The following is a 922,746-nucleotide window of genomic DNA, read 5'->3' on the forward strand; positions in this document are numbered from 1 at the left end:
AGGCCAAATAATGAGACCGCCAGTGCGAGTCTGGCGGTCCCGGTGTTTTATCGGCGGGTGGCGGCTTTTAACCCGCTGACGAATGTCTTCAGTTCAGCCAACATCTGCTCAGGTTGTCCGACGTTCTTTTCAATGATTTTAACGATCGCGGAACCGGAGATTGCGCCAGCGGCGCCTGCGTCAATGGCGGCGGAAACCTGATCCGGCGCCGAAATACCAAAGCCCTGCAAAGACGGCGCGGCGTTGTACTCTTTCAGTTTCTCTACCAGATGATGTAAAGGCAGCGCGGCGCGATTTTCTGCGCCCGTCACGCCCGCGCGCGACAGCAGATAGGTATAACCCCGGCCATAAGAGGCGATCTGGCGCAGCAGGTCATCATCGGCATTCGGCGGACAGATGAAGATCGGCGCAACGTTGTGGCGCAGCGCGGCCTGACGGAATGGCGCAGATTCTTCAATCGGTACGTCGGCAACCAGCACGGAGTCGACGCCGACTTTTTCACACTGCGCGTAAAACGCGTCAATGCCTTTGCTGAACACCAGGTTCGCGTACATCAGCAGGCCAATAGGAATGGTCGGGTGCTTTTCGCGGATGGCGGCCAGCATCTCAAAACAGCGGGTCGGCGTGACGCCAGCGGCAAATGCGCGCAGCGTGGCGCTCTGAATGGTTGGGCCATCAGCGAGCGGATCGGAGAAAGGGATCCCTAACTCCAGCGCATCCGCACCCGCCTCAATCAGAGCATCGATAATGTTCAGCGACTGCTCAACGCCTGGGTCGCCGAGGGTCACGAAGGGGACAAAGGCACCTTCCTTGCGATCGTTCAGTTGTGCAAACAAGCTTTCATAGCGTTCCATCAGATTTCCCCTCGCGCTTTCAGAATATCGTGTACCGTGAAAATGTCTTTGTCGCCACGACCGGAAAGGTTAACCACCAGCAGTTGCTCTTTTTCCGGGTTCTCGCGCATCATTTTCAGCGCGTGGGCCAGGGCGTGTGACGACTCGAGCGCCGGGATAATGCCCTCGTGCAAACAGAGCGTTTTAAAGGCGTCCAGCGCTTCGTCGTCGGTGATCGACACGTAGTCGGCGCGACCAATGCTGTTCAGGTACGCATGCTGTGGGCCGACGGACGGGAAATCCAGGCCCGCAGAGATGGAGTAGGACTCCTCGATCTGTCCCTCATCCGTCTGCATCATCGGCGCTTTCATACCGAAATAGATCCCGACGCGACCGTGCTTCAACGGCGCACCGTGCTCACCGGTTTCAATCCCGTGACCACCGGGTTCTACACCAATCAGCCCAACGTTTGGCTCATTAATAAAATCGGCAAACATCCCGATGGCGTTGGAACCGCCGCCCACGCAGGCGATCACCGCATCCGGCAGGCGACCCTCTTTTTCGAGGATCTGCGCTTTGGTTTCTTCGCCGATCATGCGCTGGAATTCACGCACGATGGTCGGGAACGGGTGCGGGCCAGCAGCGGTACCGAGCATGTAGTGCGCGGTTTCGTAGCTACCAGACCAGTCACGCAGCGCCTCGTTACAGGCGTCTTTCAGCGTGGCTGAACCACTGTGAACCGGGATGACTTCGGCACCCATCAGGCGCATACGGAAGACGTTCGGCGACTGGCGCTCAACGTCTTTCGCTCCCATGTAGATACGGCATTTCAGGCCGAGCAGGGCGCTGGCGAGCGCTGAAGCCACCCCGTGTTGGCCCGCGCCGGTTTCCGCAATAATCTCGGTTTTGCCCATGCGTTTTGCCAGCAATGCCTGACCTAACACCTGGTTGGTTTTATGCGCGCCGCCGTGCAGCAGATCTTCACGCTTCAGGTACAGCGTGGTATGGGTTCCGGCAGTGATGTTCTGACATTTGGTCAGCGCAGTGGGACGTCCCGCATAGTTCTTCAGCAGGTCGGCAAACTGGGCCTGAAACTCGGGATCTTTTTGCGCACTGACAAACGCGTCTTCCAGTTGACGCAGAGCCGGCATCAGGATCTGCGGCACATACATGCCACCGAATTCACCAAAATAGGGATTGAGTAATGTTGTCATGTCCTTTTCCTTAATATGCGCGCAGTGTCTGAAATACCGAGGCCAGAAGGCGTGCATCTTTGATGCCCGGCTGTGACTCTACACCAGAATTAAAATCGAGACCGGCACAGCCGGTTTTAGCCGCGTCAACGCAGTTGTCCGCGCCAAGACCGCCTGCCAGCAATACGTTATCCAGCGATTGTCCGTGCAGTAACGACCAGTCAAAACGCTGACCGCTGCCACCCTGGCCGTTATCCAGCACGTATTTGTCGACATGCTGATAATCGCGGGCCGGGAGGGCGTCACCGACGCTCAGCGCTTTCCAGATCTGTACGTTTTCAGGCAGCGCGGCGCGCAGCGTATCGACATACGCCTGGTCTTCGCGCCCATGCAGCTGTACGGCTTTCAGCGAAAGCTGCGTCGCTTTTTCACAGACCTCGGCGATGTCGTGATTACGGAATACACCAACATATAGTAGCGGGGCGGCGGACTGCACTTCGCGGGCCTGTTCAATGCTGACAAAACGGGGTGAAGAAGGGACAAAAATCAGTCCACCATAGATTGCGCCAGAATCGCAGGCGGCTTTGGCATCTTCCGGACGCGTCAGGCCACAGACCTTATTTTCGCCAAGCAGAACACGGCGTACGGCGGCGTTAAGATCGTCATGCGCCATGAGGGCGGAACCAATCAGGAAGCCATTGGCAAAATGGCTCAGCTCGCGAACCTGAGCGTAGGTGTTGATCCCTGATTCACTAATCACCGTCACGCCCTGACCCAGTTTCGGCGCCAGTTGACGTGTACGATTCAGGTCAATCGACAGGTCGCGCAGGTCACGGTTGTTAATCCCGACCACTTTCGCGCCGAGCGCAATGGCGCGTTCCAGTTCGTCTTCATTGCTGACTTCCGTCAGCACGCCCATCTTCAGACTGTGCGCTACGGCAGAAAGCTGGCGATACTGCTCGTCGTCGAGTACCGAAAGCATCAGCAGGCAGGCGTCGGCCTGATAGTGGCGCGCAAGGTAAATCTGGTAAGGGTCGATAATAAAGTCCTTACACAGAATCGGCTGCGGCGCGATGCTGCTCACGATCGGCAGGAAATCAAAACTGCCCTGGAAGTACTTCTCATCGGTCAGAACGGAAATGGCGGAGGCGTAATGTTTATACACCCCGGCAATCCGTGCCGGGTCGAAATCATCGCGGATCACGCCTTTAGACGGGGAGGCTTTCTTACACTCCAGAATAAAGGCCGTACGCGCACCCTGTAAGGCGTCATAAAAGTGACGCGAGCTGGGCTGGACAGCGTTCTGAAAACTGGCCAGCGGTTGTTGCTGTTTGCGGGCTTCTACCCAAATCGCCTTGTCTGCGACGATTTTCGCTAAAACGGTTTGCATCATTTACCCTCTTGCCGCCAGAGCGGTGACTCGGTCATAAGCGGAACCACTGTGCAAGACCTCGAGAACGGTTTGCGCATTAGCCTTGAGATCTTCTTCACCATGCAGTCGCATTAACATTGCGACGTTTGCGGCAACGGCAGCCTCATGGGCGGCGTCACCTTTACCTTGTAGTAAGCGTGTCAGAATGTCACGGTTTTCTTCCGGCGTACCGCCTGCCAGCTGTTCCTGGTGGTAAGGGGTCAGGCCAAAGTCGTCCGCCGTCAGCTGATAGCTTTTGATCTCGCCGTCATGCAGTTCCGCCACAATGGTCGGCGCATGCAGGGATACTTCATCCATTCCGCCGCTGTGTACGACCGCGGCACGCTGGTAACCCAGCACGCGCAGGGTCTCGGCAATCGGCAGAACCAGTTCTGGGCTGTAAACGCCAATCAGCGCCAGCGGCGGATGCGCCGGGTTAATCAACGGCCCCAGTACGTTGAACAGCGTACGGGTCTTCAACTGCTGGCGTACCGGCATCGCGTGACGGAAACCGGTGTGGTATTTCGGGGCAAACAGGAAGCAAACGCCCAGCTCGTCCAGCGCCTGACGCGATCGGTCGGCATTCATATCGAGATTGATACCGAAGGCGGCCAGCAGGTCTGACGATCCGGATTTACTGGAAACGCTGCGGTTGCCGTGTTTTGCCACCTTCAGGCCGCACGCTGCCGCGACAAATGCGCTGGCGGTAGAAATATTAATGCTGTTGCTGCCGTCGCCGCCGGTGCCGACGATATCGGCGAACAGATAGTCAGGGCGCGGGAACGGCGCGGCATTTTCCAGTAAGGCGGTTGCCGCACCGGCAATCTCATTCGGATGCTCGCCGCGAATCTTCATGCTGACCAGAGCGGCAGCCAGCTGTTCTGGTTTGAGTTCACCGCGTACCACGGCGGAGAACAGCTGGTGGCTTTCCTGCTGGCTCAGGGTCTGTGCCTGATACAGTTTTTCGAGGATCGGCTGCAAGGTATTGGTCGGCTCCAGCTTCTGCTGCGCCCAGGCCAGCGTCTGCTCAAGCAGACGCGCACCCTGGGTGGTCAGAATGGATTCCGGGTGGAACTGTAAACCGCACACGCGATCGGCGTCATGACGAACAGCCATCACCATGCCATTAAAATGGGCGTTGATGGTCAGGCCAGCGGGAATATTGCTACCAATCAGAGAGTGATAGCGGGCAACCGGCAGCGGATTCGTCAGGCCGGCAAACATGGCCTGTCCATCGTGCTCAATGCTGGACGCCTTGCCGTGCAGGATCTCGCCAGCCTGGCCGACGTAGCCGCCGTAGGCTTCGACAATCGCCTGATGGCCCAGACAGATGCCGATAATCGGCAGCTTGCCGCGCAGTCGGGTCAGCAGTTCCGGCATACAGCCTGCTTCACTGGGGACGCCAGGACCGGGAGACAGCACCAGAACCGGGTTCTTCATGGTGGCCAGACGCTCAATCAGGGTCTGAGCCGGAATATGGTTACGGTAAATCACCACGTTATGACCGTTGGTACGCAGCTGATCTGCCAGGTTATAGGTAAATGAGTCGATGTTGTCGAGCAGCAGAATGTCAGCCATCAGAAAGTCTCCTGTGCGTGGTGCGCGGTGGCAATGGCACGCAGGACCGCGCGCGCTTTATTACGGGTTTCGTCGGCTTCTGACTGGGGAACAGAATCGAGCACAATACCGGCGCCCGCCTGGACGGTGGCAATACCGTCTTCCACCAGCGCGGAGCGAATCACAATGCAGGTATCCAGATCGCCGTGTGCGGTGAAGTAACCGACCGCACCGCCGTAGCTGCCACGTCGGCGCCCTTCGGCGTCGGCAATCAACTGCATTGCCCGCACTTTCGGCGCGCCGCTCAGCGTGCCCATGTTCATGCAGGCGCGGTAGGCGTGCAGGACATCGAGATCGCGGCGCAGTTCGCCGACGACGCGAGAGACCAGGTGCATAACGTGAGAATAGCGGTCAACCTTGGTCAGGTCTGCCACGTAGCGACTGCCTGGCGTACAGATGCGGGCGAGATCGTTACGCGCCAGGTCAACCAGCATCAGGTGCTCGGAAAGCTCTTTATGATCGGTGCGCATTTCCAGTTCAATGCGGCTGTCGAGGTCGCGGTCCAACGTGCCGTCGGCGTGACGACCGCGAGGACGCGTACCGGCAATCGGGTAAATTTCAATCTGGCGGCTGGTGGCATCGTATTTCAGCGAACTTTCCGGCGACGCGCCAAACAGGGTGAAATCGTTGTCCTGCATAAAGAACATGTACGGGCTGGGGTTGCTTTTCTTCAGCACGTAATAGGCCGCCAGCGGTGACGGGCAGGGCAGTGAGAAGCGGCGGGACGGGACCACCTGGAAAATTTCCCCGGCGCGGATCGCTTTCTGCATTGAGCGAACTACCGCGCCAAATTCGTCATCGCTCTGATTACATTCGCAGCGCATGTGTGGCACGGAAACGACCGGCAGCGGCGGCGCTGGTTCCGTCAGCTGCTGGCTCAGACGCGCCAGACGAGCGGTGAGACGCTGTTTTTCCTCGTCATTATCGCTGAACAGGCTGGCCTGAATGCGGGAGCTTTGTTTCTGGTGGTCGATCACCACAAGCGTTTCCGCCAGATAGAAACAGTAATCCGGGCAGCGGTTGCCAGCCTCAAGCTGCGGCAAATCTTCAAAACCGGCAACCAGATCGTACGCAAACAGACCGCCAAAGAACATCGCTTCGCGCTCTTGCGCCGGGACGTTAACCAGTCCCTGCAGCAGGCGGAAGGCGTCAAAGACCGAGAGTGCGCACAGACGCGCATCTTCGTCTAATAATGGGCTGACCGGCGGGAAACGCAGCACGCGACCTGCATCCTGCTGTTCATTCTCAACGCCTGCGGGCAGTGCGGCATCGAGTAAAGTCAACAGCGCGGCGCCATTGTCGGTTAAGGCCTGAATGGTGACAGTGTCACCGACAGCGGTAATGCGCAGCGCGCTATCCACCAGCAACAGGCTTTTGAGGTCGTCTTTGCTGTCGATATCCGCAGATTCCAGCAGCAGCGTTGCCGGACGGTCGCCGCAAACCTGATGGAACAACTCCGTCGGGTTTTTGCGATAGGCGGCATCGCAGGTAATGAGTTCGAGTGTGGGTTTTGATGTCTGCATGGTTATTCTCATTAATTTTGTTCAAAAAAAAGCCCGCTCTGTTGGCGGGCCGGGTATCTGGTGGCGATCTACACGCGAAATACACTGCCCGAAATCAGGAAGTGCGCCACCCACCGTGCAGAACAAACGTTGCTTTCATTTCGATACCCTTTTGCTTGTGAACTTTCGTACTAGTTAACTAGTTCGATGGGTTATTGTCAACACCTGATTTCAGTAAATTTGCCGGAACCGTTATGATGCGCAGGAAAGACTATTTTTGAGAGACGGGAGTTCGCCTTGAGCGACACGAATTATGCAGTGATTTATGACCTGCACAGTCACACCACAGCATCCGATGGACGACTGACGCCAGAAGCGTTAGTCCACCGCGCCGTCGAGATGCGTGTAGGCACGCTGGCGATTACCGACCATGACACCACAGCCGCGATTCCCGCGGCAAGCGAAGAAATTTCACGTTCCGGCCTTGCGCTGAATCTGATCCCTGGCGTTGAGATCTCTACAGTCTGGGAGAATCACGAAATCCATATTGTGGGTCTGAACATTGATATTGAAAATCCGGCGATGCGTGCGTTTCTGGCGCAACAGACGGAACGCCGACAGCAGCGGGCGCGCCTCATCGCTGACCGCCTGGAAAAAGCGCACATCACTGGCGCATGGGAAGGGGCGTTGCGCCTGGCCGACGGCGGCGCGGTGACCCGCGGCCATTTTGCCCGCTATCTGGTGGAGTGTGGTAAAGCGACCACCATGGCGGATGTCTTTAAAAAGTATCTCGCGCGCGGGAAAACAGGATACGTTCCGCCACAGTGGTGTACAATAGAACAAGCTATTGATGTCATTCATCATTCTGGCGGTAAGGCGGTACTGGCCCATCCAGGGCGGTATGATCTTAGCGCTAAGTGGCTGAAAAGGCTGGTGGCGTATTTCGCGCAACATCGTGGTGATGCGATGGAAGTCGCGCAGTGCCAACAGTCCCCCAATGAGCGCACGCAACTGGCCACGCTCGCCCGCCAGCATCAGCTATGGGCATCGCAAGGTTCTGATTTTCATCAACCTTGTCCGTGGATCGAGTTGGGCCGCAAGCTCTGGCTGCCGGCAGGCGTTGAAGGCGTCTGGCAGACGTGGGAGCAGCCGCAGAACACCACAGTGAGGGAAGTATGAGCCAGTTTTTTTATATTCATCCTGATAACCCACAGCAGCGCCTGATCAACCAGGCGGTTGAGATTGTGCGTAAGGGCGGGGTGATTGTGTATCCAACCGACTCCGGCTACGCGCTCGGTTGTAAAATTGAAGACAAAGGCGCGATGGAACGGATTTGCCGTATTCGCCAGTTGCCGGATGGACATAACTTCACCCTGATGTGTCGCGATCTGTCCGAACTGTCGACCTATTCGTTTGTCGACAACGTGGCCTTTCGCCTGATCAAGAACAATACGCCGGGTAACTACACCTTCATCCTGAAAGGGACAAAAGAGGTGCCGCGTCGGTTGTTGCAGGAAAAACGTAAGACCATCGGTCTGCGCGTGCCGTCGAACCCGATCGCGCTCGAACTGTTGCAGGCGCTGGGCGAGCCGATGCTCTCCACCTCGCTGATGCTGCCAGGCAGTGAATTTACCGAGTCCGATCCGGAAGAAATTAAAGATCGCCTGGAAAAACAGGTGGACCTGATTATCCACGGCGGTTATCTGGGCCAGCAACCCACAACGGTGATTGATTTAACCGATGATTCCCCGGTCGTCTTGCGTGAAGGCGTCGGAGACGTTAAACCTTTCTTATAAGGGCGCAACTCTGTATACTACGCGGCCTTAAAATGGCGCTGAGAAGCGCCGTTGATTCTCCTGTTCGACGCCTGTGAAGGCGACAGCTAAAGGAAGCTCTATGAGCGAAAAGTTACAGAAAGTGCTGGCGCGCGCTGGCCACGGCTCTCGCCGTGAAATTGAATCCATCATTGCAGCAGGTCGCGTCAGCGTAGACGGCAAAATTGCCACGCTGGGCGATCGCGTTGAAGTGAATCCTGGCCTGAAAATTCGTATCGATGGTCACCTGATTTCGGTGAAAGAGTCGGCGGAACAAATTTGTCGCGTTCTGGCTTATTACAAGCCGGAAGGTGAACTGTGTACGCGTAACGACCCGGAAGGTCGTCCTACGGTCTTTGATCGCTTACCGAAACTGCGCGGCGCGCGCTGGATTGCGGTAGGGCGTCTGGACGTCAATACCTGCGGTCTGCTGCTGTTCACCACCGATGGTGAACTGGCGAACCGTCTGATGCATCCAAGCCGTGAAGTTGAACGTGAATACGCGGTGCGCGTCTTTGGCCAGGTTGACGATGCCAAACTGCGCGATCTGAGCCGTGGCGTGCAGCTGGAAGACGGTCCGGCGGCGTTCAAAACCATCAAGTTCAGCGGTGGTGAAGGGATCAACCAGTGGTACAACGTCACCCTGACCGAAGGGCGCAACCGTGAAGTGCGTCGCTTGTGGGAAGCCGTTGGCGTGCAGGTAAGCCGTCTGATTCGCGTCCGCTACGGTGATATTCCGCTGCCGAAAGGTCTGCCGCGCGGCGGCTGGACGGAACTGGATCTTGCCCAGACTAACTATCTGCGCGAACTAGTGGAACTGGAGCCGGAAACCACCTCGAAAGTGGCGGTGGAGAAAGATCGTCGCCGCATGAAGGCGAATCAGATTCGTCGTGCGGTGAAACGCCACAGCCAGGTGAGCGGCGGTCGCCGTACTGGCGGTCGTAACAACAACGGTTAATCCGCGATCCACTAATGCAAAAAAGGCCCCGAGGGGCCTTTTTTAATAGTCGATCCCCATCTGGGCTTTGACCCCTGCCTCAAAGGCATGTTTGACCGGACGCAGCTCACTGACGGTATCGGCCAGCTCGAGAATATCCCGATGGCAGCCGCGACCGGTGATGATCACCGTCTGGTGAGGCGGGCGCGCATTCAGCGCGTTAATCACCTCTTCAAGCGGCAGATAGTCGTATGCCACCATATAAGTCAGTTCGTCCAGCACCACCATGTCCAGTTGCGGATCGGCAAGCATGCGTTTGCCGTGCTCCCATACTGCCAGACAGGCTGCGGTGTCGGCTTCGCGGTTTTGCGTCTCCCAGGTAAACCCGGTCGCCATTACCTGAAATTCAACGCCGTGCGGCTCCAGCAGGTTACGCTCGCCGTTGGGCCAGGTCCCCTTGATGAATTGCACCACGCCGACCTTTTTACCGTGCCCCACTGCGCGAGTGGCGGTGCCGAAAGCGGCGGTGGTTTTTCCTTTCCCATTGCCGGTAAAGACAATCACGATACCCCGTTCGTCCTGGGCCTGGGCTACCCGGGCGTCAACCCGGTCCTTCACGCGCTGCTGGCGCTGTTGATAGCGTTCTTCACTCATTGGGCGATTCCTGGTTTGCGGCCCGGTTGGGCGTCGAAGGTCATGCCGGTTTTGCGACGGCTGTCATCGCCCATTAGCCACAGGTACAGCGGCATAATATCGGCGGGTGTTTTGAGCTTTTGCGGATCTTCAGTCGGAAAGGCGTTGGCGCGCATGCCAGTGCGGGTACCACCCGGATTGATGCAATTCACGCGCAGCGGACGGTTTTGGTACTCATCTGCCAGCACCTGCATCATGCCTTCGGTAGCAAATTTAGAGGCCGCGTAGGCGCCCCAGTTAGCACGACCCTGCTGGCCCACGCTGGAGGAGGTGAAGACTAACGATCCGGAATCTGACTTAAGTAATAAAGGAAGCAATGCCTGGGTCAGCATAAACGTCGCATTGACGTTGACCTGCATCACCTGTTGCCAGACCTGCGGGTCTTGCTCGATCATCGGACAGACGTCGCCCAGTAAACCGGCATTGTGTAAGACGCCGTCCAGCCGCGGATATTGTCCGCCGATGCGCTGCGCCAGTTGATGACAGTCATCAGCGGTGCAGGTTAACAGATCGAGTGTATACCACTGCGGCTGGCGGCCCGTTTGTTGGGCAATCCTGTCGGCGACGTGGTGCAATTTCTCATCATTACGGCCAAGCAAAATGACGCTGGCGCCGTAGCGGGCGTAGGTCATGGCCGCTTCACGGCCAATGCCGTCGCTGGCGCCGGTCACCAGAATAATGCGATCCTGCAGGAGGTCTTGTTTCGGTTGATAATGCATGGGGACTCCTCGGCGACATGCCTGGTCGCTCTGCTTCTCGTTGGTGTGTCGGGTTTATGCCTGAAACAGGACCCAATTTCAATCAGCCAACGGCGATAACGCCCTAAAATGAACACTTTGTCATACTTTTATCCATCCGCATATCCCGCGAGACGACGCATTACGCCTGATGTACACTGAGCCGACGCTAAGTTGTTTAACCAAGGTGGAACGTGTGGAATTGTTGTCTGAATATGGCTTGTTCTTAGCAAAAATCGTGACCGTTGTGCTGGCTATCGCGGCGATTGCCACCATTATCGTGAATGTTGCCCAACGTAAGCGCCAGCGTGGTGAACTGCGGGTTACCAACCTCAGCGAACAATATAAAGAGATGAAGGATGAACTGGCGATGGCGATGCTGGATAGCCATCAACAGAAACTCTGGCATAAAGCGCAAAAGAAAAAGCACAAGCTGGAAGCGAAAGCCGCCAAAGTGAAAGCCAAACAGGGCGACAGCGGCACGTCAAATAAGCCGCGCGTCTGGGTGCTGGATTTTAAAGGCAGTATGGATGCCCACGAGGTCAGTTCACTGCGTGAAGAGGTGACGGCGGTACTGGCGGTGGCGAAACCGCAGGACCAGGTGGTGGTGCGACTGGAAAGCCCGGGTGGCGTTGTCCACGGCTACGGTCTTGCCGCATCACAACTGCAACGCTTACGCGATAAGAAAATCCCGTTGACCGTGACGGTGGATAAAGTCGCGGCGAGTGGCGGCTACATGATGGCCTGCGTGGCGGACAAAATTGTCTCCGCCCCATTTGCGATTGTCGGTTCGATTGGCGTGGTCGCGCAGATCCCCAACTTCAACCGTTTCCTGAAAGGAAAGGATATTGATATCGAGTTGCATACCGCCGGACAGTACAAACGGACGCTGACGCTGCTGGGTGAGAATACCGAAGAAGGGCGGCAGAAGTTTCGCGAAGATTTGAACGAAACCCATCATTTGTTTAAAGATTTCGTGCATCGGATGCGTCCATCTCTGGACATTGATCAGGTTGCGACGGGTGAACACTGGTACGGGCAGCAGGCGCTGGAGAAAGGACTCATTGATGAGGTCAACACCAGCGACGAGGTGATTCTGGGGCTGATGGAAGGACATGAAGTGCTGAACGTTCGCTATCTGCAGCGTAAGAAGCTGGTGGATCGGGTGACGGGCAGTGCCGCGGAAAGTGCCGACCGTCTGCTGCTGCGCTGGTGGCAGCGCGGACAAAAACCGCTGATGTAAAAAAGCTGTATTAACGAAAAACGCGAGGCATTCAGGCCTCGCGTTTTTGCTTTAATCGATCAGGTGATACTTTTCAGAAAGTACATGCGCCAGATGTTTAAACATATTGAACACGGCTGTGCTCTTTGGCGTTGGTAGACCTTGCTCGTCTAAAAAGTAATCCCCACTGAAGACCAACACCCCATTTCGCTGGGTCACACCGGTGGCAACAATGCCAGCCAGCGTATCTTCATGCTCACGAATGATTTTGTTGGCTTCAATCAACAGCGTTTCGCGATCGATAGGTTGTGTCTCTTTGCGCATTTTTTACTCCTTAAACAAGGACATTAGTCTACGCCGACCGACTCTTTTGGGCAAATATTCCCTGAGTGTGTACAAGGGTTTGTCAACCTTTGCTGACTGGCAGGATTTGGTTTTGCATGCTAATAAAGTTGCGTAACGAATTTTATCAGGTACAGTGTGACGCTTTCGTCAACCAGGCAACAGATTTGCTTGACATTCGACCGAAATTCCGTCGTGCTATAGCGCCTCTGTGCGAAAAAACCTGTTAACTCAGTCACCTGGCTATTTAGTGTACAGAGTCAGTACAAGGGGTTGATATCCGCAGACGCTGGGACCATATCCATGGCTCGTCGCCAGTGGATGGTGTATCAACGTGCGACGCATTCCTGGAAGAATCAAATTAGGTAAAGGTGAATATGGGTAAAGCTCTTGTCATCGTTGAGTCCCCGGCAAAAGCCAAAACGATCAACAAGTATCTGGGTAATGACTACGTGGTTAAGTCCAGCGTCGGTCATATCCGTGATTTGCCGACCAGTGGCTCAGCAGCTAAAAAGAGCGCCGACTCTACCTCCACCAAAACGGCTAAAAAGCCCAAAAAGGATGAACGTGGCGCGCTCGTCAACCGTATGGGGGTTGACCCGTGGCACAACTGGGACGCGCATTATGAAGTGCTGCCCGGTAAAGAGAAGGTCGTCTCTGAACTGAAACAACTGGCTGAAAAAGCCGACCACATCTATCTCGCAACCGACCTTGACCGCGAAGGGGAAGCCATTGCATGGCACCTGCGGGAGGTGATCGGGGGTGATGACACGCGATACAGTCGCGTGGTGTTTAACGAAATTACCAAGAATGCGATTCGTCAGGCGTTTGAAAAGCCGGGCGAACTGAACATTGACCGGGTTAACGCTCAGCAGGCGCGTCGCTTTATGGATCGCGTGGTGGGCTATATGGTCTCGCCGCTGTTGTGGAAAAAGATTGCTCGCGGTCTGTCAGCCGGTCGCGTTCAGTCCGTGGCGGTGCGTCTGGTCGTTGAGCGTGAACGCGAAATTAAAGCGTTTGTACCGGAAGAGTTCTGGGAAATTGACGCCAATACCACCACGCCTTCCGGCGATGCGCTGCCCTTGCAGGTGACCCATCAGAACGACAAGCCGTTCCGTCCGGTGAACCGCGAGCAGACGCTTGCGGCGGTAAGCCTGCTGGAGAAAGCGCGCTACAGCGTTCTGGAACGTGAAGACAAGCCGACCAGCAGCAAGCCGGGCGCGCCGTTTATCACCTCCACCCTGCAACAGGCGGCCAGCACGCGTCTCGGTTTTGGCGTGAAAAAGACCATGATGATGGCGCAGCGGCTGTACGAAGCGGGTTACATCACCTATATGCGTACCGACTCGACCAACCTGAGTCAGGATGCCGTGAACATGGTGCGCGGTTACATCGGCGATAATTTCGGCAAGAAATATCTGCCGGAAAGTCCGAATCAGTACGCCAGTAAAGAAAACTCGCAGGAAGCGCACGAAGCGATTCGTCCTTCCGACGTCTCTGTGCTGGCGGAAACGCTGAAGGATATGGAAGCCGACGCGCAGAAACTGTATCAGCTGATCTGGCGTCAGTTTGTCGCCTGTCAGATGACCCCGGCGCAGTACGATTCCACCACGCTGACCGTTGGCGCGGGTGATTTCCGTCTGAAGGCGCGCGGTCGTATTCTGCGCTTCGACGGCTGGACGAAAGTGATGCCCGCGCTGCGTAAAGGCGACGAAGACCGGACGCTACCGGCGGTGAATAAAGGCGATGCGCTGTCTCTGGTTGAACTGACCCCGGCTCAGCACTTCACCAAACCCCCGGCGCGCTTCAGCGAAGCCTCACTGGTAAAAGAGCTGGAAAAACGCGGAATTGGCCGCCCGTCGACCTATGCGTCGATCATTTCGACCATTCAGGATCGTGGCTACGTGCGGGTGGAAAACCGTCGCTTCTATGCGGAAAAAATGGGTGAGATTGTCACCGACCGTCTGGAAGAGAATTTCCGCGAGCTGATGAACTACGATTTCACCGCGCAGATGGAAAACAGCCTCGACCAGGTCGCGAATCACGAAACCGAATGGAAAGGCGTGCTCGATAACTTCTTCAGTGATTTTACTCAGCAACTGGATAAAGCGGAGAAAGATCCGGAAGAGGGCGGGATGCGTCCGAACCAGATGGTATTGACCAGCATCGACTGCCCAACCTGCGGACGCAAAATGGGAATTCGCACCGCCAGTACCGGCGTGTTCCTTGGCTGCTCGGGTTATGCGTTGTCGCCGAAAGAGCGCTGCAAAACCACCATTAATCTGGTGCCGGAAAACGAAGTCCTGAACGTGCTGGAAGGTGATGACGCGGAAACTAACGCCCTGCGCGCCAAACGTCGTTGTCAGAAGTGCGGTACGGCGATGGACAGTTACCTGATCGATCCGAAGCGCAAGCTGCATGTTTGTGGTAATAACCCGACCTGCGACGGCTACGAGATCGAAGAAGGCGAATTCCGTATCAAAGGGTATGACGGTCCGATCGTCGAGTGCGAAAAATGTGGCTCTGAGATGCACCTGAAGATGGGGCGTTTCGGTAAGTACATGGCGTGCACCAACGACGAGTGTAAAAACACCCGTAAGATCCTGCGTAACGGTGAAGTTGCGCCGCCGAAAGAAGATCCGGTTCCACTGCCCGAGTTGCCGTGTGAAAAATCGGATGCGTATTTCGTGCTGCGTGATGGCGCTGCCGGGGTCTTCCTGGCCGCCAATACTTTCCCGAAATCCCGTGAGACGCGCGCGCCGCTGGTGGAAGAGCTGTTCCGCTTCCGTGACCGTCTGCCGGAAAAACTGCGTTATCTGGCCGATGCGCCGCAGCAGGATCCGGAAGGCAATAAAACGCTGGTGCGTTTTAGCCGTAAGACCAAGCAGCAGTATGTTGCCGCTGAAAAAGACGGGAAAGCGACCGGCTGGTCCGCCTTCTTTGTTGAGGGTAAATGGGTCGAAGGCAAGAAGTAACCGCCCACGGTGTTGTTGTTCTGAAGAGGGTCGCGTAAGCGGCCCTTTTTTTGTGTTTATAGCGGGCTTATTATTTTTTACTCACCGCTATACAGCCCGGTTATTAATGATATAGTGGTTATAGTTAACAGCTTTTTTATTATTAAATCGTATTAGCAGCGCATCACTGCCTGCTCTGAAACGATGACCTGATGGCGCTAATCTGGATGGTTTAACATGAAATTACAGCAGCTTCGCTACATTGTTGAGGTGGTGAATCACAACCTTAACGTCTCCTCCACCGCGGAAGGCCTTTACACCTCGCAACCGGGTATCAGTAAGCAGGTCCGCATGCTGGAAGATGAACTTGGCATCCAGATCTTTGCCCGCAGCGGTAAGCATCTGACTCAGGTGACGCCGGCAGGTCAGGAGATTATCCGCATTGCGCGCGAAGTGCTCTCCAAAGTGGATGCGATAAAGTCGGTTGCTGGTGAGCATACCTGGCCGGATAAAGGCTCTCTCTATATTGCGACGACGCATACCCAGGCACGTTATGCGCTACCGAATGTGATTAAAGGTTTTATTGAGCGCTATCCGCGCGTGTCGCTGCATATGCATCAGGGGTCGCCCACGCAGATTGCCGAGGCGGTTTCAAAAGGTAATGCCGATTTTGCCATCGCGACCGAGGCGCTGCATCTGTATGACGATCTGGTCATGTTGCCATGCTATCACTGGAATCGTTCGATTGTGGTGACGCCTGAGCATCCGCTGGCCAATAAAGGGTCGGTGACCATTGAAGAGCTGGCGCAGTATCCACTGGTGACGTACACCTTTGGTTTTACGGGGCGTTCTGAACTGGATACCGCTTTTAACCGCGCAGGTCTGACGCCACGTATCGTGTTTACGGCGACCGACGCGGATGTGATCAAAACTTACGTACGTTTAGGCTTAGGAGTAGGGGTGATTGCCAGCATGGCCGTCGATCCGCTGTCCGACCCGGATCTGGTTCGCGTGGACGCACATGATGTCTTCAGCCACAGCACGACGAAGATCGGTTTTCGTCGCAGCACGTTCCTGCGTAGTTACATGTATGATTTCATTCAACGTTTTGCGCCGCATTTGACGCGTGACGTGGTGGATACCGCCGTGGCGTTGCGCTCGAACGAAGAAATTGAAGAGATGTTCAAAGATATAAAATTACCTGAAAAGTAATCGTCACAGAAAATGGTCGGTATCTTTTGCTCGCAGGGGATACCGAAAATTTTAATTAAGTCGCCATTGGTTTTATTAAGGCTGGCGTAATAATAATTCCCACATAAGAATTATGGATAATCAGCCATAAAGTAGTGTCTTATTCCCCGCCTCGCAAATTTCCCATTCCAAATATTTATTTTCGATCAAAAGATTGATTTATTCACTGGAAACGATTCGTAAATTCACTGGATTTTTGACTAAAGTTTCATTAGGATTTGTCTCATCTGATGATTAATTGTACCGATTGTTGGTGCTTAAATGATAAGTGATGCCGATTGTATGAGGTTAGCAATGCCGTCTGAAAACCAGGAACCACGTCGGGACCCTGAGATGAAACGCAAAGCATGGCTTGCGGTTTTCCTGGGCTCAGCGCTGTTCTGGGTCGTGATCGCACTGTTGATCTGGAATGCCTGGGGGTAAAAATGGTGGTTCACGACCCACAACAGACGTCGTTACCCACATGTCACTCTGGTGACACTGTACGAGAAACGAAAAATGGCGCGTGCGTGAAAACTGTTCCCGAATCCTGGAAGCTGACTCAACAACAGCAAAAGTTTATTGAACTATTCGACGAAGACGATCAACAGAAACAATAATCGTCACCATTCTTATTACCGTTTCTTTTGTACCGATAAATTATCGCGGTACGCTTTTACCTATACACCGCAGCAATAAAGCGTTGAGAAAGTCTCAACACAATGTATTAAACAAAACGGGTATAGCCGATGATTACTGCAAATATGAAATACTGGTCCTGGATGGGCGCATTTTCCGTCTCGCTGCTCTTTTGGGCTGAACTGCTCTGGATCATGATGAATTAATCTGAAACCTCGCTGCGGCGAGGTTTCATTTTCTCCCCCTCATACACGCGTTCCTCCTCTCTTGTGTGCTCACCGTTCGGTTTTTCCTCTTTTATCAATTTGGGTTGTTATCAAAACGTTACAGTCTGTTTGTGTTATCTTTAATATTCACCCTGAGGAGAATCAGGGCATCGCAACCCTGTCATTAAGGAGGAGCTATGTCGTCAACCCTACGAGAAGCCAGTAAGGACACACTACAGGCCAAAGACAAAACCTACCACTATTACAGTCTGCCGCTGGCTGCGAAATCTCTGGGCGATATCACCCGTCTGCCCAAATCACTGAAAGTTTTACTGGAAAACCTGCTGCGCTGGCAGGACGGCGATTCCGTTACCCATGAGGATATCCAGGCGTTGGCAGGGTGGCTAAAAAACGCCCATGCCGATCGCGAAATTGCTTATCGCCCTGCACGCGTACTGATGCAGGACTTTACTGGCGTCCCCGCGGTGGTGGATCTCGCCGCAATGCGCGAAGCGGTAAAACGCCTGGGCGGGGATACGGCGAAAGTGAATCCTCTCTCGCCGGTGGATCTGGTGATCGACCACTCTGTCACCGTTGACCATTTTGGTGATGACGATGCGTTCGAAGAGAACGTACGCCTTGAAATGGAACGTAACCACGAGCGCTATGTATTTCTGAAATGGGGCCAGCAGGCCTTCAGTCGCTTCAGCGTCGTGCCGCCGGGAACCGGTATTTGCCACCAGGTTAACCTGGAATACCTCGGCAAAGCGGTGTGGAGCGAATTGCAGGACGGTGAATGGGTGGCTTATCCGGACACGCTGGTCGGCACGGATTCACACACCACCATGATTAACGGTCTGGGTGTTCTGGGCTGGGGCGTGGGCGGCATCGAGGCTGAAGCGGCAATGCTGGGGCAACCTGTTTCAATGCTGATCCCGGATGTGGTAGGTTTCAAACTGACCGGAAAACTGCGTGAGGGGATCACCGCAACGGACCTCGTGTTAACCGTCACCCAGATGCTGCGTAAGCACGGTGTGGTCGGCAAATTTGTCGAATTTTATGGTGACGGGCTGGATTCCTTGCCGCTGGCTGACCGGGCCACCATCGCCAATATGTCGCCGGAGTATGGCGCGACCTGTGGTTTTTTTCCGATCGACGGTGTGACGCTGGACTATATGCGGTTGAGCGGACGCAGTGAAGATCAAATCGAGCTGGTTGAAAAATACGCGAAAGTGCAGGGCATGTGGCGCAATACCGGCGATGAACCGGTCTTCACCAGCACCCTGGCGCTGGATATGAATGATGTCGAGGCGAGCCTCGCCGGGCCGAAACGTCCGCAGGATCGTGTCGCCCTGGGCGATGTGCCGAAAGCCTTTGCCGCCAGTAGTGAACTGGAACTGAACACTGCGCAGAAAGACCGCCAGCCGGTAGAATATGTGCTGAACGGGCAGTCATATCAGCTCCCTGACGGGGCGGTGGTGATCTCGGCCATCACCTCCTGTACCAACACCTCTAACCCCAGCGTGCTAATGGCGGCTGGCTTGCTGGCGAAAAAAGCCGTTACGCTGGGACTGAAACGTCAGCCATGGGTGAAAGCGTCGCTGGCGCCAGGGTCGAAAGTGGTATCGGATTATCTGGCAAAGGCGAAGCTGACGCCGTATCTCGATGAACTGGGTTTTAACCTGGTGGGATATGGTTGTACGACCTGTATTGGTAACTCTGGACCGCTACCGGAGCCTATCGAAACCGCGATTAAGAAGGGTGATCTGACCGTAGGCGCGGTGCTGTCGGGCAACCGTAACTTTGAAGGCCGAATTCACCCGCTGGTGAAAACCAACTGGCTGGCGTCACCGCCGTTGGTCGTTGCCTACGCGCTCGCGGGCAATATGAACATCAACCTTGAGAAAGATCCGCTCGGCCACGATCGCAAAGGCGATCCCGTCTATCTGAAGGATATCTGGCCGTCGGCGCAGGAAATTGCCTGCGCCGTCGATCTGGTCTCTTCAGAAATGTTCCACAAAGAATATGCGGAAGTGTTTGAAGGGACGCCGGAGTGGAAAGCGATCAATGTCGACCGCTCAGATACTTACGGCTGGCAAAACGACTCGACCTACATTCGCCTGTCGCCGTTCTTTGACGAGATGCAGGCTCAGCCAGCACCAGTGACCGATATTCACGGCGCGCGCATTCTGGCGATGCTGGGGGATTCGGTGACCACTGACCACATTTCTCCGGCCGGGAGTATTAAAGCTGACAGTCCCGCAGGGCGCTATCTGCAAAATCACGGCGTGGAGCGCAAGGACTTTAACTCTTATGGCTCACGACGTGGGAACCATGAGGTGATGATGCGCGGGACCTTCGCTAACATCCGTATCCGCAATGAAATGGTGCCGGGTGTGGAAGGCGGAATGACGCGACATCTGCCCGGCACTGAGGTGTTGTCTATCTATGATGCGGCTATGCAGTATCAGCAGGAGAACATCCCGCTGGCGGTGATTGCCGGTAAAGAGTACGGGTCGGGTTCCAGCCGTGACTGGGCGGCGAAAGGGCCGCGTCTGCTGGGGATTCGCGTCGTCATTGCGGAGTCGTTCGAACGTATCCACCGCTCCAACCTGATTGGGATGGGGATCCTGCCACTGGAGTTCCCACAGGGCGTAACGCGTAAAACGCTGGGGCTGACCGGGGAAGAGGCGATCGACATTGCTGACCTGCAGAAACTGAAACCGGGCGCAACGGTGCCGGTGACGTTAACCCGGGCAGACGGGAGTAAAGAGGTGGTGCAATGCCGCTGCCGCATCGATACCGCGACCGAGTTAACGTACTACCAGAACGACGGCATTTTGCATTACGTCATTCGTAACATGCTGAAGTAAGTTGAAAAAAAAGCCTGCATAACGCGATGCAGGCTTTTTTACCGCATGGCTTACTTACTCAACAAGTGACCCATCTTGGCCGCTTTGGTATCCAGATAATGTTCATTATTGGGATTACGGCCCACAATCAGCGGGACCCGCTCCACGATGTTGATCCCCGCTTCAGTGAGAATCTCAACTTTCTTCGGGTTATTGGTGAGCAGACGCACTGCGTCAACGCCCAGCAGCTTGAACATATCCGCGCAGAGGGTGAAATCGCGTTCATCCGCGGCAAACCCCAACTGGTGATTGGCCTCTACGGTGTCGTAGCCCTGGTCCTGCAACGCGTAGGCGCGAATCTTATTGAGCAGGCCGATGTTACGTCCTTCCTGACGATGATAAAGCAGAATACCGCGTCCTTCTTCCGCGATATGCGTCAGGGCGGCTTCCAGTTGAAAACCACAGTCGCAGCGCAGGCTGAACAAAGCATCGCCCGTCAGACATTCTGAATGGACACGGGCCAGAACCGGCGTCTGACCTGAAATATCACCATACACTAACGCGACGTGATCGTGCCCGGTTGCCAGTTCTTCAAATCCCACCATCAGGAAATCGCCCCATGGGGTTGGCAGTTTGGCTTCTGCCACTCGTTTAAGCTGCATGTATTTCTCCAGATATAGCCGGCACGCGATGTTGTGCCGTTGCCTGTTGGCTTATCGTCTTATTTTGCCATAAGGCGACGGACTTCACCTAATCGCTGCCGCGCAATCATCATGCGAATGGCACAAATCTGTCAATTTCCCCGGACAGGGGATTTTTCGGTTATGATTGTGGCACTTATCCGTCAAAGAGGTGTTCATGCTGTCGATTGCAAAGCGTACTGCGGCTGGCGCGGGATTGTTGTTGATTATGCCCGTTGCCGTGTGGGTGTCCGGCTGGCGCTGGCAACCGGGTCAGGATACCGGATGGCTGAAAGCGATGTACTGGGTAACCGAAACGGTCACTCAGCCGTGGGGTATCATCACACATGTTATTCTCTGTGGCTGGTTCTTCTGGTGTTTGCGCTTTCGTTTTAAAGCGGCGGTAATGCTTTTTACTATTCTGGCGAGCGCGATCCTGCTTGGTCAGGGCGTCAAGTCGTGGGTGAAAGAGCGCGTACAGGAACCGCGTCCTTTCGTGATATGGCTGGAAAAAACGCATCATATCCCGGTTGATGAGTTCTACACTTTAAAACGTAAGGATCGCAGCGACCTGGTGAAGGAGCAACTTGCCACCCAGCAGGCTATTCCACACTTCTTACGCCAGCACTGGCAAAAAGAGACCGGGTTTGCGTTTCCGTCTGGTCACTCGATGTTTGCGGCAAGCTGGGCGCTGCTCGCTGTCGGCTTATTGTGGCCGCGCCGCCGGACGGTGACGATTGCCATTTTACTGGTGTGGGCGACGGGCGTGATGGGCAGTCGTTTGCTGCTCGGTATGCACTGGCCGCGCGATCTGGTGGTCGCAACGCTGATTTCATGGGCGCTGGTAACGCTGGCAACCTGGCTTGCACAGCGGTTCTGCGGGCCACTCACGCCGCCGCCAGAAGAAAGGCAGGAGATTGCTGAACGAGAGCAAAACCGCTGAGCAGGGTTGATTTTGTCTGGTTTGCCCTTAAATCATCCAATAGCTGACTGCTTTCCCATTTCGCACACGCCGTGAAAATGGTAATTTAAAAGGCTAAATGCGGTAAGTTGAACACGATTTATTCGCTTAAACCACATAACGGGAAGTAATGTGAAATATTTACTCATTTTCTTACTGGTGTTGGCGATATTTGTTATCTCGGTAACATTGGGTGCGCAGAACGATCAACAGGTGACCTTTAATTACCTGTTGGCTCAGGGCGAGTATCGTATCTCAACCTTGCTGGCCGTTTTGTTCGCTGCGGGTTTCGCCATTGGTTGGTTGATCTGCGGTCTTTTCTGGCTGCGGGTTCGTGTTTCTCTGGTGCGTGCTGAACGTAAAATTAAACGACTGGAAAACCAGCTCTCGCCTGCGACAGACGTTGTGGTGACGTCTGGTACGTCGGTCGCGAAGGAATAATCGTTTATGCTGGAGTTGTTGTTTCTGCTTTTACCTGTTGCTGCCGCCTATGGCTGGTATATGGGTCGCAGAAGTGCGCAACAAACAAAACAGGATGAAGCTAACCGCCTGTCCCGCGATTACGTCGCGGGGGTTAACTTCCTCCTGAGCAACCAACAAGATAAAGCGGTGGATCTGTTCCTCGATATGTTGAAAGAGGATACCGGCACCGTTGAGGCTCATCTCACCCTCGGAAACCTGTTCCGCTCTCGCGGCGAAGTCGACCGTGCCATCCGTATTCACCAGACCCTTATGGAAAGCGCCTCGCTGACCTATGAGCAGCGGCTGCTGGCGGTTCAGCAGTTGGGCCGTGATTACATGGCCGCCGGATTGTATGACCGGGCGGAGGATATGTTTAATCAGCTTACCGATGAAACGGAATTTCGCGTAGGCGCGTTGCAGCAACTGTTGCAGATCTATCAGGCGACCAGCGACTGGCAGAAGGCCATTGAGGTTGCCGAACGACTGGTCAAACTGGGTAAAGATAAACAGCGTATCGAAATCGCCCATTTTTACTGCGAACTGGCGTTGCAACAAATGGGCAGCGACGACATGGATCGCGCCATGGCGCTGCTGAAAAAAGGGGCTGCGGCGGATAAAAATAGCGCCAGGGTCTCTATCATGATGGGCCGCGTCTGGATGGCGAAGGGCGATTACGCGAAGGCCGTTGAATGTCTCCAGCGGGTGATTTCCCAGGATAAAGAACTGGTCAGCGAAACGCTGGAAATGCTCCAGACCTGCTATCAACAGCTAGGCAAAAATGAGGAATGGGCGGAATTCCTGCGCCGTGCGGTAGAAGAGAATACCGGCGCGGCTGCAGAACTGATGCTGGCCGATATTCTCGAAGCGCGCGAAGGGACGGAGACTGCGCAGGTGTATATTACCCGTCAGCTCCAGCGTCATCCGACGATGCGCGTTTTCCATAAGCTGATGGATTATCACCTTAACGAAGCCGAAGAGGGCCGTGCGAAAGAGAGCCTGATGGTGCTGCGTGATATGGTGGGCGAGCAGGTGCGTAGCAAGCCGCGTTACCGCTGCTCTAAATGCGGTTTTACCGCGTATACCCTGTACTGGCACTGTCCTTCCTGCCGCGCCTGGTCAACGATTAAGCCAATTCGCGGACTTGATGGATTGTAATTTTTAAAAAAATCCCGCTTTAGTTACAACATACTACTGGATTTATTCACTTCCTCGTATTGGCATCGGTGCCACATCGCCTGGCAGAGGTGTAATCGCGTCTGTTAATTTTTGCGCCTGACAGGTAGAATGCACGCCGTTTACCCATTTGCCCCCTTAGCAAGAAGGCCTGGTTATGACGTTAACTGCTTCATCTTCTCCCCGCGCTGCTACCGATTCTCCCGTCGTCGTTGCTCTCGATTATAATAACCGTGATAGCGCCCTGGCGTTTGTCGACCGAATCGACCCGCGCGACTGCCGTCTGAAAGTTGGCAAAGAGATGTTCACGCTGTTCGGACCCCAACTGGTTCGCGATCTCCAGCAGCGTGGCTTTGATATCTTTCTGGATCTGAAATTCCATGATATCCCGAACACCGCGGCTCATGCGGTGGCTGCCGCGGCGGATCTTGGCGTCTGGATGGTCAACGTCCATGCGTCGGGTGGGGCGAGAATGATGACCGCCGCCCGTGAAGCGCTGGTGCCGTTTGGTAAAGATGCGCCGCTGTTAATCGCGGTCACGGTGTTAACCAGCATGGAAGCCAGCGATCTGGCGGATATCGGCGTGACACTGTCACCTGCCGGGCACGCCGAGCGCCTGGCGGCATTGACGCAAAAATGCGGTCTGGATGGCGTGGTCTGTTCAGCTCAGGAAGCAGTACGCTTCAAGCAGGCGTTTGGCCGTGATTTCAAACTGGTTACCCCTGGTATTCGACCGCAGGGTAGTGCCGCTGGCGATCAGCGGCGGATTATGACCCCTGAGCAGGCACTGGCGGCGGGTGTCGATTATATGGTCATTGGGCGTCCGGTGACGCAGTCTGACGATCCGGCACAGACACTGAAGGCCATCAACGCGTCACTGAAGCGGGAGGCGTAATGAGCGATTCCAACAGCCGTCTGGTTTATTCGACGGAGAGTGGACGGATTGATGAATCTAAAGCCGCGCCCGAGCGTCCGAAGGGCGACGGGATTGTCCGTATCCAGCGCCAGACCAGCGGGCGCAAGGGGAAAGGCGTGTGCCTGATTACCGGTATTGACCTCGATGACGGCGAACTCAGCAAACTGGCTGCGGAACTGAAGAAAAAATGTGGCTGCGGCGGGGCAGTCAAAGACGGCGTAATTGAAATTCAGGGCGATAAGCGTGATTTAATTAAGACGCTACTGGAAGCCCGGGGCCTGAAAGTGAAACTGGCAGGCGGTTAACGAAAAAGCCACGATATAAATATCGTGGCTTTCATTGTTACTGCTAAATAAACTGTGTAGTGCAGACCAGAAAAAAATAATCGTATTATTATATCGAGCCGGACAACCGTAGATTATTTACGATTATTTACCTACCTGGTGGCCGATAATACCACCGACAGCGGCACCACCCAGCGTACCCAGTGTGCTACCATCCGTTAAGACAGCACCACCTAATGCACCAGCACCCGCACCAATAGCGGTGTTACGGTCACGTTTAGACCAGTTAGAACAGGCGCTCAGAGACATTGCCAGGGCAATCGCCAGCACGGCGGCGGTCATTTTTTTGCTCGTTACAAACATAATACTTTCTCCTGAATTAACGATTCACGAAAGTAAGCTCTCTTTAACTATAGTTAAAATATCGGCCATTAAAGAGGGCATCCGTGAAACCTTAGTGCGCAGGGTAATATCACGCAGGTGATAGTCACTTCCTGTTATATCGCTAATATTAATTTTACGACTTTCGCCTGTGAACAACAGGTAAATAGTCTTAATTCAGAAGTCAGAATAGTCTCAGAGCGCAAATGATCTGCGATGAGCAAATCATTTGCGGATATTTTACTCAGCGTCGACGATATTAACGGTCAGCCCGCGCTGTTCCATCAGCGCGCGGTCGCTGGCGCTGATTCTGGCATCGGTGATCACACGACTGAACCGTTCGATAGGGCCAAGGGTGTAGGGGTGGACCGCGCCGAATTTAGAACTGTCAGTCAGGACAATGGCTTCCGATCCTTTCTCCAGCACGGCATTAACCACATCAGCCCGCATCATGTCGCGACCAGTGAAGCCGGTTTCGGTCTGCCAGCCATCAATGCCAATAAACGCCTTACTGAAATGGACCTGCTGGATAAACTGGCGGGTCAGCGGTCCCACCATGCTTTCGCTTTTTTTCTGATAAATACCGCCGAGCAGGATCACTTCGCAGGGCGTCTCTTTCAGCAGATGCGCAATGTAACTGCTGACCGTGATGATGGTGACGTCTTTTTGTTCCGCCAGCGTTCTTGCCAACAGGGCATTGCTACTGCCATTTTCAATGAACACCGACTCGCCAGGGCTGACCAGCGACGCCGCGAACTCAGCAAGCTGACGCTTCAGGGTGTAGTTGGTCATCATCCTGGTTTCCACATCTTCGCTATCCAGCGAAACGGCGAAACCGTGCGCGCGGCGCAGAAAGCTCTGCTTCTCGAGGGTATTCAGATCCTGTCGAATGGTGACTTCGGAAACGCCAGTGATTTTGGCCAGTTCAGAGACGCTCATCTGGCCTTTATCAATGACCATTTGCAAAATTTTTTGTTGTCGGGAGTTCATAGCGTTAGTTTTTATAGCGGTAATGATACCGCGAGATTAAACACATGCGGCGGTGGGGCATTCAGGTGACACAAACCGGCAAACCGCGCGCGAAAAATTTAGATCTCCCACGGCGCCCGGGGCTTGTTCGCCGATGATATGGCGTCATCCTGCACCTTACTCAACAATTCCGCTTTCAGAATTTCGAGATTATGGATGGCGGAGTGGACATCACCGGCCACCAGGATATCAAGCACGGTATCAATACGCTCGGCAACCCGTTTAGCATCGATATCAGACATGGGGGGATCCTTGGTCAAAGTATGAAAGAATTTAATGATGCAAAAATTGACGGCAAAAGAGAAGGGAAAAATCAGCCAGCTCTGTACCTTTGGGGAATATTATATATTCCGCGATTACATACAGATATGAATAGGGCGAAAAGCGAAACTTTCCGTTCCGCCCGGATGATCATGTTGCCGGCTTAGCGCTTTTTCTTGTTGAGATAACGTCGGTACCAGCGCTCAAACGCAGCGGCAGGCATCGGTTTGGCGAATAAAAATCCCTGTCGCTCATTAACACCATTTTTCGTCAGAAAAGCATCCTCTTTGCTGCTCTCCACGCCTTCGGCGATCACCTGCAGATTCAGCGCCTGCGCCACGGCGACGATTGCACGCACCATCGATTGCGACACCGATTTTTTGTGAATGTCGCGGACGAAAATCTGGTCCAGCTTGATGGCATCGATCGGGAAACGGGTCAGTTGCGAGAGCGAGGAATAACCGGTGCCAAAGTCATCCAGGTGAACCTGGGCGCCAAGCTGGCTAAACTGTTGAATGACGGACAGCGCGAGCGCTTCGTTCTCGATCAGGCAACTTTCCGTCAGTTCGACATCGATAGGGCAATATTCAAAATTGAGCTCGTGCAGGACGCGCTTCAGATCGGTGAAAATTGTCTGGTCGGCCAACTGCCGGGCAGAGATGTTAACCGCTACCCGCAGGTTGATGCCTTTATCACGCCATTTCGCGACCTGGCGCACCACGTCGAGGATCACCCAGCGCCCGAGCGGTACAATCAGCCCGGACTCCTCGGCGTATGAGATGAACTCCAGCGGAGGGATAAGCCCACGTTCAGGGGATTGCCAGCGCACCAGCGCCTCAAGGCTGCGGACTTCACCCCGCCAGGTGACTTTCGGCTGATAGTGAATCAGCAACTGATCGTTTTCCAGTGCTTTGCGCAGGTTGGTATCCAGCCACAGGTATTCGAATACCCGATCGTTCATCTCCGGCGAGAAGACGCAGAACTGCCCGCGTCCGCCTTCTTTGGCGGTATACATTGCGGTATCGGCATTGCGGATCAGGTTCCCGCTATCCTCACCGTGCTGAGGCGCCATTGCGATACCGACAGAACAGCCGGTATAAACTTCTATCAGGCCGATGCGGAAGGGCTGGCGTAGTCGGGTGAGGATCCGCGAGGCGACCGCCTCAAGCGAGCTCTGGGAGGTCTGACTGGCCAGCACAATAAACTCATCACCACCCAGTCGCGCCAGCAATTGATTCTCTTCCAGACAGCTCAGGAGCGCTAACGACACCGCCTGCAAAAGCTGATCGCCAAACATATGACCATAGGCATCGTTCACTTTTTTGAAGTTATCCAGGTCGAGATAAACAATGCCCACCTGACTGTCGCCAGCCTGTTCGATGGCCTCATTGATCAGTTCATGGATCGCGTTGCGGTTTGGCAACCCGGTAATGGTGTCGGTATTCGCCAGTACGCGCAACCGCTCTTGAGCACGTCGTTCTTCAGTAATGTCCGTACCGGAACAGATCAGGTAGATTTCGTTTTTACCGCTGCCGCTGTGGACAAACTTATTGCGGAACAGGAACAGACGCTGTCCCTTGCGGGTCTTTACCCAGCGTTCCACTTCATACGAATTGCCGTTGCGAAAGAAACCGCTGATGTTGCGACGCGAGGCGGCGGCTTCCCGGCGGCTCATGAAGAGTTTGAACACGCTCTGCCCAATCACTTCCTGCTCTTTCAACCCGGTGTACTCTTCACACAGGCGGTTGAAGCGTTGAATGTTGCCCCGACTGTCGAGGATCACAATCGCAGAGTTGGCTTCAGTCACCACCTGCTCAGCAAACGACAGCCCCTTGACCAGATCACGCGCCACGGAAGGGGTGTCGTGCCACGCCGAGGCGCTGCCAGCCCATTCATGTTTGTTAATTTTGCGGCCCACCAGATGCACCGGGACATCGTTGTCGTCAAAGGGGAGCGTCATCATCACACTGGAGGTGATGACGGTCATTTCGCGGATCCGTTCGGCTTGCTCGGGCGCAAGCTCAACGCGCTCCGCTCGGTCGGTCGCTTCGGTGACGGACAAATGCAGGGTGTTGGAATCTTCTGACAAACGCCAGTAAGGCGTGTGAGTACCCAAAAAGCTATACAACGTTGCGGACTCCAGAATGTCTTTCATAATGAACACCCTCCCGTTTAAAGCGCGAAAACCCTTAATGGAAGGGATTAGCCAGCGTTAATTAACAATTACGGTAGCTGAACATCTTGTTTTGTTTATGTATTTATTTGTAATTCAGATCCGGGAAAAAGCATAGGCGCTGTTGAAAATATATCCGGCTGACAGTCAGAGTGTAGTGAGAGAATGGCGATTTGGGGGAAAGAAAACGGCCTTTCCTTAAAAGAAAAGGCCGTTACAGGGCAGGTCGTCAGGCGGCAGGACGGGCGATGATGCTGCGGGTTTCCATCCGCACTTCGGCGATGGTGACATCAATCACATCCGTCACTTTATAGACGGTTTCACCTTTGATCTGGATGGTGCCGCTCTCCTGGCTACAAACCAGTTCATCGCGCACCGCATGCAGGAATGGCGCAGGGATAAAGGCAACCGCGCCGTTATCCACCAGACGTACACGCATCCCGCCACGGCTGACATCGATGATTTCCGCCGCGAAGCGGGTATCCGTGCCGGCTTTATCACTCAGGAAACGGGCATATAACCAGTCGCCAACATCGCGTTCCGCCATGCGGTTCAGGCGACGGCGCTCAGCCATCTGCACGGTGATCTCTTCCTGCGGACGGTCAATGCTTTCACCTTTGATGACCGCTTTCAGCAGGCGATGGTTGATCATATCGCCATACTTACGAATCGGTGAAGTCCAGGTGGCGTAAGCCTCGAGACCCAGCCCGAAGTGCGGACCCGGCTCAATGCTGATTTCCGCAAAGGACTGGAAGCGACGAATACGGCTGTCGAGGAAGCCCGACGGTTGCGCATCCAGTTCACGACGCAGCTTGCAGAAGCCTTCCAGAGTCAGTACCTCTTCGGCGTTCACATGCATTCCGTGGGATTGCAGCAGCGCGGCCAGCGCATCGGCATTGGCCGGGTCAAAGCCCAGATGAACGTTGTAAATGCCAAAGCCGAGTTTGTCGCGCAGCACGCGTGCGGCGCAGATGTTGGCCGCAATCATGCACTCTTCGACAATCCGGTTCGCGATGCGACGCGGTTCTGCGACGATATCGAGCACTTCGCCTTTTTCGCCGAGAATGAAGCGGTAGTCAGGGCGATCTTTAAACACCAGCGCATGCTGATGACGCCACTCGCCGCGGCTCAGGCAGATACGCTGCAGCAGACGAATCTGCCGGGCAATTTCTTCACTTTCAGGCTGCCAGCTACCGCTGTTTTCCAGCCAGTCAGAGACGTTGTCATAAGCCAGTTTTGCTTTTGACTCAATGGTGGCGGCGAAGAACGTGATGTCATCTTCAATGGTGCCATCAGCGGCAATGGTCATGCGACAGGCGAGCACCGGGCGCACTTCATTGGCACGCAGTGAGCAGAGGTCGTCAGACAGTTCGCGTGGCAACATGGGAATGTTGAAGCCCGGCAGATAGTTGGTGAACGCCCGGATTTTCGCGGCGTTATCCAGTTTGCTGCCTTCGGCGATCCAGGCGGTAGGATCGGCAATCGCCACAGTCAGTTGCAGTTTGCCGTCAGCCAGTTCTTCGGCATACAGCGCATCGTCCATATCTTCCGTGCTGGCGCTGTCGATAGTGACGAAATTCAGCGCCGTCAGATCCTGACGTTCCAGTCCTTCATCCAGCATTTCCGTCGCTACGCCGTCCGGCGCTTCTTTTTCAAGATTATGCCGCGCCAGGGTGACCCACCACGGTACGAAGTGGTCGTCAGCGAACGTGATGAACTGGGTTAATTCGGCGTAGAAGGTGCGATCGCCTTTAAGCGGATGACGGCGCATTTCAGCAACGGCCCAATCACCCTCTTTAAATTCATGCTCCACCCCGCGTGCGGCGCGGCAGGGAATGGCGTCTTTCAACAGCGGATGATCCGGCACGATGGACAGGCGATCGTTCTTACCCTGCACTTTACCGACAAAGCGGGTCAGGAACGGCTCAACCAGCTCTTCCGGCTCCGCAGATTCACGATCTTTTTCAGTGTGAATGACGGCGATGATACGGTCGCCATGCATCACTTTTTTCATCTGCGGTGGTGGAATGAAATAACTTTTTTGCGCATCGACTTCCAGGAAGCCAAAGCCTTTTTCCGTGGCTTTTACCACCCCTTCAGCACGTGGCGTCTGGGAATGCAGTTGCTGTTTAAGCTGCGCTAGCAGCGGGTTGTCCTGAAACATATTTGTCTATTTTCGTGGCCATAAGAGCGGCTGACAGTTTTACGCGAAAGTACCTGATGCGGCAAGCGCTCTTTATGACAATGAAAGGGTTAATGTGTCTCACCCAGCGCGATTTTCAGACGATTCAGCCATCCGCATAACCCCGACCAGACCAGCAGGTTGATTGCCTGTTCAACGGAGGCACAGGACTCGCTGAACGGATTGAACTGCGCGGCACTGAAACGGTCAGGTGCGCGCGTCAACAATTGTATCGCCTGGAACAGCGGACGCTCAACCGGCTGCTGTCGTTCCCGACGTTCTATTTCGTGTTCGCTCTGGCGCAGTAAGTCGGCGATTTCCGGTGACGTCACCTGTTGGTTAAAGCAGCTTGCACTGCCGTTAATTCGCGATGTCAGCAGCGTGGTGAAATCATGCGCGGGGGACTCAATGGTCAATGTGCTTTTCAGCAGGGTACCGAGCAGAGTAAGCAGCGTCGGTTGGTGAACCAGATTAGGGGCGATGGGCTGAAGGGCGGCGATCGGCTGATAACACGACAAACACTCTAACTGTTCTGCCGTTGCATAGCGCAGTTCGACCTGTTCGTGTGCTGAATGCCAGACGGCATCGGGTTGCTGGAACAGAGATACGTCGGCGAATGATTGCGTGTCCAGACCCGGCACCCAGCGTACCGGTTGCCCCAGCCATGCCTGAAACGTAGCGACGACACGCGCCTGAAAACCGATATAGCCAATGATTTGGTTCATCAATGCAATATCCCAGGCGGAGAGGCCAACGTCGCATAAATGCTGGCGCGCGCGGTTATCAATCACCGAGGGTGAACTGGCAAGCTGGCGCGCGTACTGAGTAATCTGCGCCAGCCGGTGATTACTCTCACGTGACGAATCCGGGCCGGGAAGCGGCGTCAAACGGGCGGCATAGTGGTTGCAAAGCCGCTGTACGCCATACACCTGGGCGACCGTTAACGCGGTACTCATGCGCTCGTAGGCGCTAAAGGTATGCAGGCGGTTCAATAAAACGGTGTCAGGGAACAGTTCGTGAGCAAGCTGGCGGGCCGGTTGCAGCCAGGACTGAAAGGGTAAAAGCGTGTCTTCAGGGATCACCAAATCCAACAGAAAGCGATCATCAACGTGTGCGGCTTCGGGCACCAGCGGCAACACGTCCTGCGGGCCGGTGCTGGACTGGGTTTCATGATACCAGTGGCTTTTGCCGTTGAGTCGGCGTTGTTCCATGGGCGTTCCTTGGTCTGTATGTGGCGACCCGGACACGTCGTCGTCGAATCACGCCGGATCGTTTTCGCTGCTTTATCCTGGCGTAAGCGGGGGAAGGGATGAAAGATTGTTGCGTGATAACAAAGATCAAAAAGCTATATTGCGGAGGAAGGCTTTAGAGCATGGGCGGCAGGGCGCCGCCCACGGGGGAAGTCGGAACGATTATTTCAGTTCCAGTTCGTTCATTGCAGCGATGCTGAAGCCGCCGTCAACGTGAACCACTTCACCAGAGATACCGCCGGACAGATCGGAGCACAGGAAGGCGGCTGAGTTGCCCACATCTTCGATAGTCACGGTACGACGAATCGGGGTCACCGCTTCGCAATGTGCCAGCATTTTACGGAAATCTTTGATACCGGACGCCGCCAGAGTACGGATCGGACCCGCAGAGATGGCGTTAACACGTACGCCTTCTGGACCCATCGCGTTCGCCATATAACGAACGTTCGCTTCCAGAGACGCTTTTGCCAGACCCATTACGTTGTAGTTCGGGATCGCGCGCTCAGCACCCAGGTAGGAGAGCGTCAGCAGGGCAGAACCCGGATTCAGCATAGAACGGCAGGCTTTCGCCATTGCCACAAAGCTGTAGGAGCTGATGTCGTGAGCGATTTTAAAGCCTTCGCGGGTGACCGCGTTCACGTAGTCGCCGTCCAGCTGATCGCCAGGGGCAAAACCGATCGAGTGAACGAAACCGTCAAATTTCGGCCAGGCTTTGGCCAGCTCTGCGAACATGGTGTCGATGCTTTCGTCTTCTGCGACATCGCATTGCAGAACGATGTTTGAACCCAGTTGAGCAGCAAATTCTTCCACGCGGCCTTTCAGTTTGTCGTTCTGGTAGGTGAATGCCAGTTCCGCGCCTTCGCGGTGCATCGCCTGAGCGATACCGTAGGCGATGGACAGTTTGCTGGCAAGACCGGTTACCAGAATACGCTTACCGGAAAGAAAACCCATAGCTTAAATCCTTATGTTATTGCTTGTTTTAGCTTTGTATTCATGCGATTACAGCCATGAAGCCAGAATCGAATAGAGAGCAAAACGAAATTATAGCCCACTCTGTGCGTGAATTGTCACGTTGTTTTTACAAAGCCCCGGGAATCACGACGCCCGGTACCAGAGAAGAAAGGCGGCATTATAACAGTGACTGTCCACCGAACTGATCCAACCTCATCACTCGTTACCCCGTATTTCTGCGGGAGACCACGCATTTCCTCATGATGTGGTGGGAGAAGGGCACTTATGCGAGGAGTCTAAAGGAGGTGAACAGTGTCATTCACATGTCTCGTCTATTTATAGTAATGAAATTGTTAATTGTATTAATTAAAATATAACAAAATTACTCTTGATGAATTCTTATTTTTCTGAAGTGGAAAGTGATTGCGAACTGAAAATACATGAACTTGTAATTGTTCTCTGAAAATCGAAAGTAGGTGAGTCCAAAGTTGGACAAGGTGAGCGTTGTTCTGATGCTACTTCAAAATATAATATTAGCAAGTGCGAAGACTACGTCAATGAGTATTGCCAGACGAACCGTTTATTTAGCGAGTTGCCTGTGTATATGGATGTATCTATCAGATAAATCCATTGTCTTTTGTCATAAATTTCAAAAAGAAGAATTCGATATAAATTACATGTAAACGATAGAAATGTTATTTTATATAAGGACTAATAAGATGAAAATTTCTAAGCTGTTCAGAATAGGGCTGATTGCCTCAGCATGTTTCGCGGCTGTCGGGGTTTCTAATGCAGCGTCGACGGGGACAATTGAGTTTAAAGGCTCTATTACTGCATCAACCTGCTCCGTCGCTATTGACGGCAAAGGCGCGGATGGTAATGGAATAGTAAACATGCCTGAATCGTCAGTGTCAGATTTTACAACGGCAACCACATCAGGTCGTACTGAATTTAATCTGGTATTGACGGGATGTACAATTACGGCGCCAGATACCCAGGTTGGTGCATTTTTTGAATCAGGCGCTAATGTAGACACCACTACCGGACGGCTAATTAATACAGGTACCGCCACTGGAGTGAGTCTACAATTATTGGATTCCAGTGCAAACGTTATTAACGTAGGTGACGCCGGTCAAAAAAATGACGGTCAATTCATTATACCGGACGCAGGTGGCGGAACTTTGCCGTATTCCGTTGAATATTACAAAGATGCAGATGGCACGCTCGCAGGTGGTACCGTTGAAGGAACGGTTGTCTATTCACTAATGTATAAATAAATTCAACCAGAGTGTTATAATAGAATGTTAGCTTCTATGATCCCGCCAAGATTTTCTCCGAGGCTCTTTATTATTACGTTTTCATGGATAATAACAGGGTGTTATAGCACTCTTTCTTGTGCCGGAATTGTTTTGAATGGTACTCGTGTTATCTATTCATCTGAGCAAAGAGAAGTGACCGTTAATATGAAAAATACAGGTGCAATGCCTGTGTTGGCACAAAGCTGGATTGATAAAGGCAATCCATCTGATACACCGGATAAAGTCATCTCCCCATTCATTTTGACGCCACCGATTACTCGCGTAGATGCCGGGAAAGGGCAGACATTGAGAATTAGTTTGGTTGACGGAAAAGCGATTCCCTCCAACAAAGAATCCATCTTCTATCTGAACGTACTGGAGATTCCGGCAAAGTCGAAAAATAAGGCAGACCCTAACCATCTCAGTATCGCTTTTCGGACTCGCGTTAAACTTTTTTATCGTCCGCAAAATTTACCTGGAAACGCTGATGACGCACCTGAAAAACTGGAGTGGAGAATCAACAATGGTGGCGTTACAGTCAAAAATACCTCTGCTTATTATATCACATTAGGTTCTGTCACCTATTCGGCAAACGGACAGAAGTATGTCGTCGATGGGGACATGATTGCGCCGGGTGATACAGATACTATCCATTTCAAAAATGTCAGTGTCGTCAATGATATTCATGCGATCAGCTATACGACGTTGAATGACTATGGTGCTGTCGTTAAGCATAAAAAGATTCAGTAGTCTTGTGCTCTGCCTCTGGTGGTAAATAGTATGACTCTATTTTTCTCTTTTTTGTTTTTTCTGACTTTCAATATCATTGTTGTGCAATACTCCGTGGCGGCAACAACTAATGATACATCGGTACCTTCTGAAGGCGAAGATATTGAATTCGAATCGACTTTTGTAAAACTACCTGCCGGACAGAAAGTCGACCTCAGTCGTTTTGCCTCCGGTACCAATGTTTTGCCAGGCATTTATAAAGTAGGGGTTACTCTTAATAAACACCTTCTGACTGTGGCTGAAATTGAGTTTAAAGCGACAGACAGTAAAAAAGTCACTCCCTGCATTCCCGTTACGGTTTTGAATCTGATCGATTTTAAAAAAGAGCAGATTAGTTTTAACCAGTGGGATACGTTAACGGCTGATGCGCAATGCATCGACATGAAAAAAATTGTCCCTGAAGCCACGCTGGAATTCGATAATCAGGCTCAGCAACTCAATATCTCTGTTCCGCAAATTATGATTAATAACCTGCCAAGAGGGTCTGTACCGTCTTCGATGTGGGACAGCGGCATTCCGGCGTTGATGCTGAGCTATAACATGAATGCCTACCAATCGCAAAGCAGTGGTTATGAATCAAAAACATACTACTCATCCATTAACAGCGGACTGAATATCGGCTCCTGGTATCTCCGGCACAATGGCTCTTATAACTGGGCGGAGGGAACCGGAGGACGGTATACCGTTCTCAACACCTTTCTCCAGCACGATTTGCCGCAGATATCAGGACGAATGTTGGCAGGGCAGTCTTATACCAGCGGGCAACTTTTCGATACGGTTCCGATCACAGGGCTTCAGGTGGCCAGTGATGAACGTATGCTGCCGCAATCACAGCGTGGTTATGCACCTGAAATTCGGGGGGTGGCGAAAACCAATGCCAAAGTGACGGTTAAGCAGGGGGGCGCGACCATTTATGAAACAACCGTTTCTCCTGGTGCGTTTGTTATTAACGATCTTTACCCTACGGGGTATGGCGGTAATCTCGATGTCACCATTGAGGAAGCCGATGGATCACAGCAAAATTTTTCCATGCCATACGCTGCGGTTTCACAACTGTTACGGCCTGGAAGCCAGCGTTACAGCATCAGTTTAGGTCAATTACGCAACGATAGCGTGTCTGATGATCCTTCACTTATTGAAGCAACTTATCAGCGCGGATTTACCAACATGATTACCGGATATGGTGGCGTACAGGCCAACCAGGATTATCAGGCGATAAAGCTGGGTATGGCGTTAGGCCTGCCGGTAGGTGCGCTGGCCTTTGACGTCACGCAATCTGAAGCCAGACTGCCATCACCCCAGCAGGAGAAACTGTCAGGGCAAAGCTACGAGTTGAGCTACAGCAAGCTGATCAATGAGACAAACAGCAATATCACGCTTGCAGCCTATCGCTTCTCGAGCAGCGGCTATATGGACTATATGACTGCGATGGAGAGTATTCAGGCGATTCATGATGGTGAGGACCGCAATACCATTCAGCGCCAAAAGAACCGCTTTACCGTCACCATCAGCCAGGGGTTGCCGGAAGAGTGGGGGCAAATCTATCTCAGTGGATCTCTCGAAGACTACTGGGATCAGGATAATTTGAATCGTCAATATCAGTTCGGCTATTCCAACCGCTATAAACAACTTAACTACAGCATTAATGTCAGCCGTAGCCAGGATGCATGGGGTGAAAGTCAGACCAGTTTCTATCTGAACCTGTCATTCCCGCTTTGGGAAAGTCACAGCAGTAATTATGTGCCACAGATGAGTCTTAGCTACAGCCAGGATACCCGCGGCGGTTCAAACGAACAGGCAATGATCTCAGGGAGTGCTGGCGCAACAAACCAGTACAGCTGGAACGTCAGTGGTTCACATGACAGCAATACCGCAAGCTCCGGCAGTGTGGGTGGTTCGTATCGTGGCGGTATTGCGCAACTCAGCGGTAGCTACAGCAAAGGCGCTGACTATCACAGTACATCGCTGGGGATGTCTGGTTCACTGGTAGCGCATTCTGGTGGGATCACCGCTTCACCTTATACCGGCGACACTTTTACGCTGGTAGAAGCCAAAGGCGCTGAAGGGGCCACGATACCGTCCTATCCTGGCATTTCTGTCGATCGCTTTGGTTATGCCTTACTACCCGCAACGAATCCTTACCAGATGAGTGATGTGATCATTGACCCGAAAGGCACCTCTCATAATGTTGAACTGGATAGCACTTCTCAAAAAATAGTGCCGCGTTACGGTGCGGTGGTGAAAGTGGGGTTCAATGCGGACAGAGGTACGCCGATATTGATTACCTCAACACTGAACGGACAACCGCTGCCGTTTGGTGCAGATGTGTTTGATGAACACGATCACAGCGTTGGTATTGTCGCTCAGGGCGGTGTGATTTATGCCCGTGTGGCCGACCAGAAAGGAACGTTGCGTGTGAAGTGGGGGGACGACATCAGTGCATCTTGCTCGGTGAGTTATATGCTGGCGTTGACGGAGAGTGAGGATCAACCATCTGAACATACCATCCAGCGTTTTAATAAAACATGTACGCAATTATAGAGAATAAATATTTTTGTTAAGGTATTACTCTCATAGGTTCATCATATGATAAGAAAACTAATTCAAATATCAACTGTTTTAATAGCGATTTCCGCAATTTTCTTTTGCAGTAAAACTATGGCTTTTAGTTGCACTTTTAATGGAGTCAATATATTTAATAAATCAGGTACGTTTACAGTCAGTGTTGATGCTCCGACATTAGATAAATCGGTAGTGGATACTATTATTACAGATATGAGCTCTTACGCAACATGTGGCGGTGGGCCAACCAATCAATATCAAGATGCGTTGCGTAGTACGGAGTTAACTATTTCACCAGTCTTATCTAACCTAGGTTATTCAGCATATATTACAATGTCGGGGAACAAATACAGGACTCAACCAGTTTGTTTATGGCCTGATAATGCATGCAGTGTATATATGCCTGATGGAAGTAATATAGAACTACCAATTAATGCTAAGCTTGGCGTTGAGCTAATTAATTCTGGGAAGTGGGAAAAATCAACAATACCAGCTGGGACAGAACTTATGCGAATGGTCACCCAAATGAGAACGTATGCCACGTGGGAACCCTGGTATATAACCTGGATTTTTAAGTTAAAAAATGACCTGGTAATCCCAAATTATACCTGCAGTCTGGACGAAGATTTTGTTAATCAGGTCATTTTACCCAGTGTAGATGCCTTTGCGTTAAAGAAAAATGGCCCTGGTCGGTTTAAAGACGTGGAAAAGACATTTTCCTTTAATTTTACCTGTGATCCACAAACCGCAGTTACCGTGAAATTTGATGGTGAGACCATCAATAATCTTGATGATGTTCTTAAAAATTCAGAGGAAGGGAATGACAATGTCGGGATACAGCTGCTTTATAATGACACACCATTAAAAATAGGCGATCCGCTGCAGGTTATTAGCAGCGCACAGTCGAGAGAGTCATTAAGCTTTCAGGCAGATTATTATTACAAAGGTGGGGATGTAAGCGCAGGTAAAGTGCATTCATCAGCCGTATTTACTTTTGATTATAAATAAGCTTTCATCAGTTAAAATAGGTAGAAGCCTATAATGATTATTAATAGGCGCTCATCGTGAATGAAGGGCGCTTGCGCTTTATCAACGACAGGAGTGACATTGCTGTCTTCAGCGACGCTGGCGCCCTCATTGATTTCCTCTTCGCGAATCCCAAAATCTGAATACTCCTGCATTTCTTTAGCCAGGAGCGAGGACGCGTTTCAGAAGTGTTCTTTGCTATCACTGTTGAAAGTCGTCTTTTTAGTAGTCTGTTGGTAACAATATTGTTGGTTTTATTAATTAAGATGTAACAATAATATAGGGATGAATTCTTATTTTTTTTGAAGTAGAGAATGGTTGCGAACAGAAGCCCCTGAAGTTGTGGTTATTTTTCGAAATTAAAAATATGTTTGTCCAAAGTTGGACAAGGTGGGCGTTGTTCTGACGCTCTCTCAAAATATAATATTTTTAGTCGCAGAGTGTGCTTATCGTTTTGTGCTTGTTTAAAACACCAAAATTAAAGCATTGCTGTGCATGGTCGTTAATAAAGACATGGTATAGATTCAGAATTGGATTCGCTTGTCTATATCGCGAAATGTATTAAAGGAATAACTTATGAAATATCTCTCATACTCGGTTTTGGCTTCCGCATTATTAATGAGCGGTGTCAGTCATGCTACGAATACCATTACTTTCACGGGTACAATTACAGATGCGACATGTGAAGTAGCACTTCAGGATGCCAAAGGGACACAGATATCCGCAACAGGTTCAGGCGATATTACGCTTAACGAAGTTTCAAAAGCAGATTTGTCTGCTGCTAATTCGGTAGCAGTACCTACTCGTTTCTCTATTGTTGCTAAAAATTGTGTTCTGGGTACATCAGGTAAATCAAAAATCTCTGCGAGTTTCATGAGTAATAATGCCGACAACCAGGGCTATCTTAACAACACAGCAGAAACTGGTGCCGCATCAGGTGTACAATTGAAATTACTTGATTCAGCTCAAAAATTTATTAAGGTGAACGACCCAGCCCAGGCTGATACAGCGACATGGATAGATATCGTTACTGAAGATCCTGCTACGACAGTCATGCCATTTTATGTTGAGTATTACTCAGCAGCTGGTAGTGCCACAGGTGGTACTATAACGAGTAAAGTCACTTATGAACTAATTTACGATTAATTTGTAATTAATGTTCTTATTTCCCTGATTGAAACTTAGGTACTTTAAATGCAGTTGTTAACGAAAAAAAACGTATGGGCATTATTCTTCTTGAGTGCTGGCATGATGATCAGTCAACCAGATTATGCCAGTATTGTAATGAATGGAACCAGAGTGATATATCAGGGAAATAAAAATGAAGTTACTATTAGTCTGACAAACAAAAATAAAAGGTCAGTGTTGATTCAAAGCTGGATTGATACGGGCAATGAAAATACCACGCCTGAAAAAATCTCGGTTCCTTTTGTGCTGTCACCGCCGGTCAATCGGGTTGATCCAGAGAAAGGACAGACCATTCGTATCAGCTACACCGGTGTGCCTGCGCTGCCGCAGGATAAAGAGTCAGTATACTGGCTAAATGTACTGGAAGTTCCGTCGAAAAATAAAGACAGTGAAGCCAGTAAACAAAAGCTGAATGTGGTCTTCCGTACCAGAATAAAACTGTTTTATCGCCCGGAAGGTTTAGAAGGTGACAGTAATAAAGCGCCGGATGACTTGCACTGGCGTTTGAATGGACAAAATGTCACGGCGCAAAACAATTCAAAGTATAACGTTACGATATTCACCCTTAACTATAAAGCAAGTGGTGTCACGTCAGAATCAAAAGGGGCGATGATTGGCCCTGGAGAGTCACATACGTTCTCTTTGAAAAACAGCGGTAATATTGATGGGCTTTCATTTGACACCATTAATGATTATGGGGCGCTCATTAATCATAAAGCGAAGAGCTAACTTCATTTCAGGGTGGCCGACGTGTCCACAAAAAAATATATTCTGACCAGCATTCATTTGTGCTGTTTTTCAACATTTGCATTGTTTGCCTCAACGATCACTTATGCGGATGACGTTACACCTGTCAGCGAAGAAGAAAAACTTGCCACGCCGGAATCGGAAAACGAAAGCAGCGTGGCAGAGTTTGATGCCAGTTTATTACGCCAGGAAGGGCAGAACCAGATTGATGTAAGTCGCTTTGTATATGGCTCAAACGTACTGCCAGGAAAATATCGCATTGATGTGCTTGTTAATCAGAATATGGTTAGCAATCAGGAAGTCGTATTTAAAGAAAATGAATAACTTAAAAATAAAACTGAACCCTGCCTGTCACCGAATATTATTAAGTTAGTTAACCTGAACGGTGAAAAACTGCCTTTTGCGGTGCGTAAGATTGTCACTGAACCTGCTGCATGCACCGATCTGGCGAAATTAATTCCAGGTGCCACCGTTAAGTTTGATGCTGACCGCCAACAACTGAATATTGACGTGCCGCAAGTCTATTTACAACATACGGCGCGCGGTAATATCGACCCATCACTCTGGGACAGCGGCGTCCCGGCATTGATGCTGGGTTACTACATGAATGGTTATGAATCACATTACAGCGGAATGGATACATCGCGTACATTCTATTCCTCTCTGAATGCCGGGCTGAATATCGGCAAATGGTACCTCCGACATAATGGTTCCTATAACTGGGATCAGGATATGGGGGGACATTACCAGAGCAACAATACCTATGTGCAGAGAGATATCGAAGCCGTCCGTGGTCATCTCTATCTCGGGCAGTATTACACCTCCGGGCAAATGTTTAACACGGTGTCCTATACCGGGGCGCAATTAGCGACTGACGATCGCATGTTACCGGCATCCCAACGTGGTTATGCTCCAGATATCAGAGGGGTGGCCAAAACCAATGCCAAGGTTACGGTGCGCCAGTCTGGCAATATTCTGTATCAGACTACCGTTCCGCCTGGTGCTTTCCTGATCGACGATCTGGGCCCAACGGGCTACGGCGGCGATCTGGATGTTACCGTTGAAGAAGCTGACGGTTCGTTGCAACAGTATTCCGTCCCGTACTCCTCACTGGCGCAATCCTTGCGTCCTGGCGCTCAGCAATTCAGCGCGACCGTGGGGAAAATGGATGACTACAGCACATCGGAAAAACCGCTGTTTTATGAAGTAACCTTTATGCGTGGTATCACTAATATCCTGACGGTTTATACCGGCGCACAATACAGCCAGAATTATCAGGCTGTGCTGGCGGGTGGTGCAGTGGGGACGGAAGCGGGGGCTGTCAGTGCAGATGTGACACAGGCCTGGAGCCACGTCGGAGGAGAAACAGGCGATCTGGTTGGGCAGAGCTATCGCGTCAGCTACAGCAAACTCATTGATGTCACCAACAGTAATATCACCATCGCGGCATATCGCTATTCCAGTTCCGGTTATATGGATCTGCAAACCGCCGTACAGACGCGCGATGCGGTAAATCATGATGACGATCCGAATTCAGTCTGGCGTTCTAAGAACCAGTTTTCAGTAAGCCTGAATCAGGGATTACCGGCGGGTCTTGGCAATATCTATGTCAGTTCCTCGATGCAGAACTACTGGAACAGCGGCAACGGCTACAACACGCAGTACCAGGTTGGCTATTCCAATAGCTATAAATGGTTGAACTACAGCATTAACGCCAGTCGCAACAAATCGGGAACCGGTCAGGATCAAACCAGCTGGTATCTCACGCTTTCTATGCCGTTGTGGCCAGGTCACAGCGGATCGGTGCCGTATATGAGCATGCGCTACAACGAAGACAGCGATGGTCAGCGCGGTGAACAGGTTAACCTTTCTGGTTCGTTTGGCGATACCAATCAGTATGGTTACAACGTCAGCGGTTCACACGATAACTATTCAGGAAGCTCTGGCAGCGTCAGCGGTTCCTGGGCGGGAAGCAAAGCCACACTTAACGGTAGTTACAGTACCGGCAGTGGTTACAGCAGCACTTCAGCCGGCATGTCAGGTGGGATTGTTGTGCACTCAGGGGGAATCACGTTCTCGCCATATAACAGCGACAGCTATGCGCTGATTGAAGCCAAAGGGGCTGAAGGCGCTGAAGTCGCTGGTTATGGCGGCGCAACGGTGGATTCTTCCGGCTACGCGCTGTCACCTTCACTGATCCCGTATCAGCAAAACCACGTGGCAATTAACCCGGAAGGGTCAGACCTCGGGGTTGAATTTGAAAACACGTCGCAGGATGTGGTGCCACGCGCGGGTTCTGTGGTGAAGGTGAAATTTAACACCCACACAGGGACGCCGTTGCTGATTGTCTCCACCTGGAAGGGCGAGCCTTTGCCGTTTGGTGCCGATATTATGGATGACGAAAACAACCCTGTTGGTGCGGTATCGCAAGGGGGCGTGATTTATGTGAAGGTCAGCAAACCAAAAGGGGTGCTCACCGTGAAATGGGGAGATGATGATCGCACCCAATGCCGGGTGCCCTATGCGCTGGACAACGCCGACCCGGATAACGACAGCAAAAACACCATTCAGCGATTTACCAGTGTCTGTCAGTAGGGGGAGCTTATGATTTTTTATAGATTAGCGATTTCTGTCTTATTGTTATTCACTTATACGGAATCTGAAGCCGCGATAAACTGCGAGCCGCTGACAACTACAACATATAATTACAACCAATGGGCCCAAATGCACAGTACCTTTGACATTGCGACAGCAGATGTTAATACAACCTTAGGTCAAAACATCTCCGACTGGGCAGTATTATACACCGCTTTCGATGTGGTCATAGGTAACGACTCCGGAACCTGTAACGCAAGTGGTATATTAGACTATCTGACGATGCTGACACAGTTACCTTCAATCGGCCATCAAGGATCTGATTATATCTATGCGACCGACGTACCGGGTATTGGTATTTCCGTCTCCGGGAATGGTGGTGGAGGCTCCGGTTCGGGGAATTATCCCTATACCTCAATGCAACCTTATCCATGGGCCTATATCCCGTGGGATCATCAGGCTAATGGCATTGGTTTTCATGCCATCGTTAAATACTGGAAAATACCCAATCAAAATATTCCTCTGGATGCGGGGGCCATCACTGTTACGGGGCCAGAGTATGCCGTGATATACAAAAAATCAGGGAATAGTTTTACAAGTTCTGACCACAGCCGTATTACCAGTGATGGCATGGCCTATATCAATGGCTCGAGGATTATTGTTGGGACGCTCATTTTTAAACCGGGCACTTGCAACATTGAAGGTGACAACATTAATGTCGAGATGGGTGACTATGACGGTGCAAATGGGGCGTCTGCCTGGAAAGATGCGAGCTTTAAATTAATTTGTCCAACGGCATACGGATATAACGGTGGGACCAAAGGCAGTTCTGGCTATAGTTACCCATTTTCTATTCATGATTACAGTATCACCAGCAATACTCAAAAAAATGGCAAGGTCGAAATTAGTATTGTTCCCTTAAATAACGGAGCGATTGATCCCAACAGAGGTATCATTGCGCTAGACGGCACTGGGGCTCAGGGCTATGGCATCCAGTTAGCCTGGGGCGATTACAGTACCCAAAACGCCACGGAACCTGTGCATCCTGTCATCTTGAACAGTTATGTCGATGCACACTCGTTAAACTCAGCATTCAGTGGTGATCTTACCCCCTTTGGTGGTAATGGCTTCACTGGTGGCGACAACACCATCAAAATGGCCGCCCGTTATATCCGAACGTCAGGGGATGCCGCGCCTGGTCCGGCAAATGCTGTGGTGCAGGTTATCGCCAGTTATCAGTAAATAAAAAGGCAGAGAGAACTCTGCCTTTTTGTCGTCATTGACGTCCTTTCTTATCAAACCGATCTCATTCATTAATCTCACTTAATGAACTGCTATGTAATAGCGCTTTCGTAAAATAACGTTAATTGAATAAAAATTATCATAATTGTCTGTTTTTGGACTGAAATATGATTGCGCGATATCTGCGCAATGGTATCTTGTTTGTGTTATTTAATATTAATCAGTAAAAGCTATGAAAAACTCAGAAAAATTTGAGGATGAAAATAGAAGAAATCAGAAGGCACATGCACTGGACTCATTCGAAAGTGGTGAAACAACCCAATGTGATTTGCGCTTCAACGACGTTTACGAGTAGGTGCAGCTATGTCCATCTATAAATTAGTCATTTTTTTTATCTGCTTTCATGCTTATTCAGTATTTGCATCGACATTGGATTGTGAGCCCTCAACATCTGGACCGCAGTCGGATTGGGTATCGATTCATACTAATATTGAGTTAAAGCCTGCGAATGTTCAAATTACAATTGGCTCAAATTTGTCTGACTGGCAATTGATTTATGAACTGGACAATATTGTCTTTGGTAGGGTTTACTCAACATGTAATGGCTGGGATGATAGTCAATACACCTTGCTTACATCCGAGACGCCAGTAAGGGTCTCCGGTAATGATATTATTTTTAAAACTAATGTTCCTGGAATCGGTATTTCAGTGTATGACGATAAAGGTCACGGTATTTCAGCTTTCCCTACTACGAATTATGGCTGGGATTCACCTGCTCAAGGGGCTTCTTATACCATGTCAGTTAAATACTGGAAAATACCTGGAGAGAATATCCCCATGGAAAGTGGTACGCTCTCAGTAACAGGTCCTGAGGTTGCAGGGCTGTTAGGGGGGGCTACTGGGTGGTCAATATCAAGTAACTACGCAGATAGAGTTTTGCATGGGAATTACGATTATTATCTTAATTCGTCAAGGATTTTGCAAGGCACACTCATATTTCAACCAGGAACCTGTGACGTTGCAGGTGACAACGTTAATGTTGATTTGGGTGATTATGATGGTTCAAACGGTCACTCTGAGTGGAAAGATGCAAGCTTTAAACTTATTTGTCCAGATGCCTGGGGATATGGTGGTTCAGCAAACGCCCAATCAAATGCCAATTATCCCTATCAACTTTCGCCTGACGCAAAAATTACGCCTAATAATGTCCTTAATGGTCAGGTCCAAATCAGCATCGTTCCCTATACCGAAACCATTGACGCGAACAAAGGTATTATAGCCCTCGATGGTACTGGCGCTCAGGGCTATGGCATCCAGCTAGCCTGGGGGGATTACAGTACGCAAAATGTCTCAGAACCTACTAACCCTGTCATTTTAAACAATTATATCGATGCGCATTCCCTGAACTCCGCATTCCTGGCTGGTGAGACAAAGATTGGTGAAAACGCATTCACTGGCGGCGATAACACCATCAAGATGGCCGCCCGTTATATCCGAACGTCAGGGGATGCCGCGCCTGGTCCGGCAAATGCCGTCGTGCAGGTTATCGCCACCTATCAGTAAACAAAAAGGCAGGGCTCTCTGCCTTTTTGTCCTCATTAACGTCATCTCTTATCAAACCGATCTCATTCATTAATCTCACTTAACGAACTGCTGTGTAATAGCGCTTTCGTAAAATAACGTTAATTGAATAAAAAATTATTATACTTGTCTATTTTTGGACTTAAATATGATGGTTCATTTGCAATATAGTGATATTTTATTTGTCATTAATTAATTTTAATAAGCAAAACCCTATGTGGTGGCTTAGAAATGAATCGGGTGAGCATTGTTGGTATCCAGTTGTATACGCAATGGATTCACCCAGCTCCGGTAAAAACAACAAAAACACCATTCAGCGATTTACCAGTGTCTGTCAGTTGGAGGGCTTTATGCATTTTTTTAAATTAATGATTATCTTTTGTTGTTTTCATGTTTTCTCTTTATTTGCTGCCACGGTTAGTTGTAGCCCTCAAACATCCACGACTAATAATTATAATAAATGGTCTGAAATTCATGTCCCTTATGAATTAAAGCCCTCAAAGCTAACAATGACTTTGGGGACTAATGTTACAGATTGGACTGTTATTTATACTGCTGCACATATAAACGTTGGAATGTCGGCGAGTAATTGCACGGCGTCTCTAAATATGTATTATACCATTCTAAATGATGCTACTCTTGTGGGTACAATAGGGGAGGATTATATCTATAGTACAAATATATCTGGCATCGGTATTTCAATCTCAGCTGATGTAAACAGTGCAAGTTTGCAAAATTACCCATCTTCTATATATTCCGGTGGAGCAGGCTTAGGAGTGGGTTTTTGGGCGACTATAAAATATTGGAAGATCCCAGGCATGCTACCAATGAGTAATGGTCCAATGACTTTTACCGGTACCGATGTTGCAGTGATTTATATGTATCCCGGGTATAAAATAAACAGTGGATATTCTGATAGAGTAATTGATAACGGTAATGCTTATATCAGCAGTTCAAGGATATTAACACTAACCATGTTGTTCTTGCCAGGAACCTGCAATATAGAAGGGGATAATGTAAATGTTAATATGGGGGATTATGACGGCGCAGGTGGGCATTCCGAATGGAGGGATGCCAGTTTTAAGCTTGTGTGCCCTAATGGGATGGGGTATAACGGCGCTTCTGACTCGGATAATAGTAGTAGTTATAACAATCCCTACAGTATTGCCTCAGATACTAAAATTTCGGCTAATGACAAAGCGAATGGCAAAGTCGAAATTAGTATCGTTCCCTTAAATAACGGAGCGATTGATCCCAACAGAGGTATCATTGCGCTAGACGGCACTGGGGCTCAGGGCTATGGCATCCAGTTAGCCTGGGGCGATTACAGTACGCAAAATGCCTCAGAACCTGTGAATCCTGTCATCTTGAACAGTTATGTCGATGCACACTCGTTAAACTCAGCATTCAGTGGTGATCTTACCCCCCTTGGTGGCAATGGCTTCACCGGCGGCGATAACACCATCAAGATGGCCGCCCGTTATATCCGCACATCAGGGGATGCCGCACCTGGCCCGGCAAATGCCGTGGTGCAGGTTATCGCCAACTATCAGTAAACCAAAAGGCAGAGAGAACTCTGCCTTTGTCGTCTTCCCGATAAATAAATTACCGATCCTTTCGCCACGCGTCTGCCGTCAGCGCTTCGCCAAAATGCCCGGCAATAAGACGCCTGGTGAGGTCATGCAGCGGAGAGGCCAGCACGTCGGCGGTGCTACCGCGTTCGACCACTTCACCCTGGTGCATCACCAGTACCTGGTCGCTGATGTGCTTCATCATGCCCAGATGCTGGGTGACGTAGATGTACGAAATTCCCTGCTTTTCCTGCAGTTCCAGCATCAGGTTGATTAACTGCGAGCGCATCGACATATCAAGCGACGCCAGCGCTTCATCGGCAATAATCACTTTCGGGCGCAGAATCATCGCGCGGGCGAGTCCCAGACGCTGTTTTTGTCCAGGCGCCAGCATATGCGGATAGTAGCTGACATGATCGGGCAGCAGTCCTACCATCCGCATGGTCTCAATAATCTGCTTGCGCCGTTGTTCCGGTTCGAGATCGGTATTCAGACGCAGTGGAAAATCAAGGATCTGCGAAATACGTTGACGCGGGTTCAACGAGGTCGACGGGTCCTGGAAAATCATGCGGATGCGCTGGCTACGAAACGAATAATCACCAAATTCAAGCGGATGATCGTCAATCAGTAACTCGCCGCTGGTTGGCTCAACCATTCCTGCCAGCATTTTGGCCAGCGTGGATTTGCCGGAACCGTTCTCGCCGATGATGGCCAGCGTCTGCCGTTCGCGCAGCGTAAAGCTCAACGGCTTCACGGCTTCTACGGTCTGACGGCGAAACCAGCCTGTCCGATAGCGGAAGGTTTTACTCAGATTACGCACTTCAAGTAAGGTCTCGACCATGTCACTCTCTCTCCATATTCAGCGGGAAATGACAGGCGTAGAGATGATTTTTCACCCCGGTCAGACGCGGCGTTTCAATACATTCGCGCTGTGCGTAGGGACAGCGTGGACCAAGACGGCAGCCGATGGGCAATTGTTCCAGCAAAGGGATGGCTCCGGGCATGGTGTTCAGACGACTTTTGTGCGGCATGGCGCTACCAAAGTCAGGAATGGCGCGGATCAGCGCCTGGGTGTACGGATGATGCGGTGTCGTCACCAGCTCTTTGCTCAGCGCGGTTTCCACTGTCTGACCACAGTACAGCACGTTAATTTTATCCGCCCACTGGCTGAGCATTTGCAGGTCATGACTGATCAGCAAAATGGTGGTATTGCTGTTCTGATTCAGCCGCGTCAGCAGGCGGAAGATCTGCGCCTGGGTGGTCGGTTCCATTGCGTTAGTTGGTTCGTCCGCAATCAGCAGTCGCGGTTGATTTGCCAGCGCAATGGCGATCATCACTTTCTGGCATTCACCGTCGGTCAGTTCATACGGGAAGCTGCGCATGGCGTCTTTATGATCTTTAATCCCCACGCGGTGCAGCAGTTCAATGGCGCGACGTTTCCGCCAGCCAATACGCTGCCACCAGCGGCCTTTGTAGGTCCACGCCGGAATGTTTTGCATCAACTGGCGACCGACGCGCTCGGACGGATCCAGACACGACTGCGGCTCCTGGAAGATCATCGAAACGTTATGTCCCACCAGTTTGCGTCGTTCACGTGGCGAAAGGCGTAGCAGGTCGATATCGTCAAAACGCATTCGGTCGGCGGTGACGCGCCAGTTGTCTTTGGCGACGCCGCAAATGGCTTTGGCGATCAGGCTCTTACCAGAACCGGATTCACCCACCAGCCCGCGAATTTCACCTTCGCTCAAGGTCATACTGACGCGGTCGACGGCTTTGACCCACTCTTCGCCGGCTTTAAATTCAATGGTCAGGTTGCGGATATCCAGTAATGGCATTATTCCACCCCCGCAATGATCGCGCGGCGAACGCCGTCACCCAGCAGGTTGACCAGCAGGACGCTGATCATGATGGCTGCACCGGGCAGCATCACCGTCCACGGCGCAACGTAAATCAGCTCCAGCGCATCGCCCAGCATCGCACCCCATTCGGGAGAGGGGAGTTGCGCGCCAAGATCGAGAAAACCGAGCGCGGCAATATCCAGTATCGCCATCGACAGCGCACGGGTGATTTCGGTGATCAAGCCCGCGGTAATGTTGGGCAGAATAGCGAACCAGAGGATATTCAGCGTCGAGGCACCATCAAGACGCGCTGCGATAACGTACTCTTTTTCCAGTTCGTCATGCACCATGCTGTAAACCGAGCGCACCATGCGCGGCAGCAGCGCCAGCCAGACGGCAAACATGGCATGGGTTAAATGCGGCCCGGCGAAGGCGACCACGATAATCGCCAGCAGCAGTGACGGAATCGACAGCAGGGTATCGAGAATATGGTTCAGCACGGCGGAACGCAGACCGTGCGTTGCTCCGGCGACCACGCCGAGAAACAGCCCGCACAGCGTGGCGGCGAGGGTAACGACAAACGCGCCGCCCACGGTGGGGGCCGCGCCGCTGAGCAGACGGCTCAGAACATCGCGTCCCAGATCGTCAGTACCGAGGAAGAAGGAGACTTCGCCATAGCGTGACCATGAGGGCGGCAGCAACTGATAACCGAGGAACTGCTGATCGATGCCATACGGCGCAAACCAGTTGCCGAACAGGCATAACACCACCAGTCCCGCGCAGCCGTACAGGCCGACCATTGCTGTCGTATCGCCATAAAATTTGCGCCATGCGGTGCGCAGCGTACCCGGCGGGCGCTTTTCGCTATAAACGCTATCGTAAGGCATACCATTCCTTATGTTTCAGAGGGTTAGCCATAGCACCCAAAATGTCGGAAATCACGTTGACGATGATGACCAGCGAACCGATCACCATCACGCCGGCGGAAATTGCCGCGTAGTCCTGCTGACGGATGGCGTTAATTAGCCAGCGACCGAGACCCGGCCAGCTAAAGACCATCTCGGTGATCATCGCCAGCGTCAGCATCGTTGAGAACTGCAGGCCGAGGCGGGGGATCACCGGCGGTAAGGCGTTATGCAGTACATGGCGGCGCAGGATCGTAAACCGTGACAAACCGCGTGTGGCCGCGGCCTTCACGTAGTTCTGATCAAACACTTCAATGGTACTGATACGCATCAGGCGAATCACTTCCGTGGTCGGCGCAACCGCCAGCGTCAGCACGGGCAAGACCATATGGCGCACGGCGCTCATTACCATCTCATCACGCCAGGGAGAGTCAGAGATCCAGGCGTCGACAATAGCCAGACCGGTGACCGGCTTCACTTCGTAGAGCAGATCGAATCGGCCCGACACCGGCAGCCAGCCGAGGGTCAGGGAAAAGAAAAGGGTCAGCAGGAGCGCCAGCCAGAACACGGGGATTGAAAAGCCGAGCAGGGCGAGGGCGCTGATCAAGCGATCCTGCCACTTGTTGCGGGTAATGCCCGCCAGCATACCCACCGGAATTCCCACCATTAGCGCAAAGCCGAACGCCAGCGTGCAGAGTTCCATCGTGGCCGGGAACACCTCTTTGAGCTGTTCAGAGATAAGCTGTCCGTTGATGCTGGAGACGCCAAAGTCCCAGTGGATGAGGCCCTTGAACCAGAACACCCACGCATTCCACAACGATGCGCCCTGTAGCGGCGCATGCGGCGTAAAATAGCTCAGACTGAAGCCAATAAAGGTCAGAAAAAACAGCGTGACCATCAGCAACAGTAAACGACGCAAGGTGAAGATAATCATGGTTTTTTCACCTCATCGTTTTTTTCGCGCGACACGCCGGCGAAAGAAGCATTACCAAACGGGCTTAACACCAGGCCTTTAATGTCATACCGATAGGCCTGCAGGCGCAGTGACGAGGCGAGCGGCAGGATTGGCAACTCTTTGGCGAGGATGTTCTGCGCTTCATCATACGCATCAATACGCGCAGAAAGCTGCTGAGAAGAGAGCGCTTTGCGCAGTACGTTGTCGAACTCCGGATTGCACCAGTGGGCGAAGTTAGTCTGTGAATTGATGGCCGCGCAGCTGAGTAACGGGCGGAAGAAACTGTCCGGATCGTTACTGTCAGTTGCCCAGCCGGACAACGTCAGATCATGGTTCATGTCCATCAACCGCGCCTCCTGGAAACGACCTTCAACCGGTACAATCACCACTTTCACCCCAACCTGCGCCATGTCCGCCTGGATAAGCTCAGCGGTTTTTAACGGACTGGGGTTCCACGCCTGCGAACTGGTTGGCACCCACAGTCGCAGCGTCAGATTCTCCAGTCCCAGCGCTTTGAGCTGCTCACGGGATTTGGCCGGATTGTATTCTGTTATTTTAGCCTCGTTGTCATACGCCCACGAGGCGCGAGGTAAAATAGAGGCTGCCGTTTCCGCCGTGCCGTAATAGATAGACTGCATCAGACGCTGGTTATTGATGGCCAGCGCCAGGGCGTGGCGAACCGCCGGATTATTCAACGGGGGTTTATCGGTGTTAAACGCCAGGTAGGCGATATTCATCCCCGGACGCAGCGTCAGACGCAGGCGCGGATCGTCACGCAGGATCGTCAACTGGCTGGCGGCAGGCCAGGCCAGTACATCACATTCACCGGTGAGCAGTTTCGACAAACGTCCGGTTCCGCCGGATCCCAGATCCACCACCACCTGCGGCATCAGCGGCTTACCCCGCCAGAATTTGTCATGACGTTGCAGGCGGATGTATTGCCCGGCACGATATTCGGAAAGCTGGAACGGACCGGTACCTACCGGCTGGCGGTCGAGTTGCTCCTGGCGATCCTGTTTTGTTAACTGCGCGGCATATTCGGCTGACATCACGGATGCGTAATGGGTCGCCAGATGCCATAAGAAAGAGGCGTCCGGTTGCGTCAGACGAAACTCCACGGTGTTGCTATCGAGCTTACGCACGCTCTGTACGTTATCGGCGAACTGCAGACTGTCGAAATAGGGGAAATTGCCGCCGTTGACGTTATGCCACGGATGGTTGCGATCAAAGATGCGCTGAAAGGTAAAAACCACGTCGTCGGCATTCAGTTTACGCGTAGGCGTAAACCAGGCCGTTTTTTGAAACGCCACATCGCGACGCAGGTGGAAGCGATAGGTTGCGCCGTTATCCAGCACCTCCCAGCTTTCCGCCAGTTCCGGGACCAGACGATAAGTATAGGGATCAACATCCAGCAGCCGGTCATAGAGCTGGGCGGCCAGGGTGTCGACGATCAGCCCACTGCTCACTTTTTGCGGATTAAAGGTGTTGACCTGCCCACTCACGCAATAGACAAAGCCACTGTCGCGAATATCTTCACGCGGGGCGGTTTCAGGCGCAGCAGTAGCCTGACCACTCAGAAGTCCAGCCATCACGATCAGAGACGATAAAACCAGGCGCATAATTTTTAAGGTTTTTAGGTACGATTTGCAAAGTGTATCGCACTATCGCCCGCCAGGTACAAATGTCTGCGGGCAACTGGCGTAAATATGCGCAATCAGGGGGCGGGAAGCGCTAAATCTGATGTTTTTTGAGCAATGCGCGCAACTGGTGATAGGTCAGCCCCAGCAATTCCGCTGCCCGTTTCTGGTTAAATTTTGCCTGTTGCAGACTCGTTTGCAGCAATGCTTTTTCCTGCTGTTGCTGAAATTCGCGTAAATCGAGGGGCAGCGAAGGACCCGTTGCTGCGGTGTCTGCGATGGGGGGCGTTGGCACGTGGCGTTTAAAGGGGTCGATCACAATCTCATCCAGCGGCGCCTCACTGGTGCCGTGCCGGTATACCGAACGCTCGACCACGTTTTTTAGTTCGCGGATATTCCCCGGCCAGCCGTAATTCAGCAACGTCTCCCTGGCATGCGATGTAAATCCGGGGAACAGCGGCAGACGAATTTCACGGCACATCTGGATGGCAAAGTGTTCCGCCATGAGCATGATATCCGCCTGACGCTCGCGCAGAGGCGGCAGTTGCACCACGTCGAACGCCAGTCGGTCCAGCAAATCGGCCCGAAAGGCCCCTTCGCTAACCATCGCCGGAAGATCCGCATTGGTCGCGCAAACCAGCCGCACGTTCACCTGTAATGGCTGGCTGCCGCCGACGCGCTCGAGCTCACCGTATTCAATCACTCTGAGCAGTTTTTCTTGCACCAGCATTGGGGCGGTGGCGAGTTCATCCAGAAACAGCGTGCCGCCGTCGGCCCGTTCAAAACGTCCGGGATGGCGCTTTTGCGCCCCGGTGAATGCCCCGGCTTCATGGCCGAACAGTTCGCTGTCGAGCAGGTTTTCATTCAGCGCCGCGCAGTTAAGCGAAATAAACGGCCCCTGCCAACGAGAGGAGAGATAATGCAGGCGGTTGGCAATCAGCTCCTTCCCGGTACCGCGTTCGCCGATAATCAGTACCGGCTTGTCCAGCGGTGCGAGGCGGGAAACCTGCTCCAGTACCTCCAGAAAGCTGTTGGCTTCCCCTAACAAATTATCTTTGTATTCTGCCATGATGAATTTCGCCACATGTTAGTGTATTTCACCACTTTACTCTGTTTTCTTGTCGAGGTAAAACGGTACATCCCTAGCTAAATCAATGGATTAAAAAGTTGGCACGCAGATTGTATTAGAGAATCAGCAGGGCATCGCCCGACATCAGAAAAATGTGAGGATAGAATTATGGGTATTTTTTCTCGTTTCGCCGACATCGTGAATGCCAACATCAACGCACTGCTCGAGAAAGCGGAAGATCCGCAGAAGCTGGTTCGTCTGATGATTCAGGAAATGGAAGATACGCTGGTTGAAGTACGTTCCAATTCGGCACGTGCGCTGGCGGAAAAGAAACAGTTATCACGCCGCATCGAACAGGCGACGGCTCAGCAGTCAGAGTGGCAGGAAAAAGCGGAGCTGGCGCTGCGTAAAGAGAAAGACGATCTGGCTCGCGCTGCGCTGATCGAAAAACAGAAGCTGACCGATCTGATTGGCAATCTGGAGCATGAAGTGACGCTGGTCGACGATACGCTGACGCGCATGAAGAAAGAGATTGGCGAGCTGGAGAACAAACTTAGCGAAACCCGTGCCCGTCAGCAGGCGCTGACGCTGCGTCATCAGGCCGCCAGCTCATCCCGTGACGTGCGTCGTCAACTGGACAGCGGTAAGCTGGATGAAGCGATGGCGCGTTTTGAATCTTTCGAGCGTCGCATCGACCACATGGAAGCGGAAGCCGAAAGCCACAACTTTGGCAAACAGAAAACGTTGGATCAGCAGTTTGCCGACCTGAAAGCGGATGATGAAATCAGCGAACAGCTGGCGCAACTGAAAGCTAAAATGCAGCAAGACAAGCAATAATAATACCTGGCGGCGCCCGAACGCGCCGCCGCTCATCACCTGTAAGGAGACCTCATGAGCGCGCTATTTCTGGCCATTCCGTTAACCATCTTCGTGCTGTTTGTGTTACCGATTTGGTTATGGCTGCATTACAGCAACCGTTCCAGTCGCGGGGAATTATCGCAAAGCGAACAGCAACGTTTAGTTCAGTTGACCGATGACGCGCAGCGCATGCGTGAACGTATCCAGGCGCTGGAAGATATTCTCGATGCGGAACATCCGAACTGGAGGGATCGCTAATGGGCGGTATTGATCTGAACAAAAAATTATGGCGCATTCCGCAGCAGGGCATGCTGCGGGGCGTGTGCGCGGGGATCGCGCAGTATCTGGATGTACCGGTAAAACTGGTGCGTATTTTAGTGGTGTTGTCGATCTTCTTCGGGCTGGCCTTTTTCACCCTGGTCGTCTACATCATTCTGGCGTTTGTGCTTGATCCGATGCCGGACAACCTTGCCGCAGGCGAGCAGCAACCGTCCAGCGGTGAGCTATTAGATATTGTCGATAAAGAGCTGGCGGCGGGGGAGAAACGCTTACGTGAAATGGAGCGTTACGTCACCTCGGACACGTTTACGTTGCGTAGCCGCTTCCGTCAGTTGTAAGTCATTAGAGGGCTGAGATGAATAATCGCTGGCAACGCGCCGGGCAAAGGGTAAAACCCGGTATGAAAATAGCAGGTAAGCTGGTGCTTCTGACTGCGCTACGCTACGGCCCCGCGGGTGTCGCAGGGTGGGCGGTGAAATCCGTCGCCCGCCGTCCGCTAAAAATGTTGCTGGCGCTGGCACTGGAACCGTTTTTAAGCCGTATGGCGGCGAAAATCTCAAAACGTTATTCTGGAAGCTAATGTAGAACCAGGCATTGCGTGAGGTTATCGGGTTTGATAAAACCGAAAACCTCATCCTTTAATAACGCGACACTCATGATGCAAAGCCACTCTTTCCAGGTCCCTTTTCAGGGCGAAACGCTTTACGCTGAAAGTACGTCTGGCCGCAATGGACATGTCCTGATGCTACACGGCGGTGGGAAAGACAGCACCATTTTCCACAAATATCGCGTTATGTTGGATGAGTCAGGTTTTGGAACGACGATATTCGATTTTTTAGGTCATGGAGCAACCGGGGGCGACATTCACGATTCCTCGCTGTTCAGCCGCACCCGGCAGGCACAGGCGGTGATGGATTTCCAGGGGCTGATTTTTACCGGCTGTGTGGGCGTCAGCATGGGGGCATACAATGCGCTTCAGCTCAGTAAGGTGGTTCCACTGCGCTCGCTGATTCTGATGGTGCCGGGTGTTTATGCAACGCCCGCATATCAGGTTAAATTCGGCCCCGATTTTTCGGCCATCATACGCGAGGATCGCAGTTGGGACGCGACGGATGCCTGGGCTATCGCCGCTCAATTTACCGGTGATTTGTTAGTTATCGCTGCCGAAAATGACACCATCATCCCCGCAGAGATACCGAATAAGCTGGTCACGTCGGCAACGCAGGCCTGTCAAAAGAAATTACTCACGATCGCTGGGGCGGATCATAACTCGATCTGGGAGCAACTGATGCGTTCAAGAGAGTGCTATGAAAGCGTACGCTCGGCTTTTGAACGCTGCTTATCTCATTAGCATAATTTAATTTCGACCTGTCCTGTTTTCTCTTACCGGGGTTAGTCGGGTGAACACCCCACCCAACACAACACGGTTGATAATCAACGACCTGACCCCATATTACAGGCTATGCGTTATACTTTTTTCTGGTCTTCGGGCATAACGGGATGGCGATGAAGAGACTCACCAATGAACTCAATGCGCTGGTTAATCGCGGTGTAGACCGGCATTTGCGCCTCGCGGTCACCGGGCTGAGCCGGAGCGGAAAAACCGCATTTATCACAGCGATGGTTAACCAGTTGCTGAATATTCATGCCGGGGCGCGACTGCCGCTACTCAGCGCAGTGCGTGAAGAGCGCCTGCTTGGGGTGAAACGCGTTCCGCAGCGCGATTTTGGTATTCCTCGCTTTACCTACGATGAAGGGCTGGCCCAGCTGTATGGCGATCCGCCGACGTGGCCGACACCCACCCGTGGCGTTAGCGAAATTCGCCTGGCGCTACGTTATAAATCCAATGACTCCCTGCTGCGCCACTTCAAAGAGACGTCGACGCTGTATCTGGAAATTGTTGATTATCCCGGCGAGTGGCTGCTCGACCTGCCGATGCTGGCGCAGGATTACCTGAGCTGGTCACGGCAGATGACCGGTCTGCTTACCGGGCAGCGGGCGGAATGGTCGGCGAAATGGCGACAGCTGACGCAAGGGCTGGATCCGCTGGCACCCGCCGATGAGAACCGCCTGGCCGACATTGCAGCGGCGTGGACGGACTATTTGCATCAGTGTAAACAGCAAGGACTGCATTTCATCCAGCCGGGACGGTTCGTTCTGCCTGGTGATATGGCCGGCGCGCCAGCGTTACAATTTTTCCCCTGGCCGGATGTGGACGCGTGGGGCGAATCAAAACTGGCTCAGGCAGACAAGCATACCAACGCCGGGATGCTGCGTGAGCGCTTTAACTATTACTGCGAAAAGGTGGTGAAGGGGTTCTATAAGAACCACTTTCTGCGTTTCGACCGCCAGATTGTGCTGGTGGATTGCCTGCAACCGCTCAACAGCGGGCCACAAGCGTTCAACGACATGCGTCTTGCGTTAACCCAACTGATGCAAAGTTTCCATTATGGTCAGCGTACGCTGTTCCGTCGGCTGTTCTCGCCGGTGATCGACAAACTGCTGTTTGCCGCCACCAAAGCGGATCATGTGACGATCGATCAGCACGCCAATATGGTGTCGCTGCTGCAACAGTTGATTCAGGATGCCTGGCAGAACGCTGCGTTTGAAGGGATCAGCATGGATTGTCTGGGGCTGGCTTCCGTCCAGGCAACCACCAGCGGGTTGATTGACGTTAACGGCGAAAAGATCCCGGCGCTGCGCGGTAATCGCTTAAGCGATGGCTCCCCGCTGACGGTCTACCCCGGTGAAGTGCCGGCGCGACTGCCGGGACAGGCGTTCTGGGACAGTCAGGGGTTTCAGTTTGAAGCGTTTCGACCGCAAAAAATGGACGTCGATAAGCCGCTGCCGCATATTCGTCTGGATGCCGCGCTGGAGTTTTTAATAGGAGATAAATTGCGATGAGCGAACCGATAAAACCGCGGATTGATTTCGCCGGTACGCTTGACGTCGAGCAGAACCCGGCCTTTAAAGCGCAACAAACGTTTAGCGAGACGCAGGCCCAGTCCTTTGCCCCGGCCACCGTTGATGAACCGCTGGAAGAAGAGGGGCAAGCCGAAGCGGTGATTGACGCAGCGCTACGCCCGAAGCGCAGCCTGTGGCGCAAGATGGTGATGGGTGGCCTGGCGCTGTTCGGCGTAAGCGTGGTTGGACAAGGTGTGCAGTGGACAATGAACGCCTGGCAAACCCAGGACTGGGTGGCGCTCGGGGGTTGCGCGGCCGGGGCGCTGATTATTGGGGCGGGTGTCGGATCGGTGGCAACCGAATGGCGACGTCTGTGGCGTTTGCGTCAGCGTGCTCACGAGCGCGATGAAGCGCGTGACCTGCTGCACAGTCACGGTGCCGGCAAAGGGCGTGCCTTCTGCGAGAAACTGGCGCAGCAGGCCGGAATCGACCAGTCGCATCCGGCGTTGCAGCGCTGGTATGCCTCGATTCACGAAACGCAAAATGACCGCGAAGTGGTCAGCCTGTACGCGCATCTGGTTCAACCGGTGCTGGATGCCCAAGCGCGGCGTGAAATCAGTCGTTCAGCGGCGGAGTCGACGCTGATGATCGCAGTCAGTCCGCTGGCGCTGGTGGATATGGCATTTATTGCCTGGCGTAATTTGCGACTGATTAACCGTATCGCTACGTTGTACGGGATTGAGCTGGGTTATTACAGCCGTCTGCGTCTGTTCCGCCTGGTGTTGCTCAACATCGCTTTCGCCGGAGCCAGCGAACTGGTGCGGGAAGTGGGGATGGACTGGATGTCGCAGGATCTCGCGGCGCGCTTGTCGACCCGTGCTGCGCAGGGGATTGGCGCGGGGTTGTTAACCGCACGACTGGGGATCAAAGCGATGGAGCTTTGCCGCCCGTTGCCGTGGATGGATGATGACAAACCCCGTCTGGGAGATTTCCGGCGTCAACTGATCGGGCAGCTCAAAGAGACGGTGCAGAAAAACGGCTCCCCGCGAGAAAAGTAATCTAATCGCAGGCGTTGACCGCGTAACTTTACGCCGAAACGCCTGTTTTTCCGTCATGCTGTCAATATTTGTTGACAGAATCCTTCCTGCTTCCCCATTCCTGGCTTATCATCTTATCTATAGCTCATTATTCAGGTGAAGGTCCCCCCATGCGTCTGGAAGTCTTTTGTGAAGACCGACTTGGTCTGACTCGCGAATTACTCGATTTACTGGTGCTACGCAGCATCGATTTGCGCGGTATCGAGATTGACCCCATCGGGCGAATCTACCTTAACTTTGCCGAACTGGAGTTCACTAACTTCAGCAGTTTGATGGCGGAAATTCGCCGCATTGCGGGCGTCACCGACGTACGCACCGTGCCGTGGATGCCGTCAGAGCGTGAGCATCTGGCGCTCAGCGCGCTGCTTGAGGCGTTGCCAGAACCGGTTCTGTCGCTGGATCTGAAAAGTAAAATTGAGATGGCGAACCCGGCAAGCTGCCAGCTGTTTGCGCTTAACCCGGAGCGGATGCGCAACCATACCGCGGCACAACTGATCAACGGTTTTAACTTCCAGCGCTGGCTGGAGGGCAATCCGCAGGCGTCCCATAACGAACATGTGGTGATCAACGGGCAGAATTTCCTGATGGAAATCACGCCGGTCTATCTGCAAGGGGAAACTGACGAAACTATGCTCACCGGTGCAGTGGTAATGCTGCGTTCAACTATCCGGATGGGGCGTCAGTTGCAGAATCTGGCGACCCAGGATGTCAGTGCTTTTAGCCAGATCATCGCCGTCAGCGGCAAAATGAAACATGTTGTCGAACAGGCACGCAAACTGGCGATGCTGAGTGCGCCCCTGTTGATTACCGGCGATACCGGCACCGGTAAAGATCTGTTTGCTCATGCCTGTCATCAGGCCAGCCCGCGCGCGGGCAAACCGTATCTGGCGCTCAACTGCGCGTCGATCCCTGAAGATGCGGTGGAAAGTGAACTGTTCGGTCATGCGCCAGAAGGTAAAAAAGGCTTCTTCGAGCAGGCGAACGGCGGTTCGGTGCTGCTTGATGAGATTGGTGAAATGTCGCCGCGCATGCAGACCAAGCTACTGCGGTTCCTCAATGACGGTACGTTCCGTCGGGTGGGGGAAGATCATGAGGTGCATGTCGATGTGCGCGTGATCTGCGCGACGCAAAAGAATCTCGTTGAACTGGTGCAGAAAGGGCTGTTTCGCGAAGATCTCTATTATCGCCTGAACGTGTTGACGCTGAATCTGCCGCCGCTGCGCGATTGTCCACAGGACATCATGCCGCTGACCGAACTGTTTGTGGCGCGTTTCGCCGATGAGCAAGGCGTGCCGCGTCCTAAACTGGCTGCCGATCTCAGTACGGTATTGACCCGCTACGGCTGGCCTGGCAACGTGCGTCAACTGAAAAACGCCATCTACCGGGCGCTGACGCAGCTTGAAGGTTACGAACTGCGACCACAGGATATTTTGCTGCCTGACTACGATGCGACGACGGTTGCGGTAGGTGAAGATGCGATGGAAGGTTCGCTGGATGATATCACCAGCCGTTTTGAGCGCTCGGTGTTAACCCAGCTTTACCGCAGTTATCCCAGTACCCGCAAACTGGCGAAACGCCTGGGGGTTTCCCATACCGCGATTGCGAATAAGCTGCGTGAATATGGCCTGAATCAGAAGAAGGGCGAAGAGTAAAAAAATGCCTCCGCAATGGAGGCATTTTTGTATGACGGCTGCCTTAGGCTTTCAGGACTTCCAGCGCAGCGGCATAGTCAGGTTCGTTAGTGATTTCATTCACCAGCTGGCTGAAGATGACATTGTCATTTTCATCCAGAACGACAACCGCACGAGCGGCCAGACCTTTCAGCGGACCTTCGGTGATTTCAACGCCGTAGTTTTTCAGGAATTCAGCGTTACGCAGCGTGGACAGCGTGATAACGTTGCTCAGACCTTCCGCGCCGCAGAAGCGGGACTGGGCAAACGGCAGATCGGCAGAAACACACAGCACCACGGTGTTGTCGATTTCGGTGGCCAGTTGGTTAAACTTACGTACCGATGCCGCGCAAACGCCGGTATCGATGCTCGGGAAAATGTTCAGCACTTTGCGTTTGCCAGCAAACTGGCTCAGTGCGACGTCAGACAGATCTTTTGCCACGAGGGTAAAAGGCTGCGCTTTGCTACCCGCTTGAGGAATGGAGTTGGCGACTGCAACCGGGTTGCCCTGGAAATGAACGGTTTGTGACATGGTTATCTTCCTGTTTACATATAGTTAACGTCATAGTTAGTTTATGCCAACAGCCGATAACACGGCAAACGCTATTTCGGTGAAGCGCACAAACCACCACGTCATTACTTAAGGAGAAAAAATGCGTTCTGTGAAGGTATACGAGGAAGCCTGGCCGTTACATACCCCTTTTGTGATTGCCCGTGGCAGCCGCAGTGAGGCGCGTGTCGTGGTGGTTGAACTGGAAGAAGAGGGCGTGAAAGGGATCGGTGAGTGCACGCCCTATCCGCGTTACGGGGAAAGCGATGCATCCGTGATGGCGCAGATCATGAGCATTGTCCCGCAACTGGAAAAGGGACTGACCCGGGAAGCATTGCAAAAACTGCTCCCGGCAGGCGCGGCGCGCAACGCGGTTGACTGTGCGCTGTGGGATCTGCAGGCCCGCCAGCAGCAACAAACGCTGACTGAAACCCTCAACGTGGCGCTGCCGACGACAATCGCCACCGCACAGACCGTAGTGATTGGTACCCCGGAACAAATGGCGGCCAGTGCAGCGGCGCTGTGGGAAGCCGGAGCCCGACTGCTGAAGGTGAAACTGGACGATCGGCTGATCAGCGAACGTATGGTGGCGATTCGGTCGGCGGTACCGGAAGCGACCTTAATTGTCGATGCCAATGAGTCATGGCGGGCGGAAGGGCTGGCGGCGCGCTGCCAGCTGTTGGCCGATCTGGGTGTCGCGATGCTGGAACAACCGCTTCCGGCGCAGGATGACGCCGCGCTGGAAAATTTTATCCATCCGCTGCCGGTCTGCGCCGATGAGAGCTGCCATACCCGCAGCAGCCTGAAAGCGCTGCATGGGCGGTATGAAATGGTCAATATCAAGCTGGACAAAACCGGCGGACTGACCGAGGCGCTGGCGCTGGCTACCGACGCCCGCGAACAAGGATTTGCCCTGATGCTGGGCTGCATGCTTTGCACGTCACGGGCCATTTCTGCCGCATTACCGCTGACGCCGCAGGTCAGCTTTGCCGATCTTGACGGTCCTACCTGGCTGGCGGTTGATGTGGAGCCCGCACTGCACTTTACGACCGGACAACTGCATCTTTAGGATGCCAGCGCAGAAGCGTGGACATCGCCTGGAGATATTTCTCGCTGGCCTCATCTGATGAGATCGGCGGGAATTCCGCAGTGATGCAGTGTAAATTCAGATCCGCACACCAACTGCCGAAAGAGCCGGGCGTTTCGTAACCTACGCTTGTCACCAGCGGTAGTTCAAACGCCTGCGCCAGCCATTCACCGAGCTCGCTGCTTTTGGAATCTTCAATACAGGCCAGTGGATCATGGAAAGAGACCACCCACGCGGGGTGAATGCGGTGAATGAGCTGACATAACGCCTGGGTTTCCGGTTCCGAACCCGGGTGATCTCCCGTCAATAACACCACGTCACGCGTGTCTGCGGCGCTGTTCCAGCGATAAACCGTCTCTCCGGCTTTCCAGTTAGCCGACGGGAAATTGCGATTAAGGTCGACGCCGTTAGCGTTCGCACGCAAACCGAGCTGACAGCCGTCCGGGTTCACTGCGAGGATCACATGGTGGCGGCGCAGTGAAGGCGTCAGCGTGCGCAGTGCGCAGGAGAGCGTGACCACTGATGCGTTTTCGTCGCCGTGCGTTCCCGCGATAATCAAGCCACTGTCACGACTGGCAACGGCTGCCGGAAACCAGATCAGCGGTGCACCCAACAGTGAACGTCCATAATGTTCGGTTCCTGGCGGAAAGGCGCCGCGTTCGGCGCGAGGGCGGGTAACGGTCATAAGCGTCTCTGAATTCAGGGATTATTACTCGCAGTGTTGTGCAAATTGGGTCGATAATCAAATCGTTTTCGCATGGACAGATTTTTAGTCGTAATATCAATTTTCTGCAGGAAGATGTTTGCATTTCCTTCAGGCGAAACAAATAATTACGCCATCGTGAATAAGCCGGATTGAGGGGACTCTATGAAGCACGCTGTTTCAGTAACCTGTTGTGCGCTGTTGGTTAGCAGCATTTCTCTGTCATATGCTGCGGATGTTCCCAGCGGAACGGTACTGGCAGAGAAGCAGGAGCTGGTTCGCCATATAAAAGATGAACCGGCGACGCTTGATCCGGCTAAAGCGGTTGGCCTGCCGGAAATTCAGGTTATTCGCGATCTGTTTGAAGGACTGGTGAACCAGAACGAGAAGGGCGAAATCGTGCCTGGCGTCGCCACACAATGGAAAAGCAACGACAATCGAATCTGGACGTTTACGCTGCGGGATAATGCACGCTGGTCAGATGGCACGCCGGTGACCGCCCAGGATTTTGTCTATAGCTGGCAGCGTCTGGTGGACCCGAAAACGCTGTCACCCTTTGCCTGGTTTGCCGCGCTGGCAGGAGTCAATAACGCTCAGTCGATCATTGATGGCAAAGCGACGCCCGATAAGCTTGGCGTGACCGCCATTGACGCTCGTACCCTGAGAGTGCAACTGGATAAGCCGCTGCCGTGGTTCGCCAATCTCACCGCCAGCTTTGCGTTCTATCCGGTGCAAAAAGCCAACGTGGCAAGCGGTAAAGACTGGACCAAACCGGGCAATCTGGTGGGTAACGGCGCCTACGTGTTGCAGGATCGCGTGGTGAATGAAAAGCTGGTGGTGGTGCCGAATACGCAGTACTGGGATAACGGTAAAACGGTGCTGCAAAAAGTGACTTTCCTGCCGATTAATCAGGAGTCCTCGGCCACCAAACGTTACCTGGCGGGGGATATTGATATCACCGAGTCCTTCCCGAAAAATATGTACCAGAAGCTGTTAAAGGACATTCCGGGGCAGGTCTATACGCCACCGCAGTTGGGGACCTATTACTACGCCTTTAACACGCAGAAAGGGCCAACGGCGGATTCCCGCGTGCGTCTGGCGCTGAGCATGACCATCGACCGTCGCATTATGGCGGAGAAAGTGTTGGGGACCGGGGAAAAACCGGCCTGGCATTTTACGCCGGACGTCACTGCCGGCTTTACGCCTGAACCGTCTCCGTTCGAGCAGATGAGTCAGGAAGAGCTGAATGCCCAGGCGAAAACGCTGTTGCGTGCGGCGGGATACGGTCCGCAGAAGCCGCTTAACCTGACGCTGTTGTACAACACCTCTGAGAACCACCAGAAAATCGCCATCGCGGTGGCTTCGATGTGGAAGAAAAACTTAGGTGTGGATGTAAAGCTGCAAAACCAGGAGTGGAAAACTTACATCGACAGCCGTAATACCGGAAACTTTGATGTGATTCGCGCTTCCTGGGTGGGGGATTACAACGAACCTTCCACTTTCCTGTCGCTGCTGACGTCGACGCACTCCGGCAATATTTCCCGTTTTAACGACCCGGCGTATGACAAAGTCATCACTCAGGCGACGATGGAAAACACTGATAAAGCGCGTAACGCGGACTACAATGCGGCGGAAAAAATCCTCATGGAGCAGGCGCCCATCGCGCCAATTTATCAGTACACCAACGGGCGCTTAATCAAGCCGTGGCTGAAAGGGTATCCGATCATGAACCCGGAAGATGTGGCCTATAGCCGGACCATGTACATCATCAGGCATTAACCATCCATCAGCGGGCGCGGAAACGCGCCTGCTGATCACACCGTATAAATGCGAATATCATGTTCGCGAAACGCCTCGCAGTACTCCTTGCTGATATTCGCTTCAACCACAATGACATCGATCTCACCACTTTGGGCGACAACATAGCGAGCCACGGCCGGGATCTTGTCTGCCGTCAGCGCGACAATGGTCTCATTGCACTGCCGGAGCACTGCGCGCTTAAATTCACAATCGGCGTAATCAAACCCGGTCAGACCGGATTCCGGCGCCATCGCACAGCCGCCGATAAACCCCTGGTCGAATAACATCCCCTGAACCTGCGCGATCGCCGATGCGCCGACGCAACCACCCGAAGAGCGCTGCAGCTGACCGCCGAGCATGATGACGTCATACAGAGGCTTTTTTAACAGTACGGCAGCGATTTCCGGCGAGTTGGTCACCACGGTCAAAGAGAGTTCTGCCGGAAGCGCCTCCGCCATCGCCAGGTTGGTCGTGCCGGTGTCGATAAAAATACAGCTACCGGATTTGACCAGTCGTGCACATTTTTGCGCGATACTGCTCTTTTGATCGGGCTTCTTCGTTTTGCGGATCGAATAGTCACCCGCTTCCGGCAGCATCATTACCGCGCCGCCATACACTTTCTTGCAGATGCCTTCCTTGCTGAGTTCATGGAGATCGCGGCGAATCGTGTGCTCCGACACGTTCAGCCGGGAGGCGAGGTCACTGCATACCACGCGCCCATTCTCCTGCAGGATCTGCTGAATCAGGGCTTGTCGTTGTTCCGGGAAAGCTGCATAATCGAGCATGATAAATCCTGAAAACCATAACATCGAGCAATATAGCGCATGATCGGGCAAAACGGTCGGTGCTGTCAACGTTCTGACGGGTTGAAACGAGGTGAAACATGAAAATCGCACATATGGCGCTATGGACCACGGAACTGGAGGCGCAGGCGCGCTTCTGGGCTGGTTTTTTTGGCGGAACGCTTAATGAGAAATACATCAGCAAGAACAATCCCGGATTCGAATCTTACTTTGTGCGCATCGGTGATGATATTGCGATTGAACTGATGACGAAACCCGCACTGCGAGCCCTGCGCCCGGATAACCAGACGACCGGGTGGGTACATCTGGCGATCGCGGTTGGCAGCGCTAAAAAAGTGGATGCGCTGGCAAAAAAAGCGCAGGCGCAGGGGATTCTGGTTTCACCACCGCGCACGACCGGGGACGGTTATTATGAAGCGGTCATCAAAGACCCGGACGGGAATTTTATCGAAATTGTTGAGTGAACGGATAATAACGCATTATCTGAGTAAGGTGCCTCAGGTCAATATGTCCTGAGGCTATCACATGTTGCGAATAGCGCTTTACTTTAACCCTGACTGCTATTATTGAGATAGAGTGTCTGGCTCGGGAAGGCGAAATCAGCACCATGGCTCTGTACGATATCAATAATATTAAGATAAACCTGTTGCTGAACCGCTAACCACTCTTCCCAGACCGTTGTCCGGGTAAAACAATACACCATAATATTTAATGAAGAGTCACCAAAGCCGTTAAAATAGACCAGCAGCGTTTGTTGCTGATCGATATCGGCATGGGTTTGTAGCATTTGCCGAATGGCATTGACGATCGTACCCACTTTACTGGCATCTTCGTAACGTAACCCGACAACCGTGTTGATTCGACGGTTGCTCATCCGGCCGGGATTCTCTACGCTAATCGAGGAAAAGACAGAGTTAGGAACATATAACGGACGATGATCAAAGGTGGTGATTTTGGTCATCCGCCAGCCAATTTCCGCCACGGTGCCTTCAATATTGCGATCCGGGGAACGCACCCAGTCGCCGATACTGAATGGGCGATCGAAATACAACATAATGCCGGAAAAGAAGTTACTCAGGATATCTTTCCCTGCCATGCCCACGGCGATGCCGCCGATGCCACCAAAGGTGAGTAATCCCGACAGGCTCATGCCGAAGTGTTCACCATAAAGCAAAATAATGACGACAATGAGGGTGATTTTGATAATCCGCGATAAGATTCGCGCGCTGGTGACGTCTCGCCCTTTTTTAATTTGCGATTTTTCAAACTGATTAATCACCAGAAACAGTTTTATCGTCAGAATCAGGGCAATCAACGACGTACAAACAAAGTCGATAATACTGGATGAAACCGCGCTGATGTTATAATGAGTAATAACGGTATTAGCGATGCGTCCTAATGTACCGATCATCAGCGCATAAATAAGAAACTGAGCCGTATGGAAGACAAACCCTTTCTTGCGTTTATGTGCATGACGAAAGAAAACATTCATCAGGATTAAGCTAAAGACGCTACTTAAAATAACCGTCAGATTGAAGATGTTTTTGACGAACAGCTCTGCAAACATATTTATCCCCGGCTTTCCGCTGCCTCTGAAATGACAAGAAATAACCTGTAACTTACTAATGGTACTCAGGATAAACATTCAAGTCATCAATAAATAGGGGTAATAAATAGCGCTTTCAGCGTTTTTACGCCAAGAAGCTTTCAATGTGACGGATTTGTCGGAGGAACTGATGCAGACTTTTTCATAATGTCATGGTATTGTTGCGCCAAGGTAACAAAAGTTTGGTAACAGAAGGACACTACGATGATAATGGAAAAGCTGAAGACGGCGAAGGGCAAAAAGTTTCTGCTCTGCCTGCTGGGTGTGTTTATTATTGCCGCATCGGTTGTCACGCGCGCCACGATCGGTGGGGTGATTGAACAGTACGATATTCCGCTTTCTGACTGGACGACGTCAATGTATGTCATTCAGTCATCAATGATTTTCGTCTATAGCCTGGTTTTCACCGTGCTGCTGGCCATCCCGTTGGGGATTTATTTCCTTGGCGGTGAGGACAAGCACTAAAAGAAAAGGCCCAAATAATTGGGCCTTTCGTTTATTCACAACGCGTTAGTCGTCTTCTTCGTCGTCGAGTTCGACGGGCGTCTGGTACTGGTCAGGTTTGATGACCAGCAGGTCACAACGCAGATGATCGATGACCTGTTCTGCCGTATTCCCCAGGAAGGCCGCGGAAATTCCCGTGCGGCCCACTGTACCCAGAACCACAATCCCCGCCTGCAGATGTTCCGCTAAATCGGGGATTACCTCTTCCGGTAACCCTTTCTCAACGTGTGTGACTTTCTCGTCGATACTGAATTTTTGCCGCAGCGCTTTCATTGCCAGCAGGTGCTGACCGCGAATCGCATCGTTGTAGACGCTGGGATCAAATTCCGGCAGTTCAATCGCGATATTGATCGGCGTGACAGGGTAGGCCCCGACCAGATGCACTTCAGTATGGTTAACCTGTTCGGCGAGTTGCAGCGTCTCTTTCACCAGCTTCTCATTCAGCGCATTATGGTAGGGCTCTTCACTGGCGAGGTTCACCGCCACCAGCGCTTTACCACCTTCCGGCCAGGGCTGATCTTTCACCATCCATACCGGACTTGGACATTTACGCAGCAGATGCCAGTCGGTAGGAGTGAAGATCACGGCTTCCAGTCGGTCATGCTGGTGCGCCATTTTCAGCACCAGATCGTGCCCGGCGCTGATCACTTCCTGAATAATGGCTTCAAAAGGACGGTTGTGCCAGACCACTTTAATGTCAACAGGAACGCCTGCTTCAATGTAGTATTTTGCTTGTTCGCGTATCCACGCCGTCCGCTGACTAATGACGCCCTGACGCATTGCCGTACGCTCATCCGGCGACAGCAAGGTGGTCATCTCGTAGGAAAAGTCATAGATCGGCAAAAAGGCTTTAATTTTGCCACCAATCCGTTGATGCAAATAAACCGCACGCCGTAACGCAGGTTGATCGTCCTGATTCGGATCGATAACCACCAGCATGTTTTGATACATAGCCATACAGGGTCTCCTTACAACTGTCATCGCAGTTTGTAACTAAAAGAGTAACCCAAGAATGTGAATTGAAACAGGGAAGAACCTTCTGTCAGATCAATAAATCAGGAAAATTTAACGATTCGACAGAAGGGTTTCTGAAGGGTTGCGGAAAGATTAAGCAACGTTGCGGGTGTGTCCGGCGAGAACCGCCAGCGCATCACTGTTTTCAATAGTGATGTATTTCCCTTTCACCGCCAACATCCCGCTTTTCTGGAAACGACCCAACAGACGGCTGATCGTTTCAACGGTCAGGCCCAGGTAGTTACCGATATCGCCACGGGTCATGGTCAGACGGAATTCACGTGGAGAGAAGCCACGCTGCGCAAAGCGACGGGACAGGTTATAGATAAATGCTGCCAGACGCTCTTCCGCGTTTTTCTTCGACAGCAGCAGGATCATATCCTGGTCACCTTTGATCTCACCACTCATCAGACGCATCATCTGCTGACGCAGATTCGGCATTTTGCCGGACAGATCATCAAGTGTCTCAAACGGGATTTCACAGACCATTGAGGTTTCCAGTGCCTGCGCAAAACTCGGATGATGACCGCTACCGATCGCGTCGAAACCGACCAGGTCGCCCGCGAGGTGGAAGCCGGTGATCTGCTCATCGCCTTGTTCAGTAATGGTATAGCTCTTGATCGTACCGGAACGAATGGCATAGAGCGATTTCAGCTCATCACCCGCTTTAAACAGCGTCTGGCCTTTCTGGATCGGCTTTTTACGCTCGATAATATTATCAAGCTGATCAAGCTCATGCTCGTTAAGTGTGAACGGGATGCAAAGCTGGCTGATACTGCAATCCTGGCAATGGATAGCACAACCGCCAGACTGAATGCGCCGTATAATTCGCTTTTCCGGGATCATAGGTCTGCTCAAGCCGTAATTGATATTTGTCAATTTTAACATCTTTTTGGTGAGCACGTAAGTCTGAGGTAACCCCAATAGCGGATAATTCCGGCATGTGTGAGCAAAATATTTCTATCCCTTTGAAAATCCTTATCTTCCGTGTGGCGTCTTTACGTAAAAGTGTGAGCAAGAAGGCACGAATTGCCTGGAGACTACAGCAACAGGTAACCTTCATGGCGCAACAACCACTCTTTCCGCTGCACGCCGCCGGCGTAACCGGTCATGGTGCCGTTTCGTCCGATGACGCGATGGCAGGGCACCACAATGCTGATCGGATTCGAGCCGTTCGCCGCGCCAACCGCCCGTGCCGCGCCTGGGCGTCCCAGTTGTTCAGCCAACTGACCGTAGTGCATCACCTGACCACAAGGAATGGTTCGCAATGTTTGCCAGACTTCCCGCTGAAAAGGGGTGCCACCGGTGGCGGTGGGCAGCGCATCGATCGCGCTGAGGTTACCGGCAAAATAGTCGGCAAGTTTGTCGCACAGACCGCCAGGATTGGTTGCACTGATGCGGGTATAACCTTCGACGCGGTAATGAATATCCAGCAGTTGCACCATGCGTTCGCTGTACTGTTCCCACTCGATAGCGCGAAGCCTGAACTGCTCGTCGCAAATTACCCAAAGTGGACCCAGCGGGGTCATCATTTTCTCTTCCAGTAGTGTCAGCATCGGTTGCCTCGTTGGCATGCAGTCGGTGGGGCGTCAACGTATCATGGTCACTGCCAGCAGTGCTATACCCCTGATTTGGGATAAAAAAATAGAGCCTGTCGACATCCGCCAGACTCTACAGTACACACAGCAGTTTATCCTTCATGTGTTCCCGTTATTATTCCGTGTGGCGGGTAATGTCTTATAGCAAGAACTGTTTACTGAAGCCAGCCATCATGGGTGATTGATTTCACGAAAATCTAAGTTAAATCAAACGGATTTAAGAATCACTCAATTTGAGTTAATCACGAATGAAATCGCCTGGGCTTAGTGCATCATGGCTTTATGACACCCTGATGTTTACTGGAAGCATCTGTAAACCGTTGTCGCCCTCCTGGGGGACGGCTATGATAGTGACTGTCTTTAAAAAGCGGGAGGACACAGCATGAACCTTGACGACAAATCGTTATTTCTTGACGCCATGGAGGATGTTCAGCCGCTGAAACGTTGCGCCGACGTACACTGGCAGCCCGTGCGCAATGCGCGGGCCCCGCAGCGTATTGATACACTCCAGCTTGATAATTTTCTCACCACCGGTTTTCTGGAGATCGTCCCGCTGACGCAACCGCTGGAGTATCGCCGGGAAGGGCTGCAGCAGGGCGTGCTCGATAAGCTGCGCACGGGGAAATACAGCCAGCAGGCGAGCCTCAATCTGTTGCGTCAGCCGGTGGAAGCCTGCCGTCAACAACTGTTCAGTTTTCTTCTCCAGTCGTTACAGGATGGACTGCGCAACGTGCTGATCATTCACGGTAAGGGGCGAGACGATAACTCACATGCCAACATCGTGCGCAGCTATCTGGCACGCTGGTTGACCGAATTCGACGACGTTCAGGCCTACTGCGTGGCGCTGCCGCATCATGGCGGCAGCGGGGCGTGCTATGTGGCGTTGCGCAAATCCGCGCAGGCGAAGCAGGAAAACTGGGAACGTCACGCCAAGCGCAGCCGTTAATGCAGTAAAAGCGACAATTCCTGCGCGGCTTTCTGCAGCTCGGGCAGTACGCGGCTGCGCAACTCGTCCGCCGTCACCTGTCCGGCATGTACGCCCACGTTAAGCGCCGCCAGCACCTGACCCTGGCTGTTCATCAGCGGCACGGCAATGGACCGCAATCCCATCTCCAGTTCCTGATCGTTTAGCGCATAACCCTGGTGCCGCACTTTCTTCAGTTCGGCGCGCAGGGCGGGGACGGAATCCACGGTCTGCGAGGTGTAACGGATCATGGTGATGCGCCCGAGCATATCGTTCAGTTTGTCCTCTGAAAGATGACTGAGCAAAACGCGTCCCATTGAGGTGGACCACGCGGGCAGCCGACTGCCGATGTCCAGATCGATGGTCATAATGCGTGAGCTGGAGGCGCGGGCGATATACAAAATATCGTCACCATCGAGAGTGGCGATGGAACAGGATTCATTGAGCATTTCGCTCAGATGTTTCAGAACCGGTTGAGTGGCGCGAGCCAGCGGAGTGGAGGCCAGATAGGCATGGCCCAGCGCCAGGATCCGCGGACGTAGTTCGAAATTTTTCCCATCTTCGGCATAGACGAACCCCAGTTTTCCCAGCGTATACAGACAGCGTCTGACCGCCGCGCGCGGGATCCCGGTTTTCTGGCTAATCTGCGATATCGACATCACCCGCCGCTGCGGCGTGAACGCCTGAATCACCTCCAGCCCGCGAGCCAGCGACGCCATATAGTTTGGATCGCCCTTGAACGGATCGGTCTCATTGTTCAGTCGGTCATCAGGATGTTTTTCCACTGTTTTCCTCTCGTTGTTCGCCACGGATCACATTCTTCGTACAAACATAAACGATGTTCGATTATCGCACCATATTTCGATTATCGCCCTTGCCTGACTTCGTTAAGTGGGTCACATTTTGTGCGAACAACGCAAAAATGTGCGAAATCCGCACCACAAGGAGCGAGCTGATGATTGATAAAAGTGTGCCTTCGCTGGAGGAGGCCATCGCCGGGATCCCGGACGGCGCCACCATCATGATTGGTGGTTTTGGTACTGCCGGACAACCCACCACATTGATCGATGCGCTCATCGCGCAGGGCGCTCGCGACCTTACCATCATCAATAACAATGCGGGCAACGGTGAAGTCGGTCTGGCCGCGCTGTTGAAGGCCAGACGCGTACGCAAAATGATCTGCTCTTTTCCGCGTCAGGTGGACTCACAGATTTTCGATGCCCTGTATCGCCGTGGCGAGGTTGAACTGGAGCTGGTACCCCAGGGGAATCTGGCGGCGCGCATTCAGGCTGCCGGGGCTGGCCTGGGGGCTATCTATACGCCAACAGGCTTCGGTACGCCGCTGGCTGAAGGCAAAGAAACTCGCCACATCGAGGGGAAAAACTATGTGCTCGAATACCCGATTAACGCCGATTTTGCCCTGATAAAGGCGCATCAGGCCGATCGTTGGGGGAATCTGGTGTACCGCAAAGCGGCGCGTAACTTTGGTCCGATCATGGCCACCGCCGCGCAAACCACGGTGGTGGAGGTGAATCAGATTGTCCCTCTCGGCGAACTTGATCCCGAGCACGTCATCACGCCGGGGATTTTTGTCCAGCGCGTGTTTTCGCTGGAAAACCTCACCCATGCAGCGCTGCGCGCCTAAGGAGCCAACGATGAAGACATTATCCCGTGACGACATGGCCAGACGCGTGGCGCAGGATATCCCGGAAGGGGCATACGTCAATCTGGGGATCGGCTTGCCAACCCGTATTGCGAACTACCTGCCAGCGGAAAAAGAGATTTTCCTGCACAGTGAAAATGGCCTGCTCGGGATGGGGCCAAAACCGGCGGAAGGGGAAGAAGATCCGGAGCTGATTAATGCCGGGAAAGAGTACGTCACGCTGTTGCAGGGCGGTTGCTATTTCCACCACGGCGACTCCTTCGCCATGATGCGCGGCGGGCATCTGGATATCTGCGTGTTGGGGGCGTATCAGGTCTCGGCCTCCGGGGATCTCGCCAACTGGAGCACCGGCGCGCCGGATGCCATTCCCGCCGTGGGCGGCGCGATGGATCTGGCGATCGGCGCGCGTCAGGTGTTTGTGATGATGGACCATCTGACCCGCGACGGCGAGTGCAAACTGGTTGAACACTGTACCTATCCCTTAACCGGCATGGGCTGCGTCAGCCGCATCTATACCGACCTGGCGGTGATTGATATTACCGATTCGGGCCCGGTTGTCCGGGAAATTTTCAACGGTCTGTCTTTTGAGGAGCTGCAACGTCTGACGCCGGTGACTCTGAGCTGTGAACCGCTGGCGCAAAGCGCATAAGGAACTATGATGAATCAGGCATTTATCTGTGATGCAGTGCGCACGCCGTTTGGTCGATTCGGCGGAACGTTGGCGAACGTCAGGGCTGACGATCTGGCCGCTATTCCACTGAAGGCGCTGCTTGAACGCAACCCTGGCCTCGATCCCGCGTTGATCGATGACGTGATTTACGGCTGTGCAAATCAGGCGGGAGAAGATAACCGCAACGTGGCGCGAATGGCGCTGCTGTTGGCCGGGTTGCCGGAAAGCGTTCCGGGCAGTACGGTAAACCGGCTGTGTGGTTCCAGCCTCGATGCCATTGGTATTGCCGCGAGAGCGATTAAAAGCGGCGAAACACAGCTGATGATCGCCGGTGGCGTGGAGAGCATGTCACGTGCGCCGTTTGTGATGGGCAAAGCGGAAAATGCCTTCAGCCGCAATATGAAAATCGAAGACACCACGATTGGCTGGCGCTTTATCAACGCGCAAATGAAAGCACGTTATGGCGTGGATTCCATGCCGGAAACGGCGGAAAACGTGGCGCAGGAGTTTGGCGTAACGCGCGCCGATCAGGATGCGTTTGCGCTGCGCAGCCAGTTGCGCACCGCTGCCGCTCAGGAACAGGGGTTGTTCGCGCAAGAGTTAATTTCAGTGACAGTGTCACAAAAAAGAGGCGAGCCGCTGATTTTTGGCGAAGATGAACATCCGCGTGCGACATCGCTGGAGGCGCTCGCCAGGCTGAAAGGTGTCGTCCGTCCTGACGGTACGGTGTCGGCGGGCAATGCGTCTGGCGTTAACGACGGTGCCTGTGCGCTGCTCATCGCCAGCGAGCAGGCGATGGCGCAGCAACGTCTACAACCGCTGGCGCGGATTGTCGGCGTGGCAACGGCTGGCGTCGCCCCGCGAATTATGGGGTTTGGCCCGGCGCCAGCGGTTCGCAAAGTACTGGCGCAGACGGGTTTAACGCTTGGTCAGATGGATGTTATCGAGCTTAACGAAGCGTTTGCCGCGCAGGCGCTGGCGGTGATGCGTGATTTGGGGTTACCCGATGATGCCGCGCAGGTGAATCCTAACGGCGGTGCGATCGCCCTCGGTCACCCGTTGGGGGCATCGGGCGGGCGTCTGGCGATGACCGCCGCTTACCAGTTACAGCGTACCGGCGGACGCTATGCGCTCTGTACCATGTGCATTGGCGTCGGTCAGGGGATCGCATTGATTATTGAACGCGTGTAAGGAGCAGGAATGACCTTGCTAACCCCGTTGATGCGCGGAACCGCGCTCACGGCAGAATTTTCAGACATATCGCTTCTTCAGGGGATGCTCGATTTTGAGGCCGCGCTTGCCCGCGCGCAGGCTGCCTGCGGCGTGATACCGGCAACGGCTGTCGGGCCTATCACCCTGGCCTGTCGCGCGCAGGAGTTTGATCGGCTGGCGCTGGCGGAATCGGCGCGGGCGGCGGGCAATCTGGCCATTCCGCTGGTGAAACACTTAACCGCGCGGGTGAAGAGCGAGGATCCTGACGCCGCACGTTACGTACACTGGGGGGCAACCAGCCAGGATGTGATCGATACCGGACTGGTCCTGCAACTGCGAGCGGCGCTCAATCACACGCAACGTGCGCTGGAGCAATTGACTGCGGCCTTTGCTCAGCAGGCGCATCGCTATCAGCATACCGTCATGCCGGGTCGCACCTGGATGCAGCAGGCGCTGCCGGTGACCTGGGGACTGAAACTGGCCGGTACGCTTGATGCGCTGCTGCGCTGGCAGGAACGCCTGCAACCTCTGCTGTCGCGTGTACTGGTGCTGCAGTTTGGCGGCGCGGCGGGAACGCTGGCGTCACTCGGGCTGAACGCTCTACCGGTGGCAGAGCGACTCGCGCAGGAACTGGCGCTGACGCTGCCGGATACGCCCTGGCATACCCAGCGCGATCGGCTACTGGAAGTGGGGGCATGGTACGCCGGTGTTGGCGGTACTCTCGGCAAGTTTGCTCAGGACTTCGCGCTGCTGATGCAGACCGAAGTGGCGGAAGTGAGCGAACCCGTCGTCGCGGGTCGGGGCGGATCGTCGGCGATGCCGCACAAGCGAAATCCGGTGAGCTGCGCGGCGATCCTCACTGCCATGCAGAAAACGCCAGGACTGATGGCCACACTCTACAGCAGTCAGTTACAGCAGCATGAACGCGCGCTCGGCGGCTGGCAGGCAGAATGGGAAGTCCTGCCGGAGATCGTCATGCTGGTCGGGCATGCCATCGAGGAAACCCAACAGCTCGTCCTGAATATGCAGGTCTTCCCGCAAAAGATGCGTGACAACCTGGATATCACTCACGGCCTGATGATGGCGGAATCGGTCACTCTGGCTTTGGCGGCGTTTATCGGCAAGCAGGATGCCCATCATCTGATTGAAGGGCTGTGCCATCGCGCGGTGGCAAGCGGTCATTCCCTGCATTCGGTACTCGTTAAGGAGCCGCAGGTGATGGCCCATCTTAATGAATCACAACTGGCGGCGTTACTGGACCCAGGCACGGCAACGGGCTGCGCGGCGCAATTTGTGCAACGCGTGCTTGCACGTTATGAGGAACAACAGCATGGAACTGAATTACCAGATTGATGGCCCGGACGACGCGCCGGTGGTGGTGCTATCCAATTCTCTGGGCACGACGCTGGCGATGTGGGCGCCACAGCTTGCGGCACTGAGCGCGCAATATCGGGTGCTGCGTTATGACACCCACGGGCATGGCGCGACAAACAATGCGGGGCCAACCGATCTCGCCCGGCTGGGGCTGGATGTGATTGCGTTGCTCGATCACCTGGATATCCCGGCAGCGCATTTTTGCGGGATCTCGATGGGGGGACTCACCGGACTGTGGCTGGCCTGCCATCAGCCGCAGCGACTGCTGAGCGTAACGGTGATAAACAGCGCCGCGCGTATAGGCGACGAGGCGGGCTGGCGCGCCCGCGCGCAAAGCGTTCGTCAGAATGGACTGCGCGATATTGCCGTCAGCGCTCCGGAACGCTGGTTCAGCCCTGCTTTTCGTCAGTCGGCACCGCAAACGGTCGCCGCATTGTGTGAGCCACTCGCTGCGTCGTCAGCCGAAGGGTACGCCGCCTGCTGTGAAGCGCTGGCAACGGCCGATTTGCGTGAGCAGATTACCGGGATTACACGACCGACGCTGTTGATTGCCGGTGAAAATGACCCCGTCACCACCGTGGCCGACGCTCAGTTTATGCACCAGCGTATTGCCGGTTCTGTACTGGCCGTGGTGAAGGCGTCCCATTTATCCACTATTGAAGCGCCGGGTGCGGTGAACGCGGCGTTGTTATCGTTTCTGGGAGGACAACATGCAGGATGAAGAACGCTATCAGCAGGGAATGGCCGTACGCAGGGCGGTTCTGGGCGATGCGCATGTTGACAGGACGGTGCAAAACCTGACGCTGCTGAATGAAGACTTTCAGCAGTTTATTACCCGTTATGCCTGGGGCGATATCTGGAGTCGCCCCGGACTGGATCGGCATACGCGCAGTATGATAACCATTGCGATGTTGATTGCGCTGAACCGCGAGGCGGAGCTAAAAATGCATCTCAATGCCGCGTTCAACAACGGCGTGACGCGTGAGGAGTTGAAAGAGCTGATCATGCATTCGGCACTTTATTGCGGTCTGCCCGCCGCCAATGCGACGTTGCATCTGGCGCAGCAAGTTTTCGACCAGCGCGACGCCGACGGGATGTAAATCAGGCACCCCTGACGACAGTGCGTGTCGTCGGGGGCATCGTTTATCAGGCGGCCAGTACCCGGTTTCTGCCATCGTTTTTGGCCCGGTAGAGCGCGGCATCCACCCGTTTAAACAGTTCATCGATACTTTCGTTCGGTTCGCGGTGGGCGACGCCAATACTCACGGTAAAGCGCGGCAGGCCGGGAAGGCCGATTTTCGCTACCGATGCGCGTATGGATTCGGCTAACTGCAACGCGGTCTCCAGCGGAGTGCGCGGTAACAACAGGACAAACTCCTCGCCGCCCCAGCGAAACACTAAATCCCCTTTGCGTGCGCAGGACTCCAGGTTTCGAGCCAGCTCGCAGAGAACTTCATCGCCTTTCAGATGACCATACAGGTCATTAATACTTTTAAACCGATCGGTATCAATGAGCAGCAGACTGTAATCCTGGGCCAGGGTGAGATGCTGCATCTGCCCCTGTTCGGTCAGTTGATAGAACTGGCGGCGATTGAGTAATCCGGTCAGAGCGTCATGCAGGGCGGCGCGCTCCAGTTCCTGTTCGAGACGTTTCTGTTCGGTAATATCGTGAATGATGCACAACATCAGTCTGTCGCCGTAGATTTCAATCGGCCCGGCATAGGTTTGCACATGACGGGTGGTGCCATCGGCAATTTTATGGACAAAATTTAACGGCTTATGCCCGCCCGGCAGTCGCGCGATCTCATGCATAACGGGCAGAACCTGGCGACCCAACATATTGATTTCCCAGGTGTGCTTTTGGCACATCGCTTCCAGGCTGTAGCCGTAGAAATTGAGTGCCGCCAGGTTGGCGTCGACAATCAGGCCATCTCTTGACGGATCGATCAGCAGCATAGGGGCGGAGTTAGTGAGAAAAAACCGGGCATAGAATCCCTGCTTTTTACGCTGATAAGTGGCGGAACGGCTGGCTTTCAACCCCTGTACCGCCGGGATATCAATGCCTTCAAACAGAATCACTTCACCGGTTCCTGGCAGATCGTTAATCGACAACCGACAGGTGAGTGCAGCCTGATGATTCTCACGAGGCACCGTCAGAATCTCGACAATATCCCGCTGGCGACGAAGATCGGTAATATAGTTCGGCAATGTATTCTGCGCATGGGTGGAATACACCCCTTTACGCAGTTGGCTGAAGGTGTACCCCTGCATCACTTCTCTGGCGATACGATTGGCAAAGACTAATTCTTCGGTACAAGGGGAGACGATCCAGACCGGCAGTGTTAATAAATCCAGTGCATTCAGGTTGTGTGCAATCATCAGTAATCCTGTTATTTTTATTAATTATTGTGCAACCATGCGAATATCGTTTTTTATAGTGTGATAGAACGTTGTTGCGGTAAACAGCAAACAACGTTCAGCTGTTTAATGAGGTTATCCCTTTGTAATAGTGTTGGTATTTGCTGCACAGGTATGGGTTGCGCATATAAAAAGCCTTGCAGTACGCCACAGCCCATCTGCGTCAGAAGTCGCTCTTGTTCTGGCGTTTCTATCCCTTCCGCGACGACGCGTAAATTCATAGAGTGGGCAATATCAATAATCGTCGAGACAATTTTGCTGCTCTTGTTGTTCTCATTGATATCTTTAATAAAGATACGATCGATCTTCAGTTCCCGGGCCGGGAGGGATTTCAACATTAGCATGTTTGAATATCCGGTTCCGAAATCATCAATAGAAACCGTGATCCCGGCAGTCGAGAAAGCATTAAGGATCTCGATGCTCCGCCCGAGATTTTTCAGCGCGGCACTTTCGGTTATTTCCAGCGTTAATCGTGACGGCGGGATCTGATAGCGGGCAAGCGCGCTACAGACGATATCAACAATATCATGCTGTTCAAACTGTGTGGGAGAGAGGTTAACCGCGAGCGACCAGTCGGTATGCCCCTGCTGGGTCCACTGACAGAGCTGTGAGCAAGCCTGCTGAATCACCCATTTCCCGACCGAAAGCATGAGGCCCGTATCTTCAAGCGTGGCAAGAAACGCGCCAGGCAGCAGTAACCCGTGTTCCGGATGCCGCCAGCGCAGTAGCGCCTCGAAGCCGGTCAGCGTGTGATCGCTGGCGGTGTATTTGGGCTGATACCACAACTCGAATTCATTACGCGCCAGCGCCTGGGACAGGCCCTGTAAGAAGGCTGGCGCAGTGGTCACAGTGGCTTCCATTTCCGGCTGGTAGATGGCCCAGCCATCCCGACCCTGTTGTTTCACATGATACATCGCGACATCCGCCTTCACGCGTAACTCATGGGTGGTGGTGCCATGTTCGGGATAGAAGCTGAGTCCGGCGCTGAGCGAAACACGAATAATATGACCTGAAAGGGAGAAAGGCATTCGCAGGGCGTTGACAATACGGTCCATTCGCGAGGAGATGGCTTCGGTATTGTTCTCTGGCATCAACAGAATAAATTCATCGCCGCCTAAGCGGGCTAGCGTCATGGTGTCATCAAGACAGGCGAGGATGCGTTGGCTACTGGCTATCAATAACTGGTCGCCTATATGGTGCCCCCAGGTATCATTGACGATTTTAAAGCGGTCAAGATCGATAAAGGCAACGGCAAATCGCCGCTGCTGGAGCGCCGAATCTTCCATACAGTTGAGTAAGCAGGTATCGATTTGCGCGCGGTTTGGCAGTCCCGTTAGCGCATCAAAATGACGTTGCTGCGTCAGTTGCTTGTTGAGATGATAGAGCGTTTCCGCCAACTGCGACGTCCGCATGTGCGAGTCCAGCATCGCGATGATCAGCATCATACCCAGCGTGACCAGCGTAATACCTGCGACGCAAACGGCGAGTTCGACTTGGCTTAAGCCCGTGTGGAGTTCGTGGTTGTGATGACTGAACGTGGCGGCGCTCATGCCGGTGTAATGCATGGCGGAGATCGCCAGGGCGACAATCAACGACGCGGCCAACCGGTTAAGCAAGGCCTGACGTGTAGTCTGGCGCGGCGTAAAAGCCAGCCGCAGGCCGAGACCGGAGGCCGCAACGGCAATAATAACGGACAGAGCAACCAGCCCCTGATTCCAGACGATGGCGCCATGCCCAGCGATCGCAGCCATCCCGACATAATGCATAGCCACCATTCCCATGCTCAGAACCGTGGTGGCGGCAAGTAGCCTGATTCGTGAAAGTGGAATACCGGAAATGGCAATGTGAATCGCCAGCGACGCCGCAATCAGGGCGATCGCAAAGGAGAGGGCGGTCAGCGGAAGATGATAGTTAAGGGGCATGCTCATTTTCATCGCCAACATTCCGATGAAGTGCATTGACCAGATCCCGATACCGAGCGTAATACCGCCCGATAAGCGCCAGAATGTCGATTCTCGCCGCACAGAAATAGCCACTTTACCCACGCTATCGAGGGAGACAAATGCAGCTATGAACGCAACAAGAAACGAGATGCCGATTAAAACCGGATCCCATGATACGTGCAACATCTGGCTTTCCATCGAATGTCTGTCGTGCAGTTAAATTTAGCAGGGATTCATCCATTCGCATGAGAAATGAAAGGACAAATACCGAAATTTTTGCCCACCTCATTAGCGTTCAGAGGCAAAAAGCGGCAAGAGCGCGACTGTGCGTACTCAAACGTTATGAAATCTAATCATTTAAGTCAGATTAAACGTTTATCAAAGAGAGTGTTGTATCGCTTAACTGTTAAGCAGTGGAATCGCTTGGGCGTGTAGGGGAAAGCGGTCTCACCTCATGATTAACGGTAAGCATAAGGCAAACTTAATTGGCATTATCCTTCTTTAAGGTAAATTTGATGGATCTCTGCGTGAAGTTCGAATAGCGAGCTGAACGCGAAGAATATATGCTTTTCTGATGCTATATAAATATGACCTGCCATATTAATCTCTAACAGGTTTAAAATGTTAAAACACATTAGCGTCAGAACATTTATTATCGTATTTCTGCTATTTACCTTTAGCCTGATTAACATTGTGCAAATAATGTACTCGGTCAGGCTGCAGGTTATTATTTCAATGAATGTACTTTTTTTGTTGGCGTTATTCGCATTATGGTGCTACATGACAATATATCTTGTCACGCCCATCAATACGGTAAAGAAAAGTATTGAACAGGTGACAGCGGGAAATCTCGCCGTTCATATTCCTGAATTTGGTAATAACTGTGCCGGGAGACTGATTCCGGGTATCAACAGTTTATCCGGCAGTATCGCGACGCTGGTGCGCGAGATCCGACTTTCCTCGAAAACGGCGCTGTCGTTGTCAGAGCAACTGGCCGCCCGTAGCGCTGAATTATCCGTAAAAACGGAACAACAGTCTGCCTCTTTAATCCAGACGGCTGCCAGCATGGAACAGATGGCGGCCAGCACGCGTAACAACGCTGACCACACGCGACTCGCTAATCAGCAGGCCAATAGCGCGATGCAATGCGCGTACAAAGGCAGCGAATTAATGGTTCAGGTTGCCAGCAACATGCATTCGATTACGACGTGTACACAGCAAATGACAGAAATAATTACCCTGATTGATGATATTGCGTTCCAGACCAATATTCTGGCCCTGAATGCTGCAGTCGAAGCGGCGCGCGCCGGTGAGCAAGGAAAAGGATTTTCCGTAGTGGCGACGGAGGTACGAAATCTGGCGCACAGAAGTGCCGAAGCCGCAAAAAATATTCGGGGACTTATCGACGTCACGCATCAAAATGTACAACAAGGCGCAACGGTCGTAGGGGAAACAGAAAAGAATATGCAGGAAATCGTTCAGGGCGCAGGGCAGTTAAGTCAGTTGATGCAGGAAATATCAACCACCACGGCTGAACAGGAAAAAGGAATAAATCAGATAACCCAGGCAATGAACGAACTGGAAAAAGTCACCCAAAGTAACGCGTTGATGGTGGATGAATTATCCGGATCGTCGGATGTGCTGAAATCGCAGGTTGTCGATCTCCAGTCGAAAACACATCAGTTCCGTTTAAGTGATTCGACAGAAGAGATTTCTACCTCAGCACACAAGCGCTACGCCCGTGGCTTTTCATGAGCCCTGGCAGCACATTGGGAGAATGAGTGGTTGCTTAACATACGTCGACGGCTAGACTAACCAGAAAAGCGCGAAGTATGGGAAGCAAAATGGAAGCCATTAAAGGGTCTCAAGTTAGTGTGCCGGATGCGGTGTTTGCCTGGTTGCTGGACGGCAAAGGCGGCGTGAAACCGCTGGAAGATGATGATGTGATCAGCCGTGAACATCCGTGCTGGCTGCATCTGAACTACACGCATCCGGACAGCGCGCAATGGCTGGCGACAACGCCGCTGCTGCCGAATAATGTCAGGGATGCGCTGGCGGGAGAAAGCCTTCGTCCACGCGTCAGCCGCCTGGGCGAAGGGACGCTTATTACGCTGCGCTGTATCAATGGCAGCACTGATGAGCGCCCGGACCAACTGGTGGCGATGCGTCTGTATATGGATGAACGGCTGATTGTCTCCACGCGTCAGCGGAAGGTGCTGGCGCTTGACGATGTCGTCAGCGATCTCCAGGAAGGCACCGGGCCTGCTGACTGCGGCGGCTGGCTGGTTGACGTATGCGATGCGCTGACCGATCACGCCAGCGAATTTATCGAACAGTTGCACGATAAAATCATCGACCTTGAAGACAATCTGCTCGATCAGCAAATCCCGCCGCGCGGCTTCCTCGCGCTATTGCGAAAACAACTGATTGTGATGCGCCGCTATATGGCGCCGCAGCGCGATGTCTATTCGCGACTGGCCAGCGAGCGTCTGGCGTGGATGACGGACGATCAGCGACGCCGGATGCAGGACATTGCCGACCGGCTGGGAAGAGGGCTGGATGAAATTGATGCCTGTATCGCCCGCACCGGCGTGATGGCGGATGAAATTGCCCAGGTCATGCAGGAGTCACTGGCAAGACGTACCTATACCATGTCATTGATGGCGATGGTTTTCCTCCCCAGCACGTTTCTGACCGGACTGTTCGGCGTCAATCTCGGCGGCATACCCGGAGGAGGATGGCAATTTGGCTTTTCACTCTTTTGTATTCTGTTAGTGGTTCTGATTGGTGGTGTTACTTTATGGTTGCATCGTAGTAAATGGTTGTAAAAACGGGTGTTTTAAGAGATTTCTCTGCCTAAAAACGGCGTTAAGATTGAGCGAAGTCAATAAATAGCACGCCTGTTCGGGGCAATATCACTCTTGCAGGTGAATGCAACGTCAAGCGATGGGCGTTGCGCTCCATATTGTCTTACTTCCTTTTTTGAATTACTGCATAGCACAATTGATTCGTACGACGCCGACTTAAATAAGTCGGCTTTTTTTTGTCTGCCTGTTTTCAGCGACTACCCTAAAAGGGAGTCCACGACAGACCGGAGGCAACTATGTGTCAATTGTTAACTCTGCACGATCGGACGATTCATTTCTCTGATTCTGTGCCAACTGAACCCATTCCCATCTGATCCTATTCCCCGTCCGCAGCCGATGCCGGATCCGCCGCCGGATGAAGAGCCGATTAAAATGTCGCATCGTACGCGCAGATCTGCGAGGATACGCGCCTGCCGACTGTGAGTCGTTTACCGTGAGATTAAATTGTGACTGCTTTTGCTACCCTGAATGTGTTACCCGCCGCCCAGCTCGAGAATCTGAACGAGTTGGGGTATCTGTCCATGACCCCCGTCCAGGCGGCGGCGCTGCCAGCGATCCTTGCCGGGCAGGATGTTCGGGTGCAGGCGAAAACCGGCAGCGGTAAGACGGCAGCATTTGGTCTCGGCTTGTTACAGCATATTGATGTCGCCCTGTTTCAGACGCAGTCGCTGGTTCTCTGCCCGACGCGAGAACTGGCAGATCAGGTGGCCGGTGAACTGCGTCGCCTGGCGCGTTTCTTACCGAATACCAAAATCCTGACGCTTTGCGGTGGCCAACCCTTCGGAGCACAGCGCGATTCTCTTCAGCATGCGCCGCATATTATCGTCGCCACGCCCGGTCGTTTGCTCGACCACCTGCAAAAGGGCACCGTTTCGCTGGACGCGCTAACCACTCTGGTGATGGACGAAGCTGACCGGATGCTGGATATGGGGTTCAGTGAGGCAATCGACGAGGTGATCCGTTTCGCGCCCGCGTCGCGTCAGACGCTGCTGTTTTCTGCCACCTGGCCGGAAGCGATTGCGGCAATTAGCGGTCGCGTGCAGCGTAATCCGCTCTCTATCGAAATTGATGCGGTGGATGCGCTCCCCGCCATTGAACAGCAATTCTTTGAAACCTCTGCGCACGGTAAGATTCCGCTGTTGCAAACGCTGCTCAGTCAGCATCAGCCGGCTTCCTGCGTGGTGTTCTGTAATACCAAAAAGGATTGTCAGGCGGTGTGCGATGCACTCAATGAGGCCGGGCAAAGCGCGCTGGCACTTCATGGCGATCTGGAACAGCGCGACCGCGATCAGACGCTGGTGCGTTTTGCCAATGGCAGCGCGCGGGTGCTGGTGGCGACTGACGTTGCGGCACGCGGGCTCGATATCAAATCGCTGGAGCTGGTGGTGAATTTCGAACTGGCGTGGGACCCGGAGGTTCACGTTCACCGGATTGGCCGTACCGCGCGTGCCGGGAACAGCGGTCTGGCTATCAGTTTTTGTGCTCCGGAAGAGGCGCAGCGGGCGAATATTCTCTCTGAAATGCTGCAGCTCACCCTTAATTGGGTCCCTGCGCCAACGCAACGCAGCGTAGCGCCGCTGGTCGCTGAAATGGCGACGTTGTGCATCGACGGCGGCAAGAAAGCCAAAATGCGTCCAGGCGATGTGCTGGGGGCGTTAACCGGAGATATTGGTCTGGATGGTGCGGACATTGGCAAAATTGCCGTGCATCCGGCACATGTCTATGTGGCGGTCCGTCAGTCGGTCGCGCATAAGGCGTGGAAACAACTGCAGAACGGGAAGATTAAAGGTAAAACCTGTCGGGTTCGTTTGCTGAAATAAACCCGTGTTGGGCCGGAGATGAAAACTATCCGGCCCATTGCTATTACTTCACTTCGACAACGTTCAGGCGAAGTTCATCAAGCTGATTGTCGTCTTCTTCCGGTTGCCAGCCTGCAGGCTGGAGCGGGATCTCTTCACGATCAAACGCCAGATCGCCGCCATCAACAACGTCAGAACCGTGCTTAATACCTTTGAAGTCGAACAGGTTAATGTCGCTCAGGTGTGAAGGCACCACGTTCTGCATGGCGCTGAACATCGTCTCGATACGGCCAGGATAACGCTTATCCCAGTCACGCAGCATATCGGCAATCACCTGACGTTGCAGGTTCGGTTGCGAACCGCACAGGTTGCAAGGGATGATCGGGAAACCTTTGGCTTCGGCAAAGCGTTCGATATCCTTCTCGCGGCAATAGGCCAGCGGGCGGATCACGATGTGTTTACCATCATCACTCATCAGCTTCGGCGGCATACCTTTCATCTTTCCGCCGTAGAACATATTCAGGAACAGGGTTTGCAGAATATCGTCGCGATGGTGACCCAGCGCAATTTTAGTGGCGCCCAGCTCCGTCGCCGTGCGATAGAGAATACCGCGACGCAGGCGTGAGCAGAGAGAGCAGGTGGTTTTGCCTTCCGGGATCTTATCTTTCACGATCCCATAGGTGTTCTCTTCGACAATTTTGTACTCAACGCCCAGTTGCTCAAGATACTCAGGCAGAATGTGCTCAGGGAACCCGGGCTGTTTCTGGTCCAGGTTAACGGCAACCAGCGAAAAGCTAATCGGGGCGCTTTGTTGCAGATTGCGCAAAATTTCCAGCATCGTGTAGCTGTCTTTGCCGCCGGACAGGCAGACCATGATGCGGTCGCCATCTTCAATCATATTAAAATCGGCAATCGCTTCGCCCACGTTACGACGTAGACGTTTTTGCAATTTGTTCAGGTTGTACTGCTCTTTCTTATTCATTTCTTGATTTTGCGACATGTAATCTTTACTCAACGCTCAAATGGGGCACCAGTGAGGCAAAGGCGTTTTAATTCGCCTGCATCGATTTCATACACTATCTGCGCATATTTGTGCCCCATCTGATTAGCAATATAAGACGGGTTTGCGCCTGCGGGCCAAAAACCGCATGCGAAAGTGTGCCGTGTATGGTACGGATTGCGGCGACGAATGCCAGCACGTTTTACCGCTGAGCGACAAATCGTAGGGATGCACACTGAGCATCAGGTAACGCATCCGGTCTGCATTACTCATCATTAAGGATGATGATCAGAAGCCTGCGCGTATTCCGGGTCATGGCATCGTAGGGTATATTGCGAGTCATGCCGGGCATAATGATTGGTTTTATCGTCAGTTATCCCGAATAAACTGGATACGCATTGTGCTTACCATGAATCGGGATGATTAATCAGATGGCTGCCGAACATACCCTGCCTGTCGCCGCACAAAATAATAATATTCTTCGCCTGTCTGCCGCGCAGGCGCTCGCTGGCGCTAACTCTGTGGTTTTCTACGCCACAGGGGCCATTGTCGGGGATGCTATCGCGCCCAGTAGCACGCTGGCCACGCTGCCCATCACCATGTTTGTACTGGGAATGGCGGCCTGTATCTTGCCGTTAGGCGCGCTGGCGCGAAAACGAGGTCGTAAAGCCGCATTTATGGTCGGCACGGGGGCGGGGGTTATTACCGGTCTGAGCGCTGCTCTGGCCGTGGTTATTGGTTCATTTTTGCTGTTTTGCGCGGCGGCATTCATGGGCGGCGCATACGCGGCGGTCGCGCTGAGTTTCCGCTTTGCGGCAACCGATGGCGTCACGGCCGAACGCCGGGCGCGGGCGTTGTCACTGGTGATGGGAGGCGGTGTCATTGCCGGAGTGATTGGTCCGACGTTGGTTTCCGGTACGATGAACCTCTGGCCGCCTCACACCTTCGCGGTGACGTTCCTTGCGCAGGCATTCGTCGCCGTGATATCTGCGCTGATACTCAGCGGTGTGACCCCAGCGGAATCGACTGTCGCGACAACATCAGGGGGGCGCTCTTTGCGCGAGATCGTGCGTCAGCCTGGGTTTATCCGAACGGTATTCAGCGGCGCGGTGACGTACATGATCATGAACTTTCTGATGACCGCAGCTCCACTATCCATGCACATGCACGGGATCTCACAGCAGGCGTCGAATCTCGGTGTCCAGTGGCACGTCATTGCAATGTATGGCCCCGGCTTTTTCACCGGCAGATTGATTCAGCGCTTTGGCGCCATGCGAATAGCATCGGTTGGATTATTGATCACCGCAGGCTCTGTGCTGGTCGGTCTTAGCGGAACCGACATCTTCCATTACTGGCTGTCGCTGATTTTGCTGGGGCTGGGCTGGAACTTTGGGTTTACTGGCGCATCGGCGAAAATCATTGACTATCACCGGCCCGAGGAAAAAACACAGGTACAGTCTCTGAACGATTTTGTCGTATTTGGGGTAATGATCGTAGGTTCATTCTCGTCGGGAGCATTACTGAATCACTACGGCTGGAATGCGGTGCTCTGGGGTTCACTGATACCGGTTGGCATTGCGCTGCTTTGCAACGTCAACGCGTGGAATGTGAAAAACACGCGTAAATAAGCCTCTGAAGGGTGATGCAAAAAGCCCGCAGCGATCTGCGGGCTGAAAATGTCAGCGTACGACCAGTACGGAACACTCGGCGTGGCGTACCACGGCTGCGGCGTTTGACCCCAGCAAATACGTGGTAATGTCCGGGCGGTGTGAAGCAATAATCACCATATCCACCGCTAATTTTTTCGCCATTTCCAGAATTTTGTCTTTTGGCGAGCCTTCAACGACATGGATCTGTACTCTGTCCGACGGGATAGTGAACTTCTTGATAATCTCTTCCAGTTGAGATTTCGCTTCGGCTTTCAGATCATCCATGGCAGGCAACTCCGCAGAGTAGGCCAGGCCCAGTGCAGAATAGTAAGGCAGAGACGGGATGACGGTCAGGAAATGAACCTGTGCATCGTCAATTTTCGCTTCGGCCTCGACATGATTAATCACACGTTGAGTTAATTCTGAGTCTGAAATATCGATGGGTACAAGAATTGTTCTGTTCATTAAACCTCCTGTTTGAGTATCCATATAAAGTGTAACGTCTTATCACCGATTCAGTACAATGACAAAGATCACAATTCAACATTATTTGCTTTTGATTTCCGGGTACTTTCCCTTAATTACCCCGTCATAAAATCGGCCTTTTGAGACCACGGAAAGAAAATTCCGGTATATATGCGCAGGAACGCCGCGATATTGCAGAACACCCGTCTGGTAGAAACGGATTTCCAGCGTAGAGGATTTCTCGTCATAGCCGACGGATGCAATTCGTGATGATTTTACAGGCTGATGGTTCATGGCGGCATCCTCAACGGCAGGTCATACCCTGAATATATCATTTAACCAACGGGGATTTTAGTCTTCGTGATATCGCATTTTGTTATAGGCAAAACGAATGGGTTATGACGGCGAGGAAAATGAAAAAGCCCGCCGTTGCCAGCGGGCAGAAGGGCTTAGAACTGATAGACCATACCGAGTGCGACGACATCATCGGTATTAATATTGTTACGAGAATAGAAGCTGTCGTCGTTGTCCAGCAGGTTGATTTTATAGTCAACGTAGGTGGACATGTTTTTGTTGAAGTAGTAAGTCGCGCCAATATCCGCGTATTTCACCAGATCTTTGCTGTCATCATTGCCCTGGCCGGTCAGATCTTTACCTTTTGACATCAGGAAGGACACCGCCGGACGCAGACCGAAGTCGAACTGGTATTGCGCCGTCACTTCAACGTTCTGGGTTTTGTTTGCTACGCCGTCATCACCGTACGGGGTCATGTTACGGGTTTCAGAGTACATGGCAGCCAGATAAATGCTGTTGGCGTCATATTTCAGGCCCGCCGTCCAGGCATCTGCCTTATCGCCACCCGCAACGCGGCCACCGGCATTGACTTGCTCGTTGGTACGATCGGAGGTGGTGTAGGCAGCGCCGAAACTCATTCCCATCCCGAAGTCATAGGTCGAAGAGAGACCAAAACCGTCGCCATTAGAGTTCTGGACAGTACGATCGCCGCCGTTGCCGGTACCTTCCTGTTCATTGGTGATTTGATCTTCGTTAGCCCCCTGATACTGAAGGGCGACGTTCAGGCCATTAACCAGACCGAATAAATCCGTATTACGATAAGTCGCGACACCGTTGGTACGGCCAGTCATAAAGTTGTCTGAGCGGGTATAGGAGTCACCACCGAATTCAGGCAGCATATCGGTCCAGCCTTCCACGTCATACATGACGCCGTAGTTACGACCATAGTCGAATGAACCGTATTCACCCCATTTCAGACCTGCAAAAGCAAGACGAGTGAAGCTGTTGCCATGATCGCTTTCGGTGGTGTTGGCGTTAACCTGATATTCCCACTGGCCGTAACCGGTCAGTTGGTCATTAATTTGTGTTTCACCTTTAAAACCCATACGGACATAAGTTTGATCGCCATCACTGTTAGCATCATCAGAGAAATAATGCAGACCATCAACTTTGCCATAGAGATCTAATTTGTTGCCGTCTTTATTATAAACTTCAGCGGCGTGTGCTGCGCCTGCCGCTAACAGGGCAGGGATAACAAGGGCCAGTACTTTTCTTTTCATCGAAATAATCCTTTAGTTTTTTATTTGCCTGTAACTCCCTCTCTTGGGGAGTAAAAACATGCTAAAGGAGAAGTTCCGTAAAGAGATAAGTATCAATTGTTACGTCTTAAGTAAAACCTTAATGAATTAATTCCATAGAAATGATAATAATTGGCATGAATATAATTCTATAAAACATACAAAATAAAAATTATACAAAATAAATCCAATGCGATATTCTTCGTTCGTTATATGCCTTTATTGTCACATACTGCTTTTTTGTTGGTCCAATGCGACGCGTACTGATTTACCGACAACGAATTTGACAAGCCCGAACAGCTGTTCGGGCTTTTTTTTTGAGTATCCAGATAACGACGTTAATCAACCGATCAGTCGGTACTGGTTTTCTCTGCTTTACCGGCGAGTTGCGCCAGGAAGTCATAGCGTTTTTGCAGATCGGCCGCGGCGTCCTTCCATAACTGCTCGGCCACTTCCGGTTGCTGTGCATTCAGGCGACGGAAACGTTGCTCGTTGAGCAATGTCTCTGCCAGCGCATCTGACGGCGGGCGAGAGTCCAGCGCCAGCGGCAGTTTGCCTTCATCCGCACGACGTGGGTCAAAACGGTAGAGTGGCCAGAAGCCGGTCGCCGTCAACTGACGCATCTGATCGTGACTCAGCGCGAGGTCATAGCCGTGTTCTTCACACGGGCTGTAGGCGATGATCAGCGACGGACCAGGGTACGCTTCCGCTTCCTGAATCGCCTTCACGGTCTGGTTGAGTTGCGCCCCGAGCGAAATCTGGGCGACATAGACATGACCGTACATCATCATGCTGACGCCCAGATCTTTACGCGCCTTCCGCTTGCCGTGCTCACCAAATTTCGTCACCGCGCCAAGCGGCGTGGCTTTTGAGGCCTGACCGCCGGTGTTGGAGTAGCACTGCGTATCCAGCACCAGAATATTGACGTTTTCAGTCAGGCTCATCACATGATCCAGCCCGCCGAAGCCAATATCGTAGGCCCAGCCATCGCCGCCAATCAGCCAGATGGATCTTTCAACCAGCGCGTCGGCGTCGGTGAGCAGTTCACGTGCGCCATCGACATCCTTCAGATGCTGACGCAGCGCGGCAACCTGCTCACGACGCACGTCAGGGGTCGCGTCTGTATGTAATGCCTCGTTCAGTTCAGCCGGGATCTGGTCGGCAAACTGTTCGAGCAGACGCAGCACGCGTACGCGATGCTGATCGACCGTCAGACGAAAGCCCAGACCGAACTCTGCGTTATCCTCAAACAGCGAGTTTGCCCATGCGGGGCCGCGCCCATTGGCATCGGTCGTGTACGGTGTGGAAGGCAGGTTACCACCGTAAATTGACGAACACCCCGTGGCGTTGGCAATCAGCATTCTGTCGCCATAGAGTTGGGTCAGTAACTTGATATACGGCGTTTCGCCACAGCCGGAACAGGCACCGGAATATTCAAACAGCGGCGTAATCAACTGAGAGGTACGAATATCGATGCGCTCGAGTTTACTGCGGTCAATTTCCGGCAGATCGAGGAAGAAGTCATAATTCACTTTCTCTTCTTCGACGTGTTCAAGGCGCGACATCATATTGATGGCCTTGATTTCCGGATTCTGACGGTCTTTCGCCGGGCATACTTCCACGCACAGATTACAGCCGGTGCAGTCTTCCGGCGCGACCTGCAGAACGTATTTCTGTCCGCGCATATCGCGTGATTTCACATCCAGCGAATGCAGGCTGGCGGGAGCGTTCTCCATTGCTTCAGGCGAAACCACTTTGGCACGAATAGCCGAGTGCGGGCAGGCCGCAACGCAGTGGTTACACTGGGTGCAAAGTTCCTCTTTCCAGATGGGGATCTCTTCGGCGATGTTGCGTTTTTCCCAGCGCGTGGTACCCATAGGCCAGGTGCCGTCGGGCGGCAGCGCAGAGACAGGAAGGGCATCGCCGAGCCCCGCGAGCATCGCCGCGGTCACGGTCTTCACAAAATCAGGCGCGGCGTCAGACACCACCGGAGGACGGTTGGCGCTGTGCGGATCAACCGCCTGCAGCGGCACTTCAGCAACAGATTCGCGCGCCAGCGCCAGTGCCTGCCAGTTGCGTTCCACCAGGTCCTGACCTTTGCTGCTGTAGCTTTTGGCGATTGCTCCCTGAAGTTCAGCCAGCGCGCTATCGCCCGGCAGAATTTGTGTCAGATGAAAAAAAGCCATCTGCATGACGGTGTTAATACGCGCCGCCAGTCCACATTCACGGGCGATTTTCGCCGCATTGATGACGTAAAAACGCGCTTTCTTCTGGTTCAGTACCGCCTGTACTTCCTGCGGCAAGCGCGACCAGACCTCATCCGCGGGATACGGCGTATTCAGCAGGAAAATACCGCCAGGCTTCAGTCGCTCAGCCATCTGGTACTTATCGATAAACTGCAACTGGTGACAGCCGACAAAATCGGCCTGTGAGATCAGGTAAGCAGAGCGGATCGGCTGTTCACTCACGCGCAGGTGAGACACCGTCAGACCGCCTGCCTTCTTGGAGTCATACACGAAGTAGCCCTGGGCATACCACGGCGTCGAATTACCAATGATCTTGATGTTGTTCTTGGTCGCCGAAACGCTACCGTCACTGCCGAGACCGTAAAACAGCGCCTCCAGCTTCGCCGTCGCTGGCAAAGTGTTATCAGGCAGCGGCAGCGACAGGTTGGTGACATCATCGTAGATGCCGACGGTGAAGCGCGGTTTCGGTTTCGCATGGCGGAGTTCATTAAAGACCGCGAGCACGCAGTCCGGGCCAAACTCTTTTGACGAGAGGCCATAGCGGCCGCCAATCACGCGCGGCAACGTTTCACGTTCACCGCTGTTGAAAGCTTCCGCCAGCGCGGTCATCACGTCGAGATAGAGCGGTTCGGCCTGAGCGCCCGGCTCTTTGGTGCGATCGAGCACGGCAACCGCACGGACGGAGTCAGGCAAGGCCCGCAGCAGATGTTTAGCCGAGAAGGGGCGGAACAGGCGCACTTTCAGCACACCGACTTTCTCGCCGCGCGTCAGCAGTTCGTCAACCACCTCTTCGCTGGTGCCGATAGCAGAGCCCATCAGAATGGTGACCCGTTCGGCCTGCGGATGGCCGTAATATTCGAACGGCTGATAGTGACGGCCGGTTGCGGCAGCGAAATCATTCATCGCCTGCTCGACATGATCGTATACCGCGTCATACCACGGGTTGGTCGCCTCGCGGGACTGGAAGTAAGTGTCCGGATTCGCAGAAGTGCCGCGGATCACCGGGTGCTCCGGATTGAGCGCCCGGGCGCGGTGCGCGTCAATTTCAGCCTGCGGCATCAGGCCGCGAATCGTGTCATCCGCCAACGGGATGATTTTGTTGATTTCATGCGAGGTACGGAAACCATCAAAGAAGTGAATAAAGGGAACCCGGCTTTTCAGGGTCGCGATTTGCGAGATCAGTGCGAAATCCTGCGCTTCCTGTACGCTCGCGGCGCACAGCATGGCGCAACCGGTCTGGCGGACCGCCATGACGTCAGAATGATCGCCAAAAATGGACAACGCGTGGGTTGCCACGGTACGGGCGGCGACATGCAGTACAAAGGGGGTTAATTGTCCCGCCAGTTTGTACAGCGTGGGGATCATCAGCAGTAACCCCTGTGAAGAGGTAAAGGAGGTGGCAAGCGCGCCGGTTTGCAGCGCACCGTGAACGGTCGCGATCGCACCGCCTTCCGACTGCATTTCGACGACGCGCGGCGTATCTCCCCAGATGTTTTTAAGCCCGTTGCCTGCCCAGGCGTCAGCCTGTTCAGCCATCGTTGAACTGGGCGTAATGGGGTAGATGGCGATAACTTCACTGGTACGAAACGCCACCGAAGCGACTGCACCATTACCGTCAATTGTTTGCATATGACACCCTTACATTGCGCAAAAAAAAAGGGACGCAGGAAACCACTTAGCGTCCTGATAGTTATTCCTTTAGTATAGGACTTTCCTGTATTCCCTAGAAGTTGTGCCGCTTTCGAGTGCACAAATTGACACAAGGCTCGCAAAAACAACGACAATTTCATTACCCGGCACGTAACACCGGGTTGTATATTTAATTGTGCTTTTTTGTTATGAGTTAGTTATTGCTTGCGCGAGAGTCGATATATAAAACGCATTGTCCAAAAATGGATTGAGATTTCCTTTGAGGATTTTCTTAATGAATTTATTATCCTGGCCATTATCTCATGATGTGAATTTCTTAATAAGACTTTTTAAGTTCGGTATCAGGCCGCCCGCGTCTATACTGAGCGCCGTTCAGGACGGGAAGGGGATGTAAACCTTTGCGTTATTGAATGCTAATAATCTTTTTTATCGCGAATACGCGTTATAACAAAAATGACTCTTTTATTTATCGTTATCGATAACTCTTCTTCGTGCGCCAAAAGTATGGATGTGTTCAGATATTTAATTGTTTTGATTAGGTTATGTTACGAATATTACTGCTTACTTTACTTATTTCCGTCTCATCGTCGTCATTTGCCTTCGTGAAAATCCAGGCCAAAGACTGGGGATTCAATACCTTTTCGCAACTCTCTTATTCTGAAGGGCACTTTTCACAAGCGCCTGTTCAGAATAAGAAAGCGCAACTTAAGCGTCGCATTATGAGTGAATTTGCGGTGTGGAGAGGAACCGATTACCGCTGGGGAGGTGACAGCCGCAATGGTATTGATTGTTCGGCGTTTACGCGCAGAATTATTGCCTCGGTTATCCATAGACGCTTGCCGCGTACCGCGCAGGAGCAAAGTCATATGGGGCAGAGAGTTAGTCAGCGTGAGCTGAAAGTCGGCGATCTGGTGTTCTTTAAGACAGAGCCGAACGTGCATCACGTTGGCGTCTATATCGGCAATGATACCTTTATTCATGCCTCCAGCTCGCAAGGCGTGACAATGTCATATTTATCGAATCAGTACTGGCAGGCGCACTATTTGACCGCTCGCCGGGTGAGCGCATAACGACAGAACAGGGCCATGGGATCCAAATCCGGGTGAAAAAGCGCAATAAAATGCGGCGGGGCCGCATAATTGCGCGTTTTGACTCTCGACGCGACGGATTCGGATGCCTATTATTAGTGCGGCTTGTTTACGCTTACAGAATATGAGGGGAGTCAAATGCGCGCAGCGTTTTGGGTAGGATGTGCCGCGTTATTATTGTCGGCTTGCAGCAGTGACAATGAACCTGTTCAGCAGGCGACAGCAGCGCATGTCGCACCGGGTTTAAAAGCATCGATGACCAGTTCCGGTGAGGCCAATTGCGCCATGATAGGCGGTTCACTTTCCGTTGCCCGTCAGTTAGACGGATCGGCAATCGGTATGTGCGCGCTTCCCAACGGCAAACGTTGCAGCGAACAATCCCTCGCCGCGGGAAGCTGTGGTAGCTATTAAGCGCCCATTACTGCATTAAATCGGCAAGTTTATAGCTTAACGTATGTTCCGCTGTGGCCAGAGTGAGCTGGTTGGCGGTCAGGTCTACTTGTGCGCCCTGTTTCAGCATGGTGCTGAGGGTATTATCCAGCTCGCTGAGCTGGGGATCGGCGCACATCATCCGGGTCATCGCCATCTCTTTTACCTTCAATGCGCCGTCAGAAAGTGATGCCTGACCGTTGAAGCGATTACACATATTGCCCGAAATCATCATCTTTTCGCCAAAACTCAGTTCAAGCGGATGACCCGTCGCATTGATCGGTTTACCGTCTACGCTCTCCAGCACAAAGCGGTGATGCTGTAATTGCTCACGGCTGACCGACACTTTTCCATTGCTTACACAACCTGCAACCAGCAGGCTCAGCGCAACCAGCGCTACGACCTTCTTCATGTTAACTCTCTGCATTAAAACGTAATCGCCACCGACAGCATACCGATCTTATCGCCAGTGGCTTTGGGGAAATTCTGAAATGCCCTCCTGCGAACAGGAGGGCGGCGGATCAGAACAGGGCGTTAGGGCAGGTTTCTCCGTTCGCTAACTGCTGTAAATTTTGCAGCGTGGTCTCAGAAATACTGGTCAACGCTTCAGCGGTCAGGAAGGCCTGATGCCCGGTGAACAGGACGTTATGACAGGCCGACAGGCGACGGAAAACATCATCCTGGATAACGTCGTTCGACTTATCTTCAAAGAACAGATCGCGTTCGTTTTCGTAAACGTCCATTCCCAGTGAACCAATTTTCTGATTTTTCAACGCTTCAATCGCTGCCTGTGAATCGATCAGGGCGCCGCGACTGGTGTTGATGACCATCACGCCATTTTTCATCTGATCAAACGCTGCATGGTTCAGCAGGTGATAGTTTTCCGGCGTTAACGGGCAGTGCAGCGAAATCACATCGGATTCGGCGAACAGCGTCGGCAGATCAACATATTCCACGCCGAGCTCGAGCGCAGCTGCGCTGGGGTACGGATCAAACGCCAGCAGACGCATTCCAAAGCCTTTCAGGATACGCAGGGCGGCGATGCCGATCTTCCCGGTACCAATCACACCCGCTGTTTTTCCGTGCATTGTGAAGCCGGTTAACCCTTCCAGTGAGAAGTTAGCATCGCGGGTACGCTGATAAGCGCGGTGAATACGGCGGTTAAGGGTCATCATCATGCCCACCGCATGTTCCGCGATGGCTTCCGGAGAGTAGGCCGGGACACGAACGACCTGCAGACCTAACTCTTTTGCCGCATCCAGATCGACGTTATTGAAACCCGCACAGCGCAACGCAATGTACTTAACACCATGATTTTTCAGTTCTTCGAGCACCGGACGACTGCCATCATCGTTCACGAAGAGACAAACCGCTTCGCAACCATGTGCGGTTTTAGCCGTTTTCTCCGTCAACAGAAAATCAAAGAATTCAAGATCAAAACCAAAGGCTTCGTTAACCTGCTGCAGGTACTTTTTGTCGTACTGTTTTGTACTGTAGACGGCGAGTTTCATAAGTCTTTCTCCAGTGATGTCGAATCACAATTATCGAATTCAAATTATTTTACAAAACATAAAATATTATTGAAAGTGATACCTCTAATGAATAATTTTAGAGCATCCATAGGCTGTTCGTTCAGTGTGTCAATTGCAGATTTTAGTAAGGTGGTCGCGCTGCTCCTCACATCTGTTTCGGTGACACAAACAACCCTTAGTACATCCGGTTACGACTGATATGGCGTCAACATCGATTAATATCAATATGTTCCTGTGTAACAGACTGCAATTCACCCTAATGCCTGCAGGTGAGAGACGTCAGTTTTCGCTCTCAGATTTAATTATCAGATGGTTCCCTGTGGGCAAAACATGTGGTTCAGAAATAGATAATGAGATCGACAGTGATATATTCAGAGCGATGAGCAGGTCTGCATTTCTGAGGGCACAGGAAATGAATAATCGTTAAAATCTGCTTCTGCTATGGAGGTTAATCATACAGACCTCACAGTGCCCGTATTCTTGTCATTTCCTCACTCCCTCCAGCCTCTGACTTTTCATATCAACCGGGACTGAAAGCCGAATTGTGGGCAATAGTTTTCCGGCTATTGCCCGCGGGTAGTCTTTAGATTTATCTGATAAGCCTCTGTAATTTATCTTACTTTCTGATTTTTACGATGGCGAAAAGTTTGTGTGTCATCCTGGAGCATCTATTCTTAATCTGGGCATGGTTAACTAAACATGACACAATAGCGGCCTAATTCGGCTTAATTTTTCGCTAAATCAGGATATTAACTGCCCATGAAGGGTAAATATAAAGCCGTTCTGGCGCTTCTGTTACTCGTGATCCTCGTGCCGCTGACTCTGGTGATGACGCTGGGGTTGTGGGTTCCCACGCTGGCGGGCATCTGGTTGCCGGTTGGAACGCGCATTGCGTTGGATGACAGTCCCCGATTCACGCGCCATGGTTTACATATTCCTGAACTTCGCTATCTGGTTGATGATTGCCAGTTGGCCCGGGTCAGTCAGGCCCAGTTGTCGCATCCCAGCCGTTGGCAACTGGATATTGGCACGCTGGAACTCGATTCTGCCTGTCTGGCAAAACTGCCGCAAACGGAACAATCTCCCGCCGCGCCGCGCACTCTCGCTGAATGGCAGTCCATGCTGCCCAATACCTGGATCACTATCGACAACGTTATTCTTTCACCCTGGCAGGTATGGCAGGGCAAACTGAACGTCTCGCTGACCGCTTCCCTCCAGCAACTGCGCTATCAGGGCGATAAGGTGAAATTTCAGGGGCAGTTGCGTGGTCAGACACTGACGGTGAGTGAGCTTGATGTCATGGCGTTTGAAGGCCAACCGCCGGTCAAACTGGTTGGTGAGTTCACGATGCCGCTGGTGCCGGATGGACTGCCGGTGAGCGGGCACACCGTCGCCACGCTCAGCCTGCCGCAGGAGCCATCGCTGGTCGATGCGGAACTGGAGTGGCGTGAGAATGCCGGGCAGTTAATCGTGGTGGCACGGGATAATGCCGATCCGCTGCTTGACCTGCCGTGGGAACTCACGCGCCAGCAGTTAACCATCAGCGACGGGCGCTGGTCATGGCCTTATCAGGGCTTTCCCCTCAGCGGGCGTCTGGGCGTGAAGGTGGACAACTGGCAGGAAGGCACCGAAAACGCGGTGATCAGCGGACGGCTTAATGTGCTGACCCAGGGGGTAGCGGGGAAAGGCAACGCGGTGCTTTCGTTTGGGCCGGGAAAACTGAGCATGGACAACAGCGCGATGCCGCTGCAACTGACCGGCGAAGCCAAGCAGGATGATCTGATTTTCTATGCCAGATTGCCTGCCCAGCTGACCGGCAGCCTGACCGATCCGGAACTGACGTTTGAACCTGGCGCGCTGCTGCGCTCGCGCGGACGGGTCATCGACTCGCTGGATATTGACGAAATTCGCTGGCCGCTGGCGGGCGTGAAGGTCACTCAGCGTGGCGTGGACGGACGATTGCAGGCAATTCTGCGCGCCCATGAGAATCAGATGGGGGATTTCGTTCTGCATCTGGACGGTCTGGCGAATGACTTTCTGCCCGATGCGGGGCGCTGGCAGTGGCGCTACTGGGGCGAGGGCAGTTTTACCCCGATGCACGCGAAATGGGATGTGGCAGGCAAAGGTGAGTGGCATGACAACACCATCACGCTGACCGATTTGTCCACGGGATTTGACCAGCTTCAGTACGGCACCATGAAGGTTGAAACCCCCCGTTTGATCATGGATAAACCGGTCGAATGGGTGCGTGATGCGGCACACCCCCGGTTCAGCGGAGCGCTCTCGTTCGATGCCGCAGAAACGCATTTCTCCGGCGGCAGCGTTTTGCCGCCCTCAACCCTCAAGTTCAGCGTGGAGGGGCGTGATCCAACCTTTTTCGTGTTCAAAGGCGATTTACATGCCGGGGCGATCGGCCCCGTGCGGTTAAACGGTCGTTGGGATGGCTTACGTTTACGCGGCCAGGCCTGGTGGCCAAAACAGTCGCTGGAGGTGTTCCAGCCGCTGGTGCCGCCAGAGTGGAAAATGAAATTACGGGAGGGCGAACTGTATGCCCAGGTGGCGTTTTCGGCAGCGGCAGAGCAGGGATTCGAGGCCGGTGGTCACGGCGTTTTAAAAGGCGGCAGCGCCTGGATGCCGGATAACCAGATCAACGGCGTCGATTTCGTATTACCGTTCCGCTTTAGTGCGGGCGCGTGGCAACTGGGGACGCGCGGACCGGTTTCGCTACGCATTGCCGAAGTCGTCAACCAGGTGACCGCTACCAATATCACCGCCGATCTGGAAGGCGCTTATCCGTGGAGTGAAGCCGATCCGCTGCTACTGACTGACGTGAATGTGGATGTATTGGGCGGTAAGGTTTCCATGCAACAGCTGCGCATGCCGCAGCACGACCCGGCGCTGGTGCGGGTGCAAAATATCTCCTCAAGCGAACTCATCAGCGCGGTAAATCCGAAACAGTTTGCCATGTCCGGGCCGGTGAGTGGTGCGCTCCCTTTGTGGCTGAATGATGAGAAATGGATTATCAAAGACGGCTGGTTAACCAATCCGGGTCCGATGACGCTGCGCATCGATAAAGACACCGCCGATGCGGTGGTAAAAGACAACATGGCTGCAGGGGCGGCCATCAACTGGTTGCGGTATATGGAGATTGCCCACTCGTGGACCAAAATCAATCTGGACAATCTGGGCGTATTGACGATGCAGGCGCAAATTCGTGGCAACAGCCATGTGGATGGCAAGGTCGGCACGGTGAATCTCAACTACACCCACGAAGAGAATGTCTTTACGCTGTGGCGCAGTCTGCGCTTTGGCGACAATCTCCAGGCATGGCTTGAACAAAACGCGGCGCTGCCGGAAAAAACCTGTCAACAAGGCAAGGAATGTGAGGAAACCCAATGAAAACAATGACGGCCATGCTGGCGCTTCTCCCGCTGTGGTTAGTAACGGGCTGTACGCCGCGCATTGAAGTCGCGGCGCCAAAAGAGCCCATCACCATCAATATGAACGTCAAAATTGAGCATGAGATCCATATCAAAGTGGATAAGGACGTTGAAAGCCTGCTCAAATCCCGCAGTGACTTGTTCTGAGGTGATAATGAAAAGAACCTTTATTCTGGCGACGCTCATTCTGAGTTTGCTGAGTGGCAGCGCCTTTGCACTGACGTTAAATGAGGCCAGAACCCAGGGCCGGGTCGGTGAAACGTTCAATGGTTATCTGGTGGCGCTGAAACAAGATGCACAAACGCAGGCGCTGGTCAGTGAAATCAACAAAGCACGCAGCGCCAGTTACCAACAGTTGGCCGAGAGTCACAACATCCCGGTCGATGAAGTGGCGAAAATGGCCGGACAGAAACTGGTCGAACGCGCGAAACCAGGAGAATATGTCCAGGGCATCAACGGGAAGTGGTTGCGGAAATAACGAACGTTAATCGCTGTCTGCGGTTTTTCCTTTTTGTTGGGTTGCACGTAATAATTTGCAGGGTAAGTTTCTATACTGTCTTTTCTTACGCGCTATTCAGCAGAAGGGGCAGTTATGGCAAGTCATAGTAAATCTGACACGTTTTCACTCGGTTCCCGGCAGGTCAAACGCATAGGATATGGGGCGATGCAACTGGCTGGGCCTGGGGTTTTTGGTCCACCGCGCGATCGTCATGTTGCATTGACGGTGCTGCGGGAAGCGATCGCGCTGGGCGTCAATCATATTGATACCAGCGATTTTTACGGTCCGCACGTCACCAATCAAATCATTCGCGAAGCGCTGCATCCTTATCCGGACGATCTGGTGATTGTCACTAAAATCGGCGCCCGCCGTGGAGACGATGCCGCCTGGCTACCGGCATTCTCGCCAGCGGAACTCAGGCAGGCGGTTCACGATAATCTGCGCAATCTTGGCCTGGATGTGCTGGATGTCGTTAATTTACGCATTATGCTGGGCGACGGTCACGGCCCTCATGAAGGATCCATTGAAGAGAGTTTTACCGTGCTGGCTGAGCTTCAGCAGCAGGGGCTGGTCAAACACATCGGCCTGAGTAATGTGACTGCCAGCCAGGTGGCGCAAGCGCGCCGTATCGCAGACGTGGTTTGTGTGCAGAATGAGTACAACATCGCCCATCGTCAGGATGATGCGCTGATCGACTCACTGGCGGAAGACGGCATTGCTTACGTCCCCTTTTTCCCGCTGGGCGGGTTTACTCCGCTCCAGTCTTCAACGCTCTCAGAGGTGGCCGCGAGCCTCAATGCAACGCCGATGCAGGTCGCTTTGGCCTGGTTGCTGCACCGTTCGCCGACTATTTTGCTAATACCGGGAACGTCGTCGGTGACGCATTTGCATGAAAATATGGCCGCAGGGGATCTGACTTTGTCAACTGACGTGCTGGCAACGCTGGATAGTATTGCGCAAAAGGTGTAAGGCGGAGGTTAAAAATGACTGAAAAACTGACTGCGCAGTGCCACTGTGGTGCCGTCAGGTTTACCGTTCAGCTCAGCGATGGATTCAATACCATCCGGCGTTGTAACTGTTCATTTTGTCGGATGCGCGGTGCGGTGGTTGTTTCTGCGCCGTTGATGGGGATAACGGTTCTCTCTGGGCAGGATAAACTGACGGAGTATCGTTTCAATACCGGCACAGCAAAGCATTTTTTTTGTTCAGTGTGTGGGATATACACTTTCCACCAGCGACGCTCCAGTCCGGATCAGTATGGCGTGAACGTGGCATGCATTGAGAATGTGTCGCCGTTCGATTTTGCCTGCGTGGAAGTTACTGACGGGGTGAATCATCCGAGTGACGGTGCGAGTAACGGAGTGGTGGGATATTTGCGTTATCAGGCAAGGTAATCAAAAACCTCCCGCCGGAGCGGGAGGGGAAGAACTTATGCTGCAACCACGCTATCAATGGCGGCTTTTGCGTCAGACTGCGCTTTAGACGCCACTTCCGGACCGTAGGCGATCCCTTCTGCGAACACGAAGTTCACGTCGGTGATGCCGATAAAGCCGAGGAAGACTTTCAGGTACGGCGCAATCAGGTCAGTTGGGGTGTCTTTGTGGATACCGCCACGGCTGGAGAGGATCACCGCACGTTTACCGGTCACCAGACCTTCCGGACCTTTCTCGGTGTAACGGAACGTCACGCCAGCACGAGCAATCAGGTCGAAGTAGTTTTTCAACTGCGTCGGGATGTTGAAGTTGTACATCGGCGCGGCAATAACAATCACGTCGTGCGCTTTCAGTTCAGCGATCAGTTCATCAGAGAGCGCCAGCGCGTCCTGTTGACGAGGCGTCAACGGCGCGTCGCTCGGGCGCAGGGCACCCACCAGTTCGCCATCCAGTACCGGGATCGGATTAGCAGCCAGGTCACGAACGGTGATTTCGTCAGCAGAGTGCTTTTCACGCCACTGTTCAACAAAATAATCAGACAACTGACCAGACTGAGAGTACCCTGCCAGAATACTGGATTTGAGAACTAATACCTTGCTCATGGGTGTTTCCTTAATAGGTGTTTGAATGGGCTGTGCCCCGTTGCTTGTTGACACTTTATTCACAATCCTGTCGCAGAGAAAGCGCAATATATCGAATCCTATGTTCGAATTTATTGAACAACACATAAAATGTGCTGATGTGGTACTCTATACCTATCATTTAGAAGAGATTTAATCAGGCAGTGCTCTGCCTTTTAACGCTATGACAGAACAACAAAAATTATCCTTTCATGCCTTACAGCAGCAGCTGGATTCACTGATGCTGCGCGATCGGCAGCGCTTTTCGCGCCGCCTGCACGGTGTGAAGAAGGTTAAAAATCCTGATGCACAACAGGCCATTTACCAGGAGATGGCGAAAGAGATTGAACAGGCGGCAGGTAAAGTTGTGCTACGTGAAGCGGCGCGACCTGAGATTACCTACCCGGAAAACCTGCCCGTCAGTCAGAAGAAACAGGCGATCCTCGACGCCGTTCGCGACCATCAGGTGGTGATCGTGGCCGGGGAAACCGGCTCAGGTAAAACCACTCAGCTCCCGAAAATCTGTATGGAACTGGGGCGTGGAGTGAAAGGGTTGATTGGCCACACCCAGCCGCGTCGTCTGGCGGCACGAACGGTGGCGAACCGTATCGCGGAAGAGCTGCAGACGGAGCCGGGCGGATGCATCGGTTATAAGGTGCGCTTTAGCGATCACGTCAGCGATAACACCATGGTGAAGCTGATGACCGACGGTATCCTGCTGGCGGAAATTCAGCAGGACCGTCTGCTGATGCAATATGACACCATCATTATTGATGAAGCGCACGAACGCAGTCTGAACATCGATTTTCTGCTCGGCTATCTGAAAGAACTGCTGCCGCGCCGTCCGGACCTGAAAATTATCATCACCTCCGCGACCATCGATCCGGAGCGTTTTTCGCGCCATTTCAATAATGCGCCGATCATTGAGGTCTCTGGGCGTACGTATCCGGTGGAAGTCCGCTATCGACCGATCGTCGAAGAGGCCGATGACACCGAACGCGACCAGTTGCAGGCCATTTTCGATGCGGTAGATGAACTGGGGCGTGAAAGCCCCGGCGACATTCTGATCTTCATGAGCGGTGAGCGTGAGATCCGCGATACCGCCGACGCGCTGAATAAACTCAACCTGCGCCATACGGAAGTGCTGCCGCTGTATGCGCGACTGTCGAATAGCGAACAGAACCGCGTCTTCCAGTCGCACAGCGGGCGGCGTATTGTGCTGGCGACCAACGTGGCGGAAACCTCGCTGACGGTGCCGGGGATCAAATATGTGATCGATCCTGGTACGGCGCGTATCAGCCGCTACAGCTATCGCACTAAAGTACAGCGTCTGCCGATTGAGCCCGTATCGCAGGCGTCCGCCAATCAGCGTAAAGGACGCTGCGGCCGCGTATCCGAAGGCATCTGTATTCGCCTTTATTCTGAAGATGATTTCCTGTCGCGTCCGGAGTTTACCGACCCGGAAATTCTGCGCACCAACCTGGCGTCGGTCATTTTGCAGATGACGGCGTTGGGGCTGGGCGATATCGCCGCGTTCCCGTTTGTCGAAGCGCCGGATAAGCGCAACATTCAGGACGGCGTGCGTCTGCTGGAAGAGTTGGGCGCGATAACCACCGATGAACAGGCGACGGCCTATAAACTGACGCCGTTGGGCCGCCAGTTGAGCCAGTTGCCGGTGGATCCGCGTCTGGCGCGAATGGTGCTGGAGGCGCAAAAACACGGCTGCGTGCGCGAGGCGATGATCATCACCTCGGCGCTGTCGATTCAGGATCCGCGCGAACGTCCGATGGACAAGCAGCAGGCGTCTGATGAGAAACACCGTCGCTTCCACGATAAAGAGTCCGATTTCCTCGCGTTTGTGAATCTGTGGAATTACCTCGGGGAACAGCAAAAAGCGCTGTCGTCAAATGCGTTTCGTCGCCTGTGCCGGACCGACTATCTGAACTATCTGCGCGTGCGTGAGTGGCAGGATATCTACACCCAACTGCGTCAGGTGGTAAAAGAGCTGGGTATTCCGGTGAACAGCGAACCGGCGGAATACCGCGAGATCCATATTGCGCTACTGACCGGGCTGTTGTCGCATATTGGCATGAAAGATGCCGATAAGCAGGAATATACCGGCGCGCGTAATGCCCGTTTTTCGATTTTCCCCGGTTCCGGCTTGTTCAAAAAGCCGCCGAAGTGGGCAATGGTGGCGGAACTGGTAGAAACCAGTCGTCTGTGGGGACGTATTGCCGCGCGGATCGATCCCGAGTGGGTGGAACCCGTCGCTCAGCATCTGATTAAACGTTCGTACAGTGAACCGCACTGGGAACGGGCGCAGGGCGCCGTGATGGCGACAGAAAAGGTGACCGTTTACGGTCTGCCGATCGTCGCGGCGCGTAAGGTGAACTACAGCCAGATTGATCCGGCGCTGTGCCGGGAACTGTTTATCCGCCATGCGCTGGTGGAGGGCGACTGGCAGACGCGTCATGCTTTCTTCCGCGAAAACCTCAAACTGCGTGCCGAAGTGGAAGAACTGGAACATAAATCGCGTCGCCGCGACATTCTGGTGGACGACGAGACGCTGTTTGAGTTCTACGACGAGCGCATCAGCCATGATGTTATTTCCGCCCGTCACTTTGATAACTGGTGGAAGAAAACCAGTCGCGAGACGCCGGACCTGCTCAATTTTGAAAAGAGCATGTTGATCAAAGAGGGCGCGGACACCATCAGCAAGCTGGACTACCCGAACTTCTGGCATCAGGGCTCGCTGAAACTGCGGTTGAGCTATCAGTTTGAACCGGGAGCGGATGCGGACGGGGTGACCGTACATATTCCACTGCCGCTGCTTAATCAGGTCGACGAGAGTGGTTTTGAATGGCAGATCCCGGGCTTGCGTCGCGAACTGGTGATTGCGCTGATTAAGTCGTTGCCGAAGCCGGTGCGGCGCAACTTTGTCCCGGCCCCGAACTATGCCGATGCGTTTCTGGGCCGCGTAACGCCGCTGGAACTGCCGCTGCTGGACGCGATGGAGCGTGAGCTGCGTCGGATGACAGGCGTGACGGTTGATCGCGAGGACTGGCACTGGGATCAGGTGCCCGATCATCTGAAGATCACCTTCCGGGTGGTAGATGATAAAAACAAGAAGCTGGAGGAAGGGCGCTCGTTGCCGGAACTGAAAGACCGGCTGAAAGGAAAAGTGCAGGAGACGCTCTCGGCGGTGGCCGATGACGGTATAGAACAGAGCGGGCTGCACATCTGGAGCTTTGGGCAACTGCCGGAAAGCTACGAGCAAAAACGGGGTAATTACAAAGTCAAAGCGTGGCCGGCGCTGGTGGATGAGCGCGACAGCGTGGCGATCAAACTGTTTGATAATCCGCTTGAACAACAGCAGGCGATGTGGTCAGGCTTACGCCGTCTGCTGTTGTTGAACATCCCGTCACCGATCAAATATCTGCACGAGAAGCTGCCGAATAAAGCCAAGCTGGGTCTGTACTTCAACCCGTACGGCAAAGTGCTGGAGCTGATTGACGACTGTATTTCCTGCGGCGTGGATAAGCTGATTGACGCCAACGGTGGCCCGGTCTGGACGGAAGAGGGCTTTGCCGCGCTGCATGAGAAGGTTCGCGCCGAGCTGAACGAGACGGTTGTGGAGATTGCGAAGCAGGTCGAGCAGATCCTGACTGCCGTCTTTAACATCAATAAGCGGCTGAAAGGGCGCGTGGATATGACGATGGCGTTGGGGTTGTCGGATATCAAAGCGCAAATGGGCGGGCTGGTGTATCGCGGATTTGTCACCGGCAACGGTTTCCGTCGTCTCGGCGATACGCTGCGTTATCTGCAGGCGATTGAAAAACGTCTTGAGAAGCTGGCGATCGACCCTCACCGCGATCGCGCGCAGATGCTGAAAGTCGAAAGCGTACAGCAGGCATGGCAGCAGTGGTTTAACAAACTGCCGCCGGCGCGGCGCGAAGACGAGGATGTGAAAGCGATTCGCTGGATGATTGAGGAACTGCGGGTTAGCTATTTTGCCCAACAGCTGGGGACGCCGTATCCGATTTCGGATAAACGTATCCTGCAGGCGATGGAGCAGATTAGCGGGTAATTCAGTGCCGGATGGCGGCTTCGCCTTATCCGGCCTACAAGTTCAATGGTATCGGCGTGGATAACGTGTTCCAGCAAGCGCCGGATGCCATTGCATTGTCCGTAGGCCCGATAAGTACAGCGGCATCGGGCATGGATTACGCGTTCCAGCCCCCACCCAGCGCTTTATACAAATCAATCTGCGCCAGTAGCAGGTTATTCTTCACCTGCACCACGCTGGTCTGCACCGAGAACAGTGTTCGCTGCGCGTCCAGTACGTCGAGATAGGAGGAATAGCCGTTGCGATAGCGGTTTTGCGCGATACGTAAGGTCTCCTGAGCGACCGCCTGCTGCGCCTGTAACTCCTGTAACTGTTCCTGATAACGGGCGATGGCATCCAGACTGTTGTTGACTTCCCTGAAGGCGTTGCGCACGGTTTTCTCATAGCCGTACAGCGCCTGATTCCGTTGCGATTGCGCAATATCCACCTGCGCGTTTAGCGCCTGACGGTTCAACAGCGGCGCAAGAATGCTGCCGCCAAGACTCCATAGCTGGAGGGGGTTATCGAGAAGACCGGGCAGGGTGCGATCCTGTATCGACCCGCCTGCGGTGAGGTTGATCGACGGCAGCAGGCTGGCGCGAGACGCCGCCAGCGAGGCATCGGCGGCAATCAACTGCCGCTCGGCCTGAACAATATCCGGACGGCGGTTAAGCAATGTTGACGGTAATTGTGCAGGAATTTTCAGCGGCGTCAGCGCCTCGAAATCCGCGCTGCGCTCGACGCGTTGCGGGTTCGCGCCGAGCAAAATACTTAGCGCGTTCTCCTGTTGGGCAATCTGATGCTGCAATAGCGGGATTTGCGCGCGCGTGGAGCGCAATTCAGAGTCGGACTGCATCAGCTCAAGCCGCGAACTGTAGCCTGTTTCATACTGCCGTTTCGCCAGATTCAGCGCGTCTTCACGGGATTTTACCGTCGCCTGGGTAACGTCCAGTTGTTCATCAAGCGCCAGCAGCGTGACATACCCGGAGGCCACCGATGACGCGACGGTCAAATCTGCCGCAGCAGCGGCGGCTTTTTGCGCCTCCAGCGAGGCCTGTGCCGCCTGTGCGGTGCTACGATTAACGCCCCAGATATCGACATCATAGCTGGCGGTCAGGCTGCCTTTATACAGCGTACTGTAGATGGGCAGGCCAGTGGCGGCGGACTGCGTGCGGGCACGAGTTCCACCGACGCTGGCATCCAGCGAGGGAAACAGGCTGCCCTCAGCGGCATAAACCTGCGCCTGATATTCATTGATGCGCTCGCGGGCAATCAGCACATCGCTGTTATTTTGCAGCGCCTGATCGACATACTGGTTCAGATAGCGGTCATGAAAATTCCGCCACCATACCTGCTCAGCGGGACTGGCGGGGCCGCCCACTGCTCGCCACGCGGCGGGGATCGCCAGCGACGGTTTCGCGGGCTGAACATCGACAGACTGACAGCCAGCCAGAAGCAGGGCTGCCGCCACGCCCGACAGGGAACGGAGGATCATGGTTTCACCTCCCGGGTATCAATGTGCACCTGCACCGACATACCAGGGCGCAGCAGCGCTACATCTTCAGGTTTGCCAAGCACCGCGACCCGTACCGGAATGCGCTGAGCAATCTTCACAAAGTTACCCGTCGCGTTATCTGGCGTGATGGCGCTAAATTCCCCCCCCGTCGCTGGCGAGATGCTCTCAACGCGGCCTTTATACTGTTTGTCGTTTAAGGCATCGACGCTGAAATTCACCGGCTGTCCGACACGAAGATCTGCCAGTTGCGTCTCTTTGATATTGGCAATCACCCAATGCTGAGGCGGAACCAGCGTGGTGAGATGCGTACCGGCAGTGACGTACGCGCCAAGCCGTACGGCGATTTGCCCAAGCTGACCGTCGCGTGGCGCGGTGATCCGCGTGTTTTGCAGATCAATTACCGCCAGTTCCAGCGTTGCTCTGGCGTTTTCCACATCCGCCTGCAGCGCGTCCCGGTTAACAATGACGGTCTGCAAATCCTGGCGCGACATATCCAGCGTTGCTTTAGCCTGGTCGATATCCGCGCTGCCCTGAGCGGCGCTGGCGAGGGCGGCATCACGTTCGCGTATCGACAGTGAACCATCGGCAGTCAGATCTTTTACCCGCTTCAGATCGGCCTGGGTTTTCAGGCTTTGCGCTTTAGCATTTTTCAGAATGGCTTCGTTGCGTACAATCACGGCTTCTGCGCTTTTACGCTGTTGCTGGTTATTGTTGAGTGCGGCCATTTTCATCGCCAGTTGCGCCTGAGCCTGATGCACCCGTTGACGATAGATACGGTCATCTATCTGCAATAACAGATCGCCTTTTTTAACCTGCACGAAATCCTGCACGTTCACCTGGGTAATATAGCCGTTCACCTGCGGGCTGATAAACGTCGTTTGCCCCCGGACATAGGCGTTATCGGTAAACTGCGTATGGCGGGTAAACGGCGGCAACTGCCACGCATACAGGATCACCAGTACGCCGACGAGGCCAATGGCGGCGGCGGCGAAAATAGAGACAATACGCAAATTATTGCGGGTGTGGGCCTGATCTTTAGCGGCATCCTGCTGACTCATAACTGCTCCTGAGAGAACTCTTTCAACATCATCATGTTCCGTTATTTAGTACCCATGGCTTTCTTCAGTGCCAGATGCGCCGTCACGCGCAGACGCAACAGACGCCAGAAAATCCACACCAGCGTGGCGGTGGCGATGCTGGCCGTCAGCAGGTAAGTATCGTTGTAAGCGAGAATGTTAGCCTCAAGAGCGCTAACGTTCTGGAGTTGCAGTACCGCCTGGGTATTCAACAGCGCGCTGTCGCCAATCAGACTTTTGTACATCTGCGTATAGAGCTGTAGCCGCTCATTCACCAGTGGATTAAGCGTGGTGAGCTGATCGGCCAGCAGACTGGAGTGGTATTTCTCTCGCCAGGTCTGAAAGGTGCCGAGGATTGCCGACCCTAACAGGCCGCCGATATTCTGGCTCATGCCGAACAGCACCGAAAAACTGACCAGATTTCGCGGATCGGCGACCACGCCGCCGATCCCGGCCAGCATCGCCGGGGCGAGAAAGAACGCGCTGCCGAAGCCAAGTAAAAACTGGCTAATCATCAGTTGATCCGGGCGCGTCAGGTTGTTCGACTGGCTGTCCAGCAGTGAGGCAACAATCATCAGCACCAGTGAAGTGACAATGGGCCAGGCAAGTCGCGTCGGTTTAATTGTCAGACAACTGGCGATAATGCCGCAGACAATCCCGGCAAAGATCGACCACGCGAGGTGAGTCATCTGCTCATTCTGTAGTCCGGCGTACTGTAGCCAGCCGATCACGCCGGTGTTTTGCTCCGCCAGTACAATACGGATCAGCAGCATAATCAGCCCGAGACGTAAGATACTGCCGCTCGACAGCCAGCGGGTGTTGAGCAGGGGATTACTGCGGTTATGTTCAAAGGTAATCGCAGCGATGATGAGTACCGTTGCCAGCGCCAGCGACCAGCCGATCCACGGCGCTTCAAACCACCAGTCCAGACGTCCCAGCGACAGCACCGCGCAAATTAACGCCATCCCCGGCGCCAGCAAAATAAACGTGATGAAGTCTTTCTTTTCAAACACCTTTTTACGATCGCCCGGCGGCAGTTTCAGGGCAATGACGCAGCCCAGTGAGATCAGCGCCAGACCCAGCTCAAAAAAGTACAGGCCGCGCCATTCATCAAGCTGTAGCAGTTCGGTCGAAAACAGACGGGCCATCGGGATCGCCAGCGACGAGCCGGTAATGCCGATTGTCAGCGCCTTGAGACGGTGTTTCGCGGGCCACGCCTGAATCTGGTAATAAATCCCCAGTGAACTGAGCGCGGCGGCGACCATGCCGTGCGCGGCGCGCACCATCAGCGCGGAACTCAGGTCGTTAACGAACAGGTGGAAGAAGGTGACCAGCACGTAGAGAACCAGAAACCCTTCGGTGAATGCCCGCAATCCGTATTGCTGGCGAAATTTCACCAGCAGCAGGTTAATTGAAACGTTGGTCATCACGTAGACCGCGGGTAGCCAGGCGATCTCCGTTGACCAGGCTGCAAAGGTTCCCTGCAAATTTTGCAGGTTGGCGGAGACCATCGCGTTGCCTAATGCCCCCGTCAGACACACCAGCAGGCCAACCACACCATAAGCGATACGCTTTGGCGTGCTGTGAACAGGCGTTGAGGGAGAGCCCAGCAGAGCCGGCTTTTCGTGAGGCTGCCAGTCGCGAGGCGCGTAGGGATCGCGTTGCGGCAGACGCATAAGGTTTTTTACCTTCATTGAATCTATTGGTTAGCAGGCTAATGGTAATGTATGTTACGTAAATAATAAGTCAAGTGAATAGGAAAACGCCTGGTAAATCAAATGTTCCGTGCAGGTATTACATCAAAGCGGCCAGAGGATCTGGCCGCAAAGGGATTACAACTCGTTAGGCTGGGCGTTGATCGCCGGGCTACGCTTCACCCGACTGGCAAAGAAAATGGCAACCAGTGATATCGCCACGGTGGTAAGCAGATACCACGCCACGGGCACCCAGTCGCCGTCATATTTCGCCAGCAACCCGGTAGCGATAAGGGGAGCGGTACCGCCCGCCAGCGCGGCGCCAATCTGGTAGCCGAGAGTGATGCCAGTGTAGCGAACGTTAGCGCTGAAAATTTCAGAACACAGCGTTCCCAGCACCGCGGTCACCGGTGCCCACAGCACGCCGAACATCACGATTGTCGCCAGCATAATGCCCCAGGTAGTACCGGTATTCAGCAACAGGAACCATGGCACAATAAACAGGCCGAGCAGGGCGACGCTGATGGCATACATCCGTTTGCGGCCAATTTTGTCCGACAGCAACCCCATCAGCGGGATCATTACCGTAGCAATCAGTGCGCCAACGGTGACGGCTTCCAGCACCTGGGACTTCTGATAACTCAGTGTGCTGGTGGCATAGCTGACCACAAAGGTCGAGAAAATATAGAACGGCGCGGTTTCTACCACCTTCAGACCCGCGGCAATCAGCACTTCACGCCAGTGATGAGTCAGCGTATCGCGCAGCGGCGCTTTGGCAACCTGACCCGATGCTTTGACTTTTTTGAAGTCTGGCGTTTCATCGATATCCCGACGGATCCACAGTCCTAACAGCACCAGCACAGAACTCAGCAGGAACGGAATACGCCAGCCCCAGGAGAGGAAATCTTCCTCGCTAAACAGAGTCATCAGCGAGACGATAAACGTCGCCATCAGCATGCCAATGGTCACGCCTGCCTGCGGAATACTGCCGAAGAAGCCTTTGCGTTTTTCCGGCGCGTACTCATAGGCCAGCAGCAGTGCGCCACCCCATTCGCCACCAATGCCCATCCCCTGAATGATGCGCATCAGGATAAGCAGAATGGGGGCCCAGATACCGATCATCTCATAGGTGGGCAACAGACCGATCATCACCGTCGCGCCGCCCATCAGGGAAAGCGTCAGTACCAGCGTTTTCTTACGCCCGATGCGATCGCCGATGTGGGCGAAAATTACCCCGCCAATCGGGCGAATAAAAAAGGTCAGCGAGAAGGAGAGGTACGAGAGGATCAAACCGATTACCGGGTCGACCATCGGGAAGAAAATCTTGTTAAACACCAGCGCTGCCGCGGTGCCATACAGAAAGTAGTCGAACCACTCAATCGCACTGCCGGTCAGACTGGCGACGAGTACCTTCTTATTTTTCTTCAGAATAACCGTACTGCTTTCATGGGTTGTCATTAACTTAAAACCTCCGCCAGAGAACAAAAAGGTGTCACCTGGCAGTGCGACAGGTGCAACCTGTTACGTTAAAAGGTTGTGAAATTGTTAATCAAACTAGGTGTGTTAGTAACATTTAACAAGAGGAGACACGCCGTAATGGGCTAAAAAGAGAGCATTTTGCCAGGATGATTTTCTACAATTGCAGAATAAATGACGTTAATCGTTCATTAGATGACAATTAAACAGGATAATATGCAGGTGCAACCGCCCGATTTTTAGATGTTTTGTGTTATTTCACTAAGATGACAAAAAAAGCGTCGAAATATCAATCATCAGCCTTTCAGAGAGATCTACTGTTTATTCAGCGTGGGTACGGTACTCTGCTGAAATATGAGGAGGAGCTTATGATGCAACCGTTCCCGAGACTTTCCGCCACCACCCTTGAGGCGATCAATACGGTGGGACAGTGGCTGGCGCAGGATGATTTCTGCGCAGGGCCCGCTTACCCGGCAGACTGCGTGGTACTGGCGGGCAATGCCGTCATCCCGACAATTGACGCAGCCTGCCAGATTGCCCAACAGCAAGACGTTCCGCTGCTCATCGCTGGTGGGATTGGTCACTCCACGACCTTCCTGTATGCCGCCGTTGCCCAACATCCACGCTACAACACGATCCAGACGACCGGACGCGCCGAAGCCGCCATCCTGGCGGATATTGCCCGGCAGTTCTGGCACATTCCCGCAGACAAAATCTGGCTGGAAGATCAATCAAGCAACTGCGGAGAGAACGCCCGTTTTAGTGCGCAGATCATCGCGCAGGCTGCAACGCCGATTAACACGGCCATTGTGGTACAGGATCCCACGATGCAGCGACGTACCGTGGCGACCTTTCGCCGGGTCACCCGTGACGACCCGGACGCGCCGCGCTGGCTGAGCCATCCCGGGGTTACGCCTGTATTGTGTCAGCAGGAGGACGATATCGTGTTCGCTAATGACCCTGGCGGTCTGTGGACCGTCGATCGCTATTTAGCGCTGGTGGTGGGTGAAATCCCGCGCTTGCGCAATGATGAAACCGGCTATGGTCCTCGGGGGAGCGACTTCATTGTGCATGTGGATTTTCCGCCGGAGGTCGAGGCCGCGTGGCAGATCCTGCAACAGGATACGGCGCTGAATGACACGATGAACCACCGTTCGTTACGCTAAACCCTGCCCGTTTGGGAGCGTTTTCTCTCAAACGGGCAAAACAAAAATGCCTGCGTTTTCGTTCTCCCCAGCCTGACCCCTCTCTTTTATGAAGCAGTTCACAGAATCACGACGCCAGCCGGGATCGCGGAGGCATGATTGATATTTATTAACAATAGTTTTACCTGTTAAAAACAATTCAATCACAGGAGTAGCGCATGTCAGTACCCGTACAACATCCTATGTATATCGATGGACAGTTTGTGACCTGGCACGAGGATGCCTGGATTGATGTCGTCAACCCGGCGACGGAAGAGGTGATTTCGCGTATTCCAGATGGTCGTGCAGAAGACGCGCGCAAAGCCATTGCAGCGGCAGACCGCGCTCAGGCTGAGTGGGAAGCGCTGCCGGCGATCGTTCGCGCCGGCTGGCTGCGCAAAATTGCCGCCGGGATCCGTGAACGTGCTGGCGAAATCAGCGCCTTAATTGTTGCGGAAGGAGGCAAAATTCAGCAACTGGCAGAGGTGGAAGTCTCTTTTACTGCCGACTATCTCGATTATATGGCGGAGTGGGCTCGTCGCTATGAAGGTGAAATACTGCAGAGCGACCGTCCCGGCGAGAATATTTTGCTGTTTAAGCGCGCGCTGGGGGTCACCACCGGGATCCTGCCGTGGAATTTCCCGTTCTTTCTGATTGCCCGTAAGCTGGCTCCGGCACTGCTGACCGGGAACACTATCGTGATTAAGCCCAGTGAATTCACGCCCAATAACGCGATTGCGTTTGCCAAAATCGTTGATGAGATTGGTCTGCCGCGCGGTGTGTTTAACCTGGTGCTGGGGCGTGGTGAAACCGTCGGCCAGGAGCTGGCGGGTAATCCGAAAGTGGCGATGGTCAGCATGACCGGTAGCGTGGCGGCGGGTGAAAAGATTATGGCGACGGCGGCGAAGAATATCACCAAAGTATGCCTGGAGCTGGGTGGCAAGGCGCCAGCCATTGTGATGGATGATGCCGATCTTGAACTGGCGGTCAAAGCGATTGTGGATTCCCGCGTCATCAATACCGGGCAGGTCTGTAACTGCGCTGAGCGCGTCTACGTACAAAAAGGGATTTATGACCAGTTTGTGAACCGCCTCGGCGAAGCCCTGAAAGCGGTACCGTTCGGCAACCCTGGCGAGCGTAACGACATCGCCATGGGCCCACTGATCAATGCCGCCGCTCTGCAACGTGTGGAGCAGAAAGTGGCGAGGGCGGTACAGGAAGGGGCGCGGGTGGCGCTTGGTGGCAAAGCCGTTGAGGGCAAAGGTTACTACTATCCGCCAACGCTGCTGTTGGATGTCCGCCAGGAGATGGCCATCATGCACGAAGAGACCTTTGGTCCGGTGCTGCCTGTGGTGGTCTTCAACACGCTGGAGGAGGCTATCGCGATGGCGAATGACAGTGATTACGGCCTGACGTCGTCTATTTATACGCAGAATCTCAACATCGCGATGAAAGCCATTAAAGGGCTGAAGTTTGGTGAAACCTATATTAATCGCGAGAACTTTGAAGCGATGCAGGGCTTCCATGCGGGCTGGCGTAAGTCGGGGATTGGCGGCGCAGACGGCAAGCACGGGCTGAACGAGTATCTGCAAACCCAGGTCGTCTATTTGCAGTCCTGATCGGCGGAGAAGGGCGGAGGTTTCCCTCCGCCTTCATGCCTACAGTTTGACGAACTTATCAAGGGTACGGATCAATTGCGTCACGAATCCGTATTCGTTGTCGTACCAGGCCACGGTTTTTACCAGTTGCAGATCGCCCACCTCGGTGATTTCGGTCTGGGTGGCATCAAATACGGAACCAAAGTGCGAACCGATAACGTCTGAGGAGACAATTTCTTCATTGGTATAGCCAAAAGAGTCATTGTTGTGCGTCGCTTTCTTCAACGCGTTGTTAACCTCTTCCGCCGTCACTTTCTTCGCCAGAATCGACACCAGTTCAGTGACAGAACCGGTTTTCACCGGCACGCGTTGAGCATGACCTTTCAGCTTGCCGCTGAGATCCGGGATAACGAGACCAATCGCTTTTGCCGCGCCCGTGGTATGCGGAATAATGTTTTCAGCGGCCGCACGCGATGCGCGCAGATCTTTGCCACGTGGACCGTCCACCAGCGACTGCGTGCCGGTGTAGGCGTGAATCGTGGTCATGGTGCCCACTTTAATACCAAAGTTGTCGTGCAGCGCTTTAGCCATCGGCGCCAGGCAGTTGGTGGTGCAGGAAGCCACCGAGACAATCACATCACTGGCATTCAGCGTGTCATCGTTAACGTTGTAGACAATGGTCTTCATATCGCCCGCAGGCGCGGAGATCAGCACTTTTTTCGCGCCAGCATCGATATGCGCCTGAGACTTTTCAGTTGAGGTATAAAAGCCGGTGCATTCAATAATGACGTCCGCCCCTTTCGCTTTCCACGGGATATTTTTGGCGTCTTTTTCTGCATAAACCGCGATCGTTTTGCCATCAACAATCAGCGCGTCTTCGGTAAAGTCAACGCTCCAGGGGAACGGACCGTAGTTAGAGTCATGCTTAAGCAGATAGGCAAGGATTTTAGGGGAGGTGAGGTCGTTGATCGCGACCACATCAACATCGCTTTTGACTTCCAGTAACCGACGCAACACCAGGCGACCAATACGACCAAAACCGTTAATGCCAATTTTACTCATGATTAACTCCTGTGAGGATGTAGCGGATACACTTTTTTCCCTTCCAGGCTTAGTTCAGTATGGCGGGGTGAGCAATCGCCGTTTTTGTCGTAAAGGCTAACTGACTGATAAGCGGTGAAGAAAAGTTAATGAATTTTTAACAAAAGCTCGCTATGTTGTCGCTTTATTGTTTTTACTCAGGAAGTGTTATGGGCAATAAGTACTCAAGCCTGCAGATTGGCATCCACTGGCTGGTCTTTTTACTGGTGATTGTCGCCTACTGCGCGATGGAGTTCCGGGGCTTTTTCCCACGAAGCGATCGTCCTCTCATTAATATGATTCATGTGTCCTGTGGGATCGCTATTCTGGTACTGATGGTGGCGCGTCTGCTGATCAGACTGAAATATCCGGCTCCTCCTATCGTGCCCAAACCGAAGCCGATGATGACCGGACTGGCGCATCTGGGGCATCTGGTGATTTATCTGTTATTCATTGTGCTGCCATTAATCGGCATCGTGATGATGTACAACCGTGGTAATCCGTGGATGGCCTTTGGTCTGGTGATGCCGCATGCGGCAGAAGGGAACTTTGATCTGGTGGATACGCTGAAATCCTGGCATATCACGCTGGCGAATCTCGGTTACTTTGTCATTGCGCTGCACGCCGCCGCCGCGTTGATGCACCATTATTTCTGGAAAGACAATACGTTGCTGCGCATGATGCCGCGTAAGCGATAGCGTGATTTTTGCCGGCGCGGGGAGGGGAATAGGTCCCCGCGCAGAACACTTACTGATAGTTAGAGATGACCTGTACGACCGCATTCGCCGGACCGGGTTGCGTATCGCCGGTGGTACGAATATAGCGAGCCGCCATTTTTATGGTGTTATCGGTACCGTTAAAACCGTTGCCGCCAATGTCTGTATCTCCCGCACCGAATCCTGCGTTAAGTTTATTGGCATCAATATAGCTGTTTAATATCACCGGATTCAGTGGTTCTTCAGAATTTTGCGTACTGTAATCACCCCAGGCCAGTTGAATCCCGTAGCCTTGCGCACCGGTTCCGTCGAGCGCAATAATGCCCCGGTTAGGGTCAATTGGTGTGATATAAGGGACGATGCTGATTTGGACCCGACCATTTTTTTTATTATTTTTGGTAATTGATGCTTTGGGGTCAAGATTATACGGATAACTATAACCATTTCCAGAGTTCGCGGCACCATTATATCCCATGCCATCGGGGCAAATTAATTTGAAACTGGCATCTTTCCAGTTTGAATGACTGCCAACACCGTCATACTCGCCCATATTGACGTTAACATTATCCCCTTCGATATTGCAGGTGCCGGGTTGAAACATCATAGTGACTGTTAATATTCTGGAGCTGCTTAAGTATGCTGCTTTGTCGCTAGCTATCCTGTCAGCATGTGAACTTGTGTACGTAGTACCTGAATACATGTATATGACTGCAGCCTCCAGTCCTGTTACGGTGATAGGCCCGGAATTCATGGGGATTTCCCCTGGGATTTTCCACAATTTTACGTCTGCCCAAAAGCCATAACCAAGAGTTGTTGGAGCGTAGTATACAGTGGAGGGATATGATTTTATGGCAGCGTTGTTAACCTGGCTGGCTGATATAGACATACCAATGCCGGAAACATTGGTGCTATAAATGGCAGAACCACTGATGGTACCTACGGGTTGTGCTTGAGTAAGTAAGGTGTAATACATATTATTGTGGCCGCTTGAACAAGTCGCTGTAGACATCCCAATATCTGCATGTACAGAATAAAGCACTTGCCAGTCTGGAATATTATTGCCCAGTGTTATTGTCAAATTGGATGATTGTAGTTCAAAAGGAATGTGGATTTCAGACCATTGGTCATAGTTGTTACCACCACTGGCAGTAGATGGTTCGCAATTAATCACCGTTGCAAAGACCGATGTTACATGCAAAAAGAAGAATAAAAGAACAAATCGTAAGCGATACATGGCAGTACCTTTTGATAAGTGAAAGTAAAACGCTGGATTTGACTCTCCATGTATTGACCGAAGCAGGTGGAATGTAGAACAACTCAGATGCGTAATCTTTTAAAAGATCATCTGATAAAAATAATTTCGTCGACTGCTAATGTTATTTTAGCGGTGTCACTATAGCTCTTATTGACTGTTCGTTTTATTTTATGTAGTCCAGATTTGGACTGAGATATAAGGGTAGTGGTAAGGAAATGTCTATCAATTCCTTCTATTGCATATGAGAAAATTACGCTAGCGAGCGAAAATATTGGGTGATTTTCATTGTGGCGTTTGATCCTTACCCGCATTCTCCTTTTCATTCTCATCATAATGCTGTTACTATACCCCCCTATAGTATCAAGGAGAGCATATGCCGCATTCACCCGCAGATAAAAAACGTATTCTGACTCGCGTCCGGCGCATTCGGGGGCAGGTGGATGCCCTGGAGCGTGCGCTGGAGTCCGGCGAACCTTGCCTGGCTATCCTGCAACAAATCGCCGCGGTCCGCGGTGCGTCCAACGGTTTAATGGGCGAAATGGTTGAGATCCACCTGAAAGATGAGCTGGTCAGCGGTGAAACCACCCCTGACCAGCGCGCGGTGCGTATGGCTGAAATCGGCCACCTTCTTCGCGCTTATCTAAAATAAACACATCACCTCGCAATAAAGGGAAGAGACAGATGAAATCACGTGCAGCAGTCGCGTTTGGCCCCGGTCAGCCGCTCAAAATTGTTGAGATTGACGTCGCACCGCCGAAAAAAGGCGAAGTTCTGGTTAAAATTACCCACACCGGCGTTTGCCACACTGACGCATTTACGCTGTCTGGCGACGATCCGGAAGGGGTTTTCCCGGCGGTACTGGGGCATGAAGGCGGCGGTGTGGTGGTTGAAGTCGGCGAAGGCGTGACCAGCCTGAAACCGGGCGACCATGTTATCCCGCTGTATACCGCCGAATGTGGCGAGTGCAAATTCTGTAAATCCGGGAAGACCAATCTCTGTCAGGCCGTGCGCGCCACTCAGGGAAAAGGCCTGATGCCGGATGGCACCACCCGTTTTTCTTACAACGGCGAACCTGTCTATCACTACATGGGCACCAGCACCTTCAGCGAATACACCGTATGTGCGGAAATCTCACTGGCGAAAGTCAACCCGCAAGCACCTCTGGATAAGGTTTGTCTGCTGGGTTGTGGCGTCACGACGGGCATCGGTGCCGTGCATAACACCGCGAAAGTCAAAGAGGGCGATACCGTTGCCGTGTTTGGCCTTGGCGGGATCGGTCTGGCGGTGATCCAGGGCGCTGTACAGGCGAAAGCGGGGCGTATTATTGCTGTCGATACCAACCCGGAAAAATTCACACTGGCGGGTGAAATGGGCGCAACTGACTTCATTAACCCGAAAGACTATGACAAACCGATCCAGGAAGTGATTGTTGAGCTCACCGACGGCGGCGTCGACTTTAGCTTCGAATGTATCGGTAATGTCAACGTGATGCGTGCGGCGCTGGAATGCTGCCATAAAGGATGGGGCGAGAGCATCATCATTGGCGTAGCCGGCGCGGGCCAGGAGATTAAAACTCGTCCGTTCCAGCTGGTGACAGGCCGCGTCTGGCGCGGTTCCGCGTTTGGCGGCGTCAAAGGGCGTACCCAGTTACCGGGCATGGTGGAAGAGGCAATGGCCGGGAAAATCCAGCTGGATCCGTTCATTACCCATCGTCTGCCGCTGGAGCAAATCAACGACGCGTTTGACCTGATGCACGAAGGTAAATCCATCCGTACCGTTATCCATTTCGGCGATAACTGATTCATCCGCCAGCGGAAATCACCGCTGGCGCTTTCCTTTTTTTAACATAAATGTTGTCAAACTGTGACGAAAACGGCGCTTTTCCCGGTAAGTAAAATTCGCGGAATGCCGATGACTATCTTACGGGCGCGTATTACGCATTAATCCTACAAGAGAGTCGACGGTCATGGACAACACATCATCGATGCAAGCACCACATAAGCTGGGCTTTTTGCATCACATCAGGCTGGTTCCGCTGTTTTCCTCCATTCTCGGTGGCATCCTTTTACTGTTCGCGCTGAGCTCAGGTCTGGCGGGCTACTTTCTCATGCAGGCTGACCGCGATCAGCGGGATGTGACGGATGAGATCCAGGTGCGCATGGGATTATCGAACAGTTCGAACCACCTGCGTACCGCGCGAATCAACATGATTCATGCCGGCGCGGCGAGCCGAATTGCTGAAATGGATGACATGAAAGCCAATATTGCGGCGGCGGAAAAGCGTATTAAGCAGTCTGAAGAAGGGTTTAACATTTACATGGCGCGCAAGGTGAAAACCCCTGCGGACGAAGCGCTGGATGGCGAACTGGAGAGCAGTTTCAAAGCCTATGTTGCAGGAATGCAACCGATGCTCAAGTACGCCAAAAACGGCATGTTTGAAGCGATTATCAACCACGAAAGCGAACACGCAAGACAACTGGATGACAGTTACAACAAGGTCCTGCTGAAGGCGATCGAACTGCGCATGGCGCGCGCTAACCAGTTAAGCGAGCAGGCGCATCAGCGCACGCAAATGGGCATGATATTCATGATTGGCGCTTTTGGTCTGGCGCTGGTGCTGACGTTGATGACGTTTATCGTTCTGCGTCGTACCGTCATTCAGCCGTTGCAGCATGCTGCGCAGCGTATTGAGCAAATTGCCGCCGGCGATCTCACCATGCAGGATGAACCTACCGGGCGTAGCGAGATTGGGCGTCTGAGTCGTCACCTGCAACAAATGCAGCGTTCGCTGGTGCAAACGGTCGGATCGGTACGTCAGGGGGCAGAAGAGATTTATCGCGGTACCAGCGAAATCTCGGCGGGCAATACCGACTTGTCTTCACGCACCGAAGAGCAGGCGGCGGCGATCGAGCAAACGGCGGCCAGCATGGAAGAGTTGACCGCGACGGTGAAACAAAACGCTGATAACGCGCACCATGCCAGCAAACTGGCGGAAGACGCGTCCGGCAAAGCCAGCCGTGGCGGGCAGATGGTCTCCGGCGTGGTCCAGACGATGGGCAATATTTCAACCAGTTCGAAGAAGATCTCTGAGATCACCGCGGTTATCAACAGCATCGCTTTCCAGACCAATATTCTGGCGCTCAACGCCGCAGTAGAAGCCGCGCGTGCCGGTGAGCAAGGGCGTGGATTCGCCGTGGTCGCCAGTGAGGTCCGCACGCTGGCCAGTCGCAGCGCCCAGGCGGCGAAAGAGATTGAAGGGCTGATCAGCGAATCCGTCCGTCTCATCGATCAAGGTTCTGGTGAAGTGGTCGCGGCGGGGAACACGATGACCGATATCGTGGAGGCGGTAAAACGCGTCACCGATATCATGCTGGAAATCGCAGCGGCGTCGGACGAGCAGAGCCGTGGGATCGTGCAGGTCAGCCAGGCCATCTCTGAGATGGACAAAGTGACTCAGCAGAACGCTTCGCTGGTGGAAGAAGCCTCTGCGGCGGCGGCATCGCTGGAAGAACAGGCGGCACGGCTGACGGAAGCAGTGGGGACGTTTCGCTTACAGGGCGGACGGACGAGCAAGCGCGTACTGACAACAAACACCCCCGTTCAGCCTCTGGCACAGCCGGTTACCGATCACGGGGATAACTGGGAAACCTTCTAAGCGCCATTGCCGGGTGAAGGCGCAAAGGCGCCTCATCCGGCCTGTTATAACGGCATCGATTTACGGATAGCGGCAATTAAGCGTTGCGCGCCAGAAGAGAGCGATGAATCCACGCGGGTGAGAATTCCGATCGGCTCGCCTGCGCCCTGCGTTGGTACAGGCAACGAAACCAGCGTCGCCTGGCGCAAATCCTCTTTCACCGCGCCTGACGGCACAAACCAGACGTAGTTATAATCAACCGTTAACTGACGCGACAGCGATGCGGAGAGCGTCTCAATGCAGCCAGTTGGCATCTTACAGCCCTGGCTTTGCAACAGCGTCTCGGCATTCTGCCGCGGTACAGTGCCTTTTGGCGAGACAACCACGGGCCACTCCATTACGCGACTCAGCGTCACGTTTTCCTGCAATAGCGGGTGATTAGGGCGCACGACCAGCTTTAATGACTCGAGAAAAAGCAGCTCATAATTGAGGCCGCTCATCAGTTCCGGATCGGACATCCGGCCAATGCCGATGTCGATCTCGCCGGATTTCAGGCCCGCCAGCAGCATGGTGTTGTTCATCGTCGCCACCTGCAGCGTGGTCTCTTTTTGCTGCTGATGAAACTGACCGATGACCGACGGAAGAATACCCAGCGCGGCGGTCGGTAGCGCGCCTATTCTTACCACATCATTGTTAAGACCTTCTTTACGATTCAGCGCCTGCCCGGCGGTGTTGAGCGCATCAAGCACTTTCACCGCGTGGGTTAAGAACTGCTCGCCAGGTAACGTCAGCTGCGCCCCGAGCCGTCCGCGTTCAAAGAGGCGGGTGCCGGTCAGTTGCTCCAGTTCGTTAAGCGTTTTGGAAAGCGCAGGCTGGCTGAGGTTAAGGGTTTCGGCTGCGCGCCCCAGGGTTCCTTGTTGAGCGACAGCGACAAATGTATGAAGATGGCGCAATCGGATGCGCTGACTGAACAGACTATTTTTTTCCATAAGCGATGTTAAGAACAGAGCGATGCCAGTGACAAGTAAAGTTGTTTGTTTTTGATAACTTGATTGCAAAATATTATTAACATTTAACTTATTTAAGTAACAGCACTTTCTCTTCGGAGGCGAAAATGATCCATGTCGTAGGCCACCTTAATCCGGACAGTGACGCCATTTGCACCGCTTTTATGGCTGCCCGCTGGTTGAACATGCGCGGACGTCAGGCCACGGCCTGGCGCCTGGGTGAGCCCAATCGTGAAACCCAATTTCTGTTCAAACGCGCGGGGCTGGACATGCCGCCGTTGCTGGCGATGCCGCTGACAGACCTCGACGTCTGGCTGGTGGATTTCACCGAGCCAACGCAGGGACCGGAAACCCTCCAGACGAGCAATATCGTGGGTATTATCGACCATCACCGTCTGGGTGGACTGGTGACCCGTTTGCCGCCAGAAGTCTGGGTAAAACCGGTGGGCAGCAGCGCCACGCTGCTATGGCAATTGATGAACCCGGAGGACAGGGCGCAGATAACGTCTGCGCAGGCGCTATTACTACTGGGCGCGATACTGAGTGACACCGTCACGTTGCGCTCGCCGACCACCACGGAGGATGACCGTCTGGCCGTTGAAGCACTGACGACGCTTGCCGGGGTTGAGCTGGCGGCGTTCAGCGCTGACCTGTTGAGTGCCAAAACCAGCGTCGAAGGATTAAGCGCCAGTGAACTGCTGCAAAAAGATATCAAGCGTTTCACCATCAAGGGTCAGCAGGTGAGCGTTGCGCAGATCGAACTGTATGCGTTGAGCCAGGTCGCCGACGTGATGGACGCCCTGCGTGAAGAGATGGCCGATTATGCGACCCGCAGCGGAGTGGATCTGGTGGTGCTGATGTTGACTGACATCAACGCTGGCAATTCGCAGCTCTGGTTTGCCGGTCCGCGGCAACTGGAAGTGGCGCAACCGGTGACAGTAGAAGGGATGTTGAGCCGCAAGAAACAGATGCTGCCGTGGCTGGAAAGCCATGTCGCGAAAACAGACCAGGCCTGACAAAACGGGCTGAGAGATTCAGCCCGTTCTCATTATCAGACGTCAAAAAAGACGGTTTCGTTTTCGCCCTGCAGGTGAATATCGAAGATATAGACGGTCTCACTACCACGCTGTTCGCGGCGGGCAATCAGGGTCTGACGGCGAACTTCCCATTCGATCAGATTGAGCACCGGATCGCGCTGATTGGCTTCTTGCTCATCCGCAAAATAGAGGCGGGTGTTCAGGCCAATGTTGATGCCGCGCGCGACGATCCACAGATTGACGTGTGGAGCCATCAGGCGGCCATCGCGTCCTGCTACGCAGCCCGGCTTAATGGTATCGAAACGCCACACGCCGCTGTCGAAGTCTGAACAGGTTCGTCCCCAGCCGCGAAAGTCCGCGTCGAGCGGCTTCTCTTCCTGACGGTCAGCCGGATGGTTGTAGCGTCCGTGGGCGTTGGCCTGCCAGATCTCCAGCAGAACATCGCGCACCGGCGTACCGGAACCATCAATCACTCGTCCTTCAATCACGATCCGCTCGCCTTCAGTATGGCTGTTGGTCAGCGTGGAGCTGAAATTTTTCTCAAAGATATGAAATCCAGCGGCATCAGGCGCAAGCCCAATGTGCACATACGGTCCTGCCGTTTGCGAAGCGGTTTCCTGCAAATACTCTTTCATCGTGCGCCTCCCTGAGTGCGGTTTTCAAACAAGGTGGCGCGCTGTCCGCGGAGCACAAGGTCAAAGCGCCAGGCCAGGCAGTCGAGCGGTACAGCGGCGTGGGTATCCAGTTCGGCAATCAGTGTGCGGATCGCGTCATCGTTATTAATGGTTTTCACAATCGGACACTGTTTGATCAGCGGATCGCCTTCAAAATACATTTGCGTAATTAAACGTTGGGCAAAGGCCTCGCCGGAGAGAGAAAAGTGAATGTGCGACGGACGCCAGTCGCTGACCTGATTGCGCCACGGGTAAGGGCCGGGTTTGATGGTACGGAAAAAGTAATAGCCGTTTTCATCGGTTAATACCCGTCCGCAGCCGCCAAAATTAGGATCGATCGGCGCGAGATACTGGTCTTTTTTATGACGATAGCGACCACCGGCATTGGCCTGCCAGACTTCGACCAGCGTATTTTTCAACGGGCGGCCAAAACCGTCGCGCACGTAGCCGTGGACGATAATCCGTTCGCCAATCGGCAGGCCGTCTTTGGCGTAATTCATAATCAGGTCATTATCCAGCGGACCAAGATCGTTGTCGCTGAATACCGGTCCGGTGATTTCAGACAATGAATTTTGCAACGAGATCAGCGCGTTGCGCGGCGAGCGCAGAACGCTGGTCTTATAGCCGGGGGCGAAGGCGGGCGGATGGTTGTTATAGTCGCGATGGATCACCTCGCGAGAGGACATTTTTTCACGCATAGCGGACTCCGGTACAGGGAAGAGATTTATTGTTTTATGATGACCTGATGCAGTGTGTGTAAATGCATTGTTAATTAAAAGTGAATTTATGTCGCTTGTTTCATAACCAGAGGCTATACAATGGCGCAGGGACTGATGCAGAGCGAATTCAGGTGAGATCACACTTTGTAAATTCTTCCCCCCAGAGTGAATGGTGTTTCCTACACTCCAGGTAACATTCACTGGAGGCATGACATTATGGCGAACACCATCACGGCAGATGAGATTCGGGAACATTTTTCGCAGGCAATGTCAGCAATGTACCAGCAGGAAGTTCCGCAATACGGCACGCTACTGGAACTTGTGGCTGACGTGAATCTGGCGGTTCTCGAAAATAACCCCACGCTGCATGAAAAACTGGCCAATGCGGATGAACTGGCGCGCCTCAACGTGGAGCGTCATGGCGCAATTCGTGTCGGAACGGCAGACGAACTGTCCACGCTGCGACGCATGTTTGCGATCATGGGGATGTTTCCGGTTAGCTATTACGATCTCTCTCAGGCCGGGGTGCCGGTACACTCAACGGCATTTCGTCCCATTGACGACGCCTCGCTGTCGCGAAATCCGTTTCGTGTCTTTACCTCCTTACTGCGTCTTGAACTGATCGAAAACGCGTCACTCCGTCAGCGTGCGGCGGAGATCCTCGCTCAGCGCGATATCTTTACGCCACGCTGTCGCGAACTGCTCGACATATGGGAGAGTCAGCAGGGGTTTAACGCGACGCAGGCTCGCGAGTTCGTGAAAGAAGCGCTGGAAACTTTCCGCTGGCATCGCCACGCCACCGTGGATCAACAAACCTATCATGCGCTGCATAACGAACATCGCCTGATCGCCGATGTGGTCTGTTTCCCGGGCTGTCACATTAATCATCTGACGCCCAGAACGCTGGATATCGACCGGGTGCAGTCGATGATGCCGGAATGCGGCATTGAACCGAAAGTCCTTATCGAAGGCCCGCCGCGCCGTGAGGTGCCGATTCTGCTGCGCCAGACCAGTTTCAAAGCGCTGGAAGAACCGGTGCTGTTTGCTGGCGAAATGCAGGGGACACACACGGCCCGCTTCGGCGAGATCGAACAACGCGGCGTGGCGCTAACGATAAAAGGGCGTCAACGGTACGATGAATTACTGCGCAACGCCGGTACCGGGAAAGACAACCTGACGCACCAACTGCATTTGCAGGAGGTGTTTAACGCGTTTCCGGACAGCGAATTTCTGCTGCGCCAGCAGGGGCTGGCCTGGTTCCGCTATCGTCTGACTCCATCAGGCGAAGCGCACCGCAAGGCGATTCATCCTGGTGACGATCCGCAACCGCACATTGAACGTGGCTGGGTGCAGGCGCAGCCCATCACCTATGAAGATTTCCTGCCGGTCAGCGCGGCGGGGATTTTCCAGTCGAATCTGGGTAACGAAACGCAGGCGCGCAGTCATGGCAATGCCAGTCGCGAGGCCTTTGAACAGGCGCTGGGGTGTCCGGTGTTTGACGAGTTTGTGCTGTATCAGGAAGCGGAAGAACGCAGCAAACGACGTTGCGGCCTGCTTTAATCCAGGTATCCTGTAGGGATCTGCGATTAACGGGTAAATATGGACATGGTCAATCCCAGTATTCCACTGATTGAAACGGTACAGGGCCAGTTGATGGGTGTCGTACAGGATGACATCCATCTCTGGCGCGGTATTCCTTACGCCGCGCCACCGACGGGGGAACGGCGCTGGCGAGCGCCGCAGCCGGTCATTCCCTGGTCCGGGATTCGTGACGCGAATACCTTCTCCAGCGCCAGCTGGCAGGATATTGAGTACTGCAAAGAGTTGGGCGGCGGCGATCCCGGCGCATTTTCTGAAGATTGTCTCTATCTCAACGTCTGGTCTCCGGCGGAGCGCCATCAGCCGCTTCCGGTGATGGTCTGGCTGCACGGTGGCGGCTACACCATTGGTGCCGGCAATCTGCCGCCTTACGACGGCGTTGCGCTGGCGAAGCGTAACGTGGTTGTCGTTACCGTCAACTATCGCCTCGGTCATCTTGGCTTTTTTGCCCATCCGGCGCTGGAAGGTGAAGAGGGTGAGGCTCTCAATAACTTTGCGCTCCTCGACCAGATTGCCGCGCTGCGCTGGGTACAGGAAAACATCGCCGCGTTCGGCGGCGATCCGCAGAACGTTACGCTGTTTGGTGAATCGGCCGGGGCGCGTAGCGTGCTCTCGCTGTTAGCTTCGCCGCGAGGAAAAGGGTTGTTTCATAAAGCGATTGTCCAGAGCGGCTACACGTTGCCGGACACGCCTCGTGAAATAGCGCTGGAAAACGGTGTTGCGCTGGCTGAACACTTCGGTTTGCAGAATGCGACGGCGGCGCAGCTACGCGCGATTCCGGCCGACGCTTTCTGGCCGTTGGGCGCACCGTACAAAATTGCGCCAACACCTATCTCCGGCGATGCGGTACTGCCGGAGCCGATGCTGGACGTCTTTTTCGCCGCCAGACAGCACCCGATGCCCGTCATGATTGGCTCTAACAGCGATGAAGCCAGCGTGATGGCCGTCTTCGGCGTCGATCTTGCCGGACAAATTCAGAAACTGCGTCGTGAACGCAGGCTGGGACTCGGCCTGATTAAGCTGCTGTATCCGGGCGTGAAGGGCGATGAAGAACTGGGGCGACAGGTGTGTCGGGATATGGCGTTTACGGCATTAGGCTATGTGGTGATGCAGGCGCAACAGCGGGTCGGCGAGCCGTGCTGGCGTTACTGGTTCGATTACGTTGCGGAATCGGAGCATCACACCTATGCCAACGGCGCCTGGCATGGCAACGAAGTGCCTTACGTGTTTAATACCTTAACGCTCGCTGAACCTTCGCGAAATTATGTGAACGAAAACGATCTCGCCTTCGCTGTCCACGTTGCGGATTACTGGGTCAATTTTGCCCGTCATGCCAGTCGGACCTGCGATGTTCTGCATGGCCCGGTCCGCTGGCCTGCCTGTATTCAGGGCCGCGATCGGGTGTTACGTATTGGGCTGAAAAAGTTTGCCGGTTTTAAGGTCGAGAACCGGTTTATGCGGGCGCGGCTTTCGCTCTTTAAACGGGTGATGACCCAGCACGTCAGTCTCGACTAGCTTTGCAAAAGCTGAAAGTTTGTGCGGGAAAATTTACGTGGGAATCAGTCTGTTCTCATCGACAGTAAATATTTTCCGTTTTGTGGCGATAATCAGCGGCCAACAATTGGATTCTTAATGAATTTTGTCTAGAGTGAGCGGTCAGAATTATGCATCTTCTTGCCGCTGTCGAGCGCCAGCGCGGGACCCTTCACATGACCAGAAGGATTTACTTTCAGGTATGAATCGCAGACGATTTATTAAAGGTTCAATGGCAATGGCCGCCGTGTGCGGTACCAGCGGTATTGCTTCACTTTTCACCCGTGCGGCTTATGCGGCGGAATCCGACATTGCGGATGGACAAACCGTCCGCTTTGATTTTTCCGTACTGCAATCGATGGCGCACGATCTCGCACAGAAACCGTGGGGCGGTGTGCCGCGTGCGTTGCCCAATACGCTGGCGAATCTGACGCCGCAGGCTTACAACAGCATTCAGTACGATGCCGCGCAATCGCTGTGGAACAACGTCGAAGACCGTCAGCTGGATGCGCAGTTCTTCCACGTCGGGATGGGCTTCCGTCGTCGCGTGCGCATGTTCTCCGTGGATTCCGGCACCCATCTGGCGCGTGAGATTCACTTCCGCCCGGAACTGTTTAAATACAATGATGCTGGCGTTGATACCAAACAACTGGAAGGGCAAACCGATCTCGGTTTTGCCGGTTTCCGTGTCTTTAAAGCGCCCGAACTGGCGCGTCGCGACGTGGTTTCCTTCCTCGGCGCGAGCTATTTCCGCGCGGTCGATGATACCTACCAGTACGGGCTTTCTGCGCGTGGCCTGGCGATTGACACTTACACTGACACCAAGGAAGAGTTTCCGGATTTCACCGCCTTCTGGTTCGATACGGTGAAACCTGGCGCCACCACCTTTACCGTGTACGCGCTGCTGGACAGTCCGAGCATCACCGGTGCCTATAAGTTCGTGATTCACTGCGAGAAGAGCCAGGTGATCATGGACGTTGAAAACCGTCTGTATGCTCGTAAAGACATCAAACAGCTGGGCATCGCGCCGATGACCAGTATGTTCAGTTGCGGCAATAATGAACGCCGCATGTGCGATACCATTCACCCGCAAATCCATGACTCCGATCGTCTGGCGATGTGGCGGGGCAACGGTGAGTGGATTTGCCGCCCGCTGAACAACCCGCAGAAGCTGCAATTTAACGCCTATACCGATAACAACCCGAAAGGGTTCGGTCTGCTGCAACTGGATCGCGATTTCACCCACTATCAGGACATCATGGGCTGGTACAACAAGCGCCCAAGCCTGTGGGTTGAACCACGTAATCAGTGGGGCAAAGGCACTATCGGGCTGATGGAGATCCCGACGACCGGTGAAACGCTGGATAACGTGGTCTGCTTCTGGCAGCCGGAAAAAGCCATCGAAGCGGGTGATGAGCTGGAATACAAATACCGTCTGTACTGGAGTGCACAGCCGCCGGTCCGTTCGCCACTGGCGCGCGTGATGGCCACCCGCACCGGTATGGGAGGATTCCCGGAAGGCTGGGCGCCGGGCGAGCACTATCCGGAGAAATGGGCGCGACGTTTTGCGGTCGATTTCGTCGGCGGCGATCTGAAAGCAGCCGCACCGAAAGGCATTGAGCCGGTGATTACGTTGTCCAGCGGTGAAGCGAAGCAGATCGAGATCCTCTACGTTGAGCCGTTTGACGGCTATCGCATCCAGTTTGACTGGTACCCCACGTCCGACTCGACCGAACCGGTGGATATGCGTATGTTCCTGCGCTGCCAGGGGGAAGCGATCAGTGAAACCTGGCTGTATCAGTATTTCCCGCCCGCACCGGATAAACGGACCTACGTCGACGATCGCGTGATGCGTTAATCTGCGCCAACGCCCTTCGTCATGCGAAGGGCGTCAACAGCCAGGCACGCGAAATATCTGCTCAGGAATTAAACACGATCTTGTTCGCATTTTTCCCTAAGTCAAATAGGTAAGCTGGAAGCGTGTATTTCTTATACACATGGTTTATCACTAACAGGGAGAGCGTATGTTTCCAGAATACAGAGATCTGATTTCCCGACTGAAATCCGAGAATCCTCGCTTTTTGTCGCTTTTCGAAAAGCACAACAACCTTGATCATGAAATTGCCAGGCTGGAAGGTTCCGATGGTCGGGGATACAATCTCGACGTCGTTCGGCTGAAAAAACAGAAACTTCAGTTGAAGGACGATATGCTCAAAATACTGCAGAAAGAAAGTGTTGACGCGGGATAATCCGCGTTTCTAAGCCGCCAGCCCAGGCGGCTTTTTTGTGCCTGTTATTCAACGATGTGGCAAAACCAGCTGGCATCCCGCGTGGGTGTATCGCTGCACAATGTCATCCGCTAACGCGCTGTCGCTGATAATCGTTTTAATACAAGAGAGCGTGGCGACGGCATGGGGTTCCACTGCATCAAACTTTGAGTGATCGGCCATCAGTATCACTTCTCGTGAACGCTGAATAATCCGCGTCTTCACGCCGACTTCAAACATGGTGGCGTTGGTGATCCCCGTTGCCAGCGACAGCGCATCGCAGGAGATAAAGGCCCGTTCCACCGAAAACGCATTGATCATCTCCAGCGCCAGGCTCTCACCCACTGAAAAGTAACCCGGACGAATAAGCCCGCCGATGATGTAGCTTTCGACGTGCGGAAAACAACCCAGTTCATTGGCGATTTTGATGTCGTTACAGATGACTTTCACCCGCGCATCGGCCAGACATTTCGCCAGCTCAAGGCAGGTGGAGCCGGAATCGAGAAAGAAACAGTCGCCGTCTTTGATCATGGTACGGGCAAGGGCGGCAATCTCTTTTTTCGCCTCCGCCTGCAGCGTCCGTTTGACGTCGAAAACATACTCTTTGTCATCCATGCTGTCGTCAAAATCCAGACTGCCGTGACCGCGAATCATGCCAGGATACTGGCTGGCGATATACTGGAAATCACGACGAACGGTGGCCTCCGCATAGCCAAACAGTTCCATGGCCTGTTGGGTGGAGAGATGACGATGTTGCCACAGATAGTGCAGCATCTGTTTGATACGGTCAGGGCGCTGTTGGCTCATCGAAGCAATCTCCTCTTACAGTCCTGCAAACCGGGATAACGTGGTGTGGTAATTCTCTGATGAGAACAGGGCGCGACCCACGACAAGATGTTGTGCGCCGGCCGTCGCCAGGTGTTGCGCCGCAGAAAGCGTAATGCCGCCGTCAGCCCAGCACGCGGCTTGCGGAAAATACTCGCGTACCTGACGGACTTTTGCGCACAGGGTGGGAATAAACTGTTGTCCGAATCCGTCAGGTTCGCTGGTCATCACCATCAGCGCATCCAGTTGCGGGGCCAGATAGCAATACCCGTCAATTGGCGTGGCCGGATTCACCGCCAGGCCGGCCTTTGCGCCGATTTTGCGAATGTCTGCCAGCGTCTCAGAAGGGTATGCCAGCGCTTCGGCATGAACAAAAACCCACGCTGGTTTGAGCTCCGCCAGGATGGGAAACCAACTCTGCGGACGGGCAATCATGAAATGAAACGAGAGGGGATGTGCCGTCTGTCGGGCGACAGCCTGCACGGTTTTGAGGCCAAAGGTGATGTTGTTGATAAAGCTACTGTCTTCGATATCCAGATGCAGTGAGCCGATATCGGCATCGGCCAGCGCGGTCAACGTCGCCCCATAGTGCAGCGGATCTGCCGACGCGAGAGAAGGGTGCAGAATCATCATCGCCTCCGTTAACCGGTAACCTGCGCGAACAGCGCGGCGTCGGTTTGCGCGTGTCGGACCGCCGCGAGTCGTTCAGGCGAATCGATAAACTGGCTGATGCGCTGGATGGTGAGGATATGCGCATTAGCATCCGTTGCGCTGATGCACAGCAGCAGCCAGACCGGGTCACACTCCTCATGGCCAAAAGCGACGGGTGTTTTTAACGTCGTGATGCTGACCTGATTGCGGTTAGCGCCCTGTTCGGGCCGTGCATGGGGCAAAGCGATGCCGGGGGCAATTAAATAGTACGGTCCCCAGCTCAGGGTGTTGTCGATAATACCGTCCACGTAGCCCGGTTGCGCAGCGCCAAAAGTAATCAGCGGGCGAGCAGCGATTTCGACGGCCTGACGCCAGTCCCTGGCGTCGCGCTGCGCCTGTACCCACTTAACATCGTTTATCATCAGTCGTTGACTCCTTGCCGGTTAGGGTTACTCTGATAGCGATCCCCGTCGAGACTTTTGACGAAGGCGGCAGGGATCGCTGTTCTACCGGGGGTAAGCGCTCTGCTTATCCCCTTTTTTATTGCCGTATGTGATGCACTTTTTCCATAAAGCGACTGACCCGCGCCTGATCGACAAAGTTGGCGAATACGCCGTCCTTTTTAAAGGTGGTGGCGGTTACGCAACCGTCGGCGATGCTAAGTTGCTCCTCGACGTTTTCCAGACACACGCCGGTATTCGCCAGCACCACGGTATCCGGCACCGTATCTTTGACCCGCTTCAACAAGGCGCTGTCGGTGCGTGCGCCCGCCGTCAGACCAGAGACGCAGAGGGCATCCGGATGGTTGTTAAAGACAGTGGATTTGGCAATGGAGCAAATATCGCGATTGCCCAGATACACCGCCGCTTCAGGCACGATGTTGAACAGGGTTTTGACCTCACCCGCGCCGATGCGGTGCTGATGACGAATGGTCTCGCCGACGTTGGTGTCCCAGACCCCGAAGTCGCTGGCGTAGGCGCCGGTAAAAATCTCGCGAATGAATTTAGCCCCCGTCGCCATAGCCAGATCGAACGACGCGACCGGATCCCACAACACATTAACGCCAAACGGGATGCGAATTTCGCTCATCAATTGCCCAATAACTCTCGCCATTGCCGCCGTGGTTTCCGGGCGAACCTTCGTGAGATAGGGAAGACTAAACTCGTTGGAAAACATCACGGCATCCACGCCGCCATTTTGTAACGCCAGCAGATCGTCCCGGGCGCGGTCGATAACCCAGTTCATCCCTTTCTGCACATCAAAGCTCGGGTCGCCGGGCAATGCGCGCAAATGACACATGGCAATGACGGCTTTTTCCGTTCCAATAACCTCTTTCAGCCAACTCATGAAGGTACTCCTTATTCCGATAGTTCACGTTTACGTAAGAACAGCACGACGCTGGCGACGATACCCACCGCCACGACGACGCCAATAATGCCAAGCGACATCAGCTCCGAGATTGACCAGCCAAACATGTTGCCCACGGACAGCGCAGAGATTTGCGCGTTTTCACCGGCAAAACTGAAGCCGCCCTTAAGCGCCATGTCGGTGAAATACGGAGCAAACTGCGTGGCAATCAACAGGACGGTGACCATGACAATCACGCCGCTGATCAGGGTACGAATCAGGTCGCCGCGATGGATCACCGTCGCCATACAGATAAAGAACGGCGCGACGGGCAGATCGGCAAGCGGCAGCACTTTGTTGCCGGGTAAGATGCTGGCCAGAATCAGCATGATGGGGATCAGCAGCAGGCCAACGGCAATAGTTGTGGGGTGGCCGAGCGTGACGGCGGTATCCAGGCCGATATACACTTCGCGCCCCTTGAAATGTTTCTGGAAAAATTTCCGTGCGCCGTCGGAGATGGGAAGCAACCCTTCAACAATCAGGCGGATCATGCGCGGGAACAGCACCATAATCGCCGCGACGGTAATCATCAGGCTGGCGCATCCCTTAAAACCTTCACCTGCGGCGAGGCCAAAGATCAGGCCGAGCACGACGCCGATAATGACCGGGTCGCCCACCATCCCGTAGCGTTTCTGGATCTCCTGGGCATCAATGTTGCGTCCCTTCATGAACGGAATTTTTTCGTAGATAGCATCCAGCAGAACGAATAGCGGTACGGAACTGGAACCATAACCTTGCGGTATCGAGATCCCCTCCAGACCGACAATGCTTTGCACGCGTTTTGCCGTCCAGTCGGCCATTTTTAACGACAGCGCCGCGTGGCAAATGGCCCCCAGCACGCCGTAAATCAGGCTGCCAGTCATTAACTGGACCACGGTGCCGGTAATGGCGTAGTGCCAGTAGTTATAGATATCGACGTTCATGGTTTTGGTCAGACGAGTGACCAGCATCGCGACGTTGAGCAGAAAAATGATCGGGATAATCATTGCGCCAATGGCGGTGGCATACCCGACGCCGGAGGCCGGCCCTGCACCGACGTCAAACACATGCAGGGTCAGGCCGAAGCGTTCAATCATCACTTTGATGGGCGGACTGAGGCTGTCGATCGCCATCACGATCACCAGCCCCATCCCGACAAAACCAATCCCTACCGTCACCCCGGCCTTGATTGCCTGCAGCCAGGGAATACGGAAGATCAACCCAATCACAATCATGATGATGGGGACAAAAACAGTACCGCCGAGAGACAGGATGTAGTCAAACATAGTGCCTCCTTGTTATTGCGTTAACAGTGCCTTGATTTCTTGTTTTAAGGCGTCGTCATTAATTCCCGTTAGCAGGGCTGCGCCGTTTAACGTGGGAATACCGTAATCGTTGTTGGTGCGCATGGAGGTCACAATCAGGTCCATGCCGTTACAATTCAGCGGGATCTCATTGAGACAGCACTGGGCGGTGCTGGCCGCAATGCCTTGCTCGGCAAGGAACTCCTGCAACTTGTGCGCAATCATGGTTGACGTCGACATGCCGGTACCGCATGCCACAAGGATCTTTTTCATAATGGATTTGCCTCTTGTGTAGTGCCTGAGTCAGGCTCAACGGGAAAGTGCTCGGCTGGCAGGCCAGCCAGGGCGGTCAATAAGCGGATGCAGTCAGTCAAATCACGCAGACTGGCGACTTCCGCCGGAGAATGGGTATAACGACAAGGGATGGAAAGGCTGGCGCAGGGAATGCCGTCCTGCTCAACCTGGATATAGCCGGTTTCGGTGATGACGCCAGGCGCCACTTCGCGCTGCACGGGAATATGGTGCGCAAGGGCCGTTTGCTCGAGCATCTGAATCAGCCGTGGCGGCGTAATTAATCCGGCCAGCGTGCCACGACCGTGGTAGTTCAGGCAGGTGATGCCAACACCCTGATTGATTCGGACATCTGAGTAGTCCTGTAGATCCGGCGTATCGCATGATGGCGTGATATCAATGCCGATGGCGAGATCCGGTTTAACGCGACGTAATACCGGGACAATGCCGCGGATGTTGAACTCTTCCTGCACGGAGGCCACCAGATACACCGCGATATCCAGCGGCGCCGCACCGATGGCATCCGCGACGCCCAGCAGCGCAGTACATCCCAGACGATCGTCCAGCGCTTTGCTACACACCAGGTCGTTCGCCAGCCGTTGCGGTGGGTTATACAGCGTCACCGGTGTGCCGACCTGGATGCCCATCCGCCGGGCGTCGGCTTTATCTTTCGCGCCAATATCAATCCACAGTTTGTCAACGGAAGGCGACTGCGTGCGCTCATCCCCCTTTGCGAAGTGGTATGCCTTAATACCGATGCATCCCATCACCGGGCCGTTATCCCCGGCGAGCGTGACGACCGAACCGGACATGGTGACCTGCGCCGGGCCGCCCACGCGTTCGAAGCGCAAAAAACCGGACGACTCAATTTTGCGCACCATGAAGCCGACTTCATCCATATGGGCAAACATCATCAGTCGCAAGGCGTTTGGGTTATCACTGCCGTAGCGGGCGACGACATTTCCTAGTCGATCGCGCCAGACCTCTTTTGCCTGACGCTTAAATTCGCGTAGCATGACCTCAGCGACGCTGTTTTCATGCCCGGAAACGGCATTGAGATGCAAAAGCGAGAACAGTGTTTCCTGCACAGAAAATGACATAAGGATCTCCGTAGACAATAAAACAATCACTCGTTGAGCGTTTTATAGGCGCTGGCTGGGCGAATAATTGTGAGCAGCTTCACGTGGAAACAGTGAAAGCTGAGGAAATAAAAAATAATGTGAGGTGAGTGGAATAAAAACGCTCAATGCTGATGAAAGTCTGAACGCGGGAGGAAGGAGAGGATGAGCGAAATTATTGAGATCAATGACACGCTGCAGCTACGGGCGGTAGAAGAGTGCCACGTTGCCGGGTTGCATCAACTGGTCCGTAAAAACAGCGCCTGGCTAATGCAGTTCTTTGACTGGCCGCAATACGTCAATACGGAAGAGGATACGCGCAAAACGGTGCAGGGCAATATGGTGCTGCATCAGCGGGGCTACGCCAAAATGTTCCTCATTTTTGACGGCGATCAGATGCTGGGCGTGCTGTCGTTTAATCAGATCGAGCCGATGAACAAAGCGGCCTATATTGGTTACTGGGTAGACGAAACGCAGCAGGGGAAAGGGATCCTGTCGCGCGCGTTGCAGGCACTTATTCACCACTATGCCGGGCGCGGCGAAATCCGTCGCTTTGTGATCAAATGCCGGGTAAAGAACCAGGCAAGCAATCAGGTTGCGCAGCGTAATGGCTTTGAACTGGAAGGCTGCCTGAAACAGGCGGAGTTTCTGAACGGTCACTATGACGATGTTAACCTGTATGCGCGCATCATTGATTCGACGCTACAGTGAGCCAATCAGCGGCGTGCGGGTGATATGCTGATCGCCATCGATGACTTTTGGCCCGCGCAGATGAATGGCGTCGTCTGCGGCGGCCTCCACGGTGGTATGTCCACGGAGGTCGACGTGATTTTCAATCAGCACCTCACCGAGAATGCGCGCATCGCCTTCAATCAAAATGTGATCGTCGAGTAAAATGGGACCACCGCGCAGTACGGCGTTCCCGCCCACCAGAACGTGGTGTTTAAGCACGCAGTTGCCTTCCACCCTGGCCTGCTCCGCCACCTGCGAACTGTAGCGCAGGGTGGGGATCGCATCGTCCCCTGTGCCGGCGATCACCTGCGCCCGACCGTACACTTTCGCGCAATCGCATATCCAGACGTTGTTTTCGTCATTACCTTCAATCAGCGCGTCATCGAAGACCTCCGCACGATGCTCAATAAAGGCGTAACTGACGATGGCATCGCCATAGATTTGTGCCTGATGGACAATGCGCGAATGGCTGACCGTGGCGCGGTCATAGATTTGCAGGATCTGATCGCGTTCGACGGTCAGCCCGCGTGCCGCGACGATTTCAGATTGCTGCAGAATTCGCGCGTCGCCAAAGAGGTGGCAATCGCCGCGAACCGTGGATGACTGAATCGTGACGTTGTCACTGATTCTGGCGCCGTGACTGAGTTCAGCGTGGTCAATCCAGACATTATCGCTAATGTGAACGTTGTCGCGCAGGAGGCAGGGTTGCGTGAGACGCGCATTCCCTGAAATCGTACAACCGCCGAAGGCTAACGCGTTTTCGTCGTAAATCCAGCAGTGTCCGGCGTGGTCCAGCACGCTTTCATCATCAATCCAGCCGCCAGCGTCACCGGCTTTCACATCATTAAAGTCAATGAGTGCGACAATCTGGCGTAGTAAAACGCTCATTTTATTGCCATTATCCTGGTAGCTGAACGCGCGCGGTTCGTCGCTGAGTCGGTATTTACGCATGAAGGCATTCCGTTTAGTGGCTTACTCTAACCGTAGCAAATTCTGCGGCACTGGCTAAAACGGATGAAATTCCATAAAATGCATTTCAAATATACTTTAAAAAATAAACAAAATGAGTAACAGCAAGCGTAGCGATCGTGTTCTGAACCTTCCTGCCGGCTACTTTGGCATGGTCCTGGGGACGATTGGAATGGGGTTTGCCTGGCGTTATGCCAGCCAAATCTGGCCTGTCAGCCACTGGTTTGGCGACGGCCTGGTGATTCTGGCGATGATGATATGGGGGCTGTTGACGCTGGCGTTTATTACGCGTCTGATTCGTTTCCCGCACAGTGTGATTGCTGAGATTCGCCATCCGGTGATGAGCAGTTTTGTCAGCCTGTTTCCGGCCACCACGATGCTGGTGGCGATTGGTTTTGTACCGTGGTGTCGTCCGCTGGCGATTGGTCTGTTCAGCGTCGGGGTGGTTATTCAGCTGGTTTACGCCGCGTGGCAGACCGCCGGGCTGTGGCGCGGTTCGCATCCGCAAGAGGCGACAACGCCCGGACTCTATTTACCGACGGTTGCCAACAACTTCATCAGCGCGATGGCCTGCGGCGCATTAGGTTATACCGATGCCGGACTGGTCTTTTTAGGGGCCGGCGTTTTTTCCTGGCTGAGCCTGGAACCGGTTATTCTGCAACGTCTGCGCAGTGCCGGGGAATTACCCACTGCCATGCGGACGTCGCTTGGGATCCAGCTTGCACCTGCGCTGGTGGCCTGTAGCGCCTGGCTAAGTGTCAACGGCGGTGAGGGCGACACGCTGGCGAAAATGCTGTTTGGCTACGGCCTGCTGCAACTGCTGTTTATGCTCCGCCTGATGCCCTGGTATCTGTCTCAGCCGTTTAACGCCTCATTCTGGAGTTTCTCGTTCGGCGTGTCAGCGCTGGCGACCACCGGATTGCATCTCGGCCACGCCAGCACGTCAGGCTTTTTTCACACACTGGCGGTGCCGCTGTTTATCTTTACCAATGTTATCATCGCATTATTGCTGGTACGTACGTTCGCACTGCTGATGCAGGGAAAACTGCTCATTCGCACAGAGCGTGCGGCATTACTGAAATCTGAGGATAAAAAATGACCCTTCGTGACGAAAATTACTTCACTGAAAAATACGATTTAACCCGCACTCATTCTGACGTTCTCGAGGCGGTGAAGGTCGTCAAACCGGGAAAAACGCTGGATTTAGGCTGTGGCAATGGGCGTAACAGCCTGTACCTGGCGGCGAAGGGGTATGACGTGACCGCGTGGGATAAAAACCCGATGAGCATCGCGAACGTCGAACGTATCAAAGCGGCTGAAGGGCTGGACAATCTCCAGGCGAAAGTGGTGGATCTCAACGCGCTGACGTTTGAGGGGGACTATGATTTTATTCTCTCCACCGTGGTAATGATGTTCCTTGAAGCCAAAACGATTCCGGGTTTAATCGACAATATGCAGCGTTGCACCAAACCCGGTGGATATAACCTGATTGTGGCTGCCATGGATACCGCTGATTTTCCGTGTACCGTCGGATTCCCGTTTGCGTTTAAAGAAGGGGAACTTCGTCGTTATTACGAAGGCTGGGAATTACTGAAATATAATGAAGACGTTGGTGAACTGCATCGTACGGATGCGAATGGCAACCGAATTAAACTGCGTTTCGCCACGCTGCTGGCGCGTAAAACCGCTTAATTAGCCGAACCGCTAACTCCCTCAGCGCCCGGCATTTTTTCGCCAAATGGGCGCTCTGAAAAAAATGTGGATGACATACCATTTTTTATCCAACGCAGGTGATTTCCCTTTGCTACGCTTTCACATGCATATCTGCATATTCTAAGGGATCGTTTCATGCGTACTCATACTTTATTTAAAGTTGCAGTGCTTACTGGTTTACTGGCCTTATCCGGCTGTGCGTCAAAAGTGACACAGCCAGATAAATATTCTGGGTTTTTAAAAGACTATTCCGGTCTTAAGGAAACAAAATCCGCTACCGGGCAGCCGGTACTACGTTGGGTCGATCCCAGCTACAGCGAAACCAAATATGACAACATTGTCTGGAATCCCATAACGTATTATCCGACACCGAAACCCACCACTCAGGTTGGTCAGAAAGTGCTCGATCAGCTGTTGACCTATACCAACACGAAATTGAAAACCGCCGTTGGTCAACGTAAGCCGCTGGTGACCACGCCAGGGCCGCGTAGCCTGATTTTCCGTGGGGCGATCACCGGGGTGGATACCAGTAAAGAAGGACTGCAGTTCTATGAAGTGGTGCCTGTGGCGCTGGTGGTTGCCGGTACGCAAATGGCAACCGGTCATCGTACCATGGACACCCATCTCTACTTTGAAGGCGAGTTAATCGACGCGGCAACCAATAAGCCGGTGATTAAAGTCGTTCGTCAGGGTGAAGGCAAAGACCTGAACAACCAGAGCACGCCGATGGCGTTTGAGACGTTGAAGAAAGTGGTTGATGACATGGCGACTGACGCCACCATGTTTGACATAAACCGGAAATAATTACGCCGCGCCATCGTTCTGATGGCGCGTTTTTTTATGCCATCTTGCGACGCAACAGTGCCGGTGGGCGGGCAAACATCACCAGGTTACCTGACAGAATCAAAAGCAGTCCAACTACTGCATTCATCTGCCAGATATAGCCTTCATAAACCGTGGAAAATGACAGCGCAACCAGCGGAAAGAGCAGCGTGCTGTACGCGGCATTGCTCGGGCCAATTCTCCCCACCAGCGTAAAGTACGCGCCAAAGGCGATGACCGATCCGAAAACGGCCAGATACAACAGGGCGCCGAGATAACTGAAGGTCCACTGCGGGGTGAAGTTATCCCCACGCAGAAGGGCAATCATTGCAATCAGCAGCGTGCCGTACAGCATGGCCCAACTGTTGGTGGTCATCACTTCCAGACCATTTTTCTGATGACGGAGGCTGATCATATTTCCCAGCGAGAAACCAAACGTCCCCAATGCGCTCAGAGCGATGCCCAGCAGCAGCGAGCCGCTAAAACCGCTGCTCATCAGATCCTGCCAGAAGAGGGTGACGATACCGGTCAGTCCCAGCGCGGCGGCGCAGTAAAACCGCAGCGGAGGTTTTTGCCCAAAGAAAAAGAAGCTGTTCACCGCGTTAAACAGCACCGCCATGGAAAAAATTACCGATTCCAGCCCGGTATTGATCCAGGCGGCCGCGGTGTAAAAACACCAGAAGTTAAAGCAAAAGACGCAACTGCCTTGCAGCAGACAAAACAGATGGTCACGTAACGACAGCGTTCGTAGCTTTCCACGAATCCACATCATCAACATCATCAACGCCGTCGCCACCGCAAAACGCCAGAAAATCGAGACGGGGGCTGCAACCGGGCCTTGCTGTAAATAAATGGCGATCCACGTGGTACCCCAGATCACCACGACCAGACAATATGATAGTGCGTTCATTATTTTCTCCCTTCATACCCAATAATTAACTGTCGCAGATTGCAGAGGCAACGCGCTTTCATCGGTTTGCGGGATACTTGCAAAATCTTGCGCTTTTTTCCGTCGGGCGGGTGGTAACCGCAATGACCTGCGATAGACTGAATGCCTGAATAACAGTGTTTATGTGGTGGTATGACCCGGTCTTACGATGCCTTTGAAAATTTGAGTCAGCACAATGCCGTGTTGCAGGAGTCGGTCGAGTTGCGCTCGGGCGTCCAGCTGGCGGCATGGTCGAATAAGCGCGATACCATCACGCAGTATTGCGATCACCACACGCTCAGTCTGTATGTGGCGGATGGCTACGAGAGCTATCAAAAAACGGCCTCAGGCTGGAAAAATGGGGGCGGGCCGGACCGGTTTTGCCTGTTGCCAAAAGAGAGTGAATCTACCTGGGATATCCGCGACGACCTCTCGTTCGTGCACCTTTACTGCACCGACGCGCATTTGCGTGAAGTCGGGGAAAAAGTCTGGGATAAAAGCCCCTACCGTTTTACGCTGGATGAACGGACGTTTGGCAACGACCCGGGGATTACGGCGGTCTACCGGCAGTTTTTACTGGGCAACGACTGGCATCAGCCCGCGAACCATCTGACGCTCAGCGCCGCGTCGTCACTTCTGATGACCCACATGATTCAGCACTACAGCAACGTGCAGTGGCGATTGCCGACGGTGACGGGGGGACTCGCGCCGGTGACACTGCGCAATGTGCTGGCGTATATCGACGCCCACCTGGCGGAACCGTTGACGCTTGCCGATCTGGCGTATGAAGCCGCGCTGAGCGAATTTCATTTCGCCAGAATGTTCCGTCAGTCGATGAAAATGGCGCCGCATCAGTACGTGATGCAGCGGCGGATGGCAGTGGCAAAGCAACTGGTTTGTCACTCACAGCGTCCGTTAACGGAGATTGCGCTGGCCTGCGGCTTCAGCTCTCCGAGCCATTTCAGTAATCGCTTCAAGCAGGTGACCGGGAAGACGCCGTCGCAGTTACGCGCGTCGCGCTAGCCTTAAGACGGTGTAACAGATCCCCCCTGCGATCAGCCCCCAGAATGCCGAACCCACTCCCCACAGCGTCAGCCCGCTGGCGGTGGCCAGAAACGTCACCACGGCGGCATCACGTTCGCTTTCATGGCTCAACGCCTGATACAGACTGCCCGAAATCGTGCCCAGCAGCGCCAGTCCCGCCAGCATCTGTATTCCGCTCGCTGGCAGCGCCGCCATCACTCCGGTAATCGAACTGCCGAAAATACCGGCCAACAGATAGAACACGCCGGCGGCAGCGGCGGCCAGCCAGCGTTTAGCCGCATCCGGATGGGCCTCCGGACTCTGGCAAATTGCTGCGGTGATAGCGGCAATACAGATGGAATAGACGCCGAAAGGGGAAAACAGTAGCGCCAGTACGCCAGTGACAATAATCAGGGGCGAGACGGGGACATCGTAGCCTGCGGCTTTCATGGTCGCTACACCGGGCGCATTCTGCGACGCCATCGTCACCAGAAAGAGCGGCACGGCAATCCCCAGACTGTGGGCCAGCGAAAACTGAGGGGCAATAAATGTAGGTAACACCGGGGCCATCGCTAACGAAGAGGTGACAATGTCACCTTCAAGTAACGCAATGACCGCACCAGCAACCAGCGCCGCGATCACCGCATAGCGCGGCGCAATCCTCTTCAGAATCAACCACGCCAGCAACATGCCGCCACAAAGCAGAAACGTGTCATTGAGACTAGCAAATGCCTGCAGGCCAAAGCGGAGCAAAATCCCGGCCAGCATGGCCGCCGCCAGCGAATGAGGGATGACCTGCATCAGGCGAGCGAATAATCCGGTCACGCCGCACAAGACGATCAGCGCGTTGGCGATGATGAACACGCCAATCGCCTCTGGCAGCGTCAGTCCCTGGAGTCCTGTCACCAACAGCGCCGCGCCGGGTGTTGACCATGCCGTCAGTACAGGCGCACGATACCAGAGCGTCAGGATGAGCGTACTGGCCCCCATCGCGAGGCCCAGGGCGCTCATCCAGCCGGCAATTTGCGCTGTACTGGCACCCGCCGCCACGGCGGCCTGCCAGATGATGGCCGCTGAACTGGCATAGCCGACCAGTACGGCGACAAAGCCAGAAAGCAGCGTGGGTAAGGGGATGGAAAACGAACGCATTAGCATTCCTTGTGCGTTATAACGGTCATTTAATTTAGCATCTGGGCGTTATAACGTACAAGTGGTAAGCTGGTATTTTGAGGGGATATCAATGGACAATCTGACACACTATCTTGCGAACACTTTAAAAACATTGCGCAAACAGCGTGAGTGGAGTTTATCGCGCCTGGCGGAGGCCACCGGTGTGTCAAAAGCGATGCTCGGGCAAATTGAGCGCAACGAGTCCAGTCCCACGGTGGCGACGTTATGGAAGATTGCTACCGGGCTGAACGTCCCGTTCTCTACCTTTATTTCGCCGCCGGAATCTGAGCCGCTGCCGACGTTTGATCCGCAAGAGCAGGCGATGGTCGTGACGCCGTTGTTCCCGTGGGATCCGGTGCTGTGCTTTGATCACTTTTCAATTTTGCTGGCACCCGGCGCGCTCAGCGAATCCACGCCGCACGAAGCGGGAGTGATTGAACATGTGGTTGTAATCGCAGGCGATCTGGAGATGTGCATTGACCAGCAATGGCGCGTCATCAGGGCTGGAGAAGGCATTCGTTTTGCCGGTGATAACGCCCATGCCTATCGCAACAGCAGCGAGCAGACCGTGCACTTTCATTCGCTCATCCATTACCCACGCAGTTAAGCGGGAAAACTATTTCGCAAAACGGCGCTTCTGACTACAATAGCCGCCATTTTGCTGCTACTGGATAAAAACAACGCTATGCGCCCGTCTCCACATCGCCTTGAATTGTTAAGCCCGGCACGTGATACCACCATCGCCCGCGAAGCCATTTTACATGGTGCGGACGCCGTCTATATCGGTGGTCCCGGCTTTGGGGCGCGTCATAATGCCAGCAATAGCCTGAAAGATATCGCCGAGCTGGTGCCGTTCGCCCATCGCTATGGCGCAAAAATCTTTGTCACGCTGAACACGATTCTTCACGACGATGAACTGGAACCCGCACAGCGACTGATTACCGATCTCTGGCAGAACGGCGTTGACGCGCTGATCGTCCAGGACATGGGCATTCTGGAGCTGGACATCCCGCCCATCGAACTGCATGCCAGCACCCAGTGCGATATCCGCAGCGTGGAGAAAGCCAAATTTCTCGCTGACGTGGGGTTCACGCAGATCGTGCTGGCGCGTGAGCTGAGTCTTGAGCAGATTCAGGCCATTCATCAGGCGACCGATGCCACTATCGAATTTTTTGTTCACGGGGCGCTGTGCGTGGCGTATTCCGGGCAATGCTATATCTCGCATGCGCAAACGGGGCGCAGCGCCAACCGTGGCGACTGCTCGCAGGCGTGCCGCTTACCGTACACCCTGAAAGACGATCAGGGACGGGTGGTATCGTATGAAAAACACCTACTGTCGATGAAAGATAACGATCAGACCGCCAACCTGGGCGCGCTGATCGACGCTGGTGTGCGTTCCTTCAAGATTGAAGGGCGTTACAAAGACATGAGCTACGTGAAGAACATTACCGCGCACTACCGGCAGATGCTGGATGCCATTATTGAGGAGCGCGATGATCTGGCGCGGGCTTCTGCCGGACGCACGGAACATTTCTTTACTCCATCAACGGATAAAACCTTTCATCGCGGCAGCACCGACTACTTTGTGAATGCGCGTAAAGGGGATATCGGCGCCTTTGATTCGCCAAAGTTTATCGGCCTGCCGGTCGGTGAAGTATTGAAAGTGGCGAAAGATCACCTCGACGTTGAGGTCAGCGAGCCGCTGGCGAACGGCGATGGTCTTAACGTCCTGATCAAACGTGAAGTTGTTGGCTTTCGCGCCAATACGGTCGAAAAAAACGGACAAAATCGCTATCGTGTCTGGCCGAATGAGATGCCTGCCGATCTGCATAAATTGCGTCCCCACCATCCGCTGAACCGCAATCTTGACCATAACTGGCAGCAGGCGTTAACCAAAACCTCGAGCGAGCGTCGGGTGGCGATGGATATTGAACTGGGCGGCTGGCAGGAACAACTGATCCTGACGCTGACCAGTGAAGAGGGCGTCAGCATCACCCATACGCTGGATGGACAGTTTGATGAGGCCAACAACGCTGAAAAAGCGCTGAACGGGTTGAAGGACGGGCTGGCAAAACTGGGACAGACAATCTATTACGCCCGCGATATCGCAGTGAATCTGCCAGGCGCGCTGTTTGTGCCGAACAGCCTGCTTAATGCGTTCCGTCGGGAAGCTGTGGAGATGCTGGATGCCGCGCGCCTTGCGAACTACCCGCGCGGCGTTCGCAAGCCGGTGTCTGAGCCTGCGCCGGTTTATCCACAATCGCACCTGAGTTTTCTGGCCAACGTTTACAACCATAAGGCGCGGGAGTTTTACCATCGCTATGGCGTGCAGTTGATTGATGCAGCGTATGAAGCGCATGAGGAAAAGGGCGAGGTGCCGGTGATGATCACCAAACACTGCCTGCGCTTTGCCTTTAATCTGTGTCCGAAGCAGGCGAAAGGCAATATCAAAAGCTGGAAGGCGACGCCGATGCAACTGGTGAACGGCGATGAGGTGCTAACGCTGAAATTTGACTGCCGTCCGTGCGAAATGCATGTGATCGGGAAAATCAAAAATCACATTCTGAAGATGCCGCTGCCAGGCAGCGTGGTGGCTTCCGTCAGCCCGGAAGAGCTAATGAAAACGCTGCCGAAGCGTAAAAACTAACCAGGTGCCGGAGGCGGCTATCACCTTATCCGGCACAAACTTAATGCGATTTAAACCCTGCCGCCGTCATGATCAGGCGAAAGAACATCCCCACGGCGGCCAGCGCCAGCACGCTGCCGCCCCACAAAATCACCAGCCACATCAGGCGTTTCCAGACGGATTGTTGCATCAGTGATACCCCTCGCCATGTTGAACTTTGCCGCGAAACACGTAGTAACTCCAGAAGGTGTAAACCAGAATAACAGGGATGATCAGTAACGCGCCGACCAGCATAAAGCCCTGGCTCTGCGCAGGCGCGGCCGCCTGCCAGAGCGTAATGGCTGGCGGAATGATATGCGGCCAGATGCTGATCCCCAGTCCACTGAAGCCGAGAAAAATCAGTCCGAGAGTTAACACAAAGGGCAGCGCGTGGCGGTTTCTCTGGCCAAGCGCTCGCCATAGCCAGACGCCAATCACCGCAACCAGTAGCGGAACCGGCAGCAGGAACCACAGATTCGGCAACGTAAACCAGCGTTCCGCTATCGCCGGGTGCGCCAGCGGCGTCCACAGGCTGATCATCGCAATTACCAGCAGCATCAACAGCAGTAACTGTTTCGCTGCGGTGCGCATTTTATCCTGCAATGGATTTTCACTTTTCATCACCAGCCAGGTGGCGCCCAACAGTGCGTAAGTGACCACCAGTCCTGCGCCGCAGAACAGAGTGAAAGGGGTGAGCCAGTCAAACGGTCCGCCGCTGAAACGACGACCAGTGACGGCAAAACCGTTAATCACTGCGCCTACCACCACGCCCTGAGTGAACGTCGCCAGGATCGAGCCACCGATAAACGCCTTATCCCAGAACGGACGATGCGCGGGCGTGGCTTTGAAGCGAAATTCAAAGGCGACGCCGCGAAAAATCAGCCCGATGAGCATCAGCGTCAGCGGGATCGTCAGGGCGTCAACGATCACTGCATAGGCCAGCGGAAACGCACCAAACAACCCGGCACCGCCGAGAACCAGCCAGGTTTCATTGCCGTCCCAGACCGGGGCGACGCTGTTAACCATCACGTCACGATCGTCAGCATCGCGGATGACGGGAAACAAAATGCCAATACCCAAATCGAATCCATCCATCACGATGTACATCAGTGTGGCGAAGACGATGATGACGAACCAGATTACCGATAAATCAATACCCATTAGCGGTGTGCCTCATGTTGAGAGTCGAGGACGGCAGCAGACAGTGGTCTGGCAGGCGTGCCGGTAGGCGGCGTCGGGGAAATCGTCTCCTGCGGCCCTTTGCGGATGAGGCGGATCATGTAGCTGTAACCCACGCCGAAGACGGCGCTATAGACGATAAAGAACGTCAGCAGAGAAAGACTCATGTGCAGGTCGCCGTGAGCAGAGACCGCATCCGCCGTGCGTTGCAACCCGTAGACAACCCACGGCTGGCGGCCCACTTCCGTCGTGACCCAGCCGGCCAGAATCGCGACCAATCCTGACGGTCCCATCCATAAGGCAAAGCGCAGAAACGGTCGCGAAGTATAGAGACGCTGCCGGTAGCGTAACCACAGCGCGCAAACACCTAGCAGGATCATTAACATACCCAGACCTGCCATGATGCGAAACGACCAGAAGACCATCGTGGAATTGGGGCGATCCTCTCTCGCGAACTCTTTAAGCGCCGGGACCTGCTTATCCAGGCTGTGAGTGAGGATCAGGCTACCCAGCGCCGGAATCGCCAGCCCATAGCGGGTGCGTTCCTGTTCCATATCCGGCCAGCCGAACAGTAGCAGTGGAGTCGGTTCGCCTGGTGGATTTTCCCAGTGACCTTCAATGGCGGCAATTTTGGCAGGCTGGTGTTTGAGGGTATTCAGGCCGTGCATATCGCCAATGAGCGCCTGTAGCGGTGCGACAATCAGCGTCATCCAAAGCGCCATCGAAAACATGGCGCGAATGGCCGGCGTCGCGTTTCCACGCAGTAAATGCCAGGCCGCAGAGGCCCCGATAAATAACGCGCTACTGAGAAACGCCGCCACCGACATATGCAGCAAACGGTAAGGGAACGACGGGTTGAAAATGACGGCGAACCAGTCCACCGGCACAACCTGACCGTTGACGATCTCATAGCCCTGCGGCGTCTGCATCCAGCTGTTGGAGGCGAGGATCCAGAAGGTGGAAATGATCGTGCCCAGCGCGACCATACAGGTGGAGAAAAAGTGTAAACCGGGGCCAACCTTGTTCCAGCCAAACAGCATCACACCGAGGAACCCGGCTTCGAGGAAAAATGCTGTGAGCACCTCATAGGTCAGCAATGGCCCGGTGATACTGCCAGCGAACTCGGAAAACCCGCTCCAGTTGGTGCCAAACTGGTAAGCCATCACCAGGCCAGACACCACGCCCATCCCAAAGTTAACGGCGAAAATTTTTGACCAGAACTGATATAGCGAGCGCCAGACCGGATTTTTGCTTTTCAGCCAAAGACCCTCCAGTACCGCAAGATAGCTGGCCAGGCCGATGGTGATTGCCGGAAAAATAATGTGGAAGGAAACCGTAAAGGCAAACTGGATCCTTGCCAGATGAAACGCATCAAGACCAGACATGCATAACTCCGCACTAAAAAATTGATTCAGCGCAATTCTAGGCCGGTGAGGGTTTCAGTGGCAGAAACAGAATGGCTCTATTTAACCATAACAGTTGCGTGAATGTTACAAATTACGTCTGTTGATATAAATTCTGGAAGCGGCCTTCCTGAATTGATACGAGCGGCTCTACACGACGGGCATTTTTCTGTATTTTCCTTTTGTCAGGCGAGAAAAGTAAGCATAAATGTTTACTTTGTGTGTAGAATAGGGAACAGGGAGGCGCAGTGAAGCAGAGCGAATTCAGACGCTGGCTGGAATCTCAGGGAGTCGGGGTAACGAATGGATCGCACCATTTGAAGCTCAGATATCGCGGAAAACGCAGCGTCATGCCCAGACATCCGGGTGATGAGATTAAAGAGGCCTTGCGTAAAGCCATTTTAAAGCAATTAGGCCTGTCGCCATCATCACTGATATGAGGTTGTTCAGATGAGAGAGTTTGAAATTATGCGCTACCCCGTTCGTCTCGTTTCTGCGCCAGAAGGTGGCTATGTGGTTTCGTTTCCGGATATTCCGGAAGCGCTCACCCAGGGGGAGACCCGCCAGCAATCCCTTGATACCGCACTGGAAGCGTTGGTCACCGCCTTTGAATTCTATTTCGAAGATAACCAGTCCGTCCCGTTACCTTCGCCGGTGAAAGAGGGCGATGACTTTGTTGAAGTACCGCTCAGCGTCGCGTCAAAAGTCCTTTTACTCAACGCTTTTCTGGCATCAAAAATCAGCCAGCAGGAGCTGGCGAAACGCATCGGCCGACCGAAACAGGAAATTACCCGTCTGTTCGACTTGCGGCATGCAACAAAAATTGATGCTGTGCAGACGGCGGCGCGTGCGCTCGGCAAAGAACTGTCACTTACGTTGTCGTAACCATAACAGTTCTTAGGATGTTGAGTATTTCATTCGCTGATATACACTGCGAGGATCACCTGCCACGGATCCACGAGTGAATAACAATGAAAAAATACCAGCGTCTGGCTGAACAACTCTGCGAGCAGATTGCCTCTGGCGTCTGGCAACCTGGCGATCGCCTGCCGTCGCTGCGTGAGCAGGTGGTCAGCAGTGGGATGAGCTTTATGACCGTCGGGCATGCTTATCAGTTGCTGGAAAGTCAGGGGCGGATCATTGCGCGTCCGCAGTCTGGCTATTATGTCGCGCCGCGCCCGGTTCATCAGCCAACGGTGCAACCGGTCCAGGTGATGCGCGACGAAGCGGTGGATATCAACACCACTATTTTTGAGATGCTACAGGCCAGCCGGGATGCGTCGGTGATGCCGTTTGCCTCAGCATTTCCCGATCCGCGTTTATTTCCCCTCCAGCAACTGAACCGTTCTCTGGCGCAGGTGAGCAGAACCGCAACCGCGATGAGCGTAATTGAGAATCTGCCGCCGGGTAACGCGGAACTACGCCACGCCATTGCCCGTCGCTACGCCTTACAGGGCATTACCGTCTCGCCGGATGAAATCGTCATCACCGCCGGGGCGCTGGAGGCGCTCAACCTCAGCCTGCAAGCGGTGACGGAACCGGGTGACTGGGTGATTGTCGAAAACCCTTGTTTCTATGGCGCGTTACAGGCGCTGGAACGACTGCGGCTTAAAGCGCTGTCGGTTGCCACTGACGTGAAGGAGGGGATCGATCTCGCGGCGCTGGAGCAGGCGTTGCAGGCGTATCCGGTTAAAGCATGCTGGCTGATGACCAACAGCCAGAACCCGCTCGGCTTTACCCTCAGTCCGGAGAAAAAGGCGCGTCTGGTTGAGATACTCGATCGCCATAATGTGATGTTGATTGAAGATGACGTTTACAGCGAACTCTATTTTGGCCGGGAGAAACCGCTGCCGGCCAAAGCGTGGGATCGGGCTGACAAGGTGCTGCACTGCTCGTCATTCTCCAAGTGTCTGGTACCGGGTTTTCGCATTGGTTGGGTCGCCGCAGGCAAACACGCCCGCCAAATCCAGCGTTTACAACTGATGAGCACACTCTCCACCAGTTCGCCGATGCAACTGGCGCTGGTCGATTATCTCTCGACGCGCCGTTATGACGCCCATCTGCGCCGCCTGCGTCGTCAACTGGCAGAACGTAAACAGCAGGCCTGGCAAACGCTGCTGCGCCATCTCCCTGCCGAAGTGAAAATACATCACAACAACAGCGGCTATTTTCTCTGGCTGGAACTGCCGGAATCACTGGATGCGGGCGAACTGACCGCGCAGGCGTTGGCTCACCACATCAGCATCGCGCCGGGGAAAATGTTCTCGACCTCAGACACCTGGAAACGCTTTTTCCGCTTCAATACCGCATGGGGTTGGGGAGAACGTGAAGAAGCCGCGGTAAAACAACTGGGGCAACTCATTCGCGCGCAGATGAAATAAAACGTGCGCGCGATTCAATATAAAAGAATAGCGCGTTCTTATTTAGAAAATATCAGCAAAAAATGTACGACTTTATTTCCCGCAGACCATCATAGGAAATATCAATAGCTTTTACTTTTCCTCCGCGTCAGCTAACCCCTTGTCTATACTCCAGAAGATAACCACATAACGCCGCAGTCCGGGGCGTAATGCGCGTCATGTCACAACCTGATTAAATTTCCTCGTGCCGGGAGGTGCGCTGACGGCGCGCCGACTATTTTTAGGAAAGGACATATATTTACGGCAAGGCTGCCGCTCAATATTTTGCGACAGGAGTAAGATCTTATGAGCAAGAAATTTGCCCGCAGCAGCCTGTGCGCGCTCAGTATGACGCTGATGACCGCGCACGCCGCCGAACCGCCCACCACTTTAGGCCAGGCCGAAGGTCGCCTGGATATTATCGCCTGGCCGGGTTACATCGAACGCGGTCAGACCGATAAACAGTACGACTGGGTAACACAATTCGAAAAAGAGACCGGCTGTGCGGTTAACGTCAAAACGGCGGCGACATCGGATGAGATGGTCAGCCTGATGGCGAAAGGGGGCTACGATCTGGTCACGGCCTCTGGTGATGCCTCGCTGCGTCTGATCATGGGTAAACGCGTGCAGCCGATCAATACGGCGCTCATCCCGAACTGGAAAAACGTCGATCCCCGCGTGGTCAAAGGCGACTGGTTCAACGTGGCGGGCAAAGTCTACGGCACGCCATATCAGTGGGGGCCGAACCTGCTGATGTACAACACACAAACCTTCCCGACGCCGCCAGATAGCTGGAACGTGGTGTTCGTTGAACAAAACCTACCGGACGGAAAAACCAACAAAGGCCGCGTTCAGGCCTATGACGGACCGATTTACATTGCCGATGCGGCGCTGTTCGTGAAGGCTACCCAGCCGCAACTGGGGATCTCGGACCCGTATCAACTCACCGAAGAACAGTACCAGGCGGTGCTGAAAGTGCTGCGCGCACAGCAACCGTTGATTCACCGTTATTGGCACGACACCACGGTGCAAATGAGCGATTTCAAAAATGAGGGCGTCGTGGCCTCGAGCGCCTGGCCATATCAGGCGAACGCACTGAAAGGCGAAGGACAACACATCGGCACAGTGTTCCCGAAAGAGGGTGTCACCGGCTGGGCTGATACCACCATGTTGCACAGCGAAGCCAAACACCCGGTTTGCGCCTACAAGTGGATGAACTGGTCGCTGACGCCAAAAGTTCAGGGGGATGTGGCCGCCTGGTTTGGATCGCTGCCCGTGGTTACCGAAGGCTGTAAAGCCAGTACGCTGCTGGGCGATAAAGGCTGCGAAACCAATGGTTACCGCTATTTTGACAAAATCGCCTTCTGGAAAACGCCTGTCGCTGAAGGCGGTAAATTCGTGCCGTACAGTCGCTGGACGCAGGATTACATCGCCATCATGGGCGGTCGTTAACGTCACTGGGGTGATTTATGACGTACGCAGTGGAGTTTGACAACGTCTCGCGCCTGTACGGTGACGTGCGGGCGGTCGATGGCGTCAGTATTGCGATTAAAGACGGGGAATTTTTCTCTATGCTGGGGCCATCCGGCTCCGGCAAAACCACCTGCCTGCGCCTGATTGCCGGATTCGAGCAGCTTTCGGGCGGCTCGATTGCCATCTTTGGCAAGCCAGCCAGCGATTTGCCGCCCTGGGAACGGGATGTGAACACCGTGTTCCAGGACTATGCGCTGTTTCCGCACATGTCGATTCTCGACAATGTCGCCTATGGTCTGATGGTCAAAGGCGTGGATAAAAAACAGCGTCATGCTCAGGCTCGCGAGGCGCTGGAGAAGGTGGCGCTGGGGTTTGTCTTTGAGCGCAAGCCGTCACAGCTTTCCGGCGGTCAGCGTCAACGGGTGGCGATCGCCCGGGCGCTGGTCAACGAGCCGCGCGTGCTGTTGCTGGATGAACCGCTCGGTGCGCTGGATCTGAAACTGCGCGAGCAGATGCAACTGGAGCTGAAAAAACTCCAGCAGTCGCTGGGGATCACGTTCATCTTCGTGACGCACGATCAGGGCGAAGCGCTGTCGATGTCCGATCGTGTGGCGGTCTTTAACAATGGACGCATTGAACAGGTGGATTCACCGCGTGAGTTATACATGCGACCGCGCACGCCGTTTGTTGCGGGTTTCGTCGGGACATCGAACGTCTTTGACCCGACGATGGCCTCAAATGTCTGCGGAATGACGGGCTGTTTCTCGCTGCGCCCGGAGCATATCCGGCTCAATGTCCCAGGCGAGATCCAGGCGCAGGGGGTGATTCAGGCGGTGCAGTATCAGGGGGCCGCCACTCGTCTTGAGCTAAAGCTTACCGGCGGTGAAAAGCTACTGGTCAGCCAGGCCAATCAGACGGGAGAACCCTTTGCGACCACACTTGCACCCGGTCAGCCGGTGATGGTGTCCTGGCCGCGCGAGGTCATGGTACCGCTGGTCGAGGAGAGGTGAATGGCAATGAACGTGCTCTTCACGCCTTCACGGCCCGGCGGTTTAAGTAAACTCACCGGTTTTTTCTGGCGTCATCCCGGGCTGGGACTGTTTTTGCTGCTGCTTGGCCCGCTGATGTGGTTTGGTATTGTCTATTTCGGTTCGCTACTGACGCTGCTGTGGCAGGGGTTTTACACCTTTGACGACTTCACGATGTCGGTGACGCCGGATCTGACGCTTGCCAATCTTCGTGCGCTGTTTAATCCCGCCAATTACGACATTATTTTACGCACGCTGACGATGGCGATCGCGGTGACGATAGCCAGTGCGATTCTGGCGTTTCCGATGGCGTGGTACATGGCGCGCTATACCCGCGGCAAGATGAAAGCGTTTTTTTATATTGCGGTCATGCTGCCGATGTGGGCGAGCTATATCGTTAAAGCCTATGCCTGGACGCTGCTGCTGGCAAAAGATGGTGTGGCGCAATGGTTTCTGAACCATCTTGGTTTAGAACCCTTACTGACCAGTCTGCTGACGCTGCCAGCCGTGGGAGGAAATACGCTCTCGACGTCGGGATTAGGGCGTTTTATGGTGTTCGTCTACATCTGGCTGCCGTTCATGATCCTGCCGGTTCAGGCCGCGCTGGAGCGGTTGCCGCCGTCTCTGTTACAGGCGTCCGCCGATCTGGGCGCTCATCCGCGCCAGACCTTCCGTTATGTGGTTCTGCCGCTGGCGATCCCCGGAATTGCCGCCGGTTCGATCTTCACCTTTTCCCTGACGCTGGGGGATTTCATCGTGCCGCAGTTGGTGGGCCCGCCGGGTTATTTCATCGGCAACATGGTCTATTCGCAGCAGGGGGCGATTGGCAACATGCCAATGGCGGCGGCGTTTACGCTGGTGCCGATCGTGCTAATAGCCCTTTATCTGGCGTTCGTGAAACGTCTGGGAGCGTTCGATGCACTCTGAGCGCGCACCGTTTTTCCTCAAACTGGCGGCCTGGGGCGGGGTTATTTTCCTGCACTTCCCGATTCTGATCATCGCGACCTATGCGTTTAACACTGAGGACGCGGCCTTTAGCTTTCCACCGCAGGGACTGACGCTGCGCTGGTTTAGCGTTGCTGCGCAGCGTAGCGATATTCTGGATGCCGTGACGTTGTCACTAAAAATTGCCGCGTTATCGACGGCGATTGCGTTGGTGCTGGGCACACTGGCTGCGGCGGCGCTCTGGCGGCGTGATTTTTTCGGCAAAAACGCCATCTCGCTGTTGCTGCTGTTACCGATCGCCTTACCGGGGATTGTCACCGGTCTGGCGCTACTGACCGCGTTTAAGACGGTCAATCTCGATCCGGGTTTTTTCACCATTGTGGTCGGTCACGCGACATTCTGCGTGGTGGTGGTGTTTAACAACGTGATAGCCCGCTTTCGCCGTACTTCATGGAGCCTGGTGGAGGCGTCTATGGATCTTGGCGCGAATGGCTGGCAAACCTTCCGTTTTGTCGTGCTGCCAAATCTGGGCTCGGCGCTGCTGGCCGGGGGAATGCTGGCGTTCGCGCTGTCATTCGATGAAATCATCGTCACGACCTTTACTGCCGGTCATGAACGGACGCTGCCGCTGTGGTTGCTCAATCAGTTAGGGCGACCACGCGACGTGCCGGTGACGAACGTCGTGGCACTGCTGGTTATGCTGGTCACAACCATTCCGATTCTGGGGGCGTGGTGGCTCACGCGTGAAGGCGACAGCGTCGCCGGAAACGGTAAATAAACAACGATATGGGAAAATGCTATGCAACATCAATTACTGATTAATGGCGAGCTGGTCAAGGGTGAAGGTGAAAAGCAGCCCGTCTATAACCCTGCCACCGGCGAGGTGCTGCTGGAAATTGCAGAAGCGTCTCCCGCTCAGGTGGATGCGGCCGTCCTTGCCGCCGATCGTGCGTTTAGCGAATGGGGGCAGACGACCCCAAAAGTGCGCAGCGAGCTGCTGCTGAAGCTGGCGGATGTCATTGAGCAGAATGCGCAAGAGTTTGCTGAACTGGAATCGCGCAACTGCGGTAAACCGCTGCACTGCGCGCTCAATGATGAGATCCCGGCGATTGTCGATGTGTTTCGCTTTTTCGCCGGTGCCGCCCGTTGTCTGAACGGTCTGGCGGCGGGGGAATATCTGGAGGGACATACCTCGATGATTCGCCGCGATCCGGTCGGCGTGGTGGCCTCCATTGCGCCGTGGAACTATCCGCTGATGATGGCGGCGTGGAAACTGGCCCCCGCGCTGGCTGCCGGCAATTGCGTGGTGATTAAACCTTCGGAAATCACGCCGCTGACCGCGCTGAAACTGGCGGAATATGCCAAAGATATCTTCCCGCCGGGTGTGCTCAATGTGCTGTTTGGCAGAGGCAAAACGGTTGGCGATCCGCTGACCGGACATAAGAAGGTGCGTATGGTCTCGTTAACCGGTTCCATCGCTACCGGTGAGCACATTATCAGCCACACTGCGCCGTCGATTAAGCGCACGCATATGGAACTGGGCGGTAAAGCGCCGGTGATTGTGTTTGACGATGCCGATGTGGATGCGGTGGTCGAAGGCGTGCGCACGTTCGGCTTCTACAATGCCGGTCAGGATTGTACCGCCGCCTGTCGCATTTACGCGCAAAAGGGCGTTTACGACGCGCTGGTTGAGAAACTGGGGGCTGCCGTAGCCAGCCTGAAAACCGGTGCACCGGAGGAAGAGTCGACCGAACTGGGGCCGCTGAGTTCACTGGCACATCTGGAGCGCGTCACCAAAGCCGTTGAGGATGCGAAAGCGCTGGGACATATCAAGGTGGTCACCGGGGGAAAAAAAGTGGACGGGCCGGGCTATTACTTTGCCCCGACGCTGCTGGCTGGCGCTAAACAGGAGGATGCGATTGTCCAGCGGGAAGTGTTTGGTCCGGTGGTCAGTGTGACCGTCTTCGAGGATGAAGAGCAGGTACTGGACTGGGCCAATGATTCGCAATATGGCCTCGCGTCGTCGGTCTGGACGCGTGACGTCGGACGCGCTCACCGGGTCAGCGCGCGTCTGCAGTACGGCTGTACGTGGGTTAACACCCATTTTATGCTGGTGAGCGAAATGCCGCACGGCGGACAGAAATTGTCCGGTTATGGCAAAGATATGTCACTTTATGGGCTGGAGGATTACACCGTGATCCGCCACGTAATGGTTAAACATTAAGGGTAATTTACGCCCGAAAAGTGGCGTGGGAAGATCGTCAGTCGAAGGCAGAGAGAAAACTTCTCTCTGCCTGTCTGCGCCGCAAGCACTCAAGAATTACATAAACCAGCCAAATCTCAATGAAATAAGAGCAAAAAGACCCACAGCAGCAAAGAGATTTATCAACACTACGGTTCTACTGGAAACATTCATATTTGCCACCTTGCGTTAGTGCCCCTTTGTGTATAGTCCGGCATCCTGTGATCCGCAATAGTACGAACCAGGGACTTAACGTAAGCGGCCATAAAAAATGGCAAATGGTTTGACCGAAAGGGATAAAACTTGATGCATGTCAAAAAATGGAGCATATTGCGCGCGATTTATTCCTCTGGCCGGATGCCCGTAAATGTCTTTGTACCAAAAAATGTTGATGTTCTATGCGGTGATGGCCGCGATTGCCTTTCTGATCACCTGGTTTCTCTCGCACGATAAAAAACGCATCCGCTTTCTGAGCGCCTTTCTGGTCGGGGCCACCTGGCCCATGAGTTTCCCGGTGGCACTGTTGTTTTCGCTGTTTTGAGCGGACGTCGCCGGAATCCTTCCCGGCGGATCTCTCAAACCGTTGCCAGCAGCGCGTTTAGCGCCTTTTGGTCGGCTTCAGTCACATCCTGCGGATGCTGATATCCCTTGTTTTCCGTTGCCCGCGTATACAGCGCAACCAGCCAGTCATAAACATAGCGACTGGCGGCGTGCACCGGCTGTTCTTCCAGATGCGTAAGACGCGTCATCGGCTGGCGTTTGACTGCGCTGAAAATCGCCGTTCCTTTCGCGATTCGACTGGCGGGTCGCTCCGTTTCTGCCACGTCGGCATAGCCGAGCCAGGCAATAAAGTTGGCGATGCAGGCGTGCAGCTGGGCGCCGCAAACCTCTTCACGCTGCAATATCTGTTGCAGTTGCTGCGGCAGTTGCAGGCGATAGCTGGCGATCGCCAGTATGTCGACGACCTGACGCAGCGCAGCGGGCGTCAACCCCAGACGCTGTGCCTGACTGTCATCGCGACTCCACTGGCGAATATGGTTGAGCCACAGGCGGTGCGCCTGATAGCCCGTCTCCTTGTTCTCTGACTGCTGCGGCGCGTCACGGACCTCGGCGAAAAGGTCAATGGCCTCATTGAATAAACCGCTGACCTGTTCTTCACGCGGTTGCTGGACGCGGAGCAGGGTTTCAAACTGTTGTACCGCCGGTAACAAACCGTCGAGCAGATCGCCGTGATGCGCCGCCTGCTGCTGTAGCTGTCGAACCACCGCTTCCGCGCTGAGCGCTTCGGCAGGTTGCGCGAGCATCAGTTCACGAACACGCTGTTGATGCTGTTCGCTCAGCGCCTGCAGGCGTGCCTGACGCTGCGGGGCTGAAGTGGCTTGCGACAGCCACTCGATCAGGCGCAGCAGACTGTGTTTGTCCAGCGCCTGCAGGGTGCCCCAGTGCTGGCCTGGTTTTCCCATCAGATGCTGGACCGCTTCGTCCAGATTCTGTTGCGTTGTAAAGCGCGCATCGTGCGGCGTAATGGCCCACACGACGCCGGGCAACGCCGTCTCGCGCATCGGCTGCGTATCGTGCACCCAGTTGAGCAACGTTCTGGCCGTAGACGGTGTTTGCGTGCGGGTGGCGGTGGCGTTGCAGACGACCAGCACGTCGGGCTGCAACTGCTGGCGGTAATGCTCCAGCAACCAGCCGAGTTTGGCCTGCCAGAGCGGCTGTGGGTGACAGAGCGGCGCAAGCGGAATATCCAGCAGATCGACGTTATCGAGTACACCATCTTCCACGCTCAGTACCAGCTCGCGGGTCAGCAGAGCCAGTGATTCCTGGGCCAGGCTGACAGCGTTAAGTAATTTCTCATTCACGATTGGATGGACAACCACATCGCTTTGCGCCTCTTGCGAGGCCAGAAATTCCTGGGTGATAAAACTCTCAGACGGTAAGCCAAACTGATCGACCAACAGGCTCAGCGGCGCGGCGACTTCGCCGGCATGGCCCGTCTGCTGGAGGACCTGCGCCAGTTTCAGCCACTGCTGCGTCAGTTCTGGCTGTTCACCCCACAGCAACGACCAGGCGCTGGCACGGGTTGAGAGGTCGACCGTCGGGAGCAGCAGGGCAAACTGGTGCCACAGCGCGTCATCAATCTGCTGTTGTGATGCGGGGATACCGCGCTGCCAGAAGCGGGCAATGGTCGCCACTTCCTGCGCCGTCACGCCCTGAACCGGGTGTAACTGACGCAGCGACTGCCACTTCTCAATACGCGATTCGATAATCGCTTTTTCCACCTGCCGGTACGCGGGCTGCGCACAGGCCTGGGCGATAAATATCTGCACCAGTTCCGCTTCCGTGACCAGCCGCAGGCGTAACGGCCACTCGTCATCCGGCAGGTTCTTTTGCCGTGTAAAGCGCAGCGCCATGTTGGTTGGCGCGTGTCCGGGGTTGAGATGACTGAAATAGTCAAAGCTGCGGTCCGGGGTAATGACATTGACCTTACCGTTGCCGCTGCTGCACAGCGCGGCAAGGAGGTGCGCTTTCGCCGCCTGCGAGTAGCCGTAAAGCCCAATGCTGGCGCGATCGTGTCGGGCGGCATTGAGGGCGGATTCGGTGGCGGCAGCGCGGTTGAGTTGCGCCAGCAGCGCATCCGCTTCGTCGTCCAGCGCCATAGCGTGCTGACGGGTGCGATTTACCCACGCGATCGCGGCCTGAGTGGTATTCAACATCTTGCTCATTTCAGGTACACGCTCCCGCTGTCAATCCAGTAATGGCTGCCGCTGTGTCGGCGGTCAGCCAGGGTATTCAGTTTTAAGGTCAGGGCATTTGCCGCCACCGGCGTGCCATCCTGTAGCCACGCATCGCTCAGCACAAACGACTCCGGGCCGGTCTCTTTGTTGCCGCCGCGCAATTGCAGACGCACGTTTAACACGCCGTCACCCGCGATATTCTTCGCCAGATCGGCGGAGTTAATGCTCAGCGTATACAGTGGCGTCGCGGGCCAACGACTGTTCGCCAGTTGGCGGAAACCGAGCGTGACGTTACCGCGTAGCGGGAAGTGCACGCGGGTGTCGAGCTTCGCACCGGGTTTATCAAGATCGATATCCTGATACCAGACGTTTTCCTCACGCAACGTATTCACCGTATTGTCGAGTACGCCGAGGTAACGCACGGTCGAGTAGGCGCCAATATCAGCGGCTTTAAAGTTAAAGCGCGGCAGGCGCAGATCCAGCGCCAGGCTGCACAGCATTGCGCCGACCGCGGCGGTGGATTTCGGATTGCCGATGCGCCCCTGTTGGCTGAACGGATACCATTCATGGACGCGGTAGTTGTCCATCCACACCATGCGGTTGACCGGAACCGGCTGCAGATGGCGGATCAGCGCCTGAACCGCCGGGATACAGGTCGGTCTGCCGGTGACCAGCAGGACATCGCAGCAATAATGTGAAATGGCTTCACAGACCGCATGCAGCGGGGAAGTCAGGGTAAACTGACCTGCCAGCATCGCGTCCTGTAACTGGCTGAACTGCACCTGTAACGGGACGCTAAAGAGATCAAACGTCGGCGAGCCCGACGGCAGGGCGTGATCAATCGCCTGCTGAATGTAATTGAGCACGTTGCGGGTCGGACGATGGTTCAGCAGATCGCCAAAGGTGGCGTGCAGTCCGGCCAGAGGATCGTTAATGTCGCTCTTTTCCCACGCGGAAAGGACCGCGTGGCCGAGCGGCATAAAGAGCTGAAGTGCCGTTTGTTGTCGCAAAACAGCCTGGGTATCGATACGCCCGGAATCGCCAAACAGCGTGGCGAGCAGGGCGGCGGCATCCGTCACTCCTGCCTGCTGCAGCCGGGTTTGCAGGGCCGGTAAAATGCATTTCTGGATCACATCCAGCAGCATGTCGTCGCCCGCGACCTTAAAACCTTCGCGGAACAGCAGATGCGGCGTGATTTTTACATTGGCGCCGACGCCGTCGTCCAGTTGATAGTGGACAATCGCCATATCGGTGGTGCCGCCGCCGATATCAATCGAGGCCACGCGTAGCGCCCGGCCTTTCGTTTCGCCAGGTTCCGGCAGACGATCCGGGCGGGCAAGGGTGTTGAAGAATGCTTCGCTGCGTCCGGCGTAATGGGAAATGGCTTCGTTATACAGCCAGACCAGTTGGCCACAGCTGGCCTCGTCCCACTCCATCTGAATTTCTGGTACCGGAACCACGCTTTTTTCCTGCTGCTTGCGGGTGCTGAAGTCTTCATCCTGCGGGTGCCAGCCCATCGCTTTCCAGACAAGGGCTATCGCTTCGAACATGCGCAGACGGAAGATTTCACGTTCCTGTTTCGGCATCGCCGAAGGGAGAGTCAGGATCAACGAACGCAACTGACGCGGAGAAGCAGGGAAACCCAGACGCAGTCGGGTCGCGACACTGTTAATTTGTCCCAGCGCCTGGGCGAGGATCTCGCACAGCATGTGGGTCATCAGCGTACTGCGGCTGTACTGAGGCGAAAACACCGGCAGACGATCATCCTGCGGCAGCGAGTAGAGCGGTTGTCCGTCATCGTTCATCAGGTTCATCAGCGGAAAGGCGGTGGCAAGCGGTTCGCGCTGGGTTTTGCTGTTCATCTGGCTGAAGCGCCAGTCATGCAGCACCGGCGTTTCATCCCACAGATAGCGGCGCGGACTGGAAATGCCGCTGTTACCGTCCGTTCCCGTACGCTGCATCGCCAGCTTGCGCGCTTCGTCACCGACCCGCACAATTGACGGCCAGATGAATGCATCTTCACGGCCGCTTTCGACCGAGAAATGCTGCTTACCAAAGCGGGCTTCTGAAAATTCAAGACGACTGGTGAACAGCGGATCGTTGAGATACTGCGGTTCGCTGAGCGAACGGACCTGCAGTTCCGCCGTCTGGCGCAGCCCGTCATTGGCGTCGCCGTGATCTTCAATCAAGACGCCGCAGGTATGGGTATTACCGACATCCAGAATCAAATCGACCGGGATCGCCGGGGTACTGAGGGTGTGGGTCACCAGTTTGACTTCCGGTACAGCGAGTTGTTCACCCAGCAGCGTCAGCAGGTTCAGCCAGTGCGCCTGATACTCAAAGTTACGCAGCGCCAGGCTGATGGTCTGCTCAGTCCGGTTTTCCTGCAGGCTGACGTGGTTGAGGAATGCCTCGCGTAGCCAGCCGTCAATCCAGGTCTGATCGAGAAAATCGGCGATCTCATCATCGCGCCAGGCGAGGGCAAAACGGGTGCCGTTCAGCAGATCGTTTTCGCCGGGCGCAAGCGAGGCGGGGGCATTCTCGCTCAACTGGCTATCGAGCGCGAGCGTCACGCGATGGGTGTTGCCCGCGCTGTCGGGTTCGGCAAGCTTACGCACCTGAACGCGCGCCCAGTTGTCTGGCCCTTCAACGAAGGTGCGCGGCGGATTAAAACGCAGGAACGGCAGCGGCAGCCAGATGCCGTCGAGAACCTCCAGAGAGTAATGCAGCGTTTGCGTACTTTCCGGTTTCACCACTTCCGGCTGCGAGCCCGGTCGTGCAGGCAGGGTATAGCGACCATTCGCCAGATCGTAATCCAGACGCAGCAGGGGGCCGTTGGCCGTTTTACGCACGAAGCGACCATGATGCGCGGATTCCTGCGGCGTCAGTCCGAAGTCGAGAAACTGTACGCCGCTGTTTGCGATGAGCGTAACGCTCTGTTTGTAATCACACAGATTCACCAGCATAAAATCAGGCCCCTGTCTTCTTGAACGTCAACGGGATCGCGGCTTTCGCATCAAAGCGGGCGGTACAAACGGCGACATCGTTGGTCCCGGCTTTACAGGTGATTTCCGGCATCGGATAACGTGAACCGTCGGTGCAGCGCGCATTGCCGCGACTCTTAATCATTAATTCCCCGCTCTGATGCAGCCCTGAGAAGAGATCCGCGCGGCAGACAATGTTATCGCCGTGAACCACGCGCGCCGTGCCTTTATTATTCAGGATCTGGTAGCGCAGAGATGGCGCTTTACCGGTGACGGGATCTTTCACGTCCACCATGACGCGCCAGTTCCCGTTGAGAAAGCGCGTGGTGCCAGCCTTCATCTGATTCGCATCCATTACCAGCGCGTCTTTCGGGATCGCGGCAATCACCACCGGCTCATCGGCCGGTTTATCTTTTTTCACTGGCGCAATGACCTCTGCCTGATGCAGCGGCAGCGCGACGATGAGCGTTGGCAAAGGCGCCATTTCCGGTTGAGGCGCATTGACCACTTCTGTGGCAATGGCGGGTGTCGGCGATTTCCACAGCAGCGGGGCGGCAATGGCGGCAACGATCACCGCGGCGACAGGCAGACTCCAGAGCGGCAGGCGACGTGACGGTTTGACCGGAACAGGCGTCACTTTTTCTTCTGTGATCACGGGAACCGGCTGCGGGGGAATCACCGATTCAGGCTCGCTGACTGGCACGATTGGCGTGGAGAGCAGCGGTTCATCCGCCTGGGCAAACGTCACTTCAGGAGCGGGCTCTTCGACAGGTTCTGGTTCAATATGAATTTCCGGTTCGGGTTCTTCCTGGATGCGCAGGCATTCCAGTACATCCTCACGGGTGTTCTCATTGAGATTGATAAATCCCCAAAAAGTGATGACCGGTTTGCCATCTACCAGAAAAACGTGATTCTCACCCGGAAACTGGACGGCCTTTTCCAGCAGCGAACCAAACAGCTGCAATGATGTTTTCCCGGACTGCAGGCTTTTGCGGCTCAGCGATGCGGCGCTTTCCAGCGTCGCGGAAAGGTAGCGCAGGGCGCGAAAGCGAGCCTCTTCATCGGCGGCTTTCCACGCGACGGATGCGCCTTCGAGGGGAGAGTACCAGTCAACCCGATCGCCGCTGTCATTGACCTGTGGAATGGCGAGACAATCTACCATCGCCTGCTGCTTACGCAGACGGAGCGTTTCACGAATTTGTAGTGCTGAATCAAAGACGGCCTGGCCGCCACCGCCGACGGCCTGATAATCATCCAGATTGCCGCTGCGCAAGAGTGTTTTTGCCACGATAAGGTCCCTAAGACTTTTTCACGCATCTACTTTACGGATTCGTGGCTCAGGCAAACGGTGGAAGAGAGGCAAAAAGGGGTGAATTTTCTGGGCATAGAGGCGTTGACGTTTTCGAAAAGCCTTAACGGAAATTCTGTGGCGAAAGATCCAACAAAAATGCGCGGATTCGCATAACCTGAGACGGATTTGTTATTTTTCAGTTTTCTTAATCTATGCTCCTATAACCCCCTCAATAATAACGATGAAGGTTCATATCATGTCCACAGGGAAAACGCTGCTCGCACTGGCGCTCAGTGCAGTGCTACCGACCGGAGCCGCGCTTGCGGCAAATAACGACACGATTGTTTACTGTTCAGAAGCTTCGCCTGAATCCTTTAATCCGCAAATTGCCAGCTCAGGACCGTCGTTTGTCGCCAGTTCACAGGTGCTCTACAACCGGCTGATCAATTTCGACCCGGTAAAAAACACGCCGGTACCGTCGCTGGCAACGGACTGGACCATTTCAGAGGATGGCAAAACGTATACCTTTACGCTGCGTCAGGGCGTGAAGTTCAACAGCAACAAGTTCTTCAAGCCGACCCGCGATTTCAACGCTGATGACGTTATTTTCTCGGTATTACGCCAGAAAGAGGCCACGCACCCGTACCACAATGTGTCGCAGGGAAGCTACGAGTATTTCAACGACGTCGGCTTCGATAAGCTGATTAAAGAGGTGAAAAAGGTCGACGACTACCACGTGCAGTTTGTGCTGAGTGAGCCAAACGCCGCGTTCCTTGCCGACTGGGGAATGGATTTTGCCTCGATTCTCTCGGCGGAATACGCCGACGCCATGCTGAAAAAAGGGACACCGGAAAACGTCGATAACTGGCCGATTGGTACCGGCCCGTACGTGCTGCAACAGTACAAGCAGGATTCGCAGATTCGCTATCTGGCGAACCCGAATTACTGGGACGGCGAGGTGCCGACAAAGCATCTGATCTTCTCCATCACGCCAAACGTTCAGACGCGGATGGCGAAACTGCAAACCAACGAATGTCAGATTATCCCGGCGCCATCACCGGTGCAGTTTGATGAAATCAAAAAGAACAACGATCTGACGCTGCATGCCGTTGAGGCGCTCAACGTCGGTTATCTGGCCTTTAATACCGAGAAAAAGCCGTTTGATAATGTGCTGGTGCGTCAGGCGCTGAACTACGCCACCGATAAACAGGCGATCGTGAAAGCCGTCTTCCTCGGTTCGGCGAAAGTGGCAAAATCACCGATCCCGCCGAACATGATGGGTTTTAACCCGGAGCTGAAGGATTACGCGTACGATCCTGAAAAAGCGAAAGAACTCCTGAAACAAGCCGGGCAGGATAAAGGGTTTGAGGTGACGCTCTGGTCAATGCCGGTGCAGCGACCGTATAACCCTAACTCGCGACGCATTGCCGAGATGATTCAAAGCGACTGGGCAAAAGTGGGGGTCAAGGCGAAGATTGTCTCTTACGAGTGGGGCGAATACCTTTCCGGCATGCGTAAAGGCGAGCATGACAGCGCACTGTTTGGCTGGATGTCGGATAACGGCGACCCGGACAACTTCGCTGATGTACTGCTGGGCTGCAACAGCATCAAAACCGGATCGAATGCCGCACGCTGGTGTGATAAGGAGTATGATTCACTGGTCCAGAAAGCGAAGCTGGTCAGCAAACCGGAAGAGCGTGTGAAACTCTACCAGCAGGCGCAAGAGATTTATTATCAGCAGGCGCCGTGGATTGCACTGGCAAACGGCAAAACGTTCTACGCCACGCGCAGTAACGTGACCGGTTACAGCGTCAGCCTGATGGGCAGTGATTTTTCAAAAGCAAAACTGAATTAAGGAGTTTTTATGTCGCACCTGGATGAGGTCAGCGCCCGTGTTGATGCCGCCATTGATGAGGGCGTCATTACCCATATGAACGAACTGTTGGTAGCCCTGAGCGATGACGCGCAGTTAAGCCGCGAAGACCGCTACACGCAGCAACAGCGGTTAAGAACCGCAATTGCGCACCACGGTCGTCAGCATAAGGAAGATATGGAAGCGCGTCGCGAACAACTCACGAAAGGCGGCACGATCCTTTGATTTTGGTGCAGTGTGCCGGATGACGCTGCGCTTATTTGGCATAGGATGTAGGCCTGATAAGCGTAACGTCATCAGGCGTTCAAAACTGGCGTCTGGCCACCAGCCAGGCGCCGACCACCAGCATTACGGCGCCGCAGACCGGGCCGATCAAGGCTCTGAGCGGAACACCGTGGCTGCGTAGAATATCCAGTACGAGACCGCCAATGAGCTGGCTGGCGACCAGTACCGCAATCGTGGTCGCAGCCCCCACATGCTGATAGCCGCTGATGCTGGCAAAGACGAAAAACGAGCCCAGCAGACCCGGAATCAGCGTCCACCAGCGCACGCTGGCGACCAGTTCACCAAATCCCGCCATTCCCTGTTTGAACCACAGAATGCTGACAAACAGCACAATTCCGACCAGCGAGTTTAACAACATGGCGATCAGGATAGTCGATGAGGTTTGCGTAATCCGCACCATCAGGGTGTTTTGCACCACCAGACCGATACCGGCGGCGATCAGGAAGGCGAGGGTGAGCGACTGGTTCATCCGTGCGCGTCCGGTTCGCGGCGATCGTCAAGCTGTAACTGCATGAAGGTCAGATCCAGCCAGCGGCCAAATTTGGTGCCTACCTGCGGCATCTGCGCTGTGGTGTTAAACCCGAGCGTTTCGTGCAGATGCAATGAGGCGTGGTTCTGTGACTCAATGCCGGCGACCATCACATGTTTACCACAGCGGCGGGCTTCCTCAATTAACCGGCTCAGTAACTGGCGTCCCAGTCCTTTTCCCTGATGTTCCGGATGGACATACACCGAGTGTTCGACGGTATGGCGAAAGCCATCAAAGTTGCGCCAGTCCCCAAATGAGGCGTAGCCTGTGACAACGTCACCTTCCACGCTCACCAGTACCGGATAACCCAGCGCCTGCCGCGCCTCATACCATGCGATGCGATTATCAGTATCGACCGTCTGGTCGTTCCAGATGGCCGCCGTATGCAGCACCGCATGGTTATAGATCTCTGCGATGGCGGCGCAGTCCTCTTTGCTGGCGAATCGAATAGACATGTTGAACCTCAGGGGTTGTTCACTATAGTATTACGATATGAATACTATTGAAGACAGCATAAATCAACGGATCAGTGCAAGAATTCGCATTGAACGAGAATCCCGCAGCTGGTCGCTTACCGATCTGGCTGAACGGGCAGGCGTGTCGCGCGCGATGATCCACAAAATTGAACGCGGTGAAAGCAGTCCAACGGCGACGCTGCTTGGCAGGCTCTCCGGGGCGTTTGGCATCAGTATGTCCACGCTGATTGCCCGTGCTGAAATGCAGGAGGGCAAACTGTCCCGTTTCGCCGATCAGCCCGTCTGGCATGACCCGCAGAGCCACTATCTGCGCCGCCATGTGTCGCCGCGCAGCGATTTACCGATCGATCTGGTGCAAATTGAATTGCCGGCGGGTAGCGATATCCCGATGCCTGCGTCATCGTATGTTCAGGCCCGGCAGCTGATCTGGCTGCAGCAGGGCGAACTGGTGTTTGTGGAAGGTGACACGCGCCACGAGATGAAGGCGGGAGACTGCCTGGAACTGGGGCCGCCGAATGACTGTCGTTTTATCAATGAGACGGCGCAACCCTGCGTTTACCTCGTTGTGCGCTTAAATCAGGCCGGGAGTTAATGACCGCCGCGGCCTGCTACTATTGATGGATTCATGCCAAAAGCAGAGGAGAACATCATGGCTCAACAAACACACCGTAACCGTCGCTGGGTGTTAGCATCCCGGCCCCATGGCGCACCGGTGGCAGAGAATTTTCGTCTGGAAGAGGACGATGTCGCCACCCCTGGCGAAGGCCAGGTTTTACTGCGTACGATTTTTCTCTCGCTCGATCCCTATATGCGCGGGCGTATGAGCGATGAACCGTCATACTCGCCGCCGGTTGAGGTAGGCGGTGTGATGGTGGGTGGCACCGTCAGTCGTGTTGTGACGTCAAACCATCCTGACTATAAACCGGGTGAATGGGTTTTGAGCTACAGCGGCTGGCAGGATTATGCAATCTCCGACGGCACGGAACTGGTGAAGCTTGGGGATCATCCTGAAAATCCGTCATGGGCGCTTGGCGTGCTGGGGATGCCCGGATTCACCGCCTATATGGGATTACTGGACATTGGCCAGCCAAAAGCGGGCGAGACGCTGGTCGCAGCGGCTGCCACCGGTCCTGTCGGCGCCACGGTTGGACAAATCGGTAAGCTGAAGGGCTGTCGCGTGGTGGGCGTGGCTGGCGGTGCGGAAAAATGCCGTCATGCTACCGAGGTGCTGGGCTTCGATCTCTGTCTGGATCACCATGCCAGCGATTTTGCTGAACAACTGGCGAAAGCCTGCCCGCAAGGTATTGATGTCTACTACGAAAACGTGGGCGGGAAAGTGTTTGATGCCGTTCTGCCGTTGCTGAATACCTCGGCGCGGATCCCTGTTTGTGGACTGGTCAGCGGTTATAACGCGACAAACTTACCGGCAGGGCCTGACAGACTGCCGCTGCTGATGGCGACGCTGCTGAAGAAACGGATCCTTATGCAGGGCTTTATCATCGGTCAGGATTACGGGCATCGCATTCACGAATTCCAGCAGGAGATGGGGCGCTGGGTGAAAGAGGGGAAAATCCACTACCGCGAGCAGGTTACCGACGGCCTGGAGAATGCACCGCAGGCTTTCATCGGCCTGCTGACCGGTAAAAACTTTGGCAAAGTGGTGATACGTCTGGCCGACGACGCGTAAACAATATCTGGCGGCGAGAGCCGCCATAAAAAAAATGGGCAAATTTTTAAATTCCAGCTTTAATTATACCCTAAATAATTCGAGTTGCAGGAAGGCGGCAAGGGAGTGAATCCCCAGGAGCTTACTCAAGTAAGTGACTGGGGGGAATGAGCGCAGCCAACGCATCTGCAACTTGAAGTATGACGGGTTTATAGCACCGCGTAACCGACGAATAATCTGTCGGGGCAGTTAAAATAACGTGGGTAAATTACTATTCTTTACGTTTTACATTTTTCATACCAGGCGATATTTATATCAATTAGGCGATTTAGCTTAATTGCGATTGGCTATGTTATGAGGTGAAGAAATAGAATGCCTGGTATGGAAAAAACGCAACATATAAGTCTGACCACGCAGGTTGAAAGAGGGCTAAAAGACAAACTAAGCATTGGCGCTTTACGCCCCGGGGCCAGGCTTATCACCAAAAATATCGCGCAGGAGATGGGGATCAGTATCACCCCGGTCCGGGAAGCGCTGCTACGACTGGTCTCCGCCAGCGCGTTGGCAATCGCGCCCGCACAGGCGTTTATGGTTCCGGATATCACGATGTCGCGGTTTAGCGAGATCATACACATCCGCTGCGAGCTTGAAGGCATGGCGGTAATGACGGCGACGGGCGAGGTGACGGCGGAGCGGATGGACATTCTGCATGCGCTTCTGGCGGACTATCAGCAGGCCCACGAGAGTGGTACGGTTGAGGATCGCCTGTTGGCGAACCGGGCGTTGCGCTTCAAAATCTATCAGTTTGCGAATATGCCCACCCTGGTTGAAATGATCGAGCAACTTTGGGTGCGCATGGGGCCGAGTCTGCATTTTCTCTATGACAGGGCAAAGCATGACGCGTATCAACACAACGTCGGGCATTATCAGGAATTGCTGAATGTGATGGCGACGGGAAATAAAGATGCCAGCCGTCATTGTTTAATTGATCTCATCAATAAAAATGTAGCGATAATTAAACAACAATACCATCATTAAGCCTGGCTTAAATATAGCGGGGAATATCCCCGCTAGTACGTCATGAATAATCGATTTTACTCAAAACGCCAGGCCAGATTGACACCAATGCCATAGTTTCGTCCTGGCGCCGGTTCGTAATAGCGGCCATTCGACTCATTCACAATGACCGAGCCAACATACTCTTTGTCGAAGAGGTTATCGACACGACTAAACACGTCCACCGTCAGACTGCTGAGGTTAAATTTATAGCCGGTATTCAGGCCGACCACGGTATAAGACGGCGCTTTGGCGGTGTTTTCATCGTCGGCCATGATATCGCCCATATAGCGCGCATCGGCACCCGCATACCAGCCCTCATCAGGCACGTAGCCCAGCGAGGCAAACCCCATGTTGCGTGCGATGCCGGGCATTCGGTTACTACTGCAGTTCTGGTCGTTACACACGTTACTGCGATAAGTGGCATCCAGCCAGGTCCATGAGGCGTTGAACCGCCAGTTTCCGGCAATGCGTTGATCCCAGGCGAGCTCCGCCCCCTGGCGACGCGTCTTACCGGCATTCTTATAGGTCGTGCGTCCGCCGCTGCTGGAATCTACCACCAGTTCATCGTCGGTATCCGTCTGGAAAAGCGCCGCCGTCAACAACCCGTCACCGATCCGGGTCTTACTGCCAATTTCCACCGTATCGTTGGTTGAGGGTTTGAGATCAAAATTCATCCCGCTTTGCCCGTCTGCGCGGTAAGAAAGCTCGTTGATGGTCGGCGTTTCGAAGCCCCGGCCTGCGGCGAGATAGAGGTTCCACGCGTCGGTTAAGGCGTATTTCAGCGAACCAGCAGGCAACCACTGATGGTAGCTGGCCTCACCGCTGTCATCGCCATTGCCTGGCGTGACATAATGATCGTTGGAATCGAACCACACCGAACTGTAGCGCACGCCCGCATCGAGCGAGAGTTTGTCAGTCAGTTGCCACTGGGTTTGCAGATAGGGATCCACGTTCCACATCAGGTTACGTTCATCGCGGCGCAGATCGCCTTTCTGACCGTACTCCGGCACGCCATTGTTCAGTCGATAGTTGTTATAGCCTTTACGGTTTTCACTCATGTTCTCGTAATTCAAACCGGTGGTGAAGGTCACGGGGACGCCCAGTTCCCCGCGATGCGTCCAGCGACTGTCGATACCCTGGTAATGGCGCTGCAAAGCGATCACGCCGCCCGCATGAGAGGGGCGAAGCTGTGGCGCCATAGGGATCGACTGATACTGCGTGGTTTCGCGTTCTCCTGCGTACATCATGACGCTCATGTCATCCTGCACGCTGAGCTGGCGCTCATAACGTAATCCGGCCTGGGTCTGTTTGATGGTTTTGCGCGTGTTGTATTGTTCAGCGCGGGGGGATTGTTGGGGATCCGCCCGCCATTCCGCTTCAGTCAGCCCCCCCGGATCGTCGGCTTTAATATCGACGCTATTAAAAATCAGACTCAGCTTGCTGGCGTCATCGATACGTACGCCCAGTTTTGCGTTGGCCAGATTTTTTTGCGCGCCGCTACGATCGCGAAAGCCGTGGGTGGTGAAACGGGTAGTGGAGACCGTGTAATCCACGTCGCCCGCCTGAGTGCCATCACCCATCGCGCCCGTGGCTTTCAGCCCATAACGCCAGCTCCCGAAACTGCCGTAATAGCTGCTCGCTTCTATCGTCGGCGGCTGCTGACCGGTTTGGGTAGTGACATTCATCACTCCGCCGGAAGCATTACCGTAGAGCGCAGAGAAGGGACCGCGCAGCACTTCAACGTTCTGCACGCTGCTGAGATCGATGTTCGATGTCTGCCCCTGACCGTCCGGCATCGTCGCCGGAATCCCGTCAACATACAGACGGATGCCGCGGATCCCATAGGTGGATCGGGAGCCGAATCCGCGCATCGAAATCTGCAGATCCTGCGCATAGTTTTGCCGGTTTTGTACCTGTAGTCCCGGCACGCGGGTCAGCGATTCCGACAGGTTGATGCGCGGCGCGGCCAGGCGCATCTCGTCGCCATCGACGACGCTGACGGCTGCGGGGGTATCCAGCTCTGATATTGCCTGGGGCGAAGCGCTGACGATCATGGTTTGGGCATCGCTAGCCTCATCTGCCAGAACCGGCGATGAAAAGACGAGCGGGAGAAAAAGTGCGGGAACTGCGGTATGTCGTGCGGAAATAATCTTCATGAAAAAGGCCAGTTAAATTGAACGTACCCAGAGGTATGTAAGTTCTATGTTAATGGATTTGTAAATGTTTGAAAATTTTAACGGCACGATGCGTTAATAATTAATGGAGAAATTAAGAAGATTGTAGCCAGAATGCGAATAAATGCTCCACATTCACATGAATAATGATTACCATTCCCATCTATAAAAAAGAGCAATGCCAGGATGTTGCTCGTTGAAGCGATGTGAAGCAGCAAAATAGCTATTTATCAAAGGGAGTCGTCATGCATTTTCGTCATCTGTTCTCGCCGCGCCTGCGGGGGTCATTGCTGTTAGGTTCACTGCTGGTTGCTTCTTCATTCAGCGCTCAGGCGGCTGAAGAAATGCTGCGTAAAGGCGTGGGCAAAGGCGCCTACGAAATGGCCTACAGCCAGCAGGAAAACGCGCTGTGGCTGGCTACCTCGCAGAGCCGCAAGCTGGACAAGGGCGGTATCGTTTATCGTCTTGATCCGGTGACGCTGGAAGTCACGCAGGCTATCCACAACGATCTCAAACCGTTTGGCGCCACCATCAACAATGCGACCCAGACGCTGTGGTTCGGCAACACGGTCAACAGTGCGGTGACGGCTATTGATGCGAAAACGAGTGAAGTGAAAGGGCGACTGGTCCTCGATGCCCGTAAGCGCTCAGAAGATGTGCGTCCGCTACAGCCACGTGAGCTGGTTGCCGATGAAGCGACCAATACGGTCTATATCAGCGGTCTCGGCAAAGAGAGCGTGATCTGGGTGGTGGATGGCGAAAAAATTACGCTAAAAGAGACGATCCAGAATACCGGTAAGATGAGCACGGGTCTGGCGATCGACAGCCAGGCAAAACGGCTGTACACCACCAATGCCGATGGTGAATTCATTACCATCGATACCGCCAGCAACAAAATCCTCAGTCGTAAAAAACTGCTGGATGATGGCAAAGAACACTTCTTCATCAACCTGAGCCTTGATACGGCAGGCCATCGTGCATTTGTAACCGACTCAAAAGCGGCTGAAGTGTTGGTCGTCGATACCCGTAACGGCAACGTGCTGGCGAAAGTCGCGGCGCCGGAGTCGCTGGCCGTTCTGTTCAACCCAACGCGTAACGAAGCCTACGTCACACATCGTCAGGCGGGTAAGGTGAGCGTGATTGACACGAAGAGCTACAAAGTGGTGAAAACGTTTGATACGCCGACCTTCCCGAACAGCCTGGCGCTGTCAGCCGATGGCAAAACGCTGTACGTAAGCGTGAAGCAAAAATCCACGCGTGAGAAAGAAGCGACTGAACCGGATGATGTGATTCGCATCGCCCTGTAAGACGCCCGAGGGCGGTTATGTTATGACTACCGCATGAGTGGTGTTGTAGGCCGGGTAAGGCGAAACCGTCACCCGGCAGATACGTGAAGGTGCAATCTGATAAGGCCTGCCCGAAAGTGCAGGCCTTATTATTTATGGCGCAGTCCGGTGTATTTCCGCCACGCGTTTACGCACGCCATACCAGCCGGCGACCAGCAGGATGGCAATCAGCGGCAGGGAAGCAATGGTCCAGGTCCCGTTCGGATAATCGAATGCCATCAGCACCAGTACGCTCACCAGGAACAACAGTGTTAACCACGAGGTAAACGGCGCGCTAGGCAGTTTGAAGCTGACATCGGCGGCTTTCCCTTCTTTGATCGCCTGACGCAGACGCAGCTGGCAGACCACGATAAAGCCCCATGAGGCGATGATCCCCAGTGACGCAAAGTTCAGCACGATTTCGAAGACCTGCGACGGCACCAGATAGTTGAGAAAAACCCCGACAATGTACACTGCCAGCGTCGCCAGAATTCCCGCGTAGGGCACATGCTGACGGCTCATTTTACTCATGAATGTTGGCGCAGAACCGCCCATTGCCATCGAACGCAAAATACGCCCGGTACAATAGAGGCCGGAGTTCAGGCTCGAGAGGGCGGCGGTTAACACAACGATGTTCATGATGCTGCCAATGTAAGGCACGCCAAGTTTTGAAAAGAAGGTGACAAATGGGCTTTGCCCCGCCTGATAGGCGTTCCATGGCAACAGCAGAACCAGCAGTACCACAGAACCGACGTAGAACAAGCCGATACGCCAGATCACGCTGTTGATGGCTTTCGGCACCATCGTCTGCGGATCTTTACACTCGCCAGCGGCGGTTCCCACCAGTTCGATAGACGCAAAAGCAAAGACCACCCCTTGCACCAACACCAGCGCTGGCAGCAGGCCGTGGGGGAAGAATCCGCCGTTATCCGTAATCAGATGAAAACCTGTGGCGTTACCGTCCAGCGGTTTACCCGAGCCGAGGAATATCGTGCCGACCACCAGAAAGAGAACAATGGCCAGCACTTTGACCAGTGCGAACCAGAATTCCATCTCCGCAAACCACTTCACGCCAATCATGTTCATGGTGCCGACAATCGCCAGCGCGCCGAGGGCAAAGACCCATTGCGGAACGTCGCCAAACGCGCCCCAGTAGTGCATATACAGCGCGACGGCAGTGATATCGACAATACCTGTCATTGCCCAGTTGATGAAGTACATCCATCCCGCGACGTAGGCGGCTTTCTCACCGAGAAATTCACGGGCGTACGACACGAAGCTGCCGCTGGAAGGGCGGTGTAAAACCAGTTCACCCAAGGCGCGCAAAATGAAGAACGAGAAGATCCCGCAGACCAGATAGACCAGCGCCAGCGCCGGACCCGCCATTTGCAGGCGGGCGCCGGCTCCCAAAAATAACCCGGTCCCAATGGCGCCGCCGATGGCGATCATCTGGACCTGACGGTTGCCCATGGCTTTGTGATATCCCTCTTCATGGGCATTCAACCAGCGTCGTTTCGCCGCGTGCTGCTCCGACACCGTTGTTTCTTGTGTATTCATTACGTTACCTGTTTACCTGTCTGATAAGTCGAACTTTTCGTCGCTACCACCCGGCGCGACGCGGGTGCTGCTTCCCGTCATTCTGGGTAGGGATAACACCACCGGCGGAGCATCCTACCTGCAAATAATAAACGGTGCAAAATAGTCCATTCACAATGGTCAGATTGCGTAATAATCAACCAAAACTGAAGTGAAAACCCGCTCTGAACAGGCAGAGCGGGTAGGGGAATCAGGCGGAGGTGCCGAAGACACGCACCGCCTGTTGCAGGCGTGAGGAGCGCCCGGAAAGATTGCCGGCGGCATCTCTGACGCTTTCCACCATCGTGGCGTTGTTATCGGTCATGGTGCCGATGCGGGAGATCGAATCGTTAATCAGTTCCAGCGCCTGCGTCTGTTCACGCGTCGCAAGGCCAATTTCTTTAATCATTGTCGACATCTGGAACACGTCGTCGATCATCCCGGTCAGATGGGTTTCCGTTTGCTCAACCATGCTCACCCCGGCATTGACGTTGGCGACGTTCTTCTCAATCAGCGAGGTAATCTCTTTGGCAGCCGACGCGGAGTGCTGTGCAAGATTTCGTACTTCGGCGGCAACGACCGCAAACCCGCGTCCGGACTCACCGGCGCGCGCGGCTTCGACCGCTGCGTTAAGCGCAAGGATATTGGTCTGGAAAGCAATACTGTCGATCACGCCGATGATGTCGACGATCTGCCCGTTGTCGCGGGAAATCGACTGCATCATGCCGATCGTCTGCTTCATAAAATCGCCCCCTTCGCTGGCGTTAGCGCTGGTTCTGTCGGCCATCGTCATGGTTTGAGCGGCGGTATCCGCCGTTTGCTGTACTGCGCTGCCAATCTCCTCAATAGCTGCCGCAGTTTGCTGCAGGTTGGCAGAGGTCTCTTCGGAACGCTTATGCAGCGCGGTGCCTTCCTGACTGACGCGCTTGCTGATTTCCTGAATCCCGGCAATTTGGGTACTCACATCATCCACCAGGGAATTCAGATTTAATCCGGCCTGATTAACCAGACGCATCATCATCCCCAGTTCATCGACACGATTTAAATGAATGCTGTCGGGTTTTCGTCCGGCAACCACTTTCTGCATCTGGGCCAGGATCTGTTTAACCGGATGACAAATTTGATACTTAAGGTAAATAGCCAGCAGCAAAAACAAGAGGGTAAATGCGCCTGCCTGAATAAGCGGATGAATGGCTAAGAAAATAATACCCAACGCGATAAGCAAACTGATACCGATAGCATAATTGACACGTTGACGGATGGATAACCATTTAAATGCTGACAAACAGGCCAGCACGCCACGACGGATAATGATTCCCTTAAATAAACGATGACCCTTGAAATTGTTATTATTTATCTTTTGATAAAGCTGCTCGCTTTGCTCAATTTCCTGACGCGCGGGAACGGTGCGTACCGAGATGTATCCGGTTAATTGTTCGTTATGCCAGACGGGGGTGACGTTGGCGCGAACCCAGTAATGATCGCCGTTGTGACGGCGGTTCTTGACCATACCGGTCCAACTGTCGCCTTGTTGCAGGGTAAACCACATATCGGCAAATGCGGCAGGCGGCATATCCGGGTGACGGATGATATTGTGCGGCTCGCCCATCAGTTGATTTTCGCCAAATCCGCTGGCGTCGATAAACGCGGAATTCGCATAGGTAATATGGCTTTGCGTATTCGTTGTCGATAACAGCGTCGTTTTCTCGTTAAGTAAATACTCTTTCTGTGTAACGGGAATGTTACTTCTCATGAAAGACTCCTGGTGATGCTGTGCGGAATAAACACAAAAGTCCGTCAGCCTGGGCTGACGGATAATAGAGATTGATGTATTTAGAATGCTGCATTCTCTACTAAACATAAGAATGACGAAAGTATTTAAAATGAAATTTACATGCTTTAATTAAACTGTAATGTCATTAAAATGAAAAATAAATACATCTGCGTAACCTGGAAAGTATAGGGTGCTCCCTTAAGTAAAACTTGACCGATAAAACGATGACAAAAAGAAAATAGGGCTGTGCTATTACGGTTCACATCATAAGTTTTATTGACCTATTAATTTTTGTAGGGATCGATCGCGAGGAACGGTCAGAAAGCCATGCCAGAAATGCAGGTTACTCTACACTTAGAGTTTTAACCTGCAGGAGGCAGTATGATTAAGGTTTATGGGGCACCAGGGTGGGGGTCAGCAATCAGCGAATTAATGCTTACGCTGGCGGATATTCCGTATCGTTTTGTTGATGTCAGCGGTTTTAACAGCGAAGGGCCGCAGCGCGACCTGCTGCAAAAAATCAATCCGCTGTGTCAGGTGCCGACGCTGACGCTTGAAAATGGCGAGGTGATGACCGAAACGGCGGCTATTGCGCTGATGATACTCGATCGTCGCCCCGATCTGGCGCCGCCCGTCGGACGTACTGAGCGTCAGCAGTTTCAGCGTCTGCTGATCTGGCTGGTGGCCAATATCTATCCGACATTTACCTATGCCGACTATCCGGAACGCTGGGTTCCTGATGCGCCCGCCCAGTTGAAAAAGAACGGTATTGAATACCGTAAATCACTCTATCTCTGGCTCAACGATCAACTCAGCGCGGAACCGTATGCCTTCGGCGAACAGTTGACGCTGCTCGACTGTTATCTGTGCGTAATGCGCACCTGGGGGCCGGGGCATGACTGGTTTCAGGATAATACGCCGAATATCAGCGCGATAGCGGATGCTGTGTGTCAGCGGGCAGAATTACGTCAGGTGCTGAAAAACAATGAGATCATCTGAAAAAAGCAACGGCGGTCGCGGGTAAACGCGGACTAAAAAAACGCTGTTCCGGGGAGTGCAGTCCCGAAACAGCGGGGCGAAAGCGTCGCCATACGGACGATCAGGCAGCAGACGGGGTTAGCGTAATGCGATCCAACGGTCCAACAATAAACAGGTAGGAAATAAGGCCAATAAGACCCATTGAGCCGACGTACAGAATGGCGAAGTCAAACGACTGGGTATTAGCCAGAATCACGCCGATCACCAGCGGGGTGATGATACTTGCCATGTTGCCACACATATTGAAGACGCCGCCCGCAATGCCCAGCACCTCTTTTGGCGACGTATCGCTGAGGACGCACCAACCAAGGTTGCCAAACCCTTTGGCGAAAAAGGCCAGGCTCATCGCGGCAATCACCACGAACTCCGAAGAGGTGTAGTTAGCAATAACGATCACGCAGGAGAGCAGCATGCCGCAAATTACCGGCAGTTTACGCGCGATGGTGAGGCTGTAGCCGCGCTTGAGCAACCAGTCGGAGAAGACGCCGCCGAGCAGGCCGCCAATAAATCCGGCAATCGCCGGGATACTGGCGACAAAGCCCACTTTCAGAATCGACATCCCTTTGGCCTGGTACAGGTAGGTTGGGAACCAGGTCAGGAAGAACCAGGTGATAGAGGTGACGCAGAACTGCCCGATGTAGACACCGATCATCATCCGGTTGACGCAGACGCTTTTGATCTGCGCGAACGAGACCTTTTGCGGCTCTTTTTTACTGCCCAGCGTCGGTTCACCGCCACCCTCGCGAATATAGTCAATTTCCTGTTGATTCACTTTGGGATGGTGCATCGGATCTTTGACTTTAATTAACCAGAAGACACCGAGAATAACGCCAATGGCACCGATGTAATAGAAGACAAAATGCCAGCTCAAGTTATGCAAAATAATGGTCATCAGTGGGGTAATAATTCCCAGCGAGATATATTGCGCCGCCTGATAAACCGAGGTGACAAAACCCCGTTCATTATTCGGAAACCATTGTACGCTTAAGCGACTGTTTGCCGGGAAGGCGGGAGCCTCGATTGCGCCCATCAATAAACGCAGAATAATCAGTACGATCAGCGGGCTGGCGTACAGATAGATGGTGCCCTGAAACATGGTCACCAACGACCAGCCGATCAGCGCGCAGCCGTAAACCAGGCGCGAACCGTAGCGATCTAATAACCAACCGCCGGGTAATTGCATGATCACATACGCAATACCAAAAGAAGAAAAAGCCAGCCCCATGGCTTCCGGGTCAAAGCCTAATTCTTTACTCATAATCGGCGCGACGACGGATAATGTTGCCCGGTCGGCATAATTAAATACAGTGGCAAGAAATAAAAATATAAGGATGCTGTAACGCACTTTAGTGCGTTTTATCATTGTGTTCATTCTCTACTCCTCGGTAAGGGCAGAAAGCGTTCTGTAAGGTCAGAGGGCGGGAACTATTCCCGCCAACGCGGATCAGGGGCGTTTGCCAAATTCGCAACTTAACTGCGTCCAGCGGCGCGCCTGTTCGCTCAGGGTGAAGCCCAGACCGTGACGATCGGAGACCCACATGCGTCCGTCGCGCAATTCAAGCTGTTCATTAAACAACGGGTTCAGCCATTCGAAATGCTCCAGCCACGGCTCCAGCGGATAGGCGGCGGACAGATGCAGGTGAACTTCCATGGCAAAATGCGGCGCCAGCTTACGTCCGTGTTTGGCGGCCAGATCCATAATTTTCAGGAACGGTGAGATACCGCCCACGCGCGGGGCGTCTGGCTGGACGAAGTCGCTGGCGTTCCCCAGAATCAACTGTTCGTGCTCGCGGAAGCTGGTCAACATTTCACCGGTGGCGATGGGGGTATCCAGCGCGGCGGCAAGCTGGGCGTGACCTTCAACATCATAGGCGTCAAGCGGCTCTTCAATCCAGATGAGGTTAAACTGCTCCATTTTGCGCCCCATGCGGATCGCCGTTTCGCGATCCCACTGCTGGTTGGCATCGACCATTAACGGGAAGTCATCACCCAACGCCTCGCGAACGGCGGTTAAACGGCGGATATCCTCGGCGCAGTTGGGCTGTCCGACTTTCAGTTTGATCCCGCCAATACCGTTTTCACGCGAAATCACCACATTCTTCAGCACCTGATCGAGCGGCGTATGCAGGAAGCCGCCGGAGGTGTTGTAGCACTGCACGGAATCCCGGTGCGCGCCCAGCAGTTTTGCCAATGGCAGGCCAGCGCGTTTGGCCTTCATGTCCCAGAGGGCGATGTCGATAGGGGAGATGGCCTGTACCGCCATTCCGCTGCGACCAACGGATGCGCCAGCCCACAGCAGCTTGGTGTAGATTTTGTCGATATCATTCGGGTCTTCCCCCAGCAGGTTGTCGGCGATCTCTTTGGCATGAGCGTAAATACCCTGACCACCGGCGCGTTTTGAATAGCTGAAACCGACGCCTTCAAATCCATCGCGGCTGCGGATCTCCGCAATGATAATCGCCACCTCGGTCAACGGTTTCTGGCGACCGGTCAACACTTTGGCGTCACTCACCGGGGTTGCCAGCGGCAGAAATGCCAGTGACAGCTTCACCCATTCGATACGATCGCCGGTTTCCGCTGCCGTTCTGGCATTGGCCGCTTTGGCATAGGTTACGGCGTCAGAATTCGCGCTTAAAGACATGTCATTCTCCTGATTGATGTAAAATGATTGCGCTAACATTTCTATTCTTATGGCAAAAATTAATCCAGAGAGTGGGTGTTGAATTGAACAATCGATCACATATGGCGAATAAAAAAGAGGAATTCCTGCAAAACAGGTCACGTTCCAAAACATTCTGGTAAAATGCACAACATTTAATGATGGCGCTAACATTTATGTATGTGTACGGAAAAGTAAGCTGCTGTATTTGCGGCGTTTCCTGGTCTGAAGCTGGCAATAGCCACACGCATGATGAATAATGCACAGATAAATCAGTGAATTTTGCAGGGACATCCACAGTGAAGAGCACTAAACCACCTCGCGCGCCGACGCTGGAAGATGTTGCCCGCAGTGCCGGACTGTCACCCATGACGGTGAGTCGGGCGCTGAATACGCCACAGCTAGTGCGCCCCAAAACGGTTGAGAAAGTGATGCAGGCGGTGCGGACGACCGGCTATATCCCCAACGCGCTGGCGGGGGGGCTGGCGTCACGGCGCAGTAAATTGATTGCTATTGTGGTGCCGCAGATCAACAACAACATGTTCGTCGATACGATCCAGTCGCTGAGCGATGAACTGGCAAGGCGCGGCTATCATATTCTCCTGTGCGTGGCGGGGTATACCGAACAGACGGAAGCGGAACTTGTCGCCACGCTGCTTTCCCGGCGTCCCGACGGCGTGGTGCTAACCGGCATTCACCACACCAGCGAACTGAAAAAAGTGATTCTGAATGCGGCCATTCCAGTCGTGGAAATCTGGGATCTCACCCCCACGCCGCTCGACATGCTGGTCGGTTTCTCCCATGAAAAAGTCGGGCAGGCCACCGGCGAATATCTGTTGCGTAAAGGGTATCGTCGACCCGGTTTGTTGTGGACGGCCGATCGCCGTGCCGGTCAGCGTAAGCAGGGGTTATGCAGCGTTCTGGCGCATCATGAAATTCATGATGTGCCGCAGGTGGATGTGCCGCTCCCGGCGTCGCTGTCGCTGGGACGCAGTGGGCTTTCGCAACTCTTCAGTGAAGGGGAATTCGACGTGATTGTCTGCAGTTCCGACACGCTGGCGCAAGGTGCAATGATGGAAGCGGAAAGCCGTGGATTACGTATTCCTCAGAATTTGGCCGTCATCGGTTTTGGCGACCTCGATTTTGCCGCCAGCAATCGCCCGTCGATCACCACCGTCAGCGTCGACCGCCGCGCCATTGGTCAGCGAGCCGCCACGCTGCTGGCGAATCGCATTGAACAGACGGCAGTGGAAGAGGCCATTATCGATATCGGGTTTCACCTGATTGAGCGGGAATCCGCATAAACCGACACACGCATGTTGTCGAGTGTGCTAGCGTTAACGTCACACTGACAATAAGGAACCTGCTATGCCACACGTTGATATTAAATGTTTTCCGCGCGACCTGAATGATGAACAAAAAGCGGCGCTGGCCGATGATATTACTGAGGTGATCATCCGTCATCTGAACAGTAAGGAACGCTCGGTGAGCGTGGCGCTGACTGAAGTTCCGGAGGATAAGTGGCAGGGCGTCTGGGATAGCGAGATTGAACCGCAGATGGACGTGCTGATTAAAAAGCCAGGCTACAGCATGTAAACAAAACGCCCGGTCACGAAAACTGACCGGGCAACGTCGGGTTACGGCGTGACGATATTGAACCAGAATTCAAATTTATCCATATAGCCAAGCAGTTCGTTCAGTTTTTCCGCATTGCCGGTGATTTTTACGTCGCCTTTATCTGTGGCTTCTTTCAGCGTTTCTTCTTTCAACACAATCCGGTTTAGCGCATCGCGCGACAGGCTGATGGTGGCATCAGCATTGGCGTCTTCTACGTTCGCGGTGTGGTTCAGTACGCCGTTTTCCAGCTCGATTTTGTACTTACCGCCGTCGTCACCGAAATCGAAGTTAAGGACCATTTTCGCATCTGCTGCTTTTTGGCCGTTAATATGGACGGCGAGGTAGTCAAAGAACATCTCAGGCGTCATCGCGCGTACGGTATCCGGGCTGGCGGTATTCGGCGTTGGCCCCTTCACGACGCCGTTACGCAGTTCCTGCGCGCCGGTCAGGTAGAAGTTACGCCACGGGCCGGATTCAGCCTGGTATCCCAGTTGTTCCAGTGCGTCCGCTTCCAGGTTTCTCGCTGCCTGATTATTCGGATCGGCGAACACAACCTTGCTGACCACTTGCGCAACCCAACGATAATTGCCCTGATCGTAGTCCTGCTTCGCTTTTTGCAGAATGGCATCGGCGCCGCCCATGTACTCCACAAATTTCTTCGCGCCTTCTTCCGGCGGCAGTTCGTCCAGCGTAGCCGGGTTGCCGTCAAACCAGCCGAGATACAGCACATAGGTTGCCTTCACATCATGGCTGACCGAACCATAGTAACCGCGGTTAGCCCAGGTATTGGCCAGCGAGGGCGGCAGGGTAAAGTTTGCGGCGATTTCATCACGGGTTAAGCCCTGGTTGGCCATTCGCAGCGTCTGGTCGTTGATATAGCGATACAAATCGCGCTGGCTTTTCAGCAATTTGACCACATTGTCATTGCCCCAGGTCGGCCAGTGGTGCTGTGCGAGGATAATTTCGGCCTTATCGCCCCACAGGTTAAGCGCTTCATTAATGTATTTGGACCATGGCAGCGGCTGGCGAATTTTAGCGCCGCGCAGCGAATAGGTGTTGTGCAGGGTGTGGGTGACATCTTCTGCGGTTTCGATAATTTTCTTCTCTTCGATATACCACAGCATTTCGGATGGGGCTTCAGAACCCGGCGCCATCAGGAAATCATAGGTCAGTCCGTCAATGACCTCTTTCTGCCCGGTTTTGGTAATATAATTGGTCGGCGCGATCAGCGTCACCGTACCGGCGGAGGTGGTGGTTCCCAGACCTGCGCCGACCTGGCCTTTAACATCCGGTTTCAGCAGGTTGCCGTACATATAGCTGGCACGGCGACTCATCACGTTCCCGGCCATGATATTTTCTGATACCGCTTCCTCCATGAATCCGGCAGGGGCGTAGATTTTCACTTTGCCCGCTTTCACATCGCCTTCATCGACCACGCCGCGAACGCCGCCGTAGTGATCCACATGGCTGTGGGTGTAAATCACCGCCACAACCGGTTTTTTACCCCGGTTCTTAAAGTACAAATCCATGCCCACTTTCGCCGTTTCTGCCGAAACCAGCGGATCGACAACGGTAATGCCTTCTTTACCTTCGATAATCGTCATATTCGACAGGTCAAGATTACGGATCTGATAAACCCCCTCCGTCACCTCAAACAGGCCGCTAATATTAATCAACTGCGCCTGACGCCAGAGGCTGGGGTTTACTGAGTCGGGAGATTTATCGCCTTCTTTAATGAATGCATATTGCTGAGGATTCCAGATAACATTGCCTTGCTCGCCCTTAATCACTTCCTGGGGAATGGGGGCAATAAAGCCTTTATGGGCATCGGTAAAATCGGTGTTATCGGAAAAGGGCAGCTGATTATAAAGCGCATTGTTCGCCTGTTGAGTGGCGGCAGTGGCATCTTTAGGCGCTTCAGCCGCAATAAGCGGAAGAGAAAAAGACGTTAACAGCCCGGCAAGGAGTAGACCCCTGGCGATGGTATTGAGTTGCATTGTAAAACCTCACTTATCGAAATGGAGGACATTTTGATGTGGAAATGCAGGTGTATATGCGTTTGACGTGAAAATTTGAGGTAATGCAACATTAACTATAGCCAGCTTCTGCCAGACGGCAATTAACGTGCAGATATTGCTAGTGTATTGATACCTGCACGATTTTTGATCAGTTCTGCGGGATGTCCTCGACAGAAGTATAGAGCGTCAGTCCATGTTGACGAGCGACCTCGATATCCATATCGGCACCCTTAGACGCTCCCGCAATTCGGTAAATCGCATCACAGCGAGCGATGAGTCGGTGGGCAACCGGGTAGAGCATGGCTTCGCTAATCTCATCATCTAACGACGTGGAACCTGCCGCCTTAGCCAGCGGCAACGCGAGCCATTCGCCAATCAGCGGAATATGCCCGCGCTGGTATACGGCCAGCGCTGCCGTTTCCAGACGCTGAAGGTTGGCGTCGATCAGAGCCTGTTTTCCATCTGTGCCGCTGCGATAAGGGCCGGCGATTAAAATGAGTTGTGCGGTCATGATATCCTCGTTGCTTGTTTGTCGTAGGCAGAAATGCACATTTCTGCACGTTTTTGTTGCCTGTCAGGCGTTGCGTTTGTAGAGTAAATATCATAAACAGCAAATTCGTGCATGATCAAGATAAATCGTGCACATTCAGGAATAACCCTATGCTTACCGATCAGCGTAAAAAAATGATCCTTGAACTCCTGGCCGCCGAAGGTCAGGTGTTGTCGAAAGCGCTCAGTAACCGGTTTGCGGTTTCAGAGGACACTATCCGCCGCGATTTGCGCGAGCTTGCCGCAGAAGGATTTCTGCAGCGCGTACACGGCGGGGCGCTGCCATCGTCTGGTGCGACAGCGCCGTTTCTTGAACGAAAATCATTGAAAACCGACGCCAAAAAGCGCGTGGCGCAAAAAGGGGCCACGTTGATTTCCCCCGGTCAGGTAGTGATCATTGACGGCGGCACGACGACGACTGAGCTGATTGCGTGTCTGCCGGATGATTTAAACATTACCGTCGTCACCCACAGTCCGGGCATCGCATTAGGGCTGGTCAATCATCCGCTTATCGAGATCATTCTTATTGGTGGGCGCGTGTATAAACACTCCATCGTCACGGTGGGTGCGGCGACGATTGAGGGAATGCGCAACATTCAGGCCGATCTCTTTTTCATGGGCGTGACGGGCATTCATCCGGAAGCGGGGTTAACCACGGGAGATTACGAAGAAGCGTGCATCAAACGTGCATTTTCCGGCAGAGCCGCGGAAACGATTGTCCTGGCCTCGCCGGAGAAGATCAGCGCCGCATCTCCCTTTGCCATTGGCGACGTGTCGCTGATTAATACGGTCGTCGTGGAAGAGAACACCGACGAGAGCTGGATCCGCGCCATGAACGCGAAGGGGATCACCGTGGTGACGGCGTAGTTAGCCCGCCGTCACGCGTTTGCCGCTGGTGACAAATGTACCGGCGCCAAGATGATGCAGGGTGTTGAGTTTGTCGTCATCGAACTGCCAACGGCCTTCGACAAACACCCGCTCATCGGCAGCGGCAGAAACCACTTCGCCGAATAAGGTGTCGTATTTTTCCTGCGCGGCGGTGGCGGGGAGGAGGCGACACTCCATCCAGGCCAGACATTTTTCCTCAACGACCGGCAACCCCAGCACCGGACCTTTCACCACCGGGATGCCGTAACAGTTGAATTTGTCTTCATCGCGCCCGGAAACGCTGCCAACGGCGTAAGTCCAGTTGGTAGCGGCGATGCCGGGAATGACAATACCGAACAGGCCGCTGCGCTCAATTAACTCGCGCGACCAGGCCGTTTTATCGACCACGATCGCCAGACGCGGCGGTTCAAACTCGACGGGCATAGACCACGCGGCGGCCATGATATTGCGTCGGTTGCTGATCTCATCGCGACTGGTGATCAGTACCGTGGGGCCATGATTGAGCAGACGGCTGGCGTGGCGTAATTCGACAGGACGGAATCGACTCATAGAATTGTCTCACAAAGGTTTTTTTTGAGTATTAATGAAAACTGACGTCGCGCCAAGCGTCTCATAACACCTGCCTCACTCTTTGGTACATCGTTTATACTCGGATAACGATTTAAGGCCCACGACAGGAAATCTGATGACGCCTATCCTGAATGCTTATTTTGCTCGACTGAACTGGTCAGGGCGTGCCGACGTCAATATTGAGACGCTTCGGGCGCTACATTTGCAGCATAACTGTACTATCCCGTTTGAGAATCTCGACGTGCTGTTACCGCGAGAAATGCACCTTGATGACAGGTCGCTGGAAGAGAAACTCATTACCGCACGTCGCGGCGGCTACTGTTTTGAGCAAAATGGCGTGTTTGAGCGCGTCCTGCGCGAACTGGGGTTTACCGTGCGCAGTCTGTTGGGACGCGTGGTGCTGGCCAACCCTCCGAACCTGCCACCGCGAACTCACCGTCTGCTGCTGGTCGAACTGGACGACGAATCGTGGATCGCCGATGTGGGATTTGGCGGTCAGACGCTGACTGCCCCCATTCGTCTGCAAGCGGACATTATCCAGAAGACGCCACACGCAGAATACCGTTTGCAGCAGGAGGGGGACGACTGGATCCTGCAGTTCTGTCATCACGATCGCTGGCAATCCATGTACCGTTTTGATCAGGTGGTGCAGCAGCAAAGTGACTATGTGATGGGCAACTTCTGGTCCGCGCACTGGCCGCAATCACATTTTCGTCATCATCTGCTGATGTGCCGTCATTTGCCGGACGGGGGGAAACTGACCCTCACCAACTTCCACTTCACGCATTACGAAGGTGACAGGGTGGTAGAACAGCGCAATTTACCGGATGTCGCCTCATTGTATGCGTTGCTACAGGAACGTTTTGGTCTGGGGGTGACAGACGCGAAGCATGGTTTTACGGAAACTGAACTGGCCAGGGTGATGGCGGCGTTTGATACGCATCCCGAAGCGGGAAAATAATCAAAACCCGGCAGGCGCAGGCGCTTGCCGGGCATAATATTAAAAATCTATCGCCCATTCGGCGTGAAACAAAATGACCGCGTTACCCGTGATGGTGACTTTTTCCGGCTGGTTATCCTGAATCTTCACCTCAATTTCAACGGTGCCATCGCGACCTAATGCCCGTCCCTGATGTCCTTTCACCTGCAGCAATTTCCCGTCGTGTTCCAGTAAACCGTGATGCACCAGCCAGGCACCCATCGGGCCGTTGGCATTGCCGGTCACCGGATCTTCCACAATACCAATTGCCGGTGAGAACATGCGCCCATCAGTTTCATTTTTGCCCGGACGGATCTGGAATGGGAAAAAGCCATTGCAGCCAATCTGTTTGCTGATGGTGCAAAGGGCATCAAGATCGGGAGAAAGGGCATCGATATCGACTTCAGGCTTAAGCGGAATCATCACTTTTGAATGCCCGGTTGACGCCACCTGAATCGGTAACTCCGGCAGCATATCGCCTTCGCTCAGGTGCAGCGCACGAAGAATCGCCGCGCGGACGTCGCCTTCGAGCGGCGCTTCAAAGCTGGGCGTACCTTGTTCCAGCGAGATACGATAATCGTCACCATCATGGTGGATCTCGACCCGGTGACGACCCGCCAGCGAGGTTTGCCAGACGGTGGTATTGCCCAGTCCCAGCACCGTGGCGCGAACATAATGCGCCGCAACGGTAGCGTGCCCGCAGATTGGCACTTCTACCGTCGGCGTAAAGTAGCGAATACGGACATCGCTGTCATCGCTTTGCAGCAGGAATGCGGTTTCGGAGTGACGTAATTCGCGGGCAATTAGCTGCATTTGTGTTTCGCTGAGGCCATCAGCATTCAGAACGACACCTGCAGAGTTGCCGCGAAAGGGGGTTCTGGTGAAGGCATCAACGTGGTAAACCTGTGGTTTCATTAGCGTTCTCCCTGAGTGAGAGAAGCATCATAACGTGGAAAAGGCCGAATAGCGATGCATCTGTCTGTACGGCGCGTGATAGGATAAAACCCGGCAGGCATCTACGCGAGCCGGGTGTTTTAGCATCAGAATGAGGCCTTAATACCTACCATCGCGGAGGTATCGCTGTAACCTTTATCACCGATCTGCTGACCGATGTTACCCCACAGGGCAACGTTCTTCGTCAACTGACCTTCAACACCGGCTTTCAGTTCGCCAATATTGCGGGTGCCCTTCAGATTCACGTTTTCACCGTTCATTGCGACGCCAAAGTCTTTGGTGTTGTGGATCCAGTTGGCTTCCACAAACGGCTGGAAGGTGCGGCCTTTGCCGTCATCCAGTTTGTTGTGGCCCTTGCCGAACAGACGCACACCAACACGGGTCTGGATGTTGCCGTCACCGTTGCCTTCCACGCGGGTACCGTTAACTTCTTTGTGCTCATCGGCCTTCACGCCCATCCAGGTGACCTGGGCTTTGGGCTGGATGTACAGCGCGTTGCGCTCACTGAGTTCGGCCAGTTTCCAGGTGTAGCCGGATTCAACAGATGCGGTGAAGCCTTTAGAATCATACTCTTCAGATTCGACGCCACGCCCGGACACCGTGTTATCAAACCAGCTGTACTGCGCCCAGGTATCGACATACGCGCCTTCGTGCGTCGCGTTGTCCTGCAGCCAGGTGCCGTACAGGCCGACACTGTAACCGCTGACGCGGCTGTCGGCACGGTTACCGTTACGCTGGTTTTCGGCGCGCGCTTTCTGGTTCGCATAACCGGCCATCAGACCCAGATGATAACGGTCGGCGCTGTCCGAAGACCACTGCGCGAGATCGCCACCGAGCTGCATGACATAACGGTTGGCCTGCATGTCCAGTTGACCGCTGCTGTCTTTCTGACGGGTATGACCGCCCACATTACGCAGCCACAGGCTGGTGACGGCGTCTTCGCCGGTCAGCGCGTCCACGTAATGCGTTTCACCGAGACGATCCTGCAAACGGGTATTGAACAGCGTGTTCGCCGCCTGCAGGTTCATGCCATACAGGCCTGCTTCCGGACGCACCGCGTGTTCACGCAGCGTCGGAGTTGGCGGCTGCGGATCGGTAGGATTCAGAGGATCCAGCGGAGTAACCGGAGACAGGGCGCTGCTCAGATACCAGTTTTTATTATTCTCGCCTTCACCGCGATGCAGGGTGTAGTCATACGCACCGGCCACGATACGGCCATTTTGTTTAAACACACCGTCAGAATTGCCGCCAACGCTAATCAGTTCGATGCCATCAGTCGTCAGACCGCCCGCGCCCCCGGCGTTCAGTACTTTAACGTTCGTGCTGCCGGAGGTGTTGCCCGCAACGATCATCCGGTCAGTCGGTGAGCTGTCATCGCCCAGTTGGGTGTTCATCACGAGATTACCGTTAGTGCCTGTGTAATCACCATCCACTGTCAGGGTTTTGAAGCTCGCGGTATCACGCGTCAGCATACGACGCTTTGCGGCGGTCGGCATAAAAGTCAGCGTGGAGTCATTCAGCGTCAGGTTGGTGAGCTGAGAACTTTTGGTCATGTTCCAGGCCGAGCCGTCGGCCAGCGACAAGTTATTCACCGCATTGCCGCTGGTGACCATCCCGCCGACGAAACGCGACTGGTTAATCGCATTCACATCAACCACGGCGGAATCCAGGGCTTCAATCGTCCCGACAACCTGGATTTTCTGCGGGTTAATCGTCACGCGGGAGTCGGCGTTTTCCGCCAGAATGGCGGTGGCATCCGGGTCGTTGTAGTTAACCCCCAGTTGCACTTCACCGTTTAGCGTGATCTCGCCGCCTTTGTTCGCCTGAACGTATTTCCAGCTCCCACTGCGGGTGGTATCGACAACATCAATGTTCAGACGACCATTAATGTCGATTTTACCCGCCGTGAGGGCATCTTCTTTACTGGCCATAATACCGGAACCGGTTGTCTGTTGATGCCCCTGAGTATCCAGGGTAATGGTCAGGTTATTACCGGTATATTGCGAGGAGCCCATTGAATCGACGCCTTCAAGAACCGTCTGATCCGCGCCTGATTTTAACAATACTGACGTCGTTCCATGAGTGGTGATGTACGAATCCAAATCGATGTCATCAATACCATCAGATAGCCAGATACCCGAAGCAACCGCCCCAACGCGATTGGCAGTGATATCGATCGCGGTATCACCAAAGGCTTCAATATAACCCGCGTTAGCATTAATGCCGTCTGCAAACTCATCAGCAACGGATCTCACGGTGGCATTCTGATAACGAATAAGCGAGCGGTGAGTGGAGTTTGTCGATTCTGAAACGATCCCCACGGAGTATTCCGTACTCTTGTTATTAACAATCAGGTTTTCAGCGTTGATGAGGGTTCCTTCTTTCGCATAAATGCCAAAAATGTGTCCCTTCGCTCCGGTGATGGTTGCATTCACCGTGGTGTCACCGGTCAGGGTAATCACGCCGTTATTCTTATCAGCGTAAATACCCATGATGTCCTTATTCTCACGTTTGTGGCTGATGTTTATGGTTAAATCATCAGCAATAATCGCGCCTTTTTTCGCAAGATAGGCATCGCTTGATCCGCCGACATTGAGAATGCCAACCGCGAACATCGTGTGATAATCATTGTCCAGCGCCAGGTCAGGGCGTCCTTCAACCGTACCCGGAATGTAATCCCCAACAAGCTGATTAATGGTAGAACCTGACCCCAAATTGATTGTGCCGCTATTGGCAACAAAGACAGCGCCAGAGGCAAGTGAAAAATCGCCATCTTCAAACTCGCCCATGCCGCTAACAATCGGCGTTCCAGCCGGAGCCGTCACCATAATCGCACCATTGTTTTCCACGAAGAGGGTGTTGTCTTCCCCTGCGACGCTGATAATTTTATAGCTGCCACCTGCAACCAGGGCACCACTGCCGGTGATAATGCCATCATCTTCATCATAAATTTTTGCATTTACGTTATTTGTCATTAACAGGCTGCCGATCAACAGCGCCATAGTGGTTAATTTAAATTCTTTCATATCCCTATTCGCTTTTTTTAATAGACAAATACAGCACGGAATAAATTATATTTCTCAACGCTGCGTTTTGGTTTCCAGGCAGAGCGAAAGCAATTTGAGTCAGACGATATCTGCCGAATTCCTTCCAGTAATTCATTCGTGCAAGAGTGATTTATTTTTCATGTTGCTGAATGGATCACAAATGAATTGATCTTACGTAACTAAAGAAATCAGTTAATTGTGAAGTGAAATAATGGATTACAGATGAAATGACGTTAATTTCGCAACAGTCATGGCATATAATAAAAGAGAGGGGTTGAGGTCATCTTTATGATTTTTAAGGAGATAACATATCTTAAATCCGATTTAAGATTTATTAAGGTGTTTCATGTCGTAATTTAAACTCATCAGTATCATAACGGACAAATAAACCGCACGGGTAGGAATATTTCCTGCCCGTGAATTTTTAAAAATCTATTACCCGCTGTGCGTGAAACAAGTTCGCCGCATTGACGGATATAGTCACTTTAAGCAGTTGGTTACCCTGAATGACTACTTCAATATCGACAATACCATCGCGGACTAATACTCGCTCCTGATGTCTTTTCACCAGCAGCATTCTCCCTGAGGTGGAGAAGCGTCATAACGTGCAGCGTGTCGGATGGCAGTACCATCCGACACCGAAATTCCTAGCGACGGGAACGAACGATCTGGTAGCGACGACTGAAGTACTCAAACGGCGCGCTCCAGACGTGAACCAGACGGGTGAACGGGAAGATCAGGAAGATGGTCATTCCCAGCACCAGATGCACGCGGAAGATAAACGCCACGCCGTCGAGGTGGGCTGAGGCGCCGCCACGGAAGGTGACAACCGACTGTGCCCATTCCACCAGTTTCAGCATTTCACTGCCGTCCGGGTGCTGTGCGGAGAACGGTATTGTGCTTAAGCCCAGAATGCACTGAATCAGCAGAATGCAGAGGATCAGGATATCTGCCGTGGATGAGGTGGCCCGGACGCGAGAGTTAGTCAGGCGACGCACCAGCAATCCCGCACCGCCGACCAGCGTCAGTACGCCACAGATCCCGCCGGCAATCATTGCCATCTGTTGTTTCACCGCAACCGGCAGGAACCAGGCGTACATCCAGTGGGGGGTTAACATCCCGAACAGGTGACCAAAGAAGATCCCCAGAATGCCGATGTGGAACAGATTCGACCACAGAACCATCCCGCGCTTGTCCAGCATCTGACTGGAGGACGCCCGCCAGGTGTACTGCCCGTAGTCATAGCGCAGCCAACTGCCGAGGATAAACACCGTCCCGCAGAGATAGGGGTAGATGTCGTAAAAAAAGACGTTCAGGAACTGTATCATTTCGGGCCTCCCGCGCTGACGTCGACGTACTGCGGCGCCACGTCCTGGCTAAAGCGTCGTTGATATTGCTGTAACGGCGAACTGTCACAGGCCGTGGCGTTATCTTCGATAAATTTCACCTGTTCCTCTTCCCAGACGGCATCCAGCGCCTGGCGGGTATCGTCACGGGCCTCGGTATCCACCTGCTTCGTGACACTGTCACTCGATAGCGGACTGCCCGCCAGGAAAAGCAGGGCATCGAACAGTTGATACCACGGCGTGTCGCGCTGCTTTAAGCGTCCGCCCAGCAGGGCCAGAATCGGCGCAACGTTCTGCAAACCTTCGCGCGCTTCCGCTTCCGGCAGTACGCTCAGGTATTCCAGATACAGCGGCAGATGGTCCGGCAGCTCGCGACAATCAAGCTGTAGCCCGACCTTCTCGTACTGCGCCAGCAAATCGACCATCGCCTGGCCGCGATCGCGTGATTCCGCATGCACGTGCTCGAACAGCAGCAGCGAGGTGGCGCGCCCACGGTCAAACACTTCGCACCATTCGGCCTGTTTATCGAGCAACGGCGCGCTGAGCAGGGCGTCGGTGAAGTCGTTGAGCATCGGTGCCTCGTGTCTCACCAGCGCCAGCGCGTCGTCTTTACACTCCCACAGCAGCTCATCCGGATACTCCATCAGCAGGCCAATCACCTTGAGGATTTGCATTATTCCCCCTCCGCCTTATCACGTACTTCGGTAATGTTGATAGCGTCAATGCGGCTACTGTTGAACAGGTTGAATTTAGTATCGGAACCGTGACAGCCGTCGCCGAAAGAGAAGCCGCAACCGTTGCGCTCAGGAAAGGCGTCACGCGCCATCTCGCGATGGCTGGTCGGGATGACAAAACGGTCTTCGTAGTTGGCAATGGCAAGATAGCGATACATCTCTTCAATCTGTTCCACGGTCAGCCCGACTTCGTCAATCGCGCGGGTATCGGTGACGCCTTCTACGGTCTGCGAGCGCATATAGTGACGCATCGCCATCATGCGCTTCAGCGCGCGCAGCACCGGGCCGGTGTCGCCAGCGCTCAACATATTGGCGAGGTACTGCACCGGAATACGCAGGCTTTCGATCGCCGGCAGCACGCCGTCGCTTTTCGGCAGTCCGCCCGCATCGGCGTAAGACTGAATCGGCGACAGCGGCGGCACATACCAGACCATTGGCAGGGTGCGGTATTCCGGATGCAGCGGCAGCGCCAGCTTCCAGTCCATCGCCATTTTGTAGACCGGCGAACGCTGCGCCGCGTCGATCACGTTCTGTGGAATGCCCTGTTTCAGCGCTTCTTCAATCACCGCCGGGTCATGCGGATTCAGAAACACGTCGCACTGACGCTCATACAGATCGGTTTCATGCTCGGTGCTGGCCGCTTCTTCAATACGGTCCGCATCGTAGAGCAGCACGCCGAGATAGCGGATGCGCCCGACGCAGGTTTCGGAACAGACGGTTGGTTGACCAGATTCAATACGCGGATAACAGAAAATGCATTTTTCGGATTTGCCGCTTTTCCAGTTGAAGTAGATTTTTTTGTACGGACAGCCGCTGATGCACAGACGCCAGCCGCGGCATTTATCCTGATCGATCAGCACAATGCCGTCTTCTTCACGCTTGTAGATGGCGCCGCTCGGGCAGGTGGCGACACAGCTTGGGTTCAGGCAGTGTTCGCACAGGCGCGGCAGATACATCATGAAGGTGTTTTCAAACTGGCCGTACATCTCCTTCTGGATCTTGTCGAAGTTACGGTCTCGCGCGCGCTTTTCGAATTCGCCGCCAAGCAGCTCTTCCCAGTTCGGCCCCCAGATGATTTTATCCATTCGCTTGCCGTCAATCAGCGAACGGGGACGGGCGGTAGGTTGATGTTTGCCTTCTGGCGCGCTGTGCAGATGCTGATAGTCGTAGGTGAACGGCTCGTAGTAATCATCGATTTGCGGAATGACCGGGTTAGCGAAGATTTTGGTGATAACGCCCATTTTGCCGCCCAGACGCGGCCTGATCTTGCCATTCACGTCGCGAACCCAGCCGCCTTGCCATTCTTCCTGGTCTTCCCAGTTTTTCGGATAACCGATGCCGGGTTTCGTCTCGACGTTGTTAAACCACGCGTACTCCATCCCTTCACGTCCGGTCCAGACGTTTTTACAGGTGACGGAGCAGGTGTGGCAGCCAATGCATTTATCGAGGTTCAGTACCATGCCAACCTGTGAGCGTATCTTCATTTTTTCGCCTCCTGTACCTGATCCCGACCTTCATCATCCAGCCAGTCAATGTTTTTCATTTTTCTAATCATGATGAACTCGTCGCGGTTGGAGCCGACGGTACCGTAATAGTTAAAGCCGTAAGCAAGCTGCGCATAGCCGCCAATCATGTGGGTCGGTTTCGGGCACACGCGGGTGACGGAGTTGTGGATCCCGCCGCGCATCCCGGTGACTTCCGAACCGGGGATATTCATGATGCGTTCCTGCGCGTGGTACATCATCGTCATGCCGGGCGGCACGCGCTGACTCACCACCGCACGGGCGGTGAGGGCGCCGTTGGCGTTGAAGGCTTCGATCCAGTCGTTATCCTCAATGCCCAGCTCTTTGGCATCCGTTTCACTGATCCAGACAATCGGCCCGCCGCGCGACAGCGTCAGCATCAGCAGGTTTTCGCTATAGGTGGAGTGAATGCCCCATTTCTGGTGCGGCGTCAGGAAGTTCAGTGCTTTTTCCGGGAAACCGTTCGGCGGAATTTCCCGCATTTCGCTGACGCTACGGGTATCAATCGGCGGACGATAAGCCACGAGGCTTTCGCCGAACGCCCGCATCCATTGATGGTCCTGATACAGCTGTTGACGACCAGAGAGCGTGCGCCACGGGATCAGCTCATGGACGTTGGTATAGCCCGCGTTATAGGAGACATGTTCACTTTCCAGACCGGACCAGGTCGGGCTGGAGATGATTTTGCGCGGCTGCGCCTGGATATCGCGGAAGCGAATCTTCTCGTCTTCTTTGTTGAGCGCCAGATGCGTATGTTCACGACCAGTCATCGCGCCGAGCGCTTCCCACGCTTTCACAGCGACCTGACCGTTGGTTTCCGGGGCGAGGGCGAGGATCACTTCCGATGCGTCCAGTGCAGTTTCAATCAGCGGACGGCCTTTCGCCGGGCCTTCGCGCTTGGTGTAGTTGAGCTTGCCGAGGAAATCGACCTCCGTCTGGGTGTTCCACGAGATCCCTTTACCGCCGTTACCCAACTTGTCCATCAACGGTCCGAGCGAGGTAAAACGCTCGTACGTCGCGGGGTAATCACGTTCTACCACGGCGATGTTTGGCGCGGTTTTACCGGGGATTAAATCGCATTCCCCTTTACGCCAGTCCTGAATGTCGAACGGCTGCGAAAGTTCTGCCGGTGAATCGTGCTGCAGCGGTTGCAGCACCACGTCGGTTTCTTGTCCCAGATGGCCGACACAGACCTCAGAGAACACCCTGGCAATGCCTTTGTAGATTTCCCAGTCGCTTTTTGATTCCCACGCCGGATCCACCGCCGCAGACAGCGGGTGAATAAACGGATGCATATCCGAAGTATTCATGTCGTCTTTTTCATACCAGGTGGCAGTGGGAAGAACAATATCGGAGAACAGACAGGTACTCGACATACGGAAGTCGAGCGTCACCAGCAGGTCGAGCTTGCCTTCGATTGCCGCTGACTGCCATTCCACCTCTTCCGGTTTAATGCCTTCACTGGAACCCAGCGCTTCCCCCTGAATGCCGCTCTCTGTTCCCAGTAAATATTTGAGCATGTACTCATGGCCTTTACCGGAAGAACCGAGGAGGTTAGAGCGCCAGACAAACAGATTGCGCGGATGGTTCTTACCGCTGTCGGGCTGTTCGCAGGCAAAACGAATATCACCGGATTTCAATGCCTGAATGGTGTACTCCGCAGGCGATAAGCCGGCCTTTTCGGCGCTGGCTTTCACCGTCAGCGGGTTGAGGTTGAGCTGCGGCGCAGAAGGCAGCCAGCCCATGCGCTCGGCACGCACGTTGAAATCGATCAGATGGCCGGTGAATTTCGAGGCATCCGCCAGCGGTGAGAGCAGTTCCTGGGCGGTCAGTTTTTCATAACGCCACTGGCTGGCGTGATTATAGAAAAACGAGGTGCTGTTCATCTGGCGCGGCGGACGGTTCCAGTCCAGCGCGAAAGCCAGCGGTAGCCAGCCGGTTTGCGGACGCAGTTTTTCCTGGCCGACATAGTGCGCCCAGCCGCCGCCGCTCTGTCCGACACAGCCGCAGAACACGAGGATGTTGATCATTCCCCGGTAGTTCATGTCCATGTGATACCAGTGGTTGACACCGGCACCAAGGATAATCATCGAACGTCCGTGAGTTTTATGCGCGGTATCGGCAAACTCACGGGCGATGGTTTCAATCTGGAAACGCGGCACGCCGGTGATCTGTTCCGCCCAAGCCGGGGTGTAGGCTTTGACCTCGGAATAGTCCTTCGCACCGTACGCGTCATCCAGACCGCGATCGAGGCCGTAGTTTGCCAGCACAAGATCGTAGACGCTGACCACCGGACAACGGCTGCCATCGGCAAGCGTCAGTTGCTTCACCGGCAGTTGGCGCACCAGCACCGGCTCCTGCTTCACGCTGCGAAAATGCGGGTTTTCGTTGCCGCCAAAATAGGGGAAGGCGACGCCCAGCACCTCATCGTGTTGACCGAGCAATGACAGCGTCAGCTCGGTTTCCGTTTCCGCCGCCAGCGACTCAAGGTTCCATTTGCCTTTTTCGCCCCAGCGGAAACCGATCGAGCCGTTAGGCACCACCAGTTCACCGGCGCTGTTGCAGGCGACGGTTTTCCACTCCGGATTGTTACTTTCACCCAGACCATCAACCAGATCCGAGGCACGCATCATTCGTCCTGGCACATAGCTGCCGTCCTCGCGGGCATCCAGCAATACCAGCATCGGCATATCGGTGTAGCGACGGCAATAGTTAAGGAAATAGTCGCTGGGATTGTCGAGGTGGAACTCTTTTAAGATCACATGGCCCATTGCCATCGCCAGCGCGCTGTCGGTGCCTTGTTTTGGCGCCAGCCACTGATCGCTTAGCTTGGCGACTTCAGAGAAGTCAGGGGTAATGGCGACCGTTTTGGTGCCTTTGTAACGTACCTCGGTAAAGAAGTGCGCATCCGGCGTCCGCGTTTGCGGCACGTTGGAGCCCCAGGCGATGATATAGCTGGAGTTGTACCAGTCGGCCGATTCCGGCACATCAGTCTGTTCGCCCCAGGTCATCGGTGACGCGGGCGGTAAGTCGCAGTACCAGTCGTAAAAACTCAGACAGGTACCGCCGAGCAGGGAAAGATAACGGGTACCTGCGGCATAGGAGACCATCGACATTGCCGGGATCGGCGAGAAGCCGGCAACGCGGTCCGGCCCATAGGTTTTCACTGTCCAGACGTTGGCGGCGGCGATTAACTGGTTAAGCTCTTTCCAGTTGGAGCGGATGAATCCACCGTGCCCACGTACCTGTTTGTAGCTCTGGCACTTTAGCGGGTCGTTCATGATCGACTCCCACGCCAGCACCGGATCGGCATGGATGGACAGCGCGTCGCGCCACAGTTCGATCAGACGCTTACGCACCAGCGGGTATTTCAGGCGGTTGGCGCTGTACAGATACCAGGAGTAGCTGGCGCCACGCGGGCAGCCGCGCGGTTCATGGTTAGGCAGATCCGGACGCGTCCGCGGATAGTCAGTCTGCTGGGTTTCCCAGGTCACCAGACCATTTTTGACGTAGATTTTCCAGCTACAGGAGCCGGTACAGTTCACCCCGTGGGTGGAACGGACAATCTTGTCAAACTGCCAGCGCTGACGGTAGCTGTCTTCCCAGTCCCGGTTGGTATGCATCACCTGGCCGTGACCGTCAGCAAAGGTGTCACCCTTTTGTTTAAAGTAACGGAAGCGATCCAACAGTTTACTCATGACATTTCTCCTGCTCCATAGGGTCTTGTAGGCCGGATAAGTCCTGTAGGTCTGATAAGACGCCTCGGCGTCGCCATCAGGCGTAAACTCTTGCCGGATAGAGGCGCAAGCGCCTTACCCGGCCTACAAAACATCGGTGAATATGTTGTTATTTTTGCTTCGGTTTACGGCGGCCATAGACCAGCCAGGTCACCAGCACGCAGACGATGTAAAACACCAGAAAGATTTTCATGGCGCCGACGGGAGAACCGGTCATCGCCAGCGAACTGCCGAAGGCTTTAGGAATGAAAAAACCGCCGACGGCGCCAATAGCGGAAATAAAGCCCAGCGCGGCGGCGGTGTCGGTCACCGCTTCACGCTGTGCCTGTTCGTCGCTTCCACCACGCAGTTTCACCTTGTACATGGTGAGCTGGCGGAAGATGACGGCGATCATCTGGAAGGTAGAGCCGCTGCCCAGACCGGCGGTCAGGAACAGTCCCATAAAGACCAGATAGAAGGCGATAAAGCTGCCGGAACCCGAGCCGGGCAGGGTCAGGAACAGCAGGGCCGAGAACAGAGCCATAAAAATGAAGTTAATCAGCGTCACCCGGACGCCGCCGAACTTATCGGAGATAACGCCGCCCGCAGAACGCGCCAGCGCACCGATAAACGGGCCAAAAAACGCCAGATTGAGGATATTCACGTCGGGGAACTGCGTCTTCGCCAGCATGGCAAAGCCCGCGGAAAAGCCAATGAACGATCCGAATGTGGCCAGATAGAGCAGGCTCAACAGCCAGAGGTGAAAGCGCTTGAGCACCGGTAACTGAGAAGCGATAGAGGCTTTAGAGCTGGCGATGTCATTAGTGCCCAGCCAGGCGGCAATCGTGGCAATCGCCAGCAGCGGCACCCAGATCCAGGCGGCGTTTGCCAGTGAGAGCAGTGACCCATCGGGTTGCGGTATGCCCTGAACGCCGAGGAAGGCGAAGATCGGCAGAAAGATCACCAGCGGCGCGACGAGTTGCATCACGCTGACGCCCAGATTACCCAGCCCTCCGTTCACCCCCAGCGCGCTGCCTTGATTCGCTTTTGGGAAAAAGAAGCTGATGTTACCCATGCTGGACGCAAAGTTTGCGCCAGCAAAACCGCACAGCAGCGCGATGATGATAAATACCTCGAAAGGAGTGGTGGTATTTTGCACCGCAAAGCCGAGCCAGACGCAAGGAATAATCAGGATAGCGGTACTAAAAACCGTCCAGCGACGCCCCCCAAATAGGGGTACCATAAAGGAGTAGGGGACGCGTAATATTGCACCAGAAAGTGAAGGTAATGCGGTTAATAAAAAGAGTTGGTCGGTGGTGAAATTAAAACCGATTTTATTGAGATTAACGGCGACGGCGCTGAACAACATCCAGACACAGAAGGCAAGCAACAGGCAAGCGACTGAGATACAAAGGTTTCTTCGTGCTATGTGTTTTCCTTTATTCTCCCAAAATGCGGGATTTTCCGGCTTCCAGTCACTCAAAAGATAACGATTATTTTTCTCATTTTGTCGTGCCATATTACCCCTCACATGCACATGTCGTTCATGAAAAATAAGAAATAGTCTGCACAAAGGGCGCTATAAGCCCTTTTTAGAATTTATTGATGCTTTTAGGAATATTGATGAAAGGATAGATAAGAATGCGCAACCACGCGGAGTGAAGGGGGAATAACAGGTTGCTTAAGTGTTACCAAATGTAAATAAAAAAGTGCAAACGCTTAACATTCATTCGTTCAGGAAAAAAGCTCCAGCGTAATCATATGATCCAGATGGCGATCAAACGCCGGATCGGCCATCTCCTGAATGCCGAGAACGTACATGCCATCAAGGCCGCACACCAGCGCGATCAGACGCCAGGCAATGTCTGCAGGTGCGGAGGCGGTAGTAAACTCACCGGCAGCAAGCCCGTTTTCGATAATGGCGACCGTCTCTTCATGCCACATGCGCATGGTGAGGAGATAAGCGCTTTTGATTTCCGGGTCTTTATCCGCAAGGATCTGCGCTTCGCGCCAGAGCTTGATATAGGGCTCGAATCCGCGGTCATCACTGCCCAGCGTGGCGTGCAGACGCGTGCGCCAGGTGGCATCTTCCGCGACAAGTTCTGCATCCAGCAGGGCGCGAATCAGACGAACAAAAGCCTGCGATTTCAGTTCTCCGGAAGAGGTGAAATGGTGGTGGACTTGTCCGGTTGCCACCTTTGCTTCTGTGGCAATCCGCCGGACGGTCATGGCCGAAAAGCCATCTTCAAGCGCCACGCGCATGGCTGCCTGCAAAATCACTTCGCGGCGTTCATCTTTATTCAGATAGCTCATACCACCTCCATTCATCCCGGAGAGGCAGTGTATCAATAAGCTGGACAGATGTTCAATTACGGGCGGAGCAGGCCTTCCCAAATTCAATCACGCTCATTGTTTGATAATCACGTAGCTGAACAAAAAGTTGGACATACGTTCAATTTTCCGTAGGATCGGCAAAGCTGGACATGTGTCCAGTTTGTTTTCGTAGGGAGTTTTATGTTTCGTCAGTGGTTAACGTTAGTGATTATTGTGCTGGTCTACATTCCTGTTGCGATTGATGCAACGGTGCTGCACGTTGCCGCACCCACGCTGAGTATGACGCTGGGTGCCAGTGGCAACGAACTGTTGTGGATCATTGATATTTACTCGCTGGTGATGGCAGGGATGGTACTGCCGATGGGGGCGCTCGGCGATCGCATCGGTTTTAAACGCCTGCTGATTCTCGGCGGGGCGCTGTTCGGTCTCGCCTCACTGGCTGCGGCCTTTGCCCACACCGCCAGTTGGCTTATCGCCACTCGGGCCATTCTGGCGATTGGCGCGGCAATGATCGTGCCGGCGACGCTGGCCGGGATCCGCGCCACCTTCTCGCAAGCACGCCACCGCAACATGGCGCTTGGCGTCTGGGCGGCGGTGGGTTCAGGTGGGGCGGCATTTGGGCCACTGGTGGGCGGCATGCTGCTTGAGCACTTCTACTGGGGCTCGGTGTTCTTAATTAATGTGCCGATTGTTCTTGTCGTGGTGGCGCTCACCGCGCGCTATGTTCCACGTCAGGCCGGACGTCGCGATCAGCCGCTCAATCTGGGACATGCCATTATGCTGATTGTCGCGATTCTGCTGCTGGTTTACAGCGCGAAAACGGCACTGAAAGGGCACATCGCTACCGGCGTTATCGCGCTGGCGCTGGTGAGCGGCGCACTGTTGTTGGCGCAGTTTGTCCGCATTCAACTGGCGGCGAGTCGTCCCATGATTGATATGCGCCTGTTCACCCATCGCATTATCTTAAGCGGCGTGGTGATGGCGATGACGGCGATGATTACGCTGGTCGGTTTTGAGTTGTTAATGGCGCAGGAGCTGCAGTTTGTTCATGGCTTAACGCCGTATCAGGCAGGATTGTTTATGCTGCCAGTGATGCTGGCCAGCGGATTTAGCGGTCCGATTGCCGGGATGCTGGTATCACGACTGGGGCTGCGGAAAGTGGCCACCGGCGGAATGGCGCTATGCGCGCTGAGTTTCTATGGTCTGGCGGCAACGGATTTCAGTACTCAGCAAATCCAGGCCTGGATATTAATGGCGCTACTGGGATTCAGTGCTTCCAGCGCACTGCTGGCCTCAACGGCGGCAATTATGGCGGCGGCACCCGCCGAGAAAGCGGCAGCGGCCGGGGCGATCGAAACGATGGCCTATGAGCTGGGGGCGGGACTGGGGATTGCTATCTTTGGTCTGTTGCTCAGCCGTAGCTTCTCTGCGTCGATTACGCTGCCTGACGGTCTGAACGCCGGGGAGATAGCGCGCGCGTCGTCCTCGATGGGGGAAGCGGTACAACTGGCGCAGACACTTCCTGCGACATTGGCGGATCCTGTCCTGTTGGCCGCGAAGCAGGCTTTTACCTGGTCGCATAGCGTGGCATTAAGCAGTGCCGGAAGCATGCTGATTCTGCTGGCAGTGGGCATGTGGTTTAGTCTGGCGAAGGCCACACGCGAATAATCAGTGGGTGAACTGGCAGCGGTTATCCAGTTCTTCAACTTCCTTGCCGCTCAGACGCGCGTACTGACCCGTGAGCCGCCAGAACGCGGGTTGCGTTTCGGTATAAATCTCAGCGGCGAGGATCAGACGACGGCGATCGACCTCGTTGAATTCGAGCAACGTCCAGGGAATGAAGTAGCGCTCAGTGTCGGTCAACTTGATCCACAGCGGACATCCACAGCCGGAGCAAAAATACCGTTCGCCGCGTGGTGACGACGCAAAATGTGCCGGGTCGGATGCTTCGGGATCTATCATCGGTTGCCCACAGGCTTCCAGATACATGGCGATACCACCGGACCATTTCTGGCATATCGTACAATGACAGGCATAGACGTCGAGGGATTCGACATCGACGGTAAAATGGCTCTGCCCGCAGAGGCAACGTCCTGTGTAGGTTTGCACGGCATTCTCCTTATGACCGGTTCAACGTCGGGGAAAAAAAACCAGCCCATCGTGGGCTGGCTTTTGTACAGCTCAATTCTAAACAATTAGAACTGATAGGTCAGGCCAACGGCAACGATGTCGTCAGTGCCTACACCAGCAGCACGAGTAAAGTTGCTTTCGTCGATCAGGTTGATTTTGTAATCAACATAGGTAGACATGTTTTTGTTGAAGTAGTAGGTTGCGCCAACATCAATGTACTCAACCACATCCTGATCGCCCCATGCACCCAGGTCTTTAGCTTTGGATTTCAGGTAAGCCAGGGACGGACGCAGACCGAAGTCGAACTGGTACTGAGCAACAACTTCAAAGTTCTGAGTTTTGTTCGCGATATGATCATCACCGAACGGAGTCATGTTGCGAGTTTCAGAGTAGGTAGTTGCCAGATAGATGTTGTTCGCATCATATTTCAGGCCAGCAGCCCACACTTCAGCGTTGTCGCCGGAAGCATTCAGACTGTTGTTACCGTAGGCAACCTGGTCGTCAGTACGGTCAGATTTCGCATAAGCGGCGCTTGCTGCAAAACCTTCGTACTCATAGCTGGTAGACAGACCGAAGCCATCACCGTTCGCTTTAACTTCGTCGCCGCGATCGTTTTTACCCTGATACTGCAGAGCAAAGTTCCAGCCTTCAACCAGACCGAAGAAGTCGGTGTTACGGTAGGTCGCAACGCCAGTTGTACGAGCAGTCATGAAGTTGTCAGTCTGGGTCCAGGTGTCACCACCGAACTCAGGCAGAACGTCGGTCCATGCGCCAACATCGTAAGCAACGCCGTAGTTACGGCCATAATCGAAAGAACCGAATTCAGCAAATTTCAGACCAGCAAATGCCAGACGAGTTTTGTTGCCTTTGGCGCCATCTGATTCAGCGTTGTTGCCTTTGAATTCATATTCCCACTGGCCGAAACCGGTCAGTTGGTCATTAATCTGCGTTTCGCCTTTGAAACCCAGACGTGCATAAGTTTTGTCGCCATCATCGCCGTCATTGTCGGAGAAGTAGTGCAGAGCGGTAACTTTACCGTACAGATCCAGTTTGTTGCCGTCTTTGTTATACACTTCTGCCGCATTCACGACGCCTGCTGCCAACAGGCTAGTCACTGCCACTGCAACTAATTTAAGTTTCATTGTTAACAATCCTTATAATTTTCTTGGTGTGATTCCTGAACCATTGTCGATCGAAGCTTTTCCTCAATGGCAAACTATTTTTAAATTACGCAGCAGTATCAATTCAATAATAAGTTTCATGTAATTGCAGATTATTTCTATTTGTGTGATCCAGATCGCCTTAAGGCAAATCCGAGGCGCGGAAATTCTTAGAAATAACCTTTTATGCAATATTTTCGCAGGGAATTATATACGGCTTATTGGTTATTATGCGAGTTAGTTATCAGTGTGTACTATATACAGGTTAATAATTGTTGAACAATGTAAACCTCTGATTTATTAGCGTCTTGTTATCATAAATTTAACATAAGTTTAAAGACTTAGCGCTCTTATTAGAGATGAAATAAATAAACCCGATTCTGAAGATTAATAAAGGTATGGTTGAGTGGTCAGAAAAAATCAAATAAGAATTTTCTAACAAAAGATGAATATCCTAAGAATGGGCTGGTGACGATTTGTCACGCGAAAGCAAAGTCCGGGCCAGAAAGCGTACCGACCCGGGAGAGCGTTACGCGCGGCGTGTGGCCCACCAGCACAGCAGAGAACCGATGCAAACCATAATGGCACCCTGCCAGAAAGAGAACGATAGCGGGGCGCTCAGCAGCACGGCTGCCAGCGCAGATGACAGCACCGGTGTGAAATACGAGCCTACCGCCATGATGGTGACGTTGCCGTGCAAAATTCCCACGTTCCAGGCCGCATAGGCAAAACCCAGCGTCAGGGCGGCAGAGACCAGTTTAATGATGACCGGCGTACTGAACACCATTTCAGGTTGTGGCGTCAAAAAATAGTGAACCCACAAACTGAGTGCGGTCAGTAAAACGAAAACCGTGATGCCATTAAATCCACGCGCGTATTTATTGGTTACGGTACAGTAGGTCGCCCAGATAAAAGCCCCGAGAAAGGCGAGAAAATAGCTCAATGGACTGCTGGTGATATTACTGATAATTTCCCCAGGATTCAGGCCGTTTTCGCCACCCAGCACCCAACAAATACCGGTTATCGCGAGCAGTAATCCAGGAACGATTATCCAGGTGGTTTTTTGACCATTAAACAGAATCGCGAATAAAATAGTCAGACTTGGCCATAAATAATTGACCATACCGACCTCAATCGCCTGATGACGTGTGGCGGCATAGCCCAACGATAACGCCAGACATATTTCATAACTGACAAACAGCACGCTACCGGCGATTAAATAACCAACAGGAAAACGGCGGATATTGGGAAAACCCACGGTAAATATCAGCAGCAGTCCACTTAATGAATAGATTGCCGCCGCACCGCCGACTGGCCCAAGTCCTTCACTGACGCCGCGAATCAGACCTACCATTGTGCTCCACAGCACAATCGCAATAAGTCCAATCAGCGTTGCTTTTTGTTTCGTCATTCTGTTTGCCGTTTCCCATGCCTTATCTAAAAAGAAGTTGAAATATATAGCACTTTTTTAGCGAAATTATCCAGGCGAATACTGAGAGGGGTTACCACCTTAGTGGTATATAAAACCGACAATTGGGACTATTTAGTAGCGGAACCGTTTCGTTATTGATTTGACTCAAAAAAAATATGGGTATTGCTGTTAGTTTCCACGGCGACATGACAACTCTGGAAAAAGAGGGAAAGCAATGAACGTCAGCCGCAGAAAGTTTTTTAAAATCTGCGCGGGCGGTATGGCTGGAACAACGGTTGCTGCGCTGGGATTTACCCCCAAAATGGCACTGGCTCAATCGCGAAATTATAAGCTGTTGCGCGCGAAAGAGATCCGAAACACCTGCACATACTGTTCCGTAGGTTGCGGGCTATTAATGTATAGCCTGGGAGATGGAGCAAAAAACGCCAAAGAAGCGCTTTATCATATCGAAGGGGATCCGGATCATCCGGTAAGCCGTGGCGCATTGTGTCCGAAGGGCGCCGGTCTGCTGGATTACATTCATAGCGAAAACCGTCTGCGCTACCCGGAATATCGCGCACCAGGCTCCGACAAATGGCAACGCATTAGCTGGGATGATGCACTGACCCGCATTGCAAAACTGATGAAAGCCGACCGCGACGCCAACTTTATCGAGAAAAACGAACAGGGCGTCACGGTAAACCGCTGGCTTTCCACGGGGATGCTCTGCGCCTCCGCGGCCAGTAATGAAACCGGCATGCTGACGCAAAAATTTGTGCGCTCACTCGGCATGCTGGCAGTAGACAACCAGGCGCGCGTCTGACACGGACCAACGGTAGCAAGTCTTGCTCCAACATTTGGTCGCGGTGCGATGACCAACCACTGGGTTGATATCAAAAACGCAAACGTCGTGATGGTGATGGGCGGTAACGCCGCTGAAGCCCATCCAGTGGGTTTCCGCTGGGCGATGGAAGCGAAGAACAACAATGACGCCACGCTGATTGTTGTCGATCCCCGTTTTACTCGTACCGCCTCGGTTGCTGATATTTATGCGCCGATTCGCTCCGGCACGGACATTACGTTCCTGTCCGGTGTGCTGCGGTATCTGATTGAAAATAACAAGATTAATGCCGAATACGTCAGACATTACACCAACGCCAGCCTGCTGGTGCGGGATGATTTTACCTTTGATGACGGTTTATTCAGCGGTTATGACGCGAAAAAACGGCAGTACGATAAGTCGTCCTGGAACTACCAGTTCGATGAAAACGGCTATGCCAAACGCGATGAAACTCTGACGCATCCTCGTTGCGTATGGAATCTGCTGAAACAGCACGTTTCCCGCTACACGCCGGACGTCGTCGAGAACATCTGCGGGACGCCGAAGGCTGACTTCCTGAAAGTATGTGACGTGCTGGCCTCCACCAGTGCGGCGGATCGTACCACCACGTTCCTGTATGCGCTGGGCTGGACCCAACATACGGTTGGGGCGCAGAACATCCGTACGATGGCGATGATCCAGTTGCTGCTCGGCAATATGGGAATGGCCGGCGGCGGCGTGAACGCCCTGCGTGGTCACTCCAATATTCAGGGACTGACCGACCTCGGACTGCTTTCAACCAGTCTGCCTGGTTATCTGACGCTGCCGTCGGAAAAGCAGAGCGACTGGCAGACCTGGCTGAACGCTAACACGCCAAAAGCCACGTTAGCAGACCAGGTGAACTACTGGAGCAACTATCCGAAGTTTGCCGTCAGCCTGATGAAAGCGTTCTACGGCGATGATGCGCAGAAAGAGAATGACTGGGGCTTTGACTGGTTGCCGAAATGGGATCAGGCGTACGACGTCATTAAATACTTCAACATGATGGATAGCGGGAAAGTCACCGGCTACATCTGTCAGGGCTTTAACCCGGTGGCGTCCTTCCCGGACAAAAACAAAGTGGTTCGCAGCCTGAGCAAGCTGAAGTATATGGTGGTGATCGATCCGCTGGTGACCGAAACCTCAACCTTCTGGCAGAACCACGGCGAGTCGAATGATGTCGATCCTGCGTCGATTCAGACGGAAGTGTTCCGCCTGCCGTCCACCTGTTTTGCCGAAGAAGATGGCTCCATTGCCAACTCCGGACGCTGGTTGCAGTGGCACTGGAAAGGGCAGGATGCGCCGGGTGAAGCGCGTAACGACGGCGAAATTCTGGCCGGGCTTTTCCATCGTCTGCGCGAGATGTATCGCACAGAGGGTGGGAAAGGCGTAGAACCGCTACTGAAAATGCGCTGGGACTACAAACAGCCGGATCACCCAGAGTCAGAAGAGGTCGCGAAAGAGAACAACGGTTATGCGCTGGCCGATCTCTATGACGCCAACGGTGTTCTGATTGCGAAGAAAGGGCAACTGCTCACCAGCTTCGCACAACTGCGTGACGACGGTACGACCTCGTCTTCCTGCTGGATCTACACCGGTAGCTGGACGGAGAAAGGCAACCAGATGGCCAACCGCGATAATGCCGACCCGTCAGGGTTGGGCAATACACTGGGTTGGGCATGGGCATGGCCGCTGAACCGTCGCGTGCTGTATAACCGCGCCTCCGCGGATATCAACGGTAAGCCGTGGGATGCGAAACGCATGCTGATCCAGTGGGACGGGGCGAAATGGACGGGTAACGATATCCCGGATTTCAACACCGCGCCTCCGGGCAGCGCCACCGGACCGTTTATCATGCAACCGGAAGGTCTCGGGCGTTTGTTTGCCCTTGATAAACTGGCGGAAGGTCCGTTCCCGGAACACTACGAACCGATGGAAACGCCGCTGGGTACTAACCCGCTGCATCCGAACGTGGTGTCCAGCCCGGTCGTGCGCATCTATGAAGACGACGTGCTGCGCTTAGGGAAGAAGGACGCGTTCCCGTATGTCGGAACGACCTATCGTCTGACCGAGCACTTCCACACCTGGACCAAGCACGCGCTGTTGAACGCCATCGCGCAGCCGGAACAGTTTGTGGAGATCAGCGAAACGCTGGCCGCCGCCAAAGGCATTGGTAACGGCGACTACGTGAAGGTAAGCAGCAAGCGCGGATTCATTCGTGCGGTTGCGGTGGTCACACGTCGTCTGCGTACGCTGCACGTCAACGGTCAGCAGGTTGAAACCGTCGGGATCCCGCTGCACTGGGGCTTTGAAGGGGTGGCGCGTAAAGGCTATATCGCCAACACCCTGACGCCAAACGTCGGTGACTCAAACTCGCAAACGCCGGAGTACAAAGCGTTTTTAGTCAACATCGAGAAGGCGTAAGGGGGCGAGCATATGTCTTTGGAAACGCAGGACATCATCAAAAAGTCCGCAACAAACGCAATCACGCCGCCGCCGCAGGCGCGAGATTACAAAGCCGAGGTCGCCAAGCTCATTGACGTCTCCTCCTGCGTGGGCTGCAAAGCCTGCCAGGTGGCTTGCTCTGAGTGGAACGACATCCGTGACGAGGTAGGGCATTGCGTCGGGGTGTACGACAACCCCGCCGATCTCAGCGCCAAGTCCTGGACGGTGATGCGTTTTAGCGAAACCGAGCAGAACGGCAAACTGGAATGGCTGATTCGTAAAGACGGCTGTATGCACTGTGAAGATCCGGGCTGCCTGAAGGCCTGCCCGTCTGCGGGTGCGATCATCCAGTATGCCAACGGGATTGTCGATTTTCAGTCCGAACACTGCATTGGCTGCGGCTACTGCATTGCCGGGTGTCCGTTTAATATTCCGCGCCTCAATAAAGAGGACAACCGCGTCTATAAATGTACACTCTGCGTCGATCGCGTCAGCGTGGGTCAGGAACCGGCCTGTGTCAAAACCTGTCCGACCGGGGCGATTCATTTCGGCACCAAACAAGAGATGCTGGAAATGGGCGAGCAGCGCGTCGCGAAGCTAAAAGCGCGCGGCTACGAACATGCTGGCGTTTATAACCCGCAGGGCGTTGGCGGTACGCATGTGATGTATGTCCTGCATCACGCGAATCAGCCAGAGCTCTACCACGGTTTACCGAACGAGCCGAAAGTCGACACCTCTATCAATCTGTGGAAAGGGGCGCTGAAGCCACTGGCGGCCGCAGGATTTATCGCCACCTTTGCCGGGCTGATCTATCACTACATTGGTATTGGCCCGAACAAAGAAGTGGACGATGACGAGGAGGACCATCATGAGTAAGTCGAAAATGATTGTGCGCACGAAGTTCATCGACCGCGCCTGTCACTGGACGGTGGTGATTTGCTTCTTCCTGGTCGCGCTGTCGGGGATTTCGTTTTTCTTCCCGACGCTGCAATGGCTGACGCAAACCTTCGGTACGCCGCAGATGGGGCGCATTCTGCACCCGTTCTTTGGCGTAGCGATTTTTGTCGCGCTGATGTTCATGTTTGTCCGCTTCGTCCACCACAACATCCCGGATAAGAAAGACCTTCCGTGGTTGAAAAACATTGTCGAAGTGCTGAAAGGCAACGAACACAAAGTGGCGGATGTCGGCAAATATAACGCCGGGCAGAAGATGATGTTCTGGTCGATCATGAGCATGATTTTTGTGCTGCTGGTGACCGGTGTGATTATCTGGCGTCCGTACTTCGCGCAGTACTTCCCGATGCAGGTGGTGCGTTACAGCCTGCTGATCCACGCGGCGGCAGGGATCATTCTGATCCACGCCATCCTCATCCATATGTATATGGCATTCTGGGTGAAAGGATCGATTAAAGGGATGGTTGAAGGGAAGGTGAGTCGCCGCTGGGCGAAAAAACACCACCCGCGCTGGTATCGTGACATCGAGAAAGCAGAAGCGAAAAAAGAGAGTGAGGAAGGGTTGAACTAATTCTCTTTTTCACCGCTAAAGGCGCTACACCGGTAGCGCCTTTTTTTTGCCATAAAAACGTCATGAGACTGTCATCGGCTAAACGTAACGTGTTGTCTTCACAAATAACCGAAGAGTTAACCGACAATGCATCTGGTCAAGAAATTGCTCGCTGTGAGCGTACTTCTTTCCGCGTCAGTTCAGGCGCAGAACGTCCTCGAGTTCCCACAGCCGGAGAACAATCCGGAAGAATTTTATGCCGTGACGGAAATCCCGGCTGGCGGGATCATTAAATATGAAACCGATGCTAAAACCGGGTTTATCATCGCGGACCGCTTTCAGTCGATGCCGGTGGCTTATCCGGCAAACTACGGCTCGCTGACCCAGTCGCTGGCAGGTGATGGCGATCCGCTGGATGTGATTTTTTACACCCGCGCCCCGATGGCTCCGGGAACGCTGATCAAGCTGCGTGCAATTGGCGTACTGAAGATGATTGATGGCGGCGACAAGGATGACAAAATTGTGGCGGTTCCTGCCAGCAAAATTGATCCTACGTATGACGACATCAAGGAACTGGCCGACCTACCGAAAATTGAGGTTCAGCGGCTGGAATCGTTCTTCCGCGTCTACAAAGAATTACCGGAAGGGCGCAAGAAAGTAGAGCTGAACGGCTTTAACGACGCGGCGACCGCGAAGCAGGAAATCAAACAGGCATGGGACGCCTGGAAAGCGAAAAACCCACAGCAATAAGCGATTTTGCCGGACGGCGTTTGCCAGTCCGGCTGTCAACGCGGCTACTGCACCGCCAGACGGCGCAGGCGGGAAATGTCTACGCTTTTTTGCGCTTGCGCCAGACTCCAGGTATTTTGCAGATTCAGCCACATTTCCGGGGAACTGCCGATCACCACCGAAAGTTTGATCGCCATTTCCGGGGTGAGTGCCGCTTTGCCCGTGAGTAACCGGCTGGCGGTTGAGGGCGCAATCTCCATTGCTCTGGCAAATTCACGCAAACTGACGTTCAGTTCGTCCAGCGCTTCCTGAATGATATCCCCGGGGCGGGGATGATTCGCCATTTTCATCAGTGATAATCCTCGTAATCCAGAATGTACGCATCGCCATTGACGAATTCGAACGTCATACGCCAGTTGCCTGAAACCGATATTGACCAGACGCCATCACGATCGCCGCTCAGGGGATGCAGTCGGTAACCGGGCATGTTGATATCGTTCACGCAGCCTGCGGCGTCAATCACGGCGAGGCGGTGTCGCAAACGTTTGACGTGCTTTGCCAGCACGCCTGACGTTTTACCGTGAAGAAACAGGTCGCGTAATCCCTTGTGCCTGAAATTCATGATCATCCATTTCACCTCGTTCCTTCATGAGGAACAGTAGCATTATGTTCCGTTAGGCGCAACAATTTTCGCCATCGCGTGTGCGATTGTGTGGTGAAATGAAAAAAGAGAAAAGGAGAGGGGATGAATACTGGAAAGCGCTACGCAAATTGCCCGGCAAACCTCGCGTTGCCGGGCATTGAGGGTTAAAGACGCGCGGTGATGTCGTCTATCTCTTTACGCCACTGAGCCTGCAACTGCGGCTTCTGGTGTCTGGGTTTACGGGCCAGATCCTCAGCCAGACGTTGCTCAAGCATCAGCAGTTTTTCCAGCAGACTGTCATCGTCACTGTGCTCCGCGACAAGTGGATCGTACTCTTTTACAACCGCCGGCGAGAGTTCCACCGCGGTTTGCCGGATACGGGCATAGACGGCGTCCAGATCGTGCCATTCGCTCAGCTCGCCGTCGTCAACAAACCAGAACCGATTACAGCTCTGGCTGATGAGTTGACGATCGTGACTGACCAACAGCACGCCGCCTTCAAAGGTTTGCAGGGTCTGTGCCAGCGCCTCTTTACCTTCCATATCCAGATGGTTGGTCGGTTCATCCAGCATCAGCAGGCTATAACGCGCCAGCGACAGGCCGACAAACAGCAGACGAGAACGCTCGCCGCCGCTTAACGTACTGACCAATTGCGCGTGGCGTATCCACGGAAATCCCGCGCTAATCAGCGCCATTTTGCGGATATCCGGCTGCGGGGCGAACGGTTCAAGGGCGTCAAACAACGACGCGTCATCCGGTAATTGATGCAGCGTCTGATCGTAGTAGCCCAGCGTTACGCGAGGGTGGAGGCGCAGCGAATCTGACGCCAGTTCCGTCTGATAATGCTGCCAGATCAGTTTTAACAGCGACGATTTACCGCAACCGTTGCGCCCGACGATCGCCACCCGGTCACCACTTTTCAGGCGGATGCCGGCAATGGTAAACAGCGTCGGCGCTTCTGGGGCAGGCGTGACCGACAACTGCGACAGTTCCAGCAGACGGTCTGCCCGTAGCGCGTCTCCGTGCAATGTTAGTGACCACTGACTTCCTGCCGTCAGATCCGTTTGCACCTCCTTGAGACGTAACACCTGTTTTTCCATTTGCTTCGCTTTGCGCGACAGATCTTCGTTGTCATACACCCGGCCCCAGGTTGCCAGCCGTTTAGCACTGGCGGTGACGCGATCGATCTCTTTTTGTTCCGCCTTATGACGCAACGCGTCGCTGGCATCGCGCTCAAGCAGTGCCTGGCGTGCCGCGCTGCAGGGCAATGCAAAGGCGTGCAGGGTACGATCGCGCAGGATCCACGTGCCGTTTGTGATCGCATCCAGCAGTTGCGGATCGTGGGACACCACCACAAAACTGCCGGACCAGTTCTGTAAAAACTGCTCCAGCCACAGTAACGTCGGCAAATCCAGGTGGTTTCCCGGTTCGTCAAGCAGCAGCAGATCAGGCTGGCGCATCAGCGCGCGGGCCAGCAACAAACGCGTATGCTGACCGCCACTCAGGGTTTGTGCTGTTAATTGCAGATCCTGGACACTGAAGCCCATTTGCGCGAGTAACGCCTCGACCTGCCAGAGCTGGCTGGCCCGTTCATGTTCAGGAAGTTGTGCCAGAACGGCTTCCTGTAACGTCAGCGGCAGGAGCTCGTCGGGCAGGTGCTGTTCGACACGCGCAAGATGGCAGTGGTTCGCCAGCGCCAGGGTGCCGCCAGTCGGGACAATCGAACCGTCGAGAACTTTCAGCAGCGTGCTTTTGCCGCAGCCGTTGTAGCCGATCAGCCCAATGCGATCGCCTTTTTTCAGGGTAAACGTCAGATCGTCGAAAAGCGTGCCGAACGCCGTATCAACGTGCAGGGATTGTGCGGTTAGTAATGTGCTCATTGTTGCTTACTCAAGAGTTACAGGCGTCAAAACGCCTCGTCAAACATCGCTGACGATAACCCGGTAAGCCCGAGAGAAGGGGAATTCAGAAGTTAGCTTCGCTCAAGCAGAAGTTATCGCAGCACGATACCGATAACGCTTGAGCACTGGCGATCGCCAAAAGCATGTGAAGCGATGAAGCGTTCACAGTACAGCATAAGTATCCTCCTTATATTTATCCGAATGTTAATCGATGGCGAAAGTGTAATCGCAAGTGATGAGACAGCGCAAGCCTGAAGGCCCGGCAGCAGGCGCCGCCGGGCAGTTCGTCAGATAGAAGTACGACGATAGTCGCGATATTCCGCCTGCCAGAAGTTCTCTTCGATAGCCTGCAACAGCGCTTCGGCGGAGGTTTTCACCGCCACGCCCTGTTGCTGCGCCATCTTCCCGACGGCAAACGCAATGGCGCGCGAGACGGTCTGAATGTCTTTCAGTTCAGGCAACACCAGACCTTCGCCGTTAAGCACCAGCGGCGAGTACTGGGCCAGCGTTTCACTGGCGGACATCAGCATCTCATCGGTAATGCGGGAGGCACCGGAGGCAATCACGCCCAGCCCAATCCCCGGGAAAATATAGGCATTGTTACACTGGGCGATGGGATAGACTTTGTCTTTCCAGACCACCGGCATAAATGGACTGCCGGTAGCGACCAGCGCGTTGCCTTCGGTCCAGGCGATGATGTCCTGCGGCGTCGCTTCCACACGCGAGGTGGGGTTAGACAGCGGCATCACGATCGGACGCGGGCAATGCTTGTGCATTTCGCGGATGATCTCTTCGGTGAACAGACCGGTTTGCCCGGAAACCCCAATCAGAATGTCAGGCTTAACGTTACGGACCACATCAAGCAGCGACAGCACCTCGTTGTCGGTATCCCACGCCTGCAGATTTTCACGTTTCTGCACCAGTTTGGTCTGGAAGGAGAGCAGATTCGGCATCTGGTCGGTCAGCAGGCCAAAGCGATCCACCATGAAGACTCTCTGGCGCGCGGCCTCTTCACTTAATCCTTCACGCTGGATCTGGGCAATGATCTGTTCGGCAATACCGCAACCGGCTGAACCCGCGCCGAGGAAGACAATTTTCTGTTCGCTAAGCTGGCTGCCTGCCGCCCGGCTGGCGGCGATCAGCGTGCCGACGGTCACCGCGGCGGTGCCCTGAATGTCATCGTTGAACGAGCAGATTTCGTCGCGATAGCGGTTAAGCAGCGGCATGGCGTTTTTCTGCGCGAAGTCTTCAAACTGCAGCAGAACGTCCGGCCAGCGGTGCTTAACGGCCTGAATGAATTCATCGACAAACGCATAGTATTCGTCGTCGGTGATGCGCGGATTGCGCCAGCCCATGTATAACGGATCGTTGAGCAGTTGCGGGTTGTTGGTTCCCACATCCAGCACGACCGGCAGGGTGTAGGCCGGGCTGATGCCGCCACAGGCGGTATACAGCGAAAGCTTACCGATGGGAATGCCCATCCCGCCGATCCCCTGGTCGCCCAGGCCAAGAATCCGCTCGCCGTCGGTGACCACAATCACTTTGATGTTGTGGTTGGGGACGTTTTGCAGGATGTCATCCATGTTGTGGCGGTTCTGGTAGGAGATGAACACGCCGCGCGCGCGACGATAAATCTCGGAGAAACGTTCACAGGCCGCACCGACCGTTGGGGTATAGATCACCGGCATCATCTCATCGAGATGGTTATGCACCAGTCGGTAGAACAGGGTTTCGTTGGTATCCTGAATATTGCGCAGGTAGATATGCTTGTCGATTTCCGTTTTGAATCCCTGATACTGGATCCAGGCACGTTCTGCCTGTTCTTCAATCGACTCGACCACTTCCGGCAGTAACCCCAGCAGGTTGAAGTTACGGCGCTCTTCCATACTGAAAGCACTGCCTTTATTCAGTAAGGGGAATTCCAGCAGTACAGGGCCAGCGTAAGGAATATAAAGGGAACGCAGTTTTTTGCTTTTGGTTTCCATGTCACTCACTCTTTTTTTGAATATCCGTCCCTGGCACTTTTTATAATATGTTGCCATTCCACCAGGGCATCGGGCACAGAGTATAAAGCATCGTGCATGGATTAAGGCTTTTGTAAGCAAAAACACCATCGCGTTTGCGATGGTGTTTATCGTCATATTCGGGCTGTGCGGTTACTTTTTGCTGTCTGCGTGGCGTTTTCTGCCGGTAGGGTTGTTCACCACGCTGGATTTTTCACCTTCAGTCACCACTTTGCGCTGATTGGAAATTTTATGGTCCAGTCCAAGAATATGACGGGCCTGACGGTTCGATTTCATTCTAACTCCTTTATCCTGTTACTGGTTTCAAGGATGAGTCCATGTGACTTCGGACGAAATATAACCCTTAAGGTCGACGGTACCGATGGATACCGACCTGATTGATAGTCGGACATTTAATCGGAAAGGTCAATGTGTAAGCAGGGAATTAAGAAGTCTCTGCTAACGGCCACGAAATCGGGTGAGCGTCCTATACTTGTTATCCCGACGACAATAAGGAGCGAACGATGACAATCCATAAGAAAGGTCAGGCACACTGGGAAGGCGATATCAAACGCGGAAAAGGCACCGTTTCGACGGAAAGCGGCGTGCTGAACCAGCAGCCTTATGGTTTCAATACCCGTTTTGAAGGGGCGAAAGGCACCAATCCGGAAGAGTTGATCGGCGCAGCGCATGCCGCCTGTTTCTCAATGGCGCTTTCATTGATGCTTGGCGAGGCGGGCTTTACGCCGGATGCCATCGACACCACGGCTGACGTGTCGCTGGATAAAGTTGATGCCGGTTTTGCGATTACCAAAATCGCGCTGCACAGCGAAGTGAACGTGCCGGGAATCGATGCCGCCACCTTCGACGGTATCATCCAGAAAGCGAAAGCCGGCTGCCCGGTGTCGCAGGTGCTGAAAGCGGAAATCACCCTCGATTATCAACTGAAGTCGTAACGGCAGTATTGCCCGGTCGCGTGATGCTGACCGGGCATAAACATGTTGAAGTCGACCTCCGGTATCCGTGCCTGTCATCAGGCACGCCAGCAACGTACGTCCGTTCCCACATCAAGCCTGCGTAGCGCCTGTCGTGTTTCGCAGCCGTGGGTCGCTAACGGGCACCGGTCACGAAAAAAACAGCCCGTCGGCAGCACCCGGTTGCCAGGTAATTCCGTTTTGCGTATCACCCGTTCTTCAGCCAGCGGCGCGCCGGTTTTTGGCACGGAATCCAGCAGCAGGCGGGTATAAGGATGTGCCGGGGTGGAGAGCACCTGCGCCGTCTCGCCGAGTTCGACGATTTGCCCGAGGTACATCACTGCCACCCGGTCGCTCATGTGGCGTACCACTGAGACGTTATGCGAGATCAGAATGTAGGTCAGATTGCGACTGGCCTGCAACGCGACCAGCAGGTTCAGGATCTGCGCCTGGACGGAAATATCCAGCGCTGACGTCGGCTCATCCAGCACGATCACATCCGGTTCTGACGACAGCGCCCGGGCAATCGCGATGCGCTGACGCTGTCCGCCGGAGAAAGCGTGCGGCAGGCGGTCGAGGTATTCCGGGCGGATCCCAACCTGACTGGCTAAGGTTGCCGCCAGCGCCCGTCGCTCCCGTTCGCTGCTGCGTTTCTGAATCCATACCGGCTCGGTGATAATCCGCCACACCGGCAGACGTGGATCCAGTGAGGAGAGTGGGTCCTGAAATACCATCTGCATTTCGGTCGATGATGAATCCTGTTGATACTGCCCCTGGCTGGGCTTCAGCATCCCCATGAGCAACTGCGCCAGCGTGCTTTTTCCACAGCCGGATTCACCGACAATCCCCAGCGTCTCGCCCCGGCGGATCTGTAAATCCATCCCGTTGAGCGCATGCACGCGTTCGGTGACCCGTCCCAGCCAGTTTTTCTTCGCCGGGAAATTGACATGCACATCCTGTAAAGCCAGTAACGTTTCAGACATGGGGATTCTCCAGAAGAGGATACCAGCAGGCTGAGCGCTGGTCGCCAGCGCCATGCAGGCTCATGGCGGGTATCGTTTCGCAAAGCGGACCTGCGGCAAAGCAGCGATCCCGAAACGCGCAGCCCCGCGGCAAGCGGGTAAGATCCGGTACGGTGCCAGGGATCGCCGGCAGCGGCTGGCGCGGTTCCCCTTGCTCCGGCGCGCATTTCAGCAGGCCAATCGAATAGGGATGGGTCGGATGGTGGATCACGGCATCGGTCTGGCCACTTTCAATTACGCTTCCGGCATACATCACGTACAGCCGGTCGCACAGTTGCGATACCACCGCCATGTCATGACTGATAAACAGCACGGCCGTGCCGCTGGCGCGGGCCTTGTGTTTCAGCAGACGCAGCACTTGCAACTGTACGGTGACGTCCAGCGCGGTGGTAGGTTCATCAGCGATGATCAGCTCCGGTTCGCAGGAGAAGGCAAGGGCGATCATCACCCGCTGACGCATGCCGCCTGAAAGCTCAAACGGGAAACGGGTCATCACCCCGGCGGCGTCGGGGATCTGCATCTCTTCCAGCAGAGTAATCGCCTTTTCCCGGGCCTGCGCGCGGCTTACCGTCTGATGATGACGAATCACTTCCACCATCTGCTGGCCGATACGTCGCGTTGGGTTGAGTGCTGTCATCGGCTCCTGGAAGATCATCGCCACGCGTGCGCCGCGCCATTGACGCATTTGCTTCTCGCTGGCGTTCAGCACATCTTCGCCCAGTAGCGAGACGCGCCCCTGATGAATGCGGTAGCTACCTTCCGGCAGCAGGCGCATGGTGAGCATCGCGGTGACTGACTTCCCGGAACCCGATTCGCCCACCACGCCGACAATTTCGCCGCGTTGAATGCGCAGCGACACATGGCTCAGGGCGTGAACGTCGGCTTTATATCCCGGAAAACTCAAGTGTAAATCGTCTATTTCCAGCACCGGTTGAGTCATTACTGTTTTCCTCCTGCTTTCGGATCCAGCAAATCGCGGATCCCGTCACCGAACAGGTTAAAACCGACGGCCGTGATCAGGATGGCGGCGCCAGGGAAAGCGCAATACCACCACTGATCGAGAACGTAATTACGGCCAATCGCGACCATCGCGCCCCATTCGGCGCTTGGTTGCTGAGCGCCAAGCCCGATAAAGCCCAGCGTGGCCGCCATCAGAATGGCGCTGCCAATATCCAGCGATGCCTGCACAATCAGCGGCGGTAACGAGTTACGCAGGATGTGCCAGCTAATCAAATGCCAGCGGGAAGCGCCGTACGTGCGGGCGGCCTGGACATAGGTAAACTGGCGCACGACCAGCGTTTGCCCACGCGCCAGACGTACGTAAAAGGGAATGCGCACAATAGCAATCGCCAGCATCGCGTTAAACAGGCTCGGCCCGAGCGCGGCAGCCAGCGCCATCGTCAGCACCAGCGAGGGGATCGACAGCATAATATCCATCATCCGCATGATGATGGCGTCAGCACGACCGCCCATCACTCCGGACAGACAGCCCAGCAGTGAGCCGACGCCACCAGCAATTCCGACCACCACCAGCCCGGCAACGATCGACTGCTGGCTGCCCACCAGCACCCGGCTGAACAGATCGCGTCCGACTTCATCAGTTCCAAACCAGTGCGTCGCCGTTGGCGGTAACAGCCGCGCACTTAAATCGATCGCGTTGGGATCGTAAGGCGCGATCCACGGCGACAGCACCATCAGCAACAACATCAGGACAATAATCACGCCGCCAATCATTGTCAGCGGACTGCTTTTCATCAGCCAGAACAATCTGGCCCAGTCAATGCGCCGACGCGTCACGCGTACCGGCGTCGGCGTCTCTTCGGTTAACATCATTCAGCACCTCCACGCCCAATGCGCGGGTCCACCCACAGATAGAGCAGATCCACCACCAGATTGACCAGCACATAAGCAAAAGAGACCACCACGGCGAAGCCCATCACCGCCGGGAAATCGAGCGCCTGAATAGAGGTCACCACCCAGGCGCCCATTCCGGGCCAGGCAAAGACGGTTTCGGTCAGCACTGCGCCATACAGCAAGTCACCCAGCGCCAGTCCAAGCACGGTAATCGACGGGATCAGCGCGTTGGGCAGGGCGTAACACAGCACGATGTACCAGCCGGGAAGGCCGCTGGCTTTCGCCGTGCGGATATAATCTTCACTGAGCTGTTCCAGCATCGCGGAACGGATCTGCCGCGCCACAATCCCCAGGTGAACAAACGCCAGCGTCAACGACGGTAAAATCAGATGCTGTAAGGCATTAAAAAAGACCTCGCCGTTGCCTTCCAGCAGGGCATCGATCAGATAAAACCCGGTTACATGCGTTGGCGGATCCAGCCAGTCATCCAGCCGTCCGCCACCCGGCAAAATTTGCAGATGGCCGTAAAACAGCACGATCACGCCTAGTCCCAGCCAGAAGGCCGGCGTCGAAATGCCGGTGATCGCCATCAGACGCACCAGGTGATCCAGCCAGCGGTTACGCCAGACGGCGGAAAGAATGCCCAGCGGAATACCAATGACCAGCGCCAGCAGCAGTGAACAAAAGGCCAGTTCCAGCGTTGCCGGGAAAAAGACGCGCAGTTCTTCCATCACCGGACGCCCGGTGCGAATTGAAATGCCTAAGTTCCCCTGGAAGACATCGCTTACATAGCGCGCAAACTGCACATACAGCGGTTGATTCAGCCCAAGCTGTTGGCGAATATTTTCGACAATCTCTTCGCTTGCCCGGTCGCCCGCCAGCAGGCGGGCCGGATCGCCGGGGATCAGGTGCGAAATAATAAAGGTGATGACGCAAACGCCGGCCACCACAAGAACAAGTCCCCAGCAGCGCTGGCGCAAAATGCTCCAGAAAGTCATTGGCTTCCCCTGGCGGAGCCAGTACGGCTCCGCATTAACGTGGCTTATTTGCTCATGGTGCCGATATTAAAGACCTGCTCGAGCATCGGGTTGAACACGAAGCCTTTGACCTCTTTGTTCATCGCTAACTGGTAGTTCTTCTGGAACAGATAGACGTAGGCCGCTTCATCAATGACGATTTTCTGCGCCTGCTGGTAGTCCTTAGTTCTGGCGGCCTGATCGGTGGTGCTCAGCGCGCTGCGCAACAGCTTGTCGACGTCGGCGTTTTCATAGAACGAGCGGTTACCGGGCAGTCCTTTTTTGTCAGACTCAAACCAGTAGTTCATGAACATATAGGGGTCGGCGAAGTCCGGGCTCCAGTTGCCGATGGCGATGTCGTAATCGCCTTTACCCACGCGATCACGCATGGTGGCGTTCGCCAGTTTCTCCAGCTTCACGGTAATCCCCAGTTTGCTGAGGCTGGCCTGAGTGGCAAGGGCGATCGGCTCCCAGTTGGGATCGTTGTCAGAGTAGAGGAAGCTCAGGCTGGTGGGTTTGCTGGCGACTTTGTCCCATTCCGCTTTCGCTTTGGCTTCATCAAAGTTGTATTGCAACGCAGAGGCATCGTAGCCCCACATGCCTTCCGGGATCGGCCCGCGCATCTGTTTGCCGTTGCCGCTGAGGATCCCTTTCACCATTCCCTGATAATCGGTGGACCAGGAAATCGCCCGACGCAGATCTGCCTGATTCAGCGGTGCTTTGCTGTTGTTCAGATAGAGATAGGTCACGCGAAGCGACGGATAGTCAGCCACGGCGACTTTGCCTTCCTGTTTTAACGCGCTGAGCTGATCCACCGGCAGGGCATCCGCGATGTCGATATCGCCGCGCGACAGTTGCAGACGGCGCGACGCGCTCTCACCGATAATTTTCACCGATACGCGTGTAAAGTTCGGTTTTGGACCGGCGTAATGTGGATTCGGGACCAGCACCAGCTGTTGGCCTTTCTGCCAGCTTTTCAGCATAAACGGCCCGGAACCTGCGGTGTTTTGCGCCAGAAAACCACGGGCGTCATCCGCGGCATGCGCTTTCAGCACCGCCGGGTTGATGATCGACGCGCCGTCATTGGCCAGCGTGTAAAGGAACGGAGCGAACGGTTGACTGAGGGTAAATTTCACCGTGTGCGCATCGACAGCGTCTACCTTGAGATCTTTAGGAAACGCTTCTGCCGGTCCCTGACCGATTTTCAGCAGACGTTCGAAGGACTGTTTCACCGCCTCAGCGGTGACAGGGGAACCATCGGCAAATTTGGCCTGATCGTTAAGCGTAAAGGTCCACTCTTTCTGGTCGTCAGAGGATTTCCAGCCGCTTGCCAGGTCACCTTCTACCTCGGTAGAGCCTTTATCGCCTTCGGTTTTGTACTTCACCAGACGCTGATAGGACGGGTAGGTCACCGTCCAGTCGTTATTATCGATAGTCACCGCCGGATCAAGGGTTTGCGGATCAGCGGCTTTACCGATCACCAGCATGTCTTTCGGGACGGCAGCCTGGACGGCAGGCAGGGCCATCGCCAGGGAAACGGCAATCAACGCGGGACGAAACAACGAAGTTAATTTCATGACGACGCTCCGGAATCAAAAAGAGGTGTGTGTTGTTGTGGTTGTAACGGGAAAGCAGGCAATACAGTCTTCCAGCAGCGGATAACGACTCGCGGCAGGTAACTCAAAATGCCACCACTCGCTGCTGATGCCGACAAAGCCACCGCCAAACATAATGGCGTTGAGTAACAGCCGGTTACGCTGCGCGGTGGCAGGAACAGAAGGGTGATACGCATGTGAACGGTCGTGCATTTCATCAAAACCCGCCCCCATATCGAGAATCTTGCCATTCGCGTCTTTCAACGTGACGTCGATGGCCGTTCCGCGACTGTGGTTCGAGCCGATGGCAACATCGACCACATATTGCGGATCGGGGCAGGCATCCCACAGGATGGACTGTGCCTGTTGCGGACGATAGGCGTCATAAACCACCAGAGAAAGGCCCGCCAGTTGCGCAATGCTGATGCTTTTCGCCAGCGCGGTGACCGCATCCTGGTGCAGCAGGCAGCGCGATTCGCGATAAATCGGCGCGCCGGTCAGGTTATCGGCGGTCGCATATTTGAGGTCGATATCCAGCGTCGGAAAAATCACCGACAGATCGACCAGTTGCGGAGTTTCAGACATAGCACGTTTCCTGTTTATTGTTCGAATTGACCAAATTCTTGTTGTAACTGGCGGTTGGTCTGTAGCCGCCCGGTAAGTGAATCGCCCAGCTGTTCCGCCACGCCGGAAAGCAGAAGATTAAACAGACAGCTCACCGGCGCCAGCGAATCCCAGAAGTGTCCGGTGTCCGTTTTCACCTGCAGTAAATCGATGGCGTAATCCCGTGCCCAGGGGCACCAGACATCGGTGATCAGCGCCAGCGGAATGTGCCGCTCGCTGGCGACGCGGCAGTACTGCCGGGCAATGGCGGAGTAAGCGCGGGTATCGGTGAGCACCACATACGGTTTCTCAAACCCGGAATTGAGGGATTCCACCCAACTGCCGGAAAGCCCTTCGGAGTAGTTCACCCGAGGACGCAGATATTCGAGATGACTGAAGAAGGCATTGGCGATCCCCCGCGTCGACTGGATCCCCAGCACATACACCGCTTCCGCCTGCGCCAGCTGCCGGGTAATACGCTGGAAAACGTCCCCTTGCGCCAGTTGATAAACATGGGCGATCGCGTCAATCTCCAGCGATAGCGACTGACGCGCGCGGTCCGGCAACTGTTGCTGTTGTTGCCAGGAGTCCAGACGCTCGTTCATGCCCCAGGGCTGATAGGGGACAGAAGGCAGTTCACGCAGGCTGGCTTTAGCATCTTCCAGATTGCGATAACCGATTTTGCGTAGATAGCGTCCAACGGTAATCCCACTGGTGCCCGTCGCTTTGCCAATACTGTCGGCGGTTTCAAACGGGATTTGCGCCACATGGGTCAACAGCCAGCTGGCAACACGCTTTTCACTCGGCGTATGCAGGCTGAAGGTCTGTTCAATTCGGGTCAGTAACTCAGGTTTTGCTGTCATCACCGTCTCGCTGTTACCAGGCTGTCAAAAGTCCGCTCACTGTTAGTTCATTAACAATGCAGGACGCGTGCCATGTTCAAAAACGCCGCCGCGACAGGCGTCAATTGTTAAATTGATGCCGCATTAATTAACTTATGATCAACATTTGTGCAGCGTAGTGCAGTTTTGGTGCAACGGTAAGGCTAAAGGGCGGTTATCTGCCGGATACGCAAGCGCGATCACACTCTCGCGGCGAAATAAACGGCAAACATCAGGATCGGTACCGGGAAATATCAATAACAGCCATAACAAGTATGGGTGTATTTATTTCTGAGAAGGGAGCGGTATTATTCTTTTCGTTCTACATTAACGGTTTAAAGCGCTCATGTAGAGGTTATTTATATCATTAACGGAGCCATCATAATGAACAAATTTTCCCTTTCTACAGCAGGTATTTTAGTGGCAGCGCTGTTGACCAGTGTCAGCGTCAATGCAGCAACGACTGACGCGAAAACCGACGTCACGCCTAAGAGCATGAGCTGCCAGGAGTTCATCGACCTGAACCCGCAGACGATGGCGCCGGTTGCCTTCTGGGTATTAAACGAAGATGAAGACTTTAAAGGCGGCGACTACGTCACTTTCGATGAAACAGTGACAACTGCGGTTCCTTTAACCGTTGAAATCTGTAAAAAACATCCGCAGAGCGAACTGACTAAAATTAAAGATGAAATCAAAAAAGAATTAAGCAAATAAGATTAAGCACTTATTTAAACCCAGCCAGAGTGCTGGGTTTTGCTATATGTGACAACGTCACATTATTAATTTAAGGCAATATGGAATTCTGTATAAAGCTCTAAAAACACGTGCCGATACTGAATATAAATTAGCCTGGAAATAAAAGGATGTTTATATGGTCTGGTATCCGTCACGTATTTCGACTCGTTTGACACTCGGGGGGATCGCGTTACTTGCCGTAACGACGTTAGTGATTGTTGTCATTATGCTTTGGCGCGGGCAACCCCGCGTCGTTGAAGTCAATACGGCGTTGATCGAGGAGACCGGGCATGGCCTGACGCGTCAACTCAGCAGCGTCCTGTCACGTATTGAGGGAGAAACCGTAAGTTTGTCGCGACTGGCCGAAGTCCTGCCAAATGATGAAGCGCTGTACCGCGCCGTCGTGCCGCATCTTCTCGGCGAACAAAATAATTCGATCATTACCGGGGGCGGGATCTGGCCTGAACCGGACGCGTTTACGCCTGGTGTTGCGCAGCGCAGCTTTTTCTGGGCGCGCGGTAGCGACGATAAGCTGGTGTATTCCGACGAATACAACGCAGCAGGTGGCAACGGCTACCATAACGAAAGCTGGTATCAGGGCGCGAAGGGCCATTCGCAGGAAAACTGTGTCTGGTCTGATGTTTATCAGGATGCCATTTCCGGGATCAACATGGTGACCTGCAGCATTCCGTATCAACTGGCGGGTAAATTCGCCGGTGTGGCAACCACCGATATTCGACTCGATAACGTTGCCAGCTTTATGCAGCAGCAGGGTGGACGCACCGGTGGATACGCCTTTGTCGTTGATAAACAGGGGCAAATTCTCTATTTCCCACAAAACGATCGGGATCACTCCAGGACCGTCGGCGATCTGGTGAAGGCATCAGGCTGGCTGAGTCCTGTCGCTCAACGTTTGCAGAAACTGCGCACCTCAACCACCGATGTCACCTCCGTGGCGCTGGAAAATGATGGCATTCTGAACGCACCGTCACGCGTAATGTTGTTCCCGATGGCCGATACCGGTTGGGTGGTGGGACTGGTTACACCACAAGAACGCATCGTCGGGCTGGCGAAAGTGATGATGCGCGATGTTCTTGAAGTGCTGATCCCGGTCATGACGCTGCTGCTGGTGGGCTCCTGGCTGGTTGTCCGCCGGCTGATTGCTCGTCTGGACGACACACGGCAGGCGCTGGACGATATCGCGCAGGGAGACGGCGATCTGACCCGGCGCTTAGACGTGAAGGGCAAGGACGAAATTTCAGCGATAGCGGAGGCGTTTAACCTCTTCGTGGACAAAATTGCCGCCATTATGCTTACGGTGCGCAGCAGCAGTGAAGTGGTGGCGAATAACGCCGTTAGCCTTGCCGACAGTAATACTGAGCTGTCTACACGGGTCACCCAGCAGGCGGCAGCGCTGGAAGAGAGTGCGGCCGCAATGGAACAGCTTAATGCGACCGTTCATCAGAATGCGGGTAATACTCAACTGGCGGATGAACTTTCAGAAAGCACGGCGCAAACGGCCAACCGCTGCGGCGATGTCATGCATGGGGTGATTTCAACCATGGATAACGTCAGCGCCTCATCGGGCCGAATGGTTGAGATAGTCTCAGTGATTGACAGCATTGCCTTCCAGACCAACATTCTGGCGCTCAATGCGGCCGTGGAAGCGGCTCGCGCCGGGGATGCCGGACGTGGATTTGCAGTGGTAGCGTCTGAGGTGAGAACGCTGGCGCAGCGCAGCGCGACCGCCGCCCAGGAAATCAAAGCGCTCATTGATGAGTCGGTGTCGCACGTCGATAACAGCAGCCAGCAAATTCATCATGCCGGCGATCGCTTACAGGAACTGGTGGGGCATGTTCGTCAGGTGCGTCAGTTAATGGGGGAAATTCGCGTCGCGGGGGAAGAGCAGCGTAAAGGCGTCGCCGAAGTGACACTTGCCGTCACGGAAATGGACAGCACGGTCCAGCAGAACGCCTCGTTGATTGACGATGCAGCGGCGCGGACGCAGATCTTAAAAGCGGAAGCCGAAGAGCTCGCCCTCCAGGTGTCGTCGTTTAAATTGCCGTAATGTTCTGGTGATGGAATGCCCGGTAAGCGATAGCGCCACCGGGCATGTTCTGCATATCAGATCGTCAACGGTAGCGCCGTCTTCATCCAGTCGGCGATTTCATCAGCCGGTATGGGACGGGAAAAAAAATATCCCTGAATCACCGGGCAATTCATCGAGCGCAATAACTCAAATTGTTCTTTCGTTTCAACCCCTTCGGCAATGACCATCAGGTTCAGACTTTGCCCAATGCTGATAATCGCTTCCAGTAAAGACTGAATGCGTTTCTCGGTCTGGCAGCGATCGACAAAGGTTTTATCGATTTTCAATTCCGTTACGGGCAGGCTGACCAGCCGTGAGAGGCCGGAAAAACCGGTGCCAAAGTCATCAATTGACAGTCCCACCCCCATGTTGCGTAAGATCTCAATGCGCCTGAGGATCTCTTCATCCTGCTCCATCATCATGCTTTCGGTGATTTCAACCGTCAGCTGATCGCCCGGAATGGCAAATTCCACCATCGCTTCCGACACCTGGTCCGGCAGTTGATTGCTGCGAAAGTGCAGGGCGGAGAGGTTCACCGACAGCGTCGGAATGGACAGCGACATCGTGCGCCATTCCGCCAACTGGCGACACGCTTCTCTGACCACCCAGCGACCTATGTTTTCAATTTCGCCGGTCTCTTCGGCGAGGGGAATAAAGCGGTTGGGCGGCACGTGACCGTGCACCGGGTCGCTCCAGCGCGCGAGCGCTTCAAAACCATACAGCTCGCCGGTCTGGGCAAAGATCTGCGGTTGATACACTAACCGCAACTGGTTATTGGCAATGGCGTTTTTCAGCGCGGCGCCGAGCTGCAAACGCTCTTTTACCGCGAGGTTCATTTCCGGGTTGAAGAACTGCCAGCCGTTGCCGCCCGCTTTACGAATAAAATCCATCGCGTTGTGGGCGGTGGAAAGCAGATAGTCACGATTTTTTCCCGCTTCATCGCTAATCCCGATGCTGAAGGTCAGCGGGAAGGGTTTATCGTCATAAAGCGTGGCTTCACTGCCGATATTGATCAGTTCATCCGCAAACTGGGTGATATTACTCATTTCGTTATCGTCACTGACCAGTACAAACTGCGTGCCTTCGATACGGCTCAAATATTGCTCGGGTTTGAGTCGCTCGCGGATTTTATTGATGACCTGTTGCAAGACCTGATCGGCCACGGCGTAGCCGAGACTGTCGATGACATCCTGGAAGTGATCGACGCTGATGAGAAACACCACCGGCGAAAACGCTTTCGCGCCGTTAATGAGATCATCGAGATAGGAGTGCAGATGATTGCGGTTGGGCAAACCGGTGAGCGGATCAAACTGCAGGAGATGCTCAATATGCTGACGGCTTTTCTCCTGTTCCAGCGCCAGGGCCGCCATATGCTGACTGATGTCCGCTACGCGTTCAATAAAGGCGCTGGTTTCTTTTCCTTTCGCCGTTTTAATTAACAGCGTCCCGGCTGGCTCACCATCCCGTTGCCGGATGGTGAGCGTCCAGACGTTCAATGCTTTTGCGTCAATCTCTTTCGATGACGCCGCCCAGAACTGGCGGACGTTGTCTTTCAACGCATACAGTGAAACATGTGTTTCCCGCAGCACCGCTTCAATATTGCGGCAAATAATGTCGCCCATTTCGTGAAACGGCGGGCTGCTGCACATCGCCGCCAGAATATTGCCTTCGAGTTGGCGAATCTGCCGTTCTTCGGTGATATCGGAAAAGGTCATGACCAGGTTTTGCAGTTCACTACGCGGGTCGTAAACCGGACTGACAGACACTTTAATCCAGATCTTTTCACCTGCACGGGTGATGACCAGAAACTCATCCTGATCGCGCGTCGTTTTCCCGAGTAACTGTTTGAGTCTCAGGCGATTATCCGACGGCTCTTCGGGAATATTGAGCAGATCATCCGGTTGTTGGCCTGCCGCTTCGGTGATTCCGTAGCCAAACATCTCGGTAAACGCACGGTTACACTGAACAATACGCCGCGCAGGGTCGAGCACAATCACCGGACGGTCGAGGTGATCGACCGCCAGCACCAGCAGACGTTTCTGTTCTTTCTGCTCCATTTCGACGCTGGCATCACGGACAAGCGCCAGATAGAAAATCTTGCCTGCCACGTTCACTTTTGACAGGGCAAAACGCGTCCAGACTTTGCTGCCGTCTTTGCGTTCCAGCAATAATTCCCGACTCATGCCCTCCACGCGGGGTTGACCGCCTTCACGGTTATGACGAATGTAATCCGGGTGTGCCGGGCGTAAATCATGGGGAATGAGCATCGAAATACCGTTACCGATCACCTCGTCCCGACGATATCCCCAGAGTTTTTCCGCTGCCGGATTAAAAAACAACACTTCGTCATTGTCATTAATTAATACTGCTCCCATCATATTCTGCTCAAGAGCAGGAAAGAAAATGCTGTCTCCGGAGCCTTCAACATCGGTTAGCTTCATTTTTTTACCCCTGCATCCGGATATTTATCAGGAGGCTGGTTTCCAGAGTTCAACACAATTCCTGCCCCGTCTTTTTGCCGTATACAACGCTTCATCAGCGATTTGTATTAAGCGCTCGTAATCCGGATGACCATTAAACATGGCGGCGCCAATTGACAGTGAAAGTGGGATGATTTCGCCATCCGGCGCTTTAATTTTGGTTTTTTCAACGCGACTACGAATACGCTCAGCGGTACGCAGCGTATCGGTCTGGTTCGCTTCGGTGAGCACGATAACAAATTCATCGCCACCGTAGCGGAAAACATAGTCACTGCTGCGTACGTTATCATAAAAAGCCTGAGAAACCCGACGCAGAATATCATCACCGGTATTGTGTCCCCAGGTATCATTGATCTCTTTAAACTTATCGACGTCGATAATCAACACCGAGAGCGAAGTATTGGCGCGATTAGCATGAGCAATTTCACGCTTAAAAATGGTCGGCAGGAAGCGGCGGTTGAGTAATTTAGTCAGCACATCCATCCCCACCTCATGGCGGGACACTTCCTCAAACAATTCACGCAGCAGGGTAATGATTTGCGAGACAGAATTGCGGATTTGCAGCAGGAACTTCACCCGTGATGCTTTATTGTTCAGCGCTTTGGCCGTGCTACTGGTGCTATAAAACACACCGTCAAAGTCCTGAATTAAACGCGAAATGTGACCGACTTCCGCAATACCGCTGAAATAATGGCGTCCTTTGTGATTAAACCACAGACCAAAATCCGCCTGACTTAAGGGCAGACTGCTGCCGAGGTCGGAATCCAGCAACACTTTATAGATAATGTCCATTTCCCATGAAAGCAGGGCGGCAATTTGCCGCTCTTTCTCTTCTTCCGCATTTTCCAGCAGGGTAAAAATACGATAGTTTTCATCTTCTTTGGCGGCAGTACTTTCACTGAAGGAGAAGGCCCGGGACATCACTTCCATTGCCAGATCGATGCTGTTTATCGAGTAATGATAAACCTGAAGTTTTTCAACTGAATCATACTGACCATCAATAATGATCGGATAGAGGATCTTTTTCAGAACCCGGAACCCCATTTCGACCAGTTCGACCGGAATACCAATACGCGCATGCACTTCAGCAACCGTGTGCTGCACTTTTATCAGTTCATCAATATTATCGGCTTCGCCGGATAGCACATCCACAATCCACTTTTCAAGTGCACTTTTGAGTTGGCGTTCAACCTGCTCATTACTCAAAAACTCCTCAGCATGCGGATCGGCGAGAACAATGCGATAAAACTCAATGCTCAATGCGTGGGCATGCGTAATCGCTATCTCAGAAGCAAGTTTCCGAATATGAGGGTCGGTTTGTTCAACCAGTGCGACCCATTCATCTTTCATTCTCTTAAGATACATCTCCATGATGTAGATCCTTACAGTGGTTAGCGAACAACATTGCGGCCAGGGTCATAAGCACAGTCTGGATAGTAAGACGAATCTAAATCACAAAACACCTGAAAGGGGACAGGATGACAGTAATGAGATAGTGTAATGCCTTAAGCCATATTTTCATGCGTTCAGGCGAAGTAAGCCTGAAACAATTATAGATATAGCCAAAAGTAGCAAGAAAAATCCTTTTTAAGCGACTTTTAAAACTAATCAACATCTAAAAAGTATAGTCCATCCGTTTGATCGTTGAGAGTAATGATGTAACCCACATAAGGTAGCTCACAGAATCTTTGAATGTCAGTCTGTTTTTCAAATCATAAAATAATATGAGCGATTTGTTGAGCAATAGCGTCATCATTATGTAATAAATCCTGTTTTTTACTCCGGGAAATAATTAGCGTGTATTTAACTATTCTTTATCGCGTCATTTATTGAACATTTACCGTAGCGTTGATCGCCAACAATTCTTCAGAACGTACATTGCGTTCTACTTTCTCTTCAGTCACAGCATATCCGCAGCGAAACAGTGGAGGTTACGATGGGACGTCAACTGGTTATTTTTCTCGATGGCACGGGCAATCGCTTCAGTCATAAACCGACGAATGTGATTCGGCTGTTGCGCTCACTGCCGAAAGGGAGCGCAGACGTGCTGACTTATTACGATCAGGGCGTCGGAACGTTCGGCGTCAAGGAGACGCTTTTTGAATGGCAAAAATTGCCGTCACGGATCTGCGGACTGGCGTTTGGCTGGGGGCTCAAACGTAATGTCGAAGGGGCGTATCATTTTCTGGCGGAGAATTACCGGGCGGGTGACGAAATCTATCTGTTCGGTTTTTCCCGCGGTGCCTATGCCGCCAGAGCGCTGGCGGCATTGATTCACACAGCGGGTATTGTCGACGGTCATCAGGCACATCTCTTTGACTATGCGTGGGCGATGCTGCTGGCCAGGAGCGGGGAGAATAATGCGCCGGACTTCAAACTGCAGGCGCGCTTCAAATCGACTTTTGGCCGGCGGGTGAATGTCCATTTTCTGGGCCTGTTTGATACGGTGAAGTCGGTGGGCTGGATTTATGATCCGGTGATCATTCCCTATACCGCGAAGAACCCCGCCGTCGACATCGTCCGTCATGCGGTGTCTATTGACGAGCGGCGCTGCTTCTTTCGCCAGCATCTCTGGCGCAGAAATAGCGATGTGAAAACGGATCTTAAAGAGGTGTGGTTTGCCGGGGTACATTCTGACGTTGGCGGGGGGTATCCGCCACCGCAGGCACAACTGGCGCTGACGGCTTTTCGCTGGATGCTGGGGGAGGCCTGGCGCGCAGGACTGCGCATCGATTTCTCCCGCGCCAGAAAAGAATTGTCGATTCGCTTCCCGGGATTTCCTGCTATTCACGACTCGATGCTGTTGGGCTGGAAACTTGCCGAATGGCTCCCACGCCTGGTCTGGACCGGAGAAGATCATCAGCGTGAGCTCAAAATTGGGGCGATGCCGCCGTTTGGTCAGCCGGTACCGCGGCCAATGACGGGCACCATCAGCGTGCATGCGTCGGTGGTCAATTTGATGAACACGAATCCGGATTATCGGCCGCCTAATCTTCCTCGCTATTATTCGGTCGAAGGGGATGATCCGGGTATCGCAAGCTTGCCCTGAAAATACACGTTTTGCCTGGTTATCTTTACCGTTAATAACCCTGTTCTGAATATTCGCGAACAGGGTTATTAAATTAATGCCTCAGTATGATTCCCATCGGTTGAATAATCTTTTTCTCTTAGAGTAACCCATTAAATCATTACACTATCCTGAAATGTATTACTGGCATAAATAATGCTATCCCGCCTGTTCAGGAGTTAAATGATGAGCACTCGTTATACCGTAGAAATTACCGCTTCCGACGGACATTCTGCCCGCTTAACAATCGACATCTCTTTTCTTCCCGGACAGTCAGAATGGATGTCAGAGCAACCTGATGTTTTTTCTATCGACAAGGGGCCGATGCTTAACGATTTTCAGTTAATGGGGCTTGGCGTCACGCCAGTGGCTTTTCTGACGGGTTTCCCCGACAAAAGCGACGGAGAGGGCGGGAAGAACGATCCGGGAGGAACATTTCCACAGGGTGAACTGAACTGGGAGATCGTGTCCCGGGAGTGATCGCTCGACGGATACCGCAGTGTCGTCTTCACTATTCCCTGGAGGTTGCAATGTCAGAACTCACCACCGCCTGGCAAGACTTGATGGAAAGCATCGAAGCGGGCTGGCGCCGCAGTCGACGTAGCGACCGGGTCAGTCTTTTACCGATGTTCACGAAGGATAACAACCTCCAGTTAAACTTTGATGTGGATAAGAACGACCCTGTGGCCGTCACGTTTGCTCTCAGTAAGAGTCCTGGTTTTCGCTGGTCCCCATCGAAAAAGTATCCTGAATTCTCTGAGCGCACCGCCGACAACGTAGCGCTTCACAGTCAATCGCGAAAAACGGTCTATTTTGATGGACTGGCTCTGAACCTGGCGACGTCAGGGCACGCAGTCAGCCTGTTCCTGACAGAAAACAGCTTTAATATGCGTTATGAACTGACGCTGCAACTGGACAGCGTCAGTTTGTCGCCGGTTCTGGCGGAATCAAATTTGCATCGTTCAGCCCTGCGTAACATGACAGCGGATGAAGCCGGGGATGAGCTGCATTATTTCAGCGCCAACTGCGGTGAAGCCATTGTTATCGCCGACCAGCAGGCCGGAGCCAGTCTGAAAATTGTGTGCGAAGGCGGACAGCCCGGACGAGATACCACGTGGACCCTGACGCTGGAACAGGCGGAGCGCATTCTTACGCTCCGGCAGACGACCACGATTCAGATTAACCACACCCCGTTTATTGTCTCGCAGCTACAACAACCGACGCTGACGGAAGAGGCCGGCAACATCATTGCGCAATGGAAGAGTGACGATCCTGACGGGGCACAGTGGCGGTTTGGTATCGAGAGCGTCTCCCTGAATTTTCCGCCGCAGGCAGTGGGCGAAGCGATGGTTCGCGGGGATCGTTTTCGTCCCGCCGGACAGGCCAGTCCCATTGTTCGAGGCCAACCGCTTCCGTTTCGCTTTTCTCGCCGTACTGAACTGACGGTGCGTCCTTCCCGCCTGGATCGACGCTATACCGTACATCCTGGCGATACGTTATCCATTCTACGGGAGGCTGAACTGACGCGGATGGTGAGCGAGATGGTCTATCCGCTGGAATTGACCTATCTGCGCACACCTGAATTACCGCGTACGGTGATTGTTTCCGAGATCGCCCGCGCACTGGGGCAACCAGCGATTGCCTTGCCGGTAAGCGAACAGGACTTTGCCATGAGTCCGCTGCTGGAAGCCTATTTTCGCCATAAACCGCAGAAAGATATTGATGAACTGAATGCACGCATCAACACGCTGAGAACGGACCATCTCGCTGCGCGACAAAATTTCATCAATCGCCTGGCCCGGTTCACACTGAAAGATGCGAACTACCCGCAGCGTAAGCTGGATCTGACAGAAGGTCTTAGCGCCCTGGTGCGCGGCAAAAGGCAGGGGGCCGTCGCCGTTTATCCGTTACCCGACTCGGTACCGCTGGATGAGTCCCGGCGCAAAGAACTGGATGATTATATCGGCGAACCCGCCACCGCGCGGACGCTGCCGATTGGACTGCTGTACTCCATCGAATTCGCCTCCGAACTGATGGCGGTGTTACGCACTCCTGCCACGAAATCCGTGCGTCTGCTGGAACTGACGCTCTCATCGCTTGGTGCAACCGGCGCGGTGCAGGCGACCTTTGATGAGGGACGCACGCAGTTCGATGCCAGCGTTGAAAACGGTCAGCTGTCACGGCTGGTGAAAACGCGTTATGGCCGCATAGCCACCGTCTGGAACAAAGCGCGTCATGTGGTGGTTTATTCTCGCAGCGCAGCGCCCGGCGCACAGTTTGCCGGGGAGCAGAAGGCGGAAGAATTTTTGGGGCGTCCGCTACTGCGCAAAATGGAGGAGTACATTGAGATCCTCGAACCGTATCGCCTTTTCGAGAGTGAAACGTCTGCGGAAACCAATAAACCGGGATGTCTGCACGCCTTTCATTTCGCCACGCAGCGCATTTACGTCAATGGCGCATGGGGACACGATGTTGAAGCGGGCTACGAAATCCCATTGTTTAACGAACTGGACAGCTCCGGTTTTTATGTTAAGCCGTGGGCAGGACCGGTTGCGCGGAGCGGAGGCGATGAGCTGACGCAGCACTGGCACGACCAACCGCAGCATCTCTATTTTTTTACTAACACCAAAGCGGGTGCCGGAGCGGATACGGACAAGTGGGAGGCGCAGTTAGCGATCGACTGTGACGAGCATTACTGCTTTGGTGGCATGACACGCCCCACGACAGACAAACTTCTGGGATATCATCAGGTTCCCAGCCTGACCCTACAGGCCCTGGCCAATCCCCGGTTTTCGATGCCATTACGTCCGGAAGGCGTCTCTAATATTGTGCATGGTCGCGGCACAGAAGAACTGGTCGCCAGTATTCGTACAATGCAGATTGAACGTACGCTTGCGATACGCAGGGTGGATCTGAGTAAGCAAACGGGGAATCTGAAAGATAAGATTGAGGCGCTAACCCAGCACGCGACATACAGCGCTGAGCTTAACAGTCTGGACGCGACCCTCCAGACGCTGTTACAGGATGCCAAAAAGCTATGGACGTTGTATGAGGAGAACAACGTTGAGAAGTTCAAAGTGCGCCTGCTCAAACAAGTCAATGACGTCTTTGCAGAATGTAGCAACCGGCTGAATATCGAGGTTGCAAAAATTGCGCATGGTGAGGGCGAAACCATTGATCACGTCAAAAAGAGCCTCGGTCTGGCGCGATCGCTGGCGGTCACGATGGTCGATGAACTCTGCGCTCAGGGGCATGCGGCGATCGATGATTTGCTGACAACGTTTTCGACAATCCGCGATCCGAATCATGAGGTGGAGAGCATAACGTCGTTGCTGGCGAATCGTTACCTCAATCTCCCCGTACAGACTTTTGTCAGACGCTCCGGCGAATCATTGAACGGCGTGAAAGCGGTCATTGAGAATTTGCACCGCTTTTGTGTAGAGGTTTCCGATCAGGTTGATGCTCTGCATCCGGTACTGAATGCCATTATTACGCGTGCGAATGAGGAGTATAAGGCGCTGCTGGCGATAAAGGATCGCGATGCGTTGCTCATGGCGGTCAACGCGTATTGCAGCAATATAGCGGCTGCTCTGAGTGATAACATGAAGCGTGTTGACGATATTTGCACCGCGATCAACGCGCTGACGTTTCCTTCGCAATGGCAGGGGCCTCAGCATCTGCGCGATCTGCTCATGTTGCCGCTGAACAATCTGAAACGAGCCGTTTCTGCATTTACCGCGACTCTTGACAAGGTGCCAGAACACATCAGGAACATCAGTGAACTGGATGCCCAGATTGCCGAACTGGAAAAGCGAATCCCACCTGTACTGACAACACTGGATGACACGCTGAGTCTGCTTGAGAAGAAAAACAGGCAGGTAATACGCGAAACTGCCATGAAGCTGGAGTCGGTACTCGCCGCCATCGACACCCTGCAGGGCAACCTCTTCGGTGCCGATCATCTAAAGCAAACCTTCTTCCAACAATGGCAACAGGCATGCGTTGCGTACCGGGCGCTGCTCAAGAACATTGAAGAGAAAAATTCGATTGATAAACAATTTTTTGACTTTGTCGCGGCGCTGGACGCGCTAAACCAGTCTCTGATCGTCCCCCCCTTCGTCAACAGCTCGCCGTTTTCAACCGCCTTTACTGACTACTGGAACCAGACGTTTATCAACGAGATGGATAAAGCCATTGGGGATCTCTCCACCGGGCTCGACGAGGTCAGTAAACAGGCCACCGTATTATTGAGTCACAATACCGAAGTCGTGCAGGCAGAACTGGCACGACGCAAAGAGGAAGTGATAACGCTGATTAATGGACTATCGGACGCCGGGAAATGGCTCTCTTTCGTCAACGATCTGCAAAAACAGGTAGTGGATACGATCCGGCAGGTCCGTGAGCAGTTTGTTGATCAGGCCACGCGACTGTTTGATCAAAAAAGCCGCGAGTATGCGAAAGTCATCGATACGGCGCTAAAGGAAGCAAATTCGGTCATCGCCGATGCGTTTCCCAAAGCCGGACAGGCCATCAAACTGATGAAGCTGCTTTCGGATCCGCCAGAGCTCCCACAACTGACCATTCGTACCGACAACATTGAATATATTTTCGATGATGTAAAAGACCAGATCGAAACGTCGCCGTTTGTGGCCCGACTTCGTGAAGTGGAGTCGGGGATTAAGGAACTGGGGCTGACCATTCCGTCCTGTGAACTAAACGGTAACATTGTGCCCGTCTCGCTTCAGGGCGTTAATTTCTCGCAGATCATTCGTAATACGGCGATTGATTTTGAGAACTTCTTTAAGAAATTCAAGTTACCGGACTTACCCGATGATGCCATTCGCATCAGCCATCACATCGATCCCAAAACGCGTAGCGCCAGTATCAAAGCGGTCATTGATCATCAGTTTACGAGCACAGAGTCACTGTTTGAGATCTCCGCGCTGAGTCTTGATGTCCGTAAACCGAAGCTGGTGGCCACCAGTGATGTCGATATCTCCGTCGGTGATGCGACTAAAACCCGCACCCAGGCGCTGTTCAGCGGCGACTGGATCCTTAACTTTTCAGGCCAGCCGTTGGTGACCTTTGCGGATGCCCGTATTCAGTACAGCGAGGCCACCGGTTTTACGTTTGATATCGATCCGAAGAATATTGAGCCACATTCCGCACTGAAATTCATCGGCGATGTGTTGCGTGGTGCGATGCCTGAGCTTCCTCCCAATGTGGAAATCGTTAAAAACAACGCCGGGATGCCAACGGGGGCGGCGGTGAGTCAGAAACAGGCATTTGGTCCGCTGGAGTATGGCGGCGTTTCGCTGGGCAAATCGGTACTGGCCTCCGGGTTTCGTCTGAACATGAACGACGGGCTGATGCAGATTGAAACCTACTTTGGCATTGGTGAAAAAGCCTCCCCGGTTTCCATGCAGATAGGCGTCTATGGCGGCGGTGGTTGGCTGACGACCCGGGCAGCGGCTGCGTACAAGAACGGCGAGCTGATCCCCGTGTATGAGGCATCGATTGGTGTGGCGCTGAGCTCGACGAAAACGTTCAACCTTGCCGGCGTCGCTGAGGGGAGTTATGCCATTCGCCTGTTTGTTGAAGCCGGTTTCTCTTCCACAGCATCACAGAACTTTTTTGCCGCCGGTGTGCAAATGACCGGTAGTGCGAAGGTACTGGGCTATCTGACTGCGTATCTGAATCTGCTGGTGCAGGTCGAACATAACAACGGGCGCATGAAAGGGCGTGGACATCTGGATATTTCCATTGAAGTTTGCTGGTGCTACACGGCACATATTTCCCGCACAGTTGAACAGGATTTGTGAGGTGTCTATGTCATTAACAACGTTTAGCTGGATGATGCATGGCAACGATGAAGGGCTGGTGGATGATAAGCGTCAAATCTCGGTTAACTGGGTGGTGCCAACGGGCGAAATAACCGCAGGTGATGCACCGCCAGACGGACAGACGGTGATTGACACCGTCGGTTCTCTGCTCTGGCCCTGGCAGATGCGCATTACCGGCTGGGCATTGATCTCCGAGGGAAAATTGACGCTCGTCACGCCAGTTCCACCCACTGTGTTAACCGATCCGCAGGGTGTACAGGAAAAGATGGCGGACGAAATCAGGCAAAAGTGCAGCCGTTGTCTGCAGCCGTTTTCCCCCGACATTGCGCTGGCACAGGCCAGTCCTGGTGAAATCAGTCTGCCGCACCTGTTTGCTCCCTTGACGTTGTTACCGGCCGGCGTGAGTCAGGATATGCTGAGGATGACCCGACGTTTTACCCTCAACGATTCAACACGACCTGATGCCTGTGCTCCGGAATTCATCATTACTCATCACGGCCAGGATATCGTTTTCAGTCCAGTGGGATCCATCACAACGGACGACATCGTGACGATTAGCTACGAGGCGAAGACGCAGAAAGAGGATGAACCTTACACAGGTTTGCCTGCGTTCACTGTCGTGATGCAACCGATCAAACCCGCCGTTGACGTGACGCTGACGCCGACACTGCAGAGTGCCGAGCGAACGGAAACGGGGATGCGTGCCTGGCTGGCCGATGCGGTTCTGGCACCGCTGCCGATGTTGGCTCAGGTACTTGCCACCAACACAAATGATGATGAATGGAAGATAGAAATTAAGAAACACCAACTGCTGAACCGTACACTCGGCCCCGGATATCTGCGTTCTGATACCCGTAATAATCCGATTCAGCATTTCTGGTTCTGGGATCGCCTTCAGGATAGCAATCCGGTGGTGATTCCCTTAGAGGAATGGGACGATAACGACAGGGTCTGGGGAACCCTCCGGGAGGCCATTAACCACGCCGGGGCAGACGAACACCGGCTATTGCAACCCATTGCCGACAGTAACACCCTTCGCGACTTTGCGCTAAACGTAGGGATGATGTTAAGTACCGCCGATGGCCGACGGATAATGATGACCTCATGGCTGGCTGCTGTGGCGGTGAATTATGCCAGTCATCCGGCAGGCACGTTTGGCGACTGGTATCCGTTGATATCGCTTCATTATGCAGACCACAGCATTGCGCAATTGCAGGCGAACTGGTGGTTTTACCATCTGTCTGAATCAGCGCCCGCAGCAACAGAAACCCTGCGCACCGGCATCGAATTCTGGATTGCGGGAGAGATGTCACCCGAGGTCGCCGTTCTCAGCGACCGCTATCAGGAGATGCTGGCTCTGCTGGTGGAATGCAAAAAACCTGACGCACAGAATGCCAGCATCAGTGCAGCCTTTGAGGTACTACAGCAGCATTTACTGTTGCCGGGTACGCAACAGGTCAACAGTCTCGGGGAGGAGCGCGATTTAGCGATTGAGGTTTGCTCGCCAGCCGGAGCCTATGACGATCGGGACATTCGCGGCTATGCCGTCGCCATGGCGATGGGGAAAGAACAGATCGTACACAAATTAGGCTGCGCATGGCTGACGGATACGGCGCTACAGGTGAAAGTTCACGGAAAATGGACGCCGCTCGAACAGCGCTTTAGCGACACCGTAGGGGCTACCGTACAAAACGGTCGCAAAATGGTGGCGTTTGCCTATTCTGGCGCACCGCTGAGTGGCGCAGTGAGCCTCAAAGACGGCGTCGACTGTCTCGATTTTGGCTGGCCTGAAGATCCGAAAGAAAACTCAGATACCTACACCTCCCCGTGGCGCCTCCCTCCGTTAGCCTATGGTTTTCGCTACTGGGTAACAGGAACGGCAATCGGCAATGGCGGACAGGTTTTGGGCAAGAACTTTCAAATCAGTGGCAACCCGTGTGAACTCAAAGAGGCCAGCAAACTGAATTTTTTACCCGGTGAGGATGAGAAGGCGAAACCGGTTGCGGGATATCTTTATCTGTGCCGGGTTGCGCCGGGTGCCGTGACGCTTCAGTCAGCAGAGAAGGCCGTTGATCCGTGGCTAATGGAAGGGGAATCCCGCGCCTGGAATCAGACAGATTTAGCGACAGGGAGCAAACGTCCTCGCGTTGCTGTTATTTGCAACGGTAAACCCGGCTGGAACGGCAGCGCGCTGAGGAGCGTCTCGCTGACGTTGACCCCTCCGGATGCCACAGAACAGGTTCTGACAAGGTGGATGGAGGCCGATATCAGTCAGGCATTGCTCATACCTGACCTCAAGGAGAGTCAGAAGCTCAAAGCCCTGCGCACCACGCTAACAGGTAAGCTTCGCAAAACGCCGAAAAATCGGCCTGAGGATCGTGTCGATCTCCCACGCCATCCTGCCGTTCGGGCCATCGGGCTGAGTGTGGAGTTTGATGACGGCACAAGCAAAGTGAATACCCTTGTTGAACCTGATTATATGGCAGTCAGAGGTTTTTTAACGCCAGCCACACTTCGTGTTGAGTCGGGAACGTCGTCAACCGTCATGGTCAACAAGGGCGAGATCGCACTCACACTGAAGCCCGGAACGATTGCCACGGTGACCATCTGGTCGCTGGTACCAGAGCGATACTTTACGTCTGAAAAAGATATCCGGATGGCAGACCTGGCCATCGACAAGACGCAACCACTGTGGAGCGGGGAGGCGTACCGTGGGTTCTCACCTGTGGTTCACCTGTTTGAATGTTTACCCGACGCAGGCACTCTGCTTAAGACCACGAATGAGGCGTTGGAAGCAATTCAGAAACAGCTCAGTTTCGCGACGCAAGAGTCTGATATCCTCGCACATCTGAAGGTGGAAGAGGGGTTCGATGCAAACTGGCTGAAGGGGTTTCTGGTGCAGCGACACGAATGGCACTGGACGGGCTATCCACTGGCGTTACCAAAACGACTGGATGACAACACCCAACTCGAGCAGTGGGCCGAAGCGTTCGCTGGTACCTCGTCATTACGTGAAACGCAAAGTCATATTCTGCAAACCAACCGCGCGGCACGACCGACGGACTGGCGTTTTGGTTCTCTTGCTGAGCCGGCGATACTGTGTCGCCTGCGATTGCCAGGTTATCACGGTGCGCGTTTTTTTGCCTGCATCTTGCGCCCGATCCTGCGTTATCGCAGCTGGCTGGATAGCAAGGTGGTCCGGGAACTTGAGAACACGATTGTGGCTAAAGGGACCGTTGTGCCAGCGCGGATCAACTGGAACGATCCGTCACTGCGACTCGGCCCGCCGATCATTCAGGACACCATTCCGCTGGTTCGCACGGTGATGGCCCGGAAGAAGGAAAATCTGGCGGAGATCCGTACCAGCGCAAATGGTGCGCTGGTATGCCTGAATGACGCGCTGTGTCGGACGGATTCGTTGACGCAGTACAGCGGCGTCGGTGAAACCTTCGACATTGATCTCGAAGCGACCCGTTATGCTTCCGTGAATGAAATTGGCCCCAATCCTGTCTTCCACGCAGGGCCGGAGCAGGGTGAGGATGAGGCGAAGAAACTGACGCTTTATCTGCCTGACAGTAGCTGGTTCACCCAACTGGGCGAGCCGGTCAAGCCTGCACCCGTGATGAACTGGGGAATTGAGGTCGGTCGTCCCTTTGGCCTGACCTTTGACACCGACAGTAATGCGAAAGTGGCGCAGACGGCCATTATTGTCCGTCCGACAGGCCATGACGTTTTTGCTTACTGGATAATGGCGAAGATTCGCATCCGTCGAATGCTCGACCCCCACGTAAAATGGACGCTCAGCGATGAATTCCCCCTCAGCGCGGATGGGCAGAGTTGGTTACTCGGACGCCGGGAAGAGGGTGACGATCGCGTTCCATTTGATTTCGTCGTCGAGGTTCCTCCTGGCACCGATTTTCTCCTCACAATGCATCTCCCCGGAGGAAAACGACTGGAAAAACAGGGCGATGTAAACGACTCACGCCGTCTGCTGTGCAGTTGGCACAAAGGTCAGTGGGGCAAAACGGCTGAAATGCTCTGGGGGTTGCAGGTGATCGATCAGGTCATGGCCTTTGGTAGTGAGCAATGGACCACCGCTAAGCGTTATTCGCCGTGGGAAACCACCGAGGCGACGACCGGGTTGCCGATAAAATCTGCGCTGCCCGTGGCGTTGAAAAACGCAGGGGATTGTCACGCCCGCCGCCTGTTGCTCAGCGACTACGGCGAGTCGCACTGGTTGACCTTTATTGGTATGCCGTACCGCCATCTGGCCATTTCCCGGCAGTCCTTCCGGATGGCGATTGAGGCCGAGTACGATCAATCGCTGCCAAATCATGAACATGCCATTACGCTAACCCGTAGCAGCGAGATACAAGCCAGTGAAAACATTTCCCGCGATTTGTTGATTGAACCCCTGGAACCGATTAAGAAAACCGGGACAGGGGAAGAGGAACAGCCTTGTATCAAACCGGGGGGAGGCACCTTTCACCTGTTACTGGTGTTTGAACCTGTTAATGACGTGGCGGCACCGATGCCCGGCCAGCAACTGGGGAGGCTGACCGGTGTTTATTATCCGCAGCGCGATCCCATAACGGATAAAACGCGTTATCCGCAACTGCGCTTCCATTCTTACATGGCCGATTCGCCGATAAAGGACAACTTGCCCGATGGCTCAATCGGTTACATCTATAAGTTTCAATATACCGACTGTTTGCCAACGGACTGGACGGCCCTGCAGGCGCAGCTGTTCCCTGAAAAGAATGCGGATGGCTCAGGTGAAGAGGCGAAGGTTCGCTGGTTGCCTGAAATTATTGGTCCCATCACCACAGCACCGCTGCCTGCACACGATGGTAACTGGCCGAAGCCCAATGTCGTGCTCAAGACAAAAGAGGGGAAAGAGAAGTCTTTTAACCTGAATGTTGATGAAGATCGGGGATGGCGCTGCCAAAAAACAAAAGAAACCGGGGGGTTTGATACGCTCAGTTGGGCTACAGACTTGCCTGGTGGGCTCTGTACAGTACTTGACGGCGATCAACTGGCGTTGGTGGGGGGGGGAGGACGACTCATCGCAACGTTCACAGACTGGTCGCAGAAAAAGGGTGATGTGCAGACCTATGATAACAACGGCCAACCCCGAAGTGAGCGCTGGAGCTGGAGACTAAATCCATAAATGGCAATGAAAAGAGAGCACGGTGGCTCTCTTTTCGTGACAGTGTCACTTAGACCAGCGATTTCTCAGGTAACTGACGGCCTGCCGGGCCTGCGGTTGGTTGAGATTGTTCTCTCTGAACAAAATCGTGCCGCTGATTTGCGGCATTGATTCATTTAAATCGAGCTGTTTCTTCAGTTCCGGAACGCCGCCGTTGACCGTCCAGTCCGGTTCATTGCGAGAGGGCTCACCGACCTTATACAACGCAACACCAATATAGAGCCGTGTTTTTGTCGGTTTCACGACGTCCGCCCACCATTTTGCCAACACATCATAACGTGCCGCATCGCGGGAGAAGGGCCAGTAAATTTGCGGGGCGATATAGTCCAGCAGGCCTTGTTGAACCCAAAGCCGCGTGTCAGCATACGATTCATCATAAGCCGCCGCGCCACGGGTATCCGATCCGGCAGGATCGTGCGAACGGTTACGCCAGACACCGGCCGGACTGACGCCAAACTCCACGTCCGGATTGATCTGTCTGATCGTCCGGGAAACCTGTTCAATGAGTTGTTGGGTGTTATGCCGACGCCAGTCTGCTTTTGAGCTAAATCCCTGGCCGTAGCGCCGGAAGGTCTGGTTGTCGTTCAGCGCAGAACCGGGGGATTCAGCATAGAAATAGTCGTCAAACTGGACGCCATCTACCGGATACCGTTTCACCACTTCAGCTACGATACTGGTTATCCAGTCACGGGCCTCCGGGATCCCTGGGTCGAGAACATAGCGGTCACCGGCGGTACGGATCCAGTCGCGATGGAGGACAAACACGCTGGCTGGCTGAAGCGACACGGTACGGTTCAGTTCGTTTACCGTCGACGGTTTCACATTGGTGGAGACGCGATAAGGGTTGAACCAGGCGTGAACGCGCATGCCACGTTTGTGGGCTTCATCGAGCATGAACTGGAGCGGATCGTAGCCCGGATTTTCACCAATCTTCCCGGTGAGCATATCTGACCACGGTAAGATGGTTGACGGCCAAAGGGCGGTGCCATCCGGTTTGACCTGGAAGAAGACGGTATTAATACCCAGTGACTGTAAATTATCGAGTTTGTCTGTTAAGGCCTTCTTTTGCATAGCGATCCGCGTGGTGGCGTGACTGACATTCACGGACGCTACTGGCGGCCAGTCAAGCCGGGAAACCGTCGCCAGCCACACGCCGCGAACAGGTTCGTTCAGTTTTTGCGTTTTATACGGCGATGCCGGCGTCGATTTTGGCGGCGTCACCAGCGAAACAGGCGGTTTTGATGAACAACTTGCCAGAAAGATTGTTGCGACAACCAGCGTACTGATTTTTTTAACGCGAGACAGAGAGAAAACGGCACGAGAACAGATATCCATATAGGCCAGTCATCCGGTTAACACAAAAGAGAAATTATTTTGTTCCTAATCGACGTTAAGTCAAGCCGGAGAAGGGGTGAGACGGACAATAAACAGGCTATCGGAGAGGAATGATTTGTTCAACTGCTAAAAATGTTTACGAATTACCAGAACGCATCTTACTGAGTATGAATGAAAACCAGAGCGGTCCTGAAGGCCAAAACAGCAGGGAATGGCTCAGGCATTGGTACAGTGCGGCTGGTGATATTGCATTTAACATAATATACATTATGCGAACCAATGATAAGGATGGCAGAATCTGGCGGGAATCGTTGACACTGGCCGTCAACTGGCTACTATCGACAGTGATTCAAAATCATCCGTTTCTCCAAACGAATCAGAATCAAATGTCTATTAGCAGTAAGTGAACAGCCTGACCTCACCAATCAGGCCTGTTCATCCTGTTGCAGTTGGTAAATCTGTACCTGATACACGAGAATCAAACACCACCTCTTCAGTGCCATCACCATGATGCCGGACAATCTGGTAAGCGGATTGCGGGTTCTGGCTCTCAGCTTCATAAGCAGCCCGGAATGCTGGATCTTTGAGAAGCATTACTTTCAGTTCCTGATGCGTCATAAATTTTTTCATGAATAACCCCTGATGAATGCTGCCGCGCCGAATCAGCCATAACGCTGAAAATGGAAACTGTACGGCTTGGCCAACCCCGGACAGCAACAAAACGAGTTTTGTCACTGACCGGCGTTATCTTTCAAAACAGACAGTTAACGATTTTTTGTCTGGTGTTTATGCGTGAAATTTCGTGCGTACGAAATTCACCACCAATAAACAAACGGACGATGACTGACCGGAAAAGCAATGCCGTCAGCATCATGACCACGCATTACCTGGTTGAGAAGCCTTCTGACTTCACGGCGCTCAGGCCTGGTCATCATCATATTGCGATACCAGGACGGCGATTTATCAAACCATCTGGCACAACTGGCAAAATGTGAACCCACACGACGATATGACTTAAGGCGGCCACCGGGAAGTCGGTCACGCACCTTATTTTTTACAGACATAATAAATCCTCTAAGTAACTGAATACCTAGAAGATGTCGTACTGTTCATACCCCATAAAAGTTAACGCCATAATAAAAATCCATACAATCAGTTCAGGTTGTCCCGGAACAGTTCACCGCTCCTCGCGGCGCTGCGGGGCGTCGCCCTGCTCCGGTCAATCTTTCTGACCTGAAGCATCACCATAATATCTGTCTTGTTGCTTTCACTGGTGCGGGAACCGAAGAAGCTCCAGCCGGAACTGGCCTTGCTGTCTTTCTGTTCAGCGAGACCACCAAGTAAAATAATATCACCATCTGCAAGGCTGACTTCGGTTGTAACATCACGCTTGATAAGGGTTGGCGAGTTATTGACGCCTGTTTCAGTGGTCACAAAGTTGGAAAGCTGCTGCTGAATCTTGAGATCTATTGTCCGACTTTTGATTGATGGCGTCACGTTAAACAAAACACCGCTGGAACGATATTCAACGGATTGCGTGGTCGTATTGTTATTCACCGTAACGCTGCCCAATACTGGCACATCCGAGCCGACTGAAAAAGACGCTGAGGCATTATTTTTTACCCGCAGTCGTGGCGCACTGACCACAGTAAAACGACTGTCGGTTTTGAGCAGATTGAAAATGGCATCAATGGAGCCGGTTCGAATATTGATAAAATTATCCAGTCCGGCAGCACCAACTGAAATATTGAATTTATCAGACAGGATTTTAGCCGCTAAAAGAATGCCGGAGCCGTCAGACTGCGAGGTCTGAACCTCAAAAACATAACCAGAAACAACCACTTCATCACTCATCGTATCCAGCGAAGTAACCAGTGTTTTCAGAATGGCGATGTCTTCTTTCGTACCATAATAAACCAGAATATCACCAGTTCGATTAATGTAGTTGCTTGCCCCTGATGAACCTTTTAGCGAATCGTCAGAAATCACGGCTCCACTGTTATTGAAGGAACCGGAAACGTAGCCGCCAAGAATATCAGATAGGTAGGCAACAGAACGGTACTGAGGCGTATAAGTCCACGTATAACGCGGCTTAACTGGCTCTTTCGGCGTATAGGGCGCGATAAAGTCAACACCCTTTTTCGTCCATATTCGAATGTTCATATTGCCAAGATAACGGGTTATAAATTCCCGTTCATCAATATCAGGCGTTAACCTGAACGTAATCATTCGTTCATCATTAACAAGCTGCGGATCTAGCATATACGGGACTTTAAGCACCTCACTGTAAATAAGAGAAATAGCTTCTGGTAGCTTGACTTTATTTAATTCAAGCTCTGACCCAGCGAAAGCACATGAAGAAATCAGTAGCATTAATGCGAGTAAAATCTGTTTCATTATTTCTTCCCCGTATAAAGAGTCACACGCTCACCATCAATAATTCCGCTCATCAACATCCCCTTGTAATTAAAACTGGATGCGGGAACGGCACGCAGAACACCGGCACCGTTAACAAGAATCACAAATGCCCTGCCTTCACTGGTCATTCTTCCTGATATACGCCATTCGGTTGAAAGTGGCGGTTCAGCCGGTTCTGAGGGAATATCTGGCGCTGGAACAGCAGCAGAAGAACGAAACATGGCCGCATCTCGTACATCTGCTGTAGGCAAATCTGGCGGGGTATCGCTTCGGCCAAACGTGCTGAAAAATGAGTAAATCAGCCAGCCTGACCCGATAAACATCAATGGAAAAAGCACAAGAAAGAACCTAACTTTGCCAGAATTCCAGATGCTCTGGCGTTTATCAGTCTGCTTTTCATTACCGTTAGTCCCTTCATAGCTTTTGTAAAGTTCAAAAATATCAGGGTTATATTTGTTGCGATAACTGGTAACGAGATTGCTTTTATAGATTTTATGGCCTGAATATACGTCAACACAGTAATGATTATTCAGGCCCAACGCTTTCAGCTTGCGCATCCGATAAGTTGTTTCTATTTTGTCTTTCAGGAAACGGGCAATATTAGAAAGTGACTGATTTACAATAACCAAATCACAGCTAATACCTGTTTCAGGGTGCGTAAAATGACGATGTTCAGCAATAAATGATTTCTTCTCAGACGTCATATCTTTATCGCTACCGAAGATTCTCCATGCTTCATCAATAACAATTAAATCCCCAAACTGACAAAAGCTCCCTTCCCCACCTTTAAAAGGAAAGAAGTCAGCTTTAAGCACATCGTCATTATCCACAACAATAATTTCTCCCGTTGCATCAGGATAACGTTCGGTGATTTTATCTTTCTGTAATCCATAAATGTTTGTCACAATTCTCCGGCCGCTGGTAAAGGCCGGAATAATGACGTTGCAAACGGCTTCATAGCTCTTTCCTGAGCCGGGTATGCCAATATATGCAGAAATAGCCATAAAACTCACCCTATAACCGGAATGCGTCGAATAATAAAGCGAGTAGCCATTGCGGAGATAATCATACTAATCCCCTGCGGTAATTTACTCAGGTTAATGAAGTACCAGAATCCATCTGATAAATTGGCAAACAGCGACGAGAGGTTGCTTGAATCTGGCAGTAACTCAATAAGGATTTCAACGAAGCCCTGAACAATAAAATACAACGCAAAGAATACGACGAACTTAATAATTAATGACCTGAATACAAAACCTAGCAGCGAATTTAACGCGCTAATCAGAATCCCAAACATAGTTGCACTCCTTTAGGCACTCAGAATAATACGGAGCGCAACAAATCCCCATATAATCAGAAATATGGTTTCAACGGCGCTTCTGTTCTGCTCAATTAACGGGCAATGGGAGTCAATTCTGTACTGATGGTTAAACACACTGAATTCAACAACCGGGCAGGATGCTGAACGAGAGCCGATGTTAAATTCTTTTGTAAAAGGCAACAGGTTGATGATTGGCGTTAAAATATCTCTTGCCGTTGGCGTTTCTTCAAGCTCAGGCTCTTTTACACCAGGATCTTCTCCCAAATCTATATTGCCATTATTTCCCGTGTCAGACCCTGAGTTATTATTGATGGTAATATCAATATTGACGTCAGCTCCGGCACTGTCAGATACAGGCGAAAGCATATCTAATAACGTAGGAGATAGCCTAAGTTCCGAAATTGCAGAAGTTACTTCAGCCGGTGAGACCTCTTTAAACGGTAAGCCGTTATAATCAGCATTCACGGCAGCTTCAGACCATAGCTCGTTAATCATGTCGGCAAGAAGCGCTGGCGATACACTGACACTATCAAGATACTCCAGATAATCAATCATGGACTCAATATTTCCGGCCTCCAGTACTTCCGTCATGGCTTTATATTTAGTATTAGTCCAGATAGTAAGCTCACTCTTTTCATTAATATCTTTTACGGTGTAATCCTCTTTTTCAGGAACGGCGCAAATTGTCGAATAACCACCATTTGACTGATTAGTCGTTTTACAAGGTGTGTTGTGATATTGATATTGCTTGCCTGCCGTTAAATAAGCAACGCTGTAATACATGGGAAGCCCTGCTACATTTTCATACATGGGAATACCCGCAGGAAATGAAGATGCAGCCGGGTTGCTGTACAGGTGTGTAATCTCAGGTATTTCATAAAATGAGGAAGGATAAGTAAACTTATAATCCTGTTCAGTAAAGGAAACATCCCCATTACTGTTTACTACTTTATTCGTTACAGTGCGTTCAAAATTCGTTAGTGTTTCGGTATAAGCCCGTGAGTTATAGTCATTAAGATAATTTCTGGCGATTTCGGTTGGATTATCACCATAGTAATAAATTAATTCTTTCGAATCCTGATAATAATAAAGCGCATTCTCTGGTGTGGAATATCCTGTTTCAACACCTACAACTGGAGAACCTGCATCCACATTATTGCGACTAACATGAACGATTACCGGGCTTAATTCCTGTGGTTCAAAATTAACGGTTATCGTCTTGGTTTCACCACTTTGACCACTGTACGTTACTTCATATAAATTATCAGAGATCTTTTTACCGTTAGTCATTACCATTACCGAGCCGTCAGATGAACTCAAAGAAGACGGAACAAAAGATGATACAGCAGCAGCAATACCCGCCCACGTCGCAACACCGCTCATTTTGTATGATGAGGCAGCAGGCAAGTATTCGGCAGCATTAGCCGCAGCGCGGCCAACAAAAACACGTGTTGCTGTAAGCTGTGATGCCGTATAAATCGCATCATTAGCAGCAAAGCGACGAACAAGCACCCGGCCAACGACTTTAGGAATAACAGCCCGCGCAGCCACTGCTGCAATTACTGGTACAAATGAATATGAATATCGGGGAAAGGAAACCCAGAGAAAGGAAAAAATAAAGGAATAAACCGTCAGCCTCTTAGCCCAAGAATAACGACATAAGCTGAGACGATCCCCCATAAAAGGGAACCCAATTTCCATAATTCAATCTCCATAATAACCTCAAGTAAAACGGGCGATATTGCATCGCCCATGAATAATGAATTTATGCGGATTTAACGGTACGCAATACCCAGCGAACGCCAGCGACACCGGCATAAAGTGTTACCAGTGAAGCAGCAACGGCCATAATCGCAACCAGAACTGTACTGAAATCAATGCTGTTCGTCAGCGGCGATAAATCAACACCACCTGATGCCGCTCCTTCTGCGGCGAAAGTCGCGCCAGAAACAGCCATTAATGCAGGTACAGCCAGAAAACTAACGATTTTTTTAAACATAACTCTATCTCCATTACATGTTAAAGGTTCGCATTCAAGCAGTACGAACCATCTTTATTACCTGTCCCACCCCTACAGAAAAAAGCCAGAGCAGCAGGACAGAGCTAAAACCTAATGTCCAGTAATTTCCCATTGCAGAATAATCAATTTGATGAAATGGTTCAGAACGTACCATTATTGCCTGACATTCTTTTGCATTGTTCGCATTACATAAATAACCTTCAATACGGTAACCATTTTCAGGAATATGATTATCAAACTGAATATCGAAACCTGATGTATCCATAATCAGCCTTTTATTTCAGTAATGCCGCCATCTGATGAAATGTTATAAGTTACTCCTTCCCTCCCCTCCATTGACCAGACGCGAACATATACAGGTATCTGGACTAACTTACCGATAAAATTATTTGCCTGATTCATTACACCGGCATTAACAAGAGCCTGAGATACACGAATAATAATCTGGTCTTGCTTAGTGCCGCCAAAACCATCAGGGATCTCTAAGCCAACACCAATTTCATTATAGTATCCCTGACCATTGACCTTATTACGCTGGCGAGCACCAAGCATTTTACCTTTTACAAAAAGACCATAATTAGACATATCACTCTCCTTTAATGCCAGTTACTGGCATGTGAAATACGGTTATAATCGAAAATTAAACCTTTCTCATAAACCCATGATGGAATTTTGGCTGGTTTGGCTTCAAGAGTACGAACCAACGGAACAACGTTATTAGAATCCGGTGACTCACAATAAAAGTTAATATCTATTCCGAAAGAAAGTAATTCTTTACGGTGTCGGTAGAATGTAGGTTTCGGTAACATCTCTTTCATGTTCGCGCCCTGCTTCCACAACAAATATGTAGACTGTATTTTTCTTGGGAGATTAATTATTTTTTCATCAGTTAATATAGTATTTTGATTCATTTCTATTCTCCCTACATAGTCAGAGAATAATTTATTGGGCGTCTCAATATTCCAGCTATTACCAAGCGTAAGATTCAAATCAATTAATTCAGTTGTTCTTAATGTTAATTCAATGCGTAATTTATCTTTTGACCAGTCCAGTAAACCAGCTTTAACGAATTCGTCTGCCATCTGGTGCCCTTTTTTACCAGATGTGTGTTCATCATATTTTGAATAAAATTTCAAACTCCAACGACGGGAGTTTTTCCCTAAGTAAACAGTACCACCTTTACCACAGGCGCGACCGTGGCGAGTTTTCGCTTTAAATTCTGCGGCATATAACCATGCGCGGACATTTTCTAATGTTGACAATGAATACATATAGTTGATATCGATGCGCGAGATCTTAAATTGTCCTGCCATTACCTGCCGATAGGATGGAAGATCGTGAGGAATATGTAGTAATGCCAATATTCTGGCGTAAGCTGTTAATACCAACCCTTGCAAATCGTCGGAACCGATAACAGAATGACCTTGCAAAAACTTTGATGGATTGCCGTCAATATAGAGATGTGTTGCCCGACCTTCGCCATCAGATCCAACAGACCTTACTTTCATTGTGGATTCATACGAACCGCGAACGGTCAACCGTTTTACTGTTTCCCACTCCACTGCACCGTCAGCATCGACGCTGACGACACTACCAGCCGGTAGCGGTCGGTGTGTGCAAGGCAGGATTCCGGTAAACCAGTCGATCATAAGTAGTCACACCCATCAAAATATGTGTCAATAGTCATTTGTGAGCAGATTGAATGGTCACAATGTAATATGCTCAGATCTGACAGTCAATACATTTGCAATGTTTAAATTGTCAGAAATGAGCATCAAATCTAACTATTGAAAAACCACTGTTAAGATGGAGCCAAGTAGATGGGCAACAATGAGCATGAAGTTATGGCGGACAAACTGAGAGCAGAACGTATCAAAAAGGTAATTCTGGAACACTCGACTTATGAAGAACTGGCCGAGAAGACTGGCATTAGCGTGAGTACGCTGGTCAGGATAGCGTCCGGCAAAACTGAACCTAAATTCAGTGACATAATTCAGATAGCTAAAATTACTGGTGCAGACTTAAACACCTTAGCTTATGGCTATGCTCTTGATGTTAAAGAAGAAGCTACCGAGCGGAAGCTAATTACTTCTGCGGATGGATGTACTGATGAAGAAACCACTAACGCACATAATTTCATCGTGTGGAACATCAGGACACTGGAAAAACAAGATATTCTGGCACTCGCAAGACAGGTTTCTGCCTTAAGTTCATATACTTATAGTACTAAAATGTTTATGAAAAAAGCGGTATCTGGCGAAGAGTAAAAGGATTAACAGTCTCAGGAATGAGACAAACGTGCAGTATTACCAACACTGCACGTTCTTTATTGTGCGAATTTTGAACAATGAAAAAGGATCAAAAGGATGAGTAGAAATAACGATACAAGCGGCGTTGAACTGGTTGTCGTGGGCGTATTTGCTTTCTGTCTGGCAGTTGTTGCCTGGCTAATGAAAACTTTCGATGTTGAATGGCAAACAGCACTGGAAACTGCGCCTGGCCTGATAGTGTGGCTGCTTGTTGTCGGAGCGGGGATCTTTTTCGGGATCAAAATGGAAACAGGCCTTGTTCGCTGGTGTGCTCCACTGGCGATCGCCCTTCTGATTCCGGTATTCAAACCAATTCTTAAGGAAGCTGCCGGAGTTCGTGAAACGGGTGGGCTGGTTTTCGATGATATGGTTTCATGGTACGGAACTGGCTGGGGAATGTCTCTGATGTTCTTCGGGATTCTTATCGTCGGATACGGTCTGCTTTATTGGTGGCACAGAAGGAATTCATATTACTGGTGAATATCAATTATTTGAATTTAAAGGTTTTTTTATAATTTAAGCCCACGCTATTTTGGGGTAAAAATATGTTTGATATTGTGAAAGGTGAAGATGAGTATGCAACCGAATGAAGAAATGGACCTCAGGAAATTTTACGCAGAGGGAACAGCTGACTACTTAAAAACTAAAATCAAAAAAAGTGAACGACTTTTAAAAATAAACCAATATCTATCATTTGCCCTCCCGGTTCTAGTTGGCGGATACGCATCGGTTGATCACAGCTCTAAATACTTTGATTTTTTAGTTTGGGGCACAGGGATATTATCAGTGATAGTCTTGCTTTCTAATTTATACACACTGGTCATGAAGACTGATGAAAATTTATCTCGTTATCTGGAATCATACTCTTTCAATAAACTCCTAACTGATTTGTATGGCGAACTGTCGAGCATGTTCAAATCAAAGGCAGGCAACCAACAACCCGCTAACCATCTGTTTTCAGTGATAAAATCAAAAGATGACTTCAATGCTAAGGAAGATGAAAAATATGTTAGCAATAATGATAAGAAACGGATTATGTTCGATATTCTGGTAAAGAAAAATAAAGAATGCGTACGTTGCAATAAAATACCGACTAAATTTAACAAGCGGAAAGGTTGCACAAATTGTGGCAATCTCGTGAAATAAAGGAGAAACAAATGAGTTATAAAGTAGATCAAGTCAAAGCTCTCTGGCTTCAATTGACTGATGCGGAGAAAAAAGAATTTACAACATATCTTTTTAATGGTGAAAAAAAATCCTTACGTGAAGGGTTCGAAAGTTTTAGTGTGAATAAAAGCACTACAATGCAATTTGGTGATGCAAACGTCTGCCCTGCTTGCGGAAAATAAAATCTAAAAGATTTTGGTTCGCACAATGACGTTATGCTAAAGAGGCCGCTGCGGGATTCGATTTTCGCAGCGGCCTTTTCAACATAACGAGTCGTACATTATGCGCACTTAAATAGAGTAAGGAAGAATCCGGCGTTCTTCGGCCGTCATTGTCTTGCTGATTGCAAGCGTTCGCCAGTCCCTCTGATGCCGACAAACCTTCTGTCGCATTAGGTTTTGCCATGATGAATTCTAACTCTGCAACCTGCATCGTCGATGATTCAGATCCATTTTGAATTCATACCGCCACTACATTTCGCATAAGCCTCACTGCTCCACATGATGAGATTTACATTCTGCGGACAGTGTCGGTAAAACGCGATGACCTCAGTGATATGATTACTCGGTTGTTAAACGGTAAGATGGATTGCATAAGGTTATAAATTTAAAATGGACTCAATTGTAAATATATTCAAAAAGTTTTTGGCATTATGGGGAGTCATTCTTTACATCGTATTCACCATCATTCCAGTTTTAATGGATTTACCTGATGTTGTACAAAAAATAACGATCCCCTTAGGGACAACCATTTTCATTGGCTTTACTATCACCTTTTATATCAACAAAGTCATCACCAGTAAAACCAACTATGAAATCAAAGAGTTAATTAATAACAAGTTCCCTAACCTGATATCGCTGGATAAGATAGGGATAAAAAAAATTGAGTACCGGAACGATCTGGATATCTTAGGAATTGATATATTGGGTGCCGAAGAGTTGCATATTGCTATGAATGACGGCAGGAATTTTCTATCTGTTAACGCTGGCGATTTTGCAAAAAGGCTAACAAAATCAAACAAAAAGACGATAATTTTCCTTATCGATCCTGAATCTGATGCTCAGTCATTTTTGTGCAAAAAAAATGGAAAAGCGCGGGATTACTATAAATCCAAAATCAATGAATCCATATCTGAAATCAGGTCATTTGCGGTAAAGCTGCCTGAAAGTAGCATGCTTGAAATTTATCTTATCCCGACGATTTTATCGCAGAATATCATTCTGACTGAAAATTGTGCTCTGGTGGGCATCTATAGAAATGCGCCAGGTAAATCTAACCACCCTCCCCAGTTTGTCTATGAAAAATCCGGTCTGGACAATGAGTATACCCGCGTACGTATAGACCTTTATTCTCTAACAGAGATGGAAAATACCCGAAAGGCCGAAATACAGCCTCCGTCGCAGCAGTGACGCTAAGCTGCGGCAGAAACGGAGTTCGCTGCAGCCTCTTCGATAAATTATATTCAACTCACCAGGCCTCCGGCTCTCTTAGCATATGAACAATGTTGCACGGATTCATGATCCAGCCGCCCTTGAAACCGTCGGGTAACAGTTCGACGGCATCACAACGGACTACGCCACATTGTTCGATATACTTTTCTGCATCACTAAAATTGGGCGTGAATAATTCCAGCCAGAGTTCTGCCTGACTAAGTCCCGGAGCTTCATCAATCCAGAGTTTGTTCGGCCCGAGTTCAAATCCCACTGCCGGCGGCTTATCGATAATTTCGGGTAACCGAATAATATTCCGATAAAAATCAATCGTCTGCTGATACTGATGTGATGGGACCTTCATCGCGATGTCGATACCACCTTTGATATCGGTTTTATTCATAAGGAATTTCCTTCCCGGGCGATGGCAATACTAAACTAGTATAGTTCATACCTTGTGCACACTTAGCTAAATCATTGACAGGAGAATTGATGATGTCCGACTGGAATCCGGCGCTGTATATGCAATATGGTGCAGAGCGTTCAAGACCCGCCGCAGAACTGCTGGCCAGAATTCAACTTGAGCCTGTCTCTTCTGTGGTTGATTTGGGATGTGGCCCCGGTAACAGTACCGCGTTACTGCAACAGCGCTGGCCTGGCGCGAGCATTACTGGCGTGGATACCTCCCCGGCAATGCTGGACGAGGCGCGAAAGGCTTTGCCAAATTGTCATTTTGTTGAAGCGGATATTCGCCAGTTTCAACCCGTCACACCGCCCGATGTCATTTACGCTAATGCCTCGCTGCAATGGATCCCCGATCACTATGATCTGTTTCCACACCTGGTCAACCTGCTGAATAACAACGGTATTCTGGCCGTACAAATGCCGGATAACTGGCTGGAGCCTTCGCATGTGCTGATGCGCGAGGTTGCTTACGAACAGGACTATCCGAATCGCGGTCGCGACGCCCTGCCCGGCGTTCACGCGTATTACGACATTCTGAGCGAAGCGGGATGCGAGGTAGATATCTGGCGCACAACCTATTATCACAGGATGCGTTCACATCAGGCGATTATTGACTGGGTCAGTGCGACAGGGTTACGCCCGTGGCTGCAGGATCTCAATGAACACGAGCAGCAACGGTTCCTGAAACGCTATCATCAGCTATTACAAGAGCAATACCCACTTCAGGAAGATGGTCAGATATTACTGGCATTTCCGCGCTTATTCCTGATTGCGCGTCGCCAGTCCTGATCTCACTCTCTCAGCGGACAGGCTGCTTTCCAGGCGGCCAGCTTCGCTTTATTATTCCCTGTCGGCCGTGATAATAGCCAGTGTGAAAGCTGACGATCGTCCGTTGCGGTACGCTTCTTTGCTTGACGAGTTGCAGGTGTCGCTTTGGCAGGCGGTGCCGTTAAGATTCCGGTCGTCGCCGGAGAGTGTATTTTGACTAATAGCTGACAATGTCCGCCTTGCACCGCCGTCTTGCGAACGCTGAATTCGATGTCGCGTTTGTCGTGGCGGTGACAGAGATAATGCAGAATCCCGCTGGCCCGGCGCAAGTCAATATGAAATGCCTGGCTTACGTCATGGCGCGAAAACTCTTTATTGCGCAGAAATCCCCACCAGGCAACGGCTCTGAACAGCGGCATTTCCCCTAAATGCTGGATTTCCTCGGGCATGTGAAAACGGTGCTCCACGCGTCTTTTCATGGTGGAGGACGATGGATTAATAAACATTGCGTTCCCTTGATACTGATTGGCCTGAATATCAGGTGGATTAAAAGTGTCCAATACATTTATCACGCAAATAGAGTGGATTTATTTGATCTCAATGAGCCTGCGATAAATCACTTTAATTACCTTGTAACGGAGGTTTCCTGCGTTATTCGTCAGGTAATAGAGTGATGCAGTCTATTAATTCACACTTTTCGTTAATAGATCAGGGAAGTGTTGATGATAGAGACATCCCCGCGCATCCTACAGAATGCGCGGGTTTAAGTTTTAAAAGCGCAGCTTCAAACCAAGCACTGCCTGGGTATCGCTAAATCCCTCACTGCCGATCTGCTGACCAATATTTCCCCACAGATGCAGGCGCGAATTTATTTTCGCCTCGACGCCCGTTCTGAGTTCTGCAATATTTTTCGCTCCATCGACCGAGCTGCTGATCTCATTCATTGAGACCGCATCATTACGCGTATTATGCAGCCAGTTCAACTCAACAAAGGGCTGAAAGAGTCGATCTTTACCTTCATCGCGAATAGAGTAGCCCTGCATAAAAGCTTTTACCCCAAGACGACTTTGTAGATTACCCTTCCCTTTATCCCGCACCCATGTGCCGTTATCTTCACGATGATCGTCGGCAGAGACGCCCATCCAGATTAGCTGTGCTTGCGGTTGCAACCAGTAACTCAGTCGCGGTTGTTCAGTCAGTTTAACGGTATGTCCCATCTCAAGAGACGCGGTCACTCCTTTCGAGCGATAGCGTTCTTCCGCCAGAGATTGTCCGCGCACCGTGTTATCAAACCAGTTGTAGAGCACCCATGCGTCTATCCAGGTCCCCTGCTTCGCGGCGTTATCGGCATACCAGGTCGCATACAAGCCTGCGCTGTAACCCGAAACCGTGCCGTCAGCACGATAATGGGATAATGATGACCGGGTATTGCTCTGACTGTTGGCATAACCCGTCATGACACCAAGATGCCAGCGATCCTCCTGACCGGAACTCCATTGAGCCAGATCGCCGCCAATCTGCACCACATAACGATTACTTTGACTGCTTAACTGCCCTGAACGGTCATGAAAACGAGTATGCCCACCGACATTACGTAGCCACAGACTGGTGACACGCGTTTCCCCGGAGATCGGATCGATATACTGCGTTTCACCTAACCTGTCGTGCAAACGGGTAGCAAACAGGGTGTTAGCCGCCCTGCGGTTAGCCAGGTACGCTCCCATTTCCGGGCGCATCACCACGGCGGATGCGCGCTCGATGCCTGGGGACGGCGTAGGCAAGGGCTTCTGATCACCCTCTTTCGGTTCGATAATCGGGTCAGGTTCATCTATGGGATCGGTATCGTCGACGGGCGCCCAGGTATTGACCAGATACCAGTGGTTGGAATCCATGATCCCGTCATCATTTTCACTTTCAACTCCGCGTAAAAGCGCGTAGTCATACGCCCCGGCAACCAGACGGTTTTGGGCAACAAATTCACCCGTAGAATCTCCAGCCACCTGGACAACTCGCGCACCGTTCAGATCACCAACGGCGACACTGCCTAATTCCTTCAACACGACCCGGGTTGTTCCTGTGGTGCTTCCTGAAACATTAAGCTGGTTAACCACCGGTTTTTGCTGCACTTGATCCTGCGTGGTGTTCAGGATAAGTAAGCCATTGTCACTGGCATAATCGCCCCTGACCGTCAGGACACTGCTGGACAGCGCCAGAGCATCGCGGTTGACCAGCGGATCGCCAAAGCTCAGCGTCCCACCAAGCTGAAGTGACTGAATGGTTTGACTGTAACCGTTAAGATCGAGCGTGGCACCGTCCCCGACTGTGAAATCAGAATTCGGGCTAAAACCTGTGACGCTTCCAGCGCTGAGCGTTCCGCGACTGATGTGAGTATTTCCGGTATAACGATTATCGCCGCTCAGTTGCGTCCGGCCGGGTCCGCTATGGTTGACATTACCGTAGCCTTCTATTGCTGCATTCAGAGAGTAATCATCGCTGGTGTGGTTGAAGTTCAGTGTTGCGGTACTGTTATTCTGATTTGTGTCGCTCAGTACAATGAGCGGCGTCTCGATAGATCCTGCTTCTTGTGCGGTTTCACCGGGTTTACCACCGATATTGATTGTAGCGATACTTCCTGTCCCAATACCGAGCCTGATTTTCTCTCCTGCCTTAACTTTGCCGCCATTACTGATATTGAGTTCGCCTTTGGCATCATTTGGCGTGGTTTTAAAGCCCCCCAAAATAAGCGATGTACCGACCTCTAAAAGTGAATTTTCACCCTCGACATTGACGACGCCGTTTCCTTTGCGATTCGTGGTGAGCGTTTTGCCGACATAGCCAATATTCATATGTTCACGAACAAAGAGTTGCCCACCATTCAAAATATCCAGTCGGCCTTCTGCCTGATCGCCCACAACAGTCCAGCCGGAACGGATCGAAGAATTCTCACCTTCTATGGTGGTAAGCCCCTTTGCATCAGCATAAAACTCGCCAATACGCAGTTCGTCGATATTAGTGATCTGACTTCCCTCATTAACCGTTAATGTTCCATCGCCGTTATTTTTGCCGACAAACAAATTCTCGCCACTGAGGTCCCATTGCGCACCTTCGGTTAGCGTCACAATACCGACAGCACCATCACCAATCGCGCTTTCAGATGATTTAATGGTGCGTCCTCTTATTGTGAGTTCACCTTTTGTGCCTTCACCGACAGTCAGGGAACCAAACTCACGCCAACCCAGTTCGTTATTCTCTTTAGCAGATAAAATCACATGGGCATTTTTATTGATAAGAACATCACTGTCCGGAGCCGTAGGCGTCCAGGTTGCCATGACGTTATTTGCTGCTTTAAGTTTTTTCTCAACACAGTATGTTGCCGATTCACTTTCGCAACGTACCTCTTCCGCCAGCAGTCCTGTCGGGGCAATAAGACCAGTGGTGGCAAGTAACAATCCTTGAATAGCCGGCAATGGTGACAGAGACTTTATTGATACGAGTGACGGCGTCGACTTCTTTATATCAACGTGTGGGGTCGTGTTCATTCCTGATTGAATAGCGTTCATAGATAATCCTCCTGATCATCGTTTAACATCCTGATATGCACTGATGGCATGCGGATGTTTTAAGAACGCCTTAAATCCCTTATCAAGAGTTATTTATGTTCGTACAGAAATTATGCGGTCATTATCTGAAATTCAATCATCGATAATAAGATAATCCTGAAAACCGGCATTAGCGCATTGACACGCACAGTCTGTCGTTCATTAACTGGAAGGTTCCCTTCTTTCATGTCAACTGGTAGTGCTTATCCGGCATCAGTTTAGCTGGAATGGCTGATTCATCATTCATCTCCAGCAGATCAATTTCGATGGCATTACAGATAGCATCAAGGGGCAAGTCGTTGTTCTCTGTCCCAAACGGATCTTCCAGTTCTTCCGCCAGTGCATCCAGAGAGATAAAGGTGTAGGAGATGAGGACCGAAATAAAAGGCGTCATGTAATGCAGATCCACCACCAGGGCGAAAGGCAGCATGATGCAAAACAGATAAACGGTGCGATGAAGGATTAGCGTGTAGGCAAACGGCACCGGCGTATTGGCGATTCTTTCGCAACCGGCAAGAACGGCGGACATGTCATTTAATCGATTGTTTAAACTATGAAACAGGATATCCGAAAGCTGTCCGTCGCGACGACGTATCGCCAGCCATTCCCCCATCATCAGTAAAATGCGGTTTGCCGGAGAGTGAGAGGCAAACACACGTTGCAGATCTTCCGTGCTAAGATACTTCGCCAGCGGCTCAGCCTGTGGTTTGTGCCGCAGCGTCATGCGCAGACAGTGAGCGAAGGCGATTTGCAGCCGGACAAACTGCCCTAACTCGCGGTCATCCGGTAATACCGTTTTGACTTCCCGCAGCAACGAGCGAGACGCGATCATCAGTTGTCCCCAGAGTTGACGCGCCTCGACATAACGGGAATAACAGGCGTTATTGCGAAAGCCCAAAAAGATAGCGATTGCCACACCGAGAATACTGAACGGTGCGAGGGTAAATTTGATACCCAGCATCGTATACCACGGCAGCAGGACGATCACGGCAATAGACAGCAGAAAATTGAGCAGCAAGCGGGAAGAGATTTTTGCCAGTACGGAGCCGTGCCAGACGAATATCAGGCGTAACCAGTGCTGTTGGGGACGAACGATCATGACGGTTTTCTGGAAAGAGACGAATCCCGCTATTAAACGTGATCTGGATCAAACATTCAAGCACGTTACACGTGACATTGTCACCTGTTTCTCGCTGAAAGACCCTTTCATGCACAGGACTTGCATTGGGGGAAATAGTATTAATCACATTGTATGTTGTAACTATAACGATCGTATAAGAAACCCGGCCTTAGCCGGGTCACTGTTTTAGCACAACGGTTTCACCGCTTCACGCATTCCTTTTGACAGAATCGCATCGAGATCGGCTGCCACCTGCTCAACCAGCCCTGCCACTTTCGTCAGGTCTTGTTCCCAGTGCTCTTCTACCGCCAGAACGTGACTCACCAATTGTTGAGTCGTCATCTGGCGATCGCCATGCTGGCTCCAGAGTTGCTGGAAACGGGTGATCCAGTGCGCATCGTCCTGAACCGGATACGTTTCCCCATTACGCTCACCGCGATAGAAAGCAATCAGGGCGGCTAATGCGAAGGTCAGACGAGCCGGGAGTTGGCCGTTCGCCTTCTGCCCTGCCAACAACTGCGGAAGAATGCGGGTGCGGAACTTGGTCATCCCGTTCAACGCAATCGACAGCAACTGGTGCTTAATGTAGGGGTTACGGAAACGTCCGGTTACCGCACTGGCAAAGGATTCCAGCTCATCACGCGGCAGATCGAGAACCGGGATGATCTCCTCATAAATCGCTTTTTCCACAAAGGCGCAGATTTCGGTGTCATTCATCGCCTCGCCGACCGTATCCAGTCCGGCCTGAAATGCCACCGGTACCAGCGCCGTGTGCGCACCGTTAAGGATAGCGACTTTGCGCTCTTTGTACGGCTTAATATCGTCAACAATCAGAACGTTAAGCGGATATTTATCGAGACGCAGTTCTGCTGCCAGTGATTTCGGTCCCTGGATCACAAACAGATAGAAGTGTTCGGCAGTATCAAGGAAACCATCGTGATAGCCCAGTTCGGTCTCCAGCTGCGCCGCTTCATCGCACGGATAGCCCGTAACGATACGGTCCACCAGCGTGGAACAGAAGACGTTTGCCTGATCCAGCCAGGTGATAAATGCCGCTGGCAGTGCCCACTCCTGCGCATAACGCAGCACCAGTTCACGCAGCGCATCACCATTATAATCAATCAGTTCGCAAGGGATGATGATCCAACCTTTATCCTGCGCGCCGTTGAAGTGGCTGTAGCGTTCAAACAGAAGACGCGTTAGCTTCGCCGGATAACTTACCGCTGGCGCATCATCAAATTTATCACCGGCGTGATAACTGATGCCCGCTTCCGTGGTGTTAGAGAACACAAAACGCATCTCAGGATTGTGCGCCAGTTTCAGGAACGCATCGTAATCACCGTAAACGCTAATTTCACGATTCACCGAACGAATCAGACGGGCATCGCTGACGGCTTCTCCCTGTTCATTCAGACCACGAATGATTGTCGTGTAAAGGCCATCCTGCGTACTGAGTGAAGGTGGGAATGTACTTTCAATAGGTCGAACAATGACCACACCCGAATTCAGATCGGTATGTTCATTCAGCAGATCAACCTGCCAGTCAACAAAGGCGCGAAGGAAGTTACCTTCACCAAACTGAATGATGCGTTCAGGATAGTGAGCACCGGGAAAATCGCGACGGTTAAGTGTTTTCACAATGGGTTCCCTTTCGATTAGTCATACAACCTGATTAAATTGGTAGAACAGGTTAGCAAAACTTTACGAGAGTAAAACCCTGTTTTGATCAATTCATGACAACTATTTATAGAGATTTATAGAAAAGCGTGGTGCCGGTCAGCTTTCCATCGGGCATCAACGCATAATCAGGGATCTCACCGGCTTTGAGCCAGCCACAAGAGTGGTAGAACAACTCAGCATCACTTCCCGTAGCGGTATCGAGTACCAGCTGCGTTTTTTGCTGCTGTATTGCACACGTTTCCAGCGCAGTCATCAGCTGACGGGCTAATCCCTGGCGACGCGCGCTGGAGTGAACAAGAAGTTTCGCCACGTCCGCGCGATGAGGTTGATTTTCCGGCTGCTGGAGGATGAGTTGCACCGTACCGACAATCACGCCTGAGGGGTTGTCGACCACAAGAACGACGCGCTCCCCTCTGCCCGCGCTTTGCGCGACGTCATGCCAGAATGCACGTGCTTTTGAGTGTGTAAACGGTAAAACAAAACTGACTGATGCGCCGCGCGTCACGCAGTCGGTCAGGACGTCACAGAGCTCATCAATTCTCGCCTCGATGGCTGCCGCATCCAGCACATAACAGGATTTTGCCAGGGTCATGTTGTCTCCTTTATTGAGACAACACCATGCACTTAACATTGTGATAACACAACGGGCAGTGACATAGGATATTGTTATGCCAGATCGCTTCCAGCGAAAACTGTCTTATCCGTCCGGCGGTCGCTGGTCCGATTACGACCTTCATTCTTCGAACGGTATAAACACTCGTCCGCTTCAACCATCAATTTGTTGAATACGTCCGTCAGCAAATGGGAACCCATACAGCCATTCCCAAGGCCAATGCTCACCGTCAGATAGATATTCTGCTGGTTCCAGGTAAAGGGATCACGAGCGACAGCGTTGCGAATATTTTCCGCCAGCAACATCCCTTCCTCCGGATGTATTGAGGGAACCACGACGGCAAACTCTTCCCCTCCCATACGCGCCACCAGTCCCCGGTCGCCGATAATTTGTTGAATACGCTGCGCAAACACGCTGAGTACCCGATCGCCACATTCATGACCGAAGTTGTCATTAATGCTCTTGAAGTAGTCGATGTCCAGCAGCATGACGGTAATATGCTGCGAGCGCGGATACTCCTGACGCTTCAGCGCTTCATAGAGTCCGGAACGAGAATAGACATGGGTAAGAAAATCGAAATCGGCGCGCAGGGAAACTTGCTTCATCAGGGAATTAATCGCCGCAACGCTGACCGAAACCATAATGGGGCAAATTGCCATTGTGGCAATGCCCAGTCGCGCAGAGAACATCTGCGGCGTAGACAGCGGTGACTCCACCGCGATATTGATAATCGAATTGGCCACCAGCACAATTTCAACAGCGCCGGTAATAAAGGTCAGCAGACAGGTGACCTGCGGGGTGTAGCGCACGGCGCACCAGATCAGTGCCGGCAACGGAAAGGCCAGGCTTCCGGCCCCCCCAATAATGACCGATGCCAGTACCGAAATCATTAACGCCACCACGGGCATTAGCTGTTCGGGTTTAAAACGTTTCACCGCTCCGGGAATACCCAACGTCAACATACAGGGCACAATCAGCACCCCGGTCGAGAATTGTTCGCTAAACCAGTCAGCCACCAGTGGCCAGAATGACAGTCGGTCGATACCCACAGACCCCATCGCGCCAATTATTGCGCAGAACAGTGCCGCAATCAGACAGTAATTAAATAAGCGTAACGCACTGATGGGCTCATATTTATTTTTCCCCAGTCGTTTATCGCGGATCACCAGTTGGGCGACAATCACGATAAACACCATGTTGGAAAAATTAATGACCAACGACGCCCATCCCCACTCGGTGGTGATCGCATCATAGCCCAGCATGGCAACATAGCTGACAGCGTAATAATGCAGTTTGTTAAGCCAGACGTAGCGTGCGAAAACCCCGGCTATCACGCCGTTGAGCGGCCAGAACAGCGAGAGCTCATGCACCAGACGCAGCTCGGCGCCAATAAAGTAGAACAGTGTGGTTAAGGCAAAAATAACGCTGGCGTTACGCAGTGGATGACCTTCCTGAAACAGCCGGAAAGGAGGAATGTGGAGTACGTGCATTAAATATCTATCCATATAATTGCCGTAGGCAATTATCTCTGCGTAATGGTTATAATATTTAAGAGAATAGCATGAATTATTCTCAAAGGTAGCCGTCCTCCTGCCGCGTTAACATTTTTATTTGTTAACTCCGCCAGCAATAAACCACGCTTATTTTATGGGATTAACGTAACCATTTAATTATTACGGTGTATTCATTTGAAGCACTAACCAGTGATGGATAACAGCGACCACATACTGCTGTTGCTCATCGCTCAACGGCTGTCCCTGGGCGATATTATGCCACTTGGCAAGACAGCCGCGACAGCAGGTCGCCGTGGCATGTTGGGCGATAAATACCGGATGACCGCGCATCGGCGTTTGTTTGCCATCATTGACCGGTGTGGCTGGCGCAAGTCGCTTCGCCACAAAATCCGCAGCATGCCGATCGATAACCTCTGCCCCTTTATCCCAGCAATACTGTCTCTCTTTCGTGCCCAGTCGAAAGCGGGAGCGAAACGGCGAGCGCGACAGACGGGCAAAAAGCGGATCAAACGTGTTCATCAGTAAACTGAGCGTCCTAAACGTTGTGTTAGCTGTTCAAGCACCGCGATACCCGCGAGTGAATTCCCGGTCGGATCCAGTTCAGGACTCCACACGGCGATCGCCATCTCATGCGGCACTATCGCCACAATCCCCCCACCAACGCCCGATTTCGCTGGCAAGCCAACGCGCCAGGCAAATTCCCCGGCATTCTGATACATTCCGCTGGTCGCCATCAGCGCATTTATCTGTCGCGCCTGCATCGGCGTCACCACGGGCTCATCAAGATGAAACGCTTTCCCCTGGTTCGCCAGAAAGACAAACGTCTTCGCCAGTTCCACACAGCTCATTTTCAGCGCACAGTAATGAAAATAGTTTTGCAGGACCGTCGTCACGTCATGATGAAAATTGCCGAAGGATTTCATCAGCCAGGCAATGGCGGCATTACGGGCGGAATGTTCGAACTCTGAACGGGCCACCACCGCATCATACGCGATATCAGGCACGCCGCTCAGCGCGCGAACCACTTCCAGCATACGCTGACGCGGTGCGCTGAGTCGCCCCTGTAACATATCGCAGACGACCAGCGCCCCGGCATTAATAAACGGATTACGCGGAATGCCGTACTCCATTTCTAACTGCACCAGCGAATTAAACGGTGAACCGGACGGATCTTTCCCCACCCGTTGCCAGATCTCATCCTCTGAATAGTGACGCATCGCCACCACCAGACTGAGCACCTTTGAAATCGACTGAATGGAAAAGCGTTCCGCCGCATCCCCGGCCTGCCAAAGCTGACCGTCCACGGTGCAAATCGCAATACCCAGTCGGGAACCCTCAACCGAGGCCAGCGCAGGAATATAGTCCGCCACTTTGCCCTGACCAATCAGCGGGCGAACCTCCGCCAGAATGGTCTCTAAAATTGAATTGTCCAGGGTGATTGCCACACCACGCTCCTTGCCTGCCGGTCTGAAAAGGGCTGCGAGTATAGCAGAGCGGAATACCCCACGTCAGGCTGGAAGTCGGAATCTCGCCACGGCGTGAATCAACTGGTGCGATTCATGATGCAACTGCTGCGAGGAGGCGGATGCCGTATCCACCAGTTCGCGGGTGTCACGAGCGACCAGGTTCAGCGCCTGTAGCTGACGCGTCATCTGATGGATCCGGGTTCCCTGATGCAGCGTCGCGGCGGAGATATCATTCAGCGAGGCACCCAGATTTTCCACCAGCGCGATCACCTGCTGTAAGTTCTCTTCCAGATGCGTCACCGCGCTCGATCCTTCTTCAATCCCCTGCAGAGAGTGATAGATCAGCGCCTGAATATCCTGCGTGGACTGACTGCTCTTACGCGCCAGCAGCCCCACTTCTCTTGCCACCACTGCAAAACCGCGTCCCTGCTCACCAGCATGGGCGGCTTCAATGGCCGCGTTCAGCGCCAGAATGTTAGTCTGGAAGGCGACGTTGTCAATCAGCGCAATAATTCCGCGCATCTCCGCCGAGCGCGTCACAATCGCCTGCATTGAACGATTCACGGTATCCATCATTCGGTCACCGCCAGCCGCAATGGCGCGTGCTTCCTCCGCACGCTGATTCGCCAGTTGGGCAAACCCACTGTTATCTTCAACGTGCGTTTCCAGTACAGAAATATGCGAGGTGACGTTATTCAGTTCTTCGTTCTGTTTCGCCGACTGCTGATACAAGCGGGTATTGTTCTGCGCCAGCCTTTCGATATTGTCAGCCATCGCCGTCGTTGCCTCACTGACCTGCTGGACCAGCTCACGTAGTCCCTGCTGCATCGCGCCAATACGCACGTGGAGCTGCGACACTTCCCGGTTAGACCCAGGTACGGCAGGAATCGGCTGTGAGAGATCGCCTGCCGCCAGAATATCGATATGTGCGATCAACCGGCGCAGCGGAGAAATCACCCAGCGCGACATTCCCCACCAGACCGCGATCGCAATGGCCAACAGCATTACCGGAAGTAATAAGAACAGATGCTGGAGATCGAGTAGACGATCCAGCAGTTGTTGTCGTCCGCTTTCCCGCGCCTGCGCAGTGACCTTTTGCACTCTGGCATAGTTATCGTTGAAGTCGGCCTGAAACGCCTGAATGGGTACTGCAAAGAACGCATCGATCGACTGCGTCTTACTTAACCCTGTCACCTGCTCCTGGATACCGCCGCTAAAGCGCTGATAACTCTCAACCAGCCCGTCGTCCGCCTGCGGGTTCATTTCGCGCCACGCCTGCCACGCGGTTGTTGACTGGGTTAACGCCTGCCGGGCTTCGTCGATCAACGGCTGCCAGCTACCTTCAGAACCCGTGGCGGCATCCTGCATAAAGTAGACCCCCGCCCGATTGAGCAGATCGCTGGCGGTCAGAAGCGCGATCCGCGCCTCTTCGACTTTTGTCTGCTGACGCAACGCCAGTTGGTTACGCTGCTCGTTTTCCCTGGCCTGACTGACAGAAAACGACAGCATCAGTGATGACGTCATTTGCAGCACGGAAAACAGCGCGATAATGCAAAAAATCCCGGTTAACAGGCCAAACTGCTGAGGCAGAAAACGGCGCATAACGCGACGAAAAGTTTGAGTTAAGTTCATAATATTCTTCAGTATCAACACGTTAAACGCGAGTCTACGAAGCGTAAATGACAAAACTATGGCAGAAATGTGACAAGGCGCCCCGCAGAGCGCCAGAAAGATTAGCGTCGGTTCTTCCAGACGGTCTGCACATTACAGAATTCATGCAGACCAAAGTGCGAGAGTTCACGACCAAAACCGCTCTTCTTAACCCCACCAAACGCCACCCGGGCATCGCTGGCGCTGAAGCCGTTGATGAAGACACCGCCGCATTCCAGACGTGCGGTCATCTCCAGTGCCCGGGCTTCATCGGCGGTAAAAAGGGTCGCCGACAGACCGAAGTCACTGTTGTTTGCAAGTTCCAGCGCATGTTCAGCACTCTTCGCCACGGCGATCGCCGCAACCGGTCCGAAAAGTTCTTCGCGAAACGCCGTCATCTCAGGGGTCACGTTGGTCAGCACAGTAGCCGGATAAAAGTTACCGGCTCCGGATAGCTTCTCGCCGCCAAGCCGTAGCTGAGCGCCTTCGGCAATCGTAGCCTGCACCTGCTGATGCAACTCGTCACGCAGATCGGCACGCGCCATCGGCCCAAGTTCGCTCTCTTCCGCCAGCGGATCGCCCTGCTTCAGTGCGGCGGCAGCAGCGACAAAGCGCTCGGTAAAACACTCTGCGATCCCCTCTTCGAGAATAAAGCGTTTTGCCGCCGCACAAACCTGCCCGCTATTCTGATAGCGTCCGGCCACCGCCGCCTGCACCGCCAGATCCAGATCGGCGTCGTTAAGCACGATAAACGGATCGGAACCGCCCAGCTCCAACACACATTTTTTCAATGCTGCACCGGCCTGAGCGCCAATGGCCGCCCCGGCACGTACGCTACCGGTCACCGTCACGGCCGCAATCCGCGCATCGTTAATCAATGTACTGACGCCCTGATTATCCGCATTCAGCCAGCCGTAAACGCCAGCGGGTATCGCCGCATCAGTAAAGACCTGGCTGATGATTTTTGCGCAGCCGGTAACATTTGGCGCAGGCTTAAGCAGATAGCCATTCCCGGCCAGTAAAATCGGAACCGCCCCGCGCAGCACCTGCCACAACGGAAAGTTCCACGGCATGACCGCCAGAATGGTACCTAACGGACGGTACTCAATCACCGCCTGTTGGTTTTCCACCTGTGTGGGTTCGGCGTCCAGCATCGCCGGGCCATGTTCTGCGTACCAGTCACACAACGCCGCTGATTTTGCCACTTCTGCACGCGCCTGTTTAATTGGTTTGCCCATCTCACGGGTAATGCACTGCGCCATCTCTTCGCCACGCACGCGTAATGCCTGGCCGATGTCGCGTAATTTCTGCGCCCGATACGCCACCGTGGTCTGTTTCCAGTCACGAAATCCTACAGCCGCAAGCTGTAGCGCCTGTTCAATGTCCTGGGCCGTAGACCACGGCAGCGCTGAAAGACGTTCGCCATTGTACGGGTTGATGGAAATGGCATGGGTTGCCGGTGAAATCGTCATACAGTCTCTCCGTCGTTCTTGATGTCATCATCATGGACACATTTACTCTTTCCGGAAAATGAATAATATTAACCAAACCATTCACGAAAAGAGAAAGCTATGGATCTGACCCAACTGGAGATGTTTAACGCGGTCGCCGAAACGGGCAGCATCACCCAGGCGGCGGTGAAGGTGCATCGTGTCCCCTCCAATCTCACCACCCGCATTCGCCAACTGGAGGCGGATCTCGGCGTCGATCTGTTTATTCGCGAGAATCAGCGCCTGCGCCTTTCCCCCGCCGGGCACAACTTTCTGCGCTACAGTCAGCAGATACTCGCGCTGGTTGACGAGGCGCGAATGGTCGTCGCCGGTGATGAACCCCAGGGGCTATTCTCGCTGGGCGCGCTGGAGAGCACGGCCGCCGTGCGCATACCGGCCACGCTTGCCCGTTACAATCAGCGCTACCCCAAAATCCAGTTCTCTCTGGCGACCGGCCCCTCTGGCAACATGCTGGACGGCGTGCTTGAAGGTCATCTCAATGCGGCCTTTGTGGACGGACCGATTACCCACCCCGGCCTTGAAGGGATGCCGGTATATCAGGAAGAGATGATGGTGGTCACGCCGCATGGTCACGCGCCGGTGACCCGCGCCAGCGAGGTCAACGGCAGTAACATTTACGCCTTTCGCGCGAACTGTTCCTATCGCCGCCATTTCGAAAACTGGTTTCATGCCGATCGGGCAATGCCGGGCACGATCCACGAAATGGAGTCCTATCATGGCATGCTGGCCTGCGTGATTGCCGGTGCGGGTATCGCGCTGATCCCCCGTTCGATGCTGGAAAGTATGCCCGGACATCAGCAGGTCGACGCCTGGCCGCTGTCCGGGAACTGGCGCTGGCTGACCACCTGGCTGGTCTGGCGGCGCGGGGCGAAAATGCGCCAACTGGAGGCGTTCATTGAGCTGTTAACGGAACAGAGCTAAAAACGGGATCTGAATCACAAAACGGTTGTCTTTTCATCAGCAAACGTTTTAAGATCGCATCCTCTCCTTTTCGCAACGAACCGATTCATTTTTATGACAACTCAAACGGTTTCCCGCAAAGTCGCGTGGTTACGGGTCGTTACGCTGGCTATTGCTGCGTTTATTTTCAATACCACCGAATTTGTCCCCGTGGGTCTGCTTTCCGACATCGCTCAGAGTTTTAATATGCAGACCGCACAGGTCGGGATCATGCTGACGATCTACGCCTGGGTTGTCGCGCTGTTGTCCCTGCCGTTCATGTTGCTGACCAGTCAGGTTGAGCGGCGTAAGCTGCTGATATGCTTGTTTGCGCTGTTTATTGCCAGTCATGTGCTCTCGTTCCTGGCGTGGAACTTCACCGTGCTGGTGATTAGCCGTATCGGGATTGCCTTTGCACACGCGATCTTCTGGTCGATTACCGCCTCACTCGCTATCCGCCTTGCCCCGGCGGGCAAACGCGCTCAGGCATTAAGTTTACTTGCCACCGGAACGGCGCTGGCGATGGTGCTGGGCTTACCGCTCGGTCGTATTGTTGGTCAGTATTTTGGCTGGCGAACCACCTTCTTTGCCATCGGGATGGGCGCGTTAATTACCCTGATTTGCCTGATCAAGCTGCTGCCGAAATTACCAAGTGAACATTCCGGCTCACTGAAAAGTCTGCCGCTGCTGTTCCGCCGTCCGGCGCTGATGTGCCTCTATCTGTTGACTGTGGTGGTAGTGACGGCGCACTACACGGCGTATAGCTATATCGAACCGTTTGTGCAAACCGTTGCCGGGCTGAGCGCGAATTTCGCCACCGTACTGTTACTGGTGCTGGGCGGTGCGGGCATTATCGGCAGCGTCATCTTTGGGAAGCTCGGCAATCGCCACGCCTCGGCGCTCATCAGTATCGCCATCGCGCTGCTGCTGGCCTGTCTGGTACTGCTGTTACCTGCTGCTGACAGTGAATCTCATCTGGCTGTCCTGAGCATTTTCTGGGGGATTGCTATCATGGTGATTGGCCTCGGGATGCAGGTGAAGGTGCTGGCGCTGGCCCCGGATGCCACGGATGTGGCGATGGCGCTGTTTTCCGGCATTTTCAATATTGGTATTGGCGCGGGCGCGCTGGTGGGAAATCAGGTGAGTCTGCACTGGTCAATGTCAACCATTGGCTATGTGGGTGCCGTTCCGGCGCTTGCCGCGCTGATCTGGTCGGTGATTATCTTCCGTAAATGGCCGGTCTCGTTAGAAGAACAGCCGCAGCATTCCTGACAGACAGCCCGGTCATCGCGACCGGGCTTTTTGATCAGTAGGTTTTAATAATTTCCAGCACGCCGTTAATAATAAACTGCACGCCCATACAAACCAGCAGAAAGCCCATCAAGCGGGAAATGGCTTCAATGCCGCCCTTGCCCACCAGACGCATAATCGCCCCGGAACTGCGTAAACATCCCCACAGGATCACTGCGACCAGCGCAAAGATGAGCGGCGGCGCGACGGTAATCACCCAGTCCGGAAAATCAGTGCCGTGGCGCACCGTTGAGGCGGAGCTGATAATCATCGCAATGGTTCCTGGCCCCGCCGTGCTTGGCATTGCCAGCGGCACAAAGGCGATATTGGCGGTCGGCTCGTCTTCCAGCTCTTCCGACTTACTCCGCGCCTCCGGCGATTCATGCGCTTTTTGCTGCGGAAACAGCATGCGGAAACCGATAAACGCCACAATTAAGCCCCCGGCGATACGCAGACCTGGAATGGAGATACCGAAAGTATTCATCACCAGTTGGCCTGCATAGTAGGCCACCATCATGATGGCAAACACGTAAACCGAAGCCATTAGCGACTGATGATTGCGTTCTGCGCTGTTCATATTCCCGGCAAGGCCGAGAAACAGCGCGACGGTCGTCAGCGGATTCGCCAGTGGCAGAATCACCACCAGCCCCAGCCCTATTGCTTTAAACAAATCCATCATATTGGCCGTCATTCCTGTTTCACTCATGTATTAGCGGCAAGTATAAGTGGAAAACCATGAAGTTAGCCATTCTGGCGCTGTAAGCATTCGTTATCGACCAGAGACATAACCAGTAATTATCATTAACAAAATGAAATGTGATGCAGAGCACGTCTTTTCGCTTTTAGCAAAACGTGTGATCGGTAAATCCATTCGTTTGACTTATAGTTGCCTGGGCAATATTATCTGCCGTAACTAACTACTTGCCAGGGCAACCATTGTGAAAAGCACCAGTGACTTATTCAATGAAATCATCCCACTGGGGCGCTTGATCTACATGGTCAATCAGAAGAAAGATCGTCTGTTGAACGACTATCTCTCACCGCTGGATATCACGGCAGCACAGTTTAAAGTGCTCTGCTCTATCCGTTGTGCGGGCTGCATTACCCCGGTTGAACTGAAAAAAGTGTTGTCTGTCGATCTCGGCGCCTTGACGCGTATGCTCGATCGTCTGGTCTGCAAAGGCTGGATTGACAGACTGCCTAACCCGAATGACAAACGCGGTGTGCTGGTGAAACTCACCGAACACGGCGCGGCAATTTGTGAGCAATGTCATCAATTAGTAGGACAAGACCTGCACCAGGAATTAACAAAAAACTTAACGGCGGACGAAGTGGCAACGCTTGAGCTTTTGCTTAAGAAAGTACTGCCGTAAAAACAAGAAGAGGTATGACGATGTCCAGACGCAATACTGACGCTATCACCATTCATAGCATTTTGGACTGGATCGAGGATAACCTGGAATCGCCGCTCTCACTGGAAAAAGTGTCTGAGCGTTCAGGTTACTCTAAATGGCACCTGCAACGGATGTTCAAAAAAGAGACCGGCCATTCATTAGGCCAGTACATCCGCAGCCGTAAAATGACCGAAATAGCGCAAAAATTAAAAGAGAGTAACGAGCCGATTTTATATCTGGCGGAACGTTACGGTTTCGAGTCGCAGCAGACGCTGACCCGGACATTCAAAAACTATTTCGACGTTCCGCCACACAAATACCGTATTACCAATATGCACGGTGAATCACGGTATTTGCTTCCGCTGAACCATTGTAACTAACCATCGCCTGTAAACGACGTAATCGAGGAAATCATGAAACTGTTGTCTTCTGCAATGCTGGCCCTGCTGCTTGTTGTTTCAGGTCAGAGCGTTGCGGAGCAATCCGCGCAGCCCACCACGACAAACAGTCGTGACACGATGATTGTCCCCACTTCTCAGGAACAATCACCGTTTGATTTTAACCACATGGGCGCGGGAAGCGATAAGTCCGACGAACTGGGCGTGCCCTATTACAACCGGCACAGCCTGTGATTCGTTTTGCCCTGCTGAAAAGCGGGGCTTTTTTTTGCCGATCGCGATAGCCTGACAAGCGCAATCACTGCACGAATTGCCAGGCTTTATCCGGCCTACGATCCCCTCACCTGCGCCGCTCTGCGTAAGCGAAAACCAAACACGTTGATGTACAGACCCGCCATAATCAGCACGGCGCCCAACAGCTGTAACGCGCTCAGCGTTTCGTCGAGCAGCAGCGCCGCGCTGGCCAGCCCCACCACCGGCACCAGCAGAGAGAGCGGCGCGACGCGCCAGGTTTCATAACGACCGAGCAGCGTACCCCAGATCCCGTAACCGACAATCGTGGCGACAAAGGCCAGATAGACCAGCGATAAGATCGTGGTCAGATCGATCGCAATCAGGCTTTGCACGATTTGCGTCGCCCCGTCGAGGAACAGCGACGCCGCAAAGAACGGCAGTATCGGGATCAGCGCGCTCCAGACTACCAGCGACATCACCGGCGGGCGCGAAGCATGCCCCATTATTTTTTTGTTGAAGATATTGCCGCACGCCCAGCTAAATGCCGCCGCCAGCGTCAGCATAAAGCCAAGCAACCCGACATGCTGTCCGTTGAGACTGCCTTCAATCAGCACCAGCACACCAAAGATGGCGAGCGCAATTCCGGCAATTTGTTTGCCCTGCAAACGTTCGCCAAAGGCAAATGCGCCCAGCACGATGGTGAAAAAGGCCTGAGCCTGCAATACCAGCGATGCCAGCCCTGCTGGCATGCCAAATTTGATCGCGCAAAACAGAAAGGCAAACTGACCGAAGCTGATCGTCAGACCGTAACCGAGCAGCAGCGACAGCGGAATACGCGGACGCGCAACAAAAAATATCGCCGGAAACGCCACCAGTAAAAAGCGTAACCCCGCCAGCATCAGCGGTGGCATTGCATGCAGCCCCACCTTAATGACGACAAAATTCAGCCCCCAAACCACCACCACCAGTAATGCCAACAGCCCGTCTTTGCGCGTCATACCACCGCTCCGCGAAGTTTAAATTTTTGTAAACAAGTTAAAGTAACGGAAATTATTAGCATGCAACAGATCATTAATTCTGGTAGGGATAGCAGTGCACAATAGAACCATTTATCCGCTATACATCACAATTTTACCGTGTTATTTCTTTACATATCTAAAACAAAAATGACGAATCGCACTGTCGGGCAGAGAAATGAACAAGACGCTGAGACGATCCACCCTCGCTTTACTCGCCTCCTCACTGTTACTGACGATCGGTCGTGGCGCAACGCTGCCCTTCATGACCATTTATCTGAGTCGCCAGTACGACCTGAGCGTGGATCTGATCGGCTATGCCATGACCATTGCGTTGACCATCGGCGTGGTCTTTAGCCTTGGCTTTGGCATTCTGGCGGACAAATTCGACAAGAAGCGCTACATGCTGCTGGCGATTTCCGCCTTTGCTTTTGGCTTTATCGCCATTCCGCTGGTTGATAGCGTGATGCTGGTGGTGCTGCTTTTTGCCCTGATCAACTGCGCTTATTCGGTGTTTGCTACCGTGCTGAAGGCCTGGTTTGCCGACCATCTCTCGCCCGGCGCGAAGGCAAAAATCTTCTCACTCAACTATACCGTTCTGAATATTGGCTGGACCGTTGGCCCGCCGCTCGGCACGCTGCTGGTGATGCAGAGCATCAACTTACCCTTCAGGCTCGCCGCCTTCTGCTCTGCCTTTCCGCTGGTGTTTATCCAGTTTATGGTCAAGCGTTCTGCCGCCGCCGTTAATAGCGAAAACAGCGTCGCGTGGTCGCCAGCGGTACTGCTGCACGATAAAGCGCTGTTCTGGTTTACGCTGTCGGCGTTTCTGGCCTCGTTTGTTTCCGGGGCGTTTGCGTCCTGCCTCTCTCAGTACGTTATGGTCGTCGCCGATGGCAATTTCGCCGAGAAAGTCGTGGCGGTGGTGTTGCCCGTCAACGCCGCGGTGGTCGTCAGCTTGCAGTATGCCGTGGGGCGCAGACTGACACCGGGAAACATTCGTCCGCTGATGGGTTTTGGCACCGTCTGTTTTGTCATTGGCCTCGGCGGGTTCATGATCTCCGGCAATAGCCTTTTGCTGTGGGGCGTATCCGCCGCGATCTTTACCCTTGGCGAAGTGATCTACGCGCCGGGCGAATACATGCTGATCGATAACATCGCTCCTGCGGGCATGAAGGCCAGCTATTTCTCGGCGCAGTCGCTGGGCTGGCTGGGGGCGGCGTTTAACCCACTGGCCAGCGGCGTCATTCTGACCTCTTTCCCCGCCTGGACGCTGTTTATCGTCCTGATGGTGGCGATTATTGCCGCATGGGCGCTGATGCTTAAAGGCATGCGCGTCCGCCCCTGGGGCCAGCCAGCGCTGTGCTGAACCGATGTCGTGCAGGCGCAGGCCTGCACGTCTGTCAGATAGCCACTAAACCGCGTACCCCTTCCGATTCCATATTTTCGCCGCGTCCGCGTTGAATAATGCTACCGCGCGACATCAGCAGATAGTTATCCGCCAGTTCCGCCGCGAAATCGTAGAACTGTTCAACCAACAGAATCGCCATATCGCCACGACGGGCGAGCTGAGCGATCACCTGACCTATCTCTTTGATAACCGACGGCTGAATCCCCTCCGTCGGTTCATCGAGGATCAATAACTGCGGACGACTCGCCAGCGCACGGCCAATCGCCAGTTGCTGCTGCTGACCACCGGAGAGATCGCCGCCGCGCCGCTGTTTCATCTCTTTCAGTACCGGAAACAGCGTGTAGATCTCTTCCGGAACCGCTTTCGCTTCGCGCGACGAAAAGCGTGACAACCCCAGCAGCAGGTTTTCTTCGACCGTCAGTCGCGGGAAAATTTCGCGGCCCTGCGGTACATACGCGATACCTGCCTGTACCCGCTGATGCGGCTTGCGATGCGTGATGTTCTTCTCCTGCCAGGTTACCGTTCCGCTACGCGCCGGTACCAGCCCCATCAGACACTTCAGCAAGGTGGTTTTACCGACGCCGTTGCGTCCCAGCAGGCAGGTCACTTCACCAGGGCTGGCGTCAAAGGTGACGCCGCGCAGAATATGGCTGCCACCGTAGTATTGATTCAGTTCATTTACCTGTAGCATTTGTACTCCTTAGCGCCCAAGATAGACGTCAATCACCTGCTCGTTGGCCTGTACCTCGCGCAAACTGCCTTCCGCCAGCACGCTTCCCTGATGGAGCACCGTGACGTGGTCGGCAATGGTTTCTACAAAGCCCATATCATGTTCCACCACCATCAGCGAATGCTTGCCCGCCAGCGTACGAAACAGTTCTGCCGTATATTCCGTCTCCGCATCGGTCATGCCGGCCGCGGGTTCATCCAGTAATAGCAGGTGCGGTTCCTGCACCAGCAGCATACCGATCTCGAGAAACTGCTTCTGACCGTGTGACAACATTCCGGCACGACGCCCTCTTTCTGTCCGCAGCCGCAGCAAGCCAAGCATCTCATCGATGCGGTCGCGCTGTTCGCTGTTTAACCGTGCGCGCAGTGACGCCCACACCGATTTATCGTTTTTCATCGCCAGCTCGAGGTTTTCTGCCACCGTCAGCGCTTCGAACACCGTCGGCTTTTGAAACTTGCGGCCAATACCCTGACGGGCAATGGCGATCGGATCCAGCGTGGTCAGATCGGTTGACTGGTCATACAGCGCCTTACCGCTTTGCGGACGCGTCTTCCCGGTAATCACATCCATCAACGTGGTTTTCCCCGCGCCGTTAGGGCCAATGACGCAACGCAGTTCACCAACGCCAATATTCAGCGTGAGATTGGTTAATGCCTTAAAACCGTCAAAGCTGACGTTGATGTTTTCCAGTTGCAGCACCGGGTCCGTCTGCTGGCGATATCGATCGCCGGGAACCTGGCGGGTAAAAAGGCCTTCGTCCGGCTGCATTATTTGTCTCCTTTGCGAAACAGGCCAATCACGCCACGGGGTAAAAACAGCGTGACGCCTATGAAGATCAGCCCCAGAAACAGCTGCCAGTATTCCGGCATGATGACGGTGAAGAGGCTTTTGGCACCGTTCACGACCACCGCGCCAATGACCGGGCCGATCAGCGAGCCACGCCCGCCAAACGCCACCCAGATGGCGGCTTCGATAGAGTTAGTGGGCGACATTTCGCTGGGGTTAATAATCCCGACCTGTGGCACATACAATGCCCCTGCCAGGCCGCACAACACGGCAGAAAGCGTCCAGACCAGCAGCTTGAAGCCTTTCGGGTCATAGCCGCAAAACATCAGCCGGTTTTCCGCGTCGCGCACGGCGGTGAGGATCCGGCCAAACTTACTGCGCGCCAGCGCAAACCCCAGCCACAATGCCAGCACCAGCAGCAATAGCGTCGCCAGAAACAGCCCGATACGCGTGGTGGTGGCAGTAACCGGCAGCCCCAGAAGCGTGGTAAAACCGGTAAACCCGTTGTTGCCGCCAAAACCGGTCTCATTGCGAAAGAACAGCAGCATACCGGCAAAGGTCAGCGCCTGAGTCATGATCGAAAAGTAGACGCCTTTAATCTTCGAGCGGAAAGCAAAATAGCCAAAGATCAGCGCCAGTCCGCCGGGCACCAGTACCACCAGCGCCATTGCCCACGCAAAATGCTGGGTTCCCCACCAGAACCACGGCAACTCGCTCCACGAGAGAAAGGACATAAACGCGGGCAGCCCTTCACCGGAGGCCTGACGCATCAGGTACATCCCCATCGCGTAGCCGCCAAGTGCAAAGAAAAGACCATGTCCCAGCGACAGCATCCCGGCATAACCCCAGACCAGATCCAGTGCGACCGCCACCACCGCGTAGCAGAGAATTTTCCCGGCCAGCGTCAACGTCCACACGGAAATCGCCAGCGGATGATCGGCGGGCAGCAAGGCAAGAAACGGCAGGATCATCAGCGCCAACAGGATAATCCCCGCCAGCGCCCGACTGATGCGCGGCGCTTTACGCGCCAGTGTTAAGGTCATTGGCATCGTCATTATTCGGTGACTCTCCCTTTCAGAGCAAACAATCCCTGGGGTCGCTTCTGGATAAACAGAATGATCAACACCAGAATGACAATCTTCCCGAGTACCGCTCCCATCTGCGGTTCGAGGATTTTGTTGAACACGCCGAGACCGAACGCCGCCGCCACGCTACCGGCAAGTTGACCGACGCCGCCCAGCACCACCACCAGGAAGGAGTCGATGATATAACCCTGGCCCAGTTCCGGACCGACGTTACCCAGTTGCGACAGGGCGACGCCGCCGAGTCCGGCAATACCTGAACCCAGTCCGAAGGCCAGCATATCCACACGCCCGGTCGGAACGCCGCAGCAAGCCGCCATACTGCGGTTCTGGGTCACGGCGCGTACCCGCATACCCAGTCGCGTTTTGTTCAGCAGCAGCCAGGTGAAGAACAGCACCAGCAGCGCGAACCCCAGCACCACAATGCGGTTCCACGGTAGCACCAGACTGGCGTAAACCTGTACGCCACCCGACAGCCACGCCGGATTTGCCACCTCCAGGTTTTGTGCCCCGAAAGTCATCCGCACGAGCTGGATAAGCATGAGGCTGATGCCCCACGTCGCCAGCAGCGTTTCCAGTGGACGTCCGTAAAGATGGCGGATCACCCCGCGTTCCAGAATCATTCCCGCGCCGGCGGTAAACATAAAGGCAACCGGCAAGGCGACCAGCGGATAAAAGGCCAGCCACTGCGGTACAAACTGCGCCATCGCCTGTTGCACCATCCACGTACAGTAGGCCCCAAGCATCAACATTTCGCCGTGCGCCATGTTGATCACCCCCAACAGGCCGTAGGTGATCGCCAGACCGAGCGCGGCCAGCAGCAGCACCGATCCGAGCGACAGTCCCATAAACGCCTGTCCGAGCAGATCGCCAATCGCCATCCGCTGTTGGATACGCGCCAGGCTGTCACTGGCCGCCGCGCGCACGCTGGCATCCGGTTCATGCGCCGTCTCGGTAAACGGTTGCAGGCGTGCCTGCATTTCCGGATCGCTGGAATCGCCCAGCAGCATGATCGCCTGACGGCGAACTTCTGCCGACGGACTGGTCAGTTGCAGGTTAGCCAGAACGCGGGTCAGGCGTGATTTCACTTCCGCATCGGTTTCCTGTGCCAGTCGCTGTTGGATAAAAGGCAGCATGGACGGCTGTGCGTCGCGCTGTAGCGTACGGGTCGCCGTCAGCCTTTGCGTGACACTGTCACTAACAAGTTGATGCGTCGCCAGTGCGCCGGCCACAAGAATGCGCAGTCGGTTGGTCAGGCGCAGTGGTTTTAACGTTCCCGTCGGGCTACTGGCCGTTCCCAGGGCCACAACCTGCGTCCCCTCACGGGTGAAAGCCTGTTTTGTGCTGTCGGTGAGCAGCGCCTCCCGGCTCAGCGCCGTCAGCAGCGGCAGACGCTGGGAGTCAGGGGTTGCCGCCCACTGTTCGAGCAGTTGCGCCTGGCCGGTACGGCTGGCGGCGACAAACGCATCGGCATCGCTGGCCTGAACGAACCATGGCAGAAGCCCGAACGCCAGCAACAAACCGCGAATAAAGCCCATGGCTTTCATGTCGTGATCTCCAGAAGTCACCCTCCGCGGGAGGGGTAAGAACGTTGACAAACCTTGCGACGCTTTCGTCGGGTGACGGCTTACGCCCTATCGGGCATTTCACCGTCTGCGCCCGCAGGAGGGCTTATCGTTAGTTGCTGGCTGTTTTCACCGGCTGTTCAGATTTCTTGTCATTACCGGCAATAAACGGGCTCCACGGCTGGGCGCGAACCGGTTCTTCGGTCTGCCAGACGACGTTGAACTGACCGTTGCCTTCAATCTCGCCAATCATCACCGGTTTGTGCAGATGGTGATTGGTGGCATCCATCGTCAGCGTAAAGCCCGACGGCGCCTTGAAGGACTGTCCGGCCATTGCAGCCCGGACTTTATCCACATCCGTCGTCCCGGCTTTTTCAACGGCCTGCGCCCACATATGCAGACCCACGTACGTCGCTTCCATCGGATCGTTTGTCACCACGGTATCGGCATTCGGCAGCTTATGGGCTTTGGCGTACGCTCGATAATCGGCAACGAATTTCTGGTTGGTGGCGTTATCGACCGATTCGAAGTAGTTCCAGGCGGCAAGGTTGCCAACCAGTGGTTTGGTATCAATCCCGCGCAGTTCTTCTTCACCAACCGAGAACGCGACCACTGGAACATCAGTGGCTTTCAGGCCCTGGTTTGCCAGCTCTTTGTAAAACGGGACGTTAGAATCGCCGTTAATGGTTGAAACAACAGCCGTTTTTCCACCTGCGGAGAATTTTTTGATATTGGCGACAATGGTCTGGTAATCACTGTACCCAAATGGGGTGTAGACCTCTTCGATGTCTTTATCGGCAATCCCTTTCGAATGCAGGAACGCACGCAGGATCTTGTTGGTGGTGCGCGGATAAACATAGTCGGTGCCCAGCAGGAAGAAGCGTTTAGCGCTTCCCCCATCCTCACTCAACAGATACTCCACCGCCGGGATCGCCTGCTGGTTAGGCGCCGCGCCGGTGTAGAAGACGTTCGGCGACATCTCTTCCCCTTCGTACTGGACGGGGTAGAACAGCAGGCCGTTCAGCTCTTCAAAAACCGGCAACACTGACTTACGCGACACAGAGGTCCAGCAGCCAAACACCACCGCCACTTTATCCTGACTCAACAGCTGTCGGGCTTTCTCGGCGAACAGCGGCCAGTTTGAGGCCGGATCAACCACCACCGGTTCCAGCTTTTTACCCAGAACGCCCCCTTTGGCGTTGATCTCATCAATCGTCATCAAGGCCACATCTTTTAGCGGCGTTTCGGAGATCGCCATCGTGCCGGACAGTGAATGCATAATGCCCACTTTGATGGTATCGGCGGCCTGAACGCTAAAACTGAGTCCCATCGCGACCACCGAGGCCGAAAGGGCAAACGCTTTGAGTAAGGTACGACGCTGCATAATTTCACTCCTGAAAATAAAAATGCTGTGAGTTCTGGTGCTACCGACAAACAACACGGCGCAAAAAAGAGTTCAGGAGGAATAAGGCAAAAAGGATGCCAGGACGAAGGCAAAGAGGAAAAAGGGTTGGCGTGCGCGGCCTGCAAGGCTTCGCGCGGGGGATGCTCCACAATGAATCCGCGTTGCATTATTTATGTGCAACGCGGTGTGCATTATTGAGGCAACTTACCAGACCTGTTGAGCTATTTCGGTGATAAGTTTGATTTTGTTCCACTGCTGGGCTTCCGTGAGCGTGTTCCCTTCTTCCGTTGAGGCAAAGCCGCACTGCGGGCTGAGACAAATTTGCGCTTTGTCGACATATTGCGCCGCTTCCTGCAGGCGTGCTTTTACGCCATCCGGGTTTTCCAGTTCGCCATTTTTAGTGGTCACCAGTCCGAGAACCACCTGCTGATGGCCAGGACGGATAAAACGCAGCGGCGCAAAATCGCCAGAGCGATCGTTGTCGTACTCCAGGAAGAAAGCATCGACATTGACGCTGCCGAACAGGATCTCCGCAACCGGTTCATAGCCGCCTTCAGAGATCCAGGTTGAACGGAAGTTGCCCCGGCATACGTGCAGTCCCACCGTCAGGTCGGCAGGCTTATCCGCCAGCGCCCGGTTGATCACATCGGCATAAATCCGCGCCAGCGCGTCAGGGTCGTCGCCACGTTCGCGAATTTGCTGGCGCTGAGCATCAGAACAGAGATAAGCCCACACCGTGTCATCCAGCTGCAGATAGCGACAGCCTGCGGCGTAGAAGGCGTGTATCGCATCGCGCCAGGTGGTCGCCAGATCGTCAAAATAGTCCTTCAGGTCCGGATAGACCGTCGCATCGATATCTTTACGTCCGCCGCGAAAGTGCAGCACGCTGGGGCTGGGAATCGTCATCTTCGGCTGGGCGTTACCGCAGATGCGTTTCAGATAGCGGAAATCTTCCAGCATCGGATGATCGCCGAACGCCAGTTTACCCGTGACCCGAACGCCATGCGCTTTGGTCTGTACGCCGTTAAACTGAATCCCCTGCTGCGAGTCATAACGCTCGACCCCTTGCAAACCATCGAAGAAATCAAAATGCCACCAGGCGCGGCGAAACTCGCCGTCCGTCACCACATGCAGACCGCAGGCGCACTGCTGTTCGACCACCCGACGAATGGCTTCGTCTTCAATGGCGCGCAGCTGCGGTGCGCTTAACTCGCCACGTGAAAACTGCTGACGAGCAACTTTGATGTCGTCGGGACGTAAAAAGCTGCCAACGACTTCTGCGCGAAATGGGGCCTGTTGTCTTTGCATGTGATCTCCTTCGTCGTCAGGCAAAGGTTGCCTGACGTGATAGTTTCTTATTTGAACATTTAGACTTCTAGATGTCTATGCATCCAAATTGACATACCCTTGTCGCTCAGGCAAACGAGATAAATTCATGGATGATGAAAAAAATTCATCTTCACTCCACAAGACAGGAAAACGCGAACCCTTCATCTTCCCATCCGGTGATGCCGCCAATCATTACCTTCACCGGTATGCCCAGTCTGGCGAGCTTTAATGCCGCGCGGTCGGCACCGTTACAGTGAGGCCCGGCGCAGTAAACCACGAACAGCGTATCCACAGGCCACTGCGCCATGCGTTCGGCGGTCATCATGGCGTGCGGCAGATGGATCGCCCCCGGAAGATGGCGACGTGCAAACATATCCGGTTTTCCCACCACGTGGAGTAAGACGAAATCCGGTTCCCCATTGCGGATGCTCTCATGGACATCGGCACAATCGGTTTCCAGACTCAGACGCGACAGGAAATGGTTGACCGCAACGGTGGATGCGGCGGCGGGAAACTCAGTGACATGACTCATTCTACTTTCTCCTCAGGGACGATTGTGTTTACAATAATTTAACCATCTCTGAGCTGACGTACCGCCTTCGACCATGCCAAAAAACACCAGGATTATGCCAAAATCGCCGCGCCCGCTTGTGGTTGTACTCGCCTATGACGGGCTGTGCACCTTCGAGTTTGGCGTAGCGGTCGAAATCTTTGGTCTGCCGCGCCCGGAACTGGGCGCAGACTGGTATCGTTTTGCCGTCGCGTCGGTCGATGCCGGTCCACTTCGCGCGACCGGCGGCGTGCGGTTAATGGTGGATGGAGGGCTGGAACTGTTGGCTGAGGCCGATATCGTTGTGGTTCCCGGCTGGCGAGGCAGCGACGCGCCGGTACCCGAAGCCTTGTGTGCCGCGCTACGTGCTGCATGGGCGCGAGGTTGCCGTCTGTTGTCGATCTGTTCTGGCGTGTTTGTGCTGGCAGCAACAGGGTTGCTGGACGGGCGCAAGGCCACCACTCACTGGCGCTATACGGACACGCTCCGGCAGCGTTTTCCGGCTATCGAGGTACTTGACGACGTTCTCTATTATGATGCCGGACTGTTGCTGACCTCGGCGGGCAGCGCTGCGGGGATCGATCTGTGTCTTTATCTGATTCGCGAGGACTACGGTCTTGAGGTTGCCAATAGCGTTGCCCGACGGCTGGTGGTGCAGCCCCATCGCGACGGCGCGCAACCACAGCAACTTCTGCGCCCCGTTGCCCGGCAGCGTGAAAGCCAGACGCTGGGCCAGCTGTTTGATTTTCTGCACCAGAATCTGACGATGACTCACGATACCGCCTCGCTGGCCAAACGCGCCGGGATGAGCCCACGAACGTTTTTGCGCCGGTTTACCGACTGTACCGGCACCACGCCTGCACGCTGGATCCTCAATGAGCGTTTATTACGGGCGTGCGATTATCTGGAAAATTCACCGCTCAGCGTGGAATTGATCGCGGAACAAACCGGTTTTGGCAGCGCAGCGTTATTTCGCCACCATTTTCGACACACGTATTGTCTGTCCCCTTCACAATATCGAAAGAAATTTACTTTTATCCCTAAATAATCACCTAATTCAGCTTTTGTTTAGGTTAAAGCTGCTATTATCTCTTTCACCAACCGAAATTAAGGTAAGCGAGGAAACACACTACCAATTAAATGGAGGCAACGATGCTGGGTAATATGAACGTTTTTATGGCCGTTCTGGGAATTATTTTATTTTCTGGATTTCTGGCCGCGTATTTCAGCCACAAATGGGATGACTAATGAACGGAGAAAGTCCTGAACCGATAAGGCCCCTTGTCGCATCACTGCACAAGGGGCCATTTTTTTGCGTCTGACGGGCAAAAAAAAACCGCCGGATAACCGACGGTGAATGCTTGCATGGATAGATTTGTATTTTACTTTTTCCACCGTCCCGCCAGTCCCTGCAGCGACAATGGATCACCTACACCCTACCACGCCGATTCTCAATGAACGTTAAACGGCAGGCGCTAAGATCCCGGCGTTTCTCGTTTCCACTCTTTTTTGCTCTGGCAACATGCAGTACGGGAAGACCACGGTTCAGCAGAACGTGTATTTTGTAAGTCCTGCGATTCGGGACGGGAATTCCAGCGTTTTCTCTGTAATTTCTTGCGCATGAACAGCTGCATATTACCTCCGGTTGTCACTGTTTTAGTCCATTAATCAACTTGTTGATGGGAATTTAGCATATCGAGTGCAGGTTAATGTCAATAAACCGTCTGTTTTGTAAAGACGGCACCCCACCACGCATTATTTACCGCGGAAACGTCAACAAGCGGTTTAATTTACCGCGGCGCTAACTGACTGAGAATGGTATGCCCCAGATAATTACTCCAGTTAAAACTATTTTGCAGAACCACCACCGCATTCTGGTTCTGTTTATCAAAGCCAATATAACTGGAATAACCGCCAATATATCCGACCTGATAAGTGACCTGACGATCGGCTAACGTATCGGTTACCCATGCAATATTCGCGGCTTCTTTCTGACGATAAAACTGGGTACGGGCGACGTCCGCAAATGCGCGGGCAAGCACAGCGTTGTCTTGCGACGCAAAATGCGCTCGCACATAGTCCGCCAGATCGCGTGCGCTGCTGTATAAACTAGCCGCCCCGACCATATTGTGGTTAAACGTCCAGTCTGGCGTCAGTTCACCGCGTCGAATGAGCTTGGGCTGATCTCCCGCATGGCCTAATGCACGATACGGATAGGCGTTGAGCGTCATAGGCTCAAAACTGCTGTTGTTCATCTGTAATGGCTGGAAGATCAGACGATTCGCCAGCGACGGGATCGACTCGCCGGTACGACGCTGCACAATGTAGCCCAGCAGCGCATAACCGATATTGGAATAGTGCGGCACACGTGCCTCTGGCGCGGTGAAGTCGGCAAGTGAAGTCAGCACCGTATCGTTATCCAGTTGGGTATAGAAATTTTCCCCCGTACTGAAATAACGCAGAAGATTTTCCAGAGTCAGCAGATCCATCGGCTGTCTGGGCAGACCGGAGGTATGCGTCGCCAGTTGCAGCAGAGTAATCTTTCTGGCGTCATCGCTCAGCGGCGTATTCGTCGGCAGAAGCTGCGCCAGCGTGTCGTTCCATTGCAGCACGCCCTGATTCACCAGCACAGTAGTGATTTCAGCAGTCACCCCTTTACTCAGCGACCCCAGCGCAAACAGCGTGTCCGGGGTGATCGGATAACGATGTCGGCTGTCGGTCACACCGTAACTGTGAAACTCAGCCGGTCCGTTATGTTGAATGACAGCAACCACCATTCCACTCACCTGCTTTTCCTGCATATACTGGCGGATCATCGGATCGATGCCGCGCGCATAGTACCCCACGACCGCCTGCGCACTCTGTTCGGCAGGCATATCCAACTGCGATAAGGTGCTGTTGCCACAACCGGTCAGCAGCAGAGCAGAAGAAAGAAGGAGTGGCGCGAACGCTTTCATGAACAGAAAGTCGCCTGAAGGATATCAGCGCAGAAAGGCAGGAAAACAGACATGTACAATGCGGACTCCGGAAAAAGGAGCCCGCATTGTACATCAAGTTGCTAATAATGAGGGGGCGATTGTGTTATCCCGCCAGGCCGCGATGTTTGAGCATGTGGCCGATCTGCGGCTCACTCCCCCGCCATGCCGGGTAAAGGCGTTCTAAATCTTCACTGTTGCCCCGTGACAAAATCGCGTCACGGAACCGCTGGCCGTTCTCACGCGTCAGTCCGCCCTGCTCCACAAACCACTGAAAGCCGTCATCTGCCAGCATCTGCGTCCAGAGATAGGCATAGTAGCCCGCCGCGTACCCGCCGCCGAAAATATGGGCAAAATAGCTGCTGCGATAGCGCGGCGGCACTGCCGGAAGATCGAGTTGCTCCGCCGCCAGCCGCTGTTTTTCAAACGTTTCAACGTCCTGAGGGGGCTCGTCAACAGACAGACTGTGCCAGCCCATATCCAGAAGCGCGGCGCTGAGCAGTTCGCTCATGTCATAGCCTTTATTGAACAGGCTTGCCTTACGCATTTTGTCCTGTAACGCCTCTGGCATTTTTTCACCGGTGACCGCGTGGCGGGCATAGCGCGCAAATACCACTGGATGGCTCGCCCAGTGTTCGTTGATTTGCGACGGAAACTCGACGAAATCACGCGGCGTATTGGTTCCCGACAGCGACGCATAGCGCTGTGACGCAAACAGTCCGTGCAGGGTATGGCCGAACTCATGGAACAACGTGATGACATCATCCCAGAGTAACAGCGCGGGCTGTCCTGAGGCGGGTTTCTGATAATTACAGACGTTGTAAATAACCGGTTGGGTTTCGTTGAGCGTCGACTGCTCGACGAAATTGCCCATCCAGGCGCCGCCGCTTTTCGAATCACGGGCAAAGAAATCACCGTAAAAAAGCGCCAGCCCGACGCCGTTATGATCGAAGATTTCCCAGACGCGGACATCCGGATGGTAGACCGGAATATCAAAGCGCTCGATGAATTTGATGCCGAACAGTTGGTTGGCGGTCCAGAATACCCCTTCGTGCAAAACGGTATTCAGTTCGAAATAGGGTTTGAGCTGCGATTCATCTAACGCATATTTCGCACGCCGCACCTGCCCGGCATAAAAAGACCAGTCCCAGGCCTGGGCGGTAAACCCGCCCTGTTCATCATCAATCACCTGTTGGATCTCGGCCAGTTCACTCAACGCCCGTTGGCGCGCTGCAGGGACGATCGCACGCATAAAGGCCAGCGCAGCCTCCGGCGTTTTTGCCATCTGATCGGCGATTTTCCACGATGCATAATCGGCAAACCCCAGCAGTTGCGCCTGGCGGGCGCGAAGGGCTACCAGCCGCTGAATCAGCGCTCGCGTGTCATTGTCATCGCCTTTTTCAGCACGACGCCACCCGGCGTTAAACAGATTCTCCCGGGTCTGGCGATCGCGCAGCGCGCTCAACGCCGGCTGTTGCGTGGTATTCAGCAGTGGTATCAACCATCCCTCGGCCAGCCCTTTTTCGCTCGCCGCCTGTCGCGCGCTGGCGATCTCTTCCGCGCTGAGTCCCTCCAGTTGATGGGCATAATCGACCACCAGTCCACCGGATTTATTCGCCGCCAGCAGGCGCTGGTTAAACTGGCTGGTGAGCGTCGCGGCTTCGGTATTGAGCGCACAGAGTTGCGCTTTATCGGCGTCGCTCAGTTGGGCGCCGGCGAGAACAAAGCGTTGGTGTGTCACCTCGATCAGACGCATGGATTCATCGTCGAGCCCCAGCGCATCACGCTGTTGCCAGACGCAATCAACGCGGGAAAACAACGTGCTGTTCAGCCAGATATCATTCGCCAGTTCCGCGAGCTCGGCAGAAAACGCCTCATCGAGACGCTGAAGTTCATCATGAGTATGTGCCGCAGTCATGGCGAAGAAGACGCTGCTGACGCGGGTTAACAACTCACCACTTTTCTCCAGTGCAAGAACCGTATTGGCAAAATCCGGGGCAGCGCTGTTGGCAATAATGGCGGCAATGTCCGCGCGCTTTTGCTTCATCCCTTCATCAAATGCGGGACGATAGTGTTCCGTCTTAATCAAATCAAAACGGGGAGCCTGGTACGGTAACAGGCTGTGACTAAAGAACGGATTCGTTAACGACATCTTTCACTCCTGAAAACGATTTGTTCAATAGAGTAGGCTTCAGGGTAAAAGACCGCAATCCTGTAAAACCAGGATTACCCGCGAGGGCGGATCGCGTGCTATGGTAGTTAAACGTAAAAAGCGTTGAGGAACAGTGAGATGATCGTTTTAGTAACCGGAGCAACAGCAGGTTTTGGTGAATGCATTACACGTCGTTTTGTTGAGAACGGGCATAAAGTCATTGCCACTGGCCGTCGCCAGGAACGCCTGCAAGAGTTGAAAGAGTCGCTGGGGGATAACGTGCTGACCGCGCAACTGGATGTGCGTAACCGCGCAGCCATTGAAGAAATGCTGGCATCCTTACCTGCCGAGTGGCGTGACATCGACCTGCTGGTCAACAACGCCGGACTGGCGCTGGGTCTGGAACCTGCGCATAAAGCCAGCGTGGAAGACTGGGAAACCATGATCGATACCAACAACAAAGGGCTGATTTACATGACCCGCGCCGTCCTGCCAGGCATGGTCGAGCGTAACCGCGGTCATATCATCAACATCGGCTCCACCGCAGGCAGTTGGCCTTATGCCGGCGGCAACGTGTATGGCGCGACCAAGGCGTTTGTACGTCAGTTCAGTCTGAACCTGCGCACCGACCTGCACGGCACAGCCGTTCGCGTCACGGATATCGAGCCGGGTCTGGTGGGCGGTACCGAGTTTTCCAACGTGCGCTTTAAAGGCGATGACAATAAAGCGGGCAAAACCTATGAGAACACCACGGCACTGACGCCGGAAGATGTGACCGAAGCGGTCTGGTGGGTCGCCACCCTGCCTGCCCATGTAAACATCAATACGGTAGAAATGATGCCAGTGACGCAGTCTTTTGCCGGACTGAGCGTTCATCGCGGTTAATTTTGCCTCCCGGCCCACGGGCCGGGTATAGCTCGCGACAAAAAAGTGGTAGAATTTGTGGGTTAACTTTCTAAAAAGTAAGAGCGAATGACCGTCGAAACGCAACTCAATCCTACACAGCCCGTAAATCAGCAGATTTATCGCATTCTTCGCCGTGACATCGTCCACTGCCTTATTGCGCCAGGCACGCCGCTGTCCGAAAAAGAGGTGTCTGTTCGCTTCGATGTGTCTCGCCAACCGGTGCGTGAAGCGTTTATTAAGCTCGCGGAAAACGGCTTGATTCAGATCCGTCCGCAGCGCGGCAGCTACGTCAACAAGATCTCCCTTTCGCAGGTGCGAAACGGCTGCTTTGTCCGTCAGGCTATCGAATGCGCGGTGGCGCGGCGGGCCGCAGCCCAAATCACCGACAGTCAGTGCTATCAGCTTGAGCAGAATCTCAATCAGCAGCGGATTGCGATTGAGCGCAAACAGCTGAATGATTTCTTCGAGCTGGATGACAATTTTCACCAGAAACTGGCAACCATTGCGGACTGTCAGCTGGCCTGGGACACCATCGAAAATATCAAAGCCACCATCGACCGTGTGCGTTATATGAGCCTCGATCACGTCTCTCCGCCGGAAATGTTGCTCCGCCAGCATCTCGATATTTTTGCTGCCCTGGAAAAACACGACGCCGATGCCGTCGAGAAAGCCATGACTCAGCATCTGCAAGAAATCGGCGAGTCGGTCCTGCTGATCCGCCAGGAAAACAGCGACTGGTTCAGCGAAGAGTAATTCCCCTGCCTCATCTCTTCTGAGATGAGGTCTCTCCGTTTTCTCCCCTGCATGTCCACATCAAAAAAGATGTGAGATTGATCAAAAACAAAAAAATTCCTGACTGATAAGCGTATTTATATAGCGCCCGTTACGTGGGACCTGAGCCCACGGGCTTTGACGGTAAGTTAGAAAGGAGAAAATACCATGATGACATACGATCGTAACCGTAACGCAATCACCACAGGCAGCCGCGTGATGATCAGTGGCACCGGCCATACCGGTCGCATCAAAGCGATTGAGACCGAAGGCCTGGATGCGGCGCAAATTCGTCGTGAAAAAACAGTCGAAGTGGAAGGCTGTGAAGGCAAATTTGCCCCGGTAGAATTGATTCGTCTCGGCATGAACTAATGGTGTGAGTGCCGGATAATGCCTTGATTATCCGGCAGTCCTGAGGCAGTTACTTCATTTTTGCCGCATATTTTGCCACGGTGGCTTTCGCCCCTTCCGCCAGCAACGTCTGATACGCTTCTTTCACGGCCTGCGTGAACAACGCGACCTGCGGCAGTTCGTTACCAAAAATCGCCTCGATTGCCAGCAGCGCCTCAACGCGGCTTTCACCTTCCGCACTGTTTTGTACCGCTTGTTGGATCACCGGCAGAAGCGGATCGTTGACTTCAATGGCATTTCCCTGTTCGTCCACGCCGCCGACGTAGCGCATCCAGCCCGCCACGCCCAGCGCCAGCAAATCAAAACGACTATTATGTGCCAGATGCCAGCGCACAGAATCGAGCATCCTCTGAGGTAATTTCTGGCTACCGTCCATCGCAATCTGCCAGGTACGGTGACGCAGCGCCGGGTTGCTGTAGCGTTCGATGAGCAGATCGGCATAACGAGTGAGATCCACCCCTTGCACTTTCAGCGTGGGCGCCTGCTCGTTGAGCATCAATGCACGGGCAGCCACACGATAACTTTCATCACCCATGCAGTCGTTGATATGCTGATACCCGGCGAGATAGCCCAGATACGCGAGGAATGAGTGGCTGCCGTTGAGCATCCGCAATTTCATCTCTTCAAACGGGATCACGTCAGAAACCAGTTCCGCCCCGGCTTTTTCCCACTGCGGACGACCGGCAACAAAGTTATCTTCAATCACCCACTGACGGAATGGCTCGCAGGCTACGCCTGCCGGATCGCGCACGCCAGTCAGGTTTTCAATTTTATCCAGCGTGTCAGCGGTGACAGCCGGAACAATACGGTCAACCATCGTCGACGGGAACGTGACGTGTTGTTCGATCCACGCGGCCAGTTCGGCGTCCACGGCACGCGCGTAGGCGGTGACCACGTTACGCATCACATGACCGTTTTCCGGCATGTTGTCACAGGACATCACGGTGAAGGCGGCTAAGCCCGCCGCTTTACGGCGCGCCAGCGCTTCAACCACCACACCCGGCGCAGATTTCGGTTGATGTGGGTTTTGCAGATCGGCGGCAATCATCGGGTGATCCAGCATCAGCTGTCCGGTCGCCGGGGAATGGCAATATCCTTTCTCAGTAATCGTCAGTGAAACAATCGCAACCTGTGGTTCACACATCGCCGCCAGCACGCTCTCCAGCCCGTCAACCTGAGCATGCAGCGCCTTTTTCACCACGCCCACGACTCTCGCGGTCCAGGCATCGGCAGACATTTCCGCCACGGTATAGAGATTATCCTGCTGTTTGAGATCGGCGATCTGCTGCTCGCCGCCGATCAGGTTCACTTCGCAGTATCCCCAGTCGCTGTTGTGCTCCGCCGCCAGGATATCGGTATAGACGCCCTGGTGCGCACGGTGGAAAGCACCAAAACCAAGATGAACAATACGCGGGATCAGTCGGTTGCGATCGTAGCCAGGCAGCGTCGCTTTTGCCGTTAAGAGCTTGTTTTGCATTGTATGACCTACTTTGAATGAAATCAGGACGGTCCCAGAGTAACGCCTGTATGGTTGTATGTTTTGATTTGAATTAATATTTTGCTAATTGGTATAACATCATTTTAAAGTTATGTGACAGGATGCAGTTCCTGATGCTGAGCCTGACGCCCAGGGCAGGTTCCCTGGGCTGAGAGCTGGCTGCATCCATGCAGCCATTAGGGGGTAATCCTCTTAATCGTGCTTATGCCACTCCTGGTATTCACGCTTGAGTCGCTGAGGTGCCGTTTCAGGCATCATGAGCAAGCCGATAACAGAAATGATACCGAGAACAATCACATAGCTTGCTAATCCGTAGTAATGCCCACCGGTCATCTGCAAAATCTTCACTGCCACCAGCCCCAGCACCCCGCTGCCAATCAGTGAACCCAATTGCCAGATTAACGCGATGCCGCTGCAACGAATGTGCGTCGGGAAGAGTTCCGGGAAGAACGATGCCTGTGGTGCGTAGCACATGCTATGCCCAAAACTAATGACGATAATCATCACCAGTTGCGTCAACCAGAAATTGTCCTGATTAATGGCCAGGAAGAACGGAATAATCATGATGACCTGAATCAGCGCCCCCATGATATACACCGGCTTACGACCAATTTTGTCGCAGAGCGCGCCCATCATGGGTATGGCAAGCACTTCGATCACCACCGCGATAATCATGGTTTCCATTAAGATATTGGCATCCAGATTATTGGCTTTGCCGTACGCCAGGACGATTACCGTGAACATGGCAAAAGTACAGGCTTCAATCAGTTTTGCGCAGACGCCTTTTACCACGATGCCAGGAAAATCGCGGATGACTTCAATCAGTGGACGAGACTCTTCCGCTTTCGTCTCACGAATCTGCGCAAAAACCGGTGATTCATCGATTCTCAGGCGAATAAACAGGCCAACAATTACCAGCAGCAGACTAAGCAGGAACGGAATACGCCAGCCATAATCCATCATTGCTTCAGGGGATAACGTGGCATTGAGTAGTGCAAACAGAGCCATCGGTAACAAAAAGCCGACCGGCGCACCGATTTGTACCCAACTGGCAAAGAATCCCCGCCGCTTAGGTTCGGCATATTCAGCCGTCATCAATACCGCCCCTGCCTGTTCGCCACCAACACCAAACCCCTGGAGTACACGAATGAAGATCAACAGAACGGGCGCCCAGACACCGATTTTTTCGTACGTTGGCAATAAGCCAATGCAGAATGTCCCAAGGCCGACAATCAGTATTGTAATTACCAGCGCTTTTTTACGCCCCACTTTATCGCCGATATGACCAAAGACAATTCCCCCCAAAGGCCTTGCCAGGAAGCCCACCGCATAGGTAGCAAATGCGGCCAGCGTACTGATTAACGGATCGTCACTGGGGAAGAACAAGTGGCCAAAGAACAGCACCGCCGCAGTGCCATAAGCAAAAAAGTCATAGTATTCAGCTGCAGTACCAATCGCTGAAGCAGAAGCGACGCGACGAACTACAGGTTTGCTATCAACATCATTTTTAATATCAACGGAACTAACCATAAATAATTACCTTCGTTGGTTCAGAGGTGAACAACATCCATGTCGTATAAATTTTAACTTACCAGTTCCACAAGGTGCCATCTTCAAGCCGGGCAACCGGCAGATAGGCGGGGTCATAGGGATATTTCGCCGCCAGTTTTTCATCGAACTCGATACCCAGTCCCGGCTTCTCGCCCGGATGCATATAGCCGTTGTCAAAGGTCCAGTTGTGCGGGAAGACTTCCAGCATCTGTTCGGAATAGCCCATGTATTCCTGAACGCCAAAGTTCGGTACCCACAGGTCAAAATGCAGTGCTGCCGCCATACAAACCGGAGAAAGATCGGACGGTCCGTGTGAACCTGTACGCACCTGGTAGAGCGAGGCGAAGTCGGCGATGCGACGCATGCCGGTGATCCCGCCCGCATGGGTGATCGTGGTGCGGATATAATCGATGAGCTGTTCTTCTATAAGCTGCTTGCAGTCCCAGATGCTGTTGAAGACCTCACCGACGGCAATCGGGGTTACCGTGTGCTGACGGATCAATCGGAAGCACTCCTGGTTCTCGGCAGGCGTCGGATCTTCCATCCAGAAAAGGCGATAATCCTCGATGCTTTTCCCAAAGCGCGCCGCTTCAATGGGCGTCAGACGGTGGTGCATGTCGTGCAGCAGATGCTCGTTGAAGCCGAACTTATTGCGCACCGCCTCGAACAGCTTCGGCGTGAAATCAAGATACTTTTCTGTCGACCACAGTTGCTCTTCTGGCCACTGTCCTTTGGTGGCGGGTTCATAGGCCTGCCCTTTTCCCTTCGCCATGCCGTAAGTGGTTTTCATACCCGGTACGCCGCACTGAACGCGGATGGCTTTGAAGCCCATCTCTTTATGGCGCGCATAGTCTTCCAGCACATCATCAACGGTGTGACCGGTGGTGTGGCAGTAAACCATCACCCCTTCGCGCGATGCGCCACCCAGCAGTTGATACAGCGGCATGTTGGCGGCTTTGGCTTTGATATCCCACAGCGCCATGTCGACGGCGGAGATAGCAGACATGGTCACCGGGCCACGACGCCAGTACGCGCCTTTATAAAAGAACTGCCAGATATCTTCGATGCGGTGCGCATCACGACCGATCAGCTGCGGGCAAAGATGATCTTTAAGGTAAGACGCGACGGATAACTCACGTCCATTCAGCGTGGCGTCTCCCAGACCGGTGATACCGTCCTCGGTCGTAATCTTCAGTGTGACAAAGTTACGTCCCGGACAGGTGACAAAAACCTCAGCCCCTACAATCTTCATTTTTTCTTCCTGGTTCTGTGTGGTGATGGTGAGAATCTACGCAATACACATACTACCATACAAGTATAAGAGACATGTTTTTCTATCTTGATCACAAAAAATTGCGGGCTATAAAAGAAGACTTTGCAGGGGATACGTCTGGTGGATGCCTGCGCAGAGACGCGCAGGACATCTTAATCAATTGAATTAAAAAAGAATAAAGAGGTAATCACGGGAAATGGCACATGTCATACGACTATAGCGTGACGCATTATGCGCAAGGGACGCTTAACCACGCCCCCATCCCGCCACAATGATCAGCATTCCGCAGAGCGCAATGAGCGCACCGCTCCAGTCATACAGGCTGAGTTTTACCCCATCCACGACGCGCAGCCAGATCAGTGCGGTACACACGTAAACCCCGCCATACGCGGCATACACCCGACCGCTGGCGGCCGGATGCAGCGTCAGCAGCCAGACGAACAGCGCCAGCGCAACGCCTGCGGGTAACAACAGCCAGACGGTGGCCCCCCGCTTCAGCCAGAGCCAGGGAAGAAAACAACCGATGATTTCGCAAAGCGCGGTAGCAAAAAATAGCAGCGTGGTTTTAAGCATCTGAATCGTTCATTGACCTGAGGTTCAGGCATGATACGCCATAATCACCCGATCTTATCCATAACCTTCCGCCGGGTATGCCGTGTGCGAGGAATGGTGTAGAATTTACCTGCTAATGATGCTTTTTGCGTCGCTCATAAAAGGAACTTGCCATGAACATTACGCTTCGCAAACGCCTGTGCCTGACGGCAATGTTGCTGCTGGGTGCTGTCGTCTACACCGCGACCGCGCAGGCTGAGACCAGCCGACTGGTGATTGAATCAGGCGATAGCGCCCTGAGTCGTCAACAGGCAGCCATGCAAAAAGAACAGTGGGATGACACGCGCAGTCTGCGTCAGAAAGTGAACAAACGCGCGGAAAAAGAGTGGGATAAAGCGGATGCCGCCTTTGATAACCGCGACAGCTGCGAACAGAGTGCTAACCTGAACGCGTACTGGGAACCGAACACCCTGCGCTGCCTGGATCGTCGCACCGGTCGCGTGGTCGCCCCCTGATACAACGTAGTAAATACAAAGCATTAAACGAGACGTTAAGGATTTGGTATGACAAGCGCCCTCAGTGTTAAGCTGCGCCCGCTGGAGCGTGAAGATTTACGTTTTGTCCATCAACTCGACAACAACGCCAGCGTGATGCGCTACTGGTTTGAAGAGCCTTACGAAGCGTTCGTCGAGTTGTCCGATCTCTACGATAAGCACATTCACGATCAAAGCGAACGTCGTTTCGTCGTGGAATGTGACGGTGAAAAAGCCGGGCTGGTCGAACTGGTTGAAATCAACCATGTTCACCGTCGGGCTGAATTTCAGATCATTATTTCCCCGGAATATCAGGGAAAGGGTCTGGCCTCACGAGCCGCTAAACTGGCGATGGACTACGGATTTACCGTACTTAACCTCTATAAGCTGTACCTCATCGTTGATAAAGAGAACGAAAAGGCGATCCACATCTACTGTAAGCTGGGCTTTATGGTCGAAGGCGAGCTGATTCATGAATTCTTTATTAACGGGGAATACCGCAACACGATCCGGATGTGTATCTTCCAGCATCAGTACCTGGCAGAGCATCGCTCGCCCGGTCCGACGATGTTAAAACCTACCGCGCAGTAATCGCTGCGCGGTCCTCTCAATAGTAATCGATGGTATTTTTGATCGTGTAATTGTGCTCGACCGCGGGTTTGACGCTTTCATCAACGATCACCAGCGTACAGTCCGTAGGATTGGCATGACGGTCATAGTCACAGGTCTGCTTAACGTTCCCCAATGGGTGATCGTTAAGCAGGCTTACCGCCGTGTAATCCAGCTTCTTACGCGGATCGGTCGACGGCTTTGCGCTGACGGATAACGTCTGGTCCTTGCTGACCGTGGTTTTGCCGAGTGGATACCCTTCTGCATCGTAGCGATACTGGACTTTCATCTCTTTTCCCGTCGCCGTAACCACAAAGCCGTTATCATCGGTATCCCAGACAACGCCTGCCGACGGCAGTTCTGCGAGCTGGCATTTCCCCTGCAAACGCACCTTTTTCTCCAGCGTTTCGGCATCGCGATAAAAGTTCGCGTCCAGCACCAGCGCCACGCCGGTATTGTTTTCGAGATCGTGCAACTCCAGCGAGTCAAAACAACCTTCTTCAGACAGCGTGCCGTTGACACGCTTCGTCACTTCACCCTTTTCATTAAGCAACGTCTGGCTGAAGTCTTTTACTGGCCCGCGTAAGGGGTCAAAATCAAATTCATTAGAAAAGCTGGCCATTTCCGGCGTAAAGGAGAGCGGCACCGCGCTGTTGTCGCATCCCACCAGCGCAACGCCAAGCGCAAAAAGAAATATCTGTTTTTTCACAGGTTCCCCAGGAGAAAAGGATGATCTTCAGTCATAGTAGCAAAGACTGTCGTTTACTGTATACCTGCGCGAAAGTGGCAAAAAATGGGTAAAACGTGACCAGGATTCACTTATCTCTATCGCGTAATCTGATCAAGATCAAACTAATGTATATAAGGTTTTTGCAGTATTCCTAAAATATTACCCTCGCCGCAGGTAAATAATGATTACCTGCCAAATAACTCGTTTATTAGTCATTCTCTTGACAATGAAAAACGCTCATCCTGAACCTGATTTATCTCATTGTATAAGCATAATTATTTGCACTATTCCTACTATTTTAAATAACCTTAATAAGACATTTTATTCGTCAAAAAACAGTTAAGATTTTATATAAGAAAATAAGCAATATATTAAATAGATAAAACCTATTAAACATTCCAATAATTAATCAATAAAACCATTTTTCTATTCTAGATCATGTAAATAAAATACGCCTTAGAAAAACATTATTTATTTTCACTCATTATATCGCGTTCAACACCATGCACTCGCGGGTTGTTTTTCAATACACGTCGTTAGTGCACACACCAGGTAATCTCTTATGGAAGAGACCATTATGAACATTAAAAACTTGTATCATTCAAAATCGTTGCTTGCCATTGCTATTGCATTAGCAGTACAAACAGCCGCCGCAGCGAATGCGGATAATATCAATCTGTTATCCGTTACGCCTCCGACCGGAGGCAACAGCATTGTGCTTGTTAATAATAATGACTCACTCACCCTTTCTGAAACAGAAAATACAGAGAGTTACTGGAATAACTTCAGAATATTACGCGTTGGTGACGCCAGCGCAGGATCAATGGTCATTGACGGGCGAGATATTTTGACATCAACAGGAGCGGAGATTGGCCGTGCGGGGACAGGTTCAGTGACATTAACCAATGGCGCAACCTGGGAATTGAATAATTCGTTCATTCAAGTTGGATTAGATAACGGCACTGGCATACTGAATGTGTATAACGGCAGCAAAATCACCGGCGTTGCTGAATTACGCGTCGGCGAATTTTACGCCAACGCCAGCGGCGTGGTTTCTATTGATGGCGCGAACTCAGAAGTTGCCACCGCTTTTACCCTCGTAGGCGATCAGGCAAACGGTATGCTGTTGATTACCAATGGCGGCAAACTGTCCGCATCACGACATATGAGTATTGGCTATACCGGCAATGGCTACGGTGAAACGCGGGTCGATGGCGCCAACTCACAGCTGGACGTAACCGAGGCAATCAATCTGGGCGGTGTCAGCTCAAGCTCGAATAATACGGCCGTCGCCATCCTCACCGTCAGCAACGGCGGAACGGCGAAGTCCGGCACCGTGATTCGGGTGGGCTATGGCAATGGCAGCACCAGTACGTTGAATATCGGCGGCGCGCAAGGGGAAGCTGAACAGGCGGCGGGTAAGATTGACGCACCGCGAATCTGGCTGGGTAATACCAACGGTCAGAAAACCGCGATTCTGAACTTTAACCACTTCAGCCCGGACTTCCTGCTGGCGTCTCAAATTTATGGCGCGGGTGAAGTTAATCATACCGGTTCCGGTATCACCACGCTGACCGGGGCCAATACTTACAGCGGCAATACCTTTGTTTCAAAGGGGACGCTTCGCGCAGGCGCGGAGAATACGTTTAGCGCCGCGTCAGATTACACCGTCAGTGAGGGGGCTCATCTGGATCTTGACGGTTATTCACAGACGCTGAATTCACTGGATCTGGCAGGCACGGCAACGCTCTCCTCCCCATCGCAATCCAGAGCGGCTTTTACGCCAACCACGTTAACCATCACGGGCAACTACGCGGGTAACAACGGTCTGCTGGCCTTGCGCACCGTACTGGGTGATGATCTTTCAGCAACCGATAAGCTGGTAGTTCGCGAAGATACCAGCGGCACCACGCGTGTCAGCGTCACTAACGCTGGTGGCGGCGGTTCACAGACGGTAGAAGGTATCCCCATTGTGGAAGTAGAAGGTGCTTCCAACGGTACCTTTATCAAAGAAGGTCGTATCGTCGCGGGCGCTTACGATTACAACATCATTAAAAAGAACAACCAGAACTGGCATCTGACCAGCGAGGCTATTGCGGAGCCGTTACCGCCGGATGAACCCGCGCCAGCCTCACCGGAAACGCCAGAACAACCCGTTCCCCAACCTGGTGAACATCAGTATCGCCCGGAAACCGGCAGCTATCTGGCAAACACCCTTGCCGCCAACACCCTGTTCGCCACCCGTCTGCACGATCGTCTGGGTGAAACCCAGTACACCGACGCGTTAACCGGCGAGCAGAAGGTCACCAGCCTGTGGATGCGCCACATCGGTGGACATAACCGCTTCAAGGACGGTTCCGGGCAGATCAGCACCCAGAGCAACCGTTATGTGATGCAACTGGGCGGTGATATCGCGCAATGGAGCACCGACGGTCTCGATCGCTGGCATCTGGGTCTGATGGCCGGTTACGCCAACAGCAAGAGCCGCAGCCACTCCAGCCTGACCGGCTACACCTCACGCGGGGAGATCAGCGGCTACAGCGCGGGTCTGTACGGCACCTGGTATGCCAACGACGCCGATAAAACCGGTGCGTATGTCGATGGCTGGATGCTCTACAACTGGTTTGACAACACCGTGTCCGGACAGGGCCTGGCGTCTGAAAAGTATGATTCGGACGGCATCACCGCCTCTGTCGAAACGGGCTACACCTGGAAACTGGCCGAATTCAGCGAGCGTAATGCGCTGTACATTCAGCCTAAAGCCCAGGTCACCTGGATGGACGTGCAGGCCGATACTCACGTTGAGAAAAACGGTACCCGGGTGGTGGATAAAACCGACGGCAATCTGCAAACGCGTCTTGGCGTCAAAGCCTACCTGCAGGGGCACAACGCCATGGATGACGGCAAAGACCGCACCTTCCAGCCGTTTGTTGAAGCCAACTGGATCCACAACACCAGCAGCTACAGCGTGAAGATGGATGACATCAACAACGACGTGAAAGGCAACCGCAATATTGGCGAACTGAAAGTGGGCGTTGAAGGCCAGCTTAGCCAGCGTCTGCAACTGTGGGGCAACGTCGCCCAGCAGATTGGCGATAATGGTTACAAAGATACGCAAGGTATGCTGGGAGTGAAATACAGCTTCTAATCCCTTCCCCCGTGGCGACACGGGATTTCTCACAAACCCCGACCTCGTCGGGGTTTGTGTTTTTGCGGAGTAAAGCGATCTTTCAGATTCATCAACAGGTTGCCGGCAATGACAATAGCTTACACTGGCAATGCTATGCTTATTTTGAGCATCTCAACAATGGAGCTGATGATGAAATTATCCCGAGGACTACTGACAGGCATTCTGCTGGCCGCCTCCCCGCTGGTTTTTGCCGCCCCTGACTCCTGCGAACGCGTTAAGAGTGATATTGAGCAGCGCATCATCAATAACGGAGTGCCGGAGGCCAACTTCACCCTGAGCATCGTGCCGAACGATCAGGCCGATCAGCCGGACTCACAGGTCGTCGGACATTGCGCCAACGACACACATAAAATTCTCTATACCCGAACCAGCAGTGGTAATGCCCCCGCCAGCACTACGCCTTCTCATGATGGCGCCAACGCCGAACCACAATAATTCCGCCTGTTTTTTTTACCCTCCGGCAACGGAGGGTTCCTCTCATTTTGATATGGATTAATACCCCCTACTCACTAAGGGGTAAAATCTTCTCTGTTAGCATGTCTTTGATATCGCTATAAAAAATATTATACAACGCTCTGTTTGACGGCGCGGTATCTGTACTACATCTTCCGCACCACGTTGATTAAAACAGAAAAAGTACGAATGGCTGTTCTCCGGACAAGGAAGCAACCAGGTCAGTTTTTTGACATTAGCAAAGTGAGCAACCATGAAAATCACCACGCCTGAGGCCCTCATGAAGGCCAATATCAGCCGCCGTAGTCTGGTGAAATCATCCGCCATTGGCAGCCTTGCGCTTGCCAGTAGCGCTTTCACCCTTCCTTTCACCCGTATCGCCCGCGCCGCAGACGGCATGACGCCTGCGCCGGTCAACGAAAAAGCCGTCTGGAGTTCCTGCACCGTGAACTGCGGAAGCCGCTGCCTGCTGCGTCTGCACGTTAAAGATGACACGGTTTACTGGGTGGAATCAGATACCACCGGCAACGATGAATACGGCAACCACCAGGTCCGCGCCTGCTTGCGCGGTCGCTCCATACGTCGACGCATGAATCATCCGGACAGACTGAAGTACCCGATGAAACGCGTCGGTAAACGTGGCGAAGGCAAGTTTGAACGCATTTCCTGGGATGAAGCGCTCGATACCATTGGCGACAATCTGAAGCGGATCCTGAAAGAGTATGGCAACGAGGCAGTCCATGTGCTTTACGGCACCGGCGTTGACGGCGGCAACATTACCAACTCCAACGTTCCCTACCGTCTGATGAACTCCTGCGGCGGCTACCTTAGCCGTTATGGCAGTTACAGTACCGCGCAAATCAGCGCCGCTATGAGCTACATGTTTGGCAGTAACGATGGCAACAGCCCGGATGACATTGCCAACACGAAACTGGTGGTGATGTTTGGCAACAACCCTGCGGAAACCCGTATGAGCGGCGGCGGCGTCACTTACTACGTTGAGCAGGCTCGCGAACGTTCAAATGCGCGAATGATTGTGATCGATCCGCGTTATAACGACACCGCTGCCGGACGCGAAGACGAATGGCTGCCCATCCGACCCGGTACGGATGGCGCACTGGCGGCTGCGATTGGCTGGGTGCTGATTACCGAAGATCTGGTCGACAAACCGTTCCTCGACAAATATTGCGTCGGCTACGATGAAACTACCCTGCCTGCCGACGCGCCGCGTAACGCGCACTACAAGGCCTATATTCTCGGTGAAGGCCCGGACGGCATCGCCAAAACACCGGAGTGGGCTTCTCATATCACCAGTATTCCGGCGGATAAAATCATTCAACTGGCGCGTGAAATTGGTTCGGCGAAACCGGCCTATATTTGCCAGGGCTGGGGACCTCAGCGTCACTCCAACGGTGAGCAAACCGCGCGGGCGATTGCCATGCTGTCGGTGCTCACCGGTAACGTCGGTATCAACGGCGGTAACTCAGGCGTGCGTGAAGGCACCTGGGATCTCGGTGTGGAATGGTTTTCAATGCTCGATAATCCGGTGAAAACGCAAATCTCCGTATTCACCTGGACCGACGCTATCGATCACGGCACCGAAATGACCGCCACACGCGATGGTGTGCGGGGTAAAGATAAGCTGGATGTTCCCATCAAGTTCATGTGGTGCTACGCCAGTAATACGTTGATTAACCAGCACGGCAATATCGCCCATACCCATGAGGTGCTTCAGGACGACAGCAAGTGTGAAATGATTGTCGGCATCGAACATTTCATGACGGCGTCGGCGAAGTACTGCGACATTCTGCTGCCGGATTTAATGCCGACCGAGCAGGAAGACCTGATTTCTCACGAATCCGCCGGCAACATGGGCTATGTGATCCTCGGTCAGCCCGCGACGTCAGCGAAGTTTGAAAGAAAACCGATCTACTGGATGCTCAGTGAAGTCGCCCGCCGGCTCGGCCCGGACGTCTACCAGACGTTCACCGAAGGCCGCTCGCAGCATGAATGGGTGAAATACCTGCATGCGAAGACCAAAGAGCGCAATCCGGAAATGCCGGATTACGAAGAGATGAAGCAAACCGGTATCTTCAAGAAAAAATGCCCGGAAGAGCATTACGTCGCCTTCCGCGCCTTCCGTGAAGATCCCCGCGCTAACCCGCTGAAAACGCCGTCAGGGAAAATTGAAATTTACTCTGCGCGGCTAGCCACGATCGCCGATACCTGGGAACTGAAGAAGGATGAGATTATCCATCCTCTGCCCGCCTATGCGCCCGGTTTTGACGGTTGGGACGATCCGATCCGCAAAACGTACCCGCTGCAGCTCACCGGATTCCACTACAAGGCGCGCACCCACTCCAGTTACGGCAACATTGATGTCCTGCAACAGGCCTGTCCCCAGGAGATCTGGATTAACCCGATTGATGCCAGCGCGCGCGGGATTCAACACGGCGACACCGTCCGGGTATTTAACAACAACGGACAGATGCTGATCCCTGCCAAAGTGACCCCACGCATTTTGCCCGGCGTCACGGCCATTGGTCAGGGGGCGTGGCTCAAAGCCGATATGTTTGGCGATCAGATTGACCACGGTGGCTCCATTAACATCCTGACGTCGCACCGCCCTTCGCCGCTGGCCAAAGGCAATCCTTCGCACAGTAATCTTGTTCAGGTTGAAAAGGTCTAAGGAGTAACCGATGACAACTCAGTATGGATTTTTTATTGATTCCAGCCGTTGCACCGGGTGCAAAACCTGCGAACTGGCCTGCAAGGACTACAAGGATTTAACCCCGGATGTCAGCTTCCGCCGCATTTATGAATACGCGGGCGGAGACTGGCAGGAAGACAACGGCGTCTGGCACCAGAACGTCTTTGCCTACTATCTCTCTATTGCCTGTAACCACTGTGAAGATCCGGCCTGTACCAAAGTCTGCCCGAGTGGCGCGATGCACAAGCGGGAAGACGGCTTTGTGGTGGTGGATGAAGATGTCTGCATCGGCTGTCGTTACTGCCATATGGCCTGTCCGTACGGCGCACCGCAGTACAACGCGGCCAAAGGTCATATGACGAAGTGCGACGGTTGCCATGACCGCGTGGCTGACGGCAAAAAACCGATCTGTGTCGAGTCTTGTCCGCTGCGCGCGCTGGATTTCGGACCTATCGATGAACTGCGTAAGAAATACGGTGAGCTGGCGGCGGTTGCTCCGCTGCCAGGGGCGCACTTCACGAAGCCGAGTATTGTGATCAAACCGAATGCCAACAGCCGTCCGACCGGGGATACCACCGGTTATCTGGCGAATCCGAAGGAGGTGTAAAATGGGAAATGGATGGCATGAATGGCCGCTGGTGCTGTTTACGGTACTCGGCCAGTGCGTCGTAGGCGCGCTGATTGTCAGTGGACTTGGCTGGTTTGCGATGAAAGACGATGCCGCCGCCCGGCAACGTCTGGTCCGCAGCATGTTTTTTCTCTGGCTGGTCATGGGGCTTGGATTCCTGGCGTCGATCATGCACCTGGGGTCGCCGATGCGGGCATTCAACTCGCTCAATCGCATTGGCGCATCCGGGTTGAGCAATGAAATCGCCGCAGGTTCAGTCTTTTTCGCCGTGGGGGGAATCTGGTGGCTGATCGCCGTTCTGGGTAAAATGCCGCTCGCGCTGGGGAAATTCTGGCTGTTGGTCAGCATGGTACTGGGGATCGTCTTCGTCTGGGCGATGACCCGCGTTTATCTGATCGATACCGTGCCGACCTGGTATACTGGCTATACGACACTGGCGTTCTTCTTGACGGTGTTGCTCAGCGGCCCGCTGTTCGCGGCATTGCTGCTGCGGGCGTCCCGCGTCACCTTTAATGGAGCCCTGTTTGCCAGTATCAGCGTGCTGGCGTTGCTGGCTAGCGTGGCGGTCATCGTTCTGCAAGGTATGTCGCTGGCGACGATTCACAGTTCGGTTCAGCAAGCTTCTGCGCTGGTGCCGGATTACGCCTCTCTGCAGGTATGGCGCGTAGTGCTGGTCGCTGCCGGACTGGGCTGCTGGATCTGTCCGCTGGTGCGTCGCAAAGCGCCGCACGTCGCCGGTTTGCTGGTGGGGCTACTCCTCGTGCTTGGCGGCGAAATCATTGGCCGCGGCCTGTTTTATGGCCTGCATATGACTGTCGGTATGGCGGTGGCAGGTTAACAAATCCGTGCGGGGAAACCCGCACTTTTCAGGATGTTTCAGATGACTGATTTTACTCAACGTGATGATTTTGCGATGACGGCACGCGTGCTGGGGGCTCTGTTTTACTACGCCCCCGACAGCGCCGAAGCCGCGCCGCTGGTGTCAGCATTAACCGCTGATGACTGGCAGACACAATGGCCGCTGGCAGCGGAAACACTGTCCTCGCTGGCAACGGACTTTAAACGCGTCAGCGATGAGTCACTTCCCGAGGCATTCCAGCGCCTGTTCGTGGGACCCTACGCGTTACCGTCGCCGCCCTGGGGATCGGTCTGGTTAGATCGTGAAAATGTCCTGTTTGGTGAATCGACACTGGCCCTGCGTCAATGGATGCGCGACAACGGCATTCACGTCGAGACAGAGCAAAACGAACCCGAAGATCATTTTGGCTCGTTGCTACTGATGGCGGCCTGGCTGGCCGAAAGCGGCCGACACAGTGAATGCGAACAGCTGCTGGCGTGGCATCTGTTCCCGTGGTCATCCCGCTTTCTCGACGTTTTCATTGACAATGCCGGGCATCCTTTTTATCAAGCGCTTGGTGAACTGGCCCGCTTTACCCTGGCGCAGTGGCAGTCTCAGTTGCTGACGCCCGTCGCGGAAAAACAGCTATTCCGCTAATCCTCTGAAGGCAGGTTTTTCCTGCCTTTTCTGATACCTGCATTATTCTATATTGTTACAGCGTCACTTTTTATCTGCTTTTTTAAGACAATTCTTTACATACCCTGCTTATCCTTTACGGCATAAGGCCAAATCGCATTTCGCGATTAATAGTCTGCGAATCTAATTTGTCTTTGCGCTGGAATCCTTCCCGCCCTGTTGCTATAGCTCAAAACACCCTGCCGAACCATGGCATAACAACATGCGACGATTTTTCGCCGCCATAACGCATGCAAACAGGGAGACACACTGCAATGCACACATCCACGTTAAAACGCGTGCTGGGCTTTAGTATCGCCATCATTCTGCTACTGGCGCTGCTGGTATGGGGAATTGGCATCGATACCCTCAAATCGCGTCAGGTTGATTTGCTTTATCTTGGTCAACAGCACTTGATTTTAGTCCTTACCTCAATGTTTTTTGCCCTGCTGGTCGGTATTCCAAGCGGTATTTTGCTCAGTCGCCCTGCCGCCCGCGGCATTGCCGAATATGTCATGCAGATTTTCAACATTGGCAACACGCTGCCCCCGCTGGCCGTTCTCGCGCTGGCGATGGTGATTATCGGCATTGGCGACATGCCCGCCATTGTTGCGCTGTTTCTGGCGTCGCTGCTGCCGATTGTGCGTAACACCTACGCAGGATTGAGTTCTGTGCCGTCATCGCTGATCGAAGCGGCAAACGGCATCGGTATGACGAAATGGCAGCGGTTGCGTCAGGTAGAAATTCCCAACGCCTGGCCGGTCATGCTTTCCGGGATCCGCATTGCCACCGCGATCAACGTAGGTACCGCGCCGCTGGCGTTCCTGATTGGCGCCAGTAGCTACGGCGAACTGATTTTCCCTGGCATCTATCTTAACGACTTCCCGACATTGATTCTGGGGGCGACCGCCACCGCGCTTTTCGCCCTGATCCTCGACAGTCTGCTCGCCTGGCTTGGGCGTGCCCTGAGCCCGCACACGGCCTGATGACAATGATAAGAACAAGGAGCGCTAAATGAATCTCAAGAAAAAATGGCTGGGATGGTTCGCCGCCGCGCTGTTCATCAGCGCACAGGCCCAGGCGGCCCCCATTATTCTCGCCACCAAGAGCTTTACCGAGCAGCACATTCTCTCGGCAATGACCGTTCAGTATCTGCAAAAAAAGGGATTTCAGGTTCAGCCGCAGATCAATATCGCCACGGTGATCTCGCGTAATGCAATGATCAATAAACAGATTGATATGACATGGGAATACACCGGCACCTCACTGATTATTTTCAACCACATCAATAAGCGCATGAGCCCGCAGGAGTCGTATGACACGGTAAAACGCCTTGATGCCAAACTGGGACTGGTATGGCTGAAACCGGCTGATATGAACAACACCTACGCCTTCGCCATGCAGCGCAAGCGTGCCGAAGCGGAAAACATCAACACCATGTCGGAGATGGTGGCGAAAATTGAACACATTCGCCAGACCGATCCGGACAACAACTGGCTGTTGGGTCTCGACCTGGAATTTGCCGGGCGTAGCGATGGAATGAAGCCGTTGCAGCAGGCTTATCAGATGGATCTCGACCGACCGCAAATCCGCCAGATGGACCCCGGACTGGTTTACAACGCCGTACGCGATGGCTTTGTTGACGCCGGTCTTATCTACACCACTGATGGCCGTGTGAAAGGTTTTGATCTCAAAGTGCTGGAAGATGATAAGGGCTTCTTCCCAAGTTACGCTGTCACGCCGGTGGTGCGTAAAGATACGCTGGAAGCCCATCCGGGACTTGCTGAGGCGCTCAATACCCTCTCGGCCCAGTTGAACAATGACGTGATCAGTTCGCTGAATGCGAAGGTCGATATCGATCACCAGTCACCTCAGCAGGTTGCTCGTGAATTCCTGCAACAAAAGAACCTGCTGTAAGGAGCGCATATGGATACGATTCACTACATGATGGATAACGCGGGTTATCTGGCGACTCTCACCTTTCAGCATCTGTGGCTGGTGGCGCTGGCGGTGGGGCTGGCGATTGTGATTGGCGTACCGCTGGGGATCCTGATTGTCCGCCACAAATGGCTGGCAACGCCGGTGTTAAGCGCCGCCACGCTGCTGCTGACGATTCCCTCCATCGCCCTGTTCGGGTTGATGATCCCCCTGTTTTCGCTGATCGGTCACGGAATTGGCGCACTGCCCGCCATTACCGCCGTGTTTCTTTACTCGCTGCTGCCTATTGTGCGTAACACCCATACCGCGCTGGACAGCATCCCGCCAGGCTTACGCGAAGCGGGTCGCGGGATTGGCATGACCTTCTGGCAGCGCCTGCGCTGGGTGGAGATCCCGATGGCATTACCGGTGATTTTCGGCGGTATCCGCACCGCCGTGGTCATGAATATCGGCGTCATGGCGATTGCCGCGGTGATTGGCGCAGGCGGCCTGGGATTACTGTTACTGAACGGCATCGGCGGCAGCGACATTCGCATGCTGATTGCCGGCGCATTGATGATTTGTCTTTTAGCGATTGTGCTCGACTGGCTGTTACACCGCCTGCAAGTCGTTCTGACACCTAAGGGGATACGATAATGATAAAACTGGAAAACCTCACTAAACAATTTTCACAGAAAAATGGTCAACCGCTGAAGGCCGTCGATAACGTTAATCTGAACGTGCCGGAGGGAGAAATGTGTGTACTGCTGGGGCCATCGGGCTGCGGTAAGACCACCACCCTGAAGATGATTAACCGCCTGATTACCCCGAGCAGTGGCAACATCTTGATAAACGGTGAAAATACCAATGAGATGGATACCGTGACCCTGCGCCGTAATATTGGCTATGTGATCCAGCAGATTGGTCTGTTTCCAAATATGACGATTGAAGAGAACATCACGGTCGTCCCCCGCATGCTGGGCTGGGACAAAGCCCGCTGTAAAAGCCGCGCCGAAGAATTGATGGAGATGGTGGCGATGGATGCCAAAAAGTTTCTGCATCGCTATCCAAAAGAGATGTCCGGCGGTCAGCAGCAGCGTATAGGCGTGATTCGCGCTCTGGCGGCGGATCCGCCGGTCCTGCTGATGGATGAACCGTTTGGTGCCGTCGATCCCATCAACCGCGAAGTGATTCAGAATCAGTTCCTTGAGATGCAACGTGCGCTGAAAAAAACCGTCATGCTGGTGAGCCATGATATCGATGAGGCGCTGAAGCTCGGCGATCGAATTGCCGTGTTCCGTCAGGGACGCATCGTCCAGTGCGCCAGCCCGGATGAACTGTTGGCCAAACCGGCCAACGAGTTTGTCGGGTCGTTCGTTGGTCAGGACCGCACGCTTAAGCGTCTGCTGCTGGTTTCGGCGGGCGACGTGACCGATCAACAGCCGACGCTGACTGCCCAGCCGTCCACGTCGCTGAATGAAGCCTTTGGCATTATGGATGACAACGATATTCGCGCCATTACGGTGGTGGATGGTGAAGGAAAACCGCTGGGCTTTGTGAAACGTCGCGAGGCGCGCCAGGCCACCGGCACCTGCGCAGATATCCTTCATCCCTTCCGCATTACCGGTAAAGCCGAAGATAACCTGCGCATTGTGCTCTCCAAACTGTATGAAAGTAATACCAGCTGGATGCCGATCGTTGACGAGGAAGGACGTTACAACGGTGAGATCTCACAGGATTATATCGCCGATTATCTCAGCTCCGGACGTACCCGCCGGGCGCTGAACATTCACGAAGGCAGTTAGCACGCACAGCTTTTGCGTCTCCGCAGCTTTCCCCGCAAAATAGGCGGTTTCTGACTCTCTATGTAACCGCCTATGCACCGTCTACATTCCTGGCCTGACTTACGCGCAATGTTCCGCCGTCTGCTGATCGCCGCACTGATTGGTGTGCTGGCCGCTCTGGCGGTGTCCGGCTTTCGTCACGCTATGCTGCTACTGGAATGGACCTTCCTGAGTAATAACTCCGGCAGTCTGGTCAACGCCGCGACAGGATTAGCCCCCTGGCGGCGTGTACTGACACCGGCACTGGGCGGACTGGCGGCAGGTTTGCTGCTCTGGGGCTGGCAAAAGTCTCACCAACAACACCCACACGCGCCCACCGACTATATGGAAGCCCTACAGACTGACGGTCAGTTTGATTACGGCGCCAGTCTTGTCAAATCCCTTGCCTCGCTGCTGGTGGTCGCCAGCGGCAGCGCCATTGGTCGCGAAGGGGCGATGATTTTACTCGCCGCGCTGGCGGCCTCCTGCTTTGCGCAAAAGTTTACCCCGCGCGAGGAGTGGAAGTTATGGATCGCCTGCGGCGCGGCAGCCGGAATGGCCGGAGCCTACCATGCCCCGCTGGCAGGCAGTCTGTTCATCGCTGAAGTGTTATTCGGTACGCTAATGCTAGCCTCGCTTGGCCCGGTGGTGATTTCCGCCGTCGTCGCTCTGCTCGCCACCCGTTTTTTAAGCGGCGGTAACGATCTCCTTTATACGGTGCATCTCAGCGCCCAACTGCACTATGCTCAGTACGGCCTGCTCCTCGGCACCGGACTGATTGCCGGGCTCTGCGGCCCACTACTGATGTGGTTAATGTCCACCAGCCACACCGGTTTTCTGCGGCTGAAATTAGCCCCGCCGTGGCAACTGGCGCTCGGTGGTCTGCTGGTCGGTCTGCTTTCCTTGCAAACGCCCACGGTGTGGGGAAATGGTTATAGCGTGGTGCAGTCTTTTCTGCTCACGCCCCCGCTGTTGTCGGTCATTGCCGGTATTTTTCTGTGCAAACTGTTAGCGGTACTGGCCAGCAGTGGTTCGGGCGCGCCTGGCGGTGTGTTTACCCCGACGCTGTTTATCGGGCTGGCAATGGGCATGATGCTCGGGCGACTCGGCGGCGTCTGGCTGCCAGGTGCGGATGAAATGACCTTGCTACTGGGTTTGACGGGAATGGCCACGCTGTTGGCGGCGACGACGCATGCGCCGGTCATGTCTGCATTGATGATTTGTGAAATGACCGGGGAGTATCGTCTGCTCCCCGGTTTATTGATGGCCTGCGTGCTTGCGTCTGTCCTGTCGAGGACGTTACGCCATGATTCTGTCTACCGACAGCACGCTACCCAGCATTGACAGGCGAATGTACTGTCCGAGTTCGCGCTGCTCGGCACGCGGCAAATACGGCAGTTCGCCAATCAGCGGTGCTGGCAGTTTTTTGCTCAGTACATCAATAATCTCTGCGTAATGTGCCAGACCCGGATTAATACGGTTAGCGACCCAACCGATCAGCGGTAAACCGTCGTTGGCGATCGCCTGTGCCGTCAGCAACGCATGGTTAATACAACCTTCCTGAATACCGACCACCATCAACACCGGTAACTGCTCCTGCACCACCCATTCGGACAGTGGACGCAGATCGTTCATCAGACTGCGCCAGCCGCCAGTGCCTTCAACCACGACGTGATCAACCTTTTCGCTCAGGCTAGCCAGCCCGTTAGAGAGCAAGGTGTAATTGATCGGGCCGCTGTGGGCTACGCTACTTTCATCTTCGCTCAGGGCGATGGGGTTAACCGCCTCATAGGGTAATTCCAGCGTCGACACGCTTTGCAGCACCAGCGCATCCCGGTTACGCAACCCTTCGGGCGTCTCTTTGCTGCCCTTCGCAACCGGTTTATATCCCGCAACGCTTTTACCCCCCGACGCTAACGCTTGTAGCAATGCGCGGGAAACAACCGTCTTCCCAACAGAAGTGTCTGTACCTGTAATAAAGAAACGCTTCAGCATCACCAACTCCACCGTTATGCTTCGAAAATATAAGCCAGGAAAATAATACAGTGGAGAAAGTCTAAGGTATGCCAGGTCGAATCAGCTTGAGTTAGCGCAATTTTTGGTAGAACAGTTAAAAAATGTTAACCCTGTAATAGACGAATCAACAAAGAACCATTATACATCGCGTCTTTTACCAGCGCCGCTCCCGCCATTGTCCCCTGATTAGAGAACTGTGTGCTCTCAACGACCATATTTTTGCTGTAGGCCGGTAGCGCCTGCTGGCGGATGCTGTCCGCAATCGCCGGAAACAGCACGTCTGCGGCTTTACTGAGCGGCGATCCAATCAGGATTTTTTGCGGATTGAACAGATTGACCATAATGGCGAGGATACGGCCAACGTGGGTCCCCACGCCGCTGATAATGTCTTTTGCCAGCAAATCCCCCTGTAGCGCCGCCTGACACAGCGAATCGACCGTCAACGGCTGACCGTGAAGCGAAGAGCTCATGGATTGCGCCAGTCGCAGTTGCGCCAGCTCCAGCACGCTTTCCACGCTGGCGATAGTTTCCAGACAACCGTGGTTGCCGCAGTAACAGCGTTTTCCGTAAGGATCGACCTGTGTGTGGCCAATCTCCACCAGGCTGCTGCTACCCGCATGCAGTAAATGACCGTCGGTAATCACCCCGGCGCCAACGTTATGATCGATGACCACCTGAATGACATCGCGCGCGCCGCGGGACGCGCCAAACAGCGCCTCCGCCATCGTCCAGGCGCTGATATCATGCTGAATGTAGACCGGCACGCCGGTGTGCTGCGCCAGCGTATCGCCGAGCGGCATCTCTTTCACATCGGCATAAAACGGCATGCGATGTACGATCCCGTTCTCGGTATCGATAATGCCGGGTAAGGTAATGGCGATGGAGGTCAGACGTTCGAGCTTCTGCTGATGACGAATAAAAAACTGATCGACCAGCGTGACAATACGCGTCAACAGCGGCGTTTCATCGTTAAGCGGCAGTTCAAGACAGTCTTCCACGACCAGTTTGCTGCTGAGATCGCGCAGGGCGAGAAAGATTTCTCCACGACTGATGCGAAGTGACAGATAGTGCCAGGCTTCGGTTTCCACCACCAGCCCCACCGCCGGGCGTCCGCGACTGCCGGCTTCTTTAATTTCCAGTTCCTGGACCAGATGCGCTTCAAGCATTTCACGCACTATCTTCGTGATACTGGCGGGTGCCAGTTGCGCAAGACGCGAAAGATCAATACGCGATACCGGTCCCAGCTGATCAATCAGGCGATAAACGGCGCCCGCATTGGTCTGCTTTATTTGATCGATGTGCCCAGGCTGACTATCAGCAACCACCTCTGACTCCCTTTATTTTCGCGCCCCGAAATAATCTGTGGGCTATGGTGAAGCACTTCAATACACAACGTCAACTTTTTACTTAGCCGTGTGATTAACTGCACATTTTCAGCCGTTATTAAATTAATTTAAGCGCCCCTGACGGCCTGAACTAACTGCTGACGAAAACGTAGCGCCGCCTGACTCGGCTCATGATGCGCCGACCAGACCAGCCACATTTCTGAAACGGCGTCCTCTTCTGCAATCGGTACCCAACACATCTCATTGAGCTGGACTTTTTTAAATGAGGCCGGAAGGATCGACACCCCTAAGCCGGCAGCGACCAGCCCAATGATCGTCATCGCCTCACCGACCTCCTGGGTAATCATCGGCGACAACTGGTAACGGCGCATCATGCCGAGGATATCGTCGTAGAGACCGGTTCCGACGTGCGGATCAAAGAAAACAAACGGCTCTTTCGCCAGTTCAGCCAGTGTCACCACCGGCTTTTGCGAGAGCGGAAAAACCCTGGGGATCATCGCCATCAACGGTTCATGCAAAATCACCTCATGATGCAAGCTCTCTGGCAAGGGGGTATTGCGCATCAGGCCCAGATCCAGCGCCCCTTCGCTCAGCGGCGCCAGCTGTTCGCGGGTATTCATCTCGCGGGTCTGCAAATGCATGTCCGGGTATGACTGGCGGAACAGCGACAGGGTATCCGACACCGCGCGGATAAACGGTGCCGACGAGGTAAAACCGATACGCAGTTCTCCAGCTTCCCCGTGATGCAGACGCTGCGCACGGGCGGCGGCATCGTTGACCAGCCCGAGGATCTGTCGACTGTCGGCGAGAAATTGCTTGCCGGCGGCAGTCAGGGCGACGCTGCGGTTTGTTCGCGCGAGCAGGCGCGCGCCGACCTGCTGCTCAAGCATCTGTATTTGCTGGCTCAGCGGCGGCTGCGAAATATTCAGACGAGCCGCAGCGCGTCCGAAATGCAGTTCTTCCGCCACGGCAACAAAGTAGCGAAGGTGACGCAGTTCAATATTCATATTTTAAAAGTATCATTTGAGACTATTAATATATTAGACAGAATAATGAGATTTTCCTACTCTAATCAACAAGGTTATGCCCGTCCCCTCAAAACACGGGTTTGTTGCGCAAGGATTTCCAGTGAGTCGTACTACTACAGTCAATGACGCGACGGCGAGCGATATTGACGACCAACGCATTTCTCAGCCGGTTCAGTTTATTCAACGCGGTACTTCTGCCTTTATGCGTGTCACGCTGGCGCTCTTTTCTGCCGGACTGGCGACTTTCGCCCTGCTGTACTGCGTCCAGCCCATTCTGCCGGTGTTGTCTCATGAGTTTGGCGTATCTCCCGCCAGCAGCAGTATTTCACTGTCGATCTCTACCGGAATGTTAGCCGTTGGCCTGCTGTTTACCGGTCCGCTGTCGGATGCTATCGGGCGCAAGCCGGTGATGGTGACCGCGTTGCTGCTCGCCTCCTGCTGTACGTTGCTCTCGACGATGATGACCAGCTGGCACGGCATTCTGATAATGCGCGCACTGATTGGCCTTTCACTCAGCGGCGTGGCGGCGGTCGGGATGACTTATCTGAGTGAGGAGATCCACCCCAGCTTTGTCGCTTTCTCAATGGGGTTGTACATCAGCGGCAACTCGATTGGCGGAATGAGTGGACGTCTGATTAGCGGCGTGTTTACCGATTTCTTTAGCTGGCGCATTGCGCTGGCTGCCATTGGCTGCTTCGCGCTGGCCTCGGCCCTGATGTTCTGGAAAATTCTGCCGGAATCACGCCATTTCCGTCCCACGTCGCTGCGCCCCAAAACGCTGTTCATCAACTTCCGACTCCACTGGCGTGACCAGGGACTGCCGCTGCTGTTTGCCGAAGGTTTTCTGCTGATGGGGTCATTTGTCACCCTGTTTAACTATATCGGCTATCGTCTGATGCTTTCGCCGTGGGAGCTCAGTCAGGCGGTGGTCGGCTTGCTTTCCGTCGCGTATCTGACCGGAACCTGGAGTTCGCCAAAGGCCGGTTCGATGACGGTACGTTACGGACGCGGTCCGGTGATGCTCTTTTCCACAGCCGTGATGCTGTTCGGTCTGTTAATGACGTTGTTCAGTTCGCTGTGGCTGATTTTCGCCGGGATGCTGCTCTTCTCTGCCGGATTCTTTGGCGCGCACTCGGTGGCCAGTAGCTGGATTGGGCCGCGCGCGCGTCGCGCCAAAGGCCAGGCCTCTTCGCTGTATCTGTTCAGCTACTATCTGGGATCCAGTATCGCCGGTACGCTGGGCGGTGTGTTCTGGCATAACTATGGCTGGAACGGCGTCGGGGGATTTATCGCGATTATGCTGGTACTGGCTATTCTGGTCGGCACACGACTGCATCACCGTCTTCACGTCTAATCTGAAAGAAAAGCCCGGGTTCACCGGGCTTCTCGCCTCTCGACCAACAGTGGTTACCAAATTCCTAAGATTGATGAAAACCCCATCAATTCTCTGACGGCATCCAGTGCCAGAAGAGCAAAGACAACCCAGTGGAGTGGATTCATTTTGCTGTGTGTGTTTATTGTTATTGGACGGGTACGATGTTCCCGTTGGCTACTATAAAAAAGGCTATCGATAAACATAACTACCCATTATGGTGGGGATACTCAACCCACCTGTAACGTCGAAGAGGTTACATGGACAACAAAAACTATCAACAACTTACCCGCACCTTCCTGCGACTCTCTCGCTTCTCTTACCTCTCCGCTATCGCCAGTTGGAATATGTACGCCGTTAGTCATTAATAAGTAAATTCATTAAGAGACCAAAAGAAACCGCTGTTTGCCGGGCTTTGGCTACTAAGCGATGTGAAGTAGATCAATTATTCAAGATGTTAACAATACGGTACTGATATATTTCGATTTTGGTTTTAAAATTTTGAAATTGATAAGTTTTTGATGGTATTCTATAGTAAGGGATCATTTACAAACTGGAGGTAAATTATATGACGCCAAAAGAAATACTTTGCCAATGGGTTGACGCATTTAATAATGCAGATATAGAAATTATTTCTGAATTATATGATGATAATGCAATAAACCATCAGGTTGCCAATGATCCTGTTATTGGGAAAGAGGCAATAAAGAAAATGTTTGAACAAGATTTTGCCATCCCAGAAATGGTTTGTATCGTTGAAAACATTTTCGAAGATGGACAATGGGCAATTTTAGAGTGGCGTGACCCATTAGGTTTGAGAGGTTGCGGTTTTTTTCAAATAGTAAACAATAAAATTGTATTTCAAAGAGGCTACTGGGATAAGCTATCTTTCTTAAAACAGCATAATTTGCCTATTGAATAGTTTACAAATTTCTCAAAATGTACATTAAGGGAAGTATAACAACTTCCCTTAAAAATTGTTATAATATAAACACTGTATTAAAACACAGCCTAATCAATTAAAAATCAATGAGTTAAATGAATTTTAAATATTGTGCTGAATGCTTTTTATATAAATCACGTACTGAATGAGTATTCGCCCCAGTTTTTATTAGTTCTGGTGTTAAGGCATTCAGTAATGGGTATCTTTAACGATGATATCATTTGAAATACTTCTCATGTCTTAACGATAAGCTACTTCTTTGGAGTAACCGCTCAAGTACTTATTAGATATTTTGTGTACCTAGCAAACTAACTGCTTTGTTTTTCCTTCTGCATAAATTTGATGTCTGCTGGTAAAGGTTGCTGGTGGCGTTCAGCCAGAAGTATTTATTAAACTGTTGATACACCTGGTTGTATTATGATGTAGTGACTTCAGTCTTACTGTTCACAGTGACTACTTCCACATAAGTTAAACTCCCTGAACGCCCCCACACGATAAGGTAGAACAAGAATGGAAAAATCATCAGCTTATCATGATGTTACACGCATCTTCCTGCGACTCTCTCGTTTTTCACACCTCTCCGCTATCGCCAGTTGGGATATGTTCGCCATGATGCCGCCCGGCGGCAGTGCGGCGCGTGGCGCAGCGCTGGCGGAGCTGAGCGTTCTGGAACATCAAATCCTGACCGAACCGAAAGTGGCGCAATGGCTTGCCGCTGCCGCCCAGGAGGATCTCAATGATGTGGAACAGGCCAATCTGCGGGAAATGACGCGACTGCATACCCAGGCCGCGTTGTTGCCGGAGTCGTTGGTAGAAGCCAAATCTCTCGCCGGAAGTCGCTGCGAGCACGCCTGGCGCAGCCAGCGTCCCGCCAACGACTGGCAGGGATTTTCAGCGAATCTGAAGGAAGTGGTAAAACTGAGCCGCGAAGAGGCCAGACTGCGTGCGCAAGTCAAAGGCGGCACGCCGTATGACGCGCTGCTGGACATTTATGAGCCGGAAATGACCAGCGCACAGTTGGATGGCCTGTTTGCCGATCTCAAATCGTGGCTGCCGGATCTGCTCAACCGCGTGGTTGCCCGCCAGTCGCAGCAGTCGCTGATTGCCCCCGTCGGCCCCTTCCCGACTGCCGTTCAGCGCGAACTGGGGCTGGAGACGATGTCAGTACTCGGTTTCGATTTTAACGCCGGTCGCCTCGACATCAGCGCGCATCCATTCTGCGGCGGCGTGCCGGAAGATGTGCGAATCACGACGCGCTATGACGAAAACGAATTACTCAGCGCCCTGTTTGGCGTGATCCACGAAACCGGCCATGCCCGCTACGAGCAAAACCTGCCGCGTAACGGGTTGGGTCAGCCCGTCGCCCTTGCCCGTTCCACCGCAATCCACGAATCCCAGAGCCTGTTTTTTGAAATGCAGGTAGGTCGCAGCAATGCATTTTTAAGGCAACTGTTACCTGCCGTGAAGCGTCATTTTGGCGATCAGGCCGCCTTTGAAGAGCAAAACTTCATCGCCTGGAATCAGCGGGTAAAACCTGGTTTTATCCGCGTGGATGCCGATGAAGTCAGCTATCCGGCGCACGTCATCCTGCGCTATGAAATTGAGCGAGCATTGATCAATGGCGATATCGAAGTGGACGACATTCCGGCGCTGTGGGACGAAAAAATGCAGGCCTGGCTGGGACTGTCGACAAAAGGGAACTATCGCGACGGCTGCATGCAGGATATTCACTGGACTGACGGCGGGTTTGGTTACTTCCCTTCTTATACGCTGGGCGCAATGTATGCCGCACAGTTGTTCAGCGCTGCAAATCGCGCATTGCCAGGTCTCAGTCAGCAGATTGCCGGCGGCGATTTCAGCGCCTTGTTTGACTGGCTGCGACAGAATATCTGGCAGCACGGCAGTCGCTTTACCACGGCGCAGTTGATTACTCAGGCCACCGGAGAAGCATTAAGCAGCCGTCATTTCCGCGCCCATCTTGAAGCTCGCTATCTGTAACCCCCCTCGCCGGGCCGCTGCGCCCGGCGTTGTACATATCGTTACACGCCGAAACCAATGACTCACGGAAGCGCGCATCACCCAGCGATATAGTTATTTCAACGGCCCCGCAGTGGGGTTGAATGAAAAACCAAATCGAGGGTATGAGAATGAAAAAAGTATTAGCTCTGGTTGTTGCCGCTGCTATGGGTCTGTCTTCTGCTGCGTTTGCGGCTGACACTACATCAACTGCACCGGCTGCGGCGCCTGTTGCGAAATCAGCTCCGGCAAAAACCATGCACCATAAAAAACATCACAAAGCGACTACCCAGAAAGCGCCAGAACAAAAAGCGCAGGCCGCTAAAAAACACCCGAAAAAAGCCAAAGCCACGACTGAGCAGAAAGCGCCTGAACAGAAAGCTCAAGCCGCTAAAAAGCACACCAAAAAACACAGTCAAAAACCAGCCGCTAAGCCTGCCACTCAACCGGCCGCTTAAGTCCTGAATCGGTAAACTGGCGCGCCCCCTCGCGCCATTCTTCAACGGCGCTGAACGCTTTCCCGGTTTAGCGCCGTCTTTTTCGGAGGGTAACATGGTGCGCCGTTATCGCTTTGAGTTCATCCTTATCTCGCTTATTTTATGTGCGCTCATTGCCGCCCGCTTTTATCTTTCCTGATTGTAGTACTCTGATTTTGCTCTCACTTTCCCACCGTTACGTCTATAGTAATTACTGAGGGTTCTCTTTTAATAATCATAATTACCCACACAGAGTGTGATATGCGTAAAACCGTTGCTGTATTACTGGGTTCGTTGTGCTTTTCATCGGGTATTGCGCATGCGGATAAGCCTGACGCGGATACCGGAACCAGTGAAGTCAAAACGTTATTTTTTGGTCAGGACGATCGCGCGCCGGTAAGCGATCCTACCCAATCGCCGTGGGATGCCATCGGACAACTGGAAACCGCCAGCGGTAACCTCTGCACCGCGACGCTAATCTCCCCGCATCTGGCGCTCACTGCCGGACATTGCTTATTAACGCCGCCAAAAGGGAAACCGGATAAAGCCGTCGTCCTGCGTTTTGTTTCGAAAAAAGGTCTCTGGCGTTATGAAATTCACGGTATTGAAGGACGGGTGGATTCTGGTCTTGGAAAACGTCTGAAGCCTGATGGCGACGGCTGGATTGTGCCGCCTGCAGCCGCGCCGTGGGACTTTGGCCTGATTGTTCTGCGCTATCCCCCTTCCGGCATCACGCCGTTACCGCTGTTTGAGGGTGATAAAGCGGCACTGACCGCCGCACTCAAAGAGGCCGGACGCAAGGTCACGCAGTCGGGGTATCCGGAAGATCATCTGGATACGCTCTATTCTCATCAGGATTGTATCGTCACCGGCTGGGCGCAGAATTCAGTGTTGTCACACCAGTGTGACACGCTGCCGGGCGACAGCGGTTCACCGCTGATGCTGAAAACCGAGGCGGGCTGGCAGTTAATCGGCGTTCAGAGTTCTGCCCCGGCGGCGAAAGATCGCTGGCGCGCAGATAACCGGGCGATCTCGGTGACGGGATTTCGGGAAAAACTGGATGCGCTGGCCGGGGAGCAATAAGGCGCATCGAGCTGCCCGCGAGCGCGGGCAGCGATACATCAGGCCAGTTTAATCATCACCATACCAGCCAGCAGTAGCACAACGCCGATCCAGCCTTTATGATTCAGACGTTGCCCGAACAGTATCCATCCGGCAGCCAGCGTCGCGGCGATACCAAATCCCCCCCACAGCGCGTAGGCAACGGACAGGTCAATGCCCTTTACCGCCTGTGAAAGCGCACTGAACGCGGCGAGTACCGCAACCAGCGAGAGAATGCCGTACAATTTACGACGAAAGCCGTCAGAGAATTTTAAAAAGACGTTGGCGATAATTTCCAGCACGATCGCCATCCCTAACCAGGCAGCGTGAACCCATTCAAACTGTTGCATGGGTCACCTCTTTCGCTGACTGACGCGACTTGCGGGTACCGGATTTGATCAACACGATGCCCACTACCAGCGTTGCCAGACCGGCAATTTTCATGGCCGACAGCGACTCATCAAATAACAGCACGCTAAACAGCGTAATAAATAAAATGCCGATCCCTTCCCACAATGCGTAGGCCACACCGAGGGCGATTTTTTTAACGGCAAAAGAGAGAAAAATATACGAGGCGGCGATCATCACCAGCATTAAAATAAACCCGCTGTTGCCATCGCTTACGCTTGCCCATTTCATCGACAATGTGCCGGTAATTTCAGCGGCAATCGCCAGACCTAATAAAATCCAGTAAAACATGGTGCTTCTCCTGCTTGAGAATATAATCCTTTGGGCTTGCCAGATGCAGCAAACCAGAAAATAAAATCAGTTAGCCAGACGCATGGCGTCAGCTCGAACAGAAGAAGGGACTAAAGCGCGTTGCGCCAGTGCTGCTCACCTGCAAGCAAGAAAGAGGAGGAAGTGCGAAGAAGAATTTGTGTAGAAAAAAACGTCCTGAACATATTGTCCATAATATTACAATTATCCGCAGTGTTGCTTCTCGTCATCGCGGATGATAATTGTCCTCGGTAGTTGAACACGCCTGATTTGTATCATAGGCCAGGAATTAACTCAAAACCTTTTCACTTCTTTACCCGAATCGTTTGATTTTTCTCAGGACGATTCGACCCGAATCACATTATTATACGCGGCAAGCAGAAAAATACAGGACGCTCCATGGCAAAACCAATCATCACGCTGAACGGTCTTAAGATCGTCATTATGCTGGGAATGCTGGTGATCATTCTTACCGGTATCCGCTTTGCGGCGGATATTATTGTGCCATTTATTCTGGCGTTATTTATTGCCGTCGTCCTTAGTCCGCTGGTACAGCGGATGGTGAAACTGCGCGTTCCGCGCGTACTGGCGATCTCCCTGCTGGTGATCATTATCGTGATGGCGATGGTGTTACTGCTGGCCTATCTGGGTACGTCCCTCAACGAACTGGCGCGCACCCTGCCCCAGTATCGTTCTTCACTGGTCATCCCGTTGAAAAATCTCGAGCCCTGGCTGGTCCGCTTAGGTATTGGCGTCTCGGTGGATGAGATGGTGAAGTACATCGATCCCAACGCGGCGATGACCCTGATCACCAATTTACTGGCGCAGTTAACCAATGCCATGTCATCGATCTTTTTACTGCTGCTGACGGTGGTCTTTATGCTGCTGGAAGTGCCGCAGCTCCCCACGAAATTCCAGCAGATCATGGTTCGTCCGGTCGAAGGGATGGCAGCCATTCAGCGCGCCATCGATAGCGTATCGCACTATCTGGTGCTGAAAACGGCAATCAGTCTGGTCACCGGGCTGGTGGTCTGGGGTATGCTGGCGGCGCTGGACGTTCGTTTCGCCTTTATCTGGGGGCTGTTGGCCTTTGCGCTCAACTACATTCCCAACATTGGTTCAGTGCTGGCGGCGATCCCGCCCATCATTCAGGTGTTGGCGTTTGGCGGCCTGTACGATGCGCTGGTGGTGCTGGCGGGTTATCTGATCATCAACCTGGTGTTCGGAAATATCCTTGAACCACGCATCATGGGACGCGGCCTGGGGCTTTCTACGCTGGTGGTGTTCCTGTCGTTGATCTTCTGGGGCTGGCTGCTGGGGCCGGTGGGGATGCTGCTTTCGGTACCGCTGACTATTATCGTCAAGATTGCGCTGGAACAATCCGTTGGTGGGCAAAGTATTGCCATTCTGTTAGGCGATGCAAACAAAAAGTGACCGACGTAAAAACGGCCTCCGCAGAGGCCGTTTCAACAGAACAACGGATTACAGCGCTTTCAGAATCGCATCCACGCTGGCTTTGGCATCGCCAAACAGCATATGAGTGTTCTCTTTGAAGAACAGCGGGTTCTGCACACCGGCGTAGCCGGTATTCATTGAACGTTTGAAGACAATCACGTTCTGCGCTTTCCACACTTCCAGCACCGGCATACCGGCGATAGGACTGTTTGGATCGTCCTGCGCCGCCGGGTTCACGGTGTCGTTCGCGCCAATAACCAGCACGGTGTCGGTATCAGCGAAATCATCGTTGATCTCGTCCATTTCCAGCACGATGTCGTAAGGCACTTTCGCTTCCGCCAACAGTACGTTCATGTGGCCAGGCAGACGTCCTGCCACCGGGTGGATACCGAAACGTACCTTGATACCGCGCGCGCGCAGCTTCTCGGTAATTTCCGCGACCGGATACTGTGCCTGCGCCACCGCCATGCCGTAGCCCGGGGTGATGATCACCGTATGCGAGTTTTTCAGCATATCCGCGGTCTCTTCCGCACTGATCTCACGGTGTTCGCCCACTTCTTCATCACCACTGGACGCCGTACCATCGGTACCGAAGCCCCCTGCAATGACGCTGATGAACGAGCGGTTCATCGCCTTACACATGATGTAAGACAGAATCGCACCGGACGAACCGACCAGCGCGCCGGTTACGATCAGCAGGTCGTTGCTCAGCATGAAGCCCGCCGCCGCTGCCGCCCAACCAGAGTAGGAGTTCAGCATGGAGACCACGACCGGCATATCCGCCCCGCCGATGGACGCCACCAGATGCCAGCCAAACGCCAGCGCGATGATGGTCATCACCAGCAGCGCCAGAACCTGCAGGCCAACGCTTTCGGTACGGACAAAAACCACCAGCAGCAGGAAAGAGACCACCAGCGCCGCGAGGTTCATTTTGTGACGGTTCGGCAGCATCAGCGGTTTAGAAGAGATCTTGCCGCGCAGCTTACCAAATGCCACCACCGAACCAGTGAAGGTTACCGCACCGATGAAGATGCCCAGGAACACTTCGGTCAGGTGAATATTGACCAGAATCGGCTCCAGGCCTGCTTCGTGATACAGATAGCTGTTGAAGCCGACCAGTACCGCAGCCAGACCGACGAAGCTGTGCAGAATCGCCACCAGTTCCGGCATTTCGGTCATTTCAACTTTCTTCGCCAGACGAATACCAATCGCGCCGCCGATGATCATTGCCACCAGGATCCAGGCAACGTTGCCAGTATCCGGGCCAAAAATCGTGGCAATCAGCGCAATCGCCATCCCGGCGATACCGAAGTTGTTACCCTGCTGAGACGTTTCATGTTTTGAAAGTCCCGCCAGACTGAAAATAAACAGGATCGCGGCAACAATGTATGCAGCTGTAACTAATCCTCCAGACATGTGTTACCCCTTAGTTTTTCCGGAACATTTTCAGCATGCGCTGAGTCACGGTGAAGCCACCGAAAATATTGATGCTGGCAATCAGGACCGCGATGAAGCTCAGGAAGCTAACCCAGCCGCCCTGGCCAATCTGCAATAACGCGCCAACCACGATGATCCCTGAAATGGCGTTGGTCACGGACATCAGCGGCGTATGCAGAGCATGAGAAACGTTCCAGACCACGTAGTAGCCCACCACGCAGGACAGTGCGAACACCGTAAAGTGACCGAGGAACTCTTTCGGCGCGACGTCTGCCAGCCAGCCGAACAGAATGATCACCAGCGCCATCACCGCGTATTTACGCCACGGCGATGCCGGTTTTTCCGGCTCTTTTGCAGCCGGCGCGGCTTTCGCGGCGGCCTGCGGCTGTGCAGATACCTGAATCGGCGGCGCCGGCCAGGTAATTTCGCCGTCACGCACTACCGTGACGCCGCGCACGACCACGTCGTCGAAATCAACGGTGATATTGCCGTCTTTCTCTTTGCACAGCAGTTTAAGCAGGTTAACAAGGTTGGTGCCGTACAGTTGTGAAGACTGTGTCGGCAGACGCCCTGGCAAGTCGGTATAACCGATCACCTTAACGCCGTTTGCCGTGGTCGTGACCTGATTGGCGACCGTATATTCACAGTTACCGCCGTTTTGCGCCGCCAGGTCGACAATCACGCTGCCCGCCTTCATGGAGTCAACCATCTCACGGGTGATCAGTTTCGGTGCCGGTTTACCCGGAATCAGCGCGGTGGTGACAATAATGTCGACCTCTTTTGCCTGCGCGGCAAACAGCGCCATTTCCGCTTTGATAAACGCTTCAGACATCACTTTGGCGTAACCGTCGCCGCTGCCTGCTTCCTCTTTGAAATCCAGTTCGAGGAATTCAGCGCCCATACTCTGGACCTGCTCTTTCACTTCCGGACGGGTGTCAAAGGCACGCACAATCGCGCCCAGGCTGTTCGCTGCGCCAATGGCGGCCAGACCAGCAACACCGGCCCCGATCACCATCACTTTGGCGGGAGGAACTTTACCCGCAGCGGTGATCTGCCCGGTAAAGAAGCGGCCAAACTCGTGCGCGGCTTCCACGATCGCCCGATAACCGGCGATGTTTGCCATCGAGCTCAATGCATCCAGCGACTGCGCACGTGAAATACGCGGTACAGAATCCATTGCCATCACCGTCACATTACGCTCGGCGAGCTTTTGCATTAACTCTGGATTCTGCGCAGGCCAGATAAAGCTGACCAGCGTGGTGCCCGGATTGAGTAACGGAATTTCCTCATCTTCCGGTGCGTTAACCTTCAGAATGATCTCTGATTGCCAGACAGCGCTGCTGTCGACAATTTCCGCGCCCGCTTCTACAAAAGCTTTATCGTCAAAACTCGCCAGTCCACCCGCGCCGCTCTCTACCGCGACGGTGAAACCCAACTTCAGCAGTTGCTCAACCGTTTTCGGCGTCGCGGCTACGCGGGTTTCATTGGTAAACCGTTCTTTTGGTATGCCAATTCGCATAATGTTCCCTTCCATCGGTATTTTTGATGATGGTTTGTCAGTTAACGTGGAATTGCGCAGGCAATTTCACGCAGGGGTATAGGTTACCCCGGAAAAATAAAACAGTAACAAACTCTCTATAACGTACTGAAAATAGCGCTTGTGATCTAGCGCCAAAAAACAGTATTTGTCGGGTTATCAGCAAAACAGGAACGATTCAGCCCTCTGACCGGGATAATGACCTTCAATTCCTCGTGAAAGGCCCATAATTCGCTCAGACGAAGCGGCAAAACATGATTAAGCGCCACGGAAGATCAACTAATTAACATTAAATTAACTTATAAAATTCAGTGCGTTCATCAGTTTTCACTGTGAAATGACCATTTTTTCGACATATCATAATTTGTTATCGACCTTGTGACCTCATCTGCTGTGTCGATTGAAAAATCACGCAGACAGTCACCGGGTTTAAATGCAATAATCAGCCACGTTTCTAGTCAATAACAATACCAGTACCTGGTTTGCGCAAGGCGAAGGATTATTTTTATGAAGCTTAAGAACACTCTCCTGGCGTCCGCACTTCTTTCTGCGACGGCTTTTTCCGTAAACGCAGCAACAGAATTGACGCCGGAGCAAGCGGCAGCACTGAAACCTTACGACCGTGTCACGGTCACAGGCCGTTTTAATGCGATTGGCGATGCGGTGAAGGCCGTTAACCGCCGCGCAGATAAAGAAGGCGCCGCCTCATTCTATGTTGTCGATACATCTGATTTTGGTAACAGCGGTAACTGGCGTGTTGTTGCAGACTTCTACAAAGCCGACGCCGAGAAAGCGGAAGCCAGCAAGAACCGCGTGATCAATGGCGTGGTTGAATTGCCAAAATCAGAAGCTGTAATGCTGGAACCGTTTGATACCGTTACGGTACAGGGTTTCTACCGCAGCCAGCCGGAAGTGAATGACGCCATCACCAAAGCGGCAAACGAAAAAGGCGCCTACGCTTTCTACATCGTGCGTCAGATCGATGCGAACCAGGGCGGCAACCAGCGTATTACCGCTTTTATCTATAAAAAAGATGCGAAGAAACGCGTGGTGCAGAGCCCTGATGCAATCCCGGCGGATTCCGATGCCGGTCGCGCAGCGCTGGCAGCCGGTGGCGAAGCGGCGAAAAACGTCGAAATCCCAGGTGTTGCCACCACCGCGTCGCCGAGTTCTGAAGTTGGTCGCTTCTTCGAAACGCAATCCACTAAAGGTGGACGTTACACTGTCACCCTTCCGGATGGCACCAAAGTTGAAGAGCTGAACAAAGCCACGGCGGCCATGATGGTACCGTTCGACAGCATCAAGTTCACCGGCAACTACAGCAGCATGACTGAAGTCTCTTACCAGGTTGCCAAGCGTGCAGCGAAGCAAGGGGCTAAGTATTACCACATTACCCGCCAGTGGCAGGAACGCGGTAACAACATGACCATCAGCGCCGATCTGTATAAGTAAGGCTCTCCGGTCATAAAATAAGGCGGCTTTATGCCGCCTTTCGCTTTATTAGTCACAAATTTTCCTCTGATCATTGCATGCAGTCTCTTCTCTCCGTAAAATCCCGCGCCTTAGTGGCTTTCACCATTTTTATGCGCTTTGCCACAATAATTATTCTCCATCGATCGTTTGTACCACGGGATAACCATGGAAAAGAAACTGGGACTGAGCGCTCTCACCGCGCTGGTTTTAAGCTCAATGCTTGGCGCTGGTGTTTTCAGTCTGCCGCAGAATATGGCCGCTGTCGCCAGCCCGTCGGCATTGCTTATCGGCTGGGCGATTACCGGGGTCGGGATATTGCTGCTGGCGTTTGCCATGTTAATCCTGACCCGTATCCGTCCCGAACTGGATGGCGGTATCTTCACCTATGCCCGCGAAGGTTTCGGTGAGCTGATCGGTTTCTGCTCGGCCTGGGGCTACTGGCTATGTGCGGTGATTGCCAACGTCTCCTATCTGGTCATTGTCTTCTCTGCTCTCAGTTTCTTTACCGATACGCCTGAACTACGTCTGTTTGGCGACGGCAATACCTGGCAGGCGATCGTGGGCGCGTCGGTGCTGCTGTGGGTGGTGCATTTTCTGGTGCTGCGCGGCGTACAAACGGCGGCCAGCATCAACCTGGTGGCGACGCTGGCGAAATTGCTGCCGCTCGGTCTGTTTATTGTGCTGGCCTTCATGGCATTTAAACTGGAGGTTTTTAGCCTCGACTTTACCGGTCTCGCGCTGGGAGTCCCGGTCTGGGAACAGGTTAAGAACACGATGCTTATCACACTGTGGGTATTCATCGGTGTGGAAGGCGCAGTCGTCGTCTCGGCGCGGGCACGTAACAAACACGATGTCGGTCGCGCTACGCTGTTAGCGGTGCTCTCCGCGCTTGCTGTTTATCTGCTGGTCACTCTGCTCTCGCTTGGTGTGGTGGCCCGCCCGGAACTGGCGGAGATCCGTAACCCGTCAATGGCGGGACTGATGGTTAAAATGATGGGGCCGTGGGGTGAGATTATCATTGCGGCGGGCCTGATTGTCTCCGTTTGCGGGGCCTATCTGAGCTGGACCATTATGGCGGCGGAGGTCCCGTTCCTTGCCTCAACGCATAAAGCCTTCCCGCGGATTTTCGCCCGTCAGAATGCGCAAGGCGCGCCATCGGCTTCGCTGTGGCTCACCAACCTCTGCGTTCAGGTCTGTCTGGTGCTGATCTGGCTAACCGGCTCGGATTACAACACGCTGCTGACTATCGCCTCAGAGATGATTCTGGTCCCCTATTTCCTCGTCGGCGCCTTCCTGCTGAAAATCGCTACCCGTCCGCTTCACCAGGCGGTAGGTGTCGGTGCGTGCATTTATGGCTTATGGTTATTGTATGCTTCCGGGCCGATGCACCTGCTGCTCTCCGTGGTGCTTTATGCGCCGGGTCTGCTGGTGTTCCTGTATGCTCGTAAGACGCATACGCATGATAACGTTTTGAACCGACAGGAAATGGTTCTGATTGGTCTGTTGCTGGTGGCCGCCGTACCGGCGACCTGGCTGCTGGTGGGGTAAACGCATCCCATCGTTTGACGCTAATAGCCTGATTCGCAGGCGCATAAGGAGTTTTTCGATGGGAACGCAACACCCTCTGCCCATTTTAGTGACCGGTGGTGGCCGCCGTATCGGCCTCGCCATTGCCTGGCACTTTATCAACCAGAAACAGCCGGTGATCGTCAGCTACCGCACGCATTATCCGGCCATTGACGGACTGACCAACGCGGGCGCCCTGTGTATTCAGGCTGATTTCTCCACCAATGAAGGCATTCTGGCCTTCGCCGATACGGTAAAAGAACGCGCTAGCGGTCTGCGCGCCATCGTCCACAATGCCAGCGCATGGATGGCAGAGAAGCCGGGAACGCCACTCTCTGACGTACTGGCCTGCATGATGCAAATCCACGTCAATGCCCCCTATCTGCTCAATCATGCGCTCGAAGGCATGCTACGCGGGCACGGTCACGCCGCCGCTGACATCATTCATTTCACCGACTACGTTGTGGAGAAAGGCAGTGATAAGCATATTGCTTATGCCGCCAGTAAAGCGGCGCTGGATAATATGACCCGTTCATTTGCCCGCAAGCTCGCGCCAGAGGTGAAGGTCAACGCCATTGCCCCTTCGCTGATCCTGTTTAACGAAGGCGATGACGCCGAGTACCGCCAGCAGGCGCTGAACAAATCGCTGATGAAAACGGCACCAGGTGAAAAGGAGGTGATCGATTTAATCGATTATCTGCTGACCAGTTGCTTTGTGACCGGCCGCAGCTTCGCCGTGGACGGCGGTCGGCATCTGCGTTAGTGCAGTTTGACCCAGCAAAAGATCAGCAGCCAGGCGCTCAGGCACCAGCAGATCACTGCCCCGCCCAGCGCCACCGGCAGCTTCAGAAAACCGGTGAAATACCACAGCGAAACGAGATAGACAAAATAGGGAATAATCGACCACATGCTGAATACGATGGTCGTTCTTAGCGCGTCAATTCCCCGCTCGCTGGCCACGATATAATGGGCAATCAGCGCGAATGTCGGGAACAGCGGGATTAGCCCTGCGATGTAGTAATTCTTCGTTTTTGCCAGCAACCCAATCAACACCACCACCAGCGCACCCAGCGCGGCTTTAATCACGAGTCCCATTACCTTGCCTTTACACATCAATAACATCGGCAACCAGCATAACGGAAGCGTCACCGTTTAGGAAAGATTAATGGAAGGCAACGCCCCGGCGGTGTATGTTGACGTTTTCTGATCGGCAATCAAGACGATGAACACGATTGTATTTGTTGAAGACGATCCTGAGGTCGGCGCGCTCATTGCGGCCTATCTGGCGAAACACGATTTCGACGTGATCGTCGAGCCACGTGGCGATCTGGCAGAAGCGCGGATCCTCCAGGTTCAGCCGGACCTGGTCTTGCTGGATATTATGCTCCCTGGTAAAGACGGCATGACCCTCTGTCGTGACCTGCAAGGGCAATGGCAGGGGCCGATCGTCCTCCTCACTTCGCTTGACAGCGACATGAACCACATCCTGGCGCTGGAAATGGGCGCCTGCGATTACATTCTGAAAACCACGCCGCCAGCGGTCCTGCTGGCCCGTCTGCGGCTGCATCTGCGGCAGAGCGATCAGTCTGGCCATAGCAAAGGGATTCAGCCTGCCGCCGTCACGCCGCATAAAACGCTGCGCTTTGGTTCCCTGACTATCGACCCCATCAACCGTGTCGTTTTGCTCAGTGGTGAACAGGTCATACTGTCCACCGCGGATTTCGAGCTGCTATGGGAACTCGCCACGCACGCCGGACAGATTATGGACCGCGATGCGCTACTGAAAAATCTGCGCGGCGTTAGCTACGACGGCATGGATCGCAGCGTCGATGTTGCCATCTCGCGTCTGCGTAAGAAGCTTCTCGATAATGCGGCTGAGCCTTATCGTATTAAAACGGTACGCAATAAAGGCTATCTGTTTGCCCCGCACGCCTGGGATGATGTGCCATCACTGCATTCGGGGATGTAAATGAAGAAACTGTTCGTGCAGTTTTATCTCCTGCTGTTTGTCTGCTTTCTGGTGATGACCCTGCTGGTCGGGCTGGTTTACAAATTCACCGCAGAGCGGGCTGGCAGGCAGTCGCTCGATGACCTGATGAAAAGCTCGCTGTATCTGATGCGCAGCGAGCTACGCGAGATCCCTCCGCGCGACTGGGGTAAAACGCTCAAAGAGATGGACCTCAATCTCTCTTTTGACCTGCGCGTTGAGCCACTGACAAAATTCTCGCTGGATGAACAGAGTATGCAGCGTCTGCGTGAAGGCGACATCATTGCACTCGACGATCAGTACACCTTTATTCAGCGCATTCCGCGCAGCCATTACGTGCTGGCCGTTGGCCCGGTTCCCTACCTCTATTTTCTCCATCAGATGCGCCTGCTGGATATCGCGCTGATGGCGTTTATCGCCATCTCACTGGCCTTTCCGGTGTTCATCTGGATGCGTCCTCACTGGCAGGAAATGCTGCGACTGGAGGCCGCCGCCCAGCGGTTCGGCAAAGGTCATCTCAGTGAACGGCTGCATTTTGACAGCGGCTCCAGTTTTGAACGGCTGGGCATTGCTTTTAATCAGATGGCGGACAACATTAATGCGTTGATTGCCAGTAAAAAACAGCTGATCGACGGGATTGCCCATGAACTGCGTACCCCGCTGGTTCGCCTGCGCTACCGACTGGAGATGAGTGAAAACCTCACGGAACAAGAATCTCTGGCGCTCAATCGCGATATCGGACAGCTCGAAGCCTTAATTGAGGAGCTGTTAACCTACGCCCGCCTCGACAGGCCGCAGAATGAACTGCATCTTAGCGAACCGGACCTCCCGGTCTGGCTCACGGCGCATATTGATGATGTGCAAAGCGTGAATCCTGAGCGAACGCTGCAGATTACGCGTCTCGTCCGCGGCGATTATGGCGCGCTGGATATGCGACTCATGGAACGGGTGTTGGATAATCTGCTGAACAACGCGCTACGCTACTGCCAGTCGACGGTGCAGATAAGCCTGCAACTCAGCGATCGTTTCGCCACGCTGACCGTCGAAGATGACGGGCCGGGCATTGCCCCGGAAGCGAGGGAGACTGTTTTTGAACCTTTCGTTCGTCTGGATCCGAGTCGGGATCGCGCCACCGGCGGGTGCGGTCTGGGTCTGGCGATTGTCTATTCCATCGCCCAGGCGATGGGGGGCACGGTCAGCTGCGGGGAAAGTGAACTGGGCGGCGCCCGCTTCAGCTTTTGTTGGCCGATCTGGCACACACTTCCTGAATTAACCGCTGGCTGACGCTATTCGCACGGTAGTCGCAGGCGATATAACGTGCTATACATTGAGCATGTTGTAACTAATGAGGTGCGCAATGGCCCGTTACGATCTCGTCGACAGACTGAATACCACGTTTCGCCAGATGGAGCAGGCGCTGGCTGAACTGACACAAGCGTTTGGAGAACATCATCTGATGATAGCCCGTGTCTTTTCGCTGCCGGAGGTGAGCAAAGAAGCCGAGCACGCCCCGCTGGATACCATTGCGGTGAAGCAGCATCTGGGTAAGGAGGCCGAAGCACTGGCGTTGGCGCACTATCGCCACCTGTTTATTCAGCAGCAGTCTGAAACGCGCAGCAGTAAAGCGGCGGTGCGTCTGCCTGGCGTGTTGTGCTATCAGGTGGGCAGTGCCAGCCAGGCGGCGCTGGAAAATCAGGTACAGCGCATCAATCAGTTGAAAACCACCTTTGAGCATATTGTCACCGTGGAGTCCGGGTTGCCGTCTGCTGCGCGCTTTGAATGGGTCCACCGCCATCTGCCGGGGCTGATTACGCTCAATGCATATCGGACGCTAACGGTGATAAACGATCCGGCGACGCTGCGCTTTGGCTGGGCGAACAAACATATCATCAAGAATCTGAAGCGCGATGAGGTGCTGGCGCAACTGGAAAAGAGTCTGAACACGCCGCGCAGCGTACATCCCTGGACTCGCGAGGAGTGGCAGGCAAAACTGGAGCGCGAATATCAGGACATCGCCGCCCTGCCGCAACAGGCAAAACTCAAAATCAAGCGTCCGGTCAAGGTCCAGCCCATCGCCCGGGTCTGGTACAAAGGCGAGCAAAAGCAGGTACAGCATGCCTGCCCGACGCCGCTTATCGCGTTGATCAATACGGAAAACGGCGCAGGCATGCCGGATATTGGCGAGCTACTGAACTACGATGCCGAAAACGTACAGCATCGATTTAAACCGCAGGCGCAGCCGCTGCGTCTGATGATCCCACGACTGCACCTGTATGTGGCGGATTAACGCCCCGGTTTCATACTGCCAACCATCTGCTCTGGCCGCACCCAGCTGTCGAACTCCGCTTCGGTGAGATAGCCCAGCGCCAGAGCCGAAGCTTTCAGCGTCAGCCCTTCTTTATGCGCTTTCTTGGCGATTTCCGCCGCTTTGTCGTAGCCGATATGGGTATTCAACGCGGTGACCAGCATCAGTGACTCATTGAGCAACTGATTAATTCGCTCACGATTGGGTTCGATACCGATCGCACAATGTTCGTTGAAACTCTCCATACCATCCGCCAGCAGACGCACCGATTGCAGGAAGTTGTGGATCACCATCGGACGGAAGACGTTCAGTTCGAAGTTGCCCGATGCGCCGCCGATGTTGATCGCCACATCGTTCCCCATCACCTGACAACACAGCATCGTCAGCGCCTCACACTGGGTCGGGTTAACTTTGCCCGGCATGATCGAGCTGCCCGGTTCATTTTCCGGGATAGCGATTTCGCCAATGCCGCACCGCGGCCCCGACGCCAGCCAACGTACATCATTGGCGATTTTCATTAGCGACGCCGCCAGCCCTTTCAGCGCGCCGTGGGCATGAACCAGCGCATCACAGGTCGCCAGCGCTTCGAACTTGTTCGGCGCGGTGACAAAGGGCGCCTGGGTGATGGCCGCCAGTTCGTCAGCGACGCGGCGGGCATATTCCGGATGCGTATTCAGCCCGGTGCCAACCGCTGTACCGCCCAACGCCAGTTCCGCCACGTGCGGCAAACTGTTTTCAATATGCCGCAGGTTGTGTTCTAACATCGCCACCCAGCCAGAAATCTCCTGCCCCAGCGTTAGCGGCGTGGCGTCCTGGAGATGAGTACGGCCAATTTTGACAATATCGGCGAAAGCGTGGGATTTCTCGTTCAGCGTCTTCGTCAACACCTGCAACTGCGGAATCAGATGACTGCGCAACGCCAGCAGCGCAGCCACATGCATCGCCGTCGGAAAGACGTCGTTCGAACTCTGGCTCTTGTTGACGTCATCATTAGGATGGACTTTGCGCTCCATACCGCGAACGCCACCCAACAGTTCACTGGCCCGGTTCGCCAGCACTTCGTTCATATTCATGTTGCTTTGCGTACCCGACCCGGTCTGCCAGATAGCCAGAGGGAATTCCTCCGCGTGTTTATCTGCCAGCACCTCATCCGCGGCCTGCATAATGGCGGCGGCTTTGTCGGCGGCCAGCAACCCTAAATCGTCGTTAACCTTTGCCGCTGCACGCTTGGTGAGCGCCAGCGCGTGGATCAGCGAGACGGGCATTTTCTCGGTGGAGATCCGAAAATGCTCAAGCGAACGCTGGGTTTGCGCTCCCCACAGTTTATCTGCCGGGACATCAATCGCGCCCATCGAATCTTTCTCGCTGCGTACCGTTACCATGACCTGCTCCTTAGATAATGAATTGATTAGGTTATGTTCGACATTGCCCACTTGCTTGCGGTCTTATGAGTATCAACGATGTCAGCACCACCGTTTGGTGGTTTGTGCGATAAAAAAAACCGCCCCGAAGGGCGGCTGACGTTACTTAACGCAGCGTGCGCACTGCGACGTCTGAATCTGCTGGAAGAAATCGTTGCCTTTATCATCAACGAGAATAAAGGCCGGGAAATCTTCAACTTCGATTTTCCAGATAGCTTCCATTCCGAGTTCCGGATATTCCACGCACTCCAGGCTCTTGATACTGCCCTGCGCCAGTACGGCTGCCGGGCCGCCAATGCTGCCGAGGTAGAATCCACCATGTTTTTGACAGGCGTCAGTCACCTGCTGGCTGCGGTTACCCTTGGCCAGCATGATCATACTCCCGCCCTGCGACTGAAGCTGATCAACATACGAATCCATACGCCCGGCGGTGGTCGGGCCGAGTGAACCGGAGGCATAGCCTTCCGGCGTCTTCGCCGGACCGGCGTAGTAAATCGGGTGATCTTTTACATACTGCGGCAGCCCTTCGCCATTATCCATCCGCTCTTTTAATTTAGCGTGCGCGATATCACGACCGACGATGATCGTGCCGTTCAGGGAAAGACGGGTCGACACCGGATATTGCGACAGCTGTTCGAGGATCGCTTTCATTGGACGATTCAGGTCAACGCGAACCGCTTCCCCTTCGCCCGCTTTACGCAGTTCTTCAGGAATATATTTGCCCGGATTGTGCTCCAGCTTCTCGATCCAGATGCCTTTACGGTTGATCTTCGCTTTGATGTTGCGATCCGCTGAGCAGGAGACGCCCATTCCGACCGGACAGGATGCGCCGTGGCGCGGCAGACGGATCACGCGAATATCGTGGGCAAAATATTTGCCGCCAAACTGCGCGCCTAAACCAAGATTTTGCGCTTCCGTCAGCAGCTCGTTTTCCAGCTCGACGTCACGGAACGCCTGACCATGTTCATTCCCCTCGGTCGGCAGTTCATCATAGTATTTCGCCGACGCCAGCTTCACGGTCTTCAGGTTTGCCTCTGCCGACGTCCCGCCGATCACAAAGGCAATGTGGTATGGCGGACACGCTGCGGTTCCCAGCGTCCGCATCTTCTCAACCAGGTAGTTTTTCAGCTTGCCCGGAGTGAGCAGCGCTTTGGTTTCCTGATAAAGATAGGTCTTGTTCGCGGAACCGCCGCCCTTCGCGATGCAAAGGAATTTGTACTCATCGCCATCGACGCTGTAGAGGTCAATCTGCGCAGGCAGGTTGGTGCCGGTGTTCACCTCTTTATACATATCCAGCGCGGCGTTTTGCGAATAGCGCAGGTTATCTTCGATGTAGGTGTTATACACCCCACGCGCCAGCGCCGCTTCATCACCACCGCCGGTCCAGACGCGCTGGCCCTTTTTGCCGACGATAATCGCCGTGCCGGTATCCTGACAGGTTGGTAAAATACCCTTCGCCGCAATGTCAGAGTTACGCAGGAACTGCAGCGCCACATATTTGTCGTTTTCACTGGCGTCCGGGTCGCGCAGAATATCGGCAACCTGTTGTTGGTGTGCGGGGCGCAGCATAAATGAGGCGTCATGGAAGGCCTGACGCGCGAGCAGCGTTAACGCTTCCGGGTCGACTTTGAGGATCTCTTGTCCTTCAAATTCGGCAACGGAGACGTATTCACTGGTCAGCAGGGTGTATTCGGTATCATCCTTTTTAAGGGGAAAAGGATCCTGATAATGAAAGGGTTTGTTTGACATTGTTCTCTCACTTACTGCTCGGTCTGATTTTCTTAGGCTTCAGGGCAGATGTTCCATTGCCCTCGTTAAAAGCGAGTTACACTATCCTACACAATTTTTTAACAAAAACTGAGACAAGTACGACTTTTTGCGCCCACAGGTTACTTCCCACAGGTTTCTTGCTTTAATAGTCGAATTAAGTTTCCACTGATTTCCAACTTGCAACAGGGCATTGAACATGCAAAAACTCATCAACTCCGTGCAGAACTACGCCTGGGGAAGTAAAACGGCGCTGACGGAACTCTATGGTCTGGCGAATCCGCAGCAGTTACCCATGGCGGAACTGTGGATGGGCGCGCACCCGAAAAGTAGCTCGAAGATTGAAGACGCCAGCGGGCAGATCGTCTCGCTGCGTGACGTGATTGACGAAAATCAATCCGCACTGCTGGGTGATGCCGTGGCGCAGCGCTTCGGCGAATTGCCGTTCCTGTTCAAAGTGCTGTGCGCCGCGCAACCCCTGTCCATCCAGGTACATCCGAATAAGCGTAATTCTGAAATCGGCTTTGCTAAAGAGAACGCCGCCGGTATCCCGATGGATGCCGCAGAGCGCAACTACAAAGATCCGAACCATAAGCCGGAGCTGGTTTTCGCGCTGACCCCGTTCCTTGCCATGAACGCATTCCGCGAGTTTTCTGAAATCGTTTCGCTGCTGCAACCGGTGGCTGGCGCACATACCGCCATCGCCCATTTTCTCGAACAGCCCAACGCGGGGCGGCTGAGCCAGTTGTTTGCCGGTCTGCTGAGTATGCAGGGTGAGGAGAAATCCCGTGCGCTGGCGATTCTGAAAGCGGCGCTGGAAACCCAGCAAGGCGAGCCGTGGCAGACTATCCGTCTTATCGCGGAGTTTTACCCGGACGACAGCGGCCTCTTCTCACCTCTACTGCTGAACGTGGTGAAACTGAATCCTGGCGACGCGATGTTCCTGTTCGCCGAAACGCCGCATGCCTATCTGCAAGGTGTCGCGCTGGAAGTCATGGCGAACTCCGATAACGTGCTGCGTGCGGGTCTGACGCCGAAATACATCGACATCCCGGAGCTGGTCGCCAATGTGAAGTTTGACGCGAAACCGGCTAACCAGTTGTTGACCACGCCGGTAAAACATGGCGCGGAGCTCGATTTCCCGATCCCGGTCGATGATTTCGCGTTCTCTCTGCATGATCTGTCCACCCAGGAGACAGCGATTGAGCAGCACAGTGCGGCTATCCTGTTCTGTGTTGAAGGCGAAGCGGTGTTAAGCAAAGGCGAACAGCGTCTGGTGCTGAAACCGGGTGAATCGGCGTTTATCAGCGCTGAAGAGTCACCGGTGAGCGTCAGCGGCGTGGGCCGTGTGGCGCGGGTTTACAACAAACTCTAGCAACTTACTGAATTTTGTAGTAACTCTTGCTAAGCTTGTAAATGGCTTATGACTTTGCCAGGCGGTCTCTACCGCCTGGTTTCATTTTATGGATAAACAATATGAAAAAATCGCTGGTAGCTGCAGGTGTGATCGTCGCACTCGGCGTCGTCTGGACGGGTGGTGCATGGTACACAGGTAAAAAGCTGGAAACCCATCTGGCTGAGATGGTCAGCCAGGCCAATGCGCAGATTAAACTCACCGCGCCGGAAGCAAACGTGGAACTCGCTTATCAGAGCTATCAGCGTGGCGTATTCAGCAGCCAGTTACAGTTGGTGCTTAAGCCAGTAGCCGGAAAAGAAAATCCATGGCTGAAAGCTGGCCAAAGCGTGGTGCTTGACGAATCCGTCGATCATGGTCCCTTCCCGTTCGCTCAACTGAAAACCTTTAATCTTCTGCCGTCGATGGCCTCAGTAAAGACGACCCTGGTCAATAACGACGTCAGCAAACCGCTCTTTGAGATGGCGAAAGGTGAAACGCCTTTTGAGATCAATTCACGGATTAGCTACAGCGGCGATACCCGTTCCGCAATGTCGCTGAAACCGCTGAACTACGAAAAAGGGGCGGAGAAAGTCGCATTCAGCGGCGGCGAATTTATTTTCAATGCCGATAAAGAAGGCAAAGTGGTTTCCCTTTCCGGTGAAGCGAAGAGTGGTCTGGTCGATGCGGTGAATGAGTACGATCAGAAGGTCCAGCTCTCCTTTAACGACCTGAAAACAGAAGGTTCCAGCACGCTTGCGAGCTTCGGTGAGCGCGTCGGCAATCAGAAAGTCACGATTGGGAAAATGTCCCTCGCCGTTGAAGGCAAAGAGATGGCGCTGCTGGAAGGCATGGAGATCAGCGGGAAGACCGATCTCGTGGATGACGGTAAAACCATCAACAGCCAACTGGATTACACCCTGAACAGTCTCAAGGTTCAGAATCAGGATCTGGGAAGCGGCAAGCTGACGCTGAAAGTCGGTCAGATTGACGGCGCGGCATGGCATCAGTTCAGCCAGCAGTATAATGCCCAGACCCAGGCGCTGTTATCGCAGCCGGAAGTGGCGAATAACCCGGAACTGTATCAACAGAGAGTGACCGAAGCTTTCTTTGGTGCCCTGCCGCTGTTAATGAAAGGCGAACCGGTCATTACCATTGCGCCGTTGAGCTGGAAAAATGCCAAAGGCGAAACGGCGCTGAATCTATCTCTGTTCCTGAAGGATCCGGCCGCCGCGCAGGGTGAACCGCAGACGCTGGCCGACGAAGTCGACCGTTCGGTGAAATCGCTCGACGGTAAGCTGTCGATTCCGGTGGATATGGCCGTTGAGTTTATGACTCAGGTCGCCCGTCTGGAAGGTTATCAGCAGGATGAAGCCGCTAAACTTGCCAACCAGCAGGTGAAGGGCCTCGCCGCGATGGGACAGATGTTCCGCATTACCACCCTTGAGGACAACACCATTGGCACCAGTCTGCAGTACGCTAATGGTCAGGTGACCTTAAACGGGAAGAAGATGCCGCTGGAAGAGTTTGTCGGAATGTTCGGCATGGTTCTGCCCCAGCAGTAATCGCCAGAACCCCTCTGCGGAGGGGTTTATTCTTGCACCACCAGTCGCGCAGACAACGTCTGACTGCGGGTGTGACTCTCCTCACGCGCAATGCGTTGCAGGATGCGTTCCGCCAGACTGTAGCCCATTTCCCGCGCCGGCATTGTCGCCCAGACAATCGGCAGATCGTCCAGCGCGTTTTCCGCCACATCGGCAAAGGCGCCTAATGAAACCTGCTGCTCAAAGTAGCGATCAACCCCCACTTCACCGCTCTGCCGTCCCGCCCGCATCAGGCCAAACCACGCGCCCATCGCAATCGTTTCGTTATAGCACACCACGGCGCTGATGGTCGGATTCCGTCGTAGTAACGCACCGATTGCCTCGGCGGCCTGCTTCTGGCTGGACGCGCATTCCATTACCCAGTCGCTATGAAACGGTAAACCGTATTTCAGCAGTGTCGCGCAGTAGCCGCCGACGCGTTCCGCACGCGTTAATGATGAACTCTGCCCCCCAGCCATGCGATGCGCTGATGGCCGTGACGAATCAGATGCTCCGTCAGTAATTGCGCGGCCTGCATGTTGTCCGGACGCACGGTATCCACGTCGTCCAGATAACTGGCTCGTGAGGCGAAAACCACCGGGATGCCCTTTTCTTCCGCCATCAGGCGCAGGTCGTCGCTACTGCCAGCCGCCCCGGCGATCACCACGCCGTCAACGCCCTGATTCAGTAGCATGGCAAAACGCTGCGCCAGTTGTTCACCATCCTGACCACCATGCAACAAAAACGCCATCCGGCCCTGTGCTTCCAGCGCTTCCGTTAACCCCGCCGTCAGTTCTGCATAAAACGGTGCCGTCAGATCGCGGACAATCAGTCCAATCACCCCGCTCTGGCCCCCCCGTAGCACTGAAGCCTGACGGTTACGCACAAAACCCAGTTGTTCTATCGCCGCATTTACTCGTTCGCCGGTGGCGGTTGAAATGCGGCCTTTGCCGCTGAGCACCAATGAAACCGTGCTGACGGAGACGCCCGCCGCCAGTGCGACATCGTGGATAGTGATTTTTTTGGCTATGGCCATAAAAACGCCAGACTCCCTGATAATGTGACAGATAAAACGTTTTATCTATTACATCTATTTATACGCGTTAATATCCTCTGATAATGTGATTTTCACCGCACTAAAAAGTGATAAAACGTTTTATCTTCTTGATCAAATTTTCTCATTACCCATGGATTTGCACAAGGAGTCGTTAGATGACGGCGAAGACAACACCAAAAATTACGCTGTGGGAATTTTTCCAGCAGTTAGGGAAAACGTTTATGCTGCCCGTGGCGCTGCTTTCGTTTTGCGGCATTATGCTCGGGATTGGCAGTTCGCTCAGCAGCCACGATGTGATCACCCTGCTTCCGGCACTGGGTAACCCGGTGCTTCAGGCTATCTTTACCTGGATGAGCAAAGTGGGCTCCTTCGCCTTCAGTTTTCTGCCGGTGATGTTCTGTATTGCGATTCCTCTCGGGCTGGCCCGCGAAAACAAAGGCGTTGCGGCATTTGCCGGTTTTGTCGGTTACGCGGTAATGAACCTCGCCGTCAACTTCTGGCTGACCGCAAAGGGTATTCTGCCGACCACCGATGCGGCGGTCCTGAAAGCCAACAACATCCAGAATATCCTCGGCATTCAGTCAATTGACACCGGGATCCTCGGCGCGGTGATCGCCGGTATTATCGTGTGGATGCTGCACGAGCGTTTCCATAACATCCGTTTGCCGGATGCACTGGCATTCTTCGGCGGTACCCGCTTTGTCCCCATCGTCTCGTCAGTGGTGATGGGGCTGGTGGGTCTGGTGATCCCGTTGGTGTGGCCGGTTTTCGCGATGGGGATCAGCGGTCTGGGTCATATGATTAACAGCGCGGGCGACTTTGGTCCGATGCTGTTTGGTACTGGCGAACGCCTGTTGTTGCCGTTTGGTCTGCATCACATTCTGGTGGCGTTAATTCGCTTTACCGACGCTGGCGGTACCCAGGAAGTGTGCGGTCATTCGGTGAGCGGCGCGCTGACCATTTTCCAGGCACAGCTGAGTTGCCCGACCACCCAGGGCTCCTCGGAAAGCGCCACCCGCTTCCTGTCACAGGGTAAAATGCCAGCGTTCCTTGGCGGCTTGCCAGGTGCGGCGTTAGCGATGTATCACTGCGCACGTCCGGAGAATCGTCACAAGATCAAAGGGCTGCTGATTTCGGGTCTGATTGCCTGTGTCGTTGGCGGCACGACGGAACCGCTGGAATTCCTGTTCCTGTTTGTTGCACCGGTGCTGTATGTTATTCACGCGTTGTTGACCGGTCTGGGCTTTACCATGATGTCAGTACTGGGTGTAACGATCGGTAACACTGACGGCAATATCATCGACTTTGTGGTGTTTGGGATCCTGCACGGACTGTCTACCAAGTGGTATCTGGTCCCGGTCGTCGCGGCAGTCTGGTTCGTGGTGTATTACGCCATCTTCCGCTTCGCTATTACTCGCTTTAACCTCAAAACACCGGGTCGCGACAGTGAAATCGCCAGCTCGATCGAAAAAGCCGTTGCCGGAACGCCGGGAAAATCGGGTTATAACGTGCCTGCTATTCTGGCCGCGCTGGGCGGTGCCGATAACATCGTCAGTCTGGATAACTGCATTACCCGTCTGCGTCTTTCTGTTAAGGATATGTCGCGGGTCGATGTGCAGGCGCTGAAGGACAATCGCGCCATCGGCGTCGTGCAGTTGAATCAACATAACCTGCAGGTGGTGATCGGCCCGCAGGTCCAGTCGGTTAAAGACGAAATGGCTGGCCTGATGAATACCGTTCAGGCATAAGGACACGCACATGTTTGATTTTTCACAGGTTGTTGACCGTCACGGTACGTGGTGCACGCAATGGGATTACGTGGCCGATCGCTTCGGCACTGCCGACCTGCTGCCGTTTACCATCTCCGATATGGATTTCGCGACGGCCCCCTGCATCCTGGAGGCGCTGAACCAGCGCCTCGCTCACGGCGTGCTGGGCTACAGTCGCTGGAAGAATGATGAGTTTCTCGGCGCGGTTGCCCACTGGTTTGCCCGGCGCCACAACACGCGCATCGATAGCGGATCGCTGGTGTATGGCCCTTCCGTAATCTATATGGTGTCACAACTCATCCGCCAGTGGTCTTCTGTCGGTGACGGCGTGGTGCTCCATACCCCGGCCTATGACGCGTTCTATAAAGCTATCGAAGGCAATCAGCGCCATGTTGTCCCGGTGGCGCTGGAACAGCGCAATGGCAACTGGCATTGCGATATGGAGAAACTGGATGCGGCGCTGGCGCGCCCGGAAAGTAAGATTCTGCTGCTGTGCAGTCCGCATAATCCGACCGGTAAAGTCTGGACGCGCGAGGAACTGGAAGCGATGGCGGAACGCTGCCAGCGTCACGGCGTGCGGGTAATATCTGATGAAATTCATATGGATATGGTCTGGGGCGAACAGCCGCACATCCCCTGGAGCCATGTGGCGCGTGACAGTTGGGCGTTGTTCACCTCTGGCTCCAAAAGCTTCAATATTCCGGCGCTGACCGGCGCTTACGGGATGATTGAAGACACTGACAGCCGTGATGCGTATCTCAACGCGTTAAAAGGTCGCGACGGTCTGTCCTCTCCCGCCGTGCTGGCGCTGACTGCTCATATCGCGGCCTATGAACAGGGCGAGGCGTGGCTGGACGCGCTGCGGGCGTATCTCCGGGATAATCTACGCTACATTGCGGATACCCTGAACGACGCTTTTCCTGAACTCAACTGGCCGGTGCCGCAGTCGACCTATCTCGCGTGGATCGACCTGCGGGCATTGAACATTGATGATAAGGCATTGCAGAATGCGTTGATTCAAAAGGAAAAAATCGCCATCATGCCCGGCTATACCTACGGTGATGAAGGACGCGGTTTTGTACGACTGAATGCCGGTTGCCCGCGTTCAAAACTCGAAAAAGGCGTGAACGGATTAATTAACGCGATCCGGTCGGTACGCTGACACCCCGTTGCGCAATGGAATTAATCATTGCGCAACATAGCTTTTCCCCTGCTTTTGTTTTTATAATAGCGCGCACTTTTATCTACGAATAATGAGTGCGACCATGATTGATACTTCCCTGCCGTTAACTGACATTCATCGCCACCTTGATGGTAACATCCGGGCACAAACCATTCTGGATCTTGGCCGCCAGTTCAATTTGCCCCTCCCTGCGCAAACCCTTGAAACGCTGATCCCTCATGTACAGGTCACGGCCACAGAACCGGATCTCGTGAGCTTTCTGTCGAAACTGGACTGGGGCGTAAAAGTCTTAGCTTCCCTCGACGCCTGTCGCCGCGTCGCGTTTGAAAATATCGAAGACGCCGCACGCAATGGCCTGCACTACGTAGAACTGCGTTTTTCTCCGGGTTACATGGCAATGACGCATCAACTGCCGGTTGCTGGCGTGGTGGAAGCGGTCATCGCCGGCGTACGGGAAGGCTGCAAAACTTTTGGCGTACAGGCGCAACTGATCGGCATCATGAGCCGGACCTTCGGCGAAGCCGCCTGCCTGCAGGAACTGGAAGCGCTGCTGGCGCACCGCGATCGGATCACCGCACTTGATCTTGCCGGTGATGAACTGGGCTTCCCGGGCAGTCTGTTCCTGTCCCATTTCAACCGCGCGCGTGACGCGGGCTGGCACATTACGGTGCACGCCGGTGAAGCCGCCGGTCCGGAAAGCATCTGGCAGGCTATTCGCGAACTGGGCGCGGAACGCATCGGTCACGGCGTGAAAGCGGTAGAGGATCCGGCGCTGATGGATTTCCTCGCGGAACAACGGATTGGCATCGAATCCTGTCTGACGTCGAATATTCAGACCAGCACCGTGGCATCATTGTCCGTACATCCGCTGAAAACGTTCCTTGAGCATGGCATCCTCGCCAGCCTGAATACGGACGATCCGGCGGTCCAGGGAGTGGATATCATTCACGAATATACCGTTGCGGCACCGGCAGCAGGACTGAGCCGTGAGCAGATTCGTCAGGCACAGATTAACGGACTGGAAATCGCCTTCCTGAGCGCGGCGGAAAAGCAGGCGCTGCGAGATAAAGTGACGGCGGCATAACGAAAAGAGGCCCGATGTGTTCATCGGGCCTTTCAGACATCAGGCAAGGCATAACGTCGAACGATGTTTCGCCGACTCAATTCCCAGCTCAATCAGTTCCATAATCTGGATAGCCTGGCTCGCCGGCACCGGATTCTCTCCGTGACCATTCAGCGCATCGCGGATCCCGGCATAGTACGCCGGATAATTCCCAGGCACGGTCAGCCAGGTCTCTTCCACTCGCGTTTCACCTTCAACGCGTGTGACGATGCCATCACGCATATCGTAGCCCCAGTCTTCCTGCGGCAGGCGTTCGCCACTTTTCAGACGCTCTTCCTGCGGATCCAGGCCGTACTTCACATAGCTGCCGCGCGAACCATGCACGATGTAACGCGCCGATTCCGCTGCCGCCAGCATCGTACCGTGTAAGATCACCCGACGCTGCGGGTAGGACAGCGTGGCATGGAAGTAGTCCGTTGACTGCGCCCCCGGACGTAACTGGGCCAAATCTACCGTCATGCTGACAGGCAGACCGAACAGATTGATCGCCTGGTCAAGAAGATGCGGTGCCAGATCGTACCAGATACCGCTTCCCGGTCCCCCTTGCTCACGCCAGCGATCCCGCACCTGCGGACGAAAGCGGTCGAAATGCGATTCAAAATAGGCGACTTCGCCCAGTACGCCTTCCGCCAGCATCGCTTTCAGGGTCAAAAAGTCACTGTCCCAACGACGGTTGTGGAAAACGGAGAGCACCCGCCCCAGGCTGCGCGCCAGCGCATCCAGTTCACGAGCTTGTGACAGTGTCACGGTAAAGGGTTTATCGACCACCACATGTTTACCCGCTTCCAGCGCGGCTTTGGCCAGCGGGAAGTGAGTATCGTTAGGCGTGGGAATGACGATTAGATCGATATTCGGGTCGTTAAACAGATGCTTCGGCTCAGAGACAACGGCCACGGAGGGCCAGTCCGCCTTCACTTTCGCTGCATCGCTACTGGAAACGACGGCCAGTTCCAGTCCCGGCGTGCCGTCAATCAGGGGGGCATGGAACGTTTTACTGGCGTATCCGTAGCCAATCAGTCCTACACGGATGTTGTCACTCATATATATGCCTCTCGTTTCAGTCTGCGACTATTTCACACTATCCATGAACCACTCACAATAGTTTACTAACCCTGACGCGATAAAGGTCGTTATTTAACTTAAGTCAAATAAATGTCACTTTCGCGCAGTTTGTCGGTATAAAGTCGCTGAAATCGTTCCCGAAACACTTGCCGGGATAATTATTGCTAAGTAACATCTGCTGCCTGTATTTAAGGATAAATCAAGCAAATGTCGTCAGTCATCGATCGTCTTATTGAATTAACAGGTTGGGTGGTTCTTGCGGTTTCCGTGGTCCTCCTTGGCGTCGCCAACCATATTGATAATTATCAGCCTCCCGAACCGACCGCCGCTGTTCAGCAGAAATAGCGCACCAGGCGGCGTATGTCGCCTGGAAGGTTGGTTTTCCCGTATTACTTGCAGAAAAAGCTGAAAAATTATCTGAAAAAGCGAATTGTGCAGCCTCCCGCGCCTGTGCTTATTGCCAGTCATGGCGAAGCGCGTTACCCTTCGCTCTGGTGTCGTCTGGCACTGCAAACACCACTTAAGAAAATACTTTTTTTCGGCCTTCGCCTGCCGGTTCCTTTCGCCGGGACAGGTTTATTTTACCTTCACCACTCGTGGCTTTATTTTTATAATAGGGATCCCTGTTTATGACTGTTCAGGATTATTTATTAAAATTTCGCAAAATTAGCTCTCTCGAAAGCCTGGAAAAACTGTTTGATCACCTGCACTACACCCTGACCGACGATCGCGACATTATCAATATGTATCGCGCGGCCGATCATCGCCGCGCAGAACTGGTCTCTGGCGGTCGCCTCTTTGATGTTGGACAGGTACCGAAATCCGTCTGGCACTACGTGCAATAAGAAAGTAGCGCTTGCCGGTAAAAGCTTTATAATAATTGCCCCAAAAAGAACGGTACGTCTGGCAATTCCGGAGATTTTATGACCACAACACCGGCACAGCGCATTGGCGGTTGGTTACTGGGCCCGCTGGCCTGGCTTTTAGTCGCCTTGCTGAGTGCGTCGCTGGCCCTGTTTCTGTATGCTACGGCGCTCGCCTCGCCCCAAACGCTGGCGACACTGGCGGAGCAAAGTACCGGCAACCTGCTGTTGTGGGGCGTCTCTTTTCTCACTGCCATCGCCATGTGGTATTACACCCTGTGGTTGACGATTGCGTTCTTTAAACGCAGACGCAGTGTGCCGAAGCACTATATTATCTGGCTGCTGGTCTCCGTCTTACTGGCGGTCAAGGCTTTTGCCTTTTCACCGGTGCCCGACGCATTAGCCGTGCGTCAGTTACTCTTTCCGCTGCTGGCGGCAGCACTGTTAGTGCCCTATTTCAAGCGCTCGTCGCGTGTGAAAACGACTTTTGTGAACCCGTAATAACCCTACAGTTAACCTGTTGTCGCCTGCTGTAGATTGTCAGATAATAGGCGGCTTTTTTATTTCAGGCCGAAAAATGACTGATTACCTGCTGCTGTTTGTCGGAACTGTACTGGTCAATAACTTTGTACTGGTTAAGTTTCTGGGCCTTTGTCCCTTTATGGGCGTTTCCAAAAAGCTGGAAACTGCGATGGGGATGGGGCTTGCGACCACTTTTGTGATGACGCTGGCCTCTATCTGCGCCTGGCTGATTGACACCTGGATCCTGATCCCGCTCGATCTCATTTACCTGCGCACGCTGGCCTTTATTCTGGTTATCGCGGTCGTGGTGCAATTTACCGAAATGGTGGTGCGCAAAACCAGCCCAGCGCTCTATCGTCTGCTGGGGATTTTCTTACCGCTGATCACCACCAACTGCGCGGTGCTCGGTGTCGCGCTGCTGAATATCAATCTCGGCCATAACTTTTTACAGTCGGCGCTGTACGGTTTTTCCGCCGCCGTCGGCTTCTCGCTGGTGATGGTGCTGTTTGCGGCGATTCGCGAGCGTCTCGCCGTTGCAGATGTCCCGGCACCGTTTCGCGGTAATGCCATTGCGCTGATTACCGCCGGATTAATGTCTCTGGCCTTTATGGGCTTTAGTGGTTTGGTGAAGTTGTAATGAATGCTATCTGGATTGCCGTTGCCGCCGTGAGCCTGCTGGGCCTGGTGTTCGGCGCTATCCTGGGTTACGCCTCCCGCCGTTACGCGGTGGAGGATGATCCTGTCGTTGAAAAAATCGATGAGATTCTGCCGCAGAGCCAGTGTGGGCAATGCGGCTATCCCGGCTGTCGCCCCTACGCGGAAGCCATTGGTAGCCAGGGAGAGAAAATTAACCGCTGTGCGCCCGGCGGCGAAGCGGTGATGTTAAAAATAGCTGAACTGCTGAACGTGGACCCTCAGCCGATTGATGGCGATGAACAGGATGTTGCGCCAGTCCGCATGCTGGCGGTGATTGATGAAGCCAACTGTATCGGCTGCACCAAGTGTATTCAGGCCTGTCCGGTGGACGCCATTATTGGCGCAACGCGCGCCATGCACACGGTGATGAGTGATTTGTGCACGGGCTGCAATCTGTGCGTGGACCCCTGCCCGACTCACTGCATTGAACTGCGTCCGGTCGCCGAAACGCCTGACAGCTGGAAGTGGGATTTGAACACGATCCCCGTGCGTAATATCCCCGTGGAACAACATGCTTAAGTTATTCTCTGCTTTCAGAAAAGATAAGATCTGGGATTTCAACGGCGGTATTCATCCGCCGGAAATGAAAACCCAGTCAAACGGCACGCCGCTGCGCCAGGTTCCCCTCGCGCAGCGCTTCGTTATGCCGCTCAAACAGCATATCGGCGCGCAGGGGGAACTGTGCGTCGCCGAAGGGCAACATGTATTGCGCGGACAAGCGCTGACCCGTGGATGGGGAAGAATGCTTCCGGTTCATGCGCCCACCTCCGGGACGGTGGTCGCCATTGCCCCCCATTCAACGGCGCATCCTTCGGCATTAGCTGAGCTGAGCGTGATCATCGATGCCGACGGCGAAGACCGCTGGATTGAACGCGAAGGCTGGCAGGATTACCGTTCGCAGAGCCGCGAAGCCCTCATCGAGCGCATTCACCAGTTCGGCGTCGCTGGACTGGGCGGCGCTGGCTTTCCAACCGGCAATAAATTGCAGGGCGGCGGCGACAAGATTGAAACGCTGATCATCAACGCGGCGGAATGTGAACCCTATATCACCGCCGACGACCGTCTGATGCAAGATTGTGCGGCGCAGGTTGTCGAGGGTATCCGCATCCTGGCGCATATTCTGCAACCGCGTGAAATCCTCATCGGTATCGAAGATAACAAACCGCAGGCCATCTCAATGCTGCGTGCGGTGCTGGCCGACGCGCGGGATATCTCACTGCGCGTCATCCCAACGAAATATCCGTCGGGCGGCGCAAAACAGCTGACCCAAATCCTGACCGGGAAGCAGGTTCCGCACGGCGGTCGTTCCTCCGACATTGGCGTGCTGATGCAAAACGTCGGTACGGCGTATGCGGTAAAACGCGCGATCGTCGACGGCGAACCGATTACCGAACGGGTTGTAACCCTCACCGGTGAAGCGGTCAGTCGTCCAGGCAACGTCTGGGCGAGGCTGGGGACACCGGTGCGCCATCTGTTAAATGATGCCGGTTTTTGCCCTTCTGCCGATCAGATGGTGATTATGGGCGGCCCGCTGATGGGCTTCACCCTGCCGTGGCTTGATGTGCCGGTAGTAAAGATCACCAACTGTTTGCTGGCACCGTCAGCGACAGAGATGGGTGAACCGCAGGAAGAGAAGGGCTGCATTCGCTGTAGCGCCTGCGCCGACGCCTGCCCGGCCGACCTTCTGCCCCAACAGCTTTATTGGTTCAGTAAAGGGCAACAGCATGACAAAGCCACGGCGCATAACATTGCCGATTGCATTGAATGCGGCGCCTGTGCCTGGGTTTGCCCGAGCAATATTCCGTTGGTGCAATATTTCCGTCAGGAAAAAGCCGAGCTTTATGCAATAAGCCAGGAAGAGAAACGCGCGGCAGAGGCTAAAGCGCGCTTTGAAGCGCGTCAGGCTCGCCTGGAGCGAGAAAAAGCGGCGCGTCTGGAACGTCATAAGAAAGCCGCCGTGCAGCCTGCGGCGAAAGATCAGGATGCCATTGCTGCCGCCCTGGCTCGCGTCAAAGAGAAACAGGCGCAAGCGACTCAACCGGTGACGATCAAAGCCGGTGAAAAACCGGACAATAGTGCGGTGATAGCCGCTCGCGAAGCGCGCAAAGCACTGGCACGAGCAAAACAGGCCGAGAACGTCACCGCAGTGGACGCCGATCCGCGCAAAGCCGCCGTCGAGGCCGCTATCGCCCGAGCGAAGGCGCGCAAGCAGGCGCAACAGGCCAGCGGCGAACCCGCCGCACCAGCTGAACCGGTGGATCCGCGCAAAGCCGCCGTCGAGGCCGCTATCGCCCGTGCAAAAGCGCGCAAGCAGGAACAACAGGCCAGTGGCGAACCGGCCGCGCCGGTTGAACCGGTGGATCCGCGTAAAGCCGCCGTCGAGGCCGCTATCGCCCGTGCAAAAGCGCGCAAACAGGAACAACAGGCCTGCGGCGAACCTGCCGCACCGGCTGAACCGGTGGATCCGCGTAAAGCCGCCGTCGAGGCCGCTATCGCCCGTGCGAAGGCGCGCAAGCAGCCGCAACAGGCCAGCAGCGAACCGGCAGAACCCTCCCCGGAACCGGTCGACCCACGCAAGGCGGCCATCGCCGCCGCGATAGCGCGCGCAAAAGCCAAAAAAGACGCTCAGCAGCAGGTTGTTAACGAGGAATAAATGGTATTCAGAATCGCAAGTTCTCCCTACACGCATAATCAGCGTCAAACCTCGCGCATTATGCTGCTGGTCTTACTGGCTGCGGTGCCGGGCATCGCCGTGCAATGGTGGTTTTTCGGCTGGGGAACGCTGTTCCAGATCGTACTCGCCTGCGCCAGTGCGTTGCTGGCGGAGGCCGCTGTACTCAGATTACGTAAACAGCCGGTAGTGGCGATTTTAAAAGACAACTCCGCACTGCTGACCGGTCTGCTGCTTGCCGTCAGTATTCCTCCCCTCGCCCCCTGGTGGATGGTGATCCTCGGTACGGTATTCGCGGTGATCATCGCTAAGCAACTGTATGGCGGTCTGGGACAAAACCCGTTCAACCCGGCGATGATTGGCTATGTGGTGCTGCTCATCTCCTTCCCGGTGCAGATGACCAGTTGGTTGCCACCGCAGGATATTGCCGCCACCGCGCCGGGACTGGTCGATGCGCTGCAGATCATCTTTACCGGACATACCGCCAGCGGCGGTGATATGAATACGTTGCGTATGGGGATTGACGGAATCAGCCAGGCCACGCCGCTGGATACGTTCAAAACCTCTCTGCATGCTGGCCATTCTGTTGAGCAGATCATGCAGTACCCCATTTACAACGGTATGTTTGCCGGTGCGGGCTGGCAGTGGGTCAACCTGGCCTGGCTGGCTGGCGGTGTTTTTCTTCTGCAGCAAAAAGCCATTCGCTGGCACATTCCGGTGAGCTTCCTGCTTTCACTGGGCGTCTGTGCGACGCTGGGCTGGCTGTTTGCCCCCGAGTCGCTGGCTTCCCCGCAAATTCATCTGCTCAGTGGGGCAACGATGCTTGGCGCGTTCTTCATTCTGACAGACCCGGTGACGGCCTCGACGACCAATCGCGGTCGTCTGGTATTTGGTGCGCTGGCGGGCCTGCTGGTGTGGTTAATCCGTAGCTTCGGCGGCTATCCGGATGGCGTGGCCTTTGCCGTACTGTTGGCCAATATTACGGTCCCGCTGATTGACTACTACACGCGCCCGCGCGTGTACGGACACCGCAAAGGATAATCCATGCTGAAAACGATTCGTAAACATGGCATCACTCTGGCGCTGTTTGCCGCGGGCTCGACCGGACTGACCGCCGCCATCAACCAGATGACCAAAACCACCATCGATGAACAGGCGACCATTCAGCAAAAGGCGCTGTTTGATCAGGTCCTGCCTGCCGATCGCTATAATAACCGTTTGCAGGATCGCTGCGTCGTGGTCAACGCCCCTGAGCTGGGCAAAGGCGAGCATCGCGTTTATATCGCTGAACAGGACGGCACCCCCGTGGCGGCGGTACTTGAGACGACGGCGCCGGATGGCTATTCTGGCGCCATCCAGTTGCTGGTCGGCGCCGATTTCAGCGGCAAGATTTTGGGCACTCGCGTGACGGAACATCATGAAACGCCGGGTCTGGGCGATAAAATAGAACTGCGCCTGTCTGACTGGATCACTGGTTTCAGCGGCAAAAAAATCCAGGGTGATAACGACAGCCACTGGGCCGTGAAAAAAGACGGCGGGGATTTTGACCAGTTTACCGGGGCGACGATTACGCCACGCGCGGTGGTCAATGCCGTCAAGCGTGCAGGGCTGTATGCCCGGACGCTGCCTGCACAACTTCCTCAACTTCCGGCTTGCGGAGAATAAATCATGAGCGAAATTAAAGACGTCATCGTTCAGGGATTGTGGAAAAACAACTCGGCGCTGGTTCAACTGCTGGGGATGTGTCCACTGCTGGCCGTTACGTCGACCGCCACTAACGCGCTCGGGCTGGGACTCGCCACCACGCTGGTGCTGACGCTGACCAACCTGACTATCTCCACGCTGCGGCGCTGGACGCCAGCGGAAATTCGCATTCCGATTTACGTGATGATCATCGCCTCGGTGGTCAGCGCGGTACAAATGCTGATCAACGCCTATGCCTTTGGCCTCTACCAGTCGCTGGGTATTTTTATCCCGCTGATCGTGACCAACTGCATTGTGGTGGGACGTGCTGAAGCCTTCGCCGCCAAAAAGGGTCCGGCGCTTTCTGCGCTCGACGGGTTTTCCATCGGGATGGGCGCGACCGGCGCTATGTTTGTGCTGGGCTCTCTGCGTGAGATTATCGGCAACGGAACATTATTTGACGGTGCCGACGGGCTGCTCGGTAGCTGGGCGAAAGTCCTGCGCGTGGAAATTTTCCACACCGACACCCCGTTCCTGCTGGCGATGTTACCGCCCGGCGCCTTTATTGGCCTGGGACTCATGCTGGCGGTGAAATATCTCATTGATGAGAAGATGAAAAAACGTCGCGCCAGTGCGTCAGTCGCAACGGAGTTGCCCTCCGGTGAACCAGGGAATGCCTCATGAATAAAGCAAAGCGGTTAGAAATTTTAACCCGTTTACGCGCGAACAATCCGCATCCGACCACCGAACTGAATTTCAGCTCGCCCTTTGAACTGTTGATCGCAGTGCTGTTATCAGCGCAGGCGACGGATGTGAGCGTGAACAAGGCCACGGCGAAACTCTACCCGGTTGCCAATACCCCCGCCGCCATGCTGGAACTCGGCGTTGAGGGCGTGAAATCCTATATCAAAACGATCGGCCTGTTTAACAGCAAAGCCGAAAACGTGATTAAGACCTGCCGCATTCTGCTTGAGCAACATCATGGCGAGGTGCCAGAGGATCGTGCGGCGCTTGAGGCCTTGCCGGGCGTGGGTCGCAAGACGGCAAACGTCGTGCTGAATACCGCCTTCGGCTGGCCCACTATCGCCGTCGACACACATATCTTTCGCGTCTGTAACCGTACCCACTTTGCGCCCGGCAAAAACGTTGAGCAGGTGGAAGAGAAACTGCTGAAAGTGGTACCTGCAGAGTTTAAGGTCGACTGCCACCACTGGCTGATCCTGCACGGTCGTTACACCTGTATTGCCCGAAAACCGCGCTGTGGCTCCTGTATCATCGAAGATCTTTGTGAATTCAAAGAGAAGGTGGATATCTGACCGATTGGGGCTGAGCAATCCGCCCCGCCATAACTTTTTGTTATCCTCTGTTTCTTCCTCTTCATTCCGTCAATGATTCCACTCCCTCAGGCTTAGACAAATGAATAATCCTGGTGATTAGCGCTTATTCAGGTTAATCCTTTTTTTAATAACGAAAATTTCTATCCAATTGTGATCCCGATCATAGTGATAACTCTATGTAAATTTTTTTGTTCAGTTTGGTTAATTCTACAATCAGATGACAATGAGTCAGTTTTTATACACAAAACATTACACTGGCTATTTTTTAGATGCTGGCCTTTATCACTACATTAAACGGCAGATAGCAGAACATATCGCCATACAGCGATTTTCAGGGCCAGTTGACAGCGTAAAAAACTGCCATTCTGCAATTAAAGAAATTTAACGCTAGATAACATTTATCAACCCCGATGAATCCACCAGATGAGATATATGTAACAGGTTATTACAAAAGACTTGTCTGAAAGTGCAAGATAGTGAACATTACTTGCCGTTTCCCCTCCCACTATAACAATTTCACGGCTACCCAGTGGTATCACGTGACAGAACACCCCCGTTAATATGGGATGTAAAAAAAGAGGCTAAAGTGTCTACTGCAAACAAGAAACCAACGGAAAGCGTCAGTCTTAACGCTTTCAAACAACCGAAGGCGTTCTATCTCATTTTCTCGATTGAGCTCTGGGAGCGTTTCGGTTATTACGGCTTACAAGGAATTATGGCCGTTTACCTGGTTAAACAACTGGGTATGTCTGAAGCGGATTCAATCACTCTTTTCTCGTCCTTTAGCGCCCTGGTATACGGTCTGGTCGCCATTGGCGGCTGGTTAGGCGATAAAGTTCTGGGTACCAAGCGCGTCATTATGCTCGGTGCGGTAGTACTGGCTATTGGGTATGCCCTGGTGGCATGGTCCGGACACGACGCCGGAGTCGTTTATATGGGGATGGCCGCCATTGCCGTGGGTAATGGTCTGTTTAAAGCTAACCCGTCCTCGCTGCTCTCGACCTGTTATGCAAAAGATGACCCGCGTCTTGATGGTGCATTTACGATGTACTACATGTCCGTCAATATCGGTTCATTCTTCTCTATGCTGGCAACGCCGTGGCTGGCCGCGCATTACGGCTGGAGCACCGCGTTCGCGTTGAGCGTTGTCGGTATGCTGATCACCGTAGTGAACTTCGCGTTCTGCCAGCGTTGGGTGAAAAACTACGGTTCTAAACCTGACTTCGAACCGATCAACTTCCGCAACCTGCTGCTGACCATCGTCGGCGTTATCGCGCTCGTCGCGATTGCAACCTGGCTGCTGCACAACCAGCAAATCGCCCGCATGGTTCTGGGTGTGATTGCGCTTGGTATCGTGATTATCTTCGGTAAAGAAGCCTTCTCTATGCAGGGTGCGGCCCGTCGTAAAATGATTGTGGCGTTCATTCTGATGCTGGAAGCGATCATCTTCTTCGTGCTGTACAGCCAGATGCCGACGTCGCTGAACTTCTTCGCTATCCGTAACGTTGAGCACTCCATTCTTGGCATCGCGTTCGAACCTGAACAGTATCAGGCGCTGAACCCGTTCTGGATCATCATTGGTAGCCCTATCCTCGCGGCTATCTATAACAAGATGGGCGACACCCTGCCGATGCCGACGAAGTTTGCCATTGGTATGGTGCTGTGTTCCGGCGCGTTCCTGATCCTGCCGCTGGGTGCCAAATTCGCCTCCGATGCGGGCATCGTTTCCGTTAACTGGCTGATCATCTGCTACGGCCTGCAAAGTATCGGTGAGCTGATGATTTCCGGTCTGGGCCTGGCCATGGTGGCACAACTGGTTCCACAGCGTCTGATGGGCTTCATCATGGGTAGCTGGTTCCTCACCACCGCCGGTGCCAACATCATTGGCGGTTATGTCGCCAGCATGATGGCGGTTCCGGAAAACGTCACTGACCCGCTGATGTCTCTGGAAGTGTATGGCCGCGTGTTCCTGCAGATTGGCGTGGCGACCGCAGTAATCGCCGTTCTGATGCTGCTGACGGCGCCGAAACTGAACCGCATGACTCAGGACGACGAACCTCGCGAGAAAGCGTCTAAAACCGCTGCCGCGTAAATTTCTGGGAAACGCATAATGAAGCTGCTAACTTTGCGTTAGCGGCTTTTTTTTTGCCTGAACCCGAACCAGGATACGTTAAACCTCAGTTGAAAGGAGTGATCGATGAAACTGTTCTACAAGCCAGGCGCCTGCTCTCTTGCTTCCCATATTACCCTTCGCGAGAGTGGGAAAGATTTCACGCTGGATGGCGTGGATTTGATGAAAAAGCGTCTGGAAAACGGCGATGATTTTTTCGCGGTCAACCCGAAAGGACAGGTTCCCGCCCTGCTGCTCGATGATGGTACGCTACTGACCGAAGGCGTGGCGATTATGCAATACCTCGCCGACAGCGTTCCTGATCGCCAACTGCTGGCTCCCGTGAGCAGCATTTCACGCTACAAAACGCTGGAGTGGCTTAACTACATTGCGACTGAGCTACATAAAGGCTTCACGCCGCTGTTTCGCCCTGATACTCCAGAAGAGTACAAACCGACCGTTCGTGCGCTTCTTGAGAAGAAAATGCAGTACGTTGATGCCGCGCTCAACGAGGGACAATGGATTTGTGGCTCGCGTTTCACTATCGCCGATGCCTACCTTTTCACCGTGCTGCGCTGGGCGTATGCGGTAAAACTCAATATGGACGGGTTAGACCATATTGCGGCGTATATGAAGCGAATGGCTGAGCGTCCGGGCGTTGCGGCAGCGCTGAAGGCGGAAGGAATACAGTAAGCGAATCAGACCGGATGGCGGCGGTCAACGCCGCCTCCGGCAGGCAAGTCAAAGCTGTGTGGCGCTAAAGTAATGGTCTGGTTGAGCGATACGATCCTGCGCCGCCACCACCTGCAGTTCATATTCCTGCATTGCTTTGGTGGCAATCATAATTTCATACACCGCCGCCGTCACATGTTCCAGCGCCTGCTGGATTGTCGCTCCCTGCAGCAACTTCACTAACAGCAAGCCACTGGTGACATCGCCCACGCCGACCGGCTGGCGGGCGCCGAAATCCACCAGCGGACGACTGATGTGCCAGGCGTCATTGGCAGTAACCAGCAGCATTTCAAAACGATCCTGGCTGTAACCCGCTCGCGCCAGGTGTTTGACCAGCACAATCTCCGGCCCCTGCGCAATGAGCTCGCGGGCGGCGGCAACCGCTTCGTCCACACTGCTCACCGCGTGTTCACAGAGAATTTCCAGCTCAATCAGATTTGGGGCGATGATGTCGCTGGCGGGTAACGCGTGGCGAACATGAAACTCGGCGACGCCAGGCGCGACAATGCACCCCTTTTCCGGATGTCCCATCACCGGGTCACAAAAATATTTCGCTGCCGGGTTGGCCGCTTTCACCTGACGCACGATCCCCAGAATATGCTCGCCCTGCTCGGCAGACCCCAGATAGCCGCTCAGCACCGCATCACAGCGCTTCAGCTGATCGATATCGGCAATGCCCTGCACAATCTCCGTCAGATGCGAGGGCGGCATGACGCAGCCCGTCCATTTGCCGTATTGCGTGTGATTAGAGAATTGAACCGTGTTGAGGGGCCAGACGTTGGCACCGAGGCGGCGCATCGGAAACTCCGCGGCGCTATTGCCAGCATGTCCAAAAACAACATGGGACTGAATGGCGAGGATATTCTTCATTTTTTGCTTACCACAACCCTGAAAAAATAAAGGGGCGTGGTTTCCCACGCCCCTGCTAACTTTCGATTACTTCCAGCACACCAGACAGTAATTCTTCTTACCGCGACGCAGCAGCGTGTAGCGGCCATACAGACGATCGCCTTCGACGAAGGTGTACTCCGGATCCGACTGCTTCTCGCCGTTAATAGTGATCGCGTTTGACGCAATGGTCTTACGCGCCTGACCACGAGACGGCTGCAGTTCGGAATCCACCAGCGCCTGCATCAGGTCAGCGCCTTTTTCCATCTCAACCATCGGCACACCGTCCTGCGCCAGTTGTTCGAAGTCCGCTTCGCTCAAATCGCTCAGCGTACCGTTGAACAGGCTCTCGGTGATGCGTTTTGCCGCGATAAGGCCCTCTTCGCCATGCACCAGACGCGTGACCTGCTCAGCCAGCACGTACTGCGCACGCGGCGCTTTACCGCTGTTCTTGTCTTCTTCTTCCAGCGCATTGATCTCTTCAATGTCCATGAAGGTGAAGAACTTCAGGAAGCGATACACGTCGGCGTCGGCCGTGTTGATCCAGAACTGATAGAATTTGTACGGACTGGTTTTCTTCGGATCCAGCCATACTGCGCCGCCTTCAGTTTTCCCGAACTTGGTGCCGTCCGCTTTGGTGATCAGCGGAACGGTTAGACCAAAGACCTGATTCTGATGCAGACGACGCGTCAGGTCGATCCCGGAGGTGATGTTACCCCACTGATCGGAACCGCCGATTTGCAGCGCCACGCCATGCAGTTTATTCAGGCAGGCAAAGTCATAACCCTGTAACAGGTTGTAGGAGAACTCGGTGAAGGAGATCCCTTGATCGTCACGGTTCAGACGCTGTTTCACCGCTTCTTTGTTGATCATCTGGTTTACAGAGAAATGCTTACCGATATCGCGCAGGAAGGTCAGCACGTTCATGTTGCCGAACCAGTCATAGTTATTCGCCGCGATAGCGGAGTTGTCACCGCAGTCGAAATCCAGGAACGGAGCAACCTGTTTACGGATTTTGTCTACCCACTCCTGAACGGTGTCTTCGGTGTTCAGTTTACGCTCGGCGGCTTTAAAGCTCGGGTCGCCAATCAGACCGGTCGCGCCACCGACCAGCGCCACAGGTTTGTGACCTGCCTGCTGGAAGCGTTTCAGGCATAACAAGGGAACCAGATGCCCCAAATGCAAGCTGTCAGCGGTAGGATCGAAGCCGCAATAGAGCGCGATCGGGCCTTGCGCCAGTCGCTCTGCTAACGCTTCCTCGTCCGTCACCTGGGCGACCAGCCCCCGCTCTTGCAATTGTTTAATCAAGTTACTGCTTGCCATCAAAATCTCCATGTATAAAACGACTGCACCTTTGCCGGTACACGACTTTTCGCCAGACGCGAAAGCTCTATAGAATAAAGCGCTGGCGCACACAGCGCTAGCGCTTAACACAACAATTTTCCGGGTTTATGGCGCGAGACGGTCAATTTTCCATGCGTTATTTTCACGCTGGTATAAAAAGCGGTCATGCAGTCGGTGTTCACCGCCCTGCCAGAACTCCATCTGTTCAATGCTGACGCGGAATCCGCCCCAGAAACTGGGCAGCGGCACTTCGCCTTGCTGGAATTTCTGTTTTAATTCGAGGAATTTACTTTCGAGGATCCCACGCGCGGAAATACGGCTGGACTGTTTCGAGACCCATGCGCCGATCTGGCTGTCACGCGGGCGGCTGTGGAAATACTTCACCACTTCCAGCGTTGATAAGCGTTCGGCTTTCCCCGTCACCATCACCTGACGTTCCAGCATATGCCAGGGAAACAGCAGGCTGATGCGAGGATTTTTTTCGATTTGATGCGCTTTACGGCTGCCGAGGTTGGTATAGAACACCAGCCCTTTTTCATCGTAGTGTTTCAGCAACACAATACGCTGATACGGTTGGCCATTTTCGTCAACGGTCGCCACAACCATGGCGGTGGGATCCGCCAGTCTGGCGTCACATGCCTGAGCCAGCCAGCGTTCGAAAAGCGTTAACGGCTCAGCGGGAAGATCGCGGCGGCGCAGACCGCCTTTGGTGTATTCACGGCGCAGATGCGCGATTTGCTGCAATTCGTCGTTATCAGACATGGGGTTCGCTACGGATTGTCAGTGGGTGGCGCTATTGTGCGCCGCCCTGCTGGAAATCTCAACGCTTCGGGTTTTGTAACTGGCAGTTATTCAGCACGATACGGTCACGTTTGTAGACGGTCGCTCCGTCGCCCTTCGACCAGAACACATAGATTCCGTCGGTATAGCGCGCGCCTGACGCCGAGATGCCCTGCTTCAGATTAAGCAGTTTATTGTCATAAACAAAATTCACCTCCTGACGGGTATTATTCAATTTTACCGTCAGCGGTTTTTCATCACACTGATATTCCAGCGTGTCCGTTTGCATACGTTCAACAAACTGGTTGTAGACGCTACAACCAGAGAGCATAAGCGGGAAACAGATGAGTAGCAGTTTTTTCATAGACGTATCCTGAAGACTTTCCTGGTCCGGGAGGGTGAATTCACCCTCCTTAATCTCCACAGTGTAACGGCAGAAGACGAAAGAAAAATTCAGTTAACTCTGAGTTCGTGGGTTGGCAGGAAACACCGCGCCCAGAATGCTTGCTTCACAGGCGCCGGTCACCGACGGTAAATTGCCCGGAAGACCGGCCAGTGTGCGCCATGCCAGCCAGGCAAATGCCAACGCTTCCATATCATCGCCGCTGATCCCGGCCTCATCGGTGGTCGTCACTTCCGTTCCCGGCAGCAGCCCCGCCAGTCGGGTCATTAACAAAGGGTTACGACTGCCGCCGCCGCAGACCATCAGACGTTCGCAGCCCCCGCTCAGCAGCACCTGTTCGGCGATGGTGACCGCCGTCAGCTCCGTCAGCGTCGCCTGAACATCGCGCGGCGCGATCCCCGGGAACGCCGCCAGTTGGCGTTCGATCCAGCCGTAGTTGAAGAATTCCCGCCCGGTACTTTTCGGCGCGGGTAGCGAGAACCAGGGGTCGCTGAGCATATTTTGCAGCAACGGAATAATCACCGTCCCACCGCAGGCCCATTGCGCATCTTTATCATAGGGTTTGCCGCACTGCCGCCAGATCCAGGCATCCATCAGCATATTGCCGGGCCCGGTGTCGTATCCACGCACGGGCTGCCCCGGAATCAACAGCGACAGATTGGCGATGCCGCCAATATTGAGCACCATTCTTCGCTCAGTCGGATGCGCGAGCAGCGCCTGATGAAATGCAGGTACCAGCGGCGCGCCCTGTCCGCCCAGCGCAATATCACGACGGCGGAAGTCGCCGACTACCGTGATACCGGTATGCGCCACAATCTGATTGTTATCGCCGATCTGTAGCGTATGCGGCGCCGCGCCGGTGGGTTCATGCCACACCGTTTGCCCGTGGCAACCAATAGCGATAATGTCTTGCGGACGCAATTTTTCCTGCGCCAGTAGCGCGTTGACCGCCTCGGCAAACAGCTTGCCCAACCGAACATCCAACTGACCCAACTGGGAAAGCGTCAGAGTTTGCCCCTGGCAAATATCGAGAATCGCCTGTTTAAGGGAAACCGGCATCGGCCAGCTGAGGCTCCCCTGTTGGGCCACCATCGTGTCATCTATCGTCGCCAGTACGACATCGACACCATCAAGGCTGGTGCCTGACATCACGCCAATATAACGGCCCGATTTCATACATGTTCCTTTTTAAGCATGACTTTGCGTCAACACTCCATCATAAACGCGCAGTCAATGCTACGCTTCATTCACGTTTTTCCCGAAAGCGCCCTCGCCGTGCTGATTTAATAAATTCACTGAATAGTTCGTTTAAAGTTGGTTAAGCTGGCTGTTATTATGATTTCTGTATCATTCAGACAGAACATGTGACCTTAAACGCGCAAATGCCATATAATTTGACCATGAGGGATGCTTGGGTAGCGTTTCATGGTGAACAGGAGATTTTTAAATGATTAAACGTGTACTGATCGTTTCACTGGCTGGCTTGTCTTTAGTGGGTTGTGCCAACACGGATAGCCTTTCAGGCGATGTCTATACCGCTTCTGAAGCGAAGCAGGTTCAGAACGTTACCTACGGGACGATTGTAAACGTGCGTCCGGTAAAAATTCAGGCCGGTGATAATGATAACGTGATCGGCGCCATTGGTGGCGCTGTGCTCGGTGGCTTCCTGGGTAACACTGTTGGTGGTGGTACCGGTCGTTCTCTGGCAACGGCGGCGGGTGCTGTCGCGGGTGGCGTTGCCGGACAAGGCGTACAGGGTGCGATGAACAAAACACAGGGCGTTGAGCTGGAAATCCGTAAGGATGATGGCAACACCATCATGGTTGTTCAGAAACAAGGGGATACGCGTTTCTCTGCGGGACAGCGTGTCGTACTGGCCAGCAACGGTCGTCAGGTTACCGTTTCTCCGCGCTAAGTGAATTAACGTGTGGTCAGGATCTGACCACACGTTTCATGACATTAATCGTGCGACTGTAGCTCAATGATATTGTGTTCAAGTCGGGTGATCAGTTTAATCAGCAGGTCAATTTCCTGCGCAGAAATCCCTTCCAGAATTTCACCACGCGTTTTGTTGATAACCGCTTCCATATCAGCAATCAGCGGCTCTGCCTTTTCCGTGAGTTTAATCCGCTTGGCCCGGCGATCGCTGACACAGGTCTGACGCGAAATAAGCCCTTTCTCTTCGAGCTGATCCAGCGTACGTACCAGTGACGGCTGTTCGATGCCAATCGCTTTTGCCAGTTGTATCTGTGATTGATCCGGTGGCAGTTGATGAATATTATGCAGCGTAACCCAGTGCGTCTGCGTCAATTCCAGAGGCTTAAGACGGTGGTCTATCAAAGCACGCCAAATGCGCACCAACCGTGCCAGATCAGAACCTAATGGCGATTCCAATTTCATCTCCTTATAATTAGCTTGCTAAGATATTATACTGATTTTAGAATAGTGTGCAGCAATTGTATTGCTAAAACAAATGTATTGCTGCATTTGGTTACCGCCAGACATATTTTTCAGACATTACGCGAAAAAAGCACGCTTCGTACCGGTTTTTGCTAAACCTGGATAAACGTAGCCTGACGCAAAGGACTATTGCTTGTGACCTCCGCACTCAATACAACAGGGATGCCCTTACAGGACTTAGTGATTGGCGCATCTGTTTACTTCCCGCCGCTGTTCAAGGCCTTTGCGCTGGGATTTCTCCTCTGGCTTTTCATCCATCGCCTGCTGCGCGAACGTATTTACTCCGGTGAAATCTGGCATCCTTTATTGATGGATCTGTCAATTTTTGCTCTCTGCGTCTGTTCGGGTCTTCTTTTATTGGTTGCGTGGTAATTATGACGCTGAAAACACTGAAATATTTCTCCACCATTGTGGTTGCTGCCCTTGCCGTCCTGGCGGGATGGTTTATGTGGAATTATTACATGCAATCCCCCTGGACACGTGACGGGAAAGTGCGCGCCGAACAGGTCAGCGTAACGCCGCAGGTGTCAGGCGCCATCATCGATCTCCTGATAAAAGATAACCAGTTCGTCAACGCCGGCGATCTGCTTTTTCGTATCGATAAGACCCCTTTTCATATCGCCGAACTCAATGCGCAGGCGCAACTGGCTAAAGCGCAATCGGAACTGGCGAAAGCCAACAACGAAGCCAACCGTCGTCGCCATTTGTCGCAGAACGTTATCTCCGCGGAAGAGTTAGATACCGCCAATCTGAATGTGAAAGCGATGCAGGCAAGCGTAGACGTCGCCCAGGCGACGCTCAGACAGGCGCAGTGGCAACTGGCGCAGACGGATGTCCGCGCCCCGGTCTCCGGTTGGATCACCAATCTGTCGACGCGTACTGGTGACTTCGCCACCACCGGTCAGCCGTTATTTGCCCTGGTGGATAGCCACTCCTTCTATGTGATGGGCTATTTTGAAGAAACCAAACTGCGTCATATCCGCGAAGGCGCGCATGCCCAGATTACGCTTTATAGTGGTAACATTAAGTTACAGGGTCACGTATCCAGCATTGGCCGTGCCATTTACGACCAAAGCGTGGAGAGCGATTCCGGACTGGTGCCGGATATCAAGCCCAACGTGCCCTGGGTCCGTCTGGCTCAGCGCGTTCCGGTACGTATCGAATTTGACCAGGTTCCACGTGACGTGACGCTGGTTTCCGGCACGACCTGTAGCGTGGCAATCGGTAAATAAATGAAGCGTCTGCACGTGTCTCTGGGCAATACGCCATGGCTGAAAGCGACTGCCGGGCAGTGGCGCTATGCCCTGCGTAATACCCTCGCGATGTGCCTGGCGCTGACGTTTGCCTACTATCTCAATCTGGATGAACCGTACTGGGCCATGACCTCTGCCGCCGTGGTCAGTTTTCCCACCGTCGGCGGTGTGATCAGTAAAAGTCTTGGACGCATTGCGGGAAGTCTGCTGGGGGCGACTGCAGCGTTAATTCTCGCCGGGCATACCCTCAACGAACCGTGGCTGTTTCTGTTGAGCATGTCCGCCTGGATTGGTTTTTGTACCTGGGCCTGCGCGCAGTTTACTAATAACGTGGCCTATGCCTTCCAGCTCGCAGGTTACACCGCTGCCATTATTGCCTTCCCGATGGTGAACATTGTCGACATCACTCAACTCTGGGATATCGCGCAGGCGCGCGTCTGTGAAGTGATTGTCGGGATCCTCTGCGGCGGCACGATGATGATGATTTTGCCCAGCACCTCCGATGGCACTGCGCTACTGACCGCGCTGAAGAACATGCATGCGCGCTTGCTGGAACACGCCAGCCTGCTGTGGCAACCCGAGACGACCGACGCCATTCGCTCTGCGCACGAAGGGGTGATCGGACAAATTTTGACGATGAATTTACTGCGTATTCAGGCATTCTGGAGTCATTACCGTTTCCGTCGACAGAATGCACTGCTGAACGCCCTTTTGCATAATCAACTGCGCCTCACCAGCGTCATCTCGAGTTTACGCAGAATGTTGCTGAACTGGCCCAATCCACCGGCCCCTGTGCGGGAGATCATTGACCAACTTCTGGCGGCGCTGGCCCGTTCACAGACCGACAGCTATGCCGTAGCGCGGATTATTGCGCCACTTGCCCCCACCGACGCGAGCGACTATCGTCACGTCGCCTTCTGGCAGCGGTTACGCTACTTCTGCCGCCTCTATCTGCGCACCAGTCACCAGTTACGCGTGATCGAAAATGGCGGGCCGCTAACCACAGTTAACATCCCGCGAACCCCTGCGCTGGCGCGGCACACCGATAATGCAGAAGCCCTCTGGAGCGGCCTGCGCACCTTCGTCACGCTGATGGTCATTGGCGCCTGGAGTATTACGTCACAATGGGAGTCGGGTTCGGGAGCGTTAACGCTGGCGGCCATCAGTTGTGTGCTCTACTCCGCCGTTGCCGCGCCGTTTAAATCATTGACCTTGTTGATGCGCACGCTGGTGTTGCTCTCGCTGTTCAGTTTTGTGGTCAAGTTCGGCCTGATGGTCCAGATTAGCGACCTCTGGGAGTTCTTGCTGTTTTTGTTCCCCTTGCTGACCACCATGCAATTATTGAAATTGCAGATGCCAAAACTGGCGGGGTTATGGGGACAACTGATTGTCTTTATGGGGTCGTTTATCGCCGTGACCAATCCGCCGGTCTATGACTTTGCCGATTTTCTGAATGACAATACGGCGAAAATTGTCGGCGTGGCGCTGTCATGGCTGGCCTTCGCAATATTGCGTCCCGGATCGGATGCACGCAAAAGCCGCCGTCATATTCGGGCGCTGCGCCGGAGCTTTGTCGATCAGTTGAGTCGTTATCCGACGTACAGTGAAAACGAGTACGAGTCGCTGACCTATCACCATATCAGTCAGTTAAGCAACAGTCAGGATGCGCTGGCACGGCGTTGGCTGCTGCGCTGGGGCGTGGTATTGCTCAACTGTTCGCACGTCGTCTGGCAGCTTCGCTGCTGGGAGTCGCGTTCTGACCCGCTGTCGCAGGTCAGGGACATCTGTATTGCCTTACTGCATGACGTGATGAGCGAACGCGGCGTCCAGCAACGACCGCTTGCCACGACGCTGGCTGAACTCCTGCGGATTTGTCAGACGCTGTCGCACCATCATCAACCCGCCGCGCAAGAGCTGGCGGCGATCGTCTGGCGACTGTATTGTTCGCTTTCTCAGCTGGAACAAGCGCCGCCAGAGGGGTCGTTGACATCGTGATTACTTGATCACGCCACAAGCGAAGCGTGCCCCACCGCCGCCCAGGGGTTTGGGCTGATCGGACATATTATCGCCACCGACGTGGATCATCAGCGCTTTGTCTTTGATGTCGTTAAGGGATTTCAGGCGCGTTGCTGTGACAGGAACAATGGCTTTACCTTCGTTATTCACCACCAGCACGGGCAGATCGCCAAGATGCCCTTCGCCATCCGGCCCGGCATGTTTACCGGTTTTGTGCGGGTCAAAATGTCCGCCCGCAGACTCAGCAGCAGACGCTTTACCGTCTTTAATGGCTGGCTGACAGCTGCCGTTGGCATGGATATGAAAACCATGCTCTCCCGGCGGCAGCGCTTTTAGATCCGGCGTAAACTCCAGCCCATTCCCGGTTTCCGCAATAGTCACCTCCCCGATGGACTGCCCGACACCTTGCGAGGTAACCAGATTCATCTCCACTGTCTCACTGGCGGCTTGCGCGCCCGCACAGGCTAACAGGGTTAACACAGCCAGACTCAATCGCTTCATAGGACCTCCGTTCGGTATGTATGTCGGTTAAGTGTAAACCAGTGACGCCATTTTGAACGGAGATCCGCGATTTTACGCTTACGGTACGTCGTAACCCAGCGCGGCTTTACGGATACGGAACCACTGCTGACGACTCATTTTCAGAGACTCGGCTTCCACCGCTGCGCGCACACGTTCGATTTTACCAGAGCCAATGATCGGCAGCGGCTGCGACGGCAGACGCAGGATCCAGGCGTAAACCACCTGCTCAATGGAAGAGGCGTTCAGTTCTTGTGCAATAACCGCCAGCTCATTACGCAGCGGCTGGAACGCATCGTCATTGAACAGGCGCCCGCCGCCGAGACAGGACCAGGCCATCGGGCGAATACGCAGTTGTTGAAGCTGATCGAGCGTGCCGTCTAACAGCAGCGGTTGGTGAACCGGAGAGATCTCCACCTGGTTGGTCGCCAGCGTGAACGGAAGGCGCGATTGCAGTAGCGTAAACTGCGCAGGCGTAAAGTTGGAAACGCCGAAGTGGCGTACTTTTCCGCTCTGATGCAGGTGTTTGAAGGCTTCGGCGACCTCATCAGCATCCATCAGCGGGTCCGGGCGGTGGATCAACAGCAGATCCAGATGGTCCGTCGCCAGATTGGTCAACGACTGTTCCGCGCTTTTCACAATATGATTGCGGTCGGTGATGTAGTGGCCCAGCGCGTTTTCTGCACGGGCGGTGGTGGCGATCCCGCATTTGGTGACGATCTGCATCCGCTCACGCAGATGAGGAGCCAGTTTCAGCGCTTCGCCAAAGGCGGCCTCGCACAGATAGCCACCGTAAATATCCGCATGGTCCACGGTCGTGACACCTAAATCCAGGTGCTCTTCAATAAAGTTCACCAGCTCCTGGGGGGACATATTCCAGTCCATCAGTCGCCAGTATCCCATGACAAAGCGGGAGAATTCCGGGCCTTGTGGCGCAAGAGTAATACGCTGAACCATAACTGCTTCCTCGTGAAGTAAATTACAGCGAGTATATACAATTAGTGGCTTAAAAGAGTGAAGGCTGTTGAGGTTCTTCTGGCGCGGCGGGTTTATTTGCGCGTAATTTACGCAGCAGACGCTGGCGGCATAACCGCAGCACATCTTGTTTTTGCGCGTCGCTCATATTTTGCCAGTTGAACCGCTCATCCCGGCTGCGCAGGCATCCCCGGCAAAAACCGCGCTCATCTGACTGGCAAATTCCCCGACACGGGCTCTGAACGGGAAAAAACTCTAACTGCTCTGCCACGCCCTTTCCTCTTCATTAGGTCTTCACTCTATTGAAGACGTAAACATGATTTCTGGCAACCTGACTTGCATTAGACCGACTGGTCTATTACACTCCCTGCCATGAACAAGCAAACTGAATACGATACCCGCGAACACTTACTGGCTACCGGTGAGCATCTTTGCATGCAGCGAGGCTTTACCGGTATGGGGCTGAGCGAGTTGCTCAAAACCGCCGGGGTGCCGAAAGGATCGTTTTATCACTACTTTCGCTCAAAAGAAGCCTTTGGCGTCGCCATGCTGGAACGGCATTTCGCCGGTTATCATCAGCGGCTGGCGGTGCATTTTGACACGGGTCCGGGCAATTATCGCGATCGCATTCTGGCTTATTATCAGGAAACCCTGAATCAGTTTTGCCAGCAAGGGATCATCAGCGGCTGCCTGACGGTTAAACTTTCCGCCGAAGTGTGCGACCTGTCGGAAGATATGCGCACCGCGATGGACCAGGGAGCCGGGAAGATTATGCTCATCCTGGCGCAAGCGCTGGAAAAAGGTCGTGACAGTCATTGTTTGATGTTTGCAGGAGAACCGCTGCAACAGGCGCAAATTCTTTATGCCCTGTGGCTGGGGGCGAACCTGCAGGCCAAAATTTCGCGTAGTGCCACCCCGCTGGAAAATGCGCTGGCGCACGTAAAAAATATCATTGCAACGCCTGATGTTTAACAGGCGTTTTATTTAATCTCTCACTAGACGACCGGTCTATTCATAACGGAAAACATTATGTCATCTGATAAACTGTTTACCCCACTGAAAGTGGGCGCGATCACCGCACCAAACCGTATTTTCATGGCCCCGCTGACGCGCCTGCGCAGCATTGAGCCTGGCGACATCCCGACTCCGTTAATGGCCGAATATTATCGCCAACGCGCCAGCGCGGGTCTGATCATCAGCGAAGCGACGCAAATTTCCGCACAGGCGAAGGGTTACGCTGGCGCGCCGGGTCTGCACAGTGATGAGCAGATCGCCGCGTGGAAGAAAATCACCGCTGGTGTTCATGCTGAAAACGGCCATATCGCCGTTCAGTTGTGGCACACAGGCCGTATTTCTCACTCCAGCCTGCAACCGGGCGGCCAGCAGCCGGTGTCCGCATCCGCTATCAGCGCCGGTACCCGTACTTCCCTGCGTGATGAAAATGGTCAGGCAATCCGTGTGGATACCTCAATGCCTCGCGCGCTGGAAACTGAAGAGATCCCGGGAATCGTCAATGATTTCCGTCAGGCGATCGCCAATGCGCGTGAAGCCGGTTTTGATCTGGTTGAATTGCACTCCGCCCACGGTTATCTGCTGCACCAGTTCCTTTCTCCTTCTTCTAACCATCGTACCGATCAGTACGGCGGTAGCGTGGAGAATCGCGCGCGCCTGGTGCTGGAAGTGGTCGATGCGGGAATTAAGGAATGGGGTGCGGACCGTATCGGGATTCGCGTTTCACCTGTTGGCACCTTCCAGAATGTCGACAATGGTCCGAACGAAGAAGCCGACGCGCTGTATCTGATTGAGGAACTGGGTAAACGCGGCATCGCCTATCTGCATATGTCTGAACCAGACTGGGCAGGCGGCAAGCCGTATACCGACGCGTTCCGTGAAAAAGTACGCGCCCGTTTCCATGGTCCGATTATCGGTGCCGGCGCCTATACGCCAGAAAAAGCAGAGAGCTTAATTGAGAAGGGTCTGATCGATGCCGTCGCGTTTGGTCGTGATTATATCGCTAACCCGGATCTGGTGGCGCGTCTGCAACGTAAAGCTGAACTCAATCCGCAACGCAGTGAAAGTTTCTACGGCGGCGGTGCAGAAGGCTATACCGATTACCCGACGCTCTGATCCCCTCCATCGGCATTCCTTCATTGATAGCGGCGTAAAAACGCCGCTATACTAAAACAACATTTTGAATGTATTGACCATTTTTTAAGGGGACAAAACATGCGTTTACTTCATACGATGCTGCGCGTTGGCGATCTGCAACGCTCCATTGATTTTTACACTAACGTTCTGGGCATGAAACTGCTGCGTACCAGCGAAAATACCGAATACAAATACTCTCTGGCGTTTGTCGGTTACGGTGAAGAAAGTGACGAAGCGGTGATTGAACTGACCTATAACTGGGGCGTCGACAAATACGAGCTGGGTACGGCGTATGGGCATATCGCCCTGAGCGTCGACAACGCGGCTGAAGCCTGTGAACGTATTCGTCAGAATGGCGGTAACGTCACTCGTGAAGCCGGTCCGGTTAAAGGCGGCACTACCGTGATCGCTTTTGTTGAAGATCCGGACGGTTACAAAATCGAGCTGATCGAAGAGAAGGACGCCGGGAAAGGTCTCGGAAACTGATTGTTCGCGGGCGCATGATGCGCCCGCTGCTTTTTACGTAGATGACCGTTATTGATAGGACAGTTCGTAAATCACCGAAGCCGAGATCTTCCCGCCCACAATCGCCTCATCCGACGTTCGATAATAGCGTGCAGCCATAGGAATGGTGTACTGCCCTTGTACTGCTTTACCCACTGAAAAAGATTTGTTCAGGTTAATAGTCTGTGGTGTTGCCCCTTCGTCTCTGGCCGCTAATAACTGCACACCGACGTTTTGCGCCATTCCGTCCCCAACATCATTAAGCACCACGCCTTTTTCCGGATCCCCACCATTAGGATCAGTCAGTGTCATACTAATAGTAGCCGACGCATTACATATAAGGCTGATGGTAAAATCCACATTATTACCGACATCCCCTTGATGAGGCAGTGCAGTGATATTGATGGCATGTAAATCCACGACGTCAGGCGTCAACGCCTCATCAACATCGCATGCTGGCACTTTAATGTGTGCACTGCCCGTTATAGACACCCGACTGTAAACCTTACCCCCAGATGATGGAGACGATGATATCAACGCATTAACAAAGGGGGCTGATAAAGTGACATCGCCGGGTTCAACGGGACCAACAACATAGAATTGCATTTTCAGATTAGAGATATTCCAGATACTTGACCACGCGTATATTGAATTGGGGCCAGCGAACCATGCAGATCCCGAATTCCCGACGATTGTCGGCGGATTATACCTATCATCCCAGACCTTTACACCGATACCTGGAACATTCGTTGCGTAGACATCTTTGGTGCTCGTCGTTTTTTGCGTAGTGGAAAATTGAAGATATGCATAGGAGGCACCAGGAGTATCACATCCTACGTTTACCGCCGGTCCGGGCGGGATATCAATCACATCGCCTATTGGCCCCAGACTGGCATCAGCAGGAACATCTATAGTTATGCCTAGATTGTAGGAATAGGTAATATAGCCATTCGGAGGGTAGCAACTGGCTCGTACCAGTCCGCTAAAAAAAAGCAGCATAACTGTCATATAGCAAGAAAATTTTGGCATGTTTATTTTCTCAACAAATAGAATGAGTAACATGAGGTACTTTAAATACTGAGCATACAGAATTCGACGAGTAATAATGTAGAAACATAATGACATTATAGTGAGCAAGAACGCGCCAACAACCCAGGACCAGTCCGATGTCGCACTACTTATTTAATTATTTTAGTCCACAACACAGCCAATACTTTGTATAATTAAAACACCGAATCAAAACGAAAATATAAAATAATACTCAGAAAGTATTGCATCATTTTTTAAAAATATATTTCGGACGATAAAACCGATAATAATAACGTTTCGAGTGTGGCAGGAAAGATAGCAGGAGAAGCTGAGATTGTACTGCTTGTAAGGATTGTTAAGCAGGCAGCGGGCGCATAATGCGCCTGCTGCCTGTCGGCATTTGGCCGTTATTGATAGGACAGTTCGTACACAACAGAGGCCGAAACCTTTCCGCCGACTATTGCCTCATCCGAGGTTCGATAATAGCGTGCGGCCATGGGGATAGTGTATTCTTCCATCTCATACCCCTTACCAATAGTAAAAGATTCATTCAAATGAAGGAGTTGCGGCGTTGTCCCACCGTCTCTTGCCGACAATAACTGCACGCCAACATTATGCGCCATTCCATCACCAGTATCATTATACAAAACGCCATTTTCCACATCGCCTCCATTGGGATCGGTCAGTGTCATATTGATGGTTTGATTCGAAGTACACATAAGATGGATATTGAAATCGACGTTACTACCGATATCCCCTTTATTTGGAAGTTGACTGGCATCAATACGATGTAAATCGATATTTTTGGGCGTGTCTTCCATAACATCGCATCCGCCTGCAGTTACATTAATAGCAAACGAAGATAATAATATATTCACACACAGATCTTTTGTATCGGTTGTCTGCGAAGATGACAGGCAAATTTGCCCCAAAGACTGCGCGGGAACAATACGCCTCCCTGGGGGTAATGTCTGGTTCGTCGTTGTAGTTACGTAAAATTTAAATCTCGCGCCTAATGCCCCTTGAGCGACTATCCCATTAATTGACCATATTGAGTCAGACGGATTTTTTTCAAATGGTATGAAAGGTTCATTCGGATCGGCAATCGCCATCGCATAGCCAAAACCTATAAATGGGCCTACACCATCGGATAGTTGATATATCGGTAAGCGCCCAACATCAGTAGGAAGTCTCCACCCCCAGTAACCGGAATTCTGATCTGCAAATGCCCATGTCGATGTTCCGCTTCCTGAACATTTCTCCCCAGTGAATGTAAATATGACATCGAAGACATCTTCAGCTTCACCAAACGTTACCCCTATATTGGGATTATCAGCACTATTTATATACATGGTTGCCGGTGTGATATGCAAATCCGCAGGCTTAACACATGAACTCGTATAGGTGGCATAGGCGTCTTTAGGTATCGCGCATGCGATCAATAAAATCGTTACCGCGACAATATATCGCGCAGGATACCTAAAAATAACATTTTCAACATAATTAACGGCGGTCATAAATACGCATCACTCATTGTATAGTTGTGCTCATCGGCAACTTTCCACATATTGCTTAAGCGCCGTTTTCTTCGTGTTTTCCGTTTCTGGCGCGAGGGTATAATTCACACTGCATTGTTCATCAGTTTCAGCGCCCCATTTAACATGCAGGGTGCCTTTATCCGTTGGCACGCGTGCATAGATCAGGCTGCCCTGTGAGACCACGCCGACACCGACGCCATTATCATCAAAAACGTCAGCGCCAAACGGCAGCGTTTTACCGGCATAGTCAGCCTGAATTAAAACGGGTCTTCCCTGGCGGGAATCAAATTTCGCCTTCACAATCGCGCCATAGCGCGGGACGATTTTTTGCGAGGTATTTTCCAGTTCCGCGTTTTCAGAAATCCCTTTGGGATCAATCACCACATCATTCAACTGATAGGGATTGCTTGCGGGAAATAATGCATAGCCAAAGCGATCAATCGCCACTCCGGGATAGGAGGGGATCGCCGCCCCCTCGGCCCCTTTCGCCTCCACCAGGGTAAACGTATCCCCCGTATAGGGCGAAAGCGTGATCCCGCCTGAGTGCGCGACTAGCGTACCGGTCATACCCAGCGATGCCCGATGATAGTCGCGTCCCTGACTCCAGGAGGCGGATAACGAGGCGAGGCTGCCTTTATAGCCTCCCCCCAGATCACTGCTGGTTCCGGCACTGGCGTCATGCGTGCCGCTTACTGTCCAGGAATACTGATTTTGTGCCCCAAGGGTACCCGAAATAAGAGCCTGTTCGGAGGACTGCCCTTCAGAATCCTGGTTATAGCTCATGCTCAGTTGCGGCGCGTAGGAGCCCATATCATGGCTTTCCCACAGCGGAATGGAGAAATTGAGGAAATAGCTGGTTTGCGATCCGCCCCATTCGTCCTGGCTACGACTGACGTTCAGACTGTAATTCACCCACTTGTAACTGTTAGAATAGCCGATCTGATATTGGCGCTCAGTTGACCCCTGGTTCCAGTAGTTTTCCAGGCTGGCGCTGACATATAACTGCCCCCATCCTTCCTGTAACCCCTGGCTGACATTCAGTGTGAAGCGACTTTTTTGCCGCTGAATCTGATAGCCGCTGTTGCCGTGCTGAAGGTCATCCAGCGTCTCCATCGCCGTTAAATAATCCATATAGCCGCTACTGGAAAATCGGTAGGCGGCCAGCGTAATGTTACTGTTTGTTTCATTGATCAGCTTGCTGTAGCTAATCTGGTAACTCTGCCCTGACATAGCATCCCGATCGGGAAGACGTGCTTTAGACTGGGTGATATCGAACGCCACGGCGCCAACAGGAAGACCTAACGCCGCCCCGATTTTGATCGCCTGATAATCCTGGTTGCCCTGGAGCCCAACGTAACCTGTCAACAGGTTTGTGAAGCCCTGCTGCCAGGTGACTTCGGTAAAGGTGGGATCGTTCGAGACGTTGTCGCTTCGCAGCTTGCCCGCACTGACACTGTAATGCACGCTACCTGGCCGCAGTAATTGCGACACGGAAGAATACGGCATGGAAAAATTCTGCTGCGAGCCATCCGCTTCTTCTATTGTCACATCCAGGTTGCCGCCGTAGCCGGTCGGATAGAGATCGCTTATCACAAAGGCCCCTGGTAAAACGGTCGTTTCATAAATGCGTTGACCGTTCTGCTTCACCGTCACCTTCGCGTTAGTTTTCGCCACCCCCCGAATTTCCGGCGCGTAGCCTCGCTGTGATTGTGGCAACATGCGCTCATCGCTGGCCACCTGCGCCCCGGTAATAGGCAAGGTGTCAAACAGTTGCCCACTGGTGTTGAGCTGCCCGGCTGTTAGTCTGCCCCAGATAACCGGAATGTCGCGTTGAACATAGGTATTCAGTACGCTGTATTTCCCGCCCTGTTCCTGCGACCAGTTCCACGAACCATTATGACGAAGATACCAGGCGCCGATATTCAGGCCGCTGTTAATTGAGGAATAAAAAGATTTCGATTCGTAATTGCTGTTTTTAGACTCGTAACCATTCATATTATATCCCAGCATCAGGGCTGGAATACCACTGTCCCACATGGATGGAGGCACTGAACCGCGAGGCTGTTTATTAATATAAACCTGAGGAATAGAAAGATTGAGTTGCTGACCTTCGCTGTCAAACTCCTGGGTCGCTTCCGGGATGATATCCTGGATGCGGGTACATTTTTTATTATCGACCAGCACATCCCATTGGGTGAATTTGATCTGCTCTTTTTTAAAACTGATCAGTTCAAACACCTTTTCCGGGATACAGGCGTCAACGACGTTGTTTTCTCCGTTTCGAAATTCGACCTCGGCGATAGTCAGTCGTTCGGTATTTAACATGACAATGATTTTATAGATACCAGGCAGCACGCTGGCACCTTTAGAAAAGCGCTGCAAATCAACCGTCTTTGCGCCTGAACGGTTGACAAAGGCATCGTTAAACTCGTAATTACCCGCCAGTTCGATTGAAGAGGATTCTGTCACTCCGGCGACAGCATATTGCAACGGAAGCACAATATTAACGCAACACAATACTTGAGACAGGCGCATAATAAGTTCACCGGAGTGAGGAGTTATTTCTTCACGGTATATTTGTTCAAGCCACCAAAATCATTCACTGCCGCATATTCGATGGAATCAACACTGCTAATCTGATTGAGTCCAGCAAAATGAAAATCGCCGGTTCCGCCAGGGGAAATCATCTGCGGCGGCGCCTCATATTTTTTCCCCCCTGCTGTATAACTCACTTTACTCAGCGAGATATTGTATGGGGTTGGGTTGGTCGCCGTCACGCCGTTACCGTTAATAGCCCAGCGCAATAAGCCCGGGGCGTCATTGGCGCTGCCTTTAAGTGAGGCCGGACGGTAGAAAAGTTTGATCCGCGTTTTGAACGCAATATTAATCTGACTGGCATTCAGCGAATCTTTAGGTTTCGCTGGAATCGCCAGAACATTCAGATAATAGACAGACTCTTTATCCTGCGGCAGGCTATTTTCTGCAATCAGACTGATTCTTAGCGTCTGCCCTTTCCCGGCATTGACCCGGTTAATTGGCGGCGTTAGCAGAAAGACCGAGGCGATTTTATCCGGGCTTACATTTTTGACGCCATTATCGATCCAGCTTTGCGCCAGCACCGGTTGGGTGCCGGTATTCTTCATCTGAACAGTCACCTCGCTCTCGCCAGCAGGATAAATAACGCGGGTTTCATCTAATACCAGGCCAGCAAATGAGAGAGTGCTGAAACAACACAGTGTCATCAGTAATGACAGCTGAGAACAACATTTAAAACATTTCATTCATTGAATCCAATAACCACTGTTCGTTAACAACACTCTGATAATCTAGTTAGTTGTAAGCCAGTTCATAGGTCGCATTCGCCGTGACTTTACCGACCGCTGGAGCCGCATCATTGCTGTAATACTGCACTTGATACGTCAGCGATCCTGCGCCACTTACGAGTGTAAATTTCGAACCCTTACTCTGATCACCATTTAAATTAATCGGTGTACCCGCATCGAGCAGTTGCAGACTTACTTTAGTCGGCGTTGTCGCTGTATCTTCATTCGCCAGGTTGCCGTTGCTATCCGGCGCACCACTGGCTGGAGCAAAAGAAACGCCGACATCAGTCGCATCACCAGAGCAACCGCTGACCGAAATAACAAATGCCGCAGGCAGTGCCGTTGTCCCTACACCAGCAATGGTTGTGGTTGATACCTTATCCAGCGTAACAGTCCCGTCGGCTGCACTTGCATCCAATGAAACTTCACAGGTGGATGCAATCACTTCTCCGCTAAATTGAATCTTGCCTTTATCCGTCCCTGTACCTGCCGCATTCGCCGCATTAATACCGGATAAGCTGACTAAGGCACAGGCAGACATCACCATATATAACTTACGCAATTTCATTTATATCTCCATATATATACAACATGCGGGTTTAACGAAAATGAATATTCCTAAAACCTAATGCGTACCCGACAGCGATTACGCAAAAAAAGTCTTTACTGTATTTATCACTCTCATGCCGGGTATGTTCAGCCAGACTTTATCCATGGCACATCAATTCAATTACGGAACAATGATAGACTCAGGTACCAGCACAATAGCCATAAATAGCAAAAACATTATATTCTTGTAAAACAGACGAGCGACCCGCAATCAGTCCAAATTTGTACAAGTTAACGATTGAGCATTTCCGGTAAAACAGCAGGTTATAGTTACGGCCGAATCATTTTTGTAAATAATAAAATACAGATTGAATAGAGTTAATATTTTATTACACTAAACAAATTGCAATAACGAAATAATATAAAAGCGCAAAATAATTCTCTTCCACCGCGGCAAGTATCCGCCAACAATGCCATTTTTGAAGAGAATTCGTCCTATAAGAATGACACATTCTGTGTGAATCCGGCTGTTTTTGCGCTTGTCGTATCGCTGCGCCACGCGGTGAAATCCAGGCGGATCCTCCATAGGTTTTTGACCACCGTTGTCCCGGCGCAAGAAGCTGTAAAACCGAGTCCCCCCTGCCATTCCCGAATGCAGCAAAATTTGGCATAATGCGCGCTGCAATTTTTCTGTATTAAGAGACCCAGATGTCCGATAACGCTCAACTTACCGGTCTGTGCGACCGTTTTCGTGGTTTTTATCCTGTCGTCATTGATGTCGAAACGGCTGGATTTAACGCCAAAACCGATGCGCTGCTTGAGATAGCCGCCATCACGCTGAAAATGGATGAACAAGGCTGGCTGATGCCGGACAGCACGCTGCAATTCCACGTCGAACCGTTTGAGGGCGCGAATTTGCAGCCTGAAGCACTGGCGTTTAACGGTATCGACCCTTCCAACCCGCTGCGTGGCGCGGTGAGTGAATATGACGCCCTGCATGCCATTTTCAAAATGGTTCGCAAAGGCATTAAAGATAGCGGCTGCAGTCGCGCCATCATGGTTGCCCATAATGCGACATTCGATCATAGCTTTATGATGGCCGCCGCTGAGCGGGCGTCGCTCAAGCGCAATCCGTTCCATCCGTTCGTGACGTTTGATACTGCCGCTCTGAGCGGACTGGCGCTGGGACAAACGGTGCTCTCCAAAGCGTGTCTGGCGGCAGGTATGGAGTTTGACGGTACCCAGGCGCACTCAGCGCTGTACGATACCGAGCGCACCGCCGTGCTGTTTTGTGAAATCGTCAACCGCTGGAAGCGCCTGGGCGGCTGGCCGTTACCTCTGCCAGAAGAAGCCTGACTGGATGACCTGATGACGTCGGTTATCAGGTCGCTCCCCCTTCATCTATACTGTATATTTGACCAGTATCAATACACCCTGCGCATTTCCCGCTATTCTGTAAAAAGGTCTTGATTCGCCAACACCGCAAAAGGGACAGGGAACATGTCAGCAAAAAATGCGCCGCCTCCGCTGCCGGATATTTTCTCACAGGCAACCCGCGACTGGTTTACGTCGGCATTTCAGCACCCCACGCCGGTGCAATCGCAAACGTGGGCCGTGACGGCAGCGAATCAGCACGCGCTGGTGATCGCCCCAACCGGTTCGGGGAAAACCCTTGCCGCCTTTCTCTATGCCCTGGATCGCCTGTTTCGTGAAGGCGAGGCTGCGCACGCCACGTCCCCCTCCGGCAAAGAAAAGAAAGTCACCCGAATCCTTTATATTTCCCCGATAAAAGCCCTGGGTACGGATGTCCAGCGCAACCTGCAAATTCCCCTGCAGGGGATTAGCGAAGAACGGAAGAAATCCGGCTCGCCAGAGGTGGCTATTCGGGTTGGGATCCGCACTGGCGATACGCCACCTCAGGAGCGCGCGAAGCTGAGTCGTCATCCACCCGATATTCTGATCACCACGCCGGAGTCGCTTTATCTGATGCTCACCTCCCGCGCCAGAGAGGCGCTGCGCGGCGTTGAAACGGTGATCGTCGATGAAGTGCACGCGGTAGCGGGCACAAAACGCGGCGCGCACCTCGCGCTGAGTCTTGAACGACTGGATACGCTTCTGGCAACGTCGGCGCAGCGCATTGGTCTGTCGGCGACCGTGCGTTCTGTTACAGCCGTTGCCGCTTTTCTGGGCGGCGATCGTCCGGTTACTGTTATCAATCCGCCCTCTACCCGTCACCCGGATATCCACATCGTCGCTCCTGCCGTCAATCTTGATGACGTCTTAGCGGACAATAACGACAGCGGCGAGGCCATTCACAAGGGCAGAGAAGGTTCCATCTGGCCGCGCATTGAATCCGGTATTCTCGATCAAATCCTTAGCCATCGTTCCACCATCGTTTTTACCAATTCGCGTGGGCTGGCGGAAAAACTGACGGCCCGCCTGAACGAACTGTATCTCTCACGACGACAACCGTTGCCGCAACCGCAGGCAGAGCCGGCACACTTCGGCTCGCTAACCGGGTCCACCAGTAACCGGGCGCAGGACGCCGCAGAATATATTGCCCGTTCGCATCATGGTTCGGTGTCCAAAGAGCAGCGTGCCGTCACCGAGCATGCGCTGAAATCCGGCGAACTTCGCTGCGTGGTGGCGACCTCCAGTCTGGAACTGGGGATCGACATGGGGGCGGTTGATCTGGTGATTCAGGTGGCGACGCCCCTTTCTGTCGCCAGCGGCCTGCAGCGCATCGGGCGCGCCAGTCACCAGGTCGGCGGGGTATCAAAGGGGCTGTTCTACCCAAGGACCCGTCGGGATCTGATTGACTCTGCCGTCATTGTCGAGTGTATGTACGCCGGACAACTGGAAACGCTGCCGCCGCCACGCAACCCGCTGGATATTCTGGCACAACAGACCGTTGCCGCCGTATCGATGGATCCGGTCAATGTAGATGACTGGTATACCCTCGTCCGCCGGGCTTCACCGTGGAAAGATTTGCCGAGAAGCGCATTTGACGCCACGCTGGATATGCTGGCAGGGCGCTATCCCTCTGGCGATTTTGCCGTCTTCCGACCGCGTATAATCTGGAACCGCGAAACCGGATTATTAACGGCCCGTCCAGGCGCACAGCTTCTGGCGGTAACCAGCGGCGGTACCATTCCGGACCGTGGCATGTTCAGCGTGCTGCTTCCCGAAGGAGATGAGCAAGCCGGATCGCGTCGCGTGGGCGAACTGGATGAAGAAATGGTGTACGAGTCACGCGTCAACGACATCATCACGCTTGGCGCCACCTCGTGGCGTATTCAACAGATCACCCGCGATCAGGTTATCGTTGTCCCCGCGCCCGGACGCTCGGCCAGACTCCCGTTCTGGCGCGGCGAAGGCGTCGGTCGCCCGGCGGAGCTGGGGGAACGCATTGGTGATTTTATCCATACTATGTCCGATGATAACGCAGAACTGCGGCTCTCCCCTCGACTGCGCGATGACAATGTTCTTTCGAATATCAAAGGGTTAATTGACGATCAAAAAAATGCCACGGGCGTGCTCCCCTGGAGTCGCCATCTGGTGCTTGAGCGCTGTCGCGATGAAATGGGTGACTGGCGGGTTATTCTGCATTCACCCTATGGTCGTCGGGTACACGCGCCCTGGGCACTGGCGATTGCCGGACGTCTCCATGCGCAGTGGGGAGCTGACGCGTCGATTGTCGCCAGTGATGACGGGATTGTCGCCCGTATACCGGACAGCGATGGGAAACTGCCCGATGCCGCTATTTTCCTGTTTGAGCCGGAAAAACTGCTGCGCATTGTCCAGGAAGCCGTCAGTAGCACGGCGCTGTTTGCCGCCCGCTTCAGAGAATGCGCCGCCCGCGCTCTGCTGATGCCGGGTCGTACGCCAGGGCGTCGTTCCCCGCTCTGGCAGCAGCGCCTGCGCGCAAGTCAGCTTCTGGAAATCGCGGCGGGCTATCCTGATTTTCCCATTATTCTGGAAACGGCGCGTGAGTGTCTCCAGGACGTTTACGATCTCGACGCGCTGGAGCAGGTCATACGTCGGTTGAACACCGGCGAGATCCAGATTTCTGAAGTGACCACACCCGCCCCCTCACCGTTCGCCACCGATCTGCTCTTCGGCTATGTCGCCGAATTTATGTACGCCACCGATGCGCCGCTGGCGGAGCGTCGGGCTTCTGTTCTGGCGCTGGACAGCGAACTGCTGGGCAACCTGTTAGGCCAGGGCGATCCGCTGGAATTGCTTGACCCGGAGATTATCCGCCAGGTTGAAGATGAACTTCAGCGATTCGCGGCGGGCAGAAAAGCCCAGGGGATGGAAGGCGTTTACGATTTACTGCGCGAACTGGGGCCAATGACCGTCGAGGATATTGCCGCCAGACATGAGGGAACGATCGCTGATATCAGGACATGGCTCGATGATCTGTCCGCTGAAAAACGTATTTTCCCGGTTGTTATCGCGGACACGCCGCAGATGGCCTGCATGGATGATGCGGCCAGACTTCGTGATGCGCTGGGCGTTCGCCTCCCTGCGACGATTTCACCGGCGTGGCTGCATCCGGTGAACACGCCGCTGCGCGATCTCTTCATGCGCTTTAGCCGTACCCACACGCTGTTTACTCGCACCCGGATTGCACAGGCGTTCGGGTTGGGGGTGGCCGTCGCCGACGATCAGCTGCGTCAGTTGCGCGATGAAGGTGTTCTCATTCAGTTGCGTGCCGGTACGTCATCCACGCCTGACGAAGCGTCGACGTGGGTGAATGAGGACGTTTTTCATCGTCTTCGCATCCGCTCGCTGCATGCGGCAAGAGAGGCAACCCGTCCGGTTCCGGCAACGAGCTACACCCGCCTGTTGCTGGAACGTCAGGGGCTGATTTCATCCGCCGACGGCAGCCCGGCGCGCCTTGCGGCCTCCTCCACGGGGACACTGGAAGGAAGTGACGGCGTCACGCGTGTGATTGAACAACTGGCCGGAGTTGGCCTGTCTGCTTCGTTGTGGGAAAGCCAGATTTTCCCTGCCCGAGTCCGCGATTATTCGCCGGATATGCTCGATGAGTTGCTGGCGACGGGTGAAGTCATCTGGTCAGGGCAAAAGAAACTGGGCGACGATGATGGACGGGTGGTACTGCATTTACGGGATTACCTGGCGGAGACGCTTTCCCCGCCATCCGGTGATAGCGAAGCGCTTTCAGACCTGCAGCGCGCCATTTTAGATGTTCTTTCTGGTGGTGGTGCATGGTTTGCGCAGCAACTTAGCGCGTTGATTCAGACGCGTACGGCAGACGCCGGCGGTGACGAGTGGATAACGCCAGCCACGCTGCATGAGGCGCTTTGGGGCCTGGTCTGGCAAGGGTATATCACGACCGATATCTGGGCTCCACTGCGTGGCCTGTCGCGCGCGGCCGCTGTATCGCGCCAGCCGTCACGACGCTCGCCGCGTATGCGTCGTGGACGCCCGGCCTATGCCGCGCCGCGCCCTGCGTCCGTCGCCATACCGGTTTCTTACACCACGCCTGCGCTGGCCGGTCGCTGGTCGCTGCTGCCGCGAGAGACGCTGAATGATACTGAACGGATGTTGGCCTGCGCCGAGAATATGCTCGATCGCTACGGCGTGATAGGTCGCCAGGCCGTGATTGCCGAGAATATCCCTGGCGGCTTTCCCGCCATGCAGACGCTGTGCCGAAGCATGGAAGATTCAGGGCGGATTCTACGCGGGCGGTTCGTGGAAGGAATGGGCGGCGCGCAGTTTGCCGAGCGGGACACTATCGATCGTCTGCGCGATCTGACGTCGTCGACATCTGAACCACAGGCGTTTACGGCGGTGGCACTATCTGCGAACGATCCCGCCAATCCCTGGGGAACGCTGCTGCCATGGCCGCCGCATCCGTCATCTCTGGTTCCTGGGCGGCGTAACGGCGCGTTTGTCGTGATTTCCGCCGGACAACTGCGGCTGTATCTTGCTCAGGGAGGAAAAAAGATGATGATCTGGACGGAAAATGAGGAGATGCCTTCGCCGGAGATTTTCAGGGCGCTGGCGAGCGCCTTACGCCGTGAACCGCGACTGCGTTTCACACTGTCGGAAGTCAACGATAAACCAGTACGGCAAACCCCTCTCTTTACCCTGCTGCGGGAAGTCGGTTTTTCCAGTTCGCCTCAGGGGCTGGACTGGGGATAGGCAGAGCAGAAATGAAAAGGAGCTTAACCTGAGTCAGGAAAAGCTCCCCTTTAACCGTCTACTGATTACTCAGCGTCTGATTCTTCAGATTTGTATTTTGCAGCGGTCTCTTTGATCAACTGCTGCAGTTCGCCGCGCTGGTACATTTCGATCAAAATGTCGCAGCCGCCAACCAGTTCACCGTCAACCCACAGCTGTGGGAAGGTCGGCCAGTTTGCGTATTTCGGCAGTTCTGCGCGAATATCCGGGTTTTGCAGAATATCCACATAGGCAAAACGCTCGCCACAGGCGGAAAGTGCCTGCACAGCCTGGGCGGAGAAGCCGCAGCTTGGCAGTTTTGGGGAACCTTTCATGTACAGGAGAATCGGGTTTTCAGCGATCTGGCGCTGGATTTTTTCGATAGTGGTGCTCATTGTCTTGCTTCCTTAACTTCTTTTACGGCAGTCGTCTGACATTGTAGCGGTTCAGAGCGACATCGGAAAATAACATTTTCATTACGCTTTACTATTTTATCGTCTGAACGCATAAGTTGCATTCCCAATAATGGTTTCCTCAGTGCCAGTGCCGAAAGTGTGCGCTAAATAAGCAGATTTAGCTTTGGCTGCTGTTTTTTTTTGCACTCAATAGCGAAACCGTATTTTTAACAATAAAAGCTATTAACTTTATCTGTTTCTATAGATTAGAATCATCAGGTTTTGTAAATCACACGCAGGTATGATTGCGACCTGCCTTAACAGAGGAATGCTCAGTGGCGCGGATAAACCGACTTTCCCTCACGCTCTGTGCTTTACTATTTACAACGATTCCCTTTATGCCAATGGCACATGCGTCCAAGCAAGCCAGGGATACGGCTGGTCTTACGGATAGTAAGAAAACCAGCAACAAAAAGAAAAGTACGGCAACAGCAAAAAAAACGAATAAAACCAGTCAAAAAACCGTTAAGAAAACGACCAGCAAAACCAGCACCAGAACCGCCTCTTCTTCTAAGAAAAAAATCACCGCCCCTGCCAAAACCAGCAAAACAGCCAGTCATAAAAGCAAAACCGTCACCGCGAAGAAAACGGCCGCTGTCAGCTGGAGCGAAAAGTGCACCCCGCGTAAAGGGCACAAGCCGACGTGTGTGAAAGTGAAGAACACGGCGTCAGGAAAGATTGCCGATGCGCATAAAGTGAAAGTGCAAAAAGCGACCAGTACGGCGATGAATAAACTAATGAGCCAGATTGGCAAGCCGTACCGCTGGGGAGGCACGTCGCCGCGCACCGGTTTCGATTGCAGCGGTCTGGTCTATTACGCTTATAAAGATCTGGTGAAATTCCGTATTCCGCGCACGGCAAATGAAATGTATCACCTGCGTGATGCCGCACCGATTGACCGTGAGGAATTAAAAAATGGCGATCTGGTGTTCTTCCGCACTCAGGGGCGCGGGACCGCCGATCACGTCGGCGTTTATGTCGGCAACGGCAAATTTATCCAGTCACCACGCAGCGGTCAGGAAATCCAGATCACGTCGCTCAGCGAAGATTACTGGCAACGCCACTACGTCGGCGCTCGCCGGGTCATGACGCCCAAAACCATTCGTTAAAACTTTACCCTGTTGTTAACGCAACAGGGTAAGTTCATCTTTTGTCTCACCTTTCAATTTGCTACCCTATCCTTACGCACAATAAGGTTATTGCGCGAAATACTATTAATAATAAGGAGAGAAGCAATGTCGTTCGAATTACCTGCACTACCGTATGCCAAAGATGCGCTTGCGCCGCACATTTCCGCCGAGACGCTGGAATATCACTATGGCAAACACCATCAGACCTATGTCACCAACCTGAACAACCTGATTAAAGGCACCGCCTTTGAAGGGAAATCGCTGGAAGAGATCGTACGCAGCTCGGAAGGCGGCGTGTTCAATAACGCTGCTCAGGTCTGGAACCACACGTTCTACTGGAACTGCCTGGCACCGAATGCAGGTGGCGAGCCAACCGGCAAACTGGCTGACGCGATTGCCGCCTCTTTCGGCAGCTTTGCTGAGTTCAAAGCGCAGTTTACCGACGCGGCGATCAAAAACTTCGGCTCTGGCTGGACCTGGCTGGTAAAAGGAAATGATGGCAAACTGGCTATCGTTTCAACCTCCAACGCCGGCACGCCGTTGACCACCGACGCCACGCCGCTGATGACCGTCGACGTATGGGAGCATGCGTACTACATTGACTATCGCAATGCGCGTCCTGGCTACCTGGAACACTTCTGGGCGCTGGTAAACTGGGAGTTTGTGGCGAAGAACTTCGCTGCGTAAATGTGATAACGCAGAAGGGACTCCCTTCTGCGTTTTTGTCCTGCCGTTAACTGGCGACACACACCTGTTCGGGTTGTTTTCTCGCCGAGACAAACACCAGCAGCAGCGCCATACCCGCCACGATCGCCCCCATCACCGGAACAAAACTGTAGCCCAACCCGCCTGAAATAACAGCTCCGCCCGCCGCAGCGCCCAGCGCATTTCCAAGGTTAAATGCACCAATGTTCACGGAAGATGAGAGACCTGGCGCTTCATGAGCCACACGCATGACACGCATTTGTAACGGAGGGACGACCGCAAAGGTCGCTGCACCCCAGACCACCATGCTGACCGCCGCGCCCAGTTCATTCTGAGCCAGGAATGGGATCGCCAGCATAATCACCATCAGCAACAGCAAAAATCCCTTCAGCGTGCCGTTAACCGAGCGATCGGCCAGTTTTCCGCCAAGGTAGTTGCCAATGGAGAAGCCCACACCGATCAGAACCAGCATCCCGGTCACAAAAGCCGGCGTCGCATGGGTGATGCTTTGCAGAACAGGTGAAATATAGGTATAGAGCGTGAACATGGCGCCCGCCCCCAGTACTGTAGTCAGCAGCGCCGAGAGCACCTGAGGACGCATCAGCACCGCCAGCTCTTTTTTCACTTCCGGACGCGCCCCGGCACCGCCTTTTGGCAATGAGAAGAAGAGACTCAGCATCGAGATAACGCCCAGCCCCGCCGTCGCCATGAACGACATCCGCCAGCCGATGGTTTCACCCAGCCAGGTTGCCGCCGGCACACCGCCGATATTGGCGATGGTCAGCCCCATAAACATGGTGGCAACGGCGCTCGCCTGTTTGTGCTTCGGCACCACGCTTGCCGCCACCACCGAACCCAGGCCAAAGAATGCGCCGTGGTTAAGGCTGGTTAAAATACGTGACAACATCAGCGTGGTGTAATCCGGTGAAATTGCCGAAAGCACGTTACCGAGCGTAAAAATAGCCATCAGAAAAATGAGCGCATTACGGCGTCCGCGATGTGACAGCAACAGCGTCATCAGCGGCGCGCCGACCATCACGCCTACCGCATAAGCGCTAATCAGCATACCTGCCGCAGGGATGGACACATCAACGCCACGCGCGATGACGGGCAGCAGACCCATTGGCGAGAATTCGGTGGTACCGATGCCGAACGCGCCGATGGCCAGCGCCAGTAACGGATAATTAATTTTCATGCAGTGATGACTCCGGCTCTTCGCGACAGGGCGCGATGCTTAACTAAGAGTCAAAAGCATGACATCAATCACAAAAAAAGAGAAGTTAACAAAAATACAAAAGACTTTTGCAGATTCAATAACAATATGGCGGGAGGTTCGAGGGAGCAGGAACTCCCCCGAGGGGGATCAGTGCAGTGCCGCCGTCAGGCCGCCCGCAACGATTAAAGCCAGAACAATAAACGTGGTCACTAATGAAAATTTCAGATCGGTGCTCATCAACTTTTCTCCTTTTTATTCCCACACAAAAAGTGATATAGCGCATTTTTACACACTTGAGTGTAAAAATCTCCCACGATTTAGAGTGATATGTGCTTTTAATACTTCCCCTTTTCGTAAAGATCAGACAAAATTCGACGCTTACTTGATTAGCGTACCGGCCATTGACCCCTTCCTGACGTTCCGTGTCGTTTCCCGGCGTGCCGCAGCCCTGATGTTGGGCACAGGATGAGTAAAGGCAAACGTTTACTTAGCGTAATTTAATGTTCAGGTTGGGTCTGGAGTGAGATTTAATGGCAACAATTAAAGATGTAGCGAAGCGCGCAAACGTTTCCACTACAACCGTGTCACACGTAATTAACAAAACGCGTTTCGTCGCTGAAGAAACACGCAATGCAGTGTGGGCGGCAATCAAAGAATTGCACTATTCCCCCAGCGCGGTTGCCCGCAGCCTGAAAGTCAACCATACCAAGTCTATCGGTTTGCTGGCGACGAGCAGCGAAGCCCCCTATTTTGCCGAAATTATTGAAGCGGTTGAGAAGAACTGCTTCCAGAAGGGCTATACCCTGATCCTCGGCAACGTCTGGAACAACCTGGAAAAGCAGCGTGCCTATCTGTCCATGATGGCGCAAAAACGCGTTGATGGCCTGCTGGTAATGTGTTCCGAATACCCCGATCCCCTGCTCTCAATGCTGGAAGAATATCGTCATATCCCGATGGTGGTGATGGACTGGGGCGAAGCCAAAGCCGACTTCACCGATACGGTGATTGATAACGCCTTTGAAGGCGGTTATATGGCAGGCCGTTACCTCGTTGAGCGCGGACATCGCGAAATTGGCGTGATCCCAGGATTGATGGAGCGTAACACTGGCGCAGGCCGTCTGGCCGGTTTTATGAAGGCGATGGATGAAGCGCTGATTAAAGTGCCTGAAAACTGGATTGTACAAGGCGACTTCGAGCCGGAATCCGGCTACCGCGCCATGCAGCAAATTCTGTCGCAGGCGCATCGCCCGACGGCGGTCTTCTGTGGCGGCGATATCATGGCGATGGGCGCCCTGTGCGCCGCCGATGAAATGGGTCTGCGCGTCCCGCAGGACGTGTCGCTGATAGGCTACGACAACGTGCGCAACGCCCGCTTCTTTACGCCGGCGTTGACCACTATCCACCAGCCAAAAGATTCGCTGGGTGAGACGGCCTTTAATATGTTACTGGACCGTATCGTCAATAAACGCGAAGAGTCGCAGTCTATTGAAGTCCACCCGCGCCTGGTGGAGCGCCGCTCCGTTGCGGATGGCCCGTTCCGCGACTACCGTCGTTAAGCCTCTTCTGCGGGAGTCTCATCTGGCTCCCGCAACCACTCTTTGTTCAGCGTTTCACTGTCTCCCAGATAATCCAGCAGCCAGATCAGCGCAGGTGACATATCATTCTGCTGCCAGGTCAGGCAACAGGCCGCATCCGGGAACGGATTCTCCAGATTTAACGCCACCCACTGCCCCTTGTTGAGATACGGCTTGGCGAAATGCGTCGGTACCATGCCGACACAGAGTCCGGCGCTAATACAGGTCGCGGAGGAATCCCAGTCCGGTACCACTACCCGCTTCTGGTTGTCCAGCAGCCAGGTCACGCGCTTCGGCAGAGTGCGGGACGTATCTTCCAGCACCAGCGACGGCCAGTTGCGCAATGTGTCATCGCTTAACGGCCCGCTCATGGCGGCCAGCGGATGCGTACTGGCAACGACGCAACACCAGCTCAGCTTACCCATATCGCGGAATGTGTATCGTCCTCCCACCGGGATCGCCTGGGTTGCCCCGATGGCGAGTTCGACCCGGCCATCTGACAGCGCGTCCCAGACGCCATTAAACACCTCCTGAAAGACCAGTAGCTCCACGTCATCAAAGTGGCGGTAGAAATCGACGATCAATTGCCGCGTGCGTTCCGGTCGCACGATATTGTCCACCGCGATGGGAAGTTGCCCACGCCAGCCGTTGGCGATCTGCTGACACTGCTGGCGCGTGATCTGCATTTTTTTGATGACAGAGCGGCCTTCTTTCAAAAACCAGGCGCCCGCCGGGGTTAACACTACATCACGATGGCGACGTTCAAAAAGCGGGACAGCCAGCCACTCTTCCAGTTGGCGAACCGTGTAGCTGACCGCCGAAGGCACCCGGTGCAACTCCTGGGCCGCAGAACTAAAACTCCCGTTGCGCGCCACGGCATCGACGACTTCCAGCGCATATTCTGACCACATAATCTGCCTACAAAATTTTTGAATGCAATAAACAAATATTACCGTTTCACAAGCCGAAATTCACTCCCTACACTCTGCGCCAGTGTGATTAATCAAAATTAGAGAACAACTATGCAACCAGGAAAAGGGTTTTTAGTCTGGCTGGCAGGGCTCAGCGTGTTGGGTTTTCTGGCAACCGACATGTATTTGCCCGCATTTGCCGCCATTCAATCTGACCTGCAAACACCGGCCTCTGCCGTCAGCGCCAGCCTGAGTCTGTTTTTAGCAGGCTTTGCCATCGCACAACTGCTGTGGGGACCGCTCTCGGACCGTTACGGTCGAAAACCGATCCTGCTGCTGGGCCTGTCTGTCTTCGCTCTTGGCAGCCTGGGTATGCTGTGGGTTGAGAGCGCAACGGGCCTGTTAGTCCTGCGTTTTATTCAGGCCGTGGGGGTCTGCGCAGCGACCGTCATCTGGCAGGCGCTGGTCACCGATTACTATCCTTCGCATAAAATTAACCGCATTTTCGCGACCATCATGCCGCTGGTTGGGCTGTCCCCTGCACTGGCGCCGTTATTAGGCAGTTGGATCCTGACCCATCTTTCCTGGCAGGCGATCTTTGCCACGCTGTTTTTCATCACGCTGTTGCTGATGCTGCCCGCGCTGTTTTTAAAGCCCACCACCCGAGCTCGCGATGACAGCAACGACAAACTGACGTTCACCACGCTGCTGCGCGCGAAAGCGTACCGCGGCAACGTCCTGATTTACGCCGCCTGTTCCGCCAGCTTCTTTGCGTGGCTGACCGGTTCTCCGTTTATTCTGAGTGAAATGGGCTACAGTCCGGCAGTAATTGGACTGAGCTACGTACCGCAAACCATCGCGTTTCTGATTGGCGGCTACGGCTGTCGCGCCGCGCTGCAAAAATGGCAGGGACAACAGCTCCTGCCCTGGCTGCTGGTTATCTATGCGCTGAGCGTGGTGGCAACCTGGGCGGCAAGTTTCATCCATCACATCACGCTTGCAGAGATCCTGATCCCCTTCTGTATAATGGCGATTGCCAACGGGGCGATCTACCCGATAGTGGTAGCCCAGGCGCTGCGTCCATTCCCGCAGGCGACGGGTCGTGCCGCGGCCCTGCAAAATACCCTGCAATTGGGTCTGTGTTTCCTGGCAAGCCTGGTGGTTTCCTGGCTTATCAGCACGCCGCTGTTGACCACGACCAGCGTGATGCTGTCTACGGTGGTACTGGCTGGACTGGGCTATAAGATGCAACTGCAGCCTTCGAGCGTCAGTGAGCAGCAGGATAATCGCGGGATTGCCCACAGCGAATCCCATTGATATCACTCATAATCACCGTTAATTAGTCGGCTAACAATTTTTGGTTGTATCATCGTTTTTTGAGGCCTATACTAAATTTCGGTTGTTAAAATTACGATAATTATTATGTGTTAACGGGAACCGGAGCGTTCCCGGTTCACCATGGATGGCCTTTTCGGCAAGGGGTCCTCCCTTCCTCTGTTCTACGTCGGATAATAGACTCGCGGAATGTTTCCGTGAGATTTCTCACAAAGCCCAAAAAGCGTCTACGCTGTTTTAAGGTTCTGATCACCGACCAGTGATGGAGAAACTATGAGTTCATCGTGTATAGAAGAAGTCAGCGTACCGGATGACGACTGGTACCGTATCACTAACGAATTATTAAGCCGCGCAGGCATCGCCATCAACGGCTCTTCACCCGCAGACATACGCGTCAAAAACCCCGATTTTTTCAAACGCGTGTTACAAGAGGGGTCGCTCGGTCTGGGTGAGAGTTATATGGATGGCTGGTGGGAGTGCGATCGGCTGGATCAGTTTTTTAGCAAAGTCCTGCGCGCAGGACTGGAAAACCAACTTCCGCACCATTTCAAAGATACCCTCCGCATCGCGGCCACTCGCCTGTTCAATCTGCAAAGTAAAAAGCGGGCGTGGATCGTCGGTAAAGAGCATTACGACCTCGGTAACGATCTGTTCAGCCGTATGCTCGACCCGTATATGCAATATTCCTGCGCGTACTGGAAAGACGCGGAGACTCTGGAGACGGCGCAGCAGGCCAAATTGCGGTTAATCTGCGAGAAATTGCAGCTGCAACCCGGTATGCGTGTGCTGGATATTGGCTGCGGCTGGGGTGGTTTATCACACTATATGGCGACGAATTACGGCGTCAGCGTGGTTGGCGTGACGATTTCCGCCGAGCAGCAAAAAATGGCGCAGGCCCGCTGTACCGGGCTGGATGTGTCGATTCTGTTGCAGGATTATCGTGATTTGCACGATCAGTTTGACCGCATTGTCTCAGTAGGCATGTTTGAGCACGTCGGTCCTAAAAATTACCTAACCTATTTCGAGGTGGTTGATCGCAATCTGAAACCCGAAGGGCTGTTCTTATTACATACCATCGGTTCGAAAAAAACCGACAATAATGTCGACCCCTGGATCAATAAATATATCTTCCCGAATGGTTGCCTCCCGTCAGTGCGTCAGATAGCCAACGCCAGCGAAGCGCACTTTGTGATGGAAGACTGGCATAACTTCGGCGCGGATTACGACAAGACGCTGATGGCATGGTACGAGCGTTTTCTCGCTGCCTGGCCTGAAATTGCCGATAACTATTCCGAACGTTTTAAACGGATGTTCAGCTACTACCTGAACGCCTGCGCCGGCGCGTTTCGCGCCCGCGATATTCAGCTCTGGCAGGTGGTATTCTCACGCGGCGTTGAAGACGGCCTGCGCGTAGCCCGCTAAACCTTCTCCAGCCCCCGCCGTCTCGTGGGGGCTGGAGGGTTTTACGCTTCGCTGGCGGTTTTCGCTATCGCCGCTTCACGCGCAGCCAGCACACGTTCTACCGTATCCACCACCGCCTGCGTTTGCGGATCGATTTCGATATTGACGCGCGCGCCCAGTTTTTTCTTACCCAGCGTTGTGCGTTCCAGTGTTTCCGGAATGAGATGCACGCAAAAACGCGTCGCGGTGACTTCACCAACGGTCAGGCTGATCCCATCAATCCCAATAAAACCTTTGTAGAGGATATATTTCATTAGCGTCGGATCCTGGACTTTAAACCAGATCTGACGGTTATTCTCGGAGGTTAAAATCTTTGACACTTCCGCGGTGGTCATGATGTGACCGGACATCAGATGTCCGCCAATCTCATCGCTGAATTTTGCCGCACGCTCGACGTTCAGCAGGTCACCCACTTTCAGATCGCCCAGATTGGTGATCCGCAGCGTTTCTTTCATCAGATCAAAGCTGATGCGATTGCCGTTAATTTCGGTGACGGTCAGGCAGCAGCCGTTATGCGCCACCGATGCGCCCGTTTCCAGCGCGTCCAGCATGTATTCAGGTAATTCCACGACATGGGTGCGAAAATTTGGTTTTTCATCGATCGACACCAGTTTTGCGGTGCCCTGCACAATACCTGTAAACATACCTGCAACTCCTGAATTCAGTTAAGCCATTTCTGCCTGCCACAATAGCAGTTGGAAAATCAGGTTGCCAGCGAAGTGCCCCTTGACCTGTTTTTTCACTGGTGAAATTAGCATTCATCGCTACAATAGACTGAAATTTCCCCTTACATCTTCTTCTTGCTGCCACCCGTGGCGGCTTTTTTAGTCTCTCAAATAAAAACAAAATGATAGGTGTACACGTGCAGAAGTATATCAGTGAAGCGCGTCAGTTATTGGCTCTGGCAATACCGGTGATTCTTGCGCAAATCGCCCAAACCGCAATGGGGTTCGTCGATACCGTGATGGCGGGGGGTTACAGCGCCACCGACATGGCGGCAGTCGCCATTGGGACCTCCATCTGGCTGCCCGCCATTCTGTTCGGCCACGGGTTGCTGCTGGCGCTGACCCCGGTGATTGCTCAGCTTAATGGTTCCGGACGCCGCGATCGCATTGCGCATCAGGTGCGCCAGGGCTTCTGGCTGGCAGGTTTCGTCTCAGTGCTGATTATGGTTGTGCTGTGGAACGCGGGCTATATCATCCACGCGATGCACAATATTGATCCGGCCCTGGCGGATAAGGCCGTCGGCTACCTGCGCGCATTATTATGGGGCGCGCCGGGTTATCTGTTCTTTCAGGTCGCGCGTAATCAGTGCGAGGGTCTGGCGAAAACTAAGCCTGGCATGGTGATGGGCTTTCTCGGCCTGCTGGTCAACATCCCGGTGAACTATATCTTTATTTACGGCCACTTCGGCATGCCTGAACTCGGCGGTGTCGGCTGCGGCGTGGCAACCGCAGCGGTCTACTGGGTGATGTTCTGCGCGATGCTCTGGTACGTGAAGCATGCACGTTCGATGCGCGATATCCGTAATCAACAGCGCTTCAGTAAACCTGATAACGTCGTGATGAAACGTCTGGTGCAGCTCGGCCTGCCGATTGCGCTGGCGCTGTTTTTTGAAGTCACGCTGTTCGCCGTCGTGGCGCTGTTGGTTTCGCCACTGGGCATTGTCGATGTCGCCGGTCACCAGATCGCCCTGAACTTCAGTTCGCTGATGTTTGTATTGCCGATGTCGCTGGCCGCGGCGGTCACCATTCGTGTAGGCTATCGTCTGGGACAAGGTTCAACGCTGGATGCGCAAACCGCTGCCCGTACCGGTTTAGGCGTTGGCGTCTGCATGGCGTGCCTCACCGCCATCTTTACCGTGTCGCTGCGTGAGCACATCGCCCTGCTCTATAACGACAATCCGGAAGTGGTGACCCTAGCGGCACAGCTGATGCTGCTGGCGGCGGTTTATCAGATTTCGGACTCCATCCAGGTGATCGGTAGCGGGATACTGCGTGGCTATAAAGATACGCGCTCGATTTTCTTTATCACCTTTACCGCATACTGGGTGCTGGGGTTGCCAAGTGGGTATATCCTTGCGCTGACCGACCTGGTGGTGGATCGGATGGGGCCAGCAGGATTCTGGATGGGCTTTATCATCGGTCTGACCTCGGCGGCAATTATGATGATGCTGCGGATGCGCTTCCTGCAACGTCAGCCGTCAACGGTGATTCTGCAACGCGCTGCGCGATAAAACGACAATAGCCGCCAGCCGGCGGCTATTCTCTCGACATTTTGCGCACTTCCTCCGCAATCGAGTGAAATCAGGAAGAAAATTACCATTTCCCTCTTGCCACCTCCCGGCTCTGCCGCTAATATTCGTCCCCGTTGTCACACACAACGTTGCGTTCATAGCTCAGTTGGTTAGAGCACCACCTTGACATGGTGGGGGTCGTTGGTTCGAGTCCAATTGAACGCACCATTTTGCGTCCGTAGCTCAGTTGGTTAGAGCACCACCTTGACATGGTGGGGGTCGGTGGTTCGAGTCCACTCGGACGCACCATTTCACTGCCTGGTGATAGTGGTGCCTGTTTCTCCTCTTGCTGTTCTCTTATTTTTCTCTGAAATTATTTCTCATTCATTCAATTTCGCGTAATGCCGACTGCGGAGAATCGCGTCGTTTTCAGCGCGATACATTCCCTCAAGACGTCTTTGTATGACCCCTGGGTTGTTAAAAAATCCGTCATCTTATTGAGATTACGGATTTCTTCATGATTTGGATATGTAGTGGGCAGAGGTTGTAAGTGTATTGCAGGATTTCATAGTATCCGAGTGTGAGTTTATCGATGCCTTCTATCCCTCTCTTTCAATGGCATTTCAGTAAATATGGTCAGTCTGGAGGAAATACCAGAAAAGAGAGTATAAAAACAGACCACCCTGGTTGAGGAGAGTGGTCTGAATATTAGTTTCTAACACAGCAAAATTTAAATACTAATTTAGAAACTGATAAAGCATGCAGTTCCAGTATTAGATAGGACACTATCATAGTATTCTCTATTACCACCGTCTATAGACCTTACTATTAGGTGGTAGCTCACCCCCATATCTGAAACCCTATACCACTTATCGGCAATATTGCCAAGCAAGCTTCCCCATTCCGCCCACAAACTCCCCATCCCGCGGATGTTGGTACCACTGGTCATTTGAGCTTTGTTAGGCATTGCCGCGTTTTGGCTGGAACAATAACTATTCGTATCATCCCAAGATAAATGATTATTCAGGTCCAATAGATACCAAGTTCCAATTGTAAATGTGAATGCCAGAGACTGCTCACCCGTTGAGTTTGATATTGCTGTAATCGTTACCTTTTTGGTACTACTGGTCGCATCACCAAAAGTGACTAATCCTGCACTAGTTACAGTCACCCAACTCTGGTTACTCGACCAGGTGTAATTTGATGCTGTTTTCCCAGAAGGCATATTCAGCGTAAATTTCGCACCGTTGAAACCCGTATCAGGGAAATTACTTCCGATCGCAAAGGTGTAACCATTCGAGTTGATATCCTTAAATAGTGCACCTTCCAGTGTCACTGTATCTTTTATATCACCCAAATTCGCACCACCAATTTGCGGTCTAACCGTCAGAGTATCCACCACTTTGCCTTTCAGGATCCGAGTATAGGTTCCTGGTGTAGTAGTACTTTCTTCCAGTGCTCCCCCCCAGGAAATGTTGGAAGTCACTTCATTATCGCGACTGTCTTCAACATAAATGCTCAATTTATCAAGGTTATCCGGTCCATAGCCAGAAACAGCATTACCATACGCATCCTTCAGTTCGATAGTGATAGTCGAACCCTCTGAGTTATCCGCCTTAATAGACTTAGGACTGGTGCTAATAGACGACTGCGCCGCATCTGGTGCCCCAGCGGTTAACGTCACTACCGTGCTCACAGTACCGAGCGGAGTACTGTTAATTAGCGGCGTTACCGTCCAGGCACCGACCAGCGTTCCTTTCAGCGTCGCTGTATAAGACCCCGGTGTGGTATCCGAAGCTTTCACATTCACCACCTCAACCTTCCCTTCCGGCACCGATGTGCCCGCGCCGTCGGTTACTGTAAAGCTCAGACTGTCGGTCAGCCCCGGAATCGCGTTGCCGTTGGCGTCAGTCACCACCAGGGTCAGGGCGCTAGGGGTATTATCCGCCATCACCGTTGATGGGTTGGCGCTCAACGTCCTGGCCATCGGCACACCCGCCGTCAGCGCCACCGTCGCGCTCAAGCCGTCAATTGCGCTGCTGTTAAACAACGGCTTCACCGTATAGTCCCCAACAAGCGTGCCCTTTATCGTCGCGATATAGGTTCCCGGCGTGCTGCTTTCCGTCACACCGCTCAGTACCACTTTGCTGCTGTCAGGTGCAAGACCCGCACTATCGGTGATTTCCAGCGACAGTGCAGATGTCTGGCCCTTCATGACATTCCCGAATTTGTCTTTCAATTCCAGCGACAGGGTACTGACGGATAAACCATCCGCCACGACCGAAGCCGGATCCGCGCTAAAGGCTGACTGTCCTCCATCCGGTATCGAGTCTGCCGTCAGAATGACATCAGCGCTCAGCGAACCAATCGCACTGCCGCCCAGCTTCGGCGTCAGCGTGTAGGTATCGACCGACGTTCCTTTCAGCGTGGCGGTATACGTACCCGGTTCGCTGCTGCTTTCCGACAGCGTCGTTAACGTGACTCTGTCCTCCGCTGGCACCTGGCCCAGACTGTCTTTGATTTCCAGCGTCAGGTCTTTAGCCCGGCCTGAGATAGCGTTGCCGTACACATCCTGCATTTTCAGTGTCAGGACACTTGGGGTCACATTGTCTGCCACAATGCGCTCCGGGGCGGCCGTAAAGGTGGAGACGGTATCATCCGGCGCACCGGCGGTCAGCGTGACGGTGGCAGTCAAATCCCCCATTACCGAACCGTTATATTGCGGCGTTACCGTATACACATCCGCCAGCGTTCCGGTCAGCGTCGCGGTATAAACCCCCGTGGTGCCTTCTTCGCTCACTTCACTCAGCGTCACGCCGCTGGCAGGGGTTGTCCCTTTGCTGTCCTTCAGAGCCAGCGTCAGTTTCGTTGCCAGTCCGCTTACGACGTTGCCGTATTTATCTTTCGCCGTCAGCGTCAGGGTACTGCGGGTCACATTATCCGCCGCTACCGTATCCGGGTTTGCTACAAAGGTCGTCTCCTTGCCAGTATCCGGCTCGCCCGCCTCCAGCGTCACCTTCTGACTTGCCAGTCCGGCAATCGCCGTACCGCTAAGATGTGCCGTCAGATACCACTCGCCAGCCTGCATCCCCCGAAGCGTCGAGGTGTACGTTCCTGGTTCGCTTGCCGATTCTGTCATGCTGTCGATAGTTATTTTACCGGGAGCTGGCGCAACGCCGCCGCTGGCCTGATCCGTCACTTCAACCGACAGCGCTGTCGCTTTGCCCGTCACCGCATTGCCGTTCGCATCCTTCAGTACCAGTGTCAGCGCGCTGGTCTCTGCGTTATCCGCCACAATGCTGTCCGGCGCGGCGCGGAAGTCAGACTGCCCGCCATCCGTCTCACCGGCCGTCAGCGTCACGGTGGCGCTCAGCCCATCAACTGCACTGCTGTTGTACAGCGGTTTCACCGTGTATACGCCGGTCAGTGTCCCTTTCAGCGTCGCGGTATACGTCCCTGATGTGGCACTTTCCGTCACGTTGCTCAGCACCACCTTGTTGCTGTCAGGCACCGTCCCGCTGCTGTCTTTGACCTCCAGCGACAGGCTGTTAGCAATCCCGGAAATGACGTTGCCATAGGCATCTTTCGTCGTCAGCGTCAGCGTGCTGGCATCCGTGTTGTTGGCGCTCACGGAAACCGGTGCCGCTGCGAAAGTGGACTGAAGTCCGTCTGGCTTCGCATCCGCCGTCAGTGTCACCGCCCCGCTCAGTCCCGCAATCACGGTACCGTCAAAAGTCGGTTCCACTGTGTAGACGCCCGCCAGCGTACCTTTCAGCATCGCCGTATAGACGCCCGGCGTCGACGTTTCACTCACACTCCCTACCATAACTTTATCGGTTGGCGGCACGGCATCCTGACTGTCCGTGATGCGCATCTTCAGACGTAATGCAATCCCGCTGATGCCATTACCGTTCGCATCTTTCGCGGTCAGGGTCAGGGTACTCGTGTCACGGTTGTTGGCGATAACCGGCGTGGTCACCGTAAAGGACGACTGGGTACCATCCGGCGTGGTGTCAGCATTCAGGGTAACGGTGGCGGTCAAATCCTCCATTGCGCTACCGCTGAATTCTGGTGTCACGTGCCACACGTCCGCCTTCTTGCCTTTCAGCGTCGCCGTATATGTCCCCGGCGTGGCAATTTCCGTCAACCCGGTTATGGTCACGTCACTCTCGGCAGGCGCATTCCCGGCACCGTTTTTGATCGCAAACGTCAGATTTCCCGTCTGGCCACTGAGCACATTACCGAATGAATCCTTCAGCGTCAGGATCAGGGTACTGCTGTCAGTATTGTCGGCAGCAATGCTGTCCGGTGTCGCCATAAAGGTTGACTGTCCGTCGTCCGGCGTGCTGCCGGCCGTCAGGGTTACCGTGGCATTCAGGCTGCCGATCGCGTCACTGTTGAGTTCAGGCGTCACGGTGTACGTATCGGCCAGCGTGCCTTTCAGCGTGGCGGTGTAGACCCCCGTCGTTCCGGTTTCCTGCAGCGCGGTTAAAGTCACTTTGTCCGAAGCCGGGCTCGTGCCCTGGCTGTTCTTCAGCGTCAGCGACAGGTCACCCGCTTCGCCGGTCATCGCGTTGCCGTTCACATCCTGCAACGTCAGCGTCAGGGTACTTACCGCGCTGTTGTCTGCCGCGATGCTGATCGGATCCGCCACGAAGGTGGATTTCGAGGTGTCCGGCGTGGTGCCGGCTTTCAGGGTCACGGTGTCGCGCAGGTCACCCAGCGCGCTGCCGTTATACAGCGGCTTCACGGTATATGTACCGGTCAGCGTCCCCTTCAGCGTCGCCGCATAGAGACCCGGCGAGCCGGTTTCACTGACGCCGCTGACAATCACTTTACTGCTGTCCGGCGTGGCGGACTGACTGGCCTGCACTTCAATACTCAGGCCGGAAGCCAGCCCGCGCACGTGGTTGCCAAAGTGGTCTTTCGCCGTGAACAGCAGCGTACTGGTGGCCACACCGTCGGCTGCCACCGTGTGCGGCTGCGCCGTAAACGCTGAGGTGGTCACATCCGGCGTGATGCCTGCCGTCAGGGTCACGGTATCACTCAGGTTACCGATCGCCCCGCCATTAAATTTCGGTGTCACGGTGTAGACATCGGCAAGCTGGCCTTTCAGGGTCGCGGTGTAGGTTCCCGGCGTACCTTCGGTCAGCGTGGTGACGGTCACGTTGCCGTCTGCCGGTGCCGCGTTCAGGCTGTTCATTATCTCCAGCGTCAGCGCGGAGGCAATTCCGGTCACCGCGTTACCGCTGGCATCTTTCGCCAGCAGCGTCAGGGTGCTGGTTGCCGAGTCATCCGCCGCGATGGATGTCGGGCTGGCGCTGAAGGTGGAGGCTGAACCGTCCGGCGTGCTGCCGGCCGTCAGGGTTACCGTGGCATTCAGGCTGCCGATCGCATCACCGTTGAGTTCTGGCGTCACGGTGTACGTATCGGCCAGTGAACCTTTCAGCGTGGCGGTGTAGACCCCCGTCGTTCCGGTTTCCTGCAGCGCGGTTAAGGTCACTTTGTCCGAGGCCGGGCTCGTGCCCTGGCTGTTCTTCAGCGTCAGCGACAGGTCACCCGCTTCACCTGTCATCGCGTTGCCGTTCACATCCTGCAACGTCAGCGTCAGGGTACTTACCGCGCTGTTGTCTGCTGCGATGCTGACCGGATCCGCCACGAAGGTGGATTTCGAGGTGTCCGGCGTGGTGCCAGCTTTCAGCGTGACAGTGTCACCCAGTTCGCCCATGACGGCACCGTTGAACTGCGGTTTGACCGTATAGGTATCAGCCAGTTGCCCTTTCAGGGTCGCCACGTAAGTGCCCGGCGTTGCCCCTTCGGTCACTGCGCTCAGCGTTATCACCCCTTCCGCTGGGGTTTCTCCTTTGCTGTCTTGTACATCGATCGCCAGACTGGCGGCGATTCCAGGAATGCCGTTGCCGTTTTTGTCTTTCACGTTCAGGCTCAACAGACTGACCGCCGTGTTATTCGCCGCTATCGATTTGGGTGTCGCGCTGAATGTAGAAAGTGAATTATCCGGTGTGGTACCCGCTGTCAGCGTTACGGTATCGCTCAGATCGCCAAGGGGACTACCATTAAACATGGGCGTCACGGTGTAGCTGTCCGCCAGTTCGCCTTTCAGCGTCGCGGTGTAGGTTCCCGCGGTACCTGTTTCTGTCAGGCGAGTTAACGTCAATTTGCTACTGTCTGGCGCAGTGCCCTGGCTGTTTTTCATCTCCAGCGTCAGGTTGGCGGCAATCCCCGAGACAGCATTGCCGGACACGTCTTTTGCCGTCAGCGTCAGCGTACTGGTTTCGGTGTTGTTCGCCGCAATGGAGGTCGGGTTGGCGCTAAAGGTTGATGCCGAACCATCTGGCACTGTGCTTCCTGTCAGGTGCACCGTCGCGCTCAGTCCATTAATCGCGCTGCCATTGAGCAATGGTTTAAGCGTATATGTTCCGGCAAGCGTGCCCTTGAGCGTCGCGATATAGGTACCGGCGGTCGCGGTTTCTGTCACGCTGCCCACGGTGACTTTATCCGACGTTGGCGTATTGCCGCTACCATCCTTGATTTCCAGCGTCAGTTCCGGCGCAAGGTTGGTGATGGCATTCCCCCAGCCATCTTTTGCCTGCAGGGTCAGCGTACTCATATCAAGATTATTCGCCGGGATGGAAACGGGATCAGCGTTAAAAGTCGACTGCACGCCATCCGGGGTTGTCCCCGCTTTCAGAACGACACCATCACTCAGCGGGTTAATTGCATTGCCGTCAAACAGAGGCGTTAACGTATAAGCCCCGGCACGCGTGCCTTTCAGCGTAGCCGTGTAGGTTCCAGGAGTCGCAGACTCTGCGATTGTGCCGATCACCACGTTATCCGCAGTCGGTACTGTACCGTCGCTGTCTTTCAGGGCAAATGACAGTTTTCCTGCTGAATCGGTGATGGCATTTCCTGCACTGTCTTTTATGACCAGCGTCAGCGTGCTGGACTCACTGTTATCGGCCGTAATGATTTTCGGACTGGAGTGGAATGTGGAACGTGTTCCGTCCGGCGTGGAGCCCCCGGTCAGGGTCACCGTAGCGTGGAGATCCCCCATCGCTGCCGCATTGAACTGAGGTATCACCGTGTACGTTCCGGCAAGAGTCCCTTTCAACGTGGTGGTATAAGTGCCTGCCGTCGACGTTTCGGCGAGTTTACCGAGCGTCACTTTATCGGCAGCAGGCGTGTTGCCGCCACTGTCTTTCATAATAAGCGACAGGCTGGAGGCGATCCCGGCAATGGCGTTGCCATTTTCGTCTTGTACGGTCAGCGTCAGGGTACTGGCGGCAATATTATCCGCCGCGACGGAAGTCGGACTGGCGCTGAAGGTCGATTTACCGACATCTGGAGTGCGTGACGCCGTCAGCGTGACCGTATCGCTGAGATTGCCAATGTCGCTACGGTTGAACTGTGGTTTGACTTTATAGCTGCCGGCAAGCGTCCCCGTCAGCGTGGCGGTATAGATCCCTGCCGTTGCGGTTTCCGTCAGACTGCTGATGCGAAGGCTGTCGTCTGCTGGCGAGTGTCCCTGACTGTCCGTAACTACCGCAGTCAGACTATCCGCTACGCCGGTGAGGACATTCCCGCCGCTGTCTTTTAAGGTCAGCGTCAGAGTGCTGCTGGCGATACCATCGGCTGGCAGCAGTTTTGGACTAAGACTAAAGGTGGACTGTTCTGCGTCCGGCGTGTTGCCAGCAGTCAGCGTCACGGTGTCTGCCAGCGTGCCGATGGGGTTGCTGTTGTACAGCGGCTTCAGTGTCCAGGTATCCGCTTTACTGCCTTTCAGTGTGGCCGTGTAGGTGCCTGCGGTTGCGGTTTCCGTCATGTTCGTGACGGTAATGGTGCCGGATACCGGGGAAACATTGTGACTGTCGGTAATCGCCACAGAAAATGCGCTTGCGACGCCCGACAGCGGGTTGCCGGATGCATCTTTCGCCACCAGCGTCAGTGTGGAAGTTGCCGTGTTATCTGCGGTCACCGTTTTCGGGTTAGCTGCAAATGTCGATGTATTGCCATCCGGAGCCGCTTTAATAATGATGAACCGAACGGAAGGCAACGGCGTTTTACTGACTGTTGGCGTCAGCGTCACCAGTTCTGGCTGAGTGCCTGCGGTGACCGTGACCTCATAGACACCGACCGATTTGCGGGTCAACGCTGAGATCGTCGCCTGCGATTCAGATGACGCCTTCAGCCCTTTCGAGCCGCCCTGCACACCGCTGGTCGACGCGGGTAAGTTACTGTGGGTAGTGGTCAGGGTGATATCAGTCAGCGGAACATCGACGGGTTGTTTCTGATCGTCCACCAGCGTTAGCGTCGCTACCCCATGGGTTTTCCCGTCGGCAGGTAAATAGCTGGTTGTGGGTGACGATTTCAGCGGTGAATCTGGCAGGAAAGTGGAATTTGCGACATTGACTGCCGCGGTATTTACCGTCACCTGCGTGTCGCTCGGGTCGGAATGGTTGTCGTTATTATCAACCGCGACACCGGTGATGGTGTAAGAATTGCTGGCCCCCTGCTCACTTTTCCAGGACGGCAGCAGCACGTCATAACTGGTTGTGGAATTAGCGATAATTTTCCCACCCGCCGCCAGTAGCGTAGCGGCAGACCAGTCGATCCGCTTGACGCCATGCTTACTGTTCACTGCCACGCCCAGCGATTTCCGTTCGCCGCCGTTACCAGTCACCAGCGCCGCGGTTTTCAGGCGAATCACATCCTGCTTGCGATATTCGAGCACAATGTTGCTATTACGATCGACCAGATCATAACGACTGCCCGCCAGCGTATGCATACCCGCCACGCCATCCGGATCGATCTGATGCAACCACGGAACGCCCAGTTGATAGTTCAACTCCAGCGCCAGGCGGGTTTCGTCATCGTCTGAAGTGCCCTGCTGCTGCTCAGCACGCAGAGTCATTAGCGGGATCGGCGTGTAGTTAATCCCGGCGGTGATGGCATGTGGGTTGTGCTGACGATTGTCTTTATCAGACAATGCCACTTCATCACCGTAATATTGTTCATAGATAATCCGACCGCCTAACTGCGGCAGCGCCGGTAACCAGCCTTCGGCGCGCAGATCCCAGCCGTTGGCTGGACGTTCTTCATAATCGTCAACATCCGGGGAGTCTTTCCAGTTACTCAACCGCTGGTAGCTGTTGGCGCTCAGTTTCAGGAAGTCGCGACCGTATTCCAGGCCAAGTCCGAGACGCGAATGATCGCGGGATAAATCGTAATCGAGGAAGGTATTCCCCCCCACCATCCAGCTATCAGTAAAATAGCGGACACCCAGTCCGAGGTTGGACTGGGTGCGATCGTCTGTACGATGAAGACTGCCCTGTGAGTAAAACAGCGTACTCTCCTGCTCCCATATGGGCAGCAGCAGATCAAATTCTGAATTTTTAAGCGATAAACCGTCGTCAACGCCCAGTTGCACGCGCGCGGTTCCGTAGCGACCGAGGATCTGCTGCAGATGGTTACTGGCTTCTCCAGCAACCATCCCGACAGCCATCGACTGCGCAGCCTGTCCGTCAGGACTGCTACTGAGGAAGGAGCCCGCTTGTGAGGCCAGTCCGGCGATTTTTTGTTCCTGTTCATCCGGAGCGTTGGCGGTATCCGGTTTGTTATCGGCATTTTTCACGTTTTGTGCCGCAGGAACATCCAGCTCATCACCGGGTTGTAAGCCAGTAAACCCGTGGGCAAAGGTCCTGAACTGATTGAGCTTACGCAGTTCTTCCACGCTCAGATGGTATTGACGGGCAACGCTCTGCACGGACTCGCCGCGAGACAAGGTGTAGACCCGTGTGGCGCGTTCAGCATCCTGGGCGCTTACGACTGTCGTTGCCTGTGCATGGACGATGGCAGGCGTAAAGGTACACGCTACAGGGAAGAGTAATTGCATCAGGATATTCAGCCAGACAAAAAATCGCGCTAATCCCGTGCATACCTTGCCATCCGTGAAAACAGGTTGGTGAGAATCCTTTCCATTCTTCATTTGTACTCGCCCCATACTCATCAGTTTGATTAATCAAATTGCCCCGCGATACCTCACAAACCGAAATACAAAGTTAATATCAATTTATTTACTCAATATGTATAAACGGCATGCAACGGATGCAAAAAAAAGTAACCCTCTGTTGTTAAGAGAGGTTTCTTTGCTTGCATTGCGGAATTCGATCCCAGACAGATAATTCAGAAATAAAATTTCATTAATGATAAAAATATCTTCTACGCAGATCTATCGTTTCACTTTGCTTAACAGTCCAAATTTGGACTATTTTCTGAATTATTGACCGGATAACATGGGAGGCATCATCATTGCGGGCTACGAGAACACGCACAGTGATTACAGCAGCGTCAGCTCAGGATGAAGAACGTGTTGGCTTTCACCTGTCAGCCATAAAACCCTGTGACTTGATGAACGTGTTTATAGTTCCATGCCGCTTTCAGGCTTTTCATTTTTACATGAACACGTCACGATAACGTGTAATTTAGGATTGAAATAATCTTATCAAAAGAAAAAAACAAACAATTCATTCGTGCGTTTATCAAAAGAACACGCGATAGAAATTGTCATTTATCGTCGGAACATCCATTCCTCCAGATAATAACAAAAACAGATTTAGCGTTTATTTGAATCATCCGACAGGCTGCGATTTACGTTATTTCAACGCAGTAAAACTCGTCAATGCGCCATGAAAACAAGCACCTACAGTCAATAAAAATGTCATCGACACTGTTCAACAGTCTGAAATGTTATATAATTGCTTACTCAGGAACCGCGTCCATGACGCAGTACCGAATGTTGATACACATAACCGTTAGCATGGAAGCGATTTATCTTTGGTAAGCTATCGTTAATCCATTGATTTTAATCAATAGTACTTATCTCTGAGGTTATAATGAGTAGTTTGCTCTCAGGCATACGCGAGACAAAGCCCACACAAGAAATCCTGGATATCTTCAATGCTTTGAAAGATAAAGTTAAATTCCGGACTGGCGAAAAAAATAAGCGCATTTTATTAACCGTTGACGGGAAACGGCAGGTTTTTCTTCTGGCGCATGGTTACTGTAATTTCGTTCGGCAGTGGGACCGACGGACTGTGATGACATTACATGCTCCACTTGTGGTGGGCTTTGGTATGCCGACTGACAAAGAGAGCCATTTACACGTTCAGGCCATTGATGTCATTGAGTATGCCTTGCTCCCTGCTGATCTTTTCGAACAGTACATTACTGAATTTAATCTCTGGAAACAGTTGGCCACGCTCGCGACGTGGGGGTTACAAGCCCATAATGTGTATAACAAAGCGCTGGCGATTAACGATAACTTCAAGATTGCATTACTGTTATTGAATGAACTTAATCATGAACCCGAATTTGTCCGTCATAACACAACGGCACTGGCCTATATTCAGGACAGAACGCTGCTGTCCCGCAGCTGGATCATGCACTTTCTTGCCGAGTTAAAAAATGCAGGGCACATTGAGCTTCAACGAGGCATTCTGACTAAAATCAATGAATTACCCATTCATTGATTCTATTCCTGTCTTACTGGCGTGGGGGGAAGTCTTCGCTTCCCTTTCCCATTGACCACTCTGCATTGATTCGGCGTCTTATCTGTTTTTACTCATAGCTTGCCATAACCTCGACAGCACCATGCACTGGCCCGGCAGAAAAATCCCCTGCGGTCCGAACAAATCGTGCCGCCATGTTAATCACATTATCCTGTGAAGAGGAGGCGTTGCTGCCATAGTTATAGGGTCCATTGCTGAAATTACTGTTCAGCGTTGAGATATTCGTCGCCTCACCTAATTTAACCGGATTTATCGGTGTGCTTTGTTGCTCTCCCGCCTTCCCCCATGCCAGTTGTATCCCGACCCCTTCGGCACCCCCACTGTCAACGGACATAACGCCATTCTCTTTATCCACTATCGGGGTGTACGGGAGGATCTCAATTTTGACAGTATTATTTTTTGTGTTGTTACCACTTTTACTGCCATTTTCGACATCGTAATTATCCGTTGCATTATGAACCGAGCCGCCATAACCATACGCGGTCGGACAATTGAGAGAAAAACTGGCGTCAACCCACGGCGCGTTATTCAGATCGGCAGTAGAAAGCGCTCCCATGTCGACAACTTGAGCTGGATTGGTGAGCTGACAGGTTCCGGAGATAAACTGGGCGCTGCCGATCAGTGTTCGCTGAAAATAAAGGCAGGTACGGTCATCAAGACGGTCTTCAGGACATGTCCCTATGGTATTCCCACCGTTTGCCTGTACAACCATATCGAAATCAGGGCCGGTAAAATTAATCGCATTAGTTTGATATGTAAACTCAGGGGTTTTCCAGACCCTTATTGTCACCCACATATCAACGTTATAGCCTGGCAATGAACTGTATAGCACATCGATTGTCGGCCAGGCTGGCATGGTTTTTTTATTGGCTGAGGTCGCACTGTTAAATGAGACGCCAATTCCCTTTACAGTCGTCGGATAAATAGTATAGCCGCTATAGGTATACACTTTACCTGCTGGGATATTATTAATAGTATAACCAATACTCGCCGCCCCACCGGAACAATTTGATCTTAAACGCCCACTCCCACCGGGAATACTGGTATCGACAGTATATAACAACGCAAATAGTCCGGAGTCACTGCCAGCATTACCGGTATTGGGCGCGGTAATATTTATCCCCGAATGTGGAATAGTATAATCCCCCCCACATCCGAAGTCCCGGAACAAGTCAATGCAGCCGCGTTGGCCTGCGAAGATAACGCTGCCATAAAAAGCAATATTGCGCAAAACAAACAAAATTGATTTTTCATTACAGCAAAAAAAAGAGAACCTGAATGACCAGAAGATGAGAAATAAAAACCACGATGACAACCGTTTCGTTGCCAGTTATTCTGCCACATTATTGACACACCCGAGACAACTGAAATATTATTTATTCTATCGTTGAAAAACCTCGTAGTTTCAGGAATATATTTTTTATTTCATCCATAATTGGACTACTTACTTGTTCAATGAACTGTAACACTAAAAAAACAATAAATATCAAGACATTAAATCTCTTTACATCTCCACACCTTCAGAATGCTCCCCGCCACACTCGCTGACAGTCTGGTACACACGTTGGCACAGCCCGATTCACTCATCGCTTGCCATCATCTCCACCGCAGCATGAATAGGGTCTGGGCCCCTGATTCTGGTACAATCCCATACATAGTGTCAGGGAGAAGCGTCCAGTTCATTGTCACTGTGAATTATCATTACGTCGTTGAATGGAGAATGGATATGCCGAAATTATTACAACTTCACTTCGCTTTTACTGGCCCATTTGGCGCAGAAATGGCAGAACAGTTGCGTGGTCTGGCGGAGTCGATTAACCAGGAGCCGGGATTTATCTGGAAGGTGTGGACGGAGAGTGAGCAAAACAAGGAAGCGGGAGGGATCTATCTTTTCGCAAACGAGGAGACCGCACTGGCTTATCTGGATAAACATACCGCGCGTTTAAAAAACCTTGGCGTTGACAACGTCATTGCGAAAGTGTTTGACGTGAATATTCCGTTGAGCGAAATCAACAACGCCAGAGTGGGTTAATGATGTCGCTGAGGGGGATTTTCCCCCTCAGCAGGTTCAACGAGACATCAGGCTGGAGAGATATTTTTCCCCCGAGCGTTGCACGATTTGACTGGCTCTGTGGGTAATATTCTGCCCTTCAAACGCCCCGTACAGACTGGAAAACGTCACCGTGTTTAGCCGCTGTATGATCCCACTGACGGTTTTCGATGACAGCGGCAACATGTTCGGATAGCTCCACATAAACGAAACCGCGTCAGCACCGGGAGTGACCTGTAAGATATCTCCGGCGAGGATCGTCCCTTCCCCCTCCTCCAGATACAGCACCGTTCCTCCCGCAAAATGGCCGCCCAGACGCAATAATGTGACGCCTGGAAGCACATTGTGTTCTTCCCCTTCCCATAGCCGAATCCAGGGGCTGTCACGCATGATCCAGGCCCTGTCAGCCGCATGCAGCCAGACGGGAGCATCAAACGCCTCCGCCCAGTCCTGCATTGTGGTGTAGTAATGAGGATGCGAAATCGCGATGGCGCTCAATCCCCCCATTGCACGGATGAGCGTTCGGGTTGCCTGATCCAGATTCGCAACGCAGTCCCAAAGAATATTTCCCACTGGCGTTCTGAGCAGAAACGCCCGCTGGTTTATAGCAAAGGAAGGAACGGTTTTCAGACTGAAAAGTTGCGGCGTATGCTGCTGCCACTTGTTGGTATGGCTGGCGATGAGCTCATCAAAGTCGATCCACGCCTGCCCGGAAACCGGGACATATTGCCGCTCATCGTCACAGATTTTACAACGTTCAACGTTGCCGCGGCGGTTATCGTACGAGGTGCCACAGGCTTTACACAGCGTTATCATCGTCACTCCTGTCCTCACAGTAAAACACCGTTAAGTATGGCAGAGGACACAGCGCTTCAGGCTCGTAACGCCGTTTCAGACCAAAACATCCGAACCTTTCTCATCTACACTGACATGATGTCACCGACGTATCGGCGGCAAAATAACAATAACAGGACGGACAGGGACATGAAAAAAATCGCGATTATCGGGGCTGGCCCGACAGGCGTTTATACCTTTTTCTCATTACTAAAAGAGGCGCAGCCACTGGAGATCGCCGTTTTTGAACGCGGAAACCGGGCCGGAATTGGTATGCCTTATACCCATTCTGAAAATAGTCCAATGATGTTGGCAAATATTGCCAGTATCGAGGTTCCACCTCTTTTTGACACCTGGCTTGAGTGGTTGCAGGCCCAGGAAGAGCAATACCTTACTCAGTATGGCGTTAAGAAGGAAACGCTGCACCAGCGTCAGTTTCTGCCACGCATTTTATTGGGCGACTATTTTCGCGCGCAGTTTTTGCAGGCCGTCCACCACGCAGAAAGTCGAGGATTTAAGGTGATATTGTACGAGTCCTGTGAAGTCACGGATGTCGCAGCGGCGCCCACTGGCGTACAACTCTGGACCGATCAACACACGGTGCCGCTGCATGTCGACCTGGCGGTGATCGCCACGGGACACGTCTGGCCGGACGATGACGAATCCACGCACGCATTTTATCCCAGCCCCTGGTCCGGCTTGATGGACGCTGACGTGCCAGCCGCCAGAGTCGGTATTCTTGGAACCTCACTGAGCGGTCTGGATGCCGCAATGGCGGTTGCAGTACAGCATGGAACGTTTCACGAAACGGAGGATCATCAGGTCAATTTCTCTCTGAATAAGAACAGTGAAGCGCTGGAAATTACGCTGATGTCCCGTTCCGGCATATTGCCGGAAGCCGACTTCTACTGCCCTATTCCCTATGAACCGCTGGAGTACGTTACCGGGGAGGTCATCCAGCGCGAAATCACTGCCGGTTCAACGGGGCTCCTCGATCGCGTTTTTAGCCTCATGCAACAAGAACTCGCGGTAGCTGACCCGAAATGGGCCGTGCAAATAACGCTCTCCTCACTGGATGCGGATAGCTTTCCCGTAGCGGTGTTTGCCGACAGAGCGCACAGCGATCCGTTCGAATGGGCTGCCGCAAATCTGCAAGAGGTCGACGAGAATAAGCGTAACAAACGCACCGTTGCCTGGCGCTATACCTTACTGCGTCTACATGAAGGCGTTCAGGATATCGTTGCCCATCTGGATGAAAAAGATAGTAAACGGTTCAGTTCGGGACTTGCCCGCGTGTTTATTGATAATTATGCGGCGATCCCGTCAGAGTCAGTTCGCCGAATGCTGGCGTTGCACGCAGCCGGTATTCTGCGCATTCTCACGCTGGGACAGGATTACGGGAAGGTGATTAAAGCGGATCGGACTGAGATTACGACACACAACGATCGCCTGTCATTTGACGTATTCATCGATGCGCGCGGCCAAAAACCTCTGAAGACAGCGGATTTGCCGTTCCCGCGATTACGCCAGCAATTACTGTCATGTGGAGATGCGATTCCGGATGTTGGCGATGACTATACGCTTCAGGCGCCAGAGAGTGTTCGCGGACGAATTGCCTTTGGCGCATTGCCCTTTTTAATGCATGATCGGCCCTTTATCCAGGGGCTCGTCGCCTGCCAGGAGATTGGCGACGCGATGGCCAGGGCTGTATCAAAACCGGCTTCCCGTCTGCGCAGACGTTTATCGCTTTACGATCGGTAACGCCGCACGCATTGTGGATGCATCCAGATCCCCATTTGTCCTATACTTGTCGGAAGTCAAAAACGAGCGAAGAAAGGTGCACGATGGAAATTGATCTCGATAATCTGGTCTTTAACGGACTGGAAGAAGCGCAGGAACGTAACGCAGAACGTCTGGACGATGCGGACAAAAAAGCGGAATCGGTGATTGCCGATGATGACTGCGGCGACGCCTGCAAAATCTGATTTGTTTCAACCCGCCGCGCAGAACCGCGCGGCGGGTCCATAAGCCTCTTTTTAGTTCCTCATGATTCCCGCGGTAATTGCAGATTTCATTCCAGTACACCTCGCGCATCCGACGGTGTTCAGCGTGTTGTTTGATCACGAAACCACTCCGGGTCAATGTTAGCAATGTCCACGCCGTACAGGCTGGCGACAGGAAGAATGGACTCCACAACGCGCTGCAGGTTGACCTCTGCACCGGGCTGTCGGGTCGGCTCTGGCGTGATGGCAACGCGCGCCCAAAGACGCGCCATCTGCATTTTTACCTTCTCCATCTCCGGCTCCTCTGTTTTGTCAGGTGCTTTTCATTGCAGCGTAAACGGCGCAAAAAATGAAATGCGAATTCTGCGCACCGTTATCTGTTTTTGTTCGTTAGTAACCCTTCGTTAACACACTGTTCACTAATAACTTTTTGCATATAAATAAGACTTTTTTCTTCTTTTGCAGCGGGTTCGGGTTGTGGGAGCGTAAAAGGACAAACCAATAATTCCAGGGATATCAAAGAAAATGATGGCAACGAAAATACAGAGCACAAAAGAAACGATTCTCGCCCTTGGCGTCATACTCGCCACGAGTTTCATTAGCATTCAGGCGCAGGCCGATCAACTTGCCGATATCAAGGCCGCAGGCGTGATCAAGGTTGCGACGTTTGACGCTAACCCGCCATTTGGCTCCGTCGACGCGAAAACCCATCAGATCGTCGGTTACGATGTTGATTTCGCCCAGGCGCTGGCGACGTCACTGGGTGTGAAACTGGAACTGGTCGCCACGAATCCCGCTAACCGTATTCCGCTGCTGCAATCGGGGAAAGCCGATCTGATCGTCGCTGATATTACGATCACCCCCGAGCGCGCTCAGGTTATCGACTTCTCCGTGCCCTACTTTGTCACCGGTCAGCAGTTCCTGGTGCCTGCCTCGTCACCCGATAAACTGGATGAATACAGCCGCGCGCGCATTGGCGCAGTGAAAGGCACCACCGGCGAGCAGGCGTTACATCAGCGGTTCCCGCAATCCCGCGTGCTGGCCTATGACGATATCCCGCTGGCGTTAACCGCCCTGCGCAACGGCAACGTGCAGGCGATCACTCAGGACTCCACTATCCTGGCGGGTTTGCTCAGTGGCGCACCGGACAAAGCGCAGTTCAAAATCCTGCCGGATTTACTCAGCAAAGAGGAGATTGGCGTGGGCGTGAAGAAAGGCGAGCCGGCGTTGTTGAAAGCGGTTAACGATGAATTACTGCGACTCGAATCCAGTGGGCAGGCAGGCAAAATTTATGATGTCTGGTTTGGCCCGGAAACGAAAAATCCGCAGCCGCGCGCCTTTAAAATTGAGGCCAGATAAGATGCTGGCTGGTTTATTCACCCCTTGTACAGCCGGATCTGCGGATTTCCACCCGTTACGCCAGGCGCGAGTCGAATTACGCGACGTGGTGAAAGCGTACGGCGATCACCTGGTACTCAACGGCGTCAGTCTCACCGTCGAACCCGGTGAAGTCGTGACAATTCTTGGTCCCTCGGGATCGGGGAAATCGACCCTGATTCGCCTGATAAACCAACTGGAATCATTGAGTGGCGGCGACATCTTTATTGATGACAAACCGGTCGGTCAACTTAAGGGGGCCGCGCTGCGACAACTGCGCAGCCGCATTGGTTTTGTATTCCAGCAGTTCAATTTATATGCCCATCTGACGGCGCAGCAAAATATCACCCTCGCGCTGGAGTACGTCCACGGCTGGAACAGAACCGACGCCACACAGCGCGCCTATGCTCTGCTGGAGAAGGTCGGGCTGGAAGAGAAAGCGGGAGCTTATCCGGCACAGCTTTCCGGCGGTCAACAGCAGCGGGTGGCGATTGCCCGCGCGCTGGCCTCTTCGCCGCAAATTATCCTGTTTGATGAGCCCACCTCTGCGCTCGATCCGGAAATGATCGGTGAGGTGTTACAGGTCATGAAACGTCTGGCGCACAGCGGTATTACGATGATTGTGGTCACCCACGAGATGCACTTTGCCCGTGAAATCGCCGACCGGGTGGTGTTTATCGACGGCGGCGATATTCTCGAAATCGCCTCCCCGGAGGCCTTTTTTACCCGGCCGCAGCACCCGCGAACCCAGCGTTTTCTGCAAAAGGTGCTGGATCCGCTGCATCAGGAGTTATCACGATAATGCCGTCAATGGACTGGCAGGGGGTGCTCACCGGCCTGCCCCTGCAATGGATCCTCTCCGGATTTCTCACCACGCTGTGGGTCAGCGCCGCAGGCATTTTCCTCGCCACACTGCTGGCCATTTTTCTGTTAGCCCTTCGTCTTTCCGGCCATTGCGCGGGCCGTCGCCTGGTGGCAGGCTGGGTATCGCTGTTTCGTAACACCCCGTTACTGGTCCAATTGCTGTTCTGGTATTTCGCTGGCTGGAACCTGCTGCCGCGCGGTTTCGTTGCTTTTGTCAACGCAGAGCATGGCTGGTCAATCCTGCCCGGTAATGTCTGGTGGCTGACACCCGAGTTTCTTTGCTCAGCGTGGGGACTCGGCGTGTTTACCTCGGCGTTCCTGGTCGAAGAAGTCGCCTCCGGGCTACAGGCGGTCTCCGCCGGACAACGCGAAGCCGCAATCTCGCAGGGATTTTCCTCATGGCAGACCTTCCGCCATATCCTGCTGCCGCAGGGACTAACCAATGCCTGGCAACCGGTGGTGGGGCAATATCTCAACCTGATGAAACTGTCGTCATTAGCCAGCGGTATTGGCTTTGCGGAACTGACCTATCAGGTACGCCAGATTGAAAGCTACAACGCCCATGCGCTGGAGGCTTTTGCCGTGGGCACCGCGCTTTATCTGTTCACCGGCGTGGCGCTCGGTCTGCTGCTGACCCATCTGGGGCCTGCTCCCCGACAGGAGAAAAAGCCGCAAACCCGCCGGTTTCGGTTCAGGAGTCCCCAGCATGATCGCTAATATTGCGGTGATAACCGACAATCTGGATTATCTCCTGTGGGGACGCATGGCCGACGGTCAACCCGGCGGCGTGCTGTTGACCCTGATGATGGTGCTGGGTGCGGCAGTGCTGGCCTTACCTGCCGGTATTGCCCTTGCCGCTCTCGCCTGGCGCTTTCCGGGCGTCATCCGTAAGGGATTGTTCATCTGGGCAGAGCTCATACGCGGGATACCGCTGATCTTCGTTATTTTCTGGATGTGGTATCTGCTACCCATGCTTACCGGCAGCGATCTCCCCGGAGCGTCAACCGTGACGCTGGCGCTGGCCTGGTTTACAGCCGCGTCGGTCATGCATTCAGTGTACGCGGGACTCAACGCGCTACCCGCCGGACAGTATGATGCGGCAATGGCACAGGGTTTCAGTCCTGTTCAGGCATTAAGAGGGGTTCTGCTACCGCAGGTGTTACGCCATATCTTGCCCTCCCTGACCGGGATATGCATTGGTCTGCTGAAGGACACCTCGCTGGCGTTTATCGTCAACGTGCCGGAACTGACGACGGTGGCGGGACAGGTTAACAGCCGGGAACAGATTTACCCGGCGGCTATCTTCATCTTTACGGGCCTGGTCTACTATCTGCTTTGCTACGGGCTGGAGAAAGCGACCCGGCGACGGTTTGCGCTTCGTTGAACGATCAGCACTCAACAAACTGGTGCGCGTCGTCGAGTCGGTATTTCACGCCGGCGCGGATCCCCGCTTCACCTTCAACCGCGACGGCGAAACGCATGCGTTCACCGTCGTGATACGCCAGCGCCGCGCAGCCGCCCGGCCCCAGTACGATGGAATCCACAACCCCGGTACTGGCAACGATCGCGTTGTCGCCGTTGCAGATGATATGCACATTATCACCGCTGTTGGCGATTTTCGCATTTGCGCCAAAGCTCACTATCTGGCTCAGGTCGCCGTTACTGGCGACATGGTTTCTTTCACCCAGCGAGCTCACCCGCACACGCATCCCACTGCTGGCGATCCGCGTTCCGTTACCGGCGCTGCTGATTCGCGTCGAGTTTCCTGCGGCAGCCAGCCGCGCGCGATCCCCGGAACTGCTGATATGGCTGTTATAGCCAACGCTGCCAATGTGCACGCAGTAGCCCGCACTGGCAATTTGTGACGCATAGCCTGCGCTGGCGATCTTCATGTTATCACCCGCACAACCCAGATTCGCGTTATCGCCCGCGTTCGCCACCTGCTGATCGCCCATTGAGGCATCCGGCTGCGCCAGTCGCGACATGGCGGAGATATCCTGACGGGCGAAATTTTCTTCATCCAGCCAGCGCGACCAGGCGTATTCCACCAGGCTGTTCGCCCAGTCAAGATAACCTTCGCGACTCAACGCCCGATGCACATCGGCGTAGTTGCCGCCCTCAGGGAAACGGCGCAGAAACCAGCGGTATATCAACGCACCAACCCGCCAGTTGCGTAAATCCTCTCGCGTGATCAGCATACGTTAATGCCGGTGATAACCGTCGACCATGCAGCGGAACGTCTCGCCAGGCGTGCGGCCCGTAGTGCACAGGTAGAGGTGACCAAAAATAAAGAACAGGCTGATGATTGCCAGCGCGAAATGCGCCTGCAGCAACCAGTAGCGCACGCCGGGGAATACGTCGCCCACGACCTGCGGATAGAGCGCCAACAATCCGCTCAGCAGCAGCAACGGCAACAATCCGTACATCACGCCGACATAGGCCGCCTGCTGTAACGGATTAAACTTCGAACGCGGCGTTGCCGGGAACGGATGCGCTTCCCCCTGCATAATGCCAAACAGATAGAAACGGGTCTGTTTCATCGCTCGCGCCACCCAGCCCTGGGGACGGATAATATAATGATGACCGTTCCCGCCCAACGCATTGATCAGCACGAAACCGACCCAGCACGCCAGCAGCAAAAATCCGCAGACTTCGTGCACCGTCAGCAGACTTTTGATCACCGCTGCGCTAACCAGCGAGAAATGGTTGATAAGCCCGCTGCCGAGCAGGAGCAGAAACAGCAAGGCATTCGACCAGTGCCACAGGCGTACCGCACGAGAATACAGGTAAACCTTCTCACCATGCCCGGCGGCGGCCTTGTTGGCCGCGCGAAAGCGAAGCCAGGCGTGTAACCCCAGCACCAGCCACATCGCCACCAGCAGAAGTCCGGCGATCACCAGCCAGACGGGCCAATACTCGGGGGAAAAGACCGGCACATAGTTTGCCAGTTGGGCCTGGAACTGTTCAGCAGTCTGCGACGCGTTCATACATTATCCTTTTTAATCAAATGTTGACCGAACCGACGATACAGATGGGGCTTGCCCGCGCCCGGAAGCTGGTACTGGTAATAGTTATTTTCCTGTAGCCAACGCTGGATGTCCGGGCTGTCCTCGCATCCAAACAGCAGCGCATGTTCCGGGCAGGAGGTCACGCAGATGGGCGGAAAGCCTTTTGCCAGCCGGGACTGGGCGCAAAAATCGCATTTGTCTGCTACTTTGGTTTGCGGATTCAGGTAGCGCACCTGATAGGGACACGCGCCGATACAGTAACTACAGCCGATGCAGCGCGAACTGTCGACGCGAACGATCCCGTTCTCATCGCGCCACGACGCACCGGTCGGGCAAACTTCAATGCAGGGCGCATCATCGCAGTGCTGACAGGACTGACGGAAGTAGTGATACAGCGTCTCGGTGTCATTATCTGAAACGGGAATATGCGCAATCGACAGGCGACTTCCCTGCGCGGGAACATGATTCGTTTTGCGACAGGCGCGGGTACAGAGGTTACAACCATTACATCGCGATTCATCATGGATCATGACGTAACGAACGGGGCCGCTGGCGGTTGTCTTCGCCAGCAGCGTCTGGCCGGGTCCGCTGAAGAAAATGACCGTACCCATGCCAAGCACAAATTTTCGTCGAGTGAAGGACATCTTGTTATCCTCTAATGCTGTGGTCGCGCTCGTCCACGCTTTCCATGAATTCAGGGATTCTGAAACTGCTCAACTTCCAGCCATTCGCACAAACCGTATGCTTTGCCGTAACTCATAAAACGTTCGCTGAATAAATACGGCACGTCGTTCGACGACGAGACCGGGCGAATATCGGCATAGTCGGGATGCGTTTCAATCGCGGCCAGCGCGGCATCTATCTGCTCAGGCGCGAAACCGTAAGGCGATTGTTCCAGCATGGCGACCTTGTACGGACGCGGATAGGTCTGACAGTCAAAGCGCACCGCCAGTGCGATTGCCCGACAGATATCCTTTTCCACCACCTGAACGCACATGTCGGCATAGTTGGCGGTCATGGTCTGGGTTGAGTAGTAATATTCATCCTGAGAGCCCTGCACCCGGGCGATATCCTCGCCGGCGAGCCCCTCTCTGAGCGTTTCCAGTAGCGGTGTGAGCGCCGCCTCTTCCACCGAGTACGGCGGCTGCAAGAACCGTTCTCGCGCGACAAGCTGGCCGCTCGCCGAATGCTGGCGGATGAAATCCGCCATAATCTCTGCGGGGCTTTCTGTCGCTGCCTGTTCATCCGCGCAGGCTACCGGTTCATGTCGCCCCTGTAACCACTGCCGCTTTTCGAGATCGACATCCGGCGCGGCAAGCTGACTCACATCCTCTGGTTGGCTCATGTTTTCTTCCTTACGCCGGCAACAGATTCTGCGCGGCCAGGTCATCGGCGACATCTTCCAGGCCGAGTCGATTCAACGTCTCACGCGTCGGGCAGCCCAATTCAGGGTGCCAGCCCATCTCTTTATAAAACAGCGTCAGGGATTCACGCATGTCGTCGCGATCCATCTTGTCGGTGCCTTCGCTAAAGACCGGAATCTTCGGATCCTTATCAAACACCCACGAGCAGATCAGATCGTGCGCATTGCGCATATCGTTGGTCCGCATCAGTTTCACCGTGTAGGCGCGATGTAGCGTGAAGATGCGTTCTGCGGCTAAATCGAGACTGGCCTGAGTGGTTTCATCACCGGTTACGGCCTGGAAGAATTTGGCTTCCAGATCGAGATCCCCGCGATAGTTGCGGCTTTTCAGCGGCGACACGGTCATCGGCCAGACCCAGTTACACAGCGTAACGGCGTTATGCAAGCACACTTTCAGCAGCGTCCATTTGGCATATTTAATTTTTGCCGCGTTGATGGGTGTGTAATTTTTGGTTTCATCGTAGGCGTCTGGTGAGCCAAACAGTTCCGCGGCCACTTCCCGCTGAAGTGTTAAGGGCAAACCCGAGCCGATGAAATTGATGTGGGTGTGGGTCATACAGTCGCGGTTGAACATGCAGTTGGTGATGGCCCCCACCTGCGCCGAGGCCTCGTTGGCGTGGTGAACCGGAAAACCAAACGGCGACCACAGTTTGTTTTTTTCGTACGCCCAGTATTCATCACCCAACTGCCATCGCTCGGCAATGGCATACGACCCATCCGCCAGATGGCTAAGTTCACCCACGCGATGCGCCAGACGATAATAGAAATCCTTGATGAAATTCGGATCGCCCGCTTCCAGTTGATCCCAGCGGATCTGGGCATACTCTTCCGCCGGCAGGACGCGTTTAAACACCCCTTTGCTGTAGCAATACGTAAAGTCGCGGTGCAACTGACCGTAGTTACACCAGATGCCGTAGTCGTCAAACAGATTCAGCCCCACCAGGTTGCCAATGACGCGGCCATCGTCTTTGTCTTCAAAGTCCTTCGGGCCGTTCGGGAAAATAGTGGTATGGACGAAGTTCGCCACGCAGGTATTCCCGCCGGTGCTCGGCACGCCAAAGTCCTTCACGCGAGGAATGTTCATCTGCGTCATGCAGCGAATCGGACAGGAATGGCAGCCGCTCATTTTCACCGTGTATTTTTCTGCTGCCGGGCCTAAATCGAAGACTGATTTGTAGGTCCTGAAACCGACGGTGTTCTGATTACCCGGCGGGATCTCGCCGGTCTCGATCGGCCCACCTTCCGCCGCGCCCCAGAACAACCCTTTGCGTGCGGTCCAGCGCGACGCGGGCGAGGAATATTCCGCCCATGCCTGCGGCGTGCTGGGCACAACATGGTTATTATTCGCGCCAATCAGTTCCGTCATCATGTAATCATTCAACCGCTTCATCTCTTTGCGATCGGCAATATTGACGCCTTTGGTCCCTTCCACGGCGATGGCTTTCAGATTTTTCGAGCCCATTACCGCGCCGGTCCCTGCGCCACCGCTGTGGTTGCGGCTGTTGAGCATGCAGGAGAGCGGCACGAGGTTTTCACCCGCCTGACCAATCGCCGCCACGCAGGTTTCTGGTGACGTCATTCGGCAAATTTCTTCCGTGGTAGCACGGGTGCCTTTCCCCCACAGGAAATCGGCTTTTTCGAGAGTGACCTTGTCGTCTTTAATATTGAGCCAGACCGGGGATGCCGCCTTGCCTTCAATGATGATGGCGTCATAGCCGGCAAATTTCATTTGCGCCGCAAAAAAACCGCCCATATGCGCATCGACAACCAGATTGCCTTTTGTGAATGTGGAGAGCGACGTGATATTAACGCGAGAACTGCACGGAGCGCCGGATCCGGTAAGCGGCCCCGTCGCAAAAACTAATTTATTGCCTTCATCAAAGGGTTTAGTGCCAGCGGGAACTTCGTCGTACATAATTTTGTAGCCGAACCCCATACCGCCGACAAATTTTTTAAATTTACTGGAATCTTCAAGGGTAATATCGCCTGTTGTAAGATTGACCCGTAAAATATTACCTGTCCAACCGTTAGCCATAATGTTTTCCTTTGCAAGACTCAAACAGTAATATCTTTCCACTCGATGATTTTTAATGCCCCGGTCGGGCAGGCACTGGCGCACTCACCGCATAAAACACATTTTGCCGATTTCTTCGTTTCAGTATTGACGGTGGCCATCATCCAGGGACATGCGGTGGTACAGGCGCTGCAACCGATACAGCGTCGGTGATCAACGGCAATGCAACCGTCTTCCCGGTTCCAGGTAATCGCCCCAATGGGACAGACCTTCATGCACTGCGGATCTTTGCACTGACGACAGGTGTCCGGGGTGTAGTTCAGATCGCCATACAGGCCGCCGCCAGACCCAATCCCCTTGTCGCCAAAGAAATAATGCCGGTGAATTTTAATGCGGGAAAAGAAGGTGCCGACTGCGCCATCATTGTAATTGGTACAGGAAATTTCACAGCGATGGCAACCGGTACAGCGGGCGCGTTGGGTCACCAGCACCCCTTTCGGCGTGGAGATCAACCCCACGGTGCCGCTATCGATATCTTCTTGCTTACAGCCAAAAAGCGACAGTAACGCGGGCGCAATGGTTAACCCTGCCAGGCCTTTTCCCGATATACGCAGGAATTCCAGCCGCGTTAAGCCAGTATCTAATAATGGACGATCAACCTGGTTCATTTATTTTGCATCCTCTTCGCAAACGCAGTGCCGACAACACGTCCCAGGCTGATGCTAATTATGCTGAAACAGAGCCTCTGATGTTGCCTCCCACAGCTGAAGTTCTGCCATAACCGGATTGCATAAATAACGCAATTTAACGCAAATAAACTAATCCTTTAGGGTTAGGCGAAATAAATAATGGGAGTTATTGATAGGTATAACTTTGATCGTCATCAATTAAAAACGGGAAGAGAAATATTAAATGCGTAGTGATATTTATTATCATAAAGACAGTGAAATGCTGTTCCGCCAGATTACAAATAAATGTGAAATTGTTCCCAACTATAAATTAAAAAGCGGTCGTAATATATTTAATAATATAGCGGGTTAGCCGATAGCGGTAATATTGTTCCCTGAATAATTCGAGTGGCAGGAAATAAGGGATGAGTCCATCCCTCGTTGCGGTTAGCCGGCCAGCGCTTTGATTACGGTTTCCATCGCCTGCTTTTCAAGGTCGCTACGCTGAATACGCTGGTTCGCCAGCGCGGTTCGTAGTACCCCGGCAATCACGATATGTTTGGGTTCCTGTCCCAGATCGCGCATTTCCAGCACCACTTTGCCAACCACTCTGCACATCTCACGGTACAGTTCATCGTCTTTTGTCAGGTTTCCCATTATTGTCTCTCATTGCAGGTCCAGTTAAACAGCATATATCAGACTGGAGGGGATGACAAAAAACAAAGAAAATCAAATAAATAAATCACGGTACTATTCAACGATACGCGTTTCTTTCAATTGTTGCCATTTGTTGACCAGCTCCGCCAGATTTGCCGCCTGCATTTTTTCCATCACCCTGGCGCGATGCACTTCTACCGTGCGTACCGCGATGTTCATCACCTGCGCGATCTCGCGGTTCATCAGTCCCTTAACGACGAAGCCAGCTAACTCACGTTCTTTTACCGTGAGTCCCCGGTAACAGGTGGCGATCTGTTGGCGGGCAACGGCCTGTTCCGAAACCACCAGCGCACGCTCCAGCGCTGTTTGCAACGGTCTGGCGCTGACCGGTTTTTGCAGGAAGTCTACCGCACCGAGTTTCATCTGCTCGACGGCCATCGGCACGTCGCCATGTCCGGTAAGAAACACCACCGCCAGCGTACTTTCGCGCTGGCGCAACACCTCATGGACATGCTTACCGTCCATGACCGGCATCCGCATATCCAGCAACAGTACGCCCGTCTGATACAACTCAGCCTGCTCAAGAAAAACAGCCCCTTCTTCCCAGCACGTAACCGGGTAGCCCAGACTCTCCAGCAGAAAAGCGCAGGCATCGGTGACCGCCACATCATCATCCAGTAAATGAATTATCGTCATTGCCGCTCCGCACCTCCTGTTGAGTAAAATCCAGTACAACCGCCACGCCAGGCTGCCCGTCGGGCGCGGTCTGATTTCGCAGGTTAATCTCCCCCTGACCGTAACGCACCAGCCGCTGACAAATCACCAGCCCCAGTCCCATCCCCTCTTTCCGACTGGTCTTGAAGGGCTGAAAAGCTTGATGCAGTAAAGCCTCGTCAATACCGCCGCCATTATCCTGCAACATCATGCGTACGCCCGGTGTCGACGCTGAGGCATCGATCCACAGCGTGGTAGCGCCCGCCTGCGCCGCGTTGAGGATCAGATTAGCCAGCACCTGCTCCAGCAAAACCGGCGGCAGCAAAATCGTCAACGCGCGATCGATATTGCTGTGTAACGTTAACGTCGGGAACTGCTGTGCCATGCGCAACAGTTGCCAGACATGTTGAACCGCCTCGTGAATGCTGATGTTCTCCCACTCTTCCGTGCGGATCGGACTTCCCTGTGCCTGACTCACCCAGCGCCGCAGATTTCGCAGCGTCTCGGCCCCACGCTGCGCCTGCCGATCAATATGCTCAAGCGCTGGCAGTAACGCGTGCGCCGGATCCTGCGACTGCAGGCGAATCAGACTACCCTGCGCGTAATGGCGAATTGCCGACAGCGGTTGGTTCAGTTCGTGCGCGAATCCGGAGGTCATTTCGCCGAGGACGCTCATCTGCCTGGCCGTTTCCAGCGCCTGCTCCTGCTGGCGCAACTGGACGCCGTTGCGTTCAAGTTGTTTACCACGACGCCGAACCAGTAGCATCACCCAGACGTAGTTCAGGGTTAGCAACAGCAGGATCAGTGCGGTCCCGACCATCAGCCACTGATGCTGTATCAGCCAGCTTTTCACATCCAGCCATAAGCGTCGCTGCTGTGGATGTTGCTGCACGTCGCGCAGTAGCGCCTCCACCTGGCTGGTCGACGCCGGTGCCCCCCAGTGGAACGCGGCGGTGTCAGGCGCAGCCAGCAGCGCGCGGGTGACGCGATCGGCCAACGCATCATTGACTACTGGCAACGCGGCGAACGACCAGTCAGGATAGAGTGGCGTACTGGCTAAACAGTCAATATTTCCGGGACGGTTGAGCACCGCGACAAAATCAGTTTTATCAACCAGTCCCTCTTCGTCCATTTTTTCCAGCAGGCAGACCGGAACAATCACCGCCTGCACTGCGTTTTCACGGAGTAAATAAAGAAGCGCATCGGCTGGAAAACCGCTAAAACGCAGATTGAGGTCGCGCTCCGGGCGCAGACCGGCGTCGCTCAACGCTTTATATCCCAGCAGGTAGCCGCCGAACGCCTGGGGATCGATAGCCCCCACCGTTTTACCGATCAGATCATGTGCGCCGGTGATACCGCTGTCGCGCCGGGTAAGGATCGCACTGCCGATGACGTTACCCGTGCCGCGCGCAGAACGCAGAGACGCCAGCCAGCGCAGCGGTGAATGGCTGTTCAGTTGCACAAACTGCGCCGGGTTGGTCACCACAAATTGCACGGTTCCGTTGTTCACCGCCGCCTGCATCTGGTGCAAATCCAGCGGCTGGATATGGAACTGTTCTCCGGGAATTTGCTGATTAAGCTGCGTTTCCAGCGCCTGCCAGTGGTTACGGGTGGAGACCTCGCCACGCATCGCCAGAATCCCGATATTCCATGAGCCCGCCAGCGCTGCGCCGCTGAACATTAAGGCCGACGCCAGCAGCATCAGGCCCTTCACCATTTTACCTCTCACACCCTTATCCCCGTTGATTATGTTGTTTTAGATCAACAACCCGCCGGGTATGTGGTTAACCACAATAGAGCTGCCCCCGCCACGATTTTTACACTGTAAATCATCGACATTCTTTATTCATCACACGCAACCCAACGGCGTGACAAATGTTTCGTTGTTGCCTTGAGACGGGAGAAAAAATGGACAGCAGTAAACGGCAGTTTCTCCAGCAACTGGGCGTCCTGACGGCAGGCGCGTCGCTGGTTCCACTGGCGCAGGCGAAATTTTCTTTTTCACCTGAACGCCACGGCGGTTCCACACAGCAGCGTTACGCGATGCTTGTCGATCTGCGCCGCTGCATCGGCTGTCAGGCCTGCACCGTCAGTTGTGCGATTGAAAACCAGACGCCGCAGGGCGAGTTCCGTACCCATGTGAATCAGTATCAGGTCCAGGTGGCGGATGAGGTGACCAATGTGCTGTTACCGCGTCTGTGCAACCACTGCGACAATCCGCCCTGCGTGCCGGTTTGTCCGGTGCAGGCCACGTTTCAACGCGAGGACGGCATCGTGGTGGTCGATAACACCCGCTGCGTCGGTTGCGCCTACTGCGTGCAGGCCTGCCCCTACGACGCGCGATTTATCAATCATGAGACACAGACCGCCGATAAATGCACGTTTTGCGTCCATCGACTGGAGGCCGGACTGCTCCCCGCCTGCGTGGAGTCCTGCGTGGGCGGCGCGCGCATCATCGGCGATATCCGCGATCCGCAGAGTCGAATTTCGCAATTAATCCACACCCATCACGACGCCATTAAGGTGTTGAAACCGGAAAACAACACCGCGCCCCATGTCTTCTATCTGGGACTGGACGAGGCATTTGTCACCCCGTTGATGGGTCGCGCACAACCCGCACTCTGGCAGGAGGTCTGATAATGCCACCCTTAATCATTGAAGAGGTGCTGACTCGTCCGCAGGCGGTGAGCTGGCTTCCCTGGGCAGTACAGTATTTCTTTTTCATCGGTATTGCCGCCTGTGGGGCGCTGTTTGGCGCCGTCCTGCACTGGCGGAAAAAGGATAATCCCACGCTGGAAAGCCTGACGCTGCTGATTGCTCTGACCTGCGCAATCACCGCGCCGCTGGCGCTGACCGCCGATCTCCACCAGACGGCCCGCGTCTGGCACTTTTATGCGTACCCCACGCCGTGGTCATGGATGCCGTGGGGCGCACTGTTTTTACCGCTGTTCACTGCGTTCCTCGGACTCTGGTTTCTGGCGCAGGTTTACAAGCAACTCACCGGAAAAAGTTACGCCGTCACAAAATGGTTCGCGTGTGCCAGCGCGCTGGCCGCGACAGGGTTGTTGCTCTATACCGGGCGGGAAGTGTCCGTCGTGCAGGCTCGCCCCGTCTGGTTCAGTTATGCCTTTGTGCTGGCGATGTTCCTGAGCGCGCTACAAACCTTTTTAGCGTTGTTAATCGTCGGGCTGCGCGATGATTTTCCGACGCAAAAGCGCCTCGCGCTCGGACAACTGCTGACACTGCTCGCCCTTGCCGTCGTCATCATTTTCTGGGTTAGCGGCAATACGCTTTTCGGTTCGGCAATCCGCCAGTGGCTGGCAATCTCTGCATCGGCGCGCCATTACGCCTCTGGCTGGCTGGTATTCTGGCTGATCGCATTACTGTTTGGCGTTATCGCCCTGCGCCGTCCGCTGCCATTGCCGCTGCGTAGCCTGCTGGCGCTGAGCGCGATGACGCTGTGCTGGCTCATGCGCTGGACGCTGCTGATTCAGGGGCAGACGCTGCCGAAATTCAACGCCCAGTTCAACCCGTACGCCCTGCCCGCCGGTACCGACGGTTGGCTTGCTATCCTCGGCACCTTCGGCTTGTGGATAGCGCTGCTCATTATTATTCGCGAAAGCGTGAACGGACTCGCAAGGAGACTGCAACATGGCTAATTTAACCCGTCGTCAGTGGCTCAAAGTCGGCCTGGCCGTCGGCGGTATGGCGACGTTCGCCCTCAGCTATCGTGACGTAGCGAAGCGCGCCATTGATGGCTTGATCAACGGCACCTCGGGTAAAATTACCCGCGACCACATCGTGGGTAACGCGCTGATCCCGGAAGCCAACGCTCACCCGCGCTGGCAGCAGAATGTGCAGCAAACCATCGCCATGACTCAGTGTTTCGGCTGCTGGACACAGTGCGGCGTCAGGGTTCGCGTTGATCAACAAACCAACCGGGTGCTACGTATTGCCGGCAACCCGTATCATCCGCTTTCTCATGAGCATCATATTGACGCGTCGGTGCCGTTCAGCACGGCGATGGCGCAACTGGCGGGCGAGAACGGTCTTGATGCTCGCTCGACGGCCTGTGCCAGGGGCGCGACGCAACTGGAAGGTCTGTACAGCCCGCTGCGTATTCTTGAGCCGATGAAACGCGTCGGTAAACGCGGCGAAGGCAAATGGCAGCGCATCAGCTTTGAGCAATTGATCAATGAAGTGGTGGAAGGCGGCGACCTGTTTGGCGAAGGTCACGTTGACGGCCTGCGCGCCATTCACGCCCCGTCGACCCCCATTGATCCGCAACATCCGGGTTTTGGTCCCAAATCCAATCAGCTTCTGGTCACCAACACCAGCGACGATGGGCGAGATACCTTTTTGCGTCGCTTTGCTCTGAACAGTTTCGGTAGCAAGAACTTTGGCGCGCATGGTTCCTATTGTGGACTGGCCTATCGCGCGGGTTCTGGCGCGCTGATGGGCGATCTCGATAAAAACACCCACGTAAAACCCGACTGGGATAACGTCGAGTTCGCGCTGTTTATGGGCACCTCGCCCGCACAGTCCGGCAACCCGTTTAAACGCCAGGCCAGACAGCTTTCCAGCGCACGCCTGCGCGATGATTTCAGCTATGTGGTTGTCGCCCCGGCGCTACCATTAACCACCGTGCTGGCTGACGATCACGGCCACTGGTTACCCGTGATCCCCGGCAGCGACTCTGCGCTGGCGATGGCAATGATCCGCTGGATTATCGAAAACCAACGCTACAACGCCGATTATCTGGCGCTGCCCGGCGCAAAGGCCATGCAACACGCTGAGGAGAAGAGCTGGACCAACGCCACGCATCTGGTGATCGCCGACGATCTTCCCGGACTGGCCGGACAGCACTTAACGCGTAGCCATCTGGATCCTTCCGCGACCAGTGACCCACTGGTCGTAAATGAGCACAACGAGCTGGTCCCCGCCAGTGATTGCCTGCGCGCCGCGCTGTTTGTCGCGCGCCAGGTGACGCTCGCCGATGGGCGTAGCGTGACAGTGAAAAGCAGCTTCCAGTGTCTGAAAGAATCGGCAGAGAAAATGACGCTCGCGCAGTACAGCGAGCAGTGTGGCGTGGCCGAGGACAAAATCATCGCGCTGGCGGATGCCTTTACCCGTCACGGACGTAAAGCGGCGGTCGTCACCCACGGCGGCATGATGGCAGGAAATGGTTTCTATAATGCGTGGGCGGTGATGATGCTCAACGCGCTGATCGGCAACCTCAGTCTGGAAGGCGGCGTCTTTGTCGGCAGCGGAAAATTCAACGGCGCAACTGACGGCCCACGCTACAACATGGCGAGTTTTCCGGGCAAGGTGAAGCCAAAAGGGCTGAGCATCGCGCGAAGCAAAACGGCGTATGAATCTTCCGAAGAGTACCGCGACAAGGTCGCCGCCGGGCGTTCCCCCTTCCCGGCCAACGCGCCGTGGTATCCGTTTGTCGCCGGTCAACTGACTGAGTTACTGAGTTCCGCGCTGGAGGGATATCCGTACCCGCTGAAGGCGTGGATCTCCAATATGACCAATCCCTTGTATGGTATACCCGGTCTGCGTGCGGTGGCCGAAGAAAAGCTGAAAGATCCGGCACGGTTGCCGCTGTTTATCGCCATCGACGCGTATATGAACGAGACCACCGCCCTTGCGGATTACATCGTGCCGGACACACATAACTTCGAAAGCTGGGGATTCAGCGCGCCGTGGGCAGGCGTCGCCAGTAAAGCCACCACCGCACGCTGGCCGATTGTTACCGCTGCCACCGCCACAACCGCCGACGGTCAGCCGGTTTCGATGGAGGCATTCTGCATCGCGGTGGCAAAGCAACTGAATCTGCCGGGATTTGGCGACAATGCGATTTCCGACAGCGCAGGGAACCATTACCCGCTCAACCGTGCAGAAGACTACTATCTGCGCGTCGCCGCCAATATCGCGTTTATGGGGAAAGCCCCGGTTGCCGAAGCGGTGACGGAAGACATTGAACTCACAGGCGTCCGCCGCATTATGCCTGTCATTCAGCAGACGCTGAAAGCGGAGGAAGTCCGTCGGGTAGCGTTTATCTATTCACGTGGCGGTCGGTTCGCGTCGGATAAGAGCGGTCGGGCCGAAAACCGGATCGGCAACGCGTGGGAAAAACCGCTGCAAATCTGGAATGCCGAGGTTGCCGCTCATCGTCATGCTATCACTGGCGAGCGCTACAGCGGCTGTCCGGCGTGGTATCCGGCGAGACTGTCTGACGGACGTTCGGTGGACGAACTGTTCCCGCTGGCACAGTGGCCGCTCAAGCTTATTTCGTTTAAGTCCAATACCATGGCCAGTGCGTCGGCGGTGATCCCCCGTTTGCACCACGTTAAGCCGGTCAATCTGGTAGCGCTGAATCCGCAGGATGGGCGGCGTTTCGGGCTGTCGCATGGCGACACGGTGCGGATCACCACGCCGGGGGGACAGGTTGAGGCGCAAATCAGTTTGCTGCACGGCGTAATGCCTGGGGTCATCGCGATCGAGCACGGCTATGGACACCGCGAGATGGGTGGCGCGCAGCACACGCTGGACGGTGAGCCGCTGCCGTTTGATGCGAAAGTGAAATCGGGGATTAACCTGAACGATCTGGGATTTGCCGATCCGACGAGAAAAGTGAGTAACACCTGGCTGGACTGGGTGTCCGGCGCCGCGGTCCGTCAGGGGCTGCCAGCGAGAATTGAGCGATTGCAACGCTAACGCGTTTTACCCGGCCTGCAGGACGTCACAGGCCGGGTAAGGCGGAGCCACCACCCGGCAAAAAGCGGATCAGTTATTCACCGGAATGACCGCGCCTTTGTATTTGGTACGGATCCAGTCCTGAATCTCTTTTGAATGCAGAACATCAACCAGCGCGACAATATCCTTTTTCTTCTCATCGCCGCGATGCACGGTAATGATGTTGGCATACGGGTTATTCTCACCACTTTCTACGGCGATCGGGTCGTGGACCGGATCCAGACCGGCGTCGATGGCGTAGTTGGCGTTAATCACCACCGCATCGCCTTCATCGTTGTTGTACATCTGCGGCAGCAGCGCGGCTTCCACGTTAGGCAGGAACTTCAGCTTCTTCGGGTTATCCACGATGTCGCTGATGCGTGCGGTCACTTTGTCCACGCCCGGCTTCAGTTTGATTACACCCTCTTTCTCGAAGATAGACAGAATACGCCCCTCTTCCGACACCGCATCACGCATGATAATTTTACCGCCTTCCGGCAGATCCTTCAGCGATTTAACCTTTTTCGAATAGATGCCGATAGGCTCAATGTGGATCGCACCCGCACTGACGAAATCGTAGGTTTTATCCCCGGCATGATCTTTCAGGACGCTGTTCAGATAGGGAATATGCTGGAAGTAGTTGGCGTCAATTTCGCGGCCCGCCAGCGCGGTGTTCGGCAGGATGTAGTCCTGGAACGGTTTAATCTCCAGATCGATCCCCTGTTTCGCCAGAATCGGTTTGGCCTGTTCGAGAATTTCAGCGTGCGGTACGTTGGACGCGCCCACGGTCAGCGTGTCAGCCCATGCGGCGAAGCTCAGGGCACTTAAGGTGGCTGCGGCGAGAAGTGTCAGTGATTTTTTCATGATAATGGTTTCCGTATTTTATTAGCGTTTATCTAACAGAGAAGTGATCACATCGCCGCAGAACTGGATAATGAAGACGATGACCAGAATCGTCACCGTCGCCACCAGCGTGACGTCGTTGTGGTTGCGCTGGAATCCTTCCAGATAAGCCAGATTCCCTAAACCACCTGCCCCGATCACCCCAGCCATCGCGCTGTAACTGACCAGCGCAATCAGCGTCACGGTGATACCGGACACCAGAGCGGGTGACGATTCAGGTAACAAAACCCGAAAAATTAAGGTACTCAGACGCGCGCCCATTGAACGAGTCGCTTCAATGACGCCCTTATCCACTTCACGCAGGGCGATCTCAACCAGACGTGCATAAAATGGCGCGGCGCCGACAATCAGCGCCGGTAATGCGGCATTGGCGCCAAGAATGGTGCCGACAATCGCTTTGGTAAACGGGATCAACAGGACGATCAAAATGATGAACGGGATCGAGCGGAAAATATTCACCACCAGCGAAATGCCGCTGTACAGCGCACGGTTCTGGAACAGCCCGCCGCGTGCGGTGAGGAACAGCGCCAGTCCGAGGACGATACCGAGAACAAAGGTCGCAATCCCGGAGAGCGCGGTCATGTATAGCGTCTCCTGGGTGGCAGCAAAAAGTTGATCCCATTTCAGATGGGGAAACAGATTCTCAGCCATGTTGAATCACCTCACCGTCAATGCCGCTTTTTTGCAGGTCATCCAGAATGTTGTTGAGTTGCTCTTCCGACGCCACCACGTGCAGCCACAGCTGGCCAAACACGCCGTGTGCCGTTTGGGTCATTTTGCCGTGCAGGATATTGAATGGCAGACCATAGCGCAGGGTCAGTTCACCGACGATCGGCTGATGCGTACTGTGCCCGGTAAAGGTTAACTTAATCACCGTACCGCCCAGTTCGCTCGCCAGTTGTGGGTTAAAAGCCTCTTCATCGGCATACTGCCCTACCTGGCGGACAAACTGACGGGTAATCGGCTGTTGCGGATGCGTGAAGACGCTCAGTACGTCGCCTTCTTCCACCACCTGACCGTTCTCCATCACCGCCACGCGATCGCAGATTTTGCGCACCACGTGCATTTCGTGGGTGATCAGCACAATCGTCAACCGGAAGCGGCGATTGATATCAAGCAGCAACTCAAGAATTTGATCGGTTGTCTGGGGATCCAGCGCCGACGTGGCTTCATCGCACAGCAACACATCCGGGCTGTTGGCCAGTGCACGCGCAATCCCCACGCGCTGTTTTTGCCCGCCGCTCAGCTGTGACGGATAGGCATTTTCGCGCCCCGTCAGCCCCACCAGCTCAATCAGTTCCGCCACGCGCGCCTGAATTTTTGCTTTTGGCGCGCCGGCGATTTGCATAGAAAAGGCGATGTTTTCACGTACCGTGCGCGACCACAGCAGATTAAAATGCTGGAAGACCATGCTGATTTTCAGGCGCGCCTGACGCAGCGATTCGCCGCGGGCGGCGGAAATCTCGTGACCGTTGATGGTGACACTGCCTGCGGTTGGTTTTTCCAGCCCGTTGAGCAGACGAATCAGGGTGCTTTTCCCGGCACCGCTGTAGCCAATAATTCCGTAAATCTGCCCCTGTTCCACGGTCAGATTGACATGATCAACCGCAGTAATGGATAGCCGGCCTGGCGTGAACACTTTCGAAATATTTTTCAGGACAATCATGTCGTTTGGGTATCCGCGGCTGCTTATTGTTATCCTGCCAGCGCTTTCGGCTATTTAGCAGTATGGATGTCCAAACGAGTGTAATCAGGGTAATGTAGATTTGAAATGATTTAAAAGTCATTTGTTATAACTCGAAGGAATAAGTCGGGTTGCGCAACACAGCCTGGTTTTTGCGTTTGCGCAATTGGCAGACACGACTTGTTTAATAACAATTTGTTGTGTAACTGCCTGGATGTATTCTGAAACACCGTTTCCATTTTCCTTTTGTGTCGATTTCAGCGTATAATGCGTGACAATTGTCACTTGAATGGTTTCAGCACATTGACCTGTCATACTCAGAGACTACAAAACGTCCCTTTTTGTCGGGCTGAACGACGAGCACACATTCCTCTGCACGCTCTATCGATGTCACCTATCCTTAGTGCGAGGCATCACAACTTTCGTAATACAGGTTTAGCTTCCAGGCAGTGCGTTCCGGAAGCCGGCTTTCCATATCCTTCTCAACTTAAAGACTAAGACTGTCATGAAAAAGACGAAAATTGTTTGCACCATCGGTCCGAAAACCGAATCTGAAGAGATGTTAACCAAAATGCTGGACGCGGGCATGAACGTCATGCGTCTGAACTTCTCTCACGGTGACTATGCAGAACACGGTCAGCGTATCCAGAACCTGCGCAACGTGATGAGCAAAACCGGCAAGAAAGCGGCAATCCTGCTCGACACGAAAGGTCCGGAAATCCGTACCATCAAGCTGGAAGGCGGTAATGACGTTTCCCTGAAAGCGGGTCAGACCTTTACGTTCACCACCGACAAATCCGTGGTCGGTAATAACGAAATCGTTGCTGTAACCTACGAAGGTTTCACCTCCGACCTGTCCGTCGGTAACACCGTACTGGTCGACGATGGTCTGATCGGTATGGAAGTCACCGCGATCGAAGGCAACAAAGTCATCTGTAAAGTGCTGAACAACGGCGACCTCGGCGAAAACAAAGGCGTTAACCTGCCAGGCGTTTCTATCGCCCTGCCGGCGCTGGCTGAAAAAGACAAACAGGACCTGATCTTTGGTTGCGAACAAGGCGTTGACTTTGTTGCGGCCTCTTTTATCCGTAAGCGTTCTGACGTGGTTGAAATCCGTGAGCACCTGAAAGCGCACGGCGGCGAGAAGATCCAGATCATCTCCAAAATTGAAAACCAGGAAGGCCTGAACAACTTCGACGAAATCCTCGATGCGTCTGACGGTATCATGGTTGCCCGTGGCGACCTGGGCGTTGAAATCCCGGTTGAAGAAGTGATCTTCGCGCAGAAGATGATGATCGAAAAATGTATCCGCGCGCGTAAAGTGGTTATCACTGCTACCCAGATGCTGGATTCCATGATCAAAAACCCGCGTCCGACTCGCGCTGAAGCGGGCGACGTGGCAAACGCCATCCTCGATGGCACCGATGCGGTGATGCTGTCTGGCGAATCCGCAAAAGGTAAATACCCGCTGGAAGCGGTCACGATCATGGCGACCATCTGCGAGCGTACCGACCGTGTGATGACCAGCCGTCTGGACTTCAACAATGACAGCCGCAAACTGCGCATCACTGAAGCCGTCTGTCGTGGCGCGGTGGAAACCGCTGAAAAACTGGAAGCACCGCTGATCGTGGTGGCCACTCAGGGCGGTAAATCAGCTCGCGCAGTGCGTAAATACTTCCCGGACGCCACTATTCTGGCGCTGACCACCAACGAAGTGACTGCCCGCCAGCTGGTGCTGAGCAAAGGCGTTGTGGCACATCTGGTAAAAGAAATCGCGTCTACTGATGATTTCTACCGTCTGGGTAAAGAGGTTGCTCAGCAGAGCGGTCTGGCTCAGAAAGGTGACGTTGTGGTGATGGTTTCTGGTGCTCTGGTACCGAGCGGCACGACTAACACGGCATCTGTTCACGTACTGTAATAATTCTCGTGTGAATTAATTCGATTAAAAAAGCGCCCTTACGGCGCTTTTTTTATTTTTCCAATAGCCACTATTAATAAAAAAGCAAATCGGATTGAGCTATCTAATTACAGATTATCTAAGACGAATCCGATGGAAGCAGCCTGTTTTCACACGGTTTTTTAGCCGTTTTTGCGCATTTCGATGCTTCTTTGAGCGAACGATCAAAAATAAGCGTCTTCTCATCAAAAAAATATTCTCAACATAAAAAAGTTTGTGTAATACTTGTAACGCTACATGGAGATTAACTCAATCTAGAGGGTATTAATAATGAATCGTACTAAACTGGTACTGGGCGCGGTAATCCTGGGTTCTACTCTGCTGGCTGGTTGCTCCAGCAACGCTAAAATCGATCAGCTGTCTTCTGACGTTCAGACTCTGAACGCTAAAGTTGACCAGCTGAGCAACGACGTGAACGCAATGCGTTCCGACGTTCAGGCTGCTAAAGACGACGCAGCTCGCGCTAACCAGCGTCTGGACAACCAGGCTACTAAATACCGTAAGTAATAGTACCTGTGTAATAGAAATGGCGCACATTGTGCGCCATTTTTTTTGCCTCGCGTTCTACCCTCCCGCTACTGCGTCTGCACCTCTTCCTGTACTGAGCCATTTTGCGCTGACTGAACGGCAGGTGTAGCCACGACAGTTGGCGTTTGCCCGGCAGAGACCGCCACCGGATAACCCGCCCGACGATACAACGCTTTATCCACCAGCCCGTCATCCACCTCGTTCGTCGCCTTAAACTGGCTGAACCCGGCAGGCAGCACATACGGCATCGTCTGCACGTTTTGTTCTTCTTCCGGCGACAACGGTCGATGGACCTCAACGTAGCGCAACCCGCTGGGCTCCACGGAATATTTCACCGGTTCATTAATCACTCTCACCGGCGTTCCTGTGCGAACCTGGGAAAACAGCGCTTTGATGTCCGGGGCGTTCATCCGGATACAGCCGGAACTGACGCGCAGACCCACGCTGTCTGGTTGACTGGTGCCATGAATGAGATACTCGCCATTACCGTGCGCCAGACGCAGTGCAAAGAGCCCCAGCGGGTTATTCGGCCCGGCGGGGACCACCGGCGGCAACGTAATGCCACGCTCCAGAGAGCGCTTACGAATGCCTGCTGTTGGCGTCCAGGTCGGATTCGGGATTTTCTGCCCAACGCGGGTTTCCATCACCGGCGTTTCCAGTCCCTGCAAACCAATACCGATCGGATAGACCTGAACGATATTTTCTCCCGGCGGATAGTAGTACAGCCGCAGTTCAGCCAGATTAACGATGATGCCTTCACGCGGCGCATCGGGCAGCAATAGCTGTGACGGGATCGTGACCAGAGTACCCGGCTTTGGCACAGGAGCAATGGTATTATTCGCCTCCAGAATGAGCATAGCGGCAGTATCAAAACGACGGGCAATGGCCTGAAGGTTCTTATCGCCTTCCTGCACCGTGTACAGTTGATTCTGTCCAACAAGACGACTGCCTGCTGGCGGTAAGGGATAATCCACCGCCCAGGCAGCCTGTATGACGCTGTAAGCGCCGATAAGCATTAGAGTAATAAGAGACGCGCGTTTCATACCCAACCTCCTGTATTCACTGGCATGGCCAGAATGCTGATGATCCTGTAAGACAGCCCGGCTGCCTTACCTGACAGGATGAAAGCTGTCTATTGAGTTTAGCTAAGCGTTGCGGCTTTGGTACGGATTGCGCGAATCATCGCTTCCAGCCCCTGCGAACGAGACGGCGTGAGATGCTGCGCGAGCGCCATGTGTTCAAACCACGGCCGCACATCAAAATTCACGATATCCTGAGCCGTCATCTGGTGATACAGAATGAAGACGACCGCAATCAGTCCTTTCACAATGGCAGCATCGCTGTCGCCCTGCAGCTCAATAACGCCTTGCGCATTCTGGCGCATCACTATCCAGACCTGACTCTGACATCCCTGAATCGTATTTTCAGGACAGCGGTCCGCTGCGGATATATCCGGCAGTCGCTGTCCCAGCTCAATGATGTACAGATACTTCTCTTCCCAATTAGCGCAACGCTGAAAATTACGCAACAATTTTTCTTTATCCGGCAGCGCAGCCATAGTGCCTCCCTGTTACCCCAGTAAGCGATGAATTCGTTGCAAGCCTGTCACCAGACGATCCACTTCTTCATGGGTGTTATACATTGCCAGCGACGCCCGGCACATCGCCGGTACCTGATAAAAAGCCATCAGCGGCATCGCGCAATGGTGTCCGGTCCGCACGGCAATCCCGTAATTGTCGAGAAAACTGCCGACGTCATAGGCGTGATGTTTCCCGAGATTAAAGGCAATCACGCCCAGACGGTCAGTGGGGCCATACAGTGTGAGATCCGGCACCGCCTTCAGTTGCTCCAGCGCGTAGTGCATCAGGTTCTGTTCGTATTCGCCAATCGCCTCCAGTCCCAGCGCTGAAACATATTCCAGCGCGGCGCCAAAGCCGATAATCCCGCCGGTATTCGGCGTTCCCGCTTCGAAGCGCCACGGCGCTTTCGTCCAGGTCGTACCCTCCGTCAGGCTGACGGTGGCGATCATCGACCCGCCCCCTTCCCACGGCGGCATCTGTTGCAACAGCGCCTCTTTGACATAGAGCACGCCAATGCCGGTCGGGCCATACAGCTTGTGGCCCGAGAAGACGTAAAAATCACAGTCCAGCGCCTGAACGTCTACCGGGTGGTGCATCACCGCCTGCGCTCCGTCCACCAGCACCTTCGCGCCATGCTGATGCGCCAGCGCGATCATTTCGGCGACAGGGTTTTCCGTACCCAGCACATTAGAGACGTGCGTTATCGCCAGCAGCCGGGTTTTCTCATCAAACAGGGTGGGCAGGATCTCGTGCTGCAATGTACCGTCGGCGTTCAGCGGGATCACCCGCAGCTCCGCTCCCACCCGCGCGCACAGCATCTGCCACGGCACAATGTTGGCATGATGCTCCATCTCACTGATGATGATGTTATCGCCCGCGTGGACGTTTTCTGGCCCCCAACTGTTGGCGACCAGGTTAATGCCTTCCGTCGTACCGCGCACAAACACCAGCTCTTCCGCAGAGCGTGCGTTGATAAACAGCGATGCCAGCTTGCGCACGTTCTCCATTTTTTCGGTAGCCTGAGCGCTGAGGGTGTGGATCCCCCGGTGCACCGCCGCATAGCCATGACGATAAAACTCGGCTTCCGCGTCAATCACCTGGGCCGGTTTTTGCGCGCTGGCAGCGCTGTCGAGATACGCCAGCGGCAGGCCATTCACTTCACGCGTGAGGACGGGAAAATCCGCACGTACGGTGTCGATAGGAAATGTCATGCTACACCTCCCGGCAGACGTTGGCCGATCCGCGCCAGCACCTGTTGTTTCAGCCCCTCGTCGCTCAACGCTTCCGTCAGTTCCGCGGCAAAGGCATAAAGGATCATCTGCTGCGCATCCCGCTGAGCAATCCCGCGCGAGCGCAGGTAGAACATCTGCTCATCGTCAATGCGCCCTACCGTCGCCCCGTGGCTGCACTTCACGTCATCGGCGTAAATTTCCAGCTGTGGCTTGGTATCGACTTCCGCGAGCTTCCCGAGTAGCAGATTGTTATTCGTCATCTGCCCGTCCGTTTTGATCGCATGTTGGGCAACGTTAATGAGCCCGTTAAATACCGCCCGCCCCTTATCGCTGACGATGGTTTTATGCAACTGTCGGCTGTTGCAATAGCCTTTGTTGTGCTCAAGCCAGGTGCGGGTATCGCAGACCTCATTTTTCACCGGCATCGCCAGACTGTTGATCCTGAGCGTTGTGTTCTCGCCGTTCAGTTGCGTGCTGGTGTTGTGACGCAACACCGCATCGCCGAGCAGAAAGCTGTGGCTGTGCGCCGACGCATCCGCCGCCAGCAAGATGTCGTTATGGGCGAAGTGATGGCTGAGCGGATTTTCAAATACCAGCTTGATGTGATGCAGGTGCGCGTTTGCCGCCACGTTCATGGTCAGGCGCGCGCCGGTGAAATGCCGGGCATCATTCAGACTGACGTAGTGCTCGATAACCGTCGCCTCTGCCCCTTCTTCCAGCTCAAGATGGTGGCGATAGTGCGCCGTGTTCACCTCTTCTGCGGATAAGCCCTGGGTGATGTGCATCAACAGCAGCGGTTTTGCCGGGCGATGGTTACGCTTAACGCGGATATGGGTCACGCTACGCGCCAGGCTTTCGGTGAGATGCAAAAACACTTCCGGTTGTACCGCGGCCGGCAGGGTCTGGCGCTCGTCGTTGATCGCCACCTCAAAGCCGCTGTTTTCCCAGCTGTCGCTGAGCGCCGGGTTGAACTGCCCGTCGACAAACACCAGCCGCAGTGCCTGCACGTTAAGCGCTAACGCATCGCGCTGCGCCGGGGTGACATCGGCATAACGACTGACGAACAGGCTGTTGCTGAGCCCTTCCAGCGGCGTGTATTTCCAGTTCTCATGTTTGCGCGTTGGCAGCCCCAGACGCAGAACCTGCTGGAGATGCTGTTGCGCCTGTTCAGACCGCGTCTCGCCCTGCGCTTCAAACAGGTGATGCCATTGTTGCAGCGCATTACTGCTGTTCGGTAAGCCAGCCATATCCCTGCTCCTCCAGTTGTTTGACCAGCGTGAAATCGCCAGACTTCACAATCCGTCCCTGATACAGGACGTGGACAAAATCCGGCTTGATATAGTCAAGGATGCGCTGATAGTGGGTGACAATAATGAACGAGCGCTTGCCGTCCCGCAGTGAGTTAACCCCATCGGCAACGACTTTGAGGGCATCGATATCCAGCCCGGAATCCGATTCATCGAGAATGCACAGTTCCGGCTCGAGCACCGCCATTTGCAGAATGTCATTACGTTTCTTCTCGCCGCCGGAAAAGCCGACGTTCACCGAGCGGGTTAACAGGTCTTCCGGCATCTTCAACAGAGCGATTTTCTCTTCCATCAGATCCTGAAAATCGAAGCGATCAAGCGATTCCTGGCCGCGATACGTGCGCACGGCATTAAGCGCCGTTTGCAGGAAAAACTGATTGCTGACGCCGGGGATTTCTACCGGATACTGGAAGGCCATAAAAATGCCTTCCCCTGCTCTCTCTTCCGGCGCCAGATCGAGCAGGTCTTTCCCTTTAAACATCACCGACCCGCCGGTGACCTCGTAATCTTCACGCCCTGCCAGCGTCGCAGAGAGCGTACTTTTCCCGGACCCGTTCGGCCCCATAATGGCATGCACTTCCCCCGGACGAACCTCAAGGTTCAACCCACGCAGGATGGCTTTCTCTTCCACACTGACCTGTAAATCTTTAATCGTTAACATGTTGCTTCCTTAACCGACGCTGTGTTCAAGGCTAATGGCTAATAATTTTTGTGCTTCGACGGCAAACTCCAGCGGCAACTCGGAGAACACGTCTTTACAGAACCCGTTGACGATCATCGAGATCGCATCTTCTTCGCTGATACCGCGCTGCAGACAATAGAACAGCTGATCTTCACCAATCCGTGAGGTGGTCGCTTCGTGCTCCAGCTGCGCGCTGTTGTTGCGGCATTCGACATACGGGAAGGTATGCGCTCCGCAGTCGGCGCCAATCAGCATCGAGTCGCACTGGGTAAAGTTACGGGCATTGGTGGCGGTCGGCATGATTTTGACCAGTCCACGGTAGCTGTTCTGACTGTGTCCGGCGGAAATCCCCTTCGAAATAATGGTCGAGCGGGTGTTCTTGCCGATGTGGATCATCTTGGTGCCGGTGTCCGCCTGCTGATGGCCGCTGGTTAACGCCACCGAATAAAATTCGCCGATGGAGTTGTCTCCGCGCAGAATACAACTGGGGTATTTCCAGGTAATGGCTGACCCCGTCTCCGACTGCGTCCACGACATTTTGCTGTTCTCACCCTCGCACAGCGCGCGTTTAGTCACGAAGTTCAGAATGCCGCCGGTATTGTTATCGCCAGGGAACCAGTTCTGGACGGTGGAGTATTTCACCTCGGCGTCTTTGTGGATGATGACCTCCACTACCGCCGCGTGCAGCTGATAGCTGTCGCGAACCGGCGCAGAGCAGCCTTCGATATAGCTCACGTAGCTGCCTTCATCCGCCACCAGGATCGTGCGTTCAAACTGCCCGGTCTTTTCGGCGTTAATGCGAAAATAGGTCGAAAGCTCCATAGGACAGCGCACGCCTTTCGGCACATAGATAAAGGTGCCATCAGAAGCGACCGCCGCATTCAGCGCGGCGAAGAAGTTATCGTTACCGGGTACGACAGTGCCGAGATACTGCTTAACCAGTTCAGGGTGATCGTGAATCGCCTCGCCGAAGGAGCAGAAAATGATCCCCTGTTCCGCCAGTTTTTCACGATAGGTGGTGGCGACCGAGACGGAGTCAAAAATGGCGTCAACAGCCACTTCACGACCTTCGCGTACCGGCACCCCAAGTTGTTCAAAGGCGGCTTCCACCTCTTTACTGAGAAACGCGTTCGCCCCGGTTTGCTGTACCGCCCCCGGTTCCGAGGTGCAGGTCTCATCACAATTCCCGCACGACGGCGCGGAATAGTAGCTGTAATCCTGATAATTCAGCTTCTCGTAGTGCGCCTTCAGCCAGTGCGGCTCCGGCATGTCGACCCAGGCTCGGTATGCATTGAGGCGAAACTCCAGCATCCACTCTGGTTCATTGCGTTTGGCCGAAATGGCGCGTACCACCTCTTCGTTGATCCCTTTCGCCAGCTCATCCGTTTGCAACTGGGTAAAGAAACCCTCTTTGTAATTCAGGGGGCCGCCGGTCCAGGTTTTGACATCGTCAGTTGCTTCAGTATTACGAGACATAGTACCGCCTATACCCCAAAGCTTTCGCCACAGCCGCATTCGTTCTGGGCTTTCGGGTTATGAAATTTGAATAACTGGTTTAATCCTTCGCGGACGTAATCCACTTCCGTACCGTCGATAAACGGCATCGCCTGAAGCGGGACATAGAGCTTCGCGCCCTCAACGTCGAACAGCAGATCGTCTTTTTCCGGCTCGCTGACGGTATCCAGCACATAGCCAAAACCTGCGCATCCCGTCTGCTTAACGCCCAGGCGCACGCCCAGCATGCCCGGCTGCTTTGCGACCAGTTCGCGAATATGCGCCGCTGCCGCAGGGGTTAGCGTCAATCCGCGCCAGGCAAAATCGTCCGGATTAAATGTTCCTGAATGCAATTCCATAAGGTTACCTCGCATAATGAGCCATCAGGCTATAACACCATGTTAGTGATAACGATTCTCACTTCAACCCCTCAACAGCAGGGGCATTACGGTGTTTCACCCGTTTTGACCACTTTTATTAAGCATAGACCCTGCCACGCGGGTTAAAAGGAATGGATGAATTTGTTCAATATATTGATTAATAATGACTTTAGCGTCTGTCATCGACCAGACTGGTCAAAACAGTAAAGATGTATAGAAAATGACTATTTCAGGGATAGGAATGACGTGAGAAGAGTGAAAGCACAGAAAAACAAAACCCTTAAGGTTGTCAGTAACAGCCTTAAGGGTTCCGGCCCCACCCGGCGCTTATCTCCGGCACTCACGATGGCTTAGCTCTTGAAGGGGCGATAAGAATAGTCTCATATTGCCGAAGGTCATTTTTAACACAAATTGCTATCCGCAATTTTATAAGCCAGATCAATTCATTGGCTTTACGGCATCGCGGTCTGGATCGCCTCCAGAAACAGCCGAAGCCCGGCGGGCTGATGTTCACGGGAAAGATACAGACCGTACACGGCAAGGCGTCGGGGTTGCAGTGTCGGCAGCAGGCGAACCAGTCGTCCCTGAGCCAGCCCTTCACGCGCTTCCTTTTCCGGCACCAGCGCGATCCCCATGCCTGCCAGCGCGGATTCACAAAGCAAAGACGAGATCCCGGCACTCAGATTCCCCTTGATCGCCACCGAGACCGCCTCGCCCTGCTCGTCGAGAAAATGCCACGACTTTCCTGCAAACCCACTGTAATACAGACAGTTATGCTGAGCGAGATCCTCCAGCGTCTGCGGGGTGCCGTGCTGACGCAGATACGCCTCTGACGCGCAGAGAACCGACTCGCAATCGCCAAGTCGGCGGGCAATCGCGCCAGGCTCTGGGTTATCGGTAATACGAATAGCGACATCAATACGTTCACCAACCAGACTGACCGGCTGATTGTTTATCTCAACCTCAATGCGCAGTTCAGGATAGCGCGCTAAAAATCCCGGCAGCACCGGGGCGAGAATATGCATTGCCGTAAAGTGCGCACAGGCGACGCGTAGCGTTCCGCCGGGAATGTCTGCCGCCGCCGACGCGCCAATCGCCTGCGAGAGCTGCGCCAGCGTTCGCGTCTTCACCAGCGCCTCTTCCCCGGCAGGGGTAATTGTCAGCCTGCGCGAGGTGCGATGAATCAGCCGCGCCCCGGCCCATTTCTCCATCTCATCGAGATAGCGGCTCACCATCGGTCGGGAGAGACCCAGCGCCCGCGCCGCCGCACTCAGGCTGCCTAAATCGCAGATATGATTGAATACCGTCGCCGCCATCACTCTGTCCATCGCCACCCCATCCGATCGTTTTATGAAACTCAGCATGTTCTGATACGGGAATTCTAACAGATCCCAATTTCCTTAAAATACAGGCCACACACAAGACCATTTCATCTGCATAAGGTTATCCCACATGAAAAGTAAACTGCTGGCCCTGTTGCTGCCTGCTGTCGCCTCACCGCTGTTTGCCGCGCCGCTGCAACTTGACGTCTATAACCCGCAGGAGAACGCCATTTTCCCTGTCTCCTCAACGTTGGTATCGGGTCCGACGGAAGCGATATTGTTTGATGCGCAGTTCAGCACGAAAGACGGTGAAAAGCTGGTGGAGATGATTAAATCCCGCGGCAAAACGCTGAAAACCATCATGATTACCTCCGGCGATCCGGATTTCTATTTCGGTCTGCAGCCGATTGTGAAAGCCTTTCCTGGCGCGAAGGTACTGGCCACGCCGCAGGTTGTTGAGCATATTCGCGCAACCAAAGAGGCTAAGTTGCAGTACTGGGGACCACAGATGAAAGAGGGGGCGCCAACGGCGCTGACCGTCCCGCAGGCAACCACAGAAACGCGTTTTCGCGTCGATGGCGAAACGCTGGAACTGCGTCATCCCAATGATTACGCGGCCTATGTTTGGGTACCAGCGAATCGGGCCATTCTCGGCGGCACGGGCGTGGCGTCAGGCATTCACGTCTGGACCGCTGACACCCAGACACCGGCGCAACGCGCATCATGGCGTCATGTCCTGACTGAAATGGACAGCCTGCAACCTGCACAGGTCATTCCGGGTCATTACCTTGGTGAGCGCCCTGAAGGCGATCGGGCCATCCGCTTTACGCAGGATTACCTGCAATCGTTCGAACAGGCGCTGACGGCAAAGAAAGGTTCAACCTGGGTCATTCACACGATGAAAACCGCATGGCCGGGGCTGGCAGAGGAAAGTTCGCTGGAATTGAGCGCGAAAGTGAATTCAGGCGAGATGGCGTGGTAATACCGCCAGTGAGAAACAAAAAAACCCGACACGAATGTCGGGTTCTCTTTACGTTAACGATCGCTGAATCAATGAACGCCAAGGCGCCAGGCAAAGTAGATCTCTTCTTTTAATTCGGTGGAAGAGAGCGTCAGTAAATCGGCAAATTCCAGCTCAAGCTGTTTCAGTCTTTTGAGATATTGGGCTGGAGAGAGCGCGGTTTTATCGCGACGTAAAAACTCAATTGCCAGTTGGGCCGGGTCTAGTTGGCTAGTCATATCATCCTCGCTTATGGTCAAAACCTGCACAGTATATCACCTTTTACTGCGCAGATTATGACCAAAAGCAATAGAGATCACATTTTATTGTGTGACAACGTCACACGACCGCCGTGGTCAGCCTCGAAGTACAGCACAGTCGCTGCTGCTCATCGTAGATGTCGATCTGCCAGACCTGATGCCGGGAGCCGGTATGAATCGCCTTACAGATCCCCTTCACGCGCCCTTCCCGCGCAGAGCGAACATGGTTAGCGTTAACTTCCAGCCCCACCACTTTCTGCTCGCCCTGGGTGCACAGATAACCGGCAACAGAGCCGATACTTTCTGCAAGCACGACGGAAGCGCCGCCGTGCAGCAAACCGAACGGCTGCTTCGTGCGTCCGTCGACGGGCATTGACGCTTCAAGCGTATCGTAGCCGATATGCTCAAAGCGAATATCCAGCAGGCCGACCATATTGCCTTCGCCCATCGCATTGAGGGCGTCGAGGGTCACTTCACGTTTCCAGATCATCCAATAATCTCCAGTAATGCCTGTACAGGATGACGCACGCCCGTGCCTTCAACCCGTTTCACCTGACTGCGACAGGAATATCCCGTTGCAAGGCACCGGCTACGCGGCAGCCGCTCCATCGCCTGATGCCACGACAGTTCATAAATGCCCAGCGAACTCGCATGGTTCTTTGCCTCATGACCGTAAGTACCGGCCATGCCGCAGCAGCCCACGCTCACGTTTTCCAGCTTCGCGCCAAAACGGGCAAAGATCGACGCCCATTGCGCGGGCGCACCGGGCAACGCGGTCACTTCGGTACAGTGACCAAAGAAATACCAGGATTCGCCGCTGACGTCACACGGTTCCTGCGAAGCCAGCGCGGTGGCCAGCCACTCGTTGGCGAGCTGCACGTGGAAATCGCCGCGCGCGTCGCCTAACGCCAGCTTGTACTCATCGCGATAACAGAGCACCAGCGCCGGATCGACGCCGACCATCGGCATGCTCAGTTTTGCCACACGGTTCAAAAACTCAGAGGTTTTTTTAGCGGTCTTCGCAAAGCGGGTCAGGAATCCTTTGATGTGCTGCGCTTTACCGTTTGGCGAGAACGGCAACAGAACCGGCTGCATCCCCAGTTTTTCAACCAGACGGACGAAATCGGCCACCACCTGCGCGTCGTAATAGCTGGTGAACGGATCCTGCACCACCAGCACCGTATTGGCTTTCTGCGCATCCGACAGCGCTTCAAGCTGTTCCAGCGTCATGTTCGCCGAGCGATGCCCGACCATCTGTTGTTGCAGCGACGGCGCCGACAGCAACGGCAGATCGACCATGCCGATATGTTTTGCCGACAGCCTGCGCACCAGCGGCTGGTTAATAAAGAAGTTAAAGGTTTTCGGCGCCCGGGCCATTAACGGCGCATAGGTTTCAACCGTCGCCACCAGATGGTCACGCAGCGGACGCAGGTAGCGGGTATGGTAAAGCTGCAGGAAACGCGAGCGGAATTCCGGAACATCGATTTTGATCGGACACTGCGTCGAGCACGCCTTGCAGGCCAGACAGCCGGACATCGCCTCTTTTACTTCATGCGAGAAATCATACTCGCCCTTGTTGGCATGCCAGGTATTGCGGGTGCGTGAAATCAGCGAGCGCAGGCTGGGGCGTTTGCTCGCCAGCGCATTTTCCAGTCGTACCGGATCGACGCCGCGATCCGCCAGCAAACGTAACCATTCGCGCACCAGCGTCGCGCGCCCTTTGGGTGAGTGGATACGATTGAGGCTGATTTTCATCGACGGACACATCGGGCTCTTCGCATCGAAATTAAAGCACAAACCGTTGCCGTTACATTCCAGCGCTCCGCGCCAGGTCTGGCGCACGGCCAGCGGAATTTGCCGGTCCCAGGTACCGCGTTTGACCGCATCGACTTTCATCATCGGCGCATCAACGCCTTCCGGCGGACATATTTTCCCCGGATTCAGGCGGTTTTGCGGATCGAACGCCGCTTTAACCTTCCGCAGTTCCGCGAAAAGTTCATCACCGAAGAACGCCGGGCTGTACTCAGCGCGGAAACCTTTGCCGTGTTCCCCCCACAACAAACCGCCATACTTTGCCGTCAGCGCCACCACGTCATCGGAGATTTGCTTCATCAGCACTTCCTGCTGCGGGTCGCACATATCCAGCGCAGGACGCACATGCAGTACCCCGGCGTCAACGTGACCGAACATGCCGTAGCTCAGACCGTGACCATCAAGCAGGGCACGGAACTCCGCGATGTAATCAGCAAGATGTTCCGGCGGCACGCAGGTATCCTCGGCAAAGGGAATCGGTTTTGCCGCCCCTTTCGCATTCCCCAGCAGGCCCACCGCTTTTTTGCGCATGGCATAGATACGCTCAACGCCCGCCAGTTCAGTGCACAGCTGCCAGCCAATCACGCCCGCCTCTTCACGGGCAATCAGTTCATCAAGCCGCTCGCACAGGGAAGCCACCTGTCCGTCGATAACCGTTTCATCATCCCCGGCGAATTCGACAATGTTCAGGCCGAGCATCTCTTTGTCCGGGACATCGGTAATCAGTTCGCTCACCGAATGCCAGACGATGTCTTCACGTGCCAGGTTCAGCACTTTTGAATCCACCGTCTCCACCGACAGCGCGCGCGCCTCCACCATAAACGGCGCATTGCGCAGCGCAGAGTCAAAAGAGTCGTATTTTACGTTCACCAGTCGGCGCGCTTTCGGCAGCGGCGTAATGTCCAGTCGCGCTTCCGTAATGAACGCCAGCGTCCCTTCCGAGCCGGTGAGAATACGGGTCAGATCGAATTCGCTCATGTCATCGTTAAACACATGACGCAAATCGTAGCCCGTCAGGAAACGGTTCAGTTTGGGGAATTTATCAATAATTAACTGACGGTTATCGCGGCAGCGCTCCAACACAGTGCGATAGATGCGGCCAATCGCGGTGTTGCTCTGACCGAGCGTTTCCGCCAGTTCGACCGGCAGCGGCTGCGTGTCGAGAATATCGCCGCCCAACAGCACGGCCCGCACCCCCAGCACGTGATCGGATGTCTTCCCGTAGACCAGCGAACCCTGCCCGGAGGCGTCGGTATTTATCATCCCGCCCAGCGTTGCCCGGTTACTGGTAGACAATTCCGGGGCAAAAAAATAGCCATACGGCTTCAGATACTGATTCAGTTGATCTTTGATCACCCCCGCTTCCACCCGCACCCAGCCCTCTTCCGGGTTGATTTCAATGATGCGGCTCATATAGCGGGACATATCGACAATGATGCCCTGGTTGAGCGCCTGTCCGTTAGTGCCGGTACCGCCGCCACGCGGGGTGAAGATCAGCGAGATATAACGCGGTTGCGCCGCCAGGCGGGCAATGAGCGCCACATCAGCCGTTGAACGGGGAAAAACCACGGCATCGGGGAGAAGTTGATAGATACTGTTATCTGTCGACATTGTCAGACGATCGGCATAACTGGTTGCCGTATCGCCGGTAAATCCTTGTTGCTCCAGCTCTTGCAAAAAATTGAGCACCAGCTGAACGACGCCGGGTGCCTGAGAAATTTGTGGAATCATTATCGTGACCCTTTCCTGCGGTCTGTGTGTTGTGGGTGTTAATCGTTTGCTTATTGTTGTATCACATTTTTTTCTAATACACCCAACAGAAATACTGGCAGAATCCGCCTGTCAAAAACCGCTGAAATTGCTCATCATTATGAGACGTGTTTCGAGCGGTCGCGTCGCGTCAACGATCTGACGCACTACATAGGTGAAAGAGTTTATGGTCAATATTCGTCAGCCCAGGGATATCGCACAAGTGCTACTGTCGGTGCTGTTTTTAGCCATCATGATTGTGGCGTGTTTCTGGATTGTTCAACCTTTTATTCTGGGCTTTGCCTGGGCCGGAACGATCGTCATTGCGACCTGGCCCGTTCTACTGCGCCTGCAAAAATTACTCTGGGGCCGTCGTTCGCTGGCGGTACTGGTGATGACGCTTTTATTAGTACTGCTGTTTGTGATCCCGATTGCACTGCTGGTCAACAGTATTGTTGACGGTAGCGGACCGCTGATTCATGCCGTCACGGGCGGGGACATGACGTTGCCGGATCTGGCCTGGCTGAACAGTATTCCGCTGGTTGGCGCGAAACTCTACGCTGGCTGGCATAACCTGCTGGATATGGGCGGTACGGCGATCATGGCGAAGGTCCGTCCGTACATCGGCACCACGACCACTTGGTTTGTCGGTCAGGCGGCGCACATCGGTCGTTTCATGATGCACTGCGGCCTGATGCTGTTATTCAGCGCCCTGCTGTACTGGCGCGGTGAGACGGTAGCGCTGGGGATTCGCCATTTTGCTTACCGTCTGGCGGCAAAACGCGGCGATGCGGCGATGCTGCTGGCCGCACAGGCGATCCGCGCGGTGGCGCTGGGTGTGGTGGTGACCGCGCTGGTACAGGCCGTGCTGGGCGGCATCGGACTGGCGGTTTCCGGCGTTCCTTATGCCACGTTGCTCACCGTCATAATGATCCTCTCCTGCCTGGTACAACTGGGACCGCTGCCGGTTTTGATTCCGGCCATCATTTGGCTTTACTGGACCGGCGATACAACCTGGGGCAGCGTGTTGCTGGCGTGGAGTTGCGTGGTAGGCACGCTGGATAACGTGATTCGCCCGATGCTGATCCGTATGGGCGCAGATTTACCGCTGCTCCTGATCCTCTCCGGCGTCATTGGCGGCCTGATAGCATTTGGCATGATTGGTCTGTTCATCGGCCCGGTACTGCTGGCCGTTTCCTGGCGACTGTTCTCAGCCTGGGTCAACGAAGCGCCAGTGCCCACCAGTGAACCTGAAGAACTCCTCGAAGAGCTGAGTGAAATCGAAGCCTCGAAAAAATAGCGCAATAGCAGGCGACTCCGGTCGCCTGATTGATTAGCAAGACTAAACAATGGCGTCCCGCAACTAATCTGTACTCCTTGTCCCCGCTTCGCCATCCCTGATTTACATCGCATATTCTTTACGGCTTTTAAACTATTGAGACGAATCTGATCGACGCTAAAACGCCCCATACCCTACTATTAGGTCACGGTTATAGATCAAGACATTGATTTATAAGTATGGAAATCCCCTGAGTGAAACAACGAATTGCTGTGTGTAGTCTTTGCCCATCTCCCACGATGGGCTTTTTTTTTACCTGATTGCGCGGTTTTTACGCACGCCAGATGACGTCTTGTAGGTTACTGCGTCAATGGCGTGACCGCTCCAGCCCGTCACATCATCACCCCAACGGAATGGGAATAATCTTATGTGAAATAATACCTTGCCATCCCCCTTCTTCTGCACCGTATACCGGGTATAACGCACATTTATTCCGCCTTCTGCGAGACAACATTCCTCATGCTTAATGCCGTCAGGACGTTCCAATAAAATTGCAGCGAGGGTCTGGTTTAATAAGCGCTATTTACACTTTTATGATTACGCATTGAAACATGTCGCGGCATGAACGCTAGCCGATTACCCTTTGATTCACCACGAGTAACGCCAGTCAGAGACTGATGTTTTTTTATTCTTCTGCCAGAGGCAATATTTTTTGTCGGTGCGATATTTTTCCGTTATTTCCTTCATTCACATATTCATAACAAAGAATATTGCACAAGATATTGTGACTCTCTTCATGCCGAAACCGGGTTAATAGTGTTATTTATGCCTTATCGTTTTTTAATATGAGGTCATTCAATGATGAACGCTTATGAACTACAGGCATTACGTCATATTTTTGCAATGACCATTGAAGAGTGCGTGTTATGGATTGCGCCAGATTATAATGTCACCGACTGGCAGCGTTGGGAAAATGGCGAGAGTGAGCTACCTCCGGCCATTGTTGAAACGCTTCTGGAAATGCGCAGAAAAAGAAAATTACGCATCAATGCCATTATTGAGAAGATAAACAACCGCATTGGCAATAACACCATGCGTTTCTTTTCTGATTTAGCCGACTTCCAGTCAGTTTATCGTGACGGCAGTTTTCTTGACTGGAAAATTTATCAATCCGTTGCTGCCGAACTCTATGCCCACGACCTGGAACGATTGTGTTAGACCACGTATTTCCTGCCATTGGCGATTCATACTAAGAAACTTCAAATATACAGACTGATTGTACTTTTAAGGCACGGGGATTTAACCCGTACCAGGGAAAATCATTAGCAATTTCGCTGAGCAGGCATCATGAAAAATCACTATTTCCCCACCGCGATGGGGCTGTATCTCAATTACCTGGTGCATGGCATGGGAGTCATCCTGATGAGTCTCAACATGGCATCGCTCGAACAACAATGGCAGACAAATGCCGCTGGGGTGTCTGTCGTGATCTCCTCATTAGGTATCGGGCGCTTAAGCGTTCTGTTTTGCGCCGGATTATTATCCGACCGGTTTGGCCGCCGCCCCTTCATCATTCTGGGGATGCTTTGTTATGTGACGTTCTTTTTCGGTATTTTGACGACCCACAACATCATCATCGCTTATGCGTTTGGCGTCCTCGCGGGCATGGCGAACAGTTTCCTGGATGCCGGTACCTATCCCAGCCTGATGGAGGCCTTTCCCTCTTCGCCGAGCACCGCCAACATCCTGATTAAGGCTTTTGTCTCCGGCGGACAGTTTTTACTGCCCATCATCATCAGTCTGCTCGTCTGGGCAGAACTGTGGTTTGGCTGGTCATTTATCGTTGCCGCCGCAATCATGCTGATTAACGGTCTGTTTTTACTGCGCTGCTCCTTTCCGCCGCATCCTGGACGTCGCGCCGCGCCGGTCACACCGACACACGAACCGCGTCACCGCCCGGCGGAAAAACATCGCTGCGCATTTATCGACCTGGCCAGCTATACGCTGTACGGCTACATCTCGATGGCCACGTTTTATCTCATCAGCCAGTGGCTGGCACAGTACGGTCAGTTTGTCGCCGGGATGTCATATACCCTGTCAATCAAACTGCTGAGTATCTACACCTGTGGTTCGTTGCTTTGCGTCTTGATTACCGCCCCGCTGGTGCGCAAAACGGTGCGTTCAACCACCTTGCTGATGCTGTACACCTTCGTTTCGTTTGTCGCGCTGTTGACGGTGTGCCTGCATCCGACGGTGTATGTCGTGATTGTCTTTGCCTTTGTGATCGGCTTTTCGTCTGCCGGAGGCGTGGTACAGATAGGTCTGACCCTGATGGCCGCCCGTTTTCCGCATGCCAAAGGAAAAGCCACCGGCATTTATTACAGTGCGGGCAGCATCGCTACCTTCACGATCCCCCTGGTCACGGCCCATCTCTCACAAAGGAGCATCGCCGATATTATGTGGTTCGACACCGGTATTGCCGCCGTGGGTTTCTTGTTGGCGCTGTTTATTGGCTATCGCAGCCGTCTCGAAACAAAACGCCAGTTGATGATATCACCCGTGGCGGAATAAGGCTGAATCCGCCGAATGCAATATTGTTATCGCTGACTGCAATATAGTTTGTATAACGCCAATAACAGCAACAAAACGTCACAGGAGTCGTGGGCTTTCACACTTTCGTCTGCAATATACCTGGTAACGAAAACGTCATGTTATGTAGTTCATGCCGTTTCACCTCCGTATATTAATAGAAAATCGCCGGATATAAAAACGCCGGCGACAGCAGAATTAAATTAACCGGCAAGGAGCTTTGAAAAAATGTCACAGAATAAGGCTTTCAGCGCGCCATTTTTCCTGGCGGTCATCTGTATTTATCTCAGCTATTTTCTCCACGGTATTAGCGTCATTACGCTGGCGCAAAATATGACTTCACTCGCCGCGAAGTTTGCTACCGAGAGCGCAGGGATCGCCTATTTAATTTCCGGTATCGGACTCGGTCGTCTGGTGAGTATTCTGTTTTTTGGCGTCCTGTCGGATAAATTCGGTCGTCGGGCGATCATTCTGTTGGGCGCCGCGTTATATATCCTCTTTTTCTTCGGCATCCCTGCCAGTCCCAACCTGATGGTGGCCTTTGTACTCGCCGTCTGCGTTGGCGTGGCGAACTCTGCGCTTGATACCGGAGGCTACCCGGCGCTGATGGAATGTTTCCCGAAAGCGTCAGGTTCTGCGGTGATCCTGGTTAAGGCAATGGTCTCCTTCGGACAGATGCTCTATCCGATGCTGGTCGGCTATATGCTGCTCAACAATATCTGGTACGGCTATGGCGTGATCATTCCTGGCATTTTATTTGTGCTGATCACCCTGATGCTGCTGCGCAGTAAATTCCCCGGTCAGTTGGTGGATGCCAGCGTCGCAAAAGAGTTGCCGCAGATGAACAGCAAACCGCTGGTCTGGCTGGAAGGCGTGGCTTCCGTCATGTTTGGCGTGGCGGCATTTTCCACCTTCTACGTTATCGTGGTCTGGATGCCGAAATACGCCATGGCCTTCGCCGGAATGGAAGAAGCGGATGCACTGAAAACCATCACGTATTACAGCCTGGGTTCGCTGGTCTGCGTCTTTATCTTTGCCGCACTGCTGAAAAAAATGGTTCGCCCTATCTGGGCTAACGTCTTTAATGCCGGACTGGCCACCGTTACCGCTGCCGTCATTTATCTCTGGCCGTCACCGCTGGTGTGTAACGCGGGCGCGTTTGTGATTGGCTTCTCCGCCGCGGGCGGGATTTTACAACTGGGCGTGTCGGTGATGTCGGAATTCTTTCCGAAGAGCAAAGCCAAAGTCACCAGCGTTTATATGATGATGGGCGGCCTCGCGAATTTTGTTATTCCGCTGATTACCGGCTACCTCTCCACCATCGGCCTGCAATACATCATTTTACTGGATTTCGCTTTTGCCCTGCTGGCCTTTATCACCGGCATTATCGTTTTTGTTCGCTATTACCGGGTCTTCAATATTCCACAAAACGATATCCGTCTGGGTGAACGTTATTTTTCAACAAAAAGTTAAGCGACAATTTAAGGAGTCATGTTATGGATGTAACCGCGAAATATGAACTGATCGGCTTAATGGCTTATCCCATCAGACACAGTTTGTCGCCTGAAATGCAAAATAAGGCGCTGGAGAAGGCCGGATTACCGTTTACCTATATGGCCTTTGAGGTCGACAACAGCACCTTCGCTGGTGCTATCGAGGGGCTGAAAGCGTTAAAAATGCGCGGGACTGGCGTATCGATGCCCAATAAACAACTGGCCTGTGAGTTTGTTGATGAACTGACCCCGGCGGCGAAACTGGTTGGTGCCATTAATACCATCGTCAATGATGACGGCTACCTGCGCGGTTACAATACCGACGGCACCGGTCACATTCGCGCAATTAAAGAGAGTGGTTTCGATATCAAGGGTAAAACCATGGTATTACTGGGTGCGGGTGGCGCCTCCACGGCCATCGGTGCGCAGGCAGCCATTGAGGGGATCAAAGCGATTAAACTCTTTAACCGCAATGATGAATTTTTCCAGAAAGCGCTGGACTTCGCTAAGCGGGTGAATGAAAACACCGACTGTGTGGTGACGGTGACTGACCTTGCTGACCAGCAGGCCTTCGCTGATGCGCTGGCGACGGCGGATATTCTGACCAACGGTACCAAAGTCGGTATGAAGCCGCTGGAAAATGAATCCATCGTCAGCGACGTGAGCCTGCTGCGTCCGGAACTGCTGGTCACCGAATGCGTCTACAACCCGCATATGACGAAGCTACTGCAGCAGGCGCAACAGGCCGGTTGCAAAACCATTGATGGTTACGGCATGTTGTTGTGGCAAGGCGCTGAACAGTTCAAACTGTGGACCGGCAAAGATTTCCCGCTGGAATATGTAAAACAGGTGATGGGGTTTGCGGCCTGACGGCCAGGAACTAAGACTGATAAAAGGTATTAAATGAAAACCGTAACCGTAAAAAACCTCGTGATTGGCGAAGGGGCTCCAAAAATAATCGTCTCGCTGATGGGCAAAGATATCACCAGCGTCCGCGCAGAAGCGCAGGCTTATCGCGACGCGGATTTCGACATTCTGGAATGGCGCGTTGACCATTTCGCCGATGTCGCCTCTGCCGATGCCGTACTGGAGGCTGTCCGCGCGATCCGCGCTGAAATGCCCCAGACTCCCCTGCTGTTTACGTTCCGCAGCGCGAATGAAGGGGGCGAACAGGCCATTTCAACCGACGCTTATCTCGCGCTGAATCGCGCTGCGATCGACAGCGGTCTGGTGGATATGATCGATCTCGAACTGTTTACCGGTGATGAGCAGGTCAAGGCGACGGTGGACTATGCGCACAGTAAAAACGTCAGCGTGATCATGTCCAACCATGATTTCCACAAGACGCCGGCAGAAGAAGAGATCGTTGCGCGGCTGCGCAAAATGCAAGAACTGGGTGCCGATATTCCGAAGATCGCCCTGATGCCGCAGAGCCGTACCGATGTTCTGACGCTGCTTTCCGCCACGCTGAAAATGCAGGAACAGTACGCTGACCGTCCGGTGATCACCATGTCGATGTCGAAAACCGGTGTGATTTCGCGCCTGGCGGGTGAAGTCTTCGGCTCTGCGGCGACGTTTGGCGCGGTTAAAAAGGCTTCGGCGCCCGGACAAATATCCGTGAGCGACCTGCGTACGGTATTAACGATATTACATCAGGCGTAATACGCGAAAATAAAGGCGGGAAGGATTCCCTCCCGCCAGTAAATATAAATTTTATTCCACAGTGAATATTCCACATGAATATTCAGCGGAGGCCTGCGCCTGAACACAGCGGCGTCGGGTTTCTGTCGGGTATCCAGGAGTTAATATGAAACCTGAAAGACCACCACGCGTTAATGGTCGCGTGCCTGTGCTCTCGGCCCAGGACGCGGTGAATTATATTAAAGATGAAGATGTACTGTGTATATTAGGCGCAGGTGGCGGCATTCTGGAAGCCACCACCTTAATTACCGCTTTAGCCGATAAATATAAACAAACGCAAACACCGCGGAATTTATCGATTATCAGTCCGACGGGGCTGGGCGATCGCGCCGATCGCGGAATCAGCCCGCTGGCCCAGGAAGGTCTGGTGAAATGGGCCCTGTGCGGACACTGGGGACAGTCGCCGCGTATTTCGGATTTAGCGGAACAGAATAAGATTGCCGCCTATAACTATCCGCAAGGGGTGCTGACCCAGGCTTTACGCGCGTCTGCCGCCCACCAGCCGGGGATCCTCAGCGATATCGGGATTGGCACCTTCGTCGACCCGCGTCAACAGGGTGGCAAGCTCAATGAGGTCACCAAAGAAGACCTCATCAAGCTGGTAGAGATTGATAACAAAGAATATCTCTACTACAAAGCGATTGCGCCTACCGTCGCGTTTATCCGCGCCACCACCTGCGACAGCGAAGGCTATGCCTCGTTTGAAGATGAGGTGATGTACCTCGACGCGCTGGTGCTGGCTCAGGCGGTGCACAACCACGGCGGCATCGTGATGATGCAGGTGCAGAAGATGGTCAAGAAAGCCACGCTGCATCCTAAATCCGTACGCATCCCCGGCTATCTGGTGGATATCGTGGTGGTCGACCCTGATCAGACGCAACTGTACGGTGGCGCGCCGGTGAACCGTTTTATCTCAGGCGATTTCACCCTCGACGACAGCACCCAGCTCTCCCTGCCCCTCAACCAACGTAAACTGGTCGCCCGCCGCGCCCTGTTTGAGATGCGTAAAGGCGCGGTCGGTAACGTCGGCGTCGGTATCGCGGATGGCATTGGTCTGGTGGCCCGTGAGGAAGGCTGTGCGGATGACTTTGTACTGACCGTTGAAACCGGCCCCGTTGGTGGGATCACCTCCCAGGGCGTCGCCTTCGGTGCGAACGTCAACACTCGCGCCATTCTTGACATGACCTCACAGTTTGACTTCTACCATGGCGGTGGACTGGACGTCTGCTATCTGAGCTTTGCGGAGGTTGACCGCCACGGCAACGTCGGGGTGCATAAATTCAACGGCAAAATCATGGGGACTGGTGGTTTTATCGATATTAGCGCCACCTCAAAGAAAATTGTTTTCTGCGGCACGCTAACCGCCGGCAGTCTGAAAACAGAAGTGGCCGACGGTAAATTAACCATCGTCCAGGAAGGCCGGGTGAATAAATTCATCAGCGAACTGCCGGAAATTACCTTCAGCGGAAAGATCGCCCTTGAGCGCGGCCTGGACGTGCGCTACATCACCGAGCGCGCGGTATTTACGCTAAAAGAGGACGGTCTGCATCTTATTGAGATTGCCCCTGGAGTGGATCTGGAACGCGATATTCTGGCCAAAATGGATTTCGCACCGGTTATTTCGCCAGACCTGAAGCTGATGGATGAAAGATTATTTATCGACGCCACCATGGGTTTTGAACTGCCGGAAGCGGCGAATTAAAAGGAGTACGATGATGGACTTTTCTTTAACCGAAGAGCAAGAGCTGCTGCTTGCCAGTATCCGGGAACTGATCACCAGCAATTTTCCGGAAGAGTATTTCCGTACCTGCGATCAGACGGCGACCTACCCCAGAGAGTTTATGCGCGCACTGGCGGACAACGGGATTTCCATGCTGGGCGTACCGGAAGAGTTCGGCGGTATTCCGGCAGACTATGTCACCCAAATGCTGGCCCTGATGGAAGTGTCAAAATGCGGCGCACCCGCCTTTCTGATCACCAACGGTCAGTGTATTCACAGCATGCGCCGTTTCGGCTCGCCAGAACAACTGCGGAAAACGGCAGAAAGCACGCTGGAGACCGGCGATCCGGCCTATGCCCTGGCGTTAACCGAGCCAGGTGCGGGTTCTGACAACAACAGCGCCACCACCAGCTACACGCGCAAAGACGGTAAGGTGTACCTGAACGGCCAGAAGACGTTTATTACCGGCGCCAAAGAGTATCCGTACATGCTGGTGCTGGCGCGCGATCCGGAACCGAAAGATCCGAAGAAAGCCTTTACCCTCTGGTGGGTGGAGTCCAACAAACCAGGCATCAAAATCAACCCGCTGCACAAAATCGGCTGGCATATGCTCAGCACCTGCGAAGTCTATCTCGATAACGTTGAGGTGGATGAAAGCGACATGGTGGGCGAAGAAGGCATGGGCTTTCTCAACGTGATGTACAACTTTGAGATGGAACGTCTGATCAACGCCGCGCGCAGTACTGGCTTCGCCGAATGCGCCTTTGAGGATGCCGCACGTTATGCCAACCAGCGCATTGCGTTTGGCAAGCCGATTGGACACAACCAGATGATCCAGGAAAAACTGGCGCTGATGGCAATCAAAGTCGACAACATGCGCAATATGGTGCTGAAGGTGGCGTGGCAGGCCGATCGGGAGCAGTCACTGCGTACCAGCGCCGCGCTGGCGAAACTGTACTGCGCCCGGACCGCGATGGAAGTGATTGACGATGCGATTCAGATTATGGGCGGGCTGGGTTATACCGACGAAGCGCGTGTCTCCCGATTCTGGCGCGATGTCCGTTGTGAACGGATTGGCGGCGGAACGGATGAGATCATGATTTATGTCGCAGGTCGGCAGATCCTGAAGGATTATCAGAACAAGTAAGCGACAGGCCGGATGCGGTGCTTGCACCGCTATCCGGCAATTCATGCGCTTACCGATGATGAAACATACACTCAGGCGTCGGACAACAGACAGGCCTGCTCTGCCAGGCTATTTTTAAACTGTTTACGATAATCACCTGGCGAACAGCCGACGTGGCGCAAAAACAGCTTCGCGAAGTGGTCGACGTTCTCGTACCCCACACGCCAGGAAATTTCAGCCTGTGAATAATCGGTATTGGTTAAGGCAAATTTTGCTTCGGTCATCCGCCGCTGAATCACATAATTGATCGGTGAAATATGGTACTCGCGGGTAAATTCGTGGCAAATATAGCTGACGCTGGCACGAAATTTTTTTGATAACTGCTCAAGCGTAATTTTCTCCCGATAATTATTATTGAGATAGACCAGAATATCTTTAATCAGAACATCTTTTTTAATATGCCCTTGTTCCGAACGATACGCATTTTTAAAGTTCTCAAAGAAGAGCACCGTCAACGCATAGGCAAACGCATCACAGACGGACGACGTCAGTCCATTTTTACTTTGTGGCAGCATCTCCCCGAGCTCATTAAAAATGCTTTTGATGACTTCTTTTCCCTGGCCGACGGCAACCACCGGACAGGAGTGCGATTGCAGCAGTTGGTTTTCCTCCCAGCCCTGAAAACGAAAGCCATACAGCGCGCAGGTGTAGGTGGTGGCCGGCGCGTTCACATCCGATGTCACGGCGTGTAACCGCCCCCGCTCCACCACGACAATATCATCTTCGTGAGCCACATAAAGGGAAGAGTCGATAGTTAATCTGACGATGCCTTTTTTGACATAAATCAGCTCGGTCTCATTGTCATGAACATGATGACCGGACTCCCAGCGGGGATCATCACTAATGACAAATCGGGAAAATCGCGGGGTCTTGCCCTGGTCAAAAAGGCTTTCCATGGCATTATCAAAGCAGCGTTGATACATGACAACCTCCACAAGCAGAAATTCATCCTGAACAATATAATGAGGATAAAATAAAGCGAGTACGGCGGTTATACAACTGTATTTAGTAAGGGCAAAACAAGATTATTTCCCTCACCTGCAAGATAGTACGTTTAATTTTCTCAAATGATTTTCTACTCATTTCTTTTGCACGAGCGATCCCACTTTTTTTGCAAGATACCTGGTAACGAAAACAGATTGCTCCGTCGATAAAAAGCCACCGTCTGTCGCACACTATTTCCAGTCAATTTTCACTTTCCGCCGGGGTGGCCTGATGGTCACTGTCGGTATGCGACTCACAGGAGATGCCATGAAAATAATAACCTGCTTTAAGCTGGTGCCTGAAGAACAGGACATTGTTGTTACGCCCGAACAAGCGCTTAGCTTTGACAATGCAGACGCCAAAATCAGCCAGTTCGATCTCAACGCCATTGAGGCCGCGACGCAGCTGGCCACCGAGGCAGAGGATGAGATCGCTGCGCTGACGGTGGGCGGCTTATTATTGCAGAACTCGAAAGTGCGTAAGGATGTGCTCTCCCGCGGGCCACACGCACTGTACCTGATGCAGGATGCGCAGCTGGAACACGCGCTGCCAAAAGACACCGCGCAGGCCATTGCCGCCACGGTGGAAAAAATCGGATTCGATCTGCTCCTGTTTGGCGAAGGGTCTGGCGACCTTTATGCGCAGCAGGTGGGTTTACTGGTCGGTGAGATCCTGCAACTGCCAACCCTTAACGCCGTCAGCAGCCTCCAGCGTCAGGGCGATAAGCTGCTTGTGGAGCGTACGCTGGAAGAGGACGTTGAGGTGATAGAGCTGTCACTTCCGGCCGTTATTTGTGTGACATCAGATATTAACGCGCCACGCATCCCTTCAATGAAAGCCATTCTTGGCGCCGGGAAAAAAACCGTTCACACATGGCAGGCAAGCGACATCGGCTGGCGCCAGGGCGAGCTGCGAGCAGAACTGGTTGCCATTACTGTGCCGCCGCAAACGGCGCGTAAGCACATCATTCTGGATAACGATTCGCCGGAAGCCATCGCCGAACTGGCTGAACACCTGAAAAAAGCCCTGAACTGAGCCCAACGGAGAACACAATCATGAGTCAATTAACCCACGTCTGGGTATTTAGCGATAACGTTGAACGCTACGCAGAGCTGATGGCTGGCGCACGTCAGTGGGGTCAGCAGGTCTATGCCATTGTTCAGGGTTCTGAGCAGGCGGCGCATGTTAAGCCGCTCGGCGCTGACGGCATCGTCGTACTGGATAAAACCTCCGACCTGCAGCGAATCGAAAATTACGCCGAAACGCTGGCCGCGCAGATCCGGGAAAAAGGCAACGGTCTGCTGCTGATGGCAGCAACCAAACGCTGCAAAGCGCTGGGCGCGCGTCTGAGTATTCAACTGGATGCGGCCATGGTTAACGATGCGACGGCGGTGAGTGTCGAAGAGAACGCACTGTTTGCCGAGCATCGTATGTACGGCGGCCTGGCGTTTGGCAAAGAAAAACTGAACAGCCCGCTGGCCATTATCACCCTCGCGCCTGGCGTACTGGAGCCGATCGCAGCGGATCCCGCGCATGACTGCCCGGTGGTTACCGCCGGGTGGGTGGCCCCGCGCCAGGAGATCCTGTGTCAGGAACGTCGCGCCAAATCGCTCAGCAGCGTTGATTTGAGCAAAGCAAAACGCGTGGTCGGCGTAGGGCGCGGCCTAGCGGCGCAGGACGACCTGAACATGGTGCGCGAACTGGCCGCCGTACTCGGCGCGGAAGTAGGCTGTTCACGCCCTATCGCCGAAGGGGAAAACTGGATGGAGCGCGAGCGCTATATCGGCGTTTCCGGCGTGCTGCTGAAATCCGAACTGTATCTGACGCTGGGTATTTCCGGGCAGATCCAGCATATGGTTGGCGGCAACGGCGCCAAAGTGATTGTCGCCGTGAACAAAGATAAAAACGCGCCAATCTTTAACTATGCCGATTACGGACTGGTGGGCGATATCTACAAAGTGGTCCCTGCCCTGATCGCGCAGTTGCGCTGACTCTCACCTTGACCCACATCTCCCGCTGTGCAAACGGCGGGAAGGGAGCTTTAAGCATGTCGGATGAAAAATTTGATGCCATCGTCGTCGGTGCTGGCGTAGCGGGAACGGTGGCGGCGTACATCATGGCAAAAGCCGGACTCGACGTTCTGGTCATCGAGCGCGGTAACAGCGCGGGCAGTAAAAATATGACCGGAGGTCGCCTCTACGCCCATGTGATTGAGCGCATTATGCCCGGATTTGGCGAGAAGGCGCCCATTGAACGCAAAGTCACCCGCGAGAAAATCTCGTTTATGACGGAAGAAAGCGCGATCACTCTGGATTACCATCGCGAACAGCCGGATGTCCCGGCTCAGGCATCGTACAGCGTGTTGCGCAACCGTCTCGATCCGTGGCTGATGGAGCAAGCCGAAGAGGCTGGCGCGCAGTTTATCCCCTGCGTGCGCGTGGACGCGCTGATTCGTGAAGGCAACCAGGTGACAGGCGTACAGGCTGGCGACGATATTCTCGAAGCCAACGTGGTGATCCTCGCTGATGGCGTCAATTCAATGTTGGGTCGTTCGCTGGGAATGGTCCCTGCTTCATCGGCGCACCATTACGCCGTCGGTGTGAAAGAGTTGATTGGCCTCTCCCCGGAGCAAATCAACGATCGCTTTAACTTGTCCGGTAATGAAGGCGCAGCCTGGCTGTTCGCCGGTTCGCCATCAAACGGCCTGATGGGCGGCGGGTTCCTCTATACCAATCGTGACTCCGTTTCCCTCGGTCTGGTATGCGGACTGGGCGACATGGCCCATGCGCAGAAAAGCGTACCGCAGATGCTGGAAGATTTTAAACAGCACCCTGCCGTTCGCCCGTTGATTCAGGGCGGCAAATTGCTGGAGTACTCGGCGCATATGGTGCCGGAAGGCGGACTGGCGATGGTGCCGGAGCTGGTGGGCGACGGTGTGATGATTGTCGGTGACGCGGCGGGCTTTTGTCTGAACCTCGGTTTTACAGTGCGCGGAATGGATTTAGCCATCGCCTCTGCCGAAGCGGCGGCACACGCTGCGATTGTGGCCAAAGAGCGCAAGGACTTCTCTGCCCGCACGCTGGCGGAATACAAACGCGAGCTGGAGAAAGGGTGCGTGATGCGAGATATGCAGCATTTCCGCAAGATCCCGGTGCTGATGGAGAATCCGCGCTTGTTCACCCAGTACCCGCGAATGGTGGCGGACATCATGAATGACATGTTCACCATTGATGGCAGCCCGAATCAGCCGATGCGCAAGATGATCCTGTCGCATGCAAAACAGGTCGGGCTGATGAATCTGCTGAAAGATGGCATTAAGGGAGTCACGGCACTATGAGCCAGGAAAATCGCGTTAACGTCGACGTCAAACTTGGCGTCAATAAATTCCATGTCGATGAAGGCCATCCGCACATCATTCTGGCGGCGAACCCGGACAGCAAAGAGTTTCAAAAATTGCTGAACGCCTGCCCCGCCGGACTCTATAAGCAGGATGAGGCCGGTACGATCCACTTTGATTCCGCGGGCTGTCTGGAGTGCGGAACCTGCCGGGTGCTGTGTGGTGAGACGATCCTCGAAAAATGGGAGTACCCCGCAGGCACGTTTGGCGTGGATTTCCGCTACGGCTGATACGACGGATGGACACAAATGCCGGAGAGTGACGCCTGGCGTCTTATCCGGTATGCAATCCCCTCACTACCCACTTGATTTACCGGGAACCTCCGATGAGTGTCACATTAACGTTTGACGCCGGGCGGCGGGACGCATACCGCAAGCTTGGCTTTTGGGGCGATGCCTCGCTGGGAGACTACTGGCAACATACCGCGCGCAGCGTTCCAGACAAAATCGCCGTCGTAGATAATCACGGTACCACATTCACCTACGCCGCCCTCGACCATGCGGCAAGCTGTCTGGCGAGCTGGATGTTGGCGAACGGCATTCAATCCGGAGACCGCGTCGCGTTTCAGCTTCCCGGCTGGTGCGAATTTACCGTTATCTATCTCGCCTGTCTGAAAACCGGCGCGGTATCCGTTCCCCTGCTGCCCGCCTGGCGCGAAGCCGAGCTGGTGTGGGTGCTAAACAAGTGTCAGGCAAAACTGTTTTTCGCCCCAACCGTGTTTAAACAGACGCGCCCGGTCGATTTGATCTTGCCCCTGCAAAACCAGTTGCCGCATCTGCAACACATTATCGGCGTCGATAAACTGGCTCCGGCGACGACCTCGCTCGCCCTTAGCCAGATCGTTGCGGACAGCGCGCCGCTTGTCCGTCACATTCAGGTTCACGGCGACGAACTGGCCGCTGTGCTGTTTACCTCCGGCACCGAGGGACTACCAAAAGGCGTCATGCTCAGCCACAACAATATTCTCGCCAGCGAGCGAGCCTACTGCGCGCGTCTGAATCTGACCTGGCTGGACGTCTTTTTGATGCCGGCGCCGCTGGGACACGCCACCGGCTTTTTACACGGCGTGACGGCACCGTTTCTGATCGGCGCACGCAGCGTGCTGCTGGATATTTTTACCCCAACGGCCTGCCTTGATCTGCTGGAACAACAGCGCTGTACCTGCGTATTAGGGGCGACGCCGTTTGTGTACGACCTGCTCTGTACCGTGGAAAAGCAGCCTGCCGATCTCTCTTCGCTGCGTTTCTTTTTGTGCGGCGGAACGACCATTCCGAAGCGCATTGCTCGCGACTGCCAGCAGCGCGGCATTAAACTGCTCAGTGTCTATGGTTCGACGGAAAGCTCGCCGCATGCGGTAGTGAATCTTGACGATCCACTCTCCCGCATGATGAATACCGATGGCTACGCGGCGGCGGGCGTGGAGATCAGGATTGTTGATGAAGCGCGTAATCCTGTGCCTCCGGGCGTTGAGGGGGAAGAGGCATCGCGCGGGCCGAACGTGTTTATGGGTTATCTTGATGAGCCTGAGTTAACCGCCCGGGCGCTGGATAGCGAGGGCTGGTACTACAGTGGCGATCTCTGTCGGATGGACGAGGCGGGCTACATTAAGGTAACCGGACGCAAGAAAGATATTATCGTTCGGGGCGGTGAAAACATCAGCAGTCGCGAAGTGGAAGATATTTTGTTGCAGCATCCCCGCATTCACGATGCCTGCGTGGTTGCCATGCCGGACGAACGTTTAGGCGAGCGTTCCTGCGCCTACATCGTGCTGAAGGCGCCGCATCATTCGCTGTCGCTGGAAGAAGTGGTTGCCTTCTTTAGCCGTAAACGGGTAGCGAAATATAAGTATCCGGAGCACATTGTGGTGGTTGAAAAGTTGCCCAGAACGGCATCCGGGAAGATCCAGAAGTTCCTGTTACGCCAGGATATCATTCAGCGGTTACATCAGGAGTGTGTTGAGGCATAACGCGCCGGATGGCGACATATCGCCATCCGGCATACAAGGGAATCGCGGTAGGCCTGATAAGCGTTGCGTCATCAGGCATTACCTTACTTCTTCAGTTCAGCCAGGCTCAGCCAGGTCTGGACAACGGTATCCGGGTTCAGCGACAGGCTGTCGATCCCCTCTTCCATCAGCCAGGCGGCAAAGTCTTCGTGGTCAGACGGACCCTGACCGCAAATCCCGACGTATTTACCCTGTTTCTTCGCGGCGCGAATCGCCATCGACAGCAGCGCTTTCACCGCGTCGTTACGCTCATCAAACAGCTCAGATACCACACCAGAGTCACGATCCAGACCCAGCGCCAGCTGTGTCATGTCGTTGGAACCGATTGAGAAACCGTCAAAGTATTGCAGGAACTGTTCAGCCAGCAGGGCGTTGGACGGGATCTCACACATCATGATGATCTTCAGGCCATTCTCGCCGCGTTTCAGCCCCTGACGCGCCAGCTCTTCCACGACCGCTTTTGCCTGCTCAACGGTACGGACGAACGGGATCATGATTTCGACGTTAGTCAGCCCCATCTCGTTACGCACGCGTTTCACCGCATCGCATTCCAGCGCAAAGCAATCACGGAAGCTGTCCGACACATAGCGACCCGCGCCACGGAAGCCCAGCATCGGGTTCTCTTCGTCTGGCTCGTAGCGCTCACCGCCCACCAGGTTTGCGTATTCGTTCGACTTAAAGTCGGACAAACGCACAATCACACGTTTCGGCCAGAACGCCGCACCGAGGGTGGCGATCCCTTCCGTCAGGCGACCCACGTAGAATTCACGCGGAGAATCAAAGCCTTTCATCATCTCGCGGATGTCGTTCTGCAGTTTGGCATCTTGATCGTCAAACTCCAGCAGCGCGCGCGGGTGGACGCCAATCATACGGTTGATGATAAATTCCAGACGCGCCAGGCCAACGCCTTCGTTTGGCAGACAGGCAAAGTCAAACGCCCGATCCGGGTTACCGACGTTCATCATCACCTTCAGCGGCAGATCCGGCATTGTATCGACGCTGGAGCTCTTAACGCTGAAGTCGAGCAGGTCGGCGTACACGTAGCCCGTATCGCCTTCTGCGCAGGAAACGGTGACCTTTTCGTCATCCTTCATGCGCTCAGTGGCATCGCCGCAGCCCACCACGGCCGGGATCCCCAGTTCACGCGCGATAATGGCCGCGTGACAGGTACGACCGCCACGGTTAGTGACAATCGCCGCCGCTTTTTTCATGATCGGTTCCCAGTCCGGGTCGGTCATGTCGGTGACCAGCACGTCGCCAGGCTCAATGCGGTTCATCTCGCTAATGTCCTGAATGACTTTTACCGGGCCCGCCCCGATGCGGTGACCGATAGCACGGCCTTCCGCAATGATTTTGCCCTGCGCGTGCAGCGTGTAACGTTCCATCACCTGGCCGCGGGAACGCACGGTTTCCGGACGTGCCTGGACGATAAACAGCTTGCCGGTATGACCATCTTTCGCCCACTCGATGTCCATCGGACGACCGTAGTGTTTTTCAATCTGTACCGCCTGCTTCGCCAGTTCCTGCACTTCGTCGTTGGTCAGGGAGAAAATGTCGCGGCTTTCCTGCGGCACATCTTCAATGGTGACCTGTTTGCCGTGCTCCTGGGTCGGTGCATAGACCATGCGGATTTTTTTCGAGCCCATCGTGCGGCGCACAATAGACGGACGATTTGCCGCCAGCGTCGGTTTGTGAACGTAGAACTCATCCGGGTTTACCGCGCCCTGCACCACCATCTCGCCCAGCCCCCACGCCGAGGTGATAAACACCACCTGGTCAAAGCCAGATTCGGTATCGATGGAGAACATCACGCCGGATGACGCCAGATCGGAACGCACCATCCGCTGAACACCCGCAGAGAGCGCCACGCCACGGTGGTCATAGCCCTGGTGAACACGATAGGAGATCGCGCGGTCGTTAAACAGCGATGCAAACACGTGCTTCACGGCGACCAGTACGGCGTCAAACCCCTGGACGTTGAGAAAGGTTTCCTGCTGACCGGCAAAAGAAGCATCCGGCATATCTTCCGCGGTGGCAGATGAACGCACGGCGAAAGAAGCATGTTGATCATCCGCAGAAAGTTGCGCGTAAGCATCACGGATGGCATTTTCCAGCTCAGACTGGAAAGGAGTGTCGATAATCCACTGGCGGATCTGCGCGCCGGCCTTCGCTAACGCGGTAACATCGTCAATATCCGTTTGATCCAGCAGTTCATAGATGCGCTGGTTTACACCGCTTTGGTCCAGAAACTGATTAAACGCATCAGCGGTTGTGGCAAAACCATTCGGTACCGAAACCCCCATACCGGAAAGGTTAGTAATCATTTCACCCAGGGAGGCATTTTTGCCCCCAACTCTGTCTACATCATTCATGCCGAGTTGGTTATACCAAAGCACCAGCGGTGACGAGCCATTGTTGGACATCGAACAATCCTTTTGTGATAAATGAACGAGTTTAGGAAACGCTTAATTACGTATTTATCTTTGCATATTTAACCCGCTTAAAAAAACGGTGAATCGTTCAAGCAAATATATTTTTTATTTTTTCGGACAGTTTACCCATTTGCGCAAACCCGCGAGTGGCGGGCGATCCCCACAAAATGTGTCGGTATAAACATCTGTTCCAGAAAATGAAATGTACTTTTCATAAAATATAAAAATACCATTTCACTTTCAAAATAAGCGTTATTTTCTACGCTTCAGAGTAATTTTAATTTATGCTTTCAGAGAATTATGACTGACTTTCAGGGTGTGAAAATGGATAATGCTGTAGATCGTCACGTGTTTTATATTTCCGATGGAACGGCAATTACTGCTGAAGTGTTGGGCCATGCGGTGATGTCACAGTTCCCCGTCACTATCAGCAGCATTACGCTGCCGTTTGTCGAAAATGAGAACCGCGCCCGTGCCGTTAAAGACCAGATCGACGCCATTTTTCAACAAACCGGCGTGCGTCCCCTGGTGTTCTATTCGATTGTGTTGCCAGAGATTCGCTCCATCATTCTGCAAAGCGAAGGCTTCTGTCAGGATATCGTGCAGGCGCTGATCACCCCGCTACAGCACGAGATGAAACTCTACCCCACGCCGATTGCCCACCGGACTCACGGGCTGAATCCGGGTAACCTGAACAAGTACGATGCGCGAATCGCCGCCATTGATTACACCCTTGCCCACGATGACGGCATTTCGTTGCGCAACCTCGACCAGGCGCAGGTGATTTTGTTGGGCGTCTCGCGCTGTGGCAAAACGCCCACCAGTCTCTACCTGGCGATGCAGTTTGGCATCCGCGCGGCGAATTATCCTTTTATTGCCGACGACATGGACAATCTGGTTCTGCCCGCATCGTTAAAACCTCTGCAACATAAGCTGTTTGGCCTGACGATTGACCCTGAACGTCTGGCCGCCATCCGTGAAGAACGCCGGGAAAACAGTCGCTATGCCTCCCTGCGTCAGTGCCGTATGGAAGTGGCCGAAGTCGAGGCGCTCTACCGTAAGAACCAGATCCCGTGGCTGAACAGTACCAACTATTCGGTTGAAGAGATTGCCACCAAAATCCTCGATATCATGGGACTGAGTCGACGCATGTACTAACAAACTAGTTCACGGGTTCTGTTTTTTTGTTATCATACTGTTCTACCGCGAGGTGTGACGCACCTCGCACTTGAAATCAGCAGGGATTGGTTTAAGGTTGTGCCCATCACTTCCCGGTACCTCTGCCGTAGAAGCCACAAATTTCTGAGAATTGTCATGAACAGAACCGATGAACTGCGTACCGCGCGTATAGACAGTCTGGTCACGCCCGCTGAACTTGCGCAACGGCACCCTGTGTCGCCCGCCGTCGCCAGCCACGTCACCGACTCCCGACGCCGGATAGAAAGAATATTGAACGGTGAAGACCGCCGCTTGCTGGTTATTGTGGGTCCGTGCTCCATTCACGATCTCGATGCCGCACTGGAGTACGCCACGCGTTTACAGGCGCTGCGAACGCAGCATCAGGCACGCCTGGAAATCGTCATGCGCACCTATTTTGAAAAACCACGTACCGTTGTCGGCTGGAAGGGACTCATTTCCGACCCGGATCTCAACGGCAGCTATCGCGTGAATCACGGCATTGAGCTGGCGCGTAAACTGCTGTTGCAGGTCAATGAGCTGGGTATCCCGACCGCCACGGAATTTCTCGATATGGTGACCGGTCAATTTATTGCCGACCTGATCAGTTGGGGCGCCATTGGCGCGCGAACCACCGAAAGCCAGATCCACCGCGAAATGGCCTCGGCGCTCTCCTGCCCGGTCGGCTTTAAAAACGGTACCGACGGGAATACCCGTATCGCTGTTGACGCGATCCGTGCGTCCCGCGCCAGCCATATGTTCCTCTCGCCCGATAAAACCGGTCAGATGACCATTTATCAGACCAGCGGCAACCCTTATGGCCATATCATTATGCGCGGTGGTAAGAAGCCGAACTACCATGCTGAAGATATTGCTGCAGCCTGCGATACGCTGCATGAATTTGATTTACCCGAACATCTGGTCGTCGATTTCAGCCACGGCAACTGCCAGAAGCAGCATCGCCGTCAACTGGATGTCTGTGATGATATTTGCCAGCAAATCCGTAACGGATCGACAGCCATCGCCGGCATTATGGCGGAGAGCTTCCTGCGTGAAGGTACGCAGAAAATTGTCAGCGGGCAGCCGCTGGTTTACGGTCAGTCGATCACCGATCCTTGCCTTAACTGGGAAGACACGGAACTGCTGCTGAGCAAACTGGCCTCGGCGGTGGACAGCCGCTTCTGATCGTTCGCCCATCCGTTCAGGGTGGGCATTTTCTCTCCCCTTTTCGCAAACTACCACATTTAATACTTGTTGTTATCGGGCACATTATTGATAATAAAAATCATTGTTACATTAATTATTATTAATAAATCGTGATACCCGTATGGATAACATTGAGTCCCCCCGCCTTAAGGAACGAGAAAACGCGGCTCCCCCGCCTGCGCCCATCCGCAAGATCAGCAGTCAGAAACTGTTAGGTGATGACGGTAAAGTGATTATCGATCACAACGGTCAGGAATACCTGCTGCGTCAAACGCAGGCAGGTAAACTCTTGCTGACCAAATAGCGCTTTAGCTTGAACAGCTGACTTCCAGACGCTTGCCCCAGTCCGGCGGACGCTGGCTATAATCATCATGGCGATCGCGGAAAGGTTCCCGCAGCACGACATGTAAGCGATGCAGTTCACTCATGTCACCTTTTTCCGCCGCCGCAATCGCCCGCTGCGCCAGCCAGTTGCGCAGCACCACCGAAGGATTAGCGCTCAGCATCAACGACTGACGCGCCGCGTCGTCGACACCATCGCGTTGCAAACGCGTTCTGTAACGTGAGAACCAGCCATCAAAGGCGGCACGATCGATAAATTCATCGCGCAGTGGAGAGGCGGCATTCTGCTGCTCTGTCAGACTTAACCTGCGGAAAGTACGGGTATAGTCGCTGTGCTCGCGGGCCATCAAACTGAACAATTCGTTCAACAGATCGTTGTCATCTTTTTGTTCGGTCATGAAGCCCAGTTTCTGCCGCATCCGCTGACCGTAGCGCGTCAGCAACGCCACCTGGTACCCGTCGAGGGCATCATTCAACGCCTCAACGGTGATGAAAGGCGACAGGCTTTGCGCGAGGCGCTGAAGATTCCACAAGCCTACCGCCGGCTGATTGTCAAAGCTGTAGCGCCCCTGGTGGTCAGAATGGTTGCAAATGAAGCCCGGCTCATAGTCATCCAGGAACCCAAACGGACCGTAGTCCATCGTCAGCCCAAGAATCGACATGTTATCGGTGTTCATCACCCCGTGCGCGAAACCCACGGTTTGCCAGTCGGCTATCAGTGACGCGGTCCGCGCGACCACGTCACGAAACCAGAGAATGTACTTATCGGCATCTTGCTGGAGGTGCGGCCAGTAATGGCGAATCGCGAAATCTGCCAGCTGCTGAACGTTTTCCGGCTCGCGACGGTAATAGAAATGCTCAAAATGACCAAAGCGCAGATGGCTTTGCGCCAGTCGCATCAGCATCGCTCCCGCCTCCACCGTTTCGCGGTAAACCGGTGTTTCGCTGGTGACAATCGTCAGCGCCCGGGTCGTCGGTATACCCAGGTAGTGCATCGCTTCACTGGCAAGGCTTTCACGGATCGTGGAGCGCAATACCGCACGGCCATCGCCCATGCGCGAATACGGCGTCAAACCGGCGCCTTTCAGGTGCCAGTCCATCGTGCTGCCATCGGCAAGCAACTGCTCACCGAGCAGAATGCCGCGCCCGTCGCCCAGTTGACCCGCCCAGACGCCAAACTGATGACCGCTATAGACCTGCGCCAGCGGAGACATTCCCGGCAACAGCGCTTCGCCGCCCCAGACACCCGCCGGGCTGTCAGGATGAAAAAGTGAATCGGGAATGCCCAGTTGTTCGGCAAGCGCATCGTTGTGCCAAATCAGTCGCGAGTGATTCAGCGGTGTTGGCGACAATGCGGTAAATGTTGCTGGCAGTTCATCGCGCCAGCGGGCTGTAAAAGACAGGGTCATAGGGCCTCCTGCCTGTAGTGTAGACGGTTAACACCGTCATAAACACCAGCAAACAGAAAGGTTATCCGTGGCGTAATTGGGTGACCTGATCGGCCGTGACGGCAGGCCACAGCCCGCCCTGCATAGCGCTAAAACCAAATGGCGTCACGCGGGTCAACATTGCTTCGCTGTCGATACCGGCGATCATCAGCGATTCACAATAGGGGGACACTTGCGTAAGGATAGCGCGCATGAACGGTTCGAAGGAAAGACGTGTGGCCCGGCGATGGACAAAATTCCGGTCCAGGATAATTCGTTTAAATAACCCATCGAATATGGCTTTGTTGGCACTTTCCCCTGCGCCGAAATTGGCCAGTACCAGAGGAAAACGTTCGGCCAGCGCATTCAGCGTTTTATTCTCTTTGCCTTCAGACAGTTCGGGAAAATTCTCATTAATCATGAGTTCGAGAAATGAAAATCGTTTAACGGCAGAAACGCACTCACTATTCGTTAATAATAACGGTACAACTGCCGGGGTTATATAAATCCAGGCGACAAGTTTATGTTGAATAAAAAAGTGTTGGCACGTTTCGATCAGTGCCAGTTTTTCGATAAATAGCTGGCACTGTTCTTCGGGAGAAAGTCGCGGAAGCACCAGTTCAGTCGGGATACGAACGTCACCGTCTTCACTGACAAAGTTCGCGATAACGCTCAAACCGATAAGTTTTCGTTGTACATTCCGGGCGGGCTGAAAATAGAGTTCAGAATGATACACATTATCCAGTGAAACATTCATCACGGCAGTCCCACATACAGGGAGTGATTCGGCAACCTATTACACAGGATGTCGTCATCCATCTTTTTTAATACCAGAAGGAAAATGTTCATGTTGTCCTTTTCACCCGGAGCCCCGGTTCCTAAGTATTCAGCTTATCCTGATTATAAACGCTTATCCAGCATTGTTCTTTTTTCGGCAATAAAAGCGAGGGACATACTCAATTGAAATAACGCCCTATGACTAAATGCGTCTCGCCTGCCAAAAGTTTTTCCGCCAGTAAACATTATCCAGCGACGAGCGCATCACGCCGCGACTGGTTGATGCATGAATAAACTGACCGTTGGTATCATAAATACCCACATGTAAACCGCTCTCTCCCGATCCGGTTTTGAAAAACACCAGATCGCCAGGCAACAATTCGTCTTTATCGATTTCCGTCCCCAGTTTTGCCTGTTGACGGGTTTCACGCGGCAGTTGCAAAGAGAACTGATCGCGCATGGTCATCAGCACAAAACCGGAACAATCCACGCCACCGCGACTCATGCCGCCGTAACGATAGGGCGTCCCGCGCCAGGTCTGGAGTTGATCATTTAACCCGGCAATCACGGTGATGGAATCAGAGAGCCGGGCATTGGGCGGCGGCGCTCGGTGGCTACTACATCCTGCCAACAACAGTGCTGTGCAAAAAAGAAACCAGAAACGCATTCAGGCGAATCCTCTGTATTTTTTATTCTTCACCCTATATAGCGGGTATTTACGTGAGTTTTCAAGAAACCATTTCGTTTAAGTGGTTGATATAATCATTCTGTGACCTTCGATGTCAAGACGCCGGAAGTGCAGACCATACGCATGCGCTAAATGCGCTGGCGTCAGCACTTCATCACGTGGACCGCTGGCGAGCAGTTTCCCCTGTTTGAGCAACCACGCCCGGTGCGCGTGGCGCAAGGTATGATTCAGGTCGTGACTGCTCATTACGATGGCAATCCCCTGCTGGCACAGGCGGTGCAGAATGCGATCCAGCGCATTTTGCTGTGCGACATCAAGGCTGTTCATGGGCTCATCGAGTAGCAATAGCTGCCCCTGCGGGTTGGTCTCTGGCGCGATTTGCAGGATCACTGCGGCAAGACGGACGCGCTGCCATTCCCCTCCCGAGAGTTCCTTCGCATTGCGTCCAAGTTTGTCCGCCAGCCCCAGCGACTCGGCCACCGCCGTCAACTGGTCAGTGCGCGTTTTGTCTGCCTGATGCAGCGTCAGGAAGTGCCATACCGGCATCGCAAAGGGCGGGTTTTGTTGCTGCGCCAGATAAGCACGATGACGGGCAAGTTTGGCTGCGGGCCACAACGCCAGCTCAGTGCCCGCCAGAGCGATCGTTCCCGCCCCACTGGTTAACCCCGCCATCCGCGCCAGCAGCGTGCTTTTCCCGGCGCCATTCGGCCCCACCAAATGCAGGATCTCCCCTGCCCGAATCTCGCCGGACAAAGGCCCTAACCGGGTGGATTCGACAACATCCTGTAACTGCATCAGTGACGACATTATTTATCCAGCGCGAGTTTGATACTTTCCATAACGATGGGGTCTTCCGGCGTCATATCCGGTGAAAAACGCTGTATCACCTTGCCATCACGACCTACGAGGAACTTCTCGAAGTTCCACAGGATATCGTCCGGATAGAGCGGCGCGCGCCCTTTGCTGGCCATTCGCTCATAGAAACCGCTCCCTTCAGGGGCCACTGCCGTCGGTGCCGCCTCAATCAGTTTCTGGTACAGCGGATGACGTCCTTCCCCGTTCACATCAATCTTGCTGAACATCGGGAAGGTCACGCCCCAGGTCGTCGCGCAGTATGTTTTGATTTCGTCTTCGCTGCCAGGTTCCTGCCCAAGAAACTGATTGCAGGGAAAACCCAACACCGTAAAGGCACGATCGGCCCATGCCTTCTGGATATTTTCCAGTTGCTCATACTGTGGCGTGAGTCCGCATTTAGACGCCACATTCACCACCAGCAGCACATTACCGGCAAATTTTTCGAGGGTCGTCACCTCGCCATCAATCGTCGTCACTTCAGTGTTCAGAATCGAGTCTTGCATAGCCTCTCCAGGATCGTGAGTGATTCAAATACCAGCTTCTAATCATAGACTGTCTTGTCGTACCTAACGTCCGGCTTTGAGTAACAGCCAGATAAAGACCGGTGCGCCGAGCGTTGCGGTGACTACACCAATCGGCAACTCCGCGGAGGCCAGCGCCAGGCGGGCGACCACATCGGCCAGCAGCAGCGCAATGGCCCCCGCCAGTGCACAGGCAGGTAACAGCACGCGATGGTCCGTTAAACCGCACAGACGCAAAATATGGGGGATGACCAGGCCAATAAAACCAATGGCCCCTGCCAGCGCCACGCTGACACCGACCATCCATCCGGTGGCAACCACCAACAGATTACGCCAGAACCACAGGGGAAGTCCCAGCTGTCGGGCAGAGGTTTCCCCCAGCGCCAGCATGTTCATCGCCTGTGACTGGCAGCAGATCCACACCAGCACCGGAATCAGGGCCAGCATCAGCCAGGCCTGCTCCCAGTTGACGCCACCGAATCCCCCCATCATCCAGTACATCAACTGACGCAGATCGAATGAGGTTGAGAAATAGATGGCCCAGGTCATCAGGGCGCTACAGATAATCCCCAGCGCCACGCCGGCAAGCAGCAGACGACTGGTCGAAAGATGCCGACGGGCAAAACGCAGGAGGATCAACGTAATGACCAGCGCACCGGCAATTGCGCACAGTCCAAGCGCCCAGTGTGGCAGAACGCCCTTCCCCAGCAGCACGGCGGCGATCAGCCCCACGCCCGCCCCGTTGGAGACGCCGAGCAACCCCGGCTCCGCAAGCGGGTTTTCAAACAGCGCCTGCATCACTGCGCCGGACAAAGCCAGCGCCGCGCCCACCAGCAGAACAGCCAGCGCGCGCGGAAGGCGAATTTGCCAGACAAAGAGTTCGCCACGCGACGTCAGCCAGTCAGCGGGCGATATCCACTGCTCGCCGGCGCACAGGCTTAACCACAGTGTCAGCAGCATCAGCACCGACAGGCTCAGGATCCAGCGCACATGTTGTCGCTGTTGTTGACGGGCAAAAGTCAGCATGATTTCCGTTCAACTGAAAAGGATGTCATTGATTCTACGGTGCGATACCACCGCAGAAAAGAAAAAAGGCCGCAAAAGCGGCCTTTTTAGTTAGATCTGATTACTCATCTTTGGGCGAAGCGTTTTCGACTCGGCTCTTTAACTTCTGACCGGGTCTGAAGGTCACCACGCGCCGTGCTGTAATGGGAATATCTTCGCCCGTTTTCGGGTTACGCCCCGGACGTTGATTCTTATCACGCAGATCGAAGTTACCAAAACCAGAGAGTTTTACCTGCTCACCGTTTTCCAGAGCACGACGGATCTCTTCGAAAAACAGTTCGACCAGTTCTTTGGCATCCCGCTTGCTAAGCCCAAGCTTATCAAACAGATATTCTGACATTTCAGCTTTTGTAAGCGCCATAGGTTCAATCCCTCAATGATGCCTGGAATCGCTCTTTTAATGCCTCTACACATTTGGCGACGGTAGCGGCAATCTCCTCTTCTTCGAGTGTACGGCTGGTATCCTGAAGGATCAGGCTAATGGCGAGGCTCTTATACCCCTCCGCAACACCCTTACCACGGTACACGTCAAATAAGTTTACGCCAACTACCTGATTTACGCCAACTTTCTTACACTCGGATAAAATATCAGCAGCGGGAACGTTTTCGGCGACGACCACAGCGATGTCGCGACGGTTCGCCGGGAAGCGTGAAATCTCGCGCGCCTGAGGCACCACGCGGTCTGCGAGCTTGTTCCACTCCAGTTCAAACACCAGAGTACGGCCATTGAGATCCAGCTTACGTTCCAGCTCAGGATGAACAACACCAATGAAACCAATGCGTTCACCTTTCAGATAAATCGCTGCAGACTGTCCCGGATGCAGTGCCGGATTGGCTTCTGCTCTGAACTGAATGTCACCGAGTTTACCGGTCAGATCCAACACCGCTTCCAGATCGCCCTTCAAATCATAGAAATCAACGGTCTCTTTTGCCAGATCCCAGTGCTCATCGTAACGGTTACCGCAAATAACCCCCGCCAGCATCAGATCCTGACGAATGCCCAGATTGGCCTGGTTATCCGGCACAAAACGCAGCCCGCTTTCAAAAATACGCACGCGGTTCTGTTGACGATTCTGGTTATACACCACCGTTGCCAGTAACCCCGTCCATAACGACAGGCGCATTGCCGACATTTCACTGGAAATCGGGCTTGGCAACAGCAGCGCCTCTTCACCCGGATGCAGCAACTGCTGCACTTTCGGGTCGACAAAACTGTAAGTAATGACTTCCTGGTAGCCTTTGTCATTCAACAGCGTTTTCACACGCTTCAGAGACAAATTCGCTTCACGGTGCGTCCCCATGATCAGACCCGCCTGGATCGGTTCATCTGGGATGTTGTCGTAGCCATACACGCGGGCAACTTCTTCAACCAGGTCTTCTTCGATTTCCATGTCGAAGCGCCAGCTTGGCGCAACGGCTTGCCACTCGCCTTCACCTTCGGTCACTTCGCAACCCAGACGGCGCAGAATGTCGCTCACCTGCTCATCGGCAATGTGATGACCAATCAGACGATCCAGTTTGCTACGACGTAGCGTAATGGTCGCGCGCTTCGGCAGCGTGGTTTCATCCGTCACATCAATGACCGGACCCGCTTCACCGCCGCAGATATCAATCAGCAGACGGGTGGCACGTTCCATCGCTTTGTACTGCAGCGCAGGATCCACACCCCGCTCATAACGGTGAGACGCATCGGTATGCAGGCCATGACGGCGCGCGCGACCGGTAATTGACAGCGGGCTGAAGAAAGCGCATTCCAGTAGCACATTTTGCGTTTCGTCGTTTACGCCAGAATGCTCGCCACCGAAGATACCGCCCATCGCCAGCGCTTTATTATGATCGGCAATCACCAGCGTATCCGCGTTAAGCTTCGCTTCAGTGCCATCAAGCAGTACCAGCGTTTCGCCCTCTTTCGCCATGCGAACGACAATCCCGCCTTCAATGCGGTCTTTATCAAAGGCGTGCATCGGCTGACCCAGCTCAAGCAGCACATAGTTGGTCACGTCAACCACCGCATCAATGGAGCGGATACCGCAACGGCGCAGTTTTTCTTTCATCCACAGCGGCGTTGGCGCTTTCACGTTGATGCCTTTTACTACGCGACCCAGATAGCGCGGGCAGGCGTCAGTGGCGTCTACGGTAATCGGCAGGACATCGTTGATGGTTGCCGTAACCGGCGTGATTTCCGGCTCAACCAGCGGCGCTTTGTTCAGCACGGCCACATCACGGGCGACGCCGATGATGCCTAAGCAGTCAGCACGGTTCGGGGTAACGCTGATCTCAATGGTGTTGTCATCAAGCTTCAGGTATTCGCGAATGTCGGTACCGATCGGCGCATCAGCCGGCAGTTCAATAATGCCGCTGTGATCGTCGGAAATCCCCAGTTCGGAGAAGGAGCACAGCATGCCTTCAGACGGCTCGCCACGCAGCTTAGCCGCTTTAATTTTGAAATCGCCTGGCAGAACGGCGCCGATGGTGGCAACCGCCACTTTCAGCCCCTGACGGCAGTTTGGCGCGCCGCAGACGATGTCCAGCAGACGCTCGCCACCGATGTTAACTTTCGTCACGCGCAGTTTGTCCGCATTCGGGTGCTGACCACATTCAACCACTTCACCCACGACGACGCCGTTAAATGCACCGGCGACCGCTTCAACACCGTCAACTTCCAGGCCCGCCATGGTGATTTGATTCGACAGCGCGTCGCTATCGATAGCCGGGTTAACCCACTCGCGTAACCACAGTTCACTGAATTTCATTGTTTTATCCTGCCTTTATTTAAACTGTTTGAGGAAACGCAGATCGTTTTCGAAGAACGCACGCAGGTCAGTCACACCGTAACGCAACATGGTCAGACGCTCCATCCCCATCCCAAACGCGAAACCTGAGTAGATTTCCGGGTCGATACCCACGTTACGCAGAACGTTCGGATGCACCATGCCGCAACCCAGCACTTCCAGCCATTTACCGTTCTTGCCCATCACGTCCACTTCGGCAGACGGCTCAGTAAACGGGAAATAAGAAGGACGGAAACGAATCTGCAAATCTTCTTCAAAGAAGTTACGCAGGAAGTCATGCAGCGTCCCTTTCAGATTGGTAAAGCTGATGTTGGTATCCACAATCAGGCCTTCCATCTGGTGGAACATCGGGGTATGCGTCTGATCGTAGTCGTTACGGTACACACGACCCGGCGCAATAATACGAATCGGCGGCTGTTGATCTTTCATGGTACGAATCTGTACGCCGGATGTCTGAGTACGCAGCAGACGGGTGGCATCAAACCAGAAGGTGTCGTGATCGGCACGAGCCGGATGGTGACCAGGAATATTCAGCGCATCGAAGTTATGGTAGTCATCTTCGATTTCCGGGCCGGTCGCAACGGTAAAGCCAAGCTCACCAAAGAAGCTTTCAATGCGATCGATGGTACGGGTGACCGGATGCAGGCCGCCATTTTCAATGCGACGCCCCGGCAGAGAAACATCGATGGTTTCCGCTGCCAGACGCGCATTCAGCGCGGCGTTTTCCAGATCGGCTTTACGCGCGTTGAGCGCCTGCTGTACCTGCTCTTTCGCTTCGTTAATCACCGCGCCGGCGGCAGGACGCTCTTCAGCTGGCAGCTCGCGCAGCGTCGTCATCTGAAGGGTCAGGTGCCCTTTTTTGCCCAAATATTCGACGCGCACATTGTCTAACGCGGCAACATCTGACGCCTGATTAATGGCCGCCTTCGCACTGGCTACCAGTTCTGCGAGATGTGACATGGTTTTCCTCATTGTGTCGGTGAAGACACCGGTTCGTTGAACGTAATCTCTCGATTTCGGGCACAAAAAAAGCCTCCTGATGGAGGCTTTTTTGCGCTGTTTTTCGTTTCTTCTTTCACGCGCTAGCCTCCCGGAGTCAGGTGCTAAAGTAAAAAAAGAAGCGGAAAATAGCAGCATTCATGCTTGCGTTACCTTGTGTGGTAAAACCGGAGAACCTTTATTGAAAAGGGTTACGGATCAATTGTCAACTCATTGACGGAACAACAAATAAAAGAGAGGGAGCCAGGCTCCCTCTTTTCACTGGCTTATGCCAGAGCTGCTTTCGCTTTTTCGACCAGAGCGGTGAACGCTACTTTGTCGAATACAGCGATGTCAGCCAGGATCTTACGGTCGATTTCAACAGAGGCTTTTTTCAGGCCGTTGATGAATTTGCTGTAAGAAATACCGTTCTGACGTGCTGCTGCGTTGATACGCGCAATCCACAGTTGACGGAACTGACGCTTACGTTGACGACGGTCACGGTAAGCATACTGACCTGCTTTGATGACGGCCTGGAAGGCAACGCGGTATACGCGAGAACGCGCACCGTAGTAACCTTTGGCTTGTTTCAAAATTTTCTTGTGACGTGCGCGTGCAATTACACCACGTTTTACGCGAGCCATAGTGTTCTCCTGTATCTATTCTGATTTGTCCCCCTCTTTCACCACCGTGAAATCGGTTGGACATTAAAAAGTAAAAAAACGTTAACGGCTTATGCGTACGGCAGGCACGCGATAACCAGACCCAGATCGCCTTTAGAAACAAGGCCTTTTGGACGCAGGTGACGTTTACGCTTAGTTGATTTTTTGGTCAGAATATGACGCAGGTTTGCGTGCTTACGCTTAAATCCACCACCACCGGTTTTTTTGAAGCGCTTAGCAGCACCGCGTACGGTCTTAATTTTTGGCATTTTAATAACTTCCACTTCGCATTGTTAATAAATGAAACCCAGGCGAGCAAAACCTGTGAAGCCCAAAGGCTCCACAGGAAATACTACTTGAAGGCCTACTGTTTCTTCTTGGGAGCGAGCACCATGATCATCTGGCGGCCTTCGATCTTCGTTGGGAAGGATTCGACTACTGCCAGTTCACTCAGATCGTCACGAACGCGCGTCAGCACTTCCATACCAATCTGTTGGTGGGCCATCTCACGACCGCGAAAACGCAGTGTGATCTTGGCCTTATCGCCATCTTCCAGAAAGCGAATCAGGCTGCGGAGTTTTACCTGATAATCGCCATCGTCGGTACCAGGACGGAATTTAATTTCCTTAACCTGGATAACTTTTTGCTTTTTCTTCTGTTCCTTAGAAGACTTACTCTTTTCATAAAGGAACTTGCCGTAGTCCATGATACGACAAACTGGCGGTTCGGCGTTAGGGCTGATTTCAACTAAATCTACTCCAGCTTCTTCAGCTTTTTCGATTGCTTCTCTCAGACTCACAATACCCAGTTGCTCGCCTTCCAGACCTGTTAAGCGAACTTCCTGGGCGCGAATCTCGCCATTGATACGATTCGGACGTGCCGTTTGAACTCGTTTTCCGCCTTTAATACCTTATTCCTCCAGTTGTTGAAGACTGCGGCTGCGAATCTCTTGTTGCAGCTTCTCAATCACTTCACTTACGTCAAGGCTGCCCAGGTCTTTTCCGCGGCGAGTGCGAACGGCAACTTTGCCTGCTTCCACTTCTTTATCACCACAGACCAACATATAAGGGACACGACGTAATGTGTGCTCGCGGATTTTAAAGCCTATCTTCTCATTTCTCAAGTCTGCTTTTACACGAATGCCTGCATTTTGAAGTTTCTGCGTCAATTCGTTAACGTATTCAGACTGTGAATCAGTAATGTTCATCACCACTACCTGAACCGGCGCAAGCCAGGTCGGGAAGAAGCCTGCGAACTCTTCAGTCAGGATACCAATGAAACGTTCCATAGACCCAAGAATTGCGCGGTGAATCATCACCGGTACCTGACGCTCGTTGTTTTCGCCCACATAGGAGGCGCTCAGACGAGACGGCAGAGAGAAGTCCAGCTGTACAGTACCGCACTGCCATGCGCGATCGAGGCAGTCATACAGGGTAAATTCAATTTTCGGACCGTAGAATGCGCCTTCACCCAGTTGATATTCAAATGGGATATTGTTTTCTTCCAGCGCAACGGCCAGGTCCGCCTCAGCACGATCCCACATTTCGTCGCTACCGATGCGTTTTTCGGGACGAGTGGAGAGTTTGACCACGATTTTCTCGAAGCCAAATGTGCTGTACATATCGTAGACCATACGGATGCAGGCGTTAACTTCATCGCGGATTTGCTCTTCAGTACAGAAGATATGTGCATCATCCTGGGTGAAGCCGCGTACACGCATCAGACCATGTAACGCACCTGACGGCTCGTTACGGTGGCAGCTACCAAACTCTGCCATACGCAGCGGCAGGTCGCGGTAGGATTTCAGGCCCTGATTAAAAATCTGTACGTGACCCGGACAGTTCATCGGCTTGATGCAGTATTCACGGTTCTCTGAAGAGGTGGTGAACATCGCATCTTTGTAGTTGTCCCAGTGCCCGGTTTTTTCCCACAGCACGCGGTCCATCATGAACGGCCCTTTCACTTCCTGATACTGATACTCTTTGAGCTTGGAGCGCACAAAGACTTCCAGTTCGCGGAAAATGGTCCAACCGTCGTTATGCCAGAACACCATACCCGGCGCTTCTTCCTGCATGTGATACAGGTCAAGCTGCTTACCGATTTTACGGTGGTCACGTTTTGCCGCTTCTTCCAGACGTTGCAGATAAGCGCTGAGGGCTTTTTTATCTGCCCAGGCCGTACCGTAGATACGCTGCAACATCTTATTGTCGCTGTCGCCACGCCAGTACGCGCCTGCGGTTTTCATCAGTTTAAAGTGATGGCAGAAGCGCATATTCGGCACGTGCGGACCGCGGCACATATCGACATATTCTTCATGATGATACAAACCAGGTTTGTCATCATGGGCAATGTTTTCATCAAGAATGGAGACTTTATAAATCTCGCCACGCTTCACGAAGGTTTCACGCGCTTCGTGCCAGCTGACTTTCTTCTTAATGACGTCGTAATTTTTCTCAGCGAGCTCGTGCATCCGCTTCTCGAGCGCATCGATGTCTTCCTGGGTCAACGTACGGTCAAGGTCTACGTCATAGTAGAAACCGTTGTCGACAACCGGACCGATAGCCATTTTGGTATTCGGCCAAAGTTGTTTGATCGCATGACCTAACAGGTGTGCGCAGGAGTGACGAATGATCTCCAGCCCTTCTTCATCTTTTGCGGTGATGATAGAGAGCGTCGCATCATTTTCGATCAGGTCAGAAGCATCAACCAGTTCGCCATTAACGCGGCCAGCGATGGTGGCTTTCGCCAGACCTGGACCAATGTCCAGCGCAACATCCATGGGGCTTACAGCGTGGTCGTAATGGCGTTGACTGCCATCAGGAAGAGTAATAACAGGCATGTTATGTCCTTATTTGCAGTGGTGACCCATACGCAAGATCACATACAAAGAGAAAATTTATTTGTTTACAGTTAGTTGTGCAGCCATCTAACCAACAATTGCTAAATTGGCACACAATCTGGAACACACCCGCTTTCGCTACGCAAGCGCGGCAATGTGGTTGAACGATGGTAACACTAAAAAAAGGGAGAATGCACCCTTCTGTTTTATATTGGGCTGGATCATGACGTTAGCAAGGTGTTTTTCGCCCCTGAGGAGGAGTAACACCCCATTACTGGCGGATTGGTACAATACCGCTCACGTCGTCAAACGTAAGATCCGGGTTTCGATAACGAAACAGGATCAAGTGACATGAGCGATACGTTAAAAGCTGCATTTATATTTGTTGCGCCTCACGCAGTGGCCGAAACCCATAACGCATGGGTGAAAACCGAGCAGGTGCAGGTTAAAACCATCGCGGTGAGCGATTATCAGCAGGCAGGTAAACTCCTTGATGCGCTCTATGATGAGGGGATCCGGGCAATTGAATTATGTGCGGGTTTCGGCCATCTTGGTGTTGCGCATATGGTGAAAGCGGCAGCAGGCAGAATGCAGGTCGGCGTCGTTCGCTTTGACCTTCATCCGGGGCTGGGAAACCGCAGTGGAGACAGTCTGTTTGAGTAAGGCAAGGTGTCTGAGGTAAATATCAACATGCAACGATGCAGTGCACCCAGTATGGCGCTGGCTAACTGGATAGCCCATTTCTGGTGCTGGCAAATGACAGCAGGGACGCCCTTACCCACGCTCTTTCCCGGTACCGGAGGCGAGCTGCTGCTCAACCTGGGCGATCCTCTGCTCATTGCGACGATACCGCTGGATAGCCAACAGACATCAAATTACCGTATTGTCCCAAAGGGCGAGGCCGTCCTGCTTCGCCCCCGCAAGTCCAGAATGATATTCACCCCCCAGGGAGAAATCGATTTACTCTCAATCCGACTGCGCTCTGCAACCTGCTTCCCTCTGCTGGGTCTCGCGATGGATGAACTGGATGACGTTCCTGTTTCCTTCACCGATCTGGGTCTACGTTGTGCCATCCCGGAATTGATTAACTTACCGTATGACAAACGTATCAGCCGGTTAGAACGTTGGCTGCTAACAATGGTTGACCGTTGCGAACGGGCGAACAGCGATCTCATCCAGGCAGTGAATCGACTGTATTACGGCGAGTCGTTCTCGACAATCCGTAGCCAGTTGGGAATGACTGAGCGGACGATGCTACGACGCGTACATCAATTCACTGGCGTCGATGCGCGCTATTTTTGCCGCACTGCCCGATTTCAGCGAACGCTGCGCCAGATACTGGTGGACGGCGATGTCCTGACGAGTGCGTTCAGCCACGGTTACTACGATCAAGCGCATTTCATCAAAACATGTCGACTCTATACTGACCTGACACCCACTGAACTTTTGAAGCGTCAGTACCGACAGCTTAACTACTATACCTACACGCTCGCAGAGTGCGGGCCATAGCCCCCCTCTTTTCCTTCCTGCATGGACGAGGCAAGATGCATATCCATTCACTGCCTGGCTGACAGATTTGTTACACTAGGATTAACCGTCTGAAACCGACAGGAAATAAATGATGCCATCAAATCGCTTCGCCAAAAAACACTGGAAAATGGTGGTCGTCCTGATCGTCATCTGTGGCGCAATGTTATTACTACGCTGGGCGGCAATGATTTGGGGATAGCCGTCGTGATTCTGGCAATGTGCATATTCTGGATAAAAGCGCTGACGGACAAATCGACATCAGACACCGTAATAAAAAAGCCAGACTGGTGAACAGTCTGGCCTCAGCTTACATCCGGTAGCCCAGAGAGACGGTGGTACGTCTGTCCGTATGCTCCGGCGCCGTTTCCGGCGGTTCGGAGTTCCACGTCACGTTGTACGCCACCTTCAGGCCAAAGTGCTCGTTGATTGCCACATTCAGCGCCGTCTCGGAGTTCAGCGTCGTATCTTCAGCACCAAACACCGACACGCCTTGCGTAAATTTGGTGTTGTCTGATATCTGCCAGGCATACGCGCCAGAAGCATAGCCCAGCGGCTGCGTTTCCGTTGTGCCATCCGTATGTTCGTCGTACCGTACGCCCGGACCGAATTCAAAACGGAAGCTGTGTACGGGGCCGTTAAGGAACTGGCGACCATAACCGGCGGTGAACACGTCGCGCTCACGGTAGCCGTTATAACGATCCGTCAGCCAACTCGCCTGGCCAAAAAGATAGTCATAATCGGTCACGTTGTAACGACTACGACCGCCAACCGCATATTTCTCTGAAGAGCGTTCATCATTGGAAGAGGTGTTGCTCGCGTTCCCCCACAGTGACCAGGCCGTTGTCTGGCCGTACCAGGTCATGGTCGTGTCCGCGGTCAAAGAAGAACTTTTCGTGTTGCCTGACTGCGCAAGATAACCGGCATTGAGATTGCCTTCGAAGGGTTTCTTCGCACTTGAGGGATCATCCATGACAGTAAAAACGGAATCATCGGCAGTTGCGTACATCGACGCAAACACGCCCCCCGCCAGCAGAACGGCAGCGGGAACTGTCTTTAAAAGCTTCATTTATAAAGAGTCCGTACAACAAAAAAAGAGACCATTACGGTCCCGGAAACTTTCAGAGGGATCAATGACAAACGCCCCAGGAAAGGTAACAAATTATAAAAAGGCTCGAATAACATAGCAATGAATTCTTATTTCATTTTTTGAATAAGAGAGCTCTCAAAACAATTAAATATTTATATATCCTTACGGGAAATTAAAACAATAAACTTTAATTAATCATATTGTTAATGACTTCACTTTAGCGCTATTCGGTGCCAGACTGAACACAGCCTAACAGGAGGTAACGATGGTACGTATCTATACGTTGACGCTTGCGCCCTCTCTCGATAGCGCAACGATCACCCCGCAAATCTATCCCGAAGGGAAACTCCGCTGTACTGCCCCGGTATTTGAGCCTGGCGGCGGTGGTATTAATGTCGCTCGCGCCATTGCCCATCTGGGCGGAACGGCGACCGCTATTTTCCCCGTCGGTGGTGCAACCGGTGAACACCTGGTGGCCCTGCTCGCTGACGAAAACGTTCCGGTCGCAACCATTGATGCAAAAGACTGGACGCGTCAGAACCTGCACGTTCATGTCGAATCCAGCGGCGAACAGTATCGCTTTGTGATGCCCGGTGCGGCCCTGAATGACGATGAGTTTCGTCAGATAGAAGAGCAGGTCCTGGAGATCGAGTCCGGTGCCATTCTGGTAGTCAGCGGTAGTCTGCCGCCAGGCGTCAAAGTCGAAAAACTCAGCCAGTTAATTACCGCCGCGCAGAAACAGGGGATCCGTTGCATCATTGACAGCTCCGGCGAGGCGCTGACGGCCGCATTAGCTATTGGCAATATTGAACTGGTTAAACCCAACCAGAAAGAACTCAGTGCCCTGGTTAATCGCGAACTTACCCAGCCTGATGACGTGCGCAAAGCGGCGCAGGAAATTGTCCGCAGCGGCAAGGCGCAGCGCGTTGTCGTCTCGCTCGGTCCTCAGGGCGCGCTGGGCGTGGACAGTAAAACCTGCGTGCAGGTTGTGCCACCGCCGGTTAAAAGCCAGAGCACCGTGGGCGCGGGCGACAGTATGGTGGGGGCAATGACTCTCAAACTGGCTGAAGGCGCCTCACTTGACGATATGGTGCGCTTCGGCGTTGCGGCCGGTAGCGCCGCGACCATCAACCAGGGAACACGCCTGTGCTCCCATGACGATACACAAAAAATCTACGCTTATCTTAGCCAGCCATAATGATTTCCCCCTCTTTTCGAGGGGGAATTTAGCGTAAACCTGTCGGCTTACGCGTTCACCGTCTATGCTACAAACTCATGAGATTACAAAGGGGTGTCAAATGGCCAGTGGGGAAATCACCCGATATGTTGTTACTATCACGTTCCACGAAGACTCCTTAACGGAAATAAATGAACTGAATAACCATCTTACCCGTGCCGGTTTTCTGCTCACCCTCACGGATGATGACGGAAATGTGCATGAACTGGGAACCAATACCTTTGGGTTGATTAGCGCCCAGAGTCCGGAGGAGGTCAAAGCACTGGCCGCAGGGCTGGCAGAAAGCGCGTTAGATAAAATGCCGGAGGTCAGCGTGGTGACCTGGGAAGAGTGGGATCTCAGCGGACAATAAATGCCATTACCACGAAAACACGTCCACGGTGTGCGTTAGTTCGTGTTTTTTAACCGCATCTTTGCGCTAACCTTATGATCTGGCAGACAACATGGGGAGAGACATCATGTGGCAGGCTATCAGTCGTCTTTTAAGCGAGCAACTCGGTGAAGGCGAAATCGAACTGCGTAACGAACTGCCTGGCGGAGAAATTCATGCCGCGTGGCATTTACGCTATGCGGGACGCGATTTCTTCGTTAAATGTGATGAGCGAGAACTGCTTCCAGGCTTCACGGCAGAAGCCGATCAATTAGAACTGTTATCACGCAGCCATACAGTGACGGTCCCCAAAGTGTGGGCGGTGGGTGCGGATCGTGATTACAGCTTTCTGGTGATGGATTATCTCCCTCCCCGTCCGTTGGATGCGCACAGTGCGTTTATTCTGGGGCAGCAGCTTGCCCACCTGCATGAATGGAGCGATCAGCCGCAGTTTGGGCTGGATTTCGATAACGCGCTCTCGACCACACCGCAGCCCAATGCCTGGCAGCGCCGCTGGTCTACCTTTTTCGCCGAACAGCGCATTGGCTGGCAACTCGAACTGGCGGCGGAAAAAGGGATTGCTTTTGGCAATATCGACGCCATCGTCGAGCACGTGCAACAGCGTCTCGCCTCCCACCAGCCACAGCCTTCTTTATTACACGGCGATCTATGGTCCGGGAACTGCGCGCTCGGGCCAGATGGTCCCTATCTGTTTGATCCGGCCTGTTACTGGGGAGACAGGGAATGCGACCTGGCGATGTTGCCGCTGCATACCGAACAGCCGCCGCAAATTTATGATGGTTATCAGTCGGTGTCGCCGCTGCCGTTAGATTTTCTCGACCGGCAACCGGTATATCAACTTTATACCTTGCTCAACCGGGCAAGACTGTTTGGCGGTCAGCACCTGGTAATTGCGCAGAAGGCAATGGACAGACTGCTCGCGGCGTAATCATGGCTGACATCATCAGGCCGCCGGATGGCGGCCTTTTTATTCAGACAAATCCCAGCAGGGAAAAGAACACATAGCCGAGGATGATGATAATCACCGGCAGGATGTAGAGCGGGAAAAACTGCAGGAAAATCGTGTGATGTGGAACCACAATGCGCGACTCAATCTGCTCGCGTGACAGCCCTTCACTGCCCTTGGCTTTCTCCAGAATCAACTGGTCTTCGACGCCTTCACGCAAAAACCGCGCCTGGCGACTCATACGCGCACCGGAATCCTGCATCGCCAGCCCGATAAAGATCAGCGCAAAAATCAGCCAGAACAGAATGTTCAGGCTATTCTGGAAATCCGGCGTCGGCGAGTTGTACCAGAAGAGGTTCAGAAACGGGGTATTCACTCGCATCATGTCAATCATGACGTGGGTAAAATCGAGCATCACCGCGTTAATCCCTTCCTGCTTTTCGCTGTGCGCGTACATAAATTTCAGGGCTGAAATCAGCGTGGAGAGGAGCGCCGGGATAAATATCACCCATCCTAAGATCCTTTTTAACACTGCAATGCGTCCAGCTTGTTGATACGTCATGAGTTCCCCTTGATGAAGACGCGTCGTTTTGGCTTAAGTCTACCTGCTGATAACCCTTTTCGCCCGATCTTTAAAAACGTTATGATAGCGGCTAATGCTGAATACCCTACATTTAATGCTCAACAGGAGAGGTTGTAATGTCAACCCCGCGTCAAATTCTTGCGGCCATATTCGATATGGATGGATTGCTGATTGATTCCGAGCCGTTGTGGGATCGGGCTGAACTGGACGTGCTGTCCAGCGTCGGCGTCGATATCACTCGTCGTCACGAACTCCCGGATACGCTGGGGCTGCGCATCGATATGGTTGTCGATCTTTGGTTTGCTCAGCAGCCGTGGAACGGGCCGAGCCGCCAGGAGGTCACCGATCGCGTCATTACCCGCGCCATCGCGTTGGTTGAAGAGACGCGTCCGCTGTTACCGGGCGTCAAAGAAGCGGTCGCGTTGTGTAAAGCGCAAGGTTTGAAGGTCGGACTGGCGTCAGCATCCCCTCTGCATATGCTGGAAAAAGTACTGGCAATGTTCGACCTGCGGGAGAGCTTTGACGCCATCGCCTCCGCGGAAAAACTGCCCTACAGCAAACCTCATCCTCAGGTTTACATCGACTGCGCGGCGAAACTGGGCGTTGACCCGTTATGCTGTGTGGCGCTGGAAGATTCCGTCAACGGTATGGTGGCATCGAAAGCGGCGCGGATGCGCTCCATCGTCGTACCGGACAAAGAGGTGCGACACGATCCGCGCTATATCCTCGCCGACGTCAGGCTCAACTCACTCACGGAACTGACCATCGCCGATTTACTTGGCTAACCGGGTTCGGGCAATGATCACATTGCCCGTTTTGCCAGCCAGTCAACAAAATTAAAACAACGTTTCATTTTTAATTGTATTCTCTCCGTTCCTCTCCTATCCTTCTTTCAGGCACATAACAGATAAAAACGGATAGCCGAGGTCATTATGATTCTGGATGCATTTCGTCTCACAGGTAAAGTCGCCATCGTCACCGGTTGTGATACCGGGCTCGGGCAAGGGATGACTGTCGCACTGGCGCAAGCCGGTTGCGATATCATCGGCGTGAACCGCAAGGTTCCTCATGACACCGCTGCCAAAGTAGAAGCGCTGGGTCGCCGCTTTTTCGCCATACAGGCCGATCTGAGCCAGCAAGCGGTTATCGCGGACGTTATCGCGAAGGCGGTAGAGAAATTCGGTCGCATCGACATTCTGGTGAACAACGCCGGGACCATTCGTCGCGAAGACGCGCTCAGTTTTACGGAAAAAGACTGGGACGACGTGATGAACCTGAATCTCAAGTCGCTCTTCTTTCTCTCCCAGGCCGTTGCACGCCAGTTCATTGCCCAGGGTCAGGGCGGAAAAATCATCAATATCGCGTCAATGCTGTCGTTTCAGGGCGGCATTCGCGTCCCGTCCTATACGGCCTCAAAGAGCGGCGTTCTGGGCATTACCCGACTGTTAGCTAACGAGTGGGCGCAGCATCAGATTAACGTCAACGCCATCGCCCCGGGCTACATGGCAACCAACAACACCCAACAACTGCGGGAAGATGCTGAACGCAATAAAGAGATTGTCGATCGTATCCCGGCGGGCCGTTGGGGAACGCCAGACGATCTGCAGGGTCCGGTCGTCTTCCTCGCCTCGAAGGCAGCAGATTACATCAACGGCTATACGCTGGCCGTCGATGGCGGTTGGTTAGCGCGTTAAACGCGCATTATTGACAAAGAGTTACAACGTCACCACTTCCGCCCACTGTATAAAAATCCTATACTGTACGAATTCACAGTTTATCAGGTTTTATCATGACGGCGGAAGGTCACCTCCTCTTTTCCATTGCCTGCGCGGTGTTTGCTAAAAACGCGGAACTCACGCCCGTGCTCGCGCAGGGTGACTGGTGGCACATTGTTCCTTCCGCCATCCTGACCTGTCTGTTACCGGACATTGATCACCCAAAGTCATTTCTCGGTCAGCGACTAAAATGGATTTCGAAACCGATCGCCCGTGCGTTCGGCCATCGCGGATTCACTCACAGTCTGCTGGCCGTCTTTGCGCTGCTGGCCACGTTCTACCTGAAAGTACCGGAGAGCTGGGTTATCCCCGCCGATGCCTTGCAGGGTATGGTGATAGGCTATCTGAGCCATATTGCCGCCGATATGCTGACGCCAGCGGGCGTCCCCCTACTCTGGCCTTGCCGCTGGCGCTTTCGTCTGCCGATACTGGTCCCGCAGAAAGGCAATCAACTGGAGCGGTTTCTCTGCATGGCGCTGTTTGCCTGGGCGGTATGGATGCCACAAACCTTGCCCCAGAACAGTGCAGTTCGCTGGTCATCCGATATGATTAATACGCTGCAATGGCAGTTCAATCGCTTTATAAAGCATCAAATCGACCAGTAAAGCAGCGGAATTATCGTTTTTGGCATAAACAATTCCATTTGAATATAAGAGCCAGGTCACAGTTCTGCTAACCTTGCGGCAACAGGATCGCTGTGACACAGCGGGACGAATAATAAAATCAGGAGAACGGGGATGAATTTTCCATTAATCGCGAACATTGTGGTGTTCGTCATTCTGCTGTTTGTGCTGGCGCAAGCCCGTCATAAACAGTGGAGTCTGGCAAAGAAAGTGCTGGTCGGTCTGGTCATGGGTGTGGTCTTTGGCCTTGCGCTGCACACCATTTATGGCTCTGACAGCCAGGTGCTGAAAGATTCCGTCCAGTGGTTCAACATCGTCGGCAACGGTTATGTTCAACTGCTGCAAATGATCGTCATGCCGCTGGTATTTGCCTCGATTCTGAGCGCAGTTGCCCGCCTGCATAACGCCTCGCAGTTGGGGAAAATCAGCTTTCTGACCATCGGAACCCTGCTGTTTACCACATTGATTGCCGCACTGGTCGGTGTGCTGGTGACCAATCTGTTTGGCCTGACCGCTGAAGGTCTGGTTCAGGGCGGAGCCGAAACGGCGCGACTGAATGCCATTGAAACCAACTATGTCGGTAAAGTGGCCGATCTCAGCGTCCCACAGCTGGTGCTCTCATTTGTACCGAAAAACCCGTTTGCCGATCTGACCGGCGCGAACCCGACGTCCATTATCAGCGTGGTCATTTTCGCCGCCTTCCTCGGTGTCGCCGCGCTGAAACTGCTGAAAGATGACGCGCCGAAAGGCGAGCGCGTGCTGACGGCTATCGACACCCTGCAAAGCTGGGTGATGAAACTGGTCCGCCTGGTCATGCAGTTAACGCCTTACGGCGTACTGGCGCTGATGACCAAAGTGGTGGCGGGTTCCAACCTGCAGGACATCATTAAGCTGGGCAGCTTTGTCATCGCCTCGTATCTCGGTCTGGGCATTATGTTCGTCGTCCACGGCGTACTGTTGGGCGTGAACGGCGTGAGCCCGCTCAAGTACTTCCGCAAAGTGTGGCCGGTTCTGACCTTCGCGTTTACCAGCCGTTCCAGCGCCGCCTCTATCCCGCTGAACGTGGAAGCGCAAACCCGTCGTCTGGGCGTGCCGGAATCTATCGCCAGCTTCGCGGCCTCCTTTGGTGCGACAATTGGTCAGAATGGCTGTGCCGGTTTGTATCCGGCCATGCTGGCCGTGATGGTGGCGCCGACGGTCGGTATTAACCCGCTGGATCCTCTCTGGATTGCGACGCTGGTCGGCATTGTGACCGTCAGCTCCGCCGGGGTGGCTGGTGTCGGTGGCGGTGCCACGTTCGCCGCGCTGATCGTACTGCCCGCAATGGGGCTGCCTGTCACGCTGGTGGCGCTGCTCATCTCCGTTGAGCCACTGATTGACATGGGCCGCACCGCGCTGAACGTCAGCGGGTCGATGACTGCCGGTACGCTGACCAGCCAGTGGCTGAAGCAAACCGATAAAACCATTCTGGACAGTGAAGACGACGCCGAACTGGCGCATCACTAAGCGTCCCCAAAACAGAAAACCGCCCTTCGGGGCGGTTTTTTTATGCCGGAATTAATCCGCTATTTCGTTTTCCTGACGGACCTGATTTGCCCAGCGCTGGGCTGATTCCGCCTCGCTGAACGTCGGCGATCGCTGGAACGACTCCCCCATTAAGACAAACGCGACATACTTCCCGCGCAATATCCACACGTCACGAAACGCGTCCATTTTTATCGCATGTTCGGGCGGCGCAGGTTCAACACGCGGAACATAGCTAATAACCGGACGATTTTGTTGGCGAAGAGGTTTCATCATTAATAGCTTCACTAAGACAAATTCAAAAATCAGAAAAGAACTATCTTAGCCGATTATACCCCCGCCCGTCCTGCTCCGGGCGTGCTCTTTCCCCTGTCAACCCACGTTGTCATCCGCGTTCTGCCCGGCGGGATCACACGAGTGGACTATAGTTAGGGGGTTTTTTGACAAAAACAACGACCCTTTCAGCAATGAAAAATGGAGACGAGTTCAATGTCGCATCACGAGAAAAATCCCCATCCACATCACTCTCCGGTACACGATCCGCGCGAAGCAAAACCGGGCCTGGACTCTCTGGCGCCTGACGACGACTCGTATCGTCCTGTTCCTGAACCGACGCCTCCCGGCATGCACCCCACGGCGCCCGGCAGTCTGAAAGCCCCGGATACTGGCAATAAAAAGCTGAGCGAACTGGAGAACGTCCGCACAGGCAGCGAGAATTACGCCCTCACCACCAATCAGGGGGTACGTATTGCCGACGACCAGAATTCACTGCGCGCCGGACACCGTGGTCCTACGCTGCTTGAAGATTTTATCTTGCGCGAAAAAATCACCCATTTTGACCATGAGCGCATTCCCGAGAGGATCGTCCATGCGCGCGGCTCGGCTGCGCACGGTTACTTCCAGCCCTACAAAAACCTTGGCGACATCACTAAAGCCGACTTTCTCTCCGATCCGGATAAAATCACCCCGGTCTTCGTGCGTTTTTCCACTGTTCAGGGCGGCGCAGGCTCAGCGGATACGGTGCGTGATATCCGTGGTTTTGCCACCAAGTTTTACACTGAAGAAGGGATTTTTGACCTGGTCGGCAATAATACCCCTGTCTTTTTTATTCAGGATGCGCACAAGTTTCCTGATTTCGTCCACGCTGTGAAACCGGAACCGCACTGGGCAATCCCCCAGGGGCAAAGCGCACATGACACCTTCTGGGATTACGTGTCGTTACAGCCCGAAACCCTGCATAACGTCATGTGGGCGATGTCCGATCGCGGCATTCCACGCAGTTATCGCACGATGGAAGGCTTTGGGATTCACACTTTTCGCCTGATCAATGCGGCGGGCAAAGCCACCTTCGTTCGTTTTCACTGGAAACCTCTGGCAGGTAAAGCCTCACTGGTATGGGATGAAGCGCAGAAGCTGACCGGTCGCGACCCGGACTTCCATCGCCGGGAATTGTGGGAAGCCATTGAAGCCGGTGATTTCCCGGAATATGAGCTGGGACTGCAACTGATCCCGGAAGAGGACGAGTTGAAATTCGATTTTGACTTACTGGATCCCACCAAGCTGATCCCCGAAGCGCTGGTTCCGGTTCAGCGCGTCGGTAAAATGGTACTGAACCGCAACCCCGATAATTTCTTCGCCGAAAACGAACAGGTCGCCTTCCATCCCGGCCATATCGTCCCTGGCATAGATTTCACAAACGATCCGCTGTTGCAGGGCCGTTTGTTCTCCTATACCGATACGCAGATTAGCCGTCTGGGGGGAGCCAATTTCCATGAAATTCCGATCAACCGTCCTACCTGTCCGTATCACAACTTCCAGCGTGACGGGATGCATCGGATGAGTATCGACACCAACCCGGCTAACTATGAACCCAATTCCATCAATGACAACTGGCCACGTGAAACGCCGCCGGGGCCGAAACGCGGCGGCTTTGAGTCATATCAGGAACGCATCGAAGGCGACAAGATCCGCGAACGTAGTCCCTCATTTGGCGAATACTACGCCCATCCGCGTCTGTTCTGGTCAAGCCAGACGCCAGTCGAGCAGTTGCATATCGTCGATGCCTTCAGCTTTGAGTTGAGTAAGGTCGTTCGTACCTGGATCCGTGAACGGGTGGTCGACCAACTGGCGCATATCGACATTAACCTCGCGCAGGCGGTCGGGAAAAATCTGGGTATTGCGTTAAGCGATGAACAGACACAAATTGCACCGCCACCAGAGGTGAGCGGACTGAAGAAAGATCCTTCGCTCAGTCTGTATGCCGTGCCGGACGGCGATATTAAAGGCCGCGTTGTCGGGATTTTACTCAACGGCAAGGTCAAATCAGCCGATCTGATGTCCATTTTGCAGGCACTTCAGGCGAAAGGCGTTCATGCAAAACTGCTCTATTCACGGATGGGGGACGTTATTGCCGATGACGGTTCACGACTGACCATCGCCGCCACATTTGCCGGTGCGCCGTCTCTCACCGTAGATGCCGTTATTGTACCGTGCGGTGATATTGCCGATATCGAGGACAACGGCGATGCACAATATTATCTGCTGGAAGCGTATAAACATCTCAAACCCATCGCTCTCGCAGGTGAAGCCCGGCGCTTTAAAGCGCGACTTCACATCGACAGTCAGGGTGAGGAAGGCGTTGTAGAAGGTGGTGACGCGGATAGCCGTTTTATGGATGAACTGTTTACGCAGATGGCAGCCCACCGCGTCTGGTCGAGAACGGCTAAAATCCCGGCCGTACCGGCCTGAGGCAAATCGCAGGCAAAAAAAAGCGGCGCACCACGCGCCGCAAACTCAGGAGTCAGACATCAAGAAAACTGCCCAGACGGTAGCCACGCTCTGCAATCGCATACTTGAGCGATGCCGACGTCAGCACGTCCAGTTCAGTCAAGCGGGGGTAACAATAGGCGCTCTGACGGATGATATTGTCGATAAACGCCGGGTGACACATTACTTCCAGTGAGGATTCTCCACGTTTTGCTGATGCCTCGAGAACCTGCAGGAACAACGATTCAGAAATCGCTTCCCCGTAAAACTCACTACTGAACCCTTGCGAGCTACGCAGCGTCGCCGGGAGATCGCCGGTCCTGAACACCGGCTGACGATCAATACGCAGCGCAATATTACGCTCTGCGGCAAAACGTGCGACAAGGGGGAAGATCTGCGGGAACATATGCACATGGTGATGGCTATCCAGATGCGTCGGCTCCCGCCCGAACAGGTCGATGAAACGCTGGTACTGACTGGCAAGCTCACGGGCGATTTCGTCCAGCGGCAGCGTATCTTCCTCTGCCATCTGCCAGATCCATTTTCCCAGACGCCCTTCACGGGTTAATCCCGGCATCTCGGTCAGTGGTTTTCCCAGCGTCAGAACAAAGTGCATCCCTACCGCCAACGTCGGCAGATCGCGGCTTAAGGTGACCGCATGCTCAATGGCATCACCGTTCACCATCGCCGTAGTCGAGGTCACCACGCCGTGACGACAGGCCTCCACGATGCCGTAGTTTTGCCCTTTGCTCAGACCAAAATCATCCGCGTTTACAATCAATAAGCGTTCCATAGCCGACCTCTTTAGTGTTGTGCGTCTTTAAGCTTCGCAATGCATCCGGCAAAGTTTGGCAACCATTTTTCGTGCGCCAGAATCAGTTCACCCGCCAGCCCTTCTGCGTCGTGATCCGAATGCACCAGCGGACTCAGGTTCAGCGCTAACAGGACATCGTTAAACTCACCGCTCAGCGCCGCGTTACTGGCAGCGACTTCAAAGCCTTTGATGGTATAGATCAATCCCAACACTTTCTCGTCAAAATGGGTGATACGCGGCGTCGGCGTTGCCCCATCGCGACCCAACGTACAGGTCATCTCGACCGCCCAGTCGGCCGGAATGTTATCGACGTGGCCGTGATGCGGAATGTTGACGTAATGCTCGGTTTGCTTGTCATTGAAAATCGCATTAATGACTTCACAGGCAGCGTCAGAGTAGTACGCGCCCCCGCGCTGCTCCAGCTCCTTCGGCTTGATGTTCAGCTCCGGGTTCTTATACAGATCGAACAGCTGTTTCTCGACCTTCTGTACCACCTGGGCCCGCGCGCCGCCCTTGTAGTATTCACCCATCTCAATCGCCAGCATCTCTTTTTGCTTGAAGTAGTACAGCAGATACGAGCATGGCAGCAGATTCAGAGAACGAATGAGCCCTTCGCTAAACGGCAGATCGAAAATGTTTTTCACCGTGGACGCTTTAAGCTGGCCCGAGGCCACGCCGTCCAACAGCTCAGCAAAGCGTGACTGTCCATTGACGATCACATCTTTGATGAACACCATGTGGTTGAGGCCAAACAGGTCGATCGACAGGTCATCACTCTCTTTCAGCGCCAGCACATCGTGGATGAACATCTTCATCCCGACCGGAATGTTGCACACGCCAATAAAGCGTTTGAAGTTCGTATGACGATAGACCGCTTCGGTCACCATGCCAGCCGGGTTAGTAAAGTTGATCACCCATGCATTCGGACACAGTTCTTCCACATCTTTAATAATGTCGAAAATCACCGGGATCGTGCGTAGTCCTTTAAACAGCCCACCGGCACCGTTGGTTTCCTGACCCAGGTAGCCATGGCTCAGCGGAATACGCTCATCCAGTTCACGCGCTTTCAACTGTCCTACGCGCAGCTGCGTGGTCACGAAATCGGCATCTTTCAGCGCTTCATGGCGATCCAGGGTTTTAAACACCTTCATCGGCACGCCTGCTTTTTCGATCATCCGCTGGCAAAGCTGGTAAATAATATCCAGTTTCTCTTCGCCGCCTTCGACGTCAACCAGCCACAATTCGGAAACCGGCAGCTCGTGGTAGCGTTTAATAAATCCTTCCAGCAATTCTGGGGTATAGCTGCTGCCGCCACCAATGGTGACGACTTTTAATTTCTGGCTCATCGTTTCTCCCTTCAGTGCTTAACACTGGCGTGAATGAGGCTCTGCCCTTCTGTCAGATATGACGCAGACGTCCCGCGTCAATAATGGGCAAGCGTAAACCTGGTTGTTGAGTAAAATAATTACTGATTATATTGCGTGAGTTTTTTTCTGTAGCTATTAGGCGTAAATGACGTCATTTTTTTAAACGTCTTAATAAACAGACTTGGACTACTGTATCCCGCTTCATACGCAATATCTGTTACGGAGTAGTTAGTCATCTCCAGCTGTTTCTTGGCAAAGTTGATGCGAATTTCATTAATTAATTGCATCGGCGTTTTGCTGTAATAACGCTGGGTCGCTCGCGTCAGGTATTCCTGGGACTTTGCGGACAGAAAAACCATATTCTCCAGAGCATTTTCGCCAAACTGCGCTTTATTGTGCATGGTTTCCACGGTGGCTTTCAGCCACTGCGGAATATCATCAAGAACCTGTTCTTCACGATAATGGCGCAGGCGGTTGATAATGTAGAAGGTGACCACTTCGACAAACTCTTCCAGCCCGGTATCACGAAAGTTGAGCGAGGCGATAACCGTCTCGACGTAGGTTAAAAATGCGCTGTTGGTGCGATAGACCTGCGATGCCACGAAACAGAACGGCATGAGCGGGCTGTAGTGCTGTTCAAAAAAACGTTTACTGATGCCAACGTTAAGAATACGCGTCGAGCCGAACTCGTAGAAGCTCTGATGGTGCGAACCGAGCGGAACAAACACAAAGTCACCCCGTTCCAGCAGCACACGTTTACCGTTGATCTCCTGGTAATAGCGCCCCGTGAGCACCAGCGTGAACTCATAGTAATCGTGCTGATGCAGACCGCAGGCGCTCTCCGTCTTGTTGTAGATAAAGACATGGAAATTTTTACCGTTAAACAACTGTTGTTCACGGGCAATGGTGATTTCCGGTGCGGTAGCCTGGTGTTGCATCATCAACTCCTTACTATTTCAGCTTCTCGTGAAGCTCAATCAACTCTGTCACCAGTTCGCGTGCCAGCATTGACGTCATCAGATGATCCTGTGCGTGAACCAGAACCAGACTGACTTTCATTTTACCTTCGCCCTGATCGCCTTCAATCAGTTTCGTCTGCACCAGATGCGCTTCGTTCAGCGCCATGCGCGACTGCTCCATCATCGTTTTCGCGGCGTCGAAGTCGCCCTGCTTCGCCTGTTTTAAGGCCGCGTAGGCCAGGCTGCGCGCCTGTCCGGAGTTGATGATAAGCCCCATCACCACTTCTTCGAGCTCTTCGGCTTCGGTCTGGGTATCAGTAATATTCTCGAGATCCATCATAAATCATTCCTCTTTGACGGCCCGGCATGCGTCGCCACATGCCGGGTTAAACTTAAAATTTCAGTGCGTTAGCGATATCTTCTTCGCTCTCTTCCTTGTCGATTGCGTTTTGCGCTTTGTTCGCAACCACCACGAACGGCAGGTAAATCAGCGTCGCAATCCCTAAGTTGAACAAGGCGACCAGCAGAGCCGCAACGCTCCCGTTGGTGTTAAAGAACGCCCCCAGCCCGGTTGGCATGGTCCACGGCGCGATGTTAGTAATGGGTGGGATAATACCCAGGTAATACGCTATCAGCGTAATCGCGGCCAGAATCGGCTGTACCAGAATGAACGGGATGAACATTACCGGGTTCATGATGATCGGCAGACCAAACAGAATCGGTTCGTTAATCTGGAAGATACCTGATGGCAGAGCCAGTTTCGCGACCTGACGATAATCCGCACGGCGAGAGGCGATAAAGATGGCAAGGATCAGACCCAGCGTGGCACCGCTGCCGCCGAGGAAGATAAAGGAGTCGAGCATCGGCTTCGCCCAGACGTGGAACGTCTTACCGGCGGCCAGCGCGGCATCCACTGAACCGTACTGCTGATAGATAGCGATGTTTTCCAGCGCCCATGGCGTCATGATACCGCTGTCGAGCGCCGTCAGCGCCAGGGAACCGTGGATACCGAAGAACCACAGCAGCGGAACAAAGAGCACGTACGCCCAGCCAACCACACTGCCCAGCGAAGCCAGCGGTGTAGAGATGGTGTCCATAATGATCTGGTGGAAGTTAGTTCCCCACGTCGTCAGCACCCAGGCGATGATCCCCATAATGGAAAGGATAATAAAGCCCGGAATCAATGCGGAGAATGAACGGGAGACGGATGCCGGTACGCTATCGGGTAATTTAATGACCCAGTTGCGATGGACAATAAAGGTAAACATTTCCGCGACCACCAGACCGATAATAATACCGGAAATGATATTCGCACCGCCCAACCAGTTCGCCCCAACCGCATAGGCTTCGCCCACGCTGTAAGGCGTGACGGTCATAAAGGCCGCAACCGATAACAGGCCGGCCGCCAGGGCGTCAACTTTGCGCTCTTCCGCCAGCGCCATACCGATAAAGAATGGCGCCATCAGAGACATAATACCCAGCGTACCGTTATAGACGTTTCCGCCGATGCCTTTCAGACTATTGAGGTTTTCAATGGTTGACGCATCCAGCCGAATACCGAGGGAATAAAAAAACGACCCCTCCCCAAAGCTCAGGAAAACGTTATTGATTAATACAAACATAGCCCCCGCGAGGGTTAATGGCATTAAACGAATAAAACCGTTTTTGATTGCATTAACGTGTGGCTGCTTTCCTATTTTGACAGCAAAAGGAAGGAGTACCTTTTCAAGTGAAGCAATGACGTTACTCATAGAAAAATACCCTTAAAGACCGCAATTAATTATTGCGGTATATGTAAATGAAATAACTCTTTGACGGGAAAATTTAAAATATTAATTTGCAGCGGCTTTTTTAATTGCTGCAACCGCAGCCTTAAGCACGCCTAAACCATCGACTTTGCCATACAGCAGCGAGTCAATCACTTCTACAGGTTTGTTCGGTAACAAACGCTGAATTTCGGGCAACATATAACCAATTTGCGGACCTAATAATACAACGTCGGCATTCGGTCCTTTTTCTCCGGCAAGGGTTTCCGGGAATGCTTCAATAATAACCGGGACTTCATACTTTTCCGCCTGCGCACGCATCTTTGACACTAACAAAGAGGTAGACATACCCGCAGAGCAAAACAGATAAATGTGTTTCTTTTCCATTCAGACCTTCCTCATGTGCGATTATCTGTCAACCAGACACGCCGCAAGTCTCAACCTGCATCTATGCTCTGGACAACCTGCGTAACCGAAAACTTATTTCTGTGTCTGAAATGAGTATACGGCATCGCACCTGCTGATGGTATTTCCTTGACCAACTAAATTGTCTCTCATTGACCTGGCGTTATGACCCCCTTCACACTTCGGGTAAATAATTCGCATCAATAAATAAGATCATCTTCGTTACAAAAAAACCGGCCAGTGGCCGGTTCGTTGAGCTGTACAGGCAATAGACAGTTATTGTGACTTCGCTGCCTGCGGGTCGGTATCATACTCAGCGCAGCTCTGGTAGCCTGAGTTGATAACATGACCGGTATCATCCAGCGCCACGAAATAGGTTTCTGCTTTACCATCACGTTGACCCAGGATGTAGGTCTGGCAGGTACCGCGAGCGTGGATCATGCTCACCTCAGACGACGGTTTCCCGGCAATCTGTGCAACCTGCGCGCGGCTCATGCCTTTTTTCACATCCTTGACCACAGGCTGGACAAATTGGTCTTTGGTACGGTCGTACGCCGTACACCCTGCCAGCATCGTTAATACTGCTGCTGCACTGAAAATTCCTGCAATAGTCCTGTTCATTTTCCGTCCTCTTGTTTATCAGCGTGTTATATAAGCCTGGAATACATTTTGACATTTTTCAAGCGAACACTTAGCACGCGAATATTTTGCCAGATTCCGTTCAGACGGCAGGATGTCGTTTTAAGCGCCACTCAGCCTGCGTTCTCTTGTCGTTTGCACAGCAAAGGGTTAGCTTTATCACAGTCTGATTTTATTCTTTATACATTGGGGAGGGGGTAAATGACTCTGCAACACGAGATCATCAAAGCGCTTGGCGCAAAACCGCACATTAATCCAGAAGAGGAAATTCGCCGCAGCGTGGATTTTCTGAAGGCATATCTGCAACGTTATCCCTTCCTGAAAAGTCTGGTGCTGGGCATCAGCGGAGGACAAGACTCGACGCTGGCAGGCAAACTTTGCCAGACCGCCATTAGCGAATTGCGTGCTGAGACCGGTAACGACGCGCTGCAGTTTATCGCCGTTCGCCTGCCCTATGGCGTTCAGGCGGATGAGCAGGATTGTCAGGACGCCATCGACTTTATCCAGCCGGACCGCGTGCTGACCGTCAATATCAAAGGAGCGGTACTGGCGAGCGAACAGGCCCTGCGTGAAGCCGGCATTGAACTAAGCGATTTCGTTCGTGGCAATGAAAAAGCCCGTGAACGTATGAAAGCACAGTACAGTATCGCGGGCATGACCAGCGGCGTGGTAGTGGGTACCGATCATGCGGCGGAAGCCATCACCGGTTTCTTCACCAAATACGGTGACGGTGGTACGGATATTAACCCGCTGTTTCGCCTCAACAAGCGCCAGGGAAAACAACTACTGGCGGCATTAGGTTGCCCGGAACACCTTTATAAGAAAGCGCCTACCGCCGATCTCGAAGACGATCGCCCTTCTCTGCCGGATGAAGCCGCGCTGGGCGTAACCTATGAGAACATTGATGACTATCTGGAAGGAAAAACGGTGGATGCCGCCATCGCGAAAATCATTGAAGGCTGGTATCTGAAGACTGAGCATAAACGCCGTCCGCCGATTACCGTGTTTGATGACTTCTGGAAACAGTAAGAATGGACTGGCCGGATGGCAACGCCATCCGGCTCCCGCGCCGCAGTCGCCCACGCCATCTCTTTTTTAATCATACTGACGCTGCTATACTGGATGAATAACCAGCATCCGGAGTTAACCGTGGTACGGCGTCAATCAGTTCCTCGTCTTGAGCCAGAAACAGCAGTTTACGAATATCCTGAACATCTGCGTCCTTTCCTGGATTCGCTCCCGGCCGTGCCCGGTGTTTATCTTTTTCACAGCGAAAGCGACACCCTGCCGCTTTACATTGGTAAAAGTGTCAATATTCGCAGTCGGGTACTGTCGCATTTACGCACGCCGGAAGAAGCCGCCATGCTGCGCCAGTCCCGGCGTATCTCCTGGATCGGTACCGCCGGCGAAATTGGCGCGCTATTACTCGAGGCTCGGCTGATTAAAGAGCAACAGCCGCTCTTTAATAAACGTCTGCGCCGCAACCGCCAGCTCTGCGCGCTAACGCTCAGGGATGGAAAAGTGGACGTCGTCTATTCGCGCGACGTTGATTTCTCCCACGCTCCGGATCTGTTCGGTCTTTTTGCTAACCGCCGCGCCGCGCTTGCCGCCTTACAGTCACTCGCGGACGAACAAAAATTGTGTTACGGGCGGCTGGGTCTTGAACCCCTGAGCCGTGGCCGTGCCTGCTTTCGCTCTGCGCTAAAACGCTGCGCTGGCGTCTGCTGTAATAAAGAGCATCCACAGGAGCACGACGCCCGTTTACAGGCATCGCTGGAAAAACTGCGCGTTATCTGCTGGCCGTGGAAAAACGCCATTGCGCTCAAAGAGAACCGTGCGCAAATGACGCAGTACCACGTCATTAACAACTGGCTGTGGCTGGGGGCGGTTGATACGCTGGAAGATGCGGCAACCCTGGTACAAACGCCAGCCGGTTTTGATCATGACGGTTACAAAATTCTCTGTAAGCCGCTCATTTCCGGAGCCTGTGAAATTATTGAACTGAATCCGGGGAATGTCCCTGCAGCCAGGTGATCTCGCTGAATAACAGTTTCCCCTCGGCTTTCAACAGCCGTAGCGTATGTTTGCCGTCGTGCCAGCAGGCGCCCTGATCGGCAGTCAGCAGTTTATCGCCCAGTTGCCAGGCACCGCTAATGACAAACACCACGCCGCCGCGCGAGCCAAAAGTGGTAAAGGTGCGATCGGCCACCCGCACTTTTGCCTGGCAGGAGTCACGCCGGGTCATGATATTAAAATCCATCGACATCTGCCCTTCCGTCAGTCTGGCCTTCACCACGCGCTCTCCGGCAAAGGTAAACGGCTGATGCTGCTTAAGGGTATGGCTGAACGCCCCCTGACTTTCCAGCGTCACTTCGCTGCCTTCCAGCAGGGTGATCACCCGCTCGATACCGGGAAAGAGCGAAAATTCGCCATTACCGGCGATAGAAGCAATGCTGGCACGCCAGTGAAAATCGCGGGTCGCCGGTGGAAAACAGCAAATTTCACGCGTTTCACCGGCACCGTTGCGCCAGAGATTGACCGGCATCTTGCGGATATCAAAGTATTCCATCATCGCTCCTGATAAACATCATGCGGCATAATAAAGCACAACGTCGTTATCGGCAGCCATGATGATTTTCCTTAGGGCCTGAAAAAGAAAAAACCGCCGATCCTGCCCATCGCCTCAGTGGAGAGGATGGACAAGACCGGCGGTCTTCGAATAGGTCTGCTCAGCGATTACTCAGCAGGTACAGGCATTTTACCGTCACGCGCCGGACGTTCTGTCAGACGCTTCTCAAAATTGGCATTAAACTGTTTTTTCTGTTCCGGGGTCAGAATGTTGTAGATCTTATTCTGCGTTTCCATGTGTGCCAGCATGCTAGCTTTGCGCTGTTCTTCCATCTTCGTAATCTGCGCTTCGGCTTTCGCTTTATCGAAGGTATCGCTGGCAATGATGTCGTGCATTGCGCGGCGTTCTTCAACCGGCGGACGCTTCATCTGGTCACGCTGATCCTTCATGATGTCGCGGATCTGTTGTTTCTGAGCATCGGTCAGATTCAGGTCTTTAAACATCATGTCATGATGTGGGCCGAATTTGCCTTTATGCTGCATCATCGGTTTGGCGTCTGCCGGTGCCGCGGTGGTGGTATCCGCCGCATGAGCCAGGTTTGCAGCGCCCAGCGCCAGCCCAGAGGCAACAAACAGTGCAGTTAATTTACGCATAATCTTTATCCTTCCTTTCAGTTATTTTACGGCTTTCTTGTCACCTCCGAAGAAGTACAGCGCCGTGTTGACGAGATTAACTTTAACGACTTAATCGTCAATTAGTCAGAGCATCGGTAAAACAATGAAAGTGTAAAAAACATTTTTTCGCCAATTGTGGAGAAAAAAAGAAATTATTGCGAAGAGTTGAAAGGAAAAATGACAACAGCATGATTTTGCAGGGAATATGAAGAACTATACCTGAGCACTGATGATAAATAAAGCCGTTCTCCAGGAATAATCCGGATTAATTTCCTGGCGCACGATAAATTAAAACCCACAGGCCTTCGCCTGCGGGAAATAAGTCAGCGCAATTTCTCCAGCATCAGTCCCGCACGTAATCCCGGCGCCACGCCAGGGTTGGGAAAAAGAACGTATTCCACGTCATGGGTGACGACAAAACGCTCGTCGCCCTCTTCCGCCAGCAGCGTGCCGGCGGTAAAGGGCGTGAAGTTGAGCGTCTGGCTGTCCATGTGCAGCACAAACGCGTCGCTGCGCCGGGTGATCTGCGACGCCACCCGATAGCGGACTGGCGGCGTGCCGTCAGCCTGGTCAATCTGCCCCGACAGTAAACAGGTCAGCGCGGCAGACGTCGGAGCAAACTGGCGGAGATCGTTGTGACCGAATGGCAAGGCTTTGCCAAGCTCCAGCGTACAGGCGAGCGCGCCGAAGTGTTGAGCACTAAAGTGGGTAAACGTGCCTCCCGGCGTTTGATGAAACACCAGCGCTTCCAGTCCCGCGGCGCCCAGCCAGCCAAGAAACGTCTCATCCCAGGGGATGGGACGCTGTGGCAACACGCCGAAACGCAAATGGTACGAACCCCGAATGGCGGTATGTAGATCGAGATGCCAGCGCACCGACTCCGTGCCCGCCGCATAAAAATCTTCCAGACAGTGTTCCAGTTGACGTGCACGCTGCGTCTCGCCGCTTTCGCTAAACTGTTGCCAGCGCCCGCCAAACATCCGGTTCATATCGCTGTGGCAATAGCGCTTCCCGGCAGCCAGCGCCTGCGGGTTGCCGAGGATCACCAACAGCCGCCAGCGTAGCGTTATCTCCCCTTTTGACAGCGCCAGCAGCAGCGCATTGAGCATCTCTACCGGCGCGGTTTCGTTGCCATGAATACCGGCGGAGATCACCAGCGCGCGGTCGGTCACCGTGACGGGGGTGAGTTCGAGAATACCGGCGTCTACCCAGCGCCAGCGAAAGCCCGCCCCTTCACCTTCACGGACCTCCGGCATCGTCCCCGCCAGCGTGGCGGCAAGGAAATCATCCATGCCCGCCTCCCGATTGCTGGAACGGATAGACAGAGCCAAGCTGCAACAGTTGAGTCAGTGAATCCAACGCTTCGCGCCCTTCCCGCAGCAGTTGCGGGTCGGCGAGATCCGCGGCGGTCAGGCGGTCGCGATAGTAGCGATCCACCCAGTCGTTGAGCGAAGTAAACAGAGCGTCATTCATCATTACCGCCGGATTGACCGCCTGGCATTCTTCTGCGGTCAACACCACTCGCAGCCGCAGGCAGGCTGGCCCACCGCCGTTTGACATGCTCTCGCGCAGGTCAAACACCCGCATGTCGCGGATCGGATTCTCGGCTTCCAGCAGGTTCGTCAGATAGCGCCACACGCCCGCATGTTCGCGACACTCCTGTGGCAGGACCAGCATCATCGAACCGTCATCGCGGCTCAACAGTTGACTGTTAAACAGATACGTCGCGACCGCATCCGGCACCGACACGTCAGCCGCTGGCACCACAACAGGAGTAAAACCGGGCACCCGGGCGCGCAGTTGATTCATGACCTCATTCTGTCTCGCAAAGGACTGTTCATGACAGAACAGCACTTCCCGGTTCGAGACCGCAATCACATCGTTGTGAAACACACCAAGGTCAATGACCTCCGGGTGCTGCTGAGCAAAAATACATTGCTGTGGATTCACCTGATTCAGGCGAGCTACCGCCTCGCTGGCTTCACGGGTTTGACGTGCAGGATAGCGGGAAGGTCGCGTATTGCCGCCCTCTTCGCGCCCGTAGACAAAAAGCTGCGTCCCCGGCTCGCCATACTCACCGCCGAGGCGATTATGGTTAGCCGCCCCTTCATCGCCGAGCATCGCTACCTGCGGCAGCGCGGAATGCACAGCGAAATAACGTTCATCGCGGAAGATCGCCCGCAGCAACGCCTCCGTGGTGGGCGCTTCGAGTGAACGGTGGAATTTATTATTGAGGTTCGCAACCGTCAGGTGCACTTTACCATCCAGCGTATCCGCCGACGGCGCCACCGTCGCGGCATTTGCCACCCACATCGGCGACGCGGAGCTGACGCTGGAGAGCCAGTGCGGCGCCTGACGCGCCACTTTCTCAATCACCTGTTCATCGCTACCACTAAACCCCAACTGGCGTAATGCAGGAATAAACGGCCGCTCGTGCGGCGGGATCACCGCCTGCGGATATCCCGCATCCGCCAGCGCCTTCATTTTAAGCAGCCCCTGCTTCGCCGCCAGACGGGGGTTTGAAACCTGATGACGATGCCGGGTGGACGCCTCGTTGCCAAACGACAGCCCGGCATAATGGTGCGTCAACCCTACCAGCCCATCGAAATTGACCTCACGTGCTTTCATACGGGCTCCTCACGCGAAAAATCGAGGCCGGGACTCAGCGTGGCTGGCAGCGTCAGCGCCGGGGATTCCAGACTGGCCATCGGCCAGGCGCAATAATCGGCGGCATACCACGCGCTGGCGCGATGGTTTCCGGAAGCGCCCACGCCGCCAAATGGCGCGGTACTGGCGGCACCGGTGAGCGGCTTGTTCCAGTTGACGATCCCCGCGCGCGCTTCCAACAATAACTGGTCGAACTGCGCGCGATCGGGCGAAACCAGTCCACAGGACAGACCAAAGCGGGTGTTATTGGCCATGGCGATCGCCTCGTCGAAGCGCTCATAGCGCCAGACGCCAAGCAGCGGACCGAAGACCTCTTCATCGGGCAGATTCGCCACGCCCGTCAATTCAATAATGCCGGGTGATAGCAGCGAGGTACCGGCCTGTAACAAGCGCGGAGCCAGCAGGGTCTGTCCGCCGAGTGATGCAAGCTGTTGCCAGGCGTCAAACACATGACGCGCCGCCTGTTCGGAGATCATACCGCCGATAAACGGTTGCGGCTCATCGTCCCAGCGGCCTGGCTGGATACGCTGGCTGACGTCCACCAGCCGGGCGAGAAACGCGTCCCCCTGCGCGCCTTTTTTCACCAGCAGGCGACGTGCGCAGGTACAGCGCTGCCCCGCCGTCACAAACGCGGACTGAATAGTCAGGTGCACCGCCGCATCGATATCCGCCGGATCCTCAATAATCAGCGGATTGTTGCCGCCCATTTCGAGGGCAAGGATTTTTTCCGGTTGTCCGGCAAGCTGGCGATGCAGCTGATAGCCCGTATTCGCACTGCCGGTAAACAGCAGTCCGTCGAGGGCGTCCAGCGCACTCAGCGCCTGTCCCGTTTCCCGACCACCCTGTAACAGATTCAGCACGCCATGCGGCAGACCGGCCTGTTCCCAGAGTCGAATCACCGCTTCTCCGGTCCACGGCGTCAGTTCGCTGGGCTTAAAGAGTAAAGTGTTGCCCGCCAGCAGTGCCGGCACAATGTGCCCGTTCGGCAGATGTCCCGGAAAGTTATAGGGGCCAAATACCGCCAGCACGCCATGCGGACGGTGACGAAGCGTCGCCGCGCCGTCGGGCAACTCACTTTGCTGCTCGCCGGTGCGGGCGTGATAGGCATTGATGGAAATTGCGATTTTGTTGATCATCGCCGTCACTTCCGTCGCCGCTTCCCAGCGTGGCTTGCCGGTTTCACGGGCGATAATGGCGGTCAGATCCGCTTTATTACTCTCCAGCAACCCGGCGAATTTTTCCACAATCGCCTGCCGTTCGCTGAAGGGACGTCTGGCCCAGGCCGGAAACGCGTTGCGGGCAGCGCGAGCGGCCTGCATCACCTGCGCGGCATCGGCATCGTGGCCTTCCCAGAGCACGTTGCCCTGCACAGGATCCTTTTTCACCCGACGTTCACCCTGACCGGTCACCCAGTCACCGTTAATCCATAAAGTCATACCGTTTTCTCCTCTGCGCAGAGACGGACAAAACGAACCCGATCGCCTGCGTGACATTTCAGGGCATCCAGTTGAGCGGCGGTCAGTACCAGACGCTGTGTATTCGGATCGGCGCGCACCAGCATGACGCGGAAGTGGTGGTAGTTTTCATTCGCCACCAGGCAGGCCGGGAAATCACCGGTTGCGGGCTGCCCTTCGACGACCTCTATCAGCCGACTTTTGCGGATCGCCCGTACCCGGTCGATATCACACTCCAGCGTCGGCCCGCCGTCGAAAATGTCGATGTAATTGCGATAGCGAAACCCTTCTTTCTCCAGCACCGCGCGCGCCGGGGCCGTCTGCGGATGCACTTCGCCAATGACCGCCTGCGCCTCGTCAGAGAGGAAGTGGGTATAAATCGGATGTTTTGGCATCAGTTCGGCGATAAACGCTTTCTGCCCGGTGCCGCAAAGAAAGTCAGCTCGCGTAAACTCCATCGAGAAAAAGCGTTTCCCCAGGCTTTGCCAGAACGGGGAATAGCCGTGCTCGTCGATCACGCCGCGCATTTCCGCGACCACTTTTTCATTAAAGCGGTCGCGAAACGCGGCCATAAACATGAAGCGCGATTTCGACAGCAAATAACCGTTGCCCTCTTTACGCCAGTCGGGATCGAGGAACAGTGTGCACAACTCACTGCTGCCGGTGTGATCGTTACTGAGAAACAGCGTCGGCAGCGCGTTATAGACGTTCAGCTCTTTTGAAGCATGCACCAGCGTCCCTACGCGATAGTTGTACCAGGGGTCGTTAAGCCCCACGGCGACTTCAATCGCGCAAATCCCCGCCACGGTGCCGGTTTCCAGATCCTCCAGCACAAAAACATAGCCTTGTTCACTTTTCGGCAATTCGCCCCGCCAGGTTTTCAGGGAGCGATCAATACGCGCCGCCAGCGTGGCTTCATTGGCCGGCAGCGAGGTCAGCCCGCCGCCGGTTTTACTGGCCAGTTGCATCAGCGCGCTAATATCGGCGTGCGCAATGGGGCGGATCACCATCATGATGAACCTCCGGCTTTAATCTGTTCGCAGGCCAGCGCAAAACGGTCGAGACCGCTGGCGACCTCTTCCTGCGTGACGTTCAACGCCGGTGCAAAACGCACCACGTTGCCCCCGGCAATCAGCACCATTACGCCCGCTTTCGCCGCTTCCTGGGAAATCTGTTTGGCTTTACCGGCGAACGAATCGTTCAGCACGCAGCCAATCAACAGTCCCAGGCCACGAATTTCACTGAACAGCCCGGTGTGCAGGTTAATGGCGTTCAGACGCTCCACAAACCAGTCATGGCGCTGTTTCACCCCGTTCAGCATCGCAGGCGTATTGATGATATCGAGTAATTTCCCGGCGACGGCGGTCGCCAGCGGATTACCGCCATAGGTTGTGCCGTGAGTCCCGACGGTCATCACGCTGGCGCATTTTTCACTGGCCAACAGCGCGCCAATCGGGAACCCGCCGCCCAGCGCTTTGGCGGTAGTCAGCAAATCCGGCGTCACGCCATAGTGCATGTAGGCGTACAGTTCACCGGTGCGACCCACGCCGGTCTGCACTTCATCAAAAATCAGCAACGCATTATGTCGATCGCACAGCTCGCGCAGCCCTTGCAGGAAGGCCTGGGTTGCAGGCACAACACCACCTTCCCCCTGCATCGGTTCGACGATGACGGCGCAGGTGGTATCGTCAATCAGCGTGCTGGCAGAGTTAATGTCGTTGTAGACGGCGTGGCGGATATCCGGCGGCAGCGGCGCGAAATCTTGCGAATAGGCCGGTTGTCCTCCAGCGCTGACCGTGAACAACGTACGACCGTGAAAGGCGTTCTTGAACGCTACAATGCCGCTCTTATTGCTGCCGTGGTGGTCGTGCGCATATTTGCGCGCCAGTTTCAGCGCCGCCTCGTTGGCCTCAGCCCCGGAGTTGCAGAAGAAGATGCGATCGGCAAAGGTGGCGTCGATGAGCTTTTTCGCCAGTCGTAGCGCCGGCTCGTTGGTATAGCCATTGCCGGTATGCCAGAATTTGCTCGCCTGCACATTCAGCGCTTCACGCAGTTCCGGATGCGCGTGTCCCAGCGCGTTGACCGCTATACCTCCCGCGAAGTCGATATACTCTTTACCCTGCTGATCCCACAAGCGTGAACCTTCGCCACGTACCGGAATAAAAGGCGCCGGTGCATAAACGGGCATCATCCATTCATCAAAATTTTCACGCGTAATTGACTGAGACATAGCGACCTCATCGGTAAATAAATAGTTATTTATATGTTAATAAATAGTAGTGTTTGCGCTGTAAATGTAGATTGCAGTCTTCGTGCCAGCCAGCGAAAAAAATGCATAAACGGCTGACTACAACGGAAAATCAATGAGTTATAACCCAGCGATATTCACTATATGTGCATAGAAAGTGAATATGTTTGCGTGAAAGAGGAGTAAATAGAGGAAAAAACGCAATATTATGCACAGCCAAGATATAATTCTGGAAATGTGATCATCTACGAAATTTACAGGAAATTACTGCGCCATTCTGACGCAATCCGCCCTAAAACAGGGCAGACATTGCCCCATTGTTAACACCATTCGCATCCATTGCCGGAATCTCACCATTATGGGCAGTCAGTCTGCGGAAATTCTGCTACCATCCATGCACTATTCATCCAGCAAAATGGCAGCGACTATGAAATTTGTCTCTTTTAATATCAACGGCCTGCGCGCCAGACCTCATCAACTGGCAGCCATCGTCGAAAAACACCAACCCGATGTCATTGGCCTGCAGGAGACAAAAGTTCACGACGACATGTTCCCGCTCGAAGATGTCGCAAAACTCGGCTACAACGTTTTCTACCACGGGCAGAAAGGTCACTATGGCGTGGCGCTGCTGACCAAAGAGACGCCCATCGCCGTGCGCCGGGGTTTTCCCGATGATGGCGAAGAGGCTCAGCGCCGCATCATCATGGCGGAAATCCCTTCTCCGCTGGGCAATCTGACGGTGATCAACGGCTACTTCCCGCAGGGTGAAAGCCGCGACCATCCGATTAAATTCCCGGCCAAAGCGCAGTTTTATCAGAACTTACAAAACTATCTCGACAACCAACTGAAGCGCGACAACCCGGTGCTGATCATGGGTGATATGAATATCAGTCCGTCCGATCGGGATATCGGCATTGGCGAAGAGAACCGCAAGCGCTGGCTACGGACGGGTAAATGTTCGTTCCTGCCGGAAGAGCGTGAGTGGATGGACCGCCTGCTGGGCTGGGGCCTGGTTGACACCTTCCGCCACGCGCACCCGGAAACCACCGACAAATTCTCGTGGTTTGATTACCGTTCGAAGGGATTTGATGATAACCGCGGTCTGCGTATCGATCTGCTGCTGGCAAGCCAGCCGCTGGCGGAGCGTTGTGTGGAAACCGGTATCGACTATGAAATCCGCAGCATGGAAAAACCGTCTGACCATGCGCCGGTATGGGCAAAATTTAAGGTCTGATGCACAACCGTGAACGCCAGAAAATTGGGGGTAACGGGCGTACTGATCCTCTGTCTCGTCGGGGTGCTCTGGGCGTTGCCCCCCGGCCTGCTCACGCTGGAGACGCTTAAGCACAATCATTCACTGCTGGCGGACTGGCAGCGCCAGTCCCCTTTTCTCAGTGCAAGCCTCTATTTTCTGCTCTATACCGCCGTCGCGGCGCTGTCGATTCCTGGCGCGGCGCTGCTGACGCTGCTCGGCGGTGCGCTGTTTGGCCTCTGGCAAGGCACGCTGCTGGTCTCTTTTGCCTCAACGCTGGGCGCCACGTTCGCCATGCTCACCAGTCGTTACCTGCTGCGTGACTGGGTGTCGCGGCGGTTTTCCCGGCATATGGCCACGGTGAATCACGGGATGGCGCGGGACGGCGCCTTTTATCTCTTTGCGCTACGCCTGATGCCATTGTTTCCATTCGTTGTCGTCAACCTGCTTGCAGGTCTCACCGCCGTTGGCGTGCGCCGTTACTGGTGGGTCAGCCAGTTGGGGATGTTGCCTGCCACCGTGGTTTATCTGAATGCCGGACGCCAGTTAAGCCAGTTAACATCAATACGTGACATCATTTCTCCCGCGATGCTGGCCGCTTTTGCCCTGTTGGGATTATTACCGCTGGCCTCCCGTTGGCTGGTCACACGTTTTTTTCAGGAGTAATTATGCGCTGGGGATTACTACTTGCGAGCCTGTTGCTGACCGCTCCGGGACACGCCGAACAACGCTGGCAGCAGATCCAGAATGAGGCCCGAGGCCAGACCGTCTGGTTCAACGCCTGGGGCGGAGACACTGCCGTTAACCAGTATCTTGACTGGGTCAGTGGCGAGATGAAAACCCACTATGCGGTCACTCTTAAAATCGTGCGTCTCGCCGATGCCGCTGATGCCGTGAAGCGCATCCAGACGGAAGCCGCCGCCGGACGGAACACCGGCGGTTCTGTCGACCTGCTGTGGGTCAACGGCGAAAACTTCCGCACACTGAAAGAGGCAGGATTGTTGCAAACCCAGTGGGCGGAAACGCTGCCCAACTGGCGCTATGTTGATACGCTCAAACCGGTACGTGAAGATTTCTCGATTCCCACTGACGGGGCTGAGTCACCGTGGGGTGGCGCGCAGTTGACGTTTATCGCGGATCGCGACGTAACGCCACAGCCCCCGCAGAGTCCGCAGGCGCTGTTAGCATTTGCCCGGGCGCATCCAGGCACCGTCAGTTACCCGCGACCGCCGGACTTTACCGGCACGGCGTTTCTGGAACAGTTATTAATCTCGCTGACTGACAATCCGCACGCGCTCATCGTCGCGCCGGACGCCACCACCTTTGCCGGTGTGACCGCGCCGCTGTGGCGCTATCTCGATGCTTTGCATCCGAGTCTGTGGCGAGAAGGGAAGGATTTCCCGCCGTCTCCGGCGCGGATGGACGCATTGCTCAAGAGTGGGACATTGCGCCTGTCATTGACCTTCAACCCGGCGCACGCTCAGCAAAAGGTCACCAGCGGTGAATTGCCAAAACACAGCTACAGCTTTGGGTTTAGCGAAGGGATGATTGGCAACGTGCACTTTGTCGCGATTCCGGCCAATGCCCGCGCCAGCGCCGGAGCGAAACTGGTCGCCAACTTCCTGCTCTCTCCTGACGCACAGCTGCGTAAGGCCGATCCGACAGTCTGGGGCGATCCGTCGGTGCTGGATGCGAAAAAACTCCCCGCAGCACAACAGGCTGCGCTGGAAGCGCGCATTCCGGACGGACTGCCCGCCGTCCTGCCTGAGCCTCATGCGGCCTGGGTTAACGCACTGGAGCAAGAATGGCTGCGCCGCTACGGCTCGCGCTAATGCTTCTCGCCTGGCTGGGCATGGCCACGATTTATGCGCCAATACTGCCTGCCAGCGTGTTGCTGATCGCGCCCGCGCTGTCACTGGCGAACTGGCAGGCACTTTTTGCCGATCCGCAGTTACCGCAGGCGTTGCTGGCGACCGTGGTTTCGGTATTCATCGCCGCCGCTGGCGCGCTGTTTATTGCGTTAACGATTGTAGTGACGCTCTGGCCCGGCATACGCTGGCGACGGTTGAGTACCCGCCTGCCATGGTTGCTGGCCATTCCCCATGTCGCGTTTGCCAGCGCCGCGCTGCTGCTTTTCGCCGAAGGCGGACTGCTCTGGCGCGCCCTGCCTTTTCTCTCTCCTGCGATTGATCGCTACGGCATCGGGCTGGGCGCGACCCTGGCGGTGAAAGAGAGCGCTTTCGTGCTGTGGATTTTATCCATTTTGCTGAGTGAGAAACGGCTCGCTCAGCAGGTTATTGTCCTGGATTCACTGGGCTACAACCGCCGGCAGACGCTCTGCTGGTTGATCTTACCCACTATCGCCCCCGCACTGGGAGCCGTGATGCTGGCCGTGGTGGCATGGACCATTTCGGCGGTGGATGTTGCCATTATCCTCGGCCCCGGCAATCCGCCAACGCTGGCGGTCCTCTCGTGGCAATGGCTTAGTCAGGGAGACAGCGAACAGCAGATCAAAGGCGCGCTGGCAAGCCTGCTCTTGCTGGCGCTGCTCGCCCTCTTTGCGCTCGCGGGTTATCTGCTCTGGCGCGGCTGGCGACGCACGCTCCCTGACCTCAGTGGCGTACGTCAACGCCGCGTTTCGCCCGTAACGGGAAAAGCGTTGTCACTGTCGCTGCCCACCGCGGGCGTGCTCTGCACGGTATTACTGGCCTTTCTTGCGCAGCAATCGGCGCTCAATCTCGACGCGTTAACCCACAGCGTAGCGATCGGACTGGCCGCCAGCGTGCTGGGGATGGTCATTTTGCTGCTATGGCTGGAATGGGGACCGCAGCGCGGACACCGGTGGGTCTGGCTGCCAATCCTTCTTCCGGCGCTGCCGCTGGTGATGGGCCAATATGCGCTGGCATTACACCTTGAACTGGACGGTCAGCTTGCTACGCTCATCTGGGGACATCTGCTGTGGGTGGTGCCGTGGATGTTGTTTGTCCTGAAACCGGCCTGGCAGCGCATCGACCCGCGTCTGCTACTGATTGCCCGGACGCTGGGCTGGTCACCGTTGAAAATCTTTTGCACCATAAAATGTCCGCAGATTTTGCGTCCGGTACTGGTGACGCTGGCGGTCGGTTTCTCCGTCAGCATCGCGCAGTATATGCCGACCCTGTGGCTGGGCGCAGGCCGTTTCCCGACGCTGACGACGGAAGCGGTCGCCCTCAGCAGCGGCGGCAGTACCGGTATCCTGGCCACGCAGGCGCTCTGGCAATTGCTGTTACCGCTAGTCGTGTTCACGCTAATGGCCGGGCTCTCATTATGGGTCGGCCACCGCCGACAAGGATTGCGCTAATGCTCACCGTTCGCCATCTTTCCCTGTTTCTTCACCAGACCCCGCTATTTGGCCCGTTAACCTTCGAGGTGGCAAAAGGTGACATTGTCACATTAATGGGTTCCTCCGGCTGCGGTAAGTCTTCATTGCTCTCCTGGATGGTGGGCGCGCTGACGCCGCCGCTGCATGCTGGCGGTGAACTGTGGCTGGACGAGCAGCGTCTGGATAGGCTCCCCACCGCCCGTCGGCAGATCGGTATTTTATTTCAGGATGCCCTGCTATTTGATCACTTTACGGTGGGACAAAACCTGCTATTAGCGCTTCCTGCCCGTCTGAAAGGCGCGGCTCGGCAAGATAAGGTTCAACACGCGCTTGAACGCGCGGGCATGGCGGGATTGTCTTCTCGCGATCCCGCCACGCTATCCGGCGGTCAGCGCGCACGGGTTGCATTGCTTCGCGCCCTGCTGGCGCAGCCCAAAGCGTTGCTGCTGGATGAACCGTTCAGCCGTCTTGATGCTGACCGTCGGGCAGACTTTCGTCAGTGGGTCTTTGACGAAGTGCGTCGGCTGGACATTCCCGTTGTTCAGGTCACCCATGACGCGCAGGATGTTCCGCCGGGCGGTTACGTTTTGTCGTTATCGTCCGCGTCGTGAAACTGTTGACATACTGCGTTAACGCAAAGTTTTTCACCTTCAGCGAGCACAGAATGGCGCCTTCTTATCTCAACGTCGGGCAATTCGATGAAACGTGTTTCTCAAATGACCGCGCTGGCACTGGCTTTAGGGCTCGCTTGCGCTTCCTCCTGGGCTGCTGATATGGCGCAGGCGCTCAACTTCACACAACTGGCGCAAAAACAGGGTACGGCAATCGATACCCGTCCAGGCGCGTTCTACAATGGCTGGCCGCAGTCGTTAAATGGCCCTTCCGGACATGAACCTTCCGCCCTGAACCTCTCTGCCCGCTGGCTCGACAACATGAGTGACGAGCAGCTCAACGCCTGGATCCAACAGCATCAGTTGAAAGCCGACGCTCCTGTCGCACTGTACGGTAATGACAGCGACGTGCAGGCGGTGAAAGACCGACTGCAAAAAGCCGGGCTGCAACAGGTTGTCACGCTGAGCGACGCGCTGCAGGATCCGGCCCGCCTGCAACGACTGCCGCATTTCGAGCAGCTGGTTTATCCGCAATGGCTGCATGACCTGCAGCAGGGTAAAGAGGTGACCGCGAAACCTGCCGGTGACTGGAAAATCATCGAAGCGGCCTGGGGGGCGCCGAAGTTTTATCTGCTCAGCCATATTCCTGGCGCGGATTACATTGACACCAACGAGGTGGAAAGCGAACCGCTGTGGAACAAGGTCTCTGACGCCAGTCTGCAGGCGATGCTGGCGAAACACAGTATCCGTCACGACACAACGGTGATCCTGTACGGTCGCGATGTTTACGCGGCCGCGCGGGTGGCGCAGATCATGCTGTATGCCGGAGTGAAAGACGTTCGTTTGCTCGACGGCGGCTGGCAGACCTGGTCCGACGCGGGGTTGCCGGTCGAGCGCGGCACGCCGGCGAAAGTGAAACCGGAGCCCGATTTTGGCGTGACCATTCCGGCGCAACCACAGCTGATGCTTGATATGGCACAAGCGCGCGAACTGTTGCACCGTCAGGATGCTTCGCTGGTCAGCATTCGCTCCTGGCCAGAATTTATCGGCACCACCAGCGGCTACAGCTATATCAAGCCAAAAGGTGAAATTGCCGGGGCGCGCTGGGGACATGCCGGCAGCGATTCGACGCATATGGAAGATTTCCATAACCCGGACGGCACCATGCGCAGCGCGGATGACATCGCCAGCATGTGGAAGCAGTGGCACATTCTGCCGGATCAGCAGGTCGCCTTTTACTGTGGCACCGGCTGGCGCGCGTCAGAGACGTTTATGTACGCCCGGGCGATGGGCTGGAAAAACGTCGCGGTTTATGACGGCGGTTGGTACGAGTGGAGCAAGGATCCGAAAAACCCGGTGTCCACAGGCGAACGCGGCCCGGACAGCAGTCTATAATGGATTGCCGGATGGCAGTGTAAGCGCTTTACCGCTATCCGGCGTTCACCCCTCATTTTTCCCCTGTAACCTTTTCAGCGTCAGATAACCACTCCAGACGCGGGTCAACGTCGTCATCCAGCACAGCGCGCCGAAGACCCATGCCAGAACGGCAAAATACGCCGGGAAAAGGCAGCCGAGAACAAAGAGTGCGATGGTTTCCGTTCCCTCGGTCAATCCACCGAGATAATAAAACGATTTATGCGCGTAGCCAAGGTTGTCGATATTGTGCTTCGCGGCCAGCGCGGCAAAGGCGAGAAAACTGCTGCCGGTGCCGATAAACGCAAACAACAGCCAGCTTCCTGCCAACGCATTCTGCTGCGGGTCGGCCAGAATGAAGCCGAACGGCACCAGCGCGTAAAACAGAAAATCGAGCGCGATATCAAGAAAGCCGCCCGCATCGGTAAGCCCCCGACGTCGCGCCAGCGCACCGTCAAGACCGTCCAGCAGTCGGTTCAGGACTATCGCCACCAGCGCCGCCAGATACCAACCCAGCGCCAGAAACGGCAACGCCAGTACGCCGAGGCCAAACCCAACCAGCGTCAGGCCGTCCGGGGAAACCCCTGGCCTGTCGAGCACGCCTGCGCAACGGTGGAGCAGCGGTTTAAGCCGTGGATGCAAATGTCTGTCAAGCACGCGGCGCTCCTTTGAGACTGTCGCACAATCCCTGCGACGGGATATCCAGCGCGGCATTGAAGCGCGCCGAGAGGTTCTGGAAAGCCAACAGCGCGGTCATCTCGCTAATAACGTCATCGCTGAAATGCTGCTTCATTTGCGCTTTCAGGGCATCATCTACCCGCGGCGGCGTGGCGGTCACCGCGTCAGCATAAGCCAGCGCAACACGCTCTTCTGGTGTAAAAAGCGACGATGCTTGCCAGTCCGCCACCGCCAGCACTTTGTCCATCGCGCCACAGCGTTCTGCCAGGCGCAAGCTGTTGGCGTCCACGCAGAATGCGCAGTGGCAGACCTGCGACACGCGCGTCATCAGCAGCGCTCGCATCACCGGCGTCAGACGCGCACGTTTACGCTCGAGAAACCCCACAAACAGCGCCACCAGCCAGAACAAAAATGGCATCCGCCCCCACCAGCGCGTCGGGTGTAATACCTCGCCGTAGTGTTTTCTTTGCGTCATCACGAGAGGGTTGAGACTGACAGGGAGACGGGTGAGCGGCGTTACCCACGATTGCGGATCGTTCAAGGAAGACTCCTGGGACTTCAGGTCAATCAAAGATGACGATAGTATGTCACTTTCTGCTGTTGAACATTGACGAATATGATGAAAACCCTCGACGTTGTTGCCGGGATCATTGAACGTGATGGCCAGATTTTGCTCGCCCAGCGCCCGCCGCAGGCGGATCAGGCAGGCTTATGGGAATTTGCCGGTGGCAAAGTGGAAGCAGGCGAAACGCAGCCGCAGGCGCTGGTCCGCGAACTGCGCGAAGAACTGGGAATTGAGGCCACGGTGGGGCGCTATATTGCCAGCCATCAGCGTGAAGTCTCCGGGCGGATGATTCATCTGCATGCCTGGCATGTCCCGGCGTTCAGCGGAGAAGTGATCGCGCATGAGCATCAGCAACTGGTGTGGTGCGAGCCGCACGCCGCGCTGGACTATCCGCTCGCCCCTGCCGATATTCCGCTGCTTAACGCCTTTATGATTTTACGCGACGCCAGACCAGCGGATTCGTGCTGAGCGTTTTCTCGTCACGCTGGCACTGCAGCAACACGCCATCGGCTTTAATCACCGCCCCTTCTGAATAATTCTGATCCTGATAAATGCAGCACTGACTACAGGGCTGCGCGCGCTGTCCGCCGGAACTGAAGACCTCCGGCGGCACGTTCACCTGAACATCCGGGCGAATGCTTTGATTCGCCAGGGTGGATAAAGAGAGTGTCATCAGCGCTGCCGTCATCGCGATAAAACGCATAGGGTTTCCTTACTATTTCGGGACTGTTCTCAGTATAACGGTAACCCGCGCGGGAAACTTTACTCTCTTCTGTCATCGTTTTTCGTTATGACAGCCGTCTGGTTATTAATTTGCCTGGCACCGGCATTTTTTTCTTGCTATCCGTCACATTCCTGGTGGTATAGTCAAAATCTGCAAACGCACTTAATACAAACAACATAATTACAACCACATTAAAATATAAGAGGTTTTTATATCTATGGATCAGACACGCTCTCTGGAATCATTCCTCAACCATGTACAAAAGCGCGACCCGAATCAAACCGAGTTCGCGCAAGCCGTCCGCGAAGTCATGACCACCCTGTGGCCGTTCATTGAGCAAAATCCGCGTTATCGTGAAATGTCGTTGCTGGAACGGTTGGTTGAGCCTGAGCGTGTGATTCAGTTCCGCGTCGTGTGGCTGGACGACCGTAATCAGGTCCAGGTTAACCGCGCCTGGCGCGTGCAGTTCAACTCGGCGATTGGCCCGTACAAAGGCGGGATGCGCTTCCACCCTTCCGTTAACCTGTCGATCCTGAAGTTCCTCGGCTTTGAGCAAACCTTTAAAAACGCGCTGACTACCCTGCCGATGGGCGGTGGTAAAGGCGGTAGCGATTTTGATCCGAAAGGCAAAAGTGAAGGCGAAGTGATGCGTTTCTGCCAGGCGCTGATGACGGAGCTGTACCGTCATTTAGGCCCGGATACTGACGTTCCTGCCGGTGATATTGGCGTGGGTGGTCGAGAAGTGGGCTTTATGGCCGGGATGATGCGTAAGCTCTCCAATAACAGCGCCTGTGTGTTTACCGGCAAAGGGCTCTCCTTTGGCGGCAGTCTGATCCGTCCGGAAGCCACAGGCTACGGCCTGGTCTACTTCACTGAAGCGATGCTCAAACGTCATGGTCTCGGCTTTGAAGGAATGCGCGTGGCGGTTTCCGGCTCCGGCAACGTGGCGCAGTTTGCTATTGAAAAAGCGATGGAATTTGGCGCTCGCGTGGTGACGGCCTCCGACTCCAGCGGCACCGTCGTGGATGAGAGCGGCTTTACGAAAGAGAAACTGGCGCGTCTGTGCGAAATCAAAGCCAGCCGTGACGGTCGCGTGGCGGACTATGCCCGTGAGTTTGGCCTGACCTATCTGGAAGGCAAACAACCGTGGTCAGTGCCGGTCGATATCGCTCTGCCGTGCGCCACGCAGAACGAACTCGATATCGACGCTGCCCGTCAGCTTATCGCCAACGGCGTGAAAGCGGTGGCGGAAGGGGCAAACATGCCAACCACCATCGAAGCGACCGATCTGTTCCTTGAAGCCGGTGTGCTGTTTGCACCGGGCAAAGCGGCGAACGCCGGTGGCGTTGCCACCTCCGGTCTGGAAATGGCACAGAACGCGGCGCGTCTGAGCTGGAAGGCGGAGAAAGTGGATGCCCGTCTGCACCACATCATGCTTGATATTCACCATGCCTGCGTCGAGTACGGCGGTGAAAGCAAGCAGACCAACTATGTCCGTGGGGCGAACATCTCCGCCTTCGTGAAGATTGCCGACGCCATGTTTGGTCAGGGTGTGATTTAAGTCCCCCTGCAAACCGAATTACAGGCCCGCCTCTGCTGATGGCGGGCTTTTTTTCGCCGCGCGTTTACGAGGCGCGCTCTTCTTCTTCTCTCCGCCGTCACCGCCAGGCGCCACAATGCCACGGAAGCGACGTACCGGCGTACTCCGCGCCTGATCGATCAGCTGATACAGCGTCCCCACCAGCGGCTGCATGAAATCCTGATAACGGCACTGTTTTTCGCTGATTTGCGTCAGAATTGACTCCCAGTGAGCAGTCATATCCGGACGGGTCGCCATCTCCGGCAGGGAGTGGAACAGTGCTTTTCCGGCATCGGTAGAGTGGATATAACGCCCTTTTTTGATCAGAAAACCGCGCTTAAACAGCAGTTCGATGATCCCGGCGCGGGTGGCCTCGGTGCCCAGCCCGTCCGTTGCGCGGAGGATCTTTTTCAGATCTTTATCCTGAACGAAGCGCGCAATCCCGGTCATCGCCGACAGCAGCGTGGCATCGGTAAAATGGCGCGGCGGCTGGGTCTGACGTTCAACCACTTCGCCCTTTTCGCACAGCAGTTCATCGTCTTTCGCTACCACCGGCAGCGGCGTGCCGTCGTTCTCTTCATCCCGCTCTTTACTGCCCAGCAGCGTTCGCCAGCCCGCTTCGGCAAGGAACCGGGCCTTTGCGACGAATTTACCCTTCGCGATATCCAGTTCAATCACGCATTTACGGAATACCGCATCCGGGCAGAATTGCATCAGGTATTGACGGGCTACCAGGTTGTATACCTTCGCTTCATTGTCCGTCAGATTAATACTGTTGCTGCGCGCAGTAGGAATAATGGCGTGGTGGGCATCAACCTTTTTATCGTCCCAGCAGCGATTACGGGTATCGGGATTTACCGCCGGTTGCGGCAGCAGATCCGGCGCATGCACGCCGATGGCGTTCATCACCGCGTGACGTCCAGCAAAGTGCTCTTCCGGCAGATAGCGACAGTCAGAACGCGGATAGGTAATCAGTTTGTGGGTTTCATACAGCTTCTGGCAGATGTCGAGCACGTTCTGCGCGCTCAGGCCAAAGCGTTTCGCCGCTTCAATCTGTAAGGCTGACAGCGAGAACGGTAGCGGCGCGGATTCTGATTCCCGTTTATCGTTATAGCTGGTGACCATCGCCGGTTGGCCGTTGATGCGGTTGACCACATGCTCAGCCAGCGGACGGTGTAATAATCGCCCCTCTTCGTCCTGATAGGGTTCGCACGCTTCGCTCGGCTGCCAGATCGCGGTGAAGCGTTCATCCGCAGGGGTCACGATATGTGCTTTCACTTCAAAAAAATCTTTGGCAACGAAGTTCTCGATCTCTTCGTCCCGGCGGACAACCAGCCCGAGTACCGGCGTCTGTACGCGCCCGACGGAGAGCACCCCCTGATAACCGGCGTTACGCCCGAGAATGGTATACGCACGGGTCATGTTGATGCCGTACAGCCAGTCCGCGCGGGCGCGGGCCAGAGCCGACACGCACAACGGCACGAATTCGCTGTTTGAGCGCAGACGTTCAATCGCACGTTCAACGGCCTGGGGGTTGAGATCGTTAATCAGACAGCGCTGCACCTGATGACGCTTTTCCGGCGCCAGTTGCAGGTAATCCAGCACCTCGTCCACCAGCAGTTGCCCCTCGCGATCCGGGTCTCCGGCATGGATAACCTCACTGGCCTCATGCAGAAAACGCTTGATCACGTTGAGCTGTTTAGTCACGGAAGGACGCGGCTGCAATTGCCACTTTTCCGGCACGATCGGCAGATCGGCCAGATTCCAGCGCGCGTAACGACTGTCATAGACATCAGGCTGCGCCTGTTCAAGCAGGTGACCAACACACCAGGTCACCACCTGACCGTTACCGCATTCAATAAAGCCATCGCCCTTGCGGTGCGGTTTAGGCAACACATCGGCAATGGCACGCGCCAGACTCGGCTTTTCGGCAATAAACAACCGCATTGGATTAACGGATCTCAACCATGGCGCGACCGCCACGGGCGTCAACCAGTTCACCAATCGCCGTCAGATCGATACCAAATTCGGCGGCGGTGGCTTTCACTTCTGCTTCGGCCTCTGGCGTTACCGCCAGCAGCAGGCCGCCGGAGGTTTGCGGATCGCAAAGCAGGGAGCGCACCGCCTGCGGCATTTCCCCCATCAGGTGGCCGTAGCTGGCAAAGTTACGCTCGGTGCCGCCCGGTACGGCGCCCAGGCGGATGTACTCTTCCACGCCCGGCAGTTTAGGGATGTCCTGGTAGCAGATTCGCGCCTGTACGCCTGCACCCTGGCACATCTCGCTGAGGTGGCCCAGCAGACCAAAACCGGTCACATCGGTCATCGCTTTCACGCCGTCGATGTTGGCAAATGACGCCCCGGCAATGTTCATCCGGCACATGACTTCCGTCGCCAGCCCCTGATGTTCAGGTTTCAGCAGCGATTTTTTCTCTGCGGTGGTCAACACGCCGATGCCTAGCGGTTTGGTCAGGAACAGTTTACAACCGGCCTCGGCGGTGCTGTTTTTCTTCACCCGCTCAGTGGGGACAATACCGGTCACGGCCAGACCGAAGATCGGCTCCGGCGCGTCAATCGAATGGCCGCCCGCCAGCGCAATGCCCGCCTGACGACAGGCAAAGCGTCCGCCTTCAGTCACTTCGCGAGCGATTTCCGGCGACAGTTTGCTGATAGGCCAGCCGAGGATCGCGATCGCCATAATCGGTTTGCCGCCCATAGCGAAAATATCGCTAATGGCGTTGGTCGCCGCAATGCGGCCAAAATCAAACGGATTATCGACAATCGGCATAAAGAAGTCGGTGGTACTGATGACGCTGGTACCATTGCCCAGATCGTACACCGCCGCGTCGTCGCGGGTTTCATTTCCCACAAGCAGGTTCGGGTCGACAAACTTCGCCTGCTCACTGTGCAGGATGGTTTCCAGCACTTTCGGGGAAATTTTACAACCGCAACCCGCTCCGTGGCTGTACTGTGTTAAACGAATAGCATGCTCGCTCATGGACATCTCCTGTCATTGCAATCAGGCTATGGTAGCGCTCATTCCATGAAGTGATAAGAGAGAGTGTCTTAAATCACGTATTGTTGCTCATAATCTATGCAGAAAGGGCTCAGCCGGGCTATAAATCCATCCCGACGGCGGTTTTTTTCACCTTTGCGCCCAATCCTTGCTGATTAGCGTCGTATCATCCCGTTGACTCACGTTTAATTCTTTCTTTTATCAGTAATTCTTTGATCGACAATCCCGTCGATGCGCTGTCTTTAAAATTGTGCCGCGTGATTTCCGTGCACAGAAACTCAATGATAAACAGTTGCGAGATGCGCGTCGCAATAGAGTCTCCCTGCCAGGGGCCGGCGCTGCCGCAGGTCAACAGATAGCGGTCAGCCATTTCGGTCAGCGGCGAATGCGGGCTATGGGTGATCGCCAGGCACTGCGCGCCAGCCTTTTTCGCCAGCGTGAACGCATTGACAACCTCAGGCGTTTCCCCGGAATGCGAGAATGCCACCACCAGATCCTGCGGCTTCAGATTCGCCAGTTTTAGCGTCATGGTGAAACGGTCCGTGTAGGCTTCCGAGTCGATACCCTGTCGGTTCATTTTGTCGCGCGCCTCCATGGCGGCGAGGCCAGAGGCGCCAAAGCCGACAAATAAAACCCGGCTGGCCGTCAGAAGCTGTTGCACGACGGGATTCACCACCCGCATATCCAACAGATCAATGGTTTCTTTCAGCGTTGTTTCCGCTGTCATCGCAATCTTCTGCGCGACATCTTTACGTGAGTCATCAAGAAAAATATCCGGAGAGACCGGCAACGTCTGCTCGCTTTCTTCAAGCAGCTCACGCTTCAGGGCGCTTTTAAGCTCCAGCAAGCCGGTGTAACCGATTTTTTTGCAAAAGCGCACAATGGTGGCTTCGCTCAGTTGCACGGCCTGCGCCAGTTTGCTGACAGGCATTTGAGCAACCTGCGCCGGTTGCTGAAGGATAAACTGCGCGATTTGCTGGTCTGTCTCCCCCAGCCCTCCCATCACATTACTGATGTAGACCCGCACATTGTCCCGATTCACACTCATGATGACGTCCTGCCGTTGTCGCGAAAAGTATTGCCATATTCTGGCAATCCCCTCTTCACTCGTCCACAGCAAAACAGACACGGGTTTCAAAATGCTGACATTCTCCGGGAGCCAGAGACTGCATTCCGCGTTTGCGCGTCACCTCGCCGGAAAAATCAGGATCGTCCGTCGTCCCCGACAGCGGCTCAATGCACAACAGATCGCAACCGGGTACGCCCCACAGCGCCAGCCACGTCTGTTGACCGGTATCGAGCGTCAACGCGATTCGTCCCTCCGGAGAACGCACAATAACCCGCTGTTCCTGACAATGGCCAAAATAAACGGCTCCGGAAGTAAAACCGTCTGCGGTTAAGGGAAAACGCCGCGTCTCAGGTGGATCTTCAGGGATGGCAAGCGTTCTGCCGCGAGTATAAAACGGCCCGTGAACCGGTTTGTTGGCAAATTCGACTTGCCAGCCAGACCGCGTGATCGGTATGGAAAATCCGGGATGCCAGCCGAGGGAAAACCAGAACGGACGGACATCATCATTAAACACCTGCTGAGAAACGCTGATGCCCTCATTGTGTAGCGTGAGTGCCGTCTGAATTCGCCATTGCCAGGGCCAGACGGCGAGCGTTTGCAGTGTCGCCTTCGCTTCAATCAGCAGGCTATCAGGTTTTTGCGCCAGGCAGGTAAACGTCTGATGACGCAAGAAACCGTGGTCAGGCAGAGCATAAAAATGTTCACCTTCCCACAGCCCTTTGTGGATCAAACGCCCGACAACCGGAAACAGCTGCGTTGCGCTGTTATTCCAGATGCCGGACGTGGCTCGCCACAGCCGTTCGACGTTTTGCTGCCGATCCCAGATGCGAACCAGTTCCCCGCCAGTTGCGTTGATATCAACGTGAAAACGCCGATTTTCCAGTTGCCATTGCGACATCGGCCTCTCCCTTTTATTCCGTTCTTAGCAACAGTCGGGTCTGGTAGATAAGCGCTTTATGGCGATCGCCGGAAAAATGCTTATCGATAAGCGCAAAAATATCGCCTTCAGTAAACAGGTGGTCAGCGGTATAGGGTTTCAGCACCAGGTGAGCCGATTCAGAAAACGCCGCCAATACAAAACCCAGCGCGTCTTGCACGCCAGGATTTTCACAACGGTAATCGCCCTTATTTCTGCGCTGTACAAAAGCCTGTTCGCGGGCGGCGGAGAGTTCATCAAGTTCGAAACGTTGGTACAGTTCCGGCGGTGCGTCATGCTCCTGCATCCGTTGTTTCATCGCCTGCGCCAGATGAAACGCGCGCTCGCAGTCGTGCAGAACATGTTTTTGCTGCGGATCGTGGCGAAGATCGAAAAGCTTATCGCCAAAGCGCCAGGGGTTGAGATAACCGAACGTCGCCGGGATCTGCATCACCTGCGCGCCCTGGGTAAAATCAAAGCCCGGATGAATGCGAATATTCTTCAGTTCACCGGGTTTGAACATGCTGTCGATTCGCGCTGGCATCAGGGTGTATTCATACAGTCCCGCGTTGCCCTTTTCACGCGGACAGCGCATATACACCGCGTTGCCATCCGTGATGTTGATGTGTCCGCCGAAATAGCCGTACAACGCATAATCACGCACCGGTGCATCATTCTCAACGGCCGGACGTAACGGTTTACCGGTCATGGATGAGGGTAACGGCAAACCAAAATACTCCAGCAGCGTCGCGGGAATATCAATAGTCTGCGCCAGTGCGCTACGCCTGACGCCCTCGGCCTTAACACGCGGATCGCGAATAAAAAACGGCGTATTGGCGATTTCGTTGTACACCGGCATGATGTTTTTGCCCCACCAGTCGTGTTCACCGAGCAGGAAACCGTGATCGGTGCAGACGATGAACAGCGTGTCATCCCACAAATCCAGGGCCTTCAGTTTATCCATCACCTGACCGAGATAGTCATCGCACATGGTGATCAATGCCTGATAGAACTTTCTGACTTTGTCATCGTCCGCGCTACCCGGCGCACCGCAGTAATACGGCACCCAGCCGTCAAACTCTTCTGGCTTGCAGCCGTACTGCGCCAGATATTTCTCCGGCATGAAAAACGGTTCATGAGGATCGAAGCACTCAATCTGCAACAGCCAGTTATCCTGATGCTGGTTGGTTTCGAGAAACTCAATACCCGCGCCGATCGTTCGGTGAGTGAAGTGTTCCTCCTGCGTCGGCATGGCGGCACGGTTGATGAGATCCTGGGTCATACGCCCGCTGCGACGACGAAATGTCTCTTCATCCTCCATTCCCTGCCAGCGGATCGGCGGTTTATCCACCTGTCCTTTCCAGCAGTCGCCTTCCTGCCCACGAATGAACTCAAAGGTAGAGTAGCGTGGATGATACGTTGCCCCGCCGTCGCGCCAGTAATGTTTGTGATCGGTCACCAGATGCGTGTGAACGCCCGCCTGGTGCAGCGCCTGGAACGCCGAGAAGTCGAACGGCTCCAGCGGCCCCCAACTACGATGCAAAAAGTTATAACGCCCGGTATGCAGTTCGCGTCGCGCAGGCATGCACGGCATGCTGCCGACGTAAAAATTATCAAACTGCGCGGATTCTCGCGCCAGGCGAGTAAAATTCGGCGTGATGGCATCCCCGCCGTACGGCGCAAGGTGATGACGGGTCAGCGTATCGAACATCAACATGACAGCTTTCATAAGACGTCTCTTCTTTATGAACCAATAAATTCTTCAACTTCGTTTTTAATCAGGGTGACATGCGGGCCGTAGACTACCTGAACACCCTCGCCCCGAATAAACGCACCGCGACTGCCGAGCTGTTTGAACGCATCAACGACAACGGACTGGGGATCTTTGACGGTGACGCGAAGTCGTGTGGCGCAACAATCGACGTCAACGATGTTTTCTCGCCCGCCTAATGCCTGAACAATGCCCGCCGCGCGGTTGTTACCCGTGACAGTGACATCCGGAGTTTCTTGCGCGTCATCCTCACGCCCCGGTGTTTTCAACTGACGCCAGTTAATCAGGAAGCGGAACGAGAAGTAGTAAAGACAGAACATTACTGCGCCCAGCGGCAGCATCAGCATCCAGTTGGTTTTGGCATTGCCCTGCAACACGCCAAATAAGAGGAAATCAATTAAACCGCCAGAGAAGGTTTGGCCTACGGTGATTTGCAGAATATGCGTCAGCATGAAGGCGACGCCGGTCAGCACGATATGAACGCCATATAGTAACGGCGCACAGAACATAAAGGCGAATTCCAGCGGTTCCGTGATGCCGGTAACAAAGGCGGTCAACGCCGCGGAAAGCATCAGGCTCGCCACTTTTTTGCGATTCTCAGGACGTGCGGAGTGATAGATAGCCAGCGCCGCACCCGGTAACCCAAACATAAAGTCGGCAAAGCGCCCGGCCATAAAGCGCGACACGCCAATGTAGTATTGTGTCACGGACGGATCGGCCAGTTGGGCGAAAAAGATTTTCTGTGTCCCTTCCACCAGATGCCCGTTGACGACCGTTTCTCCGCCCACGCTGGTTAACCAGAACGGCAGATAGAACAGATGATGGAGACCGAGTGGAATGAGGCACTTGAGGATCATGCCGTAGAACAGCGTGCCAACATATCCGGTTTTTTCTACCAGCCCGCCGAGATGGGTGATCCCCACCTGAATATGCGGCCAGACCCAGAACAGCGCAACGCCGAGAAAGATAGCGAAAAACGAGCTGACAATCGGCACGAAGCGCGAACCGCTGAAAAAAGCCAGCAGATTAGGTAGTTCTGTCTTACCAAAGCGCTTTTGCACCCAGTATGCCAGCAACCCGCTCATGATCCCGCCCATCACCCCCGTTTGCAGCGTGGTGATGCCCATGACGCTGGCCTGACCGGCAGCCGCCAGATTGTCCGTCGCCAGTGTCCCTGACAGCAGCAAGCAGGCGTTGATGGCTTTATTCATCACAATAAAACAGAGTACGGCGGCAAGCCCGGCGGTACCTTTATCACTTCGCGCCATCCCTACCGCGATGCCCACGGCAAACAACAGCGCCAGATTGTCAAAAACCACGCTACCGCAGAGTTTCATAACGGTAAAAATGGCCTGCAGCAGGTCATTGTTCAGAACCGGATAAGTAGACAGCGTCACCGGGTTGGTAAACACGCCGCCAAACCCCAACAGCAAACCCGCGGCAGGCAGGACGGCAATCGGCAGCATGAACGACTTACCCAGGTTTTGTGCTCCAGCAAACAATTTGCTCATAAAGACCTCTGATGTGGGTGCAATGTAATTTATATTTCATGTATATTTATTTTAGTGAAATTTATATTTCGATCGTTACGACATAAAGTCAAAACGCAATGTCAAAAAAGTGAGCAATCTCACTAAAATTCAACCCAACATCCGTCTGGAGTCTCTATGAACCGTCCTTTTCACCTGATGGCGAAACCCGTGAGCTACCAGTGCAACATTGCCTGCGACTACTGTTTTTACCTGGAAAAGGATCAGGGTACGCTTAAGCCAGAGAAAAGCTCACGGCATATGAATGATGTCACGCTGGAAGCCTATGTACGCCAGTACATTGAGGCTAACCCTGGGCCAGAAGTCGAGTTCACCTGGCAAGGTGGCGAGCCGACACTGGCCGGAATCCCCTTTTACGAGAAGGCGTTGCAGTTACAAAAGAAATACGCGGGCGGTAAACGCATCCGCAACAGCCTGCAAACGAACGGCGTGTTGATTGATGCAGAATGGGCGCGATTCCTGGCAAAGCATGATTTTTTGGTGGGATTATCCATTGACGGTCCAGCCTGGCTGCACGACACCTGGCGTAAAACCCGCAGCGGGCACTCTGTCTTTAACAAAGTGATCGCCGCTATGTCACTTTTACGTCAGCACCACGTTGCCGTGAACGTCCTCACCGTGGTGAATAACGTCACGGCAGAACATCCACAGGAGATTTACCGTTTTCTGACCCGTGATCTGGGTGCGGAATTCGTGCAGTTTATTCCAGCCGTCGAGCAACGCGCAGTGAATGAAAAGTATGGCGAACTGCTCTACCCACAATCCCTTGCAGGACGTAATGTCACCGAATGGTCGGTCTCTGGTGAACAATGGGGACGTTTTATTAACGGCGTTTTTGACCTGTGGGTCAGAGAAGATGTGGGTCGGGTCTTCGTGCAGTTGTTTGACAGCGCACTTGCCGCCTGGCTTGGGGAAAAACCATCACTTTGCGTGATGCAATCTTCCTGCGGATTTGGCCTGGTCGTCGAGCAGAATGGCGATGTCTACAGTTGCGATCACTATGTTTATCCGGAACATCGACTGGGTAATTTACGTCGTGATAGCCTGGCAAAAATGGCGGCCAGCAAGCAACAGCGTAAATTCGGCATGGCGAAAACACAGGTTGCGGCAGCGTGCGAGCGCTGCGAGTGGCGGTTTGCCTGTCATGGCGGTTGCCCGAAACATCGAATCCATAAAAGCGGCGAACGCTGGCACAATCACCTTTGCGCGGGTTATAAAGCCATTTTCAGCCACATGAATCCTTACATGCGATTTATGGCGGAACAAATTCAGCACCAGCAGCCACCAGCGGCCGTCATGCAAGCCGCACCGGGTATTGCCGCCCGGGAAGCGATGTTCCCGGGAAAGGCACAATAACGGTCAGGTTGCACCCTCAGAAATAGCTGACGAAAGGCGCGGTATCCGGCACGCTGATGGTGGTTGAGGCTTTCAGTTGTGGGGTACCGAGGTAGAGGAAACCAACGATCTTGTCGTGCGGGCGACAGTCAAACGCGTCGCGCACCACCGGACTGTCGGTTAATGCTCCGCTACGCCAGATCCCGCCAAAGCCCTGTGCGATGGCCGCCATTTGCATCGCCATCACCGCGCAACCCGCGGACATTTCCTGCTCCCAGACCGGGACCTTATGATTTTCATCGCATTTCGCGACCACGGTGATGATAAGCGGCGCGCGAAACGGTGCGCTACGCGCTTTTTCGATCCCTTTTTCATCGCTTCCGGCGGCAATCGCCCCCTTTTCCAGCACCGCGCTGAAGCGTTCGCGCCCTTCGCCTTCAATAACGAAGAAGTGCCACGGTTGCAGGGTCTTATGATCCGGCGCACGCATGCCCGCACGGAGAATATTTTGCAGTTGCTCACCGGCAGGTGCAGGCTCGGCCAGGCGAGAGGCGCTACGGCGGTTAACAAGTAATTCAAGTGCATCCATTTGGTTAACTCCTGTCAGGGTGAATATTCACAAAATTAACACGAGAGCAGATTTTGTTACAGCGCCGACGGTGATTCCTGCTGACAAGAGACGGCAGGGTCATTAGGATAGCCACATCTCATACGCCTGACTCAGGTGTAGTATTGGTAACGGTAGGGAGAATACATGCGAACCCTGTGGCGATTCATTGCCGGTTTTTTTAAATGGACGTGGCGACTGCTTAATTTTGTCCGCGAGATGGTGCTTAACCTGTTCTTTATCTTCCTGGTCCTGGTGAGTGTCGGGATCTGGATGCAGGTCAGCAGTAATAACACCAGCGATAAAGTCGGTCGCGGTGCCCTGATGTTAGATATTTCCGGGGTGATCGTCGATAAACCGTCCAGTACCAGTCGTCTTGGCGTTCTCAGCCGTCAACTGCTGGGCGCCAGTTCCGACCGCTTACAGGAAAACTCCCTGTTCGATATCGTCAATACCATTCGTCAGGCCAAAGACGATCGCAATATCACCGGTATTGTGATGGACCTGAAGAACTTCGCCGGCGCCGATCAGCCGTCAATGCAGTATATCGGTAAAGCGCTGCGTGAATTCCGCGACAGCGGTAAGCCGGTCTATGCCGTCGGCGATAACTTTAGTCAGGGTCAGTATTACCTCGCCAGCTTCGCCAATAAAATCTGGCTCTCACCGCAGGGTTCCGTTGATATCCACGGCTTTGCCACTAACGGACTGTATTACAAATCCCTGCTGGATAAGCTGAAAGTGTCTACCCATGTGTTCCGCGTGGGCACCTACAAATCTGCCGTCGAGCCGTTTATTCGTGACGACATGTCGCCTGCGGCGCGGGAAGCGGACAGCCGCTGGATTGGCGAGCTGTGGCAGAACTACCTGAATACCATTGCCGCCAACCGTCAAATCCCGGCTGAGCAAGTCTTCCCTGGCGCTCAGGGCGTTCTGGATGCGCTGACAAAAGCCGATGGCGATACGGCGAAGTATGCGCTCGACAGCAAGCTGGTCGACGCGCTGCTTTCCAGCGCCGAAGTGGAAAAAGCGCTGACGAAACAGTTTGGCTGGAGCAAAGCCGAAAATAACTATCGCGCGATCAGCTACTACGACTATACGCTCAATCCGCCTGCGGATACGGGTAGCTCCATCGGCGTGGTCTTTGCCAACGGCGCTATCATGGATGGTGAAGAAACACCGGGGAACGTCGGCGGGGATACCACCGCCTCGCAAATTCGCGATGCGCGTCTGGATCCAAAAGTGAAAGCCATTGTTCTGCGCGTCAACAGCCCTGGCGGCAGCGTGACGGCGTCGGAAGTGATTCGTTCGGAACTGGCCGCCGCACGTGCTGCTGGTAAACCGGTGGTCGTATCGATGGGCGGAATGGCCGCTTCTGGCGGTTACTGGATCTCAACACCGGCGAGTTACATTGTGGCCAACCCAAGCACGCTGACCGGTTCAATTGGCATCTTCGGTGTGATTAACACCGTTGAGAACAGCCTTGATTCGATTGGCGTACACACCGACGGCGTCGCGACGTCACCGCTGGCTGATATTTCACTGACCAAAGCCCTGCCGCCGGAAGCGCAGCAGATGATGCAACTGAGCATTGAGAATGGCTATAAGCGCTTTATCACTCTGGTGGCGCAGGCGCGTAAATCCACGCCTGAGCAGATTGATAAAATCGCGCAGGGCCACGTCTGGACCGGTCAGGACGCGAAAGCGAACGGTCTGGTCGACAGCCTGGGCGACTTCGACGATGCGGTGGCTAAAGCGGCTGAACTGGCGAAACTCAAAGAATGGCATATCGACTATTATCAGGATGAGCCGACCTTCTTCGATATGATCATGGACGGCATGTCAGGTTCTGTCCGCGCCATGCTGCCGCAGGCGATTCAGGCGATGCTTCCTGCGCCGCTGGCCTCAGCGGCCAGTACGGTCAAAGCGGAAAGCGATAAGCTCGCCGCGTTCAACGATCCGCAAAACCGTTATGCGTTCTGTCTGACCTGCGCGAACGTGCGTTAATCCTCAAGCCCTCTTCCTGCGAAGAGGGCGTTTTCTCTGAGCAACAAGATACTAGCCATGCAGAAGAAATCGATTTACGTTGCCTATACCGGCGGGACCATTGGTATGCAGCGCTCCGAACAGGGTTACATCCCGGTCTCCGGACATCTTCAGCGCCAGCTGGCGCTGATGCCTGAATTCCATCGTCCTGAAATGCCCGACTTCACTATTCATGAATATGCCCCGCTGATGGATTCGTCAGATATGACGCCGGAGGACTGGCAGCATATCGCCGATGACATCAAAACCCATTACGATGAGTACGATGGTTTTGTGATCCTGCACGGCACCGACACCATGGCGTTTACTGCTTCTGCGCTCTCGTTCATGCTGGAGAATCTGGGTAAACCGGTGATTGTGACAGGGTCACAAATTCCATTGGCGGAGCTGCGTTCTGACGGACAAATCAATCTGCTCAACGCGCTTTACGTCGCGGCAAATTATCCGATCAACGAAGTTACCCTGTTCTTTAACAACCGTCTGTTTCGCGGCAACCGCACGACAAAGGCGCATGCTGACGGCTTTAACGCTTTCGCCTCCCCTAACCTCCAGCCGCTGCTCGAAGCGGGTATCCACATCCGCCGTCTGGGGACGCCACCGGCGCCCCGTAGTGAAGGTGAACTGATTGTTCATCCGATCACGCCTCAACCCATTGGGGTCGTCACCATTTATCCAGGAATCTCTGCCGATGTGGTGCGCAACTTCCTGCGCCAGCCGGTAAAAGCGCTGATTCTGCGTTCTTATGGCGTCGGTAATGCGCCGCAGAATAAAGAGTTCCTGAAAGAGCTTAGCGAAGCCAGCAAGCGCGGCATCGTGGTTGTGAACCTCACGCAGTGCATGTCAGGGAAAGTGAACATGGGCGGCTATGCCACCGGCAATGCCCTTGCGCATGCTGGCGTCATTGGCGGTGCGGATATGACCGTTGAAGCCACCCTGACCAAACTGCATTATCTGCTCAGCAAAGGGCTGGATACGGATGCAATTCGCAAAGCGATGACGCAAAACCTGCGTGGCGAACTCACGCCGGACGACTGAGGAGGATCTGATGACACACCGTGCGCTATTACTGGTCGATTTACAAAACGATTTCTGCGCCGGCGGCGCGCTGGCGGTCCCGGAGGGCGACAGCACCGTTGATATCGCAAACCAGCTGATTACCTGGTGCCAGACCCGTGGCGATGCGGTAATCGCAAGCCAGGACTGGCACCCTGCGAATCACGGCAGTTTCGCCAGTCAGCATCAGGCCCAGCCCTACAGCCAGGGGACACTGGACGGTCTGGCGCAAACCTTCTGGCCCGATCACTGCGTGCAGGAGACCGACGGCGCGGCGTTTCATCCGTTGCTGAACCGCAAGGCGATAGAGGCCGTTTTTCATAAGGGAGAGAACCCGCGGGTCGACAGCTATAGCGCCTTTTTTGATAATGGACGCCGGCAGAAAACCGGGCTGGATGCGTGGCTTCGCCAGCATGACGTGAATGCGCTGATCGTCATGGGACTGGCGACCGACTATTGCGTCAAGTTTACGGTGCTGGATGCGTTGCAACTGGGTTATACGGTGAATGTCATTACCGACGGCTGTCGCGGCGTGAACATTCAGCCACAGGACAGTGCCCATGCCTTCATGGAGATGGCAGCGGCAGGCGCTACGTTGTATACCCTCGCTGACTGGGAAGAAACTCAGCGCTAAACCTCCCGCCGGGTGACAGCCTGCCTTGTCATCCGGCGAAAAAATCTTTTCCCTTCCGTCACATAAAATGAACTCAAACCGGCAGTGACTCTGCACAGGTGCTACGCTTGGATGGCTGTTTTTTCGCCACGCCATTTCCGTGGCGTGTTTGCTTTTGATTTTTAATGTCAAAGAGGATTAGCTATGAAACGTTTGCCATTGTTGGCAGCATTACCCTTGCTTTGCGCATCTGTCGCGTCCGCCAGTTCCATGATGTCCGTCGGCTACTTCAACGGCGGCGGAGATGTTACCGCCGGACCCGGCGGCGATATCAACACCCTGGATGTCCGCCAGATTACCCACCTTAACTACTCATTCGGCCTGATTTACAACGCTGAGAAAGACGAAACCCACGCCGCGCTGAAAGATCCGGCGAAATTGCATCAGATCTGGCTGTCGCCAAAAGTGGAATCTGACCTTGCCCTGATCCCGGTACTGCGTAAACAGAACCCACAGCTGAAAGTCCTGCTTTCTGTTGGCGGCTGGGGCGCGCGCGGATTCTCTGGCGCTGCCGCAACGCCCGAGACACGCGCCGTGTTTATCCAGTCCGCGATGGAGGTTATGCAGAAATACGGTCTCGACGGTATCGATCTGGACTGGGAATATCCGGTTAACGGCGCCTGGGGACTGGTCGCCAGTCAGCCTGCCGACCGCGAGAACTTCACACTGCTGCTGAAAGAACTGCGTCAGGCAGTCGGCAATCAGAAACTGGTGACCATTGCCGTCGGGGCCAATGCGGAAAGTCCGAAAAGCTGGGTGGATGTGAAGGCGATTGCACCGCTGCTCGATTACATCAATCTGATGACCTATGACATGGCCTACGGAACGCAGTATTTCAACGCCAACCTGTATGATTCTAAAGACTGGCCAACCGTCACGGCGGCCGATAAATACAGCGTCGACTTTGTGGTCAACAACTACCTGGCCGCCGGGCTGAAGCCCCGACAGATGAATCTGGGGATTGGTTTTTATGGCCGCGTTCCCAAACGTTCTGTAGAGCCCGGAATTGACTGGACAAAACCGGACGCGCAAAAAAATCCCGTCACGCAACCCTACTTTGGCGAGCAGGAAATCGCGCTGTTTAAATCACTGGGTGTCGATCTGACCAAAGACACCTACGTGAAATATAACGACATCGTCAAAACGTTCCTGAACGATCCGCAGAAACGGTTTACCGAGCACTGGGACGATCAGGCGAAAGTACCATGGCTGTCCGTTCAGTCGGCTGACGGTAAACCGCTGTTTGCCCTCTCGTATGAGAATCCCCGCTCGGTGGCAATCAAAGCGGATTACATCAAGAAGCGCGGACTGGCGGGAGCGATGTTCTGGGAGTACGGCGCGGACGACAATAACCAGCTCGCGAAGCAACTGGCGGAATCCTTAGACATTACGCACTAAGCACCGTCCTTGACTGAAAATGCCCTGTGCGTCCGCATGGGGCATTTTTTTCGGAACCGGTGGGATGAGATGTGTCACACGAAACGGGATCGGTTATGATGGCCCAACCCGTTGCGTCAGCGTTTGACGCCACGTTTCATTTTCAACTGGAGGCATGGGATTGTATGGCTTTTATCCCTAAAAATTACGCCCGTCTGGAAGTTGGCTACCGGGAAAAGGCGCTGAAACTCTTCCCGTGGGTCTGCGGCCGCTGCTCCCGCGAGTTTGTTTACTCAAACCTTCGCGAACTGACGGTGCACCATATCGATCACGATCATTCCAATAACCCAGAAGATGGCAGCAACTGGGAGATGTTGTGCCTGTACTGCCACGATCATGAGCATTCCAAATATACGGAAGCCGACCAGTATGGCTCTACGGTGGTCGCGGGCGAGGATGCGCAAAAGAGCGTCGGCGAAGCCACATACAACCCTTTCGCCGATCTGAAAGCCATGTTGAACAAAAAATAATCCGCGACCTGATGATCAGTGCCCGACGCGCTACGCGTATCGGGCCTGTATCCCTGTTGGCAGCAAAGACATACCGCGCAGCAGTGAAATGGCATCAGAGCGGCGTGAGCTGAGACTTATTTTTTGCCCACTTGCGTAGTCGCCCTGAGGCATTCACATAAGGCGATGACGTGTTCAGCGAGATCATTCGCCCCATCGTCCATTTGCCGTACCACGGTGAATCATACAATTCATGATCCGTCCTGGCATTAATCAATTGAATGATCTCATCTTTTGCAGATTGCAGTTCAATGAGTAATGCTGAGTAATCCAGGTCACGATAATCTGCATAAAATTTCTGCGCCAGTAGACCCAATTGATTCCACTGATATCCTGTTTCCGGAAAATCGACCGGCAATCCTTGCGACTCGCGCGTGATCCATTTGATGACCAGGGTATGCCATCCGAGCAGATAGGCAACAAGGTTACACACGCTCATCTGCGTGCCCTTTGCGTGCCCTTCCATTGTCTTATCTGAAGTCTGCTCTGGCGGGATCGCTGTAAAACAGTCGGTCAACTTGCCAAAATTTTTCTCAATGGCATAAAGCAATTCAGATTTCGTTTGCGGTACACCCATAACAAGTTCCCTCTCATTTTTACGCGAGATACCATGACGACCCGACGTGACGATCAAATACGGACAATAATATCCCATTCGTCACGACAGGCTATCAGGATTTGAACGTCGCAATCGGTTCTGGCGTAATGCCGAAATCCACTTTCAACTGCTGTTTGCTCTTCATCACCATCTGCCCATTGGTGTCGATCGTCATATGTTGCGCATCCGTATTGTGGCGCGCCTGCCAGAGCATCACCAGTTGCAGACTGTTCTCTTTTTGCTCCGGGGTCAGCGCGACGCCATCCGGCCATTTTCCCAGTTCAACGGCGGTGGATAAACGCTGATACACTTCCGGCGTCATGCTGTTAACTATCTCATCAAGATTCATGATAAGTCCGCTCCTATGGAATAATTTGCTGAATCGTTTTTTCAACCTTTCGTCTGGTCACCGTTTTCGTCGTCAATGAAGCTCAGAGAAGCTGAATTGACGCAGTAACGTTCGCCGGTGGGTTGCGGGCCATCGGGGAAGACGTGCCCCAGATGCGCATCGCAGTTTCCACAGCGAATTTCAATGCGTTGCATACCGTGTGAAAAGTCCTTGATATAACGGATCGACTCTTCACTTACCGGCTCGTAAAAGCTGGGCCAACCGCAGCCGGAATCGTATTTGGACTGGGAGGTAAACAACGGCGCATCGCAGATCAAACAGTGATAAACGCCGTCACGCTTGTTATGCAGCAACTGCCCGGTAAATGGCGGTTCTGTGCCGTGATTCTGCGTCACGTAGAACTGCATTTCAGACAGGTTTTTTTTCAGATCTTCTGCAGAAGGTTTGTTCGCCATTTTGCTCACATCTCACTTTTCATGACGCTGACATTGCGCGACAGATTCTAACAAAACATTAACACCTCAGTGCAGACTTTTGTTCTAAACTTGATCCTTGCGAAATGGCAGCTTGCGAATCGTGATGCAAATCACATTTTTATCTCAGTTGCCCTTTAAAATTCGGGGCGCCGCCCCCATGTGGTTTCAAGCCCAATGGAAGAGTGAGGCGAGTCAGCCGTGCAAAGCTTGTACAGAGGATTGATTTGTCGCAATGATTGACACGATTCCGCTTGACGCTGCGTAAGGTTTTTGTAATTTTACAGGCAACCTTTTATTCACTAACAAATAGCTGGTGGAATATATGACTATCAAAGTAGGTATCAACGGTTTTGGCCGTATCGGTCGCATTGTTTTCCGTGCTGCTCAGAAACGTTCTGACATCGAGATCGTTGCAATCAACGACCTGTTAGACGCTGAATACATGGCTTACATGCTGAAATATGACTCCACTCACGGCCGTTTTGACGGTACCGTTGAAGTGAAAGACGGTCATCTGATCGTTAACGGTAAAAAAATCCGTGTTACCGCTGAACGCGATCCGGCTAACCTGAAATGGGACGAAGTTGGTGTTGACGTAGTGGCTGAAGCGACCGGTATCTTCCTGACCGACGAGACTGCTCGTAAGCACATCACTGCTGGCGCGAAAAAAGTCGTACTGACTGGTCCGTCTAAAGATGACACCCCGATGTTTGTTAAAGGCGCTAACTTTGACAAATATGCTGGCCAGGACATCGTTTCCAACGCATCCTGCACCACCAACTGCCTGGCTCCGCTGGCAAAAGTGATCAACGACAACTTCGGCATCATCGAAGGTCTGATGACCACTGTTCACGCAACCACCGCTACTCAGAAAACCGTTGATGGCCCGTCTCACAAAGACTGGCGCGGCGGCCGTGGCGCAGCTCAAAACATCATCCCATCCTCTACCGGCGCGGCTAAAGCGGTAGGTAAAGTTCTGCCAGAACTGAATGGCAAACTGACTGGTATGGCGTTCCGCGTTCCAACTCCGAACGTATCCGTTGTTGACCTGACCGTTCGTCTGGAAAAAGCCGCTTCTTACGAAGACATTAAGAAAGCTATCAAAGCCGCTTCCGAAGGCCCGATGAAAGGCGTTCTGGGCTACACCGAAGACGACGTTGTATCTACCGATTTCAACGGCGAAGTTTGCACTTCCGTGTTCGATGCTAAAGCGGGTATCGCTCTGAACGACAACTTCGTGAAACTGGTTTCCTGGTACGACAACGAAACGGGTTACTCCAACAAAGTTCTGGACCTGATCGCTCACATCTCCAAATAAGTTGAGATGAGAAACTGATCCAAAAAGGCGACTTCGGTCGCCTTTTTTTATGGCTTTTCGCTACGGTTGAATCAAGGATTGCATCATGATTAATAAAATTTTTGCACTTCCGGTAATCGAACACATTACCCCTGTCCTCTCCCGCCGTCAGCTCGACGAGCTGGACCTGATCGTCGTCGACCACCCGCAGGTAAAAGCGTCTTTCGCGTTACAGGGCGCGCACCTGCTCTCCTGGAAACCAGCCGGAGAAGAAGAGATTCTGTGGCTGAGCAACAATACACCGTTTAAAAATGGCGTCGCGCTGCGCGGCGGCGTGCCGATTTGCTGGCCGTGGTTTGGTCCGGCGGCACAGCAAGGACTGCCCTCTCACGGCTTTGCCCGTAACCTGTCGTGGACGCTGAAAGCCCATAATGAAGACGACAACGGCGCAGTGCTGACGTTTGAACTGCAAAGCAATGAAGAGACACTGAAACTGTGGCCGCATGATTTCACCCTGCTGGCGCGCTTTAAAGTGGGCAAAACCTGCGAGATTGAACTGGAAGCGCACGGTGAATTTGAAACGACCTCCGCGCTGCATACCTATTTCAACGTTGGCGATATCGCGGCGGTGAAAGTCAGCGGTCTGGGCGATCGCTTCATCGATAAAGTGAACAACGCCAAAGAAGATGTACTGTCTGACGGCGTACAGACCTTCCCGGATCGTACCGACCGTGTTTACCTGAACCCGGAAGCCTGCAGCGTGATTCACGATGGCGCACTGAACCGCAACATCGACGTTGTGCACCATCACCACCTCAACGTGGTTGGCTGGAACCCTGGCCCGGCGCTGTCTGTGAGCATGGGCGATATGCCGGACGATGGCTACAAAACCTTTGTGTGCGTGGAAACGGCGTATGCCACCGCCGCACAGAAGACCACCGAAGAAAAACCTTCCCGCCTGGCGCAAACCATTCGCGTTGCGAAGCGCTAAGAATGATTGCGGTTGAGACATCACAGGCCGGATAAAGCGTCAGTCGCCATCAGGCATTGTTTGCCGGATGGCGATGCATGCGCATCTTATCTGGCCTGCGGGTCAAAACCGGATCTCATCACACCATATCCAGCGCCGTTTTGCCTCTCGGCGCGGGATACGCCTTATCCAGTGCGGCGAGTTCCTGAGCGGAAAGCGTCATGCCCAGCGCCGCCGCATTTTGCTGCACATGTTCCACGCTTGCCGCTTTCGGAATCGCCATCACTCCGTGATGACTGATGACCCATGCCAGCAGGATCTGCGCTGCCGATGCATTGTGCGCATGCGCAATCTCATTGACCACCGGATGATTCAGTAAACCGCTGCGTAAACGCCCGGCCTGCGCCAACGGGCTGTAAGCCATTACGGGGAGGTGATGTTGCTGACACCACGGTAACAAATCGTATTCAATGCCGCGTGAAGCCAGATGATACAGCACCTGATTGGTCGCGCACTGCCTGCCGCCCGGGATCTGCCACAGCGCCTGCATATCGTCGACGTCAAGATTGGACACCCCCCAGCGACAAATTTTGCCCTGAGCAATCAGGGTTTCCATTGCTTCGACCGTCTCGGCAAAGGAGAAATTGCCTGACCAGTGCAATAAATAGAGATCCAGATAGTCGGTTTTCAGACGACGCAGACTGGCCTCGCAGGCGGTGATCGCCTTTTGCCCACCCGCGTTCCACGGGTAGACCTTCGACACCAGGAACACGCGTTCACGCACTCCGTTCAGCGCCTCACCAACCACCTCTTCCGCGCCGCCATCGGCATACATTTCAGCGGTATCGATGAGCGTCAACCCCAGTTCCACGCCCGCGCGAAGTGCAGACACTTCCGCCCGGCGGTGACCGGCATTTTCCCCCATGTACCATGTCCCCTGCCCGATCGCAGGCAGAACAACGTCACCGGCGAAGACAACCTGTTTATCTGTCATCACATTCTCCTTTGTTGTGCACCACCGTAAAGCAAAACAGGGCGCAAGCGCCCTGTTTTGATGCACAGATTGCACTGTGATAATGCACAATCAGAACTTATAGGTGATCCCGGTTGAAATCAGGCCAGTCCAGGATTTGTCCACCATCGGGCTGTCGGTAATTTCATCAGACAGACGCGTGTAGCGTGCAACACCGTAAACGCTCCAGTCACCGAGGAAATTGTAGTTCGCGCTCAGTTCCAGATACGGATTCCAGCTGTCGTCCGGGTTATAACCACGCATACCACTGCGAGCGGACTCTTTACGTGACACGCCGTAGTAGTAGTCGTTCTGGTTTTCACTGTTCCACTCCACACCGATACCCGGTGTCAGGGTCAGGCCGCCGTTGGTATAGCGGTACAACCAGGCCAGATCCCAGACGATGCCGTTGCTGTTGTCCAGCGTATCCCCGGCGAGCGTGGTACGCAGGAAACCGTATTCGGTATTATGAACGTACGATAAACCCGCCATCATGGTGCTCTTACGCTTATCAAGACGACGCATCTGACGATCGTCGCTGTCACCCGGTTTGAAATACATCGGGGACCAGTAGGCGGTGATCGATAACTTATCTGCGGTGTCGTTCCACAGGTAGTATCCACCACCCAGACCATGGAACCAGAAGTTGTCGCCTTCGTAATTAATCACCGGAACCGGATAAACATCCGCGTCGTAATCTTTATATGGGTGTTCAACCACACCAACGCCAGCGCCAAGCGTCAGGTTGCTTTCAGCGTGCGCCACGGTAGCTGACGATGCGATTAACACGCCAAGTGCCAGAAGTTTGAGTTTGGTCACAATCCATCTTTCCTTATTCAAATGTTCAGCGGCGAAAGTGTAACCGCCAATACGTTACAACCCAACCATTTTACAAATTAATGAAAGAATGTAACCGTCTAATTTTGCAGGCTGAGATGACGCTCTGCTTACAGTGGGGTGAAAACTGTGTGATCTCCCGCGGCATTATTTACATTCGCTATGCACTTTTTGCGGATGAGTTATTGATATGCCATTGAAAATCATTTGTGGGTGCATGCAAGTTTTGCAAATGCCATCTACGCTTTAGTTTAGAAGTTGTATCGCCGGGCACGTTGGTCTCACGCTGTGCAAGCTGGCATGAGAGTTGCTGTTTTTTTGATACGAGACAGTAAATGACGTCGTTCAGTCTACCTCTTCCGGGAGCCTCTACTATTCATATGAACGGCTCTTAACCTGTGCTAAAAAACGAAAGGACGGCATATCATGAATATATTCGATCACTATCGCCAGCGTTATGAAGCTGCCAAGGACGAAGAGTTCACACTGCAGGAGTTTCTTACCACTTGTCGGCAAGATCGCAGTGCTTATGCCAACGCGGCAGAACGGCTATTGATGGCTATTGGTGAGCCCGTCATGGTCGACACTGCCCAGGAACCCCGACTTTCTCGCCTCTTCTCCAACCGGGTTATTGCACGTTACCCGGCGTTTGAAGAGTTTTACGGCATGGAAGACGCGATCGAACAGATTGTCTCTTATCTGAAACACGCGGCTCAGGGGCTGGAAGAGAAGAAACAGATTTTGTATCTGTTGGGGCCTGTAGGGGGCGGGAAATCGTCGCTTGCCGAACGACTGAAGTCGTTGATGCAGCGTGTCCCGATTTATGTGCTGAGCGCCAACGGCGAACGCAGTCCGGTGAACGATCATCCGCTGTGCCTGTTTAATCCGCAGGAAGATACCCAGATTCTGGAAAAAGAGTACGGCATTCCGCGCCGTTATCTCGGCACCATTATGTCGCCGTGGGCCGCCAAACGCCTGCATGAGTTTGGCGGGGATATCACCAAATTCCGCGTGGTGAAAGTCTGGCCGTCGATTCTTGCGCAAATCGCGATTGCCAAAACGGAACCCGGCGATGAGAACAATCAGGACATCTCCGCGCTGGTCGGGAAAGTGGATATTCGAAAACTCGAACACCATGCCCAAAACGATCCGGACGCGTATGGCTATTCCGGCGCATTGTGCCGGGCCAACCAGGGGATCATGGAATTCGTCGAGATGTTCAAAGCGCCGATTAAAGTACTGCATCCGCTGCTGACCGCCACTCAGGAAGGTAACTACAACGGCACCGAGGGGATCTCCGCCCTGCCGTTTAACGGCATCATTCTCGCCCACTCGAACGAATCGGAATGGGTGACGTTCCGTAACAACAAAAACAACGAAGCCTTCCTCGACCGTGTTTACATCGTGAAGGTGCCGTACTGCTTACGCATTTCCGAAGAGATCAAAATCTACGAGAAATTGCTTAACCACAGCGAACTGACACATGCGCCCTGCGCGCCGGGAACCCTGGAAACGCTGGCGCGTTTCTCGATTCTCTCCCGCCTGAAAGATCCGGAAAACTCGAGTATCTACTCGAAAATGCGCGTCTATGACGGCGAGAGTCTGAAAGATACCGATCCGAAAGCGAAGTCGTATCAGGAATATCGCGACTACTCCGGCGTCGATGAAGGGATGAACGGTCTGTCGACCCGTTTTGCGTTTAAGATCCTCTCGCGCGTCTTTAACTTTGACCATGTCGAGGTCGCGGCGAACCCGGTTCATCTGTTCTATGTACTGGAACAGCAGATCGAGCGTGAACAGTTCCCGCAGGAGCAAGCTGAACGCTATCTCGAGTTCCTGAAAGGCTATCTGATCCCGAAATACGCCGAGTTTATTGGAAAAGAGATCCAGACTGCTTATCTCGAATCCTACTCGGAATACGGACAGAATATTTTCGACCGTTATGTCACATATGCCGATTTCTGGATTCAGGATCAGGAGTACCGCGATCCGGATACTGGCCAGTTGTTTGACCGTGAATCGCTGAACGCGGAGCTGGAGAAAATTGAGAAACCGGCGGGGATCAGCAACCCGAAAGATTTCCGTAATGAAATCGTTAACTTTGTGCTGCGTGCACGAGCTAACAACAGCGGACGAAATCCAAACTGGACCAGCTATGAAAAACTGCGCACGGTCATTGAGAAGAAAATGTTCTCCAATACCGAAGAGCTGCTGCCGGTCATTTCGTTCAATGCCAAAACCTCGACCGATGAGCAGAAGAAACACGACGACTTTGTCGACCGGATGATGGAGAAAGGCTACACCCGTAAACAGGTGCGTTTACTGTGCGAATGGTATCTGCGCGTACGTAAATCGTCTTAACAGCATAAATGACCCGGAAGATTTTCTCCGTTTACCGGGCAAATAGTTCGTTTGTACGCAAAATCATTCAAGGTGTATCAAGGCGGCAAATGAGTGAATCCCCAGGAGCGTACATAAGTACGTGACTGGGGTGAGCGAATGCAGCCAACGCCGAGATAACTTGAAGGATGAAGCGTAAAGTTGGCAAATGCAGTACGGGGGGCATATGACCTGGTTCATTGACCGACGACTTAACGGCAAAAATAAGAGCACGGTTAACCGCCAGCGCTTTTTACGCCGTTATAAAGCACAAATTAAACAGTCGATCTCCGAGGCCATTAACAAGCGTTCGGTGACCGATGTAGACAGCGGTGAATCTGTCTCCATTCCGACGGAAGATATCAGCGAACCGATGTTTCATCAGGGGCGCGGCGGCCTGCGCCATCGTGTTCACCCAGGTAACGACCATTTCGTACAAAATGACCGCATCGAGCGTCCGCAGGGCGGAGGCGGCGGTTCAGGTAGCGGACAGGGCCAGGCCAGTCAGGACGGTGAAGGCCAGGATGAGTTCGTCTTTCAGATCTCTAAAGACGAATACCTCGATCTGCTTTTCGAAGACTTAGCGCTACCCAACCTGAAGCAAAACCAGCAGCGCCAGCTTACGGAGTATAAAACGCACCGGGCCGGTTATACCGCCAACGGCGTTCCGGCCAATATCAGCGTCGTGCGTTCGCTGCAAAATTCTCTCGCCCGGCGTACGGCCATGACGGCCGGCAAACGACGCGAGTTGCACGCGCTGGAACAGGATCTCGACACCATCAGCAAAAGCGAACCGGCGCAGTTGCTGGAAGAGGAACGGTTACGCAAAGAGATTGCTGAGCTGCGAGCCAAAATCGAACGCGTGCCGTTTATCGACACCTTCGACTTGCGCTACAAAAATTACGAGAAGCGTCCCGATCCTTCCAGCCAGGCTGTGATGTTCTGCCTGATGGACGTCTCCGGATCCATGGATCAGTCGACGAAAGACATGGCCAAACGCTTTTATATTCTGCTCTATCTGTTTTTGAGCCGAACCTATAAGAACGTGGAAGTGGTCTATATTCGTCACCACACCCAGGCAAAAGAGGTCGATGAGCATGAATTCTTCTACTCTCAGGAAACCGGGGGAACCATTGTCTCCAGCGCCCTGAAGTTGATGGATGAGGTTGTGAAAGAACGTTACGACCCTGCGCAGTGGAACATCTACGCCGCACAGGCATCGGATGGTGATAACTGGGCGGATGACTCTCCGCTGTGCCATGAAATTCTGGCGAAGAAATTGCTGCCGGTAGTTCGTTATTACAGCTATATCGAAATTACCCGCCGCGCGCATCAAACCCTGTGGCGCGAATATGAACATCTGCAAGCCACGTTTGATAATTTTGCGATGCAACATATTCGCGACCAGGATGATATTTACCCGGTGTTCCGCGAGCTTTTTCAGAAACAAGGTGCCACCAGCTCCAATTAAACGACAGCCAGCCAGGAAAATAGTCTCCTGGCTGGTTCATTTCATGCCTTTTGCACTCCATATCCCTGCTGGCCGGTAGGTTGCACCTGTGACGTGTGATAAAATAGATTATCTGACCAGGAGGGTTGTTGTTTATCATGAAATTGCCCCATAAAGCGCTCAGGCTCTTTATTTCCGCAAGCGTTGTCGTTTTGACATCTTCCTTTTTGATCTATGAACTTATTGCCAGCCATAAGTCAATGAATGGCTACATGCGCTATATCATCGAAAAAGCAGACTCCTCATTTCTGTATGATAAATACCAGAATCAGAGTATTGCCGCCCATCTGATGCGCACACTGGCAACCCCCGAGAAAACGCTCTCGGCGGATACCCGCAATACCCTTTGCCAGTCGTTTGAAAGTGTTAACTCGGTGTATGGTTTGAATCTGACGCAGCACAATTATCCCCCACTTAACGGCACGTTACAGACCTCCGTTGATGACTGTGAGCGTATCGCGGACGATGTGCTGCTGCTTCCTGCTTTTGATCAGGCCGTGAAGGTTAACCGGGAACAGATTGATTATGGAAAAGGCCTCGCCACTTCAGAAGAGAAATTTCATTATTATCTGGATTTACAGAATCAATATATTTATTTCTATGACACGATCAACACGCGTCAGTTTGCCATGCATCACTGGGCTTTTTTACAAAAAGGCTCATTAGGTATTCATCAGGCCGATATTGACGAATTGTTTTCTGGTCGTACCGTGCTGTCGAGTATCTATCAGGATGATCGCACCGGACTTAACGTGATGAGTTTTTTAACACCGGTCTATCTGGACGGTAAGTTAAAAGGCATCGTGATGGTGGATATTAATAAGCACAACTTGCAAAATATTGTTTTTACCCGCGACCGCCCACTGGTCTGGCGTTATCTTGATGCCAGCGTGACGGATACCGACTCGGATAAGACGATTATTATTCATCAAAGCGAGAATAATCTTTTCCCGTACGTCCATTACGTCAGCGATCTTCCCGGTGGTCTGCACGTCGAGTTTTCACTTGATATTTTGTATTTCATTGTCTCGTCCTGGAAGCTGTTTCTGTTTTACCTGCTGGCGACGGCCCTGCTTCTCAATATGGTCCGGCTGCATTTCCGCCTGTATCACAATGTGACCCGCGAAAATATCAGCGATGCGATGACAGGCCTGTATAACCGTAAAATTTTAACCCCGACGCTTGAGCAGCGGTTACAGCGTTTTGTCAGCACCGGAACGCCGGTGACCTTTATCGCCATCGATCTCGACAAGCTGAAAATGATTAACGATACGCAGGGACACCACGAGGGCGATCGGGCGATCACCTTGTTGGCAAAAGCGATTGAGGCGTCGGTGCGCAAAAGCGATTACGCCATCCGTCTGGGCGGCGATGAATTTTGCATCATACTGGTGGACGCGGAGCCAGATATGGCGACTCGTCTGCCAGAACGGATAGCCAACCACCTGCGGACTGTGGCGCCTGAGAAAGATATTCGTTTTTCATCAGGCAGCTACAGCATGCAGCCGAACGATACGCTGCATGATGCCTACACCGCCTCTGACGAGCAGCTCTACCTCAACAAGCACCAAAATCGTCAGCGTTCGTGATAATCTTTACCGTGTTTTTTTCGCGCAAACAGGAGTAAAAAATGAGCGAAATGGAGAAAGGCAGCGAAACCCATCAGCGTTTACTCGACTTATTGTCTCTGGAGGGCGCTCGTTATCGCGTCGTCAGCCATGAGGCCGTAGGGAAATGCGAGGCCGTGTCAGAAATTCGGGGCACCGCACTGGGTCAGGGAGCAAAGGCGCTGGTCTGCAAAGTTAAAGGTAATGGGCTGAATCAGCATGTACTGGCTATTTTACCTGCCGACCAACAGGCCGATCTCGGTCAACTGGCGGCATATCTTGGCGGTCTGCGTGCGTCCCTTGCCAGCCCGGCTGAAGTGGACGAGCTCACCGGTTGCGTTTTTGGCGCGATCCCGCCCTTCAGTTTTCATCCGCAGTTAACGCTGGTCGCCGATCCGCTGCTGTTCGAGCGCTATGGCGAAATTGCCTTTAACGCCGGCGTACTCACGAAATCAATTATTCTCAATACTGACGATTATCTGCGCATTGCCCGGCCAGAGTTGGTGGCATTTCACCGCGCATCGTAAGCGTTCAGCTACCACGTTCGAGAATTAAAACAGAAATCACGATAACGGCGGCGATGGCGAAAAAGGATGAACTAATAATGAGCGTTTCAATAAACATCTGATCGTTCATGGCTACACCTCAAAATGAGAGAAACCGGTTCAACTGTTATTGATAGTCCGCAATAATGGCAATTTGATGACAAAATAAAAAATTGCCTGTTTTTTCGCCGTCAGGCATTTGCCCGAAAATAGCCGCCAGATTCTAAAAAAGTCTGTTCTGCGTGGCGTTTGGGCGTAGAGTAAACAGGCTTAACTTTTTTTTGGCAAGGAAACCACGATGTTTGATGTCACTCTGCTGATCCTGCTCGGACTGGCAGCTCTGGGCTTTGTCAGCCATAACACCACTGTCGCCGTTTCAATTCTGGTGCTGATTATTGTCCGCGTTACCCCGCTCAATACCTTTTTCCCATGGATTGAAAAACAGGGGCTGACCATCGGGATTATTATCCTGACAATTGGCGTCATGGCGCCAATCGCCAGCGGGACGCTGCCGCCTTCCACCTTGATCCACTCTTTCCTTAACTGGAAATCGCTGGTGGCGATTGTGGTTGGCGTGGTGGTCTCATGGCTCGGCGGTCGCGGCGTGACGCTGATGGGCAGCCAGCCACAGCTGGTCGCCGGTTTGCTGGTTGGCACCGTGCTTGGCGTGGCCTTATTTCGCGGTGTACCTGTCGGTCCACTTATCGCGGCTGGTCTTGTCTCGCTTATTGTGGGAAGACAGTAGCCAACCCCGCCAGATAACGGCCTGGCGTCTGTCCCAGGCCTTTTTTGAACATGGTGATAAACGCCGTGGTCGAATCATACCCCAACAGTTGCGCCACCTGCTGCACGTTCTGCCCTCCGACCAGGGCCTGTAAGGCCAGAATAAGCTGAAGCTGATGCCGCCAGCGACGAAAACTGAGCCCCGTCTCTTTCACCACCAGTCGGGCAAGGTTGCGCTCACTCATCGCAAATACGCTGGCCCACTGCCCCAGCGTTTGCCACTGCGCCGGTTCGCGCGCCATGGTGTCAACCATCCGGCGGATCTTCGGATGCGCTGAAACCGGCAACTGCATCTGCTCCTGCGGCTGTTGTGGGAGTTCATCAAATAACACCTGCGTCAGGCGCTGCGTTTGCGGCGCTGTCCGCTGAGCGTCACTCCGCGTCGCCAGTGAGAGGATCAACTCCCGACAAAGCGGAGACATTTTTAACGTACAGCAACGTCCCGGCAGAGTGACCGCATCCGGTTCGATGAAGAGAAAGCAGAGCTCCGCGCCTGCCGTTACGTGGTTGCTGTGAGGAACGCCGCCGGGGATCCAGACCGCGTACTGCGGCGGCACCATCCACATCGCGCACTCAACATCACAGGTGATGGCCCCGTGCAGTGCCATAATCAGTTGCCCTTTACGATGCTGGTGCTGTGCGCTAAACAGCTCGTCAGGGCGAGCGCGGATACGAAACGCCACGGCGGCATCATGGTGCAGATCGGGGTCATATCCGTCGAGTCGCAGGCTGTACATCATTTTGTCCGAATTTAGCGATAAACTGTCATTTTAGCTTGATTCGCAACACAGTTAAACGCGGTAAGGTACGGCCTCACCTGTTGATATGAGAGAACAATGACTTCTTCACCACCACGCGGCAACCACGGCGCCCTGCTGATTGCCGGTATCCTGATGATTGCCACCACGCTGCGCGTGACGTTTACCGGTGCCGCCCCTTTGCTGGAGGCGATTCGCACGGACTATGGTCTCACGACCGCCCAGACGGGGTTATTAACCACTCTGCCACTGCTGGCGTTTGCGCTGGTTTCTCCGCTTGCCGCCGGCATTGCCCGCCGTATTGGCATGGAACGCAGCCTCTTCGCAGCAATGCTGCTGATTTGCACCGGGGTTGCCGTGCGTTCGCTGCCCGATGCCGCTTTGCTGTTTCTCGGCACGGCCATCATCGGCTGCGGTATCGCCCTCGGCAACGTGCTGCTGCCAGGGCTTATCAAACGCGATTTTTCTCAGCACGTCGCCAGACTGACCGGTGCTTATTCCCTGACGATGGGTGCCGCCGCCGCGCTGGGCTCCGCGCTGGTGGTTCCCCTGGCGCTGAGCGGGTTTGGCTGGCGCGGTGCGCTGCTGCTGTTGATGGTGTTCCCGCTACTGGCGTTGCTGATCTGGCTGCCGCAGTGGCGTAACGCCGCCCACGCGAACGTAACCACCTCGCGCACCCTGCATGCTCGCGGCATCTGGCGTTCACCGCTGGCCTGGCAGGTGACATTATTTCTTGGAATTAACTCGCTGATCTATTACGTAATTATCGGCTGGCTGCCAGCAATCTTAATCAGCCACGGCTATAGCGAGGCACAGGCCGGTTCGCTGCATGGTTTACTCCAGTTAGCGACCGCCTCACCCGGTTTACTCATTCCGCTGGTGCTGCACCGTTTTCACGATCAGCGCTGTATCGCCGCGCTGGTGTCGTTGATGTGCGCAGTGGGCGCCGCTGGCTTCTGGTTTATGCCGGATCAGGCGGTGCTATGGACGCTGCTGTTTGGATTCGGCTCCGGTGCAACGATGATTCTGGGGCTGACCTTTATCGGCCTGCGCGCCAGTTCTGCGCATCAGGCGGCGGCGCTTTCCGGCATGGCGCAATCCGTCGGTTATCTCTTAGCCGCTTGCGGGCCGCCGCTAATGGGCAGGATCCATGACGCCCAGGGCAACTGGCAGATCCCGCTGCTGGCCGTTGCGGCTCTGGCGATAGTGATGGCGATATTTGGCCTCTACGCGGGGCGTAATAAAGAGATTACCGCCTGAGAGTGATGACAAACCTCATCACAACACTGGACAAGCGAAGATCACCTAATTAAAAACAAGGAAAATCAATTGATTGATTTTCGGCTGATAGCCACAAAGAAGGAAAAACCACGTTTTTTCCTTCTTTGTCAGCTGTCTGAGGGCAGACGAGATGTCTGCCCTGCTGATTAGCCTCGCGCAGCGCGCAGTAACGCCTGCGCCAGGGGAACCGGTTTCCCCGCAAGAGCGCCGCGTTCGGGCTGGAAAAGCGTGGCGACAAAGAACGGATGCGTAACCAGTTCTACCGCCCGAATATCCCCGTTATCATCCCAGCCGGTCACCCGCAGATCACCGCTGTCCAGTTCAGCCGCAAACGCCTGTGCAATGCCGTAGTTACACTGATAACCCTCCGAAATCACCGGCTGACCATAGGCTTTAGCAATCAGCGTATTGGGCCGCAGTTCAACATCGTCGGTTTTTTCCACCAGCGAACAGGCGAGTGGCGCAATAACCATCCGGCCCGTCGTGTCAGTTTCCGCATGGGCGGCATCTGACCAGCCCAGCACATTACGCGCATACTCAAGGATGGCATGTTGAAAACCGCCACAGGTTCCCAGGAAAGGAACGCTGTTTTCGCGGGCATAACGGATGGCCGTCAGCGCGCCTTCGGTATTTTTATAGGGACTGCCAGGTACCACCCAGATGGCGTCATAGCCCACCAGATCTTCTGCGCTGGTGATTTCAGTGCTGGACAGCCAGTCGTAATCCGCCAGCAGTTCCAGAACCGCTGCAGCGTCGTCGATAGCCAGAGGAATCGCCTGATGCGCTGTGATGCCAGCGTTGTAATCACCCACCAGCGCAATCCGCAGCGTATCTTTTACAGGGGATATTTCCATGGAGAATTCCTTACGTCAGAACAATTGGGGACAACATAAGGAACCTCAGCCTACCGATCTTTTACTGCCATCACAATCCCTTAATTTAGGGATGAACGCGTGCGAAGTGATATAGTGATCGGGAGCAGTTTTTCTGCCGGACGAGGCAAATGCGATGAAAAGTAAGGTTTTAGTGAGCGCTTGCCTGATGGGGCTGAAGGTGCGTTATAACGGCAGCGAGAAAGCCGAGTCCACCGCGCTGCTGGCGCGTTTGCAGGCAGAACAGCGCCTGGTGGTTCACTGCCCGGAACTGGCCGCAGGATTACCGACCCCACGACCACCGGCTGAGATTGTGCAGGCCGATGGCAGCGACGTCATGCAGGGTCAGGCGTCCATTGTGGAAAAGAGCGGTCATGATGTCACCGGACATTATCAGCTTGCCGCCTGGCTGGCGCTGCACACGGCACAGGAGGCCGGCTGTGACGTTGCGCTACTCACCGACGGCAGCCCAACCTGCGGCAGTCAGTTTATCTACGACGGCAGCTTCAGCGGACAGCGTCATCCCGGTATGGGGGTTGCCGCCGCGCTGTTGCGCCAGCACGGAATCACGGTTTTTTCCGACCAACAGCTCAATGAGTTTTGCGCCTGGATTGAGGAGAGAGACAAGCATGAATATTCAGTGTAAACGCGTCTACGACCCGGCAGAAGACAGCGATGGCTACCGGGTGCTGGTTGACCGGCTGTGGCCACGCGGGATCAAAAAAGCAGATCTCGTGCTCAATGAGTGGGTCAAGGAGCTCACCCCTTCAACAGAACTGCGCAAAGCCTTTCACGCGGAAACGATCGATTTTCAGCATTTTACTGAGCAATACCGCGCGGAACTTGCCACGCAGAAAAAGGAAGGCGAACGACTGGCGCAGATTGCCCGCCAGCAGACACTGACGCTGCTGTACGCCGCCAAAAACAGCGAACAGAATCACGCTATTGTGCTGGCAGACTGGCTACGCGAGTTGTGATTCGCGGGTAACTGTCGATTCAGGCTGAGTATCCGGCAGCAGGGGCATCAAGTGTTCCGCTCTGACCCAGGCAAAACCCCGCTGCCCGTTTGCCGACACCACCTCCCCCGTCACCAGCCAGAGCGCACGCGACGTCTCTTTCGGCAGCATCGTGGTAAATCCATTAACGGGATTAATAAACATCTCACCCGGCTGGCAGAGATGAAACAATTCCACCGTCTTGCCTATATTGCCGCGTCCGGCAGATGTTTTCGCCCCAATAATCAGCGCCAGGGTGCCCGGTTTTAGCTGGAACATACTTCTCTCGTTGCGCTCTTGCGACTCTGGTTAAGATAATTCTGAGAAATGATAGCCTGCCGAAAGCGTACTTGTCACGCCCTGGCGACTCGCAGAATAAGCGAAAAGCGTGAGGATAAAACCCCTTTTGTCACCCATTAACCCCTGTTATCCTTGCAGCTCTTTGCATAATTCAGACAGGTGATCGCATGAGACTGGGCATACTGTTTCCCGTCGTCATTTTCATTACGGCCGTGGTTTTTTTGGCCTGGTTTTTTATCGGTGGCTATGCCGCACCGGGGGCGTGAATCATGAAAAAAACGACGCTGATTATGATTGTCGTCGCGGTAGTCGTGGTGCTGGGTACGGAACTGGGCTGGTGGTAACGCCAGACTCAAAAAGACAAAAGGCCACCCTCAGGTCGCCTTTTTTCAGTTAATTCTTGCGGCTTAGCTTTTGATTTTTCTGTAGATAAACAGTACGACGATAGCACCAATAACCGCCACTACAAAGCTGCCGAAATTAAAGCCATCGACTTTCCCAAAACCAAGCAGGGTACTGATCCAGCCCCCCACTACGGCACCGACGATCCCCAGGATGATCGTCATAAAGAATCCACCACCATCCTTACCAGGCATAATCCACTTCGCCAGAATACCTGCAATCAGACCAAAAATAATCCATGAAATAATGCCCATTTTTTCCTCGCTTATCGATTTTGCGTTAGCGGTTTATTCGCCGTTAAAAAGGATAGCACACTGTCAGGAAATTGAAATTTGTGATGAACATCACTTAATTTAGCTTTCTGATTTCTCCCACAAAAGATGGGGTTGCAAGTTTAGATGATAAAGATTATCTTTCTCATTACTGAATAGTTGAGTAAATAACTCAGGTATTCAGTACGACATTGCTCACATTGCTTCCAGTATTTCTTGCCCGCCTCTGTGCGGGCTTTTTTTTGACGTCCGCTCGTCATTTATGTCGAATCCGCTGTCATTTTTCCTGCTGCTTGTGCCTTGTTCCGCGTCAGCGCTGGCTTTGCCACTCTGGCACGTATTGTGCTTATCCCCTGCGTCATGACGACAACCCGAAGCTTCAGCGGCTCCGCTCAGGCTTCGTCACAATTCGCGCTATTTCAGCTTTTAACAGGTCTGTTATTGATGAAAAAAATCACCAGTGTCTGTCCCTACTGTGGGGCCGGGTGCAAGCTCAAGCTTGTTGTTGAAAATAACAAAATCATCCGTGCTGAAGCGGCTGAGGGTGTTACTAACCAGAACCAACTTTGTCTGAAAGGGTACTATGGTTGGGATTTCCTTAACGATACCCGCCTTCTGACTCCCCGCCTCACCCGCCCATTGATCCGCTACCAGAAAGGCGGCAAATTTACCCCGGTCAGTTGGGAAGAAGCGATTCGCTATACCGCCCGACGGTTACTGGAAATTCGCGACAGCGCGGGTCCCCGCGCCATTATGACAACCGGTTCCTCTCGTGGTACCGGCAACGAAACCAACTATGTGATGCAGAAATTCGCCCGCGCGGTTCTCAACACCAACAACGTGGACTGCTGCGCCCGCGTGTGTCACGGGCCTTCGGTCGCTGGCCTCCAGGAAACGCTGGGCAATGGCGCAATGAGTAATTCCATCAGCGACATCGAAAACTCAAAATGCCTGCTGATCTTCGGTTACAACTGCGCAGACTCTCACCCGATTGTGGCGCGCCGGGTGATCAAGGCGCGACAGAATGGCGCGAAAATAATCGTCTGCGATCCCCGTCGTATTGAAACCGCTCGCATTGCTGACCAGCATCTGCAACTGAATAACGGTTGCAACATGGCGCTGGTGAACGCCTTTGGTTACGTCCTCATTGACGAACAGCTTTACGACAAGGAGTACGTGAACAAACACACGCAGGGGCTGGATGCCTACTGGCAGACGGTAAAAGACTATGCGCCGGAAGCGGTCGAGCATTTGACCGGCGTTCCGGCGTTGCAGGTTCGTCAGGCGATGCGCACCTTTGCCGCCGCCCCTTCCGCGACAGTGATGTGGGGAATGGGCGTGACGCAGTTCGGTCAGGCCGTGGACGTGGTGCGCGGATTATCGAGCCTTGCCCTGCTGACCGGTAACCTGGGCCGTCCACACGTCGGAGTCGGCCCGGTTCGCGGACAGAACAACGTCCAGGGTGCCTGCGATATGGGTGTATTACCGAATCTCTTTCCGGGATATCAGGATGTCACCGATGCGGCCGTCAGAGAGAAGTTCGCCAGAGCCTGGGGCATTGATGCCAGCCGGATGGATGACAAGGTCGGCACGCGCATTACCGAAGTCCCGCATCTGGCGCTGGAAGGTAAAATCAAAGCCTACTACATCATGGGAGAAGACCCGCTGCAAACGGAAGCCGATCTGGGGCTGGTGCGTGACGGTTTCGCGGCGCTGGATTTTGTCGTGGTGCAGGATATCTTTATGACCAAAACCGCCGAGATGGCGGACGTCATTTTACCTGCCACCTCCTGGGGTGAGCACGGCGGCGTATTCACCTGCGCCGATCGCGGCTTCCAGCGTTTCGAAAAGGCCATCGACCCCACTGGCGACGTGAAGCGAGACTGGGAAATTATCAGCCTGCTCGCCAGTGAAATGGGCTATCCCATGCACTATGAAAACAATCAACAGATCTGGGATGAGATGCGTGAACTGTGTCCGCTGTTCTACGGTGTCACCTGGGAAAAGATGGGTGACATGGGGCATATCCAGTGGCCCTGCCCCGACCTCGACCATCCCGGTACGCCCTATCTGTATGAAAACAGCCGCTTCGACACGCCAGACGGTAAAGGCAAGCTGTTTGCCGCACCGTGGCGCGCACCTGCGGAAGTGCCTGACGAGGCCTATCCGCTGGTTCTGTGTACGGTACGCGAAGTCGGTCACTACTCCTGTCGTTCCATGACCGGCAACTGTGCCGCCCTGCAGGCGCTTGCCGATGAGCCTGGCTATGTGCAGATCAGCACGCAGGATGCGCATAAAGCAGGAATTCGCCATCGCGACCTGGTGTGGGTCAGTTCACGTCGGGGAAAAGTGATCAGTCGGGCAGATGTCTCCGGGCGCATCAACCACGGGGCGGTGTACATGACCTATCAATGGTGGATTGGCGCGTGTAATGAACTCACGCAGGATAATCTCGATCCGATCTCAAAGACGCCGGAAACCAAGTATTGCGCGGTGAAAATAGAGAAGATCGACGATCAGTCGTGGGCTGAACGCTATGCCGCGCAGACCTACAGTGACATGAAAACGCGCCTTTGCGAGGCGATTGGCTAGCGTGCGAATTTAAAATTTGGGAACCCAAGGGGGTTCCCTTTTTTTACCAGAAAGACTCAGGAACTGACGTTTTTATGCTTTTAGCTTGCGAGACTAACCCGATTTCGTCCAGCCAGCTTGGACTGGTAGAGCGCCTGATCCGCTCTGACGAGCACAGATTTCATACCCTCACTGCTCTGCAACTCATCGTCCGTCATTTGGGCGACACCGAAGCTTGAGCGAAACGAGATAATGTGTCCGTTGAATTCCACATGGCAGGTCTCGAATGCAATACGGATTCGTTCAGCGGTTTCTAAGGCACATTCTGCGTTGGTATCGACCATCGCGATGACGAACTCTTCCCCGCCGAATCGGGCGGCAATATCTTCACTGCGAATGAGTTCTGGTAATGTCTGCCCTATCGCCTTGAGTACCGCATCTCCTCCATCATGCCCGTATTTATCATTGATAATTTTGAAATGGTCCAAATCAAAGGTGATGACACACAAAGGCTTCTGCCGGCGGTACGCCAGACGGCAGGCTTTCCCGGTCCAGTCATCGAAATATCGACGATTTGCCAGCCCGGTGAGCGGATCATATCGCGCCTCTTGCGCAAATCGCTCCCGCTGCAAAGCATTCGCGTGCATATAATGTAAAAGAAGCCATTGCGACACGGCGATCACGATAATCGCGATTGCGGTCCAGATAGCCTGCGATTTCCAGCCATGAAACACATCCTGCTTCGCCAGTCCTGTTGCCAGCACCCACTTCCCGTCATTGATATTGAGAAAAACCCCCATTCTCGGAACACCATCAATTGGAGAAACATAATGATGAACCTGCGCCGAATCATCGGCATAGTTCATTAGCCGCGCCAGTCCAGGGTCGTGCGCACGGGGCCCGGCAAGCTTGCCCATTCCCATTCTTGCCAGTTGTATTGCATTTCCACGGTCAAATACCGCCATCGCGCCATGAGGCCCCAAATCAAAGCCTTCTTTTTCCATTCCACGGAACATGCCCTCCATTGAACTGGAGTTAAAGAATCCCACGATCCCTCCCAGATATTTCCCATGGGGATCGCGAATGGCGCGATACATAACGAAACCGACCAGATTGGGATCAGTGCCATTACTGCGCCAGTAAAATAAGCTTTCATTAATATCGTGTTGACGAAAATCGTTGAACAGCGCTTGCTCTCTGAAGCTCCCTGTCCTGAGCGTGGTTTCATTCAGTGCCAGATGAAGGGGAAAAATAGACTGACTGGCGACAAAATCCCCTTTCTCATCGAACACAATGGCCGCATTCAACCACTTGCGTTTGAGTTCGTTAGCTAAAAAAGGAGAGGCATTGTCCGGCGCGACCGTATGGTTTAGCAGAATAGCATTGCCAATGACCCGCAACTGGTAACGCATAGCCACCAGCGTGGTTTCAAAATGCTCTTTTTCCAGCAGCGTAGTATTGCGCAAAATGCGCGATGCATTGCCTTCGATGTAGGCCCGCTGATACATCAGATGACCAATGAGAAAGCCAGCCTGGGCAAGAATGAGGACAAGGAGCAGAGCGCGCTGAGCAGTAAAGCTAAGTCCTGTTAGCAGCGAATTCATTTTAGTTATCAATCGAATCACACAAGTTTTGCCAAAGCATCAAATTTCCAATAGTTTACTTAAGTTATTATTTGACGAAAACGTTAAAGTGTAATAAATGATGTGGTCTGCGGTATTTTTCAGTTCCTGCTGTCTTATACCTGAAAGCATGGCGTCGGCATCAAACCTGTTCATAAGTCTCTCCTTAAGGGTTATCCGTCATGGAACTCCATTTTATTCACCAGGGCTAAAATAAAGTCGGTGTGTTACGTATTCTGCTTAACTGCAGTCCTTCCCTACACACACGAGATAAAATAACTGACTTAAATGAACGAATTGAAATCCTTGAGGAAACAATTGATGATCTGAATCTTGACCTTCACGCATCAAAAGTTGCTATTCGCGTTTTAACCACGGTGATAAACAGCATGAGCGGTGAACCCGGTTTACTTGAAAGATCCTATTAGTAAACCAAAAGTCCCCCCTCTGGTGACGTTCAATCACCCTGCTCAGAAAGACTATGAGGAAAACTTACAGAGAATTTTAGCCTTACTGTTAACTGTGGAACAAATAGCTTAATGACTCCAAGGGTTATCACGATGTAGTCAACGCTGGCTGTCGTCTTCGCTATCTTCTGACGCGATAGTGCTGAAACAGGTATTGATCACGCAGGAAGATACGCGCGCGTATCATTCCCATAACCAACCATATTCGCCATCCTGCCTTCTCTTCTTTGCCTGAAGTCACACCAACCATCACCGACTTGTTGGTGTCGGTGATGGTCACAGTATCACCTGGTACCATTGGTTACTGTCGTACATCCTTTGTATCGGTTTGGGCGTTTCGCCCATGCAGAGATTAACTTTCCCTGAAAAATAACAGACTAGTTTCAGAATGAATTCTCGCGTAATAATTTCATTAGTAATGAAGTTATTACAGGCAAGACCCCCCCCATGAAATCGAGAATATTTATTTCCTGTAGTTGATTAACTTAAAATTCAAACTTGTTTATGCCCGGTAATAAAAACCCACCGTAAGCGGTATCGTAACGTTAATAAATATTAATAATCTCTCATTCATTACCAGACATATTTAACACCTAAAGTTCCCTGTGTATCACTGTATCCTTTATCACCCACCTGCTGCGCAACGTTACCCCACAAATTAAGACGTGGCGTGATTTGCCCTTCAACACCGGCCTTTAATTCGCCCACATTCTTTGTACCGCGCATCTCATTTTGTACACCGTTCATTGTCACACGGGTATCCCGCGTATTATGGATCCAGTTCATCTCCACGAATGGCTGGAAAGTCCGGCCATTATTATCATCCAGGGCATTGTGCCCGTTGATATACCCTCTCAGACCCAGGCGGGTCATCAGGTTACCACCCGTGTCGTCTTTTACCTCGGTGCCGTTCGCTTCCCGGTGATCGTCAGCCTGAACATCCATCCACACCATCTGGATTTTCGGCTGGATCCAGTAGCTGTCACGTTTGCTCTCCGCCAGCTTCAGGCTGTAACCGGCTTCCACAGAGGCCGTAACGCCGCGGGATTTATAGTTTTCCGTGGCCAGTCCCTGACCTGACACCGTATTGTCAAACCAGTTGTACAGCACCCAACTGTCAACATAGGTTCCTGTTTTATCAGCGTCATTCGCATACCAGGTTCCGTACAATCCGGCACTGTAGCCATCAATCTGTCCGCGTGAGGTATAGCCTGTCACCCCCGACTCGCTGCGACTCCTGCTGTTGGCATAGCCTCCCATCACGCCAACGTGCCAGCGATCCAGACCGTCGGTGCTCCACTGCGCCAGGTCGCCGCCCAGTTGCAGCACATAGCGGTTGCTTTGCGTACCGATCTGACCACTGCCGTCTTTAAAACGGGTATGTCCTCCGGTGTTACGCATCCACATACTGGTGACTTTTTTCTCTCCGGTCAGTACATCGGTATACTGCGTCTCTCCAAGACGATCATGCAGACGAGTCATAAATAACGTGTTGGCCGCCTGATTATTGGCGAGATAACTACCAATCTCCGGGCGCATCGTCGGGATTGTATTTAAGGAAGATTCTGGTTCCGGATCAGGTATAGGATCCGGTTCTGGTGTTGGTTCCGGGACTGGTAGAATCCCACTTACCAAATACCAATTTTCCCCCTTACGCACAATGTCATATTCATATACGCCAGCGACAATGCGCCCATATTTAGTGAATGCACCGAAGGATTGGCCACCAACACTCACAATTTCGATACCTTGTGAGGTCAGAGCTCCTTGACCATTAATATTATTGATATGTACTAATGTATTACCGGCCTCAACGTCACCTGATACATACAATTTATCAGTTAATGAATTATCATCACCTAAAACCGTGTTGAATGTAATTGAACCATCATCCCCAATATAGTCACCAGACACAATCAATGTGCTATTTGAATTTGTTATGGGGGAGGACGAAAAAATTACGGCCCCGCTATTGTAAAGGTTATTAGCTATACTACTATCAGTATCAAATGTCCAAACGGCATTGTTTTTTAACTCAAGGTTGTTAACATTGCTTGCCGAACCATTCCAAATAGAACTATCTAGATTGACATTTAATAAAGAAGTACTATCTGCCACGGCGCCCCCCGTAATAACGGAACCACCCTGAGCATTTATTATTAATTCGGAGCTACTGAGTGCGCGAAAAACCATCCCGCTATTTGCAGAAATTTCACTCGAAGTAATATTAACAGTACCTTCAGCATTTCCAGAGGTAATTCCTACAGCCCCCCCTTGCAATCGACTATTGATAAAAGTTGCCACCGCATTTGAATGGAGTGCCTGAGTTGTAAAATTTAGGGCTGGGTTTTGCTCTGCTATAATGTTACTATTTGTTAATTCTAATACCCCAGACGCCCCCATTGTAATGCCATATGAATTACTTCCTCTTGTTATAACATCAACATTATTACCGGTTAATTTCCCAAGAACAACGATTCCATCCGATCTGTTATTTCCTGATGTATTTATATTAACGGCATCAAGTATAACATTAGCATTATTTGACGCAACGTTGACCCCACGGGCTAATTCACCAGAGGTTGACAATGAAGTGTTTGTGATAATCGTCGTCCCTCCAGCCGCCTGCACTCCAAATGACTGTTCTCCAGACGTTATAATCTCACTATCAATGACTTCCGTTACATAATTATTGCTATCACTTAACGTATCATTAGTTACACCATACGATTTAAACATAGTCGTATTTATTTTAGATGTATTAACATTTAATCGCCCACCTACATTAAATAAAGCGGCGCTATTATCCCCAAAACTTAATACATCAGTATCCGTAATAGTAAGATGACTATTTTCCATTACGACACCGGTATGCGAAGAGACACCATTATTTATAAGAATAGAGTTTTCAATGGTAATTTCTCCGCCATTATCAGCCTGAACCACAGCAGCACGATTACCGTTAACTTGATATGTGTTTCTTATGGCTGGAGCATCAAATATTTGACCAAAATTAGTCGCTCGTATTGCGACTTCTCCATTCCCGGGTACGGTTACATCTTCATCCAACAAGGTATAAATTGAACCATCAGCAATAACAGGAACTGTTATTATTGCATTAGCACTTGTTAAGTTTATCAAGGGCAAAGCCATTAGTAAAGATGCTGTCGGCAATCTAAACATGACGTTAATCTCTCTTAGGTTAATAAAATCGAATCGATTTTCCTGCCTAATTCTTCCGTGGTGACAATATAAATATAAAGGAAAGAATATTTTAAATTAAAACCGTACAGTCTACTTTATGTTACCAAGAGTACTTCATTCCCAGCATGCCTTGTGTATCACTGTATCCTTTATCGCCCACCTGCTGCGCAACGTTACCCCACAAATTAAGACGTGGCGTGATTTGCCCTTCAACACCGGCCTTTAATTCGCCCACATTCTTTGTACCGCGCATCTCATTTTGTACACCGTTCATTGTCATACGGGTATCCCGCGTATTATGGATCCAGTTCATCTCCACGAATGGCTGGAAAGTCCGGTCATTATTATCATCCTGGGCATTGTGCCCGTTGATATACCCTCTCAGACCCAGGCGGGTCATCAGGTTACCACCCGTGTCGTCTTTTACCTCGGTGCCGTTCGCTTCCCGGTGATCGTCAGCCTGAACATCCATCCACACCATCTGAATTTTCGGCTGGATCCAGTAGCTGTCACGTCTGCTCTCCGCCAGCTTCAGGCTGTAACCGGCTTCCACAGAGGCCGTAACGCCGCGGGATTTATAGTTTTCCGTGATCAGTCCCTGACCTGACACCGTATTGTCAAACCAGTTGTACAGCACCCAACTGTCAACATAGGTTCCTGTTTTATCAGCGTCATTCGCATACCAGGTTCCGTACAATCCGGCACTGTAGCCATCAATCTGTCCGCGTGAGGTATAGCCTGTCACCCCCGACTCGCTGCGACTCCTGCTGTTGGCATAGCCTCCCATCACGCCAACGTGCCAGCGATCCAGACCGTCGGTGCTCCACTGCGCCAGGTCGCCGCCCAGTTGCAGCACATAGCGGTTGCTTTGCGTACCGATCTGACCACTGCCGTCTTTAAAACGGGTATGTCCTCCGGTGTTGCGTATCCACATACTGGTGACTTTTTTCTTGCCGGTCAGTACGTCGGTATACTGTGTCTCTCCAAGACGATCATGCAGACGAGTCATAAACAACGTGTTGGCCGCCTGATTATTGGCAAGGTAACTTCCAGCCTCCGGGCGCAATTGTGCTTCACTGTCCGGTTCTGCCACCTCTGTCAGACTGGTCAGATACCAGTTGCTCTGCATAGCGCCCTCACCGCGAACCAGAGAATAATCGTAAGCTCCGGCGACAATGCGCCCGTCCTGAATGAACTCACCGTCAGAACGCCCTCCCACATTGATAAGCTCAATCCCTTCCAGGGTCTGTGCACCAGTTCCCCCTGCATTGTTTACGCTGACCCAGGTGGTGCCAGTGGTATTCCCTGCCACAGCCATATGATCCGTGGCGGAGGCATCGTCATTCAGTACCGTATTAAACAGCAGATGCCCCTCATTACCCGAATAATCGCCATTCACGACCAGCTGATTGCCCGCCTGAGCAGTATCAGAAACCCGGGCAAGACGGATCAGTCCGCTGTTTGTCAGGCCACCGTTAATCGTCAGCATGTCTGTTTCTGCTGCGGCCAGGGTGCTCATCAACGCCTGTTGTGTGGCGGCTATCAGCGGAGATGCTCCTACCTGCAGGATCCCCTGGTTATTGACACTACCCGAGACGGTACCGTTTCCCGCCAGGGAGCCCTCTTCATAAATGTTGACCTGTGAGGACGCCAGCGTGGCGGAATTATCTCCGGCGCCAAACGTCAGCCCGCCCTGCCGTATGTCGGTCGTTCCGGTGTACAGCGTGCTGTTTATACCCAACACCACCGTACCAGCCCCCTCTTTGAGAAGAGCTCCGTTACCCGTAATGCGGTTACCAAGTTGCCAGTCCTCACCGGTAGTGAGCGTCAACAGCCCTTCGTTTTCAACGGCGGCCTCCCCCAGATGCGCTGCAGTGGATGCCATCAGGTTGCTTTCAGCATCGACCGTGAAAATCCCGCTGAAATCGCTGTTGTTACCTGCAAGTTTTACCTGACTGGCATGCAGCGCCAGCGTGCCGGTATTACTCAGGCTGTTAACCATCACGCCTTCTGCATCCGCTACGTTGACCTGTCCCGCCAGATCCAGTGAGCCGGTCCCCAGCCCCTGAACCGCATTCAGGTTTGCCGTGGCGCTCTCTGTGACGGAGACGGCTGCACTCAGCGAAGCGTTGGCCCCGTCCACTTCCAGGGTCCCACCGTTCAGTGTAAGCGAGCCACTTCCTGTCAGCTCCCCGTTGATCTGCCCGCCCTGGTTGATACCCAGACTGCCGCCGTTAAGACCGATCCGCGCATCTTCCACGATGTTCACCCTGTCTACCGTCTGGCTGTGTCCGTTCATCTCAAGGCCGGTACCTTGTGCCATCTGCAGCAGAGCCGTATTGCCCAGTACGTTATCGTTCTGCATCAACAGCGTTCCACTACGGATATCCGTGGTCCCCGTATAGTCATTCTCCAGATTGGACAAAGAGACCGTATTTCCTTCCCCGGTATCGATCGCCAGATCGCCTGTTCCGGTTAGTTTCGCGCTCAAATCCGCTGAACTACCTGTTCGACCTTCGTTTGCCAGAACCAGCGCATCACTCTCCTGCCCCAGCAACTCCACCTGAGTCAGCCCGTAGTTGACGTACAGCCCATCACTATTTTCCCCGCCAGTCAGGCGATAATCATACGTACCGCGAGCTACGATCGTACCATTCTGGGTGATATCGCTGACTGCGCCGCCATTGCTAATAATATTGCCGTTCTGATCCGTTAGCGTCAGATTCCCGCCACTCCCGGTAACACTGCTGCCGGATGCAAGCTGAACCAGGATATTGCCATCATCCTGCTCAAGTAAGGGAATAGTGTCACCGGGTGTGGGCAGACTATTACTGAAGTCACCACCCGTGGTAATTTGCACTGCGCCCTGGCCGGAAATATCCAGCGTACCAGTGCTGTAAACCGTATTGTCGCTTGCCGTTTGTCCCGGAGTAACATCACCAAAAATCAACGTGCCGCCATCGAAGGCAACCCCAGCCAGATTCTGCTGACCGTCGCCCACTTTTGCCACACTTCCGGCCCCCAGATTCAGCACCATATTTCTCAGCGCCGCAGTATTCGTTCCTGCAAGCGAAAAAATCGTATCTTTCAATGCCAGCGTCCCGCTGAAAGCATCGGTCAGGGTAGATGAGTTGAAATCGAAATTATTGCCGCCGGTATTCACAGCCAGGGTGCCTTGTCCCGCCAGCGTGTTAATGAACTCCCAGTCCTGAGTCGCATCAATCGCCAGTGTTCCACCGGTCAGAGAAACAGCGTTGGTTCCTATATTATTTTGATCTGAAATAATGAGCGTGGCCGGGGCATCAATATTGAAATTACCCTGATACGCTGAATTATCACCAGAAAGGGTTGATATGCCGCTCTGCGCATTGACTGTGCCGTTACCGCTGATATTTGCCGCGAGGGAAAAATCACTGCTGGTGTGATTTAAATTTAATACTCCGCTACCTGAACCGAATATAATATTTTGGGTATCGATGATTCCCGCGGCAACCGCGGTCTCGCCATCTCTGGCACCAACAGCCAGTTCACCTATAGAATTTGCATTTGATGCAATACGAATTTCCGGTGCGCTGAGTGTCCCTTCATTGGCAGCAACGGCAGCCCCCTTACCATTTAATCCTATTGCAATGAGTGTTCCCGCCTGTGCCAGAGAGCCCTCACCCGATACGCTCAACGTATTGTCATAGCCAAGGGTGGATGGCTGATTACCAATATTAATATTGTTTGTTGTATGCGCGATTCCACCATTCGTGACACTCAACGTCCCGTAACTATATGTTCCAACAATGATTCGAGCTGCAGTCCATAACTCACTACCTGTCCCGTCGACAATAACACTTCCGGATGTCGTCCCGGTTCCCACAGGACTGTCACCAATCCAGATCCCACCAAAAGAGGTGCTGGTTACATAATCCAGTAACTTTCCTCCATCGAGGATATTGATATATCCGCTACCGTCCCTTGCACCGACCCGGATTGACGAATTATTGTTTGCCGCATTGAATAAAACCCGACTTCCCTCACCTGATATCGTCAAGGAGCCGTACGCCGGTGTGGTTCCAACCGGGCCGTCCGCGGAGCCTCCTATATTGAACGGATATGCCGAACTGGCGGCATTAACATTAATAATCCCACCGTTGATAACCTCAATTTTACCAATACCTCCGCCACGCCCCGCACTCAGGTAATTAGTAGTAAACTCGCCACCAGATGTGACAATTAATGTGCCCTCGTTTACGTATCCAACATTTGTAGATGTGTCAGTGACTTGTGTATCAATAATTAGCACCTGGCCATCTGTAATATTAGATGAATAAACAGTCGAACTTGAAATAGCAGTAAACACAGCAAGAAAGATCTTGCTTAACCTGTATTTTTCTAACATCACCAACCCCTTAGGAGTGATCGAAATACCTATTTAGAGTTATTTTATGCGGCCACACGAAAGCGGAGCTAACTAATGCTAGTTTAGTTGGCCTATATTAATATGCTCTAGTATATTTCTATATTAAAAATCATTATCTTTATGTCAAAAAGACATTTAAATTTCAGCTTCAAAAGCTACATCATATCTTTCCGAGAGAATAAAAAAACAACAATCAATGCATTACGATAAAACCACGCGTCTAAGTCAGCATGAATTTAAACTTTGCGGGAAAAAGCCAACAATGTATTTTTCGCGATCATATATAATTTCAAAGCTTGTTTTTAATACTCATGCTTAGCAAGTGATTTCATTTATTAAAACTTTGTTGCCAATAGTTTTGCAACTTCAAAATATGAATCAATGAACTCACTCCAAGTTTTTCCAGTATTTTATATTTCCTTGTATATATGGTTTTTAAACACAAACCACCAAGACTCTTTGAAATATTATTTATTGTGCGCCCAGACATATACATATTAAGAAGCTGTAACTCTTTGCTTGTCAACTTTCTTCTGCCTGTTAGCATCAAATTTGATGCATATTTACTTCTTTCTCTTACAACCTTGTCCATATAGTATTTCAGTTCGGTCACAGGTTCTCTTTTATAATCAAATGTAATGAAAGTGCATAACAAAAAATGATATAGAGAACCTTGTCCTTTAGTTAAACACATTGCACTTTCAACCGGCATTAACGATATCAGACCATCTCCGCGATCGTAGATAACAACCCCATCATAAACTGACGGTGTCGCTTTTATGTACATTAAAAACAAACTCTGGAATCCAATTTTAAAATAAACATTAGGAGAAATTATAACCATTAAAACCAATACCATTTCTGCAACAAAGTTAAATTCATGGTTATTATAATAATTTGAAAAAGTTAATCGACTTAAAAAAAATTAAAAACATAACTTATTGATAACCCTAGTCAAAAAAGGACTTAAATCATTCTTATTCATTCATTTAAGTACAAGAAGTGGTTCTAATTTGTGACCTCACAAAAAAACAATGGTCTAACACCTGCAGAAAAAACATAACCTGCATTATCAACTGTTGCTATAGTTAAGTCGAACTTACCACCAATGTGTGTAAAGAAACCAGGAAGCAAAAGCTCCAAATCCTCATCTGAAAGAGTTTCATCTCTGCTACTTTTTCTTATTTCTGTAGTTGAAAGTCTATAGCTACTATTTAAAAGAACCCAATCATATTTTACCAACCTACGTATTACGCCTATTTTTTTATCATTTTCAAAGTATGTTCCACTTACGGTTAAAATCCCCATGCCATTATCCTGTGAAGAAAGAAAATCGATTAATAAATTTAACTGAGTGTCTTTATGGGAAATGATAAGATATGTTGAGCATGGTTTAACAAATCCCGAATGGGTATTATTAAAAAAACCAAGATAAACACCAACCGTCACAACACCAATAAGTAGTATGGAAAGTAATCTTTTCATTTTTCGATCCCTTCTCTAAAATAAAATGATATGCAGTTATCTTTAATTTTAGTTTTGATTTCTTTTTTGCAAGTTATTGCGGAAGAGACCGAACTTGCTTTGTAAGTCGAAATATATACCCATGGATAGTCTTCACAAAAAAGATCCATTTTTTGTAGTTTTGATTGTATCTCCGTAACTTTATCAAAGTCATACTTGACTCTGGCATTAGAATAAACATGGCACCCATTCTTGGTTAAATGCACTTTATAGTCTCGATAGACATCCAACTCTCCCCTGTTAATTGACAAATAAATAACCGCTATACCAACTGACAAACAAATAACAAAAAACAGTAATAACAATCTCCATTTTTTAATATGCAGGAACTTGTTATTTAAGACGCTACATATTTCATCATTAGTCATATCTAAATTTTGCACACTAGCAGTTTGCGATGATTCATTCATTTCTACAGTGTCAACTTTTGATGATATTTTAAAACCTTGCCCAGGTATGTTCTTTATTATTTTATCATCAGTCGAGTGTACTTGTTTAAATCCGCGACGAATAATGGATATATTCTGATGTAACGTATTTAATGGTACTAACATACCATTATCTCCCCATATTCGATTTAATAACTCCTCGTGGCTGACAAGTTGTGGGGCATTCTCAAGCAATAAAGATAAACATTTACTGGAAGGTGTAGTCAACGTTGTGCTAAGGTCAGAATTAACAAGCGATATTAACTTATTCTCTTCAGGCCTAAACTCTATTTCACCATTAATGATGTAACTGATCATTACACACCACTCCTAAGGCTCTCATTAATATAGTATAGCTAAAAAACGGATAGCAATAATTAAATATTTATATTAACCAAAATATAACACATTGATTTAACGGGACTATCAAACTGTCATGCTTTTTTATCTTTTAGAAACCTGAATATATATTATATTTTAAAACCAATTTTTAACACTGTTAGTTTTAATTGGCAGGTAAAGACCACCGGTATTTTATTCAAAAATATCAAAGTGATGTATTACTTTTCATTTCTTTTCATTTTTAGCTTTTTTTTGGTGATTATTCTTAAAAGTCTTTATTAATGGCAAGTTCCGCTTCTGGATTTTCAAACATATCCTTGTGCGGATCGCGGGGTTCGATAAATAATTTCGGTTATTTTTGCTAGCCGACAGAAAACAGACATAAAAAAACGGGAACCCTCGGCTCCCGTTCTCATACAACCCAGAATCTGGATTACATGTTTTTGATGATCGCGTCACCAAACTCTGAACATTTCAGCAGCTTAGCGCCTTCCATCAGACGTTCGAAGTCATAGGTCACGGTCTTCGCGGCAATCGCGCCTTCCATACCTTTAACAATCAGGTCTGCGGCTTCGAACCACTGCATGTGGCGCAGCATCATCTCAGCGGAGAGGATGATAGAGCCCGGGTTCACTTTGTCCTGGCCGGCGTATTTCGGCGCCGTACCGTGCGTTGCTTCGAACAGCGCGCACTCATCACCGATGTTAGCGCCTGGGGCGATACCAATACCGCCTACTTGCGCCGCCAGGGCGTCAGAAATGTAGTCACCGTTCAGGTTCATACAGGCAATCACATCGTATTCCGCCGGACGCAGCAGGATCTGTTGCAGGAACGCATCGGCGATCACGTCTTTCACCACGATCTCTTTGCCGGTGTTCGGGTTCTTGATTTTCATCCACGGGCCGCCATCGATCAGCTCAGCGCCGAATTCTTCACGCGCTAACTGGTAACCCCAGTCTTTAAACGCGCCTTCGGTGAACTTCATGATGTTGCCTTTGTGAACCAGGGTCAGAGAGTCACGGTCGTTAGTGATCGCATATTCGATCGCCGCGCGAACCAGACGCTTGGTCCCTTCTTCAGAGCACGGTTTGATACCGATACCGCAGTGTTCAGGGAAGCGAATTTTCTTCACGCCCATCTCTTCACGCAGGAATTTGATCACTTTTTCTGCATCTGCAGAGTCCGCTTTCCACTCGATACCGGCGTAGATGTCTTCTGAGTTTTCACGGAAGATAACCATGTCGGTCAGTTCCGGATGTTTAACCGGGCTTGGGGTGCCCTGATAGTAACGAACAGGACGCAGGCAGACGTACAGGTCAAGTTCCTGACGCAGCGCAACGTTCAGAGAGCGAATACCGCCACCGACTGGGGTAGTCAGCGGACCTTTAATCGCCACGCGGTAGTCACGAATCAGATCCAGGGTTTCTGTCGGCAGCCAGACGTCCTGACCGTATACCTGGGTAGATTTCTCACCGGTGTAAATTTCCATCCAGGAGATTTTACGCTCGCCTTTATAGGCTTTCTCGACAGCGGCATCGACCACTTTCAGCATGGCAGGGGTTACGTCAACACCGATACCGTCGCCTTCGATAAACGGGATAATCGGATTCTCAGGAACGTTGAGTTTGCCGTTTTGCAGGGTGATCTTCTTACCTTCCGCCGGAACAACTACTTTGCTTTCCATTCACCTCTCCTTCGAGCGCTTCTGGTTTGCTCGTCTGTCATCGCGCTGCATGTGCCTTTGCGTCCTGCTGCACGACTGCGTTAGAGCAATTTTTTGTTAATGTTTTGTAATGATCATGTCAATACTACCCTAATGTTCGCTGCCATGAAAGACACTCGTTATTAGGCTATAATGCGGCAATTGATAAGATCTGAAAATACCATGCAAAAAACTTCTTTTAGAAATCACCGGGTTGAGCGATTCAGCCAACGACAAGTCACTAAGCCCCGGAAAGAAAACCAGCCAAAACGCGTGGTTTTGTTCAATAAACCTTACGATGTTTTGCCACAATTTACCGACGAGGCCGGACGCCGCACGTTAAAAGATTTTATTCCTGTGCAGGGCGTGTATGCCGCAGGTCGTCTCGACAGAGACAGCGAAGGGTTACTGGTGCTCACCAATGACGGCGCACTGCAGGCGCGTCTGACACAACCCGGTAAGCGTACCGGTAAAATTTACTATGTGCAGGTGGAAGGCGAACCGACAGCGGAGGCGCTGGAAGCGTTGCGCAATGGCGTGACGCTGAACGATGGCCCCACCCTGCCCGCCGGTATTGAGCTGGTCGCGGAGCCTGAGTGGCTGTGGTCGCGCAATCCGCCCATTCGCGAGCGAAAAAACATCCCCACCCGTTGGCTGAAAGTGACCTTATATGAAGGCCGTAACCGCCAGGTGCGACGAATGACCGCGCACGTTGGCTTCCCCACGCTGCGCCTGATCCGCTACGCGATGGGTGATTACAGCCTGGAAAACCTGGCCAACGGTGAATGGCGGGATGTCACTGATCAAAAGAAAGGATAAATCATGTTCAAACCGCACGTCACGGTCGCCTGCATCGTCCATGCAGAGGACAAGTTTTTAATCGTTGAAGAGACTATCAACGGCAAAGCGCTGTGGAATCAGCCCGCCGGGCATCTGGAAGCCGATGAGACGCTGGTGCAGGCCGCCACGCGCGAGCTGTGGGAAGAGACCGGCATCGAGGCTCAGCCTCAGCACTTCATTCGCATGCATCAATGGATTGCGCCGGACAATACGCCTTTTTTGCGTTTCCTGTTTTCTATTGAACTTGCCAATATGTGCGACACCGAACCCCATGACAGCGATATCGACTGCTGCCGGTGGGTAAGTGCCGACACCATCCTTACTGCCCCAAACCTGCGTTCTCCGCTGGTTGCCGAAAGTATTCGTTGCTATCAAAATGGCGTGCGTTACCCGCTGGAGATGATCGGCGAATTTAACTGGCCGTTTACAGAGGGTGTCAACTAAAAGGGGTGCGTGATAGAATACGCCGCCTTGAAGTTCAATGTCGTGAGTATTCCAATGTCAGAAAGCCCAAAAAAAGTGATCGTCGGCATGTCCGGCGGTGTCGATTCCTCCGTTTCCGCCTGGCTGTTGCAACAACAGGGTTATCAGGTAGAAGGCCTGTTCATGAAGAACTGGGAAGAGGACGACGGTGAGGAATATTGCACAGCGGCAGCCGATCTGGCCGACGCGCAGGCCGTCTGCGACAAGCTCGGCATTGAACTGCACACCGTAAACTTTGCGGCTGAATACTGGGATAACGTCTTTGAACTGTTCCTTGAAGAGTACAAAGCGGGCCGTACGCCGAATCCGGATATTCTGTGCAATAAAGAGATCAAATTTAAAGCCTTCCTGGAGTTCGCCGCAGAAGATCTGGGCGCAGACTACATCGCCACTGGACATTACGTCCGTCGGGCGGACGTCGACGGCAAAAGCCGACTGCTGCGCGGGTTAGATGGCAACAAAGACCAGAGCTACTTCCTCTACACGCTGGGCCATGAGCAGATCGCACAAAGTCTGTTCCCGGTCGGCGAACTGGAAAAACCGCAGGTGCGTAAAATTGCCGAAGACCTGGGGCTGATTACCGCGAAGAAAAAAGATTCTACCGGCATTTGCTTCATTGGCGAACGTAAGTTCCGCGAATTTCTGGGCCGTTATTTGCCAGCGCAGCCGGGTAAAATCATTACCGTGGACGGCGAAGAGATTGGCCAGCATCAGGGGCTGATGTACCACACGCTGGGTCAGCGTAAAGGTCTGGGCATCGGCGGTACCAAAGAAGGAACGGAAGATCCGTGGTACGTGGTGGATAAAGACGTTGAGAACAACGTTCTGGTGGTCGCTCAGGGTCATGAACATCCGCGTCTGATGTCCGTCGGCCTGATTGCGCAGCAACTGCACTGGGTTGATCGCCTGCCGTTCACCGGCACGATGCGTTGCACAGTGAAAACCCGCTACCGCCAGACGGATATTCCGTGCACCGTCAAAGCGCTGGACGCCGAACGCGTTGAAGTGATGTTTGACGAGCCGGTTGCCGCCGTCACTCCGGGCCAGTCAGCGGTCTTTTACAGCGGCGAAGTGTGCCTCGGCGGCGGTATTATCGAGCAGCGACTGCCCCTGCCGGTATAATTATTCTTAACAGACTGATACAAGGAAGCAGTGACCGTGGCAAAGAATTATTATGACATCACCCTCGCACTGGCTGGGATCTGCCAGTCAGCACGCCTGGTGCAACAACTGGCGCACCAGGGACATTGTGATGCCGATGCGCTCCACGTCTCACTGAACAGCGTTATCGATATGAACCCCAGCTCAACGCTGGGCGTGTTCGGCGGCAGCGAGGCGAATCTGCGCCTCGGTCTGGAAACCCTGCTCGGCGTGCTGAATGCCAGCAGCCGTCAGGGGCTGAACGCGGAACTGACCCGCTACACGCTGAGTCTGATGGTACTCGAGCGTAAACTCACCGCCGCCAAAGGCGCGCTCGACACGCTGGGCGAGCGGATCAACGGCCTGCAACGCCAGCTCGATCACTTTGATCTGCAATCCGAAACGCTGATGAGCGCGATGGCCGGTATTTATGTCGATGTCATCAGTCCGCTCGGTCCACGCATTCAGGTGACTGGTTCCCCTGCCGTATTGCAGAGCCCACAGGTACAGGCCAAGGTTCGCGCCTCGCTTCTGGCCGGCATTCGCGCCGCGGTGCTCTGGCACCAGGTTGGCGGCGGCCGTCTGCAGTTAATGTTTTCTCGTCATCGCCTGACCACTCAGGCAAAACAAATTCTTGCTCATTTAACCCCGGAGTTGTGATCTATGGAATTATCCTCACTGACCGCCGTTTCCCCTGTCGATGGACGCTACGGCGATAAAGTCAGCGCGCTGCGCGGGATTTTCAGCGAATACGGTTTGCTGAAATACCGTGTACAGGTAGAAGTACGCTGGCTGCAAAAACTGGCCGCGCACGCAGCGATCAAGGAAGTTCCTGCTTTTGCTGCCGACGCAATCGGTTTCCTCGATGCTATCGTCGCGAACTTCAATGAAGAAGATGCCGCGCGTATTAAAACTATCGAGCGCACCACCAACCACGACGTCAAGGCGGTTGAGTATTTCCTGAAAGAAAAAGTGGCGAATGTACCGGAACTGCATGCCGTTTCTGAATTCATTCACTTCGCCTGCACCTCGGAAGACATCAACAACCTGTCTCACGCGCTGATGCTGAAAACCGCCCGCGATGAAGTGGTGCTGCCTTACTGGCGTCAACTGATCGACGCGGTCAAAGATCTGTCCGTGCAGTATCGCGATATTCCCCTGCTCTCCCGCACCCACGGCCAGCCGGCTACGCCGTCAACGCTGGGTAAAGAGATGGCTAACGTCGCTTATCGTATGGAACGTCAGTTCCGTCAGCTTAACCAGGTCGAAATCCTCGGCAAAATCAACGGCGCTGTCGGTAACTATAACGCCCACATCGCCGCCTATCCGGAAGTGGACTGGCATCAGTTCAGCGAAGAGTTCGTCACCTCGCTGGGTATTCAGTGGAACCCGTACACCACGCAGATTGAGCCGCACGACTACATCGCCGAACTGTTTGACTGCATCGCCCGCTTTAACACCATTCTGATCGACTTCGATCGTGACGTCTGGGGTTACATCGCGCTGAACCACTTCAAGCAGAAAACCATTGCCGGCGAAATTGGTTCTTCCACCATGCCGCATAAAGTTAACCCTATCGACTTCGAAAACTCCGAGGGTAACCTGGGGCTGTCTAATGCGGTCCTGCAGCATCTGGCGAGCAAACTGCCGGTTTCCCGCTGGCAGCGCGATCTGACGGACTCCACCGTTCTGCGTAACCTGGGCGTGGGTATCGGCTATGCGCTGATCGCCTATCAGTCCACGCTGAAAGGGGTGAGCAAACTGGAAGTGAACCGCGACCGTTTGCTGGACGAGCTGGATCATAACTGGGAAGTACTGGCAGAGCCGATCCAGACCGTGATGCGTCGTTACGGTATTGAAAAACCGTACGAGAAGCTGAAAGAGTTAACCCGTGGTAAGCGTGTCGATGCGGAAGGCATGAAGCAATTCATCGACAGTCTGCCGCTGCCGGACGACGAGAAAACCCGCCTGAAAGCCATGACTCCGGCCAATTATATTGGTCGCGCTATCACCATGGTGGATGAGCTGAAGTAATCCCTTGCCCGGTGGCGCGACGTCACCGGGCCGACTTCCGCGCATGGCTCATGCCGCCCTTCGGCCCTTCCCTTTTCCCGGTTTACGAAATGTTTATCCCCGCAACACCATAATCAGCGTTAAACTATTCATACCGTAAATACAGTGAGAAAAGATGATGCGTGTACTGGTTGTTGAGGATAATGCGTTATTACGTCATCACCTGAAAGTTCAGCTTCAGGATGCCGGACATCAGGTTGACGACGCCGAAGATGCCAAAGAGGCCGATTATTACCTTAACGAACACCTGCCTGACATCGCTATCGTCGATTTGGGGCTTCCGGATGAAGATGGACTTTCACTGATCCGCCGCTGGCGGAGCAATGACGTTTCGCTCCCGGTTCTCGTCCTGACCGCCCGTGAAAGCTGGCAGGACAAAGTGGAAGTGCTGAGCGCGGGTGCGGATGACTACGTCACCAAGCCGTTCCATATTGAAGAGGTCGCCGCGCGGATGCAGGCGCTGATGCGCCGCAACAGCGGCCACGCTTCGCAAATTATCTCTATTCCGCCTTTTCAGGTTGATCTCTCGCGCCGCGAACTCTCGGTCAATGATGAAGTGATCAAACTGACCGCGTTTGAGTACACCATCATGGAAACGCTGATCCGCAATAATGGCAAGGTGGTCAGCAAAGACTCGTTGATGTTGCAGCTGTATCCGGACGCCGAGCTGCGTGAAAGCCACACCATCGACGTGCTGATGGGCCGTCTGCGTAAAAAAATACAGACGCAGTATCCGGATGAAGTCATTACCACCGTGCGAGGTCAGGGATATCTTTTTGAATTGCGCTGATGAATAAACTGTTGCGTCATCTTTTCCCGCTGTCACTGCGCCTGCGCTTTCTGCTGGCCACCGCTGGCGTAGTGCTGGTGCTCTCTCTGGCCTATGGCATGGTTGCGCTGGTCGGCTACAGCGTGAGTTTCGATAAGACCACGTTTCGTCTGCTGCGCGGCGAGAGTAACCTCTTCTATACGCTTGCAAAATGGGAAGACAATAAGATCCACGTCGAACTTCCCGAGCACCTCGACATGCAGAGCCCCACGATGTCGCTGATCTATGATGAGAACGGCAAACTGCTGTGGGCCCAGCGTAATGTCCCCTGGCTGGTCAGACTGATTCAGCCCGACTGGCTGAAAAGCAATGGTTTCCATGAAATAGAAGCCGACATCAGCGCCACCAGCACGCTGCTCAATGACGATCACTCCGTTCAGGAACAACTGAAAGAGGTTCGGGAAGATGACGACGACGCCGAAATGACCCACTCGGTAGCAGTGAACGTTTACCCGGCTACCGCGCGCATGCCGCAACTGACGATCGTGGTGGTGGACACCATTCCGATTGAGCTTAAACGCTCGTATATGGTCTGGAGCTGGTTTATTTATGTGCTGGCTGCCAATCTGTTGCTGGTCATTCCCCTGCTCTGGGTGGCGGCCTGGTGGAGTTTGCGCCCCATCGAGGCACTGGCTCGCGAGGTGCGCGAGCTGGAAGAACATCATCGCGAACAGCTTAACCCTGCAACGACGCGGGAGTTGACCAGTCTGGTGCGTAACCTGAACCGCCTGTTGAAAAGCGAGCGTGAGCGTTATGACAAGTACCGCACCACACTGACCGATCTCACCCACAGTCTGAAGACTCCGCTCGCCGTGCTGCAAAGTACGTTACGTTCGATGCGCAGCGATAAGATGAGCGTCAGCGAGGCAGAACCGGTGATGCTCGAACAGATCAGCCGAATTTCACAGCAAATCGGCTACTACCTGCATCGCGCCAGTATGCGCGGCGGCGGCGTCCTGCTGAGCCGCGAACTGCATCCGGTCGCACCGCTGCTGGATAATCTCACATCGGCGCTGAACAAAGTGTATCAGCGTAAAGGGGTGAACATTAGCCTCGATATCTCACCGGAAATCAGCTTTGTCGGCGAGCAGAACGATTTTGTCGAGGTGATGGGCAACGTGCTGGATAACGCCTGCAAGTACTGTCTTGAGTTTGTCGAGATTTCTGCCCGCCAGACCGACGATCATCTGTACATCGTGGTGGAAGATGATGGTCCAGGGATCCCGCACAGCAAGCGCGATCTGGTGTTCGATCGCGGTCAACGTGTGGATACGCTGCGCCCTGGGCAAGGCGTAGGACTGGCAGTGGCGCGAGAAATTACCGAGCAATACGACGGCAAAATTGTTGCCAGTGACAGTCTGCTCGGCGGCGCGCATATGGAAGTTATTTTTGGTCATCAGCAGCCGGGGCCGAAAGACGACTAAACCCAAATGTAATAAATATGAGCCAACTGCACGCATCTGGTTAAGCATCCGTTATAATCGGTGACAGATACCCGCCCCAGCCTGTGGAAGCTCAATATGGAATACCAATTAACACTCAACTGGCCCGAATTTCTTGAACGTCACTGGCAAAAGCGCCCGGTGGTGTTAAAACGCGGCTTTAATAACTTTATCGATCCCCTCTCCCCTGACGAACTGGCAGGGCTGGCGATGGAAAGTGAGGTCGATAGCCGTCTGGTAAGCCATCAGGATGGCAAATGGCAGGTCAGCCATGGTCCGTTCGAAAGCTATGACCATCTCGGCGAGAATAACTGGTCGTTACTGGTGCAGGCGGTGAACCACTGGCATGAGCCAACCGCCGCGCTGATGCGTCCCTTCCGCGCCCTGCCTGACTGGCGTATCGACGATCTGATGATCTCATTCTCGGTCCCTGGCGGCGGCGTAGGTCCCCATCTCGATCAGTATGATGTGTTTATCATTCAGGGAACCGGTCGCCGTCGCTGGCGCGTGGGTGAGAAGTTGCAAATGAAGCAGCACTGCCCGCATCCGGATCTGCTGCAGGTCGATCCTTTTGAAGCCATCATCGATGAAGAACTGGAGCCGGGCGATATTCTCTATATTCCGCCTGGATTCCCGCATGAAGGCTATGCGCTGGAAAACGCGATGAACTATTCCGTCGGTTTCCGTGCGCCGAATACCCGTGAGCTGATCAGCGGGTTTGCCGACTACGTCCTGCAACGTGAGCTGGGCAGTACTTATTACAGCGACCCGGACGTGCCGTCGCGTGAGCATCCTGCTGACATCCTGCCGCAGGAGATGGACAAACTGCGTACCATGATGCTGGATTTGATTAATCAGCCGGAGCATTTTAAACAGTGGTTTGGCGAGTTTATCTCCCAGTCGCGTCATGAACTGGATATTGCACCGCCGGAGCCGCCGTATCAGCCTGATGAAATCTACGATGCCCTGAAACAAGGCGATGTGCTGGTGCGTCTGGGGGGATTACGGGTGCTGCGTGTGGGTGATGACGTTTATGCCAACGGCGAGAGAATTGATTCCCCGCACCGTCCGGCGCTTGAAGCCCTTGCCAGCCATATCGTGCTGACCGCAGAGAACTTTGGTGACGCGCTGGAAGATCCGTCGTTCCTCGCGATGCTGGCAGCCCTGGTCAACAGCGGGTACTGGTTCTTCGAAGGGTAAATTTAAACGATGCCGGATAGCGGCGCTAACGCGTCTTATCCGGCCTACGGTTCACATGTCATGTAGGCCAGATACGCGTCGCGCCATCCGGCATCAACCACGCTACGACTGCTTCGCCGTTAACTCGGCAATCCGCACAATCACCTGCACCGCTTTTTCCATGCCTTCCAGCGTCACAAACTCATGCTTGCCATGATAGTTGTAGCCACCGGTGAACAGGTTCGGGCACGGTAGTCCCATGAAAGAGAGCTGCGCGCCGTCGGTACCGCCGCGAATCGGCTTCATATCCGGTTGGATATCGCAGTCACGCATCGCCTGCTGTGCGATATCCAGCACATGCGGATGCTCAACCACTTTTTCGCGCATATTGTAATAACTGTCTTCAATCACCAGTTCAATATAGCAGTCCGGATGCAGACCCTTCCCGACCTTTCTGGCAATCTCCATCATCTTACGTTTGCGCGCTTCAAACTGTTTGCGGTCGAAGTCGCGAATGATGTAGTGCATATCGGCGCGATCCACGGTGCCTTTCATGCTCGCCAGATGATAGAAGCCCTCATAACCTTCAGTCATTTCCGGGCTTTCATCCGCCGGAACCTCGGCATGAATGCGCGCCGCCAGGGATAATGCGTTGACCATTACGCCTTTCGCCGTCCCCGGATGCACGTTATTGCCGACGATTTTGATATTCACCGAAGCGGCATTGAAGTTCTCAAACTCAAGTTCACCCACGCCGCCGCCGTCGACGGTATAGGCCCATTTGGCATCAAAGGCTGCAACATCAAAGTGTTTCGCTCCTTTGCCAACCTCTTCGTCCGGCGTAAAAGCGACGCGAATATCGCCATGCGGAATATTTTTATGCTTCAGCACCGCCAGCGCCGTCATGATTTCCGCTACACCCGCTTTGTCATCCGCCCCCAACAGCGTTTTGCCGTCGGTGGTGATCAGCGTTTGTCCAAGCAACTGATGCAGCACCGGGAACATCACCGGCGACAGCACTTCATCGCCAATGCCCAGCGCGATATCACCACCGCGATAGTTCTCCACGATCTGCGGATTCACGTGCTTACCGCTGAAATCCGGTGAGGTATCCACATGGGAAATGAAGCCAATAGCAGGGATATCGCCAGGGACATTCGCCGGCAACGTTGCCATCAGCGTCCCTTTGTCACTTAATGTCACATTGACCAGCTCCATCTCTTCGAGCTGCTGTTTGAGCAAATTTAATAACTTCCACTGTCCCTCAGTACTGGGAACCTGTCTCACACCCGCTTTCGATTGGGTATCCAATGAAACGTAGTGTAGAAAACGCTCAAGTAGTTTATCCATGCAGTCACCCTCACTATTTGTGACAACATTATCAGTAAGCCACAAAAGACAAATATTGCGTCAGGTCACTTTTATCCCCGCAAACGAGAATATTTCGCTTCCGGACCCCTTTATTCAGGAAATGTATACACAGAATCATTCAGGATGCATCGCCGCGACAAGCGAATGAATCCCCCAGGCGCGTACAAACAGTACGTGACTGCAGCCAACAAAGAAGCAGTCTGAAGGATGAAGTGTAGAGTAATTGGCAACAAACATTGGCGATGACAACGGTTTGCCGTAGAATTACGGCCCTCATTAAGAGTCACCAAGGTGGTCAACCACAAACCCCGCATCGGTCAGCCATCCGTTGCGTCTACATGGGACAGAGTAAAAAATTGAATAAACAACCGCGTTCGCTTTCACCGCTGGTTCTTTTGTCAGATATCAGCAAAAGCTTCGATGGAAAAGAGGTCATTTCTGAACTGGATTTGACAATCAATAATGGCGAGTTCCTCACGCTGCTTGGCCCTTCTGGCTGCGGTAAAACAACCGTTTTGCGCCTGATTGCCGGTCTGGAAACCGTAGATTCCGGGCACATCATGCTCGATAACGAGGATATCACCCACGTACCGGCAGAAAACCGTTATGTGAATACCGTCTTTCAAAGCTATGCGTTATTCCCCCACATGACTGTTTTTGAAAATGTGGCCTTCGGTTTGCGCATGCAGAAAACCCCCACTGCCGACATTACTCCGCGCGTACTTGAAGCACTGCGGATGGTGCAACTAGAAGAGTTTGCCCAGCGTAAGCCGCATCAACTCTCCGGCGGCCAACAGCAGCGCGTGGCGATTGCCCGTGCGGTGGTCAATAAACCACGCCTGCTGCTGTTAGATGAATCCCTCTCCGCGCTGGACTATAAGCTGCGAAAGCAGATGCAGAACGAACTGAAAGCCTTGCAGCGTAAGCTCGGCATCACGTTCGTGTTCGTGACGCACGATCAGGAAGAAGCCCTGACCATGTCCGACCGCATCGTCGTGATGCGCGATGGGCGCATCGAACAGGACGGCACGCCGCGTGAAATTTACGAAGAGCCGAAAAACCTGTTCGTCGCCGGATTCATTGGCGAAATCAATATGTTTAACGCCACGGTGATCGAGCGTCTGGACGAACAGCGCGTTCGTGCTAACGTTGAAGGCCGTGAATGCAATATCTACGTTAACTTCGCCGTTGAGCCAGGGCAGAAACTGCACGTTCTGCTACGCCCGGAAGATCTGCGCGTGGATGAAATCAACGACGACAACCACATTGACGGCCTGATCGGCTACGTCCGTGAACGTAACTATAAAGGCATGACGCTGGAGTCGGTGGTTGAACTGGAAAATGGCAAGATGGTGATGGTCAGCGAATTCTTCAACGAAGATGACCCGGACTTTGACCACTCTCTCGACCAGAAAATGGCCATTAACTGGGTAGAAAGCTGGGAGGTCGTACTGGCTGATGAAGAACACAAGTAAATTCCAGAATGTGGTGATTGTCACTATCGTCGGTTGGCTTGTGTTGTTTGTCTTTCTGCCCAACCTGATGATTATTGGCACCAGCTTTTTGACCCGCGACGATGCCAGCTTCGTCAAAATGGTCTTTACGCTGGACAACTACGCGCGTCTGCTCGATCCGCTCTATTTTGAAGTGCTGCTGCACTCGCTGAATATGGCGCTGATCGCCACCTTCGCCTGCCTCGTGCTCGGTTATCCTTTTGCCTGGTTTCTGGCGCGACTGCCAGAGAGAGTCCGCCCACTGCTGCTGTTTTTGCTGATTGTCCCGTTCTGGACCAACTCGCTGATCCGCATCTACGGGCTGAAAATTTTCCTCAGCACCAAGGGTTACCTGAACGAGTTTTTGCTGTGGCTCGGGGTGATTGATACGCCGATGCGCATTATGTTTACCCCGAGCGCGGTCATTATCGGTCTTGTGTATATCCTGCTGCCGTTTATGGTGATGCCACTGTATTCCAGCATTGAGAAACTCGACAGACCGTTGCTGGAAGCGGCAAAAGATCTGGGTGCCAGCAAGTTGCAGACCTTTATTCGGATCATCATTCCGCTGACCATGCCAGGGATTATTGCTGGCTGCCTGCTGGTAATGCTGCCCGCGATGGGACTGTTCTACGTCTCCGATCTGATGGGCGGCGCGAAAAACCTGCTGATCGGTAACGTGATTAAAGTTCAGTTCCTCAATATCCGCGACTGGCCGTTTGGCGCCGCAACCAGCATTACCCTGACGATTGTGATGGGCCTGATGCTGCTGATTTACTGGCGCGCCTCCCGACTGCTGAACAAAAAGGGAGAACTCGAATGATCGGTCGCCTGCTTCGCGGCGGTTTTATGACCGCTATCTATGCGTACCTGTATATTCCAATCATTATTTTGATTGTGAACTCCTTTAACAGCTCGCGTTTTGGCATCAACTGGCAGGGCTTTACCACCAAATGGTATGGCCTGCTGATGAATAACGACAGTCTGCTGCAGGCAGCGCAACATTCGCTGACGATGGCTATCTTTTCTGCGACGTTTGCCACCGCTATCGGGTCGCTAACGGCCGTGGCGCTGTATCGCTACCGTTTTCGCGGCAAGCCGTTCGTCAGCGGGATGCTATTTGTGGTAATGATGTCGCCGGATATCGTGATGGCGATTTCACTGCTGGTGCTGTTTATGCTGCTGGGCATTCAGTTGGGCTTCTGGTCGCTGCTGTTCTCGCATATCACCTTCTGCCTGCCTTTCGTGGTTGTGACGGTCTATTCGCGGCTGAAGGGGTTTGATGTGCGAATGCTGGAAGCGGCCAAAGATCTGGGCGCCAGCGAAATCACCATCCTGCGTAAAATCATTCTGCCATTAGCTATGCCAGCAGTCGCCGCAGGCTGGCTGTTGAGCTTTACCCTGTCGATGGACGATGTGGTAGTTTCGTCGTTCGTCACCGGGCCAGGCTATGAAATTCTACCGTTAAAGATCTATTCGATGGTCAAGGTCGGCGTATCTCCGGAAGTTAACGCGTTGGCGACCATTTTATTAATGCTGTCGCTGGTGATGGTCATCGCCAGCCAGTTGATTGCTCGTGATAAAACCAGGAGCCGTTAAGGTTCGATACTCAGGGGACGTTAAAATGAAAAAATGGTCACGCCACCTGCTCGCGGCAGGCGCTCTCGCGATGGGAATGGGCGCTGCGCACGCGGACGACAGTAAAACACTCTATTTCTATAACTGGACCGAGTACGTTCCACCAGGACTGCTGGAACAGTTCACCAAAGAGACCGGCATTAAGGTTATCTATTCGACCTACGAGTCGAATGAAACCATGTATGCCAAGCTCAAAACTTACAAAGACGGCGCATACGACCTGGTGGTACCTTCCACCTATTACGTCGACAAAATGCGTAAAGAGGGCATGATTCAGAAGATCGATAAATCAAAGTTAACCAACTTTAACAACCTCGATCCTGAGATGCTGAATAAACCCTTTGATCCTGGCAATGACTACTCCATCCCGTACATCTGGGGTGCGACGGCTATTGGCGTAAACAGCGACAGCATTGACCCGAAAACCGTCACCAGTTGGGCTGATTTGTGGAAGCCGGAGTACAAAGGCAGCCTGCTGTTGACCGACGACGCGCGCGAAGTGTTCCAGATGGCGCTGCGAAAACTGGGCTATTCCGGCAACACCACCGACCCTAAAGAGATTGAAGCGGCCTATAACGAGCTGAAAAAACTGATGCCTAACGTCGCTGCGTTTAACTCCGACAACCCGGCGAATCCGTATATGGAAGGCGAAGTGAATCTGGGGATGGTGTGGAACGGCTCCGCCTTCGTTGCACGCCAGGCCGGTACGCCGCTGGAAGTGGTCTGGCCGAAAGAAGGCGGGATCTTCTGGATGGACAGCCTGTCAATTCCGGCAAACGCCAAAAACAAAGAAGGCGCGCTGAAGTTGATCAACTTCCTGCTTCGCCCGGACGTGGCGAAGGAAGTGGCGGAAACCATTGGCTATCCGACGCCAAACCTGGCGGCGCGTAAGCTGTTAAGCCCGGAAGTCGCCAACGATAAATCGCTCTACCCGGATGCAGAAACCATCAGCAAAGGTGAATGGCAGAACGATGTGGGTTCCGCCAGCGCGATTTACGAAGAGTACTATCAGAAGCTGAAAGCAGGACGCTAATTCAGCAAAAAGGCCCGGAAAATCCGGGCCTTTGTATTACAGCCCTTTCAATAACTTCTCCACAAACTCAGGCACCACCTGGCTTGCCGGACCGTAATATTTCTCTTCAAACTCACTGCCGACCTGGCTTGGTTCCAGATTCAGCTCAACCGTATGCGCGCCGTGCAGCTTCGCTTCGTGGACAAAGCCAGCCGCCGGATAGACGTGTCCGGAGGTGCCGATGGCGATAAAAACATCCGCCATGGCCAGCGCCATATAGATTTCATCCATCCCAAGCGGCATCTCGCCAAACCACACCACATGCGGACGCAGCGGCGCAGGAAACTGGCAGCAGTGACATTTGTCTTCCGGCGTCACATCGCCCGTCCACTCCAGGATTTGTCCGCTCTGCGAGCAGTGCACTTTCAACAGCTCGCCATGCATATGGATGATGTTCTGGTTGCCCGCCCGTTCATGCAGGTTATCAATATTCTGTGTCACCAGCAAAAAGCGGTCGCCCAGCGCCTCTTCCAGCTTTGCCAGCGCGATGTGCGCCGGATTAGGCTGGATTTCAGGCTGCTGCAATTGCCGACGGCGGGCATTATAGAAAGACTGCACCAGCGCAGGATTACGGGCGAAGCCTTCCGGCGTCGCGACATCTTCAACCCGGTGCTCTTCCCACAGTCCATCAGCGGCGCGGAAGGTACGAATACCGGACTCCGCGGAGATCCCTGCCCCTGTAAGCACCAAAACTCTTGGTTTTTCCATCACTTCCGGTACCACTCTGTCTCTGAAAAAGATCCGTTGACGAAGGCGTTCGCGCAGATGGCGTTTGTTTTTCCGAAATCGACTTAACCGATGACCCCGACGCGACAGCATAGCAACCTCTTTTGATTAATCGGTAAGATGTAAAAAGGCGGCGCCACGCATCCCACCCGCATCACCATGTCGCGCTCGCTCAATGCGGGGAACACGTGCCACGGGAAGCAGATGACGCGGCAATCTGTCCGCCAGATCGGTGGTAATGGCTGTAAAATTCGACAATCCCCCCCCGATAACCACCAGATCCGGATCGACGATGGTCAGGATATTCCCCAGACACACCGCCAGCAAATCCAGATAACGCTCAACATGCGCCCGCGCCTGTTCATCGCCCTGCTCCCACAGTGAAATGATTTCAGGCGCCTGTAACGGTTGATGATAGTAATGCTGATACAACCAGGCAAATCCTCGCCCGGACAGATAATTTTCAATACAGCCAAGTTGACCGCAGCCACAGCGACGCAATGGGAAATCGAGCCCCATCAGGGTGAGCGCATCGACCGGCAGACGCATATGACCAAACTCGCCGGTAATGTAACTGCGCCCGGTGATCGGTTTTCCGTTGAGGATTAAACCGCCCCCCACCCCGGTGCCCAGAATCAGGCCCATCACCAGCGGATAGCGGGTGAATTCGTCATCCCAGGCTTCAGACAGGGCAAAACAGTTGGCATCGTTGTCAAGGCGAACGTCGCGATCAAGTCGCGCGCTAAGATCGGCACGCAGGGGTTTGCCACTGGCAGCAGGGACATTCGCGGCATACAGCGTGCCATCTTCGGTTTCCGGCATCCCGGGGATGCCAATGCCCACCGAACCTTTCACGCCAAATCGCTGGTCGGCTTCCGCCACCAGCCCGCAAACGGCCTCTAAAAAAGCGTCATAGCTGTCGCGCGGCGTGGGAACACGCTTTTCCCACTGTAATTTCCGCTCGTTATCAAAGACGCCTAACGCAATTTTTGTCCCACCAATATCAAACCCGTAATACATTGCCGCTCCTTGTTTTATACACTGTATCCTTCAGGCGCCCACGGTTCAGGTCACATGAATGACGTTGTGTATCTCTCACGCAATTATGGCTACTGGCCGCTGAGCACCCTTGCAGGATCGATGTTACTGGCGCGTCGCGCCGGATACCAACTCGCCAACAAACTCAGCAACAGTGCGGTGACCAGCACGTAAATCACATCCAGCCAGTGCAATTCGGATGGCAGGAAGTCGATAAAATAGATATCCCCGGAGAGGAACTGATGGCCGATCAGCGTTTCGATACCGTTAATGATTGGCGTCAGCTGTAGCGAAACCACTACACCAATAACCACGCCGATCAGGCTGCCGAACAGTCCTGCCAGCAAACCGTACCAGACAAAAATGGCGCGGATCAGGCCATCTTTCGCTCCCAGCGTTCTTAATACCGCAATATCGCCGCTCTTGTCTTTTACCGCCATCACTAATGTTGAGACAATGTTAAAACAGGCAACGCCGATCACCAGCACCATCGCCAGATACATAATGGCGCGGATCATCTGGATATCGCGGTACATATAGCCATAGGTGCCAATCCAGCTCTTGATGTAGACATAGCTGTTGGTCACTTCACCTGCATCACGCACCAGTTTGTTAGCATTGAAGACGTCGTTGACCTTCAGCGCAATGCCGGAAACCGTGTTGTTCATCTCCAGATACTGCTGGGCATCGGCCATCGGGATCATCGCGAAGCTGTGATCCAGTTGACCGCTTAACTGCAAAATGCCGGCAACGTGCAGGCGCACGCGTTTCGGCTGCATCAGCTTATGATCGGCATTTGAATTGGGGATCATAATGGAGACCCAGTCCCCCTGTTTCACCTTCAGCGCGTCTGCAACGCCCTTGCCGATAATGATTTGCTGTTCACCGGCTTTAAAATCAGCCCAGGCGTTATTCTGCACAAACGAGGGCAGCGCGCTCAGACGCTGTTCCTGCTGCGGATCCACACCTTTTACCTGAATAGCGCGCAGATTCGCCCCGCTCTCCACCAGTCCGGTAAAGTTGATGTAGGGCGCCGCGGCGGTAATGCCCGGCACCTTCTGTACCTTCTCCAGCGCTTCGCGCCAGTTGCTCCACGGTTGATTAACCGCTTCAATCTCGCCGTGCGGCACCACGGCCAGAATGCGGTTGTTCAGTTCGCGCTCAAAGCCGTTCATCGCGCTTAGACCGACGATCAGAACTGCCACCCCCAGCGCGATGCCGATAGTCGAGATCACCGAAATCAGCGATACCATGCCGCCGCGCCGCCGTCCCCGGCTAAAGCGCAGGCCGATTAATAACGATAAAGGCGAGGCCATTACTCCGCCCCCATCAGGCTCAGTTCTGCCGTCAAGCGTCCGTCACGCATTTCCAGTTGGCGGCTCATACGCTTCGCCAGTTGCAGATCGTGGGTGACGACCAGAAACGCGGTGCCCTGCGAGCGGTTCAACTCGCCCAGAAGCTGGAAGATGCTGTCGGCGTTGCGCGCATCCAGATTACCGGTCGGTTCATCCGCCAGCACCAGCCGCGGGTTGTTGACCAGCGCACGGGCAATCGCCACGCGCTGACGCTCACCGCCGGACAGTTCAGACGGACGATGGCTGGCACGATGATCCAGCCCTACCGCTTTCAGCATTTCACGCGCCCGCGCGTTAATTTCAGCCGGTTTGTGTTTGCCAATTAGCAGCGGCATCGCCACGTTTTCCAGCGCAGTGAAGTCCGGTAGCAGGTGGTGGAACTGATAAATAAAGCCGAGCTTCTGGTTACGCAGTTCCGCCTTCGCCGCCGACGACAGTTTACTCATCGGCTGGCCGCTAAAAATCACATCGCCGGAGGTCGGGGTATCCAGCCCGCCCAGCAGGTGCAACAACGTACTTTTGCCGGAGCCGGAGCTGCCGACAATCGCCATCATTTCGCCTTCGCCCACGCTGAAGCTGACATCGTGCAACACGTCGGTTTGCACGGAACCTTCCTGATAGCGTTTGCACAGTTTGTCGCATTGCAACAGGATCTTATTCATAACGTAAAGCCTCAGCGGGTTGAGTGGCGGCAGCGCGCCAGGAAGGATAAAGCGTGGAAAGCAGCGCGATGGCCATCGCCACCAGCGCAATGACGATGACCTGCAGCGGCTCAATCGCCACCGGCAGCGCCGCACCGTCCAGCAGGATACCGATCACCGGCATCAGGGTATTGAGCTGACTGGCCAGCAGCGCACCCAGCGCGGCACCCAGCAGCGCGCCAATAATCCCGGCGCTGGCCCCCTGTACCATAAAGACCATCATGATCTGTCGCGGCGTCAGCCCTTGCGTTTGCAAAATAGCCACTTCTCCCTGCTTCTCCATCACCATCAGACCCAACGAGGTAATAATATTGAACGCGGCAACCGCCACGATCAGGCTCAACAGCAGCCCCATCATGTTCTTTTCCATCCGCACGGCCTGGAACAGCTCGCCTTTACGCTCGCGCCAGTCCTGCCATTTTGTCCCTTCCGGTAGCGTCTGCTGACTGAGCGAGTCCACCTTCAGCGGTTCATTCAGCCACAAACGCCAGCCGGTGATACTCCCGGCCGGGTAGCGCATGATGCGCGAGGCGTCCTGAATATTGGTCAACATCTGGTAACCATCGACTTCGCTGTTCGCCGCAAAGGTGCCGATCACGGTAAACAGACGCTGGCTTGGCAGACGACCCATCGGCGTGAACTGACTGGCTGACGGCACCATCACGCGGATCTGATCGCCACGATTGACCCCCAACTGTCCTGCGAGCTGCTCACCGAGGATGACATTATACTTGCCTGGCTGTAGATCGGTTTGCTTCACATTGACCAGATACGGCGTCAGCGGATCTTTTTGTGCCGGATCGATACCCAGCATCACCCCGACCGCCACGCTGCGCGCGCTTTGCAGCACGACATCGCCGGTTGTCAGCGGCGCAATACGATTGACACCGTTCAGTTTTACGGCGCTTTCCGGCAGTTGCTGAGGATTCAGAGAGCCCTGCTCCGCAGAAAGGATGGCCTGAGGCATCAAGCCCAGGATGTTATTTTGCAGTTCACGTTCAAAACCGTTCATCACTGACAAAACCGTGACCAGCGCCATCACCCCAAGGGTAATGCCGATGGTGGAAAGCCAGGAGACAAAGCGACCGAAGCGATCTGCTGCACGCCCGCGCATGTAACGCAGGCCGATGAATAGAGCGACAGGTTGGTACATGAAATCCGTCTGGTTGCTGTTAGCAAAGTCACGAGTATATAAGCGAAAGCCGCATGGGTAAACGCCTGAACCGTAAGTGTTCGTCAGTACACAGAGGAAAGGGATCCACAGCGCGACAGGCGCAGGATATCGCCCCCGCCGACCCTGATCCTTTTCTTAAAAAATCAAAAAACAGAATGTTACGCATTACAGCGCCAGGGCCACCCCGCAGGATCACAAGCTATGTTGAATAACACGAGCGCGCTGTCCTGATGAAAAAGAAAGAACTATGGATTAACCAAATCAAAGGGTTATGTATCTGTCTGGTCGTCATCTATCACTCAGTCATCACCTTTTACCCTCATCTGACCCACTTCCAGTTGCCCCTTTCGGCACTGCTATCGAAATGCTGGGTTTACTTTAATCTCTATCTCGCCCCGTTTCGCATGCCGGTATTTTTCTTTATCTCGGGCTTTTTGATTCGCCGCTATATCGACAGCGTGAGCTGGAAAGAGAGCGTTAACAAGCGGATCTGGAGTATTTTCTGGGTGCTGGCGCTATGGGGGGTGGCCCAGTGGCTGGCGCTCAGCGCCCTGAACAACTGGCTGGCGCCGGCACGCGATCTGCATAATGCGTCCAACGCCGCTTACGCCGGTTCCGTTAGCCAGTTCCTTCACGGCATGCTGACTGCCAGCACCAGCCTGTGGTATCTGTATGCGCTCATTGTCTATTTCGTAATCTGTAAAGTGTTCAGCCGCTGGGCCGCGCCACTGTTCGCCCTGTTTGTGGTACTGAGCGTGACGGTCAACTTTATTGCCACCCCGTGGTGGGGAATGAACAGCGTGATCCGCAACCTGCCGTATTACAGCCTCGGCGCCTGGTTTGGCGTCCCGCTAATGGCGTGGATCAAAGAGGTGCCGTTGCGCCGTTATGCGCTGCCCTGCGCGGCTGCCTTCGTGCTGGCTATCGCGGCATGGCTGTTTAACGTCTCATTGCTGCTGTCGTTGGTCTCTATCGTGCTGATCATGAAGCTGTTTTATCAGTACGAGCAGCGCTTCGGCATGCGTGAATCCAGTCTGCTTAACGTGATCGGTTCGAATACTATCGCGATTTATACCACGCATCGCATTCTGGTCGAGGCGTTCAGCCTGCTGCTGATCCCGCAAATCAATGCCGCCGCCTGGTCCCCCGAACTGGAACTAACCCTGTTGCTGGTCTATCCGTTTGCCAGTCTGTTGGTGTGCACGCTGTTGGGCCTTGCCGTACGTAAAGTGTCGCAGGGCCTGTTCGGCGATATCCTCTTCTCTCCCCCTTCTCGCCCGCAAGCCGTTGGTTATTCCCGCTAAACTTTTCGCCCTCCGATGAGGGCGATTCAATTTGCTAATGAGGAGCGATCACGGATAATAAAGGGCATTGCTTATCAGACGACTACCTAAAAGAGATTCTGACAACCGAATGCCTGAACAACAACGTTACACGCTGCCCGTGAAAGCGGGCGACCAGCGCCTGTTGGGTGAACTGACCGGGGCTGCCTGCGCCACGCTGGTGGCGGAAATTGCCGAACGTCATGCCGGTCCCGTCGTGCTCGTGGCGCCCGATATGCAAAACGCGCTGCGCCTGCATGATGAAATCCGTCAGTTTACCGATCAGATGGTCATGAGCCTCGCGGACTGGGAAACCCTGCCCTACGACAGTTTCTCCCCGCATCAGGAAATTATCTCCTCACGTCTCTCCACGCTGTATCAGTTGCCGTCGATGCAGCGCGGCGTGCTGATCCTGCCGGTCAATACCCTGATGCAGCGCGTCTGCCCGCACAGCTATCTGCACGGTCATGCGCTGGTGATGAAAAAAGGCCAGCGTTTATCGCGCGATGCCCTGCGTTTACAGCTCGACAGCGCCGGTTACCGGCATGTTGATCAAGTCATGGAACATGGCGAATACGCCACCCGCGGTGCGCTGCTGGATCTGTATCCTATGGGCAGCGAACAGCCCTATCGCCTGGATTTCTTCGACGATGAAATTGACAGTCTGCGCCTGTTTGACGCGGACACCCAGCGCACGCTGGAAGAAGTCGACGCCATCAACCTGCTGCCCGCCCACGAATTCCCGACCGACAAAACGGCGATCGAACTGTTTCGCAGCCAGTGGCGCGATACCTTCGAGGTGAAGCGCGACGCGGAGCATATCTATCAACAGGTCAGCAAAGGCACCTTGCCGGCGGGGATCGAATACTGGCAGCCGCTGTTTTTCAGCGAGCCGCTGCCGCCGCTGTTTAGTTATTTCCCGGCAAATACGTTGGTGGTCAACACGGGCGATTTAGAAAACAGCGCCGGGCGTTTCCAGGCCGATACGCTGGCGCGTTTCGAAAACCGTGGCGTGGATCCGATGCGTCCGCTGCTGCCGCCGGAATCACTCTGGTTGCGCGTCGATGAGCTCTTCTCTGAACTCAAACGCTGGCCGCGCGTACAGCTCAAAACCGATCACCTCCCCGCCAAAGCGGCAAATACCAACTTAGGTTTCCAGTCGCTGCCGGACCTCGCGGTTCAGGCGCAGCAAAAATCCCCGCTGGATGCGCTGCGCAAATTCCTCGAGTCCTTCAACGGGCCGGTGATTTTCTCGGTTGAGAGTGAAGGCCGCCGTGAATCCCTTGGTGAACTGCTCGCCCGTATCAAAGTCGCGCCGAAGCGCATTATGCGTCTGGATGAAGCGACGGAGGCAGGACGCTACCTGATGATTGGTGCCGCCGAGCACGGGTTTATCGATACGACGCGCAATCTGGCACTCATTTGTGAAAGCGATCTGCTGGGCGAGCGCGTGGCGCGCCGTCGTCAGGATTCGCGCCGCACAATTAACCCGGATACGCTGATCCGCAACCTGGCAGAGTTGCATCCGGGTCAACCGGTGGTGCATCTGGAGCACGGCGTTGGACGCTATGCCGGAATGACCACGCTGGAGGCGGGCGGGATCAAGGGTGAATACCTGATGCTCACCTACGCCAATGACGCCAAACTGTACGTCCCGGTCTCCTCTTTGCATCTGATCAGCCGTTACGCCGGAGGCGCGGAAGAGAACGCGCCGCTGCATAAACTCGGCGGCGATGCCTGGTCACGCGCCCGACAGAAAGCGGCAGAGAAAGTGCGCGACGTGGCGGCCGAACTGCTGGACATCTACGCGCAGCGCGCGGCAAAAGAGGGGTTCGCCTTCAAACACGATCGCGAGCAGTATCAGCTGTTCTGCGACGGTTTCCCCTTTGAAACGACTCCCGACCAGGCGCAGGCGATTAACGCCGTGCTTAGCGACATGTGTCAGCCGCTGGCGATGGACCGGCTGGTGTGTGGTGACGTTGGATTTGGTAAAACCGAAGTGGCGATGCGCGCCGCGTTTCTCGCGGTCGAAAACCACAAGCAGGTGGCGGTGCTGGTGCCGACAACCCTGCTCGCTCAGCAACACTTTGACAATTTCCGCGATCGTTTTGCCAACTGGCCGGTGCGCATCGAAATGCTTTCCCGCTTCCGTAGCGCCAAAGAACAGGCGCAGATCCTGGAACAGGTTGCCGAAGGGAAGATTGATATTCTGATCGGCACGCACAAGCTGCTGCAAAGCGATGTGAAACTGAAAGATCTGGGGCTGTTGATCGTTGATGAAGAGCACCGTTTCGGCGTGCGTCATAAGGAGCGCATCAAAGCGATGCGCGCCGATGTGGACATTCTGACGCTGACCGCTACGCCAATTCCGCGTACGCTGAACATGGCCATGAGCGGCATGCGCGATCTGTCGATTATCGCCACGCCGCCAGCGCGCCGTCTGGCGGTGAAAACGTTTGTTCGCGAGTACGATGCGCTGGTGGTCCGCGAGGCGATTCTGCGTGAAGTGCTGCGCGGCGGGCAGGTCTACTACCTTTATAATGATGTCGAGAACATCCAGAAAGCCGCCGACAGGCTGGCGGAGCTGGTGCCGGAAGCGCGAATTGCCATTGGTCACGGGCAGATGCGCGAACGCGAACTGGAACGCGTGATGAACGACTTCCACCATCAGCGTTTTAACGTACTGGTTTGTACCACCATTATCGAAACCGGGATCGATATCCCGACCGCCAACACGATTATTATCGAGCGTGCGGATCACTTCGGTCTGGCGCAGTTACACCAGTTGCGCGGTCGCGTGGGACGTTCACACCATCAGGCGTATGCCTGGCTGCTGACACCGCATCCCAAAGCAATGACCACCGACGCGCAAAAACGCCTGGAAGCGATTGCCTCGCTGGAAGACCTGGGCGCAGGCTTTGCGCTGGCGACTCACGATCTGGAGATCCGCGGCGCGGGTGAACTGCTCGGGGAAGAACAGAGCGGTTCGATGGAAACCATCGGTTTCTCGCTGTATATGGAGCTGCTGGAAAATGCCGTCGATGCCCTGAAGGCCGGACGCGAGCCGTCGCTGGAAGATCTCACCAGTCAGCAAACCGAAGTCGAACTGCGTATGCCATCGCTGCTGCCGGACGATTTCATCCCGGACGTGAATACCCGCCTGTCGTTCTACAAGCGTATCGCCAGCGCGAAGAGCGAGAATGAACTTGAAGAGATTAAAGTGGAGCTGATCGACCGCTTCGGTCTGCTGCCCGATCCGGCGCGTACCCTGCTGGATATCGCCCGCTTGCGTCAACAGGCGCAGAAGCTGGGTATCCGCAAACTGGAAGGCAACGAGAAAGGCGGCACTATCGAATTTGCCGAGAAGAACCATGTCAACCCAGGCTGGCTGATTGGCCTGTTGCAAAAACAGCCGCAGCACTTCCGTCTTGACGGCCCGACCCGGCTGAAGTTCATCCAGGATCTGACCGAGCGGAAAACGCGGATGGACTGGGTGCGTCAGTTTATGCAACAACTGGAAGAAAACGCTGTAGCATGATTGCGTGGTGCCGGATGGCGGCTTCGCCTTATCCGGCCTATTAATCGATACCTGGCTGTAAGCCTGATACTCGCAGCGCCATCAGGCAAGGTTCCGCGATCTTTACAACTCTTTGCACTTCCCTTGCATTTAAAGACATACCACCCCGCCATAATTATCATTGGACTCCTCTGGCATAATAACCCTTTGATTTGTGATGATAATGAACACTATGCGACTCTCCCGCTGGCTGGCCTTTTTTGCGCTCGCCGCCAGCATTACGCTTGCGCTTCCCGCGCAGGCGAATACCTGGCCTCTTCCTCCGGCTGGCAGCAAACTGATCGGAGAAAATAAGTACCACGTTGTCGAAAATAACGGGGGTTCACTGGAAGCCATCGCGAAAAAATATAATGTCGGTTTTCTCGCGCTGTTGCAGGCGAATCCCGGCGTGGATCCCTACGTTCCCCGCGCGGGCAGCGTGTTAACCATCCCGTTGCAGACGCTGCTACCGGATGCTCCGCGTGAAGGCATTGTCATCAACCTGGCTGAACTGCGTCTCTACTACTACCATCCGGGGAAAAATGCGGTCACCGTCTACCCTATCGGCATTGGCCAACTGGGCGGTGATACCCTGACCCCGACGATGGTCACGACCGTCTCTGATAAGCGCGCCAACCCAACCTGGACGCCGACAGCGAATATCCGTGCCCGTTATAAAGCACAAGGAATTAACCTTCCGGCGGTGGTTCCTGCCGGACCGGATAACCCGATGGGACACCATGCCATTCGCTTAGCGGCGTATGGTGGTGTCTATCTGCTGCACGGTACCAACGCCGATTTCGGTATCGGCATGCGCGTCAGTTCCGGCTGTATCCGCCTGCGTGATGGCGATATTGAGACGCTGTTCAGACAGGTTACACCGGGCACCAAAGTGAATATTATCAATACCCCGATCAAAGCCTCGGTTGAACCGGACGGGACGCGTCTGGTCGAAGTCCACCAGCCACTGTCGAAGAATATTGATGATGACCCGCAGATTCTGCCTATCGTGTTGAACAGCACTCTGCAATCGTTTAAAGCTTCCGCGCAGACGGACGCAGCGGTGATGCAGCATGTGATGGACGTTCGCTCCGGAATGCCGGTCGATGTCAGACGCCATCACGAGGTGGATCAGCAGTCGATGTAACGATTCCGGACATGAAAAAGCCCCGCTGAAATACATTCAGCGGGGCTTTTTTTATGTTGCGTTATTTTGCAGCAGCAGGCATCAATGAGGGGATAATGCTTATTTATAAATGACCGCGGTACCGTGCAGGTTGTTCGGACCCGTCACTGAAGTAATGCGGAACGATTTCGCACCCATAGCATCCGCTTTCTGCGCCAGTTCGTCCTGCAGTGAACTCAGGTTAGTCCCTGCGTTCGCAGAGATGGTGCCGACTTTTTGCTGACCTGCAGGCGTGGACTGAACTTCTACAGCCGCGAAGCTTGCGAATGACAGTGAACTCAGAACAGCAGCAGCGATGAGGGTTTTTACGTTTTTCATAATAGTGACCTTTTGCAGATGATTGGGCGTCGTAAGCATTTACTTAACGATCGATAGGTAAATGATAGATGTGATCCAGGTCACACGTCAACCCATTTTTTATAACGATCGTTATATAAAATCAAAAGCGCTTATCTTTCATACAACTAAGCTGAAAATTTTTTTCTCGCGAATGCGCTGGAGCCTGTGCGGGTTTATTTTTATAATGGTTGTTCACTAAACCCATTAAGGTACGACGGCACCATGACAACTGAATCGACAAGTTGTGTTAAAAAAAGCCGTGGCCGACCAAAAGTGTTCGACAGGGAAGCCGCGCTTGATAAGGCCATGACACTCTTCTGGCAGCACGGTTATGAGGCAACATCGCTTTCTGACCTTGTTGAAGCGACGGGAGCGAAAGCGCCAACGCTGTATGCGGAATTCACCAATAAAGAGGGACTGTTCCGCGCGGTGCTGGACAGATACATCGCCCGCTTCGCGGCAAAACATGAAGCGCAGTTGTTCTGTGAGGAGAAAAGCGTTGAGGCGGCGCTGGAGGACTACTTCACCGCGGTGGCAACCTGTTTCACCAGCAAGGACACCCCCGCTGGCTGCTTTATGATCAACACTTCCGCGACGCTTGCCGCCGCGTCACGCGACATTGCACATACCGTAAAATCGCGTCATGCGATGCAGGAACAGACCCTGACGCAATTTCTGCGTCAGCGGCAGGAGCGCGGCGAGATCCCCGCGCACTGCAATGTGCAAAACCTTGCCGAGTATCTGAGCTGTATTTTGCAGGGCATGTCTATCAGCGCTCGTGAAGGGGCCAGTTTCGACAAGCTGATGCAAATCACTCACACCACCCTGCGTCTGTGGCCTGAATTGCTCAAGGCCTGATCGTTTTCTCTGACCGGGAACCTAGTTTCCCGGTTCTTCTGCACCACAATTCCCGCACAATTATTAATGTTATCATTTAGTTAGATTCAATTTTTTGTAAAAATCTATTGATAATAGCAATTATTATCAGCAATATTCGCATTTGATTTTACATCTATTTCACAATGTAACAGCCGGCTACGACCGGTTAAATCCCTTCACCTGCACAGATATTTTCAGAAAGGAATGCGAATGAATAAGCGTCTTTGGGTCCTCAACCCGATCCTGTTAGCCCTGACTCTGCCCGCTGCGGCGGCGCAGACAGAAGAAGAAAACCTCATCGTCAGCGCCAACCGTAGCCAGAAAACCGTAGCCGAGATGGCACAGACCACCTGGGTGATTGAAGGCCAGGAGATTGAGCAACAGGTTCAGGGCGGCAAAGAGTTCAAAGACGTGCTGGCGCAACTGATTCCGGGCATCGACGTTAGCAGCCAGGGGCGTACCAACTACGGAATGAACATGCGTGGTCGCGCAATTGTCGTGCTGATCGACGGCGTACGCCTTAACTCATCGCGTACCGACAGCCGCCAACTGGATGCGATCGACCCGTTTAACATCGCACATATTGAGGTCATTTCAGGCGCCACGTCGCTGTATGGCGGCGGCAGTACCGGCGGCTTAATTAACATTGTCACCAAAAAGGGTCAGTCAGATCGCCAGGTAGAGCTTGAACTGGGCAGTAAATCCGGCTTTAACAACAGTAACGATCACGACGAGCGCGTTGCCGCGGCAGTCAGCGGTGGAACGGATCGCGCTTCTGGTCGACTGTCCGTCGCTTATCAGCGCTTTGGCGGCTGGTATGACGGTAACGGTGACGCCCTGATGCTCGACAACACGCAAACCGGTCTGCAGCACTCCGATCGTCTGGACGTGATGGGTACCGGCACCCTCGATATTGATGACAACCGCCAGATACAGTTGGTCACCCAGTACTATAAGAGTCAGGGCGATGAAGATTACGGGCTATACCTGGGTGAAAACATGTCCGCCGTTACCGGTAGCGGCACCGCCAGCACCCGCAGCGGGCTTAGTTCAGACCGTATTCCAGGGACGGAACGTCATCTGATCAGCCTGCAATACGCCGACGCGGACTTCTTCGGCCAGAATCTGGTCAGCCAGATCTATTACCGCGATGAGTCGCTGAAGTTCTACCCCTTCCCGACGCTCAGCAAAGGTCAGGTGACCAGCTTCTCGGCTTCGCAGCAGGATACCGACCAGTTCGGCGCCAAAATCACCCTCAACAGCCAGCTGATGGATAACTGGGAGCTGACGTGGGGCGTCGATGCGGATCATGAAACCTTCGACTCCAATCAGAAGTTCTTCGATCTGGCCTGGTCTATGCCGTCAGGCGGGATGGACAATCGCACGGCCTATACGACCGGACGTTATCCCGGCTACAGCATTACCAACTTCGCCCCGTTCCTGCAAAGCAGTTATGACATTAACGACATCTTCACCCTGAGCGGCGGTGTGCGCTATCAGTGGACGGAAAACCGGGTTGATGATTTCGTGGGTTACGCGCAGCAACAGGGGATTGCCAACGGTTTAGCAAGTTCTGCCGATGTCATTCCTGGCGGCAAAACCGATTACGACAACTTCTTGTTCAATGCCGGGCTCCTGGCGCATCTCACCGAACGCCAACAGGCATGGTTTAACTTCTCTCAGGGCGTTGAACTGCCAGATCCCGGAAAATACTACGGCAACGGCACTTACCAGTTGGTGGGCGATCATTACCAGCTCCAGCGCAGCGTGAACGTGGCGGATTCGCGTCTGGAAGGGATCAAGGTCAATTCCTATGAGCTGGGCTGGCGCTATACCGGCGATAATCTGCGTACCCAGCTGGCGGCGTACTATTCGACGTCCGATAAGTCGATTGTGATTAACCGCAGCGATATGACGATCCGTGTGGAACCTGACGATCGCCGGATTTATGGCGTGGAAGGCGCGGCGGACTACTTCATTCCTGACAGCGACTGGAGTCTGGGTGCGAACTTTAACGTTCTGAAATCCGAAGTAAAACAGAACGGGAAATGGGAAAAATGGGACGTGACGCTGGCATCGCCGTCCAAAGCCACCGCCTGGGTCGGCTGGGCGCCCGAGCCGTGGTCGCTGCGGGTTCAGACCCAACAATCGTTTGATCTCACCGATGCCAGCGGCAACAAGCTGGATGGCTATAACACCGTGGACTTTATCGGCAGCTATCAACTCCCGCTGGGTAAACTGACCTTTAGCATTGAAAACCTGCTGGATGAAGATTACACCACCCTGTGGGGACAGCGCGCGCCGTTGCTGTACAGCCCAACCTATGGCAGCCCGTCGCTGTACGAATATAAGGGTCGGGGTCGTACCTTTGGTCTGAACTACGCCTTAACCTTCTGATAAAAAAAGCCCCTCAGCCTGAGCGAATGAGGGGCTAACTTGCAGAGTACCGCTTTTTTTACGCTTTGTTATTCAGAATCAACTGGCCGTTGTTATCCAGCGGGATCTGCGTGCCAGGATCTTTATCCATGCGAATCTTGCCCTGCTGGTCACCAATCTTATAGGTGACGTCGTAACCGAGCATTTTTTCCGATTTGTCATAGACGGTTTTGCAGCGCTGCTGCGTGGAGGTATAGGTGTCGTTTTCCTGCATTGAGCCCTGGATCTGGTTACCGGCGTAACCGCCACCCAACGCCCCGACCACCGTTGCCACATCCTTACCTCGTCCGCCGCCGAACTGATGACCAATCACGCCACCGGCAACCGCGCCCAGCACCGAACCGGTAATGCGGTTCTCATCCTGGACGGGCTTGCGATGCGTCACCGTCACGTTGCGACACTCCTGCCGCGGCGTCTTAATCGTCTCTTTGATAGGTGTTGCAGACACCACCTGAGCATACTGTGGGCCACGATCAAACACGTTCAGACTGGCAACCGCCGCCACACCCAGCGCAGCAGCTACGCCAATCCCTATACCCGCCAACATCGATTTATTCACGGGAGATCCTCCTTCTTTGCTATTGGTTACAATTTTGCAACCAATGCAATAAGAAGCCCATCAGACTGCGGATGAAAATATCGTTGGCCGCCGTTAAAACAGGATGATTCAGAGAACTCTGAAGGAAGAGGCCGAGCGGAGAAGGCGCTCAGCACCGCCAACGGGCGATGCTGAGTCAGGCGGGATTAATGCAGTTTCAGACGCGGGCGGATCACGCGGTTAATGCTGCCCACCAGCATCATCAGACCGGTTTTAAAATAGCCGTGCAGTGCGATCTGGTGCATACGGTACAGTGAGATGTAGACGAAACGAGCGATACGCCCTTCCACCATCATCGACCCTTTGGTCAGATTGCCCATCAGGCTACCGACGGTCGAGAAGTTGGAGAGCGACACCAGCGAGCCGTGGTCTTTGTACTGATACGCTTTCAGCGGCTTACCGTTCATCTGCGCCAGAATGTTGTTCATCGCACAGGTTGCCATCTGATGCGCAGCCTGAGCACGCGGCGGCACAAAGCCTCCTTCCGGACGCGCACAGGAGGCACAGTCGCCAATCGCGTACACATCAGGATCGCGGGTGGTTTGCAGCGTCGGTTCGACCACCAGTTGATTAATCCGGTTGGTCTCCAGGCCGCCAATCTCTTTCATAAAGTCCGGCGCTTTGATCCCCGCCGCCCAGACCATCAGATCGGCTTCAATATATTCACCGTCTTTGGTATGCAGGCCGCCCGCATCCGCGCTGGTCACCATCGTCTGGGTCAGTACGCGAACGCCGAGTTTCGTTAATTCGTTATGCGCCGCGGAAGAAATACGCGGCGGCAGTGCAGGCAGAATACGTTCACCGGCTTCCACCAGCGTCACGTTCAGCGCGTCGTTGGTCAGCCCTTTGTAGCCGTAGCTGTGCAACTGTTTCACTGCGTTATGCAGTTCCGCAGACAGTTCTACGCCCGTCGCGCCGCCACCGACAATCGCAATATTCACCTTACCGTTCGCGCCCAGATTGGCGGAATACTTCAGGAACAGGTTCAGCATTTCCTGATGGAAACGACGCGCCTGATGCGGGTTATCAAGGAAGATACAGTGATCTTTCACACCCGGCGTGTTGAAGTCATTGGAGGTACTCCCCAGCGCCATCACCAGCGTGTCATAGGCAATTTTACGCTCAGGCACCAACAGCTCGCCCTTCTCATCGCGCAGTTCCGCGATGGTGATGGTTTTCGCTTCGCGATCGATGTTCATCACTGAGCCCAACTGGAACTGGAAGCCGTGGTTACGGGCATGCGCCAGATAGCTCAGAGCGTCCACGCCTTCATCCAGCGAACCGGTCGCCACTTCGTGCAGCAAGGGTTTCCACAGGTGGCTGTGGTTTCTGTCAACCAGCGTAATTTTCGCTTTTTTCTTGCGACCCAGCTTGTGCCCCAACTGCGTCGCCATTTCCAGCCCGCCAGCTCCCCCGCCGACAATCACGATCTTTTTCAATGGTGTAGTCAACGTGACCCCCTTAAAATGATTAACCAATTGTTAATTAAACGTTATAAACATAGCCTTTAATTAACAACAAGTTACGACAATGAAAATGTCCTTCGAGAGTGAGAATAACACATGCGGTGCATTGGTCATACCAAAATTGATGTGCATCAAGTTTTGCTGCTGAAAAGATAGACAACGCCGGGAAAACAGGCAAAAAAAACCAGCCCGAAGGCTGGTTTGATTCGACAATTCCGACAGACAAGGAGGTCACCCCAGGGTCTTAAACGCCTTGATGCGCTGCAAATGCGGCGAAATGTTCTTAAATTTATGTGTCTGCTCTTCGTCCCACACGATCTCATAGAAATGGTGGAGCTCTTCTGACGCTCGCTGACTGTTCAGGGCTTCGTCATGACGCGAGAGAATAACCAGGCAACGATCGCGATTCTTCTCGCGGAAGTTGGTCACGCACTTGGTGGCGATATCGGCATACTCTTCCGGACGATCGATCTTGCCTTCCATGTTTTCATACGGGAACAGGTTCGGATTAAACACCACCTGGCGAACATCGCAGAGAAAACCAATGCGTTCTGCCCAGTAGCCACCGAGGCCAACGCCGCAAATCAACGGTCGCTCATCAACATTAAGCTGCAACATTTTGTCCACTTCTTTCAGCAGATGCTGCATGTCATGTTTCGGATGACGCGTGCTGTAGCTTATCAGTCTGACGTCCGGGTCGATAAACTGCAGCTGCAAGACTTTTTCGTGGTTTCCCGGACTGTTAGAGTCGAAACCGTGTAAATAGATAATCATCGCATCCTCACCAAACGTGCGTTAATGACCTGCTTTCTCTTCCTGCCAGCGTTCATGTAACTGGTTGAGCTGCGCGCTGACGGTTTTCCAGCGTGCCGAGTCCATCAGTTCCTGACGCGAAAATGAACCTTTATGATACAAACGTGTAACACGCTCTGCATTGATCGGCGACAGATTATCTAACACACTGACCGCCCCTTTACGATTATTGCAGACCAGAATCATATCACAACCCGCATCCAGCGATGCCTGCCCACGCTCAGCATAGCTGCCCATAATCGCCGCCCCTTCCATCGACAGGTCATCAGAGAAAATGACGCCGTCAAAACCTAACTCCTGGCGCAGAACCGTTTTCAGCCAGTGCGGAGAACCGCTCGCCGGGCGTGGATCGACAGCGCTGTAAATGACGTGCGCCGGCATGATGGCGTCCAGCTTATTTTCGCTAATCAGCGTGCGGAACACGGACATATCTTTCGCGCGAATTTCCGCTTCAGGACGCGGATCGGTCGGCGTCTCCTTATGCGAATCGGCGGTCACCGCACCGTGTCCCGGGAAATGTTTGCCAGTGGTTTTCATTCCTGCCGCGTGCATACCGTCAATAAAACGGGTCGCCATCGCCAGCGCGTTGAGCGGGTCGGCATGATAGGAACGTTCGCCAATCGCCGCGCTGATATGCCCGACATCCAGCACCGGCGCAAAGCTGATATCAATGTCCATCGCAATCATTTCGCTGGCCATCAACCATCCGGCTTCTTCCGCCAGTTTACCGCCCGCTTCCAGCCCGAGCAGCGCGGCAAAAGACTGCGCGGCGGGCAGTCGGGTAAATCCTTCGCGGAAACGCTGTACGCGCCCGCCTTCCTGATCGACGGCCACCACCAGATGGTTGCGCGATGCCGCGCGGATCTGGCGCACCAGTTCACGTAACTGTTCCGGGTCGTGGTAATTGCGCGTGAACAGAATCAAACCGCCCACCAGCGGATGGGCCAGAATGTCCCGCTCTTCTGCATCCAGTTCAAACCCTTCGACATCCAACATTACTGGACCCACACTGCTCTCCTTAATCCTTCGTTGCCAGCTGCCGCCAGGTTGCATCGGCCAGACTGATAAATTGTCGTTCGCCGGTCTGTTGCCAGCGGTATTCAAACCAACCGGCCTTCAGCATCAGTATCCACGGATACCAGCGTCTGACCTGTTGCCATAATTTTTGCCCGTCCATGCGCGCGCTAACCGCATACGCTTCGACCAGTCGTCGGTGTTGCTCCACATCGTCCACCCACACCGCCGCCAGTTCAAGGGCGATATCGCCGTCTCCGGCATATTCCCAGTCAATCAGCCGTAGCCCTGTCGGACCATGAACGATGTTGGCGGCGTGGACGTCCATATGCAGCGGCGCGAGGCGTAGCGGACGAGGTTCCCCGCGCTTGCGCAGGCGTTTCAACCCTCTCAACCAGTGCGGTGTTCGCCGCGCCGGATCGCTCCCCTGCCAGTATTGTTCCAGCAGCGGTAGCAAATAAATACGCCAGCCAAAGCAGGGCTGCTGATGAAGATAATACAGTAAGCCCGCCAGTTCGTCGGCCCCCGGCAGTCCGGATTTTATCTCGCCCGGAACATAGTCCACCGCCATCCAGCCGGCCAGGTAAAAACGCGGCTTCGGCGCAAGGCGTTCAGGCAGCCGCGATAAAGCATGATATTGGCGTAAAAAATGCGCTTGCGGCGCATCGGGATCGTGATGGCGGCGAAGAACCAGCCGCTGGGTTGGACTTTCAATAATCACGCTCCCGCCGCTCAGGCCACTCTGACCTTCGGCGACGGGACGATAGTGCGGAAAGTAGCGCGACAACACCGCGTCGCGCTCTGGGATATTATTGCTGCTGAACGGCACCTTTACCTGACCAGATTATCTCGCCAGTTTGTACCAGCATTAATTGCATTTGCAGTGATGGCGCGTTGACGTTACCCGAGGCACTGGAATACAGCACATAGTGCGCGCCGACGTTACGGGCAATACCAATCGCTTTGCTACGCGTTCCCAGACTGTCCTGCGGCGACAGCCCTAACTGCTGTTTTGCCATCGACAACTGTTGCGCAGAGACCAGGGTAAATTTGCCATTGTTCGCCAGCGCATTGCGCAGCGTTTCCGTGGCTTCACTCGCGTTCAGCGAACCGTTAGTGCGGTTATTGACGCTATCGACCAGCAGTACACTCCCCGCTGTAACGCCGTCGGCCTGCAACATTTTGCCCACCATCGGCTGCATCGCGCTATTCCAGTCGTAATGACGTACGCGCGGCGCCGGCGCCGCAGTCTGATCTTCATGTTCAATAGGCCCCGGCTGTCCCGGGATCGCAGGCACCGAAGGAACCCCTGGTGCAGGTTCTTGCGGCTGCGCGGGCTGTTCCGGCGTGGGTTTCACCTCATCAACCGGTGCAGGTTCACGTTGCACCACACAACCGGACAGGAACATCGCCAGCGCGGCTATCAATGCGTAGCGACTCATTTTTGTCTTCAAGATTCACCCCTTACAAATAAAGATAAAGTCTGACTTTGTGCGCCCCCAGATAATTGGCGCTGCCATACAGCGTGACCGACGAATGCGCCGGGATCGTCACGCTGCGTGGCGCTTCCAGGGGATGCATTTCTAATCCCCTGGCGTCATACCAGTAAAAGCGATAATGGACGGTAACGGGTTCTTGCCTTTCGTTATACAGCGTTGAGGATGCAGAGGGCTGAATATCAGACGTGGTCAACGTCGGCTCTTGCGCGGTGATCCCCGCCGCCAGCAGCGTCGATTCCATCACCAGCGACTGTTCATCGCTTACCGGGATCTCAGGATGAGAACGGCATCCGGCAAGGAAGAGCAGACCCAGTGAAAGCGCAATGCATCCTCTGGTCATCATGACAGCCCTTTGTGCGCGAGCATAGGACCGAGCGCGCGACCGCCCAGCAGATGCATATGGATGTGATACACCTCCTGGCCGCCATGACGATTGGTATTCATGATCAGGCGGTAGCCATCTTCGGCAATGCCTTCCTGCTCGGCAATTTTTGCCGCAACGGTAATCATCCGTCCCAGCGCCTGTTCATGCTCTGCGCTGACGTCATTGACCGTCGGGATCAGAACGTTGGGAATGATCAGGATGTGTGTAGGCGCCTGGGGTGAAATATCCCGGAATGCCGTCACCAGGTCATCCTGATAAACGATATCGGAAGGGATTTCACGACGAATAATCTTGCTGAATATAGTCTCTTCTGCCACGACGTTTTCCTTTTCTAAAAATTGCCATGCGTGATGTCATGCTACGCTGAGCCACATTGCGAGTATAGAGTATGATCGACTTAAACCTGCTCTTTCAACCTTAACCCACGATTTCTTAAGCAAAAAACCATCACGGTGGCGCACTTATAACCATTTATCCCCTCTCCTGTGCCAAAAAGTAATGAAACAAGATTTCAGAAAGCAAGTTACATCTGTTTACAGAGTGAATATGAATGCGTATATTTCGCATTTGCATTTTCATGCGCATTAAATGGTTAGAAAAATAAAAAGGGGCTCATCGCCACCTTACACGGCCTGAGCCAGGATTCGTTCACTATTAAGGGCTTTCTGATGTCTTTCACAACACACAACAGGGATGAACAACGCCAGGCTGGCGCAACACCATCGTTGCTGGCGGCCTGCATCGCGATGGCATTGATGCCATCCATGAGTTTCGCGGCGACCACACCGGAAGAGACCGTCATTGTTGACGGTTCTGCGCCAGCAACCTCAGCGGACAGCGACGAGCAGGATTACAGCGTCAAATCCACCACCGCCGGAACCAAAATGATGATGACCCAGCGCGATATTCCGCAGTCGGTCAGCATCGTCAGCGAACAACGCATGGAAGATCAGCAGTTGCAAACGCTGGGCGACGTGATGGACAGCACGCTGGGGATCAGCAAAAGCCAGGCGGATTCTGACCGCGTCAGCTACTTCTCCCGTGGTTTCCAGATTGATAACTATATGGTTGATGGTATTCCGACCTATTTTGAATCCCGCTGGAATCTGGGGGATGCCCTCACCGATATGGCGCTCTATGAGCGCGTGGAAGTGGTACGCGGCGCTAACGGCCTGATGACCGGCACCGGCAACCCGTCGGCCTCCATCAACATGATCCGCAAGCACGCCACCAGTCGTGAGTTCAAAGGCAACGTGTCGGCGGAATATGGCAGCTGGAATAAACAGCGCTACGTGATGGATCTGCAAAGCCCGCTCACCGATGACGGTAACGTACGCGGCCGCATAGTGGCGGGTTATCAGGACAACGACTCCTGGCTCGATCGCTATCACAACGAGAAAAACTTCTTCTCAGGCATCATTGATGCTGACCTGGGAGAAACCACCAGCCTTGCCGCCGGGTATGAGTACCAGAAAATCAGAGTGGACAGCCCAACCTGGGGTGGTCTGCCGCGCTGGAATACCGACGGCAGCAAAAACAGTTATGATCGTGCCCGCAGTACTGCGCCTGACTGGGCGTATAACGATAAAGAGATCAACAAAGTCTTTGTCACACTCAAGCAGCGTTTTGCCGACACCTGGCAGGCGACGATGAATGCGACCCACTCGGAGATCAAATTCGACAGTAAAACGATGTATGTCGATGCGTATGTGAATAAGGCTGATGGCATGCTGGTCGGCCCTTACAGTAGCTATGGACCGGGTTATGACTACGTTGGCGGTACAGGCTGGAACAGCGGTAAACGTAAAATGGATGCGCTGGATCTCTTTGCCGACGGCGGTTACGATCTGTTCGGTCGCCAACACAACCTGATGTTTGGCGGCAGTTACAGCAAACAGAACAACCGCTATTACAGCTCCTGGGCTAACGTCTTCCCGGATGAGATCGGCAGTTTCAACAACTTCAATGGCAACTTCCCGCAAACCGACTGGGCACCGCAGTCGCTGGCCCAGGACGACACCACGCACATGAAGTCGTTGTACGCCGCAACGCGCGTTTCACTGGCTGACCCGCTGCACCTGATCCTCGGCGCGCGCTACACCAACTGGCGTGTCGATACTCTGAGCTACAGTATGGAGAAAAACCACACTACGCCCTATGCCGGCCTGGTTTTTGACATCAATGACAACTGGTCAACTTACGCCAGCTACACGTCCATCTTCCAGCCGCAGAACAAGCGCGATATGAGTGGGAAATACCTCACGCCGGTTACCGGGAATAACTATGAGGTGGGCCTGAAATCTGACTGGATGAACAGCCGACTGACCACCACCCTCGCCGTGTTCCGCATTGAACAGGATAACGTTGCCCAGTCGACAGGTGCGCCAATTCCGGGTACCAATGGCGATATCGCGTATAAAACGGCGAACGGTACCGTCAGTAAAGGGGTTGAATTCGAAGTTAACGGCGCGATTACCGATAACTGGCAGATGACCTTTGGCGCAACGCGTTACGTCGCAGAAGACAATGAAGGCAACGCCGTCAATCCGAATCTGCCGCGTACCAGCGTCAAGCTGTTCACCAGCTACCGCCTGCCGGTATTGCCTGACCTGACCGTGGGCGGTGGCGTGAACTGGCAGAACCGCGTGTACACCGATACCGCGACGCCGTACGGCACCTTCCGTGCAGAGCAAGGCAGTTACGCGCTGGTGGATCTGTTCACCCGCTACCAGGTGACCAAGAACTTCTCCGTGCAGGGTAACGTCAATAACCTGTTCGATAAAACCTATGACACCAACGTTGAAGGGTCGATTGTTTATGGCGAGCCACGCAATGTGAGCATCACCGCAAACTATCAGTTCTGATCGTAGCCCGTAAAAAAGGCAGCCATTCGGCTGCCTTAGTTCTCCCCAACTTCTTAGGTCTTAGCTGTTACGGATGTATTCATCCATCTCAGTTTTCAGGTTATCGGATTTCGTACCGAAGATAGCCTGAACACCGGAGCCTGCGACCACCACACCTGCGGCACCCAGTTTCTTCAGGCCAGCCTGATCCACTTTCGCCACGTCAGCCACGCTGACACGCAGACGGGTAATGCACGCATCCAGGTTAGTGATGTTTTCTTTACCGCCAAACGCCGCAATCAGCGCAGGAGCCATTTCACTGGTCGCGCCCGCTTTCGCGTCATCGGTATTATCTTCACGACCCGGGGTCTTCAGATCCAGCGCTTTAATCAGCACGCGGAAGATGGTGTAGTAAACAATCGCGTAGCCCGCACCAACAATCGGGAACAGCCACAGCTTGCTGCTGTTACCGGACAGCACGATAAAGTCGATCAGACCGTGTGAGAACGACGTACCGTCACGCATACCCAGCAGGATACAGATTGGGAACGCCAGACCCGCCAGAATCGCGTGGATAACGTACAGGATCGGCGCAACGAACATGAAGGAGAACTCGATCGGCTCGGTGATACCGGTCAGGAACGAGGTCAACGCCGCGGAGATCATGATGCCGCCCACTTTGGCGCGGTTTTCAGGTTTCGCTGAGTGCCAGATGGCAATCGCAGCTGCTGGCAGACCATACATTTTGAACAGGAAGCCGCCAGACAACATGCCCGCCGTCGGGTCACCCGCCATGTAGCGAGGGATATCGCCGTGGAAGACCTGACCTGCCGCGTTGGTGTATTCGCCGATCTGCATCTGGAAAGGAACGTTCCAGATATGATGCAAACCAAACGGGACCAGGCAGCGTTCAATGAAGCCGTAGATACCGAACGCCACGACCGGGTTCTGGTATGCAGCCCACTGAGAGAATGTCTGGATAGCCGTACCGATTGGCGGCCAAATAAAGGACAGAATCACACCGGTAAAGATCGCCGCCAGACCAGAAATGATCGGCACGAAACGCTTACCAGCAAAGAAGCCCAGATACTCAGGCAGCTTGATACGGTAGAAGCGGTTAAACATGTACGCTGCAATCGCACCGGAGATAATCCCCCCGAGTACACCCGTGTCCGCAAGGTGTTTTGCTGCGATTTCTTCAGCAGGTAAATGCAGAACCAGCGGCGCGACCACGGCCATGGTTTTCACCATGATGCCATAGGCAACTACCGCAGCCAGAGCCGAAACGCCATCGTTGTTGGTAAAGCCAAGCGCGACACCGATAGCGAAAATCAGCGGCATGTTTGCAAAAACAGAACCGCCGGCTTCTGCCATCACGTGCGATACAACGGCTGGCAGCCAGCTGAAGTTTGCGGAACCGACGCCCAGCAGGATACCTGCGATAGGCAATACGGATACCGGCAGCATCAGCGATTTACCGACCTTTTGCAGGTTAGCAAATGCATTCTTAAACATAATTGAGAGTGCTCCTGAGTATTTGTGCTTTCTACGTTCACACGCATTGGCGAGGGGGGAGAACCCCGCCGTGGACAGGGCATCTAAGTGCCCTTTATTTATTACACAGAGTAAAATAAATCGGCGAAATATAGTTTGACGGCTATCACGTTTCAACTCTGGACAGCGCGTTAAGTTGCACATTTTGACAAAAAAGGTATCAGAATGTGTCAGATCGCTCATTCACCGCCCACTTTGTGGCGGTGAACTTTACTCGCTTTACTTATTAATTACGAGCTTTAAAAAAACTCGATTACGAGGCTGACTGCAGGCGGGAAGCGTTGATATGGAACAGACGGGCAAAGTTATCGGTGGTGATCTGCGCCAGTTCTTCAACCGCCACACCTTTCAATACGGCCATGTATTCCGCCACGTCGCGGACCATCGCTGGCTGGTTCTCTTTACCCCGATGCGGTACCGGTGCGAGATACGGGGAATCCGTCTCCACCAGCAGTCGATCCAACGGCACATATCGCGCAGCGTCACGTAACTGTTCAGCATTACGGAAGGTCACAATGCCGGAAAAGGAGATATAAAAACCCAGATCCAGGAGTTTACCCGCCGTTTCTCTGTCTTCTGTAAAACAGTGTAGTACGCCGCCACAATCCGTCACGTTTTCATGACGAAGAATCGCCAGCGTATCGGCGCGGGCATCGCGCGTGTGGACGATCACCGGCTTGTTCAGTTCACGGCCGATCTGGATATGATGAATGAATGACTCTTGCTGGCGCACTTTTGTTTCGGGGGTATAAAAGTAGTCCAGCCCCGTCTCTCCCATCGCCACCACGTCGTCATCAGCCGCCAGATGACGCAGTTCTTCCACGTCATACGGTTCGTCCTGATTGAGTGGATGCACGCCGCAGGAGAAAACGACGTTATCGCGCTGGCCGACCAGTTCCCGCATACCGCGGTATCCCGGCAGCGTCGTCGCCACCGCCAGACAGAATTTCACATCGCGCGCGGCCGCCTTCGCCAGCACGTCATCCACATCCTTATGCAGAGATTGATAATCCAGGCCATCAAGATGGCAGTGCGAGTCGACTAAAAACATAATGTCTCTCTTACAGGTGGGGAACAGGCAACACGGTGCCTGGTTGGAGATAATGCTCGATTTGCAGAAGAAGATCGGTTAACACCAGTTCACGGTTTATTCCGATCACGTTAAGCAGTTGTTCGCGGCAGTGGCAAATGGCATTAAGGATTGCCTGAATACGCGTCTGAGACAGCTGACCGGCAATCGTGGCGATCAGTTGCCCGGCATCCGCGTTGGTCATCACGGTGGCCCCGTGCTGACGTTTAAGCGCATCCATCATTAATGTCGCCAGCCAGTGCAGTCTGGCAGGCGCCTGTTCATGATTAAGCACCGTCAATAATGAGTACCAGTCGCCAGCAGGAAGGCTGCTCGCCAGCGCCTGACACAGCGCGTTACGCTGGGACCAGCTTTCGGAACCCAGCAGGGCCAGCGCCGCCCCCGGAGAACCTGCACTCAGGCGCAGCGCGGTCAACAATGCTTCTTGTGACACCGTCACTTCTCGCGCAAGCCACGATACCGCGTACGATTCAGCCGGCGGCGCGAGATGATGTAAACGACAGCGGCTGCGCAGTGTCGCCAGTAACCTCGCGGGTTCACGACTGGCGAGAAAGAACCAGGTTTGCGCGGGCGGTTCTTCCAGCGTTTTAAGCAGCGCATTGGCGGCGGCATCAGTCATCAGCGCCGCATCCGGGATCCAGACCACTTTGGCTCCGCCCAGTCGCGCACGCTCATACAGTTTTTCACTCACTTCACGCACGGCATCAATGCCCAGCGTGCTTTTCCCTTTTTCCGGGAACAGTGAATAGTAGTCCGGATGCGTTCCTGCCTGCATCAACTGGCAACCACGGCAGTGGCCGCAGCTTTTATGTCCATCCGGTTGCTGGCAAAGCAGGTAGCGGCTCAACGCATAGATCAATGCGTCGTCGCCCATTCCCGGTAAGGCCTGAATCAGTAGCGCATGGTGACCCCTTCCCGCCTGATAGCTCGCTACCAGCTTCTCGAAGTCAGGTCGTAACCATGGATACCATTTCATTCGCCCTGCTCCTTCACCCACTCGGTGATGGTGGTACGGATATCGCTCATCACCGTATCCAGCGGCTGCGTCGCATCAATCGTGCGGATACTGGCATCACGGGCTGCCAGCTCCAGATAGCGAGCGCGGGTGCGATTGAAGAAATCAAACGACTCCTGTTCGATGCGGTCCAGTTCGCCACGGGCGCGAGCACGTTTCAGCCCCACTTCTGGCGTGACGTCCAGGTACAGGGTTAAATCCGGGCGGAAATCCCCCAGTACAGCATCACGCAGCGTCGCCAGCATCTGCTGATCGACTCCGCGACCACCGCCCTGATACGCCTGCGTTGACAGATCATGACGGTCGCCAATCACCCATTTACCTTCTGCGAGCGCGGGTTTAATGACCGTCTCAACCAGCTGCACTCGCGCGGCATAGAACATCAACACTTCGGCTTTTACGGTAATGGTTTCGTCACCGACTGAACGGATGTCCAGCACCAGGCTACGCAGTTTTTCTGCCAGCTGTGTACCGCCCGGCTCGCGGGTAAAAACCATGTCGCGAATGCCGAGTTGTTCAAGCGTCTCAACCACAACATTCTTTGCGGTCGTTTTTCCGGCGCCTTCCAGCCCCTCGATGACGATATAATTACTGCGCATTTTTTTCCTTAAGCACTTTCAGATAGTCCTGCACTGACCGGTTATGGCTGGCAAGATTAGTATTAAAAGTATGACCGCCTTTACCATCGGCCACAAAATAGAGATACGGCGTTTTGGCCGGATGCGCCGCCGCATTCAGTGAAGCTTCACCCGGCATCGCAATCGGTCCTGGCGGGAGTCCGGTCATCGTGTAGGTATTATAGGCCGTTGGCGTTTCCAGGTCCGCGCGCGAGATCTTGCCATTATAACGCTCCCCCATCCCGTAAATCACCGTGGGATCGGTCTGTAGGCGCATCCCGATACGCAGGCGGTTGATAAAGACGGAGGCGACCTGATCGCGTTCGCTGGCAATGGCCGTCTCTTTTTCAATAATCGAGGCCATCGTCACCAGTTGGTTTTGATCCTTATACGGCAGTCCTTCCGCACGCCCTTCCCAGACGCGCTCAACCGCCTTCACCATTTTCTGATGGGCGCGCTTGAGTAAGGCAACATCCGTGGTATTGGCGGTATACATCCAGGTATCGGGCCAGAACCAGCCCTCCAGCCCATCGGTATTCTCAAGGCCCAGCGCTTTTGCGACGGTTTCGTAGCGATCGTCACTCAGGGTATGTTTGATATACGGCGCATCACGCAGCTGTTTGAGATAGTCGCTTAAGCGCATACCTTCCACCAGCCGCAGTGGGAACTGCGCCTCTTTGCCGCTTTCCAGCAGCTGCAGCATCTCACGGACGCTCATACCCGGCGTTAAACGATAGGTTCCGGCCTTAAAGTGGGAGAGTTCTGGCTCGACGCGCAGCAACCATTGAAACACGCGGGGGCGGTTAATGACCCGATCCGCATACAGCTGATCGCCCAGGGCCAGGCGTCCGGTACCCGGCTTAAGGGTAAAAATGGTCTCTTCTTTAATCAAGATTTTACTGTCCGCCAGATGGCGAACCTTCCACATTCCCGCCCCTGCGGCAATGCCCAATACAACAACCAGTAAAAGGACAACACGAAACAATTTTTTCATGACTAATTCGGATGCTCACACAGTGGGGCCAGAAACTCAAATAATACACGTGAAGACAACGTGTTAGCGCCATAAGCCCGCACGGGCACGATCGGCATCAGCGCATTACAAACCACCATTTCATCGGCATGTTGCAGCGCTGCTTCGCGGGCATGGGTTTCGACAACCTGAAAAGACGATTGTGCCAGTTTCCGGATACAGAATTGTCGCATAATACCGTTCACTCCCGCCTGATCAAGGCGCGGCGTATAGACCACATTGTCTTTTCGCCAGAATAAATTAGCCGCACAGCATTCCGTAACCCAACCCTCACTGTCAAGAACCAACGCCTCATCGGCTTCCGTCTGCTCAAGATGGGAGCGGATCAGCACTTGTTCGAGCCGGTTCAGGTGTTTGATGCCCGCGAGCAAAGGGTTACGTCCCAGACGAACCGGGCTTAAGGCAAGCGTAATCCCCTGTTCGCGCCAGCGGTCGTAATGCTGCGGATAGGCAGAAACAGAGAGAATGCGGGTGCTGTCACGACACTGCGCGCCGCTGTATCCTCGCCCCCCGCTTCCACGGCTGATAATCACCTTCAGTACCGCACGTGAATGGCCCGCGGCCAGCACGGTCATTTCTCGCTCAAGCACATCCCAGTCATCAAAGGCTATCAGCAATGTTGCGCAGGCCGCCTGCAAACGCCGTAAATGCGCCGCCAGCAGCGATACCGTGCCATCGAGAATGCGCGCAGTGGTAAAGCAGCCATCGCCAAACTGGATGGCGCGATCGCTTGCGGGAAGTGATTCCTGTTCACGGCCATTGATCAAGAACATGGTGGCTCCTTATGCGTGGCCCGTTAGTGTCGCAGGATGGTTAGCGCAGGACAAGGGAAGAAAACGCAATAAAAAAGGCCCGACAAGCGGACCTTTTAACCAGGGAGGCAAAACGGCGGTCAGACCTTTTTAAAGATCAATGAACCGTTGGTCCCACCGAAACCGAAGGAGTTACACAAGGTGTACTCCATTCCGCTGACCTGACGCGCTTCGTGAGGAACGAAGTCCAGATCGCAACCTTCATCCGGGTTATCCAGGTTGATGGTTGGCGGAACAGCCTGATCGCGCAGCGCCAGGATAGAGTAAATCGACTCTACCGCGCCCGCTGCACCCAACAGGTGACCGGTCATAGATTTGGTGGAACTCACCATCACACGGCTTGCCGCATCGCCAAAGACAGATTTAACCGCCTGCGCTTCAGCTTTATCGCCTGCCGGCGTGGACGTCCCGTGGGCGTTAACGTAGCCAATCTGGCCAGGTTCAATCGACGCATCACGCAATGCATTGACCATCGCCAGGGCAGCGCCTGCACCGTTTTCCGGCGGCGACGTCATGTGATAAGCGTCACTGCTCATCCCGAAGCCAACGACTTCAGCATAAATTTTTGCGCCGCGCGCTTTTGCATGTTCGTACTCTTCCAGTACCACCATGCCTGCACCGTCACCCAGAACAAAGCCATCTCGCTCTTTGTCCCATGGGCGGCTTGCCGCTTGCGGGTTTTCATTACGGGTAGACAACGCACGTGCTGCGCCAAAGCCGCCTACGCCCAGTGGCGTACTGGCTTTTTCAGCACCGCCCGCGACCATCGCGTCCGCATCGCCGTATGCAATGATACGCGCGGCATGACCGATGTTATGTACGCCTGAGGTGCAGGCGGTCGCGATAGAGATGCTTGGCCCACGCAGGCCATACATGATGGTCAGGTGACCTGCCACCATGTTAACAATCGTCGACGGAACGAAGAACGGGCTGATTTTACGCGGTCCACCGTTCACCAGGGAACTGTGGTTTTCTTCAATCAGTCCGAGACCGCCGATACCAGAGCCGACAGCGGCGCCAATACGGGATGCGTTCTCTTCCGTTACTTCAAGGCCAGAATCCTGCATGGCCTGAACGCCAGCGACAATTCCATATTGAATGAAGGCATCCATCTTGCGCTGTTCTTTGCGCGAGATAATGTCATCACAGTTAAAATCCTTTACTAAGCCAGCAAATTTCGTTGCATAGGCGCTAGTATCGAAATGGTCGATCAGGCTGATGCCACTCTGACCGGCAAGGAGAGCTTTCCAGGTAGACTCTACGGTATTGCCGACAGGAGACAACATGCCCAGTCCGGTCACAACTACACGACGCTTAGACACGGTTGTCCTCCAGGGAGGGATAATTGATTCAAGTGGGACAAAAAGATAAAACTCAGGCGGTCGAATGACCGCCTGGAGATGTTCACTTACGCCTGGTGGCCGTTGATGTAATCAATGGCAGCCTGAACGGTGGTGATTTTCTCAGCTTCTTCGTCCGGAATCTCAGTATCAAACTCTTCTTCCAGAGCCATTACCAGCTCAACGGTGTCAAGAGAATCTGCGCCCAGGTCTTCAACGAAAGAAGCATTGTTGGTAACTTCTTCCTGCTTAACGCCCAGCTGTTCGCCGATAATTTTCTTAACGCGTTCTTCGATAGTGCTCATACTCTTAAATTTCCTATCAAAACTCGCTTTCGCGATGGTTTTCGTAGTGTATAAAATGTTGAAAAATTTGCAACTAAATCCCGGCAGGTCTTACCACGATTTTACGTTATTTTGAGGCCAAGACCTATAATAACGCAAATATTTTTCTACGCTTCATCCTTCAAATTGTCTCTGTGTTGGCTGCATCTTCAAACCCTGGTCACATAGTCATCAATGCTCGCAGGCTTTTTCGGTCTTGCCGACTTGATACAATTTGGATGATTTTGCGTATCTCGTGGTTAAACCATATACATCCCGCCGTTGACGTGCAAAGTCTCACCCGTGATGTAACCTGCTTCGTCAGAGGCTAAAAATGCAACCGCACTGGCGATCTCTTTCGGATCGCCAAGACGACCTGCAGGAACTGCCGCCAACGTACCCGCACGCTGCTCATCAGTCAGCGCACGCGTCATGTCCGTTTCAATAAAGCCCGGAGCAACAACGTTCACCGTAATACCGCGGGACGCAACTTCGCGCGCCAGCGATTTACTGAAGCCGATCAGACCCGCTTTCGCCGCAGCGTAGTTTGTCTGACCCGCATTTCCCATGGTACCAACCACAGAACCGACAGTGATAATACGTCCATGACGCTTTTTCATCATAGCGCGCATTACCGCTTTTGACAGGCGGAAAACAGATGAAAGATTGGTTTCGAGAATATCGTTCCACTCATCATCTTTCATTCGCATCAGCAGGTTATCACGTGTGATACCGGCATTATTGACCAGGATATCCACTTCACCAAATTCTGCGCGAATTTTTTCCAGAACAGATTCGATAGATGCTGGATCAGTCACATTCAACATCAGACCTTTACCTTTAGCACCTAAGTAATCGCTAATGGCCTGAGCGCCACTTTCGCTGGTCGCGGTACCGATAACGGTCGCGCCACGGGCAACGAGCGTCTCTGCAATTGCGCGGCCAATGCCACGACTTGCACCGGTAACCAGCGCGATTTTTCCTTCAAAACTCATGGTGTTCCTCTTTTATTGCGCAAGTGCCGCCGACATCGCCGCCGGTTCGTTCAGAGCCGAGGCAGTCAGGGTATCAACAATACGTTTCGTCAGGCCTGTAAGCACTTTACCTGGACCTACTTCATACAGGTGCTCAACACCCTGCGACGCCATTAGTTCGACGCTCTTCGTCCACTGTACCGGACTGTACAACTGGCGCACCAGCGCATCGCGAATGGCATTCGCGTCAGTTTCGCACTTAACATCCACATTGTTGATAACCGGTACAGACGGCGCGTTAAAGGTAATTTTCGCTAATTCAGCCGCCAGTTTTTCCGCCGCCGGCTTCATCAGCGCACAGTGAGACGGTACGCTCACTGGTAACGGCAGCGCGCGTTTTGCACCGGCAGCTTTACAGGCTGCACCGGCACGCTCAACGGCGTCTTTGTGTCCGGCGATAACGACCTGCCCCGGCGAGTTATAGTTCACCGGCGAGACCACCTGGCCTTCTGCGGCTTCTTCGCACGCTTTTGCAATGGACGCATCATCGAGACCGATGATAGCAGACATACCGCCTGTGCCTTCCGGAACGGCTTCCTGCATGAATTTACCACGCAGTTCAACCAGACGCACTGCGTCAGCAAAATTAATGACACCGGCGCAAACCAGCGCTGAGTATTCACCCAGACTATGACCCGCCATCAGCACCGGCGCTTTACCACCCTGCTGTTGCCAGACGCGATACAGCGCAACGGACGCGGCTAACAGCGCAGGCTGCGTCTGCCAGGTCTTGTTCAGTTCTTCAGCCGGCCCCTGTTGAGTCAGCGCCCACAGGTCATAGCCAAGCGCTGCAGAAGCTTCGGCAAACGTCTCTTCGACGATGGAATAGCTTGCCGCCATATCGGCTAACATCCCAACGGTCTGGGAACCCTGTCCAGGGAACACAAATGCGAATTGCGTCATGTTTAAATCCTTATACTAGAAACGAACCAGCGCGGAGCCCCAGGTGAATCCACCGCCAAAGGCTTCAAGCAACACAAGCTGACCTTCTTTGATGCGTCCGTCACGCACGGCTTCATCCAGCGCGCAAGGAACGGAGGCCGCAGACGTGTTGCCGTGTCTGTCCAGTGTCACCACCACATTGTCCATCGACATGCCCAATTTTTTGGCCGTCGCACTGATGATACGCAGGTTAGCCTGGTGCGGAACCAACCAGTCGAGTTCTGAACGATCCAGGTTATTGGCCGCCAGCGTCTCGTCGACGATGTGCGCAAGTTCGGTAACGGCCACTTTGAACACTTCGTTGCCTGCCATCGTCAGATGAATTGAATTTTCCGGATTCACGCGATCGGCATTCGGCAGCGTCAGCAGTTCGCCATAGCGACCATCAGCATGCAGGTGGGTAGAGATGATGCCCGGCTTGTCGGAGGCGCTCAGCACCACGGCACCGGCACCATCGCCAAAAATAATGATTGTGCCGCGATCGGTCGGATCGCAGGTGCGGGCCAGAACATCGGAACCGACCACCAGCGCGTATTTGACCGCACCCGTTTTAACGTACATGTCGGCGACGCTTAATGCGTATGTAAAGCCGGCGCAGGCTGCGGCGACGTCAAACGCCGGGCAGCCTTTGATGCCCAGCATATTCTGAATCTGGCATGCTGCACTGGGGAATGCATGTGTCGCTGAGGTGGTCGCTACCACAATCAAGCCAATCTGTTCTTTATCAATGCCCGCCATTTCCAGCGCGCGTTGAGCCGCCGCAAAACCCATCGTTGAGACGGTTTCATTCGGCGCTGCAATATGGCGTTCACGAATACCTGTACGGGTGACAATCCACTCGTCAGACGTATCGACCATTTTTTCCAGATCGGCGTTAGTCCGCACCTGTTCAGGCAGATAGCTGCCAGTACCAATAATCTTTGTATACATGTACGCTCAGTCACTTTTTGGTTATATACCGCGCATCACAATGGCTAAGAAGCTGGGGCTCTCACGCCACACCGTAATCAGTGTGGCTGTGATGTGTCGCCATTACCAGCGTCCAGCATTGTAAATCCAGCTGGGTATACCGATTCCAGGCGAGCGGCAATTCGCTGAGGAACTTGTCGCTGCACCGCCTGCACTGCCTGTTCAATCGCGACGGTAAACGCTCGCTGATTGGCCGCACCATGACTTTTTATCACCGTGCCGCGCAATCCTAACAGACAGGCGCCATTATACTGGTCGGGGTTGAGGTGACTGAATCGCCTCGCCAGGCTTTTTTGTAACCAACGTTTTAATATCAGCAGCCACCACGACCGTTTTTTACCCTCACCCTGAGATTTCAGCAGTGAAAGGAACATTCTGACAACACCTTCCATCGTCTTTAATGTGACATTGCCTGTAAAACCGTCACATACCAGAACATCTGTTTTCCCCGTCAATAACTCATTGGCTTCAAGATAGCCGATGTAATTGATGGAAGGGATCGTTTTTAGCACCACAGAGGCATCCCGAATGCTGTCGAGACCCTTGGTTTCTTCTTCGCCGATGTTGAGCAAGGCCACGCGAGGGTTGTTAATACCCACCACTTCTTCCGCAAGCACCGAGCCCATAATGGCAAATTGCACCAGCATCTTGCTGTCGCAATCGACATTCGCCCCCAGATCGAGGACCACCGTCTTCCCTTTCTGCTGATGCGGCAAAATCGTCACCAGCGCAGGGCGCTCAATACCGTCGAGCGGTTTGAGCAATAATTTTGCAAGTCCCATCAGCGCACCGGTATTTCCGGCGCTAACGCAGGCTTGCGCTCGCCCTTCCTTCACGAGTTCCAGCGCCACACGCATTGAGCTCCCGCGGCTGGCGCGGATTGCCTGCGAAGGCCGGGCATCACTGGCGATAACTGACTGTGCAGGGATAATCTGCAGACGCGAACGTTGTTCAAAGTCAGCTTTAGCAAGTAATGGCGTGATGGTATCGGGATCCCCGACTAAAAGAAGTGTGAGTTGTGAATTAGAATTCAGTGCCTGCAATGCTGCAGGCACTGTCACGGAAGGGCCAAAATCTCCCCCCATGACATCTAACGCCAGGGTTAGACGTGTCAAAGTCGTTTCGCCGCCTGGTTTGGTATTTCCCCGCAGCAACGGGGAATTTCCTCACTAAGCTTCATCACACGGATTCTCTTCGTCTCTTACGCGAAAGAGGCATTAACAGCCTGCCTGCTACGTAAAATTCGTTGAGTAACGCGTGATTACTTAGCGATTACCTTGCGGCCACGGTAGTAACCGTCGGCGGTGATGTGGTGACGCAGGTGTTTTTCACCAGAAGTTTTGTCTACAGACAGGCTGGTGACTGCGGTCAGAGCGTCATGAGAACGACGCATGCCACGTTTGGAACGGGTTGGTTTATTCTGTTGTACGGCCATGGACCTTACTCCTCAATTACTTACGCTTTAAGCTGGCTAATACGGCAAATGGGTTTGGTTTCTGCGCTTCATCAGGCAGTTCACCAAAGACCATGTCCGCCTCGGACACTTCACAGTGTTCAGAATCGTGCACCGGAACTACCGGCAAGGAGAGGATAATTTCATCTTCCACCATTGCAAGCAGATCGATTTCACCGAATTCGTTAACCTCAATCGGCTCATACGCTTCCGGGAGTGCTTCAGCCTGTTCGTCGGAACGAACCGGACTGAAACAATACGTTGTGTGAACATGATGAGGAAACGGCTTCCCGCAACGCTGACATGCGAGCGTTACCGAAACCTTCGCATCACCGGTAATCACGGCAAGACGTTGGTTATCGATAGCAAACGACATGGCGCATTCCACATCACTGTCCACACTGACTACAGAATCGGCGACGCGCTCTACCAGATCAGAAGTATAGATACCTTCATAATCGAGGCGTTTTTGAGCCGTACGAACCGGATCAAGAGTCAGGGGTAATTTTACCTTTTGCATAGGGCGCGCATATTAACTTTGTAACGTCATATAGTCAAAGAAAAAGGCAGCCTGCGGTTGCCTTTTGCCAATAATTCGCACACATTGCGGTTTACAGACTTATTTTCGCTCAGGAGACGCCACAACGGCACGCCTGAAGGACGAAGAGCATAGTTTAAAATGGCTCTCATCAATACGCTATATCTGGTGGAAAAAATATGCCTAATCTCATTCTTGCCTCCACATCTCCCTGGCGCCGCGCCCTGCTGGAAAAACTGGCGATGCCCTTTGAATGCGCGGCCCCTGAGGTAGACGAAACGCCGATGCCTGGAGAGAGTCCTCGCCACTTAGTCAATCGACTGGCGCAAGAGAAAGCGCAATCGCTGGCTCACCGCTTTCCGTCACACCTTATTATTGGTTCCGATCAGGTGTGTGTACTGGATGGCGAAATCGCCGGTAAGCCTTTAACAGAAGAGAAAGCCTGCCAGCAGTTAGCCAAAGCCAGCGGCAATATCATTACGTTCTATACCGGTCTGGCGCTGTATAACTCCGCGACGGGACATTTACAGACCGAAGTGGAGCCCTTTGACGTTCACTTCCGCCATCTCAGTGAAACGGAAATTGAAGATTATGTGCGTAAAGAACGCCCGCTGCACTGCGCAGGGAGTTTTAAAAGCGAAGGTCTGGGAATTGCGCTCTTTGAGCGCTTAGAGGGGCGCGATCCGAACACGTTGATTGGTTTACCGCTGATCGCATTGTGCCAGATGCTACGCCGGGAAGAGATGAACCCGCTGAAAACCTGATTAAGTGCGCTATCCAGTAAGCCTGATAAGCGCAACATCATCAGGTATAAACCTGCCGGATGGCGACGTAAACGTCCTGTCCGGCAAGTTTAGCGCAATAAGAGAGCAACGCGCATCAGGCCGGCTTACGCAACACCTGTAAACAGCGCTTTAGTTGATCGTCCATCGGCGCTTCGATGCGCAGCACCTCACCCGTTCCCGGATGAGTAAACTTCAATGCGGCCGCATGCAGAAACAGACGCGACAATCCCGTTCCCGCCAGTTGCTTATCGAACTCGCGGTCGCCGTAGCGATCGTCAAAAGCAATAGGATGACCCGCGTACTGGGTGTGCACGCGAATCTGGTGTGTACGACCGGTCACCGGGCTACAGCGGACCAGCGTGGCGAACGCGTAACGTTCTTCCACCTTAAAACGCGTTTCCGACGGTTTGCCTTCCTGATTCACCCGTACAATACGCTCACCGCTTTGCAGGATGTTCTTCAATAACGGCGCCTGTACCGTTTTGACATGCGACTGCCATTGACCGCGCACCAGGGCGAGATAATCTTTCTGCATCCCCTTTTCGCGCAGCTGCTCATGCAGCGAACGCAATGCTGAACGCTTCTTCGCGACCAACAGCACGCCAGACGTATCGCGGTCAAGACGGTGTACCAACTCAAGAAAACGCGCTTCAGGACGTAGCGCACGCAACCCTTCAATCACGCCAAAGCTTAACCCGCTGCCGCCATGCACAGCGGTTCCCGACGGTTTATTCAGCACCAGGATATGGTCGTCTTCATAAAGGATAACGTCCGCCAGCGCCGCCACTTTTTGCAGATGCGGTGAAACGGCCTCTTCTTCACGTTCCGCCACGCGTACAGGCGGAATGCGCACTTCATCACCCGCTTCCAGTTTGTATTCGGGTTTGATGCGTTTTTTATTCACCCGCACTTCGCCTTTACGCAAAATGCGATAAATCATACTTTTCGGCACGCCTTTGAGCTGCGTGCGCAAAAAGTTATCAATGCGTTGCCCCGCTTCGTCAGCAGTAATAGCAACAATTCTTACGGATGGAGTCTCTGTTTTCATGGGGGCCGATTCTAAATAGCCATAAGGATTAGCGCCACTCATTTTTCTATGCTTATATTTATCTTTATCCGTCGTCACTCACGTGCTTCATGATTGATTTGGTGGTTATTAAACCAATCACCGCGCATAAGTGAAAAAACTGTGAGTAAGCGGGTGATAAATGGTAAAAGTCATCTTGCTATAACAAGGTTAGCAGTGGAATAATGTCACCGCTTCCGTGCTGAATCTTGTTAAAACAAGGAATTTTACGGAAAGACCCATTTTGTCCGGACGATCATCCACGCAGCAATGGCGTAAGACGTATTGATCTTTCAGACAGTTAGCGGGCTGCGGGTTGCAGTCCTTACCGGTAGATCGGATCTTCTCTGGAGAGTAATACCCAGGCGGTTCCCCTGATAATTGCGCTGCGTTTCCGTATGAAATGCAGGCAACCGACACTCTGCGCCTCTTTGAGCTGACGATAACCGTGAGGTTGGCGACGCGAATAGACACGAGGCCATCGGTTCACACCCGGAAAGGCAATACTCTGCCCGCAGCTTAGTCGTCAATGTAAGAATAATGAGTAAGTTACGATGAAAAGAATGTTAATCAACGCAACTCAGCAGGAAGAGTTGCGTGTTGCCCTTGTAGATGGGCAGCGTCTGTACGACCTGGATATTGAAAGTCCTGGACATGAACAGAAAAAAGCGAACATCTATAAAGGCAAAATCACCCGTATTGAACCGAGTCTGGAAGCCGCTTTTGTTGATTACGGCGCTGAACGTCACGGTTTCCTCCCGTTAAAAGAAATTGCCCGCGAATATTTCCCCGCCAATTACAACGCTCATGGTCGTCCAAACATCAAAGATGTGCTGCGCGAAGGCCAGGAAGTTATTGTTCAGATTGATAAAGAAGAACGCGGCAACAAAGGCGCTGCGCTGACCACTTTTATCAGCCTGGCGGGCAGTTATCTGGTTCTGATGCCAAACAACCCGCGTGCGGGCGGTATTTCTCGTCGCATCGAAGGCGACGACCGTACCGAGCTGAAAGAAGCGCTGGCAAGCCTTGAACTGCCTGATGGCATGGGCCTTATTGTACGTACTGCGGGCGTAGGCAAATCTGCCGAAGCGCTGCAGTGGGACTTAAGCTTCCGGTTGAAACACTGGGAAGCCATTCAGAAAGCCGCTGAAAGCCGCCCTGCTCCGTTCCTGATCCATCAGGAGAGCAACGTGATTGTTCGCGCCTTCCGCGACTATCTGCGTCAGGATATCGGTGAAATCCTTATCGATAACCCGAAAGTGCTCGAACTGGCGCGCCAGCATATCGCGGCATTGGGTCGTCCGGATTTCAGCAGCAAAATCAAGCTCTACACCGGTGAAATCCCGCTGTTCAGCCACTATCAGATCGAGTCGCAGATTGAATCCGCCTTCCAGCGTGAAGTGCGTCTGCCTTCCGGCGGCTCTATCGTTATCGACAGCACCGAAGCGTTAACCGCCATCGACATCAACTCCGCTCGCGCAACCCGCGGCGGCGATATCGAAGAAACCGCGTTTAACACCAACCTGGAAGCGGCCGATGAGATCGCCCGTCAGTTGCGCCTGCGCGACCTCGGCGGCCTGATCGTTATCGACTTCATCGATATGACCCCGGTACGCCATCAGCGTGCGGTGGAAAACCGTCTGCGTGAAGCGGTCCGTCAGGATCGTGCACGTATCCAGATCAGCCATATTTCACGCTTCGGCCTGCTGGAAATGTCCCGTCAGCGCCTGAGCCCGTCGCTGGGCGAGTCCAGCCATCACGTCTGCCCGCGCTGTAGCGGTACCGGCACCGTGCGTGATAACGAGTCGCTGTCCCTGTCTATTCTGCGTCTGATTGAAGAAGAAGCGCTGAAAGAGAATACGCAGGAAGTCCACGCGATTGTACCTGTGCCGATTGCCTCCTATCTGCTCAACGAAAAACGTACAGCCGTTAATGCGATTGAAACCCGTCAGGATGGCGTGCGCTGCGTGATCGTACCTAACGATCAAATGGAAACGCCTCACTACTCCGTACTGCGCGTACGCAAAGGTGAAGAGACGCCGACCCTGAGCTACATGCTGCCGAAGCTGCATGAAGAAGCAATGGCGTTGCCGTCTGAAGAAGAGTTCGCCGAGCGTAAACGTCCTGAGCAGCCAGCGCTTGCTACCTTCGCGATGCCAGAAGTTCCGCCTGCGCCAACGCCTGCCGAACCGCCAGTGAAAGCCGCTGCGCCGAAAGCCGCCGTTGCGCCAGCCGCTCCGGCAGAGCCGGGTCTGTTGAGCCGTTTCTTTGGCGCACTGAAATCGCTGTTCAGCGGTAGTGAAGAAGTGAAACCTGCCGAGCAGCCTGCGCCAAAAGCCGCAGAAAAGCCGGAGCGTCAGCAGGATCGCCGTAAACGTCAGAACAACCGCCGTGACCGTAACGATCGCAGCGAACGTCGTGACAACCGTGATAACCGTGGCGAACGTTCAGAGAATGGCGAGAACCGCGACGAGAATCGCCGTAACCGCCGCAATGCGCAGCAGAATGCCGAAAACCGTGATAACCGTCAGCAATCGACCGACGTAGCGGATAAAGCGAAGTCTGGTGATGAACAGCAGCAGCCACGTCGCGAACGTAACCGCCGTCGCAGCGAAGACAAACGTCAGGCGCAGCAAGAAGTAAAAGCGCTGAATCTTGACGAGCAGCAGACCCCGGAAACCGAACAGGAAGAGCGCGTTCGTCAGGCTCAACCACGCCGTAAACAGCGTCAGTTGAACCAGAAAGTCCGCTACAGCAGCAATACGTCCGAAGTGGAAGTGGTAGAAACCGCCGCCGCAGAAGAGAGCGTTGTCGCACCGATCGCAGCACAGACTGCACCAACGCAAAGCACCGAGCTGGTGAAAGTGCCACTGCCTGTCGTGACAGAAGCGGCCCCAGAGCAGGATGACAACGGTGAGGCACGCGATAACGCCGGTATGCCGCGTCGCTCCCGTCGTTCCCCACGTCATCTGCGTGTGAGCGGCCAGCGTCGTCGTCGTTATCGTGACGAACGTTACCCGCTGCAGTCGCCGATGCCGCTGACAGTTGCCTGCGCCTCGCCAGAAATGGCGTCCGGCAAAGTGTGGATCCGCTACCCGGTAGCGCGTCCTCAGGATGCGCAGCCAGAAGCTCAGGAAATCGAACAGGTACAGGTACAGCCTGTCGTGACCGAACCGCAAGCCGTAGCTGCCGCCGTTGAAACCGTTGCCGCAGTCGAACCGGTCGTTGAAGCTGTCGTTGAAACGAAAGCAGAAGCACCGGTTCAGGCTGAAGCTGTGGTTGAAACGACGCATCCGGAAGTGATTGCCGCCCCGGTGGTTGAAGAGCCGCAGATGATTGCCGACGCCGATGTGCCGGTCGCCGAAGAGGTTGCCGCTCAGGCAGAGCCTGTCGCTGAAATGCAGGAAACCGCTCCGGTCGTTGAAGAGACACCAGAGGTGGTTACGGTAGAGCCTGAAACAGTGACTGCAGCGCCTGACGAGGTTGCGGCTGAACCTGAAGTGGTTGCAGAGCCTGAAATCGTTGCAGAACCTGAAATCGTTGCAGAGCCTGAAATCGTTGCAGAACCGGTTCAAGCGCCTGTGATCGTTGAAGCACCAACAACGCCAGCACCAGTATCCGAACCCGTTGTCGTTGCACAGGTCGCAGAAGTCGCAGTACCGGTCGCGGCAGAACCTGTTGCTGAGCACAGCCACGCCGCTGCGCCGATGACTCGTGCGCCAGCACCGGAATATGTGCCGGAAGCGCCACGTCACAGTGACTGGCAGCGCCCTGCTTTCGCCTTTGATGGCAAAGGCGCCGCAGGTGGTCACAGTGCGTCACACAGTGCCTCCGCTGGACCGACTCGTCCTCAGCCTGTCGAGTAAAATCGACAGCGTAAAAAGCCGACCTCAGGGTCGGCTTTTTTATTCCCCTTCAGGTCGGCGCATTCCCGCCAGTTCCGGCATCACCTTTTTCATCAATTCCAGAAACTTTCGCAGGCGAGTGGGATAATAACGCGCCCAGGGATAGACCAGGTGCACCGGCAAAGGTGCGGCCTGCCAGTCAGAAACCAGCTCGACGAGTCGCCCTTGCGCGATATCCTCGGTCACCGTCCAGCTTGACACCACCACCACGCCTAACCCCGCTAGCGCAGCATTGCGCGCTACGTAGATACTGTCGGTGCTCAGTCGCGGCGTGATCGGAAAGGTCACCGGTTCCCGACTGTGCTGATGGCTAAGCGAGACGTTGTGTTGGTAGAAAGTATTGACGGCAATCCAGGGCAGTGACGATAGCTGTTCTGGCACCGCGATCGTTGCAAATTGCGCCAGCAGCGCCGGTGACGCGACCACGCTACGCGGGACTTCCGCCAGCAGCACAGAAACCGTTGCCGGATCGACTTCTGCGCCAACGCGGATCGCACAGTCGATATTGTCGCTGAGAAAATCGACCGTTTTATCGTTGAGCATCCACTCCACCGACAGATTGGGATAGCGCGCTAAAAAGCTCAGTAACGGCGTGAGGAGCTGCTGCTGACCAAAAGCATGCGGAGCCCGCACCCGCAATGTCCCGACGGGCTCATCTTCCGTGACGTTGAGTCCGTCCTCTAACGCCAGCCAGGCGTCAATGATATGTTTGGCGTGCTGGTATCCGCGCTCGCCGTCGTCCGTAAGCTTCATGGCGTGCGTGGTACGTAAGACCAGTTTCACCCCCAGCATTGCCTCCAGCGACTGCAACCGCCGACTGATTGTCGCCTGGGTCGTGTTCAACTGACGAGCGGCCGCTGACAACGATCCGGCCTCCACGATGCGCACAAACGTTCGCATCAGTTCCACCCTGTCTATACGCTCATTCTTTTTCATTTATCCGGTGCTCATACGCTTTACGTATAATGGTTTTACCACTTCGCTGACTACCAGGCCACCGCCGTTCAGAGAAAAATAGCCTCACACCTGTGATTGAGGATTTTGAAATGCACACCCCGTCTCGTTGGCTGATCTTTGTTCTGGCGCTGGGCGCAGGCTTCAGCGTCGCCGCCATCTACTATGCTCAACCGTTGTTACCGCTAATGGGGGCCGATTTGGCACTCAGCATCACCGGCATGGGACTGGTGCCCACGTTAACGCAGGCCGGCTATGCGCTTGGTATCCTGTTCTTATTGCCGCTCGGCGACCGTTACGACCGGCGGAGGCTCATTCTGATGAAAAGTGCAGCGCTCGCCCTGCTGCTGCTGGCCTGTAGCGTCACTGACCAGGTGCATTCTTTGCTGACAGTAAGCCTGTTGCTGGGGATGGCGGCAACGATGGCGCAGGATATCGTCCCGGCGGCGGCAATACTTGCCCCAGAAGGTAAGCAGGGAAAAACGGTCGGGACCGTGATGACCGGCCTGCTGCTGGGCATTTTGTTGTCACGCACCGTGAGTGGTCTGGTCGGAGAAGCCTTTGGCTGGCGGGAAATGTATCAACTCGCCGCGCTCAGTATTGCGCTGGTCGGCGTGTTGCTGTGGAAAGTCCTGCCCGCGTTTGCTGCCCATTCCACGCTGAGTTATCCCGCGCTGATGGTGAGCCTGGCGCAGTTATGGCGTCGCTACCCGGCACTGCGTCGTGCCGCCCTGGCTCAGGGGTTTCTGTCCGTCGCATTCAGCGCGTTCTGGTCAACGCTGGCCGTCATGCTCGCCGGACATTATCAGATGGGTAGCGCCGCTGCGGGGGCATTTGGTATCGCCGGGGCTGCCGGCGCGCTGGCCGCACCGTTGGCCGGTCATCTGGCAGATAAGATAGGGGCAGAAAAAGTGACGCAACTGGGGGCGTTGCTGGTGACCGTCTCTTTTGCGCTCATGTTCCTGTTACCCGTTTTGCCCGTACACGGTCAGTGGTTGCTGATTGCGCTCTCCGCCGTCGGCTTTGACCTGGGACTGCAATCAAGTCTGGTGGCGCACCAGAATCTGGTCTATAGCCTCGAACCGCAGGCCAGAGGCCGTCTGAACGCACTGTTGTTCAGCGTCGTCTTTATCGGCATGGCGCTCGGCTCAGTGCTCGGCAGTCAGATCTATGCGCTGGCAAACTGGCAAGGCGTCGTCACGCTGGCCACCCTTAGCGGCGCCATTGCGCTGGTCATCAGACTGGCGGGAAAGCGTTCATCTGCTCATCTGCGGGTTAGCGTGTAACCGACAAAAAAATGCCCGCTCCGGGGTGAGATGGAGCGGGCAGACAAAACATACCCAGTTTCATGATATGTTTCAAATCGGTATTAGCGGTTGAGCTGGAACAGCGACATCCCCTGCATATCGGTGAAGGCTTTATAGGATGCCTGGAGCGCCGCCTGCTGCATGACGTACGATGAAATGGCCGCGTTCCAGTCCACATCCACCAGATTACTCATCTGCTGCGTTTGCCCAAGTGCGCGATCGGTGCCCAGCGAGTCCAGACTCTGCAGTTCCTTCAGCTGTGTCCCCAGCTCCGCACGCACGCTCAGTACGTTATTCAGGGAGTTTCTCAGTCCACGGTTGGTTTTTTCCATAACAGCTTTAGCATCCGCTTTCAGCGTCTCATCATCACCGACCGGTGATTTTAGCGAGGCAATCGCTGAATCCAGCATTTTGAAAAGACTGGTTTCGGAGGTCCCGTTATTAGGTTCAGGAACAGAATTGCTGGTGATGGTGTCGAAAATTTTGTCGCCGGTGTGGCCAATCACCATAGTACGAGAAGCATCCACCTGCTGAGTGATACTCTCCGTACCGCCGTTATAGGTGCCGTCAGCCTGCGAAAACGGTGCCGCGTCGGTTTTGTAACCCGCAAAGATGTAACGGTTATTACCGTCAGTGCTGTTTGCCAGGTTCATCAGTTGATCGCGGATCCCCTGTAAGTCAGTCGCCAGCGAAGCGCGATCATCATCACTTAGGGTACCGTTGACCGCATTAATGATTTTTTCCTGCGCGCTTTGTATCGCTGTCGTCACCTGGTTTAACACATTCTCTTCCAGCGAAACCTTCTGCGTGGCGAAAGTTCGCGCCAGGGCGAACTGGCTATTCTCTGCCTGCGCCTGTGACAACACCACGGCCTGAGATGCGGCGATGGGATCGTCAGACGGATTAATTACCCGCTTCCCCGTCGACATCTGCTCACCGTATTTCATCCATTCCGCCTGGGAATTGGTGATACCGCGCATGTTCTGCTGGTACATCATTTGGGTACTGATACGCATCGTTTCCTGCTCCCTTAGCGAATACTCAGCAGTGCATCAAACAGAGAGTTGGCGGTTTGCAACACCTGAGCGTTGGCCAGGTAATACTGCTGGAAGCGTTGCAGGTTGCCATACTCTTCGTCAAGGTTGACGCCGGAAATGGACTGTTGCTGATTGCTCAGCTGCGTCACCACATTGCCCTGGGTGGTGCTGCTGGTTTTCAGCGTGGCGGTTTTGCTGCCCACGTTGCTTACCAGCGTGGCGTAGGCGTCGTTAAACGATTTTGAACCACCTACCGTTGTGCTGTCCTTTTGCAAATCCAGCAACGCCTGACCGTTACGGTTGTCGCTTTCACCGGCCGTTGCGTCCTTCGCCATCGCAATTTGCGATTCGTTAGTCACCAGAACGCCCATATTGATGATGGCGTCGCTGACCGGCTTGACGATAAAGCTGTCATTTTTAGCAGGGCCAACATCGATGCTAATCTCCAGGCCATCGAAGGTCAGTTTGCCCGCGTCCTCGGTCGCTTCAAAAGAGGTGTTATCCGCAAGACGCGTCACCTGCCATTTCGCACCGTCATAAACCACTTTATAGTCTGTCGCCTGAACCTCTGAGGCGGTTTTAACGGTCGCGCTGATGCTACCGGTATTCTTGCTATTTCCATACACAGCCGGGTCGCCGATACTGAAGAAATCGACATTATTTTTGCCGTTCGCATCATACCCCTCGCGGTGCTGCTGGTTAAACGCGTCAGCGAATGCCAGCGCCAGTTGTCCCAGCGTATTGCGCGTCTGATCCAGATCCTGAGAGCGGAAGGTCAGCAGACCGCCGAGCGAACCGGTCGTGATCAATTTTTCCGGAATTTCGATATTGCCCGCGATGGAATCCACATAGGCAACAGTGGTACGCGAAGGATCGTCCTGCGAAGGGACCGCCGCTAACTGACGGGCATTACTTCCCTGCACCAGTGAATAGCCGTTCGCCATGGTGATGTTATAGGTGCCGCCGTCCTGAATGCTGACTTCCACCCCGACAATTTTGTTCAGCTCGCTGACCAACTGGTCGCGCTGATCAAGCAGGTCATTTGGCGATGCCCCGGCACCCACGCCGGTCAGACGCGAGATCTGGTCGTTCAGACTGGCAATCTGCTTACTGTAGTTGTTGATCTGATCGACGCTGGAACCAATCGCGATATTGACCTGCTTGTCCTGATCGCGCAGATACTGGTCGGTCGTTTTAAACTGGTTAACCAGTCCATTGGCTTTACCAATCAGCGTCTGGCGCGCCGCCGGGTCTTCGGCGTTACTCACCAGCGTTTGCAGGCTGGTGAAAAAATCCTGCATGGACGTGGAGACAGAGCTGGTTTTGCTGGCCAGCAGGTTGTCGATTTTGGACATCTGCTCATAACGGGTCGTCAGACCGCTGCTCTGGTTCTGCGCCGCGCGCAGTTGATTGGTGATGAACGAATCATATTCGCGCTGTACACCCGAAACATAGACACCATTGCCCACCCAACCGCCGGCACCCAGCGTGCTATTGGCTTGCGCCATAATGGTCGTCTGACGGGTATAGCCCGCAACGTTATAGCTGGAAATGTTGTTACTGGCAGTATTCAGCGCCGCCTGAGCCGCGCTCAGCCCGCTCATGGCGTTATTAATCAAGCTGGACATGGAAGTTCCTTTTAATCCTTCAGTTACAGATCATTATCGGCAGCAGGTCACGGGACTTGAGCCATTTAGAAGAGATTGTCGAGATTCGTGTTGTAGGCGTTGTTCACCTTCTCGCTCATCGACTTCAGCTGTTGGATCATGCTGGTCAATTTACGCGCATAGTTCGGGTCAGTGGCATAGCCGGCGCTCTGCAATGCCTGCGCGCCCTGTTCCGCGGTAACCGCCGTGGTCACCGCCGCATAGCGTGGATTGCGGGTCAGCAGACCGACGTAATCCGACAGCGCTTCAAGGTACGAGCTGTACACGCGGAATTTGGCCTTCACCTTTTTCGCTTCGCCGTTTTCATATTCGGTCGTGGTGATTTCCGTCACCGGCCCTTTCCAGTTACCCGAGGCCTTCACGCCAAACAGGTTGAAACTCGGCTCGCCGTTTTCCCGGCGGATCTGCCGCTGCCCCCAGCCGGACTCCAGCGCCGCCTGCGCCAGAATCAGGTGATGCGGCACGCCGCTCTGCTCACTGGCCAGACGGGCCGGCAGCGACAGTTGCGCCAGGAAGTCTTTACTGTCGCCGGAGAGCGGTTCGTCATTGCTCTCCGGTGTTTTCGGCATGGCTTTACGCACCAGTTGCGTCAGCGCCTGGTTCTGGTAGCTGGTCACCGTTTCCAGCGGGAACTTCATCGGCACCTGCGGCGTTTCTTCTGCGGGCTGCGCCTGTCCCTGCGTCATCTGTTTGACCATCATTTCCGCCAGCCCCAGACCTTTACCGGCGGTCATCTGCTGCGCAATCTGCTGGTCATACATGCTGGTATACAGACGCGTCTGATCGCTGCTGAAGACGCCATCTTTTGGCAGCGCTTCACGCATGCTTTTCAGCATCATCTGGACGAACATTCCTTCCACCTGGCGGGCCACCGGGCGGATATTCGCCGCCGGATCCTGACCCGCTTTCGCCTTCAGTTCATTCAGCGATTGCGCATCCCAGGCGGCGCTGGCCATCAGTTTGCTGTCGCTAATCATCAGATGATTTCCAGTTTCGCGCGTAAGCAACCGGCGCTCTGCATCGACTGCAGAATTGACATCAGATCCATCGGCGTCGCCCCCAGCGCATTCAGCGCACGGACCACGTTGTTCAGATTGGCGCTGGAACGAACGCTTTGCAGCGAACCGCCGCTCTGGCGCAGATCGATTTGCGTTTGCGGCGTCACCACCGTCTGACCGCCGCCAAACGGCGTATCTGGCTGGCTGACGTTAGCCTGACGGTTAACGGTAACGGAGAGATTCCCCTGCGCTACGGCACAGCTATCCAGCGTGACTTCGCGGTTCATCACCACCGAACCGGTACGTGAGTTGATCACCACTTTTGCATCCTGCGGCGTCACGTTCACCTCCATGTTCTGAATATCCGCCAGGAAGCGAACCTGAGAGCTGTTGCCGCTCGGTACGCGAACCTGAATCGTGCGCGCATCCAGCGCGGTGGCGCTGCCAAAGCCGCGTGACCGGTTGATGGTGTCAGCAATCTGCTGCGCCATGGTGAAGTCTTCATTATTCAGTTGCAGGTTCAGCGTGTTACCCGCGCCGAACTGGCTGGGCAACTCGCGCTCGATTGTCGCTCCGTTGGTGATCCGTCCGCCGTTAAGCTGGTTCACCTGCACGCTGCTGCCGCCCGCAGACGCCCCGGCGCCGCCGACCAAAATGTTGCCCTGCGCCAGCGCATACACCTGGCTGTCGACCCCTTTCAACGGCGTCATCAGCAGCGTCCCGCCACGCAGACTTTTCGCGTTCCCCAGCGAAGACACCACCACGTCGATGGTTTGTCCCTGACGACCAAAGGCCGGGAAGGAGGCGGTTACCATGACCGCCGCGACGTTTTTCAACTGCATGTTCGTCCCGGTCGGCACGGTAATACCCAACTGCGAGAGCATGTTGTTCAGGGTCTGGGTGGTAAATGGTGTCTGGGTCGTCTGGTCACCGGTCCCGTCCAGCCCCACCACCAGGCCGTAGCCAATGAGCGAGTTTTCGCGCACGCCCTGCACGCTGGTCAGATCGCGGATACGATCGGCATGCGCCAGCGTGGCGACGAGGACCAGAACCAGTCCAACTACAGATTTCAACATGGGAGACCTCGCTTACATCGGCGACAGGTTAAGGAAGAAACGCTGGAGCCAGCCCATATTTTGCGCTTCGTTGATGTAGCCGTTTCCGACATATTCAATACGTGCATCCGCCACCTGAGTTGACGGAACGGAGTTGCTGCCGCTGATGGTGCGCGGATTCACAACCCCGGAGAAGCGGATGAACTCAGTACCCTGGTTGATGGCGATCTGTTTTTCACCCACGACATGTAAATTGCCGTTGACCAGCACCTGATCGACGGTCACGGTCAGCGTGCCGCTAAAGGTATTACTGGCGTTGGCCCCGCCCTTGCCGTTAAAGGTATTCCCACCGGAAGCCTCGACGTCCGCTCGCGCATTGCCGAATAATCCTTGCAGATAGCGCGGTACGGTATCAAAGCCAAAGTTGGTTTTACCGTCACGACTGGCGTTGGCAGAAGAGCTTTTACTGGCGCTGACGTTTTCCTGCAGCACAATGGTCAGCGTATCGCCGATGTTGCGCGGACGACGGTCTTCAAACAGTGGCTGATAGCCATAGTTGATGGGCTGCGCGGACTGAAAAATCGAACCATTTGCCACCGGCGTCGGGCCAGGAACAGGCTGCGCCGTGGTCGCGCCCTGGACGAGCGGAGTGGAAGGAATCCAGGCACATCCTGACAGTGAAACCACCAGCAGGGCCATGATCGGGTAAGCGTGCGCAGCGTTTTTTTGCATTGCCTTTATCTTCTGAATCAGGGTGCCGGTGAGACAGAAGCCTCACCGGACAACACCTTAGAGTTGCGTCAGTTTTTGCAGCATCTGATCGGTCGTTGAGACCGCTTTGCTGTTGATTTCGTAAGCGCGTTGAACCTGAATCATATTGACCAGTTCTTCCGCGACGTTGACGTTTGAGGTCTCGACATAGCCCTGGTACAACAGGCCCGCCCCGTTCAGACCCGGCGTGCTCTCATTCGGCGCGCCGGAAGACTGGGTCTCGGTGTACAGGTTTTCACCAATACTCTCCAGACCGGTATCATTCATGAACGTGGTCAGATTAAGTTGGCCCACCTGTACGGGCGCCGCCTGTCCCTGTTGGGTTACGCTCACCACACCATCACGACCGATGGTGATGCTCAGGGCGTTAGCCGGAATGGTAATCGCTGGCTGAACCTGGAAGCCGCCGGCGGTCACCAGTTGACCATTCTGATCGACCTGGAATGACCCATCACGGGTATACGCAGAAGTACCATCCGGCAGCAGGACCTGAAAGAACCCCTGACCTTTGATGGCGACATCTTTACTGTTGTTGGTTTGCGACAGGTTGCCCTGGCTGTGCAGACGCTCGGTCGCCACCGGACGCACGCCGGTACCGATTTGCAGACCGGACGGCAGCGTGGTCTGCTCAGAAGACTGAGCGCCAGGCTGACGAATGGTCTGATAAAGCAGATCTTCAAACACCGCGCGCTGACGCTTAAAACCATTGGTGCTGACGTTTGCCAGGTTATTGGCAATCACATCCATGTTGGTTTGCTGCGCGTCCAGGCCGGTTTTGGCGATCCATAATGAACTGATCATAAAGTGTCCTGTATTAAGTCATCGACAGCAGTTGGTTAGCGCGACCAGCGTTGTCATCCACGCTGCTGATAACCTTCATCTGCATTTCAAAACGGCGGGCGCTGGCAATCATGTCGCTCATCGCTGACACCGCATTGACGTTGCTCCCCTCCAGTACTCCCGACATCACGCGAATGGTCGGATCGGCCTGCAGCACCGGGCCACGGGTTGCCTGTGCGGCAGCGGTCAGACGGAACATCCCGTCGTCGCCACGCTGCACTTCGTTCCCCTCGGCCTTCACCAGCTTCAGACGTCCCACCGGCGCGATGGTGTTCGCCGGATCGCCGGGATTCAGCGCGGAGATGGTGCCGTCCGCCGCAATGGTGATTTCCGACCCTTCCGGCACCGCAATCGGCCCGGCTTCACCAATCACCGGGTGCCCCTGAATGGTCAACTGTCCGGTCGGATCCACCTGAATGCTGCCGTTACGGGTATAGCCTTCGCTGCCGTTCGCGGTCTGTACCGCCAGCCAGCCATCCTGCTGTAACGCCACGTCCAGCGGACGCGAGGTGTAATCCATCTGGCCAGGCGTCATATCCGCCCCCGGCGTGGACGCGGTGACCAGCGTACGCGTCGGCAATGACAGCCCTTCGACGGGGACGGCGCGCAGCGCATTGAGCTGTGCACGAAATCCCGGCGTCGAGGCGTTGGCCAGGTTGCTGGCCGTCACCGCCTGTTGGTTCAGCGTCTGGCTGGCCGCCCCCATCGCGGTATAGATTGCGTGATCCATTACGTTGTCCCGTCAGGCGCTTAGCGCAGGTTAACCAGCGTGTTGAGGATCTGGTCCTGGGTCTTGATGGTCTGCGCGTTCGACTGATAGTTACGCTGGGCGACGATCATGTTCACCAATTCTTTACTCAGATCCACGTTCGAAGACTCCAGCGCGCCGTTGGTCAGCTTACCGAAGTTACCGGTCCCCGCCGTCCCCAGCAGTTCCACACCGGACGCCTGCGTGGCGGCCCAGACGTTATCGCCCTGAGAGGCCAGACCTTCGTTGTTGGCGAAGTTCGCCAGCACGATCTGCCCCAGCACCTGTTTCTGTTCGTTGGAGTAGTTGCCGACCACGGTGCCATCGTCGTTAATCTGATAGCTGACCAGATCCCCCGGCTTATAACCGTTTTGCGTGGTGGCGATAACGGCGTTAGTCCCGGTGTTTTGCTGCATGGAGTTTTGCAGGCTGAGAGTGAAGGTCGCAGGGACAGCACCGTTTACTGTACCGGTGGTGATCTCAAATGACGGCGTGGCATTCGCCGCTCCAAGCGTCCAGGTTGATTCGGTGGCAGGTGGAACAGGCGCAACTTCGGTATATCCCTTTACGCTGTCCAGCGAGCCGTTCTTATCGAAAGTCATCTGCGCGGCTCTCACCAGCGGTGCGTTCGCGACGCTGGAATCCTGAGTCCAGACGTCCCAGGTGTTATCGCCAGTCTTAACGTAATACAGGTTAATGTCGTGCTGGTTACCCTGGCTGTCGAATACTGTTACGGGCGCACGTTTGTTGTAGCTGTCAGCGTCGGTTGGTGCGAAGGGCTTATTCGCCGGAACCTTGTCCGTTGAGTTCAGGTTGATCTGCATTGCGGCAGTATCGGTGCTTTTCGCCCCCATCAGGGTATTCGGGATGGTGATCGGACCCGGGTTTGCCCCTTGCTGAATGGTCGGCGGCGTGCCGGTTGCCGGGTAACCGGTCAGCTGCATGCCCTGCATGTTGACCAGGTTACGGTTTTCATCCAGTTTGAACTGGCCGTTACGGCTGTAGAAAACCGAGCCATTGCTGTCGACCAGACGGAAAAAACCGTTCTGGCTGATAGCGACATCCAGACCACGACCGGTGTTGGTGGTCGTACCATCAGTAAAGTCCTGAGTGATGCCCGCGACTTTTACGCCCAGACCGACTTTTGAACCAGCAAACATATCCGCAAAAGACGCCGTACCGGATTTAAAACCATAGGTCGCGGAGTTGGCGATGTTGTTACCAATGACATCGAGGTTGGTGGCGGCGGCATTCAGACCGCTAACCGCTTGTGAAAAAGCCATGATGACTCCTGATTAGTGTGAAGGCTTAGATTATCTGCCGTACTTCGTCGAGGGTGGTGGTTCCGTAGGTGCCCAGATCCAGAGTGTTGCCGCTGCTGCTGCGAATCACCCCTTGTACCAGTGCAAACTGCAAGGGTTGCGCCACCAGTTGCGTCGAGCCGTTGCTGGCATGAATCGCCACGTTATACGAGCCGTTCTCCGCCGTCGTGCCATCGGTCAGGGTGCCGTCCCAGGTAAAGGTATGGACACCCGCCTTCAGCGCGCCAATCTCAATCGTGCGCACCACTTTGCCGTCTTTGTCGGTAATGGTGGCGGTGACTTTGTCAGCCGGCTGTTGCAGCTCAACGCCAAACGGCGTGGTGGTGGTGGTGGCCCCCTCTTCGGTGCCTTTGCCCGCCAGAATGGTGGTACCCGGGATCATCACGCCATGACCAATCAGCGCGCTGGCCTGTAATGACTGGCTGTTATCGATCTGTCCGGAGATCGACCCCAGGGTGGTGTTCAGCTTCTCAATACCGCTGACGGTGCTGATCTGCGCGAGCTGTGTGGTCAGCTCGTTGTTCTGCATCGGGTTAGTCGGATCCTGGTTTTTCAGTTGCGCCACCAGCAGCGTCAGAAAGCTGCTTTGCAGATCGGCCGCATTGCTGCCCGACAGGGAACTCCCGTTGCTGGTGCTTTTCACACCGGTGTTTGTCGGATCGTTAACGTTTACCGCAATTGACATGACTGTCTCCTTTTACTGACCCAGTGTCAGCGTCTTAAGCATCATGCTTTTAACGGTGTTGAGGACTTCGACGTTCGCCTGATAGCTGCGGGAGGCTGACATGGTATTAACCATCTCACCGACCACATCGACGTTAGGCATCTTCACGTAGCCATTGGCATCGGCCAGCGGGTTACCGGGTTCATAGACCAGCTTGTCCGGCGCCTGGCTCTCAATAACGTCCGACACTTTCACACCCCCCGTGACTGCGCCGGGAGCCGCATCCACCTGAAAGACCACCTGCTTTGCGCGATACGGTTGACCATCCGGTCCCGTGACGCTGTCGGCGTTGGCCAGGTTACTGGCGGCCACGTTCAGACGCTTGGACTGCGCCGTTAATGCCGAACCGGCAATATCAAAAATATTCAGCAGCGCCACGGATTAGTTCCCCCCCTGTAGCACGTTCATCATGCCTTTAATCTGCCCACTCAAGGCAGTCAGGCTCATCTGGTACTTCAGGCTGTTATCCGCAAACTGCGTGCGCTCCCGGTCCATGTCGACGGTATTGCCGTCGAGTGAAGGCTGATCGGGAATGCGGTAGAGCAAATCCGTAGACGGCGCGGTGATGGCCTGGGCGGGAATATGCTGTGCGGAGGTTAATGCCAGCGACACACCGCTGGTCTCTTGCCGTCCACGCACCATGACTTTTTTTAACTCACTGGCAAAATCCATGTCGCGCGCCTGATACCCCGGCGTATCGGCGTTCGCAATGTTGGCGGCCAACACCTCTTGCCGTTGGGCGCGAAGATTCAGCGCTTCCTGTTGAAAACGTAAGGCGGCGTCGAGCTTATCGAGCATATCTCCTCCGCAGATGACAAAATTCAGCCGACAGCTTAAATCCCATTACGCGCGCGTTATCGCTGGAATAAACGCAAAATGGGTCGCTATTTATTGCGTTGATGGTTGCGACACACGGGTAGAATCCTGTCATTGCGAAAACGGTGGGAGGTGACGATGCATACGTTAAAACGTGGATTAGCCATGCTGGCGCTGCTGTTCAGTCCCCTGACGCTGGCCCAGGATTTAAATGCGCAGTTGAACGACTGGTTCGGACAGCGCCTGGCCGGATTCAGCGACGATGTGGTCGTGACCGTGCGTACTCCCCCCAACCTGTTGCCGCATTGCGAAACGCCGGCGTTCAGCATGACCGGGGCAAAGCTGTGGGGGAACGTGAATGTGCTGGCACGTTGCGCCAATGAAAAACGTTATCTGCAGGTCAACGTACAGGCGACGGGAAACTATGTGGTTGCGGCCGCGCCCGTTGCGCGTGGAGGCACGCTTGGCCCGGCCAGCGTCACGCTAAAACGCGGACGCCTTGATCAGCTCCCGCCCCGTACCGTACTGGATATCAGCCAGGTTCAGGATGCGGTGAGCCTGCGCGATCTCGCGCCGGGACAGGCCATCCAGCTTAATATGTTGCGCCAGGCGTGGCGCATTAAAGCCGGACAGCGCGTGCAGGTGGTTGCTAATGGCGATGGATTCAGCGTCAATGCGGAAGGTAAGGCGCTGAACAATGCGGCGGTCGCGCAGAACGCACGAGTGAGAATGTTATCGGGTCAGATTGTCAGCGGCATTGTCGATCCTGATGGGAATATTCTTATTAACCTATAATGAGTTAAAGATTTTGTTGCGGCTGCCGATAGTGATTACACATTCGATGACAGCTGGCCGCTACAGCATAACCCCTCGATGAGGATGATAAAAATGAGCATTGACCGTACCTCACCTTTGAAACCCGTTAGCACCGTCCAGGCGCGTGAAAACACGGATGCGCCGGTCCTCAAAGCGCGTCAGGAAAAAACCTCGACGGCAACCAGCACCAGCGTGACGTTAAGCGATGCTCAGGCAAAACTGATGCAGCCCGGCGTGAGCGATATCAATATGGAACGTGTTGAAGCATTAAAAACCGCTATTCGTAACGGTGAGCTGAAGATGGACACGGGGAAAATCGCCGACTCGCTGATCCGCGAGACGCAGAGCTATCTCCAGAGTGAGTAACTGACCGTATGACGCGCTTGTCAGAAATACTCGATCAGATGACGGCTGTCCTGAATGACCTGAAAACGGTGATGGATGCCGAACAGCAACAACTTTCCGTTGGCCACATTAACGGTAGCCAGCTGCAGCGTATTACAGAAGAAAAGAGTTCTCTGCTGGCGACCCTGGATTATCTGGAACAACAACGACGGCTGGAACAAGACCCGCAGCGTAGCGCGAATGATGACGTCGCCGAGCGCTGGAAAGCGATTACCGATAAAACGCAGCACTTACGCGACCTGAACCAGCACAACGGCTGGCTGCTGGAAGATCAGATTCAGCGCAATCAACAAGCGCTTGAGGTTTTAAAGCCCTATCAGGAACCGTCGCTGTACGGCGCGAACGGTCAACCCTCTTCTGCCTCTCGCGGCGGGAAAAAATTCTCTATTTGATGATTACCGGATGGCGGCGTTTCGCCTTATCCAGACTACAGCACGGTGTAGACTGGATAAGCAAAGCGCCATCAGCCATCGTGATTACACCGTCCGGCGTGCAAACTCTTTCACTTTAAAGCCCATCACCGCCAGCGCGGCAAAGTAGGCGGCAATACCGGCCACGACCACCGCCATCAGGCGAAGCAGACGCCACGGCATGGTCCCCAGCGACCACTCCGGCATGATATGCAACATACCAACCAGCACGGCGGCCATCACCAGCACAGCAACAATCAGACGGATCAAAAAGCGCATCCAGCCCGGCTGTGGGGTAAAAATGTTCTGCTTACGCAGTTGCCAGTACAACAACCCCGCGTTCAGACAGGCGGCAAGACCAATCGACAGCGACAGCCCGGCGTGCTTCAACGGTCCAATGAACGCAAGGTTCATCAACTGGGTCATGATAAGCGTCACGATGGCGATCTTAACCGGCGTTTTGATGTTCTGCCGCGAATAAAAACCCGGCGCCAGCACTTTCACCACAATCAGCCCCATCAGCCCCACGGAATAAGCAATCAACGCGCGCTGCGTCATCAGCGCATCGAAGGCCGTGAATTTACCGTACTGGAATAATGACGTAATCAAGGGTCCAGACAGGATCCCGATCGCCACCGCACTCGGCAGCGCCAGCAAAAAGCACAGACGCAATCCCCAGTCCATCAGGCGGCAATATTCGTCATGGTCGCCTTTTGCAAAACTCTTCGACAGTGAAGGCAGCAGAATGGTCCCCAGCGCCACGCCCAGCACCCCCGACGGAAACTCCATCAGGCGATCCGCGTAGTACATCCACGAAACGGAACCAGACGCGAGAAAAGAGGCGAAAATGGTGTTAATGATCAGTGAGATCTGGCTGACAGAGACGCCGAGTATCGCCGGGCCCATTTGCTTCACAACCCGCATCGCCCCCGCATCGCGGAAGTTAACCCGCGGCAGCACCAGCATGCCGATTTTCTTCAGGTGGGGAAGCTGATACACCAGTTGCAGCACACCGCCAACGGTTACCGCCCATGCCAGCGCCAGCACCGGTGGATTAAAATACGGCGCGGCGAACAGCGCGAAACCGATCATGCTGATGTTCAAAAACGTGGGCGCAAACGCCGGAATGGAGAAGCGGTTCCAGGTATTGAGGATCGCCCCGACCAGCGACGCCAGTGAGATCAGTAAGATGTACGGAAAGGTGATTTGCAGCAGTTTGGTGGTTAACGCGAATTTATCGGCGGTGTCGGCAAACCCCGGCGCCGTCACCATGATCACCCACGGTGCGGCCAGCATCCCGGCTACGGTGACCACGGCAAGCGCCAGCGTCAGCAGTCCCGAAACATAAGAGACAAACACGCGAGTGGCGTCTTCGCCCTGCTTGCTTTTGTATTCAGCCAGAATAGGGACAAAGGCCTGAGAAAAGGCGCCCTCCGCAAATATGCGGCGTAGCAGGTTGGGTAATTTGAATGCCACAAAAAAGGCATCGGTTGCCATCCCGGCACCAAAGATTCTGGCGACAATCGCGTCACGTGCAAAACCCAGCACACGTGAAAACATCGTCATTGAGCTGACGGCGGCCAGCGATTTTAATAGGTTCATTGCTTTTTTATTCCAGACCCTACGGCAAAACGCCTGCAGTGCAGGCGTTGGAAGAGGCGCTTAGTCTACCTGGATTACGGTGAATTACTACCGCCAGATGTTACAGGGGATTATTCGCTCATCGCCTCGCGCCAGAGCTTTTCCACCACGCGCTGGGCAAGGATCGCCTGCTCACCCGCGGTTTCCGGAACCGTCTGATTTTGTACACATTCGACAAAATGGCGTGCGCAACCCGCGAATCCACGCTGTTCAAGCGTGGTTTGCCAACCTGGAACCGGTTTGTGCAATACGCCCTGCCCGCGCTCTTCACGCCACTCGCGCATATCCGTCACGTCAATCAGCCCGCCATCGGTCACCGCCTGTACGCTCTCACGCTGGCTTCCCGCCCGGCGGTGCATACAGGTGGTGATTTGCAACTGACTGACCGCGAAATGGTGCTCTGCGTACAGCATCTCGCCCGCGTCGTTGGTGAGTAGCGTCCCGCTGCTGAGCTGCGCATTGCCGCCCGCCAGCCACAGCGCGGTGTCAACGACATGCAGATAATCATCCAGCAGCGTGAACCGCAGATCGTGAGGCCCCACGCTGTCGGTACGGTGTTTATCCATCCGCAGAGACGCCGCCGTCCCCAGTTCCGCCTTCAGCTCACGATACAGTGGCGCAAAGCGACGATTGAACCCGACCATCAGCGTCAGATTTTTCTTCGCTGCTAACGCCACCAGCCGCTCAGCATCACGTAAATTTTCCGCCAGCGGCTTATCAACGCAGACATGAACGCCGGCATTGAGCAATTCACTGACGACGGCGTAATGGGTCGCCGTGCTGGAATGAACAAACACCGCGTCGCAGCCCGCGGCAAGGTCGGTCAGCGAACCAGCATACGGAATGCGCCAGGCTGCGCAGATTTTCTCCGCTTTTTCACGCGACGGCGACCAGGCGGCCTGTAGCGTCCAGTCGCTGGCGGTGCCAAGCACGGGTAGCCAGGCTTTCTGGGCGATGCCCCCAAGACCGACCACCCCGATACGTAATGGTGTCACGTTATTCTCCCAGATGTTCCAGTAGCGACTCGAGGCGCTGTTTCAGCGCGGCGACTTCGCTTTCCAAAGCTTCGACGCGGGCCTGTAAATCCCCTGTCGCCGCCTGTGGCTCATCGGCCAGGGCTACTGGCTCCTGCACCTCGCCGCAGAACAGATGCATATAGCGGCTTTCGCGCTTACCCGGTTCACGCGCCAGACGGACGACATAAGGGCCGTCTTCCCGCGTCGCCAGACGTTCCAGGGTCGCGTCAACTTCCGCCATGTCGCTGAATTCATACATCCGCGAGGCGCGACTGCGCAATTCGCCCGGCGTCTGTGCGCCGCGTAGCAGCAGTGTCGTCACCAGCGCCACCTCCGCGGGGCTCAGTTTCAGGTTGCCAAATTCCGAGTTACAGAAGCGCTGCTCATACTTGGTGACGCGGCTACCAAAGCCGCTGACCGTGCGCAGAAAATGGCGCTTCACCAGATTGTCGAGTAGCTCCTGCACCTCGTACTCCGCCATGTTCATCACCGGTTCACGGTTGGTTTTCTGATTGCAGGCGGTGACCACGCCATTAACGGAGAGCGGATATTGCTCTGGTGTCGTGACCTGTTTTTCGAGCAGACAGCCAATCACACGGGCTTCAGCGGCAGTTAATTCATATTTCATAGGGTATCCTCACCGACCTGCGGTCCATTCTGATGTCGTTAACGCCGTCAGCACGTGATCGCGCCATTGCCCGTCAATCAACAGATAGTCTTTCGCGTAGCCTTCTTTTTCAAAGCCAAGTCGCGCCAGTAAATCACCGCTGCGTTTATTGTGCGGCATGTAATTCGCCATAATGCGATGAATATGTTGCGTGCGTTGCATATAACGAATTGCGGCGGTCAGCGCTTCAAACATCAGCCCCTGCCCCTGCCATTTCTGCGCAATGGAATAACCCAGATAGCAGGCATGGAAAGACCCCCGCACCACGTTAGAAAAATTCGCTACCCCGATGACCTCCTTTTCATCAGGATCCAGCAACGCAAAGTAATAGGCGGAACCTTGCTTATGAAATTCGGCAATCATGCTCAGCCGCGCCTGCCAGCCGGAGGGATAGCAGTGGCTTTCATCACGAATCGGTTCCCAGGGTTTTAAGAAATGACGATTTTCCGCGTAATAATCTGCCAGACGCCAGGCATCACGCTCATGCACTAAACGCACGACCAGGCGGTCGGTGGTTAAGCGCACTTTTGGCACGTTACTGCGATAGCCAAACATATTTATTCCTACTCCTTCCCGAATCGCCGTTACACCCTGATTGACTTACTATACCTGTGCAAAACCACCCTGTGAAAAGTGCAATTTGCCATTTTTTGAATTATTCCGCCATTTTGATGAAAACTCTCTATCAAGATGGACTTTTGATAAAAAAATATTGTCCCGGCGAGGGTGGGCAAAAAGACAGCGAAGCCGCAGAATAGGAGGTACTTCGCTTTATATACTCTCAATCATTCGAATGCCGCAAATTCCGCGCACCCCGAAGAGTGACGAGTGTTTCCCGGGAGGGGAAATGTCGCGTGTCTCGCAGGCCAGGAACCTGGGTAAAACTTTCCTGCTCATCGATAATATGCTGGTCGTGTTGGGCTTCTTCGTCGTATTCCCGCTGATCTCAATTCGTTTCGTCGATCAAATGGGTTGGGCCGCCGTGATGGTTGGCATCGCCCTTGGCCTGCGTCAGCTCATTCAACAGGGGCTGGGAATTTTTGGCGGCGCGGTTGCCGACCGCTTTGGCGCGAAACCGATGATCGTCACCGGCATGCTGATGCGCGCCGCCGGGTTTGCCACCATGGGGATCGCCCATGAACCCTGGCTTTTGTGGTTCTCCTGTTTCCTGTCCGGTCTCGGCGGCACGCTGTTCGATCCGCCGCGCTCGGCGCTGGTGGTGAAGCTGATTCGCCCGCATCAGCGGGGGCGCTTCTTCTCGATATTGATGATGCAGGACAGCGCAGGGGCCGTTATCGGCGCGCTGTTAGGCAGTTGGCTGTTGCAGTATGACTTCCGTCTGGTTTGCGCGACCGGAGCAATATTATTCGTGCTTTGCGCCGCCTTTAACGCCTGGCTGCTGCCTGCGTGGAAACTCTCTACTGTGCGTATTCCGGTACGGGAAGGAATGAGCCGGGTGCTCAGTGATAAACGCTTTGTCACCTATGTGCTGACGCTGGCGGGCTATTACATGCTGGCGGTTCAGGTCATGCTGATGCTGCCAATTATGGTCAATGACATTGCCGGTTCACCTTCCGCGGTGAAATGGATGTATGCCATTGAGGCTTGCCTTTCGCTGACGCTGCTCTACCCCATTGCACGCTGGAGCGAGAAACGGTTTCGTCTTGAGCATCGCCTGATGGCGGGCCTGCTGCTGATGTCACTGAGCATGTTACCCGTGGGGCTGGTGAGTGACTTACAGCAGTTGTTCACGCTGATTTGCACCTTCTATATCGGTTCGATTATCGCCGAACCTGCCCGTGAAACCCTCAGCGCCTCGCTGTCAGATGCCCGTGCGCGCGGCAGCTATATGGGCTTTAGCCGTCTGGGGTTAGCCATAGGCGGAGCTATCGGGTATATCGGCGGCGGCTGGCTGTTTGATATGGGGAAACTGCTCCAGCAGCCCGAGTTACCCTGGATGATGCTGGGGATCATTGGCTTCATCACCTTCCTGGCGCTGGGCTGGCAGTTCAGCCATAAACGCACGCCGCGCGGCATGCTGGAACCCGGCGCCTGATTTGATACCTGCGCGTCTCTCCTCCATACTGAAAGGGAACTGACAGTCAAATGGAGGAGAAACGTGAAGCTTTATATTTACGATCACTGCCCTTTCTGCATCAAAGCCCGCATGATTTTTGGCCTCAAAAACATCCCCGTCGAACTGAATGTCCTGGCCAACGACGATGACGAAATCCCAACCCGAATGATTGGCCAGAAAATGGTGCCCATTCTGCAAAAAGACGACAGCCGCTATCTACCGGAAAGCATGGACATCGTCCATTACGTCGATAAGCTGGATGGCAAACCGCTGCTCACCGGCAAGAAGAACCCTGCCATTGACGAGTGGCTGCGCAAAGTGAACAGCTACGCCAATCACCTGTTGCTGCCGCGTTTTGCAAAATCTGCGTTTGATGAGTTTTCCACCCCTTCGGCACGCAAGTATTTTACTGAGAAGAAAGAGGCGATAATTGGCAGTTTTGCCGACCATCTTGCCCATTCCGCTGGCCTGACCAAAAAAATCAGTGATGATTTGCGCGCACTGGATAAGCTCATTGTGCAACCCAATGGCGTGAACGGTGAGCTTTCCGAAGACGACATCCAGTTATTCCCCCTGCTGCGTAATCTGACGTTGGTAGCCGGTATCCACTGGCCGACACGCGTTGCTGACTATCGCGACAATATGGCGAAACAGACGCAGATCAATCTGTTATCATCAATGGCGATTTAACGTTTACCGGCGGTGGCTGAACCATACCGGCTGCCGCTTTTTTCAGTTTTTTCTACTGGCGAAGTTCGCGCTGGTGACACATGCTGCGTTATGTCAGGATTATGACGACCGCATCGTGTAGAGGAACCCCATGAAGAAGATTTTTTTTGCTGCCGCGTTGATTGTTGGCGGCCTGTTGACCGGCTGTAATCAGCTCACACAGTACACCGTAAGCGAACAAGAAATTAATCAGGCGCTCGAAAAGCGCAATAACTTTGCCAAAGATATCGGTCTCCCGGGCGTTGCCGATGCGCATATCGTACTCAACAATCTTTCCAGTCAGATTGGGCGCGAAGAGCCGAACAAAGTGACGCTGACCGGCGATGCAAAGCTGGATATGAATTCGCTGTTTGGCAGTCAGAAAGCAACCATTAAGCTAAAACTGAAAGCCCTGCCCGTCTTCAATAAAGAAAAAGGGGCCATCTTCCTGCAGGAAATGGAAGTCGTGGACGCCACCGTGACGCCGGAAAAAATGCAGTCGGTGCTGCAAACCCTGATGCCTTATCTGAATCAGTCACTGCGCAATTACTTTAACCAGCAGCCAGCGTATGTCCTGCGCGAAGACAGTAGCAAAGGCGAAGCGCTGGCGAAAAAATACGCCAAAGGCATTGAGGTGAAACCGGGCGAAATCATCATCCCGTTCACTGATTAAACGACAAAGGCGCTGCGGCGCCTTTTTTTACGTGCAAACGAAAACGTTTCCGCTTATCCTTTGTTTCCGGCAAAAATGACATCCCCCAGCCGGAGCATATTGATGACAGCACCTTCCCAGGTTTTAAAGATCCGCCGCCCAGATGACTGGCACCTTCACCTTCGCGACGGCGAAATGCTGAAAACGGTTGTGCCGTACACCAGCGATGTTTATGCACGTGCGATTGTGATGCCCAACCTGGCGCCGCCGATCACCACGGTAGATGCGGCAATTGCCTACCGCCAGCGCATCCTTGATGCGGTCCCTGCCGGACAGACCTTCACGCCGCTGATGACCTGCTATTTAACGGACACGCTGGATCCCGCTGAACTGGAGCGCGGCTTTCGCGAAGGCGTGTTCACCGCAGCCAAACTCTACCCGGCGAATGCCACGACCAACTCCAGCCACGGCGTCACCTCCATTGATGCGATCATGCCAGTACTTGAGCGCATGGAAAAACTCGGAATGCCGCTGCTGGTGCATGGCGAAGTCACCCACGCCGATATCGATATTTTTGACCGTGAAGCGCGCTTTATTGAGACGGTGATGGAGCCTCTGCGCCAGCGCCTGCCTGCGCTGAAAGTAGTCTTTGAGCACATCACCACCAAAGATGCGGCGGAGTATGTCCGTGACGGCAACGAATTACTGGCCGCGACGATTACACCGCAGCACCTGATGTTTAACCGTAATCACATGCTGGTTGGCGGCATTCGCCCACACCTCTACTGCCTGCCAATTCTGAAACGCAATGTCCACCAGCAAGCCTTGCGTGAACTGGTTGCCAGCGGCTTTGAGCGCGCCTTCCTTGGCACCGATTCGGCCCCGCACGCTCGTCATCGTAAGGAATCGAGCTGTGGCTGCGCGGGATGCTTCAACGCGCCAACGGCACTGGCCAGTTACGCGAGCGTATTTGAAGAGATGAATGCCCTGGCGCACTTTGAAGCGTTTTGTTCACTGAACGGTCCGCGATTCTACGGCCTGGAGGTCAATGACACCTTCATTGAACTGGTACGTGAAGAGCAGCAAGTACCAGAGAGCATCGCGTTGACCGACGATACGCTGGTGCCGTTCCTCGGGGGCGAAACGGTACGCTGGACGATTAAAAAGTAAAAAAAAACGATGCCGCCTGTTGTAACCTGGCCAGGATGACTGTATAAATAACCAGTATATTCAACAGGGGGCCATTATGCGTATTGAAGTCACCATTGCTAAAACTTCACCTTTACCTGCCGGAGCTATTGACGCCCTGGCAGGTGAACTCTCCCGTCGTATTACTCACCACTTTCCCGATAATGACGGTAACGTGACCGTTCGTTATGCCGCTGCAAATAATTTGTCCGTGATTGGCGCGACGAAAGAAGATAAAGAACGGATCAGCGAAATTCTCCAGGAAACCTGGGAAAGCGCTGACGACTGGTTCATTAAAGAATAAAAATGCTATGCCGTAGTCTCTTTTGCCGGGTCGCCCCGGCTTTTTTCTCTCATCTGTAGGCAACCTTATTGCGGCATCATTTAATAATTTCCCGTCACCTTCAGAATTGATTATATTTTCACCAGTCACTCAAAATTATTGCACAACATACTTAAAAAGAGTGAACAAGATGGTGATTAATTACTCACAAATTCTTAATTTGCAGAAATTTATGCTCCCCCCTCTTTAAAATCTCAGTGAATACCCTTATTTATTGATATACTGAAGTTGCTTCAGATAAAAACGCATTGAACCTCGAAAACCGTTGTCTTGTAACACGAATTAGGGGGCATGATGGAAAAGAATAATGAAGTCATTCAGACTCATCCGCTTGTGGGATGGGACATCAGCACCGTAGATAGCTATGACGCGCTGATGCTGCGTTTGCACTACCAGACTCCAAATCGTCCCGAACCCGATGGTACAGAAGTCGGTCAAACGCTCTGGTTAACCACCGATGTTGCCAGACAATTTATTTCGATATTAGAAGCCGGCATCGCCAAAATCGAATCCGGCGATTACCAGGTAAACGAATACCGTCGGCATTAACGAGACGGACATTCTCACTTAAAAAGGCACCTTCGGGGTGCCTTTGCTATTTCTGGGTTGTATTACGCATTTCACTTATTTACTCTGCATCAAACGCGACAGCAGAGAGAAACCGATGAAATACGACTTAATCATTATAGGCAGCGGGTCCGTTGGGGCAGCCGCAGGTTATTATGCCACTCGCGCCGGGTTAAACGTTCTGATGACCGACGCGCATATGCCGCCGCATCAACAGGGTAGTCATCACGGCGACACCCGGTTGATCCGCCACGCATATGGCGAAGGTGAAAAATACGTTCCGCTGGTGCTGCGCGCGCAGGCGCTATGGGACGAACTCTCCACGCAAAATGAAGAGCCGATTTTCGTCCGCTCCGGCGTCATCAATCTTGGCCACGCCGATTCGCCCTTCCTGGCAAACGTCGCGCACAGCGCAAAACAGTGGCAACTGAACGTTGAGCAACTGGATGCCGCCGCCATCATGGCGCGCTGGCCTGAAATCCGTGTACCTGCAGACTACACCGGCCTGTTCGAGGCGGATTCCGGTTTTTTACGCAGTGAACTGGCGATTAAAACCTGGATCCGTCTGGCAGAACAAGCTGGATGCGCTCAGCTCTTCAACTGCCCGGTCACAGCCATTCACCATGATGATGACGGCGGCGTCACGGTGGAAACCGCTGACGGCGAGTACAGCGCGAAGAAAGCGCTGGTGAGCGCCGGTACCTGGGTTCAGGCTTTGATCCCCGACCTCCCCATCCAGCCGGTACGAAAAGTGTTTGCCTGGTACCAGGCCGATGGCCGCTATAGCATCAAGAATAAGTTTCCTGCCTTCACCGGTGAACTGCCCAATGGCGATCAATATTACGGCTTCCCGGCGGAGAACGACGAACTGAAAATCGGTAAGCACAACGGCGGGCAACTTATCCACGCCGAAGCCGATCGCAAACCGTTTGCCAGTATCGCCAGCGATGGGTCTGAAGCATTCCCGTTCCTGCGTAATGTCCTTCCGGGGATCGGCTGCTGTCTGCACGGTGCGGCCTGCACCTACGACAACTCACCGGATGAAGACTTTATCATCGACACGCTGCCCGGCCATGACAACACGCTGATCGTGACCGGGCTGAGTGGTCACGGCTTCAAATTTGCCTCGGTATTGGGTGAAATTGCCGCTGACTTTGCCCAGGAAAAGCCATCCGCCTTTGACCTGACGCCATTCAGGCTCTCCCGATTTACGGCATAATCGTCAAATGGCCTCGTAATGAGGCCTTTTTAATGGTGATTTAAATATGCGTCGTCTGTTTCTTTATTTGGTCAACAATATTCGCGAGCATTTTATGCTCTACGTTATTTTGTGGTCGCTACTGGCTATTCTTGATGTTATTTACATCCTGTATTACTGAGCCTTCATCATTGACAAATACTGACAAAAACTGAAAGTTATCTAATTTTTGTTTTGATTTTTTGAATAACAAAACCAATCCCCCACCCCCCACAAACAGTCACGAATCGGTCATTTCTGACGAATCCATTGAATCAAAATCCATACTAAATACAAAATTATTGAATCAACGTTAAATATCTCTCCCGATGTTATTTTTTAGTTGCATTTATGTCTCTGTCGGGCCATTTTCATTCAATCCTGAAATATGAAATGGAATTTTTATGCAATTTTCAAATACCCCTCAACGATATGGTTTTATTTCCGCCATGCTTCACTGGCTAACTGCGTTGGTGGTCTACGGTATGTTTGCTCTCGGTCTCTGGATGGTGACGTTGAGCTATTATGACGGCTGGTATCACCAGGGGCCGGAACTGCACAAGAGCATCGGGATCCTGCTGATGATGGGCCTGGTCGTGCGGGTCATCTGGCGTCTGCTCTCGCCACCGCCGAAAGCACTGAAGAGCTATTCGGCCCTGACCCGCGCTGGCGCAGCGTTGGGCCACCTCGCGCTATACCTGCTGTTGTTTAGCATTGTCATCAGCGGTTACCTGATCTCAACAGCGGACGGTAAACCGATCAGCGTTTTCGGCTGGTTTGATGTCCCGGCGACCTTCGCGGATGCTGGCGTTCAGGCCGATCTCGCCGGAAGCGTACACCTGTGGCTGGCCTGGACCGTCGTTATTCTTTCCGTTCTGCATGGCCTGATGGCCTTCAAACACCACTTTATCGATAAAGACGACACCCTGAATCGCATGTTGGGTAAGTCGTCATCTGACTATGGAGCTCAAAAATGAAAAAAAGCCTGCTGGGTTTAACTCTCGCCTCTCTGCTGTTCACCACCGGTTCCGCCGTAGCGGCGGATTATAAAATTGACAAAGAAGGACAACATGCCTTTGTTAATTTCCGCATTCAACACCTGGGATATAGCTGGTTGTACGGCACGTTCAAAGACTTCAACGGGACCTTTACCTTTGATGAAAAAGATCCCGCTGCAGACAAAGTGAACGTGACTATCAACACCAACAGCGTGGATACCAACCACGCCGAGCGTGACAAGCACCTGCGCAGCGCTGATTTCCTGAATGTAGCGAAATTCCCGCAGGCGACCTTTACCTCCACCAGCGTGAAGAAAGACGGTGACGAACTGGACATCACCGGGAATCTGACGTTAAACGGCGTAACAAAGCCGGTGACACTGGAAGCGAAGATGATCGGTCAGGGTGACGATCCGTGGGGAGGTAAACGCGCAGGCTTCGAAGCCGAAGGTAAAATCAAGCTGAAGGATTTCAACATCACCACCGATCTGGGTCCTGCCTCGCAGGAAGTGGATTTGATTATCTCGGTTGAAGGCGTACAGCAGAAGTAAGCATTTCGAGAGGGGGCTCCCCCCTCTCCTGTTCGTTACTCGGCGGGATCCGGAATACCCAGTTTCGTATTCAGTCGCCCACGCGACTTGTTGAAGATTTTATTACCGTTCTCGCGCCCTGCGCGCAGGCGACGTTGCTCTTCTTCCGGTAACGCACTCTCTTCGCAACAAATCTCGCTGCAGCAGCCGTTGTACTGTTGCGCACACGCCGGACACTGAATAAACAGCAGATGGCAGCCGTCATTTTTACAGTTGGTGTGGCTGTCGCACGGCGCGCCGCACTGATGACAATGCGCAATCACCTCATCTGAAATGCGCTCGCCCATGCGCTCGTCAAACACAAAGTTTTTGCCGATGAAACGCACCGGTAACCCCTGCTCGCGGGCCTTGCGCGCATATTCAATGATACCGCCTTCAATGTGCCACACTTTACTGAAGCCATTGTGCTTCATCCAGGCGCTGGCTTTTTCACAGCGAATACCGCCGGTGCAGTACATCACAATCTTTTTATCTTTGTGTTCCTGCATCATTTCGACCGCTTTGGGTAACTGCTCGCGGAACGTGTCGGCCGGAATTTCCAGCGCGTTCTCAAAATGGCCCACTTCGTATTCGTAGTGGTTACGCATATCGATGAACAGGGCATCCGGGTCGTCGAGCATCGCGTTCACTTCAGCAGCCTTGAGATAGTCACCGACATCGCTGGCATCAAAGCTCGGATCCTCAATGCCATCCGCCACAATCCGCTCACGCACTTTCATCCGCAGCACCCAGAAAGATTTCCCGTCATCTTCCAGCGCAATGTTCAGACGCACGCCGTTAAGTGCCGGATCAAAGGCGTACAGCTGCTGGCGGAACGCCTCCACCTGACTTTGCGGTACGCTGATTTGGGCATTAATCCCTTCATGCGCCAGATAGATCCGACCAAAAACATTCAGCGCTGTTAACTTTTGATACAACGCATCGCGTGTGGCCTGCGGGTCTGCGATGGTAAAATATTTGTAGAACGAAATGGTCGTGCGCGGCTCAGTTTCAGCCAACATCCGGGCTCGGAGGGCGTCATTGGAAATACGGTTATGTAACACTGGCATGGTGTACGGGTCCTGCAACAGGTGAAAATCAGAATCGGCGGCATCATATAGCAATCAGTGCCAATTTACATCCATACATTTTGCGCTACATTTCTTTCTTCAAACTAAAAAATTAACAACATTTGCTGCATTTATCGCCATTCCAAAGCCACAAATTTTTTCTGGCAGCGAAAAAATGCAACAATACAGATAATTGCCCGTTTTAAGGTATACAACAGGAAAGACATGACGAATTTACCCAAGTTCTCCGCAGCACTACTGCATCCACGGTATTGGTTAACCTGGCTCGGTATTGGCGCACTTTGGTTGGTCGTGCAGTTGCCCTATCCGATACTCTATCGCCTTGGTCATATGATGGGTCACCTGGCGCATCGTCTGATGAAGCGGCGGACGAAAATTGCGTATCGTAACCTCGAGCTCTGTTTCCCTGAAATGAGTGAGGGCGACCGTCATGCGATGGTGGTTAAAAATTTTGAATCCGTCGGTATGGGTCTGCTGGAAACCGGGATGGCCTGGTTCTGGTCCGATCGTCGCATCGCCCGCTGGACGGAAGTGATCGGTATGGAGCATATTCGTGACGTTCAGGCTCAGCAGCGCGGAATTTTGCTGGTGGGGTTGCACTTTTTAACCCTGGAACTCGGCGCGCGCCAGTTCGGTTTGCAGGAACCCGGCATCGGCGTTTATCGCCCGAATGATAATCCCTTGCTCGACTGGCTCCAGACCTGGGGACGTATGCGTTCCAATAAATCCATGCTCGATCGCAAAGATCTGAAAGGAATGATTAAGGCGCTGAAGAAAGGCGAAGTGGTCTGGTATGCGCCGGACCACGATTATGGCCCGCGCGCCAGCGTGTTCGTCCCTCTTTTTGCCGTTGAACAGGCGGCCACCACCTCCGGCACCTGGATGCTGGCGCGAATGTCTAATGCCTGCCTGGTGCCGTTTGTACCGCGTCGTAAGCCCGACGGCAAAGGCTACCAGCTGATTATGTTACCGCCCGAATGTTCGCCGCCGCTGGATGACGCAGAGACCACCGCCGCCTGGATGAACAAGATTGTTGAGAAGTGCATCATGATGGCACCGGAGCAGTACATGTGGCTACATCGCCGCTTTAAAACGCGTCCTGCCGGGATGCCTTCCCGCTATTAAATCCTACAAAGCAGTCCTTCCGGACTGCTTTTTCACCACTTTTAGCGATAAAAGCTCCCCGCATTGCGACCCTCTGCATCCAGGCGCATAATGAATATGCTTAATTTATATTCGTTTTTTGCCCGATCGCGCCAACAGCGCATCACACGCGGATCGCTATGTCACCCTCTGATACTCCCATAAACTGGAAACGTAATCTCACTGTCACCTGGCTCGGCTGTTTCTTAACCGGCGCCGCATTTAGCCTGGTGATGCCATTTTTACCGCTTTATGTCGAACAACTCGGCGTAACGGGCCACAGTGCGCTCAACATGTGGTCCGGACTGGTCTTTAGTATTACGTTTCTTTTTTCTGCTATCGCCTCTCCCTTCTGGGGCGGACTCGCCGACCGTAAAGGCAGAAAGATTATGCTGCTGCGATCCGCGCTGGGAATGGCGATAGTGATGCTGCTGATGGGCCTTGCGCAGAATATCTGGCAGTTTCTGGTGCTGCGTGCGCTGCTCGGGTTACTGGGCGGATTCATTCCCAACGCCAACGCCCTGATCGCCACCCAGGTACCACGCAATAAAAGCGGCTGGGCGCTGGGAACACTCTCTACCGGCGGCGTCAGCGGTGCATTACTCGGCCCACTCGCGGGCGGCCTGCTCGCCGACCAGTACGGCCTGCGTCCGGTTTTCTTCATCACCGCGACGGTGCTGCTGATCTGTTTCTTATTGACGCTGTTTTTTATTCGCGAAAACTTCAAACCCATCAGCAAGAAAGAGATGCTGCGCGTCCGGGAAGTGGTTGCCACGCTTAAGAACCCGAAACTGGTACTGAGCCTGTTCGTCACCACGCTGATTATTCAGGTCGCGACCGGTTCTATTGCGCCAATTCTGACCCTCTATGTGCGCGAACTGGCGGGTAACGTCAGCAATATTGCGTTTATCAGCGGGATGATCGCGTCCGTACCCGGCGTCGCGGCGTTACTCAGCGCGCCAAGACTCGGCAAACTGGGAGACCGCATCGGGCCAGAGAAAATCCTCATCGTTGCGCTGATCCTCTCCGTCCTGCTGCTTGTCCCCATGTCCTTTGTGCAGACTCCGTGGCAACTGGCGGTACTGCGCTTTTTATTGGGTGCCGCTGACGGCGCGCTGTTGCCAGCGGTACAAACGCTGCTGGTCTATAACTCCACAAACCAAATCGCCGGGCGCATCTTTAGTTATAACCAGTCTTTCCGCGATATCGGCAACGTCACCGGCCCGCTCATGGGGGCGGCGATTTCCGCTAACTATGGCTTCCGCGCCGTCTTTCTGGTCACCGCCGGGGTGGTATTGTTTAACGCCATTTATTCCTGGAACAGCCTGCGTCGTCGTGCTCTCTCGCGAACAGCGGGATGATTTTTCAGCATTCATACTTGCATAACCGGAGAATCAGCTATTCTTTCCCTGAATACCTCATCAAATCAAAGGGAGACTCTGATGACCCTGTATGCAACGCTGGAAGAAGCCATTGACTCAGCCCGTGAAGAATTTTTGGCGGACCATCCTGAACTCGAGCAGGATGAAGCCGATGTACAGCAGTTCAACGTGCAGAAATATGTGCTACAGGATGGCGACATCATGTGGCAGGTCGAGTTTTTTGCCGATGAAGGAGAAGAAGGCGAATGCCTGCCGATGCTCAGTGGCGAGGCCGCGCAAAGCGTCTTTGACGGCGACTATGATGAGATAGAGATCCGCCAGGAGTGGCTGGAAGAGAATACACTGCATGAATGGGATGAAGGCGAATTTCAGCTTGAGCCCCCGCTGGATACCGAAGAGGGTCAAACCGCAGCCGATGAATGGGATGAGCGGTAATTACTCGTAAGGGCCGTGATGCATGTCGAGCGGCAACAGCAGCGTGTCAAACACCAGCGAGAACGGCAAATCGAGGATAGTGACATAACGCCATGCTGAATCCCGGACGTCCCACTGCACGCCCGGATAGTACTGGTTACCATGCCCCTGTCCAGGGATTGTCCGGCTGATAATGCTGCCGCACCCGCTTAACAGCATCACCATGATGCCCACCGCTATGATTCGCACGGGATACCTCATCAATCGTTTTCTTCAGTATAAAAAAATACCGGCGCAGGCCGGTATTTTTCAGATGATTTCGCCGGATGGCGCTTACGGCGTCTTCAGCGTCTGTGGGTTCAGGGTGATATCCCGATAGTAACTCACCCACGATGAATACTTCTCTGGTGAATTCCAGACACGATAGTGCAAACGCGCCATCGTCACCGGATCGCTCAGCAGTACCAGACGGCGGTCGCGATTCAGTTTTTCCGGGGTCTCGTTCAGCGCCTGCTCAACGTGACGATCGCGGGCAATCTCCAGCACATGGCTTGCACGGTGACGAGCTGTCGCCATCGCGGTAGCCAGCGCGTTAAACGACGGGTTAAACACCGCGTGCATGAAGCCGTCGTCAAGCGAGCGGTTTCGGTTCATCACCAGATACTTGTCGGTATCCACCAGCACCTGCGGCGGTGAATACTCTTCCGGGATCAGGAACAGCTTCCAGCGTTTGGTACGTAAACCGACCGTTGAACGGCTGGAGATCACCGAGACAAACGGTGACAGGATCAGCGAGAAGACAATCGGCGCCAGCCAGAACAGGAAACGCAGATCCAGCCACGCCATGCCGACCGCCCACACCAGGCCCAGCAGCAGCTGCGAACCATGACGCATAAACGCTTCGCCCCACGGGGTAGAGTCATCGTCACGCTGCGGCGAATTCCACACCACTTCCCAGCCAAGGAAGGCACTCACCACGAAGACGGTGTGGAACAGCATGCGCACCGGCGCCAGCAGTACGGAGAACAACACCTCCAACAGCAGCGACAGCGTCACGCGGAGAAATCCACCGTACTCTTTGGTGCCTTTACACCAGATGAGCAGAATACTCAGCAGCTTCGGCAGGAACAGCAGCACCATCGTCGAGGCAAACAGGGCTATCGCCAGTTCAGGACGCCACTGCGGCCAGACCGGGAACAGCTGGCGCGGTTGCAGAAAGTATTGCGGCTCGGTAAGCGCATGGACTACCTGCAGCGCGGTCGACAGCGCGAGGAACATAAACCACAGCGGCGCGGAGAGATAAGACATCACCCCGGTCAGGAACACGGCGCGGTGAACCGGGTGCATCCCTTTTACAAGGAACAGACGGAAGTTCATCAGGTTGCCATGACACCAGCGACGGTCACGCTTCAGCTCATCCAGCAGGTTCGGCGGCAGTTCTTCATAGGAACCTGGCAGATCGTAAGCAATCCACACGCCCCACCCGGCTCGACGCATTAACGCCGCTTCCACGAAGTCGTGTGACAGGATAGAACCGGCGAAAGAGCCTTCACCCGGCAACGGCGCCAGCGCACAGTGTTCGATGAACGGCTTCACGCGGATGATGGCGTTGTGCCCCCAGTAATGGGATTCACCTAACTGCCAGAAGTGCAAACCGGCGGTGAACAGCGGTCCGTATACGCGCGTCGCAAACTGCTGACAGCGCGCATACAGAGTGTCCATTCCGGACGCCTTCGGCGATGACTGAATGATCCCTGCGTTCGGGTTCGCTTCCATCAAACGCACCAGACCACTCAGGCACTCACCGGTCATCACAGAGTCGGCGTCCAGCACTACCATGTAGCTGTACTGGCTGCCCCAGCGACGGCAGAAGTCATCAATGTTACCGCTTTTACGCTTCACACGACGGCGACGACGGCGATAGAAAATCTGTCCTTCGCCCTGCACTTCGGCAATCAGCTCCATCCACGCCTTTTGTTCTGCAACGCAGATATCGGGGTTGTAGCTGTCGCTAAGAATATAGACATCGAAATGCTCGCCGTTGCCGGTCGCTTTTACCGATTCCCATGTCGCGCGCAGGCCGGCAAAAACGCGATCAACGTCTTCGTTACAGATAGGCATAATCAGCGCGGTACGGTGCTGCGGATTCAGCGGTTCGTCACCGACTGTTGACGCCGAAATACTGTACTTATCGCGACCGATCAGCAGTTGCAGGAAGCCCATCAGCGCAGTCCAGAACCCGGCGGAAACCCAGCAGAACAGCACCGCAAAGAGGATCAAAATACCGGTTTGCAGCATATATGGCAGCAACTGCATGAAGGAGACCCACAGATCCTGCCCAACCATATCCGCCGGATTGATCAGCGCCCAGCCCTGATACGGCAGAATCGTCTTCATGTACCAGGTCGCGACGACCGTCTGCGCCAGCGTCAGCAGCAGTAGCGTATAGCGACGAAGGGTGCCGACGGTACGCCACTTCTGCTCGCTTTCCTGTTCTTCTTTCGTCAGACGAGCCAGATAGCGCGGCGTGACGTCACGTCCACGCAGACGATCCCAGAAGCGCCCAACCGGGTTAGTCCGCCAGGGATCGGGAAACATCGAAGAACGTTTGGCTTTTGGCATTGCCTGAAGCTGGTCGCGCCCTTCGTCATCTTTGATCAACTGCCCGTCGCCCAGCGCGTCTGGCCAGGCTTGTTGCAGACGCGCTTTAACAGAACCCTGCGGTGAATCGTCTTCTCGCGAGTAACGGCGATGCTCGGCATCCAGCGCGTCATGCACCGCGCGAATGTCAGTTGTCGGCAATGCCGCTTTCTCGATCTCCGAGAGCGGCATGGCGTCAATGTACTCAGTTGTCTTATTCATTGGCAGGTAACTGGTAGCTCCAGGTTTCACTCAACGTCTGATCGGCATTGACCAATGCCGCACGCATTTCAGTGGTTTTCTTCGCATCTTTCACTTTCACGCGCATCGTCATACGCCAACCTTTGGTGATCGGGTTGTAACGTACCGTTGTTTCCACGATCTCGCCGTTGTCGCCAATGCTGGTTTGCGCGGTGACGGGGGTATCCTGCGGCAGTTTTTTCATGTCCGTGCCGGTGAAGTCCACCACGAAGGCGATCGTACCGTCAGGCTGGCGAATGAGATTCGACTGTTTGACATCGCCGGTTGAACGACGCGTCTGCTGCACCCAAGCGTTATCCGGCGCATGAAGTTTGTCTTCATCGCGACTGAACGTCAGCGTGTATTTAAAGTTCATCTCTTTGCCAGGTTCAGGCAGTTGATCCGGCGTCCAGTAAGCGACGATGTTATCGTTGGTTTCGTCATTGGTCGGGATTTCAACCAGTTCAATCTTACCCTTGCCCCACTCGCCCTTCGGCGTGATCCAGGCGCTTGGGCGCAGATCGTAACGGTCGTCGAGATCTTCAAAGCGAGAGAACTGACGGCCGCGCTGCAGCAGGCCAAACCCTTGCGGGTTTTCCATCGCAAAACTGCTCACCGCGAGGTGTTTCGGGTTATTCAGCGGACGCCAGATCCATTCGCCGTTACCGGCATGAATCGACAAACCGTTGGAATCATGCAGTTCCGGACGATAGTTGGTCGCCGGTGAGGGCTGATTTGGCCCATACAGGAACATACTGGTTAACGGCGCCACGCCCAGTTTACCGACCTTATCGCGCAGGTAGACTTTCGACTGCACGTCGACAACGGTGTCACGCCCAGGGATTATCACAAAACGATAGGCCCCGGTCGCACGCAGAGAGTCCAGTAAGGCATAAATCGTCAGGCGCTTGTCAGTCGGTTTTGGACGTTCGATCCAGAACTCACGGAAGCGGGGAAATTCTTCGCCTGAAGGCAGCGCGGTATCAATAGCCAGGCCGCGCGCAGAAAGGCCATACACCTGACCGGCACCCAGGACGCGGAAGTAGCTTGCGCCAAGCATGCTGACGATTTCATCGTTTTTGTCTTTGCTGTTGATCGGGTACAACACTTTGAAACCCGCAAAGCCGAGATCTTTTACCGTGTCTTTATCATGCTGAACGTCGCCGAAATTGAAGTAGTCCGGGCTGTATTTGATTCTTTTAACCGTGGTTGCCGTGACTTCATTGATTTTAACCGGCGTGTCGAAGTACATACCCTGGTGGTAGAACTCGAGCTTGAATGGGGTCTTGAGATTGCTCCAGTATGCTTTGTCGCGATTAAACTGGATCTGCTGATAGTCCGCATATTTCATGTCGCGGAAAACGGAGGGCAAGTTACTTTTTGGCGCCTCATAGCCTTTACCGGCTAAGGATTGAGCTTGCTTTGCAACATCATCGATGGAGAAGGCCCAGGCCGACGACGTGTACAGCGTTAACATGACTGCTGCACCCAACCAACGCATTTTCATCATTTGTGGTTTATGTTTCATAATTAGTAAGCACTTCCCCCTTTGTGTGCTTATATCGATCCGATCTATTTTAATGGATAATCAGGCATTAGGACAACTGAATCCCTGCATTGTTCAGCACGCTGGCTCATGGTTTAGACACCTCACCGGGCCCTTTTTCACTTTGCGTGCTTATCCTGGAGACAGGTCGTTGTACTTGGTGTAGGGTTGCCACCGACTGTAACGAGTAAACGCCTTACCGATAAGACGATTAGTCTGAGAATCTGAGAATACGAAAACCTTTATGAATCCCGTACCCGCACAGCGTGAATATTTTCTTGACTCCATCCGCGCCTGGCTGATGTTGTTGGGTATTCCCTTCCATATTTCATTGATCTATTCCGGCCATACCTGGCATGTGAACAGCGCCGAGCCCTCATGGTGGCTGACCCTGTTTAATGATTTTATCCATTCATTCCGGATGCAGGTCTTTTTCGTTATTTCCGGTTATTTTTCGTACATGTTATTCCTGCGTTATCCGCTGAAACGCTGGTGGAAAGTACGCGTTGAACGCGTAGGCATTCCGATGCTTACTGCGATTCCCCTGCTGACGTTGCCACAATTTATTATGCTGCAATACGTCAAGGGAAAAGCCGACAGTTGGCAAACGCTCTCACTGTATGAAAAATACAACACGCTGGCCTGGGAATTAATTTCTCATCTCTGGTTTTTACTGGTTCTGGTGGTATTAACAACCGTCAGTCTATGGGTATTTAGCCGGATGCGAAAAAGCCTGGAAAAGGCGGAAAAAAAACGGCTGGCCGCCGTGTCGATGGGCAAACTGACGTTCATCTTCTTCTTACTGGGTATCGGTTATGCGGTGATACGGCGGACGCTGTTCATTGTTTACCCACCCATTCTCAGCGACGGCTTGTTTAATTTCGTGGTGATGCAAACGCTCTTTTATGTGCCTTTCTTTATGCTGGGCGCGCTGGCCTTTATCTCACCTGAGCTTAAAGCGCTTTTCACCACTCCTTCACGGGGATGTACGCTGGCGGCGGCTTTCGCCTTCATCGCCTATTTGCTGAATCAGCGCTACGGCAGTGGCGATGCCTGGATGTACGAAACGGAATATGTCATCACCATGGTGCTCGGATTATGGATGGTCAATGTGGTGTTTTCCCTCGGCCACCGTTTACTCAATTTCCAGTCAGCCCGCGTCACCTACTTTGTTAATGCGTCACTGTTTATCTATCTGGTACACCATCCGTTAACACTGTTTTTCGGCGCATACATTACGCCGCATATTGCCTCGAATCTGTTGGGCTTTATCTGTGGGCTGATCTTTGTGGTTGGCATCGCGCTGGTACTGTACGAGATTCATTTGCGCATTCCGCTGCTCAAATTCCTGTTCTCCGGCAAACCGCCGGTCAGACAGGAACAAAGCAAAAAAGTGACCGGCTAATGCCAGCAGCCACGTTAAAGCAGCCACTCGACAGGCAATAGCGTCGCCAGTCGCACCAGAACCCGCTTCCAGAATCCGGTGGCGGGTTCTTTTTTTAACACCTGCTCTTCGTCCTGCTGCCGATCCACCCAGTTAATTCGCCCCCAGCGATCGAGGCGTAATTGCCAGGCCGCATCGCGTTGACTCTCGATGAACCGTTTATGGATAAGCGTCGCCAGCGTCTCGCTTTCAATCACAAATCCCATTTCCGTGTTCAGCAACGTGGAACGGGGATCAAAATTTAGTGAACCAATAAACACCTTACGCCCGTCAATACTGAACGTTTTGGCATGCAGGCTGGAGCCGGAGTTCCCCGTAAGCCCCCTGTCGTGCAGTACCACCTGACGTTCACGCGTCGGCTTCAGTTCATAGAGTTCGATACCATAACGCAGTAGTTTCTTCCGCCAGCGCGCGTAACCGGCATGTACCACCGCGACATCATTGGCGGCTAATGAGTTGGTGAGGATCGCAATTTTGACGCCTTTACGCACCAGTTTCAGCAACTGCAAAACGCCTGCGCGGGTCGGGACAAAATAGGCAGAGATGATGTCGATCCGTTCCGTCGGCGATCCCATCACGTCAAACAGTCGTTGCGGCAGTAACGAGTGGCGCTGCGCTTTCCCCTCGCCTTTTAACGGATCGTCACTTAATAGCCGGGTCTTCGCCCAGATAAGCGGCAGCGCTCCGCGATCGAGATGGGTCATAAACGGGCTGGTTTCCAGTTTATGCTGGTATCGACGGGTGATGGGATCGTTGTACCAGGTATCGGGTAACTCAATGCCGTCAGTGATCTCTTGCTCGGAAAGCGCCAGTACCGATTTCAACGTCGAAACCGATGCGCAATGCCAGTAGCGTTCGAAATCCTCAGCAACCTCCTTGACGACGGGTCCGATGGCCATCACGTCCAGATCGGAGAACAGCGGCTCCTCGCCCGCGCCGAAATAGGCATCGCCAATGTTTCGCCCGCCCACCAGGGTGACGACACCGTCGGCAGTATAGCTTTTGTTATGCATCCGTCGGTTGAGCCTGGCGAAATCGGTCAGATAACCCAGCATCCGCAGCATGCGAAAAGAGAAAGGATTAAACAGGCGAACTTCAATGTTGGGATGGGCGTCGAGCAGTTGCAGGGTGTCATCCAGCCCTGGCGTGTTGTTGTCATCAAGCAACAGGCGCACATGAACGCCACGTTTTGCCGCCGCCAGCAGGACGGCGAACAGCAGCCGCCCGGACATGTCGTCTTCCCAGATATAGTACTGAACATCCAGCGTGCGCTCCGCCATTTCCGCCAGCCGGTAGCGGGCGGCAAAGGCGTCCAGACTGTTATCGAGCGCAAGGATGCCGCACTCTCCGGGATGATTGTCGCACAGAGGACGCGTGGCGCGGGCGAGCCGGGTCAGTTCATTCATCGCCTTGTTGGGTAAGTAAACGCTGGTAGAGTCGGGTTGTTTCGTCGTCATAACAGACAAAGTATATCTGCTCAGGCAAAGCGCGGCGGGTAATAAATTCCGAAACGGTCTTTAACGCAATTTCAGCGGCTGCCGCTCGCGGATACCCATAAACTCCGGTACTGATTGCCGGAAAGGCAATAGAAGCATAGCCGTTGGCCAGCGCCAGATTCAGGCTATTAACGTACGCATCCTGCAGCAGTTGCGCTTCGTTATGTTCGCCGCCGCGCCAGACTGGGCCGACGGTATGAATAACGGCTTTGGCGGGGAGGTTTCCCGCAAGCGTGATCACCGCATGGCCTGTCGGGCATTCACCCTGCTGCTGTCTGACCTTCATACAGGCTTCCAGTAAGGCGGGACCCGCAGCGCGATGGATTGCCCCATCAACACCTCCGCCCCCCATCAGCGAGGCGTTTGCGGCATTGACGATGACATCAACCGCGACCGTGGTGATATCCCCCTGGATAACATGAATACGCGATTCCATAGAACCTCCTTGCGTCACTCTGTTTTGTAAGTGTACAGCAGGGGATACCCTGAAATCGCTTTTTTCGTGTGCTTGTCTGAACGCCCGGTTTAGTGGTAACTGATATCCATCACCGCCAGTTTTTTCTTCTCATCCAGATAGCGCAAGTTAACCGCGGCGATCTGTTTGAAGTGTTGCGGCGCTTTAAGCAGTTCCTGCGGCGAATAATAGCGGGTTTGCGTGCGCCCCTCGTTATAGCAAGACATCGCAAGGCGCTGTTGCTGCTGACTCACATTACAGGGCGGCTCAACGATTTGACCGGTGAAACGAATAACCCCGCCCTGCCTTCCCGCATCCGCGATTGCGGTGAAAGAATACTGGGCAAGAAGCGCGAGCAGCAGAAGGCTCGTTTTACGCGTGACAGGTAACGGCATGATGCTTTCCTCAATGAGTATTCATCCTTGAGGGGTGATGTTTTCCCTGATGGCGACAGGCCCGGGAGTCACGCATTCCGCGTCACTCTATTCATAGTCGAGCCGCCTCGCTTCTGCCAGCATCAACGCATAAATTGTCAGTCAGTTATGACGGTTTCGCAGAGGGCGGCCACTGTTGTGATAAATGCAGCGACTGGCCGTCAGAAACCGTAACCACGATTTTGACGGTGTCTTGCGCTGAGATATTTAAACTGAGTCTGGTCAAATCAATGGCCTGATTAGCAGGCAGAGAAAGGGTCTTTTGTTGTCGTGACTGACTTTGCCCCGCCACGCCGTCACGAAGGGCTAAAACCTGCACCTGGCACACACAGGGTTGTGTCAGGGTGACCTGCGGCGTAATCGTGTAAATGTCGCCTTGCTGGATGGTTGCAAACGTTATCTGATTAGAGAGCGCCGCAAGGAGTAATAAGGTGTTCATGATCTCCTCCCGAAAAAAAACAGGGCTTTCGCCCTGTTTATTGTCAGCACATAAACTGAATTAGTACTGGTTAGCTGTGGCGTTGTTGCCAAAACCAACTTGTTTAACCAGAACGCTGGAATCAGAAGCCGTCTGGTTAACCAGCGCGGCGTTACGTCCACCGTATTGGCTCACAGTAATATCCGAGTTTTTGCCGTTCCACTGATCGATGGTGGCGTTGTTTTTGAAGCCTTTCTGAGTCAGATCAATGGTGCTGTTATCTGCACCCTGACCAACATCGGCGCCGTTACCATAGCCGTGCTGGGTGATTGTTGTGTCTGATTTACGAGCGTCGCTTTGCAGCGCAAGTGCGGCGTTATTGGTCCCGAACTGATAAATGCTCAGGTTTGAATCCGGGCCGGAGCTGCTTCCGCCACCGCCGCCACCACCGCCGCCCCATTGTGGAACAGAACCAGCCAGAGCACTGCCAGAAACCACGATTGCTGCAAATGCTGCCACTTGTAAAAGTTTCATGGTAAACCCCCATCGGATTGATTTAAGCGTCGTCAATGGATTAGCGTTGAATAACGCGAATTGCCATTTGCGACTGTCTCTGCACTACAACTGCTGTTTTTTGCGTACCATACTGAGTAATATTTGCTTTATTTCCAGAACCTTTCTGGATAATCATCGCAGTATTACCGTAATTACTTTGCGATATACTGGCATCATTGGAATTACCCGACTGAGCAATATACGCAAAGTTATAAGCTCCTGATTGGTCAACTTTGGCCCGGTTACTTCCACCTTCTTGTGAAACCACCGACAAAAGTTTAGAGCCCTCCTGGCGTATCTTTGCACTATTATTCGTGCCCACTTGACCAATTATGGCTGCCTGATTAAATGAAGACTTACTTAATTCATTTACCGCAAAGTTATATTCGGAATGCGCTAAATCATAACTTGTTGCGGAAGCAATTCCAGGCGCACCCAGTACTGTTAACATCATAAATAACAATTTGTTTTTCATGTTGTCACCCTGGACCTGGTCGTACATCGAGAAAATAACGTTCTCATCAATTTTCTTGTTAACGCTAAACGTAATTTGTTAACGCCGCGTTACGATGAAGAGTATGTCTGCGGAAACATTTTAAATAACTCACCCGCCAGTGGTATTTTTATATTTTCGCTCACACCAAAGTACTAATCAGGGCAGGAATACCCTGTTATTTACGCTTATTTTATTTTTTCCATACTCACCGTTAATGCTTTTTCTCGTCGTCAGTCAGCAGGCTGTACAGTGGGCTTTCCAGGCTATGTTGTACGGTCGGAGAAGAGAGAGATGCGCAAGTCGTGACAAGCCTCGTTTTTTTCGTCATCAAAATGCACGACGCCGACGGATCTCATAACTCAGCAATTCCCCCACCGATGAAGTGCTAGCACAAATTGCATTTATTACTTTAAATTCAGACAATTAATATAATTTGTATGATTTTTTAAATCTGTGCAATAACGGCTGGATGTACAACTTTACTATCAAATCTAAACTTAAAAAAAGCTCAAGGTTAACAAATTAATATATATTTTTACATCCCGTTACATGTTTAACACTTGCTTTAAGATTTGTAATGGCTAGATTGAAATCAGTTGTAGTTCATTTGTATTAATATTTTGACCCGTTCGGGCTGATTCTTATTTTACTACACACAGCAGTGCAACATCTGTCAGTACTTCTGGTGCCTCATTTTTGCAGGCAGCTGTCAGGTGTGCGACTAAAAAAGTGGGGTTTCATCATGTTTAATGAAGTCCATAGTATTCATGGTCATACATTATTGTTGATCACCAAACCATCCCTGCAAGCCACAGCATTATTGCAGCATTTAAAACAATCTCTGGCCCTCACCGGAAAACTGCATAATATTCAGCGTTCTCTGGATGATATCTCCACCAGTTGCATTGTTTTAGTCGATATGATGGAAGCAGATAAAAAGCTTATCCATTACTGGCAGGATAACTTAAGTCGGAAAAACAATAATTTAAAGACGTTATTGTTGAACACGCCCGATGATTATCCCTACCGGGATATTGAAAACTGGCCGCATATCAATGGCGTTTTTTACGTAGCGGATGACGAAGAGCGTGTCGTAAACGGTTTGCAAGGGATCCTGCGGGGAGAGTGCTACTTCTCACAGAAACTGGCCAGTTATCTGATCACTCACTCAGGTAATTATCGCTACAACAGCACTGAGTCAGCCCTCCTGACTCATCGCGAAAAAGAGATCCTGAATAAGCTGCGTATCGGCGCCTCTAATATCGAAATCGCGCGTTCACTGTTTATCAGTGAAAATACGGTCAAAACACATCTTTATAATCTTTTCAAAAAGATAGCTGTCAAAAACCGTACCCAGGCGGTTTCGTGGGCAAATGATAACCTCAGGCGATAAAGCCATGAAACGCTATTTGACCTGGCTTGCAGCGGCACAGTTTCTGTTCGCTGCCGGCACGACGCAGGCTGTAGAAGTTGAAGTTCCTGGGCTCTTAACTGACCACACGGTTTCGTCTATCGGCCACGATTTTTATCGTGCTTTTAGCGACAAATGGGAAAGTGATTATCCAGGTAATTTAACCATCAATGAGCGACCCAGTGCACGTTGGGGAAGTTGGATCACGATAACGGTAAATCAGGACGTTATATTCCAGACTTTTTTATTTCCAACGAAAAGAGACTTCGAAAAAACTGTTGTCTTCGCGCTGGCACAAACTGAGGATGCCTTAAACCGCCGGCAAATAGATCAAACACTATTGAGCACCGGCGATTTAACGCATGACGAATTCTAAAAAGTGATTTTTGTCCGGAGGCTGTAATGCGTGTCAAACATGCAGTAGTAGTACTCATGCTTATTTCGCCATTAAGTTGGGCCGGAAATATGACCTTCCAGTTCCGTAACCCTAACTTTGGTGGAAACCCCAATAACGGTTCTTTTTTACTGAATAGCGCCCAGGCGCAAAACTCTTATAAAGACCCCAGTTATAGCGACGATTACGGAATCGAAACTCCCTCCGCGTTGGATAACTTCACTCAGGCCATTCAGTCACAAATATTAGGTGGGCTGTTGACCAATATTAACACGGGGAAACCCGGCAGGATGGTGACCAATGATTTCATTGTGGATATTGCTAACCGGGATGGGCAGTTGCAGCTAAACGTCACGGACAGGAAAACGGGAAAAACATCGACGATCGAAGTGTCGGGTTTACAGTCGCAATCCACCGATTTCTAAGCACCGCCACGTAAGGACAATCATCATGCAGCGCTTACTTGTATTCGTCGCCGTCATTTTACTGAGCGGATGCTTAACCGCCCCGCCAAAAGAAGCCGCTAAACCGACCTTAATGCCCCGTGCGCAAAGTTATAAGGATTTAACGCATTTACCGTCGCCAACGGGCAAAATTTTTGTCTCGGTGTATAACATTCAGGATGAAACCGGGCAGTTTAAACCCTACCCGGCCAGTAACTTCTCAACAGCCGTCCCGCAAAGCGCCACCGCGATGCTGGTCACCGCGCTGAAAGATTCTCGCTGGTTTGTTCCACTGGAGCGCCAGGGACTGCAAAACCTGCTGAATGAACGTAAGATCATTCGTGCCGCCCAGGAAAACGGAACTGTCGCCATCAACAACCGGATCCCGCTGCAGTCGCTGACGGCGGCAAACATCATGGTTGAAGGGTCGATTATCGGCTACGAAAGTAACGTGAAATCCGGCGGCGTCGGTGCGCGTTACTTCGGTATCGGCGCAGACACGCAGTACCAGCTTGACCAGATTGCGGTAAACCTGCGCGTGGTCAACGTCAGCACCGGTGAGATCCTCTCCTCGGTCAACACCAGTAAAACCATTCTGTCTTATGAAGTGCAGGCAGGGGTGTTCCGCTTTATCGATTACCAGAGACTGCTGGAAGGTGAAATTGGCTACACCTCCAACGAACCGGTGATGTTATGCCTGATGTCCGCCATTGAGACGGGTGTCATCTTCCTCATCAACGATGGTATCGATCGCGGGCTGTGGGATTTGCAGAATAAAGCCGATCGCCAGAACGACATTCTGGTGAAATATCGCCATATGTCGGTACCGCCGGAATCCTGATGATCAGGATAAAAAAAAGCGTGAGGAATTCCTCACGCTTTTTTATTTTCCGCCACGGTTCGCGTACTGTGTCTTTCTCGCCGGGCCGCCAGCCACAGGCCACTGTTTTTCATGGCATAGCCAAAGAGCAAGCCAACCGCCAGTGAAGGCAGGACCAGTTTCCAGTCCCCCTGCCCGGCAAACGTGGCGCACGCGCCAATAAATGTGCCTGGCACAAATGACAGTAAGACTTGCTTTGCCTGAATACACATCAGGAAGGCCACAACGCCGGTGATCAGATAACCCACCAGTTCGAGATGCGGCGTCAACGCGCTACCGTAAATAATGACCAACGCCCACACCACGCCGCTCAACAGCGTGGAGGCCGAAATGGCCAACCCCTTTAACCCACCCTGTGGACAGGCGAAATAGGCCGTACAGCCTAAAAACCCTGCCCAACTCAGTAAGCCAAGAGACACGGCCACCCATCCCCAGATACCGGAGAGAATGCCCGTTGTGATTGCAATGGAAAGAAGTATGTTCATGCCGCGCATGATAGCAGAAAATGCCCATATGAATGAGATCACGCACACATTTTATGCAATGTTTAACTCATGTTGCATGCAAAAGTGATATACATCACATTTATTCGTCGGTCTCTTCTTCCAGTTCGTCCCACATCGCGCCAATGGCATCGCGTGTTAACGGCGCCATCGTTCGCCAGAAAGGGGTCGCGGCGTGCGCTTCCACTTTACCGAGGAAGGTACCGCACCACGGAATGATGTAATCCGCGAACAGGGTTTCCTGCGCCTCGCTTTCATCCTCTGCAGACTGATCTTCCAGCCAGGAGGCGGCCAGCAGCAACGTACCAATATGATCGGCTGGCGTTTCGGCAAGCGGCATACCCCGTGCGGAAAGGAAGGACCGCACCTCTGATTCTGTCGCCCCTTCCCCCCACGCGCTGCGATACGGTGGCACTGCGCACTCCGCACCGACAAACAGCGCGTTGTAATCCGCCGCCAGTTGGGCCATATCACAACTTTTCTGCAGACGCGCTAACAGTTCATCCTGCTCGAGCGGCCAGCTCGCCGGGAGTTTACCTTCGCGAATCAGGGTAAAAAGCGGAACCAGCAAAGGATCCTGCGGTTGACGGTAATACAGCGATCCCAGTACGCGGCACAGGATAGAAAACTCGTTCATCTAAATATTCCAGCTCGTGGTGGTTAAAGTTCAGCAAATTCAGGAATCGGCGCCATTCCGCGTGATTCCAGGAAATTGAGTAATCGTTGCGGGGTCACGTTCAAAATACGATCTTCCGGGAAATTCACCTCTTCGATAATTTTCAGACACTCGCTGAAGTCACCCATCGTAAAGGCGGTATGAGAATCTGAGCCCAACGCCACCCAGCCGCCAGCATCGCGCACCGCTGCCGCCACCGCGCGACAGTTCGCTTCACTGCCTTTGCGTGAATGAAGGAAGGAAGAGTTGTTAATTTCCAGTGCAACATTGTATTTTGCCGCAGCCTCGGCAATTGCTGTGATATCAACGGGATATTTCGGGTTGCCGGGGTGACTAATGATATGCACAACGCCGCTCGCCATGGTGGCGATCATCGCCTGCGTATTGGTGGCTTCATCGTGGGGGGCGAAAACCGGTTCATGAAAGCCCGCAATAATCAGATCCAGTGAAGTAAGCATCGGACCGGTACAGTCGATTTCACCTTCGATATTTTTGATATTTGCCTCAATGCCTCGCAGGATCCCTACCCCATCCACCACGCGCGGCCAGATACGCATATTGATGAAATGCCAGTGGTGTGGAGCATCCGCCATGTCCGGACCGTGATCGGTAATTGCGAACAGTTTCAGTCCCTGGCGCTTCGCCTGGGCGATGTAATCGCTCAGAGTGCTATAAGCATGGGTGCTGGCGACGGTATGCATATGCAGGTCAACGGGATACATGTCTCTCTCCTGTGGTCATTTTTCGACAAGGATAGCAGGAATCGCCTGCGTTTATTAGTCGAAACCCGGCATCTGCCGGGTATACCTTAATAACCGCGCTGGCGGTCGACCTGCCCGGTCACCGCTTCGCCGTTTTCCAGATGTGAAATCGTGCGGGAAATATAGGCGACGGCTTCAGCGGGACGCGTGACTGCCGCAATATGCGGCGTCATCGCCACGCGCGGATGTTTCCACAGCGGGCTATCCGCGGGCAGCGGTTCACGGCTGAAGACATCCAGCATCGCCCCTTTGAGTTTATTACTGTTCAGCGCGGCGAGCAGATCATCTTCATTAACGTGTACGCCACGCGCGAGATTCAGCAGATAAGCACCATCCTGCAATTGGTCAAGCAGTTTGCCATTGATGATACCGACCGTTTCCGCCGTATTGGGTAGCAGATTTATCAGCACGCGAGTCTGGCTGAGGAATGCGCCCAGTTCTTCGGTACCGGCAAAACTCTCAACTCCCGGCCAGGTTTTACGACTGCGACTCCAGCAGCGCAGCGGGAACCCCCAGGCCTGTAAGCTTTCTGCCACTTTCGCTCCCAGCACACCAGCGCCCATAATCCCCACGGTAAACGCCTCGCGCGTATATTCCGGCAGCGGTTGCCATTGGTGCTCATTTTTCAGCGCCTGGTAATCATCAAAACGACGGAACCAGTGCAGTACCTGACTGACCGCGTATTCCTGCATCTGCAAGCCCATACCGGTATCTTCGAGACGAAAGAGAGGAATGGCGGGATCCAGCATCGTGGGATGGGCTTTCAGTTTGCTCAGGATCGAATCCACCCCGGCACCCAGAGCGAACACCGCCTTAAGTTTACGCCCTTCCAACATTTCTACCGGTGGGTGCCAGACCAGCGCATAATCTGCCGGATCGTTATCGCCCTGCTTCCACTCCCGGACTCTGGCACCAGGGATAGCTTTTTCCAGGGCAGCGATCCACCAGGGGGTATCAAACGTAGGGTGATAGAAAATGATATCCATATTGACTCCTGCGGGTTGTTGTGCGCAATTTTTCGCACTTATTATCATCGTTTTCAAAGGGATCATCAGCATAGCAAATTCGCTGGCGCTGGCAAAAAAAGCAGTTTCCGCCTAATTAAGCGACAGGTTGCCTGAAGTTTGTGTAAACGCACGATTTTTTGGAAAAGTTGATTGACGCAGGCGGCGTATTTCCCTAAATTAGCGCCCGTTCCAGTCGTTGAGGAACAACAATATGGTGAGGTGTCCGAGTGGCTGAAGGAGCACGCCTGGAAAGTGTGTATACGGCAACGTATCGGGGGTTCGAATCCCCCCCTCACCGCCATATTTGAGAAAGAGCTCGTACGCAGGTACGGGCTTTTTTTTCGCATATTGCACACCCTGGGGGGATGAGAATCCCCGACCGGGGTTCGACAACGGGCGCAGCCCGTTGGACGGAATGGCCGCAGGCCATGACGCCCGCAGGGCGAGCGAAGCGAGTCAATCCCCCCCTCACCGCCATCTTTGAGAAAGAGCTCGTACTTGCGTACGGGCTTTTTTTTTCGCATATGGCACACCCTGGGGGGATGAGAATCCCCGACCGGGGTTCGACAACGGGCGCAGCCCGTTGGACGGAATGGCCGCAGGGCGAGCGAAGCGAGTCAATCCCCCCTCACCGCCATATCTGAGAAAGAGCTCGTACGCAAGTACGGGCTTTTTTTCGTATATTGTACACCCTGGGGGGATGAGAATCCCCGACCGGGGTTCGACAACGGGCCCAGCCCGTTTGTTGACTGTCGTTCACTCCGTTTATTCGGGTTCCAGGGAATGTCGAAGGCTTCCGGCAGAAAGCGCACCGTGTCGCACAGCACCAGACTCTGCTCATCGCTGTCCGGTGAAGACTCTTCGTAGAAGAACAGACCTTCCTCCGCTGCCATCCGCGCCAGAAAGTCATAATCGGTTTCGTTGTACTGCACGCAGAATTCCCGCGCCGGATGCGCCTCGCTGAACAGCGGGCTCCAGTCCGTCACATCGTTTTCCTGCAATAGCGTCCCCAGGATGCTTTTAATATCCTCATTCTGGAAAATGCGGGAGTTCTGGCGCAGTCGGGCGCGCCACAGCGGCGGGCGGACCTGCATGCTGTACAGCATCTGGTGCCCGTCGTTTTCCCCCTGCTCAAACCAGGTCACGATACCATTCACCCGGCGCTGTATCTCCGTGCCCTGCCAGATTTTAAGATGGGCCGTTTTTTCCAGAACCTGAGAGAAATCAATGCTGAGGAGCTGCTGGCTGACCAGTGAAATATCGAGGGAGAACAGCGTGGAGAAGGACTGGTGCAGGTGAAAGGACTCCACGACCAGCGCATCTGGCGGCAGGCCGTCCACCTCCAGTGTGAAACGTAATCCTGTTGACATGAATAACCTCCTGAATTGACAGGGAAATGAAGCCGCCTGCACCGGACAACGGCGAATGACAGTACAGTGTTACACTTGCATTCAGGCACGCTACCGCCGAAGTTTCCGGCATCCGCCATCTCCCGTAAAAAAACGTAACCCCTTACTGACACTGCTTTTTTGTTTGCTGTCTCCAATAAAAAACAGCATCCCGTAAGAGCGGGATGCTGTTGATACTTACGCTTCCAGCGGCGCGCGCCAGTCATCAGCACCAGAGGTACCGGATTTGACGTGTTCCCACTCGATTTTGCGATAGGCCAGGGAGACTTCGAGCAACTGCGTGAATTCACGCTTTGCCGGGTCCTGACAGTGCGGCATATGCAGTTTCATATCCACAATCGTTGAGTCCGTCAGGCGGGTAGTGAAGTAATGCTCCTGCTTTCCTTCAACCGAGGTACGCCACCAGTGCAGTTCGGTTTTCGGCAACATTTCACCGGAAGCCAGTGCGTTGTACATCAGCGGCACAGCTTTATTCAGCGCCACAGTAAAAATGAACGGCTTGTGTGCACGCTGGCCTGCTGGCTGACCAGACTGCGGGTCGGTGGGTACAGTTACGTTATGCAGGAATTCCTGAACCAGCATTTCATCTTCGTGGCCCTGCACGTAGATGTTGCCGACAGAATCTGCCGTGAATGCACCCGCGGTAATATTTCCCTGGGTTTGTCCTGTAATTGATATGTAACAGGGTGTAGGCATTTGTAAGCTCCTTGTTGGTAATTATCGACATCTTACATATATCTGCCGAAGGACATCCGGTAGATGAAAATATGCGGATTACATAAAAAGACGTGTAGTTTAAGCCCTCTTCGCATGGCTGAATGAATCATACAGCAGAGGCTTAAATTAATTCACATGGTAATTGAATTACAATTAAATATATTATCAAGAAATACATAATGATTTATTAACATAAATTCAAGGCAATAGCTTAATCATGAATTAATATTATATTCACTGCCAATTAAATATATCCAGAAAATTCATTTCGCTACTCTACCCATAAAGATTGACGTGTCATATGAATTCATGAAAATAACATTCACATAATGCATATAAAAAATAAAATTCCATAAAATTCAGTAAATTACTTATACATTAAGATTCACTTAACTCTTTGTTTAGTTATTTTTAATGATAACGCCATTATCTTTAAAATAACCACACCACGAGAATACTCCTGTCTTCTATTCAAAAAAAGTGCTTCTCAAAAAATTTTCTGCGCGTAAAATGATTTCCAAGAATTCTTTATCACACGGCATTACATTGTTCCATATTCTGTAAAAAGATGCAGAACACATAACGTAACCTGATGGATAATTTCTATGAGCAAAGATTATAACGGTAGCGTGGCGCCTAAAGAGCGCATCAATATTTCTTATATTCCAAAAACTGACGGAGAGCCTGCTGAGGTGGAATTACCCCTCAACATGTTGATAGTAGGCGATACCGGTAACACTCAGGAAACAACACCAATTGATGAACGTCAGATGGTTTCAATCGACAAACATTCATTCAATTCAGTGATGGCAGAAGCATCCATTAGCCTGAATTTTGCAGTTCCGGCGACATTGAAGGACGACGCAAAAGAGGAAGATGAGATGAATATCTCGCTGGAAATAAAATCCCTGAACGATTTTTCTCCGGATAGTGTGGCAAAACAGGTGCCAGAGGTGAACAAACTGCTGGAGCTACGCGAAGCGCTGACAGCATTAAAAGGCCCGTTGGGTAATCTGCCTGCATTTCGCGCCCAGCTTCAGGCATTGCTGGAAAATGAAGAATCCCGCGAACAGTTACTGCAGGAAATCAGCCAGGCAGAAAATAAGTAACCGCTGTTTTTCAGGGAGATTATCCTGGCTATAGGCGTACGGAAAGATACACCAGAATCGATGACACCATTACGCAGGCTGTGACCGGTTAAGTATCAGTCTGACAGGCGACATCAACACAGAAACACTGGATGTATTGATCGCAGCGTTTGACCAGAGGATCGGATATCTGAGGGATGAAATCATCCATCTCAACGGGTATCAGCAGACGAAGCCACACTGGCGGAAGGTGTTCCACTGACAGTGAAATCTGGCTCCAGAAATACAGTTCAACACAAGGATTTTCAGTATGTCTTTACAGGAAGAGGAACTTGTTTCCGCCCGCACTGAACAGGGAAGCCGTACCCCGTCGCTACTTGATGAAATCATGGCGCAAACCCGCATCCAGCCCGGGGCTGACGGTTATGATATTGCCCGCCAGGGTGTAACGGCGTTTGTTGCCAGCCTTCTGCAGTCCAGTTCTCCAGCAGAACCCGTAAACAAACTGGCCGTGGACAGCATGATTGCGGACATCGACGCCCGCATCAGCCGCCAGATGGATGCCATTATTCACGCCCCTCAGTTTCAGCAACTGGAATCTTTCTGGCGTTCAATGAAAGCCCTGGTGGATCGCGTTGATTTTCGCGAGAATATTAAGGTTAATATTCTCCATGTTACTAAGGAAGAACTGCTGGACGACTTTGAGTTCGCGCCAGAGATTACCCAGTCAGGCTTCTATAAGCATGTTTACTCCAGCGGATTTGGTCAGTTTGGCGGCGAACCCATTGCAGCGGTACTGGGTGCATATGAGTTCAAAAATACCACACCGGATATCAAGCTGCTGAACTATGTCAGCGCCGTCGGCGCTATGGCTCATGCGCCATTCCTGTCTTCCGTATCACCGGAGTTCATGGGATTAAATTCCTGGACCGAATTGCCCAATATCAAAGATCTTTACGCCATCTTTGAAAGCCCTGCTTACACAAAATGGCGTGCGCTGCGTGATTCCGAAGACTCTCGCTATCTGGGGCTGACCGCACCGCGTTTTCTGCTCCGCCAGCCCTATTCCGCCACTGAAAACCCCATCAGAAGTTTCAATTATGCCGAAGATGTCAGCCGCAGCCACGAGCATTATCTCTGGGGCAATACCGCCTGGATGCTGGCCTGTAATGTGGCCGACTCGTTCGCAAAATATAGATGGGCGCCGAATATTATTGGGCCGCAGAGTGGCGGCGCGGTAAAAGATCTGCCGGTACATCTCTACGAATCAATGGGACAGATTCAGGCCAAGATCCCGACAGAGGTGCTGATCACCGACCGCCGTGAATTTGAACTGGCCGAAGAGGGGTTCATCACCCTTACCATGCGTAAGGGCAGCGATAACGCCGCCTTTTTCTCCGCCAATTCGGTTCAGAAACCCAAGCATTTTCCGGGCAAAGATGCCGAAACCAACTACAAACTGGGTACGCAATTACCGTACCTGTTCATTATCAACCGCCTCGCACACTATATTAAGGTGCTGCAGCGCGAGCAGCTCGGGTCGTGGAAAGAGAGGAGCGATCTTGAGCGGGAACTCAATATTTGGGTCCGTCAATATGTTGCTGACCAGGAGAATCCCCCCGCTGACGTCCGCAGCCGTAAGCCCCTGCGTGGCGCTAAAGTTGAAGTACTGGACGTGGATGGTGAACCTGGGTGGTATCAGGTGGCGATTTCCGCAAGACCCCATTTTAAATATATGGGCGCGTCGTTTGAATTGTCTCTAGTCGGACGGTTAGACAAGTGATAACGGAGCGCGAGAGGCCTGCCGGCTCGCTGTTTGAGCGCCTGGAAAACCCTCCTGTCAGAAACTGGCGAGGGGGCAGTAACATAGAGGTATTCAGACAGTCCATCCGCCACAACCTGCGAAATATTCTGAACACCCGCTCCGGCAGTTGTCGGGGCACCCCGGATCTAGGTATCGAAGAGCCGGAAGGGTCGGATAATTATCGCAGCACCATGAGCCAGGCCATCGCGCAGTGCATTGAGCGTTATGAACCCCGGATCTCACATGCTGAGGTTCGGGCGGTCGTTCCCCAAGCGGCCAGCCCACAGGAAATAACCTTCCATATCACCGCTTGGGTGACATTTAACGACATCGACGATGTGCTTGAGTTTGATATGGCACCGGACGGCAGTCAGCATTATCGGGTGGAATAGCAAAATGGAATTCGAAGAACGCTATTACAGGCAGGAACTGAATTACCTTCGGCAGTTAAGCAAGCAACTGGCGACCGAAAAACCGCATCTGGCCCGGTTTCTGGCTGAAAAAGGGGCCGATCCGGATATCGAACGTCTGCTGGAAGGTGTGGCCTTTCTGACCGGCAATCTGCGCCAGAAAATTGAGGACGAGTTTCCTGAGCTGACGCACGGCCTGATCAAAATGCTGTGGCCCAATTATTTGCGCCCGGTGCCATCGATGACGATGATTGAATACAGTCCGGATATGGACAAAACCTCCGTGCCAGTGCGCATCCCCCGTAACGAACAGCTCACCACTGGAGCGAAGGAGACTCAGGGAAACCAGGTATTGTCTGCGTATTCCGGCAATGAGCACGATATAACCCCACCCTGTACGTTCACTCTTTGCCGGGATATCTGGCTGTTGCCCGTTCAACTGGAGCAGGTTGAAAATCACAGCACGCCCCGCCACGGCATCATCGATGTTACGTTTGCCGTCGCACCGGGTACTGATTCCACCACCCTGGATCTGAACAGGCTACGTTTCTGGCTGGGGAACGATGATGATTATACCCGCTACCAGCTTTATCTGTGGCTTTGCGAATATTTACAGGGCGCAGAGTTGATTACCGGCGAGCAGTCGATCCCGATGCCTGAATTTATGCTGAAAGCAGTGGGATTTAAACCAGAGGATGCCATGCTGCCCTGGCCCGGTAATGTCCACAGTGGCTACCGCATTCTCCAGGAATTTTTCTGCTACGCCGACAGTTTTCTCTTTTTCGATGCCTGCGGTGTTCCGGCGCTACCTGATAAATTAAAGGAAAACCATTTCATCCTACGGTTGCGTTTTTCGCGCCCCTTACCAGTAGATATCCAGTTGCATCGTGGCTCCTTGCGTTTATACTGCGCGCCCGCCATCAATCTTTTTTTTCATCATGCCGAAGCAATTACGCTGGATCACCAGCGGGCAGATTATCCGCTGATTTCCAGTCGCCACTACCCGGATACGAAAGCGAAGGCGAAGGCCAACGCCAGTACCAGCTTGCACTTCGCGGCAATAACCTGAACCCGATGATCGACGCCGCCACGCCGCTGCTGGGGATGGTGATGCGTGTTGCGGGGATGAACAGTCATGCCATGCCTGAACACCTGTTTACCCAGGTAGTGACGGATGTGCAGGCGATGGAGCAGCTACTCCAGGAGCAAGGCTATGAACCTGGAGTGATTATCTCGTTTCGTTACATCCTGTGTACCTTTATTGATGAAGCGGCGCTGGGTAATGGCTGGTCCAACAAGAATGAATGGATCAAACAGTCGTTACTGGTGCATTTCCATAATGAAGCCTGGGGTGGCGAAAAAGTGTTCATTCTGCTGGAGCGTCTGATCCGTGAACCAAAGCGTTATCAGGATCTGCTTGAGTTTTTATTTCTCTGTTTTTCGCTGGGATTCCGAGGGCGCTATAAAGTCGCGGCTCAGGATCAGGGGGAGTTTGAGCAGATTTACCGCCGCCTGTATCACATCCTGCATAAACTGCGCGGTGACGCGCCTTTTCCGTTACTGCACCAGGATAAAAAAAACCAGGGCGGACGATACCAACTCATTAAACGGCTGACCATCCGGCATATTTTGTCAGGTGGCATCGTCGTGCTGGTGATGTTTTATCTGTTTTATCTGCTGCGCCTGGACAGCCAGACGCAGGACATTCTTCACCAGTTAAACCGGCTGCTCGCCAGGTAAGGACACATATGATCCAGATTGATTTGGCCACACTGGTAAAAAGGCTTAACCCCTTTGCGAAACAGGCCCTGGAAGCCGCAGCCTCAGAATGTATGAGCCAGCAGGCAGCGGAAATCACCGTCAGCCACGTACTGATCCAGATGCTGGCTATCCCGCGCAGCGATTTACGGGTCATTACGGAACGTGCAGGGATCAGCTCCGATGATTTACGCCAGTCGCTGACCGTGGAAAATTACGCTACCACCCGTTCAGTGGACAGCTATCCATCATTTTCCCCCATGCTGGTTGAATGGCTGAAAGAGGGCTGGCTGCTGGCCTCTGCCGAAATGCAGCACAGCGAGCTGCGTGGAGGAACACTGCTGCTCGCTCTGCTCCATTCGCCGCTGCGCTATGTGCTGCCTGCCGCCGCCCGGTTGCTCACCGGTATTAACCGCGACCAGCTACAGCAGGATTTTGCCGGATGGACGAAGGAGTCCGCCGAGTCGGTTATGCTGAATGCGGACGGACAAATCATCAGCGCCGCAGCCGATACCGGCGACAGCCTGCTTGCCCGCTACGCCAAAAATATGACCGATGATGCCCGCACCGGCAAACTCGATCCGGTATTGTGCCGCGATAATGAAATCGACCTGATGATCGATATCCTCTGCCGCCGCCGTAAAAACAATCCGGTGGTGGTGGGCGAGGCAGGCGTCGGTAAAAGCGCGCTGATCGAAGGGCTGGCACTGCGCATTGTTGCAGGCCAGGTGCCGGACAAACTGCGCAATACCGATATTATGACGCTCGATCTTGGCGCGTTGCAGGCCGGCGCGTCCGTAAAGGGCGAGTTTGAGAAGCGCTTTAAGGGGTTAATGGCAGAGGTTATCCAGTCACCGACGCCGGTGATCCTCTTTATCGACGAAGCCCATACGCTGATTGGCGCGGGCAACCAGCAGGGCGGGCTGGATATCTCTAACCTGCTAAAACCTGCGCTGGCGCGCGGCGAGCTGAAAACCATCGCCGCCACTACCTGGAGCGAATACAAAAAATACTTCGAGAAAGACGCCGCCCTGTCACGCCGTTTCCAGCTGGTAAAAGTACGCGAACCCAATGCTGCCGAGGCCACCATTATTCTGCGCGGCCTGTCAGCAGTGTATGAACAGTCCCACGGCGTGCTGATTGACGATGACGCGTTACAGGCGGCGGCGACGTTAAGCGAACGCTATCTTTCAGGTCGTCAGCTGCCGGATAAAGCCATTGATGTGCTGGATACCGCCTGCGCGCGGGTGGCGATTAACCTTTCCTCTCCGCCGAAGCAGATTTCCGCGCTGACCACCCTGCGCCACCAGTGCGAAGCGGAGATGCGCCAGCTTGAACGCGAGATCCGCATCGGCCTGCGCTCGGACACCTCACGGCTGACCGAGGTGATTGTTCAGTATGACGAAACGCTGAGCGAACTGGATGAACTGGAATCAGCATGGCATCAGCAGCAGGCGCTGGTTCAGGAAATTATTTTGCTACGTAAAAAGCTACTGGACGAAACGGACGCCACCGGCGGAGAAGATAACGCCGTGGCTATGGATGAGGCGGAAGCCAAACCGTCGGAGCCTGAAATCAGCCCGGCTGCGCGTCTGGCGCAGTTAACCGTTGAACTGGGGACTCTGCACCATACGCAGCTCCTGGTTTCCCCGCACGTCGATAAAAAACAGATTGCCGCCGTCATTGCCGAATGGACCGGCGTACCGCTTAACCGTCTGTCGCAGAACGAAATGTCAGTCATCACCGATCTGCCGCAATGGCTGGGAGACACCATCAAGGGACAGAGCCTGGCGATCAAGCACCTGCACAAACACCTGCTGACCGCCCGCGCCGATCTGCGCCGTCCAGGGCGACCGCTTGGCGCGTTTCTGCTGGCCGGTCCCAGCGGCGTGGGTAAAACCGAAACCGTGCTGCAACTGGCAGAGCTGCTCTACGGCGGGCGTCAGTACCTCACCACCATCAATATGTCGGAGTTCCAGGAGAAACACACCGTTTCGCGCCTGATTGGTTCCCCTCCTGGCTATGTCGGCTACGGCGAAGGCGGCGTGCTGACCGAAGCCATCCGCCAGAAACCGTATTCCGTGGTACTGCTCGATGAGGTAGAAAAAGCCCACCCGGACGTGCTCAACCTGTTCTATCAGGCATTCGATAAGGGTGAAATGGCCGATGGTGAAGGCCGTCTTATCGACTGTAAAAATATCGTCTTTTTCCTCACCTCTAACCTGGGTTATCAGGTGATTGTCGAACATACCGAAACCCCGGAAACCATGCACGATGCGTTGTATCCGGTGCTGGCAGACTTCTTCAAACCCGCGTTGCTGGCGCGCATGGAAGTGGTGCCGTATCTGCCACTGTCGCGTGAAACGCTCTCCGTCATTATCACCGGGAAGCTGGCACGGCTGGATAACGTACTGCGTACTCGTTTTAACACGGAAGTAGTGATTGAGCTTGAAGTCACCGACGAAATCATGCAACGCGTCACCCGTGCTGAAAACGGCGCGCGAATGCTGGAATCGGTTATCGATGGCGAGATGCTTCCGCCGCTGTCACTGTTGCTGCTGCAGAAAATGGCGTCGAACATTGCCATTGCTCGTATCACGCTGGGCGTGAAGGACGGCGCGTTTACCGCTGACGTCGAAGATGCACCGCATGAGGATACTCAGCCTGAACTGGAAACAGAGGACGAAACCGTTCTATGAGCAGAATGCAGACGCTCCTGATCATGATGCTGTTGCCAGGATTATTCCCCGGCGCAATACAGGCGGAAACAGCGGTGAAACAGGCGGCTGCCATCCTGCCGGGGATTGTGGTGTCGGTAACCAACACCGAGACAACGCTCAGTGCCATGATGGCCTGTCGCCGGAAACCTGCTGCGCTGGAGCGACTCGACTGCTATGACCATCTTCTGGCACCGGAGCAACCTGGTTTTGATGGCGCGCTGGTTAAGGCCAGTTATGAAGGTGAAGCCTGGAAGCGGGCCTTTACTCAGGAAAAACAGCGTCAGGACAACTCCACCACACTGATGATGACGCAGAACGGTGGAGAACGCCCCACGGTAATTATCACTACGCCCGCTATCGGCAACATACCGCCGCGCCCGGTACTGATGTTCAGTTGCGTGGATAACATCACCCGGATGCAGGTGGCGCTGACGCACGCCATGACGCCGGACGGCATCGACGTTACGCTGACCACCGATACCCGACAGATTCAGTCGCGATGGTTCATCCGTGAGAACGGTACGCTGCTGGAATCAAGCCGGGGCTTATCCGGCATTGATGAAATCAAGCAGCTCTTGGGGGCAAAAACGTTAACCATTGATACCGGTACGGACAGCGCTGCCGGGAAATTGACATTTAACATTGACGGGTTGGCGAAAGCCATCGCGCCGCTGCGTGATGCCTGCCACTGGGCGGGAGAGTAATACTATGGACTTACGTAACCCGGATATCTGGATTTCGCACCTGCTGGAAAATCTACCGCAAGACAAACTGGCCTGTGCACTAAAAGACGATAATCCTGACTGGGAATATATCGACGGCGAAATGCTCAAACTCGGCTCTCTGGCTCACAGTCAGCTTGATATCCCAGAAATTCAGCGCCGAGGGCTTGTGATTCTGGCCTCGGAAAGCAAGGATTTTCGCCTGCTGGCCCATCTGCTGCGCACGCTACAACACGCCGGTGATCCGCTGCTGGCGCTGCGTTTACTGACGTTGTACGTGGAGCATTACTGGACGGTGGCCGCACCGCAAAATACCATACATAAACAGCGGTTGGCCGCTCAGGTTATCAAACGTTTTGAAGCCGGGGTGGAGAGTTTCGCAGACAGTACCGACACCACGCAGCGCGACAGCTTGCTGGCAGCGCTGGCAAAACAGGCACAGCTCTGGCAAGAGCATAATGTCCCGGCGCTGGCACAGACCGTGGATGACCTCTCCTCACAGTATCGCCGGGCATTTCGCGAGGCGGCCCCTGTTCAGCCTGTGCCGCTATCCGCCGGCTCACCTCCGCTCACTGCCCCTGCCCCCTCACTGGCGACGACGTCTGCCATCGCCGCGGTTCCGGCCATCGATATTGAAAGTCATGACGACAAAGCCTGGCGCGACACGCTGCTGAAAGTCGCCGCCATTCTCTGTGAGCGCCAGCCGGATTCACCGCAGGGTTACCGCCTGCGTCGCCATGCGCTGTGGCAGGCCATTACCTCCGTACCCCAGGCAGAAAGTGACGGGAGGACACCGCTTGCAGCAGTGCCTGCTGACATGACCGCCGATTATCAGACCCGACTGAACAATGCCGATCTGGCGCTCTGGCAGCAGGTGGAAAAAAGCCTGATTCTGGCCCCGTACTGGCTCGATGGGCATTACCTTTCGGCGCAGACCGCGCAACGCCTGGGTTACACCAGCGCCGCAGAAGCCATCCGTGATGAACTGACCCGTTTTCTCGCCCGCCTGCCGCAACTGGCCACCCTGCTGTTTAATGACCGCACGCCGTTTATGAGCGAGCAGACAAAACAGTGGCTGGCGACGTCTCCGGCTAGTCAGACAGGCCCGATAGTGCGGACCGACGAAGACACTGAGGCTGTCCGCCAGTGTTTCAGTGAGCAGGGACTGGAAGCCGCGCTGCACTACCTGGAAAAGCTGCCGGAAAACGATCCGCGCGATCAGTTTCACCGGCAGTACCTTGGCGCGCAACTGATGGAAGAAGCCGGAATGGTGCAGCTTGCACAGCAGCAATACCGGATGTTGTTTAAAGCAGGGCTGCGCATGACGTTAGCTGACTGGGAGCCATCCCTGCTGGAGCAACTGGAAAAAAAATTCACGGCAGAAAAGTTATAAAGTAACAAGGAGTTACTGTGTTCAGATTACCAACACCCCGGCTGTTCAGCAGTCTGCGATCCGCCCTCCGACCGGCGATGCCCCGCTTTAAGGTTTCCGCCTCCTGGCTGCTGGCACTGGCGTGGATTGTGCTGTTGATATGGATCTGGTGGAAAGGCCCGTCATGGTCGTTATATGGCGAGCAGTGGCTTAAACCGCTGGCAAATCGCTGGCTGGCGACGACAGCCTGGGCGCTTGTGGCGCTGATATGGCTTACCGTCAGGGTAATGAAGCGCCTGCAACTGCTGGAAAGACAGCAAAAACAACAGCGTGAGGAGGAAAAAGATCCGCTGACCGTAGAGCTGACTGCCCAACAACGTTATCTCGACCATTGGCTACTGCGGCTGCAACGCCATCTCGACAACCGCCGTTACCTGTGGCAACTGCCGTGGTATATGGTTATTGGTCCTGCCGGGAGCGGTAAAACTGCACTGTTACGGGAAGGTTTTCCATCCGATATCATTTATACGCCGGAAACGGGTCGGGGTGCAGAACAACGTGTGTACCTGACACCACATGTTGGCAAGCAGGCGGTCATTTTTGATATTGACGGTGTACTTTGCGAACAACCGGATACTGATGTTCTGCACCGTCGGTTATGGGAGCACGTTCTGGTCTGGCTGGTGGAAAAACGTGCCCGCCAGCCGCTGAACGGGATCATTATCACACTCGACTTGCCCGATTTGCTGACAGCTGACAAACGCCGTCGCGAACATCTGTTGCAGTCACTGCGCAGCCGTTTGCAGGAGATACGCCAGCATCTTCACTGCCAGTTGCCTGTTTACCTGGTGCTGACCCGACTGGATTTACTGCACGGTTTTGCCGCGCTGTTCCAGTCTCTGGACAGGAACGATCGCGACGCCATTCTTGGCGTCACCTTTACCCGTCATGCCCATGAAAATGACGACTGGCGTGCGGAGCTGAATGTGTTCTGGCAGACCTGGGGCGGACTGCTCAATAACGCCCTACCGGAGCGGATGTTAACCCCCGACTCCCGCAGTTCCCTGTTTAGCTTTGTCCGCCAGATACAGGGGAGCCGCGATCCACTGGTTTCTCTGTTGAACGGGCTACTGGACGGAGAAAATATGGACGTCATGCTGCGCGGCGTGTACTTCACCTCCTCCCTACAACGCGGCCAGATAGACGATATTTTTATGCAGTCCGCCGCCCGTCAGTTCCGCCTGGGTAACAGCCCGATGACGGCCTGGCCTTTGGTGGATACTGCCCCCTATTTTACCCGTAACCTGTTTCCACAGACCTTACTGGCAGAGCCTAATCTCGCCGGTGAAAGCCGTATCTGGTTAATGCAGTGCCGACGTCGGTTATCGGTGTTTTCCGTCACCGGGGGCATCGCCGCGTTGCTGCTGATTACGGGCTGGCATCACTATTACAATAACAACTGGCGTTCCGGTATTACTGTACTGGAACAGGCAAAAGCCTTTATGTCTGTTCCCCCACCACAGGGGATGGACGATTACGGCAACCTGCAACTGCCGTTACTTAACCCGGTACGTGACGCCACACTGGCCTACGGTGACTGGGGCGATCGCAGCCGCCTGGCCGATATGGGATTGTATCAGGGCAGGCGTGTTGGCCCGTATGTGGAGCAGACCTACCTGCAACTGCTGGAGCAGCGTTACCTGCCCGCCCTGTTTAATGGTCTGGTCAAAGAGATGAATGCCGCGCCGCCGGAAAGCGAGGAAAAACTCGCAGTGTTGCGCGTCATCAGAATGCTGGAGGATAAAAGCGGACGTAGTAACGAGGTGGTGAAGCAGCATATGGCTAAACGCTGGAGCGATCAGTTCCACGGCCAGCGGGATATTCAGGCGCAACTTATGTCTCATCTGGACTACGCCCTGCAACACACTGACTGGCACGCGGAACGCCAGGCAGGCGACGGCGACGCCATCAGCCTCTGGACGCCGTATGATGGCCCGGTGGTGGCGGCCCAGAAAGAACTCAGCAAACTGCCCGTCTACCAGCGTGTTTATCAGAGTCTGAAAACGCGTGCGCTCGGCGTGCTGCCCGCCGATCTGAACCTTCGCGACCAGGTGGGCGCCACGTTTGATCAGGTATTTACCTCCGGGGATGATAATAAACTTATTGTTCCGCAATTCCTTACCCGCTATGGCCTGCAAAGTTATTTTGTGAAACAGCGCGATGCGTTGATTGAACTGACGGCGATGGATTCCTGGGTGCTGAACCTGACGCACAGCGTGAAATACAGCGAAGCCGACCGGGCAGAAATTCAGCGCCAGCTCACCGAACAATATCTCAGCGATTACACCGCCACCTGGCGCGCCGGGATGGATAACCTCAACGTGCGAGACTATGAATCTGTTGCGGAGCTGACCGGGGCGCTGGAGCAAATTACTAGCGGCGATCAGCCGCTCCAGAGGGCGCTGACGGCGCTACGCGACAACACGCAGCCCGCCGTACTCTCCGAAAAACTGGATGATAAAGCGCTTCAGGAAGCCATGGCAGAACCGGATTACCAGTTACTGACGCGCCTGGGGCATGAGTTTGCTCCGGAGAACAGCACGCTGGCGGTACAGAAGGACAAAGAAAACACCCTGCAGACGGTCTATCAGCAACTGACGGAACTACACCGTTACCTGCTGGCGATCCAGAACGCACCGGTACCGGGAAAATCAGCGCTGAAGGCGGTGCAGTTACGGCTTGACCAGAACAGTAGTGATCCCATCTTCGCCACCCGCCAGATGGCAAAAACATTGCCCGCACCGCTTAATCGCTGGGTGGGCAAGCTGGCCGATCAGGCCTGGCATGTGGTGATGGTGGAGGCGGTTCACTATATGGAAGTGGACTGGCGCGACAACGTGGTCAAACCCTTTAACGAACAACTCGCCGACAGCTATCCGTTTAACCCGCACTCATCACAGGATGCTTCGCTGGATGCGTTTGAACGCTTCTTTAAACCGGACGGCGTACTGGATACCTTTTATCAGCAAAACCTGCGGCTGTTTATAGAGAACGACCTGAGCCTGGGAGAGGGGGACAACAGCGTCATTATCCGCGAGGATGTCCGCAGGCAACTGGAAACTGCGCAGGAGATCCGCGAAGCGTTTTTCAGCCGCCAGAATGGGCTGGGCGCCCAGTTTGCCGTGGAAACCGTATCGCTTTCCGGCAATAAACGGCGCAGCGTACTCAACCTTGACGGTCAGGTAGTGGACTACAGCCAGGGTCGCAATTATACCGCGCATCTGGTCTGGCCAAATAACATGCGTGAGGGTAATGAAAGCAAACTGACGTTGATTGGCATCGGCGGCAACGCGCCGCGAAGCATCAGTTTCAGCGGGCCATGGGCGCAGTTCAGGCTGTTTGGCGCAGGACAACTCACCGGCGTGCAGGATGGCACATTCAGCGTGCGCTTTAACGTGGATGGTGGCGCGATGGTGTACCGGGTGCATACGGACACGGAAGATAACCCGTTCACCGGCGGACTGTTCAGTCAGTTCCAGTTGCCGGATACCCTGTACTGAGGAGGCTGAAATGAACCAGGACATACTCACACAAATTATTGTTACCGGCAGCGATCCGCGCAACCTGCCGGAATTCAGCGCCCTGCGGGAAGAGATCAGTAAATCCGCTCACCCGTCGCGGCCGGAGCTGAACTGGAAACTGGTGGAATCTCTGGCGCTGGCGATTTTTAAAGCCAACGGTGTGGATCTGCATACGGTCGCCTATTACACCCTGGCGCGCACGCGCACACATGGACTGGCCGGATTTTGCGAAGGAGTGGAGCTGCTGGCGGCGATGATAAGCCACGACTGGGATAAATTCTGGCCGCAGGATGAACCCGCCCGAACCGGGATGCTTGACTGGCTCAATACCCGCACCGGTAATATCCTGCGCCAGCAACTGTCCTTTTCAGGCACTGACCTGCCGTTGCTGTACCGGACCGAGCGCGCATTGCAGTTGATTTGCGACAAACTCCAGCAGGTGGAGCTGAAACGCCAGCCGCATGTGGAAAACCTGCTTTACTTTGTGCAAAACACGCGTAAACGGCTAGAACCACAGCAGAAAAACACTGCAGCCACTCCGTCACAGTCTACCGTCAGAACGTTAATCTATGCCCCGGAGAGCACACTCCCCGCCACGGAGGAAAACCTCCCGCTCCTACCCGACCTGCCGGAAATGAAGGTGAAAGTTCACCACAGCGCCACGGAAGGTACAGCATCAGTAACCGGCGCCACGTCAGGCCTAATATGTAAAGTCTTCATGGCAGGTGTTGCGTGTGCGACGGCTATTGCTGCCGCACTCTGGTGGTGGCAGGTGTATCCGATGCAACAACAACTGGCACAGGTCAGGGATACCGCGCAGGGCGCAGCAACGGTCTGGCTGGCTTCGCCTGAACTGGAGAGTTACGGACAACGTCTGCACCAGCTTCCTGACGCCTCCCCGCTGCAACTGCTGGAAACAGGTATGCAGATGGTGCGAACCGCAGACAACCGTTGGCCGAAGAGTCTGCAACAGCAGCAGGTTACAGCGCAGTGGAATAACATTCTGAAAAACCGCGCGCAAAGCAGCCCACAAATGCGCGGCTGGCAGCAGGCACGCCAGAATTTGCGCGACTTTGCCGACCTGATGATGCAACGGGAGACAGAAAAACAGGGCTTCACCCTCTCCTATGTCAAAACCGTCACCTGGCAGGCGGAACGGCTACTGAATCAGGAAACGCCGCTGGAATCCCTGCTGACACAGTACCAGGACGCCAGGGCACTGGGACGGAATACGGAAGCGTTGGAAAAACAAATTAATGAACAGCTGAATGGCGTATTAAGCCGCTGGCTACTGCTGAAAAACAATGTAGTGCCGGAGTCGGCAACTGATGCAACATCCTGAAAATAATAGTTAAATCAAGGAAATTAACATGGCCAATTTAATTTATTTAACACTGAACGGTGAAAAGCAAGGATTGATTTCAGCAGGCTGCTGTTCCCTTGACTCTATCGGTAATAAAGCACAACTACTGCATGTTGATCATATTATGGTATATGAGCTGACACATGGGTTAAGTCGGGATCAAAATGTCAATCATCATTCCGTTACGATAAAAAAACCCGTCGATAAATCATCTCCTTTGCTGGGGAAAGCGATTAATGATAACGAGATACTGACTTGTGATTTTGATTTTTACCGGACAAATCAATTTGGCATTAATGAAAAGTATTATAAATTGACATTAAAAAACGCCCGAATCAGTGATATTAACTTCTCGATCGCACATGTAATAATTGACAGCGAAGCACAACCCCAGGAAAGCATTTCCTTTATATATGAATCAATCAACTGGGAGCACTGCATTGCCGGAACCAGTGCATACAGTTTATGGGATGAGAGAGTTTTCTAGCAATAATATTATAAACAAATGGAGGGTTCCTCATGGTAAAGCGCACAGCAGCAGACCAAGGCATTCCAACAACAGAAAACCCGAGAGGAAGATCCCAAAATAGCACCCGGACAACTGGGGGACATTCTGGGAAAACACCCAAAAACCTCAGTCTTCTTGATGAATGGAAGGCGGGGCGAAAAAAGGCGATTGGGAATCCTGACTGGTATATTTATGATAATATAATCAGGAAACTTGTATCTGAGATTAATCAGCATTTATCCATGTCGAAAAACATCGAACATTACACACCGCTGGACTGGAAATTGATTAAGGCAATGATATGGACTGAAACAGGTGCGACGGTAGCAGCGTGGAAAACAAGGCCAATACAGATAGGAAACACAGGAGATGAGGGGATCAAAGAAGTGGCTATTCCTGCTCGACCTAGAAAGTACAATATCATAATCCCGAAAACTTGGAACACGTATTTAATCAATAAGACAGATCTCATAAGGAGCAATGCAGAATATAACATCCGGGCGGGCATTGCTCTTTTAATGATAAAAATGTCAGAAACAGAAAAAGATAAAACCGTATATGATGATGAAAATGAATATACTTATGAAGTCGTTAATGGAGATCGTGGTTATAGCTCGATAGCCAAGAAAATAGGCACAACACAGGGTGTGCTTACTAAACTGAATGGAGTTAAAATCATTCACCCAAGGAGTAAGCTTAAATATAAAAAAGCACATCTGGAACAGTATATACCAGGATGGTTTTTATTTACACCTAAAAATATTCAAAAACAATATAATATAGACCCAACAAAAGCACAACCTGGTCATAGAGGGGATCACACCTATGCGGATAAAATGAGATTCACATACAATCTCATTGTTGCAGATGAGAGAAAATAACGTTTAAAAGGAATAACCAATGAACATAAAAAAAATTCCATGTCTTTTTCTTCTATGTGGTGCAGCCAATGCGCATAACATAGATCCTGCGAAATGCAATAATGAGATACAACAGAGTGACGTCTACTGGTGTCTTATGGACAAATACCAGCAGAGTGTTATCGTTTTAAAAAAAGAAGAAATTAATGCACAAAAAAGGCTGGAAAGATTCGATAATAATGAAGGAAAGAAAAGAGGCCTTAATGAAGATGGGACCCTTGCATACGATTCTAACATTCACCTTGCAAGAATAACCTTCCCCGAACTTCATCGTTATTTTATCATTTTCAGGGAAAAACAATGCGGCTATTCATCACTTAGTATTGGAGCGATTTCTGGTTATGGGGTCCCAATATCTTCATTATATTGTAAAACCGAGATGAATATTTCACAAATAAAATGGCTTAAAAATTATATATAGAGGTTATTATGCGTAAGAGGTTCCTTATTATAATTAATTTCATTATAGTATTTTTTCACTGTAACTATTTGTTTGCAGAAAATGTTAACCATATCGTTATTTATGATATGCCGCAAGACTTGCGGGATTTTTTTGAAACCGCTGATTCCTGCGAAGGATGGATAAGGGATTTTGATGTTCGCCAAGAAAAATTGACTTATCAGTTTGTAGAGGATTCGATTAAAAGAGACTGCTCAAACATTGAAAATAAATTACTCTCGATGAAAACAAAATACAAAAACAACAAAGATTACTCAGCAAGACTGACCGTCTATGATGATACTATCATAATATATGACGAATATAAAAAGACGCGAATAAAAAGTGAAAACCATGAGTAGTTTTATGACTATCATTTTAGCATTTACACACGATTTTAGTGGCAGGGACCCACTCCACATCATCTGTTTGTGTACAAACCAACTGGCGAATCAGGCCTAAATTATGACGAGGGTTAATAAACGAATGGCGATGGTGCGTTATCGCTATTCGTTCTGCAATCCATCTCATGAAGCGATTGATGTCTCAGACGTTACGTAGCCCGCCCATACCCGCATCATCATCATGCGCTGCTCCAGTAAATCGGTACGATGGTAAGCGGCTTCAACCTGGCTTTTCAGCGTATGAGCCAGTGCCCTCTCTGCCAGATCACGACAATATCCCTGCTCGCTGCACCAGTCCCAAAAACTGGAACGAAAACCATGTGCTGTTGGATCCTTCCGTCAGTATTACTGACGGCGCCACTCTTTCGAAGAAAAACTGTCAGTACCCTATCTGAGAGCACGCTTTGTTTTCTTGATGAAGGAAACACAAATTCATCATGCAGCCCCTTCATTTGTCCAGGTATAGTAATGGCCTGTGACGGCAGCGGCACTCTGTGCTGTACACTGCCTTTTATCCTTTCTGCTGGTACCGTCCGGATGCACTTTTTGAAATCAATACCCCCCAGAGCATTCCCCGGACCTTGCTCCTGTGAGGATGACCAACATTAAAAGTGCTCTGGTCACATACTTCACCAGGATAGCAGCAGATTTTATCGGATGATAATGTCAGAAAAAATGTTCCAGATTATGGGATTAGCATACATCACGGGACGTATGCGCATTCGTGCATAGCAGTCCCCCTCACCGCCATATTTGAGAAAGAGCTCGTACGCAAGTACGGGCTTTTTTTTCGCATATTGCACATGCTGTGGGGATGCCCCCAAAAAACAAAGCCCGGTCATCCCGGGCTCTGAGCGCAAAGATTGCTAACTGTACGCATTCAGCGTTCGCTGGCAGAGCGCCGAGCGAACGCAATCATCTTTGTTGAAGCGAACAATCCCGATCATCTCATCTTCTGTAAAGCGGGCCAGCGCGTCACTTAGCCCTGACTGAACATGGGAGGGTAAATCGCACTGGGTAATATCCCCGTTCACGATAACCGTCACATTCTCCCCGAGGCGCGTTAAGAACATCTTCATTTGCGCAGCAGTGACGTTCTGAGCCTCGTCAAGAATGACCACTGCATTTTCAAATGTACGTCCGCGCATATAGGCGAACGGCGCGATTTCCACCTTACCGATTTCAGGTCGCAGGCAATATTGCATAAAGGATGCCCCGAGTCGTTTAACCAGCACGTCATAAACCGGCCGGAAATAAGGAGCAAACTTCTCCGATACATCTCCAGGTAAGAAGCCGAGATCTTCATCAGCCTGCAGAACTGGACGGGTGACAATGATCCTGTCTACATCTTTATGTATCAGGGCCTCTGCTGCTTTTGCCGCACTGATCCAGGTTTTACCACACCCGGCTTCGCCCGTAGCGAAAATCAGTTGTTTACTCTCGATAGCATTCAGGTAGTGCGATTGAGCCTCATTGCGCGCCATGACTGGCGTGGTGTCGCGACTGTCGCGCGCCATGCCAATCGCTTCTACGCCACTCATCTGCACAAGCGAGGTGACCGATTCTTCTTCACGCTGTTTATGACTGCGTGAGTCCCGTCTCAGCACACGTTTTGCTTCACGACGAGCTTTGATCACTGCTTTTTGTCTTCCCATGGATAGCACCTTGAGTTGTTGGTATTCATCACACGCGCCGTTGGCAGCGCGATTATGCGCACGAACATCTGCGGGTTGGCTTCCTTGTAAGCCATTGCTTGCCTTTCGAATAGACGCCACACACGGCTACGCGCACCGAATATGGCGTCAGTAACACGAATAAGAGGGGAAAGTGAGCGAAATTTAGCGGTGACGAGGTGGCTACCGGAGGAGAGACTTCCGCGTAATGGGCTGCAAAAACTGTCAGAAACGTGTCCACGAGAGGACTTTACCATTCGCGATCTCCATAGTGAATAATCATCACTGCCGGGAACTACCGCTATTACGTATAATTACATCAGAACTTAGCAATAACGCAACAATATTTTTACCTGGCGTTAACTAAGCTCTCATTTTCTGTTGGCAACAGTCTCTTACGGAGATATTACAAAATTATTTCAAAAAACGGATCATACAAAAAAAGAATATTTTCAGTAGCGTGAGGTGCAGCATACCCCGCCCGCAGACGGGGTATCACGGTCAGGCTTCAAGCAGAGACTGGCCCAGATAGCGATCGGCCTGCCTGATTCCCGGTAGCGCGAAGAAATAGCCGCCGCCAATCGGCTTAACGTACTCTTCCAGCGCCTCGCCATTTAGCCGCTTCTGCACGGTCAGAAACCCTTTTTCCAGGTCGTGTTGATAGCAGACAAACAGCAATCCCATATCAAGCTGTCCCGATGGCGTCACGCCAAGAGAGTAGCTGTAGCCACGGCGCATCATCAGGCCCGACTGCGTCTGCGCCGTGCGTGGATTCGCCAGACGAATGTGGCTGTCCAGCGCAATGACGTTACCCTCCGGGTCGCTGGCGTAATCCGGCACATCATGTTCGTGCTGCATCCCCAACGGCGCGCCGGTGTGCTTATCACGGCCAAAAATGGTTTGCTGCTCTTTGAGCGGTGTGCGATCCCAGAATTCGACGCGAAACTGAATCAGACGCACAGCCTGATAAGATCCGCCAATGGCCCACGCCGGTTCCCCCTGCTCCGCCGTCACCCACACCACGTCCTGCATCAGCTTTGCATCGCTGCTGTCCGGATTCGCCGTGCCGTCTTTAAAGCCAAGCAAATTGACCGGGGTCTCTTTACCCTTACTGCGCGCCGCATGGTCGGATATAAACCCTTCTCGCTTCCAGCGAACGCTCAGCAAGTCCGGCGTATGCTTGATGATATCGCGCAGGGCATGGATCACCGTGTCCTGGGTGTTGGCGCAAATCTGCAACAACACATCGCCATGGCACAGCGCGGCATCCAGAGAGTCATTCGGGAAACGGGTCATTTTCTGCAACGTTTTTGGCATCTGCGCCTGCAGCCCAAAGCGCGTATCGAACAGCGAATGCCCCACCGACAGCGTCATGGTCAGGTTATCCGGCGCGATGAAGGCGCCGAGGATCCCGGAGTCCATTGGCGGCAAGCGCGGGTTCGGCGTTTCCGGTGCCGGGCCGCCGGTGGTCAGAAAAGCGATACGTGTCGTCAGCAGGCGAAACAATCGTTCGAGCTCACCTTTATCGGATGCCAGGACGTCAAACGCCACCAGCATCATTGAGGCCTGCTGCGGCGTCAAAATCCCCGCCTGATGGGGACCGTAAAAAGGCTGAGTCTCGCTACGGGCATCCGGTGACAAGGTTCCCGGCGCGCTTTGCGGCTTTTGCGCATGGGCAACCGGACAACCGCCGGCCAGCGCCAGCGCGCCGCCGAGCGCGCCCATTCCTTTCAACAAACGTCGGCGTGACGGTTCGCTCACGCCGTTTTTATCATCATGCTGCATGGTGCTTAGTCCAGACCCAGTACACCGCGTAATTGCGCGAGATCTTCCGCCAGCGTCGTAATCGGGCCTTTCAGCGCGTTGCGATCCGCATCAGTCAGTTTATCGTACGTCTCAAAACCGTCTTTGGTGCGATATTTCGCGAGGATGGCATCCACTTTTTTGAAGTTCGCATCCACTTTCGCCAGCAACGCTGCGTTGGATTTCTGCAGTTGCGGACGCAACAGGTCGACAATCTTCTGCGCACCGTCCACGTTCGCCTGGAAATCCCACAGATCGGTGTGGCTGTAACGATCTTCCTCGCCGCTAATTTTACTGGCTGCCACTTCTTCAATCAGTCCTGCTGCGCCGCCAACCACTTTTGACGGTGGGAATGCCAGTTCACTGATGCGTTTTTGCAGATCCAGAACGTCGGTATTCAACTGATCGGCGTATTTCTCCATCCCTTTGGTCGAGTTATCGCCAAACAGCGCTTTTTCCAGACGGTGGAAGCCGGTAAATTTCGGGTCGGCGGCTTTTTGTTCGTAGTCGTCTTCACGGGCATCGATGCTGCCGTCGAGATCGGAGAACAGCTCAGCAATCGGCTCGATACGCTCGTAGTGCTGACGGGTTGGCGCATACAGTGACTTCGCTTTTTCCAGATCGCCCGCTTTAACGGCATCGGTGAAGGCTTTGGTTCCCGCCACCAATTGCGCGGTCTCTTCGGTCACATAGGCTTTATAGTCGGTGATGGCGCCACCCAGACTGAGCAAAGCATCACTCTGCGCGGCATCGGCCGTCGCGCTGCCCTTAACAATCAGCTTCCCTTTCGGGTTAGTCAGCAGGCCACAGGTCATGTCATATTCGCCGGGTTGCAGATTAGCCGTCATCTTCTGACTGAACCCAGGCGCGATGTTTTCGCGCTCTTCAACCACCATCACGCCCTTCAGAATCTCCCATTCCAGCGCTTTCTGGCTGTGGTTTTGAATGATGAACTGGGTTTTGCCGGCATTAACCGTAATGCTCATCGGCTCACATTGTTTATCGGTTACCGTGACCTTAACCTGCGGAATATCCGCAGCATAGGCAGTAAAAGCAGAAGCAAACAGCGCAGCCATGCCAAGCTGCAGCGCACTACGGCGAAAGTGATTCGTCATGACCATCCCTTTAAATAAGTATGTTGTAACTATGTAAAAGTCTGCGTCGCAAAGCGTTAAGGCGCTGTGCGGGACGCGGTTGTGCCTGTGCGCGGCGGCAATGCAAACACCACCAGCGCCGGTATCAGGTAGATAAACCAGACCGCAACCTCACTGACGCTCGGGGCTTCCTGGTAGCCAAAAATACCTTCCATCAGGGTGCCAAACAGCGAGTGCGTCGAAAGAATAGCGCTCATATCAAACGCCACGTCCTGGAAGTGGTTCCACAATCCGGCTTCATGAAAAGCACGAATCGCGCCTGCAGCAAGACCGGCCGCTACCAGCAAAATGAACAGGCTGGTCCACTTAAAGAAAGCGCCCAGGTTCAGACGGATGCCGCCCCAGTAGAGTAAGAAGCCGAGAACGACAGCCGTCGCCAGACCCAGCATGGCGCCAACCGGCGGCCAGATCCCGACGTCCTGTTGAAAGGCGGCCAGCAGGAAAAAGACGGATTCCAGCCCTTCACGCGCCACGGCGAAAAAGACCATCATGATCAATGCCCAGCCATGGTGATTACCGCGCTGTAATGCGCTGTCGACCGCCTGCTCCAGTTGGACTTTGACGTTGCGCGAAACCTTACGCATCCAGAACACCATCCAGGTGAGGATCACCACAGCAATCACCGCGACGATACCTTCGAACAGTTCCTGTTCCTTTTGCGGAAACTCACCGGTGGTCTCGTTGATGAAGATCCCAAGGCCCAGGCACAGCGCTGCCGCCAGAAATACGCCAATCCACATCACGCCAATCCAACGGCCTCGTTGGGTACGCTTCAGATAACTGGCAATCAGGCTGACTATCAGCGCGGCTTCCAGCCCTTCACGCAACATAATTAGAAACGGAACAAACATGCCAGACACCCTTAAACGTTATTCTTAGTCAACTGATGCAAAGAAAGGTAAATTACAGTGATAGTGATTATCATTACGGCAAGAGAAAACTCAAGCAGAATGTAATGATAATGATGTCAGAATGTAAACACTTAGCGAGTTAATGGTTATGGCGGGAAGCGATCGCTGAAAACGACAAAAAGGCCCGCACGAAGCGGGCCTGATTAGTCAGTGGGTTAAGTCGTTAGCCTTCCTGCAAACGCGACGGCGGTGCGGAATGATAGTGCGCGTCCGCCTCCGCAAAGCGTTTGAGCATCGCCGATGATGGCGCTTTACCCAACAGACTGAAGGCGACAATACCGACGCTGCCGAAGATAAAGCCCGGAATGATTTCGTACAGATCCAGCCAGCCGAAATGTTTCCAGACGATCACCGTCACGGCGCCGATAATCATCCCGGCCAGCGCGCCGTTGCGAGTCATACGCGACCACATCACCGAGAACAGCACCACCGGACCAAACGCGGCGCCGAAACCAGCCCAGGCGTAGCTCACCAGACCCAGAACCCGGTTCTCCGGGTTCGCCGCCAGAGCGATAGCCACCAGCGCGACCACCAGCACCATAATGCGCCCTACCCAAACCAGCTCCTGCTGGCTGGCGCCTTTACGCAGGAACGCTTTGTACAAATCCTCGGTAATGGCGCTGGAACATACCAGCAACTGACAGCTCAGCGTTGACATCACCGCCGCGAGAATTGCAGACAACAGGATGCCGGCAATCCACGGGTTAAACAGGATTTGCGCCAGTTCGATGAACACGCGCTCCGCGTTCTGATTCACTGAACCCGCCAGCGCCGGATTGTTGTTGAAGTAAGCGATACCGAAGAAACCGACCGCTACTGCGCCCGCCAGACAGAGGATCATCCAGGTCATGCTGATACGACGGGCATGAACGATGCTGTGGTGGGAATCCGCCGCCATAAAACGCGCCAGAATGTGTGGCTGACCGAAGTAGCCCAATCCCCAGCCCATCAGGGAAATGATGGCGACAAAATTCAGCCCTTTGAGCATATCAACGTTCTCAATGCTCTTCTGTTTGATGACTTCCAGCGAATCGCCAAAGCCCCCAACGCTGATGATGACGATCACCGGTGTCAGGATCAGCGCAAAAATCATCAGACTGGCCTGCACGGTATCCGTCCAGCTTACCGCGAGGAATCCGCCAATAAAGGTATAGAGGATGGTGGCTGCTGCGCCCGCCCACAGTGCGGTTTCGTAGCTCATGCCAAAGGTGCTTTCAAACAGACGCGCCCCTGCCACGATGCCGGACGCGCAGTAGATAGTGAAGAACAGCAAAATCACCAGCGCGGAGATAATGCGCAGAACCCGGCTCTTATCTTCAAAGCGTCCGGTGAAATAATCCGGTAGCGTCAGCGCGTTATTATTATGCTCGGTGTGCACGCGAAGACGCCCGGCCACCAGCTTCCAGTTGATCCACGCCCCTAAAGTCAGGCCGATGGCAATCCAGCTTTCTGAAATCCCGGAAATGAAAATCGCGCCCGGTAAGCCCATCAGCAGCCAGCCGCTCATGTCCGATGCGCCTGCAGACAGCGCCGTCACAAACGGCCCAAGGCTGCGGCCCCCCAGAATATAATCATCAAAGTTCTTGGTTGAACGCCAGGCGATAAAACCAATCAATATCATGCCAAAAATGTAGACACAGAACGTCACCAGCATCGGTGTGCTAATTGCCATAAACTCTCCAGACTCTTCTGTTTTATTGCCCTGCCGGAACGTGGCAAAGCATGTTGTATTTCCCAGGCGACCGTATCCTGCCGGAAGCGTGAGTTATTCACAATCGATTTAACACACCATTTACATCAAATTTTGCTGCCGATGAATACTAATTTCCGCCAGGTTGCACTCTCTCACACTTTTTCCGGTTGCACCTTTTAAAAGTGTTAACTGCCGCAGAGAAAAAGATAGCGTTATTATTTTTCCCAACGTCATACATCTTTCTTTTATTAACATTTCATTCATTTTTAAGCTTGTCGTACAGGTCACATTTAACGTGGTTGCACAAAGTTGCAACATAGTAGATATTTCTCGATAACCACACGCAGTACATTATCGAACAACAGGAGCAGATGGCATGGGAACCACCACGATGGGGGTTAAACTGGATGACGCAACGCGCGAGCGTATTAAGTCAGCGGCAACGCGAATTGATCGCACCCCGCACTGGTTGATTAAGCAGGCAATCTTTAATTACCTGGAAAAACTGGAAAACGATGACACGCTGCCAGAACTTCCTGCGCTATTAGCCGGAGCCGCCAATGAAGGCGATGAATCCACGGCACCGCAGGAAGAGATCCATCAACCTTTCCTGGAATTTGCCGAACAGATCCTCCCTCAATCGGTCTCGCGTTCCGCCATCACTGCCGCGTACCGCCGCTCAGAAACCGACGCTGTTTCGATGTTGATGGAGCAGGCGCGTCTGCCGCAGCCGGTGGCCGAACAAGCTCATAAGCTGGCTTACCAGTTGGCGGATAAACTGCGTAATCAGAAAACAGCCAGCGGCCGTGCCGGGATGGTACAGGGCTTGCTGCAGGAGTTTTCTCTCTCTTCGCAGGAAGGGGTGGCACTGATGTGTCTGGCAGAAGCGCTGCTGCGTATCCCGGATAAAGCCACACGCGATGCCTTAATCCGCGACAAGATCAGCAACGGTAACTGGCAGTCGCACATTGGTCGTAGTCCGTCGCTGTTCGTCAACGCGGCGACCTGGGGTCTACTGTTCACCGGTCGTCTGGTCTCCACCCATAACGAAGCCAGCCTTTCGCGCTCCCTGAACCGCATTATCGGTAAGAGCGGTGAGCCGCTGATCCGTAAAGGCGTCGACATGGCGATGCGTCTGATGGGCGAACAGTTCGTCACCGGGGAAACCATTGCTGAAGCGCTGGCGAATGCCCGTAAGCTGGAAGAAAAAGGCTTCCGCTACTCCTACGATATGCTGGGTGAAGCCGCGCTGACCGCGGCCGATGCGCAGGCTTATATGGTCTCTTATCAGCAGGCGATCCATGCGATAGGGAAAGCGTCGAACGGACGTGGAATTTATGAAGGTCCGGGGATCTCTATCAAGCTCTCCGCCCTGCATCCGCGTTACAGCCGTGCCCAGTACGATCGAGTGATGGAAGAGCTCTATCCGCGCCTGAAGTCGTTGACGCTGCTGGCGCGCCAGTATGATATCGGCATTAATATCGATGCCGAAGAGGCCGACCGTCTGGAGATCTCCCTCGATCTGCTGGAAAAACTGTGTTTTGAACCTGAACTGGCTGGCTGGAACGGTATTGGTTTCGTCATTCAGGCGTACCAGAAACGCTGCCCGTTCGTCATCGATTACCTGATCGACCTGGCCACCCGCAGCCGTCGTCGTCTGATGATTCGTCTGGTTAAAGGCGCCTACTGGGATAGCGAGATTAAACGCGCTCAGATGGACGGTCTGGAAGGCTATCCGGTTTACACGCGCAAGGTCTACACCGACGTCTCTTATCTCGCCTGTGCGAAAAAATTGCTCGCCGTGCCGAATCTGATCTACCCGCAATTTGCGACCCACAACGCCCATACGCTGGCGGCCATTTATCAACTGGCCGGGCAGAACTACTATCCGGGTCAGTATGAGTTCCAGTGCCTGCACGGGATGGGTGAGCCGCTGTACGAACAGGTCACCGGTAAAGTGGCGGATGGCAAACTGAACCGTCCGTGCCGCATTTATGCGCCGGTTGGCACCCATGAAACGCTGCTGGCGTACCTGGTGCGTCGTCTGCTGGAAAACGGGGCCAACACCTCCTTTGTTAACCGTATCGCGGATACCACGCTGCCGCTGGACGAACTGGTGGCCGATCCGGTCGAAGCCGTCGAGAAACTGGCGCAACAGGAAGGTCAGACCGGCCTGCCGCATCCGAAGATCCCCCTGCCGCGCGCTCTGTATGGCAAAGGCCGCGATAATTCGGCCGGTCTGGATCTTTCCAACGAACATCGTCTGGCCTCACTCTCTTCTGCCCTGCTCAACAGCGCGCTGCAAAAATGGCGGGCGTTACCGATGCTCGACGCCCCGGTTGCCGAGGGCGAAATGAGCCCGGTGGTCAACCCGGCAGAACCAAAAGACATCGTGGGCTATGTCCGTGAAGCCACTGAGGCCGAAGTCGAACAGGCGCTGCAAAGCGCGGTGAACAATGCCCCTATCTGGTTTGCGACGCCGCCGCAAGAACGTGCTGCCATCCTCCATCGCGCTGCCGTGTTGATGGAAGGCCAGATGCAACAGTTGATCGGCATTCTGGTCCGCGAAGCCGGTAAGAGCTTCGCCAACGCCATTGCCGAAGTGCGTGAAGCGGTAGACTTCCTGCACTATTACGCCGGTCAGGTGCGTGACGATTTTGATAATGAGACCCATCGTCCGCTCGGACCGGTTGTCTGTATCAGCCCGTGGAACTTCCCGCTGGCCATCTTCAGCGGACAGATTGCCGCCGCGCTGGCTGCCGGCAACAGCGTACTGGCAAAACCCGCGGAACAGACGCCGCTCATCGCCGCCCAGGGCATTGCCATCTTGCTGGAAGCTGGCGTACCGCCGGGCGTGGTGCAACTGCTGCCTGGTCGGGGTGAAACGGTGGGCGCGCAACTGACCGCTGACAGCCGCGTGCGCGGCGTGATGTTTACCGGTTCTACCGAGGTAGCGACGCTGCTGCAACGTAACATCGCGACGCGTCTGGATGCACAGGGGCGTCCGATTCCGCTGATCGCCGAAACGGGCGGCATGAACGCGATGATCGTTGACTCATCCGCCCTCACCGAACAGGTCGTGGTCGACGTGCTGTCCTCGGCGTTTGACAGCGCCGGACAGCGCTGCTCCGCGCTGCGCATACTCTGTCTACAGGATGATATCGCCGACCACACGCTGAAAATGCTGCGTGGCGCGATGGCCGAATGTCGGATGGGCAACCCGGGGCGTCTGACTACCGATATTGGTCCGGTGATCGACAGTGAAGCCAAATCCAATATTGAACAGCATATTCAGGCCATGCGGGCGAAAGGTCGTCCCGTGTTCCAGGCGGCGCGTGAAAACAGTGAAGATGTTCGTGAATGGCAAAGCGGCACATTCGTTGCGCCGACGCTGATCGAACTGGAAAGCGTTGATGAGCTGCAAAAAGAGGTCTTTGGTCCGGTTCTGCACGTTGTACGCTACAACCGCAACAACCTGGACGCGCTGATTGCCCAGATCAACGCCTCCGGCTACGGTCTGACGCTGGGCGTCCACACCCGTATTGATGAAACCATTGCCCAGGTCACCGGCTCAGCGCACGTGGGCAACCTGTACGTCAACCGTAATATGGTGGGGGCGGTTGTCGGCGTACAGCCGTTCGGCGGCGAAGGGTTGTCGGGAACCGGTCCGAAAGCCGGTGGACCGCTCTATCTCTACCGTCTGCTGGCAAACCGTCCGGAAAATGCGCTGGCCATCACTTTGGCGCGTCAGGATGCGGACTATCCGGTAGACGCCCAGTTGAAAGCCGCGCTGATCCAGCCGCTGGAAGCGCTCAGCGAGTGGGCGGCCGATCGCCCTGTGTTGCGTCAACTCTGTCAGCAGTTTGGCGAACTGGCGCAGGCCGGTACGCAGCGTCTGCTGCCGGGTCCTACCGGGGAGCGTAACACCTGGACGCTGTTACCGCGTGAGCGCGTGCTGTGTATTGCCGATGATGAGCAGGATGCGCTGGTGCAGCTTGCCGCCGTCACCTCGGTCGGGAGTCAGATTTTGTGGTCTGACGATGCCTTCCACCGTGATCTGGCGAAGCGCCTGCCGGCAGCGGTTTCCGACCGCATTGCGTTTGCGAAAACCGACAGCCTGACGACGCAGCCTTTTGATGCGGTGATCTTCCACGGCGATTCCGATCAGCTTCGCGCACTGTGTGAAGCGGTGGCAGCCCGTGAAGGCGCGATTGTCTCGGTACAAGGTTTCGCCCGTGGTGAAAGTAATATTCTGCTGGAGCGACTGTACGTCGAGCGTTCGCTGAGCGTGAACACGGCAGCCGCCGGAGGTAACGCAAGCCTGATGACAATTGGCTAAGGCTGTGGTTAATTAAGGCTCCGGAAACGGGGCCTTTTTTTATGGATCCAGAGGGAATGATGAAACGAATACTACTCACCTGCGCTGCGCTGTTGCTCAGCGGTCAGGCGCTGGCCGATGACTGCGCTAATGCCAGTACGCAAGCGGAAATGAACACCTGCGCCGTCACCCAATACCAGGCGGCAGACAAAGAACTGAATGAAACGTATCAGAATGCGCTGAAACGCGCAGCCCCGCCACAGCAGGAACTGCTGAAAAAGGCGCAGACCGCATGGATCGCCATGCGTGATGCCGACTGCGCGCTTATCAGCTCTGGCACCGAGGGGGGAAGTGCTCAGGTGATGATCGCCAATCAGTGCCTGGCGGATAAAACCGCCGAGCGTGAAGCGTTTCTCGCCTCGCTGCTGCAGTGCGAAGAAGGCGATATGAGCTGCCCGCTGCCGCCAGCCAATTAACGAACGCGAATTCCCTCAATAATCATGCGCTGAACGTTTTCAACCGTCTGATTAAAAAAGGTTTCGTCACGCAGCGTTGCGCCCGTCACCGCTTCAACCTGAGGCGCAAAGTCGGCGTAATGCTGTGTTGAAGCCCAAATCATGAAGATCAGATGGTGCGGGTCGATCGGCGCCAGCTTGCCGCTCTTCACCCAACCGGCAATCAGCGCGGACTTTTCATCAATCAGCGCTTTCAGATCGCCAGTCAATTCATCCATCAACAACGGTGCGCCAGCCAGCATCTCCATGCAAAAAAGCCGCGAGGCCTGCGGGTAGTCACGGGACACTTCCAGCTTCAGCCGGATGTACTCTTCAATAGCGGCCAACGGCGCAAAATCTTCCCGAAATGCTTTTAAGGGGGCCAGCCAGATATCCAGAATCTGTCGCAGCACGGCGACATACAGCGCCTCTTTTGACGGGTAGTAATAAAGAAGATTGGTTTTGGAGACGCCGGCCTGTTCGGCAATTTGCTCAATGCGTGTGCCATGAAAGCCATATTGTGAAAACGTATTTAACGCGGCCGTCAGAATCGCCTCGCGTTTCGCGCTGACCGCCTGCGAGCGTTTGCCTGTTTTTTTCTCCGCACGTTGAACCATGCCCTTCTCCTTGTTCCGTGAATCCGGCAATGGCGCATAGTCTGCGGGGCGTTTCATTTCAGTTCAACCTGACGGGTAAAAAAAACCGCCGGAGGATCCGGCGGCGGTGGCATCATCACGTCGGGATGGGATGCGTTCGTGATGCGTTTCCGGGGTAGCAGGCCTGGTCGTTACGAATTACGATTGCCGTGGCTACTTTTACCCCCTTTCTTACCGGCTTCAGAGGCACGCTGCGGGTCGTTCTTGAAATTTCCCCCGCTGTGCTGACCACCTTTACGACCTGCTTCTGATGCTCTTTCACGGTCTTCGGCAAAATTGCCGGAGCCGCCTCGATGGTTTGCCATTACTGACCTCCGTCATTGATTAGACATCGTCGTGTCCAGGTGTCGGGGAGTCTCCCCTCACGGCGTATGACCCATGTCATAATAATCACCGCGTGGAACTAAGCATAGTGAACACCGCTCGTGGATGAGTCGATTCGTAACATTCTGTAATATCTTTGCCCGCGTATGGCTCTACCGCCGCGAACAAGCCGCATAATTGTTTCTTATGGCAAAAGAAAGCCTGTGCGGCAAAAATGTTTCATGATAATTCAGAACGCGCCGTTGGCATGGGGCCGCTTAAAATCATGATGAAATTTATTATAAATCAAAGAAATGTTTCTAAGGCTTGCACTCTCGTCGACACGACTTATCTTTAAATAAGTGCAGCAATTTGCTGCTTTCGATAAACCGAGGAGTAGTGCAAATGGCAAAAGTTCTGGTGCTTTATTATTCCATGTACGGACACATCGAAACGATGGCACATGCGGTGGCAGAAGGAGCGAGCAAAGTGAATGGCGCGGAGGTCACCATCAAACGCGTACCAGAAACGATGCAGGCGGAAATCTTCGCTAAAGCTGGCGGTAAAACTCAAAATGCCCCCGTCGCAACCCCGCAGGAACTGGCTGATTACGACGCCATTATTTTTGGTACGCCAACGCGCTTTGGCAATATGTCAGGCCAGATGCGTACCTTCCTGGATCAGACGGGCGGATTGTGGGCGTCCGGCGCGTTGTATGGCAAACTCGCCAGCGTTTTCAGTTCTACCGGGACAGGCGGCGGCCAGGAACAAACGATTACGTCCACATGGACTACACTTGCCCATCATGGGATGGTGATTGTGCCCATTGGCTATGCCGCGCAGGAACTGTTCGATGTTTCGCAGGTTCGCGGTGGTACGCCTTATGGCGCAACGACCATTGCCGGTGGTGACGGTTCACGCCAGCCCAGTCAGGAAGAGCTCTCTATCGCACGTTACCAGGGCGAATACGTTGCCGGTCTGGCAGTGAAGCTCAACGGCTAATCTTCAACGGGAGGATAAGAATGCCAACTCAAGAAGCGAAGGCTCATCACGTCGGTGAGTGGGCAAGTCTGCGCAATACATCGCCGGAAATAGCCGAAGCCATATTTGAAGTTGCCGGATATGACGAGAAGCTGGCAGAAAAAATTTGGGAAGAAGGCAGCGATGAAGTGCTCATCAAAGCCTTTGATAAGACAGATAAAGACGCGCTCTTCTGGGGCGAACAAACCATCGAACGTAAAAACGTTTAATCCGTCAATTCCCCCGCTTACGCGGGGGAACCTCATTTACTTCGCCGCCTCATTCAACAACGTGTCAAACTTGTCGATCGGACAGAAACCGTTCGCATCAATCGGGCATCCCTTCAACTCCAGGGTCACGCGTTGCGCCGGGGCTTTCAGCGTCAGCACATCCGCATTACGCAGTTGATCTGAACTCTGATACACATACTCAATTTTCATCAGATCGCGGCTGGCCTTCGTGTCATGCCAGCGCTGGAAGACAATTTTGCCGCCAATCGGCGTGCGTTCGTTCTGATCATGTAACTGATAGGGTTTGAATTCCAGTGCGGTGAGCAGTGAGGCGATGTTTGAGTCATGTCCTACCAGCACGGTGATTTTCGGCGCTTTCGCCTGTTCGGTCACCAGCGCTTTGTCGATGTATTTCACCAGCGGTTTCGCCACATTACGCGCGACTTCCGGAGAGGTAAACAGGCTGTCCTGGTAGCCATTTTTCAGTTTCGACAACACCTTCCACTGCTGATCGGATTTAATTTCGCCCCAGGCCACCTGATCCATCGGGAATCCTTCGTAGTATTGCAGCGTGAAGGCGTCCACCAGCGAGTTACCCACTTTCAGCGGCCCGGAGACGCCTGGCTCCTGCTCATAGTTCGCGCTAAAGGTATCTTTAGCCTCAGTCAGAGAACACTGCTGTTTTTCCTTGCACGATGGCGAGTCTTTGTAGTTGATCATCTGCTCCAGCAACTGGTAGCTGTCATCAAGTTGCATCTGGCTGCGCTCTTTTTCCATCGCCTGTACGGCTTTCTCGCGGAAGGCCGCCGAGTCATCGGTGATCACCGGGTTAAAGGTCGGGTCCATGGTGCCCATTTTTTCCTGGTGATGCACCGGAACATCGCAGCCAGGGAACGCGCCGGTGATAAAGAACTGGGCGGTCGCGACCGTACGCTGCAGACTGTTGGCATAGGTATAGACCGTATCCGGTGCCGGGCACTCGCCGGATTTCACCATCCCCTGCTCTGCCAGCCATTCACGCATGTAATGGCCCATATACACTTCCAGCACGCCACCTTTGGTGGTGAGCTGTCCGCCCGGCACATCCCATTCAGGCCATTTATTCGGAGTGGACTGCTCCAGCACGCTGCCATTATTCGCCAGCGGCGCACGTAAGTTATGTCGACTCATCATCAATACTTGCTGTAGCTGATAGCCTTCCGGCGCCGTTTGCGCCTGCGCGGCAGAAGACAACATCACAACCCCTGCCACAGCGGCGGCAATTAACGATTTGTTCATCCCTACGACCTCGTGTTGTTATTCGTCATTTATAAGTGTGACAGATATATGACACTTTTCCGGGAACGAGACCGCAAAACAGGGATTCAGCGCATCATATTGATGCCGAATATCATTTGCAGCTTGCGGATCCCGGAGGGCGTGAAGGTGACCTGGCGGCTTCCCGGTGCCGTTTTGATCCACCGCTGCCCGATTAGCCAGGTCAGTAGCGCGGCGCCGAGCACACCACCCAGATGATAACGTCGTTCGCTCCAGTCCAGACAGCCGCAGCTAAATTTGCGTCGTGACGCGCCAGCCTGTACCACAATGCCCAGTTCCGTCATTTTCTCCTCACCCAGAGGCGTCAGGGTTTCACCATCTGCCGCCAGCCACTGCCGGGAAACCAGCGTATCAAACAGTCTCACCGCCACTTCTCCCGCCAGATGGTCATAACAGGTCCGGGCCTGACGCAAACTCAGCGGCGTAGTGATTTTTCGCGATGCTGTTGATGCCCAGGCGACACCCATCAGGCGCTCCAGCAGTTCCGCTATGTCTGTACTTGCGAGGCGAAAATAGCGGTGCCGCCCCTGGGCGAGAGAAACCACAAACCGCTGCTCGCACAGACGGGCCAGGTGCGCACTGGCGGTAGACGCTGAGATATCCGCCACCGCGCTCAGTTCCGTCGCCGTCCATGCCCGACCATCCATCAGCGCGCACAGCATCCGGGATCGCGATTTGTCCGCCATTACCGCCGCCGTCAGCGCCATTCGCGATTCCAGTTCGCCGTCTTCTTCATTTACGACTATTGACGTCATACTGACCTCTCAGCCTCGGGGGAGGGTTAACCATGGCACGATTTTGTCATTAAGTCACAGCACGGAGCATCATTTCGATACTTAGCCCCATCAGACAAAACAGAAAGCAACGTTTAAAAACAACGGGTGAGATCACCCGCCGGATACGGGTGCCTGCCCACTGGCCGATCAGCGCCGGAACGATGGCGAATGCCGATAAGCTCAGCGACTGCATGGGGAGCGCGCCGTGCCACCACAGTCCAAGTGCTAACGCCAGCGTGGAAAAGGTAAAAGAGATACCGAGCGCCTGAACCAGTTCATCCTTCTCAAAGCCCAGCGACTGGATCCACGGCACCGCCGGCATCACAAAGACGCCCGTTCCGCCGGTCAACAACCCGGTGGCGAATCCAACGATCAATGAGAGCGGTTTTTCACGCTGCGGTGCGACCGCAATCCGTTTTCCTGCCAGGGTCCAGAGCGCATACACCATCAGCGCCAGCCCCAGCGCAAACTGTGTGTGGGAAGTATCGCCACCGGTGATCCAGACGCTGGCCAACAGGGTGGCAATCACCACCGTTAGCAGCATCGGCCAGAGTCGTATCAGCAACATCCGGGTATTCCCACCGCCGCCAAACTGAAACAGATTGCTGACCAGCGAAGGTAACAGCAGCATAGCTGCCGCCGCAACCGGTGAGATCAGCGAACCGAGGATCCCCATCGCCACAGTGGGCAGTCCCATGCCAGTGACGCCTTTCACCATCCCCGCAAGAACAAAGGTCAAGGCAATCATCACAACCTGGTCGGGATCGAATGCAAAAAGAAGGGTCATGCTTCAGAGTCCTGTAAGGAGAAGATGACCCATCCTGAATGCTCGCGACGATGCTTGCTTCGTCAGCGAACGAAATGTGGTTTCAGCTATTCAGAGATAATGACTTCATGGCGGATGTTACGCGCGCAGTAGGCCGTCCCGTCTTTGAGATACAATTCCTGAAAACGGCTATTATCCATCGGTTGCTGCAGTCGCGAACGCTCGGTATCGACAAACTCTTTTTGCACGCGGTAATGCACCGCATCCTGTGTTTCGAATGCGATAAACTCGCGGGTGGCATAGGGCTTATGTTTCAGTTTGACATAGACGATATACTGCACCGTGCTGAACGTAAGCCCGGTTCGCACGGCAATCTCCTTCATGGTCAGCGGTTCATCGGATTCATACAGTGCCTGAACCTGTTGAATTCTCTTCTGGTTATACGCCGACACACGCAAACTGAGTTTCAGCCGGTAAGCCATATTGCGCACCACTGTCACATTGGTGCACAGCATCTGCGCAATGTGTTGCGTCGAGAGGACGCCCGCGTTTTCACGCAGGAGAGCCAGGCTCTCGTCGTTCCAGATAAATGCCATCAGCGGTATCCCTCCACCGAAAACTTATTGCCCCGCGAGACGGGCGAACGTGGCGGCTAATTCCGCCGGTTTACGCATTCCCTGATGCCACTCCAGCACCCGACCCTGTGGGTCAATCAGGACCGAGGTCGGTGTGCCGATGACCTGATATCGTTCCTGAGTGATCTTCATCTGATCGCGAAGGACCGGATACGACACCTGATGCTTCGCCAGCAGCGCATCCAGGCTGACCGTTCCCGGATCGGTATTCACCGCCACCACTACCACGCTATCGCCCCATTTCTGGCTGAGCGTTTCCAGCGAATCCATCTCCGCCAGACAGCCACCGCAGCCTGCCGACCAGAAGTTCAGGTAGATGGATTTCCCCTGCCAGCGATCCAGTCCGGACGCCTTGCCCTGTAAATCAAAGGCTGCCAGCGCCGGAGCCGTTTCGCCTACAGCCAGCTTTTCCTCTTTACAGCCACTGAGCAATACCGCCAGTGAGAGAATGAAAACGTTAAGCCAGCGCATGTTGCATCGCCTCCTCTCCCTGATACTTTCCGTGTTGCAGACGCAAAATGCGATCGGCAAACTGCCCAAGCGCCGGGTTATGCGTCACCATGACTATCGTGCGCCCCTGGCGGTGCAAATCGGTAAGCAAATCCAACACCCGCTGTTCATTCTCTTCATCGAGGTTGCCGGTCGGTTCATCCGCAAAAATGACCGGCGGCTCATTCACCAGCGCCCGCGCAATACAGACACGCTGCTGCTCCCCGCCGGAAAGCTGGCTGGGTAAATGGGTGACGCGGTGCCCAAGGCCGACCTGTTCCAGTACTTTTCTGGCCGCTGCCTCGTCCACAACGCTGTGATAGTGCTGTGCCAGCATGATATTTTCCAGCGCGGTTAAAAAGGGAATGAGATGGAATTGCTGGAACACCAGACCAATCTTCTCGGCGCGAAAACGACGCCGTCCCTCTTCGTCCAGTGCGGCGGCGTCCGTTCCATCAAGGAACACCTGGCCTTCCGTTGCGGTATCCAGGCAAGTGAGAATGTTCATCAACGTCGTTTTCCCGGAACCGGAGGCCCCCATAATGGCGACAAACTCCCCTTGCGTAATCCGCAGGTTAATATCATCCAGGGCGGTAACGTCGCCAAACCGTTTATAGAGGTGACGTGTTTCGATCGCCACCTGTGGAATCTGCGTCACGGACATGGCGCTACTCTCCTTTCAGCACTTTAGCGGGTTCGACGCTGACTGCGCGTCGTACCGGAACAATCGCCGCCAGAATGGCGACCAGTAAAGACAATACGAGGGTGATGGGCAGCACCGGTAGACGCAGCGAGATCGCCGCATTAAATACCGTCAGTCCCAACAGTTGCGCCAGCAGATAACCCAACAACCAGCCGCACACCACGGCCGCAAGGGCGATAATGCAGGTTTCCAGCAAGATTTGTCGTACGATGTCGCCATTGCTGGCGCCCAGCGCTTTTTGCAGGGCGAATTCGCGGGCTCGCTCGCCGACTATCGCCATCAGGGTGGTATTCACGCACAGGGAAGAGAGCGCCAGAATCACCAGCGAGACCAGTCCCATCAACCCTTTGATCTTATCCAGCACCTGCCCTTCTGAGGCGGAGACTTTACGAACCGGGCGAATCTCCAGATCCGGGTACTGGCTTTGCAGCCGGCTGGCATAGCGATCAACCTGACCGACATCATTACTTACGCTCAACAGGCCGTGGCTGATTTTTCCCGGCTGATGCAGCCAGGCTTGCGCCACGTCGAGGCTGACGATCAGCATGTTGTCCGTGGCGTCACCGGCTTCGACAATGCCTTTAATCTGCAGATTTTTTCGCTGATTATGATCGACCAGCGTGACGTTATCGCCGGGCTGAACGTTGAGGCGCTCCGCCAGCTTGACGCCAATCATCGCGTTGCGATCGTCAAAGCTGACGCCAATCCAGCTGCCCTGAACCTGCCAGTAAGACACCAGTTTTTGCAACGATTCAAACCAGACGCCGACGATCACCACTTTTTCCAGTTCGGTACGCGCCATGCCGTACAGCCACGGACTGGCGCCGTGAACCAGCCCCGGCGGTGCGTCATCCAGAATAGTCTGTAGCGCCTGCTGCGGCATACTCGCGCCGTGTCCCGGCCCGATGTAGAAATTGGCGCCGAAAGTGCGCAACTCTTCACTCATTTTGGTATTGATGTCGAACCAAACCGCGCTCAGCGCCGTCACGATGGTCGCCCCCACCATCAGCGCGGCAAAAACCACGCTGACCCGCTGAAAGCGCAGGCGTAGCGCCCGCCACACCAGCAGCCAGAGCATTGTCTGTTTAGCGGCCATACAGCACCTCCACGGGATAGAGTCGCGCAATGCGCCGCGCCGGGAACCAGGTTCCGATCAGGGCAATCAGCACCGCAACCACCAGCACGCACGGCACCACAATCCAGGCGAAATCGAGCGGCGCGTCAAACAGCATCACGCCAATCGCTTTCGCCAGACCCCACCCGGCAACGCTTCCCAGCGCCCCGCCTGCCAGCCCACTGGAGGCGGCTTCGAGGTAGAACAGCAGCATGATCTGCCACTGGCGCGCGCCAAGCGCCTTCATCAGACCGATCTCTTTGGCGCGTTCCATAATGGTGCTGGTCATCAGCGAGGCAATCCCCATTGCCGATGCCGCCAGCGCGGCAACCGTCACCACCGCCATCAGCAGCTGAATTTTATCAATCACCACCCCTTCAGATGCGGCGACCTGCCAGACCGGGCGCACCTCCGCCCCGGAGATCGCTTCCTCCAGTTGGTGGGCGATAGAAGAAACATAAGCAGTGCAGTACCAGAGGTCGTACTCTTCCGCATTGAGCGCATCCAGATTTTCCCGCGCACGGCGTGAAAGCTCATTTTCCGGTACCGTCAGCGCCGAAACACGAATGGCCTGCACCTTGCCGGGCAACCCCAATAGCGTCTGCGCCGTCGCAAGCGGCATCACCAGTTGGTTATCTTCCTCGCCGCCGCTGGAGAGGATCCCGCTGACGGTGACATGAACTGTTGTACCCGCGTTGTTTAGCGCCAGCGTATCACCCGCTTTCCATCCTGTTTGTCGCGCCAGCGCGTGCCCCACCAGCGTTTGCGGTGGACTGTTCTCGCCTTCCTGCGGCCAGTCACCGGTCACCTGCCAGAACGGGCTGACCGTTTTCTGTCCGGTTTCATATCCCTCTTCATCCGGAATATCGACCGGCTGACTGAAGAACGTCCCGAGAATGCGCACCGCGTTATCGTTAACGGTGACTTCACCGCCCAGCATCGGTGCAAAACCAACAATGTTATTGCGCCAGAAAATATCTTTGATATTCGGTAATTCAGCTTCATCAAGGAAATCCTGCCCCGAGAGCGGATTACTGCTTTCGCTAAACAGCGCAGGCAATGCCGCTTGTCCGGCAGGCTCAATCAGGATGTTCGCGCCGTAGGACTTGAGCTCCCTCGACATTTTGTCACCGATATCGATAGACACCGCCAGCAGCGCCGAGATCAGGCTGGCTGCAAGAAAGACCGTGATAATCGCCAGCCCTTTACGCCGCAGGTTGCGTCCCCAGGATTGTCGTAACATTCGCCACAGCATCGTTACTCCTCCCTCAGTTCCGCAGGAACAAACTGTTCCGGCGTTTTACGAAAACGGTCATAGTTCGCTTCGGAGGAGAAGAACCAGGTCTTACCGCCGTAGCTGTATTTGAAGTCCGCCGAGGTATTGGTCAGCGTTGAACCGTCAACCGGATCGGTCACCTGAATGGTCATCACCGTCGAGAAGTAGTTCACGCCAGCGGCCAGTTCTTTACCGGGGATCACTAACTCTTTTTCATCGTTGCGCCAGTTTTCAATCGGCACCGGATTGCAGCCGCCGGGTTTGCCAATAGAAGGGATAAAAATGTGTACCCCGCAGGCGACGCAAATGACCTGATTGCCTTCCATCACATAGCCCTGATCGCCGCACAGCAGACAGGCATCAAACACCACGCCAAAGCGCAGTTTATCGGGATAGCGGTTGATGATGAAAAAGCGCACGGCTTTGCCATCGTCAGCCACCCAGACAAAGCGATGCAGCTTACCGTCCCGCAGTTGTTCAACGGGCAGATGGACACTGCCGTCGCTGGCGAGCGTTACCGGGATGGCTTGCGAAAGCTGCGGCGGCTGAGACGCGACGTTGTCCCACCACAGTTGCCCGGCAATCACCACCACGGCGCAACCGAGGGTGACCAGCCAAAGCCGCAGCGCATTACGCCGCTGCGCCAGCGCCAGGCGATGAGCGATCGGTTCTTCTGTTGCCCGCGTCTGCCGGTGAGCGCTCAGTAACGACGGCAGCCAGCACAGCGCCAGAATCAGCAGTAATCCCACCGCCATCCAGTTATAGGCTGGCGCATTATTGGTCACTTTCGCCACAAAGCTCAGCAGCGATTTCGCCAGCGGCAGCACCTGCAGCTTCAGCAACAGCAACAGCAAATTACCGCTTAACGGCAGCCACAGCATGACCAGCAGAATGAGGGTGAACGGCCAGTACAGCACGCGGATTCGGCGCAACAGCATGGCGCAAAGCACGCCCGCCAGACAGAGGATCGCGAAGGCAAGGACCACTGCCGTCAGATTCAGCAGCAGTTCAGTATTCAGGACATGCGTGCTGGTTAAGCCACCGAGATTCGGATCGAGCGCCCAGTGACGCGCTGCGCCAAAGACCAGAATCCCCTGCCACAGATAGCGCACGCGGTTTCCCGCCCACCAGAAGCTGAGCACAAACAGCAGCGTGACCATCACTTCCGTTCCGACCAGTAACAGCTGTACCGGTTGTGAACCGCGCAGCGTCAGTCCTGCCAGCACGCCGGCCACCAGGCCAATAAGCAGCGTCCAGCCCAGAGGGCGTAAGGAAGGGGGATCGTTTCGACTCCAGAGAACACCGGAGAGTAGCGCGATGCAGAAAAAGACCTGTAGCGTGGTGACGAAAAAGTAACTCATGACATCGACTCAGAACAGCGGATTGACTCGGCCGGGATGAGTTAGCATCCCGGCGCATCGGTTTTCTTAGTTCAGACCGACGTATTTAAATTCGTAGCTCACATCAAACGGTTTCCACCAGCGACCGACGCCAGTGTCACTGTCGGTGTGACGGTGCATCCCCGCTTTTGACGGCGGTTCAATGTGGTAAGTCACTTTGTAGTTGCCCACGCCCATCATCTTGACGTTCGCGCCATAGTGAGGGCCATCGCTGGCGACCATCGGCATAAACGTCCCTTCTTGTTTTTCACCGGTATCGCTGTTGACCAGGGTGTAGCTGATGGTCAGATACGGGATCCACTCACCGGCGCCAAAGCCGTTTTTACTGCCTTCGACCGCGTGAATATCCGCCTCAAGGTGAATATCGGCTTTGGCTGCCGGTAAGCCCATGCCGCGCGGTTCCATATCAATTGGCTGCAGGTAAACGGCGGCCAGCTCCATTTCATTCATCACGACAGGCTCGCCCGCCGGGTACTCTTTAAAGGCGAACGCTGCCGGTGCGGTGAAAATTCCGGCCATCACTGCGCTGGCAATCAGGGTTTTCTTCATGGTCATCAGACATATCCTCTCGTCTAAAATCACAACTACAGAGTGTTTTTTATTGTTTCCCCGGGAACGGCGCTTTTTCGCCGCATTACCCACAGCGCAAGCAGCGCAGCGAGCAGCAATACTGCCTGCGGTAACAGCGTTTCCACATAGGGATAAATCCCCAGCCAGCTGATTTCCGGGAAGCCGTTAATCAACGTTGGCTGGAACAGTTTGCCTTCCACCAGTTCCAGCACGCCTTTGCCCGCAAACACGAAGGCCATCAGGTACATGAAACTGCCGGTAAACATAAAGAAGGGTTTCAGCGGCAAACGCACCACCGAATAACGCATGACCAGCCACGCCGCCAGTAACACGACACAGCCAATAACAAAGCCCGCGCCAATCGCCATGTGTCCGGCGGCATCTTTGGCATCGCCGATCAGGGCGTAGTAGAACAGAACCGTTTCGGCACCTTCGCGATAGACCGCGAGGAAACTGGTCAGCCACAGCCCCACCAGCGACCCTTTCGTCAGCGAGTGAGACAGCTTGCCTTCCAGCCAGGCCTTCCAGTGTCGGGCTTCTACTTTAGACAGCAGCCAGTAGCTCATGAAGAACAGCATCACGACCGCAATCAACATCGTGATGCCTTCCAGCAATTCCCGGCTGGCGCCCGAGTTGGTGAACAGCAACTGGAAAATCACGGCGGTGATCACGCTGGCGACCAGGGCGACGATCACCGACTGGCGAATCAACGGCAGCTTATCCTGATGATTGTTTTTCACCATGTAGGCGACAATCGCCGCCACGATCAGCAGGGCTTCCAGCCCTTCACGGACAATGATCATCAGGCTGTAAAGCAGCAGGCTCCACTGCGTCTCTTCTCCTTCGCCAAGCATCGTCACCGCTTTTTGCAGATCCTGCTCGAGCGCGCTCGCTTCTGACTGGAGTCTTTCGGCCGGCTGACCGGCCTTCATCAAGCTGACCAGACGGGTGAAGTAGGCTTCCAGCGTGGTTTTGAACGCCGAATCACGGGAGCCGATTTTGTTTTCCATGCCGCTGGCTTCGAAGCGATCGAAATAGCTATCCTGAACATCCAGAATGGCATTCTGCGCCTCGCCGCGTTGATAACGTGCAATGGCGTCCTGAATGCTCTGATTGATTCCGCTGGCCACTTCACCCCAGTTTGTGCGCGAACTCCCCTCCTCCACCGCCGGAGCGTTGTCCGCAGTTTGTGGAGCCGCAATCTGCTGATCGTCGCGGGTCGTCGGTAAGCCAGGCAGAATATCCTCGATATCCTGTAACAGCGTGGTGACCTGATAAGAGACGTCGTTGAGACGATCGGGTTGGGCGGCAAGGGCAATCAGCGCGGAAAACTGTTGATTGATGGCGGCGGCATCTTTGGCCGAACGATTCTGCCTGACCGACATTTCCATCTCAGAGTTTTTGAATCCCTGATAGTGCGCCTGCTGAACGTGCTGACTGGCCGTAGCGTAGTTCCCGGCCTGATAGTCATTCACCGCCTGGGCCAGCAGATCGTCGATAATACGGAAGCTCTCTTGCCAGTGGACAGCGATATCCGTTCGGGTGAGCGCGCTGTGCTGCTCTTCCGCGACCAGTCGGTGTCCGCCGTCCAGCACCGGTTCAACTTCTCGTAGCGATGCCTTCAGCCAGTCGATTCTCGACTGCACATCAGCAAGCGGTTTCTTCTCGCCAATCATCCGCCGGATTTCACCGAAGGCGCTCTCCATTTCGTAACTTTTACTGGCGGAAATGTTAATGCGGATGGGACCTTCGAGATTTTCGAACACCTCAAAGTAGGCCATTTGTACCGTACGGCGCGCCTCATCGGTTTGCTGCTGAGAATAAAGTTCTGCTGTTTTATCAAGACGTTGCTCAATATCTTCAATAAACGGAGCATAGTTTGTCGCGGCCCATACGCTAACGCTTATGAGCAGACTGAAGAGAGTCACCAGCAGTGAGAGGCAAAACTTACGCACGATACGCACCAAAGAACACAAATGATAATTATTATCATTATCGATTTTTGCTGACGTTGTACATGACCTGGATCATAAAAATGTCAACGGGTGACAACTTATGTAAATTTATTTCATCGATATGTGATGGAGGGCGAAATCTGACGGAGGGTAATACACCGCCCTACCGTCAGGAATTGAATGACGACGTTGCGTAAATCCGCAAAAAATTAATGATACTGCGCCTACTGGCTTAAAGTAAATTATCCGCAGGCGCACATCATTCAGCGATACAACATCTCCGGGTCTTGTTTCAGTCGCTGCAAAAATGGGCCATAACCCTGCTCGCTGATCCAGTAGTTAATACTCTTCTCAACGCCCGTTGACGTCAGCGTCGCACCAGAAATACCATCAACGGTATATTCATTATGCTTCCCTGATGTCTCCTGAACTATTTTCAACGCCGGCGTTCCATTCTCATCAGCCACTTTTTTCCCCGGCCATTGTTGACGCCAGCTTTCATCTTTCACCCTGGCCCCCAGAAATGGCGTCTCTCGCTGCTGATAATAATACAGATTGTTCACCGTACGGCCGTCCAGTCCCAAAGAGAGAAATGCGTGCATCATCGATTTCGCCCCTTTGCCTGAAACAGGAATGATAACCTGCTGAATCTTATTATACTTATCTTTTACCAGGTAAACTTCCGCCAGCGAACAGCGCTGACGAATCTGTGCAGGGTCCTGCTCCGGAGTGAGTTTTTTACATCTCTGTGCGGCCGTTTTGTCCGTCACCCACTCGCCGGAATCCAGATTTACCGTGCGCACGATAATCGAACGCTGATACAGGTTATCTCGCGATTTTTTATCCTGAGAATCCGTCTTAAGTAAGCCCGCCGCCTGTAAAACAGCGGCATTTTTTTCTTCTGCCGTCGGCTCCGTCATTTCCCCCTGAAAAAGCATAAACCAGGCGATCGCAATCAGAAAAATAAGGACACAAAGCACCATCATTGATGCAATAATAATTTTACCCTTGCGCATTTCTTTATAATCCCTGTAAGCATTAACATCGTTATATCGCTACATGATATGCCATCACTCCTCGTCATTTGCAATAATAAAAACCGCGAAAATATAGATTCAGCCCCGTTTACTTTTCGCCTTAATATTTGAATCGTATATTGTTACGGCTATTTCATGGCGGAAAAAACCGGGTTTCCCCGGTTTTGACTCAACTGATTTTCGCCCACCCTAGCCGCAGGAGCATTCCCCAGTAGCTGGTCCAGCCGCTGGTAGTGGAAACCACCTGCCCTTTTGACACCACGATCAGCGTGGGGGTGACGCTGATATCCCAACTGCGGGAAAGTGCGCCACTGGCATCGTTGACCACGGGAAAAGAGATCCCTTTGTGCGCCAGCCAGCGCGTGAGCGTCTGTTCATCTCCCGAACGCAGCGCGATGGTCAGCACATTCTTCCCTTGCGCCTGCAAGCGAGCAACGTCCGGTGTGGTATAGCGGCAAACGCCACACCAGGTGGCCCAGAAATAGATGAGTAGCGGCTCTTCCTCACTTAATGCCGCCAGCGTCACCCGTTCACCATCCAGCGTGTAAAGCGGTGTACTGTCGAAAGCCGTCGGTGCCTGTGGCGCGCGCCAGACATCCATCAGCCACATTCCACCAGCCAGCAGGAGCAGAAAAATCACACCTTCACGCAGCCAGCGCCGCAACTTACTGACCATTTGCCACCGCCAGTTTTTCTTTGACGATCTCCTCAAGGACTTCCCAGGAAACAGCACCGGGGATCAGTTCATCGCCAACGATCGTCGCCGGCGTTCCCTGAACGCCAACGAGTCGCGCCAGTTGCAGATTGGTGCTCAGCGTTTCATTGCTTTTTTCATCCAGTATGACCGGACTGGCAGCCGATTTTTGCTGCGCCTGCTTAATGCTGACGTCAGTGTGATACCCCCTCTTTTGCATCAGCTTTTCATGCAGCGCGAGGAACTGCTGTGGATGCTCGCGCCAGGTGGTGAGCGCCGTCCGCGCAGACAGCACCGAGCTTTCGCCTTTAAACGGCAGCGGTTTGATAATCACCGCCACGTCCGGGTATTTCGCCACCAGTTTCTCCAGCAGCGGATCAAGCTGTTTGCAGTACGGACAGTTGTAATCGGTAAAATTCACCAGCGTCAGTTTTGCGTGTTTTGCGCCAATGCGCGGACTGGACGGATCGTTAAACAACGCCTCCTGAATGAGGGCTTCGATCTGTTTTTCCTGCTCCGGGGTAAACGGCGCGGCTTCTTTGGCGAGGCTGAACGCGCTGAACAGGGTAAATAACAGGATGATCAGGGATTTCATGGCGTTTCTCCTTTCGCTTCAGCCAGCGTTTCTAACAGACCGTCGCGCGTTAATAACGTCGGCAGCGCCTGACCTTTCGGTAAGCCGGGGCCATAAATTTGGTTATACGGTACGGCAACCTGGCCGCGTGATTTCAGAAATGCCGTAATGTCATCAGACGGCAGCGTCCAGTCGCCGCGCAGAGCCACCACATCCGGTTGCTGTAGCGCCGCCTGCACCGCGTCGGTGTTCAGCACGTTATATTTATTGACCTTGCAGGTAATGCACCAGTCGGCGGTCACATCGATAAATACGCGCTTATGCTGCGCAAGCGCGTCAGCGATCGCCTGCTCGCTCAGCGGCTGCCAGCGGACACTCTCTTTCACCGCACTCTGAGGGGTAAAACCCAGATGAGGCAGAAGCAGCGTTGCCAGCCAGAGGGCCGAACCGAGCATCATTAAGCCGAGCAGGCGTCGCAGTCCGTTCATCCAGCGTCCCGGTCGCGGCAGACGAAGCGCCAGACCCGGACGCAGTGCGACCAGCAACCACGGCAGGCTCATCCCGACACCGAGCGCGAAGAAAAGCCCCCACAGCACGGGCAGCGATGCCGTCAGCGCCACCGCCACGGCCGTACCGAGAAACGGCGCGCTGCACGGTGTCGCCAGCAGCGTGGCGAACGCGCCCTGCCAGAAATGCCCCGCCAGACCATTGCCGCCGTAAGTCGCCAGTCGGGTGGTCATTGATGACGGCAAGCGAAATTCAAACAGACCGAGCAGACTGGCGCTGAAGGTCAGCATCACCAGCACCATTACGCCGATAAACCATGGATTCTGGAACTGGATCCCCCAACCCAACGCCTGATGGCTCAGGCGAAGCACGGTCATCAGTAATGCCAGCGCCATGAAGGAGATCAGAATACCGCCCACCGACGCGAGGAACTGCCGTCGTATCTGTTGGCGGTTTTTCTCCTCAACGAGCAAAATCGAACCCAGCTTCATCCCCAGCACCGGCAATACGCAGGGCATCAGGTTGAGGATCAGTCCGCCCGCCAGCGCCATAAGGACCACCTGCCAGAGCGGCAACCCGGCGGTATCCGCCGCCGGTGCATCACCAACGGTAAGCTGGCTCTCCTGCGCCACACCGTTATCCGCCAGCACCAACGTGAGCGATTTGCCGCGCAGATTCGGCGCCCCTTCCCCCCAGCTATCGTGAACCGGCACCGTCGCGTGAAGTTTTTCGCCATCGACCCGGATCAAGGGTTTAGCAAAATCCGAGTCCTCTACGCTATCGAGGAACAGCGCGGGTGCGGTCCAGCCACCGCGGCGCTGCGCCTCGATCACCAACTCGCCGTCACGCGCACCGGCGATCAGGGTTTGCGTCAGACCTTGCGCCAGGGGCACGCGTCCCATCGCCTGAGCATAATCATGTGCAAATCCGGCATCCTGTTGAGAGGCCGTGAGCGAAAACGGGTAGTCGGTCAGCAAACACACGTTGCTACAGGTAGAGAGCGTCAGCACACCGGCAATGCGCTCGGGAGTGTCTCCCCGGACGGTCAGCGGAAACGTGACCTGTTGGTGATAGCCCTGGGTGGTAATACCGGCGACGTCAAAACGGGCCGGTGTCGGCCAGAACCAGTCCACCGCTGGCATCTCTCCTTGCCAGGCGATGGCAGGCGCAACGCCGCCTTCCCCCGGCGAGCGCCAGTACGTCTTCCAGCCGTTTTCCAGTTTGACGTCGATCAGCAGACGGGTTTCCCCCTGTGCTGACGTATCGGCGCGCAGTCGCACGCTGGCATGGTCGTTCTCCGGGGAACGCAGCCAGCCGCTCTCTGCCGCCCACGATGTGGGCAGCCAGAGTAATAACAGGCAGATCAGTCCCTGCCTGAAGGCATACATCATAATTTTTCTCCATGAATGATTAACTTACTGTACGAAACAGCCGGTCTGTCATTCGCGGAAAACGCAGAATCTGAGATGGACCCGAAGTCTGGGGGAGAAATAACGCGTTGTGGGAAGAACGGTAAGCGTACCGTCCTGAGCGGCGTTAACAAGGCAAGAAGTATGCAGAGCGCGAGGAGCGCGCCTTCAAAGACTACCGGTGGCGCGGCAAGCAGCGATTTCGCACTGAGCTCGCACGGGGTCACGGGGGACGTTTCATCTGTCACGGACGTCGGCGATGCCGTCGCCGCGATCGCGGTTGTCTCCATCTGCAACGCATGCAGGCCCGCCATGCGCTGCGCGGTACAGACCATCACCACGACACATGCCAGGCAGAGGAACCACCATCCCATCCGTTGACGTTTCGCCATTACACCCTCACTCATTGACGCGAGTTATCTTAGCGGCTGGCGTGTTTTACGCAACCTCTGGGCTGTAAAGTTATGTTGTCTCGCTGGTTGGCATTCATCCTCGACAGGATTACCCTACACTTACCGGTGACACCTTTTATGGGATCCCTTCAGCCTGTATTGATTAACCCGAGAGAACGCTATGGAATTAAAGGATTATTACGCCATCATGGGCGTGAAACCGACGGACGATCTCAAGACTATCAAGACCGCTTACCGCCGACTGGCCCGCAAATATCATCCCGATGTCAGTAAAGAACCCGATGCCGAAGCCCGCTTTAAAGAGGTCGCCGAAGCCTGGGAAGTGCTGAGCGATGAGCAGCGACGCGCTGAATACGATCAGCTCTGGCAACACCGCAATGACCCGCAATTCAACCGTCAGTTCCAGCAGGGTGAAAACCAGAGTTACAACGCCGAAGACTTCGACGATATCTTCTCCTCTATTTTTGGTCAGCACACGCGTCACTCACGTCAGCGCCATGCCAGCCGGGGACATGATATTGAAATTGAAGTCGCGGTTTTTCTTGAAGAAACGCTCGCTGAACACAGCCGAACCATCAGCTATAACCTGCCGGTCTACAATGCGTTTGGCATGATTGAACGTGAGATTCCCAAAACCCTGAACGTAAAAATTCCGGCGGGCGTCGGCAATGGTCAACGCATTCGTCTGAAAGGCCAGGGGACGCCGGGTGAAAACGGCGGACCAAATGGCGATTTGTGGCTGGTGATCCACATCGCGCCGCATCCCCTGTTTGATATCGTTAACCAGGATCTGGAAATTGTGGTGCCGCTCGCCCCATGGGAAGCCGCGCTGGGCGCAAAGATTGCCGTCCCCACGCTCAAAGAGAGCATTCTGGTCACCATTCCCCCGGCAGTCAGGCCGGACAACGTTTACGCATCAAAGGTAAAGGTCTGGTCAGTAAAAAACAGACCGGTGATTTGTATGTCGTGCTGAAGATCGTGATGCCGCCGAAACCGGATGAACGTGCGACTGCGCTGTGGCAGCAACTGGCAGAGGCACAGTCAGGATTTGATCCGCGCAAAGATTGGGGGAAAGCATAATGGCTAACGTCACCATTACTTTTACAGTTACCGAGTTTTGCCTGCGCACCGGCGTGACGGAGGAAGACCTGAACGAAATCGTGGGTCTGGGCGTCATCGAACCTTACGCCGAAACGACGGACAGCTGGCAGTTCGACGATCATGCGGCCACCGTGGTACAACGCGCCCTGCGGTTACGTGAAGAACTGGCGCTCGACTGGCCGGGGATCGCCGTCGCACTCACGCTACTGGAAGAGAACGCGCGTTTACGTCAGGAAAACCGCCTGCTACGACAGCGGCTTGCGCGTTTTATTACTCATCCATAAGTACTGGGCAGCGTAAGCTGCCCAATTATCAGGCAATGATATAAATCAACGCTGGCTCAACGGGATAGCCGTACGATAGTAGCATTCAAAATGCCACTTTATGGAAGTCAGAAGGCAATGAGCGATAAAAGCAGAAAGCGCTGGCAGCGCCGCCCTGGGACAACGGGCGGAAAACTGCCGTGGAACGACTGGCGTAATGCCTCCACCTGGCGCAAAGCCACGCAATGGCTGCTGATGGCGATCAATATTTATATTGGCGTGACGTTTTACTACTGGGTGCGTTATTACGAAACTGGCGGAACCAGTCTGTACGTTCCCCGACCTGGCGGCATTGAAGGTTGGCTGCCCATCGCGGGCCTGATGAACCTGCGCTATACGCTGGAAACCGGCATCCTTCCCCCTGTTCACGCCGCCGCCATGCTCCTGCTGGCCGCGTTTATGCTGGTCAGTCTGTTGCTCAAAAAGTCGTTCTGCTCGTGGCTGTGCCCGGTTGGTACGTTGTCTGAGCTTATCGCCGATGTGGGTAAGAGATTGTTCGGTCGCAACTTTGCGCTACCTCGCTGGCTCGATATCCCTCTGCGCAGCCTGAAATATCTGCTTCTGGCCTTTTTTCTCTACATTTCGCTGTCGATGCCGGCGCAAGGTATTCAGTATTTTTTAATGTCGGCATACGGGATTATTATCGATGTGAAGATGCTCGATTTCTTTCGCAATATTGGCACAATCACCCTGCTGAGCGTCGCCCTTCTGGTGGTCATAAGCCTGTTCATTCGCAACGCGTGGTGCCGTTATCTGTGTCCCTATGGCGCCCTGCTCGGGCTGCTTTCCCTGCTCTCACCGTTCAAAATACGCCGCAATGCGCAAAGCTGTATTGACTGCGGAAAATGTGCCAAAAACTGCCCGTCGCGGATCCCGGTGGATAAGCTGATTCAGGTGCGAACGGTGGAATGTACCGGCTGTATGACCTGTGTGGAATCCTGCCCGGTGGCTTCAACGCTGACATTTTCCCTGCGGACGCCAACGGGAAGTGCTGAAACACGGCGAGGAACGTTATCGGGTATGGCGATGACGCTGCTGGTGCTCGGCATTATGTTTGCCATTATCGCATTCGCGATGCTGATGGGCGTCTGGGACAGTCCGGTGCCAGAGCAGCTTTACTTCCGTCTGATTCCTGAAGCAAGGATGATCGGGCATTAACAGATACCGGATGGGCCTGCGCACCATCCGGTCGTTGACGATCACTCCGGTTTCTTGTCTTCGCTGATGCCATCCTCGATAAAATCTTTATCGAGTTCTTCGGCATTCCCCTCGTGATCGCGCCCGGAAAGAATGTTCCAGCAGGCGATAAACAGCGCGGCAACGAGCGGACCAATGACGAAACCATTGATGCCATAAATCTCCATTCCGCCCACCGTGGTGATAAGAATCAGGTAATCAGGCATTTTGGTATCTTTGCCGACCAGAATGGGGCGCAGAATATTATCCACCAGCCCTACCACCACCACGAAGAAACCGACGATGAAAAAGCCCTGCCACAGTTGCTGTGTCGAAAAGAGATAGATAGCCGCTGGCACCCAGATGATCGCGGAACCCACGGCGGGGATCAGTGACAGAAACGCCATCAGCGCCCCCCACAGAATGCTGCCGTCAATCCCCACAATGTAAAACGCAATTCCGCCCAGTGTCCCCTGCACGATCGCCACCACAACCGTGCCTTTTACCGTCGCCCGGGAGACCGCCGCAAACTTCGCAAACAGGTGCTGCTTAACGAAATTCGACAATGGTAGCGAGTCGAGGATTTGCCGAACCAGAAACGGTCCATCCTTGAGCAGGAAAAAGAGCAGGTAGAGCATGATGCCGAAACTGATCGCGAAACCAAAGGTGCCTTTGCCTATCAGGAAGGCGCTCCCGGCCAGATATTGCCCGCCCTTTAATGCTACATCCGACAGCTTCTGCTGGATTTTTGCGGCGTTATCGAGGGAGTGATCGGCAAGAAACGAACGCGCCCACTCCGGCATATGCGCAAACATACTCGCCACCACTTCCGGGAACTGAGCGTCATTATGCTGCAACTTGTTGTACACCACATTCAGTTCAACGGCGAGTGAGGAGAGGATCAGCATTAACGGGATGAATACGATCAAGCAGATAATACCCAGCGTCAACAAAGACGCCACCCCGTTACGCTCCCCCAATGCCGCACGCAGTTTGTTTTTCACCGGGTAGAAGATAACCGTCAGAATTGCAGCCCATAAGATGGCGGAAAAGTATGGCGACAGCACGTCGAAGAATGCCCATGTCACCATGGCGAGAAGAAAGAGGAAAAACCCTTTATTCAGTCCGTTAAAACGCATTAGAGGATCCTGTAAACAAAGAAACTCTGTGGACTATAGGACTGATTGCGGATTTTACAAAGCCGACAAGAAGAAAACCGTCAGACAATGCTTCACCTTCAAAATGTGATAGTGCTCATTGTTTCACCAAAAGGAATTGCATTTAGCTCAAGAATAGATCAATCATAATCACATACACGAACACGGTCCGCATATACGAACAAAAACGGAGAGAAGATGAGCGCATTCGATTACAGCAACCCGGTAAAGTTTTATTTTGGCGCAGGGAAATTCAATCAGTTAGGCGAGATAGCCGCGAAGCACGGGCAGAACGTGTTACTGGTCGTGTCTGACAGCACCAAACACACAGGCCAACTCGAACGGGCGCAACAGGCGCTTTCTGACGCCGGGATTGCCTTTGCTATTTACGATCGCTTTATGCAGAACCCGCTTTCGACACTGGTTGAAGAAGGCGCAGCGCTGGCCAGAGATGAACACTGCGATCTGGTCATTGGGATCGGTGGCGGCAGTGCAATGGATATGGCAAAAGGCATCGCCTTTTGCGCCTGCAATGAAGGCAGTATCTGGGATTACGTGTTTGGCAAAAAACAGGCGCAGCACGCGTTGCCGGTGATATTAATCCCCACCACGGCCGGAACCGGCAGCGAAGCGAACCGGACCGCCGTGTTTACCAATCCGCAAACGCATGACAAAAAAGGGCTGGTTAATCCGCTGATCTACCCTGTCGCCGCCATCATCGATCCCGAACTGATGCTGACCCTGCCCAAACGCGTTATCGCTGGTCCGGGCGCTGATGTTCTTTTCCATGCCCTGGAATCTTATATCTCGCGTAACGCAAATCCATTCAGTGAAATGCTGTCCCTGCAGGCCATTCGTCTGCTGGCGAAAAACCTGCCGCGGGTTTACGAGGACGTGAGCTGTCTGGGCGCCTGGGAAAAGGTGACACAGGCCAGCACACTCGCGGGAATGGCGATCGACTGTGCGGGAACCACATTACCGCACGCGCTACAACATCCGATGGGCGGGTTGCTGGATGTGGTGCACGCAGAAGGGATTGCCGCGGTCTACCCTGTCTTTCTTGAATACACCTGGTCCGCCTCTCCAGAGAAGTTTGCCGCCATCGCACAAGCCATGGGCGTTAACACACAGGGAATGACCACTGAACAAGCGGCCCAAAGCAGCGTTACCGCCGTCACCGACTTCCTGAAAGGCATCAATATGCTGCCGACGCTGAGCGAACTTGGGGTAAAAGAAGAGCACTTCGACTGGATCATTAATAACGTGCTGACCACGATGAATGTGGTTTTAAACAATAACCCACGCGTGCCTGATGCGAAGACACTTCGCGATCTTTTAACCCGTAGCCTTTAATCGATAAAGGAATAGCCATGTTTATTATTATAGATTCTGGCTCGTCAGCAACACGACTGTATCTTATGGATTCCGGCGACCTCCAGGTCATTGACCGATCGGTTATCCAGACTGGTGTCAATTCCACTATTGACAAGGGAAGCAATGAATTTCTGAAAACGGAGATGGCATCCGGAATAAAGGAACTGCTCAACAGGCACTCACTGTCGACTGAAGAAATTGAATTTATTATCGCCTCAGGAATGATTACATCTAATCTGGGGCTTTACGAAATACCGCACCGGGAAGCACCAGCGGATATTGAACAACTGGCTAAACATGCCGTGCGTTTCGCCGGTAATGCCCTTTTGCCGGTGAATATCCCGGTGATACTGATTCCGGGGATAAAAAATAAAACCACGGCCCAGTGGCAGAACCTGAGTGGCGTCGACCTCATGCGTGGCGAAGAAACGCAGGCCGCAGGCGTATTGTTAGCCTGGAACCCGACATTGCCCTGCACGCTGATTGAACTGGGCTCAACCACTAAGCTGATATCCATCAATGAAAAAGGCGAAATCGCCGGCAGCATCACTTCACTCAGTGGTCAGGTTTATGCCGCCATTCTGAAACAGACATTTGTTGCTGCCAGTGTAGAGAATGCCGAAGACGCCGAATTAGATGAAACAGTTATTGATGCGGCGTACCGCTCTATTACGCAAAGCGGCTTCCTGCGCACCGTATTAATGACGCGCTTCTTACAATTTTCTTTACCCAGTACAGCAGCGCAGAGAAAGTTATTTCTTGAAAGCGCGATGGCCTGCGACGATCTCAAACTGCTGTCAGATGCCCAACACCAGGGATTTAATCTGAACGGTGACGTCTATCTTATTGGGAATGCGTCACGCTGCGCCTTATACCACTATATCTTTTCACATTATGCAGAGCGTAATGCGCGCTTCCACATTATTTCCGATGCGGAAAGTATCGATATGCTGGCAATAACCGGAGCGAGCGCCATCGCCCGCGCAATACAAAATAACCCGCAGTAAGGTGAAAACAAGATGACCATTATTACCATCGATACCGGGACCACCAATACCCGCGTCTGCGCCTGGCAGGACGGAACATTACTGGCTGAAGCGGCACGTTCCGCAGGCGTTCGCGACACCGCCATTACCGGCAGCACGGCCACGTTGATGCAAGGCGTCAGCGACGCCGTCCAGGAGGTAAAGCAAAAAGCCGGCATCCCTCGCGACGCGAAGGTAATTTACCTCTCCGCCGGGATGATTACCTCCAACGTGGGTTTATGTGAGATCCCCCACCTTGTCGCTCCCGCCGGGTTAAAAGAACTGGCGGAGGGTATGACCCCCGCGCATCTGCCAGAGATTAGCGATGAACCCATCTGGTTTGTTCCTGGCATACGCAATCACAAAGACGCCGTCTCACTCGATAACGTCGAGCAGATGGACATGATGCGTGGCGAAGAAACGGAAGCGATTGGCGTACTCAGTAGCCTTGATATCCGTGGGCCAGCGTTGATTATTTTACCGGGTTCGCATTCCAAATTTGTCAAAATTGATGCGCAGAACCGCATCGAAGGCTGCGTGACCACCATGGGCGGTGAGCTTCTGGAAGTGATTACCCGGCACACGATCCTGGCCAGCTCGTTGCAGCATCAATTCGCGACCGACATCGACAGTCCGTCGTTATTACAAGGGGCCCGCCAGTGTCTGCAGACCGGGCTTTCCCGCACCTGTTTCTCGGTTCGCGTGCTGGACATGTTTGCTTCCTTATCGCTGAACCAGAAAGCGAACGTACTGCTCGGCGCCGTCTTGCAGGATGATCTTCAGGCCGTCAAAAACAGTCGGGCCTTTGACTGTCCGCCGGATACGCACATTGTGGTGTGCGGTAAAGAGGTTCTTAAATTCGCGTTCGCCACCTTAATCGATCATGACCCGTGGTTTAACGGAAAAATAACCGTCGCGCCAGAAAATAAATCCTTATCGGCAGAGGGATTACTGGCGTTGGCGAAACGGAAAAACATTATTTAACTCCTTTGTACCCTACAAAAATAAAGGTTTACGTTATGAACACAACCGTAAAAGAAAGTGCCGTAGTCAAAAAAAGAGGCGGTAAAAGATGGTTTGTTGTTTTCCTCTTATTAATCGGCGGGATAATTAACTATCTGGATCGCGCGAGTTTATCCATCGCCGCGCCCGATATGATGAAAGAACTGAATCTGTCTAACACGGATATTGGGCTTCTGGGGTCGGTATTCGCGTTAATTTACGCATTGTGCCAACTCCCGGCCGGTTTTCTGGTTGACCGCTTTGGCCCTAAGAAAGTGTATGGCTGGGCCGTCGCATTATGGAGCGGCGCCACGATGCTGACGGGGGCATGCAGCAATATGATGACCCTGATTTTCGCACGCGGAATTTTAGGCATTACCGAAGCCCCCTGCTGGCCCGGCGCGGCCAAAATCACGGCCTCATGGTTCCCTAAGAAAGAGCGCGCGCTGGCGACAGGTTTCTGGGATGCTGCGTCGAAATGGGGCCCGGCCATTGCTCCGCCGATTCTGGTGGCCATTATCGTACCTTTTGGCTGGCGTTCTTTATTTTATATTGCCGGTGCCATTGGCCTGGTCTTCGTGGTGTTCTTTATTTTTGCTTATCACCAGCCGGAAAAACACCCGAGTATCACTAAAGAAGAACTGGATTATATTAAGGAAGGCGGCGGTGGCACCGCAGAAAAACTGACCGGTGATGCAGAGAAAATCAGTTGGGGCGGTTTATTCAAATACCGTTGCATCTGGGGGATGATATTAGGCTGGTTTTGCTATGTGTGGATGATGAATATTTTCACCACATTCCTGCCGCTTTATTTGATGAAAACTCAGAACATTCAGCTTAAAGAGTTAGGGATCTATGCCAGTATTCCTTATTTCGGCGGTATTGTCGGCGCCATTATGGGTGGATACATCTCCAAATGGTTAATCGATAAAAATATCTTTACCGACTCACTGAAAGCAAAACGCGTCACCATCAGTATCTCTGCGTTACTCGCGGGTATTGCGGTCATTGCCGTGCCGATGGTGGATGGCCTGTTTGCCACATTAACGCTGCTGGTGATTGCAATGGCGCTGCTTTCCGCGCTCTCCGCAACCGGCTGGGCGCTGCCTGGCGACGTTGCCCCCTCCTCCATGGTGGCGTCAGTCGGCAGTATCCAGAACTTCGGCGGCTATTTTGCCGGATCGCTCTCCCCCCTTGCCACTGGCCTGATTGCTGATGTCACTGGCTCTTACACCCTGGCCTTCGTCAGCGGTGGGATCATCGCGGCCTGCGCCGCACTGTGTTACTGGTTCATCGTAAAAGAGCCGGTAAAAGTAGAAGAATAATACCGTCAGGGGGGAAATCTCCCTGACTTTTTACAGAGGTTATCAATGATTAAACATCGCGTTATTCACGCTATAGAACAGACCGGACTGATTGCCATCGTGCGCGGTATCGATCCTGAATCTGTTTTGCCTTTGGCTGAAGCGTTATATGCAGGTGGCGTTGAGGTGATAGAGGTGACGTGCAATTCCACGCGTTATCTGGAAAGCATCACTGCGCTAAAAACGAAAATGGGAGACAAGATGAAGGTGGGTGCCGGTACCGTCATCAATCCCGTGATGGCGCAACTGGTGATCGATGCTGGCGCTGATTTTGTGTTGTCGCCCGATTTCAATCCCGACGTCATCTCTATGGTTCATGAGAAACAACGACTGATGATTCCGGCGGTGATGACGCCATCCGAAATCCTCCAGGCCTGTCGCCTTGGCGTGGATCTGCTGAAGCTTTTTCCGGCAAACAGCCTGGGCATCGATTATCTGAAAGAGATCCAGGGACCGCTGGATAATCTCGCGCTGATCCCGGTGGGTGGTATCACGCTTGAAAATACAGCAAGCTTTGCCCGCGCGGGCGCGTTTGCGGTCGGCGTCGGCAGTGCGCTGACAAACAAACAGTGGGTAAACGATGGCGAATGGGAAAAAATCACCCGACAGGCCGAGGCATTTATCCGGGCTTTTCGCGATAACAAGCCGCGATAAATGACCCCGGCGCATTGCCTTGCACGTTTTTCCTTCATTGTGTTCATGAAGCCCGTCTGGCTATACTGCGGCTCATTAAAACTACAGTGAGGGAAGAACGTGTCTGAGAAGATTAACCGCTCTGTCGCGCGGGCACTGGAAATCATGGAGCTGATAGCGCAGAGCAAAGAAGATCTCACCATTTCAGAGATCAGCAAATTTCTGGCCATCCCGAAAAGTACGACTTTCGATATTCTGTATACCCTTCTGGAAAAAGGATATCTGGAACAGACCAGCGAAAAACAGAAAACGTTCAGGCTGGGCATGAAACTGTTCCAGACCGGCGCTCACTATCTCGACAGAACGCCTTTTCGCGATGTCGCCCACGCCACGCTGGAAAATCTGGTTGAAACCGCAGGCGAAACGGCCTTCCTCGCGATTCTCAATAAGGATGAGCTGGTGTACCTGGACAAGATTGAAAGCCCCAATTCCGTCAGAACCTCGGCGCGTATTGGCTCCAGTAACCCGCTGTACTGTACGGGGCTGGGTAAAGCCATTCTCGCCACTTTGCCCGATGACGAGGTACGCGCCATATTAAAACGAACCGGTGGTCTGCAACCGGTTACCCCCTATACCATCACGGATGAAGCACAGTTTATGTCTATACTCGCCCAGGCCAGGCAGCAAGGTTATGCGGTCGATGACAGAGAACATAACAGCGAAGTCTTTTGCCTCGCAGCGCCGGTGTACAACCTCCACGGACACGTTAGCGCAGCCATCAGCGTCGCCAGTTTATTTTCTAAAGTGAAGGACGATCGGCAAAAAATAGAGCAACTGGGGAGAATGATCTCAGCCGCTGCGCTGGAGCTTTCACACCGGATCGGCTATCGGGGTAATTCACTCTATGTGAGTGAATAAGTTGATGGGCGGTTTTACCTGACAGAATCGACCTGTACGCTGAGACTGTAAGGTCGAGTCTTCTCCACGCCAGTGTGGAAAGAAAGGCCGGAATCTGTTGTCCGGCCCACAGCCAGCCTCTGAAAGCTCGGTTTGTTACTGATAACGCGCCACAAGGTCCTTAACCATTGCGGCATACGTTTGTTGCTTAAGCTGCACAATCTGCTGTTCCGTCACTGTGTCTGCAGTTGCCTTCTGTCCTGGCTGCGGAGTCAGCATTTTGGTCTCATAATTGAAGGGTGACCAGGTGGCCCAATCGCCACTCGCGACATCCACCAGCGTGAAACGCACCAGATAGCGCAGCGATGTGCTGTCAGGCTGTTTCCCTGCTTTATAATCCGACCAGACCATGCTTTTGGTCGCGGCATCAAATCTGCCGGACTGCAACGTCTCCTGATAAACGATAATCGCTTTCTGATGCCCTTTCGCCGCAATGTAACGTAGCGCCTGCATCCAGTTAGTATTCTCAGCAACCGCTGCGTCCTGGTTCTCGTCTTTGCTTTTGTCTTTACTACAGACCGCTTTTTTTTGCCTGTCCGGGATGCCGGAGAACATCGCGACCGTGTAATAGCGGCTCATTTCCTGCTGCATGATCGCCTCTGGCGCCCGATTGCCGGACTGTACCAGAATGACGGGCGAGTTCAGCGGTACGCGAAAATTGTCCTCTGCCAGTGCCGCCTGAATATCGTCTTCAGAGACCGCCAGCGTGGTTTCATTGCCGAAAATATCTTTGTCCGTCAGCCAGGAGGGTGACGTCGTATTTCGGCTGGTACTCTCCGCCTGCAATGTGGTTTTCTTCGCATCAATGGGTGAGTGCGAGGCACAGCCCACCAAAATAGAGAGGGTTACACACGACAATATTATTGACCTGAAATCCATTTTACCCGGTCCCTTATCTAAACCTACATGATTCTGAATGGCAGAAATAATTATATACCTGAAGGGCCTCACCACAAAACGGGATTTACCCTTTTTCAATTATTCACAAAATAAATATTTATAAATTTTTCATAACCTCCATTTTTATATTGTTGAGAATCTATGCAGATTCACACAATGACTGACTCTCATTCATTCCTTTATTAACATGAGACAAACACGATTCTCATTACTAAATTATCGCCTATCCAATTGAAATTAGATAAAATAATCGCCCCGAACATAACGTATTACGGATGCCATATCAAAAAAAGATGATATTTCACTTTGCCCGAATCGCTAAAGTCACTGATAATGCGCCCGTTCGTCTCTTCAAAATGGCGGTATATTCCCTATGCTACATTTATTTGCTGGTCTGGATTTATATACCGGCTTAATGCTTTTACTTGCGCTGGTCTTTGTCCTGTTTTACGAAGCCATAAACGGATTTCACGACACCGCTAATGCGGTCGCGACCGTCATTTATACCCGTGCCATGCAGCCCCAACTGGCAGTGATGATGGCGGCGGTTTTCAACTTTTTTGGCGTCCTGCTGGGTGGGCTCAGCGTTGCCTATGCCATCATACATATGCTACCCACAGATTTGCTGCTTAATATGGGGTCGTCACATGGCCTCGCGATGATTTTTTCCATGTTACTGGCGGCGATTATCTGGAACCTGGGAACCTGGTATTTCGGGTTACCGGCTTCCAGTTCTCATACCCTGATCGGCGCGATTATTGGGATTGGGCTCACCAACGCGCTGATGACCGGGACTTCGGTAGTCGATGCGTTAAACATCCCGGCGGTAGTCAATATCTTTGCTTCATTGATTGCATCTCCCGTCGTCGGAATGGTGATTGCAGGCGGCCTGATCTTTTTGCTGCGTCGCTACTGGAGCGGCACCAAAAAACGCGATCGCATCCACCGCCTTCCTGAAGAACGGAAAAAGAAAGGCGGTAAAAAGAAACCGCCATTCTGGACACGTATTTCGCTCATCTCCTCAGCGGCTGGCGTGGCCTTTTCTCACGGCGCAAACGATGGTCAGAAAGGGATCGGCCTGGTGATGCTGGTGCTGGTGGGGATTGCGCCAGCCGGTTTCGTGGTGAACATGAGCGCTTCAGGCTACGAAATCACCCGCACGCGTGATGCTGTCGGCAACCTTGATATGTACTTTCAGCAACACCCCGACGTGATAAAACAGGTGGCTGACAAGGCTCAATCGCTTACTCCACCGACAGCGGATACCACACCGACAACCGAATTTCATTGCCATCCGGCGAATACGATGGATGCTCTTGGTCGCGTCAAAACACTGTTACCAGCCAATCTGGAGAGTTACGACGCATTAAGCGTGCCGCAACGCGGTCAGTTACGACGCATCATGCTGTGCATCTCCGATACGGCAGATAAAGTGGCAAAGCTGCCGGATATCAGCCGTAGCGACGTACATCTGTTGAAAAAACTGAAAACCGATATGCTGAGCACCATTGAATATGCGCCGATCTGGATAATCATGGCCGTCGCGCTGGCGTTGGGCATGGGGACGATGATCGGCTGGCGTCGCGTGGCAACCACGATTGGCGAGAAGATTGGTAAGAAAGGTATGACCTATGCCCAGGGGATGTCCGCACAAATCACAGCGGCGCTCTCCATAGGTCTTGCCAGCTATATCGGGATGCCGGTTTCTACTACGCATGTGCTCTCTTCTGCCGTCGCGGGAACGATGATTGTCGACGGCGGCGGATTACAGCGGAAAACCGTCACCAGTATCGCGATGGCCTGGGTATTCACGTTGCCAGCGGCGATTTTACTGTCCGGGTTTCTGTACTGGGCTTCCCTGCAACTTCTCTGAGTCCACTGACGGCTCAGCGAAGCGGAATGTGCCTGAGAATGCCCAGCTCGCCAGACTGGGCATGACGACTTACTGAGGATGAAAGCTAACTGCGGACTGATTACCGTCAGTGTGATGATAGCCACGGGCAGCCATAAACGCGGTTATCGCTTTTGTCGCATCCGCCAGCACTTCATCCAGCGGCTGATTCGCATCAATATCAACCAGAGGCGCGCCGCCAAAGGTCAGCTGCGGTGTTATCGCGATTTTTTTTGCCAGCGCTTCTCTGCGGTGATCGGGTTTACGTGCACAGGCAACGTCGAGATCAACATTCAGTTTTATCACTAAATCCGGTTTATGGCTGGCCATCCAGCGAAACGCCGAGCGTTCTTGTTCGGCCAGCCAACTAACGAAACGCCCCCCGTCTGCACTGGCAGGAAATACAGTACCATCATAGGCACCGGGGAATTGTATCTGAGGGTAACGATCGGCTAACACAATTAAGCCCCGCCGACGACATGTCAGCATATGGCGAAACCGCAGTAACCGACGCACAACGAAAGACATAATCACTAATGCAGGTACCGCTCCAGGTAATTTTTTTGCAGTTTTAACTTTATTACGCTCAATAACTTTACTTAATGAATTACCCATTAACGGTAATTTAACCACGGCGCGTCCTACATTTCCTGCCTGCTTACCTAAATGAACTTTTTCAATCGGGCCATATTTCTGCAAACAGATAACAAGATGTTCGCAGACCGTTGTTTTTCCCGAACCATCGCTGCCAATAACGGCTATTAGCGGAAGTTTAATTGATTCCATAAATACACCCTTAAACAAAATACCCACCATGAATAATTTATTATCCGATTCTCCTCCCGGATATAATTGTTAATACTAAAACGACAATTAGCCATTGTCACAACTTTATTGAACAGATATTCTTGGCACTCAACCGCCACCATCAATTAATTATTTAAACTGGAACTTTCGTGAGTCAATATACTATTCCCACTATAAATCCCCCTTTTGCACGGGTGATTGCTATAGTCGGCTGCGATGGTTCAGGTAAATCAACCCTGGCAGCCAGCCTGACCTCGCATCTGGCTTTACAGCTGCCAACAAAACAACTTTATCTCGGGCAGTCCTCTGGTCGTATTGGCGAATGGATTGAACATTTGCCTGTTGTCGGGACATTGCTGGGTCGTTATCTGCGAAAAAAAGCGGCTCGCGTACACCAGCGCCCCTCTGCGCCGCCAGGAAACATCACGGCGCTGGTGATCTTCCTGCTCTCTTGCTGGAGAGCGTACAAATTCCGCAGCATGCTAATCCAGAGTCGGCAAGGCACGCTGTTCATCGTCGATCGTTATCCCCAGGCGGAAGTGCCCGGTTTTCGCTTTGACGGACCGCAGTTAGCCAAAACGGCTGGTGGCAATCGGTGGGTACGACTCCTGAAAGACCGTGAACGCCAGTTGTACCAGTGGATGGCCTCCTGGCGGCCTCTGCTGTTGATCCGGCTGGATATCGATGAAGAAACTGCCTTCTCACGTAAGCCTGACCATCCCCTTGCCGTGCTCCACGAGAAGATCGCGGTCACGCCGCATCTGACGTTCAACGGGGCGACAATCCTCGAACTGAACGGGCGGGAGCCGGCGGATAAAATTCTTACTGCGTCATTACGCTCAATTCAGACCTCTCTTCGCGATCACCGGATCGGAATTGCGAGTCCTTTTTAAGACGGAACGACATGGACACAGAGAACGTAAGCTCCCAGAACGGGCCATTAGCGGAATATATTCCGGGACTGATTGCCGTGGTGGGCTGCGATGGCACCGGTAAATCCACGTTAACCGCGGATTTGGTGAAAAACCTGCAGCAAAGGTGGGTGACTGAACGCCGCTATCTGGGACTGGTTTCCGGAGAAGATGGCGACAAAATCAAACGTCTGCCGCTTATCGGGAGATGGCTTGAACGACGACTGGCGGCCAAATCGTCAAAAACGCAGAGCATGAGTACCCAGGCTCCCGCACTTTGGGCGGCGTTAATTATGTACGGGTTCTCGCTACGCCGGATGGCTAACTTACGCAAGGTCCGGCGACTGGCGCAAAGCGGCGTGCTGGTGATTAGCGATCGTTACCCTCAGGCCGAAATTTCCGGTTTTCATTATGACGGACCGGGGATTGGCGTCGAACGCGCGACGGGCTGGGTGAAAACCCGCATGGCGAAACGCGAATCCCGCCTGTATCAGAAAATGGCGTTATATCGTCCTGAACTCATCATTCGTCTTGATATCGATATTGATACCGCATTTTCCCGTAAGCCCGACCACGACTACAACGAGCTGCGCGACAAAATCGACGTCATGATGAAGATCACCTACAACAGCACGAGAATTCTCGATCTGGATTCCAGAGCCCCCTACCACGAGGTGCTGGAAAAAGCGCTGGTAGCCGCCTCCGTTACGGCCCGGGATTCTCAGCGCAGGCGCGTTTTATCGCAACACGCCAGCGTCCTGCCCGAAATCGGGGAGCACCCATAACGAAAAAATCGCTGAACTCAGGCACTGCGCACGTCACCGGCCTGAGATTTTATGCTGGGCGGGTTTGCTCCTGCTGAGTGATGATTAACCAGGTCTGGCGGGTTTTCTCCCATGAAAAAGTGGTTTGCTGATGGCGCGTTTCGCACCATCATTCGTAACAGCGCCTATTTAGGCTCCAGTAATGTGGTGAGCGCCCTGCTGGGGCTACTGGCGCTTTCCTGCGCCGGTAAAGGGATGATGCCGGCGATGTTCGGCGTGCTGGTCATTGTTCAGTCGTACACCAAAGCCATTAGCGATTTTGCCAAATTCCAGACCTGGCAACTGGTCGTTCAGTACGGGACACCCGCGCTGGAAAACAATAATCTGCAGCAGTTCCGCGATGTGATCTCTTTTTCCTTCAGCCTGGATATCGCCAGCGGCGCGGCGGCGATCCTTTGCGGGATGGGGTTACTGCCGTTTCTCTCGCATTCATTAGGCCTCGACGCCGATAGCTTCTGGCTGGCAATGCTGTACTGCACACTGATCCCTTCAATGGCCTCATCCACCCCAACGGGGATTTTGCGGGCGGTGAACCGTTTTGATTTGATTGCCGTACAGCAGGCCACCAAACCTTTCTTGCGCGCGCTGGGCAGCGTTATCGCGTATTTCGGCGATTTTGGGTTTGCCGGTTTTGTGATCACCTGGTACGCCTCCAGCCTGGTCGGCGGCACAATGTACTGGTGGTTTGCCGCGCGCGAACTGCGTAGCCGGAATATTCACGGTGCGCTACGCCCGCAACTGTTTGAATCAGCGCGCCGCCTTGAAGGCGCATGGAATTTTGTCTGGGCAACCAACTTTGCCCACACGATCTGGTCTGCACGCAACTCATGCAGCACGGTATTGGTGGGGGTCGTTCTCGGTCCCGCCGCCGCCGGGCTGTTTAAAATTGCGATGACTTTTTTTAATGCGACAGGAACGCCCGCGCAGTTGCTTGCAAAGAGCTTTTATCCCGAAGTGATGCGCTTAGATCCGCGCAGCAAAAAACCGTGGCGACTGGGAATGAAATCAGCGCTGCTGGCCGGTGGGATTGGAATCGTCGTAGCACTTGCGGTGGTGATTGTCGGTAAGCCGCTCATTTCGCTGGTTTTTGGCGTTAAATACCTCCAGGCGTATGACCTCATCCAGATCATGCTTGGCGCAATTATCGTGTCAATGTTGGGTTTTCCTCAGGAATCGCTGCTGCTTATGTCCGGTAAACAGCGGGCTTTTCTGACCGCACAGACCCTGGCTTCCCTTGCCTACATTGTCCTGCTACCAGGGCTGTCGCATCTCTTTGGCGTAATCGGCGCGGCCTTTGCTTATTTCGCCGGACAATGCCTGGATGTGCTGCTTTCCCTGATCCCAACGCTACACGCCTATCGCCATCGCCAGCGCTTACCATTTCGCGCAGGCAAAGAGACTCACTCATGACGCACGAAAAATTCTCGCCAGACGTTCTCCAGCGCCTGTTTGTGGCGGTGGAAGAAAACGACATCGTTGATCGCCATGCCGCGCTACCGGAGCGTGTTCACACCTACTGCACCGAGGATAATCTCCGTCGCTGTTATGATCTGTGCCTGCAGTTTTGGGAGGAAGGTTTTACCCGCACGGACTTACTGCGTTTGGTGCTGAAGCAATTACGCGGCGGCGAGCTGTCAGATAACGAACGGATGCAGTATAAATTCATTCGCGCGCGTTATAAGCATTTACGCTTTGCGCTACGTCTCTATCGCAAGAACCACCAGGCCGGCCGTTTATTTAGCAAAACCACCGTTTTTCTCGGCCACTTCCAGGACGGGTTTCGTAACGGGAATAAAACGATTATTGCCACGTATGGAAAGCGCCTGCGTCTTTACCTGAGTCGTCCCGTCTGGTGGGTCGTCCAGTATTCCTTGCGCCACAGTCAGCCAGAGACGGCCAGCGGATTTACAACCTATTGTCAGGCGCAAATGCGCACGCTACGGGATCTGCTGGCCCAACCGCAACTGACAGGTAGTGAATTCCACACCATGCGAAAAATCATCAGTCAGCAGGTTTCTTATTTCGACACGTTACGTTCTCTCGATCCCGACAATCACGATGCTCGCGCCATCTCCCGCTTTCTGGCTGCGATTAACGGTCTGATGGGAGACCGACATGATGAGATGGTGGCTGATGCAATGGAAATGCGAACACCGTACGACGCGCCCTGCGCCCTGAATGGCGATATTCGCGGACGTATCGAGCAATGGCTCGCCCGTTATCCTCTGTAGATTGTCCGGCACAGGATTCCCCATCCCGACTCAGCGAAATAAAGGATCTGCGATGCTGCTACGTCGATTATTGATGATTTCACTTCTGCTCTCACCATGGCTGGCGTCAGCGCATAACTTTGTCGACGGCCAGTCGGTTAAGCCGATTGTCATTACGGATCGCGGCGAATTGCTGCTGGATAATCGCGATACGTTTAGCTACCGAACCTGGAATAGCGGTGAACTGGCGGGAAAGGTGCGCATTGTTCAGTATATCGCCGGGCGAAAATCAGCAAAAAAGAAAAACGCAATGTTGATTAAAGCCGTTAAGGCAGCCAATTTCCCTCCAGACCGCTTTCAACCGACCACCATCGTGAATACCGATGATGTGATCTTTGGCTCTGGTTTCTTTGTCCTCGGCAAGATAGAAAAAAACAAACGCCGCTACCCGTGGGCGCAATTTATCATCGACAGCAGCGGGCTGGGGCGCAGAACCTGGCAACTCAATGAGATGAGTTCAACCATTCTGGTGCTGGATAAAGAGGGCCGCGTCTTGTGGGCCAAAGATGGCGATCTGACGCCGAAAGAGGTGCATCAGGTCATTGCGATGGTACAAAAGATGGTTAACGAATCGCCAGGCCAGTGATGAAATTAATTGAACACTACATCATGACCGGCATTTGTCGACTGGTGATGACACTTGTGGGCTTTCTGATTTTTATTTTCGCCTGCTATTGCGCACAGCGCTACCTGACCGAAGCGGCCAACGGGACATTAGCCCTCGGCGTTGTGCTGAATGTTGTCTTCTATAAGGTGTTGATTGCGCTGGAGATGCTACTCCCTGTTGGTCTGTATGTTTCCGTCGGCGTCACCCTTGGTCAGATGTATACCGATTCGGAAATTACGGCGATAGCCGCCGCTGGCGCCACGCCTTCACGCCTTTATCGCGCCGTGATGTTCCTCGCCATTCCATTGAGTATTCTGGTGACGCTACTGTCCCTGTACGGCCGCCCCTGGGCTTACGCGCAAATTTATCAGTTAGAACAACAGTCGCAGTCAGAGCTGGATGTCCGTCATCTGCAGGCAAGAAAGTTTAACGTCAACAACAATGGGCGGATGATCCTCGCCCGTCAGATTGACTCCGACGCGGCGCATCTGAATGATGCGCTGATCTACACCGCCTCTGACAATAAAACCCGTATCTTCAGGGCCAACAGCGTGGACGTTGTTGATCCCTCCCCCACCACACCCTCAATAATATTGCACTCCGGTACCGCCTATGTCCTGGATCATCAGGGTAGTGATGATAACGAGCAAGTTTTCCGCAATCTCAGACTGAATCTGAAACCGTTCGACCAGAATGACGAGGTCAAACGGAAAGCGAAATCCATAGAAACACTCGCTCGTTCCTCAGCCCCGGCGGATACCGCTGAACGGCAATGGCGGGAAAGTCGCGGAGCCTGCGCGTTGTTCATGGCGCTGCTGGCCGTTCCGTTAAGCCGCGTCAGGCCGCGTCAGGGACGGTTTTCCACGCTGCTCCCGCTTACGCTCTTATTCGTCATCATTTTTTATGGCGGCAATATATGTCGGACGCTGGTTGCCAACGGGGCGTTTCCCGTCACGCCAGGACTGTGGCTGATTCCCCTGCTCATGCTGGCAGGTCTGGTGATTCTGTTGATTCGCGACGGCACGCTGCGGTGGAAAACGCATAAATGAGCATCTTCAGTCGCTATATAATACGCAATCTCTTTTTAGGATTTGCGGCTGCTGCAGGGTTACTACTCCCCCTGTTTACCACCTTTAATCTGATCGGCGAACTCGATGATGTGAGTCCAGGCGGATATCGCTGGACGCAGGCGGTGATGGTCGTGTTGATGACATTGCCCAGGACCCTTATCGATCTTGGCCCCTTTATCGCTTTGCTCGGTGGCATTGTCGGGCTGGGACAGTTGTCGAAAAGCGGGGAATTAACCGCCATACGCACCATGGGATGTTCAATTTTCAAAATCGCCATGGTGACGCTAAGTGCGGGACTGATGCTCATCGTTACCTTCGGCGCCATTGATGAATGGATTGCCTCGCCAATGCAGCAGCAGGCGTTGCAGATTAAAACGCGCTATAGCAATCACGATACGGCAGGAAACATTCTGTGGGCCCGGCGCGGCAATGAGTTTGTGACGGTAAAATCGCTGGATGCGCATCATCAGCCAGAGGGCATTGAGCTGTTTTATTACCGGGCGGACCGCTCTCTGCAACGGTATATCTATGCCCGAACCGCCACCATTTCAGATAACGGTACCTGGCGGCTTGAGGGCGTCAATCAGAAAGAGTGGAGCAACGGCAAGGAGACAACCGAGACGAAAGAGAACGTCGTGTGGTCATCCCTGTTCGCGGGCATGAGTCTTGAGGAACTCACCCTACCCAGCAACAGTTTTTCAGTTAAACAACTCGATCATTATATTTCCTACCTGAAGAGTACAGGTCAACCCAGTCTCGAATTTACGCTGGCGTTGTGGCTAAAGCTGGGACATCCGCTTTTGATCCTGGCGATGATTTTACTGGCAATCCCGTTCACCTTTAGCGCCCCCCGCGCTCCCGGACTGGGGAGTCGACTGGCCGTCGGCGTGATCGTTGGCCTACTGACTTACGTCTGCGACCAGATCATCGTCAATCTGGGACTGCTCTATTCACTGAACGTACAGTTGACCACGCTGGCACCGCCAATATTGCTCCTGGCGGTGGCATTAATACTGGTTTATCGATTCGATCGCCAACCCTGAGATCGTAACATTCATCAGACGGCGTGAGGCGCAGGGGGAAGAAGTTGCAGCAAGTATTCTTAGGAAGAATACCTGCTGCATAGAGCGCATTATTTTTTCAGCTGCGCAAAGGCCTGAATAATCGCATCAATCTGCTCGTAGGTGTGCGCGGCATTGACACTGCAGCGCAGCAACGTGATCCCGGCGGGTGCCGCCGGTGGCAAAATGAGATTCACATAAACGCCAGCGGCGATCAGTTCGCGCCAGATACGCAGTCCCTCTTCTTTTGCGCCAATAATCACCGGCACCACAGGGCTGATGTGTGAACTCAGCTCATAGCCCAGTTTCTCAAGCCCTTCATACAGTCGCGCGGCGTTATCCCACAGCTTTTGCCGCAGCTCCGGTTGTGTTGCGATCGTTTTTAACGCTGAGCGGACGGTTGCAATGCTCGACGGCGAAGGTGATGCGGTGAAAATATAAGGACGACTGGCGTAACGCAGGACATCCATGCCCTGTGCGCCCACGGCAAAACCGCCAATAGAAGCCAGGCTCTTACTGAAGGTTCCCACAATAATATCGACATCCTGCTCCACACCGGCGGCTTCCGCCAGTCCCCGTCCCTTCGCGCCCATCACGCCAAAGGAATGGGCTTCATCGACAATCAAAAAACCACCCAACCGTTTTTTGATCTCAACAATATCGACCAGTGGAGCAATGTCGCCCAGCATGCTGTAAATGCCTTCAACAATGATGATAGCGTCTTTGGCGCGCTCACCAAGGCGCACCATGCGCCGCTCGAGATCTTTCGCGTCATTATGGCGAAAGCGGATAATTTCAGCGCCACCTAACGCACAGGCATCATAAATGCTGGCGTGGCTGTCAGCGTCCAGTAATACCACGGCATTGTGACTGGCAAGCGTGCTGATTATCCCCAAGTTCGCGGTATAGCCCGTGGAGAAGACGATGGCCGATGGCCGGTCAAAAAACTCGGCAATCTCCTGTTCTAAGGCTAAATGTGGTCCATAGCTGCCATTCGCCATTCGCGAACCGGTCGTGCCTGTCCCCTGCCTGGCTAAAGCGGCCTGTCCCTCGGTAATCGCCTGTGGATTAAAGGTGAGTCCCAGATAGTTATTCGTACCCGCCAGAATAATTTTTTGGTTGCCAATCCGTCCTTCCGTTGCGGAAAACACCTCATCGATACAAGTGCCAAATGGGTTAATCCCCGCCATGCTAAATTGTTCCCGCTCGCTGGCCAGGCGCGAGAATTTATCATAAAGACTCATTGATACTCTCCAGATAAGGGATTAACGCTTCCATTAATTGCGCAGGGGTTCTGACATCCAGCAAAATGTTAATAGGGATGGAAATATCGAATTTATCTTCCAGCAACATTAATAAATCCATAACTTTAATCGATTCCAGCCCAAGGTCATTAACCAGATCGCTGTCAGGATGGATATCTACGCCGCTTTCGACCATACCCTGCAAACAATAAAGGGTGTAATCCATTACTTCTTCATGATTTAACATAGAAAATAACATACCTGTAATATAAATAATTAAAATAGCCCCTGCCGTAACGCATATTCCAGGCTAATCCGGGGAAACCAGTTTATTTTCTCACACAGACATTTATTATTTGCCGACCAGTCTGAGTGGATTAATTCACAAACTTTACTCCGGGTTAACATCGGCTCTTTTCCGGCAAACCGACTGATTAACGTACTCGCGTCGGCAAGCAATGTGAGTAACGGTAATGGAATAGTGACGGTGCGAACCGGCCTGTTACGCACTGCGGCCGCAATGTCCTGAATGCGTTGCCAGTTATAGCCACCAGTAACACCATCGCAGAGTTCATAAGGATAAACCGGCGTCCGGTCGGCTATAAGCCATTGACTGACAGCCTGAGCTAAATCGCTCACGTGTAAAAATGACAACCGGCTTTCGGTAGCGCCAAAACGCGGAAGGTAACCGCGCAGCATCGCACGAAACAGCGGAGTTAACTCTTTATCACCGGGTCCATACACTGCCGTAGGACGAAAAATCCCCAGCGTAATCTCTGCGGCCATCGCCGTTAACCGCTGTTCTGCGACAAATTTGGAATTTGCATACCATGAGAGTTCCGGGTGACGTGCTGCAAGCGACGAGATAAACAGAAAGCGTCGGCAACTGCCGCTCTCTTTCGCGGCCTGCATCAGTCGTTGGCTGCCTTCAACATTGCAGCGGGTGAAGATCGCTTCTGTGTGTCCGCGAACCTGCCCTGCACAGTGGATGACGTGTTCCGCTCCGGCGACCAGTTGCGCCAGTGCCTCACTGTCTTCCAGCGAACCCCGGATCCAGACAAGATTATCGCTCGCGTCGTGGCGAACCGTTCGGGTTAACGCCCGAACGGCAAAACCGCGAGACAACAGGTCATCAATGATATGCCTCCCGATAAACCCGGTTCCGCCTGTCACCGCAACCGTGGTGCTCATTGCGAATATCCCGGCACGGGGACTGGAGAGTTAAGCGTCTCAGCGAAGAGATTCAGATAGCGTTTTTTCGCTTCCGCGCGCGCCGGTTTCCCGGATGATGTCCGTGGAATACTGTGCGGCGGTAAGAGTTCGATGCTGACAGAAACACCAAACTCGCTTTGTACCCGTGCGGTCAGGCTATGGACGATCTGCGCCCGACGTTCTTCACAACTGACCCGGCACTGAATCTGTAAAATAATCCGTTCCTGAGACGTCACAAATGCTATCGCATCGCCGGAGTGTATTTCCGGTTCCTGTTCCGCAATGTACTCAATATCCTGAGGCCAGATATTCCGACCACGAATAATGATCAGATCTTTTATACGTCCCGTCACGTACAGGTAGCCATCCAGCAGATAGCCCAGATCCCCGGTATCCATCCATCCCGTTGACTGGATTTCCTTCTGCGAAACGGGATCCTGAAAATAACCACTCATCAGGCTCGGGCCGGAGATGCAGATATGGCCAACGTCCCTTTCAGGCAGTGGGCTCCCAACTTCGTTACGAATTTCAATGCGGTGGCCGGGAAGCGCTTTACCGCAATTCACGAAAGTGGATACCGACCGGGTACTTTTCGTCGGCGCGATCGCTTTACCCTGGTATTCGAGTATGTCGCGATCGACGTCGTTCACTTGTGATCCTGAGGCTTCATCAGAAAAACTCACCGCCAGCGCATTCTCAGCCAGACCGTAGCACGGCATGAACGCTTTGCTGTCAAATCCCGCGCGCTTGAAACATTCGCCGAACTGATTCAGTTGCCCGGCAGAAATGGGCTCTGCTCCCACTCCAGCTACGCGCCAGCAGGAGAGATCCAACCCGGCAAGTTCGTTGTCATTGATACGACGCAGGCATAAATCGTAACCGAAAGGCGGCGCAACGGAGACAGTGCAGCGGTTCTGACTGATTAACTTCAGCCACTGCAGTGGGCGCATGGCAAAATCCTGTGTGCGCAGATAGTCAACAGATAGCTGAGTCGCCACGGGCGTAAGCAGAAAGCCCACCAGCCCCATGTCATGATAAAAAGGCAGCCAGGATACGCAGCGGTCGCTGTCACGTAATTTGATTCCATCACGGCTAATCACACGCAGATTCGACATGACTTCACGATGAGTAATAATGACGCCGCGAGGAAAACGCGTGCTGCCCGAGGTGTACTGAAGGTAAGCAATATCATCTGGCGACGGTGATGGCAGCTCGATATCCTCTTCCGGCAACGCATTAAATTGCGCATTGCTGAGAATGTGGATTGCCGCGCCATGTTCGTTGACCCCATTTATCAGTGACAGCCATTGGTCACTGCTGATGATGGCCGCAGGCTGGCAACTGGCGAGCAGGCCCTGCAATTTCGCGGAGTAAGAATCGCGTTGTCCAACCCCCATAGGAATGGCCAGCGGAACCGCCACCACCCCCGCATACTGACACGCAAAAAAGGCTTCGACAAAACCTACGCTGGTTTCCGCAATCAGCGCGACGCGATCGCCCTTCTTGAGATTCAGCGAAAGCAACCGTCGGGCCCCGGCTTTTGCCCGCATTTTTAGCTGGCGGTACTCCAGTACGGCTTCAGGCTGGTTACGTCGATCATAAAAATTCATTCCTGCATTTCCCAAAGCGGCATAGTCCAGAGCTTCCACCAGGGTTGAAAAGTCAGCATAACGCATAGGAAGAGAATGAGTTGAGATTCTATTGGACATATACACCATGAAAATGTTTGAATTTAAAATCACTGGATATACAAAACAAATAATCGGCGGAGGATAATATAAATTAAATAGTCATTAAACAGTACTTCTTTTTTTGGCAAAAGATCATCAACAAAACAAATAACTTTCCGCCTTTCAATTTTAATAATTATGATATTAACCAGCTAAATATTTTATTTCATTCCCTGCATAGAGAGTTATCATTAACGCTCTGTCCGCCGCCGGCACTACGTTTTACCGCGCTGTTTTATCGCCAACCGCATTAAGTGGTAAAAGAGAAAAATAGACATTCAGTAATTTATTTCGTTTCGACTGACAACATGGCAGTCAATGTCATTATGTTTATTTCTGCACTTTTTATTTAAGGCTATTTATGATTCAGATACAAAAAGTCATGAATAAACATGACCTCAACGCGTTTATCTCTTTCCCCTCTTCACTTTATTGCGCCGACGACAGCTGGATCGAACCCTTGCACTTTGAACGCGCAGAGCATCTGTCAGCAAAAAATCCAGGTTCCGAACATATCCGTTGGCAGGCATGGGTCGCTAAAAAAGCGGGACGCGTCGTCGGGCGTATCACGGCACAAATTGATACCCTGCATCATAAACGGTATGGCGACGACACCGGTCATTTTGGCATGCTCGACGCCATCGACGACCCCGAAGTCTTTAGCGCACTGTTTGCCGCCGCCGAATCATGGCTGAAATCCGCCGGGGCGCAAAAAATCACCGGACCTTTTAGCCTGAACATTAACCAGGAAAGTGGCCTGCTGGTTGATGGTTTCGAGACGCCGCCCTGTGCGCTGATGCCGCACGGGAAACCCTGGTATGGCGCTCACGTGGAACAACTGGGATACACAAAGGGAATCGATCTGCTGGCCTACTGGATGCAGCGCACCGATTTATCTTTCTCACCGTCGCTGGTCCGACTGATGGATCAGGTGCGTCAAAAGGTCACCATCCGCAGCATCAACCGTAAGCGGTTTAGTGAAGAAATGCAGATTCTGCGTGAAATTTTTAACTCCGGATGGCAACACAACTGGGGATTTGTCCCCTTCACGGAACACGAATTCGCCACCATGGGCGAGCAGCTCAAGTTCCTTGTTCCGGACGATATGATTCACATTGCTGAAATAGATTCCGTGCCTTGCGCCTTTATCGTTGGCCTGCCGAATATTAATGAGGCGATTGCCGATCTCAAGGGTCGGCTGTTGCCTTTCGGCTGGGCTAAACTGTTCTGGCGACTGAAAGTGAGCGGCGTGCGCACCGCGCGAGTGCCTCTGATGGGCGTTCGTCAGGAATATCAGTTCAGCCGCATTGGCCCGGTCATGGCTCTGCTGTTAATTGAGGCATTACGCGACCCGTTTGCCAGACACCATATTGACGCGCTGGAGATGTCCTGGATTCTGGAGTCAAACAGCGGGATGCGCACAATCCTGGAGCGCATCGGCGGAGTTGCCTATAAGCGCTATCGCCTGTACGAAAAACAACTCTGATCGCAGTCTGAAGAAGCAAACGCGGAGCATCGGTAAGCCCCCTCCGCGCTTTTTGCTGTGGACTGACGCCAGCCCTCATGTAAGCAACAACGCGTTCCTGCCTGAAAACTGCATTCTGTCTTAATCCCCCTCGTTCATGATGGCCTCCCGCCGTGCGGAATTGCGACTGATGTCGCAAAAATTTCACCCTGAAAATTCTGTCCATATAGCCGGGATTCTTGCCTATCACACATTTTCTGCCCCCTCCCTAAAGTAGGTCTTAGCCCATAACGTATGTTTTTTCAGCTAACAGGAGTCGCAGTAAATGATCGATTTTAATGACCCACGTCAGGTAGCCAAAGCCATTCAATTCACGAACGTCAATCCTGACTTAACCCGGGAAGGGCTTATCCAGCATCTGAATATCTGTATGGAGTATCAGTTTGATGCGGCAATGATTGCCCCCTGCTGGGTCTCCCTTGCCAAAGATGTGCTGAAAGGGACAGGGGTTCGTGTCGCCACAACCGTGAACTTTCCGCAGGCGAACGACACCACCGCAATGAAAGTTGCCGTGGTGCGCGAACTGGCAAAAGAAGGTGCCGATGAGTTTGATTTCCCACCCAATCCGGGTTTTCTGCTGGGGGGGAGGATGAACTTTATTTCCGTGAGCTGAAGGAAGTCACCCATGTCGCGCATGACCTGGGAATGAAAGTGAAAGCCATGCTGGAATTTGGTTTCATCACCGAAGAAGCGATGAAAATCAAAGCTACCCGTTATGCCTATGAAGCCGGTATTGACTGGGTGAAACAGTCAAGCGGTTGGGGCAAAGGCGGTTGCGCCGCAACGGTGGAAGATGTGCGACTTCTCAAAGCTCACATCCAGGCGCCTTGCCGGGTCAAAGTCTCCGGTAAAGTGAATACGATTGAGAAAATGAAAGAGATGTTCGTAGCGGGTGCTGAATTAGTGGGGACCAGTTCCGGTCCTGAACTGGTCAAAGGACTGGTTGGCGACATCAACGCTTATTAACCGAAATGTGCCGCTGGCCGCAGCGGCACAACGCCCTGCACAATTTAAGGAGTATGTGATGAGTGTATTTATTCTCGGTAGCTACGCGAAAGCGCTGGTCATGACCGCTGAACGTATCCCGCTCGCCGGGGAAACGCTAATCGGACATGACTTCCGCCAGACATGGGGAGGAAAAGGCTCCGACATGGCGGTTCAGGCCGCGCGCTTAGGGGCCGATGTCGCCTACAGCGGCGTGGTGGGTAATGACACCTTCGGTAATGAGTTTATCGAACTGATGCAGGAAGAAGGGATCAATATTGATGCGCTGACCCTGACCAGCGAACTGCCCACCGGCGCGGGCCTGATTATTAAGGACAAAGAAGGACGCAATGTCATTGTGGTAGATATGGGGGCTAACAAGCTTTTTACCCCTGCCCTTGTCGATAACGCGCTGCAGCAACTTAAAAACAGCCACGTGGTGTTAACCCAGTTAGAAATTCCGCTCGAAACGGCGCTCTACGGTTTAAGAAAGGCCAAAGCGCTGGATAAGACGACGATTCTCAACCCGGCGCCGGCCAGAGATCTTCGCGGACGCGATTTGAGCGCGGTTGACTTCCTGACGCCCAATGAAACGGAAGCTCGTGTCGCACTAGGGCTGGCTCCGGACGATCCGCTGAGTAACCGCGAGGTTGCCGACAGGCTACTGGAAACGGGATGCCGCTATGTGGTGATGACGCTGGGGGACGCGGGCGCGGCGGTCTACACCGCTGATACGACGCTGGAGATACCGCCCTGTCTGGTAGACGTCGTCGATAGCAACGGCGCAGGTGATAGTTTTAACGCCGCCCTTGCTGTGGCGCTGGATGAAGGTAAACCCGTTAACGAAGCGGTCCTGTTTGCTAACGCCACGGCGGCACTGTGCTGCTCTGACTGGGAAACGGTTCCCTCTTATAAATATCGCAGCGATGTCGATGCCTGGATGCAATTCAACCTGAGCCGAAGGAATCCATAACATGAGACCCGACAGAATATTACACCCTGAACTTGCCGCCGCGTTAGCCACCTTAGGCCACACCGATATTGTCCTGGTTACCGATGCGGGATTCCCGATTCCGGCGCACGCGAACCGAATCGATCTGGGCTTCTGGCCCGGGCAGATTGACGTCCGGGAGATCCTGCGCGTGCTGCGTAAAGAACTCTTCGTCGAAGAGGTGCATTTTGCCAGCGAAGTCCGCGACTGCCATCCGCAGTTGTACCGCGAGGTACAAACGATCTACACCGGTTCAGGCGCGGAATTTTTCGCCGCGAGCCATGAAACGCTGTGCCACGAAATAGCCCTGCAAGCCAAGCTGATTATCCGTTCCGGATCGTTTGAGCCCTGGGCCAACTTCGCCCTGGTCGCCAGCACCGATCCCTTCGCCTGGTTCACCGACGCGTCTGGCGTACAGCCCCTCCCCTCCTATGTTGCACGGCGCCAGCGGATTGTCGACAACCTCGTACCGGAACTTAACTGACAGGACAGGATGATGAAAGCAGCGGTAATCAGTCAGGCGCAGCCAGGCAAAGTGGAATTTCGCCAGCAGGCCGTGCGGGCGTTAGCCTCCGGTGAAGCGCTGGTCAACGTGGAATGTTGCGGCGTTTGCCACACCGATTTACATGTCGTGCAGGGTGATTTTGGCCCGGTGCCGGGGCGAATTCCAGGGCACGAAGGCATCGGGATTGTCAGCGCCATTGCTGACGACGTGACCAGCCTGAAGGTGGGCGATCGCGTCAGTATTGCCTGGTTTTATGAGGGCTGTGGCGTATGCGAATACTGTGTCAGCGGGCGGGAGACCTTCTGCCGCGACGTGAAAAATGCCGGTTACAGCGTCGATGGCGCGATGGCCGAACAGTGCATCGTCAAAGCGGATTACGCGGTAAAAGTCCCGGAAGGTCTTGATCCCCTGGTGGCCAGCAGCATTACCTGCGCGGGCGTAACAACCTACAAGGCAGCCCAGGTCTCCGGAGTCCGTCCGGGGCAGTGGCTGGCAATCTGGGGAGCAGGCGGTTTAGGCAATATGGCGATCCAGTTTGCCCGCAATGTGTTTAACGCCCGCGTGATCGCCATCGATATTCAGGACGACAAACTGGCACTGGCCAAAGCAAGCGGCGCGGACGTCACGCTTAACCCCAATAAAGAGGATGTTCCCGCCCGGATTCAGGCGTTAACGGGGGGCGGCGCGCACTCAGCAATTGTAGTGGCAGTCGCGCGTTCGGCCTTTAATCAGGCGGTTAATAGCGTCCGGGCCGGTGGCAAAGTCGTGTGCGTGGCCGTTCCTGCCGGTGAACTCTCGCTGAATATCGTCAAGACGGTGCTTGATGGCATCCAGATTGTCGGCAGCCTGGTGGGAACGCGTCAGGATCTGGCGGAAGCCTTCCAGCATGCGCTTGCCGGGCGCGTCCGTCCTGTCGTACAGCCCCGAAAACTGGAGGAGCTCAATGCCATTTTCAAGGAAATGGACGACGGCACAATCCAGGGAAGAATGGTGATTGATTTACGTACCGTACAGCACACAGAGGAGTGAGACGGATGAAAATTACAGGCTGGCGTACGCTAACCACCTGGCATCACTGGGAAAGACCGATTGGTGATGTTAACGGCACCATCGAGTCCGGGGTGACCGAAGTGCCTGTTCTGATGCTGGAAACAGACGAAGGGATCACCGGGATTGGCCTCGGCGGGCATGCCGACATCGAACGTGTCTTCCCGGCGATTGAAGGTGAAGATCCCCGTGCGGTGACCGCACTTTACGATCGCATGCTGGCCTGGGTTTTCAAAAGTGGTCATGCCGGTAACACCTTCGGCGCCATCGGCGTTGTCGACATGGCGTTATGGGATCTGAAAGCGAAGTGCGCGGGAGAACCGCTCTGGCGGCAGCTTGGCGCCAGGCAGGGGTTCGTTCCTGGCTATGCGTCCGGACTGGATTACCCGCTCTCACTGGATGCGCTGGTCGCATTGCATCAACGTTTTGCCGATCGGGGATTCAGCGCATTCAAACTCAAAGGTGGGCTGGACGTTGAGCAGGACCGGGAACGCTTTGCGGCGGTCAGAGAGGTTTATCTGCGTAACACCCCTTCGCCGGTCATGATGCTGGATGTCAATGAGTCAATGAACAGCAAACAGGCTGTCCGCTATATCAATCGTTTACAGGAAACGCTGGATCTGAGCTGGATTGAGGAACCTGTAAGACGCTGGGATGCCGCCGGTCACGCCGCGATTCGCCAGCAGGTAACCTGCGCGGTGGCGACAGGAGAAAACCTGACGGGTATAGAGCAGTACCTGCCGTTGCTGAACGCGCAGGCGGTCGATGTGCTACAGGCGGGAATGTGTTGGGGGATTACCCATTTCCTGCGCGTGGCGAATCTGGCGCAGGCGTTTAACCTGCCAGTCAGCCCCGTCGGCTACAACGCCAACCCCGTTGCCCACGCCGCCGCCTCGGTCGTCAATCATCTGAGTTGTGAAGTGCAGGACCTGAATTTCCCGTTGGGTCTCCAGGTGGATCAACGAATAGAAAATGGCGGCATCCTGTTGGGCGATGAACCCGGACTCGGTATTTCCATTGATGAAACGGCAATTCAGTCACAGCACGATAAGGGGAGCTGGACGATTGCCCAGGGCCCCCATGTCAGACCGGAACGCGCCGGGCTAAGGCTGACGCTCCAGTCACCACAACCCGAACAATCAACAAGGACTACAAAATGAAAACCGTACCGCTGGGCCACACAGGAATTCAGGTCCCCGTTCTCGCGATGGGAGCCGCATCGCTGGGTAGCATTTATCATCCGGTGTCTCAACAGCAAGCCAATGAGACTGTTGCCACCGCGCTCAGTCATGGCGTGAACTACTTTGATGTTGCCCCCTATTACGGACTCACGAAAGCCGAAACGGCATTAGGTGTCGCGCTTAAAGGCGTTCGTCGTGAAAGTTACACCCTCGCGACCAAGGTCGGCCGCTATGGCGACAGCCTCTGGGACTTCTCGCGCGATGCCACCTTACGCAGTGTGGAAGAGAGCCTCACTCGCCTGGGCTGTGATTACATCGATGTCATTCAGTGTCACGACATTGAATACGGAGAGATGTCGCAACTGCTGGATGAAGCGCTGCCGACGCTTCGTGAACTCAAGGACAGCGGCGTGGTCCGCCACGTCGGTATCACCGGCTACGACCTGCCGCTACTCGAACGTGTCGCCTGCGAGCAGAAAGTCGATACGGTCATGGCCTATTGCACATGGACTTTACAGGACCGACGACTGGGCGCCGTAGCGCAGCGGTTGAACAAAGCAGGTATTGGCGTCCTCAATGCGTCCCCACTCTCAATGGGACTGCTGACCCGTTCAGGCGCGCCGGACTGGCATCCGGCCCACGACGATGTCCAGCGCGTATGTCGCCGCGTGTCTGAACTGTGCGACAGCGTCGGCGTGAACATCGCGCAGGTTGCCCTGCAGTTTGCTCTGACAACCGCCGCTGAGCACGGTATTGCGTCCACCGTCATTGGGACCGCCAGCGCCGATAACATGCTTGATAACGTCCGCTGGTCCGAGCAACCGCTCGATCCTGAACTGCTGGACAACATTAACGCCCTGATGGCGCCAGTACTGAATATCGGCTGGGATGTGTTGCCAGGTAACGGCGGGAAGGCGCAGAAATGAAAACGCTCGACAGTCATCTTCATCTCTGGGATCCGGGATTATTGCGCTATGACTGGCTCCGCAACCTGCCAGCGCTAAACCGGGCTTTTTTACCGCAGGAGCTTGCCCGGCATGCCGGAGCGCCGGATGCGGCAATTGTGGTTCAGGCCGACTGCGCGGCTGAACAGGCCATTAAAGAAGTGAACTGGCTGAATCAACTGGCTGATGACAGTCCGATTGCCATAGCAGGCATTGTCGCCTGGGCGCCCCTGGAATGTGGTAACGCCGTCATTCCTTATCTGCGCCAGTTACGACAGCTTCCGCGCGTGGTGGGTATTCGCCGTTCCCTACAGAACGAAGCGCGGGAATGGTTTTACAGCGCAGATTACCGTGCCGGTTTGCTGGCGGCAGTAGAAGAAGGTTTTGTCATTGATATGTGCGTCAGGGCTGCACAACTGCCTGCCCTTTACGACCTGATGACATGGCTCTACGAACGGGCACCGGAGGCTTGCGTGGTCCTCGACCACATAGGCAAACCGGCCATCGTCCGCAACGAATGGCAAGAATGGGTGGAGGGAATTAAACAGTTGGCAACCTTCCCCAACCTCGTCTGCAAACTCTCGGGACTGCCGACGGAGGCCGACTGGGAAAACGGGCAACCGGAACATCTGAAGCCCTGGATACAACAGGCCATCACTACATTTGGCGCACAACGCTGCTTATTTGGCGGTGACTGGCCGGTTGTCGAACTGGCCGGAGGCTATACCCGCTGGAGGAATTGCGTGACCGACGCCATTACCTCTCTGTCGCCGGAGGAAATAAACGCAATCATGGCTGATAACGCCAGGAATATATACCTGAAAAAAGCCAGGAAAGGTTAAAAAAGTCAAATTTACACTGATGTCGTTTATTTCATTTTACCCTACTGTATAAAATTTGAGGAAATAAGCATGTCTGATAATATCAACACATTGCCATCCGGGAAGGCTGCCGATAAGCACCAAACCGACTCTCCCGAAGGCAATATCATGGTCACCGGGAAAAAGAAAAATATTCTTCTGGCTTCCCTGTTCACTAATTTCTTTGTTCTGCTGGCCTTGTATTGTGGTGTTATTTCCGTTCTTTTGCCGAACCATGTCGCGCAAATCGACCCGGCAAATAAAGCCAATAACCTGGCGATTGTCATGACCACGGCCCTGTTGTTTACCATTTTCGCGCAACCCATTGCCGGGGCATTATCCGATCGATGCCGTTCAACCTGGGGCCGCAGATCGCCTTTCATTGTCGGTGGCGCGTTAATCGGTGGACTGGCGATTTTCGGCATCTCAATGATGACAACCATCGCCGGAATTGCGGTTTTCTGGCTGATGGCATCGGTTTCGCTGAACTGTATGAATGGGCCGCTCGCCACCGTCGTGGCAGATAGATTCTTACCTGAAAATAGAGGGATAGCTTCAGGCTTCGTCGGGGCTGGTTCGACAGCGGGCGGGACCGTCGGTATCATCCTCGCCGGATATCTGGCATGGAATCTCCAGTTAGGCTACCTCGTGTTTGCTCTGGCGATCGCTGCCTGCTGTCTCGCCTTTGTGTTGATCAACCGTGAACCGTCGACGCGAGATCTACCGGTAGAGCCCTTCAAATGGGGAACGTTTTTCAAAAACTTCTGGGTCAGTCCACGTCAGTATCCCGATTTCGGTTGGGCATTCTTTGGCCGCTTTGCGATGTATCTGGGCTATCAGGGCGTGGTCACCTATCAACTGTATATCCTTCAGGATTTCATTGGGCTAAGTGTTGAGGAGTCCAACTACGCCATCGGTACGATCTCGGTCATCACGCTGGTCACCTTGCTCTTTTCCGGTCTGGTATCCGGTGTCATCTCCGATAAACTGCAGCGGCGTAAGATTTTCGTTTTTCTCTCCACAATTCTGATGGCGGCTGGCCTCTGTATTCCTCTGCTCATGCCAACGCTGACCGGTATGTATATTTATGCCGCGATTATGGGATTGGGTTACGGGGCATATACCTCCATTGATATGGCACTCATGACTCAGGTATTACCTGGCGGCGGTAAACAAGCAGGTAAAGATATGGGGATCCTGACTATCGCGACGGTATTACCACAATCATTTAGCCCTATATTATCGGCCTGGTTATTAGCGACATTCAATAATGATTATTCATCATTATTTATTGCCGCCATTATTTTTGTCTTTGCTTCATCATTCTTTGTATTACCGATTAAATCGGTTAAATAAAAAATAACGGTTCGCAGGCGAGACCACACTCGGCAACGGGTGGGTGGGCCCTCGCCTGTCCGCAACAAGAGGGACGCTATAATGACGCAACGTATGATATTAAATGAAACCTCCTGGTTTGGGCGAGGTTGCCGCAGCCAGTTAATACATGAACTCACCCGACGGGGTTTTAGCCGGGCGCTGATCGTCACCGACAGCGGCCTGGTCAAATGCGGGATTGTCGGGAAAATTACCACCCAGCTTGATGAGGCCGGTTTTGCCTGGACATTGTTTGACCGTGTTGTCCCGAACCCCGGTATAACCGTAGTGCAGGAAGGCGTTGCCAAATTTCGCGCCAGCGGCGCTGACGTGCTCATCGCCATCGGCGGCGGATCGCCTCAGGACACCTGCAAAGCTATCGGGATCATCATTAATAACCCTGAATTTGAGGATGTTCGCAGTCTGGAAGGGTTCGCTGAAACGACTCGTCCCTGCGTGCCTGTTATTGCTCTTCCCACCACGGCGGGGACCGCGGCAGAAGTCACGATTAATTATGTGATTACCGACGAAGAGCAGCAGCGGAAATTTGTCTGCATCGATCCGCATGACATTCCACAGGTCGCCCTTGTGGATGCGGATTTAATGGATGCCATGCCAGGTTCGCTCAAAGCGTCCACCGGCATTGATGCCCTGACTCATGCCATTGAGGGTTATATCACGCGCGGCGCCTGGGAATTACCGGATGCGCTTCATCTTAAAGCCATTGAAATGATTGCCAAATCGCTACGCAGTGCGGTTGCTGGCGATGCACAAGCAATGGAAAAAATGGCGCTTGCGCAATATATCGCCGGTATGGGCTTTTCCAATGTGGGTCTCGGCCTCGTCCATGGCATGGCGCATCCGCTGGGCGCGTTTTACAACACGCCGCACGGTGTGGCCAATGCCATCCTGCTGCCTGGGATCATGGCATGGAATGCGGCCTACACCGGAGAAAAATACCGCGACATCGCACTGGCAATGACCATTCCCGACGCCGCCACGCTACCGCTGGAACAGGTACGACAGGCTGTTGTCGATGCGGTCTGTCAACTCAATCGTGATGTTGGGATCCCCGCATCACTGCGTGAGATTGGGATGAATCAGGACGATATCCCGCAACTGGCGCTGGCCGCGTTTAACGATGTCTGTACCGGCGGAAACCCACGCCAGGCCACGGTCGAGGATATCGCCGCACTCTATCAGCAGGCTTTTAACGGAGCGAACGTACAATGACACAACAGATAACCCCACCCGTGTTCAGCGGGGTGATTCCTCCCGTCCCAACGCTTTTCACCGCAGAGGGCGAATTCGACGAAACGGCGCAGGCGACGCTAATCGAACACCTGATCAATTCCCCTGTCGACGGGCTTTTTTTCCTCGGCAGCGCCGGGGAGTTTGCCCATATGTCGCGCGAGATGCGCCAGGACGTCGCTGCTTTTTGCACTCGCCAGGTTGCCGGCCGAAAACCCGTGCTAATCGGTATTGCCAGTTGCGGAACACAGGAGACGATTGAAGCCGGTCTTCATGCGCAACGCCTCGGCGCGGATGGTGTGGTCGTCGTGAACCCCTGGTATAACCCGCTCAGTGAAAGCAACCTGCTTCAGCACTTCAAAAAAGTGTCTGAGGCGCTGTCGGTGCCGATCATTTTGTACAATTTTCCCGCGCTGACCGGGCAGTCTATACCGGTATCGATTATCAAAGCCCTTGCCGTCGACTGTCCCAATATTGTGGGTTTGAAAGATACGGTAGATACGCTTTCCCATATCAGGGAGACGCTCCATGCGGTAAAACCCGTACGTCCCGATTTTGCTGTCTTCGCCGGCTATGATGAATATCTGCTTGGCACATTAATCCTCGGGGGAGATGGCTGTATTCCTGCCAGCGCTAATTTTGCGCCGCAACTCACCTGTGGGATCCGCGATGCCTGGCATGCGCAGGATTATTCCCGTGCCGTGGAACTGCAACAGTCACTGTCATGGATCCCTCCCCTCTACGGGTTGGATCTGCCCTTTTATAATGCCGTGAAATATGCGTTACAGCTTATTGGCCTGGACATTTCTGTCCATTCATTACCCCCCGCGTCGCCACTGACCGTAGAAATGGAAATAGAAATTGAAAATATCCTACGGCGCGCGGGTGTAATTAATAAGGAGCGTCAGTAATATGAACAAGATTCGTCGTTTTGGCTGCGTGGTTAAAGTCCGCCCCGAAAAACTGGAATATTATAAGGAGCTTCACGCAAATCCCTGGCCTGAAGTCAATGCCATGATTAAGGAATGTAATCTGCGTAATTTTTCCATTTATTATAAAAATGGGCTGCTGTTTAGTTATCTGGAATATACCGGTGATGACTATGAAGCCGACCAACAAAAAATGGCGGCACACCTCAAAACACAAGAGTGGTGGCGGGAAACTTCACCCTGTCAGATGCCGCTGGAGGGGGAACCCGAAGGCACGCTATGGGTAGAAATGGAAGAAGTATACCACCTCGACTAATACAAAAATAATAATACTGATTCTCTGCGCTTTCTGAAAGCGCAGAATTCCCTGTACCTTAATAATGATAGAAATCTCCGAGAACAATATGAAAATTACCTCTATGACCTGTATCAGCCTCGGTTTAATTCATCTTTTCACCATCCCGTACGCTTATTCTTCGCAAAATTTAAATATAGAAGAACGGCTGTCCCAACTGGAATTGCGTTTGCAAAAAGCTGAAAGCCGGGCCGCACTGGCCGAACAACAAAATGCCCAACTGGTTAGTCAATTAAAGCAGACGGAACAAGAATCACAGCAGGCGATAAAAACGGTGGAGGGCCTGGAAGCCCGCACCCAACGAATTGAAAAAATAACCCCCGATGAAGATGACTATTTTGAGCTGCATGGTTATGCGCGTGCCGGCATAATGACCAATCATAATGCCCGCCACACTCAGGGTGGTCCGTTTATGACGCCTGCCGGACAAACGGGCGGTGCGATCGGCCGTCTGGGTAACGAACCGGATACGTATGTTGAAGTCTATCTGGAGAAGAAAAAGCGGCTGGAGAACGGCGCAACAACCCGATTTATGACAATGATTGCCGATCAGCAAAAAAGCTATAACGACTGGACGGCGGATTCCAGCACGCTGAACGTAAGCCAGGCCTTTGCTGAAATCGCCTCGCTTCCAAGTTTTACGGGTCCCTTCAAGGATACGACGCTATGGGCCGGTAAGCGTGTGGATCGCGACAACTTTGAAATCCCCTGGCTGGATTCCAAATTCGTCGCGCTCAACGGCACGGGTGGCGGTATTTATGACATCCGCTGGACTGATAACATCCGCAGTAACTTCTCCTTCATTGGTCGTAGTTTTGGCGATGTGGACGTCGTCAACAATGACGTTCAAAACTATGTTCTGACAGCCAACAACTATTTTGGCCCGGTGCAATTGTTCATCAGTGGGATGCAGGCAAAAGACAATGAAGCGCGTGAGACCTTAAGCGGATATAAAGTCTTCAATGCGGCGAACAAAGGCTACACCGCGCTGTTAGGGTATCAGGGTGACAGTTTTTATGGCCTGACCCAGGGTGAAACGCGCAGCGTGATCTCATGGGGACAGGGTCTTGGCGCAGAAGTGAAGAACATTGGTACCGATCCGGCGTTACTGTCTGATGCAAAAACGTTACGTCTGGCCAGTTATGGCATCGTCAATCTTGCGCCTGACTGGGACTTTGCGCCTTCGCTGTTAGCCCAGCAAAGTGCCGATCGCTATGTGAAAGGCGATGATTATCGCTGGATAACCCTGAACGGACGACTGATGCAGAACATCACGCAAAACTTCGCGCTGGGGTACGAAGCCACCTGGCAGTATATGGATCTCGATCCCAATGGCTATCAGCAATACCAGAAGGTGAGCGGGAATTTTTACAAGCTGACCTTTGCACCGACGTTCCGGCCTGACGATATTTCGCCCTTTTTTACCCGTCCTGAATTACGCGTTTTTGCAACGTGGATGAACTGGGATAGCGATCTGGATAAATACAGCCCAAATGACACCTTTGGTCAGAAAGGTTTCACTTCAGGCGATGAGTGGACATTTGGCGTTCAGATGGAAACCTTCTTCTGATGCCGGGCGAACGGTTCTACTGCGGTAAAACCGTTCGCTTTTCTGAAACGGACTGAACGCTGCTTACAGCGATTTTTCCCGTCGGCGGAATTCACTGGGTGAAACGCCGACCGCCCGATGGAACTCACGCGAAAAATGCAGTTGATCCTGATAACCTACCTGACTGGCGATGCTTCCAATTGTGGCATCCGTTTCGACTAGCAGGCGACGCGCCTGAGACAGGCGGTAATTTTTCAACCATCGCAGCGGGCTTTGATTAAACGTCTCCTGAAAGAGACGAAAAAGCTGGGATTTACTCACCTGGCAATAGAGCATAAATTTATCAATATCCCACTCGTCGTTATAGTGACTGTGAATTTGATAAATCAGGCGACCTAATCCGCGATGCGTGATCACCGGTGAAACTTCATTCTCATGACTGCGACTTTCCAGAAGAGTGTAAATTAATTTCGAGCACAACAGATCGCAATGGGCATCCGCGACCAGAGTATGGCTTTTCATCAGACCAAATAACTGATGGTAAATATCGGTTATTTCATCTGGCGATTCGAACTCAAATACGGGTTGGTGAAGGACGTTAAGAAAATTCATAATATTGTCCATCTTCGAACCGTCAATTCTTAACCACAATATCTCCCAGGGATCGGCGCTGTCCGGAAAATGTTCATGCGGCATCCTGACAGGGAGCCAGACCAGACTTCCCTCCCTCACTTCGTATTTTTTATTCTCCAGGCAAATAACGCCTTTCCCCTTGAGACAGAAAATAAGTTCATGTCCCACGACAGACTGACGCTGGATATGGAAATTCGTTCCGGTCAATATATGACCAGCCCGTAATACCCGATAATTTACCAGTGTAGAAAAATCTTCTGATTCCCGATACCAGTTTTCAATGACCTGTGTTCGCTGCGGCAGTGAACTCATATGCCATACTCCGAAAGGGTTGGTACATTTTAGACTAATTAATCCATTGTAAGATAACAAGAGGAAATGATGGCCAGAGGTGATTTAATTCTTTGACTCAGTTCACAAGATTAAGTAACGATAATATTATATCGTTAACTCAGCATTTTCTCTCTTAAAAAAATGACATTACACGCCTGCCATCCGTCATCATAAAAAAAAGAGCGGATAAAATCATTAATTTGGTTTAGGAAGCATTTATATTTATCGTCTTTTTGTAAATAATTCTGCAAGATGAATTAACAAAAGGATCATTATTCTCATATCGCTCGCTTATTCTGCCACGTTTTTATCGTCTTCTTTTCGCTTAAGGACGGTTTCTTACAAATGTCTGCGTATAATGACGCCTCTACCCTGTTATCTGCTGTTCATTATGATGGTTTACATACGTTCATCTCCTGGTATTTTCCTCTGTCATTCGAATCGCTATAACTAACATCAGTAAAGCCCCCACTTATCATCGAAGGAGCGGTTAATGAAAGTGCTAAGCAAAAGACAAATATCACTGGTCAACCGTTTAGCTCATGAGAATGGGTGGCTGACCACCGCGCAAGCCGCGAAGATGCTCAATATTTCTGTCAGTACGCTCAGACGAGACGTCGAAGCCATTAATCTTTTTTTCGCTGATAAAGATAGCGTCATACTCAGTCGCCCCGGTTTAGGCCTGAAACTTGATGCGCATGATATCGTCTCGCTGCCCGCGACCTCCGGTGATGAGCATGTTGTGAACATACTAAAAAGTAAAAGACTGGTCGGTATTGCGACCGATTTACTGACACATTCACCCTCACCGCTGTCCATCAGTTTTTTATCAGAAAAATACTTCATCAGTCGTTCTTCTATTGTGGAAGATTTAAACAAGATAGAGCGCTGGGTCGCATGCTTTGCTCTGCTGATGGTAAAAAACCGTACGGGAACATTTATTGAAGGCACGGATTATGATATTCGCAAGGCCCTCAAGGAGATCATTACCCATAGCGTTTTATGCAACTATCAAATGACGGACAGCAGAATCGACAGATTCTCCCGGGTGCAACTGATCAATGAATTTGGCCAGGACAGCGTCTCCAACTGTATCAATCTCATCACCTATATAGAGGATGAATTAGGGTGTGCCATTAGCGAACCCTATTACACCAATCTTTTCTCACATTTGCTGGTCACGATCCGACGAATGGAGAAGAGAAATAGCCGCCCACCTAATGACCCGGTACAGGCACATAATAGTAAGGAATGGCTGATTGCTGAAAAAGCCATCATCTGGCTTGAGCAAAAATATGCCTTCACCTTCCCGGCAATTGAAGTGAACTATATCTATCAATATCTTGTTTCATCCGGGAAACATCCCGAGCATACCGTACCATCAGCCAGAGGGCTGCACGACAAAGAAGCGCTGGATTATGCAATCCAACTCACCAGCCTACTCTCTCAGTCGTTAAAATGTGATTTGATCTCTGACCAGACGTTGCTGAACTCGCTGGTGATGCATATTAAGCCGATGCTAAATCGTCTGTCTTTTAGGATCATCATCCATAACCCATTACTGGACGAAATAAAGAAAGAGCTTTCCCCCGTCTTTGTTGCGGTCAGAGACGCGACACTGACGATGAATAAGAACAGTAAACACGATCCCCCGTCTGAAGATGAGGTTGCCTATTTAACCGTGTACATTCAGGCTGCCATTGAAAAGGTAAAAGAAAATAAGAAAATCATTCTTGTCTGTTCAAGCGGCGTAGGAACATCTCAACTTCTCTATAGTCGGATTACCAAAGCGTTTCCTGACTGGGAGATTATCGATATTGTTCCTGGAAGCAGACTGAAAAAAACACTGGCTGAGAAACAATGTGACTTAATCATTTCAACCATACGGATAGAGGAAATGATGATTCCTGTAGCCTATGTTTCCGCGCTGTTTTCAGCCAAAGACATTATTCGGGTGACGGAAACCTTATTCGCCGAACGCCATATCCAGGAGAAATAGCATGTTAGATAAAATAGTGATCAGCGATCTGTTAAGTAAAGCCTGCGTTATTACTGACATGCAGGCGACAAGCAAAATAGATGTCATTGAGCAATTGACCCAGTCGCTTTGCGATGAAGGCATTATTGATAATAAACAAGGGTTTATTAACGATGTTCTTGCGCGAGAATCCCTGGGGTCGACCGGTTTTGAAAATCAGATAGCCATTCCACATGGCAAGTCCCGATGGGTGAGTGAAACAAGAATAGCCGTTGCCAAACTGAAGGATACGGTCGATTGGGAAACAATGGACAGTTCCGATGTAAAACTGGTTATTCTTTTTGCGGTAAAAGAGGCAGACAGCGGAGCGGGACATATCAAAGTTCTGGCTCGTATATCTATAGCATTAGGGGATGATGATGTTGTTGAGAAATTACTTAATGCCAGTTCGCAAGAGGAACTCTACCGGTTAATTATTAATAATACCGGAGAGTAGTTTCTTCACAAGGAGAATAAAATGAAAATAATTGCGATTACCGCCTGTCCAACAGGTGTTGCACATACTTACCTTGCAGAAGCCAATCTTAAAAAGAACGCCCTTAAAAAGGGTATCCCTATCCTTGTCGAAACGCAGGGTGCTGTTGAAAGTGAATATATTTTTACCGACGACGATATCCGCCAGGCCGATATTGTTTTAATTGCTGCGGATAAGGTCATCGACCTTAGCCGCTTTCATAACAAAAACATTATTCGGGTTTCAGTGACGCGCGCCGCGAAAGATGCGGCAGGCTTACTGGATGAGATTATCTCCGGGGAATTACAGCCTGAGCGACACCTTGAATCCGGGACTGAGCAGGAACCGTCCAAAGCCGATAAAGATAAATCGCTTATTTCTCAGATTTATATTCATCTTATCACCGGCGTTAATCTGATGATCCCGTTCGTTGTTGCGGGCGGCATTCTCATCGCACTGAGCTTCTCATTTGGTATTACGGCGGCAACGCCCGGCGATGCCAACTTCAGCCCGCTGGCAAAAATGCTGTCGGATATCGGAGGCGGTGCCGCCTTTGCGCTGATGCTCCCAATCCTCTCGCTCGGGATCAGTAAATCGATCAGCGGCAATATGGGGATCGTATCCGGCGCAGTAGGCGGCATGATGGCCATACAAACCGGGTCAGGTTTCCTGGGGGCTTTGCTGGCAGGTTTTTTAGCCGGTTACGTCACACTGGTTATCGTTAAATACATTAACCTCCCCAAATCCGTCGCAGGCCTTAAGCCTATTTTGATCGTGCCATTGTTGAGCGTGTTTATTACCGGCGCACTGATGGTGCTGGTTATTGGCGAACCGATTAAGTTTCTTCTCGACTCGCTGACATCGTTCCTCGAAAACCTTGGCAATACCAATGCCGCAATTATGGGACTGCTAATCGGCATGATGGTGGCCTTCGATATGGGCGGCCCACTTAACAAGACCGTCTGCATGTTTGCCATTGGCCTAATGTCGACAGGTATCTATGAGCCTATTGCTGCCTGCATGGCGGCAGGTATGGTCCCGCCATTGGGCATTGCGCTGGCCACCACGTTATTCGGTCGCAAATTTACCCGTCAAGAAAGAGACACCGGGAAAGTGACCTATGTTCTCGGGCTGTCCTTTATCACCGAAGGCGCCATTCCCTATGCCGTTGCCGATCCGCTCCGCGTGATTCCCGCCATCGTCGCGGGATCCGGGTTGGCTGGCGCACTCTCTATGGCGTTGGGATGTGCGTCGAGAGCGCCACACGGCGGCGTTTTCGTGATGTTCATTCCCAATGTGATTACCCATGTTGTGGCCTATGTCGTTGCTATCGCCGCTGGTGCGTTACTGACCGCCATTATTCTGCGTTTTATTAAGAAAGATTGCCCTGAAACTGTACAGGAGATGTAACCATGCTTATGAATATGAAAGATCTGTTAGCCGTCGCTCAACAACATAAATTCGGTGTCGGGGCTTTTAATATCGCTTCAGCTGAATTCGCCAGAGTGGTTATCGACGTTGCAGAAAAACTGCGCTCCCCGGTTATTCTTGAAGTGCATCCGGACGAACATGATTTCACCGGTGATGAATTTATTTACTATCTTCGGGAACTGGCCATTAAAGCAACGGTGCCGGTGGTCATTCACCTTGATCATGGACAGACCCTTGAGCAGATTATGCGGGCGATACGGACCGGCTATACCTCGGTGATGATCGACGCGTCGGCCCTCCCGCTGGAGGAAAATATCGCCATCACCCGCCGTGTGACCGAAGTGGCGCACGCTGCGGGTATTTCCGTCGAAGCCGAACTGGGGACTATCGGTGTGGCACAGGGCAGCGGCGAGGGAGGCCATGCTGAAATACTGTATACCGACCCCCAACAAGCCGAGCAATTTGTTAACGAGACGGGGGTTGATACGCTGGCGGTGGCGATTGGCACATCACACGGTTTATATCCGGCAGGAAAACAACCAAAACTGGATATCGAACGGCTGAAAGCCATTAAACAACGCTTAAGCATCCCGCTGGTTCTCCACGGGGGGTCGGGAAATAAAGATGAGGAAGTCGCAGAATCCATCCAATACGGTGTCGGCAAGATCAACATTTCCAGCGACATGAAGAAAGCCTTCTTCGTTGCCCTGGAAGACGAGCTGAAGTCAGGCAGTCACGAACCTAATGCCTTATTTATCAAGCCAATGGAATCTGCGAAAGCTATCGTGGTTCACAAGATGAATTTATTCTCATCTATCGGCAAAGCCGCACTTTACCGTTAAAAGACCAGCACGTTACCCGCAAAAAGGGAATCCGTAAGGATTCCCTTCCCTGTTACGTTTCAGTGTCCGTTGATCGTCTCATTCATTTCTGAACCTGGTGGAAAATCCGCCGCGGAAAGAACAATATTCAGGCCTCGGGGCCGGAATGTTGTTGAATGAATCAGCATATATTTATACCAGCGAAAAAATAACCGCTTATCCCTTACGTTAATACGTTCAAGAATACTGTACAACCTTGAGTATATCGACTTCTGGCTCAACCCCAGATATTGCGAAGCGTCAGCATAGGTATCCAGACAAACAATCGCATTGAGCGTGTGTTTATCAGCCCGATTCATCTTCGCCATAAACTGGCAAAACTCACACGTCTGAACGCCACTGTTATCCTGCGCATCCCTAAGTTTTTCAATAATCAGATTAATAGAATCACAATAATTTATATGTTGTTTCAGGAACAAATTGTCTTGTTTGTCTGAAATACTCACTAATGTATATTCAGCAACTATGGCGCAACAGCATCGTGTTTGTACCCACATTGCAGGAAGAAAGCAGAATGGTTTCCGATCTGTCGGCCTCGCTGCCAGATTTTTTATTTCACTCAGCGCAAGAGCGATCAGTGGAGAAATTTTATCATCGACAACCACGTTATCCCTCCTTGTGTCGCTATTCGCAAATATACACTTAACTTAAAAAAAACTGCCAAATGATATAACTGTTCAATCTAATACATCATGATAGGAAACAACTATCACTATTCTTAATTTTATCGACAAACTAGATCAGATTATTAACAATAATAGACATATATACATAAATATCAATCAGATACAAAAACCAACAAACAATGCAATTCAATAATAAAACCAACAAAAAAGAAACAATAAATTAACTTTTTAACATGTAATATTATTGAAAAACCAGGATTATTTAATCACTCCTTAGGAAAATAAATAAATCACCACATCAATCTTAGGAATTATCAAAAATACATTTTAAGAATCTTCTGAAAAGAGGGAATAATCCTACAAAAACAAGGATGGAATAATGTTAATTATCAATAAAAATTAGTTAACTTAATTGGAAACAAGCCTCCACTTTTTTGGGATTATTAAAAAATTATTATAACCACGTCACAAAAACAATCCATTTGTATTGTTTTAACGATTAATTGCTGACGAGTCTGACCTGACATCGTGGTGGGACGGAAAGGAAGAAAGCTTCAGGTGGATAATTAGTTAATACGGGTCGTCGCTTTTCGCCACGACGCTTCTCTTCTGGGGAGAATACGGCATAGCCCTCAGGCTATACCGTATGACTTACTTTATCGTGCGATTAACGCAAATACGCCCCAACCGAAGTATTCCCGGGCGTATGTGACGTGGCGTTTAGGCGCTATCGTCAACTCCGCCCGGACTTCATCGGCAAAATCATCCTCTGCGTTAGCCTCTAACCAACGGCGCATCGTCAGCCATTTCGCCGCTTCATATCGGTCCCAGCCCTCCTGATCTGCCAGTACCATTTCCACAACGTCATAGCCGAGTTCGTCGAAAGAAGCGACGAGCCCAGGAAGGGTGAGAAAATCAGCCTTCGACGAAACACCACAGGCCTGGGCGATCTCTTCCGTCGCGGGAACCTGACGCCACCAGGGTTCACCGATCAGTATCATTCCGCCAGGCTTGAGGCTTTTTGCCAACAGCTCGACACTTCCGGCAAAGCCACCAGCAATCCAGGTCGCGCCAACACAGGCCGCCACGTCGCATTTTTCGTCCGTGACGTAACCCGCCGCGTCGTTATGAATAAAATGGACGCGTTCGCTGACGCCGAGCTCTTCAGCACGTTGTTTTGCCTGCGCGGTGAAGAGCTGGCTCATGTCGATACCGGTACCGTTAATGCCGTAATCGCGCGCCCAGGTGCAGAGCATCTCACCTGAACCACTGCCGAGATCAAGAATGCGCGCCCCCGGCTTCATGCGTAACACCCGGCCCAATGTGGCGTACTTTTCCGGCGTGAACGGGTTATGAATGCGATGTTCGCTTTCGCTAATCGTAAAAATACGTGGGATATCCATTAGTTAATTCCTTTCATTGAGTTGCGAATAAGAGAGCGTTCAGTCTGATTGCTATTCACGCCAGTGCTCCGGTTTCATTAAGGCCTGCGCACATTGAATGTCGCCGACACGATCAAGGGGTTGTGCAGAGAGGGACTGCATCATCCAGCAGGCCTTATGTTCCTCCGCAATGGGGTAAGGCGCGGGATAGCCTTTGTCTCCTGCGCAGGGTTCGAATCCATGTCGCGGATAGTAAGTGGCATGACCGAGAACAAAAACGCACTGACATCCCATCGACCGTAAGTGTTCTAAACCGGTACGAATCAATAATCCGCCCACGCCCTTCCCCTGGTATTCAGGTATGACCGCCAGAGGAGCCAGGATATGCATCAGCGGCGAATTCATTTCTCCTTTAAAGGTCGCCCGGGTAAACAGGATATGTCCGACGGCTGTACCTTCCTGCCTGGCCAGCAACGATAACGTTGGGCGCGCGGTGTCGTCCTCGAGCAAAGAAGCCACCAGGCAGGCCTCTTTACTGTAGCCAAAGGCGCGGGTTTCGACTTCCCGGATGTCGTTGGCATCACTTTCATCGGTGATATGAAAAGTGAAGTTGCGTGTTGTCATAACACTCTCCTTAGCGGTTATCTGGCTGAGCACGAACGTTGTTCAGCCCGGTGGTATTAATGCGGTACGGCTGACCATTAACGGATTTGATCAGCTTTTTGGTTTTGAGTTTTTTGAAGACGGCGAGTGTACAGTCGGTGAGCAGCAACCCTTCGCGGCTGTAGCATTCAACGGCAGTGACGCGGCCTGACGCATCGCGGACGTGCGTAATACGTCCACCTTTGGCGAGAACGTGTAAGGTACGTTGTTCCTGACGGGATAAATTCATACTGGAAAACCTGTTTAATCATCATGTGCAAAACGTGCAAACACACAGCGGTGTCCGCATTCGATTTCGGCGCATTGATAATCAGTCCGGCCTGGAAAGGTCGGGGAAACTGATTATCAGATGATTACATTCTCCAGCATCAAAGCCTCGGGTTGAGTTGAAAGGTATTTACGGTGTGAATGGTAACACGTAATTTCAGCAGGGGTATATGCAGGTCGGAAAAATGTGATCGCCGTCCAAAACGCGATCCCGTCCACAGTTATTGCGGCGTCTTTACGTCACCCACCGTTCTTCTGGCAGGTAAAAATGAAATAACATTAACCCATTGACATATAATGATTATTTTTTATTTTCTTGATTTTTATTAAAGTAAAACAATAAAAAATTATTGTTTTACTTTAATTTTGTGTATTGTTTGCACTATCACGCAATGCTGACTCACAGAGGTTCTATGTCCACTGATGCACTGGCGCAACTCAGCCAAAGAATGGTCACGTTCACCATGATGCTGTTGATTGCTATCGTTTTGCTAAATTCGGTTACCCTGTTTTTTCCCGCCTTATCATTCTCGAATGAGTTCTACGGGATAACGCTGTCTCTCACTGACCAGCGGCTCTCTGCGCTCAATATCAACCTGCAGACGCTGCCATGGTGGCAGGCTGCGGGTGCCGGGGTCATCAGCCTGTTGGTTATGGCTCCACTCTGTTACTGCCTGTATCAGCTACGATCGCTGTTTCAGGCTTATGCCCGGCGGAACTATTTTTCCGCCCGTTCGGCACAGCATATGAGCAGAGTCGGCGCCTCACTGGGGGTCTGGACTGTGATGACCCTGCTTGCGGATCCGGTGACCAGTTACTGGTTGACGATGCTTCACCCTGCGGGAGAGCGTGAAATACTGATCGGGTTTGAGCTCCATCATGTCGTCTGGTTTTTTATTGCGTTGTGCGTGATGGCAGTGGCTAAAATACTGGAAAAGGCGAGTGCTCTTTACGAAGAAAATAAACTGTTCCTTTGAGGCGGTAACTGTTATGGCAATCATTGTTAAACTGGATGTGTTACTGGCCGCAAGAAAAGTTAAATCAAAGGAACTTGCTGATGCGATTGGAATTACAGAGCAGAATCTGTCGTTAATAAAGCAAGGGAAAATTAAAGGCTTTCGATTTTCTACTCTTGATGCCTTGTGCAAATATCTTGATTGTCAACCAGGCGATCTGTTCAGTTATATTCCCGTTAAAGAGGACAACGGAGATTAATCGCCCGATTCAGTCCTGATATTGCATTTCTGCCAGTCTGAATAAACACCGCGGCTTGCGGCGGTGTTTGCTATTGGAAAAAAACCGTGCCGCCCTACCCTGGTTTCGATTTCTGATGATGACAATACAGGTTTACGACCTGCATAACTACATGATTATTATAGCTGAAAGGAGCATCAATTATGTTTATACGGATAATAGCTACCTCCATTGCCCTCTGTTCTGTCTCTTTTATTCCCTTAGCCATGGGGGAAACTGAGAATATATCTCAAGACGTGAGAACGCCGGAGAATATGGCTGATGAGCGACTAAATCGCGCGGATTATCGGGATATGATCGCTTCCAGAACGACTCGTCTTGCCGGACACCCCACGAACAACGCCCTGCGCTGGGATATTGCGCAGGATGAACGGGTGACAGGCAATCTCGATAAAGCCGAGGAGTATCTAAAACCTTTATTCGATGACCCACTGTACAAGGACGAGGCGACCTATACGCAGGGTGTGATTCGTTATTTGCAGGGCGATTATGCGCAGGCGGAAACGCTTTTCCGCAAGGCTTCAAAGGATCTGAGAAGTCAGGTTCGACTGCTTTACGTCTATTACCAGACGGGCCAGTATGCGAAAGCGAAAACGTTGTTCGACGATACACAACGGAAATCACTCAGTGAGAATGACCGCGCCCTCCTGAGTTTAATGAATTCCTATGGCAGTGACCAACCTTACCGTCCAGTGTGGAAAGCTGAGCAATCGGTATTGCCCTTTATCTCCATGAATCATCTACCGGTGGTCTCCGTCAGGGTGAACGGGCAACCTGTGAATGTCTTCATCGATACCGGCGCCGATTTATTTGTGCTCAACGCCGCAATGGCAAAGAAACTGAATCTCGAATTGCAGGCCAGTTTTACGGGGACGTATGCCGGAGGAAAGACGGCAGAAACCCATTATTCACGACTGCAATCATTAGATTTGGGAGAGGTCACGTTGCATGATGTACCTATTGATATTGCGGAGTTCCCGGACTCATGGGTTTTTACAGATGAAAAAACAGGTGAAAAAATTGAAGTCAACGGTATTTTATCCACCGGTGTATTTCACCAGTTCCTCACTTCGCTGGATTATCCACAACGCCAACTGGTACTGATGCCCAGAAATAAAGAGAGTCAACGCAAAGTCGCCGCCGACGGCGGTACTCACGTTCCCTTTATCCTGGAAGGAACGCATTTCATGATTGTCAAAGGCGCAGTTAATGGTAAGGAGGATATGACCTTCTTCCTGGATTCCGGTCTCGACGATCCAGATGCCGCTATTTTGCTGCAGAAAGAAGCATTGAATTACGCCGGGGTGAAATTGCAGGATGGGGATCACGCGATTCCGGATAACGACCAGGGGGGACTGGGCGGCGGCGGGTTTGCCGTAACCCGTCTGCCCATCGACAGTATCTCGGTTGGCACATTAAATCAGAAGGGTTCAACAGGGCTTTACGGTGTATTACCAGAAGAACTCTACTTTACCGAATCCGGCATGATTCTCGACGGCTTTATCAGTCACCAGTTTTTAAAACACTATAAATGGACCATCGATTTTGACGCAATGGTGATGACATTCCAGTAACGGGATAGCCTGCCGATACGGGCAGGCTATGTTAACTGCCTTACCGCTAACGCGTTGCCGCTTTCATGCTCATCACAAATGCGTTTAACTCAGCCAGCATCGTTTCCTCATTATCACTATTTTTCTCAATGATCTTGACGATGGCAGAGCCAGAAATGGCCCCCGTCGCACCGGCACTGATTGCGTCCGCCACCTGATCGGGGGTGGATACACCAAACCCCTGTAGTGTCGGGGGAGCCTGGTACGTGTTCAGTGTGGCGACCAGATGCTGCAGCGGTTTTGCGGCCTGCCGTTCGGTCCCCGTGACCCCGGCACGGGAAAGCAGATAGGTATAGCCGCGACCGTGAAGGGCTATCTGCTTGAGCAGTTGATCTTCGGCATTCGGGGGACAGATAAAAATGGGCGCAACGTGATGATGCATCGCGGCCTGACGGAACGGCGCCGACTCTTCGAAGGGCACATCCGCCACCAGCACCGAATCCACCCCGATACGCGCGCATTCGGTATAGAACGCCTCAATACCACGGTTGAAAACCAGATTGGCATACACCAACAGCCCTATCGGGATCGTCGGATGTTTCTGGCGAATCGTCGCCAGCATCTCAAAACACAGGGTCGGCGTAACGTCGGCAGCAAATGCCCGCAGCGCAGCATTCTGAATCGTCGGCCCATCGGCCAGCGGATCCGAAAAGGGGATCCCCAGTTCCAGTGCATCGGCCCCTGCCGCAATCAGAGTATCGATAATTCGCAGCGACTGCGCCGGGCCAGGATCGCCGATCATCACAAAGGGAACAAAAGCGCCTTTTCCACGGGTTTTAAGCTCAGTAAACAGGGTGTTATAGCGTTCCATCACATTTCTCCTCGTGCGTGCAGAATATCGTGTACGGTAAAAATATCCTTGTCTCCCCGACCTGAGAGGTTAACCACCAGCAACTGCTCTTTGTCAGGATTTTCACGCATCATTCTCAGGGCGTGGGCCAGCGCGTGTGAGGATTCCAGCGCCGGAATAATGCCCTCTTCCCGGCTGAGGATCTTAAAGGCCTCCAGCGCTTCATCATCAGTAACGGAAACATAATCGGCGCGCCCGATGCTGTTCAGGTATGCATGCTGTGGCCCGACGGAGGGGAAATCCAGCCCCGCCGAAATGGAACAGGACTCAATGATTTGCCCCTCATCCGTCTGCATCATCGGCGATTTCATGCCGAAATAGATGCCCACGCGACCGTGCTTTAACGGTGCGCCATGTTCGCCCGTTTCAATGCCATGACCTGCCGGTTCCACACCGATCAGCCCGACGCGCGGCTCATCAATAAAGTCAGCAAACATGCCAATCGCGTTCGAACCGCCGCCGACACAGGCGATCACCGCATCCGGTAAACGGCCTTCTTTTTCCAGAATCTGTACCCGGGTTTCTTCCCCTATCATGCGCTGGAACTCACGCACGATGGTCGGGAATGGATGGGGCCCCGCCGCCGTGCCCAACATGAAATGCGCCGTTTCATAGCTGCCAGACCAGTCGCGGAGCGCCTCGTTAGAGGCATCTTTCAGGGTAGCCGAACCACTGTGCACCGGGATGACCTCTGCGCCCATCAGACGCATGCGAAAGACGTTTGGCGACTGACGCTCGATGTCCTTCGCGCCCATGTAAATGCGGCATTTCAGGCCAAGCAGCGCACTGGCGAGGGCGGACGCCACGCCGTGCTGCCCGGCCCCGGTTTCAGCAATAATTTCCGTCTTCCCCATTCGCTTTGCCAGCAATGCCTGACCCAGCACCTGGTTGGTTTTGTGCGCCCCGCCGTGGAGCAGATCTTCACGTTTGAGATACAGCGTCGTGCGGGTTCCTCGGGTGAGATTGCGACACAGCGTCAGCGCGGTAGGGCGTCCTGCATAGTTTTTCAGCAGGTCAGTAAACTCGGCCTGAAAAGCCGGATCGTTCTGTGCGTTAACAAAGGCGTCTTCAAGCTGTAGCAGGGCGGGCATGAGGATTTGTGGAACATACATCCCGCCAAATTCGCCGAAGCGAGGGTTGAGTATCGTGCTCATTGTGGCTCCTTAATAACTGCGCAGTGCCTGAATAACCGGGCCTTTTCCCTGCTCTGGACTCTGCACGTGAAGTGAATTCAGTGACTGCGCAGCACTGGCTGGCTGCATTCACGCGGTAAGACGCTCCGCGTATGACAAAAATTTGGGCAAAAAAAAGCCCGCTCATGGCGGGCCGGGTATCGGTGTGCAGACTGCAGACGTGACGATACTGCCCGTTAACGGGAAGTGCGCCACCAGCTGTGCTGAGTCATCATTGAAAATGTCATTACCTGATACCTGTATAATTAATCGTGTTGTACTAGTTAACTAGTTCGAGAGAGTGAAGTCAACACTTTCGTTGCATAAAAGGTGTTCAGCATGCGTTTGCATAGTAGACAAACGCCAGCTTATTGCCGTCGGGGTCTCTCACATAGGCGCTGTGAAAGCCTTGTCCATACTGCGGTCTGTGACCCGGCGCGCCTTCATCCGTGCCGCCCAGGCGAAGAGCGAGCGCGTGAAGTTGCTGGATATGTTCGACGGATCGGGCATTCAGCGCCACCATCGCGCCATTACCGACGCCTGCGGCCTGGCCATCAAAGGGTTTGCCAACGCACAGTCCGGTGGTGTGGTTTTCACTGAACATCCCCCATGATGCGCCCTCTTCGCCCCGGCCTGCTTTCGGGTGTCCAAGCAGTTCCATTAATGGATCGTAGAAACCGATCGCACGTGGCAGATCGTTCGTACCCAGCATGATGTAAGAAAACATACTCCCTCCTCATTTGATGTCGCAGGGATTATCCGCCTGATATCCCCCGCAGGCTTCACCGTCAGGTTACGTGTCGCCTGACTAACATACCGAACAACGGCGGGTCATTAAGCGCGTCAGATCAATAGAACAGACCAATACCATAATGAAGATTGATTGAACTCATATCCCCGGCGATCGCCGTTTTGCTAGTCTCTGCGTATCGCTTTGCCGGTAAGCAGGATGGCAGCGCTGGAATTTTTTGCATTACTGCACCTTTTACCCCCCATTATGTATGGATTAAATAAGATGGATGAGAATGCGGTTCTGACATTGCTCAACGAGCTGGGTATACCTTATCGGTATGTTTCACATCCGGAGGTGAAAACGGTCGCCGATCATCTGAGTTTCGCGGCGACGTTTCCGGCGCAGTTGCTCAAAAACCTGTTACTGAAAAACAGCTCGGGTAAACACTTCTACCTGTACATCCTTGATGGCAATCGCAAGGCGGATCTGCGTGAATTAGCGCAGCAACTTGAGGAATCGCGCCTGTCTTTCGCGTCGCCAGGCGAGTTGATGGCAACCTTAGGCGTCGAACCCGGCAGCGTGACGCCTTTTTCTGTCGCCTGTCACAGTAAAAGCAACATTCAGATCGTCCTCGACGCCTCCGTTTCTGCCACACAGCCTCTGGGATTTCATCCTCTGGTTAACACCGCGTCGGTATGCATTTCCCGATCGGATTTATTACGGCTGTTGGCATTTTACGGTTATTTTCCGACAGACATTCAATCTGGTGACATACTCCGGTTTAAGCGTGAAGTGCTTTCATCCTGACTGGTGAGTCTTAAGTAGCGATGTGAATAAACGCTCTGGTCCAGGGAAGCGGCACGATGGAACGTTTATCCACAAGGCGAAAAGCATCAGAAACTGTATTTGACGCCAATGGATGCCTGAGAATCACGGTATCCTTTGTCACCAATTTGCTGAGTGACACTGCCCCATACGCTCAGCCTTTGGCTGAAGTTGCCTTCAATACCCACTTTAGCTTCTCCGATGTTACGTGTACCGGCCTGATAATCAGACACGTCATTCATTGTCACACCGAAGTCTTTTGTATTGTGTAGCCAGTTCACTTCAACAAACGGTTGCAGTGTCCGACCGGCGCTCACCTCTGTTTGCTGGCGATAAGCGCGCAGACCTAAACGCGTCGACAGGTTATCGCCGTTGCCCGTGACGCTTGTGCCATTCGTTTCAACATGTTTGTCCGCATGGACTCCCATCCAGATCGCCTGAACTTTTGGCTGAAGCCAGTAACTGACGCTATCACTCTGACTCAGATTAAAACTGTACCCCGTTTCAATCGACGCTAACCATCCTTCAGAATTATATTTCTCTTCCGATAACCCCTCGCCCTGAATGGAGTTAGTAAACCAGGCATGTTGTACCCAACTGTCGACATACAATCCGGACTTATCCTGCTGATTGGCATACCAGGTACCATACAATCCCAGCGAATAACCATCGACCCGGTTTTTTGCTGTATACGCACTGTATTTAGCATCCGTATGACCCTGCGCATAACCATACCCCGCCATGACGCCTAAATGATAACGATCCAGACCACTGTGGCTCCATTGCGCAATATCCCCGCCGATTTGCACCACATAGCGATTGGTCCGTGTTTTTAGCTGACCCGACTGGGTATGACTGCGATTGTACCCACCATCCTGACGCAACCACAGACTGGTCACTCTGTTCTCACCGGTTAAAAAGTCGGTGTACTGTGTTTCACCGAGTCGATCGTGCAAACGGGAAATGAACAGGGTATTCGCTTGCGCAAGGTTTGCAACATAGGCCCCCGCTTCCGGACGTATGACCCTGATGCCCTCATCGCCATTATCCTCTGCGGAATGAGACGGGCCTTCAGGTATTGCCGGTTCAGCGGGAGTACCGGGTGCAGTTGGTGCTACCGGCTCTGTAGGTACGACAGGCGGTGTCGGTTTTGTGGGTGTGACTGGCGCAGGCGGCTCTTCAGGGATTGAGCTGGTTAAATACCAGTTCTTACCCGTTTTCGCGACGTGATATTCATAAGCACCGGCAACAACGCGATTTCTTAACGCGAAAATGCCCCCGGATTCGCCCGCGACAGTCACAACTTCAATCCCATCCGTCGTTTGAGCACCGGTGCCATTATGGTTATTCACAAACAGACCGGTAGTGCCTGAGGTATTTCCCTCTACAACCAGTTTATCGGTTTCAGAAGCGTCATCCCCCAACGCGGTGTTGATGGCTACGTTACCACCGCCACTGTAATTGCCATTTACCGTCAACGTTTTAAATTCACCATGGTTGTCCGGAGACATAAAAATAACCGAACCGTTATTTGACAGCGTTAAGACTGTCGAATTGCCAGTCATATTCCACTGGCTGGTATCATTGATGGTCAAACTGTCAACATAAGGCGTCCGGCCGGTGAAGGATGAGGCATGACTCAGCGTCACATCTAAAGAGGCAGCAGCATTATTTGACTGCGAAATGATATCACCGACAATATGAGAGTTATCTGCCATGATATCCACGGCACCTGACCGCACTGATGAACTCAGGTCCTTTACGTTGATGGCAACACCGTTTTCGCCTGCTGAACGACCGATAATCGTGGTGTTATTCAGATTCAGATCCAGTGCTCCGCTTTCATTCTGGATGGCGTAACCCTCATTCGTCTCAATATGGCTGCCCGTTATTTGTAATCTATTGCTATCGTTTGTACTTGCAGTATTAAAAACAATGCCATGACTGTTATTCCCGGACACATTCAATATGCTGTTATTCAGTTGAACATCAGCCCCATTTTGTACCCGCATCCCAACAGAATTATCACCCTGAATTTGTGCGTTAAGACGGTTCGCATGTAAAATACTCCCGGTGGTTTTCGCCAACAGTCCCGTTGATTTATTACCCTGCGTAGTCAGCAGAACATTATCGAGATAAATTTGTGACCCCGCTGATTCTGCGCTGGCACCATAACTGTCTGTACCGTGGAGCGTAATAGTAGTATCCGATGCCGTAATGGTGGTGGGAGCAACGTTATCGCTATTGTTATGATGTGCATACAGTGCATAGCTGTTATTACCAGAGGTGGTAATTTCACTGTTATCAGCCAGCCGTATCTGGCTACCATTTTTCATGGATACTGCGGAAGTTGTACTGCCATGCGTTTCAATTTTAGTGTTGTGAATTTCTGATACGTCCTGACTTTTATCCGCATTGATGCCACTGGTATTACTACCATGCGTAATAATATGCGAATCATTCATCAAAATCTGGGAACGACCAATTTGCCAGATGCCGTAACCCACGTTGTCATTGCGTTGCGTTTCGATAGTGACATGATCATAAATGCCTTTGGACGCCAGCGTCTGGTTGGGTACCGCATAATTTGAATCCCAGCTTAACGCCGAACCATAACTAACATCACCATGGATATAGGTATTCCGGGCAGTGATTTGTGCACCATTGCGGGCATTGAAACCGGTCGACTGGCCAAGGAACGTGATATCAGAATCCGTCACATGAATGCTTGTGCCAATATCCTTAGCGGTCAATCCATGCATATGCGCAATCATCTCCGTATTATGGAAATTGGCCGTCGCGCCATCCGATAATTGCGCAATATAATTAAAGCTCTCTATTCTGGAGTCGGATATATCAACAAGCGCCCCCTGTCCATAGGCCTGAATAGCCTGTGTACGATCAGGGTCAAAACCCGTCATGCTTGTTACATGATTGATGGTTGCGCCCTTGAGAATGACCTTTCCTCCGGCATAAGCGATGATGACGGCTCTGCCACTGCCGTTGTAACTGGCGGTGAGAAAAACATTTTCCCCCCTGATCGCCCCTGTATCATAAGCGACTAACGTCATTCGATCATTAGTGATGTACTGCTCATTAGGAGTTAATGTCATATCCTGTCCACTCGCGGCGGTAACCGTTGTGGTCACCGCAGCATGAACCAGAGACGATGCCAGGGCAGCACTGACAGCTAATGCAATAGCGGAAATCTGGCAACTTTTTCTAAAACAACGACGTGTTGATGTATAGTCCATTAACATTGATATCCTTTTCCCTTAGGGTTACGTCAAGCGTCAGCGGTCATCCAGCTATTTATTGCGGGCGACTTACAATAAATCGATAATTATTTTAACTCATATATTATCGTCAGCGTACTGAAAAGCAGCGACCTGCATAATGAACAAAATACTCAGAATTTTATATAAAACACCATTACCCGGCATCATAAAATACACATACAAATAGAATAAATAAATGAAGTCAATAAGATGAAATGAACCACACTGTTGTCGCCAGGTTAATTAACAATTATGGTATTGTAGACTTGCTAATTTTTACCTCATGTAATTATTGATATTTCGGATTTTTCGGTTATAAGACTGTAAAAATAACACCGAATTCAGGACGCTGATAGCGATATATATTAACAATTTTTCGGTGGGACCCGATATCCCACCGAAAAATTAACTTCACTCTTTCTTTATCAGCTCACGTCTGATTGCATCAGCGCGAATCACATCTGAACGGATAAACATCAAATCGTCATCACCGCGAGTTCTGGCGCAACAAGACCTTACCCAGCAGATACGTGGTTGCCTGTCCGCCGATATGAACGCGCTCCCCGACACTCTGGCAGCGTAACTCCCCGCCACGTTCGGCCCCCTGATGCGCCAGCATCTCCGTTTTGTTCAGTTTTTCCGCCCAGTAAGGGATGAGCATGCTATGCGCTGAACCGGTAACGGGGTCTTCCGCTACGGCTTCTCCTGGACAGAAGAAGCGACTGACAAAATCGTATTTCCCTTCACCCGCCGCGGTGACGCAAACCATTTTCCCCAAGGGGAGCATAGCGTGGATATTCGGGCGCAGCGCGTCAACCTGCTGCTGATTATCCAGCACCACCATATAATCACGCCCCACGCGCACGTCTTTGTATTCCGTGATACCCAACGCGTCCAGCAGAAGAGACGGCGGCGTGACGGGCTCGGTTCCCCAGGCAGGAAAATCCAGCGTCAACCATTCACCGCGACGGGCGACAGTCAGCGGGCCAACAAACCGGGTAGCAAAATGGATAATGTCGGCCGGATAATCCAGATGTTCAAAGATGACATGAGCAGCCGCCAGCGTGGCATGCCCACACAGATTGATTTCTCCCTGAGTGGTAAACCAGCGCAACTCAAAGCCGTTTTCAGTGGGGACAAAATAGGCCGTTTCTGACTGGTTATGTTGTTTAGACATCTTCAGTAACGTCTCATCGGGTAACCATTCGGTTAGCGGACATACTGCCGCGGCATTACCGCCAAACGTCGTGGTACTGAAGGCATCAACCATGTAAAAATCAATTTGTTGCATCGCGAAAACCTCGAATTGTTCTTTGTGCAATTCACACTCTATCATGCCATAGCGACCTGTCGTCTTTCATTTTCAGGTATTCCTATTCAGCGTAATGGCAGTGCGATAATTCTGCTATTCAAACTGCGCACAAGATCACATTTAATCATCGCATTACGGTTCAGCATGTTGAACAAGGCATATTTTCAACTGTGCAACGCCGATACTATTTATTCTAACAGCAGGAGGGAGCCGTTATGGTTCGCAAAGGGTGTAATTCATTAGTCCGCGCCGAAAAAATATTAACCCACATCGCATGGGTAGGCGTGGCGAGTTATATGGAGCTATTAAAAGAATTCCAGTATCCCAAAAGCAGCCTGCTTAATTTACTAAATGTGATGGTGGAGTGCGGCTTCTTAATTAAAAATAAAAACGGCCATTATTCGCTGGGAATAAAGAACTACGAACTGGGTTGTCAGGCGTTGCACCGCCAGAATATCTTTGAGGTGACGAAGCGGCCTATGCAGGAGCTGTCGCTGAAAAGCGGTCTGGTCTGTCACCTGGGGGCGATGGAGCGTTATTCTGCTATCTATCTCGACAAGGTTGAAAGCCCGGAATCAGTGCCAACGAGTAAAAGCTGGATTGGTAAAAAACTGGAATTACACATTACCGCGCTGGGTAAAGCGTTATTAGCCTGGAAAACACGGGAAGAACTGGATTATTTTCTAGATGCGATCACGTTGACGCCACACACGCGCAATACGTTTACCGATAAAAAGTTATTTCTGGAAGAGTTACAAAAAACGCGACTACGGGGATGGGCGATAGACAGCGAAGAATCAACCTATGGCGCGGTATGTTTAAGTATGCCGGTATTCAATATGTATAACCGGGTCAACTATGCGATCTCGCTTTCAGGCGATCCTGTGGTTTATTCAGGAAATAAGATTGACGGTTATCTGGAACTACTCCGCAAATGCGCCGGGCAAATATCTTATGGGCTGGGCTACAGAAACGAAAATGAGTATTTACGAAAAGGAAACTGAGGTAATGAGAAAATTCAGCGGCATTATTCCACCGGTATCCAGCACGTTTCATCGTGACGGAACCATTGATAAAACGGCAATGCGTCAGGTTGCCGACTTCCTGATCAATAAGGGAGTCGACGGGCTGTTTTACCTTGGCACCGGGGGTGAATTTAGCCAGATGAATACCGCCCAGCGAATGGCGTTCACCGAAGAGGCCGTCGCCGTTGTCGACGGTCGGGTTCCGGTCCTAATTGGCGTCGGTTCGCCTTCTACTGATGAAGCGGTCAAACTGGCGCAGCATGCCCAGGCCTGCGGCGCTGACGGCGTTGTCGCTATCAACCCCTACTACTGGAAGGTTGCGCCGCGCAATCTTGACGACTATTACCAGCAGATCGCCCGTAGCGTCACGCTGCCGGTGATCCTGTACAACTTTCCGGATCTGACCGGCCAGGACTTAACCCCGGAGACCGTGAAACGTCTGGCGCTGCAAAATGAGAACATCGTCGGGATCAAAGACACCATCGACAGCGTCGGCCATCTGCGCACGATGATTAACACCGTTAAGTCAGTGCGCCCGTCATTTTCGGTCTTTTGCGGCTACGACGACCATTTACTCAACACCCTGCTGCTGGGCGGCGATGGCGCAATATCCGCCAGCGCGAACTTTGCTCCGGAGCTCTCTGTCGGTATCTACCGCGCCTGGCGCGAGGGCGATCTGGCTACCGCCGCCACCCTGAATCAAAAGCTGCTGCAACTGCCGGCAATTTACGCCCTGGAAACGCCGTTTGTCTCACTGATCAAATACAGCATGCAGTGCGTGGGATTGCCGGTGGAAACGTATTGCTTGCCGCCGATTCTCGACGTGTCAGAAGAAGCCAAAGAAAAAGTCCATGCACTGCTGGTCGCACAGGGAATTTTATCGCTCTGAGGAGAAGATCATGTCTGTTCGCTCTATTTTTGCTGACGAGAGTCACGATATCTACACCGTCAGAACGCACGCCGATGGCCCTGACGGTGAACTGCCGCTGACGGCGGAGATGCTCATCAACCGCCCGAGCGGGGACCTGTTCGGGATGACCATGAATGCCGGAATGGGCTGGTCTCCGGACGAACTGGATCGCGACGGCATTTTACTGCTCAGCACGCTGGGAGGGTTACGCGGGGCTGACGGTAAGCCCATCGCGCTGGCGCTGCACCAGGGTCACTACGAGCTGGATATCCAGATGAAAGCGGCTGCAGAGGTGATCAAAGCGAACCACGCCCTACCCTATGCCGTGTATGTTTCCGATCCGTGCGACGGACGGACTCAGGGTACAACGGGGATGTTTGATTCGCTGCCGTACCGTAATGACGCCTCAATGGTGATGCGCCGCCTGATCCGCTCCCTGCCCGATGCGAAAGCCGTCATTGGCGTAGCGAGCTGTGACAAGGGACTCCCGGCCACCATGATGGCCCTCGCCGCGCAGCATGACAAAGCGACAGTGCTGGTGCCCGGTGGCGCGACGCTGCCCGCGAAGGATGGGGAAGATAACGGCAAAGTGCAGACCATCGGCGCACGCTTCGCCAATGGCGAGTTATCGCTACAGGACGCTCGTCGTGCTGGCTGTAAGGCCTGTGCCTCCTCTGGCGGCGGCTGTCAATTTCTGGGTACCGCCGGGACATCGCAGGTGGTGGCCGAAGGTCTGGGGCTGGCCATCCCGCACTCTGCGCTGGCCCCTTCCGGTGAGCCGGTGTGGCAGGAGATCGCCAGAGCCTCCGCAAGGGCAGCGTTGAACTTGTGTAAACAAGGTATCACTACCCGGGAAATCCTTACCGACAAAGCGATTGAGAATGCGATGACGGTTCATGCGGCGTTCGGTGGCTCAACAAACCTGCTGCTGCACATCCCGGCGATTGCCCATCAGGCAGGCTGCCATGTCCCGACCGTTGACGACTGGATCCGCATCAACAAGCGGGTGCCCCGGCTGGTGAGCGTACTCCCCAATGGTCCGGTTTATCATCCGACGGTCAATGCATTCATGGCGGGCGGTGTGCCGGAAGTGATGTTGCATCTTCGCCGTCTTGGATTGCTGCATGAAGACGTGATGACCGTAACCGGCAGCACACTGAAGGAGAACCTCGACTGGTGGGAACACTCCGAGCGGCGACAGCGATTCAAACAGCTTCTGCGCGACCAGGAACAGATCGACGCCGACGAGGTGATCATGTCACCGCAACGCGCCCGGGAGCGTGGCCTGACCTCAACAATCACCTTCCCGGTGGGCAATATTGCCCCGGAAGGATCGGTGATCAAATCCACCGCCATCGACCCCTCAGTGATTGATGATCAGGGCATCTATTACCATAAAGGGGTGGCGAAGGTTTATCTGTCCGAGAAAAGCGCAATTTACGACATCAAGCACGACAAGATTAAAGCGGGCGATATTCTGGTCATCATCGGCGTCGGCCCTTCCGGTACCGGAATGGAGGAAACCTACCAGGTTACCAGCGCCCTGAAGCATCTGTCTTATGGTAAACATGTCTCACTGATCACCGATGCGCGTTTCTCAGGCGTTTCTACTGGCGCGTGCATTGGTCATGTGGGGCCGGAAGCCCTGGCTGGGGGGCCAATCAGTAAATTACGCACCGGGGATATTATTGAAATTAAAATTGATTGCCGTGAACTTCAGGGCGAAGTCAATTTCCTCGGAACCCGTAACGATGAAACATTACCTTCACGTGAGGAGGCAACTGCACGATTAAATGCCAGACCCAGTCATCAGGATTTACTTCCTGATCCTGAGCTGCCAGACGACACCCGGCTTTGGGCGATGCTTCAGGCAGTAAGCGGCGGAACATGGACGGGCTGTATTTATGATGTGAATAAAATCGGCACTGCCCTGAGCGATTATATGAATAACCACTTAAAGCAAAAATAAAAATATCCAGACCGCTGAATAATCCGGCTACGCATTATTAATACATTGCGTAGTCGGGCTATGACCGGTCGCTACCCTACAATGAGAGGACGTTATGCCACTAATTATCGTTGTGGCAGGGATTGCTTTACTCCTGCTTTTAACCATTAAAATTAAACTCAATACGTTTGTTTCCTTAATTATTGTCTCGATTGCTGTCGCCATTGCCAGTGGAATGGATCTGAATAAAGTTGTCACGTCGGTCGAATCCGGTCTTGGCGGTACGCTGGGCCATATTGGTTTAATCTTCGGCTTCGGTGTGATGCTCGGTCGCTTACTGGCTGATGCGGGCGGCGCACAGCGAATCGCCCTGACCATGCTGAATTATTTCGGTAAAAAGCGGCTTGACTGGGCGGTGGTCTGTTCAGCCTTTATCGTCGGCATCGCACTTTTTTTCGAAGTTGGCTTAATTCTTCTGGTGCCTATTTTATTCGCCATTGCCCGTGAAGCGAAAATATCGCCGATGTTTATGTGCGTGCCAATGCTTTCCGGTTTGCTGGTCGCGCACGGTTTTTTACCCCCGCACCCCGGCCCAACCGTTATTGCCCGTGAATATGGCGCGGATGTGGGACTGGTACTGATTTACGGCATTATTGTCGGCATTCCGACCTTTATTCTTTGCGGACCGGTGTTGAATAAATTCTGTCAGCGGATTATTCCTGACGCGTTTAAAAAAGAAGGGAATATAGCCTCCCTCGGCGCGACCCGCCGGTTCAGCGAAAACGAAATGCCGGGCTTTGGCATCAGTTTTCTCACGGCGATGCTGCCAGTGATCCTGATGGCGGTCGTCACAATTATCCAGATGACCCATGCCAAAAACGCCGCAGAGTCAGGCACGTTTTATAACGTATTACTGTTCTTAGGCAACTCGACAATCGCAATGCTGATTTCACTGTTGTTCGCGATTTATACCATGGGTCTGGGCCGTGGAAAGACAATCCCTGAACTGATGGATTCCTGTGGGAAAGCCATTGCGGGTATTGCCGGGCTGCTGCTGATTATCGGTGGTGGCGGCGCATTCAAGCAGGTTCTCATCGATTCTGGCGTGGGTCAGTACATTTCCACCCTGGTTTCAGGCATGGATATTAACCCGATCCTGATGGCCTGGGGCGTTGCCGCGTTCCTGCGTATTTGTCTGGGTTCCGCCACCGTTGCGGCGATTTCCACCGCCGGGCTGGTTATTCCTCTGCTGGCGGTGCATCCCAGTACTAACCTGGCGTTGATTACGCTGGCCACCGGCGCGGGCTCCTGTATCTGCTCTCACGTCAACGACGCCAGCTTCTGGATGATTAAAGACTTCTTCGGCCTGACCACTAAAGAGACGCTGTTGTCCTGGACGCTGATGTCAACGCTGCTATCCCTGTGCGGATTGCTGTTCATCCTGCTCGCCAGCATTATTTTATAAGTGCGCCTTCGCCAGTGGATCGCCTTGTCGGTTCACTGGCTCCCCTTCTTCACTCATTTTGCGGGCATCAGAAAAACACCATGCCTTCATAAGGATGTTTCATACACGCTTGAAGACGGCTGGTTAAATCGCCATCATGGATTTCCAGCTTGTGTCCATCAGGATCTAAAAAATAGAAAGACTTTCCTTCGCTCTTATTGATTTTCCATTCGGTAACACCCAGCAATTTTAGTTTCTCAACAAACGCATCGAAATCGTCGTCCTGAACGCTAAATGCATAGTGGGTGTAATCATCCCGGCGGGTAACAACATCCGCAGAAAGGCATAACCACAGACTGCCCAGACTCAGGTAAGCGCCATGGGCCCATTTAGCCTTAAGGGTAAACCCAAGCGTATTAACGTAAAAATCAACGCTTCTTGCAACATCACTGACGGCGAGGGTGATGTGGTTCAGCCCATTCAGCATACTTGAGTCTCTTTAACAGGGTGTGGGAATGTCAAACTACCATAAGCCAACTGAAACGCGCAGCATGCGTGACCGGAAAACAGAGAACCGGTTACGCTCAGGCTTTGCTCTTTTTTTGATCGGACACGATGACAAGGGCTATCCCGGCCAACACCACCAGCGTACAAAGCAAGATTCTCATATCCGGCAACTCCCCGAGAAACACGATCCCGCCTCCCGCTGCAATACAGGGGACGCTCAGTTGCAGGGTGCTGGCGGTGGCTGAGGACAGGCTGGCAACCAGTTGATACCAGAGTACATAGGCAATCCCCGACGCCAGCCCCCCCGAGATCAGGGCAAGGATAACGCCGCTGGTATCGATGTGCATTGGCTCCCATCGTAGAAAACTCAGGCAGAGAATGACGGGAATGCTCAGAATGAAATTACCCGCAGTACTTCCGGCTGGAGACGTGATGTTTTTTCCACGAACAGAATAAGCCCCCCAGGCGAGGCCAGAAACGACCATCGTCATCGCGGGGATAAGAGACGGTGCGGTAGCGCCAGGCAGCAACAGCATAATGATCCCGGCAATGGCAATCACAATACCGACAGATTTATAGCCACTCAGTTTTTCGCCTTTTATGGCACCCCAACCGATCATGCAGACCTGCACGGCGCCAAACAGCAGTAATGCACCGGTTGCCGTATTGAGCTGGACATAAGCAATTGAGAAAAATAAGACATAGGCACACAACAATATGGCGTCGGTGATATTCCAGCGTATCGCCTTCAGTTTCCCCTGCCCCCAATGCCAGGCCAGCAACGCGACTGCCCCACCGAGTAATCTCAACATGCTGAACGTTTCGGGGTCGGAATACCCGTTCTTTAAGGCAATACGACAGAGGATAGAATTGGCTGCAAACGCAGTTAATACAAAGGTAACCAGCAACAGCTTTTTCATACTCCTCCGCATGAGGTATAAGTTAACGCCCACTTTTGACGCCCAGCAGGACTGGACTTCAGGTCTGTGGCGTGCAACGTTTTCTGTTCACAGCATAGTCTGACAACATGTCCGTATTCCAGTCAGGGATCCTGGCGGCGTCTGAGGCTTTCATCTCATGATGTTAGCGCGCAAATGTTGTGCCGGTTGAAAGTATAATGACGAGCAACAGGTAAAAGACTTAACCATCTAAAAATTAAGGTGACGTTATGGCAACGATAAAGGATGTTGCACAGTTAGCGGGCGTATCAACCGCGACCGTTTCACGTGTCATTAATCAAACCGCATGGGTTGAACCCGTGACGCGTGAACGTGTTGAAAAAGCCATGCGAGAACTGAATTATCGTCGCAACGCCGCCGCGATTGCGCTGGCAAAGCGGAGCGGTGACATGCTCGGGTTATTGACTGGCAATCTTGCCGATCCCTTTTTTGCCCGGCTTGCGCGCGGCGTCGAGGAAGTCTCACGCGCTGAACGATTCCGTTTGATGGTCTGCAGCGGCGGTCACGACGAAGGAATGGAAAAAGCCGGGCTTGATTTTCTGATCAACCAGGGCTGTGAGGCGATTGTGGTACATGCGAGCCGATTGCCTGAAAAGGAGCTACTGCGCTATGCGGCCCATTTGCCTGCTATGGTGGTTGTTAACCGCTATATTGCCGGTATGGCCAATCGCTGCGTATGGCTGGAAAATTGTCACGCGGCGAAAACGGCAACGCGTCATCTGCTGGAACAAGGGCACCGGTGTATTGCCTGTGTGACAAGTGATTTACCGATTATCGATCGCCACGAGCGGCTGGAAGGATATCGCCAGGCGTTAGCTGAATATGGTATTACGCCAGAAAAAAGCTGGGTGATTAGCGTACCTTTTAATGAAGAAGGAGGTGAACGCGCAGCACACCAGCTTCTTAACAGCGCGATTCCGTTCACCGCCGCAGTGACATTCAATGATGTCATGGCCGCCGGCATTATGCGCATCCTCCATCAGAAAGGCATTGCGCTACCGCAGCAACTTTCCATCGTAGGATTTGATGATGTGGTGATGGCACGTTACCTCTTTCCGGCACTGACTACGATGCATTATCCGGTTGAACGAATGGCGCGTCGGGCTTCTCAACTGGCAATACAACTCTTTAAGGGAATGACGCAGCAGCCGGGTATGAATAACTTTGCTGCTGAACTGGTTATCCGTGATTCCGTTATTTCTCCCAATCGCAATGACTGAATGGTCAAGTCTCTGAATCGTGATCTACTTCAAATTTACCACTCTCATGTAATCGCTTACATGAGGGCGAACGAACGATCACAGTCAGGTAAATGGGTGTTCATCTACTCTTGAGCGACCTTACAGACTGGAGATTCATCTATGAATGCCTCTCAAAAAAACAAAAAAACGCTCTCATTTGGACTGGCGCTGCTCCCTATTTTAGCCATGCTACTGCTGTTAATTATTGGCTACGGCATCATGGGGTTGCGCATTGAACCGTTGTTGCTCTGCTCTGCTGCCGTCGCCGCCGGACTGGCCTGGTGGCAGGGGTATAGCTGGGAAGACATCATCAGCTCGGTAGTGGATAAACTCGCGAAAGCGATGCCGGTCATCATGATTTTGATCTGCGTGGGCGCCTTGATTGGTACATGGATGTTCAGCGGCACGATTCCTTACATGGTGTACTGGGGACTCAAACTCATCAGCCCCGAATACATTCTCATCGCCGCCTTCTTCCTGACCAGTGTCGTATCGGTATGTACCGGTACATCATGGGGTTCAGCAGGCACCGTTGGGGTTGCGTTGATGGGGGTTGCCGCTGGACTGGATGTATCCCTGGCGGCAGCGGCGGGCGCGGTTGTTTCAGGGGCCTACTTTGGGGACAAGATATCACCGCTGTCAGACTCAACCAACTTTGCGGCAATTGTCGCAGATACCACCCTTTTCGAGCATATTCAGCATTTATTATGGACCACCATCCCCAGCTTTCTGCTTGCTGCCGTGGTTTATCTTATTGCGGGCCACAGTACGATGCTGGGCGAGGTCGCAACGCCCCAGCGGGTCACCGATATTGTCAACGCCCTGGAGTCGCTGTACCACTTTAATATCGTTCTGATTTTGCCTCCTGTCATTGTGTTATGGGGAGCTATCCGCAAGAAGCCAGTGATCCCGTTAATGTTGAGTGCCTGCGTGTTAGCTCTGATTCTGGGCGTCGTTATGCAGGGGCTCAGCATCAAGCAAGGGCTGGATGCCTTTATTGATGGATTCAACATCACTATGTTCCCGCAAGGTAGCGAAGGCATCATTGCTGATGTTCCGCGCCTGCTTAACCGTGGGGGGATGTTCTCAATGATGGGCACTATCCTTCTGGTATTTTGCGCGTTCTCTTTCGCTGGTGCCTTAACGTTGACGGGTGCACTCAACATTATTATTAACCGCTTACTGACGGTCATTCACAGTGTTGGCCAGTTAATTGCGGCAACCATTGGTACCACGATTCTGGTGACCGGCGCGACAAGCGACGGAAAGCTGGCACTTCTGGTTCCTGCTGAATTGTTTAAAGACGCGTACCGTCGGATGGGACTGGATACCAAAAATCTCTCCCGTACCATTGAAGATGCGGGAACCGTCATTGAACCGCTGTTACCGTGGACCTCTGCCGGTGTCTATATGGCAACAACATTAGGAGTGAGTACGCTGGATTTACTGCCCTGGGCCGTCCAGTGCTATGCCGCTATCTTCTTTGCCTTATTTTTTGGTTTCACTGGTATCGGTATTGCGAAAACATCCGCAGTCACAGGAAAAGAACAGAATTTAACGGCAGCAGAATAGGAAGGGAATTCGATGGATTTTAATAAGATTATTGATCGCCACAACACAGGCTCTGTGAAATGGGACTTTATGACGCGGTATTTTGGCGAGGAAGCACATGAACTGCTGCCAATGTGGGTGTCTGATTTTGACTTTACCTGCCCGGACGCGGTTCAGGAGGCCTTAATTCACCGCGTTAAGCACGGTGTTTTCGGTTACAGCGAACGACCGCAAGCTTACTTTGATTCATTAATCGCATGGTTCTCAACCCGACATCGGCTGGAGATAGCGCAAGAGTGGATATGCAGCGTTGAAGGTGTCGTTCCGGGGCTATCGCTACTGGTTCAAATGCTGAGCCAACCCGGTGAAGGGGTGGTGGTCCAGGGGCCCTGGTATGGATCGTTTGCAAAAATCATAACCCTCAACGGCAGGCGGTTACTGGAAAATCCCTTGCATGAGGACTTCGCTACGGGTTACCAGATGGATTTAGTTCATCTGGAAATGCTATTCCGTACTGAACGCCCGCCATTAATGATTTTATGTAATCCGCATAACCCAACCGGTCGTTGTTGGTCGGCACAAGAACTGGAACAGCTCCTCACCTTGTGCGAGGAATATAATGTTACATTGGTGTCCGACGAAATATGGGCCGATTTGTTACTTCCGGGAGAACAATTTACTTCCGTCCTGCACCTGGGAGAACGCTGGCATTCACGCGTCATCTCTGCCACTTCCGCCAGTAAGACGTTTGGGCTGTCGACATTGCGTATTGCAAACTTTCTGATCCCTGCGACGGCATTGCGTGAACACTTTTTGCGCCGTCTGGATGCACATGGGCTGGATGTATTCAATGCGCTCTCCATCGAGGCGAGTACGGCAGCGTGGCAATATGGTGCTCCGTGGCTGGATGAGCTACTCGATTATCTGGCAGAAAATCGCCGCTGGTTTATCAAACAGGTCGATGAGTCTCTCCCCTGGGCTCGGGTTGCCCCTTCCCAGGCCACGTATCTGTTATGGGTTGATTGCAAGGCGCTGGGACTGGATGACGAACAACTCAAATGGGTAATGGCTGACGTTGCGGGTATTGCACCTTCAATGGGAAATAGTTTCGGCCCGATGGGCAATGGTTTTATCCGCCTGAATCTCGGATGCCCACGCGTTTACCTTGAAAAAGCGCTGGAAGGATTGAAACGTATTGCATTTCCCCCGACAAAGACATTTCATTCCATCCGTTAGTTGAAAATGATAACGCGCTTACGCTGAATGAACCTGTTAAGGTTTAAACAAAAAACGTGCTGTCATTACACAGAAACGCATCTTTTGGGATGCGTTTCTGTAGGGCTTAACACTACGGATCTACACATACCGTTAAGAACAGAGAGCATCATCACTATTTTTTTATACATGGAGCGCGACTTATGAGCATCAGTATACGACCCGCTCAAGTTTCTGATGTCGAAACTATTTTCGACGTCAGAACTTCAGTTACCGAGAATCATCTTAGCCGCGAAGAGTTGCGGCTGCGGGGGATCACCGAGGACGTCGTGGCCGATATGATTCAAAAAAGTCGTTGCACATGGGTGGCGACTGAAAACGGAAAAATTATCGGTTTTTCCATGATTTTGCCGGATGAAGGCTGTCTTTTTGCCGTCTTCGTGCACCCGGAGCATGAAGGTAAAGGCGCAGGCCGCAGGCTTGTTACGATTGCTGAGCAGGAGTTATTCAAACACCATACGGTAGTCTGGCTGGAAACCGACAAAAATAGTCGGGCGGCGAAATTTTACGTTCAACTCGGCTGGGGAAATGGGACGAACATTAATGATACCGACATCAAATTTGAAAAACGTCGTAGCGTTTAATCAAACGCCAGTGTTTATCCATGTCCGCTCCCGTCACCAGGCGGGCAGGTCATGAAGCGGACTTTTCCGCTTCCCCCTACCTATCACTCGAGCGCCAGAAACCATTAAAATCGTCGACGAGCGATACTCTCCTGAGCTTCAGGCCCGCAAAGACCGTTAAGACTTAAGCAAGTTTGACTTTAATCAACCACCGAAACCATTCAACAGGACTATTATTCGCGGCTTTATTTTTTCAAAACAATAAAAGTCACCCTCCACATACTGTGGGTAACGGGTCAGAGTTCAAACACTAAAGATTAGGTAATGATGATGTTTAAGAAGCAATTAGCGGTGATGGTTTTGGCAATGGCAACCGTGCTCCCCGCGCACGCAATTAGCGCGCACTATCGCGAGCAGTTGGATCGCTCAGGATGCAATATGGTTACGGACTCAAACGGTACTTGCGATATCCATAAAACAAAGGTGCAAAACGCTAAAGCAGCACAAACACCAGCAATGCAGGAGCGCGTAAAAATCGCTGCGATGCTGGAAGATTCTGTCATCGGCCAAAGCACCGACGATGCCTATGCTGCGCTTGAGAAAAGCGGATTCCAGAACCCGGAACCGTTGAAGTGGACCAAGGGGAAATACGAGGTATTCCTTGATGTTAATCCGCGCGGTACGGTCCAGGCCGCCACGTTGCGCTAATTCACGCCAGGCAATGACGATCAAGGAAGGTTGATAGTATCAATCACGCCATTTCCCGACGAAAAAGAACAGGAAAACAGGCATAAAAAAACCCGCTTCGGCGGGTTCTTTTGGGTATTGATTATCGCTGCAAAACGTAAAAATTGACCCGCAGTATACCAACCGCCCAAAAAACAAAGGGGTTACCTTTCGGTAACCCCTTGTTTAATCTGGCGGAAGCGCAGAGATTCGAACTCTGGAACCCTTTCGGGTCGCCGGTTTTCAAGACCGGTGCCTTCAACCGCTCGGCCACACTTCCGGAATGAGGCGCACTATAAACATCCCGATGCGCCGTGTAAAGCCCGAATGTGTTCGTTTGCCTGAAAAACAGTCAAAATGCTGTTAATAGCCTGAAATAACAACAGATTGACCATTTATTCAGCACAACATTCACGCTTTATCAGCCATTCACTGTCATCCACGATGAAACCTGATTTAGATCAAATGAGTAAAGATGGGTAAAAGCGCTGTGTCGCTGTCTGTGTTTTCATTATCCTCCATCATTAATTACATCTGTCATAAGAGAGTGACTCATGGATCGTATTGTTAGTTCATCACATGACCGTACATCGCTACTCAGCACGCACAAAGTGCTGCGCAATACCTATTTTTTGCTGAGCCTGACGCTGGCATTTTCGGCGATCACCGCTACCGCCAGCACTGTGCTGATGCTGCCCTCTCCGGGTCTGATTCTGACGCTGGTGGGGATGTACGGACTGATGTTCCTGACCTATAAAACGGCGAACAAACCAAGCGGTATTATTTCCGCGTTTGCCTTCACCGGCTTCCTCGGTTACATCCTTGGGCCGATTCTGAACGCTTACCTGTCCGCAGGAATGGGCGACGTGATCGGTATGGCGCTGGGCGGTACTGCGCTGGTGTTCTTCTGCTGCTCCGCCTACGTGCTGACCACTCGCAAAGATATGTCCTTCCTCGGCGGCATGCTGATGGCCGGTATTGTGGTGGTGCTGATTGGTATGGTTGCTAACATCTTCCTGCAACTGCCGGCACTGCACCTGGCGATCAGCGCGGTGTTTATTCTGATTTCTTCAGGCGCAATCCTGTTTGAAACCAGCAACATCATCCGTGGCGGTGAGACCAACTATATCCGCGCAACGGTCAGCCTCTACGTTTCGCTGTACAACATCTTTGTCAGCCTGCTCAGCATTCTGGGCTTCGCCAGCCGCGATTAACGGCCACAAAGCATGACACCCGGCCCCGCTTATGCGGGGCTTTGTTTTTTGGTAAACTGCCGCCAGGTTGTCTAACGCAGTGAAGAATTATGTTGATCTTTGAAGGTAAAGAAATCGCTACCGACGCCGACGGCTATCTGAAAGAGAGCGCGCAGTGGAGCGAAGCGATGGCGGTGGTCATTGCTGAAAACGAGGGAATTATCCTCTCCCCGGAACACTGGGAAGTGGTGCGTTTTGTGCGCGACTTTTATCTGGAGTTTAATACCTCGCCTGCGATTCGGATGCTGGTCAAGGCGATGGCGAATAAGTTTGGCGAGGAGAAAGGCAACAGCCGTTATCTGTATCGTCTGTTCCCGAAAGGTCCGGCAAAACAGGCCACCAAAATTGCTGGCCTGCCGAAACCGGTGAAGTGTATTTAATAACGAATACTAAAACCGGTAAACGCCTCTCGAGGACGGTGCGGCTCACTCAGGACTCTGTCTACCCGGGCAGAACGTGGGCCGCCGTCCTTGAGCCACTTCAGTAATTTGTCGACCTGTTCCGCTTCGCCGCTGGCAACAACCTCCACGCTGCCATCATCCCTGTTCCTTGCGTAACCGGTTAAGCTCAGGCGCCGTGCCTCCTGCTGCGTGGTATAGCGAAATCCCACCCCCTGAACCCGGCCATAAACCCACGCGATAATGCAGACTCTCGACATTGTTATTCTCCTTCACATCCTCGGGCGCGTTGCAAATCCGGGTAAAACTCAGGACAATGGCGCCCATTTCTTTGATTCGACAGAACCGTTAATTATGAGTGTACGTTTAGTGTTAGCCAAAGGGCGCGAAAAATCATTACTTCGCCGCCATCCGTGGGTCTTTTCTGGTGCTGTTGCCCGTATGGAAGGTAAAGCCAACCTCGGTGAAACCATCGACATTGTTGACCATCAGGGTAAATGGTTAGCCCGTGGCGCCTTTTCCCCGGCGTCGCAAATCCGCGCACGCGTCTGGACCTTCGACAAGAACGAGTCTGTCGATATCGCCTTCTTCACTCGCCGTCTGCAACAGGCGCAGCAATGGCGCGACTGGCTGGCAAAAAAAGATGGTCTGGACAGCTATCGTTTGATCGCCGGAGAATCCGACCGCTTGCCGGGCGTGACCATCGACCGCTTCGGTCATTTCCTGGTGCTGCAACTGCTCAGCGCCGGCGCGGAATATCAGCGTGCCGCATTGATTAGCGCGCTGCAAGCGCTCTACCCGGAATGTGCGATTTATGACCGTAGCGATGTCGCGGTACGTAAAAAAGAGGGGATGGAACTGACGCAAGGCCCGGTCACCGGCGAAATCCCCCCTGCACTGCTGCCGATTGAAGAGCACGGTATGAAACTGCTGGTGGATATCCAGGGCGGTCATAAAACCGGTTATTACCTCGATCAGCGTGACAGCCGTCTGGCGACACGTCGTTATGTCGAAAACCAGCGGGTGCTCAATTGTTTCTCCTACACCGGAGGTTTTGCCGTTTCTGCGCTGATGGGCGGTTGCCGTCAGGTGATCAGCGTCGATACCTCCCAGGAAGCGCTGGATATTGCGAAACAGAACGTTGAACTCAACAAACTCGATCTCAGCAAGGCGGAATTTGTCCGTGACGATGTCTTTAAACTGTTACGAACCTATCGCGATCGTGGCGAGAAGTTTGATGTCATCGTGATGGATCCACCGAAGTTTGTCGAAAACAAAAGCCAGTTGATGGGGGCATGTCGGGGTTACAAGGATATCAACATGCTGGCGATCCAGTTGCTGAATCCGGGCGGCGTGCTGCTGACGTTCTCCTGTTCCGGCCTGATGACAACAGATTTATTTCAGAAAATCATCGCCGATGCCGCAATTGATGCGGGGCGTGATGTACAATTTATAGAGCAGTTCCGTCAGGCCGCCGATCATCCCGTGATCGCTACCTACCCGGAAGGGCTGTATCTCAAAGGGTTTGCCTGTCGCGTCATGTAACTTGAAAAGTGGAATTTTACCCTCATATCGAGAGTAATGATTTCCCGGGAGGTGACTATGATTGCCAGCAAATTCGGTATCGGCCAGCAGGTCCGCCATTCCCTGTTAGGATATCTCGGAGTGGTCGTGGATATCGACCCGGTCTATTCGCTTGCAGAGCCGTCACCAGATGAGTTGGCGGTCAACGACGAGCTTCGCGCCGCTCCGTGGTATCACGTGGTGATGGAAGATGATGACGGTCGTCCCGTGCATACCTATCTTGCCGAAGCGCAGCTAAGCAGCGAAACGCAGGACGAGCATCCTGAACAGCCTTCGATGGATGAGCTTGCTCAGACCATCCGTAAACAGTTGCAGGCCCCTCGCCTGCGTAACTGATCCTTACCAGGGCCCGATGGCGCATTGCTTCTCGGGCCCGTCAACTTACTTCGTTAGCCCCAGTCGTGGGATCTCAATCGCAGGGCAGCGATCCATCACAACCATCAATCCCGCTTCGCGCGCCAGCACCGCGGCCTGCTCATTAATCACGCCCAATTGCATCCACAGCGTTTTCGCGCCAATCGCAATCGCTTCCTGAGCGACGCCCCATGCCGCTTCTGAATTACGAAACACATCCACCATATCCACTTTTTCCGGCACCTCCGCCAGCGTCGCGTAGCCCTGCTGCTCTAACAAGGTTTTACCGGCAACCTTCGGGGAAACCGGAATCACGTGATAGCCCTGATCGAGTAAATACTTCATTACGCGGTAGCTTGGACGGTCAGGTTTATCGCTTGCGCCAACCAATGCAATGGTGCGGGTCGAGGTCAAAATGCCAGCAATATCGGTCTCTTTCATCATCATTCTCCAGGCTGTTTTGTAAAGTGTACGACAATCCTGACAACCCAACCATGCGTCCCACCCGGAAGTATGAGAGCAAAACGCTAAAATATGTCTATATGTTAGTAAACATGATTATCGAAAAATTTTGATACATTCTTACCCGGCGGTCTTTGGACAGGAGAACCCTATGAAAACCGGCACTGTGACCCTGATGATAGCCCTTTGCTTGCCGGTCACGGTTTTCGCTACCACGCTTCGTCTTTCAACCGACATTGATCTGCTGGTGCTGGACGGCAAAAAGGTCTCCAGTTCACTCCTGCGCGGCGCGGACAGCATTGAGCTCGATAATGGGCCTCATCAACTTGTTTTTCGGGTTGAGAAGACTATCCGCCTCCCCAGCCATGTAGAACAGCTCTACATTTCCCCGCCGTTGGTGATCAGTTTTGACACTCAGCGCGTGGAGCAGGTTAATTTTCACCTTCCGCGCCTGGAAAGCGACCGCGAAGCCAGCCATTTTGATGTGGCTCCGCGGCTGGAATTACTGGATGGCGACGCGATGCCAATCCCGGTACAACTGGATATCCTCGCCATTACCTCAAAAACTAAAACCATTGATTTTGAGGCAGAAACGGAGCGCTACAATAAATCGGCAAAACGAGCGTCCCTGCCCCAGTTCGCTACGATGATGGCCGACGACAGCACCCTGCTTTCAGGGGTCTCAGAACTGGATACCATTCCGCCGCAATCTCAGACGCTCACAGAGCAGCGCCTGAAGTACTGGTTTCGCCAGGCGGACCCGCAAACCCGCAATAGCTTTTTGCAATGGGCGGAGAAACAACCCTCGTCCTGAAGTTTTGTTCCGTCCGGCTTTTTTTTCGTCTTTCTCTTGCAGCATCAGGCACATTCAGTACTCTGTAGCAAAGCCCACAATGGAACTGAATGATGGAACTGACGACTCGCACTTTGCCGGCGCGTAAGCACATTGCGCTGGTTGCACACGATCACTGCAAAAAAATGTTGATGAGCTGGGTAGAACGCCACCAGCCGTTGCTGGAAAAACATGAACTCTACGCCACCGGGACGACCGGAAATCTGATTCAACGCGCGACGGGTATGGACGTTAACGCCATGCTGAGCGGTCCGATGGGCGGCGATCAGCAGGTTGGCGCGTTGATTTCTGAAGGGAAAATTGATGTGCTGATTTTCTTCTGGGATCCACTTAACGCGGTTCCGCACGACCCGGATGTAAAAGCGTTGCTGCGTCTGGCGACCGTCTGGAATATCCCTGTCGCCACCAACGTCGCCACGGCGGATTTCATCATCCAGTCGCCACACTTCAATGATGCCGTCGACGTGCTCATTCCGGACTATCCGCGTTATCTGGCTGAACGCCTCAAGTAATCCCGCGCAGGCGACGCACGTCGCCTGTTGCTTACGGTTTTCTTACCACCGGAACGTCCAGGTCTTTGAGATCCTCCACGAAGCGTGAGGGGTTCGCTTTGTTGTACAGCAGCCAGACCCGATGTCGGGCGCGGGTCAGGGCAACGTAAAGCAACCGCCGCTCTTCCGCATCCGGAAAATCTTCCACAACCGGCAGCAACGCCTCTTCCATGATGGATTCACGCGCCGGTGCCGGGAAACCATCGCTCCCTTCCTGTAACCCGACAATGATGACGTAATCCGCCTGTTGTCCCTTGCTGGCGTGGATGGTCATGAAATCAAGCTGCAGCTTAGGCCAGCGGGTTGCCGCCTTTTCGAGACTGGCCGGTTTCAGATGGTGGTAACGCGCCAGCACCAGAATCCGCTCATCGGCTTTCGCATAACCGGAAAGCTTATCCAGCAACGCATCGAGTTGCGTTTCGTCCAGCAGCGTAACGGCTTTCTTATCTCCCGTCGTGAGACTATTAAGCGGTTTCTTCAGCTGATGTGGGTTCTGCTGAATAAAGCGGTTGGCGATTTCGCCAATGCGGTTGTTGAAGCGGTAGGTGGTGTCGAGATCACAACGATCACCGTCGCCGAAGGTCTGATGAAACGCGGTCGTTAAGGAAAGCTGCGCACCGCTAAAACGGTAAATAGCCTGCCAGTCGTCTCCGACGGCGAACAGCGTGGTATGGCTGTTTTGCTTACGCAACGCAGCCAGCAACGCCGCTCGCTGCGGGGAGATATCCTGAAATTCATCCACCAGAATATGCTTCCACGGACTGACAAAACGCCCTTTTTCCAGAATCACAATAGCCTGATGAATCAGACCGGAAAAATCGACGGCGTTTTCCGCTTTCAGCGCGCTTTTCCAGGCTTTCAGCAATGGCGCCATCAGCTTCACGCGCTTTCCGAACAGATCCCGAATCTCCTCCGGTGCGCTGGCGATCATCTCCGCCTGTGCTCCGCCATGCATGCGCATCAGGCTCACCCAGCGATCCAGACGCGAGGCAAGACGCCGCTGAAGTTTTTCATCGTCCCAGAAGTTACCTTCCGGCACCGTCCACGCCATCTCCTCTTCCAGCCACTGTCGCCAGCCCTTCGCCTGCGCTTTTTTTTCGCTGCATTGCTGACGCCAGGTGCTGATAAACAGTTTATTTCGCGCGGCGGTGTCATTTTCAAGCTTACTGATGGTCGGCACTTTTTTGCTGCCCTGCTGGATGATATGCAGCGCCAGGGCATGGAACGTCCGCGCCGTTATCTCCTCGGTATGCAGCCGCTCGCGAATACGCTCATCCATCTCCTGCGCCGCTTTGCGACCAAAGGCCAGCAGCAGGATCTGTTCTGCGGCCGCTTCGCCCCGCGCCAGCAGCCAGCCTGCCCGCGCCACCAGCACGGATGTTTTACCACTACCGGCCCCAGCCAGCACCAGTAAAGAATGTTCGCCATTGACGACCGCACGGGCCTGAGCCGGATTGAGCGGTGACGATTCCACCTGCTGGAAGAAATCGGCGTATTCCGTCAACATCGTTTCGGTATACGCCTGGTTATGCTGCAGTCGACATGCCTCGATATCTTTCAGCCACGCCTGGCACTGGCGCAGCGCATCGCGACAGTTATCAAACTCTTCCAGCCGATTAACCGGCAGCGGTAGCGCAGCAAACGCCCGCAGGATCTGTTGCTGTAATCCCGTCGTCTGCTCGCGCGTCAGCCAGGCATTTTGCCCGGTTCGGGCCGCAATTAAATCCAGTTGCTCCTGCAGTACGCCAGCCGCCACTTCACTCATTTCCTGGCTCCACTGCTGCCAGCGGCTATTCAGATGGTGATGGAAGCGCTGGGTTTCCGCCCACTCGGTGCCATGCAGTCGCACCACTTTTTCGTCCGGCAGCACAAATTCCAGCTCCCCCCACACCAGCCCGCGCTTACAATGAATCGCCAGTAACTGATTGAAGGGAATGAGATATTCATGGCGATCACCCGATACCTTAATGCCGGCATTGAGGATCACCGCCCGATCGTACGGGTGTTGCGCCAGACGTTTACCAATAGACGTTGCTTTCAGTTCCATGACTCAGCCGATCCAGACAAAGCGTATTTCTTCTCAGTGTAACCGCCAGAGAATACGTGCTCCAGCCCAAAAAAACGTTACAATTGCCGGAAATCATAGAAAACCAGAATCAACCGAGGGTCTATGCGTACCGTTCTGAATATTTTGAATTTTGTGTTGGGGGGTTTTGCCACCACGCTGTCCTGGTTCCTGGCAACGCTGGTCAGTATTGTGCTGATCTTCACCCTGCCGCTCACCCGCTCATGCTGGGAAATCACCAGGCTGTCGCTGCTGCCTTACGGAAACGAAGCGGTACATGTTGATGAACTGGATCCGGCGGGTAAAAGTGTGCTGATGAATACGGGCGGGACGCTGCTGAATATTTTCTGGCTGATCTTCTTCGGCTGGTGGCTGTGTCTGATGCACATCGCCGCAGGTATCACCCAATGCATCACGATCATTGGCATTCCGGTTGGCATTGCGAACTTTAAGATTGCCGCGATTGCACTGTGGCCAGTGGGACGTCGCGTTGTCTCTGTAGAAGTCGCACGTGCAGCACGTGAAGCGAACGCCCGTCGCCGTTTTGAGTCATCAGGACGCTAAGTCAGTATGTTAAGTCCCCTGCTTCGCCGCTATACCTGGAACAGCATCTGGCTGTATTACGTACGTATTTTTATCGCCCTCTGCGGAACAACTGCGCTGCCCTGGTGGTTGGGAGATGTCAAACTGACCATCCCCCTGACGCTAGGGATGGTGGCAGCGGCGCTGACCGATCTGGACGATCGTCTCGCGGGTCGTCTGCGTAACCTGATCATTACGCTCATCTGCTTTTTTATCGCCTCCGCTTCGGTCGAGCTGCTGTTTCCCTACCCGTGGTTGTTCGCCATCGGACTGACGCTCTCCACCAGCGGTTTTATCCTGCTCGGCGGTTTAGGACAGCGGTATGCGACGATTGCCTTTGGCGCGCTGCTGATCGCCATTTACACCATGCTTGGGGCGTCGTTGTACGCCCAATGGTATCAGCAACCGCTTTTGCTGCTGGCGGGCGCTATCTGGTACAACGGGCTGACGCTCATCGGCCATTTGCTGTTCCCGATTCGTCCCCTGCAGGACAATCTGGCACGCAGCTATGAACAACTGGCGCATTATCTGGAGCTGAAATCACGGCTTTTTGACCCGGATATTGAAGACGAAAGCCAGGCACCGCTTTATGACTTAGCGCTGGCCAACGGCCAACTGATGGCGACACTGAACCAGACGAAAGTGTCCCTGCTGACTCGCCTGCGCGGCGACCGGGGGCAGCGCGGTACGCGGCGAACTCTGCATTACTACTTTGTGGCGCAGGATATTCATGAGCGCGCCAGCTCCTCGCATATTCAATACCAGACGCTACGTGACCATTTCCGTCACAGCGACGTGATGTTCCGCTTTCAACGTCTGATGTCGATGCAGGGCCAGGCCTGTCTGCAACTGTCGCGCTGTATTTTATTGCGCGTCCCCTATCAGCACGATCCGCATTTTGAACGCGCCTTTACGCATCTCGACGCCGCGCTTGAGCGAATGCGGGCAAACGGCGCCTCCGCCGATCTGCTAAAAACGCTGGGATTTTTACTGGCTAATTTGCGCGCCATCGATGCACAACTGGCAACGATTGAATCAGAACAGGCGCAGGCTATGCCGCGTAACGAGTCGGAGAGCCAGCTCGCCGATGACAGTCCACACGGATTCAGTGATATCTGGCTGCGGCTGAGTCGTAACTTCACCCCTGAATCTGCGCTGTTTCGCCATGCAGTCAGGATGTCTCTGGTCCTGTGCGTCGGCTATGCGATCATTCAGATAACCGGTATGAATCACGGCTACTGGATCCTGCTGACCAGCCTGTTTGTTTGTCAGCCAAACTACAACGCCACGCGGCACCGCCTGGCGCTGAGGATCATCGGTACGCTGGTCGGAGTGGCGATTGGTATCCCGATTTTATGGTTTGTTCCGTCGCTGGAAGGTCAGCTTATTTTACTGGTGATCACCGGCGTCCTGTTCTTTGCCTTTCGCAACGTCCAGTATGCCCACGCCACCATGTTTATCACGCTGCTGGTCCTGCTGTGCTTCAACTTGCTCGGCGAAGGGTTTGAAGTCGCCCTCCCCAGGGTGATTGATACGCTCATCGGCTGCGCCATCGCCTGGGCGGCAGTGAGCTTTATCTGGCCGGACTGGCGTTTCCGTAATCTCCCGCGGATGATGGAAAGAGCGACCGACGCCAACTGTCGCTATCTGGACGCTATCCTGGAACAGTATCATCAGGGACGCGACAATCGACTGGCATACCGGATTGCTCGCCGCGATGCCCATAACCGCGATGCGGAGCTGGCCTCCGTGGTGTCGAATATGTCCAGCGAGCCCGATGTGACGGCGCAAACACGTGAGGCCGCATTCCGCTTGCTTTGCCTCAACCATACATTCACCAGTTATATTTCTGCTTTAGGGGCGCATCGTGAGCAACTCACCAACCCCGATGTGCTGGCTTTGCTGGACGATGCAGTCTGTTACGTCGATGATGCGCTACATCATCTTCCGGCTGACGAAGCGCGCGTGCAGCAGGCGCTAGCCGAACTAAAACAGCGCATCCAGCATCTGGAACCGCGTCCGGACAGCAAAGAACCGCTGGTAATTCAGCAGGTCGGGTTACTGGTGGCCCTGCTGCCGGAAATGGGGCGACTCCAGCGGCAAATCACTCAATCTTCTCCACCGACATCGGCGCCGGCGAAAGCGACTTAACCCACAGAGCAAGCTCCTGGCGGCGTATCGCCGGGAGCGCCGCCTCATGAATGCCATAAATGGCCCCTTCAAGATTAAACAGTACCTTGTCAGTAATGGATTTATTCATCTGTCGCAGTCGCAACCAGCACATTTTAGCGCCCAGCATTCGCAGGGTGGCGACGTCGTAGATCCCCGCTTCATTCAGCAGACTCTCCAGATGAAAAGTCATATTGGGGAGATCCTTTAGCCGCTGCTGAGAACAGCGGGACAACTTCTCCTGCAACGCGGCATCCAGCGAAAACTTCGATAACTGGATCAACTGTTGCTGGTCGCGCCAAAGACTGTCATCGACCTGATAATAGTTAAGCATGACCGGACGCCCACGTTTAAGAAATGTCAGCCAGACTGGGGAATGTTGCACGCAATACTGTACGCTTTGCTCACAGGCCCGCAGATAGAGCTCCCCATTGGCGACCATCGCAAAAACGGTATTCCGGATAGTCAAACTGTAGCTGCCAAACAGTGAGCGGAAGTGGATCGTCCCCAGAGAAGATAAATATTCCTGTGATTTATAGATCCTGTCATAGGAGTGAATTTTCATAAAATTCCCTTTTAAATCATAAACTAAAAGAATGATTTGTCGTCACGAATCCGTTAATGACGAAAATAGGCAACTTATTCTCAAGGGGCAAGCTGAATTTCGTTTTTACCGCTACCATGAATAAAAATTGCGAGTCTCTTTCCGAAAATAAAGTTGATCTTTCACGACAGCAGGGTTACTGTACATCCATACAGTAACTCACAGGGCTGGATTGATTATGTACACTTCAGGCTACGCAAATCGTTCTCCGTCATTCTCTTCTACATCGAACACGATGGCGCGCGTCTCTTCCGAGAAAGTGTCCACCGGGCTTATCAGCGAAGTGGTCTACCGCGAAGACCAGCCCATGATGACGCAGTTACTGCTGTTACCGCTTCTTCAGCAGTTAGGTCAGCAATCGCGCTGGCAGCTCTGGCTGACGCCACAACAGAAGCTGAGCCGAGAATGGGTTCAGTCTGCCGGGCTTCCGTTGACCAAAGTGATGCAAATTAACCAACTGTCCCCGTGCCATACGCTGGAATCAATGGTTCGTGCATTACGCACGGGCAACTACAGCGTGGTGATCGGCTGGCTGACAGAAGAACTGACAGAAGAAGAACATGCTGAATTGGTTAAGGCTGCGGATGAGGGAAACGCGATGGGATTTATCATGCGTCCCGTAAGTGCGCACACTCATGCCACGAGACAGCAAACCGGGCTAAAAATTCACTCAAATTTGTATCATTGAGTAAAATTAGGATTTATCCTGGAATTATTTTTACCCCAGTACCTTCGCATTGAGGACTAACGTTTTTTTTCTGTGAACGCTTGGCGGACGCGGTTCCCGCGAAATTTGACGAAAAATTCTGATACGCCAAATGTTAAATATTATGTATACAAGCTTTTTTTTTTCATATGCCTGACAGAGTTCACACTTGTAAGTTTTCAACTACGTTGTAGACTTTACATCGCCAGGGGTGCTCGGCGTAAGCCGCAGATATCGGTAGAGTAACTATTGAACTAGTCCCCCGGTGAAGGATTTAACCGTGTTATCTCGTTGGAGATATTCATGGCGTATTTTGGATGATAACGAGGCGCAAAAAATGAAAAAGACAGCTATCGCGATTGCAGTGGCACTGGCTGGTTTCGCTACCGTAGCGCAGGCCGCTCCGAAAGATAACACCTGGTACACTGGTGCTAAACTGGGCTGGTCCCAGTACCATGACACTGGTTTCATCAACAACAACGGTCCGACCCACGAAAACCAACTGGGTGCCGGTGCGTTCGGTGGTTACCAGGTTAACCCGTATGTTGGCTTTGAAATGGGTTACGACTGGTTAGGTCGTATGCCGTACAAAGGTGACAACATCAACGGCGCTTACAAAGCTCAGGGCGTTCAGCTGACCGCTAAACTGGGTTACCCAATCACTGACGATCTGGACATCTACACTCGTCTGGGTGGTATGGTATGGCGTGCAGACACCAAGTCTAACGTACCTGGTGGCACATCTACCAAAGATCACGACACTGGCGTATCCCCAGTATTCGCAGGTGGTGTTGAGTACGCAATTACTCCTGAAATCGCTACCCGTCTGGAATACCAGTGGACCAACAACATCGGTGACGCTAACACCATCGGTACTCGCCCGGACAACGGTCTGCTGAGCGTAGGTGTTTCTTACCGTTTCGGTCAGGAACAAGCGGCTCCGATCGTAGCGCCGGCTCCGGCTCCAGCTCCAGAAGTACAGACCAAGCACTTCACTCTGAAGTCTGACGTTCTGTTCAACTTCAACAAAGCAACTCTGAAACCAGAAGGCCAGCAGGCTCTGGATCAGATGTACAGCCAGCTGAGCAACCTGGATCCGAAAGACGGTTCCGTCGTAGTTCTGGGCTTCACTGACCGCATCGGTTCTGACGCTTACAACCAGGGTCTGTCTGAGAAACGTGCTCAGTCTGTTGTTGATTACCTGATCTCTAAAGGTATCCCGGCTGACAAGATCTCCGCACGTGGTATGGGCGAATCCAACCCGGTTACTGGCAACACCTGTGACAACGTGAAAGCTCGCGCTGCACTGATCGACTGCCTGGCCCCGGATCGTCGCGTTGAGATCGAAGTTAAAGGCATCAAAGACGTTGTAACTCAGCCGCAGGCTTAAGTTTCCGTCTTATGAAAAAACCCCGCGCTGCGGGGTTTTTTTTGGCTGTCATTAACAAAACAGATTTAATGCAGCAAGTCACTCTTTGCCTAACAGCGCCTGTAGATCCTGCTTTAGCGATGACATCTTGTTAGCGTACTTCTCTTTATTCTCAGCATCTTCAATCAGTTGCACCACGGTCTCTGATAACGTTTTGCCTCGCCGCTGTGCCAGTCCGGCCAGTCTCTGCCAGACGATAAACTCCAGATCGATGGATTTCTTTCGCGTATGCTGATGCTCGGCATTGAAATGGCGTTTACGCCGCGCGCGTATCGTCTGTTTCATGCGGTTTTGCAGCGCGGGATTCATATGTTCGTCAATCCAGAGATTAACCCGCACCGGTTCATTTTCCAGCGTAAGCAACAAATCCACGGCCTCCTGGGCAGCACTGGCCTCCACGTAACGGGTAATTAATTCCCCTTCACGATGCTTCTTCACCAGATACTTCCACTTCCAACCGCTTTCAAGATTCTCAAGTTGTTGATATTTCATGGCGATCTCAATGTTACCGTGTCACTCCTATCAGAATATCAGCTTTTTTAGCATCTGAAGAAAAGAATCTTCAGGCTGTGAGCCACTCTGCAGCCTCCTGTGCGTTTGCCATCGCTTTCCACGTGTGAAGCGCGGACGGTTACGCTATAATCGCGTCTTTTACAACAGACTAAAAAACATCAACTTTGACCATTACGAAACTTGCATGGCGTGATCTTGTCCCTGATACCGAAAGCTATCAGGAGATTTTTGCACAGCCACATGTCACTGAAGAAAACGACACATTACTGAGTGATACTCAACCACGCTTGCAATTTGCCCTGGAGCAATTGTTACAGCCCAGAGCCTCATCCCCTTTCATGCTGGCCAAAGCGCCCGAAGAGCTTGAGTATCTTAATCTGCTTGCCGATGCCGCACGTGCCTTGCAGCACGATGCCGGTCACCTGACGGGAGGTCATTACGAGATCTCTGGTCACACAATTCGCTATCGTGACGCTGAGCGGGAAGAGGACAATTTTTCTACCTTATCTCAGGTGGTGATTGCCGACTGGGTTGAGGCAGAGCAGCTGTTTGGCTGCTTGCGTCAATTCAACGGCGACATCACGTTACAACCGGGACTGGTTCACCAGGCCAATGGCGGCGTGCTGGTTATCTCCCTGCGCACCTTGCTTGCGCAACCGCTGCTGTGGATGCGCCTGAAAGCGATTGTCAGCCGCGAACGCTTTGACTGGGTAGCCTTTGATGAATCACGTCCTCTGCCGGTCTCTGTGCCGTCTATGCCGCTTAAACTGAAGGTGCTGTTAGTCGGTGAGCGCGAATCGCTGGCGGATTTCCAGGAGATGGAACCCGAACTGGCCGAGCAGGCAATCTATAGCGAATTCGAAGATAATCTGCAGATTGTGGATGCAGAATCCATGACGCAGTGGTGCCAGTGGGTAACGTGGACCGCGAAACGTAATCAGTTGCCTTACCCGGCGCCCGACGCCTGGGAAGTGCTGGTTCGCGAAGCGGTGCGCTATACCGGCGAACAGGATACGTTACCGCTCAATCCGCTGTGGATCATCAGGCAGTTCACGGAAGTCGCGCCGCTGTGCGAAAGCGAAACCTGCACCGGTGAACAGCTTAGCCTGATGCTTGCCCAGAGAGAGTGGCGTGAAGGGTTCCTGGCTGAACGCATGCAGGATGAGATCCTTCAGGAACAGATTCTGATCGAAACCGAGGGTGAGCGCGTTGGTCAGATCAACGCCCTGTCGGTGATTGAGTTTCCTGGCCACCCTCGCGCCTTCGGTGAACCTTCTCGTATCAGCTGCGTCGTACACATCGGCGATGGCGAGTTCACGGACATCGAGCGGAAAGCTGAACTTGGCGGTAATATTCATGCTAAGGGGATGATGATCATGCAGGCGTTCCTGATGTCAGAACTCCAGCTCGAACAACAGCTCCCCTTCTCGGCTTCGCTTACGTTTGAACAGTCTTACAGTGAAGTCGATGGCGACAGCGCGTCCATGGCGGAACTGTGCGCGCTCATCAGCGCCCTGTCAGATGTGCCGGTGAATCAGAACATCGCTATTACCGGATCGGTCGATCAGTTCGGTCGTGCCCAGCCGGTTGGCGGTTTAAATGAAAAAATTGAAGGCTTCTTCGCGATTTGCCAACAGCGTGAACTGACGGGTAAACAAGGGGTGATTATCCCTTCTTCTAACGTCAGACACCTGAGTCTGCAACCCGCACTGTTGCAGGCCGTTGAAGAAGAGAAGTTCACTATCTGGGCGGTAGATGACGTGACTGACGCATTACCGCTGCTGTTAAATCTGGTGTGGGATGGCGAAGGCCAGATGACGCTGATGCAGACTATCCAGGAGCGTATCGCCCAGGCGACGCAACAGGAAGGGCGTCACCGTTTTCCGTGGTCGCTGCGCTGGCTGAACGGGATTTTTCCGAACTGATCGGACTTGTTCAGCGTACACGTGTTAGCTATCCTGCGTGCTTCAATAAAATAAGGCTTACAGAGAACATGGTAGATAAACGCGAATCCTATACAAAAGAAGACCTTCTTGCCTCTGGTCGCGGTGAGCTGTTTGGTGCGAAAGGCCCGCAGTTGCCTGCTCCGAGCATGCTGATGATGGACCGTGTCGTCAAAATGACCGAAACGGGCGGCAACTTCGACAAAGGTTATGTTGAGGCAGAGCTGGATATCAATCCGGATCTTTGGTTCTTCGGATGCCACTTCATCGGCGATCCGGTCATGCCGGGTTGTCTGGGGCTGGACGCAATGTGGCAGTTGGTTGGATTCTACCTCGGCTGGCTCGGCGGCGAAGGCAAAGGCCGCGCACTGGGCGTAGGCGAAGTGAAGTTCACCGGTCAGGTGCTACCTTCTGCGAAGAAAGTAACCTACCGTATCCACTTCAAGCGCATCGTAAATCGCCGCCTGATCATGGGTCTGGCGGATGGCGAAGTGTTGGTGGACGGTCGTCTGATTTATACCGCGAACGATCTGAAAGTCGGCCTGTTCCAGGACACCTCTGCGTTCTGATGCCAGCCCGGTGAATGACCAGACAGCGTCATTTATCACAGGTCATAAAAGGCGAAACCTCCGCACTGCGGAGGTTTCTTTTTAAAGAGACAGAATCAGGCCATTACCACCCTGTCAGCCATGGCTTCTCGCCAGCCTCCTAGCCAGTACGACCTCTGATTCAGCGTCTGATAGGGACACATTTCTTTTGAGCGTCCGGCAATACCGGCCTGATAACCACGTTGATGTGCCCGTTCCAGGCGATCTCGTTTTTGTCTCTTCATGCCTCGTTTCCCTCATACTTATATATCTGGTGGAAAAGATAACAGTGATTACGAAGTGTGCAATCACACTAAACGAATACCGCGAATCCCCAGTTCCGTCAATGCGCAAAATTCATACGGGTGTCATATTTGTGAGCTAGCGAAAAACTCGGTTGTACAAAAAATGTGAGCCGGAACAAGTTCCTGGCCCCTCTCTACGGCAAAAAAAAACCGCCTCAAACGCGCTGTCTGAGACGGTTTTATTTACAAAAATTTAAACTATGGAATGCGCTTCAGTTCCTGAGCGATCGCCGCCGCTTCCTGACTCCAGACGGCCGCCAGCACTTTCACCATTTCATCGTAACCGTCCTGCGTCTGTACGGCTTCAATGTGGAACGGACGCTTAATGAGACGTCCCTGATGGTTCAGCAGCCACTCACCGCTGACCACCACTTTGCCATCATAGCGACCGTGGAAGCCGGTTACCGTTACATTGAGCGTGTCCTGCACGCTGCCTAACGGTTGAGACGCTACCACCCAACCCGGCAATTGCGTACTCAGATTGGCAACCAGCGTATTGCGCAACTGTTGATCCAACGGGCTGGCCCACAGATTGTTATTGGCGATCACGTACTGCACATCGCTGGTCTGATAGACCACGCCATTGCCGGCGAGATAATCCGGCACCGCAACCTGCTCGACCCACAGCAGACGGTTACCCTGGCTTGCGGTGCTCTGCACGCCACCCTGCGCAACAGGAAGCTGGTAATAGCTTTTGTTATCTCCACTGGAGCTGCACGACGTCAGCCAGAACGCCATCGCCACCACTAGCCACTTTTTCATTGTTTCGCCCTCTTCGGCTCTGGATCTTTCTTGTCCTTCGCTTCAAACACCAGCGCGTTGCTCTTGTCATTCAGCGTTTTCAGCACCGGCTGTAGCTCGCGGAGCACCTGATCAAGACGTTGCATATCGGCCACCATCTTGTTGTAGGCTGCGGAGCCAGGCTGGAAGCCCTGCATGCTGCGATTCAGTTCACGCAGAGTATTCTGCATATCTGCCGGCAGTTGTTGCATAGACTGACTGGACGTAATCTTGTTCATGTTATCCAGCGTCGTTTGCAGATGTTTCATTGTGCGCTGGCTTTCACTCAACGTATTGGTGGCTTGCTCAATCATCGGATTCAGCGGCAGATTGTTGATCTTATCCAGCGCTTCCATCAGTCGCTGCTGAATTTGCGCCAGACCTCCGCTCACCGTCGGGATGATCTGATAACCGTTAAACTCGCGAATGCCGGTAATCGGCGGCTCTTTTGGATAGAAGTCCAGATCGACATACAGCGCCCCGGTCACCAGATTCCCTGTTTTCAGCGAGCCGCGTAAGCCCCGCTTCAGCAGGTCGGCCAGATGAGCGCCCACGTCGGTATCTTCACCCAGCTGCGCTTTCAGGCGCTCGGGTTCAATGCGCACCAGTACAGGAATACGATAATCGTTGTTGAATACCTGGCGCATATTTGGCGCAAAGAACGGCACTTTACTCACCGTCCCCAGACGAATACCGCGGAACTCCAGCGGCGCGCCCGGTTGCAAACCCCGGATCGAATCTTTGAAGAACATCAGGTAATCGATGTGCTCGGTGAACAGCGAATCCTGAATACTCTTCTGGTCGTCATACAGGCTGAAGGCGGCCTTCTCGGCAACCGGCTGACCCTGCTCAAGCCCTTCAGGTACATCAAAGCTAACGCCACCGCCAAACAACGTCGTCAGCGATCCCATTTCCACCCGCATGCCTGCGGACGTCAGATCAACGGCAATCCCGCTGTCTTTCCAGAAGCGAACGTTGCTGGTGACCAGGCGATCGTTTGGCGCATTGATAAACAGCTGATAGCTGATGCTACGCTTTTGCGGATCAAAGGTACTGGTTTCCACCGATCCGACACGATAGCCACGGAACAGAACCGGATCGCCCGGACTAAGCTGACCGGCTTTTTTGCTGTCGAGTACCACGCGGATCCCTTTGGCATCAGGCGGCGCCAGCGGCGGCGAATCCAGCAGATCATACTTTTCCAGTTTGCTGCCTTTATTACCCGGCTGCAGTTCGATGTAGGCGCCAGAAAGCAGCGTCCCTAAGCCACTGATCCCTTCACGTCCAACCTGTGGCTTCACCACCCAAAACACGGAGTCTTTGTGCAGCAGTTTTTCCATACCGGCGTTCAGACGCGCTTTGATTTCAACGTGCGTCAGATCGTCGGTCAGCGTGGCGCTTTCGACGACACCCACGTCAACGCTGCGGCTTTTGATGGTGGTTTTTCCACCCTCGATGCCCTCGGCATTGGTGGTGATCAGGGTCACTTCCGGTCCCTGATGGCTATAGTGATAGAACAGAACCCATGCCCCAATCAGCGCAGTGACGATGGGAAAAATCCACACGGGAGACCAGTTTTTTACCTTCTGGATTTTGGCTTCCCCACTTTTAGATTCCATGTTGTCAGGACTCCTCATGGCCTGGTTCTGGTTCACGATCCCACGACAGACGCGGATCAAATGTCATCGCAGAAAACATTGTCATAATGACGACTAAAGCAAACATTAATGCACCCATTGCTGGATAAATATTCATTAAACCTCCCATGCGCACCAGCGCAGAGAGCACCGCGATAACAAACACATCAATCATTGACCAGCGACCTACAAACTCCACCACTTCGTAAATCAGGTGCATGCGTTCACTGTCACGCTTGCCATGCCCTTTGGCATCCCAGCAGAGCCAGGCAATTGCGATCATTTTTAGCGTCGGCACCATAATACTGGCGATAAAGATCACCGCCGCGACCGGGTAAGAGCCCTCGCTCCAGATTAAAACCACCCCCTCAAGAATGGTGGAAGGCAGTTTCGACCCCAGCAAATCGGTGATCATGATCGGCAGAATATTCGCGGGTAGATACAGCATGATCGACGTGAACAGTAATGCCAGCGTCCACTGCAGGCTGTTTCTGCGGCGCACATACCCTTTTGTTTCGCAGCGCGGGCAAAGATGCTCATCCGCCGGAAGGATCGCCGTACAGCAGGAACAAGAACGTAATCCCTGACGGATGCCAGGAACGCCAGGCGTTAACGTCTGTTTAATCACGGGCATAGGGGCGATGTCATCCCACAGCCAGCGACGATCGACACACTGAAATGCACGCAGTTGCAGAATGCAGAAGAAACACCAGGGGATAAAGCTACTGCCGACGCCGATATCGCCATATGCCATCAGTTTGACGAAACTCACCAGCACGCCCGCGAGGAAGATTTCCGCCATTCCCCAGCTCTTTAGCTGAAACAGAATGCGCGCCAGTTGGGCTTTGAGCCTTCCGGGCATTTGAACCCGATTCACCAACAACAGAATGGTTAACAGGCAAAACGCGGGAACCAGTTGAACGAAGAGTAAAAAGAAAGTACCGAGACTGGCGTAATCTTCCGAAAAGAGGACGCCAGGAATTTCCATCAGGGTCACTTCACTGCTCACCCCGGCGACATTCATATTCACAAAAGGGAACAGATTCGATAAAAGCAACATAAACAGCGCAACTAACGCATAGGCAGTGGGACGCTGTCTCGGCGCGTCCCACATCACCGTCAATGTTGTGCCACATCTCGGACATGCCGCTTTCTGCCCATGCTCAAGGTGGGGTAATGCCACCAGCATGTCACACTGCGAGCACAAAATGTGCTTTGCGGCATGATGATGTTCGCACATGGTGTGCTCCTTAATTATGCACCATTCTTTAACGCTTCAAGATACTCCCAGCGCTCAAAGGCCTGCTCAAGTTCTTGCTCTGCTTTTGCCAGATCGGCCAAAACCTGTTGCGTCTGCTCATGAGGCTGGCTGAAAAACGCGGCATCGGCAACCTGCGCCTGCAGCGCTTCCAGTTTCGCTTCCAGTTCTTCCAGCAACTGCGGTAACTGTTCCAGTTCGCGCTGCAGTTTATAGCTTAGTTTGCTACTGGCGCGTTTTACAATTTCTGCTTTCGGGGCAACCACTTCCTCAGTTTTTTTCGCCACTGGCTGTTTAAACGCCAGATGTTGTTCCTGTTGACCGCGCGCATCATGATAGCCGCCGACGTAGCGACCGATTTTTCCGTTGCCTTCGAAAATCCAGCACTCGGTCACCGTATTATCGACAAACTGACGATCGTGGCTCACCAGCAACACGGTGCCCTGATAACCATCAATCAGCTCTTCCAGCAACTCCAGCGTTTCGACGTCAAGATCGTTCGTTGGTTCATCGAGAATCAACAGATTGCTGGGTTTCAGAAAAAGACGCGCCAGCAGCAGACGATTTCGCTCTCCGCCTGACAGTGCGCGCACCGGGGTCATCGCCCGTTTCGGATGGAACAGGAAGTCCTGCAAATAGCCGAGCACATGGCGCGGTTTGCCGTTAACCATCACTTCCTGCTTGCCTTCGGCGAGGTTGTCCATCACCGTCTTGTCCGGATCCAGCTCGGCCCGGTGCTGGTCGAAATACGCGACTTCCAGTTTCGTACCGACGTGGATACGACCGCTGTCCGGCGGTAACTGGCCTAACATCAGCTTCAGCAACGTGGTCTTGCCACAGCCGTTAGGACCGATCAGGGCAATTTTATCGCTGCGCTGAACCTGAGCAGAAAAGTCTTTCACCAGCTGTTTGCCGTCGACCTGGTAATCCACGTTCTCCATTTCGAAGACGATCTTACCGGAGCGGGTCGCCTCTTCGACCTGCATCTTCGCGGTGCCCATCACTTCGCGACGTTCGCTGCGTTCGCGGCGCATCGCTTTCAGCGCCCGCACGCGGCCTTCATTTCGGGTACGACGAGCTTTGATGCCCTGGCGGATCCACACCTCTTCCTGTGCCAGCTTGCGATCGAACTCGGCGTTCTGGAGTTCTTCGACGCGCAGCGCCTCTTCTTTCTCAACCAGGTACTGATCGTAATTCCCCGGATAGGTCACCAGCTTGCCACGATCGAGGTCGACAATGCGGGTCGCCATATTGCGAATAAAAGAACGGTCGTGGGAGATAAAAATGATCGTCCCGTTGAACGATTTCAGGAATCCTTCCAGCCAGTCAATGGTTTCAATATCGAGGTGGTTGGTCGGTTCATCCAGCAGCAGAACGCGCGGATTACTGACCAGCGCACGCCCCAGCGCGGCTTTACGCAGCCAACCGCCGGACAGCGACGACAGCGCTGCGTTAGGATCCAGTCCTAGCTGCGCCAGCACTTCGTTGATTCGGTTTTCCAGTTGCCACAGATTGTGGTGATCGAGCTGCTCCTGCACTTTTGCCAGCTCATTTAGGTTTCTGTCGCTCGGATCGGTCATCACCAGGCGTGAAATATCGTGGTAACGCTTGAGATATTCCGCCTGCTCTTCAATGCCTTCCGCAACAAAATCGTAAACGGTGCCTTCCACGTTGCGTGGTGGATCCTGTTGCAAACGAGCAACGATCAGATCCTGCTCATAAATAATGCGCCCATCGTCCAGACCCTGCTCACGATTGAGGATCTTCATCAACGTTGATTTTCCGGCGCCGTTACGGCCCACCAGACAGACGCGTTCGTTATCTTCGATATGCAGTTCTGCATTATCGAGAAGCGGCGCGTCGCTGAACGACAGCCATGCGCCATGCATACTGATTAATGACATTTACTTATCCTTTCAGGCCGCGGTAATCAACCAGCAGTTATGGATTTGACGGTTACGGGCAAAGTCCTGGGAAAGCGTTTTTTGGGTGATTTCTTGTGCTTTCAGTCCCAGCGCCGCCAGTCCGTCAAGATCCATACGGAATCCGCGTTTATTGTTGGAGAACATGATCGTGCCGCCTTTTCGCAGCAGACGTTTCAGATCTTTCATCAGCGCCAGGTGATCGCGCTGAACGTCAAAGGCATCCTCCATCCGTTTCGAGTTGGAGAACGTCGGGGGATCGATAAAAATCAGATCAAACTGTTCATTGGCTTCACGCAGCCAGGCCAGACAGTCGGCCTGGATCAGGCGATGCGCGCGTCCGCTCAAGCCGTTCAGACGCAGGTTGCGCTCCGCCCACTCAAGATAGGTACGCGACATGTCGACCGTCGTGGTGCTGCGCGCGCCGCCTAAACCTGCGTGCACGCTGGCGCTGCCGGTGTAGGAGAACAGGTTAAGGAAATCTTTGCCGTTGCTCATCTGCCCCAGCATCCGTCGCGCAATACGGTGATCGAGGAACAGTCCGGTATCCAGATAATCGGTCAGGTTCACCCACAGGCGAGCGTTGTATTCGCTTACCTCAATGAATTCCCCCTTCTCGTTCATCTTCTGATACTGGTTTTTCCCTTTCTGTCGCTCACGGGTTTTCAGCACCAGCTTGTTCGGCGCAATCTCCAGCACCGACAGGGTGGCCGCGATGATGTCGAACAGTCGCTGACGCGCTTTCTGTGCATCGATAGTTTTCGGCGGGGCGTACTCCTGAATCACTACCCAGTCGGCGTAGCGATCTACCGCTACGTTGTATTCAGGCAGATCGGCATCGTACAGGCGGTAGCATTCAATCCCTTCCTGACGCGCCCACTTTTCCAGTTTTTTGATGTTCTTACGCAGACGGTTGGCATAGTCTTCCGCCACCGTTGCCGGTTTGCTGTCCGGCGTGCTTTCCGCTACATGGTAGTTTTTCTGCACGCAGTCCAGCGGACCGTTTTTCGCTTTGAATTGCTTGTCCGCGCGCAGTTGCAGGCTGCTTAGCAAATCCGGTGAGGCGCTGAACAAAGAGAGATTCCAGCCGCCGAACTGGTTCTTCATGGTACGCCCCAGCAGGCTGTGCAGCGCAATCAGCGCCGGCTCGCTGTCCAGACGCTCGCCGTAAGGCGGGTTGCTGATCACCGTCCCGTAAGGGCCTTTCGGCAGTGGATTGCTCAGATTCGCCACGTCTTTGACTTCGAAGGTGATCAGCTCGCCAATACCTGCGCGACGGGCGTTGCTGCGCGCGCGTTCAATCACGCGGGCATCGCTGTCAGAGCCGTAAAAATGCGAGGTATAGTCAGCCAGACCTTTGCGGGCGCGGGTTTGCGCTTCCGCTTTCACGTCCTGCCAGATAGCGTCATCATGCTGCGCCCAGCCGCTAAAGCCCCAGCGACCACGGTGTAAGCCCGGTGCGCGATCGGTCGCCCACATGGCCGCTTCAATCAACAGCGTACCCGAACCGCACATCGGGTCGAGCAGCGGTGTTCCCGGCTGCCAACCAGAGCGCATCACAATCGCCGCCGCCAGCGTCTCTTTGATCGGCGCCAGACCGGTGCGATCGCGATAACCGCGCAGATGCAGGCCATCACCGCTTAAATCCAGCGCAATGCTGGCCGTGTCTTTATTCAGCCAGACGTTCACGCGGATATCCGGCGATTCGCGATCGACATTCGGGCGCGGCAGATTTTTACGCGTGAATGCATCAACAATCGCATCTTTGACTTTCATCGCACCGTACTGGCTGTTGCGAATGGTGTCGTTCAGCCCACTGAAGTGGACAGCAAAGGTCGCACCCGGATTAAACATCGCCGTCCAGTCGATGGCCTGCACACCAAGGTAAAGGTCTAAGTCACTGTAAACTTTGCACTCACCCAAAGGTAAAATAATGCGCGAGGCCAGGCGACTCCACATCAGGCTCTGGTAAACAAGCCGGGTGTCGCCCTGAAAATGGACCCCACCCTGAACCACCTGACACTCCACGGCGCCGAGGCTTTCCAGTTCAGTTTTTAACAGCTCTTCCAGCCCACGGGCCGTACTGGCAAACAAAGAATTCATAGCGTCACTTATACTCGAAGAAAATTGCTGCGCATTATAGCTAATATGGGCGCTATGTCATAAAGTTGAGGGCTTATTTCTTTTGAGGGGCCGTACCGTGTTGACGTTATCCAGACTTTTCATCCACCCCGTCAAATCAATGCGCGGCATTGGGCTGACCCACGCTCTGGCAGACGTCAGCGGTCTGGCTTTCGATCGTATTTTTATGATCACCGAAGCCGATGGCACCTTCATCACAGCGCGTCAGTTTCCACAAATGGTGCGCTTTACCCCCTCCCCTCTGCATGACGGCCTGCATTTGACCGCACCTGACGGCAGCAGCGCGCTGGTACGGTTTGCTGATTTTGCCGCCCAGGATGCGCCAACGGAAGTCTGGGGCAACCATTTTACCGCACGAGTCGCCCCCGATGCGATTAATCAGTGGCTTAGCGGCTTCTTCTCCCGCAGCGTGCAACTCCGTTGGGTTGGTCCACAGCTGACCCGGCGGGTTAAACGCCACGCGGGCGTGCCGCTCTCCTTTGCCGATGGTTTTCCGTACCTGCTGGTGAATGACGCTTCGCTGCGCGATCTGCAGCAGCGCTGTCCGGCGGGCGTGCAGGTTGAACAGTTCCGCCCGAACATCGTAGTTTCTGGTGCAACGGCATGGGAAGAAGACAACTGGAAAGTGATCCGCATTGGCGAGGTTATCTTTGATGTAGCGAAGCCGTGCAGCCGCTGTATTTTTACCACGGTCAGTCCGGAAAAAGGGCAAAAACACCCCTCCGGCGAGCCGCTGGCCACGCTGCAAACCTTCCGTACCGCGCCTGACAATGGCGATGTCGATTTCGGGCTAAACCTGATCGCCCGTAACAGCGGAGTGATTCGCGTTGGCGACGACGTTGAAATTTTAGCGACTGGCCCGGCCCGGGTGTACGGCGCCGCCGCGCAGGATGACGCCGTTGATGCCGTGCAACAGCCCGATTCCACCGTCACCATCGACTGGCAGGGACAGGCGTTTGTGGGGAACAATCAGCAGGTATTGCTTGAGCAACTGGAGAACCAGGGGATCCGGGTTCCCTATTCGTGTCGGGCAGGAATTTGCGGCTGCTGTCGTATCAAACTGCTGGAAGGCGAAGTGAACCCGCTGAAGCGATCGGCACGTGGCGACGATGGCACCATTCTCAGCTGTAGCTGCGTGCCAAAAACCGCACTGAAGCTGGCGCTTTAAACCGCCTGTTCCAGGCTGAAGCTGTGCGGACGGAACTGCGGCTTCAGTCGGTCATTCATTATTTTAATCGCATCACCAAGCTGCATAGTCCGCCCGGCCACAACCAAGCCGGGTTGCGCCAGCAGGCACAGCGCCGCATTCTCGCCAGGCTCCACCACTAACAGATTGATTTGCTCCTGGGTATCGCTCAGCCAGACACAGGCCGCATCGCCGGTTCCGGGTACCCAGTTTTCGCCGTGCGCAACAAAGTGCCAGCTTTTCGGCATTTGTGGTTTCAGATAGCGAATGGCCACCAGCGCATTGAGCACCAGCTCCGCTTTCTGGTCTTTAGAGAGCTCAAGGTCGCGACACTTTTCTTCAAAAGAGAAGTACAGCGCGGCATCATCAACGCAAAAACCAGACGGTGAGAATGCATCCGGGGTAAGCATTTTGCGGGCAAAACGCGAGCGAAATAACATGCCATTGGCTAAATCGAGCATCATTCGGTCATGCTCTTCGTCATAATACCAGCGCCAGTTATCGTCAGGTTTAATTCGCATTATTTTCTCTCCCCTCTCCATCGCCCCGTTGCAAAATTGTCCTTTTTCGCCGCTTCGTTTATTACCTTAATAAGCAAAGCCTAAAATGTTTAAATAAGCAACAGTGAAAGAATATAAAACAACCAGGGGAGGAAATAAACCCCTGGTTGTCTGATATTCTGATAAAGAGAGAGAAAAAATCAAATATGGGTTACGATTTCTTTAATCAGCGGCGGACCTTTAAAAATAAAACCAGAATAAATCTGAACCAGCGACGCCCCGGCAGCCATCTTCTCGCGCGCGGCAATCACTGAGTCGATACCGCCGACGCCAATAACAGGCAACTGACCTTTTAATTCCTGAGACAGACGGCGGATAATTTCTGTACTTTTTAATTGCAGCGGACGACCGCTTAAGCCACCCATTTGATCGCAATTTTTCATTCCCTGAACCAGAGAACGATCGAGTGTTGTATTGGTGGCAATAACGCCATCAATATTATGCCGTACTAAACTATCGGCAACCTGGATCAGTTCTTCCTCAGAAAGATCCGGCGCGATCTTTACTGCGATCGGAACATATTTCTGGTGGATCGTTTGCAGATCGTTTTGTTTATTTTTAATCGCCGTAAGCAAATCATCCAGCGCGTCGCCATATTGCAATGAACGTAATCCCGGCGTATTTGGCGAGGAGATATTAATAGCAATATAACCGGCATAGGCATAGATTTTTTCCATACAAATCAGATAGTCATCTTTACCCTGCTCAACCGGCGTATCTTTATTTTTGCCGATATTAATCCCGAGCACCCCGTCATAATGGGCCTTTTTAACGTTCTCCACCAGGTTATCAACGCCGTGGTTATTAAAGCCCATACGGTTGATCAAACCTTCGGCATCGACCAGGCGGAACAGTCTTGGCTTATCGTTGCCGGGCTGTGGACGCGGGGTCACGGTGCCGATCTCGATCGAGCCAAATCCCATCGCGCCCAGGGCATCAATACACTCCCCGTCCTTATCCAGACCGGCGGCCAGACCGAGCGGATTTTTGAAGGTTAATCCCATACAGGTAACCGGTTTTGCCGGAACTTTCTGGCGGATCAGCGCTTCTAGCGGCGTTCCCGTCACACGACGTAATTGCTGAAATGTTAATTCATGAGCGCGCTCAGGATCGAGCTGGAAAAGGGCTTTACGAACGAAGGGGTAGTACATGAACTCTCCTGGATTCCCGGTGTGCAAACCGGGGGCGTATTATGGGTGATATCGGTCAAAAAGGGAATTGACCTGCGGCAATAAAAAGCAAACGTTTTCCCTGGCAGCTTCTTTTTATGCAATTTTCAGCTTTTCTATTCCGCATAAATCATTTCGATTCCCGATTCCCCTCTGTCAGACTGCAAAAATTGTTATCAATGTTAAATAAAAGCGAACAATTGGTTATAAGGGGAGAATGCATTTATGCGCGTCATCACTCTGGCGGGAAGCCCACGCTTTCCCTCTCGATCCAGTGCCTTACTGGAATATGCCCGGGAAAAATTGAACGGTCAGGACGTTGAGGTGTACCACTGGCATTTGCACAACTTCGAGCCTGAAGATCTGCTGTATGCCCGTTTCGATAGCCCGGCGTTAAAAACACTGGTTGAGCAACTGAAAGAAGCGGATGGTCTGATCGTTGCCACGCCGGTCTATAAAGCGGCCTATTCCGGGGCGCTAAAAACGCTGCTCGATCTGCTCCCGGAACGGGCGCTGGAAGGTAAAGTCGTCCTGCCACTGGCGACGGGCGGCACCGTTGCTCATCTGCTTGCCGTCGATTACGCGCTGAAACCGGTGCTCAGCGCCCTGAAGGCCCAGGAGATTTTACATGGCGTCTTTGCCGATGACTCCCAGGTGATCGACTATCAACATAAGCCGCATTTCACGCCCAATTTACAGCTGCGTCTTGATAACGCGCTGGAAACGTTCTGGCACGCCCTGCATCGCCGCGATGTTAAGGCTCCCGCCTTTGAGACTGTGCGAGGTGCGGCCCATGCGTAATCTTCTTAAAGCCCGTACGGCATGGCTGGCATTCGCTGGACTGCTAGCCTTTACCGGACTGACACAGGCGGCGGAGCCCTCACCAGATGCCCTGCGTATTGGCTATCAGAAAGGCAGCATCAGTATGGTTCTGGCGAAAAGCCACCAGCTGCTTGAAACGCGTTATCCCGGAACAAAAATATCCTGGATTGAATTTCCCGCCGGGCCGCAGATGCTGGAAGCCCTGAACGTCGGCAGTATTGATCTGGGCAGCACCGGCGATATTCCGCCCATTTTCGCCCAGGCCGCCGGGGCAGATTTAGTGTACGTCGGCGTCGAGCCGGCGAAACCGAAAGCCGAAGTGATTCTGGTGCCGGAAAACAGCCCCATCAAAACGGTGGCGGAACTGAAAGGTCACAAAGTCGCGTTCCAGAAAGGCTCCAGCTCGCACAACCTGCTGCTGCGTGCCCTGCAACAGGCCGGGCTGAAATTTACCGATATCCAGTCTACCTACCTGACCCCTGCCGATGCCCGAGCGGCTTTCCAGCAAGGGAATGTCGATGCGTGGGCCATCTGGGATCCTTACTATTCTGCAGCATTATTGCAGGGCGGCGTGCGCGTGCTGAAAGACGGCAGCGATCTGAAACAAACAGGATCGTTCTATCTCGCCGCGCGACCGTACGCAGAGAAAAACGGCGCATTCATTCAGGGCGTGCTGGAAATCTTCAGTCAGGCGGACGCGTTAACCCTTAGCCAGCGTCAGGAGAGTATCGCGCTGCTGGCAAAAACGATGGGTCTGCCGGAACCCGTGATTGCCTCATATCTCGATCATCGCCCGCCAACCACCATTTCACCGGTCAGCGACTCTGTGGCCGCGTTGCAGCAACAGACCGCGGATCTGTTTTACGACAACCGCCTGGTACCGAAAAAAATCGATATTCGCCAGCGCATCTGGCGCCCTACTCAACAGGAAGGAAAATCATTATGAGCCTGAATATGTTCTGGTTTTTACCGACGCACGGTGACGGTCACTATCTGGGAACGGAGGAAGGCTCTCGCCCGGTGGATCAAGGCTATTTGCAGCAGATTGCGCAGGCGGCGGATCGTCTGGGATTCACCGGTGTGCTGATCCCAACCGGGCGATCCTGCGAAGACGCGTGGCTGGTCGCGGCATCGATGATCCCGGTAACTCAGCGACTCAAATTCCTGGTGGCATTGCGCCCGAGCGTCACTTCACCGACGGTCGCCGCACGGCAGGCCGCGACGCTTGACCGCCTCTCCAATGGTCGCGCGTTGTTTAACCTGGTCACCGGCAGCGATCCACAGGAACTGGCGGGCGACGGTGTGTTTCTCGATCACAGTGAACGTTACGAGGCCTCTTCGGAGTTCACCCAGGTCTGGCGTCGTTTATTGCAGGGCGAAACCGTCGATTTTAACGGCAAGCATATCCACGTTCGCGGGGCGAAGCTGTTTTTTCCGCCGCTCCAACAGCCGTATCCCCCACTCTACTTTGGTGGCTCTTCCGACGTCGCTCAGGATCTGGCCGCTGAGCAGGTCGATCTTTACCTCACCTGGGGTGAACCGCCTGAACAGGTGAAAGAGAAGATCGCCCAGGTGCGAGCCAAAGCCGCTGCGCGCGGGCGTAACATTCGTTTTGGCATTCGCCTGCACGTCATTGTCCGTGAAACCAACGAAGAAGCATGGCGGGCCGCGGATCGGCTGATCGCCCACCTTGATGACGACACTATCGCGAAGGCGCAGGCGGCGTTTGCCCGGACGGATTCCGTTGGTCAGCACCGGATGGCGGCGCTGCATAACGGCAAGCGCGACCAACTGGAGATCAGCCCGAATTTGTGGGCTGGTGTGGGTCTGGTGCGTGGTGGCGCCGGGACCGCGCTGGTCGGTGACGGCCCGACGGTGGCGGCGCGCATCAATGAATATGCCGCGTTGGGCATCGACAGCTTTGTCCTTTCTGGCTATCCACACCTGGAAGAGGCTTACAGGGTCGGCGAACTGTTGTTCCCGCATCTGGACGTCGCGATCCCGGAAGTCCCACAACCGCAGCGCCTGCATCAGCAGGGTGAAGCGGTGGCGAATGAATTTATCCCGCGCAGCGTTGCGCAGAGCTGAGGAGAACCATGATGGCAACGCCAACGAAAAAGTGGTTGTTACGCGTTGCCCCCTGGTTTTTACCGGTGGGCATCGTCGCCGTCTGGCAACTGGCCTCCTCCATGGGCTGGCTCTCCGGGCGTATTTTACCCTCACCGGAAGGGGTGGTAACCGCCTTCTGGACGCTCTCCGCCAGCGGCGAACTCTGGCAACATCTGGCCATCAGCTCCTGGCGTGCGCTGATCGGCTTTTCGATCGGCGGTTCGATTGGCCTGACGCTGGGGCTGATTAGCGGCTTATCGCGCTGGGGAGAACGCCTGCTGGATACCTCAATCCAGATGCTGCGCAACGTTCCGCATCTGGCACTCATCCCGTTAGTGATCTTGTGGTTTGGCATTGATGAAACCGCGAAGATCTTCCTGGTCGCGCTGGGGACGCTCTTTCCTGTCTATATCAATACCTGGCACGGGATCCGCAACATCGATCGCGGTCTGGTGGAGATGGCGCGCAGCTACGGATTATCCGGTTTTTCGCTGTTTCTCCATGTGATCCTGCCCGGCGCCCTGCCCTCGATCATGGTCGGCGTGCGCTTTGCGCTGGGGCTGATGTGGCTGACGCTGATTGTCGCGGAGACCATTTCGGCCAATTCAGGAATCGGTTATCTGGCGATGAATGCGCGGGAGTTTCTGCAAACGGATATCGTGGTTGTCGCCATTATTCTCTACGCCCTGCTCGGTAAACTGGCCGACGTCAGCGCTCAACTGCTGGAACGCGTCTGGCTGCGCTGGAACCCGGCTTATCATGTGAAGGAGGCCACCGTATGAATACCGCCCGTCTGAACCAGGGTACGCCGCTCCTGCTGAATGCGGTAACGAAAAAGTACGCGGCAAACACCGTACTGAATCAGCTTGATCTCCATATTCCGGCAGGCCAGTTTGTCGCCGTCGTCGGACGCAGCGGCGGGGGCAAAAGCACCCTGCTGCGTTTGCTGGCGGGGCTGGAATCACCGAATGCCGGAGAACTGCTGGCAGGGACCACGTCGCTTCGCGATAGTCAGGACGATACCCGCATGATGTTTCAGGATGCCCGACTTCTGCCGTGGAAGTCGGTGATCGACAACGTGGGTCTGGGGCTGAAGGGTCACTGGCGGGACGCTGCGCGTCAGGCGCTGGCGGCGGTTGGGCTGGAAGACCGTGCGACGGAATGGCCAGCGGCGCTTTCCGGCGGACAAAAGCAACGCGTCGCCCTTGCGCGGGCGCTGATCCATCGGCCGGGCCTGCTGTTGCTTGACGAACCGCTTGGCGCACTGGATGCGTTAACGCGTCTGGAGATGCAAGAACTTATTGTTTCGCTGTGGCAGGAGCATGGTTTTACTGTACTGCTGGTGACGCATGACGTCAGCGAAGCCGTGGCGATGGCCGATCGGGTGTTGCTGATTGAGGATGGCAAGATTGGACTGGATCTGACGGTCGACATTGTGCGCCCCCGCCGCCTGGGCTCGGTGCGTTTAGCGGAGCTGGAGGCCAACGTGTTGAGTCGGGTTATGCAGCGTGGGGTAACGGAACAGCCGATCCGTCGGCATGGATAAGCATTCAGGACATTGTAGGCCCGGTAAGCGTGAGCGCCACCGGGCATTTTGCCGGATAGCGGCGTTACCGCCTTATCCGGCCTACTAAACGACAGGTCAAGATCTCAGGCTAACGCTTTGGTTACCTTCTCGAACAGATCGCCGGAGAGATTCTCCAGCCCTTTCAACTGTTCCAGCGCGGCACGCATTTTTTGCTGACGCTTCGCATCGTAACGTTTCAGACGGATCAAGGGTTCGATCAGACGCGACGCCACCTGCGGGTTACGGCTGTTAAGCTCGGTCAACATCTCAACCAGGAACTGATATCCGCTGCCATCTTCGGCATGGAAAGCCGCTGGGTTACTGCCGGCAAACGCGCCAATCAGCGAACGAATACGGTTCGGGTTGCTCATGCTGAACGAACGGTGTTTCAACAGGCCGCGCACCGTGTCCAGCACGTTATCCGCCGGACTGGTGGACTGCAGGATAAACCATTTGTCCATCACCAGACCGTCCTGATGCCACTTGTCGTCATACTCCTGCATCAGCGTGTCACGGCACGGCAGTTGTGCAGCCACGGCCGCAGACAGCGCCGCCAGCGCATCGGTCATGTTGTTGGCTTCACGATACTGCTTGCTCACCAGCGCGTCCGCCAGCGTCGTTTCACCAAAGGCCAGGAAGCGCAGGCAGGCGTTACGCAGCGTACGTTTGCCGATGTCCGCATGCTCAACGCGGTACTCCTCCAGCCGGTTGGCGTTGTAGATCGCCAGGAACTCATCCGCCAGTTCGGTCGCCAGCGTACGCGTTAACGCTTCGCGAACTTCCGCGATCGCCAGCGGATCGATGATATCAAACAGCTCAGCAATTTCGTTTGCCGAAGGCAACGTCAGGATCTCCGCCGCCAGCGCCGGATCGATCTTCTCATCCAGCAGCACCGCGCGGAAGGCATCCGCCACATGCACCGGCAATGACAACGGTTGTCCCTGCTGATGACGTGCCACGTTCAGCTTGATATACGTTGCCAGCAGACTTTGCGCCGCGTCCCAACGGGAGAAGTCGTTGCGCGCATGACGCATCAGAAACGTCAGTTGCTGATCGCTCCACTTATACTCCAGTTTCACCGGGGCTGAAAACTCGCACAACAGCGCCGGTACCGGCTGGAAATAAACGTTATCGAACACAAACGTCTGCTCCGCCTGCGTCACATTCAGCACGGCGTTTACCGGGTGACCGCCTTTCTGCAACGGGATCACTTTACCTTCGTTGTCATACAGTTCAATGGCAAACGGAATGTGAAGCGGCTGTTTTTCGGCCTGATCCGGCGTTGCTGGCGTGCGCTGGCTGAGGGTCAGCGTGTATTGCTCGGTTTCCGGGTTGTAGTCATCTTTGACGGTAACAACCGGCGTGCCGGACTGGCTGTACCAGCGACGGAAGTGGGAAAGATCGACGTTAGACGCATCTTCCATGGCCTGAACGAAATCATCACAGGTCGCCGCGCTACCGTCGTGACGTTCAAAATACAGCTGCATCCCTTTCTGGAAATTCGCCTCGCCCAGCAGGGTGTGGATCATGCGAATCACTTCTGCGCCCTTTTCATACACGGTCAGGGTGTAGAAGTTGTTCATTTCAATGACCATGTCCGGGCGGATCGGATGCGCCATCGGGCTGGCATCTTCAGCAAACTGCAGGCCGCGCATAGTGCGCACGTTGCTGATCCGGTTAACCGCACGAGAACCGAGATCCGAACTGAACTCCTGATCGCGGAAAACGGTCAAGCCCTCTTTCAGACTCAACTGGAACCAGTCGCGACAAGTGACGCGGTTACCGGTCCAGTTGTGGAAATACTCATGGCCAATCACGCGTTCAATATCGAGATAATCTTTGTCGGTGGCGGTGTCGGTACGCGCCAGCACGTATTTGGAGTTAAAGATATTAAGCCCTTTATTCTCCATCGCGCCCATATTAAAGAAGTCGACGGCGACAATCATATAGATGTCGAGATCGTATTCCAGGCCGAAGCGCTCTTCATCCCACTTCATCGAGTTCTGTAGCGACGTCATCGCCCACGGCGCACGATCGAGATTGCCGCGATCCACGTACAGTTCCAGCGCGACTTCACGCCCGGACCGGGTTATAAAGGTGTCGCGCAGCACGTCGAAATCACCGGCAACCAGCGCAAACAGATAGCACGGTTTCGGGAACGGATCCTGCCACTGAACCCAGTGACGACCGTTTTCCAGTTCCCCCTCGCCGGTGCGGTTACCGTTGGAGAGCAGGAACGGATATTGACTTTTATCGGCAATAATTTTGGTGGTAAAACGCGCCAGTACGTCCGGACGGTCGAGATACCAGGTAATGTGGCGGAAACCTTCCGCTTCGCACTGGGTGCAGAGTGCATCGCCCGATTGATACAGACCTTCCAGCGCGGTATTCCGGGCCGGGCTGATTTCATTCACAATTCGCAGCGTAAAACGCTCGGGCAGATTGCTGATCACCAGCGCGCCCGCTTCTTCTTTCCAGGCTGTCCACGGTTCATCATTGACGTGGAGAGAGACCAGTGTCAGATCTTCTCCATCCAGTTTCAGCGGGGCATCCGATGCGCCATGACGAACAGCCTGGCTCACTGCCGTGACCACGGTTTTTTCAGCATCCAGGTCAAAGGTCAAGTCAATATCAGTAATCTGGTAATCCGGCGCACGGTAGTCGTGGCGGTATTTGGCTTGTGGCTGTTGTGTCATAAAAAAACCTTTAGCATCTTTTGAAGAGTCTCGTCTCCAGTCTATTCCTGTTGCGTAAAACGCGCTACGCAGAATGTTTATCTTTTCAGGCACAAACACTCATTTCGCTACATTTTTATAACACGAGGCACGAAATGCACTCGACCCTAACCTCAGCTTATGGTGTGATCGGGGTTCAATAAATCGCTAAACAAGGTATACTCCAGCGGTTTTCTTAGTTGTTTATTGTACTAAACGCTCCCGTGAGAGGATGCTACTGCGCACCTATGACACAATTCGCTTCTCCTGTTCTGCACTCGTTGCTGGATACAGATGCTTATAAGTTGCATATGCAGCAAGCCGTATTTCACCACTACTATGATGTGCAGGTAGCGGCTGAATTTCGTTGCCGAGGCGACGACCTGCTGGGTATTTATGCCGACACCATTCGCGAGCAGGTCAATGCTATGCAGCATCTGCGCCTGCAGGATGAAGAGTATCAGTGGCTCTCCGGCCTGCCCTTCTTCAAAGCGGATTACCTCAACTGGCTGCGCGATTTTCGCTATGACCCACAGCAGGTATCCGTCAGTAACGACAACGGGAAGCTGAATATCCGCTTAACCGGCCCGTGGCGTGAAGTCATCATGTGGGAAGTCCCACTGCTGGCGGTGATCAGTGAGCTGGTCCATCGTTATCGCTCACCAGAAGTAGGCGTCGCGCAGGCCCTCGATACGCTGGAGACGAAACTCGTCGATTTCTCTGCTTTAACGTCAAGTCTCGATATGTCCTGCTTCCACCTGATGGATTTCGGCACCCGTCGCCGTTTTTCCCGTGAAGTGCAACAGGCTATCGTTAAGCGCTTGCAGCAGGAGTCGTGGTTTGTTGGCACCAGTAACTACGATCTGGCGCGTCGTCTGTCGCTAACACCTATGGGCACACAGGCGCACGAGTGGTTCCAGGCGCATCAACAGATAAGCCCTGAACTGGCGACCAGTCAACGCGCCGCCCTCGCCGCATGGTTGAATGAATATCCGAATCAGTTAGGTATTGCGCTGACCGACTGCATTACGATGGATGCGTTCTTACGCGACTTTGGCAGCGAATTTGCGACCCGTTACCAGGGACTGCGCCATGACTCTGGCGATCCCGTTGAATGGGGTGAAAAAGCTATCACGCACTACGAAAAGTTGGGTATCGATCCGCACAGCAAAACGCTGGTCTTTTCCGACAATCTGGATCTGAATAAAGCCGTCGATCTTTACCGGCATTTCTCCTCCCGCGTACAGTTGAGTTTTGGTATTGGCACGCGCCTGACGTGCGATATTCCGCAGGTTAAGCCGCTAAACATTGTGATCAAGCTGGTGGAGTGCAACGGTAAACCGGTTGCCAAACTGTCTGACAGCCCTGGCAAAACCATTTGCCACGACAAAGCCTTTGTTCGCGCGTTGCGCAAAGCGTTTGATTTACCGCATATCAAAAAAGCCAGTTAATCCTGCCAGGGAGCCGCTTCGGCTCCCTTTTAGCATTTATTTCTGAATTCTTTTCTTTTCTTGTTAATTCTACTTGTCTGATTGCAGATGCCAGGTAACATAGGAAATCCCCATTCCGGGGAACATGTGTTTATATATCGGACTATTAACAGAGAGAATATTATGAGCGTTGTGCCTGTAGCCGACGTACTCCAGGGCCGTGTAGCCGTTGACAGCGAAGTCACCGTGCGCGGATGGGTACGTACCCGCCGAGATTCAAAAGCTGGCATCTCCTTCCTCGCCGTTTATGACGGTTCCTGCTTTGATCCTGTACAGGCCGTCATTAATAATTCTCTGCCCAATTACAATGAAGAAGTGCTGCGTCTGACCACTGGCTGCTCCGTTATCGTCACCGGGAAGGTTGTAGCCTCTCCGGGACAAGGACAGAGTTTTGAGATCCAGGCCACTGAGGTTGAAGTCAGCGGCTGGGTTGAAGATCCAGACACGTACCCGATGGCGGCGAAACGTCACAGCATCGAGTACCTGCGTGAAGTTGCGCACCTGCGTCCGCGTACCAACATGATTGGTGCCGTCGCACGTGTTCGCCACACGCTGGCGCAGGCGCTGCACCGTTTCTTCGATGAGCAGGGCTTCTTCTGGGTTTCCACTCCGCTGATCACCGCGTCTGATACCGAAGGTGCTGGTGAGATGTTCCGTGTGTCAACGCTGGATCTGGAAAACCTGCCGCGTAACGATCAGGGCAAAGTGGATTTCGACAAAGACTTCTTTGGTAAAGAGTCCTTCCTGACCGTATCCGGCCAGTTGAACGGCGAAACTTACGCCTGCGCGTTGTCGAAGATCTATACCTTCGGCCCGACTTTCCGTGCGGAAAATTCCAACACCACCCGTCACCTGGCGGAGTTCTGGATGCTGGAACCGGAAGTGGCCTTCGCCAACCTGAGCGACATTGCCGGTCTGGCGGAGGGCATGCTGAAATATGCCTTCAAAACCGTACTGACCGAGCGTGCTGACGACATGAAGTTCTTTGCCGAACGCGTGGATAAAGAGGCGATTAGTCGTCTGGAACGTTTCATTGAAGCGGATTTCGCCCAGGTGGATTACACCGATGCAGTCGCTATTCTTGAAGAGTGCATTAAGAAAGGCAGAAAGTTCGAGAACCCGGTTTACTGGGGTGTCGATCTTTCCTCCGAGCACGAACGTTATCTGGCAGAAGAACACTTTAAAGCGCCGGTGGTGGTGAAAAACTATCCGAAAGAGATTAAAGCGTTCTATATGCGCCTGAACGAAGACGGAAAAACCGTTGCCGCGATGGACGTTCTGGCGCCGGGTATCGGTGAAATCATCGGTGGTTCTCAGCGTGAAGAGCGTCTGGATGTACTGGATGCGCGCATGCTGGAAATGGGCCTCAACAAAGAAGACTACTGGTGGTATCGCGATCTGCGCCGCTACGGTACCGTGCCGCACTCTGGCTTCGGTCTCGGCTTTGAGCGTCTGATCGCCTACGTTACTGGCGTACAGAACGTTCGTGACGTGATCGCCTTCCCGCGTACACCGCGTAATGCGACGTTCTAAGATCGTTCACAAAAAGGCCAGCGTTGCTGGCCTTTTTTATCGCCTGAAATGTCAGTTTTTGTGAGTAATAAGTAAGCAATTCTACGATCAACCCCCAAATCTCCTCACTCCTGTTACCTGATATTACGTTGTAATATTTCTGCACAAAAAATAAACCGCAATTTTCTTGCGGATTAGTATTTCCTCACCCAATAGCACATTTTATACACAATCTCACAGCATTCCAGACGTCCAGATACGGCCATAAGCAAAACTGGAAACGTCTATTTTCTGTACGCTATTTTTCTTTTATTCAAATTAAAGATAAGAAAATCATATAAATAGATATAAGTGGCGTGATCTGGAGCTGAAATCGTTTCGAAATTTGATATCGTTCACAAAGTTCCAAAAATGTAATAATTAGTTACACATTTTTTCTTTCTGAAACCAATTCTTTATCTTTGTAGCACTTTCACGGTAGCGAAACGTTAGTTTGAATGGAAAGATGCCTGTCAGACACATAAAGACACCAAACTCTCATCAATAGTTCCGTAAATTTTTATTGACGAAATTTATTGGCGGCAGTGGCAGGTGTCATAAAAAAACCATGAGGGTAATAAATAATGATGAAGCGCAATATTCTGGCAGTGGTAATCCCTGCCCTGCTGGTAGCCGGTGCAGCTAACGCTGCAGAAATCTACAACAAAGACGGCAACAAACTGGACCTGTACGGTAAAACCGTTGGTCTGCACTATTTTTCTGACAACGCAGGTAATGACGGCGACCAGACTTATGCTCGTCTTGGCTTTAAAGGGGAAACTCAGATCAATGACCAACTGACCGGTTACGGCCAGTGGGAATACAACTTCCAGGGTAACAACTCCGAAGGCGGTGCTGACGCACAGAACGGTAATAAAACCCGTCTGGCGTTTGCCGGTCTGAAATTCGGTGACGCGGGCTCCTTCGACTACGGCCGTAACTACGGTATCGTTTACGATGCACTGGGTTACACCGATATGCTGCCAGAATTCGGCGGTGATACCGCATACAGCGATAACTTCTTCGTTGGCCGTGTTGGCGGCGTTGCTACCTACCGTAACGCTAACTTCTTCGGTCTGGTTGATGGCCTGAACTTCGGTATTCAGTACCTGGGTAAAAACGAGCGCGCAAGCAGCTACGAAGTCGACCCTACCGATCCGACCAGCACCAACTTCAGCGACGTTCGTCGTTCTAACGGTGACGGCGTTGGTGGTTCCATCAGCTATGAGTTCGAAGGCTTCGCTGTTGTAGGTGCTTACGGTGCAGCTGACCGTACTAATGCGCAGCAGGATCCGGCACTGCGCGGCAGTGGCGAAAAAGCTGAGCAGTGGGCAACCGGTCTGAAATATGACGCGAACAACATCTACCTGGCAACCAACTACGGTGAAACCCGTAACGCTACCCCGATCAGCGGTGGTTTCGCGAACAAAACTCAGGACTTCTTCGTTGTTGCTCAGTACCAGTTCGATTTCGGTCTGCGTCCGTCCATCTCCTACAACAAATCCAAAGCGAAAGACGTAGAAGGTGGTGTGGGTAGCGAAGATCTGGTGAACTACATTGAAGTAGGCGCTACCTACTACTTCAACAAAAACATGTCCACCTATGTTGACTACCAGATCAACCAGATTGATTCTGACAACAAACTGGGCGTGAACTCTGACGACACCGTTGCTGTCGGTATCGTATACCAGTTCTAATAGCAGACCCCTTTGTTAAATGCCTAAAAAACAGGACTTCGGTCCTGTTTTTTTATGCCTGTCAGCAAAATCTTGCGACTTCAAAAAACCTTCAGGGTTTTCATCACTAACGGTTGGCATTTTGTAAATCTACCGTTAACCTGATAACGGATTTCCCTTCTGTAACCACAATGGAACCTCGTCATGTTTGAGAACATTACTGCCGCCCCTGCCGACCCCATTCTGGGTCTGGCCGATCTGTTTCGTGCTGATGACCGTCCTTCGAAAATTAACCTTGGGATCGGTGTTTATAAAGATGAAACTGGCAAAACGCCAGTGCTGACCAGCGTTAAAAAAGCCGAGCAATACTTACTCGAAAATGAAACAACAAAAAACTACCTCGGCATTGACGGTATTCCGGAATTTGGCCGTTGCACGCAGGAACTGCTGTTCGGCAAAGGTAGTCATCTTATCAATGACAAACGCGCACGCACGGCGCAAACGCCGGGCGGCACCGGCGCGCTCCGCGTTGCAGCCGACTTCCTGGCAAAAAATACGGCAGTAAAACGCGTCTGGGTGAGCAACCCGAGCTGGCCAAACCATAAGAGCGTGTTTAACTCCGCCGGGCTGGAAGTACGCGAGTACGCTTATTACGACGCAGAAAACCATTCTCTCGACTTTGATGCACTGCTAAACAGCCTGAGCGAAGCGCAGGCGGGCGATGTGGTGCTGTTCCACGGTTGCTGCCATAACCCAACCGGTATTGATCCTACGCTTGAGCAGTGGCAAACCCTGGCTCAGCTTTCCGTCGAGAAAGGCTGGTTGCCGCTGTTTGACTTCGCGTATCAAGGCTTCGCCCGTGGTCTGGAAGAAGACGCGGAAGGACTGCGCGCGTTCGCCGCGCTGCACAAAGAGCTGATTGTCGCGAGCTCTTACTCCAAGAACTTTGGCCTGTACAACGAACGTGTGGGTGCCTGTACGCTGGTCGCGGCAGATACGGAAACCGTTGACCGCGCCTTCAGCCAGATGAAATCCGCCATTCGTGCGAACTACTCTAACCCGCCAGCCCACGGCGCATCAGTGGTTGCCACAATTCTCAGCAACGAGGCACTGCGCGCAATCTGGGAACAGGAACTGACCGATATGCGTCAGCGCATTCAGCGTATGCGTCTGCTGTTTGTGAACACTCTGCAAGAGAAAGGGGCAGATCGCGATTTCAGCTTTATCATCAAACAAAACGGCATGTTCTCGTTCAGCGGCCTGACCAAAGAGCAGGTTCTGCGTCTGCGTGAAGAGTTTGGCGTTTATGCGGTGGCTTCTGGTCGCGTCAACGTTGCCGGCATGACGCCGGATAACATGGCGCCGCTGTGCGAAGCCATTGTCGCCGTGCTGTAAGACTTGCGATAAAAGCAAAGCCCGCGATAAGCGGGCTTTTTAATGGGGATTACCAGACAGGCATTTCATCCTGCAGGAACGGGTTGTGCAACCGTTCATAGCCCAGCGTCGACAGCGGCCCGTGACCCGGAATAAACGTCACGTCATCGCCTAATGGCAACAGCTTACGTTTGATCGAGTCAATCAACTGGCTGTGATCGCCGCGCGGGAAATCACTGCGCCCGACTCCACCTTTAAAAATCACGTCGCCTGAGATGAGCAGTTGCGACTGCTCGTCAAAGAAAACAACGTGTCCAGGCGTATGGCCCGGGCAATGCAACACCTGTAAAGTCACATTCCCTACGCTGACACGATCTCCTTCGTTAAGCCAACGGTCGGGCGTCAGTGGCTGACATTCGCCGAGGCCAAACATGCGACTCTGAGCAGGCAAACCCTGCAGCCAGAACTCATCTTCTTTTTCCGGACCGATAACCGGTATACCGTAGTGTTGCGCCAGTTCCGCCGCGGCACCCACATGATCGAGGTGTCCGTGAGTGAGCAGGATCTGCGTCAACGTGATGCCGCTGGCATCCACTTCCTGTTTGATTTTCTCAGCATCGCCGCCGGGATCGACAAGCGCCGCCAGACGCGTTTGCTCACACCAGATCAAAGAACAGTTCTGGGAGAACGCGGTGACCGGAATAATACGATAGTTCATACTGCTCCTGTTTCGTTAATCACCAGTGCCGCGCCGGCCCGGTGTCAATATGCACAAAGTTACTGCGTGGGTAGTATCCTACACCACCTGCGCGCATAGATAACGCGGCTTTGCGAATATTACTTAACGAAATGCCTTCAATATGAAAATCCATGGCCTGGCCTTTAGTGTGATAGCTTTGTTTCGCTACCCCACGGCTGTGCGCACGCAATTCATTGTTGGTATCCAGTGAACGATAACCGGAAATCAGTTGAACGGGCTTACGTGTTCCCAACAGCCCTTGCAGGCGGAAAAGCTGATCGAAGAGTCCGGGATCGATGGACTTCACCTTATTCGCGCGATAGTCACGGAAAAAATGGTTAAGTTTGGCTAATTCATCCTGAATATAAGCTCTGCCATCAAAAAATTCCGCTTTAATTGACTCTCCGGTGTTGAGGTTGCTCAGAGTCAAAATACGCGGACGCGGGGTAGAGAGTGTGGCAAACGCAGGCACAGGCAAGATGGCAGCGCCGAGGGCAGCACCACCTAACGCCAGCAGTTTGCGGCGATTAGCGTCAAATTTGTCCATGGTTTAAGGTCTACAGGTCAATGTTATCGTCTATATGCTTTAGCGCACGATAGGCACCTTAACTGGCATCAAAGCCGCCGTCAAGTTGGCCCAACCCCAGCAATGACGGGGCTTCTGGGCCGATACCCCTGTCACTGCCAATTATTACGACAACAGATTAACCAGAACTTCTTCATTTACCTGATTAATTGTTCTGCTTTTGCCACAATTTGTGCGCTGGATCGCGCTGTCAGATCATAATTGTAAATATCTGTACGATACTGGGTACGTCCGTCCGCGCCAACAAACGCCGTCAGGTAGTAAAGGTTGACCGGGATAGTCTGACGAATATTCACGTAGCGCGTGTCGCCTTGCTTCAGCGCATCGGAAATTCGCGTATCGTTCCAGCCCGCATCCTGTAACAGCATGTTTGCCAGTTCAGAAGCCTTGTTCACACGCACGCAGCCAGAACTGAGCGCCCGGGTATCCTTCTGGAACAAATTATGGTTCGGCGTATCGTGCAGATAAATAGCATCGGAACTTGGCATATTGAACTTATAGCGGCCCAACGAGTTACGCGCTCCCGGCGCCTGCTGGAAACGGAACGGTAAATTTGACGGCGTGATGGTTGACCAGTCAACCTGCCACGGATCAATCGCCTCTCTGCTGTTCCAGCCCCGCATCACAGTATAGCCGTGACGTTCAAGGTAGCCCGGATCGTTCCACAGTTTAGGCAGAATATCCTTACGCGCCAGCGTCGGCGGGACGTTCCACGGTGGATTGACCACCACGTTATTCAGCGCGCTGCTCATCATCGGCGTTTTACGATCGGGACGACCGACAATCACCCTGGACGCCAGTACCTGATTACCGTTCTGATAATAGACCAGCGAATACGCCGGAATATTCACCATAATTCCCGTCGACAGTTCAGACGGCAGCAAACGCAAACGCTGGATATTGAGCGCCAGTACGCCTGCGCGCTGCGCGGGGGTCACGTTCAACCAGTCGCGGGTAGCCGGGCCAATGGCGCCATCTGCGCCCAACCCTTGCCACGTCTGGAAGCGTTTTACCGCTTCAACCAGCTCTTTATCATACGCGGCACTGACAGCCGGCGCTGGCTTACTGCGCGGTGCGGTCTGTTTTGCCGTATCAACGCTCGGGGTTTCAACCGCAACGGCAGACGGACTGACCACCGCCTCTGACGAAGTATCATCACCCGGCAGCGCAATTTTCGGTCCCCCTTCCAGCATCCCGGTGCGCTGCAGTATTTCCCGCAGCGCAGGCACGTCGTTGCTCCACTGACCCGGTCGTAGCGTTGCTTTGCCGGTCAGTTGCGGCCATGGACGTGAATCGCCCACCAGCGTTAATAGCGATGCGTGCATTGACGCATACTGAGGGTGCTGAGGCGCCAGCCCGGCAATAAACGTCGGAAGTTGTCCATTATCCAGCGCAACCTGCCACTGATTGATGACCGACAGCGGCGGCGTCGCCAGCGCATACGGCTTACTGCTGTACAGCCAGCGATTACCTTTGACCGAAATATTGGCAATCAGATGGAGATACCCCATCATCGCATCAGACAACACCAGATCGCGTGTGATGCCGCTAACGGCAGGATCGGTCAGTAACGCCACCCAGGTGGTGAACTGAGGCTGGAAGCCGGCAATGGCGACCTCAGCCAGTTGCTGCTGGAACGCTTTGACGGCTTCGCGATTTTCCCACATCGGTTTCATATCGCGTGCCGCATAAAGCAGTTCAAGCTGATTCATATAGACAGGCGTGTAGCCTGAAGGAAGTTGCGACTGAAGCTCAGCTCGCGCCTTTTCCGCCGCCCCCTCAGGGAGTGGCTGCAAACCCGCCATCACAGCCGTGGCGCCAGATTGCGCCTGCGGCTGCGCGAGACTCTGCTCACTGACAACGACAGGGCTGTCGCCAGGTATCACTTCAGGCTCATCAGCCTGAACACTGGACAGTGGAGCGAATGCTACGGCCAGGCATAAACTCATTGCCGAGAGCCGACGACCACCAATTTTATTAAGCAACATCCCTTGCCCTCTGGTTACATTACGACATGCTCACATCTACCGGAGCTTTCCTTCATTATAGAAAGGCTGATATGCGATTGCCTAACCTAATGTAAAGAAGTTTAAAGAAAATGCACCTGAAATCCATAGTTTAAGAAATGAAAAAGACGGCTTTTCAGCCGTCTTTAAGGTTTTAGCTGGCTTCTGACGGGGCATCAGCCTCACCGGGGAGCGGATCCGGCAACTGCGGCGCAAACCCGCGTAGCCCGACCACATGGACATGTTCCGTATTCTGGAAGACTTTACGGACCAGCTTATAGGTGGTGCCCTTCTCCGGACTGATGTTTTCCGGCGCCGCGATAATGAGCTGCATCTGCAAACGCTCACAGAGTTCAAACAGCGTCGCGATGGAGCGCGCATCCAGACGGGCGGCTTCATCAAGGAACAGCAGACGGCATGGCGAGATATCTTTCCCGCGCAGTCGGCGCGCTTCATCTTCCCAGCTTTGAACCACCATCACCAGGATCGACATCCCGGTACCGATCGCTTCACCGGTCGACAGCGCACCGGACTCCGCACGCAGCCAGCCGTCAGAACCACGGTTAACTTCCACTTCCATTTCGAGATAGTTACGGTAGTCCAGCAACTCCTCGCCAATGGTTTGCGGCGTACGCTGTCCCATGTCGATTTGCGGGTTCAGGCGTTGATAAAGCTTCGCCAGTGCTTCCGAGAAGGTCAGGCGATTGCTGTTGAACAGATCCTGATGCTGCTCATGCTGTTCAGACAGCACTTCCAGCAGCGTGGCATGGGTTTCACGCACATTCACGTTCAGACGCACGCTGTGAACCTGGCCAAACGACACGCTCTGCAGCCCCTGGTTGAGCTGACGGATACGGTTCTGCTCGCGCTGGATGGTCTTGCGAATAATATTCGCCACGCTACGTGAGCTGATCGCCAGTTTCTGTTCGCGGGAGGTCAGCTCTTCAGTCAGACGGCCCAGCTCGATTTCCATCTGTTCGATGGCTTCCACTGGATCGTCGGTACGAATGATGTCCTGACGGATACGTTCGCGCAGATGCTGATACACCGCGACAAAGAACTGAATCTTACGTTCCGGACGTTTCGGATCTTCCGACAGACGCAGGACATCACGCAGATGCTCGTTATCAGCGACCGCCAGACGCAGCGCACCCAGCGCCTTATCCGACATAGAACGCAGTTCATCACCCGAGAGATAGGCCAGCTCACGGCGGTGCAGGCGACGCTCGACGCCACTGTCTTTCACCAGTCGCATCACTGCACACCAGCCGGCTTTCGCGGTCACCACCTGCTCACGCATTTCGTGGTAATCGCGTTCCAGTTTGCGTAGTTTGCGGGTCAGGTTATCCATCTCCGCTTCACAGAAGGTAAGCGCTTTTTCAAGCTGGTTACGCCGCGCACGGTTGTTGCTGAGTTGCGAATGCAGTTCATCGCGACGAATGCGCGCACGCTCTTCCGCCCCGCTATCGGCACGAACGCCGATATCCTGCAATTCACGCTGCAAATCGTTAAGCAGCTCTTTCTTGGTATCGTAAGAGCTTTTCAGCGAAGCCAGAACCTGATTGTACTGACTCAGTTGCGCCGCATGACCGCGCAGGGCTTCACGGGCGCGGGTACGTTCAGCTTCCGCATGTTCCAGCCGCTCACGCAGTTTTTCGTTCAGATCGCTGTTGCCGCTGAGCATTTCCGCCGAGTCGGAATAGCCGAAGTGCGCACGACGCTGAACCACTTCGGTCAGCGCAAACGCCTGCTGACGCGCATCACGCTGCGTCTGCTGGGAGTATGCGTAATCTTCTTTCAGTTGTTCAAACTGTTCCGGATCGCTCTGCAACACCGAAACCATCGGTTCCAGTTTCGCCAGTTGGTTGCCGTGCTGCTGTACAAAGCGCGCGGCTTCTTGCGCTTCATCCAGACGCTCGCGGATCTCCTCGACGCGATCCGCCAGACTGTCGTCAGCCAGCAAATTCAGACGCGGCAGCAGGCGGTTCAGCGCGGCAACGCCCTCTTTCGCCTGCTCGTACTGCAGACGCTGCTGCTGGTTGTCGTTTTCGTGGGCGGTCAGCGCACGTTCCAGTTCAACGCGACGGCTGTTGAGCTGGCGAATTTCGGCTTCCGGATCGGATTCAAAGGCCACCGAAAGATGGCTGCCAATGAAGCGGCTGAACGCCTGATGCAGGCGCTGCGTTTTCTGAACGTCAAAAGAGAGCGTGGCAAAACGCTCGGATAATCCTTCACGCTCGGCATGCAGCGTTTCGATACGGTTTTCTCGCGCCGCACGGCCAAACAGCGGTACGGACGGGAATCGCGAGTAGCGCCACTGGCGATCGGCAATCTTCACCACCACCGCTTTTTCCAGTTCGTCAACGCTGAAGACGCTGTCATCAAACGACTGCGGATCACCTTCGATCAGATACAAATCTTCCGGGCAATCCGTTAACCCTTCCAGTTGCTCAGAGATCAGCGACAGATCCGGCACCACGATGGCGTGACGCGACGGACCATACAGCGCGGAGAAGTACGGAGCATCTTCAAGACTGACGTCGTCATAAATTTCTGACAGCAGCACGCCGCCAAAGCGTTCCGCCAGCGCGTTCAGACGCTGATCTTCCGAACCACCAGGCTGACTTAAACGTTCGATCTCTTCATCAACGGCATTCTTGCGGGCGCCAACTTCATCGCGTTCCACAATCGCTTCACGTTCACGCTCAAGCAATTGCTGCAGATATTCGGTCACTTCCTGGCTGGACGTAAACTCTTCGCCACACTGCTCGCTGAGCTGGCTCAGGCTGTTTTGCGCCGCCAGCCAGACGGGGGCACGCTGCATGAGATGCTGAATGCGGGACTGTAGCTGTTCCTGCTCCTGACGCAGCGCCATGCGCTGTTCATGCGCGCTGGAGACGTTGTCAGACAGCGAGGCGATACGCGCTTCCAGTTCCTGATGCAGGGCTTCCAGTTCGTCAATATCGAAATTTTTGCCCTGACGTTTACAGAATTCCGCCAACAGACGTTCGGCTTCCTGCTGCTCGCGCAGGCGCTGTTCCAGTTCGCTCAGTCGCATACGCAGCGACTGCGCCTGTTCCGCCAGGTGACGCTGGTCAACGCCTTCGCGCAGCAGTTCGCGCGCCACGTCCCAGGCCTCATTTCGCGCCAGCGGGCCATTGATCGCCACCACCAGCTGATAGGCCTGCTCGAACTGACTGTGCGCGGTTTGCGCCACGCTCATTTTCTGTTCCAGCGAAAGCATTTTTTCGGTGGCTTCCTGCTCTTTCGCCTGGAAGGTTTCCAGCCACTCGGCGGCGCTATCGGCCGTCAGGTCCGGCAGATGACACACCGCTCTGGCGCGCTCCAGCGCCGAGATCGCCTGGTTGTACTGGATGGCGCGGGTCTGCTGAACGTCCAGCGCCTGCTGGTAATCCGCCAGTTGGCTTTTCAGCTCATCCACTTCCAGCTCGGCAGCTTCAGCGCGGGCTTCGTTCTCTTCCTGACGATCGACAGCTTCCGCCACCACTTCGTTTTGTTCTTCGAGACGGATCTGCAACTCGTCGAGATCCGCGGCATAACGTTCAATTTTTTCCTGCTGACGCAACGCCGTTTGCACCAGGTTCAGGTGATCGCTCGCCGCCTGATAATCGGCTTCGAGATCGCCTTCCGCGCCGTTGTGCTCGCCCAACTCACGCGCCATGTCGACGTGTTTATACTGCTCCGCCGCCAGCTGTTTGCGCGACGTGTACAATTCGCGACGGAATTCCAGCGCTTTATCGAGGTGGATCCGGCGCTCATTGGCGTGGCGCATATAGTCCGCCGCCACATAGTTGGTGGCTTCGCTGATCAGGTGTTTAAACAGATCGCGATCGGACTGGGTCACGCGAATAGCTTCCAGCGTCAGGCGGTTTTCCCGCAGCGCGGCTTCCATATCCTGGAACGCCTTACGCACCCCGCTGTTTTCCGGCAACAGGTAGTCGCGCAGAGAACGGGTGATCGCGCTGGAAATCCCGCCGTACAGCGAGGCTTCAATCAGGCGATAGAATTTACTACGGTCAGACGCAGAGCGCAGACGACGGGCGATGAGGCCCAGGTCGAACATCAGCGAATGGTAATCGGTGATCGAGTTGAACTGCTTAAACTGCACGCCTTCCATCTCGTCGAGCTTCTCTTTCAGCTCCGTCAACGGCAGGACGCGCGCCTGACGTTCATTCAGCGTCTCCGTCACCAGTTGCGTGGGCTGCACAGACATCGGCAGTCCCTGAATGGCAAACGGTTTGATATCGACTTTACGGTCGCGTCCGGCAACCTGCTGCAAACGCACACCCACCACCACGCGCTGATGGCGCGAGTTGATCGTATCCAGCATCGAATAACAGACACCCGCTTTCAGCTTACCGTGCAGACCTTTATCGCGCGAGCCGCTGGTCGCGCCTGCTTCGGTGGTGTTACGGAAGTGCAGCAGGGTTAAATCCGGGATTAGCGCCGTGACAAACGCCGCCATGGTGGTGGATTTCCCCGCGCCGTTCCCCCCGGAAAGCGTGGTAACCAGTTCATCCAGGTCAAAGGTACGGGCAAAGAAACCGTTCCAGTTAATCAGCGTTAGTGAGCGAAATTTACCGCGTTCAATCATTATTCTTCTTCTCCACTGTCCGGCTGATTCTCTTCGGTCTCATCATTGAGCTGCAGATGGTTTTCGACCGGCATCGCTTCGCCATCGCGGATCAGGCGACGCTGCGCTTCCCGCGGATCATCGCCACTGCGCACATCCGCGCCAAAGCGGAACACCGATTCCGTAATGCGGAATTTGCTGCTGTCGTGTCCCATAAACCACACCATACCTAAACGGCGAAGACGGTTTAACGACGAGCGCATTTTTTCCTGTAACTTCTGGCGGTCGACGTCGGAGCCGGTTGAGCGGTTATTTACCAGCTTCAACAGTTTGGCTTCGTCAGCCAGCGTCAGCAGCTCGTCGTACAATTCCTGCTGAGTGAAAATCCCCTCGTTCGCCAGCCGCTCCGGACTGAGATAGAGGTAGCAGAGAATTTTACCGACCATCATGTCCAGTTCAGACAACACGGAACGCGGGATAATGGTCGTTGAACGCGGACGCAGGTAGAAGAATCCTTCCGGCGCGCGGATCAGTTCCACGTTATAGCGGCTGTAAAACTCTTCCAGATAGTCCTGAAAGTCCATCAGAAAGGCATGATTATCCAGTTCATCCAGACCAATGTGGCGGCCTGAACGTAATGCGCTGTCCAGCGCCGGAAATAACGGATTCGCCAGCGCCTGCGCCAGCTTAACCGGCATCACTTGTTCAATATTTGTCAATGACATGCGCCTGTACCTTGGCTCCGTAATCATTAATCGGCTGCCATTTGGCTGGCAGTCCGGTGAAGTCTGCTTGCGCTACGCCAAGGCGTACCGCCTGATCGATAACAATGCGCGCGACGTCAAAATGACGCGCACGCGGGTATTGCGCAAGATACTCGCGCACTACCAGACCGAGATCTAACGGCGTCTCTTTCGATTTATAGATAGCCAGTTGGCCTTCGATAATCGCCGCCAGCTGTTCGCGGATCTCGTTAAACTCTTCGTACTCTAAATCTGGCGGAAGTTCCCCGGTGACCTCTTCATCACGCAGCGCCATCTCTTCGTCACGCATATCCAACAGACGATCGGCGTTGGCATAGGTCAGCGCCCACGGCTCGTCAAAGTAGGTCTGTACCGACTGACGTAAGCGCTGGGCAAAGACGCGGTTTTTATCCATATCGATGGCGGTACGGATAAATTTGTGGACATGGCGGTCATAGCCAATCCACAGGTCGATCGACTGCTGACCCCAACTGATAATACGATCGAGCTTGCTTTGCAGGTCAAACACCAGGCGATCAACAAAATGCAGATCGTCATGGGCCAGCGTTGCATCCTGGATACGCAGCAGATTGGCCTGCAATTTATCGCCTGCCGCTTCCAGCGTATCCTGCAGTTCGCGCAGGGTTCCTGACGTTTCTGACAGTAGCAGTTCACAGCTTGAAATCGCCGCGCGCCAGTCTTTATTCAGCAGTTGCGCGATATCATCTTTCACCTGCTGCTGCTGTTCATCCATGATGCGCTGAGTCAGATCAATACTGTCGAAAATCTCAGCGACCGAATACTTGAGCGGCGCATAAACGTTGCGATGCCAGTGGAACTCATCGCCGCCCTCATCGGCGGCATCCGCCGCGCGCTTGAGCTCACCCGCCACGATCGATAACTGCATTGACAGACGCAGTGTGGAAAATTCACGTTGGCGAATATAGTAATCGGTAATGCCAATGCCGAGCGGCGTCAAACGATAAATCGCGTTCCCTTCTGCCTGCTCACTGGTAAAGCGGTTCAGCAGACGTTGACGCACCATATCGTTGATCGCATTGTTCGCGCGCACGCCAATGGTTTCGCTGGTTTGCTCAAACGCATCACTTACATGGCGGAACGCATCCACCAGTTCGCCTTCGCTCATCTCACCGTCCAGGCGCTCGCCGTTCAGCGTGGCCACCGCCAGCAGAAACGAGAGTCGGTCTACCGGCAGCGAGATAGAGAAGTCATTTTTTCTGGCCCAGGCAACCAGTTCGGGGACTGTCTGGGAAAATTCACTCATAGGTTATCCTTGCATCTGCGGTTTACGCGCGGTGACGTGAATGTAACGACCCAGGCTGACATACGGCTCCTGGCGACAGTAACGCGTTTCTAATTCAAGCAATATCTCATAGCAGTCACGCTGCTGATGTTTCTCACGCAGATAATCATGAAACACGCGCACCCCGGTTTTCCCGGTGATCTGCCAGCCCATCTGTTCCAGCCACTGGTAAACCTCTTCTGGCTCACGCGGATAGTCTGGCGACAGGGTACGCTTCTTACGTTTGGGCATCCCTATCTGCACGTAGTCAAAGTTCCCCGCCACCATGTTATGCATCAACAGGCCGTTGGCATTGTAGAACATTAACGACAGTACGCCACCGGGACGCAATACCGACCAGAGGGTCTCTAACACACTGACCGGATCGGCGACCCACTCCAGCACAGCGTGAAACAATATCAGATCAACGGAGCTTTCCAAATGCGAAGCGACGTCCTGAGCAGCGCATTGTATAAAATGCATGTTGTGGCTCACACCTTTGGCTTCTGCCGCCCGTTGCGCTCGGGCGATCATCTCAGCGGAGACGTCACACAACGTCACGTGATGACCACGTTCTGCCATTTTAATGGCCGTCTGTCCTTCACCGCCGCCAGCGTCCAGCACACGCAATTGTTGTGAGCCAAAGTCCGCCAGAATACGGTCGAGATCCTGCCACAGGATCGCCTGCCTTAGCTGCCCTTTTGTGGTGCCGTAAATATTACGGGAAAACTTCTCAGCAATGTCATCAAAATTGCGATCCCGCATCGGGCTCTCCACAGGCTGGCTTAGGTGTTCTCTGATAAAACCGCTATTTTGTCACACCCGCGCGGAGAATGAACCTCTCTGGTGTAATATCGCGATTATTCTTCTGCTGTATGGTCAAAAAAGGAACCAAAAAGGATGCTTTTTACACTGAAGAAAGTGATTGGCGGCATGCTGCTGCCTCTCCCTTTTCTGCTCTTGATGATGGGTATCGGCCTGGCGCTGTTGTGGTTTAGCCGTTTTCAGAAAACCGGCAAGGTATTTATCAGTCTTAGTTGGCTGGCGCTGTTCCTGCTCAGCCTGCAACCCGTTGCTGACCATCTGCTGCACCCGATAGAAAATAGCTACCCAACCTGGCAGGATACGCAGAAAGTCAAATACATCGTCGTGCTGGGCGGTGGCTATACCTGGAATCCGCAGTGGGCACCCAGTTCCAACCTGATCAATAACAGTTTGCCGCGTCTTAATGAGGGAATACGTTTGTGGCGGGCTAACCCGGGTTCGAAATTGATTTTTACCGGCGCGAATGCCAGAACCAATCCGGTGAGTACGGCAGAGGCTGGCGCGCGGGTGGCGCAATCGTTGGGTGTGCCGGGAGAAGATATCATTACGCTCGACAAGCCCAAGGATACAGAGGAAGAAGCCGCTGCCGTGAAGCAGGCTATCGGCGACGCGCCATTCCTGCTGGTTACTTCCGCCTCTCATCTGCCGCGAGCAATGATTTTCTTTCAGCAGGCCGGGTTAAATCCACTGCCGGCGCCGGCGAATCAACTGGCTATCGATTCCCCGTTGAATCCATGGGAGCGGGCAATCCCCTCTCCCGTATGGTTGATGCATAGCGATCGCGCAAGCTACGAGACGCTGGGGAGAATCTGGCAGCGGTTGAAAGGCTCGTCAGGCGAGCCAGGGCAGAAGTGATTTCGCAGCGAGATCAAAATGAGATCGGTTAAAGCGCCCGGTATTGACCAGTTGTGCAACTTCATCCCATAACACATATAACCAACGCCGCCAGATGAACGATTCCGCCACTGGCGCGCGTTGCAGGTAGTGCCAGAGTAGCCCTTCCGCCAGCGTGTTATCTACCAGCCGGAACAGTTCGTACTCCCGTGGTGCCCAGAGCATAATACCAGGCCCCACCATCGCCAGAAGCTGGTCGCTCCGGGCGTCTTTTAACATGCTGCGCAGACTAAAATTGCCATGCACCAGTACACAGTTGTCGTTAAAGCCTTCAAACAGCGCTGGCAGACATTCGCGGGTGCGAAACAGAATGCGTTTATCCTGCATCGTTAGCCCGGTGTTGTTGAACTGATTGAGCGTACTCCAGAGCACCTCAACCCGCTGGCGGTACCAGGAAGGCCAGATATTCTCCTGCGTATTGTCCACCGCGCCGACACAACCCCGACTATCCTGGCGGTGCCAGGCCAGTAACCCTTCGACAATCTGATCTTTGAGCTGCTCCCAGCGCTCCGGCGTCCGGGCCGGCGCTTCAACCGGGACGCCGCGCAGACGTTCCAGCAGTAAGACATCCGGACCGGGATGTTCATCGTGAGTCATCACCCCGTAAATGACCGGCATTCGCACAGTGCCGCTACGCGCTAACATGGTGGTTTTCCAGGCCAGTTGCTGTGCGACTCCCGGCGTGGTGAAACTTTGGGCCATCAGCGGCATCGGGTTGCCCTGGCTGTCATAGAGCGACCACAGTGCTGTGTCGACTTTTTCATTCACGCATTCAATGCGGCTCAGTTTTTCGCCCAGTAAATGACTTAATTCGGCGCGCAGCTGTTCCATTCAGATTGCCCTCATAAAAGCTACTGCTTTTATAATGAGCGCCACACCGACGGATGTCACCCGGATGAGATCAATTGTTGAAAAGAAAAAACGTGGAAAATCGTAACGGTACGACACTCCTCTCACTACAGAGCGGAGTGTCGTAAAGAAAATTAACGCATTTCAGCGCGAACGCGCTCGAGGTCTTCTGCGGTATCAACACCGGTACCAGGCACTTCTTTTGCCACGGCCACATGGATTTTTTCGCCGTACCACAGCACGCGGAGTTGCTCCAGCATCTCAATGTTTTCCAGCGGGCTGGGCTGCCAGCTCACATAGCGGCGGATAAAGCCGGCGCGGTAGCCGTAAATGCCGAGGTGGCGCAGGAAATTATCGCCAACGGTCTCGCGACTTTTCGCAAAACGATCGCGATCCCAGGGGATCGTCGCACGCGAGAAATACAGCGCATAGCCTTCGGCATCCAGTACCACCTTCACTGCATTCGGATTGAACGCCTCTTCTGCGCTATGAATCGGTGCCGCGAGCGTGGCCATTCCAACCTGACGCTGCGCCAGGTTTTCTGCCACCTGGCGAATAATGATGGCCGGGATCATCGGCTCATCCCCCTGCACGTTGACAATCACGGTGTCATCGCTGAAACCACACTTCTCGACCACCTCAGCCAGACGTTCTGTCCCGGACTGGTGATCGACGCGGGTCATGCACACTTCCCCACCGGCTGCTTCAACGGCGCGTGCGACGTCTTCATGATCGGTCGCGACGATAATGCGCTCAGCGCCGGATTCACGGGCGCGTTCCAGCACATGTACAATCATCGGTTTACCGTTGATATCCTGCAACGGTTTACCCGGCAGACGCGTGGAGGCGTAGCGGGCAGGAATAATGACGACAAAACTCATGATTTACGCTCATCAGCCGCTAATACGCGGGCCTCGGTTTCCAGCAAAACGGGAATGCCATCGCGCAACGGAAAAGCGAGGTTATCCAGTTTGCAGATCAGTTCTTGTTTTTCCTGGTTGTACCAGAGTTTGCCGTTACAGACCGGGCAGGCAACGATTTCGAGCAGTCGATGATCCATAGTTCCTCCAGATGGACCGGGTAATGAATGCGGAAATCTTATCATACTCGCTCATGTGACTGCGTCTATTTCCCACCCCTGCCGACATTGCGTAAATATCCCTTCCGGACAATGGCCCAGCGTTACACGAACCGCATTCTGCCAGCGAGCAAAATCGGTTATCGCCTGCTGTAACCCGTTTTGCAACGTCACCCCCGGCTTTACGCCTTCCTGCAGATAGAGAGAAATCACTTCCAGCACGCCCGTTTTACGGTGCATCTTGGCGTCCATCCGTCCCACCAACTGACCCCGGTGCAGTAAAGGCAGGACAAAATAACCATACTGGCGCTTCGGAGCTGGCGTGTAACACTCCAGCCGATAGCTGAAATCGAACAGTTGCTCCGCACGTTTCCGGTCCCAAACTACCGGATCAAACGGCGACAGTACCGCGCTATGCGTCGCTGTCAGCTTTCCTGCCTGTGCCTGTTCAAGCAGCGGCAGCAAATCCGCATGCAACCACAGCCGACCAAGATTTTCGACCTCTACCGGAATGATGTGCTGCTGTTCAGCCCGCACGTCGCGCCAGTTTTGTAATTCAGGACGTTTCAGACGGTAGTAATCTGCCAGCCACTGCTCACGAAAAATGCCCAGGCTGCGCGCACTGTTGTCCAGCATGACAGACTCTGCTTGTGTCCGGGGTAGCAGATCGCGTTCATCATCCCAGTGTGGCATCACGCGATGCGTGAGATCGTACACGCGCTGGAAATTGCGTCGTTCAATCACCATCACTTTTCCTGCCGTAAACAGCCCTTCCAGATGCAGCTTGTGCGGCTTCCAGTCCCACCAGCCGCTGTTGCCTTTACGCGGATGCTCAAAGTCCGCCGAGCGTACTGGTCCATTTTGATGGATATGTTGCAACAGTTGCTCAATTTCGCCGGCATGTTCTTTCATCCACGCCGCCTGGTACTTCCAGCCCATTTTTTCAGGTGCCAGCATCCGGTGGCGTATCAACGTAAAATCACTGCGCGGCAGGAAACAGGCCTCATGGGCCCAGTACTCCATCAGTTCACCCTGCGTCAACGCATCATCCAGCCACTGTGTGGTGTAATTGCCCAGTCGGCTGAACAACACGAGGTAGGGGCTGCGGGCGACAATATTGATGGTATCGATTTGCAGCAGCGACATACGGGTAATCGTCGGCAGGATATCGCTTGCCAGCGCTCGACGGCGTGGTTTTTTTAACAATCCCTGAGCAGCGAGATGAAGGTTACGGGCATTCGTAAGTGAGAGGTACGGCAACGACATTCATGATTCCCTCATTTGTACGCTGCCGTCATGGTGGTGCGCTAACGCGTCAGCGAGATCAATTTTTCGAGTAATGTCTCGGGTTCAGTCCCCGATAAATGTGCATCGACAGGAAGATACCACCAGTTATCTTCCGCAAAGGCGCGGCACTTCACGGCGTCCTTCTCCGTCATGATCAGCGTTTGCGACCTGTTCAGTAAGCCGTTGACATCACGCGAAGTCAATGCCTGATGATCCGCCAGCGGAACACATTTCTGCAACTGAACGCCACAGGCCTCTAACGTGGCAAAAAAGCGCGGCGGATGACCAATACCGGCCATTGCCACGACATTTTGCAGTTGCGCGACATCACGACGCTCACCGGTACGCAGGTTCACGGCCAGTCCTGGCGCCAGATGCATCGGGATCTCTCCCGCCTGTGGGATACCGCCATTGACGATAACCGCATCCACCGTTTTCAGGCGACCAACCCGCTCCCGCATCGGACCTGCCGGTAGCCACCAGCCGTTACCGAAGCGACGAACGCCATCAACCACCACTATCTCGACATCGCGGGCCAGACGGTAGTGCTGAAGACCATCATCGGTAACGATAATCTGCACATCGTGATGCGCCAGAATCGCCTTAACCGCGTCAGCCCGATTGGGCGATACGGCAACCGGCGCGCCGGTGCGCTGATAAATCAGCACCGGTTCATCACCGGCTTCCGCCGTGGTGGTTTCGGCATTCAGCAGCAAGGGATAAGACGCCGCTTTGCCGCCATAACCACGAGAAACCACCCCAACGCGAAGACCGCGCTGCTGGAGTTGTTCCACCAGCCAGATCACTACCGGCGTTTTGCCGTTGCCGCCCGCAGTCAGGTTACCAACCACCACCACCGGCACCGGTGCGCGCCAGGCGCGTTTGATCCCGAGCGTGTAGCACAGACGGATCGCCCCGCTCACCAGGCCGTATAGCCAGGAGAGTGGGAGTAACAGTCGCCACAAGGGCGACTCACCGGACCAGATGCGTGCGATCATTGACCAAATTGCATTTTGTACAGTTGCGCGTAGACGCCGCGGTGTTCCAGCAGCGCGTTGTGCGTACCACGCTCCACAATCAGCCCATCTTCCACGACCACAATTTCATCGGCCTGTTCGATGGTTGAAAGACGGTGCGCAATCACCAGCGAGGTGCGGTTTTTCTGCAGTTCGTCCAGCGCCGCCTGAATGGCGCGCTCAGATTCGGTATCCAGCGCTGACGTGGCTTCATCAAGGATCAGAATCGGGCTGTCACGCAGCAAGGCGCGCGCAATGGCGATACGTTGGCGTTGACCACCGGAAAGCAGAACGCCGTTTTCACCGATCACCGTGTCAAGTCCGTCATCCATCTTATTGATAAAGTCCATGGCATAAGCCATACGAGCCGCTTCTTCGATCTGTTCACGGCTATACTGCTCAGTTCGCGCGTAGGCAATGTTATTCGCCACTGTGTCGTTGAACAGATGCACGTTCTGCGACACCAGTGCGACCTGATTACGTAACGAGGCCAGGGTGTACTCACGCAGATCGTGACCATCCATCAGGATCTCGCCTTCATTGATGTCATAGAAACGCGTGATCAGGCTGGCAATGGTTGATTTACCGGAACCTGAACGGCCCACCAGCGCAACGGTTTTACCCGCCGGAATTTTCAGGTTGATGTTGCGCAGCGCCGGCACTTCACGACCCGGATAGGTAAAGGTGACATTGCGGAATTCCAGATCGCCGGTCGCACGCTCAATCACGCGTTTACCTTCGTCTTTTTCCTGCTCACTATCCAGGATGGCAAATAAAGTCTGGCACGCGGCCATCCCGCGCTGAAACTGGGCGTTAACGTTGGTCAACGACTTCAGCGGACGCATCAGGGCGATCATTGAGGAGAAGACCACGGTGATTGTCCCTGCCGTCAGGCTGTCCATCACGCTTGGGAAGCTGGCCGCGTACAGCACAAACGCCAGCGCCAGTGAAGCAATTAACTGGATGATAGGATCGGAAATGGAAGAGGCAGAAACCATCTTCATCCCCTGCAAACGCATCTTGTTACTGACTTTGTCGAAGCGCTTCGTTTCCACTCCCTGACCACCGAAGATCAGTACCTCTTTGTGGCCTTTGAGCATCTGCTCCGCGCTGGTCGTCACCTGCCCCATCGTATTCTGCATGTTCTTACTGATAGCACGAAAACGTTTCGAGACTACGCGAATCGCGATCGACACAATAGGTGCCAGCACAACCAGGATGATCGACAGCTGCCAGCTGTAATAGAACATCATGATGAACAGGCCGATAATCGATGCGCCTTCGCGCACAACGGTAATCAGCGCACCGGAAGACGAAGAGGCGACCTGTTCAGAATCGTAAGTAATACGAGACAACAGCGTGCCGGTGGATTGCTTGTCAAAGAAGGAAACCGGCATTCCCATCATATGACCAAACAGGCGACGACGCATGGTCATCACCACTTTGCCGGATACCCAGGAAATACAGTAGCTGGAGATATAGCTGGTGATACCACGTAATATCATCAGCCCAATAACCACCAGCGGCATCCAAAGCAACACTGAGCGATCTGTTTTACCAAAACCATCGTCCAGTAATGGTTTGAGGAGCGATAACATGAAGGTATCGCTGGCCGCGTTGAGGATTAACGCAACACCCGCCACGATCAGACCCGATTTGAAAGGCGCAATGGTTGGCCACAGTCGGCGAAACGTCTGCCACGTAGAGAGATCTTTATCGTTATGCATTCAAGAAACCAGCATCTGTTGAAATAGCCGCATATTCTACCCGTTATCGTCTGACACGCCAAACCACTGATGATACCAACGAGGTAAAATTTGCTCCCGCAGGCTGGTGACCTGCCAGCCCTGTGTTGAAAAATCCAGCGAAATTTGCCCCTGATGCGGGGTATCACACCACTGGTAACCCTGTTGCAGATAGCGCTGCTTCACCTTCCATGACGGCAGTCGCCAGGCGTTATAGCGTGAGGCGGAGACCAGCGCCGCTTTGCCACTCACGCGTTGAAGTAACGCCAGTGAAGAAGAGGTACTGCTGCCATGGTGCGGTACCTGGATTGCCGTCGCTGTGAGGTGCTGCCAGTAATGACTGAGCATTTTCAGTTCCGCCGGGGACTCTATATCGCCCGTCAGCAGAATACTGTGCGTACCATCATCAATCTTTACGACGCAGGAGTGGTTATTCCCCTGCGCCGGGTCTCCTTTCAACGGCCAGTGCGCACTAAAACGCAGTCCCTGCCATTGCCACATCTCACCGCGATAACACGGCAAATGCCCCTGCCAGCCTAACGGACTGCGCACCCAAAGCGTTGGCCAGGTTGCCTGCAAAGAGTGTAGCCCACCGCGATGGTCGAGATGCTCATGGCTGAGAATAATCCCTTCTGGCTGCAAGTGGTGCCAGCGCAGCCACGGAATAATCATCTGCTGTGCGCTGTCACCTCCCGGCCAGGCCAGCCCGGTATCATAGAGTAACGCTTTACCATTGCGGGCGATAACTATCGCCAACCCCTGCCCGACATCCAGCATGTGTACCTGCCAGGCGCCAGTACGTACCGGACTCCAGAACGGCCAGCTCAGTAACGCCAGCGTCGCCAGACAGAGACCGGGGAAAACGCGCCAGGCGATAAACCGCCAGCCGGGTAGCATCAGCCAGGGAGCAAAGACCAGCCACTGCCAACGGGCATCAACGTTGATCCACCCCGCAGGCAAATGATTGAGCGCCCAGAATAGTGCGGCCAGTGAGCGATCGGCCAGATACCAGAGTCCGCCCTCAAGAAACAGCGGACCAGTGAGATGGGCGACCATTCCGGCGAGGATCAGCGGGACGCTGACAAACGTAACCAGTGGAACAGCAAACAGATTGGCGGCAAACGACGTCAGGCTGATGCCGTGGAACAGTGCGATTTGTAACGGCAAGAGCAACAGGGTAATCCCCAGTTGCAGATGTGCCAGTTCAACCAGCAAGCGCCCGGCGCGTGATGTGGGCCAGGTGGGGCAAGGAAACCATTGATACCAGAATAACAGAGCCGCAACGGCAAAGGCCGAAAGCCACAGGCTTTGCGAGATCGCGGCGACGGGATCGACAACCAGAATAGCCGCCAGACAGCAGCACCAGACTGACCATCCACTCCATTGCCGCCCGCTTAATTTTAGTGCGCCCCACACCACCAGCGCGACTACCGTACGTAACGCCGGAGGCTGTAATCCGGTCAACCAGGCGTAAAACGCAGCGCAAATAAGTCCACCGATCAGCGGGTGTTGCCAGCGGATTGCACCGACCGGAAGCAGAAACTGCACGCCGCGAATCAGAGCGGCTGCCAGTAAAGCCGCAAAAGCGATATGCAGACCGGAAATCGCCATCAGATGCGCCGTACCGGTATCACGCATGAGCGCTTTGACCTCCTGTGGCACCAGCAGGCGTTCCCCCATCCCCAGACCCAGGATCACCTGCTGCCAGGGATAGTTTTCCAGAGAGGCCATTAACGAGGCGAGATAGCGGGCTCGCCAACTGCATTTGCTGTCGACAACCTTTGCCTGTAAAAAGCGGCCAGTGAGCGATTGATGCTGTGCCAGGGCATAACGCTGGCTATCAAATCCGCCGTCATTCAACTCGCCATGCATGGCGCGAACTTTCAGCGTCATCGCCCAACGTTGTCCCGCGCACGGCGCGATCGGCAAGTATTGGTTATAAAGCACAATCCCGACGGCAGGGAAAAGACGATGCCCATTAAGATGCGTGATCAGCCCGGCATGCGTGGTCATGTTATCCGTAGCCGTAAGCTCGACGATGGTCTCCTGCGTGGCGACGGGCAACGTATTTCCCGCCCACAGCGACTGTTTCGCTGCCATGACGCCCCAGAGAAAAAACAGCAGGAGAAGCCCGGTGAACTGTGCCACTTTCCAGCGGAGCAGACCGAGCAGACAGGCCAGCACAAACAGAAGGCTAACCCCCCATCCCCCCGGCAGCGCAGGTAGCAAAAATAAAGGGAAAATCCCCCCTAATGCACACAGACTGACCGTCGTTAATTTCATACACACCTCCGTGTTGGCGGAAGTGTGCGGGTCTGAACCGGGATTGTCAGGAGGGGAATGAAGGATTTACGGCCATGATTCCGCGATTTTCATCGCCACCCGGCAATGTGCAACATGAAATGCGAGCAGCATTCCAGGGCTGAAAAAAGGCAAGAAAAAAGCACCGTAAAGGTGCTTTTCTGAGGTTATGTTTTGCGAAAAACTTAACCGTAAATATTGGCGCGATCGCGCAGTTCTTTACCCGGCTTAAAGTGCGGAACGTATTTCCCTTCCAGATCCACTTTGTCGCCAGTCTTCGGGTTACGCCCGGTACGTGGTGCACGGTAGTGCAAAGAAAAGCTGCCGAAACCGCGGATTTCAATACGCTCGCCCTGTGCAAGAGTCGAGGCCATATGCTCCAGCATCTCTTTGACTGCATCTTCAACCGCTTTCGCGGGAATATGAGATTGCTGAGTGGCAAGTCTTTCAATCAATTCTGACTTGGTCATGATTCCTCCGGTTCCAATAAGCTGCTGCTGTTGCATTGATTAAGGGCGGCCGTAGCCGCCCTTTGTCATTGATTACAGAACGAATTCTATAATCTGTCAAGTATTCTCATCTGACTTCGGGACGAAACCTCCCGAAGTTTCAAAGAATTACTCGCCTTTAGCTGCTTTGAAAGCTTCAGCCATTGCGTTGTTGGAGAAGTTTGCATCTTCCTGTTTGTTAACAGTTGCGATGGCATCTTTCTCATCAGCTTCGTCTTTAGCACGAACAGACAGGCTGATTGCACGGTTCTTACGGTCAACGCCGGTGAATTTAGCTTCAACGTCGTCACCCACGCTCAGAACCAGGGTAGCGTCTTCAACGCGGTCACGGGATGCTTCAGAAGCGCGCAGGTAACCTTCAACGCCGTCAGCCAGTTCTACGGTTGCGCCTTTCGCGTCAACTGCAGTCACTTTACCGTTTACGATTGCGCCTTTCTTGTTCAGTGCAACCCAGTTGTTGAACGGATCTTCTGCCAGCTGTTTAACGCCCAGAGAGATACGCTCGCGCTCTGCGTCAACCTGCAGAACAACTGCTGCGATTTCGTCGCCTTTTTTGTATTCACGAACTGCTTCTTCGCCTGCAACGTTCCAGGAGATGTCAGACAGGTGAACCAGGCCGTCGATGCCGCCGTCCAGGCCGATGAAGATACCGAAGTCAGTGATAGACTTGATTTTACCTTCAACACGGTCGCCCTTGTTGTGGGTTTCCGCGAACTGCTGCCATGGGTTAGATTTGCACTGCTTCAGGCCCAGGGAGATACGACGACGTTCTTCGTCGATATCCAGAACCATAACTTCCACTACGTCGCCAACGTTAACAACTTTGGACGGGTGGATGTTTTTGTTGGTCCAGTCCATTTCGGAAACGTGAACCAGGCCTTCAACGCCTTCTTCGATTTCAACGAAGCAGCCGTAGTCGGTCAGGTTGGTTACGCGACCGGTCAGTTTGGTACCTTCCGGATAACGCTTAGCGATAGCGACCCACGGATCTTCGCCCAGCTGTTTCAGGCCCAGAGATACACGGGTACGTTCGCGGTCGAACTTCAGCACTTTAACAGTGATTTCGTCGCCAACGTTTACGATTTCGCTCGGATGCTTAACGCGTTTCCATGCCATATCGGTGATGTGCAGCAGGCCGTCAACGCCACCCAGATCAACGAATGCACCGTAGTCAGTGAGGTTCTTAACGATACCTTTAACTTCCATGCCTTCCTGCAGGTTTTCCAGCAGCTGATCGCGCTCTGCGCTGTTTTCGGATTCGATCACGGCACGACGAGAAACAACAACGTTGTTGCGTTTCTGATCCAGCTTGATGACTTTGAATTCAAGCTCTTTGCCTTCCAGGTGCAGCGTATCGCGCACCGGACGAACGTCTACCAGTGAACCTGGCAGGAACGCACGAATACCGTTCAGCTCAACAGTGAAGCCGCCCTTAACTTTGCCGTTGATAACACCGGTAACAGTTTCAGCATCTTCGTAAGCTTTTTCCAGCGTGATCCATGCTTCGTGACGTTTCGCTTTTTCACGAGACAGCAGTGTTTCACCGAAGCCGTCTTCTACTGCATCCAGAGCAACGTCAACTTCGTCGCCCACCTGGATTTCCAGTTCGCCGGCTGCGTTCTTGAACTGCTCTGCTGGGATTGCAGATTCAGATTTCAGGCCTGCATCAACCAGAACAACGTCTTTGTCGATAGCAACAACAACACCGCGAACGATGGAACCCGGACGGGTTTCGATTTCTTTTAAGGATTCTTCAAACAGTTGAGCAAAAGATTCAGTCATGTTTAATCTTCAGGTTTCATATTTAACGTCCACCTGGCTCCGTGCCGGATGGGGTTGTTTAACATACCCGCTGTCATTCCATTGCAACGGGGGTACTGCAAATTCGGTCGCTCTTAAGCGAGTGCCAGTTTTTGGCGCGCGTATTGTAGCGCTTTTTCAATCACTTGCTCAATGCTTAATCGTGTGGAATCTAAAACTAAAGCATCAGCAGCGGGAACCAGCGGCGCTACAGCACGGTTTCGGTCGCGATCGTCACGTTCTTTGATCTCGGCCAAAAGGCGTTCAAAGTTAACACTAAAGCCCTTCTCCTGCAACTGTAGCATACGGCGATGCGCACGTTCTTCCGAGGAGGCGTCAAGGAAAATTTTGACCGGCGCATCCGGGAAAACTACCGTCCCCATATCACGTCCATCCGCGATCAGTCCCGGCGCTTCACGGAAAGCGCGTTGACGACGCAGCAGCGCCTCACGTACACGAGGGAACGCGGCGACCTGAGAGGCGGCATTGGCGACTTCCTGCGTGCGGATTTCACCGCTGACGTCTTCCCCTTCCAGGATCACTTCCAGATTTCCGTCGGTTGAGACAAAGCGGACATCGAGATGGGTTGCCAGCGGAACCAGCGCGTCTTCCGATGCAACATCGACATGATGATGTAATGCCGCCAGCGCCAGCACGCGATAGATTGCGCCAGAGTCCAACAGATGCCATTGCAATGCTTCCGCCATCGCTTTGCACAAGGTGCCTTTTCCTGCACCGCTTGGGCCATCAATGGTAATTACCGGGGCAATTGCCGTCATCTTTATCTCCTTAAACAGGCGTTCTGTTAACGTAAACGCCGCGCATTATACGCGCCAACGCCCACAATCGTTAACATTGTGTGCAAAAACCGGTTTAGTCTGTCACCAGGTGAAGAATAATTGCGCAATTATAGCGGGCCGGGGAGAAACCAGCCCGAAAGATGACAATGTTTTACTTTTTATCTTCAGCGATACGGTCACGCATATGCTGAGCACGGTCGGCTGACGCCGGGTGGGAATCCATCAGGGATTTAGCGTGGCCGGCATCCATTGTGGCTAACTTATCGAATGCGCTCACTAACCCCTGCGTAGTGATGCCACGTTTTTTCATCAGATCATAGGAGAAGTCATCAGCCTCAGATTCCTGACTGCGGGAGAACGCCGAGTTGATTACGCCTTCAGCCAAATCGCCTAACTGCGACTGAGAGAGTTGTGAAGCGACGCCGCTGGTGGCAGAAATAGCATCACGCGCGGCCAGTGTGGCGTAAGCCGTCTGCATTGCTTTACGGGAATGCCCTAAAGAGACGTGACCTAACTCGTGACCTAATACCCCTTCGATTTCATTATCGGTCATCAGATCCATCAACCCGGAATAGACGCGGACACAGCCGTTCGCCATTGCCCATGCATTGACGTCGGAAGTGATGTAGACCTTATAATCGACCGGAGTACCATCAATATTATTTCCCAGTGCTTTGGCAATCTTGCCCAGGCGAGCGGTGTATTTACTGCCGGTTCCCGCCAGTTGATTCTGGCTATCCATCTGTTTGCAGGAGTTGCTGGACAACGTTTTGACATCGGCGTCAGAAAGTGTGGCCGCTTTATATGCGGACATGCCCGAACTGGCGAGCATGTCACCATTAACGCCATTTTTACATCCCGCCAGCAGCGCGGCGGATACTGCAATAGTAATCAGGAGTGATTTATTTTTCATGCTAATCTTCCGTTGATGTTTATAATAAAATTTATATAAATCAAAAAATTAAATCATCAACACGTTAGCATCGGCAGTAGCAGGAAAAAAGTACAGATACAGACGATATCGCGCCAGCCAGTTGACCGGCGCGAAGAGAGAAATCAGGCAGGGGTACTGATACGCGCCAACTGTTCGAAATAATCAGGGAAAGTCTTAGCGGTACATTTCGGGTCAAGGATCGTGACCGGCGTGTCAGATAACGCCACCAGCGAGAAACACATTGCCATACGGTGATCGTTATAGGTGCCAATTTCGGCAAACTTCAGCTGTGCCGGCGGTGTGATGCGAATAAAATCATGCCCCTCTTCCACGTCTGCGCCAACTTTACGCAGTTCGGTTGCCATCGCAAACAGACGGTCAGTCTCTTTGACGCGCCAGTTATAGATGTTGCGAAGCGTCGTTGTGCCTTTGGCAAACAGCGCTGCAGTGGCAATGGTCATCGCCGCATCCGGGATGTGGTTCATGTCCATGTCGATGGCGTTGAGCTCACCACGGGTACAGGCGATAAAGTCGTCACCCCAGGTGACGGTCGCGCCCATTTTCTCCAGCACATCGGCAAAACGGATATCACCCTGCATGCTGTTGCGGCCAATCCCGGTCACTTTCACCGTTCCGCCTTTAATGGCGCCTGCTGCGAGGAAATAGGAGGCCGATGAAGCATCCCCTTCAACCAGGTAGTGGCCCGGAGAGCGGTACTGCTGACCCCCTTTAACCACGAAGCGCTGATAGCTTTGGTTCTCTATCTCAACGCCAAAGGTTTTCATCAGGTTCAGCGTGATATCGATATACGGTTTCGACACCAGATCGCCTTTGATACTTATTACCGTATCTTGTGGTGCCAGAGGCGCGGTCATCAGCAGCGCGGTGAGAAACTGGCTGGAGACGCTGCCGTCAACCTCAACCTGTCCGCCGGTAAATCCGCCACGCAGTCGAAGCGGCGGATAGTTTTCCTGCTCCAGATACTCAATGTTCGCCCCGCCCTGACGCAGCGCATCGACCAGATGACCAATCGGGCGCTCTTTCATACGCGGTTCGCCGGTCAGCACAATGTCGTTTGCGCCAAGGCACAGCGCGGCGGCCAGCGGTCGCATCGCCGTTCCGGCATTGCCCAGAAACAGCTCTAATGCGCCTTCGGCGTGCAGAGGACCTGCGTTACCCGTGATTTCGCAGCGGGTGCGATCCGCAGACAGGGTGTAATCAATCCCCAACGCACTCAGTGCATTGAGCATATGGCGAACGTCATCGCTGTCTAACAGGTTGGTCAGCGCGGTGGTGCCATGTGCTAACGCCGCCAGTAACAGCGCGCGGTTAGATACGCTCTTCGAGCCTGGCAGATTAATCGTGCCATCGACCCGTGCGATGGGTTGTAACGTCAGGGATTCCATGAAACTCAACTCTCAAAAGACAGAAATAAAAACCCCACAGACAAGGCTGTGGGGATGAAAAGAGACACCAGATTAGCCGCGGCGACGCTCGAAATCAGCCATGAAATCGGCAAGTGCTTTTACCCCTTCCAGCGGCATCGCGTTATAGATGGAGGCACGCATACCGCCGACAACGCGGTGGCCTTTCAGCGCGTGCAGACCGGCGGCAAAAGACTCTTCCAGGAAGATCTTATCCAGCGCGCTGTCAGCCAACTGGAACGGCACGTTCATACGTGAACGGTTCGCTTTCGCAACATCATTACGATAGAAGTCGCTGTTATCAATCACGCCATACAGCAGTTCTGCTTTTTGCTGATTGATTTTATCCATCGCTTCCACGCCGCCATTGGCTTTCAGCCATTTGAACACCAGGCCGGAAAGGTACCAGGCGAAGGTCGGCGGCGTATTGAACATAGAGTCATTGTCGTTCAGGACGGAATAATCGAGGATCGACGGACAGGCCACATTCGCTTTACCCAGTAAATCTTCGCGTACAATAACGAGCGTCAGACCCGCCGGGCCAATGTTCTTCTGTGCACCCGCATAAATGATGCCATAGCGGGAAACATCCAGCGGTCCGGAGAGAATGGTTGAGGAGAAATCGGCGGTCACCACCACATCGGAACCAAAATTGGGCGTTTCGTTAATGGCGATACCATCGATGGTTTCGTTCGGGCAGTAATGCAGATACGCGGCATCAGCAGAAAGCTGCCACTCACTCATCGGCTTCACGCCGCGCAGGCCATCAACTGAGACTTTGGCATCGATCACATTCGGCGTGCAGTATTTTTTCGCTTCTTTGACGGCGCTGGCTGCCCAGTAGCCGGCATCAACATAGTCAGCCGTGGTTTTGTCGCCCAGAATGTTCAGCGGAATGGCGGAAAACTGGCCGCGACCGCCGCCGTGACAAAACAGCACTTTATAGTTGGAGGGGATATTCAACAGATCGCGAAAATCCTGCTCCGCTTCTTGCGCGACCTGGATGAATTCTTTGCCGCGGTGGCTCACTTCCATGACGGACGTACCAAGACCGTTCCAGTCACAAAGATCCTTTTGAGCCAGTTTAAGCACGTCTGCCGGTAACATTGCCGGACCTGAACTAAAATTGAAGACCTGAGCCATTTCCCCTCACCACGTTGCGTTGTTATTAACCCAGCCTCTTTTCGTACATGAACAGACAGTGGGTATAAGTTATTCCTGTGGATATCGGTTTTATCATTCAGTGACACGCGCCGCAATGGCTAAAACTGAGCAGAGTAAAAATGAGTGTTCGCTCACACAACAGAATCTTCGGGATTGACGATAAAAGACCGATATTTTTGCTGTCAGACGACCCGTTTTTCCCGACTGGCCTTCGACCATTCTGGATTTTTGCAGCGTGGACAAAATTGGCTATCGCCGGCACTCATACGGATCACTTCACTGCAGCGCACACAGGCGTAATCTCCCGCTTCCGGCATAACCCTGAAACGCTGCGTACAATATTCCGGCAGAATGCTGAGCCCAGGCTTCACCTTTTCGTCGGCAAAGAAATAGACGCTGATTTGCCCGTTCGTTTCGAGGATCGCCAGTCTGACCTGCCCCAGTTGCTCAACGCCGTTCAGTCGCAACTCCATAAAGAACTCAAACTCGGTCATGTTGGCGTTGCCGAGCTTCGACCAGGCTAATTCGCCGTCTTCGATGATCACGACGGGTTTGCCTTCCAGCAGATCCTCCAGCGTTTCGCTGCGCGCCATCAGCCACATCACCAGCCGGTACAAAATCGCCAGCGTGATAAAGACCACCAGCACCGGCAGCATGGGAACATCGTCATAAAAGGCCACGTCTCCCGCCGCCGACCCCAGCGTCAGAATGATCAGCACTTCGAATAACGACATCTGCCGCACACCGCGCCGACCCGTCAGTTTAAGAAACAGAAACACCAGAATAAAGGTGTAGAGACTGCGCAGCGCGACTTCCCAGAGGAACTCCAGGGGCACTTTGTCGAGCGCCATCCGTTGTAAATCAAATGCTTTCATTTTTATGCTCTTAATGCGGGTTGTGGATAAAAGCATAGCCAAAACTTTTATTTGCGCCGCGTCCGTGGCGGCGATAGCGTCAGCCACATAAAACCCGTATCATTGCGCGCTTTCCGTACGACAAAAGTGATTTTCATGACGCAAACATTTATCCCCGGCAAAGACGCCGCTCTGGAAGACTCCATCGCTCGCTTCCAGCAGAAACTGCTCGATCTCGGCTTCCACATTGAAGAGGCCTCGTGGCTGAATCCGGTGCCGAACGTCTGGTCCGTGCACATTCGCGATAAAGAGTGTGCGCTGTGCTTTACCAACGGCAAAGGGGCGACGAAAAAAGCCGCGCTGGCCTCGGCGTTGGGTGAATATTTTGAGCGTCTGTCCACCAACTATTTCTTTGCCGATTTCTGGCTGGGTGAAACTATCGCCAATGGTCCGTTCGTGCATTATCCGAACGAGAAATGGTTCCCGCTGACCGAAAATGATGACGTACCGGATGGTCTGCTGGATGCGCGTCTGCGTGCTTTCTACGATCCCGAGAACGAACTGACCGGTAGCATGCTGATCGACCTGCAGTCTGGTAACGAAGAGCGTGGTATCTGCGGCCTGCCGTTTACCCGCCAGTCGGATAACCAGACCGTCTATATTCCAATGAACATTATCGGCAATCTGTACGTCTCAAACGGGATGTCCGCCGGTAACACCCGCAACGAAGCGCGCGTGCAGGGGCTGTCTGAAGTCTTTGAGCGTTACGTGAAGAATCGCATTATTGCTGAAAGCATCAGCCTGCCGGAAATTCCGGCCGACGTGCTGGCGCGCTACCCGGCAGTGGTGGAATCTATTGCAACACTGGAAGCGGAAGGTTTCCCAATCTTTGCCTACGACGGTTCTCTGGGCGGTCAGTATCCGGTCATATGCGTCGTGCTGTTCAATCCGGCTAACGGCACCTGCTTCGCCTCTTTCGGCGCGCACCCTGATTTTGGCGTCGCACTGGAACGTACCGTGACGGAACTGCTGCAGGGTCGTGGTCTGAAAGATCTCGACGTCTTCACGCCGCCGACCTTCGACGATGAAGAAGTGGCAGAGCATACCAACCTGGAAACGCACTTCATTGACTCCAGCGGTCTGATCTCCTGGGATCTGTTCAAGCAGGACGCTGACTACCCGTTTGTTGACTGGAGTTTCTCCGGTACCACAGAAGAAGAGTTTGCCACCCTGATGGCGATCTTCAACGCGGAAGATAAAGAGGTGTACATCGCCGATTACGAGCATCTCGGTGTCTACGCCTGTCGGATCATCGTTCCGGGGATGTCTGATATTTATCCTGCTGAAGATCTGTGGTTAGCCAACAACGCCATGGGCGCCCATCTGCGCGAGACCCTGCTCTCACTGCCTAACAGTCGCTGGGATAAAGAAGACTATCTCAACCTGATTGAGCAGCTCGATGAAGAAGGGTTTGATGATTTCACCCGCGTTCGTGAACTGTTAGGCCTGGCAACCGGTTCAGATAACGGCTGGTACACCCTGCGTATTGGCGAGCTAAAAGCAATGCTGGCGCTGGCGGGTGGCGATCTGGAACAAGCGCTGATCTGGACCGAATGGACGATGGAATTTAATACGTCGATCTTTAGCGCTGAGCGGGCGAATTATTACCGTTGCCTGCAAACGCTGTTACTGCTGTCACAGGAAGAAGAACGTGAACCGCTGCAGTATCTGAACGCGTTTGTGCGTATGTATGGCGCAGATGCCGTCGAAGCCGCCAGCGCAGCATTGAGCGGTGAAGCGGCCTTTTATGGCCTGCAGCCGGTTGACAGCGATTTGCACGCATTCGCGTCACACCAGTCGCTGTTGAAGGCCTATGAGAAGTTGCAGCGCGCAAAATCTTCATTTTGGTCAAAATAAAGACAATTAACCCACACTGAGTAGGTTTAAATAATTGTCTGAGCTATATTACGGGGCGCACTAAGCGCCCCGTTTTACTTATTTTTGAATATCCAAAAATAAATGTAATAACAAGGTTAAATATTGGTAGTTGATATTAAACAACTTAACCGCTAGTTGTTACTTTGCCTGTCAATTACTCCATATTAATTAACTGACCAACAGCCCTGGGAAGGAAAATTTTCAACTCATTTGCTAAATTTTAAAATTTATTTTTATCATATTAATCAATAAATTACTCCGAAATCGCATAAAAACCATGCGTGTTACGGGCCTATAAGCCAGGCGAGATATGATCTACATCAATTTCTCATCTATAATGCTTTGTTAGTATCTCGTCGCCGACTTAATAAAGAGAGAGTTAGTGTGAAAGCTGACAACCCTTTTGATCTTTTACTCCCTGCAGCAATGGCCAAAGTGGCCGAAGAGGCAGGCGTCTATAAAGCAACGAAACATCCGCTTAAGACTTTCTTCCTGGCAATTACTGCCGGTGTGTTCATTTCTATCGCCTTTGTTTTCTATATCACTGCAACGACCGGTACAGGTACGATGCCCTTTGGTATGGCGAAACTGATTGGCGGTATCTGCTTCTCCCTGGGGTTGATTCTTTGCGTCATCTGCGGTGCAGACCTCTTTACGTCAACCGTGTTGATTGTCGTTGCCAAAGCCAGTGGTCGTATCACCTGGGGTCAGTTGGCAAAAAACTGGCTCAACGTCTATTTTGGTAACCTGATTGGTTGCTTGCTCTTTGTGCTATTGATGTGGCTTTCCGGCGAATATATGGTCGCCAACGGCCAGTGGGGACTGAACGTCCTGCAAACCGCCGACCACAAAATGCACCATACTTTTGTTGAAGCCGTCAGTCTCGGTATCCTCGCAAACCTGATGGTCTGCCTGGCCGTATGGATGAGCTACTCAGGCCGTAGCCTGATGGATAAAGCGTTTATCATGGTATTACCGGTTGCGATGTTTGTGGCCAGCGGTTTTGAGCACAGTATCGCAAACATGTTTATGATCCCGATGGGTATTGTAATCCGTGATCTCGCAACACCGGAGTTCTGGAGCGCAGTTGGCTCGACGCCGGAAAGTTTTTCTCACCTGACCGCGATGAACTTCATCACTGATAACCTGATTCCGGTTACGATCGGTAACATTATCGGCGGGGGTTTGTTGGTTGGGTTGACATACTGGGTCATTTATCTGCGTGACAACGATCATCATTAATTGATGTCGCGATACACGCAGTAAATAAAAAATCCACTTAAGAAGGTAGGTGTTACATGTCCGAGCTTAATGAAAAGTTAGCCACAGCCTGGGAAGGTTTTACCAAAGGTGACTGGCAGAATGAAGTAAACGTCCGTGACTTCATTCAGAAAAACTACACTCCGTACGAGGGTGACGAGTCCTTCCTGGCTGGCGCTACTGATGCGACCACTGCACTGTGGGACAGCGTAATGGAAGGCGTTAAACAGGAAAACCGCACTCACGCGCCTGTTGACTTTGACACCTCTGTTGCTTCCACCATCACTTCTCACGACGCTGGCTACATCAACAAAGCGCTCGAGAAAATTGTTGGTCTGCAAACTGAAGCTCCGCTGAAACGTGCGATCATCCCGTTCGGTGGTATCAAAATGGTTGAAGGTTCCTGCAAAGCGTACAATCGCGAACTGGACCCTGCCTTGAAAAAAATCTTCACTGAATATCGTAAAACCCACAACCAGGGCGTTTTCGATGTTTACACCAAAGACATTCTGAACTGCCGTAAATCCGGTGTTCTGACTGGTCTGCCGGATGCATATGGCCGTGGCCGTATCATCGGTGACTACCGTCGCGTTGCGCTGTACGGTATCGACTTCCTGATGAAAGACAAATACGCTCAGTTCGTTTCCCTGCAGTCTGATCTGGAAAACGGCGTAAACCTGGAAGCGACTATCCGTCTGCGTGAAGAAATTGCTGAACAGCACCGTGCGCTGGGTCAGATCAAAGAGATGGCTGCTAAATATGGCTGCGATATCTCTGGTCCGGCTACCAACGCTCAGGAAGCGATTCAGTGGACTTACTTCGGCTACCTGGCTGCGGTTAAATCTCAGAACGGCGCTGCAATGTCCTTCGGTCGTGTCTCCACCTTCCTGGATGCATACATCGAACGTGACATGAAAGCAGGCAAAATCACCGAGCAAGACGCTCAGGAAATGATTGACCACCTGGTCATGAAACTGCGTATGGTTCGTTTCCTGCGTACGCCTGAATATGATGAACTGTTCTCCGGCGACCCGATTTGGGCAACGGAATCAATCGGCGGTATGGGCGTTGATGGCCGTACTCTGGTTACCAAAAACAGCTTCCGCTTCCTGAACACCCTGTACACCATGGGTCCGTCTCCGGAGCCGAACATCACCGTTCTGTGGTCTGAAAAACTGCCTCTGAACTTCAAGAAATTCGCCGCTAAAGTGTCCATCGACACCTCTTCTCTGCAGTATGAGAACGATGACCTGATGCGTCCGGACTTCAACAACGATGACTATGCTATCGCTTGCTGCGTAAGCCCGATGATCGTTGGTAAACAAATGCAGTTCTTCGGTGCGCGTGCAAACCTGGCGAAAACCATGCTGTACGCTATCAACGGCGGCGTTGATGAAAAACTGAAAATGCAGGTTGGTCCGAAATCTGAACCAATCAAAGGCGACGTCCTGAAATTCGACGAAGTGATGGATCGTATGGATCACTTCATGGACTGGCTGGCTAAGCAGTATGTCACCGCGCTGAACGTTATCCACTACATGCACGACAAGTACAGCTACGAAGCTTCTCTGATGGCGCTGCACGACCGTGATGTTATCCGCACCATGGCATGTGGTATCGCAGGTCTGTCCGTTGCGGCTGACTCCCTGTCTGCTATCAAATATGCGAAAGTTAAACCGATTCGTGACGAAGACGGTCTGGCTATCGACTTCGAAATCGAAGGCGAATACCCGCAGTTTGGTAACAACGACGCGCGCGTTGATGACATGGCGGTTGACCTGGTTGAACGTTTCATGAAGAAAATTCAGAAACTGAAAACCTACCGTGATGCTATCCCGACTCAGTCTGTTCTGACCATCACCTCTAACGTTGTGTATGGTAAGAAAACCGGTAACACCCCAGATGGTCGTCGTGCTGGCGCGCCGTTCGGACCAGGTGCTAACCCGATGCACGGTCGTGACCAGAAAGGTGCGGTTGCCTCTCTGACCTCCGTTGCTAAACTGCCGTTTGCTTACGCGAAAGATGGTATTTCTTATACCTTCTCTATCGTTCCGAACGCACTGGGTAAAGACGACGAAGTTCGTAAGACTAACCTGGCCGGTCTGATGGATGGTTACTTCCACCATGAAGCGTCCATCGAAGGTGGTCAGCACCTGAACGTGAACGTGATGAACCGTGAAATGCTGCTGGACGCGATGGAACATCCGGAAAAATATCCGCAGCTGACCATCCGTGTATCCGGTTACGCAGTACGTTTTAACTCCCTGACGAAAGAACAGCAGCAGGACGTTATTACCCGTACCTTCACTCAGACCATGTAATGTGTTTTGACTGAAATCACGCGTTAAAAGGCGTACAATAAAGGCTCCACGTAAGTGGGGCCTTTTTAACAGGTCGTTTCCCGACTGCAGCCTGTTTTGTCAGCTATCTATACTCAATGGATAACCGCCAAAACAGACTCGACACAGCCAATGAGCTGTGCACCAACACGGCCCCGGATGGGCCACATCTGGAGAAACACCGCAATGTCAGTTATTGGTCGCATTCACTCCTTTGAATCCTGTGGAACCGTTGACGGCCCAGGCATCCGCTTTATTACTTTCTTCCAGGGCTGCCTGATGCGCTGTCTGTATTGCCACAACCGCGATACGTGGGACACGCATGGCGGTAAAGAAGTCACCGTTGAAGAACTGATGAAAGAGGTCGTGACCTATCGCCACTTTATGAACGCATCCGGTGGCGGCGTAACGGCGTCAGGCGGTGAAGCCATCCTGCAAGCGGAATTTGTCCGTGACTGGTTTCGTGCCTGTAAGCAAGAAGGTATCCATACCTGTCTGGATACCAATGGTTTTGTTCGCCGCTACGACCCGGTGATTGATGAACTGCTGGAAGTCACCGATCTGGTGATGCTCGACCTGAAGCAGATGAATGATGAGATCCACCAGAACCTGGTCGGCGTTTCCAACCATCGTACGCTGGAATTCGCCCGCTATCTGGCAAACAAAGATATCAACGTGTGGATCCGTTACGTCGTAGTGCCTGGCTGGTCCGACGATGACGATTCCGCGCACCGACTCGGTGAATTTACCCGCGATATGGGCAACGTTGAGAAAATCGAGCTCCTGCCCTATCACGAGCTGGGTAAACATAAATGGGTGGCGATGGGCGAAGAATACAAACTCGATGGCGTACATCCACCGAAGAAAGAAACGATGGAACGCGTCAAAGGTATTCTTGAGCAGTACGGTCATAAAGTGATGTACTGATTGAGTCTTCTAAAAAGGCTACCCGACGGGTAGCCTTTTTACTTTCGGTCCGGGAATACAGAGAATTAACCAAAACGGGATGCAATAACACACATTGCATCCCGTTTGCGCTGAATTAAACGTGAGCAACCGGGTTCGGAGTATGTCCGGCATTGCGCAGCAGCATCAGTAAATAAATAAACGACACGCTGGCAATCATAATAAACAGAAGATTATCGGAATAATTCTGCATCAACATGGCCGTGAAGGAAGGCCCTAACAGGCTGCCAACGGTATAGCTCAGCAGCAGCGCCTGGTTCATCGCCACCAGTTGATGATGTTCCACTTTTTCACAGGCCCAGGCCATCGCTACCGGATAGAGCGTAAAACCGGCCGCCCCCAGAATAAAGAGCGCAGGCGCCATCGCGGCCTGGCTTAGCATCGCGATGCTGCCGAGGATGACCACAAACACTTGCACGCGCAGCACCAGCAGTCGACCAAACTTATCCGCCAGCCGCCCGATTGGCCACTGGCCGAGGATGCCCGCGCTAACCAGTACCGCCATCCAGAAACCAATACTGGCGTTACTCATGCCCTGATGATTGAGATAGAGCGGCATCAGGCCGTACAGCGAACCAAGGACAATCCCGGAAATGATGCAGCCGTTAACGCCCAGCCGCGCCTGACGCAGTTTCAGCATTGCGGTAATTGGCGTGTCGTTGTGCGCATCAGACTGTTGATTCAGGATGCGGGTAAAGAGCAGCGGTAAAATCCCTGCCAGAATCAGCCCCGTCGCCCACGGCAGCACGTTCATCAGCTCCGTAGAGACTTTGCTGACCAGCAGTTGTCCGAGGAACGTCCCCACATAGTAAACCATCATGTAGGCCGCCAGCAGGCGACCGCGGTTACGTGATGTCCCGCTGCACATCAGCGCACTCTCAACAACCACCCAGATCATGGCGCAGCCAACGCCCGCGACAAAGCGCCATGCCAGCCAGCTCCAGAAGCCGACCATCACCCCAAGGCCCACACAGCCGGCCGCAAAAATCAGCGAGGCAAGGTAGTAGCTACGGTTAAACCCGAGGCGTTTGATTAAAACCCCTGTCAACAGCGTCCCGACCAGGTTACCGGTGAAATAGGACGAACTGATCATACCCACCTGCCACGTCGGCAGGTTTTCCTGGGCGAGCCAAAGCGGGACGAGCGTGTTCAGCACCGCAATCGCCAGGGTCAGCAGAAGTAGACCAGCCAGCAAAAGCAAGACAGGTCGGGTATAGGTAGACATGAGTATAAACCGTGAGGAAGTTCAAATTTCACGCGCATCATGCCACCAACAAAAACATTGTCAATCGGCGGAAACCGTGGCGTGGCAGCCCTTTTCCATCTTCGATTGAATTTATTGATTAAGATTATGAATTATTGCTGCCGAACCGGCTACAGGTGGCTGTTTTCATTGATTTAACGCAAAAGAGTTCCGTTTCGCTTAGTCGAAAAATATCATAGTCCCGGCAGCATTTTTTTTCCGTTCTATGCTTTGAATGAACCATACACACCTGAATGAATTCGGGCGCAGAGTTGACTCAAGCAAGGGGAAGCGAATGACCAAGCCTTATGTTCGTCTCGATAAAAACGATGCTGCGGTTCTTCTGGTAGACCACCAGGCCGGACTACTCTCACTGGTCAGGGATATTGACCCTGATAAATTCAAGAATAACGTGCTGGCGCTGGGCGATTTAGCCAAATACTTCAAACTGCCAACCATTCTCACCACCAGCTTCGAAACCGGTCCAAACGGCCCGCTGGTTCCCGAATTAAAAGCCCAGTTTCCGGATGCCCCATACATTGCACGACCAGGGAATATCAACGCCTGGGACAACGAAGACTTCGTGAAGGCCGTCAAGGCCACGGGGAAAAAGCAGTTGATCATTGCGGGCGTAGTGACCGAAGTTTGCGTGGCATTCCCGGCGCTGTCCGCCATTGAAGAAGGTTTTGATGTTTTCGTCGTCACCGACGCGTCGGGTACGTTTAATGAAATTACCCGCCATTCGGCGTGGGATCGCATGTCGCAGGCCGGTGCTCAGCTCATGACATGGTTTGGTGTGGCCTGTGAGCTGCACCGTGACTGGCGTAATGATATTGAGGGATTGGCGACGCTGTTCTCCAACCACATTCCGGATTACCGTAATCTGATGACCAGTTACGATACGTTGACCAAACAGAAATAGTAAAACCGGGGCGAAAGCCCCGGTTATTCACTTAGCTGGCAACCGCCATACCGACGGTCATATGCAGACCGTAGAAAACGCCGCGACCAATCAGTTCTCCCACCAGCAGCAGAATAAAGGCCACTGACAGCAGCGGAACCGCAGGCTGATAACCTTTCAGCTGTGGCACAATCCAGCAGCACAGTGCCACTGCCAGTACGCCAATACGCCAGGCCATCAACGACCCGTAGTCTGGCACCAGCGCAGAAGCCTGTTGAATAGAGCTATGAATGGTCGCCAGTTCTGCGCCCTGCATCACCGACATGATGGCACTGACCACCAGCGCCAGCAGTGAAACCGCAGGCAGCAGACGCATCGCCCAGCCGTCGACTCCCGCCACGCGCAGCAGCAGATAGCCCAGCAGCGGACCGCCCATCAGCAGAGTCAGGAAGAAGCCCAGCGGCGTCCAGACGCTGTACCAGGTCGGTACGGTATCAATGCTGTTATAGACGCGCACCATCATCCAGACGAACAGCACACCCAGCACCATCGTGAGCAGCAGCCACAGGTTACGCAGAGCCGGAGAGAGCTTTTTCAACACCGCCAGTAGCCAGCCGATCCCGCCAACCGCAAAGAAAATCGAGCCGCTGGCAATTTCATTACTCAGCGCCGACGAACCGACACGGTTAAGCGAGTTAAACGCCCGCATTGGCGAGCCGAGATGCAGCATAGACGCGATAAAACCAATCCCCATCAGCACCCACAGCGCGAACATGCCGGTAATCACGCGCTGTTGCGTTTCGGTCCGCAGGTCGCCTTTCATCAGCGCCAGCGCCAGAACAATGAAACCACAGACCACACATTGTCCGAAGACCGTGAAGATCATCAGCGGCCATTCATGCCATCCACTTCCCATCTTACACCTCCTTCGGATTCGCCAGATAGCCGGTGGTATCCCCGGTCGGGCGGCTGTTGGCATTCGGTTTGATCACAATACTCGGCTTGGTGAAGTGCGCACCCGGCAGCGGAGCAACCGCCGCCAGATCGCCATGTTTCTTACGCAGTTCATCGATAGGTCCGAAATCCAGCGCGCGCAGCGGACAAGACTCGACACAGATCGGTTTCTTGCCTTCTGCCACACGGTCATGACAGCCGTCGCATTTGGTCATGTGACCTTTGGCGGCGTTGTACTGCGGCGCGCCGTACGGACAGGCCATATGGCAATAACGACAGCCGATGCAGACATCTTCATCAACCACCACAAAGCCGTCTTCCCGTTTGTGCATCGCCCCGCTCGGACAGACCTTGGTACAGGCCGGATCTTCACAGTGGTTACAGGCGATAGAGAGATAGTAGGCAAACACGTTCTGGTGCCAGACGCCGTTGTCTTCCTGCCAGTCCCCACCCGCATATTCATAAATGCGGCGGAAACTGACATCCGGGGTTAAGTCTTTGTAATCTTTACAGGCCAGTTCGCAGGTTTTACAACCGGTGCAACGGCTGGAATCAATAAAAAATCCATACTGGGTTGTCATCGGTTACTCCTTACACCTTCTCAACCTGAACAAGGTTCGTATGTGACGGGTTCCCCTTTGCCAGGGGAGACGGACGCTGGGTGGTCAATACGTTGATACAGCCGCCCTGGTCAATGCGTTTTGTATCCGGGTCATACCAGGCCCCTTCCCCTAACGCAACCACGCCCGGCATCATCCGCGGCGTCACTTTCGCCTCAATATGTAGCTCTCCGCGACCATTGAAGATGCGGACCTTGTCGCCATTACGAATACCGCGTTTTTGCGCGTCGAGCGGGTTGATCCACATCTCCTGGCGGCACGACGCTTTCAGGACATCCACGTTGCCATAGGTGGAGTGAACGCGAGATTTATAGTGGAAGCCCGTTAGCTGCAGCGGGTAATCTTTGGTCAACGGATCGTTGTAATTCTCAAAGCCCGGTGTATAGATCGGCAATGGATCGATGACATCGCCTTCCGGCAGTTCCCAGGTTGCGGCAATCTCCGCCAGTTCCTGCGAGTAGATCTCGATTTTACCCGACGGCGTGGTCAATGGATTGGCCTGCGGATCGTCACGGAACGCCTTATAGGCCACATGGTGCCCTTCCGGATCGCGCTGCTTAAACAGACCCTGTTTACGGAATTCCTCAAAGGTCGGCAGCGCCGGAATCGCTTTACGCGACTGCTCGTACAGATGACGCATCCACTCTTCCTGAGTGCGTCCTTCAGTAAACTGCTGCTCGACGCCCAGACGCTTCGCCAGTTCGCTGGTCATCTCATAGATGGTTTTGCATTCGAAACGCGGCTTGATGGCCTGATCGGCAAAAATCACATAAGACATATTCCCGCAGGAAGCATCCAGCGCGAAGTCCATCTGTTCAGAAGCCGTGCAGTCCGGCAGCAGGATATCGGCATACTTCGCCGACGACGTCATGTGACAGTCGATGACGACAATCATTTCGCACTTCTTGTCATCCTGCAGGATGTCATGCGTGCGGTTGATCTCTGAGTGCTGGTTGATCAGACAGTTACCGGCGTAGTTCCAGATCATCTTAATCGGCACGTCGAGTTTATCTTTGCCGCGCACGCCATCACGCAGCGCGGTCATTTCTGGACCGCGTTCAATCGCGTCAGTCCACATAAACATGGAGATACTGGTGTCTATCGGGTTTTCCAGCGTTGGCATCCGTACAAACGGCAGATCGTAAGAGCCTTCACGTGCGCCGCTGTTGCCGCCGTTGATCCCGACGTTACCGGTCAGAATGGCCAGCATTGAAATGGCACGGGTGGCGATTTCACCGTTCGCGTGGCGCTGCGGACCCCAGCCCTGGCTAATATAGGCCGGTTTTGCGCTGCCGATTTCACGCGCCAGTTTGATAATACGGTCTGCCGGAATGCCGGTAATTTGCGCCGCCCATTCAGGCGTTTTTGGCGTACCGTCATTCCCCTGGCCGAGGATATAGGCCTTATAGTGACCATTCTTCGGCGCGCTGGCTGGCAACGTTTTCTCGTCGTAGCCCACACAGTATTTATCGAGGAACGGCTGATCGACCATATTCTCAGTAATCAGCACATAAGCCAGCGCATTCACCAGCGCCGCATCGGTACCCGGACGAATTGGGATCCATTCATCTTCACGACCGGCCCCGGTATCGGTATAGCGCGGATCGATAATGATCATCCGGGCATTCGATTTCTGTCGCGCCTGTTCCAGATAATAGGTCACCCCACCACCACTCATGCGGGTTTCGCCAGGGTTGTTACCGAACAGGACTACCAGTTTGCTGTTTTCGATGTCAGACGGGCTGTTACCATCCGCCCAACCACCGTAGGTGTAGTTCAGACCCGCCGCAATTTGTGCGGAAGAATAATCACCATAGTGGTTCAAATAACCGCCGCAGCAGTTCATCAGACGCGCCACCAGGGTATTTCCCGGCGGCCAGGAACGGGTCATCGTACCGCCCAGCGTACCGGTGCCGTAATTGAGGTAGATAGACTCGTTACCGTAGTCTTTAATCAGGCGCTGCATGTTGCTGGCGATGATGTCGTAAGCCTCATCCCAACTGATACGCTCGAATTTACCTTCTCCGCGTTTGCCCACGCGTTTCATCGGGTATTTCAGACGATCCGGGTTATAGACACGACGGCGCATGGAGCGCCCGCGCAGACAGGCGCGCACCTGATGTAAGCCGTCGTAGTTGTCGTCACCGGTGTTGTCGGTTTCAACATATTTGATTTCGCCATCCACAACATGCATGCGTAACGGGCAACGACTCCCGCAGTTTACGGTACAGGCGCTCCAGACGATTTTTTCACTGGCTTGTGCCGGGCTCAGGGCTTCGGCAGCATTAGCGATACGGGTAAATGGCAGGGTAAACGCGCTGCTGGCCATCGCCAGTCCGCCTATCGCCGTCGTTTTGACTAAACCGCGACGACTCACCTCCGCTGCCATCACGGCATCAGGGATCTTAGTTTTCATAAAGGCTCACTCTGCTTGCTTACAGTAAAAAAACAGAAATTGATGTTATTATTTGAGTAGTTAAGTACTGCTATATAGTTTTATATATAACGCATTTACAGGATAACAGCGCAAAATGCTGAATTTCATTCGAAGGTAATATTACCCCCAAGGGAGTAATGATTATTGTCCGGCGTCAAACAGGCATAAAAAAAGCGCCCAAAGGCGCTTTTTAGAAAAGAGTGGAGCGAGGATTAACCAATATATTCCAGTCCGTTCATGTACGGACGTAACACTTCTGGTACTTCGATACGACCATCAGCCTGCTGGTAGTTTTCCATCACGGCTACCAGCGTACGACCGACCGCCAGACCAGAACCGTTCAGAGTATGCACCAGACGGGTCTTTTTATCGGACTTGCTGCGGCAGCGTGCCTGCATACGGCGCGCCTGGAAATCCCAGACGTTAGAGCAGGACGAAATCTCGCGGTAGGTATTCTGCGCCGGTACCCACACTTCCAGATCGTAGGTTTTACATGCGCCGAAGCCCATGTCGCCGGTGCAAAGAATGATTTTGCGATACGGCAGACCCAGCAGTTGCAGCACTTTCTCCGCATGGCCAGTCATCTCTTCCAGAGCCGCCATTGAATCTTCCGGGCGAACGATCTGTACCATTTCAACTTTGTCGAACTGGTGCATACGGATCAGGCCACGGGTATCACGACCGTAGGAACCCGCTTCAGAGCGGAAGCACGGTGTGTGCGCCGTCATTTTGATCGGCAATTGGTCTTCATCGATGATTTCATCACGCACCAGGTTGGTCAGCGGCACTTCCGCCGTCGGGATCAACGCGTAGTTGCTGCTGTCAGCCTCTTCTTCCAGCGGACGGGTATGGAACAGATCGCCGGCAAATTTCGGCAACTGACCCGTACCGTACAGGGTGTCATGGTTGACCAGATACGGCACATAGTTTTCGCTGTAGCCATGCTGCTCCGTGTGCAGATCGAGCATGAACTGCGAGAGCGCACGGTGCATACGGGCAATCTGCCCTTTCATCACCACAAAACGGGAACCCGTCAGCTTAACGGCAGCAGCGAAGTCCAGACCGGTATGCATTTCGCCCAGCGTGACGTGATCGCGAACCTCAAAGTCAAACTCGCGCGGGGTACCCCAGCGGCTGACTTCAACGTTATCGTTCTCGTCTTTACCCACCGGAACATCGTCAGCAGGCAGGTTAGGAATGGTCAGCGCGATATCGCGGATCTCAGCCTGTAAAACATCCAGCTCCGCTTTTGCGGCATCCAGCTCTTCGCCCAGTTTGTTCACTTCCAGACGTAAAGGCTCGATATCTTCCCCGCGCGCTTTCGCCTGGCCGATGGATTTCGATCGAGAGTTACGCTCTGCCTGCAGGTTTTCAGTATTGACCTGCAAAACTTTACGACGCTCTTCAAGAGCGCGCAGCTTATCTACATCCAGCTTAAAGCCCCGGCGTGCCAGTTTTTCAGCGACTGCGTCTGGCTCATTACGCAGCAGATTGGGATCGAGCATGCTTATCCTGTGCTTATCGAATTGAAAGAGGAAAATGTGACCACAGCCTGCGGTCACAGGGATACAGTGCCAACATTACCGCAACGCCTGCGCTAACGGTAGCGTTTTATAGGGCTATTTTGATCCTGTCCGGCGAGCCAGGCGAGCTTTTCGCCAATCTTGCCCTCAAGACCTCTGTTTGTGGGGTGATAATAGCGTGTTTGTGCCATCTCCTGCGGGAAATATTCCTCTCCGGCGGCATAGGCATTCGGTTCGTCATGCGCATAACGATATTCCTGGCCGTAACCCATCTCTTTCATCAGCTTTGTCGGCGCATTGCGCAAATGAACAGGCACGTCATAGTCAGGACGTTCGCGGGCATCGGACATCGCCGCTTTAAAAGCGGTATACACCGCATTGCTTTTCGGTGCGCAGGCCAGATAGACAATCGCCTGGGCGATAGCGCGCTCGCCTTCAGCAGGCCCCACACGCGTGAAGCAGTCCCAGGCGGAAATCGCCACCTGCATCGCACGCGGATCGGCATTACCCACATCTTCGGAAGCAATCGCCAGGCAACGGCGCGCGACATACAGCGGATCGCCCCCTGCTGTAATGATTCGTGCATACCAGTAAAGTGCCGCATCCGGCGCGCTGCCGCGAACTGATTTATGCAATGCGGAAATGAGATCGTAGAAGCGGTCGCCTTTATTATCAAAACGCGCACTGCGCTCGCCGGCGATTTCGGTCAACAGTGCGGGAAGCAGCACTCGCTTGCCGCTGTCATCCACTTCCGCCATATCGGCCATCATTTCCAGGGTGTTCAATGCGCGGCGCGCATCACCGTTGACCAGTTCCGCGATGGCTCTGCGGGTATCATCTGGCAGAACGATATCCTGCCCACCGTAGCCCCGCGCCTTGTCTTCCATCGCCTGACGGAGAACCTGTTCGATATCTTCCGTGGTCAACGATTTGAGCAAATAGACGCGCGCCCGCGACAACAGCGCAGAATTCAGTTCAAACGACGGGTTTTCGGTGGTTGCCCCGATAAAGGTGATCGTGCCGTCTTCAATATGCGGCAAGAACGCATCCTGTTGGCTTTTATTAAAACGGTGAACTTCGTCAACAAACAGGATGGTACGACGCCCGGCATTACGATTCTGTCGGGCGCGTTCGATGGCTTCGCGGATCTCTTTCACGCCGGAGGTGACCGCTGAAATCCGCTCAACGTCAGCATCGGCGTAGCGGGCAATCACTTCAGCAAGCGTGGTTTTTCCGGTACCTGGCGGTCCCCACAAGATCATGGAGTGCAGATGTCCGGCTTCAATCGCGCGCGGCAACGGTTTACCCGCAGCCAGCAGGTGCTGCTGACCAATATACTGCGCTAAATTTTCTGGCCGCATCCGCGCGGCCAGTGGCTGAAAGGTATTATCAGAAAAATCGAGCGACAGGTTGCTCACGCAGGCCTCTACTTACGTTGATCGTCTACCGTTACGCCTTGCGGTGGAGTGAAAGTGAACTTCGATGCGTCAACGGCGCCATTCTGCTGCGATTTCAGCTGATAGCTGCTGCGCTGGTCATCCTGCTCCACGGCGCTGAACTGATGAATGGTCCCGTCACGACCCACGTTGATGGTGAACTGTTTCAGATTACCGTTGCTGGTTTTCGGCGTCAGGACGAAGTCGTCACCGTTCTGCTTGATATTGTACTGTTGCCAGTCGCTGGACTGGTTGCGGGCAATCAGCATAAACGGCGTGTTGCCGGTGGCATCTTTCAGCCAGGTCGCGGTGGCCTGCTCAACAAACGGGTTGAAGAACCACAGCGTTTTCCCATCAGAAACCAGAATGCTTTCATCAGGCTGCGTCATGTGCCAGTTAAACAGGTTGGGACGCTTCACCCACAAATCACCCTGACCTTCCTGAACAGCGGCACCGCTGCCATCGGTCACTTTCTGCGTAAAGCTGGCGTGGAAGCTGCTTACTTTATCCAGACGACTTTTCAGATCGCTGGCGGCATCCGCCCAAACGCTGCTTACCACGAATCCTGAGAGTAATGCACAGGTGATTGCGATTTTTTTCATTGTTATTCCTCAAAATACGTCACTCCCGACCGGGAGATCCCTCTGCTATCCATTCCAGGCCAAAAATCAGCGTGAGGAAAGAAGACAATACTGAATTACGTAACTTTGCACTTAGTCAAACGGTGGCGGTGCCAGCACTTCACGATTGCCGTTATGGCCCTGCTCGCTGACGATCCCCTGCGCTTCCATCTGTTCGATAATACGCGCCGCACGGTTGTAGCCAATGCGGAACTGGCGCTGTACGCCGGAGATGGACGCTTTGCGTTTCTCTGTCACAAAGTTAACAGCCTGATCGAATAACGGATCCAGCTCTTCGCCGCCGTCAAAACCACCGCCGCCGCCTTCGCTTTCGCTGTCGGAGGTGATGCCATCCACATACTGCGGACGCCCACGCGCCTTCCAGTCCTGTACCACCGCGTGCACTTCCTGATCACGGACAAATGCGCCGTGAACACGCACCGGCATGGTGGAGTTTGGCCCGGAGTAAAGCATATCCCCCATCCCCAGCAGCGATTCTGCACCGCCCTGATCGAGGATAGTACGCGAGTCAATCTTACTGGACACAGTGAAGGCAATACGTGTCGGTATGTTGGCTTTGATAAGACCAGTAATGACGTCAACCGATGGACGCTGCGTCGCCAGCACCAGGTGGATCCCGGCCGCACGGGCTTTTTGCGCCAGTCGGGCAATCAGCTCTTCAACTTTCTTACCGACGGTCATCATCAGGTCGGCAAATTCGTCCACCAGCACAACGATATACGGCAGTTTTTCCAGTACCGGATGCTGCGCATCCATACTGTCGCCCGGCTTCCAGTACGGGTCCGGAATCGGACGTCCCATCCGCGCGGCTTCGGCTATCTTCTCATTGTAACCCGCGAGATTACGCACGCCCAGCGCAGACATCAGCTTGTAACGGCGCTCCATCTCGTTAACGCTCCAGCGCAGGGCGTTAGCGGCGTCTTTCATATCCGTGACGACTTCCGTCAGCAGATGCGGAATGCCTTCGTAAACCGACAGCTCCAGCATTTTCGGGTCGATCATGATGAAGCGCACGTCTTCCGGCTGCGCTTTGTAAAGCATGCTGAGGATCATGGCGTTCACCCCAACCGATTTACCCGAACCGGTTGTCCCCGCCACCAGCAGGTGCGGCATTTTCGCCAGATCGGCCACCACCGGATCGCCGGCAATATCTTTACCCAACACGACGGTCAGCGGCGACGGGTTCTCACGGAACTTCGCGTTATCCAACACTTCACGCAGATAAACGGTCTGCCGTTTTTTGTTCGGCAATTCCAGGCCTACGTACGGTTTACCCGGAATCACTTCCACCACGCGCACCGCAACGGTCGACAATGAACGCGCCAGGTCACGAGAAAGGTTGGAAATACGCGCCGCCTTCACGCCCGGCGCCAGATTCAGTTCAAAACGCGTAATCACCGGACCAGGCGAGTAATTCACCACATCAGCCTTGATGCGGAAGTCTGCCAGGCGGGCTTCAACCAGGCGCGCCATTTGCTCCAGCGCGAAGGTATCAACCGGCTCCACTTCACTCGGCGGCTGCGTCAGCAGATCCAGCGAAGGCAGTGGCGTCGTCGGTCTTTGCAGCGGACGACTGTCACCGTTGCGCATCAGCAGCGGGTGAATCAGGCTTTCCTGCGGCTGTGGCGCTACCGGCTGTTGTGGCTGCTGATACTGCGGCTGCGGCACTACCGGCTGTTGCGGCTGCTGATACTGCGGCTGCGGCGTTACCGGCTGTTGCGGCTGCTGATACTGCGGCTGCGGCGCTATCGGTTGTTGCGGCTGTTGATATTGCGGCTGCGGGGCTACCGGCTGTTGGTACTGCGGCGCGGTGGGTTGCTGAACAGGCGCAGACTCCGGCATTACGCCCGGCGTAAACAGCGGTTCATGCGGGCCGTTATCGACCAGCGTTTTCATGGGCGAAAACTCAAAATCATCCAGCGAGAATGGATTTGCTCCGGCAGGTTGCTCACCGGCGTAGCGCTGTTGCTGTGAAGAGGCAAACTGGCGCGCCAGTTCAGCTTCCGCAGCGGCATCTTCATCGTCGGCCTGCGTTGGCTCATGCTGATACTCGTCGCCATAACGACTTTGCTGCGACTGGGCAAACTGACGAGCCAGTTCGTCCTGTTGCATGGCGTCGATTTCATCATCGCCATACTGCGGATCGTGTTGTCCGGCTTCACGCGCTCTCTCCTCAGCCATACGCTGAGAAGGCAATTTTATGCCATATGATGCCAGCTCACGGCGTGTCGGTACACGTACGCGATTGGGACGAGGCAGTTGCGGGCCAATCCCTTCTTTTACCTGCGGACGCGGCGCTCCGCCGTTCGCGAGGCTGAAGACTGGCGCAGCTGCTGCCGCCGTCGCACCGGCTGATAAGGTCGCGTCCTTCACGCCTGCAGCGATCGGCGCAATGGCCGCAGCAGCGTCAACAGGCGGTATAGCAGGCGCTGTTGAGGGTGCAGGAACCACCGGTTCAGGCGCATTAACCGGTTCAGGAATCGGCTGATACCACGCGGCCAGTTGCTCACGTTCACGCGCACGCTTTTCTTCCACTTCTTCAAAGTAGTACAGCGGCGGACGCGCAGGTTTTGTCTCTTCGACTACCGGCTCAGGCTCTGTAATCGGGGTCTGTTGAACCACAGGCTCCTGCGGCGGTAAAGGCGCCGGTTGATACGCTGGCTGATGATAAACCGGCGGCTGGACAGGCTCCGGTTGATAAACCGGCTCAGGCTGCCAGGGTTGTTCTGCCGCAGCCTGCGGTTGCTGCCACGGTTGCTGTGGTTCGCCTGGCTGCGGATAACCGGTTTCAGGGGCCACTGGCGCAGCGTATTGCGGTTCAGTCGGAACAGGCTGTTGCCATGTCTCATTCTGCGCCTGTTGCGGTTGCGCGTACGGATTGTGCGGCGGATAGCCTTCCGGCGCAGGCGCGATCACCGGCTCGCCGGTTTGCGGGCCTGGTACAGGCTGCCATGCAACCGCGGGTTGTACAGGAACGGTTTCCGCCCCCGGTACAGGCGGCGTTTGCATTATCGGATCAACCGGCGCGGCCCAGGCCTGAGTCGCGGCCGTTGCTGCCGCCGCAGCGGCGACGGGTTCGGTTACCGAATGACCGTTTAGCAGCGGATCGTACTCATCATATTCGGGCTGTGTCGCACGATGCCCGGAAAACAGCACATCGCCGGGATCGGCCGGAACGCCGCGCGCGCTCCAGGAGATCTCATCGTCATCATCCATGCGTCTGCCGGAGAAGAGCGCCGCGTCAGTCTGACGGCCATGCGGATTAATAAATTTTTCAGCCAGACGTTTACGACGCGCCAGCGCGCCGCGAAGAATACGCGCCCGACGGGATTCACGTTTCCCGCCCTCGGCTTCATCTTCATACTCTTCATCGTCTTCGTATTCGTCGTCTTCTACCCAGGTATCATCACGACGCGTACGGTTGCTGGCAAAGGTCAGAATATTGAGCAGCCAGCCACCGAGTTTTTCGGCGATGCTGACCCACGACCAGCCGGTGAAGAGCGTCAGCCCTGCCGCCCACACGCACAGAAGCGTAATGGTGCCGCCACTGCTGTGCAGCAGCGGTTGCAGCGTGGTACTCAACAGACTGCCAATCACCCCGCCGGACGCGAAGTACCAGATGTCATCGGCATTAATGGCGGCCAGACCGCAGGAGGTGAGGATAAGGGCCAGCACGCCAATGATGCGCAGCGAGACGGCAAAATAGTCGATATAGTCATCGGTCGCCTGGTGACGCCAGGTAAACCAGCAGCCACCCACAATGATGACAGGGATGATGTACGCCATAATCCCAAAGATAAAGAACAGGGTATCCGCCAGCCACGCCCCCGGAGCCCCGCCCAGATTATGGATAGGCTCATGCCAGGCCGTTTGCGACCAGCTGGGATCAGAAGGGTTAAAGCTCAGTAAGGCTGCCATCAGCCAGACGGCAAAAAGGGCAATAAGAATCAGCAACGCCTCCAGAAGTCGGCGCCCGCTGCTTAACTTTGTCAATGTGACTTCTTTGTCTTCAGTGTATTCCTGGCTCAAAAAAGGCTCTCCAGGTTTCGGGCTTTTCCTGCCCGATGCTAAAACGGACAACAGCACCGGGTTACCCCGGCACTGTTGCTGTATGGATTAACAGGAGTGTAATCAAAATACGCCGATTTTGCACCTGTTCCGTATTAGCGCGTCTTAATAACCAGACGATTACTCTGTTTGACTTCTTCCATTACCACGTAAGTACGGGTGTCATTGACGCCAGGCAGACGCAGCAGGGTTTCCCCCAGCAGTTTACGATAGGCTGACATGTCCGGCACTCGTGTTTTCAACAGGTAGTCGAAATCACCGGACACCAAATGACACTCTTGAATTTCTTCAAGTTTCTGTACGGCGGCGTTGAATTGTTCAAACACATCCGGAGCGCCACGATTCAGAGTAATCTCAACAAATACCAGAAGTGATGCATCCAGATAATGCGGGTTCAACAGCGCTGTATAGCCCTGAATGAAACCCTGTCTTTCCAGACGACGCACACGCTCAAGGCAGGGCGTCGGGGAAAGTCCCACTCGTTTAGAAAGCTCGACGTTAGAAATACGCCCATCCTTTTGCAGCTCATTAAGAATGTTACGATCAATACGGTCGAGATCTTTGCCAGGGCGCTTCTTGCTATCTACCATTATTATTGTCTCTCTGTATTCCTTCCCTACTCCTGCCTGACTCATCAAACGTCATTGTCGAGAGTCGATGCCCATCACCATAGACCGAACCCAAGAGGATTAACGGCGCGCAATGCCTGGGTCTATAGTGAGAAGACCGTTGCCTGACGGCAGCTATCGACATCACGAATGGCGTCTGTCCACACCATGCGTAGATTTCGCTAGCCCGGTAAACATGGTATTTATATGCATGATTATGCGGCACACACACAACACTGTTTTTTTCTTCCTCGAATGTTTTCGCAAAACAGCAGGTGATTGTCAAAGTAAAACATCGATTTTTAGTACAACATGCCAGTTATTCATTACGCGTTAAGACGATTCATCATTTTATCACCTTATAACTGAGCGATTTTAAGTAGAATTCATTATGACGTGACTGCAGATTTGTTCACTCATTGGCCTCGTCTATTCCACAAATTGTTAACAAAATCGCTATACTCTTTTTTTACGCCGTCAAATTCCCTACAATCCAGCCCATTGCCTGCCAACAACAATGAGGATCTCATGGGCACGACCAAACACAGTAAACTGCTTATCCTGGGTTCCGGCCCGGCGGGATACACCGCGGCGGTCTATGCTGCGCGCGCAAACCTGCAGCCGGTACTGATTACCGGTATGGAAAAAGGCGGTCAACTGACCACCACAACAGAAGTGGAAAACTGGCCGGGCGATCCAAACGATCTGACCGGACCACTGCTGATGGAACGCATGCACGAACATGCGACTAAGTTTGAAACCGAGATCATCTTCGATCACATCAATAAAGTGGACCTGCAAAACCGTCCGTTCCGTCTGATCGGTGACAGTGCAGAGTACACCTGTGATGCGCTGATCATCGCAACCGGCGCATCCGCCCGTTATCTTGGTCTGCCGTCAGAAGAGGCATTCAAAGGCCGTGGCGTTTCTGCCTGCGCTACCTGCGACGGCTTTTTCTATCGTAATCAGAAAGTCGCGGTTATCGGCGGTGGTAACACGGCCGTCGAAGAAGCGCTGTATCTGGCGAACATTGCCTCTGAAGTTCACCTGATTCACCGTCGTGACGGCTTCCGCGCGGAAAAAATTCTGATTAAACGTCTGATGGACAAAGTGGAGAACGGCAACATCGTACTGCACACCCACCGCACGCTGGAAGAAGTGACCGGCGATCAGATGGGCGTCACGGGTCTGCGCCTGCGTGATACACAGAATACGGACAACATTGAGTCACTGGAAGTTGCGGGGCTGTTTGTTGCCATCGGCCATAGCCCGAACACGGCGATTTTCGACGGTCAGCTTGAGCTGGAAAACGGCTACATCAAAGTGCAGTCCGGGAGTCACGGTAACGCGACTCAGACCAGCATCCCGGGCGTCTTTGCTGCGGGCGACGTGATGGACCACATTTACCGTCAGGCTATTACCTCCGCAGGCACCGGTTGTATGGCTGCGCTGGATGCTGAACGCTACCTCGACGGTTTAGCCGACGCGTGCAAATAGTTTTTACAAATCAGTAACAAAAGTAAATAAGGCGACTATAAGTCGCCTTTATTTTTGCCCCGTTGTAACATTGCCCTGCCTAAAAATTCTGATAACTCACCTGCAAAGCGCGCAATGAATAAAACTCGTCAACAAGAGCTAACCCGCTGGTTAAAACAGCAAAGTGTCATTTCCCAACGCTGGCTTATGATTTCTCGCCTGCTGGGGTTCGTGAGTGGCGTACTGATTGTCGCTCAGGCCTGGATCATGGCTCGCATTCTGCAACATATGATCATGGAGAATATCCCACGCGAGGCGTTGCTGTTGCCATTTGTCGTGCTGGTGCTGATCTTTATCCTCCGCGCCTGGGTTGTCTGGCTACGCGAACGCGTAGGATTCCATGCGGGCCAACATATCCGGTTTGAGATCCGCCGCCAGGTGCTCGACCGCCTGCAACAGGCCGGTCCGGCATGGATCCAGGGAAAACCCGCAGGAAGCTGGGCCACGCTGGTGCTGGAACAAATTGACGATATGCACGATTACTACGCTCGTTATCTGCCGCAGATGGCGCTGGCAGTGTGTGTTCCCATCCTGATCGTCGCGGCTATTTTTCCGTCGAACTGGGCCGCCGCGTTGATCCTTCTCGGCACTGCGCCGCTGATCCCTCTGTTCATGGCGATGGTCGGTATGGGCGCTGCCGATGCTAACCGGCGTAATTTCCTTGCCCTGGCGCGTCTGAGCGGACATTTCCTCGATCGCTTACGCGGAATGGATACTCTGCGCATTTTTGGCCGTGGTGAAGCTGAAACCGAAAGCATTCGCGTCGCGTCGCAAGATTTCCGCCAGCGCACGATGGAAGTGCTGCGCCTCGCCTTTTTATCGTCGGGCGTGCTGGAGTTTTTTACCTCGCTTTCCATTGCGCTGGTCGCGGTTTACTTTGGCTTCTCCTACCTCGGTGAACTTAATTTCGGCCACTACGGTACGGGCGTCACGCTGGCAGCAGGCTTCCTCGCCCTCATTCTGGCCCCTGAGTTTTTTCAGCCGCTGCGCGATTTAGGGACGTTTTATCACGCTAAAGCACAGGCGGTAGGCGCGGCAGACAGTCTGAAAACGTTTATGGAAACGCCGCTCGCCCATCCGGAACAAGGCGATGTGGAGTTATCCGCGCAAGAGCCTGTTTCCATTGACGCCGTCGATCTCATCATTTCGTCGCCAGAAGGCAAAACCCTGGCGGGACCGCTGAACTTCTCCCTCCCTGCCGGGCAGCGTACCGTGCTGGTCGGCCGCAGCGGTTCGGGTAAGAGTTCCCTGCTGAATGCGCTTTCCGGCTTCCTCTCTTATCAGGGATCGCTGCGCATTAACGGGGTGGAACTTCGCGAGTTGTCGCCAGAGTCCTGGCGTAAGCATCTCTCCTGGGTGGGGCAAAACCCACAGTTGCCCGCGGCGACGATACGGGAAAACGTTCTGCTGGCTCGCCCGAATGCCAGTGAGCAAGAGTTGCGTACTGCGCTCGACAGCGCCTGGGTCAGTGAATTCCTGCCGCTGTTACCGCAGGGAGTGGATACGCCCGTTGGTGATCAGGCCGGACGTTTGTCCGTCGGTCAGGCGCAGCGCGTGGCGGTAGCCCGTGCGCTCCTTAATCCTTGCAAGCTGCTGCTGCTGGACGAACCGGCTGCCAGCCTGGATGCCCATAGCGAACAGCGGGTCATGCAGGCGCTGAAAGCCGCCTCAAAACGCCAGACAACGCTGATGGTCACGCACCAGCTTGAAGATCTTGCTGACTGGGACACGATTTGGGTGATGCAGGACGGACAGATTATCGAACAGGGCTCCTGGGCCGAACTGAGTACCGCCAACGGCGCATTTGCGACGCTGTTGGCCCATCGTCAGGAGGAGATCTAAATGCGTGCGTTGCTGCCTTATCTGACGCTCTATAAACGTCACAAGTGGATGTTAACGCTGGGTATTGTGCTGGCGATTATCACCTTACTCGCCAGCATTGGCCTGCTGACGCTGTCCGGCTGGTTCCTCTCTGCGTCGGCCGTCGCGGGCTTTGCCGGTATCTACAGTTTTAACTATATGCTGCCTGCTGCGGGCGTGCGCGGCGCGGCCATTACCCGGACTGCCGGACGCTATTTTGAGCGGCTGGTCAGCCATGATGCCACCTTCCGCGTGCTGCAACATTTGCGCATTCACACCTTCAGCAAGCTGCTGCCGCTCTCCCCTGCCGGGCTGGCCCGCTATCGTCAGGGTGAACTGTTGAACCGCATTGTGGCAGATGTGGATACGCTGGATCACCTCTACCTGCGCGTCATCTCCCCTCTGGTGGGTGCCTTTGTGGTGATTATGGTTGTGACGATCGGTCTGAGCGTGCTGGATGTCACCCTCGCCTGCACCCTTGGCGGCGTGATGCTGTTGACGCTGTTTATCATGCCGCCGGTGTTTTATCGCGCCGGTAAAACCACCGGACAAAACCTGACGCACCTACGCGGACAGTATCGTCAGCAGTTGACCGCATGGTTACAGGGCCAGGCTGAACTGACCATTTTCGGCGCCAGCGACCGCTACCGCGCGCAGATGGAGGCCACCGAATTACAGTGGCACGAAGCGCAGCGTCGCCAGTCTGAACTGACGGCACTGTCACAGGCGCTGATGTTGCTCATCGGCGCCGTAGCCATCTTACTGATGCTGTGGATGGCGGCAGGCGGCGTAGGTGGCAACGCTCAGCCTGGTGCGCTGATTGCCCTGTTTGTCTTTTGCGCGCTGGCGGCATTTGAAGCGCTGGCTCCGGTGACCGGCGCATTCCAGCATCTGGGACAGGTCATCGCCTCCGCCATGCGGATCACCGAACTGACCGAGCAGAAGCCGGAAGTGACTTTCCCGACTGACATATCCGACGTCCCGGTTCAGGTCACCCTGACGCTGCATGACGTTTCATTCAGCTACCCCGAACAGGCGCAAAAAGCGCTGGATTCGCTCTCCCTGCAGGTAAATCCTGGCGAACACATCGCCATTCTTGGGCGCACCGGGTGTGGTAAATCGACATTGCTGCAACTGCTCACGCGCGCGTGGGATCCGCAGCAGGGCGAGATCCTGCTCAACGGTCGCCCGATTGCGACATTGAATGAAGCGACGCTACGCAAGACCATCAGCGTTGTGCCACAGCGCGTACACTTGTTCAGCGCCACCCTGCGCGACAACCTGCTGCTTGCCGCGCCCGACGCCAGTGACGAACAGCTGGCAGACACGCTGCGCCGCGTCGGGCTGGAGAAACTTCTCGACGATGCCGGCCTCAACAGTTGGCTGGGCGAAGGCGGTCGTCAGTTATCCGGTGGCGAACTGCGCCGTCTGGCGATCGCCCGTGCGCTTTTGCACGATGCGCCGTTGATGCTGCTTGATGAACCGACGGAAGGCCTGGATGCGACGACCGAAAGCCAAATGCTTGAATTGCTGGCAGAGGTGATGCGCGATAAAACGTTACTGATGGTGACGCATCGCCTGCGCGGACTCGCGCGTTTTGATCAAATAATAGTGATGGACAACGGCCAAATTATTGAGCAAGGTAATCACGCAGATCTGTTAGCGCAGCAGGGTCGTTATTACCAGTTTAAGCAAGGTCTGTAAGCTATTATTGAACGATCCGACTCGCGTACTGGAGTTCTGCTGTCATGCGCCTGGTTCAGCTTTCCCGACACTCTATCGCCTTCCCTTCGCCGGAGGGCGCTTTACGCGAGCCAAACGGCCTGCTGGCGCTTGGGGGCGATCTCAGCCCTGCGCGCCTGCTGATGGCCTATCAACGCGGTATTTTCCCGTGGTTTTCGCCTGGCGATCCTATTCTCTGGTGGTCACCGGATCCCCGCGCCATTCTGTGGCCTGACACGTTTCATGTCAGCCGTAGCATGAAGCGCTTCCATAAGCGCTCTCCGTATCGCGTCACGCTGAATTATGCGTTTGGCCAGGTCATTGAGGGATGCGCCAACGATCGCGATGAAGGCACCTGGATCACCCAGGGCGTGGTAGAGGCCTATCATCGACTGCACGAACTGGGACATGCCCATTCCATTGAGGTCTGGCGCGAAAATACGCTGGTTGGCGGGATGTATGGCGTTTCTCAGGGGGCTCTGTTTTGCGGCGAATCAATGTTCAGCCGACAAGAGAATGCGTCAAAAACCGCACTGCTGGTTTTTTGCGCAGAATTTGTTCGCCAGGGCGGTAAATTAATGGATTGTCAGGTGCTCAATAGTCATACCGAATCGTTAGGGGCAGTCGAAATTCCGCGCCGGGTGTATCTGGAACACCTCGATGCATTACGTCAGCAACGTTTACCTCGCGATTTTTGGGTCCCTCGCACGTTATTTTTGCCCCAGGGGTGAATGTTTTCGGCACATTTTTTGTCAGGGTGTTATAATTGCAGTCGCAGAGTTGGTTTAGCCCATTACCCCGCTGCCGTTAAGGATCCGTTCGCGTCAGGTAACGCCATCGTTTATCTCATCGCTCCCTTATACGTTGCGCTTCACGTGCGGCTTTGTCGTGTGTTTTTGAAGCGATCCAGAGTAATGCGCCAAATTTTGTTTGCTGCGTTTTAAACGTGCAAATCTTTACTTATTAAAAGAACTTCGGCATTATCTTGCCGGTTCAAATTACGGTAGTGATACCCCAGAGGATTAGATGGCCAAAGAAGACAATATTGAAATGCAGGGTACCGTTCTCGAAACGTTACCTAATACCATGTTCCGCGTAGAGTTAGAAAACGGTCACGTGGTTACTGCACACATCTCCGGTAAAATGCGTAAAAACTACATCCGCATCCTGACGGGCGACAAAGTGACTGTTGAGCTGACCCCGTACGACCTGAGCAAGGGCCGCATTGTCTTCCGTAGTCGCTGATTGTTTTCACGCCCGAATGGCGTCCAGATAATAAAAGGTCGGTCAATCCGGCCTTTTTTGTTGCATGAAAATCCCCTACTCTTCCGCCATCCGCGCATACTCATCCGTCAGAAAATCCACCAGCGCTCTGACCGATGGCAGTAATCCCCTGCGTGAAGGGAAAACGGCGTGAATTACCTCTCTTCTCGGCTCCCAACCTTCCAGTAACGCAACCACTACCCCCGCCGCAAGCTGTTCTTTCACCATTAAGATAGGAAGTTGTACGGCACCGACGCCGGCGATGGCCGCCTCGCGCAATGCCAGCATGTCGGTCGTGATAAATCGCGGGGTAAAGTGCACTTCCGCTCTGGCCCCTTGCGGACCATACAGTTCCCAGCGATGAATATGTTTGCCTGCCGACAGACTCAGTCCGGGCCAACGGCATAATTCCGACGGCGCCGTCGGGGTGCCCATACGTGCGATCAGCGCCGGGCTGGCAAACAACCGGTGTGCGCGGTCGGCAAGCACCCGCATCACCAGATCGCTGTCCTCGATCGGGCGAGGACGCACTCTGATTGCAATATCAACGCCTTCCCCTACCACATCAACGCGACGGTTCGTGGCTTCGAGTTGCAGCGTCACATCGGGGTAGCGCGCCATAAATTTCGCCAGCATCGGTCCCACGTGGACGTGAAGCAGCGTTACCGGACACGTCAACTTCACCACGCCGCGAGGCTCAACCTGTAATGCGGCAATCGCATCCTGCGCCGCCTGTGCTTCCACCAGCATTGCTTTGCAGTGTTCATAGAACGTTTGTCCCACTTCCGTGACGTTAAACTGCCGCGTCGTCCGCTGGATGAGTCGCACCCCCAGTTGCTCCTCCAGTTGCGCAATGCGCCGGCTGAGCTTTGACTTCGGTTCATCGAGTGCGCGACCTGCTGCAGCAAACCCGCCCTGCTCCACGACATGGACAAACCATGCAAAATCATTGAGATCTGGCTTTACCATTTATTGTTCCATTTTCAGAACGATGAGGTTCATTTTAGCCACTACTCACCTCGCCGTCATGAATATAAGCTTATTCATAACGTAACAAGCCATTGAGGAGAGAATGATGAAACAGGTTACAGGCGTCTATACCGCACCTCGTCCGCACTGGGTTGGCGATGGATTTCCGGTTCGTTCACTGTTTTCGTACCAGTCCCACGGTGAGCAGTTGAGCCCATTTTTGTTGCTTGACTATGCCGGTCCCCATACGTTCGCGCCGGGAACAGAAAAGCGTGGCGTGGGTGAGCATCCCCACCGTGGTTTTGAAACGGTGACAATTGTGTACAGCGGGGAAGTTGAGCATCGCGACTCAACCGGTCGCGGCGGCATTATCGGCCCCGGAGACGTGCAATGGATGACCGCTGGCGCAGGCATTCTGCATGAGGAATTTCACTCTGAAGTCTTCACCCGAAAGGGGGGAGAACTGGAAATGGTGCAACTGTGGGTGAATCTGCCAGCAAAAGACAAAATGACGGCACCGGGTTATCAGAGCATCACTCAGGATTTCATCCCGACCGTTGAGCTGCCGGACGATGCAGGGACCGCGCGAATCATTGCCGGTCAGTATCAGCAAACGACCGGTCCGGCACGCACGTTCTCGCCGCTGAATGTCTGGGATATGCGGTTACAACAGGCGCGCCCGGTGACGCTTTCGCAGCCTGAAGGGTGGAGTACCGCGCTGATCGTCCTGAAAGGCTCAATCACGGTAAATGGATCGACAACAGCAAGCGAGGCACAACTGGTGGTATTAAGCCAGCAAGGGGACGCATTGCATCTGGAAGCCACCCACGATGCCAGCGTGTTGTTACTGTCGGGAGAACCGCTGAATGAACCGATCGTCGGCTACGGTCCGTTTGTCATGAATACCAAACAAGAAATCGCAGAAGCCGTTCGCGATTTTAACGCGGGCCGCTTTGGTCAAATCTGAGCGTGAGGAGATCGTGAAGAACCGCGAAATACTGGATTCACAACGCTAAATCACTTCCCCGACGGCTTACGTCGGGGAAGATGTACAATGCGTAACCAAACGAGAAGCAAAGCGTAAATACTGCTTGACCGTTTTCGCGCAACTCCCTATAGTAGCGCCCCGTTGCCCCCCAAGCGGTCAGGCAGCAATACAATATGGTGAGGTGTCCGAGTGGCTGAAGGAGCACGCCTGGAAAGTGTGTATACGGCAACGTATCGGGGGTTCGAATCCCCCCCTCACCGCCATATTTGAGAAAGAGCTCGTACGAAAGTACGGGCTTTTTTTTTCGCATATGGCACACGCCGGGGGGATGAGAATCCCCGACCGGGGTTCGACAACGGGCGCAGACCGTTGGACTGCCCGCACAAAAACGCCTGGAGCGCTTTTGAACAACGCTTGCGTTGGCCCCGAAGGGGCGAGGTCCAGGGATGGGCCGAGTAACGGCGAGCGATGCGAGTCACCCCCCTTCACCGCCATATTCACGTTTTTGTTTGCCACTGAAGTCATCTGCAATTTTATCCAATACAGCGCACAACACGACTGGCATGCTGTCAGAAATGGCGTAAAGGAGAAAATATCAATGCAGCTATGTTATGCCCCTGAAATGCATACGAGATTCGGACAACGTCGTACCGCGACGATGAGTATTAATGGTGTCCACGCAAATGCCAATTCTGATGCACATATTGCTCAGTTCCTTGCGGTCGCCGATAAGCGTCTGGCGACATCCCGAGAAGGCGAGTTTGCTGAAATTAAGGCCTGGCGTCGTGCTTTTTCCGAACTAGGCCTTAAGCCAACGCAGTATCGCTGCGCGTCGGAATCCTTGTTAAGGCGATATCGGAAGAGCGGTGAATTGCCGACGCTGCATCCAATGATTGACCTGTGCAATGCCGTTTCCCTCGCCTTTGCCATACCGGTTGCCGTGTTTGATATCGTTCAGATCAGCGGTGCGTTAACGGTACGCCCTGCCTGTGGGGATGAGTCCTATGAGACTTTTTCCGGGGAGACGGAACACCCTGAACCCGGTGAAGTTATCTTTGCCGATGATTCCGGGCGAGCCCATGCCCGACGCTGGACTCATCGGCAAAGCGGCAGGTCGGCCGTTAAGCAACGTACGTCCAGGGTGTTGATTGTCGCCGAAGCGCTGCACGAAACCGCACAGGATGACGTTGAACGACTCATTTTTGCGCTCACTGACGCCATATCTCAGATCTGGCCCTCAGCTATACAGACGGATGTGAAGCGCTTATGACCCTATGCATATGGCCTATTGTAACGGTGGCACATCGATTTCTCGTTCCGATATTAGATGATGAAAAATGGCCGAGAATATATGCTTTGCTAAAGGCATGTGCTAAGTTGGAATATTGCGTATATCATTAACATCCAATCAGACTTATTGGGACAATGATGAAAACAATTATCAGCAAAGATTTTAGGGCAGAAAATGCCTGGGAAGCAATGGACATTGCCTCGCTAAGTGGAACCTCCGTACGTTTACACTGGACAGATAAGCCCTATAAGTGGCATATAAATGAGGGTCAGGAAGTTTTTGCTGTTATGGATGGCGTCGTTTAAATGTTTTATAAGGAACATGGCGAAGTCAAAACAGTGATACTGAATACAGGGGATCTCTTTTTTGCCGATCAGGGTTGTGAACATGTTGCACATCCTAAAGGTGAAGCCAGAATAGTAGTAATTGAAAAAGAAGGCTCAGTATAAATACTTTCTTTCAGCCCCCTGAACAGGCATAGTAACAAACGAGAATGGATTTTTTTTACAACAGGAGTTGTCATGTTTTCTTATATCATGCTGGGCACTAATAACCCGGAAATTTCTTATCAATTTTATGCGCCGTTGATGGACGTGCTGGGCTATCCGCTGGATGGTCGAAGTAAGAAAGGTGCAGCCTGGGGCACATTCAAAGATAATCATGCCACAGGGCTTTGTGTTGGCCTACCCTTTAATCATCGACCGGCGACATTTGGTAATGGCGTGATGGTGGCCCTTAATGCCCCCTCCGTTGAAATCATTAACAAGCTCTATACCTTAGCGCTAGAAAACGGAGGCGAAGATGATGGTCCTCCTGGTTACCGCCCACACTATGGCGATGATTTTTATAGTGCTTATGTCCGTGATCCTGACAATAACAAGATTGCTTTTGTTTTTTACGACCCGGCTAAAAAGTAAAGTCTACTGTATTTTCTATGTTGCCTGCCCGCCACACCGATTTTCGTTCAACGGCGTTTTTAAGGCCCTGCAAGACATTCGTTATTTCATTAGCAAAACTGAAGCATCCTGACACTCTGCATGTATAAAAAGAGCGTCAGGATGTTATCTCAGTGTGAAGATAAATATCAAATGTGGCAAACCAGGATTAATACCGAAGAAGAGCCATTATTCTGATTTATTGGCATTCTGTGCAATTATGCGCAGATACTCATTGTTTTTAAACGCGATCATAATAAGTTCAAACATGACCCGACAGCCAACCAGACTCAAAATAGTCCCAAATAACCCAGCGATGATTTGACCGTTAAATATAGAAATTACGCCACCAACGACCACTAAGGCCATAAAAATCCAGTATAAAAACACCATGATTTTAGGTGTCAGAAGACTATCGAACCCCAGAATGACTTTCATTGGCTATCCTTAATAAACAAAATTTGAAGAAAACTGCCAGAACAACATATATTATTTATTTCAAGATGTAAATACCGATTTATTCACCAACTTCTTTCCCATTCCTTATGAATTAAAGATGAGAATTTTCGTTAAATAGCGTGATAATGATTTCAAAATCATAACATTAGCAATGTGTGGAATAGCATTCTACAGAACAAGAATTAGTATTTATTGTTAAATAGTTATTAAATTAATATTTCATCACGTCTTTTACTGGCGAATAATAATCTGATATTAAAAAGAGAAGGTTTTGAGGACGTGAACAGAAGTTTGCTGACCTCAGACAATAAAAAACCGGGCACTGTGTGAACTGCGCCCGGTTTTTTTAGACAGCGAAGAAATCAGAGATTAATGCGCGGCTTCCGGTTTGTGCTTCTGTGCGCTCTGGAAGCCATAGGTCAGCTCATTTTTCTCTTTATCCAGCGCCACGGTCACCTGCCCACCATCGACCAGCGAACCAAACAGCAGCTCGTTTGCCAATGGTTTTTTCAGGTTATCCTGAATCACACGCGCCATTGGACGTGCGCCCATTGCCCGGTCGTAGCCTTTCTCTGCCAGCCAGTTACGCGCTTCCTGGCTGACTTCCAGAGAGACACCTTTCTGATCCAGCTGAACCTGCAGCTCGACGATGAACTTATCGACAACCTGGTGGATCACCTCAGTAGACAGGTGCTCGAACCAGATAATATTGTCGAGACGGTTACGGAATTCCGGCGTAAACACTTTCTTGATTTCGCTCATCGCGTCAGTGCTGTTGTCCTGATGAATCAGGCCAATCGATTTACGTTCCGTTTCACGGACGCCGGCGTTGGTTGTCATCACCAGCACCACGTTGCGGAAATCGGCTTTACGGCCGTTGTTATCCGTCAGCGTGCCGTTGTCCATCACCTGCAGCAGCAGGTTAAAGACATCCGGATGCGCTTTTTCGATTTCATCGAGCAGCAGTACCGCATGAGGATGCTTGATGACCGCATCCGTCAGCAGACCACCCTGATCGAAACCAACGTATCCCGGAGGCGCGCCAATCAGGCGGCTGACAGTATGACGTTCCATATACTCGGACATGTCAAAACGCAGCAGTTCGATTCCCAGCGCTTTGGAAAGCTGCACCGTCACCTCGGTTTTCCCGACCCCGGTCGGACCGGCAAACAGGAAAGAACCGACTGGCTTATGCTCGTGTCCCAGGCCCGCACGGCTCATCTTGATGGCTTCGGTCAGCGCCTCAATGGCTTTATCCTGCCCAAAGACCAGCATTTTCAGACGGTCGCCAAGGTTTTTCAGCGTATCACGATCGCTTTGCGACACGCTCTTCTCCGGGATACGCGCGATACGCGCCACCACGGACTCGATATCGGCCACGTTGACGGTTTTCTTACGCTTGCTGACCGGCATCAGGCGCGCACGCGCCCCCGCTTCATCGATCACGTCGATCGCTTTATCCGGCAGATGACGGTCGTTGATGTATTTCACCGCCAGCTCAACCGCTGCACGCACCGCTTTCGCGGTGTAACGGACGTCATGGTGCGCTTCATACTTCGGTTTCAGGCCATTGATGATCTGTACGGTCTCTTCTACCGACGGTTCAGTAATATCAATTTTCTGGAAGCGACGGGCTAACGCACGATCTTTTTCGAAAATGTTGCTGAACTCCTGATAGGTCGTGGAGCCAATCACGCGGATCTTACCGCCGGAAAGCAGCGGTTTAATCAGGTTTGCCGCATCCACCTGGCCGCCCGACGCCGCACCGGCTCCAATAATGGTGTGGATCTCGTCGATAAACAGGATGCTGTTGGTATCCTGCTCCAGCTGTTTCAGCAACGCTTTAAAGCGTTTTTCAAAGTCACCGCGGTATTTGGTGCCCGCCAGCAGCGAACCGATATCCAGCGAGTAGATGGTGCAATCGGCCATCACTTCCGGTACGTCGCCCTGCACGATACGCCAGGCCAGGCCTTCGGCTATCGCCGTCTTCCCGACGCCGGATTCCCCCACCAGCAGTGGGTTATTTTTACGTCGACGGCACAGTACCTGGATGGCGCGCTCCAGTTCTTTGTCACGGCCGATCAGCGGGTCAATACCGCCAACCCGGGCAAGCTGGTTAAGGTTAGTCGTGAAGTTCTCCATACGTTCCTCCCCGCCAGCTTGCTCGTCGGTATTGGGCTGACTGCCAGGATCAGACGACTGACTCGGCTCATCTTTGCGCGTACCGTGAGAAATAAAGTTGACCACATCAAGACGGCTGACCTCATGCTTACGCAGCAGGTAAGCGGCCTGAGATTCCTGTTCGCTAAAGATGGCGACCAGCACGTTCGCACCGGTCACCTCACTGCGCCCGGAGGACTGAACGTGGAAGACCGCACGTTGCAGAACGCGCTGAAAGCTCAGCGTCGGCTGCGTGTCGCGTTCTTCTTCGCTGGCAGGCAGTACGGGTGTGGTTTGTTCAATGAAGGCTTCGAGTTCCTGACGGAGCGCCACGAGGTCCACGGAACACGCTTCCAGCGCTTCGCGGGCCGATGGGTTACTGAGCAGCGCCAGTAACAAGTGCTCGACGGTCATAAACTCATGACGGTGCTCGCGCGCTCTGGCGAAAGCCATGTTTAAACTGAGTTCCAGTTCTTGATTGAGCATAGGCACCTCCCCCAATTTTTATGCCTGCATTCAGGCTTTTTCCAGCGTACACAGCAACGGATGCTCGTTCTCCCTCGCATACGTGTTCACCATCGCCACTTTGGTCTCCGCGACCTCAGCGGTGAAAACGCCGCAGATGGCTTTACCGTGATAGTGAACCGCAAGCATCAGTTGCGTTGCACGTTCTACATCATAAGAAAAGAATTTTTGTAACACGTCAATAACAAACTCCATCGGAGTATAATCATCATTGACTAATATCACTTTATACATAGATGGCGGTTTTAGCGCGTCACGCACTTTATCAGCCGCCAGCTGGTCGAAATCCAGCCAGTCGTTCGTCTTACCCATTGTCAGTCGTCATCTTCAGTTACGGTTACCGGCAGAACAGTCTGCCGCTGACAAGAGCGGATGTGCACAATCAATCTACCTCAATTAATAGATAACTATCATCTATCACTGGCATCCGCGACATCTGTCACATTCCCGCCAATAGCGTTAACTGCTTCAAATTTTTGATTCATTTTTACCCACCGACCCCCGTCAGACGCTTGACGCCCCGCCTGATTTCTCTAAATTGTAATTTCGAGAGTTGGCGAGGTTTTGAACAACCCCCACTCCACCACCGGTTCATTCCATCTTACTTATATAAGATTTACGAAGGATGTCGAAGCATGGAAACGGGTACTGTTAAGTGGTTCAACAATGCCAAAGGGTTTGGGTTCATCTGCCCTGAAGGCGGCGGCGAAGATATTTTCGCTCACTATTCCACCATTCAGATGGATGGTTACAGAACGCTAAAAGCCGGACAGTCTGTCCAGTTTGATGTTCACCAGGGGCCAAAAGGCAATCACGCCAGTGTCATCGTGCCTATCGAAGCAGAAGCTGTTGCATAGCTCTTCTGTCTCATTGTGTACATCCCGCAGGTAAAATGCCAGCCCGATCGGCTGGCATTTTTATTTCCCGGGACGTTACTCTCGCGCTAACGCATCGACCGGATCCAGTCGCGCCGCGTTGCGCGCCGGTAACCAGCCGAACAGGACGCCGGTAATGGTAGAGCACAAAAATGCCGTCAGCAGCGCGACCGGCGAGAAGCCAATCTCCCAACCGGGCAGGAACAGCTGCAGCGTGAAGGCGATCAGCATCGACAGGCTGATACCCAGCGCGCCGCCCACCAGACAAACCAGCACCGCTTCAATCAAAAACTGCTGCAGCACATCACTGGCGCGCGCGCCTACTGCCATCCGGATGCCGATCTCCCGCGTACGCTCTGTGACCGACACCAGCATAATGTTCATCACGCCGATCCCGCCAACCACCAGCGAAATTACCGCCACCAGCGTCAGGAATAACTGAAGAGTACGTGTGGTCTTTTCAGCGGTTTTCAAGACACCGTCCATATTCCAGGTGAAGAAATCCTTTTTGCCATGACGCAGCGTCAGCAGTCGGGTGAGTTGCTGTTCGGCCTGTGCGCTGTCGAAACCTTCCTTCACTCGTACGGTGATCGAGTTAAGCCACGACTGCCCCATAATGCGCCCGGACATTGTGCTGTAAGGCAACCAGACGCGCAGGATTTTGCTGCTGCCAAACATCGACTGCTTCTCTTCCGCCACGCCGATGACCGTCGCGGGCATGTTGCCCACGAGGATCACCTCGCCCACCACGTTCGCCTTATGCGGAAACAACTGACGTCGGGTGTTGCTGTCGAGCACCACCACCTGCGCACGACCGTTAAGCTGTTCGCGGTTGAACGTTGTCCCTTCGCTGAAGGTCATACCGTAAACGTTAAAATAGTCGCCGCTGACTCCGTTCGCGCTGGCGGCAACGTCGGTATTGCCATAACGCAAGCGCAGGTTCTGCGACACGGCGGGCGTCGCGGAGGTCACCCAGGGTTGTTTTTGGATCGCCGCAAGATCGTCGTATTTCAGCGCCTGCTGATACTGTGGATCGTCGTCGCCAAAATCTTTGCCGGGGTAGATATCAATGGTGTTGGTCCCGATGGCGCGGATATCCGCCAGCACCAGCTGTTTCGCTGCGTCGCCGACCACCACAATCGACACCACTGACGCGATGCCGATAATGATCCCGAGCATTGTCAGCAGCGTGCGCATTTTGTTGGCCGCCATCGCCAGCCACGCCATGGTCAGTGCTTCGCGAAACCCGCTGACAAACTGACTCCAGCCGGACGCCGTTTTCACCGTCGGTTCCTGAATGCCCTGCCCTTGCGCGGCACGCTTCGTGGGCGGATTACGCACAATTTCGCCGTCATGGATCTCAATCACCCGCTCTGCCTGGGCGGCAACCTGGGGATCGTGGGTGACGATAATGACCGTATGCCCGCGATCGCGCAGCTGGTGCAGAATTGCCATCACCTCTTCACCGGAACGGCTGTCGAGCGCACCGGTGGGTTCATCGGCGAGGATCACCTGTCCGCCGTTCATCAGCGCGCGAGCAATACTCACGCGCTGCTGCTGACCGCCGGAAAGCTGCGAGGGCTGATAATCGACGCGATCGCCCAGACCAAGCCGCTGGAGCAGCTCCTGCGCGCGCGCCAGACGCTGTTTCCTTTCCGTACCGGCGTAAACGGCGGGGACTTCGACGTTTTGCGCCGCCGTCAGATGTGACAGCAAATGGTAGCGCTGGAAAATAAAGCCGAAATGCTCCCGACGCAGTTGCGCCAGCGCATCGCGGTCCAGCGTTGAGACATCGCGTCCCGCGACCCGGTAGGTGCCGCTGGTGGGTTTATCGAGGCACCCCAGAATGTTCATCAGCGTGGATTTGCCGGAGCCAGACGCCCCGACGATCGCGACCATCTCCCCGGCATTGATCTGTAGCGTGATGCCTTTCAGCACCTCCACCTGTTCTTCTCCGGAGGGATAACTGCGGCGAATATTGCTCAGTTCAAGCAATGCCGTCATTGCGCGACTCCCGGTTTACCCTCGCCCGTCACCACTTCATCACCGGCTTCCAGCCCTTTTACAATCTCCACGTCGGTGTCATTGCGCGCGCCAATGGACACTTCGCGTTCACGAGTTTCACCGTTACGCAGCAGGGTTACCTTATAGCGATTGTCCCCGACCGGGTCACCCAGCGCGGAAAGCGGGATCGTCAGAACGTTTTTCACATCCGTTAGCTGAATATGGACCTGCGCGGTCATCTCCAGCCGCAGAATGCCTTTGGGGTTGGGCACTTCAAATCGGGCGTAATAGAAAATGGCATCATTCACTTTTTCCGGCGTCGGCAGCACATCTTTCAGCGTCCCTTCGTAACGGGTTTGCGGATCGCCCAGTACGGTGAACCAGGCCTTCTGCCCCGGTTTAAGGTGAATAACATCGGCTTCAGAGACCTGCGCTTTTACCAGCATCGTACTCATGTCCGCCAGTGTCAGAATGTTCGGCGCCTGCTGCGCGGCAATCACCGTCTGCCCTTGTAGGGTGGTGATCTGCGTGACTTCACCGGCCATCGGCGCGACGATGCGGGTGTAGTCGAGGTTGGTCTTCGCGGTATCCAGAGATGCCTGATTGCGTTTGATCTGCGCATCGATGGTGCCGATTTGCGCCTGCTTCACCGCCATCTCCGTCGCGGCAGTGTCCAGATCCTGTTGCGACACGGCCTGGGTTTTTGCCAGCTGTTGCTGACGGGAGAGCGTCACCCGCGCCAGCTTCCACTCGGCTTCAGCCTGCTGGCGTTGAGCGCGAAGCTCCATCAGCGTCGCTTCCACCTCTTTGATCTGGTTTTCCGCCTGTTCAGGGTCGATAACGCCCAGCAGCTGGTCTTTCTTCACCTTATCGCCAATCGCTACCGACAGCGTTTTGAGCTGACCACTCACCTGCGCGCCGACATCCACTTTTCGCAATGCGTCGAGTTTGCCGGTTGCCAGTACGCTTTGCTGCAAATCTCCCGGACGCACAATCAGCGTCTGATAATTTGGCACCGGCGCATTAAGCGTCCGCCAAAGGGCAAATGCCCCCAGGATGAGAATGAAAATAAGCAACAGATAGCGCTTTTTAATTTTATTTCCCTTAATACCCATAGCGATCCTGATGGTAAGTTTTCAGCTGAAATTCAACAGTATCTAAACAAACCGCAAGCGAAAAGGATAGCGCTCGCGGCATTGATGATTGGTTAAGATTCAGCGTGTTTCAATTTTCGCAATCATCGCATTGCGGATTATGATCATGTCACAGATTACTGATAATACCTTTTACACTTCAGACGTTGCGTCTCCTTTACAATTATTTATGCGCCTGACGCGGGGTCAATTACTGCCGGGTAAATTCTGGCGGAAGGCCAGCTTTCGCCGTAAGTTTTTAATTCGCTCGTTGTTGATGCCAAGGGCTACCCGTCAGTTGCTGGAAAATCTGACCCAATGGCCTGAGCTGAATACGCTGCTGGCTCGACAACCCCGGTTGCCAATTCGTCTGCACCGCCCGTATATGGCCGTGAATATTAAGCGCGATACCGCGCTGACCGCGCTCTGTAGCCATTATGATCTGCTGCGTCAGTTATTCAGCCGCGAACAACTGGCCCGATATTTAAGCCAGAACGGTCTCAACCTGGCAAAATTTGAGGCCAAAGACGGCGCGTCATTCCAGCTTGATTTAGTCAGTCTGGTCTCACTGGATAAAGAAGGTGAAAGTACCGTCGTGATCCGCGACGAGCAGATGCGTATTCTGGCAGAAATTACCTTCACATTCTGTACGTTAAACGGAAAACGCACCCTGTTTATTGGCGGCTTGCAGGGCGCGGCGAATGATGTTCCACATGAGGTCATTCAGCAGGCCACCAAAGCCTGTTACGGCTTGTTCCCCAAAAGAGTGGTAATGGAAGCGCTGTGTCAGTTCGCTCAGATCGCCAGGGCGGACCAGATTCTGGCGGTCAGCAACGCGGTGCATGTTTATCGCAGCTGGCGCTATATGGACAAAAAAACGCAAATGCATGCCGACTACGACGCCTTCTGGGCGTCCCTGGGCGGTGAAAAAACGCAAGGAGATTACTTCTCGCTGCCGCTGACCATTGCGCGGAAAAGCGAGGCGGATATCGCCAGCAAAAAACGGGCTGAATACCGCCGCCGCTACGCGCTGCTCGACAGCGTCGTCACGCAGGTTCCGCAGTGCTTACAGGATTAGTCCGCTCTGCCGCGCGCCAGCCACAGCACCCGGGAGAACATTTTTCTCAGCAGCGTCGGCACCGCGTCCACACCTCGCCGCCCGGCTTCCATCGCCACTTCGATGGCTAAGTCGGGCTTCGATGAGCGATGGATCGCCTTCGAAATGATTTTACGCATATTCATTGGCACATTTTCCGGGATTTGCGCCACCCGGTGAAAAACATCGGCAAAACCCTGCCGGTACATAAAGTGTTCCATATCCAGCGCAGGCAGCGTGGTCAGGTGTTCGCGCTCCTCTTCCCGGTCATTATTCAGCAGGCTTCGCACCGTGGCGGCATATTTTTTCCCGGCTTCATCACCATCCACCAGCACGTGCCACTCAATGCCCATCCGCCGGGCGAATTTTACCAGCGGTTTAAGACCGGACTGCGCGAATTCGATCACCTTAATCCCTTCGGCATCAAAGTGATGACCGCACTGACGGGCCAGTTCGTTGATCACCCAGGTTTCTGTTTCCCCTTCCACCAGCAGCCAGCAGCGGGCAAACAACGAAGAAGCACGGTTAAAGCGAATGTGGAAGGCAATGCGTCGACCATCCTCTGCGCTCAGCCCCCCCGGTCCCAGACGCCAGGCCGCCACGCGCGAGGATTCACGCACCAGGCGACAGACATGTTCCACCGGAGTCAGCGAGAGCAACTCGCCCGAGTTGGTGGTGGTGATGCGCTGAAGCGGTAGCAGATTTAGCAACTGCCATGCCACTGACAGCATGATGGGATGCAGGCGCGTTTCCGGATCTTCCACCAACAGCAGCGGTCTGGCGTCTTTATGCAGCCTGACCGTGCCCTTCGCCTGCAACAGCGTGGAGAACAGCCCCAGCAGAATCACCCGGTGAGTACGTCCCCCCGGTTTGTCGATCATCCGGTTGATAATATCGAGATAGCGCCAGCTTCGCTGTTCGTTGGCGGAGCGTCGGCGCATTAAGCGGTGACGGGACTGCGAAGTGCCCTGCTCGGTAAAATAGTGCTCGAGCAGTTGCACCATCGCCGAAAGCCCCTGACGGATCTGTCCGTCGGTGAGATTCTGCGGGCGCATCGCCAGTTCGCGGGCGAGAAAATCCAGTTGACGGGCGGTGACTTCGACATCATCAACCTCCGGCACCGTGCCGTTACGAATACGGCGCATAAACCGCGCATCGCGTAAACGCAGCACCGGCATCAGACGCACCAGATGCCGCGCCTGTTCGTTGATATCGTCAACCGCCAGCGGATGCCCGTCGCCGTCAAGAAAACTGCGCAGCGTCATCACGCTGCCGTCCTCACCGCATTCGCCTTCAAGGCGATAAAAGATACGCTGAAAACCATCGTGACATAGCGTCCAGCACGCCTCCAGCGGCCGGTAGCGGCGAACCCGATAGCGTCCAGGTTGAGATTCACGAAACGTCAGTACGATATGCAGATGATGTTCGCGGCCTTTCATATCGCCAGGAGGAAACCAGAAATCATCGCGGTCAAAATGATACAGCTCAGATTCGGGTGACAGCAGCAGTGTTAACGCATCCAGTAAACTTGATTTACCCCAGGCGTTCTCACCAATCAGGACGTTATTCTGCTCGAGCATCAACGACAGTCGATTGATACCGCGAAATCCCACTATCTCAACGCGTTCGAGAATCATGTATCCTCCAGAAAATCTTCACTTTCCCTTTACTCTCCCCGCAGTATAACCGCAAAACCCGGCGCGGGACGTGACAAGGATATTATTACGCAGGCTGACTGTGTGAAGGGTGAACGATTTATTCTTTTCTCTTTCATTCGTAATACAGAAAAGCACCTTTTGCAGGACGAAAATAAATCAGGTGTTGAAAATCCTTTTTCACAGGACTATGCACTACACTTCCCTTAAGAGAAATCTATGGAAGGAATGACGCCGCATTGCCCTAAATCAAACTAACAGGTTTTATTTGACTAGAGAACGGATGACGATCGTTTTTAAAATAGCGAGCTATTTATTTGTCGTCATTCAGGCAGACAATAAATATTGATTACCACAATCTTTACGTGGTTATTTTTTACATTGAGGTGGATATGTTGAGAAAATTAGCAGCCGAATGTTTTGGTACATTCTGGCTTGTTTTTGGTGGCTGCGGCAGCGCCGTACTGGCAGCCGCGTTTCCGGAATTAGGTATTGGTTTTTTAGGTGTCGCACTGGCCTTCGGCCTGACCGTATTAACCATGGCCTTTGCCGTTGGCCATATTTCCGGCGGGCATTTTAACCCGGCGGTGACATTAGGCTTATGGGCAGGCGGTCGTTTCCCGGCAAAAGAGGTTATTGGCTACATTATTGCCCAGGTAGTAGGCGGTATTATTGCAGCGGCAGTCCTGTATTTAATTGCCAGCGGTAAAGCCGGTTTTGACGCAACCGCCAGCGGCTTCGCCTCCAACGGTTACGGCGAGCACTCTCCGGGCGGCTACTCCATGCTGTCAGCGATTATTATCGAAATCGTGCTGACTGCCGGCTTCTTGCTGGTGATTCACGGCGCAACGGACAAACATGCACCGGCAGGTTTTGCGCCGATCGCGATCGGTCTGGCATTAACCCTGATCCACTTAATCAGCATTCCGGTAACCAATACGTCTGTGAACCCGGCGCGGAGTACCGCGGTCGCTATCTTCCAGGGCGGTTGGGCGTTAGAACAGCTGTGGTTGTTCTGGGTGATGCCAATTATTGGCGGTATTCTCGGCGGTCTTATTTACCGTACGTTGCTCGAAAAACGCGATTAATGTCAGAACGCCCGACGGCACATACCCGTCGGGTCAAACGCGCTTCAGCCGGATAAGGTATCGTCCCTTTCCGGCTTTTATTTTGCATCTTTACTGAACCCGCGTTATTGGGTAGTGTCATGGCGCTGTCTCGCTAATTCAAAGGACCCGGCTGTTCATGTTTTCAGGACTTCTCATCATTCTGCTTCCGCTGATAGCGGGTTATCTCATTCCGCTTCGACACACCGCGGCATTAAAACTGATCAATCGACTATTGAGCTGGATGGTTTATCTGATTCTCTTTTTTATGGGGATCAGTCTGGCCTTTCTGGATAATCTGGCGAGCAACCTGCTGGCGATATTTCACTATTCCGCCGTTAGCATTACCGTTATTTTGCTGTGTAATATTGCCGCATTACTGTGGCTGGAACGCGCATTACCCTGGCGACATCATCACCAACAAGAGAAACTGCCCTCCCGTATCGCGATGGCGCTTGAATCACTGAAGCTGTGCGGCGTGGTAGTGGTCGGCTTTTTGCTGGGGTTGAGCGCGCTGCCCATTTTGCAGCACGCCACAGAAGCAAGCGAATATACGCTGATCCTGCTGCTACTGTTGGTCGGCATCCAGTTACGCAACAGCGGAATGACGTTAAAGCAGATTGTCCTGAACCGGCGTGGCATGATTGTGGCGGTCGTGGTCGTCGCCAGCTCCATGATTGGCGGCCTGATTAACGCGTTGATTCTCGGTCTGCCAGTGAAAACCGCGCTGGCGATGGCGTCGGGTTTTGGCTGGTACTCCCTTTCTGGTATTTTGCTGACCGAATCGTACGGTCCGGTGATCGGCAGCGCCGCGTTCTTTAACGATCTGGCGCGCGAACTGCTCGCGATTATGCTGATTCCAGGTCTGGTGCGTCGCAGTCGTTCTACCGCGCTGGGGCTGTGTGGCGCCACGTCAATGGACTTTACCCTGCCAGTTTTACAGCGTACCGGTGGGCTGGAGATGGTTCCGGCAGCGATTGTTCACGGCTTTGTCCTCAGTTTGCTGGTGCCCATTTTGATGGCTTTTTTCTCCGCTTAACTCCCTCTTTGGCGGTAGGCCTCTGCCGCCAAAATTGCGCTAAATCAATCTCCCTGTAAGTTGTATCAGAAATCCCTTTAATCCCTCTGCGCACAGGCATAATCTTAAACATGTATATTAAATATAACTTTAAAAGGTGTGACCATGTTTTGTGTGCAATGTGAACAAACCATCCGTACTCCGGCAGGAAACGGCTGCTCTTACGCGCAGGGTATGTGCGGTAAAACGGCTGAAACCTCTGATCTGCAGGATCTGCTGATTGCCTCCCTACAAGGTCTGTCTGCATGGGCGGCTAAAGCTCGTGAATATGGCATCATTAATCATGACGTTGATAACTTTGCGCCGCGTGCTTTCTTCTCCACGCTGACCAACGTTAACTTCGACTCTCCACGTATCGTCGGCTATGCCCGCGACGCTATCGCGATGCGTGAAGCGCTAAAAGCCCAGTGCCTGAGCGTTGACGCCAATGCGCACTGCGACAACCCTATGGCTGACCTGCAACTGGTTAGCGACGATCTGGGCGACCTGCAACGCCAGGCTGCCGAATTTACCCCGAACAAAGACAAGGCCGCGATTGGCGAGAACATTCTCGGCCTGCGTCTGCTGTGCCTGTACGGCCTGAAAGGTGCGGCGGCCTATATGGAGCACGCGCACGTTCTCGGTCAGTACGACAACGACATCTACGCGCAATACCATAAAATCATGGCGTGGCTGGGTACCTGGCCTTCCGATATGAACGCTCTGCTTGAGTGCTCAATGGAAATCGGCCAGATGAACTTCAAAGTGATGAGCATTCTGGATGCCGGTGAAACCACCAAATACGGCCACCCGACGCCAACCCAGGTTAACGTTAAAGCGACCGAAGGGAAGTGCATTCTGATCTCCGGTCACGACCTGAAAGATCTGTATAACCTGCTGGAACAAACCGAAGGCACTGGCGTTAACGTTTACACCCACGGTGAAATGCTGCCAGCGCACGGTTATCCGGAACTGCGTAAATTCAAGCATCTGATTGGTAACTACGGTAGTGGCTGGCAGAACCAGCAGGTCGAATTCGCCCGCTTCCCCGGCCCTATCGTGATGACCTCTAACTGCATCATCGACCCGACCGTTGGCAGCTACGACGATCGTATCTGGACCCGCAGCATCGTCGGTTGGCCTGGTGTGAGCCACCTGGAAGGCGACGACTTCGGTCCGGTTATCGCGCAGGCTCAGCAAATGGCAGGCTTCCCGTACAGTGAAATTCCGCACTTGATCACCGTCGGCTTCGGTCGTCAGACCCTGCTGGGCGCGGCGGACACCCTGATCGACCTGGTGAGTCGTGAAAAACTGCGTCACATTTTCCTGGTCGGCGGCTGTGACGGCGCGCGCGGCGAACGTAACTACTTCACCGATTTCGCCACCAGCGTCCCGGATGACTGCCTGATCCTGACTCTGGCCTGCGGTAAATATCGCTTCAACAAGCTGGAATTCGGCGATATCGAAGGCCTGCCGCGTCTGGTTGATGCCGGTCAGTGTAACGATGCGTACTCCGCGATCATTCTGGCAGTGACGCTGGCTGAGAAACTGGGCTGTGGCGTGAACGACCTGCCGCTGTCTCTGGTGCTCTCCTGGTTCGAGCAGAAAGCAATCGTGATTCTGCTGACCCTGCTGTCTCTCGGTGTGAAAAACATCGTCACTGGCCCGACGGCGCCTGGCTTCTTCACGCCGGATCTGCTGGCGGTACTCAACGAGAAATTTGGTCTGCGTTCCGTGACCACCGTTGAAGAAGACATGAAGCAGTTGCTGAGCGCGTAAGGAGTAAAGAATGACAATGCCAACTCATCAGTGCCCATGGCGGATGCAGGTTCATCACATCCATCAGGAAACGCCGGATGTATGGACAATTTCGTTGCTGTGCCACGACTATTATCCGTATCGCGCCGGGCAGTATGCACTGATCAGCGTGCGTAATTCTGCGGAAACGCTGCGCGCTTACACGCTCTCTTCAACACCGGGGGTCAGCGAATACATTACGCTGACCGTTCGCCGGATTGACGACGGGGCGGGCTCACAGTGGTTAACCCGCGACGTGAAGCGCGGCGACTACCTCTGGCTGTCCGATGCGATGGGCGATTTCACCTGCGAAGATAAAGCCGATGATAAGTTCCTGATGCTGGCAGCTGGCTGTGGCGTTACGCCGATCATGTCGATGCGCCGCTGGTTGGCGAAGTACCGTCCGCATGCTGACGTGCAGGTAATCTTCAACGTGCGCTCGCCGCAGGATGTCATTTTTGCCGAAGAGTGGCGTCAGTATCCGGTCACGCTGGTGGCGGAAAACAACGCCACCGCCGGTTTTGCCGCCGGTCGCCTGACCACGGAACTGTTGCAACAGGTACCGGATCTGGCCTCCCGCACGGTGATGACCTGTGGCCCGGCGCCGTATATGGATCTGGTCGAGCAGGAAGTGAAAGCGCTGGGCGTAACGCGCTTCTTTAAAGAACAGTTCTTCACCCCGGTAGCGGAAGCGGCAACCAGCGGTCTGAAATTTACGAAGCTACAGCCGGCGAAAGAATTTTACGCGCCGGTCGGTACGACGCTGCTGGATGCGCTGGAGAGCAACAAGGTGCCCGTCACCGTTGCCTGCCGCGCGGGCGTCTGCGGTTGCTGTAAAACCAAAGTGGTTTCCGGCGACTATACGGTCAGCAGCACGATGACGCTGACCGATGCCGAAATCGCCGACGGCTACGTGCTAGCCTGTTCCTGCCATCCGCAGGGCGACTTAGTACTCGCCTGATAGCAGATTGCCGGATGACGCTGCGCTTATCCGGCCTACGAGAGCAATTTTAGGCCGGATAAGGCGTTTACGCCTCCATCCGGCAATTCCTCACCGCCAGGCTGAATTGCCAGCGACCGAAAACCGTCCTGCACCGAGAAACGCCACCGCCAGCGCGCCGATAAAGAAATAGACCAGGCTTTCAATTGCCCATGCTCCGGTTTTATCCAGCGCCCAGGTTTCATTCATCCCGACCATCAGCCACGCCACAATCATGGTGAACGCCAGCACCAACGCCGCCGGACGCGTCAGGATCCCGAGAATAATCAGGCAAGGCGCTATCACTTCCCCCACCAGCACGCCGTACGCAATAAAGCCCGGCAGCCCTTTGGCAATCAGCATTCCGCTGATGCCATCAATCCCGGCAAACAGCTTATGCAGCCCGTGGAACAGCATCAATCCCCCAACCGCCAGGCGTAATAAAAACTTACCAAAATCCTCGTGCGTCAGCATCCGATTCACTGCATTTAACCATGTTGTAAGCATCTGAATTTACCCCTGGTTCACTCTGATTTTTTTCACGCTACGCGTTATCCCCCCTGAAAGGAAGCTGCTGAAAATAAGGGGGTGCCACGCAGCGTAATCAGTATCTTCATCTAAACTTGTAACCGGTATCACAATTAAGGAGATGGAAAACCATGAAACAAACGGTTGCCGCTTTTATTGCTAAAACACTGGAACAGGCAGGGGTGAAACGTATCTGGGGCGTAACGGGCGATTCGCTGAACGGCCTGAGCGACAGCCTCAATCGCATGGGAACGATTGAGTGGATGTCGACCCGTCATGAAGAGGTTGCCGCGTTTGCGGCGGGTGCGGAGGCGCAGTTGACCGGCGAACTGGCGGTTTGCGCAGGGTCTTGTGGACCCGGTAACCTGCATCTGATCAACGGTCTGTTTGATTGTCATCGTAACCATGTCCCGGTGCTGGCTATCGCCGCCCACATTCCTTCCAGCGAAATTGGCAGCGGATATTTCCAGGAGACGCACCCACAGGAGCTGTTTCGCGAATGCAGCCACTATTGCGAGCTCGTTTCCAGCCCGGAACAGATCCCCCAGGTTCTGGCGATTGCCATGCGCAAAGCGGTGCTCAATCGCGGCGTCTCGGTGGTGGTATTACCGGGCGATGTGGCGTTAAAACCGGCGCCAGAAAGCGCCAGCAGCCACTGGTATCACGCGCCCTTACCGATCGTCACGCCCGCGGAAGAAGAGTTAAGAAAGCTGGCCCAACTGTTACGCTACTCCAGCAATATCGCCCTGATGTGCGGCAGCGGCTGCGCAGGAGCGCATAAAGAACTGGTCGAGTTCGCCGCCAAAATTAAAGCCCCCATTGTTCACGCCCTGCGCGGCAAAGAGCATGTCGAATATGACAACCCATACGATGTGGGGATGACCGGACTGATCGGCTTCTCATCCGGCTTCCATACCATGATGAATGCCGATACGCTGGTGCTCCTCGGTACGCAGTTCCCCTACCGCGCGTTCTACCCAACTGACGCCAAAATTATCCAAATTGATATCAATCCCGGCAGCATCGGCGCGCACAGTAAGGTCGATATGGCGCTGATCGGTGATATCAAAGCCACGCTGACGGCGCTGCTGCCACTGGTGGAAGAAAAGACCGAACGTAAATTCCTCGACAAGGCGTTGAGCGATTATCGCGATGCGCGTAAGGGCCTCGACGATCTCGCCAAACCCAGCGAAAAGGCGATTCACCCGCAGTACCTGGCGCAGCAAATCAGCCACTTTGCCGCCGATGACGCCATCTTTACCTGCGACGTCGGTACGCCGACGGTGTGGGCCGCCCGCTACCTGAAAATGAACGGCAAGCGCCGTCTGTTGGGCTCGTTTAACCACGGTTCGATGGCTAACGCCATGCCGCAGGCGCTGGGCGCACAGGCCACCGCGCCGGGACGTCAGGTCATTGCCATGTGCGGCGACGGCGGATTCAGTATGCTGATGGGGGATTTCCTGTCGGTGGTCCAGATGAAGCTCCCGGTCAAAATCGTGGTCTTTAATAACAGTGTGCTGGGTTTTGTGGCGATGGAGATGAAGGCCGGTGGTTATCTCACCGACGGCACGGAGTTGCACGACACTAACTTTGCACGCATTGCCGAAGCGTGCGGCATCACCGGTATTCGGGTGGAAAAAGCCGCTGACGTCGATGAAGCGCTACAGCGCGCCCTGTCAATCGACGGCCCGGTGCTGGTGGATGTGGTTGTCGCGAAAGAAGAACTGGCCATTCCGCCACAGATCAAACTGGAGCAGGCCAAAGGCTTCAGCCTGTATATGCTACGCGCCATCATCAGCGGTCGCGGCGATGAGGTGATCGAACTGGCAAAAACCAACTGGCTCAGGTAAAACAATGCACATCGCCTTTCAAACAATAGGGATGTGCAATGATCGATCTACGCAGTGATACCGTCACCCGTCCGGGTCGCGCCATGCTTGAAGAAATGATGGCCGCCCCGGTCGGGGACGACGTGTACGGGGATGACCCCACCGTTAACGCTCTCCAACAATACGCCGCTGACCTTTCAGGTAAAGAAGCGGCGTTATTTTTACCCACCGGCACCCAGGCCAACCTCGTGGCGCTACTTAGCCACTGCGAGCGCGGCGAAGAGTATATCGCCGGTCAGGGGGCACATAACTATCTGTATGAAGCCGGCGGCGCGGCGGTGCTCGGCAGCATTCAGCCGCAGCCGATTGACGCCGCGGCCGACGGTACGCTGCCGCTGGATAAAGTCGCCGCCAAAATAAAGGCGGATGACATTCACTTTGCCCGTACCCGCCTGCTAAGCCTGGAAAATACCCACAACGGCAAAGTGCTGCCGCGCGAGTATCTGAAAGAGGCATGGGAATTCACCCGTGAGCGCGGTCTGGCGCTGCATGTTGATGGCGCGCGTATTTTTAACGCCGTCGTGGCCTACGGTTGTGAACTCAAAGAGATCGTGCAGTATTGCGACTCCTTTACCATCTGCCTGTCCAAAGGGCTGGGGACGCCGGTCGGATCGCTACTGGTCGGCAGCCGCGATTACATCAAGCGCGCTACCCGCTGGCGCAAAATGACCGGCGGCGGCATGCGTCAGGCCGGTATCCTGGCGGCAGCCGGACTGTATGCCCTGAAAAATAACGTTGCGCGCCTGCAGGACGATCACGACAACGCGGCCTGGCTGGCAGAGCAGCTACGGGAAGCCGGGGCGGACGTGATGCGTCACGACACCAATATGCTGTTTGTCCGCGTCGGAGAAGCCAACGCTGCAGCCCTGGGTGAGCACATGAAAGCACAGGGCGTGCTGATCAACGCATCGCCGGTTGTCCGTCTGGTGACCCATCTGGATGTTTCGCGGGAACAGCTTGCTGATGTCGTCGCTCACTGGCGCGCATTCCTGAATCGTTAAGGAGAGAGATGTGCCGCAACGCATAGTAGTTCTTGGCGCCAGTGGTTACATTGGTCAGCATCTGGTGCAGGCGCTCAGCCAGCAAGGACATCAGGTACTGGCGGCGGCACGTCGCATTGAACGACTGGAAAAACAGCAGTTGCCCAACGTCAGTTGTCATAAGGTCGATCTGAACTGGCCGACGCAGCTTGCGTCTCTGCTGACGAATGTTGATACCGTCTACTATCTGGTACACGGTATGGGAGAAGGCGGCGATTTCATCGCCCACGAACGTCAGGTCGCGCTTAACGTGCGTGATGCCCTGCGTGAAACGCCGGTCGGGCAGCTGATTTTTCTCAGCTCCTTGCAGGCACCGGAACACGAGCAGTCCGACCACCTGCGGGCGCGGCAGATCACCGCCGATACCCTGCGCGAGTCTGGCGTGCCGGTAACGGAACTGCGCGCCGGGATCATCGTTGGAGCCGGTTCCGCCGCTTTTGAAGTGATGCGCGACATGGTCTACAACCTGCCGGTGCTGACCCCGCCACGCTGGGTGCGTTCACGTACCACGCCCATCGCGCTGGAAAACCTGCTGCATTATCTGGTGGCCCTGCTGGATCACCCGTCCCGTGAGCATCGGATCTTTGAGGCAGCCGGGCCACAGGTGCTTAGCTACCAGCAGCAGTTCGAACATTTCATGACGGTGAGCGGCAAGCATCGCTGGCTTATCCCCATCCCCTTTCCCACCAGTTGGATTTCCGTCTGGTTCCTGAATGTCATCACCTCGGTGCCGCCTACCACCGCGAAAGCGTTGATACAGGGCCTCAGACACGATCTGCTGGCCGATGACAGCGAACTGCGGGCATTGATACCCCAAAAGCTTATCGCCTTTGACGATGCCGTACGCAGCACGCTGAAGGAAGAGGAGAAACTGGTGAACTCCAGCGACTGGGGCTACGACGCGCAGGCGTTTGCCCGCTGGCGACCGGAATACGGTTTTTTCGCCAAACAGGCCGGGTTTACCGTAAAGACATCCGCCAGTTTGCCGGCATTGTGGCGGGTCGTGAACCGTCTCGGCGGCAAAGAGGGCTATTTCTTTGGCAATGCATTGTGGAAGATCCGCGCCGCACTGGATCTGCTGGTCGGCCATCGGCTGGCAAAAGGTCGCCCTGAACACGACCTGCTTCAACCGGGCGATACCGTAGACAGCTGGAAAGTGATTATCGTCGAGCCGGAAAAACAGCTCACGCTGCTGTTTGGCATGAAAGCGCCAGGACTGGGACGGCTGAGCTTTACCCTTGACGATAAGGGCGATCATCGCGAGATTGACGTGCGCGCCTGGTGGCACCCGCATGGCATGCCCGGGCTTTTCTACTGGCTGCTGATGATCCCGGCGCACCTGTTTATTTTCCGGGGAATGGCAAAAAAAATAGCCAGACTTGCAGAACAAATCACAGATAAATCGTAAAAACTTACTGTATTGTTTCACGTTTCCCATTGCATACCGACGTAATTCACGGAAGAATGCGCACGACGTTTTATTAAACACAGTGGACTGATATGAAGGTACTGGTTACCGGCGCAACCAGCGGCTTAGGACGAAACGCGGTTGAGTTTTTGCGCAACAAAGGCATCAGCGTCAGAGCGACCGGTCGCAACGAAGCGATGGGTAAACTGCTCGAAAAAATGGGCGCGGAGTTTGTGCATGCGGATCTGACCGAGCTGGTCTCTTCGCAGGCGAAGGTTATGCTTGCGGGCATCGATACGCTGTGGCACTGCTCAAGTTTCACCTCACCCTGGGGAACTCAGGAAGCCTTTGATCTGGCAAACGTTCGTGCGACCCGCCGTCTTGGCGAATGGGCCGTCGCATGGGGCGTGCGTAACTTTGTTCATATCTCCTCTCCATCGCTTTATTTCGATTATCACCATCATCGCGATATCAAAGAAGATTTTCGCCCGCACCGCTTTGCCAACGAATTTGCCCGCAGCAAAGCTGCCGGGGAAGAGGTCATCAGCCTGCTGGCCCAGGCGAATCCACAGACCCGGTTTACGGTGCTGCGCCCACAGAGCCTGTTTGGCCCACACGACAAAGTGTTTATCCCCCGCCTGGCACACATGATGCACCATTACGGCAGCGTGCTGTTGCCGCACGGCGGCAGTGCGATGGTCGATATGACCTACTATGAGAACGCAATCCACGCGATGTGGCTGGCGAGCCAGGAACTGTGCGACAGCCTGCCGTCCGGTCGGGTGTACAACATCACCAACGGCGAACCCAGAACCCTGCGCAGTATCGTGCAAAAGCTGATTGATGAGCTGAATATTCACTGTCGGATCCGCTCCGTGCCCTATCCGATGCTGGATATGATTGCCCGTAGTCTGGAGCACTTTGGCAATAAGTCTGCCAAAGAACCGGCGTTAACCCACTACGGGGTGTCGAAGCTGAATTTCGATTTTACGCTGGATATCAGCCGCGCCGAAGCGGAACTGGGGTATAAGCCAGTGGTGACGCTGGATGAAGGCATTGTGCAAACGGCCGCGTGGCTGCGCGACCACGGAAAACTGCATCGCTAACCTTGCCCATACTTTTCCAGTAACGCCTCAGCAATCGCCTGCGTTTCAGCATCGGCAACGCCATTCCACAACGTCGGGCGGAAGTGCATCTGAAACGCCATCACGACGCGCTGCTGTTCACGCGCGGTCATTTCAGGCTTCACCTCATAACCATAACGCGACAACAGATCCAGCAGTGACGCCATCTCAACGGGCGCGTGCGGCGCCCGTCCAGCGAGATAGAAATTTACCCGCTGCGCATCGGGCCAGGCGCCAATACCCTGCTCTGCCAGCGCTCGCCAGGGAAACAGCGGACCGGGATCGTCTTTTCGCTGCGGAGCGATATCCGCATGCGCGACCACGTTCTGTGGCTTGATGTCATAACGGGCGATGATGTCTTTCGCCAGCGGTATCAGCGCCTGAATCTGCGCAGGCTCAAACGGGGCAAAATATTTATCACCCGCCGATTTTTGCCAGCCGCGATTTTCCAGCTCAATGCCAATCGAGGTGTCGTTGATGCGCGCCGCGCCGCGCCAGAAGCTGATACCGGCATGCCACGCCAGATCCTGTTCCGACACCAGTTGCCAGATACGCGGTTTACCGCGATGCAATGGCGGCACGGACGGGATCAGATAATGCGAGCTGACGTTTTTATCCGTCAGCGTCGCCAGCGAGCTATCGAAATCATCCGCCGTATAGTGGATCACCAACACTTTAATGCGCGGATATGCCGCCTGCGCCTGATGACGGGTATCAAGCTGATAACCGTCTTTATCAACGATCCCTTTTTCGCCTGCGCACCCCGTCAGGAATAACGCAAAGGCCGCCAGCCATAACCCCTTTCTCATCGACGCGTTTTCACCGCCGTCCCGCTCACACTGACCATCAGCATGCTGCTGTCTTTGCCGACCGTTTCATAATCGATATCAATGCCAACCACCGCGTCAGCACCCAGCGCTTTCGCCTGCTCGCCCAGCTCCGCGAAGGCAATTTCACGTGCTTTGCGTAACTCTTTTTCATAAGCGCCTGAACGACCGCCGACGATATCGCGGATACCGGCAAAAAAGTCCCGGAAGATATTCGCGCCCAGGATGGCTTCGCCGGTGACCACACCGCAGTATTCCACGATGCTTTGTCCTTCAAGTGTGGGGGTTGTCGAAAATTGCATGATGTCTCTCCTGGTTACATTCAGCACATTATCAGCGCCATACACTATCATTGAAAGGATATAATTGATTATCGTAGATGACTGTTATCTTAGAAGACTCATGGCAGAACGCTTATAAGGAAATCACTATGCGCTATTCGAAACTCTCCCTGCTTATCCCTTGCGCGCTGCTGCTCAGCGCCTGCACCACCGTCACGCCAGCCTATAAAGACAACGGGCCGCGTACGGGGACCTGTGTGGATGGCGGCCCGGACAGTGTAGCTCAACAATTCTATGACTATCGTATCCAGCACCGCAGTAATGATATCACCGCCCTGCGCCCTTACCTGAGCGACAACCTGGCGAAACTGCTGTCGGATGCCAGTCGTGACAGTGCGCATCGTCAACTGATGAGCAGCGATCCGTTCTCCAGCCGCGCAACGCCACCGGACAGCGCCAGCGTCGCCAGCGCCTCGACCATTCCGAATAGTGATGCACGCAACATCCCGCTACGCGTTGCGCTGAAACAGGGCGATCAGAACTGGCAGGATGAAGCGCTGATGATCCGTGAAGGCCAGTGCTGGGTCATTGATGATGTGCGCTATCTCGGCGGCAGCGTGCATGCCCCGGCCGGGACGCTTCGTCAGTCGGTTGAAAACCGTTAATCTCTCCGCTTAAACGCGCTAAAAATCGTAACCCCCGTAAATTGTCCGGCATTCTGCATGGAATGCCGACAATTGTTCTTACCGGCCTTCTCCCTCGCTATTTTGTGCTATGTTTAAGGGGAAATGCGCGCTATATTTAACTTTTAAAGCATAAATATTGCATAACTATTCTGTCAAAGGTACTATCTGCGGCTTCAATAGCTATCAGACGGCCAGTATACGAGTATCAATGAGTATTCAATTAAACGGCATTAACTGCTTCTACGGCGCGCATCAGGCGCTGTTCGATATCACGCTGGATTGCCCGCAGGGTGAAACACTGGTGTTACTGGGCCCAAGCGGGGCCGGTAAAAGCTCACTGCTGCGGGTACTCAATCTGCTTGAGATGCCGCGTTCCGGTACGCTCAACATTGCGGGAAATCACTTCGATTTCCGCAAAACGCCGTCAGATAAAGCGATTCGCGAGCTGCGCCAGAACGTCGGAATGGTCTTTCAGCAATACAATCTGTGGCCGCACCTCACCGTGCAACAGAACCTGATTGAAGCCCCCTGCCGCGTGTTGGGTTTATCGAAAGATCAGGCGTTAGCCCGTGCAGAAAAACTGTTGGATCGCCTGCGTCTGAAACCTTACAGCGATCGTTATCCGCTGCATCTTTCCGGCGGTCAGCAACAGCGTGTCGCCATTGCCCGCGCGCTGATGATGGAACCGCAGGTGTTGCTGTTTGATGAACCTACCGCCGCGCTGGATCCGGAAATTACCGCGCAAATCGTCAGCATCATTCGTGAACTGGCGGAAACCAATATTACACAAGTGATCGTGACGCACGAAGTGGAAGTGGCGCGTAAAACCGCCAGCCGCGTCGTGTATATGGAAAACGGTCATATCGTCGAGCAGGGTAATGCGAGTTGCTTTGCCGACCCGCAGACCGAAGCATTTAAAAACTATCTCTCTCACTAAGATTCGGGACAACACAATGAAAAAAGTTCTGATTGCCGCGCTTATCGCAGGCTTTAGCCTTTCCGCTACAGCAGCCCAGACCATTCGTTTTGCGACCGAAGCGTCCTATCCTCCGTTTGAATCTATGGACGCTAATAACAAGATTGTCGGCTTTGATGTTGATCTGGCCAATGCGCTGTGTAAAGAGATCGACGCGACCTGTACGTTTACCAACCAGGCGTTCGACAGCCTGATCCCGAGCCTGAAATTCCGTCGTTTCGACGCGGTGATGGCGGGGATGGATATCACGCCTGAGCGTGAAAAACAGGTACTGTTCACCACCCCTTACTATGACAACTCCGCGCTGTTCATTGGTCTGCAGGGTAAATTCACCGGTGTTGATCAGCTGAAAGGCAAGAAAGTGGGCGTGCAGAATGGCACCACTCACCAGAAATTCATCATGGATAAACACCCGGAAATCACTACCGTTCCGTATGACAGCTACCAGAATGCGAAACTGGATCTGCAAAACGGCCGTATTGACAGCGTGTTTGGTGATACCGCGGTGGTCACCGAGTGGCTGAAAGACAATCCGAAGCTGGCGCCGGTTGGCGATAAAGTGACGGATAAAGATTACTTCGGCACTGGCCTCGGCATCGCCGTACGCCAGGGCAACGAGGAACTGCAGCAGAAATTCAACACTGCGCTGGAAAAAGTGAAGAAAGATGGGACTTACGAGACCATCTATAACAAATGGTTCCAGAAGTAAGCCTTGATGAACGAATTTTTCCCACTTGCAAGCGCCGCCGGGATGACCGTCGGCCTTGCCGTCTGTGCACTGATCCTCGGCCTGGCGCTGGCAATGCTTTTCGCCGTCTGGGAGTCAGTGAAATGGCGTCCTGTGGCGTGGACCGGTTCCGCGCTGGTCACCATTTTACGCGGCCTGCCGGAAATTCTGGTGGTGCTGTTTATCTATTTCGGCTCCTCTCAACTGCTGCTGATGCTCTCTGATGGCTTTACGATCAATCTGGGCGTCGTGCAGATTCCGGTACGAATGGAGATCGAAAACTTCGACGTCAGCCCCTTCCTGTGCGGGGTGATCGCCCTCTCTCTGCTCTACGCAGCCTATGCGTCACAAACGCTGCGCGGCGCGCTGAAAGCGGTACCGCTGGGTCAGTGGGAATCCGGCCAGGCGCTGGGACTGTCGAAGACCGCCATTTTCTTCCGGCTGGTGATGCCGCAAATGTGGCGTCATGCGCTGCCGGGGCTGGGTAACCAGTGGCTGGTATTGCTGAAAGATACCGCGCTGGTGAGCCTCATCAGCGTCAACGACCTGATGCTGCAAACCAAGAGTATCGCCACGCGAACCCAGGAACCGTTTAACTGGTACATCATCGCTGCGGCGATCTACCTGGTGATTACGCTGGTGAGTCAGTACATTCTCAAACGCATTGACCTGCGCGCGACACGTTTTGAGCGGAGACCGGGCTGATGTTTGAGTATTTACCTGAACTGCTGAAAGGGCTGCATACCAGCCTGACGCTGACGGTGGCGTCCATTGTCGTCGCCCTGATTCTGGCGTTGATTTTCACGATTGTTCTGACGCTGAAAACCCCGGTCGTGGTCTGGCTGGTGCGTGGCTATATCACGCTGTTTACCGGTACCCCGCTGCTGGTGCAGATCTTCCTGATCTACTACGGGCCGGGACAGTTTCCGTCTCTGCAGGAGTATCCGGTTCTGTGGCATCTGCTGTCTGAGCCGTGGCTGTGCGCGCTGATTGCGCTGTCGCTGAACAGCGCAGCCTATACCACTCAGCTGTTCTATGGGGCGATTCGCGCGATTCCGGAAGGCCAGTGGCAGTCCTGCGGCGCGCTGGGGATGAGCAAGAAAGACACGCTGGCAATCCTGTTGCCGTATGCCTTTAAACGCGCCCTCTCCTCGTATTCCAACGAAGTGGTACTGGTGTTCAAGAGTACCTCTCTGGCGTATACCATCACGCTGATGGAAGTGATGGGCTACGGCCAGCTGCTGTACGGTCGCACCTATGATGTGATGGTATTCGGCGCAGCAGGAGTCATCTACCTGATCGTCAATGGACTGTTGACGTTAATGATGCGTCTGATCGAGCGCAAAGCGCTGGCTTTCGAGCGCCGAAACTAAGCACTTTATTGCATAAACCACAATCAACAAGACGGACAAGTTTCTAACCTGTCCGTCTTTTTTTATTTAACGAAAAAATAGTTAATCATTTTTATTGCATATAAATTCAATTGCTGGAATTGTAAATCCATGCCGCAGAAACGGCGCCTCATCATAACGGGAGTCCAACCATGAAAAAGTTAGTTCTGGCCGCATTACTTGCCTCTTTCGCCGTCGGTGCCTCTGCCGCTGAAAAAATCAGTTTTGGCGTCTCTGCGACCTATCCACCATTCGAATCTATGGATGCCAATAACCAAATCGTCGGCTTCGACCTCGATCTGGCAAAAGCCTTGTGCAAACAAATGCAGGCAGAATGTACTTTCACCAACCATGCGTTTGACAGCCTGATCCCGGCGCTCAAGTTCAAGAAATATGACGCCGTGATTTCCGGTATGGATATCACCCCAGAGCGGAGCAAACAGGTGGCGTTTACGACCCCCTACTATGCCAACTCGGCGCTGGTGATTTCGAAGAAAGATACCTACAAAACCTTTGCCGATCTGAAAGGTAAACGTATCGGGATGGAAAACGGCACCACTCACCAGAAATACTTGCAGGACAAGCACCCGGAAGTGAAAACCGTGGCCTATGACAGCTATCAGAATGCGTTTATCGACCTGAAAAATGGCCGTATTGATGGCGTATTCGGTGATACCGCCGTAGTGAACGAGTGGCTGAAAACCAACCCGCAGTTGGGTGTAGCAACCGAGAAAGTCACCGATCCGCAGTACTTCGGTACCGGCCTCGGCATCGCGGTTCGCCCGGATAATACCGTGCTGCTGGATAAACTGAACGCTGCGCTGGCGGCGATCAAGGCCGACGGTACGTACCAAAAAATCAACGACCAGTGGTTCCCGCAGTAAGTCGAATCGCTGGCGGTAGAAGGCCTGACAACGCTACGCTTGTCAGGCCTGCAAAATACACATCACACGCAGGCCGGATAAGGGGCCAGCGTCGCCATCCGGCAAACCGTGACTAATCCTTCAACAACAATGTCAGCACTTCATAATGCGCGGTATGTGGAAACATATCGAAAAGCTGTACCCGTTCAATGCGATAGCCCGGCAATGCGGCAATATCTTTCGCCATCGTCTGCGCATTACAGCTGGAATAGATAATGAACGGCGGCGCCATCTGTCCCAGGTAATCGCAAAGCGGCTTACCGATTCCGCGTCGCGGCGGATTCACCAACACCAGATCCGGCCCGCCCCCCTGCCCGGTGGCAAACTGCGTCGAATCCAGCGCCTGAAAATGAAGATGGGTTAAGCCCAGTTCCGCCGCTGACTGCTTCGCACAGGCAATGGCTTCCGGGGCAATTTCAATTCCCGTCAACTGCATCTGCGGCGTCGCGCAATGCAGACCAAAACCGCCGACGCCACAGAACAGATCCCACATGTGATTCACCGGCAACTGTCGTACCCAGTCACGCGCCGTGGCATACAGTTGGCTTGCCACCGCCGGGTTGGTCTGGAAGAAACTGTGCGGGCGGATCCACAGCGGCACGTCGTTAAACCGCTCCGCCAGCGCCTGCTGTTCAGTCAGGAAGATTTCTGTCTCCCCTTCCATAATCGCCATATGCACGGGCTGAAGATTGACGCTGATGACCTTCAGTTGCGGCAGTTGCGCCTGCAACCACGGCAACGCAGCACGCAACTGTGCCAGTTTGCTGTCGGAACGCAGAACAAAGCGCAGCATCATACCGCCATCAAACTGACTTTCCGTCAGCAGAAGGTACTTAAGCTCTCCACGCTTGCGCGCCACGTTGTAGGGAGTAAGTCCGGCACGGGCTATAAACGGTTTCAGCACGGCAAACACCGGCGCAAACGAGGCCGGATAGAGCGGACAATCGCACAGATCCTCTGGCGTACCATCGCGATGCAACATGCCCAGCAACGGTTTTTCCACACTGCCGCTGACCACCATCTTCGCTTTATTGCGAAACGCCTGCTCCGGGCCGCTGACCGGCGCGCACCACTCCCCGACCGGAAAACCGGCAAGCAGATTTTGTAGATCGGTGGTTTTGGCGGTGAGTTGCTCGCCAACGGGTTGCGTGATCCACTGACAGGAACGACAGCGACCGGCGTCATAGAGTGCGCACTGCATACGGAAACCTTTATCTAAACAGGGGCGAGGATTATACACATTATTGTAAGCGGAAGAAGCGACGACTGGCCGCGGGCACAAACAGTAATAACAGCACCAGCATATCGGGCAACTTTTGCATCACCAGCGTGCGCAGTATCTCCCGCTTTGACTCACCGGCAATACTGAACAGTTCGGGATAACCGTAGCCCAACGAGGCCGCCCACAAATAGCCTGCGGCAATCACCTGCGTGAGGAGATACACCCACCGCGCCCAGTTACGCCCCTTCACCAGTGAAAACGCGCAGCCGATCTCCACAAACACCAGCACCAGACTGCCCAGAAAAACCAGCGTCAAATTCCAGGTCTGCACACTGCGATGGATAAACTCAGCCAGTCCGCGAACGCCAAGCGTGTTAAAGATCATCAGCAGGTCGAGCCCACGGATCATAATAATGGCGAGCGCCGCCACCTGCACCAGCGCAGGCACATTCAGGCGGGCATGTGATGAGGATGATTTTTTAAAAAATCCCAACGAATCGTCTTCCATGAAAACAATGCCGCGACGGGCGCGGCATTATGTAGCCAGGTTGGCAGATTTTAGTGTCTTCAGTCACGTCTTGCACGCTGGATATCGCGGATCCGCTGTTTTTCCGTGCGGGCCATCAGATACCAGGCGATAAAACCGACAATTCCGACCACACCGAGGATCAGCGTCGCCAGGGCGTTGATTTCCGGGTTAACGCCCATCCGCACGCTAGAGAAAACCAGCATCGGTAATGTGGTCGCGCCCGGCCCGGAGACAAAACTGGCAATGACCAGGTCATCCAGTGACAACGTGAACGCCAGCAGCCAGCCGGAGACTACCGCTGGCATAATCATCGGCAGCGTAATCACAAAGAACACCTTCAGCGGCGTCGCCCCCAGATCCATCGCCGCTTCCTCAATGGAGCGATCCAGTTCACGCAGGCGCGAGGAGATCACCACCGCCACATACGCCGTACAGAACGTGACGTGCGCCAGCCAGATAGTCAGCATGCCACGATCCGACGGCCAGCCAATAGCGTGTCCCAGCGCGACAAATAGCAGCAACAGGGAGAGCCCGGTGATCACATCCGGCATCACCAGCGGCGCGGTGATCATAAAGGCAAAGCCGTTCGACCCGCGAAAGCGGCCAAAACGCACCATCACCACCGCAGCAATCGTGCCGAGTATCGCCGCCATGGTCGCCGCGCAGGCGGCGATGGTCAGACTTAACCCCACCGCGCTCATCATTGCGCTATCGCGGAACAGTTCGCCGTACCAGCGCGTTGACCATCCAGCCCACACCGTGACCAGTTTGGAACTGTTAAACGAGTAGATGACCAGCATCAGCATCGGCGCATACAGGAAGGTAAATCCGAGCACCAGAATCACAATGCGCCAGGGCGAACGAATTACCGGTAAGTTGTTCATCCGTGGACCCCTCCGCTTTTTTGCTGATGTTTGTGGAACCACATAATCGGGACGATCAGCAGCAGCAACATCACAATCGCAACCGCAGATGCCACCGGCCAGTCGCGGTTGTTAAAGAACTCTTGCCACAGCACGCGACCAATCATGATGCTGTCTGGTCCGCCGAGCAGTTCCGGGATCACAAACTCGCCCACCGCCGGAATGAACACCAGCATAGAACCGGCAATAATGCCGCCTTTGGTCAGCGGGACGATCACGCTAAAGAACGTTTTCAGCGGACGCGCGCCCAGATCCAGCGACGCTTCCACCAGCGAGTAATCAATCCGCGTCAGCGCGGTATAAATCGGCAGCACCATGAACGGCAGATAGGCGTACACAATGCCGATATACACCGCCAGATTGGTGTGCAGAATGGTCAGCGGCTGGTCGATCACCCCCAACCACAGCAGAAAGTTATTCAACACGCCATTATTTTTCAGGATCCCCATCCAGGCATATACGCGGATCAAAAACGAGGTCCACGACGGCAGGATCACCAGCAGCAGCAGAATATTACGCGTTGACGGCTTGCTGTGCGCCACCGCCCACGCCAGCGGATAGCCCAGCAGCAGACAGCAAAGCGTCGAGATCCCCGCCACCTGTAGCGACTGCAGATAGGCATCAAAATAGAGCGGATCGTCCGTCAGCTGCAGGAAATTACCGAGATTAAGGGTGATCGACAGCTGCCCGTCGGCCCACGCCATCAGTTCCGTATACGGCGGGATCGCCCGCGCCATCTCCGCCAGACTGATTTTAAAGACGATCAGAAAAGGCAGCAGAAACAGCAGGATCAACCAGACGTAAGGCAGCGCTATCACCAGTTTGCGCCCGTGCTTCATCTGTACGCGCGCCAGCCAGAACGTAAAGCCGCCTGGCTTTTCTACGCGTGCCGGAGGTTCAAGTGTACTCATCTTCGCTCCTTAAACCGTCAACACCACACAACTGTCCGCATCCCAGCACAGACGCACCTCATCGCCCCAGGTCGGCAGACCTTTGCGATAACGGTGAGCGTTTTGCAACTGGGCGCTGATCATCTGTCCGCTTTTCAGGCGAACGTGATAGATGGAGAGATCGCCAAGATAGGCAATGTGCACCACTTCGCCGACGGCGAAGTTAAAACCGTCGGCAGGCGGCTCTTCGCACAGCATGATCTTTTCCGGGCGCAGCGCCACGTGCACCGGCACGTTATCCACCACCGACGCATCCGGATCGACCTTCAACGGATGCACCAGTCCTGGAGAATAGAGCACCAGGCCATCTTCCTGGCGTTCTTTAAGCACGCCCTCAAACACGTTGACCGAACCAATAAACTCCGCGCTGTAACGAGTGGTCGGATGCTCGTAAATCTCTTCTGGCTCACCGATTTGCACAAATTTGCCACGGTTCATAATGGCAATACGCCCGGCCATGGTCATCGCCTCTTCCTGATCGTGCGTCACCATCACGCAGGTTACACCGACGCGCTCAAGGATATCGACCACTTCGAGCTGCATACGGTCACGCAGCTTTTTATCCAGTGCGCCCATCGGCTCGTCAAGCAGCAGAAGTTTAGGCCGTTTTGCCAGGCTTCTCGCCAGCGCCACACGCTGACGCTGACCGCCGGAAAGCTGATGCGGTTTGCGTTTGGCGAACTCCTGCATATGCACCAGACCCAGCATTTCGTCGACCCGGCTGGCAATTTCTGCTTTCGGCAGTTTGTCCTGCTTCAGACCAAAGGCGATATTCTGTTCCACCGTCATATGGGGGAACAGCGCGTAGGACTGAAACATCATATTGATGGGACGTAAATAAGGCGGTACCTGGGACAGGTCGACGCCATCCAGCATGATTTGTCCGGTGGTGGGTTGCTCAAACCCCGCCAGCATGCGCAGCAGCGTGGATTTCCCGCAGCCTGATGCGCCCAGCAGGGCAAAGATTTCGCCTTTATAAATGGTCAGACTTACGTCATCGACAGCGTGCTGACCATCGAAGGATTTGGTCAGGTTGCGGATTTCGAGGAGCGGCGTCAGCGCTTTACGGGTTTTCGCCTGCGGGCGTGGGGTGGCATCATTCACGGGGTGCTCTCCGGCAGAAACAAATCATGGTGCAGGCGCACCAGAACGGTGCGCCTGTTGCCGGGAGCGCTTCGCTTGCCCGGCCTACTTCAACGGCGGATTATTTACCGCTCTTCACCTTGGTCCAGGCACGCGTACGGACGCGGTCAATCTTCGGCTCCTGAACTTTCAGGGTGAACATCTTCGCGCGCACGTCTGCTGGCGGATAAATGCCTGGATTATCACGCACTTCTGGGCTCACCAGCGCTGTGGCCTCTTTGTTGGCATTCGCGTAGAACACGTGGTCAGAGATATGCGCAATCACGTCCGGGCGCAACAGATAGTTGAGGAACTGATAGGCCTCGTCTTTATTTTTGGCATCTGCCGGCATCGCGAAGACGTCAAAGAAGGCCATCGCCCCTTCCTTCGGAATCGAGAAGGAGATATTGACGCCATTCTTCGCCTCTTTCGCCCGGTTAGCGGCCTGCCAGACATCCCCTGCCCAGCCGATCGCCACGCAGGTATCGCCGTTAGCCAGGTCGTTAATGTACTGCGAAGAGTGGAAGTAACGGATATTCGGCCGCAGCTTGAGCAGCAGGTCGGTAGCCGGTCCGGTATAGTCGTCCGCTTTGGTGCTGTTCGGATCTTTACCCAGATAGTTCAGCACGGTGGCAAACACCTCTTCTGGCGCATCGAGGAAAGAGACGCCGCAGCTCTTGAGCTTTTCAAGATTTTCCGGCTTCAGCACCAGATCCCAGCTCTTAACCGGGGCATCAGCGCCGAGCACCGCTTTCACTTTATCGACGTTGTAGCCAATACCGGTGGTCGCCCACATATACGGCATCGCAAATTTATTGTCCGGGTCGTGTTTGGCGACCAGTTTAAGCAGTTCCGGATCGAGATTTTTCCAGCCCGACAGTTTGCTCTTATCCAGCGGCTGGAAAACGCCTGCCGTCAACTGACGTTCAAGGAAGCTCGCGGAAGGCACGACCAGGTCAAAACCGGTGCTGCCTGCCATCAGTTTGCCTTCAAGTACTTCGTTGGAGTCAAAAACGTCATAGACCACTTTGATGCCGGTCTCTTTTTCAAAATTAGCGACCGTATCCGGCGCAATATAGTCAGACCAGTTATAGATATGGAGTGTTTTTTGTTCCGCAGCGAGCGTGCCGGCAGAGACGGCCATCAGAGCACCCGCAACCAGACCCGATAGCCATTTTTTATTTAAGGCGGTCATAATCTCTTTCCTTATCAAAGTTCGTTAACAAACGAACCAAAAAAGTTGCACTCAATGCTATGCAAGAAACGTGCATAGTTTGTCATTCGGCAAAAACCAGGAAGAGCGGACGCTCCCCCGACCGTTATTGCTCGCTGTAATGAAGCTTCGCAAGAATAACTTTAGCCAGGGTTTCAGGCTATAGCCCAGATTAAAAAACGCCTTTTATCAATTTTTTATGCAATTTATGTCTATGTGATAAAGCGAAACGGCGGGAAAGGAGGTGAATAATTCTTTAAAGAAAGGTTAAATGCAGAATAAAAGAACGTAAACCGCAGCCGCTCTGGCAGCGACTGCGCTATACGCGTCATACTTCACGTTAAAATCAGTGAAGAAAATGGTTCTCAACGCTGCTTTTTTGCGCGTCTTCTTCGGCGGTAAACAGCATCTGGTGCGCGCCCGCTTCAAGAATGACCATGGATATCTGCTCTTCGCTCTGACGTACAAACCACTCGAACTGCGCGTAGGTCACCCCCTGCATAACGGATAAAGACTGGCAAACCACTAGCTTTGGCAGATTATCATCCTGCATATCCAGAAACGCTTTCACGGTAAGGGAACTGGCATTAATGGCAGACAGATCCGCCGCCAGCGGCAGTAACGCAGAAGGCCTCACTTCCGCCATCGCAGAAAACAGCAGCGTATTATCGACGAGATCTAATTTCGCATCGTAGATGCCGTCAAAATTTTGCATGTGCGGTAAATGCAGTGCCTGACAGGTATCACATTCAAAAAAACTCATGCCCAGGTCGTCGAGCCATTGCCGCAACGTATCCAGAGTGGGAACGACCAATTCTGTCATAATAATGTGCTACCTCTTACGATGAAAAAATACCGGCACAGCTTACGCAAAAAGTGTTCGTCATGCCACGATCATCGGCGATATTAAGACTAGCCACCCGTTTTGAGACAAAATTCAGCCGTCGCGTGGCGTTCGATCCACTGAATCATGCGCCCGGCGATATCGATACCGGTGATTTTTTCGATCCCTTCCAGACCCGGAGAGGCGTTCACTTCCATCACCAGCGGGCCGCGCTCGGCGCGTAAAATATCAACACCGGCGACATCAAGCCCCATCGTCTGCGCGGCTTTAATCGCAATCTTGCGCTCACGGGGAGTAATGTTGGCAACGCAGGCCACACCGCCGCGGTGCAGATTAGAACGAAAATCGCCGTCCTTCGCCCGTCGTTCGATGGCCGCGACCACCTCATCTCCCACCACCAGACAGCGAATATCGCGACCTTTGGCCTCTTTAATATATTCCTGAACCAGAATATGGGCGTTAAGCCCCCGGAAAGCATCCACGACGCTCTCAGCAGCCTGACGGGTTTCCGCCAGTACCACGCCAATCCCCTGCGTTCCTTCCACCAGTTTCACCACCAGCGGCGCGCCACCGACCATATCGATCAGATCGCTGGTATCATCCGGCGAGTGCGCAATGCCGGTAATCGGGAGATCGATACCCTGGCGCGCCAGCAGTTGCAGCGAGCGTAGCTTATCGCGGGCGCGGGTAATCGCCACAGATTCGTTCAACGGATAGCTGCCCAGCATCTCAAACTGGCGTAGCGCCGCCGTACCATAAAAGGTGATCGCCGAACCGATACGCGGAATGACGGCATCAAAATGAGGCAGCTTGCGTCCTTTATAATGAATTGAGGACGCCGCCGGATTGATGTTCATATAACAGGAAAGCGGATCGAGTATTTCAACCAGATGGCCGCGCGCCATCGCCGCTTCACGCAGGCGCTTACACGAATAGAGCGTTCCATCCCGGGACAATATGGCAATTTTCACCCAGCACCTCTCAGCATCACTCGATCACTATCCCGCGTATCATACACAGCGGCGGAATTTTTAGCGCGTGGCCCACCCCTGTTTATGTAAATATTCCAGGATAAAGGGACGATTTTCCTTAATCAGCGTGCGGCGAATATGATCGCTCCAGGTGTCACGGCGGGTATTGCTGCCGCGGCTGAGATAATACTGCGCGAGCTGTTCGTCATAATCAGCCAGCGCGTCCCTGTCGAGCGGCTGGTAGTGGTTTTCGTGCATCACAATCGCGGCAGGCAGGCGCGGCTTAAGATCCGGATTATCGGCAGGCCACCCCAGGCACAGCCCAAACAGCGGCAGTACGTGCTTCGGCAGCGTCAGCAATTCCGTGACCGATTCGATGTTATTACGTAAGCCGCCGATATAAACGCCGCCCAGCCCCAACGATTCCGCCGCCGTCAGCGCGTTTTGCGCCATCATCGCCGTATCAACCACACCCAGCAGCAACTGCTCTGCCAGACCTAATTGCGCTTCAGGGCAAATCTGCAGATGACGATTGAAGTCTGCGCAGAAGACCCAAAACTCAGCGGCCTGCGCGACGTGCTGTTGACCGCCGGTTAATGGCACCAGCGCGTCACGTAGCGCCGGATCCGTAATACGAATAATGGACGTGCACTGCAAAAAGCTGGAGCTGGAGGTCGCCTGAGCGGCCGCCAGAATCGCCTCTCGCTGTTCAGGCGTAATCGGTTGATCGGTAAAATGACGAATCGAGCGGTGACGACGCAGAAGGTTAATGGTTGGAGTCATTCTCTTTTTCTCTGTCTGAACGGGATGAATCGGATGGGGGCTTCATCAACTGTGGCGCCAGTCGCTGCGCGACTTGCCAGACGAATGCCAGTGCGGCGGGGATCATTAGCAGTACGCCCAAAAAAAGCATGATAATGACCGCTAACGCGCTGTTAAACGGGGCGGGAAGTGTCAGGTAGTGGTTCAGCGACAGCAAAGCCAGCGCCAGAAGCACCATACCCACCATTTCCAGAATCAATACACTTTTCGGTAACGCGCCAGTCATACGCACAGGAAGCCCTCTTTTGTGAGACATAGTGTAAGGCGTTCAGCGTGAATGTGTTTAACAGATATAGACTAAATGTATCGAAGTAAAAGGTGCAACCTACTGTTCAAGACTGACGATTAGCGTCATCATAGCAGCCATTCGCCGTCAGGCTTTGAGTTCGAGGAGAGAGACTACAATGTTCACCGTTATTTTTGGTCGCCCGGGTTGCCCTTACTGTGTACGCGCAAAAGAACTGGCAGAGAAACTGAGCAACGAACGCGATGATTTCAACTATCGCTACATCGACATCCATGCGGAAGGTATCACCAAAGCGGACCTGGAAAAGACCGTCGGCAAACCGGTTGAGACCGTGCCGCAGATTTTTGTTGATCAGAAACACATCGGCGGTTGCACCGATTTTGAAGCCTGGGCGAAAGAGAATTTGAATCTGTTCGCCTGAGTGCTGTGAGTACTGTGAGTGATGTAAAAACGCCCTCTCCAGAGGGCGTTATTGGTTTTTACGCTGTCGCGGCCTGAACAAACTGCTGATGAACAGGAAGCATAAGGCTCCCAAAGCACACCAGAATACCGCGCTGAATAACCACGCCATCTCCTGCCACAGCGAGCGAGTGGGCGTAAAGAAAAGACGCGTAAGCAGCAAACAACAAGGTGCTGCAAGCATCGCACCAAGGAGCGGTTTAATCACCTCCCGGCGATGAGAGCAAAAACTGGCGACCGCGCCTGGCAGCGTAAAAAACAGTAGCCCAATTTCAGGATGCCCGGCCGCCCGAAATGCCCCTTTCATGTTCATTGTCAGAAAAAGACAGACAACCACAAAGAGCACAAAGCAGCAGACCGCTCCTACCCAACCATGTTTATATTTCAATCATTTCTCCTGACACTGTCTCTATCGAACACACTTTTCGCCAAAGGCGTCCAGTCAGATAAAGCCGTTCAGCATTCCGTGCCAAAATACGCCAACACGATTCTTATAGCCGTTGATACGTAATGAGATTAAACTAGCCAGATTATATTGTTGTGCCGCTTATATTTGGGCTGTGAATATGTCACAATCGCCCTTATTTGATGGCAAAAACAGTAGCCTAAATTGCCATTTCTTTCAACAGCTTACTCGTAAACAAGAAGTTAGTCTCCGTGAATATAAACGTCGCCGATTTGTTAAATGGGAATTACATCCTGTTATTATTCGTTGTACTGGCTCTCGGCCTGTGTCTCGGTAAATTGCGTCTGGGTTCCATCCAACTGGGTAATTCCATTGGCGTTTTAGTCGTCTCTCTCTTATTAGGGCAGCAGCATTTCAGTATTAACACTGACGCACTGAATCTGGGCTTTATGCTGTTTATTTTTTGTGTCGGCGTTGAAGCTGGTCCTAACTTTTTTTCCATTTTTTTTCGGGACGGGAAGAATTACCTGATGCTGGCTCTGGTGATGGTCGGCAGCGCGCTGCTGATCGCCCTGGGGCTGGGTAAGCTATTTGGCTGGGACATCGGCCTGACGGCCGGTATGCTGGCTGGCTCAATGACGTCTACCCCGGTTCTGGTCGGTGCTGGCGATACGCTGCGCCATTTCGGAATGGAGAGCGCACAGCTTTCCCGGGCACTGGATAACCTGAGCCTGGGCTACGCGCTGACCTACCTGATCGGTCTGGTCAGCCTGATCGTCGGCGCACGCTACCTGCCAAAATTACAACATCAGGATCTGCAAACCAGCGCCCAGCAAATCGCCCGTGAACGCGGTCTGGACACCGATACGAACAGGAAGGTGTACCTGCCGGTTATTCGTGCTTATCGCGTCGGCCCGGAGCTGGTCGCCTGGACAGACGGAAAGAACCTGCGTGAGCTCGGCATTTACCGTGCGACCGGCTGCTACATTGAACGCATCCGTCGTAACGGT

General features: G+C 53.6%; 831 protein-coding genes, 5 tRNA genes, 3 other RNA genes, 16 pseudogenes and 3 other annotated features (2 of these 858 only partly in view). Of the genes and pseudogenes, 422 read left to right on the top strand and 433 right to left on the bottom strand.

The window, feature by feature from the left end; translation table 11 throughout:
- Positions 1-11: the 3' end of a GGDEF domain-containing protein gene (locus WM46_RS05825; protein ID WP_102601693.1), read on the top strand. Its footprint begins 1,453 nt before the window's first position; 11 of the gene's 1,464 nt are visible here — the last part of the coding sequence; its start codon lies beyond the left edge, outside the window; its stop codon occupies positions 9-11.
- A gap of 36 nt (positions 12-47) precedes the next feature.
- On the opposite strand, the gene trpA (WM46_RS05830) is transcribed toward WM46_RS05825, so the two are convergent.
- Genes trpA (WM46_RS05830) through trpE form a run of 5 tightly spaced genes read right to left on the bottom strand, consistent with a single transcriptional unit; the run spans position 48 to position 6,577 of the window.
- Entirely contained in the window at positions 48-854 is an 807-nt protein-coding gene (gene trpA, locus WM46_RS05830) for a tryptophan synthase subunit alpha (protein WP_061077681.1), read from the bottom strand.
- The gene (trpB, locus tag WM46_RS05835) at positions 854-2,047 is read right to left on the bottom strand and encodes a tryptophan synthase subunit beta (RefSeq protein ID WP_102601694.1); all 1,194 of its coding nucleotides are present in this window, start codon (positions 2,045-2,047) and stop codon (positions 854-856) included. Before trpB (WM46_RS05835) ends, trpA (WM46_RS05830) begins: the two co-directional genes overlap by 1 nt.
- Before the next feature lie 10 nt (positions 2,048-2,057).
- Complete coding sequence (gene trpCF, locus WM46_RS05840; RefSeq protein WP_102603787.1) at positions 2,058-3,416, bottom strand: bifunctional indole-3-glycerol-phosphate synthase TrpC/phosphoribosylanthranilate isomerase TrpF; 1,359 nt, start codon at positions 3,414-3,416, stop codon at positions 2,058-2,060.
- Positions 3,417-3,419: 3 nt separating this feature from the next.
- Positions 3,420-5,015, bottom strand: coding sequence for a bifunctional anthranilate synthase glutamate amidotransferase component TrpG/anthranilate phosphoribosyltransferase TrpD (trpD, locus tag WM46_RS05845; protein ID WP_061077679.1), 1,596 nt, complete (start codon positions 5,013-5,015; stop codon positions 3,420-3,422).
- Positions 5,015-6,577, bottom strand: coding sequence for an anthranilate synthase component I (trpE, locus tag WM46_RS05850; protein ID WP_102601695.1), 1,563 nt, complete (start codon positions 6,575-6,577; stop codon positions 5,015-5,017). Before trpE ends, trpD begins: the two co-directional genes overlap by 1 nt.
- A 23-nt stretch (positions 6,578-6,600) precedes the next feature.
- Positions 6,601-6,695 (bottom strand) — a sequence feature (Trp leader region).
- Positions 6,696-6,853: 158 nt separating this feature from the next.
- Here trpE and rnm point away from each other — a divergent pair.
- From rnm to rluB, 3 genes are all read left to right on the top strand, one after another.
- Positions 6,854-7,735 carry an RNase RNM gene (rnm, locus tag WM46_RS05855; RefSeq protein WP_102601696.1) on the top strand — a complete coding sequence of 294 codons (882 nt, stop codon included), beginning with the start codon at positions 6,854-6,856 and terminating at the stop codon, positions 7,733-7,735.
- On the top strand, positions 7,732-8,352 hold the full coding sequence (locus WM46_RS05860) for an L-threonylcarbamoyladenylate synthase (RefSeq protein WP_061077676.1): 621 nt from the start codon (positions 7,732-7,734) through the stop codon (positions 8,350-8,352). The genes rnm and WM46_RS05860 overlap by 4 nt, the downstream gene beginning before the upstream one ends.
- Positions 8,353-8,452: 100 nt before the next feature.
- Positions 8,453-9,328, top strand: a complete 876-nt coding sequence (gene rluB / locus WM46_RS05865; RefSeq protein ID WP_102601697.1) for a 23S rRNA pseudouridine(2605) synthase RluB — start codon at positions 8,453-8,455, stop codon at positions 9,326-9,328.
- A gap of 42 nt (positions 9,329-9,370) precedes the next feature.
- On the opposite strand, the gene cobO is transcribed toward rluB, so the two are convergent.
- Entirely contained in the window at positions 9,371-9,961 is a 591-nt protein-coding gene (gene cobO, locus WM46_RS05870) for a cob(I)yrinic acid a,c-diamide adenosyltransferase (protein WP_102601698.1), read from the bottom strand.
- Positions 9,958-10,719, bottom strand: a complete 762-nt coding sequence (locus tag WM46_RS05875; protein WP_102601699.1) for a YciK family oxidoreductase — start codon at positions 10,717-10,719, stop codon at positions 9,958-9,960. Before WM46_RS05875 ends, cobO begins: the two co-directional genes overlap by 4 nt.
- A 214-nt stretch (positions 10,720-10,933) precedes the next feature.
- Here WM46_RS05875 and sohB point away from each other — a divergent pair, with 214 nt between their 5' ends.
- A complete protein-coding gene (gene sohB, locus WM46_RS05880) occupies positions 10,934-11,980 on the top strand; it encodes a protease SohB (RefSeq protein ID WP_102601700.1) in 1,047 nt (348 codons plus the stop codon).
- A 51-nt stretch (positions 11,981-12,031) separates the two neighbouring features.
- Here the strand turns inward: sohB and WM46_RS05885 are convergent, their stop codons facing one another.
- Positions 12,032-12,283 carry a YciN family protein gene (locus tag WM46_RS05885; RefSeq protein ID WP_042318668.1) on the bottom strand — a complete coding sequence of 84 codons (252 nt, stop codon included), beginning with the start codon at positions 12,281-12,283 and terminating at the stop codon, positions 12,032-12,034.
- Between the two features lie 395 nt (positions 12,284-12,678).
- Between WM46_RS05885 and topA the strand changes: the two genes are divergently transcribed.
- The 5 genes from topA to acnA all read left to right on the top strand — a co-directional run bounded on the left by topA (position 12,679) and on the right by acnA (position 20,203).
- Positions 12,679-15,276 (top strand): type I DNA topoisomerase, encoded by a 2,598-nt coding sequence (gene topA / locus WM46_RS05895; protein WP_061077672.1) that lies wholly within the window; start codon positions 12,679-12,681, stop codon positions 15,274-15,276.
- Between the two features lie 216 nt (positions 15,277-15,492).
- Positions 15,493-16,467 carry an HTH-type transcriptional regulator CysB gene (gene cysB / locus WM46_RS05905; RefSeq protein WP_043000536.1) on the top strand — a complete coding sequence of 325 codons (975 nt, stop codon included), beginning with the start codon at positions 15,493-15,495 and terminating at the stop codon, positions 16,465-16,467.
- A gap of 321 nt (positions 16,468-16,788) precedes the next feature.
- The gene (locus WM46_RS05910) at positions 16,789-16,929 is read left to right on the top strand and encodes a YmiA family putative membrane protein (RefSeq protein ID WP_212807457.1); all 141 of its coding nucleotides are present in this window, start codon (positions 16,789-16,791) and stop codon (positions 16,927-16,929) included.
- Between the two features lie 305 nt (positions 16,930-17,234).
- Complete coding sequence (ymiC, locus tag WM46_RS26315; RefSeq protein ID WP_146109685.1) at positions 17,235-17,330, top strand: small membrane protein YmiC; 96 nt, start codon at positions 17,235-17,237, stop codon at positions 17,328-17,330.
- Between the two features lie 197 nt (positions 17,331-17,527).
- Positions 17,528-20,203, top strand: coding sequence for an aconitate hydratase AcnA (gene acnA / locus WM46_RS05915; RefSeq protein ID WP_102601702.1), 2,676 nt, complete (start codon positions 17,528-17,530; stop codon positions 20,201-20,203).
- A gap of 50 nt (positions 20,204-20,253) precedes the next feature.
- Here acnA and ribA read toward each other — a convergent pair whose 3' ends face one another.
- Positions 20,254-20,844: a GTP cyclohydrolase II gene (gene ribA, locus WM46_RS05920; protein WP_102601703.1), complete on the bottom strand. Its 591-nt coding sequence runs from the start codon at positions 20,842-20,844 to the stop codon at positions 20,254-20,256.
- Between the two features lie 196 nt (positions 20,845-21,040).
- Between ribA and pgpB the strand changes: the two genes are divergently transcribed.
- The 5 genes from pgpB to yciH all read left to right on the top strand — a co-directional run bounded on the left by pgpB (position 21,041) and on the right by yciH (position 24,679).
- Positions 21,041-21,805: a phosphatidylglycerophosphatase B gene (gene pgpB, locus WM46_RS05925; RefSeq protein ID WP_102601704.1), complete on the top strand. Its 765-nt coding sequence runs from the start codon at positions 21,041-21,043 to the stop codon at positions 21,803-21,805.
- Between the two features lie 150 nt (positions 21,806-21,955).
- Entirely contained in the window at positions 21,956-22,264 is a 309-nt protein-coding gene (locus WM46_RS05930) for a LapA family protein (protein ID WP_042318731.1), read from the top strand.
- Between the two features lie 6 nt (positions 22,265-22,270).
- A complete protein-coding gene (gene lapB / locus WM46_RS05935; RefSeq protein WP_102601705.1) occupies positions 22,271-23,440 on the top strand; it encodes a lipopolysaccharide assembly protein LapB in 1,170 nt (389 codons plus the stop codon).
- Positions 23,441-23,615: 175 nt separating this feature from the next.
- Positions 23,616-24,353 (top strand): orotidine-5'-phosphate decarboxylase, encoded by a 738-nt coding sequence (gene pyrF / locus WM46_RS05940; protein ID WP_102601706.1) that lies wholly within the window; start codon positions 23,616-23,618, stop codon positions 24,351-24,353.
- Entirely contained in the window at positions 24,353-24,679 is a 327-nt protein-coding gene (yciH, locus tag WM46_RS05945; protein WP_102601707.1) for a stress response translation initiation inhibitor YciH, read from the top strand. The genes pyrF and yciH overlap by 1 nt, the downstream gene beginning before the upstream one ends.
- 123 nt (positions 24,680-24,802) lie before the next feature.
- On the opposite strand, the gene osmB is transcribed toward yciH, so the two are convergent.
- The 7 genes from osmB to fabI all read right to left on the bottom strand — a co-directional run bounded on the left by osmB (position 24,803) and on the right by fabI (position 32,885).
- On the bottom strand, positions 24,803-25,021 hold the full coding sequence (gene osmB / locus WM46_RS05950; protein ID WP_042318738.1) for an osmotically-inducible lipoprotein OsmB: 219 nt from the start codon (positions 25,019-25,021) through the stop codon (positions 24,803-24,805).
- A gap of 258 nt (positions 25,022-25,279) precedes the next feature.
- Positions 25,280-26,029: a DNA-binding transcriptional regulator YciT gene (locus WM46_RS05955; RefSeq protein WP_043000543.1), complete on the bottom strand. Its 750-nt coding sequence runs from the start codon at positions 26,027-26,029 to the stop codon at positions 25,280-25,282.
- Between the two features lie 98 nt (positions 26,030-26,127).
- A complete protein-coding gene (locus WM46_RS05960; RefSeq protein ID WP_044327771.1) occupies positions 26,128-26,310 on the bottom strand; it encodes a hypothetical protein in 183 nt (60 codons plus the stop codon).
- 182 nt (positions 26,311-26,492) lie between these two features.
- Positions 26,493-28,484, bottom strand: a complete 1,992-nt coding sequence (gene pdeR / locus WM46_RS05965; RefSeq protein ID WP_061077663.1) for a cyclic di-GMP phosphodiesterase — start codon at positions 28,482-28,484, stop codon at positions 26,493-26,495.
- A gap of 247 nt (positions 28,485-28,731) precedes the next feature.
- Positions 28,732-30,666: an exoribonuclease II gene (locus tag WM46_RS05970; protein WP_102601708.1), complete on the bottom strand. Its 1,935-nt coding sequence runs from the start codon at positions 30,664-30,666 to the stop codon at positions 28,732-28,734.
- An 89-nt stretch (positions 30,667-30,755) separates the two neighbouring features.
- Positions 30,756-31,895: a carboxymuconolactone decarboxylase family protein gene (locus tag WM46_RS05975; RefSeq protein WP_102601709.1), complete on the bottom strand. Its 1,140-nt coding sequence runs from the start codon at positions 31,893-31,895 to the stop codon at positions 30,756-30,758.
- Positions 31,896-32,096: 201 nt separating this feature from the next.
- On the bottom strand, positions 32,097-32,885 hold the full coding sequence (gene fabI, locus WM46_RS05980; protein WP_046481005.1) for an enoyl-ACP reductase FabI: 789 nt from the start codon (positions 32,883-32,885) through the stop codon (positions 32,097-32,099).
- 719 nt (positions 32,886-33,604) lie between these two features.
- On the opposite strand from fabI, the gene WM46_RS05985 reads away from it, so the two are divergent.
- The 4 genes from WM46_RS05985 to WM46_RS06000 all read left to right on the top strand — a co-directional run bounded on the left by WM46_RS05985 (position 33,605) and on the right by WM46_RS06000 (position 38,542).
- Positions 33,605-34,162 carry a fimbrial protein gene (locus WM46_RS05985; protein ID WP_102601710.1) on the top strand — a complete coding sequence of 186 codons (558 nt, stop codon included), beginning with the start codon at positions 33,605-33,607 and terminating at the stop codon, positions 34,160-34,162.
- Between the two features lie 132 nt (positions 34,163-34,294).
- Positions 34,295-34,933, top strand: coding sequence for a molecular chaperone (locus WM46_RS05990; protein WP_187394451.1), 639 nt, complete (start codon positions 34,295-34,297; stop codon positions 34,931-34,933).
- A gap of 93 nt (positions 34,934-35,026) precedes the next feature.
- On the top strand, positions 35,027-37,513 hold the full coding sequence (locus tag WM46_RS05995) for a fimbria/pilus outer membrane usher protein (protein ID WP_187394452.1): 2,487 nt from the start codon (positions 35,027-35,029) through the stop codon (positions 37,511-37,513).
- Between the two features lie 45 nt (positions 37,514-37,558).
- Positions 37,559-38,542 (top strand): fimbrial protein, encoded by a 984-nt coding sequence (locus WM46_RS06000; protein WP_102601712.1) that lies wholly within the window; start codon positions 37,559-37,561, stop codon positions 38,540-38,542.
- A gap of 11 nt (positions 38,543-38,553) precedes the next feature.
- Here WM46_RS06000 and WM46_RS26320 read toward each other — a convergent pair whose 3' ends face one another.
- Positions 38,554-38,715, bottom strand: coding sequence for a hypothetical protein (locus tag WM46_RS26320; RefSeq protein WP_187394453.1), 162 nt, complete (start codon positions 38,713-38,715; stop codon positions 38,554-38,556).
- A gap of 421 nt (positions 38,716-39,136) precedes the next feature.
- Here WM46_RS26320 and WM46_RS06005 point away from each other — a divergent pair, with 421 nt between their 5' ends.
- The 7 genes and pseudogenes from WM46_RS06005 to WM46_RS06040 all read left to right on the top strand — a co-directional run bounded on the left by WM46_RS06005 (position 39,137) and on the right by WM46_RS06040 (position 47,469).
- Entirely contained in the window at positions 39,137-39,706 is a 570-nt protein-coding gene (locus tag WM46_RS06005) for a fimbrial protein (RefSeq protein WP_102601713.1), read from the top strand.
- Between the two features lie 48 nt (positions 39,707-39,754).
- On the top strand, positions 39,755-40,477 hold the full coding sequence (locus tag WM46_RS06010; RefSeq protein ID WP_102601714.1) for a fimbria/pilus periplasmic chaperone: 723 nt from the start codon (positions 39,755-39,757) through the stop codon (positions 40,475-40,477).
- A gap of 174 nt (positions 40,478-40,651) precedes the next feature.
- Positions 40,652-41,092, top strand: a pseudogene (locus tag WM46_RS26595) (FimD/PapC N-terminal domain-containing protein); the annotation flags it as partial.
- A 36-nt stretch (positions 41,093-41,128) separates the two neighbouring features.
- Positions 41,129-43,090, top strand: a complete 1,962-nt coding sequence (locus WM46_RS06020; RefSeq protein ID WP_262360490.1) for a fimbria/pilus outer membrane usher protein — start codon at positions 41,129-41,131, stop codon at positions 43,088-43,090.
- 9 nt (positions 43,091-43,099) lie between these two features.
- The gene (locus WM46_RS06025) at positions 43,100-44,332 is read left to right on the top strand and encodes a fimbrial protein (protein ID WP_187394455.1); all 1,233 of its coding nucleotides are present in this window, start codon (positions 43,100-43,102) and stop codon (positions 44,330-44,332) included.
- A gap of 363 nt (positions 44,333-44,695) precedes the next feature.
- Positions 44,696-45,895, top strand: a complete 1,200-nt coding sequence (locus WM46_RS26325) for a fimbrial protein (protein WP_187394456.1) — start codon at positions 44,696-44,698, stop codon at positions 45,893-45,895.
- A 233-nt stretch (positions 45,896-46,128) separates the two neighbouring features.
- Positions 46,129-47,469 (top strand): fimbrial protein, encoded by a 1,341-nt coding sequence (locus tag WM46_RS06040; RefSeq protein WP_102601720.1) that lies wholly within the window; start codon positions 46,129-46,131, stop codon positions 47,467-47,469.
- A 49-nt stretch (positions 47,470-47,518) separates the two neighbouring features.
- Here the strand turns inward: WM46_RS06040 and sapF are convergent, their stop codons facing one another.
- From sapF to pspF, 6 genes are all read right to left on the bottom strand, one after another.
- Entirely contained in the window at positions 47,519-48,325 is an 807-nt protein-coding gene (gene sapF, locus WM46_RS06045; RefSeq protein ID WP_102601721.1) for a peptide ABC transporter ATP-binding protein SapF, read from the bottom strand.
- A gap of 1 nt (position 48,326) precedes the next feature.
- Positions 48,327-49,319 carry a peptide ABC transporter ATP-binding protein SapD gene (gene sapD / locus WM46_RS06050; RefSeq protein WP_046480997.1) on the bottom strand — a complete coding sequence of 331 codons (993 nt, stop codon included), beginning with the start codon at positions 49,317-49,319 and terminating at the stop codon, positions 48,327-48,329.
- Positions 49,319-50,209 carry a peptide ABC transporter permease SapC gene (sapC, locus tag WM46_RS06055; RefSeq protein WP_043000550.1) on the bottom strand — a complete coding sequence of 297 codons (891 nt, stop codon included), beginning with the start codon at positions 50,207-50,209 and terminating at the stop codon, positions 49,319-49,321. The genes sapD and sapC overlap by 1 nt, the downstream gene beginning before the upstream one ends.
- Positions 50,196-51,161 carry a peptide ABC transporter permease SapB gene (gene sapB / locus WM46_RS06060; protein ID WP_102601722.1) on the bottom strand — a complete coding sequence of 322 codons (966 nt, stop codon included), beginning with the start codon at positions 51,159-51,161 and terminating at the stop codon, positions 50,196-50,198. Before sapB ends, sapC begins: the two co-directional genes overlap by 14 nt.
- Positions 51,158-52,801: an ABC transporter substrate-binding protein SapA gene (gene sapA, locus WM46_RS06065; protein ID WP_102601723.1), complete on the bottom strand. Its 1,644-nt coding sequence runs from the start codon at positions 52,799-52,801 to the stop codon at positions 51,158-51,160. Before sapA ends, sapB begins: the two co-directional genes overlap by 4 nt.
- Before the next feature lie 112 nt (positions 52,802-52,913).
- Positions 52,914-53,888, bottom strand: coding sequence for a phage shock protein operon transcriptional activator (pspF, locus tag WM46_RS06070; protein ID WP_102603789.1), 975 nt, complete (start codon positions 53,886-53,888; stop codon positions 52,914-52,916).
- A gap of 168 nt (positions 53,889-54,056) precedes the next feature.
- Between pspF and pspA the strand changes: the two genes are divergently transcribed.
- The 8 genes from pspA (at position 54,057) to tyrR (ending at position 60,678) form a co-directional block, all read left to right on the top strand.
- Positions 54,057-54,725 carry a phage shock protein PspA gene (pspA, locus tag WM46_RS06075; RefSeq protein ID WP_102601724.1) on the top strand — a complete coding sequence of 223 codons (669 nt, stop codon included), beginning with the start codon at positions 54,057-54,059 and terminating at the stop codon, positions 54,723-54,725.
- 54 nt (positions 54,726-54,779) lie between these two features.
- The gene (gene pspB / locus WM46_RS06080; RefSeq protein ID WP_042318763.1) at positions 54,780-55,004 is read left to right on the top strand and encodes an envelope stress response membrane protein PspB; all 225 of its coding nucleotides are present in this window, start codon (positions 54,780-54,782) and stop codon (positions 55,002-55,004) included.
- Complete coding sequence (gene pspC / locus WM46_RS06085) at positions 55,004-55,363, top strand: envelope stress response membrane protein PspC (RefSeq protein WP_043000555.1); 360 nt, start codon at positions 55,004-55,006, stop codon at positions 55,361-55,363. The genes pspB and pspC overlap by 1 nt, the downstream gene beginning before the upstream one ends.
- Before the next feature lie 17 nt (positions 55,364-55,380).
- On the top strand, positions 55,381-55,605 hold the full coding sequence (gene pspD, locus WM46_RS06090; RefSeq protein ID WP_102601725.1) for a phage shock protein PspD: 225 nt from the start codon (positions 55,381-55,383) through the stop codon (positions 55,603-55,605).
- A gap of 75 nt (positions 55,606-55,680) precedes the next feature.
- A complete protein-coding gene (locus WM46_RS06095; RefSeq protein WP_102601726.1) occupies positions 55,681-56,376 on the top strand; it encodes an alpha/beta fold hydrolase in 696 nt (231 codons plus the stop codon).
- 155 nt (positions 56,377-56,531) lie between these two features.
- A complete protein-coding gene (locus WM46_RS06100) occupies positions 56,532-57,929 on the top strand; it encodes a YcjX family protein (protein WP_061078042.1) in 1,398 nt (465 codons plus the stop codon).
- Positions 57,926-58,987: a YcjF family protein gene (locus tag WM46_RS06105; protein ID WP_102601727.1), complete on the top strand. Its 1,062-nt coding sequence runs from the start codon at positions 57,926-57,928 to the stop codon at positions 58,985-58,987. Before WM46_RS06100 ends, WM46_RS06105 begins: the two co-directional genes overlap by 4 nt.
- 149 nt (positions 58,988-59,136) lie before the next feature.
- Positions 59,137-60,678, top strand: a complete 1,542-nt coding sequence (gene tyrR, locus WM46_RS06110) for a transcriptional regulator TyrR (RefSeq protein WP_102601728.1) — start codon at positions 59,137-59,139, stop codon at positions 60,676-60,678.
- Between the two features lie 43 nt (positions 60,679-60,721).
- Here tyrR and tpx read toward each other — a convergent pair whose 3' ends face one another.
- On the bottom strand, positions 60,722-61,228 hold the full coding sequence (gene tpx, locus WM46_RS06115) for a thiol peroxidase (protein ID WP_043000571.1): 507 nt from the start codon (positions 61,226-61,228) through the stop codon (positions 60,722-60,724).
- 121 nt (positions 61,229-61,349) lie between these two features.
- Between tpx and ycjG the strand changes: the two genes are divergently transcribed.
- Complete coding sequence (ycjG, locus tag WM46_RS06120) at positions 61,350-62,315, top strand: L-Ala-D/L-Glu epimerase (RefSeq protein ID WP_102601729.1); 966 nt, start codon at positions 61,350-61,352, stop codon at positions 62,313-62,315.
- On the opposite strand, the gene mpaA is transcribed toward ycjG, so the two are convergent.
- Positions 62,290-63,018, bottom strand: a complete 729-nt coding sequence (mpaA, locus tag WM46_RS06125; RefSeq protein ID WP_102601730.1) for a murein tripeptide amidase MpaA — start codon at positions 63,016-63,018, stop codon at positions 62,290-62,292. The genes ycjG and mpaA overlap by 26 nt on opposite strands.
- Before the next feature lie 183 nt (positions 63,019-63,201).
- Between mpaA and WM46_RS06130 the strand changes: the two genes are divergently transcribed.
- Entirely contained in the window at positions 63,202-64,815 is a 1,614-nt protein-coding gene (locus tag WM46_RS06130) for an ABC transporter substrate-binding protein (protein ID WP_102601731.1), read from the top strand.
- Positions 64,816-64,850: 35 nt separating this feature from the next.
- On the opposite strand, the gene WM46_RS06135 is transcribed toward WM46_RS06130, so the two are convergent.
- A complete protein-coding gene (locus WM46_RS06135; RefSeq protein WP_061077643.1) occupies positions 64,851-65,621 on the bottom strand; it encodes a DeoR/GlpR family DNA-binding transcription regulator in 771 nt (256 codons plus the stop codon).
- A 98-nt stretch (positions 65,622-65,719) separates the two neighbouring features.
- Here WM46_RS06135 and WM46_RS06140 point away from each other — a divergent pair, with 98 nt between their 5' ends.
- Positions 65,720-66,103 (top strand): VOC family protein, encoded by a 384-nt coding sequence (locus WM46_RS06140; RefSeq protein ID WP_102601732.1) that lies wholly within the window; start codon positions 65,720-65,722, stop codon positions 66,101-66,103.
- Positions 66,104-66,186: 83 nt separating this feature from the next.
- Here WM46_RS06140 and WM46_RS06145 read toward each other — a convergent pair whose 3' ends face one another.
- Positions 66,187-67,206: a mechanosensitive ion channel family protein gene (locus WM46_RS06145; protein WP_061077641.1), complete on the bottom strand. Its 1,020-nt coding sequence runs from the start codon at positions 67,204-67,206 to the stop codon at positions 66,187-66,189.
- Between the two features lie 243 nt (positions 67,207-67,449).
- On the opposite strand from WM46_RS06145, the gene WM46_RS06150 reads away from it, so the two are divergent.
- The gene (locus WM46_RS06150) at positions 67,450-67,710 is read left to right on the top strand and encodes a DUF2534 family protein (protein ID WP_043001925.1); all 261 of its coding nucleotides are present in this window, start codon (positions 67,450-67,452) and stop codon (positions 67,708-67,710) included.
- A 45-nt stretch (positions 67,711-67,755) separates the two neighbouring features.
- Here the strand turns inward: WM46_RS06150 and uspE are convergent, their stop codons facing one another.
- The 3 genes from uspE to ogt all read right to left on the bottom strand — a co-directional run bounded on the left by uspE (position 67,756) and on the right by ogt (position 70,319).
- Complete coding sequence (uspE, locus tag WM46_RS06155) at positions 67,756-68,706, bottom strand: universal stress protein UspE (protein ID WP_061077640.1); 951 nt, start codon at positions 68,704-68,706, stop codon at positions 67,756-67,758.
- 150 nt (positions 68,707-68,856) lie between these two features.
- Positions 68,857-69,609, bottom strand: a complete 753-nt coding sequence (gene fnr, locus WM46_RS06160) for a fumarate/nitrate reduction transcriptional regulator Fnr (protein WP_003020397.1) — start codon at positions 69,607-69,609, stop codon at positions 68,857-68,859.
- A gap of 194 nt (positions 69,610-69,803) precedes the next feature.
- Positions 69,804-70,319, bottom strand: coding sequence for a methylated-DNA--[protein]-cysteine S-methyltransferase (gene ogt, locus WM46_RS06165; protein ID WP_061077639.1), 516 nt, complete (start codon positions 70,317-70,319; stop codon positions 69,804-69,806).
- A gap of 424 nt (positions 70,320-70,743) precedes the next feature.
- Between ogt and smrA the strand changes: the two genes are divergently transcribed.
- Positions 70,744-71,307 carry a DNA endonuclease SmrA gene (smrA, locus tag WM46_RS06170; protein WP_102601733.1) on the top strand — a complete coding sequence of 188 codons (564 nt, stop codon included), beginning with the start codon at positions 70,744-70,746 and terminating at the stop codon, positions 71,305-71,307.
- Here smrA and WM46_RS06175 read toward each other — a convergent pair.
- Complete coding sequence (locus tag WM46_RS06175) at positions 71,304-72,110, bottom strand: IclR family transcriptional regulator C-terminal domain-containing protein (protein ID WP_102601734.1); 807 nt, start codon at positions 72,108-72,110, stop codon at positions 71,304-71,306. The genes smrA and WM46_RS06175 overlap by 4 nt on opposite strands.
- Positions 72,111-72,280: 170 nt before the next feature.
- Between WM46_RS06175 and WM46_RS06180 the strand changes: the two genes are divergently transcribed.
- From WM46_RS06180 to pcaC, 6 genes are read left to right on the top strand one after another with little or no spacing between them, the layout of a single operon-like run.
- Complete coding sequence (locus tag WM46_RS06180; protein WP_102601735.1) at positions 72,281-72,970, top strand: 3-oxoacid CoA-transferase subunit A; 690 nt, start codon at positions 72,281-72,283, stop codon at positions 72,968-72,970.
- A 10-nt stretch (positions 72,971-72,980) separates the two neighbouring features.
- Positions 72,981-73,637, top strand: coding sequence for a 3-oxoacid CoA-transferase subunit B (locus tag WM46_RS06185; RefSeq protein ID WP_102601736.1), 657 nt, complete (start codon positions 72,981-72,983; stop codon positions 73,635-73,637).
- Between the two features lie 9 nt (positions 73,638-73,646).
- Positions 73,647-74,849, top strand: coding sequence for a 3-oxoadipyl-CoA thiolase (gene pcaF, locus WM46_RS06190; RefSeq protein ID WP_102601737.1), 1,203 nt, complete (start codon positions 73,647-73,649; stop codon positions 74,847-74,849).
- Between the two features lie 9 nt (positions 74,850-74,858).
- Positions 74,859-76,223, top strand: a complete 1,365-nt coding sequence (locus tag WM46_RS06195; protein ID WP_102601738.1) for a 3-carboxy-cis,cis-muconate cycloisomerase — start codon at positions 74,859-74,861, stop codon at positions 76,221-76,223.
- On the top strand, positions 76,201-76,965 hold the full coding sequence (pcaD, locus tag WM46_RS06200) for a 3-oxoadipate enol-lactonase (RefSeq protein ID WP_102601739.1): 765 nt from the start codon (positions 76,201-76,203) through the stop codon (positions 76,963-76,965). The genes WM46_RS06195 and pcaD overlap by 23 nt, the downstream gene beginning before the upstream one ends.
- On the top strand, positions 76,955-77,344 hold the full coding sequence (gene pcaC, locus WM46_RS06205; protein WP_102601740.1) for a 4-carboxymuconolactone decarboxylase: 390 nt from the start codon (positions 76,955-76,957) through the stop codon (positions 77,342-77,344). The genes pcaD and pcaC overlap by 11 nt, the downstream gene beginning before the upstream one ends.
- 46 nt (positions 77,345-77,390) lie before the next feature.
- Here pcaC and WM46_RS06210 read toward each other — a convergent pair whose 3' ends face one another.
- Entirely contained in the window at positions 77,391-78,623 is a 1,233-nt protein-coding gene (locus WM46_RS06210) for a sensor domain-containing diguanylate cyclase (protein WP_061077630.1), read from the bottom strand.
- 53 nt (positions 78,624-78,676) lie between these two features.
- Positions 78,677-80,791 (bottom strand): putative bifunctional diguanylate cyclase/phosphodiesterase, encoded by a 2,115-nt coding sequence (locus WM46_RS06215; protein WP_102601741.1) that lies wholly within the window; start codon positions 80,789-80,791, stop codon positions 78,677-78,679.
- Between the two features lie 435 nt (positions 80,792-81,226).
- On the opposite strand from WM46_RS06215, the gene WM46_RS06220 reads away from it, so the two are divergent.
- The 4 genes and pseudogenes from WM46_RS06220 (at position 81,227) to dbpA (ending at position 85,292) form a co-directional block, all read left to right on the top strand.
- Positions 81,227-82,360 carry a methyl-accepting chemotaxis protein gene (locus tag WM46_RS06220; RefSeq protein ID WP_102601742.1) on the top strand — a complete coding sequence of 378 codons (1,134 nt, stop codon included), beginning with the start codon at positions 81,227-81,229 and terminating at the stop codon, positions 82,358-82,360.
- Between the two features lie 89 nt (positions 82,361-82,449).
- On the top strand, positions 82,450-83,433 hold the full coding sequence (gene zntB / locus WM46_RS06225; protein WP_061077627.1) for a zinc transporter ZntB: 984 nt from the start codon (positions 82,450-82,452) through the stop codon (positions 83,431-83,433).
- A 344-nt stretch (positions 83,434-83,777) separates the two neighbouring features.
- Positions 83,778-83,895: pseudogene (locus WM46_RS26760) on the top strand (hypothetical protein); the annotation flags it as partial.
- Positions 83,896-83,918: 23 nt separating this feature from the next.
- Entirely contained in the window at positions 83,919-85,292 is a 1,374-nt protein-coding gene (gene dbpA / locus WM46_RS06235; RefSeq protein WP_102601743.1) for an ATP-dependent RNA helicase DbpA, read from the top strand.
- Positions 85,293-85,335: 43 nt separating this feature from the next.
- On the opposite strand, the gene ttcA is transcribed toward dbpA, so the two are convergent.
- A complete protein-coding gene (gene ttcA / locus WM46_RS06240; protein WP_102601744.1) occupies positions 85,336-86,271 on the bottom strand; it encodes a tRNA 2-thiocytidine(32) synthetase TtcA in 936 nt (311 codons plus the stop codon).
- 65 nt (positions 86,272-86,336) lie between these two features.
- Positions 86,337-86,483 (bottom strand): annotated as a pseudogene (locus WM46_RS06245) (site-specific integrase); the annotation flags it as partial.
- Positions 86,484-86,702: 219 nt separating this feature from the next.
- Here WM46_RS06245 and WM46_RS06250 point away from each other — a divergent pair.
- Positions 86,703-87,899: an MFS transporter gene (locus WM46_RS06250; RefSeq protein WP_102603790.1), complete on the top strand. Its 1,197-nt coding sequence runs from the start codon at positions 86,703-86,705 to the stop codon at positions 87,897-87,899.
- A 51-nt stretch (positions 87,900-87,950) separates the two neighbouring features.
- Here WM46_RS06250 and uspF read toward each other — a convergent pair whose 3' ends face one another.
- The 4 genes from uspF to nifJ form a co-directional block, all read right to left on the bottom strand.
- Positions 87,951-88,385, bottom strand: a complete 435-nt coding sequence (gene uspF, locus WM46_RS06255; RefSeq protein WP_061077624.1) for a universal stress protein UspF — start codon at positions 88,383-88,385, stop codon at positions 87,951-87,953.
- An 81-nt stretch (positions 88,386-88,466) separates the two neighbouring features.
- Positions 88,467-88,679, bottom strand: a complete 213-nt coding sequence (locus WM46_RS06260) for a KTSC domain-containing protein (protein ID WP_043000601.1) — start codon at positions 88,677-88,679, stop codon at positions 88,467-88,469.
- Between the two features lie 155 nt (positions 88,680-88,834).
- Positions 88,835-89,959: a porin OmpC gene (ompC, locus tag WM46_RS06265; RefSeq protein ID WP_061077623.1), complete on the bottom strand. Its 1,125-nt coding sequence runs from the start codon at positions 89,957-89,959 to the stop codon at positions 88,835-88,837.
- Between the two features lie 368 nt (positions 89,960-90,327).
- Positions 90,328-93,852: a pyruvate:ferredoxin (flavodoxin) oxidoreductase gene (gene nifJ, locus WM46_RS06270; RefSeq protein WP_102601745.1), complete on the bottom strand. Its 3,525-nt coding sequence runs from the start codon at positions 93,850-93,852 to the stop codon at positions 90,328-90,330.
- 563 nt (positions 93,853-94,415) lie between these two features.
- Between nifJ and WM46_RS06275 the strand changes: the two genes are divergently transcribed.
- Positions 94,416-94,943 (top strand): C40 family peptidase, encoded by a 528-nt coding sequence (locus tag WM46_RS06275; RefSeq protein ID WP_102601746.1) that lies wholly within the window; start codon positions 94,416-94,418, stop codon positions 94,941-94,943.
- A gap of 156 nt (positions 94,944-95,099) precedes the next feature.
- Positions 95,100-95,372, top strand: a complete 273-nt coding sequence (locus tag WM46_RS06280) for a DUF333 domain-containing protein (RefSeq protein WP_043000605.1) — start codon at positions 95,100-95,102, stop codon at positions 95,370-95,372.
- 7 nt (positions 95,373-95,379) lie between these two features.
- Here the strand turns inward: WM46_RS06280 and hslJ are convergent, their stop codons facing one another.
- Entirely contained in the window at positions 95,380-95,802 is a 423-nt protein-coding gene (gene hslJ / locus WM46_RS06285; RefSeq protein WP_061077621.1) for a heat shock protein HslJ, read from the bottom strand.
- Positions 95,803-95,911: 109 nt separating this feature from the next.
- Positions 95,912-96,901, bottom strand: a complete 990-nt coding sequence (locus WM46_RS06290; RefSeq protein ID WP_102601747.1) for a 2-hydroxyacid dehydrogenase — start codon at positions 96,899-96,901, stop codon at positions 95,912-95,914.
- Between the two features lie 780 nt (positions 96,902-97,681).
- On the opposite strand from WM46_RS06290, the gene WM46_RS06295 reads away from it, so the two are divergent.
- The 5 genes and pseudogenes from WM46_RS06295 to WM46_RS06315 all read left to right on the top strand — a co-directional run.
- The gene (locus tag WM46_RS06295) at positions 97,682-100,321 is read left to right on the top strand and encodes a YdbH family protein (RefSeq protein WP_102601748.1); all 2,640 of its coding nucleotides are present in this window, start codon (positions 97,682-97,684) and stop codon (positions 100,319-100,321) included.
- Positions 100,318-100,509, top strand: coding sequence for a YnbE family lipoprotein (locus tag WM46_RS06300; protein WP_042318873.1), 192 nt, complete (start codon positions 100,318-100,320; stop codon positions 100,507-100,509). The genes WM46_RS06295 and WM46_RS06300 overlap by 4 nt, the downstream gene beginning before the upstream one ends.
- 7 nt (positions 100,510-100,516) lie before the next feature.
- On the top strand, positions 100,517-100,840 hold the full coding sequence (locus WM46_RS06305; protein ID WP_102601749.1) for a YdbL family protein: 324 nt from the start codon (positions 100,517-100,519) through the stop codon (positions 100,838-100,840).
- Between the two features lie 114 nt (positions 100,841-100,954).
- Complete coding sequence (locus WM46_RS06310; RefSeq protein ID WP_102601750.1) at positions 100,955-101,830, top strand: aldo/keto reductase family oxidoreductase; 876 nt, start codon at positions 100,955-100,957, stop codon at positions 101,828-101,830.
- 14 nt (positions 101,831-101,844) lie between these two features.
- Positions 101,845-102,293 (top strand): annotated as a pseudogene (locus WM46_RS06315) (GFA family protein); the annotation flags it as partial.
- Here WM46_RS06315 and azoR read toward each other — a convergent pair.
- Complete coding sequence (azoR, locus tag WM46_RS06320; RefSeq protein WP_043000613.1) at positions 102,291-102,896, bottom strand: FMN-dependent NADH-azoreductase; 606 nt, start codon at positions 102,894-102,896, stop codon at positions 102,291-102,293. The pseudogene WM46_RS06315 and the gene azoR overlap by 3 nt on opposite strands.
- A gap of 202 nt (positions 102,897-103,098) precedes the next feature.
- On the opposite strand from azoR, the gene hrpA reads away from it, so the two are divergent.
- Positions 103,099-107,001 carry an ATP-dependent RNA helicase HrpA gene (gene hrpA, locus WM46_RS06325; RefSeq protein WP_102601752.1) on the top strand — a complete coding sequence of 1,301 codons (3,903 nt, stop codon included), beginning with the start codon at positions 103,099-103,101 and terminating at the stop codon, positions 106,999-107,001.
- 136 nt (positions 107,002-107,137) lie between these two features.
- Here hrpA and WM46_RS06330 read toward each other — a convergent pair whose 3' ends face one another.
- From WM46_RS06330 to WM46_RS06345, 4 genes are all read right to left on the bottom strand, one after another.
- The gene (locus tag WM46_RS06330) at positions 107,138-108,514 is read right to left on the bottom strand and encodes an efflux transporter outer membrane subunit (protein WP_102601753.1); all 1,377 of its coding nucleotides are present in this window, start codon (positions 108,512-108,514) and stop codon (positions 107,138-107,140) included.
- Complete coding sequence (locus WM46_RS06335; RefSeq protein ID WP_102601754.1) at positions 108,511-109,593, bottom strand: HlyD family secretion protein; 1,083 nt, start codon at positions 109,591-109,593, stop codon at positions 108,511-108,513. The genes WM46_RS06330 and WM46_RS06335 overlap by 4 nt, the downstream gene beginning before the upstream one ends.
- 41 nt (positions 109,594-109,634) lie before the next feature.
- Entirely contained in the window at positions 109,635-111,287 is a 1,653-nt protein-coding gene (locus WM46_RS06340) for an MFS transporter (RefSeq protein ID WP_410374622.1), read from the bottom strand.
- Positions 111,288-111,443: 156 nt separating this feature from the next.
- Positions 111,444-112,763, bottom strand: coding sequence for an MFS transporter (locus WM46_RS06345; protein ID WP_061077604.1), 1,320 nt, complete (start codon positions 112,761-112,763; stop codon positions 111,444-111,446).
- A 389-nt stretch (positions 112,764-113,152) separates the two neighbouring features.
- On the opposite strand from WM46_RS06345, the gene WM46_RS06350 reads away from it, so the two are divergent.
- Both WM46_RS06350 and aldA read left to right on the top strand, forming a co-directional pair.
- Positions 113,153-113,947, top strand: a complete 795-nt coding sequence (locus tag WM46_RS06350; protein WP_102603792.1) for a YdcF family protein — start codon at positions 113,153-113,155, stop codon at positions 113,945-113,947.
- 197 nt (positions 113,948-114,144) lie between these two features.
- Positions 114,145-115,584, top strand: coding sequence for an aldehyde dehydrogenase (aldA, locus tag WM46_RS06355; protein ID WP_102601755.1), 1,440 nt, complete (start codon positions 114,145-114,147; stop codon positions 115,582-115,584).
- A gap of 39 nt (positions 115,585-115,623) precedes the next feature.
- Here aldA and gap read toward each other — a convergent pair whose 3' ends face one another.
- Positions 115,624-116,625: a type I glyceraldehyde-3-phosphate dehydrogenase gene (gene gap, locus WM46_RS06360; RefSeq protein WP_102601756.1), complete on the bottom strand. Its 1,002-nt coding sequence runs from the start codon at positions 116,623-116,625 to the stop codon at positions 115,624-115,626.
- Between the two features lie 188 nt (positions 116,626-116,813).
- Between gap and cybB the strand changes: the two genes are divergently transcribed.
- The gene (gene cybB / locus WM46_RS06365; protein ID WP_061077601.1) at positions 116,814-117,341 is read left to right on the top strand and encodes a cytochrome b561; all 528 of its coding nucleotides are present in this window, start codon (positions 116,814-116,816) and stop codon (positions 117,339-117,341) included.
- A gap of 49 nt (positions 117,342-117,390) precedes the next feature.
- Here cybB and WM46_RS26330 read toward each other — a convergent pair whose 3' ends face one another.
- Positions 117,391-118,593: a fimbrial protein gene (locus WM46_RS26330; protein WP_187394458.1), complete on the bottom strand. Its 1,203-nt coding sequence runs from the start codon at positions 118,591-118,593 to the stop codon at positions 117,391-117,393.
- Positions 118,594-118,987: 394 nt separating this feature from the next.
- On the opposite strand from WM46_RS26330, the gene WM46_RS06375 reads away from it, so the two are divergent.
- The 3 genes from WM46_RS06375 (at position 118,988) to WM46_RS06390 (ending at position 122,269) form a co-directional block, all read left to right on the top strand.
- Complete coding sequence (locus WM46_RS06375; RefSeq protein WP_061077600.1) at positions 118,988-119,263, top strand: metal/formaldehyde-sensitive transcriptional repressor; 276 nt, start codon at positions 118,988-118,990, stop codon at positions 119,261-119,263.
- A 32-nt stretch (positions 119,264-119,295) separates the two neighbouring features.
- Positions 119,296-120,414 (top strand): S-(hydroxymethyl)glutathione dehydrogenase/class III alcohol dehydrogenase, encoded by a 1,119-nt coding sequence (locus tag WM46_RS06380; RefSeq protein WP_102601758.1) that lies wholly within the window; start codon positions 119,296-119,298, stop codon positions 120,412-120,414.
- A gap of 166 nt (positions 120,415-120,580) precedes the next feature.
- The gene (locus WM46_RS06390; RefSeq protein WP_102601759.1) at positions 120,581-122,269 is read left to right on the top strand and encodes a methyl-accepting chemotaxis protein; all 1,689 of its coding nucleotides are present in this window, start codon (positions 120,581-120,583) and stop codon (positions 122,267-122,269) included.
- 44 nt (positions 122,270-122,313) lie between these two features.
- Here the strand turns inward: WM46_RS06390 and WM46_RS06395 are convergent, their stop codons facing one another.
- Positions 122,314-123,237 carry a LysR substrate-binding domain-containing protein gene (locus WM46_RS06395; protein WP_061077597.1) on the bottom strand — a complete coding sequence of 308 codons (924 nt, stop codon included), beginning with the start codon at positions 123,235-123,237 and terminating at the stop codon, positions 122,314-122,316.
- Positions 123,238-123,362: 125 nt separating this feature from the next.
- Between WM46_RS06395 and WM46_RS06400 the strand changes: the two genes are divergently transcribed.
- Positions 123,363-124,271: a manganese-dependent inorganic pyrophosphatase gene (locus tag WM46_RS06400; protein ID WP_102601760.1), complete on the top strand. Its 909-nt coding sequence runs from the start codon at positions 123,363-123,365 to the stop codon at positions 124,269-124,271.
- Positions 124,272-124,306: 35 nt separating this feature from the next.
- On the opposite strand, the gene pcaG is transcribed toward WM46_RS06400, so the two are convergent.
- Together pcaG and pcaH are read right to left on the bottom strand one after the other, a co-directional pair.
- Positions 124,307-124,927: a protocatechuate 3,4-dioxygenase subunit alpha gene (pcaG, locus tag WM46_RS06405; RefSeq protein ID WP_061078038.1), complete on the bottom strand. Its 621-nt coding sequence runs from the start codon at positions 124,925-124,927 to the stop codon at positions 124,307-124,309.
- Positions 124,924-125,664 carry a protocatechuate 3,4-dioxygenase subunit beta gene (pcaH, locus tag WM46_RS06410; protein ID WP_102601761.1) on the bottom strand — a complete coding sequence of 247 codons (741 nt, stop codon included), beginning with the start codon at positions 125,662-125,664 and terminating at the stop codon, positions 124,924-124,926. The genes pcaG and pcaH overlap by 4 nt, the downstream gene beginning before the upstream one ends.
- 237 nt (positions 125,665-125,901) lie before the next feature.
- On the opposite strand from pcaH, the gene WM46_RS06415 reads away from it, so the two are divergent.
- The 4 genes from WM46_RS06415 (at position 125,902) to WM46_RS06435 (ending at position 131,066) form a co-directional block, all read left to right on the top strand.
- Entirely contained in the window at positions 125,902-127,245 is a 1,344-nt protein-coding gene (locus WM46_RS06415) for a VOC family protein (RefSeq protein WP_102601762.1), read from the top strand.
- Positions 127,246-127,290: 45 nt separating this feature from the next.
- Positions 127,291-128,799 (top strand): carboxylesterase/lipase family protein, encoded by a 1,509-nt coding sequence (locus WM46_RS06420; protein ID WP_102603793.1) that lies wholly within the window; start codon positions 127,291-127,293, stop codon positions 128,797-128,799.
- Between the two features lie 220 nt (positions 128,800-129,019).
- Positions 129,020-130,675 carry a glucan biosynthesis protein D gene (locus tag WM46_RS06425; RefSeq protein ID WP_102601763.1) on the top strand — a complete coding sequence of 552 codons (1,656 nt, stop codon included), beginning with the start codon at positions 129,020-129,022 and terminating at the stop codon, positions 130,673-130,675.
- Between the two features lie 166 nt (positions 130,676-130,841).
- Positions 130,842-131,066 (top strand): YdcH family protein, encoded by a 225-nt coding sequence (locus tag WM46_RS06435; protein ID WP_061077592.1) that lies wholly within the window; start codon positions 130,842-130,844, stop codon positions 131,064-131,066.
- Positions 131,067-131,114: 48 nt separating this feature from the next.
- Here WM46_RS06435 and WM46_RS06440 read toward each other — a convergent pair whose 3' ends face one another.
- From WM46_RS06440 to WM46_RS06470, 7 genes are all read right to left on the bottom strand, one after another.
- Complete coding sequence (locus WM46_RS06440) at positions 131,115-131,891, bottom strand: DeoR/GlpR family DNA-binding transcription regulator (RefSeq protein ID WP_102601764.1); 777 nt, start codon at positions 131,889-131,891, stop codon at positions 131,115-131,117.
- A 15-nt stretch (positions 131,892-131,906) separates the two neighbouring features.
- Entirely contained in the window at positions 131,907-132,539 is a 633-nt protein-coding gene (locus tag WM46_RS06445) for a ribulose-phosphate 3 epimerase family protein (RefSeq protein WP_102601765.1), read from the bottom strand.
- 11 nt (positions 132,540-132,550) lie between these two features.
- Positions 132,551-132,982 carry an SgcA family PTS sugar transporter subunit IIA gene (gene sgcA, locus WM46_RS06450; RefSeq protein ID WP_102601766.1) on the bottom strand — a complete coding sequence of 144 codons (432 nt, stop codon included), beginning with the start codon at positions 132,980-132,982 and terminating at the stop codon, positions 132,551-132,553.
- 118 nt (positions 132,983-133,100) lie between these two features.
- The gene (gene sgcQ / locus WM46_RS06455) at positions 133,101-133,907 is read right to left on the bottom strand and encodes a BtpA family protein SgcQ (protein ID WP_061077588.1); all 807 of its coding nucleotides are present in this window, start codon (positions 133,905-133,907) and stop codon (positions 133,101-133,103) included.
- A gap of 11 nt (positions 133,908-133,918) precedes the next feature.
- The gene (gene sgcC, locus WM46_RS06460; protein WP_102601767.1) at positions 133,919-135,232 is read right to left on the bottom strand and encodes a PTS sugar transporter subunit IIC SgcC; all 1,314 of its coding nucleotides are present in this window, start codon (positions 135,230-135,232) and stop codon (positions 133,919-133,921) included.
- A gap of 12 nt (positions 135,233-135,244) precedes the next feature.
- Positions 135,245-135,523 carry a PTS sugar transporter subunit IIB SgcB gene (gene sgcB, locus WM46_RS06465; RefSeq protein WP_102601768.1) on the bottom strand — a complete coding sequence of 93 codons (279 nt, stop codon included), beginning with the start codon at positions 135,521-135,523 and terminating at the stop codon, positions 135,245-135,247.
- Complete coding sequence (locus WM46_RS06470) at positions 135,520-136,641, bottom strand: M42 family metallopeptidase (protein ID WP_102601769.1); 1,122 nt, start codon at positions 136,639-136,641, stop codon at positions 135,520-135,522. Before WM46_RS06470 ends, sgcB begins: the two co-directional genes overlap by 4 nt.
- A 183-nt stretch (positions 136,642-136,824) precedes the next feature.
- On the opposite strand from WM46_RS06470, the gene rimL reads away from it, so the two are divergent.
- The gene (gene rimL / locus WM46_RS06475) at positions 136,825-137,370 is read left to right on the top strand and encodes a 50S ribosomal protein L7/L12-serine acetyltransferase (protein WP_102601770.1); all 546 of its coding nucleotides are present in this window, start codon (positions 136,825-136,827) and stop codon (positions 137,368-137,370) included.
- On the opposite strand, the gene ydcK is transcribed toward rimL, so the two are convergent.
- Positions 137,362-138,342 (bottom strand): YdcK family protein, encoded by a 981-nt coding sequence (ydcK, locus tag WM46_RS06480; protein ID WP_102601771.1) that lies wholly within the window; start codon positions 138,340-138,342, stop codon positions 137,362-137,364. The two genes, rimL and ydcK, sit on opposite strands and share 9 nt — an antisense overlap.
- A gap of 112 nt (positions 138,343-138,454) precedes the next feature.
- Between ydcK and tehA the strand changes: the two genes are divergently transcribed.
- The 3 genes from tehA (at position 138,455) to WM46_RS06495 (ending at position 140,877) form a co-directional block, all read left to right on the top strand.
- Complete coding sequence (tehA, locus tag WM46_RS06485; RefSeq protein WP_061077582.1) at positions 138,455-139,459, top strand: dicarboxylate transporter/tellurite-resistance protein TehA; 1,005 nt, start codon at positions 138,455-138,457, stop codon at positions 139,457-139,459.
- The gene (gene tehB, locus WM46_RS06490) at positions 139,456-140,052 is read left to right on the top strand and encodes a tellurite resistance methyltransferase TehB (RefSeq protein ID WP_061077581.1); all 597 of its coding nucleotides are present in this window, start codon (positions 139,456-139,458) and stop codon (positions 140,050-140,052) included. Before tehA ends, tehB begins: the two co-directional genes overlap by 4 nt.
- Positions 140,053-140,208: 156 nt before the next feature.
- Complete coding sequence (locus tag WM46_RS06495) at positions 140,209-140,877, top strand: DUF3313 domain-containing protein (protein ID WP_061077580.1); 669 nt, start codon at positions 140,209-140,211, stop codon at positions 140,875-140,877.
- Between the two features lie 34 nt (positions 140,878-140,911).
- On the opposite strand, the gene WM46_RS06500 is transcribed toward WM46_RS06495, so the two are convergent.
- Positions 140,912-141,805, bottom strand: coding sequence for a DMT family transporter (locus WM46_RS06500; RefSeq protein ID WP_102601772.1), 894 nt, complete (start codon positions 141,803-141,805; stop codon positions 140,912-140,914).
- A 171-nt stretch (positions 141,806-141,976) separates the two neighbouring features.
- Between WM46_RS06500 and WM46_RS06505 the strand changes: the two genes are divergently transcribed.
- Positions 141,977-142,846, top strand: a complete 870-nt coding sequence (locus tag WM46_RS06505; protein WP_061077578.1) for a helix-turn-helix domain-containing protein — start codon at positions 141,977-141,979, stop codon at positions 142,844-142,846.
- Here the strand turns inward: WM46_RS06505 and WM46_RS06510 are convergent.
- Positions 142,829-143,995: a benzoate/H(+) symporter BenE family transporter gene (locus WM46_RS06510; RefSeq protein WP_102601773.1), complete on the bottom strand. Its 1,167-nt coding sequence runs from the start codon at positions 143,993-143,995 to the stop codon at positions 142,829-142,831. The two genes, WM46_RS06505 and WM46_RS06510, sit on opposite strands and share 18 nt — an antisense overlap.
- A 91-nt stretch (positions 143,996-144,086) precedes the next feature.
- On the opposite strand from WM46_RS06510, the gene WM46_RS06515 reads away from it, so the two are divergent.
- A complete protein-coding gene (locus tag WM46_RS06515; RefSeq protein WP_061077576.1) occupies positions 144,087-144,623 on the top strand; it encodes a helix-turn-helix domain-containing protein in 537 nt (178 codons plus the stop codon).
- A 78-nt stretch (positions 144,624-144,701) separates the two neighbouring features.
- Positions 144,702-146,663: a peptidase U32 family protein gene (locus WM46_RS06520; protein WP_102601774.1), complete on the top strand. Its 1,962-nt coding sequence runs from the start codon at positions 144,702-144,704 to the stop codon at positions 146,661-146,663.
- A gap of 40 nt (positions 146,664-146,703) precedes the next feature.
- On the opposite strand, the gene WM46_RS06525 is transcribed toward WM46_RS06520, so the two are convergent.
- From WM46_RS06525 to WM46_RS06535, 3 genes are read right to left on the bottom strand one after another with little or no spacing between them, the layout of a single operon-like run.
- Positions 146,704-146,832 (bottom strand): DUF2474 domain-containing protein, encoded by a 129-nt coding sequence (locus tag WM46_RS06525; RefSeq protein ID WP_071887674.1) that lies wholly within the window; start codon positions 146,830-146,832, stop codon positions 146,704-146,706.
- Positions 146,832-147,842, bottom strand: coding sequence for a cytochrome d ubiquinol oxidase subunit II (gene cydB, locus WM46_RS06530; RefSeq protein ID WP_102601775.1), 1,011 nt, complete (start codon positions 147,840-147,842; stop codon positions 146,832-146,834). Before cydB ends, WM46_RS06525 begins: the two co-directional genes overlap by 1 nt.
- Positions 147,842-149,245, bottom strand: a complete 1,404-nt coding sequence (locus WM46_RS06535) for a cytochrome ubiquinol oxidase subunit I (RefSeq protein WP_102601776.1) — start codon at positions 149,243-149,245, stop codon at positions 147,842-147,844. Before WM46_RS06535 ends, cydB begins: the two co-directional genes overlap by 1 nt.
- Before the next feature lie 266 nt (positions 149,246-149,511).
- Between WM46_RS06535 and WM46_RS06540 the strand changes: the two genes are divergently transcribed.
- The 8 genes from WM46_RS06540 to patD all read left to right on the top strand — a co-directional run bounded on the left by WM46_RS06540 (position 149,512) and on the right by patD (position 157,332).
- Complete coding sequence (locus WM46_RS06540) at positions 149,512-149,703, top strand: type II toxin-antitoxin system HicA family toxin (protein ID WP_072015688.1); 192 nt, start codon at positions 149,512-149,514, stop codon at positions 149,701-149,703.
- Positions 149,704-149,731: 28 nt separating this feature from the next.
- Positions 149,732-150,148: a type II toxin-antitoxin system HicB family antitoxin gene (locus WM46_RS06545; protein ID WP_187394497.1), complete on the top strand. Its 417-nt coding sequence runs from the start codon at positions 149,732-149,734 to the stop codon at positions 150,146-150,148.
- Between the two features lie 86 nt (positions 150,149-150,234).
- Entirely contained in the window at positions 150,235-151,644 is a 1,410-nt protein-coding gene (locus WM46_RS06550) for a PLP-dependent aminotransferase family protein (protein ID WP_102601778.1), read from the top strand.
- Positions 151,645-151,968: 324 nt separating this feature from the next.
- Positions 151,969-153,114: a putative ABC transporter substrate-binding protein YdcS gene (gene ydcS, locus WM46_RS06555; RefSeq protein WP_102601779.1), complete on the top strand. Its 1,146-nt coding sequence runs from the start codon at positions 151,969-151,971 to the stop codon at positions 153,112-153,114.
- Between the two features lie 17 nt (positions 153,115-153,131).
- The gene (locus WM46_RS06560; RefSeq protein WP_102601780.1) at positions 153,132-154,145 is read left to right on the top strand and encodes an ABC transporter ATP-binding protein; all 1,014 of its coding nucleotides are present in this window, start codon (positions 153,132-153,134) and stop codon (positions 154,143-154,145) included.
- Complete coding sequence (locus WM46_RS06565) at positions 154,146-155,090, top strand: ABC transporter permease (RefSeq protein ID WP_102601781.1); 945 nt, start codon at positions 154,146-154,148, stop codon at positions 155,088-155,090.
- Entirely contained in the window at positions 155,080-155,886 is an 807-nt protein-coding gene (locus WM46_RS06570; protein ID WP_102601782.1) for an ABC transporter permease, read from the top strand. Before WM46_RS06565 ends, WM46_RS06570 begins: the two co-directional genes overlap by 11 nt.
- A 21-nt stretch (positions 155,887-155,907) precedes the next feature.
- A complete protein-coding gene (patD, locus tag WM46_RS06575) occupies positions 155,908-157,332 on the top strand; it encodes an aminobutyraldehyde dehydrogenase (RefSeq protein ID WP_061077567.1) in 1,425 nt (474 codons plus the stop codon).
- A gap of 96 nt (positions 157,333-157,428) precedes the next feature.
- Here the strand turns inward: patD and yncL are convergent, their stop codons facing one another.
- Positions 157,429-157,524 (bottom strand): stress response membrane protein YncL, encoded by a 96-nt coding sequence (gene yncL / locus WM46_RS06580; RefSeq protein ID WP_071887673.1) that lies wholly within the window; start codon positions 157,522-157,524, stop codon positions 157,429-157,431.
- 193 nt (positions 157,525-157,717) lie between these two features.
- On the opposite strand from yncL, the gene ortT reads away from it, so the two are divergent.
- Positions 157,718-157,891: an orphan toxin OrtT gene (gene ortT, locus WM46_RS06590; RefSeq protein ID WP_042318948.1), complete on the top strand. Its 174-nt coding sequence runs from the start codon at positions 157,718-157,720 to the stop codon at positions 157,889-157,891.
- Positions 157,892-157,925: 34 nt separating this feature from the next.
- On the opposite strand, the gene WM46_RS06595 is transcribed toward ortT, so the two are convergent.
- Genes WM46_RS06595 through WM46_RS06605 form a run of 3 tightly spaced genes read right to left on the bottom strand, consistent with a single transcriptional unit; the run spans position 157,926 to position 164,360 of the window.
- Positions 157,926-160,076, bottom strand: coding sequence for a virulence factor SrfC family protein (locus tag WM46_RS06595; protein WP_102601783.1), 2,151 nt, complete (start codon positions 160,074-160,076; stop codon positions 157,926-157,928).
- Positions 160,073-163,054 (bottom strand): virulence factor SrfB, encoded by a 2,982-nt coding sequence (locus WM46_RS06600; protein WP_102601784.1) that lies wholly within the window; start codon positions 163,052-163,054, stop codon positions 160,073-160,075. Before WM46_RS06600 ends, WM46_RS06595 begins: the two co-directional genes overlap by 4 nt.
- A 4-nt stretch (positions 163,055-163,058) precedes the next feature.
- Entirely contained in the window at positions 163,059-164,360 is a 1,302-nt protein-coding gene (locus tag WM46_RS06605; RefSeq protein WP_102601785.1) for an SrfA family protein, read from the bottom strand.
- Between the two features lie 259 nt (positions 164,361-164,619).
- Here WM46_RS06605 and WM46_RS06610 point away from each other — a divergent pair, with 259 nt between their 5' ends.
- Positions 164,620-166,218 carry an ABC transporter substrate-binding protein gene (locus WM46_RS06610; RefSeq protein WP_102601786.1) on the top strand — a complete coding sequence of 533 codons (1,599 nt, stop codon included), beginning with the start codon at positions 164,620-164,622 and terminating at the stop codon, positions 166,216-166,218.
- A 9-nt stretch (positions 166,219-166,227) separates the two neighbouring features.
- Positions 166,228-166,461, top strand: a complete 234-nt coding sequence (locus WM46_RS06615; RefSeq protein ID WP_102601787.1) for a YdcY family protein — start codon at positions 166,228-166,230, stop codon at positions 166,459-166,461.
- Positions 166,462-166,540: 79 nt separating this feature from the next.
- Here WM46_RS06615 and WM46_RS06620 read toward each other — a convergent pair whose 3' ends face one another.
- Entirely contained in the window at positions 166,541-166,990 is a 450-nt protein-coding gene (locus tag WM46_RS06620) for a DMT family transporter (protein WP_061077561.1), read from the bottom strand.
- Complete coding sequence (locus WM46_RS06625; protein WP_102601788.1) at positions 166,987-167,505, bottom strand: GNAT family N-acetyltransferase; 519 nt, start codon at positions 167,503-167,505, stop codon at positions 166,987-166,989. The genes WM46_RS06620 and WM46_RS06625 overlap by 4 nt, the downstream gene beginning before the upstream one ends.
- A gap of 37 nt (positions 167,506-167,542) precedes the next feature.
- Between WM46_RS06625 and WM46_RS06630 the strand changes: the two genes are divergently transcribed.
- From WM46_RS06630 to WM46_RS06640, 3 genes are all read left to right on the top strand, one after another.
- Complete coding sequence (locus WM46_RS06630; protein WP_061077559.1) at positions 167,543-168,118, top strand: helix-turn-helix domain-containing protein; 576 nt, start codon at positions 167,543-167,545, stop codon at positions 168,116-168,118.
- Between the two features lie 57 nt (positions 168,119-168,175).
- A complete protein-coding gene (locus tag WM46_RS06635; protein ID WP_102601789.1) occupies positions 168,176-169,213 on the top strand; it encodes an NADP-dependent oxidoreductase in 1,038 nt (345 codons plus the stop codon).
- 351 nt (positions 169,214-169,564) lie between these two features.
- Positions 169,565-170,230, top strand: coding sequence for a GntR family transcriptional regulator (locus tag WM46_RS06640; protein WP_102601790.1), 666 nt, complete (start codon positions 169,565-169,567; stop codon positions 170,228-170,230).
- A 56-nt stretch (positions 170,231-170,286) separates the two neighbouring features.
- Here WM46_RS06640 and pqqU read toward each other — a convergent pair whose 3' ends face one another.
- Entirely contained in the window at positions 170,287-172,407 is a 2,121-nt protein-coding gene (gene pqqU / locus WM46_RS06645; RefSeq protein WP_102601791.1) for a TonB-dependent receptor PqqU, read from the bottom strand.
- A gap of 263 nt (positions 172,408-172,670) precedes the next feature.
- Here pqqU and WM46_RS06650 point away from each other — a divergent pair, with 263 nt between their 5' ends.
- Complete coding sequence (locus WM46_RS06650) at positions 172,671-173,732, top strand: YncE family protein (RefSeq protein ID WP_102601792.1); 1,062 nt, start codon at positions 172,671-172,673, stop codon at positions 173,730-173,732.
- A gap of 132 nt (positions 173,733-173,864) precedes the next feature.
- Here WM46_RS06650 and ansP read toward each other — a convergent pair whose 3' ends face one another.
- On the bottom strand, positions 173,865-175,307 hold the full coding sequence (gene ansP, locus WM46_RS06655; protein ID WP_102601793.1) for an L-asparagine permease: 1,443 nt from the start codon (positions 175,305-175,307) through the stop codon (positions 173,865-173,867).
- Between the two features lie 229 nt (positions 175,308-175,536).
- Positions 175,537-177,078 carry a methyl-accepting chemotaxis protein gene (locus tag WM46_RS06660; protein WP_102601794.1) on the bottom strand — a complete coding sequence of 514 codons (1,542 nt, stop codon included), beginning with the start codon at positions 177,076-177,078 and terminating at the stop codon, positions 175,537-175,539.
- 402 nt (positions 177,079-177,480) lie between these two features.
- Here WM46_RS06660 and WM46_RS06665 point away from each other — a divergent pair, with 402 nt between their 5' ends.
- Positions 177,481-178,098 carry a glutathione S-transferase family protein gene (locus tag WM46_RS06665; protein ID WP_061077552.1) on the top strand — a complete coding sequence of 206 codons (618 nt, stop codon included), beginning with the start codon at positions 177,481-177,483 and terminating at the stop codon, positions 178,096-178,098.
- A 100-nt stretch (positions 178,099-178,198) separates the two neighbouring features.
- On the opposite strand, the gene WM46_RS06670 is transcribed toward WM46_RS06665, so the two are convergent.
- Both WM46_RS06670 and WM46_RS06675 read right to left on the bottom strand, forming a co-directional pair.
- Positions 178,199-179,509, bottom strand: a complete 1,311-nt coding sequence (locus WM46_RS06670; RefSeq protein WP_061077551.1) for an MFS transporter — start codon at positions 179,507-179,509, stop codon at positions 178,199-178,201.
- Positions 179,510-179,581: 72 nt separating this feature from the next.
- Entirely contained in the window at positions 179,582-180,778 is a 1,197-nt protein-coding gene (locus WM46_RS06675; RefSeq protein ID WP_061077550.1) for an L-talarate/galactarate dehydratase, read from the bottom strand.
- A gap of 317 nt (positions 180,779-181,095) precedes the next feature.
- Between WM46_RS06675 and WM46_RS06685 the strand changes: the two genes are divergently transcribed.
- Both WM46_RS06685 and pptA read left to right on the top strand, forming a co-directional pair.
- Positions 181,096-182,100: a LacI family DNA-binding transcriptional regulator gene (locus tag WM46_RS06685; protein ID WP_102601795.1), complete on the top strand. Its 1,005-nt coding sequence runs from the start codon at positions 181,096-181,098 to the stop codon at positions 182,098-182,100.
- 64 nt (positions 182,101-182,164) lie between these two features.
- Complete coding sequence (gene pptA / locus WM46_RS06690) at positions 182,165-182,392, top strand: tautomerase PptA (protein ID WP_102601796.1); 228 nt, start codon at positions 182,165-182,167, stop codon at positions 182,390-182,392.
- 41 nt (positions 182,393-182,433) lie between these two features.
- Here pptA and WM46_RS06695 read toward each other — a convergent pair whose 3' ends face one another.
- Both WM46_RS06695 and WM46_RS06700 read right to left on the bottom strand, forming a co-directional pair.
- The gene (locus WM46_RS06695) at positions 182,434-184,410 is read right to left on the bottom strand and encodes an alkyl/aryl-sulfatase (RefSeq protein WP_102601797.1); all 1,977 of its coding nucleotides are present in this window, start codon (positions 184,408-184,410) and stop codon (positions 182,434-182,436) included.
- 169 nt (positions 184,411-184,579) lie between these two features.
- Positions 184,580-184,942, bottom strand: coding sequence for a DUF4406 domain-containing protein (locus tag WM46_RS06700; protein ID WP_102601798.1), 363 nt, complete (start codon positions 184,940-184,942; stop codon positions 184,580-184,582).
- A 149-nt stretch (positions 184,943-185,091) separates the two neighbouring features.
- Between WM46_RS06700 and WM46_RS06705 the strand changes: the two genes are divergently transcribed.
- Complete coding sequence (locus WM46_RS06705; protein ID WP_102601799.1) at positions 185,092-185,847, top strand: DeoR/GlpR family DNA-binding transcription regulator; 756 nt, start codon at positions 185,092-185,094, stop codon at positions 185,845-185,847.
- Here WM46_RS06705 and WM46_RS06710 read toward each other — a convergent pair whose 3' ends face one another.
- Positions 185,848-186,417 (bottom strand): flavin reductase family protein, encoded by a 570-nt coding sequence (locus WM46_RS06710; RefSeq protein WP_102601800.1) that lies wholly within the window; start codon positions 186,415-186,417, stop codon positions 185,848-185,850.
- Between the two features lie 136 nt (positions 186,418-186,553).
- Here WM46_RS06710 and nhoA point away from each other — a divergent pair, with 136 nt between their 5' ends.
- Entirely contained in the window at positions 186,554-187,399 is an 846-nt protein-coding gene (gene nhoA, locus WM46_RS06715; RefSeq protein ID WP_102601801.1) for an N-hydroxyarylamine O-acetyltransferase, read from the top strand.
- A gap of 39 nt (positions 187,400-187,438) precedes the next feature.
- Here the strand turns inward: nhoA and WM46_RS06720 are convergent, their stop codons facing one another.
- The 8 genes from WM46_RS06720 to WM46_RS06755 form a co-directional block, all read right to left on the bottom strand.
- Entirely contained in the window at positions 187,439-188,332 is an 894-nt protein-coding gene (locus WM46_RS06720) for a PhzF family isomerase (RefSeq protein ID WP_102601802.1), read from the bottom strand.
- Positions 188,333-188,457: 125 nt separating this feature from the next.
- Positions 188,458-191,397 carry an autotransporter outer membrane beta-barrel domain-containing protein gene (locus WM46_RS26600; protein WP_262360465.1) on the bottom strand — a complete coding sequence of 980 codons (2,940 nt, stop codon included), beginning with the start codon at positions 191,395-191,397 and terminating at the stop codon, positions 188,458-188,460.
- A 668-nt stretch (positions 191,398-192,065) separates the two neighbouring features.
- Positions 192,066-192,746 (bottom strand): respiratory nitrate reductase subunit gamma, encoded by a 681-nt coding sequence (gene narI, locus WM46_RS06730; RefSeq protein WP_061077537.1) that lies wholly within the window; start codon positions 192,744-192,746, stop codon positions 192,066-192,068.
- Positions 192,743-193,438: a nitrate reductase molybdenum cofactor assembly chaperone gene (gene narW / locus WM46_RS06735; RefSeq protein WP_061077536.1), complete on the bottom strand. Its 696-nt coding sequence runs from the start codon at positions 193,436-193,438 to the stop codon at positions 192,743-192,745. Before narW ends, narI begins: the two co-directional genes overlap by 4 nt.
- Positions 193,438-194,982, bottom strand: a complete 1,545-nt coding sequence (gene narH / locus WM46_RS06740; protein ID WP_043000675.1) for a nitrate reductase subunit beta — start codon at positions 194,980-194,982, stop codon at positions 193,438-193,440. The genes narW and narH overlap by 1 nt, the downstream gene beginning before the upstream one ends.
- Positions 194,979-198,719: a nitrate reductase subunit alpha gene (locus WM46_RS06745; protein WP_061077534.1), complete on the bottom strand. Its 3,741-nt coding sequence runs from the start codon at positions 198,717-198,719 to the stop codon at positions 194,979-194,981. The genes narH and WM46_RS06745 overlap by 4 nt, the downstream gene beginning before the upstream one ends.
- A 148-nt stretch (positions 198,720-198,867) precedes the next feature.
- Positions 198,868-200,256 (bottom strand): NarK family nitrate/nitrite MFS transporter, encoded by a 1,389-nt coding sequence (locus tag WM46_RS06750; RefSeq protein ID WP_102601803.1) that lies wholly within the window; start codon positions 200,254-200,256, stop codon positions 198,868-198,870.
- A gap of 215 nt (positions 200,257-200,471) precedes the next feature.
- Positions 200,472-201,050, bottom strand: a complete 579-nt coding sequence (locus WM46_RS06755; protein WP_102601804.1) for a TetR family transcriptional regulator — start codon at positions 201,048-201,050, stop codon at positions 200,472-200,474.
- Between the two features lie 201 nt (positions 201,051-201,251).
- Between WM46_RS06755 and WM46_RS06760 the strand changes: the two genes are divergently transcribed.
- Positions 201,252-202,739, top strand: coding sequence for an MFS transporter (locus tag WM46_RS06760; RefSeq protein WP_102601805.1), 1,488 nt, complete (start codon positions 201,252-201,254; stop codon positions 202,737-202,739).
- Here the strand turns inward: WM46_RS06760 and WM46_RS06765 are convergent, their stop codons facing one another.
- The 3 genes from WM46_RS06765 to yddG form a co-directional block, all read right to left on the bottom strand.
- Positions 202,740-203,180 (bottom strand): GFA family protein, encoded by a 441-nt coding sequence (locus WM46_RS06765; RefSeq protein ID WP_061077530.1) that lies wholly within the window; start codon positions 203,178-203,180, stop codon positions 202,740-202,742.
- A gap of 86 nt (positions 203,181-203,266) precedes the next feature.
- Positions 203,267-204,343 (bottom strand): porin OmpC, encoded by a 1,077-nt coding sequence (ompC, locus tag WM46_RS06770; RefSeq protein WP_042319003.1) that lies wholly within the window; start codon positions 204,341-204,343, stop codon positions 203,267-203,269.
- Positions 204,344-204,890: 547 nt separating this feature from the next.
- Positions 204,891-205,772 carry an aromatic amino acid efflux DMT transporter YddG gene (gene yddG, locus WM46_RS06775; RefSeq protein ID WP_102601806.1) on the bottom strand — a complete coding sequence of 294 codons (882 nt, stop codon included), beginning with the start codon at positions 205,770-205,772 and terminating at the stop codon, positions 204,891-204,893.
- A gap of 235 nt (positions 205,773-206,007) precedes the next feature.
- Between yddG and fdnG the strand changes: the two genes are divergently transcribed.
- From fdnG to WM46_RS06800, 4 genes are all read left to right on the top strand, one after another.
- On the top strand, positions 206,008-209,055 hold the full coding sequence (fdnG, locus tag WM46_RS06785) for a formate dehydrogenase-N subunit alpha (RefSeq protein WP_081093698.1): 3,048 nt from the start codon (positions 206,008-206,010) through the stop codon (positions 209,053-209,055).
- 12 nt (positions 209,056-209,067) lie between these two features.
- Positions 209,068-209,952: a formate dehydrogenase subunit beta gene (gene fdxH / locus WM46_RS06790; protein WP_102601807.1), complete on the top strand. Its 885-nt coding sequence runs from the start codon at positions 209,068-209,070 to the stop codon at positions 209,950-209,952.
- Entirely contained in the window at positions 209,945-210,601 is a 657-nt protein-coding gene (fdnI, locus tag WM46_RS06795) for a formate dehydrogenase-N subunit gamma (RefSeq protein WP_102601808.1), read from the top strand. Before fdxH ends, fdnI begins: the two co-directional genes overlap by 8 nt.
- Positions 210,602-210,727: 126 nt before the next feature.
- A complete protein-coding gene (locus WM46_RS06800; protein WP_061077525.1) occupies positions 210,728-211,330 on the top strand; it encodes an inorganic diphosphatase in 603 nt (200 codons plus the stop codon).
- Between the two features lie 44 nt (positions 211,331-211,374).
- Here WM46_RS06800 and WM46_RS06805 read toward each other — a convergent pair whose 3' ends face one another.
- From WM46_RS06805 to sra, 5 genes are all read right to left on the bottom strand, one after another.
- Positions 211,375-211,659, bottom strand: a complete 285-nt coding sequence (locus WM46_RS06805; RefSeq protein WP_102601809.1) for a HigA family addiction module antitoxin — start codon at positions 211,657-211,659, stop codon at positions 211,375-211,377.
- Entirely contained in the window at positions 211,659-211,937 is a 279-nt protein-coding gene (locus tag WM46_RS06810; RefSeq protein WP_043000694.1) for a type II toxin-antitoxin system RelE/ParE family toxin, read from the bottom strand. Before WM46_RS06810 ends, WM46_RS06805 begins: the two co-directional genes overlap by 1 nt.
- A gap of 179 nt (positions 211,938-212,116) precedes the next feature.
- A complete protein-coding gene (locus tag WM46_RS06815; protein WP_102601810.1) occupies positions 212,117-213,832 on the bottom strand; it encodes an ABC-F family ATP-binding cassette domain-containing protein in 1,716 nt (571 codons plus the stop codon).
- Between the two features lie 308 nt (positions 213,833-214,140).
- Complete coding sequence (gene maeA / locus WM46_RS06820) at positions 214,141-215,838, bottom strand: malate dehydrogenase (protein WP_061077522.1); 1,698 nt, start codon at positions 215,836-215,838, stop codon at positions 214,141-214,143.
- Between the two features lie 171 nt (positions 215,839-216,009).
- Positions 216,010-216,153: a stationary-phase-induced ribosome-associated protein gene (sra, locus tag WM46_RS06825; RefSeq protein ID WP_061077521.1), complete on the bottom strand. Its 144-nt coding sequence runs from the start codon at positions 216,151-216,153 to the stop codon at positions 216,010-216,012.
- 227 nt (positions 216,154-216,380) lie between these two features.
- On the opposite strand from sra, the gene osmC reads away from it, so the two are divergent.
- Positions 216,381-216,812: a peroxiredoxin OsmC gene (gene osmC, locus WM46_RS06830; RefSeq protein WP_061077520.1), complete on the top strand. Its 432-nt coding sequence runs from the start codon at positions 216,381-216,383 to the stop codon at positions 216,810-216,812.
- Positions 216,813-216,889: 77 nt separating this feature from the next.
- On the opposite strand, the gene WM46_RS06835 is transcribed toward osmC, so the two are convergent.
- Genes WM46_RS06835 through WM46_RS06865 form a run of 7 tightly spaced genes read right to left on the bottom strand, consistent with a single transcriptional unit; the run spans position 216,890 to position 223,783 of the window.
- The gene (locus tag WM46_RS06835) at positions 216,890-217,813 is read right to left on the bottom strand and encodes an ABC transporter ATP-binding protein (RefSeq protein WP_102601811.1); all 924 of its coding nucleotides are present in this window, start codon (positions 217,811-217,813) and stop codon (positions 216,890-216,892) included.
- On the bottom strand, positions 217,806-218,792 hold the full coding sequence (locus tag WM46_RS06840) for an ABC transporter ATP-binding protein (RefSeq protein ID WP_102601812.1): 987 nt from the start codon (positions 218,790-218,792) through the stop codon (positions 217,806-217,808). Before WM46_RS06840 ends, WM46_RS06835 begins: the two co-directional genes overlap by 8 nt.
- The gene (gene ddpC, locus WM46_RS06845; RefSeq protein WP_061077517.1) at positions 218,792-219,685 is read right to left on the bottom strand and encodes a D,D-dipeptide ABC transporter permease; all 894 of its coding nucleotides are present in this window, start codon (positions 219,683-219,685) and stop codon (positions 218,792-218,794) included. Before ddpC ends, WM46_RS06840 begins: the two co-directional genes overlap by 1 nt.
- Positions 219,682-220,704: an ABC transporter permease gene (locus WM46_RS06850; RefSeq protein WP_061077516.1), complete on the bottom strand. Its 1,023-nt coding sequence runs from the start codon at positions 220,702-220,704 to the stop codon at positions 219,682-219,684. Before WM46_RS06850 ends, ddpC begins: the two co-directional genes overlap by 4 nt.
- Positions 220,705-220,748: 44 nt before the next feature.
- Positions 220,749-222,299 carry an ABC transporter substrate-binding protein gene (locus tag WM46_RS06855; RefSeq protein WP_102601813.1) on the bottom strand — a complete coding sequence of 517 codons (1,551 nt, stop codon included), beginning with the start codon at positions 222,297-222,299 and terminating at the stop codon, positions 220,749-220,751.
- A 15-nt stretch (positions 222,300-222,314) separates the two neighbouring features.
- Complete coding sequence (gene ddpX, locus WM46_RS06860) at positions 222,315-222,902, bottom strand: D-alanyl-D-alanine dipeptidase (protein ID WP_102601814.1); 588 nt, start codon at positions 222,900-222,902, stop codon at positions 222,315-222,317.
- A 14-nt stretch (positions 222,903-222,916) separates the two neighbouring features.
- On the bottom strand, positions 222,917-223,783 hold the full coding sequence (locus WM46_RS06865; RefSeq protein WP_102601815.1) for a MurR/RpiR family transcriptional regulator: 867 nt from the start codon (positions 223,781-223,783) through the stop codon (positions 222,917-222,919).
- Positions 223,784-224,185: 402 nt separating this feature from the next.
- Here WM46_RS06865 and hdeB point away from each other — a divergent pair, with 402 nt between their 5' ends.
- Both hdeB and WM46_RS06875 read left to right on the top strand, forming a co-directional pair.
- Entirely contained in the window at positions 224,186-224,515 is a 330-nt protein-coding gene (hdeB, locus tag WM46_RS06870; protein ID WP_042319050.1) for an acid-activated periplasmic chaperone HdeB, read from the top strand.
- A gap of 157 nt (positions 224,516-224,672) precedes the next feature.
- Positions 224,673-226,604 carry a methyl-accepting chemotaxis protein gene (locus WM46_RS06875; protein ID WP_061077512.1) on the top strand — a complete coding sequence of 644 codons (1,932 nt, stop codon included), beginning with the start codon at positions 224,673-224,675 and terminating at the stop codon, positions 226,602-226,604.
- 56 nt (positions 226,605-226,660) lie between these two features.
- On the opposite strand, the gene dosP is transcribed toward WM46_RS06875, so the two are convergent.
- Together dosP and WM46_RS06885 are read right to left on the bottom strand one after the other, a co-directional pair.
- The gene (gene dosP, locus WM46_RS06880) at positions 226,661-229,066 is read right to left on the bottom strand and encodes an oxygen-sensing cyclic-di-GMP phosphodiesterase DosP (RefSeq protein WP_102601816.1); all 2,406 of its coding nucleotides are present in this window, start codon (positions 229,064-229,066) and stop codon (positions 226,661-226,663) included.
- Positions 229,067-229,093: 27 nt separating this feature from the next.
- Positions 229,094-230,476: a diguanylate cyclase gene (locus WM46_RS06885; RefSeq protein WP_102601817.1), complete on the bottom strand. Its 1,383-nt coding sequence runs from the start codon at positions 230,474-230,476 to the stop codon at positions 229,094-229,096.
- A 565-nt stretch (positions 230,477-231,041) separates the two neighbouring features.
- Between WM46_RS06885 and WM46_RS06890 the strand changes: the two genes are divergently transcribed.
- The 4 genes from WM46_RS06890 (at position 231,042) to WM46_RS06905 (ending at position 243,185) form a co-directional block, all read left to right on the top strand.
- Positions 231,042-232,154 carry a DUF2235 domain-containing protein gene (locus tag WM46_RS06890; RefSeq protein ID WP_102601818.1) on the top strand — a complete coding sequence of 371 codons (1,113 nt, stop codon included), beginning with the start codon at positions 231,042-231,044 and terminating at the stop codon, positions 232,152-232,154.
- A gap of 201 nt (positions 232,155-232,355) precedes the next feature.
- Positions 232,356-232,652, top strand: coding sequence for a hypothetical protein (locus tag WM46_RS06895; RefSeq protein WP_187394459.1), 297 nt, complete (start codon positions 232,356-232,358; stop codon positions 232,650-232,652).
- Positions 232,653-232,702: 50 nt separating this feature from the next.
- On the top strand, positions 232,703-237,994 hold the full coding sequence (locus WM46_RS06900; RefSeq protein ID WP_102601820.1) for a hypothetical protein: 5,292 nt from the start codon (positions 232,703-232,705) through the stop codon (positions 237,992-237,994).
- Positions 237,995-238,001: 7 nt separating this feature from the next.
- A complete protein-coding gene (locus tag WM46_RS06905) occupies positions 238,002-243,185 on the top strand; it encodes a hypothetical protein (protein WP_187394460.1) in 5,184 nt (1,727 codons plus the stop codon).
- A gap of 45 nt (positions 243,186-243,230) precedes the next feature.
- On the opposite strand, the gene WM46_RS06910 is transcribed toward WM46_RS06905, so the two are convergent.
- The 11 genes and pseudogenes from WM46_RS06910 to WM46_RS06965 all read right to left on the bottom strand — a co-directional run bounded on the left by WM46_RS06910 (position 243,231) and on the right by WM46_RS06965 (position 251,967).
- Positions 243,231-244,559 (bottom strand): glycoside hydrolase family 10 protein, encoded by a 1,329-nt coding sequence (locus WM46_RS06910; RefSeq protein ID WP_102601822.1) that lies wholly within the window; start codon positions 244,557-244,559, stop codon positions 243,231-243,233.
- 418 nt (positions 244,560-244,977) lie between these two features.
- A pseudogene (locus WM46_RS06920) lies at positions 244,978-245,177 on the bottom strand (hypothetical protein).
- Positions 245,178-245,374: 197 nt separating this feature from the next.
- The gene (locus tag WM46_RS06925; protein ID WP_095110067.1) at positions 245,375-245,623 is read right to left on the bottom strand and encodes a hypothetical protein; all 249 of its coding nucleotides are present in this window, start codon (positions 245,621-245,623) and stop codon (positions 245,375-245,377) included.
- 88 nt (positions 245,624-245,711) lie between these two features.
- Positions 245,712-246,956 (bottom strand): type II secretion system protein GspD, encoded by a 1,245-nt coding sequence (locus WM46_RS06930; protein WP_102601825.1) that lies wholly within the window; start codon positions 246,954-246,956, stop codon positions 245,712-245,714.
- Complete coding sequence (locus tag WM46_RS06935; RefSeq protein ID WP_102601826.1) at positions 246,956-247,981, bottom strand: zonular occludens toxin family protein; 1,026 nt, start codon at positions 247,979-247,981, stop codon at positions 246,956-246,958. The genes WM46_RS06930 and WM46_RS06935 overlap by 1 nt, the downstream gene beginning before the upstream one ends.
- 5 nt (positions 247,982-247,986) lie before the next feature.
- Complete coding sequence (locus WM46_RS06940; protein WP_102601827.1) at positions 247,987-248,274, bottom strand: DUF2523 domain-containing protein; 288 nt, start codon at positions 248,272-248,274, stop codon at positions 247,987-247,989.
- A 12-nt stretch (positions 248,275-248,286) separates the two neighbouring features.
- Positions 248,287-249,849, bottom strand: a complete 1,563-nt coding sequence (locus WM46_RS06945) for a hypothetical protein (RefSeq protein ID WP_262360491.1) — start codon at positions 249,847-249,849, stop codon at positions 248,287-248,289.
- Positions 249,850-250,063: 214 nt separating this feature from the next.
- Positions 250,064-250,297, bottom strand: coding sequence for a hypothetical protein (locus WM46_RS06950; RefSeq protein WP_050009898.1), 234 nt, complete (start codon positions 250,295-250,297; stop codon positions 250,064-250,066).
- A gap of 34 nt (positions 250,298-250,331) precedes the next feature.
- Complete coding sequence (locus tag WM46_RS06955) at positions 250,332-250,583, bottom strand: hypothetical protein (RefSeq protein ID WP_050009897.1); 252 nt, start codon at positions 250,581-250,583, stop codon at positions 250,332-250,334.
- Between the two features lie 2 nt (positions 250,584-250,585).
- A complete protein-coding gene (locus WM46_RS06960) occupies positions 250,586-250,903 on the bottom strand; it encodes a DNA-binding protein (RefSeq protein WP_000073835.1) in 318 nt (105 codons plus the stop codon).
- 11 nt (positions 250,904-250,914) lie between these two features.
- Positions 250,915-251,967: a phage/plasmid replication protein, II/X family gene (locus WM46_RS06965; RefSeq protein ID WP_097293424.1), complete on the bottom strand. Its 1,053-nt coding sequence runs from the start codon at positions 251,965-251,967 to the stop codon at positions 250,915-250,917.
- 171 nt (positions 251,968-252,138) lie between these two features.
- Here WM46_RS06965 and WM46_RS06970 point away from each other — a divergent pair, with 171 nt between their 5' ends.
- The 5 genes from WM46_RS06970 (at position 252,139) to WM46_RS06995 (ending at position 255,203) form a co-directional block, all read left to right on the top strand.
- Entirely contained in the window at positions 252,139-252,585 is a 447-nt protein-coding gene (locus WM46_RS06970; RefSeq protein ID WP_187394461.1) for a helix-turn-helix domain-containing protein, read from the top strand.
- Between the two features lie 99 nt (positions 252,586-252,684).
- A complete protein-coding gene (locus WM46_RS06975) occupies positions 252,685-253,107 on the top strand; it encodes a hypothetical protein (RefSeq protein WP_102601829.1) in 423 nt (140 codons plus the stop codon).
- A 96-nt stretch (positions 253,108-253,203) separates the two neighbouring features.
- Positions 253,204-253,773, top strand: coding sequence for a mobilome CxxCx(11)CxxC protein (locus tag WM46_RS06980; protein ID WP_187394462.1), 570 nt, complete (start codon positions 253,204-253,206; stop codon positions 253,771-253,773).
- A gap of 11 nt (positions 253,774-253,784) precedes the next feature.
- Positions 253,785-253,976, top strand: a complete 192-nt coding sequence (locus WM46_RS06985; protein ID WP_020802192.1) for a hypothetical protein — start codon at positions 253,785-253,787, stop codon at positions 253,974-253,976.
- 429 nt (positions 253,977-254,405) lie between these two features.
- Positions 254,406-255,203 carry a hypothetical protein gene (locus WM46_RS06995; RefSeq protein WP_102601832.1) on the top strand — a complete coding sequence of 266 codons (798 nt, stop codon included), beginning with the start codon at positions 254,406-254,408 and terminating at the stop codon, positions 255,201-255,203.
- Between the two features lie 58 nt (positions 255,204-255,261).
- Here the strand turns inward: WM46_RS06995 and WM46_RS07000 are convergent, their stop codons facing one another.
- Complete coding sequence (locus WM46_RS07000) at positions 255,262-255,627, bottom strand: hypothetical protein (protein WP_102601833.1); 366 nt, start codon at positions 255,625-255,627, stop codon at positions 255,262-255,264.
- A 92-nt stretch (positions 255,628-255,719) separates the two neighbouring features.
- Here WM46_RS07000 and tam point away from each other — a divergent pair, with 92 nt between their 5' ends.
- Positions 255,720-256,478 (top strand): trans-aconitate 2-methyltransferase, encoded by a 759-nt coding sequence (tam, locus tag WM46_RS07005; RefSeq protein WP_061078035.1) that lies wholly within the window; start codon positions 255,720-255,722, stop codon positions 256,476-256,478.
- Between the two features lie 2 nt (positions 256,479-256,480).
- Here the strand turns inward: tam and WM46_RS07010 are convergent, their stop codons facing one another.
- From WM46_RS07010 to sad, 10 genes are all read right to left on the bottom strand, one after another.
- Positions 256,481-256,963: a CaiF/GrlA family transcriptional regulator gene (locus tag WM46_RS07010; RefSeq protein WP_102601834.1), complete on the bottom strand. Its 483-nt coding sequence runs from the start codon at positions 256,961-256,963 to the stop codon at positions 256,481-256,483.
- Between the two features lie 264 nt (positions 256,964-257,227).
- On the bottom strand, positions 257,228-260,017 hold the full coding sequence (locus WM46_RS07015) for an autotransporter outer membrane beta-barrel domain-containing protein (RefSeq protein ID WP_102601835.1): 2,790 nt from the start codon (positions 260,015-260,017) through the stop codon (positions 257,228-257,230).
- 223 nt (positions 260,018-260,240) lie between these two features.
- Positions 260,241-261,155: a bestrophin family protein gene (locus WM46_RS07020; protein ID WP_102601836.1), complete on the bottom strand. Its 915-nt coding sequence runs from the start codon at positions 261,153-261,155 to the stop codon at positions 260,241-260,243.
- 207 nt (positions 261,156-261,362) lie between these two features.
- A complete protein-coding gene (locus WM46_RS07025) occupies positions 261,363-262,814 on the bottom strand; it encodes a tagaturonate reductase (protein WP_102601837.1) in 1,452 nt (483 codons plus the stop codon).
- Positions 262,815-262,920: 106 nt separating this feature from the next.
- Complete coding sequence (locus WM46_RS07030) at positions 262,921-263,448, bottom strand: GNAT family N-acetyltransferase (RefSeq protein WP_102601838.1); 528 nt, start codon at positions 263,446-263,448, stop codon at positions 262,921-262,923.
- A gap of 74 nt (positions 263,449-263,522) precedes the next feature.
- Complete coding sequence (locus WM46_RS07035; RefSeq protein WP_102601839.1) at positions 263,523-264,959, bottom strand: diguanylate cyclase; 1,437 nt, start codon at positions 264,957-264,959, stop codon at positions 263,523-263,525.
- A 183-nt stretch (positions 264,960-265,142) separates the two neighbouring features.
- Positions 265,143-265,502: a DUF4186 domain-containing protein gene (locus tag WM46_RS07040; protein ID WP_061077484.1), complete on the bottom strand. Its 360-nt coding sequence runs from the start codon at positions 265,500-265,502 to the stop codon at positions 265,143-265,145.
- Positions 265,502-266,428, bottom strand: a complete 927-nt coding sequence (glsB, locus tag WM46_RS07045; RefSeq protein ID WP_102601840.1) for a glutaminase B — start codon at positions 266,426-266,428, stop codon at positions 265,502-265,504. The genes WM46_RS07040 and glsB overlap by 1 nt, the downstream gene beginning before the upstream one ends.
- A gap of 63 nt (positions 266,429-266,491) precedes the next feature.
- Entirely contained in the window at positions 266,492-268,081 is a 1,590-nt protein-coding gene (locus WM46_RS07050) for a methyl-accepting chemotaxis protein (RefSeq protein WP_102601841.1), read from the bottom strand.
- A 101-nt stretch (positions 268,082-268,182) separates the two neighbouring features.
- Entirely contained in the window at positions 268,183-269,571 is a 1,389-nt protein-coding gene (gene sad / locus WM46_RS07055; RefSeq protein WP_102601842.1) for a succinate-semialdehyde dehydrogenase, read from the bottom strand.
- A 99-nt stretch (positions 269,572-269,670) separates the two neighbouring features.
- On the opposite strand from sad, the gene ptrR reads away from it, so the two are divergent.
- Together ptrR and WM46_RS07065 are read left to right on the top strand one after the other, a co-directional pair.
- Positions 269,671-270,531: a putrescine utilization regulator PtrR gene (ptrR, locus tag WM46_RS07060; RefSeq protein WP_102601843.1), complete on the top strand. Its 861-nt coding sequence runs from the start codon at positions 269,671-269,673 to the stop codon at positions 270,529-270,531.
- Positions 270,532-270,624: 93 nt separating this feature from the next.
- Positions 270,625-271,821 carry a sugar transporter gene (locus WM46_RS07065; protein ID WP_102601844.1) on the top strand — a complete coding sequence of 399 codons (1,197 nt, stop codon included), beginning with the start codon at positions 270,625-270,627 and terminating at the stop codon, positions 271,819-271,821.
- Between the two features lie 34 nt (positions 271,822-271,855).
- On the opposite strand, the gene WM46_RS07070 is transcribed toward WM46_RS07065, so the two are convergent.
- Positions 271,856-272,518: a MarC family NAAT transporter gene (locus WM46_RS07070; RefSeq protein WP_061077478.1), complete on the bottom strand. Its 663-nt coding sequence runs from the start codon at positions 272,516-272,518 to the stop codon at positions 271,856-271,858.
- A 259-nt stretch (positions 272,519-272,777) separates the two neighbouring features.
- Here WM46_RS07070 and marR point away from each other — a divergent pair, with 259 nt between their 5' ends.
- The 3 genes from marR to marB are packed head-to-tail and all read left to right on the top strand — an operon-like array spanning position 272,778 to position 273,865.
- A complete protein-coding gene (marR, locus tag WM46_RS07075) occupies positions 272,778-273,212 on the top strand; it encodes a multiple antibiotic resistance transcriptional regulator MarR (RefSeq protein ID WP_061077477.1) in 435 nt (144 codons plus the stop codon).
- Positions 273,213-273,232: 20 nt separating this feature from the next.
- The gene (gene marA, locus WM46_RS07080; protein ID WP_146109693.1) at positions 273,233-273,613 is read left to right on the top strand and encodes an MDR efflux pump AcrAB transcriptional activator MarA; all 381 of its coding nucleotides are present in this window, start codon (positions 273,233-273,235) and stop codon (positions 273,611-273,613) included.
- A gap of 33 nt (positions 273,614-273,646) precedes the next feature.
- Entirely contained in the window at positions 273,647-273,865 is a 219-nt protein-coding gene (marB, locus tag WM46_RS07085; RefSeq protein ID WP_043000725.1) for a multiple antibiotic resistance protein MarB, read from the top strand.
- Positions 273,866-273,960: 95 nt separating this feature from the next.
- Here the strand turns inward: marB and eamA are convergent, their stop codons facing one another.
- The gene (eamA, locus tag WM46_RS07090; protein ID WP_102601845.1) at positions 273,961-274,863 is read right to left on the bottom strand and encodes an O-acetylserine/cysteine exporter; all 903 of its coding nucleotides are present in this window, start codon (positions 274,861-274,863) and stop codon (positions 273,961-273,963) included.
- A gap of 196 nt (positions 274,864-275,059) precedes the next feature.
- On the opposite strand from eamA, the gene ydeE reads away from it, so the two are divergent.
- Positions 275,060-276,247, top strand: coding sequence for an efflux MFS transporter YdeE (ydeE, locus tag WM46_RS07095; protein WP_102601846.1), 1,188 nt, complete (start codon positions 275,060-275,062; stop codon positions 276,245-276,247).
- A 34-nt stretch (positions 276,248-276,281) separates the two neighbouring features.
- Here ydeE and urtE read toward each other — a convergent pair whose 3' ends face one another.
- From urtE to WM46_RS07130, 7 genes are all read right to left on the bottom strand, one after another.
- A complete protein-coding gene (gene urtE / locus WM46_RS07100; protein WP_061077472.1) occupies positions 276,282-276,980 on the bottom strand; it encodes an urea ABC transporter ATP-binding subunit UrtE in 699 nt (232 codons plus the stop codon).
- Between the two features lie 9 nt (positions 276,981-276,989).
- Entirely contained in the window at positions 276,990-277,787 is a 798-nt protein-coding gene (gene urtD, locus WM46_RS07105; protein WP_061077471.1) for an urea ABC transporter ATP-binding protein UrtD, read from the bottom strand.
- Positions 277,787-278,860, bottom strand: coding sequence for an urea ABC transporter permease subunit UrtC (gene urtC, locus WM46_RS07110; RefSeq protein ID WP_102601847.1), 1,074 nt, complete (start codon positions 278,858-278,860; stop codon positions 277,787-277,789). The genes urtD and urtC overlap by 1 nt, the downstream gene beginning before the upstream one ends.
- Positions 278,860-280,434, bottom strand: coding sequence for an urea ABC transporter permease subunit UrtB (urtB, locus tag WM46_RS07115; protein ID WP_102601848.1), 1,575 nt, complete (start codon positions 280,432-280,434; stop codon positions 278,860-278,862). The genes urtC and urtB overlap by 1 nt, the downstream gene beginning before the upstream one ends.
- Positions 280,435-280,564: 130 nt before the next feature.
- The gene (gene urtA, locus WM46_RS07120; protein ID WP_102601849.1) at positions 280,565-281,836 is read right to left on the bottom strand and encodes an urea ABC transporter substrate-binding protein; all 1,272 of its coding nucleotides are present in this window, start codon (positions 281,834-281,836) and stop codon (positions 280,565-280,567) included.
- Between the two features lie 225 nt (positions 281,837-282,061).
- Entirely contained in the window at positions 282,062-283,165 is a 1,104-nt protein-coding gene (locus WM46_RS07125; RefSeq protein WP_102601850.1) for a cobalamin-independent methionine synthase II family protein, read from the bottom strand.
- Positions 283,166-283,316: 151 nt separating this feature from the next.
- Positions 283,317-283,718 (bottom strand): rhodanese-like domain-containing protein, encoded by a 402-nt coding sequence (locus tag WM46_RS07130; RefSeq protein WP_102601851.1) that lies wholly within the window; start codon positions 283,716-283,718, stop codon positions 283,317-283,319.
- 94 nt (positions 283,719-283,812) lie between these two features.
- Here WM46_RS07130 and ftrA point away from each other — a divergent pair, with 94 nt between their 5' ends.
- Positions 283,813-284,784 carry a transcriptional regulator FtrA gene (gene ftrA / locus WM46_RS07135; RefSeq protein ID WP_410374623.1) on the top strand — a complete coding sequence of 324 codons (972 nt, stop codon included), beginning with the start codon at positions 283,813-283,815 and terminating at the stop codon, positions 284,782-284,784.
- Positions 284,785-284,888: 104 nt separating this feature from the next.
- Entirely contained in the window at positions 284,889-284,984 is a 96-nt protein-coding gene (gene mgtS, locus WM46_RS07140; RefSeq protein ID WP_000901367.1) for a protein MgtS, read from the top strand.
- A gap of 542 nt (positions 284,985-285,526) precedes the next feature.
- Here the strand turns inward: mgtS and WM46_RS07145 are convergent.
- Together WM46_RS07145 and dcp are read right to left on the bottom strand one after the other, a co-directional pair.
- Positions 285,527-286,693 carry a serine hydrolase domain-containing protein gene (locus tag WM46_RS07145; protein WP_102601853.1) on the bottom strand — a complete coding sequence of 389 codons (1,167 nt, stop codon included), beginning with the start codon at positions 286,691-286,693 and terminating at the stop codon, positions 285,527-285,529.
- A gap of 124 nt (positions 286,694-286,817) precedes the next feature.
- Positions 286,818-288,863: a peptidyl-dipeptidase Dcp gene (gene dcp, locus WM46_RS07150; protein ID WP_102601854.1), complete on the bottom strand. Its 2,046-nt coding sequence runs from the start codon at positions 288,861-288,863 to the stop codon at positions 286,818-286,820.
- Positions 288,864-289,001: 138 nt separating this feature from the next.
- On the opposite strand from dcp, the gene ydfG reads away from it, so the two are divergent.
- The 3 genes from ydfG to ydfZ all read left to right on the top strand — a co-directional run bounded on the left by ydfG (position 289,002) and on the right by ydfZ (position 290,912).
- The gene (ydfG, locus tag WM46_RS07155; RefSeq protein WP_042319121.1) at positions 289,002-289,748 is read left to right on the top strand and encodes a bifunctional NADP-dependent 3-hydroxy acid dehydrogenase/3-hydroxypropionate dehydrogenase YdfG; all 747 of its coding nucleotides are present in this window, start codon (positions 289,002-289,004) and stop codon (positions 289,746-289,748) included.
- Positions 289,749-289,835: 87 nt separating this feature from the next.
- The gene (locus tag WM46_RS07160; RefSeq protein ID WP_061077462.1) at positions 289,836-290,522 is read left to right on the top strand and encodes a GntR family transcriptional regulator; all 687 of its coding nucleotides are present in this window, start codon (positions 289,836-289,838) and stop codon (positions 290,520-290,522) included.
- A gap of 186 nt (positions 290,523-290,708) precedes the next feature.
- The gene (gene ydfZ, locus WM46_RS07165; RefSeq protein ID WP_042319125.1) at positions 290,709-290,912 is read left to right on the top strand and encodes a putative selenium delivery protein YdfZ; all 204 of its coding nucleotides are present in this window, start codon (positions 290,709-290,711) and stop codon (positions 290,910-290,912) included.
- A 49-nt stretch (positions 290,913-290,961) separates the two neighbouring features.
- Here ydfZ and WM46_RS07170 read toward each other — a convergent pair whose 3' ends face one another.
- The 4 genes from WM46_RS07170 to WM46_RS07185 all read right to left on the bottom strand — a co-directional run bounded on the left by WM46_RS07170 (position 290,962) and on the right by WM46_RS07185 (position 295,846).
- Entirely contained in the window at positions 290,962-292,428 is a 1,467-nt protein-coding gene (locus WM46_RS07170) for a mannitol dehydrogenase family protein (protein ID WP_102601855.1), read from the bottom strand.
- A gap of 213 nt (positions 292,429-292,641) precedes the next feature.
- Positions 292,642-293,979: an MFS transporter gene (locus WM46_RS07175; RefSeq protein WP_061077460.1), complete on the bottom strand. Its 1,338-nt coding sequence runs from the start codon at positions 293,977-293,979 to the stop codon at positions 292,642-292,644.
- Positions 293,980-294,037: 58 nt separating this feature from the next.
- Positions 294,038-295,252, bottom strand: a complete 1,215-nt coding sequence (rspA, locus tag WM46_RS07180) for a starvation-sensing protein RspA (protein WP_061077459.1) — start codon at positions 295,250-295,252, stop codon at positions 294,038-294,040.
- A gap of 267 nt (positions 295,253-295,519) precedes the next feature.
- Entirely contained in the window at positions 295,520-295,846 is a 327-nt protein-coding gene (locus tag WM46_RS07185) for a YnfA family protein (RefSeq protein ID WP_043000743.1), read from the bottom strand.
- A gap of 152 nt (positions 295,847-295,998) precedes the next feature.
- Here WM46_RS07185 and WM46_RS07190 point away from each other — a divergent pair, with 152 nt between their 5' ends.
- On the top strand, positions 295,999-296,340 hold the full coding sequence (locus tag WM46_RS07190; protein ID WP_061077458.1) for a DUF1283 family protein: 342 nt from the start codon (positions 295,999-296,001) through the stop codon (positions 296,338-296,340).
- 48 nt (positions 296,341-296,388) lie between these two features.
- Complete coding sequence (gene speG, locus WM46_RS07195; protein WP_102601856.1) at positions 296,389-296,949, top strand: spermidine N1-acetyltransferase; 561 nt, start codon at positions 296,389-296,391, stop codon at positions 296,947-296,949.
- A 16-nt stretch (positions 296,950-296,965) separates the two neighbouring features.
- On the opposite strand, the gene WM46_RS07200 is transcribed toward speG, so the two are convergent.
- The gene (locus WM46_RS07200; protein WP_102601857.1) at positions 296,966-297,676 is read right to left on the bottom strand and encodes a YnfC family lipoprotein; all 711 of its coding nucleotides are present in this window, start codon (positions 297,674-297,676) and stop codon (positions 296,966-296,968) included.
- A 598-nt stretch (positions 297,677-298,274) separates the two neighbouring features.
- Here WM46_RS07200 and WM46_RS07205 point away from each other — a divergent pair.
- The 11 genes from WM46_RS07205 (at position 298,275) to clcB (ending at position 311,275) form a co-directional block, all read left to right on the top strand.
- Positions 298,275-300,845, top strand: coding sequence for an autotransporter outer membrane beta-barrel domain-containing protein (locus WM46_RS07205; RefSeq protein WP_102603795.1), 2,571 nt, complete (start codon positions 298,275-298,277; stop codon positions 300,843-300,845).
- 168 nt (positions 300,846-301,013) lie between these two features.
- Complete coding sequence (locus WM46_RS07210; protein WP_102603796.1) at positions 301,014-301,322, top strand: DUF1161 domain-containing protein; 309 nt, start codon at positions 301,014-301,016, stop codon at positions 301,320-301,322.
- Between the two features lie 271 nt (positions 301,323-301,593).
- The gene (gene ynfF / locus WM46_RS07215) at positions 301,594-304,029 is read left to right on the top strand and encodes a selenate/tellurate reductase subunit YnfF (RefSeq protein WP_102601858.1); all 2,436 of its coding nucleotides are present in this window, start codon (positions 301,594-301,596) and stop codon (positions 304,027-304,029) included.
- A gap of 10 nt (positions 304,030-304,039) precedes the next feature.
- Entirely contained in the window at positions 304,040-304,657 is a 618-nt protein-coding gene (gene dmsB, locus WM46_RS07220; protein ID WP_061077453.1) for a dimethylsulfoxide reductase iron-sulfur subunit DmsB, read from the top strand.
- Position 304,658: 1 nt separating this feature from the next.
- Positions 304,659-305,516: a dimethyl sulfoxide reductase anchor subunit family protein gene (locus tag WM46_RS07225; protein WP_102601859.1), complete on the top strand. Its 858-nt coding sequence runs from the start codon at positions 304,659-304,661 to the stop codon at positions 305,514-305,516.
- Positions 305,517-305,558: 42 nt separating this feature from the next.
- The gene (gene dmsD / locus WM46_RS07230; protein ID WP_102601860.1) at positions 305,559-306,173 is read left to right on the top strand and encodes a Tat proofreading chaperone DmsD; all 615 of its coding nucleotides are present in this window, start codon (positions 305,559-305,561) and stop codon (positions 306,171-306,173) included.
- 293 nt (positions 306,174-306,466) lie between these two features.
- On the top strand, positions 306,467-307,177 hold the full coding sequence (gene osmY, locus WM46_RS07235) for an osmoprotectant ABC transporter permease OsmY (RefSeq protein WP_061077450.1): 711 nt from the start codon (positions 306,467-306,469) through the stop codon (positions 307,175-307,177).
- A 28-nt stretch (positions 307,178-307,205) separates the two neighbouring features.
- Complete coding sequence (osmX, locus tag WM46_RS07240; protein ID WP_102601861.1) at positions 307,206-308,108, top strand: osmoprotectant ABC transporter substrate-binding protein OsmX; 903 nt, start codon at positions 307,206-307,208, stop codon at positions 308,106-308,108.
- Between the two features lie 9 nt (positions 308,109-308,117).
- Positions 308,118-308,765, top strand: a complete 648-nt coding sequence (gene osmW, locus WM46_RS07245; protein WP_061077448.1) for an osmoprotectant ABC transporter permease OsmW — start codon at positions 308,118-308,120, stop codon at positions 308,763-308,765.
- Positions 308,765-309,913 (top strand): osmoprotectant ABC transporter ATP-binding protein OsmV, encoded by a 1,149-nt coding sequence (gene osmV, locus WM46_RS07250; protein ID WP_102601862.1) that lies wholly within the window; start codon positions 308,765-308,767, stop codon positions 309,911-309,913. The genes osmW and osmV overlap by 1 nt, the downstream gene beginning before the upstream one ends.
- 72 nt (positions 309,914-309,985) lie before the next feature.
- Positions 309,986-311,275, top strand: a complete 1,290-nt coding sequence (clcB, locus tag WM46_RS07255; RefSeq protein WP_102601863.1) for a voltage-gated ClC-type chloride channel ClcB — start codon at positions 309,986-309,988, stop codon at positions 311,273-311,275.
- Here clcB and bioD read toward each other — a convergent pair.
- From bioD to WM46_RS07270, 3 genes are all read right to left on the bottom strand, one after another.
- Complete coding sequence (gene bioD / locus WM46_RS07260) at positions 311,231-311,926, bottom strand: dethiobiotin synthase (protein ID WP_094465417.1); 696 nt, start codon at positions 311,924-311,926, stop codon at positions 311,231-311,233. The genes clcB and bioD overlap by 45 nt on opposite strands.
- Before the next feature lie 125 nt (positions 311,927-312,051).
- Positions 312,052-313,272: a sugar metabolism global transcriptional regulator Mlc gene (mlc, locus tag WM46_RS07265; RefSeq protein ID WP_102601864.1), complete on the bottom strand. Its 1,221-nt coding sequence runs from the start codon at positions 313,270-313,272 to the stop codon at positions 312,052-312,054.
- 128 nt (positions 313,273-313,400) lie between these two features.
- Positions 313,401-314,300, bottom strand: a complete 900-nt coding sequence (locus WM46_RS07270; protein WP_102601865.1) for a LysR family transcriptional regulator — start codon at positions 314,298-314,300, stop codon at positions 313,401-313,403.
- A gap of 121 nt (positions 314,301-314,421) precedes the next feature.
- On the opposite strand from WM46_RS07270, the gene WM46_RS07275 reads away from it, so the two are divergent.
- Positions 314,422-315,675: an MFS transporter gene (locus tag WM46_RS07275; protein ID WP_061077443.1), complete on the top strand. Its 1,254-nt coding sequence runs from the start codon at positions 314,422-314,424 to the stop codon at positions 315,673-315,675.
- Positions 315,676-315,728: 53 nt separating this feature from the next.
- Here WM46_RS07275 and WM46_RS26820 read toward each other — a convergent pair whose 3' ends face one another.
- Positions 315,729-315,899 (bottom strand): KPN_01571 family protein, encoded by a 171-nt coding sequence (locus tag WM46_RS26820; RefSeq protein WP_222859965.1) that lies wholly within the window; start codon positions 315,897-315,899, stop codon positions 315,729-315,731.
- Between the two features lie 362 nt (positions 315,900-316,261).
- Between WM46_RS26820 and WM46_RS07280 the strand changes: the two genes are divergently transcribed.
- The 5 genes from WM46_RS07280 to WM46_RS07305 all read left to right on the top strand — a co-directional run bounded on the left by WM46_RS07280 (position 316,262) and on the right by WM46_RS07305 (position 320,211).
- Positions 316,262-316,615 carry an ester cyclase gene (locus WM46_RS07280; RefSeq protein ID WP_061077442.1) on the top strand — a complete coding sequence of 118 codons (354 nt, stop codon included), beginning with the start codon at positions 316,262-316,264 and terminating at the stop codon, positions 316,613-316,615.
- Positions 316,616-317,146: 531 nt separating this feature from the next.
- Positions 317,147-318,634, top strand: a complete 1,488-nt coding sequence (locus WM46_RS07290; RefSeq protein WP_102601866.1) for a carboxypeptidase M32 — start codon at positions 317,147-317,149, stop codon at positions 318,632-318,634.
- Between the two features lie 149 nt (positions 318,635-318,783).
- Positions 318,784-319,110: an acid resistance repetitive basic protein Asr gene (gene asr, locus WM46_RS07295; protein ID WP_187394498.1), complete on the top strand. Its 327-nt coding sequence runs from the start codon at positions 318,784-318,786 to the stop codon at positions 319,108-319,110.
- A 94-nt stretch (positions 319,111-319,204) separates the two neighbouring features.
- Positions 319,205-319,288, top strand: a complete 84-nt coding sequence (locus WM46_RS07300; protein WP_102601868.1) for a hypothetical protein — start codon at positions 319,205-319,207, stop codon at positions 319,286-319,288.
- A gap of 101 nt (positions 319,289-319,389) precedes the next feature.
- Positions 319,390-320,211, top strand: a complete 822-nt coding sequence (locus tag WM46_RS07305; RefSeq protein WP_102601869.1) for a trypsin-like serine peptidase — start codon at positions 319,390-319,392, stop codon at positions 320,209-320,211.
- Positions 320,212-320,249: 38 nt separating this feature from the next.
- On the opposite strand, the gene mdtI is transcribed toward WM46_RS07305, so the two are convergent.
- Both mdtI and mdtJ read right to left on the bottom strand, forming a co-directional pair.
- The gene (gene mdtI / locus WM46_RS07310; RefSeq protein ID WP_043000763.1) at positions 320,250-320,579 is read right to left on the bottom strand and encodes a multidrug/spermidine efflux SMR transporter subunit MdtI; all 330 of its coding nucleotides are present in this window, start codon (positions 320,577-320,579) and stop codon (positions 320,250-320,252) included.
- Positions 320,566-320,928, bottom strand: a complete 363-nt coding sequence (gene mdtJ / locus WM46_RS07315) for a multidrug/spermidine efflux SMR transporter subunit MdtJ (protein ID WP_061077438.1) — start codon at positions 320,926-320,928, stop codon at positions 320,566-320,568. The genes mdtI and mdtJ overlap by 14 nt, the downstream gene beginning before the upstream one ends.
- A 417-nt stretch (positions 320,929-321,345) precedes the next feature.
- On the opposite strand from mdtJ, the gene WM46_RS07325 reads away from it, so the two are divergent.
- On the top strand, positions 321,346-322,380 hold the full coding sequence (locus tag WM46_RS07325) for an AI-2E family transporter (RefSeq protein ID WP_102601870.1): 1,035 nt from the start codon (positions 321,346-321,348) through the stop codon (positions 322,378-322,380).
- Between the two features lie 48 nt (positions 322,381-322,428).
- Here the strand turns inward: WM46_RS07325 and pntB are convergent, their stop codons facing one another.
- Together pntB and pntA are read right to left on the bottom strand one after the other, a co-directional pair.
- Positions 322,429-323,817, bottom strand: a complete 1,389-nt coding sequence (gene pntB / locus WM46_RS07330) for a Re/Si-specific NAD(P)(+) transhydrogenase subunit beta (protein WP_043000766.1) — start codon at positions 323,815-323,817, stop codon at positions 322,429-322,431.
- Between the two features lie 10 nt (positions 323,818-323,827).
- Positions 323,828-325,357 carry a Re/Si-specific NAD(P)(+) transhydrogenase subunit alpha gene (gene pntA / locus WM46_RS07335; RefSeq protein WP_061077436.1) on the bottom strand — a complete coding sequence of 510 codons (1,530 nt, stop codon included), beginning with the start codon at positions 325,355-325,357 and terminating at the stop codon, positions 323,828-323,830.
- A 525-nt stretch (positions 325,358-325,882) separates the two neighbouring features.
- On the opposite strand from pntA, the gene ydgH reads away from it, so the two are divergent.
- The 3 genes from ydgH (at position 325,883) to folM (ending at position 329,177) form a co-directional block, all read left to right on the top strand.
- Entirely contained in the window at positions 325,883-326,827 is a 945-nt protein-coding gene (gene ydgH / locus WM46_RS07340) for a DUF1471 family protein YdgH (RefSeq protein WP_061077435.1), read from the top strand.
- 186 nt (positions 326,828-327,013) lie between these two features.
- Positions 327,014-328,396 carry an amino acid permease gene (locus WM46_RS07345; protein WP_102601871.1) on the top strand — a complete coding sequence of 461 codons (1,383 nt, stop codon included), beginning with the start codon at positions 327,014-327,016 and terminating at the stop codon, positions 328,394-328,396.
- A 58-nt stretch (positions 328,397-328,454) separates the two neighbouring features.
- A complete protein-coding gene (gene folM / locus WM46_RS07350; RefSeq protein WP_061077433.1) occupies positions 328,455-329,177 on the top strand; it encodes a dihydromonapterin reductase in 723 nt (240 codons plus the stop codon).
- On the opposite strand, the gene WM46_RS07355 is transcribed toward folM, so the two are convergent.
- Positions 329,174-329,509, bottom strand: a complete 336-nt coding sequence (locus WM46_RS07355; RefSeq protein WP_042319174.1) for a GlpM family protein — start codon at positions 329,507-329,509, stop codon at positions 329,174-329,176. The genes folM and WM46_RS07355 overlap by 4 nt on opposite strands.
- A gap of 127 nt (positions 329,510-329,636) precedes the next feature.
- Here WM46_RS07355 and rstA point away from each other — a divergent pair, with 127 nt between their 5' ends.
- The 3 genes from rstA to tus all read left to right on the top strand — a co-directional run bounded on the left by rstA (position 329,637) and on the right by tus (position 332,688).
- Positions 329,637-330,383: a two-component system response regulator RstA gene (rstA, locus tag WM46_RS07360; RefSeq protein WP_044328203.1), complete on the top strand. Its 747-nt coding sequence runs from the start codon at positions 329,637-329,639 to the stop codon at positions 330,381-330,383.
- Entirely contained in the window at positions 330,384-331,685 is a 1,302-nt protein-coding gene (gene rstB / locus WM46_RS07365; RefSeq protein ID WP_102601872.1) for a two-component system sensor histidine kinase RstB, read from the top strand.
- Positions 331,686-331,758: 73 nt separating this feature from the next.
- Positions 331,759-332,688 (top strand): DNA replication terminus site-binding protein, encoded by a 930-nt coding sequence (tus, locus tag WM46_RS07370; RefSeq protein ID WP_102601873.1) that lies wholly within the window; start codon positions 331,759-331,761, stop codon positions 332,686-332,688.
- Here tus and fumC read toward each other — a convergent pair.
- Together fumC and fumB are read right to left on the bottom strand one after the other, a co-directional pair.
- Positions 332,685-334,088 carry a class II fumarate hydratase gene (gene fumC, locus WM46_RS07375; protein ID WP_102601874.1) on the bottom strand — a complete coding sequence of 468 codons (1,404 nt, stop codon included), beginning with the start codon at positions 334,086-334,088 and terminating at the stop codon, positions 332,685-332,687. The two genes, tus and fumC, sit on opposite strands and share 4 nt — an antisense overlap.
- A gap of 141 nt (positions 334,089-334,229) precedes the next feature.
- Positions 334,230-335,876 carry a class I fumarate hydratase gene (gene fumB, locus WM46_RS07380; protein ID WP_102601875.1) on the bottom strand — a complete coding sequence of 549 codons (1,647 nt, stop codon included), beginning with the start codon at positions 335,874-335,876 and terminating at the stop codon, positions 334,230-334,232.
- A 217-nt stretch (positions 335,877-336,093) separates the two neighbouring features.
- On the opposite strand from fumB, the gene manA reads away from it, so the two are divergent.
- Both manA and WM46_RS07390 read left to right on the top strand, forming a co-directional pair.
- Entirely contained in the window at positions 336,094-337,269 is a 1,176-nt protein-coding gene (gene manA / locus WM46_RS07385; RefSeq protein WP_102601876.1) for a mannose-6-phosphate isomerase, read from the top strand.
- A 101-nt stretch (positions 337,270-337,370) separates the two neighbouring features.
- Positions 337,371-338,852, top strand: a complete 1,482-nt coding sequence (locus WM46_RS07390; RefSeq protein ID WP_102601877.1) for a YdgA family protein — start codon at positions 337,371-337,373, stop codon at positions 338,850-338,852.
- A 26-nt stretch (positions 338,853-338,878) separates the two neighbouring features.
- Here the strand turns inward: WM46_RS07390 and WM46_RS07395 are convergent.
- Positions 338,879-339,906: pseudogene (locus WM46_RS07395) on the bottom strand (Mal regulon transcriptional regulator MalI).
- Positions 339,907-340,082: 176 nt separating this feature from the next.
- On the opposite strand from WM46_RS07395, the gene malX reads away from it, so the two are divergent.
- The 3 genes from malX to add all read left to right on the top strand — a co-directional run bounded on the left by malX (position 340,083) and on the right by add (position 343,963).
- Positions 340,083-341,675, top strand: a complete 1,593-nt coding sequence (gene malX / locus WM46_RS07400; RefSeq protein WP_102601878.1) for a PTS maltose transporter subunit IICB — start codon at positions 340,083-340,085, stop codon at positions 341,673-341,675.
- A 10-nt stretch (positions 341,676-341,685) separates the two neighbouring features.
- A complete protein-coding gene (locus tag WM46_RS07405) occupies positions 341,686-342,858 on the top strand; it encodes a MalY/PatB family protein (protein WP_102601879.1) in 1,173 nt (390 codons plus the stop codon).
- 103 nt (positions 342,859-342,961) lie between these two features.
- Positions 342,962-343,963 carry an adenosine deaminase gene (gene add, locus WM46_RS07410; protein ID WP_102601880.1) on the top strand — a complete coding sequence of 334 codons (1,002 nt, stop codon included), beginning with the start codon at positions 342,962-342,964 and terminating at the stop codon, positions 343,961-343,963.
- 39 nt (positions 343,964-344,002) lie between these two features.
- Here the strand turns inward: add and WM46_RS07415 are convergent, their stop codons facing one another.
- Positions 344,003-345,043, bottom strand: a complete 1,041-nt coding sequence (locus WM46_RS07415; protein WP_061077421.1) for an oxidoreductase — start codon at positions 345,041-345,043, stop codon at positions 344,003-344,005.
- Positions 345,044-345,283: 240 nt separating this feature from the next.
- Between WM46_RS07415 and blr the strand changes: the two genes are divergently transcribed.
- From blr to gstA, 12 genes are all read left to right on the top strand, one after another.
- Positions 345,284-345,409, top strand: a complete 126-nt coding sequence (blr, locus tag WM46_RS07420; RefSeq protein WP_061078033.1) for a division septum protein Blr — start codon at positions 345,284-345,286, stop codon at positions 345,407-345,409.
- 284 nt (positions 345,410-345,693) lie between these two features.
- Positions 345,694-345,909: a transcription modulator YdgT gene (gene ydgT / locus WM46_RS07425; protein WP_061077420.1), complete on the top strand. Its 216-nt coding sequence runs from the start codon at positions 345,694-345,696 to the stop codon at positions 345,907-345,909.
- A 78-nt stretch (positions 345,910-345,987) separates the two neighbouring features.
- Positions 345,988-346,428, top strand: a complete 441-nt coding sequence (locus WM46_RS07430) for a DUF2569 domain-containing protein (protein ID WP_061077419.1) — start codon at positions 345,988-345,990, stop codon at positions 346,426-346,428.
- 76 nt (positions 346,429-346,504) lie between these two features.
- Positions 346,505-347,086, top strand: coding sequence for an electron transport complex subunit RsxA (gene rsxA, locus WM46_RS07435; RefSeq protein ID WP_005121199.1), 582 nt, complete (start codon positions 346,505-346,507; stop codon positions 347,084-347,086).
- On the top strand, positions 347,086-347,664 hold the full coding sequence (gene rsxB / locus WM46_RS07440) for an electron transport complex subunit RsxB (protein ID WP_061077418.1): 579 nt from the start codon (positions 347,086-347,088) through the stop codon (positions 347,662-347,664). Before rsxA ends, rsxB begins: the two co-directional genes overlap by 1 nt.
- Positions 347,657-349,798, top strand: coding sequence for an electron transport complex subunit RsxC (gene rsxC, locus WM46_RS07445; RefSeq protein ID WP_102601881.1), 2,142 nt, complete (start codon positions 347,657-347,659; stop codon positions 349,796-349,798). Before rsxB ends, rsxC begins: the two co-directional genes overlap by 8 nt.
- Positions 349,799-350,857 carry an electron transport complex subunit RsxD gene (rsxD, locus tag WM46_RS07450; RefSeq protein WP_061077416.1) on the top strand — a complete coding sequence of 353 codons (1,059 nt, stop codon included), beginning with the start codon at positions 349,799-349,801 and terminating at the stop codon, positions 350,855-350,857.
- Between the two features lie 3 nt (positions 350,858-350,860).
- Positions 350,861-351,481, top strand: coding sequence for an electron transport complex subunit RsxG (gene rsxG / locus WM46_RS07455; protein ID WP_102601882.1), 621 nt, complete (start codon positions 350,861-350,863; stop codon positions 351,479-351,481).
- A gap of 3 nt (positions 351,482-351,484) precedes the next feature.
- Positions 351,485-352,183: an electron transport complex subunit E gene (locus WM46_RS07460; protein ID WP_061077414.1), complete on the top strand. Its 699-nt coding sequence runs from the start codon at positions 351,485-351,487 to the stop codon at positions 352,181-352,183.
- Positions 352,180-352,815, top strand: coding sequence for an endonuclease III (gene nth / locus WM46_RS07465; protein ID WP_061077413.1), 636 nt, complete (start codon positions 352,180-352,182; stop codon positions 352,813-352,815). Before WM46_RS07460 ends, nth begins: the two co-directional genes overlap by 4 nt.
- Positions 352,816-353,422: 607 nt before the next feature.
- Positions 353,423-354,928, top strand: coding sequence for a dipeptide/tripeptide permease DtpA (dtpA, locus tag WM46_RS07470; protein WP_061077412.1), 1,506 nt, complete (start codon positions 353,423-353,425; stop codon positions 354,926-354,928).
- Between the two features lie 105 nt (positions 354,929-355,033).
- Complete coding sequence (gene gstA, locus WM46_RS07475) at positions 355,034-355,639, top strand: glutathione transferase GstA (RefSeq protein WP_102601883.1); 606 nt, start codon at positions 355,034-355,036, stop codon at positions 355,637-355,639.
- Positions 355,640-355,687: 48 nt separating this feature from the next.
- On the opposite strand, the gene pdxY is transcribed toward gstA, so the two are convergent.
- The 5 genes from pdxY to anmK form a co-directional block, all read right to left on the bottom strand.
- On the bottom strand, positions 355,688-356,548 hold the full coding sequence (gene pdxY / locus WM46_RS07480) for a pyridoxal kinase PdxY (RefSeq protein ID WP_102601884.1): 861 nt from the start codon (positions 356,546-356,548) through the stop codon (positions 355,688-355,690).
- A 66-nt stretch (positions 356,549-356,614) separates the two neighbouring features.
- The gene (gene tyrS, locus WM46_RS07485) at positions 356,615-357,889 is read right to left on the bottom strand and encodes a tyrosine--tRNA ligase (RefSeq protein WP_061077409.1); all 1,275 of its coding nucleotides are present in this window, start codon (positions 357,887-357,889) and stop codon (positions 356,615-356,617) included.
- 126 nt (positions 357,890-358,015) lie between these two features.
- The gene (gene pdxH / locus WM46_RS07490) at positions 358,016-358,672 is read right to left on the bottom strand and encodes a pyridoxamine 5'-phosphate oxidase (RefSeq protein WP_046480507.1); all 657 of its coding nucleotides are present in this window, start codon (positions 358,670-358,672) and stop codon (positions 358,016-358,018) included.
- Positions 358,673-358,730: 58 nt separating this feature from the next.
- Positions 358,731-359,054: a C-type lysozyme inhibitor gene (mliC, locus tag WM46_RS07495; protein ID WP_044254665.1), complete on the bottom strand. Its 324-nt coding sequence runs from the start codon at positions 359,052-359,054 to the stop codon at positions 358,731-358,733.
- A gap of 93 nt (positions 359,055-359,147) precedes the next feature.
- Entirely contained in the window at positions 359,148-360,269 is a 1,122-nt protein-coding gene (gene anmK, locus WM46_RS07500; protein WP_102601885.1) for an anhydro-N-acetylmuramic acid kinase, read from the bottom strand.
- Between the two features lie 271 nt (positions 360,270-360,540).
- Between anmK and slyB the strand changes: the two genes are divergently transcribed.
- The gene (gene slyB / locus WM46_RS07505) at positions 360,541-361,008 is read left to right on the top strand and encodes an outer membrane lipoprotein SlyB (protein WP_043000799.1); all 468 of its coding nucleotides are present in this window, start codon (positions 360,541-360,543) and stop codon (positions 361,006-361,008) included.
- 44 nt (positions 361,009-361,052) lie between these two features.
- Here the strand turns inward: slyB and slyA are convergent, their stop codons facing one another.
- Complete coding sequence (slyA, locus tag WM46_RS07510; protein WP_080343305.1) at positions 361,053-361,493, bottom strand: transcriptional regulator SlyA; 441 nt, start codon at positions 361,491-361,493, stop codon at positions 361,053-361,055.
- A 222-nt stretch (positions 361,494-361,715) separates the two neighbouring features.
- On the opposite strand from slyA, the gene WM46_RS07515 reads away from it, so the two are divergent.
- The 3 genes and pseudogenes from WM46_RS07515 (at position 361,716) to WM46_RS07525 (ending at position 364,859) form a co-directional block, all read left to right on the top strand.
- Positions 361,716-361,925, top strand: a complete 210-nt coding sequence (locus WM46_RS07515) for a DUF1656 domain-containing protein (RefSeq protein ID WP_233623035.1) — start codon at positions 361,716-361,718, stop codon at positions 361,923-361,925.
- Between the two features lie 2 nt (positions 361,926-361,927).
- Positions 361,928-362,785 carry an HlyD family secretion protein gene (locus WM46_RS07520; protein ID WP_102601887.1) on the top strand — a complete coding sequence of 286 codons (858 nt, stop codon included), beginning with the start codon at positions 361,928-361,930 and terminating at the stop codon, positions 362,783-362,785.
- Positions 362,786-364,859 (top strand): annotated as a pseudogene (locus tag WM46_RS07525) (FUSC family protein).
- Here WM46_RS07525 and sodC read toward each other — a convergent pair.
- The 3 genes from sodC to WM46_RS07540 form a co-directional block, all read right to left on the bottom strand.
- Complete coding sequence (sodC, locus tag WM46_RS07530) at positions 364,802-365,323, bottom strand: superoxide dismutase [Cu-Zn] SodC (RefSeq protein WP_061077405.1); 522 nt, start codon at positions 365,321-365,323, stop codon at positions 364,802-364,804. The pseudogene WM46_RS07525 and the gene sodC sit on opposite strands and share 58 nt — an antisense overlap.
- Positions 365,324-365,401: 78 nt before the next feature.
- Entirely contained in the window at positions 365,402-366,298 is an 897-nt protein-coding gene (locus WM46_RS07535) for an aldo/keto reductase family oxidoreductase (RefSeq protein ID WP_102601889.1), read from the bottom strand.
- 49 nt (positions 366,299-366,347) lie between these two features.
- A complete protein-coding gene (locus WM46_RS07540; protein WP_061077403.1) occupies positions 366,348-366,587 on the bottom strand; it encodes a DUF1289 domain-containing protein in 240 nt (79 codons plus the stop codon).
- Positions 366,588-366,688: 101 nt separating this feature from the next.
- Here WM46_RS07540 and WM46_RS07545 point away from each other — a divergent pair, with 101 nt between their 5' ends.
- From WM46_RS07545 to gloA, 3 genes are all read left to right on the top strand, one after another.
- Complete coding sequence (locus tag WM46_RS07545) at positions 366,689-367,288, top strand: TetR/AcrR family transcriptional regulator (protein ID WP_102601890.1); 600 nt, start codon at positions 366,689-366,691, stop codon at positions 367,286-367,288.
- Positions 367,289-367,345: 57 nt separating this feature from the next.
- Positions 367,346-368,443 carry an alkene reductase gene (locus tag WM46_RS07550; RefSeq protein ID WP_102601891.1) on the top strand — a complete coding sequence of 366 codons (1,098 nt, stop codon included), beginning with the start codon at positions 367,346-367,348 and terminating at the stop codon, positions 368,441-368,443.
- Positions 368,444-368,542: 99 nt separating this feature from the next.
- A complete protein-coding gene (gene gloA / locus WM46_RS07555) occupies positions 368,543-368,950 on the top strand; it encodes a lactoylglutathione lyase (protein WP_042319221.1) in 408 nt (135 codons plus the stop codon).
- Between the two features lie 48 nt (positions 368,951-368,998).
- On the opposite strand, the gene WM46_RS07560 is transcribed toward gloA, so the two are convergent.
- From WM46_RS07560 to WM46_RS07580, 5 genes are all read right to left on the bottom strand, one after another.
- Positions 368,999-369,997 (bottom strand): fimbrial protein, encoded by a 999-nt coding sequence (locus WM46_RS07560; RefSeq protein ID WP_187394463.1) that lies wholly within the window; start codon positions 369,995-369,997, stop codon positions 368,999-369,001.
- 407 nt (positions 369,998-370,404) lie between these two features.
- Positions 370,405-371,514, bottom strand: a complete 1,110-nt coding sequence (locus WM46_RS07565) for a fimbrial protein (protein WP_102601893.1) — start codon at positions 371,512-371,514, stop codon at positions 370,405-370,407.
- Positions 371,515-371,544: 30 nt separating this feature from the next.
- Positions 371,545-374,070, bottom strand: coding sequence for a fimbria/pilus outer membrane usher protein (locus WM46_RS07570; RefSeq protein ID WP_102601894.1), 2,526 nt, complete (start codon positions 374,068-374,070; stop codon positions 371,545-371,547).
- Between the two features lie 23 nt (positions 374,071-374,093).
- A complete protein-coding gene (locus WM46_RS07575) occupies positions 374,094-374,816 on the bottom strand; it encodes a molecular chaperone (RefSeq protein WP_102601895.1) in 723 nt (240 codons plus the stop codon).
- A 49-nt stretch (positions 374,817-374,865) separates the two neighbouring features.
- Positions 374,866-375,426 carry a fimbrial protein gene (locus WM46_RS07580; RefSeq protein ID WP_102601896.1) on the bottom strand — a complete coding sequence of 187 codons (561 nt, stop codon included), beginning with the start codon at positions 375,424-375,426 and terminating at the stop codon, positions 374,866-374,868.
- Positions 375,427-376,115: 689 nt separating this feature from the next.
- Here WM46_RS07580 and rnt point away from each other — a divergent pair.
- Together rnt and WM46_RS07590 are read left to right on the top strand one after the other, a co-directional pair.
- Positions 376,116-376,763 (top strand): ribonuclease T, encoded by a 648-nt coding sequence (rnt, locus tag WM46_RS07585; RefSeq protein ID WP_102601897.1) that lies wholly within the window; start codon positions 376,116-376,118, stop codon positions 376,761-376,763.
- A 144-nt stretch (positions 376,764-376,907) separates the two neighbouring features.
- Positions 376,908-381,581, top strand: coding sequence for an ATP-dependent helicase (locus WM46_RS07590; RefSeq protein ID WP_102601898.1), 4,674 nt, complete (start codon positions 376,908-376,910; stop codon positions 381,579-381,581).
- A gap of 65 nt (positions 381,582-381,646) precedes the next feature.
- Here WM46_RS07590 and grxD read toward each other — a convergent pair whose 3' ends face one another.
- The gene (grxD, locus tag WM46_RS07595; RefSeq protein ID WP_042319226.1) at positions 381,647-381,994 is read right to left on the bottom strand and encodes a monothiol glutaredoxin 4; all 348 of its coding nucleotides are present in this window, start codon (positions 381,992-381,994) and stop codon (positions 381,647-381,649) included.
- Positions 381,995-382,329: 335 nt separating this feature from the next.
- Between grxD and WM46_RS07600 the strand changes: the two genes are divergently transcribed.
- A complete protein-coding gene (locus WM46_RS07600; RefSeq protein ID WP_102601899.1) occupies positions 382,330-383,163 on the top strand; it encodes a C40 family peptidase in 834 nt (277 codons plus the stop codon).
- 126 nt (positions 383,164-383,289) lie between these two features.
- Positions 383,290-383,871, top strand: coding sequence for a superoxide dismutase [Fe] (gene sodB / locus WM46_RS07605; RefSeq protein ID WP_102601900.1), 582 nt, complete (start codon positions 383,290-383,292; stop codon positions 383,869-383,871).
- A 46-nt stretch (positions 383,872-383,917) separates the two neighbouring features.
- On the opposite strand, the gene WM46_RS07610 is transcribed toward sodB, so the two are convergent.
- Positions 383,918-385,084: an MFS transporter gene (locus WM46_RS07610; protein ID WP_102601901.1), complete on the bottom strand. Its 1,167-nt coding sequence runs from the start codon at positions 385,082-385,084 to the stop codon at positions 383,918-383,920.
- 168 nt (positions 385,085-385,252) lie between these two features.
- Positions 385,253-385,342, bottom strand: a complete 90-nt coding sequence (locus WM46_RS07620; protein ID WP_086512609.1) for a YnhF family membrane protein — start codon at positions 385,340-385,342, stop codon at positions 385,253-385,255.
- Between the two features lie 293 nt (positions 385,343-385,635).
- Between WM46_RS07620 and purR the strand changes: the two genes are divergently transcribed.
- Complete coding sequence (purR, locus tag WM46_RS07625; protein WP_042319232.1) at positions 385,636-386,661, top strand: HTH-type transcriptional repressor PurR; 1,026 nt, start codon at positions 385,636-385,638, stop codon at positions 386,659-386,661.
- Here the strand turns inward: purR and punR are convergent.
- Positions 386,658-387,590 (bottom strand): DNA-binding transcriptional activator PunR, encoded by a 933-nt coding sequence (gene punR / locus WM46_RS07630; protein WP_043000814.1) that lies wholly within the window; start codon positions 387,588-387,590, stop codon positions 386,658-386,660. The genes purR and punR overlap by 4 nt on opposite strands.
- 111 nt (positions 387,591-387,701) lie before the next feature.
- Here punR and punC point away from each other — a divergent pair, with 111 nt between their 5' ends.
- Together punC and cfa are read left to right on the top strand one after the other, a co-directional pair.
- On the top strand, positions 387,702-388,907 hold the full coding sequence (gene punC, locus WM46_RS07635; RefSeq protein WP_102601903.1) for a purine nucleoside transporter PunC: 1,206 nt from the start codon (positions 387,702-387,704) through the stop codon (positions 388,905-388,907).
- A 291-nt stretch (positions 388,908-389,198) separates the two neighbouring features.
- Complete coding sequence (gene cfa / locus WM46_RS07640) at positions 389,199-390,347, top strand: cyclopropane fatty acyl phospholipid synthase (protein ID WP_102601904.1); 1,149 nt, start codon at positions 389,199-389,201, stop codon at positions 390,345-390,347.
- Between the two features lie 41 nt (positions 390,348-390,388).
- Here the strand turns inward: cfa and WM46_RS07645 are convergent, their stop codons facing one another.
- Complete coding sequence (locus WM46_RS07645) at positions 390,389-391,030, bottom strand: riboflavin synthase subunit alpha (RefSeq protein WP_102601905.1); 642 nt, start codon at positions 391,028-391,030, stop codon at positions 390,389-390,391.
- A 218-nt stretch (positions 391,031-391,248) separates the two neighbouring features.
- Between WM46_RS07645 and mdtK the strand changes: the two genes are divergently transcribed.
- The 3 genes from mdtK to WM46_RS07665 all read left to right on the top strand — a co-directional run bounded on the left by mdtK (position 391,249) and on the right by WM46_RS07665 (position 392,931).
- Positions 391,249-392,622, top strand: a complete 1,374-nt coding sequence (gene mdtK / locus WM46_RS07650; RefSeq protein ID WP_061078031.1) for an MdtK family multidrug efflux MATE transporter — start codon at positions 391,249-391,251, stop codon at positions 392,620-392,622.
- 151 nt (positions 392,623-392,773) lie between these two features.
- Positions 392,774-392,850, top strand: a tRNA-Val gene (locus tag WM46_RS07660).
- Between the two features lie 4 nt (positions 392,851-392,854).
- Positions 392,855-392,931 (top strand) — tRNA-Val (locus tag WM46_RS07665).
- A gap of 433 nt (positions 392,932-393,364) precedes the next feature.
- Here the strand turns inward: WM46_RS07665 and WM46_RS07670 are convergent.
- Positions 393,365-402,532: an invasin domain 3-containing protein gene (locus WM46_RS07670; RefSeq protein ID WP_187394464.1), complete on the bottom strand. Its 9,168-nt coding sequence runs from the start codon at positions 402,530-402,532 to the stop codon at positions 393,365-393,367.
- A 1,000-nt stretch (positions 402,533-403,532) separates the two neighbouring features.
- On the opposite strand from WM46_RS07670, the gene WM46_RS07675 reads away from it, so the two are divergent.
- Complete coding sequence (locus WM46_RS07675; protein WP_102601908.1) at positions 403,533-404,168, top strand: helix-turn-helix domain-containing protein; 636 nt, start codon at positions 403,533-403,535, stop codon at positions 404,166-404,168.
- Positions 404,169-404,256: 88 nt separating this feature from the next.
- On the opposite strand, the gene WM46_RS07680 is transcribed toward WM46_RS07675, so the two are convergent.
- Positions 404,257-405,522 carry a fimbrial protein gene (locus WM46_RS07680; protein WP_187394465.1) on the bottom strand — a complete coding sequence of 422 codons (1,266 nt, stop codon included), beginning with the start codon at positions 405,520-405,522 and terminating at the stop codon, positions 404,257-404,259.
- Positions 405,523-405,933: 411 nt separating this feature from the next.
- Between WM46_RS07680 and WM46_RS07685 the strand changes: the two genes are divergently transcribed.
- Positions 405,934-406,239, top strand: coding sequence for a monooxygenase (locus WM46_RS07685; protein WP_061077382.1), 306 nt, complete (start codon positions 405,934-405,936; stop codon positions 406,237-406,239).
- Positions 406,240-406,275: 36 nt separating this feature from the next.
- On the opposite strand, the gene WM46_RS07690 is transcribed toward WM46_RS07685, so the two are convergent.
- Positions 406,276-407,073 carry an MBL fold metallo-hydrolase gene (locus tag WM46_RS07690; protein ID WP_102601910.1) on the bottom strand — a complete coding sequence of 266 codons (798 nt, stop codon included), beginning with the start codon at positions 407,071-407,073 and terminating at the stop codon, positions 406,276-406,278.
- Positions 407,074-407,241: 168 nt separating this feature from the next.
- On the opposite strand from WM46_RS07690, the gene WM46_RS07695 reads away from it, so the two are divergent.
- Both WM46_RS07695 and WM46_RS07700 read left to right on the top strand, forming a co-directional pair.
- A complete protein-coding gene (locus WM46_RS07695; protein WP_102601911.1) occupies positions 407,242-408,852 on the top strand; it encodes an FAD-NAD(P)-binding protein in 1,611 nt (536 codons plus the stop codon).
- Positions 408,853-408,935: 83 nt separating this feature from the next.
- Positions 408,936-409,076, top strand: a complete 141-nt coding sequence (locus WM46_RS07700; protein WP_090050030.1) for a hypothetical protein — start codon at positions 408,936-408,938, stop codon at positions 409,074-409,076.
- 119 nt (positions 409,077-409,195) lie between these two features.
- Here the strand turns inward: WM46_RS07700 and WM46_RS07705 are convergent, their stop codons facing one another.
- On the bottom strand, positions 409,196-409,387 hold the full coding sequence (locus tag WM46_RS07705; RefSeq protein ID WP_061077379.1) for a hypothetical protein: 192 nt from the start codon (positions 409,385-409,387) through the stop codon (positions 409,196-409,198).
- 232 nt (positions 409,388-409,619) lie between these two features.
- On the opposite strand from WM46_RS07705, the gene WM46_RS07710 reads away from it, so the two are divergent.
- The 4 genes from WM46_RS07710 to WM46_RS07725 are packed head-to-tail and all read left to right on the top strand — an operon-like array spanning position 409,620 to position 412,719.
- Positions 409,620-410,453: an ABC transporter substrate-binding protein gene (locus WM46_RS07710; RefSeq protein ID WP_102601912.1), complete on the top strand. Its 834-nt coding sequence runs from the start codon at positions 409,620-409,622 to the stop codon at positions 410,451-410,453.
- Position 410,454: 1 nt separating this feature from the next.
- A complete protein-coding gene (locus tag WM46_RS07715) occupies positions 410,455-411,273 on the top strand; it encodes an amino acid ABC transporter ATP-binding protein (RefSeq protein WP_102601913.1) in 819 nt (272 codons plus the stop codon).
- Complete coding sequence (locus WM46_RS07720; protein WP_187394499.1) at positions 411,270-412,052, top strand: amino acid ABC transporter permease; 783 nt, start codon at positions 411,270-411,272, stop codon at positions 412,050-412,052. The genes WM46_RS07715 and WM46_RS07720 overlap by 4 nt, the downstream gene beginning before the upstream one ends.
- A complete protein-coding gene (locus WM46_RS07725) occupies positions 412,042-412,719 on the top strand; it encodes an amino acid ABC transporter permease (RefSeq protein ID WP_102601915.1) in 678 nt (225 codons plus the stop codon). Before WM46_RS07720 ends, WM46_RS07725 begins: the two co-directional genes overlap by 11 nt.
- A 4-nt stretch (positions 412,720-412,723) precedes the next feature.
- Here WM46_RS07725 and ydhT read toward each other — a convergent pair whose 3' ends face one another.
- From ydhT to ttrS, 9 genes are all read right to left on the bottom strand, one after another.
- Positions 412,724-413,533, bottom strand: a complete 810-nt coding sequence (gene ydhT, locus WM46_RS07730; RefSeq protein WP_102601916.1) for a protein YdhT — start codon at positions 413,531-413,533, stop codon at positions 412,724-412,726.
- A gap of 3 nt (positions 413,534-413,536) precedes the next feature.
- Positions 413,537-414,322, bottom strand: a complete 786-nt coding sequence (gene phsC, locus WM46_RS07735) for a thiosulfate reductase cytochrome B subunit (protein WP_061077373.1) — start codon at positions 414,320-414,322, stop codon at positions 413,537-413,539.
- Positions 414,319-414,987 carry a 4Fe-4S dicluster domain-containing protein gene (locus tag WM46_RS07740; RefSeq protein ID WP_102601917.1) on the bottom strand — a complete coding sequence of 223 codons (669 nt, stop codon included), beginning with the start codon at positions 414,985-414,987 and terminating at the stop codon, positions 414,319-414,321. The genes phsC and WM46_RS07740 overlap by 4 nt, the downstream gene beginning before the upstream one ends.
- A gap of 50 nt (positions 414,988-415,037) precedes the next feature.
- The gene (locus tag WM46_RS07745) at positions 415,038-415,688 is read right to left on the bottom strand and encodes a YdhW family putative oxidoreductase system protein (RefSeq protein ID WP_061077372.1); all 651 of its coding nucleotides are present in this window, start codon (positions 415,686-415,688) and stop codon (positions 415,038-415,040) included.
- A 10-nt stretch (positions 415,689-415,698) separates the two neighbouring features.
- A complete protein-coding gene (locus WM46_RS07750) occupies positions 415,699-417,801 on the bottom strand; it encodes an aldehyde ferredoxin oxidoreductase (protein ID WP_102601918.1) in 2,103 nt (700 codons plus the stop codon).
- Positions 417,802-417,821: 20 nt separating this feature from the next.
- Entirely contained in the window at positions 417,822-418,448 is a 627-nt protein-coding gene (locus tag WM46_RS07755) for a ferredoxin-like protein (protein WP_102601919.1), read from the bottom strand.
- 447 nt (positions 418,449-418,895) lie between these two features.
- Positions 418,896-419,105, bottom strand: a complete 210-nt coding sequence (fumD, locus tag WM46_RS07760; protein WP_012905644.1) for a fumarate hydratase FumD — start codon at positions 419,103-419,105, stop codon at positions 418,896-418,898.
- Between the two features lie 93 nt (positions 419,106-419,198).
- The gene (ttrR, locus tag WM46_RS07765) at positions 419,199-419,801 is read right to left on the bottom strand and encodes a tetrathionate respiration response regulator TtrR (protein WP_102601920.1); all 603 of its coding nucleotides are present in this window, start codon (positions 419,799-419,801) and stop codon (positions 419,199-419,201) included.
- Positions 419,776-421,548: a tetrathionate respiration histidine kinase TtrS gene (ttrS, locus tag WM46_RS07770; protein WP_102601921.1), complete on the bottom strand. Its 1,773-nt coding sequence runs from the start codon at positions 421,546-421,548 to the stop codon at positions 419,776-419,778. Before ttrS ends, ttrR begins: the two co-directional genes overlap by 26 nt.
- 179 nt (positions 421,549-421,727) lie before the next feature.
- Here ttrS and ttrB point away from each other — a divergent pair, with 179 nt between their 5' ends.
- From ttrB to ttrA, 3 genes are read left to right on the top strand one after another with little or no spacing between them, the layout of a single operon-like run.
- A complete protein-coding gene (gene ttrB, locus WM46_RS07775; protein ID WP_102601922.1) occupies positions 421,728-422,456 on the top strand; it encodes a tetrathionate reductase subunit TtrB in 729 nt (242 codons plus the stop codon).
- Complete coding sequence (gene ttrC / locus WM46_RS07780) at positions 422,456-423,478, top strand: tetrathionate reductase subunit TtrC (RefSeq protein ID WP_102601923.1); 1,023 nt, start codon at positions 422,456-422,458, stop codon at positions 423,476-423,478. Before ttrB ends, ttrC begins: the two co-directional genes overlap by 1 nt.
- A complete protein-coding gene (gene ttrA / locus WM46_RS07785; protein ID WP_102601924.1) occupies positions 423,471-426,542 on the top strand; it encodes a tetrathionate reductase subunit TtrA in 3,072 nt (1,023 codons plus the stop codon). The genes ttrC and ttrA overlap by 8 nt, the downstream gene beginning before the upstream one ends.
- A gap of 69 nt (positions 426,543-426,611) precedes the next feature.
- Here the strand turns inward: ttrA and WM46_RS07790 are convergent, their stop codons facing one another.
- From WM46_RS07790 to WM46_RS07800, 3 genes are read right to left on the bottom strand one after another with little or no spacing between them, the layout of a single operon-like run.
- Positions 426,612-427,424, bottom strand: coding sequence for a MetQ/NlpA family ABC transporter substrate-binding protein (locus WM46_RS07790; RefSeq protein ID WP_102601925.1), 813 nt, complete (start codon positions 427,422-427,424; stop codon positions 426,612-426,614).
- A gap of 21 nt (positions 427,425-427,445) precedes the next feature.
- Positions 427,446-428,114: a methionine ABC transporter permease gene (locus WM46_RS07795; protein ID WP_054176650.1), complete on the bottom strand. Its 669-nt coding sequence runs from the start codon at positions 428,112-428,114 to the stop codon at positions 427,446-427,448.
- Entirely contained in the window at positions 428,107-429,129 is a 1,023-nt protein-coding gene (locus WM46_RS07800) for a methionine ABC transporter ATP-binding protein (protein WP_061077363.1), read from the bottom strand. The genes WM46_RS07795 and WM46_RS07800 overlap by 8 nt, the downstream gene beginning before the upstream one ends.
- A 523-nt stretch (positions 429,130-429,652) precedes the next feature.
- On the opposite strand from WM46_RS07800, the gene pykF reads away from it, so the two are divergent.
- Both pykF and lpp read left to right on the top strand, forming a co-directional pair.
- Positions 429,653-431,065 (top strand): pyruvate kinase PykF, encoded by a 1,413-nt coding sequence (gene pykF, locus WM46_RS07810; protein WP_061077362.1) that lies wholly within the window; start codon positions 429,653-429,655, stop codon positions 431,063-431,065.
- Positions 431,066-431,374: 309 nt separating this feature from the next.
- Entirely contained in the window at positions 431,375-431,611 is a 237-nt protein-coding gene (lpp, locus tag WM46_RS07815; protein WP_001082307.1) for a murein lipoprotein Lpp, read from the top strand.
- 68 nt (positions 431,612-431,679) lie between these two features.
- Here the strand turns inward: lpp and WM46_RS07820 are convergent, their stop codons facing one another.
- The 8 genes from WM46_RS07820 to WM46_RS07855 form a co-directional block, all read right to left on the bottom strand.
- The gene (locus WM46_RS07820) at positions 431,680-432,675 is read right to left on the bottom strand and encodes a L,D-transpeptidase family protein (protein ID WP_102601927.1); all 996 of its coding nucleotides are present in this window, start codon (positions 432,673-432,675) and stop codon (positions 431,680-431,682) included.
- A 98-nt stretch (positions 432,676-432,773) separates the two neighbouring features.
- On the bottom strand, positions 432,774-433,190 hold the full coding sequence (gene sufE, locus WM46_RS07825; RefSeq protein WP_102601928.1) for a cysteine desulfuration protein SufE: 417 nt from the start codon (positions 433,188-433,190) through the stop codon (positions 432,774-432,776).
- A gap of 12 nt (positions 433,191-433,202) precedes the next feature.
- Positions 433,203-434,423, bottom strand: a complete 1,221-nt coding sequence (gene sufS / locus WM46_RS07830) for a cysteine desulfurase SufS (RefSeq protein ID WP_102601929.1) — start codon at positions 434,421-434,423, stop codon at positions 433,203-433,205.
- A complete protein-coding gene (sufD, locus tag WM46_RS07835) occupies positions 434,420-435,691 on the bottom strand; it encodes a Fe-S cluster assembly protein SufD (RefSeq protein WP_102601930.1) in 1,272 nt (423 codons plus the stop codon). Before sufD ends, sufS begins: the two co-directional genes overlap by 4 nt.
- Positions 435,666-436,412: a Fe-S cluster assembly ATPase SufC gene (gene sufC / locus WM46_RS07840; RefSeq protein ID WP_043000844.1), complete on the bottom strand. Its 747-nt coding sequence runs from the start codon at positions 436,410-436,412 to the stop codon at positions 435,666-435,668. The genes sufD and sufC overlap by 26 nt, the downstream gene beginning before the upstream one ends.
- Positions 436,413-436,421: 9 nt before the next feature.
- On the bottom strand, positions 436,422-437,909 hold the full coding sequence (sufB, locus tag WM46_RS07845) for a Fe-S cluster assembly protein SufB (RefSeq protein ID WP_102601931.1): 1,488 nt from the start codon (positions 437,907-437,909) through the stop codon (positions 436,422-436,424).
- An 8-nt stretch (positions 437,910-437,917) separates the two neighbouring features.
- Positions 437,918-438,286 carry a Fe-S cluster assembly scaffold SufA gene (sufA, locus tag WM46_RS07850; protein ID WP_061077356.1) on the bottom strand — a complete coding sequence of 123 codons (369 nt, stop codon included), beginning with the start codon at positions 438,284-438,286 and terminating at the stop codon, positions 437,918-437,920.
- 473 nt (positions 438,287-438,759) lie between these two features.
- Positions 438,760-439,635: a LysR family transcriptional regulator gene (locus WM46_RS07855; RefSeq protein WP_102603797.1), complete on the bottom strand. Its 876-nt coding sequence runs from the start codon at positions 439,633-439,635 to the stop codon at positions 438,760-438,762.
- A gap of 124 nt (positions 439,636-439,759) precedes the next feature.
- Between WM46_RS07855 and WM46_RS07860 the strand changes: the two genes are divergently transcribed.
- Positions 439,760-440,611 carry a Vmh family MBL fold metallo-hydrolase gene (locus WM46_RS07860; protein WP_102601932.1) on the top strand — a complete coding sequence of 284 codons (852 nt, stop codon included), beginning with the start codon at positions 439,760-439,762 and terminating at the stop codon, positions 440,609-440,611.
- Between the two features lie 68 nt (positions 440,612-440,679).
- Here the strand turns inward: WM46_RS07860 and WM46_RS07865 are convergent, their stop codons facing one another.
- From WM46_RS07865 to WM46_RS07875, 3 genes are all read right to left on the bottom strand, one after another.
- Positions 440,680-440,868, bottom strand: a complete 189-nt coding sequence (locus tag WM46_RS07865; RefSeq protein ID WP_061078028.1) for a YdiH family protein — start codon at positions 440,866-440,868, stop codon at positions 440,680-440,682.
- A 100-nt stretch (positions 440,869-440,968) separates the two neighbouring features.
- On the bottom strand, positions 440,969-441,379 hold the full coding sequence (menI, locus tag WM46_RS07870) for a 1,4-dihydroxy-2-naphthoyl-CoA hydrolase (RefSeq protein WP_102601934.1): 411 nt from the start codon (positions 441,377-441,379) through the stop codon (positions 440,969-440,971).
- Complete coding sequence (locus tag WM46_RS07875; protein ID WP_102601935.1) at positions 441,376-444,432, bottom strand: FAD-binding and (Fe-S)-binding domain-containing protein; 3,057 nt, start codon at positions 444,430-444,432, stop codon at positions 441,376-441,378. Before WM46_RS07875 ends, menI begins: the two co-directional genes overlap by 4 nt.
- Positions 444,433-444,637: 205 nt before the next feature.
- Here WM46_RS07875 and ydiK point away from each other — a divergent pair, with 205 nt between their 5' ends.
- From ydiK to WM46_RS07920, 9 genes are all read left to right on the top strand, one after another.
- Positions 444,638-445,750 carry an AI-2E family transporter YdiK gene (gene ydiK / locus WM46_RS07880; protein WP_102601936.1) on the top strand — a complete coding sequence of 371 codons (1,113 nt, stop codon included), beginning with the start codon at positions 444,638-444,640 and terminating at the stop codon, positions 445,748-445,750.
- 186 nt (positions 445,751-445,936) lie between these two features.
- An RNA gene (rprA, locus tag WM46_RS07885) (antisense sRNA RprA) lies at positions 445,937-446,044 on the top strand.
- Positions 446,045-446,590: 546 nt separating this feature from the next.
- Positions 446,591-446,947 carry a YdiL family protein gene (locus WM46_RS07890; RefSeq protein ID WP_061078027.1) on the top strand — a complete coding sequence of 119 codons (357 nt, stop codon included), beginning with the start codon at positions 446,591-446,593 and terminating at the stop codon, positions 446,945-446,947.
- A gap of 129 nt (positions 446,948-447,076) precedes the next feature.
- Positions 447,077-448,300, top strand: coding sequence for an MFS transporter (locus WM46_RS07895; RefSeq protein WP_102601937.1), 1,224 nt, complete (start codon positions 447,077-447,079; stop codon positions 448,298-448,300).
- 246 nt (positions 448,301-448,546) lie between these two features.
- Positions 448,547-449,791: an MFS transporter gene (locus WM46_RS07900; protein ID WP_102601938.1), complete on the top strand. Its 1,245-nt coding sequence runs from the start codon at positions 448,547-448,549 to the stop codon at positions 449,789-449,791.
- Between the two features lie 23 nt (positions 449,792-449,814).
- The gene (gene ydiB, locus WM46_RS07905) at positions 449,815-450,681 is read left to right on the top strand and encodes a quinate/shikimate dehydrogenase (RefSeq protein WP_044328161.1); all 867 of its coding nucleotides are present in this window, start codon (positions 449,815-449,817) and stop codon (positions 450,679-450,681) included.
- Between the two features lie 33 nt (positions 450,682-450,714).
- Positions 450,715-451,473, top strand: a complete 759-nt coding sequence (gene aroD, locus WM46_RS07910) for a type I 3-dehydroquinate dehydratase (protein ID WP_102601939.1) — start codon at positions 450,715-450,717, stop codon at positions 451,471-451,473.
- Between the two features lie 145 nt (positions 451,474-451,618).
- Positions 451,619-453,214 (top strand): acyl CoA:acetate/3-ketoacid CoA transferase, encoded by a 1,596-nt coding sequence (locus tag WM46_RS07915; protein ID WP_102601940.1) that lies wholly within the window; start codon positions 451,619-451,621, stop codon positions 453,212-453,214.
- 13 nt (positions 453,215-453,227) lie between these two features.
- Entirely contained in the window at positions 453,228-454,379 is a 1,152-nt protein-coding gene (locus tag WM46_RS07920) for an acyl-CoA dehydrogenase (RefSeq protein ID WP_061077346.1), read from the top strand.
- Positions 454,380-454,450: 71 nt separating this feature from the next.
- Here the strand turns inward: WM46_RS07920 and WM46_RS07925 are convergent, their stop codons facing one another.
- The gene (locus tag WM46_RS07925; protein WP_061077345.1) at positions 454,451-455,341 is read right to left on the bottom strand and encodes an AraC family transcriptional regulator; all 891 of its coding nucleotides are present in this window, start codon (positions 455,339-455,341) and stop codon (positions 454,451-454,453) included.
- Positions 455,342-455,669: 328 nt separating this feature from the next.
- On the opposite strand from WM46_RS07925, the gene WM46_RS07930 reads away from it, so the two are divergent.
- The 5 genes from WM46_RS07930 (at position 455,670) to fadK (ending at position 460,765) form a co-directional block, all read left to right on the top strand.
- Positions 455,670-456,437 carry an electron transfer flavoprotein gene (locus WM46_RS07930; RefSeq protein ID WP_102601941.1) on the top strand — a complete coding sequence of 256 codons (768 nt, stop codon included), beginning with the start codon at positions 455,670-455,672 and terminating at the stop codon, positions 456,435-456,437.
- 20 nt (positions 456,438-456,457) lie between these two features.
- The gene (locus WM46_RS07935) at positions 456,458-457,393 is read left to right on the top strand and encodes an electron transfer flavoprotein subunit alpha (RefSeq protein ID WP_102601942.1); all 936 of its coding nucleotides are present in this window, start codon (positions 456,458-456,460) and stop codon (positions 457,391-457,393) included.
- 56 nt (positions 457,394-457,449) lie between these two features.
- A complete protein-coding gene (locus WM46_RS07940; RefSeq protein WP_102601943.1) occupies positions 457,450-458,739 on the top strand; it encodes an FAD-dependent oxidoreductase in 1,290 nt (429 codons plus the stop codon).
- Complete coding sequence (locus WM46_RS07945; RefSeq protein WP_043000861.1) at positions 458,736-459,029, top strand: ferredoxin family protein; 294 nt, start codon at positions 458,736-458,738, stop codon at positions 459,027-459,029. The genes WM46_RS07940 and WM46_RS07945 overlap by 4 nt, the downstream gene beginning before the upstream one ends.
- 95 nt (positions 459,030-459,124) lie before the next feature.
- On the top strand, positions 459,125-460,765 hold the full coding sequence (fadK, locus tag WM46_RS07950; RefSeq protein ID WP_102601944.1) for a medium-chain fatty-acid--CoA ligase: 1,641 nt from the start codon (positions 459,125-459,127) through the stop codon (positions 460,763-460,765).
- 83 nt (positions 460,766-460,848) lie between these two features.
- Here fadK and ppsA read toward each other — a convergent pair whose 3' ends face one another.
- Positions 460,849-463,227 (bottom strand): phosphoenolpyruvate synthase, encoded by a 2,379-nt coding sequence (gene ppsA / locus WM46_RS07955; RefSeq protein WP_061077339.1) that lies wholly within the window; start codon positions 463,225-463,227, stop codon positions 460,849-460,851.
- Positions 463,228-463,560: 333 nt separating this feature from the next.
- On the opposite strand from ppsA, the gene ppsR reads away from it, so the two are divergent.
- The 3 genes from ppsR (at position 463,561) to hemP (ending at position 465,922) form a co-directional block, all read left to right on the top strand.
- Entirely contained in the window at positions 463,561-464,394 is an 834-nt protein-coding gene (gene ppsR, locus WM46_RS07960; protein ID WP_061077338.1) for a posphoenolpyruvate synthetase regulatory kinase/phosphorylase PpsR, read from the top strand.
- Between the two features lie 156 nt (positions 464,395-464,550).
- Entirely contained in the window at positions 464,551-465,597 is a 1,047-nt protein-coding gene (gene aroH, locus WM46_RS07965; RefSeq protein ID WP_044265448.1) for a 3-deoxy-7-phosphoheptulonate synthase AroH, read from the top strand.
- 142 nt (positions 465,598-465,739) lie between these two features.
- Positions 465,740-465,922, top strand: coding sequence for a hemin uptake protein HemP (hemP, locus tag WM46_RS07970; RefSeq protein ID WP_061077336.1), 183 nt, complete (start codon positions 465,740-465,742; stop codon positions 465,920-465,922).
- A 4-nt stretch (positions 465,923-465,926) separates the two neighbouring features.
- On the opposite strand, the gene selO is transcribed toward hemP, so the two are convergent.
- The 14 genes from selO to thrS all read right to left on the bottom strand — a co-directional run bounded on the left by selO (position 465,927) and on the right by thrS (position 478,564).
- Positions 465,927-467,369 carry a protein adenylyltransferase SelO gene (gene selO, locus WM46_RS07975; RefSeq protein ID WP_102601945.1) on the bottom strand — a complete coding sequence of 481 codons (1,443 nt, stop codon included), beginning with the start codon at positions 467,367-467,369 and terminating at the stop codon, positions 465,927-465,929.
- Between the two features lie 61 nt (positions 467,370-467,430).
- Positions 467,431-468,144 carry an EAL domain-containing protein gene (locus tag WM46_RS07980; RefSeq protein ID WP_061077334.1) on the bottom strand — a complete coding sequence of 238 codons (714 nt, stop codon included), beginning with the start codon at positions 468,142-468,144 and terminating at the stop codon, positions 467,431-467,433.
- Positions 468,145-468,366: 222 nt separating this feature from the next.
- Positions 468,367-468,831 (bottom strand): C40 family peptidase, encoded by a 465-nt coding sequence (locus tag WM46_RS07985; RefSeq protein WP_042319354.1) that lies wholly within the window; start codon positions 468,829-468,831, stop codon positions 468,367-468,369.
- 78 nt (positions 468,832-468,909) lie between these two features.
- Positions 468,910-469,659: a vitamin B12 ABC transporter ATP-binding protein BtuD gene (btuD, locus tag WM46_RS07990; protein WP_102601946.1), complete on the bottom strand. Its 750-nt coding sequence runs from the start codon at positions 469,657-469,659 to the stop codon at positions 468,910-468,912.
- A complete protein-coding gene (locus WM46_RS07995) occupies positions 469,659-470,210 on the bottom strand; it encodes a glutathione peroxidase (protein WP_102601947.1) in 552 nt (183 codons plus the stop codon). The genes btuD and WM46_RS07995 overlap by 1 nt, the downstream gene beginning before the upstream one ends.
- 63 nt (positions 470,211-470,273) lie before the next feature.
- The gene (gene btuC, locus WM46_RS08000; RefSeq protein ID WP_102601948.1) at positions 470,274-471,254 is read right to left on the bottom strand and encodes a vitamin B12 ABC transporter permease BtuC; all 981 of its coding nucleotides are present in this window, start codon (positions 471,252-471,254) and stop codon (positions 470,274-470,276) included.
- A 100-nt stretch (positions 471,255-471,354) separates the two neighbouring features.
- Complete coding sequence (gene ihfA / locus WM46_RS08005; RefSeq protein WP_001229265.1) at positions 471,355-471,654, bottom strand: integration host factor subunit alpha; 300 nt, start codon at positions 471,652-471,654, stop codon at positions 471,355-471,357.
- A 4-nt stretch (positions 471,655-471,658) separates the two neighbouring features.
- Positions 471,659-474,046, bottom strand: coding sequence for a phenylalanine--tRNA ligase subunit beta (gene pheT, locus WM46_RS08010; RefSeq protein ID WP_102601949.1), 2,388 nt, complete (start codon positions 474,044-474,046; stop codon positions 471,659-471,661).
- A 15-nt stretch (positions 474,047-474,061) separates the two neighbouring features.
- A complete protein-coding gene (gene pheS / locus WM46_RS08015; RefSeq protein WP_044265459.1) occupies positions 474,062-475,045 on the bottom strand; it encodes a phenylalanine--tRNA ligase subunit alpha in 984 nt (327 codons plus the stop codon).
- 62 nt (positions 475,046-475,107) lie between these two features.
- Positions 475,108-475,231: a sequence feature (Phe leader region), on the bottom strand.
- Positions 475,182-475,226 (bottom strand): pheST operon leader peptide PheM, encoded by a 45-nt coding sequence (gene pheM, locus WM46_RS08020; RefSeq protein WP_001386830.1) that lies wholly within the window; start codon positions 475,224-475,226, stop codon positions 475,182-475,184. (Overlaps the previous feature by 45 nt.)
- Before the next feature lie 119 nt (positions 475,232-475,350).
- The gene (gene rplT / locus WM46_RS08025) at positions 475,351-475,707 is read right to left on the bottom strand and encodes a 50S ribosomal protein L20 (protein ID WP_000124850.1); all 357 of its coding nucleotides are present in this window, start codon (positions 475,705-475,707) and stop codon (positions 475,351-475,353) included.
- An 89-nt stretch (positions 475,708-475,796) separates the two neighbouring features.
- Positions 475,797-475,994: a 50S ribosomal protein L35 gene (gene rpmI / locus WM46_RS08030; RefSeq protein WP_003030583.1), complete on the bottom strand. Its 198-nt coding sequence runs from the start codon at positions 475,992-475,994 to the stop codon at positions 475,797-475,799.
- A 95-nt stretch (positions 475,995-476,089) separates the two neighbouring features.
- Positions 476,090-476,632 carry a translation initiation factor IF-3 gene (gene infC, locus WM46_RS08035; protein WP_043000875.1) on the bottom strand — a complete coding sequence of 181 codons (543 nt, stop codon included), beginning with the start codon at positions 476,630-476,632 and terminating at the stop codon, positions 476,090-476,092.
- Between the two features lie 3 nt (positions 476,633-476,635).
- The gene (thrS, locus tag WM46_RS08040) at positions 476,636-478,564 is read right to left on the bottom strand and encodes a threonine--tRNA ligase (protein ID WP_042319370.1); all 1,929 of its coding nucleotides are present in this window, start codon (positions 478,562-478,564) and stop codon (positions 476,636-476,638) included.
- Positions 478,565-478,915: 351 nt separating this feature from the next.
- Here thrS and WM46_RS08050 point away from each other — a divergent pair, with 351 nt between their 5' ends.
- From WM46_RS08050 to yniD, 3 genes are all read left to right on the top strand, one after another.
- The gene (locus tag WM46_RS08050) at positions 478,916-479,227 is read left to right on the top strand and encodes a DUF6506 family protein (protein ID WP_061077329.1); all 312 of its coding nucleotides are present in this window, start codon (positions 478,916-478,918) and stop codon (positions 479,225-479,227) included.
- 27 nt (positions 479,228-479,254) lie between these two features.
- Complete coding sequence (locus tag WM46_RS08055) at positions 479,255-480,073, top strand: helix-turn-helix domain-containing protein (RefSeq protein WP_102601951.1); 819 nt, start codon at positions 479,255-479,257, stop codon at positions 480,071-480,073.
- A gap of 112 nt (positions 480,074-480,185) precedes the next feature.
- Positions 480,186-480,293 (top strand): small membrane protein YniD, encoded by a 108-nt coding sequence (yniD, locus tag WM46_RS08060; protein WP_086512613.1) that lies wholly within the window; start codon positions 480,186-480,188, stop codon positions 480,291-480,293.
- A 108-nt stretch (positions 480,294-480,401) separates the two neighbouring features.
- Here yniD and WM46_RS08065 read toward each other — a convergent pair whose 3' ends face one another.
- Complete coding sequence (locus tag WM46_RS08065) at positions 480,402-481,160, bottom strand: YdiY family protein (protein ID WP_102601952.1); 759 nt, start codon at positions 481,158-481,160, stop codon at positions 480,402-480,404.
- 286 nt (positions 481,161-481,446) lie between these two features.
- Here WM46_RS08065 and pfkB point away from each other — a divergent pair, with 286 nt between their 5' ends.
- The 3 genes from pfkB (at position 481,447) to WM46_RS08080 (ending at position 483,737) form a co-directional block, all read left to right on the top strand.
- Positions 481,447-482,379, top strand: a complete 933-nt coding sequence (pfkB, locus tag WM46_RS08070; RefSeq protein WP_102601953.1) for a 6-phosphofructokinase II — start codon at positions 481,447-481,449, stop codon at positions 482,377-482,379.
- Between the two features lie 100 nt (positions 482,380-482,479).
- Complete coding sequence (ghoS, locus tag WM46_RS08075; protein WP_061077326.1) at positions 482,480-482,770, top strand: type V toxin-antitoxin system endoribonuclease antitoxin GhoS; 291 nt, start codon at positions 482,480-482,482, stop codon at positions 482,768-482,770.
- A 106-nt stretch (positions 482,771-482,876) separates the two neighbouring features.
- Positions 482,877-483,737: a fructosamine kinase family protein gene (locus tag WM46_RS08080; RefSeq protein WP_043000880.1), complete on the top strand. Its 861-nt coding sequence runs from the start codon at positions 482,877-482,879 to the stop codon at positions 483,735-483,737.
- A 43-nt stretch (positions 483,738-483,780) separates the two neighbouring features.
- Here the strand turns inward: WM46_RS08080 and WM46_RS08085 are convergent, their stop codons facing one another.
- Entirely contained in the window at positions 483,781-484,317 is a 537-nt protein-coding gene (locus WM46_RS08085) for a YniB family protein (RefSeq protein ID WP_102601954.1), read from the bottom strand.
- 137 nt (positions 484,318-484,454) lie between these two features.
- Here WM46_RS08085 and hxpB point away from each other — a divergent pair, with 137 nt between their 5' ends.
- The 4 genes from hxpB (at position 484,455) to tcyP (ending at position 488,242) form a co-directional block, all read left to right on the top strand.
- The gene (hxpB, locus tag WM46_RS08090) at positions 484,455-485,123 is read left to right on the top strand and encodes a hexitol phosphatase HxpB (RefSeq protein WP_061077324.1); all 669 of its coding nucleotides are present in this window, start codon (positions 484,455-484,457) and stop codon (positions 485,121-485,123) included.
- Between the two features lie 147 nt (positions 485,124-485,270).
- The gene (gene kduD / locus WM46_RS08095; protein ID WP_061077323.1) at positions 485,271-486,032 is read left to right on the top strand and encodes a 2-dehydro-3-deoxy-D-gluconate 5-dehydrogenase KduD; all 762 of its coding nucleotides are present in this window, start codon (positions 485,271-485,273) and stop codon (positions 486,030-486,032) included.
- Positions 486,033-486,127: 95 nt separating this feature from the next.
- Positions 486,128-486,718 carry a metal-dependent hydrolase gene (locus WM46_RS08100; RefSeq protein WP_043000884.1) on the top strand — a complete coding sequence of 197 codons (591 nt, stop codon included), beginning with the start codon at positions 486,128-486,130 and terminating at the stop codon, positions 486,716-486,718.
- Between the two features lie 132 nt (positions 486,719-486,850).
- Positions 486,851-488,242: a cystine/sulfocysteine:cation symporter gene (gene tcyP, locus WM46_RS08105; protein ID WP_054176635.1), complete on the top strand. Its 1,392-nt coding sequence runs from the start codon at positions 486,851-486,853 to the stop codon at positions 488,240-488,242.
- Positions 488,243-488,293: 51 nt separating this feature from the next.
- On the opposite strand, the gene cedA is transcribed toward tcyP, so the two are convergent.
- Positions 488,294-488,548, bottom strand: a complete 255-nt coding sequence (gene cedA / locus WM46_RS08110; RefSeq protein WP_071887667.1) for a cell division activator CedA — start codon at positions 488,546-488,548, stop codon at positions 488,294-488,296.
- Positions 488,549-488,749: 201 nt separating this feature from the next.
- On the opposite strand from cedA, the gene katE reads away from it, so the two are divergent.
- Positions 488,750-491,008, top strand: coding sequence for a catalase HPII (katE, locus tag WM46_RS08115; protein ID WP_102601955.1), 2,259 nt, complete (start codon positions 488,750-488,752; stop codon positions 491,006-491,008).
- 52 nt (positions 491,009-491,060) lie between these two features.
- Here the strand turns inward: katE and chbG are convergent, their stop codons facing one another.
- From chbG to osmE, 7 genes are all read right to left on the bottom strand, one after another.
- A complete protein-coding gene (gene chbG / locus WM46_RS08120; RefSeq protein ID WP_102601956.1) occupies positions 491,061-491,819 on the bottom strand; it encodes a chitin disaccharide deacetylase in 759 nt (252 codons plus the stop codon).
- Positions 491,820-491,830: 11 nt separating this feature from the next.
- Positions 491,831-493,186 carry a 6-phospho-beta-glucosidase gene (locus WM46_RS08125; protein ID WP_102601957.1) on the bottom strand — a complete coding sequence of 452 codons (1,356 nt, stop codon included), beginning with the start codon at positions 493,184-493,186 and terminating at the stop codon, positions 491,831-491,833.
- A gap of 119 nt (positions 493,187-493,305) precedes the next feature.
- On the bottom strand, positions 493,306-494,148 hold the full coding sequence (gene chbR / locus WM46_RS08130) for a transcriptional regulator ChbR (protein ID WP_081093688.1): 843 nt from the start codon (positions 494,146-494,148) through the stop codon (positions 493,306-493,308).
- Between the two features lie 10 nt (positions 494,149-494,158).
- Positions 494,159-494,506 carry a PTS N,N'-diacetylchitobiose transporter subunit IIA gene (gene chbA, locus WM46_RS08135; protein ID WP_061077316.1) on the bottom strand — a complete coding sequence of 116 codons (348 nt, stop codon included), beginning with the start codon at positions 494,504-494,506 and terminating at the stop codon, positions 494,159-494,161.
- 52 nt (positions 494,507-494,558) lie between these two features.
- The gene (gene chbC, locus WM46_RS08140; protein ID WP_102601958.1) at positions 494,559-495,917 is read right to left on the bottom strand and encodes a PTS N,N'-diacetylchitobiose transporter subunit IIC; all 1,359 of its coding nucleotides are present in this window, start codon (positions 495,915-495,917) and stop codon (positions 494,559-494,561) included.
- Positions 495,918-495,998: 81 nt separating this feature from the next.
- Complete coding sequence (gene chbB, locus WM46_RS08145) at positions 495,999-496,319, bottom strand: PTS N,N'-diacetylchitobiose transporter subunit IIB (RefSeq protein WP_042319411.1); 321 nt, start codon at positions 496,317-496,319, stop codon at positions 495,999-496,001.
- A gap of 294 nt (positions 496,320-496,613) precedes the next feature.
- The gene (gene osmE / locus WM46_RS08150; RefSeq protein WP_043000893.1) at positions 496,614-496,958 is read right to left on the bottom strand and encodes an osmotically-inducible lipoprotein OsmE; all 345 of its coding nucleotides are present in this window, start codon (positions 496,956-496,958) and stop codon (positions 496,614-496,616) included.
- Positions 496,959-497,177: 219 nt separating this feature from the next.
- Between osmE and nadE the strand changes: the two genes are divergently transcribed.
- Positions 497,178-498,005, top strand: a complete 828-nt coding sequence (nadE, locus tag WM46_RS08155; protein ID WP_102601959.1) for an ammonia-dependent NAD(+) synthetase — start codon at positions 497,178-497,180, stop codon at positions 498,003-498,005.
- A 120-nt stretch (positions 498,006-498,125) separates the two neighbouring features.
- Positions 498,126-499,010, top strand: coding sequence for an excinuclease Cho (gene cho, locus WM46_RS08160; RefSeq protein ID WP_187394500.1), 885 nt, complete (start codon positions 498,126-498,128; stop codon positions 499,008-499,010).
- Here cho and ves read toward each other — a convergent pair.
- From ves to WM46_RS08195, 7 genes are all read right to left on the bottom strand, one after another.
- Positions 498,970-499,545 (bottom strand): environmental stress-induced protein Ves, encoded by a 576-nt coding sequence (gene ves / locus WM46_RS08165; RefSeq protein ID WP_102601960.1) that lies wholly within the window; start codon positions 499,543-499,545, stop codon positions 498,970-498,972. The genes cho and ves overlap by 41 nt on opposite strands.
- A gap of 167 nt (positions 499,546-499,712) precedes the next feature.
- Positions 499,713-500,198 carry an ATP-independent periplasmic protein-refolding chaperone Spy gene (spy, locus tag WM46_RS08170; RefSeq protein ID WP_061077312.1) on the bottom strand — a complete coding sequence of 162 codons (486 nt, stop codon included), beginning with the start codon at positions 500,196-500,198 and terminating at the stop codon, positions 499,713-499,715.
- Positions 500,199-500,542: 344 nt separating this feature from the next.
- Positions 500,543-501,511: a succinylglutamate desuccinylase gene (astE, locus tag WM46_RS08175; protein WP_102601961.1), complete on the bottom strand. Its 969-nt coding sequence runs from the start codon at positions 501,509-501,511 to the stop codon at positions 500,543-500,545.
- Entirely contained in the window at positions 501,504-502,847 is a 1,344-nt protein-coding gene (astB, locus tag WM46_RS08180; RefSeq protein WP_102601962.1) for an N-succinylarginine dihydrolase, read from the bottom strand. Before astB ends, astE begins: the two co-directional genes overlap by 8 nt.
- The gene (gene astD / locus WM46_RS08185) at positions 502,844-504,322 is read right to left on the bottom strand and encodes a succinylglutamate-semialdehyde dehydrogenase (protein ID WP_102601963.1); all 1,479 of its coding nucleotides are present in this window, start codon (positions 504,320-504,322) and stop codon (positions 502,844-502,846) included. The genes astB and astD overlap by 4 nt, the downstream gene beginning before the upstream one ends.
- Entirely contained in the window at positions 504,319-505,353 is a 1,035-nt protein-coding gene (astA, locus tag WM46_RS08190) for an arginine N-succinyltransferase (protein ID WP_102601964.1), read from the bottom strand. Before astA ends, astD begins: the two co-directional genes overlap by 4 nt.
- Positions 505,350-506,570, bottom strand: a complete 1,221-nt coding sequence (locus WM46_RS08195; protein WP_061077307.1) for an aspartate aminotransferase family protein — start codon at positions 506,568-506,570, stop codon at positions 505,350-505,352. Before WM46_RS08195 ends, astA begins: the two co-directional genes overlap by 4 nt.
- A 445-nt stretch (positions 506,571-507,015) precedes the next feature.
- Between WM46_RS08195 and xthA the strand changes: the two genes are divergently transcribed.
- From xthA to WM46_RS08225, 6 genes are all read left to right on the top strand, one after another.
- Entirely contained in the window at positions 507,016-507,822 is an 807-nt protein-coding gene (xthA, locus tag WM46_RS08200; RefSeq protein WP_187394466.1) for an exodeoxyribonuclease III, read from the top strand.
- Between the two features lie 9 nt (positions 507,823-507,831).
- The gene (locus WM46_RS08205; protein ID WP_061077305.1) at positions 507,832-508,506 is read left to right on the top strand and encodes a TVP38/TMEM64 family protein; all 675 of its coding nucleotides are present in this window, start codon (positions 507,832-507,834) and stop codon (positions 508,504-508,506) included.
- Between the two features lie 2 nt (positions 508,507-508,508).
- Positions 508,509-509,672: an ABC transporter substrate-binding protein gene (locus tag WM46_RS08210; RefSeq protein ID WP_102601965.1), complete on the top strand. Its 1,164-nt coding sequence runs from the start codon at positions 508,509-508,511 to the stop codon at positions 509,670-509,672.
- The gene (locus WM46_RS08215) at positions 509,645-511,180 is read left to right on the top strand and encodes an ABC transporter permease subunit (RefSeq protein ID WP_102601966.1); all 1,536 of its coding nucleotides are present in this window, start codon (positions 509,645-509,647) and stop codon (positions 511,178-511,180) included. Before WM46_RS08210 ends, WM46_RS08215 begins: the two co-directional genes overlap by 28 nt.
- Positions 511,180-511,812, top strand: coding sequence for an ATP-binding cassette domain-containing protein (locus WM46_RS08220; RefSeq protein WP_102601967.1), 633 nt, complete (start codon positions 511,180-511,182; stop codon positions 511,810-511,812). Before WM46_RS08215 ends, WM46_RS08220 begins: the two co-directional genes overlap by 1 nt.
- 87 nt (positions 511,813-511,899) lie before the next feature.
- The gene (locus WM46_RS08225; protein WP_102601968.1) at positions 511,900-513,207 is read left to right on the top strand and encodes a rhodanese-like domain-containing protein; all 1,308 of its coding nucleotides are present in this window, start codon (positions 511,900-511,902) and stop codon (positions 513,205-513,207) included.
- A 45-nt stretch (positions 513,208-513,252) separates the two neighbouring features.
- On the opposite strand, the gene WM46_RS08230 is transcribed toward WM46_RS08225, so the two are convergent.
- Both WM46_RS08230 and WM46_RS08235 read right to left on the bottom strand, forming a co-directional pair.
- The gene (locus tag WM46_RS08230; RefSeq protein ID WP_102601969.1) at positions 513,253-513,882 is read right to left on the bottom strand and encodes a CDP-alcohol phosphatidyltransferase family protein; all 630 of its coding nucleotides are present in this window, start codon (positions 513,880-513,882) and stop codon (positions 513,253-513,255) included.
- A complete protein-coding gene (locus WM46_RS08235) occupies positions 513,875-514,444 on the bottom strand; it encodes a carboxymuconolactone decarboxylase family protein (protein ID WP_102601970.1) in 570 nt (189 codons plus the stop codon). Before WM46_RS08235 ends, WM46_RS08230 begins: the two co-directional genes overlap by 8 nt.
- Positions 514,445-514,522: 78 nt before the next feature.
- Here WM46_RS08235 and WM46_RS08240 point away from each other — a divergent pair, with 78 nt between their 5' ends.
- Positions 514,523-514,936 (top strand): pyrimidine (deoxy)nucleoside triphosphate diphosphatase, encoded by a 414-nt coding sequence (locus tag WM46_RS08240; protein WP_102601971.1) that lies wholly within the window; start codon positions 514,523-514,525, stop codon positions 514,934-514,936.
- Here the strand turns inward: WM46_RS08240 and WM46_RS08245 are convergent.
- The gene (locus tag WM46_RS08245; protein WP_262360493.1) at positions 514,896-515,156 is read right to left on the bottom strand and encodes a YnjH family protein; all 261 of its coding nucleotides are present in this window, start codon (positions 515,154-515,156) and stop codon (positions 514,896-514,898) included. The two genes, WM46_RS08240 and WM46_RS08245, sit on opposite strands and share 41 nt — an antisense overlap.
- A gap of 253 nt (positions 515,157-515,409) precedes the next feature.
- Here WM46_RS08245 and gdhA point away from each other — a divergent pair, with 253 nt between their 5' ends.
- Positions 515,410-516,753 carry an NADP-specific glutamate dehydrogenase gene (gene gdhA / locus WM46_RS08250; RefSeq protein ID WP_102601973.1) on the top strand — a complete coding sequence of 448 codons (1,344 nt, stop codon included), beginning with the start codon at positions 515,410-515,412 and terminating at the stop codon, positions 516,751-516,753.
- Between the two features lie 18 nt (positions 516,754-516,771).
- On the opposite strand, the gene topB is transcribed toward gdhA, so the two are convergent.
- The 6 genes from topB to WM46_RS08280 form a co-directional block, all read right to left on the bottom strand.
- Positions 516,772-518,718: a DNA topoisomerase III gene (gene topB, locus WM46_RS08255; RefSeq protein WP_102601974.1), complete on the bottom strand. Its 1,947-nt coding sequence runs from the start codon at positions 518,716-518,718 to the stop codon at positions 516,772-516,774.
- 4 nt (positions 518,719-518,722) lie between these two features.
- Positions 518,723-519,766, bottom strand: coding sequence for a selenide, water dikinase SelD (gene selD / locus WM46_RS08260; RefSeq protein WP_061077294.1), 1,044 nt, complete (start codon positions 519,764-519,766; stop codon positions 518,723-518,725).
- Positions 519,767-519,950: 184 nt separating this feature from the next.
- Entirely contained in the window at positions 519,951-520,832 is an 882-nt protein-coding gene (locus WM46_RS08265; RefSeq protein WP_102601975.1) for a MurR/RpiR family transcriptional regulator, read from the bottom strand.
- Positions 520,833-520,887: 55 nt separating this feature from the next.
- The gene (locus WM46_RS08270; RefSeq protein ID WP_102601976.1) at positions 520,888-521,751 is read right to left on the bottom strand and encodes an aldose epimerase; all 864 of its coding nucleotides are present in this window, start codon (positions 521,749-521,751) and stop codon (positions 520,888-520,890) included.
- A gap of 13 nt (positions 521,752-521,764) precedes the next feature.
- The gene (locus tag WM46_RS08275; protein ID WP_102601977.1) at positions 521,765-523,498 is read right to left on the bottom strand and encodes a sulfatase; all 1,734 of its coding nucleotides are present in this window, start codon (positions 523,496-523,498) and stop codon (positions 521,765-521,767) included.
- A gap of 14 nt (positions 523,499-523,512) precedes the next feature.
- Entirely contained in the window at positions 523,513-525,051 is a 1,539-nt protein-coding gene (locus WM46_RS08280) for a PTS transporter subunit EIIC (protein WP_102601978.1), read from the bottom strand.
- Positions 525,052-525,207: 156 nt separating this feature from the next.
- Here WM46_RS08280 and WM46_RS08285 point away from each other — a divergent pair, with 156 nt between their 5' ends.
- Positions 525,208-526,446 (top strand): anaerobic sulfatase maturase, encoded by a 1,239-nt coding sequence (locus WM46_RS08285; protein ID WP_102601979.1) that lies wholly within the window; start codon positions 525,208-525,210, stop codon positions 526,444-526,446.
- A 16-nt stretch (positions 526,447-526,462) separates the two neighbouring features.
- Here the strand turns inward: WM46_RS08285 and WM46_RS08290 are convergent, their stop codons facing one another.
- Positions 526,463-527,014, bottom strand: coding sequence for an NAD(P)H nitroreductase (locus tag WM46_RS08290; RefSeq protein ID WP_102601980.1), 552 nt, complete (start codon positions 527,012-527,014; stop codon positions 526,463-526,465).
- A gap of 165 nt (positions 527,015-527,179) precedes the next feature.
- Here WM46_RS08290 and sppA point away from each other — a divergent pair, with 165 nt between their 5' ends.
- The 5 genes from sppA (at position 527,180) to yajD (ending at position 532,708) form a co-directional block, all read left to right on the top strand.
- A complete protein-coding gene (gene sppA / locus WM46_RS08300; protein ID WP_102601981.1) occupies positions 527,180-529,036 on the top strand; it encodes a signal peptide peptidase SppA in 1,857 nt (618 codons plus the stop codon).
- Positions 529,037-529,093: 57 nt separating this feature from the next.
- The gene (gene ansA, locus WM46_RS08305) at positions 529,094-530,110 is read left to right on the top strand and encodes an asparaginase (RefSeq protein ID WP_102601982.1); all 1,017 of its coding nucleotides are present in this window, start codon (positions 529,094-529,096) and stop codon (positions 530,108-530,110) included.
- Between the two features lie 10 nt (positions 530,111-530,120).
- Complete coding sequence (pncA, locus tag WM46_RS08310; protein ID WP_102601983.1) at positions 530,121-530,762, top strand: bifunctional nicotinamidase/pyrazinamidase; 642 nt, start codon at positions 530,121-530,123, stop codon at positions 530,760-530,762.
- A gap of 183 nt (positions 530,763-530,945) precedes the next feature.
- On the top strand, positions 530,946-532,199 hold the full coding sequence (locus tag WM46_RS08315) for a glycoside hydrolase family 18 protein (protein ID WP_102601984.1): 1,254 nt from the start codon (positions 530,946-530,948) through the stop codon (positions 532,197-532,199).
- Between the two features lie 164 nt (positions 532,200-532,363).
- Positions 532,364-532,708: an HNH nuclease YajD gene (gene yajD / locus WM46_RS08320; RefSeq protein WP_042319478.1), complete on the top strand. Its 345-nt coding sequence runs from the start codon at positions 532,364-532,366 to the stop codon at positions 532,706-532,708.
- Positions 532,709-532,802: 94 nt separating this feature from the next.
- Here the strand turns inward: yajD and WM46_RS08325 are convergent, their stop codons facing one another.
- From WM46_RS08325 to msrB, 3 genes are all read right to left on the bottom strand, one after another.
- A complete protein-coding gene (locus WM46_RS08325; protein ID WP_102601985.1) occupies positions 532,803-533,324 on the bottom strand; it encodes a ClbS/DfsB family four-helix bundle protein in 522 nt (173 codons plus the stop codon).
- A gap of 94 nt (positions 533,325-533,418) precedes the next feature.
- Entirely contained in the window at positions 533,419-533,694 is a 276-nt protein-coding gene (locus tag WM46_RS08330; RefSeq protein ID WP_102601986.1) for a YeaC family protein, read from the bottom strand.
- 41 nt (positions 533,695-533,735) lie between these two features.
- A complete protein-coding gene (msrB, locus tag WM46_RS08335; RefSeq protein ID WP_061078024.1) occupies positions 533,736-534,149 on the bottom strand; it encodes a peptide-methionine (R)-S-oxide reductase MsrB in 414 nt (137 codons plus the stop codon).
- 343 nt (positions 534,150-534,492) lie between these two features.
- Here msrB and gapA point away from each other — a divergent pair, with 343 nt between their 5' ends.
- Positions 534,493-535,488 carry a glyceraldehyde-3-phosphate dehydrogenase gene (gapA, locus tag WM46_RS08340; RefSeq protein WP_042319484.1) on the top strand — a complete coding sequence of 332 codons (996 nt, stop codon included), beginning with the start codon at positions 534,493-534,495 and terminating at the stop codon, positions 535,486-535,488.
- An 85-nt stretch (positions 535,489-535,573) separates the two neighbouring features.
- Positions 535,574-536,458: a D-hexose-6-phosphate mutarotase gene (locus tag WM46_RS08345; protein WP_102601987.1), complete on the top strand. Its 885-nt coding sequence runs from the start codon at positions 535,574-535,576 to the stop codon at positions 536,456-536,458.
- 118 nt (positions 536,459-536,576) lie between these two features.
- On the opposite strand, the gene WM46_RS08350 is transcribed toward WM46_RS08345, so the two are convergent.
- Positions 536,577-537,431 carry an aldo/keto reductase gene (locus WM46_RS08350; RefSeq protein ID WP_102601988.1) on the bottom strand — a complete coding sequence of 285 codons (855 nt, stop codon included), beginning with the start codon at positions 537,429-537,431 and terminating at the stop codon, positions 536,577-536,579.
- Between the two features lie 90 nt (positions 537,432-537,521).
- Entirely contained in the window at positions 537,522-538,268 is a 747-nt protein-coding gene (locus tag WM46_RS08355) for a MipA/OmpV family protein (protein ID WP_061077283.1), read from the bottom strand.
- Between the two features lie 444 nt (positions 538,269-538,712).
- Here WM46_RS08355 and yeaG point away from each other — a divergent pair, with 444 nt between their 5' ends.
- The 4 genes from yeaG to WM46_RS08375 all read left to right on the top strand — a co-directional run bounded on the left by yeaG (position 538,713) and on the right by WM46_RS08375 (position 544,309).
- Positions 538,713-540,647, top strand: coding sequence for a protein kinase YeaG (gene yeaG, locus WM46_RS08360; RefSeq protein ID WP_043000926.1), 1,935 nt, complete (start codon positions 538,713-538,715; stop codon positions 540,645-540,647).
- 205 nt (positions 540,648-540,852) lie between these two features.
- Positions 540,853-542,136, top strand: a complete 1,284-nt coding sequence (locus WM46_RS08365; protein ID WP_102601989.1) for a YeaH/YhbH family protein — start codon at positions 540,853-540,855, stop codon at positions 542,134-542,136.
- A gap of 137 nt (positions 542,137-542,273) precedes the next feature.
- Positions 542,274-543,764 carry a diguanylate cyclase DgcJ gene (gene dgcJ / locus WM46_RS08370; RefSeq protein WP_102603800.1) on the top strand — a complete coding sequence of 497 codons (1,491 nt, stop codon included), beginning with the start codon at positions 542,274-542,276 and terminating at the stop codon, positions 543,762-543,764.
- A gap of 41 nt (positions 543,765-543,805) precedes the next feature.
- Positions 543,806-544,309 (top strand): YbaK/prolyl-tRNA synthetase associated domain-containing protein, encoded by a 504-nt coding sequence (locus WM46_RS08375; RefSeq protein ID WP_061077282.1) that lies wholly within the window; start codon positions 543,806-543,808, stop codon positions 544,307-544,309.
- Positions 544,310-544,313: 4 nt separating this feature from the next.
- On the opposite strand, the gene yoaI is transcribed toward WM46_RS08375, so the two are convergent.
- A complete protein-coding gene (yoaI, locus tag WM46_RS08380) occupies positions 544,314-544,418 on the bottom strand; it encodes a small membrane protein YoaI (RefSeq protein WP_086512617.1) in 105 nt (34 codons plus the stop codon).
- Positions 544,419-544,625: 207 nt separating this feature from the next.
- On the opposite strand from yoaI, the gene WM46_RS08385 reads away from it, so the two are divergent.
- A complete protein-coding gene (locus WM46_RS08385) occupies positions 544,626-545,072 on the top strand; it encodes a DUF441 domain-containing protein (protein ID WP_043000929.1) in 447 nt (148 codons plus the stop codon).
- Here WM46_RS08385 and WM46_RS08390 read toward each other — a convergent pair.
- Complete coding sequence (locus WM46_RS08390) at positions 545,053-545,847, bottom strand: AraC family transcriptional regulator (protein WP_102603801.1); 795 nt, start codon at positions 545,845-545,847, stop codon at positions 545,053-545,055. The two genes, WM46_RS08385 and WM46_RS08390, sit on opposite strands and share 20 nt — an antisense overlap.
- Before the next feature lie 99 nt (positions 545,848-545,946).
- Between WM46_RS08390 and WM46_RS08395 the strand changes: the two genes are divergently transcribed.
- Entirely contained in the window at positions 545,947-547,128 is a 1,182-nt protein-coding gene (locus WM46_RS08395; RefSeq protein ID WP_102601990.1) for a CynX/NimT family MFS transporter, read from the top strand.
- Positions 547,129-547,295: 167 nt separating this feature from the next.
- On the opposite strand, the gene WM46_RS08400 is transcribed toward WM46_RS08395, so the two are convergent.
- The gene (locus WM46_RS08400; RefSeq protein WP_061077280.1) at positions 547,296-548,003 is read right to left on the bottom strand and encodes a CTP synthase; all 708 of its coding nucleotides are present in this window, start codon (positions 548,001-548,003) and stop codon (positions 547,296-547,298) included.
- Between the two features lie 154 nt (positions 548,004-548,157).
- Between WM46_RS08400 and WM46_RS08405 the strand changes: the two genes are divergently transcribed.
- Positions 548,158-548,667 (top strand): DUF523 domain-containing protein, encoded by a 510-nt coding sequence (locus WM46_RS08405; protein WP_102601991.1) that lies wholly within the window; start codon positions 548,158-548,160, stop codon positions 548,665-548,667.
- The gene (locus WM46_RS08410) at positions 548,651-548,998 is read left to right on the top strand and encodes a DUF488 domain-containing protein (protein WP_102601992.1); all 348 of its coding nucleotides are present in this window, start codon (positions 548,651-548,653) and stop codon (positions 548,996-548,998) included. The genes WM46_RS08405 and WM46_RS08410 overlap by 17 nt, the downstream gene beginning before the upstream one ends.
- Here the strand turns inward: WM46_RS08410 and WM46_RS08415 are convergent.
- Positions 548,984-549,295 carry a hypothetical protein gene (locus WM46_RS08415; RefSeq protein ID WP_102601993.1) on the bottom strand — a complete coding sequence of 104 codons (312 nt, stop codon included), beginning with the start codon at positions 549,293-549,295 and terminating at the stop codon, positions 548,984-548,986. The two genes, WM46_RS08410 and WM46_RS08415, sit on opposite strands and share 15 nt — an antisense overlap.
- A gap of 188 nt (positions 549,296-549,483) precedes the next feature.
- On the opposite strand from WM46_RS08415, the gene WM46_RS08420 reads away from it, so the two are divergent.
- Entirely contained in the window at positions 549,484-549,582 is a 99-nt protein-coding gene (locus WM46_RS08420) for a YoaK family small membrane protein (RefSeq protein WP_042287604.1), read from the top strand.
- Positions 549,583-549,723: 141 nt separating this feature from the next.
- Here the strand turns inward: WM46_RS08420 and WM46_RS08430 are convergent, their stop codons facing one another.
- A complete protein-coding gene (locus WM46_RS08430; protein ID WP_061077275.1) occupies positions 549,724-549,972 on the bottom strand; it encodes a GlsB/YeaQ/YmgE family stress response membrane protein in 249 nt (82 codons plus the stop codon).
- 462 nt (positions 549,973-550,434) lie between these two features.
- Here WM46_RS08430 and fdhF point away from each other — a divergent pair, with 462 nt between their 5' ends.
- Complete coding sequence (gene fdhF, locus WM46_RS08435) at positions 550,435-552,582, top strand: formate dehydrogenase subunit alpha (protein ID WP_102601994.1); 2,148 nt, start codon at positions 550,435-550,437, stop codon at positions 552,580-552,582.
- 80 nt (positions 552,583-552,662) lie between these two features.
- Here the strand turns inward: fdhF and WM46_RS08440 are convergent, their stop codons facing one another.
- The 8 genes from WM46_RS08440 to icd all read right to left on the bottom strand — a co-directional run bounded on the left by WM46_RS08440 (position 552,663) and on the right by icd (position 566,240).
- Positions 552,663-554,165 carry a diguanylate cyclase gene (locus WM46_RS08440; protein WP_102601995.1) on the bottom strand — a complete coding sequence of 501 codons (1,503 nt, stop codon included), beginning with the start codon at positions 554,163-554,165 and terminating at the stop codon, positions 552,663-552,665.
- Between the two features lie 606 nt (positions 554,166-554,771).
- Positions 554,772-554,930, bottom strand: coding sequence for a hypothetical protein (locus tag WM46_RS26335; protein ID WP_187394467.1), 159 nt, complete (start codon positions 554,928-554,930; stop codon positions 554,772-554,774).
- Between the two features lie 293 nt (positions 554,931-555,223).
- Positions 555,224-557,833, bottom strand: coding sequence for an autotransporter outer membrane beta-barrel domain-containing protein (locus WM46_RS08445; protein WP_102601996.1), 2,610 nt, complete (start codon positions 557,831-557,833; stop codon positions 555,224-555,226).
- 121 nt (positions 557,834-557,954) lie between these two features.
- Positions 557,955-562,241: an autotransporter outer membrane beta-barrel domain-containing protein gene (locus WM46_RS26340; protein ID WP_262360467.1), complete on the bottom strand. Its 4,287-nt coding sequence runs from the start codon at positions 562,239-562,241 to the stop codon at positions 557,955-557,957.
- A 349-nt stretch (positions 562,242-562,590) separates the two neighbouring features.
- Positions 562,591-563,106 (bottom strand): helix-turn-helix domain-containing protein, encoded by a 516-nt coding sequence (locus tag WM46_RS08455; protein ID WP_187394469.1) that lies wholly within the window; start codon positions 563,104-563,106, stop codon positions 562,591-562,593.
- A gap of 164 nt (positions 563,107-563,270) precedes the next feature.
- On the bottom strand, positions 563,271-563,747 hold the full coding sequence (locus tag WM46_RS26345) for a hypothetical protein (protein WP_187394470.1): 477 nt from the start codon (positions 563,745-563,747) through the stop codon (positions 563,271-563,273).
- Positions 563,744-564,532: a transcriptional regulator gene (locus tag WM46_RS08460; protein WP_102601998.1), complete on the bottom strand. Its 789-nt coding sequence runs from the start codon at positions 564,530-564,532 to the stop codon at positions 563,744-563,746. The genes WM46_RS26345 and WM46_RS08460 overlap by 4 nt, the downstream gene beginning before the upstream one ends.
- 457 nt (positions 564,533-564,989) lie before the next feature.
- On the bottom strand, positions 564,990-566,240 hold the full coding sequence (gene icd / locus WM46_RS08465) for an NADP-dependent isocitrate dehydrogenase (RefSeq protein WP_102601999.1): 1,251 nt from the start codon (positions 566,238-566,240) through the stop codon (positions 564,990-564,992).
- Positions 566,241-566,411: 171 nt separating this feature from the next.
- On the opposite strand from icd, the gene rluE reads away from it, so the two are divergent.
- The 8 genes from rluE (at position 566,412) to roxA (ending at position 574,265) form a co-directional block, all read left to right on the top strand.
- Positions 566,412-567,077 carry a 23S rRNA pseudouridine(2457) synthase RluE gene (rluE, locus tag WM46_RS08470; protein WP_102602000.1) on the top strand — a complete coding sequence of 222 codons (666 nt, stop codon included), beginning with the start codon at positions 566,412-566,414 and terminating at the stop codon, positions 567,075-567,077.
- 3 nt (positions 567,078-567,080) lie between these two features.
- Positions 567,081-567,542: an NUDIX hydrolase gene (locus tag WM46_RS08475; RefSeq protein ID WP_061077271.1), complete on the top strand. Its 462-nt coding sequence runs from the start codon at positions 567,081-567,083 to the stop codon at positions 567,540-567,542.
- Positions 567,543-567,596: 54 nt separating this feature from the next.
- The gene (gene mnmA, locus WM46_RS08480) at positions 567,597-568,703 is read left to right on the top strand and encodes a tRNA 2-thiouridine(34) synthase MnmA (protein ID WP_102602001.1); all 1,107 of its coding nucleotides are present in this window, start codon (positions 567,597-567,599) and stop codon (positions 568,701-568,703) included.
- A 36-nt stretch (positions 568,704-568,739) separates the two neighbouring features.
- Complete coding sequence (hflD, locus tag WM46_RS08485) at positions 568,740-569,381, top strand: high frequency lysogenization protein HflD (RefSeq protein ID WP_061078020.1); 642 nt, start codon at positions 568,740-568,742, stop codon at positions 569,379-569,381.
- Positions 569,382-569,384: 3 nt separating this feature from the next.
- On the top strand, positions 569,385-570,755 hold the full coding sequence (purB, locus tag WM46_RS08490) for an adenylosuccinate lyase (protein WP_102602002.1): 1,371 nt from the start codon (positions 569,385-569,387) through the stop codon (positions 570,753-570,755).
- Positions 570,756-570,912: 157 nt separating this feature from the next.
- Positions 570,913-571,584, top strand: a complete 672-nt coding sequence (gene phoP / locus WM46_RS08495) for a two-component system response regulator PhoP (protein WP_061077207.1) — start codon at positions 570,913-570,915, stop codon at positions 571,582-571,584.
- Positions 571,584-573,047 (top strand): two-component system sensor histidine kinase PhoQ, encoded by a 1,464-nt coding sequence (gene phoQ / locus WM46_RS08500; protein WP_061077206.1) that lies wholly within the window; start codon positions 571,584-571,586, stop codon positions 573,045-573,047. Before phoP ends, phoQ begins: the two co-directional genes overlap by 1 nt.
- 96 nt (positions 573,048-573,143) lie before the next feature.
- Entirely contained in the window at positions 573,144-574,265 is a 1,122-nt protein-coding gene (roxA, locus tag WM46_RS08505; protein WP_102602003.1) for a [50S ribosomal protein L16]-arginine 3-hydroxylase, read from the top strand.
- A 102-nt stretch (positions 574,266-574,367) separates the two neighbouring features.
- Here roxA and pepT read toward each other — a convergent pair whose 3' ends face one another.
- Positions 574,368-575,594, bottom strand: a complete 1,227-nt coding sequence (gene pepT / locus WM46_RS08510) for a peptidase T (RefSeq protein ID WP_102602004.1) — start codon at positions 575,592-575,594, stop codon at positions 574,368-574,370.
- Between the two features lie 359 nt (positions 575,595-575,953).
- On the opposite strand from pepT, the gene potA reads away from it, so the two are divergent.
- From potA to potD, 4 genes are read left to right on the top strand one after another with little or no spacing between them, the layout of a single operon-like run.
- The gene (potA, locus tag WM46_RS08515) at positions 575,954-577,090 is read left to right on the top strand and encodes a spermidine/putrescine ABC transporter ATP-binding protein PotA (RefSeq protein ID WP_102602005.1); all 1,137 of its coding nucleotides are present in this window, start codon (positions 575,954-575,956) and stop codon (positions 577,088-577,090) included.
- A complete protein-coding gene (gene potB / locus WM46_RS08520) occupies positions 577,074-577,931 on the top strand; it encodes a spermidine/putrescine ABC transporter permease PotB (protein ID WP_061077202.1) in 858 nt (285 codons plus the stop codon). The genes potA and potB overlap by 17 nt, the downstream gene beginning before the upstream one ends.
- A complete protein-coding gene (gene potC, locus WM46_RS08525; RefSeq protein ID WP_102602006.1) occupies positions 577,928-578,707 on the top strand; it encodes a spermidine/putrescine ABC transporter permease PotC in 780 nt (259 codons plus the stop codon). Before potB ends, potC begins: the two co-directional genes overlap by 4 nt.
- Positions 578,708-578,732: 25 nt before the next feature.
- Complete coding sequence (gene potD / locus WM46_RS08530; RefSeq protein ID WP_102602007.1) at positions 578,733-579,779, top strand: spermidine/putrescine ABC transporter substrate-binding protein PotD; 1,047 nt, start codon at positions 578,733-578,735, stop codon at positions 579,777-579,779.
- 36 nt (positions 579,780-579,815) lie between these two features.
- On the opposite strand, the gene cobB is transcribed toward potD, so the two are convergent.
- From cobB to lolC, 5 genes are all read right to left on the bottom strand, one after another.
- Complete coding sequence (gene cobB, locus WM46_RS08535; protein WP_043000959.1) at positions 579,816-580,637, bottom strand: Sir2 family NAD+-dependent deacetylase; 822 nt, start codon at positions 580,635-580,637, stop codon at positions 579,816-579,818.
- Positions 580,638-580,652: 15 nt separating this feature from the next.
- On the bottom strand, positions 580,653-581,564 hold the full coding sequence (gene nagK, locus WM46_RS08540; RefSeq protein WP_061070230.1) for an N-acetylglucosamine kinase: 912 nt from the start codon (positions 581,562-581,564) through the stop codon (positions 580,653-580,655).
- Positions 581,565-581,653: 89 nt separating this feature from the next.
- A complete protein-coding gene (lolE, locus tag WM46_RS08545) occupies positions 581,654-582,898 on the bottom strand; it encodes a lipoprotein-releasing ABC transporter permease subunit LolE (protein WP_102602008.1) in 1,245 nt (414 codons plus the stop codon).
- Entirely contained in the window at positions 582,898-583,599 is a 702-nt protein-coding gene (lolD, locus tag WM46_RS08550; protein ID WP_043000962.1) for a lipoprotein-releasing ABC transporter ATP-binding protein LolD, read from the bottom strand. The genes lolE and lolD overlap by 1 nt, the downstream gene beginning before the upstream one ends.
- Complete coding sequence (lolC, locus tag WM46_RS08555) at positions 583,592-584,791, bottom strand: lipoprotein-releasing ABC transporter permease subunit LolC (RefSeq protein ID WP_102602009.1); 1,200 nt, start codon at positions 584,789-584,791, stop codon at positions 583,592-583,594. The genes lolD and lolC overlap by 8 nt, the downstream gene beginning before the upstream one ends.
- A 251-nt stretch (positions 584,792-585,042) precedes the next feature.
- Between lolC and WM46_RS08560 the strand changes: the two genes are divergently transcribed.
- The 3 genes from WM46_RS08560 (at position 585,043) to WM46_RS08570 (ending at position 590,837) form a co-directional block, all read left to right on the top strand.
- The gene (locus WM46_RS08560) at positions 585,043-586,116 is read left to right on the top strand and encodes an acyltransferase family protein (RefSeq protein ID WP_102602010.1); all 1,074 of its coding nucleotides are present in this window, start codon (positions 585,043-585,045) and stop codon (positions 586,114-586,116) included.
- A 109-nt stretch (positions 586,117-586,225) separates the two neighbouring features.
- Positions 586,226-589,672 (top strand): transcription-repair coupling factor, encoded by a 3,447-nt coding sequence (gene mfd, locus WM46_RS08565; protein ID WP_102602011.1) that lies wholly within the window; start codon positions 586,226-586,228, stop codon positions 589,670-589,672.
- 199 nt (positions 589,673-589,871) lie between these two features.
- Positions 589,872-590,837 (top strand): L,D-transpeptidase family protein, encoded by a 966-nt coding sequence (locus WM46_RS08570; protein WP_102603804.1) that lies wholly within the window; start codon positions 589,872-589,874, stop codon positions 590,835-590,837.
- 99 nt (positions 590,838-590,936) lie between these two features.
- Here the strand turns inward: WM46_RS08570 and bhsA are convergent, their stop codons facing one another.
- Positions 590,937-591,194 carry a multiple stress resistance protein BhsA gene (gene bhsA, locus WM46_RS08575; RefSeq protein WP_043001950.1) on the bottom strand — a complete coding sequence of 86 codons (258 nt, stop codon included), beginning with the start codon at positions 591,192-591,194 and terminating at the stop codon, positions 590,937-590,939.
- A 243-nt stretch (positions 591,195-591,437) separates the two neighbouring features.
- Here bhsA and comR point away from each other — a divergent pair, with 243 nt between their 5' ends.
- On the top strand, positions 591,438-592,073 hold the full coding sequence (comR, locus tag WM46_RS08580) for a TetR family copper-responsive transcriptional repressor ComR (RefSeq protein WP_061077194.1): 636 nt from the start codon (positions 591,438-591,440) through the stop codon (positions 592,071-592,073).
- Positions 592,074-592,304: 231 nt separating this feature from the next.
- Entirely contained in the window at positions 592,305-594,491 is a 2,187-nt protein-coding gene (locus WM46_RS08585; RefSeq protein ID WP_102602012.1) for a TonB-dependent siderophore receptor, read from the top strand.
- A 58-nt stretch (positions 594,492-594,549) separates the two neighbouring features.
- Here the strand turns inward: WM46_RS08585 and WM46_RS08590 are convergent, their stop codons facing one another.
- The 8 genes from WM46_RS08590 to hinT form a co-directional block, all read right to left on the bottom strand.
- Positions 594,550-595,089, bottom strand: coding sequence for a glycine zipper 2TM domain-containing protein (locus WM46_RS08590; RefSeq protein ID WP_061077192.1), 540 nt, complete (start codon positions 595,087-595,089; stop codon positions 594,550-594,552).
- Between the two features lie 185 nt (positions 595,090-595,274).
- Positions 595,275-596,579, bottom strand: coding sequence for an NADH-quinone dehydrogenase (gene ndh, locus WM46_RS08595; RefSeq protein WP_061077191.1), 1,305 nt, complete (start codon positions 596,577-596,579; stop codon positions 595,275-595,277).
- A gap of 246 nt (positions 596,580-596,825) precedes the next feature.
- Positions 596,826-597,368, bottom strand: a complete 543-nt coding sequence (gene ycfP / locus WM46_RS08605) for an alpha/beta hydrolase YcfP (RefSeq protein ID WP_042319601.1) — start codon at positions 597,366-597,368, stop codon at positions 596,826-596,828.
- 21 nt (positions 597,369-597,389) lie between these two features.
- A complete protein-coding gene (gene nagZ, locus WM46_RS08610; RefSeq protein WP_061077190.1) occupies positions 597,390-598,415 on the bottom strand; it encodes a beta-N-acetylhexosaminidase in 1,026 nt (341 codons plus the stop codon).
- Between the two features lie 10 nt (positions 598,416-598,425).
- Positions 598,426-599,250, bottom strand: a complete 825-nt coding sequence (gene thiK, locus WM46_RS08615) for a thiamine kinase (protein WP_102602014.1) — start codon at positions 599,248-599,250, stop codon at positions 598,426-598,428.
- Positions 599,231-599,863 (bottom strand): penicillin-binding protein activator LpoB, encoded by a 633-nt coding sequence (gene lpoB, locus WM46_RS08620; RefSeq protein ID WP_102602015.1) that lies wholly within the window; start codon positions 599,861-599,863, stop codon positions 599,231-599,233. The genes thiK and lpoB overlap by 20 nt, the downstream gene beginning before the upstream one ends.
- Before the next feature lie 22 nt (positions 599,864-599,885).
- Complete coding sequence (locus WM46_RS08625) at positions 599,886-600,260, bottom strand: YcfL family protein (protein ID WP_102602016.1); 375 nt, start codon at positions 600,258-600,260, stop codon at positions 599,886-599,888.
- Positions 600,260-600,622: a purine nucleoside phosphoramidase gene (hinT, locus tag WM46_RS08630; RefSeq protein ID WP_043000975.1), complete on the bottom strand. Its 363-nt coding sequence runs from the start codon at positions 600,620-600,622 to the stop codon at positions 600,260-600,262. Before hinT ends, WM46_RS08625 begins: the two co-directional genes overlap by 1 nt.
- 351 nt (positions 600,623-600,973) lie before the next feature.
- On the opposite strand from hinT, the gene fhuE reads away from it, so the two are divergent.
- On the top strand, positions 600,974-603,169 hold the full coding sequence (gene fhuE, locus WM46_RS08635) for a ferric-rhodotorulic acid/ferric-coprogen receptor FhuE (protein WP_102602017.1): 2,196 nt from the start codon (positions 600,974-600,976) through the stop codon (positions 603,167-603,169).
- Between the two features lie 60 nt (positions 603,170-603,229).
- On the opposite strand, the gene ptsG is transcribed toward fhuE, so the two are convergent.
- The 14 genes from ptsG to yceD form a co-directional block, all read right to left on the bottom strand.
- A complete protein-coding gene (gene ptsG / locus WM46_RS08640) occupies positions 603,230-604,663 on the bottom strand; it encodes a PTS glucose transporter subunit IIBC (RefSeq protein ID WP_061077187.1) in 1,434 nt (477 codons plus the stop codon).
- 292 nt (positions 604,664-604,955) lie between these two features.
- Positions 604,956-605,753 carry a metal-dependent hydrolase gene (locus tag WM46_RS08645; RefSeq protein ID WP_061077186.1) on the bottom strand — a complete coding sequence of 266 codons (798 nt, stop codon included), beginning with the start codon at positions 605,751-605,753 and terminating at the stop codon, positions 604,956-604,958.
- Positions 605,754-605,763: 10 nt separating this feature from the next.
- A complete protein-coding gene (gene holB / locus WM46_RS08650; RefSeq protein ID WP_102602018.1) occupies positions 605,764-606,768 on the bottom strand; it encodes a DNA polymerase III subunit delta' in 1,005 nt (334 codons plus the stop codon).
- Positions 606,765-607,406, bottom strand: coding sequence for a dTMP kinase (gene tmk / locus WM46_RS08655; RefSeq protein WP_061077184.1), 642 nt, complete (start codon positions 607,404-607,406; stop codon positions 606,765-606,767). The genes holB and tmk overlap by 4 nt, the downstream gene beginning before the upstream one ends.
- Positions 607,396-608,418 (bottom strand): cell division protein YceG, encoded by a 1,023-nt coding sequence (gene yceG / locus WM46_RS08660; RefSeq protein WP_102602019.1) that lies wholly within the window; start codon positions 608,416-608,418, stop codon positions 607,396-607,398. The genes tmk and yceG overlap by 11 nt, the downstream gene beginning before the upstream one ends.
- Positions 608,419-608,420: 2 nt before the next feature.
- Positions 608,421-609,230: an aminodeoxychorismate lyase gene (pabC, locus tag WM46_RS08665; protein ID WP_102602020.1), complete on the bottom strand. Its 810-nt coding sequence runs from the start codon at positions 609,228-609,230 to the stop codon at positions 608,421-608,423.
- Positions 609,231-609,349: 119 nt separating this feature from the next.
- On the bottom strand, positions 609,350-610,591 hold the full coding sequence (gene fabF / locus WM46_RS08670; RefSeq protein WP_102602021.1) for a beta-ketoacyl-ACP synthase II: 1,242 nt from the start codon (positions 610,589-610,591) through the stop codon (positions 609,350-609,352).
- An 86-nt stretch (positions 610,592-610,677) separates the two neighbouring features.
- A complete protein-coding gene (acpP, locus tag WM46_RS08675; RefSeq protein ID WP_000103754.1) occupies positions 610,678-610,914 on the bottom strand; it encodes an acyl carrier protein in 237 nt (78 codons plus the stop codon).
- Positions 610,915-611,192: 278 nt separating this feature from the next.
- Positions 611,193-611,927 carry a 3-oxoacyl-ACP reductase FabG gene (fabG, locus tag WM46_RS08680; RefSeq protein WP_042319622.1) on the bottom strand — a complete coding sequence of 245 codons (735 nt, stop codon included), beginning with the start codon at positions 611,925-611,927 and terminating at the stop codon, positions 611,193-611,195.
- 12 nt (positions 611,928-611,939) lie between these two features.
- The gene (gene fabD, locus WM46_RS08685; protein WP_102602022.1) at positions 611,940-612,869 is read right to left on the bottom strand and encodes an ACP S-malonyltransferase; all 930 of its coding nucleotides are present in this window, start codon (positions 612,867-612,869) and stop codon (positions 611,940-611,942) included.
- Positions 612,870-612,884: 15 nt separating this feature from the next.
- Positions 612,885-613,838: a beta-ketoacyl-ACP synthase III gene (gene fabH / locus WM46_RS08690; protein ID WP_102602023.1), complete on the bottom strand. Its 954-nt coding sequence runs from the start codon at positions 613,836-613,838 to the stop codon at positions 612,885-612,887.
- Between the two features lie 77 nt (positions 613,839-613,915).
- Positions 613,916-614,992 (bottom strand): phosphate acyltransferase PlsX, encoded by a 1,077-nt coding sequence (gene plsX / locus WM46_RS08695; protein ID WP_102603805.1) that lies wholly within the window; start codon positions 614,990-614,992, stop codon positions 613,916-613,918.
- Positions 614,993-615,138: 146 nt separating this feature from the next.
- On the bottom strand, positions 615,139-615,312 hold the full coding sequence (gene rpmF, locus WM46_RS08700; RefSeq protein ID WP_000290727.1) for a 50S ribosomal protein L32: 174 nt from the start codon (positions 615,310-615,312) through the stop codon (positions 615,139-615,141).
- Positions 615,313-615,328: 16 nt separating this feature from the next.
- Positions 615,329-615,850 carry a 23S rRNA accumulation protein YceD gene (gene yceD / locus WM46_RS08705; protein WP_043000987.1) on the bottom strand — a complete coding sequence of 174 codons (522 nt, stop codon included), beginning with the start codon at positions 615,848-615,850 and terminating at the stop codon, positions 615,329-615,331.
- 197 nt (positions 615,851-616,047) lie between these two features.
- On the opposite strand from yceD, the gene WM46_RS08710 reads away from it, so the two are divergent.
- Positions 616,048-616,632, top strand: a complete 585-nt coding sequence (locus tag WM46_RS08710) for a Maf family protein (RefSeq protein ID WP_061077176.1) — start codon at positions 616,048-616,050, stop codon at positions 616,630-616,632.
- A 115-nt stretch (positions 616,633-616,747) separates the two neighbouring features.
- Here the strand turns inward: WM46_RS08710 and rluC are convergent, their stop codons facing one another.
- On the bottom strand, positions 616,748-617,701 hold the full coding sequence (gene rluC, locus WM46_RS08715; RefSeq protein WP_054176598.1) for a 23S rRNA pseudouridine(955/2504/2580) synthase RluC: 954 nt from the start codon (positions 617,699-617,701) through the stop codon (positions 616,748-616,750).
- A 572-nt stretch (positions 617,702-618,273) separates the two neighbouring features.
- On the opposite strand from rluC, the gene rne reads away from it, so the two are divergent.
- The gene (rne, locus tag WM46_RS08725) at positions 618,274-621,585 is read left to right on the top strand and encodes a ribonuclease E (protein WP_102602024.1); all 3,312 of its coding nucleotides are present in this window, start codon (positions 618,274-618,276) and stop codon (positions 621,583-621,585) included.
- Positions 621,586-621,624: 39 nt separating this feature from the next.
- Here rne and WM46_RS08730 read toward each other — a convergent pair whose 3' ends face one another.
- The gene (locus tag WM46_RS08730) at positions 621,625-622,560 is read right to left on the bottom strand and encodes a LysR family transcriptional regulator (RefSeq protein WP_102602025.1); all 936 of its coding nucleotides are present in this window, start codon (positions 622,558-622,560) and stop codon (positions 621,625-621,627) included.
- Positions 622,561-622,670: 110 nt separating this feature from the next.
- Between WM46_RS08730 and WM46_RS08735 the strand changes: the two genes are divergently transcribed.
- Complete coding sequence (locus tag WM46_RS08735) at positions 622,671-623,864, top strand: MFS transporter (protein ID WP_102602026.1); 1,194 nt, start codon at positions 622,671-622,673, stop codon at positions 623,862-623,864.
- A gap of 83 nt (positions 623,865-623,947) precedes the next feature.
- Here the strand turns inward: WM46_RS08735 and flgL are convergent, their stop codons facing one another.
- From flgL to flgB, 11 genes are all read right to left on the bottom strand, one after another.
- Positions 623,948-624,901 (bottom strand): flagellar hook-associated protein FlgL, encoded by a 954-nt coding sequence (flgL, locus tag WM46_RS08740; protein WP_102602027.1) that lies wholly within the window; start codon positions 624,899-624,901, stop codon positions 623,948-623,950.
- 14 nt (positions 624,902-624,915) lie between these two features.
- The gene (gene flgK, locus WM46_RS08745) at positions 624,916-626,550 is read right to left on the bottom strand and encodes a flagellar hook-associated protein FlgK (RefSeq protein ID WP_102602028.1); all 1,635 of its coding nucleotides are present in this window, start codon (positions 626,548-626,550) and stop codon (positions 624,916-624,918) included.
- Between the two features lie 65 nt (positions 626,551-626,615).
- Positions 626,616-627,566, bottom strand: a complete 951-nt coding sequence (flgJ, locus tag WM46_RS08750; protein ID WP_102602029.1) for a flagellar assembly peptidoglycan hydrolase FlgJ — start codon at positions 627,564-627,566, stop codon at positions 626,616-626,618.
- Positions 627,566-628,663 (bottom strand): flagellar basal body P-ring protein FlgI, encoded by a 1,098-nt coding sequence (locus tag WM46_RS08755; RefSeq protein ID WP_043000997.1) that lies wholly within the window; start codon positions 628,661-628,663, stop codon positions 627,566-627,568. The genes flgJ and WM46_RS08755 overlap by 1 nt, the downstream gene beginning before the upstream one ends.
- A gap of 12 nt (positions 628,664-628,675) precedes the next feature.
- Positions 628,676-629,374, bottom strand: a complete 699-nt coding sequence (flgH, locus tag WM46_RS08760; RefSeq protein ID WP_042319652.1) for a flagellar basal body L-ring protein FlgH — start codon at positions 629,372-629,374, stop codon at positions 628,676-628,678.
- A gap of 57 nt (positions 629,375-629,431) precedes the next feature.
- A complete protein-coding gene (gene flgG / locus WM46_RS08765) occupies positions 629,432-630,214 on the bottom strand; it encodes a flagellar basal-body rod protein FlgG (RefSeq protein ID WP_042319653.1) in 783 nt (260 codons plus the stop codon).
- 13 nt (positions 630,215-630,227) lie between these two features.
- Complete coding sequence (gene flgF / locus WM46_RS08770) at positions 630,228-630,983, bottom strand: flagellar basal-body rod protein FlgF (RefSeq protein ID WP_044258017.1); 756 nt, start codon at positions 630,981-630,983, stop codon at positions 630,228-630,230.
- Positions 630,984-631,003: 20 nt separating this feature from the next.
- Positions 631,004-632,284 (bottom strand): flagellar hook protein FlgE, encoded by a 1,281-nt coding sequence (gene flgE / locus WM46_RS08775; protein ID WP_102602030.1) that lies wholly within the window; start codon positions 632,282-632,284, stop codon positions 631,004-631,006.
- A gap of 25 nt (positions 632,285-632,309) precedes the next feature.
- On the bottom strand, positions 632,310-633,008 hold the full coding sequence (gene flgD / locus WM46_RS08780; RefSeq protein ID WP_061077165.1) for a flagellar hook assembly protein FlgD: 699 nt from the start codon (positions 633,006-633,008) through the stop codon (positions 632,310-632,312).
- Positions 633,009-633,020: 12 nt separating this feature from the next.
- Positions 633,021-633,425, bottom strand: coding sequence for a flagellar basal body rod protein FlgC (gene flgC, locus WM46_RS08785; RefSeq protein WP_043001001.1), 405 nt, complete (start codon positions 633,423-633,425; stop codon positions 633,021-633,023).
- A gap of 3 nt (positions 633,426-633,428) precedes the next feature.
- Positions 633,429-633,845, bottom strand: coding sequence for a flagellar basal body rod protein FlgB (gene flgB, locus WM46_RS08790; RefSeq protein WP_042319669.1), 417 nt, complete (start codon positions 633,843-633,845; stop codon positions 633,429-633,431).
- A gap of 156 nt (positions 633,846-634,001) precedes the next feature.
- Here flgB and flgA point away from each other — a divergent pair, with 156 nt between their 5' ends.
- The 3 genes from flgA to flgN all read left to right on the top strand — a co-directional run bounded on the left by flgA (position 634,002) and on the right by flgN (position 635,476).
- Positions 634,002-634,658, top strand: coding sequence for a flagellar basal body P-ring formation chaperone FlgA (flgA, locus tag WM46_RS08800; protein WP_102602031.1), 657 nt, complete (start codon positions 634,002-634,004; stop codon positions 634,656-634,658).
- Positions 634,659-634,751: 93 nt separating this feature from the next.
- Complete coding sequence (flgM, locus tag WM46_RS08805; protein ID WP_061077163.1) at positions 634,752-635,045, top strand: flagellar biosynthesis anti-sigma factor FlgM; 294 nt, start codon at positions 634,752-634,754, stop codon at positions 635,043-635,045.
- Positions 635,046-635,053: 8 nt separating this feature from the next.
- Positions 635,054-635,476, top strand: a complete 423-nt coding sequence (flgN, locus tag WM46_RS08810; RefSeq protein ID WP_042319675.1) for a flagella biosynthesis chaperone FlgN — start codon at positions 635,054-635,056, stop codon at positions 635,474-635,476.
- Positions 635,477-635,560: 84 nt separating this feature from the next.
- Here flgN and murJ read toward each other — a convergent pair whose 3' ends face one another.
- The 4 genes from murJ to rimJ all read right to left on the bottom strand — a co-directional run bounded on the left by murJ (position 635,561) and on the right by rimJ (position 639,373).
- Entirely contained in the window at positions 635,561-637,096 is a 1,536-nt protein-coding gene (gene murJ, locus WM46_RS08815; protein ID WP_061077162.1) for a murein biosynthesis integral membrane protein MurJ, read from the bottom strand.
- A 110-nt stretch (positions 637,097-637,206) separates the two neighbouring features.
- Entirely contained in the window at positions 637,207-638,130 is a 924-nt protein-coding gene (locus tag WM46_RS08820; RefSeq protein ID WP_102602032.1) for a Gfo/Idh/MocA family protein, read from the bottom strand.
- 1 nt (position 638,131) lies between these two features.
- Positions 638,132-638,779: a YceH family protein gene (locus WM46_RS08825; RefSeq protein ID WP_102602033.1), complete on the bottom strand. Its 648-nt coding sequence runs from the start codon at positions 638,777-638,779 to the stop codon at positions 638,132-638,134.
- Between the two features lie 9 nt (positions 638,780-638,788).
- Complete coding sequence (gene rimJ, locus WM46_RS08830; protein WP_043001008.1) at positions 638,789-639,373, bottom strand: ribosomal protein S5-alanine N-acetyltransferase; 585 nt, start codon at positions 639,371-639,373, stop codon at positions 638,789-638,791.
- Between the two features lie 292 nt (positions 639,374-639,665).
- Between rimJ and mdtH the strand changes: the two genes are divergently transcribed.
- The 10 genes from mdtH (at position 639,666) to WM46_RS08880 (ending at position 647,139) form a co-directional block, all read left to right on the top strand.
- Positions 639,666-640,874 (top strand): multidrug efflux MFS transporter MdtH, encoded by a 1,209-nt coding sequence (gene mdtH / locus WM46_RS08835; protein ID WP_061077159.1) that lies wholly within the window; start codon positions 639,666-639,668, stop codon positions 640,872-640,874.
- A gap of 63 nt (positions 640,875-640,937) precedes the next feature.
- Positions 640,938-641,585, top strand: coding sequence for a glutaredoxin 2 (gene grxB / locus WM46_RS08840; protein ID WP_102602034.1), 648 nt, complete (start codon positions 640,938-640,940; stop codon positions 641,583-641,585).
- 130 nt (positions 641,586-641,715) lie between these two features.
- On the top strand, positions 641,716-642,276 hold the full coding sequence (locus WM46_RS08845; RefSeq protein ID WP_043001011.1) for a lipoprotein: 561 nt from the start codon (positions 641,716-641,718) through the stop codon (positions 642,274-642,276).
- A 102-nt stretch (positions 642,277-642,378) separates the two neighbouring features.
- On the top strand, positions 642,379-643,425 hold the full coding sequence (gene pyrC / locus WM46_RS08850) for a dihydroorotase (RefSeq protein ID WP_061077156.1): 1,047 nt from the start codon (positions 642,379-642,381) through the stop codon (positions 643,423-643,425).
- 76 nt (positions 643,426-643,501) lie between these two features.
- Positions 643,502-643,747 (top strand): DNA damage-inducible protein I, encoded by a 246-nt coding sequence (dinI, locus tag WM46_RS08855; RefSeq protein ID WP_042319691.1) that lies wholly within the window; start codon positions 643,502-643,504, stop codon positions 643,745-643,747.
- Positions 643,748-644,080: 333 nt separating this feature from the next.
- On the top strand, positions 644,081-644,335 hold the full coding sequence (gene bssS / locus WM46_RS08860) for a biofilm formation regulator BssS (RefSeq protein ID WP_042320092.1): 255 nt from the start codon (positions 644,081-644,083) through the stop codon (positions 644,333-644,335).
- Positions 644,336-644,450: 115 nt separating this feature from the next.
- Positions 644,451-645,572: an N-methyl-L-tryptophan oxidase gene (solA, locus tag WM46_RS08865; protein WP_102602035.1), complete on the top strand. Its 1,122-nt coding sequence runs from the start codon at positions 644,451-644,453 to the stop codon at positions 645,570-645,572.
- 46 nt (positions 645,573-645,618) lie between these two features.
- The gene (locus WM46_RS08870) at positions 645,619-645,732 is read left to right on the top strand and encodes a YceO family protein (RefSeq protein WP_102602036.1); all 114 of its coding nucleotides are present in this window, start codon (positions 645,619-645,621) and stop codon (positions 645,730-645,732) included.
- A 262-nt stretch (positions 645,733-645,994) separates the two neighbouring features.
- A complete protein-coding gene (locus tag WM46_RS08875) occupies positions 645,995-646,567 on the top strand; it encodes a cytochrome b (RefSeq protein WP_061077154.1) in 573 nt (190 codons plus the stop codon).
- Positions 646,564-647,139 carry a YceI family protein gene (locus WM46_RS08880; RefSeq protein ID WP_061077153.1) on the top strand — a complete coding sequence of 192 codons (576 nt, stop codon included), beginning with the start codon at positions 646,564-646,566 and terminating at the stop codon, positions 647,137-647,139. The genes WM46_RS08875 and WM46_RS08880 overlap by 4 nt, the downstream gene beginning before the upstream one ends.
- A gap of 35 nt (positions 647,140-647,174) precedes the next feature.
- Here the strand turns inward: WM46_RS08880 and WM46_RS08885 are convergent, their stop codons facing one another.
- Positions 647,175-648,227 (bottom strand): rhodanese-related sulfurtransferase, encoded by a 1,053-nt coding sequence (locus WM46_RS08885; RefSeq protein ID WP_061077152.1) that lies wholly within the window; start codon positions 648,225-648,227, stop codon positions 647,175-647,177.
- Positions 648,228-648,452: 225 nt separating this feature from the next.
- On the opposite strand from WM46_RS08885, the gene WM46_RS08890 reads away from it, so the two are divergent.
- From WM46_RS08890 to WM46_RS08900, 3 genes are all read left to right on the top strand, one after another.
- Positions 648,453-649,373, top strand: a complete 921-nt coding sequence (locus WM46_RS08890) for a Kdo(2)-lipid IV(A) acyltransferase (protein ID WP_102602037.1) — start codon at positions 648,453-648,455, stop codon at positions 649,371-649,373.
- Between the two features lie 158 nt (positions 649,374-649,531).
- Positions 649,532-650,752, top strand: coding sequence for a multidrug efflux MFS transporter MdtG (gene mdtG, locus WM46_RS08895; protein WP_102602038.1), 1,221 nt, complete (start codon positions 649,532-649,534; stop codon positions 650,750-650,752).
- Between the two features lie 81 nt (positions 650,753-650,833).
- Positions 650,834-651,208 carry a MysB family protein gene (locus WM46_RS08900; RefSeq protein WP_061077149.1) on the top strand — a complete coding sequence of 125 codons (375 nt, stop codon included), beginning with the start codon at positions 650,834-650,836 and terminating at the stop codon, positions 651,206-651,208.
- Here WM46_RS08900 and WM46_RS08905 read toward each other — a convergent pair whose 3' ends face one another.
- The 3 genes from WM46_RS08905 to mdoG form a co-directional block, all read right to left on the bottom strand.
- Positions 651,209-651,436 carry a YceK/YidQ family lipoprotein gene (locus tag WM46_RS08905; RefSeq protein WP_061078015.1) on the bottom strand — a complete coding sequence of 76 codons (228 nt, stop codon included), beginning with the start codon at positions 651,434-651,436 and terminating at the stop codon, positions 651,209-651,211.
- A gap of 84 nt (positions 651,437-651,520) precedes the next feature.
- Positions 651,521-654,049 (bottom strand): glucans biosynthesis glucosyltransferase MdoH, encoded by a 2,529-nt coding sequence (gene mdoH, locus WM46_RS08910; protein ID WP_102602039.1) that lies wholly within the window; start codon positions 654,047-654,049, stop codon positions 651,521-651,523.
- On the bottom strand, positions 654,042-655,577 hold the full coding sequence (gene mdoG, locus WM46_RS08915; RefSeq protein ID WP_102603807.1) for a glucans biosynthesis protein MdoG: 1,536 nt from the start codon (positions 655,575-655,577) through the stop codon (positions 654,042-654,044). Before mdoG ends, mdoH begins: the two co-directional genes overlap by 8 nt.
- Before the next feature lie 280 nt (positions 655,578-655,857).
- On the opposite strand from mdoG, the gene mdoC reads away from it, so the two are divergent.
- Positions 655,858-657,018, top strand: a complete 1,161-nt coding sequence (gene mdoC, locus WM46_RS08920; RefSeq protein WP_102602040.1) for a glucans biosynthesis protein MdoC — start codon at positions 655,858-655,860, stop codon at positions 657,016-657,018.
- Positions 657,019-657,032: 14 nt separating this feature from the next.
- Here the strand turns inward: mdoC and WM46_RS08925 are convergent, their stop codons facing one another.
- The 6 genes from WM46_RS08925 to csgB all read right to left on the bottom strand — a co-directional run bounded on the left by WM46_RS08925 (position 657,033) and on the right by csgB (position 660,889).
- The gene (locus WM46_RS08925; RefSeq protein WP_102602041.1) at positions 657,033-658,514 is read right to left on the bottom strand and encodes a phospholipase D family protein; all 1,482 of its coding nucleotides are present in this window, start codon (positions 658,512-658,514) and stop codon (positions 657,033-657,035) included.
- Positions 658,456-658,989, bottom strand: a complete 534-nt coding sequence (gene ymdB / locus WM46_RS08930; RefSeq protein WP_058587917.1) for an O-acetyl-ADP-ribose deacetylase — start codon at positions 658,987-658,989, stop codon at positions 658,456-658,458. Before ymdB ends, WM46_RS08925 begins: the two co-directional genes overlap by 59 nt.
- Positions 658,990-659,078: 89 nt before the next feature.
- Entirely contained in the window at positions 659,079-659,402 is a 324-nt protein-coding gene (locus tag WM46_RS08935) for a hypothetical protein (RefSeq protein ID WP_102602042.1), read from the bottom strand.
- 145 nt (positions 659,403-659,547) lie between these two features.
- A complete protein-coding gene (gene csgC, locus WM46_RS08940; protein ID WP_102602043.1) occupies positions 659,548-659,880 on the bottom strand; it encodes a curli assembly chaperone CsgC in 333 nt (110 codons plus the stop codon).
- A gap of 60 nt (positions 659,881-659,940) precedes the next feature.
- Positions 659,941-660,393 carry a curli major subunit CsgA gene (gene csgA, locus WM46_RS08945; protein WP_061077143.1) on the bottom strand — a complete coding sequence of 151 codons (453 nt, stop codon included), beginning with the start codon at positions 660,391-660,393 and terminating at the stop codon, positions 659,941-659,943.
- A gap of 40 nt (positions 660,394-660,433) precedes the next feature.
- On the bottom strand, positions 660,434-660,889 hold the full coding sequence (gene csgB, locus WM46_RS08950; RefSeq protein ID WP_061078014.1) for a curli minor subunit CsgB: 456 nt from the start codon (positions 660,887-660,889) through the stop codon (positions 660,434-660,436).
- 763 nt (positions 660,890-661,652) lie between these two features.
- Between csgB and csgD the strand changes: the two genes are divergently transcribed.
- From csgD to csgG, 4 genes are read left to right on the top strand one after another with little or no spacing between them, the layout of a single operon-like run.
- Complete coding sequence (csgD, locus tag WM46_RS08955) at positions 661,653-662,303, top strand: biofilm master transcriptional regulator CsgD (RefSeq protein WP_042319721.1); 651 nt, start codon at positions 661,653-661,655, stop codon at positions 662,301-662,303.
- A 4-nt stretch (positions 662,304-662,307) separates the two neighbouring features.
- Positions 662,308-662,697 (top strand): curli production assembly/transport protein CsgE, encoded by a 390-nt coding sequence (gene csgE, locus WM46_RS08960; protein ID WP_061077142.1) that lies wholly within the window; start codon positions 662,308-662,310, stop codon positions 662,695-662,697.
- Positions 662,698-662,723: 26 nt separating this feature from the next.
- Entirely contained in the window at positions 662,724-663,140 is a 417-nt protein-coding gene (gene csgF, locus WM46_RS08965; protein WP_102602044.1) for a curli production assembly/transport protein CsgF, read from the top strand.
- A 25-nt stretch (positions 663,141-663,165) separates the two neighbouring features.
- Positions 663,166-663,999, top strand: coding sequence for a curli production assembly/transport protein CsgG (gene csgG, locus WM46_RS08970; RefSeq protein ID WP_061077141.1), 834 nt, complete (start codon positions 663,166-663,168; stop codon positions 663,997-663,999).
- A gap of 32 nt (positions 664,000-664,031) precedes the next feature.
- Here csgG and WM46_RS08975 read toward each other — a convergent pair whose 3' ends face one another.
- The 4 genes from WM46_RS08975 to ghrA form a co-directional block, all read right to left on the bottom strand.
- The gene (locus WM46_RS08975) at positions 664,032-664,523 is read right to left on the bottom strand and encodes a DUF1097 domain-containing protein (protein WP_061078013.1); all 492 of its coding nucleotides are present in this window, start codon (positions 664,521-664,523) and stop codon (positions 664,032-664,034) included.
- 100 nt (positions 664,524-664,623) lie between these two features.
- Positions 664,624-665,178, bottom strand: coding sequence for a molecular chaperone (locus WM46_RS08980; protein WP_102602045.1), 555 nt, complete (start codon positions 665,176-665,178; stop codon positions 664,624-664,626).
- Between the two features lie 23 nt (positions 665,179-665,201).
- On the bottom strand, positions 665,202-665,939 hold the full coding sequence (locus tag WM46_RS08985) for a phosphatase (protein WP_061077139.1): 738 nt from the start codon (positions 665,937-665,939) through the stop codon (positions 665,202-665,204).
- An 86-nt stretch (positions 665,940-666,025) separates the two neighbouring features.
- Positions 666,026-666,964, bottom strand: a complete 939-nt coding sequence (gene ghrA / locus WM46_RS08990; protein WP_102602046.1) for a glyoxylate/hydroxypyruvate reductase GhrA — start codon at positions 666,962-666,964, stop codon at positions 666,026-666,028.
- Between the two features lie 234 nt (positions 666,965-667,198).
- Here ghrA and WM46_RS08995 point away from each other — a divergent pair.
- From WM46_RS08995 to WM46_RS09005, 3 genes are all read left to right on the top strand, one after another.
- A tRNA-Ser gene (locus tag WM46_RS08995) sits at positions 667,199-667,286 on the top strand.
- Positions 667,287-667,330: 44 nt separating this feature from the next.
- A non-coding RNA gene (locus WM46_RS09000) (RtT sRNA) lies at positions 667,331-667,462 on the top strand.
- A 45-nt stretch (positions 667,463-667,507) separates the two neighbouring features.
- Positions 667,508-667,622: non-coding RNA, RtT sRNA (locus tag WM46_RS09005), on the top strand.
- A 118-nt stretch (positions 667,623-667,740) separates the two neighbouring features.
- Here WM46_RS09005 and vgrG read toward each other — a convergent pair.
- A pseudogene (vgrG, locus tag WM46_RS09010) lies at positions 667,741-668,355 on the bottom strand (type VI secretion system tip protein VgrG); the annotation flags it as partial.
- A gap of 216 nt (positions 668,356-668,571) precedes the next feature.
- Positions 668,572-669,090 carry an Hcp family type VI secretion system effector gene (locus WM46_RS09015; protein WP_001142955.1) on the bottom strand — a complete coding sequence of 173 codons (519 nt, stop codon included), beginning with the start codon at positions 669,088-669,090 and terminating at the stop codon, positions 668,572-668,574.
- A 626-nt stretch (positions 669,091-669,716) separates the two neighbouring features.
- On the opposite strand from WM46_RS09015, the gene tssB reads away from it, so the two are divergent.
- The 14 genes and pseudogenes from tssB to WM46_RS09090 all read left to right on the top strand — a co-directional run bounded on the left by tssB (position 669,717) and on the right by WM46_RS09090 (position 686,158).
- Positions 669,717-670,220, top strand: a complete 504-nt coding sequence (gene tssB / locus WM46_RS09020) for a type VI secretion system contractile sheath small subunit (protein WP_102602047.1) — start codon at positions 669,717-669,719, stop codon at positions 670,218-670,220.
- A gap of 289 nt (positions 670,221-670,509) precedes the next feature.
- Positions 670,510-671,982, top strand: coding sequence for a type VI secretion system contractile sheath large subunit (gene tssC / locus WM46_RS09030; RefSeq protein ID WP_102602048.1), 1,473 nt, complete (start codon positions 670,510-670,512; stop codon positions 671,980-671,982).
- A complete protein-coding gene (gene tssE, locus WM46_RS09035) occupies positions 671,979-672,395 on the top strand; it encodes a type VI secretion system baseplate subunit TssE (protein ID WP_102602049.1) in 417 nt (138 codons plus the stop codon). The genes tssC and tssE overlap by 4 nt, the downstream gene beginning before the upstream one ends.
- A gap of 4 nt (positions 672,396-672,399) precedes the next feature.
- Positions 672,400-673,419, top strand: a pseudogene (tssF, locus tag WM46_RS09040) (type VI secretion system baseplate subunit TssF); the annotation flags it as partial.
- The gene (gene icmH, locus WM46_RS09045; RefSeq protein ID WP_410374627.1) at positions 673,320-674,153 is read left to right on the top strand and encodes a type IVB secretion system protein IcmH/DotU; all 834 of its coding nucleotides are present in this window, start codon (positions 673,320-673,322) and stop codon (positions 674,151-674,153) included. The pseudogene tssF and the gene icmH, both read left to right, overlap by 100 nt.
- An 8-nt stretch (positions 674,154-674,161) precedes the next feature.
- Positions 674,162-676,870 carry a type VI secretion system ATPase TssH gene (gene tssH / locus WM46_RS09050; protein WP_102602050.1) on the top strand — a complete coding sequence of 903 codons (2,709 nt, stop codon included), beginning with the start codon at positions 674,162-674,164 and terminating at the stop codon, positions 676,868-676,870.
- Positions 676,867-677,595, top strand: a complete 729-nt coding sequence (gene vasI, locus WM46_RS09055; RefSeq protein WP_102602051.1) for a type VI secretion system-associated protein VasI — start codon at positions 676,867-676,869, stop codon at positions 677,593-677,595. Before tssH ends, vasI begins: the two co-directional genes overlap by 4 nt.
- Before the next feature lie 4 nt (positions 677,596-677,599).
- Positions 677,600-679,006 carry a type VI secretion system protein TssA gene (gene tssA, locus WM46_RS09060; protein WP_102602052.1) on the top strand — a complete coding sequence of 469 codons (1,407 nt, stop codon included), beginning with the start codon at positions 677,600-677,602 and terminating at the stop codon, positions 679,004-679,006.
- A gap of 77 nt (positions 679,007-679,083) precedes the next feature.
- Complete coding sequence (tssM, locus tag WM46_RS09065; RefSeq protein WP_187394501.1) at positions 679,084-682,545, top strand: type VI secretion system membrane subunit TssM; 3,462 nt, start codon at positions 679,084-679,086, stop codon at positions 682,543-682,545.
- Positions 682,546-682,555: 10 nt separating this feature from the next.
- Positions 682,556-683,908: a VasL domain-containing protein gene (locus tag WM46_RS09070; RefSeq protein WP_102602054.1), complete on the top strand. Its 1,353-nt coding sequence runs from the start codon at positions 682,556-682,558 to the stop codon at positions 683,906-683,908.
- Between the two features lie 28 nt (positions 683,909-683,936).
- Complete coding sequence (locus WM46_RS09075) at positions 683,937-684,416, top strand: Hcp family type VI secretion system effector (RefSeq protein ID WP_102602055.1); 480 nt, start codon at positions 683,937-683,939, stop codon at positions 684,414-684,416.
- Positions 684,417-684,448: 32 nt separating this feature from the next.
- On the top strand, positions 684,449-685,318 hold the full coding sequence (locus WM46_RS09080) for a DNA-binding protein (RefSeq protein WP_102602056.1): 870 nt from the start codon (positions 684,449-684,451) through the stop codon (positions 685,316-685,318).
- Positions 685,319-685,337: 19 nt separating this feature from the next.
- A complete protein-coding gene (locus tag WM46_RS09085) occupies positions 685,338-685,778 on the top strand; it encodes a hypothetical protein (RefSeq protein WP_102602057.1) in 441 nt (146 codons plus the stop codon).
- A gap of 8 nt (positions 685,779-685,786) precedes the next feature.
- On the top strand, positions 685,787-686,158 hold the full coding sequence (locus WM46_RS09090; protein WP_102602058.1) for a hypothetical protein: 372 nt from the start codon (positions 685,787-685,789) through the stop codon (positions 686,156-686,158).
- A gap of 165 nt (positions 686,159-686,323) precedes the next feature.
- On the opposite strand, the pseudogene WM46_RS26615 reads toward WM46_RS09090, so the two are convergent.
- The 6 genes and pseudogenes from WM46_RS26615 to putP form a co-directional block, all read right to left on the bottom strand.
- A pseudogene (locus WM46_RS26615) lies at positions 686,324-686,824 on the bottom strand (tyrosine-type recombinase/integrase); the annotation flags it as partial.
- A 242-nt stretch (positions 686,825-687,066) separates the two neighbouring features.
- On the bottom strand, positions 687,067-687,855 hold the full coding sequence (gene phoH, locus WM46_RS09100; protein ID WP_061077137.1) for a phosphate starvation-inducible protein PhoH: 789 nt from the start codon (positions 687,853-687,855) through the stop codon (positions 687,067-687,069).
- 519 nt (positions 687,856-688,374) lie between these two features.
- Positions 688,375-689,658 carry an iron uptake transporter deferrochelatase/peroxidase subunit gene (efeB, locus tag WM46_RS09105; RefSeq protein WP_102602060.1) on the bottom strand — a complete coding sequence of 428 codons (1,284 nt, stop codon included), beginning with the start codon at positions 689,656-689,658 and terminating at the stop codon, positions 688,375-688,377.
- Positions 689,659-689,663: 5 nt separating this feature from the next.
- On the bottom strand, positions 689,664-690,791 hold the full coding sequence (efeO, locus tag WM46_RS09110; RefSeq protein ID WP_102602061.1) for an iron uptake system protein EfeO: 1,128 nt from the start codon (positions 690,789-690,791) through the stop codon (positions 689,664-689,666).
- A gap of 56 nt (positions 690,792-690,847) precedes the next feature.
- Complete coding sequence (gene efeU, locus WM46_RS09115) at positions 690,848-691,681, bottom strand: iron uptake transporter permease EfeU (protein ID WP_102602062.1); 834 nt, start codon at positions 691,679-691,681, stop codon at positions 690,848-690,850.
- Positions 691,682-691,904: 223 nt separating this feature from the next.
- Positions 691,905-693,413, bottom strand: a complete 1,509-nt coding sequence (gene putP / locus WM46_RS09120) for a sodium/proline symporter PutP (protein ID WP_061077132.1) — start codon at positions 693,411-693,413, stop codon at positions 691,905-691,907.
- 397 nt (positions 693,414-693,810) lie between these two features.
- Here putP and putA point away from each other — a divergent pair, with 397 nt between their 5' ends.
- Together putA and WM46_RS09135 are read left to right on the top strand one after the other, a co-directional pair.
- Complete coding sequence (gene putA / locus WM46_RS09130; protein WP_102602063.1) at positions 693,811-697,773, top strand: trifunctional transcriptional regulator/proline dehydrogenase/L-glutamate gamma-semialdehyde dehydrogenase; 3,963 nt, start codon at positions 693,811-693,813, stop codon at positions 697,771-697,773.
- 59 nt (positions 697,774-697,832) lie between these two features.
- Entirely contained in the window at positions 697,833-698,228 is a 396-nt protein-coding gene (locus tag WM46_RS09135) for a lysozyme inhibitor LprI family protein (RefSeq protein ID WP_102603808.1), read from the top strand.
- Here WM46_RS09135 and rutR read toward each other — a convergent pair.
- Positions 698,225-698,863 (bottom strand): HTH-type transcriptional regulator RutR, encoded by a 639-nt coding sequence (rutR, locus tag WM46_RS09140; protein ID WP_102602064.1) that lies wholly within the window; start codon positions 698,861-698,863, stop codon positions 698,225-698,227. The two genes, WM46_RS09135 and rutR, sit on opposite strands and share 4 nt — an antisense overlap.
- Before the next feature lie 170 nt (positions 698,864-699,033).
- Entirely contained in the window at positions 699,034-699,207 is a 174-nt protein-coding gene (locus WM46_RS09145; protein WP_012132907.1) for a general stress protein, read from the bottom strand.
- 403 nt (positions 699,208-699,610) lie between these two features.
- Here WM46_RS09145 and wrbA point away from each other — a divergent pair, with 403 nt between their 5' ends.
- Both wrbA and WM46_RS09155 read left to right on the top strand, forming a co-directional pair.
- Positions 699,611-700,207, top strand: coding sequence for an NAD(P)H:quinone oxidoreductase (gene wrbA, locus WM46_RS09150; protein WP_042319755.1), 597 nt, complete (start codon positions 699,611-699,613; stop codon positions 700,205-700,207).
- Between the two features lie 20 nt (positions 700,208-700,227).
- Complete coding sequence (locus WM46_RS09155; RefSeq protein ID WP_042319758.1) at positions 700,228-700,455, top strand: YccJ family protein; 228 nt, start codon at positions 700,228-700,230, stop codon at positions 700,453-700,455.
- Positions 700,456-700,491: 36 nt separating this feature from the next.
- Here the strand turns inward: WM46_RS09155 and agp are convergent, their stop codons facing one another.
- The 16 genes and pseudogenes from agp to WM46_RS09235 all read right to left on the bottom strand — a co-directional run bounded on the left by agp (position 700,492) and on the right by WM46_RS09235 (position 716,069).
- Positions 700,492-701,733 carry a bifunctional glucose-1-phosphatase/inositol phosphatase gene (gene agp / locus WM46_RS09160; RefSeq protein ID WP_102602065.1) on the bottom strand — a complete coding sequence of 414 codons (1,242 nt, stop codon included), beginning with the start codon at positions 701,731-701,733 and terminating at the stop codon, positions 700,492-700,494.
- A gap of 86 nt (positions 701,734-701,819) precedes the next feature.
- On the bottom strand, positions 701,820-702,527 hold the full coding sequence (locus WM46_RS09165) for an ArsR/SmtB family transcription factor (RefSeq protein WP_102602066.1): 708 nt from the start codon (positions 702,525-702,527) through the stop codon (positions 701,820-701,822).
- A gap of 49 nt (positions 702,528-702,576) precedes the next feature.
- Complete coding sequence (locus WM46_RS09170) at positions 702,577-703,335, bottom strand: sulfite exporter TauE/SafE family protein (RefSeq protein WP_102602067.1); 759 nt, start codon at positions 703,333-703,335, stop codon at positions 702,577-702,579.
- 86 nt (positions 703,336-703,421) lie between these two features.
- A complete protein-coding gene (locus tag WM46_RS09175) occupies positions 703,422-703,910 on the bottom strand; it encodes a MarR family transcriptional regulator (RefSeq protein WP_061077126.1) in 489 nt (162 codons plus the stop codon).
- A 24-nt stretch (positions 703,911-703,934) separates the two neighbouring features.
- Positions 703,935-704,420, bottom strand: coding sequence for a TlpA family protein disulfide reductase (locus WM46_RS09180; protein WP_187394471.1), 486 nt, complete (start codon positions 704,418-704,420; stop codon positions 703,935-703,937).
- A complete protein-coding gene (locus WM46_RS09185; protein WP_061077124.1) occupies positions 704,407-705,102 on the bottom strand; it encodes an ABC transporter ATP-binding protein in 696 nt (231 codons plus the stop codon). Before WM46_RS09185 ends, WM46_RS09180 begins: the two co-directional genes overlap by 14 nt.
- A 4-nt stretch (positions 705,103-705,106) precedes the next feature.
- Positions 705,107-706,237: an ABC transporter permease gene (locus WM46_RS09190; protein WP_102602069.1), complete on the bottom strand. Its 1,131-nt coding sequence runs from the start codon at positions 706,235-706,237 to the stop codon at positions 705,107-705,109.
- A complete protein-coding gene (locus tag WM46_RS09195; protein WP_102602070.1) occupies positions 706,227-707,510 on the bottom strand; it encodes an ABC transporter permease in 1,284 nt (427 codons plus the stop codon). Before WM46_RS09195 ends, WM46_RS09190 begins: the two co-directional genes overlap by 11 nt.
- A gap of 2 nt (positions 707,511-707,512) precedes the next feature.
- Positions 707,513-708,892 (bottom strand): Fe-S-containing protein, encoded by a 1,380-nt coding sequence (locus WM46_RS09200; RefSeq protein ID WP_102602071.1) that lies wholly within the window; start codon positions 708,890-708,892, stop codon positions 707,513-707,515.
- A 66-nt stretch (positions 708,893-708,958) separates the two neighbouring features.
- Entirely contained in the window at positions 708,959-709,486 is a 528-nt protein-coding gene (locus WM46_RS09205; protein ID WP_042319779.1) for an iron transporter, read from the bottom strand.
- A 29-nt stretch (positions 709,487-709,515) separates the two neighbouring features.
- The gene (locus WM46_RS09210; protein ID WP_102602072.1) at positions 709,516-711,456 is read right to left on the bottom strand and encodes an FTR1 family protein; all 1,941 of its coding nucleotides are present in this window, start codon (positions 711,454-711,456) and stop codon (positions 709,516-709,518) included.
- Between the two features lie 263 nt (positions 711,457-711,719).
- Positions 711,720-712,472 (bottom strand): NADH:ubiquinone reductase (Na(+)-transporting) subunit C, encoded by a 753-nt coding sequence (gene nqrC / locus WM46_RS09215; RefSeq protein ID WP_102602073.1) that lies wholly within the window; start codon positions 712,470-712,472, stop codon positions 711,720-711,722.
- A 190-nt stretch (positions 712,473-712,662) separates the two neighbouring features.
- Complete coding sequence (locus WM46_RS09220) at positions 712,663-713,169, bottom strand: protein disulfide oxidoreductase (protein WP_102602074.1); 507 nt, start codon at positions 713,167-713,169, stop codon at positions 712,663-712,665.
- A complete protein-coding gene (locus tag WM46_RS09225) occupies positions 713,159-713,782 on the bottom strand; it encodes a DsbA family protein (protein WP_102602075.1) in 624 nt (207 codons plus the stop codon). The genes WM46_RS09220 and WM46_RS09225 overlap by 11 nt, the downstream gene beginning before the upstream one ends.
- Complete coding sequence (locus WM46_RS09230) at positions 713,779-715,659, bottom strand: protein-disulfide reductase DsbD domain-containing protein (protein ID WP_102602076.1); 1,881 nt, start codon at positions 715,657-715,659, stop codon at positions 713,779-713,781. The genes WM46_RS09225 and WM46_RS09230 overlap by 4 nt, the downstream gene beginning before the upstream one ends.
- 48 nt (positions 715,660-715,707) lie before the next feature.
- A pseudogene (locus WM46_RS09235) lies at positions 715,708-716,069 on the bottom strand (copper resistance protein).
- A 181-nt stretch (positions 716,070-716,250) separates the two neighbouring features.
- Between WM46_RS09235 and cbpA the strand changes: the two are divergent.
- The 3 genes and pseudogenes from cbpA to WM46_RS09250 all read left to right on the top strand — a co-directional run bounded on the left by cbpA (position 716,251) and on the right by WM46_RS09250 (position 718,672).
- Positions 716,251-717,170, top strand: a pseudogene (cbpA, locus tag WM46_RS09240) (curved DNA-binding protein).
- Positions 717,170-717,475 (top strand): chaperone modulator CbpM, encoded by a 306-nt coding sequence (gene cbpM / locus WM46_RS09245; protein WP_061077117.1) that lies wholly within the window; start codon positions 717,170-717,172, stop codon positions 717,473-717,475. Before cbpA ends, cbpM begins: the two are co-directional and overlap by 1 nt.
- A 117-nt stretch (positions 717,476-717,592) precedes the next feature.
- Positions 717,593-718,672 carry a 4Fe-4S binding protein gene (locus WM46_RS09250; RefSeq protein ID WP_102602077.1) on the top strand — a complete coding sequence of 360 codons (1,080 nt, stop codon included), beginning with the start codon at positions 717,593-717,595 and terminating at the stop codon, positions 718,670-718,672.
- Between the two features lie 41 nt (positions 718,673-718,713).
- Here WM46_RS09250 and WM46_RS09255 read toward each other — a convergent pair whose 3' ends face one another.
- Positions 718,714-719,829, bottom strand: coding sequence for an AI-2E family transporter (locus WM46_RS09255; protein WP_061077115.1), 1,116 nt, complete (start codon positions 719,827-719,829; stop codon positions 718,714-718,716).
- 216 nt (positions 719,830-720,045) lie between these two features.
- Between WM46_RS09255 and WM46_RS09260 the strand changes: the two genes are divergently transcribed.
- The 6 genes from WM46_RS09260 to WM46_RS09285 all read left to right on the top strand — a co-directional run bounded on the left by WM46_RS09260 (position 720,046) and on the right by WM46_RS09285 (position 726,163).
- Complete coding sequence (locus WM46_RS09260; RefSeq protein WP_102602078.1) at positions 720,046-721,200, top strand: iron-containing alcohol dehydrogenase; 1,155 nt, start codon at positions 720,046-720,048, stop codon at positions 721,198-721,200.
- 17 nt (positions 721,201-721,217) lie between these two features.
- Positions 721,218-722,228, top strand: a complete 1,011-nt coding sequence (locus WM46_RS09265) for a 2-dehydro-3-deoxygalactonokinase (protein ID WP_102602079.1) — start codon at positions 721,218-721,220, stop codon at positions 722,226-722,228.
- Between the two features lie 12 nt (positions 722,229-722,240).
- Positions 722,241-723,230 (top strand): 2-dehydro-3-deoxygalactonokinase, encoded by a 990-nt coding sequence (locus tag WM46_RS09270; RefSeq protein WP_102602080.1) that lies wholly within the window; start codon positions 722,241-722,243, stop codon positions 723,228-723,230.
- A 35-nt stretch (positions 723,231-723,265) separates the two neighbouring features.
- The gene (locus WM46_RS09275) at positions 723,266-724,573 is read left to right on the top strand and encodes an MFS transporter (RefSeq protein ID WP_042319813.1); all 1,308 of its coding nucleotides are present in this window, start codon (positions 723,266-723,268) and stop codon (positions 724,571-724,573) included.
- 45 nt (positions 724,574-724,618) lie between these two features.
- Positions 724,619-725,266, top strand: coding sequence for a bifunctional 4-hydroxy-2-oxoglutarate aldolase/2-dehydro-3-deoxy-phosphogluconate aldolase (locus WM46_RS09280; protein WP_102602081.1), 648 nt, complete (start codon positions 724,619-724,621; stop codon positions 725,264-725,266).
- A gap of 99 nt (positions 725,267-725,365) precedes the next feature.
- Positions 725,366-726,163, top strand: coding sequence for an IclR family transcriptional regulator (locus WM46_RS09285; protein WP_061077110.1), 798 nt, complete (start codon positions 725,366-725,368; stop codon positions 726,161-726,163).
- A gap of 135 nt (positions 726,164-726,298) precedes the next feature.
- On the opposite strand, the gene WM46_RS09290 is transcribed toward WM46_RS09285, so the two are convergent.
- On the bottom strand, positions 726,299-727,081 hold the full coding sequence (locus WM46_RS09290; RefSeq protein WP_102602082.1) for a hypothetical protein: 783 nt from the start codon (positions 727,079-727,081) through the stop codon (positions 726,299-726,301).
- Positions 727,082-727,475: 394 nt separating this feature from the next.
- On the opposite strand from WM46_RS09290, the gene pitA reads away from it, so the two are divergent.
- Positions 727,476-728,975 carry an inorganic phosphate transporter PitA gene (gene pitA / locus WM46_RS09295; protein ID WP_102602083.1) on the top strand — a complete coding sequence of 500 codons (1,500 nt, stop codon included), beginning with the start codon at positions 727,476-727,478 and terminating at the stop codon, positions 728,973-728,975.
- Positions 728,976-729,044: 69 nt separating this feature from the next.
- On the opposite strand, the gene WM46_RS09300 is transcribed toward pitA, so the two are convergent.
- Positions 729,045-729,779: a dTMP kinase gene (locus WM46_RS09300; protein ID WP_102603809.1), complete on the bottom strand. Its 735-nt coding sequence runs from the start codon at positions 729,777-729,779 to the stop codon at positions 729,045-729,047.
- 170 nt (positions 729,780-729,949) lie between these two features.
- Between WM46_RS09300 and WM46_RS09305 the strand changes: the two genes are divergently transcribed.
- From WM46_RS09305 to lptG, 7 genes are all read left to right on the top strand, one after another.
- Positions 729,950-730,693 (top strand): hypothetical protein, encoded by a 744-nt coding sequence (locus WM46_RS09305; RefSeq protein ID WP_102602084.1) that lies wholly within the window; start codon positions 729,950-729,952, stop codon positions 730,691-730,693.
- A gap of 11 nt (positions 730,694-730,704) precedes the next feature.
- On the top strand, positions 730,705-731,496 hold the full coding sequence (locus WM46_RS09310; protein ID WP_102602085.1) for a hypothetical protein: 792 nt from the start codon (positions 730,705-730,707) through the stop codon (positions 731,494-731,496).
- A gap of 111 nt (positions 731,497-731,607) precedes the next feature.
- Positions 731,608-732,945: a lipopolysaccharide biosynthesis protein gene (locus WM46_RS09315; protein WP_102602086.1), complete on the top strand. Its 1,338-nt coding sequence runs from the start codon at positions 731,608-731,610 to the stop codon at positions 732,943-732,945.
- Complete coding sequence (locus WM46_RS09320; RefSeq protein WP_102602087.1) at positions 732,942-733,766, top strand: hypothetical protein; 825 nt, start codon at positions 732,942-732,944, stop codon at positions 733,764-733,766. The genes WM46_RS09315 and WM46_RS09320 overlap by 4 nt, the downstream gene beginning before the upstream one ends.
- 52 nt (positions 733,767-733,818) lie before the next feature.
- Positions 733,819-734,391: a YtfJ family protein gene (locus WM46_RS09325; protein WP_102602088.1), complete on the top strand. Its 573-nt coding sequence runs from the start codon at positions 733,819-733,821 to the stop codon at positions 734,389-734,391.
- Positions 734,391-735,461: an LPS export ABC transporter permease LptF gene (lptF, locus tag WM46_RS09330; RefSeq protein WP_102602089.1), complete on the top strand. Its 1,071-nt coding sequence runs from the start codon at positions 734,391-734,393 to the stop codon at positions 735,459-735,461. Before WM46_RS09325 ends, lptF begins: the two co-directional genes overlap by 1 nt.
- On the top strand, positions 735,458-736,525 hold the full coding sequence (gene lptG / locus WM46_RS09335; RefSeq protein WP_102602090.1) for an LPS export ABC transporter permease LptG: 1,068 nt from the start codon (positions 735,458-735,460) through the stop codon (positions 736,523-736,525). Before lptF ends, lptG begins: the two co-directional genes overlap by 4 nt.
- An 89-nt stretch (positions 736,526-736,614) precedes the next feature.
- Here the strand turns inward: lptG and spt are convergent, their stop codons facing one another.
- Genes spt through WM46_RS09355 form a run of 4 tightly spaced genes read right to left on the bottom strand, consistent with a single transcriptional unit; the run spans position 736,615 to position 740,708 of the window.
- Complete coding sequence (spt, locus tag WM46_RS09340) at positions 736,615-737,787, bottom strand: serine palmitoyltransferase (protein ID WP_102602091.1); 1,173 nt, start codon at positions 737,785-737,787, stop codon at positions 736,615-736,617.
- On the bottom strand, positions 737,774-738,034 hold the full coding sequence (locus WM46_RS09345) for an acyl carrier protein (protein ID WP_102603810.1): 261 nt from the start codon (positions 738,032-738,034) through the stop codon (positions 737,774-737,776). Before WM46_RS09345 ends, spt begins: the two co-directional genes overlap by 14 nt.
- A gap of 29 nt (positions 738,035-738,063) precedes the next feature.
- Positions 738,064-738,978 (bottom strand): NAD-dependent epimerase/dehydratase family protein, encoded by a 915-nt coding sequence (locus WM46_RS09350; RefSeq protein WP_102602092.1) that lies wholly within the window; start codon positions 738,976-738,978, stop codon positions 738,064-738,066.
- Positions 738,975-740,708 carry a fatty acyl-AMP ligase gene (locus WM46_RS09355; RefSeq protein ID WP_222859966.1) on the bottom strand — a complete coding sequence of 578 codons (1,734 nt, stop codon included), beginning with the start codon at positions 740,706-740,708 and terminating at the stop codon, positions 738,975-738,977. The genes WM46_RS09350 and WM46_RS09355 overlap by 4 nt, the downstream gene beginning before the upstream one ends.
- A gap of 382 nt (positions 740,709-741,090) precedes the next feature.
- On the opposite strand from WM46_RS09355, the gene WM46_RS09360 reads away from it, so the two are divergent.
- The 13 genes and pseudogenes from WM46_RS09360 (at position 741,091) to WM46_RS09420 (ending at position 754,245) form a co-directional block, all read left to right on the top strand.
- Entirely contained in the window at positions 741,091-742,215 is a 1,125-nt protein-coding gene (locus tag WM46_RS09360) for an N-acetyltransferase (protein WP_102602093.1), read from the top strand.
- 304 nt (positions 742,216-742,519) lie between these two features.
- Positions 742,520-743,220 (top strand): annotated as a pseudogene (deoC, locus tag WM46_RS09365) (deoxyribose-phosphate aldolase).
- Between the two features lie 58 nt (positions 743,221-743,278).
- Positions 743,279-744,211, top strand: coding sequence for a ribokinase (locus tag WM46_RS09370; RefSeq protein ID WP_061077096.1), 933 nt, complete (start codon positions 743,279-743,281; stop codon positions 744,209-744,211).
- A 1-nt stretch (position 744,212) separates the two neighbouring features.
- Positions 744,213-744,713 (top strand): RbsD/FucU domain-containing protein, encoded by a 501-nt coding sequence (locus WM46_RS09375; RefSeq protein ID WP_102602094.1) that lies wholly within the window; start codon positions 744,213-744,215, stop codon positions 744,711-744,713.
- Positions 744,714-744,725: 12 nt separating this feature from the next.
- A complete protein-coding gene (gene adhP, locus WM46_RS09380) occupies positions 744,726-745,763 on the top strand; it encodes an alcohol dehydrogenase AdhP (protein ID WP_061077094.1) in 1,038 nt (345 codons plus the stop codon).
- 5 nt (positions 745,764-745,768) lie between these two features.
- On the top strand, positions 745,769-746,941 hold the full coding sequence (locus WM46_RS09385) for a mandelate racemase/muconate lactonizing enzyme family protein (RefSeq protein WP_061077093.1): 1,173 nt from the start codon (positions 745,769-745,771) through the stop codon (positions 746,939-746,941).
- The gene (locus WM46_RS09390) at positions 746,938-747,888 is read left to right on the top strand and encodes an aldo/keto reductase (RefSeq protein WP_102602095.1); all 951 of its coding nucleotides are present in this window, start codon (positions 746,938-746,940) and stop codon (positions 747,886-747,888) included. The genes WM46_RS09385 and WM46_RS09390 overlap by 4 nt, the downstream gene beginning before the upstream one ends.
- A complete protein-coding gene (locus WM46_RS09395) occupies positions 747,885-748,748 on the top strand; it encodes an amidohydrolase family protein (protein WP_102602096.1) in 864 nt (287 codons plus the stop codon). The genes WM46_RS09390 and WM46_RS09395 overlap by 4 nt, the downstream gene beginning before the upstream one ends.
- Positions 748,749-748,817: 69 nt before the next feature.
- Entirely contained in the window at positions 748,818-750,122 is a 1,305-nt protein-coding gene (locus WM46_RS09400) for an MFS transporter (RefSeq protein ID WP_200113120.1), read from the top strand.
- Positions 750,123-750,203: 81 nt separating this feature from the next.
- Positions 750,204-751,373 carry a lactaldehyde reductase gene (gene fucO, locus WM46_RS09405; protein WP_102602097.1) on the top strand — a complete coding sequence of 390 codons (1,170 nt, stop codon included), beginning with the start codon at positions 750,204-750,206 and terminating at the stop codon, positions 751,371-751,373.
- A complete protein-coding gene (locus tag WM46_RS09410; RefSeq protein WP_102602098.1) occupies positions 751,370-752,302 on the top strand; it encodes a dihydrodipicolinate synthase family protein in 933 nt (310 codons plus the stop codon). The genes fucO and WM46_RS09410 overlap by 4 nt, the downstream gene beginning before the upstream one ends.
- A gap of 1 nt (position 752,303) precedes the next feature.
- A complete protein-coding gene (locus WM46_RS09415) occupies positions 752,304-752,636 on the top strand; it encodes an L-rhamnose mutarotase (protein ID WP_187394473.1) in 333 nt (110 codons plus the stop codon).
- 88 nt (positions 752,637-752,724) lie between these two features.
- Positions 752,725-754,245, top strand: coding sequence for a carbohydrate porin (locus WM46_RS09420; RefSeq protein WP_102603813.1), 1,521 nt, complete (start codon positions 752,725-752,727; stop codon positions 754,243-754,245).
- A 63-nt stretch (positions 754,246-754,308) separates the two neighbouring features.
- Here the strand turns inward: WM46_RS09420 and WM46_RS09425 are convergent, their stop codons facing one another.
- On the bottom strand, positions 754,309-755,169 hold the full coding sequence (locus WM46_RS09425) for an AraC family transcriptional regulator (RefSeq protein WP_102602099.1): 861 nt from the start codon (positions 755,167-755,169) through the stop codon (positions 754,309-754,311).
- A gap of 514 nt (positions 755,170-755,683) precedes the next feature.
- Here WM46_RS09425 and WM46_RS09430 point away from each other — a divergent pair.
- From WM46_RS09430 to WM46_RS09445, 4 genes are read left to right on the top strand one after another with little or no spacing between them, the layout of a single operon-like run.
- Positions 755,684-757,189, top strand: coding sequence for a BglG family transcription antiterminator (locus tag WM46_RS09430; RefSeq protein ID WP_102602100.1), 1,506 nt, complete (start codon positions 755,684-755,686; stop codon positions 757,187-757,189).
- A gap of 1 nt (position 757,190) precedes the next feature.
- On the top strand, positions 757,191-757,664 hold the full coding sequence (locus WM46_RS09435) for a PTS sugar transporter subunit IIA (RefSeq protein ID WP_102602101.1): 474 nt from the start codon (positions 757,191-757,193) through the stop codon (positions 757,662-757,664).
- Between the two features lie 21 nt (positions 757,665-757,685).
- Positions 757,686-759,092 (top strand): PTS fructose transporter subunit IIC, encoded by a 1,407-nt coding sequence (locus WM46_RS09440; protein ID WP_102602102.1) that lies wholly within the window; start codon positions 757,686-757,688, stop codon positions 759,090-759,092.
- 2 nt (positions 759,093-759,094) lie between these two features.
- Entirely contained in the window at positions 759,095-759,955 is an 861-nt protein-coding gene (locus tag WM46_RS09445) for a ketose-bisphosphate aldolase (RefSeq protein WP_102602103.1), read from the top strand.
- Between the two features lie 59 nt (positions 759,956-760,014).
- On the opposite strand, the gene WM46_RS09450 is transcribed toward WM46_RS09445, so the two are convergent.
- The 4 genes and pseudogenes from WM46_RS09450 to WM46_RS09465 form a co-directional block, all read right to left on the bottom strand.
- Positions 760,015-760,599 (bottom strand): hypothetical protein, encoded by a 585-nt coding sequence (locus WM46_RS09450; RefSeq protein ID WP_102602104.1) that lies wholly within the window; start codon positions 760,597-760,599, stop codon positions 760,015-760,017.
- A 677-nt stretch (positions 760,600-761,276) separates the two neighbouring features.
- Positions 761,277-762,023 (bottom strand): SAM-dependent methyltransferase, encoded by a 747-nt coding sequence (locus tag WM46_RS09455; RefSeq protein ID WP_102602105.1) that lies wholly within the window; start codon positions 762,021-762,023, stop codon positions 761,277-761,279.
- A 55-nt stretch (positions 762,024-762,078) separates the two neighbouring features.
- Positions 762,079-762,626, bottom strand: a pseudogene (locus WM46_RS09460) (GNAT family N-acetyltransferase).
- Positions 762,627-762,636: 10 nt separating this feature from the next.
- Positions 762,637-762,894, bottom strand: a complete 258-nt coding sequence (locus WM46_RS09465) for a YjhX family toxin (RefSeq protein WP_061077081.1) — start codon at positions 762,892-762,894, stop codon at positions 762,637-762,639.
- Between the two features lie 451 nt (positions 762,895-763,345).
- On the opposite strand from WM46_RS09465, the gene WM46_RS09475 reads away from it, so the two are divergent.
- From WM46_RS09475 to WM46_RS09485, 3 genes are all read left to right on the top strand, one after another.
- Entirely contained in the window at positions 763,346-763,909 is a 564-nt protein-coding gene (locus WM46_RS09475) for a DUF2975 domain-containing protein (RefSeq protein WP_187394474.1), read from the top strand.
- A 13-nt stretch (positions 763,910-763,922) separates the two neighbouring features.
- On the top strand, positions 763,923-764,147 hold the full coding sequence (locus tag WM46_RS09480) for a helix-turn-helix domain-containing protein (protein WP_102602108.1): 225 nt from the start codon (positions 763,923-763,925) through the stop codon (positions 764,145-764,147).
- A gap of 182 nt (positions 764,148-764,329) precedes the next feature.
- Entirely contained in the window at positions 764,330-765,760 is a 1,431-nt protein-coding gene (locus tag WM46_RS09485) for an aspartyl protease family protein (protein ID WP_102602109.1), read from the top strand.
- A gap of 46 nt (positions 765,761-765,806) precedes the next feature.
- Here the strand turns inward: WM46_RS09485 and trpA (WM46_RS09490) are convergent, their stop codons facing one another.
- The 3 genes from trpA (WM46_RS09490) to WM46_RS09500 form a co-directional block, all read right to left on the bottom strand.
- Entirely contained in the window at positions 765,807-766,610 is an 804-nt protein-coding gene (gene trpA / locus WM46_RS09490) for a tryptophan synthase subunit alpha (RefSeq protein ID WP_102602110.1), read from the bottom strand.
- Entirely contained in the window at positions 766,610-767,803 is a 1,194-nt protein-coding gene (trpB, locus tag WM46_RS09495; RefSeq protein ID WP_102602111.1) for a tryptophan synthase subunit beta, read from the bottom strand. Before trpB (WM46_RS09495) ends, trpA (WM46_RS09490) begins: the two co-directional genes overlap by 1 nt.
- A 148-nt stretch (positions 767,804-767,951) precedes the next feature.
- Positions 767,952-768,045: a sequence feature (Trp leader region), on the bottom strand.
- Between the two features lie 110 nt (positions 768,046-768,155).
- Positions 768,156-768,548 (bottom strand): VOC family protein, encoded by a 393-nt coding sequence (locus tag WM46_RS09500; RefSeq protein ID WP_061077076.1) that lies wholly within the window; start codon positions 768,546-768,548, stop codon positions 768,156-768,158.
- A 288-nt stretch (positions 768,549-768,836) separates the two neighbouring features.
- Here WM46_RS09500 and WM46_RS09505 point away from each other — a divergent pair, with 288 nt between their 5' ends.
- Complete coding sequence (locus WM46_RS09505) at positions 768,837-769,361, top strand: YbaK/EbsC family protein (protein ID WP_187394475.1); 525 nt, start codon at positions 768,837-768,839, stop codon at positions 769,359-769,361.
- 86 nt (positions 769,362-769,447) lie between these two features.
- Here WM46_RS09505 and WM46_RS09510 read toward each other — a convergent pair whose 3' ends face one another.
- On the bottom strand, positions 769,448-772,639 hold the full coding sequence (locus tag WM46_RS09510; RefSeq protein WP_102602113.1) for an autotransporter outer membrane beta-barrel domain-containing protein: 3,192 nt from the start codon (positions 772,637-772,639) through the stop codon (positions 769,448-769,450).
- Between the two features lie 505 nt (positions 772,640-773,144).
- Entirely contained in the window at positions 773,145-773,948 is an 804-nt protein-coding gene (locus WM46_RS09515) for a PhzF family phenazine biosynthesis protein (RefSeq protein ID WP_102602114.1), read from the bottom strand.
- A 236-nt stretch (positions 773,949-774,184) separates the two neighbouring features.
- Here WM46_RS09515 and WM46_RS09520 point away from each other — a divergent pair, with 236 nt between their 5' ends.
- The 4 genes from WM46_RS09520 to WM46_RS09535 all read left to right on the top strand — a co-directional run bounded on the left by WM46_RS09520 (position 774,185) and on the right by WM46_RS09535 (position 779,317).
- Positions 774,185-774,973, top strand: coding sequence for an IclR family transcriptional regulator (locus WM46_RS09520; RefSeq protein WP_061077073.1), 789 nt, complete (start codon positions 774,185-774,187; stop codon positions 774,971-774,973).
- Positions 774,974-774,977: 4 nt separating this feature from the next.
- Positions 774,978-775,883 carry a dihydrodipicolinate synthase family protein gene (locus WM46_RS09525; RefSeq protein WP_146109679.1) on the top strand — a complete coding sequence of 302 codons (906 nt, stop codon included), beginning with the start codon at positions 774,978-774,980 and terminating at the stop codon, positions 775,881-775,883.
- A 10-nt stretch (positions 775,884-775,893) separates the two neighbouring features.
- Positions 775,894-777,873 (top strand): xylonate dehydratase YjhG, encoded by a 1,980-nt coding sequence (gene yjhG, locus WM46_RS09530; RefSeq protein ID WP_102602115.1) that lies wholly within the window; start codon positions 775,894-775,896, stop codon positions 777,871-777,873.
- 94 nt (positions 777,874-777,967) lie between these two features.
- Entirely contained in the window at positions 777,968-779,317 is a 1,350-nt protein-coding gene (locus tag WM46_RS09535) for a GntP family permease (protein WP_061077071.1), read from the top strand.
- Between the two features lie 67 nt (positions 779,318-779,384).
- Here WM46_RS09535 and fos read toward each other — a convergent pair whose 3' ends face one another.
- Complete coding sequence (fos, locus tag WM46_RS09540) at positions 779,385-779,783, bottom strand: fosfomycin resistance glutathione transferase (RefSeq protein WP_102602116.1); 399 nt, start codon at positions 779,781-779,783, stop codon at positions 779,385-779,387.
- A 97-nt stretch (positions 779,784-779,880) separates the two neighbouring features.
- Positions 779,881-780,735: a DMT family transporter gene (locus WM46_RS09545; RefSeq protein ID WP_316245630.1), complete on the bottom strand. Its 855-nt coding sequence runs from the start codon at positions 780,733-780,735 to the stop codon at positions 779,881-779,883.
- 236 nt (positions 780,736-780,971) lie between these two features.
- Between WM46_RS09545 and WM46_RS09550 the strand changes: the two genes are divergently transcribed.
- The 5 genes from WM46_RS09550 to WM46_RS26825 all read left to right on the top strand — a co-directional run bounded on the left by WM46_RS09550 (position 780,972) and on the right by WM46_RS26825 (position 786,100).
- Positions 780,972-781,982 carry a LacI family DNA-binding transcriptional regulator gene (locus WM46_RS09550; protein WP_102602118.1) on the top strand — a complete coding sequence of 337 codons (1,011 nt, stop codon included), beginning with the start codon at positions 780,972-780,974 and terminating at the stop codon, positions 781,980-781,982.
- A gap of 141 nt (positions 781,983-782,123) precedes the next feature.
- Positions 782,124-783,575, top strand: a complete 1,452-nt coding sequence (nhaC, locus tag WM46_RS09555; RefSeq protein ID WP_061077068.1) for a Na+/H+ antiporter NhaC — start codon at positions 782,124-782,126, stop codon at positions 783,573-783,575.
- 12 nt (positions 783,576-783,587) lie between these two features.
- Entirely contained in the window at positions 783,588-784,790 is a 1,203-nt protein-coding gene (locus WM46_RS09560) for a MalY/PatB family protein (protein ID WP_102602119.1), read from the top strand.
- A 182-nt stretch (positions 784,791-784,972) separates the two neighbouring features.
- On the top strand, positions 784,973-785,413 hold the full coding sequence (locus tag WM46_RS09565) for a GNAT family N-acetyltransferase (RefSeq protein ID WP_102602120.1): 441 nt from the start codon (positions 784,973-784,975) through the stop codon (positions 785,411-785,413).
- Between the two features lie 306 nt (positions 785,414-785,719).
- Positions 785,720-786,100 carry a hypothetical protein gene (locus WM46_RS26825; protein WP_410374628.1) on the top strand — a complete coding sequence of 127 codons (381 nt, stop codon included), beginning with the start codon at positions 785,720-785,722 and terminating at the stop codon, positions 786,098-786,100.
- 210 nt (positions 786,101-786,310) lie between these two features.
- On the opposite strand, the gene WM46_RS09575 is transcribed toward WM46_RS26825, so the two are convergent.
- Positions 786,311-786,398: transfer RNA gene (locus tag WM46_RS09575), tRNA-Ser, on the bottom strand.
- A gap of 274 nt (positions 786,399-786,672) precedes the next feature.
- On the opposite strand from WM46_RS09575, the gene yccA reads away from it, so the two are divergent.
- Both yccA and tusE read left to right on the top strand, forming a co-directional pair.
- On the top strand, positions 786,673-787,332 hold the full coding sequence (gene yccA, locus WM46_RS09580) for an FtsH protease modulator YccA (RefSeq protein ID WP_012905355.1): 660 nt from the start codon (positions 786,673-786,675) through the stop codon (positions 787,330-787,332).
- An 89-nt stretch (positions 787,333-787,421) separates the two neighbouring features.
- A complete protein-coding gene (gene tusE, locus WM46_RS09585) occupies positions 787,422-787,751 on the top strand; it encodes a sulfurtransferase TusE (protein WP_102602121.1) in 330 nt (109 codons plus the stop codon).
- Here tusE and yccX read toward each other — a convergent pair.
- The gene (gene yccX / locus WM46_RS09590) at positions 787,748-788,029 is read right to left on the bottom strand and encodes an acylphosphatase (RefSeq protein ID WP_043001149.1); all 282 of its coding nucleotides are present in this window, start codon (positions 788,027-788,029) and stop codon (positions 787,748-787,750) included. The two genes, tusE and yccX, sit on opposite strands and share 4 nt — an antisense overlap.
- A gap of 94 nt (positions 788,030-788,123) precedes the next feature.
- Between yccX and rlmI the strand changes: the two genes are divergently transcribed.
- Entirely contained in the window at positions 788,124-789,314 is a 1,191-nt protein-coding gene (gene rlmI / locus WM46_RS09595) for a 23S rRNA (cytosine(1962)-C(5))-methyltransferase RlmI (RefSeq protein WP_102602122.1), read from the top strand.
- 57 nt (positions 789,315-789,371) lie between these two features.
- Entirely contained in the window at positions 789,372-789,689 is a 318-nt protein-coding gene (gene hspQ, locus WM46_RS09600) for a heat shock protein HspQ (RefSeq protein ID WP_042319966.1), read from the top strand.
- A gap of 45 nt (positions 789,690-789,734) precedes the next feature.
- Here the strand turns inward: hspQ and WM46_RS09605 are convergent, their stop codons facing one another.
- Entirely contained in the window at positions 789,735-790,148 is a 414-nt protein-coding gene (locus WM46_RS09605; protein WP_102602123.1) for a CoA-binding protein, read from the bottom strand.
- 172 nt (positions 790,149-790,320) lie between these two features.
- On the opposite strand from WM46_RS09605, the gene WM46_RS09610 reads away from it, so the two are divergent.
- Together WM46_RS09610 and mgsA are read left to right on the top strand one after the other, a co-directional pair.
- Positions 790,321-790,983 (top strand): DUF2057 family protein, encoded by a 663-nt coding sequence (locus WM46_RS09610; RefSeq protein WP_061077061.1) that lies wholly within the window; start codon positions 790,321-790,323, stop codon positions 790,981-790,983.
- 92 nt (positions 790,984-791,075) lie between these two features.
- Positions 791,076-791,534, top strand: a complete 459-nt coding sequence (gene mgsA, locus WM46_RS09615; protein ID WP_102602124.1) for a methylglyoxal synthase — start codon at positions 791,076-791,078, stop codon at positions 791,532-791,534.
- A gap of 31 nt (positions 791,535-791,565) precedes the next feature.
- On the opposite strand, the gene helD is transcribed toward mgsA, so the two are convergent.
- Complete coding sequence (gene helD, locus WM46_RS09620) at positions 791,566-793,620, bottom strand: DNA helicase IV (RefSeq protein ID WP_102602125.1); 2,055 nt, start codon at positions 793,618-793,620, stop codon at positions 791,566-791,568.
- 123 nt (positions 793,621-793,743) lie between these two features.
- On the opposite strand from helD, the gene WM46_RS09625 reads away from it, so the two are divergent.
- A complete protein-coding gene (locus WM46_RS09625; RefSeq protein WP_043001155.1) occupies positions 793,744-794,202 on the top strand; it encodes a YccF domain-containing protein in 459 nt (152 codons plus the stop codon).
- Positions 794,203-794,208: 6 nt separating this feature from the next.
- Entirely contained in the window at positions 794,209-796,371 is a 2,163-nt protein-coding gene (yccS, locus tag WM46_RS09630; protein ID WP_102602126.1) for a YccS family putative transporter, read from the top strand.
- Here yccS and WM46_RS09635 read toward each other — a convergent pair.
- On the bottom strand, positions 796,325-796,954 hold the full coding sequence (locus WM46_RS09635; RefSeq protein WP_102602127.1) for a TfoX/Sxy family DNA transformation protein: 630 nt from the start codon (positions 796,952-796,954) through the stop codon (positions 796,325-796,327). The two genes, yccS and WM46_RS09635, sit on opposite strands and share 47 nt — an antisense overlap.
- A gap of 217 nt (positions 796,955-797,171) precedes the next feature.
- On the opposite strand from WM46_RS09635, the gene sulA reads away from it, so the two are divergent.
- Both sulA and ompA read left to right on the top strand, forming a co-directional pair.
- Positions 797,172-797,681 (top strand): SOS-induced cell division inhibitor SulA, encoded by a 510-nt coding sequence (sulA, locus tag WM46_RS09640; protein WP_061077057.1) that lies wholly within the window; start codon positions 797,172-797,174, stop codon positions 797,679-797,681.
- Between the two features lie 355 nt (positions 797,682-798,036).
- Positions 798,037-799,089, top strand: a complete 1,053-nt coding sequence (ompA, locus tag WM46_RS09645) for a porin OmpA (protein WP_187394476.1) — start codon at positions 798,037-798,039, stop codon at positions 799,087-799,089.
- Between the two features lie 78 nt (positions 799,090-799,167).
- On the opposite strand, the gene matP is transcribed toward ompA, so the two are convergent.
- A complete protein-coding gene (gene matP, locus WM46_RS09650) occupies positions 799,168-799,620 on the bottom strand; it encodes a macrodomain Ter protein MatP (RefSeq protein ID WP_061077056.1) in 453 nt (150 codons plus the stop codon).
- Positions 799,621-799,805: 185 nt separating this feature from the next.
- Here matP and WM46_RS09655 point away from each other — a divergent pair, with 185 nt between their 5' ends.
- Together WM46_RS09655 and fabA are read left to right on the top strand one after the other, a co-directional pair.
- On the top strand, positions 799,806-801,566 hold the full coding sequence (locus tag WM46_RS09655; RefSeq protein WP_102602129.1) for a Lon protease family protein: 1,761 nt from the start codon (positions 799,806-799,808) through the stop codon (positions 801,564-801,566).
- A 68-nt stretch (positions 801,567-801,634) separates the two neighbouring features.
- Positions 801,635-802,153: a bifunctional 3-hydroxydecanoyl-ACP dehydratase/trans-2-decenoyl-ACP isomerase gene (gene fabA, locus WM46_RS09660; RefSeq protein WP_042319996.1), complete on the top strand. Its 519-nt coding sequence runs from the start codon at positions 801,635-801,637 to the stop codon at positions 802,151-802,153.
- A 95-nt stretch (positions 802,154-802,248) separates the two neighbouring features.
- On the opposite strand, the gene rmf is transcribed toward fabA, so the two are convergent.
- The 6 genes from rmf to rlmKL form a co-directional block, all read right to left on the bottom strand.
- Positions 802,249-802,416, bottom strand: coding sequence for a ribosome modulation factor (rmf, locus tag WM46_RS09665; RefSeq protein ID WP_042320000.1), 168 nt, complete (start codon positions 802,414-802,416; stop codon positions 802,249-802,251).
- Between the two features lie 258 nt (positions 802,417-802,674).
- Positions 802,675-803,238: a membrane integrity-associated transporter subunit PqiC gene (gene pqiC, locus WM46_RS09670; RefSeq protein ID WP_102602130.1), complete on the bottom strand. Its 564-nt coding sequence runs from the start codon at positions 803,236-803,238 to the stop codon at positions 802,675-802,677.
- Positions 803,235-804,875, bottom strand: a complete 1,641-nt coding sequence (gene pqiB, locus WM46_RS09675) for an intermembrane transport protein PqiB (protein WP_061077053.1) — start codon at positions 804,873-804,875, stop codon at positions 803,235-803,237. The genes pqiC and pqiB overlap by 4 nt, the downstream gene beginning before the upstream one ends.
- Before the next feature lie 4 nt (positions 804,876-804,879).
- Positions 804,880-806,133, bottom strand: a complete 1,254-nt coding sequence (gene pqiA, locus WM46_RS09680) for a membrane integrity-associated transporter subunit PqiA (RefSeq protein WP_061077052.1) — start codon at positions 806,131-806,133, stop codon at positions 804,880-804,882.
- A 14-nt stretch (positions 806,134-806,147) separates the two neighbouring features.
- Positions 806,148-808,055, bottom strand: a complete 1,908-nt coding sequence (locus WM46_RS09685; protein ID WP_102602131.1) for an ABC transporter ATP-binding protein — start codon at positions 808,053-808,055, stop codon at positions 806,148-806,150.
- A 12-nt stretch (positions 808,056-808,067) separates the two neighbouring features.
- Positions 808,068-810,176 carry a bifunctional 23S rRNA (guanine(2069)-N(7))-methyltransferase RlmK/23S rRNA (guanine(2445)-N(2))-methyltransferase RlmL gene (rlmKL, locus tag WM46_RS09690; RefSeq protein ID WP_102602132.1) on the bottom strand — a complete coding sequence of 703 codons (2,109 nt, stop codon included), beginning with the start codon at positions 810,174-810,176 and terminating at the stop codon, positions 808,068-808,070.
- A 97-nt stretch (positions 810,177-810,273) separates the two neighbouring features.
- Here rlmKL and WM46_RS09695 point away from each other — a divergent pair, with 97 nt between their 5' ends.
- Positions 810,274-811,383 carry a YcbX family protein gene (locus tag WM46_RS09695; RefSeq protein WP_102602133.1) on the top strand — a complete coding sequence of 370 codons (1,110 nt, stop codon included), beginning with the start codon at positions 810,274-810,276 and terminating at the stop codon, positions 811,381-811,383.
- On the opposite strand, the gene zapC is transcribed toward WM46_RS09695, so the two are convergent.
- Both zapC and pyrD read right to left on the bottom strand, forming a co-directional pair.
- Positions 811,380-811,922: a cell division protein ZapC gene (gene zapC / locus WM46_RS09700; RefSeq protein ID WP_102602134.1), complete on the bottom strand. Its 543-nt coding sequence runs from the start codon at positions 811,920-811,922 to the stop codon at positions 811,380-811,382. The two genes, WM46_RS09695 and zapC, sit on opposite strands and share 4 nt — an antisense overlap.
- Positions 811,923-812,101: 179 nt before the next feature.
- Entirely contained in the window at positions 812,102-813,112 is a 1,011-nt protein-coding gene (gene pyrD, locus WM46_RS09705; RefSeq protein ID WP_061077047.1) for a quinone-dependent dihydroorotate dehydrogenase, read from the bottom strand.
- A 243-nt stretch (positions 813,113-813,355) separates the two neighbouring features.
- Between pyrD and ssuE the strand changes: the two genes are divergently transcribed.
- From ssuE to ssuB, 5 genes are read left to right on the top strand one after another with little or no spacing between them, the layout of a single operon-like run.
- The gene (gene ssuE, locus WM46_RS09715; RefSeq protein WP_102602135.1) at positions 813,356-813,931 is read left to right on the top strand and encodes an NADPH-dependent FMN reductase; all 576 of its coding nucleotides are present in this window, start codon (positions 813,356-813,358) and stop codon (positions 813,929-813,931) included.
- On the top strand, positions 813,924-814,898 hold the full coding sequence (locus WM46_RS09720) for a sulfonate ABC transporter substrate-binding protein (RefSeq protein ID WP_102602136.1): 975 nt from the start codon (positions 813,924-813,926) through the stop codon (positions 814,896-814,898). Before ssuE ends, WM46_RS09720 begins: the two co-directional genes overlap by 8 nt.
- Positions 814,895-816,040 (top strand): FMNH2-dependent alkanesulfonate monooxygenase, encoded by a 1,146-nt coding sequence (gene ssuD, locus WM46_RS09725; protein ID WP_102602137.1) that lies wholly within the window; start codon positions 814,895-814,897, stop codon positions 816,038-816,040. Before WM46_RS09720 ends, ssuD begins: the two co-directional genes overlap by 4 nt.
- An 11-nt stretch (positions 816,041-816,051) precedes the next feature.
- Positions 816,052-816,843, top strand: a complete 792-nt coding sequence (gene ssuC, locus WM46_RS09730) for an aliphatic sulfonate ABC transporter permease SsuC (protein ID WP_102602138.1) — start codon at positions 816,052-816,054, stop codon at positions 816,841-816,843.
- Positions 816,840-817,607, top strand: coding sequence for an aliphatic sulfonates ABC transporter ATP-binding protein (gene ssuB, locus WM46_RS09735; protein ID WP_102602139.1), 768 nt, complete (start codon positions 816,840-816,842; stop codon positions 817,605-817,607). Before ssuC ends, ssuB begins: the two co-directional genes overlap by 4 nt.
- A 104-nt stretch (positions 817,608-817,711) precedes the next feature.
- Here ssuB and pepN read toward each other — a convergent pair whose 3' ends face one another.
- On the bottom strand, positions 817,712-820,324 hold the full coding sequence (gene pepN, locus WM46_RS09740) for an aminopeptidase N (RefSeq protein ID WP_102602140.1): 2,613 nt from the start codon (positions 820,322-820,324) through the stop codon (positions 817,712-817,714).
- Positions 820,325-820,590: 266 nt separating this feature from the next.
- Between pepN and pncB the strand changes: the two genes are divergently transcribed.
- The 4 genes from pncB (at position 820,591) to aspC (ending at position 826,454) form a co-directional block, all read left to right on the top strand.
- A complete protein-coding gene (pncB, locus tag WM46_RS09745; protein ID WP_102602141.1) occupies positions 820,591-821,793 on the top strand; it encodes a nicotinate phosphoribosyltransferase in 1,203 nt (400 codons plus the stop codon).
- Between the two features lie 162 nt (positions 821,794-821,955).
- Positions 821,956-823,365, top strand: coding sequence for an asparagine--tRNA ligase (gene asnS, locus WM46_RS09750; RefSeq protein WP_046478715.1), 1,410 nt, complete (start codon positions 821,956-821,958; stop codon positions 823,363-823,365).
- Between the two features lie 602 nt (positions 823,366-823,967).
- A complete protein-coding gene (gene ompF, locus WM46_RS09755) occupies positions 823,968-825,080 on the top strand; it encodes a porin OmpF (RefSeq protein ID WP_102602142.1) in 1,113 nt (370 codons plus the stop codon).
- A gap of 183 nt (positions 825,081-825,263) precedes the next feature.
- Positions 825,264-826,454: an aspartate transaminase gene (gene aspC, locus WM46_RS09760; RefSeq protein ID WP_102602143.1), complete on the top strand. Its 1,191-nt coding sequence runs from the start codon at positions 825,264-825,266 to the stop codon at positions 826,452-826,454.
- A gap of 49 nt (positions 826,455-826,503) precedes the next feature.
- On the opposite strand, the gene WM46_RS09765 is transcribed toward aspC, so the two are convergent.
- The 7 genes from WM46_RS09765 to cmoM all read right to left on the bottom strand — a co-directional run bounded on the left by WM46_RS09765 (position 826,504) and on the right by cmoM (position 837,169).
- Positions 826,504-827,151: an MBL fold metallo-hydrolase gene (locus WM46_RS09765; protein WP_102602144.1), complete on the bottom strand. Its 648-nt coding sequence runs from the start codon at positions 827,149-827,151 to the stop codon at positions 826,504-826,506.
- A 19-nt stretch (positions 827,152-827,170) separates the two neighbouring features.
- Positions 827,171-827,719 (bottom strand): YcbK family protein, encoded by a 549-nt coding sequence (locus WM46_RS09770; RefSeq protein ID WP_061077037.1) that lies wholly within the window; start codon positions 827,717-827,719, stop codon positions 827,171-827,173.
- 176 nt (positions 827,720-827,895) lie between these two features.
- A complete protein-coding gene (ldtD, locus tag WM46_RS09780; RefSeq protein ID WP_102602145.1) occupies positions 827,896-829,746 on the bottom strand; it encodes a L,D-transpeptidase in 1,851 nt (616 codons plus the stop codon).
- A 172-nt stretch (positions 829,747-829,918) separates the two neighbouring features.
- Positions 829,919-834,379 carry a chromosome partition protein MukB gene (gene mukB / locus WM46_RS09785; RefSeq protein WP_102602146.1) on the bottom strand — a complete coding sequence of 1,487 codons (4,461 nt, stop codon included), beginning with the start codon at positions 834,377-834,379 and terminating at the stop codon, positions 829,919-829,921.
- Entirely contained in the window at positions 834,379-835,083 is a 705-nt protein-coding gene (gene mukE, locus WM46_RS09790) for a chromosome partition protein MukE (RefSeq protein ID WP_061077034.1), read from the bottom strand. Before mukE ends, mukB begins: the two co-directional genes overlap by 1 nt.
- On the bottom strand, positions 835,064-836,386 hold the full coding sequence (mukF, locus tag WM46_RS09795; RefSeq protein ID WP_042320184.1) for a chromosome partition protein MukF: 1,323 nt from the start codon (positions 836,384-836,386) through the stop codon (positions 835,064-835,066). The genes mukE and mukF overlap by 20 nt, the downstream gene beginning before the upstream one ends.
- A gap of 3 nt (positions 836,387-836,389) precedes the next feature.
- Positions 836,390-837,169: a tRNA uridine 5-oxyacetic acid(34) methyltransferase CmoM gene (gene cmoM / locus WM46_RS09800; protein ID WP_061077033.1), complete on the bottom strand. Its 780-nt coding sequence runs from the start codon at positions 837,167-837,169 to the stop codon at positions 836,390-836,392.
- 135 nt (positions 837,170-837,304) lie between these two features.
- Here cmoM and elyC point away from each other — a divergent pair, with 135 nt between their 5' ends.
- Complete coding sequence (gene elyC / locus WM46_RS09805; RefSeq protein ID WP_102602147.1) at positions 837,305-838,084, top strand: envelope biogenesis factor ElyC; 780 nt, start codon at positions 837,305-837,307, stop codon at positions 838,082-838,084.
- Here elyC and WM46_RS09810 read toward each other — a convergent pair.
- The 14 genes from WM46_RS09810 to WM46_RS09875 form a co-directional block, all read right to left on the bottom strand.
- On the bottom strand, positions 838,061-838,954 hold the full coding sequence (locus WM46_RS09810; protein WP_061077031.1) for a YcbJ family phosphotransferase: 894 nt from the start codon (positions 838,952-838,954) through the stop codon (positions 838,061-838,063). The genes elyC and WM46_RS09810 overlap by 24 nt on opposite strands.
- A gap of 152 nt (positions 838,955-839,106) precedes the next feature.
- Positions 839,107-839,853 (bottom strand): 3-deoxy-manno-octulosonate cytidylyltransferase, encoded by a 747-nt coding sequence (gene kdsB, locus WM46_RS09815; protein WP_102602148.1) that lies wholly within the window; start codon positions 839,851-839,853, stop codon positions 839,107-839,109.
- Positions 839,850-840,032 carry a protein YcaR gene (gene ycaR, locus WM46_RS09820; protein WP_042320194.1) on the bottom strand — a complete coding sequence of 61 codons (183 nt, stop codon included), beginning with the start codon at positions 840,030-840,032 and terminating at the stop codon, positions 839,850-839,852. The genes kdsB and ycaR overlap by 4 nt, the downstream gene beginning before the upstream one ends.
- A gap of 51 nt (positions 840,033-840,083) precedes the next feature.
- Positions 840,084-841,316, bottom strand: coding sequence for a winged helix-turn-helix domain-containing protein (locus WM46_RS09825; RefSeq protein WP_102602149.1), 1,233 nt, complete (start codon positions 841,314-841,316; stop codon positions 840,084-840,086).
- A 41-nt stretch (positions 841,317-841,357) separates the two neighbouring features.
- Complete coding sequence (gene lpxK / locus WM46_RS09830) at positions 841,358-842,335, bottom strand: tetraacyldisaccharide 4'-kinase (protein ID WP_102602150.1); 978 nt, start codon at positions 842,333-842,335, stop codon at positions 841,358-841,360.
- Positions 842,332-844,080 (bottom strand): lipid A ABC transporter ATP-binding protein/permease MsbA, encoded by a 1,749-nt coding sequence (gene msbA / locus WM46_RS09835; RefSeq protein ID WP_102602151.1) that lies wholly within the window; start codon positions 844,078-844,080, stop codon positions 842,332-842,334. The genes lpxK and msbA overlap by 4 nt, the downstream gene beginning before the upstream one ends.
- Before the next feature lie 36 nt (positions 844,081-844,116).
- Positions 844,117-846,381, bottom strand: a complete 2,265-nt coding sequence (locus WM46_RS09840) for a ComEC family protein (protein ID WP_102602152.1) — start codon at positions 846,379-846,381, stop codon at positions 844,117-844,119.
- A gap of 203 nt (positions 846,382-846,584) precedes the next feature.
- Positions 846,585-846,869 carry an integration host factor subunit beta gene (gene ihfB, locus WM46_RS09845; RefSeq protein ID WP_002463068.1) on the bottom strand — a complete coding sequence of 95 codons (285 nt, stop codon included), beginning with the start codon at positions 846,867-846,869 and terminating at the stop codon, positions 846,585-846,587.
- 147 nt (positions 846,870-847,016) lie between these two features.
- The gene (rpsA, locus tag WM46_RS09850; protein ID WP_042320207.1) at positions 847,017-848,690 is read right to left on the bottom strand and encodes a 30S ribosomal protein S1; all 1,674 of its coding nucleotides are present in this window, start codon (positions 848,688-848,690) and stop codon (positions 847,017-847,019) included.
- Positions 848,691-848,803: 113 nt separating this feature from the next.
- Positions 848,804-849,487, bottom strand: coding sequence for a (d)CMP kinase (gene cmk, locus WM46_RS09855; RefSeq protein WP_042320210.1), 684 nt, complete (start codon positions 849,485-849,487; stop codon positions 848,804-848,806).
- A gap of 172 nt (positions 849,488-849,659) precedes the next feature.
- Positions 849,660-850,421 (bottom strand): M48 family metallopeptidase, encoded by a 762-nt coding sequence (locus WM46_RS09860; protein ID WP_102602153.1) that lies wholly within the window; start codon positions 850,419-850,421, stop codon positions 849,660-849,662.
- Between the two features lie 143 nt (positions 850,422-850,564).
- A complete protein-coding gene (gene aroA, locus WM46_RS09865) occupies positions 850,565-851,848 on the bottom strand; it encodes a 3-phosphoshikimate 1-carboxyvinyltransferase (RefSeq protein ID WP_061077023.1) in 1,284 nt (427 codons plus the stop codon).
- A 72-nt stretch (positions 851,849-851,920) separates the two neighbouring features.
- On the bottom strand, positions 851,921-853,009 hold the full coding sequence (serC, locus tag WM46_RS09870) for a 3-phosphoserine/phosphohydroxythreonine transaminase (RefSeq protein WP_061077022.1): 1,089 nt from the start codon (positions 853,007-853,009) through the stop codon (positions 851,921-851,923).
- Between the two features lie 203 nt (positions 853,010-853,212).
- Positions 853,213-853,905 carry a DUF421 domain-containing protein gene (locus tag WM46_RS09875; RefSeq protein ID WP_102602154.1) on the bottom strand — a complete coding sequence of 231 codons (693 nt, stop codon included), beginning with the start codon at positions 853,903-853,905 and terminating at the stop codon, positions 853,213-853,215.
- A 135-nt stretch (positions 853,906-854,040) separates the two neighbouring features.
- Between WM46_RS09875 and ycaO the strand changes: the two genes are divergently transcribed.
- The 4 genes from ycaO to pflA all read left to right on the top strand — a co-directional run bounded on the left by ycaO (position 854,041) and on the right by pflA (position 860,348).
- Positions 854,041-855,801 (top strand): 30S ribosomal protein S12 methylthiotransferase accessory factor YcaO, encoded by a 1,761-nt coding sequence (gene ycaO / locus WM46_RS09880; RefSeq protein WP_061078004.1) that lies wholly within the window; start codon positions 854,041-854,043, stop codon positions 855,799-855,801.
- Between the two features lie 405 nt (positions 855,802-856,206).
- A complete protein-coding gene (focA, locus tag WM46_RS09885) occupies positions 856,207-857,064 on the top strand; it encodes a formate transporter FocA (protein WP_043001197.1) in 858 nt (285 codons plus the stop codon).
- A 56-nt stretch (positions 857,065-857,120) separates the two neighbouring features.
- A complete protein-coding gene (gene pflB, locus WM46_RS09890; protein WP_061077020.1) occupies positions 857,121-859,403 on the top strand; it encodes a formate C-acetyltransferase in 2,283 nt (760 codons plus the stop codon).
- A 204-nt stretch (positions 859,404-859,607) separates the two neighbouring features.
- Positions 859,608-860,348: a pyruvate formate lyase 1-activating protein gene (pflA, locus tag WM46_RS09895; protein ID WP_061077019.1), complete on the top strand. Its 741-nt coding sequence runs from the start codon at positions 859,608-859,610 to the stop codon at positions 860,346-860,348.
- Positions 860,349-860,463: 115 nt separating this feature from the next.
- Here the strand turns inward: pflA and WM46_RS09900 are convergent, their stop codons facing one another.
- On the bottom strand, positions 860,464-861,612 hold the full coding sequence (locus tag WM46_RS09900; RefSeq protein ID WP_061077018.1) for an MFS transporter: 1,149 nt from the start codon (positions 861,610-861,612) through the stop codon (positions 860,464-860,466).
- Positions 861,613-861,925: 313 nt separating this feature from the next.
- Here WM46_RS09900 and ycaC point away from each other — a divergent pair, with 313 nt between their 5' ends.
- Positions 861,926-862,552: an isochorismate family cysteine hydrolase YcaC gene (gene ycaC / locus WM46_RS09905; protein ID WP_102602156.1), complete on the top strand. Its 627-nt coding sequence runs from the start codon at positions 861,926-861,928 to the stop codon at positions 862,550-862,552.
- A gap of 31 nt (positions 862,553-862,583) precedes the next feature.
- On the opposite strand, the gene WM46_RS09910 is transcribed toward ycaC, so the two are convergent.
- The 8 genes from WM46_RS09910 to lrp all read right to left on the bottom strand — a co-directional run bounded on the left by WM46_RS09910 (position 862,584) and on the right by lrp (position 874,800).
- Positions 862,584-863,447 (bottom strand): dimethyl sulfoxide reductase anchor subunit family protein, encoded by an 864-nt coding sequence (locus WM46_RS09910; protein WP_102602157.1) that lies wholly within the window; start codon positions 863,445-863,447, stop codon positions 862,584-862,586.
- A gap of 1 nt (position 863,448) precedes the next feature.
- Positions 863,449-864,066, bottom strand: coding sequence for a dimethylsulfoxide reductase iron-sulfur subunit DmsB (gene dmsB, locus WM46_RS09915; protein ID WP_102602158.1), 618 nt, complete (start codon positions 864,064-864,066; stop codon positions 863,449-863,451).
- Positions 864,067-864,076: 10 nt separating this feature from the next.
- Positions 864,077-866,521 carry a dimethylsulfoxide reductase subunit A gene (dmsA, locus tag WM46_RS09920; protein WP_102602159.1) on the bottom strand — a complete coding sequence of 815 codons (2,445 nt, stop codon included), beginning with the start codon at positions 866,519-866,521 and terminating at the stop codon, positions 864,077-864,079.
- 233 nt (positions 866,522-866,754) lie between these two features.
- Positions 866,755-868,047, bottom strand: coding sequence for a serine--tRNA ligase (serS, locus tag WM46_RS09925; protein ID WP_046478664.1), 1,293 nt, complete (start codon positions 868,045-868,047; stop codon positions 866,755-866,757).
- Between the two features lie 92 nt (positions 868,048-868,139).
- On the bottom strand, positions 868,140-869,483 hold the full coding sequence (gene rarA / locus WM46_RS09930) for a replication-associated recombination protein RarA (protein ID WP_042320252.1): 1,344 nt from the start codon (positions 869,481-869,483) through the stop codon (positions 868,140-868,142).
- A gap of 8 nt (positions 869,484-869,491) precedes the next feature.
- The gene (lolA, locus tag WM46_RS09935) at positions 869,492-870,103 is read right to left on the bottom strand and encodes an outer membrane lipoprotein chaperone LolA (protein WP_044256345.1); all 612 of its coding nucleotides are present in this window, start codon (positions 870,101-870,103) and stop codon (positions 869,492-869,494) included.
- Between the two features lie 111 nt (positions 870,104-870,214).
- Positions 870,215-874,171 (bottom strand): DNA translocase FtsK, encoded by a 3,957-nt coding sequence (ftsK, locus tag WM46_RS09940; RefSeq protein WP_187394477.1) that lies wholly within the window; start codon positions 874,169-874,171, stop codon positions 870,215-870,217.
- A 134-nt stretch (positions 874,172-874,305) separates the two neighbouring features.
- Positions 874,306-874,800 (bottom strand): leucine-responsive transcriptional regulator Lrp, encoded by a 495-nt coding sequence (gene lrp, locus WM46_RS09945; RefSeq protein ID WP_000228469.1) that lies wholly within the window; start codon positions 874,798-874,800, stop codon positions 874,306-874,308.
- A gap of 546 nt (positions 874,801-875,346) precedes the next feature.
- Between lrp and trxB the strand changes: the two genes are divergently transcribed.
- From trxB to infA, 6 genes and pseudogenes are all read left to right on the top strand, one after another.
- The gene (gene trxB, locus WM46_RS09955; protein WP_061077012.1) at positions 875,347-876,315 is read left to right on the top strand and encodes a thioredoxin-disulfide reductase; all 969 of its coding nucleotides are present in this window, start codon (positions 875,347-875,349) and stop codon (positions 876,313-876,315) included.
- A 114-nt stretch (positions 876,316-876,429) separates the two neighbouring features.
- Positions 876,430-878,196: a heme ABC transporter permease/ATP-binding protein CydD gene (cydD, locus tag WM46_RS09960; protein WP_102602161.1), complete on the top strand. Its 1,767-nt coding sequence runs from the start codon at positions 876,430-876,432 to the stop codon at positions 878,194-878,196.
- Positions 878,197-879,918 (top strand): heme ABC transporter ATP-binding protein/permease CydC, encoded by a 1,722-nt coding sequence (gene cydC, locus WM46_RS09965; protein WP_102602162.1) that lies wholly within the window; start codon positions 878,197-878,199, stop codon positions 879,916-879,918.
- A 44-nt stretch (positions 879,919-879,962) separates the two neighbouring features.
- Positions 879,963-880,667, top strand: a complete 705-nt coding sequence (aat, locus tag WM46_RS09970) for a leucyl/phenylalanyl-tRNA--protein transferase (RefSeq protein ID WP_102602163.1) — start codon at positions 879,963-879,965, stop codon at positions 880,665-880,667.
- Positions 880,668-881,035 (top strand): annotated as a pseudogene (locus tag WM46_RS26830) (hypothetical protein). It begins immediately after the preceding gene.
- A complete protein-coding gene (gene infA / locus WM46_RS09975; protein ID WP_001040187.1) occupies positions 880,963-881,181 on the top strand; it encodes a translation initiation factor IF-1 in 219 nt (72 codons plus the stop codon). The pseudogene WM46_RS26830 and the gene infA overlap by 73 nt, the downstream one beginning before the upstream one ends.
- A 75-nt stretch (positions 881,182-881,256) precedes the next feature.
- On the opposite strand, the gene WM46_RS09980 is transcribed toward infA, so the two are convergent.
- A complete protein-coding gene (locus tag WM46_RS09980) occupies positions 881,257-882,168 on the bottom strand; it encodes a LysR family transcriptional regulator (protein ID WP_102602164.1) in 912 nt (303 codons plus the stop codon).
- Positions 882,169-882,274: 106 nt separating this feature from the next.
- Between WM46_RS09980 and WM46_RS09985 the strand changes: the two genes are divergently transcribed.
- From WM46_RS09985 to WM46_RS10005, 5 genes and pseudogenes are all read left to right on the top strand, one after another.
- On the top strand, positions 882,275-883,135 hold the full coding sequence (locus WM46_RS09985; protein WP_102602165.1) for a pirin family protein: 861 nt from the start codon (positions 882,275-882,277) through the stop codon (positions 883,133-883,135).
- Positions 883,136-883,331: 196 nt separating this feature from the next.
- A tRNA-Ser gene (locus WM46_RS09990) sits at positions 883,332-883,419 on the top strand.
- A 335-nt stretch (positions 883,420-883,754) separates the two neighbouring features.
- A complete protein-coding gene (locus tag WM46_RS09995) occupies positions 883,755-884,426 on the top strand; it encodes a B3/4 domain-containing protein (protein ID WP_102603814.1) in 672 nt (223 codons plus the stop codon).
- Positions 884,427-884,584: 158 nt separating this feature from the next.
- Positions 884,585-884,896: pseudogene (locus tag WM46_RS10000) on the top strand (cupin domain-containing protein).
- Positions 884,897-884,968: 72 nt separating this feature from the next.
- Positions 884,969-885,364 carry a VOC family protein gene (locus WM46_RS10005; RefSeq protein WP_102602166.1) on the top strand — a complete coding sequence of 132 codons (396 nt, stop codon included), beginning with the start codon at positions 884,969-884,971 and terminating at the stop codon, positions 885,362-885,364.
- Between the two features lie 207 nt (positions 885,365-885,571).
- On the opposite strand, the gene WM46_RS10010 is transcribed toward WM46_RS10005, so the two are convergent.
- The 4 genes from WM46_RS10010 to WM46_RS26505 all read right to left on the bottom strand — a co-directional run bounded on the left by WM46_RS10010 (position 885,572) and on the right by WM46_RS26505 (position 889,011).
- A complete protein-coding gene (locus tag WM46_RS10010) occupies positions 885,572-885,820 on the bottom strand; it encodes a DUF4282 domain-containing protein (RefSeq protein WP_061077004.1) in 249 nt (82 codons plus the stop codon).
- A gap of 390 nt (positions 885,821-886,210) precedes the next feature.
- A complete protein-coding gene (gene clpA / locus WM46_RS10015; protein ID WP_061077003.1) occupies positions 886,211-888,487 on the bottom strand; it encodes an ATP-dependent Clp protease ATP-binding subunit ClpA in 2,277 nt (758 codons plus the stop codon).
- A gap of 30 nt (positions 888,488-888,517) precedes the next feature.
- A complete protein-coding gene (clpS, locus tag WM46_RS10020) occupies positions 888,518-888,838 on the bottom strand; it encodes an ATP-dependent Clp protease adapter ClpS (RefSeq protein WP_042320277.1) in 321 nt (106 codons plus the stop codon).
- Positions 888,839-888,936: 98 nt separating this feature from the next.
- The gene (locus WM46_RS26505) at positions 888,937-889,011 is read right to left on the bottom strand and encodes a hypothetical protein (protein WP_212807582.1); all 75 of its coding nucleotides are present in this window, start codon (positions 889,009-889,011) and stop codon (positions 888,937-888,939) included.
- A gap of 150 nt (positions 889,012-889,161) precedes the next feature.
- On the opposite strand from WM46_RS26505, the gene cspD reads away from it, so the two are divergent.
- Positions 889,162-889,383, top strand: a complete 222-nt coding sequence (gene cspD / locus WM46_RS10025; RefSeq protein WP_042284847.1) for a cold shock-like protein CspD — start codon at positions 889,162-889,164, stop codon at positions 889,381-889,383.
- Positions 889,384-889,458: 75 nt separating this feature from the next.
- On the opposite strand, the gene macB is transcribed toward cspD, so the two are convergent.
- Both macB and macA read right to left on the bottom strand, forming a co-directional pair.
- Complete coding sequence (gene macB, locus WM46_RS10030) at positions 889,459-891,405, bottom strand: macrolide ABC transporter ATP-binding protein/permease MacB (RefSeq protein ID WP_102602167.1); 1,947 nt, start codon at positions 891,403-891,405, stop codon at positions 889,459-889,461.
- Positions 891,402-892,520, bottom strand: coding sequence for a macrolide transporter subunit MacA (gene macA, locus WM46_RS10035; protein WP_061077001.1), 1,119 nt, complete (start codon positions 892,518-892,520; stop codon positions 891,402-891,404). The genes macB and macA overlap by 4 nt, the downstream gene beginning before the upstream one ends.
- 145 nt (positions 892,521-892,665) lie before the next feature.
- Between macA and WM46_RS10040 the strand changes: the two genes are divergently transcribed.
- On the top strand, positions 892,666-893,616 hold the full coding sequence (locus WM46_RS10040) for a VirK/YbjX family protein (protein WP_102603816.1): 951 nt from the start codon (positions 892,666-892,668) through the stop codon (positions 893,614-893,616).
- Here WM46_RS10040 and WM46_RS10045 read toward each other — a convergent pair.
- Complete coding sequence (locus WM46_RS10045; RefSeq protein ID WP_102602168.1) at positions 893,613-895,271, bottom strand: ATP-dependent endonuclease; 1,659 nt, start codon at positions 895,269-895,271, stop codon at positions 893,613-893,615. The genes WM46_RS10040 and WM46_RS10045 overlap by 4 nt on opposite strands.
- Positions 895,272-895,681: 410 nt before the next feature.
- Here WM46_RS10045 and aqpZ point away from each other — a divergent pair, with 410 nt between their 5' ends.
- The 4 genes from aqpZ to hcr all read left to right on the top strand — a co-directional run bounded on the left by aqpZ (position 895,682) and on the right by hcr (position 900,210).
- Positions 895,682-896,377 (top strand): aquaporin Z, encoded by a 696-nt coding sequence (gene aqpZ, locus WM46_RS10050; RefSeq protein ID WP_102603817.1) that lies wholly within the window; start codon positions 895,682-895,684, stop codon positions 896,375-896,377.
- Between the two features lie 157 nt (positions 896,378-896,534).
- Positions 896,535-897,434: a lysine exporter LysO family protein gene (locus WM46_RS10055; RefSeq protein ID WP_043001217.1), complete on the top strand. Its 900-nt coding sequence runs from the start codon at positions 896,535-896,537 to the stop codon at positions 897,432-897,434.
- Positions 897,435-897,578: 144 nt separating this feature from the next.
- Complete coding sequence (hcp, locus tag WM46_RS10060; RefSeq protein WP_061076999.1) at positions 897,579-899,231, top strand: hydroxylamine reductase; 1,653 nt, start codon at positions 897,579-897,581, stop codon at positions 899,229-899,231.
- A 10-nt stretch (positions 899,232-899,241) separates the two neighbouring features.
- The gene (gene hcr, locus WM46_RS10065; protein WP_061076998.1) at positions 899,242-900,210 is read left to right on the top strand and encodes an NADH oxidoreductase; all 969 of its coding nucleotides are present in this window, start codon (positions 899,242-899,244) and stop codon (positions 900,208-900,210) included.
- A gap of 90 nt (positions 900,211-900,300) precedes the next feature.
- Here the strand turns inward: hcr and WM46_RS10070 are convergent, their stop codons facing one another.
- A complete protein-coding gene (locus WM46_RS10070) occupies positions 900,301-900,735 on the bottom strand; it encodes a DoxX family protein (RefSeq protein WP_102602169.1) in 435 nt (144 codons plus the stop codon).
- 152 nt (positions 900,736-900,887) lie between these two features.
- Here WM46_RS10070 and poxB point away from each other — a divergent pair, with 152 nt between their 5' ends.
- The 4 genes from poxB (at position 900,888) to WM46_RS10090 (ending at position 906,199) form a co-directional block, all read left to right on the top strand.
- The gene (gene poxB / locus WM46_RS10075; protein WP_061076996.1) at positions 900,888-902,606 is read left to right on the top strand and encodes a ubiquinone-dependent pyruvate dehydrogenase; all 1,719 of its coding nucleotides are present in this window, start codon (positions 900,888-900,890) and stop codon (positions 902,604-902,606) included.
- Between the two features lie 38 nt (positions 902,607-902,644).
- Positions 902,645-903,646 (top strand): low-specificity L-threonine aldolase, encoded by a 1,002-nt coding sequence (ltaE, locus tag WM46_RS10080; protein ID WP_061076995.1) that lies wholly within the window; start codon positions 902,645-902,647, stop codon positions 903,644-903,646.
- Positions 903,647-903,656: 10 nt separating this feature from the next.
- Positions 903,657-905,093 carry an SDR family oxidoreductase gene (locus WM46_RS10085; RefSeq protein WP_061076994.1) on the top strand — a complete coding sequence of 479 codons (1,437 nt, stop codon included), beginning with the start codon at positions 903,657-903,659 and terminating at the stop codon, positions 905,091-905,093.
- Between the two features lie 92 nt (positions 905,094-905,185).
- Positions 905,186-906,199, top strand: coding sequence for an NAD-dependent epimerase/dehydratase family protein (locus tag WM46_RS10090; protein ID WP_102602170.1), 1,014 nt, complete (start codon positions 905,186-905,188; stop codon positions 906,197-906,199).
- Here the strand turns inward: WM46_RS10090 and WM46_RS10095 are convergent.
- Both WM46_RS10095 and WM46_RS10100 read right to left on the bottom strand, forming a co-directional pair.
- The gene (locus WM46_RS10095) at positions 906,196-907,026 is read right to left on the bottom strand and encodes an N-acetylmuramoyl-L-alanine amidase (RefSeq protein ID WP_102602171.1); all 831 of its coding nucleotides are present in this window, start codon (positions 907,024-907,026) and stop codon (positions 906,196-906,198) included. The two genes, WM46_RS10090 and WM46_RS10095, sit on opposite strands and share 4 nt — an antisense overlap.
- The gene (locus tag WM46_RS10100) at positions 907,023-907,346 is read right to left on the bottom strand and encodes a heavy metal-binding domain-containing protein (protein WP_042320310.1); all 324 of its coding nucleotides are present in this window, start codon (positions 907,344-907,346) and stop codon (positions 907,023-907,025) included. The genes WM46_RS10095 and WM46_RS10100 overlap by 4 nt, the downstream gene beginning before the upstream one ends.
- A gap of 128 nt (positions 907,347-907,474) precedes the next feature.
- Between WM46_RS10100 and WM46_RS10105 the strand changes: the two genes are divergently transcribed.
- The 6 genes from WM46_RS10105 (at position 907,475) to artJ (ending at position 911,989) form a co-directional block, all read left to right on the top strand.
- The gene (locus WM46_RS10105; RefSeq protein ID WP_102602172.1) at positions 907,475-907,990 is read left to right on the top strand and encodes a lipoprotein; all 516 of its coding nucleotides are present in this window, start codon (positions 907,475-907,477) and stop codon (positions 907,988-907,990) included.
- 229 nt (positions 907,991-908,219) lie between these two features.
- Positions 908,220-908,948, top strand: a complete 729-nt coding sequence (gene artP, locus WM46_RS10110; RefSeq protein WP_061076990.1) for an arginine ABC transporter ATP-binding protein ArtP — start codon at positions 908,220-908,222, stop codon at positions 908,946-908,948.
- Between the two features lie 16 nt (positions 908,949-908,964).
- On the top strand, positions 908,965-909,696 hold the full coding sequence (gene artI / locus WM46_RS10115) for an arginine ABC transporter substrate-binding protein ArtI (protein WP_102602173.1): 732 nt from the start codon (positions 908,965-908,967) through the stop codon (positions 909,694-909,696).
- Positions 909,697-909,702: 6 nt separating this feature from the next.
- Positions 909,703-910,419, top strand: coding sequence for an arginine ABC transporter permease ArtQ (artQ, locus tag WM46_RS10120; RefSeq protein ID WP_043001228.1), 717 nt, complete (start codon positions 909,703-909,705; stop codon positions 910,417-910,419).
- A complete protein-coding gene (artM, locus tag WM46_RS10125; RefSeq protein ID WP_042320323.1) occupies positions 910,419-911,087 on the top strand; it encodes an arginine ABC transporter permease ArtM in 669 nt (222 codons plus the stop codon). The genes artQ and artM overlap by 1 nt, the downstream gene beginning before the upstream one ends.
- 170 nt (positions 911,088-911,257) lie before the next feature.
- Positions 911,258-911,989 (top strand): arginine ABC transporter substrate-binding protein ArtJ, encoded by a 732-nt coding sequence (artJ, locus tag WM46_RS10130; RefSeq protein WP_102602174.1) that lies wholly within the window; start codon positions 911,258-911,260, stop codon positions 911,987-911,989.
- Between the two features lie 112 nt (positions 911,990-912,101).
- Here artJ and rlmC read toward each other — a convergent pair whose 3' ends face one another.
- From rlmC to WM46_RS10180, 10 genes are all read right to left on the bottom strand, one after another.
- Positions 912,102-913,229: a 23S rRNA (uracil(747)-C(5))-methyltransferase RlmC gene (gene rlmC, locus WM46_RS10135; protein WP_061076988.1), complete on the bottom strand. Its 1,128-nt coding sequence runs from the start codon at positions 913,227-913,229 to the stop codon at positions 912,102-912,104.
- 40 nt (positions 913,230-913,269) lie between these two features.
- On the bottom strand, positions 913,270-913,758 hold the full coding sequence (locus tag WM46_RS10140) for a YbjO family protein (RefSeq protein ID WP_102602175.1): 489 nt from the start codon (positions 913,756-913,758) through the stop codon (positions 913,270-913,272).
- A 59-nt stretch (positions 913,759-913,817) separates the two neighbouring features.
- Positions 913,818-914,663 (bottom strand): putrescine ABC transporter permease PotI, encoded by an 846-nt coding sequence (gene potI / locus WM46_RS10145; RefSeq protein WP_042320333.1) that lies wholly within the window; start codon positions 914,661-914,663, stop codon positions 913,818-913,820.
- Positions 914,660-915,613, bottom strand: coding sequence for a putrescine ABC transporter permease PotH (gene potH / locus WM46_RS10150; RefSeq protein ID WP_061076986.1), 954 nt, complete (start codon positions 915,611-915,613; stop codon positions 914,660-914,662). Before potH ends, potI begins: the two co-directional genes overlap by 4 nt.
- Positions 915,614-915,622: 9 nt before the next feature.
- The gene (gene potG, locus WM46_RS10155) at positions 915,623-916,756 is read right to left on the bottom strand and encodes a putrescine ABC transporter ATP-binding subunit PotG (RefSeq protein ID WP_102602176.1); all 1,134 of its coding nucleotides are present in this window, start codon (positions 916,754-916,756) and stop codon (positions 915,623-915,625) included.
- Positions 916,757-916,856: 100 nt separating this feature from the next.
- On the bottom strand, positions 916,857-917,969 hold the full coding sequence (gene potF / locus WM46_RS10160; protein WP_102602177.1) for a spermidine/putrescine ABC transporter substrate-binding protein PotF: 1,113 nt from the start codon (positions 917,967-917,969) through the stop codon (positions 916,857-916,859).
- 364 nt (positions 917,970-918,333) lie between these two features.
- Positions 918,334-918,810, bottom strand: a complete 477-nt coding sequence (locus WM46_RS10165; RefSeq protein ID WP_043001235.1) for a YbjN domain-containing protein — start codon at positions 918,808-918,810, stop codon at positions 918,334-918,336.
- 89 nt (positions 918,811-918,899) lie between these two features.
- Positions 918,900-919,802, bottom strand: coding sequence for a 30S ribosomal protein S6--L-glutamate ligase (gene rimK, locus WM46_RS10170; RefSeq protein ID WP_102602178.1), 903 nt, complete (start codon positions 919,800-919,802; stop codon positions 918,900-918,902).
- Positions 919,803-919,862: 60 nt separating this feature from the next.
- A complete protein-coding gene (gene nfsA, locus WM46_RS10175) occupies positions 919,863-920,585 on the bottom strand; it encodes an oxygen-insensitive NADPH nitroreductase (protein WP_102602179.1) in 723 nt (240 codons plus the stop codon).
- A complete protein-coding gene (locus tag WM46_RS10180) occupies positions 920,569-920,856 on the bottom strand; it encodes a DUF1418 family protein (protein ID WP_061076982.1) in 288 nt (95 codons plus the stop codon). The genes nfsA and WM46_RS10180 overlap by 17 nt, the downstream gene beginning before the upstream one ends.
- Before the next feature lie 172 nt (positions 920,857-921,028).
- Here WM46_RS10180 and WM46_RS10185 point away from each other — a divergent pair, with 172 nt between their 5' ends.
- Positions 921,029-921,292, top strand: a complete 264-nt coding sequence (locus WM46_RS10185) for a GrxA family glutaredoxin (RefSeq protein WP_000495514.1) — start codon at positions 921,029-921,031, stop codon at positions 921,290-921,292.
- 48 nt (positions 921,293-921,340) lie between these two features.
- Here WM46_RS10185 and WM46_RS10190 read toward each other — a convergent pair whose 3' ends face one another.
- The gene (locus WM46_RS10190) at positions 921,341-921,718 is read right to left on the bottom strand and encodes an inner membrane protein YbjM (RefSeq protein ID WP_043001239.1); all 378 of its coding nucleotides are present in this window, start codon (positions 921,716-921,718) and stop codon (positions 921,341-921,343) included.
- A gap of 269 nt (positions 921,719-921,987) precedes the next feature.
- Here WM46_RS10190 and WM46_RS10200 point away from each other — a divergent pair, with 269 nt between their 5' ends.
- Positions 921,988-922,746, top strand: the beginning of a protein-coding gene (locus WM46_RS10200) for an aspartate:alanine antiporter (RefSeq protein WP_043001240.1). Its footprint extends 927 nt past the window's final position; 759 of the gene's 1,686 nt are visible here — the first part of the coding sequence; it begins with the start codon at positions 921,988-921,990; its stop codon lies off the right edge, out of view.

This window comes from Citrobacter freundii complex sp. CFNIH2 (assembly GCF_002880615.1).
GTDB classification, from domain to species: domain Bacteria; phylum Pseudomonadota; class Gammaproteobacteria; order Enterobacterales; family Enterobacteriaceae; genus Citrobacter_A; species Citrobacter_A amalonaticus_F.

Excerpts from the sequence above, each read along its gene's own strand:
- WM46_RS06195 (WP_102601738.1), top strand. The coding sequence starts at position 74,859 with ATGACCTTGCTAACCCCGTTGATGCGCGGAACCGCGCTCACGGCAGAA.
- yccA (WP_012905355.1), top strand. The coding sequence starts at position 786,673 with ATGGATCGTATTGTTAGTTCATCACATGACCGTACATCGCTACTCAGC.
- mdtJ (WP_061077438.1), bottom strand. The coding sequence starts at position 320,928 with ATGTTTTACTGGATTTTATTAGGTCTGGCGATTGCCGCTGAAATTACC.
- WM46_RS08710 (WP_061077176.1), top strand. The coding sequence starts at position 616,048 with ATGCCTAATCTCATTCTTGCCTCCACATCTCCCTGGCGCCGCGCCCTG.
- WM46_RS06955 (WP_050009897.1), bottom strand. The coding sequence starts at position 250,583 with ATGGATACATCAGGTTTCGATATTCAGTTTGATAATCATATTCCTGAA.
- WM46_RS08870 (WP_102602036.1), top strand. The coding sequence starts at position 645,619 with ATGCGTCGTCTGTTTCTTTATTTGGTCAACAATATTCGCGAGCATTTT.
- WM46_RS08405 (WP_102601991.1), top strand. The coding sequence starts at position 548,158 with ATGAAAAGTAAGGTTTTAGTGAGCGCTTGCCTGATGGGGCTGAAGGTG.
- selO (WP_102601945.1), bottom strand. The coding sequence starts at position 467,369 with ATGACCCTGTCTTTTACAGCCCGCTGGCGCGATGAACTGCCAGCAACA.
- urtC (WP_102601847.1), bottom strand. The coding sequence starts at position 278,860 with ATGACGATGCCAATGACCTTAACACTGGCGCGTAAAGCGCCGCGCATC.
- WM46_RS08455 (WP_187394469.1), bottom strand. The coding sequence starts at position 563,106 with ATGGTTATAATTTCTCCTAATGTTTATTTTAAAATTGGATTCCAGAGT.
- solA (WP_102602035.1), top strand. The coding sequence starts at position 644,451 with ATGAAATACGACTTAATCATTATAGGCAGCGGGTCCGTTGGGGCAGCC.
- WM46_RS06710 (WP_102601800.1), bottom strand. The coding sequence starts at position 186,417 with ATGAGTCGATTCCGTCCTGTCGAATTACGCCACGCCAGCCGTCTGCTC.
- xthA (WP_187394466.1), top strand. The coding sequence starts at position 507,016 with ATGAAATTTGTCTCTTTTAATATCAACGGCCTGCGCGCCAGACCTCAT.
- WM46_RS06695 (WP_102601797.1), bottom strand. The coding sequence starts at position 184,410 with ATGCAACTCAATACCATCGCCAGGGGTCTACTCCTTGCCGGGCTGTTA.
- sra (WP_061077521.1), bottom strand. The coding sequence starts at position 216,153 with ATGAAATCGAACCGTCAGGCCCGTCATATTCTTGGACTGGACCATAAA.
- ddpX (WP_102601814.1), bottom strand. The coding sequence starts at position 222,902 with ATGTCTGAAACTCCGCAACTGGTCGATCTGTCGGTGATTTTTCCGACG.
- rimL (WP_102601770.1), top strand. The coding sequence starts at position 136,825 with ATGAGCGAAATTATTGAGATCAATGACACGCTGCAGCTACGGGCGGTA.
- WM46_RS07225 (WP_102601859.1), top strand. The coding sequence starts at position 304,659 with ATGGGAAATGGATGGCATGAATGGCCGCTGGTGCTGTTTACGGTACTC.
- WM46_RS06400 (WP_102601760.1), top strand. The coding sequence starts at position 123,363 with ATGATCCATGTCGTAGGCCACCTTAATCCGGACAGTGACGCCATTTGC.
- WM46_RS05885 (WP_042318668.1), bottom strand. The coding sequence starts at position 12,283 with ATGCGCAAAGAGACACAACCTATCGATCGCGAAACGCTGTTGATTGAA.
- potA (WP_102602005.1), top strand. The coding sequence starts at position 575,954 with ATGGGACAGAGTAAAAAATTGAATAAACAACCGCGTTCGCTTTCACCG.
- WM46_RS10140 (WP_102602175.1), bottom strand. The coding sequence starts at position 913,758 with ATGGAAGACGATTCGTTGGGATTTTTTAAAAAATCATCCTCATCACAT.
- grxD (WP_042319226.1), bottom strand. The coding sequence starts at position 381,994 with ATGAGCACCACTATCGAAAAAATCCAGCGCCAGATCGCTGAAAACCCG.
- WM46_RS09260 (WP_102602078.1), top strand. The coding sequence starts at position 720,046 with ATGAGCGCATTCGATTACAGCAACCCGGTAAAGTTTTATTTTGGCGCA.
- btuC (WP_102601948.1), bottom strand. The coding sequence starts at position 471,254 with ATGCTGACTTTTGCCCGTCAACAACAGCGACAACATGTGCGCTGGATC.
- punC (WP_102601903.1), top strand. The coding sequence starts at position 387,702 with ATGCAACCAGGAAAAGGGTTTTTAGTCTGGCTGGCAGGGCTCAGCGTG.
- WM46_RS06445 (WP_102601765.1), bottom strand. The coding sequence starts at position 132,539 with ATGATTCTGCACCCTTCTCTCGCGTCGGCAGATCCGCTGCACTATGGG.
- phsC (WP_061077373.1), bottom strand. The coding sequence starts at position 414,322 with ATGAACGCGTCGCAGACTGCTGAACAGTTCCAGGCCCAACTGGCAAAC.
- WM46_RS09720 (WP_102602136.1), top strand. The coding sequence starts at position 813,924 with ATGCGTAATCTTCTTAAAGCCCGTACGGCATGGCTGGCATTCGCTGGA.
- ymdB (WP_058587917.1), bottom strand. The coding sequence starts at position 658,989 with ATGGAATCGCGTATTCATGTTATCCAGGGGGATATCACCACGGTCGCG.
- mukF (WP_042320184.1), bottom strand. The coding sequence starts at position 836,386 with ATGAGTGAATTTTCCCAGACAGTCCCCGAACTGGTTGCCTGGGCCAGA.
- rlmI (WP_102602122.1), top strand. The coding sequence starts at position 788,124 with ATGAGTGTACGTTTAGTGTTAGCCAAAGGGCGCGAAAAATCATTACTT.
- pqqU (WP_102601791.1), bottom strand. The coding sequence starts at position 172,407 with ATGAAGATTATTTCCGCACGACATACCGCAGTTCCCGCACTTTTTCTC.
- WM46_RS07390 (WP_102601877.1), top strand. The coding sequence starts at position 337,371 with ATGAAAAAATCGCTGGTAGCTGCAGGTGTGATCGTCGCACTCGGCGTC.
- sapF (WP_102601721.1), bottom strand. The coding sequence starts at position 48,325 with ATGGTCGAGACCTTACTTGAAGTGCGTAATCTGAGTAAAACCTTCCGC.
- WM46_RS06395 (WP_061077597.1), bottom strand. The coding sequence starts at position 123,237 with ATGGAAAAAAATAGTCTGTTCAGTCAGCGCATCCGATTGCGCCATCTT.
- gdhA (WP_102601973.1), top strand. The coding sequence starts at position 515,410 with ATGGATCAGACACGCTCTCTGGAATCATTCCTCAACCATGTACAAAAG.
- hxpB (WP_061077324.1), top strand. The coding sequence starts at position 484,455 with ATGTCAACCCCGCGTCAAATTCTTGCGGCCATATTCGATATGGATGGA.
- WM46_RS06025 (WP_187394455.1), top strand. The coding sequence starts at position 43,100 with ATGATTTTTTATAGATTAGCGATTTCTGTCTTATTGTTATTCACTTAT.
- WM46_RS07700 (WP_090050030.1), top strand. The coding sequence starts at position 408,936 with ATGGAAATTGATCTCGATAATCTGGTCTTTAACGGACTGGAAGAAGCG.
- flgN (WP_042319675.1), top strand. The coding sequence starts at position 635,054 with ATGACGCGCTTGTCAGAAATACTCGATCAGATGACGGCTGTCCTGAAT.
- WM46_RS07685 (WP_061077382.1), top strand. The coding sequence starts at position 405,934 with ATGCCGAAATTATTACAACTTCACTTCGCTTTTACTGGCCCATTTGGC.
- WM46_RS09550 (WP_102602118.1), top strand. The coding sequence starts at position 780,972 with ATGGCAACGATAAAGGATGTTGCACAGTTAGCGGGCGTATCAACCGCG.
- WM46_RS06380 (WP_102601758.1), top strand. The coding sequence starts at position 119,296 with ATGAAATCACGTGCAGCAGTCGCGTTTGGCCCCGGTCAGCCGCTCAAA.
- phoQ (WP_061077206.1), top strand. The coding sequence starts at position 571,584 with ATGAATAAACTGTTGCGTCATCTTTTCCCGCTGTCACTGCGCCTGCGC.
- ydiK (WP_102601936.1), top strand. The coding sequence starts at position 444,638 with ATGGTCAATATTCGTCAGCCCAGGGATATCGCACAAGTGCTACTGTCG.
- WM46_RS06295 (WP_102601748.1), top strand. The coding sequence starts at position 97,682 with ATGAAGGGTAAATATAAAGCCGTTCTGGCGCTTCTGTTACTCGTGATC.
- potI (WP_042320333.1), bottom strand. The coding sequence starts at position 914,663 with ATGAACAACTTACCGGTAATTCGTTCGCCCTGGCGCATTGTGATTCTG.
- WM46_RS09190 (WP_102602069.1), bottom strand. The coding sequence starts at position 706,237 with ATGGCCGCTAAACAGACAATGCTCTGGCTGCTGGTGTGGCGGGCGCTA.
- rlmKL (WP_102602132.1), bottom strand. The coding sequence starts at position 810,176 with ATGAATTCTTTGTTTGCCAGTACGGCCCGTGGGCTGGAAGAGCTGTTA.
- WM46_RS09515 (WP_102602114.1), bottom strand. The coding sequence starts at position 773,948 with ATGCAACAAATTGATTTTTACATGGTTGATGCCTTCAGTACCACGACG.
- WM46_RS07985 (WP_042319354.1), bottom strand. The coding sequence starts at position 468,831 with ATGCGTTTCTGGTTTCTTTTTTGCACAGCACTGTTGTTGGCAGGATGT.
- elyC (WP_102602147.1), top strand. The coding sequence starts at position 837,305 with ATGCTTTTTACACTGAAGAAAGTGATTGGCGGCATGCTGCTGCCTCTC.
- ydfG (WP_042319121.1), top strand. The coding sequence starts at position 289,002 with ATGATCGTTTTAGTAACCGGAGCAACAGCAGGTTTTGGTGAATGCATT.
- WM46_RS07190 (WP_061077458.1), top strand. The coding sequence starts at position 295,999 with ATGAACATTACGCTTCGCAAACGCCTGTGCCTGACGGCAATGTTGCTG.
- WM46_RS09485 (WP_102602109.1), top strand. The coding sequence starts at position 764,330 with ATGTTTATACGGATAATAGCTACCTCCATTGCCCTCTGTTCTGTCTCT.
- mdoC (WP_102602040.1), top strand. The coding sequence starts at position 655,858 with ATGAATCCCGTACCCGCACAGCGTGAATATTTTCTTGACTCCATCCGC.
- fumC (WP_102601874.1), bottom strand. The coding sequence starts at position 334,088 with ATGGTAACGGTACGCAGCGAGAAAGATTCGATGGGCGCGATTGATGTC.
- tam (WP_061078035.1), top strand. The coding sequence starts at position 255,720 with ATGTCCGACTGGAATCCGGCGCTGTATATGCAATATGGTGCAGAGCGT.
- WM46_RS08460 (WP_102601998.1), bottom strand. The coding sequence starts at position 564,532 with ATGATCAGTTACATCATTAATGGTGAAATAGAGTTTAGGCCTGAAGAG.
- WM46_RS09455 (WP_102602105.1), bottom strand. The coding sequence starts at position 762,023 with ATGGATATCCCACGTATTTTTACGATTAGCGAAAGCGAACATCGCATT.
- fabD (WP_102602022.1), bottom strand. The coding sequence starts at position 612,869 with ATGACGCAATTCGCATTTGTGTTCCCTGGACAGGGTTCCCAGACCGTT.
- csgD (WP_042319721.1), top strand. The coding sequence starts at position 661,653 with ATGTTTAATGAAGTCCATAGTATTCATGGTCATACATTATTGTTGATC.
- sulA (WP_061077057.1), top strand. The coding sequence starts at position 797,172 with ATGTACACTTCAGGCTACGCAAATCGTTCTCCGTCATTCTCTTCTACA.
- WM46_RS09415 (WP_187394473.1), top strand. The coding sequence starts at position 752,304 with ATGAACAAGATTCGTCGTTTTGGCTGCGTGGTTAAAGTCCGCCCCGAA.
- WM46_RS06885 (WP_102601817.1), bottom strand. The coding sequence starts at position 230,476 with ATGGAGATGTATCTTAAGAGAATGAAAGATGAATGGGTCGCACTGGTT.
- helD (WP_102602125.1), bottom strand. The coding sequence starts at position 793,620 with ATGGAACTGAAAGCAACGTCTATTGGTAAACGTCTGGCGCAACACCCG.
- WM46_RS10045 (WP_102602168.1), bottom strand. The coding sequence starts at position 895,271 with ATGATTCTCGAACGCGTTGAGATAGTGGGATTTCGCGGTATCAATCGA.
- WM46_RS06340 (WP_410374622.1), bottom strand. The coding sequence starts at position 111,287 with ATGCGTCTGCCGCAACGCGATCCCTACGCGCCTCGCGACTGGCAGCCT.
- WM46_RS09565 (WP_102602120.1), top strand. The coding sequence starts at position 784,973 with ATGAGCATCAGTATACGACCCGCTCAAGTTTCTGATGTCGAAACTATT.
- lolC (WP_102602009.1), bottom strand. The coding sequence starts at position 584,791 with ATGTACCAACCTGTCGCTCTATTCATCGGCCTGCGTTACATGCGCGGG.
- WM46_RS08315 (WP_102601984.1), top strand. The coding sequence starts at position 530,946 with ATGAAACGTTTGCCATTGTTGGCAGCATTACCCTTGCTTTGCGCATCT.
- WM46_RS09425 (WP_102602099.1), bottom strand. The coding sequence starts at position 755,169 with ATGAGTTCACTGCCGCAGCGAACACAGGTCATTGAAAACTGGTATCGG.
- WM46_RS09995 (WP_102603814.1), top strand. The coding sequence starts at position 883,755 with ATGCAGCTATGTTATGCCCCTGAAATGCATACGAGATTCGGACAACGT.
- WM46_RS07790 (WP_102601925.1), bottom strand. The coding sequence starts at position 427,424 with ATGAAAAAATCACTGACACTTCTCGCCGCAGCCACCTTAAGTGCCCTG.
- WM46_RS06925 (WP_095110067.1), bottom strand. The coding sequence starts at position 245,623 with ATGTCTGTAAAAAATAAGGTGCGTGACCGACTTCCCGGTGGCCGCCTT.
- tssC (WP_102602048.1), top strand. The coding sequence starts at position 670,510 with ATGTCTTTACAGGAAGAGGAACTTGTTTCCGCCCGCACTGAACAGGGA.
- artJ (WP_102602174.1), top strand. The coding sequence starts at position 911,258 with ATGAAAAAGTTAGTTCTGGCCGCATTACTTGCCTCTTTCGCCGTCGGT.
- artI (WP_102602173.1), top strand. The coding sequence starts at position 908,965 with ATGAAAAAAGTTCTGATTGCCGCGCTTATCGCAGGCTTTAGCCTTTCC.
- chbC (WP_102601958.1), bottom strand. The coding sequence starts at position 495,917 with ATGAGTAACGTCATTGCTTCACTTGAAAAGGTACTCCTTCCTTTTGCT.
- WM46_RS09385 (WP_061077093.1), top strand. The coding sequence starts at position 745,769 with ATGAAAATTACAGGCTGGCGTACGCTAACCACCTGGCATCACTGGGAA.
- ydfZ (WP_042319125.1), top strand. The coding sequence starts at position 290,709 with ATGATGACATACGATCGTAACCGTAACGCAATCACCACAGGCAGCCGC.
- thrS (WP_042319370.1), bottom strand. The coding sequence starts at position 478,564 with ATGCCTGTTATTACTCTTCCTGATGGCAGTCAACGCCATTACGACCAC.
- WM46_RS07300 (WP_102601868.1), top strand. The coding sequence starts at position 319,205 with ATGGTGCGCCGTTATCGCTTTGAGTTCATCCTTATCTCGCTTATTTTA.
- ydcK (WP_102601771.1), bottom strand. The coding sequence starts at position 138,342 with ATGCGTAAATACCGACTCAGCGACGAACCGCGCGCGTTCAGCTACCAG.
- WM46_RS07875 (WP_102601935.1), bottom strand. The coding sequence starts at position 444,432 with ATGATTCCACAAATTTCTCAGGCACCCGGCGTCGTTCAGCTGGTGCTC.
- add (WP_102601880.1), top strand. The coding sequence starts at position 342,962 with ATGATTGATACTTCCCTGCCGTTAACTGACATTCATCGCCACCTTGAT.
- WM46_RS08080 (WP_043000880.1), top strand. The coding sequence starts at position 482,877 with ATGTGGCAGGCTATCAGTCGTCTTTTAAGCGAGCAACTCGGTGAAGGC.
- WM46_RS06630 (WP_061077559.1), top strand. The coding sequence starts at position 167,543 with ATGAATACTATTGAAGACAGCATAAATCAACGGATCAGTGCAAGAATT.
- tssA (WP_102602052.1), top strand. The coding sequence starts at position 677,600 with ATGGACTTACGTAACCCGGATATCTGGATTTCGCACCTGCTGGAAAAT.
- WM46_RS09810 (WP_061077031.1), bottom strand. The coding sequence starts at position 838,954 with ATGGAACAGCTGCGCGCCGAATTAAGTCATTTACTGGGCGAAAAACTG.
- yeaG (WP_043000926.1), top strand. The coding sequence starts at position 538,713 with ATGAATATATTCGATCACTATCGCCAGCGTTATGAAGCTGCCAAGGAC.
- WM46_RS09430 (WP_102602100.1), top strand. The coding sequence starts at position 755,684 with ATGAAAGTGCTAAGCAAAAGACAAATATCACTGGTCAACCGTTTAGCT.
- osmV (WP_102601862.1), top strand. The coding sequence starts at position 308,765 with ATGATAAAACTGGAAAACCTCACTAAACAATTTTCACAGAAAAATGGT.
- csgG (WP_061077141.1), top strand. The coding sequence starts at position 663,166 with ATGCAGCGCTTACTTGTATTCGTCGCCGTCATTTTACTGAGCGGATGC.
- osmB (WP_042318738.1), bottom strand. The coding sequence starts at position 25,021 with ATGTTTGTAACGAGCAAAAAAATGACCGCCGCCGTGCTGGCGATTGCC.
- WM46_RS09875 (WP_102602154.1), bottom strand. The coding sequence starts at position 853,905 with ATGAAAGCATTTGATTTACAACGGATGGCGCTCGACAAAGTGCCCCTG.
- ddpC (WP_061077517.1), bottom strand. The coding sequence starts at position 219,685 with ATGATGTTAACCGAAGAGACGCCGACGCCGGTACGCGTGACGCGTCGG.
- WM46_RS07860 (WP_102601932.1), top strand. The coding sequence starts at position 439,760 with ATGAAAAGTAAACTGCTGGCCCTGTTGCTGCCTGCTGTCGCCTCACCG.
- potB (WP_061077202.1), top strand. The coding sequence starts at position 577,074 with ATGAAGAACACAAGTAAATTCCAGAATGTGGTGATTGTCACTATCGTC.
- cobB (WP_043000959.1), bottom strand. The coding sequence starts at position 580,637 with ATGCTGTCGCGTCGGGGTCATCGGTTAAGTCGATTTCGGAAAAACAAA.
- WM46_RS08625 (WP_102602016.1), bottom strand. The coding sequence starts at position 600,260 with ATGACCAGAGGATGCATTGCGCTTTCACTGGGTCTGCTCTTCCTTGCC.
- rplT (WP_000124850.1), bottom strand. The coding sequence starts at position 475,707 with ATGGCTCGCGTAAAACGTGGTGTAATTGCACGCGCACGTCACAAGAAA.
- WM46_RS06570 (WP_102601782.1), top strand. The coding sequence starts at position 155,080 with ATGCACTCTGAGCGCGCACCGTTTTTCCTCAAACTGGCGGCCTGGGGC.
- ribA (WP_102601703.1), bottom strand. The coding sequence starts at position 20,844 with ATGCAGCTTAAACGAGTGGCAGAAGCCAAACTGCCAACCCCATGGGGC.
- WM46_RS07020 (WP_102601836.1), bottom strand. The coding sequence starts at position 261,155 with ATGATCGTTCGTCCCCAACAGCACTGGTTACGCCTGATATTCGTCTGG.
- WM46_RS07305 (WP_102601869.1), top strand. The coding sequence starts at position 319,390 with ATGCGTAAAACCGTTGCTGTATTACTGGGTTCGTTGTGCTTTTCATCG.
- flgH (WP_042319652.1), bottom strand. The coding sequence starts at position 629,374 with ATGCAAAAAAACGCTGCGCACGCTTACCCGATCATGGCCCTGCTGGTG.
- WM46_RS06415 (WP_102601762.1), top strand. The coding sequence starts at position 125,902 with ATGGCGAACACCATCACGGCAGATGAGATTCGGGAACATTTTTCGCAG.
- rutR (WP_102602064.1), bottom strand. The coding sequence starts at position 698,863 with ATGGTTCAACGTGCGGAGAAAAAAACAGGCAAACGCTCGCAGGCGGTC.
- nifJ (WP_102601745.1), bottom strand. The coding sequence starts at position 93,852 with ATGCAAACAATTGACGGTAATGGTGCAGTCGCTTCGGTGGCGTTTCGT.
- ssuC (WP_102602138.1), top strand. The coding sequence starts at position 816,052 with ATGGCAACGCCAACGAAAAAGTGGTTGTTACGCGTTGCCCCCTGGTTT.
- WM46_RS08395 (WP_102601990.1), top strand. The coding sequence starts at position 545,947 with ATGACTTCTTCACCACCACGCGGCAACCACGGCGCCCTGCTGATTGCC.
- WM46_RS08350 (WP_102601988.1), bottom strand. The coding sequence starts at position 537,431 with ATGACAGATAAACAGGTTGTCTTCGCCGGTGACGTTGTTCTGCCTGCG.
- WM46_RS07980 (WP_061077334.1), bottom strand. The coding sequence starts at position 468,144 with ATGAATGTTTCACTGGATAATGTGTATCATTCTGAACTCTATTTTCAG.
- pcaD (WP_102601739.1), top strand. The coding sequence starts at position 76,201 with ATGGAACTGAATTACCAGATTGATGGCCCGGACGACGCGCCGGTGGTG.
- lolD (WP_043000962.1), bottom strand. The coding sequence starts at position 583,599 with ATGAATAAGATCCTGTTGCAATGCGACAAACTGTGCAAACGCTATCAG.
- WM46_RS06890 (WP_102601818.1), top strand. The coding sequence starts at position 231,042 with ATGGGACGTCAACTGGTTATTTTTCTCGATGGCACGGGCAATCGCTTC.
- WM46_RS06525 (WP_071887674.1), bottom strand. The coding sequence starts at position 146,832 with ATGCAACAATCCGTCTGGAAACGCCTGATGTGGCTGGTGATTTTGTGG.
- gstA (WP_102601883.1), top strand. The coding sequence starts at position 355,034 with ATGAAACTGTTCTACAAGCCAGGCGCCTGCTCTCTTGCTTCCCATATT.
- lrp (WP_000228469.1), bottom strand. The coding sequence starts at position 874,800 with ATGGTAGATAGCAAGAAGCGCCCTGGCAAAGATCTCGACCGTATTGAT.
- WM46_RS06510 (WP_102601773.1), bottom strand. The coding sequence starts at position 143,995 with ATGCGTTCGTTTTCCATCCCCTTACCCACGCTGCTTTCTGGCTTTGTC.
- WM46_RS09435 (WP_102602101.1), top strand. The coding sequence starts at position 757,191 with ATGTTAGATAAAATAGTGATCAGCGATCTGTTAAGTAAAGCCTGCGTT.
- ydcS (WP_102601779.1), top strand. The coding sequence starts at position 151,969 with ATGAGCAAGAAATTTGCCCGCAGCAGCCTGTGCGCGCTCAGTATGACG.
- smrA (WP_102601733.1), top strand. The coding sequence starts at position 70,744 with ATGAACCTTGACGACAAATCGTTATTTCTTGACGCCATGGAGGATGTT.
- spt (WP_102602091.1), bottom strand. The coding sequence starts at position 737,787 with ATGAGTCTTTATGATAAATTCTCGCGCCTGGCCAGCGAGCGGGAACAA.
- WM46_RS06210 (WP_061077630.1), bottom strand. The coding sequence starts at position 78,623 with ATGATTGCACACAACCTGAATGCACTGGATTTATTAACACTGCCGGTC.
- WM46_RS06970 (WP_187394461.1), top strand. The coding sequence starts at position 252,139 with ATGGGCAACAATGAGCATGAAGTTATGGCGGACAAACTGAGAGCAGAA.
- rne (WP_102602024.1), top strand. The coding sequence starts at position 618,274 with ATGAAAAGAATGTTAATCAACGCAACTCAGCAGGAAGAGTTGCGTGTT.
- tusE (WP_102602121.1), top strand. The coding sequence starts at position 787,422 with ATGTTGATCTTTGAAGGTAAAGAAATCGCTACCGACGCCGACGGCTAT.
- WM46_RS07415 (WP_061077421.1), bottom strand. The coding sequence starts at position 345,043 with ATGAGTGACAACATCCGTGTAGGACTGATTGGCTACGGATACGCCAGT.
- cybB (WP_061077601.1), top strand. The coding sequence starts at position 116,814 with ATGGGCAATAAGTACTCAAGCCTGCAGATTGGCATCCACTGGCTGGTC.
- WM46_RS09275 (WP_042319813.1), top strand. The coding sequence starts at position 723,266 with ATGAACACAACCGTAAAAGAAAGTGCCGTAGTCAAAAAAAGAGGCGGT.
- WM46_RS07270 (WP_102601865.1), bottom strand. The coding sequence starts at position 314,300 with ATGAATATTGAACTGCGTCACCTTCGCTACTTTGTTGCCGTGGCGGAA.
- clpA (WP_061077003.1), bottom strand. The coding sequence starts at position 888,487 with ATGCTCAATCAAGAACTGGAACTCAGTTTAAACATGGCTTTCGCCAGA.
- cydB (WP_102601775.1), bottom strand. The coding sequence starts at position 147,842 with ATGGGTATTGATTTATCGGTAATCTGGTTCGTCATCATCGTCTTCGCC.
- pykF (WP_061077362.1), top strand. The coding sequence starts at position 429,653 with ATGAAAAAGACGAAAATTGTTTGCACCATCGGTCCGAAAACCGAATCT.
- WM46_RS07620 (WP_086512609.1), bottom strand. The coding sequence starts at position 385,342 with ATGAGCACCGATCTGAAATTTTCATTAGTGACCACGTTTATTGTTCTG.
- nhoA (WP_102601801.1), top strand. The coding sequence starts at position 186,554 with ATGACGCCTATCCTGAATGCTTATTTTGCTCGACTGAACTGGTCAGGG.
- nagK (WP_061070230.1), bottom strand. The coding sequence starts at position 581,564 with ATGTATTACGGGTTTGATATTGGTGGGACAAAAATTGCGTTAGGCGTC.
- mdtI (WP_043000763.1), bottom strand. The coding sequence starts at position 320,579 with ATGCAACAGTTTGAATGGGTTCACGCTGCCTGGTTAGGGATGGCGATC.
- rsxB (WP_061077418.1), top strand. The coding sequence starts at position 347,086 with ATGAATGCTATCTGGATTGCCGTTGCCGCCGTGAGCCTGCTGGGCCTG.
- pcaF (WP_102601737.1), top strand. The coding sequence starts at position 73,647 with ATGAATCAGGCATTTATCTGTGATGCAGTGCGCACGCCGTTTGGTCGA.
- mnmA (WP_102602001.1), top strand. The coding sequence starts at position 567,597 with ATGTCAGAAAGCCCAAAAAAAGTGATCGTCGGCATGTCCGGCGGTGTC.
- WM46_RS08065 (WP_102601952.1), bottom strand. The coding sequence starts at position 481,160 with ATGAAGCTTTTAAAGACAGTTCCCGCTGCCGTTCTGCTGGCGGGGGGC.
- WM46_RS06305 (WP_102601749.1), top strand. The coding sequence starts at position 100,517 with ATGAAAAGAACCTTTATTCTGGCGACGCTCATTCTGAGTTTGCTGAGT.
- ghoS (WP_061077326.1), top strand. The coding sequence starts at position 482,480 with ATGGCCAGTGGGGAAATCACCCGATATGTTGTTACTATCACGTTCCAC.
- rluC (WP_054176598.1), bottom strand. The coding sequence starts at position 617,701 with ATGAAAACAGAGACTCCATCCGTAAGAATTGTTGCTATTACTGCTGAC.
- WM46_RS06660 (WP_102601794.1), bottom strand. The coding sequence starts at position 177,078 with ATGAGAAGTAACATTCCCGTTACACAGAAAGAGTATTTACTTAACGAG.
- WM46_RS06760 (WP_102601805.1), top strand. The coding sequence starts at position 201,252 with ATGTTTCGTCAGTGGTTAACGTTAGTGATTATTGTGCTGGTCTACATT.
- WM46_RS26600 (WP_262360465.1), bottom strand. The coding sequence starts at position 191,397 with ATGAAAGAATTTAAATTAACCACTATGGCGCTGTTGATCGGCAGCCTG.
- bioD (WP_094465417.1), bottom strand. The coding sequence starts at position 311,926 with ATGCTGAAGCGTTTCTTTATTACAGGTACAGACACTTCTGTTGGGAAG.
- WM46_RS08055 (WP_102601951.1), top strand. The coding sequence starts at position 479,255 with ATGCAACGATGCAGTGCACCCAGTATGGCGCTGGCTAACTGGATAGCC.
- WM46_RS07570 (WP_102601894.1), bottom strand. The coding sequence starts at position 374,070 with ATGCGCCTGTCTCAAGTATTGTGTTGCGTTAATATTGTGCTTCCGTTG.
- WM46_RS07160 (WP_061077462.1), top strand. The coding sequence starts at position 289,836 with ATGACCGTCGAAACGCAACTCAATCCTACACAGCCCGTAAATCAGCAG.
- mukE (WP_061077034.1), bottom strand. The coding sequence starts at position 835,083 with ATGTCATTGACAAATATTGAACAAGTGATGCCGGTTAAGCTGGCGCAG.
- flgF (WP_044258017.1), bottom strand. The coding sequence starts at position 630,983 with ATGGATCACGCAATCTATACCGCGATGGGGGCGGCCAGCCAGACGCTG.
- zapC (WP_102602134.1), bottom strand. The coding sequence starts at position 811,922 with ATGCGAATTAAACCTGACGATAACTGGCGCTGGTATTATGACGAAGAG.
- WM46_RS06670 (WP_061077551.1), bottom strand. The coding sequence starts at position 179,509 with ATGAACACAATGATAAAACGCACTAAAGTGCGTTACAGCATCCTTATA.
- WM46_RS09440 (WP_102602102.1), top strand. The coding sequence starts at position 757,686 with ATGAAAATAATTGCGATTACCGCCTGTCCAACAGGTGTTGCACATACT.
- WM46_RS08925 (WP_102602041.1), bottom strand. The coding sequence starts at position 658,514 with ATGACGACGAAACAACCCGACTCTACCAGCGTTTACTTACCCAACAAG.
- WM46_RS08100 (WP_043000884.1), top strand. The coding sequence starts at position 486,128 with ATGACGGCGGAAGGTCACCTCCTCTTTTCCATTGCCTGCGCGGTGTTT.
- WM46_RS08440 (WP_102601995.1), bottom strand. The coding sequence starts at position 554,165 with ATGAATTCGCTGCTAACAGGACTTAGCTTTACTGCTCAGCGCGCTCTG.
- ppsR (WP_061077338.1), top strand. The coding sequence starts at position 463,561 with ATGGATAATGCTGTAGATCGTCACGTGTTTTATATTTCCGATGGAACG.
- lptG (WP_102602090.1), top strand. The coding sequence starts at position 735,458 with ATGAGCATCTTCAGTCGCTATATAATACGCAATCTCTTTTTAGGATTT.
- WM46_RS07705 (WP_061077379.1), bottom strand. The coding sequence starts at position 409,387 with ATGGAGAAGGTAAAAATGCAGATGGCGCGTCTTTGGGCGCGCGTTGCC.
- pntB (WP_043000766.1), bottom strand. The coding sequence starts at position 323,817 with ATGTCTGGAGGATTAGTTACAGCTGCATACATTGTTGCCGCGATCCTG.
- nhaC (WP_061077068.1), top strand. The coding sequence starts at position 782,124 with ATGAATGCCTCTCAAAAAAACAAAAAAACGCTCTCATTTGGACTGGCG.
- WM46_RS08270 (WP_102601976.1), bottom strand. The coding sequence starts at position 521,751 with ATGTCGCAATGGCAACTGGAAAATCGGCGTTTTCACGTTGATATCAAC.
- infA (WP_001040187.1), top strand. The coding sequence starts at position 880,963 with ATGGCCAAAGAAGACAATATTGAAATGCAGGGTACCGTTCTCGAAACG.
- pheT (WP_102601949.1), bottom strand. The coding sequence starts at position 474,046 with ATGAAATTCAGTGAACTGTGGTTACGCGAGTGGGTTAACCCGGCTATC.
- WM46_RS06635 (WP_102601789.1), top strand. The coding sequence starts at position 168,176 with ATGGCTCAACAAACACACCGTAACCGTCGCTGGGTGTTAGCATCCCGG.
- WM46_RS10005 (WP_102602166.1), top strand. The coding sequence starts at position 884,969 with ATGTTTTCTTATATCATGCTGGGCACTAATAACCCGGAAATTTCTTAT.
- fadK (WP_102601944.1), top strand. The coding sequence starts at position 459,125 with ATGAGTGTCACATTAACGTTTGACGCCGGGCGGCGGGACGCATACCGC.
- speG (WP_102601856.1), top strand. The coding sequence starts at position 296,389 with ATGACAAGCGCCCTCAGTGTTAAGCTGCGCCCGCTGGAGCGTGAAGAT.
- WM46_RS08585 (WP_102602012.1), top strand. The coding sequence starts at position 592,305 with ATGAATAAGCGTCTTTGGGTCCTCAACCCGATCCTGTTAGCCCTGACT.
- fdnI (WP_102601808.1), top strand. The coding sequence starts at position 209,945 with ATGAGTAAGTCGAAAATGATTGTGCGCACGAAGTTCATCGACCGCGCC.
- WM46_RS06700 (WP_102601798.1), bottom strand. The coding sequence starts at position 184,942 with ATGACCGCACAACTCATTTTAATCGCCGGCCCTTATCGCAGCGGCACA.
- patD (WP_061077567.1), top strand. The coding sequence starts at position 155,908 with ATGCAACATCAATTACTGATTAATGGCGAGCTGGTCAAGGGTGAAGGT.
- WM46_RS06960 (WP_000073835.1), bottom strand. The coding sequence starts at position 250,903 with ATGTCTAATTATGGTCTTTTTGTAAAAGGTAAAATGCTTGGTGCTCGC.
- kdsB (WP_102602148.1), bottom strand. The coding sequence starts at position 839,853 with ATGAGTTTTGTCGTCATTATTCCTGCCCGCTACGCCTCCACGCGTCTG.
- WM46_RS06940 (WP_102601827.1), bottom strand. The coding sequence starts at position 248,274 with ATGTTTGGGATTCTGATTAGCGCGTTAAATTCGCTGCTAGGTTTTGTA.
- trpE (WP_102601695.1), bottom strand. The coding sequence starts at position 6,577 with ATGCAGACATCAAAACCCACACTCGAACTCATTACCTGCGATGCCGCC.
- WM46_RS07890 (WP_061078027.1), top strand. The coding sequence starts at position 446,591 with ATGAACGCTTATGAACTACAGGCATTACGTCATATTTTTGCAATGACC.
- rstB (WP_102601872.1), top strand. The coding sequence starts at position 330,384 with ATGAAGAAACTGTTCGTGCAGTTTTATCTCCTGCTGTTTGTCTGCTTT.
- trpA (WP_061077681.1), bottom strand. The coding sequence starts at position 854 with ATGGAACGCTATGAAAGCTTGTTTGCACAACTGAACGATCGCAAGGAA.
- WM46_RS09315 (WP_102602086.1), top strand. The coding sequence starts at position 731,608 with ATGAAAAAGTGGTTTGCTGATGGCGCGTTTCGCACCATCATTCGTAAC.
- rsxG (WP_102601882.1), top strand. The coding sequence starts at position 350,861 with ATGCTGAAAACGATTCGTAAACATGGCATCACTCTGGCGCTGTTTGCC.
- hcr (WP_061076998.1), top strand. The coding sequence starts at position 899,242 with ATGACAATGCCAACTCATCAGTGCCCATGGCGGATGCAGGTTCATCAC.
- WM46_RS10070 (WP_102602169.1), bottom strand. The coding sequence starts at position 900,735 with ATGCTTACAACATGGTTAAATGCAGTGAATCGGATGCTGACGCACGAG.
- mdoH (WP_102602039.1), bottom strand. The coding sequence starts at position 654,049 with ATGAATAAGACAACTGAGTACATTGACGCCATGCCGCTCTCGGAGATC.
- WM46_RS10185 (WP_000495514.1), top strand. The coding sequence starts at position 921,029 with ATGTTCACCGTTATTTTTGGTCGCCCGGGTTGCCCTTACTGTGTACGC.
- ttrA (WP_102601924.1), top strand. The coding sequence starts at position 423,471 with ATGGCTAATTTAACCCGTCGTCAGTGGCTCAAAGTCGGCCTGGCCGTC.
- pyrF (WP_102601706.1), top strand. The coding sequence starts at position 23,616 with ATGACGTTAACTGCTTCATCTTCTCCCCGCGCTGCTACCGATTCTCCC.
- ssuD (WP_102602137.1), top strand. The coding sequence starts at position 814,895 with ATGAGCCTGAATATGTTCTGGTTTTTACCGACGCACGGTGACGGTCAC.
- serC (WP_061077022.1), bottom strand. The coding sequence starts at position 853,009 with ATGGCTCAGGTCTTCAATTTTAGTTCAGGTCCGGCAATGTTACCGGCA.
- cmk (WP_042320210.1), bottom strand. The coding sequence starts at position 849,487 with ATGACGGCAATTGCCCCGGTAATTACCATTGATGGCCCAAGCGGTGCA.
- WM46_RS09475 (WP_187394474.1), top strand. The coding sequence starts at position 763,346 with ATGTCCACTGATGCACTGGCGCAACTCAGCCAAAGAATGGTCACGTTC.
- urtD (WP_061077471.1), bottom strand. The coding sequence starts at position 277,787 with ATGCAGCCGGACGAAGGCCTTTTTACCCGCCAGGTTCCCGGCGATCGA.
- cobO (WP_102601698.1), bottom strand. The coding sequence starts at position 9,961 with ATGAGTGAAGAACGCTATCAACAGCGCCAGCAGCGCGTGAAGGACCGG.
- ltaE (WP_061076995.1), top strand. The coding sequence starts at position 902,645 with ATGATCGATCTACGCAGTGATACCGTCACCCGTCCGGGTCGCGCCATG.
- flgB (WP_042319669.1), bottom strand. The coding sequence starts at position 633,845 with ATGCTCGATAAGCTCGACGCCGCCTTACGTTTTCAACAGGAAGCGCTG.
- flgD (WP_061077165.1), bottom strand. The coding sequence starts at position 633,008 with ATGTCAATTGCGGTAAACGTTAACGATCCGACAAACACCGGTGTGAAA.
- pqiB (WP_061077053.1), bottom strand. The coding sequence starts at position 804,875 with ATGGAATCTAAAAGTGGGGAAGCCAAAATCCAGAAGGTAAAAAACTGG.
- aat (WP_102602163.1), top strand. The coding sequence starts at position 879,963 with ATGCGCCTGGTTCAGCTTTCCCGACACTCTATCGCCTTCCCTTCGCCG.
- pcaC (WP_102601740.1), top strand. The coding sequence starts at position 76,955 with ATGCAGGATGAAGAACGCTATCAGCAGGGAATGGCCGTACGCAGGGCG.
- fabA (WP_042319996.1), top strand. The coding sequence starts at position 801,635 with ATGGTAGATAAACGCGAATCCTATACAAAAGAAGACCTTCTTGCCTCT.
- WM46_RS08475 (WP_061077271.1), top strand. The coding sequence starts at position 567,081 with ATGTTCAAACCGCACGTCACGGTCGCCTGCATCGTCCATGCAGAGGAC.
- tus (WP_102601873.1), top strand. The coding sequence starts at position 331,759 with ATGGCCCGTTACGATCTCGTCGACAGACTGAATACCACGTTTCGCCAG.
- mdoG (WP_102603807.1), bottom strand. The coding sequence starts at position 655,577 with ATGATGAAAATGCGTTGGTTGGGTGCAGCAGTCATGTTAACGCTGTAC.
- WM46_RS07290 (WP_102601866.1), top strand. The coding sequence starts at position 317,147 with ATGGAAAAATCATCAGCTTATCATGATGTTACACGCATCTTCCTGCGA.
- folM (WP_061077433.1), top strand. The coding sequence starts at position 328,455 with ATGGGAACGCAACACCCTCTGCCCATTTTAGTGACCGGTGGTGGCCGC.
- WM46_RS06905 (WP_187394460.1), top strand. The coding sequence starts at position 238,002 with ATGTCATTAACAACGTTTAGCTGGATGATGCATGGCAACGATGAAGGG.
- WM46_RS09980 (WP_102602164.1), bottom strand. The coding sequence starts at position 882,168 with ATGGTAAAGCCAGATCTCAATGATTTTGCATGGTTTGTCCATGTCGTG.
- csgE (WP_061077142.1), top strand. The coding sequence starts at position 662,308 with ATGAAACGCTATTTGACCTGGCTTGCAGCGGCACAGTTTCTGTTCGCT.
- WM46_RS09360 (WP_102602093.1), top strand. The coding sequence starts at position 741,091 with ATGATTCAGATACAAAAAGTCATGAATAAACATGACCTCAACGCGTTT.
- potC (WP_102602006.1), top strand. The coding sequence starts at position 577,928 with ATGATCGGTCGCCTGCTTCGCGGCGGTTTTATGACCGCTATCTATGCG.
- WM46_RS09770 (WP_061077037.1), bottom strand. The coding sequence starts at position 827,719 with ATGGACAAATTTGACGCTAATCGCCGCAAACTGCTGGCGTTAGGTGGT.
- WM46_RS06100 (WP_061078042.1), top strand. The coding sequence starts at position 56,532 with ATGAAGAGACTCACCAATGAACTCAATGCGCTGGTTAATCGCGGTGTA.
- potH (WP_061076986.1), bottom strand. The coding sequence starts at position 915,613 with ATGAGTACACTTGAACCTCCGGCACGCGTAGAAAAGCCAGGCGGCTTT.
- ycaR (WP_042320194.1), bottom strand. The coding sequence starts at position 840,032 with ATGGATCATCGACTGCTCGAAATCGTTGCCTGCCCGGTCTGTAACGGC.
- WM46_RS07920 (WP_061077346.1), top strand. The coding sequence starts at position 453,228 with ATGGACTTTTCTTTAACCGAAGAGCAAGAGCTGCTGCTTGCCAGTATC.
- mdtG (WP_102602038.1), top strand. The coding sequence starts at position 649,532 with ATGTCACCCTCTGATACTCCCATAAACTGGAAACGTAATCTCACTGTC.
- sapB (WP_102601722.1), bottom strand. The coding sequence starts at position 51,161 with ATGATTATCTTCACCTTGCGTCGTTTACTGTTGCTGATGGTCACGCTG.
- WM46_RS07740 (WP_102601917.1), bottom strand. The coding sequence starts at position 414,987 with ATGTCCTTCACTCGACGAAAATTTGTGCTTGGCATGGGTACGGTCATT.
- sppA (WP_102601981.1), top strand. The coding sequence starts at position 527,180 with ATGCGAACCCTGTGGCGATTCATTGCCGGTTTTTTTAAATGGACGTGG.
- WM46_RS07545 (WP_102601890.1), top strand. The coding sequence starts at position 366,689 with ATGAACAAGCAAACTGAATACGATACCCGCGAACACTTACTGGCTACC.
- pgpB (WP_102601704.1), top strand. The coding sequence starts at position 21,041 with ATGCTGTCGATTGCAAAGCGTACTGCGGCTGGCGCGGGATTGTTGTTG.
- aroD (WP_102601939.1), top strand. The coding sequence starts at position 450,715 with ATGAAAACCGTAACCGTAAAAAACCTCGTGATTGGCGAAGGGGCTCCA.
- WM46_RS07725 (WP_102601915.1), top strand. The coding sequence starts at position 412,042 with ATGATCGCTAATATTGCGGTGATAACCGACAATCTGGATTATCTCCTG.
- WM46_RS09625 (WP_043001155.1), top strand. The coding sequence starts at position 793,744 with ATGCGTACCGTTCTGAATATTTTGAATTTTGTGTTGGGGGGTTTTGCC.
- WM46_RS07280 (WP_061077442.1), top strand. The coding sequence starts at position 316,262 with ATGACGCCAAAAGAAATACTTTGCCAATGGGTTGACGCATTTAATAAT.
- WM46_RS07205 (WP_102603795.1), top strand. The coding sequence starts at position 298,275 with ATGAACATTAAAAACTTGTATCATTCAAAATCGTTGCTTGCCATTGCT.
- WM46_RS07755 (WP_102601919.1), bottom strand. The coding sequence starts at position 418,448 with ATGAACCAGGTTGATCGTCCATTATTAGATACTGGCTTAACGCGGCTG.
- WM46_RS07210 (WP_102603796.1), top strand. The coding sequence starts at position 301,014 with ATGATGAAATTATCCCGAGGACTACTGACAGGCATTCTGCTGGCCGCC.
- ynfF (WP_102601858.1), top strand. The coding sequence starts at position 301,594 with ATGAAAATCACCACGCCTGAGGCCCTCATGAAGGCCAATATCAGCCGC.
- WM46_RS08195 (WP_061077307.1), bottom strand. The coding sequence starts at position 506,570 with ATGTCTCAGTCAATTACGCGTGAAAATTTTGATGAATGGATGATGCCC.
- pepT (WP_102602004.1), bottom strand. The coding sequence starts at position 575,594 with ATGGATAAACTACTTGAGCGTTTTCTACACTACGTTTCATTGGATACC.
- WM46_RS08900 (WP_061077149.1), top strand. The coding sequence starts at position 650,834 with ATGACCCTGTATGCAACGCTGGAAGAAGCCATTGACTCAGCCCGTGAA.
- chbB (WP_042319411.1), bottom strand. The coding sequence starts at position 496,319 with ATGGAAAAGAAACACATTTATCTGTTTTGCTCTGCGGGTATGTCTACC.
- WM46_RS09290 (WP_102602082.1), bottom strand. The coding sequence starts at position 727,081 with ATGGATTTCAGGTCAATAATATTGTCGTGTGTAACCCTCTCTATTTTG.
- WM46_RS09080 (WP_102602056.1), top strand. The coding sequence starts at position 684,449 with ATGGTAAAGCGCACAGCAGCAGACCAAGGCATTCCAACAACAGAAAAC.
- WM46_RS09560 (WP_102602119.1), top strand. The coding sequence starts at position 783,588 with ATGGATTTTAATAAGATTATTGATCGCCACAACACAGGCTCTGTGAAA.
- tehA (WP_061077582.1), top strand. The coding sequence starts at position 138,455 with ATGAGTAACAGCAAGCGTAGCGATCGTGTTCTGAACCTTCCTGCCGGC.
- WM46_RS09825 (WP_102602149.1), bottom strand. The coding sequence starts at position 841,316 with ATGTCGTTGCCGTACCTCTCACTTACGAATGCCCGTAACCTTCATCTC.
- macA (WP_061077001.1), bottom strand. The coding sequence starts at position 892,520 with ATGGGTATTAAGGGAAATAAAATTAAAAAGCGCTATCTGTTGCTTATT.
- WM46_RS07170 (WP_102601855.1), bottom strand. The coding sequence starts at position 292,428 with ATGCAAAACAAGCTCTTAACGGCAAAAGCGACGCTGCCTGGCTACGAT.
- ortT (WP_042318948.1), top strand. The coding sequence starts at position 157,718 with ATGTCTTTGTACCAAAAAATGTTGATGTTCTATGCGGTGATGGCCGCG.
- yajD (WP_042319478.1), top strand. The coding sequence starts at position 532,364 with ATGGCTTTTATCCCTAAAAATTACGCCCGTCTGGAAGTTGGCTACCGG.
- dmsA (WP_102602159.1), bottom strand. The coding sequence starts at position 866,521 with ATGAAAACTAAGATCCCTGATGCCGTGATGGCAGCGGAGGTGAGTCGT.
- csgA (WP_061077143.1), bottom strand. The coding sequence starts at position 660,393 with ATGAAACTTTTACAAGTGGCAGCATTTGCAGCAATCGTGGTTTCTGGC.
- WM46_RS09985 (WP_102602165.1), top strand. The coding sequence starts at position 882,275 with ATGAAACAGGTTACAGGCGTCTATACCGCACCTCGTCCGCACTGGGTT.
- fdxH (WP_102601807.1), top strand. The coding sequence starts at position 209,068 with ATGTCTTTGGAAACGCAGGACATCATCAAAAAGTCCGCAACAAACGCA.
- yoaI (WP_086512617.1), bottom strand. The coding sequence starts at position 544,418 with ATGAACGATCAGATGTTTATTGAAACGCTCATTATTAGTTCATCCTTT.
- WM46_RS08975 (WP_061078013.1), bottom strand. The coding sequence starts at position 664,523 with ATGAACATACTTCTTTCCATTGCAATCACAACGGGCATTCTCTCCGGT.
- WM46_RS08985 (WP_061077139.1), bottom strand. The coding sequence starts at position 665,939 with ATGTATCCCGTTGACCTGCATATGCATACCGTCGCCAGCACCCATGCT.
- astB (WP_102601962.1), bottom strand. The coding sequence starts at position 502,847 with ATGAAAGCACGTGAGGTCAATTTCGATGGGCTGGTAGGGTTGACGCAC.
- WM46_RS06800 (WP_061077525.1), top strand. The coding sequence starts at position 210,728 with ATGCATCTGGTCAAGAAATTGCTCGCTGTGAGCGTACTTCTTTCCGCG.
- wrbA (WP_042319755.1), top strand. The coding sequence starts at position 699,611 with ATGGCAAAAGTTCTGGTGCTTTATTATTCCATGTACGGACACATCGAA.
- fabI (WP_046481005.1), bottom strand. The coding sequence starts at position 32,885 with ATGGGTTTTCTTTCCGGTAAGCGTATTCTGGTAACCGGTCTTGCCAGC.
- nfsA (WP_102602179.1), bottom strand. The coding sequence starts at position 920,585 with ATGACTCCAACCATTAACCTTCTGCGTCGTCACCGCTCGATTCGTCAT.
- WM46_RS09090 (WP_102602058.1), top strand. The coding sequence starts at position 685,787 with ATGCGTAAGAGGTTCCTTATTATAATTAATTTCATTATAGTATTTTTT.
- flgG (WP_042319653.1), bottom strand. The coding sequence starts at position 630,214 with ATGATCAGTTCATTATGGATCGCCAAAACCGGCCTGGACGCGCAGCAA.
- WM46_RS07675 (WP_102601908.1), top strand. The coding sequence starts at position 403,533 with ATGAGTAGTTTGCTCTCAGGCATACGCGAGACAAAGCCCACACAAGAA.
- WM46_RS06675 (WP_061077550.1), bottom strand. The coding sequence starts at position 180,778 with ATGTCTTTAAGCGCGAATTCTGACGCCGTAACCTATGCCAAAGCGGCC.
- WM46_RS06535 (WP_102601776.1), bottom strand. The coding sequence starts at position 149,245 with ATGTCTGGTCTTGATGCGTTTCATCTGGCAAGGATCCAGTTTGCCTTT.
- WM46_RS07130 (WP_102601851.1), bottom strand. The coding sequence starts at position 283,718 with ATGAGTCATGTCACTGAGTTTCCCGCCGCCGCATCCACCGTTGCGGTC.
- WM46_RS06985 (WP_020802192.1), top strand. The coding sequence starts at position 253,785 with ATGAGTTATAAAGTAGATCAAGTCAAAGCTCTCTGGCTTCAATTGACT.
- WM46_RS06185 (WP_102601736.1), top strand. The coding sequence starts at position 72,981 with ATGAAGACATTATCCCGTGACGACATGGCCAGACGCGTGGCGCAGGAT.
- yceD (WP_043000987.1), bottom strand. The coding sequence starts at position 615,850 with ATGCAAAAGGTAAAATTACCCCTGACTCTTGATCCGGTTCGTACGGCT.
- WM46_RS06425 (WP_102601763.1), top strand. The coding sequence starts at position 129,020 with ATGAATCGCAGACGATTTATTAAAGGTTCAATGGCAATGGCCGCCGTG.
- aspC (WP_102602143.1), top strand. The coding sequence starts at position 825,264 with ATGTTTGAGAACATTACTGCCGCCCCTGCCGACCCCATTCTGGGTCTG.
- cbpM (WP_061077117.1), top strand. The coding sequence starts at position 717,170 with ATGGCTAACGTCACCATTACTTTTACAGTTACCGAGTTTTGCCTGCGC.
- WM46_RS06135 (WP_061077643.1), bottom strand. The coding sequence starts at position 65,621 with ATGCTCGATTATGCAGCTTTCCCGGAACAACGACAAGCCCTGATTCAG.
- WM46_RS07520 (WP_102601887.1), top strand. The coding sequence starts at position 361,928 with ATGACGCTGAAAACACTGAAATATTTCTCCACCATTGTGGTTGCTGCC.
- WM46_RS06290 (WP_102601747.1), bottom strand. The coding sequence starts at position 96,901 with ATGAAACTCGCCGTCTACAGTACAAAACAGTACGACAAAAAGTACCTG.
- hslJ (WP_061077621.1), bottom strand. The coding sequence starts at position 95,802 with ATGAAGAAGGTCGTAGCGCTGGTTGCGCTGAGCCTGCTGGTTGCAGGT.
- ssuB (WP_102602139.1), top strand. The coding sequence starts at position 816,840 with ATGAATACCGCCCGTCTGAACCAGGGTACGCCGCTCCTGCTGAATGCG.
- icd (WP_102601999.1), bottom strand. The coding sequence starts at position 566,240 with ATGGAAAGCAAAGTAGTTGTTCCGGCGGAAGGTAAGAAGATCACCCTG.
- WM46_RS06140 (WP_102601732.1), top strand. The coding sequence starts at position 65,720 with ATGAAAATCGCACATATGGCGCTATGGACCACGGAACTGGAGGCGCAG.
- WM46_RS07405 (WP_102601879.1), top strand. The coding sequence starts at position 341,686 with ATGTTTGATTTTTCACAGGTTGTTGACCGTCACGGTACGTGGTGCACG.
- fabH (WP_102602023.1), bottom strand. The coding sequence starts at position 613,838 with ATGTATACAAAGATTATTGGTACTGGCAGCTATCTGCCTGAACAGGTG.
- asnS (WP_046478715.1), top strand. The coding sequence starts at position 821,956 with ATGAGCGTTGTGCCTGTAGCCGACGTACTCCAGGGCCGTGTAGCCGTT.
- mukB (WP_102602146.1), bottom strand. The coding sequence starts at position 834,379 with ATGATTGAACGCGGTAAATTTCGCTCACTAACGCTGATTAACTGGAAC.
- WM46_RS08390 (WP_102603801.1), bottom strand. The coding sequence starts at position 545,847 with ATGTACAGCCTGCGACTCGACGGATATGACCCCGATCTGCACCATGAT.
- WM46_RS07710 (WP_102601912.1), top strand. The coding sequence starts at position 409,620 with ATGATGGCAACGAAAATACAGAGCACAAAAGAAACGATTCTCGCCCTT.
- chbR (WP_081093688.1), bottom strand. The coding sequence starts at position 494,148 with ATGATGCAACACCAGGCTACCGCACCGGAAATCACCATTGCCCGTGAA.
- WM46_RS07430 (WP_061077419.1), top strand. The coding sequence starts at position 345,988 with ATGACCACAACACCGGCACAGCGCATTGGCGGTTGGTTACTGGGCCCG.
- WM46_RS08280 (WP_102601978.1), bottom strand. The coding sequence starts at position 525,051 with ATGAGCAAATTGTTTGCTGGAGCACAAAACCTGGGTAAGTCGTTCATG.
- WM46_RS09165 (WP_102602066.1), bottom strand. The coding sequence starts at position 702,527 with ATGACGTCAATAGTCGTAAATGAAGAAGACGGCGAACTGGAATCGCGA.
- pfkB (WP_102601953.1), top strand. The coding sequence starts at position 481,447 with ATGGTACGTATCTATACGTTGACGCTTGCGCCCTCTCTCGATAGCGCA.
- trpD (WP_061077679.1), bottom strand. The coding sequence starts at position 5,015 with ATGGCTGACATTCTGCTGCTCGACAACATCGACTCATTTACCTATAAC.
- WM46_RS07645 (WP_102601905.1), bottom strand. The coding sequence starts at position 391,030 with ATGTTTACAGGTATTGTGCAGGGCACCGCAAAACTGGTGTCGATCGAT.
- WM46_RS09395 (WP_102602096.1), top strand. The coding sequence starts at position 747,885 with ATGAAAACGCTCGACAGTCATCTTCATCTCTGGGATCCGGGATTATTG.
- dgcJ (WP_102603800.1), top strand. The coding sequence starts at position 542,274 with ATGAAATTGCCCCATAAAGCGCTCAGGCTCTTTATTTCCGCAAGCGTT.
- WM46_RS09300 (WP_102603809.1), bottom strand. The coding sequence starts at position 729,779 with ATGGAATCAATTAAACTTCCGCTAATAGCCGTTATTGGCAGCGATGGT.
- adhP (WP_061077094.1), top strand. The coding sequence starts at position 744,726 with ATGAAAGCAGCGGTAATCAGTCAGGCGCAGCCAGGCAAAGTGGAATTT.
- WM46_RS09400 (WP_200113120.1), top strand. The coding sequence starts at position 748,818 with ATGTCTGATAATATCAACACATTGCCATCCGGGAAGGCTGCCGATAAG.
- WM46_RS07030 (WP_102601838.1), bottom strand. The coding sequence starts at position 263,448 with ATGACCCTGGCAAAATCCTGTTATGTGCTGGATGCGGCAGCCATCGAG.
- WM46_RS09610 (WP_061077061.1), top strand. The coding sequence starts at position 790,321 with ATGAAAACCGGCACTGTGACCCTGATGATAGCCCTTTGCTTGCCGGTC.
- dinI (WP_042319691.1), top strand. The coding sequence starts at position 643,502 with ATGCGTATTGAAGTCACCATTGCTAAAACTTCACCTTTACCTGCCGGA.
- pntA (WP_061077436.1), bottom strand. The coding sequence starts at position 325,357 with ATGCGAATTGGCATACCAAAAGAACGGTTTACCAATGAAACCCGCGTA.
- lpp (WP_001082307.1), top strand. The coding sequence starts at position 431,375 with ATGAATCGTACTAAACTGGTACTGGGCGCGGTAATCCTGGGTTCTACT.
- katE (WP_102601955.1), top strand. The coding sequence starts at position 488,750 with ATGTCGCATCACGAGAAAAATCCCCATCCACATCACTCTCCGGTACAC.
- WM46_RS08730 (WP_102602025.1), bottom strand. The coding sequence starts at position 622,560 with ATGAAAAAGAATGAGCGTATAGACAGGGTGGAACTGATGCGAACGTTT.
- WM46_RS06495 (WP_061077580.1), top strand. The coding sequence starts at position 140,209 with ATGCGTACTCATACTTTATTTAAAGTTGCAGTGCTTACTGGTTTACTG.
- WM46_RS06995 (WP_102601832.1), top strand. The coding sequence starts at position 254,406 with ATGGACTCAATTGTAAATATATTCAAAAAGTTTTTGGCATTATGGGGA.
- sgcB (WP_102601768.1), bottom strand. The coding sequence starts at position 135,523 with ATGAAAAAGATCCTTGTGGCATGCGGTACCGGCATGTCGACGTCAACC.
- WM46_RS09500 (WP_061077076.1), bottom strand. The coding sequence starts at position 768,548 with ATGTTTTCTTACATCATGCTGGGTACGAACGATCTGCCACGTGCGATC.
- lpxK (WP_102602150.1), bottom strand. The coding sequence starts at position 842,335 with ATGATCGCACGCATCTGGTCCGGTGAGTCGCCCTTGTGGCGACTGTTA.
- WM46_RS08375 (WP_061077282.1), top strand. The coding sequence starts at position 543,806 with ATGAGCGAAATGGAGAAAGGCAGCGAAACCCATCAGCGTTTACTCGAC.
- WM46_RS09015 (WP_001142955.1), bottom strand. The coding sequence starts at position 669,090 with ATGCCTACACCCTGTTACATATCAATTACAGGACAAACCCAGGGAAAT.
- WM46_RS09170 (WP_102602067.1), bottom strand. The coding sequence starts at position 703,335 with ATGACCCTTCTTTTTGCATTCGATCCCGACCAGGTTGTGATGATTGCC.
- WM46_RS10055 (WP_043001217.1), top strand. The coding sequence starts at position 896,535 with ATGTTTTCAGGACTTCTCATCATTCTGCTTCCGCTGATAGCGGGTTAT.
- WM46_RS08400 (WP_061077280.1), bottom strand. The coding sequence starts at position 548,003 with ATGGAAATATCCCCTGTAAAAGATACGCTGCGGATTGCGCTGGTGGGT.
- WM46_RS05860 (WP_061077676.1), top strand. The coding sequence starts at position 7,732 with ATGAGCCAGTTTTTTTATATTCATCCTGATAACCCACAGCAGCGCCTG.
- aqpZ (WP_102603817.1), top strand. The coding sequence starts at position 895,682 with ATGTTGAGAAAATTAGCAGCCGAATGTTTTGGTACATTCTGGCTTGTT.
- osmY (WP_061077450.1), top strand. The coding sequence starts at position 306,467 with ATGCACACATCCACGTTAAAACGCGTGCTGGGCTTTAGTATCGCCATC.
- WM46_RS09480 (WP_102602108.1), top strand. The coding sequence starts at position 763,923 with ATGGCAATCATTGTTAAACTGGATGTGTTACTGGCCGCAAGAAAAGTT.
- pepN (WP_102602140.1), bottom strand. The coding sequence starts at position 820,324 with ATGACACAACAGCCACAAGCCAAATACCGCCACGACTACCGTGCGCCG.
- WM46_RS07795 (WP_054176650.1), bottom strand. The coding sequence starts at position 428,114 with ATGGCTGAGAATCTGTTTCCCCATCTGAAATGGGATCAACTTTTTGCT.
- WM46_RS06815 (WP_102601810.1), bottom strand. The coding sequence starts at position 213,832 with ATGAGCACATTACTAACCGCACAATCCCTGCACGTTGATACGGCGTTC.
- WM46_RS06615 (WP_102601787.1), top strand. The coding sequence starts at position 166,228 with ATGTCGCACCTGGATGAGGTCAGCGCCCGTGTTGATGCCGCCATTGAT.
- WM46_RS06515 (WP_061077576.1), top strand. The coding sequence starts at position 144,087 with ATGGACAATCTGACACACTATCTTGCGAACACTTTAAAAACATTGCGC.
- WM46_RS07325 (WP_102601870.1), top strand. The coding sequence starts at position 321,346 with ATGGCAAAACCAATCATCACGCTGAACGGTCTTAAGATCGTCATTATG.
- WM46_RS08265 (WP_102601975.1), bottom strand. The coding sequence starts at position 520,832 with ATGAGTGTGAATCGGGACAATGTGCGGGTCTACATCAGTAATGTGATG.
- WM46_RS06930 (WP_102601825.1), bottom strand. The coding sequence starts at position 246,956 with ATGAAACAGATTTTACTCGCATTAATGCTACTGATTTCTTCATGTGCT.
- mpaA (WP_102601730.1), bottom strand. The coding sequence starts at position 63,018 with ATGACCGTTACCCGCCCTCGCGCCGAACGCGGCGCCTTTCCGCCAGGA.
- WM46_RS08290 (WP_102601980.1), bottom strand. The coding sequence starts at position 527,014 with ATGGATGCACTTGAATTACTTGTTAACCGCCGTAGCGCCTCTCGCCTG.
- WM46_RS06350 (WP_102603792.1), top strand. The coding sequence starts at position 113,153 with ATGCAACCGTTCCCGAGACTTTCCGCCACCACCCTTGAGGCGATCAAT.
- WM46_RS08420 (WP_042287604.1), top strand. The coding sequence starts at position 549,484 with ATGAGACTGGGCATACTGTTTCCCGTCGTCATTTTCATTACGGCCGTG.
- holB (WP_102602018.1), bottom strand. The coding sequence starts at position 606,768 with ATGAAATGGTATCCATGGTTACGACCTGACTTCGAGAAGCTGGTAGCG.
- WM46_RS07000 (WP_102601833.1), bottom strand. The coding sequence starts at position 255,627 with ATGAATAAAACCGATATCAAAGGTGGTATCGACATCGCGATGAAGGTC.
- artP (WP_061076990.1), top strand. The coding sequence starts at position 908,220 with ATGAGTATTCAATTAAACGGCATTAACTGCTTCTACGGCGCGCATCAG.
- WM46_RS07745 (WP_061077372.1), bottom strand. The coding sequence starts at position 415,688 with ATGAGCCAACCAGAGGATGTGAGTCAGCTTGCCGCGCCGGATGTCGAT.
- dmsB (WP_061077453.1), top strand. The coding sequence starts at position 304,040 with ATGACAACTCAGTATGGATTTTTTATTGATTCCAGCCGTTGCACCGGG.
- spy (WP_061077312.1), bottom strand. The coding sequence starts at position 500,198 with ATGCGTAAATTAACTGCACTGTTTGTTGCCTCTGGGCTGGCGCTGGGC.
- ycjG (WP_102601729.1), top strand. The coding sequence starts at position 61,350 with ATGCGTTCTGTGAAGGTATACGAGGAAGCCTGGCCGTTACATACCCCT.
- rnt (WP_102601897.1), top strand. The coding sequence starts at position 376,116 with ATGTCCGATAACGCTCAACTTACCGGTCTGTGCGACCGTTTTCGTGGT.
- pspC (WP_043000555.1), top strand. The coding sequence starts at position 55,004 with ATGGGCGGTATTGATCTGAACAAAAAATTATGGCGCATTCCGCAGCAG.
- mfd (WP_102602011.1), top strand. The coding sequence starts at position 586,226 with ATGCCTGAACAACAACGTTACACGCTGCCCGTGAAAGCGGGCGACCAG.
- ompC (WP_061077623.1), bottom strand. The coding sequence starts at position 89,959 with ATGAAAAGAAAAGTACTGGCCCTTGTTATCCCTGCCCTGTTAGCGGCA.
- comR (WP_061077194.1), top strand. The coding sequence starts at position 591,438 with ATGACAACTGAATCGACAAGTTGTGTTAAAAAAAGCCGTGGCCGACCA.
- flgA (WP_102602031.1), top strand. The coding sequence starts at position 634,002 with ATGCATACGTTAAAACGTGGATTAGCCATGCTGGCGCTGCTGTTCAGT.
- WM46_RS07995 (WP_102601947.1), bottom strand. The coding sequence starts at position 470,210 with ATGCAAGACTCGATTCTGAACACTGAAGTGACGACGATTGATGGCGAG.
- WM46_RS05955 (WP_043000543.1), bottom strand. The coding sequence starts at position 26,029 with ATGAACTCCCGACAACAAAAAATTTTGCAAATGGTCATTGATAAAGGC.
- WM46_RS09410 (WP_102602098.1), top strand. The coding sequence starts at position 751,370 with ATGACACAACAGATAACCCCACCCGTGTTCAGCGGGGTGATTCCTCCC.
- WM46_RS06020 (WP_262360490.1), top strand. The coding sequence starts at position 41,129 with ATGGATACATCGCGTACATTCTATTCCTCTCTGAATGCCGGGCTGAAT.
- WM46_RS07355 (WP_042319174.1), bottom strand. The coding sequence starts at position 329,509 with ATGGGACTCGTGATTAAAGCCGCGCTGGGTGCGCTGGTGGTGGTGTTG.
- WM46_RS09525 (WP_146109679.1), top strand. The coding sequence starts at position 774,978 with ATGAGAAAATTCAGCGGCATTATTCCACCGGTATCCAGCACGTTTCAT.
- WM46_RS26345 (WP_187394470.1), bottom strand. The coding sequence starts at position 563,747 with ATGAAAAGATTACTTTCCATACTACTTATTGGTGTTGTGACGGTTGGT.
- bhsA (WP_043001950.1), bottom strand. The coding sequence starts at position 591,194 with ATGAAAAACGTAAAAACCCTCATCGCTGCTGCTGTTCTGAGTTCACTG.
- WM46_RS06420 (WP_102603793.1), top strand. The coding sequence starts at position 127,291 with ATGGTCAATCCCAGTATTCCACTGATTGAAACGGTACAGGGCCAGTTG.
- ompF (WP_102602142.1), top strand. The coding sequence starts at position 823,968 with ATGATGAAGCGCAATATTCTGGCAGTGGTAATCCCTGCCCTGCTGGTA.
- ydhT (WP_102601916.1), bottom strand. The coding sequence starts at position 413,533 with ATGCTGATCACGCGAGAGGATTTACGCAACTGGCGGGTTGGTGCGTTG.
- btuD (WP_102601946.1), bottom strand. The coding sequence starts at position 469,659 with ATGTCGTCACTGATGCAGTTACAGGATGTTGTCGAATCCACCCGGTTA.
- WM46_RS09320 (WP_102602087.1), top strand. The coding sequence starts at position 732,942 with ATGACGCACGAAAAATTCTCGCCAGACGTTCTCCAGCGCCTGTTTGTG.
- WM46_RS06910 (WP_102601822.1), bottom strand. The coding sequence starts at position 244,559 with ATGGATATCTGTTCTCGTGCCGTTTTCTCTCTGTCTCGCGTTAAAAAA.
- pdeR (WP_061077663.1), bottom strand. The coding sequence starts at position 28,484 with ATGAAAGACATTCTGGAGTCCGCAACGTTGTATAGCTTTTTGGGTACT.
- acpP (WP_000103754.1), bottom strand. The coding sequence starts at position 610,914 with ATGAGCACTATCGAAGAACGCGTTAAGAAAATTATCGGCGAACAGCTG.
- WM46_RS07070 (WP_061077478.1), bottom strand. The coding sequence starts at position 272,518 with ATGATGGATTTGTTTAAAGCAATAGGGCTGGGGCTGGTGGTGATTCTG.
- purR (WP_042319232.1), top strand. The coding sequence starts at position 385,636 with ATGGCAACAATTAAAGATGTAGCGAAGCGCGCAAACGTTTCCACTACA.
- WM46_RS06150 (WP_043001925.1), top strand. The coding sequence starts at position 67,450 with ATGATAATGGAAAAGCTGAAGACGGCGAAGGGCAAAAAGTTTCTGCTC.
- WM46_RS06975 (WP_102601829.1), top strand. The coding sequence starts at position 252,685 with ATGAGTAGAAATAACGATACAAGCGGCGTTGAACTGGTTGTCGTGGGC.
- WM46_RS06835 (WP_102601811.1), bottom strand. The coding sequence starts at position 217,813 with ATGTCTGAAACGTTACTGGCTTTACAGGATGTGCATGTCAATTTCCCG.
- WM46_RS26340 (WP_262360467.1), bottom strand. The coding sequence starts at position 562,241 with ATGTTAGAAAAATACAGGTTAAGCAAGATCTTTCTTGCTGTGTTTACT.
- WM46_RS06560 (WP_102601780.1), top strand. The coding sequence starts at position 153,132 with ATGACGTACGCAGTGGAGTTTGACAACGTCTCGCGCCTGTACGGTGAC.
- hdeB (WP_042319050.1), top strand. The coding sequence starts at position 224,186 with ATGAACAAATTTTCCCTTTCTACAGCAGGTATTTTAGTGGCAGCGCTG.
- rsxC (WP_102601881.1), top strand. The coding sequence starts at position 347,657 with ATGCTTAAGTTATTCTCTGCTTTCAGAAAAGATAAGATCTGGGATTTC.
- WM46_RS08645 (WP_061077186.1), bottom strand. The coding sequence starts at position 605,753 with ATGTTTTTAGTCGACTCGCACTGCCATCTTGATGGCCTGGATTATCAA.
- WM46_RS07050 (WP_102601841.1), bottom strand. The coding sequence starts at position 268,081 with ATGAACTTAACTCAAACTTTTCGTCGCGTTATGCGCCGTTTTCTGCCT.
- efeO (WP_102602061.1), bottom strand. The coding sequence starts at position 690,791 with ATGACGAATCACTTTCGCCGTAGTGCGCTGCAGCTTGGCATGGCTGCG.
- rmf (WP_042320000.1), bottom strand. The coding sequence starts at position 802,416 with ATGAAGAGACAAAAACGAGATCGCCTGGAACGGGCACATCAACGTGGT.
- astE (WP_102601961.1), bottom strand. The coding sequence starts at position 501,511 with ATGGATGATTTCCTTGCCGCCACGCTGGCGGGGACGATGCCGGAGGTC.
- WM46_RS09860 (WP_102602153.1), bottom strand. The coding sequence starts at position 850,421 with ATGAAAAATAAATCACTCCTGATTACTATTGCAGTATCCGCCGCGCTG.
- WM46_RS06650 (WP_102601792.1), top strand. The coding sequence starts at position 172,671 with ATGCATTTTCGTCATCTGTTCTCGCCGCGCCTGCGGGGGTCATTGCTG.
- sufS (WP_102601929.1), bottom strand. The coding sequence starts at position 434,423 with ATGACATTTCCTATCGACACCGTACGTGCGGATTTTCCCGTCCTCACG.
- asr (WP_187394498.1), top strand. The coding sequence starts at position 318,784 with ATGAAAAAAGTATTAGCTCTGGTTGTTGCCGCTGCTATGGGTCTGTCT.
- pcaG (WP_061078038.1), bottom strand. The coding sequence starts at position 124,927 with ATGAAAGAGTATTTGCAGGAAACCGCTTCGCAAACGGCAGGACCGTAT.
- ptrR (WP_102601843.1), top strand. The coding sequence starts at position 269,671 with ATGGATCTGACCCAACTGGAGATGTTTAACGCGGTCGCCGAAACGGGC.
- sapD (WP_046480997.1), bottom strand. The coding sequence starts at position 49,319 with ATGCCATTACTGGATATCCGCAACCTGACCATTGAATTTAAAGCCGGC.
- clcB (WP_102601863.1), top strand. The coding sequence starts at position 309,986 with ATGCACCGTCTACATTCCTGGCCTGACTTACGCGCAATGTTCCGCCGT.
- WM46_RS09370 (WP_061077096.1), top strand. The coding sequence starts at position 743,279 with ATGAGTGTATTTATTCTCGGTAGCTACGCGAAAGCGCTGGTCATGACC.
- agp (WP_102602065.1), bottom strand. The coding sequence starts at position 701,733 with ATGAACAAATCGTTAATTGCCGCCGCTGTGGCAGGGGTTGTGATGTTG.
- pptA (WP_102601796.1), top strand. The coding sequence starts at position 182,165 with ATGCCACACGTTGATATTAAATGTTTTCCGCGCGACCTGAATGATGAA.
- WM46_RS06980 (WP_187394462.1), top strand. The coding sequence starts at position 253,204 with ATGCAACCGAATGAAGAAATGGACCTCAGGAAATTTTACGCAGAGGGA.
- WM46_RS09325 (WP_102602088.1), top strand. The coding sequence starts at position 733,819 with ATGCTGCTACGTCGATTATTGATGATTTCACTTCTGCTCTCACCATGG.
- sodB (WP_102601900.1), top strand. The coding sequence starts at position 383,290 with ATGTCGTTCGAATTACCTGCACTACCGTATGCCAAAGATGCGCTTGCG.
- flgK (WP_102602028.1), bottom strand. The coding sequence starts at position 626,550 with ATGTCCAGCTTGATTAATAACGCCATGAGCGGGCTGAGCGCGGCTCAG.
- topA (WP_061077672.1), top strand. The coding sequence starts at position 12,679 with ATGGGTAAAGCTCTTGTCATCGTTGAGTCCCCGGCAAAAGCCAAAACG.
- urtB (WP_102601848.1), bottom strand. The coding sequence starts at position 280,434 with ATGAAAGCCATGGGCTTTATTCGCGGTTTGTTGCTGGCGTTCGGGCTT.
- WM46_RS08980 (WP_102602045.1), bottom strand. The coding sequence starts at position 665,178 with ATGAACGAGTTTTCTATCCTGTGCCGCGTACTGGGATCGCTGTATTAC.
- tssB (WP_102602047.1), top strand. The coding sequence starts at position 669,717 with ATGAGCAAAGATTATAACGGTAGCGTGGCGCCTAAAGAGCGCATCAAT.
- astD (WP_102601963.1), bottom strand. The coding sequence starts at position 504,322 with ATGACTTTATGGATTAACGGTGACTGGGTGACCGGTCAGGGTGAACGT.
- WM46_RS06900 (WP_102601820.1), top strand. The coding sequence starts at position 232,703 with ATGTCAGAACTCACCACCGCCTGGCAAGACTTGATGGAAAGCATCGAA.
- sapC (WP_043000550.1), bottom strand. The coding sequence starts at position 50,209 with ATGCCTTACGATAGCGTTTATAGCGAAAAGCGCCCGCCGGGTACGCTG.
- pyrD (WP_061077047.1), bottom strand. The coding sequence starts at position 813,112 with ATGTACTACCCCTTCGTTCGTAAAGCCCTTTTCCAGCTCGATCCTGAG.
- roxA (WP_102602003.1), top strand. The coding sequence starts at position 573,144 with ATGGAATACCAATTAACACTCAACTGGCCCGAATTTCTTGAACGTCAC.
- pdxH (WP_046480507.1), bottom strand. The coding sequence starts at position 358,672 with ATGTCTGATAACGACGAATTGCAGCAAATCGCGCATCTGCGCCGTGAA.
- WM46_RS06500 (WP_102601772.1), bottom strand. The coding sequence starts at position 141,805 with ATGAACGCACTATCATATTGTCTGGTCGTGGTGATCTGGGGTACCACG.
- WM46_RS07820 (WP_102601927.1), bottom strand. The coding sequence starts at position 432,675 with ATGAAACGCGCGTCTCTTATTACTCTAATGCTTATCGGCGCTTACAGC.
- WM46_RS06720 (WP_102601802.1), bottom strand. The coding sequence starts at position 188,332 with ATGAAACCACAGGTTTACCACGTTGATGCCTTCACCAGAACCCCCTTT.
- WM46_RS08345 (WP_102601987.1), top strand. The coding sequence starts at position 535,574 with ATGATTAATAAAATTTTTGCACTTCCGGTAATCGAACACATTACCCCT.
- potF (WP_102602177.1), bottom strand. The coding sequence starts at position 917,969 with ATGACCGCCTTAAATAAAAAATGGCTATCGGGTCTGGTTGCGGGTGCT.
- mgtS (WP_000901367.1), top strand. The coding sequence starts at position 284,889 with ATGCTGGGTAATATGAACGTTTTTATGGCCGTTCTGGGAATTATTTTA.
- WM46_RS26320 (WP_187394453.1), bottom strand. The coding sequence starts at position 38,715 with ATGCAGGAGTATTCAGATTTTGGGATTCGCGAAGAGGAAATCAATGAG.
- WM46_RS09270 (WP_102602080.1), top strand. The coding sequence starts at position 722,241 with ATGACCATTATTACCATCGATACCGGGACCACCAATACCCGCGTCTGC.
- WM46_RS07865 (WP_061078028.1), bottom strand. The coding sequence starts at position 440,868 with ATGACTAGCCAACTAGACCCGGCCCAACTGGCAATTGAGTTTTTACGT.
- tmk (WP_061077184.1), bottom strand. The coding sequence starts at position 607,406 with ATGCGCAGTAATTATATCGTCATCGAGGGGCTGGAAGGCGCCGGAAAA.
- yceG (WP_102602019.1), bottom strand. The coding sequence starts at position 608,418 with ATGAAAAAATTGTTTCGTGTTGTCCTTTTACTGGTTGTTGTATTGGGC.
- pflA (WP_061077019.1), top strand. The coding sequence starts at position 859,608 with ATGTCAGTTATTGGTCGCATTCACTCCTTTGAATCCTGTGGAACCGTT.
- WM46_RS08210 (WP_102601965.1), top strand. The coding sequence starts at position 508,509 with ATGCGCTGGGGATTACTACTTGCGAGCCTGTTGCTGACCGCTCCGGGA.
- pspF (WP_102603789.1), bottom strand. The coding sequence starts at position 53,888 with ATGGCAGAATACAAAGATAATTTGTTAGGGGAAGCCAACAGCTTTCTG.
- WM46_RS09180 (WP_187394471.1), bottom strand. The coding sequence starts at position 704,420 with ATGCGCTGGCTTAACGTTTTCATTCTCTCACTGGCGGTATTGCTCAGT.
- WM46_RS08845 (WP_043001011.1), top strand. The coding sequence starts at position 641,716 with ATGAAGAAGATTTTTTTTGCTGCCGCGTTGATTGTTGGCGGCCTGTTG.
- tpx (WP_043000571.1), bottom strand. The coding sequence starts at position 61,228 with ATGTCACAAACCGTTCATTTCCAGGGCAACCCGGTTGCAGTCGCCAAC.
- WM46_RS09510 (WP_102602113.1), bottom strand. The coding sequence starts at position 772,639 with ATGTTAATGGACTATACATCAACACGTCGTTGTTTTAGAAAAAGTTGC.
- topB (WP_102601974.1), bottom strand. The coding sequence starts at position 518,718 with ATGCGGTTGTTTATTGCCGAAAAGCCGAGTCTGGCGCGTGCCATTGCC.
- sgcQ (WP_061077588.1), bottom strand. The coding sequence starts at position 133,907 with ATGAGTTGGCTGAAAGAGGTTATTGGAACGGAAAAAGCCGTCATTGCC.
- WM46_RS07035 (WP_102601839.1), bottom strand. The coding sequence starts at position 264,959 with ATGCACGTACTCCACATTCCTCCTTTCCGGCTGTTTCAGGAAGGTCAT.
- gapA (WP_042319484.1), top strand. The coding sequence starts at position 534,493 with ATGACTATCAAAGTAGGTATCAACGGTTTTGGCCGTATCGGTCGCATT.
- nth (WP_061077413.1), top strand. The coding sequence starts at position 352,180 with ATGAATAAAGCAAAGCGGTTAGAAATTTTAACCCGTTTACGCGCGAAC.
- WM46_RS07535 (WP_102601889.1), bottom strand. The coding sequence starts at position 366,298 with ATGGTTCAGCGTATTACTCTTGCGCCACAAGGCCCGGAATTCTCCCGC.
- WM46_RS06250 (WP_102603790.1), top strand. The coding sequence starts at position 86,703 with ATGGCTGCCGAACATACCCTGCCTGTCGCCGCACAAAATAATAATATT.
- sad (WP_102601842.1), bottom strand. The coding sequence starts at position 269,571 with ATGACGATTTCACCGGCAACCCATGCCATTTCCATCAACCCGTACAAT.
- WM46_RS26330 (WP_187394458.1), bottom strand. The coding sequence starts at position 118,593 with ATGTATCGCTTACGATTTGTTCTTTTATTCTTCTTTTTGCATGTAACA.
- WM46_RS08245 (WP_262360493.1), bottom strand. The coding sequence starts at position 515,156 with ATGACGGCAGCGCTGATGACACTCTCTTTATCCACCCTGGCGAATCAA.
- WM46_RS10105 (WP_102602172.1), top strand. The coding sequence starts at position 907,475 with ATGCGCTATTCGAAACTCTCCCTGCTTATCCCTTGCGCGCTGCTGCTC.
- maeA (WP_061077522.1), bottom strand. The coding sequence starts at position 215,838 with ATGGAAACCAAAAGCAAAAAACTGCGTTCCCTTTATATTCCTTACGCT.
- WM46_RS06810 (WP_043000694.1), bottom strand. The coding sequence starts at position 211,937 with ATGATCATGAATTTCAGGCACAAGGGATTACGCGACCTGTTTCTTCAC.
- WM46_RS09840 (WP_102602152.1), bottom strand. The coding sequence starts at position 846,381 with ATGAAATTAACGACGGTCAGTCTGTGTGCATTAGGGGGGATTTTCCCT.
- poxB (WP_061076996.1), top strand. The coding sequence starts at position 900,888 with ATGAAACAAACGGTTGCCGCTTTTATTGCTAAAACACTGGAACAGGCA.
- gloA (WP_042319221.1), top strand. The coding sequence starts at position 368,543 with ATGCGTTTACTTCATACGATGCTGCGCGTTGGCGATCTGCAACGCTCC.
- WM46_RS06300 (WP_042318873.1), top strand. The coding sequence starts at position 100,318 with ATGAAAACAATGACGGCCATGCTGGCGCTTCTCCCGCTGTGGTTAGTA.
- WM46_RS08225 (WP_102601968.1), top strand. The coding sequence starts at position 511,900 with ATGAAACGTGTTTCTCAAATGACCGCGCTGGCACTGGCTTTAGGGCTC.
- WM46_RS09635 (WP_102602127.1), bottom strand. The coding sequence starts at position 796,954 with ATGAAAATTCACTCCTATGACAGGATCTATAAATCACAGGAATATTTA.
- WM46_RS26825 (WP_410374628.1), top strand. The coding sequence starts at position 785,720 with ATGATGTTTAAGAAGCAATTAGCGGTGATGGTTTTGGCAATGGCAACC.
- pheS (WP_044265459.1), bottom strand. The coding sequence starts at position 475,045 with ATGTCACATCTCGCAGAACTGGTAGCCAGTGCGAAGGCGGCCATTAAT.
- pflB (WP_061077020.1), top strand. The coding sequence starts at position 857,121 with ATGTCCGAGCTTAATGAAAAGTTAGCCACAGCCTGGGAAGGTTTTACC.
- WM46_RS07185 (WP_043000743.1), bottom strand. The coding sequence starts at position 295,846 with ATGCTTAAAACCACGCTGCTATTTTTTGCTACCGCGCTTTGCGAAATC.
- acnA (WP_102601702.1), top strand. The coding sequence starts at position 17,528 with ATGTCGTCAACCCTACGAGAAGCCAGTAAGGACACACTACAGGCCAAA.
- WM46_RS08050 (WP_061077329.1), top strand. The coding sequence starts at position 478,916 with ATGAGCGATACGTTAAAAGCTGCATTTATATTTGTTGCGCCTCACGCA.
- WM46_RS09135 (WP_102603808.1), top strand. The coding sequence starts at position 697,833 with ATGAAACGAATACTACTCACCTGCGCTGCGCTGTTGCTCAGCGGTCAG.
- cmoM (WP_061077033.1), bottom strand. The coding sequence starts at position 837,169 with ATGCGGGATCGCAATTTTGATGACATTGCTGAGAAGTTTTCCCGTAAT.
- efeB (WP_102602060.1), bottom strand. The coding sequence starts at position 689,658 with ATGCAGCATGATGATAAAAACGGCGTGAGCGAACCGTCACGCCGACGT.
- dosP (WP_102601816.1), bottom strand. The coding sequence starts at position 229,066 with ATGAAGCTAACCGATGTTGAAGGCTCCGGAGACAGCATTTTCTTTCCT.
- rpmI (WP_003030583.1), bottom strand. The coding sequence starts at position 475,994 with ATGCCAAAAATTAAGACCGTACGCGGTGCTGCTAAGCGCTTCAAAAAA.
- pitA (WP_102602083.1), top strand. The coding sequence starts at position 727,476 with ATGCTACATTTATTTGCTGGTCTGGATTTATATACCGGCTTAATGCTT.
- WM46_RS07580 (WP_102601896.1), bottom strand. The coding sequence starts at position 375,426 with ATGAAATTGCGTAAGTTATATATGGTGATGTCTGCCTGTGCCTTAGTC.
- WM46_RS09505 (WP_187394475.1), top strand. The coding sequence starts at position 768,837 with ATGGATGAGAATGCGGTTCTGACATTGCTCAACGAGCTGGGTATACCT.
- ydeE (WP_102601846.1), top strand. The coding sequence starts at position 275,060 with ATGAACAAGACGCTGAGACGATCCACCCTCGCTTTACTCGCCTCCTCA.
- hrpA (WP_102601752.1), top strand. The coding sequence starts at position 103,099 with ATGACAGAACAACAAAAATTATCCTTTCATGCCTTACAGCAGCAGCTG.
- sufD (WP_102601930.1), bottom strand. The coding sequence starts at position 435,691 with ATGGCTGGCTTACCGAACAGCAGTAATGCGCTGCAACAATGGCATCAC.
- WM46_RS07040 (WP_061077484.1), bottom strand. The coding sequence starts at position 265,502 with ATGAACACGTTTGATCCGCTTTTTGCCCGTCTGTCGCGCTCGCCGTTT.
- WM46_RS07565 (WP_102601893.1), bottom strand. The coding sequence starts at position 371,514 with ATGACCGCCGTTAATTATGTTGAAAATGTTATTTTTAGGTATCCTGCG.
- WM46_RS09205 (WP_042319779.1), bottom strand. The coding sequence starts at position 709,486 with ATGACCATGAAGAAAACCCTGATTGCCAGCGCAGTGATGGCCGGAATT.
- WM46_RS07900 (WP_102601938.1), top strand. The coding sequence starts at position 448,547 with ATGTCACAGAATAAGGCTTTCAGCGCGCCATTTTTCCTGGCGGTCATC.
- WM46_RS08220 (WP_102601967.1), top strand. The coding sequence starts at position 511,180 with ATGCTCACCGTTCGCCATCTTTCCCTGTTTCTTCACCAGACCCCGCTA.
- WM46_RS06435 (WP_061077592.1), top strand. The coding sequence starts at position 130,842 with ATGTTTCCAGAATACAGAGATCTGATTTCCCGACTGAAATCCGAGAAT.
- ttrB (WP_102601922.1), top strand. The coding sequence starts at position 421,728 with ATGGACAGCAGTAAACGGCAGTTTCTCCAGCAACTGGGCGTCCTGACG.
- clpS (WP_042320277.1), bottom strand. The coding sequence starts at position 888,838 with ATGGGTAAGACGAACGACTGGCTGGATTTCGACCAGCTGGCGGCTGAT.
- WM46_RS06610 (WP_102601786.1), top strand. The coding sequence starts at position 164,620 with ATGTCCACAGGGAAAACGCTGCTCGCACTGGCGCTCAGTGCAGTGCTA.
- rsxD (WP_061077416.1), top strand. The coding sequence starts at position 349,799 with ATGGTATTCAGAATCGCAAGTTCTCCCTACACGCATAATCAGCGTCAA.
- WM46_RS08085 (WP_102601954.1), bottom strand. The coding sequence starts at position 484,317 with ATGACGTATCAACAAGCTGGACGCATTGCAGTGTTAAAAAGGATCTTA.
- WM46_RS06335 (WP_102601754.1), bottom strand. The coding sequence starts at position 109,593 with ATGAGTCAGCAGGATGCCGCTAAAGATCAGGCCCACACCCGCAATAAT.
- zntB (WP_061077627.1), top strand. The coding sequence starts at position 82,450 with ATGGAAGCCATTAAAGGGTCTCAAGTTAGTGTGCCGGATGCGGTGTTT.
- WM46_RS06850 (WP_061077516.1), bottom strand. The coding sequence starts at position 220,704 with ATGACTTTCTGGAGCATTTTGCGCCAGCGCTGCTGGGGACTTGTTCTT.
- sapA (WP_102601723.1), bottom strand. The coding sequence starts at position 52,801 with ATGCGCCTGGTTTTATCGTCTCTGATCGTGATGGCTGGACTTCTGAGT.
- sgcC (WP_102601767.1), bottom strand. The coding sequence starts at position 135,232 with ATGTTTGACTACATCCTGTCTCTCGGCGGTACTGTTTTTGTCCCCATC.
- WM46_RS06640 (WP_102601790.1), top strand. The coding sequence starts at position 169,565 with ATGCCTGGTATGGAAAAAACGCAACATATAAGTCTGACCACGCAGGTT.
- WM46_RS08885 (WP_061077152.1), bottom strand. The coding sequence starts at position 648,227 with ATGCCAGTGTTACATAACCGTATTTCCAATGACGCCCTCCGAGCCCGG.
- flgM (WP_061077163.1), top strand. The coding sequence starts at position 634,752 with ATGAGCATTGACCGTACCTCACCTTTGAAACCCGTTAGCACCGTCCAG.
- WM46_RS10095 (WP_102602171.1), bottom strand. The coding sequence starts at position 907,026 with ATGAGAAAGGGGTTATGGCTGGCGGCCTTTGCGTTATTCCTGACGGGG.
- WM46_RS06005 (WP_102601713.1), top strand. The coding sequence starts at position 39,137 with ATGAAATATCTCTCATACTCGGTTTTGGCTTCCGCATTATTAATGAGC.
- tyrR (WP_102601728.1), top strand. The coding sequence starts at position 59,137 with ATGCGTCTGGAAGTCTTTTGTGAAGACCGACTTGGTCTGACTCGCGAA.
- fumD (WP_012905644.1), bottom strand. The coding sequence starts at position 419,105 with ATGGGAAACCTGACAAAAGACGATGAACTGTACCGTGAGATGTGCAGA.
- fabG (WP_042319622.1), bottom strand. The coding sequence starts at position 611,927 with ATGAGTTTTGAAGGAAAAATCGCGCTGGTTACCGGTGCAAGTCGTGGC.
- WM46_RS09085 (WP_102602057.1), top strand. The coding sequence starts at position 685,338 with ATGAACATAAAAAAAATTCCATGTCTTTTTCTTCTATGTGGTGCAGCC.
- rspA (WP_061077459.1), bottom strand. The coding sequence starts at position 295,252 with ATGAAGATTGTAGGGGCTGAGGTTTTTGTCACCTGTCCGGGACGTAAC.
- WM46_RS09605 (WP_102602123.1), bottom strand. The coding sequence starts at position 790,148 with ATGAAAGAGACCGATATTGCTGGCATTTTGACCTCGACCCGCACCATT.
- rluE (WP_102602000.1), top strand. The coding sequence starts at position 566,412 with ATGCGGCAATTGATAAGATCTGAAAATACCATGCAAAAAACTTCTTTT.
- WM46_RS09175 (WP_061077126.1), bottom strand. The coding sequence starts at position 703,910 with ATGGCATTTATCTGGAACGACGAGAGCCTGGCTCTCCTGCGTGAAAAC.
- WM46_RS09420 (WP_102603813.1), top strand. The coding sequence starts at position 752,725 with ATGAAAATTACCTCTATGACCTGTATCAGCCTCGGTTTAATTCATCTT.
- yniD (WP_086512613.1), top strand. The coding sequence starts at position 480,186 with ATGCCATCAAATCGCTTCGCCAAAAAACACTGGAAAATGGTGGTCGTC.
- astA (WP_102601964.1), bottom strand. The coding sequence starts at position 505,353 with ATGATGGTGATCCGCCCCATTGCGCACGCCGATATTAGCGCGCTGATG.
- ansA (WP_102601982.1), top strand. The coding sequence starts at position 529,094 with ATGCAGAAGAAATCGATTTACGTTGCCTATACCGGCGGGACCATTGGT.
- WM46_RS09220 (WP_102602074.1), bottom strand. The coding sequence starts at position 713,169 with ATGGTCAGTAAGTTGCGGCGCTGGCTGCGTGAAGGTGTGATTTTTCTG.
- WM46_RS10100 (WP_042320310.1), bottom strand. The coding sequence starts at position 907,346 with ATGCAATTTTCGACAACCCCCACACTTGAAGGACAAAGCATCGTGGAA.
- WM46_RS08825 (WP_102602033.1), bottom strand. The coding sequence starts at position 638,779 with ATGAAATATGAATTAACTGCCGCTGAAGCCCGTGTGATTGGCTGTCTG.
- yccX (WP_043001149.1), bottom strand. The coding sequence starts at position 788,029 with ATGTCGAGAGTCTGCATTATCGCGTGGGTTTATGGCCGGGTTCAGGGG.
- msrB (WP_061078024.1), bottom strand. The coding sequence starts at position 534,149 with ATGGCGAACAAACCTTCTGCAGAAGATCTGAAAAAAAACCTGTCTGAA.
- WM46_RS07175 (WP_061077460.1), bottom strand. The coding sequence starts at position 293,979 with ATGGTTAGTTCCGTTGATATTAAAAATGATGTTGATAGCAAACCTGTA.
- ansP (WP_102601793.1), bottom strand. The coding sequence starts at position 175,307 with ATGAATACACAAGAAACAACGGTGTCGGAGCAGCACGCGGCGAAACGA.
- phoH (WP_061077137.1), bottom strand. The coding sequence starts at position 687,855 with ATGGGAAGACAAAAAGCAGTGATCAAAGCTCGTCGTGAAGCAAAACGT.
- sufE (WP_102601928.1), bottom strand. The coding sequence starts at position 433,190 with ATGGCTGCGCTGCCGGATAAAGAAAAATTGTTGCGTAATTTTCAGCGT.
- flgJ (WP_102602029.1), bottom strand. The coding sequence starts at position 627,566 with ATGATTAGCGACAGCAAACTGATGGCCAGCGCCGCCTGGGATGCGCAA.
- WM46_RS06105 (WP_102601727.1), top strand. The coding sequence starts at position 57,926 with ATGAGCGAACCGATAAAACCGCGGATTGATTTCGCCGGTACGCTTGAC.
- menI (WP_102601934.1), bottom strand. The coding sequence starts at position 441,379 with ATGATCTGGAAACGTGAAGTGACCCTCGACGCCCTCAATGCGATGGGC.
- aroA (WP_061077023.1), bottom strand. The coding sequence starts at position 851,848 with ATGGAATCCCTGACGTTACAACCCATCGCACGGGTCGATGGCACGATT.
- WM46_RS09265 (WP_102602079.1), top strand. The coding sequence starts at position 721,218 with ATGTTTATTATTATAGATTCTGGCTCGTCAGCAACACGACTGTATCTT.
- WM46_RS09445 (WP_102602103.1), top strand. The coding sequence starts at position 759,095 with ATGCTTATGAATATGAAAGATCTGTTAGCCGTCGCTCAACAACATAAA.
- WM46_RS06895 (WP_187394459.1), top strand. The coding sequence starts at position 232,356 with ATGATGAGCACTCGTTATACCGTAGAAATTACCGCTTCCGACGGACAT.
- WM46_RS05960 (WP_044327771.1), bottom strand. The coding sequence starts at position 26,310 with ATGTCTGATATCGATGCTAAACGGGTTGCCGAGCGTATTGATACCGTG.
- WM46_RS08215 (WP_102601966.1), top strand. The coding sequence starts at position 509,645 with ATGGCTGCGCCGCTACGGCTCGCGCTAATGCTTCTCGCCTGGCTGGGC.
- ogt (WP_061077639.1), bottom strand. The coding sequence starts at position 70,319 with ATGCTGACACTACTGGAAGAGAAAATGATGACCCCGCTGGGTCCACTT.
- pqiA (WP_061077052.1), bottom strand. The coding sequence starts at position 806,133 with ATGTGCGAACATCATCATGCCGCAAAGCACATTTTGTGCTCGCAGTGT.
- bssS (WP_042320092.1), top strand. The coding sequence starts at position 644,081 with ATGGAAAAGAATAATGAAGTCATTCAGACTCATCCGCTTGTGGGATGG.
- WM46_RS06600 (WP_102601784.1), bottom strand. The coding sequence starts at position 163,054 with ATGCTGGTGAATCTGTGTGATTACAAACAGAGCGTTACGCTCATCGCA.
- WM46_RS09185 (WP_061077124.1), bottom strand. The coding sequence starts at position 705,102 with ATGTCCGTGACGCAGATTCCACAGGTGGCGATCGAAACACGTCACCTC.
- ydgH (WP_061077435.1), top strand. The coding sequence starts at position 325,883 with ATGAAGCTTAAGAACACTCTCCTGGCGTCCGCACTTCTTTCTGCGACG.
- WM46_RS07015 (WP_102601835.1), bottom strand. The coding sequence starts at position 260,017 with ATGAACGCTATTCAATCAGGAATGAACACGACCCCACACGTTGATATA.
- WM46_RS05975 (WP_102601709.1), bottom strand. The coding sequence starts at position 31,895 with ATGGAACAACGCCGACTCAACGGCAAAAGCCACTGGTATCATGAAACC.
- fnr (WP_003020397.1), bottom strand. The coding sequence starts at position 69,609 with ATGATCCCGGAAAAGCGAATTATACGGCGCATTCAGTCTGGCGGTTGT.
- WM46_RS07800 (WP_061077363.1), bottom strand. The coding sequence starts at position 429,129 with ATGATTGTCCTGAAAAATATTTCGAAAGTGTTCACGCCAGGCCGGCTA.
- azoR (WP_043000613.1), bottom strand. The coding sequence starts at position 102,896 with ATGAGCAAGGTATTAGTTCTCAAATCCAGTATTCTGGCAGGGTACTCT.
- WM46_RS06345 (WP_061077604.1), bottom strand. The coding sequence starts at position 112,763 with ATGACAACCCATGAAAGCAGTACGGTTATTCTGAAGAAAAATAAGAAG.
- malX (WP_102601878.1), top strand. The coding sequence starts at position 340,083 with ATGACGGCGAAGACAACACCAAAAATTACGCTGTGGGAATTTTTCCAG.
- WM46_RS07345 (WP_102601871.1), top strand. The coding sequence starts at position 327,014 with ATGGAAAAGAAACTGGGACTGAGCGCTCTCACCGCGCTGGTTTTAAGC.
- ompC (WP_042319003.1), bottom strand. The coding sequence starts at position 204,343 with ATGAAACTTAAATTAGTTGCAGTGGCAGTGACTAGCCTGTTGGCAGCA.
- narW (WP_061077536.1), bottom strand. The coding sequence starts at position 193,438 with ATGCAAATCCTCAAGGTGATTGGCCTGCTGATGGAGTATCCGGATGAG.
- slyB (WP_043000799.1), top strand. The coding sequence starts at position 360,541 with ATGATTAAACGTGTACTGATCGTTTCACTGGCTGGCTTGTCTTTAGTG.
- WM46_RS06705 (WP_102601799.1), top strand. The coding sequence starts at position 185,092 with ATGCTTACCGATCAGCGTAAAAAAATGATCCTTGAACTCCTGGCCGCC.
- WM46_RS08755 (WP_043000997.1), bottom strand. The coding sequence starts at position 628,663 with ATGTTGAAATCTGTAGTTGGACTGGTTCTGGTCCTCGTCGCCACGCTG.
- WM46_RS08890 (WP_102602037.1), top strand. The coding sequence starts at position 648,453 with ATGACGAATTTACCCAAGTTCTCCGCAGCACTACTGCATCCACGGTAT.
- marA (WP_146109693.1), top strand. The coding sequence starts at position 273,233 with ATGTCCAGACGCAATACTGACGCTATCACCATTCATAGCATTTTGGAC.
- WM46_RS09250 (WP_102602077.1), top strand. The coding sequence starts at position 717,593 with ATGAGCGATAAAAGCAGAAAGCGCTGGCAGCGCCGCCCTGGGACAACG.
- WM46_RS08275 (WP_102601977.1), bottom strand. The coding sequence starts at position 523,498 with ATGAAAGCTGTCATGTTGATGTTCGATACGCTGACCCGTCATCACCTT.
- WM46_RS07145 (WP_102601853.1), bottom strand. The coding sequence starts at position 286,693 with ATGAAAGCGTTCGCGCCACTCCTTCTTTCTTCTGCTCTGCTGCTGACC.
- yccS (WP_102602126.1), top strand. The coding sequence starts at position 794,209 with ATGTTAAGTCCCCTGCTTCGCCGCTATACCTGGAACAGCATCTGGCTG.
- WM46_RS07915 (WP_102601940.1), top strand. The coding sequence starts at position 451,619 with ATGAAACCTGAAAGACCACCACGCGTTAATGGTCGCGTGCCTGTGCTC.
- WM46_RS06280 (WP_043000605.1), top strand. The coding sequence starts at position 95,100 with ATGCGCGCAGCGTTTTGGGTAGGATGTGCCGCGTTATTATTGTCGGCT.
- sufB (WP_102601931.1), bottom strand. The coding sequence starts at position 437,909 with ATGTCTCGTAATACTGAAGCAACTGACGATGTCAAAACCTGGACCGGC.
- trxB (WP_061077012.1), top strand. The coding sequence starts at position 875,347 with ATGGGCACGACCAAACACAGTAAACTGCTTATCCTGGGTTCCGGCCCG.
- cfa (WP_102601904.1), top strand. The coding sequence starts at position 389,199 with ATGAGTTCATCGTGTATAGAAGAAGTCAGCGTACCGGATGACGACTGG.
- WM46_RS06595 (WP_102601783.1), bottom strand. The coding sequence starts at position 160,076 with ATGAGCAAGATGTTGAATACCACTCAGGCCGCGATCGCGTGGGTAAAT.
- WM46_RS07065 (WP_102601844.1), top strand. The coding sequence starts at position 270,625 with ATGACAACTCAAACGGTTTCCCGCAAAGTCGCGTGGTTACGGGTCGTT.
- WM46_RS06545 (WP_187394497.1), top strand. The coding sequence starts at position 149,732 with ATGCGCTACCCCGTTCGTCTCGTTTCTGCGCCAGAAGGTGGCTATGTG.
- WM46_RS06390 (WP_102601759.1), top strand. The coding sequence starts at position 120,581 with ATGGACAACACATCATCGATGCAAGCACCACATAAGCTGGGCTTTTTG.
- WM46_RS06180 (WP_102601735.1), top strand. The coding sequence starts at position 72,281 with ATGATTGATAAAAGTGTGCCTTCGCTGGAGGAGGCCATCGCCGGGATC.
- mgsA (WP_102602124.1), top strand. The coding sequence starts at position 791,076 with ATGGAACTGACGACTCGCACTTTGCCGGCGCGTAAGCACATTGCGCTG.
- ldtD (WP_102602145.1), bottom strand. The coding sequence starts at position 829,746 with ATGTTGCTTAATAAAATTGGTGGTCGTCGGCTCTCGGCAATGAGTTTA.
- WM46_RS06665 (WP_061077552.1), top strand. The coding sequence starts at position 177,481 with ATGATTAAGGTTTATGGGGCACCAGGGTGGGGGTCAGCAATCAGCGAA.
- fhuE (WP_102602017.1), top strand. The coding sequence starts at position 600,974 with ATGTCTTTCACAACACACAACAGGGATGAACAACGCCAGGCTGGCGCA.
- rluB (WP_102601697.1), top strand. The coding sequence starts at position 8,453 with ATGAGCGAAAAGTTACAGAAAGTGCTGGCGCGCGCTGGCCACGGCTCT.
- putP (WP_061077132.1), bottom strand. The coding sequence starts at position 693,413 with ATGGCAATTAGCACACCGATGCTGGTGACGTTCTGTGTCTACATTTTT.
- eamA (WP_102601845.1), bottom strand. The coding sequence starts at position 274,863 with ATGACGCGCAAAGACGGGCTGTTGGCATTACTGGTGGTGGTGGTTTGG.
- fucO (WP_102602097.1), top strand. The coding sequence starts at position 750,204 with ATGACGCAACGTATGATATTAAATGAAACCTCCTGGTTTGGGCGAGGT.
- WM46_RS06275 (WP_102601746.1), top strand. The coding sequence starts at position 94,416 with ATGTTACGAATATTACTGCTTACTTTACTTATTTCCGTCTCATCGTCG.
- WM46_RS07695 (WP_102601911.1), top strand. The coding sequence starts at position 407,242 with ATGAAAAAAATCGCGATTATCGGGGCTGGCCCGACAGGCGTTTATACC.
- rlmC (WP_061076988.1), bottom strand. The coding sequence starts at position 913,229 with ATGCAGTGCGCACTCTATGACGCCGGTCGCTGTCGTTCCTGTCAGTGG.
- WM46_RS09685 (WP_102602131.1), bottom strand. The coding sequence starts at position 808,055 with ATGTCATTAATCAGTATGCATGGCGCATGGCTGTCGTTCAGCGACGCG.
- WM46_RS06875 (WP_061077512.1), top strand. The coding sequence starts at position 224,673 with ATGGTCTGGTATCCGTCACGTATTTCGACTCGTTTGACACTCGGGGGG.
- dmsD (WP_102601860.1), top strand. The coding sequence starts at position 305,559 with ATGACTGATTTTACTCAACGTGATGATTTTGCGATGACGGCACGCGTG.
- cysB (WP_043000536.1), top strand. The coding sequence starts at position 15,493 with ATGAAATTACAGCAGCTTCGCTACATTGTTGAGGTGGTGAATCACAAC.
- narI (WP_061077537.1), bottom strand. The coding sequence starts at position 192,746 with ATGATACAGTTCCTGAACGTCTTTTTTTACGACATCTACCCCTATCTC.
- WM46_RS09280 (WP_102602081.1), top strand. The coding sequence starts at position 724,619 with ATGATTAAACATCGCGTTATTCACGCTATAGAACAGACCGGACTGATT.
- ycaC (WP_102602156.1), top strand. The coding sequence starts at position 861,926 with ATGACCAAGCCTTATGTTCGTCTCGATAAAAACGATGCTGCGGTTCTT.
- WM46_RS10040 (WP_102603816.1), top strand. The coding sequence starts at position 892,666 with ATGTCACAGATTACTGATAATACCTTTTACACTTCAGACGTTGCGTCT.
- uspE (WP_061077640.1), bottom strand. The coding sequence starts at position 68,706 with ATGGCTATGTATCAAAACATGCTGGTGGTTATCGATCCGAATCAGGAC.
- WM46_RS07590 (WP_102601898.1), top strand. The coding sequence starts at position 376,908 with ATGTCAGCAAAAAATGCGCCGCCTCCGCTGCCGGATATTTTCTCACAG.
- osmX (WP_102601861.1), top strand. The coding sequence starts at position 307,206 with ATGAATCTCAAGAAAAAATGGCTGGGATGGTTCGCCGCCGCGCTGTTC.
- WM46_RS08880 (WP_061077153.1), top strand. The coding sequence starts at position 646,564 with ATGAAAAAAAGCCTGCTGGGTTTAACTCTCGCCTCTCTGCTGTTCACC.
- WM46_RS09465 (WP_061077081.1), bottom strand. The coding sequence starts at position 762,894 with ATGAATTTATCCCGTCAGGAACAACGTACCTTACACGTTCTCGCCAAA.
- WM46_RS08330 (WP_102601986.1), bottom strand. The coding sequence starts at position 533,694 with ATGAATCTTGATGAGATAGTTAACAGCATGACGCCGGAAGTGTATCAG.
- WM46_RS07935 (WP_102601942.1), top strand. The coding sequence starts at position 456,458 with ATGAGTCAATTAACCCACGTCTGGGTATTTAGCGATAACGTTGAACGC.
- pspB (WP_042318763.1), top strand. The coding sequence starts at position 54,780 with ATGAGCGCGCTATTTCTGGCCATTCCGTTAACCATCTTCGTGCTGTTT.
- mdtH (WP_061077159.1), top strand. The coding sequence starts at position 639,666 with ATGTCGCGTGTCTCGCAGGCCAGGAACCTGGGTAAAACTTTCCTGCTC.
- putA (WP_102602063.1), top strand. The coding sequence starts at position 693,811 with ATGGGAACCACCACGATGGGGGTTAAACTGGATGACGCAACGCGCGAG.
- WM46_RS08325 (WP_102601985.1), bottom strand. The coding sequence starts at position 533,324 with ATGGGTGTACCGCAAACGAAATCTGAATTGCTTTATGCCATTGAGAAA.
- rimJ (WP_043001008.1), bottom strand. The coding sequence starts at position 639,373 with ATGTTTGGCTATCGCAGTAACGTGCCAAAAGTGCGCTTAACCACCGAC.
- WM46_RS06095 (WP_102601726.1), top strand. The coding sequence starts at position 55,681 with ATGATGCAAAGCCACTCTTTCCAGGTCCCTTTTCAGGGCGAAACGCTT.
- WM46_RS09535 (WP_061077071.1), top strand. The coding sequence starts at position 777,968 with ATGCCACTAATTATCGTTGTGGCAGGGATTGCTTTACTCCTGCTTTTA.
- dcp (WP_102601854.1), bottom strand. The coding sequence starts at position 288,863 with ATGTCGTTAACGAATCCGTTCTTTAGTCACAGCCTGTTACCGTACCAG.
- hspQ (WP_042319966.1), top strand. The coding sequence starts at position 789,372 with ATGATTGCCAGCAAATTCGGTATCGGCCAGCAGGTCCGCCATTCCCTG.
- WM46_RS09545 (WP_316245630.1), bottom strand. The coding sequence starts at position 780,735 with ATGCGGAGGAGTATGAAAAAGCTGTTGCTGGTTACCTTTGTATTAACT.
- ihfA (WP_001229265.1), bottom strand. The coding sequence starts at position 471,654 with ATGGCGCTTACAAAAGCTGAAATGTCAGAATATCTGTTTGATAAGCTT.
- gap (WP_102601756.1), bottom strand. The coding sequence starts at position 116,625 with ATGAGTAAAATTGGCATTAACGGTTTTGGTCGTATTGGTCGCCTGGTG.
- nqrC (WP_102602073.1), bottom strand. The coding sequence starts at position 712,472 with ATGCGCAAGGGTAAAATTATTATTGCATCAATGATGGTGCTTTGTGTC.
- phoP (WP_061077207.1), top strand. The coding sequence starts at position 570,913 with ATGCGTGTACTGGTTGTTGAGGATAATGCGTTATTACGTCATCACCTG.
- WM46_RS09375 (WP_102602094.1), top strand. The coding sequence starts at position 744,213 with ATGAGACCCGACAGAATATTACACCCTGAACTTGCCGCCGCGTTAGCC.
- WM46_RS07515 (WP_233623035.1), top strand. The coding sequence starts at position 361,716 with ATGCCCTTACAGGACTTAGTGATTGGCGCATCTGTTTACTTCCCGCCG.
- WM46_RS06505 (WP_061077578.1), top strand. The coding sequence starts at position 141,977 with ATGACCCGGTCTTACGATGCCTTTGAAAATTTGAGTCAGCACAATGCC.
- WM46_RS09765 (WP_102602144.1), bottom strand. The coding sequence starts at position 827,151 with ATGAACTATCGTATTATTCCGGTCACCGCGTTCTCCCAGAACTGTTCT.
- csgF (WP_102602044.1), top strand. The coding sequence starts at position 662,724 with ATGCGTGTCAAACATGCAGTAGTAGTACTCATGCTTATTTCGCCATTA.
- csgC (WP_102602043.1), bottom strand. The coding sequence starts at position 659,880 with ATGAACACCTTATTACTCCTTGCGGCGCTCTCTAATCAGATAACGTTT.
- anmK (WP_102601885.1), bottom strand. The coding sequence starts at position 360,269 with ATGAAATCGGGCCGTTATATTGGCGTGATGTCAGGCACCAGCCTTGAT.
- WM46_RS08445 (WP_102601996.1), bottom strand. The coding sequence starts at position 557,833 with ATGTTTAGATTGCCGACAGCATCTTTACTAATGGCTTTGCCCTTGATA.
- pdxY (WP_102601884.1), bottom strand. The coding sequence starts at position 356,548 with ATGAAGAATATCCTCGCCATTCAGTCCCATGTTGTTTTTGGACATGCT.
- WM46_RS07945 (WP_043000861.1), top strand. The coding sequence starts at position 458,736 with ATGAGCCAGGAAAATCGCGTTAACGTCGACGTCAAACTTGGCGTCAAT.
- WM46_RS09230 (WP_102602076.1), bottom strand. The coding sequence starts at position 715,659 with ATGATGTATGCCTTCAGGCAGGGACTGATCTGCCTGTTATTACTCTGG.
- vasI (WP_102602051.1), top strand. The coding sequence starts at position 676,867 with ATGAGCAGAATGCAGACGCTCCTGATCATGATGCTGTTGCCAGGATTA.
- pabC (WP_102602020.1), bottom strand. The coding sequence starts at position 609,230 with ATGTTCTTGATCAATGGCCGTGAACAGGAATCACTTCCCGCAAGCGAT.
- WM46_RS06145 (WP_061077641.1), bottom strand. The coding sequence starts at position 67,206 with ATGTTTGCAGAGCTGTTCGTCAAAAACATCTTCAATCTGACGGTTATT.
- macB (WP_102602167.1), bottom strand. The coding sequence starts at position 891,405 with ATGACGGCATTGCTTGAACTGAGCAATATTCGCCGCAGTTATCCCTCC.
- rstA (WP_044328203.1), top strand. The coding sequence starts at position 329,637 with ATGAACACGATTGTATTTGTTGAAGACGATCCTGAGGTCGGCGCGCTC.
- trpB (WP_102601694.1), bottom strand. The coding sequence starts at position 2,047 with ATGACAACATTACTCAATCCCTATTTTGGTGAATTCGGTGGCATGTAT.
- WM46_RS08240 (WP_102601971.1), top strand. The coding sequence starts at position 514,523 with ATGAAAACCCTCGACGTTGTTGCCGGGATCATTGAACGTGATGGCCAG.
- WM46_RS07610 (WP_102601901.1), bottom strand. The coding sequence starts at position 385,084 with ATGAAAATTAATTATCCGTTACTGGCGCTGGCCATCGGCGCGTTCGGC.
- ptsG (WP_061077187.1), bottom strand. The coding sequence starts at position 604,663 with ATGTTTAAGAATGCATTTGCTAACCTGCAAAAGGTCGGTAAATCGCTG.
- WM46_RS08560 (WP_102602010.1), top strand. The coding sequence starts at position 585,043 with ATGAAAAAGAAAGAACTATGGATTAACCAAATCAAAGGGTTATGTATC.
- pyrC (WP_061077156.1), top strand. The coding sequence starts at position 642,379 with ATGACAGCACCTTCCCAGGTTTTAAAGATCCGCCGCCCAGATGACTGG.
- pncA (WP_102601983.1), top strand. The coding sequence starts at position 530,121 with ATGACACACCGTGCGCTATTACTGGTCGATTTACAAAACGATTTCTGC.
- efeU (WP_102602062.1), bottom strand. The coding sequence starts at position 691,681 with ATGTTTGTTCCGTTTCTAATTATGTTGCGTGAAGGGCTGGAAGCCGCG.
- ves (WP_102601960.1), bottom strand. The coding sequence starts at position 499,545 with ATGGAATACTTTGATATCCGCAAGATGCCGGTCAATCTCTGGCGCAAC.
- ycaO (WP_061078004.1), top strand. The coding sequence starts at position 854,041 with ATGACGCAAACATTTATCCCCGGCAAAGACGCCGCTCTGGAAGACTCC.
- WM46_RS26820 (WP_222859965.1), bottom strand. The coding sequence starts at position 315,899 with ATGTTTATCGATAGCCTTTTTTATAGTAGCCAACGGGAACATCGTACC.
- WM46_RS06215 (WP_102601741.1), bottom strand. The coding sequence starts at position 80,791 with ATGTTGCACGTATCATGGGATCCGGTTTTAATCGGCATCTCGTTTCTT.
- tssH (WP_102602050.1), top strand. The coding sequence starts at position 674,162 with ATGATCCAGATTGATTTGGCCACACTGGTAAAAAGGCTTAACCCCTTT.
- WM46_RS07690 (WP_102601910.1), bottom strand. The coding sequence starts at position 407,073 with ATGATAACGCTGTGTAAAGCCTGTGGCACCTCGTACGATAACCGCCGC.
- flgE (WP_102602030.1), bottom strand. The coding sequence starts at position 632,284 with ATGGCTTTTTCACAAGCGGTTAGCGGTCTGAATGCCGCCGCCACCAAC.
- rsxA (WP_005121199.1), top strand. The coding sequence starts at position 346,505 with ATGACTGATTACCTGCTGCTGTTTGTCGGAACTGTACTGGTCAATAAC.
- yciH (WP_102601707.1), top strand. The coding sequence starts at position 24,353 with ATGAGCGATTCCAACAGCCGTCTGGTTTATTCGACGGAGAGTGGACGG.
- WM46_RS09390 (WP_102602095.1), top strand. The coding sequence starts at position 746,938 with ATGAAAACCGTACCGCTGGGCCACACAGGAATTCAGGTCCCCGTTCTC.
- WM46_RS09520 (WP_061077073.1), top strand. The coding sequence starts at position 774,185 with ATGGTTCGCAAAGGGTGTAATTCATTAGTCCGCGCCGAAAAAATATTA.
- uspF (WP_061077624.1), bottom strand. The coding sequence starts at position 88,385 with ATGAACAGAACAATTCTTGTACCCATCGATATTTCAGACTCAGAATTA.
- lpoB (WP_102602015.1), bottom strand. The coding sequence starts at position 599,863 with ATGAGTCGCTACGCATTGATAGCCGCGCTGGCGATGTTCCTGTCCGGT.
- hemP (WP_061077336.1), top strand. The coding sequence starts at position 465,740 with ATGGATAACATTGAGTCCCCCCGCCTTAAGGAACGAGAAAACGCGGCT.
- WM46_RS05910 (WP_212807457.1), top strand. The coding sequence starts at position 16,789 with ATGAGGTTAGCAATGCCGTCTGAAAACCAGGAACCACGTCGGGACCCT.
- ydiB (WP_044328161.1), top strand. The coding sequence starts at position 449,815 with ATGGATGTAACCGCGAAATATGAACTGATCGGCTTAATGGCTTATCCC.
- WM46_RS06000 (WP_102601712.1), top strand. The coding sequence starts at position 37,559 with ATGATAAGAAAACTAATTCAAATATCAACTGTTTTAATAGCGATTTCC.
- ihfB (WP_002463068.1), bottom strand. The coding sequence starts at position 846,869 with ATGACCAAGTCAGAATTGATTGAAAGACTTGCCACTCAGCAATCTCAT.
- WM46_RS07560 (WP_187394463.1), bottom strand. The coding sequence starts at position 369,997 with ATGCCAAAATTTTCTTGCTATATGACAGTTATGCTGCTTTTTTTTAGC.
- WM46_RS06330 (WP_102601753.1), bottom strand. The coding sequence starts at position 108,514 with ATGATCCTCCGTTCCCTGTCGGGCGTGGCGGCAGCCCTGCTTCTGGCT.
- WM46_RS09195 (WP_102602070.1), bottom strand. The coding sequence starts at position 707,510 with ATGCTGTGGCGAATGTTACGACAATCCTGGGGACGCAACCTGCGGCGT.
- serS (WP_046478664.1), bottom strand. The coding sequence starts at position 868,047 with ATGCTCGATCCCAATCTGCTGCGTAATGAGCCAGACGCAGTCGCTGAA.
- artQ (WP_043001228.1), top strand. The coding sequence starts at position 909,703 with ATGAACGAATTTTTCCCACTTGCAAGCGCCGCCGGGATGACCGTCGGC.
- WM46_RS06260 (WP_043000601.1), bottom strand. The coding sequence starts at position 88,679 with ATGAACCATCAGCCTGTAAAATCATCACGAATTGCATCCGTCGGCTAT.
- WM46_RS08415 (WP_102601993.1), bottom strand. The coding sequence starts at position 549,295 with ATGTTCCAGCTAAAACCGGGCACCCTGGCGCTGATTATTGGGGCGAAA.
- kduD (WP_061077323.1), top strand. The coding sequence starts at position 485,271 with ATGATTCTGGATGCATTTCGTCTCACAGGTAAAGTCGCCATCGTCACC.
- WM46_RS08430 (WP_061077275.1), bottom strand. The coding sequence starts at position 549,972 with ATGGGCATTATTTCATGGATTATTTTTGGTCTGATTGCAGGTATTCTG.
- WM46_RS06865 (WP_102601815.1), bottom strand. The coding sequence starts at position 223,783 with ATGACAGCAAAACCTGAGTTACTGACCCGAATTGAACAGACCTTCAGC.
- WM46_RS09900 (WP_061077018.1), bottom strand. The coding sequence starts at position 861,612 with ATGTCTACCTATACCCGACCTGTCTTGCTTTTGCTGGCTGGTCTACTT.
- punR (WP_043000814.1), bottom strand. The coding sequence starts at position 387,590 with ATGTGGTCAGAATATGCGCTGGAAGTCGTCGATGCCGTGGCGCGCAAC.
- WM46_RS08735 (WP_102602026.1), top strand. The coding sequence starts at position 622,671 with ATGCACACCCCGTCTCGTTGGCTGATCTTTGTTCTGGCGCTGGGCGCA.
- ppsA (WP_061077339.1), bottom strand. The coding sequence starts at position 463,227 with ATGTCCAACAATGGCTCGTCACCGCTGGTGCTTTGGTATAACCAACTC.
- fumB (WP_102601875.1), bottom strand. The coding sequence starts at position 335,876 with ATGTCAAACAAACCCTTTCATTATCAGGATCCTTTTCCCCTTAAAAAG.
- WM46_RS06950 (WP_050009898.1), bottom strand. The coding sequence starts at position 250,297 with ATGTTTAAAAAAATCGTTAGTTTTCTGGCTGTACCTGCATTAATGGCT.
- WM46_RS06440 (WP_102601764.1), bottom strand. The coding sequence starts at position 131,891 with ATGAGCCAACAGCGCCCTGACCGTATCAAACAGATGCTGCACTATCTG.
- WM46_RS06470 (WP_102601769.1), bottom strand. The coding sequence starts at position 136,641 with ATGTCATTTTCTGTGCAGGAAACACTGTTCTCGCTTTTGCATCTCAAT.
- WM46_RS06040 (WP_102601720.1), top strand. The coding sequence starts at position 46,129 with ATGTGGTGGCTTAGAAATGAATCGGGTGAGCATTGTTGGTATCCAGTT.
- WM46_RS08385 (WP_043000929.1), top strand. The coding sequence starts at position 544,626 with ATGTTTGATGTCACTCTGCTGATCCTGCTCGGACTGGCAGCTCTGGGC.
- WM46_RS07125 (WP_102601850.1), bottom strand. The coding sequence starts at position 283,165 with ATGCAAAGACAACAGGCCCCATTTCGCGCAGAAGTCGTTGGCAGCTTT.
- ttcA (WP_102601744.1), bottom strand. The coding sequence starts at position 86,271 with ATGTCGCAAAATCAAGAAATGAATAAGAAAGAGCAGTACAACCTGAAC.
- ompA (WP_187394476.1), top strand. The coding sequence starts at position 798,037 with ATGAAAAAGACAGCTATCGCGATTGCAGTGGCACTGGCTGGTTTCGCT.
- ydgT (WP_061077420.1), top strand. The coding sequence starts at position 345,694 with ATGACTGTTCAGGATTATTTATTAAAATTTCGCAAAATTAGCTCTCTC.
- dmsB (WP_102602158.1), bottom strand. The coding sequence starts at position 864,066 with ATGACAACCCAGTATGGATTTTTTATTGATTCCAGCCGTTGCACCGGT.
- WM46_RS06935 (WP_102601826.1), bottom strand. The coding sequence starts at position 247,981 with ATGGCTATTTCTGCATATATTGGCATACCCGGCTCAGGAAAGAGCTAT.
- sgcA (WP_102601766.1), bottom strand. The coding sequence starts at position 132,982 with ATGATAAACGATGTTAAGTGGGTACAGGCGCAGCGCGACGCCAGGGAC.
- WM46_RS08410 (WP_102601992.1), top strand. The coding sequence starts at position 548,651 with ATGAATATTCAGTGTAAACGCGTCTACGACCCGGCAGAAGACAGCGAT.
- aldA (WP_102601755.1), top strand. The coding sequence starts at position 114,145 with ATGTCAGTACCCGTACAACATCCTATGTATATCGATGGACAGTTTGTG.
- WM46_RS06310 (WP_102601750.1), top strand. The coding sequence starts at position 100,955 with ATGGCAAGTCATAGTAAATCTGACACGTTTTCACTCGGTTCCCGGCAG.
- chbA (WP_061077316.1), bottom strand. The coding sequence starts at position 494,506 with ATGATGGATCTCGAGAATATTACTGATACCCAGACCGAAGCCGAAGAG.
- WM46_RS07715 (WP_102601913.1), top strand. The coding sequence starts at position 410,455 with ATGCTGGCTGGTTTATTCACCCCTTGTACAGCCGGATCTGCGGATTTC.
- ycfP (WP_042319601.1), bottom strand. The coding sequence starts at position 597,368 with ATGATTATCTATTTACACGGTTTCGACTCTAACAGTCCGGGAAACCAC.
- WM46_RS06220 (WP_102601742.1), top strand. The coding sequence starts at position 81,227 with ATGTTAAAACACATTAGCGTCAGAACATTTATTATCGTATTTCTGCTA.
- tehB (WP_061077581.1), top strand. The coding sequence starts at position 139,456 with ATGACCCTTCGTGACGAAAATTACTTCACTGAAAAATACGATTTAACC.
- WM46_RS08125 (WP_102601957.1), bottom strand. The coding sequence starts at position 493,186 with ATGAGCCAGAAATTAAAAGTCGTCACCATTGGTGGCGGCAGCAGCTAT.
- WM46_RS26325 (WP_187394456.1), top strand. The coding sequence starts at position 44,696 with ATGTCCATCTATAAATTAGTCATTTTTTTTATCTGCTTTCATGCTTAT.
- aroH (WP_044265448.1), top strand. The coding sequence starts at position 464,551 with ATGAACAGAACCGATGAACTGCGTACCGCGCGTATAGACAGTCTGGTC.
- WM46_RS09145 (WP_012132907.1), bottom strand. The coding sequence starts at position 699,207 with ATGGCAAACCATCGAGGCGGCTCCGGCAATTTTGCCGAAGACCGTGAA.
- selD (WP_061077294.1), bottom strand. The coding sequence starts at position 519,766 with ATGAGCGAGCATGCTATTCGTTTAACACAGTACAGCCACGGAGCGGGT.
- flgL (WP_102602027.1), bottom strand. The coding sequence starts at position 624,901 with ATGCGTATCAGTACCCAAATGATGTACCAGCAGAACATGCGCGGTATC.
- WM46_RS09255 (WP_061077115.1), bottom strand. The coding sequence starts at position 719,829 with ATGCGTTTTAACGGACTGAATAAAGGGTTTTTCCTCTTTCTTCTCGCC.
- ymiC (WP_146109685.1), top strand. The coding sequence starts at position 17,235 with ATGATTACTGCAAATATGAAATACTGGTCCTGGATGGGCGCATTTTCC.
- tssM (WP_187394501.1), top strand. The coding sequence starts at position 679,084 with ATGCCCCGCTTTAAGGTTTCCGCCTCCTGGCTGCTGGCACTGGCGTGG.
- lolA (WP_044256345.1), bottom strand. The coding sequence starts at position 870,103 with ATGAAAAAAATCGCAATCACCTGTGCATTACTCTCAGGATTCGTGGTA.
- murJ (WP_061077162.1), bottom strand. The coding sequence starts at position 637,096 with ATGAACCTATTAAAATCGCTGGCCGCCGTCAGCTCAATGACGATGTTT.
- manA (WP_102601876.1), top strand. The coding sequence starts at position 336,094 with ATGCAAAAACTCATCAACTCCGTGCAGAACTACGCCTGGGGAAGTAAA.
- WM46_RS09310 (WP_102602085.1), top strand. The coding sequence starts at position 730,705 with ATGGACACAGAGAACGTAAGCTCCCAGAACGGGCCATTAGCGGAATAT.
- WM46_RS08285 (WP_102601979.1), top strand. The coding sequence starts at position 525,208 with ATGAACCGTCCTTTTCACCTGATGGCGAAACCCGTGAGCTACCAGTGC.
- WM46_RS09910 (WP_102602157.1), bottom strand. The coding sequence starts at position 863,447 with ATGGGAAGTGGATGGCATGAATGGCCGCTGATGATCTTCACGGTCTTC.
- WM46_RS05875 (WP_102601699.1), bottom strand. The coding sequence starts at position 10,719 with ATGCATTATCAACCGAAACAAGACCTCCTGCAGGATCGCATTATTCTG.
- pcaH (WP_102601761.1), bottom strand. The coding sequence starts at position 125,664 with ATGCGTGAAAAAATGTCCTCTCGCGAGGTGATCCATCGCGACTATAAC.
- osmE (WP_043000893.1), bottom strand. The coding sequence starts at position 496,958 with ATGAACAGGACTATTGCAGGAATTTTCAGTGCAGCAGCAGTATTAACG.
- artM (WP_042320323.1), top strand. The coding sequence starts at position 910,419 with ATGTTTGAGTATTTACCTGAACTGCTGAAAGGGCTGCATACCAGCCTG.
- WM46_RS07575 (WP_102601895.1), bottom strand. The coding sequence starts at position 374,816 with ATGAAATGTTTTAAATGTTGTTCTCAGCTGTCATTACTGATGACACTG.
- WM46_RS06565 (WP_102601781.1), top strand. The coding sequence starts at position 154,146 with ATGGCAATGAACGTGCTCTTCACGCCTTCACGGCCCGGCGGTTTAAGT.
- ttrR (WP_102601920.1), bottom strand. The coding sequence starts at position 419,801 with ATGACGATAATTCATTTACTGGATGATGATGTGGCGGTCACCGATGCC.
- tcyP (WP_054176635.1), top strand. The coding sequence starts at position 486,851 with ATGAATTTTCCATTAATCGCGAACATTGTGGTGTTCGTCATTCTGCTG.
- fos (WP_102602116.1), bottom strand. The coding sequence starts at position 779,783 with ATGCTGAATGGGCTGAACCACATCACCCTCGCCGTCAGTGATGTTGCA.
- ftrA (WP_410374623.1), top strand. The coding sequence starts at position 283,813 with ATGCCAAAATCGCCGCGCCCGCTTGTGGTTGTACTCGCCTATGACGGG.
- sufC (WP_043000844.1), bottom strand. The coding sequence starts at position 436,412 with ATGTTAACGATTAAAGATTTACAGGTCAGTGTGGAAGAGAAAGCCATC.
- pspD (WP_102601725.1), top strand. The coding sequence starts at position 55,381 with ATGAATAATCGCTGGCAACGCGCCGGGCAAAGGGTAAAACCCGGTATG.
- potD (WP_102602007.1), top strand. The coding sequence starts at position 578,733 with ATGAAAAAATGGTCACGCCACCTGCTCGCGGCAGGCGCTCTCGCGATG.
- yddG (WP_102601806.1), bottom strand. The coding sequence starts at position 205,772 with ATGACGAAACAAAAAGCAACGCTGATTGGACTTATTGCGATTGTGCTG.
- pqiC (WP_102602130.1), bottom strand. The coding sequence starts at position 803,238 with ATGAAAAAGTGGCTAGTGGTGGCGATGGCGTTCTGGCTGACGTCGTGC.
- WM46_RS08365 (WP_102601989.1), top strand. The coding sequence starts at position 540,853 with ATGACCTGGTTCATTGACCGACGACTTAACGGCAAAAATAAGAGCACG.
- csgB (WP_061078014.1), bottom strand. The coding sequence starts at position 660,889 with ATGAAAAACAAATTGTTATTTATGATGTTAACAGTACTGGGTGCGCCT.
- msbA (WP_102602151.1), bottom strand. The coding sequence starts at position 844,080 with ATGCATAACGATAAAGATCTCTCTACGTGGCAGACGTTTCGCCGACTG.
- WM46_RS08875 (WP_061077154.1), top strand. The coding sequence starts at position 645,995 with ATGCAATTTTCAAATACCCCTCAACGATATGGTTTTATTTCCGCCATG.
- WM46_RS06625 (WP_102601788.1), bottom strand. The coding sequence starts at position 167,505 with ATGTCTATTCGATTCGCCAGCAAAGAGGACTGCGCCGCCATCGCAGAG.
- lolE (WP_102602008.1), bottom strand. The coding sequence starts at position 582,898 with ATGGCCTCGCCTTTATCGTTATTAATCGGCCTGCGCTTTAGCCGGGGA.
- WM46_RS09225 (WP_102602075.1), bottom strand. The coding sequence starts at position 713,782 with ATGAAATCCCTGATCATCCTGTTATTTACCCTGTTCAGCGCGTTCAGC.
- WM46_RS09070 (WP_102602054.1), top strand. The coding sequence starts at position 682,556 with ATGAACCAGGACATACTCACACAAATTATTGTTACCGGCAGCGATCCG.
- WM46_RS10165 (WP_043001235.1), bottom strand. The coding sequence starts at position 918,810 with ATGACAGAATTGGTCGTTCCCACTCTGGATACGTTGCGGCAATGGCTC.
- WM46_RS06855 (WP_102601813.1), bottom strand. The coding sequence starts at position 222,299 with ATGAAATTAACTTCGTTGTTTCGTCCCGCGTTGATTGCCGTTTCCCTG.
- mliC (WP_044254665.1), bottom strand. The coding sequence starts at position 359,054 with ATGAAAAAACTGCTACTCATCTGTTTCCCGCTTATGCTCTCTGGTTGT.
- WM46_RS06375 (WP_061077600.1), top strand. The coding sequence starts at position 118,988 with ATGCCGCATTCACCCGCAGATAAAAAACGTATTCTGACTCGCGTCCGG.
- ghrA (WP_102602046.1), bottom strand. The coding sequence starts at position 666,964 with ATGGATATCATTTTCTATCACCCTACGTTTGATACCCCCTGGTGGATC.
- yncL (WP_071887673.1), bottom strand. The coding sequence starts at position 157,524 with ATGAATGTTTCCAGTAGAACCGTAGTGTTGATAAATCTCTTTGCTGCT.
- WM46_RS09200 (WP_102602071.1), bottom strand. The coding sequence starts at position 708,892 with ATGAGTTACTTTTTCGTCACCACGCTACAGGTCTTTTTCTGCATCGCG.
- slyA (WP_080343305.1), bottom strand. The coding sequence starts at position 361,493 with ATGAAATTGGAATCGCCATTAGGTTCTGATCTGGCACGGTTGGTGCGC.
- trpA (WP_102602110.1), bottom strand. The coding sequence starts at position 766,610 with ATGGAACGCTATAACACCCTGTTTACTGAGCTTAAAACCCGTGGAAAA.
- WM46_RS05985 (WP_102601710.1), top strand. The coding sequence starts at position 33,605 with ATGAAAATTTCTAAGCTGTTCAGAATAGGGCTGATTGCCTCAGCATGT.
- yjhG (WP_102602115.1), top strand. The coding sequence starts at position 775,894 with ATGTCTGTTCGCTCTATTTTTGCTGACGAGAGTCACGATATCTACACC.
- pspA (WP_102601724.1), top strand. The coding sequence starts at position 54,057 with ATGGGTATTTTTTCTCGTTTCGCCGACATCGTGAATGCCAACATCAAC.
- WM46_RS10010 (WP_061077004.1), bottom strand. The coding sequence starts at position 885,820 with ATGAAAGTCATTCTGGGGTTCGATAGTCTTCTGACACCTAAAATCATG.
- WM46_RS07670 (WP_187394464.1), bottom strand. The coding sequence starts at position 402,532 with ATGCAATTACTCTTCCCTGTAGCGTGTACCTTTACGCCTGCCATCGTC.
- matP (WP_061077056.1), bottom strand. The coding sequence starts at position 799,620 with ATGAAATATCAACAACTTGAGAATCTTGAAAGCGGTTGGAAGTGGAAG.
- chbG (WP_102601956.1), bottom strand. The coding sequence starts at position 491,819 with ATGGAACGCTTATTGATTGTAAACGCGGATGATTTTGGTCTGAGCAAA.
- narH (WP_043000675.1), bottom strand. The coding sequence starts at position 194,982 with ATGAAGATACGCTCACAGGTTGGCATGGTACTGAACCTCGATAAATGC.
- WM46_RS07895 (WP_102601937.1), top strand. The coding sequence starts at position 447,077 with ATGAAAAATCACTATTTCCCCACCGCGATGGGGCTGTATCTCAATTAC.
- WM46_RS09355 (WP_222859966.1), bottom strand. The coding sequence starts at position 740,708 with ATGTCCAATAGAATCTCAACTCATTCTCTTCCTATGCGTTATGCTGAC.
- WM46_RS09345 (WP_102603810.1), bottom strand. The coding sequence starts at position 738,034 with ATGTTAAATCATGAAGAAGTAATGGATTACACCCTTTATTGTTTGCAG.
- WM46_RS07460 (WP_061077414.1), top strand. The coding sequence starts at position 351,485 with ATGAGCGAAATTAAAGACGTCATCGTTCAGGGATTGTGGAAAAACAAC.
- WM46_RS07010 (WP_102601834.1), bottom strand. The coding sequence starts at position 256,963 with ATGTTTATTAATCCATCGTCCTCCACCATGAAAAGACGCGTGGAGCAC.
- WM46_RS07930 (WP_102601941.1), top strand. The coding sequence starts at position 455,670 with ATGAAAATAATAACCTGCTTTAAGCTGGTGCCTGAAGAACAGGACATT.
- WM46_RS07925 (WP_061077345.1), bottom strand. The coding sequence starts at position 455,341 with ATGTATCAACGCTGCTTTGATAATGCCATGGAAAGCCTTTTTGACCAG.
- WM46_RS06805 (WP_102601809.1), bottom strand. The coding sequence starts at position 211,659 with ATGAAAATGGCGAATCATCCCCGCCCCGGGGATATCATTCAGGAAGCG.
- cspD (WP_042284847.1), top strand. The coding sequence starts at position 889,162 with ATGGAAACGGGTACTGTTAAGTGGTTCAACAATGCCAAAGGGTTTGGG.
- WM46_RS06750 (WP_102601803.1), bottom strand. The coding sequence starts at position 200,256 with ATGGCACGACAAAATGAGAAAAATAATCGTTATCTTTTGAGTGACTGG.
- WM46_RS06130 (WP_102601731.1), top strand. The coding sequence starts at position 63,202 with ATGAAGCACGCTGTTTCAGTAACCTGTTGTGCGCTGTTGGTTAGCAGC.
- sodC (WP_061077405.1), bottom strand. The coding sequence starts at position 365,323 with ATGAAGCGATTGAGTCTGGCTGTGTTAACCCTGTTAGCCTGTGCGGGC.
- trpCF (WP_102603787.1), bottom strand. The coding sequence starts at position 3,416 with ATGCAAACCGTTTTAGCGAAAATCGTCGCAGACAAGGCGATTTGGGTA.
- WM46_RS06965 (WP_097293424.1), bottom strand. The coding sequence starts at position 251,967 with ATGATCGACTGGTTTACCGGAATCCTGCCTTGCACACACCGACCGCTA.
- WM46_RS09155 (WP_042319758.1), top strand. The coding sequence starts at position 700,228 with ATGCCAACTCAAGAAGCGAAGGCTCATCACGTCGGTGAGTGGGCAAGT.
- WM46_RS05970 (WP_102601708.1), bottom strand. The coding sequence starts at position 30,666 with ATGTTTCAGGACAACCCGCTGCTAGCGCAGCTTAAACAGCAACTGCAT.
- WM46_RS06010 (WP_102601714.1), top strand. The coding sequence starts at position 39,755 with ATGCAGTTGTTAACGAAAAAAAACGTATGGGCATTATTCTTCTTGAGT.
- rpmF (WP_000290727.1), bottom strand. The coding sequence starts at position 615,312 with ATGGCCGTACAACAGAATAAACCAACCCGTTCCAAACGTGGCATGCGT.
- WM46_RS09075 (WP_102602055.1), top strand. The coding sequence starts at position 683,937 with ATGGCCAATTTAATTTATTTAACACTGAACGGTGAAAAGCAAGGATTG.
- marB (WP_043000725.1), top strand. The coding sequence starts at position 273,647 with ATGAAACTGTTGTCTTCTGCAATGCTGGCCCTGCTGCTTGTTGTTTCA.
- trpB (WP_102602111.1), bottom strand. The coding sequence starts at position 767,803 with ATGAGCACGATACTCAACCCTCGCTTCGGCGAATTTGGCGGGATGTAT.
- WM46_RS06840 (WP_102601812.1), bottom strand. The coding sequence starts at position 218,792 with ATGACTCAACCGGTGCTGGAAATAGACGATTTACACTTGAGTTTTCCG.
- lapB (WP_102601705.1), top strand. The coding sequence starts at position 22,271 with ATGCTGGAGTTGTTGTTTCTGCTTTTACCTGTTGCTGCCGCCTATGGC.
- WM46_RS07940 (WP_102601943.1), top strand. The coding sequence starts at position 457,450 with ATGTCGGATGAAAAATTTGATGCCATCGTCGTCGGTGCTGGCGTAGCG.
- WM46_RS06520 (WP_102601774.1), top strand. The coding sequence starts at position 144,702 with ATGCGCCCGTCTCCACATCGCCTTGAATTGTTAAGCCCGGCACGTGAT.
- WM46_RS09350 (WP_102602092.1), bottom strand. The coding sequence starts at position 738,978 with ATGAGCACCACGGTTGCGGTGACAGGCGGAACCGGGTTTATCGGGAGG.
- pncB (WP_102602141.1), top strand. The coding sequence starts at position 820,591 with ATGACACAATTCGCTTCTCCTGTTCTGCACTCGTTGCTGGATACAGAT.
- WM46_RS07550 (WP_102601891.1), top strand. The coding sequence starts at position 367,346 with ATGTCATCTGATAAACTGTTTACCCCACTGAAAGTGGGCGCGATCACC.
- WM46_RS07855 (WP_102603797.1), bottom strand. The coding sequence starts at position 439,635 with ATGGACAGAGTGATGGCGGCGACGGTATTCAATCATATCTGCGATTTA.
- WM46_RS10090 (WP_102602170.1), top strand. The coding sequence starts at position 905,186 with ATGAAGGTACTGGTTACCGGCGCAACCAGCGGCTTAGGACGAAACGCG.
- osmC (WP_061077520.1), top strand. The coding sequence starts at position 216,381 with ATGACAATCCATAAGAAAGGTCAGGCACACTGGGAAGGCGATATCAAA.
- rpsA (WP_042320207.1), bottom strand. The coding sequence starts at position 848,690 with ATGACTGAATCTTTTGCTCAACTGTTTGAAGAATCCTTAAAAGAAATC.
- osmW (WP_061077448.1), top strand. The coding sequence starts at position 308,118 with ATGGATACGATTCACTACATGATGGATAACGCGGGTTATCTGGCGACT.
- urtA (WP_102601849.1), bottom strand. The coding sequence starts at position 281,836 with ATGCAGCGTCGTACCTTACTCAAAGCGTTTGCCCTTTCGGCCTCGGTG.
- ssuE (WP_102602135.1), top strand. The coding sequence starts at position 813,356 with ATGCGCGTCATCACTCTGGCGGGAAGCCCACGCTTTCCCTCTCGATCC.
- sufA (WP_061077356.1), bottom strand. The coding sequence starts at position 438,286 with ATGGAATTGCATTCAGGAACATTTAATCCGGACGATTTTGCCTGGCGC.
- WM46_RS06755 (WP_102601804.1), bottom strand. The coding sequence starts at position 201,050 with ATGAGCTATCTGAATAAAGATGAACGCCGCGAAGTGATTTTGCAGGCA.
- WM46_RS06745 (WP_061077534.1), bottom strand. The coding sequence starts at position 198,719 with ATGAGTAAACTGTTGGATCGCTTCCGTTACTTTAAACAAAAGGGTGAC.
- cydD (WP_102602161.1), top strand. The coding sequence starts at position 876,430 with ATGAATAAAACTCGTCAACAAGAGCTAACCCGCTGGTTAAAACAGCAA.
- nadE (WP_102601959.1), top strand. The coding sequence starts at position 497,178 with ATGACTCTGCAACACGAGATCATCAAAGCGCTTGGCGCAAAACCGCAC.
- tyrS (WP_061077409.1), bottom strand. The coding sequence starts at position 357,889 with ATGGCAAGCAGTAACTTGATTAAACAATTGCAAGAGCGGGGGCTGGTC.
- WM46_RS07750 (WP_102601918.1), bottom strand. The coding sequence starts at position 417,801 with ATGGCTAACGGTTGGACAGGTAATATTTTACGGGTCAATCTTACAACA.
- WM46_RS06620 (WP_061077561.1), bottom strand. The coding sequence starts at position 166,990 with ATGAACCAGTCGCTCACCCTCGCCTTCCTGATCGCCGCCGGTATCGGT.
- purB (WP_102602002.1), top strand. The coding sequence starts at position 569,385 with ATGGAATTATCCTCACTGACCGCCGTTTCCCCTGTCGATGGACGCTAC.
- urtE (WP_061077472.1), bottom strand. The coding sequence starts at position 276,980 with ATGCTACAGGTAAATGAACTGAATCAATACTACGGTGGCAGCCATATT.
- WM46_RS08935 (WP_102602042.1), bottom strand. The coding sequence starts at position 659,402 with ATGCCGTTACCTGTCACGCGTAAAACGAGCCTTCTGCTGCTCGCGCTT.
- WM46_RS06550 (WP_102601778.1), top strand. The coding sequence starts at position 150,235 with ATGAAAAAATACCAGCGTCTGGCTGAACAACTCTGCGAGCAGATTGCC.
- lptF (WP_102602089.1), top strand. The coding sequence starts at position 734,391 with ATGAAATTAATTGAACACTACATCATGACCGGCATTTGTCGACTGGTG.
- cydC (WP_102602162.1), top strand. The coding sequence starts at position 878,197 with ATGCGTGCGTTGCTGCCTTATCTGACGCTCTATAAACGTCACAAGTGG.
- hcp (WP_061076999.1), top strand. The coding sequence starts at position 897,579 with ATGTTTTGTGTGCAATGTGAACAAACCATCCGTACTCCGGCAGGAAAC.
- fdhF (WP_102601994.1), top strand. The coding sequence starts at position 550,435 with ATGAAAAAAATCACCAGTGTCTGTCCCTACTGTGGGGCCGGGTGCAAG.